Source organism: Pedobacter cryoconitis (assembly GCF_014200595.1).
Classification (GTDB): Bacteria; Bacteroidota; Bacteroidia; order Sphingobacteriales; family Sphingobacteriaceae; genus Pedobacter; species Pedobacter cryoconitis_C.
On sequence record NZ_JACHCG010000001.1, the window covers coordinates 519,041 to 1,441,786 of the forward strand.

At 39.3% G+C, this 922,746-nt stretch carries 710 protein-coding genes, 1 tRNA gene, 1 other RNA gene, 2 pseudogenes and 2 riboswitches (2 of these 716 only partly in view); of the genes and pseudogenes, 469 read left to right on the top strand and 245 right to left on the bottom strand.

Annotation, left to right across the window (positions count from 1 at the left end; translation table 11 throughout):
• From HDE70_RS02375 to HDE70_RS02390, 4 genes are all read left to right on the top strand, one after another.
• Positions 1-1,134, top strand: partial view of a glycoside hydrolase family 2 TIM barrel-domain containing protein gene (locus tag HDE70_RS02375; RefSeq protein ID WP_221301999.1) — the 3' end only. The gene continues 2,037 nt to the left of window position 1, outside the view; only the last 1,134 of its 3,171 coding nucleotides appear in the window; its start codon lies beyond the left edge, outside the window; the stop codon is at positions 1,132-1,134.
• A 144-nt stretch (positions 1,135-1,278) separates the two neighbouring features.
• On the top strand, positions 1,279-1,896 hold the full coding sequence (locus HDE70_RS02380; RefSeq protein WP_183887831.1) for a TetR/AcrR family transcriptional regulator: 618 nt from the start codon (positions 1,279-1,281) through the stop codon (positions 1,894-1,896).
• Positions 1,897-1,957: 61 nt separating this feature from the next.
• A complete protein-coding gene (locus tag HDE70_RS02385) occupies positions 1,958-3,184 on the top strand; it encodes an MFS transporter (RefSeq protein ID WP_183867637.1) in 1,227 nt (408 codons plus the stop codon).
• Between the two features lie 16 nt (positions 3,185-3,200).
• A complete protein-coding gene (locus tag HDE70_RS02390; RefSeq protein WP_183887833.1) occupies positions 3,201-3,776 on the top strand; it encodes a cysteine hydrolase family protein in 576 nt (191 codons plus the stop codon).
• A gap of 28 nt (positions 3,777-3,804) precedes the next feature.
• Here the strand turns inward: HDE70_RS02390 and HDE70_RS02395 are convergent, their stop codons facing one another.
• Positions 3,805-5,367, bottom strand: coding sequence for a GMC oxidoreductase (locus HDE70_RS02395; RefSeq protein ID WP_183887835.1), 1,563 nt, complete (start codon positions 5,365-5,367; stop codon positions 3,805-3,807).
• Between the two features lie 58 nt (positions 5,368-5,425).
• Between HDE70_RS02395 and HDE70_RS02400 the strand changes: the two genes are divergently transcribed.
• From HDE70_RS02400 to HDE70_RS02420, 5 genes are all read left to right on the top strand, one after another.
• Positions 5,426-5,563: a hypothetical protein gene (locus HDE70_RS02400; RefSeq protein ID WP_183887837.1), complete on the top strand. Its 138-nt coding sequence runs from the start codon at positions 5,426-5,428 to the stop codon at positions 5,561-5,563.
• Between the two features lie 227 nt (positions 5,564-5,790).
• Positions 5,791-9,252, top strand: coding sequence for a hypothetical protein (locus HDE70_RS02405; protein WP_183887839.1), 3,462 nt, complete (start codon positions 5,791-5,793; stop codon positions 9,250-9,252).
• Position 9,253: 1 nt separating this feature from the next.
• Positions 9,254-9,748, top strand: coding sequence for a DUF6443 domain-containing protein (locus HDE70_RS02410; protein WP_183887840.1), 495 nt, complete (start codon positions 9,254-9,256; stop codon positions 9,746-9,748).
• Positions 9,684-12,659, top strand: a complete 2,976-nt coding sequence (locus HDE70_RS02415; protein ID WP_183887842.1) for an RHS repeat domain-containing protein — start codon at positions 9,684-9,686, stop codon at positions 12,657-12,659. The genes HDE70_RS02410 and HDE70_RS02415 overlap by 65 nt, the downstream gene beginning before the upstream one ends.
• Position 12,660: 1 nt before the next feature.
• Entirely contained in the window at positions 12,661-12,987 is a 327-nt protein-coding gene (locus tag HDE70_RS02420) for a hypothetical protein (protein ID WP_183887844.1), read from the top strand.
• A gap of 113 nt (positions 12,988-13,100) precedes the next feature.
• On the opposite strand, the gene HDE70_RS02425 is transcribed toward HDE70_RS02420, so the two are convergent.
• The 5 genes from HDE70_RS02425 to HDE70_RS02445 all read right to left on the bottom strand — a co-directional run bounded on the left by HDE70_RS02425 (position 13,101) and on the right by HDE70_RS02445 (position 21,398).
• Positions 13,101-14,159, bottom strand: coding sequence for a phosphotransferase enzyme family protein (locus HDE70_RS02425; RefSeq protein WP_183887846.1), 1,059 nt, complete (start codon positions 14,157-14,159; stop codon positions 13,101-13,103).
• Positions 14,160-14,241: 82 nt separating this feature from the next.
• Positions 14,242-15,270 (bottom strand): LacI family DNA-binding transcriptional regulator, encoded by a 1,029-nt coding sequence (locus HDE70_RS02430; RefSeq protein ID WP_183867623.1) that lies wholly within the window; start codon positions 15,268-15,270, stop codon positions 14,242-14,244.
• 121 nt (positions 15,271-15,391) lie between these two features.
• A complete protein-coding gene (locus HDE70_RS02435) occupies positions 15,392-16,741 on the bottom strand; it encodes a DUF3472 domain-containing protein (RefSeq protein WP_183887848.1) in 1,350 nt (449 codons plus the stop codon).
• A 16-nt stretch (positions 16,742-16,757) separates the two neighbouring features.
• On the bottom strand, positions 16,758-18,245 hold the full coding sequence (locus HDE70_RS02440) for a RagB/SusD family nutrient uptake outer membrane protein (protein ID WP_183887850.1): 1,488 nt from the start codon (positions 18,243-18,245) through the stop codon (positions 16,758-16,760).
• A gap of 21 nt (positions 18,246-18,266) precedes the next feature.
• On the bottom strand, positions 18,267-21,398 hold the full coding sequence (locus HDE70_RS02445) for a SusC/RagA family TonB-linked outer membrane protein (protein WP_183887852.1): 3,132 nt from the start codon (positions 21,396-21,398) through the stop codon (positions 18,267-18,269).
• A gap of 457 nt (positions 21,399-21,855) precedes the next feature.
• Between HDE70_RS02445 and HDE70_RS02450 the strand changes: the two genes are divergently transcribed.
• The 6 genes from HDE70_RS02450 (at position 21,856) to HDE70_RS02475 (ending at position 28,043) form a co-directional block, all read left to right on the top strand.
• On the top strand, positions 21,856-22,437 hold the full coding sequence (locus HDE70_RS02450) for a hypothetical protein (RefSeq protein ID WP_183887854.1): 582 nt from the start codon (positions 21,856-21,858) through the stop codon (positions 22,435-22,437).
• Positions 22,438-22,494: 57 nt separating this feature from the next.
• Positions 22,495-23,847 (top strand): Gfo/Idh/MocA family protein, encoded by a 1,353-nt coding sequence (locus tag HDE70_RS02455; protein ID WP_183867618.1) that lies wholly within the window; start codon positions 22,495-22,497, stop codon positions 23,845-23,847.
• Between the two features lie 105 nt (positions 23,848-23,952).
• Positions 23,953-24,017, top strand: a riboswitch (Fluoride riboswitch).
• Between the two features lie 49 nt (positions 24,018-24,066).
• The gene (locus HDE70_RS02460) at positions 24,067-25,413 is read left to right on the top strand and encodes a voltage-gated chloride channel family protein (protein WP_183887856.1); all 1,347 of its coding nucleotides are present in this window, start codon (positions 24,067-24,069) and stop codon (positions 25,411-25,413) included.
• A 144-nt stretch (positions 25,414-25,557) separates the two neighbouring features.
• Positions 25,558-26,634, top strand: coding sequence for a c-type cytochrome (locus HDE70_RS02465; protein WP_183887858.1), 1,077 nt, complete (start codon positions 25,558-25,560; stop codon positions 26,632-26,634).
• A gap of 3 nt (positions 26,635-26,637) precedes the next feature.
• Positions 26,638-27,093 carry a DsrE family protein gene (locus HDE70_RS02470; protein WP_183867615.1) on the top strand — a complete coding sequence of 152 codons (456 nt, stop codon included), beginning with the start codon at positions 26,638-26,640 and terminating at the stop codon, positions 27,091-27,093.
• A gap of 8 nt (positions 27,094-27,101) precedes the next feature.
• Positions 27,102-28,043, top strand: a complete 942-nt coding sequence (locus HDE70_RS02475; RefSeq protein WP_260159880.1) for a molybdate ABC transporter substrate-binding protein — start codon at positions 27,102-27,104, stop codon at positions 28,041-28,043.
• Between the two features lie 83 nt (positions 28,044-28,126).
• Here HDE70_RS02475 and HDE70_RS02480 read toward each other — a convergent pair whose 3' ends face one another.
• From HDE70_RS02480 to HDE70_RS02495, 4 genes are all read right to left on the bottom strand, one after another.
• Entirely contained in the window at positions 28,127-28,402 is a 276-nt protein-coding gene (locus tag HDE70_RS02480) for a hypothetical protein (protein WP_183867614.1), read from the bottom strand.
• A 3-nt stretch (positions 28,403-28,405) separates the two neighbouring features.
• A complete protein-coding gene (locus HDE70_RS02485; protein WP_183887860.1) occupies positions 28,406-29,008 on the bottom strand; it encodes a sigma-70 family RNA polymerase sigma factor in 603 nt (200 codons plus the stop codon).
• A gap of 83 nt (positions 29,009-29,091) precedes the next feature.
• A complete protein-coding gene (locus HDE70_RS02490; RefSeq protein ID WP_260159881.1) occupies positions 29,092-29,436 on the bottom strand; it encodes a helix-turn-helix domain-containing protein in 345 nt (114 codons plus the stop codon).
• Between the two features lie 162 nt (positions 29,437-29,598).
• Complete coding sequence (locus HDE70_RS02495) at positions 29,599-30,846, bottom strand: PAS domain S-box protein (RefSeq protein ID WP_183887862.1); 1,248 nt, start codon at positions 30,844-30,846, stop codon at positions 29,599-29,601.
• A 240-nt stretch (positions 30,847-31,086) separates the two neighbouring features.
• Between HDE70_RS02495 and HDE70_RS02500 the strand changes: the two genes are divergently transcribed.
• The 6 genes from HDE70_RS02500 to HDE70_RS02525 all read left to right on the top strand — a co-directional run bounded on the left by HDE70_RS02500 (position 31,087) and on the right by HDE70_RS02525 (position 41,365).
• On the top strand, positions 31,087-31,683 hold the full coding sequence (locus HDE70_RS02500) for an RNA polymerase sigma factor (RefSeq protein ID WP_183867611.1): 597 nt from the start codon (positions 31,087-31,089) through the stop codon (positions 31,681-31,683).
• 89 nt (positions 31,684-31,772) lie between these two features.
• A complete protein-coding gene (locus HDE70_RS02505; protein ID WP_183867610.1) occupies positions 31,773-32,978 on the top strand; it encodes a FecR family protein in 1,206 nt (401 codons plus the stop codon).
• Between the two features lie 311 nt (positions 32,979-33,289).
• On the top strand, positions 33,290-36,604 hold the full coding sequence (locus HDE70_RS02510) for a SusC/RagA family TonB-linked outer membrane protein (RefSeq protein WP_260159882.1): 3,315 nt from the start codon (positions 33,290-33,292) through the stop codon (positions 36,602-36,604).
• 12 nt (positions 36,605-36,616) lie between these two features.
• Positions 36,617-38,419 carry a RagB/SusD family nutrient uptake outer membrane protein gene (locus tag HDE70_RS02515; RefSeq protein WP_183867608.1) on the top strand — a complete coding sequence of 601 codons (1,803 nt, stop codon included), beginning with the start codon at positions 36,617-36,619 and terminating at the stop codon, positions 38,417-38,419.
• A gap of 11 nt (positions 38,420-38,430) precedes the next feature.
• Positions 38,431-40,695 carry a GH92 family glycosyl hydrolase gene (locus HDE70_RS02520; RefSeq protein WP_183867607.1) on the top strand — a complete coding sequence of 755 codons (2,265 nt, stop codon included), beginning with the start codon at positions 38,431-38,433 and terminating at the stop codon, positions 40,693-40,695.
• A 73-nt stretch (positions 40,696-40,768) separates the two neighbouring features.
• A complete protein-coding gene (locus HDE70_RS02525; RefSeq protein ID WP_183867606.1) occupies positions 40,769-41,365 on the top strand; it encodes an HPP family protein in 597 nt (198 codons plus the stop codon).
• Here the strand turns inward: HDE70_RS02525 and HDE70_RS02530 are convergent, their stop codons facing one another.
• A complete protein-coding gene (locus HDE70_RS02530) occupies positions 41,366-41,746 on the bottom strand; it encodes a hypothetical protein (protein WP_183867605.1) in 381 nt (126 codons plus the stop codon). It abuts the gene before it with no gap.
• Positions 41,747-41,851: 105 nt separating this feature from the next.
• Here HDE70_RS02530 and HDE70_RS02535 point away from each other — a divergent pair, with 105 nt between their 5' ends.
• Both HDE70_RS02535 and HDE70_RS02540 read left to right on the top strand, forming a co-directional pair.
• Positions 41,852-42,427 carry a Crp/Fnr family transcriptional regulator gene (locus HDE70_RS02535; RefSeq protein WP_183867604.1) on the top strand — a complete coding sequence of 192 codons (576 nt, stop codon included), beginning with the start codon at positions 41,852-41,854 and terminating at the stop codon, positions 42,425-42,427.
• A 108-nt stretch (positions 42,428-42,535) separates the two neighbouring features.
• The gene (locus HDE70_RS02540) at positions 42,536-42,979 is read left to right on the top strand and encodes a carboxymuconolactone decarboxylase family protein (protein ID WP_183887864.1); all 444 of its coding nucleotides are present in this window, start codon (positions 42,536-42,538) and stop codon (positions 42,977-42,979) included.
• 70 nt (positions 42,980-43,049) lie between these two features.
• Here HDE70_RS02540 and HDE70_RS02545 read toward each other — a convergent pair whose 3' ends face one another.
• Positions 43,050-43,925 (bottom strand): NAD(P)H-binding protein, encoded by an 876-nt coding sequence (locus HDE70_RS02545; protein WP_183867602.1) that lies wholly within the window; start codon positions 43,923-43,925, stop codon positions 43,050-43,052.
• Between the two features lie 81 nt (positions 43,926-44,006).
• Between HDE70_RS02545 and HDE70_RS02550 the strand changes: the two genes are divergently transcribed.
• On the top strand, positions 44,007-44,369 hold the full coding sequence (locus HDE70_RS02550; protein ID WP_183867601.1) for a winged helix-turn-helix transcriptional regulator: 363 nt from the start codon (positions 44,007-44,009) through the stop codon (positions 44,367-44,369).
• Between the two features lie 13 nt (positions 44,370-44,382).
• Here the strand turns inward: HDE70_RS02550 and HDE70_RS02555 are convergent, their stop codons facing one another.
• From HDE70_RS02555 to HDE70_RS02565, 3 genes are all read right to left on the bottom strand, one after another.
• Entirely contained in the window at positions 44,383-45,189 is an 807-nt protein-coding gene (locus HDE70_RS02555) for a helix-turn-helix domain-containing protein (protein WP_183867600.1), read from the bottom strand.
• Between the two features lie 4 nt (positions 45,190-45,193).
• Positions 45,194-46,006 (bottom strand): oxidoreductase, encoded by an 813-nt coding sequence (locus HDE70_RS02560; protein ID WP_183867599.1) that lies wholly within the window; start codon positions 46,004-46,006, stop codon positions 45,194-45,196.
• A gap of 100 nt (positions 46,007-46,106) precedes the next feature.
• Positions 46,107-46,859: an adenylate/guanylate cyclase domain-containing protein gene (locus HDE70_RS02565; protein WP_183867598.1), complete on the bottom strand. Its 753-nt coding sequence runs from the start codon at positions 46,857-46,859 to the stop codon at positions 46,107-46,109.
• A 197-nt stretch (positions 46,860-47,056) separates the two neighbouring features.
• Here HDE70_RS02565 and HDE70_RS02570 point away from each other — a divergent pair, with 197 nt between their 5' ends.
• Together HDE70_RS02570 and HDE70_RS02575 are read left to right on the top strand one after the other, a co-directional pair.
• Positions 47,057-47,941: a helix-turn-helix domain-containing protein gene (locus tag HDE70_RS02570; protein WP_183887866.1), complete on the top strand. Its 885-nt coding sequence runs from the start codon at positions 47,057-47,059 to the stop codon at positions 47,939-47,941.
• A 70-nt stretch (positions 47,942-48,011) separates the two neighbouring features.
• Complete coding sequence (locus HDE70_RS02575; protein WP_183887868.1) at positions 48,012-49,025, top strand: class I fructose-bisphosphate aldolase; 1,014 nt, start codon at positions 48,012-48,014, stop codon at positions 49,023-49,025.
• A gap of 138 nt (positions 49,026-49,163) precedes the next feature.
• Here the strand turns inward: HDE70_RS02575 and HDE70_RS02580 are convergent, their stop codons facing one another.
• The 6 genes from HDE70_RS02580 to HDE70_RS02605 are packed head-to-tail and all read right to left on the bottom strand — an operon-like array spanning position 49,164 to position 55,074.
• Positions 49,164-49,565: a hypothetical protein gene (locus HDE70_RS02580; RefSeq protein ID WP_260159883.1), complete on the bottom strand. Its 402-nt coding sequence runs from the start codon at positions 49,563-49,565 to the stop codon at positions 49,164-49,166.
• Between the two features lie 9 nt (positions 49,566-49,574).
• Positions 49,575-50,000: a response regulator gene (locus HDE70_RS02585; protein WP_183867595.1), complete on the bottom strand. Its 426-nt coding sequence runs from the start codon at positions 49,998-50,000 to the stop codon at positions 49,575-49,577.
• Positions 49,990-51,069, bottom strand: a complete 1,080-nt coding sequence (locus HDE70_RS02590; RefSeq protein WP_183867594.1) for a hybrid sensor histidine kinase/response regulator — start codon at positions 51,067-51,069, stop codon at positions 49,990-49,992. The genes HDE70_RS02585 and HDE70_RS02590 overlap by 11 nt, the downstream gene beginning before the upstream one ends.
• 1 nt (position 51,070) lies before the next feature.
• Complete coding sequence (locus tag HDE70_RS02595; protein WP_183867593.1) at positions 51,071-53,227, bottom strand: 7TM diverse intracellular signaling domain-containing protein; 2,157 nt, start codon at positions 53,225-53,227, stop codon at positions 51,071-51,073.
• On the bottom strand, positions 53,214-53,921 hold the full coding sequence (locus tag HDE70_RS02600; RefSeq protein ID WP_183867592.1) for a hypothetical protein: 708 nt from the start codon (positions 53,919-53,921) through the stop codon (positions 53,214-53,216). Before HDE70_RS02600 ends, HDE70_RS02595 begins: the two co-directional genes overlap by 14 nt.
• Entirely contained in the window at positions 53,908-55,074 is a 1,167-nt protein-coding gene (locus tag HDE70_RS02605) for a ThiF family adenylyltransferase (RefSeq protein ID WP_183887870.1), read from the bottom strand. Before HDE70_RS02605 ends, HDE70_RS02600 begins: the two co-directional genes overlap by 14 nt.
• A 128-nt stretch (positions 55,075-55,202) precedes the next feature.
• On the opposite strand from HDE70_RS02605, the gene HDE70_RS02610 reads away from it, so the two are divergent.
• Positions 55,203-55,670 (top strand): response regulator, encoded by a 468-nt coding sequence (locus tag HDE70_RS02610; RefSeq protein WP_068401605.1) that lies wholly within the window; start codon positions 55,203-55,205, stop codon positions 55,668-55,670.
• Between the two features lie 82 nt (positions 55,671-55,752).
• On the opposite strand, the gene rpoN is transcribed toward HDE70_RS02610, so the two are convergent.
• Positions 55,753-57,225 (bottom strand): RNA polymerase factor sigma-54, encoded by a 1,473-nt coding sequence (gene rpoN, locus HDE70_RS02615; protein WP_183867590.1) that lies wholly within the window; start codon positions 57,223-57,225, stop codon positions 55,753-55,755.
• Between the two features lie 174 nt (positions 57,226-57,399).
• Here rpoN and mscL point away from each other — a divergent pair, with 174 nt between their 5' ends.
• Positions 57,400-57,849, top strand: a complete 450-nt coding sequence (gene mscL, locus HDE70_RS02620; RefSeq protein ID WP_183867589.1) for a large conductance mechanosensitive channel protein MscL — start codon at positions 57,400-57,402, stop codon at positions 57,847-57,849.
• 84 nt (positions 57,850-57,933) lie between these two features.
• Here mscL and HDE70_RS02625 read toward each other — a convergent pair whose 3' ends face one another.
• Positions 57,934-58,788, bottom strand: a complete 855-nt coding sequence (locus tag HDE70_RS02625; protein WP_183867588.1) for a ChaN family lipoprotein — start codon at positions 58,786-58,788, stop codon at positions 57,934-57,936.
• A gap of 147 nt (positions 58,789-58,935) precedes the next feature.
• On the opposite strand from HDE70_RS02625, the gene HDE70_RS02630 reads away from it, so the two are divergent.
• The 7 genes from HDE70_RS02630 to tsaB all read left to right on the top strand — a co-directional run bounded on the left by HDE70_RS02630 (position 58,936) and on the right by tsaB (position 63,332).
• Complete coding sequence (locus tag HDE70_RS02630) at positions 58,936-59,790, top strand: LiaF transmembrane domain-containing protein (RefSeq protein ID WP_183887872.1); 855 nt, start codon at positions 58,936-58,938, stop codon at positions 59,788-59,790.
• 11 nt (positions 59,791-59,801) lie between these two features.
• Positions 59,802-60,845, top strand: a complete 1,044-nt coding sequence (locus HDE70_RS02635; RefSeq protein WP_260159884.1) for a sensor histidine kinase — start codon at positions 59,802-59,804, stop codon at positions 60,843-60,845.
• Positions 60,842-61,576, top strand: a complete 735-nt coding sequence (locus tag HDE70_RS02640) for a LytR/AlgR family response regulator transcription factor (protein WP_183887874.1) — start codon at positions 60,842-60,844, stop codon at positions 61,574-61,576. The genes HDE70_RS02635 and HDE70_RS02640 overlap by 4 nt, the downstream gene beginning before the upstream one ends.
• Before the next feature lie 134 nt (positions 61,577-61,710).
• Positions 61,711-61,869, top strand: a complete 159-nt coding sequence (gene rpmH / locus HDE70_RS02645; RefSeq protein ID WP_083251894.1) for a 50S ribosomal protein L34 — start codon at positions 61,711-61,713, stop codon at positions 61,867-61,869.
• A gap of 62 nt (positions 61,870-61,931) precedes the next feature.
• Complete coding sequence (locus HDE70_RS02650; protein ID WP_183887876.1) at positions 61,932-62,384, top strand: ribonuclease P protein component; 453 nt, start codon at positions 61,932-61,934, stop codon at positions 62,382-62,384.
• Complete coding sequence (yidD, locus tag HDE70_RS02655) at positions 62,371-62,601, top strand: membrane protein insertion efficiency factor YidD (RefSeq protein ID WP_041884785.1); 231 nt, start codon at positions 62,371-62,373, stop codon at positions 62,599-62,601. Before HDE70_RS02650 ends, yidD (HDE70_RS02655) begins: the two co-directional genes overlap by 14 nt.
• Before the next feature lie 44 nt (positions 62,602-62,645).
• Positions 62,646-63,332, top strand: coding sequence for a tRNA (adenosine(37)-N6)-threonylcarbamoyltransferase complex dimerization subunit type 1 TsaB (tsaB, locus tag HDE70_RS02660; protein WP_183887878.1), 687 nt, complete (start codon positions 62,646-62,648; stop codon positions 63,330-63,332).
• On the opposite strand, the gene HDE70_RS02665 is transcribed toward tsaB, so the two are convergent.
• Both HDE70_RS02665 and HDE70_RS02670 read right to left on the bottom strand, forming a co-directional pair.
• Entirely contained in the window at positions 63,333-64,733 is a 1,401-nt protein-coding gene (locus tag HDE70_RS02665; RefSeq protein WP_183887880.1) for a DUF5723 family protein, read from the bottom strand.
• 48 nt (positions 64,734-64,781) lie between these two features.
• Positions 64,782-66,365, bottom strand: coding sequence for a hypothetical protein (locus HDE70_RS02670; protein ID WP_183887883.1), 1,584 nt, complete (start codon positions 66,363-66,365; stop codon positions 64,782-64,784).
• A 538-nt stretch (positions 66,366-66,903) separates the two neighbouring features.
• On the opposite strand from HDE70_RS02670, the gene HDE70_RS02675 reads away from it, so the two are divergent.
• Together HDE70_RS02675 and priA are read left to right on the top strand one after the other, a co-directional pair.
• Positions 66,904-67,290: a DUF423 domain-containing protein gene (locus tag HDE70_RS02675; protein ID WP_183887885.1), complete on the top strand. Its 387-nt coding sequence runs from the start codon at positions 66,904-66,906 to the stop codon at positions 67,288-67,290.
• A complete protein-coding gene (priA, locus tag HDE70_RS02680; protein WP_183887887.1) occupies positions 67,291-69,771 on the top strand; it encodes a primosomal protein N' in 2,481 nt (826 codons plus the stop codon).
• Positions 69,772-69,783: 12 nt separating this feature from the next.
• Here the strand turns inward: priA and HDE70_RS02685 are convergent, their stop codons facing one another.
• The gene (locus HDE70_RS02685) at positions 69,784-70,461 is read right to left on the bottom strand and encodes a hypothetical protein (protein WP_183887889.1); all 678 of its coding nucleotides are present in this window, start codon (positions 70,459-70,461) and stop codon (positions 69,784-69,786) included.
• Positions 70,462-70,739: 278 nt separating this feature from the next.
• Between HDE70_RS02685 and HDE70_RS02690 the strand changes: the two genes are divergently transcribed.
• Positions 70,740-71,396, top strand: coding sequence for a protein-L-isoaspartate(D-aspartate) O-methyltransferase (locus HDE70_RS02690; protein ID WP_183865098.1), 657 nt, complete (start codon positions 70,740-70,742; stop codon positions 71,394-71,396).
• A 1-nt stretch (position 71,397) separates the two neighbouring features.
• Here the strand turns inward: HDE70_RS02690 and smpB are convergent, their stop codons facing one another.
• The 3 genes from smpB to HDE70_RS02705 all read right to left on the bottom strand — a co-directional run bounded on the left by smpB (position 71,398) and on the right by HDE70_RS02705 (position 74,478).
• A complete protein-coding gene (gene smpB, locus HDE70_RS02695; protein WP_068401558.1) occupies positions 71,398-71,847 on the bottom strand; it encodes an SsrA-binding protein SmpB in 450 nt (149 codons plus the stop codon).
• Positions 71,848-71,928: 81 nt separating this feature from the next.
• Positions 71,929-73,791 (bottom strand): Nramp family divalent metal transporter, encoded by a 1,863-nt coding sequence (locus tag HDE70_RS02700; protein ID WP_183865100.1) that lies wholly within the window; start codon positions 73,789-73,791, stop codon positions 71,929-71,931.
• 15 nt (positions 73,792-73,806) lie between these two features.
• Positions 73,807-74,478, bottom strand: a complete 672-nt coding sequence (locus tag HDE70_RS02705; protein WP_183865102.1) for a metal-dependent transcriptional regulator — start codon at positions 74,476-74,478, stop codon at positions 73,807-73,809.
• Between the two features lie 137 nt (positions 74,479-74,615).
• On the opposite strand from HDE70_RS02705, the gene HDE70_RS02710 reads away from it, so the two are divergent.
• Positions 74,616-75,086 carry an Lrp/AsnC family transcriptional regulator gene (locus HDE70_RS02710; protein ID WP_041884810.1) on the top strand — a complete coding sequence of 157 codons (471 nt, stop codon included), beginning with the start codon at positions 74,616-74,618 and terminating at the stop codon, positions 75,084-75,086.
• A gap of 71 nt (positions 75,087-75,157) precedes the next feature.
• Here HDE70_RS02710 and ung read toward each other — a convergent pair whose 3' ends face one another.
• Complete coding sequence (ung, locus tag HDE70_RS02715; protein ID WP_183865104.1) at positions 75,158-75,835, bottom strand: uracil-DNA glycosylase; 678 nt, start codon at positions 75,833-75,835, stop codon at positions 75,158-75,160.
• 7 nt (positions 75,836-75,842) lie between these two features.
• A complete protein-coding gene (locus HDE70_RS02720; RefSeq protein ID WP_183887891.1) occupies positions 75,843-76,250 on the bottom strand; it encodes a thioredoxin family protein in 408 nt (135 codons plus the stop codon).
• Positions 76,251-76,387: 137 nt separating this feature from the next.
• Between HDE70_RS02720 and HDE70_RS02725 the strand changes: the two genes are divergently transcribed.
• Positions 76,388-76,927: a DUF2892 domain-containing protein gene (locus tag HDE70_RS02725; protein ID WP_183865108.1), complete on the top strand. Its 540-nt coding sequence runs from the start codon at positions 76,388-76,390 to the stop codon at positions 76,925-76,927.
• 56 nt (positions 76,928-76,983) lie between these two features.
• Here HDE70_RS02725 and HDE70_RS02730 read toward each other — a convergent pair whose 3' ends face one another.
• The 6 genes from HDE70_RS02730 to HDE70_RS02755 form a co-directional block, all read right to left on the bottom strand.
• A complete protein-coding gene (locus HDE70_RS02730; protein ID WP_183865110.1) occupies positions 76,984-77,196 on the bottom strand; it encodes a hypothetical protein in 213 nt (70 codons plus the stop codon).
• An 86-nt stretch (positions 77,197-77,282) separates the two neighbouring features.
• Positions 77,283-79,004, bottom strand: coding sequence for a lysine--tRNA ligase (gene lysS / locus HDE70_RS02735; protein ID WP_183865112.1), 1,722 nt, complete (start codon positions 79,002-79,004; stop codon positions 77,283-77,285).
• Positions 79,005-79,117: 113 nt separating this feature from the next.
• Positions 79,118-81,031, bottom strand: coding sequence for an AMP-dependent synthetase/ligase (locus HDE70_RS02740; RefSeq protein ID WP_183865114.1), 1,914 nt, complete (start codon positions 81,029-81,031; stop codon positions 79,118-79,120).
• Between the two features lie 134 nt (positions 81,032-81,165).
• A complete protein-coding gene (locus tag HDE70_RS02745) occupies positions 81,166-81,492 on the bottom strand; it encodes a HesB/IscA family protein (protein ID WP_068401527.1) in 327 nt (108 codons plus the stop codon).
• A gap of 33 nt (positions 81,493-81,525) precedes the next feature.
• The gene (gene iscU, locus HDE70_RS02750; protein ID WP_183887893.1) at positions 81,526-81,939 is read right to left on the bottom strand and encodes a Fe-S cluster assembly scaffold IscU; all 414 of its coding nucleotides are present in this window, start codon (positions 81,937-81,939) and stop codon (positions 81,526-81,528) included.
• A 73-nt stretch (positions 81,940-82,012) separates the two neighbouring features.
• A complete protein-coding gene (locus HDE70_RS02755; protein WP_183865116.1) occupies positions 82,013-83,224 on the bottom strand; it encodes an IscS subfamily cysteine desulfurase in 1,212 nt (403 codons plus the stop codon).
• 124 nt (positions 83,225-83,348) lie between these two features.
• Between HDE70_RS02755 and mce the strand changes: the two genes are divergently transcribed.
• The 8 genes from mce (at position 83,349) to HDE70_RS02795 (ending at position 89,171) form a co-directional block, all read left to right on the top strand.
• Positions 83,349-83,753 carry a methylmalonyl-CoA epimerase gene (gene mce, locus HDE70_RS02760; RefSeq protein WP_183865118.1) on the top strand — a complete coding sequence of 135 codons (405 nt, stop codon included), beginning with the start codon at positions 83,349-83,351 and terminating at the stop codon, positions 83,751-83,753.
• 4 nt (positions 83,754-83,757) lie between these two features.
• Positions 83,758-84,045 (top strand): hypothetical protein, encoded by a 288-nt coding sequence (locus HDE70_RS02765; protein ID WP_183887895.1) that lies wholly within the window; start codon positions 83,758-83,760, stop codon positions 84,043-84,045.
• A 94-nt stretch (positions 84,046-84,139) separates the two neighbouring features.
• On the top strand, positions 84,140-84,388 hold the full coding sequence (locus HDE70_RS02770) for a type B 50S ribosomal protein L31 (RefSeq protein ID WP_041884831.1): 249 nt from the start codon (positions 84,140-84,142) through the stop codon (positions 84,386-84,388).
• Positions 84,389-84,514: 126 nt separating this feature from the next.
• Complete coding sequence (locus HDE70_RS02775; RefSeq protein WP_183887897.1) at positions 84,515-85,690, top strand: putative sugar nucleotidyl transferase; 1,176 nt, start codon at positions 84,515-84,517, stop codon at positions 85,688-85,690.
• 124 nt (positions 85,691-85,814) lie between these two features.
• Entirely contained in the window at positions 85,815-86,576 is a 762-nt protein-coding gene (gene tpiA, locus HDE70_RS02780) for a triose-phosphate isomerase (RefSeq protein ID WP_183865125.1), read from the top strand.
• On the top strand, positions 86,576-87,415 hold the full coding sequence (gene prmA / locus HDE70_RS02785) for a 50S ribosomal protein L11 methyltransferase (RefSeq protein ID WP_183887899.1): 840 nt from the start codon (positions 86,576-86,578) through the stop codon (positions 87,413-87,415). The genes tpiA and prmA overlap by 1 nt, the downstream gene beginning before the upstream one ends.
• Positions 87,416-87,460: 45 nt before the next feature.
• Complete coding sequence (locus HDE70_RS02790) at positions 87,461-88,813, top strand: UDP-N-acetylmuramate--L-alanine ligase (RefSeq protein WP_183887901.1); 1,353 nt, start codon at positions 87,461-87,463, stop codon at positions 88,811-88,813.
• 28 nt (positions 88,814-88,841) lie between these two features.
• On the top strand, positions 88,842-89,171 hold the full coding sequence (locus HDE70_RS02795) for a helix-turn-helix domain-containing protein (protein ID WP_041884843.1): 330 nt from the start codon (positions 88,842-88,844) through the stop codon (positions 89,169-89,171).
• Positions 89,172-89,216: 45 nt separating this feature from the next.
• On the opposite strand, the gene HDE70_RS02800 is transcribed toward HDE70_RS02795, so the two are convergent.
• The 4 genes from HDE70_RS02800 to HDE70_RS27410 form a co-directional block, all read right to left on the bottom strand.
• The gene (locus HDE70_RS02800; protein ID WP_183865131.1) at positions 89,217-90,344 is read right to left on the bottom strand and encodes a GNAT family N-acetyltransferase; all 1,128 of its coding nucleotides are present in this window, start codon (positions 90,342-90,344) and stop codon (positions 89,217-89,219) included.
• Between the two features lie 78 nt (positions 90,345-90,422).
• Complete coding sequence (locus tag HDE70_RS02805; protein WP_111631849.1) at positions 90,423-90,623, bottom strand: hypothetical protein; 201 nt, start codon at positions 90,621-90,623, stop codon at positions 90,423-90,425.
• A 426-nt stretch (positions 90,624-91,049) separates the two neighbouring features.
• Entirely contained in the window at positions 91,050-93,998 is a 2,949-nt protein-coding gene (locus tag HDE70_RS02810) for a two-component regulator propeller domain-containing protein (RefSeq protein ID WP_183887903.1), read from the bottom strand.
• Positions 93,988-94,767, bottom strand: coding sequence for a LytR/AlgR family response regulator transcription factor (locus HDE70_RS27410; protein ID WP_183865135.1), 780 nt, complete (start codon positions 94,765-94,767; stop codon positions 93,988-93,990). The genes HDE70_RS02810 and HDE70_RS27410 overlap by 11 nt, the downstream gene beginning before the upstream one ends.
• Positions 94,768-94,922: 155 nt before the next feature.
• Here HDE70_RS27410 and HDE70_RS02820 point away from each other — a divergent pair, with 155 nt between their 5' ends.
• Both HDE70_RS02820 and HDE70_RS02825 read left to right on the top strand, forming a co-directional pair.
• The gene (locus HDE70_RS02820; protein ID WP_183887905.1) at positions 94,923-95,633 is read left to right on the top strand and encodes a ferritin-like domain-containing protein; all 711 of its coding nucleotides are present in this window, start codon (positions 94,923-94,925) and stop codon (positions 95,631-95,633) included.
• An 11-nt stretch (positions 95,634-95,644) separates the two neighbouring features.
• Positions 95,645-96,475: a ferritin-like domain-containing protein gene (locus HDE70_RS02825; protein WP_183887908.1), complete on the top strand. Its 831-nt coding sequence runs from the start codon at positions 95,645-95,647 to the stop codon at positions 96,473-96,475.
• A gap of 79 nt (positions 96,476-96,554) precedes the next feature.
• On the opposite strand, the gene mqnC is transcribed toward HDE70_RS02825, so the two are convergent.
• Complete coding sequence (gene mqnC, locus HDE70_RS02830; protein ID WP_183865141.1) at positions 96,555-97,679, bottom strand: cyclic dehypoxanthinyl futalosine synthase; 1,125 nt, start codon at positions 97,677-97,679, stop codon at positions 96,555-96,557.
• A 96-nt stretch (positions 97,680-97,775) separates the two neighbouring features.
• Between mqnC and HDE70_RS02835 the strand changes: the two genes are divergently transcribed.
• Both HDE70_RS02835 and HDE70_RS02840 read left to right on the top strand, forming a co-directional pair.
• Entirely contained in the window at positions 97,776-99,020 is a 1,245-nt protein-coding gene (locus HDE70_RS02835; protein ID WP_183887910.1) for a M16 family metallopeptidase, read from the top strand.
• Positions 99,013-100,287 (top strand): M16 family metallopeptidase, encoded by a 1,275-nt coding sequence (locus HDE70_RS02840; protein WP_183887912.1) that lies wholly within the window; start codon positions 99,013-99,015, stop codon positions 100,285-100,287. Before HDE70_RS02835 ends, HDE70_RS02840 begins: the two co-directional genes overlap by 8 nt.
• Before the next feature lie 13 nt (positions 100,288-100,300).
• Here HDE70_RS02840 and HDE70_RS02845 read toward each other — a convergent pair whose 3' ends face one another.
• Positions 100,301-102,199, bottom strand: coding sequence for a DUF3857 domain-containing protein (locus HDE70_RS02845; RefSeq protein WP_183887914.1), 1,899 nt, complete (start codon positions 102,197-102,199; stop codon positions 100,301-100,303).
• Complete coding sequence (locus tag HDE70_RS02850) at positions 102,196-104,217, bottom strand: transglutaminase domain-containing protein (protein WP_183887916.1); 2,022 nt, start codon at positions 104,215-104,217, stop codon at positions 102,196-102,198. The genes HDE70_RS02845 and HDE70_RS02850 overlap by 4 nt, the downstream gene beginning before the upstream one ends.
• 231 nt (positions 104,218-104,448) lie before the next feature.
• Between HDE70_RS02850 and HDE70_RS02855 the strand changes: the two genes are divergently transcribed.
• The 14 genes from HDE70_RS02855 (at position 104,449) to HDE70_RS02920 (ending at position 123,129) form a co-directional block, all read left to right on the top strand.
• Positions 104,449-104,919, top strand: coding sequence for a GNAT family N-acetyltransferase (locus HDE70_RS02855; protein WP_183865153.1), 471 nt, complete (start codon positions 104,449-104,451; stop codon positions 104,917-104,919).
• A 108-nt stretch (positions 104,920-105,027) separates the two neighbouring features.
• Positions 105,028-106,497 (top strand): IMP dehydrogenase, encoded by a 1,470-nt coding sequence (gene guaB, locus HDE70_RS02860; protein WP_183865155.1) that lies wholly within the window; start codon positions 105,028-105,030, stop codon positions 106,495-106,497.
• 210 nt (positions 106,498-106,707) lie between these two features.
• Positions 106,708-107,802: a hypothetical protein gene (locus HDE70_RS02865; RefSeq protein ID WP_183887918.1), complete on the top strand. Its 1,095-nt coding sequence runs from the start codon at positions 106,708-106,710 to the stop codon at positions 107,800-107,802.
• 137 nt (positions 107,803-107,939) lie between these two features.
• Positions 107,940-108,518 (top strand): hypothetical protein, encoded by a 579-nt coding sequence (locus tag HDE70_RS02870; protein WP_183887920.1) that lies wholly within the window; start codon positions 107,940-107,942, stop codon positions 108,516-108,518.
• A gap of 9 nt (positions 108,519-108,527) precedes the next feature.
• Positions 108,528-109,112 carry a TIGR00730 family Rossman fold protein gene (locus HDE70_RS02875; RefSeq protein ID WP_183865161.1) on the top strand — a complete coding sequence of 195 codons (585 nt, stop codon included), beginning with the start codon at positions 108,528-108,530 and terminating at the stop codon, positions 109,110-109,112.
• Positions 109,113-109,215: 103 nt separating this feature from the next.
• Positions 109,216-110,844, top strand: coding sequence for an acyl-CoA carboxylase subunit beta (locus tag HDE70_RS02880; protein WP_183887922.1), 1,629 nt, complete (start codon positions 109,216-109,218; stop codon positions 110,842-110,844).
• 19 nt (positions 110,845-110,863) lie between these two features.
• Positions 110,864-111,490 (top strand): toxin-antitoxin system YwqK family antitoxin, encoded by a 627-nt coding sequence (locus HDE70_RS02885; protein ID WP_183865165.1) that lies wholly within the window; start codon positions 110,864-110,866, stop codon positions 111,488-111,490.
• A gap of 112 nt (positions 111,491-111,602) precedes the next feature.
• On the top strand, positions 111,603-112,571 hold the full coding sequence (gene trxB, locus HDE70_RS02890; RefSeq protein ID WP_183865167.1) for a thioredoxin-disulfide reductase: 969 nt from the start codon (positions 111,603-111,605) through the stop codon (positions 112,569-112,571).
• A 499-nt stretch (positions 112,572-113,070) separates the two neighbouring features.
• Positions 113,071-115,761 carry a glycoside hydrolase family 2 protein gene (locus tag HDE70_RS02895; RefSeq protein ID WP_183887924.1) on the top strand — a complete coding sequence of 897 codons (2,691 nt, stop codon included), beginning with the start codon at positions 113,071-113,073 and terminating at the stop codon, positions 115,759-115,761.
• A 23-nt stretch (positions 115,762-115,784) separates the two neighbouring features.
• Positions 115,785-117,704, top strand: coding sequence for a glucosamine-6-phosphate deaminase (gene nagB, locus HDE70_RS02900; RefSeq protein ID WP_183865171.1), 1,920 nt, complete (start codon positions 115,785-115,787; stop codon positions 117,702-117,704).
• Positions 117,705-117,731: 27 nt separating this feature from the next.
• Positions 117,732-118,994, top strand: coding sequence for a sugar MFS transporter (locus HDE70_RS02905; RefSeq protein ID WP_183865173.1), 1,263 nt, complete (start codon positions 117,732-117,734; stop codon positions 118,992-118,994).
• Positions 118,995-119,043: 49 nt separating this feature from the next.
• Positions 119,044-120,462, top strand: coding sequence for a glycoside hydrolase family 125 protein (locus tag HDE70_RS02910; protein WP_183887926.1), 1,419 nt, complete (start codon positions 119,044-119,046; stop codon positions 120,460-120,462).
• Between the two features lie 36 nt (positions 120,463-120,498).
• Positions 120,499-122,385, top strand: a complete 1,887-nt coding sequence (locus HDE70_RS02915; protein ID WP_183865177.1) for a beta-N-acetylhexosaminidase — start codon at positions 120,499-120,501, stop codon at positions 122,383-122,385.
• Positions 122,386-122,505: 120 nt separating this feature from the next.
• Positions 122,506-123,129, top strand: coding sequence for a hypothetical protein (locus tag HDE70_RS02920; RefSeq protein WP_183865179.1), 624 nt, complete (start codon positions 122,506-122,508; stop codon positions 123,127-123,129).
• Positions 123,130-123,151: 22 nt separating this feature from the next.
• Here HDE70_RS02920 and HDE70_RS02925 read toward each other — a convergent pair whose 3' ends face one another.
• Complete coding sequence (locus tag HDE70_RS02925; RefSeq protein WP_183865182.1) at positions 123,152-123,751, bottom strand: hypothetical protein; 600 nt, start codon at positions 123,749-123,751, stop codon at positions 123,152-123,154.
• Positions 123,738-124,235, bottom strand: coding sequence for an RNA polymerase sigma factor (locus HDE70_RS02930; RefSeq protein WP_068401403.1), 498 nt, complete (start codon positions 124,233-124,235; stop codon positions 123,738-123,740). Before HDE70_RS02930 ends, HDE70_RS02925 begins: the two co-directional genes overlap by 14 nt.
• Before the next feature lie 172 nt (positions 124,236-124,407).
• Here HDE70_RS02930 and HDE70_RS02935 point away from each other — a divergent pair, with 172 nt between their 5' ends.
• The 4 genes from HDE70_RS02935 (at position 124,408) to rpmA (ending at position 127,192) form a co-directional block, all read left to right on the top strand.
• The gene (locus tag HDE70_RS02935; protein ID WP_183887928.1) at positions 124,408-125,793 is read left to right on the top strand and encodes a dicarboxylate/amino acid:cation symporter; all 1,386 of its coding nucleotides are present in this window, start codon (positions 124,408-124,410) and stop codon (positions 125,791-125,793) included.
• A 39-nt stretch (positions 125,794-125,832) separates the two neighbouring features.
• Positions 125,833-126,348 carry a hypothetical protein gene (locus tag HDE70_RS02940; RefSeq protein WP_260159900.1) on the top strand — a complete coding sequence of 172 codons (516 nt, stop codon included), beginning with the start codon at positions 125,833-125,835 and terminating at the stop codon, positions 126,346-126,348.
• A gap of 82 nt (positions 126,349-126,430) precedes the next feature.
• The gene (gene rplU / locus HDE70_RS02945) at positions 126,431-126,742 is read left to right on the top strand and encodes a 50S ribosomal protein L21 (protein WP_111631821.1); all 312 of its coding nucleotides are present in this window, start codon (positions 126,431-126,433) and stop codon (positions 126,740-126,742) included.
• Between the two features lie 60 nt (positions 126,743-126,802).
• Positions 126,803-127,192, top strand: a complete 390-nt coding sequence (gene rpmA / locus HDE70_RS02950; protein WP_111631820.1) for a 50S ribosomal protein L27 — start codon at positions 126,803-126,805, stop codon at positions 127,190-127,192.
• A 65-nt stretch (positions 127,193-127,257) separates the two neighbouring features.
• Here the strand turns inward: rpmA and HDE70_RS02955 are convergent, their stop codons facing one another.
• The gene (locus tag HDE70_RS02955) at positions 127,258-127,614 is read right to left on the bottom strand and encodes a helix-turn-helix domain-containing protein (protein ID WP_183865186.1); all 357 of its coding nucleotides are present in this window, start codon (positions 127,612-127,614) and stop codon (positions 127,258-127,260) included.
• 190 nt (positions 127,615-127,804) lie between these two features.
• Here HDE70_RS02955 and HDE70_RS02960 point away from each other — a divergent pair, with 190 nt between their 5' ends.
• Entirely contained in the window at positions 127,805-128,770 is a 966-nt protein-coding gene (locus HDE70_RS02960) for a response regulator (protein ID WP_183865188.1), read from the top strand.
• 16 nt (positions 128,771-128,786) lie between these two features.
• Here the strand turns inward: HDE70_RS02960 and HDE70_RS02965 are convergent, their stop codons facing one another.
• Genes HDE70_RS02965 through rnr form a run of 3 tightly spaced genes read right to left on the bottom strand, consistent with a single transcriptional unit; the run spans position 128,787 to position 133,061 of the window.
• Positions 128,787-129,755, bottom strand: a complete 969-nt coding sequence (locus tag HDE70_RS02965; RefSeq protein ID WP_183887930.1) for a polyprenyl synthetase family protein — start codon at positions 129,753-129,755, stop codon at positions 128,787-128,789.
• Entirely contained in the window at positions 129,755-130,921 is a 1,167-nt protein-coding gene (locus HDE70_RS02970) for a carboxypeptidase-like regulatory domain-containing protein (RefSeq protein ID WP_183887932.1), read from the bottom strand. Before HDE70_RS02970 ends, HDE70_RS02965 begins: the two co-directional genes overlap by 1 nt.
• Positions 130,922-130,928: 7 nt before the next feature.
• Positions 130,929-133,061: a ribonuclease R gene (gene rnr / locus HDE70_RS02975; protein WP_183865194.1), complete on the bottom strand. Its 2,133-nt coding sequence runs from the start codon at positions 133,059-133,061 to the stop codon at positions 130,929-130,931.
• A gap of 192 nt (positions 133,062-133,253) precedes the next feature.
• On the opposite strand from rnr, the gene HDE70_RS02980 reads away from it, so the two are divergent.
• Positions 133,254-134,138 (top strand): mechanosensitive ion channel family protein, encoded by an 885-nt coding sequence (locus HDE70_RS02980; protein ID WP_183887934.1) that lies wholly within the window; start codon positions 133,254-133,256, stop codon positions 134,136-134,138.
• Here the strand turns inward: HDE70_RS02980 and HDE70_RS02985 are convergent.
• Complete coding sequence (locus HDE70_RS02985) at positions 134,127-135,902, bottom strand: ABC transporter ATP-binding protein (protein ID WP_260159903.1); 1,776 nt, start codon at positions 135,900-135,902, stop codon at positions 134,127-134,129. The genes HDE70_RS02980 and HDE70_RS02985 overlap by 12 nt on opposite strands.
• 72 nt (positions 135,903-135,974) lie before the next feature.
• Here HDE70_RS02985 and HDE70_RS02990 point away from each other — a divergent pair, with 72 nt between their 5' ends.
• Complete coding sequence (locus HDE70_RS02990; RefSeq protein ID WP_183865198.1) at positions 135,975-137,288, top strand: nicotinamide mononucleotide adenylyltransferase; 1,314 nt, start codon at positions 135,975-135,977, stop codon at positions 137,286-137,288.
• 19 nt (positions 137,289-137,307) lie between these two features.
• Here HDE70_RS02990 and HDE70_RS02995 read toward each other — a convergent pair whose 3' ends face one another.
• From HDE70_RS02995 to HDE70_RS03010, 4 genes are all read right to left on the bottom strand, one after another.
• Positions 137,308-138,342 carry an LLM class flavin-dependent oxidoreductase gene (locus HDE70_RS02995; protein WP_183865200.1) on the bottom strand — a complete coding sequence of 345 codons (1,035 nt, stop codon included), beginning with the start codon at positions 138,340-138,342 and terminating at the stop codon, positions 137,308-137,310.
• 88 nt (positions 138,343-138,430) lie between these two features.
• Positions 138,431-138,934 (bottom strand): hypothetical protein, encoded by a 504-nt coding sequence (locus tag HDE70_RS03000; protein ID WP_183887936.1) that lies wholly within the window; start codon positions 138,932-138,934, stop codon positions 138,431-138,433.
• A 42-nt stretch (positions 138,935-138,976) separates the two neighbouring features.
• On the bottom strand, positions 138,977-139,423 hold the full coding sequence (locus HDE70_RS03005) for a GNAT family N-acetyltransferase (RefSeq protein WP_183865204.1): 447 nt from the start codon (positions 139,421-139,423) through the stop codon (positions 138,977-138,979).
• Entirely contained in the window at positions 139,423-139,914 is a 492-nt protein-coding gene (locus tag HDE70_RS03010; protein ID WP_068401353.1) for a YajQ family cyclic di-GMP-binding protein, read from the bottom strand. The genes HDE70_RS03005 and HDE70_RS03010 overlap by 1 nt, the downstream gene beginning before the upstream one ends.
• Before the next feature lie 74 nt (positions 139,915-139,988).
• Here HDE70_RS03010 and HDE70_RS03015 point away from each other — a divergent pair, with 74 nt between their 5' ends.
• The 3 genes from HDE70_RS03015 (at position 139,989) to HDE70_RS03025 (ending at position 143,851) form a co-directional block, all read left to right on the top strand.
• Positions 139,989-140,768, top strand: a complete 780-nt coding sequence (locus HDE70_RS03015) for a hypothetical protein (protein WP_183887939.1) — start codon at positions 139,989-139,991, stop codon at positions 140,766-140,768.
• A gap of 134 nt (positions 140,769-140,902) precedes the next feature.
• Positions 140,903-142,960, top strand: a complete 2,058-nt coding sequence (ppk1, locus tag HDE70_RS03020) for a polyphosphate kinase 1 (RefSeq protein WP_183865209.1) — start codon at positions 140,903-140,905, stop codon at positions 142,958-142,960.
• Between the two features lie 6 nt (positions 142,961-142,966).
• Entirely contained in the window at positions 142,967-143,851 is an 885-nt protein-coding gene (locus HDE70_RS03025) for an exopolyphosphatase (RefSeq protein WP_183887941.1), read from the top strand.
• On the opposite strand, the gene HDE70_RS03030 is transcribed toward HDE70_RS03025, so the two are convergent.
• The 7 genes from HDE70_RS03030 to HDE70_RS03060 are packed head-to-tail and all read right to left on the bottom strand — an operon-like array spanning position 143,817 to position 149,302.
• On the bottom strand, positions 143,817-144,383 hold the full coding sequence (locus tag HDE70_RS03030; protein ID WP_183887943.1) for a 4'-phosphopantetheinyl transferase superfamily protein: 567 nt from the start codon (positions 144,381-144,383) through the stop codon (positions 143,817-143,819). The two genes, HDE70_RS03025 and HDE70_RS03030, sit on opposite strands and share 35 nt — an antisense overlap.
• Positions 144,380-144,649, bottom strand: coding sequence for an acyl carrier protein (locus tag HDE70_RS03035; RefSeq protein WP_260159904.1), 270 nt, complete (start codon positions 144,647-144,649; stop codon positions 144,380-144,382). The genes HDE70_RS03030 and HDE70_RS03035 overlap by 4 nt, the downstream gene beginning before the upstream one ends.
• Positions 144,642-145,919: a beta-ketoacyl-[acyl-carrier-protein] synthase family protein gene (locus HDE70_RS03040; protein WP_183887944.1), complete on the bottom strand. Its 1,278-nt coding sequence runs from the start codon at positions 145,917-145,919 to the stop codon at positions 144,642-144,644. Before HDE70_RS03040 ends, HDE70_RS03035 begins: the two co-directional genes overlap by 8 nt.
• The gene (locus HDE70_RS03045; protein WP_183865219.1) at positions 145,912-146,358 is read right to left on the bottom strand and encodes a 3-hydroxyacyl-ACP dehydratase FabZ family protein; all 447 of its coding nucleotides are present in this window, start codon (positions 146,356-146,358) and stop codon (positions 145,912-145,914) included. Before HDE70_RS03045 ends, HDE70_RS03040 begins: the two co-directional genes overlap by 8 nt.
• Before the next feature lie 48 nt (positions 146,359-146,406).
• Positions 146,407-147,459 (bottom strand): type III polyketide synthase, encoded by a 1,053-nt coding sequence (locus HDE70_RS03050; protein WP_183887947.1) that lies wholly within the window; start codon positions 147,457-147,459, stop codon positions 146,407-146,409.
• Positions 147,456-148,169 (bottom strand): methyltransferase domain-containing protein, encoded by a 714-nt coding sequence (locus HDE70_RS03055; RefSeq protein ID WP_183887949.1) that lies wholly within the window; start codon positions 148,167-148,169, stop codon positions 147,456-147,458. The genes HDE70_RS03050 and HDE70_RS03055 overlap by 4 nt, the downstream gene beginning before the upstream one ends.
• Entirely contained in the window at positions 148,169-149,302 is a 1,134-nt protein-coding gene (locus tag HDE70_RS03060) for an NAD(P)/FAD-dependent oxidoreductase (protein WP_183887951.1), read from the bottom strand. The genes HDE70_RS03055 and HDE70_RS03060 overlap by 1 nt, the downstream gene beginning before the upstream one ends.
• 123 nt (positions 149,303-149,425) lie before the next feature.
• Between HDE70_RS03060 and HDE70_RS03065 the strand changes: the two genes are divergently transcribed.
• Positions 149,426-149,938 (top strand): ORF6N domain-containing protein, encoded by a 513-nt coding sequence (locus HDE70_RS03065; protein WP_260159905.1) that lies wholly within the window; start codon positions 149,426-149,428, stop codon positions 149,936-149,938.
• A gap of 201 nt (positions 149,939-150,139) precedes the next feature.
• On the opposite strand, the gene pgl is transcribed toward HDE70_RS03065, so the two are convergent.
• The 6 genes from pgl to HDE70_RS03095 form a co-directional block, all read right to left on the bottom strand.
• Complete coding sequence (pgl, locus tag HDE70_RS03070; protein WP_183865227.1) at positions 150,140-150,865, bottom strand: 6-phosphogluconolactonase; 726 nt, start codon at positions 150,863-150,865, stop codon at positions 150,140-150,142.
• Position 150,866: 1 nt separating this feature from the next.
• Complete coding sequence (gene zwf / locus HDE70_RS03075; protein WP_183865229.1) at positions 150,867-152,381, bottom strand: glucose-6-phosphate dehydrogenase; 1,515 nt, start codon at positions 152,379-152,381, stop codon at positions 150,867-150,869.
• Between the two features lie 86 nt (positions 152,382-152,467).
• Positions 152,468-153,883: an NADP-dependent phosphogluconate dehydrogenase gene (gndA, locus tag HDE70_RS03080; RefSeq protein ID WP_183865231.1), complete on the bottom strand. Its 1,416-nt coding sequence runs from the start codon at positions 153,881-153,883 to the stop codon at positions 152,468-152,470.
• Complete coding sequence (locus HDE70_RS03085; protein ID WP_183865233.1) at positions 153,873-154,649, bottom strand: ROK family protein; 777 nt, start codon at positions 154,647-154,649, stop codon at positions 153,873-153,875. Before HDE70_RS03085 ends, gndA begins: the two co-directional genes overlap by 11 nt.
• 208 nt (positions 154,650-154,857) lie before the next feature.
• Positions 154,858-155,490, bottom strand: a complete 633-nt coding sequence (locus HDE70_RS03090; protein WP_183865234.1) for a YiiX/YebB-like N1pC/P60 family cysteine hydrolase — start codon at positions 155,488-155,490, stop codon at positions 154,858-154,860.
• Between the two features lie 8 nt (positions 155,491-155,498).
• A complete protein-coding gene (locus HDE70_RS03095; RefSeq protein WP_183887953.1) occupies positions 155,499-156,233 on the bottom strand; it encodes a hypothetical protein in 735 nt (244 codons plus the stop codon).
• Between the two features lie 404 nt (positions 156,234-156,637).
• Here HDE70_RS03095 and HDE70_RS03100 point away from each other — a divergent pair, with 404 nt between their 5' ends.
• The 6 genes from HDE70_RS03100 to HDE70_RS03125 all read left to right on the top strand — a co-directional run bounded on the left by HDE70_RS03100 (position 156,638) and on the right by HDE70_RS03125 (position 165,845).
• Positions 156,638-157,222 carry an RNA polymerase sigma factor gene (locus tag HDE70_RS03100; RefSeq protein ID WP_183865236.1) on the top strand — a complete coding sequence of 195 codons (585 nt, stop codon included), beginning with the start codon at positions 156,638-156,640 and terminating at the stop codon, positions 157,220-157,222.
• A 62-nt stretch (positions 157,223-157,284) separates the two neighbouring features.
• Positions 157,285-158,481, top strand: coding sequence for a FecR family protein (locus HDE70_RS03105; protein WP_183865237.1), 1,197 nt, complete (start codon positions 157,285-157,287; stop codon positions 158,479-158,481).
• A gap of 251 nt (positions 158,482-158,732) precedes the next feature.
• A complete protein-coding gene (locus tag HDE70_RS03110; protein ID WP_183865238.1) occupies positions 158,733-162,338 on the top strand; it encodes a SusC/RagA family TonB-linked outer membrane protein in 3,606 nt (1,201 codons plus the stop codon).
• A 15-nt stretch (positions 162,339-162,353) separates the two neighbouring features.
• Positions 162,354-163,835 (top strand): RagB/SusD family nutrient uptake outer membrane protein, encoded by a 1,482-nt coding sequence (locus HDE70_RS03115; protein WP_221270507.1) that lies wholly within the window; start codon positions 162,354-162,356, stop codon positions 163,833-163,835.
• A gap of 49 nt (positions 163,836-163,884) precedes the next feature.
• Positions 163,885-164,913, top strand: coding sequence for a substrate import-associated zinc metallohydrolase lipoprotein (locus tag HDE70_RS03120; protein ID WP_183887954.1), 1,029 nt, complete (start codon positions 163,885-163,887; stop codon positions 164,911-164,913).
• A gap of 65 nt (positions 164,914-164,978) precedes the next feature.
• On the top strand, positions 164,979-165,845 hold the full coding sequence (locus tag HDE70_RS03125) for a DUF4302 domain-containing protein (RefSeq protein ID WP_183865240.1): 867 nt from the start codon (positions 164,979-164,981) through the stop codon (positions 165,843-165,845).
• A 124-nt stretch (positions 165,846-165,969) separates the two neighbouring features.
• Here HDE70_RS03125 and HDE70_RS03130 read toward each other — a convergent pair whose 3' ends face one another.
• A complete protein-coding gene (locus HDE70_RS03130) occupies positions 165,970-168,333 on the bottom strand; it encodes a M1 family metallopeptidase (protein ID WP_183865241.1) in 2,364 nt (787 codons plus the stop codon).
• A 68-nt stretch (positions 168,334-168,401) separates the two neighbouring features.
• Between HDE70_RS03130 and HDE70_RS03135 the strand changes: the two genes are divergently transcribed.
• From HDE70_RS03135 to HDE70_RS03170, 8 genes are all read left to right on the top strand, one after another.
• Entirely contained in the window at positions 168,402-168,935 is a 534-nt protein-coding gene (locus HDE70_RS03135; protein ID WP_183865242.1) for a DUF6702 family protein, read from the top strand.
• 262 nt (positions 168,936-169,197) lie between these two features.
• Positions 169,198-169,797: a TetR/AcrR family transcriptional regulator gene (locus HDE70_RS03140; protein WP_111631785.1), complete on the top strand. Its 600-nt coding sequence runs from the start codon at positions 169,198-169,200 to the stop codon at positions 169,795-169,797.
• 215 nt (positions 169,798-170,012) lie between these two features.
• Positions 170,013-171,146: an efflux RND transporter periplasmic adaptor subunit gene (locus tag HDE70_RS03145; protein ID WP_111631784.1), complete on the top strand. Its 1,134-nt coding sequence runs from the start codon at positions 170,013-170,015 to the stop codon at positions 171,144-171,146.
• A gap of 11 nt (positions 171,147-171,157) precedes the next feature.
• Positions 171,158-174,349, top strand: a complete 3,192-nt coding sequence (locus HDE70_RS03150; protein ID WP_183865243.1) for an efflux RND transporter permease subunit — start codon at positions 171,158-171,160, stop codon at positions 174,347-174,349.
• Complete coding sequence (locus HDE70_RS03155) at positions 174,336-175,748, top strand: TolC family protein (RefSeq protein ID WP_183865244.1); 1,413 nt, start codon at positions 174,336-174,338, stop codon at positions 175,746-175,748. Before HDE70_RS03150 ends, HDE70_RS03155 begins: the two co-directional genes overlap by 14 nt.
• Positions 175,749-176,272: 524 nt before the next feature.
• On the top strand, positions 176,273-176,701 hold the full coding sequence (locus tag HDE70_RS03160; protein WP_183865247.1) for a hypothetical protein: 429 nt from the start codon (positions 176,273-176,275) through the stop codon (positions 176,699-176,701).
• A gap of 59 nt (positions 176,702-176,760) precedes the next feature.
• On the top strand, positions 176,761-177,987 hold the full coding sequence (locus HDE70_RS03165) for an exonuclease SbcCD subunit D C-terminal domain-containing protein (RefSeq protein WP_183887956.1): 1,227 nt from the start codon (positions 176,761-176,763) through the stop codon (positions 177,985-177,987).
• A complete protein-coding gene (locus HDE70_RS03170; RefSeq protein ID WP_183887958.1) occupies positions 177,984-181,658 on the top strand; it encodes an AAA family ATPase in 3,675 nt (1,224 codons plus the stop codon). Before HDE70_RS03165 ends, HDE70_RS03170 begins: the two co-directional genes overlap by 4 nt.
• Here HDE70_RS03170 and HDE70_RS03175 read toward each other — a convergent pair.
• Both HDE70_RS03175 and HDE70_RS03180 read right to left on the bottom strand, forming a co-directional pair.
• The gene (locus HDE70_RS03175) at positions 181,627-182,286 is read right to left on the bottom strand and encodes a phosphatase PAP2 family protein (protein WP_183865250.1); all 660 of its coding nucleotides are present in this window, start codon (positions 182,284-182,286) and stop codon (positions 181,627-181,629) included. The genes HDE70_RS03170 and HDE70_RS03175 overlap by 32 nt on opposite strands.
• A 120-nt stretch (positions 182,287-182,406) precedes the next feature.
• Complete coding sequence (locus HDE70_RS03180; protein WP_183865251.1) at positions 182,407-183,189, bottom strand: murein L,D-transpeptidase catalytic domain family protein; 783 nt, start codon at positions 183,187-183,189, stop codon at positions 182,407-182,409.
• A gap of 246 nt (positions 183,190-183,435) precedes the next feature.
• Here HDE70_RS03180 and HDE70_RS03185 point away from each other — a divergent pair, with 246 nt between their 5' ends.
• The 4 genes from HDE70_RS03185 (at position 183,436) to HDE70_RS03200 (ending at position 187,008) form a co-directional block, all read left to right on the top strand.
• A complete protein-coding gene (locus HDE70_RS03185; protein ID WP_183865252.1) occupies positions 183,436-184,098 on the top strand; it encodes an START domain-containing protein in 663 nt (220 codons plus the stop codon).
• A 77-nt stretch (positions 184,099-184,175) separates the two neighbouring features.
• Positions 184,176-185,363 carry an ankyrin repeat domain-containing protein gene (locus HDE70_RS03190; protein ID WP_183865253.1) on the top strand — a complete coding sequence of 396 codons (1,188 nt, stop codon included), beginning with the start codon at positions 184,176-184,178 and terminating at the stop codon, positions 185,361-185,363.
• Between the two features lie 12 nt (positions 185,364-185,375).
• Positions 185,376-186,716 carry an ankyrin repeat domain-containing protein gene (locus HDE70_RS03195; RefSeq protein ID WP_183887960.1) on the top strand — a complete coding sequence of 447 codons (1,341 nt, stop codon included), beginning with the start codon at positions 185,376-185,378 and terminating at the stop codon, positions 186,714-186,716.
• A gap of 55 nt (positions 186,717-186,771) precedes the next feature.
• Entirely contained in the window at positions 186,772-187,008 is a 237-nt protein-coding gene (locus tag HDE70_RS03200) for a hypothetical protein (protein WP_183865255.1), read from the top strand.
• Between the two features lie 11 nt (positions 187,009-187,019).
• Here the strand turns inward: HDE70_RS03200 and HDE70_RS03205 are convergent, their stop codons facing one another.
• Positions 187,020-187,394, bottom strand: a complete 375-nt coding sequence (locus HDE70_RS03205) for a winged helix-turn-helix transcriptional regulator (protein ID WP_183887962.1) — start codon at positions 187,392-187,394, stop codon at positions 187,020-187,022.
• A 95-nt stretch (positions 187,395-187,489) separates the two neighbouring features.
• Here HDE70_RS03205 and HDE70_RS03210 point away from each other — a divergent pair, with 95 nt between their 5' ends.
• From HDE70_RS03210 to HDE70_RS03220, 3 genes are read left to right on the top strand one after another with little or no spacing between them, the layout of a single operon-like run.
• A complete protein-coding gene (locus tag HDE70_RS03210; protein ID WP_183887964.1) occupies positions 187,490-188,752 on the top strand; it encodes a serine hydrolase domain-containing protein in 1,263 nt (420 codons plus the stop codon).
• Positions 188,753-188,755: 3 nt separating this feature from the next.
• Positions 188,756-189,928 carry an MFS transporter gene (locus HDE70_RS03215; RefSeq protein WP_183887966.1) on the top strand — a complete coding sequence of 391 codons (1,173 nt, stop codon included), beginning with the start codon at positions 188,756-188,758 and terminating at the stop codon, positions 189,926-189,928.
• Positions 189,929-189,977: 49 nt separating this feature from the next.
• On the top strand, positions 189,978-190,514 hold the full coding sequence (locus HDE70_RS03220; RefSeq protein ID WP_183887967.1) for a DUF1349 domain-containing protein: 537 nt from the start codon (positions 189,978-189,980) through the stop codon (positions 190,512-190,514).
• Positions 190,515-190,550: 36 nt separating this feature from the next.
• Here the strand turns inward: HDE70_RS03220 and HDE70_RS03225 are convergent, their stop codons facing one another.
• A complete protein-coding gene (locus HDE70_RS03225; RefSeq protein ID WP_183865260.1) occupies positions 190,551-191,198 on the bottom strand; it encodes an NAD(P)-dependent oxidoreductase in 648 nt (215 codons plus the stop codon).
• A gap of 154 nt (positions 191,199-191,352) precedes the next feature.
• Here HDE70_RS03225 and HDE70_RS03230 point away from each other — a divergent pair, with 154 nt between their 5' ends.
• The 3 genes from HDE70_RS03230 to HDE70_RS03240 all read left to right on the top strand — a co-directional run bounded on the left by HDE70_RS03230 (position 191,353) and on the right by HDE70_RS03240 (position 193,588).
• On the top strand, positions 191,353-192,204 hold the full coding sequence (locus HDE70_RS03230) for a helix-turn-helix domain-containing protein (RefSeq protein WP_183887969.1): 852 nt from the start codon (positions 191,353-191,355) through the stop codon (positions 192,202-192,204).
• A gap of 116 nt (positions 192,205-192,320) precedes the next feature.
• Positions 192,321-192,854, top strand: coding sequence for a carboxymuconolactone decarboxylase family protein (locus tag HDE70_RS03235; RefSeq protein WP_183887971.1), 534 nt, complete (start codon positions 192,321-192,323; stop codon positions 192,852-192,854).
• A gap of 65 nt (positions 192,855-192,919) precedes the next feature.
• A complete protein-coding gene (locus HDE70_RS03240) occupies positions 192,920-193,588 on the top strand; it encodes a hypothetical protein (RefSeq protein WP_183887973.1) in 669 nt (222 codons plus the stop codon).
• On the opposite strand, the gene HDE70_RS03245 is transcribed toward HDE70_RS03240, so the two are convergent.
• Complete coding sequence (locus tag HDE70_RS03245) at positions 193,560-195,224, bottom strand: MutS-related protein (protein ID WP_183887975.1); 1,665 nt, start codon at positions 195,222-195,224, stop codon at positions 193,560-193,562. The genes HDE70_RS03240 and HDE70_RS03245 overlap by 29 nt on opposite strands.
• 115 nt (positions 195,225-195,339) lie before the next feature.
• On the opposite strand from HDE70_RS03245, the gene HDE70_RS03250 reads away from it, so the two are divergent.
• From HDE70_RS03250 to HDE70_RS03315, 14 genes are all read left to right on the top strand, one after another.
• Positions 195,340-196,074, top strand: coding sequence for a hypothetical protein (locus tag HDE70_RS03250; protein WP_183887977.1), 735 nt, complete (start codon positions 195,340-195,342; stop codon positions 196,072-196,074).
• Positions 196,074-196,637: a hypothetical protein gene (locus HDE70_RS03255; protein ID WP_183865266.1), complete on the top strand. Its 564-nt coding sequence runs from the start codon at positions 196,074-196,076 to the stop codon at positions 196,635-196,637. Before HDE70_RS03250 ends, HDE70_RS03255 begins: the two co-directional genes overlap by 1 nt.
• Positions 196,638-196,958: 321 nt before the next feature.
• On the top strand, positions 196,959-197,789 hold the full coding sequence (locus tag HDE70_RS03260) for an ATP-binding cassette domain-containing protein (RefSeq protein WP_183865267.1): 831 nt from the start codon (positions 196,959-196,961) through the stop codon (positions 197,787-197,789).
• A 5-nt stretch (positions 197,790-197,794) separates the two neighbouring features.
• Positions 197,795-198,574 carry a hypothetical protein gene (locus tag HDE70_RS03265; RefSeq protein ID WP_183887979.1) on the top strand — a complete coding sequence of 260 codons (780 nt, stop codon included), beginning with the start codon at positions 197,795-197,797 and terminating at the stop codon, positions 198,572-198,574.
• Positions 198,575-198,937 carry a GntR family transcriptional regulator gene (locus HDE70_RS03270; protein ID WP_183887981.1) on the top strand — a complete coding sequence of 121 codons (363 nt, stop codon included), beginning with the start codon at positions 198,575-198,577 and terminating at the stop codon, positions 198,935-198,937.
• Positions 198,938-198,948: 11 nt separating this feature from the next.
• Positions 198,949-199,683, top strand: a complete 735-nt coding sequence (locus tag HDE70_RS03275) for a hypothetical protein (RefSeq protein WP_183887983.1) — start codon at positions 198,949-198,951, stop codon at positions 199,681-199,683.
• A gap of 244 nt (positions 199,684-199,927) precedes the next feature.
• Positions 199,928-202,024 (top strand): nitrite reductase, encoded by a 2,097-nt coding sequence (locus HDE70_RS03280; RefSeq protein WP_183887985.1) that lies wholly within the window; start codon positions 199,928-199,930, stop codon positions 202,022-202,024.
• A complete protein-coding gene (gene cobA, locus HDE70_RS03285; RefSeq protein ID WP_183865272.1) occupies positions 202,014-202,811 on the top strand; it encodes a uroporphyrinogen-III C-methyltransferase in 798 nt (265 codons plus the stop codon). The genes HDE70_RS03280 and cobA overlap by 11 nt, the downstream gene beginning before the upstream one ends.
• A 3-nt stretch (positions 202,812-202,814) precedes the next feature.
• Positions 202,815-204,311 (top strand): TSUP family transporter, encoded by a 1,497-nt coding sequence (locus HDE70_RS27415; protein WP_183887987.1) that lies wholly within the window; start codon positions 202,815-202,817, stop codon positions 204,309-204,311.
• A gap of 1 nt (position 204,312) precedes the next feature.
• Positions 204,313-205,017 carry a phosphoadenylyl-sulfate reductase gene (locus HDE70_RS03295; protein WP_183887989.1) on the top strand — a complete coding sequence of 235 codons (705 nt, stop codon included), beginning with the start codon at positions 204,313-204,315 and terminating at the stop codon, positions 205,015-205,017.
• Between the two features lie 11 nt (positions 205,018-205,028).
• Positions 205,029-205,934 (top strand): sulfate adenylyltransferase subunit CysD, encoded by a 906-nt coding sequence (cysD, locus tag HDE70_RS03300; RefSeq protein ID WP_183865275.1) that lies wholly within the window; start codon positions 205,029-205,031, stop codon positions 205,932-205,934.
• Positions 205,934-207,184 carry a sulfate adenylyltransferase subunit 1 gene (locus HDE70_RS03305; RefSeq protein WP_183865276.1) on the top strand — a complete coding sequence of 417 codons (1,251 nt, stop codon included), beginning with the start codon at positions 205,934-205,936 and terminating at the stop codon, positions 207,182-207,184. Before cysD ends, HDE70_RS03305 begins: the two co-directional genes overlap by 1 nt.
• Before the next feature lie 149 nt (positions 207,185-207,333).
• Positions 207,334-209,457: a carboxy terminal-processing peptidase gene (locus HDE70_RS03310; protein ID WP_260159906.1), complete on the top strand. Its 2,124-nt coding sequence runs from the start codon at positions 207,334-207,336 to the stop codon at positions 209,455-209,457.
• 83 nt (positions 209,458-209,540) lie between these two features.
• A complete protein-coding gene (locus HDE70_RS03315) occupies positions 209,541-210,833 on the top strand; it encodes a gluconate:H+ symporter (RefSeq protein ID WP_183887993.1) in 1,293 nt (430 codons plus the stop codon).
• Between the two features lie 37 nt (positions 210,834-210,870).
• Here the strand turns inward: HDE70_RS03315 and HDE70_RS03320 are convergent, their stop codons facing one another.
• From HDE70_RS03320 to HDE70_RS03330, 3 genes are all read right to left on the bottom strand, one after another.
• A complete protein-coding gene (locus tag HDE70_RS03320) occupies positions 210,871-211,581 on the bottom strand; it encodes a DUF2490 domain-containing protein (RefSeq protein ID WP_183865279.1) in 711 nt (236 codons plus the stop codon).
• A gap of 105 nt (positions 211,582-211,686) precedes the next feature.
• Positions 211,687-213,828, bottom strand: coding sequence for a peptidyl-dipeptidase Dcp (gene dcp / locus HDE70_RS03325; protein WP_183887995.1), 2,142 nt, complete (start codon positions 213,826-213,828; stop codon positions 211,687-211,689).
• A 103-nt stretch (positions 213,829-213,931) separates the two neighbouring features.
• Positions 213,932-214,276 (bottom strand): response regulator, encoded by a 345-nt coding sequence (locus tag HDE70_RS03330; protein WP_183887998.1) that lies wholly within the window; start codon positions 214,274-214,276, stop codon positions 213,932-213,934.
• Positions 214,277-214,418: 142 nt separating this feature from the next.
• Between HDE70_RS03330 and HDE70_RS03335 the strand changes: the two genes are divergently transcribed.
• The 5 genes from HDE70_RS03335 (at position 214,419) to gpmA (ending at position 220,233) form a co-directional block, all read left to right on the top strand.
• Positions 214,419-215,198, top strand: coding sequence for a DNA-formamidopyrimidine glycosylase family protein (locus HDE70_RS03335; RefSeq protein ID WP_183888000.1), 780 nt, complete (start codon positions 214,419-214,421; stop codon positions 215,196-215,198).
• Between the two features lie 143 nt (positions 215,199-215,341).
• Positions 215,342-217,081, top strand: a complete 1,740-nt coding sequence (locus HDE70_RS03340) for an ABC transporter ATP-binding protein (protein WP_183865283.1) — start codon at positions 215,342-215,344, stop codon at positions 217,079-217,081.
• Positions 217,071-218,834, top strand: coding sequence for an ABC transporter ATP-binding protein (locus HDE70_RS03345; protein WP_183888002.1), 1,764 nt, complete (start codon positions 217,071-217,073; stop codon positions 218,832-218,834). Before HDE70_RS03340 ends, HDE70_RS03345 begins: the two co-directional genes overlap by 11 nt.
• A gap of 22 nt (positions 218,835-218,856) precedes the next feature.
• Positions 218,857-219,474: a hypothetical protein gene (locus HDE70_RS03350; RefSeq protein WP_183888004.1), complete on the top strand. Its 618-nt coding sequence runs from the start codon at positions 218,857-218,859 to the stop codon at positions 219,472-219,474.
• A gap of 48 nt (positions 219,475-219,522) precedes the next feature.
• On the top strand, positions 219,523-220,233 hold the full coding sequence (gpmA, locus tag HDE70_RS03355; protein ID WP_183865286.1) for a 2,3-diphosphoglycerate-dependent phosphoglycerate mutase: 711 nt from the start codon (positions 219,523-219,525) through the stop codon (positions 220,231-220,233).
• A gap of 15 nt (positions 220,234-220,248) precedes the next feature.
• Here the strand turns inward: gpmA and HDE70_RS03360 are convergent, their stop codons facing one another.
• The 8 genes from HDE70_RS03360 to HDE70_RS03395 form a co-directional block, all read right to left on the bottom strand.
• Positions 220,249-220,710, bottom strand: coding sequence for a hypothetical protein (locus HDE70_RS03360; RefSeq protein ID WP_183888006.1), 462 nt, complete (start codon positions 220,708-220,710; stop codon positions 220,249-220,251).
• Between the two features lie 62 nt (positions 220,711-220,772).
• Entirely contained in the window at positions 220,773-221,498 is a 726-nt protein-coding gene (locus tag HDE70_RS03365; RefSeq protein ID WP_183888008.1) for a transporter substrate-binding domain-containing protein, read from the bottom strand.
• Between the two features lie 88 nt (positions 221,499-221,586).
• Positions 221,587-223,167, bottom strand: a complete 1,581-nt coding sequence (locus HDE70_RS03370; protein WP_183888011.1) for a M20/M25/M40 family metallo-hydrolase — start codon at positions 223,165-223,167, stop codon at positions 221,587-221,589.
• Between the two features lie 102 nt (positions 223,168-223,269).
• Positions 223,270-223,713: a peptide-methionine (R)-S-oxide reductase MsrB gene (gene msrB / locus HDE70_RS03375; protein ID WP_183888013.1), complete on the bottom strand. Its 444-nt coding sequence runs from the start codon at positions 223,711-223,713 to the stop codon at positions 223,270-223,272.
• 81 nt (positions 223,714-223,794) lie between these two features.
• Positions 223,795-225,189 (bottom strand): efflux transporter outer membrane subunit, encoded by a 1,395-nt coding sequence (locus HDE70_RS03380; RefSeq protein ID WP_183888015.1) that lies wholly within the window; start codon positions 225,187-225,189, stop codon positions 223,795-223,797.
• 4 nt (positions 225,190-225,193) lie between these two features.
• Positions 225,194-228,352 carry an efflux RND transporter permease subunit gene (locus HDE70_RS03385; protein ID WP_183888017.1) on the bottom strand — a complete coding sequence of 1,053 codons (3,159 nt, stop codon included), beginning with the start codon at positions 228,350-228,352 and terminating at the stop codon, positions 225,194-225,196.
• An 8-nt stretch (positions 228,353-228,360) separates the two neighbouring features.
• Entirely contained in the window at positions 228,361-229,488 is a 1,128-nt protein-coding gene (locus HDE70_RS03390; RefSeq protein ID WP_183888019.1) for an efflux RND transporter periplasmic adaptor subunit, read from the bottom strand.
• 103 nt (positions 229,489-229,591) lie between these two features.
• Complete coding sequence (locus HDE70_RS03395) at positions 229,592-230,101, bottom strand: DUF2480 family protein (RefSeq protein WP_183865294.1); 510 nt, start codon at positions 230,099-230,101, stop codon at positions 229,592-229,594.
• A gap of 344 nt (positions 230,102-230,445) precedes the next feature.
• Here HDE70_RS03395 and HDE70_RS03400 point away from each other — a divergent pair, with 344 nt between their 5' ends.
• Positions 230,446-231,060, top strand: coding sequence for a helix-turn-helix transcriptional regulator (locus HDE70_RS03400; protein ID WP_183865295.1), 615 nt, complete (start codon positions 230,446-230,448; stop codon positions 231,058-231,060).
• An 11-nt stretch (positions 231,061-231,071) separates the two neighbouring features.
• Here the strand turns inward: HDE70_RS03400 and HDE70_RS03405 are convergent, their stop codons facing one another.
• Together HDE70_RS03405 and HDE70_RS03410 are read right to left on the bottom strand one after the other, a co-directional pair.
• Positions 231,072-231,497: a Dabb family protein gene (locus tag HDE70_RS03405; RefSeq protein ID WP_183888021.1), complete on the bottom strand. Its 426-nt coding sequence runs from the start codon at positions 231,495-231,497 to the stop codon at positions 231,072-231,074.
• Positions 231,498-231,503: 6 nt separating this feature from the next.
• A complete protein-coding gene (locus HDE70_RS03410; protein ID WP_183865297.1) occupies positions 231,504-232,346 on the bottom strand; it encodes an endonuclease/exonuclease/phosphatase family protein in 843 nt (280 codons plus the stop codon).
• A gap of 142 nt (positions 232,347-232,488) precedes the next feature.
• Between HDE70_RS03410 and HDE70_RS03415 the strand changes: the two genes are divergently transcribed.
• From HDE70_RS03415 to HDE70_RS03470, 12 genes are all read left to right on the top strand, one after another.
• A complete protein-coding gene (locus tag HDE70_RS03415; RefSeq protein WP_183888023.1) occupies positions 232,489-233,856 on the top strand; it encodes a S41 family peptidase in 1,368 nt (455 codons plus the stop codon).
• 79 nt (positions 233,857-233,935) lie between these two features.
• Entirely contained in the window at positions 233,936-234,532 is a 597-nt protein-coding gene (locus HDE70_RS03420) for an RNA polymerase sigma factor (RefSeq protein WP_183888025.1), read from the top strand.
• 42 nt (positions 234,533-234,574) lie between these two features.
• Positions 234,575-235,540, top strand: coding sequence for a FecR family protein (locus HDE70_RS03425; RefSeq protein ID WP_183888027.1), 966 nt, complete (start codon positions 234,575-234,577; stop codon positions 235,538-235,540).
• Between the two features lie 141 nt (positions 235,541-235,681).
• Positions 235,682-238,882, top strand: coding sequence for a TonB-dependent receptor (locus HDE70_RS03430; RefSeq protein ID WP_183888029.1), 3,201 nt, complete (start codon positions 235,682-235,684; stop codon positions 238,880-238,882).
• Between the two features lie 204 nt (positions 238,883-239,086).
• Positions 239,087-240,493 carry a hypothetical protein gene (locus tag HDE70_RS03435; protein ID WP_183888031.1) on the top strand — a complete coding sequence of 469 codons (1,407 nt, stop codon included), beginning with the start codon at positions 239,087-239,089 and terminating at the stop codon, positions 240,491-240,493.
• 71 nt (positions 240,494-240,564) lie between these two features.
• A complete protein-coding gene (locus tag HDE70_RS03440; protein ID WP_183888033.1) occupies positions 240,565-241,287 on the top strand; it encodes a hypothetical protein in 723 nt (240 codons plus the stop codon).
• 34 nt (positions 241,288-241,321) lie between these two features.
• Positions 241,322-246,085: an MBG domain-containing protein gene (locus tag HDE70_RS03445; protein WP_183888035.1), complete on the top strand. Its 4,764-nt coding sequence runs from the start codon at positions 241,322-241,324 to the stop codon at positions 246,083-246,085.
• Between the two features lie 52 nt (positions 246,086-246,137).
• Positions 246,138-247,052, top strand: coding sequence for a PorP/SprF family type IX secretion system membrane protein (locus HDE70_RS03450; protein ID WP_183888037.1), 915 nt, complete (start codon positions 246,138-246,140; stop codon positions 247,050-247,052).
• 288 nt (positions 247,053-247,340) lie between these two features.
• Positions 247,341-248,588, top strand: coding sequence for an ROK family protein (locus HDE70_RS03455; RefSeq protein ID WP_183888039.1), 1,248 nt, complete (start codon positions 247,341-247,343; stop codon positions 248,586-248,588).
• A gap of 82 nt (positions 248,589-248,670) precedes the next feature.
• On the top strand, positions 248,671-251,829 hold the full coding sequence (locus tag HDE70_RS03460; RefSeq protein WP_183888041.1) for a SusC/RagA family TonB-linked outer membrane protein: 3,159 nt from the start codon (positions 248,671-248,673) through the stop codon (positions 251,827-251,829).
• Between the two features lie 25 nt (positions 251,830-251,854).
• Positions 251,855-253,456 carry a SusD/RagB family nutrient-binding outer membrane lipoprotein gene (locus HDE70_RS03465; RefSeq protein WP_260159907.1) on the top strand — a complete coding sequence of 534 codons (1,602 nt, stop codon included), beginning with the start codon at positions 251,855-251,857 and terminating at the stop codon, positions 253,454-253,456.
• Between the two features lie 269 nt (positions 253,457-253,725).
• Complete coding sequence (locus HDE70_RS03470) at positions 253,726-253,869, top strand: hypothetical protein (RefSeq protein WP_183865309.1); 144 nt, start codon at positions 253,726-253,728, stop codon at positions 253,867-253,869.
• 76 nt (positions 253,870-253,945) lie between these two features.
• On the opposite strand, the gene HDE70_RS03475 is transcribed toward HDE70_RS03470, so the two are convergent.
• Positions 253,946-254,494: a multiprotein-bridging factor 1 family protein gene (locus tag HDE70_RS03475; RefSeq protein WP_183888045.1), complete on the bottom strand. Its 549-nt coding sequence runs from the start codon at positions 254,492-254,494 to the stop codon at positions 253,946-253,948.
• Positions 254,495-254,866: 372 nt separating this feature from the next.
• A complete protein-coding gene (locus HDE70_RS03480) occupies positions 254,867-255,331 on the bottom strand; it encodes an Lrp/AsnC family transcriptional regulator (protein WP_183865311.1) in 465 nt (154 codons plus the stop codon).
• 167 nt (positions 255,332-255,498) lie between these two features.
• Between HDE70_RS03480 and HDE70_RS03485 the strand changes: the two genes are divergently transcribed.
• Positions 255,499-256,638, top strand: coding sequence for a histidine decarboxylase (locus tag HDE70_RS03485; protein ID WP_183865312.1), 1,140 nt, complete (start codon positions 255,499-255,501; stop codon positions 256,636-256,638).
• Here HDE70_RS03485 and HDE70_RS03490 read toward each other — a convergent pair.
• Positions 256,613-256,978 (bottom strand): response regulator transcription factor, encoded by a 366-nt coding sequence (locus HDE70_RS03490; protein WP_183865313.1) that lies wholly within the window; start codon positions 256,976-256,978, stop codon positions 256,613-256,615. The two genes, HDE70_RS03485 and HDE70_RS03490, sit on opposite strands and share 26 nt — an antisense overlap.
• 336 nt (positions 256,979-257,314) lie before the next feature.
• Here HDE70_RS03490 and HDE70_RS03495 point away from each other — a divergent pair, with 336 nt between their 5' ends.
• The 3 genes from HDE70_RS03495 (at position 257,315) to HDE70_RS03505 (ending at position 259,839) form a co-directional block, all read left to right on the top strand.
• Positions 257,315-258,010: an AcvB/VirJ family lysyl-phosphatidylglycerol hydrolase gene (locus tag HDE70_RS03495; RefSeq protein ID WP_183888047.1), complete on the top strand. Its 696-nt coding sequence runs from the start codon at positions 257,315-257,317 to the stop codon at positions 258,008-258,010.
• A 172-nt stretch (positions 258,011-258,182) separates the two neighbouring features.
• Positions 258,183-258,572, top strand: coding sequence for a chorismate mutase (locus HDE70_RS03500; RefSeq protein ID WP_183865315.1), 390 nt, complete (start codon positions 258,183-258,185; stop codon positions 258,570-258,572).
• Positions 258,562-259,839: an ATP-binding protein gene (locus HDE70_RS03505; RefSeq protein WP_183865316.1), complete on the top strand. Its 1,278-nt coding sequence runs from the start codon at positions 258,562-258,564 to the stop codon at positions 259,837-259,839. Before HDE70_RS03500 ends, HDE70_RS03505 begins: the two co-directional genes overlap by 11 nt.
• Positions 259,840-259,843: 4 nt before the next feature.
• Here HDE70_RS03505 and HDE70_RS03510 read toward each other — a convergent pair whose 3' ends face one another.
• Together HDE70_RS03510 and lspA are read right to left on the bottom strand one after the other, a co-directional pair.
• Positions 259,844-260,509, bottom strand: a complete 666-nt coding sequence (locus HDE70_RS03510) for a peptidylprolyl isomerase (RefSeq protein WP_183865317.1) — start codon at positions 260,507-260,509, stop codon at positions 259,844-259,846.
• Positions 260,510-260,524: 15 nt separating this feature from the next.
• On the bottom strand, positions 260,525-261,019 hold the full coding sequence (gene lspA / locus HDE70_RS03515) for a signal peptidase II (RefSeq protein ID WP_260159909.1): 495 nt from the start codon (positions 261,017-261,019) through the stop codon (positions 260,525-260,527).
• Between the two features lie 154 nt (positions 261,020-261,173).
• On the opposite strand from lspA, the gene HDE70_RS03520 reads away from it, so the two are divergent.
• Positions 261,174-261,638, top strand: a complete 465-nt coding sequence (locus HDE70_RS03520) for a low affinity iron permease family protein (protein WP_183865319.1) — start codon at positions 261,174-261,176, stop codon at positions 261,636-261,638.
• 82 nt (positions 261,639-261,720) lie between these two features.
• On the opposite strand, the gene HDE70_RS03525 is transcribed toward HDE70_RS03520, so the two are convergent.
• From HDE70_RS03525 to HDE70_RS03535, 3 genes are read right to left on the bottom strand one after another with little or no spacing between them, the layout of a single operon-like run.
• Positions 261,721-262,293: a ferritin-like domain-containing protein gene (locus HDE70_RS03525; RefSeq protein WP_183888051.1), complete on the bottom strand. Its 573-nt coding sequence runs from the start codon at positions 262,291-262,293 to the stop codon at positions 261,721-261,723.
• Between the two features lie 58 nt (positions 262,294-262,351).
• Positions 262,352-263,986 carry a murein L,D-transpeptidase gene (locus HDE70_RS03530; RefSeq protein ID WP_183888053.1) on the bottom strand — a complete coding sequence of 545 codons (1,635 nt, stop codon included), beginning with the start codon at positions 263,984-263,986 and terminating at the stop codon, positions 262,352-262,354.
• A 34-nt stretch (positions 263,987-264,020) separates the two neighbouring features.
• The gene (locus HDE70_RS03535) at positions 264,021-264,842 is read right to left on the bottom strand and encodes an alpha/beta fold hydrolase (protein ID WP_183888057.1); all 822 of its coding nucleotides are present in this window, start codon (positions 264,840-264,842) and stop codon (positions 264,021-264,023) included.
• A 184-nt stretch (positions 264,843-265,026) separates the two neighbouring features.
• Here HDE70_RS03535 and HDE70_RS03540 point away from each other — a divergent pair, with 184 nt between their 5' ends.
• The 8 genes from HDE70_RS03540 (at position 265,027) to HDE70_RS03575 (ending at position 273,801) form a co-directional block, all read left to right on the top strand.
• A complete protein-coding gene (locus tag HDE70_RS03540) occupies positions 265,027-265,647 on the top strand; it encodes a phosphatase PAP2-related protein (protein ID WP_183865323.1) in 621 nt (206 codons plus the stop codon).
• Positions 265,648-265,767: 120 nt separating this feature from the next.
• On the top strand, positions 265,768-267,228 hold the full coding sequence (locus tag HDE70_RS03545) for an aminoacyl-histidine dipeptidase (protein ID WP_183888059.1): 1,461 nt from the start codon (positions 265,768-265,770) through the stop codon (positions 267,226-267,228).
• Positions 267,229-267,269: 41 nt separating this feature from the next.
• Entirely contained in the window at positions 267,270-268,460 is a 1,191-nt protein-coding gene (fabV, locus tag HDE70_RS03550; RefSeq protein ID WP_183865325.1) for an enoyl-ACP reductase FabV, read from the top strand.
• Between the two features lie 393 nt (positions 268,461-268,853).
• Positions 268,854-269,372 (top strand): thrombospondin type 3 repeat-containing protein, encoded by a 519-nt coding sequence (locus HDE70_RS27465; protein ID WP_183888062.1) that lies wholly within the window; start codon positions 268,854-268,856, stop codon positions 269,370-269,372.
• Between the two features lie 217 nt (positions 269,373-269,589).
• Positions 269,590-270,024 carry a MarR family winged helix-turn-helix transcriptional regulator gene (locus HDE70_RS03560; protein ID WP_183865326.1) on the top strand — a complete coding sequence of 145 codons (435 nt, stop codon included), beginning with the start codon at positions 269,590-269,592 and terminating at the stop codon, positions 270,022-270,024.
• Positions 270,017-270,442 carry an organic hydroperoxide resistance protein gene (locus HDE70_RS03565; RefSeq protein ID WP_221302000.1) on the top strand — a complete coding sequence of 142 codons (426 nt, stop codon included), beginning with the start codon at positions 270,017-270,019 and terminating at the stop codon, positions 270,440-270,442. The genes HDE70_RS03560 and HDE70_RS03565 overlap by 8 nt, the downstream gene beginning before the upstream one ends.
• 837 nt (positions 270,443-271,279) lie before the next feature.
• The gene (gene dnaA / locus HDE70_RS03570; RefSeq protein WP_068401097.1) at positions 271,280-272,710 is read left to right on the top strand and encodes a chromosomal replication initiator protein DnaA; all 1,431 of its coding nucleotides are present in this window, start codon (positions 271,280-271,282) and stop codon (positions 272,708-272,710) included.
• Positions 272,711-272,817: 107 nt separating this feature from the next.
• Positions 272,818-273,801, top strand: a complete 984-nt coding sequence (locus tag HDE70_RS03575; protein ID WP_183888064.1) for a 2-hydroxyacid dehydrogenase — start codon at positions 272,818-272,820, stop codon at positions 273,799-273,801.
• Positions 273,802-273,809: 8 nt separating this feature from the next.
• Here HDE70_RS03575 and HDE70_RS03580 read toward each other — a convergent pair whose 3' ends face one another.
• Positions 273,810-275,432 (bottom strand): protein adenylyltransferase SelO, encoded by a 1,623-nt coding sequence (locus HDE70_RS03580; RefSeq protein ID WP_260159910.1) that lies wholly within the window; start codon positions 275,430-275,432, stop codon positions 273,810-273,812.
• A gap of 226 nt (positions 275,433-275,658) precedes the next feature.
• On the opposite strand from HDE70_RS03580, the gene HDE70_RS03585 reads away from it, so the two are divergent.
• On the top strand, positions 275,659-276,252 hold the full coding sequence (locus HDE70_RS03585) for an RNA polymerase sigma factor (RefSeq protein WP_183888065.1): 594 nt from the start codon (positions 275,659-275,661) through the stop codon (positions 276,250-276,252).
• 4 nt (positions 276,253-276,256) lie between these two features.
• Here HDE70_RS03585 and HDE70_RS03590 read toward each other — a convergent pair whose 3' ends face one another.
• Complete coding sequence (locus HDE70_RS03590) at positions 276,257-278,170, bottom strand: alpha-L-fucosidase (RefSeq protein ID WP_183888068.1); 1,914 nt, start codon at positions 278,168-278,170, stop codon at positions 276,257-276,259.
• Positions 278,171-278,328: 158 nt separating this feature from the next.
• Between HDE70_RS03590 and HDE70_RS03595 the strand changes: the two genes are divergently transcribed.
• The gene (locus HDE70_RS03595) at positions 278,329-279,057 is read left to right on the top strand and encodes a DUF6515 family protein (protein ID WP_183888070.1); all 729 of its coding nucleotides are present in this window, start codon (positions 278,329-278,331) and stop codon (positions 279,055-279,057) included.
• Position 279,058: 1 nt separating this feature from the next.
• Here the strand turns inward: HDE70_RS03595 and HDE70_RS03600 are convergent, their stop codons facing one another.
• Entirely contained in the window at positions 279,059-279,922 is an 864-nt protein-coding gene (locus HDE70_RS03600; RefSeq protein ID WP_183888072.1) for an alpha/beta fold hydrolase, read from the bottom strand.
• Between the two features lie 95 nt (positions 279,923-280,017).
• On the opposite strand from HDE70_RS03600, the gene HDE70_RS03605 reads away from it, so the two are divergent.
• From HDE70_RS03605 to cysM, 6 genes are all read left to right on the top strand, one after another.
• Positions 280,018-281,928: an AAA domain-containing protein gene (locus tag HDE70_RS03605; protein WP_183888074.1), complete on the top strand. Its 1,911-nt coding sequence runs from the start codon at positions 280,018-280,020 to the stop codon at positions 281,926-281,928.
• Positions 281,929-282,171: 243 nt separating this feature from the next.
• Positions 282,172-282,636, top strand: a complete 465-nt coding sequence (locus HDE70_RS03610) for a hypothetical protein (protein ID WP_183865333.1) — start codon at positions 282,172-282,174, stop codon at positions 282,634-282,636.
• Positions 282,637-282,898: 262 nt separating this feature from the next.
• Complete coding sequence (locus HDE70_RS03615) at positions 282,899-283,609, top strand: enhanced serine sensitivity protein SseB C-terminal domain-containing protein (protein WP_183888077.1); 711 nt, start codon at positions 282,899-282,901, stop codon at positions 283,607-283,609.
• 175 nt (positions 283,610-283,784) lie between these two features.
• Positions 283,785-284,609: a mechanosensitive ion channel family protein gene (locus HDE70_RS03620; protein WP_183888079.1), complete on the top strand. Its 825-nt coding sequence runs from the start codon at positions 283,785-283,787 to the stop codon at positions 284,607-284,609.
• Between the two features lie 20 nt (positions 284,610-284,629).
• On the top strand, positions 284,630-285,442 hold the full coding sequence (epsC, locus tag HDE70_RS03625; RefSeq protein ID WP_183865336.1) for a serine O-acetyltransferase EpsC: 813 nt from the start codon (positions 284,630-284,632) through the stop codon (positions 285,440-285,442).
• A 2-nt stretch (positions 285,443-285,444) separates the two neighbouring features.
• A complete protein-coding gene (gene cysM, locus HDE70_RS03630) occupies positions 285,445-286,323 on the top strand; it encodes a cysteine synthase CysM (protein WP_183865337.1) in 879 nt (292 codons plus the stop codon).
• A gap of 68 nt (positions 286,324-286,391) precedes the next feature.
• Here the strand turns inward: cysM and HDE70_RS03635 are convergent, their stop codons facing one another.
• Positions 286,392-288,653, bottom strand: a complete 2,262-nt coding sequence (locus HDE70_RS03635) for an NADP-dependent malic enzyme (protein ID WP_183888081.1) — start codon at positions 288,651-288,653, stop codon at positions 286,392-286,394.
• Positions 288,654-288,865: 212 nt separating this feature from the next.
• Here HDE70_RS03635 and HDE70_RS03640 point away from each other — a divergent pair, with 212 nt between their 5' ends.
• The 4 genes from HDE70_RS03640 to HDE70_RS03655 all read left to right on the top strand — a co-directional run bounded on the left by HDE70_RS03640 (position 288,866) and on the right by HDE70_RS03655 (position 293,276).
• A complete protein-coding gene (locus HDE70_RS03640; RefSeq protein ID WP_183865339.1) occupies positions 288,866-289,954 on the top strand; it encodes a fatty acid desaturase in 1,089 nt (362 codons plus the stop codon).
• Between the two features lie 30 nt (positions 289,955-289,984).
• Positions 289,985-290,446 carry a DUF4268 domain-containing protein gene (locus tag HDE70_RS03645; protein ID WP_183865340.1) on the top strand — a complete coding sequence of 154 codons (462 nt, stop codon included), beginning with the start codon at positions 289,985-289,987 and terminating at the stop codon, positions 290,444-290,446.
• An 81-nt stretch (positions 290,447-290,527) separates the two neighbouring features.
• Positions 290,528-291,403, top strand: coding sequence for a PfkB family carbohydrate kinase (locus tag HDE70_RS03650; protein ID WP_221270512.1), 876 nt, complete (start codon positions 290,528-290,530; stop codon positions 291,401-291,403).
• 1,597 nt (positions 291,404-293,000) lie between these two features.
• Positions 293,001-293,276, top strand: a complete 276-nt coding sequence (locus HDE70_RS03655; protein WP_183865343.1) for a hypothetical protein — start codon at positions 293,001-293,003, stop codon at positions 293,274-293,276.
• A gap of 80 nt (positions 293,277-293,356) precedes the next feature.
• Here HDE70_RS03655 and HDE70_RS03660 read toward each other — a convergent pair whose 3' ends face one another.
• The 8 genes from HDE70_RS03660 to dapB all read right to left on the bottom strand — a co-directional run bounded on the left by HDE70_RS03660 (position 293,357) and on the right by dapB (position 298,235).
• Complete coding sequence (locus tag HDE70_RS03660; RefSeq protein WP_183888083.1) at positions 293,357-293,950, bottom strand: hypothetical protein; 594 nt, start codon at positions 293,948-293,950, stop codon at positions 293,357-293,359.
• A 167-nt stretch (positions 293,951-294,117) separates the two neighbouring features.
• Positions 294,118-294,519, bottom strand: a complete 402-nt coding sequence (locus HDE70_RS03665) for a hypothetical protein (protein ID WP_183865345.1) — start codon at positions 294,517-294,519, stop codon at positions 294,118-294,120.
• 79 nt (positions 294,520-294,598) lie between these two features.
• Positions 294,599-294,808 (bottom strand): hypothetical protein, encoded by a 210-nt coding sequence (locus tag HDE70_RS03670; RefSeq protein ID WP_183865346.1) that lies wholly within the window; start codon positions 294,806-294,808, stop codon positions 294,599-294,601.
• Between the two features lie 165 nt (positions 294,809-294,973).
• Positions 294,974-295,417, bottom strand: coding sequence for a DinB family protein (locus HDE70_RS03675; RefSeq protein ID WP_183888085.1), 444 nt, complete (start codon positions 295,415-295,417; stop codon positions 294,974-294,976).
• A 22-nt stretch (positions 295,418-295,439) separates the two neighbouring features.
• Positions 295,440-295,622 (bottom strand): Arc family DNA binding domain-containing protein, encoded by a 183-nt coding sequence (locus tag HDE70_RS03680; protein ID WP_183865348.1) that lies wholly within the window; start codon positions 295,620-295,622, stop codon positions 295,440-295,442.
• Between the two features lie 2 nt (positions 295,623-295,624).
• Positions 295,625-296,479 carry an SPFH domain-containing protein gene (locus HDE70_RS03685; protein ID WP_183865349.1) on the bottom strand — a complete coding sequence of 285 codons (855 nt, stop codon included), beginning with the start codon at positions 296,477-296,479 and terminating at the stop codon, positions 295,625-295,627.
• 110 nt (positions 296,480-296,589) lie between these two features.
• Positions 296,590-297,402, bottom strand: coding sequence for a class D beta-lactamase (gene blaOXA, locus HDE70_RS03690; RefSeq protein WP_183888087.1), 813 nt, complete (start codon positions 297,400-297,402; stop codon positions 296,590-296,592).
• A gap of 11 nt (positions 297,403-297,413) precedes the next feature.
• Entirely contained in the window at positions 297,414-298,235 is an 822-nt protein-coding gene (dapB, locus tag HDE70_RS03695; RefSeq protein ID WP_183865351.1) for a 4-hydroxy-tetrahydrodipicolinate reductase, read from the bottom strand.
• A 146-nt stretch (positions 298,236-298,381) separates the two neighbouring features.
• Between dapB and HDE70_RS03700 the strand changes: the two genes are divergently transcribed.
• Both HDE70_RS03700 and HDE70_RS03705 read left to right on the top strand, forming a co-directional pair.
• Complete coding sequence (locus tag HDE70_RS03700; RefSeq protein WP_183888089.1) at positions 298,382-299,707, top strand: DUF3887 domain-containing protein; 1,326 nt, start codon at positions 298,382-298,384, stop codon at positions 299,705-299,707.
• Entirely contained in the window at positions 299,707-300,372 is a 666-nt protein-coding gene (locus HDE70_RS03705; RefSeq protein ID WP_183865353.1) for an HAD family hydrolase, read from the top strand. The genes HDE70_RS03700 and HDE70_RS03705 overlap by 1 nt, the downstream gene beginning before the upstream one ends.
• Positions 300,373-300,381: 9 nt before the next feature.
• On the opposite strand, the gene HDE70_RS03710 is transcribed toward HDE70_RS03705, so the two are convergent.
• Positions 300,382-300,609, bottom strand: a complete 228-nt coding sequence (locus tag HDE70_RS03710) for a hypothetical protein (protein ID WP_183865354.1) — start codon at positions 300,607-300,609, stop codon at positions 300,382-300,384.
• 17 nt (positions 300,610-300,626) lie between these two features.
• Between HDE70_RS03710 and HDE70_RS03715 the strand changes: the two genes are divergently transcribed.
• Entirely contained in the window at positions 300,627-301,316 is a 690-nt protein-coding gene (locus HDE70_RS03715; RefSeq protein WP_183888091.1) for an SOS response-associated peptidase, read from the top strand.
• Between the two features lie 43 nt (positions 301,317-301,359).
• Here HDE70_RS03715 and HDE70_RS03720 read toward each other — a convergent pair whose 3' ends face one another.
• Complete coding sequence (locus HDE70_RS03720; protein ID WP_068401002.1) at positions 301,360-301,611, bottom strand: hypothetical protein; 252 nt, start codon at positions 301,609-301,611, stop codon at positions 301,360-301,362.
• Between the two features lie 128 nt (positions 301,612-301,739).
• Here HDE70_RS03720 and HDE70_RS03725 point away from each other — a divergent pair, with 128 nt between their 5' ends.
• Positions 301,740-302,255 carry a DUF892 family protein gene (locus HDE70_RS03725; protein WP_183888093.1) on the top strand — a complete coding sequence of 172 codons (516 nt, stop codon included), beginning with the start codon at positions 301,740-301,742 and terminating at the stop codon, positions 302,253-302,255.
• Positions 302,256-302,263: 8 nt separating this feature from the next.
• On the opposite strand, the gene HDE70_RS03730 is transcribed toward HDE70_RS03725, so the two are convergent.
• Complete coding sequence (locus tag HDE70_RS03730) at positions 302,264-302,620, bottom strand: hypothetical protein (protein WP_183888095.1); 357 nt, start codon at positions 302,618-302,620, stop codon at positions 302,264-302,266.
• Positions 302,621-303,190: 570 nt separating this feature from the next.
• Between HDE70_RS03730 and HDE70_RS03735 the strand changes: the two genes are divergently transcribed.
• Complete coding sequence (locus HDE70_RS03735; RefSeq protein ID WP_183888097.1) at positions 303,191-303,916, top strand: DUF6166 domain-containing protein; 726 nt, start codon at positions 303,191-303,193, stop codon at positions 303,914-303,916.
• Position 303,917: 1 nt separating this feature from the next.
• Here the strand turns inward: HDE70_RS03735 and HDE70_RS03740 are convergent, their stop codons facing one another.
• Together HDE70_RS03740 and HDE70_RS03745 are read right to left on the bottom strand one after the other, a co-directional pair.
• Positions 303,918-304,922 (bottom strand): SDR family oxidoreductase, encoded by a 1,005-nt coding sequence (locus HDE70_RS03740; RefSeq protein WP_183888099.1) that lies wholly within the window; start codon positions 304,920-304,922, stop codon positions 303,918-303,920.
• A complete protein-coding gene (locus HDE70_RS03745; protein ID WP_183888101.1) occupies positions 304,909-306,186 on the bottom strand; it encodes a nucleotide sugar dehydrogenase in 1,278 nt (425 codons plus the stop codon). Before HDE70_RS03745 ends, HDE70_RS03740 begins: the two co-directional genes overlap by 14 nt.
• Before the next feature lie 123 nt (positions 306,187-306,309).
• On the opposite strand from HDE70_RS03745, the gene HDE70_RS03750 reads away from it, so the two are divergent.
• Positions 306,310-308,352: a M13 family metallopeptidase gene (locus tag HDE70_RS03750; RefSeq protein WP_183865361.1), complete on the top strand. Its 2,043-nt coding sequence runs from the start codon at positions 306,310-306,312 to the stop codon at positions 308,350-308,352.
• Between the two features lie 105 nt (positions 308,353-308,457).
• Here HDE70_RS03750 and HDE70_RS03755 read toward each other — a convergent pair whose 3' ends face one another.
• Positions 308,458-309,039 (bottom strand): YceI family protein, encoded by a 582-nt coding sequence (locus HDE70_RS03755; protein WP_183865362.1) that lies wholly within the window; start codon positions 309,037-309,039, stop codon positions 308,458-308,460.
• 219 nt (positions 309,040-309,258) lie between these two features.
• On the opposite strand from HDE70_RS03755, the gene HDE70_RS03760 reads away from it, so the two are divergent.
• The 4 genes from HDE70_RS03760 (at position 309,259) to HDE70_RS03775 (ending at position 315,320) form a co-directional block, all read left to right on the top strand.
• Positions 309,259-309,945, top strand: a complete 687-nt coding sequence (locus HDE70_RS03760; RefSeq protein ID WP_183888103.1) for a hypothetical protein — start codon at positions 309,259-309,261, stop codon at positions 309,943-309,945.
• Between the two features lie 174 nt (positions 309,946-310,119).
• Positions 310,120-313,032 (top strand): CheR family methyltransferase, encoded by a 2,913-nt coding sequence (locus HDE70_RS03765; RefSeq protein ID WP_183888104.1) that lies wholly within the window; start codon positions 310,120-310,122, stop codon positions 313,030-313,032.
• A complete protein-coding gene (locus HDE70_RS03770) occupies positions 313,025-314,650 on the top strand; it encodes a PAS domain-containing protein (protein WP_183888107.1) in 1,626 nt (541 codons plus the stop codon). The genes HDE70_RS03765 and HDE70_RS03770 overlap by 8 nt, the downstream gene beginning before the upstream one ends.
• A gap of 25 nt (positions 314,651-314,675) precedes the next feature.
• A complete protein-coding gene (locus tag HDE70_RS03775; RefSeq protein WP_183865366.1) occupies positions 314,676-315,320 on the top strand; it encodes a response regulator transcription factor in 645 nt (214 codons plus the stop codon).
• A gap of 3 nt (positions 315,321-315,323) precedes the next feature.
• On the opposite strand, the gene HDE70_RS03780 is transcribed toward HDE70_RS03775, so the two are convergent.
• Positions 315,324-316,031: an HlyD family secretion protein gene (locus tag HDE70_RS03780; protein ID WP_183888109.1), complete on the bottom strand. Its 708-nt coding sequence runs from the start codon at positions 316,029-316,031 to the stop codon at positions 315,324-315,326.
• A 274-nt stretch (positions 316,032-316,305) separates the two neighbouring features.
• Between HDE70_RS03780 and HDE70_RS03785 the strand changes: the two genes are divergently transcribed.
• On the top strand, positions 316,306-317,043 hold the full coding sequence (locus HDE70_RS03785; RefSeq protein WP_183888111.1) for a LytR/AlgR family response regulator transcription factor: 738 nt from the start codon (positions 316,306-316,308) through the stop codon (positions 317,041-317,043).
• A 47-nt stretch (positions 317,044-317,090) separates the two neighbouring features.
• Here the strand turns inward: HDE70_RS03785 and HDE70_RS03790 are convergent, their stop codons facing one another.
• Positions 317,091-318,104 carry a zinc-dependent alcohol dehydrogenase family protein gene (locus HDE70_RS03790; protein ID WP_183888113.1) on the bottom strand — a complete coding sequence of 338 codons (1,014 nt, stop codon included), beginning with the start codon at positions 318,102-318,104 and terminating at the stop codon, positions 317,091-317,093.
• A 97-nt stretch (positions 318,105-318,201) separates the two neighbouring features.
• On the opposite strand from HDE70_RS03790, the gene HDE70_RS03795 reads away from it, so the two are divergent.
• From HDE70_RS03795 to rplT, 14 genes are all read left to right on the top strand, one after another.
• Complete coding sequence (locus HDE70_RS03795; protein WP_183888115.1) at positions 318,202-318,594, top strand: winged helix-turn-helix transcriptional regulator; 393 nt, start codon at positions 318,202-318,204, stop codon at positions 318,592-318,594.
• A gap of 156 nt (positions 318,595-318,750) precedes the next feature.
• Entirely contained in the window at positions 318,751-320,847 is a 2,097-nt protein-coding gene (locus HDE70_RS03800; RefSeq protein WP_183888117.1) for a TonB-dependent receptor plug domain-containing protein, read from the top strand.
• A gap of 23 nt (positions 320,848-320,870) precedes the next feature.
• A complete protein-coding gene (locus HDE70_RS03805; RefSeq protein WP_183888119.1) occupies positions 320,871-321,923 on the top strand; it encodes an HmuY family protein in 1,053 nt (350 codons plus the stop codon).
• Positions 321,924-322,117: 194 nt separating this feature from the next.
• Positions 322,118-322,966: a hemin ABC transporter substrate-binding protein gene (locus tag HDE70_RS03810; RefSeq protein ID WP_183865371.1), complete on the top strand. Its 849-nt coding sequence runs from the start codon at positions 322,118-322,120 to the stop codon at positions 322,964-322,966.
• A complete protein-coding gene (locus tag HDE70_RS03815; protein ID WP_183865372.1) occupies positions 322,963-324,009 on the top strand; it encodes a FecCD family ABC transporter permease in 1,047 nt (348 codons plus the stop codon). The genes HDE70_RS03810 and HDE70_RS03815 overlap by 4 nt, the downstream gene beginning before the upstream one ends.
• A gap of 3 nt (positions 324,010-324,012) precedes the next feature.
• Entirely contained in the window at positions 324,013-324,795 is a 783-nt protein-coding gene (locus tag HDE70_RS03820) for a heme ABC transporter ATP-binding protein (protein ID WP_183888121.1), read from the top strand.
• 11 nt (positions 324,796-324,806) lie between these two features.
• Positions 324,807-325,835, top strand: coding sequence for a hemin-degrading factor (locus tag HDE70_RS03825; RefSeq protein WP_183888123.1), 1,029 nt, complete (start codon positions 324,807-324,809; stop codon positions 325,833-325,835).
• A gap of 159 nt (positions 325,836-325,994) precedes the next feature.
• On the top strand, positions 325,995-326,690 hold the full coding sequence (gene rpiA / locus HDE70_RS03830) for a ribose-5-phosphate isomerase RpiA (RefSeq protein WP_221302001.1): 696 nt from the start codon (positions 325,995-325,997) through the stop codon (positions 326,688-326,690).
• Positions 326,677-327,225 carry a GNAT family N-acetyltransferase gene (locus HDE70_RS03835; RefSeq protein WP_183865375.1) on the top strand — a complete coding sequence of 183 codons (549 nt, stop codon included), beginning with the start codon at positions 326,677-326,679 and terminating at the stop codon, positions 327,223-327,225. The genes rpiA and HDE70_RS03835 overlap by 14 nt, the downstream gene beginning before the upstream one ends.
• Positions 327,226-327,328: 103 nt before the next feature.
• Positions 327,329-328,246, top strand: coding sequence for a LysR family transcriptional regulator (locus HDE70_RS03840; RefSeq protein ID WP_183865376.1), 918 nt, complete (start codon positions 327,329-327,331; stop codon positions 328,244-328,246).
• A gap of 136 nt (positions 328,247-328,382) precedes the next feature.
• Positions 328,383-330,308: a threonine--tRNA ligase gene (gene thrS, locus HDE70_RS03845; RefSeq protein WP_183888126.1), complete on the top strand. Its 1,926-nt coding sequence runs from the start codon at positions 328,383-328,385 to the stop codon at positions 330,306-330,308.
• A 13-nt stretch (positions 330,309-330,321) separates the two neighbouring features.
• Positions 330,322-330,891 carry a translation initiation factor IF-3 gene (gene infC, locus HDE70_RS03850; protein ID WP_051759761.1) on the top strand — a complete coding sequence of 190 codons (570 nt, stop codon included), beginning with the start codon at positions 330,322-330,324 and terminating at the stop codon, positions 330,889-330,891.
• 26 nt (positions 330,892-330,917) lie between these two features.
• Positions 330,918-331,118 carry a 50S ribosomal protein L35 gene (gene rpmI / locus HDE70_RS03855; protein WP_041887185.1) on the top strand — a complete coding sequence of 67 codons (201 nt, stop codon included), beginning with the start codon at positions 330,918-330,920 and terminating at the stop codon, positions 331,116-331,118.
• A 76-nt stretch (positions 331,119-331,194) separates the two neighbouring features.
• Positions 331,195-331,539 (top strand): 50S ribosomal protein L20, encoded by a 345-nt coding sequence (gene rplT, locus HDE70_RS03860; RefSeq protein WP_068400926.1) that lies wholly within the window; start codon positions 331,195-331,197, stop codon positions 331,537-331,539.
• Between the two features lie 71 nt (positions 331,540-331,610).
• Here rplT and HDE70_RS03865 read toward each other — a convergent pair whose 3' ends face one another.
• The 3 genes from HDE70_RS03865 to HDE70_RS03875 all read right to left on the bottom strand — a co-directional run bounded on the left by HDE70_RS03865 (position 331,611) and on the right by HDE70_RS03875 (position 334,221).
• Positions 331,611-332,747, bottom strand: a complete 1,137-nt coding sequence (locus tag HDE70_RS03865; protein WP_183865378.1) for a hypothetical protein — start codon at positions 332,745-332,747, stop codon at positions 331,611-331,613.
• A 231-nt stretch (positions 332,748-332,978) separates the two neighbouring features.
• Positions 332,979-333,389, bottom strand: coding sequence for a hypothetical protein (locus tag HDE70_RS03870; RefSeq protein WP_183865379.1), 411 nt, complete (start codon positions 333,387-333,389; stop codon positions 332,979-332,981).
• Positions 333,390-333,444: 55 nt separating this feature from the next.
• Entirely contained in the window at positions 333,445-334,221 is a 777-nt protein-coding gene (locus HDE70_RS03875; protein ID WP_183865380.1) for an XRE family transcriptional regulator, read from the bottom strand.
• A gap of 134 nt (positions 334,222-334,355) precedes the next feature.
• Between HDE70_RS03875 and HDE70_RS03880 the strand changes: the two genes are divergently transcribed.
• Together HDE70_RS03880 and HDE70_RS03885 are read left to right on the top strand one after the other, a co-directional pair.
• A complete protein-coding gene (locus HDE70_RS03880; protein WP_068400917.1) occupies positions 334,356-334,706 on the top strand; it encodes a GIY-YIG nuclease family protein in 351 nt (116 codons plus the stop codon).
• Positions 334,707-334,759: 53 nt separating this feature from the next.
• Positions 334,760-335,209, top strand: a complete 450-nt coding sequence (locus HDE70_RS03885) for an ORF6N domain-containing protein (RefSeq protein WP_183865381.1) — start codon at positions 334,760-334,762, stop codon at positions 335,207-335,209.
• 44 nt (positions 335,210-335,253) lie between these two features.
• On the opposite strand, the gene HDE70_RS03890 is transcribed toward HDE70_RS03885, so the two are convergent.
• Positions 335,254-337,734 carry a penicillin-binding protein 1A gene (locus tag HDE70_RS03890; protein WP_183888128.1) on the bottom strand — a complete coding sequence of 827 codons (2,481 nt, stop codon included), beginning with the start codon at positions 337,732-337,734 and terminating at the stop codon, positions 335,254-335,256.
• Positions 337,735-337,989: 255 nt separating this feature from the next.
• Here HDE70_RS03890 and HDE70_RS03895 point away from each other — a divergent pair, with 255 nt between their 5' ends.
• From HDE70_RS03895 to HDE70_RS03915, 5 genes are all read left to right on the top strand, one after another.
• Positions 337,990-338,871 (top strand): polyphosphate kinase 2 family protein, encoded by an 882-nt coding sequence (locus HDE70_RS03895; protein WP_183888130.1) that lies wholly within the window; start codon positions 337,990-337,992, stop codon positions 338,869-338,871.
• A gap of 51 nt (positions 338,872-338,922) precedes the next feature.
• Positions 338,923-339,112, top strand: a riboswitch (cobalamin riboswitch).
• 94 nt (positions 339,113-339,206) lie between these two features.
• Positions 339,207-341,246 carry a TonB-dependent receptor plug domain-containing protein gene (locus HDE70_RS03900; protein WP_183888131.1) on the top strand — a complete coding sequence of 680 codons (2,040 nt, stop codon included), beginning with the start codon at positions 339,207-339,209 and terminating at the stop codon, positions 341,244-341,246.
• 23 nt (positions 341,247-341,269) lie between these two features.
• A complete protein-coding gene (locus tag HDE70_RS03905) occupies positions 341,270-342,406 on the top strand; it encodes a YncE family protein (RefSeq protein WP_183888133.1) in 1,137 nt (378 codons plus the stop codon).
• Between the two features lie 20 nt (positions 342,407-342,426).
• Positions 342,427-343,332, top strand: a complete 906-nt coding sequence (locus HDE70_RS03910; protein ID WP_183888135.1) for a PKD domain-containing protein — start codon at positions 342,427-342,429, stop codon at positions 343,330-343,332.
• Positions 343,333-343,340: 8 nt separating this feature from the next.
• Positions 343,341-344,675: a DUF5074 domain-containing protein gene (locus HDE70_RS03915; protein WP_183888137.1), complete on the top strand. Its 1,335-nt coding sequence runs from the start codon at positions 343,341-343,343 to the stop codon at positions 344,673-344,675.
• A gap of 59 nt (positions 344,676-344,734) precedes the next feature.
• On the opposite strand, the gene HDE70_RS03920 is transcribed toward HDE70_RS03915, so the two are convergent.
• The 5 genes from HDE70_RS03920 to HDE70_RS03940 are packed head-to-tail and all read right to left on the bottom strand — an operon-like array spanning position 344,735 to position 349,692.
• Complete coding sequence (locus HDE70_RS03920; protein ID WP_183888139.1) at positions 344,735-346,474, bottom strand: STN and carboxypeptidase regulatory-like domain-containing protein; 1,740 nt, start codon at positions 346,472-346,474, stop codon at positions 344,735-344,737.
• Positions 346,474-347,442: a FecR family protein gene (locus HDE70_RS03925; protein ID WP_183888141.1), complete on the bottom strand. Its 969-nt coding sequence runs from the start codon at positions 347,440-347,442 to the stop codon at positions 346,474-346,476. Before HDE70_RS03925 ends, HDE70_RS03920 begins: the two co-directional genes overlap by 1 nt.
• Before the next feature lies 1 nt (position 347,443).
• The gene (locus tag HDE70_RS03930) at positions 347,444-348,028 is read right to left on the bottom strand and encodes an RNA polymerase sigma-70 factor (protein WP_183888143.1); all 585 of its coding nucleotides are present in this window, start codon (positions 348,026-348,028) and stop codon (positions 347,444-347,446) included.
• Positions 348,029-348,050: 22 nt separating this feature from the next.
• Positions 348,051-348,623 carry a DUF4833 domain-containing protein gene (locus tag HDE70_RS03935; RefSeq protein ID WP_183865391.1) on the bottom strand — a complete coding sequence of 191 codons (573 nt, stop codon included), beginning with the start codon at positions 348,621-348,623 and terminating at the stop codon, positions 348,051-348,053.
• A 28-nt stretch (positions 348,624-348,651) separates the two neighbouring features.
• Complete coding sequence (locus HDE70_RS03940) at positions 348,652-349,692, bottom strand: hypothetical protein (protein ID WP_183865392.1); 1,041 nt, start codon at positions 349,690-349,692, stop codon at positions 348,652-348,654.
• A gap of 125 nt (positions 349,693-349,817) precedes the next feature.
• Between HDE70_RS03940 and HDE70_RS03945 the strand changes: the two genes are divergently transcribed.
• The 4 genes from HDE70_RS03945 to HDE70_RS03960 all read left to right on the top strand — a co-directional run bounded on the left by HDE70_RS03945 (position 349,818) and on the right by HDE70_RS03960 (position 353,517).
• Positions 349,818-350,387, top strand: a complete 570-nt coding sequence (locus HDE70_RS03945) for an ORF6N domain-containing protein (protein WP_260159911.1) — start codon at positions 349,818-349,820, stop codon at positions 350,385-350,387.
• A 69-nt stretch (positions 350,388-350,456) separates the two neighbouring features.
• A complete protein-coding gene (locus HDE70_RS03950; RefSeq protein WP_183888145.1) occupies positions 350,457-352,691 on the top strand; it encodes a heavy metal translocating P-type ATPase in 2,235 nt (744 codons plus the stop codon).
• A 45-nt stretch (positions 352,692-352,736) separates the two neighbouring features.
• Positions 352,737-352,949: a heavy-metal-associated domain-containing protein gene (locus tag HDE70_RS03955; protein WP_183888147.1), complete on the top strand. Its 213-nt coding sequence runs from the start codon at positions 352,737-352,739 to the stop codon at positions 352,947-352,949.
• Between the two features lies 1 nt (position 352,950).
• Positions 352,951-353,517, top strand: coding sequence for a helix-turn-helix domain-containing protein (locus HDE70_RS03960; RefSeq protein ID WP_183865395.1), 567 nt, complete (start codon positions 352,951-352,953; stop codon positions 353,515-353,517).
• Positions 353,518-353,607: 90 nt separating this feature from the next.
• Here HDE70_RS03960 and HDE70_RS03965 read toward each other — a convergent pair whose 3' ends face one another.
• Positions 353,608-354,897, bottom strand: a complete 1,290-nt coding sequence (locus tag HDE70_RS03965) for an acetyl-CoA hydrolase/transferase family protein (protein WP_183888150.1) — start codon at positions 354,895-354,897, stop codon at positions 353,608-353,610.
• A gap of 155 nt (positions 354,898-355,052) precedes the next feature.
• Between HDE70_RS03965 and HDE70_RS03970 the strand changes: the two genes are divergently transcribed.
• The 9 genes from HDE70_RS03970 to HDE70_RS04010 all read left to right on the top strand — a co-directional run bounded on the left by HDE70_RS03970 (position 355,053) and on the right by HDE70_RS04010 (position 364,099).
• Positions 355,053-356,222, top strand: a complete 1,170-nt coding sequence (locus HDE70_RS03970; protein ID WP_183888152.1) for an aminotransferase class V-fold PLP-dependent enzyme — start codon at positions 355,053-355,055, stop codon at positions 356,220-356,222.
• 14 nt (positions 356,223-356,236) lie between these two features.
• Positions 356,237-357,619, top strand: coding sequence for a dihydrolipoyl dehydrogenase (gene lpdA, locus HDE70_RS03975; protein WP_183865399.1), 1,383 nt, complete (start codon positions 356,237-356,239; stop codon positions 357,617-357,619).
• Positions 357,620-358,507, top strand: coding sequence for an ABC transporter ATP-binding protein (locus HDE70_RS03980; RefSeq protein ID WP_183865400.1), 888 nt, complete (start codon positions 357,620-357,622; stop codon positions 358,505-358,507).
• A gap of 1 nt (position 358,508) precedes the next feature.
• On the top strand, positions 358,509-360,077 hold the full coding sequence (locus tag HDE70_RS03985) for an ABC transporter permease/substrate-binding protein (RefSeq protein ID WP_183865401.1): 1,569 nt from the start codon (positions 358,509-358,511) through the stop codon (positions 360,075-360,077).
• Between the two features lies 1 nt (position 360,078).
• Positions 360,079-361,227: an ergothioneine biosynthesis protein EgtB gene (gene egtB / locus HDE70_RS03990; protein ID WP_183865402.1), complete on the top strand. Its 1,149-nt coding sequence runs from the start codon at positions 360,079-360,081 to the stop codon at positions 361,225-361,227.
• 4 nt (positions 361,228-361,231) lie between these two features.
• Positions 361,232-362,170: an L-histidine N(alpha)-methyltransferase gene (locus HDE70_RS03995; protein WP_183865403.1), complete on the top strand. Its 939-nt coding sequence runs from the start codon at positions 361,232-361,234 to the stop codon at positions 362,168-362,170.
• Between the two features lie 160 nt (positions 362,171-362,330).
• Positions 362,331-362,630, top strand: coding sequence for an ArsR/SmtB family transcription factor (locus HDE70_RS04000; protein ID WP_183888154.1), 300 nt, complete (start codon positions 362,331-362,333; stop codon positions 362,628-362,630).
• 10 nt (positions 362,631-362,640) lie between these two features.
• Positions 362,641-363,741 carry an NADH:flavin oxidoreductase gene (locus tag HDE70_RS04005; protein WP_183888156.1) on the top strand — a complete coding sequence of 367 codons (1,101 nt, stop codon included), beginning with the start codon at positions 362,641-362,643 and terminating at the stop codon, positions 363,739-363,741.
• Between the two features lie 7 nt (positions 363,742-363,748).
• On the top strand, positions 363,749-364,099 hold the full coding sequence (locus HDE70_RS04010; protein WP_183865406.1) for a hypothetical protein: 351 nt from the start codon (positions 363,749-363,751) through the stop codon (positions 364,097-364,099).
• 82 nt (positions 364,100-364,181) lie between these two features.
• Here the strand turns inward: HDE70_RS04010 and HDE70_RS04015 are convergent, their stop codons facing one another.
• From HDE70_RS04015 to HDE70_RS04030, 4 genes are all read right to left on the bottom strand, one after another.
• Positions 364,182-365,516, bottom strand: a complete 1,335-nt coding sequence (locus HDE70_RS04015) for an OmpA family protein (RefSeq protein WP_183888158.1) — start codon at positions 365,514-365,516, stop codon at positions 364,182-364,184.
• Between the two features lie 221 nt (positions 365,517-365,737).
• The gene (locus HDE70_RS04020; RefSeq protein WP_183888160.1) at positions 365,738-367,123 is read right to left on the bottom strand and encodes an MBL fold metallo-hydrolase; all 1,386 of its coding nucleotides are present in this window, start codon (positions 367,121-367,123) and stop codon (positions 365,738-365,740) included.
• A gap of 137 nt (positions 367,124-367,260) precedes the next feature.
• On the bottom strand, positions 367,261-368,076 hold the full coding sequence (locus HDE70_RS04025) for an NAD(P)H-binding protein (protein WP_183888162.1): 816 nt from the start codon (positions 368,074-368,076) through the stop codon (positions 367,261-367,263).
• Between the two features lie 105 nt (positions 368,077-368,181).
• The gene (locus HDE70_RS04030) at positions 368,182-368,388 is read right to left on the bottom strand and encodes a cold-shock protein (RefSeq protein ID WP_037438206.1); all 207 of its coding nucleotides are present in this window, start codon (positions 368,386-368,388) and stop codon (positions 368,182-368,184) included.
• Positions 368,389-368,533: 145 nt separating this feature from the next.
• Between HDE70_RS04030 and HDE70_RS04035 the strand changes: the two genes are divergently transcribed.
• Together HDE70_RS04035 and HDE70_RS04040 are read left to right on the top strand one after the other, a co-directional pair.
• On the top strand, positions 368,534-368,791 hold the full coding sequence (locus tag HDE70_RS04035; RefSeq protein ID WP_183865410.1) for a hypothetical protein: 258 nt from the start codon (positions 368,534-368,536) through the stop codon (positions 368,789-368,791).
• 113 nt (positions 368,792-368,904) lie between these two features.
• Complete coding sequence (locus HDE70_RS04040) at positions 368,905-369,390, top strand: YMGG-like glycine zipper-containing protein (protein ID WP_183865411.1); 486 nt, start codon at positions 368,905-368,907, stop codon at positions 369,388-369,390.
• A gap of 72 nt (positions 369,391-369,462) precedes the next feature.
• On the opposite strand, the gene HDE70_RS04045 is transcribed toward HDE70_RS04040, so the two are convergent.
• Positions 369,463-369,660 carry a hypothetical protein gene (locus HDE70_RS04045; RefSeq protein WP_068400825.1) on the bottom strand — a complete coding sequence of 66 codons (198 nt, stop codon included), beginning with the start codon at positions 369,658-369,660 and terminating at the stop codon, positions 369,463-369,465.
• A gap of 956 nt (positions 369,661-370,616) precedes the next feature.
• Between HDE70_RS04045 and HDE70_RS04050 the strand changes: the two genes are divergently transcribed.
• Positions 370,617-383,090, top strand: a complete 12,474-nt coding sequence (locus HDE70_RS04050; protein WP_183888164.1) for a gliding motility-associated C-terminal domain-containing protein — start codon at positions 370,617-370,619, stop codon at positions 383,088-383,090.
• Positions 383,090-384,094 (top strand): type IX secretion system membrane protein PorP/SprF, encoded by a 1,005-nt coding sequence (locus HDE70_RS04055; protein WP_183865413.1) that lies wholly within the window; start codon positions 383,090-383,092, stop codon positions 384,092-384,094. The genes HDE70_RS04050 and HDE70_RS04055 overlap by 1 nt, the downstream gene beginning before the upstream one ends.
• Positions 384,095-384,099: 5 nt before the next feature.
• Here HDE70_RS04055 and HDE70_RS04060 read toward each other — a convergent pair whose 3' ends face one another.
• Together HDE70_RS04060 and HDE70_RS04065 are read right to left on the bottom strand one after the other, a co-directional pair.
• Complete coding sequence (locus HDE70_RS04060; RefSeq protein WP_183888166.1) at positions 384,100-385,470, bottom strand: serine hydrolase domain-containing protein; 1,371 nt, start codon at positions 385,468-385,470, stop codon at positions 384,100-384,102.
• A 12-nt stretch (positions 385,471-385,482) separates the two neighbouring features.
• Positions 385,483-386,190 (bottom strand): arylesterase, encoded by a 708-nt coding sequence (locus tag HDE70_RS04065; RefSeq protein WP_183888168.1) that lies wholly within the window; start codon positions 386,188-386,190, stop codon positions 385,483-385,485.
• 94 nt (positions 386,191-386,284) lie between these two features.
• Between HDE70_RS04065 and HDE70_RS04070 the strand changes: the two genes are divergently transcribed.
• The 4 genes from HDE70_RS04070 to HDE70_RS04085 all read left to right on the top strand — a co-directional run bounded on the left by HDE70_RS04070 (position 386,285) and on the right by HDE70_RS04085 (position 390,915).
• On the top strand, positions 386,285-386,974 hold the full coding sequence (locus HDE70_RS04070) for an ABC transporter ATP-binding protein (protein ID WP_183888170.1): 690 nt from the start codon (positions 386,285-386,287) through the stop codon (positions 386,972-386,974).
• Entirely contained in the window at positions 386,967-389,567 is a 2,601-nt protein-coding gene (locus HDE70_RS04075; protein WP_183888172.1) for an ABC transporter permease, read from the top strand. Before HDE70_RS04070 ends, HDE70_RS04075 begins: the two co-directional genes overlap by 8 nt.
• Positions 389,568-389,647: 80 nt before the next feature.
• Positions 389,648-390,010 (top strand): response regulator transcription factor, encoded by a 363-nt coding sequence (locus HDE70_RS04080; RefSeq protein WP_068400803.1) that lies wholly within the window; start codon positions 389,648-389,650, stop codon positions 390,008-390,010.
• Between the two features lie 35 nt (positions 390,011-390,045).
• Entirely contained in the window at positions 390,046-390,915 is an 870-nt protein-coding gene (locus HDE70_RS04085; RefSeq protein ID WP_260159912.1) for an aldose 1-epimerase family protein, read from the top strand.
• Here the strand turns inward: HDE70_RS04085 and HDE70_RS04090 are convergent.
• The 3 genes from HDE70_RS04090 to HDE70_RS04100 form a co-directional block, all read right to left on the bottom strand.
• Positions 390,912-392,810 (bottom strand): CocE/NonD family hydrolase, encoded by a 1,899-nt coding sequence (locus HDE70_RS04090; RefSeq protein ID WP_221302002.1) that lies wholly within the window; start codon positions 392,808-392,810, stop codon positions 390,912-390,914. The two genes, HDE70_RS04085 and HDE70_RS04090, sit on opposite strands and share 4 nt — an antisense overlap.
• A 65-nt stretch (positions 392,811-392,875) precedes the next feature.
• On the bottom strand, positions 392,876-393,268 hold the full coding sequence (locus HDE70_RS04095; RefSeq protein ID WP_183865418.1) for a MerC domain-containing protein: 393 nt from the start codon (positions 393,266-393,268) through the stop codon (positions 392,876-392,878).
• A 74-nt stretch (positions 393,269-393,342) separates the two neighbouring features.
• Positions 393,343-395,085: a diadenylate cyclase gene (locus tag HDE70_RS04100; RefSeq protein WP_183888174.1), complete on the bottom strand. Its 1,743-nt coding sequence runs from the start codon at positions 395,083-395,085 to the stop codon at positions 393,343-393,345.
• Positions 395,086-395,260: 175 nt separating this feature from the next.
• Between HDE70_RS04100 and HDE70_RS04105 the strand changes: the two genes are divergently transcribed.
• The 3 genes from HDE70_RS04105 to HDE70_RS04115 all read left to right on the top strand — a co-directional run bounded on the left by HDE70_RS04105 (position 395,261) and on the right by HDE70_RS04115 (position 399,134).
• Positions 395,261-396,493, top strand: coding sequence for an MFS transporter (locus HDE70_RS04105; protein ID WP_183865420.1), 1,233 nt, complete (start codon positions 395,261-395,263; stop codon positions 396,491-396,493).
• 39 nt (positions 396,494-396,532) lie between these two features.
• Entirely contained in the window at positions 396,533-397,525 is a 993-nt protein-coding gene (endOF3, locus tag HDE70_RS04110; RefSeq protein WP_221302003.1) for an endo-beta-N-acetylglucosaminidase F3, read from the top strand.
• 112 nt (positions 397,526-397,637) lie between these two features.
• Complete coding sequence (locus HDE70_RS04115) at positions 397,638-399,134, top strand: gluconokinase (RefSeq protein WP_183888176.1); 1,497 nt, start codon at positions 397,638-397,640, stop codon at positions 399,132-399,134.
• A gap of 66 nt (positions 399,135-399,200) precedes the next feature.
• Here the strand turns inward: HDE70_RS04115 and HDE70_RS04120 are convergent, their stop codons facing one another.
• Positions 399,201-399,881 carry a hypothetical protein gene (locus HDE70_RS04120; RefSeq protein ID WP_183865422.1) on the bottom strand — a complete coding sequence of 227 codons (681 nt, stop codon included), beginning with the start codon at positions 399,879-399,881 and terminating at the stop codon, positions 399,201-399,203.
• A gap of 133 nt (positions 399,882-400,014) precedes the next feature.
• The gene (locus HDE70_RS04125) at positions 400,015-400,233 is read right to left on the bottom strand and encodes a hypothetical protein (RefSeq protein WP_068400783.1); all 219 of its coding nucleotides are present in this window, start codon (positions 400,231-400,233) and stop codon (positions 400,015-400,017) included.
• A 124-nt stretch (positions 400,234-400,357) separates the two neighbouring features.
• On the opposite strand from HDE70_RS04125, the gene HDE70_RS04130 reads away from it, so the two are divergent.
• Positions 400,358-400,840 (top strand): copper resistance protein NlpE, encoded by a 483-nt coding sequence (locus HDE70_RS04130; protein ID WP_183888178.1) that lies wholly within the window; start codon positions 400,358-400,360, stop codon positions 400,838-400,840.
• Positions 400,841-400,926: 86 nt separating this feature from the next.
• On the opposite strand, the gene HDE70_RS04135 is transcribed toward HDE70_RS04130, so the two are convergent.
• The 4 genes from HDE70_RS04135 to HDE70_RS04150 all read right to left on the bottom strand — a co-directional run bounded on the left by HDE70_RS04135 (position 400,927) and on the right by HDE70_RS04150 (position 403,904).
• Positions 400,927-402,336, bottom strand: a complete 1,410-nt coding sequence (locus tag HDE70_RS04135; protein WP_183865424.1) for a sigma-54-dependent transcriptional regulator — start codon at positions 402,334-402,336, stop codon at positions 400,927-400,929.
• A gap of 67 nt (positions 402,337-402,403) precedes the next feature.
• An RNA gene (gene rnpB, locus HDE70_RS04140) (RNase P RNA component class A) lies at positions 402,404-402,794 on the bottom strand.
• Between the two features lie 34 nt (positions 402,795-402,828).
• Complete coding sequence (locus HDE70_RS04145) at positions 402,829-403,248, bottom strand: c-type cytochrome (RefSeq protein ID WP_183888180.1); 420 nt, start codon at positions 403,246-403,248, stop codon at positions 402,829-402,831.
• Positions 403,249-403,250: 2 nt separating this feature from the next.
• On the bottom strand, positions 403,251-403,904 hold the full coding sequence (locus HDE70_RS04150) for an SCO family protein (RefSeq protein ID WP_183865426.1): 654 nt from the start codon (positions 403,902-403,904) through the stop codon (positions 403,251-403,253).
• A gap of 100 nt (positions 403,905-404,004) precedes the next feature.
• Between HDE70_RS04150 and HDE70_RS04155 the strand changes: the two genes are divergently transcribed.
• The 8 genes from HDE70_RS04155 to HDE70_RS04190 all read left to right on the top strand — a co-directional run bounded on the left by HDE70_RS04155 (position 404,005) and on the right by HDE70_RS04190 (position 411,704).
• On the top strand, positions 404,005-405,006 hold the full coding sequence (locus HDE70_RS04155) for a beta-ketoacyl-ACP synthase III (protein WP_183865427.1): 1,002 nt from the start codon (positions 404,005-404,007) through the stop codon (positions 405,004-405,006).
• 39 nt (positions 405,007-405,045) lie between these two features.
• The gene (locus HDE70_RS04160; RefSeq protein WP_260159914.1) at positions 405,046-405,387 is read left to right on the top strand and encodes a hypothetical protein; all 342 of its coding nucleotides are present in this window, start codon (positions 405,046-405,048) and stop codon (positions 405,385-405,387) included.
• 151 nt (positions 405,388-405,538) lie between these two features.
• The gene (locus HDE70_RS04165; protein WP_183888182.1) at positions 405,539-405,973 is read left to right on the top strand and encodes a hypothetical protein; all 435 of its coding nucleotides are present in this window, start codon (positions 405,539-405,541) and stop codon (positions 405,971-405,973) included.
• On the top strand, positions 405,973-406,587 hold the full coding sequence (locus tag HDE70_RS04170) for an SCO family protein (RefSeq protein WP_183865430.1): 615 nt from the start codon (positions 405,973-405,975) through the stop codon (positions 406,585-406,587). Before HDE70_RS04165 ends, HDE70_RS04170 begins: the two co-directional genes overlap by 1 nt.
• A 1-nt stretch (position 406,588) precedes the next feature.
• Positions 406,589-408,166, top strand: a complete 1,578-nt coding sequence (locus tag HDE70_RS04175; RefSeq protein ID WP_183888184.1) for a PepSY-associated TM helix domain-containing protein — start codon at positions 406,589-406,591, stop codon at positions 408,164-408,166.
• Between the two features lie 105 nt (positions 408,167-408,271).
• Positions 408,272-408,943, top strand: a complete 672-nt coding sequence (locus HDE70_RS04180) for a superoxide dismutase (RefSeq protein ID WP_111635874.1) — start codon at positions 408,272-408,274, stop codon at positions 408,941-408,943.
• Positions 408,944-408,996: 53 nt separating this feature from the next.
• Positions 408,997-410,721 (top strand): ubiquinone-dependent pyruvate dehydrogenase, encoded by a 1,725-nt coding sequence (poxB, locus tag HDE70_RS04185; protein WP_183888186.1) that lies wholly within the window; start codon positions 408,997-408,999, stop codon positions 410,719-410,721.
• Positions 410,722-410,726: 5 nt separating this feature from the next.
• Entirely contained in the window at positions 410,727-411,704 is a 978-nt protein-coding gene (locus HDE70_RS04190) for a 2-hydroxyacid dehydrogenase (RefSeq protein ID WP_183888188.1), read from the top strand.
• Here HDE70_RS04190 and HDE70_RS04195 read toward each other — a convergent pair.
• Both HDE70_RS04195 and HDE70_RS04200 read right to left on the bottom strand, forming a co-directional pair.
• A complete protein-coding gene (locus HDE70_RS04195) occupies positions 411,701-411,994 on the bottom strand; it encodes a chaperone modulator CbpM (protein ID WP_183865434.1) in 294 nt (97 codons plus the stop codon). The genes HDE70_RS04190 and HDE70_RS04195 overlap by 4 nt on opposite strands.
• A gap of 19 nt (positions 411,995-412,013) precedes the next feature.
• On the bottom strand, positions 412,014-412,925 hold the full coding sequence (locus tag HDE70_RS04200; protein ID WP_183865435.1) for a DnaJ C-terminal domain-containing protein: 912 nt from the start codon (positions 412,923-412,925) through the stop codon (positions 412,014-412,016).
• A gap of 330 nt (positions 412,926-413,255) precedes the next feature.
• Between HDE70_RS04200 and HDE70_RS04205 the strand changes: the two genes are divergently transcribed.
• Positions 413,256-414,269 carry a LacI family DNA-binding transcriptional regulator gene (locus HDE70_RS04205; RefSeq protein WP_183865436.1) on the top strand — a complete coding sequence of 338 codons (1,014 nt, stop codon included), beginning with the start codon at positions 413,256-413,258 and terminating at the stop codon, positions 414,267-414,269.
• A 67-nt stretch (positions 414,270-414,336) separates the two neighbouring features.
• On the opposite strand, the gene HDE70_RS04210 is transcribed toward HDE70_RS04205, so the two are convergent.
• Complete coding sequence (locus HDE70_RS04210) at positions 414,337-416,070, bottom strand: phospho-sugar mutase (protein WP_183865438.1); 1,734 nt, start codon at positions 416,068-416,070, stop codon at positions 414,337-414,339.
• 248 nt (positions 416,071-416,318) lie between these two features.
• On the opposite strand from HDE70_RS04210, the gene HDE70_RS04215 reads away from it, so the two are divergent.
• The 4 genes from HDE70_RS04215 to HDE70_RS04230 all read left to right on the top strand — a co-directional run bounded on the left by HDE70_RS04215 (position 416,319) and on the right by HDE70_RS04230 (position 421,011).
• Positions 416,319-417,632, top strand: coding sequence for an aspartate kinase (locus HDE70_RS04215; protein ID WP_183888190.1), 1,314 nt, complete (start codon positions 416,319-416,321; stop codon positions 417,630-417,632).
• Between the two features lie 186 nt (positions 417,633-417,818).
• Positions 417,819-418,970 carry a diaminopimelate decarboxylase gene (gene lysA / locus HDE70_RS04220; protein ID WP_183865440.1) on the top strand — a complete coding sequence of 384 codons (1,152 nt, stop codon included), beginning with the start codon at positions 417,819-417,821 and terminating at the stop codon, positions 418,968-418,970.
• 652 nt (positions 418,971-419,622) lie between these two features.
• Positions 419,623-420,528, top strand: coding sequence for a TolB family protein (locus tag HDE70_RS04225; RefSeq protein ID WP_183865441.1), 906 nt, complete (start codon positions 419,623-419,625; stop codon positions 420,526-420,528).
• A 147-nt stretch (positions 420,529-420,675) separates the two neighbouring features.
• Positions 420,676-421,011: an NTF2 fold immunity protein gene (locus tag HDE70_RS04230; RefSeq protein ID WP_183865442.1), complete on the top strand. Its 336-nt coding sequence runs from the start codon at positions 420,676-420,678 to the stop codon at positions 421,009-421,011.
• Positions 421,012-421,146: 135 nt separating this feature from the next.
• Here the strand turns inward: HDE70_RS04230 and HDE70_RS04235 are convergent, their stop codons facing one another.
• Entirely contained in the window at positions 421,147-422,151 is a 1,005-nt protein-coding gene (locus HDE70_RS04235) for a hypothetical protein (protein ID WP_183865443.1), read from the bottom strand.
• 406 nt (positions 422,152-422,557) lie between these two features.
• Here HDE70_RS04235 and HDE70_RS04240 point away from each other — a divergent pair, with 406 nt between their 5' ends.
• The 6 genes from HDE70_RS04240 to HDE70_RS04265 all read left to right on the top strand — a co-directional run bounded on the left by HDE70_RS04240 (position 422,558) and on the right by HDE70_RS04265 (position 427,333).
• The gene (locus HDE70_RS04240) at positions 422,558-422,716 is read left to right on the top strand and encodes a hypothetical protein (RefSeq protein WP_183865444.1); all 159 of its coding nucleotides are present in this window, start codon (positions 422,558-422,560) and stop codon (positions 422,714-422,716) included.
• A 64-nt stretch (positions 422,717-422,780) separates the two neighbouring features.
• Positions 422,781-424,475: an ATP-binding protein gene (locus HDE70_RS04245; RefSeq protein WP_183888192.1), complete on the top strand. Its 1,695-nt coding sequence runs from the start codon at positions 422,781-422,783 to the stop codon at positions 424,473-424,475.
• A gap of 11 nt (positions 424,476-424,486) precedes the next feature.
• Positions 424,487-425,152 (top strand): response regulator, encoded by a 666-nt coding sequence (locus HDE70_RS04250; RefSeq protein WP_183888194.1) that lies wholly within the window; start codon positions 424,487-424,489, stop codon positions 425,150-425,152.
• Between the two features lie 269 nt (positions 425,153-425,421).
• Complete coding sequence (locus tag HDE70_RS04255; protein ID WP_183865447.1) at positions 425,422-425,652, top strand: hypothetical protein; 231 nt, start codon at positions 425,422-425,424, stop codon at positions 425,650-425,652.
• A gap of 2 nt (positions 425,653-425,654) precedes the next feature.
• The gene (yidD, locus tag HDE70_RS04260; protein WP_183865448.1) at positions 425,655-425,942 is read left to right on the top strand and encodes a membrane protein insertion efficiency factor YidD; all 288 of its coding nucleotides are present in this window, start codon (positions 425,655-425,657) and stop codon (positions 425,940-425,942) included.
• Positions 425,943-426,259: 317 nt separating this feature from the next.
• A complete protein-coding gene (locus HDE70_RS04265; RefSeq protein WP_183888196.1) occupies positions 426,260-427,333 on the top strand; it encodes a type I restriction endonuclease in 1,074 nt (357 codons plus the stop codon).
• A gap of 358 nt (positions 427,334-427,691) precedes the next feature.
• Here the strand turns inward: HDE70_RS04265 and HDE70_RS04270 are convergent, their stop codons facing one another.
• The 5 genes from HDE70_RS04270 to HDE70_RS04290 form a co-directional block, all read right to left on the bottom strand.
• Positions 427,692-428,519, bottom strand: a complete 828-nt coding sequence (locus HDE70_RS04270) for an ion transporter (protein WP_183888198.1) — start codon at positions 428,517-428,519, stop codon at positions 427,692-427,694.
• A gap of 52 nt (positions 428,520-428,571) precedes the next feature.
• A complete protein-coding gene (locus HDE70_RS04275; RefSeq protein ID WP_183888200.1) occupies positions 428,572-429,024 on the bottom strand; it encodes a GNAT family N-acetyltransferase in 453 nt (150 codons plus the stop codon).
• Between the two features lie 59 nt (positions 429,025-429,083).
• Complete coding sequence (locus HDE70_RS04280) at positions 429,084-431,810, bottom strand: outer membrane beta-barrel family protein (protein ID WP_183888202.1); 2,727 nt, start codon at positions 431,808-431,810, stop codon at positions 429,084-429,086.
• Positions 431,811-432,105: 295 nt separating this feature from the next.
• A complete protein-coding gene (locus tag HDE70_RS04285) occupies positions 432,106-432,489 on the bottom strand; it encodes an SRPBCC domain-containing protein (protein WP_183865453.1) in 384 nt (127 codons plus the stop codon).
• A gap of 54 nt (positions 432,490-432,543) precedes the next feature.
• Positions 432,544-433,734, bottom strand: a complete 1,191-nt coding sequence (locus tag HDE70_RS04290; protein WP_183865454.1) for an acyl-CoA dehydrogenase family protein — start codon at positions 433,732-433,734, stop codon at positions 432,544-432,546.
• Between the two features lie 169 nt (positions 433,735-433,903).
• Between HDE70_RS04290 and HDE70_RS04295 the strand changes: the two genes are divergently transcribed.
• Together HDE70_RS04295 and HDE70_RS04300 are read left to right on the top strand one after the other, a co-directional pair.
• On the top strand, positions 433,904-434,272 hold the full coding sequence (locus HDE70_RS04295) for a dihydroneopterin aldolase (RefSeq protein WP_183865455.1): 369 nt from the start codon (positions 433,904-433,906) through the stop codon (positions 434,270-434,272).
• 21 nt (positions 434,273-434,293) lie between these two features.
• Positions 434,294-435,703 (top strand): FAD-binding oxidoreductase, encoded by a 1,410-nt coding sequence (locus tag HDE70_RS04300; RefSeq protein ID WP_183888204.1) that lies wholly within the window; start codon positions 434,294-434,296, stop codon positions 435,701-435,703.
• Positions 435,704-435,784: 81 nt separating this feature from the next.
• Here the strand turns inward: HDE70_RS04300 and HDE70_RS04305 are convergent, their stop codons facing one another.
• Entirely contained in the window at positions 435,785-436,267 is a 483-nt protein-coding gene (locus HDE70_RS04305) for an acyl-CoA thioesterase (protein ID WP_183888206.1), read from the bottom strand.
• A 76-nt stretch (positions 436,268-436,343) separates the two neighbouring features.
• Here HDE70_RS04305 and HDE70_RS04310 point away from each other — a divergent pair, with 76 nt between their 5' ends.
• Positions 436,344-436,778, top strand: a complete 435-nt coding sequence (locus tag HDE70_RS04310; protein ID WP_183888208.1) for an Hsp20/alpha crystallin family protein — start codon at positions 436,344-436,346, stop codon at positions 436,776-436,778.
• Between the two features lie 234 nt (positions 436,779-437,012).
• On the opposite strand, the gene HDE70_RS04315 is transcribed toward HDE70_RS04310, so the two are convergent.
• Both HDE70_RS04315 and HDE70_RS04320 read right to left on the bottom strand, forming a co-directional pair.
• The gene (locus HDE70_RS04315; protein WP_183888210.1) at positions 437,013-438,176 is read right to left on the bottom strand and encodes an alpha/beta fold hydrolase; all 1,164 of its coding nucleotides are present in this window, start codon (positions 438,174-438,176) and stop codon (positions 437,013-437,015) included.
• A gap of 141 nt (positions 438,177-438,317) precedes the next feature.
• Entirely contained in the window at positions 438,318-439,709 is a 1,392-nt protein-coding gene (locus tag HDE70_RS04320) for an arginine decarboxylase (protein WP_183865460.1), read from the bottom strand.
• A gap of 102 nt (positions 439,710-439,811) precedes the next feature.
• On the opposite strand from HDE70_RS04320, the gene rocF reads away from it, so the two are divergent.
• The 3 genes from rocF to HDE70_RS04335 are packed head-to-tail and all read left to right on the top strand — an operon-like array spanning position 439,812 to position 443,927.
• Positions 439,812-440,762, top strand: coding sequence for an arginase (rocF, locus tag HDE70_RS04325; RefSeq protein WP_111635899.1), 951 nt, complete (start codon positions 439,812-439,814; stop codon positions 440,760-440,762).
• Positions 440,763-440,766: 4 nt separating this feature from the next.
• Entirely contained in the window at positions 440,767-442,548 is a 1,782-nt protein-coding gene (argS, locus tag HDE70_RS04330) for an arginine--tRNA ligase (RefSeq protein ID WP_183888212.1), read from the top strand.
• A gap of 35 nt (positions 442,549-442,583) precedes the next feature.
• A complete protein-coding gene (locus HDE70_RS04335) occupies positions 442,584-443,927 on the top strand; it encodes a deoxyguanosinetriphosphate triphosphohydrolase (protein WP_183888214.1) in 1,344 nt (447 codons plus the stop codon).
• A gap of 75 nt (positions 443,928-444,002) precedes the next feature.
• On the opposite strand, the gene HDE70_RS04340 is transcribed toward HDE70_RS04335, so the two are convergent.
• Positions 444,003-445,124 (bottom strand): AI-2E family transporter, encoded by a 1,122-nt coding sequence (locus HDE70_RS04340; protein WP_183888216.1) that lies wholly within the window; start codon positions 445,122-445,124, stop codon positions 444,003-444,005.
• Positions 445,125-445,219: 95 nt separating this feature from the next.
• Between HDE70_RS04340 and mnmE the strand changes: the two genes are divergently transcribed.
• Both mnmE and HDE70_RS04350 read left to right on the top strand, forming a co-directional pair.
• On the top strand, positions 445,220-446,590 hold the full coding sequence (gene mnmE / locus HDE70_RS04345) for a tRNA uridine-5-carboxymethylaminomethyl(34) synthesis GTPase MnmE (RefSeq protein ID WP_183865464.1): 1,371 nt from the start codon (positions 445,220-445,222) through the stop codon (positions 446,588-446,590).
• Between the two features lie 460 nt (positions 446,591-447,050).
• Positions 447,051-448,088 carry an AI-2E family transporter gene (locus HDE70_RS04350; protein WP_183865465.1) on the top strand — a complete coding sequence of 346 codons (1,038 nt, stop codon included), beginning with the start codon at positions 447,051-447,053 and terminating at the stop codon, positions 448,086-448,088.
• A gap of 33 nt (positions 448,089-448,121) precedes the next feature.
• On the opposite strand, the gene HDE70_RS04355 is transcribed toward HDE70_RS04350, so the two are convergent.
• Both HDE70_RS04355 and HDE70_RS27470 read right to left on the bottom strand, forming a co-directional pair.
• Complete coding sequence (locus HDE70_RS04355; RefSeq protein WP_183888218.1) at positions 448,122-450,890, bottom strand: AAA domain-containing protein; 2,769 nt, start codon at positions 450,888-450,890, stop codon at positions 448,122-448,124.
• Between the two features lie 127 nt (positions 450,891-451,017).
• Positions 451,018-451,170, bottom strand: a complete 153-nt coding sequence (locus HDE70_RS27470; RefSeq protein ID WP_411268045.1) for an ion channel — start codon at positions 451,168-451,170, stop codon at positions 451,018-451,020.
• 399 nt (positions 451,171-451,569) lie between these two features.
• Between HDE70_RS27470 and HDE70_RS04365 the strand changes: the two genes are divergently transcribed.
• From HDE70_RS04365 to HDE70_RS04420, 12 genes are all read left to right on the top strand, one after another.
• Entirely contained in the window at positions 451,570-452,571 is a 1,002-nt protein-coding gene (locus tag HDE70_RS04365) for a hypothetical protein (protein ID WP_183888220.1), read from the top strand.
• A gap of 267 nt (positions 452,572-452,838) precedes the next feature.
• Positions 452,839-453,471 (top strand): TetR/AcrR family transcriptional regulator, encoded by a 633-nt coding sequence (locus HDE70_RS04370; protein ID WP_183888222.1) that lies wholly within the window; start codon positions 452,839-452,841, stop codon positions 453,469-453,471.
• A 187-nt stretch (positions 453,472-453,658) separates the two neighbouring features.
• A complete protein-coding gene (locus HDE70_RS04375; protein WP_183888224.1) occupies positions 453,659-454,252 on the top strand; it encodes an RNA polymerase sigma-70 factor in 594 nt (197 codons plus the stop codon).
• Between the two features lie 112 nt (positions 454,253-454,364).
• Positions 454,365-455,537: a FecR family protein gene (locus HDE70_RS04380; protein ID WP_183888227.1), complete on the top strand. Its 1,173-nt coding sequence runs from the start codon at positions 454,365-454,367 to the stop codon at positions 455,535-455,537.
• Between the two features lie 190 nt (positions 455,538-455,727).
• Complete coding sequence (locus HDE70_RS04385) at positions 455,728-459,177, top strand: SusC/RagA family TonB-linked outer membrane protein (protein ID WP_183888228.1); 3,450 nt, start codon at positions 455,728-455,730, stop codon at positions 459,175-459,177.
• An 11-nt stretch (positions 459,178-459,188) separates the two neighbouring features.
• Positions 459,189-460,634 carry a RagB/SusD family nutrient uptake outer membrane protein gene (locus tag HDE70_RS04390; protein ID WP_183888229.1) on the top strand — a complete coding sequence of 482 codons (1,446 nt, stop codon included), beginning with the start codon at positions 459,189-459,191 and terminating at the stop codon, positions 460,632-460,634.
• An 18-nt stretch (positions 460,635-460,652) separates the two neighbouring features.
• A complete protein-coding gene (locus tag HDE70_RS04395) occupies positions 460,653-461,411 on the top strand; it encodes a DUF4397 domain-containing protein (RefSeq protein WP_221302004.1) in 759 nt (252 codons plus the stop codon).
• A 60-nt stretch (positions 461,412-461,471) separates the two neighbouring features.
• Positions 461,472-462,395: an ABC transporter ATP-binding protein gene (locus HDE70_RS04400; RefSeq protein WP_183888233.1), complete on the top strand. Its 924-nt coding sequence runs from the start codon at positions 461,472-461,474 to the stop codon at positions 462,393-462,395.
• A gap of 14 nt (positions 462,396-462,409) precedes the next feature.
• A complete protein-coding gene (locus HDE70_RS04405) occupies positions 462,410-464,719 on the top strand; it encodes a Gldg family protein (RefSeq protein ID WP_183888235.1) in 2,310 nt (769 codons plus the stop codon).
• A 2-nt stretch (positions 464,720-464,721) separates the two neighbouring features.
• A complete protein-coding gene (locus HDE70_RS27255) occupies positions 464,722-467,388 on the top strand; it encodes a MutS-related protein (protein ID WP_260159928.1) in 2,667 nt (888 codons plus the stop codon).
• Between the two features lie 7 nt (positions 467,389-467,395).
• Entirely contained in the window at positions 467,396-470,179 is a 2,784-nt protein-coding gene (locus tag HDE70_RS04415; protein WP_183888237.1) for a M16 family metallopeptidase, read from the top strand.
• A 10-nt stretch (positions 470,180-470,189) separates the two neighbouring features.
• Positions 470,190-472,478: a Gldg family protein gene (locus HDE70_RS04420; RefSeq protein WP_183888239.1), complete on the top strand. Its 2,289-nt coding sequence runs from the start codon at positions 470,190-470,192 to the stop codon at positions 472,476-472,478.
• Between the two features lie 179 nt (positions 472,479-472,657).
• Here the strand turns inward: HDE70_RS04420 and HDE70_RS27475 are convergent, their stop codons facing one another.
• Complete coding sequence (locus HDE70_RS27475) at positions 472,658-473,221, bottom strand: CPBP family intramembrane glutamic endopeptidase (RefSeq protein ID WP_183865477.1); 564 nt, start codon at positions 473,219-473,221, stop codon at positions 472,658-472,660.
• A gap of 588 nt (positions 473,222-473,809) precedes the next feature.
• On the opposite strand from HDE70_RS27475, the gene HDE70_RS04430 reads away from it, so the two are divergent.
• The 7 genes from HDE70_RS04430 to HDE70_RS04460 all read left to right on the top strand — a co-directional run bounded on the left by HDE70_RS04430 (position 473,810) and on the right by HDE70_RS04460 (position 530,618).
• Positions 473,810-474,436, top strand: coding sequence for an RNA polymerase sigma factor (locus tag HDE70_RS04430; protein ID WP_183888241.1), 627 nt, complete (start codon positions 473,810-473,812; stop codon positions 474,434-474,436).
• Between the two features lie 46 nt (positions 474,437-474,482).
• Entirely contained in the window at positions 474,483-474,983 is a 501-nt protein-coding gene (locus HDE70_RS04435) for a hypothetical protein (protein ID WP_183888243.1), read from the top strand.
• A gap of 50 nt (positions 474,984-475,033) precedes the next feature.
• A complete protein-coding gene (locus HDE70_RS04440; protein ID WP_183865480.1) occupies positions 475,034-476,011 on the top strand; it encodes a pyridoxal-phosphate dependent enzyme in 978 nt (325 codons plus the stop codon).
• A 17-nt stretch (positions 476,012-476,028) separates the two neighbouring features.
• Entirely contained in the window at positions 476,029-477,000 is a 972-nt protein-coding gene (locus tag HDE70_RS04445; RefSeq protein ID WP_183888245.1) for a 2,3-diaminopropionate biosynthesis protein SbnB, read from the top strand.
• A gap of 229 nt (positions 477,001-477,229) precedes the next feature.
• Positions 477,230-510,838 (top strand): non-ribosomal peptide synthase/polyketide synthase, encoded by a 33,609-nt coding sequence (locus tag HDE70_RS04450; protein WP_183888247.1) that lies wholly within the window; start codon positions 477,230-477,232, stop codon positions 510,836-510,838.
• Between the two features lie 33 nt (positions 510,839-510,871).
• Positions 510,872-528,793, top strand: coding sequence for a non-ribosomal peptide synthetase (locus HDE70_RS04455; protein ID WP_183888249.1), 17,922 nt, complete (start codon positions 510,872-510,874; stop codon positions 528,791-528,793).
• A gap of 61 nt (positions 528,794-528,854) precedes the next feature.
• Complete coding sequence (locus tag HDE70_RS04460; RefSeq protein WP_183888251.1) at positions 528,855-530,618, top strand: ABC transporter ATP-binding protein; 1,764 nt, start codon at positions 528,855-528,857, stop codon at positions 530,616-530,618.
• A gap of 4 nt (positions 530,619-530,622) precedes the next feature.
• Here the strand turns inward: HDE70_RS04460 and HDE70_RS04465 are convergent, their stop codons facing one another.
• A complete protein-coding gene (locus HDE70_RS04465; RefSeq protein ID WP_183888253.1) occupies positions 530,623-532,572 on the bottom strand; it encodes a tetratricopeptide repeat protein in 1,950 nt (649 codons plus the stop codon).
• A gap of 125 nt (positions 532,573-532,697) precedes the next feature.
• Between HDE70_RS04465 and HDE70_RS04470 the strand changes: the two genes are divergently transcribed.
• Positions 532,698-533,084, top strand: a complete 387-nt coding sequence (locus tag HDE70_RS04470; RefSeq protein ID WP_183888255.1) for a hypothetical protein — start codon at positions 532,698-532,700, stop codon at positions 533,082-533,084.
• 39 nt (positions 533,085-533,123) lie between these two features.
• Here HDE70_RS04470 and HDE70_RS04475 read toward each other — a convergent pair whose 3' ends face one another.
• The 3 genes from HDE70_RS04475 to HDE70_RS04485 all read right to left on the bottom strand — a co-directional run bounded on the left by HDE70_RS04475 (position 533,124) and on the right by HDE70_RS04485 (position 536,594).
• Positions 533,124-534,893 (bottom strand): cytochrome-c peroxidase, encoded by a 1,770-nt coding sequence (locus HDE70_RS04475; RefSeq protein ID WP_183888257.1) that lies wholly within the window; start codon positions 534,891-534,893, stop codon positions 533,124-533,126.
• The gene (locus HDE70_RS04480; protein ID WP_183888259.1) at positions 534,877-536,193 is read right to left on the bottom strand and encodes an alkaline phosphatase family protein; all 1,317 of its coding nucleotides are present in this window, start codon (positions 536,191-536,193) and stop codon (positions 534,877-534,879) included. Before HDE70_RS04480 ends, HDE70_RS04475 begins: the two co-directional genes overlap by 17 nt.
• A 68-nt stretch (positions 536,194-536,261) precedes the next feature.
• Positions 536,262-536,594, bottom strand: a complete 333-nt coding sequence (locus HDE70_RS04485) for a hypothetical protein (protein WP_183888261.1) — start codon at positions 536,592-536,594, stop codon at positions 536,262-536,264.
• 181 nt (positions 536,595-536,775) lie between these two features.
• Here HDE70_RS04485 and HDE70_RS04490 point away from each other — a divergent pair, with 181 nt between their 5' ends.
• Entirely contained in the window at positions 536,776-537,576 is an 801-nt protein-coding gene (locus HDE70_RS04490) for a hypothetical protein (RefSeq protein ID WP_183888263.1), read from the top strand.
• Positions 537,577-537,628: 52 nt separating this feature from the next.
• Here HDE70_RS04490 and HDE70_RS04495 read toward each other — a convergent pair whose 3' ends face one another.
• Genes HDE70_RS04495 through HDE70_RS04505 form a run of 3 tightly spaced genes read right to left on the bottom strand, consistent with a single transcriptional unit; the run spans position 537,629 to position 538,526 of the window.
• Positions 537,629-538,024 (bottom strand): hypothetical protein, encoded by a 396-nt coding sequence (locus HDE70_RS04495; protein WP_183888265.1) that lies wholly within the window; start codon positions 538,022-538,024, stop codon positions 537,629-537,631.
• On the bottom strand, positions 538,021-538,260 hold the full coding sequence (locus HDE70_RS04500; RefSeq protein WP_183888267.1) for a hypothetical protein: 240 nt from the start codon (positions 538,258-538,260) through the stop codon (positions 538,021-538,023). The genes HDE70_RS04495 and HDE70_RS04500 overlap by 4 nt, the downstream gene beginning before the upstream one ends.
• A gap of 50 nt (positions 538,261-538,310) precedes the next feature.
• Positions 538,311-538,526 (bottom strand): hypothetical protein, encoded by a 216-nt coding sequence (locus HDE70_RS04505; RefSeq protein ID WP_183888269.1) that lies wholly within the window; start codon positions 538,524-538,526, stop codon positions 538,311-538,313.
• Between the two features lie 390 nt (positions 538,527-538,916).
• Here HDE70_RS04505 and HDE70_RS04510 point away from each other — a divergent pair, with 390 nt between their 5' ends.
• Positions 538,917-539,576 carry a flavodoxin family protein gene (locus HDE70_RS04510; protein WP_183888271.1) on the top strand — a complete coding sequence of 220 codons (660 nt, stop codon included), beginning with the start codon at positions 538,917-538,919 and terminating at the stop codon, positions 539,574-539,576.
• 12 nt (positions 539,577-539,588) lie between these two features.
• Here HDE70_RS04510 and HDE70_RS04515 read toward each other — a convergent pair whose 3' ends face one another.
• Positions 539,589-539,774: a hypothetical protein gene (locus HDE70_RS04515; protein ID WP_183888273.1), complete on the bottom strand. Its 186-nt coding sequence runs from the start codon at positions 539,772-539,774 to the stop codon at positions 539,589-539,591.
• A 460-nt stretch (positions 539,775-540,234) separates the two neighbouring features.
• On the opposite strand from HDE70_RS04515, the gene HDE70_RS04520 reads away from it, so the two are divergent.
• Both HDE70_RS04520 and HDE70_RS04525 read left to right on the top strand, forming a co-directional pair.
• Positions 540,235-541,755, top strand: coding sequence for a DEAD/DEAH box helicase (locus HDE70_RS04520; RefSeq protein ID WP_183888275.1), 1,521 nt, complete (start codon positions 540,235-540,237; stop codon positions 541,753-541,755).
• 432 nt (positions 541,756-542,187) lie between these two features.
• Positions 542,188-544,215 carry a GxGYxYP domain-containing protein gene (locus tag HDE70_RS04525; RefSeq protein ID WP_183888277.1) on the top strand — a complete coding sequence of 676 codons (2,028 nt, stop codon included), beginning with the start codon at positions 542,188-542,190 and terminating at the stop codon, positions 544,213-544,215.
• Positions 544,216-544,294: 79 nt separating this feature from the next.
• Here HDE70_RS04525 and HDE70_RS04530 read toward each other — a convergent pair whose 3' ends face one another.
• Positions 544,295-545,122, bottom strand: coding sequence for a response regulator (locus tag HDE70_RS04530; protein ID WP_183888279.1), 828 nt, complete (start codon positions 545,120-545,122; stop codon positions 544,295-544,297).
• A complete protein-coding gene (locus tag HDE70_RS04535; RefSeq protein WP_183888281.1) occupies positions 545,107-548,277 on the bottom strand; it encodes a two-component regulator propeller domain-containing protein in 3,171 nt (1,056 codons plus the stop codon). Before HDE70_RS04535 ends, HDE70_RS04530 begins: the two co-directional genes overlap by 16 nt.
• A gap of 218 nt (positions 548,278-548,495) precedes the next feature.
• Between HDE70_RS04535 and HDE70_RS04540 the strand changes: the two genes are divergently transcribed.
• The 6 genes from HDE70_RS04540 to HDE70_RS04565 all read left to right on the top strand — a co-directional run bounded on the left by HDE70_RS04540 (position 548,496) and on the right by HDE70_RS04565 (position 559,898).
• Positions 548,496-551,675, top strand: coding sequence for a SusC/RagA family TonB-linked outer membrane protein (locus HDE70_RS04540; RefSeq protein WP_183888283.1), 3,180 nt, complete (start codon positions 548,496-548,498; stop codon positions 551,673-551,675).
• Positions 551,676-551,679: 4 nt separating this feature from the next.
• On the top strand, positions 551,680-553,581 hold the full coding sequence (locus HDE70_RS04545; protein ID WP_260159929.1) for a RagB/SusD family nutrient uptake outer membrane protein: 1,902 nt from the start codon (positions 551,680-551,682) through the stop codon (positions 553,579-553,581).
• A 24-nt stretch (positions 553,582-553,605) separates the two neighbouring features.
• Positions 553,606-554,301 carry a DUF3823 domain-containing protein gene (locus HDE70_RS04550; RefSeq protein ID WP_183865505.1) on the top strand — a complete coding sequence of 232 codons (696 nt, stop codon included), beginning with the start codon at positions 553,606-553,608 and terminating at the stop codon, positions 554,299-554,301.
• A gap of 55 nt (positions 554,302-554,356) precedes the next feature.
• Positions 554,357-556,198 (top strand): glycoside hydrolase family 2 protein, encoded by a 1,842-nt coding sequence (locus tag HDE70_RS04555; protein WP_260159930.1) that lies wholly within the window; start codon positions 554,357-554,359, stop codon positions 556,196-556,198.
• Positions 556,199-556,222: 24 nt separating this feature from the next.
• Positions 556,223-558,667: a glutaminase family protein gene (locus tag HDE70_RS04560; RefSeq protein WP_183888285.1), complete on the top strand. Its 2,445-nt coding sequence runs from the start codon at positions 556,223-556,225 to the stop codon at positions 558,665-558,667.
• 73 nt (positions 558,668-558,740) lie between these two features.
• Positions 558,741-559,898, top strand: a complete 1,158-nt coding sequence (locus HDE70_RS04565) for an aldose epimerase family protein (protein ID WP_183888287.1) — start codon at positions 558,741-558,743, stop codon at positions 559,896-559,898.
• A gap of 60 nt (positions 559,899-559,958) precedes the next feature.
• Here the strand turns inward: HDE70_RS04565 and HDE70_RS04570 are convergent, their stop codons facing one another.
• Together HDE70_RS04570 and HDE70_RS04575 are read right to left on the bottom strand one after the other, a co-directional pair.
• Positions 559,959-560,849 (bottom strand): PorP/SprF family type IX secretion system membrane protein, encoded by an 891-nt coding sequence (locus tag HDE70_RS04570; protein ID WP_183865508.1) that lies wholly within the window; start codon positions 560,847-560,849, stop codon positions 559,959-559,961.
• Positions 560,850-560,879: 30 nt separating this feature from the next.
• Positions 560,880-567,299, bottom strand: a complete 6,420-nt coding sequence (locus HDE70_RS04575) for an MBG domain-containing protein (protein WP_183888289.1) — start codon at positions 567,297-567,299, stop codon at positions 560,880-560,882.
• Positions 567,300-567,592: 293 nt separating this feature from the next.
• Here HDE70_RS04575 and HDE70_RS04580 point away from each other — a divergent pair, with 293 nt between their 5' ends.
• From HDE70_RS04580 to HDE70_RS04635, 12 genes are all read left to right on the top strand, one after another.
• Complete coding sequence (locus HDE70_RS04580) at positions 567,593-568,564, top strand: Crp/Fnr family transcriptional regulator (RefSeq protein ID WP_183888292.1); 972 nt, start codon at positions 567,593-567,595, stop codon at positions 568,562-568,564.
• Positions 568,565-569,084: 520 nt separating this feature from the next.
• Positions 569,085-569,978 carry a helix-turn-helix domain-containing protein gene (locus tag HDE70_RS04585; protein WP_183888294.1) on the top strand — a complete coding sequence of 298 codons (894 nt, stop codon included), beginning with the start codon at positions 569,085-569,087 and terminating at the stop codon, positions 569,976-569,978.
• Between the two features lie 83 nt (positions 569,979-570,061).
• Entirely contained in the window at positions 570,062-570,817 is a 756-nt protein-coding gene (locus tag HDE70_RS04590; protein ID WP_183888296.1) for an SDR family NAD(P)-dependent oxidoreductase, read from the top strand.
• A gap of 343 nt (positions 570,818-571,160) precedes the next feature.
• Positions 571,161-571,565, top strand: a complete 405-nt coding sequence (locus HDE70_RS04595; protein ID WP_183865514.1) for a winged helix-turn-helix transcriptional regulator — start codon at positions 571,161-571,163, stop codon at positions 571,563-571,565.
• A 137-nt stretch (positions 571,566-571,702) separates the two neighbouring features.
• Positions 571,703-572,605 carry an NmrA family NAD(P)-binding protein gene (locus tag HDE70_RS04600; protein ID WP_183888298.1) on the top strand — a complete coding sequence of 301 codons (903 nt, stop codon included), beginning with the start codon at positions 571,703-571,705 and terminating at the stop codon, positions 572,603-572,605.
• Between the two features lie 123 nt (positions 572,606-572,728).
• The gene (locus tag HDE70_RS04605) at positions 572,729-573,490 is read left to right on the top strand and encodes an alpha/beta hydrolase (RefSeq protein ID WP_183888300.1); all 762 of its coding nucleotides are present in this window, start codon (positions 572,729-572,731) and stop codon (positions 573,488-573,490) included.
• A gap of 334 nt (positions 573,491-573,824) precedes the next feature.
• Positions 573,825-574,466 carry a hypothetical protein gene (locus HDE70_RS04610; RefSeq protein WP_183865517.1) on the top strand — a complete coding sequence of 214 codons (642 nt, stop codon included), beginning with the start codon at positions 573,825-573,827 and terminating at the stop codon, positions 574,464-574,466.
• A gap of 26 nt (positions 574,467-574,492) precedes the next feature.
• Positions 574,493-575,026: a hypothetical protein gene (locus tag HDE70_RS04615; RefSeq protein ID WP_183865518.1), complete on the top strand. Its 534-nt coding sequence runs from the start codon at positions 574,493-574,495 to the stop codon at positions 575,024-575,026.
• The gene (locus HDE70_RS04620) at positions 575,026-575,682 is read left to right on the top strand and encodes a hypothetical protein (protein WP_183888302.1); all 657 of its coding nucleotides are present in this window, start codon (positions 575,026-575,028) and stop codon (positions 575,680-575,682) included. The genes HDE70_RS04615 and HDE70_RS04620 overlap by 1 nt, the downstream gene beginning before the upstream one ends.
• On the top strand, positions 575,667-576,467 hold the full coding sequence (locus HDE70_RS04625; RefSeq protein WP_183888305.1) for a sensor histidine kinase: 801 nt from the start codon (positions 575,667-575,669) through the stop codon (positions 576,465-576,467). Before HDE70_RS04620 ends, HDE70_RS04625 begins: the two co-directional genes overlap by 16 nt.
• 10 nt (positions 576,468-576,477) lie before the next feature.
• Positions 576,478-577,149, top strand: a complete 672-nt coding sequence (locus tag HDE70_RS04630) for a response regulator transcription factor (RefSeq protein ID WP_183865521.1) — start codon at positions 576,478-576,480, stop codon at positions 577,147-577,149.
• 232 nt (positions 577,150-577,381) lie between these two features.
• Entirely contained in the window at positions 577,382-579,016 is a 1,635-nt protein-coding gene (locus HDE70_RS04635) for a lamin tail domain-containing protein (protein ID WP_183888307.1), read from the top strand.
• A 45-nt stretch (positions 579,017-579,061) separates the two neighbouring features.
• On the opposite strand, the gene HDE70_RS04640 is transcribed toward HDE70_RS04635, so the two are convergent.
• Both HDE70_RS04640 and HDE70_RS04645 read right to left on the bottom strand, forming a co-directional pair.
• On the bottom strand, positions 579,062-579,820 hold the full coding sequence (locus HDE70_RS04640) for a rhamnogalacturonan acetylesterase (RefSeq protein WP_183888309.1): 759 nt from the start codon (positions 579,818-579,820) through the stop codon (positions 579,062-579,064).
• A 213-nt stretch (positions 579,821-580,033) separates the two neighbouring features.
• Positions 580,034-580,104: transfer RNA gene (locus HDE70_RS04645), tRNA-Met, on the bottom strand.
• A gap of 197 nt (positions 580,105-580,301) precedes the next feature.
• On the opposite strand from HDE70_RS04645, the gene HDE70_RS04650 reads away from it, so the two are divergent.
• The gene (locus HDE70_RS04650; RefSeq protein ID WP_183865524.1) at positions 580,302-580,481 is read left to right on the top strand and encodes a histone H1; all 180 of its coding nucleotides are present in this window, start codon (positions 580,302-580,304) and stop codon (positions 580,479-580,481) included.
• Between the two features lie 310 nt (positions 580,482-580,791).
• On the opposite strand, the gene HDE70_RS04655 is transcribed toward HDE70_RS04650, so the two are convergent.
• Positions 580,792-582,408 carry a DUF6377 domain-containing protein gene (locus tag HDE70_RS04655; RefSeq protein WP_260159931.1) on the bottom strand — a complete coding sequence of 539 codons (1,617 nt, stop codon included), beginning with the start codon at positions 582,406-582,408 and terminating at the stop codon, positions 580,792-580,794.
• A gap of 210 nt (positions 582,409-582,618) precedes the next feature.
• Between HDE70_RS04655 and HDE70_RS04660 the strand changes: the two genes are divergently transcribed.
• On the top strand, positions 582,619-584,223 hold the full coding sequence (locus HDE70_RS04660; RefSeq protein WP_183888311.1) for a glycoside hydrolase family 71/99-like protein: 1,605 nt from the start codon (positions 582,619-582,621) through the stop codon (positions 584,221-584,223).
• Between the two features lie 24 nt (positions 584,224-584,247).
• Here HDE70_RS04660 and HDE70_RS04665 read toward each other — a convergent pair whose 3' ends face one another.
• On the bottom strand, positions 584,248-584,610 hold the full coding sequence (locus tag HDE70_RS04665; protein WP_183888313.1) for a nuclear transport factor 2 family protein: 363 nt from the start codon (positions 584,608-584,610) through the stop codon (positions 584,248-584,250).
• Positions 584,611-585,428: 818 nt separating this feature from the next.
• Between HDE70_RS04665 and HDE70_RS04670 the strand changes: the two genes are divergently transcribed.
• The 6 genes from HDE70_RS04670 to HDE70_RS04690 all read left to right on the top strand — a co-directional run bounded on the left by HDE70_RS04670 (position 585,429) and on the right by HDE70_RS04690 (position 622,829).
• Positions 585,429-608,945, top strand: coding sequence for a non-ribosomal peptide synthase/polyketide synthase (locus tag HDE70_RS04670; protein ID WP_183888315.1), 23,517 nt, complete (start codon positions 585,429-585,431; stop codon positions 608,943-608,945).
• Between the two features lie 9 nt (positions 608,946-608,954).
• On the top strand, positions 608,955-616,316 hold the full coding sequence (locus HDE70_RS04675; protein WP_183888317.1) for a non-ribosomal peptide synthetase: 7,362 nt from the start codon (positions 608,955-608,957) through the stop codon (positions 616,314-616,316).
• Positions 616,317-616,381: 65 nt separating this feature from the next.
• Positions 616,382-617,665, top strand: coding sequence for a diaminobutyrate--2-oxoglutarate transaminase (gene ectB, locus HDE70_RS04680; protein WP_183888319.1), 1,284 nt, complete (start codon positions 616,382-616,384; stop codon positions 617,663-617,665).
• 126 nt (positions 617,666-617,791) lie between these two features.
• Positions 617,792-617,920, top strand: coding sequence for a hypothetical protein (locus tag HDE70_RS27260; RefSeq protein WP_260159932.1), 129 nt, complete (start codon positions 617,792-617,794; stop codon positions 617,918-617,920).
• Between the two features lie 424 nt (positions 617,921-618,344).
• Complete coding sequence (locus HDE70_RS04685; protein ID WP_183888321.1) at positions 618,345-621,398, top strand: SusC/RagA family TonB-linked outer membrane protein; 3,054 nt, start codon at positions 618,345-618,347, stop codon at positions 621,396-621,398.
• Positions 621,399-621,425: 27 nt separating this feature from the next.
• Positions 621,426-622,829, top strand: a complete 1,404-nt coding sequence (locus tag HDE70_RS04690) for a RagB/SusD family nutrient uptake outer membrane protein (protein WP_183888323.1) — start codon at positions 621,426-621,428, stop codon at positions 622,827-622,829.
• A 52-nt stretch (positions 622,830-622,881) separates the two neighbouring features.
• On the opposite strand, the gene HDE70_RS04695 is transcribed toward HDE70_RS04690, so the two are convergent.
• Positions 622,882-624,258 carry an aspartate kinase gene (locus HDE70_RS04695; RefSeq protein WP_183865532.1) on the bottom strand — a complete coding sequence of 459 codons (1,377 nt, stop codon included), beginning with the start codon at positions 624,256-624,258 and terminating at the stop codon, positions 622,882-622,884.
• A 67-nt stretch (positions 624,259-624,325) separates the two neighbouring features.
• Positions 624,326-624,685, bottom strand: a complete 360-nt coding sequence (locus HDE70_RS04700; RefSeq protein ID WP_183865533.1) for a DUF4180 domain-containing protein — start codon at positions 624,683-624,685, stop codon at positions 624,326-624,328.
• A gap of 131 nt (positions 624,686-624,816) precedes the next feature.
• On the opposite strand from HDE70_RS04700, the gene HDE70_RS04705 reads away from it, so the two are divergent.
• From HDE70_RS04705 to HDE70_RS04765, 13 genes are all read left to right on the top strand, one after another.
• Positions 624,817-626,832: a histidine kinase gene (locus HDE70_RS04705; RefSeq protein WP_183888325.1), complete on the top strand. Its 2,016-nt coding sequence runs from the start codon at positions 624,817-624,819 to the stop codon at positions 626,830-626,832.
• Between the two features lie 24 nt (positions 626,833-626,856).
• Positions 626,857-627,594: a LytR/AlgR family response regulator transcription factor gene (locus HDE70_RS27420; protein WP_183888327.1), complete on the top strand. Its 738-nt coding sequence runs from the start codon at positions 626,857-626,859 to the stop codon at positions 627,592-627,594.
• A gap of 116 nt (positions 627,595-627,710) precedes the next feature.
• Positions 627,711-628,652 carry an SPFH domain-containing protein gene (locus tag HDE70_RS04715; RefSeq protein ID WP_183888329.1) on the top strand — a complete coding sequence of 314 codons (942 nt, stop codon included), beginning with the start codon at positions 627,711-627,713 and terminating at the stop codon, positions 628,650-628,652.
• A gap of 12 nt (positions 628,653-628,664) precedes the next feature.
• Complete coding sequence (locus tag HDE70_RS04720; RefSeq protein WP_183865537.1) at positions 628,665-628,913, top strand: hypothetical protein; 249 nt, start codon at positions 628,665-628,667, stop codon at positions 628,911-628,913.
• A gap of 3 nt (positions 628,914-628,916) precedes the next feature.
• Positions 628,917-629,750: a hypothetical protein gene (locus HDE70_RS04725; protein WP_183865538.1), complete on the top strand. Its 834-nt coding sequence runs from the start codon at positions 628,917-628,919 to the stop codon at positions 629,748-629,750.
• Between the two features lie 11 nt (positions 629,751-629,761).
• Positions 629,762-630,331 (top strand): DUF6620 family protein, encoded by a 570-nt coding sequence (locus HDE70_RS04730; protein WP_183888331.1) that lies wholly within the window; start codon positions 629,762-629,764, stop codon positions 630,329-630,331.
• Positions 630,332-630,476: 145 nt separating this feature from the next.
• Positions 630,477-631,178 carry a toxin-antitoxin system YwqK family antitoxin gene (locus tag HDE70_RS04735; RefSeq protein ID WP_183888334.1) on the top strand — a complete coding sequence of 234 codons (702 nt, stop codon included), beginning with the start codon at positions 630,477-630,479 and terminating at the stop codon, positions 631,176-631,178.
• Positions 631,179-631,446: 268 nt separating this feature from the next.
• Positions 631,447-632,469: a LacI family DNA-binding transcriptional regulator gene (locus HDE70_RS04740; RefSeq protein ID WP_183865541.1), complete on the top strand. Its 1,023-nt coding sequence runs from the start codon at positions 631,447-631,449 to the stop codon at positions 632,467-632,469.
• A 109-nt stretch (positions 632,470-632,578) separates the two neighbouring features.
• Positions 632,579-633,601 (top strand): substrate-binding domain-containing protein, encoded by a 1,023-nt coding sequence (locus HDE70_RS04745; RefSeq protein WP_183865542.1) that lies wholly within the window; start codon positions 632,579-632,581, stop codon positions 633,599-633,601.
• Positions 633,601-635,103 carry a sugar ABC transporter ATP-binding protein gene (locus tag HDE70_RS04750; protein WP_183888336.1) on the top strand — a complete coding sequence of 501 codons (1,503 nt, stop codon included), beginning with the start codon at positions 633,601-633,603 and terminating at the stop codon, positions 635,101-635,103. The genes HDE70_RS04745 and HDE70_RS04750 overlap by 1 nt, the downstream gene beginning before the upstream one ends.
• 37 nt (positions 635,104-635,140) lie before the next feature.
• Complete coding sequence (locus HDE70_RS04755; RefSeq protein WP_183888338.1) at positions 635,141-636,085, top strand: ABC transporter permease; 945 nt, start codon at positions 635,141-635,143, stop codon at positions 636,083-636,085.
• 3 nt (positions 636,086-636,088) lie between these two features.
• The gene (locus tag HDE70_RS04760; protein WP_183888340.1) at positions 636,089-637,567 is read left to right on the top strand and encodes a mannitol dehydrogenase family protein; all 1,479 of its coding nucleotides are present in this window, start codon (positions 636,089-636,091) and stop codon (positions 637,565-637,567) included.
• A gap of 6 nt (positions 637,568-637,573) precedes the next feature.
• Positions 637,574-638,515, top strand: coding sequence for a carbohydrate kinase family protein (locus HDE70_RS04765; RefSeq protein WP_183888342.1), 942 nt, complete (start codon positions 637,574-637,576; stop codon positions 638,513-638,515).
• 81 nt (positions 638,516-638,596) lie between these two features.
• On the opposite strand, the gene efp is transcribed toward HDE70_RS04765, so the two are convergent.
• A complete protein-coding gene (gene efp / locus HDE70_RS04770; RefSeq protein WP_068400487.1) occupies positions 638,597-639,157 on the bottom strand; it encodes an elongation factor P in 561 nt (186 codons plus the stop codon).
• A 214-nt stretch (positions 639,158-639,371) separates the two neighbouring features.
• Between efp and katE the strand changes: the two genes are divergently transcribed.
• A complete protein-coding gene (katE, locus tag HDE70_RS04775) occupies positions 639,372-641,519 on the top strand; it encodes a catalase HPII (RefSeq protein ID WP_183888344.1) in 2,148 nt (715 codons plus the stop codon).
• 57 nt (positions 641,520-641,576) lie between these two features.
• Here katE and HDE70_RS04780 read toward each other — a convergent pair whose 3' ends face one another.
• Positions 641,577-642,056: an ankyrin repeat domain-containing protein gene (locus HDE70_RS04780; RefSeq protein ID WP_183888346.1), complete on the bottom strand. Its 480-nt coding sequence runs from the start codon at positions 642,054-642,056 to the stop codon at positions 641,577-641,579.
• A 153-nt stretch (positions 642,057-642,209) separates the two neighbouring features.
• On the opposite strand from HDE70_RS04780, the gene HDE70_RS04785 reads away from it, so the two are divergent.
• The 7 genes from HDE70_RS04785 to HDE70_RS04815 all read left to right on the top strand — a co-directional run bounded on the left by HDE70_RS04785 (position 642,210) and on the right by HDE70_RS04815 (position 648,599).
• Complete coding sequence (locus HDE70_RS04785; RefSeq protein ID WP_183888348.1) at positions 642,210-642,761, top strand: Crp/Fnr family transcriptional regulator; 552 nt, start codon at positions 642,210-642,212, stop codon at positions 642,759-642,761.
• Between the two features lie 65 nt (positions 642,762-642,826).
• Positions 642,827-643,270, top strand: a complete 444-nt coding sequence (locus HDE70_RS04790) for an acyl-CoA thioesterase (RefSeq protein WP_183888350.1) — start codon at positions 642,827-642,829, stop codon at positions 643,268-643,270.
• 73 nt (positions 643,271-643,343) lie between these two features.
• Complete coding sequence (locus HDE70_RS04795; RefSeq protein WP_183888352.1) at positions 643,344-644,759, top strand: TolC family protein; 1,416 nt, start codon at positions 643,344-643,346, stop codon at positions 644,757-644,759.
• Positions 644,760-644,772: 13 nt separating this feature from the next.
• Complete coding sequence (locus HDE70_RS04800; protein WP_183865552.1) at positions 644,773-645,753, top strand: HlyD family secretion protein; 981 nt, start codon at positions 644,773-644,775, stop codon at positions 645,751-645,753.
• Complete coding sequence (locus tag HDE70_RS04805; protein WP_183865553.1) at positions 645,743-646,939, top strand: ABC transporter permease; 1,197 nt, start codon at positions 645,743-645,745, stop codon at positions 646,937-646,939. The genes HDE70_RS04800 and HDE70_RS04805 overlap by 11 nt, the downstream gene beginning before the upstream one ends.
• Before the next feature lie 2 nt (positions 646,940-646,941).
• Positions 646,942-648,114, top strand: coding sequence for an ABC transporter permease (locus HDE70_RS04810; protein ID WP_183888354.1), 1,173 nt, complete (start codon positions 646,942-646,944; stop codon positions 648,112-648,114).
• A gap of 71 nt (positions 648,115-648,185) precedes the next feature.
• Complete coding sequence (locus tag HDE70_RS04815; RefSeq protein WP_183888356.1) at positions 648,186-648,599, top strand: hypothetical protein; 414 nt, start codon at positions 648,186-648,188, stop codon at positions 648,597-648,599.
• 29 nt (positions 648,600-648,628) lie between these two features.
• Here HDE70_RS04815 and HDE70_RS04820 read toward each other — a convergent pair whose 3' ends face one another.
• A complete protein-coding gene (locus HDE70_RS04820; protein ID WP_183888358.1) occupies positions 648,629-649,768 on the bottom strand; it encodes a DUF4932 domain-containing protein in 1,140 nt (379 codons plus the stop codon).
• A 591-nt stretch (positions 649,769-650,359) separates the two neighbouring features.
• On the opposite strand from HDE70_RS04820, the gene HDE70_RS04825 reads away from it, so the two are divergent.
• The 7 genes from HDE70_RS04825 (at position 650,360) to HDE70_RS04855 (ending at position 655,767) form a co-directional block, all read left to right on the top strand.
• Entirely contained in the window at positions 650,360-650,935 is a 576-nt protein-coding gene (locus tag HDE70_RS04825) for a hypothetical protein (protein ID WP_183865557.1), read from the top strand.
• Positions 650,936-651,006: 71 nt separating this feature from the next.
• Positions 651,007-652,050, top strand: coding sequence for a tRNA 2-selenouridine(34) synthase MnmH (mnmH, locus tag HDE70_RS04830; protein ID WP_183888360.1), 1,044 nt, complete (start codon positions 651,007-651,009; stop codon positions 652,048-652,050).
• Positions 652,051-652,058: 8 nt separating this feature from the next.
• Positions 652,059-653,108: a selenide, water dikinase SelD gene (gene selD, locus HDE70_RS04835; protein WP_183865559.1), complete on the top strand. Its 1,050-nt coding sequence runs from the start codon at positions 652,059-652,061 to the stop codon at positions 653,106-653,108.
• Positions 653,109-653,127: 19 nt separating this feature from the next.
• Positions 653,128-653,583, top strand: coding sequence for a rhodanese-like domain-containing protein (locus tag HDE70_RS04840; protein WP_221302005.1), 456 nt, complete (start codon positions 653,128-653,130; stop codon positions 653,581-653,583).
• A gap of 81 nt (positions 653,584-653,664) precedes the next feature.
• Positions 653,665-654,876, top strand: coding sequence for a glycoside hydrolase family 27 protein (locus HDE70_RS04845; protein WP_183888362.1), 1,212 nt, complete (start codon positions 653,665-653,667; stop codon positions 654,874-654,876).
• Between the two features lie 76 nt (positions 654,877-654,952).
• Positions 654,953-655,273 carry an ArsR/SmtB family transcription factor gene (locus HDE70_RS04850; RefSeq protein ID WP_183888364.1) on the top strand — a complete coding sequence of 107 codons (321 nt, stop codon included), beginning with the start codon at positions 654,953-654,955 and terminating at the stop codon, positions 655,271-655,273.
• A complete protein-coding gene (locus tag HDE70_RS04855) occupies positions 655,270-655,767 on the top strand; it encodes an SRPBCC domain-containing protein (protein ID WP_183888366.1) in 498 nt (165 codons plus the stop codon). The genes HDE70_RS04850 and HDE70_RS04855 overlap by 4 nt, the downstream gene beginning before the upstream one ends.
• 9 nt (positions 655,768-655,776) lie before the next feature.
• Here HDE70_RS04855 and HDE70_RS04860 read toward each other — a convergent pair whose 3' ends face one another.
• The 5 genes from HDE70_RS04860 to HDE70_RS04880 all read right to left on the bottom strand — a co-directional run bounded on the left by HDE70_RS04860 (position 655,777) and on the right by HDE70_RS04880 (position 659,149).
• A complete protein-coding gene (locus HDE70_RS04860; protein WP_183888368.1) occupies positions 655,777-656,454 on the bottom strand; it encodes a hypothetical protein in 678 nt (225 codons plus the stop codon).
• 70 nt (positions 656,455-656,524) lie between these two features.
• A complete protein-coding gene (locus tag HDE70_RS04865) occupies positions 656,525-657,109 on the bottom strand; it encodes a Crp/Fnr family transcriptional regulator (RefSeq protein WP_183888370.1) in 585 nt (194 codons plus the stop codon).
• 41 nt (positions 657,110-657,150) lie between these two features.
• Entirely contained in the window at positions 657,151-657,561 is a 411-nt protein-coding gene (locus HDE70_RS04870; RefSeq protein ID WP_183888372.1) for a DUF3592 domain-containing protein, read from the bottom strand.
• Positions 657,562-657,614: 53 nt separating this feature from the next.
• Positions 657,615-658,016: a DUF3592 domain-containing protein gene (locus HDE70_RS04875; RefSeq protein WP_183865565.1), complete on the bottom strand. Its 402-nt coding sequence runs from the start codon at positions 658,014-658,016 to the stop codon at positions 657,615-657,617.
• Between the two features lie 77 nt (positions 658,017-658,093).
• The gene (locus tag HDE70_RS04880; protein WP_183888374.1) at positions 658,094-659,149 is read right to left on the bottom strand and encodes an alpha/beta fold hydrolase; all 1,056 of its coding nucleotides are present in this window, start codon (positions 659,147-659,149) and stop codon (positions 658,094-658,096) included.
• A gap of 268 nt (positions 659,150-659,417) precedes the next feature.
• Between HDE70_RS04880 and HDE70_RS04885 the strand changes: the two genes are divergently transcribed.
• From HDE70_RS04885 to HDE70_RS04900, 4 genes and pseudogenes are all read left to right on the top strand, one after another.
• Entirely contained in the window at positions 659,418-660,200 is a 783-nt protein-coding gene (locus HDE70_RS04885) for a DUF1223 domain-containing protein (RefSeq protein WP_221302006.1), read from the top strand.
• Between the two features lie 313 nt (positions 660,201-660,513).
• Positions 660,514-660,771, top strand: a complete 258-nt coding sequence (locus HDE70_RS04890) for a hypothetical protein (RefSeq protein ID WP_183888376.1) — start codon at positions 660,514-660,516, stop codon at positions 660,769-660,771.
• Between the two features lie 67 nt (positions 660,772-660,838).
• Positions 660,839-661,483 (top strand): annotated as a pseudogene (locus HDE70_RS04895) (PLP-dependent aminotransferase family protein); the annotation flags it as partial.
• A gap of 17 nt (positions 661,484-661,500) precedes the next feature.
• Positions 661,501-661,641, top strand: a complete 141-nt coding sequence (locus tag HDE70_RS04900) for a hypothetical protein (protein WP_183888378.1) — start codon at positions 661,501-661,503, stop codon at positions 661,639-661,641.
• 13 nt (positions 661,642-661,654) lie between these two features.
• Here HDE70_RS04900 and HDE70_RS04905 read toward each other — a convergent pair whose 3' ends face one another.
• Positions 661,655-662,212, bottom strand: a complete 558-nt coding sequence (locus tag HDE70_RS04905; RefSeq protein WP_183865570.1) for a transcriptional regulator — start codon at positions 662,210-662,212, stop codon at positions 661,655-661,657.
• Between the two features lie 330 nt (positions 662,213-662,542).
• Between HDE70_RS04905 and HDE70_RS04910 the strand changes: the two genes are divergently transcribed.
• From HDE70_RS04910 to HDE70_RS04920, 3 genes are read left to right on the top strand one after another with little or no spacing between them, the layout of a single operon-like run.
• Positions 662,543-663,841, top strand: coding sequence for a TlpA family protein disulfide reductase (locus tag HDE70_RS04910; protein ID WP_183888381.1), 1,299 nt, complete (start codon positions 662,543-662,545; stop codon positions 663,839-663,841).
• Positions 663,842-663,851: 10 nt separating this feature from the next.
• Complete coding sequence (locus HDE70_RS04915; protein ID WP_183888395.1) at positions 663,852-667,046, top strand: SusC/RagA family TonB-linked outer membrane protein; 3,195 nt, start codon at positions 663,852-663,854, stop codon at positions 667,044-667,046.
• Between the two features lie 4 nt (positions 667,047-667,050).
• Positions 667,051-668,430, top strand: a complete 1,380-nt coding sequence (locus tag HDE70_RS04920; RefSeq protein ID WP_183888397.1) for a RagB/SusD family nutrient uptake outer membrane protein — start codon at positions 667,051-667,053, stop codon at positions 668,428-668,430.
• 54 nt (positions 668,431-668,484) lie between these two features.
• On the opposite strand, the gene HDE70_RS04925 is transcribed toward HDE70_RS04920, so the two are convergent.
• The 12 genes from HDE70_RS04925 to HDE70_RS04980 form a co-directional block, all read right to left on the bottom strand.
• Positions 668,485-668,814 (bottom strand): hypothetical protein, encoded by a 330-nt coding sequence (locus HDE70_RS04925; RefSeq protein WP_183888399.1) that lies wholly within the window; start codon positions 668,812-668,814, stop codon positions 668,485-668,487.
• 199 nt (positions 668,815-669,013) lie between these two features.
• Positions 669,014-669,433, bottom strand: coding sequence for a MauE/DoxX family redox-associated membrane protein (locus HDE70_RS04930; RefSeq protein WP_183888401.1), 420 nt, complete (start codon positions 669,431-669,433; stop codon positions 669,014-669,016).
• A 129-nt stretch (positions 669,434-669,562) separates the two neighbouring features.
• On the bottom strand, positions 669,563-670,147 hold the full coding sequence (locus HDE70_RS04935) for a Crp/Fnr family transcriptional regulator (RefSeq protein ID WP_183888402.1): 585 nt from the start codon (positions 670,145-670,147) through the stop codon (positions 669,563-669,565).
• A 177-nt stretch (positions 670,148-670,324) separates the two neighbouring features.
• Positions 670,325-670,774 (bottom strand): GNAT family N-acetyltransferase, encoded by a 450-nt coding sequence (locus HDE70_RS04940; RefSeq protein ID WP_183888405.1) that lies wholly within the window; start codon positions 670,772-670,774, stop codon positions 670,325-670,327.
• Entirely contained in the window at positions 670,771-672,978 is a 2,208-nt protein-coding gene (locus HDE70_RS04945) for an alpha-galactosidase (RefSeq protein WP_183888407.1), read from the bottom strand. Before HDE70_RS04945 ends, HDE70_RS04940 begins: the two co-directional genes overlap by 4 nt.
• Positions 672,979-673,079: 101 nt before the next feature.
• A complete protein-coding gene (locus HDE70_RS04950) occupies positions 673,080-675,452 on the bottom strand; it encodes a glycoside hydrolase family 95 protein (protein WP_260159933.1) in 2,373 nt (790 codons plus the stop codon).
• Between the two features lie 3 nt (positions 675,453-675,455).
• Positions 675,456-677,411, bottom strand: a complete 1,956-nt coding sequence (locus HDE70_RS04955; RefSeq protein WP_183888409.1) for an SGNH/GDSL hydrolase family protein — start codon at positions 677,409-677,411, stop codon at positions 675,456-675,458.
• 4 nt (positions 677,412-677,415) lie between these two features.
• Positions 677,416-678,933 (bottom strand): RagB/SusD family nutrient uptake outer membrane protein, encoded by a 1,518-nt coding sequence (locus tag HDE70_RS04960; RefSeq protein WP_183888411.1) that lies wholly within the window; start codon positions 678,931-678,933, stop codon positions 677,416-677,418.
• A 12-nt stretch (positions 678,934-678,945) separates the two neighbouring features.
• Positions 678,946-682,104 carry a SusC/RagA family TonB-linked outer membrane protein gene (locus tag HDE70_RS04965; RefSeq protein WP_183888413.1) on the bottom strand — a complete coding sequence of 1,053 codons (3,159 nt, stop codon included), beginning with the start codon at positions 682,102-682,104 and terminating at the stop codon, positions 678,946-678,948.
• Between the two features lie 106 nt (positions 682,105-682,210).
• Positions 682,211-683,863: a sodium:solute symporter gene (locus tag HDE70_RS04970; protein WP_183888415.1), complete on the bottom strand. Its 1,653-nt coding sequence runs from the start codon at positions 683,861-683,863 to the stop codon at positions 682,211-682,213.
• A gap of 41 nt (positions 683,864-683,904) precedes the next feature.
• Positions 683,905-685,134 carry an enolase C-terminal domain-like protein gene (locus HDE70_RS04975; protein WP_183888417.1) on the bottom strand — a complete coding sequence of 410 codons (1,230 nt, stop codon included), beginning with the start codon at positions 685,132-685,134 and terminating at the stop codon, positions 683,905-683,907.
• 10 nt (positions 685,135-685,144) lie between these two features.
• Positions 685,145-685,930: an SDR family NAD(P)-dependent oxidoreductase gene (locus HDE70_RS04980; RefSeq protein ID WP_183888419.1), complete on the bottom strand. Its 786-nt coding sequence runs from the start codon at positions 685,928-685,930 to the stop codon at positions 685,145-685,147.
• A 255-nt stretch (positions 685,931-686,185) separates the two neighbouring features.
• Here HDE70_RS04980 and HDE70_RS04985 point away from each other — a divergent pair, with 255 nt between their 5' ends.
• The 13 genes from HDE70_RS04985 (at position 686,186) to HDE70_RS05045 (ending at position 716,843) form a co-directional block, all read left to right on the top strand.
• Entirely contained in the window at positions 686,186-687,112 is a 927-nt protein-coding gene (locus HDE70_RS04985) for an AraC family transcriptional regulator (RefSeq protein ID WP_183888421.1), read from the top strand.
• Positions 687,113-687,255: 143 nt separating this feature from the next.
• Positions 687,256-687,750: a MarR family winged helix-turn-helix transcriptional regulator gene (locus tag HDE70_RS04990; protein WP_183865585.1), complete on the top strand. Its 495-nt coding sequence runs from the start codon at positions 687,256-687,258 to the stop codon at positions 687,748-687,750.
• A 20-nt stretch (positions 687,751-687,770) separates the two neighbouring features.
• Positions 687,771-688,472, top strand: coding sequence for a GNAT family N-acetyltransferase (locus tag HDE70_RS04995; RefSeq protein ID WP_183888423.1), 702 nt, complete (start codon positions 687,771-687,773; stop codon positions 688,470-688,472).
• A gap of 51 nt (positions 688,473-688,523) precedes the next feature.
• Positions 688,524-688,919 carry a DoxX family protein gene (locus tag HDE70_RS05000; protein ID WP_221270522.1) on the top strand — a complete coding sequence of 132 codons (396 nt, stop codon included), beginning with the start codon at positions 688,524-688,526 and terminating at the stop codon, positions 688,917-688,919.
• 336 nt (positions 688,920-689,255) lie between these two features.
• Entirely contained in the window at positions 689,256-692,450 is a 3,195-nt protein-coding gene (locus HDE70_RS05005; protein ID WP_260159934.1) for a SusC/RagA family TonB-linked outer membrane protein, read from the top strand.
• Between the two features lie 7 nt (positions 692,451-692,457).
• Positions 692,458-694,383 carry a RagB/SusD family nutrient uptake outer membrane protein gene (locus tag HDE70_RS05010; RefSeq protein WP_183865588.1) on the top strand — a complete coding sequence of 642 codons (1,926 nt, stop codon included), beginning with the start codon at positions 692,458-692,460 and terminating at the stop codon, positions 694,381-694,383.
• A gap of 22 nt (positions 694,384-694,405) precedes the next feature.
• The gene (locus HDE70_RS05015) at positions 694,406-695,638 is read left to right on the top strand and encodes a DUF5000 domain-containing lipoprotein (protein ID WP_183888426.1); all 1,233 of its coding nucleotides are present in this window, start codon (positions 694,406-694,408) and stop codon (positions 695,636-695,638) included.
• A gap of 27 nt (positions 695,639-695,665) precedes the next feature.
• Positions 695,666-696,883: a DUF4998 domain-containing protein gene (locus HDE70_RS05020; protein ID WP_183888429.1), complete on the top strand. Its 1,218-nt coding sequence runs from the start codon at positions 695,666-695,668 to the stop codon at positions 696,881-696,883.
• Positions 696,884-697,216: 333 nt separating this feature from the next.
• Positions 697,217-698,815, top strand: a complete 1,599-nt coding sequence (locus HDE70_RS05025) for an MBL fold metallo-hydrolase (RefSeq protein ID WP_183888431.1) — start codon at positions 697,217-697,219, stop codon at positions 698,813-698,815.
• An 83-nt stretch (positions 698,816-698,898) separates the two neighbouring features.
• Positions 698,899-708,519: a non-ribosomal peptide synthetase gene (locus HDE70_RS05030; RefSeq protein ID WP_183888433.1), complete on the top strand. Its 9,621-nt coding sequence runs from the start codon at positions 698,899-698,901 to the stop codon at positions 708,517-708,519.
• A 25-nt stretch (positions 708,520-708,544) separates the two neighbouring features.
• A complete protein-coding gene (locus HDE70_RS05035) occupies positions 708,545-715,996 on the top strand; it encodes a non-ribosomal peptide synthetase (RefSeq protein WP_183888435.1) in 7,452 nt (2,483 codons plus the stop codon).
• A 154-nt stretch (positions 715,997-716,150) separates the two neighbouring features.
• The gene (locus HDE70_RS05040) at positions 716,151-716,330 is read left to right on the top strand and encodes a hypothetical protein (protein WP_183888437.1); all 180 of its coding nucleotides are present in this window, start codon (positions 716,151-716,153) and stop codon (positions 716,328-716,330) included.
• Positions 716,331-716,480: 150 nt separating this feature from the next.
• A complete protein-coding gene (locus tag HDE70_RS05045) occupies positions 716,481-716,843 on the top strand; it encodes a hypothetical protein (protein ID WP_183888439.1) in 363 nt (120 codons plus the stop codon).
• Here HDE70_RS05045 and HDE70_RS05050 read toward each other — a convergent pair.
• Together HDE70_RS05050 and HDE70_RS05055 are read right to left on the bottom strand one after the other, a co-directional pair.
• Positions 716,840-717,349 carry a GNAT family N-acetyltransferase gene (locus HDE70_RS05050; RefSeq protein WP_183865596.1) on the bottom strand — a complete coding sequence of 170 codons (510 nt, stop codon included), beginning with the start codon at positions 717,347-717,349 and terminating at the stop codon, positions 716,840-716,842. The genes HDE70_RS05045 and HDE70_RS05050 overlap by 4 nt on opposite strands.
• 56 nt (positions 717,350-717,405) lie before the next feature.
• Positions 717,406-717,744, bottom strand: coding sequence for a cupin domain-containing protein (locus HDE70_RS05055; protein WP_221270523.1), 339 nt, complete (start codon positions 717,742-717,744; stop codon positions 717,406-717,408).
• Positions 717,745-717,929: 185 nt separating this feature from the next.
• On the opposite strand from HDE70_RS05055, the gene HDE70_RS05060 reads away from it, so the two are divergent.
• The 4 genes from HDE70_RS05060 to HDE70_RS05075 all read left to right on the top strand — a co-directional run bounded on the left by HDE70_RS05060 (position 717,930) and on the right by HDE70_RS05075 (position 723,017).
• Positions 717,930-718,625: a DUF2461 domain-containing protein gene (locus HDE70_RS05060; RefSeq protein WP_183888441.1), complete on the top strand. Its 696-nt coding sequence runs from the start codon at positions 717,930-717,932 to the stop codon at positions 718,623-718,625.
• Positions 718,626-718,704: 79 nt separating this feature from the next.
• The gene (locus HDE70_RS05065) at positions 718,705-720,318 is read left to right on the top strand and encodes a Na+/H+ antiporter (RefSeq protein ID WP_183888443.1); all 1,614 of its coding nucleotides are present in this window, start codon (positions 718,705-718,707) and stop codon (positions 720,316-720,318) included.
• A 48-nt stretch (positions 720,319-720,366) separates the two neighbouring features.
• Positions 720,367-722,211 carry a glycoside hydrolase family 9 protein gene (locus HDE70_RS05070; protein WP_183888445.1) on the top strand — a complete coding sequence of 615 codons (1,845 nt, stop codon included), beginning with the start codon at positions 720,367-720,369 and terminating at the stop codon, positions 722,209-722,211.
• A gap of 44 nt (positions 722,212-722,255) precedes the next feature.
• Complete coding sequence (locus tag HDE70_RS05075; protein ID WP_221302007.1) at positions 722,256-723,017, top strand: ThuA domain-containing protein; 762 nt, start codon at positions 722,256-722,258, stop codon at positions 723,015-723,017.
• A 39-nt stretch (positions 723,018-723,056) separates the two neighbouring features.
• Here the strand turns inward: HDE70_RS05075 and HDE70_RS05080 are convergent, their stop codons facing one another.
• From HDE70_RS05080 to HDE70_RS05100, 5 genes are all read right to left on the bottom strand, one after another.
• On the bottom strand, positions 723,057-723,944 hold the full coding sequence (locus tag HDE70_RS05080) for a polysaccharide lyase (RefSeq protein ID WP_221270525.1): 888 nt from the start codon (positions 723,942-723,944) through the stop codon (positions 723,057-723,059).
• A 52-nt stretch (positions 723,945-723,996) separates the two neighbouring features.
• Positions 723,997-725,523, bottom strand: coding sequence for a serine hydrolase domain-containing protein (locus HDE70_RS05085; protein WP_183888449.1), 1,527 nt, complete (start codon positions 725,521-725,523; stop codon positions 723,997-723,999).
• A gap of 295 nt (positions 725,524-725,818) precedes the next feature.
• A complete protein-coding gene (locus tag HDE70_RS05090) occupies positions 725,819-726,364 on the bottom strand; it encodes an HD domain-containing protein (protein ID WP_183865602.1) in 546 nt (181 codons plus the stop codon).
• Between the two features lie 22 nt (positions 726,365-726,386).
• The gene (locus HDE70_RS05095; protein WP_183865603.1) at positions 726,387-727,556 is read right to left on the bottom strand and encodes an RsiV family protein; all 1,170 of its coding nucleotides are present in this window, start codon (positions 727,554-727,556) and stop codon (positions 726,387-726,389) included.
• A 45-nt stretch (positions 727,557-727,601) separates the two neighbouring features.
• Positions 727,602-728,960: an outer membrane protein assembly factor gene (locus HDE70_RS05100; RefSeq protein WP_260159935.1), complete on the bottom strand. Its 1,359-nt coding sequence runs from the start codon at positions 728,958-728,960 to the stop codon at positions 727,602-727,604.
• A 765-nt stretch (positions 728,961-729,725) separates the two neighbouring features.
• Here HDE70_RS05100 and HDE70_RS05105 point away from each other — a divergent pair.
• From HDE70_RS05105 to HDE70_RS05160, 12 genes are all read left to right on the top strand, one after another.
• On the top strand, positions 729,726-730,454 hold the full coding sequence (locus HDE70_RS05105) for a tyrosine-protein phosphatase (RefSeq protein ID WP_183888451.1): 729 nt from the start codon (positions 729,726-729,728) through the stop codon (positions 730,452-730,454).
• Positions 730,455-730,568: 114 nt separating this feature from the next.
• Positions 730,569-731,378 carry a polysaccharide biosynthesis/export family protein gene (locus HDE70_RS05110; protein ID WP_183865605.1) on the top strand — a complete coding sequence of 270 codons (810 nt, stop codon included), beginning with the start codon at positions 730,569-730,571 and terminating at the stop codon, positions 731,376-731,378.
• 25 nt (positions 731,379-731,403) lie between these two features.
• Entirely contained in the window at positions 731,404-733,767 is a 2,364-nt protein-coding gene (locus HDE70_RS05115) for a GumC family protein (RefSeq protein WP_183888453.1), read from the top strand.
• Positions 733,768-733,777: 10 nt separating this feature from the next.
• On the top strand, positions 733,778-735,319 hold the full coding sequence (locus HDE70_RS05120; RefSeq protein WP_183865607.1) for an aldolase catalytic domain-containing protein: 1,542 nt from the start codon (positions 733,778-733,780) through the stop codon (positions 735,317-735,319).
• Positions 735,319-736,056: a 3-deoxy-manno-octulosonate cytidylyltransferase gene (locus tag HDE70_RS05125; RefSeq protein WP_183865714.1), complete on the top strand. Its 738-nt coding sequence runs from the start codon at positions 735,319-735,321 to the stop codon at positions 736,054-736,056. The genes HDE70_RS05120 and HDE70_RS05125 overlap by 1 nt, the downstream gene beginning before the upstream one ends.
• Complete coding sequence (locus HDE70_RS05130; protein ID WP_183888455.1) at positions 736,040-736,672, top strand: HAD family hydrolase; 633 nt, start codon at positions 736,040-736,042, stop codon at positions 736,670-736,672. Before HDE70_RS05125 ends, HDE70_RS05130 begins: the two co-directional genes overlap by 17 nt.
• Complete coding sequence (locus HDE70_RS05135; RefSeq protein WP_183888457.1) at positions 736,669-737,904, top strand: hypothetical protein; 1,236 nt, start codon at positions 736,669-736,671, stop codon at positions 737,902-737,904. The genes HDE70_RS05130 and HDE70_RS05135 overlap by 4 nt, the downstream gene beginning before the upstream one ends.
• Positions 737,888-739,135: a hypothetical protein gene (locus HDE70_RS05140; protein WP_183888459.1), complete on the top strand. Its 1,248-nt coding sequence runs from the start codon at positions 737,888-737,890 to the stop codon at positions 739,133-739,135. The genes HDE70_RS05135 and HDE70_RS05140 overlap by 17 nt, the downstream gene beginning before the upstream one ends.
• Positions 739,092-740,147, top strand: coding sequence for an alpha-2,8-polysialyltransferase family protein (locus tag HDE70_RS05145; protein ID WP_183865611.1), 1,056 nt, complete (start codon positions 739,092-739,094; stop codon positions 740,145-740,147). The genes HDE70_RS05140 and HDE70_RS05145 overlap by 44 nt, the downstream gene beginning before the upstream one ends.
• A 3-nt stretch (positions 740,148-740,150) precedes the next feature.
• On the top strand, positions 740,151-741,257 hold the full coding sequence (locus tag HDE70_RS05150; RefSeq protein WP_260159936.1) for a glycoside hydrolase family 99-like domain-containing protein: 1,107 nt from the start codon (positions 740,151-740,153) through the stop codon (positions 741,255-741,257).
• Positions 741,257-742,378, top strand: coding sequence for a glycosyltransferase family 4 protein (locus HDE70_RS05155; protein ID WP_183888461.1), 1,122 nt, complete (start codon positions 741,257-741,259; stop codon positions 742,376-742,378). The genes HDE70_RS05150 and HDE70_RS05155 overlap by 1 nt, the downstream gene beginning before the upstream one ends.
• On the top strand, positions 742,369-743,475 hold the full coding sequence (locus tag HDE70_RS05160; protein WP_183865613.1) for a DUF1972 domain-containing protein: 1,107 nt from the start codon (positions 742,369-742,371) through the stop codon (positions 743,473-743,475). Before HDE70_RS05155 ends, HDE70_RS05160 begins: the two co-directional genes overlap by 10 nt.
• Before the next feature lie 3 nt (positions 743,476-743,478).
• Here HDE70_RS05160 and HDE70_RS05165 read toward each other — a convergent pair whose 3' ends face one another.
• Positions 743,479-745,041, bottom strand: a complete 1,563-nt coding sequence (locus HDE70_RS05165) for a capsule assembly Wzi family protein (RefSeq protein ID WP_183888463.1) — start codon at positions 745,039-745,041, stop codon at positions 743,479-743,481.
• Between the two features lie 59 nt (positions 745,042-745,100).
• Positions 745,101-746,180 (bottom strand): mannose-1-phosphate guanylyltransferase, encoded by a 1,080-nt coding sequence (locus HDE70_RS05170; RefSeq protein ID WP_183888465.1) that lies wholly within the window; start codon positions 746,178-746,180, stop codon positions 745,101-745,103.
• 396 nt (positions 746,181-746,576) lie between these two features.
• On the opposite strand from HDE70_RS05170, the gene HDE70_RS05175 reads away from it, so the two are divergent.
• From HDE70_RS05175 to HDE70_RS05205, 7 genes are all read left to right on the top strand, one after another.
• Complete coding sequence (locus HDE70_RS05175; RefSeq protein ID WP_183888467.1) at positions 746,577-747,485, top strand: NDP-sugar synthase; 909 nt, start codon at positions 746,577-746,579, stop codon at positions 747,483-747,485.
• Between the two features lie 33 nt (positions 747,486-747,518).
• The gene (gene rfbB / locus HDE70_RS05180; RefSeq protein ID WP_183890869.1) at positions 747,519-748,574 is read left to right on the top strand and encodes a dTDP-glucose 4,6-dehydratase; all 1,056 of its coding nucleotides are present in this window, start codon (positions 747,519-747,521) and stop codon (positions 748,572-748,574) included.
• Complete coding sequence (rfbD, locus tag HDE70_RS05185) at positions 748,575-749,447, top strand: dTDP-4-dehydrorhamnose reductase (protein WP_183865617.1); 873 nt, start codon at positions 748,575-748,577, stop codon at positions 749,445-749,447. It begins immediately after the preceding gene.
• Between the two features lie 3 nt (positions 749,448-749,450).
• Positions 749,451-750,311 (top strand): glucose-1-phosphate thymidylyltransferase RfbA, encoded by an 861-nt coding sequence (gene rfbA, locus HDE70_RS05190; RefSeq protein ID WP_183865618.1) that lies wholly within the window; start codon positions 749,451-749,453, stop codon positions 750,309-750,311.
• Positions 750,312-750,667: 356 nt separating this feature from the next.
• A complete protein-coding gene (locus HDE70_RS05195) occupies positions 750,668-752,062 on the top strand; it encodes an undecaprenyl-phosphate glucose phosphotransferase (RefSeq protein WP_183865619.1) in 1,395 nt (464 codons plus the stop codon).
• A 79-nt stretch (positions 752,063-752,141) separates the two neighbouring features.
• A complete protein-coding gene (locus HDE70_RS05200) occupies positions 752,142-754,469 on the top strand; it encodes a TonB-dependent receptor (protein ID WP_183888469.1) in 2,328 nt (775 codons plus the stop codon).
• A 1-nt stretch (position 754,470) separates the two neighbouring features.
• Entirely contained in the window at positions 754,471-755,289 is an 819-nt protein-coding gene (locus tag HDE70_RS05205; RefSeq protein WP_260159941.1) for a DUF4249 domain-containing protein, read from the top strand.
• A 56-nt stretch (positions 755,290-755,345) separates the two neighbouring features.
• Here the strand turns inward: HDE70_RS05205 and HDE70_RS05210 are convergent, their stop codons facing one another.
• On the bottom strand, positions 755,346-756,740 hold the full coding sequence (locus HDE70_RS05210; RefSeq protein ID WP_221270527.1) for a glycosyl hydrolase family 18 protein: 1,395 nt from the start codon (positions 756,738-756,740) through the stop codon (positions 755,346-755,348).
• 280 nt (positions 756,741-757,020) lie between these two features.
• On the opposite strand from HDE70_RS05210, the gene HDE70_RS05215 reads away from it, so the two are divergent.
• Both HDE70_RS05215 and HDE70_RS05220 read left to right on the top strand, forming a co-directional pair.
• The gene (locus HDE70_RS05215) at positions 757,021-757,548 is read left to right on the top strand and encodes a protease (RefSeq protein ID WP_183888471.1); all 528 of its coding nucleotides are present in this window, start codon (positions 757,021-757,023) and stop codon (positions 757,546-757,548) included.
• A 178-nt stretch (positions 757,549-757,726) separates the two neighbouring features.
• Entirely contained in the window at positions 757,727-758,701 is a 975-nt protein-coding gene (locus HDE70_RS05220; RefSeq protein ID WP_183888473.1) for a DUF1080 domain-containing protein, read from the top strand.
• A gap of 44 nt (positions 758,702-758,745) precedes the next feature.
• On the opposite strand, the gene HDE70_RS05225 is transcribed toward HDE70_RS05220, so the two are convergent.
• Entirely contained in the window at positions 758,746-759,663 is a 918-nt protein-coding gene (locus HDE70_RS05225) for a helix-turn-helix domain-containing protein (protein ID WP_183888475.1), read from the bottom strand.
• Positions 759,664-759,890: 227 nt separating this feature from the next.
• Here HDE70_RS05225 and HDE70_RS05230 point away from each other — a divergent pair, with 227 nt between their 5' ends.
• The 6 genes and pseudogenes from HDE70_RS05230 to HDE70_RS05250 all read left to right on the top strand — a co-directional run bounded on the left by HDE70_RS05230 (position 759,891) and on the right by HDE70_RS05250 (position 767,168).
• The gene (locus HDE70_RS05230) at positions 759,891-760,760 is read left to right on the top strand and encodes an AraC family transcriptional regulator (protein WP_183865624.1); all 870 of its coding nucleotides are present in this window, start codon (positions 759,891-759,893) and stop codon (positions 760,758-760,760) included.
• A 97-nt stretch (positions 760,761-760,857) separates the two neighbouring features.
• Positions 760,858-762,732: an alpha-L-fucosidase gene (locus tag HDE70_RS05235; RefSeq protein ID WP_183865625.1), complete on the top strand. Its 1,875-nt coding sequence runs from the start codon at positions 760,858-760,860 to the stop codon at positions 762,730-762,732.
• Positions 762,733-762,768: 36 nt separating this feature from the next.
• Complete coding sequence (locus HDE70_RS05240) at positions 762,769-764,208, top strand: alpha-L-fucosidase (protein ID WP_183888477.1); 1,440 nt, start codon at positions 762,769-762,771, stop codon at positions 764,206-764,208.
• A gap of 258 nt (positions 764,209-764,466) precedes the next feature.
• Positions 764,467-766,275, top strand: a pseudogene (locus HDE70_RS05245) (glycoside hydrolase family 3 protein); the annotation flags it as partial.
• Positions 766,276-766,365: 90 nt separating this feature from the next.
• Entirely contained in the window at positions 766,366-766,665 is a 300-nt protein-coding gene (locus HDE70_RS27275) for a fibronectin type III-like domain-contianing protein (protein ID WP_317617411.1), read from the top strand.
• Between the two features lie 89 nt (positions 766,666-766,754).
• The gene (locus HDE70_RS05250) at positions 766,755-767,168 is read left to right on the top strand and encodes a VOC family protein (protein WP_183888479.1); all 414 of its coding nucleotides are present in this window, start codon (positions 766,755-766,757) and stop codon (positions 767,166-767,168) included.
• 54 nt (positions 767,169-767,222) lie between these two features.
• Here HDE70_RS05250 and HDE70_RS05255 read toward each other — a convergent pair whose 3' ends face one another.
• The gene (locus tag HDE70_RS05255) at positions 767,223-767,651 is read right to left on the bottom strand and encodes an SRPBCC family protein (RefSeq protein ID WP_183865629.1); all 429 of its coding nucleotides are present in this window, start codon (positions 767,649-767,651) and stop codon (positions 767,223-767,225) included.
• A gap of 23 nt (positions 767,652-767,674) precedes the next feature.
• Positions 767,675-768,427, bottom strand: coding sequence for a hypothetical protein (locus HDE70_RS05260; RefSeq protein ID WP_183865630.1), 753 nt, complete (start codon positions 768,425-768,427; stop codon positions 767,675-767,677).
• A 260-nt stretch (positions 768,428-768,687) separates the two neighbouring features.
• Between HDE70_RS05260 and HDE70_RS05265 the strand changes: the two genes are divergently transcribed.
• From HDE70_RS05265 to HDE70_RS05275, 3 genes are all read left to right on the top strand, one after another.
• Positions 768,688-769,173, top strand: a complete 486-nt coding sequence (locus tag HDE70_RS05265; RefSeq protein ID WP_183865631.1) for a hypothetical protein — start codon at positions 768,688-768,690, stop codon at positions 769,171-769,173.
• 478 nt (positions 769,174-769,651) lie between these two features.
• Positions 769,652-771,082: a chromosomal replication initiator protein DnaA gene (gene dnaA, locus HDE70_RS05270; protein ID WP_183865632.1), complete on the top strand. Its 1,431-nt coding sequence runs from the start codon at positions 769,652-769,654 to the stop codon at positions 771,080-771,082.
• Between the two features lie 20 nt (positions 771,083-771,102).
• Positions 771,103-771,534, top strand: coding sequence for a hypothetical protein (locus tag HDE70_RS05275; RefSeq protein WP_183865633.1), 432 nt, complete (start codon positions 771,103-771,105; stop codon positions 771,532-771,534).
• Between the two features lie 39 nt (positions 771,535-771,573).
• Here the strand turns inward: HDE70_RS05275 and HDE70_RS05280 are convergent, their stop codons facing one another.
• Positions 771,574-773,022: a tetratricopeptide repeat protein gene (locus HDE70_RS05280; RefSeq protein ID WP_183888481.1), complete on the bottom strand. Its 1,449-nt coding sequence runs from the start codon at positions 773,020-773,022 to the stop codon at positions 771,574-771,576.
• 713 nt (positions 773,023-773,735) lie between these two features.
• Between HDE70_RS05280 and HDE70_RS05285 the strand changes: the two genes are divergently transcribed.
• The 7 genes from HDE70_RS05285 to HDE70_RS05315 all read left to right on the top strand — a co-directional run bounded on the left by HDE70_RS05285 (position 773,736) and on the right by HDE70_RS05315 (position 782,358).
• A complete protein-coding gene (locus HDE70_RS05285) occupies positions 773,736-776,120 on the top strand; it encodes a glycosyl hydrolase family 95 catalytic domain-containing protein (protein WP_183888483.1) in 2,385 nt (794 codons plus the stop codon).
• 468 nt (positions 776,121-776,588) lie between these two features.
• Positions 776,589-777,215 carry an RNA polymerase sigma factor gene (locus tag HDE70_RS05290; protein WP_183865636.1) on the top strand — a complete coding sequence of 209 codons (627 nt, stop codon included), beginning with the start codon at positions 776,589-776,591 and terminating at the stop codon, positions 777,213-777,215.
• A gap of 123 nt (positions 777,216-777,338) precedes the next feature.
• Positions 777,339-778,313 (top strand): 2,3-diaminopropionate biosynthesis protein SbnA, encoded by a 975-nt coding sequence (gene sbnA, locus HDE70_RS05295; protein ID WP_183865637.1) that lies wholly within the window; start codon positions 777,339-777,341, stop codon positions 778,311-778,313.
• 18 nt (positions 778,314-778,331) lie between these two features.
• Positions 778,332-779,303, top strand: a complete 972-nt coding sequence (locus HDE70_RS05300; RefSeq protein WP_183865638.1) for a 2,3-diaminopropionate biosynthesis protein SbnB — start codon at positions 778,332-778,334, stop codon at positions 779,301-779,303.
• A gap of 83 nt (positions 779,304-779,386) precedes the next feature.
• Positions 779,387-781,156 carry an ABC transporter ATP-binding protein gene (locus HDE70_RS05305; RefSeq protein ID WP_183888486.1) on the top strand — a complete coding sequence of 590 codons (1,770 nt, stop codon included), beginning with the start codon at positions 779,387-779,389 and terminating at the stop codon, positions 781,154-781,156.
• 11 nt (positions 781,157-781,167) lie between these two features.
• Positions 781,168-781,821, top strand: coding sequence for an MBL fold metallo-hydrolase (locus tag HDE70_RS05310; RefSeq protein WP_183865640.1), 654 nt, complete (start codon positions 781,168-781,170; stop codon positions 781,819-781,821).
• Between the two features lie 174 nt (positions 781,822-781,995).
• The gene (locus tag HDE70_RS05315) at positions 781,996-782,358 is read left to right on the top strand and encodes a carboxypeptidase-like regulatory domain-containing protein (protein ID WP_183888488.1); all 363 of its coding nucleotides are present in this window, start codon (positions 781,996-781,998) and stop codon (positions 782,356-782,358) included.
• Between the two features lie 68 nt (positions 782,359-782,426).
• Here HDE70_RS05315 and HDE70_RS05320 read toward each other — a convergent pair whose 3' ends face one another.
• From HDE70_RS05320 to HDE70_RS05350, 7 genes are all read right to left on the bottom strand, one after another.
• Positions 782,427-784,910 carry a DUF5686 and carboxypeptidase regulatory-like domain-containing protein gene (locus tag HDE70_RS05320; protein WP_183888489.1) on the bottom strand — a complete coding sequence of 828 codons (2,484 nt, stop codon included), beginning with the start codon at positions 784,908-784,910 and terminating at the stop codon, positions 782,427-782,429.
• Positions 784,911-785,106: 196 nt separating this feature from the next.
• Positions 785,107-785,898, bottom strand: coding sequence for a Fic family protein (locus tag HDE70_RS05325; RefSeq protein ID WP_183888491.1), 792 nt, complete (start codon positions 785,896-785,898; stop codon positions 785,107-785,109).
• A gap of 396 nt (positions 785,899-786,294) precedes the next feature.
• Entirely contained in the window at positions 786,295-788,151 is a 1,857-nt protein-coding gene (locus tag HDE70_RS05330) for a peptidase M61 (RefSeq protein ID WP_183888493.1), read from the bottom strand.
• An 83-nt stretch (positions 788,152-788,234) separates the two neighbouring features.
• Entirely contained in the window at positions 788,235-788,621 is a 387-nt protein-coding gene (locus HDE70_RS05335; protein ID WP_317617412.1) for an STM3941 family protein, read from the bottom strand.
• The gene (locus HDE70_RS05340; RefSeq protein ID WP_183888497.1) at positions 788,618-788,755 is read right to left on the bottom strand and encodes a hypothetical protein; all 138 of its coding nucleotides are present in this window, start codon (positions 788,753-788,755) and stop codon (positions 788,618-788,620) included. The genes HDE70_RS05335 and HDE70_RS05340 overlap by 4 nt, the downstream gene beginning before the upstream one ends.
• A complete protein-coding gene (locus HDE70_RS05345) occupies positions 788,749-789,288 on the bottom strand; it encodes a hypothetical protein (RefSeq protein ID WP_183865646.1) in 540 nt (179 codons plus the stop codon). Before HDE70_RS05345 ends, HDE70_RS05340 begins: the two co-directional genes overlap by 7 nt.
• Before the next feature lie 123 nt (positions 789,289-789,411).
• A complete protein-coding gene (locus tag HDE70_RS05350) occupies positions 789,412-789,954 on the bottom strand; it encodes a biliverdin-producing heme oxygenase (RefSeq protein WP_183888499.1) in 543 nt (180 codons plus the stop codon).
• A 176-nt stretch (positions 789,955-790,130) separates the two neighbouring features.
• Between HDE70_RS05350 and HDE70_RS05355 the strand changes: the two genes are divergently transcribed.
• From HDE70_RS05355 to HDE70_RS05470, 24 genes are all read left to right on the top strand, one after another.
• Positions 790,131-791,657: a GAF domain-containing protein gene (locus tag HDE70_RS05355; protein WP_183888501.1), complete on the top strand. Its 1,527-nt coding sequence runs from the start codon at positions 790,131-790,133 to the stop codon at positions 791,655-791,657.
• Between the two features lie 29 nt (positions 791,658-791,686).
• Positions 791,687-796,519, top strand: coding sequence for a chemotaxis protein CheB (locus HDE70_RS05360; protein ID WP_183888510.1), 4,833 nt, complete (start codon positions 791,687-791,689; stop codon positions 796,517-796,519).
• A gap of 3 nt (positions 796,520-796,522) precedes the next feature.
• A complete protein-coding gene (locus tag HDE70_RS05365) occupies positions 796,523-797,086 on the top strand; it encodes a Crp/Fnr family transcriptional regulator (RefSeq protein WP_183888512.1) in 564 nt (187 codons plus the stop codon).
• Between the two features lie 796 nt (positions 797,087-797,882).
• Positions 797,883-800,303, top strand: a complete 2,421-nt coding sequence (locus HDE70_RS05370; protein WP_183888514.1) for a TonB-dependent receptor — start codon at positions 797,883-797,885, stop codon at positions 800,301-800,303.
• Positions 800,304-800,338: 35 nt separating this feature from the next.
• The gene (locus HDE70_RS05375; protein WP_183888516.1) at positions 800,339-801,565 is read left to right on the top strand and encodes a DUF4374 domain-containing protein; all 1,227 of its coding nucleotides are present in this window, start codon (positions 800,339-800,341) and stop codon (positions 801,563-801,565) included.
• Between the two features lie 153 nt (positions 801,566-801,718).
• Positions 801,719-802,285, top strand: coding sequence for an HD domain-containing protein (locus HDE70_RS05380; protein WP_183888518.1), 567 nt, complete (start codon positions 801,719-801,721; stop codon positions 802,283-802,285).
• A gap of 107 nt (positions 802,286-802,392) precedes the next feature.
• The gene (rhaT, locus tag HDE70_RS05385; protein WP_183865654.1) at positions 802,393-803,469 is read left to right on the top strand and encodes an L-rhamnose/proton symporter RhaT; all 1,077 of its coding nucleotides are present in this window, start codon (positions 802,393-802,395) and stop codon (positions 803,467-803,469) included.
• 22 nt (positions 803,470-803,491) lie between these two features.
• On the top strand, positions 803,492-805,612 hold the full coding sequence (locus tag HDE70_RS05390; RefSeq protein ID WP_183888520.1) for a bifunctional aldolase/short-chain dehydrogenase: 2,121 nt from the start codon (positions 803,492-803,494) through the stop codon (positions 805,610-805,612).
• Positions 805,613-805,622: 10 nt separating this feature from the next.
• Positions 805,623-806,897 carry a TIM barrel protein gene (locus tag HDE70_RS05395; protein ID WP_183865656.1) on the top strand — a complete coding sequence of 425 codons (1,275 nt, stop codon included), beginning with the start codon at positions 805,623-805,625 and terminating at the stop codon, positions 806,895-806,897.
• Positions 806,897-808,285 carry an FGGY-family carbohydrate kinase gene (locus HDE70_RS05400; RefSeq protein WP_183888522.1) on the top strand — a complete coding sequence of 463 codons (1,389 nt, stop codon included), beginning with the start codon at positions 806,897-806,899 and terminating at the stop codon, positions 808,283-808,285. Before HDE70_RS05395 ends, HDE70_RS05400 begins: the two co-directional genes overlap by 1 nt.
• Positions 808,282-810,978: an alpha-L-rhamnosidase gene (locus HDE70_RS05405; protein ID WP_183888524.1), complete on the top strand. Its 2,697-nt coding sequence runs from the start codon at positions 808,282-808,284 to the stop codon at positions 810,976-810,978. The genes HDE70_RS05400 and HDE70_RS05405 overlap by 4 nt, the downstream gene beginning before the upstream one ends.
• Before the next feature lie 205 nt (positions 810,979-811,183).
• Positions 811,184-814,306 (top strand): SusC/RagA family TonB-linked outer membrane protein, encoded by a 3,123-nt coding sequence (locus tag HDE70_RS05410; RefSeq protein WP_183888526.1) that lies wholly within the window; start codon positions 811,184-811,186, stop codon positions 814,304-814,306.
• Between the two features lie 13 nt (positions 814,307-814,319).
• A complete protein-coding gene (locus HDE70_RS05415) occupies positions 814,320-815,834 on the top strand; it encodes a RagB/SusD family nutrient uptake outer membrane protein (protein WP_183888528.1) in 1,515 nt (504 codons plus the stop codon).
• A gap of 6 nt (positions 815,835-815,840) precedes the next feature.
• Complete coding sequence (locus HDE70_RS05420; RefSeq protein WP_183888530.1) at positions 815,841-818,576, top strand: glycoside hydrolase family 78 protein; 2,736 nt, start codon at positions 815,841-815,843, stop codon at positions 818,574-818,576.
• A 15-nt stretch (positions 818,577-818,591) separates the two neighbouring features.
• Positions 818,592-820,304, top strand: coding sequence for an alpha-L-rhamnosidase C-terminal domain-containing protein (locus tag HDE70_RS05425; protein ID WP_183888532.1), 1,713 nt, complete (start codon positions 818,592-818,594; stop codon positions 820,302-820,304).
• 45 nt (positions 820,305-820,349) lie between these two features.
• Positions 820,350-821,381 (top strand): GntR family transcriptional regulator, encoded by a 1,032-nt coding sequence (locus HDE70_RS05430; RefSeq protein WP_183865663.1) that lies wholly within the window; start codon positions 820,350-820,352, stop codon positions 821,379-821,381.
• A 154-nt stretch (positions 821,382-821,535) separates the two neighbouring features.
• A complete protein-coding gene (locus tag HDE70_RS05435) occupies positions 821,536-823,317 on the top strand; it encodes a type VI secretion system Vgr family protein (protein ID WP_183888534.1) in 1,782 nt (593 codons plus the stop codon).
• 1 nt (position 823,318) lies between these two features.
• Positions 823,319-824,254 (top strand): hypothetical protein, encoded by a 936-nt coding sequence (locus HDE70_RS05440; RefSeq protein WP_183888536.1) that lies wholly within the window; start codon positions 823,319-823,321, stop codon positions 824,252-824,254.
• The gene (locus HDE70_RS05445) at positions 824,254-825,411 is read left to right on the top strand and encodes a DUF4280 domain-containing protein (protein ID WP_183888538.1); all 1,158 of its coding nucleotides are present in this window, start codon (positions 824,254-824,256) and stop codon (positions 825,409-825,411) included. The genes HDE70_RS05440 and HDE70_RS05445 overlap by 1 nt, the downstream gene beginning before the upstream one ends.
• A gap of 8 nt (positions 825,412-825,419) precedes the next feature.
• Complete coding sequence (locus HDE70_RS05450) at positions 825,420-826,082, top strand: hypothetical protein (protein ID WP_183888540.1); 663 nt, start codon at positions 825,420-825,422, stop codon at positions 826,080-826,082.
• An 81-nt stretch (positions 826,083-826,163) separates the two neighbouring features.
• Positions 826,164-826,715: a hypothetical protein gene (locus HDE70_RS05455; protein ID WP_183888542.1), complete on the top strand. Its 552-nt coding sequence runs from the start codon at positions 826,164-826,166 to the stop codon at positions 826,713-826,715.
• 28 nt (positions 826,716-826,743) lie between these two features.
• Positions 826,744-827,292, top strand: coding sequence for a hypothetical protein (locus HDE70_RS05460; protein ID WP_183888544.1), 549 nt, complete (start codon positions 826,744-826,746; stop codon positions 827,290-827,292).
• A gap of 98 nt (positions 827,293-827,390) precedes the next feature.
• Positions 827,391-827,966, top strand: coding sequence for a hypothetical protein (locus tag HDE70_RS05465; RefSeq protein WP_183888546.1), 576 nt, complete (start codon positions 827,391-827,393; stop codon positions 827,964-827,966).
• 331 nt (positions 827,967-828,297) lie between these two features.
• Positions 828,298-828,684: a hypothetical protein gene (locus HDE70_RS05470; protein ID WP_183888548.1), complete on the top strand. Its 387-nt coding sequence runs from the start codon at positions 828,298-828,300 to the stop codon at positions 828,682-828,684.
• Between the two features lie 179 nt (positions 828,685-828,863).
• Here HDE70_RS05470 and HDE70_RS05475 read toward each other — a convergent pair whose 3' ends face one another.
• A complete protein-coding gene (locus HDE70_RS05475; protein WP_183888550.1) occupies positions 828,864-829,448 on the bottom strand; it encodes an RNA polymerase sigma factor in 585 nt (194 codons plus the stop codon).
• Between the two features lie 346 nt (positions 829,449-829,794).
• Here HDE70_RS05475 and HDE70_RS05480 point away from each other — a divergent pair, with 346 nt between their 5' ends.
• The 9 genes from HDE70_RS05480 (at position 829,795) to HDE70_RS05520 (ending at position 840,109) form a co-directional block, all read left to right on the top strand.
• Positions 829,795-832,212, top strand: coding sequence for an outer membrane beta-barrel family protein (locus HDE70_RS05480; RefSeq protein WP_183888552.1), 2,418 nt, complete (start codon positions 829,795-829,797; stop codon positions 832,210-832,212).
• 90 nt (positions 832,213-832,302) lie between these two features.
• A complete protein-coding gene (locus HDE70_RS05485) occupies positions 832,303-832,458 on the top strand; it encodes a hypothetical protein (protein WP_183888554.1) in 156 nt (51 codons plus the stop codon).
• Positions 832,459-832,645: 187 nt separating this feature from the next.
• Positions 832,646-832,804 carry a hypothetical protein gene (locus HDE70_RS05490; RefSeq protein ID WP_183888555.1) on the top strand — a complete coding sequence of 53 codons (159 nt, stop codon included), beginning with the start codon at positions 832,646-832,648 and terminating at the stop codon, positions 832,802-832,804.
• Positions 832,805-832,902: 98 nt separating this feature from the next.
• Positions 832,903-833,064 carry a hypothetical protein gene (locus tag HDE70_RS05495; protein ID WP_183888557.1) on the top strand — a complete coding sequence of 54 codons (162 nt, stop codon included), beginning with the start codon at positions 832,903-832,905 and terminating at the stop codon, positions 833,062-833,064.
• 64 nt (positions 833,065-833,128) lie between these two features.
• A complete protein-coding gene (locus tag HDE70_RS05500) occupies positions 833,129-834,406 on the top strand; it encodes a hypothetical protein (protein WP_183888559.1) in 1,278 nt (425 codons plus the stop codon).
• A gap of 5 nt (positions 834,407-834,411) precedes the next feature.
• On the top strand, positions 834,412-835,686 hold the full coding sequence (locus HDE70_RS05505) for a hypothetical protein (protein ID WP_183888561.1): 1,275 nt from the start codon (positions 834,412-834,414) through the stop codon (positions 835,684-835,686).
• Positions 835,686-837,884, top strand: coding sequence for a peptidase domain-containing ABC transporter (locus HDE70_RS05510; RefSeq protein WP_183888563.1), 2,199 nt, complete (start codon positions 835,686-835,688; stop codon positions 837,882-837,884). The genes HDE70_RS05505 and HDE70_RS05510 overlap by 1 nt, the downstream gene beginning before the upstream one ends.
• Before the next feature lie 479 nt (positions 837,885-838,363).
• Positions 838,364-839,140: a J domain-containing protein gene (locus HDE70_RS05515; protein WP_183888565.1), complete on the top strand. Its 777-nt coding sequence runs from the start codon at positions 838,364-838,366 to the stop codon at positions 839,138-839,140.
• A 54-nt stretch (positions 839,141-839,194) separates the two neighbouring features.
• Positions 839,195-840,109, top strand: coding sequence for a hypothetical protein (locus HDE70_RS05520; protein ID WP_183888567.1), 915 nt, complete (start codon positions 839,195-839,197; stop codon positions 840,107-840,109).
• On the opposite strand, the gene HDE70_RS05525 is transcribed toward HDE70_RS05520, so the two are convergent.
• Positions 840,104-841,180: an HNH endonuclease domain-containing protein gene (locus HDE70_RS05525; RefSeq protein WP_183888569.1), complete on the bottom strand. Its 1,077-nt coding sequence runs from the start codon at positions 841,178-841,180 to the stop codon at positions 840,104-840,106. The two genes, HDE70_RS05520 and HDE70_RS05525, sit on opposite strands and share 6 nt — an antisense overlap.
• Before the next feature lie 184 nt (positions 841,181-841,364).
• On the opposite strand from HDE70_RS05525, the gene HDE70_RS05530 reads away from it, so the two are divergent.
• Together HDE70_RS05530 and HDE70_RS05535 are read left to right on the top strand one after the other, a co-directional pair.
• The gene (locus HDE70_RS05530; protein ID WP_183888571.1) at positions 841,365-841,799 is read left to right on the top strand and encodes a carboxymuconolactone decarboxylase family protein; all 435 of its coding nucleotides are present in this window, start codon (positions 841,365-841,367) and stop codon (positions 841,797-841,799) included.
• Between the two features lie 206 nt (positions 841,800-842,005).
• A complete protein-coding gene (locus HDE70_RS05535) occupies positions 842,006-844,447 on the top strand; it encodes a TonB-dependent siderophore receptor (protein ID WP_183888573.1) in 2,442 nt (813 codons plus the stop codon).
• Between the two features lie 61 nt (positions 844,448-844,508).
• Here HDE70_RS05535 and HDE70_RS05540 read toward each other — a convergent pair whose 3' ends face one another.
• A complete protein-coding gene (locus HDE70_RS05540) occupies positions 844,509-844,955 on the bottom strand; it encodes a DoxX family protein (RefSeq protein ID WP_183865676.1) in 447 nt (148 codons plus the stop codon).
• A 177-nt stretch (positions 844,956-845,132) separates the two neighbouring features.
• Between HDE70_RS05540 and HDE70_RS05545 the strand changes: the two genes are divergently transcribed.
• The 4 genes from HDE70_RS05545 (at position 845,133) to HDE70_RS05560 (ending at position 848,362) form a co-directional block, all read left to right on the top strand.
• Complete coding sequence (locus HDE70_RS05545) at positions 845,133-846,596, top strand: PLP-dependent aminotransferase family protein (protein WP_183888575.1); 1,464 nt, start codon at positions 845,133-845,135, stop codon at positions 846,594-846,596.
• Between the two features lie 206 nt (positions 846,597-846,802).
• Entirely contained in the window at positions 846,803-847,291 is a 489-nt protein-coding gene (locus HDE70_RS05550; RefSeq protein WP_183888577.1) for a hypothetical protein, read from the top strand.
• Positions 847,292-847,536: 245 nt separating this feature from the next.
• Positions 847,537-848,001, top strand: coding sequence for an NUDIX domain-containing protein (locus tag HDE70_RS05555; RefSeq protein ID WP_183888579.1), 465 nt, complete (start codon positions 847,537-847,539; stop codon positions 847,999-848,001).
• 73 nt (positions 848,002-848,074) lie between these two features.
• Positions 848,075-848,362: a hypothetical protein gene (locus HDE70_RS05560; RefSeq protein ID WP_183870318.1), complete on the top strand. Its 288-nt coding sequence runs from the start codon at positions 848,075-848,077 to the stop codon at positions 848,360-848,362.
• A gap of 43 nt (positions 848,363-848,405) precedes the next feature.
• Here HDE70_RS05560 and HDE70_RS05565 read toward each other — a convergent pair whose 3' ends face one another.
• Positions 848,406-848,585 (bottom strand): hypothetical protein, encoded by a 180-nt coding sequence (locus HDE70_RS05565; RefSeq protein ID WP_183870319.1) that lies wholly within the window; start codon positions 848,583-848,585, stop codon positions 848,406-848,408.
• Positions 848,586-848,666: 81 nt separating this feature from the next.
• Here HDE70_RS05565 and HDE70_RS05570 point away from each other — a divergent pair, with 81 nt between their 5' ends.
• The 6 genes from HDE70_RS05570 (at position 848,667) to HDE70_RS05595 (ending at position 853,500) form a co-directional block, all read left to right on the top strand.
• Entirely contained in the window at positions 848,667-849,428 is a 762-nt protein-coding gene (locus HDE70_RS05570; protein WP_183888581.1) for a DUF72 domain-containing protein, read from the top strand.
• Between the two features lie 138 nt (positions 849,429-849,566).
• Positions 849,567-849,857, top strand: coding sequence for a hypothetical protein (locus HDE70_RS05575; protein WP_183870321.1), 291 nt, complete (start codon positions 849,567-849,569; stop codon positions 849,855-849,857).
• 494 nt (positions 849,858-850,351) lie between these two features.
• The gene (locus HDE70_RS05580) at positions 850,352-851,152 is read left to right on the top strand and encodes a hypothetical protein (RefSeq protein WP_183888583.1); all 801 of its coding nucleotides are present in this window, start codon (positions 850,352-850,354) and stop codon (positions 851,150-851,152) included.
• 255 nt (positions 851,153-851,407) lie between these two features.
• A complete protein-coding gene (locus HDE70_RS05585; protein ID WP_183888585.1) occupies positions 851,408-852,070 on the top strand; it encodes a DUF6266 family protein in 663 nt (220 codons plus the stop codon).
• 402 nt (positions 852,071-852,472) lie between these two features.
• On the top strand, positions 852,473-853,027 hold the full coding sequence (locus HDE70_RS05590; RefSeq protein WP_183888587.1) for a peptidoglycan-binding protein: 555 nt from the start codon (positions 852,473-852,475) through the stop codon (positions 853,025-853,027).
• Between the two features lie 206 nt (positions 853,028-853,233).
• Positions 853,234-853,500, top strand: a complete 267-nt coding sequence (locus HDE70_RS05595) for a helix-turn-helix domain-containing protein (RefSeq protein ID WP_183870201.1) — start codon at positions 853,234-853,236, stop codon at positions 853,498-853,500.
• Between the two features lie 239 nt (positions 853,501-853,739).
• Here HDE70_RS05595 and HDE70_RS05600 read toward each other — a convergent pair whose 3' ends face one another.
• Positions 853,740-854,213 carry a RidA family protein gene (locus HDE70_RS05600; RefSeq protein WP_260159949.1) on the bottom strand — a complete coding sequence of 158 codons (474 nt, stop codon included), beginning with the start codon at positions 854,211-854,213 and terminating at the stop codon, positions 853,740-853,742.
• Positions 854,214-854,297: 84 nt separating this feature from the next.
• Entirely contained in the window at positions 854,298-854,759 is a 462-nt protein-coding gene (locus HDE70_RS05605; RefSeq protein WP_260159950.1) for a fatty acid desaturase, read from the bottom strand.
• A 385-nt stretch (positions 854,760-855,144) separates the two neighbouring features.
• On the opposite strand from HDE70_RS05605, the gene HDE70_RS05610 reads away from it, so the two are divergent.
• Both HDE70_RS05610 and HDE70_RS05615 read left to right on the top strand, forming a co-directional pair.
• Entirely contained in the window at positions 855,145-855,591 is a 447-nt protein-coding gene (locus HDE70_RS05610; protein WP_183888589.1) for an Hsp20/alpha crystallin family protein, read from the top strand.
• Between the two features lie 76 nt (positions 855,592-855,667).
• The gene (locus HDE70_RS05615; RefSeq protein WP_183888591.1) at positions 855,668-855,955 is read left to right on the top strand and encodes a hypothetical protein; all 288 of its coding nucleotides are present in this window, start codon (positions 855,668-855,670) and stop codon (positions 855,953-855,955) included.
• Positions 855,956-855,961: 6 nt separating this feature from the next.
• On the opposite strand, the gene HDE70_RS05620 is transcribed toward HDE70_RS05615, so the two are convergent.
• Complete coding sequence (locus HDE70_RS05620; RefSeq protein ID WP_183888594.1) at positions 855,962-856,954, bottom strand: helix-turn-helix transcriptional regulator; 993 nt, start codon at positions 856,952-856,954, stop codon at positions 855,962-855,964.
• A 192-nt stretch (positions 856,955-857,146) separates the two neighbouring features.
• Between HDE70_RS05620 and HDE70_RS05625 the strand changes: the two genes are divergently transcribed.
• A complete protein-coding gene (locus HDE70_RS05625) occupies positions 857,147-857,806 on the top strand; it encodes a class I SAM-dependent methyltransferase (protein ID WP_183888596.1) in 660 nt (219 codons plus the stop codon).
• 213 nt (positions 857,807-858,019) lie between these two features.
• On the opposite strand, the gene ligD is transcribed toward HDE70_RS05625, so the two are convergent.
• The 4 genes from ligD to HDE70_RS05645 all read right to left on the bottom strand — a co-directional run bounded on the left by ligD (position 858,020) and on the right by HDE70_RS05645 (position 862,384).
• Complete coding sequence (gene ligD, locus HDE70_RS05630; RefSeq protein ID WP_183888598.1) at positions 858,020-860,755, bottom strand: DNA ligase D; 2,736 nt, start codon at positions 860,753-860,755, stop codon at positions 858,020-858,022.
• Positions 860,756-860,849: 94 nt separating this feature from the next.
• Complete coding sequence (gene xth, locus HDE70_RS05635) at positions 860,850-861,626, bottom strand: exodeoxyribonuclease III (protein ID WP_183888600.1); 777 nt, start codon at positions 861,624-861,626, stop codon at positions 860,850-860,852.
• Positions 861,627-861,843: 217 nt separating this feature from the next.
• Positions 861,844-862,023: a DUF3606 domain-containing protein gene (locus tag HDE70_RS05640; protein WP_221302008.1), complete on the bottom strand. Its 180-nt coding sequence runs from the start codon at positions 862,021-862,023 to the stop codon at positions 861,844-861,846.
• Between the two features lie 127 nt (positions 862,024-862,150).
• Positions 862,151-862,384, bottom strand: coding sequence for a hypothetical protein (locus HDE70_RS05645; RefSeq protein WP_183888602.1), 234 nt, complete (start codon positions 862,382-862,384; stop codon positions 862,151-862,153).
• A 291-nt stretch (positions 862,385-862,675) separates the two neighbouring features.
• Here HDE70_RS05645 and HDE70_RS05650 point away from each other — a divergent pair, with 291 nt between their 5' ends.
• Both HDE70_RS05650 and HDE70_RS05655 read left to right on the top strand, forming a co-directional pair.
• Positions 862,676-863,212, top strand: coding sequence for a hypothetical protein (locus HDE70_RS05650; RefSeq protein ID WP_183888604.1), 537 nt, complete (start codon positions 862,676-862,678; stop codon positions 863,210-863,212).
• Position 863,213: 1 nt separating this feature from the next.
• Positions 863,214-864,131 carry a hypothetical protein gene (locus tag HDE70_RS05655; protein ID WP_183888606.1) on the top strand — a complete coding sequence of 306 codons (918 nt, stop codon included), beginning with the start codon at positions 863,214-863,216 and terminating at the stop codon, positions 864,129-864,131.
• 26 nt (positions 864,132-864,157) lie between these two features.
• Here the strand turns inward: HDE70_RS05655 and HDE70_RS05660 are convergent, their stop codons facing one another.
• The gene (locus HDE70_RS05660) at positions 864,158-864,766 is read right to left on the bottom strand and encodes a hypothetical protein (protein ID WP_183888608.1); all 609 of its coding nucleotides are present in this window, start codon (positions 864,764-864,766) and stop codon (positions 864,158-864,160) included.
• A gap of 304 nt (positions 864,767-865,070) precedes the next feature.
• Here HDE70_RS05660 and HDE70_RS05665 point away from each other — a divergent pair, with 304 nt between their 5' ends.
• The 3 genes from HDE70_RS05665 (at position 865,071) to HDE70_RS05675 (ending at position 866,511) form a co-directional block, all read left to right on the top strand.
• Positions 865,071-865,349, top strand: a complete 279-nt coding sequence (locus tag HDE70_RS05665; RefSeq protein WP_183888610.1) for a hypothetical protein — start codon at positions 865,071-865,073, stop codon at positions 865,347-865,349.
• A 228-nt stretch (positions 865,350-865,577) separates the two neighbouring features.
• Positions 865,578-866,000, top strand: a complete 423-nt coding sequence (locus tag HDE70_RS05670) for a hypothetical protein (RefSeq protein WP_183888612.1) — start codon at positions 865,578-865,580, stop codon at positions 865,998-866,000.
• A gap of 79 nt (positions 866,001-866,079) precedes the next feature.
• The gene (locus HDE70_RS05675; RefSeq protein WP_183888613.1) at positions 866,080-866,511 is read left to right on the top strand and encodes a hypothetical protein; all 432 of its coding nucleotides are present in this window, start codon (positions 866,080-866,082) and stop codon (positions 866,509-866,511) included.
• Positions 866,512-866,759: 248 nt separating this feature from the next.
• On the opposite strand, the gene HDE70_RS05680 is transcribed toward HDE70_RS05675, so the two are convergent.
• On the bottom strand, positions 866,760-867,257 hold the full coding sequence (locus HDE70_RS05680; protein WP_183888615.1) for a hypothetical protein: 498 nt from the start codon (positions 867,255-867,257) through the stop codon (positions 866,760-866,762).
• 350 nt (positions 867,258-867,607) lie between these two features.
• Between HDE70_RS05680 and HDE70_RS05685 the strand changes: the two genes are divergently transcribed.
• The 4 genes from HDE70_RS05685 (at position 867,608) to HDE70_RS05700 (ending at position 871,956) form a co-directional block, all read left to right on the top strand.
• The gene (locus tag HDE70_RS05685) at positions 867,608-868,399 is read left to right on the top strand and encodes a hypothetical protein (RefSeq protein WP_183888617.1); all 792 of its coding nucleotides are present in this window, start codon (positions 867,608-867,610) and stop codon (positions 868,397-868,399) included.
• A 580-nt stretch (positions 868,400-868,979) separates the two neighbouring features.
• On the top strand, positions 868,980-869,309 hold the full coding sequence (locus HDE70_RS05690) for a nucleotide pyrophosphohydrolase (protein WP_183888619.1): 330 nt from the start codon (positions 868,980-868,982) through the stop codon (positions 869,307-869,309).
• Positions 869,306-871,216, top strand: a complete 1,911-nt coding sequence (locus HDE70_RS05695) for a DUF2075 domain-containing protein (RefSeq protein ID WP_183888621.1) — start codon at positions 869,306-869,308, stop codon at positions 871,214-871,216. Before HDE70_RS05690 ends, HDE70_RS05695 begins: the two co-directional genes overlap by 4 nt.
• Before the next feature lie 5 nt (positions 871,217-871,221).
• Entirely contained in the window at positions 871,222-871,956 is a 735-nt protein-coding gene (locus HDE70_RS05700) for a hypothetical protein (protein WP_183888623.1), read from the top strand.
• A gap of 112 nt (positions 871,957-872,068) precedes the next feature.
• Here the strand turns inward: HDE70_RS05700 and HDE70_RS05705 are convergent, their stop codons facing one another.
• Together HDE70_RS05705 and HDE70_RS05710 are read right to left on the bottom strand one after the other, a co-directional pair.
• Complete coding sequence (locus HDE70_RS05705; protein WP_183888625.1) at positions 872,069-873,130, bottom strand: HNH endonuclease domain-containing protein; 1,062 nt, start codon at positions 873,128-873,130, stop codon at positions 872,069-872,071.
• A gap of 186 nt (positions 873,131-873,316) precedes the next feature.
• Positions 873,317-874,261: an MrcB family domain-containing protein gene (locus HDE70_RS05710; protein ID WP_183888627.1), complete on the bottom strand. Its 945-nt coding sequence runs from the start codon at positions 874,259-874,261 to the stop codon at positions 873,317-873,319.
• A 139-nt stretch (positions 874,262-874,400) separates the two neighbouring features.
• Between HDE70_RS05710 and HDE70_RS27125 the strand changes: the two genes are divergently transcribed.
• The gene (locus HDE70_RS27125) at positions 874,401-874,718 is read left to right on the top strand and encodes a phosphoadenosine phosphosulfate reductase family protein (protein ID WP_221302009.1); all 318 of its coding nucleotides are present in this window, start codon (positions 874,401-874,403) and stop codon (positions 874,716-874,718) included.
• Positions 874,719-874,969: 251 nt separating this feature from the next.
• A complete protein-coding gene (locus HDE70_RS27130; protein WP_221302010.1) occupies positions 874,970-875,509 on the top strand; it encodes a hypothetical protein in 540 nt (179 codons plus the stop codon).
• A 60-nt stretch (positions 875,510-875,569) separates the two neighbouring features.
• Here the strand turns inward: HDE70_RS27130 and HDE70_RS05720 are convergent, their stop codons facing one another.
• The 4 genes from HDE70_RS05720 to HDE70_RS05735 are packed head-to-tail and all read right to left on the bottom strand — an operon-like array spanning position 875,570 to position 878,561.
• Entirely contained in the window at positions 875,570-876,229 is a 660-nt protein-coding gene (locus tag HDE70_RS05720; protein WP_183888629.1) for a hypothetical protein, read from the bottom strand.
• An 8-nt stretch (positions 876,230-876,237) separates the two neighbouring features.
• Positions 876,238-876,867: a 7-cyano-7-deazaguanine synthase gene (locus HDE70_RS05725; RefSeq protein ID WP_183888631.1), complete on the bottom strand. Its 630-nt coding sequence runs from the start codon at positions 876,865-876,867 to the stop codon at positions 876,238-876,240.
• Positions 876,857-878,182 carry a nucleoside 2-deoxyribosyltransferase gene (locus HDE70_RS05730; protein ID WP_183888633.1) on the bottom strand — a complete coding sequence of 442 codons (1,326 nt, stop codon included), beginning with the start codon at positions 878,180-878,182 and terminating at the stop codon, positions 876,857-876,859. The genes HDE70_RS05725 and HDE70_RS05730 overlap by 11 nt, the downstream gene beginning before the upstream one ends.
• A gap of 4 nt (positions 878,183-878,186) precedes the next feature.
• Entirely contained in the window at positions 878,187-878,561 is a 375-nt protein-coding gene (locus tag HDE70_RS05735; protein WP_183888635.1) for a hypothetical protein, read from the bottom strand.
• Between the two features lie 716 nt (positions 878,562-879,277).
• Here HDE70_RS05735 and HDE70_RS05740 point away from each other — a divergent pair.
• The 4 genes from HDE70_RS05740 to HDE70_RS05755 all read left to right on the top strand — a co-directional run bounded on the left by HDE70_RS05740 (position 879,278) and on the right by HDE70_RS05755 (position 884,787).
• On the top strand, positions 879,278-881,212 hold the full coding sequence (locus HDE70_RS05740) for a DUF262 domain-containing protein (protein ID WP_183888637.1): 1,935 nt from the start codon (positions 879,278-879,280) through the stop codon (positions 881,210-881,212).
• A gap of 857 nt (positions 881,213-882,069) precedes the next feature.
• Positions 882,070-882,789 (top strand): hypothetical protein, encoded by a 720-nt coding sequence (locus tag HDE70_RS05745; RefSeq protein WP_183888639.1) that lies wholly within the window; start codon positions 882,070-882,072, stop codon positions 882,787-882,789.
• Between the two features lie 334 nt (positions 882,790-883,123).
• Complete coding sequence (locus HDE70_RS05750; RefSeq protein ID WP_183888641.1) at positions 883,124-883,918, top strand: hypothetical protein; 795 nt, start codon at positions 883,124-883,126, stop codon at positions 883,916-883,918.
• Positions 883,919-883,974: 56 nt separating this feature from the next.
• Positions 883,975-884,787 carry a hypothetical protein gene (locus HDE70_RS05755; protein ID WP_183888643.1) on the top strand — a complete coding sequence of 271 codons (813 nt, stop codon included), beginning with the start codon at positions 883,975-883,977 and terminating at the stop codon, positions 884,785-884,787.
• 86 nt (positions 884,788-884,873) lie between these two features.
• Here the strand turns inward: HDE70_RS05755 and HDE70_RS05760 are convergent, their stop codons facing one another.
• Entirely contained in the window at positions 884,874-885,530 is a 657-nt protein-coding gene (locus HDE70_RS05760) for a hypothetical protein (RefSeq protein ID WP_183888645.1), read from the bottom strand.
• 188 nt (positions 885,531-885,718) lie between these two features.
• A complete protein-coding gene (locus tag HDE70_RS05765) occupies positions 885,719-885,976 on the bottom strand; it encodes a hypothetical protein (protein WP_183888647.1) in 258 nt (85 codons plus the stop codon).
• Between the two features lie 395 nt (positions 885,977-886,371).
• On the opposite strand from HDE70_RS05765, the gene HDE70_RS05770 reads away from it, so the two are divergent.
• The 6 genes from HDE70_RS05770 to HDE70_RS05795 all read left to right on the top strand — a co-directional run bounded on the left by HDE70_RS05770 (position 886,372) and on the right by HDE70_RS05795 (position 893,856).
• Positions 886,372-886,848, top strand: coding sequence for a hypothetical protein (locus tag HDE70_RS05770; protein WP_183888649.1), 477 nt, complete (start codon positions 886,372-886,374; stop codon positions 886,846-886,848).
• 72 nt (positions 886,849-886,920) lie between these two features.
• Positions 886,921-887,517: a TlpA family protein disulfide reductase gene (locus HDE70_RS05775; RefSeq protein ID WP_183888651.1), complete on the top strand. Its 597-nt coding sequence runs from the start codon at positions 886,921-886,923 to the stop codon at positions 887,515-887,517.
• A 1-nt stretch (position 887,518) separates the two neighbouring features.
• Positions 887,519-887,818, top strand: coding sequence for a hypothetical protein (locus HDE70_RS05780; RefSeq protein ID WP_183888653.1), 300 nt, complete (start codon positions 887,519-887,521; stop codon positions 887,816-887,818).
• A gap of 264 nt (positions 887,819-888,082) precedes the next feature.
• Entirely contained in the window at positions 888,083-891,118 is a 3,036-nt protein-coding gene (locus tag HDE70_RS05785) for a SusC/RagA family TonB-linked outer membrane protein (protein WP_183888656.1), read from the top strand.
• Positions 891,119-891,128: 10 nt separating this feature from the next.
• Positions 891,129-892,493 (top strand): RagB/SusD family nutrient uptake outer membrane protein, encoded by a 1,365-nt coding sequence (locus HDE70_RS05790; protein ID WP_183888657.1) that lies wholly within the window; start codon positions 891,129-891,131, stop codon positions 892,491-892,493.
• Positions 892,494-892,518: 25 nt separating this feature from the next.
• Positions 892,519-893,856 carry a TlpA disulfide reductase family protein gene (locus HDE70_RS05795; RefSeq protein WP_183888659.1) on the top strand — a complete coding sequence of 446 codons (1,338 nt, stop codon included), beginning with the start codon at positions 892,519-892,521 and terminating at the stop codon, positions 893,854-893,856.
• 75 nt (positions 893,857-893,931) lie between these two features.
• On the opposite strand, the gene HDE70_RS05800 is transcribed toward HDE70_RS05795, so the two are convergent.
• The 3 genes from HDE70_RS05800 to HDE70_RS05810 form a co-directional block, all read right to left on the bottom strand.
• The gene (locus HDE70_RS05800) at positions 893,932-894,204 is read right to left on the bottom strand and encodes a hypothetical protein (protein WP_183870153.1); all 273 of its coding nucleotides are present in this window, start codon (positions 894,202-894,204) and stop codon (positions 893,932-893,934) included.
• A 40-nt stretch (positions 894,205-894,244) separates the two neighbouring features.
• Positions 894,245-894,691: a MauE/DoxX family redox-associated membrane protein gene (locus HDE70_RS05805; protein WP_183888661.1), complete on the bottom strand. Its 447-nt coding sequence runs from the start codon at positions 894,689-894,691 to the stop codon at positions 894,245-894,247.
• 125 nt (positions 894,692-894,816) lie between these two features.
• Positions 894,817-895,368, bottom strand: coding sequence for a Crp/Fnr family transcriptional regulator (locus tag HDE70_RS05810; protein WP_183870151.1), 552 nt, complete (start codon positions 895,366-895,368; stop codon positions 894,817-894,819).
• Positions 895,369-895,528: 160 nt separating this feature from the next.
• Between HDE70_RS05810 and HDE70_RS05815 the strand changes: the two genes are divergently transcribed.
• From HDE70_RS05815 to HDE70_RS05830, 4 genes are all read left to right on the top strand, one after another.
• Positions 895,529-896,386: a toxin gene (locus tag HDE70_RS05815; protein WP_183888663.1), complete on the top strand. Its 858-nt coding sequence runs from the start codon at positions 895,529-895,531 to the stop codon at positions 896,384-896,386.
• 76 nt (positions 896,387-896,462) lie between these two features.
• The gene (locus HDE70_RS05820) at positions 896,463-896,918 is read left to right on the top strand and encodes a ferritin-like domain-containing protein (protein ID WP_183888665.1); all 456 of its coding nucleotides are present in this window, start codon (positions 896,463-896,465) and stop codon (positions 896,916-896,918) included.
• A 24-nt stretch (positions 896,919-896,942) separates the two neighbouring features.
• Complete coding sequence (locus HDE70_RS05825; protein WP_183888667.1) at positions 896,943-897,677, top strand: DNA-formamidopyrimidine glycosylase family protein; 735 nt, start codon at positions 896,943-896,945, stop codon at positions 897,675-897,677.
• Positions 897,678-897,754: 77 nt separating this feature from the next.
• Positions 897,755-899,275, top strand: coding sequence for a L,D-transpeptidase family protein (locus tag HDE70_RS05830; protein WP_183888669.1), 1,521 nt, complete (start codon positions 897,755-897,757; stop codon positions 899,273-899,275).
• A gap of 13 nt (positions 899,276-899,288) precedes the next feature.
• On the opposite strand, the gene HDE70_RS05835 is transcribed toward HDE70_RS05830, so the two are convergent.
• On the bottom strand, positions 899,289-899,687 hold the full coding sequence (locus HDE70_RS05835) for a winged helix-turn-helix transcriptional regulator (protein WP_183870146.1): 399 nt from the start codon (positions 899,685-899,687) through the stop codon (positions 899,289-899,291).
• 123 nt (positions 899,688-899,810) lie between these two features.
• Here HDE70_RS05835 and HDE70_RS05840 point away from each other — a divergent pair, with 123 nt between their 5' ends.
• Positions 899,811-900,917: an alkene reductase gene (locus HDE70_RS05840; protein WP_183888671.1), complete on the top strand. Its 1,107-nt coding sequence runs from the start codon at positions 899,811-899,813 to the stop codon at positions 900,915-900,917.
• A 65-nt stretch (positions 900,918-900,982) separates the two neighbouring features.
• Here HDE70_RS05840 and HDE70_RS05845 read toward each other — a convergent pair whose 3' ends face one another.
• Both HDE70_RS05845 and HDE70_RS05850 read right to left on the bottom strand, forming a co-directional pair.
• Positions 900,983-901,492 carry a GNAT family N-acetyltransferase gene (locus HDE70_RS05845; RefSeq protein ID WP_183888673.1) on the bottom strand — a complete coding sequence of 170 codons (510 nt, stop codon included), beginning with the start codon at positions 901,490-901,492 and terminating at the stop codon, positions 900,983-900,985.
• A gap of 339 nt (positions 901,493-901,831) precedes the next feature.
• Positions 901,832-902,416 carry a GNAT family N-acetyltransferase gene (locus HDE70_RS05850; RefSeq protein WP_183888675.1) on the bottom strand — a complete coding sequence of 195 codons (585 nt, stop codon included), beginning with the start codon at positions 902,414-902,416 and terminating at the stop codon, positions 901,832-901,834.
• A gap of 79 nt (positions 902,417-902,495) precedes the next feature.
• Here HDE70_RS05850 and HDE70_RS05855 point away from each other — a divergent pair, with 79 nt between their 5' ends.
• Positions 902,496-903,293, top strand: coding sequence for an NIPSNAP family protein (locus HDE70_RS05855; protein ID WP_183888677.1), 798 nt, complete (start codon positions 902,496-902,498; stop codon positions 903,291-903,293).
• 4 nt (positions 903,294-903,297) lie between these two features.
• Here HDE70_RS05855 and HDE70_RS05860 read toward each other — a convergent pair whose 3' ends face one another.
• Positions 903,298-904,038, bottom strand: a complete 741-nt coding sequence (locus HDE70_RS05860) for a LytR/AlgR family response regulator transcription factor (RefSeq protein ID WP_183888679.1) — start codon at positions 904,036-904,038, stop codon at positions 903,298-903,300.
• 376 nt (positions 904,039-904,414) lie between these two features.
• Between HDE70_RS05860 and HDE70_RS05865 the strand changes: the two genes are divergently transcribed.
• The 13 genes from HDE70_RS05865 to HDE70_RS05925 all read left to right on the top strand — a co-directional run.
• Positions 904,415-907,561 (top strand): lantibiotic dehydratase, encoded by a 3,147-nt coding sequence (locus HDE70_RS05865; protein ID WP_183888681.1) that lies wholly within the window; start codon positions 904,415-904,417, stop codon positions 907,559-907,561.
• Positions 907,562-907,632: 71 nt separating this feature from the next.
• Positions 907,633-907,806 carry a class I lanthipeptide gene (locus HDE70_RS05870; RefSeq protein WP_183888683.1) on the top strand — a complete coding sequence of 58 codons (174 nt, stop codon included), beginning with the start codon at positions 907,633-907,635 and terminating at the stop codon, positions 907,804-907,806.
• Positions 907,807-907,870: 64 nt separating this feature from the next.
• A complete protein-coding gene (locus HDE70_RS05875) occupies positions 907,871-909,289 on the top strand; it encodes a S41 family peptidase (protein WP_183888685.1) in 1,419 nt (472 codons plus the stop codon).
• Entirely contained in the window at positions 909,286-910,335 is a 1,050-nt protein-coding gene (locus tag HDE70_RS05880) for a sensor histidine kinase (protein WP_183888687.1), read from the top strand. The genes HDE70_RS05875 and HDE70_RS05880 overlap by 4 nt, the downstream gene beginning before the upstream one ends.
• A 14-nt stretch (positions 910,336-910,349) precedes the next feature.
• Positions 910,350-911,483, top strand: coding sequence for a sensor histidine kinase (locus HDE70_RS05885; protein WP_183888689.1), 1,134 nt, complete (start codon positions 910,350-910,352; stop codon positions 911,481-911,483).
• A 96-nt stretch (positions 911,484-911,579) separates the two neighbouring features.
• On the top strand, positions 911,580-913,007 hold the full coding sequence (locus HDE70_RS05890) for a S41 family peptidase (RefSeq protein ID WP_183888691.1): 1,428 nt from the start codon (positions 911,580-911,582) through the stop codon (positions 913,005-913,007).
• Entirely contained in the window at positions 913,004-914,053 is a 1,050-nt protein-coding gene (locus HDE70_RS05895; protein ID WP_183888693.1) for a sensor histidine kinase, read from the top strand. Before HDE70_RS05890 ends, HDE70_RS05895 begins: the two co-directional genes overlap by 4 nt.
• 12 nt (positions 914,054-914,065) lie before the next feature.
• Positions 914,066-915,199, top strand: a complete 1,134-nt coding sequence (locus HDE70_RS05900) for a sensor histidine kinase (protein ID WP_183888695.1) — start codon at positions 914,066-914,068, stop codon at positions 915,197-915,199.
• Positions 915,200-915,984: 785 nt separating this feature from the next.
• Entirely contained in the window at positions 915,985-916,152 is a 168-nt protein-coding gene (locus HDE70_RS05905) for a hypothetical protein (RefSeq protein WP_183888697.1), read from the top strand.
• A 23-nt stretch (positions 916,153-916,175) separates the two neighbouring features.
• Positions 916,176-917,174, top strand: a complete 999-nt coding sequence (locus tag HDE70_RS05910; protein WP_183888699.1) for a sterol desaturase family protein — start codon at positions 916,176-916,178, stop codon at positions 917,172-917,174.
• Between the two features lie 133 nt (positions 917,175-917,307).
• Positions 917,308-920,439 carry a SusC/RagA family TonB-linked outer membrane protein gene (locus HDE70_RS05915; protein WP_260159951.1) on the top strand — a complete coding sequence of 1,044 codons (3,132 nt, stop codon included), beginning with the start codon at positions 917,308-917,310 and terminating at the stop codon, positions 920,437-920,439.
• 6 nt (positions 920,440-920,445) lie between these two features.
• Positions 920,446-922,002: a RagB/SusD family nutrient uptake outer membrane protein gene (locus tag HDE70_RS05920; protein ID WP_260159952.1), complete on the top strand. Its 1,557-nt coding sequence runs from the start codon at positions 920,446-920,448 to the stop codon at positions 922,000-922,002.
• Positions 922,003-922,013: 11 nt separating this feature from the next.
• Positions 922,014-922,746, top strand: the 5' end (the start) of a protein-coding gene (locus HDE70_RS05925) for an arylsulfatase (RefSeq protein ID WP_183888701.1). 839 nt of this gene lie beyond the right edge of the window; the window shows 733 of its 1,572 coding nt (coding positions 1-733); the start codon lies at positions 922,014-922,016; its stop codon lies beyond the right edge, outside the window.

Genomic DNA, 922,746 nt, shown 5'->3' on the forward strand with positions numbered 1-922,746 from the left:
CAGTTAAATTGGGAGGTGATAGCAAATGGAAAAGTTATTGATAAAGGGACAGTAATAAACCTTGCAGTGGAGCCGCGTGCAGAAATCACAGTGACTTTGCCTGTTAAATTTAAACAGCAAGCTGGTAAAGAATACTTTCTGAATGTACATTATGTATTGAAAGAAGCAGAACCATTTTTAGAAAAAGGTTATGAAGTAGCTTATGAGCAGTTTGCCTTAAACAAAATAGAACCTGCTTCTGTACAGCCGGTTAAAGGTACTTTGCAAATCAATAAAACTGAAACGCTGTATACCGTTGCAGGTAAAGATTTTAAAGTGGAATTTGATGTGAAAGCAGGAGTGTTGAAAAGTTATTTTCAGCACAATGAACAGGTATTGGAAAATGGGCCTGTACCAGCTTACTGGAGAGCACCTACAGATAATGATATCGGTGCCGGATTCAATAAAAACCTGCGTAAGTGGCGGAATGCTTATCAAACGGCAAAATTAATTGCTTCAGATCTGGTGCAAAACCCGGATGGCAGTTATACGATGAACTTTAAAAAAGAGCTGCTGGACGGAGAAGCTATACAAGAATCTGCAATTACTGTTTTCGCTGACGGTACTTTAAAAGTGGATAACCATTTGAAAGCGGTTAAAGGAAAGTATCCTTTACTGCTCAGAGCAGGGACTGATCTGGAAATGAAGAAAGCCTATGATAACATTGAGTTTTATGGAAGAGGCCCGTGGGAAAACTATTGGGATAGAAAAACTGCTTCTCTGGTTGGTCTGTATAAACAAAAAACGAAAGATCAGTATTTTGCTTATGCACGGCCGCAGGAAAGTGGTAATAAAACAGATGTGCGTTGGGTAAATTTCACCAATCAGCAAGGAAAAGGATTACAGTTTGTTTATGAGAATAACCTGTTAAGCTTCTCGGCTTTACCTTACAGCCTGGACGATCTGGATCCTGAACAGGATAAGAAACAATATCATTCTGGTGAATTAACAGCAAGAAGCAGCATTTATATCCATATGGATGCACAGCAATCCGGTGTACAGGGAATTGATAGCTGGGGTTCAAGCCCGTTAAAGAAATACCGTGTCCCTTTTGCGGATCAGGTTAATAGTTATTGGATTAAGCCAATCAAGTAAAGGTTTTTAACCAATTAATGAGGGGAGATCTTTGAGCGGTATGAGCGCTAAAAGATCTCCCCTCATTAATTGAATTGATTTTTCGACATATTTTGTTTAAATGTCAAAAGTTTTTATATTTGTCGTGTAATTAAACACATTTCCATGTCTGCTACCGTGCCTATAAAAGATGATGCTATCCAAAAACAGATCTTGCAAGCTGCTCAACAGTTATTTCAGGCGCATGGGCTCCAAAAAGTAACGATGGATGATGTGGCTAAGGCCATTGGTAAGGGAAGAAGCTCTCTGTACTACTATTATAAGAATAAGGAAGAAATACTGGATGCGGTAATGGACAATGAAATCAGGGAAAACCTGGAAGAAGTTTCCCGTGCAGTCGCTCAGCGATCTTCTGCGGAACAAAAAATAAATGCTTTTTACTTAACCAGATTACAACTTTTAGAAAAGAGAAGGGCGCTTTACAGTGCCCTGGATGTCGGTATGGATGCTAATGAAATGTCTAATTTCAATAAGGCCAAACATGCAATTCATAAACGCGTGGTAGAAAGAGAAAATAAAATGCTGGGTCAGATTCTTGACCATGGTATAGAAACAGGAGAATTACGCAGTATAGACGCTAAAGATCGGGATGATTTGATTTTTGTATTGCTGAGCGGTTTGCATGGATTAAAAAGAGAAATGGTACTTGACAATGATTTTAGCAGGATTGAAGCTGCGGTAAATGCGCTTTCCCGCCTGGTTATTCATGGATTAAAGAAGTAAAAAAATTTGCACCTGTTTCGACAAATAAACAAATAATGTCGAAACGCTTAATGTAAGCTATATGAAAACTGCGCAATTAACGAGTACCTTCCGTGCGTTTAACAACCGTAATTACAGGTTGTTTTTTACTGGTCAGTCTGTGTCTCAGATTGGTACCTGGATGCAGCGTACAGGAGTAAGCTGGGTAGTTTATACGATGACACATTCTGCTTTTATGCTGGGACTTACCGTGTTTGTCTCTCAGTTTCCTTCCTTTCTTTTCTCTCTGCTTGGCGGGATCGCATCAGACCGGTACAACCGGTATAAAGTATTACTGATTACACAGATTGCCTCGATGGTACAGGCCGTTTTACTGAGCATACTGATTTTTACAAACCATTATACGGCCTGGGAAATACTCACCTTAAGCGGAGTGCTTGGTGTAATCAATGCTTTTGACGTACCGGCCAGGCAACCGCTGATTCATGAAATGGTAACAGATAAAGCAGATTTGCCGAATGCGCTTGCGCTTAATTCCTCGATGGTAAACCTGGCCAGGTTAGTTGGCCCTGCTTTATCAGGTATTATCCTGGTAAAGTTTGGGGCAGGTATGTGTTTTCTTTTAAATGCAGTGAGCTTTATTGCGGTCATCGCTTCTTTGTTATTGATGAAACTACCGGCTTATGTGCCTGTGCTTGTCAAAAAGAAAATCAAGTCTGAGCTTAGTGAAGGTTTTGCCTACTTAAAAAATACGGCTTCTATCCGTATTATGTTGTTGATTCTTGGTTTAACAAGCCTTTTGGTATTGCCCTACAATACGCTGCTGCCAGTATTCGCTAAAGTAATCTTTAAAGGAGATGCTGCTACTTATGGCTATATCAATAGTTTTATAGGGATAGGTGCAGTAGCGAATTCTATATTCCTCGCTTCTTTAAAGCCTGGAACTAACCTGAGGGTTATTTTACTAGTTAACACGCTGATTCTTGGGGTGAGTCTGATGATTTTTTCCCAGCTCAGTTATTTTCCTCTGGCCATGCTGTTTGCAACTTTGTCCGGATTTGCAATGATGTCTCTGACCACAGTCTGTTTGACGGTGATACAAGTTGATTCAGATCCTCAAATGAGAGGCAGGGTAATGAGTTATATAGCAATGGCTTATTTTGGGATGCTGCCTTTGGGAAGTTTAATCATTGGTGCTGTATCCCAGAGAATAGGGTCGCCAGCTGCGCTGTTTTGTCAGGGAATAACCGCCCTGATTATTGCAGCTTTATTTTATAAATATTTGAGAAGTGACTATCAGAAAAATTAATTTAACTAATCATAAAATGGAACAGAACAAACAAAATACAGCATTGCTGGTCATGGATATGCAATCCGGGATCTCTGGTATGATGGAACCGCAGGTGGTTACCTCAATCACTGCGACTATAGCCAGTGCAATTGCACATGCCCGTAAACAGGGAATCCCTGTCATTTATGTGACTATCAGCTTTAGAGCTGGATTACCAGAAATAAGCAGTAACAATAAGAGTTTTAGTGCAGGTAAAGAAAGATTTAAGACATTAAATATGGAAGAGTTTGCGAAGATCCTTCCGGAACTTGCCCCGCAGGAAAATGAAGTAGTTGTGGTTAAACGTCGTTTCAGCGCCTTTACAGGCAGTGATCTGGAAGTGAACTTAAGAGCTGCCGGAATTCAGCATATGGTACTCACAGGTGTTTCCACCAGCGGTGTAGTGCTTTCTACCTTACGTGAAGCAGCAGATAAAGATTACCAGCTTACTGTATTGGCTGATTGCTGCGCGGATGGCGATGAGGAAGTACACCGGCTATTGGTGGACAAAGTTTTTCCGCGTCAGGCGGATATATTAACAGCCGCAGAATGGTGCGAAAAAACGCAATAGCTAATTTGTGAGCTATTTAAGCAGAGGGTTAACTAAAATCCTCTGCTATTATTTTCTCTATATTTCTTTCGGCTATTGCGGTAATCGTGACAAAAGGGTTTACTCCGGTACTGCCAGGCAATAATGATCCATCACAAGTATACAATTTACTGTAACCTTTGAATCTGCCATATAAATCGGTCGCCTTGCCGATTACGCAGCCCCCTAAAGGATGGTAACAGATTTCCCCGTTAATACCATTCTTGAATAATAAACGGGCAGGTGTGCCTCCATTTTCCTTATTCAATTTATCCATCAGGTTTTTGACGGTAGCCAGAGCATCCGTACTAAAGTCTTCAGGGATCTTCAGCAGTACTTTATTCGTCAGGCTATTATAAATGAACTTTCCACGGTTAGGATTTTTGGTAATGGCCAGATATAAGGAAGTCCAGGTTTCCATTTTCATCGGCATAGGCGAAATCTCCGCGAAAACGGGATGTTCTTTATTATCCCAATCATCAATAGCCATGGTCGGGATACAAGATTGTTTACTGCCTGTACCTTGCTTAATGAAATTTCTTCCGGCCATTACATTTCCATTATTTCCCCATCCTTCACCAATTTCCTGGTTAAGCTTAGGCAGGGTACCTGTTGCTTTTGCCTTTACCATCAGCTGAGAAGTTCCCATGCTGCCTGCGCAAACGAAAAGATAATCACAGTTAAAATCCTGTGCGGACTCGGTATTGCCTTCCGTATTAAGCTGATCTACCTCCAGTTTATAGCCTGTATCGGTTTGATGAATGGATCTTACACTATGCATTGGCCTGATTTCTACCTTATTTGTCTTTAAAGCAGCAGCTAGATAAGTTTTGTCCAGACTCTGTTTCCCCGCATTATTTCCATAGACAACCTCGCCGTTTAAAGCAGACTGATAAACTTCTTTCCGGCTCTCTTTTTCCATATATCCGAAATCATAAACATTGGGAACAAAAACAGTTTTATAACCGGCTTTGTGCGCCTGATCTCTTGCTGTACGTGCAAATTTATAATAGGGGGTAGACTCGAAGAATCCAGGTGAAATAGAATTCACTTTCAGCATTTTGTTAGCCAGAGGAAAGTACTTTTCATACATTTCACTGGCATTGACTTCGGGAAGGATACTTTCAAAATAAGCTCTTTTAGGAACCACAGCCATCCCGCCATTCACCAGTGAGCCACCACCAACCCCTCTGCCTACATAAACTTTGAGGTGATCAAAATCCATTCTGTCCAGTACACCTGTATACTTTTTGAAAGTAAAAACATTGGCAAAAGGAAGAATACTATGAGACTTTAACCAGGTAGACCGTTTATCCGGGAAAATCAATTTAGAGAAAGTAGTGTGATCTTTAGTAGCCGGCCAGTCCATACCCATTTCCAGCATGAGTACTTTTATACCTTTCTCAGCAAGGCGTAAAGCGGCAACAGCTGCACCGTAACCAGTACCAATAACAATTACACGATGGTGCTCAGCTTCTTTTTTTATGGGCAGTGGAAAGGCTGATCCTAATTTTGAGGCGGTCAGTCCAATACTCAAGACAATATTATTTTTAATAAACTGTTTACGATCCATCTTTTCTGTTAAATTGTTTGAGATAAACTATTAAACAAAATTGATGCCTTAAAATAGGATGAAAGCTATTATGAAATCAGGTGATAAATCAAGATTGAATATTTATAACCTGAAAGGAAAGTGCTCTGTTATTGGTGGTTATAGTTTCTTGTTTTTCTATTTTGTGAAATTTGACTTCGAAATAGGAACTGATTAGAGTAATTTTCTTTTATATTATAGTAAACGTTATTATGATTTCTTTATCGGTTATTATTTTGATTTTTAATGAAAAACATGTAACTATGCGCTTTTAACGAATCTCTTCGCAACAGTCATTTCATTACCTGAAATCTCAACCAGAATTTTATTCGAAACTCTGATTAATCTTCAAAATATAAGGGTATAAATAATTTATGATAAGGATTCTGAATTTATAATCAAAATATGAATAAAAAGTGTGCGCTTGCTTTATTACTTTCTATCTGTTCTTACACAGCTTCTGCCCAAAAAGATGTGATTATGGCCCCTAGCCCAAACCCCACATCGCTGGCAAAATATATTGACAGACCAGTCAGTTATTATACGGGTATCCCCGAAATAAAAATTCCTTTGTGGTCTGTTAACTTAAAGAACTATACGCTTCCAATCGAACTAGCTTATCACAGTGGAGGAGTGAAAGTTGAAGAAGAGGCTTCATCTGTAGGATTAGGGTGGTCATTAATCAGTGGAGGAGTGATTACGCGGTCGGTAAGAGATTTACCCGATGATTATAATAAAGGAGAAGTATTAAAAAGGCAAGATGACAGATTACTTGATTATTCTCCTAATGCAGAACACCCAAGAATAGGAAGATTCTGGTCTGGCAAATATGAAACCTTAAGAGACTTTGATTTCTCCAACGAAGATAAAAATTATGTAATTAAAAATTTGCAAGCTTCAAAAGCTAATTACGAAACTGCATTTGGTTCTTTACAAGGAAATAATGATATAGAGCCAGATGTCTTTTATTTTTCATTCGGAAATAAATCAGGGAAATTCATATTTGATGTAAATGGAAAAATTCAGGAAGCAGTGATGATACCTTATCAGGATATTGTTATTAGCCATACTTTGAGCTCTTCTGGTGAAATTTCATCTTTTACGATAAAAGATAATGATGGTACAGAGTATCTGTTTGATAAAATAGAAAGAATGGAACGCGTTGTTGGTTCAAATACTAATGAAATCTGGGCATATAATTATACGGGTGGTTCAGGAACTGACCATGATTTACAATCCTTGATCAGGACAAGATATAATTCAAGCTGGTACCTATCACAGATTAAAACAATTTATAAAGAGATTGTTTCATTTACTTATGCCGATGAAGAACTATTTCAATATGACCGCCCGATGGTTGGAGGAATTACTGGAAAGTATAATAATGGTTTGACTTATAATGGTGCTTATTTTAATTTTATTGGAAGTAATGAATCTGCTACTAAAAAAAGAATAACTAAAATTGAGACTGAAAAGGAAACCATTAATTTTCTATCGGACCATCTAAGACAGGATCAGTTAAAATCTTCTTATGCGCTCACTGATGTTGAGATTGTCAATAAATTCACCGGCAGTAAAATAAAAACTTATTCAATTGATTATTCTTATTTTCAAAGTCCTTTAAGTGAGGTTTTTACTGGATTAAGTACGGCGCTCTTTGATATTCCTGCGCAATACGTTCCCACTTATTATAAAAGATTGAAGCTGGATAAAATAACCGAAAAAGGCGAGAACAATGTCGCTAATCCTCCTTATATTTTTGAATACGATCAGTCTGTAGCACTTCCTCACCGGTTTTCCTTTCAACAGGATTTATGGGGATATTTTAATGGAGCTGCCGATAATAAAAATCTGTTTCCAAAGCTGTACATATATCCTTCATTTAGTGGTAATGATAGATTTAGAGTATATCCGCTATGTTATACTTATTCAGGTAGCGATAATTATATATTGCCTGGATCTGACAGGCTTCCGAACAATTCAGTAATGACTTCAGGAACCTTAAAAAAAGTTACCTATCCGACTGGTGGTCATACAGATTTTGTATTTGAACCCAATTCATTTTATGATGATCAATGTAATTATACTGGAGGTGGATTAAGAATTAAAAGTATTAAAAATTATAGCTCGGCATTAGCTGATGTGGCATCAACTTCACGTTCCTATACTTATCTGAATGCAAATCAGGATGGGCAACCAAGCGGTCGTATCGTGGCTTTACCAAGCTATGCAGATCAGAATCTTAGCCAGACAAAATACTTTAGTTTTTCTCAATCTGTATTAGGAGGGACTAGTGGAAGTATGGTGGGATATCAATCGGTTACAGAAAGGTCAGATAATGGTATTAATAATGGTAGTACAAGATATGAGTATAGTATGCCAGCCTTATACAATGAAAAAACTGATGCTGAATATAATTTGTATCGCATTAGTCAGCCCAAATGGACAGATAATGTAACAGCTAAAACACTTCCTGGGAACGGATATCAGGAATTCTTAAATTATAAAAATGCTTATCACCTGGTGCCAAATACAGCACCTTTTTCTTTAAATCCTGATTATGACTGGAATAGAGGGAAACTGATAAAAGAGAGTCATTTTAATAGTAGTGGGGGGCTTGTGAAAGAGATGACTAATCTCTATAAAATATATGATGGACCTTCTTGGAAAGGTTCGAAAAATGTCTATGGACTTGCTTATAATTTCATAGGGTATAGTGAGAATAATCATCAATATTCCATGGTTTATAGTAAGTACGAGTACCTGACTAACAGAGCTAATGTTATTGACTCTACTATCGTAAAAACTTATAATCCTTCTGCAGGAACAATAATACAAGCTGAAAAGTATAATTATTCAAAGAGGGGGCATATGAATCCAATAGAAAAGATTACATCTCTGAGTAATGGAAGTATTAAAATTCAAAAGACACTTTTTCCTTACGATTATTTAAGCGATAGTCCCCTCGATCCGGGAATATTGGCTATGAGGAAAAGAAATTATATAGCTATACCCATAGAGGAAATAGTATATATCCTTAAGGATAACCAGAGGGCAGCAATTTCCGGTAATTTTATGAGATATCGGATATCCAATGATGACTATATTCTTCCCGGAAATATAGCTAAAGTAGAGACAACTGAGCCGATTACTAATTTTAGAGAGTCACATACATATTTTGAAGATATAAGACCTGATGGCAGATATAAAGAATTTTTCTCTTATGATGAATTTGATGCGCGTGGAAATTTAGTACAATCTACGGCTGAGAAAAGTATGATAAAGACTTATATCTGGGGTGCGGGCAAGAAAAATCCTGTGGCTGAAATCGTAAATTCCAGGAAGACAGATGTTGCTTATGCAGGGTTTGAGGGAGAGATAAATGGAGGATGGAGTGGGATTGAAGTCTTGCCTGTTGATGATTCTGGTGGGTTTCTTGGTAATTGTTCCTATGACCTGGGATTAAGTCAGCAAGCCTTGTTAAAACAAGGCCTGAGCCCCTCTAAAACATACGAGTTATCTTTCTGGACAACAAATCCTGCAGGAACAATCGTGAAGAAAGACAGTCAGCAGATTTCCGGAAGTATAGGGGCGACCCGCCGGGGATATACCTATGTTAAATTTTCTTTTTCTGGTTCATCTTCATTAAGTATTAGTGGTACCGGTAGTATTGATGAACTGAAGCTATATCCTGCTGATGCCTCAATGACAACTTGTACACTAGACCCATTGATTGGAATTAAGAATAAAACCGATGACAAGGGGCAGACTACCTATTACGAATATGATAATTTTCAAAGATTAAAGAACGTCAAAGACCAGAATGGGAATATTATTAAGAATTACGATTATCACTATAAACCATAATATGAAAAACAGACTAATTTTATTTTCACTTAGGGTTTTAGTACTATTCGCTATATTATTTATCTCCTTCAATACTGATAGTATAGCTCAAAATTTGAGTTTTAATAAATACAATGGAGAGAAGGAGATTGCCGCGACTGAAAGTATTAAACTGACTAATGGTTTTCTTGTACCTAAAGGAAGCACCTTCAGGGCTTATATTACAAATGTTAATTGTGCACCACTTGCTTCAGTTCCTAGTGTGGACCAGAATTATATAGTAAGTAATTATATAAAGAAACAATTTATCACTGATGCCAGTCAGCTATCCGGGTTAAATATTTGTGAGCTAAATCAGACTATTCAATATTTTGATGGTTTGGGAAGACTTGCTCAGACAGTAGCTGTAAAAGAAAGTCCTGCCCAGAAAGATGTGGTGCTGCCGGTAGTTTATGATGATGCAGGACGGGAGGCAACAATACCTTTCTTATGCAGATCCGGGTATAGCAAATGGTAGTTATAAAGACAATGCGCTAACAGCGGATCAGGGAATTATGGGCTTCTACAACCCTGTTGGTAGCAGTGGAAATCAACAGGCTAATGGTATCATCAGAACAGCTTATCCTTTTAGTAAGACCATTTTTGAATCCAGCCCTTTAAACCGTATTGCTGAGAAAGGTGAAACTGGAGCGGCATGGCAGCCTGAAACATCCCGTGATGCTAAAGGCCGTACCAAAATAACTGAATATGGTACGAATTCAAAAACAGATGATGTGAAGCTTTGGACAATTAAAACGAACGGTACTAATAGCATTGTTAATTATGCGGAATCCAGTCTGTCTAAAACTACGTTGAAGGATGAGAATTGGGTAAGCGGTAAAAATGGAACAATAGAAGAATTTACTGATTTTGAGGGGCGCTTAATACTCAAAAGGGTTTGGGAAAATGATATTGTATCCCTTTCTACTTATTATATATATGATGATTTAGGTAACCTGAGGTATATTGTTCCTCCTGCAACTACAGCATCGTCATTTACCGAATCGGAAACAGATAATCTGTTTAATCAGTATATCTTTGCTTATCATTATGATAACAAGCAGCGGGTCGTTGAAAAGAAAATTCCTGGCAAAGGATGGGAATACATTGTTTATAATAAACTGGGGTTGATTGTAATGATGCAGGATGCTGTTCAAAGAGATAAAGAGAGTCAGGATTGGACAGTGGTTAAGTATGACGGGCAGGGAAGACAAATAATTACTGGTATTTATAAATATGGGGCTAAGGCTATTAACAATTATAGGGTGGATATCCAGACAGCTGTGGATGCACAGGCTAATCAATGGGAAGACAAAGTTGCAACTGGAATTGGTTATTCAGTAGATCGGACATATCCAACTGCTGCACTATCTGTTGTGTTGAGTATCAATTATTATGATGATTATACTGCTCCTGGAATGCCTTATTATAAAAGTGATGACTATAGTAAAATGACCAAAGGTCTTGCTACAGCTACTAGTGTTAATGTACTGGGCACAGCAACGAGGTTATGGACAGTAAACTATTATGATGATGAGGCCAGAATAACAAAGGTATATAAGCAGCATTATCAGAGCGGCGGAGTGAATATTGCCAATTATGATGAGATTACTAATAATTACAATTTTGCAGGAGAACTCACATCGGGCACCAGAATTCACCGGAACGGAAGTAGTGTTACAACAATTGGTAATAGTTATGCTTACGACCATGTGGGCAGAGCTAAAACTGTCAGACAAAAGATCAATACTGGAACAGAAGTCGTATTAAGTAAATTCAGCTACAATGAAATTGGTCAGCTATTAAAAAAAGAACTTCATAGTACAGATGACGGTAAAAGTTTTCTTCAAAAAATGTTGTTTGCTTACAATGAGCGCGGGTGGCTTAAGTCGGAGATCTCTGATGAATTTAGTATGGGGCTGAAATATGAAGATGGTAAGGTCCCTCAATATAATGGTAATATAAGCAACCAGGAATGGGGCGCTGCATCAAGTTTCTCAAATGTATTCAGTTACACTTATGATAAATTAGGCAGACTGAAGACAGGAAATAGTACAGGGATAATATTGAGTGAAGAGATCAGCTATGACCCAATCGGAAATATCAGTACAATGAACAGGGATGCTGGAGGGAAGAGTACTTATAATTATATAGGAAGTCAGTTAACCAGTATTACCGGAGGCTCATTAGCAACAAATACAAATTATACTTATGATAACAATGGTAGTGCTGTTAAAGATGGGAGAACCGGGGTCACATTAATTTATAATTTGCTGAATCTTCCGGCAACGGCTACGAAAACGGGTTTGAATCTGGCTTATACTTACGATGCAACCGGGAACAAACTTATGAAGGTGAGTAATGGAGATGCAAGATATTATGTAGATGGAATAGAATACGACAACAATAACAACATTGAAATTATTCGCACCACAGAAGGGCAGGCGCGGAACAATTCCGGGGTTTATAGTTATGAATATAACCTTACGGATCATTTGGGAAATATAAGGTATAGTTTTTATAAAAACCCGGTAACGAATACATTAACCAGGCTTCAGCAAACTAATTATTATCCGTTTGGAAAAGCATCGTTTGTAGTCAAAGGAAATAATAAATATCTTTATAACGGGAAGGAAATTCAGGAAGAATTAGGAGAACAATTTGATTACGGGGCAAGATTCTATGATCCGGTAATAGCGAGATGGAATGTGGTGGATAAACTTGCGGATGAACCCGAGCAAATTGATAAATCGCCTTATGCCTATGGTTGGAATAATCCGGTAAAAAATACCGATCCTGATGGAAACTGTCCGAATTGCCTGATTGGTGCATTAATTGGTGCTGCTATTGATTATGGTGAACAGGTTGCTGCTAATTATATTGAAGGGAAATCAAATCCCTGGACAAAAAATATTAATCTTGTTTCGATAGGCACATCAGCAGCAGCTGGTTTTATAACAAGTGGCGGAAGTGCGATTCAAAGCGTAGGTGCAAAATTAGCTGTTAAAGCCGGAGCATCTCTGGTTAACAATACGATTAAAGTTACCACGTCAAGTACTGGTTTAAAAACAGAGATCGAAACTAATGCGTTTAATGTATTTAAAAATACAGCAATAGATTTAGGGACCGATAAAGTAGCTGGTAAACTGAGTGGGAAAGCTGGGGGAGCATTGTCAAAAATTGGTGTTACAAACGCTGGCAGACTGTCAAGTACATCTAAAGCTGTTGTCAAAGCTTTAGGAGTAAATGTTACAAGAGCAACTACGGCAACCGTAAAGACTGGGTTAAAAGCAGTTACAAAAGTAGCTACACATACTGTTGAAAGTAGTATAAAAGCTGCTACGAGTTCAAAGGCCGGTGAATTAAAAACAAGAACTAATCAACAATAAGATGAAGAAAGTGAAAAATATTGTGTGGATTGTTATAGGAATACTGATTGTAGGATATGTGATTTATAAAATTGCAGTAAATTCTTTTACCGACAGCTTGCTGGGTAATAATCCTCAGCGAGCAAAAGCAGTAATTATTGACCATCGTAATTATATGCCAAATCAACCGGTAAAAGCTGAGTTCTCTTATTCTTATCAGTTTATGGTCAATGGCGAGAAATATATAGGTAATTCTCATGATATTACCGTTAAAGTTGGTGATAGTGTGGAAATTGAATACAATAAGGAACATCCTAATGTTAATAAACCTTTAAACCCCAAAGAATGAGATTATTCTGCTGGGATTGTGCTAAGCCCAATAGTGGGCTTAGCACAATCCTTTGAAGGAACGATTACCAGCTCTAATAGTTATATTATACGGAACAGCCAATGAACTATCCTTTACTGAGTCATTATCTTTCCTGTAATTTCTTCCAGCTCAGGTTCCAGTTCCAGGTATCTTTCCAGTAAAGTGACCTGGTTTTTTGTGCGGTCTAAATTATGGCCTTCATATTTTTCCCCATAATAAATATCATTTTGAAGATAATCTGCCAGGAAACGGATAGCCTGCATATAAATCAAAAACTTTCCGGCATAAGTGAAATAACTTTTCTCCGTTGCAGTTAATACATCGCCCATTTCTTCCATATATCCATCGTATATCGCCTTAAAGAAATCTTTCCTGACATTGATTTTAGTCAGATCTGTTTCTTCTTCATTTGCAGAAGACAAATATGTTCTCATCATATCACCCACATCGCTAATAAAATATCCTGGCATTACGGTATCCAGATCAATTACACAGATCCCTTTATTTTCCTGGTCAAAAAGAACATTATTAATTTTTGTATCATGATGGATGACCCGCTGCGGGATCTCTTTGCGTTCTACTATCTTTTTATAGGTAGCCACAATATCCGCATGTTTCATGATGAAAGAAATTAAGTCTTCAGACTTTTCTTTCCGCTGACCAGAAGCTTGTGCTACGGCGGCAGTAAACTGATCGAAACGTAAGGTCAGGTTATGGAAGTCGGGTAGGGTGATGTGTAATTTTTTAACGTCAAAATCATTCAGCAACCTGGAGAATCTTCCGAATTGCTTTGCACCTTCATAAGCCTCTTCTTTTTTATTCAGCACATTCAGCGAATGTGAATTCTCTACAAAAGGGAATAACCTGAAATATCCATCTGGTGTTTCCATTAACGACTCGCCTGATATTCCGGGAAGTGCAGAAACAAAAAGATATTCAGGATGTGTTTTACTTAAATAAGCCTTTAGTGCAGCTATATTCTGATCGATATCATGTGGCCTTTTAAATACAGATTGATTGACCTGCTGTAATATATATCCGTTGGTAGGTGTAGTTATTTTCCAGGTACGATTGATCAGACCATCTCCAAATAATTGTACGTCATTTCCAGCAGTTTCCATTCCGTACAACGGTAAAATTTGATCAAGCATAAATTAAGCGGGTTTATTTTTTTCGTAAACTCAAACTTAATCAATTTCGCTATCAGATCATTGTGCAAACGTTTGTGTAAACTTATTTCTCCTTGCCAATGATCAGCTCTGACTCCACAACTACGTTATAGTAAGCAGGTTCTGCATCAGAATCGCTCTTCGGTTTGTTAATCAGATCCAATAAAATATCGGCTGCTTTCTTTCCCTGTTTATAGGGAAACTGCTCTACAGAAGCAATCGGAGTAAAGTCCATATAATTGATCAGTGGCAGATTTGCGTAACTCACAAAGTCGATATCTTTATTGATCTGTATATTTAAAGAACGCGCATAGCGGATCGCAAATAAGGCTACATAATCATTGAAAGTCACAATTGCAGTGGGCTTGCGTTTATGGTTCAGGAAGTTATCCATAGACTCAATCGTTCCCGCCTCTGTCAAATCACAATTGACTATTAAAGAAGGATCAAATTTTAACCGGTGGGAAGTCATCGCCTTAATGTACCCATTTTTTCTTTCTGTGCTGGCTACCAGGTTGGTAGGGCCATTAATCATACCTATGGTACGGTGACCTTTTTTCAATAAGAAGTTTACTGCTTCAAAAGTACCGGATTCCAGGTTAGAGGCTACAAAATGTATATTCTTTACCGGAGGGATGCGGTCGAAAAATACTATAGGGATATTTGATTTCTTAAAGGCCTCAAAATGTTCGTAGGTATTGGTCGTTTTGGAAACTGAAATCAGCAGGCCGTCAACGCGCTGCATCTTCATCTTTTCGATCAGGAGTTTCTCTCTGTCTGCATCGTCATGGGATTGAGCGAGCAAAACAGTATAATTTCTTTTGTAAGCAATATCTTCAATTCCGCTGATTGCAGCCGAGAAAAAGGATTCAGCCAGTTCTGGCAAAATAACGCCTATGGTATGTGATTTACCCTGTAAAAATTGAATAGCTCTTTGATTAGGCTCATAATTAAGCTCTTTGGCCATCTTTTTTACCCGCATTTTAGTGATTAAACCTATGCTGGAATGGTCATTTAAAGCTCTTGAAACGGTCGAAACCGAGATGTCAAGAAGCTTTGCTATCTCTTTTATGGTAGTTGGTTTATCTGACATTTGTTCCAAATGTTGCAATTATCTTTTAATATAAGTAATTAAAATGATTAAATAAAAAGCCCCGGCTATTATTGCCAGGGCTAATTGCTGAATATCAAATGATAAATTATACAGGATTCGCTTAAGGCAGTTTACTGAAATCAATCACCGGATGTGCAGTACCGGTAGCAGGTCTGTTGAAGAGCTGTTTCAGTGTATTCGCATCACTGAAAAATCCACCGTTTCTTAAAAAGAACTGGTTGCCATTTACGCCTCCTCCAACATCTTTTCTATACCCTCTGTTGGCAATATCATCACCCGTAAATTTCATCGCCGTAATTTCTGTCCAGTTGCCATTCGTGTCCACTGCCCACTGGTTTCCATAGTTGGCTTTTCGTTCGATATTCCCCATTTCCGGATTGAAATTCTCCAGGAAAGAATACAGACTTTTCAATCTGGTATTCGTTGCAGGACGTTCAAAACTTGCAATTAAGGTCCAGTTGCCGTCTAAAGGTTTGAAATAAGAAGTATAAACCGTCTTATTTGTTGCCGCATCAGGCTGTGCTCTTGTTAGGAAAGCATAGGTTTTTCCTGCTACCCATGGATAAATCAGGTAACTCTGGCCACCAGAACCTTCATTACCAAATTCACCGCTATGTACGTCTGTACCTTTTTTAAGCAGTTTAATCTTTTTGTCATCCGGTATGGTTGCAGGATCATCCGTCGGAAATGGGCTCCATAGTGAAAACAACACTCTGCGCTCTGTAGCCGAATTAACCTGGATACCGAAATAACCTTCTCCAAATCCGTTAGACATGAAATAAGAACCAATCGGATCTGAACCTACAGGCACATTGATTTCATTATAAAACCATTCTACATTATTTTTAATCGCATCAGGAATGGTATAGTTCACGTGTACCGAAGGCCCTCTGCGCCCCCAGTAAAAACGGGAATCAATGTTGTCTTTGACATAGGATACCGTATCGGTTACCGGTTTTCCGCTGATAATCAGATCGGAAACATCACCAAAATAATCACCTGTTTTACTGATCCCCTGGATATCAAATTTGATATACCCTTTGGCAGTGATATTGAAATTTCCAACTGCGACTGTATCAAATGATGAACTTGATGCTGTTTTAGTAATCGACTGTGTACCCGTTGATACTTTAAACGTACTGTTCCCTGAAGGAACTTTCATTCTTAAAGCAACTGTAATGATACCCGGCTTTTCCGTTCTGAAGTAAACACTGGTTACTGCCCCGGAATTTGTCCAGTTAGCCAGACCATTGTTGTTGATCTCTTCGCTCGCAGTGGTTTTAACCCAGGCATTTCCGCCTAAAGCAATTGCAGTTTTTGGCCCGGTCGCTACAAAATCAGTAATCTCTTTGGGTGTTTTGGCATTGTCTTCCAGGTTGTTACTACTCTTTTTACAAGAGGTTCCTATCAAAAGAGTGAGGAATGATAAGGATAGAATAATTGTTTTCATAGGTTTTTGGTTTAGGTTAAGGATTTTGAACAAGATTTGGATTTAGTACAATATCATTCTCTGGAATAAAAAAGATCACACGTGGATCCGTATAAGGAATTTGCTGTGTGGTTTGTCCAGATGCAAGGTGAGTGCCTGGATAATCTCTGTTTAATGTTCTTTTATTTCTGAAAACATCAAACTTACGCTGAGACTCAAATGCGAATTCTAATCTTCTTTCGTCCAGTATCACATCCAATACATTAGTATAACCCATCATGTTACCTGAAGAGAATAAAGCATTTCCACTTAATCCCGCGCGGCTTCTGATTACATTCACATCAACCAGTGCATCGTTTGGCCTGCCCAACTGGAAAGCACATTCTGCCCTTGTTAAGTACATCTCTGCTAATCTCAAGACTACAGGGGAACTTAAAGTTTCATAACCCTCTTGAAATGAGTATTTATTAATGAAGTATTTTGGATAACCATTTCTTTTTTGAAGAACAGGATTTCCCTGTGCATCTTTCTTAACAGTTCCGTCAGCATTTTTTTCATATTGTGGAACGACAAACGAGTTACGTAAATCTTCAGGGAATTTATTGACTAACTCTCTGTAGGATTGTGAGGCATACATTTCACCATAACCAATAGCTCCGCCCCAGTACATCGAACCAATCGCATCATCAAGGCGATCATCTTTAAGTACATGTCTTATCGCAAAAATCGTTTCGGGATTTCCCTCAGGGACACTTGTGAAATATTTTGAATATCCAGCAGATGGCAATAGCGAATAACGTCCGCTTTTAATTACCTGGTCTGCATAATCAAAAGCATTTTTATAATCTCCCATATAAAGATAAACTCTGCTCAATAATGCTATTGCTACTTCTTTAGATGCAAAATTATTGTTTTTTGTACTGTTCATTAGCTTGATCGATTTTAGTAAATCGCTAATTACCAGTGCGTAAACGTCTTTTACTTTTGATCTGGCAGGTAATTCTTTTACATCTGTATTTGTTTTAAGCATCACGCCTAAAGATTCTCCGTTGTTATCCGTATAAGGCCGTCCAAAAAACTTAACCAGATCAAAGTGAATCATTGCTCTTAAAAAGTAGTTTTCTCCAAGCAGCTGATTTCTTACCGGATCTTCACTTTCTGCTACTTTCTCTATCACGACATTGGTACCAAAAATAGCCTGGTAACCTTTTCGCCAAAAGTTTTCTGCATTTCCCTGATTTTTTTGATGCTGATAATTATAAGCATAAAATAAAGGGTCAGTAGTGGTACCACTTAAGGAAACATTGTCACTTGCATATTCAGAAAATATGTGATAATTACGTACATAATAAGGGTCTTTGATGTAATTATAAGTTCCGATAGTAGCGGATTGAAGCCCTTCCAGGGTACTTACTACGGTTTCATTAACGATACCACTATAAGGAGGAAGCGTCAAGTCTTTTTTACAGGCTGTAGCAGACACGATAAGCGCCATAGCTACTATTGTTTTATAGCTGTTAGTCATTTTTGTAATCTTTAATTATACTTAAAAACCTATGTTAACACCGAATAATATTTTTTTACTAATCGGGTATTTGGTACCGCTCACCCCACTTGTATTTGGTGTAGAGAAAATAGTAGATGGGTCTAAATCGGCAACTTCCGGATCCATGCCCGAGAACCTGGTTAAAGTAATCAGGTTATCTGCACTTACATAAACTCTCAGATTTGAAATTTTAAGTCTTTTGGTGATGGCATCAGAGAAACTATACCCAAGGGTAATATTCCTTAATCTCAAATAAGAACCATCTTCTAAATATCTTGAAGAAGGTTTATTAGATAATTTATTCCCATTCACTACAGCTTTTGGATGCGTAGCCATATCTCCGGGATTTTCCCATCTGTTCCAGCCATCCTTTAAGATCATACTGTTGTATTGAGGATATGCACCATCCGCATCGAATACTTCCCGGTCGGCATTATAAATCTTACTACCATAAACAAAATTGAAGAATGTATTTAAGCTGAAATTCTTATAGGTAAACTCATTTCCCATACCGCCAGTAAATTTTGGTGAAGAAGTACCTACATATCTTCTTTCTGCGGCATTGTAATTGTTAGTGGTCGTTGTGGTACCATCAGCTTTGGTCATATACCATAATGGATCTCCATTAGCAGGGTCTACACCTGCCCATTCTCTGGTATACCAGGAATTCATATCACGGCCTACTGTAATATTCTGATTAGCAAATCTGGCTATAGGCTGATCCAGGTATAGGTTAGTAACCCTGTTTTTGTTGAAACCAATATTGAAGCTCGTATTCCATTTAAAAGCACCAGTAAAGTTTTTGGTACTTAATTCAATATCAATTCCTTTATTTTTTACGGAACCTATATTTTGCAAATAACTATAAAAACCAGAGGCAGCAGAAAGTGGTACAGCAATGATCAGATCCTTATTGGTTCGCTGATATACATCAATGTTTAGTTCAATTCTGTTCCAGAAACCTATATTAATCCCCGCATTGATTGTGGTAGGTGTCTCCCAGGTTAAATCAGGATTGGCGATTGCTGAAGGATAGCCACCCGGAATATTTGCATATTGAACATCAAAACTATATAAAGGCAATGAACTATAATCTCCCGTTGGGGTATTACCGGTAACTCCATAACTACCTCGTAATTTCAGGTTCGTAATTACACTGGATTTGAAAAACTTCTCGTTGGAAATCAACCATCCACCCGCAAGAGAATAGAATAAACCAAACTTGTGATTTGCGCCGAACTTAGAAGAACCATCATTCCGCATAGAAACAGTTCCGAAATATCGGTTATCATAATTGTAGTCACCCATGAAAAGCTCCGAAATAAAACGGCTTTTTGATTTTCCACCTTTTAATAGATAGGCTGTAGCAGTTGAATTTAATATTTCCAGACCGGGTTGGATACCATAACCAGTTCCGTCAATATTATCAACATAATTTTGCTGATACTCAAAACCAGCTATTCCAGATAAGTTGTGTTTTCCAAAACTATGCGCTGCATTAAATAAATTAGAAGTAAGCACGCTGTTCGAATAATTATATAAATTTCTAAGCTCTCCTGAATTAGCTTTTCCAGTAGGAGTCCGGGCATCATTCAGAATTTCCCTTCTGGTATTCGTTGTCGTATATCTATTTGACGTAGCGAAATTTAACCAATCGGTAATCTTATATTCTAGTTTTAAATCTCCCGCTAAAGTCTGACCTCTTTCATTGTCAACATTATAATCGTTCAGGTACACGAAATTGGTTTTATCCCTTCCATACCATTGACTTTCATTATCAATATATCTTGGACTTCCATCAGCATTGTAAGGGCTATCCCATGGCAGATTGGTATAGGCCTGATAAAGTGCTCCGGTACGGTCATCTGTCTTTTTACTAAAACCTGCGTTAACTCTGGTTGTAATTTTAAAGCGGTCATTAATCTTATGATCCAGATTAACCCTGAAATTGATATTGTTATAGCCTGTGTTTACGAGTGTACCTTTTTCATCGTAATAATCAGCACCTACATAAAAGTGAGTCTTTTCATCACCACCAGAAATATTGATATTCTGACTGTTTGTATAAGCCTGTTTAAAAGCCTCTTTTCTCCAGTCTGTATTTTCGGGAGTTGAAGGCAGGAAGCCAGACAGATATTCTGCATTAGTTAAAGGAAGCGATTTTAAAGTCAGATAAGCATCAATCTGTTGTGGCGTAGGGTTAGGCGTAGTCGCCTGAAGTTGTTTGATGAAGCTGCCTCTTTTTGAATTGTAATCATTCGTATACAAATAGGTACTGTAATCCAGCAATTGCTGGCCATTCATCAATTGAAAATTACCCTGAGAGGCATTATTAATACCATAAGATCCGCTGTAATTTACACTGGTCTTACCACTTTTACCTTGTTTGGTTGTGATTACAATTACACCATTAGCAGCGCGCGAACCGTAAAGACCAGTTGCACCAGCATCCTTTAATACCGTAATCGATTCGATATCCCTTGGATTGGCCGTACCACCAATTACACCATCAACAACAGTAAGCGGCTCCATATTTGCACTAAAAGTACCTGTACCTCTGATGCGTATACTCGGCGTTGTTCCTGGTTGTCCGGAAGAAGAGGAAACCGCTACGCCTGCTGCTTTTCCCTGTAATAAAGAAGAAGCACTATTACTGGTTACATCTAAAAGCTGTTTAGCGGATACTGTGGAAACAGAACTCACAATTTGTGACTTGCTTTTTGTGGTATAACCTACCACTACGACCTCGTCCATCTGCTTTGCATCCGGTTTAAGGCTTACATTGATGACACTTTTTCCAGCTACGGTAACTTCCTGTTGTATATAGCCGATATAAGTGAATTCTAAAGTTACACCGGCAGCAGCTTTTAACGCAAATTGACCGTTACCATCGGTAATCGTCCCATTTGTCGTCTTTTTGACTTTTACGGAAACACCAGGCATTGGAAGGCCTTGTTCATCCGTAACTTTTCCGGTAACCGGCGTTTGAGCGAAGGCAATAGCTGAGCATAAAGTAAGTGCTAAAATGGTAATCGCTTTAGTTAATTGATTTAGCGTAAACTGCTTAAGTTTCGCTGACGGTAGGAAAACCCGGTTTAAACCCGGATTAATCGGTTTGTAGAGTTTTGTCATGCAAGATGAAGGTTAAGACTTGGTTAGTAATCCTTTGAAAAGATAATTCCGATAGCTTTTTCAGAAGGAATGATTGAAGGTATAAAGCAATCAGGGTGTGTGTCGAATTTGAAAGAACCTAAATCCACGCAAACGTTTGATACGTTTCGTTGATACGTCTGGTAGGCAAAAACAAAAAAAACGGGAAAACCTGCTGTATTTTTACCTGATTTGTGCCATAGAGATGCAATTCTGAGAAAAAAATATTTTTTTGAGCCTGAAGTCTGATTTTTAGCCCGGGTTTTCTTATAAAACGATTTTTGCAAAATGTAAAGCAGGTACACAAACCTCCTGTTTGTATTAAGGCAAACGTTTGCGTGATAATTATGAGCTGCCGCTTCATACCTTGGTAGGAAAATTTATACCTTGTAATCCTAAACAAACGGGTTTAACGCCAGAATAAACCAGCTAACCAAAAATGGACAGGAGAGAAATCTTTAATATTCTTTTTAAAGGAGGGGCCGTAAATGAGCCCATTGTTTCAGCACCAGATCCGGTGCTGGAAACGCCTGCGCATTTAAAAACTGAACAAGCTATACCAGTTTGGAAGCAGTGGACAGAATTACCTGTGTCTGGCAATTTTAAACTGGAGTTTTCTACAGCTTATGCTTTTACGATTACCCTGGACTTAAATTATCCTGCGAAAGCAGTAAATCCTGAACAGATTTTAAGTTTGGGTATTCAGCAAGGTCAGGCAGCTAATATTCAAACAGGAATTAATAAGCATGGCTATCTTTTTATGAATAACCTGGCTGATTCCAGGCTGATTCCTATGGATAAACTATTGACCGGTGTGCAGCTGGTTTTGACCATGAACCCTCTTGGACATGGAATGAGCTTCGCCAAGTTGAAAATCATGGACAGCGCCGGGCTTACGCTTGCTACTTTAAAATCAATGCAATATACCACTACAGACTGGGCAGGAGAGATGACTTTATCTGCTGCTTCTTTTAATTTGCTGCGTATCGAAGGACTGAACGAAGCAGAGCCCGGACAATAAGATCAGACACAATCGAAATAATAATATAGCTAACCAATTATCTGAACTAAAAAAATTATGAACAGACGAGAATTTGTAACCTCAACAACGCTTACTGCTGCTGCACTAACGATCCTGCCGGAAAAATCACTTTTTGCCAATTATGCAGGAGAGAAAGTTAAAATTGCAATGATGGGCGTCGGTCTGCGCGGGCAAAATCACCTTGCTTTACTTTTAAAAAGGGAAGACGTTGAAGTAGTTGCTATCTGTGATGTGGATTCAAGAATGCTGGACATGGCCAAAGCGATGATTACCAAAAGCGGAAAGCCAATGCCTAAGATCTTCACCGGTGATAACAATGCCTGGAAAAAAATGCTTCAGCTAAAGGATTTGAAAAGCGTGTTAATTGCTACCCCATGGGAGTGGCATAAACCAATGATTATCGGATCTCTTGAAGCGGGTATAAAATATGTAGCGACCGAAGTGATCCTGGGGATTACCCTGCAAGATCACTGGGACGTTGTGCATGCTGCCGAAAAACATGAGGCACATGTAATGATGCTGGAAAATGTTTGTTACAGAAGAGACGTACTTGCGGTTTTAAACATGGTCAGACAAGGTGTTTTTGGAGAAATCCTTCACTTGCAAGGTGGTTATCAGCATGATTTGAGAGAGGTGAAATTTAATGACGGGATTAAACCTTATGGCGGTGGCGTAGAGTTTAATGAAAAGGGCTTCTCAGAAGCCAGGTGGAGAACAAATCACTCTGTACATCGCAATGGCGAGTTATATCCAACACATGGTATCGGCCCGGTTGCACAGTGTATCAATATCAACAGAGGAAATAAATTCCTTAAATTAAACTCCTTTGCTACGAAATCCAGAGGTCTGCATAAATATGTAGTGGACAAGGGCGGAGAGAGCCACCCGAATGCAAAAGTCAATTTCAGACTGGGTGATATTGTCACAACCACAATTGACTGTGCAAATGGAGAGACGATCATTCTTCAGCACGACACGAATTCTCCAAGACCATATTCTTTAGGTTTCCGCGTACAGGGAACCAATGGCTTATGGATGGACATTAACGAAAGTGTATATGTAGAAGGTGTAAGCAAGCCACATCAGTGGGACAGTGCAAAAGAGTGGTTAGAGAAATATGATCACCCACTTTGGAAAAAATACGGTGATGATGCAAAAGGAGCAGGTCATGGTGGAATGGATTTCTTTGTTTTACATGCCTTTATTGAATCTGTGAAACGTGGAATACCTACACCACTGGATGTTTATGATGCAGCAGCATGGAGTGCAATTACGCCTTTAAGTGAGCAGTCTATAGAACTAGGTAATGAAACTATCGATTTCCCTGATTTTACCGGAGGGCAATGGATGACAAGAAAACCAGTTTTCGCTTTAAATGACGATTACTAAATAAGATTACACACCCAATTGACCAATAATAGACCGGCCACCCTTTGTGTGGCCGGTCTTGTTTAGCACTGATTAATTTGTAATTGTTCAGGACATTCCTATATTTGTTTACACGGAAATGGTGTCTTCCGACTTAACCGCCCTAAAAAGCTGATGGCGCCTGCAAAATTAAGTTGATGAACAATCCCGTTCATTGGCATAAACGATTTGTAGGTATATATGAAAACTTTAAACCATCTGTTCCGCTGGACACTTTTAATTCTTCCTGTTGCAATTACTATTGGAACTGTCGTTGCTTTTTTTCTCTGGTTACTCTCTGCTGTTATACATTTACGATTTGAGTACAAATGGCTGCTGTTTTTATTGCCGGTAGCAGGGGTAGTGATCCATTTAATTTATCAGTCTGTGGGTAAATCTTCTGAAAGAGGAAATAACCTGATTATGGATGAAATCCATGAACCCGGTGGTGGCGTACCCTGGCCTATGGCCCCGGTCATTCTGATCACAACTATCATCACCCATCTTTTTGGAGGTTCGGCTGGCAGAGAAGGTACAGCTGTACAAATTGGAGGAAGTATTGCCGCAATTTTTGGGAAATGGTTTAAATTAAATGAGCAGGATACCAAAATGGTGTTAACTGCCGGGATTGCTGCCGGGTTTGGAGCAGTCTTTGGAACCCCGCTGACCGGGGCAATTTTTGCTTTGGAAGTGCTGACTTTAAGAAGAATTAAATATGATGCCCTGTTTCCGGCTTTGATAGCCAGTGTGATTGCTGATCTTACCGTTGCTGCCTGGCAAGTTCACCATACCGCTTACCATATTGCTGTTATACCTAAAACCGCTTACTTTTTATCGGATTATCTGCCAATTGATCTTTTCCTGGTGAGTAAAGTCATTGCAGCATCGATTGCATTTGGACTGGCCAGTTACTTGTTCTCTTTTGCTATTCACGGAGTTAAGAAGGTCTTTTCCAGGGTTTTTACCATAAGCTGGTTTATTCCGATAGCGGGTGGACTTATCATTATTGGCCTGACTTTCCTGCTTGGCAAACCTGATTACTTAAGTTTGGGTGTCGATGCCGAATATCCGGGAGCAATCACTATTCCGTCTGCATTTACTCAGGGTGGCGCTGATACCTGGAGCTGGCTCTGGAAAACAGTTTATACCACTTTGACTTTGGGTACTGGATTTAAAGGGGGAGAGGTTACACCTTTATTTTATATCGGTGCAACACTGGGGAATACAATGTCCGGATTGCTGCATGCTCCGGTAAGTTTATTTGCAGCCCTTGGCTTTATCGCAGTTTTTGCAGGAGCCACCAATACGCCACTAGCCTGTACAATGATGGGAATTGAATTATTTGGCAGCGAGTATACCTTGTTTTTTGCGGTCGCTTGTTTTACTGCTTATCTCTTTAGCGGTCATGCTGGTATTTACAGTGCACAAAGAACTGCTGTTCCAAAAATACTGGATGATTCCCATTCCATTCAATCCGCAAACAGGCTGAAAAATAATTATTTAGCTCAGAAAATGTCGAGGTATAAAATCCGTTTAAGACAAAAGTAACAAAGTCAATATAGAATGTATTTTGTTCGGTTTAGCAAGCTATTATAGCGATATTACTTCAAGTTATCTGTGATAACTTTTTGTGCTTATGAACGCTGCTTTGTTAACCTCACCTTTGATATAGAAAGAAATCTCTGTAAAGCTATGTCAAAAACTAACCTGGATGAAACCGAAAAAATATTGGTGCATAATGCGCGCTCCGCTGTAGTAATTGCCTTACTTTTTATAGTTTGCAGTTCAATTTTGCTCAGTGTATTTTTAGGGAATAATCAGGCGCCGGAGCATTCATCAGTAGCGCAGCAATTGGCAGGGGCGCAGAAGGATCCTGAAAAAACATCAGCTGCTGCGGTAGCGAATCCTGTTTCAGCTCAATTCTGGAAAGCTCCTGACGAAAACACAATCCCGGCAGGTAAGGCAGGAGAAATGATCAGGTACGGAAAAGACCTCATCGTGAATACAGCTAAATACTTTGGCCCGGGTGGTTCTGTTGCCGCAATTACCAATGGTATGAATTGTCAGAACTGTCATTTGCAGGGTGGAACAAAGATATTTGCGAATAACTATGCGGTCTTTTTTAGTAGTTATCCTAAAAAAAGTAACCGTTCAGGCCGGGTTGTTCCTGCTTCAAACCGGATTGCTGAATGTTTTGAACGAAGTTTGGCTGGAAAAGTCCCTGACCCTTCCGGCAAAGAAGTACAGGCTATACTTGCCTATTTAAAATGGGTTGGGGCGGCGAAGAAAACGCAGGTTTTCGGTGCTGGTTACCAACGGATCAAATATCTGGACAGAGCTGCTGATCCATTGAAAGGCAAGGTTTTATATACATCAAAATGTGCTTCCTGTCATGGACAGCATGGTGAAGGCGTACTGGCAGCCGGCAATCAATCCTATACCTATCCGCCATTGTGGGGAGAACACAGTTATAATGATGCGGCGGGAATGCACAGGCTAAGTAATTTCGCAGGTTTTGTAAAGAACAATATGCCTTTTGGAGTAACTTACCAAAACCCGCAATTAACTGATGAAGAATCCTGGGATCTGGCTGCTTTTGTAAACTCCCAACCCCGGAAGCATAAAGATCAACATCAGGATTACCCTGATTTAGCGACAAAACCAATCGATTCCCCATTTGGGCCATACGGGGATCAATTTGCAATGGAACAACATAAATACGGCCCTTTTAAACCTATAGCTGATTATTATAAATCCAATAAAAAATAAGATATGAACACAAAGATTATTATTTGCAGCCTGCTTTTGATGGTGGCTGGGGTGACTACAAGTTTTGCGCAAACAAAACCACAAGATTTTACCGGGGCTAAGGCTACTTTGAAAAATTATAAAGCGCTGTATATTTTGAATAGCGGAGACGAGAAGAAAATGACCGGTACACTTAGAAATATGAAGAACGCATTGGACGATCCGCGTCTTAAAGGGAAATTAGAGTTAGAACTGATTGTTTTTGGAGATGGAGTAGCAGTATACGATAAGAATGGGATATTTGAGAAAACCTTAAAAGAGCTGCAAGCCAGAGGGGTATTACTCGCGCAATGTGAAAATACGCTCAGAGAAAGACATATTGATAAAAGTACACTGTTTGATTTTATCAGTTTTGTACCCAGTGGTAATGGGGAAATCATTATCCGTGAACAACAGGGCTGGGCAGTTGTACACCCATAAATCAGCAGATGATGAAGATTTTAAACCTAAGATTTTTAATACTGGTGGCTATTATACAGGTTTCAGCCCTGATGCTATTTTCAGATAATGCTGCTGCACAAGCATACCGTTTTGACCCGCCATGGAATACGCCTCCCGAAAGCGAAGTCCAGTTCACTGTTCCCGGTGTCGATAATGTACCCGATTTGTTTGGTGATATCAATGATCCACAGCTTGTTGTTTTCTTTGCCGGGAACCAGTTTATGGTGATTGACGAGCTCATTGCTGCTTTTAAAACAGCACATCCTCAATATCAGCGTGTATTTGCAGAAACACTTCCTCCGGGAATCCTGGCTAAGCAGATCGCTACAGGAAGTATCGTAATCGGAAACCTGCGGATTACGCTAAAACCTGATGTCTATACTGCCGGGAAAAACAGGATTGATCAGACGCCGGAATGGTTTAGTAAAACTGCTTTATATGCAAGAAACAAACTGGCTATTATGGTGCAAAAAGGGAATCCTAAAAACGTGAAAGGGCTTAAGGATTTAGGCCAGAAAGAGTTACGGATCAGTATGCCTAATCCTGACTTTGAAGGTATAGGAAAACGAATAGAGGAAGCTTATGTTAAAGCAGGGGGGGCACAGCTGAAAACTACGGTGATGGAAACTAAATTGAAAGCTCAAACTACTTATCTGACTCAAATTCATCATCGCCAGTCTCCGATGCGTATTTTATATAATCAAAGTGATGCAGCACCGCTTTGGTATAGTGAGGCCCATTATCAGAAAATGATAGGTCACCCGGTGGAGATGATTGAAATTTCTGAGCAGGAAAATATTCATGCACAATACATTGCAGGACAATTAAAGAATGCCCCTCATCCGGCTGCGGCCAACGATTTTATGGACTTTCTGGTCAGTGCAGAAGCGAATGCTATCTATAAGAAATTTGGATTTGATTTACCTTAACCGGTAACGAAGCCTCAATAAAAAAGCTGCCTCAACTTGAATTGAAGGCAGCTTTTAGGATGACTTATAGTAAGCTCCGGATTTTAATTTTCATTCAATTTCTCTTCAATACGCTCCTGAAGCTTTTTCTTGTAGTCGTCATCCAGTCTGATTTCCCGGTCTGCTGCCGAATGAAAAAGCTCATAGACCATCTTATTTATTCCGATACTCTGTTTTTGAAATAGTCTGCAAAAAGAACAGCCAGTCAGGTGAATGCGTAATTCTACCCTTTCTTTAAAAGTCAACGCAGTAAGTTGCTTCTTCTCAATCAAAAAAGTGGCTTTTCTGCAATTGTATATGATATCTTTTAGCTCATTCATAGTTTAAATCCAATTTTTCTGGAGACAAGCTCTCAGGTTAAGTTTAGCGCGGTGAATAATCACCCAGAAATTTGAGGGTGTGACTTTCAGCGCCTCACAAATCAAATCAGCAGGCTCATCATCCATATGTTTCATGGTGAATACCGATAACCATAATGCAGGAAGTTTCTGCATGCACATTTGTAAAATAGATTTCAGCTCCTTATTCATTAAAGGATCATTGGTTTCTATGCCAAATGCTTCTGGGCGGTGTGCTTTATTCCAATGTCCATCATAGGGATCGAAAAAATCCTGATCCTGTTGTTCTGTGTCTAAACTACTAGTGTTTTTCCCTAACCCTGATGATTTTTTACGATAAACATCGATCACCTTATTCTTTAATATAGCAGTAAGCCAGGTTCGCTCAGAACTCCTTCCTTCAAACCTGTCAATACGCTCAAGCGCGGCTAAAAATGTTTCCTGAACAAGATCCCGGGCTTGCTCTTCTTCACTAATCCGGGTAATTGCATAGTTAAACAGATAATCTGCATGATTTTCTACCCAATGATGCGGGGTAAGAACATGCGGTTCTGCCTGTGGTATTTCTTTGCTTTCAGCTATAGACATTGGATGATATAAAATACAATAGTCGTGTTTTTCAGATATTCCTTACAAAGTATTTTAAAAAAAAAATAATAAAATGAAAGCGATTACAACAGGTCTTTCCTGCAAACCTCATAAAGATCAATCAGTTTTTTTTGCAGTTGCGTAATTTCATCTTCTCTCAGCATGAGTTTTGCCCTGATTGCCCCTGCTTCCTGGTATTCTGCTGAAGGCATATATTGTTCATCTGTGGAAAGAAGTTCCATCAGGGTGACCTCAAATATTTCAGCGATCTGCATCAGTCTGCTCATATTAATATCAGTCATACCAGTTTCAATTTTGGAAACTGCGGGAACAGAAAGCTTAAGTTTCTCTGCCAGAATACTTTGATTCCAGCGCTTTTGCTGCCGGAGGTATTGGATTTTTTTGCTTATAATCTGCATTTCTATCATGGTGTGTTTTTTAATATTCCCTCTGAATTAACAAAGTAGAGATAATAGATTATTTCTAATAAAACAAAGTTGAATAGTAAAAGGAAAGGTACAAATTATTTAAAGAAATATATAATAAGTTAAATATGATTTTAGGAAAACGAGAGTTAAATTAAATGTCTGCTAGCTTTCGGGATTAAGATCCTGCAACGAATCATTTATTTTAATAATAATCTCATCGAGTTCAACCGCAGATTTTTCCAGCAGCTGCAATAGTTCTGCCTGCGCTTGCGGGATGTCCGGATCAGTATTCAGCAGCTTAGTCAAACCCAGTATATTACTTAATGGGCGGCGAATTTCATGGGAGTTATTCCAGGCGATTTCTTTTAACATGCTATTTTTATGCAATAAGCGTTTCTCATAGTCTTTTCTGACTGTAATATCCCTTAAAGCGCCTACCATCTTTTCTGTCTTCCCCTGCCCGTCCAGCAGGATAAAAGCCTGGTTGGAAACCTCTTTGTAAATGCCATCCGCACATAAAAACCGGTACTCACAGCGCCAGGAATTGCTTAATTGCTTAAAGGCCAGTTCCATAGAACTAACTAAGCGGTTTTTATCTTCAGGATGTATTTTATCCAGTACCCACTCCCCGGAATCCTCCCGGGCATCAGCCGTATATCCAAAGATTTCTGAAAAACCATTCATCCACTGCATACGATCCGTATAAGGACAATACTCCCAGATCACATCATTGGTTACACTGGTTACTGTTTCGTAGGTGTTTAATAATTCCTTAATTTTTTCTTCTGCTTTGATATGCTGCTCCACATCTATAGCAATCACTGTATAAGCCGGTTTACCCTCATAAACAGTACTATGGTGTGAAATTAGCTGATGAAACAGCATTCCGTTTTTTTTCTGGTGCAGCCATATACCAGTTTCAGACCCTTCATCATGTTTCGTTGACAGGTAATCGTTGAGCCTGGAACTTTCTTCCAGAGGCCTGATGTCCATAACTGTCATTTCCATTAACTCCTTTTCGGTGTATCCATATTTACGGATCATCACATTATTTACTTTCAAAAACTGAAAATTGGTCTTGTCGAACACATAAATGACCGCTGGTGAACCTTCAAAAAGCTGCTTATAATTTTTTTCTACGGTAGTCAGACTGGCGCGGTACATTTCTATCAGCAGAAATAAGATGGCTGCGGAAACAAACAGGAAAAAGATATTTTTATAAGTATACAGCCAGCTGAAGTCCTCGCCGGGAGAAAGCTCGTTTATATTGTCTATCCATCTGGCTCCCATAATCAGCCAGACCCCTCCCAGAACCAGATAAATCAGAACTATAAGAACTGTACGTTTACGCATGAACTGATAAAGGTAAGCCATTCTGCTTAAAAGCGATTTGTTTAAACTAAGTTTCATTTATCTTTAAAAGTATTTATTTGAACTTCAATTTAATTAAAATCAAGTTAAAACCGCCTTTTACTCTATTTTACGGGTTTAATGATGCTAAAACAATTTTAAATTACTGCAAGATTAATTTGTATACCGGATGCCAGATTGCAGGCACTGGCTTTTTTATCAGGTCATCGCTAAAGAATGATAAAAATTATACATAATATTGATTTGACATTAAAATGAAAATTATTCTGATAAAAGCGGATGTACACAGAAAGACCATACAAAAATGTATTGGAAAGTGAACTGTTAGTTCAGGTTGCCGCCGGAGATCAGAAAGCTTTCGCAGAATTATTTGAACGTTACCAGGCGCTGGTCTATGATTTTTCCAGCAGGCTCACCCGTTCAAAAATTCAGGCAGAAGAGATTGTCCAGAATGTATTTATCAGGATCTGGCTCAAAAGGGCACACCTGGTTAATGTTGAAAACTTTGGTGCTTACCTGAACCGTGCAACCAGAAATCATAGTTATACCGCTCTTAAGAAAATAGCAGCACAGACCCTGCGCGAAGTAGAACTTACCGGGCAGGTGATTACCGGGGGCACTGATGCTGAACACTTACTCTTATATAACGATTCGGCTAAAATATTAAAAACTGCCGTTGATTCACTTCCACCACAGCGTAAATTAGTCTATGAATTATGCCATGAACAAGGACTTAAATACGAAGAGGCTGCCGCAAAACTAAATATATCTCCAGGCACTGTTCATACCCATATGAAATTGGCACTCAAAGCTATCAGGGAACATTTTAAGTATATGGACGCCCTGTTGATCGTCCTGATGCTGATGAAAAAATAAGCCCCGTTTCCCACAAAAATAATTTATTCTCCAACTGATTACCCCGGTTACAATTTTGGTGAGTCAATAGAACAAAGACAGCTCAATTTATGGCAGTTGCGCAAGCAAAATTAAAATTCTTATTCGATCAGTACATGAACGGCTCCGCTTCTGAAAAACAGGAGCAGGAGTTTATGGGTATAGTCAATAGTGAGCAGCAGAAAGAAGCCCTGCTTGATTTAATGGACCGTTACCTGGAAAGTGAAACTTTTTCACAGGGACTTTCCGCAACACAGAAAACCAGCATTCTCGAAGTCGTTTTTCACCCTGTTGTCACCAGGAAAGTATTTCCTTTATGGACAAAAATAGTGGCTGCTGCCATGCTCCTGATTCTGCTGTCAATTGGTACTTATTTCATTAAAAATCAGGGTAAAGCAGTTACCTATAGTCAATATACCGGGGAATTGGCTCCTGGAGGTAACAAAGCCACGCTAACCTTAGCTGATGGCACAAAATTATCACTGACGGATGCTGCAAACGGAAAGGTTGCTGAACAGGCCGGTGTGAATATCCGCAAAACCGCAGCCGGACAATTGTTATATGAACTCAAAGAAACCGCAATATCCAAACTGCAAACCAAAGCAGGCCCGCTTTACAACACTATTTCTACGCCCGCAGGTGGTCAGTACCAGGTCATTTTGCCCGATGGAACAAAGGTCTGGCTAAATGCCGAATCTTCTTTAAAATACCCGTCATCTTTTGCTGGTTTAAAGCAGCGCAGAGTAGAATTGAAAGGAGAGGCTTATTTTGAAGTCAGTAAATTAAACGTTCAGGCTAAACATATTCCATTTATTGTGGCCAGCAGAAATCAGGAAGTAGAAGTGCTGGGGACTCATTTTAATATCAATAGCTATGAAAATGAAGGTGTCAGCGCAACCACTTTATTAGAAGGCCTGGTCAAAGTAAGCCGCCCGGCTGTATTTGAACAAATCATTTCTCCTGGCGAGCAGGCTTTAGCCGGGCAGGATATCCAGGTAATCCAGGTTGATCCGCTAAATGCTATAGCCTGGAAAAACGGACTTTTTAAATTTGAGAAAGCAAATATCTATACCATCATGAAACAGTTTTCCAGGTGGTATAATGTAGATGTCGCTTACGAAGGTAAAATCCCTGATAATAAATTTACAGGCGAAGTTTACCGGAATATGGACGCCTCCAAAGCATTGCGGATTCTGAGCTATGCAAAAATAAATTTCAGAGTAGAAATCCCTGATCAGGCTTACGCCAGAAAAAAAATAATAATCACCTCTAATTAGCATAAACCCTACGCTGGCCTGAACCGCCAGTGTTAATAACAATAATCCATTTATCTAACCAAATTAAACTTATGAGCATGATGACACACCTACCTTGATGTAGCTACGCTACCGGGGTGGCTGAAGAATGAAGCCGGACAATGATTGGACCCATTGCCCGGCAGAAGATTTGAGCCTACCCATCCGATTTTATCGGAAAAATTAATCTGAACCAATTTCTGTATTACTCAAACCCATTCAAAAGTATGAAATTAAATGCTTTTAACCCTGGTATGTCCTTTCGCAGGCTATACCCTAAACTGCTATTGATAATGAAATTAACCACTTTCATCCTCATGATAGCCCTTGTACAGGCAAGCGCCAGCGTTTTGGCGCAGAAAATTAATATCCATCAAAAAAACAAACCACTTTCTACAGTCTTAAAGGCCATCAAAGAACAAACAGGCTATGTATTTCTGAGTAATAACTTTGACCCGGCCAAAGAAATGGTGACCGTTAACTTGAAGGATGCAACCATTGAAGAAGCCTTAAAGTCTTCTTTAAACAAACTTTCTATTTTTTATAATATAGTTGATAAAACGATTTTATTGTCTAGAAATGAGGTTTTGCATGCTAAAGCAGACCTGATTGTGATCCGGGGAATTGTAACCGATGAAAAAGGAATGGGAATTCCCGGGGCAGGTGTTAAAGTTAAAGGAAGCCTGGTTTCCACCTCTACAGATGTGAACGGAAGTTTCAGCATTAACGTGCCTTCTGCCGAAGCTGTGCTGATTGTGAGCTATGTCGGTTATCAACCACAGGAAGTTACGGTAAAAAATCAGAGAAACCTAAAAATAAGTCTTTTACCAAGCGATAATGCATTGGAAGAAGTTGCAGTTGTAGGCTTTGGTACACAGCGTAAAGTTTCTTTGATTGGCGCACAATCTACCATCAGTTCCAAAGAACTTAAACAGCCAGTGAACAGTGTTACACAATCACTTTCTGGCCGGATTGCAGGTGTAGTAGGCGTTCAGCGTAGTGGAGAACCTGGCAGGAGCACAGCTGATATCTGGATCAGAGGTATTTCTACTTTTGGCGGCAACTCCAGTGCCCCGCTGGTTTTAGTGGATGGCGTAGAGCGTTCCATAGATAACATTGATGCTGAAGATGTAGAATCTTTCACTGTACTTAAAGATGCCTCCGGAACTGCCGTATATGGTGTAAGAGGTGCAAATGGGGTAATTCTGGTGAAGACCAAAACTGGTAAAGCCGGTAAAACCTCGATTTTCCTGGACTACAATGAAGGCGTCAGCACTTTTACCAGGAGACCTGAAATGGCAGATGGAATTACTTTCATGAATATGGCCAACGAAGCGAGTATAGGAAGAGGCTTAGGAGAAAAATACAGTAAGGATTATATTGATAAAACGGCCTCTGGAGTTGATCCGCTGCTTTATCCAAATGTAAACTGGATGAACGAAATATTTAATAAGTACAGCCGTAACCGCAGGGCAAACCTGAATGCAAGCGGAGGAACAGATAACGCACAATATTATGTTTCTCTGGCCTATTACAATGAAACCGGCTTTTTAAAAACCGATCAGCTCTCTCAATATAATTCCTCCCTTGATTTTAAACGGTATAACTTCACTTCTAACCTGAACATGAAATTGACAGGGACTACAAAAATGGATTTGGGTATACAAGGATATGTGTCAACCGGCAATTATCCGGGTGAAAATACAGAAAACATTTTTGGATCAGCTATGGACATTTCTCCCGTTGAATATCCGGTGATGTATCCAGGGAACTTTATCCCCGGTAAAGCTTCTAATGGTGGTTTCAGAAATCCTTATGCAGATTTAACCAGGCGCGGATACCGGACTGAGTTTGAAAATCAATTGTATACGAATTTAAGATTGACACAAGATCTGAAAGGTTTAACCGAAGGCTTAACGGCTACCGTGATGATCGCTTTTGATACCAAAAACACCAGCAGTGCAAAGCGTTCTAAAAGAGAAAGCACTTATTTCCCGGATTCCAGCAAGCCTTATAACGAAGACGGAACGCTAAACCTGATTAAAACCTTCAACAGTTCCGGTAATTACCTGAGTTATGAACCCAACAGGGGCGGCAACAGGAAACTGTATAATGAAGCCGCTATCAATTACGACCGCGCATTTGGCAAACATAGGGTAGGTGGGCTGATCTTAGGGTATACCCAGGATTATACCAACCCTTTTGCCGGTGACTTTACCTCTTCCATTCCGGAAAGATTTGTCGGAATCGCAGCAAGGGCTACTTACTCTTATGACGACCGTTATTTCGGAGAGTTTAATTATGGATACAATGGCTCAGAATTATTTGCCCCGGCAAACAGGTACGGATCATTTCCGGCAATTGGCTTTGGCTGGATCCCTTCGAACGAGAAATTCTTTGAGCCTTTAAAAAAGGCAATTTCCTTTCTGAAATTCAGATACTCTGTAGGAACAACCGGAATCGGGAAGATCTCCAATGAAAACCTGGTCGGACGACGTTTTGCTTATTTAACACTCGTAACAGACGGAGCAGCTGGTTATCAGTTAGGGAAGAACTTTACCAATACAGGAGGAATTAACGTAACTGATTACGGAGTGGATATCAGGTGGGCTGAATCTAAGAAACAGGATTTGGGGATGGAAATAAGAACCCTGAATGATAAACTGAGTTTAATGGTAGACGTGTTCCGGGAAAAACGTACCGGGATCTTTTTACAAAGACAATCCGTACCCGGATTTATTGGTTTAGTCAATTCACCTTACGGAAACCTCGGTGTGGTGGACAACAAAGGTATCGATGCAACGCTTGAATATAACATGAAAATAGGGCAGGTGGATGTCGGTTTAAGAGGTAACCTGACTTATAACAAAGACGTACTGGTCAACGACGATCGTCCCACTCAAAAATATCCATGGATGAGTCATATTGGTGATAATATACTCTCAAGATATGGCTATATAGCCGAAAAATTATTTGATAACCAGGCAGAGATTGATGCAAGTGCGGCTCCCGGATCAAAGAAATTACTGAAGCCTGGTGATATTAAATACAAAGATCTGAATGGTGACGGGTTAATTAATGACTATGATAAAACCAGGATCGGCAGAGGTGATGTGCCTAACCTGGTAATGGGTTTTGGTTTTAGTGTAGCCTATAAAGGATTTGCACTCAGCACACTTTTTCAAGCCTTACAAAACTCAGATGTCATGCTTGGCGGGTCTGCTATTTATCCGTTTAATGGCGGTGGCGGGTTAAGTAATGCCTTTAGCAATGTCACAGACCGCTGGACACCAGAAAACCCAAGGCAGGATGCTTTTTATCCGCGGCTGGCCTATGGAGAAGATCAGAACTTTAACAATACACAGCCGAGTTCTTGGTGGGTTAAAGACAACAGTTTTATCCGTTTGAAAAGTGCACAGCTGAGTTACAACTTTTCTAAAGAAGCTGCTGCTAAACTACACCTTAAAAATATGTCAGTTTATCTGATTGGAACCAACCTTTTGACCTTCAGTAAATTCAAGCTCTGGGACCCTGAGTTGCTTACAGGGAACGGAACCAAATATCCGTTGACCGCTAATTTGTCAGTAGGATTAAATGTTAAATTTTAAAAGCCGGATATCATGAAAAAATATATATGTATACTAAGTCTTGCCGCCCTGTTTACCCTTTCCTGTAAAAAAGGATTTCTTGATCAGGTGCCTAATGACAGGTTAACCCTGGATGAAACGTTTTCGAACAGGCTTACAGCCGAGAAATTCTTAAATAACATTTACAGTAGTGTGCCCGATGAATTCGGACAAAGAAACCCCGGAAGTTCCAATGCCGGCTTATGGACAGGTGGATCTGATGAAGCAGAATTTACCTGGGGCGGGGTAGCCAGTAATGCTGTAAATATCGGAAACTGGGATGCCAATTCTGGCTTTGTTTATGCCTATTGGAATAATTATTACAGAGGGATACGTTCCGCTACTTTCTTTATGGCAAATATTGAAAAAGTGAAGAATGACCTTTCTCCTCAGCTCATGACGCAGTACCGGGCAGAAGCCAGGGCATTGAGAGCGATGTACTATTTTTACCTTGTCCGTTTATACGGGCCTGTGATCCTTTTGGGTGATAAAGTTGTGGCCCCGGATGTACCAAGCTCAGAAGTTCAGTTGCCAAGAAGCTCAATGGACGAATGTGTCGCTTATATTACCACAGAACTGGATGCCGCAGCTAAGGATTTGCCCATTACCCCTGCAAACGATGATAGTTACGGAAGGATAACCAAAGGAATTGCGCTCGCATTTAAAGCACAAACCTTGTTTTTGGCAGCAAGTCCATTGTATAATGGAAACAATGACCTATCCTCCCTGAAAAATAAAGACGGCAAAGCACTGGTGAGCCAGAGTTTCGACGTGAACAAATGGAAAGCTGCTGCGGATGCCTATAAATCTTTTATTACCCAGTTTGTACCGGGAACTTATGATTTATTTAAAAAGACTGATGCCAATGGTAATTTTGATCCTTATCTATCTTGCAGAGATGTGTTTTTAACTGATTGGAATAAAGAAGTTATCCTGGCCAGACCAGAATCTTCTCTATCAGCCAGACAATATGAAATGACTCCTTACCATCGGGGTGCAAATTCAGCATCCAGAGGCGGTGGAGCATTGGGCGCGACTCAAAACCAGGTAGACGCTTTCTTTATGCAGAATGGTAAAAGTATCAACGATGCTGGCTCAGGTTATGTCAGCACAGGTTTTGCTGCAACGGCTACTAAATATACTAAAGCAGGTATTTATAATCCCTGGGTAAATCGTGAACCGCGTTTTTATGTCAATATTACCTATAATGGAAGTACCTGGCTCAATACCAATGATGGATTGATTACTACAGAGTTATACAATACCGGTAATTCAGGTAAACAGACAGGAGGGAATGATTATAGTACCACAGGTTATGTCGTAAGGAAAGCAATGGGATTAGGGAACTGGAATATAGACAGAAGACCAGTGATCTTATACCGTCTGGCCAATGTTTTTATGGATTATGCAGAAGCTTTAAATGAAGCAAATCCCGGTGATCCGGACATCCTGAAATACCTGAATCTGATCAGAGAAAGGGCAGGAGTGCCACTTTATGGATCAGCAGACTTACCTGTTCCTGCCGGGCAAACTGAAATGTCGGCAGCACTGCGGAAAGAAAGAAGAGTAGAACTTGCTTTTGAGAACGTTAGATTTTTTGATACCCGCAGATGGAAAATTGCAGAGACTACTGACAATGGGCCGGTTTATGGTTTGGATATCAATAAGAACCTGCCGGATTTCTTACAGGTTGTTACTTTTGAAAGCAGGGTGTTTAACAAAAGACATTACCTGTTTCCTATTCCTTCGAATGATGTCAATGTAGACGAAAACCTGGTGCAAAATCCAGGATGGTAAAATCAGCAAAGATGAAATTTAAGCTATTCACAATCTCGTTTTGTTTCCTGTGCATTTCAACCTATGCACAGGAGACAAACCTGGTCAGGTATGTCAACACTTTACAAGGCACAAATTCAAGCCATGAACTGACCAGGGGAAATACTTATCCAACCACAGCATTGCCATTTGGCATGCATACCTGGACTCCGCAGACCGGGAAAAATGGCGATGGATGGAAATACCAATACCAGAAAGATAAAATCAGGGGATTTCAGCAGGCGCATCAATGCAGCTCCTGGTCAAGAGATTATGCAGTTTTCTCTTTGATGCCTGTAATCGATGAACTGGTGGTGGATGAAAATAAGCGCGAAGCTAAATTTAGCCATGCGGCTGAAATAGCGAAGCCCAATTATTATAAAGTCAGATTTGAAAATAAGATCACCACAGAAATCTCTCCAACCGAACGTGGTGCACATTTAAGGTTCAGCTATCCTGAAAACAAGAAAAGCTACTTGGTTTTAGATGGTTATACCCATATCAGCAGTATTCATATTTTTCCGGAACAACGGAAAATAACAGGTTACGTGAACAATGGAGAGGGCTTTAAAGAAGGGTTCAAAAGCTTTTTTGTCATCCGGTTTGATCAGCCTTTTAAAGCTTATGGAACCTGGGAGAATAAGCAGAATAGCGTACAAGCAGCTGCAAAAACAGCAGACGGAGCAGGTAAAGGTGCTTATCTTGAATTTAATGCAGGTGCAAAAGTGCAGGTAAAAGTAGCTTCGTCCTATATCAGCCAGGAGCAGGCAGAATTGAACCTGGCTACAGAGTTGGGAGCAGATCAGACACTGGAACAAACCAAAGCCAAAGCTGCTAAGATCTGGAATGAAACCCTGGGGAAAGTAGTGGTAGAAGGAGGCTCAGAAGAAGATAAAGCTACTTTTTACTCTTGTTTGTTCAGAGCCAGCCTGTTCTCCAGAAAGTTTTATGAACTGGACAAAGCAGGTAAACCCTATTACTTTAGTCCTTACGACGGAAAAGTACATCCAGGTTATCTATTTACAGATACCGGGTTTTGGGATACCTTCAGAGCACAATTCCCTTTAAATACTTTGCTCCATCCACAAATGCATGGACGGTATATGCAATCGCTGCTTTCTTCGTGGGAACAATGCGGCTGGTTACCTTCCTGGTCGTTTCCAAGTGAAGCAGGTTCTATGATCGGAAATCATGCGATTTCTCTTTTGACTGATGCCTGGGTAAAAGGAATCCGCACTTTTGATCCTGCAACGGCTTTGAAAGCTTATTTCCACGAAGCGACTCAAAAAGGGCCATGGGGGCCGGCAAATGGCAGAGACGGCTGGAAAGAATATTACCAACTGGGGTATGTTCCCTATCCGCAATACAGAGAAGCGACTGCTAAAACACTGGAATATGCATATGATGATTTCTGTGGTTATAAGCTTGCAAAAATGACGGGTAATGACTTTTATGCCGGGATATTTGAAAGACAGCTATTCAACTATAAAAATGTGTATGACCAAAAATCAGGGTTTATGCGGGGAAAAGATCAGGATGGAAAATGGAATCCGAACTTTGATCCCGCAGAATGGGGCGGCCCTTTTACCGAAGGAAATGCCTGGCATTGGGAATGGTCTGTTTTTCATGATATCAATGGTTTGATTAAGTTAACCGGAGGTCAGGAGAACTTTACCAAAAAGCTGGATTCTGTATTTTCCGTACCTAACCGCGTTAATACAGGGACTTATGGCGGGATGATCCATGAAATGACAGAAATGGTGATGGCAAATATGGGACAATATGCACATGGTAACCAGCCTATACAGCACATGCCTTACCTGTATAATTATGCTGGTCAGCCCTGGAAATCACAGTTTCATACCCGCAATATTATGTATAAACTGTACAATTCCACAGAAAACGGTTATCCGGGAGATGAAGATCAGGGGCAAACTTCTTCCTGGTTTGTGCTGAGTGCGATGGGGATTTATAGTGTAACCCCGGGCACAGATGAATATGTATTAGGCAGCCCGATGTTTAAAAAGATTACCTTGAATTTAGAGAACGGTAAAAAGTTTACCATAGATGCAGCGGCCAACAGCCCTGAAAACTTATATATTAAATCTGCTACTTTAAACGGTAAAAGCTATACTGCCAATTTTATCAGGCACAGTGATCTCGTTAATGGAGGGGTATTGAAATTAGAAATGACCAATCAGCCCGAATTAACGCGCGGGCTGACTGCTGCCGACAGGCCATTTTCTTTAACACCTTAAAAATAATAGCGGAGTTTTCTGACTCCGCTATTATTTTGTTTCCTCTCAAAAGGTTTATTTTTGCCGCAGATTTATGAGACATAAAATAAGAAGGCACGTCAGGAAAGCGAAATATATCTTTTATAAAGAAACACTGGTCGATTTCAGAGAGCACTTATGGACTTTTATCGGTGCATTTTTGGGCATAGGGATCATTGGTTTTATCAACAGTAAATACTTCACTGCCTACGAGAACCTTTTTATGATTGGTTCTTTTGGTGCTTCTTCCGTCCTTATTTACGGGATCATTAACAGTCCTTTAGCGCAACCCCGCAACTTAATTGGCGGACATGTACTCAGTGCAATTGTAGGTGTGACTATGCACAAGTTAATTCCAGGAGAAGTCTGGCTAAGTTCTGCCCTTGCAGTTTCACTCTCTATTGTCGTGATGCAAATGACTAAAACCCTTCATCCTCCGGGAGGGGCAACGGCACTGATTGCAACTACCGGAACAGCTAAAATTAATGCATTAGGTTATTTCTACGTACTCAGCCCGATATTTACAGGGGTACTGATCCTGTTCATTGTGGCTGTTATTTGTAACAATGCCACTCCCCACCGCAGGTATCCGGCCAATAAAAACTGGTATAAATTCTGGAGAGGGAAACACCGGAACCCAAAGGCCTTGTAATTAATTGAGGATAGGTTTCAACTCTTCATTGATCTTTTTGACGCGGTTCAGGGCGGTTTTGCTATTTTTAGATTTATCAAATGTTAAATTGAAATCTCCGGGTGTGGATTTGATCACAAAAGTGGTTTTATCGGCCATAGTCACGTTGATTTCCGAAGGATGGGCAGCTTTAAAAATAGTATCCTGTCCAATAAAACGGGTTAGATACTGCTCTACAGAGTCTGTTTTGCTTTTGTTATAATCAATTGCTAACTGATATTGATTATGGGTCTCTTTAACGACTATTGACAGGTTGTTGCCAGAATTTTTGCAACTGCTGAAAATGGAGCTAAGAATCAGCAATAGGGTTAAGATTTTTGTGGTTAAATGTTTGGTGTTCATGAGGTTTGGTTTTTATAGAGAAAATAAGTGCTTTTTTAATTTAGACTCCGGCAGGTCAGATATGTTGCACCAAAATCATTGTTTAATTATTATTATTGTAGTACGATGTATCAGGAGCTTTTAGACCATATCAAAAAGTACGTACAGTTAAGCCCATCTCAGCAGCAGCAATTCTGTGAAAAGCTGCAACTGATAACACTGAAAAGGAGAGCGTTTTTGCTGGAACCCGGCAAACACTGCCAGGGAAATTACTTTATCACTAAGGGATGTATGCGCCAGTTTCTGATCAATAAGAAACTTAATGAACAAATTATCCATTTTGGTATTGAACACTGGTGGATTGCAGATCAGGACAGCTTGCTGAACAATCAGCCTTCTGCTTGTTATATTCAGGCTATAGAAGAAACTGAATTACTCTTGCTGCATGAAAAAGACCGGATCAGCCTGTTTAAAGAGATCCCGCCTTTAGAAACTTATTTCAGGATCATGATGCAGAAATCATTTGTTGCTTCTCAGCGCAGAATAGGATTTATTTTTAATCAGACCGAAGAAGAGCGTTACCGGCATTTTTCTAAACTCTTTCCTGATTTCGTTCAGCGGGTTCCTCAATATATGCTGGCTTCTTATCTTGGCTTTACCCCGCAGTTTTTAAGCCGGTTACGTGCTAAAAAGGACTTGTAATTTCTTAACTACAGTTCATTTTTCTGAGCTCTTGTATTCCTGATCTTTGTTTTAACCTTTTTAACTATCAATTCGTTATCAAAAAGGATCATCTTAAAAGACAAAAACATGAGCAACAGAATTAAAATCAACGAAGTACAACCAGCAGGATATCGTGCTATACTAGCCCTTGAAAAATTCATTGAAAGCACCAGCCTGACTACTATACACAAAGATCTGATTAAAATCAGGGCGTCTCAGATTAACGAATGTGCTTTTTGCATTGACATGCACACGCTTGATGCACGTAAATCGGGAGAGACGGAACAAAGGATCTATGCGCTTTCAGCATGGCGTGATACTCCTTTTTTTGATGAACAGGAGCGTGCTTTATTAGCATTGACAGAAGAAGTTACCTTAATTAGTAACCATGTATCTGATGAAACGTATAAAAATGCAGCGTGCCTTTTTGATCCTGCATACCTGGCTGAAATCATCCTGGCTATTATTACGATTAATGCATGGAACAGAATCGGGATTACAACAGCATTAGAACCCGCATTGCGGTCTTAATATCAATAGCACAACGGCAAAGGTTCTGTAATACCTTTGCCGTTGTGCTATTGATACTTAAAACAGCTGCTTAGAAAGCAGCTGCAAATTCTTTGGCAAAGTCTTCCAGTTTGGTGGCTGAAAATTCAGGTTGATTGACCTTAAAATCTTCCCATAAAACACCACTTCTGATCGCTGTTCCCATTTCTACGAAATTCCTGGCCAATTCTACAGGTAAACCAGCCTGGATCATTCCATCATAAGCCTGCTCATCTGTAAACTCCACCCATTTCAAATCGGGTTTTCCTGTTGCTGTACCTAATACAGTTGCTACTTCTGCTGGAGTACGGACATCACTGGTTACATAACGAATACTTTTGCCTGTAAATGGCTGCTGTATTTCTTCTGCTATGGCCTGTGCAATATCATTCGGATGAACCAGTACTAATTCAGCAGCTTCTCCATAATTACCTCCAATTATACCTGCGTGTCTGATCATATCGGCACTGCCATATAAGTTGACATAAAAATAAGCAGGGCGCATATGTTTAACTGAAACACCTTCCAGTTCACTAAATATGTGTTCTACATCGTGTAAGCCTTTAATCGGGCCTGTACCCTCAGCTAAATGTGCACCAATACTGCTTAGATTTACCACTTGCGTCACTCCGGATGCACGAATTGCTGCGGCATAATTCTGACCAACTGTATTCATGAAACTTCTGAAATCAGGAGCTGCATAATTTGGCGGGCACATCGTATAAATCGCATCTGCGCCTGTAAAAGCCTTTGTTAAAAAGTCAACATCATCCACTGAGCCGATAGCCGCTGTAGCGCCTGAATCTTCAATTGCTTTTACTTTATCAGCACTGCTGCTGATTACGGTGACCTCATGACCTGCACTAACCAATGTTTGTGCTAATGGTTTACTTATATTTCCTAAAGAACCTGTTATTGTAATTTTCATAATCTTAATCTTTTATTATTGACAAGACAAAGGTATATTTGTACTTACTTTTTTACAAGTACTTACCCCAAAGTATGTATCATGACCAAGATTAAAGAAAATTCAAGTATTAGCCTGAATAAAGAATTAGCAGAATTAAAATGTCCGGTTACCTATGTCATGAATAAAATTGGCGGTCACTGGAAATCGATTATTATTTATCAGCTCAGAGAAGAGTCCAGACGCTACAGTGAACTCAGAAGGGCTATCCCTATCATTACTGAAAAGATGCTGATCCAGAGTTTAAAACAACTCGAAGCCGATAACCTGGTGATCCGGAAAGCCGAACCGGTAGTTCCTCCGTTTGTCACTTATTCTTTGAGTCCTTCGGGTAAAGAATTGGTCCCTTTAATGAATATGATGGCCGAATGGGCTATTCAGGATAGTGGCAGAGCAATGGTTTAATTTGCACCAGTAATTAAACTACTGCTGAAGGCGTAATGCCGAAAGTCTTTTTAAAGGCGAAATAGAAATGAGACAGGTTTTCGAAACCAATATCAAGATAAATCTCCGCAGGTTTTTTACCCTTTTTCTGAATCAGGTAATAAGCTTCCGAAAGGCGTTTCTGTTGCAACCAGTTTCCCGGTGAAGTATTGAAAATCCGGGAAAAGTCTCTTTTAAAACCGGCAAGGCTTCTGCCTGTCAGTTTCGCGAACTGATCAATAGGCACATTAAACTTATAATTGTTGTTCATATAAGCTTCGAGATCTATTTTATAAGGCTCACTAAAATCAAACAGGAATTCTTTGACGGCTGGATTCTGGTGCAGTAATAATTCTACCGCTTCCCTGGTTTTGAGCTCTGCCATTGCTTCTTTAAATGGCAGAATCCGGTTAAAATAAGGCATTAAAGAATCGAAATATCCCTTGATAAATGGATCCGGAGGTAATACACTGATCGGATCGCCCTGGTATTTAGCAGGTGTTTCTATTTTATTTTCAGCACTATACTTACGCAGAAAAGCCTGGTCAAGGAATATATTGATCGCTTTAAACTCACCATCTGGCGGAGGTACTTTCAGCGATTTAATCAACTGATTTCTGCGAACCAGTGCAACAGTTCCCGCCTTAAAGATCCGGATACCCTGATTGGTCAGCAAGTGGCTCTCACCGGCAATAATATAACCTAAAGCATGTTCCTGAACAAATTGTTCGTGGCCTCTTTGCGTACTGTCTACACAAGCATAAACCAGGTTGTTGAGCAGTGTGTGATCTTGAATTTCCATCTGGTTATTTAATCTGGCTCATCGTAAGCTGATCAAATATACGGTCTGGCAATAACTTTCTCAGCAGCACAGTTGGAGCGGCAAGATATCCTCCAACGTATCTGAATTTGGGTTTTTTAGCCTCGATTGCTTTCAGCATCAATTCGGCAATCACTACAGGTTCAGCAGATTTAGGTTCCAGCATTACACTCAGGTTAACGAATTTCTGAGCCATGGGCTGATAAATATCCTGACCTGATACTTTCATTAAATTAGCCATTGCTACGCCGGCCCATTCCGATTTTACACCGCCCGGTTCAATCACAATCACATCAATCCCAAACGGTTTCAATTCATTGCGCATGCTGTCACTTAAACCTTCTAAAGCAAATTTACTGGCATGATACCAGCCACCAAGGGGTAAAGCAAACTTTCCACCAATAGAAGAGATATTCAGGATTTTTCCATACTGATTTTCCCGCATCGAAGGGATAACAAGCTGGCTTAGCCTGGCTACACCAAATACATTGACCTCCATTTGGTATCTCGCATCTTCAATTGGAACGTCTTCTACAGCTCCATAAGAGCCAAAACCTGCATTATTAATCAGGATGTCGATCCTGCCTTCAGCCTTGATGATTTCATCCACTCCTTTCACCATAGACTCTTCATCGGTTACATCCATCTGGAGAACTCTGGCACCCAGGCTGGCTATATCTTTCATATTTTCTACTCTGCGTGCTGCCCCATAAACGGTGTATCCCCGCTGCAAGAGTAATTTTACGGTCTCTTTACCCATCCCGGCTGATGCGCCGGTAATTAATACTACTTTATTCATGATCTTTTTTTATACAACAAATTTGAACATAAACCGGGCGAGTAAATTTGCTGTATAGCTCAAACTTTAATTGTTGTAAAGCTCAGATCAAAGCATTTAATTAACCGGATATTCCAAGGTAATAATTCAGATCCATATCATCAATGTGGTTTTTAGGATGAAAAGTATTTCCCATTAACATCACGTTCATCGCAGCAGATACTCCTTTAAGCTGAACAGCTCTGATTTCCGCATCTTTAGGATCACTCAATAAATCGTAAGTGCTTTCAGAAATGATCAGGTTATTGTTAAGCCCTTTAGTTTCTCCCTGTAAACGCGAAGCGATGTTTACTGGTAAGCCCATGACAGTCATCTGCTCTTTATTTGCCAGATCATATTGTCCCACTACAACCTGACCATGATGTACGCCAATACCAACCTCGTAACTCAGGTTAAAATAGGGCTGTGCATAAGAAGCATTAAAAACATCCACATCACGCAGTAAAGCATAAGCCGTATCAACCGAAGATTGTACCGCTTTTCTGATAGTCGTATCCAGTCCGAAAACTGCATAGATACTATCTCCATTGGTTTCGATAATCCTGCCCCCGGCCGCAGTAATAGAGCGGTTAAATAAAACAAACAGTTTTCTGATCATATAAATGACTTCATACGAGGATCTGATCTCCATAGCGGCCGTGAAATTGCGGATATCAAGAAATAAAAGAGCCAGCTCACGCTCTTCACCAAGCGCGGTATAAATCTCCTTCATCTGATCGGGTGATTTGCACACAATAGTCTGGTCAGTAAGCCGTGTACAAGAAATTTGATGTGTTGGCAGGGTAGATGGAATGTAGTTGTTCTGAGTTTTCATAAGGTAATCTTTAAATGGTAGGTTTACATTTATTTCTGAATGTAAATTTAAGAGAGATCCTGCTTCCAATGCCTGCGAGAATCAAACCGATAATTGCAAAATTCAAACGTTTTATAAGCAGCACTGGCGGAGATAATAATTAAGCATGTTATTCCTGATTTCTTTAAATTTGTTAAGACAAACTTAGCCGCACTAACGTGCTTAAGATTGTAAGAAAACGAAAAACTATGGAAGACGCGGCAATGGATGGAGAATTTTATGAGGTTCAGGCACCTTTAAGTGACGTAGTCAGTCATTTTTATCATTTACATACCCCAACAGTTGCTGAAGTGGTTTTGAAACATCTTTCTCCCAATTTTGATATGTTAATGATTTTCAATTTTGGTACGCCTGTCCGGTATTCATTTAATGATGCCGCGTTAAATACGGTTCCAATTGAACGGGTAGCTGTGATCGGGCCGCTCAAAAAGATGCTGAATTATGAATTACGACCTTCAACAGATGTGATCATTGTAAATTTCACGTTGAATGGTTTTTACAGGTTGTTTAAAATCCCTGTAAATGAGCTGGCACCGGATGAAGTGATAGACCCGGATATATTAATTGATAAGACTTGTTTTGCAGACCTCTGGGCACGGTTAGCTGCATTGCCATCCACAACTGACAGAATTCAGTTGATAGAAGCTTACGCGGCTTCTTTTACGGCAGAAAATGATGCCTTTGCTATTCCTTTGTTAAACGGACTGGCTTATTTCCAGAATCCGGCTGTACAACCGGTAAAAGCTATTGCAGCAAATGCTGCTTTATCAGAGCGGACTATACAGCAGCGTTTCCAAAAATTTACAGGATATTCCCCGAAAGAAATCCTTCGTTTTATGCGTTTCAAAGAGGTTATTACGCAGCTCATCAATCAAAAAGAAAAAGAAATTGATCTTTTTGAGCTGATTGAAACACATGGTTATCATGATCAGAGCCATTTGATTAAAGACTTTAATCATTTTCTGGGGACTACACCCCGTAAATTCCTCAAAAATATAGCTGGTAAAGGTTTTTGTGTCACCAGGCCCGGCAAACACTATTAGTGCAAACAATTGTATTTATCGAATTGTTCTTTGGTTGAGCCTGATCAGATCAGGGCCCGCAGCAATAATTATGGAGAATATAACCACACAATTGATCAGCACTGCAAAAGCGATGGTAGCCGATTTCAAAGGCCTCGTTGCTATAGATGAAAGTGTTGCTACCCTCAATAAACGTTTTGAACTTGCAGGTATACCGCAAACCGAGGCTTACAGAAGAGCCTACCGCGAAGTATTAATTACTACGCCGGGAATAGGGGAGTATATCAACGGAGCAATATTATTTGATGAAACCGTTCATCAGCAAACCCTTTCAGGTGTTCCATTTCTGGAAGAACTTAAAAAAGCAGGGGTTATTCCCGGGATCAAACTTGATGAAGGAACAGAAGACCTGGCGGGTTTTCCTAAAGAAAAGGTAACCAGAGGACTGGATGATCTGCAAGAAAGACTGACCATTTATGCCGCATTGGGACTCAAATTCGCTAAATGGAGAGGAGTGATCCTGATCGATGGTGACCTGCCTTCAGAAGCTTGTATTGTCAGTAACACACATGCTCTTGCCCGCTATGCTGCTGCCTGTCAGCGCGCCGGAATTGTACCTATTGTAGAACCGGAAGTGATTATGGATGGTAACCATACCATCGAACGCTGCGCAGCAGTCACTGAAAAAGTATTACGTTCCCTATTCCAGGAACTGTATCTGCTCAAAGTAGAACTGGGCGGGCTGATTTTAAAACCTAATATGATTCTTGCAGGTAAAGATGCCCCTGAAAAGGCTGATCCAGCTTTGGTGGCGAAATTAACCGTGAACTGTTTACGTAACGCTGTTCCAGCTACAGTTGCGGGAATTGCGTTTCTTTCTGGTGGCCAGGATCCGCTGACCGCTTCACAAAACCTAAATGCAATCAACTCGGTTTATAAAGCCGTATTTCCCTGGCCGGTTACTTATTCTTTCTCCAGAGCCTTGCATCAGCCTGCTTTGGAAATATGGAAAGGTAAACAGGAGAATGTGAAAGCTGCACAGGATTCTTTTTTAGAATTGGCTAAAGCAAACCACGAAGCAAGAAAAGGAAAGTTTAAGTCGTAACTTGTTGTTTTTGAGGGATTCATAGATTGTGGATGATATTCCTCAATGTGAATTCTTTATTCCACAACTTTTTAATATAAAAAATTCCCGGAGTCTGTATAACTCCGGGAATTTTTTTGAAATATAAGTATAAAGTGATTACTGGATTTTAATTTTAAAACTATCAGTTTTAGGGGCCCCGGCATCTACAGCGGTCAGCTCATTGGAAACCGTTCTTCCGTATGAATCGATTACGATCAATCTGATCATTTGTTTTTTTGGAGATTGAATAGTTGTTTTTAGTTCAAAATCAGATACATAGCTGAATTTTACATCTTCGCTGTTCTTAATACCAACCGCATATTGATCATTAATAACGGTGTAATTCAGCATACAATCTGCACACTCTACTCTGATTACCCCATCCTTGGCAAACAGTACATTAGACAAAGGATCAAGACCCGAATCTTTTTTGCAGCTTGTAAAAGCAAGAGAAAGACATAAAAATGTAAAGATGATTTTAAACCTGTTCATACTTATAGCAGGCATTAATAATGCCATAAACGGGGTTTACCTGGTGGCAGAGAAGTTCGCCCTGAACAATTCTTCCAGGTGTGCGGGATAGAGTGGCTTTTTAAGAAGTTTAATCACATATGGGTTTGCTTCTGCCTTACGGATATCACCAAAATCAAGCGTAGAAGAAAGCATGGCAACCACACAGTTTTCTTTGAGCTCAGGAGGGAAGCGCTTATAGTTCTCCAGAAATTCAAAACCATCCATTTCGGGCATCTGGATATCTAAAAGGATTAGATTGGGTAATTTATCCAGTTGGTTAGAGTGGGTGTTAAAATAACTGAGCGCTTCTTCTCCAGATTGGCACTGAATGATTTCGTCGAATAATTTAGAGATAAAAATGATCTTTGAATTGATCTTCAGGTCAATGATATTATCATCGATCAGCATCACTTTTATTGCGCTCTCGAGTTTATTTGGCATTGGGAATAGTAATTTTAAACGTAGTACCATGGTTCAGAGAGGAACTGACAGATATTTTTCCATCAATCTTGTTTAAAGCTTCTTTCACTATAAACAGCCCCAAACCACTTCCTTTGTTATTTTTTGCTTTAAAGAACTGCGTAAATATCTTTTCAAGATGTTCATTGAGAATACCCAGTCCATTATCAGTGATTGATATTTCGGCAGACAGCAAATTAGCTTCTATGGAAATATCAACGACCTTATGATGTCCGCTTTCCTTCTGATATTTGATGGCATTAGAAATCAGGTTGCCCAAAATGACCTCAATCCGGAACGAATCGCCCATAAATGGATGTGTCTGATTAATATTCAGATTGAACTGGGTATCCCTGTCACTATAGGCATACAAGTCAATCATTTCATCTACCAGTGTCTTGAAATTGATCGGTGAATTTTCAGAAATGTTCTTATTGTTTTTATAGTACTGAAGCGTCTTTTGTATATAATAATCCAGCTTATTAGAGCAGGATTCTATCAATTCCCAGTATTCTCCGCTTGAATTATACAATCCTTCCATTTTTACCAGGTTTACAATACCAATAACTGAAACCAGCGGAGCTCTTAATTCGTGAGAAATACTGTAAATAAACCGGTTAAGTTCATCATTCGTCTTTTCCAGTTCCTTAATCTTGTTCCTCAGATCAATTTTAGACTTGTAAGCATCATGCGCATTTTTGATAGAATTGTGCAATTCCAGATCATTCCATGGCTTAGTGATGTATCTGTAAATATCACCGTGATTAATCGCATCTGCTAATGCAGCAATATCTGTATAACCAGTCAAAAGTATGCGGATAGGGTCCGGATAAGTATGTGCGATACTCTTAAAGAATTCTACACCTGTGGTTTCAGGCATCTTCTGGTCTGCGATAATAACTTCTACAGGCAGGTTCTCCAGTACCTTTAAACCCTCGGCTGCGGAAATCGCTGTGTAAATCTCATATTGTCTCCTAAAACTTGCTTTGAATGCGAGGAGGTTATTCTCTTCATCGTCAATATATAAAACTTTAACAGGCGAGCGAGTCATATTATTGTATGTTTAGAGGCAAGGTAATAATAAATTCTGTACCTAGATTCACTTTTGTAACAACATCTATATGGCCTTTATGTTTTTCTATGATGCTGAAAACAATAGAAAGGCCTAAACCTGTTCCTTCCCCAACTTGTTTTGTGGTGAAGAAAGGTTCAAATATTTTCTGTTTAATTTCATCGGTCATTCCAGATCCGGTATCCTTAATACTAATGATCACATGGTCAGCTACCGAAGAGGTGGTGATATAAATATACTCTTCTTCTGCCGGATTTTCTTTAACCTTTAACGCATGCAGGGCATTAGTAATCAGATTCATAAAAACCTGGTTTATCTTGCCAGGCAAGCATTCTACCAGTGGGATTGGTTGCAGATCCTTAACGATTTTGATATACGGAGGAACGGTGCTCCGCAGTAAAACCAGGGTAGATTCCAGTCCTTCATTTAAATCCACAGGCTTGGTGTCACTCTCATCAAGTCTGCTGAAATTTTTCAGACTTCTGATAATTTCTGCTGTTCTTTTAGCACCTTCTCCAATTCCGGAAAGTAAAGAATTAATCTCCGTTTTGATAAAATCAATATCAATTTGTTTTTTAAACCTGTCAATCGCTGAAATCTGTTCCCTGATATCGCGGTCAGGATCGATTTCTTCATACTTCTGGATGACATCGTACAGATCGTTAATATCCAGTCCGAGCGGTTTGATATTGGAAGTTACAAAATTAATAGGATTATTGATCTCATGAGCGATACCCGCAGTCAGCTGGCCCAGACCAGCCATCTTTTCGGCATCAACCAATTGAGATTGTGCTTCTTTTAATTCTTTCAGGGTCAGATTTAAGGTAAGATTCGAATTCTGTAATTCTTCTGTGCGTTTATTCACCTGGATTTCCAGTTCGATATTTTGTTCACGGATCAGTCTTTCATTCTCTTTAGAGATTTTCAGTGCCTGTTCCTGAGACTGCTCTTTATCTTTCCGGTAAACGTTTATTTTATCTGCCAGCGCGAACGAAAGCAAGGTGATTTGTATGACAGAACCAATTTCTAAAATATAAGAAGTAAAGAGATTATACTCAATTAAGTTGAAATTTCTTAAAACAAAGATCACCACGCACAATAAAAAGATGGTATAGGCGACCAAAAAGAACAGGGCAGGACGGGAACCTTTTCTCCGGATTACATTGGCCACATACAAGAAATAAAGTGAACCAAATAAAGCCAGGGTCTGCAAGCATTTAATGCTCGTGGTATGCGCGCCCGAAATCCATACACCAAGTGCTATAAAGTAGAAAAAGACGAACAGGTCTATTCCGATATGCAGTTTTGGGGTATGTATTTTTGTTTGTAAAAACCGCTTTAAGAACAGTGCTGTTGTGATACCTGAGAAAAATGGTACCAGAAAAGAACTGTTTATGGCCAGCCACGGACTATCCGGCCATAGAAATTTGAAAGCATAACCCTGAAAAGTGGCCTGCGTTAAACCCACAAAAAAGATGTAAATGATGTAATAAATATAACTCGGATCTTTTACTGTGAAGGAGATAAACAGGTTATACAAAATCATGATAATGATAATTCCGGCATAGATCCCGAAAAGTATATTTTTACTGTTATCATTAACCAGTACTACTCTGGGTGTGCCTAAAGAGATAGGCAACTGAATCTGGTCTGTAGAACTAATGCTGATGTAAAAGGTTTCCTTTTTATTTTTGGCAATGGTTACCGGAAATATATAGTTCGGATTATTGACTAATCTGGCATGAAAGGCTTTAAACTTTCCTAATTTTGAAGAAGCATAAAGCTTGTGATTATCCAGTCTGTACAAAGTAATACTATCAATTGCCGGTTGCGCGACAACGAGCATTAAATTCTCTGCAAGGCTTTGATTATCTACCGTAAATTTTACCCAGATTTTATCTGAAGTTATACCCAGGTTAGGGACTTTCTGATTGAGATATTCGAATTTACGGCCGATTACCTCGTGGATGGTTAATGATTTTGCAGGATCTCTGAAAATGGATATACCGTTTTCAATCTTTAAAATGTTGTTTTCATTTTTAAAGACAAGCGTACTGTCCTGTGTCGCTGAATAGGTGAGCGCGCTGTTGAATACAAGCGCTATTAGAAAAAAAAGTAGTTTTTTAAACAGGGTCATGCAGATTTGGGATGTCTAAATTATATTCTAACTGGTACATACCTTTTGGGCCTCTTTCTTCAAAAAGCTGATGTGGATTGTCACGCAGGGAAAGAATTTTTTCACGTTCTGAATCATCAGCATTACTTAAATCAAAGGGATTTCTTAACCGCATTGCAGTGGCCACCAGGTCATCTTTAGGATAGTAAAACAGACCATTGTTACCCAGTGAGGTTTCAATCACGCAGCCTACTCTTTTTCCCATCCTGACCGTAACAGGGGCACATAATACAAATAAGCTTACGATAGGCAGTTTTGCCGCAAGCACAGAACCAACCCTGGCCAGTACATGGCTTCCAATGCCCATACCCGCAACCTCTCTGGAGTTCCATAACCCGCATAATTCGCAGGTTCCGCCACGGTCTTCATCCGCATTGATCATGTCGTATATTTTCGGGTCGTATTTACCAATTGCAGAAGCAATAGGCAATTCATACTGATCAGTTTTAATTTGGATCCTTGCACCTCCATAGACGAATTTAGTTTCTTTATCTTCCACTAAAATAACCATGGTTTTGGGATCTTCTACCCAATCCTGTTTGTTTGAAGTAATCTGAGTGATGCCATAAAGTTCAAGTAAGCGTTTGTGGCCGACAATAAATTTTGAGCAGGCTTCCGGATCATCCGGAGCTCTGAATGTTCTAATGTGTATCATTGTCTCCGTTTATATTAGTGATTGTATTAAATTCATCAGTAAACAATTCGTCGAAATCAACGAAGTACCTTCCTGAGTTACTAAATTGTTTAAGCAGTATGCGGCGGCTGATATCTGTAATCATTGCCCCACCAAGGGTTACTGCCGAAGCAAGCTGTGGCCAGCCGACAATAGTTTTGTTCATCTCACCAACTGATTTCATCATGGCCGGAGATAAATTCTCAAAACCTATAATTTTCCCGAGGTACCCTATTTTTTCAGGGATCGTCAGTTTATTTAAAGTTTCTGTGAGCTGATCTGCGCTTAGTGCTTCCAGCTCTGCTACCTTTCCGTGGAAGATTGGCCTTTCAGGCTCCAGATCGAAACGCTCTACATCCAGCATCCCTTTGTCATTGGTATCCATCACTACAGGAATCCCCAATGCTTTAGCTTTGATGCGGGCAAGGATTTTGATGTCAATCCCATCACATTCTTCTACCAGGATATCCAGTTTCCCGTTTCCGGTAAAAAACTCATCAATAGTATCCAGTGTAATTCCTTCGGTAAAACAGATTACATTGATGAAAGGATCAAGTTCGGCAATCTGTCTGGCTGCTACAATGGATTTATTTAAACCAAGGTCTTGTACATTTACCTTGATCCTGTTCATATTGCTTAACTCAATTTCATCGAAATCAGCCAGGCGGAGCTCTCCGCAGGTCCGTTCCATAGCCAGGGTTAAAGCAATGCTCTGTCCTACAGAAAGACCAATAATCCCTATCTTTTTTTGCTTTAGGATATTGATTTCTTCAGGTGTGATTTTATACACGTTTCTGCTTGTTCTTACCTGTGCAAATTCCTGTTCATCAAGTGTGTGTACCAATTTATTTGACCAGGGATAATATACCCATACGCCATATTGGTCTGCATCATTTTTCAGGTGTGCTGCGATCAATGCCGCAGATTCTTCCGGAGTTAATTTTTGCTGTGGATTATTCAATTTAATGAGCTCTGCAAGCTGGCTTAAAATGGTATCATAAATGAGCAGGGCAGGGTTGCTGGCGATTAAATTTTTAAGCTTTTCTCCTTCCTCCGGATTGATTAATCTGAAATAAACGGGACGGTATATCATTGAATGGCCGGGAGCATTAACACTAGAATTAATCTTATCCATTTTTGCTTTATTGTGTGAGCTTTTGTGTAAAATTGATCAATTATTATTTAGAAATAATTTTTATCCGAAATTAGTTTTTTAGAATTTATAAAAGCAATATATTTAACAAAAAAATCCAATAAATAACAATGAATTCCGACACCCCAATTAATGTGCTTTATGTGGATGATGAAGTTCATAATCTTAACTCTTTTAAAGCCGGCTTTAGAAGGAAATTCAACATTTTTACGGCAGAATCTGCTGTAGAGGGACGGAAGGTATTAGAAACTGAACTTATTCATGTCATTATCACCGATCAACGCATGCCGGTTACCACTGGTATCGAATTTCTGGAATCAATTATTCCGGATTTTCCTGATCCGATCCGAATATTGCTGACCGGTTATGCGGATATCAACGCCGTTATTGATGCCATCAACAAAGGTCAGGTTTATAAATATATTCAAAAACCATGGATGGATGAAGATCTGAGGATCAACATCGAAAAAGCGTATGAGATCTATGCGCTGAGGAAAGAAAACAAAGAGCTTACTGAAGCTTTACTGGTTGCCAACAAACAACTTGAATTCCTGCTCAGACAAAACTTGCTTTCTTAAGTAAGTATAAAAAGCAAAAGGCAGGTGTATTTGCACCTGCCTTTTGCTTTTCTGGTCTCAGCCCCCTCGCTGAGTAACCGGCCTAAAGCTCTTTTCTTAACCTCGCTACAGGAATATTCATCTGCTCCCTGTATTTCGCAACTGTTCTGCGGGCAATATTATAACCTTGTTCTTTTAAGATCTCTGTGAGCTTCTCATCTGCCAGTGGCTTGCGTTTATCTTCATTGCCAATGCAGTCTTCCAGAATTTTCTTTACCTCTTTGTTCGATACTTCTTCACCACTTTCGGTCTGGATAGCTTCAGAGAAGAAAGACTTCAGTAAGAAAGTCCCGAATTCTGTTTGTACATATTTAGAGTTTGCTACCCTTGATACGGTAGAAATATCCATGTCAATTTTATCAGCAATGTCTTTCAGGATCATCGGGCGCATTTTACGTTCATCACCTGTCAGCAAATATTCATACTGATATTGCATAATGGCATTCATTGTTTTGAGCAGGGTTTGCTGACGTTGTTTAATCGCATCAATAAACCATTTTGCTGAATCCAGTTTCTGCTTCACAAATTGTACAGCCTCTTTTAGCTTTTTGTCTTTCTGTGCAGCTTTATCATAGTGCTGGAACATGTCTATATAAGAACGGCTCACTCTTAACTCCGGTGCGTTTTTTGAGTTTAAAGTCAAAATCAGAACAGAGTCGTTGTTTGAAATATGGAAATCGGGGATAACCTGTAATTGCTTGGTTGTTACCTGGTTTGAATCACCTGGTTTGGGATTTAACCGAAGGATTTCTGCAATAATTTCCTTTAAATCTTCACTGTTTAAGCCTAATGACTTTTCAAGTTTGTCGTAATGTTTTCTTGTAAATTCGTCCAGGTAATTTTCTACGATCATGATCGCTTTCTGGATAATCTGATTGTTCGGATCTTTTCTTCGCAATTGCAGCGTCAGGCATTCCTGTAAATCTCTGGCTGCAATTCCCGGAGGATCGAAGCTTTGAATCACTTTCAGCATTTCCAGTACGTCTTCTTCTTCGACCATTGCATTTTGTGAAAAAGCAAGATCATCAATCATAGAGGTAATTGGTCTGCGCAGGTAACCATCGTCGTCTAAACTACCGATGATCTGTTTACCGATAATAAAGTCCTGATCTGATAAAGGAACCAAATCAAGCTGTTCCTGAAGGCTTTCAAAGAAAGTACTCTCAATAGCTATCGGAGTTTCTTTCTTTTCCTCATCATCATCATTGTTATTGTAGGAAGTGCTGTAATCATTGCCACCATCATCCTGTAAGTAATCATCTACATTAAATTCATCAGTACTTTCTTCCTTTGACCCCCCGTCAAAATCATCAGGAGAATCATTCAGATCATCATATTCACTTTTAGGTTCTTCCGCGATCATTAAACTTGGGTCTTCGAGCGCCGGATTTTCTTCTAACTCTTCTTTTATTCTGGTGTCAAGGGAAACAGTAGGTACCTGCAACAGCTTAATAAACTGAATTTGTTGAGGCGATAACTTTTGAAGTAATTTTTGTTGTAAATGTTGTTTAAGCATGTTTTGTAGAAAAGGTATTATGACCCGTTTCAAAAATAAGCATTTGGTTTATATATCAACCATATTGTGGAACGAATATTGCGTTTGAATGTGTTTTTCCAATAAAAAAGCTTTGTTTTCGTAATAAAGTTTCTATTTTTATTAGCAGTTGAACACCATGAAAAATTAAATACTATGAGTTTTGTAAAAGAATTTAAGGAATTTGCCATCAAGGGCAATGTAGTCGACCTGGCAGTCGGTGTGATTATTGGAGGGGCATTCGGTAAGATTGTGACCTCAATGGTTAATGATTTGATTATGCCTCCTATCAGCTTATTAATTGGTGATAAGGGCTTTGTAAATTATTATATCCCTTTAAGTGATAAAGTGAGAGCATTTGTTGCTGCTAACCCTACTGCCTCTCTGGAAGATGCGAGAAAAGCGGGGCCTGTATTTGCATGGGGAAATTTCGCTACAGAAGTGATTAACTTCGTGATTCTGGCGTTCATTATTTTTCTAATGGTAAAAGCAATCAATCAACTGAAACGTAAACAAGAGGAAGTTGTTGTAGCTGAACCAGTTCCAACAAAAGAAGAAGTCTTGTTAGGTGAAATCAGGGATTTACTGAAAACAAGAAATATTTAAGCAATAGCTATAGCCTAAAAAGGCCATCCTGTAAAATTACGGGCTGGCCTTTTTTTGTTTTAAATACCAAACGTATTTATTTCGTTACTTACCTGTCAGAATGATATAATCTCCCAATTCTGCCTGTTTTGTCCAGTCTGGTTCTGTCGTATCCTTAGCTGCAAAACACGAAATATTAACCAGCGTCAGCTTCGGTGCATATTTTTTAAGCTGCGCAAAAGTGCCTAGTTTTTCATCACTGTGGAATCTTCCATTTACCTGGAAGATCTTTTTCTTCGGATTTAACTTGTTGTATTTAGCGATAGACCAGGCCATCGAGGCATCCCATAAATTTTGTGTCTGGAAGATTTTCATTCCACCCATATCATGTCCGCCAAGGGTTTCTGCAAACTTATCATAGTATCTTCCTGTCGCGGTATCAATAGGCAGTGGTGGTAAGAATTCTTTAGAAGCAGCAGGGAAATCATTCAGCTTGTTTAACCCTGAAAAGGTAACTGCATTGCTGTATCTGGTGGCTGCATTGGCTCCGATCACAGCTGCTTTATTTTCTTTGGCCAATTCAATCAATGGCTTATAATCTTTGTAATTATTCCACGCGCGCGCTTCTTTGATGAAGTTCTTTTCGGAAATTACACCGGCCAGATATTCATTAAGTATAGGCTGTACATCGGTCGGGAACATTTCTAAAGAGACCGCTGTACCCGGATAAGCCTGGCTCATTTTACTGAATATCTGCGCTTCCAGTACATGCCCGATTGAATCATTATGTTCCTCACCAAAAAAAAGTACATCAACTTTTTTCATGTTTTGAATCAGCTCTTCCACACTGATCGTTTTTCTCGTTTTTGTCTCAAATATTTTATAAGATTGATCATTATTCTGGGCAAATAAGGCTGTAGGGATCAGGACCCACGCAAACAGAAGGAGTTTCTTTTTCATATCTTTTCGTATTTCTCAAAGTAACGCATAATTATTCACCGGCGAAAAAATGATGTTCACCGGGGTTTTACGCCTATATGAATGATCCCTGTTTAACAATGCAGATTTACTCCTTAGTTTTGATCATAATAAATGAACATCAGGGTTATGGAAAACTATAAATATAAAAACCGTTCTAACAGGGTATGGAGCGGTTTAATTCTGCTCATCATCGGCGCTGTCTTTTTGCTCCGGAATTTTGGTATTAATATACCTGACTGGATATTCAGCTGGCCTACTTTATTAATTTTAATAGGTTTGGTGATTGGTTTTAAACGCAGATTTCATGGTGGAGGATGGCTGATCATGGTGCTGGTCGGGGGTTATTTTAACTTGCAGAACATCGTTGATTTTAACATGACACAATACTATATCGGAGCCGGATTTATAATTTTAGGCTTGTTTGTCATCTTTAAGCCCGTAAGTCCGCGCAAAAGAAGGTGGGAGAGAAGATTTGAAGATTACAAATGGACGGATTATACTAAAGGGCCCGCAGGTACATGGAATCATCCTTCAGCCGGGCAAACCGGCCCTGTGGATCCGCAAACTAATCCGGCAGGTCCGCAACCTGATCCGCTGCATGGGCCGGCTTCAGATCCTTATACCAGAACCCAGGCTACTGAAAATGATTATGTAGACTCTGTGAATGTATTTAGCGGCAGCAAACAACAAATCTATTCCAAGAATTTTAAAGGTGGTGATGTCGTTTCCGTTTTCGGAGGATGTGAACTGGATCTCACGCAGGCTGATTTTCCTGATAAGGTAGTTATTGAAGTTGTAGCCATATTTGGAGGGGTTAAATTAATTATTCCACCAACATGGGTAGTAGAATCACAAGTGAGCCCGATATTCGGAGGGCTGGATGATAGCCGGACAATTAATCCGGTAAACAGCGAACCACTAAAAATAATTACAATAAAAGGAGTAGTTTTATTTGGTGGAGTAAGTATCAGTAATTTCTAAACCAACAAATTTTGACCAATAACCCGCTGTTAACAAGAAAAGCACAAAAAACGGCAGCTATAATCTTTGTGGCCTGGGCAACTGCGTTTGTACTGCTGTTTTTTTATACGCTTAATTTCAGTTGGGTCGTGTCAGTTGCAGATAGTTTAATTACCAATACACTTTTAGTACTCTGCTGTGTAGTGATTAGTATGGTACTGCGGTTTTATCAGCCAAAAGATGAAATTGTATTGTTTGTCATTGTACTGGCTATTGCGCTCTCTGTGCTGATTACCTGGAGTTGCCGCTGCTTGTTAACCGGTATTTTTGCGCAGGACCGTACTTATATAAGTTTCCTGAATTTATCACTGGTATTCAGGTTCATTGTCATCTTTGTTTTTCTGGCCTGGTGCGCCTTTGTAAATGTATTGTGGTACCGCCTGGAAGGACAATCCGAAATGCAGGAACGCCTTTTTACGGCTCAGAATTTAGCGAAGGAAGCAGAACTGAACAAGCTCAGGCATCAGTTGCAGCCCCACTTTTTGTTTAATAGCTTAAATTCTGTTTACGCGCTCACGATTGTGAATCCAAAAGAAGCCGGGACAATGATTACAAAATTAGCTTCTTTTTTAAGAGGGACCCTGAAAAGAGACGATGAAGTCTGGGTGAGTGTGGCCGAAGAAATGGATTATATCCAGTTATATCTGGATATTGAAAAGGTAAGGTTCAGCCATCGTTTAAATCTTGATATTCAGATTGATGAAAATACTTTAAACCTGTCTTTGCCAGGTACATTATTGCAGCCTATAGTAGAAAATGCCATCAAATTCGGATTGTACAATACTTCTGCGGCAATCCTGATTTCTATTTTCGTCAGGGTAGAAGGGAACCTGCTGATGGTGAGTGTTGAAAATCCATATGATCCGGAAACGAAAGCTACGGACGGTACAGGCTTCGGGCTTACTGCAATCCGCAGAAGGCTCTATTTGCTTTTTGCAGACAATACCTTACTGCAAACTTCTTCCACAGAGGATAATAAATATATTACTACGCTTAAAATACCACAGAAACTATGATCACAACGATATTGATTGATGATGAGCCGCTGGCGCGGGATATTGTAAAGCATTATCTGACAAGCTTCCCTGATATAACGGTCGTTGCAGAATGCAATGATGGTTTTGAAGGGCTTAAAGCAATTGCGGCTTTCCGTCCCGACTTTATCTTTCTGGATATACAGATGCCTAAAATCAATGGTTTTGAGATGCTGGAGCTGGTAGAGCATCCACCAGCAGTCATCTTTACAACCGCATTTGATGAATTTGCCATTAAAGCTTTTGAAGTTAATGCTGTTGATTATTTATTGAAACCGATTGAACAGGAGCGGTTTGAGCAGGCCATGCAAAGGCTGCCTGCAAAGTTAAAGCAGCCGGAGCTTACCCGGGAATTGCTGGAAACAGCTGCACAGAGCCCTTCACAGCACAATCGGGTAGTGGTTAAAAATAACGGGGTGATCAAAATTATTGCAGTGACAGATATTCATTACCTGGAAGCTGATGATGACCATGTGAAATTAAGTACTACAGAGGGGATTTTTTATAAAAACAAAACCATGAGTTTTTTCGAAAAAACGCTGGATAGTGAACAATTTATACGGATTCACCGGTCTTATCTGATTAATCTTGCACAGGTCACTAAAATTGAATTGAAGGAAAAAGATAGTTATATCGTACTTTTGAAATCTGATATCTGGCTGCCTGTAAGTAAAACGGGCTATGTTAAGCTCAAGGCTGCCCTTGGTTTATAGAAATTTAAACAGCTTTAACACAGCGATCACAAATAAAAATGAAAACATAGGCTGCATGTATTTGCATTTAAGAAAAAATCGCATTATATTTGCACCTCTCAATTAAAAAATAATAGTTAAGATATCATACAGTTATGAAAAGAACATTCCAACCTTCGCAAAGAAAGAGAAGAAACAAACACGGCTTCCGCGAAAGAATGGCTACAGCAAACGGTAGAAGAGTATTAGCTTCTCGTCGTGCAAAAGGAAGAAGAAAATTATCAGTTTCTGACGAACGTCGTCACAAAGCATAATTTTGATTGCAGCACCTCTGGTGCTGGCAGATCATTTAGTCTGCAAATCTGCGATCAAAAACATGAAAAATTTTACCAAAGAAGAACGGTTATGCAGCAGGAAATTATTAGACCTGCTATTTAAGAACGGTTCTTCTTTTTTAGTATATCCCTTTCGGGTTTCCTATCTGTTCATACCGGAGAAAAATGCTTTCCCTGTACAGGTAGTGGTTAATGTATCGAAAAAGCGGTTCAAACGTGCACACGACAGAAATCTGATCAAGCGCAGAATGCGTGAAGCTTACCGGCTGCTCAAATCATCGGCTCTTTATCCCTTATTAAATCATCCTGATCAATTGTTACTGCTCTCTCTCCAATTTGTTGGAAAGGAACATTATGATTATTCTTTTTTTGAAAAGAAACTGGCTAATGCTTTAAAAAGACTGATCCTGACTGTTGACCCGCCTGTGAAAACTGTAGCTGCTGCTCCAACTGAAAAACCAGTACCTTCAACCCCAAAAGATGAAACTGATTAAACAAATTATCGGCTGGTTCTTTTTGGCACTGATCAGGTTTTATCAGTTGTTTTTGTCTCCTTTACTAGGGGCCAGCTGTCGTTTTACGCCTACCTGCTCACAATACGGTGTAGAGGCGATCAAAAAGCACGGACCTTTTAAAGGCGGCTGGTTAACGCTTAAACGCATCGGACGCTGCCATCCCTGGGGAAAACACGGGCATGATCCTGTTCCTTAGTTTATCAAGCTTACCTGAATTTTAAATCTACTATATTTGCCTTAATGGTTACGATACTTCAACTAGAAACAGCTACACAGGTATGCTCTGCTGCATTATCTGTCAACGGAGAGACGATCGCAGTAAAAGAACTTGCTGCACAGAATATTCATGCAGGAAGCCTGACTTTGTTTATCCGGGAGGTAATGGCAACTGCGGGGTTAACTTATACGGATCTGGATGCGGTTGCTGTGAGTAAAGGGCCGGGTTCTTATACGGGGTTAAGGATTGGTGTATCAACCGCGAAAGGACTTTGTTTTGCGCTGGATAAACCCCTGATCGGAATTGAAACGCTGAGAATGATGGCACAGGGGTTTTTGAAAACTGCGGATAACTATACAGGTTTAGTTTGTCCGATGATTGACGCCAGAAGAATGGAAGTCTTTACCGGATTATACGATCACGACCTGAATGAAGTATTACCAGTGGAAGCTAAAATTATTGAGGAGAATTCCTATCAGGAACAATTGAAAACGCAGCAGCTCACTTTTATTGGTGATGGGGCAATGAAATGCAATACTTTTATTATTTCTCCGAATGCGGCTTTCTCTGACCTTAATTTTAATTCTGCGTCAAATATGAGTCTATTGGCTTATAATGCTTTTACAACTGGTCATTTTGAGGATGTAGCTTATTTTGAACCTTATTATCTGAAAGATTTCGTAGTGACCCAGGCTAAAAAGAAAGTTTAACTATTTTTTCTTTTTAAACATCCCGAATAATTTAGCAAAAAATCCTTTCTTATCCAGATCGTCACCAACTCCCGGCATGTAACTGCTGTTTTGAGGATGTTCTACTGTATACCCGAATTTAATACCGACTCCCATATATACAGAAGCTCCGGCATAACTGTTATTCGTCAGGTCTGGCTGCTGTTTATAGGCCGCTGATTTTAAGACGTTGTCACTGCCTAAGAAAAACTCGAAGTTCGGGGTTTGATATTTGGCCTGTGTGCCTAACATCATAAAGCCGTTTAAGTTGTAAATAGGGGAAAGGCTGACTGAGAATTCATTGTAGGCGAAGTTGTTGACTAAAGCGATATCTCCGCCTTTGTTCCAGACGTTTTTGGAAACGATGAAATTTGGCGTGTAAAAGTCGAATCTTTTAGAAACGAGTAAATCAAGTTTAGCGTTCGTTGCAGTGTAGAACCCTTTTCGCTGGTCGTTGCTGGTAAAGAGGTCTTCTAATCTTCTTTGTAAGGTATTGCTGCTTTCGCCTTCCTGCACAGTAATATCCTGACCTTCAGGAACAGCAATAGAATGAGAATTTTTATTCCACCTGATAAAGCCCAGATCTTTCACACTTCCCATTAAAAAGTAACCCGTTTTAGAAGTATAAGTTGTACCGAAACCCATTGAAAGTCCGGGGTTTTTAAAATCAGGGATCAGTGTATTTGTATTCAGCTCTTTTGCACGGAGAAAGTTGGATTGATAAGTTCCGCCAACATTAACGGTGAGTTGCCCGGCCGCTTGATTGAATTGTAAATCAGAGCTGGTAATATCTATTTTATTGTAAGTTATTCCACTTAATAAACTCAGTTTTACACCAAAAGCCAGCTGTTTAGATACGTTTTCTCTGTAGTTCATACTGAACTGATGGTAAGACTGACCATAACCATTGCCATTGAAGGGATCACTAATGGTCTTATTAAATTTCTTAAAATCATCAAAAGCAACCAGTGTTGCATTCGTATAATCCGCAAAAGCATCTGATCTCATCTGCCACGAAAAACCTAACTCCTGGTGATCTTTGTAAGATTTAAAAATCCGGAAAGTGAACAAATAAATATTAGAAGTCTGATAAGCCTGATTTCTTCCATTGTCAATCGGAATACCTGTAGTGTTATACTTATCGCCATTAATCAATGTCCGGAGTGCGAAATTCGAAGCTCCTTTATTAGCGGCATTTAATCCGAAATAGGGAAGCAGGAAGTTTGAAGCATATTGACGGGAAGAATCGAGTACAAAAGCTTTCTGTGCTGGATTTTCGAAGGCATCAAATAGTGTTTTAGTATTAAACAATCCGTATTGTTGTGCCTTAATTTGTGTAGACAGGATTAGAAAAAGGCTCAGTATAAGGTATCTTTTTGCCATAAGTTGAAAACGATTTTTAAATATGGTAATTTAAAAAATAGATTCTGATTATTTAATTGTTAAATTTTGAAGGGTATCAGTGACTACCTCCGGAATTGTATTCAACAATAGGTTGGTTTGAAAAGCTCCTTTATCACCATTAAGCTGATAAATCATAGAACTGAACTTTTCCAGGCCCTCTTTTTTGATCATATGGTTATAATACGGCATATAGACAGCCCTTCTGACCAGATCAGCAGAATTCTTACGATTCACATAATAAGTCACATTTGATGTTTTTGAAAGCTGACTGTATATGTTGATATAATCGGGGGTATTAATCAGTAATTTGTTATTGTGGTAATCATTTAGAAAAGACTGTAAGGCACCAGGTTGATTGGAAAAGACCATATAATTATCAATTATTGTATAATACGGTCTGCTGAAAGCCCTGAAGGGTTCACCGAAATAACAATATAAAAGTCCTGATTTTTTGAACCTTTTGATATCTGTATTGTAATCATCACTCATGTCCAGCAACAGTTGTTTTACTTTATCGCCATTGGTCAGATTGATTGCTGCTATATTCTCTGCTGATTTAAGCTGAAAAGAGATCAGCTGATTTTGAAAATAAACGGGGAATATTTTTTCTGCATCTAAATGATACTCATTGTTAAAGCTATTGATGGTGTTTTTGATTTTCTGAGCTTCCTTATTGACTAAAAACCAGTTGCTTAGTCCTTTTCTCCAGCTTTTATAATCAGTCAGTGCATATAATTTGAAGTTCGCTGTGTTTTCTGGTAAGAGGTTGTCAATGTCGTTTTTTTGCGGAGCCAGTGCAGCAAAAAGTGTCAGGTAGTTTTTCTGATCATTGAGTGCTGAACTTCCGTTAAAAAATAACCGCTCTTTACTGAAGTTATAATTCAGTGCAGCAAATGAATTTTGCTGATTAAGCACAGACAAACCACCATTCAGATGACCAGGAAGCATTGATTTTAATAAAGCAGGTATTTTATTGAAATCAATATATAAGTTTCCTAAACTATTTCTTTTGAACTTATTGCTGGCTTTTATATAGGCTACAAACTGATTGTTTTCTTCATTTGAAACTGCTTTTGCTGCTGCTTTTACAGGGTTCATGCTGTTAGAAAGGAGAATCAGGTTTTTCTCGATATTCAGGTAAAATGTAGCACTATCATTTAAGACGAGTTTCATCATTCCGCTATCAGTAGTCAGCTTAACCCCGTTTGATTGCAGGGCACTGTATAATTTTGGTTTATCCAGTTCATCATTTAACTGGGTGCTGATCAGGTAGTCGATCTCTTTATTTTTTCCGGCAGAGAAACTGATAAAAATATTTTTGTTGCCTACCAGGTTATTAATTGCGGGATTAGCGATCAAAGTGCGCTTTAGCAAACTGAGCTGATTGAATTTATCCTGTCCCATTAATTTTTCAAAGAAATCCTGTCCTTTCAGAATGTCGAATATGCTTTTGTCATTTTGAATACAGAATACAAGACCAGAATTTGCTGTTGCCGCATACAGACTAGTTTCCTTATAGGAAGTTTCCTTGTTCAGTTTAGAAAAATATAAGTAGGCCATACCCACAATGGCTGCGAATAAAGTAAAGAGGGTGAGGTATATCTTTTTCATTTGCGTTTAACAAATTTAAGGTAATTGTTGCGCATTAGGTGATTTTTTATTGTTAAAACGGGCTTTCTTCTTATGTTTTACAGGATTGGAGAGAAGAACTTGCTGGTTCTGATGAATTCTTGTCAGAACCGGGGACGAATCTGGTTGAACACTGGTTGTGTTTTAGTTGAATAGTGTCTTGAAAGGACATTAAAGCGATATTAGAATGAGGTTGGAATGACTGTGGTCATTGCAAGGTCATTCCAACCTCATTCTAAGGTCATTTCAAGGCACTATTCAATATAGTTTCAACACTTGTTTTATACGCCAAGGCCACGTTTTATAGTCAATTGGAATGTCATTTTTTCTAAACTGCAAAAAGCCCCTGTTTTTTAAGGTAAATTGCTGTTACTCTTTGGGGATGGAGGTCGGTGGGTATTGTCAGCAATCCCTTTATTTAAGCACCTATAAGTGGCTTAAATAAATAATTTGCATATAGCATTAACAAAAATGCATTTAGGTTGCGTAATTTTACCGGGCTGGAATTAAGAAGAATTGAATGAATAGAAAAATAATTTTGACTGCCTCTTTCTTTGGAGCAGTAGCGGTAATACTAGGTGCATTTGGTGCACATGGGCTGAAAAATGTAGTTGCTGCTGATCAGCTGGCCATCTGGAGCAAGGGCGTTGAATATCAGTTTTATCATACGTTTGCCTTACTTTTTCTATCCACCTTTGCCAGGTTCAGAAATAAACTGGTTGATTTCGCCTATTACTGCTTTACTGTAGGGATTATCTTCTTTTCGGGATCACTTTATCTGCTGGCTACCCGTGAGGTATTACAGTTAAGCTGGGTAAATATTGTGGGCCCTATTACTCCTTTAGGAGGATTATTATTAATTACCGGCTGGATTTTTCTATTCTTTGCCGCCTTAAAAAACAGATAAATGCAGGAATTAAATGATATTGATTTTTCAGAAAGAGATACCTTATTTATAGAAGTAATTTTACCGCTTTCTCTTTCAAAAAACTATATCTACCGTGTTCCATTTGACTTAAATGAACATACTGCCGTTGGTAAAAGAGTAATCGTGCAGTTTGGAAAAAATAAAATCTATACTGCGCTGATTAAGAGTATCAGTCAGACTGCTCCAGCTTTGTACCAGGCAAAATATATTATCGATGTTATAGATGAACATCCGGTTGTAAACCTGATGCAATTGCAATTCTGGGACTGGATGACCGCATACTACCTCTGTAATGAAGGGGATGTGATGTCTGCTGCGCTGCCAGCGGGATTAAAACTGGCCAGTGAGACTATCATCATCCTGCGGGAAGATGTCTCTTTAGAAGAGCTGGAACTGACTGATAAAGAGAATATACTGATTACTGCACTGGAAAAGCAAAAACGCCTGACCGTGGATCAGATTTCTAAGTTATTAGGACAGAAAACCGTATTTCCACTGATCCGTTCTCTTTTAGATAAAGAGGTGGTTCACATTGCGGAAGAAGTTGTTGAAAAATATAAGCCTTTATTAAAATCATATATTACCCTGAATCCTTTTTATCTTGAAGAAGGGAATTTCAAACAATTGTTCGAAGTGCTTGAACGTGCACCCAAACAACTGGATGCTTTGCTGATGTATATCAAACTTTCCAAATCAGGAATTGAAATATCAAGGCAGCAATTACTGGAAGACAGCTGTTGCGGGCAGGCAACGTTGAAAGCACTGCTGGATAAGGAGATCTTCTTCCTTAAAAAGAAAGTAGTGAGCAGGCTGAATGATGAATCAGATGATATGATTCTTAATTTTAAGCTCAGCCCGGCACAAAATGCGGCTTTAGAACAAATAGAAACGGAGTTCCAGACCAAAGATGTTGTTTTATTACACGGGATAACCGCTTCCGGTAAAACCCAGGTCTATATCAAACTGATTGAGCAGGCGATTGAAAAAGGCGGACAGGTTTTGTTCCTTTTGCCTGAAATTGCGTTGACCACACAGATTGTAGAACGGATCAAGCGCTATTTTGGAGATGCGATTGGGGTATATCACTCGAAGTTCAATGACAACGAGCGGGTAGAGATCTGGAACAGTGTGATGAACGGTAAATATAAAATCGTCCTTGGTGCACGTTCTGCGGTGTTTTTGCCCTTTAAAAATTTGAAACTGATTGTAGTGGATGAGGAGCATGAATCATCGTACAAGCAAAATGAACCCGCGCCAAGATACCAGGCCAGGGATGCCGCAGTTTACCTGGCACATTTGCATCAGTCGAAAATTATACTGGGTTCGGCCACACCATCAATAGAAAGTTATTACAATGCACTGCATCAAAAATATGGCTTAGTTACCCTGAGTGAACGTTTTGGAGGTGTTGAACTTCCTGTTCAGGAAGTGGTGGGGATTGCTGAAGAAACCAAAAAGAAGAAAATGGTTTCTTATTTCTCCAGCGTATTAATTGATGATATCACCGCAACGCTCGAAAGAAAAGAGCAGGTTATTCTTTTCCAGAACCGCAGGGGTTATGCGACTATCCTGATTTGTAAAACATGTGGTTTTGCGCCTAAGTGTGTGAACTGTGATGTAAGCCTTACTTTCCACAAAAGCAGTGGTAAACTGCATTGCCATTATTGCGGATACCACGAAAGCAGTATGAATATTTGTCCTGCCTGTGGCTCTGTACATATTGAACAAAAGGGGTTTGGAACGGAAAGAATAGAGGAGGAGTTAAGCCTGATTTTTCCGGAAGTGAAAATTGCAAGGCTTGATGTAGACAGCACCAGGACAAAAAATAGTCTTCAGAAGATCATTGGTGATTTCCAGGAAAAGAAAACGGATATTCTGATTGGTACACAAATGGTGGCTAAAGGTCTTGATTTTGATAATGTAACCCTGATCGGGGTGATCAATGCAGATACTTTATTGAATTACCCTGATTTCAGAGCTTTTGAGCGTAGTTTTCAGTTGTTAGCACAGGTTGCAGGCCGTGCTGGCAGAAGAGACAAGCAGGGAAAGGTATGCATCCAGGCCTATGATGCAGATCACAGGATTATCAAACAGGTAGTGGACAACAATTACCTGGAAATGTTTAATGATGAAATTGCCGAACGCAGACAGTTCCATTATCCGCCTTTTACCAGGCTGATCTTTATCAATGTGAAACATAAAGATTCAAATTTGCTCAATGCAGCAGCTGCGCGTTTTGCTACGCTGTTAAGGGCGCAACTCGGAACACGGGTACTGGGGCCGGAACAGCCCCTGGTTTCCAGAATCAGAAATTATTATATCAAACAACTGATCATTAAATCTGATAAGTCAACGGCTATTCACAAGGTTAAAGCAGCACTTAAACAGACTATCGCAGACTTTAACGGAGAAAATACTTTTAAAGGAATAATTATACAGATAGATGTAGATCCTTATTAGGGAGCCCGGAAATTAATTCCTGCTTCCCAAATTGAACTGCAAGCCTACAGTGACCGGACTAAAAAGAAATTCTTTTTTGGATTCGGAGGTTTCTGTTCGCAAGGCCGTAGTGTTTTGTGCAACAGTCTGTGTTCGTAAGCGGGAAAGGTATAATTCCAGGCTGCCTTCTGCAAAAATAGAAAGCTGCTCAATGGGAGTTATCCGGATTCCCAGCGTAGGCCCTAAGGTCAGCCCGTTTTTTATAGCTTCCATCTGATCTGTTAACGCAATTGTTCTCTGTAGGTTTATGAAGTCTCTTAAACCCTTAAAGCGGTTATAGCGATAGCCAATGTCAAAAGCAAAATAAGGTTGTATATTGGAATAATTCAGGTTTTTCTCAAATCCCACTTTAATCGCATAGTCAGTTACTTTTCCATTAACCAGGTTACAGTTCGTACAATCACTTTTAAAGTCAAGTGATTGATTCATAAATCTTCCGCTTAAGCGATAATTGATCTGGCGGTCATCAATTTTAAATATACCACCGTTAAATTTGGTCGTTATATATTTAAGCGGGTCCTGATCACCTATCCTTGGGAGCTGGAGGTAACTGAATGCATTAAACCCGGCACTGTAAGTACTGCCAGACTGTGAGCGGGCATTCAGGACAAAAAGAGAAACGAGTAAAAGTGAGAGCAATCCTTGTTTCATAAAGCGTTAGTTTTCATTTAACTATATAAAAATATGTATTATTTTACTTGTCGGATTAAAATCGGCCTCAGATTTTTTTATTTGTTCTAATAAGTAATATTCCCGTTTTTACTGAAAAAAAATTATTCTTTTGTCTTGAATAAGTGAAAGATTTATTCTTTTCATTAACAGCCAGATTTGTTGTTTAATATTTGATCTGTTGGCTTTTACGGCTTTGAGGTTAAATTCATCCAATTAAAACCTTAAAAATCGATTTCAAAGAAGTATTTTTGAGATCAATGGCATACAAGTTTGTAGATAATTACCGGGAAAGAGGAGCAAGGAAGAAATTGGTGGAGCATCTTAAATCAAGAGGCATCACAGATGAGCGGGTACTGAGTGCAATTGGAAAAGTACCGCGACATTTTTTCTTTGATGAAACCTTCTGGAACCAGGCTTATAAAGATATTGCTTTCCCGATTGGTGACGGTCAAACCATTTCTCAGCCTTATACGGTAGCTTATCAGAGTGAATTGCTGCATATCAGCAAAGGTGATAAAGTACTGGAAATAGGGACTGGTTCTGGTTATCAGACTTGTATTTTAATGGAATTGGGGGCAGAAGTATTTACTATCGAAAGACAGGAAAGTATTTACAAACACACCCTTAAAGTATTACCGGGAATGGGGTATAGTGCGAATTTCTTTTTTGGAGATGGTTCAATGGGAATTGCAGCACATGCACCTTATCACAAGATTATTGTAACTGCTGGTGCGCCGTTTGTTCCTGAAATCTTATTGAAACAACTAAAAATTGGTGGTATGCTGGTAATACCGGTAGGTGATGAGCATTCCCAGACTATGGTTACCGTGATCCGTGTCAGTGAAACTGATTATGAAAAGTTTGAACTGGATACTTTTAGGTTTGTACCACTGGTAGGGGACCAGGCCTGGTAATTTAGCCTTTCATTGCCCGGTCCATTTCACGTTTAGATTCGCGGTCTTTGATGCTGTCTCTTTTATCAAAGTCTTTTTTACCCTGCGCCAATGCAATTTCTATTTTTGCAAAGCCTCTCTCGTTCGTGAAAATGCGAAGCGGAACAATTGTGTACCCTTTTTCTTCACTTCTGAATTTCAGCTTTTTCAATTCCTTTTTTTGCAGCAGTAAAATCCGGTCACGTTTAATATCATGGTGATGGAAAGAACTGTGGCTGTATTCTGAGATATGAAGATTTCTTACATAAAGTACATTGCCAATGAACATGCAGAAGGCATCGGTCATATTGGCTTTACCTTGTCTGATTGCCTTTATTTCTGTTCCAAGCAAAGCCAGTCCGGCATTGTATTTATCAACAACATGGTAATCGAAGTATGCTCTTTTATTTTTTATTTGAATGTCAGTCGCCATAGAATCAGCTAATATCAGAAAGAATTGCCGATTTATGGCAATTCTTTCTGAATTTTACAAAGGATATAGGATTCTGGCAGCTTATCTGACCACTAATACGGGGATTGTGATTTTATGTCTTACTGCATCTACGGTAGTTCCGAAAATCAGGTCCTTCAGTCCTTTATGTCCGTGTGCACCCATCACCAGCAGCTGTAAATCATTGGCTTTAGCTATTTCTGCAATGGCACGTGCGGTACCGCCAAAACCAATATGGGGAATACCGTGATAACCCAGATTGGCCAGGTTCTGTCCGTATTTCTTCAGGTTTTCCGCATCACTCACTGTTTCATGATCGAGTGCGGCTTTCCCATGATACTGGGCGCCGGCAGTTTCAACGATATGGATTAAATGATAATCTGCTTTTTTACCACCCTGGATCAGTGCATGGCGGATCGTGTTGAGGTCATTCTTTGAAAAATCGACAGTAATACCTATCCTGGTATAATGGATCTGATCGACTGGATCAATAGCCATTGCATTTCCGTGTGGAATGTTTTTTTGCTGTATTGTTCTGGAACTGAGCATCGGATAAACGAAAACATAGATTAAAAGCAGACCAATCAGGATAGCAACCGGGATAATTAATCCATAGATATACCATCCATGCGTAGTGGTTGCCCAGCCTGAGATTTCTTCTATAACGAGTTTAATATTCAGGGCAACAATAACGGCAGCACTGATCCAGGCCAGTATTTTGACCCATAGCTTGATGGCAAAGCCTTTCATCTCTTTTTTATCAGAGGTGAAATGAATCAGCGGGATCACGGCAAAGCCGAGTTGTAAACTCAACACGACCTGGCTTAGAATCAGTAAACCGCTTAAGGCATCGTTTCCGAAATAAAGGATCGTAAAAAAAGCAGGGATAATGGCCAGCAAACGGGTAATTAAACGGCGCAGCCAGGGCTGTATCCTCAGGTTCAGGTGACCTTCCATTACAATCTGGCCCGCCAGTGTACCGGTAATGGTAGAACTTTGGCCAGCTGCAATCAGTGCGATTGCGAAAAGAGTTGGGGCAACCCCGCCAAATATATGTTCAAGCAATTTATAGGCATCCTGTATTTCTGCAACTTCATGCATGCCATTTTTATAAAAGGCAGCAGCTGCCAGAATCAGGATTGCAGCATTGACAAAAAAAGCAAGGTTAAGGGCAACGGCAGTATCTATAAAGTTGAATTTAATGGCTTCCTTAATTCCTTGATCATCACGCTCAAATTTCCTGGTCTGAACCAGCGAAGAGTGCAGGTAAAGATTGTGGGGCATGACAGTGGCTCCGATAATACCGATGGCAATATAAAGGGCTTGTCCGGATAGTACCGAGGGTTCCAGCCCTTTGACGATTTCTTTGAGAGAGGGCTCTACAATAAACATCTCTACTAAAAAGGAAATCCCTACGATGAAAACCATGGAAACAATGAAAACTTCCATTTTACGCATTCCCTTGTTCATCAGGAACAAGAGTAACACGGTGTCAAAAATAGTAATACTGATCCCCCAGATTAGCGGAAGGCCGAAAAGCAGGTTCAAACCAATGGCCATACCAATGATTTCGGCAAGGTCACAGGCTACAATTGCAGTCTGTGCTAAACCAAATAAGGGGATGTTTACCCATTTAGGGTAGGCATTTCTGGAAGCCTGTGCTAAATCCAGCCCTCTTACAATACCTAATCTTGCACTTAAAGATTGTAAGAGCAGGGCGATTAAGTTAGACATCAGCAGTACCCAGATGAGCTGGTACCCGAATTTACTGCCCCCTGCAAGGTCAGTAGCCCAGTTTCCGGGGTCCATATAACCTACACTAACCAGGTATGCGGGGCCAATAAAAGACAATATCCTTCTCCATCCGGTTCGCTTGCCGGTGTCTACACTTTGATGTACTTCACTTAATGATTCTGTTTGCTTCATCAGCTAAAAATTCTTTTAATTATGAACAGCTTCTTCTAATTTAACAAGGATGTGCTGCGCTACTTTGCGGCTGACATTTATATTTTGATTATTGACTACAAGTTCTACTGAACCATCATAGGCAGTTATTCCAAGGACGGCTATTGCTGCGCCTATGGTTAAACCCAGCTTCTCCAGATGAATTAAAAACGGAGAAGAGTGTTCACTGACCCCGATAATGATGCCGCTTTTTCCTTTGGCAATTTCATGGAGGTGTGTATGTGCAGAGGGTTCAAAGTTTCCATGCTGATCGGGGATCGGATCACCGTGGGGATCTCTCTTTGGAAAACCAAGAAAATCATCTAAGCGCTCTACCAGTATGGAAGAATTAATGTGTTCAAGTTCTTCTGCAATATCATGGACTTCATCCCACCGGAATTTAAGTTTGTCTACTAAAAAGACTTCCCATAGCCGGTGTTTGCGGATGACTTTGATTGCGGCAGCTTTTCCTTTTTCAGTTAATGTGACTCCCTGGTACTTAATATAATCAATTAATTGCTTATCTGCCAGCTTTTTAAGCATATCGGTAACAGAAGCAGCCTTGGTGTTCAATCCATTGGCAATTGCATTGGTTTGGACAGTCCCGGGCTCTGTCTGGGAGATATGATAAATGACTTTGAGGTAATTCTCTTCGGTAAATGAATGCATTATATTAGCCTAATAATAGTTTTAGGTAAATCTAAAAATTATTGAATAAAATAAAGCATAATTTTTATGTTTATTTTTAGAATTAAATTTGGTAAATAAGGTGTTCTTATTCTACCTTTGGGTTCAAGATCGGAATAATGGCAGCAGAACTAGATAAGATAGATTTTAAAATACTTAAACTTTTACAAGAAAACGGAAGAATAACCAATTTGCTTTTATCGCAGGAAATTGGGTTGTCACCAGCACCTACTTTAGAAAGAGTAAGAAAACTGGAGATGTCCGGTTTCATTAAGAGTTACCATGCATTGGTGGATGAAGAGAAACTGGGTTTAGGTATTAAAACCTTTATCCAGGTACAACTGGATTTCCATAAGAACAACACGATCCAGATATTTTTGGATGAGGTGAATCAGATTAAAGAAATTACGGAGTGTCACCATGTGACCGGACAGGCAGATTTCCTGTTGAAAGTATATGTAAGTGATATTAAAGCTTACGAGCGTTTAATTATGGACAAGATCAGTAAAATCAGCGTAGTGAAGACTTTTCAGACGATGATGATCATGTCAACAACTAAGAAAGAACCTATTGTGCCTTTAGAATACTAAAAGCAATTAGCTTTACGCAATAAGTAATATGCAATCAGTGCCTGTATGAATCTGGCACTGATTGCATAAAATTAGCTGATTTGCCAGTTAATTGGCTTCTTACCTTCAGCAATCAGAATTTCATTTGTTTTCGAGAAATGTTTACTGCCGAAAAAACCGGTATAAGCAGAAAATGGCGAAGGGTGTGCTGATTTTAACACGGTATGCTTCTTTTCATCGATCAATGCAGCTTTTTGTTGCGCAAATTTTCCCCACAATAAAAACACCAGTCCTGTTTTTTTATCCGAGAGCTGGCTGATGGCCTGATCTGTAAATGCTTCCCAGCCTTTGCCCTGGTGAGAACCAGGTTCATGCGCCCTTACAGTCAGAGATGCATTCAGCAAGAGTACGCCTTCATCTGCCCATTGGGTCAGGTTACCATGATTTGGCGTTTTAAACCCTTCAATATCTGTTTCCAGTTCTTTATAAATGTTTTTTAAAGATGGGGGAGTAGCTACTCCTTTTTGTACGGAAAAAGATAGACCGTGTGCTTGTCCTTCTCCGTGATAGGGGTCCTGACCTAAGATCACCACTTCGACTTGATCGAATGGGGTATGGTTAAAGGCAGCGAAAATATCTGCGCCTTTAGGATACACTGTTTTTCCTGTTTCTTTTTCCTGCAAAAGAAAAGCTTTCAGGTTTTTCATGTATTCTTTTTCAAATTCAGGTTCCAGTACTTTTAACCAGCCTGGTTCTAATGCTGCTGACATTTTTATTTTATTTAGTGAGTATTTCAATCATATCGCTTTCCAGCGTAACCAAAGGTGATTCTGTGATCCTGCCGATCTCTTTATTGCTGGCAGTGAGGATGAATGTGGGCACCTTGTTTATATTCAGGTGATCGGTTAGTCCATGCGCTGCCTTTTTCGATTCATCAACAAAGATCAGCGTGATTTGTTCTGCCGGAAAATCAGCCTGATCCAGAACTTTATACAACCGGGGTACTTGTTGTCTGCAATCACTGCACCAGGTACCCATCACGATAATTACCCTGATATCCTGAAGCAATAAACGGAGTTGCTGTATAGCCTGCGGACCGGGCTGGTAAGCCGGGTATTCTATTGCATATTGCGCATTCATTTCCGGAGATTCCAATAGTTTCTCCCGGGTAGCTGTATGGAGCATATTTTATTTCGCCTTTATTTATCTTTTAACAAAGATAAGCATCAGAATGAGATAAATATTTTTAGAATCTGTTTTAAATTTAAATCTGATTTTTGGTATATAAACACGATATTTGCACGAAATAATTAAAAATAGATATGCCAAACATAGTAAGACTTATCGCAGCTTTTGTGATACTGGGGGGTGCGGTAGCACTTATGATTTTCGGTTTTTGGGGTTGGGGAGTTTTAGCTGTATTGATTAGTTTACTAGTCGTAGCTACTTTTTTCTACAACGAGAACATGCTGCTTGCACAATGGTTTTTACGTAAAGATGATATGCCTAAAGCGGAACGCTTTTTAAATAGAATAACAAATTATGAAACACAGTTGATCAGACCTCAACACGGTTATTATCAATTGCTGATTGGTTTGATTGAATCAAGAAAAGCACCAATGCAATCTGAAAAATATTTCAAGAAAGCTTTGGCATTAGGAATGCAGATGGATCATAACATTGCCCTTGCTAAATTAAGTTTAGCTGGTATTGCCATGGGTAAACGTAATAAAAGAGAGGCGCAGCTTTATCTGACAGAAGCTAAGAAAGCGGATAAAAACAAATTACTCGCAGATCAGATCAAACAAATGAAAGATCAGCTGGCGATGCTGGATAAGCAACAACAAGTAAGATATAGATAGTTAATCAGGAATTAACATAGCAAAATAAAAAAAGCCACATCATCATGTGGCTTTTTTTATTTATCATTCAGGTTGTCGAAAGTATCAATAGTTTCCCTTGCGCCACGGCTGATGATATCATCTTCCATACATTCTTTTTTTCTGCTAAAAAACAATTGTTCAGATTGAATTCTTTTGATAAGCTGACGGATCAGGGACAGATCAAAGGCATCTTTACTTAATTTTATGCAGTATTCGTTTTCAGTTATCTCCAGACTTGAATTATTCATAACATTCAATTTTATTGTTTGCTAAAAATAGAAAAGGCCTGCTATATATCAATATAGCAGGCCTTTAAGTTTTTGTTATGATTATGTTAAGAGAACCAGGCGGTTACCTCTTCTTTGGTAGGCATCGGCAATTCAATTTTTAACTTTTTACGCATACCGCCTAAATCATTAAATACTTTGTTTGCATTTGCTCCCGCTAAATCTTCTATCGTATTGAAACCCATTTTACGGATCACCTGAACCCAGTCTGCCGGGATACCTGCGTTTACAAAGTCCTCATCAGTGGTGATTTTTGCTTTTTTCTCCGGTCTCATCTGCGGGAAGAAAAGAACTTCCTGAATCGTAGACTGGTTAGTCATCAGCATCACCAAACGGTCAATACCAATACCTAAACCTGAAGTTGGGGGCATACCGTATTCTAAGGCACGGATAAAGTCATCATCCATCGCCATCGCTTCATCATCACCTCTTGCTGCCAGTTTTAACTGCTCTTCAAAACGTTCTTTCTGATCGATAGGATCATTCAGCTCTGTATAGGCATTTCCAATCTCTTTACCCATTACAAATAGCTCGAAACGCTCTACCAAACCTGCTGAACTGCGGTGCTTTTTAGCCAGCGGAGTCATTTCAATCGGGTAATCAGTAATGTAGGTAGGCTGGATTAAATTAGCTTCTACTTTTTCACTGAATAATTCATCAACCAGTTTTCCACGGCCCATAGAAGGATCAACCTCTATATTCAAGCTTTTACAAGTCTCTTTAAGCTGCTCTTCGGTCATTGCTGAAACATCAATCCCTGTATATTTCTGAATAGATTCATACATAGTCAGTTTCTCGTAAGGCCCTGCAAAGTTAATTTCATGTTCGCCAACTTTAACGATAGGTGAGCCATGCGTCGCTCTTGCTACCTTCTCCAGACAGGCTTCTACCATGCCCATCATCCAGATATAATCTTTGTAAGCTACATAGATTTCCATCGAAGTGAACTCCGGGTTATGCGTACGGTCCATTCCTTCATTTCTGAACATTTTTCCGAATTCATATACACCATCAAAACCAGCAACGATCAGTCTTTTTAAATACAGCTCATTCGCAATTCTCAGATATAAAGGCATATCTAAGGTATTGTGGTGTGTATTAAACGGACGTGCTGCTGCTCCGCCATGGATGGCTTGAAGGATAGGTGTTTCCACTTCCATCCAGCCCTGCTCATCGAAGTAAGCTCTCATGGTATTGATTACCTTGGAACGGGTGATAAAGATCTGTTTAAAGTCCGGATTTACGGTCAGATCTACATAACGTTGTCTGTATCTTAATTCAGGATCAGTAAAACCATCAAAAATGTTTCCGTCTTCGTCACGTTTAACGATTGGAAGCGGTTTTAATGATTTAGCCAGTAATTTGAATTCGGTTACGTGTACAGAAATTTCACCAGTTTGTGTGGTAAACACATAACCTTTGATCCCGATGAAATCACCAAGATCCAGTAACTTCTTGAAAACTGTATTGTAAAGTGTTTTATCCTCTTCAGGACAAAGTTCGTCTCTCTTTAAATAAACCTGGATACGGCCGGTAGCATCTTGTATTTCTACAAAAGCTGCACTTCCCATAATACGACGGGTCATGATCCTGCCTGCAAAACTTACCTTTTGATAAGCATCCTTATTGTTTTCGTAATTAGCCAGTATATCGGCTGCGTTTGTATTGATTTCATATCCTTCAGGCGGATATGGATCAATGCCCAGTTCACGTAACTGAGTAAGCGCATTTCTGCGCAGTATTTCTAATTCTGATAATCCTGTACTCATATATGTTTTATATTCGGCTTTCGCCGGATAAGCTCTAATTGATTACTGATTTGAACGTTGTGTTCAAGCAGCTGCAAAAATACTAAATTAGAGGCTGTTTTTTTTTAGAATTTTTAATCGGCATCAACAGTTTCTGTATACAGCTCATTGATTGCTTCAGCATAGATTTTTTCGACCACTTTACGCTTTATTTTCATAGTGGGCGTGATCTCACCTTCTTCAATGCTGAATGGGTTTCTTTTAACTCTGAAGTTCTTGATCCGTTCAAACTTGGATAACTCATTTGATAATTTCCTGATATCCTGTCCGATCCAGTCTATAATTTCTGGTTCGTTAATAAAGGTTTCTGGTTGTAAGAAGTAAGCGTCAGGTAAGTTGAACTTTTCCTGCAAGCTTTCTCTGTTCGGGATAATAATCGCAGTCAGGTATTCTCTTTTGTCGCCAATTAAAAATAAGGAATCTATTTTAAGGCTCTTCAGATAGATGTTTTCTACCGGGGTAGGATAAACGTTCTTTCCATAAGCATTGACAATCATATTCTTTAAACGGTCAGTAATCTGAAGATTACCTTTATAGAAACGGCCAATGTCACCTGTGTGGAACCAGTTGTTTTTATCAATTGCTTCAGCAGTTTCTGCCGGCTTATTAAAATAGCCTTGCATTACACAATGGCCACGCACGATAATTTCTCCTTCAGCACATTCAAAGTCTGGTGCAAAGGATTCATGCGTTTGTATGCTGATCATTTCTTTAGTCTCAATGTTCTGGATAGCGACCTCTATGCCCGGGATAATCCGGCCTACAGTGCCATAAACCTGTCTGTCATATTCTGTAACCGACATTACCGGGGAGGTTTCAGTCAAACCAAAGCCTTCGAGTATTTTAATACCCAGGTTACCGAAAAATTCGCCTACATTTTTAGGAAGTGCTGCACCTCCGGAAATCATGAACTTCAATCTTCCGCCGGTTTTCTCTTTAATTTTGCTGAATACCAGTTTTTCCGCAATTCTCTTTTCTACAGCAAGCACTAAACCCGGTGTTTTGCCGGCTTCAATTTTGTAACGGTAATTTTGTCCTGTTTCCAGTGCCCACAAGAAGATTTTAGCTTTCAGGCCGCCTTCAGCGGTACCACTTTTGATGGCTTTATCATGGATACGCTCTAATAAACGAGGTACACAACTCATCACTGTTGGTTTAATCTCGGCCATGTTTTTTGCCAGTAATTCCAGGCTTTGTGCATAGGCAATTTTGCAGCCTTGTGCGCAGCATACATGATAAGTTGCTGTCCGCTCAAAAACATGGGATAAAGGAAGGAACGATAAGAATACGTCTGTTTCGTCAATGATCGGGATCTGCTGCAAACAAACTTTTACATTTTCCACGAAATTGCTGTGAGAGAGCATTACGCCTTTTGGTGTACCGGTTGTACCTGAAGTATAAATTAAGGAAGAAGTGTCTGATGGACGCACAAGGGCCCTTGCTTCTTTAATTTTAACCTGGTAGGTAGAAACGAGTTCTTTACCTTGTCTGATCAGTTCTTCAAAACTGATGATAGTTTTATTCAGTCCCTGGGGAACAGTTGTTTTGGTATATTCTGCAAAAGCAGGAATGATATATTGAAGTTGTCTGCAATTGTCAGCGATCTTCAATATCTTTTTATAAAGAAATGGATTACCGATCAGGATGGATTTTATTCCGGAGTCGTTAATGATATATTCGACTTCCTGTTCGGAGAGGGTGGGATAAATAGATACATTGATGGCACCAATTTGCTGAATTCCCTGATCATAGTATACATAATCAGGACCGTTCTCAATCATCAGTCCCATTCTGTCGCCTTTAGTTACCTCTTTTGATAGAAAAAATGCAGCTACCGCATCGGCTGTGTCCAAAGTCTGCTTAAAGGAGATGTTCTCCCATTCATTATTCTTTTTATGGATTAAGAATGTTTCTTCAGGCTTGTGAATGTTTTCTACTACGTTTCTTAATAAGCTGGGAACCGTAGAAAACTCGTTAAATGATACCATATTTATTTTTTTGCGAGGGCAATAATAAAGTTTTTTACATTAAAAACACAATAGGTGTTTTTATAAATAACGGTAAAATTAGCTTAAATCAAAAAAGGGCACTATAAAGTGCCCTTTTAATATATCATATCAGGTTAAACTGAGAAACTTTCTCCGCAACCACAAGTACGGCTTGCATTTGGATTATTGAAATTAAATCCTTTTCCATTGATGCCGTCTGTGAAGTCAAGTTCTGTACCGGCCAGATATAAAAATGATTTCATATCCAGTGCAATGCGGATTCCTCTGTCTTCAAAAAACTGATCTCCTGTTTTTTCTTCGTTGTCAAAATCGAGATTGTAGGATAAGCCTGAACAACCGCCACCTTTTACTGAAACACGTAAAAAGTAAGTCGTATCCATTTGAGATTCCTGCATTAAGTTATCAATCTTGGTTTTAGCTTTATCTGTGATCGTGATCATATGCTTTATTTTTTAAATAAGCCCAGGTATAATTTAGTGGTGTGATTTAGGCAATGCAATTGGTTCCATGCCATTTTTAACACGGTAATCATTGATTGCTGATTTAATCGCATCCTCTGCTAATACTGAACAGTGAATTTTTACTGGTGGCAATGCTAATTCTTCTACGATATCCATATTGTCAATCGTCATCGCTTGATCCACAGTTTTGCCTTTCAGCCATTCTGTTGCTAAAGATGAAGAAGCAATTGCAGAGCCACATCCGAATGTTTTAAATTTAGCGTCAGTAATTACATTGTTTTCATCTACTTCAATTTGAAGACGCATCACATCACCGCACTCTGGTGCGCCAACTAAACCTGTACCTACTGATTTACTATTTTTATCTAATGTACCAACGTTACGGGGGTTGGTATAGTGTTCCATTACTTTTTCTGAGTATGCCATTTTATTTTCCTCTGAGCCTCTCGTTAAAGAGGATTGTTTTTTAATATTTTATTTATAGTGAAAGGGGCGCACCTTAGTGCTCAGCCCATTCAATTTTGCTTAAATCAATTCCTTCTTTAAACATTTCCCAAAGTGGTGAAAGATCTCTTAAGTGGTTCACTGCTTTTTTAGTGTTCTCAATAGCGTAATCAATTTCTTCTTCCGTAGTGAAACGGCCTAAACCGAAACGGATAGAAGAGTGTGCAAGGTCATCTGAAAGTCCTAAGCTTTTTAAAACGTATGAAGGCTCTAAGGATGCTGAAGTACAGGCAGAACCTGAAGAAACAGCCAGATCTTTCATGGCCATCATCAAGCCTTCACCTTCTACATATTTGAAAGAGATATTTGCTACATGCGGTAAACGGTGTTGTGTATTTCCGTTCACGTAACTTTCTTCCATTACAGTCAGTGCGCTTTCTAATTTATCTCTCAATGCAGAAAGGCGGGCTGCTTCTGAGTCCATTTCTAAACGGCATAGTTCACAAGCCTTGCCTAAACCAACAATTCCGGGTACGTTTAATGTTCCTGAACGCATGCCACGCTCATGACCACCACCGTCCATTTGTGCAGTTACTTTAACCCTTGGGTTTTTACGGCGTACATATAATACACCAACTCCTTTAGGGCCGTACATTTTATGTGCACTGAAGGCAAGCAGGTCAATTCCGTCTGCATTTACATCTACAGGTATTTTACCTACAGCCTGTGTAGCGTCAGTCATGAACAATGCGCCAAACTTATGTGCGATTGCAGAAATTTCTCTGATAGGCTGAACAACACCGATCTCATTGTTGCCATACATGATCGTAACCAGGATAGTTTGTTCAGTCATTGCTGCTTCTAATTCAGCAAGGTCAATTAAGCCGTCTTCTTTTACTGACAGGTAAGTAACTTTTGCACCTAATTTCTCCAGGTGTTTACAAGTATCCAATACTGCTTTGTGTTCAGTAGTTGCAGTAATGATATGATTACCTTTATCCTGATACATTTCGAACACACCTTTAATACCAAGGTTGTCTGCTTCTGTAGCACCTGAAGTGAAAATAATTTCCTTTTCAGTACAGCCAATCAGTTTGGCAGCCTGCTCACGTGCATAATCAACACCTTCTTCTGCAACCCAGCCAAAGGCGTGGTTACGGCTTGCAGCATTACCAAATTTTGTGGTAAAGTAAGGCAACATTGCTTCAAGCACTCTTGGGTCAAGGGGGGTTGTCGCGTTATTATCTAGATAAATAGGAAGTTCCATTGTATGTAATTTATTCTTTTAATATACAAATGTACAAAAAAAGATTGCCAAAGAATGTAAGATGAGGCTATGAACATCGGGGGGAAACATGCATTTTTACATTCGCTTAACGTTTACATGAACTATGAATAAAATTGAACATATCGGTATTGCAGTAAAAGACCTCGATGCGTCCTGTTCGCTGTATGAGAAGTTACTGGGTACGGCAGCTTATAAAAAGGAGTCTGTAGTTTCTGAAGGGGTGGATACTGCTTTTTTCCGGACAGGCGAGAATAAAATTGAATTGCTGGCTGCTACTGTAGCGGATAGCCCGGTTGCTTCTTTTATAGGAAAAAGAGGAGAGGGGATTCATCATATTGCATTTGATGTGGATGATATTTATGCAGAAATGAAAAGACTGAAAAATGAGGGCTTTGTACTGTTAAATGAAGAACCTAAATTTGGCGCCGACAATAAGCTGATCTGCTTTGTGCATCCTAAAGGGACAAATGGGGTACTGATCGAATTGTGTCAGGAAATAAAAAAATGACGGAATGGATGATTTGAAAGTGCTTTGCAGAATTATAGGGAATGATTTTGAACTGGAAGAGGAATTGTCTGCGGAGCAGTTAAGAGTGAAAATGGTACATGCTTTCTCCTGGTTGCTGGATAATGACATCTCTAAAATGATGCAAATATTATACCGTACAGATGTGAATGAAGAAAGATTAAAATCTTTACTGATCAGCAGGTCTCAACTGCCTTCGGCAGAAGTGATTGCAGATGAATATATTAGCAGGCAACTACAAAAAATTGAGACCAGAAAAAAGTATAGTACATAATTTTTTAATAATGCTTGTAAATAAAAAATATAATTAGGATATTTGCAACCTTCAAAATAAGCGACAAATAAGTACAAATAAGTATATATTCATTATGAAAAAAGATCTTCACCCTTCAAACTATAGATTCGTAGTATTTAAAGATATGTCTAACGAATACTCTTTCTTAACTAAATCTTGTGTTGAAACTAAAGAATCTGTGACTTGGGAAGATGGTAACGAGTACCCTCTTTATAAATTAGAGATCTCTCATACTTCTCACCCTTTCTATACTGGTAAAATGAAACTGGTAGATACAGCTGGTCGTATCGATAAATTTAAAACTCGTTACGCTAAGAAATAATTCTACAGTTATAAGAAATTATTATAAAGTCCCGATGCTCAGCTTCGGGACTTTTTTTATTTTTGCTTATATTATATAATAGGAGTTTGCGCTCTGCAAATTCTATGTAAAACAATAACAACACAAATGAACATTAATTTATTTGATGATCAGACTGCTTTATCTCTAAGGCCGCTCACTTTTACACGGCCTGTGGCCGATCTGCGGATTGGAATATTAACCATAGCTGAAAAATGGGCCAATTATGCATCAGCTGTTCCAGGATTCTGTACTGCGGTTTACCTGACTGCAAAATATCAGACCCGCAAGGATGCGGACACTTACATTAACGGTTCTGTTTGCCCGGACGAAAGTCTTTTTGCTGCGATTGCTGCTTTGCGCAGTGGTGAAGTACTTGTGCAGGGGGAACTGGTTCTGGCTTACAAAGTTAATCCGGGTGAAACCGTTAGTTTAGCACAGGGTGCTTTATTGCGTCCTGTTTCTTATAGCGGATCTTTTACACGTATTGTATTTCCTGAAGATATTTTTAGAAATAATGATGTACAGCTCAGCGCTGACTTTGATCTTTTAACTAAAGGCAGGGTTTCAGCGAAATTAAGCACGACCAATACAGTTCTGGGTGACCAGATTTTTATTGAAGAAGGAGTGGAAGCGGAATGCGCTACTTTTAATACGTTAACAGGGCCTGTTTACCTCGGTAAAAATACACAGGTTTGGGAAGGTACACATATCAGGGGGTCTTTTGCTTTAGGTGAAGGCTCCAGGGTGAAAATGGGAACCAAGATTTACGGACAAACTACCATAGGCCCGTTTAGTACAGTAGGCGGCGAGATTAACAATGCCGTGATCTGGGGTTATTCTGCGAAAGGGCATGAAGGTTACCTGGGTAATTCTGTGCTGGGACAATGGTGCAATATCGGGGCGGATACCAATAATTCCAATTTGAAAAATAACTATGCCGATGTTAAATTGTGGGATTATGAAAAAACTGCATTCAGACAGACCGGACTTCAGTTTTGCGGCTTAATTATGGCAGATCATGTGAAATGTGGCATCAATACCATGTTTAATACCGGTACTGTGGTCGGTGTCAGTGCAAATGTGTTTGGATCTGGCTATCCGAAGAACTTTATTCCGGATTTTGCCTGGGGTGGATGTGATAGCCTTGCTGTTTATAGCCTTGAAAAAATGTTCGAAACAGCAGAAAAAGTATATGAACGTAAAAATGTTGAGTTTAATCAGATAGAAAAAGATATATTGTCATCGATTTTTGATTTAACTTCAATTTATAGATCTTTTTAGGAGACTTTGTGTATTTTTATCAGCTATATGTGTAGTTGAGCAATAGTAACTTAATTTAAGCGTCAAAATTTGGGTTAAGTGCCAATGAAATAGGATTACAGTTAAAATAATATTAGATTTAATTATGAGAAAGAAAATAGTAGCAGGAAATTGGAAAATGAATACGGACTATGCAGAAGGTATTTCATTATTTTCAGAAATCGTTAACATCGTAAGAGATGAGAAAAAAGGCGATCAGCTAGCTATCATATGTGCTCCGTTCATTCACTTGAACAGCTTATCAAAATTAGGAGGTGATGTCGTTAAAATTGGTGCTCAGAATTGCCACCAAAAAGAAAGCGGTGCTTTCACTGGTGAAATTTCAGCCAGGATGATCAAATCAATTGGTTGTGAATATGTAATTGTCGGACACTCAGAACGCCGTCAGTATTTTGCAGAAAGCGATGCTTTACTTGCTGATAAAACTAATATTGCTTTAGCAAATCAATTAACACCTATTTTCTGTATTGGTGAAACATTAGACGAAAGAAACAACGGTAATTTCTTTGAAATCCTGAAAGGACAATTAGAAAATGGCCTGTTCCACCTGAGTCCTGAAGATTTTACAAAAGTTGTCATCGCTTACGAACCAGTTTGGGCAATTGGTACCGGACTTACTGCTACTGCTGAGCAGGCTCAGGAAGTACATGAGTTTATCCGTGCAGAAGTTGCTGGTAAATATGGGGAAGATGCTGCTGAAGAAACTTCAATTTTATATGGAGGTAGCTGTACACCTAAAAATGCACCGGAATTATTTGCACAAAAAGATATTGATGGTGGATTAATTGGGGGCGCTTCTCTTAAATCACGTGATTTCGCAGATATCGTTAAAACCTTTAATTCTTAATGCAGTATATACAAATCACCTTCAGCTTTACGCTTATCCAGGAATATCAACAGGATTTATTAATCAGTGAGCTGGCTGAAATTGGATTCAATACGTTTGAAGATACCGAAAATGGTTTCTCTGCTTTTATTGATTTCGATAGCTATAATAAAGAAAACTTAACCGGATCTCTTCTTCAGTTCGAAGGAGAGTTCGATTATAATTATACCGTAACAGAAATTGCCGCAGAAAATTGGAATGAGGAGTGGGAGAAGAATTTTGAACCGCTCATTATCGATGAAACCTGCTATGTAAGAGCGACTTTCCACCCTGTTCAGCCTCAATATAAATACGAGATCGTTATTGATCCTAAAATGGCGTTCGGTACTGGTCATCATCAAACTACAACGATGATGATGCAATATATTCTGGAAACTGAGGTGACTGGAAAGCATATCCTTGATATGGGATGCGGAACAGCGATATTAGCCATTCTTGCGGCTAAAAAGGGTGCTAAAGACTTAGTCGCTATTGATAACGACGAAGTTTGTTATCTGAGCGCTAAAGAAAATGCTGCATTGAACAACATTACTAATATTACTGCTTTATGTGGTGGGAAAGAAGTAATCCCTGCTGCTGAGTATGATATTATCCTTGCAAACATCAACCGTAATATTTTACTGGATCAGATACCTGTATATGCCAGCGTTTTAAAAAGCGGTGGTGAAATATTTTTTAGTGGATTTTATGAAGATCCGGACCTTCAAATGATTAAGGATGCTTGTGCACCATTTGGCATGAATTATCTGAACCATAAGAAGATCGGAGAGTGGGTAGCCGCACGTTTTAAAAAGGCTTAATAAATAAAAGTATTTTAATTGCTTTATTTTTTTTAATATTTGAGAATGCGAATACATTTTATAGCTATTGGGGGAAGTGCAATGCACAACCTGGCAATAGCTTTGCATCAGAAAGGTTTTATTGTAAGTGGTTCAGATGATTTAATTTTTGAACCATCGGCAAGCAGACTTTCCAGACATGGGATTTTACCTGAAAAACTGGGTTGGCATGAGGAGTCAATCACAGCGGATCTTGATGCGGTTATTTTAGGAATGCATGCCCTCATTGATAATCCTGAATTACTCAGGGCGCAAGCGCTTGGACTAAAGGTTTATTCTTATCCTGAATATATCTATGAGCAGACTAAAGATAAGCTGAGAGTCGTGATAGGTGGCAGTCATGGTAAAACGACTATTACTTCCATGATCCTGCACGTACTTAACTATTACAAAAAAGATTTCGATTACCTGGTTGGTGCACAACTGGAGGGGTTCGATACCATGGTGCGGCTTACTGAGGCTGCGCCTATAATTATTATCGAGGGAGATGAATATTTAGCTTCGCCGATTGACAGAAGACCAAAATTCCATATTTATAAAGCAAATGTCGCAGTAATCAGCGGAGTAGCCTGGGACCATGTGAATGTGTTCCCTACTTTTGAAAATTATTTGCACCAGTTTGAGCTTTTTATTGATACCATTATGCCTGGGGGTAAGTTATTTTACGCTTCGACTGATCAGGAATTGTGTACTCTTGTAAGGAATAATCCTAAAGAAATTGTTAAAACAGGATACGAAATCCCTGCACACCACGTTAACAATGGTATAACTTATTTACTGCCTGAAAATCTGCCACTGAAAGTTTTTGGTGATCATAACCTGATGAATTTAAGTGCTGCGAAATTGGTTTGTAAAGAAATTGGTATCAGTGAAAATGATTTTAATCTGGCAATTACCTCATTTAAAGGGGCATCTAAAAGGCTGGAGTTGTTAAATACAGAGAATAATACAAATGTTTATAAGGATTTTGCACACTCCCCTTCCAAATTGAAAGCTACAATTGAGGCAGTAAAGTCGCAATTTGAGGAAAGAAAATTAGTAGCTTGTATAGAATTACACACATTTAGTAGTTTAAATAAAAATTTTTTACTGCAATATGCAGATACGATGATCCGTGCAGAGAATCCTATCGTATATATAGATATAAAAACATTTCAACAAAAAAAAATTAAGCCTTTCACTGAAATAGATGTTCAAACAGCATTTAATAACGATAAGCTTACTTTTTTTGACAATGCCTCTACTCTTGAGCAATACTTAAGAGGGTTGGATTTTCGCCAGACAAACCTTTTGCTGATGAGCTCGGGTAACTTTGGCGGGATAGATTTAGCCAAACTGGCACGTGAGTTGAATACTTAAAGAACAAAACACACCTAAATTTATAACAATGAACATCATCGGTAAGAACATCAGACAGCTCCGTCAAAAAAATGGATGGAGTCAGGGCGAAGTAGCTAAAAGATTAAACATCTCTATTCCTGCATTTTCAAAAATTGAAACTGGGATTACGGATATTAACATCTCGAGGCTGGCTCAGATCGCTAATCTTTTTGAAGTCTCTACAATGGATATCATCTCTAAAGAAGGAGAAAATCCTCAATCTGTAAATTTTGAAGAGATCAATAATCTGAAGGCGAAACTATCACTGAGAGAAGAAGAGATCATTAAACTTCAAAAGAAGGTTATTGATCTTTACGAAGAAATCAGAGAAAAATAGTAAGATTTTAAAAGCCTGTTTAGAGATTCTAAACAGGCTTTTAAATTAATGGGCAGTGAAGACTTTTCGCATAGTCAGGTGACGCTTTCCGAAAACAGCACCGGTTGCTTCATGAATAGAAAGCATTTTATCGTTGAAGTCACCTACCCAGGATAATTCCAGCTCGTCATACTGGTCCAGAGGCAAAACATATTCTTTTAGTTTAATAAATAAGGCGGATTCCAGTCCGTGTTTCTGATAGGCAGTTTTTGTACCCATCACAATGGCTCTCATCCGGTTTACACCTTTCCATCTCCGGTAAACAAATTTCAGTTTTTCTATCAAACCCAATTTTCCGTTGAAACCTTTGATCATTTGATTCGCATCAGGGATAATAACTACGAAAGAAGCGGGTTCTCCGTTCAGGTAAGCAAACCAAATTAGTTTTTCATCCATAATGGCCTCCATCTGTTTAAAACTCTCCTGAAGGGTTTCTTTCTTGATCGGAACAAAGTTTTCAAAGTCTTTCCAGCCATCATTGTAGATTTCCATCAGATCCTGCACATATTTCTCTGCATTCTTTTTGGAGAAGTGTTCAAAGGTGTAGCCGGGTTTATTCGCTACCCAGGTCGCAATCTTTGTAAAGCGCTCAGGAAAAGGGTTTCTGACCGCAAGGTGATTGGTGATCTGCTGGTAGGAGGTGACGAATCCGTAATTTTCAAAAAAGGCCTGATAATAAGCAGGATTGTAATTCATGCCGTAAGACGGGGGAGTGAAGCCTTCTACGAGTAATCCCCAGAAGGTATCGTTTTCACCAAAATTGATTGGCCCGTCCATCGCTTCCATTCCTCTTTCTTTTAGCCAGGCCTGCGCAACATCAAATAGCTTAAAGGCAGCATCCTGGTTATCAATACATTCAAAGAAGCCAACACCGCCTGTTGGCTGTTCGTAGTTAAATGCTTTTTTGGTGTTAATGAAAGCCGCGATCCTTCCAATTGCCTTTCCTTGTTCATCTTTTAAGATCCAGCGGGTACATTCGCCATGTTTAAAGAAGATATTCTTTTCCGGGTCAAATGTTTTCTCTACATCCTGATCGAGCGGACAGATCCAGTTCTGATCATTTTGATAGATGGTATGTGGAACCTGTAAAAACTCTTTTTTTGTGGGTGAACTGGAAACGGAAATTAACTGCATTTATTCATTTGGGTTAAAGCACTGATAAAAAAAAAGCATCCTGTAAAAAAGATGCTCTATATAATTTGACAGAATTACTTAGTAAGTATCATCGTCATCGTCTGAATCAAAGTCGTCGAAGGTGTCCAGATCATCTAATGGAAGATCAAAATCATCGTCGTCATCGTCGTAAGTTTTCTTTTTCTCAATAGAGTCATAAGAATTCTCATCATTCATCTCTTTGTCCTGTGCCTGATCATCTAATGAACTTTTCTTAACAGATTTTTTTGGAGTTGTCATTTGTCTTAAATAAAATTACCAGAGTTGTTGATACGTTAAATTTACGAAAAATCTTTTTAAATAGCATCGAAGCTGCTTTTATTGATTTTTTGCTCAATCAAATTTAACATAAAAAGCTTTTCAAAAAAAGAACTTTTTTCAAATTTTGACTGAAGTTTTTCAAGAGCTTGCTGATCAGATCATAATCGGCAATAATCCGGGACAAAAAAAAAGTGGTAAAGCTTTAACTTTACCACTTTTAACACACAAATGAAACCTGAATTGAGATAAGTTTTAGGTTAGGTTAAAAATATCTTTGGCCAATTCTATAAGAACGCGTTTTACAAACTTTGTTTGTTTTAATATCTATAACAAGTTTAATGCTATTTTCATTTCAAACGAATAATACTTAGTAAGTGGTAGGTATCTTCGAGTAAACGGTAAAATCTACCTGTTTGGGACTAAAATAGAGATAGTTGTACCCGAGTTACCGTTCTGTTTAATACTGATTTGTATTGGATTTGCTTCGATCTGGTTAATCAGGTTGATCCTTTCCTGGGTAAGGCTCATGCCTTTACTCTCATGTTTTTCTCTTTTTACACGCAGTGAATTGTCTATTCCAACGCCATCATCTATGATTTGGATCAATAAATAAGCGGCATCCTGATGTTGAATTACAATGGAGATTTTCCCGCCTTCTTCTTTAGGCATCAGGCCGTGCCAGATTGCATTTTCTATATAGGGCTGCAATATCATGGAGGGAATCATCGTCTCATCCTGGTCGATGTCCGGGGCAATGTGAATGTTATAATTGAACTTCTCTCCGAATCTTTTCTTTTCCAGGGTCAGGTAAAGGGAAAGGTATTCAATTTCCTCTTCTATAGAAATAAAACTTTTGGTACAGATGTCCAGGTTTTTTCTGATCAGACGGGCAAAACCAGTCAGGATCTTATTGGCTGAGGAAGTATCTTTGGTATTGATGTAATGCTGGATCGAGTTCATCACATTGAAAACAAAATGTGGATTCATCATCGCTTGCAAAGCCTGTTGTTCGAGCATCAGGATTTTATTTTTCAGCAGCAGCCTTTGTTGTTCTTTATCTTTTTGCTGCTGGGTCACGATAACCGCAATCTTATAAAAACTAAAGCTGGCCAAAAGCAGCATGACGAAGATGAACCACCAGGATTGCCAGAAATGCGCTTTTAAGACGAAACTTACGGCTACCGGTTTGCTCCACTGGCTATTGTTTGTTTTTGCGCTGAGCTCAAATTTATAGGTGCCGGGTTCCAGAGAAGAGAATTCCAGTCTCCTGTTTTTTGTTTCTGTCCATGGGTTGCCTGATTTTAACCGGTAGCGATATAAGATATAGTTGTTTTGAAAGTCAAGGGCACTGTAGTAAAATGTAATATTATTTGCTGCTGGGGCAAGGTTGAAAGAATCTGTATTCAGGCTTAGTGGTTTTCTGTTATTGATAATGGTGGATATCAATACTTTAGGCATCTCTTTATTTCTGTCAAAAGGGGTATTGGCAAAGAAAACCAGGCCATGGTTGGTTGCGAAGTAGGCGGTATCACGATCTATATATAAGCCATTTACATCGTTGTCGAGCAGGTTATTGGTATATTCAAATGATTCTACCGGGTTTTTGCTGTTTAAAAAGATCCGGTTTACGCCATTGGTGGTCACTACCCAAACATGATCTTTCTGGATGTAAAGTTTTTTGCAGATGTTGTTTGCCAGTCCGTCTTCACGGGTGATTTGCCGGATCAGCAGGTTGTTTTTAAAGAAAAGCAGGCCATATCCATCGGTAGCGAGCACAATAGTACCATCTGGTAATTGCGCAATGTCGTTAATCCTTTTGGTTAACAGCGGATGGCGCTGATAGTGCCTGGTGAGCTTGCCTGCTGATAGCTCGGCCAGTCCGTTCACGTTGGAAAACCAGAGGTTGTCGTCTTTGTCATAATAGACGCGATAGGCTCTGTTGCTGAAGAAGTTTTCTCCTTCTTTATAATTTGATGAAGTAAATGATAGTTTATGAAATGGATCATTGACCATCACTACACCAGAGGACAGCGCTAAGGTGAGATGATTTTTACTGCTGATACTAAAGTTTTTAAGTACAAAACCAGAGCTATGGGTTTCTTTCAGGTATTTGATATCCTGATTTGAGGTGTGTTTAGCAGAAAGTATCCCTAAGCCATAGTCTGAACTGAAAAATACTTTTTCTCCCGATGAATCGGTACTGATTTGTTTAATGCTGCTGAACTTTTTCTTATCAGGGAGATCAATGGTACTGATCTGATGCGTGGATTTGTTCAGGATATTAATTTTTCCATTGTCCAGTCCCAGCCAGAGGTTACCTGAATGGTCTTTGATCAGGCTTCTGACGGTGTTGTTGCTCAGGCCATAGCGATTATCCCGTATATAAACTCTTTTAGACTTTTTAGGCAGCATATAAATACCATTGCCGGTAGCAAACCACATGTTTTCCCGATTGTCTTTGATCACCTGGTTGGTGGTCAGGTTATGCAGGTAATGTGTTTTGGTACCGTCTGCTTCCAGGTGATAGACTCCTGAATTGGTGGTTAACCACAGCTCTTTTTGGTTTTCCGCATAAAAATAGCCCGGGTTATCTGCCAGTAAAGTACTGTCAATTGTCATCGTTAGTTGCTGCTGTACTCCGTTTTTGAAATTCAATCCCTTTTTATCGAGGAAATACATGGTTTGGTCGGGCAGGTTTTTAACGGTTTTATAGGATAGGGGACTGATCTTAAACGTTGTTTTGTTAAAGCTTTCTCCATCAAAGATACGTAGGCAGTGTACACTTGATGCCCATATCCTGCCGGATTGGTCTTCGTAAATAAAGGTATTGATGAACTGATTGGCAGGATCAGTGGAGGTGTATTTTTTTAATGATTTTCCGTCCCATCTGGCCAGCAGGTTCTTATTAGTCCCAAACCAGAGATGGCCTTTGCTGTCTTCAAAGAAGGAAGTAACGACACCATTAAATTTTAAAAGCTGAAGTAATTTGTCATTACTTTCATTGTAGATCACGCCATTTTTAAAGTAGCTGAGCTGACCGTTTAAAGAGAAAAACCAGATTCTTCCGGAGCGGTCTTCGTTTAACCGGATAATCTGGTTGTCGGGTAGGCCGTCATCGATAGAGAAGTTTTCAAATACTTTTCCGTCAAAGCGGCTTACACCTGCGTCTGAAGCGACCCAGATATACCCCTTTTTGTCCTGAAGGATAAAATAACAGCTGTTGCTTGGCAAACCGTCTTTACTGCCGTAATGTTTAATAAAAGTAGTCTGTCCATAGCTGTAAATGCCTGAAACTATTAAAAGGAGTAACAGGGTGATTCCTTTGCTATAGAAAGCTCTTGTTTTATTTATCACTGGCGAAATTGGTATATTGTTTAACTTTCTCTGCGAAAATACTTGCTCTGCGCCTTGATACGGCTATTTTCTCTCCGTTTTTTAACAAAACTTCCAGGCCGTTTTTTGAGTTGTATTCTTTCAGATAATTTAAATTTACAATACTGGATTTATGAATCCGGATAAATTGATCTTCTGGTAAAATCTCTTCATAATCTTTCAATACTTTGGATACGGTAATTTTATCCCTGTTGTCGAGATGAAAGATGGAATAATTGCTATCTGCTTCTATATGAATGATTTCATTAAGGTCAATCAGGGTGTATCCTTGTCCGTTCGGCAAACTTATTTTCCTGATTTCTGACCGGTCTGCTAAATTATTTGCTAAATTTTTTAAGCGCTCATTCCGGTCGGATTCCTGGTCAATCATACGGATTAATTTTGCTGCTTTTTCTACCGTTTCTTTAAGCTCATCGATGTCGATTGGCTTCAGTAAATAGTCCAGTGCATTAGCCTTAATTGCTCTTAAAGCATACTGGTCATAAGCAGTAGTGAATACGACCTGGGTATTGTGCAGTTTCGCGTCTGGAATAAGCTCAAAGCCATTTTTTCCGGGCATAGCGATATCCAGAAAGATCAGGTCGACCTCATGTAAAGAGAGCAGTTCACGTGCCTCATCTACCGATTTTGCAATCCCGCTGATGTGCACATTTTCGCAATTTTCCTGTAAGAGAAAAAAAAGTGAAGACCGCGCAAATTCTTCATCGTCTACTATTATCACATTGAACACAAGCCGATATTTTTATAAGGTGAAATTATCAAAAAAATAGGGGAGTCAAGAATTTTTTTGACAAAGTCAAAAACCAAAGCGATTTAGATGCCGTATGTCACGGTATAATCATGGGGGCCCTCAACTTAGTTGAACCATAATTTAAATCATTTCTTATGAAAAGTTTACAAGGAGAGAAAGAGATACTGCTTCAGGAGAGCGGTATCCTGACTGCAAAACTGCAACGCAGATCTTTTCTGCAATATGCAGGAGCAGGGGTTGCAGGGGTAGCTTTAATTGCTGCGGGCTGTAAAAAAGACAAAAGTACTCCAGGTTTGGATACAGGTGTGGATTTAGGTAGCGGTGATCCGGGTATCTTAAATTACGCCTATGCACTGGAACAATTAGAAGGTGCATTTTATGATGCAGTGGTAAAAAGCCCTTATACTGGTATTCCTGCAAATGAGCTTGCTTTACTGACTGATATCAGAGATCATGAGTTAGCTCACCGTGAATTTTTCAAAAAAGCATTGGGTACAGGAGCGATTGTAAGTTTGACAGTAGATTTTTCATCGATTAATTTTGCTGACAGAGCAAGTGTACTGAATACAGCCAAAGCATTTGAAGATTTAGGGGTTTCAGCTTATAATGGAGCTGGTAAACTTTTAAAAACGGCAAAATATTTAGAGGTTGCTGGAAAGATCGTCTCTGTTGAAGCACGTCATGCGGCTTTAATCCGTGATTTGATTTCGAATGGAACCTTCGCTGATTCAACTGCTGTTGATGCGAACGGACTTGATGGTGCCAGAACACCTATCCAGGTTTTAACTATCGCTAAAACGTATATTAAAACTGCAATTAACGCGTCTAATTTACCTACTTCTTAATCCTGGAAATCATGAATATCATTAACATATTAGAAGAAATTGAAAAAGTGGATGGAGAAGTGTATGAACGCTTAAATCCACGCAGAGCGGCAATGAAATCATTTTATGGCTTTGGATCAAAAGTAGCTTTAGCTGCGCTTCCGATGGCTTTAGGCTCTATGTTCAAAAAAGCTTACGGACAAACCACTACAAGTGTGATTGACGTGTTAAACTTTGCTTTAACTTTGGAATATATTGAATATAATTTCTATCAGACTGGTATTAATACTGCTGGATTAATTCCTGCTGGTACACCTGCTGTAGCAGCGATTGCTAACATTCGTGATCATGAATTAGCACACGTTAATTTATTAAAAGGAGCAATTACTGCTTCTGGTGGTACTCCGGTATCTTATACTGCGGCTTCATTTGATTTTACTGCAAAAGGGAATTTCCCAACTGTATTCTCTGATTATCCAACTTTTCTTGCGGTAGCGCAAGTATTTGAAGATACAGGTGTAAGAGCTTATAAAGGACAGGCTGGTAACTTAATGAGCAGCCCAAGTGTATTACAAACTGCTTTACAAATTCACTCCGTTGAAGCGCGCCACGCTGCGCATATCCGCCAAATGCGTAAAGCGCCAGCTGGTGGAGGTTTAACTAATTTAAAACCATGGATTACTGGTGCAAATGATAGTGGGGTTGCAGCAGCAGCAGCGAGTTATGCTGGTGAAGATAATGTAACACAGTTAGATATCAACATTCCAGGCCTTGGTTTCTCAGTAAATGCATCAACAGAGGCTTTTGATGAGCCACTAACTATGCCTCAGGTACTTTCGATTGCAAGCCTGTTTATCAAATAATTTTTCGAGGGGGAGATACAGTGAGGAAAAGGAAGAGGATCGAAATTCTCTTCCTTTTTATTTTTTATAGCAGCAATGATTAGTAATTAATCACTTGTTCCTCTAAATGTTCAGGCAGGTCACGGTAGTTGTATTGCTGACCTCTTAATTGAGGTTCAAAACCTGCTTCTCTGATCGCATCCTGTATTCCTTTTGCAGTAAAACGGTGTGGTGCACCAGCAGCAGAAACTACATTTTCTTCAATCATAATAGATCCAAAATCATTAGCACCTGCATGTAAACACAATTGTGCTACATTTTTACCTACAGTCAGCCATGACGCTTGTATATTTTTAACGTTCGGCAGCATAATTCTGCTCAGGGCAAGCATCCTTACGTATTCATCTCCGGAAACATCATTCGTAATTCCTCTTAAACGTTTCAACAAAGTACCGTCATCCTGGAAAGGCCATGGAATAAAGGCTAAAAATCCTTTAGCGTCTGCTGGTTTTTCACTCTGAACTTCTCTGATCCAGACTAAATGCTCGAAACGTTCGTCTATAGTTTCAACATGACCAAACATCATGGTTGCAGAGGTCGTAATATCCAGCTGGTGTGCTGCACGCATTACATCCAGCCATTCCTGTCCACCACATTTTCCTTTGGAAATTAACCGGCGAACCCTGTCATTCAGAATTTCTGCACCTGCACCAGGCAAAGAATCCATGCCGGCAGCTTTCAATGCGCTTAAAACTTCTGTGTGGGTAAGTTTATCGATTTTTGCAACGTGTGCAATTTCAGGCGGGCCTAATGCGTGTAATTTAAGATCAGGATAAAGTTCTTTTAACTTTCTGAACAGGTCAGCATAAAATTCAAGCCCAAGGTCGGGATGATGTCCGCCCTGTAAAAGTAACTGATCACCGCCCAGACGGAAAGTCTCTTCAATTTTAACTTTATAAGTCTCTATGTCTGTGATATAGCTTTCATCATGACCCGGTCTTCTGAAGAAATTGCAAAATTTACAGTTCGCAATACACACATTCGTGGTATTAACGTTTCTATCAATTTGCCAGGTAACTTTTCCGCTCGGTACTTGTTTTTTTCTCAGCTCATTTGCAACAAAGGCCAAATCGGCAGTAGAAGCATTGTGGTACAAAAACACGCCCTCTTCTTTTGTTAAAAAGTCGAATTGCAGAGCCCTTTGTAATAATTCGGCAGTATTCATACAGCAAATATACCATTTGTTCTGCTGTTTTTATTTCATGAGATTATCACATTTACCCTAAATCATTATTCCTATATTTGACACAATTATATATTTATGGTAGATTTTAATCGTTTTACACTAGCTAATGGCTTACGTGTTCTGGTACACGAAGATGATACAACCCCTATGGCGGTATTAAACATCCTTTATGATGTCGGTGCGCGGGATGAGGAAGAGGGTAAAACCGGTTTTGCACATCTTTTTGAGCACCTCATGTTTGGAGGTTCTGTTAATATACCTGTCTATGATGAACCGCTGCAAAGAGTAGGAGGGGAAAACAATGCTTTCACAAGTAATGACATTACAAATTATTATATCACTTTGCCGGCTACGAATATTGAAACTGCTTTCTGGTTGGAGAGTGATCGTATGCTGAGCCTGGCGTTTTCTGAGAAAAGTCTGGAAACACAACGTAATGTGGTTTGTGAAGAATTTAAACAGAGATATTTAAATCAGCCTTATGGTGATGTATGGCTGAAGTTAAGGCCGCTTGCTTATAAAAAGCATGCATACCGCTGGGCAACTATAGGACAGGATCTTGCACAAATCGAAAATGCTTCGATGGAAGATGTGAAGGCCTTCTTTAAGAAACATTATAATCCGCAGAATGCCATAATGGTTGTGGGTGGAAACGTGAAAACTGAAGAGATTAAGTTATTGGCAGAGAAATGGTTCAGTCCTATTCCTGCGGGAGATAAATATGTGAGGGACCTGGTTCAGGAGCCTGCGCAAACTGAAGCGCGCAAGGAAACTGTAACTGCAAATGTTCCTTTGAATGCATTTTACCTGGCTTTCAAAATGGCTGCGCGCAGGGATGCAGATTACCAGGTTTATGATCTTTTATCTGATGTACTTTCTCAGGGACAGTCTTCCCGGTTATATAACAGTTTACTGAAAGATCAGCAACTGTTTAGTGATATTCATGCATATATTACCAGTAGTCTGGATGAAGGTTTATTTGTTGTAGAAGGTAAACTGAGTGAAGGGGTAACGATGGAAGCAGCAGAAAAGGCTGTGTGGGCTGAACTGGATAAAATTGCAACCGAAGAGGTTAGCCAGATAGAATTGACGAAAGTGAAAAACAAATCGGAATCTATTATGGTATTTGCTGAAATGAGCCTGCTTGATAAAGCAATGAATCTTGCTTATTATGAGTTACTGGGTGACGCAGAAGGATTAAATACTGAAATTCAGAAATATCTTGCTGTTGATGCAGCAAAACTTCTTGAAGTTGCCAAAAAGACTTTCGTGAGAGAGCAATGTTCTACTTTATACTACTTAACTTCCGAAAATGCTTAACCGAACCCTTATACCTGAGTCAAGACAGGTGAATGATATTAATTTTATTGCCCCTCAAAAACAGGAATTAGCAAACGGGATTAAGGTATTTACTGTGAATGCCGGAAAACAGGAGCTTGTTCGTATTGAATTCGTTTTTGAAAATGTAAATTGGGATGAATCTAAGCCTTTGCAGGCTATAGCAGTAAACCATTTGATTAACAATGGAACTGATAAGCTTACTGCCAGGGAAATTGCCGATAAGGTGGATTATTATGGTGCCTTTTTGCAAACTGATTATGGTGCTGATCAATCGAGTATCAAAATATATACGCTGAATAAACATCTTGGATCGGTACTGCCTATTTTATGGTCTGTATTAAATGAGAGTATTTTTCCTCAGCAGGAACTGGATATTTTTAAACAAAATCAACAGCAGTCGCTGAAGGTGAGTTTGCAGAAGAATGATTTTATTGCCAGAAAGAATTTTGCACATGCTATTTTCGGGACTTCAACTTATGGTTCTGATATTGATGTAGAAGATTACCAGGCTATAGAAAGAGCAGATTTAGTAGCTTATTTCAGTGCTGCTTACAAGCCTGAGAACTGTACTATATTTGTTGCCGGAAAATTTGAAGCTGCTGAATTCGACTTGTTGAATGCCAATTTTGGTAAAGACTGGAATAACGAGGCTGCTTCTACAATCAACCAATTCTCTTTTGAAGGTGCACCAAAAGGTGAGATCTTTATTGAAAGGGCAGATGCGATACAGTCTGCAATCAGAATGGGAACTTTGAGTATTAACCGCTCTCATCCGGATTTCGCAGGTTTCCAGGTGATGAACTGCTTGTTAGGCGGTTACTTTGGTTCCAGGTTAATGGCTAATATCCGTGAAGACAAAGGTTATACTTATGGTATTGGTTCTGCCGTTGTTTCTTTGAAGGATGCTGGTTATTTTTTCATCGCTACAGAAGTTGGCGCTGATGTTTGTACGAGTGCTTTAAATGAAATAGAGAAAGAAATCGACTTGTTAAAATCAGAAGAAGTTTCTGAGCAGGAGCTAAGTCTGGTTCGCAGTTATATGCTGGGTTCTATGCTGGGAAGTCTGGAAAATGCATTCTCTCATGCTGATAAGTTTAAAAACATCTATTATTCAGGATTGGATTATGATTATTATGATAACTACATTCATACCGTCAAATCAATCACTGCTGAACAGCTAAAGGCATTGGCTAATAAATATTTAAATACCGCAGACTTTACGAAGGTTGTGGTTGGTAAAAAGTAAACAATAGTACTGGCTAATTAATTTTAGCCAGTACTGCTTTTTGTTTGTCTGCTACATAGATTTTTTTGTAGAATTCTACGATGTCTTTGTATTTTTCAGGCGCATATTTTTTGCTGCTCATGGTCTGGTTGCGTGTATAGATGATTGAATTATCTTTCACCGTTACCTTAGCAGTATATTTTCCAAATTCTGATTCCAGTGAAATATCCTGAGGGACAAATTCTACTTTATAACCTTGTGGAAGGGTATAGGTAGTTACATCAGTATCCTGGAAGCCATAAGCCACTGAAAAAGAAGTTTGCCTGTTTTCAACCTTTGCCGGTACACTCTCTCTTCTGTTTAATAAATTCAGCGTTATAAATAACTTATCTCCTCCGCGGCTGATCATCTGGGAACTTTTTAAAACAATGTCTTCTTCTATTTTTGGAATACTTTTGTCTGGTTGTAAAAAGCTTAAAGATGAAATTTCCATATCGGGTATTCCGAGATTTCTCATGACTCTTTTCCGTTGTTCCACGGGTTCTGACAATAGCATACCCAATTGATCTTCGTATTGAGAATTGCTGTAGGTGGTTTTGATATGAACGTCAGCAGGCTTATCTGTGGCCAGCGTTATAGTAGTGATGCGGTTTTGGAAATTGTCTTCGGGCTTATAAACAGGAGTTCTGACCAGTTTTCCACCGGCTTCTGTAACCAGTAGTACAGTCCTTGCTGAGTTATTATTACCAATATACCCTGCTGGTGTATATTGACTTGTGCATTCCAGCCAGGTTGTATCTTTTGCCGCAGGGATGCACAGGATCATATGATTAGCCTGTCCAAAACTTGCATAGTCCTTATTGAGTGAAGGTAAACCATTACCTATCACCACAAGGTTCGATTGAATACCGGCTTCTGCTAAGATCGTTTTCATGTAATTTGACAGTGCTTTACAGTCCCCGTAGTTCACTGAAGCAACTTTATCTGCTGTTATTGGCCTGAAACCTCCAACTCCAAGCTGAACGCTCACATACCTGGTATTCGATTGTAAATAATGATAGAGAATAGCTATCTTTTCTTTATCAGTTTTAGCTGAAGCGATCAGGGTCTGAATGATACCTTTTGTTTTCTCTGGCAATGGCTGCACAGTATTACTGAGCTGATAAATCCAATCACCCATGTTTTTCCAGTTTTCGACACTACCTTTAGAGTTATCATACTCAAAATTATTTGGAGAAACCAATACCCAGGGTGTAATCGCATTTAACCCCGTTGACATCGGTTCATAGGTAAATGAATTCAGGTTTTGACAAGCCCATGTATAAGTCGTCTTATCAGCGGTGACAGTAGAATCTGTTGGAAGGCCCTTACTCTTTAAATATTTAAAGGTAACTGTTTTAGGGACTTGTAAAGTATATACAGATTTTTCTACTGCACAGTCATAGGTACTTACAGGACTCCATGAAGGAAAGGCAATATAGCCATTGTAACTCTTCTCATAACTATACTCGATGGTATATGGGAAAGTGGCATTTAAAAATACTATCTTTTTTATACGGTTATCATCATACATGGTTCCGTCAGAAGTGATGCTTTCATCTTTAAAATCGGAAGTCTTATAAGTTCTTATTTTAACTCCTTTAGCATCATACATCGTTGCTTTAAGATTATAGACCGAAGAAAATTTATCATAATACTCTGACATGGCTGCGTTATTTTCTCCATTTTTGCTGAGGATGGTGATGGCTGTTTTATAAGCCATAACAGCACTGCTATTACTTTTAATAGCGAGATGCTGCTCTTCATTACGGATCACAACAGTCGATTTTTTCAACAATTCCGCAGGTATATTAGCGACATCGTATATTTCTTGTGCACTGGCTACAGTGGTGGTGCCAATTAACAGTGTAGATAGTAAATGGCTTAGTTTCATATTTTCTTAAGTACGATTTGTTCTGCTTGTTTACGGACAATATTTTTAAATAATTCTTTCAGATTGTAATATTCTTCCGAACTATAGCTCGATTTTAGTAAGGAGATTTTACTAACCATATTTAATTTGTTCTCGTCTATCACATACATAATTGTAAATGAGCCGCCATTTTCCGGTAATTGAAATCTCTCGTTTTTTGGAAGCTGGTCTGGCTTGTAACCCGCAGGTAATTCGATAGTAATATGATAGTTCTCTTCTTTAGGATAGGCAAAGTCTACCGGATAATTCCGTTCTTCCAGTGTAAATGGATTTTCTTTTGTCCGCTCATATAACAATGGCATAAAGTAAGAGAGGTTACCAGCAGCTTCTATATTGTCTTCGATAGTCACGTCCATACTTTCAATAAGTGCTTCCTCCGGGTTATCCAGATTTTCAATTTTGTAATTATTTATTTCCAGACCGGGTTTGTTACTTTTATAATTTTTAAGAAATTCTTCCTGATTGGTTGCGGCCTGGTAAGCATTCCTTGCATCAAGACCTTCATAGTTATTTCTAGAAATTGATAATGTCCCCTTCAGTTTATTTTCTGTGTCTAGTGTGAGATTATAAAAAATACTGTTTCTGCTCGTCTTGTCATTTTCGGTAGAAATCCACTCTCCGGCATTATCAGTCCTGTTGATCTTTAATCCGCGATGGTTTAAATTCGGATAACTTAAAATTCCCGGGGTATTGTTTTTATTTACTGCGTCTAACAGGTTTTTTTTATCTCCGGTAATAGTCATTACAATAATGCTGTTAAACTTGCTGGCCAGCGGATAACCAGGGTGTGTGCCGTTACCTCTTGTACTGATGATAACAGGATAACTTTCCAGTCCGGCAGCATCCAATAGATTGAGCAGTAACAGATTGATCTCCGATGAACTGCCGGATTTCTTTTCCAGCACAGATTTCGGGCTGTTTGCTTCGGTATACAGCCGGTATTTATTGTCCCATTTAATGTTGTTTTTTACATAGTTGAAGATGAGGTTCATTTTTCCTTCCGGAGTAGTTTCATCTTTAATGATCTCTTTGACTAACTCCTTACCGGGATTTTTCTTCTGAATATATCCACCAAAATTGTCATGATCCATCATTTCTTTAATGATTTTTGGCCAGGTAGTCGTATATTCCTTGTAGCCGCCCTGAGGGAAATTAGTCGCGTTAAGTTCAAATCCTATTTTGCTGACATAATCATCGAGTGTCGTGATATAACTTTCTTCTTTGATAGCCGGAATATTTTTGACGTAATATTGGGTCTTTGTAGTTTTGACGCCTATTGTTTCTGATTTTCCGGAACCGTTGGGTATAGTCAGGTTCTGAGAATTATCAATAGGGCCAATTTTATTAATATCATAATATCCACCTGCTTCGATTTTGTAGAAGTAATATTCTGGAATCGTTATGGTGAATGATGAATACTTAGTTGGGTACTTTTCCTGGAAATACCAGTCATCGAGCTTAAAAGTAAAGTCAGATTTTGTTCTGTAACGGTACTCTATAATTGAGCCTTCTTTGATATTTGGAAGCGTGATTTTTTTGATAACATGCTTGTTATCCACCTGATTTGTGAATTTTGCATCACTGGCCATTTTACTTACTTCAATTTTTCCATTGTTCAGGTTATAAGTCGCAGCGTTGACGAGATCAAGCTTTTCTTCGTTGCCTTTACCGTCACGATATAGCCTTAACTCTAAATCTGCTAAATCATAACCTTTTTTCTGGATGATTCTATACCTGACGTGACGCTCAAAAACATAAACAAAGCTGCCACCTGGTCCGATTTCAAAATATCCATTGCCCACATCGAAGAGTTTAACGGCCGCAGCACTTGAATCAACTCCATCTGGTTTGGTTTCAAATTCGCTGAGTTCAACTTTACCATATTTAAAAACAGGAAGTTTTTCCTGTATTTTTTGAGCGGAAACCTCAATTTTTAGCAATAGAAGGACTATTACCAGGAGGTTTAATTTTTTAAGCATGAGCGTTATTTTAGTTGTGCAAATTAAGACTAAGTTTTCTGATGAAAAAAGTGTTTTGAAATATAAATATTTAAAATTTTCGGCCAGGGGGTTCTTCGTGATGGAAAGATGGTTAGTGGAATAAAAAAAGATTTCTTTTCTTTTCAGCCTTTTTTTTACCTGAAATATTTGCTCATATTTGCGCCCAATAAATATCATTTCTTTATTTTGGAATGATTGTAAAATAGATTTATGACACCAAAAAAAATCGATATTAACAGTTTCGTGTATAAGCTAAACCATGATTTGTCTACGGTTGACTGGACTTATGTTTGTGAGCTTTTCTCTAAGATTGACTGGAGAACAAGGGTAGAGCCGGAGATAGAATCTGCCTTTAGAAAAAGCACGTGGACGCTGTTTGTTTACCATGAAGATCAGATTATTGCTTTTGGAAGGGTAGTAGGGGATGGACGTTATTATGCTGTGATGGCAGATATTGTTGTTGATCCTGATTTCCAGGGAAATGGTTTAGGAAAAAAGATCATCAATATGCTGAATGGACAACTTGATAATTATCATTTTGTGAATTTAACAGCTGCTCCGGGTAAAGGTGATTTTTATCAGAAGTTAGGCTGGAAAAAACAAACAACTTCTTATATCTGGCCACAAGGGCCTAAGCAATTGAGACAGCACTGCGAGCCTGAAGAAGGTTCTGAGATCTAATTTGATTGTCAATTTCTCTCCAATCACCGTTTATTGGAGAGAAATGTTTCCGGTTCCAAATAATTTATGTAGATTTGCCCGGCAAGTAATAACTCCTAATTATTTGCCATGCAACTCGATCCCCAAAAATTTATTGCCGAAGGACTAACATACGATGACGTATTATTAGTTCCAGCCTACTCCGAAGTCCTTCCCCGTGATGTAAACACCGGAAGTTATTTAACAAAAAAAATACGTATTAATGTACCTGTAGTTTCTGCTGCAATGGATACCGTTACTGAATCAGGACTGGCAATTGCTATTGCTCAGGCTGGTGGTATTGGTATGCTGCACAAGAATATGAGTATTGAACGCCAGGCTGAAGAAGTCAGCAAGGTTAAACGTTCAGAAAGCGGAATGATACAAGATCCGGTAACTCTTCGTGCTGATGCCATTGTTGCAGATGCATTCCAGATCATGACTAAATATAAAATAGGTGGTATACCTATTATTGACAATAACAATAAACTGGTTGGTATCATTACCAATCGTGACCTTCGTTTCCAGAAAGATATGCAGCGCCCGATTTCTGAAGTAATGACTTCTGAAAATCTGATCACTGCTGCTGAAGGTACTACGCTGATCCAGGCGGAAGAAATCCTTCAGGATTATAAAATTGAAAAACTACCGGTTATCAATAAAGAAGGTCATCTTGCAGGTTTAATCACCTTTAAAGATATTCAGAAATATAAAAATTACCCTAAAGCTTGTAAAGATGAACGTGGCCGCCTTCGGGTTGGTGCTGCTGTTGGTGTTGCAGCTGATAATATTGACCGCGTTGCTGCACTGGTTAAAGCTGGTGTAGATGTCGTTACTGTGGATACTGCGCACGGACATTCGAAAGGCGTAATTGATATGGTTAAAGCAATCAAAGCCCGTTTCCCTGATTTACAGGTGATTGCCGGTAATATTGCTACTGCGGATGCTGCTTTGGCACTTGCTGAGGCTGGTGCTGATGCGGTTAAAGTTGGTATCGGGCCGGGTTCAATCTGTACAACAAGAATCATAGCAGGTGTGGGAGTACCTCAGTTATATGCAGTTTATGAATGTGCAAAGGCTTTAGAAGGTACTGGAATCCCTGTTATTGCTGATGGTGGTATCAAACAAACGGGAGATATCGTTAAAGCGCTTGCAGCTGGTGCAAGTTCAATCATGGCTGGTTCTTTATTCGCAGGAGTAGAGGAGTCACCGGGTGAGACAATCATATATGAAGGGCGTAAGTTCAAGTCTTACCGTGGTATGGGGTCTGTAGAAGCGATGCAACATGGTTCTAAAGACCGGTATTTCCAGGATGAGGAAGATGTAGTCACTAAACTTGTTCCTGAGGGTATTGTTGGCCGTGTTCCTTATAAAGGTACTTTAGCTGAAGTCATTTATCAGTATGTTGGTGGTTTGAGAGCCGGAATGCATTATTGTGGTGCTGCAACTATTGAAGAGCTTCAACAGGCTAAGTTTGTAAGAATAACAGCAGCTGGAATGAGAGAAAGTCATCCGCATGATATTTCGATCACTAAAGAAGCTCCAAACTATTCGCGTTAGGTCATTAAAAGACCCGGCTTTTTTTTTAAAGCATGCTATTGGTATATCCATAGCATGCTTTTTTTATGTCTGGTATATTGGTCATGTCATTCAGACTTTAATTGGAGAATATATCGGAATTGTTATTTCATATGTTGCAAGTTGTCCGTTCTTTTGTGTTAATTAATTTTTATATTAGTGAACTGATTATCTTGTTCAACATGAAATGATATGGAAATGAAAATTTTAAAATTAGTATTTACAATTGGCTTGTTAGCCTTGGTTACTTCTTGTTCTAAATCTAAGGATGAAGTGATCGCCCCAACGCTTCCTCCGGTAACTAAACCAGATCCCGTAAAAACTGCAGATGTTTATGTAGCTGGATGGAAGTATAATAGCAAACTGGCCCCAGTGGCGGCTTTCTGGAAAAACGGGGTGCAAACCGAACTGACTGATGGAACAACTAATTTAGCAAGGGCTAATTCTATTTATGTGAGTGGTACTGATGATGTTTACGTTGCAGGGAAAGATGGCCTGAAAAGCGTATTGTGGAAAAATGGTACCGCTACAGTATTGAGTAACGAGCTTTATTCCGGGGCTTATTCTGTTTTTGTAAGCGGTACAGATGTTTATGTAGCTGGTTTTGATCACGGGTTCGCTGTGGTCTGGAAAAACGGAGTAGCTATTAAATTGGCAAACGGACCAAATTTTTCAAGAGCTTACTCAGTTTATGTGAGTGGTAGTGATGTTTATGCAGCAGGCTATGAATTCCTGGAAGGCAATAAGACTGTTGCTACCTTATGGAAAAATGGAGTTGCTACCAGGTTAAGTGATGGAACAAAACATGCTGTTGCCAAAGCTGTTTTTGTAAGTGGTACCGACGTTTATGTAAGCAGTGAGGAGAATGTAAATCCACAAGATGGTAATCTTCCGGGATCTGAAGGTATAGGATCGACGTCTTTATCAAAATCTGTAATTAAAATATGGAAAAATGGAATACCTGATAACTTGACTGATGGTACCAAACAAGCCATTGGTAATTCCCTTTTTGTAAATGGCAACGATGTTTATGTCGCGGGTTACGAAAATGACGGTATTACCTGCATAGCAAGTGTATGGAAAAATAAGATAGTTACCAATGCGGGTTCTGGTTTGTATCAAAAAACAGGAATTATCAATGCAAATTCTGTATTTGTACATAAAGATGATCTTTATGTAGTCGTTAATGAAGGCTTTACAGCTAAAACATGGAAAAACATGTTTACTGCTAATGAAATTAATAAGGAGGGTGGGGGAGCGACAGCACTTTCTGTCTTTGTAAAATAATATATCAGTATATTTGCGGTCTGAGGGCTGGAATGAAAGAATTCTTCCGCTTTAAAATTGTTTAAATCACTTCAGTGCTTTTTCATAAAGAATTGAGGTGATTTTTTAGTATAGTGTAAAAGATATTATAGAATCTGATGAGAATAGAAATTGAAGTACCTGTTGCGGGTGTTTATATAACTGATTTTGATCAAATAGCAGCTCCTGCTTTTTTGGAAGAATCGGAAGACGGTGTGAAGTTATCATTCCTTGGCATTGAGGCCTTAAAAAGTTATCAATCTGAATTATTGGTGGAGGATGAGGCCGCAGGATTTGAAGGGCGTAATGAAATACGTGCTAAAATCAAGAAGGAATTGAAAAAGGGGATATCAGAGAACCTGGCGATCATGGATTCGATCAGAAATTACGCTGAGGCTTTATTTACTTTCGTTTATGACCGGGAAGGCCATAGAGAAGATAAAAAACAGATTTTGAACAACCTGATTGAAAATATCACTTTCACTGAGAATGGACTGGAACTGGAAGAGGCTGTGAAAGAATCAACTTATGAGTTGGGGCCACTGGTCCTAAGTTATAAACTTACGTTTAAGAATTACTCTTTTAATACTTTGGATTTTGATTTTCAGGCTATTAAAGAACAGTTGGTTGCTGATCTGGCGAATTTGAGAGATGCATTTATTGCAAATACTAAAAAGCCTAAAACTGATACTAAATAATTTTTTTAAATGAAATCGATTTGTGTTTATTGTGGTGCTAATTTTAACGGCGACCCTGTTTTAAGAGCGGCTGTAGAAAATTTGGCGCAGGCATTTGTAGATCATGATATCCGCCTGATTTATGGTGGAGGCAGTGTGGGTGTAATGGGGATTATTTCGGAAGAAGTCTTGAACCGTAAAGGATTGGTAACAGGCGTAATTCCTCAGTTTTTACTGGATAAAGAGGTTGGAAACTTAGAGGTTACTGAACTGATTGTTACTGAGAACATGCATCAGCGGAAGCAGAAAATGGCCGATCTTTCGGATGGTTTTATTATTCTGCCTGGTGGCTTTGGGACTTTGGAAGAGTTTTTTGAAGTGTTGACCTGGTTGCAGTTAGGATTACATAATAAGGCTATTGGTGTATTGAATGTTGGCGGTTTTTATGACCATTTATTTGCACAGCTGGATGTGATGGTTGCCCATAAATTGCTGAAGCCAAATAACCGGAAACTGGTTATTGATGCCACAGAGCCAGTGGAGTTAATAGAAAAAATGATGGCCTTTAAAGCAGCACCTGATTCGGTGTGGTTTGAGGACAGAAACCTGAGCTGATCACCCAATATATAATGTGTCTTATTGACATTAAGAGTGATTTTATCTTGTAAAATTTGTATTTCTCTTTCTATAATTTGGTAGAATGGCTTATCTTGCCCGAATGAACATCGAATTCAACAAAAACGAAGATATTAATAAGCAGCTGGTCTATGAACTTAAAACAAAGCTGAAGAAAATATTTGCTGGAGGGGGAGAAAAGAGTGCGGCGAAGCAAAAAGAAAAGGGTAAAATGCTGGCCAGGGAAAGAGTAGCTTACCTGATCGATAAAGAAACAGAATTTTTGGAGATAGGGGCCTTTGCTGCGGACGGTATGTATGCTGAACAAGGGGGCTGTCCATCTGCCGGAGTAATTTGTGGAATTGGTTACGTCTCTGGGCGTCAGTGTATGATTGTAGCGAATGATGCTACTGTGAAAGCAGGGGCATGGTTTCCAATGACTGCCAAGAAAAACCTTCGTGCGCAGGAAATTGCAATGGAAAACAGGCTTCCGGTAATCTACCTTGTAGATAGTGCCGGAGTTTATCTGCCGATGCAGGACGAAATATTTCCTGATAAGGAACACTTTGGAAGAATGTTCAGGAATAATGCAATGATGTCTGCGGACGGAATTGTTCAGATTTCTGCAATTATGGGTTCTTGTGTTGCTGGTGGGGCTTACTTACCGATCATGAGTGATGAAGCCATGATTGTGGAAGGAACTGGTTCTGTTTTTCTTGCAGGTTCTTATCTCGTTAAGTCTGCCATTGGTGAAGATGTTGACAATGAAACATTGGGTGGGGCAACCACGCATTGCGAAATATCTGGTGTTACAGATTACAAACAACCCAATGACCAGGCTGCACTGGATAGTATCCGTAATATTATGAGTATGCTTGGGGAACCTCAATCGGCTGGTTTTAGCCGGGTGAAGCCTCAGGAACCAAAATTAAATCCTGAAGATATTTTCGGAATTCTACCTGAAAACAGGGAGAAGCAATATGATATGCACGAAATCATTTACCGCCTGGTAGATAACTCGGAATTTGAGGAATATAAAAAAGAATACGGTCAGAGTATTATCTGTGGTTTAGCCAGGGTAGATGGCTGGGCTGTCGGTATTGTCGCAAATCAGCGTAAAGTAGTCAAGTCTAAAAAAGGTGAAATGCAGTTTGGTGGTGTAATCTATTCTGACAGTGCTGATAAATCCGCACGTTTCATTATGAATTGTAACCAGAAGAAAATCCCTTTGGTTTTTTTACAGGATGTGACTGGTTTTATGGTAGGCAGCAGATCGGAACAGGGCGGAATTATTAAGGATGGTGCAAAAATGGTAAATGCAGTAGCGAATTCAGTGGTGCCTAAATTCACGATTGTAATTGGTAATTCTTATGGCGCTGGTAATTATGCGATGTGTGGTAAGGCTTACGATCCACGATTGATTTATGCCTGGCCAAGTGCTAAGATTGCTGTAATGGGTGGTTCGCAGGCTGCAAAGACTTTGTTACAAATTCAGGCTGCTTCACTTAAAGCAAAGGGGGAAACGATTACTCCGGAAAAGGAAGCTGAACTGCTGAAAGAGATTACTGACCGCTATGATAGCCAGACGACTCCTTTTTATGCGGCTTCCAGGTTGTGGGTAGATGGAATTATTAATCCGCTGGAGACACGTAAGGTGATTTCTATGGGAATTGAAGCAGCCAATCAGTCCCCAATAAAAAGACAATTCAATGTTGGAATTATCCAGACCTAGTCCCTAACTTTGTGTTATAATGAAACGGATACTTGTTTGTTTTTTTCTGCTGTTCGCGGGATTTAGTACTTATGCTCAGATCAAAACGGTTTTACTTGATGGTAAAGATCAGCTAACGCTGGATTCGGCCCAGGCAGTAACTTATGGTGTACTGGGTAAAATTAGCGGAGACACGGTTTATACTTTTAAAAAGTATGATTTTAGCGGTGTATTATTGGCTTCTGGTTCTTTCAGGGATGATGATATGGAAGTACCTGTGGGTAAATTCGTTTATTACAGCTGGATCACGCCCGAAAATAACAATAGAAATGATGGCTTTGAGATCAACGGAAAGGAAAGATATATTGAACTGATCGGTTCTTATCAGAATGGAAGACGTGATGGCCGCTGGATTACTTTTTATCCTGACGGTTCAATGAAGCAGATCATTACTTTTTCGCAGGGGATTATTCACGGGTCTTATAAGGCTTTTGATAGCAGAGGTGAGGAGCAGGTATCTGGTTTATACACCAATGGAAAAAAAGAAGGCACCTGGACACTTAATGGTGGTAAACAGGAAAATGAGTATGTCAATGATCAGCTGGTTTCTACTTTAAAAGGTAAAAAACTCCGCGAAAAGCAGGCAGAACGTACAAAGACAAATTAGCCGCTTTTAAATCTTTTGCGCATCCCGCTTTAAAGCTTAATTTTGTACATTAAAAGAATATAAGATCACCTGTAAGTTTTACAGGTGTATAGCTATAATAGAAAATATATATATGAATACTTCTCAAGAAATAGAACACGTTCAGTGTCTGATCATAGGTTCGGGGCCGGCAGGTTATACTGCTGCAATTTATGCTGCCAGAGCAGATTTGAAACCAGTGTTGTATACCGGAATGGAAGCTGGGGGACAATTGACGCAGACTACTGATGTAGATAATTTCCCGGGTTATCCTAATGGAATCATGGGCCCTGAAATGATGGAAGATTTCCGCAAGCAAGCAGAACGTTTTGGTGCTGATATCCGCTTTGGTTATGTAAGTTCAGTAGATTTTTCAACTACACCGCATAAAGTTGTGGTAGATGAAATTAAAACTATTACGGCCGATACGGTGATCATCTCTACCGGTGCTACTGCAAAATGGTTAGGCTTACCTAGTGAGCAGCATTACAATGGTTTTGGAGTTTCGGCTTGTGCAGTATGTGATGGTTTCTTTTTCAAAAATCAGGATGTGGCTATTGTTGGTGCAGGAGATACTGCGGCAGAAGAAGCAACTTACCTGGCTAAATTGTGTAAGAAAGTATATATGTTAGTACGTCGTGATGAGTTCAGAGCTTCTAAAGCAATGGTTCACCGGGTATTAAATACGCCTAATATTGAAGTTATCTATAATTCTGAAGCTAAAGAGGTTTTAGGAAACGGTAAAAATGTAACTGGTCTGAAGATCTTAAATAACAAAACTGGTGAAGAAAAAGATCTGGAAGTAGAAGGATTCTTTGTGGCTATCGGTCATAAACCAAATACTGACATCTTTAAAGGCTGGTTGGATATGGATGATACTGGTTATCTGAAAACTATTCCTGGTACTACAAAAACAAATATTGAAGGTGTTTTTGCAGCTGGTGATGTACAGGACCATTATTACCGCCAGGCAGTAACGGCTGCGGGTTCAGGCTGTATGGCAGCATTGGATGCGGAGCGTTATCTTGCAGCTAAAGAGCATGAAGTGAAAGCTGTTTCTTAAATAACTTATTCTCAGCATACAGAGCCCCGTTAGTTTTTACTGGCGGGGCTTTTTGCGTTAAAAATTAAATTTGTGTTAAGAAATGGGGTTGATTAATTGTTATAATCATATTACATGACTTAATATCTGGTGTAAAAAACACGGTCTTAGTGTTTTATCTTTCGAACATCCAAATAAATGGATTGTTGTGTTTTGTATTCTCCGTATTTTATTATAATTTCATCAATTTAATAAGCTAAAGCGATTTAACATTGTATTTGCTATTAGATTTTCAAATAATTTTAGGGTATTACGGTACTTAAGTTACTGTTAATATAAATCATTATAAAATGTAATTCTTTTAAAGACCAGCTTATTCATTTTTTGAATGATCTTCTGCCTGGTTACGTTCTTTCTGCTGTTGTAACTCCTTGTTTGATAGCAATTATTCATCCTTATGAAATAAATTGAACATATTTATACCATTATATTAAAAACCAAATAAATACACAAATTCGTAATGTCTAAAACCACCAAATTCCGATTGCTCAAAATGCTGTTTTCTTTACTGATCGTGCTTGCAGCATTCAATCAGTCTTCAGCTCAAGATCAATATGAACTCAATTCGGGCTGGCTATGTATGCCCTCTACTAAAGTTAAAGCAAAAGGCACAGAAATCTCTAACGCTAGTTTCTCTTTGTCAGGTTGGAAAAAAGCGGTAGTTCCCGGAACTGTACTGACCACCATGCTGGAAAATAAAGAAGTACCAGATCCTTTTTTTGGAATGAATAATAAACTGATCCCGGATATTTATGATACTGGAAGGGATTATTATACTTACTGGTTCACTAAAGATTTTAAAGAAGCAATTCCCGGAGCTGATGGCCAGGTGTGGTTGAAATTCAGAGGGATTAATTACAGTTGTGATATCTTTCTGAATGGTAAAAAAGTAAATGATAAACCTTTCAAAGGAATGTACCTGAGGAAAACATTTAACATTACTTCATTGCTTTCAAAAAGCGGAACGAACAGGTTAGCTGTCATTGTTTATCCTCCTGATGAAGTAGGTAACCCGAACGGCGGACAAGGTGGTGATGGAACTATTGCAAAAGGAGTGGCCCACCAATATACTGCCGGCTGGGACTGGATCCGTCCGATCAGAGATAGAAATACAGGGATCTGGGATAAAGTATATATTGAAAGAACAGGTGGTGTAAGCCTGGATAATCCGCATGTGGTTACCCTGGTACCTGGAAAACGTGAAGCTTCAGGACAGCAGCAGCCTGCAATTATTAAAGTTTCTGCTGAACTGAAAAATACAACTGGTAAACCTGTCACAGGAAACCTGGTTTATACGATGGGCGGACAGAAGGTCAGCAAATCGGTTACGCTGAAACCTAACAGTACGAATGAAATCAATCTTCCTGATTTAAGTTTCACAAATCCTAAGTTATGGTGGCCTGCTGGTTACGGTAAGCAAGATTTGTATGCTTTAAAAATCAGCTTTTTAGAAAAAGGTGTCAAACTTTGTGATAGTCAGACGGTAAATGTAGGGATCAGAGAGATTCAGACGGAATGGAATGTGACTACTAAGAGTAAAGAAGTTCTGGTCAACGGACAAAAGATATTTATTAAAGGAGGTAACTGGATCATTTCTGATGCAATGCTTCGCTTTACCGATGCCAGATATGATACGGAAATCAGATATCACCGTGATATGAACCTGAACCTGATCAGGATCTGGGGTGGTGCTTTGATTGAACGTCCTGAGTTTTACCAGGCTTGTGATAAATACGGAATGCTGGTTTTACAGGATTTCTGGATGTCGGGTGATTGTAACGGCAGGTGGGAAGATCCAATGAAACTGGAAGATCAATGGACGCGCAGAAAGTATCCTGATGACCATCATTTGTTCCTTGAATCAGCTACTGATATGATTAAAATGGTACGTAACCATGCTTCTTTAGCGATTTGGTGCGGAGGAAATGAAATTACCCCACCGGATGACATTCTGATTCCATTGCGTGATTCAATTTTACCAAAACTGGATGGTACACGCTGGTTTATTGACTATTCGAATTCAGACAGCATGTCACTGAATACAATTGGCGGAAATGGTGACGGTCCTTATACGATCCAGGATGTAAGTACTTTCTGGAAAGACCGCACTTTCCCATTCAATTCTGAAGTAGGCTCTGTTGGGGTTGGTGATCTGGAGTCTTTGGAAAGATTTATTCCTAAGGCTAATTTGATCGCTCCTGTATATGTAACTCCGGAAAAACGGGAAGCAAAAGGCCCATCTGAAAAGGTGGATTCTGTATGGGATTACCACAATTATTTAGGTGTAGGTTATGAGCAGCATATTTTGCCATATGGTAAGCCTGCTGACATCGCTGATTTTGCAAAGAAAGCACAGTTAGTCAACTATGATCAGTACAGAGGATTAATGGAAGGCTTCAGCTCACATATGTGGGAGTGGTATACTGGTGTAATTATCTGGAAAACACAGAATCCATGGACTTCGATGCGTGGACAGATGTATGATTATTACCTGGACCCGAATGCTTGTTTATTTGGTTTACGTTCTGGGAGTGAACCTTTACACGCGATGTATAATCCTGTAGATGGGATGCTGATGGTGGTTAACAATGGCTTTAAAGGAAAACAAAACATTATGCTGGATGCCAGGGTATTTGATATGGATGGAAAAGAGACCTCTTTAACCAAGGTGTTCTGTTTCCTTGATCCGGCAAGTACTAAAAAAGTAATGTCAGTTAAAAAGATTGTAGATGAACTTTCAGCCAAAAAAGGTTCCTTCCTTTCTTTACAGTTGTTAGATGAAAATAAAAACTTATTAAGTAATAACTTATACTGGTTAGCTGATAGTAAAGGTGGGTATTCAGGACTAAACTCGCTGAAAGGTTCTGCACTTAAAATGACTGCAAAACAGTTGAAAAGCGGACAGATAGAAGTTTCATTAAGCAACCCGGCCAATGGCCCTGTCAGCTTCTTTAATAGGGTTTCCCTGGTGAATGCGCAAACTAAAAAGAGAGTTTTACCAGTGTTTTATGATGATAATTATTTCTCTATCCTTCCGGGGGCAGCTAAAAAGATCATTATCGATTATCAGCCTGAAAAAGGAGCTGCACTGCCAGTGATTACTTTAACCAACTATGTTGGGCAGGAGCAAACCGTCCAGATTAATCCTTAGAACCAAACCTCACAAATATAAACATGTCAAGATTAAATTTATTAGAAGAGACGAGATACGAAAAATTGCCGGTCAGTGTTTACGCCGATGAACAAACTGCAAGTATTGAAGTCGCAAAAAGAATTTCATCTCTTATCCTTTCAAAACAGGAAAAAGGAGAACAGGCTGTTTTAGGCCTTGCTACCGGAGCCACTCCTGTGAAAGTATATAAAGAGCTGATCCGTTTGCACAAAGAAGAAGGTCTTAGCTTCAGCAATGTAGTTACCTTTAATCTGGATGAATATTATCCAATGAAACCTGGATCGAATCAAAGTTATGTTCGTTTCATGAATGAGAACCTTTTTGATCATATTGATATTAAAAGGGAAAATATCAATATCCCGGATGGTGAATTGAAAAGAGAAGACATCGAAGATTTCTGTTTGAAGTATGAGCAGAAAATCAGTGGTTTCGGTGGGATTGATTTACAAGTACTTGGGATAGGAAGAACGGGGCACATTGGTTTCAATGAGCCAGGATCTGCACCTAATTCGGGAACAAGATTAGTTACACTGGATGAGCTGACCAGAAGAGATGCTTCCCGTGATTTTGGGGGAGTAGCGAATGTACCAACCAAAGCGATTACCATGGGTATCGGTACTATTTTCAAGGCTAAGGAAATTATCCTGATGGCCTGGAATGAAAAGAAAGCATCGATCGTGAAAAAAGCGGTAGAAGGTGAAATGTCTGCTGATGTACCGGCTACTTATTTACAATTATCTCCTCATGTAGAATTTATTCTGGATCAGGATGCAGCCTCTTCACTAACACGTTTTGATACACCATGGTTAGTTAAGGATTGTCCATGGACTGACGAGCAGGTTACTAAAGCGGTTATCTGGCTGGCAAAAACATTGAACAAGCCTATCCTGAAGTTAACTGAAGACAATTACAACAACAATGGGATGGCGCAGCTGGCTATTTTACGCGGCCCGGTTTACCAGATCAATATTCATATTTTTAATAAATTACAACATACAATTACTGGCTGGCCGGGTGGTAAACCGAATGCAGATGATAGTCAGCGTCCGGAACGTGCAGAGCCTGCATTGAAACGTGTGATTGTTTTCTCTCCGCATCCGGATGATGATGTGATTTCTATGGGGGGTACTTTTATCCGCCTGGCAGATCAGGGACATCAGGTACATGTTGCTTATCAGACCTCGGGTAATACGGCGGTCTGGGATGATGATGTATTGCGTTTCATGGAATTTAATATAGATTTTGCAGAGTCAAGGGGTGAAGACGCCAAAGCTTTAAAAGATACTTATGATAGCATGCGTAGTTTTATCAGCACAAAACTACCTAACCAGACTGATCCGGAAGAAATCCGTACAGTAAAAAAACTGATCCGTAAAGGTGAAGCTATCGCAGGGGCAAGATTTGCGGGTGTAACCGATGAACGTATCCATTTTATGGATCTTCCTTTTTATGACAGAAGTAAGTTCCAGAAAGATGTAAGTTTTGAAGATGATATCCTGCAAACGATGGAATTGTTACAGGAAGTAAAACCACACCAGGTTTTTGCGGCGGGTGATTTCGCCGATCCGCATGGTACACATAAAGTATGTTTCAATATTTTAGTGGAAGCAATGACCCGTTTGAGAAAGACGGAGAGCTGGACAAAAGATTGTTGGTTATGGTTATACAGAGGTGCATGGCATGAGTTTGAAACTCATGAAATTGAAATGGCTGTACCGCTTTCACCACAAGAAGTGGAAAGAAAGAAACTGGCGATTTTCAAACATCAGTCGCAAAAGGATCTCCCTGTTTTTCCGGGTGAGGATTCAAGAGAATTCTGGGTAAGGGCAGAAGCACGTACGCAGGAAACTGCAAGGGCTTATGATCAACTTGGACTAGCTGAATATGAAGCTATGGAAGCATTTGTGAAGTGGAAGTTTTAATTGCCTAAACCTAAACCCTAATATTCAATGACAACAACAGCTAAAAAAGGAATGCCGCCCATTATTATAATCGGTGCTTTATTCTTTATTTTCGGATTTGTAACCTGGTTAAATTCAGTGTTGATCCCTTATTTGAAACTCGCTTGTGAGCTCAATAATTTTGAGTCTTACCTGGTCGCGTTCGCATTTTATATCAGTTACCTCGTCATGGCTATCCCATCTGCCAGTGTGCTTAAAGTTACGGGCTATAAAAAGGGAATGGCTTTGGGACTTGTCGTAATGGGGATTGGCGCACTGGTTTTTATTCCGGCAGCACTGACACGTACTTATGGTTTGTTTTTACTGGGGTTATTTATCCAGGGGACGGGGCTTGCTTTATTACAAACGGCTTCTAATCCTTATATCACAATCCTGGGGCCTGCTGAAAGTGCAGCCAAAAGGATCAGTATCATGGGGATTTGTAATAAAGTGGCTGGTGCGATTGCACCGATCGTTTTGGGCGCAATTGCTTTAAAGGATGCGGATGGTTTTCATGATCGTCTGCTGACCATGAACCCGGCAGAGAAAATAGCTGAGCTGAATGCATTGGCATCCAGAGTAATCCTGCCTTATGTGATCATTATTATTGTCCTGATTATATTAGCTGTCCTGATCTATTTTTCAACTTTACCGGAAATAGATACAGATCAGGAAGACGAAGCTGTTTCACAGGCTACTGCCGGAAAAACAAGCATTCTTCAGTTTCCTCACTTGTTGTTAGGGGTACTTACTGTATTTCTTTATGTAGGGGTAGAAGTAATGGCTGGTGATACCATTATCAGTTATGCGCATTATCAGGGTATTCCGCTTTCTACGGCTAAGTTTTTTACCACTTTTACTTTAATGGGGATGATCCTCGGTTATCTGATCGGTATCATTTGTATCCCAAAGTTTATCAGTCAGGAAAATGCGATGAAATGGTTTGCAGTATTAGGTATTGTATTAACCGTAATTGCAATTTTTACGACAGGTTATACTTCAGTTTTATTTATCGCTTTGCTGGGTCTGGCGAATTCACTGGTCTGGCCGGCAATCTGGCCGCTGGCACTTTCAGGACTGGGCAGGTTTACTAAAATAGCCTCTTCTTTATTAATTATGGGTATTGCAGGGGGAGCAATCATTCCGCTTTGTTATGGTGCGCTTGTGGATGCGCTAAATGCACAGCAGGCCTACTGGATCATGGTTCCTTGTTATGCATTTATCTTTTATTATGCAGCGGCAGGATATAAAGTAAAGAGTAAAACATATTAAATTATAATAAGCGCCTGCCTGGGGGCAGGCGTAATAACACCAAATATAGATGAACAGAAAAGATTTCATTACCAGTACAGGCTTGCTGACTGCTGGTTTGTTTTTGAGTAAAGATTTAAGAGCGTTTGAATTAGCTTATCCAAATGTAAGAGTGCCGTTGAACAAGAGAAAATTCAGCAGTCCGGCAGTAGAAAAAGCAATCCTTAAATTCCAGCAGAAAGTTTCGGATAAAGAATTAGGCTGGTTATTTAATAACTGTTTGCCGAACACGCTGGATACGACAGTTTCATTTGCGATGAAAGATGGCAAACCTGATACTTATGTGATTACCGGAGATATTGATGCGATGTGGCTCAGAGACAGTTCTGCGCAGGTCTGGCCTTATCTTGCTTTTATGAAAGAGGATAAAAAACTACAGCAGTTAGTTGCAGGGATTATCCACCGCCAGGCACATTATGTAATTAAAGATCCTTATGCGAATGCATTTTACAGGGATGGAGAGCAGAAAAGTGAATGGGCAGGTGACCATACCGATATGCAGCCCGGTGTTCATGAGCGTAAATGGGAAATAGACTCGCTTTGTTACCCGATGCGCCTGGCTTACAACTACTGGAAAATGACTGGTGATGCAACCCCGTTTGATGAGGAGTGGAAAACATCTATCCATACGATCCTGAAAACCTTTAAAGAGCAGCAACGTAAAACAGGTTTAGGCCCTTATCATTTTCAGCGTGATACCGCTAAACCAACAGACAGTTTACCGATGGCCGGTTATGGCTTCCCGGTAAAACCAGTTGGATTGATCTGTTCTATGTTCAGACCGAGTGATGATGCTACGATCTTCCCTTTCCTGATTCCGTCTAACTTTTTCGCAGTCGTGAGTTTGAAACAAGTAGCAGAAATGTTCAGGGCAATTTTCAAAGAGGAAGCTTTTGCTGCTGAACTGAGTGCCTTGGCAACAGAGGTAGAGACTGCGATTCAGAAATATGCAGTGGTTGAACACCCTGTTTATGGAAAAATCTATGCTTTTGAAGTGGATGGATTCGGAAATGTAAACCTGATGGATGATTCCAATGTGCCAAGTTTGCTTTCTCTTCCTTACCTGAATGCAGTACCTGTAACTGATCCTGTTTATCAGAATACCAGGAAATTTGCGCTATCAGAACATAATCCATATTTTTATAAAGGGAAGGATATAGAGGGAATTGGCGGACCGCACGTGGAGCAGCAGGACATGATCTGGCCGCTGAGTATCATTTGCAGAGGACTGACCAGTACAGATGACGAAGAGATTAAACAATGTATTGCTGCCTTGAAGAAAACGCATGCTGGTACTGGTTTTATGCATGAGTCCTTTAAAAAGGATCATCCGGAAATCTTTACAAGACCATGGTTTGCCTGGACCAATACCATCTTCGGCGAGTTTTTATGGGAAGTGTTTTTAGCACGCCCGCATTTATTGAGCTAACCAACAATGAACCAAATATAAACTTTAATCAAAATCATGAAGAAAATCATTTCAGGGCTTATTCTGGCCTGTGTCACGCTGAGTGTAAGCGCACAGACGGATGAAAACTTAGGTATTATACCTGCACCGGTATCGGTAGAAAAAAAGGCTGGTGTTTTTAAACTGGACAAAACTGTAGTGCTGGTTTCCAATGAAACCTCCAATGCGGCAACAGCTGATATCCTGAATGCTTATATCGCCAGTCAGGGTGGCTTTGCATTGAGACCATCTAAAGCAGCGGCTACCAATGAGCGTGCCATTGTATTAAGTTCTGCCGGAGCTGAAAAATTGCCTGCTGAAGGTTATGAGCTTCAGGTTACTGCCCGGAATATTACTGTTACCGGAAAAGGTGCTGGTCTTTTTTATGGTGTGCAGTCACTGATGCAAATGATGCCTGAGAAAAAAGGTCAGGAAATTGATGTACCTGCCAGTATCATCAAAGATTATCCAAGATTTCAGTACAGGGGGATGCACCTGGATGTAGGAAGACATACTTTCCCGGTTTCTTTCATCAAGAAGTATATTGACTTGATGGCAGCTTATAAACTGAATAATTTCCACTGGCATTTAACAGAAGATCAGGGCTGGAGAATAGAGATTAAAAAATATCCTAAGCTGACTACTATCGGATCAGAAAGAAATGGTTCGGTTGTAGGCCATCATCCTGGGGTGACATCTGATAACACACCTTATAAAGGTTTCTACACACAGAATGAAGTGAAAGAAGTAGTTGCTTATGCAACCAGAAAGTTTGTGACTGTAATTCCTGAAATTGAATTGCCAGGACATAGTTCTGCTGCAATTGCCGCTTATCCTCAGTTAAGCTGTTTCCCGGACAGAGATACTTTTATTGATCCTAAAACACCGTGGGCTGGTTCAAGAAAAGGCAAACAGGTACAGCAGCAATGGGGCGTTTTTGACGATGTGTTTGCACCAACTGAATATACTTTTAAATTTTTAGAAGATGTTTTGGATGAAGTCATGGTCTTATTTCCTTCGAAATACATCCATATTGGTGGTGATGAAAGTCCAAAAGAATACTGGAAACAATCACCTTTCTGCCAGCAGCTAATTAAAGAAAAAGGATTGAAAGATGAGCATGAACTGCAAAGTTATTTCATTCAGCGCATAGAGAAATATATCAATTCTAAGGGAAGATCTATCATTGGATGGGATGAGATTTTAGAAGGTGGATTGGCGCCAAATGCGACAGTAATGTCATGGCGTGGAGTTGAAGGTGGTATTGCTGCTGCAAAACTTAACCACGATGTGATTATGACGCCAGGAAACCAAGGTTTATACTTTGATCATGCACAGTCTAAATCAAGTGGTGAGCCTGTTAATATCGGCGGAAATTCACCTTACTCCGTAGCTTATGCTTATGATCCTGTTCCTGAAGTTCTATCAGCAGATCAAAAGAAATATATCAAAGGTGTACAGGCTAATTTATGGACAGAATACATTGAAAGCCCGGAGAAAGCAGAGTACATGATTCTGCCAAGAATGTTCGCTTTAGCTGAAATTGCATGGACTCCGTTAGACAAAAAGAACTTTAAGAACTTTTCGGAAGAAAGGATCCCATTGCATTTAGCGCGCCTGGATAAAACCAATACGAATTACTGGGTTCCGGTTCCGGTTGGACAGTCTGATAAACAGATTGATGGAGAAGATATCACTGTGGATTTGAAAGTGCCTGTTCAGGGAGCTAAAATCTATTATACTTTAGACGGTACAACTCCTTCTGATGTTTCTAATCAATACCGTTCTGCTTTAAAAGTCAATGTGCCTAAGGGCACTAAAATTTTATTGAAGACTATTGTGATCACGCCAAAAGGAAAACGTAGTGTAATTTCTGAAACTCCTTTAAATAATGGAGCGAAGTAATTTCTTTTTTTATTCTTTGTAACAGGAGCCTGTTTGAAATTCATCATTTGAATTTTAAACAGGCTTTATATTTGGTTAAAACGCTTTTTTAGTATAAATTGCTAAAATAAAATGAACCAGATGAAACGAAAACTATATATTTTACAGCAGTCTGCACTCTGTGTGGGATTGTTGTTTTTGTTTGCTTGTAAGCAGAATCAGCCGGTTAAAATTTCCCCGGCAGCCGATGTGAAGGCTGTGGCGAAAAACACAGCAGGGACTTTTCCTTTTCATAAGGATATCGTGATCAAACCAGGACTTCACTTTGAAATATTAAGCTGGGGCAGAGGAGTAGACAGCCTTGGCGGGTACCTGATCCTGATGTCTGATTCAACAAAAAATAATTATAAATCTTTCTCTGTAGAACGCGATGGTATAATTACCGATGCCTGGAATATGGATATGGACAATGATGGTAACCCTGAGTTATATATAGAGTTGCTGAGTAAAAAGAACGTCAGAGATCTTAACGTTTATGAATATAATGGCAGCTTTAATAAAATCAGCTTCCCGCCTTTAAGTGCTAAAATGAAGAAGATTTATGGAGGGAATGATAAATTTATCCAGAAAAACGGAGAGTTGTTCAGATCGTTTCCTATCGTTAATTCTACGGATAGTACACAAAAGAACGGCGCAGTGAAAATGCTGCATTACAGCTTAAGAGGAAATAGTTTCTCTGTAGATGAAGTTAAAGAACAAGAGTAATCCTCTTGTTCTTTAAGCTAATTTAAACAGACTCTTTAAACTGCGCGCTGATTCTTTCAAATTTTTCAATTAAAAGATCAATGCGCTCTTTTTCTTTATTCATGTATGATTTACGCAGGATGGTTGCACAGAAGGCCATCCAGATTACTGTAAATAGTACGATTGCGATTTGTATCCAGGTATTCAGATGGTTCAGTGTTTCAAAGAAGAAAAGAATGAAACCAACCGATATAGCTGCGGCATAAAACCAGTAAAGCTTATTGTATAAATTGAAGCGGCTCAGCTGGTATTCGTGGAGCTTTTTCAGGAATGCACCCGGATGCTCTGTGAAATCGTTCCGTGAAATCAACCGGTGTTCCCTGTATAATAAAATCGTATAGATCGCTACAGCTAATACAATGATTCCTATCCCTAAGAACGTAGCCCAGGAGCTGAAATCAAAATAAACCAGTAAGGAGCTGATGGCCAGGAATGAAATAACCATTCCCCCGATGTTAAAGAGCGATTTGGTACGAATGGAATTCACCTCTTTTTTTGCCTGATCCAGCATCTCTTCTGAAGTGATTTTTACCTCCACAGAATGAGATTGCCAAAGAGACTGTATATGTTCAAATTCTTGCATGATGATTGTATAATTCGGTGAGTTTTTGTTTAATACGGTGAATCTTAACTCTAAGATTTCCTTCGCTGATTCCTGAAATGTCGGCTATCTCATGATAGGGAAGCTCGTCGAGAACCATAGTAATAATTAAACGGTCGTTTTCTTCTAATTTGGATATTGATTTATATAAAAGAGCCACCTGCTCATTTTTTTCAGAGAACTCTTCTACTCTGTTCTCAATAATATTTTCCGTTAGTTCGTCTTTGGCCTGTCTTTTCTCCGAACGAAGGTAGGTTAAACAGGTGTTTACAGCGATCCGGTAAATCCAGGTCGAAATTAGTGATTTCTGTCTGAATTTATCAAGATTCTGCCAAACCTTAAGAAAAGTCTCCTGTAACAGATCATTTGCAGACTCAGCATCACCTGTATAGCCATAGCACAAATGGAATATTTTCTTGGAGTTAGTGTCGAAGATTTGCTTAAATAAGATGTCTTTCTGATCCAATTGAGTCGTTATTTTTGTTGTTTGACACGGTTAATAGCAAATTGTTACAGTGCTAAAATGTTTTTAACCGGGCTATAACATTTCCACAATCCTACAAAAACGGATTACCCGATTCTGAAAATAAGTTTATTATTGTAGTTTTACGCTCGGAAAAAACACTCAACCAAATATAATGTCAAAAAACAACAGATTAACATTCTTTATATTTTTAGCACTGGTACTAGGAGTTATCTTAGGTTACGTATTAAATGTAAATTCATTTGATACATATAACAACAAGATTACCAATGCAGATGCTCAAATTAAAACTTTAGATATAAAGATGGGTGAGAGAACTGATACAGCATCTGTACAGTACTTGCAACTGAAGACACAAAGAGCCGAAAACGTTAAAATCAGAAGAGATAACGAAACTGAAAGAGAGAAAAAGCTGGAACCACTTACTTTATTAAGTGATATTTTTCTAAGATTAATTAAAATGATTGTTGCTCCTTTAGTTTTTACCACACTGGTAGTTGGGGTGGCTAAAGTAGGGGATATTAAAGCGGTAGGAAGAATCGGTGGTAAAACCATGCTTTGGTTTATGAGTGCTTCCTTATTGTCTTTATTTTTGGGAATGATCATGGTCAACATATTCAGACCGGGTGAGGCGATGAATTTGCCGCTTCCAAGCAGTCATGAGGATACGGGGATTCATAAAGTGGCTTTATCGATGAAAGACTTTATTGCGCATATCATCCCTAAAAGTATGACTGAAGCGATGGCAACCAATGAAATCCTTCAGATTGTAGCTTTCTCCCTGTTTTTTGGGGTCGCAACTGCGGCTATTGGTGAAAAAGGTAAAATTATCATTGAGTTTTTCGATTCAGTTGCGCATGTAATTTTAAAAGTGACCGGATATGTAATGAATTTTGCGCCTTTTGCAGTATTTGGTGCGATGGCGGCGATTATTGCCAAACAAGGTTTAAGTGTCCTTTCTACTTATGCCTTATTTATCGGGGAATTCTATTCTACGATGCTGCTGTTGTGGCTGGTACTGATTATGATCGGTTATCTTATTCTGAAAGGGAGAGTATTCAACCTGATGAACAGGATGAAAGAGCCGGTGATTGTTGCTTTTAGTACAGCGAGCAGTGAAGCGGCTTATCCGAAAACGATGTTGCAGCTGGAGCGCTTTGGCTGTAAAGATAAAATTGTGAGTTTCGTATTACCATTAGGGTACTCGTTTAATTTGGATGGTTCAATGTTATATATGACCTTTGCGTCCTTATTTATTGCACAGTCTTACGGGATTCATTTATCGTTTCAACAGCAGATTACTATGCTGCTGATCCTGATGCTGACCAGTAAGGGGATTGCAGGTGTTCCAAGAGCTTCGTTAGTAGTTATTGCAGGTACGATTGCAACTTTTAATATTCCTGAAGCAGGACTGGCCTTATTGATCGGTATTGATCCTTTGCTGGATATGGGCAGATCAGCAACGAATGTAATTGGTAACAGCCTGGCAACAGCTGTGGTCAGCAAGTGGGAGGGAGAGCTTACAGAGCCTCTGGATTAGATAAGTTAAGAATGCAAGACCAATTTATATAGATTAAAAATGATGAGTACCAACGCGAAAAAATTATTTCTACTGCTCACTATTGTAGTTCCTTTTCTGGCCTACTGTGTGTTTTATTATATGCCTATTATTAAAAATGCACCTTTCAGATCGGATGAGTTTGTCTCTTTCCAGTTCAAATGGGGAGCAGGCAATGACCTGGTGAATTCTTATGATTCTGCAACCGGGGACTATCAGTATCTGAATGCAAAAGATTCACTGATCAGAACGAATGTGAAATTAAGAGATAATGATATCATTTATATTCACAATAAAGCAAGTGAGCTTGGGTTCTGGAACTTTCCGGATGTAATTTCCAATGCGGGAACTGACCTTAATAAATCTAAAGTACTGCGTTATGTGATGCAGTTTAACTATAAACGTAAAACTAAAAAGGTGATTTTTGTTACAGATTATAACGATATCGCTAAACTAAGAGACGTAGCTAAGCAAATGAAGACCCTTTTGGAGCAGAGTATCAACGATGCTGAAGAAAGATATGGTAAGAAAAAGTAAATCATTATGAATTTATAAATATATATTCTATATTTGCACCTCGATAAAAAAATAAACAATTTAAAATACTAATTATTTAACAATGTACGCAATAGTAAATATAGCAGGACAGCAATTCAAAGTTGCAAAAGACCAGCACCTTTTTGTACACCGTTTACAAGGAGATGAAGGCGCTAGTATTGAATTTGACAATGTATTGTTGGTTGAAGACGGAGGTAAGATCTCTGTTGGTGCCCCTTTATTATCAGGAGCTATCGTTTCAGCTAAAATCGTGTCTCATTTAAAAGGCGATAAAGTAATCGTTTTCAAAAAGAAACGTAGAAAAGGTTACAAAAAGAAAAATGGCCACCGCCAGTATTTCACAAAAATCCAGATCTCTGGTATCAGTTTATAATTAGTTGTTAAACAAAAATTATCAGTTTTATAACTGTTAGTTGATAAAATATAAAACAAAATGGCACATAAAAAAGGAGCCGGTAGTTCGAGAAACGGACGTGAGTCTCATAGTAAACGCTTAGGTATCAAAATTTTTGGTGGTCAGGAAGCAATTGCAGGAAACATCTTAGTACGTCAACGCGGAACTAAACACCATCCTGATAAAGGCGTAGGTATTGGTAAAGACCATACTTTATTCGCTCTTGTTGCTGGTACTGTAGTTTTCAGAAAGAAACAAGATAACAAATCTTACGTTTCTATCTTACCTGCAAGTGTAATTAGCGAAGTTGTTGAAAAAGCTGTTCCTACTAAAAAAGTAGAAGAAGCTGCTGCTCCGGTAGCTGAAGCACCTGCTAAAAAAGCACCAGCTAAAAAAGCTGCTAAAGCTGACGCTGCTCCGGCAGAATAATCTTTAAAAAAATTCAATAAAAAAGCCGCAACGTATTCGTTGCGGCTTTTTTATTGACGTTTATTTTATGATACGTCAATTTTTATTTTAATACTTTGAAGTTCGTTTTCCAGTTTTTCCAAACACAAAGAGAAATTCTTAAGTGTAGTTTCCAGTTCATTCATTAAGCCTGCTACAGGAAATACAGCTTGTGGTTCATTGTTCTCTTCTCCGTGTAAAAGCCATTCATAACTCTTCTTATAGTGCCTTGAAAGAGCACACAGTGTATGAAATGTGGGGTATTGGTTGCCAAGCTCAATTTGAGAATAATTGCTCCTGGATAAATTCAATAAATTTGCTACATCAACCTGAGCGTAAGCTCTTTCTAGTCTTAATGACTTAATCCTCTTCCCTAATATTTTCTTTGATAGAATTTCTTGCATAAATAATATTTTTTTTGTTGGTTTGTGACTTTATTCTATTGGTGTAAAAAAGACAATTATCGAACCATTACATCCGCGAGTATAATTTGGTTATCTTTATAGGAAGATTTCGAGTTTAAAGTAGGATGTTAAATGTTAAAAAAAAATTAAATGAGTGCTTGTATTTGTGTCATACTAAAGGAAATCAACTATGAAGCTTAGTGCTTACTGTGATTGTTATACCGATAACTCTTATTTTCTTTTTAATAAAAAAAATCACATTACTTTTTTCAATATTCATTCCATAGAAAAAATAGGGTATTTTTTAGCCAAAAATCCCACTATTGGGGAATCTTTTGTGGAAATCATTTCACAAAAGTATGAACGGACGTTCTCTAAACTTGTGGCAGAGTGCTTTGAAGGGAAGGTTTTCAGTATAGAAAAGCGGTTAAAAGTGAAAGATATGGATGATGTGTTGCTACAGATCGTCCTGACGCCTGTTTTTACTGATCCTGAAAATCCTCAGGTGGCTTGTACCATTATTGACAGTAACAGAAAATCTAACCAGATGAAACTGCTGGATGAATACTCCCATCTTGCTTCACATGATCTGCGCGCCCCGATAACGAATATCTTAAGTCTGTCGAGCCTGATGAATTTTCCGGATATGGAATCGTTTGATACCAGCAAGATCAAAGAATTACTGAGAGATATTAATTTCCAGGCAGAAAAGCTGGATGATATTATTAAAATGCTCAACAGCCTGATCAATAAAGAACATGAGGCTGATGATTTTATCGCAGAATCTACCAAAATAGATTCCAAACATATTATGCTGATTGATGATGACTCGCTGACCAATAAGCTGCATCATATGATCATTACCAAACACAACAAAAATAAAAGGGTAGTACAGTTTGGGAGTTCAATACGCGCACTTGATTATCTGAAGGAAAATAAGCCTGATTTAATTCTACTTGACCTGAACATGCCGGAGATAGATGGCTGGACGTTTTTAAAGCTCCTGGAGGAACAAAAGCCAGAGGTTGACGTAGTTATCATCTCTTCTACAATTGATCCCGCAGAACGGACCAGAGCACAGTCCTACAGGTCAGTTAAGGATTTCCTGACGAAACCCTTAACCTATGAAAAAATTAAACACCTGGTAGACAACTAGTACCAGCATGCAAATATTAGTGTTCTCTATCAAGCAGTGATTCGGCAAGCTGGATCAGTTTATTCTTTTTAGCTGGCTCAGTACTTACTTTTTCCAATGCTGTAAAAGCAATGTCAAGGCTGCGTTTCATTTCAGTAACTGCAATTTTCCTGATGTTGTAACTGTTATATAAGTTTGTAATCGCTTCAATTTTTGCAGGGTAAGCTGTATTTGAAGATTGTGATTCCAGGAAAGCCAGGTCATTGCTGTTAGCCAATTCTTTCAATTTAAGCAAAAGGAAGGTTTGTTTGTTGGAAATAATATCGCCGCCTACTTGTTTGCCAAATTTAACAGGATCACCGTAAACATCAAGGATATCATCCTGCAACTGGAAGGCGATACCAAAATTTTCACCAAAATCATAAAGATGTTCAGCATCCTGCTCACTTGCACCACCTACAATTGCACCGAGTTTCATCGCCCCGCCTACCAGTACTGCCGTTTTTAAACGGATCATATTGATGTATTCCAGGATACTCACGTCAGTCCGCTGTTCGAATTCCATATCCAATTGCTGACCTTCACAAACTCCCTGTGCGGTAGCATTGAAACAATGCAAAGCTTTTTTAAGAATGCTGGCATCCAGATTTGTCAAATGTTTGTTGGCTTCAACCATCATCACATCGCCACTCAGGATCGCGTTATTTACACCCCATTTAATATGAACTGTATCCTGACCTCTGCGTAAAGGAGCGTTGTCCATAATATCATCATGGATCAGCGTAAAATTATGGAAGGTTTCAATTGCCAGCGCTGCCTCTATTGCTTCGGTGGCATCAGTGTTAAACAATTCACTGGAAAGTAAAAGCAATACCGGTCTGATCCGTTTGCCGCCAAGGCGCATAATATAGCTTATTGGCTCGTATAACCTGGAAGGAATCTCTGGATATTCGACCTTTTTGATCGCTGTTTCAATTAATTGTTGTAACTCAAAAATGGTATGCATTATTTTCTTAATGTGGTGTTTTTTTCTAAAATTTCTATTGCTGCCTGTTCCTTTGCGGTTCTTTTAATCCCCGGATTCTTTTTCCAGAAATCTTCATTATAGGTCATTGCTTTGACCAGGTTACTATCATTTATCTTCAAACTTACTTCTTCCAGCTTACTTTGATCTATAGTATCGTCATCAGTCATATACAAGGTGGAATAAAGATCGGTATCCTGCACGCCCAGACCCATCATTTTTAATCTGTTCGAAGTGTTAAAAACTGAATAGTCCAGTACATTGTCCCCCTGTTTATTCAATCTGTACTGTGCGATAAATGCGGTTTCTTTGTTTTTAATACTTACAGGCCCATTACTCTTAAAGAACATGCCTTTAATTACTCCTTCAATTTTGAGTACATTGCTGGTGACGGTATTCACATAATAAGCCCCCTCAAATCTTTTCTCTTTGAGTGCCCGTTTAGGCGTACAGATAATCTTTGCAATCTCTTCTCCATCCTGGAGATAAGTACCTGCAAGTTTAAAAGTATAAAGGGAATCTACTTTCCTTAAAAGTGGTTTTTTATGGAATGAATTGGCCAGATAACCGGAAAATATGAAGGAGAAGAAACTTGTATTGGTATAGGATATCCCTTTTTGACCCTGGAGATGACGTGCTTCTGTAGGATGCCAGCCAATCAGCCCATAGGGTTTCCATTCTGCATCCATCCAGATCTCATTCAGGTATACTGGTTCGTTAGCTTCATAAGCGATTTGTCTTAAGAAAGCTTTACCAAAATTGGAATTATTATAAGTTTTAAGTGCCTTGTCTGTTGCATCCTGCATAATAGCCGTTGCCGGATTTCCAACCGTCACTTCTTTTAAAGTCATCACCTGCGGATCAAGCGCTATTTTCAATTGCCCATCCGCAGTTTTAACTTCAAAGCTGCCACCGGCATAGTTCAGGTGAGTAATCAGCAGGGTAACAGGTAATGAGGCAACGGTAAGATCGAACTCACCGTTGCTGTTGGTTAAAGTACTTTTCTGATTTTTAACTTGTACAGTCGCAAAAACAACAGGGGTACCTGTGTTTTTTTCTACTACAATACCTGAAATCCTTTGCTGCGCTAAAACACAGACAGAAGAAAACAGGAGTAATAAAAAGAGAACAGCGCCTGATTTATACATGTTATCTTTAATCCTGTACCAGTGAAAAGTCAATTTGACGTTTAGACAGGTCTACTCTTTTTACTTTCACTTTGACTTCGTCACCTAATTGATATTTCTTTTTCTTGCGCTGACCTACTATACAGTAGTTTTTCTCGTCCAGTACATAAAAATCATCGGCTATATCTTTTAGCCTGATCATTCCTTCACATTTGTTCTCGATCAGTTCTACGTACATTCCCCATTCAGTAACGCCAGAAATGATTCCCATAAAGAGCTTACCTACATTTTCTTCCAGATATTCTACCTGTTTGTATTTAATAGAAGCACGCTCTGCATCAGCAGCACGTTTTTCCATGGCAGAAGAATGGGAAGCAGCAGTTTCGTATTCATCTTCATTGGCAGAGCGTTCTCCATTAAGATAGGCAGCCAGCAGGCGATGAACCATTACATCAGGGTAACGGCGGATCGGAGAGGTAAAGTGAGTATAATGGTCAAAAGCCAATCCATAATGGCTTGTTTTTTTAGTCGTATATACTGCTTTGGCCATCGAACGGATAGCTAGCTGTGTTAATACGTTTTGTTCTTTCTTGCCTTCCACATCTTCCATCAGGAAATTAAGTGATTTGGCAATATCCTTATCAGATTTCATGTTGATTTTATAACCAAAACGAGCAGCAAATAAAGCAAAGTTGCCCAGGTTTTCCAGGTTTGGAGAATCATGAGAGCGGTAGACGAAAGTATATTTAGCCTTTCCTTTACCTTTTTTAGCAATAAATTCAGCTACTTTTTTATTGGCCAGCAACATAAAGTCTTCAATCAGTTTATGGGCATCCTTACGTTCCTTCACGTAAACACCAACTGGTTTTCCATTTTCATCCAGTCTGAATTTCACTTCAGTACTTTCAAAACTTATCGCACCATTTTTAAACTTCCGGTCTCTTAAAATATAAGCAAGCTCGTTCAGCTTCAGGATTTCCTGCGCATAATCGCCTTCTTTATTTTCTATAACTTCCTGAGCTTCCTCATAACTGAAACGTCTGTCGGAGTGAATCACAGTTCTTCCGAACCATTCTTCTACTACATTAGCTGCTTCGTCCAGTTCAAAAACAGCCGCAAAGCAAAGTTTATCTTCGTTTGGACGAAGTGAGCAAACACCGTTACTTAATCTTTCAGGAAGCATAGGGATTACCCGGTCTACCAGGTAAACAGAAGTCGCTCTTGAATAAGCTTCTTTATCTAAATACGTTTTAGGCTGTACATAATGCGAAACATCCGCAATGTGTACCCCAACTTCATAATTGCCGTTTGGTAGTTTTTTGAAGGATATCGCATCATCAAAGTCTTTTGCGTCTGCCGGGTCAATGGTAAAGGTCACCGTATCGCGGAAGTCGCGGCGGTTTTTCAATTCCTCTTCGGTAATGGCCTCCGGAATTTCATTGGCTTCTTTCTCTACCTCAGGAGGGAAAGACAATGGAAAACCATATTGCGCAAGGATCGCATTCATTTCTGTGTTATTCTCTCCTTGAGTACCCAGAATATTGATGATTTTTCCAATAGGGTTTTTTGCACCTTCTGGCCAATCGGTAATCGCTACCTGTACTTTTTGTCCGTTTTTGGCCCCATCAAGGTCACTTAAAGGTACAAAAATATCATGCAGCATTTTCTTGTCGTCGATCGTGACGAATGCAAAACGATCAGATATTTTGATTACACCTATAAAATCAGTTTTTAAGCGTTGTATAATTTCAACGACTTCACCCTCATTTTTTCTGCCTCTTTTTTTAGCGTAGATATAAACTTTTACTTTATCGCCGTTAAGTGCGTTATGCAGTTTACGGGCCGATACGAACACGTCTTTTTCAAACTCATCATCAGGAACGATAAAAGCTGCGCCATCGGCAGTCATATCTACTTTTCCGGTGATAAAGGTCTTTAAATCTTTAAGCTTGAATTTTCCTTTTTCAGGTTCTGAAAAAACACCTTTTTGTGCTTGTTCTTTCAGGATCTCCAAAATGGTTTCCCTTGCTTCTTCATCTTTTATGTTGAGTTTGGCTGAAACCTGTTTATAATTCAAGGCTTCATTATTGCTATTCTCTAAAACATCACTGATTAACTGAGTTAAGACGAGTTTTATTTGAGAAGATTTCTTTTTTGCCATAGTATATTTGTCAATATTCCGAAGGTAACACTTTGAAATGATTTATGAAGCCTTAAGGCCTATAAATCCAATATTAAAGGCCTTAAAACGTATTGGGGATTTGTATAATTGTAATTTTTACCGGAGCTTAGGGACAGTTCAAATTCGGGTGACTAATATTAAAATTGGTCTGATCACAGGAGAAAATTTAAAATGATAGAAGAAAAACAGCGGAGTACAAGAAAGGAATTTCTGATGATTATCATTAAGACTATCATTCTTTTTGCGCTGGCGTATTTCGAAACTTATCAGCCGGTAATGTTTACTGATTTCCCTTTTATAGCATTAACTGCGCATGCATTTATGGTATTTCTCGGGCCCAGCGTTGCGGTTTCATTTCTCCGCCTGGTTGTTATTTACTGGTATATTAAAAAACATCGCTTTAAGTCTACAATCAAGGATAACTTTATTTTAGGCATTAACAGGATCGTTTCTATTCTCAATACCGTATTCGGGGTAATTGCGGTCATGATCTGGATGGGGATTAAACCTCTTGAATTCTTAACTAGTATTACGATTGTGGCGGCTGCGATTGCAGTTACTTTTAAGGATTATATTACCAATATGATCAATGGACTGATCATTATGTTTTCAGATCGTTTATCACTGGGTGATCATATCCGTGTCAATGATAACGAAGGCAAGATACTGGACATCACTTTGATTAATATGATCCTTCAGAATGAGGATAATGATATGGTAATTATTCCCAACTCTGTGGTATTCAGCTCTGTTATTATCAACCAGTCTAAACAGAATATCAAGAAATTAAGTATAGAGTTTGAAATGGCACTGCATTTTGGATATACACCTGATTTCCTGGAAAAACATTTATACCGGGCCTTGGATAGTTTTAAAGACAATATTGTGTCCAGTGGACTGACCATCAAAACGCTGGGTATTACTAAAGATATTGCCAGGTTTAAAGCGCAGGTATTATTGAATAACTATGATAAACTCAAAGAAAGAGAAATCAGGCGAGTTTTGAATACCACGATTATTAAATTGACTGTACCAAAACAGGAATTACCTGACTAAGCTTAATTTACCCGGGATTGCTGCGATTAGTTTTTGCGTATAAGCAGTTTGCGGATGTTCATAAATAACCTCCGGAAAATCTTCTTCCTCTATTTTTCCTTTATTCATGACAATCATTCTATCTGACAGATGTTTAACAACAGCAAGATCATGAGAAATGAAGATATAAGTCAAGCCCATTTCCTGCTGTAATCTTCTGAGTAAATTTAATACCTGAGCCTGTACAGAAACATCCAGTGCAGAAACAGATTCATCACATATAATCAGTTTAGGCTGAAGAGCGAGGGCACGCGCAATGACTATACGCTGCCGCTGACCTCCTGAAAACTCGTGAGGATAACGGTTAAAATGTTCGGGTTTCAGATCTACGAGTTCCAGCAAATGCTGTACATGTGCTTTGCGTTCAGCATTGCTGTTAAATACGTTATGAACCTGTAATGGTTCCATTAATGCGTTTCCGACTGTAAGCTGTGAATTTAAGGAAGAATAAGGATCCTGAAAAATGAGTTGGATATCTTTTCTCAATGTGCGGAGCTTTTCCTTTTTTAAATGCGTAATGTCTTGTCCAGCAAATGAAATTGATCCGGAAGAAGGTTCTATCAGGCGGAGAATTGTTCTGCCCAGCGTAGTTTTACCACAACCTGATTCACCAACCAGGCCCAGCGTTTCTCCGGGATATAGTTTGAAGCTGACATCATCAACTGCTTTAACCACGTCTTCCGAAGATCCGAATAATCCATTTCTGACCGGAAACCAGGTACAAAGATTTTTTACTTCAAGCAGGGGAGGTGTATCATATAAAACTGCTCTTCTGCTGTCAATTTCCTGTTGCGTGTAACTGTTTATGGCTAATAAATGTGCAATTGGCTGATCCGTACCTTGTTTTAAAAAATCGGCTACTACCGGCAGTTTTTTTAAGCGGTATAAAGGGGAAGGCCTGCAAGCCAGCAAACCTTTGGTATAAGGGTGTTTTGGCTGTTTAAATAGTTGTTCTACAGAGCCTTGTTCCACAATCGTTCCTTTGTACATCACGGCAACATCATCAGCAATTTCACTGATCACAGCCAGATCATGGGAGATAAAAATCATCCCCATATTCCGTTCTTCCTTTATCTTTAACAGTAATTGCAGGATCGTTTGCTGTACTGTCACATCCAGCGCTGTAGTGGGTTCATCGGCAATCAGAAATTCAGGGTTGCAACTTAAAGCCATTGCAATCATTACCCTTTGTTTTTGTCCTCCTGAAAGCTGATGGGGATAAGTATCGAAAATAGTCTCCGGGCGGGGAAGCTGTACTTCTTTGAAAAGTTCATTTGTTTTTTCTTTTGCAGCTTGTTTACTCAGCTTCTGATGCAGCATAATAGCTTCCTGAACCTGATCGCCACAAGTGAAAACAGGATTCAGTGAGGTCATGGGTTCCTGAAAGATCATGGCAATTTTATTGCCCCTGTACGTATTCATTTCCTTATCAGATAAGGAAAGCAGGCTGATATCGTTGAAAAGAATATCACCACTAATTTTGGTGTACGCCGGATCATGCAAACGCATAATCGCAAATGAGGTCACAGACTTACCGGAGCCGGATTCGCCAACTATCCCTAAAACCCGCCCTCTTTCAGCTGTGAAGCTGATCTGGTTAACCGCGGTTTGCCAGGAGCGGTCTTCCTGATTAAAAAACTGGATACTCAGATCAATTACTTTTAACATCGAAGGTACAATATAGAGAAAATTATCCCCCAAATTAACAAGCGGTTTAAAATTCATCTAAATAAGCTTTAAACAATTTTATCATCTAAATTTAATCTGCTTCTTCGCATTTTCTGCTATTTTTGCAGAATGGAAAGAGAAATTCTTGATACCAAGCGTAAAGCCCTGAATATTAATCTAAACTCTAATATTTACGGGACTTTCGCTGAGATCGGGGCGGGACAGGAAGTAGCGCGTAATTTTTTTACTGCCGGTGCGGCTTCAGGAACAGTAGCCAAAACGATGTCTGCCTATGATATGACTTTTAGTGATGCAATCTACGGGGTTGAAGAAACCGGAAGATATGTAAGTCAATCCAGGCTGACTAAAATGCTGAACCACGAATTTGGTTTGCTGACTGAAAGATTGTATGGTGAAAAATATGAGACCAGAAGCTTCTTCGCTTTTGCAGATACAGTAACTACCCTGAATTATAATAAATCAAATGATCCGCATGGCTGGATTGGTATTAAGTTTCAGACTGAGCCTGGAGGAGAACCGAATGAGATCTTTTTCCATGTACGTTTACTGGATACCGATGCTGCACTTCAGCAAAATGTATTGGGTATAATAGGAGTGAACCTGGTTTATGCAGCTTTCTATTACCATACAGATCCAAAAAGAATGATTGAATCACTTGCGGATAACCTGACTGTAGGTTCTGTAGAGATCGATTTGATTTCTGTAAATGGCCCTGCTTTTAAAAACATCAATAATATCCTGCTGAATCTTTACCTGATTGTAAAGGATTTCTCAGATGCAGCCATTTTTGACTCCCTTGGAAACCCATGCTTACCTAAAGATCTTTTGTACAAAAAGGATATCATGATTTTGCGGACAAAATATGCGCAGAAATCATTGCCTAACTTTAGTATGTTCAACAAAGCTGTAGATCAGTTTAAAAGAACAGAAGATGTAAAGAAAGACAACCTGAGCGTTTTAATTGAGGTCTTGTTATCAAATGTTTTGACTGCTGATGAAGAGATCCCTGAAAACATTGACCTGGAAGCAGTAGCACTAAGAGCTGAAGAATTATGTAAAACAGGTAACCTTGTGATTGTTTCCAACTTTGCAAGACATAATAAACTAGCCAAATACCTGGACAGATGTAAGCCTAAAAGTGTAGGTATTTCAACAAACATCAATAACCTGAAGTTTGTATTCAACTCTTATAATTTTGGTGAGAACTATTCCAGCATGCTGTTAAGTTATGTAAGCGATATGTTTACCAAAAATGTAAAATTGTTTGCTTACCCTTTCCTGGATAAAAAATCTAATAAAGTAATTACTACTGTAAATATGCCGGTGACACCGGAAGCAAAACCGCTTTTTGACTTTCTGATCCTGAACGGATATATTACAGATATCAAAGAATACAGTGAAACAGATGTGAAGACCGTTTAAGGTCTTCACAAATCCTTGCTTATTTTTTTAATGCTTCACGAACTTTGGGAGCGATCTTAGTTCCGAAAATCTCGATAGACTTCATCATATCTTTATGCGAAGGTGCGCCGATATCCATATGTGCTGCAAAACGCGTCAGGCCAAACATTTCCTGTACATATAAGATTTTGTCAATTGCGGCTTCAGCATCGCCCACAAATAATGCCCCTTCTTTTTGTCTGCCATAATCAAACTGGTATTTAGTATAAGGTGACCAGCCACGTGATTTTCCTATCCTGTCCATTTGTGCGGCATACAATGGATAATAGTTAGCAGCTACTTCATCTGCATTTTCGCCAAAAAATGCATGCGCATGTATACCTACCTGAAACCTGGCCATATCATGCCCTGCTTTTTGATATTCTTCTCTATATAAGTTAAATAAAGGCTTAAACTGACTTGGTGATCCGCCAATAATAGCGATCATTAAAGGCAACCCTAATTTACCGGCTCTGATCACAGATTCCGGAGTACCGCCTACAGCAATCCAGATTGGTAAATTGTTATCAACTGCTCTTGGCAAAACCTGCTGATTAACCAGCTCGGGTCTGAATTTTCCTTTCCAGGTAATGGTTTCTTCTTGATTTATTTTTAACAATAAGTCTAATTTCTCTGTAAACAATTCATTGTAATCAGTCAGATTGTTCCCGAATAAAGGGAACGATTCGATGAAACTTCCACGGCCTGCCATCAATTCTGCACGGCCATTGGACAATAAATCAACCATTGCAAAGTTCTGATACAACTTCACCGGATCAGCGGAACTTAATACACTTACCGCACTGCCTAGTTTAATGTTTTTGGTTACTACAGCTGCTGCTGCCAGTAATATTTCAGGACTTGAAACTGCAAAATCAGGACGGTGATGTTCTCCGATACCGAAATAATCCAGTCCCAGTTCGTCCATTAATTTTATCTCTTCGATAATCTCGCCCAATCTTTGCTGGGCAGGTTGAAATTTATTTGTTATTGGATCAACACGTAAATCCCCGAACATACTAATACCTAATTCCATAATTACCTTGTTTTAATCTGATACAAAGTTAAGTTGTAAACTAAAATTTCCCGTTAACCTATGATAAGTAATGTTTTTTGCGGGATTTTTACTTGCAGGCTTTGGCTAAATCCACTAAAAGCGTTTTATCGAACGCAGCAGGTATCAAAGAATCCTGTGCTACATTATATTCGAACAGTTGCTTCTTTACAGGGTCAAAGGTAAAACTTGCGATTAAGGGTGCATGATCAGGATAGTTCTCATGAATACTATAATCAAAGGTTTTGGAGTAATTCATGGCACTATCTATTTTTGGATAGGGGCTGCCTTCGTAAGAAACATAGAATGAAGTACCCCCATTTTTAATGATCCTTTCCTTCAATCCATTCGTTAAACTTTGGTACCGGGGAGAAGTGGTCAGTATCAGATAGGCAATCTGACTGCATGTTTTTGTGGAAACAGGTTTCGCTGTGTCCAGTTTGGAAGTTTTAGGTTGTGAAACTGCTACTTTGGCTAAAGTATCTTGCTGAAGCTTATTTTTTGTCTGCTGTGTACAGGAAGCCGTGAATAACAGACCTGCCAGTACTAAGCTGTGGAATTGAAATCTTTTCATGTTCAGAAGGTTAATTTGACTGAGCAATAAAAAGCAGGAAGATTAATCTTCCTGCTTTTTATAAATGTCTTTGACCGTAACAGCCATTATATTTTCTGGCGTTTCCAATGGCTCAAAACCATATTGACTATAAAGGCTATGTGCGTCTCTTGTAGCCAGCATGTATCTTCTTAAGCCCTGGAGATCGGGATGGAAAAGCATAAGCGACATTAGTTTTTTCGAGAGCCCCATACCACGGAACTCTTCCTCCACATATACATCTGCCAGATAAGCAAACGTAGCACGGTCAGTAATCCATCTGGCAAATCCTATTTGCCGGGTTTCCTGATAGATTCCAAAGCAAAGCGAATTCTCAATAGATCTTTTGACTGTTTGTAAAGGAATCCCTTCAGCCCAGTAAGATTTGGTACTCAGGAAAAGATGAACGGCAACCGCATCAATTTTGCCTTTGTCGTCCGAAAAAATAAAGCCATTATCAGCAATTTCCATTAGTTACGCATGTTGATGTATTGAAGTGGCTGTCCGAAATCTTCACCTTTACAAAGCGAGATTACCTTTTGAAGGTCATCAATGTTTTTGCTTTGTACACGCAATTGGTCGTCCATTACAGAAGCCTGAACTTTAAGTCCGCTGGCTTTGATTTTTGCAACTATCTTTTTAGCGACATCTTTATCAATTCCTTCTTTGATAGAAACTTCTTTTCTGATCATATTGCCAGAAGCATATTGTTCCTTTCCAAAATCAAGACTTTTAGGATCAAGATTTTGTTTCACCATACGGGAAATGATAGAATCCTCAATGGCTTTCAGACGCATGTCATCTTCAGTAACAATGGTGATCACATTTGTTTTCTTGTCATGGTCAATAGTACTCTGAGAGGTAGAGAAATCATAACGGTTAAGGATCTCTTTTTTTGCGTTGTTCATTGCATTATCCAATGTCTGCGCGTCAACTTTACTTACGATATCGAAAGTGGGCATGATTATAGCTTTAGTATAAAAAATATATTAGATTTAGATATTAATTATTTAACGTTCTTGCTAAAAAAATTATTATGAAAACCAATAAATCAAAAGTGCAAAAAAATAATGCTAAAAAAGCAGTTAAAAAAGAATTGGAGCAGACTCTTTCGCAAAAATTTTTTGAAGCAGTTTCTCATTTGGGTCATGATGCCGAAAAAATTGGTGAAGAGTTAGCACATGCGGCTAAAGCTGTGGCTAGTAAATTAGCTAAGAAATTTAATGAGGTAAAAGCAGAAGCGACTAAAAAAACAAAGCCAACTAAAAAAGAAATAGAAAAAACTGCTAAAAAACTTAAAAAAGTAGCTGCAAAAGGTGCTAAAAAAGTCAAAAAAGAAGTTAAAAAAGCAGTTTCAAGCGCTAAACCATCCGTAAACAGTATCAAAGTTCCGGTGATTGCAAGTGAAGAGAAAGCAGCTACGTTAATCGCTAAACCTGTTAAAAAAGCAACAGCAGTTGTGAAAAAATCTGCTTCAGCAGTTAAAAAAGCGGCTCCTGCGGTAAAAAATGAAGTGAAAAAAGATGTTGCAGTGGTAAAAAAAGCAGCTACAGCAGTAAAAGATAAAACAACTACAGCAGCTGGTGCTGCAAAAAAAGTTGTAACTACGGCGGCAGCGGCTAAAACTGCTCCGGTAAAAAAAGCGGTTGTTAAACGTGTTCCAGCTAAAGCTGCTGCAACTCCGGTTAAACCTGCTGCAAAACCTGTTACAGCATCGGCTAAACCTGCTGTTACTCCAGCTAAAGCTACGCCAACAGAGGTTAAACCTGTGGTGACTTCAGAAAAAACGGATGAAAAGACTACAGACGAAAGTTAATTCAATTACAGTTTGAGGTTAATTTAACGCTTTTTTTGTGAAGATTAATGCTCGAATAATTAACATTGAATTAACAATAGAATTCGCAGTTTTGAGCATCCGGTCCCACCAGGGATTTTTTGATACTAACCCCCATGACAAAGAAGAAGGTCCCATTTTTAAATAGAGAACTCAGCTGGTTATATTTCAATGAACGGGTTTTACAGGAGGCAACAGATGAAACTGTTCCGCTGATTGAAAGAATTAAATTTTTGTCTATTTTCTCTTCTAACCTGGAAGAATTTTACCGGGTACGTGTAGCTACAATGACCAGGTTGTCTAATTTAAACGACAAGGCCAAAGAACTTTTAGGGTTTAATCCTAAAAAAGTGCTGAATGAGATTAAAAATATCGTCGTTAAACAAGAACGTAAGTTTGAACAATTATTTCAGGCTACGCTGATTAACGAACTTGCACAAAACAGGATTTTTATTCTGAATGATACACAACTCAATGTAGCCAGGGGAGAGTTTGTAAAAGAACACTTCCGGGATAAAATTCTTTCCAACCTGGTACCGATCATGATTGATATGGAAAAACCATTTCCAGAACTCAAAGACCGGTACCTGTACTTTTTTGTAAGGCTTAAAAAGAAAACCGGCAAAAAAGATGAAAAGTATGCATTGATAGAATTGCCTCCCGATCTGCCAAGGTTCCTGGTACTGCCGGAGACTAACGGATTAAAATTTATTATCCTTGCTGAGGATATTATCAAATACTGCCTGGATGACATCTTTTACGTATTCAAATACGATGAAATGGATGCTTATTCTATGCAGCTGACCAGAGACGCTGAGCTGGATATCGATAAAAATGTAAGTGATAAGTTTATTGATGAATTAAAGACCAGCCTTGATAAACGTAAAAAAGGTAAACCTATGCGTTTACTTTATGATACAGAAATGCCATTTGATATGTTGGGTGTACTGGTCGCTAAAATGAAAATTGAAGCCGAAAGCCTGATTCCCGGTAATCGTTATCATAAGTTTGGTGATTTTATCCGTTTTCCGAATGTCGGAGATAAAAGCCTTGAATACCCTGCAAACGTACCCTTAAAGGTTTTCGGTTTACACCGTACCCAGAGTATATTTAACAAACTTGCAGAAAGAGATTACCTGGTTAATTTACCTTATCAATCTTACGATTATATCATTCTTTTTCTTCGTGAAGCTGCAATTGATCCTAAAGTTACGGCGATCAATATCACACTTTACCGTTTGGCGGAGAATTCAAGAGTGATTAATGCGCTGATTAACGCAGCCAAAAATGGTAAGAAAGTTAACTGCCTCGTCGAACTTAAAGCACGTTTCGATGAAAGAGCAAATATCTTCTGGACCAACAGGCTGGAGGAAGAAGGAGTACATGTAAACTATGGTTTAACTGATTATAAAGTCCATTCTAAAATCTGCCTGGTTACCCGGATAGAAAAAGGCCGTCCTGTTTATTATGCAAATCTGGCGACTGGTAATTTCAATGAGAAGACCGCTAAACTGTATTGTGACCACAGTATTTTTACGGCTAAAAAAGAGATCACCCATGATTTGATTAAGCTTTTTGCTGCCTTAAACAAGCGTACTGTAGCTACAGGATTTAAGTACCTGATTGTTTCTCCGCTGGAATCCAGAACTAAGTTTTATACTTTGATAGACCGGGAAATTAAAATCGCGAAATCCGGTAAACCTGCCTATCTTATTTTCAAAGTCAACAGTCTTGCTGATGAAGGGATTGTAGAGAAACTTTATGACGCAAGTAATGCCGGAGTAAAGATTAAGCTGATCGTGCGCGGTATTTGCTGCCTTGTTCCGGGCGTAAAAGACTTCAGTGAAAATATTACTGTGATCAGTATCATTGATAAGTTTCTGGAACATGCACGTGTTTTCATCTTTGGAAATAACGGTAAAGAGGAAATGTTTCTTTCTTCAGCAGATTTAATGAGCCGGAATTTTGAACACCGTGTAGAGGTTGGTTTTCCTGTACTGGATGAAGACGTTAAACAAGAAATCAGGGATATTATTGATTTTCAGTTACAGGATAACGTGAAAGCAAGAGATATTACCCGCTTAAATAACAATAAATATCATAAAAACCGGCTTAGCACTAAGGTGAGGGCACAGGTTCAAACTTATAATTACTTAAAAAACAAACACCAGTAGAAGATTATGCTCAGATATGCAGCAATTGACGTTGGCTCGAATGCCGTTAGACTGCTTATTGCAGATATAACACACAATGATAATGGGTTTGGTTTTAAAAAGAATACCCTGGTCAGGGTCCCTTTAAGATTAGGTGACGATGCCTTTTTAGATCATAAAATATCTGCACGCAAAATCGAAGACCTGATCAAAACCATGCAGGCCTTTAAAAATCTGATGGATGTTTATCAGGTGACTAAATACCTGGCTTGTGCAACTTCTTCGATGAGAGAAGCGCAAAATGGGCTTGAAATCATTAAATTGATTAAAGAAAAGGCCAATGTAGACCTGGAGATTATTGAAGGGCAGAGAGAAGCCAATATCATTTATGCCAATCATATTGAAGATGATCTTGATATTAAGAAAAACTATCTTTACATAGATGTAGGTGGTGGTAGTACAGAATTATCAGTATTCGTAAATAAAATACCTGTAGCTTCTAAATCATTTGATATCGGGACAATCAGAATTCTGGATAACCAGGATAAAGAAGAAACCTGGGAAGAAATGAGGCTGTGGGTTAAAGATCAAACGAAGTATCATAAAAACCTGGCTGGAATTGGAACCGGGGGAAATATCAATAAATTGTATAAAATGGCAAATGAAAAAGAGGGGATGCCTTTAACTTTTCTGAAGCTGAAATCTCTATACAATCAATTGAACAGTCACTCCTTAAAAGAACGTATCCAGATTTTTAACCTGAACCCTGATCGTGCCGATGTAATCATTCCGGCAAGTGAAATCTTTATTACCCTGATGAAATGGACAGGCATCAAGCAGATTCATGTACCAAGAGTAGGTATGGCAGACGGAATTATTAATCTGCTAATAGAAGAGAATCTGAATAAATAATAGCCAGATAGTCACCATGGTGGCTGATGGAAACAGCATGCTTCCGGCCGGTAACCTGATGGGTTAACTCCGGTATTCCTGATAGGGTACCGGTCAAATGATAAAGACTGTTTAAATTATTAAAAGCTGCTTTGTAAGCAGTATCCGGCTGAAGATATTGTAAATGGAGCTGTTCAAAATCCTTCATCTCTGACACGGCAACCGAATGGATAAAAGTATTTTTGAGTTCACTTTTCACGAGAAAACTATCCTTGAAATAGCTAACCGTTCCTGAGGCCTTCGTCTGCTCTATATTCAGCAATCCGCAACAAAAATTTAAAGGCTCATAACTTCTGGTTCCCGTTTTGCGCTGAACAATTTTACAGGCCGCTTCTTTCATTGTCCAGAGTAACCATAACATTTCATCAGGCTTAGGGGCCTCCAGAACAAACCGCTGCTCTTCAGGTGTACAGATTTTAGCCAGGTAACCTTTTCGCTTCCAGTTGCTCTCTATTGCAGCCTGGCGGAGATCTACCAGATCATTGCCTATCATTTTTCAGTAAGTTTACCCTCAATAACATCCAGTGTGGATTTGACATCCAGCATTTTTGACATGGAATCATTATCGATCTCAATGCCGAACTTTTCTTCCAGATCCAGCACAATATCAACCAGGTTGGCAGAGTTGATTTTCAGGTCTGTAATGAAACTTGTATGCTCACCAAGCTGATCTAATGCTTCTTTGTCCTGGGTATAAGGAGCTGCAACTTCTTTAATAGCGGAAATGATAATTTCTCTATCCATGATTTCTCTATCCATGATTATATTTTTTTAAGACTAAACAGGCGTTGACATCGCCAAAACCAAAACTTGCCTTGACGAGTATATTAAAATCTTTTTGGAGACATACACGGGGGATGCGCTCCGGATCTATCAGCGTTTCAATAGCCGGATGCAGATCCTCACAATTTATATTAGGGAAAATAAACCCTTCATAGAGCTGTAAAACAGCAGCAACACATTCAATGCTGCCAGCCGCAGAGATACAGTGGCCAATCATCCCTTTAACCGAATTGATATAAGGGAAGTCCTTGCCTGAACGCCCTAATGCGGTTACCCAGTTCTGTATTTCAAGCGTATCCTTTACCGTGGCAGTGAGATGGCCATTGATTACCTCAACTTCCGAAGCTTGAATGCCAGCATTCCTGAAGGCCATAGACAAGCATCTTTGTACCGCTAATGGATTAGGCGCAGTCATAGTACCTTCACCACGCTGTCCGCCCGAATTAAGATGTCCGCCGAGTATTTCTGCATATATCTTAGCTCCCCTTGCTAAAGCACTCTCCAGGCTCTCTAAAACCAAAGCTCCGGCACCGCTTCCCGGAACAAAACCACTTGCCGTCGCACTCATCGGGCGGCTGCCTTTTTCCGGGTCAGTATTGTGTTTATAAGTACAAACTTTCATCGCATCAAAACCAGCCCAGATATACGGGCCGCTGTCACTTGTACTACCAGCCAGCATAATTGTTGCCTGACCTGATTTAATGCGCTCATAAGCCATTAAAATACTCTCTGTTCCAGTTGCACAAGCAGATGAGTTTGTGGTTACCTGGTTACCTAATCCAAGCTTCCCGGCAAGTAATGCACTCACTCCGCTTGCCATAGTCTGGGCGACTATAGAACTGCCCAGTTTACGGATTTGCAGGTTATCTAATTTATAAATGGCACCTCTGAACTTATCAATACCAGAAGTGCCTGTACCGAAAACAGTTCCACTTTCCCAATCCGGTGTTTCATCGGGAGCAGGTTGAAGCCCTGCGTCCTTCCATGCGTCCAAACCTGCGATTACACCGTAAACGATGCCTGTGCTTTCCAGGTTCCGGATTTCAAGTTCAGTAAAATACTGACTGATCCGGGCAGTATCAATCACTGGCTTTCCTGCGATCTGGCAAGAGAAAAGAAGTTGTTCCAGCTGCGGATCATGCTGAATCCCGGACACACCATTTTTAAGCGCATACCTGAACTGCGTAATGTCCGCACCATTTGGTGAAACAACCCCTAAACCAGTGATGACAACACGTTTAGTCATTCATTTTTGTAGTTACCATTCCAGATATATTTCCTTTGCAAACTGTTTCTCCGGCTTCATTTTTCATCACTACATTACAATTCAGTTTTTTAAACCTGAAGTATACTTTTTCAGCAGTTACGGTAACTTTCTCACCCGGGAAAACAGGTTTCATAAAATCCATTGCAGTAGAAGTTAGCATCACATGTGCTTTCAGTTCTGTATTTGCATTTTCTGAAAGATAAATGCCCAGGCAAACCAGGCCAATCTGTGCCATTGTTTCTGTTAATATTACCCCTGGGGTAACCGGTGCATCTTTGAAATGGCCTTTGTAGAAATCAAGGTCTTTATCAAAAGTATAAGTTCCGGTTGATCCGTTTTCATCAATTTGTAATAACTCATCAACAAATAAAAAAGGTTTGCTGTAAGGTAATTTTGCTAGTATTTCTTGTGCGTTCATTGTTATAAGATTATCAATTCTAAGGTGTAAAGTAAATACAAAAAACGCTTACCATTGCAATAAAATTCGTTGGGCAGAAAATCCGGGGCCGAAACTAAGCATCAGACCTTTGTCTCCTGGTTTTGGTTTAGCGTCCATAATCCGCTCAAGCACATAGAGTACGGTAACGCTCGACATATTTCCATATGACCTTAAAATCGCTTTAGTATCGTTTATGTTTTTTCCAAGATCACCAAATAATGCTTCTACAATTTCAATGATTTTCTTCCCGCCCGGATGAAAAACCAAATGATCTATCTCCTGAATATTTAATCCGTTCTTTTCCAGAAAAGGATGAATAATAGCAGGGAAATGTGCTGCAATAGTTTCAGGCACAGTAACGTCCAGTACCATTTGTAAACCTGTATTGGTCATTTTAAAGCCCATCATTTCTTCTGCATCGTAAAAGTGATACATTTCTTCGGCCAGTATTTCCGGTCCACTGTCTTCAGGGTGTGAAGACAAAAGGACACAGGCCGCACCGTCTCCAAAAATGGCAGCACTTACAATATTGGCCATCGAAAAGTCCTCTCGCTGAAAAGTTGCTGTTGGAGATTCTACAGCAATTACTGCTGCCCTTTTGCCCGGATTGGATTTTAAGAAGTTTTTAGCGTAAATGATTCCTGATACGCCCGCCGCGCAGCCCATTTCTGTGACCGGAAGACGCACAATATCCTGACGCAGCTTTAATGCATTGATCAGATAAGCATCTAAAGAAGGGATCATAATTCCTGTGCAGCTTACGGTAATGATATAATCAAGATCTTCATTTTTCCAGCCTGCCTTATCAATCGCATCTTTCAGACATTTTATACCTAATTTAATGCCTTCTCTGCAATAAATATCATTCCGCTGCTCAAAAGTCAGCTCACTGAAAACCTCTTCAGGAGACATAAATGAATAGCGTTTATCTACCGCTGCATTCTCAAATATTTTTTTAACCTTGCGGACAAAGCGGTCTTCTTGGCCATATAGCCACCCATCCAGAAAAGGAATGATTTCGGCCGTGCTCCTTGAATATCCGGGCAATGCTTTGCTGATACATTTTATAATTACACTCATGCTGTTTTAACTATCCATTGGTAGCGGAATGCCCATTTCCATTTAATAAAGTAATACTGAAGACCTAATGTTTTTGAAAACGACATTAAATCCTTTCTTTTAAATCCGCGGAGAATAGAAACCAGTCCATCTTCGCGTGACATTTCATTCAGGCGGAATACAAAGCATAAACCCAGAAACAGGTAATAGGCAATTGCACTCCGTTGTAAATCGTTAATCACAAAACCAAGCCTTGCTGTCCGCTGAAAACTTTGCAGCAATGCAATAATCTCCTGATCTTTAAAATGATGTAATGTTAAAGTACAAAGTATAATATCTGCCGGTTTTTGCTGGTTCAGCTCATCAAATATATCAATGCACTCATAACTTATATTTTTATATCCGGTTGATAAACTCCGGGCATGCGCAATCGTGAAATTATTAGCATCTATACCGGTGAGTACAAAGTTTAAATCATTTTTCTCTGCATAAGCTGCAAGCGCTCTTAACATATCGCCATTTCCACATCCTATATCAGTAATACGTATTACTTTAGATTTTGGTTGCGCACGGAGTAAATAAATAATTCCTTCGAGCGTGACCTTGTTTCCGCCAAGCAGGTGGTTTATGCTGGCAATTTTATCGAGTGCATCCCTGAGTATTTCTCCTTCCATCTGGAAATTATCCATAATTTCAGGTGCATCGCTTCTATGTGTGGTATTTACAAACATTATTCAGTAACAGTTAAACTATGGCCATGTGTTTTTTTGATAATCAAAGGCAGCAGGAATGGCAGCCGGACCATCCCACCTAATAATTTCTCCGTTAAATATTCCTTTTCGAACAGGGCCGATAAAGTCCTTCCCATCCATAACCTTGATTTAAAGTGGTGATTCCAGGATATAAGATAACGTTTTTCCATTGCAGTTCTGTCGGGAATCTCTCCTTTGAAAAACAAAAGCAATAATTCAGCGCAAATCCTGGCGCTATGTATCGCCATAGCCATGCCGTTTCCGCATAAAGGATGTATCAATGCCGCAGTGTCGCCGATCATCAGGATATGATCAATGACTGCTTCTCTGGCGCCAAAGGAGAGCTGACTGATAGTTATTGGTGTATCAAATAATGGTTCTGATTTTTCAAAAAGGCTTTTTAGATGTTTATTTTGATAGAGTACGTTTTCCTGGTAAGCTGCGATATTTTTATGTGTTTTGAAGGTTTCATAATTTGCCAGATAACAGATATTTATCTTTTGATCTTCTATTTTAGAAGCACCGCAATAGCCCCCTCTAAAATTATGGAGTGCAACCAGTCCATCTTCAAATTCACCGGTATAATGTGCTTTTACTGCTAAAAATGGTGAATGCTTTTGTATAAATTTCCTCTTTAATTTGAGGTCAATAGCAGAACGTTTACCATAAGCGCCAATTACCTGTCTGGCTGTATACTGGTGCTCACTTTGTGTAAAAATCAAGAAGTTATCTTTTTCGAATGCCACGCTGCTCACTGTATCCTGTATCACGCGACCTCCTTTAGCCAGAAATTTTTGACAGAGAAAATGATCAAGCTGATATCTGCTGACCCCAAAGCCACCCATAGGTAACCGGGTAGAAATGACTTTCCCTGAAACTGTGGTGAATTGCATGTTGGAAATTATCGAAGGATGCAATACTGAAGGATCGGCATCCAGCCATTTTAAGTAGGGCAGAACCTCATTAGAAATATATTCACCACAAACCTTATGATGAGGATAAGTATCCTTTTCGATCAGGATCACCTCCATCCCAGATTGCTGTAGATGTAATGCCGCAGTTAATCCGGCTAATCCGCCACCTATAATTAGAATATCAGTTTGAACAGGCATAAGCAAAATAAGGGGTAAGATGCGTAACCTTACAACAGCTTACCGGACTATTTGTTTACATCCTGAGAAATATATTAATTAAATTAAAAGAATTAAATTATCTTAGTGAGATAATGTGGCGATATGATAGATGAAGTTGTGATGAATAAAATATACCTGATCAGGGAACAGAAAGTTATGCTGGATAAAGATCTGGCTGAACTTTATGGCGTTAAACCTATTCGCTTAAGGGAACAGGTGAAGCGTAACCTGGATCGGTTTCCATTAAATTTTATGTTTCAGTTAACCATTCAGGAGACTGAAAACATGCTATCGCAATTTGCGATACCTTCCAGACAGCAGCTGGGAGGAATATTACCTTATGCTTTTACTGAACATGGGGTGCTTATGTTGTCGAATGTTCTTAAGGGGGAGAAGCCGATACAGATGAGCATTCGTATTATAGAGGTCTTTGTGAAGCTGAGAGAAACCATTCTCTTGCATAAGGATATTTCCTTATTAGTACAGGAAGTGGAGAAGCGGCTTTATAAACAAGATGAGAAAATTGAAGTTCTTTTTACCTATCTGAGTAAGTTTATAGAGAAAGATGAACAGCCAAGAACATTGATCGGTTTTAAGACTAAAAAGCAGCAGTGATTATTCCGGTTGTTTTTCGTAAAAGTGGCTTGACATGCTTTAAAGATGGTATCGCAAATTGCGATACCATCTTTAAAGCATGTCAAGCCACTTTCTGTCTTTTTATCCATTTCAGCAATGCGTACAAAACCATTGACGAAATTCCATAAAAAATCCCTGTTCCAAATTAATAGAACAGGGATTTCTATATGAAATCTGTGTTTAGTTATCCAGCAATTTTGCTGCATCACTATCCAGAAACCAGGTCAGGCTGCCGTCAATCGGATCAATCAATTGTGACGGATACAATTCAGGAGTCTTAGGTTCGTCTTCAATGACATGTTTCAGCGCATCAGCTTTAGCTTCACCAAATACAAGGAAGGCTACATTTTTGGCCTTATTGATCAATGGCGCTGTGAAACTGATCCTATAAGTTGCTAATTTCTCCACATACACACTCTCCACTGTTACTTCTTTACTGCCTAAAATATCAGTGCCAGGGAACAATGAAGCCGTATGCCCATCATCACCCATCCCTAGTAAAATCAGGTCAAAAGCAAGGTCAGCACCACCAAAATGAGTAGTAATTGCTTTAGCATATTCAATTGCAGCCTTTTCAGGAGCTAATGTCGTATCTACAAAAAAGATATGATCAGCAGCAATATTTAAAGGAGATAATATTGATTTATTTGCCATTAAGCCATTGTAGCTTTCATGTCCGGGTGGAACATTACGTTCATCGCCGATGAAGAAAAATACCTTTGACCAATCTAACTTTTCACGGTAGGTTGTCGAAAGCATTTCATATAATTCTTTAGGAGAATTACCGCCGGTAAGCACAAAATTAAAACAATCCTTTTCTGCAATCGCCTTTTCTGCAATTGCGATCACGTAATCTGCTAAATCTTTCAGCAGTTCACTTTTTGTTTTATATATCAGTAAGTTCATGCTAGTCTTTATTTTTTAAAGGTAAGGTGAACCAGTGGAAACCGTCCCTGGCAATCAGCGCTTCAGCATCTTCAGGACCCCATGAATCAGCAGGGTAATTAGGGAAACTTAATGAAGTTTTACTTTCCCATGCATTGATTACAGGCATTAATAATTCCCACGCACTTTCTACCTGATCTGCGCGCATAAATTGCGTCTGATCTGCGATCATTACATCCAGTAATAAAGTCTCGTAAGCCTCTGGTGCTTCAGCACTATAAGTCCCTTTATAATCAAAAACCATGTCTACAGGATTCAATACCATGTCCAGTCCAGGTCTTTTTGCCTGTACTTGTAAACGGATACTCATTTCTGGCTGAATACTGATAATCAACCTGTTTTGCTGCCAGTGTTCAGTTACACCCGCAGGGAAAACCTGGTGAGGAACATCCTTAAACTGTATCGTAATCAGAGAAGAAGTCTGGAACAGGCGTTTACCTGTACGTACATAGAAAGGAATTCCCTGCCAGCGCCAGTTGTCCACAAAGAATTTGGCTGCCGCAAAAGTTTCCGTATTGGATTGAGGTGCCACATCTTTTTCAGAGCGGTAACCAGGAACTTCTTTACCCTCAACCCATCCTTTAGAATACTGTCCGCGAACAGTGCTCATACGGATATCATCAGGTCCAAAAGGACGCATAGCTTTTAAAACATCAACTTTTTTATTTCTGATTTCATCAGCATCAAAATTGATAGGCGTTTCCATACCGATTAAACAAAGAAGCTGTAAAATATGATTCTGGATCATATCTCTTAAAGCACCAGCGCCATCATAATAACCACCACGATCTCCAACACCTAACTGCTCTGTTACAGAAATCTGTACGTGATCAATATAAGTACGGTTCCAAAGTGGTTCAAGGAATGAATTGGCAAAACGGAAAGCCATAATATTCTGAACAGTTTCCTTACCCAGATAATGGTCAATTCTGTAGATCTGTTTCTCCGTAAAAATTCCGGTTAACAGTTTATTTAATTCTTTTGCAGTTTCTAAATCACGGCCAAAAGGTTTTTCGATTACGATACGGCAATTTTCTTCATTCCCGGCAAGATCATATTTAGCAATACATTCTGCGATTAAAGGGAATAAATTTGGTGCTACTGCCAGGTAATAAATCACCTGCGTTTTAGGCCCGAATTTTTTCTTAAGCTTTTCAATACTTGTTTTAAGGTCCTGAAAAGTTTCAGGAGCAGATACATCTACAGGATTGTAGTATACATTTTCTGCAAAACCATCCCATTTTTCCTTTTTAACCTTACCGGCACGGGAGAAACTATTTACCCCCTCCATAATAGTGTTACGGAACTGTACATCAGTGAGCTTGCTTCTCGCTGTTCCGATGATTGCATAATCTTTAGGCATATAGCCATCAGAATACAAGTTATAAAGTGCTGGCGCAAGTTTGCGCATATTTAAATCCCCAGTGCCACCAAAGATGACAAAAACGGTTGGGTTAAGGCATTGACTTGTTTTCATTAGTGCATATTTTATTTACCGGTGATGAAGCTTGAATGAGCTTAGCATAGCTTTTGTAAGCTCATTCAGGTTTCATTTCTTTTATATTACGATTTTACTGGATTCCAGATAGCATGAAACGTTCCTTCTGCATCAGTACGTTCAAACTGGTGTGCACCAAAAAAGTCTCTTTGTGCCTGAATTAAATTAGAAGGCATTCTTTCTGTTTTTAACGAATCAAAGTAGGTCAGGGCAGAAGCAAATGCAGGAACAGCTAATCCTGTTAATACCGTGTGGCTAACTACAGATCTCATTCCCGGAAGGATTTCTTCTAATTTTTTTGCGATACCCGCATCAGCATAAAGATGCTCCAGGTCTGGTTGTTTTTTATAAGCCTGGTAAATATCCTCTAAGAATTCAGCTCTGATGATACATCCACCACGCCAGATTTGTGCGATTTCATGTAAATTCAGTTCATATTCATAAGTGATAGACGCCTGCCATAATAAATGAAGGCCTTGCGCATAAGAAGAAATTACAGCGAAATATAAAGCCTGTTCCAGCTCAACAATAAATTTATCTTTATCTCCAACAGCATATTTGCCCTGAGTATAAGTTTTAGATAATGCAGTACGTAAGCTTTTGAATTTCGATAAATCTCTTGTACTTACCGCCTCATTGATAGAAGGAATTGGTAATTGCAAGTCCATCGACACTTGTGATGTCCATTTTCCAGTACCTTTAGACTTCGCTTCATCTTTGATATAGTCAACCAGGTAACCACCTGTTTTTTCATCCTTGAAAGCAAAAATATCTTTAGTCACTTCTAATAAGAAAGACTGCAAACGGCCATTGTTCCACTGCTCAAATACATCATGAATCTGCTCATTTGAATATTCAAGCGCATTTTTCATAATATCATAAGCCTCAGCCAATAACTGCATCATGGCATATTCGATACCATTGTGTACCATTTTCACAAAGTGCCCTGAAGCTCCGGGGCCAATATAAGCCACACATGGATCGCCATTTACTTTAGCAGAAACAGCTTCAAGAATCTCTTTCATTTCCCCATAAGCAGTTTTATCACCACCTGGCATAATGCTTGGGCCAAAACGTGCACCTTCTTCACCACCAGAAATTCCCATGCCGAAAAAGTGCATTCCCTGACCAGAAAGGTCAGCTGCTCTTTTGCTGGTATCTGTGAAATGAGAGTTTCCACTATCAATAATAATGTCACCTTTATCCAGTAAAGGCAAAAGTTCCTGAATGACACTGTCAACAATTGGTCCTGCCGGTACAAGAAGCATAATCCTTCTTGGTAACTCCAGACTTCCAATAAAATCTTCTAATGAGCTGTAGGCCGTAAGATTGTGTTTTGCACCATCTTCCTTAAGTTTCTGGATCATTTTCGGATCCTTATCATAACCTGTTACTGCAAAGCCTTTATCGGCCATGTTCAGCAATAAATTGCGGCCCATTGTACCAAGGCCTATCATTCCTAATGTGAATTTACTTTCCATTTGTTGTATTTGATTTTGGATAGGTAGTGAAAACGTGATATTTTTCCTGAGCAGCCCATAATTTTGCACCGCCTTTTATGCCATCCCTGTTAGAAACAAGGTGGATATTGTGCTCCAGTTCAAAATTGATGTGTTTAGAATTTCCGCCTCCAAGATAAAGAACATCATAGTTAAACACTGTTTTATAAATTTCTATAATTCGTTTTAGTCTTTCGTTCCATTTCTTGTCGCCCTCTTTCTGGAAAGCTTTCTCACCGATATAATCATCATAATCCTTGTTTTTTGTTACTGGAAGATGAGAAAGCTCAAGGTGCGGAAGTAATTCTCCGTCAAAAGTTAAGGCCGTACCAAAACCTGTACCTAAAGTAAGTACGATTTCGAAACCTTTACCTGATATAATGCCCAGTGCCTGTTGATCTGCATCATTAATTAACCGGACAGGTTTGCCTAAACTATCACTGATATGCTGTGCAAGCGGATAACCTGCCCATTGGTTTTTCGCTAAGTTGGGGGCCGTTTCCACGATACCACATTTTACATAGCCCGGAAAACCGATTGCTATTTTACTATAAGGGGTAAGCGGGGCAACCAATTCATGAATAACTTTAATTACATTTTCAGGAGTAGAATCCTTGGGTGTTGGCAGTTTTGTATATTCAGAGAATAGTTCGCCATTTTCTTTTAAGATACAGGCCTTGATACCGGTCCCGCCAATATCAATTGATAAAATATTGGTACTCTCTTTTTCTTGCTCGTTGTTGGCCATATTTCTTTTTTTATGAATATTGCTTTTAATGCCTTGCTGCCGATGTTTGACGACTCAAATTAACAAATTTCCAGCCATATAAAACCAGAAACCCAATAAGAATGTCCAATTATCGGGCATAATTCATGAAAAACTCAATAAAGCATATTTAAACGTGAATTTAGCGGTTAATTTGATATCTCTATGACTTTTTGGCTAATTTATACAGTTATTTATATTGCCCTAAAATATCAATTTTATCAGATAAAGATATGCCGCCTGGGTTACATCCGGGTTTACCTTCAGGAACTTCCATGTTTAAGTGTTCAAAGTACACTTTCCATACCGGAAAATAAGCACCTGATCCTGGTTCTTTATAGGTCATCGGGAATAATTTGAAAAAAGGCTTATTCTTGTTGGCTGCCTTGAATGCATCGTATATCAATTCAGAGCAATAGTATTTTCCATTATTATATAAGTACTGATCATCATACAATACACCCATCTGTGCCATTGAAAATGCCAGTGCTGTTGGAATGAGTTTTTGATAAGCAGGTTTCAATCTTCCCACGTAATGCGGATGTGCCGATTTGGACAAAAAGGTTTTGAGTGGTGTAAGATGCACGTTTTTGCCTGAGGCTTCAATGATCAGAACACTATCATTTCTCAGCAAAACCATTCCCATATGACTGAATTTATTTCCCTGATAACCTTGAGTTACTGCATTAATTGCGTCACATAAAGGGCCACAGTCTAAATTCTGGAAAATCAGGTCACCAGATTTTAATTGAATATTTTCCTGTGCTCTGGCCTGAAAAAATAAAAGCACGGCAGATAAAATACAAATCAATAATTTACGCATGGTCAGTTTTAATAAGACATTTCTTCATTAATTGTATAAGTTGGCGGCGGGATGAAAAAGCTCTCCGCTAAAGCCACCTGTTCGATCAGGTTTGCTTTAATGCCGATGTTCAGGCCTCTGGATAAGGTTCCGATGGCTAATGCACAGCCCGGTACACTTTTTAAATAACTATACTGCTGCCAATATAAACGGGGAAGTTCAGGTGCATACCAAACGGTAATTACATTTTCCGGAGAATGAGGATTAACAAAGACTGCTTTTTTACAAGCTTTTCCTGCAATCACCAGCGTACCTTCTTTCAACTGCATCACAAAGTCGGCAGAACTGATCACCATCATAGAATCTCCTGCCATGGCAGTTTGTATATTAGGCATGGCAGCCGGATATTTGATAGCCGTTTTGGCCACAGTATCCAATAAATAACTTACAGTATCTCTTTTGTCGGCTATCGTGATTCCTCCGCCTAAGCCTCTTTGCTCAACCCTGATATACTCGGGGCTCAGGTAACAAATGAGAGGGGGGCTGTTATCCGAAGATCCGGATAGAGACATGGCAAGTTCCATCATGGCCAGTTCTCCCTGATCTTTTTTTGAAGAAGCCTCTTTTTGCTGCGGCTGACCGAAGTCCAGTGCATAACTTATTTTCCAGGCAGCAACACTTTTTACTTTCTTTAACTGCTGTCCGTTAGCGAAAATCGCCGATACCAGGAGAACCAGCAGGAGGTAACTCTTTTTGTAGTTCAAAATAAGGTGTATTTATTATACAATGGTACAAAAAAAAGAGGTACTGTTTGATATTCACTGTGATCGGTTTGCTATTATCTTAATTTTTTACATTCCGTTGTTTCTTTTTTAGTTTAGGACGCAATTTTTAGTATAAAAAAGATTAATCTGGATAAAATATAGTTGCGTTTTTTTAGATTACTTTTCTAAATACGCTTGCGTTGGATAGTTATTCTGTTTGCTTATAATGTTTTTATAGTTGTGGATTATTTTTTCTCTGAATATTCTTAATTAATAGATTTTAATTAGGTTTACTTATAGTGTTTAAATAAGGTTGGCTATTTTTTAAGAGAAAAGGTCTTCAATTGAATCCTTCAGGTGAAATTTGTTGTGATTATTGTTTGATTGTTATAAATTCATAGTTTATGGGCATGTATGGTGAGTATTCAGATAGTGAACTGATTGAATTATTGAAATCTGGTGATCGCTTTGCATTTACTGAAATTTATAATCGGTACTGGAGTGTTTTATTTGCACAAGTTTATAAGATGCTCAGGGATGAAGATGATGCTAAAGATGTTATTCAGGAAATATTCAGTAAACTCTGGATAAATGCAGCAGCAATTAAATCCAATCATAATTTAGGCGGCCTGTTATATACTGCCGCAAGAAATAAGGTGCTTAATAGTATTGAAAAAAGTAAAGTCCGCCACGACTATGCAAAATCTATTGCTGCTTTTGTCTCAGAAACAGATCCTGATACCATAGATAAACTGGATGAAAAAAGACTCAGTAAAATTATTGAACGTGAAATTCAGAGTCTGCCACCAAAAATGCGGGAGATTTTTGAACTGAGCCGCAAAGAAAATCTTTCCCATAAAGAGATTGCTGAAAAGCTGAATTTATCAGACCAGACGGTGAAAAAACAAGTACAGAATGCGTTGAAAATTATCCGGCCAAGAATTGAACAAATAGGTTTTAGCTTAATTGTTTTAATTATTTTCAGATAATTACTGATTCCTCTACCCCCTGATTCATCCTGAGCGGTTATTGTTATAAATAAGCACTCCAGATGATGATCAATGAGAAAGAAGCACTAACACTTCTTAGTAAATATAATTCGGGCACGGCTACAGATACGGAAATCAAACTATTAGAAAGCTGGTATAGTGCAGAAATTCTGAAACAAAGTCTTTCTGAAACTGAAGAAGATTTCAGTCACTTGAAAGACGAAATCTGGGCAGGGACCTTGCAGCGTGCAAATCTGACTGAAGAAGAAGAGCATATTTCTGAAAAAAGACCTGTAAGGTCAATTAAACGCTGGTATCAGCTTACTGCGGCAGCAGTGATATTGATTATAGGCTCCGTTTACTTATTAAACAAACAGCAGACAGGAGAAAATAGTCTTTCAAAAACTCTTGAAATAGCTGATCATATTACAGCAGGGAAAAATAAGGCTACCCTGACACTGGCTAACGGGCATCAGATCATTTTATCTGATGATGTGAAAGGGAAACTGGCAGAAGAGGCTGGGGTAAGTATTACTAAAACAAGCAGCGGAGAACTCATCTATACAGTAATTTCAAAGCCGGATAATGCAACACCATCGGGTTCAGTATATAATACAATTTCCACTGCTGCCGGAGAAAACTATCAGGTAGTTTTACCGGATGGTTCAAAAATCAAACTCAATGCGGCATCTTCTTTAAAATACCCTGCATCATTTGCTTTCCAGAAAGACCGCAGGGTTGAACTTATTGGCGAAGCTTATTTTGAAGTGGCGAAAGACAAAAATCATCCTTTTAAAGTTAAAACAAATGCACAAGAAGTGGAAGTACTAGGTACCCACTTTAACATCAGCAGTTATGCGGATCATGCCATTACAAACACCACTTTAATAGAAGGTTCAGTAAAAGTATCTTCACTAAGTTATACCGAAGGAAAAGAGAGGGCAGCGCATACCATTTTATTAAAACCAGGGGAACAAGCGCTACAGAAAGCAAATAACATTACGATGGTACCTGCTGACATTGAACAGGCTACAGCCTGGACCGAAGGCTGGTTTTACTTTAAAAGTACTAATCTGCAAGATGTATTAAGTGAAGCTGCAAAATGGTACGATCTGGAAATTGTTTACAGGGGTGCTATACCAACTGACCGCTTTACAGGGAAAATTCCTAAAACTGCCAGCCTTGGCAAATTCATCAAGCTATTACAGCTGAGCGATATTAAATTCAGTATCGAAGGCAGAAAAATGATAATCAACTAATCAATCAACCATAACCAAACTTACATGAAAAAAATCTACAGAGACGACGGGCTATATTAAACAACTGGGTACCCTGTGAAAAACAGAAACCCCGATGGCGATCGGAGCTTCTGAAATGACTGGGCCAACCCTTTAACAATTTCTGCAAACAGTTTAATCATCAACCCAATCCAAACAAAAATATGAATAATATTATTCATTGCCCCCTGCTGTCCAAAAATTGGCAGGGCCGTAACCTAATTTGGCGAACCATGAAGGTAACCTTCGTTCTTCTATTCTCGGTATTAATGCACGTTAGTGCGGCCGGATTAGCCCAAAAGATCAATCTTAATAAGAAAAACAGCGCATTGCCCGAAATCTTCAATGATTTAGGTAAACAAAGCGGATACCAGTTTTTTTATAATGAACGTCTGCTTGAAAGAGCAAAAAAGGTGGACATAAAGATTCAAAATGGCACTTTAGATGAAGCATTGAAATTATGTTTCAAAGATCAGCCTTTCTCTTATGAGATTGTTGATAAGACTGTTGTCATTAAAGAAAAAGAAAGATCCTTTATCGAAGCACTCACCAACCGTGCTCCAGACCCGATCATAGTCAGGGGATCTGTAACTTTTACGCAGAACGATGGAAGGAGTGAGACCGTTTTTGGCGTGAACATTACCGAGAAAGGAACTAATAATACCAGGCAAACAGATCCTGATGGAAAATTTACTATCAATGTCCAGAAAGGGGCGATACTGGTTTTTACCAAAATCGGATTTAAGCCACACGAGGTCAGAATATCGGATAATAATCCGGTTTTAGCCATTAAACTGGAAGAGAGCTCAACGAACCTGAAAGAAACGGTAATCACTGGTTATCAGCAGTTAGACAAGAAAAAATTCACCGGTTCATCTGTAAAACTAAAAGGCGATGAACTCAGACAGACCGGATCTTTAGATATAGGCCGTGCACTGGAAGGTAAAGTAGCCGGGGTTTCTATTCAGAACGTATCAGGTACTTTTGGTTCTGCGCCAAAAATCAGGATTCGTGGTGTTACTTCATTAACCGGTTCAAACAAGCCTTTGTGGGTAGTGGATGGTATCGCACTGGAAGATGTAGTCGATGTAACGAATGATCAGCTTTCAAGTGGTGATGCGAGTACGCTTTTAGGTTCTTCAGTAGCAGGGATCAACATGAACGACGTCGAAGATATTTATGTTTTAAAAGACGTTGCCGCAACCTCACTTTATGGTGCAAGAGCAATGAACGGAGTGGTTGTCATCACCACTAAAAAAGGTAAAATCGGCAATTTAGTGATTAATTATACAGGTAATTTCAGTTCCCAGCTGCGTCCGAGCTATAATGGTTTCAATATCTCTAATTCAGCTGATCAAATGTCGATCTATTCAGAAATGTATGGAAAGGGAATGCTTAACCTTAAAGATATTGGAAACAAGTCTAATGTAGGTGTATTTGGGAAAATGTATAATAATATGCAAACGCTTGACCCTGCAACAGGACAATTTCTTTTAGAGAATACCCCTGATGCCCGTAATGCGTTCCTGAGCAGATATGCCAGTGCGAATACAGATTGGTTTAAATTATTGTTCCGCAATTCCTTAACACAAGAACATTCACTTAGTATTTCGAGCGGAACTGACAAAGCACAGCATTATACCTCTGTAAGTTTTTACAATGATAACGGATGGACTATTGCTGATAAGGTAAAACGTTATACGTTCAATTCACAGAATACCTATAATTTTTCAAGCAAACTTAGTGGAGGGATATTAAGTACGGCATCTTTCAGACAGCAACAGGCACCAGGTACAATTAATCGTACACAGGATCCTTATTTTGGTAAGCTGAGCAGAGAATTTGATATCAATCCATATAGCTATGCTATCAATACCAGCCGGGCGCTGACCCCTTACGATGCGCAAGGTAACCTGGAGTATTTCAGAATGAATTTTGCACCTTTTAATATCATTAATGAGCTGGAAAACAACCAGATTAAACTGACGAATCTGGATGTGAAATTACAACTGAACCTGACTTATAAAGTAAATCCTTATTTCAAGTATGAATTTCTTGGGTCGGCACGCTATGCTAAATCGACACAAGAAAACCTCGTGAATGAAAACTCCAACAGAGCAAATGCCTACAGAGCTAATTACAATTCACAAATCGCGAATGCGAACACTTATCTATACAAAGACTCTGATAATCCAAATGCAATACCAGAAGTGGTCATGGGTGCCGGTGGTTTATACAACCGTACAGATAACGCATTGGGAAGTTATAACATCAGAAATAATGTGAGTTATATCAGGAGTTTTGGCAAACACGATGTAAGCCTGCTTGTTGGTCAGGAAATCAGATCTGCTGATAGACAAGATGCTTTTAACAATGGTTTTGGTTACCAATATGATAATGGTGGAATACCATTGGTGAACTATAAAATCATTAAACAAAGTGTAGAGCAGAACAGACAATATTACGGAATGGGTAGTACTTATTACCGTTTCGCCTCCTTTTTTGGTACCGCTGGTTATACTTTTGACCAGAAATATAACCTGACCGCGGCAATCAGATATGACGGTTCAAATCAATTAGGCAAGTCGCCTCAGGCACGATGGTTACCTACCTGGAGTGTCGGCGGATCATGGAATCTTGATCAGGAAGCCTTTCTGAAAGATGTGACAACTATCAGTAACTTAAAACTAAGAGCAAGTTATGGACTATCTGCAAGTACAGGTAATGCGACCAATTCAGCACTTGTATTAAGGACTGTTAACACCTTAAGGCCATATTCTTCAGAAATAGAATCTGGTATCAATATCAAAGACCTGGAGAACTCAGATCTGACTTATGAAAAACAATATTCTGGTAATATTGGAGTAGATGCTGGATTTTTCAACAACAGGCTGAACATTACAGCCGATGTGTATAATAAAAAAGGGTTTGACCTGATCGGAAATTTAAGAAGCAGTGGAATTGGCGGGCAGATTGTTAAAACCGGAAACTATGCCAATTTGAAATCACATGGAGTTGAATTCTCTGTTTCTGGTGAAATTATCAGGGCAAAAGATTTTGGATGGAGATCTACCCTTATATTTTCTTATGCAACCAATAAGATTACCAACACTAAAGACCAGCCTATTATTTTTGATATGTTGCTTCCGGCAGGTGCCAATCAGCTTGGACGCCCTGTTGGTTCATTGTACTCTCTTGATTTCAAAGGCCTTGATCATAATACTGGCGTTCCTCTTTTCGTAAATGAATTGGGACAAATAAGCCAGAAGGTAAACTTACAGGATATTGAAACAAAATACCTGAAGTATGAAGGACCAGTAGACCCTCCTTATTCGGGTGGTTTTACCAATGCTTTTCGTTATAAAGCATTCACGTTAACCGCACAACTGGTTTATCAGGCTGGCAATAAAGTAAGGTTAAATGCTGCATTTAAACCAGAATACTCAGATCTGGATGCGATGCCGACAGAATTTAGAAACAGGTGGGTGCTGCCAGGTGATGAAACAAAAACCAATATACCTTCAATCCTGGATGCTATAAATAATTATAATATGGATTCTGGATATTATCCATACAACAATTATAACCTTTCTTCAGCAAGGGTTGCCAACGGAGGTTTTGTAAGATTAAAATATGTGTCATTAACCTATCAGTTACCGGTGAAATTTGCAAGTGCTATAGGGATGAACAATATGTCGCTGACTGCCGCTGGTACTAATTTAATGCTGTTTTTTGCTGATAAAAGACTCGAAGGACAAGATCCTGAATTCTTTAATGCAGGAGGTGTAGCCCAGCCTTTACAAAAGCAGGTGATTATTTCTTTAAAAATTGGATTATAAAAGATGAAACTTGACATGAAAATAAAACATATTCATAATAAAATAGCTGTAATGATGTTAGGTACACTTATTTGTGCCACATCCTTATCAGGTTGCAAAAAAATGCTCGATACTTCGCCAGATAACAGAGCCGAGCTTAATAATCCGGACAAAGTATCACAGCTGCTTACCTCTGCTTACCCGAGTGAAGATTATATTACTTTCTGCGAATCGATGACTGATAATGCGGGTGATCGTGGTTATAAAACAGTTTATAACAATGCTTTGCTAAATGATAATCCTTACCGGTTTACAGATTTTTCGTCATCGGATGATGGAGCTGTTGATACTTACTGGGGCGCTTGTTACAGTGCGATTGCAGCAGCTAATCAGGCCTTACAAGCCATTAACACCGCTAGTAATCCTTCAGATTACAGTGCTTACAAAGGAGAAGCGTTAATTGCAAGGGCATATTCTCATTTTATGCTGGTTTCTCTTTTTTCAAAAACCTATGATCCAGCTACAGCAGCAACAGATCTTGGAATTCCCTATGTAACAGAGCCTGAGAAAACATTGTATAAATCTTATGAACGTAAAACGGTGGCCTACGTATATGATATGATTGAGAAGGATTTAACTGAGGGAATGCCTTTATTAAATGATAATGCATATAAAGTTCCAGCTTACCGCTTTACAAAGGCTGCTGCCCATGCTTTTGCAAGCCGGTTTTACCTGTTTAAAAAACAATACGACAAAGTAATTGAACAGGCAAACCTTACCTTTCCAGCTAATATTGGTAATTATTTAAGGCCATGGAATTCAACTTATTTAACCCTGACAGATGCTGGAAAAGCAGCGATTTATACAAGTTCTACTGAAAAGGCTAACCTGTTACTGGCAACTACGGCTTCCATTTGGAATAACGGCTGGCAATTGTACAGATATGGATTAAATTCAACGCTCCAGAAGCAAATTTATACTCAGCCTAATATTACTGGCGGCAGATGGGCTGATCAGGCACAAGGGTACGGTGCAAGTGGTGAGATGATGGGGCTTAATAAATGGCGTGGCAATTTTATTAATACAACTCCATTAATTGGTAATAATTATATCTACGTCCCTTTATTAAGTGCAGAAGAAGTCTTGTTTAATAAAGCAGAAGCTCTGGTAATGCAAGGTAACAATGCAGCTGCCCTTGCAGACCTTAATACTTATTTAAGTACAAGAATCACCAATTATAACGCAGCAGCTAATAGTATAAGCGAAACTAAGGCAACCGCTTTTTATAAAACCGGAGACACTAAACAAGCATTAATTAATACCATCCTTGATTTTAAAAGAGTTGAGTTTATGCAGGAGGGATTGAGATGGTTTGATATTCTTCGTTATAACCTGCCTGTTGCTCACGTAGACGAAAATAATAAACAGTTTTTATTGCCTGCTAATGATTTGAGAAGAGTATTACAAATTCCTCAAACCGCACAAACGGCCGGGGGATTACAAGCAAATCCAAGGTAGTATACCCGGATTTATTTATAAAATATAACATTCTTAATTATAATATATTATGAAAACTATCATAAACATCAGACATGGGAAATTACTCCTGCTCGTACTGATTGCAATTTCTATATTTTCTTGTAAGAAGAGTGAGAAGCTGGTTCTTCAGGATAATTACCTTGGTGGAGAGGTATCAGGAACCACACCTTTGGATAAAGACCTTTATAATCTGCTGGTCAAACCTTACAATATAGAGGTCAAATATAAATGGGATCAGTCAGAATTTAATATGCAGTATACATTGGTTCCTCCACAAACAGAAAAAGTTCTGCCAGCGGCAACTGCTTTAAAGCAAATATGGGTAGATCCATATAATGCCGAAACCGGGAGTGATGTGTTCATGAAAACTTATTCTCCTAAGCAGTTGATTTTATCAGGTAGTCCGCAAATGAATAAGGATGGAACTATTACTGCCGGTGTAGCTGAAGGTGGCCTTGATATTTTACTGACTAACATCAATAAGATAGACCCTAAAAAGCCAGTTGATGTTCAAGCTTTAGCGCAATTAATCCATCATGAATTTACGCATATCCTTAACCAGAAAAAGGTATATACTACTGATTTTAATAAAATAACTCCCTCTGATTATATTGCGGAATGGTATAATTCTCCAGTGAATCCACTTTCATTAGGTTTTATCTCAGGATATGCAAGAAAAGCTCCGGAAGAAGATTTTGCAGAGATGGTTTCCTGGATGCTTGTCTGGGGCAGGAATTATTATGAAAACACCTTTCTTAAACAAGGTACTCCGGTTCCAAACCCGGCTGTATATCCTGCCGGATCTTATGGGACAATATTTGGTCAATTCTATAAAATATCAGACGTTCCGGCCATTAATAAAGTCTATGATGGCACTGCGGCTTCAATTGCTGCCTTTTTCATCAAGGATCTCGTTAAACCAGATTATTCAGCCGGAATAGCGAAAATCAGAAAAAAAGAAGCTATTGTGGTAGCCTACTTTAAATCAGCCTATAATATTGATTTTTATAGTTTGCAGACGAATGTACAAAAGTCTATGGCCAACGCGATTAAATAAAGGCAGAACGGATTTTGATATATCCGGAAATATATCCTGAACAATTAATGATAACCTGTACACAGATGAAAAAACATTTAATTCATATAGCAATATTGCTGCTTATTGCTGGTTTAGCTGGCTGTAGCAAAAAGGACGAGGCCTCACTTTTCGGTGATACACCGGGGCAGCGGGCAGCGGCAGAAGTCCAAAAAAACCAGGCTTTTCTAACAGCCGCCCCATATGGCTGGAAAGCAGTCATTTTCCCGGGACTTTTTAGAGGGAGAGGTTTCTTCTTTAAGTTCGATGAGAAAAACCAGGTGCAAACCTATGCAGATCCATCACTGAAATTAATTTCTCCGGCATTTGGTGATCCGGGATCCAGTGGATATCAAGTGAAAGCTTTGCAAAGACCATCATTGATTTTCGATACCTATTCTCCATTGCATATCCTGTCTGACCCTTCGAACGGCACTGTAGGAGTAGGGTATAAGTCAGACTTTGAGTTCTCTTTTGTGAGTGCTTCACCTGATACGATTAAACTTGATGGAAACTTTAATCATGCACCAATGATTTTGATTAAAGCAACCCAGGCAGAATATACCGCTTATCAAAATAAAGGCTTTGATGCGGTAAAGGCTGCTTTTATTAATTATGCAATTGCGACTAAGGGGAAAAAGATAACACTGGCAATTGATGCTACACATAATCCTGAATGTAAAATTGTGACCGATCAGGACAATGACAGAACGTTTACACTGACTTATACGGATGATAAGGGAGTGGTGCAAACTCAAACTACCAAATGGGGACCTACAGTTAACAGTATCTTTTTTCAGAATACTATTGTTTACAATGGCATTGTGATTAATGAAGTATTCTACGATAGTGCAAAATTATCATTGTATATACAGTGGCAAGGTAAACGCTACGATCTGGTTGTTGCTCCTTAATAATCTTTGGCCCTATACCTACCTGTAATAGTTGCCAATACTCCCGGGAAACCGGGTTTTAATAAAAAAGGCTGATCATTTAAAAAATGATTCAGCCTTTTTTTATGATTTGATGACTACTGTTTTACATTCCTTTTGCGTTTTGCATCGGATTACCGCCAACAGACTGTCCGCGTGTAGTAATAGATTTTTGTTTAAATAACTGGAATTTAGAGGTCTGCGCTTTTCCTCCCCAGGTATTATTACTTTCATCAATATCGGCTGTTTCACGCATAGGATCTAACTTTATAGCCGTTACTTCTTTATCCTGTACATAAAATTTAGAAGCCTGCAACTCATTATGTCTCCAAATCTGAGCAGGAATTCTATCTATCTTTTTACTGCCATCAGCAAAAGTAAACTCTACGATGATAGGCATAATCAGACCGCCCTTATTGCTGAATGATAACTCATAAAAGAATTTGCCGGCATATTTTGCCTGATCTTCTGAAGACAAAGCTTCCACCAGCTCAGGAATCTCCTGTCTATGCTCTTTACTATCATATTTCTCAATTCCCCGGTCATATCTCCAGTAGAAATCCTGTGTTGACTTATCCTGATCAGTATAAAACCTGATATTCTTATCTTCTCTGTTTCTTACTTTAGATATATCATCGAAATCATTCACCATTGGCGGGGCAAGTTTAACCATCGCTACTCTTGAAACCGGAACTTTAGAATTCACATCCGCTTTTGCGAATTTTACGGCATCCAGAGAAATGTCGCAAGGATCGGTCGTATAGAACCAGCCTCTCCAGAACCAGTCCAGATCCTCACCACTTGCATCTTCCATCGTTCTGAATAAATCTGCTGGTGTAGGATGTTTAAAAGCCCATCTTCTGGCATATTCTTTAAAAGCATAATCAAATAACTCTCTGCCCATAATGGTTTCTCTCAGGATATTCAAAGCCGTGGCAGGTTTAGAATAAGCATTGGGGCCAAAACGTTCAATATTTTCAGAGTTGGTCATAATCGGTTCCAGCTGATCTTTCGGTAGTTTCATGTAATCCACTATCGTATAAGCAGGCCCTTTTTTGACCGGGAATTTATTGTCCCAAAGCTCTTCAGTCAGGTATTCCAGGAATGAATTTAATCCTTCATCCATCCACGTCCACTGCCGTTCATCACTATTCACAATCATCGGGAAGAAATTATGTCCCACTTCATGGATAATTACACCGATCATTCCATTTTTGGAACTCTCGCTATAAGTCCCATCTTTTTCAGCGCGTCCGTAATTGAAACAGATCATTGGATATTCCATGCCATTGGCTGCTTCTACACTTTGTGCAACAGGATATGGGTAAGGGAATGTAAAATGAGAATACGTTTTAACCGTATGGGCAACCGCTTTGGTAGAATAAGGTCTGTATAAATTATAGGCCTCTTTACCATAAAAGCTCATACACATCACTGATTTACCCTCAACTTTTTGTGCCATGGCATCCCAGATAAATTTCCTGGAAGAGGTCCAGGCGAAGTCGCGGACATTGTTTGCCTGGAAAACCCAGGTTTTTGTCGCATTACTTTTGGTAACCTCTGCTTTTTTAGCTTCATCCAGCGTAACGATTTCTACAGGTTCGGTAGCTGTTTTCGATTTCGTATACCTGGCTAGTTCTGCCGGAGAAAGTACCGCACTATAATTGATGCATTCTCCCGTTCCGCCAATCACATGATCAGCAGGGACAGTCATTTGTACTTTAAAATTTCCGAACGTTAAAGCAAATTCTCCTCTGCCAGTAAACTGGTGGTTCTGCCAGCCCTGGAAATCACTGTATACGCATAATCTTGGATACCATTGTGCCATGGTGAACAGATAATTGCCGTCTTCAGGAAAGAATTCATAACCCCCACGGCCACCACCAGCAATCCGGTCTGTGATTTTATACTTCCAGGTCACGTTAAAAATAAACTGCTCACCCGATTTTAAAGGGGCAGGTATTTCTACGCGCATCATGGTTTTGTTGATGGTATATTTTAATTCTTTTCCTGTGACATCAGTTATTTTTTGAATAGCAACCCCGTTTCCATTGTCAGGCTGATCTAATGCACCTTTATCTATTTCGTTGGTTGTTGCTGTAGCAGGAATTTTTGTGCTGGTCTGATAACCTGCATTTCTGATGTTACTGTGCTCATTTTCATCCAGTTGTAGCCAGATATAAGTCAGTACGTCTGGTGAGTTGTTGAAATAAGTTACTTTTTCTGCTCCTGTAAGTTCGAGTTTCTTTTCATCCAGCGTACACTTAATGTCGTAATCTGCGCGTTGTTGCCAGTATTTTACGCCTGGCGCACCACTAGCTGTCCGCTGCTCATTTGGCGTAGAAAGGATGGTTCCGAGTTGTTCAAATTTATTTCCATGGTTACTTCCAGGATTGTATTGAATATTCTGGGCATAGGAAACTTGCAGGCCGGAGCACAGCAGCAGGGTAGCGGTTAATAATTTAGTCATTTGGCGTTTAGTAGTAGGAAGTCTAAATTTAAACCGTTTTTTTGTAAAGCAAAAATTATATTAGCACCATGTTATCTTTCCTTCATCATTCTCTATTAATTTGTTACGTATTTACCGGTCTGTTTAAACCATTAGCAGCCGCTGATGCCGGGAGTAGTCTTAAACATCCTTTACATCTGAGCTCTACAGAATTAAATTATAACCTGAAAGAGCGTACGATGGAGGTGAGCTGCCGGATATTTACAGATGATTTTGAAGATATCCTCAGCAAAAAATATAAAGTTAAAGCAGATCTGTCTTTGGAGGCCAAACATAAAGAAATGGATCAGCTGGTCAGTAAATATATGGTGGCTCATTTACAACTGGCAGCGGATGGCAAGGTATTACCACTAAACTATATAGGTTTTGAGAAAGATAGTGAAGCCATAATAGTTTATCTGGAATCCGCAAAAGTTAAGAATATTGTTAAGCTGGAAACCACCAGTACCGTGTTATATGATCTTTTCGATGATCAGACAAATATCTTTCATTTAACCTTTAAAGGCAACAGGCACAGTTTTAAACTGACTTTTCCCGATAAAAAGGTTGCCTCATCCTTATAGAATCCTTAAAGTTTTACCCCTTTACTAAGCGTCTTTAACAGCTGTTTAAGGAAGTTTGTGGCTGTGTTGTGCTGCGCATTGAAGCGGGTTTGATACATGTTTGAGTTTTTACTTAAGCATAAGTCATCATGATTTTAAATCTTCGTTTAACCGCCAATTTCAGCTCTTTTTGGAGTTGTGACAATACGCTGATATAGATTTTTAAAACTAGTTATACATTTGTCTAACACTGTTAGATTATTTACACAGTAGCAAGATTACCATGGGTAGTAAAGAAAGAATTCAAAGGGTTAAGGAAGAAACAAGAGCTAACATACTTGATGCTGCCTTAGAAATCGTCAAAGAAGACGGTTGGCAGGCCTTAAGTATGCGCAAAATCGCAGATAAAATTGAATACACTGCGCCGATTATTTATGAATATTTTGCCAATAAAGAAGGCATTCTGCTGGAACTAACGCGAAAAGGAAATTTATTCCTGCTAATCGATCTGAAGAATGCAAAAGCAAAACACAATGATCCGAAAGAACAATTAGCAGCCATGTGGATAGCTTACTGGGATTTCGCATTTGAACACACCCATTTATATCAGGTGATGTTTGGTGTAGACATGATGTGTTGTGAGCAGCAAAAAGCATTGCCAGAGGCAGAAGCTTCACGTAAACTCATTACAGATACCATTGTAGAAATAATGAATGCTGAAAGTATCTGTGAAGATAGGGTTTGTAGAAAGTATTATACTTTCTGGTCTGTCATCCACGGATTGATTTCTATTAACCTGGTTAGAAGAGGCACTAACGATGAAATGAATCAGCACATTCTGAAAGATGCAATTCACGGAATTATACAAACAATCAACGATTAAAAATTTTTTTATGGAGTACTTAACACTGTTAGATTATTTATTTGTAATTAGCTCACCGCTAAGGAGAAAATCTGTCCGGACTATTTCGTTTTTTTTGCCTCATAACTTAACAGTGTTAAATAACCTATTTACGTTAAAAAAGCATTACCCTAATATTAATAAATAATACATTTTACCTATATCTCACACAACAAGTTAAACAACAGATTAACGTTATGAAAATTTCAATTTTACTTCTCGCCGCATTATTTATTGGCTGTTCCAGCGATAAAGTTCAGGTAGCTGCTCCTGTAATACAATCCCTTCCGGTTATTGCCTTACACAATAGTTCAGAAACCACTTTTACCGAATATCCAGCTTCCATTCAGGGAGCCGTTGATTTGGAAATACGCCCACAGGTATCGGGTTCATTAGATAAGATCTATGTGAACGAAGGCGCTCTTGTCCAAAAAGGACAACCACTTTTTAAAATTAATGAACTTCCATTTAAGGAAGCAGTAAACAACGCTAAAGCTTTATTACATGCAGCGCAGGCAGCAGTAACCAATGCACAGCTTGAAGTAGATAAACTTACCCCTTTGGTTGCAAACAAAGTTGTATCTGATTTCCAGCTTAAAAGCGCTAAAGCTACACTTCAATCTGCACAAGCCAGCGTAGAGCAGGCAAGAGCAGGCGTAGCTACCGCAAATATCAACCTGGGTTATACTTTGATTAAAGCACCAGTAACAGGTTATGTAGGCAGATTACCAAGAAAACAAGGAAGTTTAGTAGGTACGACTGATGCAGTTCCGCTTACTCAGCTTTCAGATGCACACGAAGTTCATGTTTACTTCTCTTTAGGAGAGGATGACTTTATCAATTTCAATGCAACTTATCCTGGTAAAACAATCGCAGACAGACTTAAAAAATTACCTGGTGTTGCTTTAGTTTTAGCAGACCGTACTGTTTACGCACAAGAAGGTAAAATAGATATGGTTGATGGTCAGTTTGATAAACAAACAGGTTCGATTGCCTTAAGAGCTACTTTCCCAAATACTCAGGGACTGTTAAGATCTGGTAATACTGGTAAATTAAGACTGAGCATCAGTCACCCGGATGCGATCCTTGTCCCACAATCATCTACGATAGAAGTTCAGGACAAAATGTTCGTGTACACAGTTGATGCCGGAAATAAAGTGAGCAAAACTCCAATTACAATTCTTGGAACTACAGGTATCAATTACCTGGTTAAAGAAGGCGTAAAAGCAGGAGACAAAATTGTTTTTGATGGTATTGATAAATTAAAAGAAGGTGAAGTTATCAAACCTGAAAAACTAAAAGAAGAACCTATTAAAACTGCATTAAGATAATTTAACATATCATGTTTAAGAAATTTATAGACAGACCTGTCTTAGCCACTGTTATTTCCATATTATTGGTGATTCTGGGGGTATTGGGACTAACTAAATTGCCCTTACAGCAATTTCCAGATATCGCGCCTCCTGCTGTACAGGTAACTGCGCTTTATCCCGGTGCAAATGCCGAAACTGTATTACGTTCTGTAGCACCTTCCCTGGAAGAATCAATCAACGGGGTTGAAAACATGAGCTACATGAGCTCTACAGCGAGTAACGATGGTTCACTGGTTATTTCAGTTTACTTTAAACTGGGTACTGACCCGGATCAGGCGGCGGTAAACGTACAAAATCGTGTAGCACAAGCTACAAGTCAGTTGCCTGCTGAGGTTGTACAGGCAGGGGTAACTACTGCAAAACAACAAAACAGCTTAATCATGGTGGTAGATTTACACACCGATAATGAGAAAAGCTATGATCAGACTTTCTTAGCCAACTATGCGCAGATCAACTTAATTCCTGAGTTAAAAAGGATTCAAGGGGTAGGTCAGGCAAATATATTTGGTGGTAGCAGGGATTATTCGATGCGTGTATGGTTAAATCCTGCACAAATGGCAACTTATAATTTAACGCCAAATGAAGTAATGGCGGTTATTAAAGATAAAAACTTAGAAGCTGCTCCGGGTAAATTCGGGGAGAGCAGTAAGAACGCTTTTGAATATGTACTGAAATATAAAGGTAAATTAACCAAACCAGAAGAGTATCAGAACATGATTATCCGTTCTAATGCTGATGGTTCATTTTTACGTCTTAAAGATGTAGCAAGGGTAGAATTAGGTTCTTATACTTATTCGAATTTAACCCGTGTAAATGGTAAAGCAGGTCTGAACATTGCGGTTCAGCAGTTAAGTGGATCAAATGCAAATGAGATTCAGATAGCGATCACAAAATTCATGAAAAAAGCTGAAAAGGAATTTCCTAAAGGCGTTTCTTATGATGTGGTTTACAGTACTAAAACTTCTCTGGATCAGTCTATTGACCAGGTAATCCATACGCTGATTGAGGCATTTATCCTCGTATTTATCGTTGTATTTATCTTCTTACAGGATTTCCGTTCTACCTTAATTCCAGCGATTGCTGTTCCGGTAGCGATTTTAGGTACCTTCTTTTTCATGAAGCTTTTTGGCTTCTCGATTAACTTGTTAACCTTATTTGCACTGGTACTGGCCATTGGTATTGTGGTCGATGATGCGATTGTGGTCGTGGAGGCAGTCCATGCGAAAATGGAGCATAAAAAAATGGGCCCAAAACCGGCAACGGCTGCGGCAATGCATGAGATTACAGGAGCGATTATTTCGATTACCCTGGTGATGAGTGCGGTGTTTTTACCAGTTGGTTTTATGGAAGGCTCAACAGGGGTTTTCTACAGACAGTTTGCTTTTACACTGGCTATTGCGATTGTAATTTCGGCTGTAAACGCGTTAACATTGAGTCCTGCTTTATGTGCGCTGTTTCTGAAACAAACACATACTGATGGTCACGATAACGCAGCCCCAACTAGTTTTAAACAACGTTTTTTTAAAGGTTTCAACACTAGTTTCGAATCTTTAACTAACAGATATGTGGGTAGCTTGAAATTCCTGATCCGTACTAAATGGGTAGGTTTAGCTGGTTTGTTAATCGTTATCCTTGCTACGGTATGGATGGTGAAAAGAACACCTACAGGATTTATTCCTTCGGAAGATCAGGGCTTCATCGCGATTTCGATGTCATTGCCAGCTGGTGCTTCGCTGGAAAGAAGTACACAGGTATTGAAAGAAACAGAGGTTTTATTAAGACCGTTGGCTTTCACCAAACTGTTTAACGTACTGGGTGGTTTTAACTTGCTTACGCAGTCAAACAGTCCATCTGCTGGTGCGATGTTCGTGTTATTGAAACCGACCGCAGAACGTGGAGAGGTAAAAGATATCAATGCGATCATGAATGTGATCAGGGGTAAACTTGCTGCTGTTAAAGGCGCGAATTTCTTCGTGTTTACTTTCCCTACGGTTCCTGGTTTCAGTAACGTCGATGGTTTGGATATGGTGTTACAGGATAAAACAGGGGGTAACATTGGTAAATTTAGTGGTGTAGCTTATAACTTTATCGGTGAGCTGATGAAACGTCCGGAAATTGCTGTAGCGTTTACGACATTCAGAGCAGATTATCCACAGTTGGAACTTCAGCTGGATGAGGCTAAAGCCGAACAGTTAGGCGTTTCTGTAAGGGATGTATTAACGACAATGCAGGCTTATTTTGGTAGTGCGCAGGCTTCAGATTTTAACAGGTTTGGAAAGTACTACAGGGTAATGGTGCAGGCAGATGTTGCTGACCGTGCTGATCCTTCTTCGATGGATAATGTATTTGTGAAAAACAGAGCTGGTGAAAATGTGCCGATCAATACCTTGGTGAAGTTACAAAGGGTTTATGGCCCGGAAACAGTGTCCCGTTATAACTTGTTTAACTCCATTGGTGTGAATGCGATGGCTAAGCCAGGTTATAGTTCTGGTGATGCGATCAGGGCGGTAGAAGAAGTGGCTGCACAGCAATTGCCTTCAGGTTTCTCTTATGAGTTTACTGGTTTGACTAAGGAAGAGATTACTTCTGGTGGTCAGTCTGTGATCATCTTTGGGTTGTGTTTAGTGTTCGTATACTTCCTTTTATCTGCTCAATATGAAAGTTACATCCTGCCATTAGCTGTTATTTTATCTATTCCTACTGGTGTGTTCGGTGTGTTTGTTGCGATCGGCTTAACTGGAATTGAGAATAACATCTATGTGCAGGTGGCACTGGTCATGCTGATTGGACTGCTCGCGAAAAATGCGATTTTGATTGTAGAGTTCGCGGTTCAGCGAAGAAGGGCGGGGAACACTTTAGTGTCTTCAGCTTTGGAGGCTGCTAAGTTAAGGCTTCGTCCGATTATCATGACTTCTCTTGCTTTTGTGGTTGGGTTGATCCCGATGATGCGTGCAAGTGGTCCTTCTGCTTTAGGTAACCACTCGATTAGTATTGGTGCTGCTGGTGGGATGATTACAGGGGTTATCCTTGGATTGTTCATCATTCCTGTATTGTTCGTGATCTTCCAGTTTTTACAGGAAAAAGTTACGGGCAAACCTCAGGATACAGTTGTAGAAGAACATGAAGAATCTATTAATATTAATGAATATGAAACCGTATAAAAGTATATATACTGCTCTTTTACTTGTACTCGTGCTGGGTGCTTGTAAAGTATCTAAAGATATTCCCTTACCAGTAAATGCTGCTCCTGAAAAATTCAGGGGTAGTGTTTCAACTGATACGGCGAGTATTGCAGCACTGCCTTATAAAGATTTTTTTAAGGAACAGACGATCAGAAATCTGATTGATACCGCAATTATCAATAATTACGATATGCAGATTGCACTGAAAAATATGGAAGCTGCGGCTTTGTTATTTAGTCAGTCGAAATTGGGTAATATACCAGAGTTGAACCTGAAAGTAGGGGCAAATTCAAGCCGTCCTTCGGATAATAGTCTGAATGGTTTGCAGATTGGCCAGTTTTCTCAGTCTAAACATATTGAGGATTATAGTGTAACTGGAGGGTTAAGCTGGGAGGCTGATATCTGGCGCAAAATTGCGAATCAGAGAAATGCAGCGGGTGCAGCTTTTATGCAGTCTGCTGAGGTTAAAAAGGCTGTTCAAACTAGGTTAGTTTCAAATATTGCACAGAGTTTTTATAGATTGATCATGTTGGATACTCAACTGGAAATCGCTAAGAAAAACTTGTCTTTAAATGATAGTACGTTAAATATTATCAGGTTACAGTTTGATGCTGGTCAGGTGACTTCTCTGGCAATTCAACAGGCGGAGGCGCAACAGTTGGTTGCTGCTGGCCTGGTTCCTCAGCTGGAGCAAAGAATCGCTTTGGAGGAGAATGCTTTGAGTATTTTGACGGGTGCTTTCCCTAAAACTATTGCAAGGATCGGAACTTTAAATTCGATCAATGTTCAGGATCAGGTGAGTACTGGTATTCCTTCCCGCATGTTAAGTTTAAGACCTGATGTGAAAAGTGCTGAGCTGGAGTTAGTGAAAGCAAATGCAAAGGTTGGGATTGCGAAGGCAAGTTTATATCCTTCGTTAGTGATTACTGCAAATGGTGGTTTGAATTCGTTTAAGGCGAGTAACTGGTTTAATATTCCAGGTTCATTGTTTGGTGTGGTTGCTGGTGGGATTACGCAGCCGATTTTTCAGCGTAAGCAGTTGAGAACTCAGTATGAGGTTGCTTTGGTTGATCGTGAAAAGTCAGTGATCCAGTTCAGGTCTTCGGTTTTGACTGCGGTTGGTGAGGTTTCTGATGAACTGGTTAAAATTGAAAAGTTGAAAGAGCAGTATGTGATTGCTGATAAAAGGGTCAGAACTGTGCAGAGTGGTTTGAGCAATGCGAATATGTTGTTTAAAAGCGGCATGGCGAATTATTTGGAAGTGATTAATGCACAGAGTAATGCGTTGCAGAGTGAGTTGGATTTAGCGACTGTAAAGACTGCGCAGTTAAATGCGGTGGTTGAATTGTACAGGGCTTTAGGTGGGGGTTGGAAGTAAACTCTAAAAAAACAAGGATAATAATGTTCGGCGACATTGCCTTCGCCGAAGAGGCTCGGAATGAATGCCTTCACATTTATTATCCTTGTTTTTTTTCGAAGTCATACTTAGGTTGGATTGCTAGTTGGATTGTTTAGCAGGATTGCTAGTTGGATTGTTTAGCAGGATTGCTAGTTGGATTGCTTAGCAGGATTGCTAGTTGGATTGTTTAGCAGGATTGCTAGTTGGATTGTTTAGCAGGATTGCTAGTTGGATTGTTTAGCAGGATTGCTAGTTGGATTGCTTAACAGGATAACTAGTTGGATTGCTTAGCTGGATTGCTAGTTGGGTTGTTTAGCAGGATAGCTTTAGGTTACAAAAATTTTAAAAGGGATACGTTTTTTAGCGTGTCCCTTTTTGTTTTAATAGCTTTTTCAGGACATGTTTTGATTGTATTATGTATGTTTAATTGATTATGAGCAGGTTAAAACCGCGAAAATTGATTATGGAACAGTTGTTGATCAGCGACATAGAAAACATCTTCTATGGAAAATACAAATACTCCTCCGCAAAAAAAGTCAAGAGGTAAATTCTGGACTATATTAATACTGATTGTGGTTTTATTTTTAGCCGGCTTTGGCTATTATAGATATTTCTTTGTTTTTGGTGAAGGTGTGAAGGCTGGTCAGCTGAATTACTTTGTGAAAAAGGGATATATGTTTAAGACGAATGAAGGACGGATCATCCAGACTGGAATACGTTCTCAGGCTCCGGGAAATATAGCTTCTAATGAGTTTATGTTTTCGGTTACAGATCCGAAGGTTGCTGAACAGCTGAATAAAAATGCAGGTTCTAATATTGAAGTGCATTATAAAGAATATATCAGTCCGTTGCCCTGGAGAGGGGTAAGTGTGTTTGTAGTAGACAGTTTGATTTCTGCTGCACCAGGTAATGGAGTAAATACACAAAACTAATAGAACAGGCTTTGCCTAAATTAAACAATTGTCTGGGCAATTGTTTAATTTAGCAGGCAATGAGAATTCTTCATACGGCCGACTGGCACCTGGGAAAAAGACTGGAACAAAGTGAACGTACGGATGAGCATCAGGCTTTTCTGGACTGGCTGATACTGACTTTACAAACCGAAAATATAGATGTTTTAATCGTTGCGGGTGATGTTTTTGACACCGGTAGTCCCTCTAATACAGCTTTTGAGCAGTATTATGGTTTTTTGAGACGGGTAAAGGATACGAATTGCAGAGAGGTTATCATTATTGGGGGCAATCACGATTCTATCAGTACGCTAAATGCCCCATCTACATTGCTTAAGTACTTTAATGTACATATTATTGGCGGTGTCCCTGAAGAATTTACAGATCAGATTATCGAAATACACAGCCCTTCTGGTGAGCTGGAACTGGTAGTTTGTGCCGTTCCTTTTCTGCGTGACCGCGATATCAGACTTTCTGTTTCGGGCGAAACCGCTGAAGAAAGAGAAACCAGGATCAAACAAGGGATTTGTGATCATTATCATCGTTTCAAAGAATATATTGGAGAATATAAGGCTAACCATATTCCGGTAATTGCTACAGGACATCTTTTTGCTGCTGGATCGAGTACTTCGGACAGCGAAAAAGAAATCCATGTAGGGAATCTGGGTCAGGTTGGCGGAGATCAGTTCCCGGTAGAGTTTGATTATGTGGCATTGGGGCATATCCATCGCCCGCAAGTCATCAACCAAATGAACCATATCCGGTATTCGGGCTCACCAATTCCATTGAGTTTCTCTGAAACTGACGATAGAAAACAGGTCATTGTTCTTGAATTTGAGAAAGGGGAGCTGGTTAGCCTGGTGGAAGTTGAAGTACCTGGCTACCGAAAACTGATCAGGATTAAAGGGGATTTTGAGAAGGTGAAGACTAAATTGGTTTTGCTGGAAGATCCTGGAACATTGTATCCGGCATGGGTAGAGGTACAGGTAGAAACAGAGACTTTCATTTTTGATCTGGAAGAACAGTTGAATACGCTGATCGTCAATAAGCCTTTTATTGAGCGGTTATTTCCCCGTCAGCTCAGAACAAGAGCGGTTCAGAATCTGGACGGACAAACGCATGAGGCTATGGCATTAACGGATCTTGATCCGCAGACGGTGTTTTTAAAGCGCTGTGAGGCGGAATATCCGGAAGAGGATCATGCAGAGCTGCTGCTTACTTTTAAAGAGGTTTTGGAATATATGGCACAAAAGGAGAATAAGGGATGAAGATTATAAGTATCAAATTTTTAAATCTTAATTCCCTGAAAGGGCAGCATGAGATTCGTTTTGACCGGCCTCCTTTTACGGAAAGCGGAATTTTTGCGATTACAGGGCCTACCGGTGCTGGAAAAACAACCATACTTGATGCGATTACAGTTGCTTTGTATGGAAGGGTACACCGCCATACAAAGGATGTATTTGAGATTATGACCCGGCATACGGGAGAATCCTTTGCGGAAGTTGAATTTGAGGTCAAGGATAAATTATACAGGGCCAAATGGTCAATCCGGCGCAGCCGCGGGAAAGCAGAAGGTCAATTGCAAACGCAAAAGATGGAACTGGCAGAAGCGGTTAGCGGTACGATCATTATTGAGCATCCTTTACAGGAAGTGAGAGATAAGATTGTAGAGTTATGCGGGTTGGATTATAACCAGTTTTTACGTTCTGTGATATTATCTCAGGGTGATTTTACACGCTTTTTGAAAGCGGATGAGAATGAAAGAAGTGAGCTGCTGGAAAGGATCACTGATACAGGTATTTATTCGCAGATTTCTATGGATACTTACGAAAAAGCTAAAGAGGAACGTGCGAAACTGGATCAGTTGAGAGGACAACTGGATCATGTGGTTTTACTGGCTGCTGAGGAAAGGACTATTTATCAGGATAGTTTATTAGCACTTTCTACTCAGGAGAGTGAACTGAAGACACAGGAAGCGTTATTAAGGGCTAAAATCGACTGGCTGAATACGCTTGGGAAATTAGAAGCCCGTAAAGTGGAGTTGCTGGACAGTTTAGCTGCGGATGAGCTTTTCTATGCGGCACATGAGGACAGGTTCTTTCGGCTTCAAAGACATTTGTCGGCGTTGGTTCATCGCCCTGCATTAGCAGAATTGGCGACTATAGAGAATCAGCAGCTTAAAATTAAGAATGATTTACAGCAGGCAGAAGCAGAGCATCCGGATTTGGTTAAAGAAGAAGGTGTCATGAAGACTGCTTTGCAGCAGGCGAAACAGAAAATTGAATTAACGGAGCAAACGATAACCGAGTCGGAACCGGTTTTTGAAGCAGTGGCCAAGAAAGATTTGTTAATTGAACAGGCTAAAAGTGAGCTGGATAAGACAAAGAAAACTTTTGAGGCTGCGCAGACAAACCTCCAGACTATTACTACAGCCCGGCTGAACATGGATCAGCAGTTAAAGGCCCTGAAACAGCGGATTGATATACTCTCTCAATGGCTGCAAAGTAATGTTAAAGAGCGTGAACTGGATAAAGAAGTGATTGTATTCAGCCAATTGGTACAGCAGCTGAAGAGTTTAGAAGCGATTACTGCCGGTAAGCAGAAACATTTGCTGGATTATACAACGCAGGCAGAAAAAGGGAAGCTGATTGTGGTAGAGGCTGAGAGAAACAGTGGTTTGCTGGAATTGAAATTGGTTGGGTTTCAAACGGCAATTGCGGAACTTACTCAGGACTTACAGACCGCTTTGGCTGGGAAGTCGTTGGAAGAACTGGAAGCTGATTTTAGCGTATTACCTTTGCTGATTCAAACTTCCGAACAGCAATTGCGTCTGGCTGGTCAATACCATAAGGTTTTGGCAGAACAAACTGCATTGACTGCGGCTTTAGATACTTACCGGAAGCAAAAGATTTCAGTGGTGCAGGACGTAGCTGCATTGGAACTGGAGAATGCGGAAGGGACAACTCAACTGGACTATTTACAGCAGATTTATGAGCTGGAAGTGAAAGTTCAGAAATATGATACAGATCGTTTACAATTGGAACCAGAACAACCTTGCCCGCTTTGTGGCTCGGTGCATCATCCATTTGTGGAAGGGAAATATACCAGTAAATTAACGGAGTCGGCAGCAAGAAGAAATCAGCAGCTGGAGAAAGTTAATTTACTGAAAAAGAATTTAAATCAACAGCTGATCGGGCTCAATACATTGGATCATCAGGTGCAGACCAGCGAGAAATCTCTGGTGGTTTTACAGGAAACTATCGCACAAAGTCTTTTGGAGTTTAATGCAAATAATGAAAAGTTACCTAAGCCTTTAGAGCTGAGTAAACCTGGAATTATTGAGGCGGTAATTAAAAGAAAGAGATTGCAGCAGCAAGCTTTGGAGATTCAATTGAAAGCGGTAAAGCATGCACAATTGCAAATCAATGCAGCAGAGTTACAGGTTACTGCGCAAAAAGAAGTTTTAGGACAGGAGCGGAATAAGATCGAGCAAGCAGGTTTAACGATCAGTTTTGCTGAAAAACAACTGGATTTAATTGGTCAGGAGCTTGCAGCAACTGAGCAGGAAATTAAAACGGTTGTTGCTAAAGCTACTCAATTGATAAAGCCATTCGGGATTCTTTTTGAGGCAGAACGTGCCGAGGAAATTATATCGGAAATGAAGGAAAGGTTTGAACGTTATCAGACCTCCGAAAAGGAATTAAACCAGTTACAGCCTGATCTTCGTCAGCAGGAAACGGAACTTAAGAACAGCCTTTTGGTCTGGAATGAGAAAAAGGATCAGATTGAACTGCTGACAGGGCAATTGAAGGAAGAGGAAAAGGTTTGGCAGCAAATGCAGGAAGATCGTATTGAACTTTTTGGTTCAAAAGATCCTGTGCAGGAAAAAATGCAATTGGTCAACGCTTTAAAGAAATATAGGGAAGAAGCTGAGAATTTTCAGCGTGTATTACAAGAGAAGCAGGCAAAGGTGCGCATTGTTGAAGATCGTAAAGCAACGCTTCATGTTTCTTATTTGTCAACTAAGCAGTTGTTTAATACCCATTTGGAAAAACTGATGGGTAAGCTCACTTTAGATGGATTACAGAGCTTAACGGAGTTGAAGCAATTGTATTTACCTGAGGAGGAAGTAAAGGCTGCTGATGAATTGCAGAAAGAAGCTTTACAGAAAATTGCATCAGGCAAAAGCCTTTTGCTGGCTGCTGAAAAGGATCTGGAAATTGAAAAACAAAAAGCGTTAACGGAAGAAACCAGCGAGATTATCAGTCCTCAGCTGGAAGAATATAGTCAGCAATTGAGAACTTTAGTAGAGCAGATGGTCAGGTTAAGACACCAGCTTGCCGAAGATGATCTGCTGAAATTAAAACATAGTGAAGTTGCAGATCAGATTGCTGAGCAGCAAAAACAGTCTGATCGTTTCCAGAAGCTTGCTGCTTTGATTGGATCTGCTGATGGTAAAAAGTTCAGCAGATTTGCGCAGGGACTTACTTTAGCACGGTTAACAGAATTGGCAAACCGTCATTTGCTGCGGTTAAGTGATCGGTACAGTATTTTGAAGAGTCCGGAGAAGGATCTGGATTTGCAGATCATTGATGGCTACCAGGCAGATGTAATCAGACCGATGTCTACGCTTTCTGGTGGAGAGAGTTTCCTGGTCAGTCTTTCGCTGGCTTTGGGTTTATCGGATCTGGCAAGTCGCAAAGTACAAATCAATTCATTGTTTATTGATGAAGGATTTGGTACACTGGATGCAGAAACGCTGGATGTTGCGATTACAGCATTGGAAAACTTGCAGGCGAATGGCAAGAGCATAGGTATTATCTCGCATGTGGAGACTTTGAAGGAACGGATCGGTACTCAGATACAATTGAGCAGACAACCGGGAGGATCGAGCAAAATTACGTTGTTTAGCTACGGAGAACTGATAACGGTTTCCTGAAAGCCTTTGCAAATTTAAAAGGTTTGGCCTGCTGTATCAGGAAATAGCTGAGCAGCGCAAAAATACACCCTGTAATTCCGCCGGCAATCACATCCTGTAAGAAATGCTGACCGAGGTAGATCCTGGAATAGCCAACCAGCGCTGCGGTCAGTAAACAAAGCAGACTGATCTTTTTCTTTTTCAGACATAGCACCAGGACGGTTGCCATGGCGAAGGCTGAAGCTGTGTGCCCTGAAGGAAAAGATCCGGAGCGCAGGGGCTCTGTTCCGTCCACGAAATGATCATAATGAAAGGAAATCTGGTCAAAGTAAAGAGAAGGCCTGGGTTGGGCAATGATTCTTTTTAAAAGCTGAACAATCAGGCCTGAAGTTAAATAAGCTGTAAAAAGGATGAGTGCAGCTTTTTTCTTTTTAAAAAAGAACAGCAGCAAAACGGCAATCATACAGATCACTCCGTCACCCATCAGTGTATAATAAGAAAAGAAACGATCAAGCCAGGCCGGGTGGTAGAAATTCAGGCTGGTAAAACTGTCTAATTTAGAAGTGCCTGCGCAAAAGCTGATACCGATGATAAATAGTAATAGCAGGAAGATGAAAAACAGGGGACAGTGTTTGATTGATTTGAGCATATGGCGTTAATTCCTGAATGCTCAAAAATACAATGACAATGTAATGACAATATTAAGGCATGATGATCAATAAAAATAATTGAACATCATGCCTCTGGTTAGCGCTCTTGTTAAAAGAAGTTATATACGTGCTATTAAACTGCTATCCTGCATGGGTACAACGATGTTTGCTGCAAGATGTGCATTCAGATACTTTGAAAAGTACGACTGATGTGTCCCATTGATAAAAATAACAGTCTTCCCTTCAATCGTATTGATTACTTTATCTGATAGTTCTGCTGGTACTGCCGGGCAACCCTGACTGCGTCCTAATCTCCCTAACTCATTAATTGTTCCCTGACTCACATAAGGGGCGCCATGAACCACAATAGAGCGGCTTCTTGCATTTGAATTGTAACCTTCATCCATGCCGTCCAAACGTAATGAACGCCCGTGTTTACCCTTGTAAACTTCGGCAGTCACATAAAATCCAAGACTGCTTTCGTTAGAATCCCTGGCATCAGAAAAACGGGTGGCCAAATCATCGCCGCTGCGCTGACCGTGTGCTACCCAGGTGTTCAAAAGAAGAGAGTCTATAGAAAGATCTATAATCCAGAGCCGCTTTTTAGTGCTGTTCTGATCGAAATCTGCAATGGTTAAAATAGATTTTTCACTGGAAACCTTACCTACATTTTTAAGATTGTAAAATCCTGTCAGTGCTTTTTCAAAAACCTGGTGACTAAGGCCTGTTTGCTCCAGATGTGCTGCATTGTAGATTTTGGTTACATGCAGATTGTAAAGAGAGTCTTGGGTAACAACTTTGTCCGGTAAATTCCGGTTTGAACAAGGTATCCAGCTAATTATAATGGTCAGGGCAAGTATGCTAAATGTTATTCCTGCTCCGCCTAAAAGGTATTTTCTCATAGAATGGGGTTTAAGTGCTATGTTTGATACGATTAATTAGGTAGTCTTTTTCTTCAGATGCTGATAGTTTTGAGGAGGTTTTTTAGAGTTTAATTGAACAAATGTACTGAAATCTAAATGGTTAGAACAAAATTGTAGTATAATTACTTCATGATGACTGATATAAATATATAAAAATAGTCCTGTAAATACGATTTATGTACTTTTACTGCCCGGTTAAATTATCTTTTTATGCGGCAGTTTTTTATGTCAAAGTTCACCAGTTCACACTTCCTGTTCCTTTCTTTTATCTTATTTTTTACAAGTTTGAATCTGGCCTCAGCTCAGGAAAAATGGACTTTATCTGTAAATAAAGAGGGCATCCAGGTTTATACCCGCCCGATTGAAAATTCTAAAATCAAAGCAATCAAAGTAGTCACCAGTATCCCTGCTACTTCTTCACAACTGCTGGCTGCCATTTTAGATATACAGACTTGTGGCGAATGGGTTTACCATAGTAAAGAAAATGTACTGATTAAGCAGGTTTCTCCACTGGATCTGATCTATTACTCGCTTGTTGATGTCCCATGGCCAGCAGAAGATCGTGATTATGTAGTGCATATACAGGCCGAGCAGGATCCTCAGACTAAAGTAATCACAGTAAATTCTCCATGTATCCCAGGGTATGTAGAGGAAAAGAAAGATATAGTCAGAATCAGCCATTCGGTCGGAAAATGGACGATTACCCCGGTTAGTAAAAATCAGGTCAAAGCGGAATATGTACTGGAAGTTGATCCTATGGGAAATATACCGGCCTGGTTAATCAATCTTTTTGCTACTAAAGGCCCGCTGGAAACCTTTAGAAACCTGAAAGTGCACGTACAAAAAGAAGCATATAAAAAGGCGCGCTTTAAGCTAATTAGTGATTAAAGAAAATATATTATCGCTGTTGTAAAACATTTAGTCGTATTTGGAGTTATACTTGTAAACGAAAAACTACAGGTATAATGAGAATCGAAAGTGAAATTGTAAGTGCAATCCAATCCAGAGACTTTGAAAAAGCGAAATCCTTATTACAAAGCGGAGAGAAGATCTCTAAAGAAGTAATCAATCAACCCAATTTCACCCTCCCCTTCAGTCAGGTCATCAAAGCTAAAGAATTTGAAATTATTGACCTTTGGGTAGCCGATAGAACTATTGAAACAGATGTTTACGAATATGATTCTTTCCGGAATACAATTTTTGAAACTATAATCAGAGAATTTCCGGCAGATGAAGAATCAATTAACTGGTTATCCGGTTTTTTGGGGAAGCTGGATAATATCAATGATGAGATAGGGGATGTAACCTTATTGAGTTATGCGTTTGAAAATGGCGCAGATGTTAAGGTTATCCAATGTCTGATTGATGCAGGCTGCGATGTAAATTATACAAATAATGCAGAGCAGAGTTTGCTTTATGAGGTCGTTAATAAAAGAATGATGGCGCCTGAGAAAGCGATCGCTTATATAGAGGTCTTAATTGAGGCTGGTTTAGATGTTAATAAGGGTAATATAGTCAGAGAAACGCCGCTAATGGTGGCTGTCAATAATAATAAGATTGATTACCTGGATTTGCTTTTAGAAAATGGAGCAGATGCAAATGTGCAGGATCAGAAAGGTAAAACTGCTTTTACCCGTGCGGTAACAGACCAGTTCAGTGAAAAGCTGTATGATAAACTGGCAGCTTATACTATGCCCGATTTTGATCAGGCGGATGAGACTGGAAACACACTTTTATCTTCTTATTTAAGCCGTCTGAATAATAATGCTTATATCAGTATTCTGCCAAAACTTTTAGAGGCAGGTGCAGATATCAACCAGAAAGCGCCGCATTACGATCAGCAAAAATCTGGTCTGGACTGGTTAGCGGAGAAATCCTTCGAAACTTTAGAAATAGCGTTGGAAACAGGCAAAATAGAAATTAATGAGCAGGATGATCTGGGCGAGACGATCTTGCATAAAGTATGCGGGTATAACATCGTGCTGGATGAACAGAAAGCAAAGGATATTTATAAAAAAGTAAAGTTACTGATAGAATCGGGGGCAGATGTGAATGTGGTCAACAGTAAAGAAGAAACACCTTTGATGCTGGCATCCAACAACAATATCAAAATAAAAACAGTACAATTATTAATGTCCAATTCAGCAAAATAATTAACGTATCAAATGTCAATGTCATTCCTGATTGCCTGCGAAAACGGCAATAGAAAAATAGCAGAATTACTACTTTCTTCCGATGAAACGGATGTTAAATATACAGATGAAAGAGGCCGGACGGCTTTACATTATGCAGCTCACAGAGGTTATCTGGATATCGTAAAAATACTGGCTGATCAAGGAGCCAATATTGATTATGAAGATCATAATGGAGAAACACCACTTTATTTTGCGCTGGTTCAGAAGCAGAAGCAAACTGCGCTTTTTCTGATTGAAAAAGATGCGAAGATTGATATCAATGATAATCAAGGCAATAGTTTTTCTCATATTACAGCCAGAACTGCACAGATTGAAGTACTTAAAAAGCTGATAGATCTTGGACTGGAAACCGATTTGGAGAATAACGATGCGGAAACTCCTTTACTGATTGCTGCGGGTTGCAGTAACAGGGAGATTGTAAAAACACTTCTGGAGCATGGCGCGGATATTCATAAAACGAATAACCTGGGGGATAATGCATTACTGATTGCCACAAAGGCTAAAAATAGCCAGATGGCAGAACTATTAATTGATAGTGGTGCTGAAGTCAATCATATCAATGATGCAGGGGAGAGTGCTTTATTAGTGGCTTGTTATGATAATAATCAGCTGATTGTTAAGTTGCTGGTTAAAAGAGGTGCAGACATTTTTATTGCTTCAAAAGCCGGAATGTCACCAATCTGGTATGCCGTTGCACACAATCAAAAAGAAACCGTTAAATTATTTATTGAAAATGGACTGGATTCTAATTATGCCAGACCATTTAATAAAGCAGATGGGGCTATGGATTCTTACCTGGACTGGGTAGAGAGTGCAGTGGAGACTGCGCTTGACAGTAACTTTAATCTGAATAATGAGGTTTGCAGCGGTGAGAGTTTACTACAATTAGCTGTGAAATGCGGTGCATTGAGCATGGTGAAATTGCTGGTAGAGAAAAATGCCACTGTAAATTATCAGGACGAATCGGGTAATACTGCTTTGCATTACGCGGCTTCGAATGGCAAGAAGGATATAGCTAAATTCCTTTTGGAGAATGGCGCTGATGTGAGCGTTGTCAATGTCAAAGAACAGAAAGCTATCGACTATTCGAATATCAAGGGATACAATGAAATTACAGAGCTGATTATGAAATTCAGTGCCCCTGGAACAGTTGTAAATCCTGTAATTAAGGCCGATACACCTGTGGCCGCTCCGGTAAATGACCTGGCTTCTAAAAAACAGGCTTTAATGGATTTGAAAGAATTACTCGATGCGGGTATACTTACGCAAGAGGAATTTGATGCGGAAAAGAGTAAGATTTTAAAAGGATAATATAAAAAAATGGGCTGATTTCTATTCCGGGAATCAGCCTTTTCATTGGATTCAGATGGACGAATTTAGTATCAGGTTTTTGCACCATACAGTGACGGTTACTTCGGCAAATAACGGGCAATATATTGTTTCTTATGATGAAACGGTAAATGGTGTCGTGGTTCCATTAGTACTTGGTGTCATCTACCCAAAAGAGGACATCGAACTGGGTACTAAATGGATTACAGATGATGATTTATCCGATGAATTAGTCCAGCTATTGGGCGAGATGATTCAGGACAGAGGGATGTAAAAGGTAAACTTTTAAACAGCCGGTACTTCTTTCATTAATTCCCTGTGCCTTGCTCCCCATTGACTGAGCTGTTTCCAAATTGGGATCAGCTCCATGCCTATAGCAGTTAATTCATACTCTACTCTGGGGGGAACTTCTGCGTAAACGGTGCGCTTAATGATCCCGTCAGTTTCCAATTCTCTTAAATGTAAAGTCAGCATACGTTCGGTAATGTTGCAGATTTCTCTTTTCAGCTCACTGAACCTGAGTTTCCCCGGTTCCAGTTTACAAAGAATCAATAACTTCCATCTTCCGCCAACCATGCAAACTGAATAGGTTAAGTCACAGTCATTTGTGATGTATTTTCTATTTAAGTTATTCGTTGAATTCTCCTTGATATTTGCCATTACTTACTTTTTTGTATGTACCATACAATAGGTGCATTGCCTGTAAAAGTAAGGGTTACCATTTAATTTAGCCAGCTCAATTTAAATAAATCGAGATGATTAAATATCCATTAATGTTAACTATGATGCTATCCGGAACGAATTTACAGGCACAAAGACCTGTGATTACCAATGAAAAACTATATCGTATTGATAATTTAGCGCAAGAATTGATTCAGACCGGCCAAATTGCCGGTGCAAGCGTCTTGCTCTTTAAAGATGGGCAGACCATTTACAATAAAGCATTTGGTTATGCAGATCCTGAAACTAAAAAGGCAATGCAAACTAATAGCATTTTTAGAATTGCTTCACAAACGAAGGCGATTACCAGTATTGCAGCAATGATGCTTTGGGAGCAGGGGAAGTTCTTGCTGGATGAACCTGTTTCTAAATACATCCCTGAATTTAAGAAAACAGCTGTGCTTGAAAAATTCAATTCAGCAGATAGCAGTTATACGACTCTGCCGGTCGTCCGGGAAATTACGATCCGTGATTTGCTGCGCCATACTTCCGGGCTGAGTTATCCTGTGTTTTCTATCGACGAAAGACTCAACGCGATTTATGCTAAAGCACGTGTTTCTACTGGTCTGGGCAGTAAAGGGGTATTAAAGGAAAGGATAGAACTCCTGGCTAAACAACCCTTATTACATCAGCCTGGAGAAGCTTTTACTTATGGATTGAACACAGATGTACTGGGAAGATTAGTAGAGGTCTGGAGTGGATTAAATTTAAACGATTTTCTAAAGACCAGGATTTTTGATCCGCTGGAAATGGAAGACACTTATTTTCATTTACCAAAAGGGAAAGTTGACAGACTGGTTGCACTGGATCAGAAGGTGGACGGTAAACTAAAGAAACGAAAAGAGCTGATTTATGAGGGGAATGAGGTAAACTATCCGGCTGCCGATGGGATTTATGTATCTGGTGGTGCTGGTTTAAGTTCAACAACGTCTGATTATTTAAAGTTCCTTCAAATGGTATTGAATAAAGGGGTTTGTAAGGGGGAAAGATTGATCGGGGAGAAAACTATTGAGTTGATGCTGAAGAATCAACTGACTGAAAGCATGAAAATAAACGGACAAGAGGAAGGTTTTCAGTTTGGTTTAGGCTGGGGATTAGTGAATGAGCGGAACAGCTACCTTCATCCGTTAAGTACAGGCTCTTTCTTTTGGGGCGGTGCTTACAATACGCATTATTGGGTAGATCCAAAAGAACAGCTGATCGGGCTTGTTTTTACACAGGAATATATGCCTGATTCTTATTGGGATCTGGGTTATTTATTCAAAAACGTGTTTTATTCTCTGATAGAAAGCAAATAAGTCATGATTGTAAACAAAAAAACAGCCTATATCGGATGCCTGGGAATGATTGGTATCATCAGTACAGAATTCGGTGTAATCGGCGTATTGCCTCAAATTGCTGAGCATTATCAGATTACTATTGATAAAGCAGGAGTTCTGCTCAGTGCATTTGCATTGGTTATTGCATTGACCGGCCCTTTTATGACCTTAATGGCTTCTGGTTTTGACCGAAAAAAGGTGATGGTAGCGGCTATTGCTATATTTTTAGTTACTGGTATCGTCTCCTCTTTTGCACCTCCTTTCTGGTTGCTGCTTACGGTACGTATATTACCTGCATTTTTACAGCCCGTTTATATTTCTACAGCTATTGCTGCCGCTGTAGCTTCTGGTCAGCGAAAGGATGAGCATCAGTTGATGGGTATTGTATTAGGCGGGATTGCTATTGCGATGGTCACTACTATTCCACTGGCAACTTACCTGGCCGGGGTATTTACCTGGAAAGCTTCCTTTATGGTCCAAACTGTGGTAAGTGGGCTTGCACTCCTTGGTATAATGAAAATGCTGCCTCCTATGCCAGTTTTAACCCGGAAATCATATGGCAGTCAATTACAAATTCTGAAACGTCCTTCTTTTCTGATCAGTATAGCCATGAATTTCTTTATGATCGCAGCGTGGTTTTCTACGTATAGCTATTTCGCTGATTATCTGGGTAAGGTCAAGCAGATGGATGAAAAAATGATCAGTTATATGTTATTTTTATTTGGGGTTACCGGAATTGTTTCCAATTGGATTTCTGGAAAGATGCTGAGTAAAAGTATTCCATTAACCACAGCAGCATTTTTATCCGGTACGCTATTGATCCCTTTCGCTTTGCAATATTCAGGTGGAAATACGGGAATGACTATTTTGGTTGTTGCGGTTTGGGGCTTCCTGTATGCCCCTTGTTTTCTCAATGCTTCGGCTTATATGATTTCTGCTGCACCGCATGCCTTAGAGTTTGCGAATAGCCTGGCTACTTCTTTTGGAAATCTTGGCGTCTCTGTAGGGACCATTGTAAGTGGATGGGTTATTGCGACCAGCGGAATAGCGATGTCTCCATGGGTTGGGATGAGTTTTGGTCTGTTATCTTTGACGATGATCGGACTGAGAAGCCTGATCGAAAGCCGGCAGCAACAAGCAGAATGTTATTCCTGATATTCATATTTATCGCTTAAATTAAATAGCTTCTTCCTATATTACAGCTATGAAATGGTTCAATCAACCCGGCACATGGAATGGAGATGCTGCCCTTGTAAATTTTACTGTAGATCCGGACACGGATTACTGGCAAGTGACGCATTATGGCTTTAAACGTGATAATGGCCCTTTTTACTATCAGGAGATTACTGGTGATTTTCAGGCAAGCGTGAAAATTACCGGTCAGTACCAGGAACTTTTCCATCAGGCGGGATTAATGATCAGGATCGATGAAAAGAACTGGATCAAAACGGGCATAGAGTATGTGGACGGTGTTCAGAATATCAGTGCAGTGGTGACCAGAGAGGTTTCAGACTGGTCTGTAGTACCACGACATGATAGTCCTGAATCTGTTTGGTTGAAATTACTGCGTAAAGGTGATTATGTAGAGATCAGCTATTCATTTGATCAAAAGAAATATGATATGCTGCGTCTGGCTTATTTTCCTCCGGGAGTAAAAGTGCAGATTGGTATGGTTGCTGCGGCGCCGGGAAAAGAAAGTTTTCCGGTGACTTTTGAAGATTTCAAAGTAGAGGCTGTATAAATTAAGGGAGCCTTTTCCAGAGGCTCCCTTTTTTGTCTATAATTTGAGTTTACTCGCCACAAAGGGGGCTTTTTTTATATAAGTTGTATCGGTAAGCTGAGCGATCAGGAAATCAGCAAGATCTGTGGTACTGATCAATTCTTCCAGACAATCTTTCAAATCGACTACCAGGCCCCGTCTTTCTGTGGTTTCCTCAATCCAGGGCAATCTGACAATTGTCCAGTCTATTGAACTGGCGGTCAGTATTTCATAGGCTTTTTGTTTATCCTCCACAATCACTGGAAAAGTTGTTTTCATCCAGACTGTGCCTGCTAAATTTTTGGCACTTTTCTGATCTCCGGGAACTTCAAGGTTAGAACCTGTCAATAAAATATATCTGCTGAGTTTAAACTCTTCCATAGCATTGATAATATTTTCAGTAGCCAGGCTTGAAATGAGTACCTCGTCTTTATTTTGTCCGATTGCGCTGATGATTGCGTCACAGCCTTCTATTAATTGTTTTGCGGTTTCGGGGTCTTTAATATCGCCTGCTACTATTTCTAAGGCAGGATGTGACAGGGTATAGTCTTTTGGTTTTCTGATCAGGGATTTTACCTGATATCCATTATTTAATAATTCCTGAAGCAGGTACTGGCCTGCTTTTCCTGTTGCCCCTAATAAGGCGACTTTTATAGCTTGTTTCATTGATTTCTTTATAAAATTATTGAAAATATTATACCTTCACCATAAGTCAGCTGACCTGATGAATACACGGATTTTGGGAATCCGCTTGAATAAGCGATATTTTATAAAGACAGTAGAATAGGTTAAATTTACATAATTTATCAATCACTTGTACATGAAGTTTCATCACTTAGAGCCGGTTACTAAAGGCGAATTCCACTTGATCATTAATGAAGCTGATTTTGACCGTTCTTTTTTTCAGCGTGACCGGACAGATAAATTTCTAACAATTGCCTGGAACAAAGGAGTACAGCAGGTAATTACGATCGATGGGGTCAAATATGATTTTCCGGAGCAGAGTATTTTACCCTTAATGGTGAACCAGTCTTTCCAGTTTGAAAAGCCTGAACAAGTGGTTGCCTGGCAGTATAACAGGAATTTCTATTGTATCGTTGATCATGATAAAGAGGTTAGTTGTGTTGGCTTCTTATTTTACGGATCTACGGGTAATCTGTTCGTCAAACTGAATGCACAGGAGCAGAAAAAGATCACCTTACTTTTTGAAATCTTCATAGAAGAATTTAATACCATAGATAATATCCAGCGGGAAATGTTGCAGATGTTATTGAAAAGATTGATTATTATCATTACCAGGCTGGCTAAAAGCCAATATGTAACAGATAAGAACCTGACAGATGATAAGCTTGATATAATCAGGCGTTATAATCTGCTGGTAGAACAGCATTTTCGTTTACAGCATCAGGTGCAATTTTATGCAGAACTGTTAAGCCGCTCGCCAAAGACATTAGCTAACCTGTTTGCTATTTATAATCATAAATCGCCATTGGCCGTTATTCAGGAAAGAGTGGTTTTAGAGGCAAAAAGGCTTTTGATTTATACAGATAAATCTGCGAAAGAAATCGCTTATGAGCTGGGTTTTGATGATGCTGCTTATTTCAGTAATTTCTTTAAGAAGCATGCTTCCTTTTCTCCTTCGGATTTCAGAGCTGCTAAATTAGTTTCTTAAGACTGATTGTTTCAGGCATTAATTACAAATCATCGGGAAGTTTCTCTATGGCCCAGCTTTAATGGAAGGCAGATATTTGTGGTGTTCACTATTCAAGAACATTAACTGATAAACGCATGAAAACATTCACAGTTCCAACCAGAGAAGAAGTTACTCCAGCTAACCAGGCTATTTTTGATAATTTAAACAAAATGGTAGGTTTTGTCCCAAATCTATATGCTGCATTTGCACATTCTGAAAATGCTTTAGGAAATTATCTGACGCTGCAAAATGCAAAAACATCCATGAGAGCTAAAGAGCGTGAAGTAATCAATTTAGTAGTCAGTCAGGTCAATAATTGTCTGTATTGCCTGAGCGCACATACTGCTTTCGCAAAAATGAATGGCTTTACTGATGCCCAGATTTTAGAAATCCGTAAGGCTGAGATTACTTTCGATCCAAAACTTTCAGCTTTAGCAAATGTGGTTAAAAGTATCACTGAGAATAAAGGTCATGCAGATGCACAGCTTTTACTGGAATTCTATGCCGCAGGTTACAATGAAGGAAACCTGGTTGATATTGTAATGGTGATTGGCGACAAAGTAATTACCAATTATCTGCATGCTTTAACTGATATTCCTGTAGACTGGCCTTTAGCGCCTGCCTTATAATAAATGATTTAGCATTGATAATATTGAAATATTAATCTATTTTTATATAGAATAAAAGATTAACAATGAAGATATTATCAATGCTTTTCTACTTCTTTGCGCATCATGGAGCCTGGTCATTCTTGGTATTACTGATCACTGGCATTGTTCTTTCTTTTTGGCGAAGCAGTATTTTTTACGTGATTCTGAGTTTTATTTTAGCGCTGGCCAATGTTTTTACCGGTCAGTTCGTTAATGCAGCTTTTCTTGCACATTATGGAGTGAGAGGATCTGCGGTTGTAACGCTGGAACAGGAAACCAGTTCTACTTTAAATGATTCTCCGATCTGGGATTATGATGCTGTTGTTCATACTGCCGATGGAAAAGACGTAGTGACGGATTTTTCTACCACTACTGCTTCGATCTATCCGATTCGCAATGAAATTATTATTCCACCCCACGGAGAGCGTTTTGTAGTTAAATATATCCCTGGTTTTGAAAGGAATATTGTGATTATGAGAGACGAATCACCTTATGGGATTAAAAGGAAAATTGCTGAAAATCGAGCGCCTTTACAGAAAGCTCAAGGCGAGTACAATTCCAATACGAAGAATGAGTCTTTCCGTAAAGCATATGTACAAGCCCTCAAAGATTATATAGAAAACCCGGAAAATGCGAGTGACAGTCTTAATATTAAGGCTTACAAATCAATTATTCAGGATTTAACTAGTCCTTCATCAGTAAATCAACAGTAGCATTGGCATCAGCAATCACCGCTGCCGGATAATTATTAATTTCCAGGATTCTGATTGCATTCCTTGTTTTTAAAGGGCCTTTTTTAATGGTATGATCAAAGATCAGTTCTTCTTCAGCAATAGTTTCGGAGAAATGATAGTGTTCATATTGTGTTTTCAGCAAGTCGTTAAGTTCGGTATCATGGGTGGAAACGAAAACCTGATTATTGCCTTTAGCCAGGTAGGAGAGGATCGCTTTTCCGGCCGAAACCCGTTCAATCGTATTGGTTCCTTTGAAAATCTCATCCAGGATAAAGAAACAAGGTTCCTCGCTCACTGATTCTTCGATAAAGTTTTTGATGATCCTCATTTCTTCAAAATAATAACTCTTCTCTTCCAGTAAGCTATCCGAAATGGTAATAGAGGAGAATATTTTTGAATATGGCATACTGAATTCTTTAGCCATACAAGTAAACAAGGTTTGACCAAGAATCAGGTTTACGCCAACGGACCTGATAAAAGTTGTTTTACCAGACATGTTAGAACCTGTCAGCAATAAGTTTTTATGTTGTAAATCAAGATCATTCGGAACACAGTTTACAACCAGTGGATGTTTGACGCCTGAGATATGGATACAATTTTCCTGGTTGAATACTGGTTTACAATATTCACCTTCCCACGAGTGTCTTAGCGAAGCAATAGAGATAGCGGTATCGACTGTTCCTATGAATTTGAAAAGCCTTTTTAGCAAATCTTTTTGTGATCTCAGAGAGTCAATGATAGAGTAGAAGAGGATGATTTCCACATTGAAGGCAATCTTTAACAGTTCGAACAGCATATAACCAATCATTACTGTATCTGCCTCAGCCATGTTGTCCAGCTTTACGCCAAGCATTTTTCTTTTCAGTGGGGTCAGCTCTTTAATGAGGTTGGTTACTTCTGGAAATTGTGCATTGATCTTTGCATCAGCGTCTAGTTTTTTAGCGGTATCAAATGCTTTTAGAAACTCACCAAGAGAAGAGGTATGAACACTGACCTTGTTTTTATTCCAGTAATGAATTCCGGAATTGATGATAAATATTCCGAAAAAGACAAGCAGAAAACCCGGATGAAAGATAGCAGCAATCAGGGAAAGTACATTGAGTATAGAAAGAATGTAAACGATGGGCATAAATGCAGGCGCCTCAATTTTCTTTGCGTAAATCAGATCCTGGAAGTAATAAGAATCGTTTTTCTCCAGTATTTGTAGGGTGGCTTGTGTATCCAGTCTCAGTTTTTCATCTTCGGTAATCAGATCTGCAAGTTTATCCAGAAAAATCAGGTCTGTTTGTTCTTTATCAATTGTTCTGAGCCTGGCATATAAAAACTGCTGACCTACTCTGGATATTGTTCTGTCAATCAGTTTAAAGACATCATTGATGTATAAATCATCTGCTATTTTATCAGAGATCAGTTGTAATTTTTCTGAAGATTCAGTAATCGTATTTAAAAAGTAGTTTTCTATTAGATCGATATCTATATATCTGCTGTTTTTTGCGCTTCCCCAATCCCGTTTAAGTTCCTCCCGTTGTGTTTGAACCGCAAAGTTCTTTTTATAAAGATAAACAAGAAGGTAAAGTGCTACCAGGGCAAGAATAATGTAAGCTAAAATCAGCATGAGGTGTAGGATAGTATGAAAAGATGCGAAATTTAAATAAAAATAAGAGGATTATGAATAGGTTACCCAATTTTAACACTGACTTTATATAAGGCTGGTCATTAAAGAAAAATTATTGAAAGTAGCTATTTATGGCAGAACTGGTGATGTAGAAGGTAGGTGTGGAAGAGAAGAAGAAACACAAAGCCATAGAGGAATGCTACCGAAAGGGAGATTGGCAAAATCGTTCTTATCGTCCTGGAGCTTTGCTCAAATGACAGATAATAGCTTATTAGATATCGCTTTTCAACCTTTAAGTCATTCAGATTATGGCAATCAAATAAGATCATATTTTGTCAACAGAAAGGGAAGGACAAACGATATGGTAATGCAGAGATGGGTATCTGAATTTACCAACAAAAATGATATGTTTGATGCAATTGCCAGGGATATAAAACGTAACCACAATATGTTTCATGATACCAAAGGGGGAATGATAAATATATCTCAGGCAATTGAAATTAATAAACCAAATTTTAGAGTATCTCCAATAAATTTATCAGAAATGATAGCTATAGGCGGTGTGCAAGAAGTAGTAGTTAAAAATAATTTAATTAGGGAAAGTATAGAACAAAGCACTATTGATCGCTTTGGAAAAGGACATAATAAGCCGCATACTGCTACAGTTAAGCTAGATATTCTGATTAAAGATTGGTATGGTGTAGATGAAGATGACTTTATGAATCTAAGGCCAGCAGCATTGCTTGGACGAAAGGCAATTGCTGCTTTGTGGGTGCTGCAACACCAAAGAGGTTATAAACCATTTATAAATGTTTATCATTACAGGCACGACCTTAAAATTGTATTCTAATGCGAAAAATAATCGTCTTATTTGTCTTTTTAGCAGGATGTATTTTTGGATGTAAAAATAATGAACCTGTTAAATTTATCAATGTTTATAAGGATTCTGGTTTTGATAATGATGCAGATTCATTGAAAAAAACTGGTTCAAAATTTGATATTTACTACGCTTATAATTACAGCGATACCAATCTTAAACAGCTTATTAGAATTCTTGATACACTTAGCTTCGACACGGCATATAGTAATCATAACTATAGATTTTTAAGATATAATTCCAGTTTGCCTGATACAGCTAAATTAAAAAAAGCGATGAACAGGAAAAATAATAATGTTCAATTAGATATTGAGAATCCTGGAAGTGCAAAATTCTACAAATATCAAATTTTGGATTTTATGTTTGTAAAACATTATGTAAGTGAAGGGAGATCTTTCCCAAACAGCTATACGCTCACATTTAATGATAAAGGAAGTATACACGCTGACCGAAAATATTTCTTGCGCGACAGCATTACTAAAAAACTAGTTGAAGTAGATCAGGATGCTGTGATGCCTGCACAAGTTATTCGCTAGATATTTTTGGAAATCCAGGGTGAAATGTGTCAAATGGAAAAGATAATGTTTTCCCCCTTGTTTGCCTTATTATCTCGGTTTTAATAATATATTGTTTATTTACCCTTAACATTGAAAAACTACTTTTGCCCTCAGTAAAATATTTGGTTAGTATTTTCTAGTTAAGGTTTAGTTGATAAAAAAAATACCCGGGTGGATGTCCGGGTATTTTTTTTGCCATTTTTTCTGGTTATAAATATTTATAAATAAAAGTTGCAATAGTTAAATACTTTAATACATTTGTAGTGTATTAGATAACTAATACACCTAGACGCTACAACTATGATAGAGATTACTAACTTAACCTTCGGCTACAGTAAAAACTCATTATTGTTCAAGAACCTCAACCTGAAACTGGAAGCTGGCCATATTTATGGACTGCTCGGGAAAAATGGAGCGGGGAAATCAACATTACTGAAAAACCTGGCCGGACTCGTTTATCCTTTAGCAGGTCATTGTACATTGAACCACTACAATGCCGCAGATCGTTTGCCAGCTTTTTTGCAAGAGCTGTTTTTTATACCCGAAGAGCTTTTCATGCCGGCACTCACCGCCATACAGTTCATGGAAAGTACTTCACATTTTTACCCGGGCTTTGATGCCATGCAATTTAAAAAGATGCTATTGCAGTTTGATGTGCCTGATGACAGGCAATTAAGTAAACTATCTTTTGGTCAGCAGAAAAAGGTCATGATCAGTTTCGGTCTGGCAACCAATACACCACTGCTGATTATGGATGAACCCACCAATGGACTGGATATCCCTTCAAAAATACAATTCAGGAAAATCATCGCTTCTGCGCTGACTGAAGAAAGGTGTGTGATTATTTCTACACATCAGGTCAGAGATCTGGATAGTCTGATTGATACTTTGGTTGTACTGCATGAGAAAGAAATTGTATTAAATAATTCGCTGGATAACATAGCAGAAAGGTTGCTTTTTACTACAGCTGCTCAGGCAAATACTGAAACCATATTATATACGGAAGAAAATACAATTGGTGTAAATACTATTAGTACTAATACTTCGCAAAAATATAGCAGGGTAGATATGGAAATGCTTTTTAATGCAATCATCTCTGGTCATCAATCAATTATTGACAGCTTAAAATAAATCAAATGAACAACATATTTAGTTTTCAGCGTTTTTTCAAGCTGCTGAGTAAACATACAAGAGAGCAGTATAAAACTTATTTAATTTCCACAGGTGTTTTGATCGGAATTCTATCCCTGATTATGGGGACTGCTGCTTATTTTAATGGAGGAGAGTTTGGTGTTAACGGACAACTGGTTTTCTTTTATCTTTTCCTGTTCTTATCCGGTACGATTTTCACGAGTATGGTCTTTTCAGATTTAGGTGATAAAAAGAAATCCATTCCGGCACTGACACTGCCAGTGTCGCATTTTGAACGTTTTTTAGTAGGCTGGGCCTATTCCTTCCTGTTCTTTCAGGCGATATTTATCATTTGCTTTTTTATAATTGATTTCATTATAATAAGTATAGGAAATATCAATCCACTGATTAAAAATGAACTGGTCAGTATGATTGATAAAAAAGATCAGTTTCTGATCGCATTTTTAATCTTTGGTCTGCTGCATGCAACCGCTTTTTTAGGAGCTATATTTTTTGAGAAACTTCATTTCATTAAAACAGCCTTTGCAGCTTTTGTTATACTGATCATCTTGCAATTGGTGAATGTGCCTATAATAAATCAATTATTCAGAACAAATGGACGCATGCAGCCCATGTTTGTCGGGATATCTTTGGAAGAGAGTGGGCGTAGCTTTTTTATAGCACCATCCGATCTCGCTTATAATATTGTAATTACGATGTTTATTGGAGTCACAGTATTATTATGGACTGCTGCATTTTTCAAACTGAAAGAAAAACAAGTATAAATGGAATTTAGAGAAAACGAAGCCATATATCTGCAAATAGCAGCATTTGTGGGAGATAATATACTCGTAGAGAAATGGATAGAAAAACTTCCTTCTGTCAGGGAACTGGCGGTTGATCTTCAGGTGAATCCAAATACAGTGATGCGCGCCTATGAGTTTCTTCAGGTTAAAGAAGTGCTTGTGAATAAGCGTGGAATTGGTCTTTTTGTTGCGCCTGATGCTAAAGAAAAGCTGAAAGACTATCGGAAAGAGCGGTTTCTTGGGCAGGAGCTTCCAGAGTTTTTCAAAAATATCTCTTTACTGGATATCAGTATAGAAGAGATTCAGCAACGTTATGAAACCTTTACCAAAACAACCAAATAACCTAAACGATCATGAAAACAAGTACAATGTTCATCATTACAGCCATATTGGTTACACTGGTATCTTTATTCGCCTTTGATTACTCCATAAAAAAGGTTTATCTGACGGGAGAATATAAGAGCCGTTTTAACGGAATGGATTTTACACCTTTAAGTGAGGTCGAAAAATTAAATATACAAACTGCAAAGTTACGTGGTATTCAAATTGAATACGGAGCTAAAGAAGGGATCTGGATTGACAGGTCAATAAAAGAGAAGATTAAATTTAATGTTAATCAGCATACATTGAATTTGGGTGCATCCGAAGCTAGTAAAAATGATAAAGATCTTTGGATCAATGGTCATATTGTCATTGTAACCAAAAAATTGAGTGGTGTGACCACAATATCAGATTTCATATCTTCAGATGAAGCGATAAAAAAACACGAGAGATTTAGAGAAGGTTCCAGTCAGATCATCATGGAAGGGTATAACCTGGGCCAATTAGATTTACAGATTGCTTCTTTTGTCAGTATTTATTTACATCGGATGGAAGTACAAACATTAAATGCGACTGTTGGTACTAAAATTGGCTATGGCGCAGAACTTACACTTTCTTCAGACACCAAAATCAATAATGCGACATTGAACGTGCCTGGAAACAGTAAACTAACTATGCTGGATCCGAAAATTGTAAAAACAAACTATCTTTTGTCAGATAGTGCAACTGTCTCGCTAAACGGAAGAGTCGTGCAAATGATTAAATAAATCTGGTCTGAGCATTTTAAAATTAAGCCGCTGTCTTCTTGAACAAAGACAGCGGCTTTTTCTTTTTTTTAAACAGATTTTATCCTTTGAAAATCAAAATAACCATTTAATGTGCTTTGAATGAGTATAGTTATTCTTTTTTTATATTAAATACTACTAATTCTATGTATAATATATATCTTTGGAATAAGAGACCCTGAAAACGTCTTTTAAACAAAACAATCCTTAACCAAGATTTATTGACATGCAAAGTTTTAGAACGGAGCTGGAGAACCCGGTAGTAGAAAAAGATATCATAGATCTTGAACAAAAGATCCGTGCCTTCCGTGAAGGAAAAATACACGACGAAAAGTTTCGCAGTCTTCGGCTTGCGCGTGGTGTTTATGGTCAGCGGCAGCCGGGCGTACAAATGGTGCGTATTAAATTGCCATTCGGAAAAGTCACCTTTAAACAGTTATTGCGCATTGCCGATGTTTCTGATGAATACGGTAGCGGAAATCTGCATTTAACCACCAGGCAGGATATTCAGATTCATTATGTGAGTCTGGATCGTACCCCTGAACTATGGGCAGAGCTGGAACGTGATGATATTACTTTACGTGAAGCCTGTGGCAATACTGTTAGAAATGTAACTTCTTCGCCTGATGCAGGGATCAACCCTGAGGAACTTTTTGATGTTTCTCCTTATGCACAGGCTGTGTTTAAATATTTTTTAAGGAACCCTATCTGTCAGGAAATGGGCAGGAAAATCAAGATATCTTTTTCAGCAACAGAGAAAGATACTGCTTTCAGTTATATTCATGATTTAGGTTTTATACCTAAGCTCAATGAAAAAGGAGAGCGTGGATTTAAAGTCATGTTTGCTGGTGGTCTGGGTGCACAACCTTTCCTGGCTAGTGTAGTGCATGATTTCTTACCTGAAGATCAATTGATTCCTTACTCAGAATCTGTTTTAAGGGTTTTTGATCGTCATGGAGAAAGAACGAACAGAAATAAAGCAAGGCTAAAATACCTGGTTCAAAAACTTGGATTAGAAGAAGTAACCCGTTTAATTGCTGAAGAAGTTATTGCCAATAAATCAAAATCTTTTGAGGTTGATTTGGGTACGGTGCCACTTCCGGCATTGCCAGAGGCTATTGCTGCATCAGATCAGCGTCCGGCAGATGAAACGCATTATAAGAGATGGTTGGATACCAATGTATTCCCGCAAAAACAAAGTGGTTTTTATGGGGTATATATCAAAGTACCAGTCGGTGATATCAAAACTGATAAAGCGCGGTTATTTGTGGCGGCTATACGTCCTTATGTGGCGGATGAAATCAGAATTACCCAGAACCAGGGCTTATTATTAAAGTTTGTCAGAGCAGAAGCATTGATCCCATTATATACCGTATTAAATGAGCTGGACTTTGCGGTTCCCGGATTTGATAGTGTGGGTGATATTACGACCTGCCCGGGAACAGATACTTGTAATTTAGGAATTGCAAACAGTATGTCTCTTGCAGCGGTATTGGAAGGGGTAATTCATGAAGAATATCCTGATCTGATTTACGATAAAGACATTAAGATAAAAATAAGCGGCTGTATGAATTCATGCGGTCAGCACGGCCTGGCACACATTGGATTTCATGGAAGTTCAGTCAAAGCAAACGGAAAAGTTGTGCCTGCGATACAGGTGATGATTGGTGGCGGAACAGTAGGGAATGGCGAAGGCCGGGTTGCCGAACGTGTGATTAAAGCGCCAACTAAACGTGCGCCAGCTATTCTGCGTACAGTTTTAGATGACTACAGTACGAATTCAGGTGAAAATGAAAGTTTCCACCAGTATTACGATGCTAAAGGTAAAGATCACTTTTACCAGCTATTGAAACCTCTGGCAGACCTTACCGATTTAAAAGATGAGGAGTATGTAGACTGGGGACATGAAGAAACTTTTGTGACTGCAATTGGTGTAGGAGAATGTGCTGGCGTAGTGATTGACTTGGTGGCTACACTTTTACTCGAAGGAGAAGAAAAATTACTATGGGCAGGTGCAGCTTTTGAAGGCAAGGCATGGTCTGATGCGATTTATCATTCTTACAGTGTATTTGTAAATACTGCAAAAGCATTGTTACTGGATAAAAGTATCAGCAGCAGTACGCAAACAGGTGTAATCAGAGAGTTTGATACCAATTTTGTAGAAACAGGTGAGGTAGTTTTACCTTCAGCTTTTAACGAACTGGTACTGCAAATTAATAAAAATGAGCCTACAGAAGAGTTTGCAACAGCTTATCTGGAACAGGCTACACAATTTTATTCAGCAATGAGAGCGAAGAGGGAGGCGCAGGTAAATGTTAATTAATTCAGGAACAAAAAGAGAAATCAGAGAACCAAGAATTACGCTGGTTGGTGCAGGGCCGGGAGATCCGGAACTGATCACAATGAAAGGTGCAAATGCATTGAAAGATGCGGATGTGGTTTTATACGATGCGTTGGTGAATGAAAAAGTATTGGAATACGCTGCTGCTGATGCTATCAAAGTATATGTGGGAAAACGTTCTGGTGAACATTCTTATTCACAGGAAGCGATCAATAAACTGATGGTGGATTATGCGATCAATTACGGACATGTAGTGCGTTTGAAAGGCGGTGATCCATTTGTATTTGGCCGTGGTTATGAAGAGTTGAATTTTGCAGCAGGGTATAATATCCCGGCGCAAATGATTCCCGGATTGTCAAGTTCGATTTCGGTGCCCGGTTTACAGCAGATCCCGGTTACGCACCGCGGATTAAGTGAAAGCTTTTGGGTAGTGACAGGATCTACAGCTTCTGGAGCGATATCCAATGATCTTTATGAGGCTGTCCGTACTAAAGCTACGGTAGTGGTATTGATGGGCCTGAACAAACTGAAAGAGATCGTCAAGCTTTACAAACAGGAGGGAAAAGCGAATTTACCTGTTGCTGTAATCCAAAGTGGTTCTACCGAAGAAGAAAAGCTGGCCATTGGTATTGTGGACACGATTGAAGAAGTTGTGCTGGAAAAAGGAATCGGGGCACCAGCCATTTTAGTATTTGGTGAAGTAGTTTCTTTACATCCTCAATTTCAGCCCATCAAAGATTTTTTTGCAGCCATTAAAGAAGAGTTATAAACTGTGGAAGAACTAAAAGGCAATCAACTATTTCCTGTTTTTTTAAAGCTCAACCAATTGCATACGGTCATCATCGGAGCAGGGCCTGTAGGTCTTGAAAAGTTGAATGCCGTGCTTGGCCAGAGTGAACGGGCAGAAATTACAGTGATTGCCCAGGAGATAACTGAAGAGGTTTATGAGTTGGCTAAGCGTTTGCCGCAGGTTCAGCTTTTGAAGAAAAGTTATGCAGCAACCGATCTTAATCAGGCAGATATCGTGATTGCAGCCACCAATAATAATATATTAAATGAAGAAATAATACGTGATGCCCATGCATTGAAATTGCTGGTTAATGTGGCTGATAAGCCTGATTTATGTGATTTCTACCTGGGTTCTATCGTGAAAAAAGGAGACTTGAAAATTGCAATCTCTACCAATGGTAAATCACCCACCATTGCTAAAAGATTAAAAGAATTGTTTAATGATAACCTGCCAGCAGAACTGGATATTACTTTACAGCAAATGAGTTCATTTCGTAATACTTTACAAGGAGATTTCAGTTCGAAAGTGAAGAAACTGAATGAAGTTAGTGCGGTACTTGCAGAACCTGCTGCTAAGAAACCTGTGGAACCTGGTATTCAGAAAACTTCTTATCCTAAATTCAAATGGTTGATCTGGTTAACAATTGTTTTATCAATTGCTGTGCTGATTGCTGTTTTCTGGCAAAGAGAGCCTGAGTTTCAGGCTTACGTAGCAGAGATCAATCCTATGTTTTACTGGTTCTTAGCAGGAGGGTTCGTTTTTGCCATGGTAGACGGGGCAATAGGAATGTCTTATGGCGTTACTTCTACTGCTTTTTCATTGTCTATGGGGATTCCGCCGGCTTCGGCCAGTATGGGAGTCCATTTGTCTGAAGTACTCAGTAATGGTATAGCAGGATGGATGCATTACCGGATGGGCAATATCAACTGGAAGCTATTTAAATTACTGATTATTCCGGGAATTCTGGGTGCGGTAGCGGGTGCTTACCTGTTGTCTTCATTGGAGCATTACGGGACTTATATCAAACCATTTATCTCTTTATATACATTGATACTTGGTGGGGTGATCCTTTCCAAAGCCTTTAATGTATCCAGAAAGAGAGTTGGCGGAAAGATTAAGAAAATTACCTTATTAGGTCTTTTCGGTGGTTTTATCGATGCTGTAGGTGGTGGTGGATGGGGCTCTATTGTTTTATCCAGCCTGATTGCCGGCGGCAGAAATGCAAGGTTCTCTCTGGGCACAGTAAAACTGACCCGTTTTTTTATTGCGCTGATGAGTTCACTGACTTTTATCACCATGCTGAAGTCTGCCCATTGGGAAGCAGTAGCGGGATTGGTTATCGGGAGTGCCTTAGCTGCGCCGATAGCGGCAAAAGTTTCTAACCGTATTTCGGTTAAGAGTATTATGGTTGCCGTAGGGATTATTGTTATTGCGGTGAGTTTAAGAAGTATTGTTATGTTTATTATAAAAGTTATATAAAATGAAAGCGTACCTGGAAGAAATAGCTGTGCAGATTAAAGACATGGGCCCTGTAGAAGCCCTGACTTTCCTTTCGCAGAAATTTGCGGGACAGATTACCTTTTCTACGAGTTTTGGCTGGGAAGACCAGGTCATTACAGATTTGATATTTGCCAATGACCTGCCCATAAAAGTATTTACACTGGAAACTGGCCGTCTATTCCCTGAAACTTATTACGTATGGAACAGAACGCTGGAAAACTATCATAAACCTATCCATGCTTATCATCCTGATGAAGCGGCACTGGAAGCTATGGTTTCTAAAAAGGGGCCGAATAGTTTTTATGAATCCGTTGAAAATAGAAAAGAATGTTGTGCCATCCGGAAGATTGTGCCCTTAAAAAGAGCACTCAAAGGAAATCAATGCTGGGTAACCGGGATCAGGGCAGAACAATCTTTAAACCGTACAGATATGTCAAATCTGGAATGGGATGAAGAAAACCAGCTGATTAAGTTTCATCCCATCTTTTATTGGAGCCTGGATGAGGTCAAAGCCTATATTAAAAAGAATAACATTGTATACAATACCCTTCATGACAAAGGATTTCCGAGCATTGGCTGCGCTCCCTGTACCAGGGCAGTTCGGGAAGGTGAAGATTTCAGGGCAGGAAGATGGTGGTGGGAAGATCAGTCAAAGAAGGAATGTGGTTTGCACACCACAAAATAACGAGAAACAACATGAGTAAATATAATTTAGATTATTTAGACGAATTAGAAGCAGAAGCGATTCATATTCTGCGTGAGGTAGCGGGGCAGTTTGAAAAACCGGCATTGCTTTTTTCTGGTGGGAAAGATTCAATTACATTAGTCAGGCTTGCTGAAAAGGCTTTCCGTCCAGGTAAGTTTCCTTTTCCGCTGGTACATATTGATACCGGGCATAACTTTCAGGAGACAATCGATTACCGGGATGAAATGGTAGCGCGTTTAGGCGAAAAACTGATTGTGGGTTATGTGCAGGAATCAATTGATAACGGAAAAGTAATCGAACAGAAAGGTAAAAATGCCAGCAGAAATGCTTTGCAGACTGTGACCTTACTGGATACCATTGCGCAACATGGCTTTGATGCTTGTATCGGCGGGGCCAGAAGAGATGAAGAAAAAGCGAGAGCTAAAGAACGTATCTTCTCGGTAAGGGACGAATTCGGTCAATGGGATCCTAAGCGCCAGCGTCCTGAGCTTTGGAATATTTATAACGGCAGAATCCATAAGGGAGAGAATGTACGCGTATTCCCCATCAGTAACTGGACGGAGCTCGACGTATGGAACTATATCCGCAGAGAGAAAATGAGCCTGCCGTCTATTTATTTTGCGCATCACAGAGATTGTATTACCAGGAACGGACAATTAATGGCTGCATCACCTTTTCTGAATATGGATGACGCAGATATCGTGACTCACCGCAAAGTGAGGTTCCGTACCGTTGGAGATATGAGCTGTACTGCGGCAGTAGAGTCTGAAGCTGATCAGATTGATGATATTATAGATGAAATCAGCGCATCAAAAATAAGTGAACGTGGTGCCCGCCTGGACGATAAAGTGTCTGAAGCAGCGATGGAAGACCGCAAAAAAGGAGGATACTTTTAATGAATATACTTAAGTTTTTTACAGCAGGAAGTGTTGATGACGGGAAAAGTACCCTGATCGGCAGGTTATTATATGATACAGGTTCTATTCTGGCAGATCAGCTGGAAGCTTTACAGCAATCGAACCGTAAAAACGATGATGGTACAATTGATCTGGCTATTTTAACAGACGGGCTGCGGGCAGAAAGAGAACAGGGGATCACTATTGATGTGGCTTACAAGTACTTTCAGACCGGGAAAAGGAAGTTTATTATTGCAGATACACCCGGCCACATTCAGTATACCCGTAATATGGTTACTGGTGCATCGACCGCAAATCTCGCTATTATTTTAGTAGATGCGAGAAATGGTGTAGTAGAGCAGACCATCAGGCATTCTTACCTGGTTTCCCTGCTTGGGGTAAGCCATGTGGTGATCTGTATCAATAAAATGGATATGGAAGGTTACAGTGAAGAGGTATTTAATACAATCACTGAAAACTATAAAAAAATGGCTGCGAAGCTGAACTTGCAGGATATTACTTTTATCCCGGTGAGTGCTTTAAAAGGGGATAATATTGTCCATACTTCGGAGCATATGCCCTGGTATCAAGGGACTAGTTTGCTGGATTTTCTGGAAACAGTAGAAGTTACTGTGAACCAGGATCTGCATTATGCAAGGATGCCCGTGCAATGGGTGATCCGTCCTCAAACTGAAGCTTTACATGATTACAGAGGTTATGCCGGCCGTATTTTGAGCGGTGCTTTTAAAGTGAATGATAAAGTAACTGTTTTACCTTCGGGCAATAGCTCTGTCATTGACCGGATTGAAATCTTTGAGCAGACCCCACAGGAAGCTACCGCCGGGCAGTCTGTTACTTTACACCTGAAAGATAATATTGATATCAGCAGGGGAGACGTACTGGTAAATTCGAGTTATCTGCCGCAGCGTTCTCAATTGATAGAGGCCGATTTGTGCTGGATGGATAATAAGCCAATGGATGATTCTATTACTTATTTCTTACAGCATAACAGCAAGCTGACCAAGTGTAAAATCAGGGAAATCCTGCATAAAGTAAATATCAATACTTTGGAAAAAGAGGAAACTCACGAGTTCAAATTAAATGATATAGGACGCGTGGTAATTAAAACAGCCGATGAACTGGCTTTCGATTTATATACTGAAAACAAAGCCAATGGTTCAGCAATATTAATTGATGGACGTACAAATTTAACGGTAGGAGCCTTGATGTTCAGGGCTATAGTTGAATAATAATGAATGACATTTAATGATAAACAGGAAGGGACAAACAACAACGTTTGTCCCTTTTTTGATAGAAAAGGATTTTATAGTTATTTAGTGAGAAACTGGCATTATATTTAGCTATTGTTACAAGGATGGATTTTAAATTATTTAAAGAGATGTTAAAAAGAATATTGGTGGCAACTTTTACCGTAGCCGTTCTGGCCTGCCAGGCTACTCCAAAACCACAGCAGGTGGTGGAGGGTATTCCAAATATTATGCCTGATGAAAAGCAAAGCCTGGTTGCCAGACAAGTTGTTGCGCTGATAGAGAACTACAATTATAAAAAGATAGTAGTAAATGATTCTATCTCTTCGATCGTACTGGATAAGTATATCAAAGCACTGGATCCTTACCGTAATTATTTCCTAGCTTCAGATATTAAAGATTTTGAGCAGTTCAGGACAACACTGGACGATTCTTTCAGAGACGGTGATCTGAGTGCCCCATTTTATATCTTTAATATTTATTCCAAAAGATATAATGAAACGCTGGATTATGCGATGGCGCATATCAAAGATAAATATGATTTCAATCAGCAGGATACCTATGTTTTTAACCGGGAGAAAATGCCCTGGGTAACGTCAATTGCTACGCTGAATGATATTTGGAAAAAGAAAGTTAAATATGAACTGGTTAATTTAAAGCTGGCGGGAACCTCGGATGCTAAAAATGCGGAAACATTGACCAAAAGATACAAAAACCTGAAGTTACAATCTTCTAAGTTGAATAATCAGGATGTATTTCAGGTATTGATGGATGCCTTTACAGGAGCTATAGACCCGCATACCAACTATTTTAATCCATCTAATGCCAGTCAGTTTAATGAGCAGATGTCCCGTTCGATAGAAGGGATTGGTGCTTATCTGCAATCTGAAAATGATGTGCTGAAAATTGCAGAAGTGACACCAGGCGGGCCGGCTTATAAAAGTAAACAACTGCATGCAGGAGACCGGATTATTGGAGTTGCACAAGCGGATGGTGAATTTGAAGATATTATTGGCTGGAGACTGGACAATGCTGTTGCAAAAATCAAAGGCCCTAAAGGGACTGTAGTCCGGTTGAAAATTATCCCTGTAGGCCATGATATGTCTTCAAAACCTGTGATTATTGAGATTACCAGGGAGAAGATCGTAATGGAAGATCAATCAGCTAAAAAAGAAGTGAAAACCATCCATTCTAATGGCAAACCTTATAAAGTAGGAATTATTAGTGTGCCTGCGTTTTATATAGATTCTAAAGCTGCAATAGCTAAAGAGGCTAACTATAAAAGCACAACACGTGATGTTAAACTATTAATTGATACCCTGAAAAATAAAGATAAAGTGGATGCGATTGTGATGGATCTTCGCGGTAATGGCGGAGGGTCTTTGCTGGAAGCCATTGACCTTACTGGTTTGTTTATTGATCAGGGGCCTGTTGTTCAGGTGAAAGATCAAAAAGGAGAGGTTGAAGTAGATAGCGATGAAAATCCTGGTGTAGCGTGGAGCGGGCCTTTTGGAGTGCTCGTAGACCGTACAACTGCTTCTGCTTCTGAGATCTTTGCAGGTGCAATACAAGATTATGGAAGAGGAGTGATTATCGGAACACAGACTTATGGTAAAGGGACTGTACAGCAGCCGATTGATTTAAATAAACTGGTTAATCCTTCGATTTTGGAGCGTTTAGCTAGTTTAGTCAAATTGGATAGTACAGGCAAACCTGTTCAAACAGCTGAAGTTCCTCAATTAGGGCAGATCAATTTAACTATCGCTAAGTTTTATCGTGTAAATGGTAGCAGTACACAGCATAAAGGGGTGATGCCGGATATTACTTTACCTTCTTTTTATCCAATGGATAAAGTAGGTGAGGATACAGAAGCTTCTGCTTTACCATGGGATGAGATCCAGAAATCGGATTTTGTACCGGTGGCTAACCTGGCTGCATTGAGAACAGAACTGGCTAAGCTGCATGAAACAAGGATGGGGAAATCGTTGGATTACAAGATTCTGGTTCAGGATATTGCAGATATGAAAAAACGTAATCTGGAAACTTCAGTTACTTTGAATGAGAATAAACTGAAGTCAGAAAGGGAGGTGCTGGAGGTTAAAGCTTTAGAAAAAACCAATAAATTGAGAGCTACAAGAGGATTGGCACCAGTTAAAAAGGGGGACAAGATCAAAAAGAGTGAAAATTTTGATTTCTTAGAAGATGAAACTTTAAGAGTAATGGCAGATTATATTCAATTGAAGCCTACAGTTTAATCCTAAAATACTATCTTAAGAAGCCGTTTAAAATCAAATTAAACGGCTTCTTTCATTTTAACTATTAGACTAACCGAATTACTATGGACTTATTACTCGTACTGTTTGGGATAATTATCCTGCTGATCCTGATCCTTAAAAAAGTAAGCCCTATGCTTGCACTGCTGATCGTAGCGGTAGCTACTGGGCTGATGCTGGGCTTACCCGTGGAAAAGGTAATGAATTCTGTGAGCAAAGGTATTGGCAATACGATGGGAGATATGGTCATGGTACTGGCACTGGGGGCAATGGTTGGCAAGCTGGCCGAAGACAGTGGAGCGGCAAAGAAAATTGTCTTTGTACTGGTCAGGATTTTCGGTATTCAGAATATACAATGGGCTGTACTGCTGACGGGTATTCTGGTCGGTATCCCTTTATTTTACAATGCAGGTTTTGTGGTTTTGATTCCATTAGTGTTTACGATTGCTTCGGCCGCTAAACTTCCTAAATTATATGTGGGTATCCCAATGGCTGCTGCACTGTCTGTAACCCATGGTTTTCTTCCTCCTCATCCCGGCCCGGTTGCCTTAGCGAGCATTTTTCATGCAGATATTGGCCGTACCTTAATTTATGGATTGATTATCAGTATTCCTGTGGCTATTATCGCAGGTATCTTTTTTCCAAGAGCGATTATCAAATTGCCTAAGGCAGACCGCGCGCATCAGAAACTGGACTTGCAGGGAGAGGAAAATTTACCGTCTGGACTGAAAAGTTTCATCATTGCACTTTCCCCGATATTTTTTATTGTAGTGGGAACCGTTGGGGTGTTAATCACTCAAAATCCTTCCGCTCAGCATATCCTTATCTTTATTGCAAATCCAACGGTAGCATTAACTATGGCAATTCTCATTACAATTGCCATTCAGCGTATGCCGATGCAAAAAGCAATGGATTCTTGTGTAGAAGGGGTGAAGAGTATTGCGATGATTATCCTGATTATAGCTGCGGGTGGTGCTTTTAAGCAAATACTGGTAGACAGCGGGATTGGGGAACAGGTGAAAACATTGACCGGTGATCTGCATGTTTCACCCTTAATTCTGGGCTGGCTGATTGCCGCGCTATTGCGGGTTACTTTAGGTTCTGCTACAGTAGCGGCATTAACAGCATCGGGTATGGTTATTCCTTTTATTACCGCAGGGGCTTCACCAGAACTCATGGTACTGTCTGTAGGGGCAGGGAGCTTAATGCTTTCCCATGTGAATGATACAGGCTTCTGGATGTTCAAAGAGTATTTTAACCTCAGCTTAAAAGAGACTTTTAAAACCTGGACAGTAATGGAAAGCCTGGTTTCTGTACTGGGATTGGGAGGGGTGATGCTGCTGAGTCAGTTTATATAAAAAGAGCCTGTTTAGCTTAGCTAAACAGGCTCTTAAATTAAAACCGGGTATATACTGCCAGTTGAATGACGTTATTTACCGAATTTGTACTTGCACCTTTTACGGCCTGGTTTAAATAGCCTGCTTCCAGATCGAACTTCTTACTGAAACGATAGCCCAGTGCTGCATAAGCTCTGTTCTGATCAAAGAAATGACCGCTTAATTTATCCTTATGCTGAACATTGAAGAAAAGTTCATTTTGCAAGGCTGCAAATAGTCCTTCTTCAAACTTTTGCGCTTCTTTCTTTAAAGGGATAAGGAAACGGACAAAATATCTAAAACGCTGTGCAAATACATCCTGATCACGTATTTTCTCTACAAACCGTTGTTCTAACCTGAACCTGTGGCTCACATTCACGGTACTGATCTTATGCTTGTGGATGTATTGTTGCCAGATCCGGTGCTCCACGAGTTTATGTTCGCCAAGGTCATCAATCTGATTATGAGTTTCACTTAGCAAATAACCCAGCGTCACATCATTTTGAGGGTTGATAAAATAAGTTATACCCGGTCTGAACAAGAAGTTTTTCACGTTACTCCAATTGTCTGAAGACCTGACCTGAACATCCAGGTGAGTTCCCCATTTTTCATTGATTTTAGTATTATTAAGCAAGAATAACCAGCCACTATTCTGAGAATTGGTCTGGGCAATGACAGTGGTGCCCAAAAAGCACAGGGCTGTCAGCAAGAAAATGTAAATACGGATCATCTGATTTTATTTGTGTGTCTCGCTAAAATAACAACAATATTGATAACACCCCATAAAAAAACGGGATTAAGCGTAAGCTTAATCCCGTTCAGTTGAAATTTCTTTTTATTTTGCAGTCAGACCACGGTTTTTCTCCATAGGGCCGATTTTTGGATCATGTCCTCTGAATTCGCGGAACAGCTTTCCATAATCTTCTGTATTTCCTTTGGATAAGATCATATCGCGGAAACGCTGACCATTTACTCTGTTTAAGCCTCCGTTTTCTTCAAACCATGAATAAGCATCGTCATCGAGCATTTCAGTCCACAGGTAGGCATAATAACCTGCACCATAACCTCCTCCCCAGATATGAGAAAAATAGCTGGTCCGGTAACGCGGTGGAACTTCATTAAGATCCAGTTTCAATTGCTTTAAAGAAGCTTTTTCAAATTCATCCGTGTTTTGAAGTGGTGCACTGGCCGGGATTTTATGCCATGCCAGATCTAAAGAAGCCGCAGCAAGTATCTCAGTCAGGTTATATCCCTGGTTAAAAGTGGCTGCTTTTTTAATCTTATCTACTAAAACCTGTGGCATTAACTCACCTGTTTTATAGTGAACTGCGTAGTTTTTAAATACCTGTGGATTTAATGCCCAATGCTCATTGAATTGAGAAGGGAACTCTACAAAATCACGCGCTACATTAGTGCCTGATATAGCTGGATATTGCTGATTGGCGAATAAACCATGCAAGCCGTGTCCAAATTCGTGGAACATCGTTGTTACATCACTGAAGCTGATTAAAGCAGGTTGTCCTTCAGCAGGTTTGGTGAAATTACAAACATTGAAAATTACTGGTTTAGTACCTAGCAATTTAGACTGTCCAACAAAATTAGACATCCATGCACCTCCTGATTTATTGTCACGTTTGAAATAATCACAGTAGAACAGACCGATCGTAGATTTATCTTTATCGAATACCTCAAATACTCTGACATCTTTCTGGTAAACCGGAAGGTCATGACGTTCTGTGAAAGTGATTCCATATAATAAATTTGCAGCATAGAAAACGCCCTTTTCTAATACCTTGTTCAATTCAAAATAGGGTTTAACCTGATTTTCGTCCAGATCATATTTTTGCTTTCTGACTTTCTCTGCGTAATAATCCCAATCCCATGGCTGGATTTTAAAACCTCCCTTTTCCAGATCTGCCTGCGCTTGAATATCTGCGGCCTCAGCTTTGGCTTTAGCAGTTGCAGCAGGAACTAACTGGGCAAAAAAGGCGTCCACAGCTGCTGGTGTTTTAGCCATCTGGTCTTGTAATTTCCAGCTTGCATAATCAGGGAAACCCAGCAGTTTAGCTTTATCAGCTCTTATTTTTGCAATACGTACAATCGTGCTGCGTGTATCATTGGCATCTTGTTTTTCTGTGCGGTTCCAGGAAGCCTTAAATATTTTTTCGCGTGTTGCACGGTTGGTTAAAGAGCGTAAAATAGGCTGTTGCGTAGTGTTTTGCAGGGAAATTAACCATTTGCCTGTTTGTTTATTTGCTTTAGCATCCTGGGCTGCGGCATCAAGTTCCCCTTGTGAAAGTCCGGCCAGTTCTGCTTTGTCTGAAAATAAAATCCCTCCTGCTTTGTTGGCTGCCAGTAACAGGTTAGAGAATTTTGTACTTAAGGATGCTTCTTCTTCGTTCAGCTTTTTAAGTTTGGTTTTATCAGCATCAGACAGCTTAGCGCCTGCCAGTTCAAATTGCTGTTCGTAGAACTCAACCAGGCGTTTAGACTCCGGATCGAGTTTCAATTGTTCACGTTTATCATAAATTGCCTGTACCCGTTTAAATAATTTGGAGTTCAGATAAATAGCATCCTGATGAGCTGCTTGTTTCGGCGCAATTTCTTCTTGTACTTTTTGTAGTTTAGGATTCGTATTTCCACTTGTTAAAGCACTAAATACATTGTTTGTCCTGGTTAACATCTGCCCGCTTTTTTCCATCGCCACCAAGGTGTTTTCAAAAGTCGGAGCATCCGGATTATCTGCAATTTTCTGCATTTCTTCTAACTGGATTTTCATTCCCTGTTCTAAGGCGGGTTGAAAATCGTCATCCTTAATCTGATCAAATGCTGGTGTCTGATAAGCAAGTTTACTCGCCTCATTAAAAGGATTAGCGGAGTAACCCGTTTGCTCATTGCCGGATTTCTCCTTGTTATTTCCGCAGGATGCGGTTACTGCAATGATGGCCAAAAGTGGCATGATGAATATTTTATTCATTTTTTATGATAAATGGTTTAGCCGAATTTACATAAAATACTGTAAGATGCTGATTCAGGAACTGGTAATAATCTGGTTACTGCGGGCTGATTGCTATTTGATATTAATATCTGCGCATCACGGACAACAAGTGTTCAATGTCAAAAGGTTTACAGACATAGCCATCAAAACCATAAATAGCATACTGTTTTTGAATGTTATTGTTACAGCTCAATGCAAGAACCGGGAGAAAGGGGAAATCCTTTTTGATAGCTGCACATAAACAGGTGCATTCTTCACCTGAAAGCCTGAAGTCGAGTAAAATCAGCTCGGGATTAAAGCTGTTGATTTTTGAAGCCACATCTTTATAATGAGGTATGGCAAGTACTTCAAAACTGGCATCTTCCAGCAGGAAGGTCAGTATATTGAGCAGGTCAGGGTCGGTATCCTGTACAATCACTTTTTTCATTATGACTCATTTTTATAAGAATCAAAAAATGAGTTTGAGAGCACTTGTTGATCTAAATTAAAGATAATGTTTTTTATGAATAAAAGGATAATAGAATTTTTCGCGTATATTTTAGCCTCATTTAACGAAAAACCTATACAATATGCCTGAATTACCAGATTTAGAAATTTTCAGCCGCAATCTTGAACAGCAACTAAGCGGCAAACTGCTGAAAGAAGTTATTGTGAAAAATGGTAAGAAACTGAATGTTTCTGTGAAAGAACTAAAGTCTGCTATTGAAGACCAGAAACTTAACCAGGTATTCCGTGCCGGAAAAGAATTGTACTTCGGATTCGAAAATAAGGCGGTACTAAGTATACATATGATGCTGAAAGGTGAACTTCATTTGTCTAAACAGGAAACGGTTCCTAAACATGCTATTATTGAACTGCTTTTTAAAGATGGCACTCAATTTTGTCTGACTGATTTTCAGGGAATGGCCAAAGCTACTTTAAATCCTGCTGCTGATGAAACCCCGGATGCTTTAGCTCCGGAAGTAGATGCCGGTTTCTTTAAAAAAGTTTTTGCTGCAAAAAAAGCAGCAGTTAAAAATGTGTTACTGGATCAGCACGTTATCCGTGGAATCGGCAATGCTTATGCAGATGAGATTTTATGGGAAGCTGGAATTTCCCCTTTTTCTGCGGCGAATAAGATTCCGGATGATAAGCTGAAAGATCTTTCCAAAGCGGTCAGACATGTATTGGAAAATGCAGTGAAACAGATTTCCAAAACTCACCCGGATATTATCAGTGGCGAAGTCAGGGATTTCCTGAAAATCCATAGTGCAAAGAAAACTAACAGTCCGTCGGGCGTGCCTATTCTGATTGTGAAAACAGGAGCAAGGAAAACCTATTATACAGAAGAACAAGAGGTGTTTAATTAAACTGACCGGTCTGAACAGTTCATTCACCGTTAAAATATGATTAAAACGAGATGGCCGATAAATTATTCCTGTAAAAATTTATAACTTCATCGGCTCAATAAACCAATGTTTATGAATTGGGGTTGAAGGAATAATCTTTAAAAATGAAAGAACAAATCAGTACTGATCAAAAGAGTCCTCCGGGAATATTCAGCCTGTTAAAACCCTATAGAGCAATGGTCATCATGCTCATTCTATTTGCACTGTTCAGCAATGGATTGAATTTATGGCTGCCCCGGATGATTGGTCATGGGATTGATGCTTATAATAGTGGAAACTTCTCCTATAAAGCTATCATCGTAGAATTTACGGTCGTCGCACTGATCATTTTTGTATTCAGTTACTTGCAGGGGATTGTACAGACTTTTGCATCAGAACGTGTTGCGCGCGATTTACGGACCAGGATTACCAGGAAAATTTCAGAACAGAGTTTTGTCTTTATTGAGAAAACCAATCCTTCGAAATTACTGACTAATCTGACTTCGGATGTAGATTCTGTAAAGTTGTTTATCTCTCAGGCTATCGTTTCTATAGTCTCTTCTATTTTTATTATCATTGGTGCTACAATTTTGCTGCTGAGCATTAACTGGAGACTGGGTTTAACTACAATTTGTATCATTCCCATTATTGGCGGCGCGTATTATATTGTATTGGGTAAAGTAAAAGTGCTGTTCAAAAAGAGCAGGGAAGTTATTGACTGGTTAAACAAAGTGATCAATGAAAGTATTCTTGGTGCTGCGCTGATCCGTGTAATTAATTCTCAGCAACTGGAATATGAGAAGTTTTTTAATGCCAGCACACAGGCGAAAAATATTGGTATCTCAATTTTGAGATTATTCGCATGGCTGATTCCCATCATCGTTTTTACAGCAAATATGGCTGGGTTAACGATTCTTGCTTTAGGCGGGCATTATGTGATTAAAGGGAGCATGACCATCGGGGATTTTGCTGCTTTCAATAGTTATCTTGCCTTATTGATTTTCCCGATCCTGGTGATTGGTTTTATGAGCAACGTGATTGCGCAGGCTACAGCATCTTTCGGAAGGATCAGCCAGGTGCTGAACGCAGAAGACCCTGCGGAAACGGGTACATTAACAACCAGTTTGACCGGGGCAATTGATGTACAAGCTGTAAGCATTATGTATGGAGAGAAATGTTCACTGAAGGACATTTCTTTTAAAGTAGAACCGGGTTCAAAGATTGCAATTATCGGGCCTACTGCTGCGGGGAAATCTCAGCTGCTTTATTTGCTGACCGGGCTTATTCATGCGAATTCAGGGAAAGTATTATATGATGGTAAACCTATTGAAGACTATCAGTCTGAGGCTTTTCATGCCCAGGTAGGGTTTGTATTTCAGGATAGTATTATGTTTAACATGAGTATCCGTGAAAATATTGCTTTTAGTGATCTGGTTACTGATGAGTCATTGGCAAAATCTATTGCTACCGCGGAGTTGAAGGACTTTATAGATGCGATGCCCGAAGGATTGAATACCAAGGTGTCTGAACGTGGATTGAGTCTTTCTGGTGGGCAGAAGCAACGGATTATGCTGGCCCGCGCATTAGCTTTAAATCCGAAAATATTATTACTTGACGATTTTACGGCAAGGGTTGACCCGCAAACAGAACAGAAAATACTGGCAAATATTACTGCGAATTATCCTGGTCTTACCTTGATTTCTGTTACACAGAAGATCGCAGCGGTACAGCATTATGAAAAAATTATCCTGCTGATGCAGGGTGAGCTGCTGGCAGAAGGCACACATGAGGAGCTGATGCAGAAAAGCCCTGAATATATACAGATTCTTAACTCTCAAGAAAGTACAAGCAATTATGAATTATAACCTGAACAGCCTGCCTGATGGGGAGGCGAAAAGTTCTACCTGGTCGGGTGTAAAGAGCTTGCTAAAGCTGGTAGAGCAGGAAAGAAAGACATTGATTATTGCACTCTGTGCAGTGCTGCTAAATGCTTCTTTAAACTTACTGGGCCCTTTTTTAATCGGCCATACCATTGATAAATATATCCTGACTAAACAGTATCATGGTGTACTGGTGTTTTCGGGGATTTTGTTGGCGATGTACATTACTGCATTTGTGAGCAGTTATTTTCAGACAAAGTTAATGGGAGGATTGGGGCAGCGTATTATTTTCGAATTGCGGAATGCCATCTTTAATAAAATTCAGCAGCTTCCACTTGCTTTTTTTAATGAAAATAAAGCAGGTGATTTGATTTCAAGGGTAAATAATGATACAGATAAACTGAGCCAGTTCTTTTCACAGGCACTGATGCAGTTTATTAGTAATATCGTGATTATGATCGGAGCAGGGATTTTCTTGCTGATCATCAACATCGAATTGGGAATGGCGGCTTTAGTACCTGCTGCTTTTATCCTGATTTTTACTAAATTAATCTCTCCCTGGATCAAGAAAAAGAATGCGTTAAACCTGAAGAGTACTGGTGCAATGAGTGCCGAAATTCAGGAAAGCCTGAATAATTTTAAGGTGATTATCGCTTTTAACAGGCGTGATTATTTCAGAAAGCGGTTTGATCAGGCGAATCAGAAGAATTATAAAACTGCGATTGGTGCGGGGCTGGCCAACAATATTTTCCTTCCTGTATTTGGATTATTTTCTTCCATTGCACAATTGACTGTTTTGTCGTTCGGTATTTACCTGATCACACAAGGGAATTTTACCATTGGTTTATTAGTGAGTTACCTTTCTTATGCAACCAACTTTTATAACCCGTTGCGTCAGTTAGCAGCTTTATGGACGAGTTTTCAGCTGGCTTTAGCGGGATGGGACAGGATCAGTCAGATTTTATCGCTGAACAATAACCTGGTGACTATTTCTTACGATGATACTGCAAATCCGACTAATGCAGTTCTGGAATTCAGGAACGTACACTTTGGTTATCCGGGTGGGTATGAGATTCTGCATAACATCAGCTTTGCGATGGAACGTGGTAAAACTTATGCGCTGGTAGGGCCAACGGGAGGTGGTAAAACAACTACGGCTTCATTAATGGCCCGTTTATATGATCCGTTGGAAGGGACAATCTTGTTAAGTGGTAAAGATATCCGTACTTACAGTGCAGAAGAACGTGCGGAGAAAATAGGTTTTATCTTGCAGGAGCCTTTCTTATTTACAGGAACAGTACGCGAAAATATTCTCTATAGTAATCCGCGTTATCATAAATTCAGTAATGAACAGTTTCTGGATGTACTGAAAGAGGCGAAATTAGAAGGGCTGCTGGCTACCTTTGATGAAGGGCTGGATACAGCGATCCTATCGGGTGGGAATAGTCTGAGTATCGGACAAAAGCAACTGATTGCCTTTATGCGGGCAGTTTTACGTAAACCGGAATTGTTGATTCTGGATGAGGCTACTGCTAATATTGATACGATAACTGAACAGTTGCTTGGACAGATTTTAGCTAATTTGCCGAAAGAAACTACTTTAGTAGTGATTGCACACCGGTTAAATACAATTGAAAATGCAGATGAGATCTTCTTCATTAATTCGGGGGAAGTAACCAGGGCAGGTTCTTTTAAAGAAGCTGTGGACAGATTGATGCACGGGAAAAGATTGAGTTAATTTCCCTTTTAAATGATTAAATATGGCAGTTACTAAATATGATCAGGAAGATATCTTACCTATCGTGATTCACGTATTGAGTTTTTCTACGATGAAATTTGCTGAATATGGGTATCGTTCCATTGTAGAAAATGAGGTTACGCCCTTAAAAGGGCTGGATGAAGGTGATGTGACACCAGTTATGTATTTTGAACTGCTGGAGGCTTCTGATGATGCTATCTCAATAGCTATCCGCGATTGTATAGCGCATATTAATGCCGCGGTTGATACCTTTTGTTTGTTACATGGCATAGATCTGGATGAATTGTATTCAGATGAACGCATTCATGAGCTGGCTTGTACGCTTTATTATGAACTGTGTGATTACGCAGAAGGGGTAATTGACAATGATGTGGAAGAAGCGATTACAGAATTACCTTTTGCAACTGCCAATGCTTTTTTCTTTTTATGCAAGCTGGTTATGGAGCAGGAGGTTGACCACGACTTTTTAATGGAAGACGGATTATACGGAAAAGGTGCTCATGAGCTTGAATTCATGGATACTTCCAATCCCAATGTGGCTATTTTGCACGACCTGGTTCTGGAGATTAAAAAAATGAACCTGGAAATTTCAGAGATTTATTCGAACAGGGCTAATTAAACAAAAGGGCTGTTTTTTATGTTCTACAAAGAGCATAAATAAATTTTCATGAATAAACTAGTTTTAATACGCCATGGACAAAGTGAATGGAACCTTGAAAACAGGTTCACGGGCTGGCAGGATGTCGATTTAAGTGAACAGGGCAGGACTGAAGCTTTACAGGCTGGTCAATTACTTGCCAAAGCGGGTTTTACCTTTGATATCGCTTATACTTCTGTTCTGAAAAGGGCAATCAAAACTTTACATATCGTATTGGAAGCTATGGATTCACTCTGGATCCCTGAAGTCAAAGCATGGCAGCTAAATGAGCGGTATTATGGTGCGCTTCAGGGGCTTAATAAAGCTGATACCATCAACAAATATAGCGCGGAACAAGTATTGACCTGGAGAAGGAGTTTTACGGTTCCACCACCAGCATTAACTGCCGAAGATAGCCGTTCACCTTTTAAAGATCTGCGCTATGCAGGTATCGATCCTTCACTTTTACCTTTAACTGAAAGTCTGGAAATGATGATGAAAAGGGTTATCCCTTATTATCAGAACGAAATCTCGCCAGCACTTAAAAGCGGGAAACATATTTTGATTGCAGCACATGGGAATACGCTTCGGGGACTGGTCAAATATCTTGATCAGCTTTCGGATGAAGATATTATCAATTATGAAGTGCCTACGGGGATTCCGCTGGTCTACGAAATGGATGATAGTTTTGTTCCTTTACGGAAGTATTTTCTTCATCCTGAGGTGTCAGAAAGCAGATAAAAATTAATGAAGGAGCTATTTAAGCTCCTTTTTGCAGTTTAGGGGTGCATAGATAAATCTACCCTGTGCAAAGTCTATCGGAATATCTTTTCTGAAATAGATTCTGCCCAGTACGCCTTCCATCTTTCCAATACCCATGACTAATTTGTCGTCTTTTTTCAGGAAGGCAAGCGGGTTTTTATAACCTATAGAGTTTTTGCCGATTTTGAAGGAATAAATAACGAATAAGGTATCGCCTTTAAATGCCCCCTCAAATTCTCCGTGATTGTTATCTTTTTTATAATAATTCACCACGAGATTTCCGCTGACTCTTCCCTTACTAAAAGATTGAAGTTCCATTTTGGCGGTATCTCTGCCATCTACAGCCATATAACAATTTGTGGCTATTGGTTTCTCCGGGTTTTTACCGTTATCCTGACGGCAACTGTATAAAACCGTTGATGCCAGGGCTAAATAAATTAGAATGGGATTTTTCATAAACGCTATTATTTAATATACAGACAGGATGCGCTGATGAGGTTAATTCCATAAGGATATGGCTATTTGTTTTGCTTTTTTAACCATTCATCTGCTTTCCGCTGCAATACTGTATCTGCTTTGTTGTACATCATTGCTTTAGCATAAGCAGGACTGAGCTGTTCTGTTAATTTGATCCAGTAAAGTTCAGGATGTTTTTTCTGCTGATATTTCGCTTCTGTCTCATCCGTAAACATTACATCTGCCTCTTTGTTTAACAGGGCTTTAAAAACCTGCTGGTTGTCTGGAATAACTTTTATCGTTGCGTTTTTTATATTCTTTCTGGCAAATGTTTCATTCGTTCCTCCTATATTCTCAATGATCCTGACTGCCGGTTGATCTATGGCATTAAAGTCTATGAATTTTGAACGGTCTGCTAAGCGGAAAACGGCCACCTTACGATCCATAAGTAACGGGACAGAGAAGTTGAATAGTTTTGCCCTTGTTGCATTCACTGAAATCCCACCTGCTGCAATATCAAATTTCCTGTCCAGCAGGTCGGAGCTCAGGTCTTTCCATGTGGTTTTAACAAAAATTACCTTCTTGCCTAAGTGTTTTCCTAAACGTAAAGCCAGTTCAATATCCTCCCCATGAAATTGATGTGTAACCGTATCAAAACTGGTCAATGGAGGATAGTCACCTGTAGATCCAACCCGGAGCACTGAATCGGCTGAGATTTTAGGACTACAGGCAAAGGCCAGCATTAAGGTTAAACAGAATAAAAGATAGCGGCGGAATTCAGATTTCATCTTATTAATATCAGCAATTTATCCTGAAAAAAAATAAGCCGGCTCTTGATTTTTCAAGAGCCGGCTTATTTTTAAAATATCTTATAAATTAGTTTACTCCACCTTTGCGGGTAGGTTTCACAACCGGAGGCCAGGTACCTGGTTCACCGGTTTTAGGATTAACAGGTAATACAACTCTGTCTCTCGATGTCTTTTCCGGATCTTCACTAGCCATATAAGCCAGGATTGCAGTCAACGTAGCATTGTTGCGTACATCATCAAATACAATCTTATCATAAGTATCTCTGTTGGTATGCCAGGTATAAGTTCCGTAAGACCAGCTGTTAGAACTTAACGAGAATGCAGGCGCACCCGCAGCAACAAAGGATGCAAAATCAGAACCGCCACCACCCGGAGCACCAGGGAAATTGGTCGTAATATGTTTTTTGATACTTTCAGGTACGTTTGTTAACCAGCGGCCCAGGTAATCATAAGAGTTCAGGAAACCTTGTCCTGCAAGATTTACAACTCTTCCGGTACCGTTGTCCTGGTTAAATACCACTTGTATATTTTTTACAATTTCAGGATGATCTTCCACAAAGGCTCTGGAGCCGTTTAGCCCCTGTTCTTCACTTCCCCAATGTCCAATTAAAATGGTTCTTTTAGGATTAGGGTACATCTTTTTCAGGATTCTTGCAGCCTCCATCATGGTAATCGTTCCTGTGCCATTATCAGTTGCACCGGTCCCACCATCCCATGAATCGAAATGTGCGGATAAAATCACATATTCATCAGGTTTCTCCGTGCCTTTAATTTCAGCTATCGTATTGAACGTTGGCACCAGGCCTTGTTCTTTAGATTCTACATGGACACTGATTTTAGGTTTGTTGCCAGACTCAGTTAGTCTGTACAATAGTCCGAAATCTTCTAAAGATATATCTACTGTGGGAATTGTTTTTGTATTTGCTCCGAATATTTTATTGGAGCCGAAGGCATTTGACCAGTTACAGGTCACTACACCCAGTGCACCTGCTTTTTCAAATGCAGCAGGCAGCGTTTTTAAAGTTAAACCTGTTTTTTTGATATTAGCAAACCAGGCCGTAGTCTGTGCAGTTCTGCTGGTTTTCATTTTGTCAAAAGATTCAGGAGTGGCAAACTCTGCCCAGTTATAATCAGGTCTTCCTGTAGGCTGGTTCATCGAGAACAAGACGAATTTTCCTTTAACTGTTGGCAGCCAGTTCTTAAAAGCAACTGAATCAGCAAATGCTGGAAGGACTACTGTTTCTGCAACTACAGATTTTCCTTTGGTACCTGGGCTCCAGGCCAATTGCATTCCTTCTAAAGATTTTACGCGGGGATAAACCATGTCAATATGAGAAATCCCTCTTTCCCAACCGCGCCATTCACCCCATTTCTCATTTTTTGCTGTAATTCCCCAGCCTGCATACTTCGTTACTGCCCAGTCATTAGCTTGTTTCATTTGTGGCGAACCTACTAAACGCGGGCCGACTACATCCATCAATTCATGTGCAAGGTTCTCTAACTGAGAATTTTCAGCAGCTTCTTTTACAATGTTGTCAATAACCTGGTTTTTTGTTTGCGCATAGCCGATATTTCCCGTGAGCAGCAGGGAAATAACAAGTGCTTTTGTGCTATGCTTTAAATAAGAGTGTGTTTGGATAGCTTTCATTAATTTAGTTGATTATAAATTAAAGGTAGCTATAAAAGGTTTTATCCTCCGAATGGTAACAAGATTGTGTCCTGTAGAAAGCTGATTGCTGATCAGGTTTGTTTACTGCTGATCAGGTTCAAATTCAAGGGAAACAGAATTCATACAGAACCGCTGATGCGTTGGGGCGGGGCCGTCATTGAAAATATGTCCAAGGTGAGAATCACAACGGCCACAGGTTACTTCAACTCTGCGCATGCCATAGCTGATATCTTCTTTATAAATTACACTGCTGGGTTTGATCGTTTCAAAGAAACTTGGCCATCCGCAGCTGCTTGCAAACTTAGCATCAGATTTGAACAATATATTTCCGCAAACTGCACAGTAATAAGTACCGGTTTCCTCACTATCCCAGTATTTTCCTGCAAATGCACGTTCAGTACCTTGTTCTCTCGCAACATGGTATAGATCAGCAGGCAAAATCTTTTTCCATTCCGTATTGGAAACCTCTAATTTAGTATCTTTCGTTCTGGAATAGTATGGGTTGTTTGCAGGATTCGTGTTCATACGATAAAGATAAGCAATACAATTAAAAAAAACAGGCTGCAAAAACTACCCTAAAGTAATCTTTGCAGCTGTCTGAACAACTTATTTCCACCCACCACCTAATGCGCGGTATAAATTAACCACTGCATGTAATTTCTGACTCTGATCATTGATGCCTTTTAGTTCTGCGGTCAGCAGATTTTGTTCGGCAGTCAGTACATCCGTATAATTTGTGTTCTTACTATAATTCAGCAGTTCCTTATTGAAGGATACTGCTTTCGTTAAAGCGCTTAATTGTTTTTGCCGCTTATCAGCTTTTTGCGTTGCAGACTGGTAAACAGCTAATGCATCGGATACCTCCTGGCTGGCTTTTAAAAGAGACAGTTCAAAATTGTACAGTGCTTGATTTTGCTGCGACTGTGCAGTCGTTAACTTTGCTTTATTGATACCTCTGTTGAAAATTGGCTGCGTAAGGCCGCCTGCAATATTTGCAAATAAACCAGCACTGTTTATCCATTCTTTAAGGGTAAGACTTGAAAAACCTCCTGCTGCGGTAATGGTTAATGCAGGATAGAAATTGGTTTTTGCCACGTTTGTGCGTTCAAATGCGGCTCTGAAAACGTATTCAGCTTGTTGCACATCTGGTCTGTTGGCCAGTAACTGGGCAGGAATACCAGGTTTTAAATCATAATCCAGCTTTTGCTGATGCAATGATGTCCTTTCAATTTTTCCGGGTGCCCTGGCAAGCAAGACGCTTAAAGCATGTTCCGTTTCCTTAATCTTCTGTTCGATATCAGGAATAGCCAGATCGGCCTCATAATAATTAGCCTCACTTTGTACCACCGCGACCCCGTTTAGTACAGAGCTTTCAAAAAGAAGTTGAATAGCCTCTGCATCAGCCTTTCTGTTTAAAGCCGTTTTTTGTGTCACTGCCAGTTGTTCATCCAGTGTTAGCAGATCATAATAGTAATTGGCAATGTTAGCTATCAATTGCGTTTGTATAGCTCTTTTAGCTGCATCAGAGGCTAGCAATTCCGCTAATGATGCGCGTTTAACACTGCTCAGTTTACCCCAGACATCAATTTCCCAGGCAGTTGTAATCCCGAAATCGTACTGCGTGGAATTGTCAAAAATGCCAAAGCTTTGAGGATACGCTAATTTTGACTGTTTAACTGAAACATTGGTATTAACCTCAGGCAAAAAAGCAGCTTTGCTCATTCTTAAATTTGCTTTTGCTTCATTGATGCGTTCAATAGCGATCTTCAAGTCAAAATTTGCTTGTAAACCTTGCAGGATCAAATGATTTAATATGGTATCAGTGAACACTGCTGACCATTTTAAACCTGTCATATTTGTGGTATCTGAAAGATTTCCATCGCGGTAAGCCGGCGCGCTGGAAATTGCGGGTTTGCTATAAGGACTGGTTACCTTACAAGAACTCCATAGACCTGAAACGATTACCAAAGGAATCAGGAAAGAGTGAAATACTTTTTTCATATAATTAAATGATTTCTGGAAAAGGTGAAGGAGCATGCTTAGGCGGGTGTACACCTGATATTTTCTCATGCAGAGCCTGAAAAAGAATAAATAATACAGGAATTACAAATACACCGAACAGGGTACCGATCAGCATTCCACCAACAGCGGCCGTTCCGATTGATTTATTACTCAATGCACCTGCGCCAGTAGCCAGCATTAATGGGATCAGTCCGAAAATGAAAGCAAAAGAGGTCATTAAGATAGGTCTTAACCTGGCCTTTGCACCATAAATTGCTGACTGGGTTATGCTTCTGCCACTTAATCTGTGCATTAAAGCAAATTCAACAATCAGAATCGCATTTTTGGCCAGTAGTCCGATCAGCATAATCAGACTGATCTGCAAGAAGATATTGTTGTCTATACCGAATATTTTGGCAAAGATAAATGCCCCTGCTAGTCCGATCGGTAAAGACAATAATACGGCCATTGGCAGGATATAGCTCTTATACTGTGCACTTAACAGAAAATAGATAAAGATCAGGCACAGTGCAAAGATTAAGGTCGTCTGGCTGCCGCTGGAAAGTTCTTCCTTAGTTAGTCCGGAGAATTCATGAGAATAACCACGGCCTAAAGTCTGTGCAGCAACTTCATTGATTGCCTTGATCGCATCTCCAGAGCTATAACCTATTTTAGGTGTTCCGGTTACCGTAGTAGAAGTAAATAAGTTAAAGCGGTTGATAAATTCAGGGCCATAAGTTTTCTTAAGCGTCACGAATTCTGTGATAGGTGCCATTATTCCTTTATCTGTTCTTACAAATACCTTATTGATATCTGCCTCTTTACCTCTGGAATCGGGGTGAGACTGCATCATTACCCGGTATTGCTTACCAAATTTGTTAAAATCTGAAGCATATAACCCACCATAATACCCTTGAAGTGTATTCAATACGGTCTTTACATTCACACCTGCATCTTTACATTTAGCTACATTTACATTCACTTCCAATTCAGGGAAGCCAATGTTAAATGGTGTTGCTGCATACATGATTTCCGGACGCTGGTTCAGCGCAGCCATGAACTTCCCTATGTTTTCTGAGAAATTTGCATAACTACCACCAGTTTTGTCCTGAAGCTGAACTTCAAAACCATTGTTGTTTCCAAATCCCTGTAAGGTTGGTGCAGCAAAGAAGATGACTTTAGCACCTTTAATATGGCCTGTTTTTGCAAATAGCTGATTGACAATACTAGTCACATCCTGGTTTTTATCTTTCCTTTCTTTCCATGGTTTCAGGCGGATAAACAGTGCACCATACGAACCACCAAATCCATTGATCAAGTCCATTCCGGCCAACCTGGAAGAAAGTTCTACTTCAGGAATGGAACGGGCTATACTATCTACCAGATTAGTGATTTCTTCTGTGCGTTGCAAGGTTGAGGCAGGAGGGAGGATCACATCTCCATAAATTGCTCCACTGTCTTCATTCGGTACAAACCCGGTAGGAGTAGTCTTGATCAGGAAATAAAAGATTCCCGCAAATACTGCAATTCCAGCTATAGATACCCATTTTCTACGGATCAAAAACCGGACTCCTCCAATATATTTATTGGTCACCGCTTCAAATGCAGTATTAAAGCCAGCATAGAATTTAGGTAAGAATCCAGTTGGCTGCGTATGTTTTTCAGGCCCATGTGGTTTCAGAAATATAGCACATAAAGCAGGGCTCAGTGTTAAAGCATTTACCGCTGAAATCACAATAGCCACTGCAAGTGTTAATCCGAATTGCTTGTAAAAAACTCCCGCAGAGCCTGTAATAAAAGTTACAGGAAGGAATACAGCCGACATAATCAGGGTGATCGAAATGATGGCACCACTGATTTCACTCATCGCATGCATCGTAGCCTTTTTGGCTGATTTTGCACCCTGATCCAGTTTCGCATGTACCGCCTCGACAACTACAATCGCATCATCGACCACAATTCCAATGGCCAGTACTAAAGCGAATAAAGTAAGCAGGTTGATCGTGAAACCAAAAAGTTTCAGGAAAAAGAATGTTCCGATAATCGCTACCGGTACTGCTATCGCAGGAATTAAAGTTGATCTTAAATCCTGAAGGAAAATAAAGACAACAATAAAAACCAGGATAAATGCTTCTATTAAAGTGGAGACTACTTTTTCAATTGACGCATTCAGAAAATCATTGGCATTGGAGAAGGGATGATAAGTTACACCCGGAGGGAAGTCTTTCGAAGCCTCCTTTAAGATATTTTCACAGGCAATAATCAGCTCCCTGGCATTTGCACCAGAAGTCTGGCTGATGGCACCTCCCGAAGAAACCTTTCCTTGCGTGATCAGCGAAGTGGTATAATCCTGTGCACCGAATTCTATGTCAGCCACATCTTTAAGGCGTAATAAACCGCCTTGTTTAGCACTGCGAAGGATAATATCTTCAAACTGTTTGACTTCTTCTAAACGGCCAGTATATTTCAAGGTATACTGAACAGACTGATTACTGTTTTCTCCCAATTTACCGGGTGCAGCTTCAATGTTTTGTTCTTTCAGCGCTGCTACAATATCATCCGGGATTAAGCCCTGATTCGCCATGGCACCGGGTTTTAACCAGATTCTCATAGAATATTCCTGCATGCCGTAAATTTGTGTGCTTCCCACGCCATTTACCCGTTTCATTTGAGGCATGATGTTTATCCTCAGGTAATTGTCCAGGAATTTCTGGTCATAGACAGGGTTGCTGCTGTAAAGTAAAAAACTATAGGCCTGACTGCTCAGTTCCTTACTGGTTGTGATCCCGGCTTTGATTACCTCTTCAGGTAGTAAACTGGTTGCTTTAGTCACTCTGTTTTGCACATTAATAGCTGCCTGATCAGGATCTGTTCCCTGTTTAAAGAAGATCGTAATCGTAGCACTTCCGTTATTACTTGCAGTAGAGGTCATATAAGTCATATGCTCTACCCCGTTAATCTGTTCTTCTAGTGGAATAATGACGCTTTTCATCACCACATTGGCATTGGCACCCTGATAGGCAGCCGTTACAGAAACTGTGGGCGGGGCAATATCGGGATATTGGGAGATCGGTAAGGAGGTCAATCCTAATATTCCCAGGATGACTATAATGATCGATATGACCGTAGACAATACCGGGTTTTCAATAAATTTCTTTAACATGTTTATGCTTATTTCGAGGTTGAAGGATTGGGTTTAATTTTCATACCGTCTTTTAAATTACCCAGGCCCCCGGTAACGATCTGGTCGCCTGCGGCCAGTCCTTTGGTAACCACGTAGTCTTTATCCGTAACAGCTTCCAAAATATCAATTGCCGTATGGTGAACGATATTTTTCTGGTCAACTTTAAAGACAAAGTATTTGCCCTGCAATTCGAAGGTTGCAGACTTAGGTACCATAATTGCATGGTTTAACTGAGTTGGGATTCTGATAGTCGCACTTGCACCACTCCATAATCTGGCTTCCGGGTTTGGGAATACTGCTTTAAAATTTGCAGCCCCGGTTGAGGCATTCAGTACACCGCTCAGTGTTTCAATTTTACCTTTTATGCTGTACATTTCTCCGCCTTGCATTAATAGAGATACCTGTGGCATATGCTTGAATTTCTCATTGACTTTCTGGCCATCATATTGATTTAAGAATGTGCCTAACTGCTGCTGACTCATAGAAAAGTAAGCATAGATCTGTTTGGTGTTGGCAATAGTGGTTAAAGCAGTTTCGGAGGTACTGCTCACCAGGCTGCCTATTTTATAAGGCAAACTTCCTACAACCCCGTTAATAGGACTTACAATATTGGTATAAGCAAGTTTGGATTTCGCTGCCGAGAGATCTGCTTTTGCCTGATTAAGCTCTGCTTTTTTTACCTGCTCTGCATTTTTGGCAGAAGTAAGTTCAAAGGAGTTTACAATTTTCTTTTCTACCAGTACTTTTGTCCTTTCTGTTTGAGTGCTGGCAGTTTCCAGGTTAGCTACAGCGGCAAGTACTGCTGCATTTTTATTATTCATTTCCTGCTGGAAACTATTGGCATCTATTTTAAATAAAGGTTGTCCTTTAGTAACTATTGTTCCTTCTGATACATAAACCTGTTCGATGTAACCATCTACTTTGGAACGGATCTCTACGGTTTGTTCTCCTTGCAGGGTAGCCGGATATTCTGCAAAAAGACCGGCCTTTTGCGGTACAATAGATAAAACGGGGAATTCTTGTATATTCTCCTGCTGCTGCGGGTTTTTAGAATTTCCACAGGAAGATAAAATCAGGCAAGCTGAAAGGCAGGAGTAAATTAGCGTTGTTTTCATCAGTATATAATTGTTGTTTAATGGCGATGAAGCTATCATGTGCTACGCGATTTTGTTCATTTCGGTTGGTGTTCTGCCGCACATGATGGTTTCATTATGGTTTTTATGAGTTTTTTTTCTTTTTATAAATCATGATCGGAGAACCGGCTTCTCCCCACATCAGGCTTTGTACGTGTTCCATCAGGTAGCCTGTGGCGCAGACGTAAACTTCAGGAGGAACTATCGTACTTGCTTTAAGCACTACTTTTTGATCATTGAATGTACTATAGTCTATCTTTTTTACTCTTTCCATCCAGATCAGCTCCGTATGATCCTGCTGATTGGCAAAGTAGACGCAACCGGTAAAAGGCTTAAGCAATGAGGTGATATATACATAAGCCCAATAAGGGACGATCGCATCATTTGAGCAGTGAATAATTATCTCTTTTCCGGTAAACTGACTCCAGTTAATCTGGATCATATCTACCCGGAATACTTTCTCTTTTAACAGGTATCCCTGGAATAAATAAGGCACAAGATCAAAAGCTATGTATTCTTGTTTAAGGGGTTTGTAATTAATCAGATCCAGCGTGATAATACCGCTCAGTTCCACTTTATTGATAATTTCTTCCATTTTGTTTGTTGTTGTATTGGCAGTTTCATTTTATTTTGGGCACAGGGATCCCCTGCCCACATAAAATCATTTTTTTAAGGGGTAAAGAATAAAGGTGGATGATGGCCCTTTATTGCTTAATTGCGGTTTTAAGAAAAATCAGTTGCAGGGCAGCAAATGATCAGGATGTCTTTCGCATCAGCACATTCCAATAGGGAACAAGAAATACTGGTTGTTTTTCCGAAGTAGACATAACTATGATTGTGCGTAATTTTAAAGGCATAACTATGATTTAAAATATGAATAAGTTCAGCAAAGTTAGTACTTTTGTTAATAAAACAACCAAACACTTGTTTTATTAATTTATGATGACAAACAGATTCCTGATGCTGCTTAAAACCCGTGGTGCCTTAACTGCTTCCGCAATTGCGCAAGAACTTGGCATGACAAAGGAAGGCGCGAGGTTACAATTATTAAAATATACAGAGGAAGGGTTAATTGAAGCTGCGAACGAATCCAGCGGGGTAGGCAGGCCTAAACAATTCTTTAGTTTAACAGCTTCCGGGCATGCTAAATTTCCTGATACTCATGCTGAACTTACTGTAAAACTGATTAATATGATCAGAAGTACTTTAGGGGACAATGCGCTGCAAAGTGTAATGGATGCCAGTGAGCAGACAGGCAGAGATAAATACATGCTGGAATTGGAGCCTATTGATGAGCTGGAAGAAAGGATTGCAAAACTAACAGAGATCAGAAGCAGAGAGGGCTATATGGCAGAGTACAGTAAGGATGAGGATGGCTATTTATTCATTGAAAATCATTGTCCTATCTGTGCAGCTGCAACTTCCTGCCGGGGATTTTGCTCTGGAGAACTGAATGTATTCAGATTTGTATTGGGAGAAAAAGTGGATATTAACCGGTTAGACCATATCGTTTCCGGAGACAGGAGATGTTCTTACCGGATTGCGCTTAAATAGCCTGAGATTTCTCAGGCATCTATAGCATCGTAAACAATAACTTTTTCCCATAAGTGACTGCAATTTTTTATGAATTCCAGGTGTATCGGATGGGTCTGGTAAACCGCTTGTCCGGCCAGGTCTTTAAAGAAAATCAGTTCGGACACTGCCCAGCTGTTATCTACTACATCGCGCTTTTCTGTACTGGCTACGATACCTACTTTAAGGTGATTTACTGTTTCTATAGCTGAAAGCGTTTTTACACCGGCAACCAGCTGGTCACGGTCTGCTATTGAAGCCGGGTTTTTCAACCAGAAGAAAACATGATGCACTACCGGAAATTCTTCTTTGTTTTTCATTTCGTTATTTGCTGGCATCATTGGCATTGCTGTTGCTGCGGCGGTTCCTGCGACAAGAACAGCAGCTGTCCCGATAAATTTTCTTCTGTTTTTGTTCATTACTGATTATTTAAGTGTTACCTCCACTAAGATAGGAAAATGGTCTGAAGGATACTTACCTTGATAAGAATCAGTTAAAATACCCCATCTGTCTGCTTTAAAGTCTTTGGTTACAAATACATGGTCTATGATTTCAAATCCATCCAGGTGTTTACCGAATTCATTGAAAGAGGGATTGTTTACATAAGGATATTTAACCTGGCCATAAGTGTCGTTCAGATAACCAGATCTGGCTAAGGTCAAATACCATTCACTGTCTTGTCCGCCATTTAAGTCGCCTGTAAATACAGCTGGTTCATTCCCTGCGATTTCTTTCATTTTACGGACGATCAGTTTACTGCTTTCTACTCTTGCAATTTTTCCCTGGTGGTCAAAATGTGCGTTGAAATAGTAGAATTTGCTGCCAGTTTTTATGTCCTGTAATTCAATCCAGGTACAAATCCGGTTGCAGCAAGTGGCATCCCAGCCTAAACCTGGTTGATCAGGAGTTTCTGACAACCAGAAGTCTCCCTTTTTTAAGAGCTTGAATTTATCTTTTTTATAAAAAATAGAAGAGTGTTCACCACCGTCTTTTCCATCATCACGGCCACGGCCATAATGTGCATATTCTGGTAAAGCGTTGTTAATGTCGTCCAGTTGGTTTTTAAAACCTTCCTGAATCCCGAAAACGTCGTATTGATGAAAGCGTAACAGGTTAGCAACAACCGGGGCTCTTTGTACCCATAGATTGCCTATGTCACCTTTGTTATCATTACGCAGATTATAAGTTCCGATAATGAGCCGTTGTGCAAAAAGCTGAGTGCTTAAAAATAAAAGGAAAAGGGCTGTGATACTTGTTTTTCTAATCATAATCTTAATAAATGTGACTAATATAATGATAGTTTTACTAACCGGGGAGTGCAATTGCTTTTCGCAGTATTATATGTTTTTATCTTAATATAAACTTTATACAGAGCGGCTACATTTACTGTACATCGATATTAACGTTTTTATGAAGACATGCTCTCTGTTGATCAAAACGCTGCTATTATACCTGTTTTTTTTCTCCATCACTGGTTGCCGTAAACCGGAAGACAAACCAGATTATCCTGCCGGCAGCCAGGAAAGTATCAATTCCTGGGTGCTGGACAGTATGAAAGTATATTATTACTGGAATACAAGTTTACCCGGAAAACCTGAGCTGAATACCGATCCTCAGGCTTTTTTTAAAGGGCTGCGAAATGGTGCTGACCGTTTCTCTGCACTGGTAAATCCGGATCTTCCGGAAAGCTACCCGCCATCTTTAGCGCATACTTTAGGATTTGACTGGATTACCTTGCAGACCGGGGACGGGCAGGTGCAAACAGTAATCAGCCTGGTCGTTCCAGGTTCCAGAGGTGCAGAGAAAGGATTGACGCGAGGAGATCTGATTAAAACCATCAATGGAACAGTGCCATCCGCAGCTAATATCGCAGCACTAACCACCACAAGTATTCTACAGCAAAGCGCAGAACTTGAATTGGCTGGGAAAACCGGAACAATTAAAATTTCCAGGTTAACCAATTCCGAAGATCCGGTATACACTTATAAAGCGTTTGAATCTGGTGGTCAAACTTATGGTTACCTGTTTTTAAATTCTTTTGAAGAAAGTGCCTTAGTACAATTAAAAAAGGCTTTTACTTATTTTAAACAGGAGCAAGTTCAGGAATTAATTGTTGACCTCCGTTATAATCCCGGAGGCAGTGTACCTGTCGCGGCTACCTTAGCTGCGCTGATCTCTTCCAATGCTACTGAGGGCGCTACTTTCGTAGAATATCGGGGGAATTCAAATGCAGGTTCAAGAAAAAGTAGTTTTGGCGCAGAACTGGGTAAGGTTCAAACCGTCCAGAAAGTCAGTTTTTCCGGGCTTTCCGATTATCGGCTCAACCTTAGCAGAGTTTATGTATTGACAGGTAGTCATACGGCATCTGCGGCCGAACTGCTGATCAATTCGCTAAGACCTTATCTGACTGTTATTCAATCCGGGCAGCAAACACTAGGTAAGGATATGGCCAGTTTCGTTATTAAGGACTACAGAAATCCGCAGCTTGTTCCGAAATGGGAAATCTATCCCATGATTTTTAAATTATACAACGCTGCCGGAAAAGGGGATTACAGCAATGGGTTAATACCAGATCAAACCGCTGATGAATTGTCAGCACTTCCTTTAAAACCTTTCGGTGATATTTCAGATCCGCTGATCCAGAGTTGTCTTCAGAAAAGTTTTGCTGGTGCCGGTCAGGTCAAAACTGAAGCGGTCAGTGAAAAATCCAAAGTTCTTTTTGATTCCAGGATTCCGGTCGATTTGAAATCAAACCTGACGATCGTCAGACCGAACTAGCAATTGTTTCATTTAAGTTAACATTTAATTAATCTGTAGTTTATATACTACATCATTCTGAAACTTAAATTTGTAAGGTATGACGGTATTAACAAAAGGTATCATTCAGGATTTCATTAATGGTGATGAATATGCTTTTACCCAGGTTTATCAGCTATATTATAAAGATATCAGGGCTTACTGTTTTCAACATACACGTGCTGCTGAAATCGCAGATGAGCTAACCAGCGATGTTTTTTTGCGTCTTTGGGAAGCAAGGGCAAATCTTGATCCGGAACGGGAGATTAAACCTTACCTTTTTACTATCACAAAAAATGTAACTTTTGGCTGGTTAAAGCGCATGCTTTCTGATCAGAAAATGAAGAATGTATTCCGTGGGAGATATTTGTCTGCTCAGGAAGAAGCAAGTCAGCATGTTGCAATTACTGCGGCTATGGATCTTGCTTTGCTCCGTAAAATTATGGGGCGTATTCCCGCTAAGCGCAGGCAGACCTTTGAATTGTGTAAAATTGATGGGTTCACTTATGCTGAGGCGGCTAATATGCTGTCTGTGAGTAAGGAAACTATTAAAGAGCACATGAGTTTAGCGAAGAGAGATCTGAATAAACTTGCGGACGCAGCTGATTACCTTTACTTCTTTTTGCCCCTTCTTTTTTCTCTGGATAATTTATTTTAATTCCATCCCCCCTAAAGGGATCGCCCGATAGTATATAGTAGTATGAAGTCGAGCGAGAAAAAGAATCTATACCGTAGGTTTCTTGAAAAGGAATTGAATGCAGCAGAGCTGGATGAGTTTTTCCTGTTAGTAGAAAATGGAGAGTTTGATCTGGACTACCTAACGATGATGCCAATGGTTGAAGGCCAGGGTATGGAAATTCCGGTAGCTGCTGAAGAAGACCGGGTAATTGCTTCACCGGTTAAAATAAGACCTGTATTCAAGCTTTTTATAAGGATTGGCGTTGCAGCATCCTTAATACTTATTTCTGCCTTAACCTATCTGGCCCATCGTAAGGCTGAAAATCTGAAGCAGCAAACTTCGTTTACAACCGTCATTGTTCCTGTAGGATCGGTTAAAATTATTACGCTGACAGATCATTCTGTAGTTACCCTTAATTCCGGTTCTGTGTTTAAATATCCGGCGGCATTTGCTTCAGATAACCGTAAAGTATTCCTGATTAAAGGGAAAGGTTTTTTTGAGATCGCTAAAGATAAGCACAGGCCTTTTACCGTTTATTCGGCAAAACTGTCGACTACGGCTTTAGGGACTTCTTTTACTGTAGAGAATTATAAAAACTATCAGCTGGAAAAAATACGCTTATATACAGGTAAGGTTGAAATAGGTAGTCAGCAAAAAGGCTTTACAGCTTTGAGGCTAACCCCCGGGCAGCAGTATAGCCAGGTTGGTGATGCAGGCGAAAAATCAGTGTTTGATCAGGCAGGTCAGCTTAAACCTTTTACGGAAGATGGTACACTGGAATTTGACAATACAAGTTTGACAACGGCTTTAGCACAAGTAGCTTCTTACTATAATATTACCCTGCAATTCGAAAAGCAAGATTTGAAAGGCTTTGCCATTAGCGGAAAGTTTAGAAATGAGCCTGTTAAAGATGTGCTTAAAACACTTTTATTTACTCACCATTTAAAGTTTAAAAAAATCCCTGAGGGGTATGTTATTATGAATTGAGCGCTCGATAAACCAGGTACGTTGTACCAACACAAAAAAGAGCAGTACCGCTGGCGGCAGTACTGCTCTTAATTACCGGTCAGACCGGAAAAAAACAATGATAAATTACGATTCACAGGCGCAATAAACCATTCCAAAAGTATGATTATATATTTACTGTCCAAAAAAAAATATACAGTATATCCTCTTCAACCCTTACTACTCCTTAGTTTTTTGATTACTTTCTTATCATTTTATAGTATTTCTAAAGCTCAGGGGCAGAGCGGGACCATTACCCTGATGTATAAAAATTGTACCGCTCAGACCTTGTTAAAGGATTTAGATAAGCAATCTTCCTTCACTTTCGTATTCGATCCGGCTCAGATGAGCGAGGTTAAGCTTCAAAATATCAGTTACAATCATTTACCCTTAAAACTTGTATTGGAAGACCTGGAAAAGAAGACCAATCTTAATTTTTCCATGTTAAACTCGAACATTTCAGTCCGCTTAAGGGTAAAGCCTCCCGTAAAAAAGCCAGAGCCGGGAAAAATAACCGGCACAATCAGCGATGAAAAAGGAGAAACTTTTCCAAGCGCAAGTATCAGAGTTATCGAATTGGGATCTGGTATGCAGAGTGCAGTTGATGGTACTTATGTGATGTCCCTTGCTCCGGGAACTTATACACTGGAAATCAGTTATATTTCTTATCAGACACAAAAAATTACTGGCGTACAAATCAAGGCAGGGGCAATAACAAAGCTGGATATTTCTATGAAACCTGCTGCAAACGCTTTAAAGGAAGTGGTCGTAACTTCAGGTTATCAAAAAGCTTCCACAGCAGGGTTATATGCAAGGCAGAAAACCGCTGCGGGGATCACTGATGGGATTTCTGCTGCACAGATAACGCGTACACCAGACAATAACGTAGGGGCAATTTTAAAGCGCGTGAGCGGTTTAAACGTTGTTGATAACCGTTATGTAGTCGTGCGCGGATTGAGTGACAGGTATAACCAGGCACAGATCGATGGGGTCACTCAGCCTAGTACAGACATGAGTCAGAAAAACTTTGCTTTTGATGCAATACCAGCCGAAATGGTGAGCAGTATTGTGGTCAATAAAACTGCCACACCAGATCTTTCCTCGGAGTTTGCCGGTGGTCAGGTTACTGTGAATACACTGGATATTCCGGTTCAGAATTTCACGCAGTTCCAGGTAGGTACCGGGTATAACAGCAATACGATTGGTAAAGATTTTATACAGGCAGGAAAGAGAGGGAATGCAGAGTTTCTGGGTTTCATGGGGGATGGACATAAATTACCGAATGGATTACGTAGCTGGGTAAATAGTAATCAGGGAGGTGTTCCTGATTATGTAGCAGCGCAAAGCAAGGCTTTTGATCCTGAAGGTTTCAGGTTTTACCGGTATGGATTTACACCTAATCAAAATTACCGGTTTTCTTTAGGCCGGACTTATCCTTTGAAAAATGGGGTGACTTTTGGTTTTGTAGGTGGGGTGACTTTACGTAATAGTCAGGAAATTACTGATTATATCAGTACCAGAGCTGGTTTCACAGTGCAGGCAATTGATAGTGCAAAAATCCGTCAGAACGGAAATATTTATCAATACAATTCTACTATAAGCGGACTTTTAAACTTTGGTATTCAGGGAAAAGGTTTTAAGATCAGCCTGAGAAACATGTATTCTCATGTGTATAAGAATGATTATTATACTTATACCAGCAGACAACCAAATGATGAAAGGGATACTTTAGAAAGCCGCAGAATAAAGTTTAATCTTCAGGCTCCGGAAAGTACAACAGTGCTGCAACATAAACTGGAAGGTGAGCATACTTTGGATGATTCTGGTGTTAAATTAACCTGGAATGGTTCCTATACCAGTGTAGGACAGCAGCTTAATGATCAGCGTAAATTCACCGCTTTTAATTCCGGAACTATAAACGGGCAGTCTTATTATCAGCGTTACCTGGTGGCGAACCCTTATCAGAATGATGGTAATCCTGATTATCGTTTGTATACAGATACCAAAGAAAAAGATTATAACTGGGGACTGAACCTTTCCAGATCTTTTGACTTTCTGAAAGACAAAACACTGGTTAAAATCGGGTATAGTGGTTTTTATAAAAAAAGAGATTTATCGAGTGTGATCGCTGAAATTTATAATGATTCGCATGATATTCTGGAGGTTGCTCCTTATGAATACAGTCTGCGTCCGGAAATTCTGGGCACCGGGCCGGGACAGGTATTTTATAATATCCCTGCGGAATTCGGTTCACAATTTAGTGGTACTTCAAATTCTCATAGTGCCTATGCGATGTTGGATCAGCGGTTATTCCAGAAGTTGAGGATAGTTTATGGCGTAAGGTATGAAACCTATAAACTGACCAATTTGCAGCTTAAAAGAAAGAGTGGAGATGAACAGGCCAATAAAGATGATAATACGAATTTTCTTCCTTCGGCAAATATTACCTATAGTTTAACTGAAAATCTGAATTTCAGAGCTTCTTATGCAACAACGATCATCAGACCTGATTTTAGAGAAACCTCTGATTTTAACTCTTATGATCCCCGCAGGGATATCAGAATACGGGGTGGTGATTTAAAAAGTACAAAGGTGAATAATGCGGATATCAGATTTGAATGGTATCCTGCTGCTGGTGAAATTATCTCTTTATCAGGATTCTATAAAAAATTTGATAAGCCAATTGAATTGGTTTTTATCCAGGAAATGGCTGTGGATCAATATGCTTTTCAGAATCAGAAGTCCGCAATTAACTATGGACTGGAACTGGAAATCAGAAAATCATTGAGTTTTATTGCTGACCGTTCCTGGTTACGTAATCTTTCAGTTTTTGGAAATGGAACCATCATCAGATCAAAAGTAAAAGCTATTCAGTATGGAGGCACTGATGGTAAAGAACCTAAAGAGGTTCAGTCGGCAAGACCACTTTTTGGCCAGTCTCCGTGGATAGCCAACGTTGGACTTTCTTATACAAAAGATCAGTATGGTGTTAATGTGGTTTACAACAAATCCGGATATCGTACCAATACTATTAATGACAATCCTCAATCTGTTGAATTTGAAATGGGACGTGATTTAGTGGATTTACAGTTGTTTACCCGTCTTTTTAAACAAAAAGGAGAGCTCAAACTGAATATAGCCAACCTGCTGAATTCAAAAACTACTTTTTATAAAAACTGGGAAGGCTATACGGGTGGTGGTGAGGGAGGTTTCACAGCAATACCCGGAAAATCCGAACGATACAATAAAGATGAGGGGGATTTTATCACCTACCAGGCTAAAAACGGGACGAATGTGAGCATGGCATTTACTTATAGATTTTAAACCTCAGAATAACGCTTATAAATCATGGGAAATCTAATAGGTAAACATATTTATAATATGAACTATTTATTTATATAATTTTTATAAATACCTTTTAATCAGTTTATTATTAATGTAAAATTAACATAGAATAACTTTTATGAAAACACTGGACTATTAACTTTATGATTATAAATAAAAACCCAAAAACCAATTAAAAAAACGATGAAAAAATTCACAAAACAGGCGCTTGCAATTGTTACAATTGCAGCATTCGCAGTCGCTGGCTGTAAAAAAGGATCTGATGGAAGCTTTGACCGTTCAACTGGGGCTGGCGGCCCTTTTACAGGAGCTGATTCTGTAATCGTTGGAAACATTTCTGCAAGCAGAACCTTGAGTCCGGGTAAAGTGTACAAATTAAAAGGTGTAGTTTATGTGACTGGCGGAGCTAAACTAACCATTAAACCAGGTACTGTATTAACTACAGGTGACGCTGTAAATTACAAAGTTGATCCTTCATCTGCGGTAGTAAATGCTATTGCTGGTGTATTGGTGATCACAAAAGGAGCTTCAATTAATGCAGTTGGAACACCTTCACAACCAATCGTATTCACTTCACCAAAAGCAAGCGGATCACGCGTAGCTGGTGATTTCGGAGGTGTAATTGTATTAGGACAATCAACTACAAACAGAGCTACTGCTCCTCAGATTGAAGGTTTACCAAAGTATGATGAGAATGGAGTTGCATTAGGTATTGATATCACTTATGGTGGTTCAATTCCAGCTGATAACTCTGGTAAAATTCAATATGTGCGTATAGAGTACGGTGGGTATAAATTAGCACCAGATAATGAAATCAATGGTTTAACACTTGGTGGTGTTGGGTCAGGTACAACTCTTGATCATATCCAGGTTTCTTATGGAGCTGACGATGCTTTCGAATTTTTTGGAGGTACTGTAAATGCAAAATATTTATTAGCTATTGGTAATGATGATGACGATTTCGATACTGATTTCGGATTCAGCGGAAATATCCAGTATGCAATTGGTCTGAAAGATCCTAGCTCAACACATAGTACTAGTGGTGGCGTTTCAGATTCAAACGGAATTGAGTCAGATAATGACGGTACAGGTACAACTGCTTCTCCAAGAACTAAACCTACTTATTCAAACTTCACTTTATTAGGTTATTCAACTACAAGCACAGCATTACGTGCAGGAAACCGCTGGAGAAGAAACAGTGATCTTTCTATCACTAACTCAATCATTGCTGGTTATAACACAGCAGCTGAATTCCAAAGCGGTACTGAAACCAGTGCAACTCCAGGTGGATTTAACAATAATAATGTTCATGCATTTACAACAGTATTCAGCCCGGCAACTGCTGTTTCTCTGACTGGAAGTACAAATGCAACTTCAACTGATGCTAATCCGGATGCATTTGTTGCATTAGGTATCAGAGGTACAAGAAATTTAAGCCCTTTCTATACGACTGCTGTAGCAGGAACTTACAATTTCAGTAACCTGACCCCAAGAGTTGCAGGCAGCACAAAAGGTGCGGTACTTACTGCTAACCTTAGTGAATGGACTTCTGGATGGGTACAATTTGCGCCTCAGACTTCTGTAGACTAATTCATAATTTTCTCTTTTTTGAAAAAGCAGTGTCCCTTATAAGGGGGCTGCTTTTTCCTTATTCCAACTCTATGAGAATAATTTTCTACTTTATTTTATCTGTACTAACCCTCTTTTGTTTTTTATCCTGTTCCAAAGGGGAGCCAGTGAAAGACCTGTTGTTTGGTAAACTTGCTATTCTGGATTTTACCCCGGGAGGAATCACAATTGTAGAAGGTGGTGCCAATAAATTACCTCCTCCTGTAAATAATGTAAGCCTGGTTTCAGGTGGGAACCGGTTCAGATTTTATGCGCAGAACAATTTATTATTAGATACCTCATTGATGGTAGAGGCCTATAAAAAACATACTTATTTTATGTTTAAGCCTAATGTAAATACACCATTTCGCGTTTTTGATGAATCATTAAATGGTTTTGATAAAGAAACTTTACCAGATGCCTCGTCAGTGAAAATTAGTTTTGCTAATTTTTCCGGTACGTTGCCTGATCTGGTCAATATCTATGTCAGGACAAATACTTATAAAATTCCAGTTTCCCAGCAAATACAAATTGGTGAATTTCTGAATGTTTCGACATCATTTTCTGGATTTAAAAAACTGACCCTCGGGCTGAACTCTTCCTCGCTGCCTGAAAATGCAATTATCCTGGTTGTCAAAGACCCGGTTAGTCAGCAGGTACTTAAAACGATCAATTTTACTTTACCAAAAGTTATCAATTCAGATCAATTGGTTGACTACGTCTATTTACTCTACGTAAACGACCAGAATGGCGTTACGACACTGATGAGCAAATAAGCTCCCAAAAAGAATGATTTTAATATTCATATAAATGAAAAAGCTCTTACTATTCCTACTAACCCTATTTTCTGTTGCAGTGTTTGGACAAGGCCAGCCAGCTTTGGAAATGCTTATTTTCCCAAAACACATTGAAGGAGGTGCTTTTGGACGTAATGGTATTCCTTATGTTTACCGTGCAAAAATCACTGGTTTAAAAGCAGGTCAGACTTATAGATATTCAAATTCAATTGTTGCTGCAACTACTGCCTCCGAAAATGCAGTAAGTTATATATATCTGCTTCCACCAGATAATGTAATTGCGGGAACCCCAGGTTATAAAAGTGGTGATTTTTACAGACCTCCTATTGGTAGTGGTGAAGCAGAAACTAAAAATGGGGCTTCTTTAAAGGCTGATCTCTCTGCTGAATATGGCGTTTTAAAAGCCGATCAAAATGGCAGTTACACAGGATGGTTTATTTTAGAAACCGTTAAATCTCTTTTCGCAGGTAATAAATTGCATTTAAGAATATCTTTAAACGACCCTGAATCTGCAAATCCAAGTGCAATTGCTTATAGATTACATCCCCCCGAATCTGATGTACTAACTATCCTTAGTATGGATGTAAACGATCAGGGCTTTCCCGGAGAGTCGGGAACTGCTATCCGAAGTACAAGTGCAGCAGGTGGAATCGCCAGGAATTTTGTATTCCTTTATGACAACGTGCAGGGAACAGGCCGGCCAATTGCCGGAACTTATATTGAGGATGATGGCGTGTTGGCTTCCAGAGCAGATATTGAAGGGCGATCTGGTTTTGCCCCATTTTATTTTGACAATGTAAATGGAACATCGGGCGCCTGGGGTGCGATGATTGTAAGTGACGATGCAAATGGTATTCGTCGTATTGAGCAGCGCAGCTTAGCAGACGGATCACTGGTTGGATACAATACTTCTGCAAACGGCTCCTGGGCCGATGGAGAGAAAGCCGGCGGAACAGTTTCAACTGCTATGTCTAGTTTAGGATCAGGGGATGACGGTACTAAATCCATTGTTCTTGATGGAACCAAAGTCACTCTTGCATTGCCAAAAACACCACAAACACTAGCTTTTACCAATACCTTTCCATCCACCTTTAAAGTAGGTGATGCAGATTTTACCTTATCAGCAAGCAGTACCGCTGGCTTAACCGCCTTCCAGTATACAGTTGCTCCGGCAGGAATTCTTCAGCTTACCGGGAGTACTGTCAAAATAATAGGAGGGGGAACAGCCGTAATTACGGTTACAGAACCTGGAAATACAACATTTGATCCGGGGACAGCGACCAAAACCATTATAGTAACTGCAACCCCGCAAACTATTACCGGCTTACCCGCTACATTGGCCGCAGTTTATGGCGATGGAAACATTACCTTGTCAGCTACAGGTGGTGCAAGCGGAAACGCGGTCACCTATACTTCAGATAATCCTGCGATCGCGGAGATCACCGGCAGTAACCAGGTACTGATCAAAAAACCGGGAACTGTCCTGATTAAAGCTAACCAGGCAGGAAGTGCAGATTATTCTCCGGCTACCGAGGTTATCAGTACATTAACCATTGCAAAAGCAAGCTTAAATGTAACCGCAGAAGATAAAATTAAAACACACGGAAGTGCAAACCCGGTAGCGACCTTCACCTATGGCCCTTTTGCAGGCGCAGATGATGCAACCTCGCTAACAGGAACCCCAATCTTAACCATTCAGGCAGATGCTGCATCTGCGGCAGGCGTATATGATATTCTGGTGGATGTTTCGGGCTTAACGTCAGAGAAGTATACTTTCAACCCCATCAAAGGAAAGCTAACGATCGAAACTAAAAAAGATCAGTTGATTACCCTGAGTAATCTTCCTGCTACTGCTGCCTACGGAGATCAGCCATTGATTTTCCAGGCCGCCAGTAATACAGCAAACCCAATTTCTTTTACCAGTTCCAATCCGGCTATTGCGGTAGTTGAAAAAGATATAGCAGGAGAGTGGACAGTCAGGATCCTTGGTGCTGGCCAGGTCAATATTACGGCTTTACAGGCAGAAGATACGGTTTATGGCCCTGGAATTGCTAGTCAGCAGCTCAATATCGCTACCGTACCTTTAAAGATTATTGCTGATGATAAATCTAAACTAACCGGAGAAAACGACCCTGTATTTACAGCACGTTACGAAGGATTTGTAAATGGAGATGATGCTATTAAACTTACGGGTGCGCTTACATTTACCAAACAAGCGGATGGAATTGGTTTTCTGATTATTCCCGGAGGTTTAAGTTCAGCTAATTATGCCATCACTTTTGTAAACGGAAAACTAACAGAAGGAAACGTAGCCTTTTCACCGCTCAATAAAACTTATGGTGATGCCACATTTGATCCCGGTGCAATCAGTAACAGCGGTACACCAACCTACACCATTGCGAATCCGGCAATTGCGATCGTAAACGCGGCTGGTTTATTGGAAATTAAAGGTACAGGTTCAACTACTGTGACTGCAACATTTACCACAGGCGCTTCCGGAACAACTACACTTAAAGTAGAGCCGAAAACTGTAGTTATTACAGCCAATCCGCAAAGCAGGATATATGCACAGGAAAACCCGGTATTATCTGTTAATTATACTGGTCTTGCTTATGGGGAAAATGAAAGTGTTTTAACTACAAAACCACAAATCTCTACTCTGGCCACTATAAACTCTGCTGCGGGTACTTACGCAATCAATGCAAGCGCAGCAGTGGCCCCGAATTATAAATTCAGCTATCAGCAAGGTGTACTTACTGTTACCAGAGCTGCGCTTTCAGTAAAGGCTGAAGATAAGTCAAAATTATATGGACAGGAAAATCCGGTGTTTACCTTAGCTTATACAGGTTTAGCCGCTCAGGATAATATAGGTGACTTAAACCTGAAAGCAGTCGTGACAACAGCGGCAGCAGTTTCTTCGGCGGTAGCAACTTACCCATTGATACCTTCAGGCTTAACGGTAACTACAAATTATACGGTTAGCTATCAATCGGGCTTATTAACTATCAATCCGGCGTCATTAAATATTAAAGCTGATGATGCGGAACGTGGAGCCGGACAGGCAAATCCTGTCTTTACCTTTACCTATACTGGTTTCGTTAATGGTGATAAAGCCGATAACTTAACTTCAGCTCCTTTAGCGGTAACTACGGCTACAGCGAGCTCAGGAAAAGGGATTTACCCAATTACAGTCAGTAATGCTGCAGCTGCAAACTATACCATTACTTATACACCAGGTCAGTTGTTCATCAGAGGCTTACCAACCATTACTTATGCTGATCTGCCAGCCGTAAGTTATGGAGATGCAAACTTTGACCCTGCTGCAATATCAAATTCGGGTGTACAGCCGGTTTATTCTTCAGATAACCTGAATGTTGCTGTGATTGAAAATGGAAAAGTAAAGATTACAGGTATAGGAACAGCAAATATTACAGTATTTTTTGCTGCATCCGCTGATTTTGTAGCGACTACAGCCAGTAAACCATTAACGGTTGCAAAAAGAACCCTGATTATTAGAGTTGACAATAAAACAAGGCTATATGGACAGGCGAATCCTGTGTTAACAGCTACCTATGATGGTTTTGTAAATGGAGAAACTGTGGCTACTGCGATTTCTGCACCCGTTTTACTCACTACAGTTGCTAAACCATTATCCCCTTCAGGTACTTATATTATTTCTGGAAGCGCAGCATCTGCTTTAAATTATAATATCAGTTATGAACCCGGGGTTTTATCAATTGATAAAGCGATACTGAAAGTAACTGCTGATAATAAAACCAGGATATTTGGAATTGATAATCCGTTTTTCACCCTTAAATACAGTGGTTTTGTAAATGCTGAAAACGAATCAGTGATCCAGAATCCACCATTAGCCTCTACTGAAGCTGTAAAAAATTCTGCTGCCGGTACTTATCCGATTGTCCTTTCGGGAGGTTCCGCAGACAACTATACCTTCAGTTACATAAACGGAACGTTAACGATTATCTCTACCACCAGAACCATCACTATGGATGTAATGAATTCAAAAGCTGTAGGTGATCCGGATTTTACACCTGATGCAGTCCTGAGTAGTGGGGAAACGCCAATTTTCAGTAGTGGTGATCCGGCAATTGCAACTATCATAGACAATAAAGTTCACTTAGTTGGTGCTGGAAACGTGATGATTACCGCAACAGCCCCGGTTAATTCAAACTACGCGGCTGCACCATCCGCAAGTCGTTTATTAGTGGTTAATAAATTACCACAGACTATTACCTTCGAAAAAATCCCTGCATTGCAGATTAACGGAACCTATACCTTAAAAGCAGTATCAAGTGCAGGCCTGCCTGTAACTTTTAAAGTCACCAGTCCGGATTATGCAGCATTGACCGGCACCGAACTCAAAGGGTTAAGGATTGGTAAAACGCAAATCACTGCTATTCAGGCAGGAGATAACCGCTATGCAGCTGCGCAAATGATTGTTCAGGAGCTGCAAATTACAGATGCAGCAGGCGAAGCGATCAGAGTTCATCCTGCACTATCAATTAATGGAGATGGAGTTAATGAATTCCTTTCTATTGATGGAATAAGGGATTTCCCACTGAATAAAGTGACGATTATTAACCGGAATGGCCTTAAAGTATTTGACATAGAAGGTTATGACAATGAACAGCATGTTTTCCTTGGGAAATCAAAATCCGGAGAAAGCTTACCTCAGGGTACTTATTTCTGTCTGATTGAATACCAGACTGATAGTCATGTGAAGCGTAAAACGGGCTATTTTATCCTTAAATACTAATTCTTAACAGGCCGGGATTAATCCCGGCCTTATCAAAATATAAAACAGAAATATGAAACTCTTTAAACAGGCATTGTTAACCAGTGCGCTCGTCATGCTGCTGAGCGTAAGCCAGGCGCAGCAATCGGCTACTTTTAACCAATATCAAGATAACCAGGTTCCATTTAATTCTGCCTATTCATTATTAGATAAGGCGGGCTCAGTGAATCTGAACAGCAGAAAGCAATGGGCAGGAATAGAAGGAGCACCCTATACTTTTCAGCTTAATGGAAGCTTACCTATTGAAAAGATCAATGGAGCGGCAGGTCTGTCCCTGACTTATGATAAGTTTAATATTGAAAAACTGACCGAAGTATCCGCCTTTTTTGCCAAGGCAGTACAGCTTTCGGATCAGAACTTCTTTGCAGCCTCTTTTAATGCTGGCTTCAGAAATTATATTGCAAGTTATACAGAAGTTGATCCGAACGATGTGAGTTTTCGTAACGATATCAGAGAAACAGTTGGTACAGCAGGCTTAGGGATCATGTTATATAGCCCGGAAAAGTATTATATAGGCGCTTCTCTGCCAAGATTGAGTTTCCGGAGCCTGGGCAATGCATCAGCTGATGAAAAAAGAAACTATAGCAATACCTATTATTTTAGCGGTGCATACCTGTTTAATTTGAATGAAGATGTGAAATTTAAACCTGCTACAATGGTGTCTTATAGCAGGACTTATAATACAGAAGCTGATTTCTCAGCAACTGTTTATTTAAAAGATAAACTCGGGCTTGGGGTTAACTATAAGACTACAAGTGAGGTTGCAGGAATTATATCAGTTATCTTTAATAATAACGTGAAATTGGGATATAGTTATCAAACGGGGTTTGGTAATTCAAATATCGGGAAGATCAGTAAAGGGTCTCATGAAATTTCTGTAGGCATCCGCTTTGGGGGTAAAGGGCCATTGCAACCAAAATTGTTATAAATGTGTGTTTTGTGAAATCAATTGTGCAGCCTGCCAAAAGCAGGTTGTACAAGATTTCTATTCCAATCCGGCCAAATATTTTATCCAGCCCATCTGGAACATAATTAATTTCTTGTTAATTATGCTAAAACGGTTTTTCAATATTAAAAACATAATATTTGATTATTGCTTTAAACGGAATCTTATATATTTTAAATAATAAAGATGAAGTTATTTTAAATTTATTTTAATTACTTGCAAAACTTATTAAAACATTTTAGTAAGTTTATTAAAGTAATCAAATATATAATGGAAGTAACGGAAAAGCTAGTTAAAAGCACTGAGCTCAAAAGTGAGATTTTAAAGCAATTGTACTTGGAGAAGTCGCTTTCTTGTGCCGAAATGAGCGTTTTATTTAATAAAAGCATCCCAATTATAACTAAAACAATAAATGAGTTAATTAATGAAGGCTTTATTATCGAGGTTGGTTATGCACCGTCAAGCGGAGGCCGCCGGCCATTAATGTATGCTATAAAGCCAGATGCGATGCATATTATGGCGATTGCAATGGATCAGCTTTCTACCCGGATCGCTATTGTTGACCTGAACAATAAGCCGGTAACTGAAATTGAGACTGTCGAGTTGATTTTAAATAACAATGCTGTAGCGCTCTCTCAGTTAATCACTTATATAGAAAATCATATCCTGAAATCCGGGATCAATAAAGAAAGTATCCTGGGGATAGGTATTGGAATGCCTGGTTTTGTGAGTGTAAAAGACGGAAAAAATTACTCTTATCTGGATGCAGAAGGAGAAAAACTGACCGCATATATCACCAATGCTACCGGATTAACTACCTATATAGATAACGATTCCAGCGTGATCGCACTGGCCGAACAGAGATTCGGAGTTGCCAAATCTCTTAAAGAGGTCATGGTGATTAACCTGGGCTGGGGAATTGGCCTTGGAATGATCGTAAATGGAGATATTTTTAGAGGTTACAGTGGTTTTGCAGGTGAATTCAGCCATATCCCCTTATTCGAAGACGGAGAATTATGTATCTGTGGTAAACAAGGTTGTCTTGAAGCAGAAGCATCAATGCTTGTTGTAGTCAAAAAAGCTATTGAAGGGATCAAACACGGACGCTTATCTACTTTAAATTCCTTTGTAGACGGTTCCTTAAAAGTGATGAGTGATGCGATTTTTGAAGCTGCCAATAATGGAGACCAGTTTGTGATTGAATTGCTTTCAGATGCTGGTTATAAGATTGGTAAAGCACTTTCTATCCTCATTCATATTATGAATCCGCAAACCATTGTATTAAGCGGAAGGGGAGCAAAGGCCAGTAAAATAATGATGGCTCCTATGCAGCAGGCTTTAAATAAGTACTGCATTCCAAGACTGGCTGCCAATACAGAACTATTGATCTCCAAACTAGGCTTTGACGGCGAAATTATCGGTGCTGCGGCATTGGTTATGGAGAATTTTGACAATGAACAATTAGCGATAAACACTAAACGATTGACTATGGAGAAACTCACTAAAATTAAGTACTGAGAGTCTGTTGGAATTAGCTACCTGGGTTTTAACAGTCTCCAAACCAAAACGATTAAATCTAAACTTTTAAAAAAACCAAAACATGAAAAAATTACTACTCTTCACTTTATTGATGCCAGGCCTGGCAATGGGAGCAAATCTCAGCAAAGCAGGCAACTCGGTGTTGATTAACTGGCCTATGCATAAGGCCGGTTCTTTAAATGCGTTAAAAGTAGCAGCGACCATTAAAGGAACAGTAAAAGATGCAGGCGGATTACCTTTAGTTGGGGTAAGCGTACAAGTTAAAGGTACGAAACTTAGTACACAGACAGATGCGAATGGTAATTTTGCCATACAGGCCAATGCTGGTGATGTGTTGATTTTCTCGTATATCGGCTTTGCACGTCAGGAAGCTACGGTAGGTTCGGGAACGGTGCAAATCACCTTATTAGAAGATTCAAAACAACTGGGTGAGGTTGTAGTGACTGCCCTGGGTATTAAAAAATCAGAAAAAACAATTACTTATTCCACTCAGCAGGTATCCGGATCAGAATTGACCAGGGTAAAAAGTGATAACTTAATGAATTCTCTGAATGGTAAAGTTTCGGGTGTAACGATTTCACCAAGTGCTTCCGGAGTAGGTGGTTCAGCGAAAGTTATCTTAAGAGGTAACAAATCGGCTGGTGGAAATAACCAACCCTTATATGTAATTGACGGGGTTCCGATTTCAAACGGTTCAAACGCTAACGGACAACCTAACAATACTTTTGGAAGTAACGTAGGACAAGGCGGTGGCGGAACTACAGCAGTAAGTGCAAGTCAGGACGGTGGAGATGGTATATCCAACCTTAACCCGGAAGACATCGAAACACTGACTATTTTGAAAGGTGCATCAGCTTCTGCTTTATATGGTAGCCAGGCGCAAAATGGTGTAATCTTAATTACCACTAAAAAAGGAAAAGCCGGTAAAACTCAAATCAGTTTCTCTTCTTCCATTACCCTTGACCGTGTAGCTTACAAACCTAAATTTCAGGATAGCTATGGCCAGACAACTGGTGGAGCAGACAGCTGGGGCGATAAAATACCATCAGCACAAGATAATGTAAGTTCATTCTTTCAGACCGGTACAAATTTAACCAACTCAATTAGTCTTTCTGGTGGAAATGATGTTGCACAATCTTATTTCTCTTATGCCAATACCGCAGCGAGAGGGGTAGAGCCAACGAACAAACTAGCTCGTCATAACCTTAACTTCCGTGAGACAGCTCGTTTTCTGGATAATAAATTAACCGTAGATGCGAATGTAAATTACATCTCTCAAAAAGTTAACAATAGTCCTGGTCTGGGTTTTTACCTAAATCCTTTAACTGGACTTTATTTATTCCCAAGAGGAAGGGATATCTCTCCTTACAAAAATCAGTATGAATTACCAGGATCGGTAGAAGGTGTTTCAGTGCCACAACAAAACTGGCCATTCAACGAAGATGTACAGCAAAATCCATGGTGGGTACTTAACCGTAATCTGAATGAGGCTAAACGTAACCGTATCCTGTTAAATGCAAGTGCTAAATATGATTTTACCAGCTGGTTAAGTATCCAGGCTCGTGGAAATATTGACCGTTACACAGATATTTACGAGCAGGACCTATACGCCACTACCAATGCTGTACTTGCTAAAAAGAACGGACAATTATTGTTAAGTAACCAGACTACTGAGCAGAAATATGCAGATTTATTACTGACTTTCTCTGTACCTTCTAAATCTGATTTTAAAGTAGACGGTGTATTGGGTACCAGTATCACTGATGCCAATGCTTTTGGTACATTAATTGGCCCGGACGCAAGTAATGGCTACACGCAACCAGGTTTAACTATTCCTAATATCTTTTTGCCGGAAAATATTACAACAGTTGCCGGCGGGCCTCCTATTACCACCTTACCAAATAACCATAACCAGATACAATCGATATTTGCCAATGCAAACATTGGTTATAAAAACTGGGCATTCTTAACTGTTACAGCAAGAAATGACTGGTCTTCAAACCTGGCCTTTACCCCAAATAACTCTTATTTTTATCCATCAGCAGGTTTGTCATTCATCCTGAACCAGATGTTTAAATTGCCTGAAGTAATTTCTTATGCGAAATTAAGAGGTACTTTTGCGCAGGTAGGTAACACGGTTCCTAATTATGTAACCAATCCATTAACACACTTTAGTACTGGCGGTGGTGTACTACTGAACTCTGTAGCCCCTTTCCCGGAATTGAAGCCAGAGAAAACAACATCTTTTGAGTTAGGAACAGACTTACGTTTCTTAGGGGACAGACTTAACCTGAGCTTCACTTACTATAAATCTAATACCAAAAATCAGTTTATCCGCGTTCTTCCTTCGTTCGTAACTACTTTCTCCCAAGGTTATGTGAATGCCGGAAATATTCAGAACTCAGGTATTGAGTTTAATTTAGGTTACGATGTGATCAAAAATACAAGCCTGACCTGGAATTCATCTTTCAACGGATCAGCCAATAAAAATAAAGTAATTGATGTCGATTCAAAAGATGGTATTAATCAATTTATATTAACACCAAACCGTAACAACACTTATCAGTCAGAATTAAGGACAGGTGGTTCATTTGGTGATATTTATGGGGTGACCTTTAAACGTGATGATCAGAACCGTATTATGATTGGTGCTGATGGTAAGCCATTGGTTAACGACGGGTATAATTTCATTGGAAACGCAAATCCTAAATTCCAATTGGGATGGAGCAACACTTTTGATTACAAAAGATTCAGAGTAAGCTTCCTTGTGGATGGTAAATTTGGAGGTCAGGTCTTGTCACTTACCGAAGCGGTACTTGATAAATATGGTGTTTCAAAAGTATCTGGTGATGCAAGAAATCAAGGCGGTGTAAATATCAATGGCGTAGACGCAGTTACAGGGAAACCAATTAGCAGTGTTGATCCTAAAACCTGGTATACTTCTGTAGGTGGCCGTGATGGTATCACAGAAAACTATATCTACAGTGCAACAGTAGTTCGTTTACGTGAGGCTTCTATAGGTTACACAGTTCCATTTACTAAAGGTGCTGTTAAAAGCTTAAGACTCTCTTTAATCGGAAGAAATCTTTTATACTTCTATAAAAAAGCACCTTTCGATCCTGAGGTTACCATGTCAACAGGTAATGGATTATCTGGTGTAGATGTATTCAGCCAGCCAGCTACACGTAATTTCGGTTTCAACCTGAATGTTACTTTCTAAAATGTTCACTATAAAAATTAAAAAGATGAAAACTCAATATATGATACGCAATGGTTATAAGTATGCACTGTCTGCTTTTCTTGCACTAACAGTACTTACATTTGCCGGTTGTAAAAAGGATTTTGAAAAATATAATACCGATAATACAGGTATTGGTAACGGGAAGTTCCAGATCGGATTGGTATATCCTGGAATCCAGGCTTCTGTTTTTGGTGGAGAAGGTGATTATCAACTGAACCAAAACTTAAATGCGGACTGTTACTCAGGTTATATGATGTCTCCAAACCCTTTCAGAGGAAATATCAATAACTTAAATTACAGCCTGGTAGACGGATGGAATCAGAATATCTTTGTGACTTCTTATACCAATTCATTATTTGCCATCAATTCAATCGGAAAAGCAGGAACAAGAACTACACTACCTGATTTCTGGGCTATTGCTTTAATTCTTAAGGTGGAAATCATGAACAGAGTGACTGATAAATTTGGCCCTATTGCTTACAGCGCAGCAGGAAAAACTTTAATGGGAACACCTTATGATGCTCAGCAGGCCGTTTACAAGCAGTTTTTCCTTGAACTGGATACCGCAGTAACTAACCTGAATACTTATATCAAAGCTAATCCTGCACAAACTCCATTTAAACAATATGATTTAGTTTATGGCGGTGATTATACTAAATGGTTGAAATTTGCTAATTCACTGCGTTTACGCTTAGCAATGCACATTGTGAAAGTTGATGCTGCAACAGCACAAGCACAAGCTCAAAAGGCTTTAGATCCAGCCAGTGGTGGTGTATTAACTGTCAATGCAGACAACGCTGGTATTTCTGGTGGAGGAACTCATAATCCACTGGAAGTGATTACAACCAGCTGGACAGATATTGCTTTAGGGGCCCCGATAGAAACTTATTTAGTTGGTTACAAAGATCCTCGTTTACCAGTATATGCTACCCCAGCGGCAGATACACGCTTTGCAGGCCAGTATAAAGGTATCCGTATTGGATCAATTGTCACTGCTAAGCCTGGCTATAATGGCTACTCTTTATTAAATAGCAAAACTATTGTAACGAGTAACTCGCCAATGATGATGATGACTGCTGCCGAAGTATGGTTCCTTAAAGCAGAAGCAGCCTTACGCGGATGGACTGGTGCAGGTGATGCGCAAACAAATTATAACACTGGTATTCAGACCTCTCTGGCGCAGTGGAATGTAGCTAACGGTGATTATGTGAATGATGCCACAAGTTTGCCGATTGCTTATGTTGATCCTGGAAATGCAGCGAATAACTCACCAGCTGTTTCAACGATCACTATCAAATGGGATGGTGGAGCTGCTAATGAGCAGAAACTGGAACGTATTATCACTCAGAAGTGGATTGCCATGTTCCCTGAAGGTCAGGAAGCCTGGACAGAGTACCGTCGTACGGGATATCCTAAACTGTTCCCTGTAGTAACTAACAACAGTAATGGAACAATTGATAGCAAAATCCAGATCCGCAGATTAGCTTTCCCTCAAAATGAATACTCTACCAATGGGCCGGAAATTGCCAAAGCTGTTCAATTATTGAATGGTCCTGATAATGGCGGAACAAGATTATGGTGGGATGTAAATAAAGCGAATTTCTAAACCTCTGAATTAACAATGACTCTCTGATCAACGTCTTAAGCATCTGCTTAAGGCGTTTTTTTTAATTAATTTGAGGGCCTGAAATTCTGCAATCTCATTGGTTTTTGTGTGTTTTTACACCGGAACCAAATAATATTGTTTTATCCAATGTGTATTTAAAATCTGTCTGTAAGTGGTTGAGGATAAAAGAAGTACAACCAAACATAATTTTGTTATATTTGTTCATCAATTAATAATTTCGAGTTATAATAAGATATTATTCAATAATCATGGAGAACAAATCGGCAGAAAAAACGGTGAGTAAATTGGTAAAGGAGCCTCAGGTGGTTAAAACCATAGTAGATATTCTTTCTAAAGACCTTGAAGCTATTAAAGAGCTGCTAAACCGTAAAGATTTAACCCGGAAAGGTTAGTCTGAAATTTTATTGTTTTAAAAGACTTTTCTTCTTTGAACCTGTTTAAATCCATTATTCTTCTGCACATTCAGGTTCAAAGATGATTTTTCTGATTCGTTAGTTTATACCTGTTTCTTTTACCACAGGAAGATTTGATAACATCAATTTTATCTTTCCTGTTTCCGCGGCTTAATATATCAGCAATACGGGAGGGGGTAATCTCCAGTTCGTATTCATTTTTATATTTTTCAGCAATCTCTTTACTGGTCTTCGGCTCATTGAGAAATCCTGATTGCAGCAACTCATCCATGTACTTTACATAATTAGGCAATTTGTCTTTCAGACAGGCCGGATCTATGTTTTTTGCTGCAATATAGCGTCTGATGTTTTCTCTTAAAACATTTTTTGGCGGAATTGGAAAGTCAGGATCTGATAGCTGATAATGTTTCACCCCAAAAGTATTACTTAGCGTCTGCTGTGCCAGGATCCCGATATTTACATCCCCTTTTTCAATGGAAGCAATATAAGATTGATACAATTGAGCAAAAGTAGCTAATGCTTCCTGCGAAATATTAGCCTCTTTTCTGAATGTCCTTACCCGGTTCCCGTATTCTTTTAATGCGCTTTTATCGTTTTCTGCCACGAATGCAAGGTGATCATTATTAATTGTCTTAAATTATCTATAATGTTATTTTTATGTAAAATAAATGTTTATTTGAATTATAAATTATTGCAATTAAATATTAAAAATATCTAAATGTAAAAATTAGTTCTATAGTGAATAGTCTAACAACCAGAACTTTAAGGAGTGGTGATTACATCTATAGACGTAAATTTTAAGAGGGCATGGGAGGTTAATCGGTTTTTTACTACTGTAAGTAATATGCGGAAGATAATTATTCATTCTAATCAGTCTATTAAAGAGCCTCCGGATTAATGCCGGCGAAAAGGAACCAGCAGGCCCAGATCAAACAGGTTAATACTCATGAGGTCTGCTGTTTCCCTGATAGCAGTGCTAATCCAATACAAAAGCAGTTTGATGTTTGATCTCTGTCATCACAAACGAGCTTTGGACATGTGCAATATTTTCGATGGTTGCGAGTTTATTGGACAGGAAATTCTGATAACTATTCATGTCTTTGACCACAACTTTCAGCAGGTAGTCAAAATTACCAGCCACATGGAAACATTCCATCACTTCGGGAACCTTAACAATAGCCCGCTCAAACACGTTAATCAATGGCTTGGAATGCAGTTGCAAGGAAACATTAATGAAAGCCACTATAGTCTTGCCGATTTTTTCTCTGTCCAGTAAGGCTACATACTCCTTAACCACACCACTTTGCTCAATTTTTTTGAGTCTTTCATAAGTAGGCGTGACCGTTAAACCTATTTTACCAGCAATCTGTTTCGTATTCAGACGGGCATCTGCCTGTAAAACCTTTAAAATCTTCTTGTCAATCGGGTCAAATGCTTCCATGGTAGTTTTTTTATACTGAATTAATTAATTTCTAACCTCTCAAAAGGTTTAAAAATCCTGTAAATATCCATATAATAGTGTTTGTTTTCTAATTTATGCCAAATAATAGTTTTAAAGAATCAGGATTACTTAATTTACATATCATTTAAACCAATTGTATTTGTAAAATGGAACAGCATAACTTATCAGCGGAAAACGCAGGGAGATTGAAGGATTTAATGGAAAGATTAACTGCTGATTCGGAGTTAATGCTTGGATATCCGGTATCGAAAGATTTTGATTATTCTGAACTGGCAGAATTTCTGAACTTTCCAATTAATAACCTTGGAGATCCGTTTGTGGCTTCTACCTATAATGTAGGGACACGCGAAATGGAGAGGGAAGTACTGGAATTCTTTGCATTATTATTCAGGGCTCCGGTCAATAACTGGTGGGGATATGTGACCAATGGAGGTTCAGAAGGAAATCTTTATGGTTTATACCTGGCCAGGGAAATTCATCCTAAAGGCATGGTTTATTTTTCACAGGCTACACACTATAGCGTACAGAAAAATCTCCATTTGTTAAATATGCCTAATATTGTAATCCGCACCCAGGCAAGCGGCGAGATTGATTATGATGATCTTAGAGATACGATCAAAATGAACAGGCATATGCCTGTGATTATCTTTGCCAATATCGGGACTACGATGACCGAAGCCCGTGATGATGTCAGAAAAATCAGGAGTATTTTACAGGACTTAGCTATACAGCATTATTATATTCATGCAGATGGTGCGCTTTCAGGTAGCTATAGCGCATTTATAGAACCACGTCCGGCATTTGATTTCGCGGATGGCGCAGACAGTATCGCGATTAGCGGGCATAAATTTATTGGCTCTCCGATTCCTTGCGGGGTAGTGGTGGTGAAAAAGAATAACCGGGACCGTATTGCCCGTTCGGTATCTTATACAGGGAGTATGGATACGACAATCACAGGATCAAGAAACGGACATACTCCTTTATTTTTATGGTATATGATTAAGAGCCTTGGATTAGAAGGATTCAAAAAAAGGGCCTTACATAGTCTGGAAGTTGCTGCTTATGCAGAAATGAAGTTAAAAGAGATCGGGATCAATGCCTGGAGAAATCCGGATTCAATTACTGTTAATTTACCTGAACCGGCAGCACAGGTACGGATCAGGTGGCAGCTGGCACTGGAAAATGGCTGGTGCCATATCATTTGTATGCCTAATGTAACTAAATATCAGATTGATCAGCTGGTTGGAGAAATAGCAGAAACTAATGTAATGTTATCTGTTTCTTAATTCTGAACAGGATATCATTCAGATCAAAAGGCTTACTGATAAAATCATTGGCGCTGCATTGCTGAAAAACGGTATCTGCCGAAGCGTGTGCAGACATGACGATAATCGGTATGTCTTTTGTTTGCTGAGAAGTTCTGATTTCTTTGCATAATTCCAGACCATTTCCATCGGGAAGCATAACATCCAGTAAATATAGATCAGGGATGCCATCTTTCATTGCGGCATGGAAGGAAGAAATATCCGGGAAAAGTCTTACTTTATAACCTTCATCTTCTAATATGAACTCTATGATCTGTCTGATATCCTGATCATCTTCTACAACATGTATTTGCTTCATCATTTCTCAATAGGTTTCTAATAGAAATAAGCCCGTTTTTGTCCTATAGACTGAAACAGGCTGGCAGAGTATACTATTGATAGAATATATGGCAAACGGTGTACCAAATAAGTGTTTTTCTTAAATTAAAAATTAAGGGGGTTGAACTTCCCGGTAAAACCCCCTCAATGAGAGCCGGCATCCACCGGTATGAATAAATTATCTGTCCAAATATAAAACTGTCTCTCAGACTAAAAAATGACAAGGATCACTATTCAATTAATCGCATCTATGTGGCTTTTTCTTAACTTTGCGCTAAGGCAATAGGGGAGACTCTAGTCTTCAGACAAAATCAAGACCATGAAGATAATAACCATTTTAAGCTCCTGTTTGCTGCTTACGGCATTCAGCCTGATGAACGTGAATGCTCAACCTGCGCGCGAATTGTCGGAATTTCCACTGCATACACATTTTGTGCGCTCCAATAAACCGATACTTGTTTTTTTGACCGGTGATGGTGGATGGAATAATTTTTCGGAATCAACGGTAAAAGAACTGGTTAAAAATGGGTACCCAACGCTCGTACTCGATACCCGGAAATATTTCTGGACACAGAAAACACCTGATCAGTTTGCAAAGGATATGCAGTTGATCCTGTCTTCTTATCTGAAAACGTGGAATAAAGAGTCTTTCTCCCTGATCGGGTATTCTTTTGGGGCAGATGTTGCCGCTTTTGTCCCTTCCCGTTTACCAGATCATTTAGCAGAAAAGCAGAATTCGTTAGTTTTGCTTTCACCAGGTTTTTCTACCGGGTATGTGGTTAAACTGAAAAACCTGCTGAATTTTGGTTCTACTGACAAAGAGAAATATAAAGTAAACCCGGAGTTGCTGAAATCAGTAATCCCTGTATGGTGTATTTTTGGTAAAGAGGAAGATAGTGAGTTTTACAAGGCTTTAAAGCCAACTGATAAAATACATAAAGTTGCCATTCCCGGCTCCCATCGTTTTGACGATGATATTCCCCAGGTGACCCGGGCGATTATAAAAGGGCTGTAAAAAAGAAACGGGGATAAGTCTCCGACTCATCCCCGCTATCTAAATTAACGCTCTCATATATACAGACGCTCATAATAGCGCTTTATTGTATAAACCTTAAAATAAATCTGTTTTTATTTTATGAGCCAAATCACAGATGAAACATTAAATTTAACTTTCAAATTCAATCCTTATGAAGTTATATAGCCGTATCCTGTTTTTGTTTAGCGCTTGTTTGCTGAGCCATTCCATGTTATTTGCACAACAAATTAATGCAAAAGCGCCGGACAGTGGCCTGAATACGCTGCAAATCAACAGAAAGAAGATTGATTCACTGGACAAAAAACTCATGGAACTGATTGGAGAAAGGGAAAGAGCAGTCAGGGAAATAGGAGTTTACAAAGCCAAAAATAATATTCCACCACTGCAAGCAGATCGTTTTAAACAGGTGCTGGAAAAAAGTATCATTACAGGTGAAAAGGAAGGGTTATCTGCTACCTTTGTTACCGAAATGATGAATGCCATCCATAAAGAAAGTCTGAGAATTGAAGATGAAATTAAATTAAACTTCCATGGCAAATAATGTAAATATCACTTCCAGCGGCATACAAAAGGTTTTACGCAATTACAATGAAAAACAAGCGCTCGCTGAGTATATCTGGAATGGTTTTGATGCCAATGCCGATACGGTGGAAATCAACTACACGGCCAATGAACTGGGGTTCATGGATCATCTGGAGATTTATGACAATGGTTATGGGATAAATTTTAAAAATCTGAAAGTTAAGTTTGACCCTTTCTACGAATCAGAAAAGGCCTTACAGCTTGCCATAAACAGGAACCGGTCTGTCATGCACGGTAAAAATGGGGTGGGCAGGTTAACCTTTTTTAAATTCGCCAACGACGCCGAGTGGCAGACTACTTTTTTGCATAATGATACGCTTAAAAGCGGCAGGATTATGATCGGGGTTTCTGCGCTGAATAATTATCAGGCTAATTTGCTGGATATACCTTTAAGTGAAAAAACAGGTACCAGGGTATTGTTCTCCAATATCAAGATTTTACAAGAGAATATGGAACAGGAGATCATTCCTTTTCTAAAAGCAGAGTTTTGCTGGTTTCTGGAATTGAATAAGAAAAGGAACTATTCCATTGTAATTAATGGTGTTCCGCTTGATTATTCTGATAATATCCAATACTATGAAGAGGATATCCTGCTGAAAGATGAAAATACGCAGACGCTTTTTAAACTTAAATTCGTCCAGTGGAAAGAATCCTTGCATAAAGAACTATCCAAAGTTTATTATATCAATGAAAGGGGCGAGGAGAAGTTTAAAGAATATACGACCCTGAATAAAAAGGCCGATGAATATTTTCACAGCGTATATATAGAAAGTGAATTCTTTACCGATTTCGATTTCAGCGGAACGGAGTTTGACACGCAGGTGAGATTGTATAACCGGTCAAAATCGTCACCGGAATACAAATTATTGAGTAAACGTGTGAATGAACTTCTTCGTACTAAAAGGAAGTTTTTCCTGAAAGAATATTCCGGTAAACTGCTTCAGCGTTTTGAAAATGAAGGTGTACTTTCATTAAATGATAAAGAACCACTCGACCCGAAAAGGAAAGAAGATTTACTGAATACGCTGAAAGCCATGTACGAAATTCAGCCTAAAATATTCAGTAACCTGAGTATAGACCAGAAAAAGACATTTATTGCACTCATCGATGCTTTACTGGTTTCTGATCAAAGGGGTAGTTTGCTGCATTTGCTGGAAAACATCGTTGACCTGGAAGAAGAAGAAAGAACTGAGCTTACTGCCTTATTAATGCTTAAGCAATGCTGATTTTTTAAGGCTTTGTAATTTTGCTGATTTCCTTTTTGCTCAGGATATGGATGGTAAAAGCTTCTTTTTTGAGTGGACGGTCATTTTTATCCGTAGGCACGTTATTAATTGCTTTGGCTACCTCTATTCCCGATACTATTTCTCCGAATACTGTGTAATCCTGATCAAGACGTGGAATACCTCCGGTAGTTTTATAAGTTTCCCGTTGTAAAGCAGAAAATTTTATGCCTTTTTTTAGTTCCAGTTCATCCAGTTGTGCATCAGTCTGTATTTTTCCTTCAACCAGGTAAATCTGATCTAAATAGGAACTCTTTTCAGGATTATCATTTCTGCCAGCACCTAAAGCTCCTTTTTTATGGAACAGTTCTGGTCTTATCTCAGCCGCCAGTCGCTGAACAGGAGTTTGTGGATTGAGTTTCTCTCTATCCAGTATCGTATCATCCAGTTCACCGCCCTGACTTACAAAATTTTTAATAACCCTGTTGAATTCCTGATCTTTAAAAAGCCCTTTTTTTACCTGGTTGATAAAATTATCCCGGTGATTAGGGGTTGCATCATAAAGCATAATCAGGATATTACCTTTGGAGGTACTCAGGCGTACATAATTGGTTTGTGCCTGAACAGTGCAAATCAGGAAAGATAAAATGATAGTCAGGATTGATATTTTCATAAGTTTAAGATAGTGCTAGGTAAATTGAAGTGTACGCTTAACATATAAATGTATAACCAGCATAATCATTCCGATCATAATGGAAACATCAGCAAGATTAAAGATGCCAGTCTTCAGTATATAAAAGTCTATATGCAGAAAATCAGTTACCGAGCCATACAAGAGTCTGTCATACAGATTTCCTAAACCTCCGCCAATTACAAAACAGATACCCAGGACCAGTAAGTTATTGAGCTGGCTATTTCTGAGCAGGTAATAGATCCCATAACAAAGCGCAAGTAGCGGGATCAAGGACAAGAAGATAAACTTTGCAGAGTCTGCCATTGAATCTCCTGTACTCAAAAATGCCCCTGAATTTTCAACTTTGGTTAATATTAAATGATTACCAATCACATTGATCGTTTCATGATAAGCTATGTTTTGACGGGCTGCATTTTTAGAAAGCTGATCGCACCCTGCATTAGCCAGTACAATTAGCAGAATAGATATATTTCTTAAGATAAGTTTCATCCGGACATTGATTTTCGGCATAAACTTAATCCGTTTAGTTTGTAATCTCAAATTTAAACGATTTCTTATGCATGATCGCTGATTTAAATAATAACAGTCAAAACAGAAGTCCGCTCTTGTTGTTATATCCCGGATAAATCAAATTATAACGTTCATGGAAAAGAAAAAAGAATCCTTTTTTGAAAAAATAGCTACAAAGATTACCTGCTGGACAGGAAGCTCAGCTGCATTTGGTATTGCTTTGACTATTGTCATTATATGGGGGATCAGCGGACCGATCTTTAAATATTCTGATACCTGGCAGTTGGTTATCAATACCGGAACCACTATCATTACCTTTATGATGGTCTTTTTAATCCAGAAATCCCAGAATAAGGATTCTAAAGCTATCCAGCTAAAATTAAATGAATTGATTGCTGCCAGCAGACACGCAAGCAACAGAATGGTTGACATTGAGGATCTGACTGAGCAAGAGCTGGATGTACTGCATAAATACTACCAAAAGCTCTCTGATATTTCTGAAGAAGATGATGATATCCATAACTCCCATTCCATAGATGCTGCAACTAACCTGGAAAAAGAGAAAATTGAGCACCGTAAAAAATACCACAATGATTAAATGCAATAAAAATAAATAGTATAAAAAATCCTGAACAGCAAATTTGCTGTTCAGGATTTTTTATACTTAATGCTCAACACTTTTACTCTGCCGCAGCTTCTTCGTTCACATAAGCAGTTGCGATCTCAGTTAAGGCCACATCAGTTGCTTTTTCATTGTCAAGCGTCTGTTGTAATAAAGTAGCTACATCAGTATGTCCCATGTTCTGCGCGAATACAGCTAGTGTACCATAGGTAGCAATCTCATAATGCTCTACCTTCTGGGCAGCAAGGATTAAGCCTGCATCTCTGGTTAATGTACCTTTATCAGTGTCAGCAATGATAGAATCAGCCTCTTCTAATAAACCAGCCATTGCATCACATTTCTTTGCAACAGGTTTGGTATCCAATAAGGCAAATACCTCTTCCAGTGTATCGATGTGAATTTGAGTTTCCTGCGCATGTTTCTCAAATGCAGCTGCAAGTTCAGGACTTGTTGCTGCTTTTTTCATTTTAGGAAGTGCTTTAACCAGGTGTTTCTCTGCCCAGTAAATATCTTTCAATTCGTCTACAAAGAACTCATGGAATTCAGAATCCTTCATTTTACCTGTTTGACCAGCGGTCTTTTTTGAACTCGCTTTTGTAGCTGTGTTAGTTTTTTTCGTTGTAGTTGCCATGTTCTATTGATTTTGAGTAACCATAACCACTCATCTATAGAAAGGTTTATATTTTTTTTTATTTTGCTGGAAACAGCTGCTCAGCCATCTTCTGATCATGGCCATAAATGTCCTCCCTGAAATTAATCAGGCCGTTTTTATCTACCCAGCTGGTAAAATAAGCAATGATTACAGGAACCGGGGTTTTCATCGTTACCCACACCTCTTTTTTAGCGTTCATGGCCTTGTCAATTTTTTCGGATGTCCATTCTGGTCTGTCCGTTAGTAAATATTCAGCTAATGCTTTCGGTTTTGCCAAACGGATACAACCATGGCTAAATGCACGCTTATCTTCCGAAAACAAAGATTTTGCTGGTGTATCGTGCAGATAGATATTATAACTGTTTGGAAATAAGAATTTGACACGGCCCAGAGAATTAGTGTTCCCTGGTTTTTGACGGATAAGCGGGAGCCCGTCACTAAAACCATACTGCTCCATATTTTTCTGAGCCAGGTAATTTCTGTTTTTACGCATGGCAGGCTGAACTTCTGCGCGCACAATGCTTGGCGGAATGTTCCAATACGGGCTGAACACAATATTTTTTAAGGTATTGCTGAAAATGACAGTCTTGTTAGCTGCTTTTCCAACTACAATACCCATGTTCAGCACTTCTTTTTTTGCTTCAAATACATGTAACTTATATTCAGGGATGTTCACAAGAATCAACTTGCCATCCGGCATCAGCGGTGACCAGCGGATTCTTTCCAGGTTGATCAGCATCTGCTGGATGCGGGATTCAACAGGTGCATTTAAAGCTGCCAGTAATAAACGATCTGGTTTCCCGGTTTGTCTGTAGCCAAATTGCAACTGCGCTTTTTTTACTGCTGCGGTTACCTCAGCTGTATAAACAGCGGTAGAATCTTTAATATCCAGATCTCCAAAATCAATCAGCCGCTGCTTGAATTGTAATACTACTGCTCCGGAATCACCTTCTTTGATTGGTTTAAGCGCAGCGGCATCGAGTTGCGGCCAACTTCCTCTTTTTTGAATACTATACCAGCGGATCAGCTCTTTATTCAGCGTTTTATAATAATTATTTACAGGTTCCCACTCCGCTACGCCGGCGCCTTTTTTAGCGACTAACGAATCCAGCAAAGCAACCGCATTGATCTTTTTCCTTGGAATATACCATTGCAGTGCCGCAGGGTCTACTTTTCCGGCATAGGCATTCGTTACAAAATTAAAGAAGTGCTGGGTCAGTTCCAGTTCCAGCTTAACCAAAGCCGGGCTCACCGAAAGAATAGTTGTGTCTTTAGTCATCAATCCACTGAGCTGATTCCGTAATAACAGCTCATTTTCAGAGCTGTCTCTGGAAGTCGAATCATAACTTTTATCCAGTGCATAAAATACCCTGGTTTGTTCTGCCGGTCCTTTTTCTGTTAACCAGGCAAATTGAAAGTTCCGGCTATTGTAAAAGTTCCTCAGCCTTAATGCTGAACTATCTTCTAATTTCGCCCCGATGATATATTTCTCCAGTTCCATACTATCAATTAATAGTTTGGTTACTGCATTTTTAGGCGTAATGGTAATATCTCTGGCTATTTTCTTAACCTCTTTTCGCTGACACTGTATAAAAAATAAAGAAGTCAGGATGATCAATAGTAAAGAAGAGAATCTTGCTGCTGAAAAATTGGAGCGTAACTTTAGTTTCATAAGTATGAATATAAGTAAAACGTTGGAAATTAAATTATTGCGGATCAGGGGTTAGAAAGAATTCATCAACTTTGTGGTTAAATTCATCTTTATGCTCAATTAGTGTTGCATGCCCCGATTCAGGGACAATCCATAATTGTCCTTCGGGAATGTTTTTCGCAATCTGAACCGTATGCTCCGTATTAATTAAGTCATGGTCACCACCAATAATCAAAGCGGGGCATTTGACTTGTTTTAAAGCTGTTAAAGGAATATTAGGTTGATTCCAATCGAGTAAAAATACTTTCCAGTCATTCTTTTCTTTCGCATTGGCAAAAACTTTGTCTTTACCTGACAGGAAAGTTTCCTGTTCAGATTTCCAGAATTCTGGTTTCAAAGCTGTGGAATCAGGCCATAAATTAGCTCCTGTAGCGGCGAGTTTGATCACTTTATCCGGATGACGCATCGCCAGCAGCAAAGCATTGATCCCGCCATCACTCCAGCCCACCACATAAGCCGACTTTACATTTATAGAATCCAGCAGTGCAGCATAATCATCAGCCATCATCTCGAAGCTAAGCGAATCCCGAAGGTCTTCAGATTTACCATGTGCGCGGCTATCTGCCACAATAACCTGGTATTTTTTTGAGAAGTAGGGGATATTACCTGCAAAAGAGCTGATGTCCCCGCCATTCCCGTGGATCATCAATAATGGTTTGCCCGAACCGTAAACTTCATAGTACATTTTAAAACCTCTGATATTGAAGTATTTTCCTGCCTTTTGATTACTGCCGTAATTGATAACCTGACTTTGGCAAGCATTGATCAGTAAGGTTAATACACAGGCAGCACAGATAATCAAGTCTTTTATACGCATGATATTTTAGTATTTATGGCGTTTCTGCTCTGAAACACAATAATCAAATATTGCGATTTTTAAGTTAAAAAGAGGATTTTTACCTGCCTATGTTGGTATTTTGATCAATATTTGCTTCAAAAATATAAAGGCGGGAAAAGTAATATTATATTTGTTGCGACAAAATCTAACCTGATTCATATTAATGCAGAGTAAACAGCTAACCTGGCAGTTCGCCTGGGAATATCCGGCCTTTAGGGTAAAATTTATATTGGGCATCTTAATGATGGTCCTGATACTTTTTTACTTGCAGGATTTTTTCTTGTTTATACAGGCCAGAAACGGCGTTTTGATGCATGACTGGGTACTGCACCGGTTACCTGCTCATGATGTTTCCGATTATATATTCCTGATCCTTTACCCGGCAACTGGATTTTTCATCTGGCGGTTAATTAAGAATTCTTCCATCTGTATGATTGCCTTATGGGGATATATCTTTCTTTGTGTGGCGAGAATGATCACAATTTCACTGATCCCGCTCGATGCACCGGCAAATCTGGTACACCTGAGTGACCCTTTTTCTATCATTTTTTACGGGTCAAATCTGATTACTAAAGATCTGTTTTTTTCCGGCCATACAGCAACCTTATGCCTGGTTGGCCTTTGTTTAGAAAATAAAACTGAAAAGATTATTATTTTCATTGCTACAGGTATATTGGGCATTTTATTATTAGTTCAGCACGTTCATTATACCGCAGATGTACTGGCCGCACCGGTTTTTAGTTATATATTCTGGTACCTTGGCCGGGCAATAGCAAGGATATAATTTTGATAATCCTTAAATTGGCCGCTTTTTAAAGCCGTTTGGTTTTAAACGGTTTATATCTTTACATATAATTTTAACCAGGGAATTTGCCATAGCGGCTTATTTCATATACCCTTTTGAATGGAAGTTGAAAAATTAGAACCTCAGGAACTCTGGAGTAGCTTTGTGAAGCTGAACGCTGTGCCGCGTGCTTCAAAAAAAGAAGAACGTGTCATTGCATTTATGGTCAGCTTTGGAAATGACCTTGGTCTTGAAACCGTGACAGACCGTACCGGGAATGTAATCATCAAAAAACCTGCAACTCCAGGCATGGAAGATCGTAAAACAGTGATTTTACAATCTCACCTTGATATGGTACACCAAAAAAACAGCGATACTGAGTTTAATTTTGACGAACAAGGCATTGAAATGTTCGTGGACGAAGACTGGGTAAAGGCGAAAGGTACCACATTAGGTGCTGACAATGGAATAGGAGTGGCGGCAATTATGGCATTATTAGCCTCAACAACGATCCAGCACCCTGCATTGGAAGCTATGTTCACAATTGATGAAGAAACTGGTATGACGGGCGCTAAAGAGCTTGATCCTGCTAATTTCTCCGGAACTATCCTGTTGAACCTTGATACCGAAGAAGATGATGAACTGACCATCGGCTGTGCCGGAGGAATAGATACCAATACAAACTACATTTATCAGCAAGAATCAGTAAAAGCTTTAAGCACTGCTTTTGAAATTACGATTAAGGGATTAAAAGGCGGGCATTCAGGAATGGATATCCATAAAGGCAGGGCAAATGCAAATAAACTGATGAACCGTTTGTTTTTTACAGCGGCTCAGACTATCGGTCTGCAACTAAGTGCTGTTAATGGCGGTAGTTTAAGAAATGCAATACCAAGGGAATCTGCTGCTGTAGTGGTGGTTTCCAATACGGAAAAATCAGCATTTGAAGCGTTTGTAAAAGAATACACTGCTTTACTTCAGGAAGAATACCAGGCTGTAGAGCCAGCATTAACTGTGGTGATCAGTGAAACTGCTTTGCCAGCACAGGTGATGGTGAATGCAGATTTTAAAAAGATCGTCAATACAATTTACGCGATGCCAAATGGCGTTTTCAGAATGAGCCCTGATATTGAGGGCCTGGTAGAAGCATCCAGTAACTTAGCCAGGGTAATTGTTAAAGATGGTGAATTTATCACCCAGTCTTTACAACGCAGCAGTGTAGAAAGTACTAAAACAGACGTATCCAATGCGATCAGTGCTGCTTTTGAAAATATGGGCAGTGAAGTTTCACAAGACGGAGATTATCCTGGATGGAAACCTGATCCTGACTCTGATATTTTAAGATTAATGGTTAGCCTGTATGAGACTTCTTTTGGTAAAGCACCTAAAGTTGACGCTTGTCATGCAGGTCTGGAATGTGGTATTCTGGGTGGTCACTTACCTGGAATGGACATGATCTCCTTTGGTCCGACGATCAGAGGGGCACATTCTCCGGATGAACGGGCACAGATTTCTTCAGTTCAGAAATTCTGGGGCTTCCTGTTAAGCGTATTGAAAGAGATTCCCAAAAACACTAAATAGAAAAGAATTAATTATTTTAGACCTTCTTTAAAGAACAATTTATGATTATTGCACCAAGAATACGTGGTTTTATCTGCCTGACTGCTCACCCTCAGGGATGTGAGCAAAACGTTGTCAATCAAATTAACTACGTGAAATCAAAAGGAGCTATTGCTGGCCCTAAACGCGTGTTGGTTATTGGCGCGTCTACAGGATTTGGACTGGCATCAAGAATTACCAGTGCCTTTGGATCGGATGCATCTACCATAGGTGTGTATTTCGAAAAACCACCTGCACCAGGAAAACCTGCTTCACCAGGCTGGTATAATACCGCTGCTTTTGAAACTAAAGCTCAGGAAGCTGGTTTATACGCTAAAAGTATCAATGGCGATGCTTTTTCTGATGAAATCAAACAAAAAACATTAGACTTGATTAAAGCTGATTTGGGTCAGATTGATTTAGTAATCTATAGCCTGGCCTCACCACGCAGAACGCACCCTAAAACCGGAGTTGTGTATAATTCTGTGTTGAAACCAATTGGTCAGAGTTTCACTAACAAAACAGTAGATTTTCATACTGGAGTAGTCACTGATATCTCTATTCAGCCTGCAAACGAAGAAGAAATAGAAAATACTGTTGCGGTAATGGGAGGGGAGGACTGGGGTTTCTGGATCGAAGATCTTAAAGCTGCTGGTTTACTTGCTGAAGGTGCAACTACAGTTGCTTATTCTTATATCGGCCCATCTGTAACTGAAGCGGTATACCGTAAAGGAACAATCGGACGTGCTAAAGATGATTTGGAGGCTACTGCTTTCCAGATTACTGAAAAATTAAAAGACCTGAACGGAAAAGCATATGTTTCTGTAAACAAAGCTTTGGTAACTCAGGCAAGTTCTGCTATTCCAGTGATTCCATTGTACATTTCATTACTTTATAAAGTGATGAAAGCAAAAGGAACTCATGAAGGATGTATTGAGCAGATCCAGCGTTTATTCCAGGACAGACTTTATACTGGCGCTGCCATTCCAACTGATGAAAAAGGAAGAATCCGTGTTGACGATTTAGAGATGGATGCTACAACACAAGCAGAAGTTGCTGAATTATGGGCCGGCATTTCTACAGAAAGTTTACCAGAGCTTGGTGACCTTGCTGGTTACAAACATGACTTCCTGAATCTGTTTGGCTTTGATGTAGCCGGAATTGATTATGAAGCTGAAACTAATGAGATGGTAGAAGTACCGGGATTGGTTTAATTTCGGTTTTTAACCTGTTTAAAATAGGGCTTCCATTAAATTGGAAGTCGTAACATCCTGAGCTAAAATGGCTGAATAATTTACTCTGCAAAGTAAATTATTCAGCCATTTTTTTATAATTACTTTTTGGTGAACATTTAATTGAAAATTGTATTGATCCCACCTTATCTGTCGGTCCTTACCCGATATTAAAAGATATATCTAATAAGCAAAAATCATCTATTTGTGTAGTTTTATTTATAAATATATATTTATTGGTAAATAATATATAGTATTTGAATAATATATATTATTTTTATAGTATTGCGCAATTGCATTTTCTATACCATATCAAATCTTATTAAATACTAGATTAATATATATTGTTAACTTTTTTTACTTAAACTCTTAGATATGAAAACTAAAATCGTAGTAGCATCTGCAATGACAGCATTAGTCATTTCATTAAGCTTAAACAATTCCAAAAGCTCAGCTAATTCACATCTGATACTTCAGATGAATGATAGCAACATTATAAAAAAAGCGGTTGATTCTGATAATGATGGGGTTCCTGATCTTTATGATAAGTGCCCTAATACACCAAGAGGCACCACTGTAGATGCTCAGGGTTGTCCTGTTGCACTAAATGAAAGCAGTGATTTGATTTATGCCAGGGTAATTGATTCTGATGACGATGGTGTTCCTGATCTTTATGATAAATGTCCTAATACACCAAGAGGTACAACCGTAAATGCTTATGGTTGTCCCGTTGCGCTAAATGAAAGTAGTGATCTAGCTTATGTCAAAGTAACTGATTCTGATATTGTGGAAATTGATTCTGACAATGACGGCATCCCAGATAAATATGATTGTTGTCCTAATACTCCTGTAGGTACACACGTAGATCCAACGGGCTGTCCGATTAATTTTTAATGTTGTAGAATTTTATTTTTGTTCTTTTACTATAGAGATCAGAATCCAAAAATATTTCTTTAAAATGATCATTGTTTAAAATAGGGCTTTCATTAAGTTGGAAGCCCTATTTTTATAGGAATATTTTTTTAATTTATTGATATTCATTTTGTTGTGTTTTATATTTTGTAAAATTATATTTTGCACAATATAACTACTTGACACCCGTTTAATAGGTATGGAAATGCTTAAACTGGAGCAGCAGCTCTGCTTCCCGATCTACGCTTTGTCAAGACAGATTACCGCTTTGTATCGTCCTTTGCTGGAGAAACTGGATCTCACTTATCCGCAATATTTAGTAATGCTGTTGCTTTGGGAAACCAATAAAATCAGCATTAAGGAAATCGGCGAAAAGCTTTTGCTGGATACCGGAACTTTAACCCCGCTATTGAAAAGGCTGGAACAAAAAAAATATCTGACTAGGAAAAGGAGTGAAGAAGATGAACGGATTGTGCTGATCGAGCTGACCAGTGGCGGGCTGAAATTGAAATATGCCGCTGCCGGAATTCCGGGTGCTTTGTTTTGCGCCCTGGATATTACAGAAGGCGAAATGGTCGGCCTTCAGCAAAAACTAACAGGAATTTTAAATACAATAAATAAACATCATGGATAAAATTGAAAAATTATATACTGCTGAAGCGAGTGCTACTGGTGGTAGAAATGGAAATGTAAAATCATCGGACGGCGTTTTGGACCTGGAAGTAAGAATGCCAAAAGAACTTGGGGGTGGGGCAGGAGCTTATACCAACCCTGAGCAGCTTTTTGCAGCAGGTTATGCCGCTTGTTTTGATAGTGCTTTGAATTTAGTGATCAAGATGGATAAGGTTCAGGCTGGTGAAACTAAAGTTACCGCTAAGGTAAGTATCGGAAAGAATACTACAGGAGGTTTTCAGCTGGCTGTAAAGCTTTCAGTAGCCATTCCGGGGGTAGATGCTGAAGTGGCGAAAACATTGACTGAGAAAGCACATCAGGTATGTCCTTACTCAAATGCTACACGTGGCAACATTGAGGTTGAACTTGAAAATGTTTAAATAAATTTAACTGCGGCCCTTGAATTAAAGAACAGGGTCGTAGTTATCTATTCAAATGACGCTGAAGATTGATTGGAATGACTGTATCTTGTATAGCAATTGTAGGGGTTGTGGCTAGGTTGTGTTGCAATTCCTGTTTTTACTTTATCTTGATTACCCTTACTTTTTACAATTAATGTGGGCAGGTATAATCTCGTTTCTACGGAACGATCTGTTCAAGGATGGTGCTCATGTTATATAGCTTAAAATATCGTTTACAGGGGTCTTATTTTGCTTAAAATGAGCTGGGGCATATTTGCTTTTTACAGGAATGTGTAAAACCCTGCTGCCTTTTTTCTTTTCTATTTTTATTCTTATGATCAGAATTGCCCTGTGAGCTGATTTAACTGTTCACTTTGTTCAATTATCAGGAGATATTTTGGTTATATACTTCAGTTGTTTAATTATTTGATTATTATATTTTGTTTTAAATGAGAGGTATATGTCTGTTATATAAATAATTAGTGAATGACAAATTGTCGCTTCTCTTTTTTTTATTTTTAAAGGTGGCTTGTAAACAGGTCTGAATTAGTCGGCTTTTTTTGGTAACATTGTCCTGTATTAAGGAATGAAAACCGTTAGTTTGAGCAATAGTTATAAACACTGAATTTTCAATGTGGATAAGTTATCCACAAAAAAGACGCTTTTTTCTAGGCTATCGTTTTGCCTGTTAGCGACTTATGAATTAGGTGAGATTTTATGATTTTTTGTTGGTAATTTTTAGGATCTTCGCCCTCCCAAAACGGCAGAGTGTTTGGTCGTTGTTTAAGTCGAATACCATTAATTTATAGAATAACTATGCAAAAAACTTGTACCGAAGTATGGAATAACTGTCTCCAGATTATTAAGGATAATATCCCGGTCCAAAGTTTTAAAACTTGGTTCGAACCGATTTCGGCATTAAAATTGGAAGGCAACATATTAACTGTACAGGTGCCAAGTTTATTCTTTTATGAATGGCTGGAAGAGCATTATGTTGGTTTATTGCGCAAGACAGTTAAACAGCAAATGGGAGAAGAAGGACGTTTAGAGTATAATATTGTGGTAGATAAGTCGTCAAACAGCGGTTCACCCTATACGACCAGTATGCCGTCAAACGGGAATGGGGCTGCTTCAAAAACACAATCAATGCCAGTTCCGGTATCTATTAATAAGGACATTAAAAACCCTTTTATTATACCAGGATTGAAGAAACTGAATGTTGACCCTCAATTGAATTCCCAATATACTTTTGAAAGTTATGTAGAAGGTGACTGTAACCGTTTAGCGCGTTCTGCGGGCTTTGCAGTAGCAGCAAAACCAGGTGCAACTTCATTTAACCCCTTAATGATTTATGGTGCTGTAGGATTGGGTAAGACCCACTTAGTACAGGCTATAGGTAATGAAATCAGGCGTACTTTACCAGATAAACTGGTTATATATGTATCTTGTGAGAAGTTCTGTCAGCAGTTTGTAGAGTCTCTAAAGAATAATACCATCAATGATTTTGTGAATTTTTACCAGGCAATGGATGTAATTATCATGGATGATGTCCATAATTTCGCCGGAAAAGAGAAAACGCAGGATATTTTCTTCCATATTTTCAATCACTTACATCAGTCGGGTAAACAAATTATTATTACTTCAGATAAAGCACCAAAAGACCTTTCAGGTGTTGAAGAACGTTTATTAAGTCGTTTCAAATGGGGGCTTTCAGCTGATTTACAGATTCCTGATCTGGAAACCAGAATCGCGATATTAAGAAAAAAGATGTACGCTGACGGGATTGAACTTCCTTCGGATGTAGTTGAATATGTAGCAAATAACATTGACAACAATGTACGTGAGCTGGAAGGAGCAATGGTTTCCTTATTAGCACAGTCTACATTGAATAAAAAAGATATTGATCTTGGTTTGGCTAAGTCAATGCTGAAAAACTTTATCAAAAATACTACGAAAGAGATTTCAATGGATTATATCCAGAAACTGGTTTGTGAGTATTTTGAAGTACCTGTGGAGATGGTGAAATCACCTACCCGTAAGCGTGAAATTGTACAGGCCCGTCAGATTTCGATGTATTTATCGAAAAGCCTGACTAAATCTTCTTTGAAAAGTATTGGTGCGTTTTACGGTGGCAGAGATCACTCTACAGTAATTTATGCTTGTCAGACGGTTGAGGATCTGATTGATACGGATAAGAAATTCAAAGGGTATGTAAATGATATCCAGAAAAAATTAAAGATGAGCTAGGTTAATCCCTTGTTGAAATAGAAAAAGGCACCCATAGGGTGCCTTTTTTGTTGAATTGAATTTTCTCCGGGTTTTAAAAACCTTATATTCAGCATAAATTAATAAGTATGAAAGTAGCCATTTTTAGTACGCAATCCTATGATAAACAGTATTTTAACCTCGTAAATGAGAGTTTTGACCACGAATTCATTTTCCTCGAACCAGCTTTAAATGCAGACACGGCGATTTTAGCCGATGGATGCCGTGGTGTTTGTGTTTTCGTGAATGACAAGGTAGATGCGAAGACATTGCAAACACTGCATCAGCATGGTACAGATACCATTGTACTGCGCTGCGCGGGCTTTAATCAGGTAGATCTTGATTTTGCTAAAGGATTAGGAATGAATGTATATAGAGTGCCTTCTTATTCGCCTGAAGCTGTAGCAGAACACGCAGTTGCGATGATTATGACTTTGAACCGTAAAACACATAAGGCTTATAACCGGGTAAGAGAGGGTAATTTCTCTTTAGAGCGGTTGATTGGTTTTAATCTGAACGGGAAAAAAGCAGGTATCATCGGGTTGGGACAAATCGGTCTTGCCTTTGCTAAAATAATGCAGGGATTTGGTTGTGAGGTGATTGCATATGATCCTGTAGTGAAAACTGCGCCTTCTTATATCAGCCTGACAAATCTGGATACTTTAATGACAACGGCAGATCTGATTTCAATTCATTGCCCTTTAAATGAGCATACACATCATTTGATTAATAAACAACGCTTTGAGCAGATGAAAAAGGGAGTGATGCTGATCAATACCAGCAGAGGGGCGATTTTAGATACGCATGATGCAATTGAAGCGCTTAAGCAAGGTAAATTAGGCTACCTGGGTATTGATGTTTATGAGCAGGAAGACAAACTTTTCTTCCGGGATCTTTCGGAAAGCCTGATCGAGGATGAACAGATTCTCCGGTTGATGAGCTTCTCGAATGTACTGATTACCGCGCACCAGGGATTCTTCACTACAGAGGCTTTAACAGAGATTGCACAGACTACTTTACAGAACCTGAATGATGCAGAATCAGGCCGGTCTACGGCAAATAAACTGGCCTGATTTCAGGCTTAAGAACTACAGGACAGAGTGGAACTTCCGGGCTGGTCGTTCGCCCATTCTGGTCTTAATTTAAAGAATTCATCATGCGCTGCTGCGTAAGGATTTTTGAGTGCTTCCTGCAATTTTAAAAAGAGGGTTTGCTCTCCTTTTTCCAGTTCTTGTATAGCCTGAAGCAGCAAATAATTTCTTAAAATAAAGCGGGGATTACTTTTTCTCATAAGCTCTTGTGATGCTTCAGGTGAAATTTGGTTCTCGCTGATTCTCTTTTGATAAGACTTTATAGTTTGATAGAGCTCTTGCTGATTTGCTTTGTTAGGAAGCTCATAAAATGAAGGTGAAAAATGAGCTGAAATTAATTCTTCAGTATCAGTTCCGGCAGGGAGAGAAATGAGCAGCTGATAGAAAATTGTCATGTCAGCTTTAAGCAAATTCAGGGTCTTTTCAACCGTTTCAATGAGTTCCTGATCGGTTGCTTTGAACTCATCCAGACCAAGCTTGTCTGCCATCATAGCGTGGTATTTGGAGAAGTAAATGGTCTTGTAATTTTCGAGTGCTGCTGAGAGCTGTTCGGTTTCTTCAAACAGTGGTGCAATGGCGCTCGCCAGGCAGCCTAAATTCCAATAGCCGATGGAGGGCTGGCGGCCATAAGCGTATCTTCTGCCGGGAAGATCTGTGGTGTTTGGTGTAAATTCAGGATCATACTGATCCAGAAAGGAGAAAGGGCCATAATCAATAGTCAGTCCGAGGATAGACATGTTATCGGTATTCATTACTCCGTGAACAAAACCTACCCTGATCCATTCTACCATCAGGCTGGCTGTTTTCTCTACGACCTCTTCAAACCAGGCCAGCGTTTTGTTTGCTCCTGTCAAATGTGGAAAGAACTTATCGATAGTCCATGCAGTCAATTTTTCTAACTGGGGGATCTCCTGTCTTGCAGCAAGCATTTCAAAATTTCCGAAGCGCAGGAAGCTTGGAGCTGTACGCATCACGATTGCCCCTTTTTCATAGGCAGCGTTTCCGTCGTAAAACAAATCCCGTATCACCTGATCTCCTGTAGTGACCAAAGCTAATGCTCTGGTAGTAGGAATGCCAAGATAGTACATAGCCTCACTCATTAAATATTCACGTACAGAGGATCTCAGGACCGCTCTGCCGTCCCCTCTTCGGGAATATGGTGTTGGACCTGCTCCTTTAAGTTGAAGCTCGCAGGTGGCCTTATTTGAGTTTTCCCATTCTCCCAGGGTAATTGCGCGTCCGTCACCGAGCTGTCCTGCCCAATTTCCAAATTGATGACCTGCGTAACAGGCTGCATAGGGATACATGGAAGATGTTGTCAGATTGCCGCCAAGGATGCTGATGTCTTTTTCATCGGGCTTAGCGATTTGAAGTTCTTCAGCCAGTTCATCAGACCAGGCTATTAATTCAGGATTTTTGACTGGGGTAGGTATAGCTTTGCTGTATAAAACGCCGGGAGTTTGTCTGGGTGGAAAATTTCCGCTTTCATCACCATCAAATGTGGTGATAAATTCATTTTTAAACGTTTTTGTACTTAAGTTTTCCATAAAATCCTGCTTCTTTTGAACAGACAAAGGTAGAGCCATTTGGTGGGCTTTAATAAATCTTTCCATTTATTTTATGTTCATTATAAAGAGAGCGTTTGTTACTGTCGTGAATTTTTATTAACTTATAAGGATGTTACCAGGGGGTTGATATGGTGAACAGGATGGAAATTATTTCTGTAAAACCAAAATTATCTCTTTAGAAAATGAACGGAATGAATGGTGATAATCTATTGCGATCGTTATTGTAAGACGGTAAATTTAAATAATTAATCAGGTTAAATTAATTAATTCTATGAACAGAGCCTATAGTCAAAAAATAATGGTGGTTGCCACTGAAGACAAAGTTTCTGTTCGGAGAGATTTCTTTGAAAGAGAAATAATCATGGAATTAAAAGCGCAGAACCAGTTGTCTTTTAATCGGTTATATGTGAAATATGCATCTATGTTATTAGGCGTGATCTCCAAGCTGGTTTCCTCCAGAGAGGTGGCTGAGGATATTTTACAGGAGACTTTTATCAAAATCTGGAAGTCAATTGATCAATATGATGAAGAGAAAGGCAGGTTATTTACATGGATGGCCTGTTTAGCGCGCAATACTGCAAAAGACTATCTCAAAGGGAAGAATTTTGCAAAGAGTATCAGAAATGATGATATCGATAGTGTGTATTCCAAGATTAATAATTTTCATTATTTCAGGTATAATACCGATGTCATCGGCTTGCGTGAGCTGATGGGTGTGCTATCAGACTCACAGAAGCAAATTCTTAACCTGGTCTATTTTCAGGGTTATACGCAGCTGGAAGTCTCTGATAAACTTCATATTCCTTTAGGCACCGTAAAATCAAAAATCAGGCTCGCTGTAAAAGAATTACGGTGCTATTTTTAATGGACTATTTGTAAACCTCCAGTTCTGCAATACGCATGATCCCATTTTCAGTATTTTGTAACCTCAGGTATCTTGCTGTTGTTTTTACAGCCAATGTGATGCGTTGTAAAATCGGGTTAGCCTTAATATTTGAAAATTCTCCTGCTGCAATTTTCTGCCAGTTTTTACCATCTTCACTGCTGAATAATTCGTATTTTTCAATGGCTCCGGTTGCTGTTCCATCCTGTCCGGGTAAGTAACCTACGGCTGAAAATGACAATGGTTTCCCAAAATCAAGGTCAATATAATTACTGCTTTTCGTTTCGAAAAAGGTGGATTTGTTATTGTCTATGCTGTTTTTAAGTGTAAGCTGTGCTGTGGCAGCTGATGTAGATGCTTTCCAGTTTGTTTTGGTGTAGGCATCATTTTGTTTTTGATTCGTCACTGGTTTGAGTGCCGGTTCCAGGTAAAGACCAATCTCACTTAATGTAATAGCTACAGGTGCATAAACATGGATACGGATTTTTGCCGCATTTTCCGGTTGCGGTAAACGGATGATCCGGTTAGCACCAATACTGGTTGCTTTGGCCAGTATTTCCCACCGGTTATTTTTGAAGACATCCACAGTTACACTATCAATCCTTTGTCCGAGCTTAATATTTTCGCGGAGCTGCACGATACTGAATTGTACGGGCTTCTTAAAATCGAGTTGTGCCCAGGCGCTGTGAACAGCATCATCTGTGGCCCAATAACTGTATCTGTCTGCATCGGTCAGGTTAGCGGCGCCAAATGTGCCCGATTGTTTGTTACGTGTATTAGAGAGGCTTATTTTAGCTTCCCTGGCCAGGTTATGTGCGAATACCTGTTGTAGTAATTTTCCGAATGCGGCTAATGTGCTCACATCTTTTGGATGAAGGATTCCTTCGGTCGTTGGAGAAAGTCCAAGGTCGAGCGCTCCGCCATGGCCAACTGATCTGCAATAGATATTAAATAATTCTGCTACAGTTTTTACCTGACCATCTTGTTCAGCATGATAAAACCATCCCGGACGCAGGGATACATCACCTTCAAATGGGATCCATTGTTCTCCGCCCCTTGTACCGCTGCCCAGGTTGGAGTCTTGCAGGAAACCGGGCATTGGTGGTTTATTTCCATTTCCTTTCAGGGTAATTGTAGACCAGCTTGTTTCTGGTGCAATCCCTTTTTCATTGCCTACCCAGCGTACATCAAGGCCTATATCACTAAAGATACTGGCATTGGGTTGTAATTTTCTGGTAATTTCCCAGGTATTCAGCCAATCATAATAAGTGGATTGGTCTACTTGCCTTTTTTCGTTTTTTCCTCCATAAGACCCATCCCCGCCATTCGCGCCATCGTGCCAGCTCATAAAAAGATCGCCGTAATTTGTATAAAGTTCTTTAAGCTGGTTACGATAGGTGGTGAGGTAGGCTGGTGTTCCATAGTCGGGGTTGTTGCGGTCCCATGGGGAGCAATAAACTCCGAATTTCATTCCTGTTTGTTTTGCTGCCTGCTGAAATTCTCTGACCATATCTCCTTTACCGTTCTTCCATGGGCTTTCGCTAATGTTATAGGCGGCAGTTTTTGTTGGCCAGAGTGCAAAGCCGTCATGGTGTTTAGCGACGTAGACGATTCCTTTGAAACCTCCGGATTTAGCTGCACTGACAATTTGAAGTGCATTGAATTTGGAGGGGTTAAATATAGTGGGGTCAGCGTCTCCATATCCCCATTCTTTGTTTTGAAAGGTGGTTGGGGTGAAATGAATAATACAATACATTTCTGTTTCCTGCCATTTAAGCTGCCTTTCTGTAGGAAGAGCGCCATAGGGCTGAGGTGCATTGGTTAAGTGCTGGGCATAAGATCCTGTAGATAACAGAAGGGCCGACAGGGTTAAAAGATGCTGCTTTGTAAATAATTTCATGTTTAATCAATTGGTAAGCCTAAGATAGTATTCTTCCGTTTCTTTCCCTTGATTTGTCACAGTTTTCTCACCTTTTAGTTAAAAAATGAATTGTCCGGAATTTAAAATAATCCTTTTTATTACTGCATAGTCATAAAGCCAAATTGATTCATTTCATTATGAAAACTCTAAGTTTTAAATCGGTAATAGTTGTAGTTGCCTTGCTGGTATTCAGCGGACTGACAACAAGTGTTTTTGCGCAAAGAGGTGGTCGCGGCGGCGGCGGTGGCAGGTCTTTTCATGGTCCCTCAAGAGGCTCATTTGGCGGAGGCGGCTCAGTGCATATCGGCGTTCGTGCCGGTTATCATTACCGTCCGGTTGGTTGGGGGTTTAGAAGACCATATTATTCTTACCGCAGTTTTTACAGGCCTTATTTAGGTTTCGGAATCAGTGTTCTCCCTTTTGGGTATTATCCGTTTTTTTATGGGGATAGCCAGTTTTATTATTCTGGTGGATTATTCTACAGACAGTATGATGATACTTATAAGGTAGTTGTTCCGCCAATAGGGGCTTCAGTTCCTTCGCTTCCTTCAGACGCGCAGCAGGTTGTGATCAACGGACAAACTTATTACGAGTATAAAGGAGTGTATTACAGCGAATCTCAGGATCAGGATGGGAAAACGGTTTATATCGTTGCGGGTAAAGATGGCGTGCTGAATACAGATAATAATGGAAATGACACAACAGACAATGGCCCGCAGATCGGCGATGTAGTTAGCCAGTTGCCTGAAGGTTATAAGGAAGTAATGGTTAAAGGTAATAAATACTATGTTTCTGATTATGGGGTCTATTATGAACAGATTTTTGGTGATGATGGAAAGGTTTCTTATAAAGTGATTGGGAAATAATTTATAAGCCAGCAGAGAAGTAATCTCTGATCAGATCATTAAGGAGTGGGGTGTGCTTGATTAATTTTTCATGCCCTGCTCCTTTGTAGTTTTCAGACTTTATCCATGGCCGCTCTTTTAAAAAGTTACTAAGGTAAGCTGAGTTGACTACAGTGTCGTCTTCATCAAATGCAATCCAGTGGTTCAGGGTGTGATCAAAGTTATAATAGGTATCCAGATCGTAATCGGAAGCTGGCCTGTTAAAGGTGGCTTGAAAAGAGGTGAAAAAGTTGTCTTGCAGGTTTTCAGGTACATTCACGCTATTGAGCATATTGCAAAAGAGTGCTTTTAGTCTGATAACTGGTGCGATACTGATTAATACATCGGGCTTGATGCCTGCTTGCTGGAGTGCAATAACATTTGCCATCGCGCCTAATGAATGTCCGATTACAGTAGATGGCGTTCCGTATTGATTGATAATCTTTTTAATAGCTTCTATATAAAGAATCAGGTTGGATAGTTCTGCTGGTGAACTTCCGTTGCCTGGTGCGTCAAATGCAATAATTTCTACGTCTTCCAGTTTAAGTAATTCTTCCAGCAGGGCGGAGAAATCTGCTGCTTTGGAACTCCATCCGTGGGTAAGCAGTATTTTACGGCTGCCTGTTCCCCATTTAAATCCGTTAAAAACAAGTTCTTGTTTGGTGAAATAGGTATCTGTTACGGATAGCTGAAAGTGTTCGGCTGTATCTAACAATTGCTGCTGTGCTAATCTTAGAGGGATTTTTGGGGCATAACAGATCAATTTCCAGAGTAAATCATCGATTGCTGAGCTTTCCATTTGACTCAGATCTTTTGCTTGCTGATAGATTTGTCTGTAGTTTTTCATCAGGATATAGATAGATTGCCGGCAATATAGGGCTTCTGGTTCAGGAGCTTTTCAAGTGAATGTCAAAATTGAGGTAAACTGCTACCTTTGCAGCAATGGAATATTTCAAAAAACTGCTCGGTTTACTCAAAACTGAACGTGAAGAAGATCAAAATGCTTATCTGAAATTAACGGAATCTTCTTCTGTAGCAGACCGCCGGGCAAATGGTTTAACGTGGTACCCGATTGCAATCAGGGGTTCTGAGATGAGTCGTGGTGATTATCTGACGGTGGAGATGGAGCGTACTTCTCATCAGGATATCAGTCATCAGCTTCGGTTTGGGGCATCGGTAGTGTTGTTTTCTAATCATGATCCAAAGGTTGACCGGGTAGAGGGCGTAGTTTCTCACCAGTCTGGCAATAAAATCAAAGTTACTTTACGGACGGATGAATTGCCTGATTGGTCGCGTGATGGTAAGCTGGGGCTGGATGTACTTTTTGATAACAATAGTTATGATGAAATGCAGAATGCGCTTAAGCTGGCTGGTTCTCCTTTTGAGAAGGAGGAGGATGGAAGACTGGTCAGGATTTTAACGGGTGAGTTGTCTCCTTCGTTCAATAATCAGATTCCTTTGTATCGTATTCCTTCTTTAAATGAGGTTCAGCAGGCTGCGGTGGATAAGATTTTGTGTGCAACTGACCTGGCAATTGTTCACGGGCCTCCTGGAACGGGTAAAACAACAACGCTTGTTCAGGCGATAAAGGCGTTGATTAAGCAGGATCATCAGCAGATTTTAGTGGTCGCGCCAAGTAACACGGCAGTCGATTTACTGAGTGAAAAGTTGGCTGATGAGGGGCTGAATGTTTTGCGTGTGGGAAATCCGGCAAGGGTTTCGGAACGGCTGACGGCTTTGACGCTGGATAGTAAGATGTCTGAGCATAGCAGCATGAAGGAAATGAAAAACCTGAAAAAGCAGGCGAATGAGTATAAGAATCTTGCGCATAAGTATAAGCGGAATTTTGGCAGGGCGGAGCAGGAACAGCGTAAGGCGCTGTTTAGTGAGGCGCATAAGATTATGAAAGAGGTGGGCAATACGGAGCAGTATATTATTGATGACCTGGTGACAAAGGCTCAGGTAATTACGGCAACTTTAGTGGGGTCTAATCATTATACGGTCAGAAATCGTTATTTCCATACGGTAGTTATTGATGAGGCCGGACAAGCACTTGAACCTGCTTGCTGGATACCTGTTTTGAAGGCTGAAAAGGTGGTTTTTGCGGGTGATCATTGCCAGTTGTCGCCTACGGTAAAGTCTAATGTGGCTGCGAGAAATGGGCTGAGCACTACTTTATTGGAGAAGTGTGTGGGTTTGCATCCTGAGGCGGTAGTTCTTTTAGAGGAGCAGTACAGGATGAATGAACAGATTATGGGGTATTCTTCCAGGGTTTTTTATGAGGATAAGATGAAGGCTCATGTTTCTGTAGCTACCCGCGTTTTAATGGAGGGGGAAGGGCCTGTGGAGTTTGTGGATACGGCGGGTTGTGGTTTTGAGGAGAAGTTGGAGGGAACGAGTACGACGAATCCTGAGGAAGGGGTGTTTTTGATAAAGCATTTAACGCAGCTGGTGAACAGGGTGAGGGATAGTGGGGTGGCTTTGGCCGATTTCCCTACGATTGCAGTGATTTCGCCTTATAAGCAGCAGGTGTATTTGTTAAAGGAGCTTTTGCTGAATGCGCCGGAGTTAATGGTTTATGGGGACAAGATAGCGGTGAATACTATTGATAGTTTTCAGGGACAGGAAAGGGATATCGTATATATAGGGTTAACAAGGAGTAATAGTGAAGGGGTAATCGGGTTTTTAGCCGATGTGAGAAGGATGAATGTAGCGGTTACCAGGGCAAAGAAGAAGTTAGTGGTGGTGGGGGACAGTGCGACGCTTTCCAGGTCGGAGTTTTATAGTGGGTTTATTGGGTATGTGGAAGGGTTTGGGGGGTATAGGAGTGCGTGGGAGTTTGTGGAGGGGTAATCATTTTAAAAAAATACAAGCTATGTGAGGCCGACATTGCCTTCGCCGAAGAGGCTCGGAATGAATGTCCTCACATTAGCTTGTATTTTTTTAAACTGATTATCTGGTTGGTTGGTGTGGTGGAGGATTAAAGAGGATTGTTATAGTTAGTGGAAAATAGCAATTTATTGTTATTTTTTTAGGTTTATTCTGAGGTTAATTTTATTTATATAATAAAGTATTAACTGATTTTAAATTTAAAGTATGAGAAAACCACTACTTATTTTGATTATGGCATTTTTAATGCTATCTGCTTTTATGGCTTGCAGAAAAAAAACTACTGGTTGCCATGATTCTGCTGCTACGAATTATGAGCCAAATACTGATGAGAGTTGCAGCTCCTGCTGTATTATTCCTAAACCAAAGGGAGCTCTGCTCATCTGGACAAATATGGATGATATGTTCGGATGGGGCTTTGGATCATTTTATCTTAATATTGATAATGGTGGACTAAAATTACTCAATAGATATTATGTGACACCACCGGTAAATTGTGTAAATCAAATTGGTGGCTATTACTATCTTGATGAAGGTGATCACTTTTGCCAGATTTATGGGTATGATGGTACAACTCTTTTACAACAAGGAACTCTAACTGTTAAGGGGAATCAATGTAATATGATGCAATTGCATCCTATGGGCGCAAGAGGAGTAGCCTGGCTAAGATGAAAAGGCTATAAAACTTCTTAAAGTCAATTCTGAAATTGCGGTGCTGGAAAATTAATGAAATGAACAGAGAAAGAACAGAAGTCACGGATAGGGCTTTAGGGGCTTGTTTTAAGGGCATTATATTGATTTATTATCAGGAAAGGATAATTTTTTTTTAGGTATTTCTTTTTATTGCCTTTTATAATTCCATATATTAGATCTTAAGGTTTGGTAATCAGTGTTTTGTTTGGGAGATAGACCAAAGCCCTGAAAATATATATGTATGGGATTATTTGATTTTTTAAATACCAATGAGAATGATGCTGATGAACGTGGAGACGATCATTCTTCTTATTCCAGAGGTACTGACATGGGGTTTATCGAAAATCTGGTTAACTTATTTGCAACTAAACCTGCTGTGTCAAAGGCCTATTTTGGTTTGTTGTATGATGAGGAAAAGGATGATAATGATCTGTTTTTGGCGGTAGCGCATCTGGGGGATGGGGAAGGACTGAAAAAGTTGACGCATTATATCAAAAAGACATTTTTGCCGGATGTTCCCTTATTTTATACTTCAACGGTTGATCAACCGGAATTACTGGACTTTATTGAGGGAAGTAATTTCCCGTTTTATGTAAAGGACAAGCCTCAGCCGCTAAGTGTACTGGTAATGAAACAGTGGTTCGATCCTTCTTATAAGAAAAGTTTTGTGGAAAGGATCAAGCTTTCAAAGGTCACTTCTCTTTTTAAGGATTTTGATCCGCTGAGTAATGGGATCGATTTTCAGACTTTTGTAAGGGACGGGAGAGAGTTTATCCCCTTGTTCTCTACTAAAGAAATGGTATTCAAGAGCGGGATGACCGAAGTGCCAGGCGATTTGACGGTAGCAGAATTCGACTGGCGAAGTATTGATGAAGCAATTGACGGGAGTTTGAAGTCGCATTTTTTTGTTCTTAATCCTGGTACTTCTTTCGAGGTAGAGTTTGTTACTTAGGAAGATCATGGGCTGTAATGCTGATCTGACGTTGTTATGATACCTTTTCTTTTTATACAAAAAAATAGATATGTATCTTTAAAAAATATTGGAGTCTGTTCGAAGTTTAGCTGATAAATTTTAAACAGGCTTCTTTTTTTAGGTCTCCTCTAATCAACATTACGTTTATTGACAAATGAATAGAATTGAAAATTATGCAGCAGTGTTTTCTGAAAGGATCATCAGTGGTCTGCCAAACTTTATTCTTGCTATAGTTACTCTTTTAGCCGGTATCTGGCTGATCAAATGGTTTCTTGGTTTTATACACCGCCGCTTTCAACGAAATACGGTTGATATTTCTTTGAGTGAGTTTTTAGTCAGTATTATCAGGGTCATCCTCTATATTTTACTGGTTATTTCGTGCGCTTCAATGATAGGGATACAAACGAGCTCTTTTGTTGCGGTTCTGGCTTCGGGTGGTCTGGCTGTTGGCCTGGCTTTACAGGGCAGTCTTTCCAATTTTGCAGGTGGGGTCCTGATCTTGCTTTTTAAGCCTTTTAGGGTCGGTCATAATATTAGTGCTGCAAATAATGTCTCGGGAACGGTACTGAAGATCGATATTTTATATACAACGTTAAAGGCGGGCAATGGTACAACGATTTATGCACCTAATGGCCCGCTGGCAAATGCGGTAATCAATAATACCTCGGATAATGAGATCCGCCAGGCAGAGTATAAGATTAGTATTTCTTTTGATACAAATATTGATAGTGCACGTAAGGTGATACTGGGGGTGCTGGAGAGTGATGGGTTAATCCTTAAGGACCCTAAGCCGGTCGTACTGGTTTCTTCACTGGAAGATAGTGCGGTAGTATTGTTAGCGAGGGCATGGGCACCAAATGGGAACTTCTGGGCTGTTTATTATGATAACTATCAAAAGATCAAAGAGGCATTAGAAAAGAATCAAATTATTTTATCAAAAAAAGCTGAGGTATATGTGATGACAAATCGCGTATCTTAAACATTTAAAATCCACCTATAATGAACGAAGAATTTTATCTTCATATCTACAACAAACAAAGCCAGATTGAAGCCATACCATCTAACCTTGAAATCGCGGAATGGGCCGTAAGCCTGTTAAATTTAGTTTATCCGGAAAGATTAACTAATCCTGCACATACGTTAGAGGAAATTAAGGGTTATTTTAGTCATTCTGAACAGGAGTTACTTCATATTTTACAGAAAACAAAGGCTTGTACGGCTTGTAATCATCACATTATTGCGGAGACTTTTTACAATGAGCTTCCGGAGTTATTCCGTCAAATGAATACGGATGTTACGGCTACACTGAGTGGTGACCCGGCGGCAAGAAGTGAATTCGAAATTATCAGGACTTACCCGGGTTTTCTTGCTATATCAATTTATAGAATCGCTCATAAGTTACTGAAAATGGGTATTCCTTTGATTCCAAGGGTACTCACTGAGTATGCGCATTCGGCAACGGGCATTGATATCCATCCGGGAGCTGAAATCGGAGAGTATTTATTTATAGATCATGGTACTGGTTTGGTGATTGGGGAAACAACGAAAATTGGTAACCATGTGAAACTATATCAGAATGTTACGCTTGGAGCACTGAGTGTGGAGAAATTCATGGCGAATACTAAAAGACATCCCACAATCGGGGATCATGTGATCATTTATTCGGGTGCAACTATCTTAGGCGGGGATACGGTGATCGGAGAGCGCAGTGTGATCGGTGGAAATGTATGGCTGACCAAGAGTGTTCCGCCAAATTCAACGGTATATCATCAGTCGGCAATGAAAGTGATAGAAACAAAAAGCAAAATTTAAGCATGGGAACTTTAATAGATTGCATAGGAAATACGCCTTTAGTAGAAATTACAAAGCTAAATCCGAACCCGGCAGTCCGGATTTTCGCTAAACTGGAAGGTAATAATCCAGGCGGAAGTGTAAAGGACAGGGCTGCTTTAAATATGATCCGCAGTGCAATGGAACGTGGTGAAGTTACGAAAGAAACGAAGTTAGTAGAGGCCACCAGTGGAAATACTGGTATTGCACTGGCAATGATTGCGTCTATTTATGGGCTGGATATTGAGTTGGTCATGCCTTCGAATTCCACAAGGGAACGTACGCTGACCATGGAAGCTTTTGGTGCAAAGGTTACTTTGCTGGAATCTATTGAGAAGTGCAGGGATTATGCGGAGGAAAAGGGCATTACGCCGGGTTATTTTCTGTTAAATCAATTTGCAAATCCTGATAATTACCTGGCGCATTATAAAACAACAGGCCCTGAGATATGGAAGGATACTGAACACCAGATTACGCATTTTGTGAGTTCAATGGGGACTACGGGTAGTATAATGGGAAATTCTATGTATTTAAAGGAGAAGAATCCGGAAATTCAGATTGTAGGCTGTCAGCCAACGGAAGAGTCTTCAATCCCTGGGATCAGAAGATGGCCAAAGGAATATCTTCCTAAAATATTTGATGCGTCAAGGGTAGACAGGGTAATGGATGTTTCGCAGGAAGAGGCTTCGGAATATACCAGGCAAATGGTAAAAGCGGAAGGGATCTTTGCCGGGATGAGCAGCGGTGGTGCTTTGGCTTGCGCACTTAGACTGGCTTCGGAGTTAACTTCAGGAGTGATCGTTTTTATAGCTTGCGACAGGGGGGACCGGTACCTGAGCAGCGATTTGTTTTTAAGTAAATAACCCCTGTATAAAGGAAAAGCCTCAGCCGATTTGAATCAGCTGAGGCTTTTTTATGGAGTTATAGCAGTTTATTGTGCGTCTACTACAGCAATTGTAATCATATTCACGATCTCTCTAACAGAACTGTCCATTTGTAAAACGTGTACTGGTTTGTTCAGACCTAAAAGAATTGGGCCTACTGCTTCTACATTTCCAAGTTCCTGCAATAATTTGTAGGCAACGTTTCCTGATTCCAGGTTAGGAAAGATTAAAGTGTTTGCTGGACTCCCTTTTAAGCTGGAGAACGGGTAGTTACTTTGCAGCAATTCTGCGTTCATTGCAAAGTTAGCCTGCATTTCTCCGTCAACAATCATATCAGGATATTTTTCTTTTAGCAATGCAGTCGCAATCCTCATCTTATCTGGAACCGAGCCAGTGTTAGAGCCAAAGTTTGAGTAAGATAATAAGGCGATACGTGGTGTGATATTGAATTCTTTAATAGTTTCGTTTATCATTCCGGTAATATCTACCATATCTTGTGCTGAAGGATCAGGATTTACAGTCGTATCTCCTAAAAATACAGGCCCTTTTTTAGTCAGCATCATGTACATACCAGCGATTTTTTTAACGCCAGGTTTAGTACCGATAACCTGTAATGCAGGTTTCAGGGTTGATTTGTAGTTTTTAGTCAATCCGGAGATCAATGCATCAGCTTGTCCGAATTCTACCATACTTGCACCGTAATAGTTACGGTCACGCACAAGTTTCTTCGCTTCATATAAAGTAATGCCACGTCTCTGACGTCTTTGGAAAAGGTGATCTGCAAATTTATCAGATTCCTCTGTTCCCTGCCATGGGTCAATGATTTCAACATCGCCGAACTCAATTCCATGTTCCAGGATGATTTTCTGGATTTTAGCTACATTTCCTAATAAAATAGGCGTTGCAATACCTTCGTCCTTAACAATCTGTGCCGCTTTTAATATTTTATAATTATCAGCTTCAGCAAATACTACACGTTTAGGGGCAGATTTTGCTTTGCTGGCAAGGTTTCTCAGGATTTTATCGTCAGCACCTAATCTGATTTGTAATTCTTCCTGGTAAGCGTTCCAGTCTGTAATGTGTTTACGGGCAACACCAGATTCCATCGCCGCCTTGGCAACAGCAGTAGAAACAATACCGATTAATCTTGAATCAATAGGTTTTGGAATAATATAGTCTTTTCCGAACTTCAGGTTTTTTGCTTTGTAGGCAAGATGTACAATTTCTGGAACAGGAAGTTTAGTCAGCTCAGCAATTGCTCTTACAGCAGCCAGCTTCATTTCTTCATTAATCGATGTAGCACGTACATCCAGCGCACCGCGGAAGATATATGGGAATCCTAATACGTTATTTACCTGGTTAGGGAAATCGGAACGTCCGGTTGCCATGATAATATCTTTACGGCTATTGATCGCAAGGTCATAAGCAATTTCAGGATCAGGATTAGCTAAAGCAAATACAATCGGGTTTTTGGCCATTGACTGTACCATCGCTACCGAAACTACATTGGCTGCTGAAAGACCTAAAAATACGTCTGCACCTTTCATTGCTTCAGCTAAAGTGCTGATATCTTTTCTTGGTGTAGCGAATTCCATACGCATTGGATCAAGGTCGGTACGGTCAACATTCACAATGCCATCCTTATCGAATACCAGCATGTTTTCCTTTTTGACACCTAATTTAAGGTATAGTTTGATACAGGATACTGCCGCTGCACCAGCTCCGCTTACCACAAGCTTTATTTTCTCAATTTTTTTATGCTGCAATTCACAGGCATTCAATAAAGCTGCACTGGTAATAATTGCTGTTCCATGCTGATCGTCGTGCATGACCGGGATATTCATTTCTTCTTTTAAGCGGCGCTCGATTTCAAAACACATCGGCGCTGCAATATCTTCAAGGTTTACACCTCCAAAAGTTGGTTCTAAGGCTTTTACTACGTTTACAAATTCATCAGCAGTAGTGGCATTGATCTCTAAATCGAAAACATCGATGTCAGCAAAGATTTTAAATAACAATCCTTTACCTTCCATCACTGGTTTACTCGCTGCCGGGCCGATATTTCCTAAGCCTAATACTGCGGTTCCATTACTGATTACTGCGACCAGATTACCTTTAGCTGTATATTTATATACGTCTTCAGGGTTTCTGTATATTTCCATACAGGGTTCCGCTACTCCAGGTGAATAGGCAAGTGCTAAATCTCGTTGTGAATTTGTTGGCTTGGAAGGTACGACTTCAATCTTACCTGGCCGGCCATCAGAGTGATAATCTAATGCGTCCTGTTTACGGTTTGTTGCTTTGTTCATCTTGTGTGTGTATCCTTGATCTTTGTTGTGCTCAGGGGAGTAGATTACTCCGAAAGCTAATAAGTGGTCGAAAGTAGGTATATGTTTAAAATAATACTAGAAAATAATGGTGAAATTACCTGAAAGTGACCGTTAGATGTAAGAAATTTTTATATAATAGCTGATTTGTGAAAAATCTGACGTACTTTCACAGGAAAAACTAATTGTAGCCTATGGCATTTTTGAGTATAGTATTGGATCCGCCAACTTATGGATGGGCTGATACTAATGGTAATTTATCTAAGCCGACGACTCGTCAGTTGTTGCAGGAATTCTTTAAACGTCTGAATATTTTTAAAAGCAAGAAAAACTGGCTCCCTTTTATGAGCTGGTCAAAGGTTGTCATTTCTATACCTTTTCTTTACTTTTTTATCTTTGAATATTTTAGCTGGAGCTTATTAATCGTTGCATTCTTATATAGTATGATTATCATGGGTACCCATGGTACGATATGGCATCATCGTTTTTGTACGCACAATGCTTATGCTTTTAAAAATAGATTCTGGCGCTTTTTTACGCAGAACCTGACTATATCTATGATCCCGGAAGAAATCTACGTGGTTTCGCATCATGTACATCATGCAAAGTCTGATATGCCTGGTGATCCTTATAATGCTTCTGGTGGGTTTTTATATTGCTTTTTAGCGGATGTGAATCATCAGCCGATAGCGAAAGATTTATCTGAAAGAAATTATCACCGTGCCGCAAGATTAATGAAGCATACCGGTGTTCAGCCAAATACTTATGCTCAATATTTAAAATGGGGTTCTATAGCTAATCCGGCAAGAACAGTTCTGGCCTGGGCTTTAAACTGGGGTTTCTGGTATGGGATGTTGTTCTTAATTGGTGGCCATGGATTAGCTTGTACTGTTTTTGGTGCCGCAGGGATCTGGGCAGTAGGGGTCAGAACTTTCAATTATGAAGGACATGGTAAGGGAAAGGATATGCGCAGAGATAATTATGATTTCTCACGTGAGGATATGTCTATCAACCAGCTTTGGCCGGGAATAGTTGCCGGTGAATGGCATAATAATCACCATTTATATCCAAAGAGTGCAAGAACGGGATTTTTACCTCACCAGGTAGATATTGCATGGTATTACATCCGTTTTATGTATGCGATCGGAACTGTTAAATCTTTCAAAGATTCTAAGACAGACTTTTTAGAGACGCATTACAATAAGGTAGCGCTGATGGAAGATGAACAGGCTCTTCTTTTACAGGAAGAGAAAATGTTAATTTTACAAAAAAATAAAGGATAATTTACTGCTAAAAGGATTATATAGTTTTTAATGTATTCTAAGGATCAGGTTTCAAAATTGAAACAGGCTTTCTGGACGGCCTTTGGCCAGTATATTTCTCCTCAGCTATCTGCTGAGGGAATGCGGATTAACTGGATAAATTACAAGACAGGAATTAAGCACCTGAATTTTAAATTGCACGCAGACAACAAGTCTGCGTTTATTGCAATTGAGCTTTCTCACCCCGATACAGGTGTTCAGGAACTCTTATTCGAACAGTTTAAGGAATTCAGGAATATCCTGAAAGGTTATTTAAATGAGGAATGGGAGTGGGAACAGCAGTTGCTGGATGAAAATTATAAGCCTGTAAGCAGAATTTATAAGACTTTGCCTGATGTCAGTATTTTTAAGGAGCAGGACTGGCCTGAAATCATCTCTTTTCTCAAGCCAAGGCTCATCGCTCTTGACGAATTCTGGTGTGATGCTTCACACAGTTTTGAGCTGTTTAAATAAAATTTACCCGTTCAAATTAAATCATTTGATACATTTGTGGCTTGTTAGCGGTTCAGCTGATCAGGATTATTATTAATGTATATGTACGATATTTGTTGTGTAGGTCATATTACGCTAGACAGAGTGGTTACGCCAGCTACTGAAAAGCATATGGCGGGAGGAACATCATTTTATTTTTCTAATGCGATCCGCAGGATGGGGATTAACTATGGCCTGGTTACGGCTATAGCTCAAAGTGAGATGGGGTTTGTATTGGATTTGCGTACAAAAGGTATTGATGTTATTGTTTTTCCAAGTGCAAAAACCGTTTATTTCGAGAATATCTACTCTGGAAATCTGGATCACAGGACGCAAAGGGTGTTACAGGAGTCTGATCCTTTTACTGTGGAGCAGTTTAAGGCTGTTGACGCTAAAATTTTCCATTTGGGGCCATTGTTATCAAATGATATTTCTGTGGCGCTGATCAGAGAGTTAGCGGGCAGGAGCAGGGTATCATTAGATGTTCAGGGATATTTGCGTGAAGTTAAGGGGCAAAGTGTTTGTGCAGTGGATTGGAAGGATAAGAAGGAGGCGCTTCAGTATGTGCATACGGTGAAGGCTGATGAAGCTGAGCTGGAAGTGTTGACGGGAGTTGTGGGGATTAAAGAGGGAGTGAAGATTTTAATTGACTGGGGTGTTCAGGAAGTTGTGATTACCAGGGCTAGTTTAGGTTCTGTGATTTATGGAGATGGTGTGTTCTATGATATTCCTGCTTTCAGGCCAGTTGCCGAAGTAGACGCGACAGGATGTGGCGATACATATATGGCAGGTTATTTATCACAAAGAGTAAAAGGTGTGGATATACAGCAGGCGGGCGAGTTCGGTGCTGCTATGGCCAGCTTAAAAATGGAATCTTACGGGCCTTTTGATGGTACTGAAGATGATATAATTCAATTGTTAGCCGCAGATAGGGGCTAAGTCAGAAAAAATAATGTTTGTTTCTTGATTACAGAGGCTGATTTGTCGTTAATTCGTCATAGAAATGTTTTATTTAAAATAATCGTTAGTGTAATTTGTACACTATATAAAAGTTGTATATATTTGTATCAGAAAATAAGCAGTAAATATTTTCCGGATCAAGGATGAGTCATTAGAAATGACAGCAACACTGCCGGAATTTTAAAGAGAAAACCCGTTCATACAGGTTTATATTTGGTTAGAATAGGGATGTGTCTGGATGGAACAACCCTTTCTTTTTTTTAAGACCTTTTGTAATGAACTAATATACTCTTTTTCAAAGCTTAAACTTTAGCATCTTCCCCTGTATATCTTAATTTCCATCTTGTAAATTATTAGCATATAACAACTCTGCAATATCCAAAATTTGTTTCTATTCTTATATTTAAGTGATAGATACAAATTCTGAATATTGATTTGAGTTTGTTTTTGGCTATAGCCTTGTAAATGTTAGGGATCAAGTCATCAACTTGTGGAGCAGGCTCTTTTTTAAGCATAAATTTTGACACGCTAAACAGAAAGTCTTTGCTATCACGGACGCTCTTGTGCCTATGGAAGTTGCGCTGAAAGCTTTCAATTGGCATGGGAATGACTCAGCCGAAACAAGCCGGGCTGTTAATAAATAAATTCAAAATAGCTAAATAATGAATCTATATCGGCCGGGTACTGCCTGAGTACTGCCCAAGTACTCGTTAGGGTGAGAGCAATGCTAAAGTAACGTGAGTCCATGGTAAGTCCAAGTCAAAACAACTAGTTGAAATGACTTAGAGTACGTATGCTTAAAGGCTGTTCTCAACCTGGTGTCATCCCGACCACCACTCAGGCACAACCAAACCATAACTAGTTGAAGATTAATGAAATTATAATTTTCCCTTTGACTACCCCACGGACAACTGCGGACAATTGCAGACAGCTGCGGACAATTGCGGACATTTTTTACTTATCAGGATAATCTTTAACGCTAATAGCTTACATTGTTGGAAAAGCACTTATTTATTATGGGAGGTTTAACGGGTAAATTTTCAAAGGGAATCCTGGGCGGTTTCATTTTTAAAGCAGCAGTTTGGAGTACTGGTTGTTTCAAAAGTTCTGTACCGGGCATAATGAAACAATCAATGGAAACCGAAAAAGCATCAGAGAACTTTCGTAAAAGTAGCAGGTCTGGAAAAATCAGGATCTTTCCTCCCCCTAAGAATTCCGCTGAAGCGTTGGCCGATCTCTTATCAAAGTAATCAGGGCATTTAATAATGATAAATTGAACTATAAAATCAGAAAGTAATTAGCTTATTAAAGAATCGTAACCATCTGCTTTGAACTCAAAAAATATCAAACCCAAAACTTGAAATGTAATCCCTAATCCATAAGTTTATGACTTGATCCTCTATGCTTATATTTAAGTGATAGATACTAATTCTGAATATTGATTTGAGTTTGTTTTGGCTATAGCCTGCTCAATAATTAAGTCTTGTCGCAGAATGTATGTGCAGCTTTTATCGAAGGGTAAGTGAGTATAGCCTGTTGAATTTTTATAACTTGTGGTATAAATAAATATATAAATATGAAATCAAATATCTATCTCAAAGTTGTTCTGACTGTTATAGCAATCAACCTAACGCTATTAACAGCAAAGGAATTGAATTTATTTTCTACCGCTAATGCTGCGGATATTCCAGCCAAACCAGGTAAAAATGGAACCAACTATGGTTTTATTCCTGTGAATGAAGACGGGACGATCAATGTCAGAATTAAAAATAGAGAAACTATGGATGTTCGTGTCATGGATGTATATAATCCATCATTATGGAGTTCAATACCAGTAAAGGTAGACAGGTAGGTAATTTTTAACGCGGCCTGCCACATAAAAAAAAGACACCAGCTAGCTGGTGTCTTTTTAAGAATTCTGTTTGGATCAGCTTATTTATCTTCTTTGAACATTTTAGTCAAACCTTGTTCAATCTTAACAACGTCTGCTTCAATAATCTTTTTAACTTTTGGAGTTACAGCGTCATTAACCTGAGCTTCAATGCGGATTATATCCGACTCATTCTTAAGTTTAATATCAAATCTGTTATCACCAAATTTAAACTGAGCAGCAAGCTCCTCTATGTTTTTGTCTGTTGTTTTTATAAATTCATAGCTATCGCTTAGTTCATTAAATGATTCTTTAACTGCTTGAAATATAAAATCTGTTTCAATAGTCAGGTCATTTACAATGATCGTAGTAGCCTTTAGTAATTTTTTTAATGCTGCATCACCTTTAGCACTATCTTCAATGTCTTGCAGAGTTTCTAGTAAATCTTCACTGAATAATATTTCTTTTTTATCAGTGATGAAAATTGTAGCGATATCTTCAGTGCTATCAAATAATTGTTTAATATGAATTGAATCATTCCCATCTTTTATAATTGAAACGCTTTGTGATTGCTCTTCAACTTTAGAATCTGCAATCGCATTCTTAATTACATTTACAATATGTTTCAGGACTGGGTACTGTTTAGTTTCGCTCATTGTTTCGTGTGTTTTTTTGCAAAGATAACTAAAGGAGAAAATATTCTTAATGTTTGAGATACTTTTTCCTCCGTATTTCTTTGACAATTCTATAATAAAAAGGGTTGTAGCTAAATATACGTTAAATCTACAAAGCCTCGTCTGGTCAAATTTGAAAGCGATCGGGCTTATTCCAGCCAGGGGTCTAAAAATTCGACTGCTTTATCAGTGATCTTGTAAGGCAGGAAGCAAGATCCTTCAGTGTCTGTGCCGCTGAACTTAGCGATCAGTACATTTGTTGGCTCCGGATATTGTTGATTGGTCACAGTGGCTTCATAAACGATTGAATAAGCTGTAATCGTACCAGCTGATAACTTGTTTGTGAAATCATTTTGTATCTGATCTACTAATATACTTGCAAGCGGAAGGTCTTCAGTATCGTCTTTGCTCAATCTTTGCATGGTTTTTCCTTCCTGATCGACGCAAACGCCAATAGGGTAGAGTTCGCCTTGTTCTTCCAGAAGTGCTTTCGCCATGGAATAGCTGTAGTTTAACAACTTAATAATAGTATCGGGCAGTGGCTGATCCATTGTGATGAGTAAATTTAAGAAAGCGCCAAATATAGTCGTTTACTTACGCATTAACTCAAATCATTTAACATTGGAAAACTCAATTGTCTATACGGAAGTCTGATTTCATTGATTTGACTATTAATATGCCTATCAGACTTATCAAAACAACCATGATGGTTTCGCCGGTAACGAGTGCTATATTATAAAAGGGAAAGGCTCCATCTGTGAATTTGATAAAGAATACTAATAAAAGTAAAGCAACTTCTAAAGTGGCTGTTACCAATATAGCTTTTGATAGATTTCCCATAATTAGCCTTGTTTATTCTTAATAATAAGGATATAATGTAATTTCTGCTATTTTATTACGTGAACAGCTATTTTATCAATGTGAATTCGGATTTATAAGGGTATCTAAACGAAAGAAAAGGAGATAATTATGGCTTTAGTGCAAATTAAGGAGGTTGTACCAAATTTAATAGGTAACGACTTGTTTTAAATGATGTTCTAAATGCTGCACGTAATCATCGAATACAAATGCCAGGGTTACACTTTGCTCTCCTCCGGCAAAACATCTTCTCTCTAAAGCGGTTTGTGGCATTAATTTGATGAGTTCTAAGATCTGCTTGTTATAAGCTGTCCAGAAGGAGATAATTTGCTTCCCGTTTATTTGTTGATAATAATTAAACACATTGCAGTTGTTCTGATCATAGCCGATTTTTGGAACGTCTTCAAACTGTCCTCTTACAAAACGCTGATGATTTGTTACAGCACTATCAATAAGATGACCGATGATTTCTTTTTTACTCCATTTACTGACACCGGGTTTTAAGGAAAATATATGATCGTCAATTTCATTCAAAAGCTGAGGTATCGTATCACATAAGTATTGTAGTCTTTGAATTGATTGTGCAGTCATATATTTTCCAGTTCTTGATTTCTTATTTTTCAGGAGTATCTTTTTCTATTCCTTTTACTTTAATTCTTTTTGCGTTTTTAAGGCTGTTATTCAGCATCCATTCGATCTGACCATTAACACTACGAAATTCATCAGCAGCCCATTTCTCTATAGCCTTCATCGTTTCTGAATCTATCCTTAACGCAAATGATTTCTTATCTGACATGTTTATTGATTTAATGTCCCTGTATTGATAACGGGTTTGGTCTCGCTATCACCACAAAGGACTACCATTAAATTACTAACCATAGTTGCTTTTCTGTCATCATCGAATTCAATGATTTTCTTTTCAGAAAGGAGATTAAGCGCACTTTCTACCATTCCAACGGCTCCTTCTACAATTTTGTGACGGGCTGCCACTACGGCCGAAGCCTGTTGTCTTCTCAGCATAGAGTGTGCAATCTCAGGGGCATAAGCCAAATAACCGATTCTTGACTCAATAACCTCTATACCTGCAATGTCAAGTCTTTCCGCTAACTCTTTTTCCAATGAGATATTTACATCATCAAAGTTGGTGCTTAAAGTAATTGTGGCTGTTTCGTCTTCAAAATGATCATAAGGAAAAGAACCCGCAAGTTTTCTTACCGCTGAATCCGTTTGTATTTTGATAAACGTGGTATAATTGTCTACCTCAAATGCGACTTTAAAAGTATCTTTCACTCTCCAGACCAGGATTACACTGATCAGGATCGGATTTCCCATTTTATCGTTTACTTTGATTTTTTCACTTTCAAAGTTTCTTGCACGCAGTGAATAACTAAATCTGGTATATAACGGATTGATCCAGAACATCCCATTATGTTTGATACTTCCTTTATACTTTCCAAATAGCAGCAGCACTTTCGAGCTATTTGGGCTGACAATAATCAATCCTTTAGCTAAAATAATAAATATAGGGATGCAGGCGATAATCAGAACAATTTGCTGGTCGCTTATGGCATAAGCCAGTAAACCAGCTGTAACGAATAAAAGGAAGATAACGAGGTAACCATTAAAAGGAGTAACAATCTTTTCTACTTTCATAAATATAGTATTTAAATGATATTAAATTGATATCATAAATCTAGGTATTAATTGAGTATAATTCCAAATTTTTTAATCATTATTTATATCGAAAACAGCTAATTGTATATTTAATTATCCCAATCCTGTTTATTAATTACTTTTAAATTATCCAGAACATTGATTGCGATACTAACACCGGCCTTCTTGAAATCTTCTTTTTTATCTTTCGTTTGAATACAGTTAGAAAAATAATAAACATTATTAGCTGTAGTAATGTAGCCCACATACCACGAAACATGAAGATTTCCCTGTTTGCCATTTCCAGTTTTAGCCCTGATCACATAGTCTTTTGTAGACTTGGCTATCATAATATCTTTAACGATATCCATGGAGCGCGCAGAAAACGGAAGTTTATTCTGATGCAGGTTCCGGAGAAAGTCTATCTGCTGAGCAGGAGTAATGCGTAATCCTCCCCATAACCAAAACCCATCTATCCCACCACTAATATCACCATTACCATAATTTGCCTTTTTGAGCCAGAACTTCATTTTCTCTTCACCCACACGTTTAGCCAGTTCCTGATAGAACCAAACCGTTGAATTCTTAAACGCGTTTCTCATATCTGTATCTGCATTCCAGGCAGGTACCGGCCGCTCTTTCTGATCCCATTTCGAAACAGTATGCTCATCTTTAACTGCGCCCGTTTCCAGGGCAATCAGCGAATTGCAAATCTTAAATGTTGAGGCAGGGGTAAAGGGTATATTCGTCTGTTCCTGATTGTAGTAAGTGTAACGGTCATTTTTCTGATCATAAAGGATAAAAGAACCCTGTACCTGGTGTTCTTCGTAGAATTTCATAAGCTCTTCCCCAGCAGGATCGGATTGGAACGAAACCAATCCAACTGCTGCCAATAACAACAGGAGTGTTTTGTATTTGAACATTTGAGCAGAAATTATAAGTTAAAGTCCATTACATTATCCAAACCTCTTTTTAGACCGGTAAAAGTATCAACTTTCCTGATGGCCAGTAAAGCTCCCTGAACGTATGGTTTTGCACTGCCTCCAGCTTCATGTTTAATGATCAGCTTTTCATCTTCCATTCCAAAAATAGTTTCTACTGCAATTACATATCCAGGTAACCTGACTGCATGCACCTGCATCCCGTTAATATCTGCACCTCTGGTTTCTTTAATCCCTTTGGTATCTGCAATTGGAATAGTTTTATTAGACTCTCTAACCCTGGATAACCTGTTTGCAAGCTCTAGCGTACTTCCGCTTGGAGAATCAATTTTGCGGTCACTTGCATAATCAATAATTTCCCAGTTCGGCATATACTTCGCGGCCATTTCTGCAAACTTGTTTAATAGTACAACACTAATTGCGAAATTTCCAACCGCCAACACAGCCTGTTTATGTTTATCAGCTACCACACTGATTTCCTCATAATCTGCATCCGAAAGACCTGATGTGCCAACTACCACATTGACACCCTGATTAATCGCTGTAATTACCTGGTGTTTCGCAATATCTGGTTTTGTATAATCTACCAAAACATCGCAAGGAATAGCTAAAGCTTCTTCTAATGTTCCGAAAACAGGAATATCTTGCGTACCTGATAAATTCAGCAGGTCATTCAGATTCTTACCTGCACCTTTACGGGAAACTGCTGAAACCAATTCCAGGTCATCTGTTAAGATAATCCCCTTGCAAAGCTCTGAGCCGGCCCAGCCAGTTGCTCCTGCAACACATACACGTATTTTTTTCTTTGTTGTCATATTTCTTCTTTCAAATGATAAATGTGTACAATTCAGTTAATTTATAAAGCAAATCTACTTGCTCTAAGCTACCTGATTTTTTCATGCAGCGCGTGATATTTAAGTCAAAAATATGTTAGCTTTGATTTTAAAGCCATATAAATTACATGAAAAAAATTACGCTGTTAATCTTTGCAATGCTGTTCTCTACCTTGTCATTTTCACAAGATATTATTAAACTGTTTAACCGTTCAACCGATTTCTTTGAATTGATGAATCAGAAGAAATTTACTGAAGCACAGGCGTATTTTGATCCGGGTGTTTCCGCAAAGATTTCTGCTGAAGATTTACAGAAACTCTGGGGTGTTTTTAACGAGAAACTAGGCAAATTTGAATCAGCGAATGGCGTTGAAAGTAAAGTTAACGGTGATTTTTTTATTGTTATTGTGGATGGGAAATTTGCAAACACCACACAAAGTTTCAGGCTTATTTATAATAAAGCCGGAAATATGGTCGGTTTTACTCCTGCTCCCCTTAAAACTGAAGCAAAATACCTGAACCCTGCCTATGCAGATACTACCTTGTACAAAGAGAAAGAAATATATGTTAAGACTCCCGGACATAGTCTGGTTGGCATATTAACTACACCAAAAAATACGAAGAATTTTCCGATTGTAGTCCTTGTACATGGTTCAGGGCCTGGTGATATGGATGAAACAGTTGGCCCAAACAAGCCTTTCAAAGATCTTGCCGCTGGCTTTGCTGCTAAAGGAGTAGCCAGCATACGTTATGTAAAAAGAACAAGGATCTACAGTGGTGAATTTGGAGGTGCGTTTACTGTAAAGGAAGAGGTGATCGATGATGCAGTTGCCGCAGTAACTTTGGCTGCTATAGTACCCGATATTGATAAAAAACAAATTTATCTGATGGGACATAGCCTTGGAGGAATGTTAGCCCCTAAAATAGCTGCATTGACACCTGAATTAAGTGGATTAATACTAGCTGCTGCTCCAGCCAGAAGTTTTACAGATTTAATTGCTGAGCAGGAGAAAGCTGTATTTGATGCATCAAAAGATACTACACAGGCTACGAAAGTTAAGTTTGCTGAGCTAAATAAGGAACTAGACAGAACCAGGTTAGTTGCTTTAGGTAATATGAAACCAGATTCCACCATTTTAGGTCTGCCGGTATCTTATTGGATTGACCTGAATAAATACAATCAGGTTGAAACTGCAAAAAAAATAAACAAACAACGTATTCTGATTGTACAAGGAGGAAACGATTTCCAGGTTTCAACCCGTGATTATGAGTTATGGGATGCCGCATTAAATAAAAAGAAGAACGTAACCTTAAAATTATATCCTGATTTGAACCACTTATTAAGTTCTCAGGTAGAAAAAGGGGATACGCGTCAATATGCAATGGCATCAAGCGTATCTGAGACCTTAATTAACGACTTAGTGGCCTGGATAAAACTGAACGATAAAAAATAATGACAAAATTTAAAGCACTACTTTTTGATTTAGACGGTACACTCGTAGATTCAGAACATTTTCATTACCGGGTATGGAACGAAATATTGGCAGAATCTGATGTACAGCTCGAATACTCTGATTTCCTGAAGAACTTTGCTGGTATCCCTTTGCCAGGAAACGCTAAAAGGTTAAAGGAGTTATATGAAATAGCATCGCCCCTGGACGTGTTGATTACAAAGAAAGAAGAGTTAACCAATGCCCGCTTAATCACCAGTACTATCGAGCTGATGCCTTATGTAGAGGAAACAATGGATTTCTTTTTAACAAAAGGTATTCCTATGGCCCTGGTCACTGCGAGTAAAAGGGCTGATGTAGATGAATTGTTCAAGAAAAACGGACTTGGGAAATACTTTAAACAACTGGTGACCAGAAGTGATGTGACCAAAAGTAAACCTGATCCGGAATCTTATAACCTTGCTGTTCAGAAGATCGGGGTTCCTAAAAGCGAATGCCTGGTGTTTGAAGATACTGTAAATGGTTTGCTGGCTGCTAAAAATGCTGATTTAACTTGTTTTGCCATTCAGGCCGATGAGCAAAGTCATGAGAAGCTGGCTAATGCTGATCGGATATTTAAAGATTTCAGAGCGGCTACAGCTTATATCACAGCAAATGAGCTGATCTGATAGTAAAAATTAAGGAGCCTGATAATGCGCTGTAATTAAATCAAGGAGATCTTCATTGATTCCAGTGTCATTATCAGCCTTCCATTTATTTTCTTTAGTCATTTTGATTTCGAAATTTTCATGGTCATCAATAGAAACAATATGATTTGTTTCTTCTCCATCCGTTACTGAATGTACCGATACAGGAACGGATTTACCCTCAAAACTAACTTCAAATTTGGTTACTTTATAACTCATTAAGCAAAGATATAAAAATGTGTGCACGCTATACCCTCACTAAAGCCCACAAGGAATTATTAATCCGTTACCAGGTCAGATTTCCTGCTGATTACCAGCCCAATTATAACCTTGCGCCTACTCAGAAAGGATTGGTGATTACTGCTGATGAACCTGATACTGCACAACTGATGCACTTTGGACTGGTTCCATACTGGGCTCAAAGTACGAAACTTGATTTTTCTACGCTTAATGCCCGTTCTGAAGAAATTATGGGTAAGAAAACGTTTGCACCGCTGATTACACATCGTAAAACATGTTTAGTACTGGCAGATGGCTTTTATGAATGGGATAAAAAAACCGGAGATACTTTGCCTTACCGTTTTGTATTAAAAGACAGAGATTTATTTGCTTTTGCAGGGCTTTGGAGCCAATGGAAAGATCAGTTTTCAGGAGAGGTTTACCGGTCTTTTACCATTATGACTACGCAGGCCAACGAAACCGTTGGTAAAGTCCATGCACCTAAATTCAGAATGCCGGTGATATTAAGCAGGGAAGAAGAAGCTATTTGGCTGAGCAAAGATCTGGGGACTCCTGATCTGCTGAGTTTATGCAAAGCCTATCCGGACGAGCTGATGGATTGCTACAGAGTAGATAAAGCTGTAAATGCAACGGTGATCAAAGGAGTAATTAATAACAGGCCCGAACTCATGCAGGCAATCCATTGATAGAAGTATAAATGAATACACTTATACTTCTATACTATATTTTCTAACCTTTCTTGTCTCTGTTTTCCAGATAAACTGTTAAAACACTTTTTAAGTACAATTCTGGCTTAGGCATAGTAATAATCGTTCCAGGTTCTTTATCCTGTGACTGTTTGATGTAATTAGCTTTGATCTTTCCCCAGTCTTTTGAATAAAGCTGGATAAAAGTTTCTACAAACTGCTCATCCGTATAATCTTTTGGAAGCTTACTTAGCACAACTTCTATTTTCTCTTCTTTTCTATGTAATACTGCCATAATGAATTTTAAATCTTTCCAAAGCTATGGAACTAAAAGTGATTTACGTAAACTTTTCTGAGTTCTGATTGTTTTAATGCTGTTAATCCTTATAGGATCGTTCCTAAAAGAAATTAAATCATCGCCTTATGGTGGATAAACTCAAAGCACAAGGCTTGCAGGATTTCTTTATCCAATGTTTGCAAGACCTGTATATTGCGGAAAAGAAATTGGTTAATTGTGCCGCTGCATTATCTATGGCTGCATTTACAGAAGAATTGCAACGCGCATTAATCGCACAATCAGAAGAGGCCGGCCTGCACGCGCAACGGCTGGATATGGTATTTGATCTCATGAACCAGCAACCTGGTGAAGGGAAATGCCATATTATTGAAATTCTCAGTGATAAGGCAGCCTCCATTGTCAAAACGGTAGAAACTGGAACTGCATTGAGAGATGCGGCAATAATTTATGCTGTTCAGCTGATTGCACATTACAAAATAGCAAGTTATGGAAGTTTAATCTCTCTGCTTGCAGAATTGGATTATCCAAAAGCTAAAATGATATTGAAAGAATGTCTGGCTGAAGAGAAGGCTGCGGATGCTTATCTGACAAAAATCGCTGTGGATTTTATTAATCCAGCAGCGCAAAGTGAATCTGAATAATCGATTTACTATACCTCACCAGAAGATTCTTCCTTAAAGCTATCAGCTACTTTTTCCGTTAATCTGAAGAATCTTTCACGCCAGTAATCCCTGTCTTTTTCCATTTCTTCAAAAGTGGTAATTTCTTTAGTATGTGTTGGCCTGGTTACTTTCTCTTCAGGATATTCATTAGAAAAATCATGTCTAAGTGCCTCACCATATCTTGATATTATTTTATACGGTAATTGAGGTTCCAGAATGTGGTTATAATAACTGGTTCTGTCATAACCCGCAGCCTTAGCTACGGCCTTTATGGTCATCCCGGAATTCCGGACGATGGAGTCCAAAAGCTCACCTTTATGTTTCTTAATATCCTCTTTTTTCACTAAAAACAAGGTAAATCAATAATCTTTAAGAATATTCTACATTTTATTAGTATAATTCTACAATTATGTTGATATTAGTGTATATAATGTAGAATTGTAATTTTATTTGTAGAATTACTCTACATATTTGTTCACTTATTTAAATTAATGCTATGCAATAGAATATAGATTGACACAAATTTATAATTTTGCAGTTCTTCAAATTGAAATGAAGGACTGCTTGACGAGCCTCGTAACAGAAATCTGGTAAATTTCAACAATACCCTACGAGATAAGTCAAGCAGCCTGAACCTATAAATATGGGGTCGGTTGCTTGCTTAAGTTTATTGTAGGGTATATTTTGCAAAAAATATATAGGTTTACCAGAACCTCTGTTACATTAAACGGGCAAGTAGCCGACCCTGTTCTTTTTCCAGATTTCGCCTATTTGCATCCGCAGCTCCGTATAAACACCAATTACCTTGATTAAGAAAATGGTATGTGCGGCCAGCGAAATTCTCCTGGTTCAACGCGTAAAAGCTGGTTGCCATACCTTTTCTATTCTCTTTTATTCTTCATTAAAACATGCTTATGAATAATTATTCAGGATCTAAAACAGTGAAATGGGACATCCATCTGCCAGAGAAAGTTTTTCATATTAAAGGAACAGTCAGTGTTTCCAATGAACTTTCCATACCAGTTAAAACTACCAGGAGGTTATGGGTCAATCACCAGGAAGTATTTCCTCAAACCGCGACAGTACTCCGCCCATTTTATGATTGTAGCTTTGAATGGGGCGAACTCGGACAGAACGCTTCTTATACCACAGCATTAGCAATTTGTCTGGCTATATTTAATAGCGAAAGGCTGGCCGAAAACCTGTTTATCTGTTTCAAAGAAGAGTTTGTTCAGAATTTTCCTGATGGCAGCTTTGAACTGGTTCTGGAAGTGACCAGGTTTTTAAATAAACATAACCAGAGGTTACATCCCAATCTGTACAGCCGGTTTTGTTTTTCCGCGATTACCAGTTCAAGAGAAATTCTTTTGTATAATGATCCCGAAACCGGGATAATCACAGCCGATCTTGCTGAAAATTATGCTATGCATAGAGAATATATGCCTGATGTGAAGCTGAGAAAACTCAATGAACGTAAACAAAGACTGTTATTCAGGTTATTTGCGAAGGATGACTATATCGTGAGCGGGTATGAGTTTCCTGAGGTGATGCGCAGGGTAGAAGAAATGATGGCCAGATTTTACTGGAGATCCGTAGAGAAAATTATTACCAATAAGCTGGCAGAGCGTTATGAAAATTAAACTATACTTTATTCCTCATCCAGTTCATTGTATATTCCAACCCCCTTTGTACATCATATAAAGGATCGTAACCCAGATCTTTTTTGATCCGGTTAATATTTGCCAGTGAATCATGAATGTCTCCAGCCCTGGATGGACCATAAGTCTGTCCAGGATCTGTACCATGGAGTTTTTTTATAATGTTCCACAGCTGGTTTAGGGAAATACGTTCACTGTAAGCTACATTATAAACCGTATTTGGAATATCACCAGCAAATAACAACGCTTTGATATTTGCCTGTACTACATTTTCAATGAAAGTGAAATCCCTGGTCTGACTTCCATCGCCATTGATCACGGGTGCAGCACCTGTGATAACCGCTTTCATTAATAATGGAATAACTGCTGCATAAGCACCTTCAGGATCCTGGTTTGGGCCGAAAACATTAAAATATCTTAAACCTACGCTATCTGTTCCGTAAGTTTTTCTGAAAACATCTGCATAAAGTTCGTTAACTAATTTAGTCACTGCATAAGGAGAGAGGGGAGCCCCGATGCGTTCTTCTGTTTTGGGTAATTCCTTACTATCTCCGTAAGTAGAAGAAGAGGCTGCATAGATCATCCTCTTCACCTTTTGCTCTTTAACTGCCATCAGCATGTTTAAAAAGCCTTCTATATTAACCTGGCTGGTTGTTAAAGGATCTTTTATAGAACGTGGTACAGAACCCAGCGCCGCCTGATGCGTTACATAATCAATTCCTTTGCAGGCAGATATACAGGTTTCAGGATCACGGATATCACCATTTATAAATTCAAAGGCCGGATCAGGTTCAAATTCTTCCAGATTCTTCCAGAATCCAGTAGCTAAATTATCCAGTACGCGTACCTTTCCCGCACCATATTTCAACAGATATCTGACCAGGTTTGAACCGATAAAGCCAGCGCCGCCGGTAATCAGAAAAGCTGATTTGCTCAGATCCTGATCATGGTAAGGATGAGTATAAAGCTGATAATTAGAGTCTTCCATGTATAAGTTCTTCAGGTAACATCCCTTTTATATCATATATTACTGTATTTTCTTTGCAAAGCTCCTGTACATCGAGTTCTTTAAACTCAGCATGGGCAACAGCACCAATTACAGCATCAAACTGTCGGTCGGTAATCGCTTCATTCTGACAAGTAATACCATATTCCTGGTAAACATGTGCAGGATCGGCCCATGGATCAAGAATACATACATTCACATGGTACTCTTTTAAACGCGTTACAATATCTATCACCCTTGTATTGCGTACATCCGGACAATTCTCCTTAAAAGTGAAACCTAAAATCAGGACTTCGCTGCCAGTAACCTGTATTTGCTTGCGTACCATCAATTTAATGACTTCATCGGCAATATATTGTCCCATTCCATCATTCAAACGTCTGCCGGCAAGAATGATTTCTGGATGATAACCAGCTTCCTGTGCCTTTTGAGCAAGGTAATAAGGATCTACACCAATACAATGCCCGCCCACAAGTCCGGGTTTAAAGTTCAGAAAATTCCATTTAGTACCCGCGGCTTCCAATATGTCGAGTGTATTCAAACCAATCAGGTTAAATATCTTGGCCAGTTCATTGACAAAGGCAATATTAATATCCCGTTGTGCATTTTCTATGACTTTGGCTGCTTCCGCGACTTTAATACTCGGGGCCCTGTAAGTACCGGCAGTAATAATGGTACGGTACAATTCATCTACGCGGTCTGCTGCTGCTGGCGTAGAACCAGACGTAATCTTTAAAATCTGGGTCAGTGTATGTTCTTTATCCCCTGGATTGATCCGTTCGGGAGAATATCCACAATGAAAATCAACATTGAATTTAAGCCCCGAAACACGTTCCAGTACCGGTGCGCATTCGTCTTCGGTAACGCCGGGGTAAACGGTTGACTCATAAATTACGATATCTCCCTTTTTTAAAAACTGACCCACTGTTTCACTTGCCTTATATAAAGCAGACAAATCGGGATGATTGAATTTATCAATAGGGGTAGGCACGGTAATAATATAAATACGTGCTTGCTGTAGCGCACTAATATCGCTGCTGAATGATAAATCAGACTTGACGTCCAGCAATTGGGCCTCAGTGATTTCCAGCGTGCTGTCATATCCCTTATGTAGTTCTTCTATGCGTTTTTGTTTAGTATCAAAGCCTGTCACTTTGAAATACCGGGCAAAAGCTACTGCCAGTGGTAACCCAACGTAACCCAGGCCAATAACAGCTATAGGTGTGTCTTTATCAATCCTTGTCATCTATAATCTTCTATTCTGCTTGTTTTTCAACAAACAGGGCGCAATTTATTGAAATAAAACTGAATCTTAAGCATTAATAAAGCGAGGTTTCTTAGTAGATTTGATTAAACTAACTGATAACAGATGAATAATTTAAAACTCTCTTTGGGAGTACCCATCATCGCAGGCTCTCTGCTGGTTTTGGCTGCATTCCAATCCTTTCATTCCACAGGTGACCCTAAATCGGGGATTATCCTTGAAAATATGGATAAACAAGTAGTTCCGGGAAATAATTTCATGGAATACGTAAACGGAACCTGGATTAAAAAAACAGAAATTCCTGCGGATAAACCCTCTGCAAGTGTAAGCTCACTGATCAATGACAAAGCTCAGGAAGATGTCAAAGAAATTATAGAAAAGGCAGCATCAGGGAAATTTGCCGATGGTTCTGAAGAACAAAAAATAGGTGACCTTTATGGCTCTTACATGAATATGACTGCCAGAGATGCGGTTGGTATAAAGCCATTGGCAGCTGATTTTAAGAAGATTGATGGTATTAAAAATCAAAAAGAGCTGGCAGCCTATTTTGCTTATGCGAATAAAATAGGGAATATGGCACCGTTTAGTGTGGCAGTTACTGAAGACTTTAAAAATCCTAAAAACTATATGCTGCTAACCTGGCAAGGTGGATTGGGCCTGCCGGACAGAGAATATTATTTTACTGATAACGCGAAGTCTAAAGAGATCAGAACGAAATATGTAGCCCATATTGAAAAAATGCTGACCCTTGCAGGAATTACTGAAGCAAAACCAAAAGCATCAGAGATTATGGCTTTAGAAACCTTGATGGCTTCTAAACAAATGAAGAAAGAAGAAACCAGGAATATGGCTGGTTTATACAACAAATATGCTGTGAGTAACCTGAATACCTTAATGCCTGATTATGACTGGAAAGGTATGCTGAATGAAGCAGGTGTGAAAAATCCGGACAGTATTGTCGTTGCACAAGTAGCTTATACTAAAGACCTGAACGCGATTATTAAAAATACCCCGCTGAGTATCTGGAAAACTTATCTGAAATGGAGTTTGGTCAAAGGTGGAGCAAGTGCTTTGAATTCTGCTCTTGATGAAGAGAATTTTAGTTTCAATGGCACTATATTAAATGGTATACCTAAACAACGTCCGCAATGGCGCAGAGCTGTTGGTGTGGTGAATGGTTCTTTAGGGGAAATGGTTGGTAAGTTATATGTAGAGAAACATTTCTCTCCTGAAGCTAAGGCACGTATGCTGGTTTTGGTTGGCAATCTGCTTAAAGCTTATGAAACCAGTATCAAAGAACTGGACTGGATGAGTCCTGAAACTAAAACTGAGGCACTTAAAAAGATCAGTAAGTTTACTCCTAAAATCGGTTATCCTGATAAATGGAGAGATTATTCGACCTTGAAAATTGTTAAAAATGATCTTTATGGTAACCTGACCCGTTCTACAGCTTTCGAATATAACCGAATGATGAAAAAGTTGGGAACTCCGGTTGACCGTACAGAGTGGGGGATGACTCCTCAGACGGTAAACGCCTATTATAACCCGCCATTGAATGAAATCGTATTTCCGGCAGCTATCCTGCAACCACCATTTTTTGATATGAATGCAGAAGATGCCGTAAATTATGGCGGTATCGGTGCTGTTATCGGTCATGAAATTGGTCATGGATTTGACGATCAGGGCAGTACTTTTGACGGAGATGGTGTGATGCGTGATTGGTGGACAAAGAATGATTTAAGTGAATTTAAAAAAAGGACAAATGCTTTGGTTGCACAGTACAGCGGCTTTAAAGTATTGAGTGACCTGAATGTAAATGGCGAATTTACTTTGGGAGAGAATATTGGGGATCTTGGTGGATTAACTATTGCGCTTAAAGCTTACCATGCTAGTTTGAATGGTAAAACCGCGCCAGTACTGGATGGCTTTAATGGCGATCAGCGAGTTTTTATTGGTTGGGGACAGGTTTGGTTAAACAAATCAAGAGAACAAGCCTTAAGAAAACAAGTAGGTACAGACCCGCACTCTCCTGCAAGGTTCCGTGTGAATGGAATTGTAAGGAACATTCCTGAATTTTACACTGCATTTAATGTAAAACCTGGTGACTCGTTATATCTTGCACCTAACAAGAGAGTTAAAATCTGGTAAACAGACTTCATTGAAAAACTAAAAAGCCGCTGCTTCCTAATGGAACAGCGGCTTTTTAGTTTTTCAACGTTAAATTTAGCCTAAAGGCTAAATCAGGTCATCTGACTAGTTTTTAACGAATTCAGTATTTGCGTTAAGTGTAATATCATCACTTAACATTGCATTTGGATATTTTGAACCTAAAGCGAAATCAGCTCTTTTGATTGTTCCGGTTACTTTGAAACCAGCAGTCGCTTTTTTAGACATTGGGTTAGTAGTTACACCTCTTAAAGTTGCATCTAAAGTAACTGGTTTAGTTACACCATGTAATGATAATAAACCGCTTACTTTGAATTTGTTACCAGCTAATTTTTTAACTGAAGTACTTTTGAAAGTTAATTTAGGGAATTTTTCAGCGTCAAAGAAATCAGCAGTTTTCAAATGTCCGTCTCTTTTTTCATCTTCTGTATTTACTGAATTGATATCAGCACTTAAAGTTACCACTGCATCAGAGAAATCATCTTTTGAAGTTGTGATTGTTGATTCAAAGTTTTTAAATGAACCTTCAACATCAGTGATCATTAAGTGGGTAACCACGAATCCTAATTTTGAGTGTGCTTTATCCGCAGTCCAGGTACTAGGTCCAACTGGTTTAAAAGCAAATAGTGCAGCTGATGCTGCTAATAATAATACAAGTAGTTTTTTCATGTCTGTAATTTTTTTATACGACAAATATGGTATAATAAAATTGTTGTTGTATTGATGTATGATAAGAAAAATAGCAGGAGCGTAAAAAAATATTAAAAGATTAAAAGGTCTTACATTCTTAAAATAGGTAGTTGACCCCAGGTTTTCAAGTATTTATACTGGTGGTTAATTAAATAAACCTCTTAAATTTGGTGTTAAATTAATCTCTCTCTAAATAGCATGAAATCATTTGTAGATATGGCTCCGAAAAATTTACTTTGCTTTTCACATCTCCGCTGGGACTTTTTGTTGCAGCGGCCTCAGCAATTGTTATTGAGATTTGCGGAGGATACCAATATCTATTACGTCGAAAACCCTGTTTTTGATGCAAAAGAGAAACCTTATTTCTCTTTTGGAACCAGATCGGAAACCTTATGGAAAATGGTTCCGCACTTAAGACCAGGACTAACTTCCAGTCAGACCACTAAATGCATGGTCCAATTAATGGATGGATTTCTGGAAAATGCAAACCTTGAAGATTGGACATTCTGGTACTATACTTCTTCTGCGTTATCGTTTACCCAAAAATATAAACCCGGATTAACCATATACGATTGTATGGACGAAGTTTCTATGTTCAGAAGTTGTCCTGAAGACATGTGTATCCTGGAGAAGAAATTGATAGAAAAGGCTGATCTTATCTTTACACAAGGGTATACCAACACGATCAGTAAAAAGATATTCCATCCCCATGTTCATCCATTTCCTTCTACAGATTCGTTACACAATACCGCTCAGACCTTATCATGGAATGACACCTATAACGCAATGTCCCGTTTAATCAAAAACAGCTCAGCAGGAAAGGGCAATCCGCATAAATCCTTCAAAAATAATGCCCACAGAGATCAGCTGTTCAATATCTTTTAGAGAACCATTCTCCAGCATTCAGTATGAATTTATTCTGACTGTCAATAGGCAGAATATTAACGATTTAGCATCCGGTTTAATGAAAATAATTTAATTATTTTTTCTATTAAAAGATTCTTGTAACCAGAAACTACCAACTTTATTTTAACTTTATAATATTTATGAATTGAAATAATGACTTTACAAGCATCAAGATCCAAAAAAAACGAGCAAAATAAGACATCTTTTCCTATTGTTGGAATGGGGGGCTCCGCAGGGTCTTTTCATGCCTTTGAAAAGTTCTTTTTACATATGCCGGTCAAAAGCGGGATAGCGTTTGTGATCATTATGCATCTTGACAATTCGCACCATATCAATGTGGCATCCATGTTGCAGCCTGTATCTTCTATGGCGATTGTTGAGGCCACAGACGGTATGCTGGTAGAACCTGACCGTATCTATGTGATCCCTCCGGGAAAAGATATGGGGATACATAACGGACGCCTGTTACTTATGGAAGCGTCCCGTTATAAAGGGGCTCATATGTCCATAGATTATTTTCTGCAAAGCCTGGCCCAGGATCAATGGGGAAATGCAGTCTCTATTATCTTTTCGGGTATGGGCGCAGATGGGGAGACAGGGGTCAGAATGATCAAGGAAAAGCTCGGTATGGCTATAGTGCAGGACCCTGCGACAGCAGAATATCCAAGCATGCCGAATGCTGCTATCAAATCAAATATGGTAGATTATATACTTGCTCCTGAAGATATGCCAGTAAAATTGATTCAATACCTAAATCACCCTGTATTACTGGAATCAGGAGCTATTGAAGAGGCTTACCTATCCAATACCAACCAAACGCACCTGCAAAAAATATTAATGCTTTTAAGGTCGCATACCGGTCATGACTTTACCCTATATAAAAAGAATACCATTGTCAGGAGGATCGAAAGAAGGATCGCTATTAATCAATTGCATGATTATGCTGAGTACATTACTTACCTCAGGGAAACTCCGAATGAAATAGTATTGCTGTTCAATGAGTTATTGATTGGCGTGACTAAGTTCTTCAGAGATCAGCAAGCATTTGATATCCTGAAAGAAAAACTATACGCTCAGCTGATCAATAAAGAAGAAAGTGATCCTATCCGTATCTGGGTAGCAGGCTGCTCTACAGGCGAAGAAGCTTATTCGATTGCGATATTGCTTATTGAATTCCTGGAAGAAGTGAAATTAGAGAGAAGACCAAGATTACAAATCTTTGCAACTGATCTTGATCCAATTGCTATTGACCACGCCCGTTCAGGAAATTACTTCTCCAACATCACTTCAGAAGTGTCTCCGGAAAGACTGGAGCGCTTTTTTATTAAAGTGAATGATGGTTATATCGTCAAAAAAGAAGTGCGTGAAATGATTGTATTTGCACAACATAACCTGATCAAAGACGCACCATTTACCCGCCTTGATTTGTTATGCTGTCGTAACGTCATGATTTATCTGACCACAGAATTGCAGAAAAAGATTATTCCTGTTTTTCATTATTCTCTGAACCCTAATGGATTGTTATTCTTAGGCCCCGCAGAATCTGTAGGGACTTTCCAGGATAGCTTTACCAATCTCGATACCAAATGGAAAGTCTTTCAGCGTAAAGAAGGAGCATCATTAGGCAATATGCTTGATTTTCCTTTTCATGTGGCCAGTCAGCACAGTAAAAATATAAAAATGCATCTTCCTACTAAAAACTTAAAGAATCCGCTGGTAGAGACTTTTCATAAAATACTGCTGGAAAGTTTTACGCCCACTTCTTTATTGTTAAACGAGCGTGGTGATATTCTGTATATCAATGGTAAAACAGCGAAGTTTATGCAGATTAACTCTGGGGAAGCTGTATTTAATATCCATAGGCTGGCCAGAGAAGAACTAAAATATGCCTTAGGTAATGCACTTCACCAGGTATGGGAGCAAAAGAGTAAAATAGAGGTTTCTGATATTAAAATCAAAGATGGTAACCAGGTTTATCTAGTTGGCTTTAAAATTGATTATATGGTAGAAATACCATTACAAGACTTGTTGCTGGTTACTTTCTACGATCTGGGACTGATCAAAAAAAGAAAGACTTCAAAGGGAATAAGTATTGGTTCTACCAGAGATGGGGAGGTTGAAGAGCTGGAAAAAGAATTGATTTATACTAAACAGCAATTACACAGTACCATTGAGCAAATGGAGACTTCTATGGAAGAACTTAAGTCTGCCAATGAAGAATTGCAAAGTACCAATGAAGAACTTCAAAGTACAAATGAGGAAGCATTGACCACAAAAGAAGAAATGCAGTCCTTAAACGAAGAATTGATGACAATTAATCTTCAATATCAGAATAAAGCTGAAGAATTGACGCAGCTGAATAATGATATGAAGAACCTGCTGGATAATACTGAAATCGGGACTATATTTTTAGACAATCAGCTTAATATTGTTCGTTTTACCCCGCAGGTCACTAAATTGTTTAATATTATACCGAGTGACGTGGGCAGGTCTATTACCCATATTGTTTCTAATTTTGACTATCCTTCATTAGAAGATTCTATTAAAGAAGTTATTGAAAAGCTTGCTGGAAAAGAACTGGAAGTGACGACCAAAAAAGATGAGTGGTATAATCTTAGAATTATGCCTTACCGTACCATGGATAATTTTATTAGTGGTGCAGTCGTTACTTTTACTAAAATTACACCTGTAAAAGCTATGGAAAGCAGGTTGTTGTCCTTACTGGAATATGCAAAAGGGATAATTAATCTTGTGCCTGATGCAGCAGTGATTTTAGACAAAGAGAGAAAAGTATTAGTCGCCAACGATTTGTTTTTACAACAATTTAATTTAAAAGGAGAAGAGATTATAGAACAATCCTTCATGGAGATTGTTCACAACAAGTGGAAGACAAATAAGCTGGATGGTTTGTTATTGCAAACTGGTCCTGCTGATTTATTTATACAGCATAACTTTCAGGGAGCAGGACTTAAAGATGTTTTTGTGAAAACCCAGCCTGTAAATAAGGTGGAAGAAGGAATAGGTTTAGTATCATTGGTAACTTTTAGAAATCAAAATAGTGGATAGCAGTCAAAGTTCATCGGGAGAAATTAATACATCACTAATTGGGCGGTTATCAGAAAAGCTGAAGTATAAGAATGACAACTTTTCTTCAAAGATAAACCTGACACTTGATGATGTTAATATTTTGCTCAATGAACTTCAGGTATACCAGCTGGAGCTGGAAATGCAAAATGATGAATTGAAAACGTCTTATTTGACACTGGATAGGGAGAGAGCTAAATTCGTAGGCTTATTTGACCTGGCACCTGTAGGCTATTTTATCCTTAATTATCTGGGCGTAGTAGAAGAAGCGAACCAGAATGGAATAGACCTGCTTAATGTAGCCAGACAAACCGTTCGCCATCAAAGGTTTCAAAGCTTTATTTCTCCTCAGTCGTGGGAAGATTTTTATAATTTTTTGCACAGGATGCAATATAATGATATCAAACAAACGGCAGAAATCAAGTTAAAATTAGCTGGTGACCAGATAGTTTATACCCGAATGGAGGGAAGGGCAATTTCCAGTATCATTGTCACAGATGTCAAATATTATATTACTGTTATTGATGTTACAGAAAGCCGTAATGCACAGCAAGTCTTAAAAGAGACCAAAGAACGGCTGGAGATGACACTGAAAGCTTCTGCAACAGGAACCTGGACAATATGTGCAGAAACCAGTTCTGTTTTTCTGGATCCCCACAGTTTCAATATTATGGGGATCAAAAGCTGGGCCTTTAACGGAACGATTGCAGGATTAATTGCATTAATTCATCCTGATGATCAGCAGCAAGTGAACAATCAGCTTCTGGGAGCTATACATGGAGTGAAAGATATAGATCTGGAATTCAGGATAATCACAGCAGATAATGACTTCAAATATATTGCTGCGAAGGGACATGAAATTAATATGCAGGAAGAATCCAGCTATTTTGCCGGGATATTAACAGATATTACAGAAAGAAAAAGATTAGAACGTGAAGCTGAGTCATTGAAAAATGATCAGCAAAAACTAATTCTTTCCGCAACACTAACCGCACAGGAAAAAGAGCGTAACATTATCAGCAGCGCTTTGCATGATAGTGTTTGTCAACTTCTTTATGGCATTAAATTAAATCTGGAAAGTGTAGAAAGGACTAATTACCTGAAAGGGGAGTTTAAAAATGTAAACGCATTACTGGATCAGGTTATTAAGGAAACCAGGCAGATTTCTTATGAACTCACACCCACTGTACTTAAAGATTTTGGCTTTGTTGCAGGGATTAAAGAAATGGCTCAGCGTACCAGTACAACTCATTTCCATATTGATACTTATATTGATAGTACAGCAGATTTCCTGGGTACAGACGTGCAGCTGTATATTTTCAGAATGATACAGGAGCTGATCAATAACTGTATCAAACATGCCAAAGCCACTAAAGCGGAGATTAAGGTTCGTTTACACCGTAATCAGGTTTTTATCAGGGTTGCAGACAACGGAATAGGCTTTAATAGCTGCATTGAACAGGCTGGTCATATCGGATCAGGCTTAAGCGGAATTAAAAACAGAGTATATTTGTTAAACGGACAGGTTAAATTTTATAAGTCCAAACAAGGCATGGTGGTAACGATTACGTTCGAAAATACAGCTGAACTATCTGTGTAAAATTATAAGAAATTAAAGAACATTTATGTTAAGCCTAATACTAGCAGAAGATCATAATATTGTACGCAACGGGATCCGTATGCTGCTGGAAGCTGATAAAGAAATCAGTATTGCCGGCGAAGCTACAAATGGTCTGGAAGTATTGGAGATTATCAGTAGCGGGGTTAAAGTGGACATTGTACTGGCAGATATTAATATGCCTGAAATGGATGGGATAACTTTAATAAAAGAGCTGAAACTAAAGAGTCCGGCTACGCAGATCGTCATGCTTTCTATGCTGGACAATGATAAATATGTTTCTCAGGCCTTTTCTGAAGGTGCATCTGGTTATCTGCTTAAAAGTGTTAGTGCTGATGAACTTATATTTTCCCTGAAACATGTCAATGCAGGCGGACAGTATTTATGTGCTGAACTGGCCATGCGCTTATTGAATAAATCGATTTCTACAGTGCCACTGAACCGGATCAATGATAACGTGGAGTATTCTATGCGGGAAATTGAAATCCTGGATCTGATTGCCGAAGGATTAACAAATAATGAAATGTCTGCTAAACTTTTTATCAGCAAACGTACTATAGAAGGACACAGGCAAAGCCTGATCGAAAAAACCGGAGCTAAAAATACTGCTGCTCTGATCAGATATGCTGTATTGAGCGGAATTATTCAATAGCTTTTATAAAAAACTTAACAGTTTGTAAGCAAGTTTCTGTGTTTCAAAATTCACCTGGGCTTTTCCCTGCTTGTCCAGATAAAACACTCCTTTTTCTGAAAGATGCTGAACATCTTTATTTTCAAGACTGATCTGAAAAGGATATTTTCCTGAGCCATCCGGAATTTCTGAAATGAAGGAAATTGTTCCGGGAATACTGAAAATTTCCTCATCTCTTGCTACACTGATGATTACTTTGCTTCCGGTTTTTAGCCTGGAAATATTAAATTTATCGGCTACCGCAGTACAATAAACCTCACCTTGACTCTTAATATCAGGAATGATATAAAATAGGGTATCATTTTTACTCACATAAGTTTTGCTTCTGAATTCGATCTTATTAGGCAGGTAATAACCCGCCTCTTGTGCATAAACTGAGGTTTCTTTTTGCGCAGATAAATCATAAATGGTAAATAGGAAAGCATTTGGCGTAATCGCATCGTTCATATCAAATACATCTTTTTTGATAATACCATTAAATGGGCTGATTACGGGAATAATTTTATGTTGTGTATGAAATTGAGCATTGAAAGATATACTGTCCTGATAAGGGATCATGAGTGCGGAAACCGCAATCAGGAGCAGTGAAACGCATGTTACCACTACATCCCAGTTGAAAAACCATTTCCATGGTTTAATAGCAATATTATTATCTGTATCTTTCAGTTTCATCAATTTGCTGTTTCGGTTAAGCCAGCCAGAAGATAAAACAAGCCAGGGAGCTAGACCTCACCTGACTTGTTCTTTTCATAGGTAGAAAAGTTATATTTCACTCAAATTATTAATATAGTCTGGTATCCTGAAATAATTTGGGTTAAACCATGTATTGGAGAGGTGAAAGTAATTTTTAAGAGGGTTAAAAAAATATTAAATCAATTACTGAATTAGAAGTTTATATGGTACATTCATTTTCTGAATACTACCTGTGATTAATTTAAATTAACCGATGAATATTACCTGCTATATTGTTGATGATGAGTATCATGTGATCAGTACTTTAAGAGAGTACATTAGTGAAGTTCCTTATCTTGAATTAGTTGGATTTAACAGTAATCCTGAAAAAGGACTGATCGAAGTGAACAGACTGGCACCAGATCTGGTTTTTCTGGATATCAATATGCCGATGCTGGATGGAATGGATTTTTGCCAGTTGATTACTACCTCGACCAAAGTTGTTTTTGTAAGTGGTTACAGAGATTATGCTTTTGATGCATTCAGCCATAATGCGGTAGACTATTTATTGAAGCCGGTATCCCATAAAAGGTTTATGCAGGCCATACATAAAGTGATCAGTTTTGTACCGATGCTAAGCGGGAAGCCTTCTGCTCAGCATGCCTCATCCGAAGTCTCTTACATCTATATTAAGCATGGAGTGAAAGGGAGATTGATCAAAATAGAATTTGATGATATTTATTATATAGAATCAAATGATAATCAGGTGGTTTTTAACCTAGAAAATGAGAATTACATCGCTTATGTCCCTTTAAAAAATGTCCTTCCTCAATTACCGGGAACGAGCTTTCTGCGTATCCATAAATCCTTTGTAGTGAACCATAAAAAGATCAGCCACATTGAAGGGAATATGGTCATTTTAAAGAATAAAACTATACTGCAACTCGGTAATACCTACAAAGATTCTTTCTTTAAATACGTTGGCTTAAGCGTGTTAAAAACTAATAAATAAAACCCAATCAAGGCTTCCCGAATTGATCCGGGAAGTCTTCACGAAACTTAAAATTGAATACAAATCTTTCCAAAATGATTTCCTGCCTGTAAAGAATGGAAAGCTTCCCTCGCTTCACTGAACGGAAATGTTTTGTAAATGACCGGTTGCATCTGTCTGGCTTCTATGGCTTTATTCATTCTTTCAAACATTTCCTTAGAACCCACCTCAATTCCCTGTAGTTTGATTTCTTTGGACATAATTTTCGCAGTATTGATATTTCCATACAAGCCATTGATCACTCCGATCAACGATACCGTACCATCGAAGGATACGGCATCAATTGATCGGTTAATATGGTCGCTTCCGACAACTTCAACCACGTGATCAACTCCTGAACCATTCGTTAATTCAAACACCTTATCTTCCCAGTTCGGGGTTGTTTTGTAATTGATCAGGTGATTGACGCCCATTTTATTTGCCAGATTTAACTTTTCTTCACTGCTTGAAATAAGAATAACCTCAGCACCCGTCATTAAGGCAAATTGCATGGAAAATATGGAGACTCCGCCTGTTCCCTGAATCAGTACAGTATTTCCTTTATTTATCTTTCCTTTTTCAATTAATCCGTGCCAGGCTGTAAGTGCAGCACATGGTAATGTGGCCGCTGCATCATCAGTTAGAAAAGCTGGCACTTTGATCACTTCAGTTTCACCAAACACAACATATTCCTGTAGCAATCCATCGTGTGCATTTCCTCCCAGGGAATTTGTAAGTTTTTCAGGTCTTAGTTTACCTTCAATCCAGTTCGGAAGAAAAAGACCTGTCACACGATCACCAACCACCAGTGAGCTTACCTGACTCCCGATTTCAACTATTCTGCCAACACCATCAGAAATAGGTACACGTCCAACTGGTGGTTTCCAATTATCGATACCATTAATGACAAGCAGATCCCTATAATTTAGGGATACCGAACTCATTTTGACCAATACCTGATGAGGTAATACTTTAGGATAGTCCTTCTGTACCAAAGCCAATGTTTCTATGTTATAATTTTCTGTTATTTGATAAGCTTTCATATTAAATAATATTTAGTTTTACTATCTCAAAATTAGTGCTAATTGCTTGTTTAATATATTCTTTTGCCGATTATGAGTTACTAATAATTAAGTGAGTATGAGCACGAAAAAATTCAATTCCACCAATACGCTAAATGAACTTTATCTTGATGAGCGTTGTACCTTGAACAAGGTTTTACGGATCATTGGCAAACGATGGGTTTCAGAAGTGTTGGTGCTGATCAAAGAGGATGTATCCAGGTTTTCTTACCTGAAAGAATGTCTGACCGGGATCTCGGATAATGTATTGTCAAATGTTTTAAATGAGCTGATTAAATCCGAACTGGTTAAAAAGGAAATTTTTAATGATGTCCCTTTAAGAGTAGAGTATAAAATTACAGAAAGTGGGTTAGCGTTAGTGAATGTAATGCACGACTTATGTAGCTGGGGTAAAAAGCATATTCCATACGAAGTCCGGATTAAACCCACATTTAAAAAGAAAACCATTTAAGATATTGCGTAAAGTAGAATTGTCTCCTATTTATTGTTATTAATACTAAATTCATTATCAGTTGATTACATACTATTTTCATTTTAATTTGTAATTAGTCTAAATAACTTCTTATACTTGCAGGGTTATTTAAAATAATTCTAAATAGGTTTTTGAATGAGAATTGGTTACCTCCTGATTACAATATTTATATCCACTGCAACTTCTTATGCGCAGAACAAAACTGTTGCTAGTCAGCAGAAAAAAGATACTGTTGGCAATAAACTGAAGGAAGTGGTGGTTACCGGTGAGTATCAGCCACAATCGTTAAAAAATTCTGTTTACAGGACCCGTATCATTAACGCAGAACGTATACGCCTGAAAGCGGCCACAAGTATTCAGCAGGTTTTAAATACAGAACTCGGATTCAGGTTTACCAGTGACCCGGCTTTAGGCGTCAGTGATGTGCAAATGATGGGGATGAGCGGCCGTAATATCAAAATCCTGCTGGATGGTGTACCTATGATCGATAGAAATGACGAACGTGAAAGTTTGAATCAGATTGATATCAATACAGTAGAACGTATTGAAATTGTTGAAGGGCCGCTTTCTGTTTCTTATGGTTCTGATGCCCTGGTTGGGGTGATCAATGTGATTACTAAAAAACCGGGCAAAGAAACATTGAATATCAATGCAAGAATACAAGAGGAGACAGCTGGAAAAGAATATTCACCATTTGGTAAATCCGGATCTCACATGCAGCATGTTGGGGGAGACTGGCAAAATAAAGGATGGAGTATCCTTGCAGGGCTTACCCGGGACGATTTTAATGGATTTAATGTGCCCGGAGCGCTGACTACTTCTACAGAAGTTGCTTTAGACCGTAACCGCTGGAAGCCAAAACTTAGGTGGATGGCGAATGGAAGACTAGGCTATAGCAATACTAATTTCAATATCTGGTACAGACTGAACTATCTGGATGAAAGTATTGATAGCAGAGGCGGTTATATTGTGAATGCGAACAAAGCAATCAACCAGGTATTTACTGTTAAACGTTATATCCATCAATTACAAAGTGATTACCGTTTCAATGAAAAGTTATCATTGAGTGGTTCTGTAGCCTATAATATTTTGAATCGTGCCACAAAAACCACTGAACATGATTATGCTACAGGTACGGATCAGCTGACCACGGGTCAGGGACAACAGGATTTAGCGAAACTAAGTTCTGGTGCTTTCAGGACTACATTAGTTTATAAAATGTCAGATCAGGTTTCCTTTCAACCGGGTATAGAGATCAACACCGATCATGCAGAAGGAGCAAGAATTAAAGGAGAGCCGACTATTAAGGATTATGCATTTTTCGTCTCTTCAGAACTTCGTGTAATCAATGGTGTAACCATTCGCCCGGGACTCAGGTTTATCAAAAATTCTGTTTATGACGCGCCGCCGGTTATTCCATCGCTGAATACTAAAATAGTTTTAACCGATAAACTTGATTTACGCTTAGGTTATGCTACTGGTTTCCGTGCCCCGGCACTTCGTGAGCTCTATTTTGACTTCATAGATGCGAATCATACTATTCTAGGGAATTTAAACTTGAAAGCTGAGCAATCAAACAGCTTAAATGCTTCTCTTTCTTTAGCTACAGTTGAACAAGAGGGGGTTACCCTGAAAACGGTGCTGAGTGGATATTATAACTACATTAAAAACAGAATTGACTACCTGACCTCAGAGACTGACCCTACGCTTTCTGAGCTGGTGAATCTTGCAAAATATAAGACTACAGGTGGTACTTTGGAAAACACTTTGGCGTGGAAACATTTCCAGGCTTCACTAGGCTTGGGCATGATTGGTACGTATAACCAGTACAGTGAAGATTCAAAAACCTACGGAGAGTCACCGGAATTTGTCTGGTCACCGGAAATCAATACTAATCTGACTTACAACCTGCCTCAATATGGTGCAACAGTGAACCTGTCAGCCAAATTTAATGGGACAAGAAGACAATATGAATCTTTTACCGGGGATAATGGGCAGGGTGTCAGATTAACAAAAATCGGCTCTTCCACTATTGCAGATCTGATGATTACTAAAAAGCTGCTTAAATCATTCGCGCTGAATGCAGGTGTAAATAACCTGTTCAATATCACCACACTCAGTAATTCTTCTTTAGGTACTGGAGGTGCGCACGGTACAGGAGGGCAGTCTATCCCTACGAGCTATGGCCGCTCTTATGTAGTTGGGCTAAGCTTTAACTGGACAAAAAATTAAATAATTTATTAATAAACCACAACATGAAAAAATTTACTCCACTAATCACTTTACTTTGCCTGGCCACTGCCTTTACAGCCTGCAAAAAAGATAGTGACCCAATTATTGTAACCCCTGCTTCAACCGGGAGTACACTTACTTTAAATGGACTGATTGGTTCTGAAGCAGGTTCAGCAGCAGGAAACAGTGTTTTCGTAGACTTTAGTACAGATAAACAAACGTCTGTAGCGCGTACTTCATGGGATCTTGGCTTTTATTCAGGTGATGATTTTAAAGTAATCCTGAACCATACTGTAGGTGCAACTGCCATTGCATTAAATAAAACAGATTTAAACCTGGTTACTGAAGCAGATACGACAGCATTAGCTGCCTCAGGTGATTTAAACTTAGGTCAGGGTGCAGGTGGTTTTAGTTACATCGATCCTGTTGAAGGAGATGCCGCAACTTATTTAGCCGGTACTGTGATTAAAACGATTGCTGCTGCTGATGCAGACAATAAAGTTTATATCGTGAACCGCGGCGGTACTTCAGGATGGCAAAAAATCCGTGTAATCCGCGCAGGTGCAGGTTATACTTTACAATATGCTAAAATCACTGATAAAACTTTCAAAACGCTGAATGTCACTAAAGACGCAGCTTTCAATTTTAAATATGTATCCTTCAAAACAGGAGCAGTAGAGGTAGAGCCGGCAAAAGCAAATTGGGATATCGAATGGACATTGGCGACTTATAAAGCAAATGCAACTACACCTTATACTTTCTCAGATTTCGTGCTGATCAACTTTGTAGGCGGGGTAACTGCGGCAGAAGTGATCGTAGCAGACAGCAAAGTAACTTTTGCAGATTTCGCAGAAGCTAACCTGACAGGAAAAGTATTTGTGGGTAAAAGAGAAGTTATTGCTGGTAACTGGAGAGTTACTTCGGGTACACCAGTAGGTGTAAAAACAGATCGTTTCTACCTCGTTAAAGATGGTGCAGGTAATATTTATAAATTAAAATTTGTGAGCTTCCATCCAAATGATGCAGGAGTTCGCGGTAAACCAGTAATCGAATACAAGCTGGTTAAAAAGGCATAAACTTGGTTAGTTTAGGTTGCGAAGGCTGGCTTTCATGGATATGAAAGCCGCCTTTAGTTAGTTAAAAACCAAATCATTTATCAAATTAAAAATTATGAACCCGACATGATTAAAATAATTATTAAACCCACAGGGTAATAATTATTTTAATCATCAAAGGCTACATCTAACAAAAACTTAAAATAAATAAACAGATGAAACTTACTTTATTAGCAGCAGCGATGGCAGCCATTAGTTTGGGAGCCTGTAATGCAAACAAACAGGAAGCCACAGCAGGTCTTGCTGACAGTATTAAAATTGTATCTCTAAGCGGATCCATCAGTGAAGTATTAGCTGGTGCAGGTTTAGAAAAGAATATTGTGGGTACTGATATCACCAGTAATTATCCTGAAGGTCTGAAAGCAAAACCAAAAGTAGGGCATAATAAAAATATCAATGCCGAAGGGATTTTAGCCTTACAACCGGGCCTGGTTATCGGGATTAAAAAAGACTTTAGCCCGGCATTGGAAGCTCAATTTAAAACCGCTGGTGTAAAGCTTTTATTAGTGGATCAGGAGTTTTCTGTCAAAGGAACAAAAGAGCTGATCCATACCCTTACAGATAGCCTGCATGTGAAAACCAAAGGTGATTCGCTGATCAAGATCTTAGATCAGGATCTGGCAAAAGTTAAACCTGCTGCCCGCAAACCTAAAGTATTATTCATTTATGCACGCGGTACCGGAACAATGATGGTTGGCGGTACAGGTACGCAGGTGGAGAAAGCAATTGTTCTGGCAGGTGGACAGAATGCAGTAACTGAATTTGCCGATTACAAGCCTTTAACAGCTGAGGCTTTAGTCAAAGCTAATCCAGACGTGATCCTGCTTTTTGACTCAGGTTTGAAAAGTTTAGGCGGAGCAGAAGGGGTGTCAAAAATTCAGGGCATCAAAGAAACAAATGCGGGTAAAAACAAGAAAATTATCAGTATGGACGGTGAACTGTTAGGCAGCTTTGGGCCACGTTTAGGCGTTGCAATTCAAGAACTAGCGACTAAAATCAATTGAGTAAAAAGATAAAATTAATTCTGTTACTGCTGCTGATCTTATTATTGGCAGTTGTAGTGATCTCCTCCTGTATAGGGGCGGTAGTAATTACGATGCCTGAGTTTTTATCCATCATAGCCTATAAAACAGGGTTTTCGGATGCGATGAATTTTAAACCACAACAAGCAGCAGTACTGATGAATATAAGATTGCCAAGGGTGGTTTTAGGGATGTTAATAGGCGCGGGACTTGGTATATCAGGCGCAGCAATACAAGGTTTGTTTAGAAATCCACTAGCAGAACCCGGGTTGATAGGGATATCAGCGGGTGCTACTTTATGCGCCGTATTAGTGATTGTATTAGAAGTTGGGTTTTTTACCAAACTGAGTGGTATAATTGGTTTTTATGCCATTTCTCTGGCTGCTTTTATTGGTGCTTGTGTAACCACATTTATCGTTTACCGGATGTCTACCAGGCATGGTAAAACGGAGATCACAACCCTGTTATTATCCGGTATTGCCATCAATGCGCTGGCACTCGGATTTGTAGGCTTGTTAACCTATATGGCGACAAATGAGCAGTTACCAGTCATTACCTTCTGGAGTTTAGGGAGTTTAGGAGGAGCAAGCTGGGAAACAGTAAGCGGACTTTTACCATTTATTGTGATACCAGTAATCATTCTTCCATTTTTAGCAAAGTCACTCAACGCGTTAACCCTTGGAGATGCGCAAGCATTACATATGGGGATTAATGTGGTCAATATGAAAAGGATCATCATTGTATTGGCGACCATGGCGGTTGGTGCAGCTGTTGCAGTTGCTGGAATAATCGGATTTATCGGATTAATCATTCCGCATATTCTGAGGATGACTTTTACCGCTGATAACCGGCTGGTTGTTCCGGGATCAGCGATTCTGGGCGCAGCTTTATTGACCGCTGCCGATATGGTTGCCAGAACTATTGTTGCGCCGGCAGAACTGCCTATTGGTATTTTGACCGCATTGATCGGAACCCCTGTATTTATGTATATCATCGTTACCGAACGCAATAAAAATAAATTATAAGCTATGATCCAGGTAAAAAATATCACTTATCAGATTGGGAAGAAGGAATTAGTAAAAGAATTGAGTTTTGACGTGAAATCCGGGGAATTATTAGCCATTCTTGGTGCTAACGGAGCAGGTAAGAGTACACTGATGAAACTGTTATGCAGAGAGATATCACCAAATTACGGAGATATTATGCTGGGCGGGCAATACTTGAAGAAATATAGCTTACCTGAACTGGCCAGGCGACGTGCAGTACTTTCTCAGCAAAATACAATCTCCATTTCTTTTATTGTGAATGAACTGGTCATGATGGGCAGATATCCTCATTTTGAACATCAGCCTGGCCCGGAAGATTACGAAATTGTAAAACAGGTGATGGAAGAAACAGGTATCACGCATCTTTCAGCGAGAGACTATAATACCCTTTCGGGAGGAGAACAGCAAAGAGTTCAGCTTTCTCGTGTACTGGCACAAATCTATGATTGTCCGGATGCCTGTTTGTTTTTAGATGAACCAACAAATGGATTAGATCTTCTTTATCAACAGCAGGTTATGGAGCTTGCCCGCAGACTGGCAGACCGTGGTTATTGCGTGATCTGTATCTTACATGATATCAATTTTGCCTCTCGTTTTGCGGATCAGATACTAATGCTGAAGGACGGCAGGAAAGTGGCTATGGGAACCCCGCTGGAAGTAATTAATTGCGAAAATATACATGAAACCTTCAATATTAACGTTAAGTTAATGTCATGTGAAGGATATAATTGTCCGCTGGTTATTCCGGCAACTATACAAACATAAAATTTATAACAATGGAAAAAGTAATAGAATTAAAAAGTCAATGGGAAGCTTTTAAAGCAGAAAATCCTAAAGTACGTATAAGAGATGCCGCTAAAAAATTAACAACTACTGAAGCTGAATTATTAGCGACTTCAATCGGAGGAGCAGTTACCCGTTTAACCAATGCTTTTCAGGAAATTCTGAAAGCAGTAGAGTCATTAGGTAAAGTAATGGCTTTGACACGCAACGATTATTGCGTTCATGAACGTAAAGGGATTTATAAAAATGTAACATTTTCCGGCCCTATGGGACTTGTTGTAAACCCGGATATTGATTTAAGGTTATTTATGATGCAATGGTCTTCTGCTTTTGCAGTGGATGAGAATGGCAGAAAGAGTTTGCAGTTTTTTGGTAAAGACGGAGAGGCGATCCATAAGATTTACCTGGTAGAAACAAGTGATGTGCGAGCATATGATGCTTTAGTCTCCGCCTTCACCGCTGTTGATCAGCACGAAGCTCTTTTGATCAATACAGATAAAAAGGTAGTGGTAGAAAAACCAGACTCAGAAATTGATGTGCCAGCTTTTAAAGAAACATGGCTTGGCTTGCAGGATACACATGATTTTCATGGTATGTTAAGAAAATTTGGCGTAACCAGAACACAAGGATTACGTTTGGCTCCAGAAGGTCATGCAGTAGTAATCACTAAAGGATCTTTGAAAGCAGTGATAGAGAAAGCTTCAGAGACTGATCTGGAAATTATGGTATTTACAGGAAGTGCAGGCTGTATCCAGATTCATACAGGTCTGGTTAAAAATCTATTGCAGACCGGCCCGTGGTTTAATGTTTTAGATCCTGATTTTAATATGCACCTGCGTGAAGACGCAATTGATAAAGTATGGTTAGTTAAAAAGCCTACTTCAGATGGTATTGTCACTAGTATTGAGGTATTTGATCAAGCTGGTGAGATCATCGTTCAGTTTTTCGGTAAACGTAAACCAGGTATTCCTGAGAACGAACACTGGAGACTGATGGTAAATGAAGTAGCTGTCATTTCTTAGTTTTTGTTGCTATTAATTAAGTTTATACCAGGAAGCCTGGCCGTTATGGCCGGGCTTTTCTGATTTGCGGCCTTCTGTTTTTTTTCCTAGTTTTAACGCCAGCTAACGCCACTCAATTAGCAGATGAAACCTTAAAATTTCTCATTTAATCTTTATATTTTGGACAAGCAATCAATTGATAAAAAAGACCTCGAAAAACAGAGCGCAGCCAGGGCAGCAGTTAAATTTATTCAGCAAAATGATATTGTTGGATTAGGGACTGGTTCTACCGCTTTTTTTGCGATTCAGGAAATAGCACTGTTAGTGAAGAATGGGCTGAAAATCAAAGGTGTACCTACTTCTGAACATACCGCTTCGCTCGCCTTATCGTTAGGGATTGAATTACTGCCAATGGAAGAGGTTAAATCAATTGATATTACTATAGATGGAGCTGATGAATTTGATACACAGTTAAATTTAGTCAAAGGGGGCGGGGGTGCATTATTCAGAGAGAAAATTGTGGCTTCCCTCACTAAAAATGAAATTATTATCGCGGATTCGGGTAAATTGGTCGCTCAGCTGGGAAAATTCAAAGTTCCCATTGAAGTGGTGCCGCTTGCGCTTAATTATGTGGTACAGCAGCTCAGTAAATTAAACGGAAAAGGAGAAGTGCGGATGAAAGATAACTCACCGTTTATCACAGATAATCATAATATCATTGTGGATGCGGACTTTGGGCTGATCAGCGATCCTGCTGCTTTAGCAGAAAGCCTGAACAGGATAGAAGGGATTCTGGCACATGGCTTATTTGTGCAGCTTACTTCAAAGATTATCATGGGAAAAGGAACCGAAACTATTATATATGCTGGAAATTAACTTTGATCCCTTTCCAGTACTGGAATCGGAACGTTTAGTCCTCAGAAAAATTACACCTGCGGATGTTGATGAAGTATTTGCCATCAGATCTGATGCGCAGACTATGAAATATATTCCACGTCCACTGGCAAAGACCAAAGAAGATGCATTGGAACATATCAACGTAGTAAATAAAGCTATTGAAGATAATGTTGCCATCAACTGGGGAATTTCATTTAAAGATGATCCTAAACTGTTAGGGATGATTTGTCTGATCAGAATGCAGCCGGAAAATTACCGGACAGAAACCGGGTATATCCTTCATCCTGATTATCACCGGAAAGGGATTATCAGCGAAGCGTTTGCCACGGTAATTGACTATGCCTTTAATGTGCTTAAATTTCACTCGCTCGAAGCCGTGATTGATCCGGATAACATTGCTTCTGAGCAGTTATTGATCAAACATAATTTTGTGAAAGAAGGGCATTTCAAAGAAAATGGCTTTTTTGAAGGTAAATTTATTGATGCGGTTATTTACTCACGGATTAATCGATAAATGAATTCTCATTTAGCTGATTTTAAAACCCAGGCGCTAACTCGATGCTGTTCCTTTTATTATTATGATATAAATCGTATCTTTGTATCATATTCATGATACTATGGTAAATCTCGAATGGTACCGCACATTTAAAGCTATTTATGAAACCGGCACTTTGACCGGAGCAGCAGAAGCACTTTTCGTATCTCAGCCGGGCGTAAGTTTACACCTGAGCTCTTTAGAGTCTTATGTGGGCTATAAACTTTTTGATAGAACATCCAGAAAGATGGTTCCTACGGAAAGGGGTAAAGTGATGTATAACTTCGTACTGGAAGCTTTATTGAAATTAGAAGAAGCTGAAAAACACTTCCACCGTAGTACTGAAAAGGAAAAACCGACCCTGAGTTTAGGGATGTGTTTTGAAACCTTTCAGCTGATGCTTGAACCTTATTTATCAAGTTTAGCTTTTAATGTGATTGTTAAATTCGGGGATTATCCGCAAATGCTGAACGATCTTGATAATGGGATCCTCGACATGGTCATTACCCCGCATATGGATAATACCATGAAAAATATTGCCTATAAACCATTCTCGAAAGAACGGATTGTGCTGGTAGGAGGATCGAAAAATGACCTGACAGATTTTGAGCTGATGCATCAGGATGGAAACCTGAAAGGCATGCAGGAATGGCTGAAACATCAAACCTGGTATGGCACTTCTGGTGATATGGAACATCTGATGAGGTTCTGGCATTTCAATTTTAATAAAAGACTGGACTTTAAGCCTAATTATATCGTTCCTAATATGAGTTCTATTGTGCGCTGTATTAAAGGAATGGAAGGATTTGCAGTGGTACCGGACTTTTTGTGCCGTCATGAAATACTGGATGGAAGCGTTAAATTAGTATGGGAAGGCAATAAAGTCATGGAAAATACGCTTCATTTCGCTATGCGGAAAAAAACAATCTATGCTGCGGAAATTAAAACGATCCAGGATATTTTTGAAAAAGAGATGGTTCCGCTGGAATATGAAATATGAACAGGGACATTTGCCCCATTTTTGAATTTATTTCCTGAATTGCAGCATAAAAACTTACCTTTGTCTCCAAGAAATCACCTTGTAAGTGATTCGACACCATTAATTCATTAAATTCACATATAAATCATAGTTGTAGATGATTAACATTACACTTCCGGATGGCTCAGTACGTCCATATGAAAAGGGAACAAGTGCCCACCAGATTGCATTATCAATATCTGAAGGTCTTGCCCGTAACGTTTTAGCGGCCGAAGTTAACGGCGAAGTCTGGGATTCTTCCAGACCTATTGAAAATGATTCAGCAGTTAAATTATTAACCTGGAATGATACCGCTGGTAAAGCTACCTTCTGGCACTCTTCTGCCCACATTATGGCCGAAGCATTAGAAGCGTTATATCCGGGTACTAAATTCGGTATCGGCCCTGCTATTGAAACAGGCTTCTATTATGATGTTGATTTTGGAGATCAGGAATTTTCTTCAGATCATTTTAAAGCGATAGAAACCAAATTCATGGAACTGGCCAAACAAAAAGAAGTTTTTGTAAGGGAAAATGTTTCCAAAGTAGATGCAGTTGCTTATTTCACTGAAAAAGGCGATGAGTATAAATTAGACCTTATACAGGGACTGGAAGATGGTAAAATCACTTTTTATAAACAAGGTGAATTTACTGACTTATGCCGTGGCCCGCATCTTCCGAATACAGGATTTATCAAAGCAGTAAAGTTAACAAACGTTGCTGGTGCGTACTGGAGAGGTGATGAGACTAAAAAACAGCTAACCCGTATTTATGGTGTTACTTTCCCTAAAGCGAGTGAATTAACAGAATACCTGTTGATGATCGAGGAAGCTAAAAAACGCGACCACAGGAAATTAGGAAAAGAGCTTGAATTATTTGCTTTCTCTGAGAAAGTAGGGATGGGCTTACCATTATGGTTACCTAAAGGAGCTGCCTTGCGCGAACGTTTAGTGAATTTCTTAACTAAAGCACAGGGAAAAGCAGGATACGAACAAGTAATTACTCCGCATATCGGACACAAAAACCTATATGTAACTTCAGGTCACTGGGATAAATATGGAGCTGATTCTTTTCAGGGGATAAAAACACCTCAGGAAGGGGAGGAGTTCATGTTAAAACCAATGAACTGCCCGCATCACTGTGAAATATATAAAGTTAAACCACGGTCTTATAAGGATCTTCCATTACGTTTAGCAGAATTCGGTACAGTTTACCGTTACGAGCAAAGCGGTGAGTTACACGGCTTAACAAGGGTTCGTGGGTTTACTCAGGATGATGCACACTTATTCTGTCGTCCAGACCAGGTGAAAGACGAATTCATGAAGGTGATTGACCTGGTATTGTATGTATTTAAATCTTTAGGATTTGAAAATTACACTGCACAGATTTCCTTAAGGGATCCTGAAAATAAGTCGAAGTATATCGGTACTGATGAAAACTGGAAACTTGCTGAAGATGCAATTATCGAAGCTTCGGCAGAGAAAGGTCTGAATACAGTAATTGAATATGGTGAAGCTGCATTTTACGGACCGAAACTGGATTTCATGGTGAAAGATGCGCTAGGTAGAAAATGGCAGCTCGGAACTATCCAGGTAGATTATAATTTACCGGAAAGATTTGAACTGGAATATACTGGCAGCGACAACCAGAAACACAGACCGGTAATGATCCATCGTGCTCCATTCGGTTCCCTGGAACGTTTTATAGCAGTTTTGATTGAACATTGTGCAGGAAATTTCCCGTTATGGCTTTCTCCTGAGCAATTTATAATCCTTCCTATTTCAGAAAAGTATGAAGAATATGCCAAAAAAGTTTCAGATGAACTAAATAATTCCGATATTCGCGGTTTGATTGACTTTCGCGATGAGAAAATCGGAAGGAAAATCAGGGACGCTGAGGTGAAAAAAACTCCTTATATGCTGATTATCGGGGAAAAGGAAATGGCAGAAGGAAAATTATCAGTAAGGAAGCACGGAGAAGGGGATTTAGGAGAGATGACTATCCAGGCGTTCAGCGAATTATTAATTAAAGAAATAACAGTTTAAACAGTATATAAATTTGGCATTAGGCAGACCAGGATTTAATAGGGGACCACGTCCTCCTTTTAAGAAAAAAGAAGCAGAACATAATATTAATCAGTTTATCAGAGCCCAGGAGGTTAGATTAGCTGGCGATAATGTTGAACCGGGGATTTATCCTTTGGCAAAAGCTTTAGCCCTTGCCGATGAACTGGAGTTGGACCTGGTAGAAATATCACCAAACGCAGTTCCACCGGTTTGTAGAATAATCGATTACAGCAAGTTTGTTTACGAACAAAAGAAAAAGCAGAAAGAGATTAAGGCGAATGCTAAACAAACCATCATTAAGGAGATCCGTTTCGGACCTAACACTAATGATCATGATTTTCAGTTCAAACTGAAACATGCAGTTAGTTTCCTTGAGAATGGAGAGAAAGTTAGAGCATATGTGCATTTCAAAGGTAGAGCGATCGTTTACAAAGAGCAGGGAGAGATCTTATTGCTTAAGTTCGCACAAGCTTTGGAAGATATAGGAAAGGTTGAACTTTTACCTAAGTTAGAAGGTAAACGTATGTTCCTTACCCTTGCTCCAAAAGTTGCAAAAAAATAAATAAATTACATAAATAAGAACAGGTTATGCCAAAAATGAAAACCAATTCCAGTGCTAAAAAGCGTTTTTCGCTTACTGGAACCGGTAAAATCGCAAGAAAAAACGCATACAAAAGTCACATTTTAACAAAAATGTCTACTAAACGTAAGCGTAATTTGGGTCACACCTCAATGGTGTCAGCTGCTGATATGGGCAACGTTAAGCGTATGCTTGCTATCGGTAAATAATTAGAATTTTAAACCAGGTACCCGGTAGTAAGTTTGCTGAAATACGCAACACCGTTTATCAAAAAACAACAACACTATGCCACGTTCGGTAAACGCAGTAGCTTCGAGAAGAAGACGGAAAAAAGTCCTTAATATGGCCAAAGGCTATTGGGGATCAAGAAGTAAAGTATTCACTGTAGCAAAAAATACGGTTGAGAAAGGTTTGCAATATGCATACCGTGACCGTAAAGTTAAGAAAAGAGAATTCCGCGGTTTGTGGATTCAACGTATTAACGCTGGTGCGCGTCAATATGGAATTTCTTACTCTCAATTCATTGGTAAATTAGCGGCTAAAAACATTGGTTTAAACCGTAAGGTTTTAGCTGATTTAGCTATGAATCATCCAGAAGCTTTCAAAGCAGTAATTGATACAGTTAAATAGAAATATATAACATCAACGAAAAAGGGGTAGCAATTTGCTACCCCTTTTTTTTATCTTAAATTTTTTAGGTTTTATACTCCGCTACCTATTGTACAAGGATCTGCGGTTTGGTTAACTGGTTGTGAACTTTCCTTTGTGACTGTCTGCCACGCAATCAGCTGTAATTGGGTCGCTACTGAACTTGGTATACCTAAGCTTTTAGCAGCTTTTTCCTGTGCACCAAGGGTACGTACATCAACCCCTGTGATTTGCTGAAACAGCACAAGCCCACTCAGGTAAGCGCCATAAGTATTAGGGTGATGATAGTCAGGTTTACTGATCTGAGGATCATTAACTTTGTTCAGACCATACCATAAAATTGGCAGGTTTGAATTACCCAGGTAAGGATCTGCATTGGCTATTTTTGCTGCCCATGCATTTACCCATGCTTCACCAACAGGGGCAACACCTGCAATGTTTCCATCATGACTGGCAGCGCTATAATAAGCGTTGTGGTTCGCATTGGCCAGTGTGGTAAGGTTGGCGGCGTAGTTTGCGCTGAAGCCTGAAGCATTAGGATTTCCCCCGCTCATGGTTTCAGCAAGATCTGCCGATGGCCATGGCTCATAAAGATATACCTTTGCTGCCGATGATGCACCGTGAACAGCTTTTTCGATGGTTTGTACACTTGAACAGAAATTAGCAGGATTACTGATATTACTATTGGTCAATGAATAGGGAATAGGTTTTACACTGATCTCCTGTAAAACTACAGCATTCCATTTTGCTTGTGCAATCACATCAGGAGCAGCAGCATAATTTTTTGCCAGGCTGGTTGCTGAAATGGCTTCGATATGTACATCGTAGTTTAAGCCCGTTTCGTAAGCAAACTCAGCGAAAACTCCGGGAATACCTCCCCATGGGCCATTTTCTAATTCTTGTCTTGCTCCGGTCTGGCCAAAGTTTTCATCAAAAACAAGCGTCGAACCACTGGTTGCATTTGCAATACCTCCTGAATTGTATTGACGTACCGGGGCATATCTCCCGTGAGTAAAGCTGTCTCCTACAAACAGGATTCTTTGTAGATTGGTGTTCTTAGGTATTGAATTGGATACTGTGTTGGGTTGCATAACATTATTACTGTCCTTAGTACAGCTGTAAGTTAATGCGGAGATACTAACCAGCATTCCTGCCATTAAGATCTGGCGCTTTTTGTTTTGAATTTTCATAGTGATGTTTCTGAATTGATAAGCTATATATATTCAGTAAATGAACGATACATTATAGTCAGTATTGCAAGAACTTCATACAATTGAAATAACAATGACAAGTGGATTAAAATGCCATTAACAAGCTACTATATCGTATTATTTTTTGTCTGTCCCATAAAAAAAGCCCCCGGATAGCAGATTGCTTTCCGGAGGCTTTACAGGTGTGATCCTATATCTTAATCTTGTAATCTATTCTTGTACTTTATCCGCAGGTTTAGGTCCTTTGTGATGGTCTTTTTTGTTTTGTGCCCTGGCTTTTTTTGCGGTACGTAAATCGTCCAGCTTTTTCTTTTGGTCAGGAGTTAAAACCTGGTCAATCTTAGCATCTGTTTCTTTCTTAGAAGCCATATGCTGATCTCTCTTCGCTTTTCTGTCTGCACTGGTTTGTTTATGCCATGCTTCAGTTTGCTTGTACTTGTCAAGCTCTACTGCATAAATCTTTTGTTTCTGATCGGCAGTCAGTGTAAGTTCTTTCTCCAGTTTAGCGGTACTTTTTTCTGCTCTTTGTTCCGGGGTCATTTTCTGCTTACCTGTACTTTGCGCAAACGTGGCAGTTAATCCAATGAATGCTATGGCTAATGTTAAAACGATTCTTTTCATTTGTATATGGTTTTAAAGCATAGAGTGAAAAACAGGGAAAGGGTTTAAAAGCGATTTAGTTTTTATTCATTTGCGAGATTGATTTCTGCATCTGGGACATCATATTGGTCAGGGTCTCCATCGTTGGTTCAGGGGTCGCATCAGGCAGTGTAGAGCTGATGTAAGCCTTTGCTTTCCAGATCTCCAGGATATCTTCAGCAGGAACATTATAAGGGTCGTACAGCTTGTTATCAGAAACCAGTTTCAATTCCTTGTTTTCTTTGAAACGATTTCCTGCACGTTTATAAACTACGCCTTCATTTTTGCTGACAATTACATAAGTTTCCCCGGTTTTTACATCATTCCAGTTATCCATGTATTCGCCAATGATAATACTGCCCGGCTGAATTGGCAGCATAGAATCTCCAACAATTTCAAATGCTCTGAAAGTACCTTGTTTTAAAGACGGCAGGGGCAACTGGAATTTAGGAAGGTCTTTGATATATTCAGGGTCTGAGAAGCCGTTCAGGTAACCTGCACTGGCTTTTACAGGAACCATTTCGATGTTTTCATTATCGCTCTGATCTACAGAAATACTCAGTATCCTTAAGTTTGAACCCTGACTTTTTAATTTAGGCTTCCAGTTATCGTTGATAATTTCGTTGATAAACTCATCCATTGTTAATTCATAATGTTCTGCTATTTTTTTTAGCAAATCATATTTTGGTTCTGCACGGTCTTCTTCGTAAGCTCCAACCAACGACCTTTTAATTCCCATCAAATCAGCAAATTGCTGTTGTGTGTGGCCTTTTTTCTTTCTTAAGTATTTGAGATTTACGGAAATATTCGACATAAAATAAAAGATTAAAAATAATTTGTTTTTACTAAAATTGTTAGTATTATTGTACCAATAAAGTTAGTAATATTTATTCGCACTGCAAATATATATGCTAATTTAATTAGTGGTAATAAATTAAACTACAAGCAATGAGAAAATTTGTCTACATCGTGACCGATAGAAACCGTACCAGTTTACATGTTGGAATGAGCGCTGATTTAATTAAGACGCTTGATTTTTATAAAAAAATGCCAAGTCTGTTCTTTGACAGCGGCCAGCAGCTTACGCGCCTGGTTTACTTTGAAGAACTTAAAACTGAATCACAGGCACTGAACCGTTTCAAGGTGATCAGCAGGTTTACCAGGATGCAGAAGGAACGTCTGGTACGTGCCTGCAACCCGGACTGGATTGATCTGACCATAGGTCTTGACTTTGAACATATCACCATGAGCAGACCATTATCCACGCAGGTGAAAATACCATTGACTATTATGTCTTAAGTAAAGGTCTGTATGGACTGAAAGATATTTGTGAAATAAATCCGGTAACCAATATGCAGCATAAAGATAGAAAAGAGGATGTGGTCACTGATGAAATGATCATGAACCATATCTACGTACTCAGAGGGCAGAAGGTGATGATTGATCTTCATTTAGCGAAACTTTATCAATTAGGAAACAGCAGGGTCAGAACAGTAGTTAGCCGGAATACCACTCGTTTTCCAGCAGATTTTATGTTTAAGGTGAGTGAGGAAGATGAACTTTCCTTAATCAGACAGGATAGTGAGATTAAACGAAACCCAAGATTAAGAGCTTCTCCGATTGCTTTTACGGAGCAGGGGCTGGCGATGCTGGCTGGCTTGCTGAACGGTGAGCGGGCAATAGCAGTAAACATCAGGATCATTCGGATTTTTACGCTGATCAGGCAAATTGTCCCTGACTTTCCTGAATTATACAGAGAGATGGAGCAGTTCAAAAATAGTCTGCTGAGGTCTGATACTTAAAAAGGCCAGTGAGGAGAGATAATGTCCTACTGGCCTTTTAGAGGTTATTTACTTTTACCCTCGTTTTTTTTCTTCTCTTCGTCCTTTTTCTTTTCCTCTTCTTTTTTCTTATCCTTTTCTTCCTGACGTTTCTTTCTTTTGAGTTCGCGTTCTTCTTTTCGGGTCAGCGGTACAGTTGCTGGTGTCAGCTGTTTTACAGGAGTTTCCGGAGTTTCGCTTTTTACTTCATCCTGCTTCTCCGCAGGTTTATCTCCCTCTACCGGTACAGCTACATGCAATGAATCTGTGGCTACACTATCAGTCTTAGTAGTATCTACTGCATAAACCGGGGTAGGGCAGTTATAGTTTCTGGTAATTGGTACCGTTGCTTTCGGGAATGGCCCATAAGTGTAACCTGTACTCTTATCATGGTAAACCTTTTCCATAAACTTGGCGAAAATAGGTAAAGCCGTGCGTGATCCTTCACCAGTTTCACCATTCTTAAAGTGAGCTGAACGTTCATCACAACCAACCCATACACCCGTTACCAGGTCTTTGGTAATTCCCATATACCAGGCATCTACGTAATCTGAAGAGGTTCCTGTTTTACCACCAATCTGGTTATTTTCTTTCCAAAGGTCCCATTCCCATAACGCTCTTGAAGTTCCTCCTGGTTCTTCCATCCCGCCCCTGAACATATAAAGCATTAACCAGGCAATCTCCTCAGAAATTACTCTTTTGGTTTTAGCCACAAAATTTTCCAGTGAATTACCATCCTGATCTGTGATTCTTTCTACTAAAATCGGATCTGTTCTTACCCCTTTATTCAGAAATGTCCCATAAGCTCTCACCATTTCAAATACAGAAACATCATTAGGGCCTAAACTTACAGAAGGCACAGACTCCAGATGACTGTCAATACCGCACTCATGTGCCCATTTAACTACGTTTTCCCAGCCTACTTTTTCTGTTACCTGCGCAGTAATCGTATTGATTGAACGGCCCATTGCAGCGCGCAGAGAGGTTTCACGGTAACTATTCTGCCAGTTCGCATTTCTAGGTTCCCAATATTCTGTTTTACCTTTTTCTTCGTATTTGATTTTAACCGGCTTGTCAATGAAAGTATCGCAAGGGCTCATACCGCTTTCAAAAGCAGCCAGGTAAGCAAATGGTTTAAAAGTTGAACCCGCCTGACGCTTAGACTGGTTCACGTGGTCATACTTAAAGAACTTATGATCTAAACCACCTACCCATACTTTAATCTTACCATTGAAAGGATCTAAAGTCATCATCCCGGTATTCATGATTTTACCATAGTAACGGATAGAATCCATTGTCGAGAAAAGCGTATCACGGTCACCTTTATAGGTGAAAATTTTCATCTTTTTCTTCTTATTGAAATAAGCAGTTACCGAATCGGGATTGTTTGGATATTTTTTCTCCAGCATCGCATAAATCGGAAGGTTCTTCATTGCACGGCCAGGGTAATCCACTTTTTTCTTTTCTGAATCCTGCCATGGATCTTCTTTTCCCCAAACACTGTAAAACCTGCGCTGAACAACTTTCATTTGTTCTGCTACAGCTTCCTCTGCGTATTTTTGAAGTTTAGAGTCGATGGTAGTATATATCTTAAGACCATCTTCATAAAGATCATAACCATTTTTATCACACCAGGCTTCCAGATATTTCGCTACTGCGGCTCTCAGGTATGAATCACCGTCACTGCCTTCGTCTTCTCTGCCTTCTTTAAGTTTAACCGGTGTGTTTTTATATTGTGTAAGTTCAGCAGCAGTGATATAGCCGTACTTATTCATTTGTGATAAAGAAACGTTTCTTCTTTCCAACGCTCTTTCAGGGTTTCTGATAGGGTTATAAGTAGTCGTTCCTTTCAGCATACCCACTAACATAGCAGATTCAGGTACGCTCAGCGAATCAGTTTGTTTATCAAAATAAACTCTCGCTGCTGTTTTAATCCCGTAAGCATTGTTCCCGAATGAAACTGTATTCAGGTACATGGTAATAATTTCATTCTTAGAATAGTTGCCTTCCAGCTTTACAGCTGTCATCCATTCTTTTAATTTAGAAACTATAGTTCTGATGACCGGGATATGCTTGATAAAGCCTTGTGACTTATTATATCTGGTGCGGTACATGTTTTTTGCCAGCTGCTGGGTGATCGTACTTGCACCTCTTTTATCGCCCGTGGCTGTAGAAAGTCCGCTTGATAATAAAGACCTGAAATCAATCCCCATATGTTTGTAGAAACGGACATCCTCTGTTGCTACCAGTGCATTGATTACGCTTGGTGAGATCTGTTTGAAAATAACAGGCGTACGGTTCTCTTTGTAATATCGCCCTATTAACTTCCCGTCTGAAGTGTAAAGCTCCGAACCTACACTTTGCGTAGGTAATTTGATATCCTTGTAAGAAGGAGAGTAGCCAAACAGCCACAGGAAATTCAATTGAAGTGCACAGAAGAAAATGATGATACAGAAAATAAATACGGAGAAATAACGCAGGTATTTATTATGGATCTCTTTAAACATATAGTATGGTCAAAAAATTAGTAAAACAGTGTAAGCTTGCTGAGCCTATATCCAAATCAAACCATTAAACGAAAGGGTTGGATTCTTAAGTATATATACTGGAAATATAGCTCAATTTAGAAGGCAAAGAAAGACAATTTAAACCAAATTCAGAATTTTATAAACAAGAAATAGGCGCAGGTAGTATTTGATATGGCTTGATTTTTGGTAAATTCAAATCCCGTCTGTTCAGACGTAGTTTAAATCATACAATCCATGAGTAAAGAAACCAACCGCTTTTTAGCACCCGCAGGTCAAAAGATAAAGTTAAAAGACTATAGTACACATTATAATGGAGATCTGGGTAAAAAAGTCGGGAAGGCAACACTCGCATCTATAAAGGAAAAATTAAGTAATCATCAGGAAACATTATATGCTGAAAACTCCCATTCGGTACTGATTATTTTTCAGGCAATGGATGCCGCAGGCAAGGATAGTGCAATTTCGCATGTGATGTCTGGTTTAAATCCACAGGGTTGCCAGGTATTTAGTTTTAAAACCCCCAATTCCAATGAGTATGCGCATGATTTTTTATGGCGACACTATCTTGCGCTGCCCCAAAGAGGAAGAATTGGTATCCATAACCGGTCACATTACGAAAATGTACTCGTTTGTAAGGTTCATCCTGAGTATATATTAAATGAAAGGATTCCGGGATATGATGATGTTAAAAAAGTGGATAAGAATTTTTGGAAAGCCCGTTATGAAAGCATCCGTAATTTTGAGAAACAACTCACTGAAAATGGTACGGTAATTCTTAAATTTTTCCTTTACGTTTCGCAGGATGAACAAAAAGTTCGTTTTCTGGATAGAATCAATGATCCTTCAAAAAACTGGAAATTCTCGTCCGCAGATATTGCTGAAAGAGCACTCTGGAAAGATTATATGCTGGCTTACGAAGAAGCGATTACAGAAACATCGACTAAAAATGCACCCTGGTATATTATTCCTGCTGATAAAAAATGGTTTGCCCGTTTGACCATCAGCCAGATACTGGAAGAAACTTTTAAAGGAATGAAACTTAAATATCCTGTATTACCAGTTGAAGAAATGGAGAAATTAGAAGGATACAAGAAAAATTTAATGGGAGAAGATTAAGAAAGTATTCACAATTAAACAGTTTCTTTAATTCTATGTCGCTTATTTTAATAACTTTGCGTCGCTTTTGGTTCCTGATCTTACCGATCAGGATTAAAAGGGAATATGGTGTAAATCCATAACTGTCCCGCAGCTGTAAGCTCCTTAACGGAATTCGTATCCAGCCACTCATGTTTAATATGGGGAAGGCATGAATCTCCGGGAGTAAGTCAGAAGACCTGCCTCTAGCGTTATAATTTCATAGCTTTCGGGGATTGAAGCTAGGGGTGAGTGCTTTTTATTGACGTAATCATTTCCTTAATCTGCTGTTTGCTGTGGGTAACCCTCACAACAAAATGACTAAAAGAAAATTTGCCTTAGATGGCATCTGTAATTCTTTTTTCGGCTTTTCTGCTATAGTATGGCTTGGGGTTTTTGTGCCTTATAATTCTTCAGCGCAAACCGACTCTGTTAAAAAGGCAAATGAGCTGAAAGAAGTTTCTATCCGTGCTATAAAGCTCAGCAAACGCCAGCTTTCTGCTTCCCCGTTACAAATTTTATCCGGCAAAGATCTCGAAAGATTAAACAGCTTATCGGTTGCAGATGCAATCCGGTTTTTCTCAGGTGTACAATTGAAAGATTACGGAGGGATAGGAGGCTTAAAGACGATTAACGTCAGAAGTATGGGCACTAACCACACTGCCGTATTTTATGATGGGGTACAATTAGGAAACGCACAAAACGGACAAGTCGATCTGGGCAAGTTCTCCTTAGATAATATCGAAGAAATAGAACTTTATAATGGGCAAAAGAGCACCATTTTTCAGTCTGCAAGAGGTTTTGCCTCCGGAAGTTCTCTATACCTGAATGCCAAACAACCTGAATTCGAAAATGGACAGACCGATCATCTCAAAGCTGCTGTTAAAGGAGGCTCATTTGGGCTGATTAATCCAAGTGTGTTGTGGCAGCATAAAATCAGTGATGCAGTTTCAGCCTCTTTTAACACAGAATATAAAAATGCTAACGGCCGTTATAAGTTCAGGTATACTAATGGGGTTTATGACAGCACATTTGTGAGAAAGAATGCTGATATCGAAACGATGCGGGTTGAGGCCGGCTTAAATGGTAAATTAAAAGACAGTAGTGTCTGGGCAGCCAAAGTGTATTACTATAAAGATCATCAGGGGTTGCCTGGCGCAATCGTTAGCAATAAGTATGACTTCACTCAGCGCTTATGGAATGAGAACTTTTTTGTTCAATCCAGCTACAAAAAAGAAGCAGGACGATACAATCTGATGGCCTCAGCAAAATACGCCAGGGATTATGTGCGCTATCTGGATCCTGATTTTGTGAAAGATGATGGGTTTCTGGATAACAGATTCAAACAGCGTGAACTTTATTTATCACTCACCAACCGCTATAAAATCAATTCATTCTGGGATGTAGTTTTATCTGGTGATTATCAGTATAACACGCTGGATGCAAATCTTGACTACTTTGCTTATCCTACCAGAAATACCTTTTTGACGGCACTAGCTACTCAAATCCATTTTGAAAGAATAGATGTGCAGGCAAATTTGTTGAGGACTTACGTCAATGATAAAGTAAAGCAGTTTTTTTCTGCGGGAAATAAAAACGAGCTTACACCTACAGTCATGGTCTCGTGGCAGCCATTCGACAATCTGAAGGAATTCCGGGTGCGCAGTTTTTACAAAAGCATTTTCCGTATGCCTACTTTTAACGATTTGTATTATACCTCTATTGGCAATACATTGCTCAAACCAGAGTATACGAAACAATATGATCTGGGATTAACCTATATCAGGGCGTTTAAAGGACAGAAACTACAGCAAATATCAATTCAGACTGATGCCTATTACAATAAGGTGAAAGACAAAATTGTTGCTGTACCAAGCGCAAACCTGTTCCGCTGGAGCATGCAAAACTTAGGAAAAGTAGAAATTAAAGGGTTGGATGTGAATATACAGACAGCCTGGAGCATCATAACAGATCTCTCCTTGACCACAGGATTAACTTATACTTATCAACAGGCGCTAAACGTAACTGATAAGAACCTGAATTATAGAAATCAGATCGTATATACTCCTGTAAACAGCGGTTCCTTTATTTTGGGTGCAGACTGGAAAAATCTGGCTATGAATTATAGCTATATCTATGTTGGCCAGCGGTTTAATCAGGGAGCGAATAATGTATATAATTATGTGCCAGCCTGGTATACGCATGATATTGCCTTTCATTATACTAAAGTATTAAAACATGATCGTTTTCGTATTTCTGCGGAAGTGAACAACTTCCTGAATCAATATTACGATGTGATTGCCAATTTCCCGATGCCCGGCCGCTCATACCGTTTCACCTTAGCCTATTCTTATTAAAATATAACCTTAAATAATCAAACATGAAAAAACAGCTCCTTTATCGTTTATCGCTGGCCGTTATGGTGTCAGCATCCCTGTTTTCGTGCAGGAAGGATCCTCAGCCAGCTCCTGAACAAGTCGAAATACTGGAACCAACACCATCGGGCCCTGTAAAAGGCCTTTACCTGCTCAATGAAGGTAATATGAATATGAATAAAGCCTCATTGGATTATCTGGATTTAGCAACTGGTGTATATCGCCGGAATATCTATAATCAAGCCAACCCTGAAATCGTTAAAGGATTGGGTGATGTGGGTAATGATATTGGCGTATATGGTTCTAAAGTATATGTAGTTGTAAATCTGTCTAATAAAATAGAGGTTTTAAATGCTAAAACAGGCAAAAAACTCGGTCAGATTCCTTTTGCCAATTGCAGATATATCACTTTCTATAAGGGTAAGGCTTATGCAAGTGCTTATTTAGGTACTTTGGGTGACCCTACAGCTGGTAATGGTGTTGTTATAGAGATAGATACGGCAACGCTTACCGAAAAAAGACGCGTTGAAGTTGGCCGTCAGCCAGAAGAACTGGCTGTAGTGAGAGGTAAATTATTTGTTGCTAATTCTGGTGGTTACAGTGCTAAGAATTATGAGAGAACTGTCTCTGTGATTGATTTGAATAGTTTTCAGGTAACGAATAAAATTGATGTGGCTATTAATCTTCATCGCCTGAAAGCTGATAAGTATGGTGATTTATATGTGAGTTCAAGAGGAGATTACATGAATATACCTTCTAAACTTTTCGTGATTGATACCCAGACTGAAAAGGTGAAAAAATCATTTGATATAGGAGTCAGTGAAATTGTAATAGATGATGATCTTGCTTATTACTATAGTACTGAATATAGTTATGAAACGGGTGAAAATAAAATTACCTATGGAATGATTGATGTGAAAACAGAGACTCCATTAAGCAAGAGCTTCATTACCGATGGTACAAATGAAAAAATAACAATTCCTTATGGAATTGCGGTTAACCCGATTACTAAAGATGTATTTGTAACTGACGCGAAGGATTATGTTTCTCCTGGTACTTTATATTGCTTTACACCTGCGGGCATCAAGAAACTTGAAGTCACCACAGGTGATATTCCTGCACATTTTGCTTTTGTTTATTAACCAATCAACCAGATATAACTATGAAAACAAATTTAAAACCCCTTTTAATCGCACTGATGGGTGCTGCTGTATTTGCAGGATGTAAAAAAGACGGTAACAATGCTAACGGGATAACTCCTGGAAAAGAAGTCAATGCTGTAAATAGTAAGTTCATTTCTAAGGTATACGAATACCTCCCTGCACCAGGACAATTTATTAACGAAAGTCTGGGCAGTTTAGCAGGCGCACAGCGCATTATTGGTGATGTTAGCCAGACCGGTATGGTCTCACTTGGTGGCTATGGTGGTTATATCGTTTTTGGTTTTGATCATTCTGTGATCAACAGAGCAGGACATGATTTTACTATTTATGGTAATCCTTTAGGCCCTGTATTGCAATGGTCGGAACCAGGAATCGTAATGGTCAGTCAGGATGTAAATGGCAATGGTTTGCCTGATGATGTATGGTATGAGGTTGCTGGTAGTGAATATACTTCACCAAGTACCATTAAAAACTATCAGATTACTTATACTAATCCAAAAGCTACTGCCGATGTAAATTGGACAGATAATCAAGGTAATTCAGGAAAAGTAGAAGTTAACCAGTTCCATAGACATAATTATTATCCGCTGTTTGCACCAAATCAAGAGACTCTTACGTTTAACGGGACATTATTGAGATCTACATGGGGTATGGAAGGCAGCATTTATGTTAACCGTGCATTTACTTATGGATATGCTGATAGCTGGTCAACGGGTGATTATTATGAGCAGAATATGTTTAACTCATTTGATATCGCATGGGCTGTAAATAGTGCTGGACAGCCGGCCAACCTTTCAAAAATAGATTTCATCAAGGTCTATACAGGTCAGAATGAAAAAGGCAATACGATGTTAGGTGAAATTTCAACCGAAGTTAGAGGTGCCGTAGATTTAAATATTAACTAATACAATCAATGAATTTTAAAAAATCAATACCCTATTTGTTTGCCGGATTATCCATGCTGGCTATTGCTTCTTGTAAAAAAGATAATGAAAAAGAACTTTTACTTCAGCCGCAGACTACAGAATCTTTAAAAAATAATGGAAAGGATTCTATTACAGTTAGTGATACTTTGTTATTGCATCCAAAGCTTGCCAATACTAAAAATGCCATTTACAGCTGGACAGTGAATGGTGCACGTACCGGATCTGATTCTATATTTACTTTTAAAGCAGTAAATAAAGGAGATTTTAAGGTAAGTTTTAAGGCGGCGACTCCTGGTGGCGAAGTGACCGTTGATTATCAGATCCATGTTTGGGATAAATATGAGAATGGTTTTTATATTGTGAATGAAGGCTGGTTCGGGCATGGAACAGGAACGGTAAGTTTTTACCGTTACAATACCAATCAAATGGAGGATAGCATCTTTGTAAAAGAAAATCCAACAAAAGATTTGAACCCGGTATCTTCTACACTACAGTCTGGCGTTGTTTTTAAGAACAAATTCTACCTGGTTTCAAAGGTAGGGGGGCCGATGGTGGTTACGGATGAATACAGTATGAAAGAACTGGCACGTGTACCAAGTCAGGGTGGCAATGATTGGCGTTCATTTGTGGGTATTACTGATACTAAAGGACTTCTGAGCTCAGGTAAAGGCGTATTTCCGGTTGACTTAAATACATTGGCTATTGGCAGAACTATTGACGGTGTAGGTGGTCAGATTGGTGATATGATCAAACAAGGGGATTATATTTTTGTGCTTTCTTCAACGGATGGTGTAGTGATTCTGAATGCTGCTGACAATAAGGTAGTGAAAAAGATTGCTGGTGCTTCTGTTGGCTTTACCCGTACTATTGATGGCAATATCTGGGCTGCGGGAGGTACTAAACTATTTAAAATTAATGCTGCACTGGATGTAGAAGCGATTACAGTCCCTTTCACAGTTTTTGGTTCATGGGGTGCATGGCATCCTGGATCTATTACTGCTTCTACTAAAGAGAATGCAGTTTTTATTGCTAAAAATGGATCTTTTAGTGGTGGTTCAACGATCTATAAATATATTCCTGGAAGTGATACTTCTCTGCAAGCTCCATTTTTAACGTTACCTACAGGTAAGATACTTTACGGTGCTGGTTTAAGCTATAATGCAAAATTGGATCAGTTATTGGTAAGTACTGTACAGTCAGGCTTCGGAGAAAACTTTAAAGTGAACAACCTATATTTCTATGATCCGATAACTGCTGCTATTAAAAAGACAGTTTCTTATAGTGGTTATTATTTCCCTTCGGTAATTGTAGCCCACCAATAAGCTATAAAATCTTGTGTGTGTGTTGTTACCCCTTTTACCATAATGGTAAAGGGGGTTTTTTAAAATAAGGTGATTCCAACATTCCAGCCTAACCAACCGCTGGTTGTGTTATTGAATTTATGCGCATAGCTGGGTGGTACTTGTTGTTTAAAGCCTTTTACGCCCGATCCTTGTGGATAATCTGTAGCATAAATTGAATAGGAAGGTCCACCGAAAATAGTCAGCCCATTCGTTATTTTGAACTGTAAGTTTAGCTGGAGTTTATTGAGGTTGGAAGACTCAGACCAATTGCCTGTTGAAATAAATTGAGAAAGATATTCAACTCCCAGAGCTAATTTTTGATTCAGCTGTATTTCATGTCCCAGCCCAATACCCAGAGAAGAAATTTTTGCAGTATCTGAGATATTTCTTCCGGCCATCAGGATCGTGTAGAGTTTTTTAGTGCCTGTTTTAAGACTGATATTTGCATTAATGAGCTCATTACTGGACAAACTGATTTTTTGGTAGCCATTCTTTTTAACGATATTGATTAAACCGATGCTATAACCCGAAGAGCTGTCAGCAACATTAACCAAACCAAATTGTACGCCTTTAACTGTTTTGGCATAATTAAATAACCCGGCAATCTGTACGCCTTTCAAAGTTCCGTTAGTTATATTCGCGGCACCAGCCATTTGTAATCCCTGGAAATCTTTTCGGGTATGGTTATATAAGCCGGCAGCCTGAAATCCATGCAGATCTCCCCTGACAACATTCATTACCCCGGCCATTTGAAGACCAGTAGTATTGCCACGGACATAATTGATTAAACCACCAGCCTGCATCGCATTCACATTTCCAATAACTGAGTTTACAGCGCCAGCCATTTGTATTCCTTTTACAGATCCGCCGACAATATTAAACAAACCTGCTATTTGTATCATGCCTACATCTGTTTTGTCCATATTGAATAAACCGGCCATTTCAAGGCCATCAAGTCCGGCTGAGTATCCCCCTAAAATATTGAAGGATGCCTTATTGATCACTTGGGAGCTCATCATCCCATGTGAGCTTAAACCGGGGGTGAGAGAGGCTTGAAACGGGCTGTTTGCCAGAAAACCCGAGAGGTTTAAACTTTGGAACCTTTGCCTGGATGAAACGAAGAACCTTCCGATTCCCATGTTTTCCACCAGGTTGCTTACTTTGCTTTTACGTGTTGAAGACGTGTCTTCATAACCCTGTGGCTTGATGGTGATATTAGAGAGAAAGATCAGGGTAGTATCCCGGTAAGCTTCTTTACTGGCGGTGAGGATCACTTCATTGTAATCACCTTTGAAACGGAGTTTGAAATAACCGTCGTTATTAGTTAAAGTAGATTGAAGTAACCTTTTTTCATAAACACTGGCTTGTTTAATTTTTGCCCCTGTTTTAGTATCAATCACATACCCGCTGATCAGATATAAGCGTTCGGCAGTGGTGATGTTATCGGGTTCTATGGTGAGATGCAGGTTCGCTGAACGCAGGATAATGTGCTGCCCGTTTTCTTTGTAATCTATTTTCCCTCTGAATAATTGATCAAGGATGGTTCTTACCGGGGTATTTTGAACGGAAAGATTAACGAGGCTATCGGTATTGAATAAGTTACCCTGGTAGGAAAAGTAAAAATCGCCTGAAGTACTGATCTGATTAAGTACTTCGGCAATTTTTTGATTTTTCACCTTGATGGTGACGCGTCTGGATAAGTTTTCAGCGTTCTGTTGTGCACAGATTTTACAGGCGATGAGCGATAAAAAGCACAGTAGAAGTAATTTCCTGTTCATTATGATTTGTTTACCAACAGGATTTTTCCTTCGCTGTGTACTTGTTTAATATTAAAAGTTTCACAGATTGTTTGTAAAATGTGGTCCAGTGAATCTTCTGGGAAAGTAGTGGTCAGGAGCAGGTTTTTAATTCGCGGATCTTCAATAACAATATTTACCTGGTAGGCTTCATTGAGTGTCTCGATAACTTTTGATAGTGGAGTGTTGTTCAGGATAAGGGTTTTGTTCCGGTAGAAAGTGTAAAGCTGATCAGTATTGATCTCTTTTTTCAATTCAGTTGTACCGTTTTTGACAATCACTTTCTCTCCTTTGTGAAGCTCGACATCAGCGCCACTGACACTCACCTTAACGATTCCTGTTTCTACGATAACTTCTGTTTGTTCATTCAGGTATTTCACATTGAAAGAAGTACCAACTACTTTTATTTTTACTTTTTCTACATCGATAATAAATGGTTTCTCTTTGTTTGGGGTTACTTTAAAGAAGATTTCTCCTTTTTGCATACGAATTGCACGGTGATCCTTGAAATTACTGGCAAAACTTAATAAGGAGTTTTTATTCATCGTAATTGTTGATCCATCAGGAAGTGTTTTTACCAATACTTCTTTTCCGGCACCAACCGATATATAATCAACGCCGTTAAAAATGCGGTAGGTACTCCACAGGCCTGCGGCAATCAGAAATATAGCAGCAATCTTAAGCCATCCATATTTATAACGCAGCGGGACAATTTTAGCTTCCTGCTGAGTTGATGGGCTTACTTTGGCTTTAAATTTATTCCAGGCTTGTTCTTCATCTATGTTGCTTTTTGGTTCAAGCGCTTTACTTGCTTCCCAAATCTGTTTAAATTGATTATAATATACCTGATTAGCTGGATCTTCAGCTATCCATTGCAGTATTTCGGTGTTTTCTTCCGTACTTGTTTCGTTTAATAAGTGTTTTATTAAAAGTTCATCTCTATCGCTCATCTTAATTCAAAAAATCCTTGTAAAACCATGCCCCCAATAATAGGAGAACTAAAAAATCGACCAGTTTTAAGCGTAATATTCTTAATGCTTTACCCATCTGGGTTTCTACGGTTTTAACAGAGAGGCCCAGCTGGTCTGCAATTTCTCTGTATTTTAACTCTTCAAACCTGCTCATGTGAAATATAAGCCGGCATTGTTCGGGTAAATCCTCCATAGCTGTATGTACTTTGGAAGCTAATTCATTTAATTCTACTCTGTGTGAAGCTGGTTCACTTTCTTGTGTAGCGTGTATAGTAAAATTCTGGTGTCGTATTTTTACTTTTTCATGCTTCAGAAAGTTCAAAGTATCATTGTGAACGCATTTGTATAAATAGGCTTTAACGGAAGTTTGTATGTTTAACAGATCCCGTTTTTCCCAGAATTTCATAAATCTGTTCTGTACTATTTCTTCTGCCATTTCCTCATCACGGATCATGGTGTTCACATAGACATGTAATGCCTTGTAGTGCGTCTTAAACAAGTGTTCAAAAGCTGCGTCATCGTAAATTATAGGTGCGGTATAGCTCACAGGGTATGTTAAATCCACGTTTTATGTCTCTTCAAATATATTAGAATTCTGCTTGTGATCCGATATTAATTCTTTGTAAAATCTCTCTCCCATTTGCTGTATCTACCGCAACCAGATCAATGTATTGTACTTTTGGAAACCAGAAGGAGCATCGGTCGAGCTTGATAAATGCCCTTTTTAGTAAATAGTGTGTGTCTTCATCTTTGATATAAATTTTGTATTTGTTGTCGGTTTGAGAGCGTTTCAGGTATAGCGGTAATTTGGTATAGGCCATTAAATGAATTTCATATTCATCATTTCCAAGATCCTGGCTTTGTACGCCATAAACGTATTTCTTTTCTATGTTGCTGAGTTCTTCCCGTTTTCCATCTTCGGCGTACTTGATCCAGGAAACTTTAACTGGGGCCTGTGTACAAATTGTACCGTCTTTATTAAGGTTCAGTTCGTAGATTACTGTATTGGCATCCGGATTTTTCTGAACAAAGAACAAAAGATTTTCTATACGGGGATGATTTTTCTCTTCAGCGGTTTGTGCATTTAAGGGGTTGACCATCGCCAGCAGAACCAGTAACAGGAGTTGAGTATTTTTAAGGGCTTTGCTGAGTGAGGTCATATTTGTCTTAATTTTGGATATTCTTTATTTAGAATATGTATTGTACACCGGCGGTATAACCTGCATAGATTCCCTGAAGTCTGTTACCGTTTTTACTTTCCCATTTGGAGATGAATTTCTCTGTCAGGTTTCTGCCTTCTTCTGTATTGGTATTGACGTAGTTGAAAGTTGGGCCTCCAAAGATTTCCAGGTGAGGGTTGATTTTGAATGCGGGCAGAATCCTGATGGAAGATTTAAAGTATTCTCCGGCTTTAAAGTCTTTCAGGGTGAGGCCGGCGAGTTCAATATTTAAGCGAAAGGCTTGTGAGGTGTAAACATGAGCACCTAAGCCTGCTTCAGCTGCATATATTTCTTTTTTGTTTTTCAGGTTATAGCCTATTCCCAGGATTCCGTAAAGTATTCTTCCTCCCGATCTGAAGGATAACAGGGTGGTAAGGTTGTCGTCAACGGTTATAGCTAAACTTTTCTCTCCGTTTTTAATCAGGTTAATGAAGCCGATAGGGTAGTCGGAGCTGTCTGCCACGTTCAGGAAGGCGGCTACTTGTACGCCTTTAACTTTTTTAGCAATGTTCATGAATCCTGCAATCTGTGAGGAGGTGTTTTTGGCTTTGTTCATGAATCCGGCAAGCTGAAATCCGTCTGTATTTTTTGCAAGATTCATAAAGCCGGCAACTTGTGCGCCTTTCATATCGGCTGCTTTGTTAAGGAAGCCTGCAACTGATGCGCCTTTGCTTTCTCCGGAGAGGTTCATAAATCCGGCTACTCTTACGCCTTCTGCTTTTTGACCGATGTGGTTAGAGAAGCCTGCAATCTGAACGCCTTTTGAGGTGTCGTGGATAACATTGGTTACTCCTGCAAGTGTAAAGCCGTCTTCTGCTGCGGAAACACCGCCAATCAGGTTCAGCGAAAAGGTATTGCTATCTAGCGGGGCATGTTTGCCGTTGCTGCTTAAGGGGTAAATTAAACCGATGTGGGTTCTGGATGGTTTGGTCTGAGCGTATAGTGTAGTTGTTAAAAGGGTTAGGGTAATGGTTTTTAGCAGACTGAGTGTGTAAGGTTTTATATTCATATTGTTGTTGTTTAATCTAGGGACAACGTGATGAAGGTTTACCCTTACGTGAGTCTGAAAGTTTTTTGTAAAGGAGGGTGATAAATAAATAACCAGGTTGGGCATATACCGGATTACATTTGTTGATGGGGATATTAAGCACGATAGTTATACCTGATGAGGTGGTGATGAACAAGATTTATGTAGTTCGTGATCAGAAGGTTATGCTGGACAGGGATCTGGCAGAGTTGTATGGCGTGGAGACTAAAGTACTGAAGCAGGCTGTAAGACGTAATATTACTCGTTTTCCAGAAGATTTTATGTTTGAAATGAATAAAGAAGAACTGGGTGTTTGGAGGTCACAGTTTGTGACCTCCAATGGTGATCGTCAGGGATTGCGTTATATGCCTTTTTGTTTTACTGAGCAGGGGGTAACAATGTTGTCTTGTGTATTGAGCAGCGAAAGGGCTATCCATGTGAATATACAGATCATCAGGATATATACACGGATACGTGAGATGCTATTGTTGCATAAGGATGTTTCGCTACTGGTTGAGCAGGTGGAAAAGAAATTGCTGAAGCAGGATCAGAAAATAGAGGTGTTGTTTACTTATCTGAATAAGTTTATTGAAAAAGAGGATAAGCCGCGTGAGGAAATTGGATTTAAAAGAAAGGGTAAATCAGGGCCCGTAAAGTCTGAGGATGCCGAATTATGAAATTTTATAACAAAATGATGTAAGTCTTTGGGTAGGGTAGGGCCTATCTTTGTATCATATTTAAGAAAGATGTCAGATTTAAAGAACATACAAACCATTTCCCTTCCTGTATTAGGTATGACCTGTGCGGGTTGTGCTTCTAGTGTGCAGTCTATGATTGAAGCTCAGGATGGTGTTCGAAGTGCCGAAGTAAATTATGCAACACAACAGGTAAAGGTCAGTTATGAGCCGGGTAAAATTACGCCGGAACAGTTTCAGGCAGCAGTACAATCCGTGGGATATGATCTGATTCTGGATACGCTTAACGGAAAGGAAAAGCAGGAGGAGGTGCAGCAACAGAATTATAGTGCTTTGAAAAGAAAGACTATTCTTGCTGGGTTACTTACGTTGCCGGTAGTGATTATCGGGATGTTTTTAATGGATATTCCTTATGCGAATTATTATATGCTCGCTTTAACGACCCCGGTTCTGTTTGTATTTGGAAAGAATTTCTTTATCAACGCTTATAAACAGGCACAGCATGGCAGAGCAAATATGGATAGTTTAGTAGCACTGAGTACAGGTATTTCTTACCTGTTTAGTGTATTTAATACTTTCTTTGCTGATTTCTGGCACGCTAAAGGGATTCATCCTCATGTGTATTATGAAGCGGCAGCTGTAGTTATTGTTTTTATTATGCTGGGTAAGCTTTTGGAAGAGAATGCGAAATCAAATACTTCTTCTGCAATTAAGAAGCTGATTGGGCTACAGCCAAAAACAGTGATGCTGGTTACTGAGGATGGGGAACAGGAGATAGCGGTGTCGGCTGTTAAGGCCGGTGACCGGCTGCTGGTAAAACCAGGCGATAAAATTCCGGTGGATGGCGTGCTGGATGAAGGTCATTCTTATGTGGATGAGAGTATGATCAGCGGGGAGCCTGTGGCGGTATTGAAAGAGGTGGGTGCGCAGGTTTTTGCAGGTACGATCAATCAGAAAGGGAGTTTTAAATTCCGGGCAGAGAAAGTTGGTGCGGAAACTTTATTAGCGCAGATCATTAAGCTGGTTCAGGATGCACAGGGATCGAAAGCACCAGTTCAGAAATTGGTAGATAAGATCGCTGGTATATTTGTTCCGATAGTTCTTTTTATTGCGGTTTGTACTTTAGGGGTATGGCTGCTGTTTGGAGGAGAATATAAATTGAGCCAGGGATTGATGGCCATGGTTACTGTACTGGTGATTGCTTGTCCTTGCGCTTTAGGTCTGGCTACGCCAACGGCAATTATGGTCGGAATTGGTAAGGGCGCTGAGCATGGAATTCTGATTAAAGATGCAGAAGCATTGGAGTCAGGTTATAAAGTGGACACGGTTATTTTGGATAAAACGGGTACGATTACTGAAGGTAAGCCTTTAGTTACAGGTATTGAATGGGTTGATAATGAGGTTTCAGATCAGGAGAAAATGCTGGGCGTTTTCCTCGCAATGGAGCAGCAGTCAGAACATCCGCTGGCCGAAGCTGTGGTGAGTTATGTAAAGGCGACGGGTGTCAGGCCAGCTTCAATTACTGGTTTTAAAAGTCTGACGGGAAAAGGAGTGGAAGCTATTTTTGATGGGGAAACCTATTTTGCCGGAAGTCATAAAATTTTAACTGAAGCACATGGGGAACTGCCGGGGAAAATAAAAGAGGCCGTTCACCAGTTTCAGCAGGAAGCTAAGACTGTGATCTTTTTTACCAGTATTAAAAAAGTGCTTGCAGTGGTTGCAATTGCCGATCAGATTAAAGCGGGCTCAAAACAGGCCGTAGAAGAGTTGCAGGCGCAAGGGATAACAGTTTATATGTTGACGGGAGATAATGCCTTTACAGCGGCTGCAATTGCGAAACAGGCAGGGATTTTAAACTACAAGGCAGACGTACTTCCTTCAGAAAAGGCAGATTTCGTGAAAAGCCTGCAACAGGAGGGTAAAATCGTTGCGATGATAGGCGATGGAATTAACGATAGTCAGGCACTGGCTCAGGCCGATCTTTCGATTGCAATGGGCAGGGGATCTGATATTGCCATTGATGTAGCCAAGCTGACTTTAATCTCGTCCGATTTAAGGCAGGTTTCTAAAGCGCTGAAGCTATCGAAGGCTACAGTAAGAACAATACGTCAGAATTTATTCTGGGCTTTCATATACAATCTGATTGGGATTCCTTTGGCTGCGGGGATATTATATCCGTTGAATGGTTTCCTGCTGAATCCAATGATCGCAGGAGCAGCTATGGCATTGAGTTCCGTCTCTGTAGTGGGAAACAGTCTCAGGTTGAAATTAACTAAATTAAATTAATTATAAAACAGGCTGCCCTGATGGGCGCAATTAAAAACACATATTATGGAAACTCTGAAATTTAAAACGAATATTAAATGCGGCGGATGTGTCGCTACTGTAACTCCTCATTTGAATGCAATGACTGGTTTGGAAAAATGGAGTGTGGATACTGAAGTAGCTGATAAAGTTCTGACCGTAACCGGTGATGCTGAGAACTTGCAACAGGAAATAAAAGAGACGTTAAAAAACGCAGGCTTCCAGGGGGAGTTAATCTGATATGCAGCTGCACGTTAAAAATATGGTCTGCGACCGGTGCATTCTAATCGTCAGACAGCAGCTGGAAAATCTTGGCTTCTCTGTGGATGAGATTTCATTGGGAAGAGTTACTGTTTCGCCGGAACCTGGTCCGGCGAAATTACAGGAGATCTCAGCAGCCTTCCAGGTGCTGGGTTTCGGGTTGATCGACAAAGAGAAAGATCAGCTTGTGGAGCAGGTGAAGACGCAGGTGATCGAGCTGGTTCATTATTCAAATCTGTTCGAATTGAAGCAGAGTCTGATGAGTGTAATTGCAGAGAAATTAAACAAGGAATATGTTTATCTCAGCAGGCTGTTTTCTGATGTGGAAGGGATCACAATTGAAAAATATATCATCCAGCAGAAGGTAACAAGAGTAAAGGAATTATTGGAGTATGGCGAGCTCAATCTGAATGAGATTGCCTACCAGATGGGCTATAGCAGCAGTGCACATTTGTCTACACAATTCAAGGCCATAACCGGAGTTACACCGAGTAAATATAAGGCTCAGCCGGGCGGTGACCGAAAACCTCTGGATCAAATCAACTAATCTCAGTGTTTTAAGTTTGTACTTAATCCTTGGATTAGTTGATTTTTGTTAATATTTGGTTATTAATTTGTTATGTATTTCCTGTTTTTGCTATTCGAAAGAAGTTTCGAACCTTTCAAAGCATTTTCTCTCCAGATTTTCCCGGTGATCCGGATGCGCCAGCTCAATTAATGCCTTCGCGCGCTGCTTCAGGCTTTTACCGAAAAGGTTTACTTTTCCATACTCAGTAACCACCCAATGTACATGTCCGCGGGTGGTTACTACACCCGCTCCTTCTTTTAAAAATGGTACAATTCTGGAGATCCCTTTTGAGGTAATTGACGGCAGGGCGATGATTGGTTTTCCTCCCGGAGACAGAGAGGCACCATGAATAAAATCCATCTGTCCGCCGATGCCGGAGTACTGAAAAGTTCCCATCGAATCGGCACAGATCTGACCTGTTAAATCCAGTTCAATTGCAGAATTTATAGCCGTGACTTTTGGGTTTTGGCGGATCACACTGGTGTCGTTTGCATAGGAAATATCCATCACTCTGATGCTCGGGTTATCGTTCACAAAGTCATAAAGTTTACGCGTTCCAATCATAAATGAGGTGATCGATTTACCGCGGTTAATCTTGTTCATACTGTTATTGATGATCCCATTTTGTATAAGTGGAATCACTCCGTCCGACAACATTTCTGTATGCAAACCGAGGTTTTTGTGGTTGCCTAAATTCTTTAAAACCTGGTCGGGGATACCTCCTATTCCGAGTTGAAGAGTGGCACCATCTTCCACTAAAGAGGCGATATGCTGACCAATAGTAACCATGGCGCTACTCACTTTTGCCGAATAATCTACTTCTGGTAATACCGATTCATGCCATACAAATGTGTTTATTTTACTGCTATGCAAATAGCCGTCACCGTGTGTGCGCGGCATATTGGGGTTAACCTGAGCAATGACATGTTTTGCGGTATCTACGGCTGCCCTTGCGATATCTACGGAAGTTCCCAAGGAACAATAACCATGTACATCAGGCGGAGAGACCTGCACTATAGCTACATCAAGGGGCAGAAATCCTTCTCTGAAGAGTTTCGGGATCTGACTTAAAAAGATAGGAACATAATCACCATTGGCGCTATTGACAACAGAACGGGTGTTTGCTGAGGTAAATAAGGAATTGAAGAAAAAGCTTCCACGCCATTCGGGATTGTTGAAATCGACATCACCCAAGGTTGAAATACTAACTAATTCTACGTTTTTAAGCTCTGCATGCCGCTGCTGAAGGGCTTTAATCAATAAGACCGGGGTTGCTGCACTACCATGAAGGAATACGCGCTGTCCGGATTGGATATATTTTACGGCATCTGCTGCGCTACTATATTTTGGTTGACTCATAAGCTGTTCTATTTAACTGCAATTAGAACAAATAAGCTGGAATAATGTGTGATACTAATCAAAATCCAGCATGATATAGATTAGGTTTAAAGGTTTTTCATTACCTTTTACCGATATAAAATATTGTTAACAGAGATCAATCAATTTCTTAAAAAATGGACTTAAACACAATCAGAAAAGAAACCAGAGGTTGTACAGATAAAATTTTCCTGAACAGTGCAGGCTCTTCATTAGTGACCGATACCGTATTTAATCAAATGATAGATAGTCTGACTGAAGAAGCCCGGATTGGAGGATATGCGCTCGCTTATCTGAACCAACCGGGAGTAGATGAATTCTATACAGAAACCGCTCAACTGCTCAACTGCAATGCTGAGAATATATCTTTTCAGAACAGTGCTACAGATGCTTATGCAAAGGCGATTTCTGCTATTGAATTTAAATCCGGAGATGTTATTCTGACCACAGACGATGATTATATCTCCAATCAAATCTCTTTTCTTTCTTTAAAGAAACGCTTTGGAATTGACATCATCAGAGGCGGTAACCTGGCTAATGGAGATATTGATTTAACAGCATTTGAAGAACTGGTTAAACAACATCAGCCAAAATTAGTTGCCCTGACGCATATTCCAACCAGTTCAGGACTTATACAGGCAGCAGCAGAAGTAGGGGCGATTTGCCGTAAATATAACTGCTGGTACCTGGTTGATGCTTGTCAGTCAATAGGGCAATTGGTAGTAGATGTACAAGCAATCGGATGTGATTTCCTGGCGGCTACCGGCAGAAAATTCCTGCGCGGACCACGTGGTACCGGATTTCTTTATGTATCTGATCGGGCGCTTGAAGCAGGTTTAGCCCCGCTTATTATTGATATGATTGGTGCAGAATGGACTTCAGTAAACGGTTATACTCTACAGCCGACAGCTAAGCGTTTTGAGTTCTGGGAGTCTTCAATTGCAAGCCGTTTAGCGCTTAAAGAAGCAGTGAAATATGCCAATCAGATTGGAATGGTGAATATTGAAAAGTACAATACAGGTTTAATGGCCCAGTTCAGAAGTCAATTGAAACAAGTAAAGGGGCTGAATTTACAAGATTGGGGATCAAGGGTCAGTAATATCCTGACTTTTACCATGGATCACCATACTACACAAGAAATTGCAGAACAGCTTCGTGCACATGATGTTTATTTCTCTATTGCCTCTGTAGGCTCTGCAATGATCGATTTTCCGAAGAAAAACATAGAAAGTGCAATCCGTCTTTCGCCTCATTATTTCAATACTGCTGAAGAATTAGAAAAAGTTGTCGCCATTTTGGATTTTTAATTGTTATTCGTTTAATGAAGGAATTTGACGCAATAGTAATCGGTGCAGGTCAGGCTGGCGTGCCCCTGGCTAAGAAATTAGCAAATGCAGGCTGGAAAACTGCATTGATAGAAAAAAGAATGGTTGGTGGTACTTGTATCAATGATGGATGTACGCCAACTAAAGCTATGGTCGCTTCTGCCAGGCTAGCTTACCAGGCTGGCAGAAGTAAAGACCTCGGGATTGATATACCTGCTTATGAGATAGACTTCAAAGCAATTATGGCCCGTAAAGCAGCTATTGTGACTCAATTCCGTGAAGGCTCAATTGCCGGAATCGAAAAAACGAAGAACCTGACCTTAATTTATGGGGAGGCTAAATTTCAGGATGACCATACTGTATATGTGAATGAAAGAGACGGTAATTTTGAGAATTATACAGCTAAACATATTTTCATTAATACAGGGGCAAGTCCCCGGATACCCGATATAGAAGGGGTTAAAGCCATTAAATATCTCACTTCAACCACTATTCTTGAACTTAAAGAGGTTCCTGAGCATCTGCTGATTGTTGGGGGAGGTTATATCGGGCTGGAATTCGGGCAGATGTTTAAGCGTTTTGGTTCCAAAATTACCATTATGGAACAAGGCGGACAGCTAATGCCAAAAGAAGATAATGATGTTTGTGAAGTTATGAGCGAGATCTTCAAAGAAGAAGGAATGGAGGTTTTAACAGAAGCCAAAGTCGTGAAATTTGAAACACTGGCTCATGATAAAATTAGGGCTACTCTAGTTTTAAAAGGTGAAAAAAAGACTATTACCTGTACACATGTACTGCTTGCATCAGGCAGGGCACCTCAAACAACAGCTTTAGGACTAGAAAATACGACTGTGGAATGTGATCCGCACGGATTTGTTAAAGTGAATGAATTTCTGGAAACTAAGGCACCAAATATATACGCTTTAGGAGATGTAAAAGGCGGCCCGGCCTTTACACATATTTCATATAATGACTATATTGTAGTCACCAAAAATCTTTTGGAAGGAAGTAAAATGAGTATTAAAGACCGTATGGTGCCCTATTGTATGTTTACTGACCCTCAATTAGGCCGGATTGGCATAACTGAAACACAGGCGGCTGCACAGGGACTCGATTACCTGGTTGCTAAAATTCCAATGCGAAATGTAGCCAGGGCAATTGAAAATGCTGAAACCAGGGGCTTTATGAAAGCTGTGGTTGATAAAACAACCAAACAGATACTCGGTGCAACAATCATTGGTGAACAAGGGGGCGAGATTATGTCAATTTTGCAAATGGCGATGATGGGAAAGATCACTTATGAGGAGATAAGATTTACCATTTTTGCACATCCTTTGTACGCTGAATCTCTCAATAATTTATTTATGTCACTCGCTTAAATGATTAAAGCAGAAAACCTGGTCAGGAAATTTGGCACTTCAATGGCTGTTAATGATATCAGCTTTGAGGTAAAAGAAGGCGAAAACCTGATTTTATTAGGTACAAGCGGTTGCGGTAAAACAACTACATTGCGCATGATCAACAGGCTGATTGCACCAGATTCAGGAACTGTTTTTCTGGATGGGGTTGATATCAGTACCAGACAGCCAGAAGAATTAAGACGTGGAATAGGTTATGTATTGCAAAATCATGGTCTTTTTCCACACTATACAGTCGCTGAAAACATTGCTATTGTCCCGCGATTACTGAAATGGAAAAATGAGGATATCCGTAAAAGAGCAGATGAATTATTTCATAAACTGAACCTTGATCCTGCTTTAGCTAGTAAATACCCGGCTGCTTTAAGCGGCGGACAGCAGCAGCGGGTTGGTCTGGCCAGATCACTAATGGTGAACCCTCCGGTTTTGTTAATGGATGAGCCTTTTGGCGCATTGGATAATTTAACAAGAATTAGTATCCGTAAAGAGTTTAAGGCTTTGGATGAATTGGTTAAAAAGACAGTGGTGATGGTTACACATGATGTACAGGAGGCTTTTGAAATGGGAGACCGGATTTGCCTGATGGACAAAGGCGTGATTAAACAAATCGGAACACCAGAAGATTTACTTTTTCATCCCGCAAATAACTTTGTAGCTGATTTCTTTAAAGAGCAACGTTTGCAACTGGAATTGAAATCTGTGTTGATTGCTGAATTATTGCCGGGTTATTCAGATCAGAAGGTTACTGTTTGGGAAAGAATGGAGCAATTACTTCAGACCGGCAGTAAAGACAATTCAATGGATATGGAAGATCTGATGCGTGCTTTTTCAGCTTATAAAAAACAATAATATGGAGCAGGCACAAAGTTTCTGGGATTTTGTCGGTCAGCAATCTGATAAATTATGGAGCCAGACCTGGGCACACATAGGACTAACTTTGATTTCTTTAATCATTGCGATCCTGATTGCTGTTCCGGTAGGTATACTGATTACCAGGAAGCAAAAGCTATCTGGTATTGTATTAGGTTTAGCCGGTATCTTACAGACTATTCCAAGTATTGCGCTGCTTGGGGTATTGATTCCTTTTCTGGGCATTGGCCCGAAGCCAGCTATTCTTGCACTATTTCTTTATGCACTATTGCCGATTATCAGAAATACCTATACTGGGATTATGGAGGTAAACCCTGCGGTAGTTGAAGCAGCCAAAGGAATGGGAATGAGTAAATGGCAGATCCTGATGAAAGTTGAATTGCCATTGGCCTTTCCTGTGCTGATGGCCGGTATCCGGACAGCTACCGTAATTAATGTTGGTGTAGCGACCTTGGCAGCCTATATTGCTGCGGGTGGTTTAGGAGAATTTATCTTCGGCGGTATCGCTTTAAATAACTCTAATATGATTCTGGCAGGGGCTATTCCTGCCGCTTTACTGGCAATTGTGCTGGATTTTTTATTGTCTCTCGTTCAAAAACTAAACTTGAAAAGTATTCGTATCTCTTACCTGGTACTTCCTTTTGCTTTGATTACACTGAGTTCTTTTTATTTATTGCCAACGCAAATTGGCGGAAAGATGTTAGGTGGCTTCACTCCTGAGTTTATGGGTAGAGAAGATGGGTATTTAGGACTGAAAAGAATCTATAAATTGGGAATTGAAACTGTAGTAATCAGTGATGCTGTAATGTATAAAGCTGCTTTTGAGAAAAAATTAGACGTAATTAGTGGTTATAGTACCGATGGAAGGCTGAAAGCCTATGACCTGGTTATTCTGGAAGATGACAAGCATATCTTTCCTCCTTATTATGCTGCTCCGGTAGTGCGGCAGGAAGTGCTGGACCAGCATCCTGAGCTTGAAGGTGTCTTGAATCAGTTGTCGGGGTTTATTAATGATTCAACGATGATTGCGATGAATTATAGAGTTGATCAGCTCAAAGAGACTCCTGAAAAGGTGGCCCTGGATTTTACCAAAGCACATCATTTATATAAGCCAGCCAGAACTGCCGGAAAAGGTACCATAAGAATAGGATCAAAGATATTTGGAGAGCAATATATCCTGGCTCAGATCTACAAAATACTGATTAAAGGGAATACAGATTTGGAAGTCGTGACTAAAACAGGATTAGGGGGTACAAAAATATGTTTTGATGCACTGACTAATAATCAGATCGATTTTTATCCGGAGTATACAGGGACAGGTTTTTTAGTGCTGCTTAAACCAGACGAAAAAACTATAAATAAACTGACAGGAGATGTGGATGGCGTATATCGCTATGTCAGTGATGAATTTAAAAGTCAGTTCAATATTAAGTGGCTTAAGCCAATAGGCTTTAATAATGCCTATGCACTGATGATGAGAAGAGAACAGGCACAAAGTTTGCATATTAAAAGTATAACAAACTTAACCAACCATCTAAACCAAAATTAATATGTCACTTTGGGAGCAATACTCCGCAGTGAGGTCGCATAGCGTATTGGTATGTGACAAACTGCAAAAAGAAGACTACGTGGTACAGCCGGCGGAAGAGGTTAGCCCGCCTAAATGGCATCTCGGGCACACCACCTGGTTTTTTGAGACCTTTATTTTGATACCTCACGCTATTGCCTATCAACCTTTTAATCCGGATTACAACTATGTTTTCAATAGTTATTATGAAAGTATAGGAGCAAGGGTGATTCGTACAGACAGAGGTAATTTAAGCCGTCCGACGGTAGATGAAATTTTCCATTATCGTGCTTATGTGGACGAGGCGATGGAGAAATTCCTGCTTTGCGGTGTCAGTAAGGGAATAGAAGAGCTTCTGATATTAGGCTTAAATCATGAACAGCAACATCAGGAGCTGTTATGGTATGATATCAAATATATACTGGGTCACAATCCTTTATTTCCGGCTTATGCTGCCGATAATATAGAAAAGGGATTAACGCTGGCTGAACAAGGATGGGTAGAGTTCAAAGAAGGTGTTCATGAAGTTGGATACCAGGGAGACTCTTTTCATTTCGATAATGAGCTGGGCAGGCATAAAGTATATATTCAGAACTTCAGTATTTCAACCCGCCTGGTCAGTAATGCAGAATATGTGGAATTTATAAAGGCAGGAGGGTATCAGGATTTTAGTTTATGGCATGCGCAAGGCTGGGACTGGGTAAATGAAAAACAGATCAATGCACCTTTATATTGGTATGAAATAGAAGGGCAATGGCATCGTTATAGTTTATCCGGACTGGAAAGCTTAAAAATGAATTCGCCGGTTTCCAATATCAGTTACTATGAAGCTTCGGCTTATGCACAATGGAAAGGCATGCGTTTACCAACGGAATTTGAATGGGAAGTAGCTTCTTCTTCATTTGAATGGGGTAAATTGTGGGAATGGACGGAGAGTGCATACCTGCCGTATCCGGGTTTCTCCAAAGCTGCCGGAGCACTGGGCGAGTATAATGGTAAATTTATGGTGAATCAGAAAGTATTGCGCGGAGCATCAATTGCTACTCCTGCAAATCACAGCAGAAACACTTATAGAAACTTCTTTCACCCTGATATGCGCTGGATGTTCAGTGGTATCAGGCTTTCAAAATAATGATATGAATCAATTTTTAAAAGAGGTTCTACATGACCTTAGTCAACCACAAAAAACTTTAAACGCTAAGTATTTTTACGATGGAAAGGGAGATAAACTTTTTCAGGAGATTATGAATTGTCCTGAATATTACCCGACCAATTGTGAAAAGGAAATCTTCACAGAGCGGTTTAAAGACCTGGCAGTCACCTTGAAAAACGGGTTTAATACTTTCGATCTGGTCGAAATGGGGGCAGGGGATGCTACCAAGTCAAGTTATCTGCTTAAAGAACTGGTGGATACCAAAGTAGATTTTACTTATATGCCCATTGATATTTCTTCTACAATGATTGCGCATTTAGAACAGTCATTACCAGAGAAAATCAAAGGCCTCAAAGTAAAAGGCTTAAACGGAGAGTATTTTGATATGCTGGAAAAAGCGAATCATATCTCTTCCAGAAAGAAGGTGGTTATGCTCCTTGGAGGGAATATTGGAAATGAGACACCGGAAAATGCGATTGAATTTTGTCGTAAAATCCGTGCTGCACTACAAGAAGGAGATTTAGTGTTAATTGGTTTTGATTTGAAAAAGAACCCGCATACTATTCTTGCCGCTTATAATGATGCCGCGGGTTTTACGCGTGATTTTAACCTGAACCTGCTGCATCGGATAAATGATGAATTAGGTGGTGATTTTAAGGTATCTCAATTTCAGCATTATCCAAACTATGATCCGATAACTGGTGCTTGTAAAAGTTATCTGGTGAGTAAGAAAAATCAGAAAGTGAATATTGCTGATCAAACTTTTCAATTTCATGAAAATGAAGTCATTTATATGGAGATTTCCCAAAAGTATAGTATACAGGAGATAGAGAATATGGCTAAAATATCGGGATTTAAAACTGTAACACATTTCTATGATCATAAGAAATGGTTTGTAGATACAGTTTGGCAATGCGTATAACCAGGTTGTAATCAGTATCCATTTATTCTTTAAAGGCTTAATTACTCTTAACAGGGTGGTTAAGCCTTTTTTATTGTCAGTTTTTTGTCTGGGTATCAGCTTAATGTCACTTTGTATTCTTTGATAGGGATATCGGGAAATTCCGATATACATTTGTAGTATGGATCAGGTAGAGGTATTTAAAGCGTTGTCGAATAAGACAAGATTAATGATTTTACAATGGCTGAAAGAGCCTGAATTACATTTTCCTCCACAAGACCGGGATATAAAAGAGGTGGGTGTTTGCGTGGGTCAGATACAATGCAAAGCGCAGTTGACGCAATCTACAATTTCTGAATATCTGTCTATTCTGCAAAGAAGCGGATTGATCGAATCAACCCGGATCGGACAATGGACATATTATAAAAGGAATGAGACGGCCTGCCTCGAACTTAAACAATTAATAGAAACTTCAATATAATTAAATAGCTATGAATACAGACAGTCTGTTCCAGCCCTTTAAGCTGAAAACATTGAACATGAAAAATAGATTGGTGATGGCACCAATGACACGGGCATTCTCGCCAAATGGCATACCAACAGCAGATGTAGCTGATTATTACCGTAAAAGAGCAGCTGGTGATGTTGGTTTGATTTTATCAGAAGGTACGGTGATTGACCGTCTTTCTTCGGCAAGCGATCCGAGTATTCCTCATTTTTATGGAGAAAAAGCATTGGCAGGATGGGATAAAGTAATTAAAGATGTGCATACAGCTGGAGGTCAGATGGGACCTCAGATCTGGCATATGGGCATACAGGCTGACCATAAATCTGGCTGGGTTCCTTCTGTAGAATTTGAAGGACCATCAGGATTTGTAAATCCTGGACAGCAAAAAGGTAAAGCAATGACCGAAAGCGATATTGCTGATGCGATTTTATCTTACGGACGTGCGGCAGCTGATGCTAAAAGACTAGGTTACGATACTGTAGAAATACACGGTGCACATGGTTATTTAATTGACCAGTTTTTCTGGGACCAGCTGAACCACCGTACCGATAATTATGGCGGTAAGACAATTGCTGAAAGAAGCCGTTTTGCGGTAGAGGTAGTTAAAGAAGTACGCAGACAGGTTGGTAATGATTTTGCGGTCATCCTTCGTTTATCGCAATGGAAACCACAAGATTATAATTATAAACTTGCGGCTAACCCGACAGAAATGGATAGCTGGTTAAATCCTATCGTAGATGCTGGTGTCGATATTTTGCATTGCTCACAACGTCGTTTCTGGGAGCCTGAGTTTGAAGGTTCAGACTTAAACTTTGCGGGATGGGCTAAGAAGATTACTGGTGCTGCTACGATTACTGTAGGATCGGTAGGTTTGAATGGAGATTTTACTGCTGCTTTTGCTGGTGAGTCTTCGCAACCTAGTTCTCTGGATGAATTGGTTGGAAGATTGGATCGTGGTGATTTTGACTTAGTTGCTGTTGGAAGACCACTTTTAGCTGATCCAAATTGGGTGCAAAAGATTCGTGATCACCGTGAAGATGAGTTAAAAGGGTTTACTGCTGCGGCACTTGCTGAGCTGGTTTAAATAGTATATGCTATCTACTATAAAATTAAAGATTTCACCTGTTCAGGAGGTTCCTGTTCAGGTGGATTCTGCCTTGATTCTTCAAACTATTCAATTGCATGCAGCTCAGGTTGCTTATATGCTTCAAGCTTATCATGCACGTGAAAAGGTAAGCAGGGTAACAGTTGTTCCTGATAGTATATCCAATAATGCAGAGCTTACCACATTGAAGCTTCAGTATGTATTAGAAGAGTTTAGTGCATGTAGTGCGATTGATACCTTACAACAAGAAAAGATGACCGTAACTGTTCATCTGGATGAAAAGGCAGGGGAACTGGAATTAACCGGGGAGTACTGGCCGGAACGGGATCCGGATTAGCTTTTATAAAATTATTGTATATAAAAAAAGCAGGTGTCCATTGGAGACACCTGCTTTTTTTTATTGATTTAAACTGTTCTGATTAAAATAAAGAGAATTCAACTCTTCTGTTTTTCTGACGACCAGCAGCAGTTTTGTTAGATGCAATTGGTTGGTTTGGACCGTAACCTGTTGCTTCAATACGAGATGCATTAGCACCTTGTGAAACTAAGTAAGTTTTGATCGCTTCAGCTCTGTCTTTAGAAAGACGTAAGTTGATAGCCATTGAACCAGTGTTATCTGTGTGACCAGCTAATTTCAAGCTAAAGTTTTTCTCTACTAATAAAGCAGCAACTCTGTTTAAAGTATTGTATGAAGTAGAACGGATAGTAGATTTACCTAAGTCAAACTCTAAGTTTCTGATTGCTTCATCAACTACTTTACGATCTTCAGCAGTAACGATTACTTTTTCTTTGATAATTTGTTTTGGTGTTTTTAAAGGACAACCAGCACCATCAACAGTAGTGTTTGCTGGAGTTCCAGGGCACTTGTCAAATTTGTTAGCTACACCGTCTCCATCTTCATCACCCATATCTTTAGCATATTGTTCCTGATCTCTCAATCTGTTTTGCTCAGAAGTAGATAATGCTCTTCTTAACTCAGCGCTTTCTGCTGCACTTTCTTCACGAACTGCTGCGATTGCACTGTAATTTTGTAATTGAGAAGTTCCTCTTTTACCAAGGGCAATTTCAACACCAGCATGTGCGTAGGTGAATTTGTCATTAGTTGCACTTTGTACACCGTCAAAGTTGTTAGTTTTCATGAAATTAACTGTGTAACCTAAATCAAGGTTAACACCTTTTGATAAACCAACTTTAAAACCTGCTCCAACTGGGATAAACCAGTGTTCGCCATAACCTGTGTTTCCAGCAGGTACAGCAGCTGTTCCAATTGCATTTGTATTAGCACTTGAAGACATGTAACCAGCACCAGCTGTTAAGTAAGGCGATAGTACAGTACGTTTGTGGTTTAAGCTCATGTTTGCAATGGTAAAGTTACCACTTACAGCTGCCGACCAGTCAATACGAGTTTCGAAACTAGTACCTGCCTGAGTAGTACCGTCTGGGTTGTTAGCTCTCAGACCTTTTACTTTACCTGCAAGGAAGTCTGCCTGGATACCGAATCCCGGAAGAATTTGTTTCTTAATGTAACCACCGTAACCCCAGCTTTCTTGTGGAGTACTAAAGTCGCCATTAGCTCTATTATTGAAAGGAGTATAGTGCGTTAACATACCACCGTTTAGCCCGATTGACCAGGTACGGAAATCTTTTTTTTCAAAGCGTTTTGTTGTATCAGGCGTAACATCCTGAGCGAACAACGAGGTTGATAGTCCTACTAAGGATAGTATCAACGCTGATTTTGTAATTCTTGAGTTCATCTTTATTTATAGTTAGATATTAAATCATCAGTACTCTACTGAATGATTAGCCAACACGTAATAATCCTGCCAATTGAGATTTAATTGAGATTAGAAATATAGAATAAACTGATTATGAGTTATTTATGAGGTAATTTGTTTTTTAAGTTAATACTGACTATTCTCTGTTGAAGTTCAATAAAGTGTATAGTATTTGATACAAAATGAATTATTTCATTAAATTACAGTTCAAATACTTCACCTTTTTCTGGTATCGTTACCGCATATCCGGCGTCTGTTATTGCAGCGGCTAAACTCTCCAGACTTTTACTTTCACCATGAACAAGGAATACTTTTTTGAGCTTTTCGGGACGTTGTTGTTTCACCGTGTTTAACAAATCGTCATGATCACCGTGCCCGCTTAGTAAATCTGTTTGCTTGATTGTTGCAAAAACCATTAAATCACGATGACGTAAACGGACAATAGGGTCTCCTCTGAGTAGCCTGTTGCCTAAAGTTCCTTTGGCACAATAGCCGATAAACAGAATAGTACAGTAGTAATTTTGGATATTATGATACAGATGATCCTGAATTCTTCCACCTTCCAGCATACCTGCAGAAGAGATAATAATACATGGCTCGTGATAATTAGAAATTGAAATACTCTCTCTCTTGTCTTGTACGTACGAAAGTTCCTCGAATTCAAACTCATCACCTTTACGGTTATAAAAATCCTGAGAATCTTCATTGAGTAAATGATGGTGTTTGCGGTAAACATCCGTCGCAAAACCAGCCAGTGGGCTATCTACAAATATTTTTACAGGAGGAAGCAAGCCTTCACTGAATATTTTATTGAGGGAATATACCAGTGCCTGGGTCCGGCCTATACTAAAAGCAGGAATAATCAGGCGCCCTGGGAATTTAATACAGGTTTCATTAATCGTTTCCACCAGTTTCTGTTCAATCGTGGTATCTTTGCTATGGAACCTGCCGCCATAAGTAGATTCAGATACCAGGTAGTCAACCTCAGGAATAGGTTGTGGATCTACTAAAACCGGGTAGTTTTTACGGCCGATATCTCCGGTAAAAGCGATGCGTTTTTCCTGCCCGTTTTCCATAATATTTAATACCACAGCTGCTGCACCTAATAAATGGCCTACAGGAATAAAGCGAAGGGTAATACCTTCTTTGATCGTAAAATCTTTATCGAAGGCAATGGTTACAAAGCGGTCTACCGTATCCATCACATGCTTGTGCAGGTAAAGTGGTTTGGGGCCGGATGACGCCCGTTTGCCTCTTGCTCTTTTATTCTGTTTACTCAAGAAGATATTTACAGAATCCATTAACAGGAGTTCTGTTAAATCTGCCGTTGGTGGTGTACAAAGAATCTGACCATTAAAGCCCAGTCTTAAAAGCGTAGGTAAATTTCCGGAATGGTCAATATGGGCATGGGTTAAAATAACAACATCTATAGTAGCCGGATCAAAGGGGAAATACTGGTTTTCTTCCTGATAAGTTTCCTTTTCATAATCAAGTCCGCAATCTATAAGTATATTGTAATTGTCTGATTGAAGCAGGTGCATACTTCCTGTTACCTGTTTCGCTGCTCCCCAAATCGTTAGTTTCATGTCTGTATATATTTTTCCGCAATCTTTAGGGCCTGTTTAAAACATCTATAATAGAAGATAAACAATTTTAATTGCAAAAGCCCGGATTCTTTAAGCTTAAAAAGAATAAAAAGATCAGCAAGATATCATTTTAAAACTTAAACAAGGCTATTTAGTGTGATCTTAAATTCATAGTTGAGTTTTTCGGCTACATATATACTATGCACCGATTTCCAGTTGAGCAGCTCATCTTTGAACTGAGGTATTTCTAATCCTGATCTTGAGGCTGCGGCAGTATAGAATATGGAGCGGGTTGGATGATCTGTAGCACATGCATTAAAAATATAACCAAAAGCTTGCTTTTCAATGATGCGTAATGTTAAACCGATACAATCTGACAGGTGAATAAGATTTACCGGAGCTTTTCCATTGGGTATAGCTGATTTGCCTGCAAAGAATCTCCCTGGATCTCTGCCGGGGCCTATTAATCCCCCAAATCTGAGTATTGTAGTGGTAAAATCAGGAATGGCTGTTAAATTTTGTTCAGCAGCCAGAATTGCTTTACCAGATTCAGTTTCAGGATCTGGAGCAGTATGTTCATTAACTTCCTGATTATAATCTCCATATACTGAAGTAGCACTGATAAAGATAATATTTGGAATATTGCCATTTACTGCTGCTTTTGATACTTTCTGAATCTTTGATAAAAAGGTGTGTTGTTCTGCTGTACTTCTTTTTGGAGGAATGCTTATAATGATTAGATCGCAATCGAAAAAATCATTATTAATAATGTCTTCCTCTGACGTGAAATTTATAAGATAGGGCAGGATTCCGGCTTGTTTTAAAATTGCTAATTTATCAGGGGTAGTTGTGGAACCTTTTACGATATATCCGTTTTTTAGCAGTTCTTTAGCAAGCGCTGATCCGTACCAGCCACAACCCAGTATACTGATTTTATTATTTAATGAATACATTAATGCTGATTTTTGTAGTCTGGAACTTTTAAATTGCTATGCGTGGATTTTATAAAAAAAGGGGTGATGCATTGCATCACCCCTTTTTAAATTTTAACGAATTTCTTAAAGAACAGTTACATTAGAAGCCTCAGGGCCTTTTTTACCGTCATTCAATTCGAATTCTACATTGTCACCTTCATTCAATTCTCTGAATGAATCTCCTGCAATCGCAGAAAAATGTACGAAAATATCTTTTCCTCCATCTTCTGGAGTTATAAAACCAAACCCTTTTGCAGAATTAAACCATTTAACTTTTCCTGTTGTACGCATATTAATGTTATAAATTTCGCTGTGAAAATAATCAATTGAATACTAATATCCAAAATCTTAATTGCTTATTGTATTCATTTTACATGAATTGAGTAAAACCAGCGCATATTGTTTTTGTTGTTATTAAAATATAAAAGATCAATTTATGATAAATTCAGGATCAAAAGCAAATAAGGTTAAAACAGACCAGCTAAATGGGATTAAAACAAATCCTCCATCAGAAGATCTGGAGACGTATCGGGAAGCAGACAATTTAGGACTGGATGCGGATGGTTCTTCTGTAAATCCGGAAAAGACTAATTATAACAATGATAATGACCGGGTTTCGCATAATCCCGATGGAGAAGATGATGAGCATGATACGGGAGAAGCACCTGGCCATTCCCCTTTAATGGATAAATAAGCCGGGTTGAAATAAGTTTTAAGAGTTATTGTAACAGGAATATTAATCTTGGCATCATTTTAGCAAATAGTTATGTGACTTTAATATCTATATAACAACTAAAAAAACACAAAATGAAAAATACGTTCGCAATATTAGGTATAGCACTTGCTTTTACAGCATGTACTAATGCCAGGAAGGAAGAAGCAATTAAAGTAGCTACGATCAAGGCTGTAAAAGACAGTATGAGATTAGATAGCTTCAAAAAAGCAGATATTGCTGAAAAACAGCAGGCTGCTAAAATACAGGAAGAAAAAAGAGTATTGATGCTGGCTTCTGCCAAAGCTGCTGAAAATGCTCCTGCTGCTACCATGGCTTCGCCACGCAGTCATTCTGTAGATCATCACACAACTACTACTACAACAACTAAAAAGAAAGGTTGGAGCAGTGCAGCGTTAGGAACTGTTATTGGTGCAGGTGCAGGTGGATTAGGCGGTGCACTTATTGATAAGAAGAAAGGCAGAGGTGCTATTATCGGTGGAGTAGCAGGTGCAGGTGCCGGATATTTAATCGGTCGTGGACAAGATAGAAAATCCGGTAGGGTCCAGCCTAAAAACTAGGTTTTTAATCAGTAACCGTTTCGGTAAAATAAAAAGGCCTGATTTATCATATGATAAATCAGGCCTTTTTATTTATTTCTTTTCAGGTGCTTTTTCTGGAGGTGTAGATACAATTTCACCGTATTCATTTACGTATGCCATCATACTTTCCAGATCGCCGCCTGTTGAATTCTGCTTGCGTTCTTCTTTGCGTTGCTCTTTATCTTCTTTTTTCTTCTGCCTGTTTTTTTCTAGTTGCTTCTTCATGAAGGTCGCCTGAGACTTAGCCATAAATTTCCGTATTTAGTTAAAAAATAACTCTTCTCTGCTGTTACTTGTTAAGGCGTTCCATAAACAATATAGTACTGGATCGATCTAGCCCGAATAAAACTTAAATTCCCGGGCAACAACGGTAGGGGAGCCAGGAGAAATTGAATCTAATCAAATGGATTGATTAGCAAGTAAGTATTAAGAGAGTTTGAGTTTATACTCCGTTCTACGCAAATATACACAAAATAATTTATTTACAAAAGCCCAGGCTGAATATGTGTTGTTCTGTTTGAGGAAAATTTGCGGGATTAACGGATAAAATATGGGGAATTATTCTTTTAAGGAGTAGTGATGCCAGGTGAGTTTCTTTTAATGTAACCAGTTTAAAAGCTGAGGTAGTTATCGTAAGGATAATAGTATTCTTTTAATTCTTGTGAGTATTGTTATTTGGTAATTAATAATTATTTGGTTTATTTATTTCCTTTTACGGTTAATATTTGCATATTTTGGATATTGATTTTGGTGTGTAATATATTTCCCGTTTTGGGGTGTAGTTACTCATTTAATGTTCTATTGTTGATTGCTTAATAATCCGGTTTCTTGTTTATTGATATTAATAGTATATCGTTCTATATTTATCAATGTGGTTTTTTTCGCCATATAATACGATTTAGTATTGTTATTTTTTATTAGGACTCCCTGTGGGAATGCTTATTTTGTGATTTATGCCTTTAAAAGTATTTTTTGGCACAAAAATTATTTAAACATGATTTTATAGGGTGAAAATTTGGATAATAGCATTATTTGTGCCTATTTTGTGGGTGTAAATTGCGTAATTAACTAATGTGAAATATTGATTCTTAGATAATTAGGATTTTTAACTTTCAGAGTTTGTGTTTTGTGAGCCACAAATTTTGAAATATATTTTTGCACTAGTGATTAGCAATTTGTGACAACTATCTACGCTATCGCCTCCTATGAATAAATCTCTCCGTTTTAAACTCCTGACAAAGTTTACTTCGCTGATTCACTCGTTAACAGCGTATATGAATCGCAGGGGGATTCCGGCAAGAAAAGGGTTCCTGGCGATAGTGAGTGTAGGTTTGTTTTTTCTATTTACACTAAATCCTTTTTCCTCGCGCGCGCAATTTCCTTACGATGAAAGTTTTAGAAACTCAACTACAAACAAGCCGGATGTGAAATTTGGTGGGGAGCCTACTGCATTTCTTACAGCGCTTTATCCAATTGCTGGTTCAGTGACAGATGCACAAGGCGAAGGATATTTGAGACTGACAAATAATAAAACTAAACAAAAAGGTTATGTTTATTCTAATAATGTTTTTCTGGGAACTTATGGTTTAAATATCGAGTTTGAGTACTTTACTTATGGAGGTGGCACTAATGGTGCTGATGGTCTTAGTTTCTTCTTATTTGATGCCGCGGTTGCCGATGCTGATTTTAATATTGGCGGATTTGGCGGATCTTTGGGATATGCTCAACTCAATAAGGATGGCAAAGATTTTAAAGGAGTTAGCAAAGGGTATTTGGGTATTGGTTTAGATGAATTTGGGAATTTTTCAAATCGCGGTGAGGGCAGGCAAGGCGATAAAGATCAGATTCCTAATAGTATAGTTCTTCGTGGTGCGGGAGATGGGTTTGCTTATGTACCTACAAACTACCCTTTACTTACGACTGTTAAAACCTCAGCACTTGCAACTGATCCATTTAATATCGCCGGAGGTTCGCGAACTGCAAAGGATGGAGATCCGGAATACCGTAAAGTGTTTATTAATTTGGTACCCAGGCCTGGGGGGGGATTATTAATTAGTGTGAGCGTTAAACATGGTAGTGTCATTACTCCGGTAATTGTTAAGTATCCTTATACTACACCTATTCCTGCGAAAGGTTTGAAGTATGGAATTGCTTCTTCAACCGGAGATAATGTGAATTATCATGAGATCAGAGGTTTAACTTTGACGGTTGATAAAAGTGTATTGAGCCAGCCTGTGGCTCCAAATCCTTCAATGATTATTTGCCAGGGTGCTTCTGGCAGTTTGGATATACTGACCGGGGCAACAAAACCTAATGCAGGTGGTGATCCCAATCCGGATAACGTAGACCTTGATCCTCTTACTCCAGAGATTGATCGGCAAGTCGTAACAGATGCAGGTACTTTTGTATTTGATAATGTGAATACTAAACTGCTTACGTTTACTCCTAAACCGGGCTTTAGTGGTAGTTCTGCATCCATAAAGTTTAATTTTATGGATGTTTATGGAGCTAAATCAACAGTAGGAACAGCCACATTTAATATTAATTCTCCAATAATTACCACACAGCCGGTAGGTGCAACTATTTGTGAAAACTCTGCTTTTACATCTACAGTAGCAGCTACAGGGCCGAATCTTTCTTATCAATGGCTGGTTAATACTGGCAGTAGCTGGGATGTTGTTGCAGATCCTGATGGGTCATTGGGATCAAAGACAAATACGCTTAATATCAGCAGGGTGCCATTTACTTATAATGGCTATAAATATAGGGTTCAGGTTAGTTCTCCAGGCGGATGTAATGTTCTTTCTGATATCATAAACCTAACTGTTAATCAATTGCCTACAGCAGCAATTTCACCTTTAAAGCAGGATGTATGTCAGGATAGTCCTGATATTCCCGTTACCTTTAGTGGAAAGTATGGAACAGGGCCTTATACTTTCTATTATACGATTAGTGACGGAACAGTTAAGAGCGCGATTAAGACTATCACTACAACTGGTTCTAATAGTAGTATTACAATAAATCATCCTACTGATGTCCCTGGGGTCTTCACCTACGAGGTTGTAAAGGTTTCCAATTCAACTTGTAGTAATGACCTGATATCAAGGAGTAAACTTACTATTATACCAAATGCTTCAGTTGGATTGGCTCCATTATCTGGCACTGCTATACAAAATGTATGTGTAGGTATGCCTATGCAATCCATAGTTTATCAGGTTAAAGACGCTGATGAAGCGACTGTAAGTTTTAATAAAATTAATCCGGATATAACATTTGTTTATGATGCTGTAAAACAAACAATAACAATCAGCGGAACCTCATCTTTAGTAGGCAAATTTCCTTTTACTGTGAGCACAATTGGTGGTTGTTCTACAGCCACCACAACAGGAGAGATTAATGTTTTACCAAATACGACGATTGCATTGACTTCGGCGGTGAAAACTGACCAGCAGGAATTGTGCGTGAATACAGCGATTACCCAAATCGAATATCAGGTCACCAATGGCAAAGCGGCAATGATTACTGGTTTACCTGCAGAATTAACTTCAGCTTACGATGCCTTGACTGGTAAGTTTACGATCGGCGGTACGCCCGTTAGAGCAGGTTTGATCACTTATACGATTACTGCGACAGGAGATTGTAATCCTGCAAGTATAACCGGAACTATTAATGTTAAACCAGATGTGACTATTGCACTGACTTCGGCTGTGAAAACAGATCAGCAGGAATTGTGCGTGAATACAGCGATTACCCAAATCGAATATCAGGTCACCAATGGCAAAGCGGCAACGATTACCGGTTTACCTGCAGAATTAACTTCAGCTTACGATGCCTTGACTGGTAAGTTTACGATCAGCGGTACGCCCGTTAGAGCAGGTCTGATTACCTATACGATTACTGCCACCGGGGACTGTAAACTGGCAAGCATTACCGGGACAATCAACGTGAAACCGGATGTGATCATTGCATTGACTTCGGCTGTGAAAACAGATCAGCAGGAATTGTGCGTGAACACAGCGATTACCCAAATCGAATACCAGGTCACCAATGGCAAAGCGGCAACGATTACCGGTTTACCAGCAGAGTTAACTTCAGCTTACGATGCCTTGACTGGTAAGTTTACGATCAGCGGTACGCCCGTTAGAGCAGGTCTGATTACCTATATGATTACTGCCACCGGGGACTGTAAACTGGCAAGCATTACCGGGACAATCAACGTGAAACCGGATGTGATCATTGCATTGACTTCGGCTGTGAAAACAGATCAGCAGGAATTGTGCGTGAACACAGCGATTACCCAAATCGAATACCAGGTCACCAATGGCAAAGCGGCAACGATTACCGGTTTACCAGCAGAGTTAACTTCAGCTTACGATGCCTTGACTGGTAAGTTTACGATCAGCGGTACGCCCGTTAGAGCAGGTTTGATCACTTATACGATTACTGCGACAGGAGATTGTAATCCTGCAAGTATAACCGGAACTATTAATGTTAAACCAGATGTGACTATTGCATTGACTTCGGCTGTGAAAACAGATCAGCAGGAATTGTGCGTGAATACAGCGATTACCCAAATCGAATACCAGGTGACCAATGGCAAGGCTGCTACGATTACCGGTTTACCAGCAGAGTTAACTTCAGCTTACGATGCCTTGACTGGTAAGTTTACGATTAGCGGTACGCCCGTTAGAGCAGGTCTGATTACCTATACGATTACTGCCACCGGGGACTGTAAACTGGCAAGCATTACCGGGACAATCAACGTGAAACCGGATGTGACTATTGCATTGACTTCGGCTGTGAAAACAGATCAGCAGGAGCTTTGCGTGAACACAGCAATTACCCAAATTGAATACCAGGTGACCAATGGCAAAGCGGCTACGATTACCGGTTTACCAGCAGAGTTAACTTCAGCTTATAATGCTGTAACTGGTAAGTTTACCATTAATGGTACACCCGCTAGAGCTGGTCTGATAACTTATACGATTACTGCCACCGGGGACTGTAAACTGGCAAGTATCACCGGAACGATCAACGTGAAACCGGATGTGACTATTGCATTGACTTCGGCTGTAAAAACAGATCAGCAGGAACTTTGCGTGAATACAGCGATTACTCAAACCGAATACCAGGTCACCAATAGCAAAGCGGCAACGATTACCGGTTTACCAGCAGAGCTGACAGGAGTTTACAATGCTGCAACTGGCAAATTCACCATCAGCGGTACCCCCGCTATAGCAGGCCTGATTACTTATACGATCACGGCAACCGGGGACTGTAAACTGGCAAGCATTACCGGAACGATCAACGTCAAACCAGACGTAACCATTGCACTGACTTCATCTGTAAAAACAGACCAGCAGGAATTGTGCGTGAATACAGCAATTACTCAAATCGAATACCAGGTGACCAATGGCAAGGCTGCTACGATTACCGGTTTACCGGCAGAGTTAACTTCAGCTTACGATGCCTTGACTGGTAAGTTTACGATTAGCGGTACGCCCGTTAGAGCAGGTCTGATTACTTATACGATCACGGCAACCGGCGACTGTAAACTGGCCAGCATTACCGGGACAATCAATGTTAAACCAGATGTGACCATTGCATTGACTTCGGCTGTAAAAACAGACCAGCAGGAACTTTGCGTGAATACAGCAATTACCCAAATTGAATACCTAGTGACCAATGGCAAAGCGGCTACGATTACCGGTTTACCAGCAGAGCTGACAGGAGTTTACAATGCTGCAACTAGCAAATTCACCATCAGCGGTACCCCCGCTACAGCAGGCCTGATTACTTATACGATCACGGCAACCGGAGATTGTAAACTGGCCAGCATTACCGGGACAATCAACGTCAAACCAGACGTAACCATTGCACTGACTTCCGCTGTAAAGACTGATCAGCAGGAGCTTTGCGTGAATACAGCAATTACCCAAATTGAATATCAGGTCACCAGTGGTAAAGCGGCTACGATTACCGGTTTACCAGCAGAATTAACTTCAGCTTACGATGCCTTGACTGGTAAGTTTACGATCAGCGGTACGCCCGCTAGAGCAGGTCTGATAACTTATACGATCACGGCAACCGGCGACTGTAAACTGGCAAGTATCACTGGAACGATCAACGTGAAACCGGATGTGACTATTGCATTGACTTCGGCTGTGAAAACAGATCAGCAGGAATTGTGCGTGAATACAGCGATTACTCAAATCGAATATCAGGTCACCAATGGCAAAGCGGCTACGATTACCGGTTTACCGGCAGAGCTGACAGGAGTTTACAATGCTGCAACTGGCAAATTCATCATTAGCGGTACACCAGCTACAGCTGGTCTGATCTCTTATACGATCACGGCAACCGGGGACTGTAAACTGGCCAGCATTACCGGGACAATCAACGTGAAACCGGATGTGACCATTGCACTGACTTCCGCTGTAAAAACTGACCAGCAGGAATTGTGCGTGAATACAGCAATTACCCAAATTGAATATCAGGTGACCAATGGCAAGGCTGCTACGATTACCGGTTTACCAGCAGAGCTGACAGGAGTTTACAATGCTGCAACTGGCAAATTCATCATTAGCGGTACACCAGCTACAGCTGGTCTGATCTCTTATACGATCACGGCAACCGGGGACTGTAAACTGGCCAGCATTACCGGGACAATCAACGTGAAACCGGATGTGACCATTGCGCTGACTTCCGCTGTAAAAACTGACCAGCAGGAATTGTGCGTGAATACAGCAATTACCCAAATTGAATACCATGTGACTAATGGCAAGGCTGCTACGATTACGGGTTTGCCAGCAGAGCTGACAGGAGTTTACAATGCTGCAACTGGTAAATTTACGATCAGCGGCACACCAGCTAGAGCCGGTCTGATTACTTATACGATTACTGCCACCGGAGACTGTAAACTGGCAAGTATCACCGGAACGATCAACGTGAAACCGGATGTGACTATTGCATTGACTTCGGCTGTGAAAACAGATCAGCAGGAGCTTTGCGTGAACACAGCGATTACCCAAATTGAATACCAGGTGACCAATGGCAAGGCTGCTACGATTACCGGTTTACCAGCAGAGTTAACTTCAGTTTATGATGCTGCAACTGGTAAGTTTACGATCAGCGGTACGCCCGTTAGAGCAGGTCTGATTACCTATACGATTACTGCCACCGGCGACTGTAAACTGGCCAGCATTACCGGGACAATCAATGTGAAACCGGATGTGACTATTGCATTGACTTCGGCTGTGAAAACAGATCAGCAGGAGCTTTGCGTGAACACAGCGATTACCCAAATCGAATACCAGGTGACCAATGGCAAAGCGGCAACGATTAGCGGTTTACCAGCAGAGCTGACAGGAGTTTACAATGCTGCAACTGGCAAATTCATCATCAGTGGTACACCAGCTACAGCAGGCCTGATTACTTATACGATCACCGCAACTGGAGATTGTAAGCTGGCCGATATTACTGGAACGATCAACGTGAAACCAGATGTAATCATTGCATTGACTTCAGCTGCAAAAACTGATCAGCAGGAGCTTTGCGTGAATAAAGCGCTTACCCAGATTGAATACCAGGTCACCAATGGCAAGGCAGCTACGGTTACTGGTTTGCCAGCAACACTGACACCAAATTATGATGCATTGACCGGCAAGTTTACGATCAGCGGTACACCAACAACGGCTGGTCTGATCTCTTATACGATTACAGCAAGCGGCGACTGTGAACCTGCAATTATCCACGGTACCATCAATGTGAAACCGGATGTTACGATTGCCTTAACATCAGCGGTAAACACTGACCATCAGGAACCATGTATCAATCATGCGCTTACCCAGATTGAATACCAGGTCACCAATGGCAAGGCAGCTACGGTTACTGGTTTGCCATCAACGCTGACACCAAATTATGATGCGTTGACCGGTAAGTTTACAATCAGCGGTACACCAACAACGGCTGGTCTGATCTCTTATACGATTACAGCAAGCGGCGACTGTGAGCCTGCAATTATCCACGGTACAATCAACGTGAAACCAGATGTTACGATTGCCTTAACATCAGCAGTAAACACTGACCATCAGGAACCATGTATCAACCACGCGCTTACCCAGATTGAATACCAGGTCACCAATGGCAAGGCAGCTACGGTTACTGGTTTGCCAGCAACGCTGACACCAAACTATGATGCGTTGACTGGTAAGTTTACGATCGGCGGTACACCAACAACGGCTGGTCTGATCTCTTATACAATCACAGCAAGCGGCGACTGTGAGCCTGCAATTATCCACGGTACCATCAACGTGAAACCGGATGTTACGATTGCCTTAACATCAGCAGTGAACACTGACCATCAGGAACCATGTATCAATCATGCGCTTACCCAGATTGAATACCAGGTCACCAATGGAAAGGCAGCTACGGTTACTGGTTTGCCAGCAACGCTGACACCAAACTATGATGCATTGACCGGTAAGTTTACGATCAGTGGTTCGCCTGCTACAGCTGGTCTGATCTCTTATACAATCACAGCAAGCGGCGACTGTGAGCCTGCAATTATCCACGGTACCATCAACGTGAAACCAGATGTTACGATTGCCTTAACATCAGCAGTGAACACTGACCATCAGGAAACATGTATCAATCATGCGCTTACCCAGATTGAATACCAGGTCACCAATGGCAAGGCAGCTACGGTTACTGGTTTGCCAGCAACGCTGACACCAAACTATGATGCATTGAACGGTAAGTTTACGATCAGCGGTACACCAACAACGGCTGGTCTGATCTCTTATACAATTACAGCAAGCGGCGACTGTGATCCTGCAATTATCCACGGTACAATCAACGTGAAACCAGATGTTACGATTGCTTTAACATCAGCGGTGAACACTGACCATCAGGAACCATGTATCAATCATGCACTTACCCAGATTGAATACCAGGTCACCAATGGAAAGGCAGCTACGATTACTGGTTTGCCAGCAACGCTGACACCAAACTATGATGCATTGACCGGTAAGTTTACAATCGGCGGTACACCAACAACGGCTGGTCTGATCTCTTATACAATCACAGCAAGCGGCGACTGTGAGCCTGCAATTATCCACGGTACAATCAACGTGAAACCAGATGTTACGATTGCTTTAACATCAGCTGCAAAAACTGATCAGCAGGAATTGTGCGTGAATAAAGCGATTGATCAGATTGAATACCGGGTCACCAATGGAAAGGCAGCTACGGTTACTGGTTTGCCAGCAACGCTGACACCAAACTATGATGCATTGACCGGTAAGTTTACGATCAGCGGTACACCAACAACGGCTGGTCTGATCTCTTATACGATCACGGCCACTGGAGATTGTAAATTTGCCGATATTACTGGTACAATCAATGTGAAACCAGATGTTACGATTGCCTTAACATCAGCGGTGAACACTGACCATCAGGAACCATGTATCAATCACGCGTTTACCCAGATTGAATACCAGGTCACCAATGGAAAGGCAGCTACGGTTACTGGTTTGCCAGCAACGCTGACACCAAATTATGATGCATTGACCGGCAAGTTTACGATCAGCGGTACACCAACAACGGCTGGTCTGATCTCTTATACGATTACAGCAAGCGGCGACTGTGAACCTGCAATTATCCACGGTACCATCAATGTGAAACCGGATGTTACGATTGCCTTAACATCAGCGGTAAACACTGACCATCAGGAACCATGTATCAATCATGCGCTTACCCAGATTGAATACCAGGTCACCAATGGAAAGGCAGCTACGATTACTGGTTTGCCATCAACGCTGACACCAAATTATGATGCGTTGACCGGTAAGTTTACAATCAGCGGTACACCAACAACGGCTGGTCTGATCTCTTATACGATTACAGCAAGCGGCGACTGTGAGCCTGCAATTATCCACGGTACAATCAACGTGAAACCAGATGTTACGATTGCCTTAACATCAGCAGTAAACACTGACCATCAGGAACCATGTATCAACCACGCGCTTACCCAGATTGAATACCAGGTCACCAATGGAAAGGCAGCTACGGTTACTGGTTTGCCATCAACGCTGACACCAAATTATGATGCGTTGACCGGTAAGTTTACAATCAGCGGTACACCAACAACGGTTGGTCTGATCTCTTATACGATCACGGCCACTGGAGATTGTAAACTGGCCGATATTACTGGAACCATCAATGTGAAACCGGATGTTACGATTGCCTTAACATCAGCAGTAAACACTGACCAGCAGGAACCATGTATCAACCACGCGCTTACCCAGATTGAATACCAGGTCACCAATGGCAAGGATGCTACGGTTACTGGTTTGCCAGCAACGCTGACACCAAACTATGATGCATTGACCGGTAAGTTTACGATCAGCGGTACACCAACAACGGCTGGTCTGATCTCTTATACGATTACAGCAAGCGGCGACTGTGAGCCTGCAATTATCCACGGTACCATCAACGTGAAACCAGATGTTACGATTGCGTTAACATCAGCAGTAAACACTGACCATCAGGAACCATGTATCAACCACGCGCTTACCCAGATTGAATACCAGGTCACCAATGGAAAGGCAGCTACGGTTACTGGTTTGCCAGCAACGCTGATACCAAATTATGATGCATTGACCGGCAAGTTTACGATCAGCGGTACACCAACAACGGCCGGTCTGATCTTTTATACAATTACAGCAAGCGGCGACTGTGAGCCTGCAATTATCAACGGTACCATCAATGTGAAACCGGATGTTACGATTGCTTTAACATCAGCAGTAAACACTGACCATCAGGAACCATGTATCAACCACGCGCTTACCCAGATTGAATACCAGGTCACCAATGGAAAGGCAGCTACGGTTACTGGTTTGCCAGCAACGCTGACACCAAACTATAATGCGTTGACCGGTAAGTTTACGATCAGCGGTACACCAACAACGGCCGGTCTGATCTCTTATACAATTACAGCAAGCGGCGACTGTGAGCCTGCAATTATCCACGGTACCATCAATGTGAAACCGGATGTTACGATTGCTTTAACATCAGCAGTAAACTCTGACCGTCAGGAATTGTGTGTAAATAAAACGATTGTCCAAATCGAATATCAAACAGCTAATGCAAAGAGTGCAACTATTACAGGTTTACCAGCAGAGCTGACAGGAAGTTATAATAATACAACCGGCAAATTCACCATCACAGGTACACCTTTCACAGCCGGTTTGATCACCTATACCATCACAGCAACGGGTGACTGTAAAGAAGCAAATATAACCGGAGCAATCTTTGTCAAACCAAACGTTGAACTCGTTTTAACTACTGGCAGCAACAACCAATCAACCTGTATCAACACACCGATTTCGCAAACCACTTACACCGTAAGCAATGGAACTATAGCTGTAACTAACCTTCCACCAGGTTTAACACAAAACTATGCAAGCGGCATATTAACCATCAGTGGAACTCCTTCACAAGCTGGTACATTCCTTTATACTGTGACCGTTACAGGAGACTGTGGTACTAAAGAACTTCACGCACAAATCGATGTATATCCAAATGCAATTATGGAGCTTACCTCTCCTGCAAAAAGCGATCAGCCTGTTTTATGTATCAATACACCACTTAATCCAATAACTTACAAAATAACAAATGCTACAGGTGCAACAATATCAGCTTTACCAGCAGGTTTGATATCAAACTACGATCCTGCTACAAAACAATTTACCATTACCGGAACCCCTTCAATATCCGGAATTTTCCCTTACACCATAACTACTACCGGAGGATGCGCATCAGTAACACTCACCGGTACAATTAAAGTAAACCCAAATACAACTTTACAATTAACCTCTGCATCCTCAACAGCGAATCAAACATTATGTATAAATAGTAATAACCTGCAAACCATTACCTATCAAACTACAAATGCAATAGACGCTACAGTAACTGGCTTACCAGCAGGATTAATTTGGTCATACAACAATAATCAGCTTAAAATAAATGGAGTTCCAACGCAATCAGGAACATTCAACTATACCATTAATACCACTGGTTTATGTCAAACGCAGCAACTTAGCGGAACAATAATTATTACTCCTAATCCAATTGGCTTTAATGATGTAATCAGTAACCTGACCTGTACGAATAACAGCATTCACTACAACCTGCAAGACAATGTAAACAATACAGCAAATGGCGGAAATTCAGTTCCTGCTACATTTACATGGACAGTCGCTCCAAATACTAACGTAAAAGGGCTGAACAATGGTTCTGGAAATAACATTAACGCCACACTGATTAATTCAAGTCATACCGCTCAGCAAGTCATTTATACCATAACCCCAACTTCAATTACAGGAGGCTGTCCGGGAAATACCTTTACTGTTACCATCAATGTACCTGTATGCAGCAGCCTGACCATTACAAAAACTGCGAATGTAACCCTGGTTTCAACAGCAGGAGATCAAATACAATACACCATCACAGTAAAAAATACAGGTACAGCCAACCATACCAGCGTTCAGGTAACAGATCCGTTTTTAGGTGGTATATTAAGAGGCCCTGCTTATGGAGATAATGGAAACGGTATCCTTGAAGCTAATGAATCATGGGTATATACAGGAACTTACCGCGTTACTCAAACAGACATCGACGAAAATGGGAAACCAAATGCGAAATCGGGTAAAATCATTAACACAGTAAGTTTAACCACAGCAGAAATGTCCACTCCTTTAACAGCAGTTGCTACAGTTGATATTGTGACTAATGGATCAATTGTACTGGTGAAAACAGGGGTAATCAGCAGCGACTTCTCTAGTATCGTTTATACTTTTAAAATAACAAATAATGGAAGAGTGAAACTTTACAATCTGAATCTGATGGATACCAAAATTGGTGGTCAGCTCAACCTCGGAACCAATGAACTTGCCGCAGGAGCGTCGATCACAGTGACCTCAACCTATAAAATAACAGATGAAGAAAAAAGAGATGGAAGAGTGGTCAATACTGCGACCATTAAAGGTTATACGCCATCTGGGGACCCTGTTTCCGATATTTCAGGTACCCAAGCCAATAACGATGAGCCAACTGTTCACATTATTGCAGATGCACCACAGGCGATAGATGATAAAGCAGAAGTTCAGATTAACCAGACCGTTGTGATCAATATTGCAGGAAATGATATAGCCTCACTAAATGGCCTGAATAAAGCAAGTATAGAAAATACCCAACCATCAAACGGAAAAGTAGAAGTACATATGGATGGAACGGTTACTTATACCCCGAATAAAGGCTACTCAGGACAAGATGAATTCACTTATTATATCTACGATTCTAAAGTTGGGGCACCAAACAGAAGTAACAGGGCTACGGTCACCATTAATGTGATCCCAATTGGCTTATTCATTCCAAATACGATCACTCCAAACGGAGACGGTAAAAATGATACTTTCAAAATCATAGGAAGAGAAAGCTTTGACGGCATTGAACTCATGGTGTTCAACCGTTGGGGTAACGAAGTGTACAGGAATAACAATTACCTGGACGAGTGGGATGGCTCGGGATTAACCGAAGGAACTTATTATTATATCATCACTTTGAAAAAAGCCGGAAGCAAAGTGAATAAAAATGGCTGGATACTTATAAAAAGATAATGAAGAAACTGTATAAAATATTACTGCTTATTTGCTCAACCGGTTTATTTACCGGTCATGCTTCTGCGCAGCAAAATATTCAGTTCTCTCAGTATATATTTAACACCCTGAGTGTAAATCCGGCATATGCAGGTTACAAAGAAGAATGGTTTGCTCAAATGGCATTACGTAACCAATGGGTAGGAATTCAAGGTGCACCTAAAACCGGGCAAATCTCTATTGATGGGATTCTGGATCCGCAGACCACCAAACATGGAGTCGGATTACAGATCACTTCCGATAAATTAGGCCCTCAAACTTCTAACTCCATCACATTGAACTATGCCTTCCGGATACAACTTGATGGAGCAGATACACGTCGTTTAAGTTTTGGTTTAGGGGTAGGAGCAGCACAATACGGATTAGATGGAAGTGCACTGACTACAGTTGACGGAGGAGATGGCTTTGTGCCAACCGGAGGTTCCAGTAAAATTGCACCAGACTTCCGCGCAGGTATTTACTATACTACCCCTTATTGGTATGCTGGTATCTCAGCTCTTAATCTGTTATCAAATAGTAAGTCAGTTGATGATTACCGCAGAAGTACTAATATTGCGGATAACATTATCCGTACCAGGCATATGTACTTTGTGGCAGGCGCACTGATCAATGCCGCTACAGATCTGCGGTTCAGGCCAAGCATAATGATCAGAGAAGATTTCAAAGGCCCTACCAATGCAGACTTTAATATCATGGCCATATTTAATGATAAAGTATGGCTTGGCGGAGGATACCGGACAAGTATCAAAGCCTTTAAAAAAGAATATGAAAATACTGATGTAACCAGTCAGGCCGCACTGATCGGAATTGCCCAGTTTTATGTAAATGAACGCTTCAGGATAGGTTATTCTTACGATTATGCGATTTCTAAACTTAATGGATACCAGTCCGGAACACATGAAATTACTGTTGGTATAGCTTTTGGCAAAGCTCCTAAATCTTCTATCTGTCCAAGAGTGTTTTAAAATACTTATTGCTGATCCTGGATACTATATAATAATATTTCCAGCGCCATATCATCCACATCTTTACTGGAATTACTCAATACAACCAAACCAATTTGCTTTTCCTTTACAAATGCGCAATAACTTCTGAACCCCCCGGTTCCTCCATTATGCCAGATTATCGTATCCTCATTAAAAAATTGGGTAACCCAGGCAAGTCCCCGTCCATAACCAGCCTGAACATCAGTTTGATGATGGGTTAATGAAAAATCTCTATTATAATCATTGATATTTGCACGAAGATAGCTTAACAGGTCATCTAAGTCAGACTTTAATCCACCAGCAGCCTTAAAAGCCCCTAAATCCCAATAACCTGCATCTTCACCATTTTCGTGATCGTAACCAGCAACAAGAGAATTCTGATGACTCGCAGGAACTTCATAAGTTGTATTTTTCATTCCCAATGGGACAGTAATCGCTTCCTGAAGCAATTTTTTTAGCGAAAGCTGATAAAGATCCTCGAGTATCATCCCCAGAATGGCAAAACCAAGATTTGAATATTCGGCCCTTGTGCCCGGAGGCTCATCCAGAACAAAATTTTCCAGGTATTCAACAATCATTTTCTTCGAATAATTCAGATAGGGATTATTCTCCTCATAACCTTTATGATCTTCGAAATTTTCAGGGAGTCCGGGTAAACCCGAAGTATGGTTACAAAGATCTATAATCCTGATAGGTGTTCCTTCAAATTGCAGATTTGGATAATCCGCTGATAAGTATTTTCTAATATCATCATTTAATTTGATCCTGCCCTGATTGATCGCATGGGCAAGTATAACAGCTGTAAAAGTCTTGGAAATTGAGCCGATTTCATAAAGAGAATGGCTGCCTGGCAAAGTGCTGTTTCCTTGTTGGGTCTCTCCATAAAAGAACTTTTCAGTATGTGTTCCATGAATCAAACCAATACTCAGGCTCCGGTTATTAGGGTCCTGAAGATACTTGATGGCCAGCTGATCAATAAAACGCTGTAAAGGAGTTGCTAATAAATTAGCAGATAGAATTGTGAGTGGATCTCTGCTATTCAAAATTTCTTCTTCTTGATGAACCGGTTCCCAATTCACTAAGGCAAGTAAATAATCTGCTGTTAAAGTTATCTTTAAAGAGAGTTCCCCATATTTGAAATTTACCAGGTACTCCGATACTTCTTCTTCAGTTTTTATAAATTCCCACGAAGTAATCTCTCCAAGGCTTCGCTTTATATCATACTTATAGAAATCCATGACCGTCTTTTCAGGAACATGTTCTTGAAATTCAGCTGCATGCAGGAGATAGATTTCAGCAAACTGATCATGGTTATAAAATCCGGCCAGCTGGCTGATCATTTGTTCAGGATTCATAAGGCAAGGAAATTACAACTCAGGCTTTAGCTTTGCCCATACATTCTCTGCAACTATTTTATGTCCTTCAGGAGTTGGATGAATCCCGTCTTTCTGATTTAAACGCGGGATACCACCCACATTTTTTAACAAGAAGGGCAAGAACTCCATCTTATTTTTTTGAGCAAGCGCAGGGAAGATGGCAGCAAAGGCTTTAGTGTACTTTTCGCCCATACTTGGCGGCATCTGCATTCCGGTAAGTAATAACTTCGCTTTTGGATATTTCTTTTTTACCTGATCCACTATTGCCTGTAAATTCGCTGCTGTTTCTGCAACAGGAACTCCTCTTAAGCCATCATTGGCACCTAATTCCAGTACAAAAATATCAATCGGTTGTTTCAGCAACCAATTAATACGGCTTTTTCCTGCGGCAGAAGTCTCTCCGCTTAAACCCCCGTTAATTACCTTGTAAGGTAAATGTAAAGAATCAATTTTCTGCTGAATCAGCGCAGGAAAAGCCTGTTCTGGATTTATACCTAAACCAGCCGTTAAGCTGGTTCCAAAAAACAGGATATGTTTAACTGAATCTTGTTTTGGTGTATGCTGAGTCTGAACAGAATCTTTGACCGGAGGAGTTGTTGCTGTCTGATCAGTCTTTTTATCCATATCACCACAACTTGACAACAGCACAGCTGCTATTATTAAAACGATGTAATTATAACGTAACTTAATGCTCTTCATCTTATAAAAGGATTGGTTTTTGATATATTAACGGTAACAAAATACCGTCTGTTACGTCAAATATCAATAAATATCATCATTTAACCTTATTTCTTTGGAAACCATCTTAAATATAAAAGAAGTCAGTAAACAATATAAAAGTGCGGCTTCCTCACTGACTATACTCGATCATATCAATTTCTCTATCCAGAAAGGCTCCACTGTATCAATTACAGGACCTTCAGGTAGCGGGAAAACTACGCTTTTAGGTTTATGTGCCGGATTAGACCGGGCTACTTCTGGCAGTGTAGAACTAAACCATGTCTTATTAGACCAACTCTCCGAAGATGAAAGAGCCGCAGTCCGTAACCGTTACGTAGGCTTTATTTTTCAAAACTTTCAGCTGCTGCCTACACTAACTGCGCTGGAAAATATTATGGTTCCGCTTGAATTGAGAGGCGAAAAAAATATCCGTCCGCGGGCAATGGAATTATTAGATAAAGTAGGTTTAACAGACCGCGCAAATCATTATCCCGTGCAACTTTCCGGAGGGGAACAACAACGGATCTCTTTAGCAAGAGCTTTTTCTAATACCCCCGCAATCTTATTTGCTGATGAACCTACAGGAAATCTGGATGGAGAAACCAGTGAAAAAGTAATCCGCCTTCTTTTCGATTTAAACAAAGAAGCAGGAACAACTCTTGTAATCGTTACCCACGATCTGGAACTCGCCTCACGGACTGACCGGATTATCAAGTTGAAAAGTGGAGTAATTACAGCTGACGAACAAAAAACTTATGCCTGATCAAAAAACTGTCTTCCGAAAAACTGTTCCTGTTTCCTGGTTGTTTAAAATGGCATGGCGGGATAGTCGTAAAAACCGATCCAGGCTATTCCTTTTTACTTCCTCTATTATTTTAGGGATTGCGGCTTTGGTGGCTGTCTATTCTTTTAGCGATAACTTGCAGCGGGATATTGATGAACAAGCTAAAACACTAACCGGTGCAGATTTGATTATTGATAGCCGTAAAGAGATCAGTAAACCTGTATTGGCTATGCTGGATACTTTGGGTGATCAGCGTGCAAAAGAACAGAGTTTTCCTTCGATGCTTTATTTTATCAAAGGACAGGGGAGCCGTTTAGTTCAAATTAAGGCACTGGAAGGCCAGTATCCTTTTTACGGAACCATAGAAACGACTCCAAAAGCAGCCGCTAAACAATTTGATCAGGGAAGAAATGCACTCATAGATAAAACTGTGATGCTGCAATTTAATGCTAAACCGGGCGATTCTGTTCAAATTGGTAAACTTAACTTTGCGATTGCAGGTTATTTAGAACAGGCGCCAGGACAATCAGGGATTATGGCCTCCATTTCACCGGTGGTTTATATTCCTTTCAAATATTTAAAACAGACGGGATTGGCTCAGTTTGGCAGCCGGATTCACTATTCTTTCTATTATAAATTCAAGCAGTCAGCAGCTATTCCTTTTTTATTGAAAAAAATCAAGCCTGTTCTGGATAAAGAGGGGCTTGACCATGAAACCATTGCTTCTAAAAAACAAAGTACAGGCCGCGCTTTTCAGGACTTGACCCAATTTCTTTCTCTTGCAGGGTTTATCGCCTTATTATTAGGTTGTATTGGAGTTGGAAGTGCGATTCACGTTTATATCAGTGAAAAACTCGCTGCAATTGCGACCTTACGCTGTCTGGGAGTAAGTGCCTGGGAGGCCTTCTTTATTTATCTTATTCAATTGACCTTTATTGGGTTTGCAGGAGCGGTTGCAGGGGCAATAATCGGTTCCGGACTTCAGTTTTTATTACCCTATGTACTGAAAGACTTTCTGCCGGTAGATTTTACTATGCAAATTTCCTGGGTAGCTATATTGCAGGGGATCATAACAGGGGTGGTGATTGCCATACTTTTTGCTTTGCCCTCTCTGTTATCAGTTCGCCGGATATCCCCGCTCAATGCAATAAGACTATCTTTTGAGCAAATTAAACTAAAAACAGATCCGCTTAAAATTATAGTTTATCTGATCATTTTCTTATTCGTACTGGTCTTTACCTATCTTCAGATGAATAGCTGGCTACAGGCACTTATCTTTTCAGGCGCACTGGTACTCACTATTTTGATATTTTACGGACTATCAATTCTACTATTAACGCTGGTTAAAAAAACAATTCCCAAGGGTATTGCCTATACGTGGAGACAAGGGTTTTCTAATCTCTACCGGCCAAATAACCTGACGCTCATGCTCATTGTTGCTATCGGTTTATCGACCACACTGATTGCCACCTTGTATTTCGTTCAGGGAATACTCATTAATAAAGTGACTATCTCTTCTGGAAAAGATCAGCCTAATATGGCCCTTTTCGATATCCAGGACGATCAGGTAAAAGCCTTAAATGCACTGGCCACACAATATCATCTGCCTTTAATGAACCAGGTTGCAGTAGTAACGATGCGCCTGGAAGAAATTAACGGTAAAACGGCTACACAATTGGCTGAGGCTGATAGTTTAAAAAAGAAGGAACCTGAAAATAAAGAGAATCAAAAGCGGGAAAGCTCTTCTTCTGCCTTTAAAAATGAGATCAGGGCTACTTTTCAGAAACAATTAACCAGTGCAGAAAAAATCACAGCTGGAAAGTGGGTCGGAAAAGTGAACTATCCGGAGGATATAGTTTATATCTCGCTTGATGAACGTTATGCAGAAAGGATTGGGGTGAAAGTAGGAGATAAAATGCTTTTTAACGTGCAGGGCATGATGATTCCAACAGTAATCGGAAGTCTCCGGAAAGTAGAATGGGGAAAAGTACAAACCAATTTCCGTGTCTTATTTCCTGCTGGTGTCTTAGAAGAAGCCCCTAAATTCCATGTGCTGATGACTAAAATACCTGACGCGGAAACTTCTGCGAAATTTCAGGCAGCAGTAGTCCGGGGTTTTCCAAACATTTCAGTCATCGACCTTGGGCTGGTGCTGCAAGTTTTAGATACATTACTCGGTAAAATCAGTTTTGTTATTCGCTTTATGGCATCCTTCAGTATTATCACAGGATGGATTGTGCTGATTTCTGCTGTGAGAAGCAGTAAAAACCAAAGACTTCGGGAAATTGTACTCCTGAGAACTATCGGTGCAAAAGGGGCACAAATTCTTTCTATTACAGCTATCGAATATCTGTTTCTTGGAGTACTTGCTGCTGCCGCAGGAATGGTGATTGCCCTGGCAGGAAGCTGGGCGCTGGCAACCTATATTTTCGACGCAGTCTTCATACCTGAACTTTTACCTGTAGTGTTATTATTTAGTGCAGTGACCTTGATTGTAGTGATTACAGGAATGAGCAGTAGCAGGGGAATATTGAAATATCCACCTTTAGAAGTCTTAAGAAAAGATAGTTAAGAGAAAATGTCCTTAAACCAGAAAATTCGGAACAATGTTTGCATATTGTGTGAAAATTTAGATTCACACCAAAAGAAATTATGAAGAAAAGAATACATGTTTTAGAAGATGACCAGGATATCAGATATATTATTGAGTTTTTATTAAAAGATGAGGGATATGAATTACAATTATCTTCAACTTTTGCAGAGTTAAAAAGTAAATTAAATGATGCATTGCCAGATTTGTTTATCATTGATGTGATGTTGCCTGATGGAAACGGAATTGAAATCTGTGATGATTTAAAAACTGATATGTTTACTAAACATATTCCTGTGATTGTAATGTCAGCAAATCCTGAAAGTAAAGAGAAAAGTGTTACTGCACAAGCCGATGCTTATATTAGTAAACCGTTTGATCTGGATTATGTAGTTAAAAGAATAGAAAGATTATTGGTTAAATAAGGTGTTAAATTTCCCTGTTTGCCTAAATTTATAAAATGATGATTTTACTGGAAAACGAAAATATCAAAGTAACTATTTCGGCAAAAGGAGCGGAGTTACAAAGTATCAAAAGCAAAAAAGATGACCTGGAATATTTATGGAAAGGTGATCCGGCTTTTTGGGGCAAATTCAGCCCTGTACTTTTCCCGATTGTAGGGGCACTTAAAAATAACACCTATTGTATTGGTGACCAGTCTTATCAGCTTCCCCGTCATGGCTTTGCAAGAGACCTTAACTTTGAGGTTCAGCAAATTAGTGAGGAGGAAGCTTTATTTACACTTGCCCACAATGCACAAACTCTGGAGGTTTATCCTTTTGAGTTTAAATTCAGCTTGAGATACAGCCTTTCCGGCGCAGCAGTTTCCTGTACTTACGAAGTGAATAATCCGGGAACAAAAGACCTTTTGTTTTCTGTAGGTGGCCATCCGGCTTTTGCCGTTCCATTAACTTCAGATACGCTTTATGAAGATTATTACCTTGAATTTTCTCAGGATGAGTCTTTGAATATTCACCAGATTGAAGATAACCTGATCAGTGATCAGGTCGCTATCTTACAGCTCAGTGACCGTAAACTAAACTTGCAGCATGAATTGTTTTACAATGATGCACTGGTAATCAAAGACCTGAACAGTAAATCTATTCAGTTAAAGAATACTAAAAATCAGCACGGCCTTAATTTCCGTTTCATAGATTTTCCTTTTTTTGGGATCTGGTCAGCGAAGGATGCAGATTTTGTATGTCTGGAACCCTGGTGTGGTATTGCTGATGGCATTCATCATAACCAGCAACTTAGCGATAAAGAAGGAATACAATCTTTATCGCCAGGGCTTGACTGGAAAAGGAGCTGGGAAGTTGAAGTCTTTTAATCAGCCTTCAACACACTAACTTTCAGGCTTGATGCCTGCCCGTTTTTAAAATATACACGGTGGGTTGCTTTTTGAAAATCAGCCTCCGTAGCTTTATATATATTCACAAATGTTTGCGGATTACGGTCTACTAAAGGGAACCAGGAACTTTGTACCTGTACCATGATTTTGTGCCCTTTCTTAAAGCAATGTGCCGCATCCTGCATATCAAATTTAACTTCAGTAACTGCGCCGGGAACCATTGCCTCTGGCTCAGAAAAGCTGTTTCTGAATTTAGAACGCATTACTTCACCACGAACCAGCTGCTGAAAACCGCCCATTTTTGTTCCAGCAACAGGACTATCATCAGGCGCATCACCAGGATATACATCAATCAGCTTCACTACAAAATCAGCATCTGTGCCCGTTGTAGAAACAAACAGGTCAGCTAATAAATGCCCGGATATTACTACATCATTTTCTAAAATTGGCGTCTGATAAACCAATACATCCGGTCTTGAAGCTGCAAAACGCTGATCTTCGTACATATAATCACTACCCCTGTCAATTCTTATAGCATTGGTATAAGGAACAGGATTCTGCGGATCGCTGATAAATTCATCATATTCCTTTGTATCCTTTGCAGGAGCTTCAAAAGATAGTTTTCCGCCAGCATGAAAATAAAGACGTTCTTCTTTGGCTTCAGGAGGAGGCCATGCTGCGTATTTTTTCCATTGATTAGAGCCTGTTTCAAATATAGTAGCTTTTGGCAGCTCAGGATTTGCCGTTCCTTTAAGATAGTGGTTAAAGAAGGCCAGTTCAATCTGCTCTCTATAATAAGGGCCTGTTTCTGAATGAAAACGTACATTACCGAGAGATTCATTGTTGCCGGTTGTCCAGCTTCCATGCGTCCATGGGCCCATAACCAAATAGTTTGGGGCAGCAGGTTTATTCTTTTCTATACCCGCAAATGTCTTTAAAGGACCGTATAAATCTTCCTGATCAAACCATCCGCCAACAGTCATCACTGCTGGTTTGATATTTTTAAGATGTGGAACCGGAGTACGTGATTTCCAGAATTCAGAATAGTTCTCATTGTCCATCATTTCATTCCAGATCAGATTTTTTCCTTTGAAATAACGTTCATCGGCATTTTTTAAAGGGCCGAGGTTTTTATAAAACTCATAAGCATCTGGTGTACCATAGGCCGTAAATCTGTCTGCATGATTTGGCGTCGGTTCAGGTCTTGGTGCTCCGTAATAAGCTAAAAATGAGAAAGTCCCCATTAAAAAGAATGCGCCATTATGGTGGCGGTCATCTCCCATAAACCAATCTGTTACCGGGGCTTGTGGAGAAGCAGCTTTCAATGCAGGATGTGCATCAATGGTAGTCATTGTCGTATAAAAACCAGGAGCAGAGATCCCCCAGGTTCCAACTTTACCATTGTTTCCTTCCACATTTTTAACCAGCCAGTCTATGGTATCATAACTATCAGAACTTTCATCTACAGCTGTTTTACCTTTTTTATTAGGAATATAAGGGCGGGTAGCGACGAATTCCCCTTCAGACATATATCTGCCTCTTACGTCCTGATAAACGAATATATAGCCATCTTTTGCGAAAACGATAGAAGGGCCTAAGCTTGTTTTGTAAAACTCTGCTCCATATGGCCCCGCAGAGTAAGGAGTACGGTTATAGAGTATCGGATATTTTTTTGTTTTATCTTTTGGCACATAGATGATGGTAAACAATTTTACACCATCCCGCATTGGAACCAGTTTTTCAATTTTCGTATAATGCGCAGTAATATAAATAGCATCATCCGGATTTTGTGCTGGTTTTTGAGCCAGCGTACCAAATGATAACATAGAGACCGCGGCTGATAAGATATATGTTTTCGTAGCTAAAGATTTCATACCGGCAAAATAGACATATTGTTTATACAATTATAAAAAGCATTTCAAATTTTATCATTTGGTGGCTATTTTTCATGATGTGTACATGCCCTGTTTAATCTCCAGTTGACCAGGTGAGCAGCCGCTACTGTGAACCCGCCTAAAGGGATTAGAACAGGCTCAAGGCTTTCTATGCCAGAAAAATGACCTAGGGCAATCAATGCAAAACCACTGAATAAAACAATAAACGGAAATAATTTATGATGTTGTTTCCGGTAAGACATACTTAAAGATAGCGTTCCGAGTATTACAGACACGATAATCATAGAGATCTCTACCCATTCATTACTTAAAAATTCAAGGCCCAAAAGTGGGAGTGTAGTCAGGAATATAGGAACTAAAGCACAATGGATTGCACATAAAGTCGAAGCAGTCATTCCGAGCCGGTCAAGGCGTTGTGAGGTTTTTGAAAGGGACATAGCAAATAATATTGAGTTGCAAATATAGAAGCAACTTTATTGCATTTGATCTGTGTCAGGTCATATTTTCATTTTTATTCCCTTACATAATACCCAATATTCATGGCACTATTGGGTACTAAATTGTTCCAGATCATTCTCACCCCGTCTTCACTATCTTTATATTTAACTTCAATTGCCCGGCGTAACTTGTTCACCGTTGCACATTCTTTAGGAGACAAATAAAAATCATGGTCCTGGAAGAATTCCATTAAACGGTTAAAGTTCCTTCTCCTGTATTTATCCGTTTGACTGAGTTTAGTAAGCTCTCTGATCTGCGCTACAATAACTGAATGTTTGATCTGTGCTTTAAGATCCGGAATCAGATCAATCAGGCCATCTTCGGAGATCACCACCAACACTGTCTGCGCTTTATTAATCATATGCTCATAATACCTCACCGCTGAGTTATAGCGCGCACCTCTGGATGAATCGCCATTAGCTGTGGCAATGCCATCTAATATCACGCCTATTGCATGACAAGTACAGTCAATATCAATTAATACAGCGCCGTCAATGGAAGTGATCTGATGGATAATATCTTTATTGATCCGCATCGGTTTAATCTTAAAACACTGGCTGCTCAGCCGGACAGCTTCCTGATCTGCCTCAGAAGAAATGGCTAAAATAGTGCCGTGTTTCTGTTTGGTGGCCTCCATAGTCACCTCCCAAAGGGCATTTAACCTTGATTTATCAATTCCATGAAATACTCTTTTCAAGCTGGAATAGAACTTTTCTTTATTAATCTTTTCATTATGCAATGCAGGCATCCGGAAAGAAACGGACATCATAATATGATCATGGTGTAAAACTTCCCAGTGAAAATGTTTAGTGAAATGCACAATAAATAAAGATTCATCGTGGTAATTATATTTTCCCGTCAACTGTCCTAAGCCATAAATCCAGACTGAATCTGAGAGCATCATCTGTTTATTGTCTGCCAGCTCGAGAAACTTTCTCATTTTCCTGAAATCTTTAATGTGAATAGGATTTTCCAATAGCATCGTCACTTTAACATTAGGATGGTGTTGTTGCGCAATAACCATTTTTCCAAAACCTTCTTCACCCTCGTATTTCAAAGAGGAAATAGTGTTACAAGCATCAAACAATACATGCAGGCCACTGGAATTTTGGCCGGCAAGAGAAATTGTGGTCAGAAAATCGTGACCAGCTTTACTCACCAGCTCATCACGGCTTTTAGCCAGTACGTTAAAATCGGATTGCGGTTTTGATTTCAGCGCATCAGCTGCGGAATCTAAATATACTTTGATAATACTTTCCAGAAAAGAACGGCTGATCTGCTGTCCGTTTGATAGCGTATTTTTAGTCAGATAATAAAAAGTACTTAGCAATTGTCTGCTTAATTCCAGCACCACATAAACCAGGTACCCATTGATGTAAACAGGTTCAGAGAAGAAATAAGCATTGTTTTTCCCATTGACATGCGTTCTTAAAATATGCTGCATCTCTGTGACATAAGCAGTATTCAGCAAGCCGGTATGGTTCTCTTTTTCCTCCTTGTTCTCTTGTTTTACCAGTAAGCTATGTTGTATGCTCAGTGCTTTTAAAGACATGAAATCTTTCATTTCATATTCGGCATCCGGACATTCCAGGCTCACAAAAGGTAGGTGCATATCAGGTTTAAGCAATACCCCAATCAGAAAAATGCGTGGAGAAAGCCTGTCATCTAATGAATTAAAAAGTTCTTCTGCTGCAAGTTGCAATGATATCTGGCAATGCTGCTGATGTTCCCAAATTATATTATTAGCGCCTGTCATACTTAGTGTTGGATTGTTAAAGTAGAGTTTTCGCTATAATATACTAAGGTTTAGGATGATTAATGAATGATTACCCGCAAATATATTCGATTTTTTACAACTCAATTGTTAAAGAAAGTTAATTAGGTCAATCATTAATTACTACATTAGTTCTACAAAAAACACATTCTACCTGATGCAACCACACAAAGCCTCTAATGCTGCCTTAAGTGCAGCTATTCTAGTAGCATCTCTGGGCTACTTCGTTGATATTTATGACCTTTTATTATTCAGTATTGTCCGTATTCCGAGTTTAAAGTCTCTTGGGCTTAGCGGTTCAGCATTAACCGATACTGGTATTATGTTATTAAACACCCAAATGATCGGCATGCTGATCGGAGGTATCTTATGGGGGATGCTTGGCGATAAAAAAGGCCGCTTATCAGTACTATTCGGTTCTATATTTCTGTATTCTCTGGCTAATATTGCCAATGGATTGGTACACTCTGTTAATGCTTATGCGTTCTGGCGTTTTATTGCAGGATTAGGACTTGCAGGAGAATTGGGTGCCGGGATTACACTTGTCGCAGAACTGATGCCTAAAGAAAAGAGAGGATATGCAACTACTATTGTAGCTTCTGTAGGGGTGAGTGGTGCTGTAGTAGCCTATTTTATTGCACAGATGTTTGACTGGCGTACTTCCTTCTTTATTGGAGGGGGATTAGGCTTATTCCTGCTTTTACTCCGGATCGGTGTAGCAGAATCCGGGATGTTCAGTCAATCCAGAGAAGCAAATAACCGGGGTGATTTCTTTGCCCTGTTCAAAAATAAAGTTCAGTTTGTTAAATATATCCGGTGTATCCTGATTGGTATTCCTTTATGGTTTGTTGTAGGGATCTTAATTACGTTATCTCCTGAATTCGGTAAAGTATTACGTGTGCAGGGAGAAGTGAGCGCAGGTGCAGCCGTAGCCTGGTGTTATGGAGGGATCGTGATCGGTGATATTGCCGGCGGGTTAATCAGCCAGTGGCTAAAGAGCCGGATTAAAGTCGTTTATATTTTCCTGGGGATGGCCACTATAGGTATTACTGCCTATTTTACACTTTATGACCTTAGTTTACAACATTTTTACTGGTTATGTGGTGGTATAGGACTGACTGTAGGTTACTGGGTAATCTTTATGACGATTGCAACCGAACAGTTTGGTACGAATATCAGGGCTACAGTAACCACTACTGTCCCTAACTTTGTACGTGGCGCTGTTGTTCCGCTCACCCTGCTTTTTCAATTGTTAAAAGGGGCTTTTGGCGGAAATATTATCCATTCTGGAATTACAGTTGCGATTATCAGCTTTGCGGTTGCATTTTATGCCTTAAGCAGGATGAAAGAGACTTTTTCTAAGGATCTGGATTATGTGGAAGAATTTTAGCGCTTTCAATTGCTAATTTCTAACCTAAATATATCTTTTATGAAAAACAGTAAAAAAAAACTGGTTCTATTGATGTGCCTGTTGTTACCGGCGCTGGTTTATACCAGCTGTAAAAAACTGGAATCAGCAGCAGGTGGTGGCTCTTCAGGGACAGTAACACCAAGTGCCATTACTAAACAAAAATTTATTGCCTACTACATCACTGATGGCCGTAATCCTGCTTTTAAACTTCGTGATCTGCCTGATGGGGTAGACATGGTAGTCTTATTTGGCGTTAAATACTGGCAATACCTGGATACTTTAAAATATCCGGCAGGAACAGGTATGATGGGTAATTACAAATCTTATGGTGCGTATTTTAGTGATGTAAAAGCTTTACAGCAAAGAGGGATTAAAGTTTTGCAGAATGTGGATGATGCAGCCAGCTGGCAGGACGCAAAACCTGATGGATATGCAACGCCTGAACTCTGGGCAACTGCTTTAAAACAGACATTAATTGATAAATATCATCTGGATGGAATTAGCCTGGATATTGAACATCCGGGTAAAAAACCAAATCCAATTCCTCCATTTCCAAAGTTTTCAGAGATTGGATATAATGGATGGTATAGTGGATCTATGGATGCCAATCCTAACTTCCTTTCTTGTATTGGTGCATTAACCAAATATTTTGGTCCGAAAGCGAATAACAATACACAATTGCATACTGCTACCGGACTGGATGTTTATTCCTGGAATAAAATCGCTGAGAAATATGTAGATGCTATTGACTATTTCCAGGTGCAATCTTATGATAGAAAGGTTACTGATTGTCAGCTGATGATGAATTATGCAGTAGGTACGAATAAGATACCAGCTTCAAAAATGGTTTTTGGGTCTTATGCAGAAGGAGGGAAGTCTCAGGCTGAAGATGCTAAATTAGCGAAATGGAAACCAACTCAGGGTCAAAAAGGGGGGATGATGGTTTATACTTATAATGCAAATACGGCTTATGCTAAGGTGATTTTAGATAGTTTACGCTCTACTGACTAAAACGTTTATATATAGATATCTTAATATCTTTACTAAAGGCTTGCTGTCAACTTTGTTGTCATAGCAAGCCTTTTTTGATTATAAAGTTTAAATTGCAGCTTAATCGATAATCATGCAATACATCCTTGGAATAGACATTGGGACCGGAAGTACTAAAGCGGTAGCTGTAGGGGCAGACCATAAAGCTTTCGATAGCAGTCAATATTTTTATCCAACCGAGGTCACCCAGCCTGGTTATAGTGAGCAGGACCCCGAGCTGATCTGGAAAGCCTTTCAGCAAAGTATAGCGACTATGGTTTCCAGGTTAAAGTCCGGCCCTGCGGCAATCAGTTTAAGCTGCGCGATGCACAGTTTGATTGCTGTAGATGAAAATGGTAAGGCATTAGCACCAATGATGACCTGGGCAGACAGCAGAAGTACGCCGGTTGCAGCTTCATTATTAGCTACTCCACTGGGGGCAATCTTATATAAAGCAACGGGTACACCAGTTCATTCAATGTCTCCTTTATGCAAAATCATCTGGATCCGAGAGAATCAGCCTGATTTTTTTAAAAGCGTTTATAAGTTTATCTCTATCAAAGAATATATCTGGTATCGTTTGTTCCATACTTTTGAGGTAGATCATTCTGTAGCATCCTGTACCGGACTCATGGATGTTCAGCAACTAGTCTGGCATCCGGAAGCTTTAGCCACTGCTGGAATTAAGGCAGAACAACTTTCTGCTTTAGTCAGTACACATTATTTAAGAAAAGATCTTGATCCTTCCGCAGGCCTGTCCTGTTTGGAAAAGGATACACCATTTATTATCGGAGCAACGGATGGTTGTCTTGCAAACTTAGGTACAGGGGCAGTAAAACCAGGGATTGCAGCTTTAACCATTGGAACAAGCGGAGCTTTAAGAGTTGCAGGAGATACTGCTGTATTGAATAAAAAGGCAATGACTTTCAGTTACCGTCTTGATGAAGAGACTTTTATCAATGGAGGTCCTGTCAATAACGGAGGGATCGCCTTGAAATGGCATATGAAGAATGTTCTCCAAAAAACAGAACTCAATGAAAATGACTACAATGAGGTACTGAATAAAATTGAAGCTATTAAACCGGGTGCTGAAGGACTTGTTTTTCTACCTTATTTACAAGGAGAGCGTGCTCCGATCTGGGATTCCAAAAGCTGTGGTACATTTTTCGGAATGCACCTGAATCATCAGACTGCTCATTTTACACGTGCGGTGATTGAAGGGATTTGTTTCGCACTGAATGATGTTTTACTGGCATTAACTGCCTCCGGACAAGAAATAAAACAGTTAAATGTAAGCGGCGGTTTTGTGACTTCAGCCATCTGGTTACAAATTATGGCTGATATTACAGGTAAAAAACTTTTGCTGTATAGTGTGGAAGACGCTTCAGCAGTGGGGGCAGCTTATCTTGCTTTTAAAGCACTTGGGCTCTCGGCAGCTTACCCACTCCCGGATCAGCAGGACATTACTTATATTGAACCTGATGAAAAGAATCATCTGATTTATCAAACCAGTTTTGGTCTTTATAAAAAGATATATGAACAGCTAAAAGGAGTGATGCACGAAATGTATGATTTGCAGAACAACAGTTAGTCTTAAACAGAAAAGCCTGTTAACCCGATCATCAGGTTAACAGGCTTTTATGTTTATAATTTAGTTTTATTGATGAACGGAATTATAACTTTTCACCAAAGAAGTCAGAGACTTTGCATCAAAATATTCTATTCCTTTAATGCGTTCAGTCAGATCCTGATCATCAGACATATTCTCCATTAAGATATTTTTTATATACTGTGTATTAGTATCTGAGTTATCCGGAGTAATTTCCTTCATATCACCAGAACCTGGCTTTTCTATATAATATAATGCGCGGCGTTCTCTCCTGGGACGGTCATCGTCGTCTCCGCGACCTCCAAAACTTACGCCTCCGCCAATTCCAACACCACTATAACCTCCGGTTCCAATACCCAGGCCGATGGAAGGTGAGAAACGAACCCGTCTTCTTGGTTTTTCAACAACTCCTGTACTGCCACCCATTGAATATAAATTCAATTTACCCGCTTCTACAAGTTTAAAGAAACGGTATCCGGCTTTTTTGTTCGCTACAAAAGGCTTGCTGACATAGGTTTCCCCATTCCATAAAAACTCCTTAATATCTTTAGCATTATATTGTGCCATTGATCCATCGTCTTTTTTGAGGCCGACCGTCAGAAAATCAGTTCCCTGTATCGTTCCACGGACAAAATTACCCGTATCAATCACTACAGCATCTTGTGCTGAAGCGGCCAGTGCAAGTAAAGAGAAGAGTACCAGTGTACTCACATATTTTATTAGCTTCATATCAATTCAAATAACTTCATATCAATCTAAATAACGTTAATTATTTGCTAATTGTTGTCACAGGCAGTTCAGATATGTAAAATGCCCTGAAAATTATCCAGGGCATTCTTTTTATATTATTCTGTCAGGAAGATTACGCTGCTTTTTTTACAGGTGTTGTCGTCTTAACTGTTGTTTTTTTTACTTCCTTATTTGTTTTAAAACGTTTATCAGGTGTTCCATCTTTTTTCAAAGGCTGCTTGTTCTTTTTATAACGCATATCTTTTGAACCATCCTTTTTTGTTTGAGCGAATGTTTGCGTTGTTGTAAAAGCCATTACAGCCAACAGCATCATAACGATTAACTTTTTCATATTGCGGTTTTTTTAAATTTACATGAAGCTATAAAACATTTTCCAGATTCGCTACTATATTCAGCCGAATTATAATTTGGCGTATTTCTTGCTTCTTTGAGGCAGAACATACAAATAACGTACCATGACTAAACAAATTCTGGTAATTGCTATTACTGCCTGCACCTTATGGGGATGTGGGCATTCAAAAACTTCTGAAAAACTAAATGCGGATAGTCTGACTAAAGACAGCTTAACTATGGATGGTGTAAAATCTGATAGTTTAAAAATGGATCTCGACCATAGTTCTAAAAATGCTTTAGATTGGGACGGAACTTACAAAGGGATTGTTCCTTGTGCAGATTGTGAAGGGATTGAAACTACTTTAGTTTTGGGTAAAGAATTGACCTATACGCTAAAAACAAAATATCTGGGCAAAAGTGATGCGAAGGTTTTCGAGGAAAAAGGGAAATTCAGCTGGGAAAAAAGTGGTCAGATAATCACATTGGATGGCATCAAAGACGCACCAAATAAATATTTTGTGGGAGAAAATAAAATCATTCAACTGGATATGAACGGTAAAAAGATTACTGGAGAACAAGCAGATCTTTATATTTTGAAAAAATAACACGGTCATTAGTGAGCGGATATACCGCAATAAAAAAAGGGATTAGCATTGCTAATCCCTTTTTGCTGTTTAAGCTGATTAAAATATTATTCAGTGACTCTTTTTAAGCCGAATTTCTCAATTTTGCTGTACAAGTGACTACGTTGGATATCAATATCGTCCGCAGTTTTAGAGACATTCCAGTTGTTCTTTTCCAGTTTAAACTTGATGAATTCTCTTTCCGCATGATCTTTATAATCCTGGAAATTTGTGAATTTATCATAATTGGTTGTTCCGGCAGCTGAACCATTGCTGTTACCGTTAAAACCATGATTTGCGGCGCCAATGTTGGTTCCGCCACCCGGATTAGCAAATGCGATAACCTCATGCTCAGAGATAATCTTATCGCTTAAAATGATCAGACGTTCAATCATATTGTGCAACTCACGTACGTTTCCTGTCCATGGTAAGTTTTGCAACGCAAGCATTCCGGCTTCACTGATCTTTTTTACCGGCATGCCATAATCTTTACAGATATCTTCTAAAAAGCTCATGGCAATTTCAGGAATATCTTCGCGGCGTTCTGTTAAATGAGGAACATGGATATTGATGACATTTAAACGGTGGTATAAATCCATTCTGAAATTACCATCTTCGATTTCTTTCATCAGGTCTTTGTTCGTTGCAGCAAGTACACGTACATTAACTTCTAACTCTTTTTCACCACCAACACGCGTAATTTTATGTTCTTGTAAAGCACGAAGTACTTTTGCCTGGGCAGAAAGACTCATATCCCCGATTTCATCCAGGAATAAAGTACCACCATTGGCCAGTTCGAACTTACCGATACGCTGTTTTACAGCAGAGGTAAATGATCCCTTTTCGTGACCGAAAAGTTCACTTTCAATCAGCTCAGATGGGATTGCAGCACAGTTTACTTCAATTAAAGGGCTCTCTGAACGGTGGGATTTTTCATGTAACCAACGGGCCACTAATTCTTTACCACTACCATTTGCACCGGTAATCAATACACGGGCTTCAGTAGGGGCAACACGCTCAATAGTTTCTTTGATTTTATTGATATTCTCTGAACTACCAAGAATATCTCTTGTTTTACTTACTCTGCGTTTTAAAACTTTAGTTTCAGTAACCAGGTTACCTCTGTCCAGTGCATTTCTGACAGTGATCAGTAAACGGTTTAAATCAGGTGGTTTAGAGATGAAGTCAAAAGCACCTTTTTTACTGGCTTCAATGGCTGTTTCTACCGTACCGTGGCCGGAGATCATAATAAATGGTAAATCAGGACTGTAAGCCAATGCTTGTTCAAGCACTTCCATACCATCCATCTTATTCATTTTTATATCACATAATACCAGGTCGTATTTCTTTTTTTTGATCAGATCTAATCCATCAACTCCATTATCAATATCCTCTACCTCGTAATTTTCGTACTCTAAGATCTCACGTAATGTGCTTCTTATCGCACGTTCATCATCAATAATTAATAATTTAGCCATAGGGGGTTGTTAGTCTTTTATCGGATACGAATATATTTACTAATTATCAAATAATACAGATAAAATAAAAAAATGCAAGCCTGTAAGCCGGGTTCTGTACCTTGATAAATCAAGGCTTCTACCATTAATCTACTATAAATGTCGCCATTTATCTCTAACGACCTACCCACTGACATCGGACGAGCAGCCCTACATGCGTCAGCCTATTTGGTCTTTCAACTCCCGGGGTTTACCAGCCCTTCCGGTCACCCGGAAAATTCGTGAGCTCTTACCTCACGATTTCAACCTTACCTGTGCCCTTAACAGGCCATCGGCGGTGTATTTTCTGCGGCACTTTCCATAATTCAGGTCTTCAATCCCAAACCTCTTCCCGTTAGGAAGCGAGATGCTCTGTGTTGCCCGGACTTTCCTCTTTAAGATGCCGGAGCATTACTTACAGCGATAGAACAGCTTGCATTTTGCGCAAAGGTACAGAAACCGATTTAAAAAATACTACTTGCAGCTCTTAAGATCGTTTTCTACCTGCTGAGTGGTGTACATTCCTTGTTTATGGCCAAAGCCATTGGTGATATAAACCACTAATTGAGCGATATCTATATTAGCCAGGTTAAATTCAGGCATTTTGCCTTCATAAACCTGTCCATGTACAGTAACCGGTGTTGAAATCCCATTTTTAATAATACAAGCGAGCTTTTCTTTGTTCGCTTTCATGAACACGCTGTCAGTAAGGGGCGGGGTTAAGGCACCCAGGCCTTCACCTTTTCCGCCATGACAATTCTGGCAATGCTTGATATAAAGATCCCGTCCATTTACATAATAAGCGTCCTGCTGTACTGTTTCTGCTGTCTGGCAAGAATAAAACATGCTGATCAGCGCAAGCGAAACCAGACTAATTACTATAAATTTCCTCATCTCTATTTTTTATCCTCTGCTAGTAAAACCGGAATATCTTTTTCTAATTGTGCTACCTGTTCAGGGTTTGTGCCATCATAAGCACCTCGGATTCTTCTGTCTTTATCAATTAAGACCAGAAAGCCCTGGTGTACATAGCCATCTCTATTTGCACTATCAACATTAACAGCAACCAGGTAACTTTTTTCTGCTAAAGTATATACGCTATCTTTCGGGCCGTATACAAATTGCCATTTCGGGCCATCTACTCCAAGTTTTTGCGCATACTTTTTAAGCACTGAAGGTGTGTCATACTTAAAATCTATCGTATGTGATAAAAACATGACATCAGGATTATTTTTGAACTTTTCTGAGATCATTTTCAAGTTTCTATGCATAATAGGGCAGATACTCGTGCAAGAAGTGAAAAAGAAATCTGCAATATAGATTTTACCTTTAAAATGATCGTTTGTAATATATACACTATCCTGATTCAGGAATTTAAAAGCAGGTATAGTCTGATATATCGTATCAACACCAGCTGTTCCATCGCTGTTTTTAACCGTTTTAGTGTCTCTTAAGCCATATATCGGAAGTTTTCTTTCATTCTTGCAGGAAGAAGCAAACAGCGTGGCAGTCAGTAAAATAGCGCAGATAAGTGTGTATTGATGTCTCATAATAAAATTTATTGATCCGGCAAAGGTACACTACTGTAAAAATAAAGTGTAACACAGCTGTAAATATTTATTAGTTTTGCGCCAAGAATTGTAATGCTTAATGAGAAAGAGATATAATGCTGCCATAACAGCTTTGGGAGGATATGTACCGGAAACCATTTTAACCAATCATGATCTGGAGAAAATGGTGGATACGAATAGTGACTGGATTATTTCAAGAACTGGTATCCATGAGAGAAGAATCCTTAACGATGATTCACTTGCAACCTCCGACTTAGCTACCATGGCAGTCAAAAGACTGTTGGAAGATAGTCACATCAACCCGGATGAAATCGAATGCGTAATTGTGGCTACGGCTACTCCTGACTATATTATGGTTTCGACCGCAAGTATTGTCTGTGAAAAAGCAGGATTGAAAAACGCGTGGGGTGTGGATTCCAATGCAGCTTGCAGCGGCTTTCTCTATGCCCTGACTCTGGGTGCAAGCTTAATTGAGAGTAACCGTTACAAAAATGTAATTGTTATTGGTGCAGATGCAAACAGTTCTATAGTAAATTACGAAGACAGAAATACCTGTATTCTTTTTGGTGACGGTGCCGGAGCAGTTTTGCTGGAGCAGACCGAAGCAGAAACAGGATTAGTAGATAATGTGTTCAGAACTGACGGTGTAGGTAAAGAACATTTGATCGTTACTGCTGGTGGTTCATTAAATCCATCTTCACTGGATACGCTTGACAGGAAACAGAATTACATTTCTCAAAATGGAAGGATCGTTTTTAAAGCGGCAATTGAAGGCATGACGCAGACCTGTAATGAAATCATGGAAAGAAATCACCTGGAGATTAAAGATATCAACTGGTTGATTCCACATCAGGCAAACCTGCGTATTATTCAGGCCGTAGGGGATAAGTTAGGCTTGAAAGAAGATCAGGTAAAGGTTAACATTCAGCTTTACGGTAATACCACTGCTGCAACGATCCCATTGTGTATGTGGGAATTTAAAAACGATTTCAAAGAAAATGATAACTTGTTGCTCACCGCTTTTGGTGCAGGGTTCTCCTGGGGAGCAACCTATTTAAAATGGGGTAAATTAAGGGGGTAACAATCCATGTTCACACGCTTTATAGCTATATTACTTTTAATGTGTTCGGCTTCAGTAAGCCTGTCGGGACTTTTTGTCGTTGCAGGTTTTGAAATGAACCAGGGGTATATTGCGAAAGAGCTTTGTGTGAATAAAGATAAACCACAATTGCATTGCAATGGGCAGTGTTACCTGATGAGAAAGCTCAAACAGGCACAGGAAAAGGAACAGAAACAAGACCATCAGTTCCAGAAAATCCAGTTGCAGGAAGCTATAGTTTCTACCCCTTTTATATTTAAACAATATTCTTTTATTGCGATAAACCTGCGTATTCCCTTAACAACGGGAGTACCAGTAGCGCGTTTGAACGCTATTTTCCACCCTCCGCAGTTCTCCTGCTAATACCCCCTTTCTAATTCAATTTTTTTTATAAGTCTGTTTAATATTAAACAGGCAATCAAATGATGTAATGCATTTTTGCGGCATATCGGAGCTTTCTGACAGCTCCGGAGTTGCGGGAAACGCGTATACATCGCTATTAAAACAATACAATATGAAATTATTTTTAGCCGTACTCGTATTAGCTACAGGAGCAGTTGCCTGTACCCAAACTCCAAATTATAAAACAGAAAGAGATGAAGTCATGAAATTTCATGATGTGGTGATGGAAGATCATGGTATACTGGTTAACAACCAGATGAGGCTGGATTCTATGCTGAAAGAAATGCCTGCATTGAAAGCCAGATTTCCCTCTACCGATACTTTAAAAGAAAAAGTAGTGATGAAAGCAACGCTGGACAGGTTAAACGTTGCTGAAGAACTGATGAATGACTGGATGCACAAGTTTGAACCTGATGTAACCGGTAAATCCAATGAAGATGCCATTAAATATTTTAAAGCTGAACGGATTAAAATCGGGAAGATCGATAGTTTGTATAAAGCTGAAATTCAATCCTCCGATGCTTACCTGAAACAATTCAAGAAATAATGGGAAGAAGATTAATATACCTGTTTCTGCTGCTGGCAGTAGTAACAGGCTGCAAAGATAAAACGAAAAGACTGCCTTTCCTGCAACAGGATATCACAGGTACTGATACGACCTACCGGACTATTCCAGCTTTCAGGTTTCTGAATCAGGATAGCGCTGTGGTGACCAATAAAGATTTTGACGGCACTATTTATGTCGCTGATTTCTTTTTTACTTCCTGCCCTACAATCTGCCCCACCATGCACCGCAACCTGTTAAAAGTATATCAGAAGTACTTAAACAATCCAGAAGTGAAATTGGCTTCACATACCATTGATGTGAAATATGATACACCTTCAAGAATGAAAGCTTATGCTACTAAATTGGGTATTAAAGGTACGCAGTGGGAATTTTTATGGGGAACCAAAGAGCAAACTTATGCTTTGGCTGAACGTAATTACCTGGTCTCTGTAGGACAGGACAAGGCCGCACCTGGTGGTTTCATTCATCAGGGCTATCTTGTGCTGGTAGATAAGGACAAAAGGATCAGAGGCGCTTACGATGGAACAGTAGATGCCCAGGTAGAACAGCTCATGAAGGATATGGATATCCTGCTGGCAGAATATAAACACTAACATGGGCACCGCAAATCTTAGCCGGACGGTGAAAAGGAACATGTATTCCTGGCACCGTATCCTTGGGATTATAACCATCATTCCAGTGATTTTCTGGACATGCTCTGGTTTAAGTCATCCCATCATAGCACACTGGTTCAAATTGCAGATCGCTCATGAATATATTAAACCCAAACCGATCAATAGAGAGCAAGTCAAACTGTCTGTTAATGAGGTGTTACAGAAAAACGGGATTAATTTACTCCGGAATTTCAGGTTAATAGACTTTCAGGGAAAGACCTTTTACCAGGTTAAAGACCGTAAGAATCAAATTCAATATTTTTCTGCTGCCGACGGGGTAAAACTGGTGGATGGAGAGCGTTTATACGCGGAATATCTGAGCCGGTATTTTCTGGGGGACAGTACTTCTAAAATTGTATCTGTTACACAGCTCACCAATTTTACAGATGAATATAAGTATATCAACCGCCTGCTTCCGGTATGGAAGGTCAGCTTTGATCGGAAAGATCATATGGATGTTTATGTGGAAACCTCTCAAAGCAGGCTGGCTAATTACAATGATACCAACAGGAAAGTTTTTCTATGGGTATTCAGTAATTTCCATAGTTATGAATTCATCGCTAAAATTACGAATAACACCGCCAGATATGCGCTGATTCTTTTGCTGGCCTCGATCGTTATCTTTTCTACTTTAAGCGGATTATTGATCTATGGTTTTTTATGGAAGAAGTTTAAAAAGCCTGTTACCGGACAAAAGGTAGGTTTTCTGAGGAAGTATCACCGGGCTATCGGGATCTGGACTTCTTTGGTTACCCTGACCTTTATGGGCTCGGGATTTTACCATGCGACACATAAATTTACACCAGATGACCGGATCAATTATGTTTTTGAGCCCGAAGTAAAGGCACGTGACCTGATGGTTGCTTCCACTGCTTTACCGTTGAACTGGGAGCAGGTGAGTAATATTTCACTAGCCAGATTTAATGATAAAACTTATTATCTGGTTTACCTCATCAAAAAGGAAAATGATAGCTGGAAAAAACAACAGGTGGCAAAAGCTGAAACTATGTTTGGCGAGAAAGCTAAAAAGACAAAACCTGATATTGCCTGTTATGATGCCGCTAACGGACAACTCTTACCAGACGGGATTATGGAGTATAGTTATAGCCTGGTTAAACATTTTGTAGCTCAGGGAGCTGCTGATGGAGAAGCTGCTTGTTGTGAAATGATGGCCAATGCAGCAGCTGATGAATCTGCTCCGCTGATTATCTCTTCTTCAGACTATCTGACCAAATTTGATAACGATTATGGTTTTGTCAATAAGCGTTTACCAGTTTTGAAAATAGCTTTAAGTACGCCACAACATCTTACTTATTATCTGGAAACCGCTACTGGAAGATTAGCGGCGAAAGTTCAGGATTCGGACAGAAGAGAGGGCTTAAGCTTTGCCGTATTCCATAAATTTTTGCTGGTAGACTTTGCAGGTAAAAACTTCAGGGATTTTCTGACTGCTTTTTCAGCATTTGGTGTCCTGGTGGTAAGTGTTTTAGGATTAATCCTCTTCATTAAAACTAAATAGGGAAAACAAATTAATTTAATAATCGTTTTAAATAGACAGCTGTTTAAACATGCGTAATCATTTGCCAGGTTTAAACAGCTTTTTCAAATAACCCTATTTACTACGATGAAATTATTCAAAAGCTTTTTACCTATCGTTCTGTTATTTGCAGGCACACAGACCCTGAGCGCACAATTCAAACTTGCGCCATTACCCTATGCTTACAACGCACTGGAACCTGCTATAGATAAGCAGACTATGGAAATACATTACACTAAACATCATCAGGGGTATGTAACCAATTTAAATGCTGCTGTAAAAGGTACTGCTGCAGAAGGTAAAACACTGGCACAAATATTAGCTGTGGCTTCTACTTACCCTGCTGCTATCCGTAACAATGCCGGCGGACACTATAACCACTCCTTATTCTGGCAGATTATGGCTCCTAAACCAAAACCTGCATCACCTGAGTTTTTAAAGGAAATAGATGCAAATTTCGGTACTATGGAAAAATTTAAAGCTGCCTTTGCTGATAGCGCTGCGAAACGTTTCGGTTCAGGCTGGGCATGGTTGATTGTACAGAATGGAAAATTGAAGATTACAACCACTCCAAACCAGGATAATCCATTGATGGATGCAGTAGCTGAAAAAGGCCGTCCAATTTTAGCATTGGATGTTTGGGAACATGCTTATTACCTGAAATATCAAAATAAACGTGCAGACTATATAACTGCCTGGTGGACAGTAGTGAACTGGCCGGAAGTGGAACGCAGATATAACGAAGTTGTAAAAAAATAATCATCCTATGAAAGCTGTCCCAATGGGGCGGCTTTTATTTTATCAAAAATATTATGGCAAAAACAGTAGCAGCGAAATTGGTAGAGATACTAATTCAGGCAGGGGTTAAGCGTGTACATGGTTTAGTTGGCGATTCCCTGAATGGAATTGTAGACGAGATCCGTAATTCTAAAGACATTGAATGGATTCATTACCGGCATGAAGAAGCGGCGGCATTTGCTGCTGGCGCTGAAGCGCAGTTAACAGGTAAATTAGCAGTTTGTGCAGGGAGCTGTGGCCCCGGAAATATGCACCTGATTAATGGTTTATATGATGCACATAAAAGTAATGCACCGGTACTTGCCATTGCAGCGCATATCCCAAGCGAGCAGGTCGGCACTTCTTATTTTCAGGAGACGCGTCCGGAATCTTTGTTCCGCGAATGCAGTTATTACTGCGAAACAATAGCTTCGGCAAGACAGATGCCCAGAGTTTTACAAATCGCGATGCAGCATGCCATAGGGCAGAATGGGGTAGCGGTTATCAGTTTATCTGGTGATGTGGCCATGGAGAAAATGGAGAATGAGGAATTAGATCATCCTTTGTTTGTTAGTCGTCCGGCGATCCGTCCTGCTGATGAAGAATTGCAAAAGCTGGCGCAGTTTATTAATGAGGCTAAAAAAGTCACTTTATTATGCGGTGCGGGCTGTAGAGATGCACATGATGAATTGCTGGCATTTGCAGGTAAAATCAAATCGCCAATTGTACATGCATTAAGAGGAAAAGAACACGTTCAGTATGACAATCCTTACGATGTCGGGATGACGGGGTTAATTGGTATTTCTTCAGGTTATCATGCAGTAGAAGAAAGCGATTTGCTGTTAATGCTGGGTACTGATTTTCCTTACAAAGAATGGTTTCCTTCAAAAGCCAAAATCATACAAATAGATATCAGGCCGGAAAGATTAGGGCGCAGATGTAAACTGGATCTTGGCTTAACCGGAGATGTCAGGGAAACAATTAAGTCTTTACTGCCTTTCGTAGAAGAAGTAACTGATGTTGCTTTTTTAGAGAAATGTCAGCAGCGTTATAAAGAGAACAGGAAAAACCTGATGGGGCATGCACAAATGGTCTCAGGTAAAGCTATTCATCCTGAATATTTAACCCGTATATTAAGTGAGCAAGCGGCTGATAATGCAATCTTCACGGCAGATGTTGGTACGCCAACGGTATGGGCGGCACGTTATGTGGATATGAAAAAAGGCAGAAAGCTGATTGGTTCTTTTAACCATGGGTCAATGGCGAGTGCTATGCCACAGGCAATTGGCGCACAGGTTGCCTTTCCCGAAAGACAAGTAATTTCTCTATCCGGAGATGGTGGCTTTGCGATGCTGATGGGTGATATTTTAACAATCTATCAATATGATCTGCCAGTAAAAATCATTGTCTATAACAATAGTTCTCTTGGTTTTGTGGCGATGGAGATGAAAGTGATCGGAATGCCTCCTTTTGGTACAGACCTTAAAAACCCTGACTTCGCAAAGATGGCGCAGGCTATTGGGATCAGAGGAATCAGGGTAGAAGAGGCAGAAGGGGTAGAGGCCGCTATTGCAGCGGCATTAGCCCATCCCGGGCCAGTATTAGTTGATGTTGTTGTTAATCAGGCAGAACTGTCAATGCCACCTAAAATAGATTTTGAACAGGCTAAAGGATTTGGAATTTACATGCTGAAACAAACACTGAATGGTGATGGAAAAGAAGTGTGGGATACGATCAGTTCAAATTTTTTAGGTAAATAGCACCCATGAATGTATTTATAACCAGAGTAATTCCCGAATCAGGTCTGCGCTTGCTGGAAGAGGCAGGGTTGAAAATTAAACAATGGACACAGCAGCGGAATATGACCCGTGATGAGTTAATTGCAGAATGCTCCTGGGCAGATGCATTGCTAAGTGCAGGACAGCGGCTGGATCAGGAGTTTCTGGAGGCAAGTGCACATCTGAAAGTAATTGCATTACATTCTGTAGGCTATGACAATGTAGACATTGAAACAGCAACAAGGCTTAAAATACCAGTAGGTAACACCCCTGGTGTTTTAAGCGGGGCAACTGCCGATACTGCTTTTCTGCTTATGATGGCTGCGGCAAGGAATGCTTTTTATATGAACCGTAAGATTACTAATGGGGAATGGGGCTTTTTTGAACCGACAGCTAATTTAGGGAAGGAACTGAATGGTTGTACTTTAGGCGTTTTTGGCTTAGGGAAAATAGGAACAGAAATGGCTAAACGCTGTGCAGGAGCTTTTGGCATGAAAATCATTTACCATAACCGGAGCAGAAATGAAGAGGCTGAAAATCTGCTGGATGCAGAACTGGTTTCTTTTGAAGAGTTGTTAGCGCAAAGTGATGTACTGACTGTGCATACCGCATTAACTCCGGAAACGGAGGGTAAGTTTGATCTTGCAGCCTTTAAACAAATGAAACCGGGTTCAATTTTTATCAATACTGCCAGAGGGTCAATTCATAACGAGGCAGATTTAATTGGGGCATTGGAAAGTAAAACGATTTGGGGAGCTGGTTTGGATGTAACCAATCCTGAGCCGATGCATCCGGATAACCGTTTACTGTTTATGCCTAATGTAGCTGTATTGCCTCATATTGGTTCAGCAACAGAAGGTACAAGGAATGCGATGGCGAGGCTTGCTGCGGAGAATATTATTGCAGTATCCAAAGGGGAGAAGCCTCCCTTTCTGGTTAATCCTGAGGTTTATAAGGAAAATTAATGTCCTTCATGCAGATGGATATGAGTTTTTAAATGCTCAACCTCATGTTGCAGGTGTTTCACCTTTTGTAACAGGTTCATGATCGCATCGATCCCTTCAATGTTGATCTCTAAATCATAATGGAAATGGACATAACGGTCCATTTCCATTAATTGTTCAAAATGTAAGAATTTATTTCCGTCAATTATGGTCAGTACGATTAATCCGGACTCTTCCAGTTTTTGAATAAACGAAGGGTCAATGGCATAATTAACACAGTAATCTCTTATAGTTATTAATTCGTTTTCCATAGGATATTGAATTATTCCATTATTTCGACAGTTCCTGAAGTTCTTTAAATAGTTCTTTTTGTTTTTCTGTCAGGCTTGTTGGTATATTAACTGTATAAGTTATAAAAAGGTTTCCAAATTCTCCTTCTTTCTTGTAAACAGGAAATCCTTTGCCTTTCAGTCTTATTTTTGTTCCGTTCTGAGTACCTTCTGGTACTTTTAGCTTTACTTTTCCACTTAAGGTGTCAATCGTAGCTTCTCCCCCCAGTAAAGCAGTATACAGGTCTATTTCCTTCGTTAAGTAAAGATCGTCGCCCAATCTCTTAAAAATAGGGTCATCAGTGATCGTTATCGTAATAAAAAGATCTCCGGCAGGCCCGTTGTTTGCGCCCGCGCCACCCTGACCTTTCAGTTTAATGACCTGTCCATTGGCAATACCGGCAGGAATAGAAATCCTTAAGTTTTTGCCATTTACCGTAATGGTAGGTTTATGTGTTTCTGCCGCTTCTCTGAAAGAGATTTGCAGAGAAGCCTGTAAATCCTGTCCTCTGAATTTTGCCGCATTTCTTTGCTGTCTGCCGCCGCCACCAAACATGGATTCAAAGAAATCTGAGAAATCGCCGCCGCCAAAGTCTGAGCCGCCACCAAATCCGCCGCCAAAACCACCTGAACCACCGCGTCTGCCACCGCCACCAAAAGGGTTACCTTGCTGCTGGGCCTGATCTGCATGTTTCCAGTTTTCACCGTATTCATCATATTTCTTGCGCTTATCAGGATCACTCAATGCTTCATTCGCTTCATTGATCTGCTGAAATAACTTATTTGCTTCTTTGTCTTCGGGATTTAAATCTGGATGATATTTACGTGCAAGTTTCCTGTACGCTTTCTTTATCTCATCCTGCGTTGCTTTTTTATCCACGCCCAGGATTTTGTAATAATCAATGTATGCCATAGTAAAAATATCAGTATTGCAAATTTACGCTTTATATAGATAACAACGTTAAATTGATTTTGAATAAGATTTTAGTCCGATGCACAAAATGATAACGTTATTATTACAATTGAAGGGGAAATTGAAGGATTGAACAAAGTGAACCGATTCAGGCTAGTTGAGGTGAGTAAAGGCCATTTTAGCATATTTAATCGCGATAAAAGCAGTGTATACAGCATAAGCATCAGGTTTCAATTAGCTGTGATGAAATAAAATATCGGGGAGACAGTTGAGACTGTTTCATTAATAGTTTTTATTTTTCTAGCTTGGCTATCTAAACAAAAAAACAAAATGAAACCCCTCTCTATAAAGGATATCGCAAAGAAGGCTAATGTATCTATTACTACTGTCTCTTTCATATTGAATGGTAAGGCAGAGAAAATGCGTATTAGCCAGGACATGATTACAAAAGTCGAGGCAATTATTAAGGAAGTGGGCTTCCGGCCAAACCAGGTCGCGAGAAGTCTGCGCACAGGGAATACCAATACAATAGGATTAATTGTAGAAGATATTTCTAATCCGTTTTTCGCTGCCATCGCAAGGTTGATTGAGGATAAAGCTTACAAACATGGTTATAAGATTATCTACTCGAGTACTGAAAATAACCTGGACAAGGCGAAAGGCCTGATCCGGATGTTTAAGTCCAGGCAGGTAGATGGTTATATCATCGCACCGATGGTGGGTATGGAAGAAGATATTCGCGAACTGCTTTCTGACCGTACTCCGGTAGTGGTATTTGACCGTCATTTACCAGGACTGGAAGTGAGCAGTGTTTTGGTAGACAATATAAAAGGAACTTATATGGCTACTGATTCCTTAATTGTTAAAGGAATGAAAAACATCGCTTTCGTGACTGTTGATGTTGATGTAGAGCAGATCAAAGACCGTTATAAAGGTTATGAACAGGCGCTGAAGGCAAATAAGATTAAAATCAATCCAAAACTTTGCAAGCTGATTTCATTCAGCAATACTGCGGATGAAACCACTGCTGAGCTGACTCAGTTTTTTACGGATAACCCGGAAATTGATGCCGTACTTTTTGCGACAAATTATCTGGCTGTAAGAGGCTTGTTTAGTTTCAGAGAAATGAATAAAAAGTTGAATGGCTCATTTAAAGTCATTGCTTATGATGACCATGATATTTTTAAACTGCATTCTCCGACAATCAGTGCAGTCGATCAGCCGATAGAGGAAATTGCTGAGAACGTAATTAACTTTGTTTTAAAAGAGCTGGCTTCGGTAGATTCTTTTGAGAAAAAGGAATTGAATAACGTGGTGTTATCGTCCAGACTGATTGAAAGATAAATAAAAATGAAACCTAAATAAAAAAACGGAAGATATCTTCCGCTTTTTTATTTAAAGTTGGCTTGGTTTACGCTTGTAAATCGTCCATTAATGATTTTATTTTAACACCTAGTGCTGCATCAACTGTTTTAAACTGTGCTTTATCTGCTAATGGAGCATTTACACTGCAATAGAACTTGATTTTAGGCTCTGTACCTGAAGGACGGGCAGAAACAATGCTTCCGTCTTCAGTAATAAATTGCAGTACATCAGAGACAGGGAAATCAAGTTTCGTTTTCTCTTTCGTATCTAAATTAGTTTCCACACCCAGTTCGTAATCTTTTAAAGTTTTTACTTTAGAGCCTCCAAGTTCCAATGGCGGGTTATTTCTGAATTTCTCCATCATGGCTTTAATCTCTTCAGCACCGCTTTTCCCTTTTTTAGTCAGAGAAACCAATTCTTCTTTATACAAGCCGTATTCTACATACATATCCAGCATGGCATCATATAAACTGCTGCCTTTATCTTTATAGAAAGCAGTCATCTCAGCGATGAAAGCACAGGAAATAATCGCGTCTTTATCTCTTACCAGCTCACCGATCAGGTAACCGTAACTTTCTTCTCCACCACCAATAAAGGTTTTCTTGCCTTGCAGGCTGGTGATCAGATGTCCGATATGTTTGAACCCGGTCAGGGTATTAAAATATTCAACGTTTTTAGCTTTGGCAATTTCTTCAACAAGGTTAGTGGTTACGATAGTTTTAACAATATACTGGTTACCATCTAATTTACCTTTTTCCTGCCATGCAGTAAGCAGATAGTTGATTAATAAACTACCAGTCTGATTTCCGTTAAGCAATACAAATTCTCCGTCATTATTTTTAACAGCGATACCAACACGGTCTGCATCAGGGTCTGTTGCCAGAACCAGGTCCGCATCAATTTCTTTCGCTTTGTTTAAAGCTAAAGTCATTGCTTCTTTTTCTTCCGGATTAGGATAAACTACTGTAGGGAAGTTTCCGTCTGGTGTACTTTGTTCTTTAACCAAAGTCAAATTGGTGAAGCCAAATTGAGCTAATGCTTTAGGAACTAAAGTGATTCCTGTACCGTGAATCGGAGAGTAAACTATTTTAAGGTCTTTTTGTCTGGCGATTGCTTCCGGAGAAACAGAAAGTGCAGTAATCTGATCAAGATATAAAGTGTCGATTTCCTCGCCGATCAGTTCGACAAGTTTCTCATTACGCTCAAATTTAACCTCATCAATGCTTTTGATATTGGCAACTTCGTCCATCACCATATTATCATCAGGAGAAGTAAATTGTCCTCCGTCCGCACCGTAAGCTTTGTATCCGTTATATTCTTTAGGGTTATGTGAAGCAGTAAGCATTACACCGCTGCGGCATCCTAAGTGTCTGATAGCGAATGAAAGTTCAGGAGTAGGGCGTAATTCTTTGAAGAAGTATACATGGATTCCATTAGCGGAAAATACATCAGCAGTAATCTTAGCGAAAAAGTCTGATTGATTTCTGCTGTCATGGGCAATAGCTACTTTAATTTGCTCTCCGGGATATTTTTTCAGCAGATAGTTACTCAGGCCTTGCGTGGCTGTACCAATCGTGTATTTATTTATCCTGTTAGAACCAGCTCCCATTATACCGCGGAGTCCGCCTGTACCAAATTCCAGACTTCTGTAAAAGGCATCTACTAATTCTGTAGACGCTTCACTGTCTATTAGTTTCTGGATTTCTTCTTTTGTTTGTTGGTCATAATTGCCATTAAGCCACTCGTTAATGGTGTTTTGTATTGCTGCTTCTAATTGCATGTTCTCCGTTAATATTTGATTATTCTGGTCTATAAACAAAAGAAAGGGTATGGATGTTTTTAAGATCTGTTTTTTAATTCCGGATCCTCCAAATTTAATTTTGTTTATAGCATGATTATTAAGCGCGTTTTATTAATTTCACGCCCTAATGCAATTATATACCAAATTAATTGAATTAAAAATATCTGCTACAAATAAATTAACTGTAGATGGAGTTTTTAGTTTAATTATTAACCCAATTTAGAAACATGAAGATATTAAAGTTTGGCGGAACTTCTGTCGGAAGCCCCGAGCGGATGACGAAATTGCTGGATATTATCAATCCGGCTGAAGAGCAAATTGTAGTTTTATCAGCAGTGTCTGGTACAACCAATGGTTTAGTAGAAATTTCAGGCAAACTTTTAAAGGAAGATAAACAGGGGGCGTTAATTTTAATTAACGCCCTAAATCAAAAATATAATGAATTTGTCATTGAGCTTCTTCCTGAGGGTGATTTCAGGGAACAGGGACAGGAAGTGGTGGATTACCATTTTCAGTTTTTAGCTGGCCTGGTCAACGACATTTTCACACCTGTAGAAGAGAAAGTAGTTTTAGCGCAGGGCGAATTATTATCCACTACACTTTATCATATTTATTTGAAATCTATTGGCGTGCCTTCGGTATTATTACCAGCGCTTGATTTCATGAAGATTGATGAAGATAATGAGCCTGATATTCCTTTTGCGACGGCGAACCTTAAACCTTTACTGGAGAAACATAAGGGCAATAAATTATTTATTACGCAGGGTTTTATTTGCAGAAATAGCTTCGGTGAGGTAGATAATCTTCGCCGTGGTGGAAGTGATTATACGGCTTCTCTGATTGGTGCTGCTATTTTAGCGGAGGAAGTACAGATCTGGACGGATATCGACGGAATGCATAACAATGATCCAAGGATTGTAAAGGGGACGAAACCAATTTCTCATCTTTCTTTTGATGAGGCTGCGGAGCTTGCTTATTTCGGGGCTAAAATCCTTCATCCTCAGTCGGTATTTCCGGCACAGAAATATAAAATTCCGGTAAGGTTATTAAATACAATGGAGCCTTCTGCTGCGGGAACATTGATTTCTGCGGAGAGTGAGAAGGGAAAAATCAAATCTATTGCTGCTAAGGATGGTTTGATTGCTATCAGGGTCCAGTCGAGCCGTATGCTTTTAGCCTATGGTTTCTTAAGAAGGGTATTCGAGATTTTTGAGCGTTATAAGACTCCGATTGATATGATTACAACTTCGGAGGTTGCTGTTTCTTTAACAATAGATTTCACGGATAACCTGGATAAAATTGTAGAGGAGCTGCATGCTTTTGGCTCTGTAGATATAGACAGGGAGCAAACGATTGTTTGTGTAGTGGGTGATTTTGGTGCGAGCAAGCATGGTTTTGCGTCAAGAGTGCTTGATTCTATCAAACATATCCCTATCAGAATGATTTCTTATGGAGGAAGTAATTATAATATCTCTTTATTAGTGAATACGGGAGATAAAACAGAGGTACTGAGAAGTTTACATAACCGGATTTTTGAATAAAAACCGGATTATCTCTTTTTGAGGTAAGTAAGGACGGCTATAATAATAAAAATGAGTACGATAAAGAGCCTGACTCTTCTGTCGTATTCTTTTTTGTTGATTTTCTGACGTTGAAGATCGAAATAGTTGCCGAGGTAAATCAACAGCATTCCAATTAGACAAAATACAATAAGATATTTAAACATTATGTTTTCTAACAAAGATATAGCACAATTTGCAGATTTAGAAACGCCTTTTTATTATTATGACCTGAGTTTATTACAGCGCAGCTTAAGTGCTTGTGTTGAAGCTGCTAAGGTTTATGATTTTCATGTGCATTATGCGATGAAGGCGAATTTTAATGATACGCTGCTGAAAAAAATTAAAGAGGCTGGTTTGGGCGCTGATTGTGTAAGTGGCAATGAGGTGAAGAAGGCCGTTGAAATCGGTTTTGACAAGAAGCAGGTCGTATTTGCTGGTGTCGGTAAATCGGACAGAGAGATCAATGAGGCACTGGATCTGGATATTTTCTGCTTTAATGTAGAGTCTGTTCAGGAGTTAGAGGTGATCAATGCGCTTGCTGGAAAAAGAGGCAAGGTGGCCAAGGTTGCGATTCGTATCAATCCTAATGTGGACGCGCATACGCACCATAATATTACAACCGGACTGGATGAGAACAAGTTCGGGGTAAATTCATGGGATCTTCCTGCTTGTGCGGAGGTTTTAAAGGCTTCTGCAAATTTAGAGTTCATAGGTATACATTTCCATATTGGTTCACAGATCACGAATTTAGATGTTTTTAAGAATCTTTGTGTAAGGATCAACGAATTTGCGAAATGGTTTGAGGAGCGTGGGTTCCTGGTCAAGGTGTTGAATGTTGGTGGTGGATTGGGTATTGATTATCAGAATCCTGAGCAGCAGATTCCTGATTTTGTGGCTTATTTTAAGATTTTTAATGACTTTTTAGAGAAGAGACCAAATCAGGAAGTTCATTTTGAATTGGGCAGAGCGATTGTTGGTCAGTGTTCTTCGCTGGTTAGCAGAGTGCTTTATGTGAAGAATGGTAAGAGCAAGAATTTTATCATTCTGGATGCGGGAATGACGGAGTTAATGAGGCCGGCACTTTACCAGGCTTATCACCAGATCGAGAATTTGAGCAAACAGGATGGGGAAGCGAGTGTGAAGTATGATGTAGTAGGCCCGATTTGTGAAAGTACGGATTGCTTTGGGAAAGAGGTTTTGTTACAGGAGACGGAAAGAGGCGATTTAGTGGCGATCAGGAGTACGGGGGCTTATGGTGAAGTGATGAGTTCACATTATAATCTGAGGGAAAATGTAAGGGTGGCTTTTAGTGAGTAGGTTTTCCATATAGTATAAAAAAAGCAACAAGCCATATTTCTGCCGGCGTTCCTGAAGTAGGAACAAGGTCAGAAATATGGCTTGTTGTTTTTTTTATTCGTTAAGTTTTCAGGATTACCCTTTACATAACTAAAGAGACACCCTTTCATTTAAGTCAGTATAATAATTGTGAAGGAGGGATTTGTTGGTTAGGAGGGGAAAAAGTTTGGCTGGCTTGGAAAGGTTTTTGTTAGCGCTGAGGAGAAAAGGTTTGGTTGGCTTTGAGAAGAAAGATTTTTGTTAGCATTGAGCATAAAGGTTTTGATTTGCTTTGAAATGAAACGTTTGATGTCGTGAACTGTTCTGGGTCTATAAGTGGTCTAGGTTGAGAAGGGGTTGGTAAGGCTATTGGCCTTACCAACCCCTTCTCAACCTAGACCACAATAGGATGATGGACTTATCTCTATATTCAGGAGGCAGGTTTTAGTTTGTGCCGGATAAAAATGCTTTTCTATTACATCTATAATTGGATTATTCAGTAATCTTGGAGCGGGGATCTCAATAGCTGAGCGTCAATATAAAGTTGGTTGGTTTTCTGATTGGTTGAGTCCAATAAATACTTGAGTATTTGTTAAATTAAGTTTAGCACTATAAATAATATTAGATACAATATATGAGATCGTTTAAATTTTTAATTCCAGCGCTATCGTTTTTAGTAGTGGCTTGTAATTCTAACAGTAATTCCAATAAGGTTGAAACGCCTAAGGTTGTCGATAATAAATATTCGCTGGCTTATCAGCTGGAAGGGAAAATTGTGGCGGCGAATGCGGATACTTCAAAACAGATTTCTTTTGGTGGGGCTACTGATCCGGCAATCTCCCCGGACGGAAATAAGTTAGCTTATACGGTGAGTGATAGTTTGGGTAACAGGTCTGTCTGGGTTGCAGATATGGTCAGCAAAAGCCAGGCTCAGTTAAATGTGAGGAGTAAAAATTATTATCGGGCTGTGTGGTCTCCTTCGGGAGATATGGTCGCTTTTAGCATTTTTAATAAAAAATCACTTTGGAAGGTAGGTGTTATTAAGACGGATAATTCTGGCTATGTGATGTTAGATAGTGTGTCTAAGCTTAATGTTTATGCGCCAACGTGGAAGAATGAGAATCAGCTTATAGCTCAGGATCTTCAAAAGCTTTATACGTTTGATTTGACTGGAAAAGTCGTAGAAGCTGTAAACATTTCTGACCTGATTGGAAAGGATCTTTCTATTGCCAGCAATAATAGTTTCTTTTATAGTAAGGATGGAAAGAAACTGGTTTTTAATGCGGGTAATAAGGATATTTTACCGGGTTTAACCGGGCCGGGGGAAGCTGTTTATGTACTGGATCTTGCTTCAAAACAGGTGAAACGAATTTCTCCGGAAGGGGTGAGTGTGCCTTCTCTTTTTGTCACGGGAAATGATAAGGTTATTTATAGTGGTATGGAGAAGCCGTTTAAAGTTTCTAAAATATATGCTACTGATTTATCAGGAAGTGATATCAAAGTTGTAGTAGATAAGGGGAATAATCCAACTGCTAATTAGAGCTTAGTTATTATTTGACCTGATTTTATGGATTTAGAGAAGTATACTTTTGATAGCATTCCTGATGCTGAACGAACGGCAGAGGAAACGGTAACTGAATTTGTAATTGTTTACAATTGATGGGCTAAGGAATGTCATAATCTGGTCGTGGCTGATCGGGAGAAGCTGAATGAGCTAACTCAAAAGAATAGTATTGCAAGACAAACTTTACAGGAAATTTATAAAAAGTATTGTACTTCAAAGAATAGACAGTATCATCGGACTGGTACAGGATACTTTTTTTATGGTGGTACCTATAAGGCGGAGACGGCAATTGGAAGTTGTACGGAGTTGTCTAAAAATGAAGTGATGATTCAGACGGAAAAGATTAAATTCTTTTCACCTGTTAAAAGGTATTTAGTGGTGAAGCAGGGACAGGTTTGGAAGATAGATAGGGTGGAGAGTTTAAGTGGGAATAGGGTATGGGAGTTTGATATACTTTAGATAATTTCTTCATTTATAATAAAAAAAGCAACAGGCGATATTTCTGCCGACGTTCCAGAATCAGGAACAAGATCAGAAATATCGCCTGTTGCTTTTTTTGTTTATGGGGTTTTCTGGATGGTTTTAATACGTTAGTTAATAAGATTTGTTTTTTAAGATGTACTTATCTATTATATGTGTTGTAATCGGTTTCAGCCTTCTCTCACTATAGATTGGATGAAAACCATCTGAGGTATAAAATTCTAATCCTTCATAGGTTCTTACATACCACACTTTACCTAAAGAGTTCAATGTAAGCGTATCTGGATGCATGATTTTTTTTAAATGATTTAGTTTTACGGTATCCTTAGCAATTATTGCTACGTCATCGACCGTTTGTTCACAAGAAATTGCTTCGTAATGTTCACCCGTCCAGTACATACAGTTCTTATTATCTCTTATTAATATATAGGTAATACTGGCTATAGTAAATATGATTATCAATGAAATCGCAGCTTTTTCATTTCTTGATTTAGGTACTGCATGCTTTAGCCACTTATATCTTTCTATAAAAGCCAGGATTTTCTGGATTATAATCTGTTTAATCCTCTTAATACCTTTAATCTCCGGAGGAATTGGTGGATCCTTTTTGGTTGGTGGAATTGGATCAATTGGCTCGTCTATTGGAGGTGGAACCGGTGATTCTGGATCTTTTGGTGGAACTGGTACTGGAACCGGAACTGCGATCGGGTCTGGTGTTGGAACTGGAACCAGACTATTTCCTCCTCCAGATACAGGCATATTAATATAATCAAAATCATCTTTATAAGGCCGTGGTTCAAAATCTATCAGCCAAGCCAGAAGTTCAACATTTTTTGTCTCAGTAAAGTTCGTTTTTCTTTTTACAAAATTTATTAAAGGTCTGAATTTATCAATATCAATCGCTTTGATGTTACCGCTATAATTAATTGCATCTCCTTTTGACTCAAAAAATGATCTGAATAAATTTTCGTCCTTTTTCAAAGGTCTTTCCTCATAGACTCTAAGACATTCCTCTTTCAGTTTCGCTGGAGCTGGATGTATCAAATTAAAAGAAATAGCATTCGCTTTTTTCTTCTCCTCATAGGTAAGGATTACTTTTTCTTTGTAGTCGTCAAACATTCTCCAAAAATGTTAAATAAAATCAACCGGAATTTACGGAATCCCATAATCATTTCTGAAATCCAAATCGCATTTCCGGAATTCAAATAGCCATTTTCCGGAATTAAGCGGAATGATCGGAAATGCCGGAATTGTTTGATAGTTAGCTGATTACATCCCTATACATTTGTCTCAGCAATTAATCGAAACGTCGGTTAGCTACCGGAGTTAGTGCAAAAGATTGATTGCTAAATGAGATGAAAGAGCGGGGATTAGTAGCCGGTTTGGGAAGCAGTTATTAGCTCCCGCAATTGATTCTCACACACTTCCCAAAAATTTAAGAAGCGCTTCTTATTTCGAGTGTAGCTCTCCCTGTGATCAGTTTCCCGGGGAACTACAGAGTATTTAACCTTTAAATTTTTGAAAGATGTTTGAATTAATGATTGCCTTTTTATTGGGATTGGCATGCCCAGGATATAACACTACACATAGTACTCAGGACCCTACTCATACGAGTACAACAATGGGCAATGATCAGGACGATACAGGCGGAGAAGGTGGACACATTCCACCTAAATATCCATAGCCGATAAAAGTAAGGCAGTTTTTACTGCCTTACTTTCTTTATATTTGAGCAAATACTATTATTCTTGAAAAAAACGCTCCTCCTCTCAGTTTTTATTCTCGGCATTTTTGCCTGTAATAAAAAGGAAAATACTATCATTCCTATTAAGGATATCAATTATGATAAGGCTGAATCATTGTTTAATAAAAATAACAAAGATTCAGCCTTTTATTACTTTAATAAGGTTGTCGCAAATTCTAAGGATAGCTTAACCGTAGCTACGTCCTATAACTACATGTCGGTCATACAATCTAATGCGGGTGACTATTTTGGTGCTCAAGAGAGTTTAATGCTATCCCTGAAATTTTTAGACGGGGAAAAGGAAAAAGACATTGGCTGTTTATCTTCAAATTATAACGAATTAGGACTGAACAGCATCAATTTAAAAAGGTATGAGCTTACAATAGCTTATTGTGATAAAGCATTATTTTATTATAATAAAGCCATAAAATACTCAAAGGGTACAGGGTTTAATCTGATTATTCTGAATAATAAGGCGCTGGCTTATCAAAAAGTAAGGAAATATGCGCAGGCCCTTAAGATCTATAATGAGATTATCCCCAAAAAGAGTAAGAATCAAAAGGAGTATGCAAGAATTTTATCAAATATTGCGAAAACAAAGTGGCTTCAGAATCCAGCGTATAATGCGGCTCCTGATTTTTTTAAGGCACTGGGTATCCGCGAAAAGGAGAATGATTTATGGGGACTAAATGCCAGTTATGCTCATCTTACGGAATACTATAAGCAAACACGACCAGATTCCGCGCTGGTCTATGCGGGTAAGATGTACGAGGTGGCAAAGAAAATAAATAGCCCTGATGATAAAATCGAAGCTTTGCAAAAACTCATAGAACTTGGGCCACCCGAACAAACAAAACAATATTTTGAAACCTATCGGAAACTGGATGATAGTTTACAAACTGCCCGTAATGCTGCCAAGAATCAATTTGCACTTATCCGATATGAAGCTGAAAAAACTAAAGCGGATAATTTAATCCTTCAAAAAGATAATACGGAGAAAAATTACCAGATTATTAAACAAAGGATATTACTGGCCTTTACGGTTTTATTAATTCTCGCCGGATCTGTGATCAGTTCCATTTGGTATAAAAAAAGAAAACAAAGGCTGGAACTGGAAGCAAAAAATACAATTCGTGAAAATCAATTGAAAACATCAAAAAAAGTACATGATGTGGTCGCGAATGGATTGTACCGGGTAATGGCGGAGATCGAAAATCAGGATAGTTTAGAAAGGGAGCATATATTGGATAAATTAGAAGTTATGTACGAAAAATCCCGTGACATATCTTATGAAGAACCACAACTTTCGGATCAGAATTTTCAGGAGAAAATATCTGAGCTATTGAAATCCTTTGCTACTGAAACTACCAAGGTGGTGGTGTATATGGGAAATACCAAAGAGTTGTGGAAAAAAGTGAGCACAGAAGCAAAGTATGAGCTTGAACATGTTCTCCAGGAGCTTATGGTAAATATGAGTAAACATAGCAAGGCGAATAATGTTGCTGTTAGGTTTGAGCATAAGGATAATTATCTAAACGTTTATTATGCCGATAACGGAATTGGGATTTCGGAAAAGACACAATTTAATAATGGCCTGACGAATACGGGAAACCGTATGAATAATATCAATGGGGAAATTATCTTTGACACAAAAGCCGAAAAAGGATTGAAAATAAAAATTTCTTTTCCTGTTTCTTAAATTGATAAACGATGTTTAAAAAAGTATTAATAGCCGAAGACCACGAAAGCGCCAATATTTCTCTAAGAAAAACACTAATAGACTTGGGAATACCACCTGCTGATTATGTATTTTATTGCGACCATGCATTAACCCGCATACAAAAAGCGGTTAAAACAGATGATCCTTATGATCTGCTTATTACTGATCTTTCATTTGAAGAAGATGATCAGCACCAAAAAATATCTGAGGGCACTGCGCTTATAAAGGCGGCCAGAAATGAGCAGCCTGGACTGAGGGTTATTGTTTTCTCAGCAGAGAATAAGCAGGCAGTTATAGCTGGCCTTTTTAAAGATTTGAATATCAATGGATATGTACGTAAAGCTCGTAATGATTCCAAAGAGCTTAAAATGGCTATAGATAGTGTCTATAAAAATAAGCCTTATACTTCTGTAGATTTAAGGCAGGCTATCAAAGAGAAGAATTCTTATGAATTAACAGAATATGATATCACAATTATCTCCCTGCTTTCTAAAGGGGTGATTCAAAAAGATATTCCAATTTATTTGCAGGAACATAATATCAAACCTTCTGGTTTGAGCAGTGTTGAAAAACGTTTTAACCTCATGAGAGAAGTGTTGGAATTCTCCAATAATGAACAGTTGATTGCTTATTGTAAAGATATGGGCATCATTTAAACTACTGTTTAAACAATTACAAGTTTTTTTATATCAAATAGCTAGCTGATGGCAGTCTGGCCAGCTATGCTTTTTTCTGAAATATTTCCTTTTAATATTTCTGGTCTTTAAAATCCACGGCCGGTTCCTGCTATTGAATCTAAATTCAGCATATCAAAACTTTCTCAAATAATTTATTGGCTTACGGGTTCCCGTAAGGAAAGCACCTCATACCTCTATACTTTTGATGTGTTGAATAATTAAAAGATAATCACCTAAATAAGCTTATCATGGAATATAAAGTAGTGCCATTCACAGCGACGCTTAACCAACAGAAAGAAACGACAAGTGCCGTTGCTGAACAATTGGAAAGCTTAATCGGACAGTTTAATCATCAGGGATGGGAATATGTCAGATTAGAAAGTGTATCCACTTATGTCCAGCCGGTTTCAGGATGTTTTGGAAGCGGGACTCCCGGACATTTGGCAGCATATCAAATGATTGTTTTCAGCCGTCATTAATCATGGAAATTCTACTCATTCTGGTCATTAGATTTTACTGGTATATCTTTCCTGAAAGCAAAAGACGCAGATGTATATTCAGAACAAGCTGCTCTCAGCACGTTTATCAAACAGCAAAAAAGGAGGGTTTTCATGAAGGATTAAAGGCGCTCAGGTTTAGATTTCTAAACTGTAGAAATGGCTTTCATATTTTTGAAAATCCTGTGGATGGCCGCAAATCTATGATCCTGCAAAACGGCCAGGTACTTACAGAAGATGAAATCTCAGAAAGGTTTATCAAAAGGAGTTAGAAAACAAATTGACGGCGGCAAAAAATAAATAATCATCTGAATATGAAAATACTTTTACTATTAGGATTTCTTTTCTTTAACACGGCTGTCCCTAAAAAGCCGACGACGGTTTATATCTGTGGTGGCAGTCAAACCAAAAAGTATCACTACAAACCAAATTGCCGGGGTCTTGGTAATTGCAATTACAGAATTATAAAAACAACGCTGGCAAAAATGAAAAGTAAAGGAAAAACGCTATGTAAATGGGAAAAGCAGTAGTACCATGAAATCCCGGATTATTCTCTGTAAAACTCACTAATTATAAAATAAAATGCTCAATGGACTTTAAAGATCAGATTGCACAATTAGCATCTCGCGTAGAAAAGATGCTGCCTCAAATACAAACAGAAGAAGCTACAAAAAATGCTTTGGTTATGCCGTTTATTCAAATCATGGGCTATGATGTATTTAATCCTTTTGAGGTAAACCCTGAGTTTATTGCTGATTTGGGCATTAAAAAAGGGGAAAAGGTCGATTATGCAATTATAAAAGATGGCGATCCTGCAATTTTAATTGAATGTAAGCACCACCTGGAGAATCTGGATCCGCATAATTCACAATTATTCAGATACTTTCATACTACGAAAGCTAAGTTTGGATTGCTGACCAATGGTATTGTATATCGTTTTTATACCGATCTGGTAGAGAAGAACAAGATGGATAGTACTCCGTTTTTTGAATTCAGAATAACTGAAATTAAGGAGGCTGAGTTAGCTGAACTTAAAAAATTCCATAAATCTTATTTTGATGTAGATAATATCACAAATACGGCAAGTGAACTTAAGTATTTAAATGAACTTAAGACTTTGCTTCATAAAGAAATTGCTGATCCGTCAGAAAGCTTCGTTACATTTTTTACGAAGCAGGTCTATCCGAATATGATCACCGCAAAAGTGAAAGAACAATTTGCACCAATTATCAAACGGTCATTTAATCAATTGATAAGTGATGCAATTAATGAGCGTCTTAAATCTGCACTTAATCAGGAAAAACAGATTGATGTTGCTGAATCTATCAAAATAGAAGAAGGGGGGGGGACAGAGACAGCTTCAGGAATAGTAACTACTGAAGAAGAGATAGAGGCGTTTTTTATCGTAAAGTCTATACTAAGAGAAGTATTAGAGCCTAAAAGAATAATCTATAGAGACGCTCTTTCCTACTTTGCTATCCTTTTGGATGATAATAACAGGAAGACTATTTGCAGGCTTTACCTCAACACAAAAAAATACCTGGTCATACTTGACGACAACAAAAAAGAAATTAAGCATGAAATTCAGTCAATTGATGACTTATATGGCTTTGCCGATATATTAAAAGAGGTGATCGTGAAATTGGAATTACCGAAAAAATAGTGTTAATGAATATGAAAGTTAATATGCTTTGGATTTTATCATGAAAAGAACTCTGCTATTAATTTTTGTTTTTATTGCTGGTACAACTGCTTTTAATGCACGGAGCAAAGAAGCGCCCAAACTGGTATACATCTGTATTAGTTCGGGCGCTGCAAAGTATCACAGTCATATCTGTCACGGATTTAATCGTTGTACACATGAAAGAAAACAGGTGACGCTAAGCGAAGCTATTAAAAGAGGGTATAAACCTTGTAAGATTTGCTATTAACATTTTTTCCCCTTTGCACCAAGGCTAAATCTGGTGCTTTAACCCTGAAATTTAAGATAGAGAATTAAAATAGCGCGGCCACTAAAATAATTAAGGCTTCTCTGGTTCTTTTAATTCTTTCCCGCATCTGGAGCAAAATCTTGCATTTGCCGGATAAACCGGCGCATAACATACCGGGCATTTTTCCTTGGCTTCATCTGTAGCCCTTGCCATTTCTACAGATACGATACCGGTAGGTACTGCAATAATGCCATAACCGATAATCATCAGGATACTTGCCAGAAGCTGGCCTAAAGGGCTTTGCGGTGAGATGTCTCCATAGCCAACGGTGGTAATCGTAACTATTGCCCAGTAAATAGAAACGGGGATGCTGGTGAAACCACTTGCGTCCCCTTCAATAATATACATAAGTGTACCAATAATGGTTACCAGTGTAACGACGCTTGCCAGGAATACGGTGATTTTATATAAACTATTTTTAAGCGCGTTTCTCAATATATTTCCTTCACTGGTGAAACGGCTCAGCTTTAAAATCCGAAAAACTCTAAGTAATCTGAACGCACGAATAACAACAAGATAATGTGCTCCTGCCAGAAACAAGCTCAGATAAGTCGGCAGAAAAGCGATAATGTCTATGAGTCCATAAAAGCTGAAGATATACCTGGATGGCTTATCACTGCTATAAATCCGGAGCGCATATTCCAGTGTAAAAAATATCGTGAAAATCCACTCTACAATGCGGATATAAAGCAGATAATGTGCTCTGAAACTAGCTACGCTTTCCAGAAAAACAGACAGAATGCTTAACAGAATTACCCATAGTAAAATCAAATCAAATAATTTACCTGCTTTGGTGTCTGATTCGAAAATTATGGTATGAAGCTTCTTTCTGAGTATGTCGTTATTTCTGGTAGCCATATCTGTCTGCAAGGTTAATCTAATTCTGCGCTTTACAGAAATTAATTTTGTGCTATTTGAGTTTCAGTTCGTAAATCCTGGACTCTTCCTCCCAGGGATGATACCCCATTCCTATGTATTGATAACCGTATTTTTCATATAATCCGATATGATCAGTACATAAGTATAAATTATCAAATCCTGCCTCAATAGTATCCTGTTTTGCTTTGTCTAGCAACAATTTGCTATAGGCTTTTCCTCTGTGTTTTTCGTCAACGTATAAAGCACATATCCAGGGGTATAAATCCATTCTGCTGATAAAGTCATTGGGTACCAATCCTGCACAGCCAATTATTTGATTGTCTTTTTCCAGCAGATACCATTGAGGGAATGACCCTTTTGCATTTATGCAATTTGTTAAACAATCTTCATAAATAATTGGCTCTACTTCAGACCAGCAGGTTTGAAGGTATTGAATTGCTTGCTTTAGATATTCAGGGTGTTCTCTTACGGATATAAGTTTCATAATCAGACAGTTTTCGGTCTCGTATATTTTTAAATAAGAATCCTTTAAATTACGTATTTCTAAAGTCTTTTAAGCGCCTCTTCGTTACCCGCTTTTTTCTCTGGTGAATTCATCTTGTTTTTACCGAATTTATAGGTGAAACCTACGCTGATCCTCCGGCTATCATTATTGACAATCTGCTGAGCACGATATTGACCAAAGTCGGTATCCTGATGGAAGTCATTTCTTTTGAAAATAATCTCATTTCCGCTCAGTCTGACCTGGCCTTTCCCAGAAAAGATATCTAACAAGAAAGAAGCATCTATGTTTTTATAACCGCTGTATTTAGTTAATCCCTGGCTATAACGCGTCCAGTAATAGGCATCTACTTGTAATTTAAGGGTTTTTGATAACTGGAATATATGAGAAGATTTAAAATCTGAATGGAAGGCACTAAGTTCATAAGGATTACCTAATACCTGGCCGCGGGCTTTGGTATAGCCTATAGGTGTCCCGCTATTTTGAGTTTCCCACCAGCTGTTAAAGCGCAGCGGGTATAAAAGAAAAAATGATAAGTCTGAAGAGTTGTTCAGGTTCTGGCGGGAGAAAAAGGTGACTTTTGTGGTATAATCCTGACTAGAAGGAAGCAATACAATCAAACCACTTGCAGCAGTATAACTTAATGATAAATTTAGTTTATGAATATTACTGGTTATGGTATAGATGTTATCATATTCAGGTTTAAGCGTAGAATTACCATGCTCAACAGTATATTTATTGATGAAGACTGTGTAAGGAACAAGATCATAATAAGCTGCTCTGGAAATAGTTCTTTTAAAAGAGAAAGCAAGATTATTGTGTTCGTTGAAATTATGCTGATATAAAAAGGAAGGAAAAGCGTTGAAATAATTTTGATCGAAAACCCCTTTAAATGCGACTTTGGTATTTTCAGTCCGGACACCCATTTGTAATTTATCATTTTTCCAATCCTTGCTCAGAATAAGATAAGCTCCGGCTATAGCCTCAGTTAATTTACTCTGATTGGAATAAGCCGGATCAGATACAAACTGATTATCCTTCTCGATTTCATAAGCAACACTACTTTTTGAATCTGTCCTTTGATACTTGATACCAGTCTCCAATGTCCACTGTTGTTTAAGCGTATGTCTGTAATCAAGTTGTGCATTATAAATATTAATCTCAGAAATGTTAACTGTTTGATAAACAGGAGGGTTTTTGATAGTCTCACCCAGGGCATTTAACAATACCGAAGGAAAAGATTGAAACATGTTGCGCCTGAAAGGAGTCAGTGTAGCCAGTACAGTCAATTCATTTTTTCCTGAATCAGCCAGTAAATGGTAATTCAGGTTATAAGTATAAAATGATGCTTTCTGATCAAAAGTAGCATTAGTATATAATGTAGAATCGATTGCTGCACCCTGTTTTCCGAATTGATTAACCGTTCCCCATGGGCCACCGAACTTCATTGGGTTACCATTGATCAGTACTCCGATTGTCTGATCCTTAGTTAACTCCAGGTCAGCCCCTAGCTGGAAATTAAAAACTTTATTGTTCGAAAGCCTTCTCCAGTTATCCGTCAGTAAATCAGGATCTTTCGGATCGCCCAGAACCCGGTTCGAATTAACTGAAAATAGATAATCACTTCTGTTTATCCCGGCAGTTCCATAAAGTGTCAGCGCTTTGTGTTTGTAGCTTATTGTACCATTCAGTTCAGATCTGCCATAACTACCCATAGAACCATCAGCTCTCACGCTGGCCGTTATTCCATCAGTCGTACTCTTTTTCGTGGTAATATTAATTACAGCACCATAACTAGCATCATATTTTGAGGATGGCTGAGTGATCAATTCCACTTTTGAAATATTCCCCGAAGGCAACGTCTCCAGAATATTTTGCAAAATAGCATCCGGTACCGGCTTGTTATCAATTAATATCATTGTCTTCTTTCCCTGAAGCGTTACACTATTATCAGCAGAAACCTTAACGAAAGGAGCAGATTTTAATAGCTGCAATGAATTCCCGATTGCCATTGGACTGTTCTCTACATTCAGGATAAAACGATCGCTCCTGGTTTCTACAGAAGGGCGGCTGGCCATGATCTTCACTTCATGTAAAGTCTCAGATAAAGCCTTTAACTTAATTGGCTCCACAATAAGCCCTTCCTGAGTATTCAAACTCAATAAAGATGTTGTAAAATACGCATAACCAATAGCAATTACTTTAATCTTGTAATCCCCCGGTTTAATCCCTGGGAATACAAACCTCCCTGTGGAATCACTTAGTGCATTGAGCACAAATGACGAATCAGCTGCCCTTCTCAAAGTCAGGGTTACATATTCCAGCGGCTTTTGTAGCTCGTCTATTACCCGGCCAGTTATCTGACTGGTAACCAGGCTATCTGTTAATGATTGATTTGAAACCGTAGTGTGATTACTGTTCTTTAAACCAGAAGATTTTTGGGGTTTGTCCAGCGGATAAACAGAATAATTTTTATCATCAATCTTATACCAGCCTAAATTCAAAGGCGTTAATAACCCGCTTAAAACCTCACCGATTTTCTTCCCTTTAAATTCGGCAGTATTAAAAGCCACTTTCTTCTGGCTAATGGTTTCCTGCTCATATAAGAAATTCACCTTATATAAAACACTTAAATTCTTCAATGCCTCCGTTAAAAGTATTGTATTCCGGACAGGAGGGGACTGCGTTAATGATTCTTTTCTAAAACCATAACTCAAAGAGCAGTGGCAAAATAATAACAGGCTCAGGCAAAAGTAAATTCTTTTCATAATGTTGTTTTCGAGCCTATTAGCCGCAAACTATTTCTTTTACCCCATTACAAAAATATATTTTAATCAATAGTTGTTAATTAGCTGTAATTCAGTTGAATAAAATCGTTCTGATTTCATCTGATAAGTTATCCAATAACTCCAGCTAACCACCAACCAACACCTTATGGAATGCAGATCTGCTAATTGTACAATAGAAAAAGGCGCTGCATATTCCAGACATTGTTCATTCTTCATGAACGTCGACTGGAATATGCAGCGCCTTTTTTTATTGCCGTTACAGTTCTAAATGGAACTACTCTTCTTCAAAGAAATCCTGCAATCCCCCAATATAGTATTCATTCAAACCAGTTGTAAAATCTTCGTAATCCTCATCAGGAATATTCGTCTGTACAAACTCCAGAGAAGTCCCTTTTTTATCCGCATGGAACTTAATCGTCACAATTGAAGGCTCATTCTCTTCACCAAAGTACCACTGCTGTACAATTTTTTTACCATAGTCGAACTCCAGGTTCTTTCCAATGATATCCCCTTCCCATAAAGAGAACTCTGTATCCGGCTGATCCGTGAACTCAACTTCAGCACCAGTCCATAACTGTATACTTTGTGCTTTGGTCATTGCCAGATAAACCTCTTCAGGCGGAGCAGGAAGATAGTAGTATTTTTTAAAAGTCTTCATTCGTAATCTATTGTTTATTATATAACGGCCATGAAACAATCATGACCTCTTTTTTTATTTAAAAGCATTGATGCCAGTTACATCCATTCCTGTAATCAGCAAATGAATATCGTGTGTGCCCTCATAAGTAACCACCGATTCCAGGTTCATCATATGGCGCATAATTGAATACTCACCAGTAATTCCCATTCCACCCAGCATTTGTCTCGCATTTCTGGCTACGTCAAGCGCGATCTCAACACTGTTTCTTTTCGCCATTGAAATCTGTTCAGCCGTCGCCCTGTTTTCACTTTTTAATACACCCAGTCTCCAAACCAATAACTGACCTTTAGTGATCTCCGTAATCATTTCAGCAAGCTTTTTTTGCTGTAACTGAAATCCCCCAATAGGCTTTCCGAACTGAACGCGCTCCTTAGCATAACGCAAAGCAGTATCATAACAATCCATTGCCGCACCCAAAGCTCCCCATGCAATACCATATCTCGCCTGATTTAAACAACCCAGCGGGCCTTTCAGACCAGAGATCTCCGGGAATATATTTTCCTTAGGAACTTTTACATTGTCAAATACCAGTTCACCAGTAGCCGAAGCACGAAGGCTCCATTTATTGTGTGTCTCAGGAGTTGAAAAGCCTTCCATTCCACGTTCAACAACCATTCCTCTGATTTTTCCAGCTTCATCCTTCGCCCAAACTACCGCAATATCAGCAAATGGAGCATTAGAGATCCACATTTTAGCACCATTTAACAAGTAATGATCACCTTTATCTTTGATATTAGTAACCATACCACCTGGATTTGATCCATGATCCGGCTCAGTTAAACCAAAACAACCCATCATTTGGCCCGTAGCTAACTTAGGCAGGTATTTATGGCGCTGTTCCTCAGTGCCATATGCATAAATAGGATACATTACCAAAGAACCCTGTACAGAAGCGGTAGAACGAATACCCGAATCTCCACGCTCTAATTCCTGCATGATGATCCCATAAGCGGTATAATCGAGTCCTGCACCACCATATTCAACCGGAATAGTCGGGCCAAAAGCACCAATTTCACCCAGACCTTTAATCAAATGCTTAGGGAATTCAGCTTTTTGTGCGTAATCTTCTATAACCGGACTGATTTCTTTCTTCACCCAGTCACGCACCGCTGACCTTATCAGTTTATGCTCTTCAGACAATAGTTCGTCTAACAGATAATAATCGGGTGCTTCATAAAGGTCTTTCTTTCCTGATTTGTTCATGGTTTACAAATATTTGGTTGAGCTGGCTTTGTACTTCGTATCATTATATAAATCTTTTCGTATTATTATATAACTATTATCCGAGCCTTGTTTTCAAAGGTAATAATTTCGTGTAATGGCTGGCTAAAACCAATCAAAAATTTAATTTTGTTGCACAAATCAGATCATTATGTATTTACAAACTGTTGCTTTAAATGATGTCAAATGTTTTGCGCTGCACGGATACTATCCTGAAGAGCAACTTACAGGAACTGAGTTTCTGGTGAGCGTTGAAGTTACTTTTATCCCTTCGGGCGATACAGAAGACTTGCAGCGGACCGTTAATTATGAAGTGTTGAATACAATTATTCTGGAAGAGATGAGGAATACTAAAAAGATGCTTGAATCTGTGGTTAAACTTATTTTGGACAGAACGATTTCTTCTTTTCCTTTTATTTTGACTGCTGTTGCCGGAATAAAAAAAATGCATCCGCCTATGCCGGGAGAAATTGATCATTCTTTTGTTCAATTATCTTATACCTCGGAAAAGAAACACTAAAATAGAATTATTAAAATATATATGTCTGCAATTCCAGGTTATACAAAGATAGATTCGGGGTTTTTGGCCCGGTTAGTCACCATTTTGGGTGCGGAAAATGTGTTTACTGATGATGTTTCTTTGATGGATTATAGCCACGATGAGACGGAAGATCTTCATTATGCACCAGAAGTAGTCGTAAAACCCGTTGATACTGCTGCCGTTTCTGCTTTATTAAAGTTATGCAATGAAAACCATGTTCCAGTTACGCCAAGAGGTGGTGGAACTGGTCTAAGTGGTGGAGCTCTGCCTGTTTATGGTGGTGTATTGTTATCTATGGAACGCTTCAAAGCTATTATTTCCATTGATACTGAAAATTTGCAGGCGACGGTTGAACCTGGAGTAATTACCGAAGAGTTTATGAATGCAGTGGCGGAACGGGGGTTATTATATCCGGTTGATCCGTCCAGCAAGGGATCTTGTTTTATTGGCGGGAATGTAGCCCATGGCTCTGGTGGGCCAAGAGTTGTGAAATACGGGACAATAAGAGAATATATATTAAATCTGGAAATTGTTTTGCCAACCGGCGAAGTGATCTGGACTGGTGCGAATACGCTGAAATATGCTTCTGGTTATAACCTGACGCAGTTGATGATTGGTTCTGAAGGGACTTTAGGGGTGGTGACTAAAATTGTAACTAAACTAATTCCCAAAGTACAGAACAGTGTATTAATGTTAGGTTCTTTTGCTGAGAATGAACAAGCTTGTGCTGCGGTTTCTGCGATTTTCAGGGCTGGTATCACTCCATCTGCTTTAGAGTTTATGGAGCGCAGAGGGGTAGAGTGGGTTGTTCAGTATGATGATATTAAATTTGATATTAAGGATGGGGTAAATGCTTATCTGATGATAGAATTTGATGGGGATGATCTGGATACCATATTTAAAGATTGTGAAAAGGTTAATTCAGTGCTGGAAGAGTTCGGTTGTACGGAAGTTCTTTTTGCGGATACGGCTGGACAAAAGGAAGAGTTGTGGCGTATGCGCAGAACTATGGCCGAATCAGTGAAGTCTAATTCTGTTTATAAAGAAGAAGATACGGTTGTGCCAAGAGCAGCACTTCCGAAATTAATTAACGGGATTAAAGAGATTGGTTCCAGGTATGGTTTTGAAAGTGTGTGTTATGGTCACGCTGGTGATGGTAATTTACATATCAATATTATCAAAGCAGGTATGAGTGATGAGGACTGGAAAAACAAGCTGAAGGATGGTATTGTGGAGCTGTTTCAGTTAACTGCCAGCTTAGGAGGGACGATTTCTGGTGAGCATGGTATCGGACTTGTCCAAAAAGAGTTTATGTCTATTAAATATAGTGAGATCAATCTTAATTTAATGAGAGGTATTAAACAGGTTTTTGATCCGAACGGGATATTGAATCCTGGAAAGATATTTTAGTTGGAATTCTCGCGTTAAACAAGGATGATTTTGCTTTATAAGCTGTCCTTGTTTAACGATTCTACTTTTTCATGGTTCGTCTTATAGTTGTTCGAAGGCGACCATTTTTGCTTTTTCACTTTCAGGAATAGGAATTGCTTTTTTACTGGTGTGTGAAAAGGAGACGCAAATGGTTTTTCCTTTGGTACAAATTTCTTCTTTACCATTTATGTGTTTAACGATCGTATAATCAAGATCGAAACTGCTGTTTCCAATTCTGGAAGTACGCACGTATATACTTACTTTGTCTTCTATTAATATTGGGCTGATGTAGTCCATAGAAGCCTGTGCGATCACTATGCCTGTTTCTCTCCAGTTCCAGGATATAGCACTGTTCCAGTATTTTGTGCGCGCAATTTCAAGATAGGTAAAGTAGACTGCGTTATTCACATGGCCTAACATGTCGAAGTCTGCAAAACGGGTTTCGATTTGGGTTTTATACTTAAAACTGTCTAAAGTTCCCAGTGTTGCTGACTTTTTGTCTGTCTGTTTTGTTTTTGTGCGCCAAAATGTCTTAAATATCATAGATTATTGGGTTGGTATGAGAGTTGAATAGGTCGTTGTATAATTTAAAAATAAAAAATTAAAGGAGATTATAGCTATGACATTAGTAAATTTTAACAATCGTACAAGAAGCCACGCACCTTACTTTAACAATGTTTTTGACTCTTTGTTCAGTGAAGCGCTAAATAAAAATTATACAATTAATAAAGTTCCCGGCGTAAATATTTTAGAATCGGAAACTGAATATACGATCGAATTGGCAGCACCTGGTTTAGAGAAAAGTGATTTTCAAATCAACTTGAAAAAAGATACGCTTTCTGTCTGGGCAGAGAAAAAAGTTGCTGATAGTGAAGTGAAAAAAAATTACAGCAGAAAAGAGTTTGATTATTTGTCTTTTGCAAGGTCGTTTACGTTACCTGAAAGTGTGGATGCGGAAAAGATTTCTGCTGAGTATGTGAATGGGATATTGACTATTGCAATTGGTAAAAAGGTTGAGGTGAAGGAAGAAAATAAAGAGATTAAAGTTTTATAATTTTTGGTTTTTAAAGGTTGGTTTAAAAGGGGGATATCGAAAGATATCCCTCTTTTTTTGAGAAAATAAACGACGGGTGACAGTTTCCGGTCGGCGTTCATGAAGAATGAACAATGTCCGGAAACTGTCACCCGTCGTTTATTTTTCCTCGGGCAATCCTGACCTTGGAGATGTAAAAAACTGGTATACTTTCTCAAAGTTGTTGGTTGGGTTGCTAATTGGTTTACTGAAGAATTATTTTTTATTTTCAGCAGTTTTATAAGATTTGATGATTTCGTTGATCACTAATTGCGGATTATCTGCGCCTACATAATGTGTGGTCCCTTCTGCAAGAATTAATTTACTATTTGGGCGCGCTGCTATAAATTTCTTATGCCCGTCTTTCCATCCTTCAATATCTATTTTTTCATCCCATGGTGGGGTCTCTGCATAGATATCAGTGATTGGTATTTGAGCGGGGAACGGGGTAGCTCTCAGGGTAGCGGCATTTTTATGAAGATCTACGGCGATATAATATATACTCGTGTTTTTCTTTTTAATCTCTTCTATTGTACCGTTTGGATTTGTAAGTACTCTTTTAATTGCTTCATCTGTGTAAAAACTTCCTAAGCTTGCGTCTATGAAAACTGCGGCTTTTATCTTAGCGGGATTTCTTGCGGCAAACAGCGTTACATAGAAACCTCCCAAAGAGTGGCAGACCAGAATTTTATTTGCATCAGTATAACCTAATTTTGAAAGTCCAAGTTCTAATCCTTTGATCTCATTTGTAATATCAGAGTTTATTGAATCGCGGGTGCTGTGGCCATAACCGGCTCTATCATAAGTAACCAGCGTTGCGCCGGTCGCATCGTATATTGGAATCAGAATGTCTGACCATACGGTTGAATTATCCATACCACCAGTTTCAAACAGGATAACAGTAGATGATCCCTTAATGATGTTGAAAAAGAGTTTGTGTGTATCAACATCGACCAGGGTATCCAGTGGTTTGTATTTTAATACTGCTTGCTGAATTTTGGCCTTACTCTGATTGATCAATGGCTGCCACCTGGGATCTGTATGGAGGCTTTTTAATTCTTCATCCTGGTCCAGGAATTCAAGGTGGAAGGTCTGGATTTCTTTTAGATATTGAGTTAAGTAGTTGAATGCTTTGTCTGGGTTACCGGCTAATGCCCAGGAACTTGCAGCAATGTACTTATCTCTGGTTACACCGTTGCCTTTATTTTCTTTGAATAGGGAGTCAAAAGATAGTGCGGATTTTAGGTATTGTTTCTGGTCTTTGTATTTTATGGCTCTTTGGTTATGATCCAGATAGGTTTTAGCAGGTAAGAATGTGTTCTGTGCAGATAATTTTAGCGTAGTAAAAATGACTATTGTCAGGATTAGCGTGTACTTCATTTGGTTAGGGGTTTTCTAAAAGACCCAGTGATTTATGTTTCGTTGCTAAATTTTTTATTATAGTTAATTAATAAATGTGTTGTGTACAAAAAAATCCCGCTCTTGTGAACGGGATTTGGTATTTCTTATCGTAATCCGGGGCTAGGTGTAACCCAGGATTTTCAATACTTGTTTACTGTTTTGCTCTTCTCCAAATACCTCAAAGTTGAATGTCTCGTCACGGTTGCGACGGATAATCACGTGTTTAGGACTTGGTAACAGACAGTGATGAATTCCACCATATCCGCTCAGTACTTCCTGGTAAGCTCCGGTATTGAAGAAGCCAAGGTATTGTACTTTACGCGTTTTCGGCATAAATACGGAGTTCATATGCGCTTCCTGATTGTAGTAATCCTGACCATCGCAGGTAATACCACCAAGATTCACTCTTTCGTATTCAGCATCCCAGTTATTGATTGGTAAAAGGATGTATTTTTGGTTTAAAGCCCATACATCAGGAAGGTTCGTAATGAAAGATCCGTCCAGCATTAACCATTTCTCACGGTCGTTTTGTTGTTTACGTCCTAATACTTTGTATAAGATACCTGAAGCTTCTGCTACTGTGTATTTACCGAATTCAGTAATGATATCTGGCTCTACGACATCGTGTTCTGCACAAATTTCTTTGATACGTTTAACGATTTCGTTCACCATGTATTCATAATCAAAATCAAATACCAAAGAATCTTTGAATGGCATACCACCACCGATGTCTAAAGTATCCAGTTCAGGATTGATTTTCTTGAATTTACAGTATAAGGTTACGTATTTCTCCAGCTCATTCCAGTAGTACGGAGAATCCGTGATTCCTGAATTAATAAAGAAATGCAGTAGTTTAACCCTGAAGTTAGGATTAGTAGAAATTTTGTTGTTATAGAAGTCGATTACATCTTCCATACGTACGCCTAAACGTGAAGTATAGAATTGTGAGTCCGGCTGCTCTTCCGCCGCAATACGGATACCTAAATTACAAGGTGTTTCCAACTCTACTTCGTCATCAAAAAGGTTAAATTCCTCTTTGTTGTCTAATACAGGGATGATGTTTTTGTACCCATCATGCAACATATCAATGATATATTGTTTGTACTGATAAGTCTTAAAACCGTTACAGATAACGGTAATGTCTTTGGTAAGGGCGCCTTTTTTCTCAAGGGCCTCAATCATCGGCATATCGAACGCGGACGATGTCTCTAAGTGAATGCCATTTTTTAAAGCTTCTTCGACGATATGTCTGAAGTGGGAACTTTTTGTGCAATAGCAATACTTATAATCTCCACGGTAATTGTTCTTGATGATCGCGGTCTGAAACAACAGTTTCGCCTGTTGGATTTTTTTAGTGATCATCGGAAGATAAGTGAAACGTAATGGCGTACCATAAGTCTCAATCATTTCCATTAAATTCAGATCCTGAAAGTATAGTTCGTCATCGATGACACTGTATCCTTCTTGAGGAAAACCTACACTTAGATCAAGAAATTCGGAGTAACTCTGCATTTTTTATATTTTTGAACAATTATTTAAAGGGTTGACAAATTAAAATGAGTTAATTTTGGTGCTAAAGATAAACACTTTAAAATACACTGGTAATTTTATTTTATGACGAAGAGCTTAAAGATTATAGAAGTTAAGTCGGAGTTGGGCGCAGGTACACGCGGTGCCAGCCTGGGCGTTGACGCGATAAAGATTGCCGCCCTGGATTTTGGGAGTAGATTTTTTAAAAAACATAAGTCAGTTGAGGTTCCGAATGAGAACCATTTATTGCTTGAAAACACGGGTAGTCCATTCGCCAAGCGGATTTCTGGCATTTTAACGATGGTAGAAAGAGTTGCGGACGAAGTGACTGAAACGTTAGGCCGAAATGAATTTCCAATTGTGCTGGCGGGTGACCACAGTACGGCTGCGGGAACAATCACAGGAATAAAAAAAGCTTTTCCTAAATCAAAATTAGGGGTAATTTGGATCGATGCACATTCAGATATGCATTCTCCTTACACTACTCCGTCTGGAAATATGCACGGAATGCCGCTTGCAATGGTGCTGGATGAGGACAATCTTGATGCTAAAGTTAATGAACTTGACCAGGAAACTCTTAATTACTGGTATCAGTTAAAAAACGTCGGTAAAATTGCACCGAAGATTAGTTATAGCGATCTTGTGCTGATTTCTGCGCGGGATATGGAGAAACCGGAGGAAAATTTACTGAAGAAAAATAAGGTAAAGCTATACAGCACTGCTGAAGTCCGGAAAAGAGGGGTAGAGAGGATTGTTATTGAGACCATGCAATACCTGGATCAGTGCGATTTGATTTATGTATCCTTTGATGTGGATTCTATGGATCCTACAGCTTCAAGGGGCACAGGAACTCCCGTAGCTCAGGGGCTTACTGAGCGTGAGGCTGGTGGACTGATGTCCAGATTCCTTGCTTATCAAAAAGTATGTTGTTTTGAGATAGTAGAAGTTAACCCGACCCTTGACAGGGAGAATCAAATGGCTGAGCACGCATTTGAAATTTTAATTAAGGCAACGAATGCCTTTAGAAACGAATAGAATTATGAATATCCAACAACATATTATTACTGCGACCATCAATGCGGTCAAAGAACTATACAATCAGGATTTACCCGAAGCGCAAGTTAACCTTCAGGATACGCGCAGCGAATTTGAAGGAGAAATTACCATTGTAGTGTTCCCTGTAGTCCGCTTTTCTAAAAAATCACCTGAAGCAACTGCGAATGACCTTGGGGAATATCTTAAGGAACATATTGAAGAAATAACTGCATTTAATGTAGTTAAAGGGTTCTTAAACCTGAGTATCGTCAGCTCTTACTGGATTGATCTTTTCCAGACTGACTTACTGAAAGAGAGTTTTGGTACTATTCCATCGAATGGTAAAAAAGTAATGGTCGAATATTCTTCGCCAAATACCAATAAACCACTTCACCTTGGACACGTTCGTAACAACTTATTAGGCTATTCTGTTTCTGAGCTGTTAAAAGCGAATGGATCAGAAGTATATAAGGTTAATTTGGTGAATGACAGGGGAATCCATATCTGTAAGTCTATGCTGGCCTGGCAGAAATGGGGCAATGGCGAAACACCTGAAAGCTCTGGTTTAAAGGGTGATCACCTGGTTGGTAAGTATTATGTGATTTTCGATAAAGAATATAAAAAGGAAATCGAAGCACTGAAAGAAGCTGGTCAGACTGAGGATGAAGGTAAAAAGAATGCGCCTTTAATCAAGGAAGCTCAGGCAATGTTATTAGCCTGGGAAGCTGGTGATGAAGAGGTCATCTCTTTGTGGAAGAAAATGAACGGATGGGTTTACGATGGCTTCGCTGTAAGTTATAAAAACCTGGGTGTTGATTTTGATCAGTATTATTATGAAAGTAATACCTATTTATTAGGAAAAGATACGGTTGAAGAAGGTCTGGCTAAAGGAGTTTTCTTTAAAAAACCGGATGGTTCTGTCTGGATCGATCTGACAGCAGATGGGCTGGATCAGAAACTAGTACTTCGTGCAGATGGAACTTCAGTTTATATCACTCAGGATCTTGGTACTGCACAAATGAAATATGATGATTTCAAAATGGATGAGTCTATTTATGTAGTAGGGAATGAACAGGATTATCACTTTAAGGTACTGTTCCTGATTTTAGATAAGTTAGGCAAGAGCTGGGCGAAAGGATTGTATCATTTATCTTATGGAATGGTAGATCTGCCAAGCGGTAAAATGAAATCACGTGAAGGTACAGTAGTTGATGCGGATGATTTGATAGCGGAAATGATCGCTACAGCTAAGCAGAAAACAGAAGCATTGGGCAAAGTAGATCATTTCAGCGAAGAAGAGAAAGAAAGTCTTTACTATAAAATTGGAATGGGTGCTTTGAAGTACTTCCTTTTAAAAGTTGAACCTAAAAAGCGTTTGTTATTTGATCCTGCTGAATCTATCGATTTCCAGGGAAATACAGGGCCGTTTATCCAATATACACATGCAAGGATTAAATCGCTGTTAAGCAAAGCTGAATATAAAAATGGACAGCATGTGTCTAAGGATATCGCTTTATCGGCAACTGAACTGGAAATGATTATATTATTATCAAGATATCCTGCTGAAATTGCTTCTTCCGCTAAAGCGTTTAGTCCGGCTACTTTAGCGAACTATATTTATGAAGTAGCTAAGATGTTTAATAAGTTTTATCATGAGATCCCACCAATTGTGAAGGAAGAAGATGAAGCGCTTAAACAACACAGGTTAAATCTGAGCTGGGTAACTGCAAATGTTCTTAAATCTGGTATGCGTATTTTAGGAATTGAAGTTCCTGAAAGAATGTAATCAGCTATTATTTTGGCTAATCATTTGATCAATTTATGAATTGGAAAAAATTATTGTCTGCCAAACGGTGGGGAAATGAAGATCGTTTTGCTGGAAATGAAAAAGAGGCGAGATCTGAGTTTCAACGTGATTATGACAGGATTATCTTTTCTTCTCCTTTCAGAAGGCTGCAAAATAAAACACAGGTATTTCCTTTACCGGGAAGTGTATTTGTGCATAACAGGCTGACTCATAGTTTGGAAGTTGCGAGTGTAGGCCGGTCATTGGGAACTATCTTTTACAACAGGATTAAAGAAATCGATCCGAATGTAGATGAGACTATTCCACTGCTTGCTGAAATTGGTAATATTATCGCTTCGGCTTGTCTGGCGCATGATCTTGGAAATCCTGCCTTCGGACATTCCGGAGAGTCGGCTATTTCCCATTATTTTACGACTGGAGATGGAAAGATTTATCAGGATAGGGTAACTGAGGCTGAATGGCAGGATCTGATCAACTTTGAAGGGAATGCGAATGCTTTGAGAATATTGACCCATGCTTTTGCAGGAAAAGGAACCGGTGGTTTTGCATTGACTTATGCGACACTGGCTTCTATCGCAAAATATCCTTGCGCTTCTATCGCAGGACATGATAAAACCAATATCTATACGAAGAAATATGGTTTCTTTCAGGCAGAGCAAAACGGGTTTAAAAAGATAGCAGATGAAATGGGGCTGATCAAAGTTTCGGATGAGCCGTTAGTTTATAAGCGTCACCCTTTGGTTTATCTCGTAGAGGCCGCAGATGATATTTGTTATAATATCATTGATCTGGAAGATGCGCATCGTTTGAAGATCCTGACTTATCAGGAGGTAGAGAATTTATTATTACCACTATGTAATGATGTTAAATTACCTGAACGTTTGTCGGAGATGGAGGATGATGATGCAAAGATTACGCTGATGCGCGCAAAATCGATCAGTACGTTAATAGGACAATGTTCCCAGGTATTTTATAATAATCAGGAAGCGATTTTAAGCGGTGATTTTAATAAAAGTTTACTGGATGCTATTCAAGAGCCTTTCTTGTCTATCATGAAGTATATCGAGCGGATCTCTATTAAAAAGATTTACAATTATTCTTCTGTTGTACAGATAGAGGTTGCTGGTTATAAAGTAATGGGGGGCTTGCTGGAAGAATTTATTCCTGCTTATTTGAATAATGAGTCGAAATATCATCGGAAGTTAGTAGAATTGATTCCAAATCAGTTCAAGACTAAGGCTACTGACGACTATACAAAGATATTATGTGTACTGGATTTCGTGTCTGGCATGACGGATATATACGCCGTTGAAATGTTTAGAAAAATAAAGGGAATCTCTTTTCCTTCAATGAGTTAAAAAAGAAAACCCCGGGGCATTCACTCCCGGGGTCTCTTGTTTTTAAAATTTAGCAACAAATTTTAATATCGTTATTTAATCTTTCTGTGTTCCAGAAGTTAGTTTCACATTTCCTTTGCGTCTGAAGATAGGAAAAGTCATTGGACTTTTCGCCGGTCGTTCATCACCAAATAATACACCCCATTGTCTGAAAGACTCAGTTCTATCGAAAATAACTTTAAGTACTGCAATGAGCGGCATGGCCAGGAACATTCCTGAAACTCCGGCAATACTTCCTCCGACAACTACACCTAAAATCGCGACTAAAGCATTGATCTTTACTTTTGAACCGACAATTCTTGGCATCAGGATATTATTATCTAAGAATTGAACGGCTGCAATTACAGCTAAAACTGTAATTACTGGTGTAAGGGATGTAGAAGCGGTTATAGTTAACAGTACACCGATAATGTTTCCGATTAATGCACCTACGTAAGGGATCAGGTTCAGAATGGCAAAGATAATTCCAATTAATAAGGCGTGCTGGATACCGAAAAGCATCAGCAGACCACCTAAAAGGACAGTCATATAAGTGATTTGTATCAGTAAGCCTATCAGGTAGTTTTTGATAATAGATTCAGTTTCATAGATAGCCTCTTTAACTTTCGGATGATCCGGAGTTTTAAACCACATAAACACGAAGCGTAGCAGGATATCTTTATAGAAGAGCATCAGGTAGATATAAATTGGCAGCAGACCAACAAAAACAAATACAGAACTTAATGTTAAAGCCGCGCCACTTGCCATTCCTCCGGCCATATTTAACAAGTCATTACTCTTTTTATTGATGAAATTAAGTTGTTCGGTAGGTGAATAATGACTGATATTGCTTACCCACTCACTTAATGATTTTAGATGCTGAGCTACGTTTTTCTTGATTTCAGGAAAATCTGAGACCAGATTACCTACTTGTGCAGTGAAAAACCAGGCAATGATGCCTATGAAAATTACAACCAGTAAAATAGGAAAGACGATTGCGATGATTTCCGGAACTTTATATTTTCTTAGCCAGCGATAAACAGGCAACAGCATGATACTAATAAAGAATGCCATGATTACCGGCATTATAATATCACTGGCAACAACAAATAAGGCACCGATAAGTACCAGACCAAGTAACTCAATTGATCTCTTAACGGTGAGCGGTAATTCTTTCATATTGTAATGTAAATGTTAATTTTCAAGGGTTAAACATGAAAAGATAGGAAATGTTTGGGTATTTTTGCGCAATCTTAAACTAAGTTCTGTCCGTTATGATTACAAATGAAACAATAGTAGCTTTATCAACCCCACCTGGAGCAGGTGCCATTGGCGTGATCCGTTTATCTGGGAAAGATGCTATTGCAATCGCAAATTCCGTATTTAGCGGAAAGGATCTGTTAAGCCAACCTACACATACACTGCATTTTGGATTGATTAAAGATGGTGACATCGTGATTGATGAAGTCGTAGTGAGTTTGTTCGTCGGTCCTAAGTCTTATACTAAAGAAAATGTGGTAGAGATCTCTTGCCACGGGTCAAATTATATCATTCAGCAGATTATTAATTTATTGATAAAAAAAGGTGCTTCGGCAGCTAAACCAGGAGAATTCACATTAAGAGCGTTTTTGAATGGTGCGATGGATTTATCTCAGGCGGAAGCGGTAGCTGATTTAATTTCTTCAGATTCACAGGCTGCACATAGTGTCGCGATGAATCAGTTAAGGGGTGGTTTTAGTACGGAATTGAATGTGCTGCGTGAACAGCTGATCCATTTTGCTTCGATGATTGAATTGGAGCTTGATTTTTCTGAGGAGGATGTGGAGTTTGCGAACAGGGACCAGTTACAGGAATTAATTAATAAGATTACGATTGTATTGAATAAGCTGATCCGTTCTTTTGAATTGGGGAACGTGATTAAGGAAGGTATCAATACGGTGATTGCAGGCAGGCCGAATGCTGGTAAATCTACCTTGTTGAATGCGTTATTGAATGAGGACAGGGCAATTGTTAGTGAGATCGCAGGAACGACAAGGGACACGATAGAGGAAGTTTTAAATATCAATGGTATCAACTTTAGATTAATTGATACGGCGGGCATACGCGAAGCGACAGACACGATAGAAGCGATAGGGGTAGAGAAGACGATGTTAAAGATTAGCCAGTCTGCTGTTTTAGTTTATTTGTTCGATGTACTGAATTTGACTGCAAATGAGATTAGAGACGATATTGCAAGTTTATATAAACCAGGGTTAGCGTTTATTGCTGTAGCGAATAAGATTGATTTGTCTTTTAGTGACAGGTTGAAGGAGTTGAATTTACCTGCTGAGATTAAGTTTATTGGGATATCCGCGAAGGAAAATCAAAATGTGGAGGAACTGAAGGAGTTACTGTATGAGACTGTGATAGGGGATAAGTTATCGGAGAATCATACGATGGTTACGAATATCAGACATGTTGAAGCGTTGAGGAAGACACAGGAGTCGTTAGATAGCGTTTCGCAAGGTTTGATTAACCCGGTGACTTCGGATTTCCTTGCTATTGATATAAAACAGGCCCTTTATTACCTTGGTGAAATCACAGGAAAAGTGACAAATGACGACTTACTGGATAATATATTTAGTAAATTTTGCATCGGGAAATAAACGATATAAGCGGCCATAAATATCTATTAAAAAAAATCCTTTATTTGTTTGTAAATAAGGGATTTGTTTTTTTTTAAGATTCTTGTAAACTTTACGATAACAAGGATCTGCCAGATTTGCGGTAATGTTTTTTTGTTAAGATATCTGTTACGATGTACTGTAGTCAACATTGCAGGAAACAGAATCAGAAGGCTCAGGAGCGGAAAGCATAACTTGTCAGAAGTGAAGCTGAAGTGAAAGCAGCTCACATTCTTTGATCTGTAAGCCCCTTCATTGTCAGTTTCTTATTAGTGATATTCGCTATTTCATGATAAAATACAAAAATAAACTTATTGTTAACTATCTTTGCATTTTTGAAACTATTCTTAAACGCTCTCCCTAAAAGCTCCGGTTTATAACCTGAACAATATTTCAGTATCTGGTATATCCTGTTTTCCGGAACATTATAAAATTGAAAATTATGAATTCATCATCCGGTAATACTAAAAAAGAACTATCCTATATCCAGAAGGTCTGGCAGACTGTAGCCATTGTTGCGCTGCTGGTTGTCGTAATACTTATTGCCAGAGTTGCTTTCAATGTATTATTAATGATTTTAGCGGGAGCACTGATTGCCGTTTACTTTCACGGTTTTGGTGATTTGATTGAGCGTAAGACTAAGCTAAACAGAAGATTGAGTATGATCATATCTGTTGGCGGGTCTTTTGTGTTCCTGGGCACGCTGCTATGGTTCATGGGGTCAAAAATGCAGGATCAGATTTCAGTACTTTCAGATTCACTGCCTAATACCATTACCGCAGCAAAGGTTAAAATGGATGAAACCCATACCGGCCGTAAAATACTTACTTATCTTTCCGGTGATAACTCTGAAAAACTATTCTCCACTGCCCAGCAGTTTTTTAGCACCAGTTTTGGCGTAATGGGTAATCTGTATGTGATTATATTACTGGCTATCTTTTTTACCGCAAACCCTTCCATTTATAAAAATGGGATTATTATGCTGATACCGCCTAAAAATAAACCACTGGCAAGAGTTGCAATTGACCGGATCAGTACTGCACTTAAAGGTTGGTTAAAAGGTACCATGTTATCTATGGTGCTGATTACATTTATGATTGCAACAGGTTTGACCATAATGGGAATTCCCGGCGCAATGGTATTGGCAATGTTTACCGGGATGTTAAAACTGATTCCGAATTTTGGTTCTATGGCAGCAATGATTCCAGGTGTTTTGCTGGCACTTACTGTAAGTACCAATACGGCAATTATAGTAGCGTTGATTTATGTCATCTCTCAAACTATAGTAAGTAATATCGTTACTCCGTTAATTCAAAAGCGGATGATCAATTTGCCTCCCGCACTTACGATTATCAGTCAGGTTATTATGGGTACCTTATCCGGAGCACTGGGAATTATTCTTGCTGTGCCGCTGCTGGCGATTATAATTATCCTTGTTGATGAATTGTATGTGAAAAAAATGGAAACGGAACATAGGTAATACTGCCCGTTAAAAAAGGACATACTGAGATAATTAACGCAGCCCCATTGCAACGCTTAAACTTTCAATAATTCTTTTTTCCTCACTGTGTCCATCGGTTGATAATCTAAGCAATGGTAGTCCGATAGTTTTCAAAATATGATTCTTTTTGCTGTCCCTTTGCTGTTGCAATTCCTTGTCATGGAATGAGACACCATCCACCTCGATAGCTAATACAGGACTTTTATCAATTTTGTTATACAGTAGAAAATCAATTCTTGAATTGTTCCTTATGAACCCGATTTCATCTTCAGAGAATAGCTGAAAATCCTGAATAAGATCTCTAAGCCTATATTCTCTGACCATATCAATAGATGAGAATTGCGTATTGTTTAACAATACATTCTCGCTCAACAGCTTATCAATAATAAGCTCCGCAGCAGATCCTTTTACATTCTTTTTTGATAAAATAAACTTTATAAAAGCCTTATTGTACTCTTTATACAGCAGGTCAAAAACAGAACAGATGCTGCCCTTGATAATCGTTTCAGCAGGGTCGGTGATATAACAGATATAACGTATCAAATCACCGATATTAGTTCCGTGAGGAAGATCCATCGATGCCGGTTTTACTACAATAAACTCTTTAACGGCTCTTGATACGGCAACATTTATCAGGTTGGGGTTATCAATAAATGTTCCTATTTTGTTTTTAACTGTATTAAATATAATCACATCTTTTTCTCGTCCCTGGAACTTATGTATAGTGTCGGCTTCTGCTCCGGATGGCAGCAGTTTTTGCAGTAAAACTGCATGGTCTCTATATGGCGTAACCACTCCAACTTTTGTATAGTCGGCAGCATAGTTCTTACGGATATAGAAATCTGTTTCATCTATCTGTCTCTGATTATAATTACCCTTTCCACCCGATATATTTGTCTCAATAATTCTAAATGGATGATTATCCGTATAAGTCATAATAACCAGCTGGTTATTATAGTACTTCTTATTGCAGAATCCAATAATTGCAGGATGACATCTGTAATGTTCTTTTAGCAGCACCGATTTAACCTTATCCCGATATAAGCTTTTCAGCGAGTTCAAAATATTCTGCTTAACATAGTCGTATGCAGGAGATATGTTATAATCAACCCGAAAGCGCTCTGCCGCCTCTTTACTCTGTTTATCTACAATGTGGGTAAGCTGCATGCTATCTCCGACAACAACTACATTTCGGCAACATGAAAAACATACGGCAGATTTTATAATATCAACCTGTGAAGATTCATCTATAATCAGATAATCAAAAAGATACCCTTTGGGAATGCTCGTGTGCAGCGAAAGGGTAGAGCTTAGAATCACAGGATAACGCTTTGTGAAATCATCAAACTGATTACGGTAATTTTTAACATTAAATGCAACTTTGTCTAAACGGTTATATTTTTCAAATAAGACACCATTGAAAACCTCTTTAGAGGTTTCAATAAAATTTTTAAGATTAGCTTCTTCATTGTTGGCTGCCAACCAGTTTTCAATATCCAGGATTTCGTTTTTTATTTTTGCTATGTATAATTCATAGAATTTGTGGTTAACATAAACAGGTAACTCCTCACTGCGCTGACTAATACTATTGAGGTCAAATAAGCCATATTGCAGAACAAACCTCAGCTTGTTTATTATGGATAACTTGTTTTCAAGGTTAATAGCTGATAGCAATTTTTTAAAATTCAAAGCCTTTCTGAAATTCCATTTGCGGTGAAATTTCTTGTCGAGCGTAAATTTTATGTGCTGATTAAGTGGTTGTTCTGCTTTTATATGGTTAAATTCTAATTCAGCATCTGATAATTTCGTTTTTAAGGTGGCTAATTTATTCCGGTACTCAAAACACTTCATGAGTATGGAATCCAAATCACGAACCTCATTCATTGCTTTTGTCAATCGCTCTTCCGAAATCTTAAAATCCTGATTTACCGTTTGCTCATCAATATTGTCGAAGAATAAAGCTTTATTGTCTTTATTTCCAAGTGACGCTACAATCATTTCATAACCATATTTCTCTAGCTTTTCGCGCACATTGAATACCGCAGTATTATTATTTGAAACAATTGCAACAGTTTTGTTCTGTACGATAAGATTGGCTATAATATTCAGGATTGTTTGGGTCTTTCCTGTTCCCGGAGGACCTTCTACTATGCTTATGCTATTTCTAAGCGTAGTCTCAACTGCTAGTTTCTGACTTGTGTTACATCCGAAAGGATAGATTAGTGTCTCTTTTGGAATGCTGAGAGCAGGGTTGATTCCATTAATGTAGTTGGATAGTGCCGATCCTGATTCTAACACATCTATACCATCAAGAGCCTTAAGTAATATGTCAGAGCTTATTTGATTCGGACTTTGACTATCTGTTTCTTCTGATGGAATGTCAAATGATACTTCGCCACTTTCTTTCAGTATCTCTTTAAAATAATTGATTACTGATTTCGTCTGACCAATATTCTTTTCTATATCACAGATTTCAATATTGGAATTGTTTTCGATTGGAGAAGAACAACTTTCCCCATTTCGAAAAATCAAATAACGACCATAATTATAAACAGTATTATATTTCTTGTTTAATTCACCATTCTCATATATATGCACACTTTCTCGTCGAGATACAAGGGAATAGTATTGTACCTTTTCAGCTCCATAATTATAGCTTCCACCATTATTAAATGTGATACGATACCCGTTTTCAGTACGAACAACCGTTGAAATATCTCTTTTGTATTCAAATTCCAGAGATGTTTTGTCTTTTAAATATACTATGAATGGATGATCCATTAATCTTATTTGTTATAGAAATATAACCTCAAAAATACTAATTTAATCTTTAGGAAATGATAAGGGCTTAAAAATGATTTTAAACTAAACTAAGCGATTGATTTGCTGAAGATACAGGCCTGGTAATTTATTCATCCTTCACTATTGCAAACCAGCTTGACACATATGCTGTAAAAGTACCGAATAGTCCAACTCCGGCAGTCATCAATACCGCTGCAATTATCCGTCCTTCGGTAGTTACAGGGAATTTATCACCATAACCTACAGTTGTGATAGTTATGTTTCATTATACCCGATTTCAATTCTATATTGAAAGTAATGATTTATGGGCAGGGAATCAGCATTGTAGCAGATTATCTTGTAAGGATCTTATTAAAAAATAAGCTTAAAGAGCTTTGGAAAGCTGCCAGGCTTCACCTTATAACATTTATCTGGCTTACAATAAAAACAGTTTCACAACCCGGCAAATTGAGATGTTTAGGAGCTCCTAAAATCATAAAAGTTTAGCTGGACTATAAACTCTTTTTATGTATGATAAACAGTTAGAAAGTCAAGTGTAATCAGCAAAACACAATCTCCTGATATACACTGCAAAATCTCAAAATCTTTTTAAGCTTTAATAAATCACAATACTGTGATTTATTGTTGTTATTTTTGGACAAAATTTAATTCTAACATTATGAAAAAATTATTATTATCGTTAATTACTTTAAGTTTAATTAGTTGCTCAAAAAAAGATGATTTTAAGGACTTTGGCATCCAAAACAAAGAAATCCAAACTAAAACGAACGGCTTCGTAAACACTCCTACTGATTCACAATCTAAAGTGTGGACAATTATTGATAATCGCTGGGCTATTTATGGCTTTTACAGTAGCCACATGCATAAGCATATGTATTCTGATATACCTCTGCCCTCTGAGATTCCTCATACTCAACCTGGTCAGTATTATTACTTTCTGGAAAGGACTTTAGGAGCAGCTGATGGTGTTGGAAATGGCAATATGATTACATCTTGGTTTAATACTAATAATGAGGATCAAATATTAACTACTAATCCAGGTGAATTAAATGGACAAAATGGTTGGAAAAAAGATAGGGATCTTGGTAAAAGTTATACTGGCAATGAGGAAGGAAGTTTCCCTATCTATAGATATTACAGAAGTGCAACAAGTTCACACTTTTACACGAGAGATAAAAATGAATTAGGTGATGGAAAAGATGGCTTTGTTTATGAAGGAGTCGCTTTTTACCTTAAGGAACCTGTACCTACAGAATACAGGATAAGTGATGGAAGTTTTTATCAGGATAAAAGTACTGGTTCTATATATGTAGTAATGGAAAGCCAGTTAAGAAAGGTTGAATCTGTTGAAGTTCTTAAAAGAATATTTGATTTTAGAGCAACAGGATTTCTCGATTATTTAGCTACTACAATCATGGATGTCAATAATATTGAGACAATTAAAGGAACAAGAGGCTCATCTATATCTGTAAATAGTGTTCTTTATCAGGATATTAATACTGGAATAAGGTATTTGAGTAATCCTAATGATAATCGGGGTAATTTAAAAATTATACCTAATGATAAGGTATTTAAAAGGTACCATTTTAATGATAGTTCTATTCAAAAAACGCAAGGTGTGAATAATCTTAGACTGGAAGAGCTTAAAATAACGTATTAGAAATCTGAAAGGTATAAAGCTTTAATAGTAAAGGGGGATTAATATCCCCCTTTACTATTAAAGCTTTATAGGTATCTGAATATCTGGTAATTTACCTGATCAGGTAATATACTGGTGAAGTATCATGTGAAATACTAACCAAAATTTGAAATATAAACGTTTGCGGGCTTTATAAGCATTATAAAATAGTTTTTGAAGAAAGTCTTCAAAATAAGGAATAAATAATAGATGAAAAAACCGGAAATTGCGCTATAAATACCTTAAAACATGACTAGAAAGATAACAAGTGGTCCAATCAGGAATAAGGAAAGAACCAAGGATAAACTGATGACTGCTGTTGGAGCCATTTTGAAAAAAGAAGGCTTTACGGGCTTAAATGTAAGTAAGGTAGCAACAAAAGCCAATCTGGACAGGAAACTTATTTATGATTATTATGGCAGTATGGAAGGACTGGTAAAGGAATATTTGAACAGCCATGACTTTTTTACAGTAAACATTGATCAGACAAAGGAGATCGTGGAAAAAAGCAGAAGTGATCATGGTAAAGAAATGATCAGTAATGTATTGGAGAATCAGCTTGATTCACTTGTTACTAATGGAGAGCTGCGCAAGATTATAAGTTGGGGGATAAGTGAAAGTTCAAAATCCTTAGAAGAATTAAACCAAAAGCGTGAGTTTTTGGGTGAACAGTTTTTCTCTGAAATTACAGACGAATATTTTAAAAGTAAAGATAAAAATATCAGGCCTGTTGTCGCGCTATTGATTGGGGGTATTTATTATTTAACTTTAATTGCCCACACCAATAATGGCCTTGTATGTGGGATAGATATTCGGAAAAAGGAAGCACAGGAAGAAATAAAGAAGACTCTTAAACAGATTATTGAATCGACCTATTCTTAAATTATTGAATAACCTCTGGTTTCATCTGCGCACTCCTCAAATTGAGCTGTGATGATAAAAAATATTTATGTAAGTTTGTTAAGAGGCGATTATCATATTGTTACCTAACAGCTAACAACCGTCTCCTAATTCTCAACTCTTGTTTTATTTCTTTTAAATTGCTCGGTGGCATTGAATATCGGTTATAATGAAAATGTATTCTGAATTTACGGATGCGGAATTGGTTCGTCTTATAAAAGACAGGAACCATGAAGCGTTTGCAGAGATCTATAACAGATATGCAGTGCTGATGTTTTACAAAGTAAATCAAATGCTAAGGGACGAAGAGCCATCTAAGGATCTTGTGCAAGATTTATTTGTCAGCCTCTGGGATAAGCCAGAACTGATTCAGGAAAACAATAATATTGCCGGGTACCTTTACATCGGGGTTAGAAACCGCGTATTGAAATTCATACAACGCAACAAACTTAAAAATGATCACATTTCTTCCTTAGCACAATATGCTTCAGAAGTTAGTATGGAAACCATACAGGACATCGATGAACGTGAGTTGAAAATCATTGTACAGCGGGAGATTGATAATCTGCCTGCTAAAATGAAGATCATATTTGAAATGAGCCGCAGGGATAACCTTTCTCATGCTGAAATTGCCGGAAAACTAGGCCTTTCAGATCAAACTGTTAAAAAGCAGGTCAATAATGCCCTGAAAATTCTTCGTTCAAAACTAGCCGTTTATGCCCCCCTCGGACTAATTATTATTGAACTTTCCAAAAGATGTTAATTTTTTAACACTGTAAATCAGTTGATTACAATTATTATCTGATTTTTATCAATTCCATCTACGCCCTAACCACTTTTCATCGCTATTACTTATAAATCAGGATAAAACTCAGATGAATAAGGAACAGGCGACAGAATTGATCAGAAAGTATACTGAAGGCAGCGCTTCAAAAGAAGAAATGCGCCTGGTCGAAAACTGGTTTGTTCAGCAATCTGAAATCCAGCAACAAGATCCCGAAGACATCGACTATCTGAATGTAAAACATCAGATGTGGCTAAATATTGATCAGCAAACTGAACGCACGTTAACTGAACACTCTTTAGACAGCCGCCCTAAAAGAAATTCATTTATCAGCTATAGTATAGCTGCTGCTGCTGTATTGGCGATTGCTGTAACAGCAATATTGTTCTATGGAAATTATAAAAATGCTGCCAGGCCTCAGTTCGTTAAAAATGATATCAATCCTGGTCAGAATAAAGCCGTGCTTACCTTATCTGACGGACGAAAAATAAGCTTGACAGATGCTGTTAACGGGCAGCTGGCACAACAGGAAGGTGTGACGATCAGTAAAACTGCAAAGGGCCAGTTAATCTATCAGACTGCGGCGAATGCTTCCGGCAATAGAACCTCTGAATACAATACGATTGAAGCACCCCGGGGCGGCCAGTGGCAAGTGATTTTGCCGGATGGTTCGAAAGTATTTTTAAATGCCTCCTCGAGTTTAAAGTACCCTGTAAGTTTTGCAGCTAAGGAAAGAAAGGTAGAATTAAAAGGAGAAGCTTATTTTGAAGTCTTCCATAATAAAAAATCTCCATTCAGGGTAATTGCAAAAGGGCAAACGGTAGAAGTATTGGGAACCCATTTTAACATCATGTCTTACGCTGATGAAAAAACTGTGAAAACCACCTTACTATCCGGAAGTGTGAAAGTTTCTAATGAAACCAGTTCCTCAAAACCTGGTACGGAGTCCTTAATTCTGAAACCTGGTGAACAAGCCCAGGTGTCTCCACAAAAAATGAAAGTGATTACTGATGTAGACCTCGAAGATGTACTGGCCTGGAAAAATGGTTACTTCAAATTCAATGAAAACCTGCAATCTATTATGGCTAAAGTTTCCAGGTGGTATGATGTAGAGGTAATTTATGAAACCCCGCCAGATCCTGATTTTAAATTCAGAGGTGAGATTTCCAGAGATAAAAATATCTCTGAATTACTGAATATGCTTGATTATACAGGGAATGTACACTTCAAAATTGAAGGAAGGAGGATTATCGTAAAGAAATAGCTACTATTTACTGCGTAATCCTGAAAAGAGGCCAGAAGTGCTCGAAACACTCCTGACCGAATCTGGAATACGTTAATAAAAATTTGAGATCCTATCAACCAAACCAGACAAACAAACTTAGCAAATATTGTGAGTTAATGCAATGTTAAGGTTTCATCGGCCGCTAAGACTTTGTCCTAAACCAGATGAAATGTATAAAACCTATACGAACCAACCCGTACTTAAAAAGTATGCGAATAAGATTTTATTAATGATACGATTCACCACCGTTATTTTAATAGCCACAATGATGCAGGTAAGTGCAAGTAGTTTCGCTCAGCGCATTTCCCTGAATACTAAAAATGCCCGGTTGGAGAAAGTATTAAAGGATATCCGGTCTCAAAGTGGTTACGACTTCCTTTTTAGTGAGGCGCTGATGAAGTCCAGTAAGCCGATCTCTGTATCTGTAAAAAACGCAGCTATAGAAGAGGTTCTGGAGAAGTGCTTTGACGACCAGCCGATCAGTTACAAGATTGAAAATAAAACAGTTTTATTGAAGGCAAAAGCTCCGGCAATCCTGGACCGTGTGGCGGCAATTTTTGCTGGTGATATAGAAGTGCGTGGAAATATCATCAATAAGAAGACCAATGAACCTTTGAGTGGTGTTACACTTAAGGTAAAGAATAAGAAAATAAGAGCTGGTTCTAACGGTAAGGGCGAATTTTTCCTGCCTAAAATGGAAGACAATAGTGTAATCACCTTCAGTTTCGTCGGCTTTGATTCTTTACAGGTTAGTCTGAGTGAATTTGAAAAAATGGCTGCCAATACCAGCTCATTTTCCAAAAACCTGAGCGTGGTCAAAACAGCTTCAGGCTTTTACCTGACCATAATGATGGAGCCATCAGTCTCATTTCTGGATGAAGTTATTGTACAGGCCTATGGAACTACAGACCGCCGCTTAAGTACAGGTAACATCTCGAAAATCAGCTCAAAAGAGCTGGAACAACAACCGGTGATGAACCCTTTACTGGCATTACAGGGTAGGATTCCGGGGGTAATCGTGACCCCAACCAACGGTTATGCGAGCAGCCCGGTAAAAGTGGAAATCAGAGGAAGGAAATCAATTAATTCTGCCTTTGTTTCTGATCCTTTATATGTAATAGACGGGGTGCCTCAAAATAATTTAGAGGTAGGGGGAATGTCCAGTTACGAGACCGGCTCTACAGGTATTACACAGAACCTGTTTTCTCCAACCGGAGGTCAAAGTCCAATGTTTAACATCAATAGCAAAGATATTGAAAGTATCGAAGTCTTGAAAGACGGTGATGCAACCGCTATTTATGGTTCAAGGGCTGCCAATGGCGTAATTCTGATTACGACGAAAAAGGGTAAACCTGGAGCGACTAAATTTTCTGTAGGAGTAGAGCAGGCCTATAGTGAAGTGACCAAACATTGGGACGTGCTCAGTACTCAGGAATATCTTCAGATCAGAAGAGAAGCATTTAAAAATGACAATATCACTCCCGACGCCGTCAACGCACCTGATCTGGTATCTTGGGATCAAAACAAACAAACTGACTGGCAAAAAATACTTTGGGGAAATATTGGTAAACAGTCTAATGTGACGATGAGTTTAACAGGGGGAGATGTACAAACCCAATTTCGTATTGGTGCTAATTATGGAAAGCAGACCGAGATCCTGACCAGTACAGGGAGTAATCAAAGGGCAGGATTAGCGTTTAACCTGGGGCATCAAACCACAGACAGGAAGTTTAAGGTAGATTTTGGGGGCATGTATACCTATACAACGGTCAATACCACTGCTTTTCCCAGTGTGACTACTTTACCACCCAATGCGCCGGATATTTATGGAGCTGATGGCCTCTTTAATTTTGAGCAATGGAGAACGCCTCCAGAATCAAGGGTGACGTTTCCTTTTGGCGTGTTGGATAATCCATATTATTCTGATACCCACATGATCACCAGTAACCTGCGACTGAGCTATGCGGTTCTCGATAACCTGAATTTTTCTACCAATTTTGGATACAATTATAGCAGTAATACCAATAAGGGTTTCGGCTATATCCGCTCGCAGGATCCAATTACTAAACCAACAGGATCATCCTTTTTTGGTGACAATACCAATATGAATATACTGGTAGAACCTCAGCTGGACTATAAGTTGAAAATAAGCAAGGGAGAACTTTCATTATTGTTAGGCGGATCTTTGCAGAAAAATATAACGAGGGCCAATTCTATAACGGGTATTGGTTATGAAACTGATGATTTTCTAGAATCTATTAATCTGGCACCTGCGATTTTTAATCCTGTTGGAAATGTTGGTTATTATAAATATGCCGCCATATTTGGCAGGATCAATTACAAATGGGAAGAGAAATATATTCTTAACATGAATTTCCGCAGAGACGGGTCCTCCCGCTTTGGCCCAGGTAACCAATTTGGTAATTTCGGCTCTGTTGGAGCAGCATGGATTTTAACTGAAGAATCGGCCATAAGAAAAACACTTCCAGGCTTTATGAGTTTCCTGAAGCTAAGGGGAAGTTATGCCTTAACTGGCAGTGATGCCATTGGAGACTACAAGTATCTGGCTCAATGGGCTAAAAATAAATCTTATGCTGATCCATTAGCTGATTATGATGGTTCTGGTTCGCTGGTCAATGTTCTTGCCTTAAATCCAAATTATCAATGGCAAGTGAATAAAAAAATGGAAGGCGCCATACAAATTGGTTTTTTAGAAAATCGTATTAACGTCCAGTTCGACCTGTACCGCGAACGCTGCGACAACCAGTTAATCCAATTCCCTATCCCGAATTATACTGGTTTTCCAAGTGTAATTGCCAACTGGCCTGCGGTAGTAGACAACAGAGGCTGGGATTTGACAGTAGATGCGAATTTGATCAGAAATGAGAAGTTTAATTGGTCGGTTGCGCTATTTGCTTCCAGAAACAAGAACATATTAGTTTCTTATCCGGATATCTCACATTCGCCTTTTGTGAATACAATGAAAGTGGGCGAATCTATCAATACCAAATACCTTTTTCACTATTTAGGTGTAGATCCGCTGACTGGAGTTTATAAGATGGAAGATTACGATCAGAATGGGAATGTTGCATCAAATACGGGAGTAGCTGGTCAGGGTGATCAATATATTGCCTTAGATCTTTCTCCAAAACTTACTGCTGGGCTGACTAGTAGTTTTAGCTATAAAAACCTCAGCCTGAGTACTACCTTCAGTTACAACAATTTTATAGGGGCTGATCCCAATTATAGCCCAGACATTTATGCTGGAAACTTAGGTAACCTGCCAACACAAATCCTGGGGAATTATTGGAAGGCGCCAGGTGATCATGCCTTATATCCAAAAGCAACCACGATGTTCGATGAAGGAACAAGTCTGTTTGCAAATTCAGATGGCAGATATAGAACGGTTTCTTATGTCCGCCTGTCTAATCTTGCCCTTTCTTATACACTAAATCCAAATTGGGCAAAGAAATTAGGTGCAGAATCCTTGAGGATTTATATGAATGCCCAGAACGTATTTGTGATCAGCAATGTCAAAGGTTTTGATCCTGATGTACAGCAATTTGGGGCGCTTCCACCCGCCAAAATCTATTTGTGTGGCCTTTCGTTAACTTTTTAATTCCTATAGAGATGACAATTAAAAGAAATTTAAATAGCTATACCCTGATTTTTGCCCTAATGCTGATGTGTGTTTCTTGTAAGGATATGATCGCCATTCCCGATCCCATCAATACGATTACTACCGATAAGGTTTTCGACAATGACAATCAGGCTAATTCTGCGATGACTGGCACCTATTCTCAATTAATTAATGCTGAAGGAGGGATTAGTTTTGGAAGTGGCTCAATAACTTTATTAGGCAGTATGGGGGCTGATGAATTGAGGATATCTGCCATTGTCCCCAGTCCATATTATATCAATAAAATACCAACAGATGATGGCGATACGCGCCAATTATGGATTGGTGCTTATAGGAATATTTATAATGCCAATGCTGTTATTGAGGGAATTAGTGCTTCCACTTCTCCAAAGCTCCACACTGAGTTCAGAATAAAGCTGACCGCTGAGGCTAAGTTTTTAAGGGCCTATAGCTATTTCTACCTGGTCAATCTTTTTGGAGATGTCCCAATGGCGCTTTCAGCTGATTTTAATCAGACGTCTAAAATGAGCCGTACGCCTAAAGCTGAAGTATATGCACAGATCATTAAAGATTTGCAGGATGCAAAAGCAAATCTGGCTGGTGATTTTTCGGGATCAAAACTCGGGGAGCGCATTCGTGCCAATAAATGGGCAGCAACAGCAATGCTGGCAAGGGTTTATCTTTTTACAGGAGATTATGCGAATGCCGCGGCAGCCGCAACGGAAGTCATTAATCAAACCGCTTTATTTGAATTGAAATCTGATTTAACTGAGGTTTTTTTAATGAATAATAAAGAGGCCATCTGGCAATTACAGCAGAGCAATCTGATTGCTCCTCATGGAAATGCCACCCCCGAAGGTTATGCCTTCAAAGCTCATCCTTCGATTATACCAGGTGAATATATCGGTTACCGTCTTACGGATGAGCTGGTCGGGGAATTTGAAGACCAGGACAAGAGAAAGACTTCATGGCTGGTGCCAGTTACCAATGCAGGTACTACCACTTATTACGTGGATAAGTACAAAATAGGTTTCGGGAACTCTGCTGTTAATGGTCCGATTACAGAGTATTATACCATGCTAAGGTTGGCAGAACAGTACTTGATCAGAGCAGAAGCCTTAACGCTTGGTAATTCCCAACTGGATCTGGCCATTGCTGACCTGAACGTCATTCGTGCCCGTGCCGGGGTTACTGCGCTCCCTTTGGGACTTTCTAAGCCGGAGATAGTACGCGCTATTGAAAAAGAAAGAAGAACAGAGTTTTTCGCAGAATGGGGGCACCGCTGGTTAGACCTGAAAAGAACCGGAAGAGCACACGATGTACTCTCCACTATCCCTGTTAAACAACCTTGGGCAGGGGATTATCAGTTACTATATCCAATACCTGTTATTGAGATCCAGACAAATAATAATTTGACTCAAAACCCTGGTTACTAATCCTCTGAATTGAACAATATGAAAATGTATAAACCTAGCTATATCTTATTAATCAGCTTGTTGTCCTTTGCTTTTGTGTCCTGCAAAAAAACAGAACAAACACCTGTGATTACACATCTTACGCTATTCAATGCGATGCCTGGAGAGGAAAAGTTGTTGCCGAGCTTTAGAGGAACAGCACCTTTAAATAACTATTATCTTTCCAGCCTGTTTTATTACGGTATTTTTGATATAGGTGGCAGATATGCGATTACCAAAGAAGATCAGCCTTTAGCGATTTACAGCTATCCGGATACACTGCTACCCAATAAGCCATTATTGGATCTCAACCTTAAATTAACCAAAGGGAGTATCAATAGCCTGTACTTTTTAGGAAGCGTTGCACATCCTGATTATTTGCTGGATACCTATCTGCCGCCTGCTCATCAGGCAGCAGACAGTACATTCGGCATCAGATTTATAAACCTTTCTCCCGGAAGCAAACCCGTAAACGTTTACCTGGTGTCAGCCGGAGAACGTAAAGAAGCAGAAGGTCTGGCATATAAAGGGGTTACTGGCTTTAAGAACTATAGCGCAACTTTAAAAACCAGCGACTATACTTTTGAAATCCGGGATCAGGAATCGCAGCAACTTCTGACAAGCTATACCACCATAGGCATAGGAAAACCTACTGAGAATGCATGGCGGTTCAGAAATTTCACCATTGCCTTGATCGGGTTACCTGGTGAAAGCACTGAAAAGCTGAAACAAAAATCCTTTTTGTTCAATAACTATTAACACAAAGCAGGCTTTTTCAGGCCTGCTCTTCAATACATTTTCTTAATCCAATATTTAACTATGGAACCAATCGTTCGTATTAGCGGTTTGTCGCATCGTTATAGTACCAGCTGGGCTATACGTGACATCAATATAGAGATCCCAAGAAGTGGGATTGTAGGCTTATTAGGCTCTAACGGAGCAGGTAAATCTACAACCATGAATATTCTTTGCGGTGTGCTGTCACAAACCGCAGGAGAAGTAATCATTAATGGGATTGACCTGAGCAAAGAGCCTGAACGGGCTAAACAGGAGATCGGATTTTTACCTCAGACTCCACCATTATACATGGACTTAACAGTAGATGAGTACCTCAGACATTGTGGGATTCTGCGTTCTGTAGAAGGTAAACAGCTGAAAGCCGCGATGGAAGAAGTGAAGGAACGCTGCGGCTTAACACACATCAGCAAAAGGCTGATTAAGAACTTATCTGGGGGGTATAAACAAAGAGTGGGCATTGCACAGGCCATTATTCACCATCCAAAACTGGTGGTCTTTGATGAGCCGACTAATGGATTGGATCCCAATCAGATTATCGAGGTCCGCGGACTGATCAAGGACATTGCCACAGAACGGGCCGTGATCCTTTCTACTCATGTACTTACCGAAGTGCAATACCTGTGTAAACAGATCGTAATGATCGAAAGCGGAAGGATTGTGTTTTCGGATACGATGGAAGCCTTCGACAATTATGTGGCGCCGCACAGCATGATGGTGCTGATGGAAAATGCGCCTGCTGCTGATGCCTTGCTGGCTATTGAAGGTATCACCAGAGTTGAATATCTGACTGAAAAACAGCTCAGGCTCTATTTTAATGGTGATCGCAGCATCTCTGAAACGCTGGTGCTGGAGAGTGCAAAGCAAGGATGGCGGTTGCGTGAGCTCCATATGGAGAAAAGTTCATTAGATGAAACCTTTGCCCAATTGTCCAGATTCTCTAATTAAGTACGACCACACAGATGAAAAAAATAGTACAAATAGCCAGACTGGAACTTAGCCTGCTATTTTATTCCCCTATAGCCTGGTTGCTGATCATGATCTTGTTCTTGCAAATGAGTTTTGATCTGATTCCGGCTATAGACGAAATACAACATATACAAGAATTTATTCCCGCTTTTTCTTTTTTAACGGATAAGTTTTTTACGACCAGCATTAAGTTAGGGAATCTTCCCTATGGAATCTTTTTTGGCATTCTTTCCAGTCTCTATCTTTATACTCCGCTGGTGACGATGGGAATAATCAGCCGGGAAACTAGTAGCGGAACGATAAAATTGCTATACTCTTCACCTGTAAAACTAAGCCAGATCGTGTATGGGAAATTTCTTGCCATGCTGGTTTATAATTTGGTGATCATCGCTTTAATGGGACTTTTCCTGATTATCGGGATCTTATTTATTGATAATTTTGACTACCCACACCCATTGGTTGCCTTGCTGGTTACTTTTTTACTGTTAAGTGCCTATGCCGCAATCGGGATCTTTATGTCCAGTCTTACCAGTTATCAGGTGGTGGCAGCGATCTGTACTTTTGCCGTACTGGCTTTGATGAATTACATAGGTAATTTCGGGCAAAGTCTTGCTTTTGTGCGGGACCTTACTTACAGCCTCTCCATGCCAAGCAGGGCTGAACGTATGGTTGCCGGCCTGTTGAATAGTCGTGATGTAATCTATTACCTTGTTGTTTCAGGGATTTTTGTTGGTTTTACAATTGTTAAACTGCAACTCGGCCGGGTAAGCAAACCCTTCCTTTATCATGCAGCCAGGTATATGCTGGTGCTGATGGTTGGATTGTCAATTGCTTATTTAAGCTCCCGCCAGCCCGTAATTGTCTATTATGATGCGACCTATACCAAAGTCAATACGATTGTTAAAGCGACTCAGCAGATCTTAAAAGACATGGGGGAGGAGCCTCTGGAGGTCACTGCTTATGTGAATGCCTTACATGGGTCTTATAGCTTTGGTGCACCTGTAAATCGTATTCCAGCTACTGCCCGCTGGGAACCTTACCTGCGCTTTAAATCCAATATCAATCTCAAATGGGTCTATTATTATGATTACCGGGATCCTCAGTTTTATGTTATTAATCAAGGGAAAAGCTTAAAAACGTTCTTTTTAGAACGTGCGAAGGCTTTTGAGATCGATACTGCTGGATTTTTAAATCCTGAAAGGATTCGTAAAGAGGCAGACCTGCGAGGTGAAAATGACAGGCTGGTATTTCAGTTGAAATATAAAGGGAAAACTACATTTCTAAGAACTTTTGACGATGCCAGTTTCTGGCCTGATGAGCCTGAAGTTGCCGCAGCGATGAAACGTTTGATTGTGACTCCACCTCAAATAGTTTTTGTAACAGACGGGTATCAGCGGAGCATGGATAAGATCGGAGACAGGGATTATAAAATGCTGGCTAATAATAAATCAGGCAGGGCTTCGATGATCAATGTTGGCTTTGATATAGACAGTGTTTCTTTAGAGAATGGCCATATTCCAGCAGGTATTGCTGCATTGGTAATTGGAGATCCCAGGGTTCAGTTTAGTGCGGTTGCAAAAGCTAAACTTCAGAAATATTTGGCAGATGGTGGCAATTTACTGATCGCAGGAGAGCCAGGTAAGCAAGCTGTAATTAACCCTTTACTCGAATCTTTGGGGGTGAAAATGCGCAGTGGCACACTTGTTCAAAGCAGCACAGATTTTTCTTATGGGCTGGTCACACCAAAATTGGCTGCCGGGGCCGTAGCAATGGCGCCTGACATGGAAAAGGCTTATAAAGAGAAAGCGAAAGTTTCTATGCCTGGTGCCGCAGCTTTAAGCGAAGAGCATCAAGGATCTTTTACTATTCAGCCGTTATTGATGACGAATGAAAAAACGGCCTGGATAAAAATGGGACAATTTGTATTGGATTCCGCTGCATTAGTGTTTGATGCTAAAATTGGTGATCAAAAGGGGGCTTTTCCTGCCGCATTGATGCTGACCAGGCAGTTGAAGAACAAGGAACAGCGGATTGTAGTAGCCGGTGATGCCGATTTCTTCAGTAATAAGGAACTGTCAAGGAATAATATAGAGATCATGAACGGGTCTGTTGGTATCAGTATTTTTAGCTGGTTTGCCAATCGGGAATTCCCGGTAAGTATGTCTCGTCCAGAATCCAGAGATAATAAATTACTGCTGACCAAAGGTGGTGTAAGCACTTTAGAGATATTGTATTATGGGCTGATTCCAAGCACAATTTTCCTGTTCGGAATGGTGCTGTTGATTCGCAGAAAACGTAAATAATTATGAGCTTTATAACTGATAAACAAACGATCGATGATTTGAATATCTTCTCCAGGTCCGGGAGTGATTCAATCTACTATATTTTTAATAAAACCTATACTCAGGGTGGGGCGGTACTGCTGGAACACCTGTTTCGGAATCCGCTTTCGGATGAAAAAATGATCAATGAAAGAGTAGCTGTTCTGCGATATTTTCAAGAAAATAAAACTGTTTTTCCTTTACAGGGAAACCGTTTTGAAGAAGCCGAAAGGTACCTTGCTAATACCGATCCGCGCAGTCGCCTTTCTAATCAGGGATTCAGTATGGCAGACTTTAAGGCCGCCGGAGAAAGTGTAACTGCATTAACGGAGATTCTACAGGGCTTAAAAAGCTTTATGCTGGAAATTCAACCAAGAGTACCGCAAAATCCATATGGCAAAGAAGTAGCAAAAATCCTTGAATTGTTGAATTCCAGAGCATTGGAAATCATCTTTACAGACCATGGTAAAGGAAAAATCTCATCCGGTAAAATTGTAGAATACGACAATATTTTACGCTTTCAGCAACGTCCGCTGCTGGAGAAAATCCTCCAGCACATCTATCACCTGGATGTTTATATTTCCATCGCCAGAGTGGCCCAGGAAAGGGGGTATATATTTGCTACTGCGCTCAAGCGTGATGCCAACCGGTTAAAGTTGAAAGGTTTAGGCCATCCTCTGTTGAATAAACCAGTGACTAATGCTTTGGAGATGACACCAGATAGCAATATTGTTTTCCTGACCGGGGCGAATATGGCGGGCAAGTCTACCTTTATGAAATCACTCAGCATTGCGATGTACCTCGCGCACCTGGGTTTTCCGGTTGCAGCGGAGCAAATGGAGTTCTCGGTATGTGATGGTATGTACACCACTATTAATTTGCCGGATAACCTGGCCATGGGAGCCAGTCATTTCTATGCAGAGGTATTGAGGGTGAAAAAAGTAGCGGTTGAACTTGGGGCAGGAAAGAACTTGTTTGTCGTTTTTGATGAGTTATTTCGTGGAACCAATGTAAAGGATGCCTATGAAGGTACCATTGCCATTATGGAAGCTTTTGCCAGTAAGCCACATTCATTATTTGTAATTTCTACACACATTATGGAAGCCGGGGTTGTGTTGCAGCAGAAATGCAGCAACATGATCTTTCGCTATTTGCCTACCCGGATGGAGAATGGCAAACCTGTTTATACCTATACGCTAACCGAAGGGATTACCGACGACAGGCATGGAATGATCATCATCAATAATGAAGGTGTATTGGAACTGATCAGCGATAGAAAACAAGCAAAAAACACACAGACTAATCTAAGTGCAGATAAGCAAACTATTGAGGATCTGAATTTGCAGGGAAAGTTTAAACAGCAATCTATTTACAGTCTGTTCAATCGTCTGCAAACCAGAGGTGGGGAAAAGATACTGGAAGCTATGTTCGCGCAACCTTTGAATCAGCCAGAACTGATCAATAAACGCAGTGCTTTATTCGCGTTTTTTCAGCAGCATCAGGTAATTTTTCCAGTGATCCGATCTCAGATAGAGTCGATGGAAGATTACCTGGCAGGCGGAGCAGGTGCTGCATTGCCAAGAGTAGCATGGGGGATTTTTATTAAAAAATTCCAGCAAACGCTTTTCCACAGTGCTGAATTGTTGCAATTACAAGCCGGACAATCGGTCACTATTGAAGTTTTACAGGCATTTCAGGTGTTCTTTTCAGAACTGAAAGCCCAACCAGGAATAGAGGTTTACCAGAATGACCTGAGTAAAGCAATAAACATCCTCCAGGATTCCAGACTTCAGGGTATTTTAAGTCAAGCAGAAGAGCAACCTTCTTTAATACAGCTGATTAAAAATGACTATGTGATCCGTCATGCGATGATGAATCAGATGGAAACTTTGTTAAAACTTATTTATGAGCTTGACGTATTTGCAGGTGTGGCAGCGGTTGCTGTTGAGCATGATTTTGTGTATGCAAAAGCATTGCCTGCCGATCAGATGGTCTTGAATATGCAAGGTTTCCGCCATCCGGGATTGAGAAATGGTATAGCCAATAACCTGCATTTAACTAAAGACCGTAATGTGCTGTTTTTAACTGGTGCAAACATGGCCGGGAAATCTACCTTCATGAAATCAATGGGGATTGCAGTTTACCTTGCTCATATGGGCTTCCCGGTAGCAGCCAAAAATATGGAGTTTTCAGTGAAAGATGGTTTATTCTCTTCCATCAACGTTTCTGATAATCTGGATATGGGTTACAGTCATTTTTATGCAGAAGTATTGCGTACCAAAACCGTGGCCAAAGCAGTTAACGAATCCCTGGATCTTTACGTCTTGTTTGATGAGTTATTTAAAGGTACGAATGTAAAAGATGCTTATGATGCCACGTTGGCGGTCACTAAAGCTTTTGCCGAAAACAGGAACAGTTTTTTTGTCGTTTCTACACACATTATTGAAGTAGGCGAAGCTTTAGGGAAATTGTGTGATAACCTGCAATTCTCCTTCCTGCCTACTGTGATGAAAGATGGCATACCGACCTATCCATATACATTGGCTTCCGGTATTACGACCGACCGGCAGGGAATGATCATCATTGAAAATGAAAAGATCGTGGATATCATTCAAGCAAACGATCCGGTAACAACTAAAACTCCTTTATAAATATATCATGTTCATCAAATATAAATATTTAAGCTTTTTATTTCTTATGGCGCTTTGCATCCCTTTTGCTTGTAAAACGAGTCAGGATGCACAGCCGTTGCTATTGGATCCCGAAGTAAGAATGGGTAAGCTGCCTAATGGTTTTACCTATTACATCCGTAAAAATAAAACACCGGAAAAACGGGTGACCATGTATCTGGCTAATAAAGTTGGTTCTATTCTGGAAACAGATCAGCAAAGGGGGATAGCTCATTTTGTAGAGCACATGAACTTTAATGGAACCAAACATTTCCCTAAAAAAGAACTCTCCAATTACCTGGAAAAATCAGGAGTGCGTTTTGGTGCTGATATCAATGCGAATACTGGTTTTGATGAAACCGTGTATCAGCTACCTTTACCTTCGGATAACCCGGAATTATTGGCCAATGGCTTGCAAATCATGCGTGACTGGGCGCAGGATGCCAATATGGAAGCGGAAGACGTAGAACGTGAACGTCGCGTGATCCTGGAAGAAAAACGCTTCCGGCAGGGAATTACACAACGCCTTCAGGAAAAGAGCGTTCCCTTTTATACTAATAATTCCCGTTATGGCTTGCGTTTGCCTATCGGAACAGAAGAAGTGTTGTTAAAGGCTACACCAGAACAAATCCGTAGTTTCTATAAGACTTGGTATCGCCCGGATCTTCAGGCTATTTTGGTAGTAGGAGATATTGATGTGAATCAAATGGAGAAGAAGATCAAAGCGAAATTCTCAGACCTTCATAATCCGGAGAAAGAGAAAGAACGCCCTGTTTATCGGGTCAGTCTGACCGGTAAAAACCAATATATGCAGTTTCTGGATTCAGAATTTACTGGAATCTCCATAGAAATTATAAAGAAACAGCTGGCAGACACCATTCTTACGACAGCAGATTACCGTGCGAACCTCAAAAATAAATTGTTGGCAGAGCTAGTGAGTATCCGGTTTAGAAGGCTTCCTATTGTCGGTTTTGCACCTTTGTCGGGTGGGTTAACTTCTTTTTCTGTGAACTTGACAACTAAACCAGCAGAGACGGAGCAAGCATTGAAAAGTGTATGGCTGGAACTTCGCCGGATGGAGGAACAGGGTTTTACAAAAGGAGAACTGGAGAGGGTTAAGAAAGCTTATCAGTTTCAAATGGATGAAACTTTGAAAGAAAAAGATAAGACTGCTTCAGAAGTGCTGATCAAACCTTATCTGCAACATTTTTTAACCGGTAATGCGGCGCCTGGTATCAATAAAGAGGCAGAACTGACTAAAGAATTACTTTCTGAGGTAACGCTGAATGAAATTAATGAGCTGATGAAGGAATATATGAAAGCTAAAGATCGCGACATCATCGCGAAATCATCAGCGTATAATAAATCATTTCTTCCAGATGAAGCGACCTTACTTAAATGGCTGGAAAATGTGTATGCGCAAAGTCTGCCACCAATGGAAGAAGACGAAATGGAACTTCCTTTGCTTAAAAAAGAACCTGTCCCAGGAAAGATCAGTGCTGTAGAAGAGATCAAACAAGCCGGTATTCAAAAGATCAGTCTGAGCAATGGCATGACGGTGTTATTGAAAAGAACAGACTTTCAGAATGATCAGATTCTATTTAAAGGTTTGGCTGAAGGAGGAACTTCTTTATCCGGCGATGCAGATTATGAAAGTGCACTCAATGCCGCAAATATCATTGCTGCTGCGGGTGCTGGTAATTATGATGCTTTACAGTTGGACAAATTTATGACCGGAAGAAAGGTTCAGCTGAGTCCTTTTATATTGGATCAGTACCAGGGGTTCAATGGCAGTACGACTAAAGAAGACCTGCCAGCTGCATTGGAATTGCTGCATGCTTATTTTACAGAACCTCGTAAAGATGAAGAATCCTATCAGACACTTTTAGGAAGGGCTAAAGAACAGCTAATCAATAAAGAGGATAATCGCAGCCAGATATTTATGGACACAGTGAACCTGGTGTTGGGAAATTATCATTTGCGTAAAAAGCCACAAAGCATCAGTCGTTTATCAGCGATCAAGCTTGATCGGGCCTTTGAGATTTATAAAGAACGATTTGCGAATGCAGCTGCTTTTACCTTCCTTTTTGTAGGAAATATAGAGGTTGAAAAAGTTAAACCACTATTGGAAAAATATCTGGGCTCGCTGCCTTCGAAAGGATCTGTTGAGCCGGCTAAGGATCTTGGAATTAACATTCCTGCGGGCCGGATTTCTAAAACTGTGTATAAAGGCACAGAACAGAAGTCAAGTATAGTTCTTGCATATTCAGGTGATTTCGACTACAATTTTGAGAATACAATTAAGATGAATGCGATTGCTGATGCCTTGAAAATCAGCCTTACTCAGCGTCTTCGTGATCAGGAGGGAGGGACCTATACCCCGAATGTACAATTGAGTTTATCTAAATATCCGAAAAGACGGTTTGCAATGATCGTTTCATTTGACTGTGCCCCAAAGAATGCAGAGAAGCTGACTGCTTCCGTACAGGATGAACTGAACAAAATGAGAACATCAGGTCCTTCCATGGAAAACCTACAGAAGTTTAAGGCAGCGCGTAAAGCCGGACTGGAAACAGGTGCTAAGAACAATGAGTTCTGGATGGATTACCTGGCTTCGCAGTTGATGAATAAAGAACCTTTAACACAGCTCTATGATTATGATGCGGCTTTAAATGGTATCAGCACAAAGTCAGTTCAGGAAGCTGCTGTAAAATACATTCAGGATAAAAATTATGTGAAACTGGTTTTAATGCCTGAAAAAACTAACCCTTGATTATAGACATATGAAGAAAATAATACAAATAGCCAGGCTGGAACTCAGCCTGCTATTTTATTCACCGATTGCCTGGCTGATGTTACTCATCCTATTTATACAAATGACTATGGACTTTACACCCAAATTACCTGAATTGGCACGCGGACAAACACTCAACGCGCTCACAGATAAGTTATTTGTAAACATAGAGTATGCGGGTGTCCTGAGTGCTGTTCTGGATAAATTGTACCTCTATATTCCTTTGATTACGATGGGCATCATCAGCAGGGAAACCAGCAGCGGGAGTATAAAATTACTGTATTCTTCTCCGGTGAAATTAAGCCATGTGGTTTACGGGAAGTTTTTATCCATGATGTTGTATAACCTGATGATTATGGCAGTGATTTGTCTTTTTGTGGTGATTGGAGCTATTTATATCCCTCATTTTGACTATCCGCATATTTTAGTTGCACTACTGGCCATTTATTTAATGCTCAATACTTTTGCAGCCATAGGGATTTTTGTATCCAGCTTAACTACTTATCAGGCAGTGGCTGCGATCAGTACTTTTGTCGTGCTCGCTTTCATGAATTATATCGGTAGAGTTGGACAAGGGATTGATTTTATCCGTGACCTGACTCATAGCCTTTCTATGCCGGATCGTACCGCACGTATGATGTCGGGATTGCTGAATAGCCGTGATGTCATTTATTACCTGGTGATTTCAGGGATTTTTCTTGCTTTAACAATTACTAAACTGGAATTGGAGCGGGTATCGAAAACAGTATTGCAACAAGTGATGAAATATGGGCTGATTGTGTTGGTTGGTTTAACCATTACCTATATAAGTTCCCGTCAGCAGATGATTGGTTACTACGATGCGACGGCAACTCAACAAAATACAATCAGTAAAAATACGCAGGAAATTCTCAAGAATATGGGTGATGAATCCGTGGAGATGACTGAATACGTGAATGGTCTGGAAGATTCTTATAACCAGGCAACGCCCAACAAGCGGATTGCAGACATTGCCCGTTGGGAACCTTATCTGCGCTTTAAACCTAATATTCAAATGAAATGGGTTTACTATTACGATAGCATACCTGGGATCACCGAACAATTGAAACAGCAGAATTTCACTTTTAACCATTATGTGATGTTCATGTCCAACTTGATGAAACTTGACCTTCGTAAGTTTTTAACGCCCGCCGAAATCAAGCAGAAGATTAACCTGAAAGGAGAAAATGCACGCGTAGTGATGCAGCTAAAATATAAAGATAGAACAACTTTTTTAAGAACATTTTCTCCTGATAGTTATTTCTGGCCTAAAGAAGCAGAAACTGGTGCGGCACTAAAACGACTGATTGTAAAGGCTCCTAAAGTTGTTTTTGCAACGGATGGGTATCAGCGCAGTATGGATAAAATTGGGGATAGAGATTATAAAACTTTGGCAAATACAAAGTTGAGCAGAGGTTCCATGGTCAATCAGGGATTTGATGTAGATAGTGTATCTTTAGAAAATGGGGAAATACCTGAAGGTATCGCTGCATTAGTAATTGCTGATCCTAAAGTCGCCTTTAGTCTGAGGGCGGTTGCTAAACTTCAGAAATATATCGATCAAGGTGGGAATCTGATGGTTGCAGGAGAGATTGGTAAACAAGGTATCATCAATCCATTGCTGGAGTCCCTTGGGGTTAAAATGTTGGATGGAACGCTTGTCCAACAGAGCAAAGACTATTCAAATGACCTGCTGATGCCAAATTTAGCTGCTGGTTCAGTGGCAATGATTCCGGAATTACAACCTTACTATTTGAAGAAATGGATAGTGTCCATGCCAGGTGCCTCAGCCTTAAGCTATGATTCCAATGGCCCCTTTACTACTCATCCGCTATTGATGACGAATCCGGAAAGCAGCTGGCTGAAAAAGGGTAAACTCGTTCTGGACTCGGCAACAGCTGTATTTGATGTTAAAGCTGGAGATCAGAAAGGTAGCTTTCCTGTCGCATTGATGCTCAGTAGAAACCGGAACAATAAAGAACAACGGATCATGGTGTCTGGGGATGCCGATTTTTTAAGCAATGCAGAATTGGCCAGGGTGAACATGACCACTGTTAATGGAGGTTTTGCTCAGGGTATTTTCAAATGGTTTGCTTATGGCGAATTTCCAATAGATACAAGCAGGCCAGAGCCTAAAGACAATGCAACAACGCTGACCAGGACCAGTGTAAAAGCGTTACAGATAATTTATTATGGCGTAATCCCAAGCATAATTTTTCTAATGGGAATGGTAATCCTCATTCGTAGAAAAGGTAAATAATACAGTTATTGAAATGTAGTGAAGCTGGCTAACAGTAAATAGGAGAACAGAATTTAAGATCATAAAACTGTAAACTGATTATCATATAACGTTACATTGTAGCCAGGTTCTGTAGGGGTTGTGGTATATATTGAAGTACTACTTCAATATATACCACAACCCCTACAGAACTTATTAGATTAAAAGATAAATCGCTCCAGAGTTGCAATTAAATTTCCGGTTATATGCATAGTAGCCGATGTATAAATAGATTTGGTATATATCCTGGCGTATCCGTATAAAATAGCGTCTCCAAAGGTTTGTACAATGTCTATGTACGAAGACTTGGTATTGAAATAAGTAAAATGGTGTAACAGAACAAAAATACAAGCTTGTACAAAGTTTGCCAAATGCAGGCTTTTAAACCATTTGATCATTAAATCGAAAATTCTCGCCCTAAAAAGTAATTCTTCAACTATAGGTCCTAATATCACAGCGCCCATTACCAGGATTATAGACGGTGATAAGTGATGTCGCCATTTTTCAATTTCCAGGTTACCTGTCTTATGTAAAATAAGGTCTGTAATAACTGAGTAAATTAAAAACCCTCCGGCCCATATGAAATAGCTCTTGTAGGATACAGGCTTGTTCAGGTAAAAAGCTTGTGAACTTATTTTTTTGTTTCGGATTAGTGTTGTAATAACAATAAGTACAATTATAAAGGGTAAAATTCTTAGAATAGCAGATCTGATTTCTTCACTCATGAGTATTTATTATAAGTTGTTTAATAAAGATTTATTGCTTGGAAATCAACATGATAATTCCTTGTTCCGGTAAAAGTATGATTTTTGATATTTAAATATTTCAGTTTCAAATGAAACGTTCACCTCAGGCAATCGTCATTTGGTGTAATAATAAACGTAATTATTTTTTTATTATTTAACTTTAATGCATCTATTGGTTATTGAGGTTAATTATTGTTTTCTTGAAAGTTATAAAAAAAAATATCATTCTTGTAAGTGGTTGATCCTGTATGTTTCTGATAAATATAAAGCTTAAAGATAATTTACGAGCAATGATAGTTTTAAAGCTTTTTTAATTGTTGAAATCTTCTGGATTGTATTAAATTAATATGAATTATTACTAATATTTTATGTTTTTTAATAGCATCTGGAAGTTGCTGAATATTAAAAATTTTAAGCACTCAACTATAATTAGGAGCCATTATAAACTGTTTTCTGACTTGTTTTTATTCCTGTTGATATAATCAATTAATGATATTAGGTTGATTTTATATTAATATGTGTTGCTTTATTTTATATAAAATTTTAATAAAATAAATTGTTTCATGTATGGTGAGATTAAAAGGGAGCGATCTAAAACATATCTGGAAATCTTTTACAATAGCAGAGAGAGAAGGCGATTTTTATACAATATATTCGCATTATCATCATTATCTTAGTTTAATAGGGTATAAGCGTAGTTTTCGTGAAGACTCAGTTAATGATGCGATTAATGATGTTTTCTTGTATCTATGGGAAAATAAATCTGCTCTTCAGAATGTTAACAATCATCATAATTATATTGTAACCTGTTTTTTGAGAAAATTATATCGCAAAAGTATAATTGATCCGGAAGAAGTGACCGGCTTGCTTGATGTACCTATTGCACTCCTATCTCCCTCTGTAGAAGATCAATATATCCAAAAAGGTGTGAGTGCTACAGTGATTCAGATCGTTAAAAATCACATCAACCAGCTTGCTGACAAACAGCGGAACATGGTTTATCAGAAATTTTATCTTGGTTTATCTTATCAGGAAATAGCAATTGCGAACAAGGTTTCTATCAATACCGTTTACAATACTATTTATAAGGCGATTGATAAACTGAAATCGACAATTACTAAAGAGCAGGAGGCCTATCTTTTGATCGCAATCGGCACAATGATTTTATTTTTATTATTTTTTCAAATACACTAGTGAAAAAATAAAGTTTTCTGCTCTATTAAGAAAAATAATTAATCAGATGTCAGAAAAATATTTGAATGAATTGTTGACAAATGAGACATTCATTAATTACTGTTTAAACAGGAATGAGCAAGATGTCAGAGACTGGGAAAACAGGATAAAAGAGAACCCCGGAACAAAGGCAAGTCTTGAAGAGTTGAAAGCGATTGTTCTTTCAATGGGGTATCATGCAGGAGAAAAAGCAGTAGAGCAGAATTATCTGAAATTGCGTGCATTGATCAACAAGGGATATGCTATGAAAAAAAGGTATATACTTTTCCTCTTTTCATGGATCAGCTCAGCAGCAGCAATAATCATTCTGCCTGTTATATTCGTTTTTTATGGACTGACAAATGAATCTATTGAGCGTAAGATCAATGCAGTCCGGTTCCTGGATATCTATTCCGTTAAGCATTATAAACTCCATAAACCGGCAGGCCACCCGGAAAATTCTTTAATATACTCAGCTAAATATCGCCCTGACGACTACGTAATTATGAATCAGGTTGGAAGCGATTAAGTAAAAACGAAAATATAAATTATCACATCTCATCTTTAAACTACCTACCTATGTTAAAAGAACTAGAAAAGCTGGCTGCCTTTATAGGTAATACGCCTCTTATTGAATTGAAAAACAACGATGCCAATCTATTTGCGAAGTTAGAATACAATAACTTCTCTGGCAGCTCGAAGGACAGAGCTGCATTCAGTATTATTTATAACGGTATTAAATCAGGGAAAATTTCAGAAAATACTACAATTATTGCATCCAGCTCAGGCAATCTTGCTATTGCTGTAGCATCCATCTGCAAAAGATTGAAATTACGGTTCGTTCCTGTAATCGATCCGAATATTAATTCATCTTACGAAACATTGCTCAACCTGATGTCTCACCGTGTGGTCAAAGTGACTGAGCGGGATCATACAGGCGGTTATCTTTTGACCAGGATTAACGTGGTTAACGAACTACATGCAGTCACACCCGATTCTTTTATAGCAGATCAGTACGGTGACCCCAATAATTATAAAGGCTATTACGGGCTTGGAGAAGAAATTATTTCCTCTTTTGAAGAGCTGGACTATATTTTTGTTGCTGTAAGTTCCAGCGGTGCCATCACTGGTATTTCAGATTTCATCAAAAAGAACAAACCGGAAGTGAAAATTGTAGGCGTTGATGTAGAAGGTTCCGTCATCTTCAGTGACAAACCTGTTAAACGCTATATCTCAGGCATAGGCGCAAGTCAGATCCCTCCGATCATGGAAAATGCAATCATTGATGATGTGGTAATTATGTCTCAAATGAGTATTATCAGAGGATGTACTGAACTGCTGAATGAGCAGGCAATTTTTGCCGGGGCATCATCCGGAGCGGTTTATCTGGCTGCTAAAAACTATTTCAGATTTAATGATATCGAAGAATCAAAGGCTACCTCTCTGTTAATTTTTCCAGATAAAGGCCATACCTATTTAGATACCATTTATAACGAAGAATGGGGTAACCAATTGGCTGCCAAATTAAATGAAGAAGTTCTTTCCACTAATTTTTAAGCTGTAAAATAGAAATCATGTTATATCTGAATGCAAATAATATCAATGAGATTGGTTTTAATTGGGAACAATTAACAGCAGTAATTAAGGATGCCGTCATACAACTTCACGCAAATGATTATTCACAGCCAATTAAACCATATTTGAGATTTGGAGATCCTAAAAACAGGATTATTGCGATGCCAGCATATATCGGCGGGAAAACTCCCTGGGCTGGAATTAAGTGGATTGCCAGTTTTCCTGATAATATTTATAAGAATAAGCTCAGAGCAAATTCTGTGACTATTTTGAATGAGCATGATTCGGGAATACCACGTTGTATTATTAACACAGCTACAGTAAGTGCAATCAGAACTGCGGCTGTATCTGGTCTGGTAGTCAAAGAATTTCTAAAAGGATGGACCAGTGACCGTAAATTAATCATTGGGATTAACGGTTTTGGCCCTATAGGTCAGATGCACCTGAGAATGATTACTTCAATTTTAGGAAATCAGATTGATAAAGTTCTGATCCACGATCTCAATCCAATTGATAGAAATACTATTTTAAGTGAGGTTCAGGATAAAGTATCAGTTGCCGCAAATTGGGAAGAAAGTTATCAGGAAGCAGATATATTTATAACCTGCACAGTTTCTGATGCGCCATATATTAATATCTCCCCTAAAAAAGGCTCTCTCCAGCTCAACGTATCTCTGAGAGATTATACTGTTGACATGAAAGATTTTATGGATATTATCATCGTTGATAACTGGGAAGAAGTTTGCAGGCAGAATACTGATATTGAAAACATGCATAAAGAAAAAGGGCTGCTGGAAAGTGATACACTGACGATAGCCGAAATAATCAATAAAGGCATTTTGGAAAAAAGATCAGCTGCGGCTGTGGTGATGTTCAACCCAATGGGGATGGCTATTTTTGATATTGCAGTAGGAGGGTATTATTACCACGAAGCAATACATCAGAATATGGGTTTTCCTCTGCCGGATTAATCATATAAGCTATATATCCACCAGAACCAGGTATCGTGGATATATAGCTTAAACCTATTCAAAAATGTCTCTCATTCATTTACTTCCTAAACTAAATAATGTCATCCGGACCCTACGGCCGCTTGCTGTAACCAAATGCTGCGCTGCCGGACCTCTGCTATGTTCATTATTTAATGCTAACTGTCTTTATAAACCCTGAACAGTTGCACTCTAAAATTACCCGTAAATTATGTCAATTAATAAATCTCCGCTTCACCCAGCACAAAAAGATGTTTATCTGGACCAATTGATAAACGTAAGTAATCCTTATTATAATATCGGAGGGTATACCAGGATTATAGGGCCATTGATCAAAGCCACATTCATTGCCGCAGTCAACTCAGTACCTGAAGTATTTGATGCTTACCGGATGAGGTTTGATATTGATGAACATACACCTCAAATCTATTTTGACCATTCATACCAGCAGCTGGAAATCAAAGAACTTGATTACAGCATGTATAAAGATGGAGAAGAGCTATTGCAGGTTTGGATGAAAGAGCAGTTCAGCAAACCATTTGAAATTAAAAAAGATAATGTCCTTTTTGAACATTACCTGGTTAAATTAAAAGACGAAGAACATTTATATTTCTATAGATATCATCATTTGATATCTGATGGATTCGGTTTGTCCTCACAAAACCGTTATATAGCTAAAAAATATAGTGCATTAATCAATAATGAAGACGTAGATTTCACTTATCTCTCTTATCAGGACGAAGCTGTAAAAGCGGACAACTATTATCATTCTGATGAATATGCGGAAGAAGGAAAGTACTGGAAAGATAAGATTGAGAAAAAACCGCAGCAACTATTACAAAGAAGGTTTTTAGACAGCAGTCAGGAGCAAAGGAGAAGTGAAACTGTAGTAGTAAACCTGTCACCAGAAGATATTACGCTGCTTGAAGACTTGCAGAAAAAAACAAAATCGAGTATTCAACAGCTGACCATTGCTGCCCTGATGATCTATTTTGGCAAGACCTCTGATAAGCAGGACTTCATTTTTGGTACTCCCTTACATAAAAGAAAAAATAAAAAAGTTCGTGATATCGTCGGAATGTTTACTGGTATTCTTCCTTTTAAAGGAGTCTATCAGCCAGACCTTTCTGTCGATGAACTGATTAAACATATTACGACTTCTCAACGGGAAGATTACCGGTATAGTAATTATCAGATAGGGGATTTAAGTCGTTATTTCAAAATAAATGCAGCAGAAGAATACCTGCTGGAAGTAGTAATCAACTACGCGATTATTGATTTTGCACTCGATTTTGGAGAAGGCATGCAAGCCGGATTTTATGAACTTCCGAGTGGTTATGGCCGTTATCCGATTGAGATCTGGTGGAAAGATTACGGGAAGCAGCAGCCTTTACAGTTAAGTATTGATTATCAGCTCCAGTTTTTCTCCGCTGAGGAAATGGAGCTGGTTGCACATCGGCTTTTGTTTATTCTGAAACAATTTAGTACACAGCTGGATCATAAATCAAGTGCAATAGAAATCATCCCTCCATCGGAATTACAGTTAATGGAGCATTTCAATGACGTAAATGTTCCTTATCCGGATACAAAGAATCTGGTAGAGATCTTCACCGGGCACGTCTTCGCAACACCTGAGAAAATTGCGCTACAATTAGAAAATCAGCAATACAGCTATAAAGAACTCAATGAAAAGGCTAATCAGCTGGCACATGAGCTTCAGGCAAAGGGCGTAACTACCGACACCCTGGTTCCGGTATGTTTTGACCGCTCGCTGGATATGGTTGTTGCTATTTTGGGGATCATGAAGGCTGGTGCTGCTTATGTACCAATTGATCCGGGGTATCCTGAAGACAGGATCAGCTATATGCTGGAAGATACAGGGGCAAAAATAGTGGTCACAACCTCTGCATTGGCAGAAAAATTTAATACTGTTGAACTGATTCAGCTTGATGCTGACAAGGAAGCTATTGAAACACAATCGCTTCTTAATCCGGAAAATAAGATCCACGCAAGTGATATGTCTTATGTGATTTATACTTCAGGATCTACAGGTAAACCCAAAGGGGTAATGGTAGAGCATGGAGGAATGTTGAATCACCTGTATGCAAAAGTCAATGATCTGGAACTCAATAGTAGTTCTATTGTTGCTTTTACAGCTTCCTATACTTTTGATATCTCTGTATGGCAATTGTTTTCTGCCATGTTATGTGGTGGAACGACCATTATTTATACTTCCGCGCTTATTCTGCAACCCACTGAACTGATCCGTGCAATTGACAAAGATAAAGTTACGATCTGGGAAGTGGTGCCTTCTTATCTTGCTGCGGTATTGCAGGAACAGTTTGTTGCGTCATTAACTGCCCTAAAATATCTGCTGGTTACAGGTGAAGCGGTAAGCCAGCCGGTATTGGCGCAGTGGTTTGAACACGCTTTTTATGGCAGGATTCCGGTAGTTAATGCTTACGGGCCAACAGAAGCATCAGATGATATTTGTCATTACATGATGCACGATACCCCGGTAAGCACGAATGTGCCACTGGGATCGCCCATACAAAACACGCAATTATATATCGTTGACAATGACATGCAGTTATGCCCGATTGGAGTACCGGGTGAAATTGGTGTTTCTGGTATTTGTGTGTCAAGGGGTTATTTGAACCGTCCTGAGCTGACCGCAGAAAAATTTATTAAACACCCTTTTGATCCCAATTCAGAGTACCGCATGTACCGTACCGGTGATCTTGGCCGGTGGCTGCCTGATGGTAATATTGAATATCTTGGCCGTATTGATGACCAGGTTAAAATCAGGGGTTTCCGTATTGAACTGGGTGAAATCGAAGCTGCATTACAACAATGCGATGAAGTTATCCAGGCAGTGGTTTTGGTGAAAACAGACGATAATGGTCATAAGCGTTTAGTTGGTTATGTGGTCGTAAACAGTGATTTCGATAAAGAACGTGTGGTATTACGTCTGAAAGAAAAACTGCCTGAATACATGATCCCAACTTTCTTTATAGAGATGGACAGTTTGCCATTGACAGCTAATGGTAAAGTAGACAAAAAAGCATTACCAGATCCTGACGCAGCAGCTTTGCTAACTACAGCTTATGTAGCACCAAGAAATGAAACAGAGCAGGAACTGGCGAATATCTGGCAGGATTTGCTGGGTGTACAGCGTGTAGGTATCTATGATAATTTCTTTGAACTGGGGGGGGATTCAATTACAACAATACAGGTGTCAAGCCGTGCAAGAAGAGCTGGAATCAGCCTGCAACCACGGGACTTGTTTATGAATTACACCATTTCCTCCCTTTCTACTTTATTAGCTTTACAAGTCGTTTCAACTGCACAGGCTGCACAGGAATTTTTGACTGTCAGCAGTGGTTTACTACCGGTACAACAGCATTTCTTTGAAGCGCAGACTGAAGATTTTTCGCATTACAATCAACATCTGCTATTAAAGGTAGCTAAACAAATCAGTCAGGAAAAATTAGCGGCAGCTATCAACGAACTGGTAAAATATCATGATGCGCTGCGTTTCTATTATCACAGGAAACAGGAGCAGACTGCACAGGTTTATGGTAATTATGAAGTATTGCTTGAAACAGCGGACTTTTCAGGATCGGCCGGAGATTTAGCGTTGATTACTGCTGATTACCAGCAGGGCTTAAATCTGGAAAAAGGTATTCTAATGCGTGCTGTGTTTTTGCAGACGCCTGCAAATGAATCACATCACCGCTTATTGTTAGTGGTTCATCACCTTGCCATTGATGGGGTGTCATGGCGTATTTTGCTTGATGACCTTACCCTGCTTTTAGAACAGCAGGAAACCAGATCTCTTCAGGAAATTGCAGGTGATAAAACGAGTGCATATTATCAGTGGTATAATGCATTAAAAGCATATGGTCAGGAACAACGGTTGTTAAATCAGTTGCCTTATTGGGAAAATTCAGTACAGCAGTATATACCGCTGCGTACCAATAAAGATACCCAACTAATAGCAAGCACAGTTGATACTGGTACTTTTAAAGTAAGCCTGAATAAAAAACATACGAAACAATTACTGCAAGAAGTTTCCCAGGCTTATTATACGGAGATCAACGATATATTACTCACTGCGCTTGCCATTACGCTTTCGGACTGGAACGATAACCAGAAAGTTTCCATCGGTTTAGAAGGTCATGGACGTGAAGATATTTCAGAACAAATAGACACCAGTCATACTACAGGCTGGTTTACCAGTTTATACCCGGTTTTACTGGACGTCAAAAAAGGTACAAATACAGGTTTTATCCTGAAAAATATAAAAGAACAATTAAGACAGGTTCCGGAAAAAGGAATTGGTTTTGGGGTATTGAAATATCTCAATAAAGCTGATTCTTTGCAAACCCGTGATCCATGGGATATTGTATTTAACTATTTGGGTAAACTGGATAATAGTGTGAACGATGATGCGGTAATTAGTCCGTTATGGGAAACATTTGCGCTTTCGGCTTCCGCTGATTATCCTTTAAGAGAGAAAATAGCTGTAAATGCGATTATCAGACAAGGTGTATTGGAAATTCAATGGGATTATAGTACGCTTCATTTTAATAAAAAGAGTGTAAAAGAGCTTGCAACGGCTTTTGTTGCTGCGCTGGAAGAAATTATTATTCACTGTGTGGCTCAGAAAGCACCATCGCATACCCCGGCAGATTATGAAATGGGAGAGGTGATCAGTGTGGCCGAACTGGATGAATTCCTGGCAGAAACTATAAATGGTTCACCAAGAAAAGACCAGATTGAAGGTTTGGCCAGGTTAAGCGGGTTACAAGAAGGGATGTTGTTTCATGGTCTTTATGATGGTGAGGCGGGAACTTATATCCAGCAGTTTTATTGTACACTGGAGAATCTTGAGGTGAACAAATTCGTAAAGAGCTGGCAGAATCTGATCAGTCAGCATAGTATTTTGCGCAGCGGGTTTTACCATGATGTGTTCAGTGTGCCTGTTCAGTGTATTTACAAAGCAGCAGAAATCCCGGTTACCTTATTAGATTACCGTCATTTAAGCAGTACTGAACAAGAAAATGCGATCCGTGAATTTGAGGCATCAGATCGTTTACAGGGTTTTGATTTTACGGTTTTACCATTGATGCGTCTGTGTTTGATCCAGCTGGGTGATCACAACTATCATATGATCTGGAGTTATCATCATATTCTTTTGGATGGCTGGTCTCTTCCTATCATTCTGGAAGAATTATTACGCGCTTATGAATCAGAGGTAACAGCAACAGCTCTAACAGTTTTACCTAATGCGCGTTACGACGATTATATCAGATACATTTACCGCAAGGATAAAGATAAAGCCAGTAATTACTGGCGTAAATATATGGAAGGCGTAAGTGAGGGCACCTTACTGAATTTCATCAGCGCTACAGCAGACCGCAATAAAGGAAAAGGTGTTTATGAAAAGGTAAAACTACACATTGATAGTACGTTTACGGCTTCCCTGATGCAATTTACCCATCGCAATCATATTACCCTGAATACTTTAATGCAGGGGGTGTGGGCATATTTGCTGCATCGCTATACTGGCAAAACTGAGGTTACTTACGGGGTTATCGTATCTGGCAGACCAGAAGATTTGCCGGGTGTAGAAAGAGGGGTAGGGATGTATATCAATACGCTTCCATTACACATTGCAGTTGATGAAGACCAGTCTTTAACCGGTTGGTTACACGCATTACAGATCAATCAGCTGGAAAGCAGAGAACACCAGTATACAACCCTCAATGAAATACAGCGTTTATCAGCTATTTCAGGTGATATCTTTGATAGTTTACTGGTTTTTGAAAATTATCCGGTTAGTAAAGTACTGAACGAAAAGCCATGGCAATTGAGTTTGGAAAACATTGGATTGCATGAACATACCAATTATCCTTTCAATATAGTCATATTGGCCACAGATACGATTCAGATTGATTTTGGCTATAATTCAAGCTTATTATCTCCTGAATATGCTGCTTCTATTTCTGCACACTTTGAGCAGGTGTTACAGCAGTTCGTTACAATTGGACAAGGCTTGTTATCGTCGGTAGAAATACTATCAAATCAAGAGCGTAGCCTGTTGCTGGATGTATTTAATGATAGTTCAAGCCAATATCTGCAACCAGCATTGACTATTATAGATGCTTTTAACGAGCAGGTAGTCCTGACACCAGAAAATACAGCGATTGTTTATGGATCAGCTTCATTGACTTACCGTGAATTGGATAAACGTTCTGAAGCGCTTGCACATACTTTGATCAGTAAAGGTTTACAACCTGGGGCATTGGTTCCGGTAGCGACGAAACGGAGTCTGGATATGATGGTCGGTATCCTGGCTATTTTGAAAGCAGGAGCAGCCTACGTACCTATAGACCCGGATTATCCACAAGAAAGGATTTCATTTATGCTGGAAGATACAGCAGGCAAAATAGCCATCACTACTAGTGAATGGCTTCCGCTGTTGACCAGTTTAGCTCCTGATCTTGAATTTATTTGTCTGGATAAAATAGAATTAACCGCTGTAGAAACCACTGTTCAGGTGAATACAACTGTCCCTGATAGTCCTGCTTACGTGATTTATACCTCAGGTTCAACAGGTCAGCCAAAAGGGGTAGTGGTGACGCAGCATAATGTAGTAAGTTTGGTAAAAGATATCAGTTATGTTGAATTAAACGAACATGATGTCTTGCTGTCAACCGGCTCACCTTCCTTTGATGCGACTACTTTTGAATACTGGGGTATGCTGCTGAATGGCGGAAAACTGATTCTTTGTCCTGATGACAGCTTGCTCGACAGCAGCTTGTTAAAAGAACAGATACGTTTACACCAGGTGACAAAAATGTGGTTCACTTCGAGCTGGTTTAATCAATTGATCGATACCGATATCAGTGTCTTTGAGGGGCTTTCAACTGTATTGGCTGGTGGAGAGAAATTATCAGATGAACACGTATTTAAAATCAGGAAAACCTATCCTGAGCTCATCGTGATCAATGGTTATGGCCCTACAGAAAATACGACTTTCTCGCTTACATTTACGATTGATGACAGGGGCAGTATTCCGATTGGAAAACCATTGGATAGCCGTTCTGCCTATATATTAGATGCACAATTGAGATTATTGCCAGCAGGCGTACCCGGTGAAATATACCTGGGAGGTGCTGGTTTATCTCTTGGGTATCTGAACCGTCCTGAGCTGACGGCAGAAAGATTTATTGATCATCCTTTTAATAAAGGGGAGAAAATATATAAAACCGGAGATGTTGGCCGCTGGCTTCCGGATGGCAATATTGAATACCAGGGGCGTATAGATGATCAGGTGAAAATCCGTGGTTATCGTATCGAGCTTGGGGAGATAGAAAATGTCTTACAACAAAGTGAGCTGGTGAATCAGGCCGTAGTGCTGGTCAAAGAAGAAAATGGGACTAAACGTCTGGTTGGTTATGTTGTGCCAGAAGGTGAATTTGACAGAGATAACATTGTTGATTTTCTGAAAAGCCGTTTACCAGAATATATGATCCCTGCGCTATGGGTAGCGCTGGATAAATTACCGCTGACCAATAATGGTAAAGTCGATAAAAAAGCCTTGCCAGATGCAGATACGGGTTCGCTGTTTACAGGAAACTATGAAGCTCCGCGTAATGCGATGGAGCAGGATCTGGTTACGATCTGGCAGGATTTACTGCGTATTCCAAGCGTAGGTATTCATGATAATTTCTTTGAACTTGGAGGTGATTCTATTATTACAATACAGGTTGTCAGCCGTGCTAAACGAATGGGCTATAACCTGCACCCGAGGGATCTGTTTATCTGTCAGACGATTGCAGTACTAGCTGCTGTTCTTGTGAAAAGTGAAGCTGAGGCTGGCTCTTTAGCAGAACAGGGGATTTTAAATGGTCACAGTGGTTTACTTCCCGTTCAGCAATGGTTTTTTGAAATTGCTGATCAGACAGAATCTCATTTCAATCAGCATGTTTTACTGACTATTGCAAAAAATATTGCTCAGGATACAATAGAGGGGGCTATCCGTACATTGGTTCAATACCATGATGCCCTTCGTTTTACCTACCATTCCAATGAAACCGGACTGGTACAAGAATATGGTACCTATAAAGGTCAGCTTGATATAGCAGATTTAAAATCGGTTAAACCTGAGCGATTACAGGCAGCCATTTTGCAAACTGCCGAAGAATACCAGCGCAGTCTGGATATTGAAAAAGGAATATTATTCCGTGCAGTACTGATTCTGACAGCAGAAGAAGTACAACAACACCGTTTGCTGATTATCGTGCATCACCTTGCAGTAGATGGCGTTTCATGGCGCATATTGGTTGAAGATTTACAATTACTGCTCGAAAATGGTGCTGATCAATCCGTAGAAGAAGTATTAGGCCAGAAGACCAGCTCTGTTCGTCAATGGTATGATGCATTGACAACTTATGCTGAAAACAATGATTTAAACACACAATTAAGCTATTGGGAAAAAACAGTACAGCAGGCAGGTCAGTTAAAAACAGATTTTGATTACCCGGGTATAGTTACTTACGGTGATACCACCAGCCAGGTATTGAAATTAAACAGCAAACAAACACGTCGTCTTTTACAAGAAGTACCTAAAGCTTACCATACAGAAATTAACGATATTTTACTGTCTGCATTAGCCATGACTTTGACTGAATGGAACGGGAATGAAACCGTTACAATCAAAATGGAAGGTCATGGACGTGAAGACATCGCAACAAACATTGACACCAGTCGTACCATAGGCTGGTTCACAAGTTTATATCCGGTATCTTTTGAAATAGCACCAGACCTGCTTGCGGATGGTGTAGTGAAAAGTGTGAAAGAACAATTACGCCAGGTTCCAGGAAAAGGCCTCGGTTATGGTATTCTTAAATATATCAGCAAAGAACCATCGTTACAGCATTTTAATGGCGATATCGTATTCAACTACTTAGGTCAGATGAATAATATGCTGGACAGTCATGGAATTCTGGGTACAGCAGAAGAGGAGGCGGGAACACCAGTTGGTCTTGCTTTCAGGATGCCTGATAAACTTTATATCAATAGTATCATTAAAAACGAGGAACTGGAAATAGACTGGAGATACAGTCATTATCATTTCTCCTCAGCAAGTATTCAGCATTTATCGGCGGCTTTTATTGCTAACCTGGAAACACTGATTGACCATTGCGTTTCTTGTACAGAAACTACTTTCACGCCTTCAGATTATGGCCTTGGCCATGTAATCAGCTTCCGTGAACTGGATGCATTTTTAGCTGATGGAAATCGTAAGAAACAAATAGAAAGTATTTATCCGCTGAGTGGATTGCAGGCAGGTATGCTTTTCCACGGACTGGCAGATACTCAGACTGGTTCTTATGTAGAACAGCTTACGGCCGATATTACTGCCCTGAACGAACAATTGTTTGCACAGAGCTGGGAATATCTGCTAAAACAGCATACGATATTAAGAAGTGCTTTTTATTACGATGTTTTCAATATCCCGGTACAATGTGTATTGAAGGAGGTTAAATTGCCAATTGAGGTGCAGGATTACCGTGGACTCAGCAAAAAGGCACAGCAGAAAGCCATTCAGAAATACACAGCTAATGATCGTGTCCGTGGTTTTGATTTTGCAGAAGTGCCGTTAATGCGGATCTGCCTGTTCCGTTTGGCAGACAATGCGTACAGGTTATTGTGGAGTTTTCATCACATCCTGTTGGATGGCTGGTCATTACCAGTATTGATAGAAGAGCTTTTACAAACTTATGAGTCGTTAAGCAATGCTCAGCCAGTTTTAAGCGCAGCAGAAGATCGTTATGAAAACTATATCCGTTATATTAACCGCCGTCATCAACAGGAAGAAAAAGAATACTGGTTTAACTACCTGAAACCGCTTACCGAAAGCAGTAAACTACCATTTATCAGGACAGCTGCGGAACAAACTAAAGGTGACGGACAATTTAAAATAGAGACTATACAACTGGATAAAGCAGTTACGGCAAGTCTTACTGCTTATACACAACGTAACAGGATTACCCTGAATACGCTGGTACAAGGTGTTTGGGCCTATTTATTACATCAGTATACCGGTCGTGCCGATGTAGTTTATGGAGTTACTGTATCTGGCCGTCCCGAAGATCTGGCAGGGGTTGAACGTGCAGTAGGGATGTATATTAATACACTTCCGCTATTTACGCAGATCGAACCTGCTCAGGAAGTCTCCGTATGGTTGCAGCAATTGCAGGCCGGTCAATTACGCAGCCGTGAATTCCAATACTCCGCTTTGAATGAAATTCAGCGTCAGAGTTCAGTTTCAGGCGAATTATTTGATAGTATCCTTGTGTTTGAAAATTATCCGGTAGATGAGGTTTTATTAGCTCAATCCTGGAAATTACAATTAACCGGAGCAGATGTAAAAGAGCAGACCAACTATCCGCTCAGCATTACGGTGATGGCAGCAGAGGAGATCAATATCCGTTTTGAATATAATACAGCATTATTGAGCGGTGCTGATGTAAAAAGAATGACCGGGCATTTTGAAACTGCACTGTTCCATATCATTACACAGAAAGCACCAAAACTTGAAAATATAGGTATACTGACCGCCGAAGAAAAACGAGGGTTAATAGAAGACGTGAATTCTAATAAATTCAGTTATGATGCAGAGCAGACTATCGTTAGTCTTTTTGCAGAACAGGTGTTACAATCTCCGTCAGCAACTGCGGTAATCTTTGAAGGGGAGCAGCTGACTTATGCTGAGCTGGATGAGCTTTCCAATAAACTGGCTCATAAACTAATTGATTTCGGCATTAAAAGAGGTACACTCCTCCCATTATTTATAGAACGTTCCCCTGAAATGATTGTGGGTATTCTTGGAGTACTGAAAGCTGGAGCTGCTTATGTACCTATTCATCCGGATTACCCGGCTGAAAGGATTGCTTTTGTTCTTTCGGATATTGCGGCACCATTAATTTTGAGCAGTCGCGTGAGTTCTGGGTTTTTGCCTGAAAGTGAATTACCAGTTATATTACTGGATAACAAATTATTGTCAGAAGGTACTTCAACAGCACCTATTCAGGAATACTATCCGTCAGATCTGGCCTATGTAATCTATACTTCGGGCTCCACCGGGCAACCTAAAGGTGTACTGATCGAACATCGCGGTGTGGTTAACCTGATCAGTTACCAGGGATCTAAATTTGGTATTGATCAGACAGACCGGATTCTTCAGTTCTCTAACTATAATTTTGATGCTGCTGTAGAACAGATTTTCCTTGCGCTATTTAATGGTGCAACACTGGTCGTGCTGGACGAAACTACCCGTTTAGACCCGTCTGCATTGGAAAACCTGTTGCTGAATGAGCAAATTACACACCTTCATGCTACGCCAGGTTTCCTGGAAACTATTAATGCAGGCAATTACGGAGGATTAAGACGTGTAATCTCAGGTGGTGAATACTGCCGCGTTTCACTCGCTGAAAAATGGAAACCGTTCGCCACATTTTATAACGAATACGGGCCTACTGAAACTACAGTAACGGCGCTTGAATATCAATATCCATCATCTTCAGCAGCAACCGGACAAGATAGTGTACCAATTGGCCGCGGTTTAGGGAATATCCGCACTTACCTGCTGGATGCACAATTGCGTCCGGTTGCAGCCGGAGTTGCCGGAGAGCTATATATCGCAGGTGTACAGGTGGCAAGAGGTTACTTAAACCGTCCTGAACAAACTGCTCAGAGTTTCCTTGCAGATCCGTTTGTAAGCGGAGAGCGCATGTATAAAACAGGTGATATCTGTAAGTTACTGCCAGATGGAAATATAACTTTTGTGGGCCGTAATGACGAGCAGGTCAAAGTCCGTGGTTACCGTATCGAACTTGGTGAAATAGAAAATATTTTAGAACAAAATAGCCAGGTTTCACAAGGGGTGGTATTGGCCAAAGCAGACGATCAGGGCAATAAACGCCTGGTAGGTTATGTTGTTCCGGCTGATGGTGACCTGTTTGATAAAGAAGAGCTGGTTGCCTTCCTGAAAACCCGTTTACCAGAATATATGGTTCCGGGCTGGTGGGTAGTTTTAGCTCAGCTACCACTTACAGGCAATGGTAAAATTGATAAAAAGGCTTTGCCTGATCCAGATGCAAATGATCTGGTGGCACAAGAATATGTTGCTCCTGCAAATCAACTGGAACAAACGCTGGCTGTAATCTGGCAGGAGTTATTGGGATTAACGCAAGTAGGTGTTCATGATAATTTCTTTGAACTGGGAGGTGATTCTATTATTACCATCCAGGTAGTGAGCCGTGCCAGACGCGCGGGTTACGGATTAAATCCCCGTGACTTATTTACCTGTCAGACCATTTCGCGTCTTGCCGCATTCATGGATTTAGCACAGGAAGTCAAAGTTGTTGCTGAGCAAGGCACTTTAAAAGGAAACAGTGGACTATTGCCTATACAGCAATGGTTCCTGGAAACAGAAACTGATTTGCTTTCCCATTATAACCAGCATATAGTTTTAACAGTTGCTAAAAATATCACTGCTGAACAATTACAGAGCGCACTTGATAAACTGGTGAATCATCATGATGCGCTTCGTTTTGCTTATCATTTATCAGCAGGGGGCTGGGAACAAACTTATAGTGATCAGCAGTCAGAAATCAAAATCTTTGACTATACACAAAATGAAAAAGAATGGTCAGAAGCGATTCAAACCAATCTGGATCTTTTGCAGGTTCAGGTCGCTATAACAAAAGGTAACTTGTTACAGGCAGCCTTATTAATTGCTCCTGCTCATGCGCCAGCTAATCAATTACTGCTGGTTGTGCATCACTTAGCCGTAGATGGTGTATCATGGCGTATCCTCACAGATGATCTTGAATTGTTGCTGCAACAGGAAGATCAGCCTGTTTTAACTGTATTAGGCAATAAAACAAGTTCTGTCCGTCAATGGTACCATACGATGGCAGCCTATGGCAAACGTACAAATCTGCTGAACCAGGAAGCATATTGGAAAAAAACTAAGCAGGAATTAGTTCCGCTGCTTACTGATTACACCTTTAATGAGGCTATAACTATAGCTGATATACAGAGTTATACAGTAAAATTAGGCAGTAGCGCAACTTCAAATCTATTGAAGGAAGTACCTAAAGCCTACCACACCGAAATTAATGATATTCTGTTAAATGCACTGGCACTTACAATTGCATCACACAATAATAATAACAAGGTATTGGTGGGAATGGAAGGTCACGGCCGTGAAGATTTAGCAGCAGATGCCGATACCAGCCGTACCGTTGGCTGGCTGACCAGTATGTTCCCTGTTTTACTTGAAATAGAAACCGGAGCAGGTAAAGGACAGCAGCTTAAAAATATCAAAGAACAATTAAGACAGATACCGGGCAAAGGAATTGGTTACGGTTTACTTAAATACATCAATAAAACTGAATCCTTGCAGGGAAAAGATTCGTGGGAAGTGTTATTTAACTACCTCGGACAATCAGGTCAAACCGCAGCTGAAGGTTTATATACAGTGCCGCGATGGGAATTATTTGGTTCATCAGCAGGCAGTGATTTCCCGGTTGAAGGAAAGCTGGCTGTCAATAGTATGATTATTGAGGATGAACTGGTCTTATACTGGAGTTACAGCAGCCGTCATTTCAATGCAAAAACTATCCATCGGCTGGCGGCAGATTACCTGTCCCACCTCGAAGATATTATCAAACATTGCACTGCAAAAGGTACAGCTTCATTTACGCCCTCTGATTATGGATTGGGTGAGGTGATCAGTTATAATGAACTGGATCAATTTCTGGATGATGATTATAATGGTAAACAAAGGAAATTGCAACTGGAAAGTATTTCCCGTTTGAGTGGATTACAAGAAGGTATGCTGTTCCATAGTCTTTATGATCAAAATGCAGGAGCATATATTCAGCAGTTTACCGGCGAACTGAAAGATGCAGACATACCTGCTTTCATACAGAGCTGGCAACACCTCTTAAAACAACATAGTATTTTAAGAAGTGCATTTTATTACGACGTATTCCAGGTACCGGTTCAATGTGTTTACAAAGAAGCACAGATCCCTGTGGATCAACTGGATCTGCGCGCTTTAAATGCTGAGCAGCAAGAGCTGGCTGTTCAGGAATATAAGAAGGAGGATCTTATAAAAGGCTTTGACTTTATCTCCGCTCCACTGATGCGTATTTGTCTGATTCAGCTGGAGGAGACCCGTTATCAATTCTGCTTAACTCATCATCATATTTTATTAGATGGCTGGTCAATGCCAGTATTGATGGAAGAACTGCTGACTAACTATGAATACCTGGTCCATAAAAAAGCTATACCAGTTGTCGCAGAAGACCGTTACGAAAATTATATCCGTTACATAGAGCGCCAGGATAAAGAGGACGCAATTGCTTACTGGCGTAATTATCTTGATGGCTTGGAAGAAGCAACCTTACTTCCTTTCATCAATAACTTATCAGATCGTACCAAAGGTAACCGCGGATACAGGGAAGAAATCTTCCAGCTTGATGCTGAATTTACAGCACGTTTAATACGTTATGCACAGCAAAACAGGGTGACAATTAATACCCTGATGCAGGGGGTCTGGTCTTACCTGCTTTACAATTATACAGGTAGAAAAGATGTTTCCTTTGGTATTGTGGTGTCTGGTCGTCCGGAAGATTTACCGGGAGTAGAAAGTGCAATCGGAATGTATATCAATACTTTACCGCTTCACGGTCAGATTGATTTATCACAGGATATTGCGGAAGGATTACAGAAAATACAAGAACAGCAACTGGAAAGCAGGGCTTACCAATATACCAGTCTGAGTGAAATTCAACGCCTGTCTGGTATGACCGGAAACCTGTTTGATACGCTGATGGTCTTTGAAAATTATCCGGTTAGCAAGGCTTTAGAGGCACAACCCTGGAGTTTACAGCTCAATAAGCTGGATGTTGGAGAACAGCATACCAATTATCCTTTAAGTATCATTGTGATGGCTGGCAAAGAAATAGCTATCCATTTCAGTTATAATGACCTGTTAGATGAAAATTATATCAAGTTAATAGCCGGTCACTTTAAGCAGGTACTCCATCAGGTAGTTTCTTCAGGAAAGCTGAATTTCGGCGATCTCAACCTGCTGACTAAGTGCGAACAAGAACAATTATTAAATGATTTCAATGCCACGGGCATTTCGCCACTACCAGTTCAGACTGTGGTTACCCGTTTTGCAGAACAGGCAGTGTTGCAGGCTGACCGCCCGGCTATTATCGCTGGGGCAGTTTCGCTGAGTTATAGGGAACTGGATGAGCAATCTTCTCGTTTTGCGCATTATCTGGTTGAAAAAGGGGTGACCACAGGAACTCTGGTGCCGGTTTGCGAGGAAAGATCTGCTGGTATTATTATCTCTATCCTTGCGATTGCTAAAGCAGGTGGGGTTTATGTTCCCATTGATCCGGGTTATCCGGCAGAACGTATCCAGTATATGTTAGCAGATACCGGCGCAACTTTACTGATTGCCAATGAGAAAGTATCAGCTGGTTTGCCAGTGATCAAAAATCTGGAATTGATTAACCCTGAAAAGCTGAAGCTGGAAGATTATCCGGTTACAGCACCGGTTATCCCTGTTGATTTGGCAGATCTGGTTTATGTAATTTATACTTCAGGATCTACAGGTCAGCCAAAAGGTGTACAGATTACCCATGCCGGGCTTTCTAATTTAGTCAGCTGGCATCTGGAACGTTATGAATTAAACAGTGAAAGTAAAACTACCGCGGCAGCGGGGATCGGTTTCGATGCTTTCGGCTGGGAAATATGGCCTGCATTGAGTGCAGGTGCTGCATTATATATTATTGATGATGAACAAAGATTGTCGCCATCGGGTTTAGCAGCTTATTATCTTCAGGAAGGTATTACGCATAGCTTCCTGTCTACGATTTTAATCCCTGAATTTATAGCAGCAAGCAGGAACCGTTCATTAGCCTTAAAATACCTGCTTGCAGGTGGAGATAAATTAGCCGCCGTCAATCTTGATGGTCTGGGTTACCAGATAGTGAATAACTACGGACCAACAGAAAACAGTGTTGTGACTACCAGTTACGTGCTTTCAGCTGCGGATGGTGAAACTGCGCCTCCAATTGGTATCCCGGTGAGCAATACACAATTATATATTGTCAATGCAGAGAACAAACTAAGCCCGGTTGGTGTAGCCGGGGAATTGTGCATAAGCGGTGCCGGTTTAGCTAAAGGCTATCTGAACCGTGAAGAACTGACCAGAGAGAAATTTACAGTTAACCCATTCGACCAGAACCAGGAGGTGAAAATGTACCGCAGTGGTGATTTGGCACGCTGGTTACCAGATGGAAATATCGAATATCTGGGGCGTATAGATGATCAGGTTAAAATCCGTGGTTACCGTATAGAATTAGGGGAGATCGAAAATGTACTTCAGCAAAATCCAGCAGTCAAACAGGCTGTAGTATTGGCTAAAGCAGACGGCAGAGGTAATAAGCAATTGGTAGGTTATATTGTGCCAGCACACGTTTTTGATAAAGAAAGCCTGATCAGTTATCTGAAAGACAGGTTACCAGATTATATGGTCCCTGCATTATGGGTTTCCTTAGAAAAACTGCCAATGACCAGTAATGGTAAGGTAGACAAGAAAATGCTGCCTGAAGCAGATGTAAACAGTTTGCTTAGTTTGAACTACGTTGCACCACGAAATACAGCAGAACAAACACTGGCAGAAATCTGGCAGGAGTTGTTGCGCGTAGAACAGGTGGGTATCCATGATAACTTCTTTGAATTAGGTGGGGATTCCATTATTACCATACAAGCCGTTAGCCGTGCAAAAAGAGCTGGTTTAGAATTCCAGCCAAAAGATTTATTCGTTCACCAGACTATTGCCCGTTTAGCGGCGCTTTTACAAGTCGCTAAAGCGCAGCTGGTTAAAGGAGAGGAAGGCACCCTATGCGGAAACAGCGGATTGCTGCCTATACAGGCATGGTTCTTTGAGGATGGCGGTACCGTAACGTCTCATTTCAATCAGCAGATTCTATTAAACCTGGATAAGCAGACCGATACTTCAGTACTTGAAGTGGCGGTCAAACAATTGATAGCTTACCATGATGCCCTGCGTTTTGTTTATGAGCGAACAGCAAATGGCTGGGAACAGCGTTATGGAGATTATAGAGGTAAACTGAAGATTACAGATCTGACACAGACATCTGCTCATCTGGTGGCTGATGCGATTACGGCTGAATGTAATCTTGCACAAAGAAGTCTGGATATTGAGCAGGGGATCTTGATCCATACTGTTTTGATGCAGACACCAGAAAGCGAAACTTATAACCGTTTGCTGGTTGTGGTACACCACCTTGCAGTAGATGGCGTTTCATGGCGGATCTTTTTAGAAGATCTGACTTCATTACTGCAAACACCACAACAAGGATTAACTGCTGCTAAAAGCCATTCTTACAGACAGTGGCAGGAATCGCTCATGGCTTACAGCAATAGCCGCAGCTTGTTGGCTCAGGAACCTTACTGGAAAACAGCCGTAGAACAATACATCCCTTTAAAAACAGAAAAAGAAGATGGAGGTGAAATCAGCGCTGCGGACACTGCAAATTATGTAGTTACTTTAGACACTAAACAAACACAGCGTTTGTTGCAGGAAGTTCCAAAAGCATACCATACTGAAATCAATGATATCCTGCTGAGTGCACTGGCGCTTACTTTGTCGGAATGGAATCAGGAAAGTAAAGTATCTATTGGTTTAGAAGGTCACGGACGTGAAGACATTGATGCGGAAAGTGATATCAGTCATACGATTGGCTGGTTTACTACGCTTTATCCAGTATTACTGGAAGTTGGAACAGCAAGAGGACCAGCTAATGTCATTAAAAATATTAAAGAGCAATTACGCCGGATCCCGGTCAAAGGGATCGGTTATGGCGTATTGAAATATATCAACAAGACTGCATCCCTGCAAAGCAAAGATCCATGGGATGTGGTCTTCAATTACCTTGGACAATGGGACAATGCCGCGGGTGGAAACGGGCATTTATCAGCTGCTAAAGAAGACACTGGGGCTACAGTAGGCAACGATTTCATTTTCCGTGATAAACTGGCCATCAACAGTTCAGTTCGCAATGGCGAATTGGTTATTGACCTGGGTTACAGTACCAAACATTTTACTACAGCAGGAATTCAGCAAATAGGGGAGTCTTATCTTTCTTATTTACAAACCCTGATTGATCATTGTGCAGCGCAAACTACCACTATTTTTACCCCTTCAGATTATGGATTGGGTGAGGCAGTGACTTATCAGGAACTGGATAACTTCCTGGATGGAACTTATCTTCAACAAACACGCAGAAACCAGGTAGAACGGATTTATCCATTGAGTGGTTTGCAGTCTGGTATGTTATTCCACGGTCTTTATGATGGTGAAGCGGGTAATTATGTAGAACAATTTACCTCAGTTCTTCATCATGTTGATGAAGCAATTTTCATGAAGAGCTGGGATTGGGTGATGCAAAGACATACAATTTTGCGCAGTGCATTCTATGCTGATGCGTTTAATATCCCTGTGCAATGTGTTTATAAAGAGGTAGCCATGCCGTTAACGGTTTTTGATTATCGCGCTATGGATGCGTTGACACAAGAAACGACGATTCAGCAATATGCTGCTGCCGATCGTTTAGGAGGTTTTGATTTTACAACGGCTCCGCTGATGCGTGTTTGTCTGTCAAAACTGGACAATAACCGTACACATTTGCTTTGGACGTTCCACCACATTTTACTGGATGGATGGTCTGTGCCGATTTTATTACAGGAATTACTGGAAGTTTATGAAGCGCTGGCAACAGGTAAGGTGGCACCTGTCTTCACCGAAGATCGTTATGAAGACTATATCCAATATATTCAGCAGGATGATAACGGAAAAGCAGCAGCACACTGGAAAAATTATTTACAGCATATCACAGAAGGCAGTTTACTTCCTTTTGTAAATACCACAGCAGACCGTACCAAAGGGATCGGAGTTTACAGTCTGGAAAAATTAGTTGTTAATGCGGAAAAAACGGCGCTTTTAGCTGCTTATGCACAACGAAATCACATTACCCTGAATACCTTAATGCAAGGTGTATGGGCTTATTTATTAGCACAATATACGGGTCGGAATGAAGTTACTTATGGGGTAACCGTATCAGGGCGTCCGGAAGCATTACCGGGCATAGAAAATGCTGTAGGTATGTATATCAATACGTTGTTGTTGGCGGCCACAGTGAATGATTCTCCGCTATCAGATTGGCTGCAAGCTATACAGGCGGCTCAACTTGATAACCGTGAATACCAGTATACCCCATTAAATGAGGTGAAACGCTGGGCTACTATAGAGGGAGAATTGTTTGACACTTTGTTGGTCTTCGAAAATTATCCTGTCAGCGAAGTTTTGGCTGCACGTACCTGGAAACTGCAATTGGATGATGCTGAGATTACTTCGCAAACCAATTACCCTTTATGGCTGGTAATTATGGCCGGAGCGGAAATCAATATCCGTTTTGAATATAATACTGGTTTATTGGATGAAAAACAGGTGAACAGGATTGCTGGTCATTTCGATCAGGTCTTATTGCAACTCGCAAATGCTGATGTGGTTACAGCTGATGATCTTGTTTTATTAACGGAGAAGGAACTCGATGAACTTGTTTTATTTAACAGTAAAGCCGTTCCTTATGCTGAAGAAGAAACCTTTGTCAGCCTGTTTGCCGCACAAGTTGTCCGCACGCCTGGGGCAACTGCACTGGTTTATGAAAATGATGCGGTGACTTACCAGGAATTGGATGAACGCACTAATCAGCTTGCGCAAATGCTGCAAAGTAAGGGGATAGGAGCAGGATCATTTGTGCCATTATGCATCGAACGTTCACTGGATATGATTGTCGGGCTGATTGGTGTCTTAAAAGCAGGCGCCGCCTATGTGCCGGTTGATCCTGATTTCCCACAAGACAGAATTAACCATATGCTGGCTGACACTGCTGCAACGGTCATTGTGACCAGCAGTGCTTGTCTGAATTTATTAATCGAAAGCAATGCTGAGGCGATCATACTGGATACTGCTATATTAACAAATTATCCGGTTACTGCGGTAAACAAGCCTATTGATGCCTCCAGTCCGGTATATATAATTTATACTTCCGGAAGTACAGGTAAATCAAAAGGAGTAATCCTGACGCACCGTAATCTCACAGATTATTTAGCAGGATTACAGGATGCGCTTCCGATAGCAACATGTCTTTCATTTGGTTTGATGTCCAGTATCGCAACCGATCTTGGAAATACAGTATTGTTTACCGCATTCCTGAATGGTGGGGCTTTACACGTCTTTTCTAAAGCTGCCATTACAGATCCATATCAGCTGAAAGCTTATCTGGCTGAGCATCCGATAGACTGTATCAAAATTGTTCCGTCACATTGGAAGGCGCTTTCGATGCCTGATTTCTTACTGTTGCCAGAAAAGCTGCTCATTTTTGGAGGAGAAGCACTTTCGGCAGAGTTGATCAATAAAATCAGGGCTTACGGCAGTAACTGTACGCTGGTTAATCATTACGGGCCTACAGAAACTACGATTGGTAAACTATTACATATCGTGAAAGATGGGTATGCTTACCAGGAAAACATTCCGGTTGGTAAACCATTTTCTAATACCAAAGTATATGTAGTGAATGCCAGCGGACAATTATGCCCTGTAGGCGTACCGGGTGAACTACTTATTGGAGGACATGGGGTTGCTTCAGGATACCTGAACAATGCAGCGTTATCCGCTGAGAAATTTATCAATGATCCATTCTCCGATACCAGCGGTATTCGTTTCTATCGTACAGGAGATACCGTTAAATATTTAGCTGATGGCAATATCCTGTTCATCGGACGTGGTGATGATCAGGTTAAAATCAGAGGTTACCGTATAGAACTTGGAGAAATAGAAAGTGCACTCGCCGGATGTACCCAATACGTTCATCAGGCGGTTGTACTGGCAAGACCTGACAATGCAGGTAATAAACGCCTGGTCGGTTATATTGTCCCTAAAGGTGATTATAACAAGGATGCGATTGTTGCCTATCTGAAAAACAGGCTGCCGGATTACATGATTCCGTTGCTTTTTGTGGAACTGGAAAAACTTCCGCTCACTGCTAACGGGAAGGTTGATAAACGTGCTTTACCAGAGCCTGATGTCAATAGCCTGTTAACGAATGCTTATGTAGCACCGCGTAACGAAACAGAAAATGTACTGATTGCCATTTGGCAGGAAGTTTTACGCCTGGATAAAATAGGGGTACACGATAACTTCTTTGAGCTGGGGGGAGATTCAATTATTACGATTCAGGTAGTGAGCAGAAGCAGAAGAAGCGGTTATGTATTGTCACCTAAAGATATATTTACCTGTCAGACTGTTGCCCGTTTATCGGCACAACTTGCTGTACAGGAAAACAATAAAGTAAATGCAGAACAGGGAACACTCTCAGGAAACAGTGGATTATTACCAATCCAGCAAAAATTCCTGAATAGCATTAATCCTGTTAAATCATTCTATAACCACCATATCACCTATGCAATAAATAAAGACGTTGCTATAGCAGACTTATCAGCAGCAATCTCTGAGCTTGCCGTTTACCATGATGCGGTTCGTTTTGCTTATCAGCAGACAGCAGCAGGGTGGGAGCAGACTTATACTGCTCAGCATGTGGTGCTTGAAGTTATTGATCTACAAAATAAAGAAGCAGGAGAATTCGATCTGGCATTGGCTAAGCATACTGCACATTACCAGGAAAGCCTTGACCTTGAAAAAGGTATTTTATTCCGTGCGGTGTTGTTTTTATCGCCATCAGCAGACCATCAGCTACTTTTTATTATCCATCACCTTGCAGTTGACGGGGTTTCATGGCGTATCCTTTCGGATGACCTTGAATTGCTGTTACAGCATCCAGGACAACCAGCTGCTGTGGTATTAGGCGCTAAAACAAGTTCTTACCGTCAATGGTATGCTGCTTTAGCAGCTTATGGCAATAGCCGTGGTTTACAAGGACAGCAGGGTTATTGGGAGCAGAATTCGCGCGGTTATGTGCCTTTACGGACTGATCATAAACCAGAAACAGCGATTACTATCTCGGATATGGATACGGTAATGGTTCAACTGGATAGTTCAGCAACCAGCAAACTGCTTCATGAAGTTTCATCAGTTTACCATACAGAAATCAATGATCTCTTGTTAAGTGCACTGGCGCTTACTTTAGCTGACTGGAACAAGACTTCAAAGGTTTCGATCGGACTGGAAGGTCATGGTCGAGAAGAAATTACCCGGGATATTGATACCAGTCGTACTGTGGGATGGTTTACTACTATTTACCCTGTGCTGCTGGAAACTGGAAATGATTATGGTCAGGTCATTAAACAGGTCAAAGAAACATTAAGACAAATACCTGATAAAGGATTGGGTTATGGCGTACTGAAATATATCAATCAGTCTTTACGGGCTGATGATCCATGGGATGTACAATTCAATTACCTGGGACAAGCTGGTGGAAAACAGGTTACCGGTAAAATGGCACATCCGGGATGGGAAACCTTTGGTTCGGCAATGGGCAATCAAACCCCTGTTTCTCAACCACTATCTGTCGCCGGGATTATTCAGGATGATCAACTCGTACTTTACTGGAGTTACAGCAACAAACATTTCCATAGCGAAAGCATAGCAGAAATGGCTGCGGCATATCTTGAAAACCTGGAATCGTTAATCAAACATTGTATTGAACAGCAGGAGGTAAATAACTATACGCCTGCCGATTTTGGATTAGCAGGTGAAGTAAGCATTGAGGAATTGGACCAGTTTCTGGACGAAAACTTTGAAGGCAAGCCGCGCAGAGCACAAATAGAAAGTGTTTACAGGTTGAGTGGTTTACAAGAAGGAATGCTGTTCCATGGAATATTTGATGCACAGACCAGCTCTTCTTATGTAGAACAGTTTTCAGGAGAGTTAACCGATCTGGATACGGATGCTTTCATCCAAAGCTGGAACTACTTGCTGAAACAACACAGTGTGCTTAGAAGCGGGTTTTATGCCAATGCTTTTGCTATCCCGGTTCAGTGTGTTTACAAGGAAATTGAAATGCCGGTTACACTGGTTGATTATAGTGACAAAACTGCTAAACAACAACAGAAGGCTATCCGTGATTATGAAAAAGCAGACCTGAAAAAAGGGTTTGACTTTACCACGGCCCCGCTGATGCGGATCTTCCTGATGAAGCTGAGTGCGACTAAATACCAGCTTTGCTGGACGTATCACCACATTTTAGTGGATGGATGGTCTATGCCGGTATTGATGGGAGAATTGCTGAAAGCCTATGAATTATTATCGGCGGGTAAACAATTACCTGTACCAGCAGCAGACCGTTATGAAGATTATATCCGTTACATCGAAAACCGCGATGCGGCCAAAGGAGAAGATTACTGGCGCAATTATTTAGCAAATGTGAGTGAAGGTACCTTGTTGCCGTTTATTAGTGCAACAACAGACCGGAATAAAGGAATAGGCGTATACAGTACCCATCATCTGGTGCTGGATACGGAAACGACTTCCCGTTTGTCAAAATATGCACAGCGTCACCGTATTACGATGAATACGCTGGTACAAGGTGTCTGGGCTTATCTTTTATATCGTTATACCGGTCGTACTGAAGTAACCTATGGGGTTACCGTATCGGGAAGACCTGATAATTTACCTGGTGTAGAACGTGCAGTAGGGATGTATATCAATACATTACCGTTCCGTGCACAGCTGGATGAATTACAAACTGTAACCGCATGGTTGCAAAATATCCAGGGAGAACAGCTGGAAAGCCGTGAATATCAGCATATCGCATTGAACGAGATTCAGCGCTGGGCGGGTATTCCGGGAGATCTTTTTGACAGTTTACTGGTCTATGAAAATTATCCAGGTAACCCGATTACTACGCCGTCGCTTAGTTTACAGGTTGATCAGGTAAGAAAAGAAGAACATACCAATTACCCTCTTGGTGTAGCCGTAATGGTTGCACAAGAAATCACTGTATATTTCAGTTATAATACTTCATTACTCACTAAAGGGTATATGGAGGCTATTTCAGGACATTTTGAACAGGCCATTACGGGCATGACCAGTGCAGATAACCTTTTGTTGAAAGACATTGAAATACTTTCTGCCCCTGAAAAACAGCAATTGATTCATACTTTTAATGCGACTGCTTCAGCTTTCCCTGGATCCTGTACAATTATCGATCAGTTCAATGCACAGGTGGCGCGTACACCAGATGCTCCTGCATTTATTACAGATCAGGTGACCATGACTTATCAGGAGCTGGATCAGCAGGCAGGCCGCCTGGCAAATTACCTGCGTGATCAGGGAGTCGGTGCAGAAACACTCGTCCCATTATGTCTGGAAAGATCTCCTGAAATGGTGATCAGTATTATGGCAATCCTGAAAGCAGGGGCAGCCTATATACCGATAGATCCTGATTATCCGCAAGATAGAATCCGTTTCATGCTCGAAGATACTGCTGCTACCATAATGATCAGCAGTAGTCAATGTGCCGCTTCATTACCCGCCGATGGTCTTAAAGTTATTCAGCCGGATATTGAATGGGAGCAGATTAACAAATATGACTCCGTTACTGAAGTTACGCTAAGTCCGGATAACCTGGCTTATGTGATTTATACTTCTGGTTCTACAGGTAAACCAAAAGGTGTACTGATAGAACACAGAGGCGTAGTGAGCCTGGCTTTAAGTCAGCAGCACGCACTGTATCTGACCGAAGGAACCAGATGTTTGCAGTTCGCTTCTTTTGGTTTTGATGCATCCTGCTACGAAGTATTTAATACCCTGCTAAGCGGGGGGATCCTGATCCTGCCACAAAAAGAAGACTTACTTTCTGAGGAAAGTTTTGGGGCTTTTGTGCAAAGACATGGGGTAGAGGTCGTTCTTTTACCGCCATCTTATCAGCATATTGTTAAAGACGTTCTGGGGCCAATTACTACAATTATCTCAGGAGGTGAGGCGCTGAACAGGGAGGATGTGCGCTATATCAGTGCTAAAGGGGTACGGGTGCTGAATGCCTATGGCCCTACAGAAAATACGGTAGTGACTACGCTGACCGACCAGCCTATACAAGAAGATAATGTGGTAGTGATCGGGAAACCGATAGCCAATGTACAGACCTATATCAGGGCCGAAAACGGACAATTATGTCCGGTAGGTGTTGCCGGTGAGCTCTGTGTGGGCGGGGTTGGTGTTGCCCGTGGTTATCTGAACCGTGCGGAATTAACAGCTGAAAAATTCATTGCAGACCCTTATTCAACTCTGAAAGGTGCCCGTTTATACCGTACAGGTGACCTTGCACGCTTCTTGCCGGATGGTAATATCGAATACCTGGGCCGTATTGATGACCAGGTAAAAGTGAGAGGGTTCCGTATTGAATTAGGTGAAATTGAAGCAGAGCTGCAATTGTGCAGGCTGGTCAATGCAGCTGTTGTAGCGGTTAAACCGGATCTGAATGGAAACAGCAGATTGGTCGGTTATATTATTCCTGAGGGAGAATTTGATAAGGAGGCTATTATCGCTTACCTGAAAGAAAAACTACCGGAGTATATGGTGCCGGCTATATTGCTGCCTATAGCAAAAATACCTTTGACGCCTAATGGTAAGGTGGATAGAAAAGCCCTTCCACAGCCAGACAACGATGCTTTAACAACAGGTAACTATGTGGCACCGCGAAATACACTGGAAGAAAAAATTGCAGTCATCTGGCAGGATTTACTGTCTATATCAAGAGTAGGTATACATGATGACTTTTTTGAACTTGGTGGTCATTCGCTGCTTGCGATGCGTATTATTTCAGCGCTTCGTAAAACATTACAAGCCGAGATAACAGTCAAAATCCTGTTTACACATAAAACAATAGCTGCATTAGCGGTTTACATCAGCGGACAAGCTCCGCATACCGCGAGAACGGCTATTGAGAAAAAAACAAGACCTGAGCATATTCCGCTCTCTTTCAATCAGGAAAGATTATGGTTTATCGATCAGCTGGAAGGAAGTATTCATTACCATATCCCTGCTGCATTGAGATTAAAAGGGCAGCTCAACAGGGTTGCGCTGGAACGGGCCATATGTCAGCTGGTTAACCGTCATGAAGTATTGCGTACTGTCATGCTTGAAGAGGATGGAAAAGCCCGTCAGCATGTAATGGGAGAGTATTTATGGCAATTACAGGTGACCGATCTTATTCATCAGCAGCAAGACTCCTTGCAGGATGATATCCGTAAACTAATCATGAAGCCATTTAACCTGGCTACAGACCATATGCTGCGTGCAAACCTGATCTTACTCGATACTGAGATTTCGGTATTAGTGCTTACGATGCATCATATTGCTTCTGATGGATGGTCGGTAAGTATCCTGGTGAATGAGCTTGCAGCTTATTATGAGGCATTTACTTCTGGTAAAGCACTTGAATTACCGGAGCTGGCCATTCAATATGCAGATTTCGCAATCTGGCAAAGGGAACAACTGACACCGGTATTACTGGAAAAACAGTTGAATTACTGGAAAAAACAATTGAGCGGAACAGAGGCTCTTCAGTTACCCTCAGATTTCCAGCGTCCGGCAATGCAAAGTAAAAATGCTGCCAGTTATGCTTTTGTCCTGAAACCTGAAATGCTGGAACAACTTCACGCACTTTCACGTCAGCAGGATACCACGTTGTTTATGACTCTGCTGGCTGTTTTCAAAATATTGCTGTCACGTTATAGCGGTCAGGAAGATATTTGTGTAGGTACTTCGATTGCAGGCAGGGTACAGCAGGAAACTGAAGACCTGATTGGATTCTTTGTGAATACATTAGCCCTTCGCAGTCATCCTGATCAGGATGTTTCTTTCCGGACATTTGTTCAGCAGGTCAAAGAAACTACACTGGATGCTTATGAAAATCAGGAACTTCCATTTGAAAAAGTAGTGGAGGCAGTAGTGAAAGAAAGAGATCTGAGCCGTACACCTTTATTCCAGGTGATGTTTGAGTTACATAATACGCCTGAAATGCCGGAATTGAGCCTTGGAGAGGTCGTTGTTTCCTCAGAGGATATTGATGCGGCTACTGCTCAGTTTGATATGACGTTTAACCTGCTGGAAAGTAATGGAGAGTTAAATGGATATATCACCTATTGTACCGATTTGTATAGTGAAGCGACAATTGAGCGTCTGAGTATACATTTTGAAACTTTGCTGAATGCTGTTATTACCTCTCCTGATAGTCTTTTAGGCCAGCTTTCTATGCTTAGCAGTACAGAACAGGAACAACTGCTGAAAACTTTCAATCATACAGAAACTGCTTATCCGCAAGATCAGACTGCAATAGGGATTTTTGAAGCACAGGCTTTACTGTATCCTTCTTCAACTGCTTTGGTTTTTGAAGATACAGTTTACACTTATCAGGAATTAGACGAGCGTTCTAATCAGCTTGCGGGTTATCTGCGCAGCAAAGGAGTTTCCATTGATATACTAGTCCCAATTTGTTTAGCGCGTTCAGCGGAGATGGTTGTAGCGATTTTAGGAGTCCTGAAAGCAGGCGGAGCTTATGTTCCGATTGATCCGGGTTATCCTGAAGACAGGATTGCTTTTATGCTGGAAGATACCAGCGCTTCAGTTGTAATCACGACCAGTGATTTGAAAACAAGTATCGCGGCTTTTGCTTCAGTGGATACGGTTTTACTGGATACCGAAAGGGAGAAAATCAGCACATGGGCAATTAGCCGTCCATTGAATCCTGCCGGGCCTGGCGATCTGGCTTATGTGATTTATACTTCTGGTTCTACCGGCAAACCAAAAGGGGTAATGGTGGAGCATGCAGGGATGCTGAATCACCTTTATGCTAAAATCAATGATTTACAATTAACAGCAGAAACGGTCGTTGCCTTTACTGCTTCTTATACTTTTGATATTTCCGTTTGGCAGCTGTTCTCCGCTTTGCTTTGCGGAGGTAAAACAGTGCTCTATTCTTCAGAAAGAATTCTGGAGCCAGCGATTCTGATTGATGCAGTGGAAGCGGACGGAATTACAATCCTGGAGCTTGTTCCTTCTTATTTAAATGCTGTTTTACAAGAGCATACATTAGCTCACTTAAACAAATTGTCTTACTTGCTGGTGACAGGAGAGGCGGTAAGCCAGCCTTTATTAGCGCAATGGTTTGCCCATCCGCACTATGGCCGTATCCCGGTAGTCAATGCTTATGGGCCTACTGAAGCATCGGATGATATTTGTCACCACATCATGTACGAGACCCCTTCAAGGATCAATGTTCCGGTAGGTAAACCAGTACAGAATATGCGTATTTATGTACTGTCTGCCAGTGATCAGCTTTGCCCTGTGGGGGTACCGGGTGAAATTTGTGTTGCCGGGATCGGGGTATCCAGAGGTTACCTGAACAGATCAGAGCTGACTGCTTCACGTTTCGTGGATACACCATTTGAGGCCAAAGGCAGGATGTACCGTACCGGAGATCTGGGGCGCTGGTTACCGGATGGGACAGTTGAATATCTGGGCCGTATTGATGACCAGGTCAAAATCCGTGGTTTCCGTATCGAGCTTGGAGAGATTGAGAATGTATTACAGCAGCATGAGGCGATTGTGCAGGCTGCGGTGATCGTCAAAACTGATGAAAGTGGAAACAAACGTTTAGTAGCCTATGTGGTTGCAGAAGGTGTTTTTGATCGGGAAGTTACGGTAAGCTGGTTGAAAAATCATTTACCGGAGTACATGGTTCCAGGTCTTTTTGTTGCCATGGATGAGTTGCCTTTAACGGGTAACGGGAAAATAGACCGTAAAGGTTTACCTGATCCTGATATGGGCACTTTACAGACAGGTGTTTATACCGCTCCGCGCAACGAACAGGAAACTATTCTTGCTGAGATCTGGCAGGAACTCCTGCATATTCCCAAAGTAGGGATTTATGATAACTTCTTTGAACTGGGCGGAGATTCAATTATTACGATCCAGGTAGTGAGCCGTGTACGCCGTGCCGGTTTCAGCCTGCATCCGCGTGATCTGTTTATCCATCAGACCATTGCAGGTTTGTCTGCTTGTATGGCGGCAGCAGCAGAAAGTGCGTCATCAGGAGAACAAGGTTTACTGGAAGGGGAGAGTGGTTTACTGCCAATTCAACAACACTATTTTGAATCAGGTAGTCAGGAATTGTCTCATTATAACCAGAGTGTTTTCTTAAGTATCGATAAAAGCATCACCTCATCAAGGTTAAATGAAATCATCAGCCAGCTGGTTGCTGCACATGATGCCCTAAGGTTTACGTATGAGCACACAGGAGAGGGTTGGAGACAGGTGTATGGGGATTATGCAGGGTCACTGGAGATAAACGATCTGAGGAGCTTAAAATCGTCAGAACTGGCACAAACTATTGCTGCACACAATGACAGGTATCAGGCTAGTCTGGATATTCTGAAAGGAACACTTTTACGTGCTGTACTAATCCTGACTCCGGATACCACACCACAAAACCGCTTATTGCTCGTGGTTCACCACCTTGCAGTAGATGGTGTTTCGTGGCGTATCCTGCTGGAAGACTTTGAACAGTTGTTAGCACAAAAACCATTACCAAAATATAAGACAGCTTCTTACCGTCAATGGCATCAGGCATTACTGAATTATAGTACTAAAAACAGCGTGCAGCATCAACGTGGGTACTGGGAAAATGTGGTCGCTGCGGCTAAGCCAATGCGCACGGTTCATACTGTTAAAAGAGCAGTAACCGGCGCGGAAATACAGCAGCATAATACGAAGCTGGACGCCTTGCGCACCCGCCAGTTATTGCAGGATGTACCTCGTGCATACCATACTGTAATCAATGATTTATTACTAACTGCGCTAGCACAGACTTTAGTCACTTGGAATAAACATTCCACTGTAGTGGTTGGTTTGGAAGGGCATGGCAGAGAAGACTTTATTCCGGGTATTGACATCAGCCGTACCGTGGGCTGGTTCACTAGTTTATACCCGGTTATGCTGTCTGTTTTGCCGGATGCAGCGGCTGGTTTACAGTTGAAACATGGTAAAGAACAACTTCGCTTAGTTCCTGATAAAGGTCTGGGTTATGGAATTTTAAAATATATAGACAAGGTTCAGGCCCTGCAAGGGACAGATCCATGGGAAGTGGAGTTCAATTATCTCGGACAACTGGATAACCTGGTGAAAGAAGAAGACAATTCACTGCTGTCAGGTGCTTCGGAATCTTCGGGTAAAGCGATCTCTGGCAGTCATCCTGTCAGGGAACTATTGTCAATAAACAGCCTGATACAGGGTGGTGAATTGCAGGTGAACTGGAGTTTTAGCAGCTTGCATTTTACACCGGAAGCCATCGCAGAAATGTCATCGGCTTACCTGGAAAATCTTGAAAATCTGATTGCACATTGTATCACTACAGAGACTCCGGTATTCACTCCTTCAGACTATAATCTGGGAGAAGAAATCACCAATGAAGAACTTGATAAATTCCTGGATGCAGACCACCATGGTTCGCCCCGGAAATTGCAACTGGAAAGTATGTCGCGTCTGAGCGGTTTGCAGGAAGGAATGCTTTTCCATAGTTTATATGATGATCATGCGGGTGCCTATATCGAACAATTTACGACGGTGCTGACCGGCGTTGAACCAGAAATATTTGCAAGAAGCTGGGATCAGTTACTGCGAAACCATAGTATCCTGCGCAGCGCATTTTATTACAATGAATTCAAAATACCGGTGCAATGTGTTTACCGTGAGGTGAAAATACCAATGCATGTGGTGGATTGCAGTAAAATGAGTAAAGAAGAACAGGAGCAGTACATTCATAACTATGAGCAGGCCGATCGTTTACAAGCCTTTGAGCTGACCGCAGCACCGCTGATGCGTATTCACCTGATCCGTATACAGGAGAACCGTTACAGGTTATTCTGGACTTACCATCACGTATTGCTTGATGGTTGGTCACTTGCAGTCTTGCTGGGAGAGTTACTTCAGGTTTATGAGCAGCTGGTTACTGGTCAAACCGGGCTGGCAGCTTCTGAAGACCGTTATGAAGACTATATCCGCTACATTGAGCGTCAGGATAAGGAAGAAGCAACCACTTACTGGAAAGAATATCTGGATGGTCTGGATGAACCAAGTTTACTGCCTTTCATCAGTGCGACCGCAGACCGTACCAAAGGAATTGGGCTGTATAAAGATGAAAGCCTGCACCTTGACCGGGAAACTACGTCCAGGATCACCCGTTATGCACAGCGTAATCACATTACCCTGAATACACTGATGCAAGGGGTATGGGCGTACTTATTATCCCGTTATACCGGAAATAAAGACGTGGTATATGGTGTGATTGTTTCCGGACGTCCGGATGACCTGGCAGGCGTAGAACAAAGGGTAGGTATGTATATCAATACCTTGCCTTTACGTGCTTCTACAGCTACCTTACAACCTGTTTCAACGTGGTTACAAGAGATTCAGGCAGATCAGATCAGCAGCCGTAACTACCAGTATACGACTTTAAATGATATTCGCAGATGGTCTGCGGTGTCGGGAGAATTATTTGATAGTTTGCTGGTCTTTGAAAACTATCCTGTAGATAAAGTCCTGTCTGCAAAATCATGGAAACTCGAAACAGAAAGTGTCAGTATGAACGAACAGGGCAATTATCCGCTGAGTTTGATCATAGGCACAGGTGAAGAGACAAATATCACCTTTAATTACAATAGTTCTTTGCTGGAAACTACTTATGCAGAAGCTATTGCCGGACATTTTGAAGCGGCGATACACTATATCATCTCAACAGAAAATGCAACTTTAAATGACATTGAAATTCTATCTGCGGCCGAAAAATCTGAGTTGCTGAGCGGTGCAGACGACAATTCGTTTGCTTATCCTTTGGATAAAACAATGACTGACCTTTTTGAAGAGCAGGTTTTAAGGACACCATCAGCAGTTGCGGTAGTATTTGAAGATAGAAAGCTGACTTATAGTGAATTGGATGAGCTGGCCAATAAATTGGCGAATCACCTGATTCATATGGGGGCTGAGCGTGATATGATGATCCCGCTGTTTATAGAACGCTCTCCGGAAATGCTGGTGGGTATGCTTGCCATTATGAAGGCAGGGGCAGCTTATGTACCAATTCTTCCGGATTCTCCGGCAGAACGTACCGCTTATATCCTTTCGGATATAGCAGCAACCATGGTGCTGAGCAGTATAGAAAGTACAGCCTTCTTACCAGCAACCGGTTTACCTGTTATCTTACTGGATAACATTGAATCAGTATTCGCTGAATACCCGCTGGTAACCCCTTCAATTGAACGTCTGTCTACTGATCTGGCTTATGTGATCTATACTTCCGGTTCAACAGGCTTACCAAAAGGGGTACTGGTAGAACATGGTGGGGTAGTTAATCTGTTAAGCTACCTGGGCGAAAAATATACTATAGACCACAGAGACAGGATCCTGCAATTTTCTAACTATAATTTTGACGCTTCGGTAGAGCAAATCTTCCTGGCTTTATTCAATGGAGGTACAGTGGTACAGCTGGACGAAGCAACCCGTCTGGACCCGTCAGCACTTGAAAATCTGCTGATCCGTGAAAAAATCACGCACATAGATGCAACTCCCGGGTTCCTGGAAACTATGAATGCAGGGAGTTATGGCGGGCTTAAACGTATCGTTTCAGGTGGAGAATACTGCCGCGTGTCACTGGCAGAAAAATGGAAACCTTATGTCGCGTTTTATAACGAATACGGGCCAACAGAAACTTCAATTGTAGCGATCAGGTATACCTATCCTGCAAATGATGTACCGCATCAGGATGGGGTTCCGATTGGCCGTCCTGTAGGCAATACCAGGGCTTATCTGCTGGATGAACAATTGCGCCTGGTTCCTTCGGGGGTAACAGGAGAGCTGTATATCGCTGGTGTACAGGTGACCAGAGGTTATCTGAACCTTCCTGAACAAACCGCGGCGAATTTCATGGCTGATCCTTTTATAAGCGGAGAACGCATGTATAAAACAGGGGATGTCTGTAAGTTACTACCAGACGGTAACCTGACTTATGTTGGCCGTAATGACGATCAGGTAAAAATCCGCGGTTTCAGAATTGAATTGGGTGAGATCGTGAATGCGCTGGAACAGAGTAGTCTGGTTGCACAGGGGATTGTGCTTGCAAGACAAGATGATCACGGGAATAAACGCCTGGTAGGTTATGTAGTTCCTGAAAACGGAACTTTTGATCAGGATGGTGTAGTGACGTTCCTGAAGAGCAGATTGCCTGATTATATGGTGCCTGCCCTTTGGGTTGTGCTTGAACAATTGCCGCTGACCAGCAATGGTAAGATCGATAAAAGAGCCTTGCCTGATCCTGATATGAACGCCTTGACAGCCAATGAATATGTTGCCCCAGGAAATGAAATTGAACAGAGCCTGGCTGTGATCTGGCAGGAATTGCTTGGACTGGCACAGGTTGGCGTCAATGATAATTTCTTTGAACTGGGCGGGCATTCCTTACAGGTGATGCGTATGATCTCAGCTATCCGTAAAGAAATGCAGGTAGAAGTATCCGTAAGGACACTATTTGAGCTCACAACGATCGATGCACTGGCTAAATATATCAGTATCAATAATGATGACCTGGAAGACGAAGATTCCACCACAATAGAATTATAAACCTAAGAACCTTACCTAATAAAAAACATAATTATGTCCAGTTTTAATTTGATTGATGTAGTAGAGCTGTTAAACAAAGCAAATAATGTCGGTATTAAGATTACACTAGATGATGACCGGCTAAAGATTAAGATGCGCAAAGATCAAGTGATAGATAGCAGTCTTTTGGAAGAGTTGAAACTAAGGAAAGAACATTTAATTACCTATTTCAAAAAGCATAGCGCCGCCACAGTTATCGCTGATGAAAATAAGATTGTACCCTTTGAAAGGGGTACAATCAAACATATTCCACTTTCATCTGGTCAGGAACGCCTTTGGTTCCTGGATCAGCTGGAAGGGAGTACAGCTTATCATATCCCGACGGTATTGAGGCTTAAAGGGAAGCTTGACCAGGGAGCATTGGAGTTTGCACTGAATGGAATTGTAAACCGCCACGAGGTATTGAGAACTGTCATACTGGGAGAGGACGGAAAACCCTATCAGCATATTTTGCCGGAAAATAAGTGGAAACTGGTCGTTCTTGATGATCTGATCTACAAAAGTAGTCCAGAGGCCTTGCGTGCAGGGATTAAAGAACTAACAGATGCACCATTTAACCTGGCTGCTGACCATATGTTACGTGCTTACCTGATTGTGCTTGGCGCGGATGAATATGTGTTATTGGTGACTATGCACCATATAGCCTCAGATGGCTGGTCTACAGGAATTATTGTCAATGAACTGATCGAATTTTATAACGCCAGTACAGAAAAAAGACAGGTTCAATTACCTGTGCTCGAAATACAATACGCTGATTATGCGGTATGGCAGCGGGAGCAGGTTTCTCCGCAGGTTGAAAAATTCCATCTGGATTACTGGAAAAAGAAGCTGAACGGGGTGGCGACCTTGTTTTTACCTGCTGATTATCCACGTCCGGCGGTACAGAGTTCAAGAGGTGCTGTCAGTGAGTTCAGTTTTGATCTGGCACTGGCAGAAAAGCTGCAAACGCTGTCCCGAAGCCATGATGCTACTTTGTTTATGACCTTGCTGACCGCATTTAAGGTCTTGTTATACCGTTATACTGGTCAGGATGATATCTGTGTAGGTACGCCTACTGCGGGCAGGACACAGCAGGAATTAGAAGGTTTGGTTGGTTTTTTTGTCAATACACTGGCTTTACGCAGTGATCTGGGTGATAACCCTACATTTGAGGCTTTATTGCAACAGGTAAAAGATACGACGCTGAATGCTTATCAGCATCAGGATCTTCCTTTAGAGAAAATAGTGGAAGCTGTTGTCAAAGAGCGTGATCTTAGCCGTAACCCATTGTTTCAGGTTTGTTTCACTTTGCTGAATATCCCCGGGGACGGTGATTTGAAACTCCAGGATGTGGAACTTTCTGCCGAGCCAATGGAGCAGACTAAAATACAATTTGATTTCACACTTACACTCCGGGAAACTGAGAACGGTCTGTCCGGGGCAGTTGAATACAGTACAGATCTTTATCGGGAAGAGACGATTTCACGTATGGTTGGCCATTTTGAGCTGTTATTACGAGCTATTGTAGCTAATCCGGTGACCAGGATCTGCGATCTGGAAATGCTGAGTACTACAGAAGAGCAATTGCTGCTTTCATTCAATGAAACAGCGGTTGACCATGAACTTGAACCAGGAACTACTTTGCTGGATGCCTTTGCAATTCAGGTTGAATACGCACCTGATGCCATTGCGGTTGTATTTGAAGAGCATTCTTTGAGTTATAAAGAATTAGATGAGCGGGCTAATCAGCTTGCACATTATCTGATTGTTAAAGGAGTAACCACAGAGACCCTTGTTCCTATCTGTTTAGGCAGGTCTCTGGAAATGATCATCGGGATTTTTGGTATTCTGAAAGCAGGAGCTGCCTATGTGCCTATCGATCCGGATTACCCGGCATCCAGGATCAGTTATATCTTAGAAGATACTGCGGCCAGCGTAATTATTACCGATGGGAACAGTAAACCTAAATTACCACCGCTGGCAGATCATATTGAAGTGATTGCGCTGGATGAAGAATGGCATGAAATAGGTGCACATGTAAAAGGGCCGGTCAGCACCTCTTTAGCCGCCGAAAACCTGGCTTATGTGATCTATACCTCTGGTTCGACCGGAAAACCAAAAGGTGTGCTGATTGAACATAACGGAGTAGTTAACCTGGCCATGAGTCAGCGTAATGCACTGCGTTTAACTTATGGAACAAGATTCCTGCAATTTGCTTCTTTTGGTTTTGATGCCTCCTGCTACGAAGTATTTAATACTTTATTGAGCGGAGGCGTACTGGTTTTACCGAAAAAAGAGGATCTGCTTTCGGCTGAAAGTTTTGGGGCAATGGTTAAAAGGCATCAGGTTGAGGTCGTGACTTTGCCGCCTTCTTATCAGCATCTGGTGAAAGATGTGCTGGGGCCGGTGACGACTGTAGTATCTGCCGGAGAACCATTAAACCGGGAGGACGCCCGTTATATTAAAGCTAAAGGCATCCGTGTGATCAATGCCTACGGCCCTACAGAAAATACCGTTTGTACAAGTTTAACAGACGAGCCGATCTTAGAAAATAATACGGTTGTTATTGGTAAGCCAATAGAAAATGTACAAGTTTATATTCAAGGTGAACAGGGTAGATTATGCCCTGTAGGTGTTGCAGGAGAATTATGTGTGGGTGGTCCGGGCGTGGCCCGTGGTTATCTGAAACGCCCAGAGCTGACAGCGGAGAAATTTATCCCTGATACTTATCTCCCTAAACCAGGCGCACGTTTATACCGCACAGGCGACCTTGCCCGATGGTTGCCCAATGGTCATATAGAATATCTCGGTCGTATTGATGATCAGGTGAAAATCAGAGGTTTCCGTATCGAACCAGGTGAAATTGAAGCAGAATTACAATTATGTGAGCTGGTGAATGCAGCTGTGATTGCTGTCAAGCCAGATCAGAATGGAAATAACAGGCTGGTTGGTTATATTATTCCTGAAGGTTCTTTTGACAGAGAAGGTATCGTAGCCTATCTGAAAGATAAATTACCGGATTATATGATCCCGTCGATCTTGCTTCCACTGGAAACAATACCGCTTACGCCTAATGGTAAAATAGACCGGAAAGCCTTACCTGAACCCACAGATGTGATCGTTTCTGTGAATGATTACGTTGCGCCACGTAACCCGATGGAGCAGACCCTGACTGCGATCTGGCAGGATTTATTAGGGGTGTCAAAAGTAGGTATTCATGATAACTTCTTTGAACTTGGTGGTGATTCTATTATTACTATTCAGGTAGTAAGCAGGTCGAAACGTGCTGGTTATGATCTTAACCCGAAGGACTTGTTTATATACCAAACGGTAGAGAAGCTAGCTGCATTATTGCTGGCCAGAAAAAGTAATGAGGTCACTGCTGAGCAGGGACAGCTTGTTGGAACAGCAGGTTTGTTACCGATCCAGCAGTGGTTTTTTGAAGCTACCGGACCAAACCCTTCACACTTCAACCAGCAGGTATTATTGAGTATTGATAAAGCTATTGAACCTGCAATTCTGATTGCAGCAGTTGAACAGCTGGTTACTTATCATGATGCTTTGCGTTTTGCTTACAAAGCCGGAAGCCATGGCTGGGAGCAAACTTATGGTCAGCATGCAGGTGCTTTGAAGATAGTTGACCTGCAAGAATTACCTGCTTCTCAATTGCTGGAAGAGATCACAGCAGTTTGTGAGCTGACGCAACGTAGTCTGGATATTGAGCAGGGCATACTTTTTAGTGCAGTATTAATCCAGACTCCCGAAACAGATGCACATCACCGCCTTTTATTTGTTGGTCATCACCTGGTTGTGGATGGGGTATCATGGCGTATTTTACTGGAAGATATTGGTTTGCTGATGGAACATCCTGATCAGCAGGCCAGCATTGTTTTAGGACATAAAAGCAGTTCTTATCGCCAGTGGCATAGTGCATTGGTTGATTATGGCCAGCGCCGCCGTTTAACGTGTCAGCAGGATTATTGGGAAAAGGTTACGGCCGCCTATCATCCGCTGAAAACTGAAAAAGAAGAAAAAGGAATAGTGACGATCGCAGATACGGTTAACCATACCGCAACGCTGAATAGTGAGGCTACCCGCAGCTTATTACAAGATACAAATCGTGCTTATCATACCGAAATCAATGATCTTTTGTTGAGTGCACTGGCGCTTACCTTAGCGGAGTGGAATGGCCATGGTCAGGTTTCTATAGGGTTGGAAGGACATGGGCGTGAAGACATTTTAAAAGATATAGATACCAGCAGAACGGTTGGATGGTTTACCAGTCTTTTTCCGGTTTTGCTGGAAGTGGAAGAGAATCAGGATCATGGTTCGTTGTTAAAAGCAGTAAAAGAGCAATTGCGCCAGGTTCCTGATAAGGGAATTGGCTATGGCGTATTGAAATATATTAATAAAACAGCTGCGCTGCAAGGAGCTGAGCCGTGGGACATCATCTTTAATTATTTAGGGCAGATGGATAACGCGGTCCATGCAGAAGAGGCATTGGACGCTGCTGTTGAAAATACTGGGACAGCTATAGATGAGGCTTATCCTGTGAGAGAGAACCTGTCTGTGAATAGTGTGATTCAGGGAGGGGCGCTGCTGGTGACCTGGACATATAGCAATAAGCATTTTACAGCAGAAGGGATATCCCGGTTAGCTGAGCAGTATATGTCTCACCTGGAAGAATTAATTGGTCATTGTGCCAGCCAGATGCACGTTTCTTATACACCAGCCGATTACAACCTTAGCGGTCTGGTTACGAACGGGGAACTGGATAATTTTCTGGAAGAAGATTTCAATGGAACTCCGCGAAGGATGCAGCTGGAAAGTATGTACCGCCTAAGTGGTTTGCAAGAAGGGATGTTATTCCATAGTATCTATGACGGGCAGGCAAGTGCTTATGTAGAGCAATTTACGGGGGAACTGACTGAGCTGAACGTGCCTGCATTTTTACAAAGCTGGCAATACCTGTTAGCGCATCACAGTATTCTGAGAAGCGGTTTTTACTATGACGTGTTTTCAGTTCCGGTACAATGTGTATACCACGAGGTAGAACTGCCTGTGACTATGCTTGATTATCGTCATTTGGATGAAAAGACACAAAAACAAGCAATCCAGGAATTTGAAGCAAATGCTAAACTGAATGGATTTGATTTTACAGCAGCTCCGTTAATGCGGATTACACTGACACGGCTGGAAGATAACCGTTACCGTTTGCTATGGAATTTCCACCATATGTTGTTGGATGGCTGGTCGTCGCCGGTATTACTTGAAAAGCTATTGCTTGCTTATGAGGCACTTGCGGCGGGTAATCCATTGCCGGTCATTGCTAAAGATAATTACGAAGATTACATCCGCTATACAGAGCGCCGTGATCAGGAAGAGGAGGAATTATACTGGCGCGGTTACCTGAAAGGGATCAGCGAAGGATGTTTACTTCCTTTTGTAAGCACGACCATTAACAGAAATAAAGGGATTGGTGAGTACCGTGAACAGCCTTTAGTCTTAAATGCTGCTTTCTCAGCACAGCTTGCGCGTTTTGCGCAAAGACATCGGGTAACTGTGAATACACTGATGCAAGGGGTTTGGGCTTATTTACTGTATCGGTATACAGGCCGTCCGGATGTGGTTTACGGAGTTACAGTATCAGGCCGTCCGGAAGATTTGCCCGGTGTGGAACGTGCAGTAGGGATGTATATTAATACTTTGCCATTATATACGGTAATAGATGGCTCTGCTGGTATTATACAATGGTTGCAGGAGTTACAAATCAGCCAGTTACAAAGCAGAGAGTATCAGCATACCCCTTTGAATGTTACGCAGAAATGGGCTATGGTAGAAGGTGATCTTTTTGATAGTTTACTCGTATTTGAGAATTATCCGGTTAGTAAAGTCGTTTCGGATTCTTCGGATAATGTCGAACTGCAAAATGCAGAGATGCGTGAGCAAACCAATTATCCGCTCAGTCTGATTGTTTCCTCTGGCGCAGTGATTAATGTCGTATTGAGTTATAACAGTACTTTGCTCGAAGATAACTATGTAACTGCTATTGCTGCGCATTTAGAGCAGGTGTTGAAACAAATACTGGTGCATGAGACTGGTACCCTGGCCGATATTGAACTGCTGACTGTTGCAGAACAGGAACAACTGTTAAAGACTTTTAACCATACAGAGACTGCTTATCCGCAGGATCAGACTGCTATCGGGATTTTTGAAGCACAGGTCTTGCTTTATCCTTCTTCACCTGCTTTGGTTTTTGAAGATATAGTTTACACTTATCAGGAATTAAATGAACGTTCTAATCAGCTTGCGGGTTATCTGCGCAGCAAAGGAGTGGTGACTGATGTCTTAGTGCCGGTTTGTTTAGCACGTTCTGCGGAGATGGCTATAGCGATTTTAGGAGTCCTGAAAGCAGGCGGAGCTTATGTTCCGATTGATCCGGGTTATCCTGAAGACAGGATTGCTTTTATGCTGGAAGATACCAGCGCTTCAGTTGTAATCACGACCAGTGATTTGAAAACAAGTATCGCGGCTTTTGCTTCAGCAGATACGGTTTTACTGGATACCGAAAGGGAGAAAATCAGCACATGGGCAATTAGCCGTCCATTGAATCCTGCCGGGCCTGGCGATCTGGCTTATGTGATTTATACTTCTGGTTCTACCGGCAAACCAAAAGGGGTAATGGTGGAGCATGCAGGGATGCTGAATCACCTTTATGCTAAAATCAATGATTTACAATTAACAGCAGAAACGGTCGTTGCCTTTACTGCTTCTTATACTTTTGATATTTCCGTTTGGCAGCTGTTCTCCGCTTTGCTTTGCGGAGGTAAAACAGTAATCTATTCTTCAGAAAGGATTCTGGAACCAGCGATTCTGATTGATGCAGTGGAAGCGGACGGAATTACAATCCTGGAGCTTGTCCCTTCTTATTTAAATGCTGTTTTACAAGAGCATACGTTAGCTCACTTAAACAAATTGTCTTACTTGCTGGTGACAGGAGAGGCGGTAAGCCAGCCTTTATTGGCGCAATGGTTTGCGCATCCGCACTATGGCCGTATCCCGGTAGTCAATGCTTATGGGCCTACTGAAGCATCGGATGATATCTGTCACCATATCATGTACGAGACCCCTTCAAGGATCAATGTTCCGGTAGGTAAACCAGTACAGAATATGCGTATTTATATACTGTCTGCCAGTGATCAGCTTTGCCCTGTGGGGGTACCGGGTGAAATTTGTGTTGCCGGGATCGGGGTATCCAGAGGTTACCTGAACAGATCAGAGCTGACTGCTTCACGTTTCGTGGATACACCATTTGAGACCAAAGGCAAGATGTACCGTACCGGAGATCTGGGGCGCTGGTTACCGGATGGGACAGTTGAATATCTGGGCCGTATTGATGACCAGGTTAAAATCCGTGGTTTCCGTATCGAGCTTGGAGAGATTGAGAATGTATTACAGCAGCATGAGGCGATTGTGCAGGCTGCGGTGATCGTCAAAACTGATGAAAGTGGAAACAAACGTTTAGTAGCCTATGTGGTTGCAGAAGGTGTTTTTGATCGGGAAGCGACGGTAAGCTGGTTGAAAAATCATTTACCGGAGTACATGGTTCCAGGTCTTTTTGTTGCCATGGATGAGTTGCCATTAACAGGTAACGGGAAAATAGACCGTAAAGGTTTACCTGATCCTGATATGGGCACTTTACAAACAGGCGTTTATACCGCTCCGCGCAACGAACAGGAAACTATTCTGGCTGAGATCTGGCAGGAACTGCTGCATATTCCCAAAGTAGGGATTTATGATAACTTCTTTGAACTGGGCGGAGATTCGATTATTACAATCCAGGTAGTGAGCCGTGCACGCCGTGCCGGTTTCAGCCTGCATCCGCGTGATCTGTTTGTTCATCAGACGATCGCAGGGTTATCGGTCTGTCTGTTAACCGCAGCAGAAACTGCATCATCAGGTGAACAAGGTTTACTGGACGGAGAGAGTGGTTTACTGCCAATTCAGCAACATTATTTTGAATCGGGGGCAGCAGAAATTTCTCATTACAATCAGGATGTACTGCTCTCTATTGATAAAAGTGTAACCACAGAGACTGTGTCTTCAGCGATCAGTCAGTTAGTTGCTGCACATGATGTATTGCGTTTTACCTATACGCAAACAGCTGATGGATGGAAACAAGCTTATGGCAATTATGCCGGAGCCCTTGAAATCAACGATCTGCGCCAAGTATCTTCCGAAGATTTGCCAGCTGTGATTGCTGCTAATAATAATCAATATCAAAGCAGTCTGGATCTGAAAGCGGGTATTGTATTACGTACTGTATTATTGTTAACTCCTGATACAGAAGAGAAAAATAGGTTGTTAATTATTGTTCACCATCTTGCAGTAGACGTAGTTTCATGGCGTATCCTGCTCGAAGACCTGGAGTTGCTGTTAGCCAAAGAAGCACTTCCAGCTTATAAAACCGCTTCCTACCGTCAATGGTATCGGTCATTGGAAACTTATGGCGCACGTCATGCTGTACAGCAGCAACGCCGTTATTGGGAAACAGCAGTCGCTGCTGCCAGGCCAATGCGTACAGTTAATGCATGGTCAGGAACTTTAACAGGCGGAGATATTGAACAGCACACGGTTACCCTGGATGCGGTACTTACCCGTCAATTATTGCAGGAAGTGCCCCGTGCTTACCATACCGTTGTTAATGATGTCTTGTTAACTGCATTAGCGTTGACTTTAGCTAAATGGAACGATCATAATCAAGTGGTTATCGGACTGGAAGGTCATGGCAGGGAAGACTTTATTCCGGGTGTTGATATCAGCCGTACCGTTGGCTGGTTCACTAGTTTATACCCGGTTATGCTCTCCGTAGCTTCTGATGCAGATTATGGCCTGCAATTGAAGAATGTCAAAGAACAACTTCGCCAAATACCAGATAAGGGTCTGGGATATGGTATTTTAAAATATATCAATAAGGCCGATGTCTTACAGGGAACTGATCCCTGGGAAGTGGAATTCAATTACCTTGGGCAACTGGATAACCTGGTTCAGGAAGAAGGAAATACGCTTTTGTCTGGCGCAACTGAATCTACAGGCAGTTCTGCCGCTGAAAGTCATCCGGTCAGAGAATTGTTGTCGATCAACAGTTTGGTACAGGGTGGGGAGCTCCGGATGAACTGGAGTTTCAGCAACCGTCATTTCACGCCGGATTCGATTGCGGAAATCGCAGCAGCTTATCTGGAAAATCTGGAAAACCTGATTAACTATGCTATTGCTGTAGAAATCCCTGTATCTACGCCATCGGATTATAATCTCGGTGAAGAAATCACCAATGAAGAACTTGATAAATTCCTCGATGAAGATTATAACGGTGCTTCGCGTCGTTTGCAACTGGAAAGTATTTCAAGATTAAGCGGTTTACAAGAAGGGATGCTGTTTCATAGTTTATACGATGATCAGGCCGGAGCTTATAGCAAACAGTTCTCTTGTGAGCTGGTCACTCCCGATATTGATGCATTTGTGCAAAGCTGGTATGGCATATTAAAGCGTCACAGTATCCTGCGCAGCGGATTCTATTACAATGAGTTCAAAATACCTGTACAATGTGTTTACCATGAGGTGAAAATACCAGTGGAAATATTGGATTGCAGTCAGCTGAACAAAACAGAACAGGAACAATATATTCGTGATTACGAATCGGCAGATCTTAAAAAAGGCTTTGATTTTACAGCAGCACCATTAATGCGCATCTGTTTTATTAAACTCGATAGCGAACGTTATTATATGTTGTGGAGTCATCACCATATCCTGCTCGATGGCTGGTCTATGCCAATTGTGATGGAAGAACTGCTCACGAATTATGAAAATCTGGTTAGCGGAAAACCAATGCCTGTGCTTACGCCAGACCGTTATGAAGATTATATCCGTTATATCGAACGTCAGGATAAAGAAGAAGCAACTTCTTACTGGCGTAAATATCTGGATGGGCTGGATGAGGCTAGCTTATTACCTTTCATCTCCAACGCATCAGACCGTACAAAAAGCCATGGGGGGTACGGTGAAGAGGTCTTCCAGCTTGATGCTGAATTTACAGCGCGCTTAACACGTTATGCACAGCAGAACCGGGTAACGATCAATACACTGATGCAAGGTGTATGGTCTTATCTATTATATAGCTATACGGGCAGAAAAGACGTCGCATTTGGAATTGTAGTTTCAGGACGTCCTGAGAACCTGGCTGGTGTGGAGAGTGCTGTGGGAATGTATATTAATACTTTGCCATTACATGGAAGAGTAGATTTAGCACAGGATTTTGCCGCAGGATTACAGCAGATTCAAACAGAACAATTAGAAAGCAGGGCTTATCAGTACAATAGCCTGAGCGAAATACAACGTCTTTCGGGTATAACAGGTGATTTGTTTGATACTTTGATGGTTTTTGAAAATTATCCGGTGAGTGAAACACTTAACGCGCAGCCCTGGAAATTGAGGGTGGAAAATGTATCCTCAGAAGAGCATACCAATTATCCGTTAAGTGTGATTATCATGGCTGGAAAACAAATAGACATCCATTTTAGTCATAATAACCTGATTGGGCATACCTATATCAAAGCAATAGCACATCATTTTAAAACAGTATTAGAGCAGATCGCTTCTTCAGTTAAATCACTTAAATTCGGAGAGTTGAATTTACTGACTACAGCAGAAGAGCAGCAGATTTTATATGATTTTAATGCGAAAAACATCTCTCTTTTACCAACTGAGACCGTTGTCGAACTTTTTGCGGCAGCCGCCGCAGCACAGGTAAACCGTGCTGCGGTAATTACAGGTACTGATTCATTAAGTTATCGTGAACTGAATGAGCAATCTTCACGTTTTGCGCATTATCTGCGTAAAAAAGGCGTAACCAAAGGTACTTTAGTCCCGGTTTGTCAGGAAAGATCAGCGGGTATTATAGTGACCATGCTGGCTATTATGAAGGCAGGCGGTGCTTATGTCCCTATCGATCCGGGGTATCCGGCAGAACGTATTCAATATATGCTGGCAGATACAGCAGCAAATTTATTGATCTGTAATGCTAAAATAGCAGCCAGTCTGGGTGTCGTTGAAGGTCTTGAAATCATTAATCCTGAGAGTTTTACGGATGAACTTAAACAGTATCCTGTAACAGCTCCTCTGATCCATATTGAGCTGCATGATTTAGTCTATGTAATTTATACTTCTGGTTCTACAGGACAGCCTAAAGGGGTTCAGATTACACATGCAGGGCTTTCCAATCTGATTAACTGGCATCATGAACGTTACCATCTGACCAGGGATAGTAGAACTACTACAGCGGCGGGGGTTGGTTTTGATGCTTTTGGATGGGAAGTGTGGCCAACATTAAGTACCGGAGCAGCGCTTTATGTGGTGGATGACGAACAAAGATTATCGCCATCAGCTCTTGCTGATTATTATATCGGACAGGGTATCACACACAGTTTCCTTTCTACAGTCCTGATTCCTGAGTTTATTGAGGCCAGCAGAAACCGTGAATCTGCCTTAAAATACCTGCTTGCAGGGGGAGATAAACTGGCTGCTGTGAATATGGAGGGTTTAACTTACAAAATTATCAATAACTACGGCCCTACAGAAAATAGTGTCGTTACTACCAGTTATGAACTTTCACCGGCCTATGCTGAGACCGCGCCTCCAATTGGAATCCCGGTTAGTCATACACAGATTTATATTTTAAATGCTGCAAACGGGATCAGCCCTGTTGGTGTGCCTGGTGAACTTTGTATCAGTGGGGCAGGTCTTGCAACCGGTTATCTGAACCGGGAATCACTAACTGCGGAGAAATTCGTGTCAAACCCGTTTAATACAAATTACGGAGGCCGGATGTACCGGAGCGGAGACCTTGCGCGCTGGTTACCAGATGGTAATATTGAATACCTTGGCCGCATTGATGATCAGGTTAAAATTCGTGGTTACCGCATAGAATTAGGGGAAATCGAAAATGTATTACAGCAAAATGCAGCGGTGAAGCATGCGGTGGTCTTAGTCAAATCTGATGATCGCGGGCATAAACAACTGGTAGGTTATATCGTGGCTGAAGGTTCTTTTGATAAAGGAGAGCTGATTGCTTATCTGAAAGACCGTTTACCGGATTATATGGTTCCTGCATTGTGGGTGTCACTGGATCAGCTACCGTTAACCAGCAATGGTAAGGTAGACAAGAAAATGTTGCCTGAGCCGGATATCAGCACATTGCTGACCAATAGTTATGAATCACCGCGTAATGCGACAGAAAAAGCACTGGTAGAAATCTGGCAGGACTTGCTTCGTTTGGAGCAGGTTGGTATTCATGATAATTTCTTTGAACTGGGTGGGGACTCGATCATTACGATACAGGCAGTGAGCAGGGCCAAAAGAGCTGGTTATGAATTCCAGCCGAAGGATTTATTTGTACACCAGACTATTGCCGGGTTATCTAAATTATTACAAGAAAGAGAACACCTTGTTTCTTACGCGGAAGAGGGCTTTTTAAGTGGGACAAGTGGATTGTTACCTATTCAGCAATGGTACTTTGAGTTGGAAACACCTTCGGTATCACACTTTAATCAGCACGTGCTTTTAACAGTCTCCAAGCAGATCGCGGTAACTATAATCTCTGATTCGATCTTGCAGCTGGCTGATTACCATGATGCTTTAAGGTTTACTTATCTTAAAAAAGAAGACCATTGGGAACAGGAGTACGGAACCTATACCGGAGCATTGGAAACAATAGACCTGAGCGCGCTGGCCACAGCTGATGTACCTGCTGCGATTAAACAAGCTGGTGAAATTGCACAACGCAGTCTGGATATTGAACAGGGAATTATTTTCCGTTCCATCTTGTTTTTAACCCCTGGAGAAGATCAGGATAACCGTTTATTATTGGTTGTTCATCACCTTGCAGTAGATGGTGTTTCATGGCGGATTTTACTCGAAGATCTTGGACTGCTGATTAAAGAGCCGGGTAAAAAGGCGGTGGCAGTTCTGGGCAGTAAAAGTGCTTCGTACCGTCAATGGTATACCGCGCTGGAAGGATATGGACAGACGATTTCCAAACAGCACGCTTACTGGATGGATATTGTTAAACATTATGTTGCATTACCTGAAGACCATAATTATACAGGACATTTGACACTGGCAGATATGGGCACCAAAGTAACCCGGCTGAATAGTGCAGCTACTCAGCGCTTACTGCAAGAAGTACCACAAGCTTATCATACAGAAATCAATGATATTCTTTTATGTGCACTGGCGCTGGCTTTATCCCAGTGGAGTGGTATTTCCCGGATATCCGTTGGACTGGAAGGACACGGCCGGGAAGATATTATGGCTGGTATTGATACCAGTCGTACGGTAGGCTGGTTTACGAACCTGTATCCTGTATCGCTTGAAACAGAAACAGGCAGGGATATTGGTTATGCACTGAGATCCATTAAAGAACAATTAAGGAAAATACCAGCAAAAGGAATAGGCTTTGGGGTATTGAAATACATAGAGAAATTAGTTGCACTGCAACAGAAAAGTGCATGGAATGTGGTGTTCAACTATCTTGGACAGCTGGATAATATGGTGAGTGAACAGGGAGAAATTGGTATGGCCAATGAGCAGGCTGGCGACAGTGTTGCAGACGATTATCCATTAACTGATCAATTATCCGTAAATACGATGATCCAGGGTGGTGAATTATTGCTGGACTGGAGTTATAGTACCAGGCATTACGATGTGGCCAGTATCGATAAGCTAGCTGACTTGTATATGGAGAACTTGCAAAATCTGATCGGCCATTGTGCGGAACAGGTTTTACCGGCCTTTACTCCGTTTGATTATGGTTTAAATGGCTTGGTTACGGTAAATGAGCTGGATAAATTCCTGGACGAAGCTTACCTGGGTAAGCCACGAAGGGCACAACTGGAAAGTATTTACCGTTTAGGCGGTTTACAGGAAGGGATGTTATTCCATGAGTTGTACAATGAACAAGGTGCATTTACAGAACAGCTTTCCTGCGATCTGATGACCCTGCAAACGGATAAGTTTATCCGCAGCTGGGAAATTCTGATCAAGCAACATAGTATTTTAAGAACAGGTTTCTACCATGATGCGTTCTCTATACCTGTACAATGCGTTTATAGAGAGGTTTCCCTTTCGGTAAATCTGCTTGACTACCGTGGTCTGAGTCCAGCAGCTCAGGAACAGGCTATACAGGAATATGAGCATAGAGATCGTATCCAGGGGTTTGATCTGAAAGCAGCCCCATTGATGCGGATCTGTCTGATACAACTTTCGGATGTGCATTACAGAATGCTTTGGAGTTTCCACCATATTCTGCTGGATGGCTGGTCGGTTCCGGTCTTGTTAGCTGAACTGTTTGCTAATTACGAACAACTGGAAGCGGGGAAACCGATAGAAGAACAACCAGCAGATCGCTATGAAGACTATATCCGTTATATAGCACAGCAGGATAAAGATCAAACCGCAGCTTACTGGCGTAATTATCTGGCGCCTGCCGAAGAAGGATGTTTACTTCCTTTTGTTAGTGCAACGGCAGATCGTACCCGTGGTGTGGGTATGAAAGAAGGAATAATTAAGTTCGATGCTGCATTGACCGGGCTGATTTCAAACTATGCGAAACAACAGCATTTAACAGTTAATTCATTGATGCAGGGTGTATGGGCATATCTTTTATACAGATATACCGGTCGGGCTGATGTCATTTATGGGGTTACTGTATCCGGACGTCCTGAAGATTTGCCGGGTATTGAAAGAAAAGTGGGGATGTATATCAATACATTACCTCTTTATATCAACTTAGATCAATCGGCAGATATCAATAGCTGGCTGCAAAAAATACAACAAGGGCAACTGGAAAGCAGGGAGTATCAATATACTACGCTGAATGATATTCAGCGGCTGACAAGTATCAAAGGCGATCTTTTTGATACCTCTATTGTTTTCCAGAATTATCCTGTCAGCGAATCTGATCTGCAAAAAGGCGGAGGACTTGAAGTGAGTGATATTGTTGTACATCCGCAAACCAATTATCCACTCACAATTAACGTGATTACAGGAAGAGAAACTAATCTGCTGTTTGTTCACAATGAGGAATTACTGGATACAACGGCTGTGGATATGATGATGGGGCATTTCAAACAAGTGCTGCTGCAACTGGTAGAAAAAGGAGTGAAAACCTGGAAAGAAGTCGAACTGATGACTGCTCAGGAGCAGGAGCAGTTGCTGGTTACTTTTAACAATAAAATAGTTGCTTATCCTGATACGCAGACACTGGTTGATTTGTTATTGCAACAAGCAGCGCTTACGCCTGATGCGCCGGCAATTGTGTTTGAAAACACGATCTGGTCTTACCGAAAGCTGGATGAGGCTTCGGGGAAACTGGCTAATTACCTGCGTAGTAAAGGCGTGAAAACTGATATGCTGGTTCCAATTTATCTGGAAAGGTCGGCCGAAATGGTGGTTGCTATTCTGGGTGTAATGAAGGCAGGAGGTGCTTATGTGCCGCTTGATACGACCTATCCGGCAGAAAGGATCAGTTATATATTAAAAGATACTTCGGCTGCAATCGTGATCACTACCGGAGATATAAGTGAGCGGATTTATACGGTATCAGATGTGCCGCTGGTTTTACTTGATCAGGATATTGCAGTGATTAAAAGGTATCCGTCTGCTATCGCAGCTGGAGAGATAAAACCTGGGGATCTGGCTTATGTTATTTATACCTCAGGTTCTACCGGACAGCCAAAAGGGGTAATGGTAGAACATGCTGGTATGCTGAATCACCTGTATGCCAAAGTTAATGATTTGCACCTTAATGCAGAGAGTGTGGTTGCTTTTACAGCTTCTTATACTTTTGATATTTCGGTATGGCAGATCTTCTCCGGGCTGTTAAGCGGAGGACATACGATTATTTATCCTTCACAATTGCTGCTGCAACCGGCGGCATTGCTTGAAAAAGTGGAAGAAAACGGGGTAACCATTTTAGAACTGGTTCCTTCTTATCTGACTGCTGTGCTGCGGGAAGAGCTGACAACTAAGCTGGAGAAACTGCAATATCTGCTGGTTACCGGTGAAGCAGTCAGCCAGCCATTGCTTGCACAATGGTTTGGACATCCTGATTTTGGACGTATCCCGGTAGTGAATGCTTATGGGCCTACAGAGGCTTCGGATGACATTTGTCACTATATAATGTACGAAACTCCTGTTCAGATCAATATACCACTGGGTAGTCCGATACAGAATTTACAGGTATATGTGCTGAATGATGAGCTGAATCTTTGTCCGGTAGGGGTGACTGGCGAAATTTGTGTTGCTGGTATAGGTGTTTCCAGAGGTTATTTAAACCGGGCTGATCTGACTGCCGCGAAGTTTATTAAAAATCCATTTAATGCAGACAGTAAAATGTACCGGACAGGTGATCTTGGCCGCTGGCTGGCTGATGGAAATATCGAATACCTTGGCCGTATTGATGATCAGGTAAAAGTCCGCGGGTTTAGAATTGAGCTTGGAGAGATTGAAAATGTCCTGCAACAATATGAAGAGATCAATCAGGCAGTTGTTGTGGTTAAAGACGACGCAAACGGAAATAAACGTCTGGTAGCTTATCTGGCTGTAAACCCGGCATACCATAAGGATTCAATGCTGAACTGGTTAAAAGGAGTTTTACCGGAATATATGGTGCCTTCGTTCTTTATCACGCTCGAAGAACTTCCATTAACACCTAACGGAAAGATAGACAAAAAAGCGCTGCCTGATCCGGATACCAATGAGCTGCTGGCTACAGCTTATGTAGCTCCCCGTAATCATTTACAAGGAGAACTGGCAGAGATCTGGCAAAATATGCTGGGCATCCCAAGAATCGGTATTTATGATAATTTCTTTGAGCTTGGCGGGCTTTCATTGCTGGTGATTGGTTTGGTTTCTGTGATCAAAAAGGAAATTGGTGTCAAAGTTCATGTCAAAGATATTTTCAATTATCCAACCATACATGAGCTTGCTGAAGTCATTAATCTGCGTACAGAAGATCCCGATATAGCAATACAGCCTGATGCACAGCTATATAGTGATCATGTCGTCTTATTAAATGATGGCCCGCTTTCATTTCCTGTATTTATGCTGCCGGGAGCGGCTGGGGTTTGTGAGGTGTACAGTGCTTTAGGGCAGTCGCTTAATGAAACCTGTGCCCTTTATGGATTGCAGATGCCGGGGGTATTTGAAGGAGAGGCTCCTGAACATGAGCTGTCAGTGATTGCTGCCCGTAATATTGGATGGATGAAAGAAGTACAGCCTGTTGGCCCGTACCGTTTTATCGGGCACTCACTGGGAGGAATCATGATTCACGAAATGACCAAACAGCTGGAAGCTGCCGGAGAACAGGTACAGACAGGGATTATTCTGGATAAAGACACCACTACGGAAAGTTCATTTCATGGAGGCGATGACAATGGGGAAACCCTTTTCAGGCTGGCCATGCTGGTATTTGAACTGGGAAATATCGTAACTAAACCTTATCCTGAATGGATCTGGAAGCTGAAAGAGGGATTTTCTTTAGCAGACAGAGAAGAAATAATGCCGGTAATTACTTCAATTGTGATGGAGAATCTTGGAAATAACAAGCATTATACCAGCTTTATTTTAAGGATACTGAACCTGGTGATCAGCAATGCTTTTCTGGAATATACAGTTAAGGAGCAGATTAATGCAAGCCTTTTAATTGTAAAAGCTGAACAGACGCCATGGGAGGAAAATAGCGGAAGCCTGGGCTGGGAAGCCTTTGCAACTGCAACGCAGGTTATTACTGTGCCGGGGGATCACGATTCACTGGTAGGAAATGATAACGTACAGGTATTGGGAGCTGAATTAACAGCGTACTTGCAACAATTTAAGGGATAGGAAGAATATAGCCCGCTGTGAGGCGGGCTATATCAATAAACAATTTATAAAAGCTTATTAAATGCAGAATTCTACATCCGTTAAAGATATTAAGGGTAATTCTCTTAAACCATTATTTCGTTTATTCCATTATGTAAAACCATATTGGCTGGAATTTAGCATTGGGCTGTTCCTGCTGATGATCGCCAGTGTATCCGGCCTGGCGCTGCCTAAGTTGCTTGGACAATTAATTGATGGTGGCAAACAGGGAATAGATTCAGGGGCAACGACCTACATTGGGTGGTTGTTATTGGGCATTCTGATTATCCAGGCTATATTCTCTTTTTTCAGAGTGGTACTGTTTGTAAATGTTACCGAAAAAACATTGGCTGCTTTACGCCAGACTGTATACAGCCACCTGGTGAAAATGCCGATGCGTGTTTTTCTTCACAAACGTGTAGGGGAGCTGAGCAGCAGGATTTCGGCAGACATTACGCTATTGCAGGAAATTTTTAACAATACGCTGGCAGAAATGGTCAGACAGCTGGTTATTATCGTTGGTGGTTTGATCTTATTGATGATTACTTCGTTTCAACTGACAGTTTTTATGTTGCTGTTATTACCTGCTATGGTCGTGCTGGCTGAGGTATTTGGCCGGTTCATCAACAAATACGCGATGGAGGTACAGGACAAAGTCGCAGCTTCTAATACCATTGTGGAAGAAACATTGCAGGGTATTTTTAGTGTAAAAGCCTTTGTAAGCGAGTTCTTCGAGATAAGCCGTTATCGCGGGCAAACGAATGAAATGGCCAGACTGGGGATGAAAGGCGGGAAGTACAGAGGTCTGTTTGATTCTTTTGTGATCGTCGGTATTTTTGGTACACTGGTCGCTGTGATCTGGCGGGGGGTGACTACGGGGGTGGCTTCAGGAGAACTTATTTCCTTTTTACTTTACTCTGTATATATTGCCAGCTCAATTACTGGTTTAGCAGAAGTTTATACTGCTTTACAGAAAAGTATTGGAGCTACTACCCATCTTTTTGATTTGCTGGAGGAACCGGTAGAACTACTTACAGACTTTAAAACCATAGCACCGGAAAATCAATTGCATGGGAAGATTAATTTCAGCAATATCCATTTTCATTACCCCACAAGAGAAGATATCAATGTATTACAGGGCGTATCTTTCGAAGCTTCTTCCAATCAGAAAGTGGCTATTGTAGGTTCAAGTGGTGCTGGTAAAAGTACAATTGTGTCTTTATTGCTGAGATTGTATGATCCGGTAAAAGGAGGGGTGTTTTTCGATGATAGAGACAGTGCAGCTATTCCTTTATCAGAGCTCAGGGCACAAATTGCTGTGGTTCCGCAAGATGTTTTTCTTTTTGGCGGTACGATTGCAGAAAATATCGGCTATGGTAGAAAAGGGGCTTCTAAAGATGAGATTATTGCAGCAGCAGAAATGGCCAATGCCTGGGAATTTATTCAGCGTTTCCCGCTTGGACTAGAAACAATAGTAGGAGAACGTGGGATACAGCTTTCTGGTGGGCAGCGTCAGCGGATTGCGATTGCACGTGCGGTATTGAAAGCTCCGCGTATTTTGATATTAGATGAAGCAACGTCTGCATTGGACTCAGAATCAGAGCGGTTGGTACAGGATGCTTTAGATAAACTGATGGAAGGACGTACTTCTATCGTGATTGCGCATCGCCTGGCTACGGTAAGACAAGCTGATAAAATTATAGTGCTTCATAAAGGGCAGATTGTAGAAGAGGGGACTCACCTTGAACTGGTTGGCGTTAGCGGAGGGTTATACAAGAACCTGAGTGAAATGCAGTTTACAAACTAAGCGGCTATTTCCTTTTTAAAGTGAAAAAGAATTCAGAACCTTCGCCAATTACACTTTCTACCCAGATGTTTCCTTCATTGGCATTAATAAATTCCTTACAGATAACTAGGCCGAGACTCGTTCCTTTTTCATTATTTGTACCCATTGTACTTACATTATTTACGCTAAATATGGATTCTAAACGTGAAGGCTCTATCCCGATTCCGCTATCTTTGAACTGGCAAATGACCTGGTTGTTCTGATAAGCCCGTACCGCTATATGGATAGTTCCCCCAACCGGGGTAAACTTTATTGCATTGGACAAAATGTTGCGGACCAGAAAATCCAGATGATCTGCGTCACAAAAAACACGCAGATCTGGTTCTATATCCTGTTCGATAGAGATTGATTTCTGGGCAGCCATTTCCTTCAGCAGCAAAACATTGCGCTTAATTTTCTTTTCCGGACTCACATCGCCCTGGTTGATCATGATACCTTTTAATTGCATTTGTCCCCAGCGCAAAATAAGATTCAGTGTTTCTAGTGTAGCATTACACTGTAATTCCAGTTTACTGAGCATGAGCGACTTTTCTTCGTCAGATAACCAGCCTCTGTTGATTAGTACGAGAAGGTTGAGAATTGAAGCCAGCGGAGCTTTCAGGTCGTGTCCAAGAATTGAAAATAGCTTGTCTTTTACATTGTTCGATTGTATAAGATCTGTATTGGCTTTATTCATGAGCCGGTTCAAGTTCCTGATCTTAAAAAAGTAAATACCCAGGATCAGCATTAAGGCTGTACCGCCTGATATAATCCCGAACATAATTTTTTGTTCGAGCAGCTGTTGATTATTTACAAACTTCAGCTGGGCAACTTTAGCCTGAGATTTGGTGAGTTCGTATTGTGCCTGTAAATTAGATATTTTAAGGGATATATCCTTGAAGTAAAAACTATCAGCGATGCTATATTGCCTGGTTTTTGCCTGATAGGCAGCTTTGTAATCTCCTGATTTTTCATAGAGGGCAGCAATATGTGATAAGGCTTCAAGAATTTGTTTATTGGCTTTTTTAGTTTGTCCTACGGCCAGTGCTTGCTGAAGGTAATTTAGCGCCATTGCCCGGTTGGAAGTTCCATAACTTTCTGCCAACGCGATCAGGCTCTGGAATTCCCGGATGCTATTACTGATCTTTCTGGATTTCAGTAAGGCTCCCTTTTGAAGCGCAATGGCTTTTGCTGTTGCTCCTGATTTTGCATATACCTGGGCCAGCCCGATGGTCAGGGAAATATTTAATCCCATCATCTCAGGATAATCACTTTGGCCGATGCCCTTTTCAAAGTAATAGATGGCCCTGGAAAGGTCACCGGTTTCTCTGTAGGCTGTTCCAAAGTTCAGGCAGGTGTTTAACTTCAGGCTTGAAAAGGGAAGTGTATTGCCGATTGCTTCAGCTCGCTTGTAATAAGAGATTGCACGTAAATAATCATGACGGAGAGCATATACTTCACCAAGAGTAATGTAGGATTCCATAATTCCACTCTTATCTTTGTTTTGCTCACTTATCTTTAATGCCTGAAGAAAATAAGGGATTGCGGTTACCGAACTGCCTTTCCTGTTTTCTACAACACCCAGCCGGATATTCTCCTTAATGATTCCTTTATAATTATTCAGGCGTTTGTAGATTTCAAGTGCTTCCAGATAACGTTGTCTGGAGGATACTGCATCCCCGGAATTATCATCGATCATGCCCATCTGGTTGAGCATCCTTGCCATACCTTCTTCGTCCTTAGTGCTTTTTGCAAGCTTCATTCCAAGGTTCACAAAAAACAATGCAGAATCAGGTTTATCATAGCGGTAATGAATGACTAGTTTTTCGTAGGCGCTGATATCTGGTACAGAGGGGAGCAGCTTTACAGGTTTTTGGACACCATAAAGTATCTGAGCATAACATAATAGAAAAACACAGAGGAGGAACTTACGCAAAATTGACATAGCAGGATTACCAGGAAAGGACAGGCGCCAAAGATAATAGTTTACGATAATAATGATACCAACTGCCTTTTGAAATTTTTGCCTTAAAGACTACTTTTGCGTAAACCTAAAAACATATGAAAAAAATCTTGTTAGCCTCACTTTTATCAATTGCCGGAATTTCAGGATATGCACAAACCTACCAACCTGTTACCAGTAAGAACAAAACCTATCTTGCGACAGTTAAAGGACTCAGCTATACCTATAAAGACGGAATTGTTACGTTAAAAAATAACGGCAATTATAATTTAGGTACGGTTAGTATTATTGCCTCTTCTAAAGCAGACAGTACTTTGTTCGGGATTGCTTTATTCGAAGATGGACTGGATAAAGGAAAAACAGTTAAAAGTGCTGTTTATTTTACTGCTGGTCTTGGAAAAGATTCACGTGAAATTCCTTTAAAAGAGATCGATCAGAAGAATTTGATACTATCTTTCGATAAAGCAACCAGGGCACAACACTAATTATAAAAAGGGCCTGTCAACTGACAGGCTCTGTGAAAATTAAATACTGTTCAGACTCTTTATAAAAGCGATAAGGTTAGTTTTCTCTTTTTGGTTCAGATGCAGCGGTGCTGAGTCCAGCGTCTGGTTTGGCACTTTGATGCCTGCACCTATGCCGCCACCTTTGTTATAAAAATCGATGACTTCTTCCATTGTACGGAATACGCCATTGTGCATGTAAGGTGCAGTCCGTGCACTATTGCGGACAGTTGTTGTTTTGAAAGCATGTTTGTTAAAATCCCCGGATTGAATAGTGTATAAACCCAGGTCCGGGTCTATGCGTTTGCCTCCTCTTTTTTGCGGTACCCCGAGTACTTCAGCTTCCATCTGCATATAGCGAGGTGGTTGCACACCGTTAAAAAGCGGTAAGTAATGACAGGTTCCACAACGTGCTTTGCCCATAAATAAGTTGAAACCAACTATTTCTGCATTTTTCAAAGCGTGTTTATTCCCTTGCATATAAGCGTCAAAGCGGCTGTTCAATGCAGTTAGATTACGTATATAACCTGCCAGTGCATTCATGACTTCAGACGTGTCAATTCTTATACGCCCCTGTTGCGGGTAAGTAAGGCTAAACAGCTTGCGATAGCTGCTGTCTGACCAGAGTTTATTGATGGCAATCTTCATATCACCGTGCATTTCCTCACGATTTTGTACTACAGCCATAACCTGGTCTTCAAGAGAAGGTGCCCGCATGTCATAAAACTGTGCAGGTTGTAAGGCCGCATTGATCAATGTTGGCGTATTACGCTGGATCATCTTTTTACCAGTTACATCCAGATTTTTCACGAGCCCATCGGTAAAAGCCAGTTTAGGGTTATGGCAGGAAGCACAGCTGCGTTTGCTATTACCTGAAAGTATAGGATCAAAGAACAGTTTTTTCCCTAAAACGATCTTCTCTGTGGTTACAGAATCCCCTGATTCAGCCGTGTAGGCATTGCGGTTAAAAGCGTTAGCATCAAAAAGAGTTGCTGCATCCTGATTGAGCAGGCGGTTATAGCGCACATCCGGCATTTTTATCCCGGCCTTTAAGCTTTTGAGCGATCGGGTCAGCGGGTTCGCATAACGGATAATAAAATCGGCACGATCAAAAAGATCAAAAGCCACCGGGTGTTGCAGATCAGTAATAGCCGGATTAAATCCGGTCACCTCACCATAGCGACCAGTAACTTCCTGTAAACTTTGTAATGCTGTGGCCGACTCGGTAAAACATCTTTTTGACAATGGGTCATCGAAATCATTGAGCCCAAGTGTTTCTATGCGAAAAACTTCCAGCTTTGCTGCGTCAAAAATCTGCCAGTTCTGCAAGTCTGCGTGTCGAAAATACTCCCGGAATTCTGTTGCATTGACTGCCAGCTGACTTAATAAATCTTCCAGTTCCTGTTTTTTATCCGGGGAAAAATGCGGAAAAATAATCTGCTCAATGACTTGTAACCCTTTGGGCTGGATAACCAGCCCGCTGAGTTCAGTTTCTGGTACAGGCGGGCCATTTACTTGCCTTGCGATAAGTGGCGCAAAATATTCTGTGGCCCACTCCAGCCGCTTATAGGCTAGCCGCACCTTACGGAAACGTTGTTGTAAAATCTGACTTTGGCTAATATCCAGTTTGGTCGTTTGCAGCAATTGAATTGCACCTGATAAACTATCTGTCTGGCAAATTAATTGTTGTTTAATCTGCTCTGTACGTGCATCCTCTTGCCGGAGCGAAAGAAGAGGCACGACTAACAGTACAGAAAGGCCCAGAGTAACAAGTTTAGAAATCGAACGCATGGCTCAAAGGATCAGCTTGTTTATCACGGTTATTCAATGGCTTCAGGTCCCATCTCTTTTCAATAAAAGAGAGGATACTTACAGTTTCATAACTCGTATGGTCTACATAACCTTTCTTTGCAAAAGGTGAAATGATCAAGGCTGGTATACGTGTTCCAGGTCCCCATTTATCAATTTGCGGAGGAGCTATATGATCCCAGAAACCACCATTTTCATCATAGGTCAAAATGATGACGGCATCTTTACCATTAGGGCCGTTCAACACTGCATTGATCAGTTCCACCGCATGGCTTTCTCCTCCGGTAATAGTCGATTCACCGGGATGCTCGTTCTCCAGTCCAATAGGTTTAATAAATGAAACCGCAGGTAATGTTCCTTTTTTCGCAGCATCCAAAAATTCAGTCTCATCTTTCAAATGTTCCTTCCGGCCTGGTGTCCCTTTGGCATAACGCGTAAAATAAGCAAAAGGCTGGTGATGAAAAGTGAAAGAAGGATCAGGTTTACCGGCAATAGCATTGTCCCAGCCGCCTGAGTACCATGCCCATGAAATGCCTTTGTCCGAGAGCCTGTCTCCAATATTAGGTCCGGTCTGTGTTGGTACAAGGAAAGCTGGATTTCCACCGGCCGGGTATAGGTTGATCGAATTAATTGTGTTCACAGCATAGCCGTCTGGTGTTACTGTACCATCTTTAATCAGTTTGCCGTTAGCATCTACTTGTGCTGTGATACTGGCAGGCGAATTAGGAAACAGGGGTGAGGCGGCAGCGATCAGCCATTGGTGGTTCAGAAAGGAGCCTCCGAAAACGCTATGAAAGAAATGATCACATAGCGTATATTTTTTTGCAAGATCATATAAAGGCAGGTCTTTTGTGCGATAATAACCCATGGCGAAGCCTTTGGTGAAATTATAATGTGCATACTTATTCATTTTACCTCCGTTGATCTGCAATTGTTCCTGGTAAAAGCGGTGTGTCACATCCGGGCTCACCTGATCAGCAGCTATATACTGGTCAATGTTAAAATAAGTATTGGGCAGGTTTGTCGGGAAAGCGCTGCCGCGTGGAATCGGAGGTAAGGTGTGATAAGGTTGATCTGCCTGGTTTAGCTGAATAATATTTTCCTGTCTGGCCTGCGCCAGACCATCTGCACCGGGAAATTGCCCGTACAAATTATCAAAGCTGTGGTTTTCCATGTAAATGACCACAACGTGTTTCACCTTATTTATTTGCGCAAAAGCCGGTGCAGTTGCCAGACTGAAAACAGTCAGTAAAAGAAATGGGGTTTTGAGAATTTTTCTCATAAAATATCGGACGAATATAAATGTAATTCATGATTGACTTGGTTATTGAAGGCTTTCTTTCCGATACTTTATGGTGCGCCTGGCTGGAAACAGTGATGTGATATCAGCTGGTACCATGGCGTATGATATATGGCCGGAACTTGTGTAATAGGATGAAGTATGCCGTCAAATGAGCTGGTAACTATCTTTTCAGTAAGCATCCTGATCACAGCTACGTCTGCCAGCTGGTCGTGGTTGTCGTCTTTTTTCTTAATCTGACGTAGTAACAGGCTCGAAGTGTGTGCTGGGTTTGCTTTGTAATTGTCGATGGAAGTGGCCTGATAGATCAGAAAGGGCCGTAGCAGAAACAGAAACACCCCGAGGGTGAAAATGAAAATGCCGATTCTGTTTTTGCGATCCATTCGTGAATGGAGGTGAAAGTACAATTTATTGTAGTCTTTTCCTAGCGGGACAGAATTCAGACTGCTAAATTGTTACAGGTACAATTCCTAATATAACTAATTCATTTACGGTTTTCCGGATTTATAATTCATGTGCTATGTATAATTTTGCGTTAACTAAATAATTAAACCGATCTATATTATGGCTTTATTGGACTACAACAGTGAAAGTGAATTCCCATTTTCGAAAAACGAAGTTTTTGATGCACTTTGTTTTGCTATTCCATCTATTTCTGGACTTAAAGTTGCAAGTGCAGACAGAATGATTGGACGTATCCTTGTCAGAGGCGGGGTTAGCCTGGCTTCCTGGGGCGAGAACATTCCTATTCAGTTAATTGAAATAAGTGAGAAAAAAACGCGGATTCAAATAACTTCTACTCCTAAAACCGGTATCATGATGGGAGGGGCATTTGATATGGGGAAAAACAGGAAGAACATTGAAAATATATTGAATGCTACTTCATTTGTGCTATCAAATAGACATCATAGTAGTTCCAATCTGATCCATAAAGATCATCAGTTTATTGCACCAAAAAAAAAGCTGACATTTGGTAAAGTTCTATTATATGGTTTTTTGGGTTTTATTGGAATAGGTGTATTATCCGCAATGTTTGGTAAAGATGAAGTTATATCTGCTGAAAAAACAGCAACCGAACAAGCGCGGACATCCATAGATACTACTCCTGTAGAAGACAACGTTAAAGCAGACCCCGCAGAAGAAGTGATTCTTGCAAAGTTAAAAGCAAAAGCAAGACAAAATTGGCCTGATGATTACAGTACACAGGAATATTGGGTAAACGAGGAATTAGAAGATTATAAGTACATGAAAGAAATACCTGCCGGATCAATAAAATCTAAAGCTCAGCAGGATTGGCCTTTAGATTTCTCCACTCAAAAATATTGGTATAATCAACAGATAGAAGCACAGGAGAGAATGAAATAATAGAATAGAAAATAAGCAGTAAAGGGTGGGTGAAAAGTAATTTAATGTGACATCAGGGTACTTTCGTATATAAGTCATTGAGCTGTTTTTCAAGCTCCGCCCTCTTTTCGTTTAGCCCATCAAGTGTACGAGAGTTTTCTTTAGCGTTGTGCAGCGCTTTATCAGCGGCAGAATCCGCTTTGAGATTGATTCCAGATCGGGCTAACCTCAGGTTATCGTTTACTTCGGCTATTTGAGCGTTGATGTCATCCAGTTCGCTGTTTAGCTTTTTTAAATAATCCTCTTTTTGCTTTTGCAACCCGTCAGCGCGTTCTTTTTGTTCGTCGCCCCTGATGTTAGCGTTCTCGGTTTGCTTGTATTGAATCATATTCCAGATCAGAGATGCCAGCAGTCCGCAGATTGCGATAATCACAGCAGGACTTTTCCATTCAGACTTACTTTTAGTCATAGGATTCCTTTGTGATTTAATACTTCGATTTCTTTTTTAAGCTGCTCGATTCTATTGTCTAATAAGCTGGTTTCCTGTTTTTTATATTTAACTTGTCTATTGTTTTTATTGATTTGCTCATCGAGTCTACTGATAACTGATCTGCATGCCCTGGTTCCAATATCAAAGCGGTTCATCTGCCCTCTTACCCTGCGCATGGTTTCCTGACTGCTATCAAATTGAGCATAAGTAATCATGAGGATACGCGATCCGAGCCACGCGTTTTTCGCAGAATCCGTTTTTTGTGCTACATAATCCTGAAGTATTTTGATGGCTTTTCGCGCAAGCTGGAAAGTGAATCCACCGTTTTGGTATTTTTCAAGATCTGATCATTATCCAGGTCTACCAGGCGCATAATACTGTCTCTTTCATTGCTTTTCACTTTAATCTGCGCATCCGGCTTGCATGCATTGAAATAGCTGAGCACCAGTAATAGTCCGATTGTGATTTTGAGAGTTCGCATGGTATTATATTTAGATGCTATTAAAAATTACTGAATTTTTATGCTCTAATTTCAATAAAGAATAATTTAATTACAATAAAGGAATTGTAATGCCTTTATTGTAATTAAATTCTTGAATTTGTGATATATTGTTTTGTTTAAGATTCAGATTGAGCCAGAAAACAGAAGAATATTCTGATGTGTTATTTGCATTTCCACTGGTGAAAATAATACCTGCTTTTTTACCGGCAAAGCGATCAGCCTGACTGTTAAGGAAGTTACTGGTTAGTACTGGTGTATGGTGAATAAATGGTCATATGTAAAATAATTAACGATCTGTACTATGCTGTTTTTTTATAAACAATGTTTTAGTAAAGCTGTTAATCCGGAATACATCTCTAGCTACAAAATATGAAAGCATTAATTATTAACTGTACACTAAAACCATCGCCTGAATTCTCCAACACAGAAGGACTTATCAAAAAAGCAGCAGTTCAGCTCAAAGAAAAAGGTGCAGAAACAGAAATTATACGGATTGTTGATTATAACATTAAACCAGGAAATGTGACCGACGCAGGGGAAGGAGACGAATGGCAATTGATACTTGAAAAGATCAGAGCTTGTGATATTTTTATTATTGCATCACCCGTATGGATGGGGCATCTGGCTTCCACAGCACAACGTATCATTGAGCGTCTGGATGCTATATTTCACGAAGATGGGTTTACTGACGAGAAGACCGGACAATATTTTACTTATAATAAGGTTGGCGGATGTCTGATCACTGGTAACGAAGATGGGGCACATTCCTGTGCTGCTCAGTTACTTTGGTCGATGCAGGAGCTTGGGTTTACCATTCCGCCTAATGTAAATGCTTATTGGGTTGGTTTAGCCGGAGGTGACAAAAATTATGTAGAAGCGGGGGGAGAAAGATATTTTTACACCAATTATACTCTGCGTTATATGATTGGTAATCTTACTTTTTTTGCGAAACTTTTAAAAGCAAATCCTATAGATACTAATCTTAAAGAACTGGAAGAAATAGCTAAAGAAGAAAGCGACCCTGAATAAACGGGGTTGCCTTCAATTTATTCCCTTTATCTTCTTCATTAAAATGAATGGCAAAAGTTCAAGGCCGATACCTATTCCGAAAATCATACCTGTTAAAGAGTCAGGTAATGCAATTGTTTTCATAGCAATCATTGAAGCTGAAATTAAAAAGAGCCCGATTGGTATTAAAATAAATAGTTTTCCGAATTTCTGTTTCATTTTTTTGAATTTAAAATACTAATGAATCACGCGGCAGCCTGGTGTTAGAACTATCAATCCAAGCTTAAACTAAATTAAGAATTAGTACAGAGACATTCAAGAAATATCTTAACAAAATTTTTATCAATAAATCTAAATGATTTGCTGTCTGTTTGCCACCATAACAAGCTCCGCCACATTTTTCACCTCAAATTTCTGAATAAGATTCTTACGGTGAGTATTTGTTCCTGTTGATTTCAATACTTTAATTAGCCATTTAAATTTGTAAAAATATTAAGTGTTTTTTTAACTATATCATAATCAGTGAATTGATTTGTCTTGTAAGATTCCTTTTTAAAATTATTGAACAATGTTCAAACTGCGTTGTTAATGCCAGCACTATACATTTTCCAGTTTCTCTATGGAGCGGCAGGAGATCGTATTCAATAAAAAGAATAAGGCGGAAATAGAAATTGTCAACATGGAAAAATATGTAATTAAGCACAGTAGGAAACTGTATCATTATCAGGAAAATGATATTGCTGTTTTGTTTGAAAAACTGGAACAAAACAGACAACATGGCCGGCTATTGTATCAATTACCTACCGGAGGTGGCAAGACTGTAATTTTTTCAGAAATAGCCCGCCGGTTTATTTTAAAATATCAAAAAAAAGTAATCGTTCTGACGCATCGCAGAGAATTGTGCAGGCAAACTTCAGCGGCTTTAAAAATAGCTGGTATCCCTAATAAAGTGTTAAACAGTGCAGTTAAAAAGATAAGCAGGAAAGATGGTTATCAATGTTATGTCGCTATGGTTGAAACATTAAAAAATCGGGTCAATGATGGCTTGATTGATATAGACAATGTTGGGTTAGTTATCGTTGATGAAGCTCATCATAATTCCTTTCATAAATTGCTGGGCAAGTTTAAGAATGCTTCTATAATTGGGGTAACTGCAACTCCCTTCAGCTCGGATATTAATTTACCTATGAATAAAAGTTATGATGAATTGATATTGGGTGCACCTATTGAATCTCTTATTGAGCAGGGATTTTTGGCTGCACCAAAGACTTTTAGATATGATGTAGAATTGAATACCTTAAAAACGGGGTTGAATGGAGATTTTACAATTAAGACTTCTGACGAGTTATATACTTCGCCAGCGATGATTGAGCTATTACTACACGCTTATCAGGCACATGCCAAAGGGAAAAAAACATTAATCTTTAACAATGGAATCTTTACTTCCAGAAAGGTTTTGGAGGTGTTTTCGGATCACGGTTATCCGATCAGGCACCTGGATAATATGACCAGCAATGAAGAGCGGGAAGAAATCCTGTTGTGGCTAAAAAAAACAAAGGGGGCCATTTTGACATCTGTTTCTATTTTAACTACTGGATTCGATGAGCCTTCCATACAGGCTGTAATCCTGAACAGGGCAACCACTTCTCTTACACTATACCACCAAATGATAGGGAGAGGTTCCAGAAGCCTCCCAAAGAAAAAGACTTTTACAATTATTGATTTAGGAAACAATGCCGATCGCTTTGGCCAATGGAATGCCCCGGTAGATTGGAAACATGTTTTTGAAAATCCTGAAATTTATCATGAAAGTTTGACGGCAAAAACCAGTTACCAGGCGCATCAGATGCCCTCAGATATGCGCTCTAAATTTCCCAATAGCTTTGAGATTTCTTTCGATGTTCAGTCAGCACATCAAAAGGCGCTGGCCAATGGACTAAAACCAAAAATAGTGATCCGCGATTCTATTCGGCAACATGCATTAATGTGCGTTGATAATAGTGATTGTATTCCGGATGCGCTGCAACTCTGTATGGAACTAGATAAAGAAATTGATTGGAGGATCAGGCAATATGCGAAATGCCTGGGCAAAGTAACTAAAAACTATACGGAATGGCTGCATGAAGATTACCAATATAAATTAAAAACACTTATAGAAAAATTGATGCGCCGAAGAGAACTAATGAAACTGGCGGTTTAAATTCATTTTTTGTATTTTCTACACTACAAATTGCATGCAGCAGATTAACAGACTTAGCGGCATTGTTTGCAGTGATATTCCGTTTTTCAGCTATGTGTTTGAATCCTGTTCTAAGGAATGGCTTAACGCCCTTAAAAAGGAGTCAATACTTTCATTTTGCCATTCTGCGCCTGCTGTGGAACAGTTCTGGCTTTTTTTATGGGGCCTTATTGTAATGTACGGGCACATACTTTATTCTTCCATTGATAAATTACCATGTTCCCGATTCTTCCTTTAATAACTGCTAATGGAGTGTCTTCCTATGTCCTGATTTTCGTTAATGAAAACACCATTTTCAAATCCTTCTTTCTTTTATCTTTTGGATTAATTAAATAAAAACTATAACTTCCTGTATAAAACCAAATATTAAACCTTTATAAATTGCTCTTACCTATGACTAAATCGTTTAATTTAATTAAAACTGTGATAGCATTACTGCTCTTGCCCCAGTTTTATACCATGCCATTAATGGCTCAAATCACCTGGCCTGCTAGTCAGCTTCTTCCATCTTTTGCTGCGCCAGCACAAACTCAGGATTTAATTACGCTTCGGGAAACTTCTTCTCGCTGGGACGCCGAAAGCTCAGCAATCAGTCACAAAACCGGAAGGCCGGAAACGGATGGCTGGCTTTGTCAAACCGGAATTGACCTGCCAAATCTTCATATGGTTTACGGGCCCTATGATAAAACTATACCAGCAGGCCCGAACGTAGCTGAATTTCGGATGAAGATCGATAACAATACCGTCAATAACGATCCGGTAGTAGATCTTGAAGTTGTCAATGCCACAACCGGGCAGATCCTGACCACGAAGACCGTTACCCGTCAGCAGTTTGCTATAGCCGCAGACTATACCAGCTTTCGGTTGCCCTTTACGATGCCAGCAGATAACCAATCCATTGAATTACGCATATTCTGGCGGGGAGCCAGTTATATCAAGGTGGACTGGGTTAGTGTAGATCAAAACAGTTCCACCGCAGAAATGTACCTGTTTGCCTCTTTAAAAGGCATCATTAACAAAACAAAGCCACGTATTTTCTCTTACGAAGGTGATGCGTTTGCTGAAGGGCCATATACCTGGCTACAATCTTTAGGCCTGGGCTGGTCTGAACCCGCAGACAAATGGGATCTGATTACTAAATACCGCAGTGAGATATCCGGTTTAATCGTTTATGACCCTGCACAAATACATACCGTTAACCTGGCAACAATGCTGGCAAAAAGCAAAAAAGCCCTGATTGTTTCTCCATTACTGTTATCCCGCTTAACTTCCGCGCCATATAATTTGCCCATTTTGGTTGATATGCGCGGGCAGTTCAGCAGTAAGTTGCAGGTCTACCAAACTTTATATAATACCTATTGGCCAACCATCGATCACCGGTTATTAATCGGATTAAATCCTGAAGCACATAAAGCTGCCTTAAGAGAATATGCGACAGCACTGGGTGCAGCAGTAGTCTGGCTCGATCCGGATATTGCTGGTGAAAGTGAGTTGTTAAACAGCTTTTTATCTTCCATGCCCGCAGGTTCAAATTTCATGGGATGGTGGCCTGAAGAAGCCGCAGGTGTAGAAAGAGCCTCAAAATATGGGTTAACAACCATTGCAAGTGATTGGTGTACTAACCTCACTGTACATAGTGGTACATCCAGAACAGTGAATATTAAGCCAATACCTCCCAAACCCGCATTACAAAACAAGATTTATGTGGCTTTCATTTTAAGTGATGGCGATAATTTACAATATGTCGAACATTTGATGCGTAAGCTTTGGTCTAACCCTGATCGCGGTTCAGTTCCTATAGGATGGACGTTATCACCTGCCATGCTGGATGCTATGCCCGGTGCACTCAATTATTTCTGGCAAACCGCTACCGATAATGATAACCTGATTTCCGGCCCTTCGGGTTATGGCTATACCTATCCAAACAGCTGGACTAATCAAAGTTTACTGGAACAATTTGTTGCTAAAACCGAAGATTATAATAAACGTGCTGGTTTGCGGGTAATTACGATCTGGAATACGATTACTGGTGGAATCAGCCAGAATGTTGGACAAACCTTTGCCAGCCATGCGCCAACTTTGCTTGGCTTAACCGGCCAGAATACAGGAGGTGGATTAACCATTTACAATAACAGCCTTCCAGGAATGGCACTTTCCTGTAACTACTGTAGCGATGAACAGAATATGAAAGATCATATTGCTTCTGCTTCCGCAGGATGGGATCATAATTCACCACGCTTTGTGATTATACAAGCGCAGCCCTGGAATAATGCAAGGCCAACAAGTTTTAAGAATGTGGCCAGTTCCCTGAATGCAGACTATGTGGTAGTGCGTCCGGATCATATCTTTCAGCTGATCCGTGAATCCAAAGGTCTTCCAACCAGTCTGCCGGCGAAATCCCATTTATCTAATAAACTATAAAATGAGTTAGTACAGAAATCTGATCAGGCAGCAGTATCCATGCGAAAAGAATGACCCTTTTTGCATGGATTTTAACTGTTTAAACCTTCTTTTTTTGATTCGCATGCATACTGGTTGCATAATCGGTAGGAGACATTCCAAACTGTTTGGCGAAAATCCGACCAAAATGAGTTTGAGAACTATATCCCACCATCTCTGCAATCTCGTAGATTTTAAGGACACCTTCATTCAATAATTCCGCTGCTTTTTTCAACCGTGCCAGGTTAATCAGTTCATTTGGAGAAAGATTGGAAATCGATTTTATTTTCCGGTATAATGTCGGCCTGCTCATATTCATGTGATCAGTCAGCAGGTCTACATCTAATTGCGGGTTACTGATGGCCTGATCTATAATCACCTGTATTTTTTTTAAAAACTGTTCATCTGCCTTAGAATAAGCAAGGCTCTTGATATGGAGCAACGGTGAACTTGAAAAATAAGCTTTGATTTTATTGCGGTTAGCAATCAAACTAGACGCCTGTACCTGTAAAAATTCCGGAGAAAATGGCTTCTCAATATAAACATCTGCACCAAGTTCCAAACCCTCAATCTTAGACTGTAAACTGTTTTTAGCTGTTAACAGGATAACCGGAATATGGCTGAATGCTATCCCTGATTTAATCCTTCTGCAAAATTCAAAACCGTCCATTTTAGGCATCATTACATCACTGATTACCAAGTGTACAATTTCTTTCTCCAGGATTTCAAGTCCTTCAATACCGTTCGACGCGATCAGGACTTTGAACTTTTCGCCCAGGTCATCTGCTATGAATTCAAGAATTTCTTCATGATCATCCACCACAAGAATCACCGGTTTCTCCTGGTTGTCATCTGCTGTATTGGTTACAAAGTTTAAATCTTTTTCCATTTTCCTTTTAAGTTGAACTCTATCATTTGATGAATGGGGAATGTGGCCACCAGTATATTATAATCAGTACTCGTTTCTTCCAATTTAAGGGATCCCTTATGCAATTCGGCCAGTGATTTTGCAATAGACAGGCCGATGCCGGTTCCCTGTTTAATTTCGGCCTCTTTTGTCCTGAAAAATGGTTCAAAAATCTGATTCGCGAGTTCCGGTTTGATTTTATTTCCATCATTCAGCACCCGTACAATAAACTGATCCTGCTGTTCATTTGCGGTGAGCGTCACCCTTACTATATGCTTCCCATATTTAATAGCGTTATCTACCAAATTACTCATTATTTTATAGAAGGCTTCCAGATCTATATAAGCATATACCGGCTCTGCGGGTAAAAAGGTCTCGTAAACAATCTCTTTCTGTTCGGCAGCAAGCATAAACTGTAAATTCACATCATGAAGGATCTCAGAGATGTTTGCTTTAACAAAATTTAAAGAAAACCCATTAATCTCTGTTTTTCTGAAGTCCAGCAGCTGATTAGTCAAATTCAGTAAACGATCCGTATTGCGCTCCATAATTTTCAGGTTCTTCTCCAATGCAGGAACTTCTCCCGCAGACTTGATCATTTTCTCCATTGGCCCTTTAATCAAGGTAAGCGGTGTTCGTATTTCGTGCGCCACATTAGTGAAAAACTCAATCTTTGCCTGATAGATCTCCTTTTCCTTTTTATGTTCAAATATTTCCATACGCCGGTTGTTTTTACGCTGGATGGTTTGATGGTATTGCCTGATCAGCAAAGCGGTTAAACCAATAAACAGCAGTGTATAAATTAGCCAGGCAAGTGGACTTTTCCAATAGGGCGGAAGTACAACAATAAACAGCTTAATGTTGTTTTTACTCCATACGTTACTGCCCTGGATCATCGCTTTAGCTTCAAAAATATATTCTCCCGGAGCAAGTTTTGTAAAGTATATTTTGCGGTTCGTCTTAAGATATTGCCAGTTGTTATACAACCCGCTTATTTTATAAGCATACTCAGTTTTTTCAGGAGAAAAATAGCTTAATGCAGCAAAATCAATGTTAAAAGAAGACTGATTGTTATTCAGTGTAATGTGATGAGTATATAAAACAGATTGTTGCAGTACGGAGTCTTCTTTTTTTGGCTGAGCTTCAGTATTGTCAATCTTAAAGCCTGTTAAAAATAAAGGTGCAGTTTTAGCATTGGTATTCAGCTGATCCGGAAAAAAACTAATCAATCCTTTTACACTTCCAAAATACATCCTGCCATCAGTATCCTTATAAGCAGAACTATAGTTGAACTGATCGGTCAGCAGACCATCTGTTTTTGTATAAACTTTAACAGTCTTTTTAAGCGGATCAAAACTAACCAGCCCACGGGTACTGCTGATCCATAATTTATGCTGATCATCCTCCAGGATATTAAAAAGGAAGTTGGCCGGCATCCCGTTCTTTACCGTATAAGATTTAAAACGGCCTGTTTTTTTATGGAGGACAGATAAACCACCACCATCAGTAGTAATCCACAGGTTCTTTTTACTATCCTGAAAAATACAATTTACAGTATTATCAGGCAGACTGCCAGTGTCTTTAGGGTCATTTCTGTAATTCTTATAAAGACTGTTACCTAATTTGAAGTTGAAAAGTCCGTCATTGAAAGTTCCTGCCCAGATTGTTCCTTCTGCATCTTCTTTAAGTGTATTAAAAAACAGAAAAGGTAAACCCGGTACAGGATCAAAATCATCCTTTTTGCTATTGTAAGTATAAATGCCTGCTGTAGTGGCAATCAGAAGATCGCCAGCTCTGGTTTTACATAAACTTAAGATGAAATCTGATCGAAGTAGACTTCCCTTACGCATATGATAATGTTTGGTAATTAAACCGGTATTGATATTCATTACATCCAGCCCGTGTTCAAAAGTACCGATCCAAAGCTTATCGCCATCTGCAAGCAGCCCATGGATATTATAATGAGCGATAGTCTGTTTACTGCCATCAGGGAAATAAGAGCTGAATTTGCCGCTTCCGGGAGTTAACTTATTCAATCCTGCATCCTCGGTTCCGATCCATAAATTGCCGTTCTTGTCTTTACAGATTTCCCTGATATCATTTCCGCTAATCGAGTTTTCCTGCTGTGTAGGAAAGTATTTGGTGAAAATGGAAGATTGGGCCGCATAATAATTCATTCCGCCAAAATAAGTTCCGGCCCACATGCCACCCTCTGTATCCCGGCAAAGGGAATAAATTGCATTGTCAGATAGGGAGTAGGGGTTGCTGTTTCGCTTTTGCAAGTGAACCAGTTTTTTGCTTTGGTGGTTGTAAATATAAAGTCCGGATTCTGTGCCAATCCAATACTCCTGGTCGTTCAGTTTTTTTATGGCCCGGACAAAAATATGGGTCTTGTCCTTGTTCATCACAATCAGATCTTTCAAAACATTGGTTTTAAGATCGAATAACTTGATTCCCTGGTTTGTCGTTCCAATAATTAGCTGCTGATCATTTGTTTCTTCGATTGAAGAGATCCATCCGATAGCTTTATTTTTCTTTTTACCCGTTAAAGAAAGGATTTCAAAAGTCCGCGATGTTTTGTCGTATCTGGCGAGAGAACCCCTGGGGCTGCTCACCAGAATTTCCCCATTTGGACGGCAATAGATATAAGTTGGGTTAAATGACTGACCTAGTTGTACCGTAGAAAACTTTTTCTGAAGGATATTGTAAATATATACTTTGTCCGAAGAAAGCATCCATAAATTACCTTCATGATCGAGCGTGAGCACACTGACACTCCTGTTTTTCGTCTCTTTGACCAGCGTAAAAAATTCGTTAACCGCGTTGTAGTGGTATAAGCCCTGAGCTGTTCCTACCCATAAACTGGCTGGTTTGTCACTAAGTAAAGAATAGACCTTATCACTGCCCAGACTTTTTTCATTTGCAGGATCATGGCGATAAGTTTTGAAAGAATAACCATCAAACCTGTTCAGGCCATCTTTTGTCCCCATCCACATAAAACCACTACGATCCTGAGTACTACAAAACACACTATTATTAGATAGGGCATTCTCTACCTGGTAATGTTTAAAGTAATAAGGCTGTGCCTGCAATAGCCTGGCAGACAACAATAAAAAAAATAAGGTTAGAATTCTCAATTTGGTCTGATCGTTATTCCAAATATATTAATAATTATAAAGCTGAACCGATTTATAGCTAAACCTTTTCTAGCCGTATCAATAAAAAAATAGAGACAAAATGAAGAATTATTGATACAAACGTGTGCAACAACCAAAAGCTAAAAAACTAATATTTGATTGTGCCCGGATAAAATCACCTGACAATCCTGGTACACCTAACCAAATATAAATTCTTTATGGAAAAAACTCTACATGCTTATTGCAGAAGTGTGCGCTTAAAGCAATGTTTGCTTAAAGCTTTTAGCTTTTGTGTTTTCCTTCTTTTCTCCCTGACCAGTACCGCACAAACGAGCAACGTGAGCGGGACAGTCACGGACGAGAAAGGACAGACATTGATCGGTGTCACAGTGAAAATTAAAAACACGAAAATCGGCGGAATGTCTGATTCGAACGGGAAATTTAAACTGACTGTTCCGGATAAAAATGCTGTTTTGGTATTTGCTTACATCGGATACACGACGCAGGAAGTCCGTTTGAACGGACAAACTGAGCTCACCGTTAAACTGAAAGACTACGACAATGATCTTCAGGAAATTGTAGTGACAGGATACGGTTCGCAAAAAAGAGAATCGATTACCGGTGCAATTTCTTCTGTAACCAGCAAGGATATCGAGCGGGTACACGGAGGATCTACAGTGAGTACAGCATTGGCAGGAAAGATCCCCGGCGTTACCTTCCGGATGACAGACGGCCGGCCGGGAGCAAGTGCCAGTATACAAATCCGTAATATGGGACGTCCATTATATGTTATTGACGGGATCCAGCAGGACGAGGGGCAGTTTAACAACATTGCACCGAACGACATTGAAAGTATTTCAGTACTGAAAGATGCCTCTGCTGCTATTTATGGGGTGCGCGCAGCGAATGGAGTAGTTGTCGTGACCACTAAAAAAGGAACAACTGGTGAAAGCCGGATCAACGTCGATGCTTACCTGGGTGTGCAGAACTGGTCAAGGTTCCCTGATGTGGTACGTAACTCTTATGACTATATGCGTTATAAAGCAGATGCAGAAATAAATAAGAATGGGAGTACTAGCATTACACCGGCAGAACTGGAGAAATACAAACTCGGAACTGATCCTGCCTATAGAAGTTTTGACTGGCGGGATTACATCCTTAAAAGTAATAACAATGCCCCTCAGAATTCGATTAATGTGAACTTTACCGGGGGAACGGATAAAATGAGTTATTATGTTTCCGCAACAAATCTGTATCAGAATTCTGTATTGGGAAAAGAGTACGAATTTAAACGGACTAACATTCAATCTAACATTACGGCAACTGTAGCTAATGGCCTTAAAGTAGGGGTAAATATTAATGGGAGGATTGAAACCCGTGAAAATCCTGGTGTTCCTGGTACAGATGACTACTTGCTGGCACGTTTGGCAGTACTGCGAAATACTCCTTTGGAACGTCCTTACGCCAATGATAATCCAGATTATCTGAATGATATCGGGCATACAGAAACCAACTATGCCTTTTTAAATAAAAAACTTTCAGGGATATATCGTAATGACTGGCGTGTTTTACAAACCAACTTCAATGCTGAATACCAGATTCCGGGTGTAAAAGGGTTGGTTGCTAAAGCTGTATATTCTTATTATCTGGCAGATTATGTGCTCAACAATCATGAATATACTTATAACACCTACACCTACCGTCCTGCTACTGGTACTTACGACGTTACTGGTGGTAGTAATAATCCATACCGTGAACGTGAACAGAAAAAGGAATTTGCGACCACTTTTCAGAGTCAGTTAAATTATAACAATACTTTTGGTAAACATACCGTGGGTGCTACATTGGTTGCGGAAAGAATTAACCTGAGGCATCAGCGGAATTATATACACTCTTCACCAATTTCCAATAACCTGCCTTTAATCTACTTTCCAACTGCCGACAGGTATGATGATGTTGATGATAGCGAAGCACGTATCGGTTATATTGCCAGGTTAAATTATAGTTACAACAGTAAGTATTACCTGGAAGCTTCTGCAAGAAGGGATGCCTCTTATTTATTTGCACCAGATAAACGCGTAGGTTATTTTCCCGGTGTTTCTGCGGGATGGAGAATTACAGAGGAAGGATTCATGAAAAATATCCTGGGAGATAAAAATATCCTGGGTGATCTGAAATTCCGGGCTTCTTACGGTATACTCGGAGATGACAGGAATCCAAATGATCCTAATCAGCCTATTGTATCTCCATATGCTTATCTCCCAGGTTATAACTACAACCAGGGAACAGTGATTCTGGACGGAAACCCGGTGATTGTTTCCAGAGATAAAGGCATTCCTTTAAACCGGATATCATGGCTGAAAAGCAGGACTTTTGATGTAGGAGCAGACTTTAGTATGTTCAACAATAAGCTGACTGGTACGATAGATTATTTCTACAGAAAACGTACTGGATTACTGGGAGGAAGAAATGATATCATTGTTCCTGTTGAACTGGGCTATAGACTGCCGGATGAAAATGTAAACAGTGACGCACAATATGGTCAGGAGATCTCTTTAAATTATAGCAGTAAAATTGGACAGGTTAACTTTAACATCGGGGGTAATTTCTCTTATACACGATCTAAAAACCTGCAATCTTATAACCCGTTATTCTTTAATTCCTGGGATCAGTACCGCAACTCGTCCGAAAACAGGTATACCAATATAGATTGGGGTTATGTTGCTATTGGTCAATTTACTTCTCAGGAACAAATCAATAATTACCCGGTAAATATTGATGGTAAAGGAAACAGAACTCTTTTACCTGGTGATTTGATTTATCAGGATCAGAATGGCGACGGTAAAATTGACGGTTACGACAATCGGCCAATTGGCTTCGGTTATGGCAAGCAACCTAACATTAATTTCGGTCTAAGCTTTGGCGCAAGTTATAAATCTTTTGATTTTCATGCTGATTTTTCCGGAGGAGCAGGTTATACCTGGTTCCAGAATTATGAAACCAGGTGGGCTTTTCAGAACAATGGTAACCTGAATACGATTTTTGAAGACAGGTGGCACAGAGCTGATCCATTTGATTTAAACAGTGAATGGATTCCGGGTAAATATCCTGCAAACCGGTATAATGATGGCGGACATAGCAACAACTATAACTCTACCTTCTGGCTGCACAGTGTCAAATATTTACGGGCAAGAACGATAGAGTTTGGTTATTCTTTACCAGCTGCAATGCTGGCCAAAATAAAGATTAAACGGGCAAGATTTTATATAAATGGTTACAACCTGTTTTCTATTGATAATATGAGCCAATATAACGTTGACCCTGAAGTTGCAGACGATAATGGTCTTCAGTTTCCTCAGAGTAAAGTGGTTAACGTAGGTCTTAATTTAACTTTTTAATAACATGATGAAGAAGATATATACAGTATTCACCTTTACTGCCCTTTTATTTATGGGGGCTTGTAAAAAAGACAGTGCATTTTTAGATGTACCTCCTAAACAGATTATTCCCGAAGAAGTTGCGTTCTCGGATCCGGCTTTAGCGCTTTCTGTTTTAGGAGATTTGTATAACCGGCAGCTGGATTTTTCAAGTTTGGACGGGGATGGCTGGCGGTCATTCGTTGATTTTAGTGAAGCTTTTCCTTCCGAAAATGGAAGTTATAATATTGTTCAGCGCACAGGCTGGGGGTATGGAGAATGGGGGATCTGGGATTATGGATATATCCGTGACATGAATCTTTTTATAAAGCGGGCCACTGCGGCAACCAAGCTTACCGAAGCAGATAAAGCCAGGTTCATTGCAGAAGCACGTTTTCTCAGAGCTAATTTTTATTTTGAAATGGCAAAACGTATGGGGGGAATACCTTTGATTACAGAGCCAATGCAATATGATTATTCTGGTAATGTAACTAATTTACAGGTTCCAAGGTCAAAAGAATCAGAGGTTTATGATTTCGTTATCAGTGAAGCTGAAGCGATAAAAAATATATTACCAAAAGATGTGAACCAGAAATCAAGAGCATCTAAAGGGGCAGCACTGGCGATGGAAGCGCGTGCTGCCTTATATGCCGGATCTATTGCTAAATATGGTTTTAAAACTCCACAGGTTACTTTGCCGGGTGCAGAAGTGGGAATACCTGCTGGTTTGGCTGGCGGTTATTATCAAAAAGCCCTTGCAGCTGCACAAGAGATCATCAATGGGCAGGCTGGTGGTTATCAGCTGTACAAAGTTTTACCTGATCTTTCGGAGAATTTTGCGGCAGTTTTTCTGGATAAAAGCAGTGTTAATCAGGAATCAATTTTTATTGAAGATTTTAAGGTGAACTCTGCGAAGGTTCATGGTTTTACAACTAATAATCAGCCCTTTTCTATTTCTGATGAAGGCTTGGATGCCGGGCGTCTGAATCCTTCTTTAAACCTGGTACAAGCTTTTGAAAAACTGGACAATACTTATGCACCTATCGCTACAAAGGATGGACAAGGTAATCCTGTATATTACACCAATCAGCTCGATGCTTTTGCAGGTAGAGATGCCCGGTTAGCAGGAACAATTTTATTGCCTAATGGAGCTTTCAAAGGCAAGAATGTTGATGTCTGGGCTGGTTACCAGTTAGCTGATGGTAGTATTTTAACAAGTGACGATGCCAGTCATCTGGCTAAATTACCAGGAACTGACGTTGCTGTTCAGGTAGTGGGGAAAGACGGTCCGGTTAACGGACAGGAATTCAGGTCACAAACAGGATTTTATATCCGTAAATATTTAGATCCGCAGGTAGGTTCCGGAAGAAGGGGAAGACAGAGTGATGTCGCTTTTATCCGTTACCGTTATGCAGAAGTTTTATTGAATGCTGCCGAAGCTGCTTTTGAGCTGGGGATGGGTGGTATTGCCGATGGGTACATCAACCAGGTTCGCGCCAGAGCCGGCTTAACCAGAGCTATACAAGGGGTTACATTTGATCAGATTGTTCATGAGCGCCGGGTAGAACTGGTCTTTGAAGGACATACTTTATATGATATGAAAAGATGGCGTTTAGCGCATATCGTTTGGGATGGAAGTAAAATGTCGGTGAGTCAGTTGGTGAGTGATATTGGATTGTCTACTAAGAAAAATACTCAGCCTTATGGACTTTGGCCGTATAAGTACTACAATCCTGGAAATCCAAATCATGGCAAATGGCTCTTTAAAGAGGTACTGCCTACAGCAGTTACTGGAGCAAACATGTTCCAGATGGGGAATTATTATTCGACTATTGGAGATGATGTTTTATCTGCGAATCCAAAAATTGTTAAACAACCAAACCAGTAAGCCTGGCTTTTAAACAGTACAATTATGAAGTTAAAACCTATATATATCCTATTATTTTTCCTGCCGGTTTTCTCCTGTAAAAAGGATAATTACAAAGAGCTTTCCACCACTTTAAAAGGAAGGATCCTGTATAACAATGAAGAAATCGGATTGGAGTATGACCGTGTCCCTATGGAATTCTACCAAATGGGTTTTGGAAAAAAAGGTGCGATTACGGCAAGCTTTGCTCAGGATGGAAGTTATTCGGTGCTTTTTTCTGATGGTAATTATAAGGTGATTATCCCTAACGGACAAGGGCCTTTTAAATGGCATCAAAATGCAGCCGGAGTCAATGATACTTTAACATTGACGGTGAATGGAAGTCAGACGCTGGACTTGCAGGCAATCCCTTATTACCTGATCAGGAATGCCGTTTATAAAGTTTCGGGAGCTGACCTGACTGCCACATTCCGTGTGGATCAGATTATAACAGGGAATACTGCTAAAAAAATTGAGCGTGTTAATTTATACGTGAATAAAACTCAGTTTGTTTCCGGCGCAGACAATATTGCCAATTCAGAGTTATCAGGAGGAGCTATAACCGATCCCACTGCTTTAACGCTTAAAGTTAATGTTCCGGCTATTGTCCCGGTTCAGAATTATGTTTTCGCCCGTATAGGGGTAAAAATAGAAGGATTAGAAGACATGGTCTTTTCACCTCTTCAAAAAATCCAGTTGTAAAAAAGAGCTACCAGTTTTAAATACGAAATACCAATTGTAACCATAAATTAATAAGATGATGAAGAAAATTCTAACGGGAACAATGCTCTTACTATTAGGCTATTCTGCCAATGCACAGCAGGCAAAATGGACTTTAATTAAAGACAAGATTGTTTCTCCATGGGCCGAAAAGGTAAACCCAACAGCCCCTTTGCCGGAATATCCGAGGCCGCAGCTTGTGCGCAACAATAACTGGAAAAACCTGAATGGACTTTGGGAATATGCGATTATACCAAAAGACCAGCAAGAACCTGCTCAATATCAGGGCAATATTCTTGTACCATTTGCCGTAGAGTCTGCTTTATCCGGAGTCGGTAAAACGGTGGGTAAAGACAGTGTATTGTGGTATAAAAATACCATCACACTGCCTGCATCAGCGAGCAATAAAGATGTGCTGCTGCATTTTGGAGCAGTAGACTGGCAGGCAGAGATTTTTGTAAACGGCAAAAGCGCTGGTAAACATGAAGGCGGTTTTGACCCTTTTTCATTGAACATTACTTCCTTGCTTAAAAAAGGGAATAAGCAGGAAATTAAAGTACGGGTATGGGATCCGACCGATGAAGGGCCACAGCCAAGAGGAAAACAGGTGAGAAAGCCTGAAAGTATCTGGTATACACCAGTAACGGGTATCTGGCAAACGGTTTGGCTGGAAGCTGTCCCAAAATCTTATATTTTATCTACTAAACAGACACCGGATATCGATGCGCACCATATTTCGGTAAGTGCTGCGGTTCAAAATAATCAGCCAGGTGACCAATTGAAAATCAGTATATTAGATGGTAGTGTCGTCATTGCTGAAAAACAGGTAGCTGTAGATGCAACGGCAGAGATTTCAGTTGAAAATGAAAAATTATGGTCTCCGGAACATCCATTCTTATATGATCTGAAAATCACACTTCTGCGTAATGGGAAAGCCATAGATGAAATAAAAAGTTATTTCGCCATGCGTAAAATCTCTATGGAGCCGGATGCCAAAGGTATTCAACGGATGCTGCTGAACAACAAATTTGTATTTCAATATGGCCCGCTCGATCAGGGTTGGTGGCCAGATGGTTTATATACAGCACCTACAGAAGAGGCGATGGTATACGATATTGACGAACTTAAAAAAATGGGGTTCAATATGATTCGTAAGCATATTAAAGTGGAGCCCGCAAGATATTACAACTATTGTGACAAAGTTGGAATGTTGTTGTGGCAGGATATGCCAAGTGGTGATCTGGGCAATGGATGGGAAAACAATCCCGGCATACTTGACCGTGCTACAGACAAAAACAGGACTGCTGAATCTGAAGGATATTACCGTAAAGAATGGGACGCGATCATGAACAGCTTGCATAATTTCCCTTCTATTGTAGTTTGGGTACCTTTTAATGAGGCTTGGGGACAGTTTAAAACTGTTGAAATTACAGAATGGACGATGAAAAAAGATCCTTCCCGTTTGGTTAATAGTGCAAGCGGAGGTAATTTTTATATCACCGGACATATGGTTGACCTGCATAATTATCCGCATCCGGCAATGCCAAGACCAGATTTGTTTGGCCGGAGTCACATCCTTGTTTTAGGTGAGTTCGGCGGATTGGGATTACCGGTGGATGGACATACCTGGCAACAAAAAAATAACTGGGGCTATCAGTCTTTCAAAACTCCTGGTGACCTGTTTGCCAAATATGCAGCCTTCACTAAAAGGATAGAAGAATTAATACCCCTGGGCCTTTCGGCTGCGGTTTATACACAGACTACAGATGTAGAAGGTGAGGTCAATGGCTTTATGACCTACGATAGAAAGGTGATTAAAATGCCTGTAGAAGATCTAAAACGCGTTAACGATAAACTTTATTTAATACCAGCTCCTTAATAATACCAATAAAACATACATAGCATGAAACGATTATTTATCTCTTTAGCTTTAGCGGGTTTACTGTTGAAGTCTTCAGCTCAGCAGCGTATTGCTCCGGCATATCCGCTGCTTACACACGATCCTTATTTTAGTGTCTGGTCATTTACAGACGGATTAAATACCTCGGCTACCAAACATTGGACAGGTGCAAATCAATCGCTGACAGGTTTATTAAAAGTAGACGGCAAAGTTTACCGCTTTCTGGGTGGACAGGAGGAAAGCTTTCTAACGGTACTGCCTGCTTCGGATGAAAAAGCATATACGGCAAAATATGTGGAATCGGAGCCTGAGAAAGGTTGGAATCAAGCAGGTTTTGCGGAAACCAGCTGGAAAACCGGAACAGCTCCTTTCGGAGATGGCGCCGCAACCACTCAGTGGAGAACTAAAGACCTCTGGATGCGCCGGACGTTTAATTTGACGCAGACAGATTTCAAGGGTTTAAAACTTAAATTGATGAACGATGATGATGTTGAAGTTTATTTAAACGGAACCCGGATTTTTGCCTGTGAATGTTTCAATGGCAAGTTTATCTACGTGCCTGTAGACACTAAACTTTTGAAAAAGGGACAAAATCTATTGGCTGTGCATGTTAAAAATAATGTGGGTGGTCAATGGTTGGATGCAGGTCTCGTTTATGATAAACCTGTTGCGGGTAACCCAAATGTTTTACTGGCCAAACAGACTAAGGTTGGAATCACTGCCACTCAAACTTCTTATAGTTTTGACTGTGGAAATGTAAACCTGGATGTTGACTTCACCTCACCATTACTGATGAGTGATTTAAATCTATTGTCACGTCCGGTTTCTTACGTTTCTTTTAAAGTAAAAGCTAAAGACGGTAAAAAACACAATGCTGAAGTCTATTTTGGCGCAAGTACAGGCTTGGCTGTGAATACAGAGTTTCAGGAAGTGACTGCTAAACAGTATAAAGCGGGACAATTGTCTGTTTTGAAAGCAGGCACCAAAGAACAGCCAGTATTAAAAAAACAGGGTGATGATGTGCGTATCGATTGGGGTTATTTATATGTAGCTGCACCGGGTACGAGTGTGAGGCAATATGCCGGCCCTGCTGATGAAGCTTTAGCTGCATTTGCAACAGGTAAGGCTACAGGAAAGACCAGTGCAGAAGGAAAAAAATTAATACTATCTACAGAGTTGCCTTTTAATCAGGTTGGAACAGCACCAGTTGAAAAACATATTTTAATAGGATATGATGATTTGTATGCTGTACAGTATTTTGGCCAGAATTTAAGAGCCTGGTGGAATCGGAAAAATGACCAGACGATAGAAAAACAATTGGAACTTGCCAATGCTGAATATGCAGCTGTACTGAAAAAATGTACTGATTTTGATCAAAGGTTTCGTGCTGACAATGTCAAAGCAGGAGGAAAGAAATATGCTGATCTTTTAGATCTTTCTTATCGTCAGTCAATTGCTGCCCATAAACTGGTAGAGAGCCCGCAAGGGGAACTCCTTTTTCTTTCTAAAGAAAACTTCAGTAATGGATCTATCAATACAGTGGATATCACTTATCCTTCGGCACCGCTATATCTTGTTTATAATCCTGATTTACTAAAAGGGATGTTAAACGGTATCTTTTATTATAGTGAAAGCGGCAAATGGAAAAAGCCATTCCCTGCACACGATCTGGGAACTTACCCTTTAGCGAACGGACAAACTTACGGAGAAGATATGCCGGTTGAAGAAGCTGGGAATATGATTATCCTGACCGCGGCAATCGCTAAGGTAGAAGGCAATGCAGATTACGCTAAAAAACACTGGAAGACACTTTCTGTTTGGGCTGATTACTTAAGTAAAGAAGGATTTGATCCGGCTAATCAGCTTTGTACAGATGATTTTGCGGGACATATGGCGCGTAATGCAAACTTATCTGTTAAAGCAATTGTTGCTTTGGGTGGGTACGGAATGCTTGCGGATAAACTGGGAATGAAAGCTGAGGCGGTGAAATATATGACGATGGCTAAACAAATGGCGGTGAAATGGATGGAAATGGCCAATGATGGAGATCATTATGCGTTAACTTTTGATCAGAAAAATACATGGAGCCAGAAATATAACATGGTATGGGATAAAGTACTGGATATGGATATCTTCCCTAAAGACGTATTCAAAAAGGAATTTAAGTATTATCTGACCAAACAAAATGCTTTTGGTTTGCCGCTGGACAGCCGCCGCAGTTATACCAAATCGGATTGGATTATGTGGACAGCAACGCTGACGGATAACCGTGCAGACTTTGAAAAACTTATAGATCCGATATTTAAGTTTGCTACAGAAACACCAAGCAGAGTTCCATTAAGCGACTGGCATGAAACCACAGATGGTAAGCAGGTTGGCTTCCAGGCGCGAAGTGTGGTAGGAGGGTATGCGATTAAATTGCTGGATTATAAGTTACATGGTAAATAAAAGATAAATTTGGTTTGGTGGGTCTTGTCCTGATGGATTGTCAGGCGGGACCACCATTTAATTATAAAAGCATATGAAGGTTACTTACATCACTATTTTAGCAATCGCCGGAACAACTTTTGCTTCCTGTAATTCAGAAACCAAATCCACGCAGGTACCGGATACCATGCAAACGGTTAAGCTTTCGGCAGATTCTTTCAAAAGAACTACAGACGGTCAGGAAACAGGGCTTTATGTCTTAAAAAATGCGAACCATGCAGAAGCTATATTTACTAATTATGGGGGTAGACTGGTTAGTTTGCTGATTCCTGACAAGACTGGTAAATTAACGGATGTAGTAGTCGGTTTTAATAGTGTGAATGCATATGAGAAGTCTACAGAGCCTTATTTCGGCGCAACCATAGGACGTTATGGTAACCGGATTGCCAAAGGTAAATTCAGTTTGGATGGTAAACAGTATACTTTATTCACCAACAATGGTCAGAATACTTTGCACGGTGGTAAAAAGGGATATCAATATGTTGTCTGGGATGCAAAGCAACCTAATGAACATACGGTGGAATTTCATTATATATCAAAAGATATGGAGGAAGGTTTTCCTGGTAATTTGGCCGTTAAAGTCACTTATACTTTAACAGACGACAATGAGTTGAAAATGGACTATGAAGCTACAACGGACAAGCCTACTGTAGTAAATTTAACTAATCACGCATTTTTTAACCTGAATGGGGAAGGAAGTGGTAAAATTCTGGGGCATAAACTACAGATTTATGCAGATGGATATACCCCGGTTGATTCTACTTTAATCCCAACAGGTAAGATTGAAAAAGTAGCTGGAACTCCATTCGATTTCTCTAAACCATTTACTATAGGGGCCAGGATTGATGATAAAAATGAACAATTAACCTATGGGAAAGGTTATGACCACAACTTTGTATTGAATAAAACAAAAGGAATGGGCATGTTTCATGCGGCTACAGTTAAGGGTGATAAATCGGGTATTGTGATGGATGTTTATACCACTGAGCCAGGACTACAGTTTTACAGCGGTAATTTCATGCAGGGTAAAAATACTTTTAAAGGAGGTGCCAGAGATGACTTCAGAACGGCAATAGCACTGGAAACTCAGCATTTTCCGGATTCTCCGAATCAAACTGCTTTTCCTTCGACGGTACTTAAGCCAGGTCAGATTTATAAAACAAGTTCTGTTTATAAGTTCTCCAACCCTTAATTTAAAACATAAAATGCCCTCAACATGTTGAGGGCATTTTATGTTTTAAATTAAGGGTTGTTATTTATCTAAGCTCAACCGTAAATTAAGTTCAAAACTTCCATTGGTATAAGAACTCAGTGCAGAAGTTTGTGTAGTATAGGTTCCGCTGATCAGGTATTTGTTTTTCAAATCCATACCTAAGCCAAACGTTGCATTTTTTGTACTGTGGTACATTCCCAATAGAAAGACTTGTTTGCTGGCCATACTGATTTGTGCGCCCGCGTCCAGAATATTGTCATAACTTTTAACGCCGCGGTAAGCGATTTTAGGTTCTGCTTCGATTCCTTCTAAACCTCCGCTAACTTGTATTTTATAACTGATCGCAGTATAAAATGTAGCCACATCAGCGAGTTTGATCACATCCTTTTTTAAGATACTTTTTAAGTTTGGGAGCGATGCTTGCACGCTTAGTTTGCTGGAAGTATAGGCTATCCCGAAATCACCATCCAGATAAGTCCCGCGTTCATTATACTGACGAATGTCCGGATCGGCCGGGTTCCCGTAAATATCTGAATTCTCCAGATTTTGATTCATGAATCCGAAGGATACACCAAAGTGTAACTGACGGTTATCTGCATCTAAAGGCAGGTGATAGGCATAGCTACCAACTACTCTGGTTTGACGTTGTAAACCTGAGCTTTCCTTGTTGAAGGATAAACCCAAAGCTGCACGGCCAAAACCATAATCGGCTGTAATATTCTGGGTTAATGGAGATCCGGGTACATTGTTCCAAAGTTTGCGGTAAGCTAAATTTACTTTTAAGCCCCGATTTATTCCAGCATAGGCAGGATTAATCAGATACTGGTTTGTATAGTACTGGGCAGTTAATGGATTCAATTGTGCTTGTGCTGCGGTAACCGTCAGCGTAAAAACAACAACAAGTCTTAGTATTTTATATAATGTATTCATGGAATGAGGCTATTTAAGAGTGAACTGCAATTATTGTTGATTTCTGACAATGGTTATATATCCTTTAAAGACGCGTTTTTCAGGACCGAAATCAATGATATAGAAGTAGGTGCCTTCATTTAGTGGTACACCATTCAGTGTAGCATCCCAGCTGTTGTCGTATCCTTTTTTATTGTAAAGCAGACGTCCGGCTTTATCATAAATTTTTACTTCGTTGTTTGGATGAAAATCGATGTTGTCAATTATCCATTTATCATTAATACCATCACCATTAGGCGTCATGATATTGGTTGCTTTGATAGTAACCAGATCGTCCATTACGTTTACAGTATAACTTTGTGAATCCTGACAACCACTGATATTAGTAGCGGTAACGGTATACGTAGTCGTCTGAGCTGGTCTGACTGTTAGTACTGCACTGTTCTGGCCGCTTATAATTCCGGCACTGTTCGCCCAGCTATAACTTAGCCCGCCTGTTGCAGTTAATAAAGTAGTTTGACCTTTACTGAGCTGACCGGCTAAACTACTGGTGATGGTAATGACAGGCATTGGATTTACTGTGATGTTAAAAGTTCTGCTGTAAGTGTCTGTTCCACCATTTGCAGTCCCGCCATTGTCTCTCACCATGATTGTAACCATTGCAGTTCCGGAAGCGCCATTCTTCACTTTGTAGCTGATGGTTCCTGTAGATCTGCTACCATTTACGCTCAGGTTGCTGAACAGGCTGGCATTGTTACTGCTAATCGTTAAGCTCGTGTTTTGGTTAGTTTCAGGGCCAGAAGTAATGCCGGTAATACCAAATGATTGTGTAGCGCTGGTATAACAAATGGTTTGATCGGCAATGGCTGCGAGTGTTGGAGCTTCGTTAACGTCTGTTAAATTAACAACCAACTCTTTTTCAAGTGAAAGGTTATTTTGTGTGGTTGTTTTTACACGGATTTTATAAACAGATTTATTTTCATAATCCAAAGGCTGAGTTGTATTTAACTGGTTGCCGTTAATGGTGAAAAGGGAATTATCAGTACTGCCTGAACCTGTAACCAGCGTATATGTGAAAGTGGCTAATAGGTCATCAGAGGTACTGTTTAATGTACCTGCGTTTATACCGGCAGGACTGTTTTCATAAAGGGTTGCCTCAGTCAGTGTGATATTGGTAGGTATACCCGCTTTTACTTTAAGTACACCATCGATATAGCGTATCGAGTAGTTGAGTGCGAATGCATTGGCCGCAGTGATTGGATAGTTGCCTGCACTGCTGTTTAAGGTAGCGGTAGTACTGATTACTGGTTGTCTGTTTAATACCGCAGGTGTTTCATTGTTTACAAATCCTGCATAACTTACTGTTAAAGCCGGATTGGTGAAATTTTGGAAACGTTCCTTATCGTCTGCGGTAATGGTTAATGTTGCCGGTGTAACTGTTAAAATACCCGGGGCATAATTGACTGCATAGTTAGTAGATACAGCTCCATTTGCAGTGATTGCATATGGGCTACCTGCAACTGAAGAAGCCGCGGTAGCGGTAGTGCTTAAAACAGGCTGAGTGGTTAAGCTGGCGAAAGTATCACCATTGACAAAACCTGCTGCTGATGCAGTAAGTGTTGGCAATGCTGCCCCATATCCTTTAGTCTGGTTATCCGCAGTAATCGTTAACGCTGCCGGGTCAACTGTTAAATTACCCGGAGCATAATTGATTGCATAGTTCGCAGATACAGCTCCACTTGGAGTGATTACATATGGACTGCCAGCAACTAAAGAAGCCGCGGTAGCGGTAGTGCTTAAAACAGGCTGAGTGGTTAAGCTGGCGAAAGTATCACCATTGACAAAACCTGCTGCTGATGCAGTAAGTATTGGCAATGCTGCTCCATATCCTTTAGTCTGGTTATCTGCGGTGATGGTTAATGTTGCCGGTGTAACTGTTAAAACACCCGGGGCATAATTGACTGCATAGTTAGTAGATACAGCTCCATTTGCAGTGATTGCATATGGGCTACCTGCAACTGAAGAAGCCGCGGTAGCGGTAGTGCTTAAAACAGGCTGAGTGGTTAAGCTGGCGAAAGTATCACCATTGACAAAACCTGATGCTGATGCAGTAAGTATTGGCAATGCTGCCCCATATCCTTTAGTCTGGTTATCCGCAGTAATCGTTAAAGCTGCCGGGTCAACTGTTAAATTACCCGGGGCATAATTGACTGCATAGTTAGTAGATACAGCTCCACTTGCAGTGATTGCATATGGGCTACCTGCAACTGAAGAAGCCGCGGTAGCGGTAGTGCTTAAAACAGGCTGAGTGGTTAAGCTGGCGAAAGTATCACCATTGACAAAACCTGATGCTGATGCAGTAAGTATTGGCAATGCTGCCCCATATCCTTTAGTCTGGTTATCCGCAGTAATCGTTAACGCTGCCGGGTCAACTGTTAAATTACCCGGAACATAATTGATCGAATAATTAGCAGATACAGCTCCACTTGGAGTGATTACATATGGACTGCCAGCAACTGAAGAAGCCGCGGTAGCGGTAGTGCTTAAAACAGGTTGAGTGGTTAGGCTGGCGAAAGTATCACCATTGACAAAACCTGATGCTGATGCAGTAAGTATTGGCAATGCTGCCCCATATCCTTTAGTCTGGTTATCTGCGGTGATGGTTAACGCTGCCGGGTCAACTGTTAAATTACCCGGAACATAATTGATCGAATAATTAGCAGATACAGCTCCACTTGGAGTAATTACATATGGACTGCCAGCAACTGAAGAAGCCGCGGTAGCGGTAGTGCTTAAAACAGGCTGAGTGGTTAAGCTGGCGAAAGTATCACCATTGACAAAACCTGATGCTGATGCAGTAAGTATTGGCAATGCTGCCCCATATCCTTTAGTCTGGTTATCTGCGGTGATGGTTAATGCTGCCGGGTCAACTGTTAAATTACCCGGAACATAATTGATCAAATAATTAGTAGATACAGCTCCACTTGGAGTGATTACATATGGACTGCCAGCAACTGAAGAAGCCGCGGTAGCGGTAGTGCTTAAAACAGGCTGAGTGGTTAGGCTGGCGAAAGTATCACCATTGACAAAACCTGATGCCGATGTAGTAAGTGTTGGCAATGCTGCCCCATATCCTTTAGTCTGGTTATCCGCAGTAATGGTTAATGCTGCCGGGTCAACTGTTAAATTACCCGGAACATAATTGATTGCATAGTTCGCAGATACAGCTCCACTTGCAGTGATTGCATATGGGCTACCTGTAACTGAAGAAGCCGCGGTAGCGGTAGTGCTTAAAACAGGCTGAGTGGTTAGCCTGGCGAAAGTATCCCCGTTTACAAAACCTGTTGCCGAATAAGTAAGCGCAGGCAGTGCCGCGCCATATATTTTATTCTTGCTGCCTGCGGTAATCGTTAACGCTGCCGGGATAACTGTTAAATTGCCTGATACATAACTGATCGTATAGTTCGTAGCTATTGCCCCTCTTGGAGTGATTACATATGGACTGCCAGCAACAGAAGAAGCTGCGGTAGCGGTGGTGCTCAGCGTAAGCTGGGCAGTTAGACTCTCGAAAGTATCGTTGTTCACTACACCCCTCAGTGTAACGTTAAGTGCAGGCAGTGCCGCGCCATATAATTTACTCTTGTTGGTTGCGGTGATGATTAGTGCTGCCGGGGTAACTGTTAAATTACCAGGGATATAACTGATTGTGTAATTCGCAGCGACTGCTCCACCTGGTGTGATGGCATAAGGGCCTCCAGCAACTGAAGAACCTCTGACAGCAATAGTGGTCAGCGTAGGCTGGGTAGTTAGACTGGCGAAAGTATCTCCATTCACAAAACCCGTCATCGAATAAGTAAGCGCAGGCAGTGCCGCGCCATATATTTTGCTATAGCTGTCTGCTGTGATGGTCAATGGTGCTGGTAAAACGGTGAGTACCTGCTGAACCTGAGCAGCTGCGCTGAACGTTCCATTTCCCGGCTGGTTGGCATTGATAGTTACTATGCCAGCTTTTAAAATATGTATTTTGTTATTGATAATCGTTGCTATATTTAAATCACCTGAAGTATAAGTGACTGGTAAAAGACTAGTTGCAGTTGCTCCCGGATCAATATCGGCATTCCCGTATGTTGCAGTGGCCACTGTATTCATGGTAATAGTTTGTACGCCCGGATTGATGACAAATGAATAGGCTTTTGATCCGGTAAATGATGTTGCACTGGTTGCTGTTATCGTTATACTAAATGCTCCTGTTTCGGTTGGAGTACCGCTTAATAAACCGGATGCATGGAGTGTTAAGCCTGCTGGTAAGGTCCCGTTTGTGATGGCAAAAGAATAAGGAGCAGTATTACCTGTAGCAGAAAGGGTTTGATTATAAGTTGCTCCTGCACTGGCAGCAGGGAGTGTTGCAGGGCTGATTGAAATAGGAACGATAATGGTCAGCGTTTTAGTAGTGGAATTACTGTTAGCAGCACCATCGTTAACAAAAAAGGTAACTACCCGGTTTGATGTATTGATTGAGGTAGTGGAAAAAGTTATCGCCCTCAATACAGCCTGCCATTGTGCTATAGTTGCTGTATTCCCAGAGGATGCCAGGTTCATGCTCCTTGTAGGACCAATATAGTTACCAGTTATATTACCATAAAGTGTAGCATCGTTATTGATAAATGACAATACATCCTGTGGCTGACCTGTTAAAATTCTTATATTAGCTGATGCCAGCGTAGTATTATCTGCATCGCTTATCGTAATTCCATTATCTACAATCACGTTTGTTTGTACAAATACAGTAGTGCCGCTTGAAGCTGTTACTATTGGAGCATCGTTTACGGATACCACATTTAATACTTTATTTACGCCAGTAATAGTGTTTATTCCATCTGAAATTAGAAACGAGATTGTTCTGTTCCCAATACCTGGAGTTTCAGAAGAGTTAGTATAAGTTATACTGCGTATCGCAGCCAGCCATTCTGCTGATGTTGCAGTAGTCGATCTCAAGATGATTGTTCCTGTCGCAGTATTATAAGGGTCACTTACGATATTTCCCATAGTAACTCCATTGTTCACGAATGTTAAGATATCTTGTGTTGCATCCAGATTTGCTGCAATCTTTATTGTTGTTGAAATTAGCTGAACATTATCCGGATTATTCAGTGTCATTGCTGCATCAATAGCAACAGGTATGGAGATGGTGTTATTTCCTTCGGTAAATATAGTATTACCTGATGAGGCAGTTAATCTTGGAATGGCTTGTACTTTCCATGTATAAGTTGCAGGCGTAGGATCGATATTACCTGCTGCATCCACTGCTGCCACACTAAAGGTATGGTTGCCAGCAGGTAAGTTCCGCATCGGGTAGAAATTATTGCCCGATGCATAAACTGGAGAAATATCCTCTTTAGCCTGATAGGTTGCGGGAGATTCACTACTCGAATACATAAATGTAAAAGAGTTTGAAGTTGTGGCCGCTGGCGGGAAACTGGTAATCGTAGTCTCTGGTGGAGTTCTGTCAATGGTAAAAAGCTGACCGGTTGTATATCCGGTTGTAATCAGGTTGTTTGCTAAATCTTTAATGCCCGTTCCAGAAGAGTTTAAATCCAGTTTTAGCGTTCCGTCGCCTGTATTATTTACCGTAACTGTATAAGTTGTACCTGAACCCGTAATGCTGGCAATTGTACCTGAGGCAGAACCAGACGTTGTAAGTGCAAAATCATCAGCGGTTACTCCGGTTACACTTTCAGAAAATATTACCGTATAAATAACGCTACTAGCATTGGTTAGGGTTGTACCCACACGGTTAATTGAAGTTACAGTAGGCGGGGTGATATCCGGGGCAACAGGGGGAGCGACCTGTATGTTGTTTACGCTCATCCAGATACCTAAGTTGTTTTTGCCGTAGATTCTTACTTCATCTATACTTTGAAGTGCGGTGGAGCTTAATAAATCTGACTGCGTAAGTGTTTTGGCAACACCGTTTACGAAAGCGATTTCTACAGTTCCTTTCGATACACCACCATCGTATGCTTCTAATATAACAGGGGTATTGCCACCCCAATCATAAAGCTGTAAAGACTTTAATGAGAAATTGTTGGCCTGCGAACTGCTTTTTATGATTAATGCTTGATAACCCTCTGCTTCAATATCCGCTGAATTAGGCGTGATGCCAAAAAAAGAATTTGAACTGGCAAACCAGGCATTATTATGATACTCTACATTTTGATTCGGCAATAACGTACCATTCGCCTTCGTTCCTGCAAAAATCTGCAAATCTAAATCAGAGATATTTACTGACCCTCCTGAACCATCGGTAGCTATAGTCCCAATGACTGTAGCTTCTGTGGTGTTAAAAATTAAAGTGGGTGAGGTGGATAATGTTGTCTGCGCTTTTAAAGTCAAAAAAGCAAATAATAGCACAAGAACAGAGAGTAGTCTTTTTTTTTCAAAAAGACTTGACGAGCGTAGTCGTTTTTTCATACAGGTTAAGATAGATGAGCGTGATATCTTGATTTTGAGTTAGAATATTTAATGTAAAAAATGTGTCTTTGAAGCTATATTAAAGAGTGATTTAAAAGATTAACCTTTAAATAGGATCGTAATATTTCTATTTACATTTATAGCTTGTATTTTTTATTAAATTTAGAATAGTCAAAAATAGTTTTGTATACGTACGAATCATCAAATTATTGTTATTAAGTAATGCAAAATTATAATCCTGTACAATTCGTTTATGATTGACTAATAATATTTCTATTTTAGCGCCTCTCATTATGCCCACAAATAGCGCTCGTTCCATTAAGTCTTCTTATACAAGTTTACATGCTGTTATACAGCAGCTTGATCAGTTACATCTTTTAACTGACGCCTGCAAAAATGCGCTCACTGAGCACACTTTTGAACTGACAGTTTCTCAGGGGCAGTATTTAATGAAAAGAGGTGATTATTGTACGCATATCTATTTTATTATAGAGGGATTCTTTTCTGGCTGGGCTACTGGAAATGGACGATCAATAACTTCCTTTATCGCGATCCAGGGAGATTTTTTATCGGCTATAGAAGGGATGTATGGGATTACTGAATGCACAGAAGATGTTAAAGCAGAAGAAGATTCAGTACTGCTCGCCTTACCTGTTGAACATCTGATCCGATATTTTGACATTTATCCGGAAATGAATATTGTGATGCGTAAGGTGCTGGAAAATTATTACAAAATGGCACATCAGCGTTCTGTATTCTTCAGAATTGGTACAGCCTCCGATAAGTATCTTTATTTATTGAGCACCTATGGTGATTATGCCAGCCGGATTCCTTTACATGTGATTGCTTCATTCATTAATGTAAAGCTGAATACCCTGCAAAAAATCATTAAACAGTATGAGGGCAAATCTGCTCATGTTCAACTGTCTAAGGGTGATATTGTTACTTACATGGAGCAGGAAAGGCCTTTTCTTCAGAAAAAATTAAGCATCAACCAACTTTCTTTGAAACTGAAGATTACTCCTCATCTGCTTTCTTATTTATTGAATGTTTATTTCAAACAGAATTTTAATCATTTTGTAAATACTTATAGGATTCAATACGTACTGAACCAGTTTTTGATTAAAAACTCTATTAAACAATACAGTCTGGATGGATTAGGAAGCGAGTCCGGATTTTCTTCCAGAAGTTCATTTTTCAGTGAATTCAAAAAATACACAGGGGTAACCCCGCTTTTGTATCTTAAAATGAACTGTGCCAGCTAAACCAATATTTAGCATAAAGCCATGATCACTGACGTGATTTTAGTTCGGTGTTGAGCTGACTCCATCTGATTGCGGCTGGTAAGATGCCTAATAAAAAACAAGGAAGAATTGTCAGGAATTTAATGTTTTGACTTTTATCACTTGGGTATAAAATTATACCACATAGCACGACTATTAACACAGCAGCAGCAATTAAAATGTTCTTTATCGTGTTTTTTTGTTTATTCAATTCAATAATTGTTAATTCTGAGAGCTTATTGTTTTTCATAATCTACTGATGAATGTTTTTATATTATTTAATACGCATGTTAAATTATAATTTTTTTAGCTTATTATGAAATATTTTTCGATTTAAACTAGAATTTATATGTTTCTGTGAGCTTTGAAAATGTTTCCATAGCTGAAATAACTGTGCCTTCCATATGACCTGGGTAAGATGAATCAGTTTTAGTGCCAATAAAAGATTGTCTGTAATACCCTAAGATTGTAGATTTGATGAATATTAAGACAAGGTTGTTTTATGAAGGAAAGTAAAATCAGCGAATATCATCTGCATAAAGATTTGCCGGAAAAAAGACAGTTTGAAATTTTTTCATTGAAGGAGTATTTAGAAAAGAACACTCCTGATACGATCAGACCACACATTCATAGTTTCTACCAGGTACTTTGGTTTTATAAAGGGAATGGGGCACATTTTGTCGATTTTAAAAAGTATGAAGTTCATCCAGGTACTTTATTCTTTATCGGAAAAAATCAGGTGCATTATTTTGATGAGTATTCAGGTTATGAAGGGGTTATGATCCATTTCAATGAACGTTTCCTGATGCAAAATGAAAATGATGTCAACTTCTTTTTAAAGTATAGCCTTTTTAATGACCCTTATCAACAGCCATTTTGTAAGATTAGTGCGCATGCGGAAAAGGATTTAAAGGTTTTGATGTCACAAATAAATAGTGAGCTGGATAAAGAAGCCGGTGACTTTGGACAGTTGGAATTGCTCAGGTCTTATCTGAATGCTTTTTTAATATTTGCACAGCGGGAAAAGGGCAATATTAATATCAATAAGGAAAATAAGTTGTATGCCGCGGATGAGAAACATTTGCAGCTGCTCCGGTTTATTGATTTGGTGGAATCAAATTATCAAAACGGCCTTGCCATTTCAGCCTATGCTGCTTTGTTAAATATTTCCAGTAAAACATTAACCGATCTGACGAACAAGATTATTTTTAAAACCCCCTCCATGGTCATCCAGGAAAGGATTATGATTGAGGCGCAACGTCTTTTAGCACATTCGGGTTTAAATGTGAACCAGATTGGGTATAAGCTGGGATTTGAAGACCCATCTTACTTTGTGAAATATTTTAAGAAACATGCTAAATTTTCTCCAGGTGAGTTCAGAAAATCTATTTCCTGAATTTACCATTCATTCTCTTTTTTGTCCATTTTATAGATGTCTTTTCCTTCGGACATTTGTATTGTACAATAAACAAATGAATAATGAATCAACAAGCATTAATAATTGGTGGCACAACAGGGATGGGAAGAGCTACCGCAGAACAGCTGTTAAAACAAGGAATTGAAGTGATTATTGTTGGCAGACCAGATAAAAATCTTCAGCTCGCTGGAACTGAATTGTTAGCTTTAGGCCGTATCAGAACTATTGGCGTTGACCTTTCCGAAATGCGTCAGGTTACTCAATTTGCTTCTACTATAAAAAGCGAAATACCATATTTGAAATATCTGGTCAATGCTGCGGGATATTTCAGTCCAAAAGCATTTCTTGACCATTCGGAACAGGACTACGATATTTATCACAATTTCAATAAAGCTTTTTTCTTTATTACCCAGGCAGCAGCAAAAGTGATGAAAGAAAATGGCGGTGGTTCAATCGTAAATGTTGGTTCGATGTGGGCTAAGCAGGCGATCAAAGCTATACCTTCTTCTGCTTATTCGATGGCTAAAGCGGGGCTTCATAGTTTGACACAACATTTAGCAATGGAACTTGCTTTGGATCAGATCAGAGTTAATGCAGTTTCGCCTGCTGTAGTGGTTACGCCAATATATGGTTCTTTTATCGAAGCGGATAAAATTGAAGAAACACTACAAGGGTTTAATGATTTTCATCCAATAGGCAGAGTAGGCAGACCGCAAGATATCGCCAAAACAATTGCGTTCTTATTATCGGATGAAACGTCGTGGGTGACAGGCGCAATCTGGGATATAGATGGTGGAGTAATGGCAGGACGTAATTAATCAGGTGATGATAAACGGAATTAATTTAGAAGGATTGCAGGCCTATAAAAGTCTGATCACTGAAAAACCCAACAAAGACAATTTCTGCTTGATGAGCCTTCCGATCAGGACGTTCCTGTTGGTTTTGACCAGGTAGTGTTTAAGTATGAGGTTAAGGAAACTGGAATCCAGGATGATTATGATCAGATCATCAAAAACGTACGGGAGTTTTCTCCAAATTACAGAACTATTATTAATCCGGTTCAATTGGTAGTTCAAAAGGTTTAATGAAAGAACGGGAATATAGGTATGCCGGAGAAATGATTATTAATTGATTAATTTGTAAAATCAGACGAATAATAACATGACCGATACCGAAATTATTAAAGCATCACAGGCCATCTGTGATGCACTTTCAGCAGAAGAAGATGGGCTTAAAAGAGATGTCTTAGGTCATTTAGGCAATACCTGGTCACTTTTGATTATCCAGATGCTTGGCGTGAATGGTAAATTGCGTTTTTCCCGTTTGCAGGAACAGGTGACTGGAATAAGTCAGAAAATGCTGACTAAAAGTCTCCGTGAGCTCGAAAGAGATGGATTAATCACCAGAACTATGTTTATGGAGGTTCCACCAAGAGTAGAATATGAACTGACTGAATTGGGGCGTGGATTATTAATTCAGATCCTTCCTTTATGGACGTGGGTACTGGATCAGTCTGACAATTTTAAAACGGCACGTCATGCTTTTGATAGTAAAGCTCAAAAGTAATTGTAATCTAAATCTAATAATGAAAATTTAACTGATTCAATATCAATATTGTATCATCGTGGTTAGTAGGGAACCAGCATGTGCCTTATCTTTTTTCAATACTATACTTTATAGGTTTGAGAAAGATTTAAAAGCATATGTATATAGTTACAGGTTCAACCAGCAACACAGGAAGTGTTGTTGCACATCAATTATTAGACGCAGGAAAACAGGTTAGGGTAATTGGCCGGAGTTTGGAAAAACTGTCACCTTTCATCGACAGGGGAGCAGAGGCTTTCGTTGCCGAACCTACCGATGCGCAAGCCTTAACCGAAGCTTTTCAGGGAGCTAAAGCTGCCTGGATAATGCTTCAGCCAAATTACATTCCTGACAGTCCTGATTTTCCCGGATATCAGGCTCAGGTTACGGATGCTATTGCTCAGGCCATTGTAGCAAACCCTCTCGAATATGCCGTTACGCTAAGTAGCTGGGGTGCTGATCAGGAAAGCGGTTCAGGCCCTGTTCTCGGTTTACATCATATGGAACAAGTTATGAATACGCTGCCTATTGAAAATTTACTTCATTTAAGAGCTGGATATTTTATGGAAAATACCCTTTCTTATCTGCCGTCTATTCAGAAAAATGGAAAAGTTTTTGGACCTTTTGATCAGGATATGCTTTTGCCATTTATCGCGACCAAAGATATTGGTCATGCGGCTGCTCAGGCCTTGATTAACCTTAATTTTACAGGGAAGCTTGTGCAGGAATTGCATGGCCAGCGTGACCTGAGTATCCGGGAAGCAACGGCGATGATTGGAAATGCAATTGGAAAACCCGGATTGGTTTATCAGCAAAATACAATTCCGGAATTTAAATCAGATTTGATGGCTGCCGGGTTTTCGGCAAATGTTATTGCATTAATGGAAGAGGTCGTTATTGGCATGAATAGCAAGCACATCACTACTTCACAAATGCGCACAACGGCATCTACAACCTCAACTTCTTTTGAGAACTTCCTGGTGGAATCTTTTGTACCGGCGTACGATAGGATGCAGGAGTAATACTTGTTTGAAAAAACAGGCTGACGGAAAGTAAATTGGCAAGTATTCGGGAAAGTTATCCATTTTTTCAGGTGTTTATAACAGCGACTTTTGACATGTGAAAACAATAAACACACGCAAAATATGAGAACATTGAAATTTATGATACTTACGGTATCGATAGTTTTGGGAACTATAAGCGGTTATGCTCAGGGAGCAAAAACTACAAAACCTACTATAATTTTTGTTCATGGTATATGGGCAGATGGTTCTTCATGGACAAGCCAGATTAATGATTTACAAGCCAAAGGATACCCTGTTATCTCGGTTCAGAATCCGATTACTTCATTAAGTGATGATGTGGCAGCTACCAAAAGAGCGATTGACAGGGCAGAAGGTAATGTTATCCTGGTGGGCCATTCATGGGGTGGTTTTGTGATCACACAAGCAGGTAATGATCCTAAAGTTATTGGTCTGGTTTATGTTGCTGCTCTTGTTCCAGATTTAGGTGAAACCTTACCATCTTTATCTGCTAAAGGGCCGGCAGTTAATTTAAAGGACTATTTTGAACCTGTGGGTGGATTTGTGTATTTATCTAAAGAGGGGGTGAAAACTGTATTTGCACAAGATCTTACTGGCAAGCAGCAAAATTTGATCTATGCGACTCAAACCCCTGCATCTCAAACTGTATTCGGTGATCAGAGTGGCGAACCTGCCTGGAAGCAAAAACCAAGCTGGTATATTGTGGCCAAAAGCGACAAAGCTATACATCCGGACCTGGAGCGGTTTATGGCAAAAAGGAGCCATGCAAAAACTATAGAAATTGAGGCTAGTCATGTAGTGATGATCTCACATGCTAAGGAAGTGTTAGCTGTGATTGAAGAAGCAGCAAATTCGAAAAAATAAGAATATTATTAACTTTTTGATATGGACAAGTCTGAATAAGGCTTGTCTTTTTTTTGTTCGAATTGTTCATCTTTTGCTGATATAGCTGTCAGCTCTTTTTTATGCAGAATAAAACCTGATATTAGTTTCACGTTTAATCTCATACGCATGAAACCTTGTCTTTTATACAGAAAAATAGTTTAAGGTAAAAAGGCGAAAACACCTTAAATAATCAGGTATTTCTATCTCGTTATAACTCAATATTTTGAAATAATTTAGCCGTTCTCAATAGCAATAGGGCGTAAACTGAAAAGCCATAAAAGAGTAAGTATTTTAATCTAAATCAAATATTACAATGGGACAATTTGCCTCCATTATTTCCCTGACCAGGAAAGAAATTCTGACATTAACGGAAACACATATCACGGATATTCCAACCGCTATTAAGGATCTGAATTTAATTACTACTTCTCTCACTCCACGCAGGAAGGTTTCAGCTCCTCCACCTTTTCCTGATTCTGATTTGTCTGACTCCCTGCTTTCTAAGGCTATTGGTAAAGCAATTAATTCAGCATATCTGGAATCAAGATACCTATTTAAGGCTATTTTTCCATCAGTTGATCTGCCACTGGAAAATAATGATTTTGGTGTTGTACTTAATTATGGACCCGTGATGGGTGATTTTAAGAGCCTGACCAATCAACTTTCTCTTTTTTTGACGAACAGTAATTTACAACCCTTACTTGCTGGGGAATTAGCCAGACAACTACAACCACAGGTGATGGCAAGCGGAAATACACCATCTGCAACTTTTGGCAGGGTGGCAACACCTAATCTGGCGATCGTTGATCCGCTGATTACGGTAGAATATTTGTTTTGGGTTGCATCTTTTGGAATATTCCGTACTGAAGAAATAAATCCGTCCGGTGAATCCAATTATGCCGTGGTCTACAGTTGTAGTGCTGCCAATGGAACATTGCAAAGTATTATGAAATAACATCTTATTAAATAAATAAAGAAATCATGGAAAATTCGAATACCATTCAACCGCTAAAAGAAACACAAACAGCTATTACTGCTGATGTTCCTCCAACAATTCCGCTAAGTGTCGCCATAGCAAGGGCTACATCCTGGCGAAAAATGATCACCTCAATTCCTGATGAATCCAAATTGCCATATACAAATGCGGCATGTGATTCGGTTGCTCCATTAATACCTTCTCAATTAATTTTCAGAGCAATCAATATTAATATGAGAGATATAGATTTACTGAAGCAAGAACATCCGAACGCCAGTTCAGTTAGATTATACATGAGTATACCTGATCCGGATTTCCCATTTCAAATCTGTGGTATGCTTGTTCCGGTTGATGCGCAGAACAATGAAATGCTTACCAGGGCAGGTGATGCGAATACATCAAGGGAAGATTTGTTAAATAAGGAAGAATATTCTACCGTTTATGATTTTACTCAACCTTGTCCAACTTTATGCAGCACTATGAGTCCACTATTTGACAGTTTTAATAGCGTTGAACCTTATTTGCAGTATACCAAATAATGGCTCTTCCCGCCAGTTTGATCTATACAGGAATCATTGTTCCTGTAAGTGTTTTAATTCCTATTGGTATGGCTGCTTCCAAAAGAAAGTATGCTGATAGGTCACTGGAAATAATCTGGTATTATTTACTACTGGATTGTGTCGTAAATGTATTGGCTGTGGTACTTGCAAATCACAAGATTAACAATCTCCCGGTTTTACATGTTTTCACTATACTCGAATTTGTATTGATGAGCTACTTTTATCTGTCCGTTTTGAAAGAGGAAGCAGCTGGCAGGATTATTAAATATCTGTTGATTCTTTTCCCGGTGTTCTGCATTGTAAACTTCTTGTTTTTTCAAAGTATCTATCAATTTAATACCTATGCCAGGCCGGTTGAAGCATTAATTATAATGGGCTGTAGTCTTGCTTATTTTGCGCAAAGCAACGATGCAGAGACCAGGTGGTCATTAAATCCAATAAACTGGATTAATACCGGAATACTGTTATACTTTTCGGGCGCCCTGTTTATTTTCTCTTTCTCAAATTTAACGGTAAACGAGCTGAGTGAAAAGTATCATGCGATCAATATTTTAATGTGGAATATCCATGCCACACTTTTACTCATTATGTATCTTTTAATTGCCTTTGGGTTTAGTAAATGCAGGAAACAGTAGGGGATAATATTTTTCTGTTGATCATATTGTGTACTGGTGGTATTTTTCTGCTGGTCATCTCATTTGTGATTTTATTTATAAACAATCAGAAAAAATTATTAAGGAACAGACAGCAGATTCATGAAGCAGAAATGAGTTATCAAAAGGAATTGATGCGGGTAGTATTACAATCACAAGAGGAAGAAAGAAAGCGGATTGGTCAGGATTTACACGATGATGTTGGAGGTTCTTTGTCAAATTTGCGCATGTTAATTAACCGGGATGAACTTCCTGAAGAACAGGAGAACAAAGCTGTAATAGCTAATCATAAGTTGTTAATTGATAAGATTATACAAGATGTACGTAACATCTCACATAATTTATCACCACCTGCTTTAGCATTATTTGGTTTTACGGTGGCGCTGGAAGAATTAATTGATAGTATTAATGATGAAGATAATTCATTGATAACACTTATTAACGATGCAGAGGCTATTACAGATCAATTACCATATGACATGGCTTTGGCCTTAATCAGGGTATTACAAGAGCTCATTTCCAATACCATTAAGCATGGGGATGCAAAACGGATAGAGGTATCCATTTTCATGGAAAATGGGTTATTAGTCATTCAATATAGGGATGAGGGAGTGGGGTATGATCCTGGTAATCAGAAAAACAGAAAAGGAATGGGTATGCAAAATATAGAAAGCAGGTTGAATATGATCAATGCGACTTATACTATGAAAACTGCTCCGGGATCCGGATTCTCTATGTTTATAGTGTTGAACAGTTCTTTAGTTTAGATTTTAATTTATGTCAGACAAAATACGTATTGCTGTTGTTGATGACCAAAACTTGTTTCGGGAAGGACTGGTTAATCTTTTAAGTAGTAAAGCTGATTATCAGCTGGTGGCCCAGGCTGAGAATGGGAAGGTTTTTTTAGAACAGCTTGACAGGCTGGAAAGTCTTCCTGATGTGGCATTGATTGATATGAATATGCCAGAAATGAACGGGGTTGAACTGAATGCTGTTTTGCATAAAGATTATCCTTCGATAAAAGTGATCATACTTTCTGTGCATGGTGAAGAGCGTTATTTAAGTAAAATGATAGAGGCCGGGGCTTGCTGTTATCTGATCAAGAATTGTGAAACCAGCGAATTGTTTTCGGCTATTCATAATACCTATCATGTAGGTTTTCATTTTAATATCGAAACTTTAAATGCAATGCGGAATGCGGCCAAATACCGCAAACAAGGTTTGAAAAGTATGAGCAGTATTCCTATCAATCTTTCGGAGCGGGAAACTACCATCTTAAAGATGATCTGTGATGAATTGACTAATATTGAAATCTCGGAAAAGTTATTCATCAGCAGCCGTACTGTGGATGGGCACCGCACAAACCTGCTCACCAAAACCGGTTGTAAAAACACAGCGGGTTTAGTCATCTTTGCCATCAAATATGGCATCTTCGAAGTTAAATTCTAATCGAAAACCTCTTTATTCTTTCCTGAAACGTGGTGACCAGGTGTTTTTACCTGGTCACCACGTTAAAACACCTGTTTACCAAGCCGGGATATTCAACGCGGAAAAAAACCTTTATTCTGCCTTTACTTTGACATGTCAAACGATTAAAGCGCTTTAATTTAAATCTGACAAAGGCAGAAACCGAAAAGCCTTAACAGAGTAGGTAAAATTGAACCCTCAAAACTCTACGACCATGAATACCGAATTAACCGTTGAATCAGAAGCATCAGAAATTATCGATGCGCTGAAAGAGCAAGCATCAACACTTTTATCATCCGTATTAAAGGAGCCGCTAACAGATTTTGGCGTAACCAAGCTAGGAAATTTCCCTTATTACTACGTGAATCCTAATAACTTGCTGTTTAATGCGACAACTTATGAATGGATCAGTACTGCTTTAACTGCAGATGCGACTCCTGTGACACTTGACGAGCCATTTGTTAATATTTATACTCAAGCAATAGCCAGCGTAGGTTATAAGCTGTCGAATGCAGATCAAGCAGCGCTTAACGCAGCACAAAAATTGGCGACCAATCAGCAAATGGCACTCTTGACGCTTTGGACATCCATTTATGGTCCAGTAGTGGCAACTAGTAAACAACAGCCGATAGATATCATTATGAGTACGATTGCAACGACCTGGGCAAGTCCTGCTACCGATCTTTATACGATCCAGAGAGCTAAAAATTTAGCTAAACTATTAAACAAAACACCGGCAAGTGGTCAGCCCGTATTACCGGTTTTTGCCAATTATCTGAATGCGCTGGGCAACAGTATCTCCTTGCAAAATGCAACCACAATGAACACCGGTTATTTGAGCACAGTATTAGATAATGTACAGAATGCTGCTGCTGCTAACGGTGGAATGCTATTAGATAATAGTACTACCGTTTATAACCCTGCTTATGCAGTAAGTACGCCATTGTCTGATATCATTAATGGCTTAAGTGCAACTGATAATAAGATAGAGTTAAACATGACTGTTACCCGTTCCAGTGAAAGTGAGGTGAAAGTAAGTATTGAGGGTGGAGCAAGTTTCGAAATTCCTATTGCATCTTTTCTCACTTTATCGGTAGATGGAAGTGCGAGTTATTTTTCGGACACTATTGCGACCTCTTCGAATACAATTAGCGTGAGTATGACTTTTACTGGTGTTACCCTGGTTAATTATGGTCCTGTTTCATTTAATGTGGCTACTGGTTTAAACTGGTCATGGATGAAGCCAATCACTGATGCGATTAAAAATGGTTCTAAAGATGTTTCAGGTTTTGTATTTTCTCCGAAACCGAATATTGATTTTTCTGAGGGTGGCCCTTTCAGCTTTTTAACAGGAGTTGCGATTAGTAATTATCCATCTGTTGAAATCACTGTACACAGTGAATCTTATGAGAGCATTGAAAAAACTATTGAACAAACAGTTTCTTTAGGGATTTCATTCCTGGGCATACCTTTAGGTGGTGGATCGGAATCTACTTATTCACATACTGCCAGTTCAAGCAGTTCATCTTCAACAGTGACCATCACATTGAATCCTCCTGCTGATATGGTTGCTGGTACGAATGAAAGTTCAAGAGGATGGGTTCTTGGTGCAGAAACCAGTTACCCTGGTGCTGTTCAAAGTAATTTTCAAATTGCCAGTGGATTGGGATACCCGGCTTATCAGCTTTATCAGGATAACACGGGTACTACTTATTGCAGTTCTAAAAAACTAAAAAGTCATGCAGATGGTGCTGCGTTCGTGAAAGCTTGTCTTAAAGCACATTCAGGAACAAGTTGCAGTGGTAAACCATGGCTGAGCAACAGTCAAACTGGTACAATCTGGCCTTAAAATTTTATATAACGTCTCTCTTATAGCTGCCTCTGTCCGGGGCGGCTATTTTTTATAAATCCGGTCTGCCAGACTTAAATGCTGTTTTTTGATTTCACGTAACACGATTTCTGCAATTTTACGGGCACCCATTTCATTGAAATGTGTATTATCTGTTTTCCCTTCCGGATAATTTGGGTTTTCACCAGCTTTTAACTGATTAAAAAGCATTTTTGAGTTTTCCGGACCTAGTTCCTGAAATAATGTCCGGCTTTCTTTGTCCAGGTCAATTAATTGTACTTGTTGTTCTTGCGCAACTTCGCGTACCAGTGCTGAATAAATCAGGTGTGTTTCTTCAATTTGACCAGCAGTATTAAACTTACGGCGTGATACAGGAGTAATTAATATCGGAATTGCATTTTTCGCTTTGGTCTCTTTGATAAATAAACGCAGGTTGTTCTTGTAATCGGCTTCGGGAGTATAGCTGGATTTTGCCGGTGATTCATCATTGTGCCCAAATTGGATAAACACATAATCATCTGCTTTTAACTGATTTGAAATCTGTTTCCATAAACCCTCAGCGATAAAGGTTTTAGTGCTCCTGCCATTTTTAGCTATATTTTTTACGGTAACTGTAGAATCGAAAAATAAGGCAAAAGGCATGCCCCAACCAGTCTCAGGATAAGCTCTGATATTCTTATCAGACATGGTCGAATCTCCTGCAAGATAAATAGTGATGTGTTTAACTGGCAGGCAGAAAGACATAATCAGGATTAACGGCACAATGGCAGGCAGATAAATTAAATGATTTACTAATCTTTTCATATCGTTTAAGCTTTCAGTGATTTGGTTTCAAAGCTTTGAAATTACGATTAGAAGATGGGTTAATGAGAAAGATGCGCGGATTAAAATTGTGCAATCGTTGCCAGAAGGAGTTATTTAAAGGTTATCTGAGCGATAACCTTTAAGAATCAAATATAATAAAATAATAGATGGAAAAAAGCTGAAGCCAGCTCAGATGAGCTCGCTGCTGCTTAGACGTCATGAGTGGAATCGAACCACCATATAAGGTTTATGAAACCTCTGCCTTGCCACTCGGCCACATGACTATTTATGTTGTTTTAAGCTTAATGTTTAACAAACATAATTAAAGTATACTTAAATAGTAGTATTTATTTTGATTTTTATTTTAAATCAGTATGTTTACAGTGTTAAGCGTTGATTAGAAGGTTGTAATATATTTTTACGCCTTTAGATCAGGCACTTAGAATAGTTAACTTGAAAAACATACTAATACAAAAGAACCATGAGCAAATTCGCAAAATTGAAAGAAGTAATCGCTGCTACAGAAACAGACGTAGAAAAATTTTATAATTCAGGTAATGGCGCTGCCGGTACCAGATTACGTAAAGCTTTACAGGAAATTAAAGGTATTGCTCAGGAAATCCGTACGGAGATTACGGAGAAAAAAAATGCTGGAAAATAAGCAGGAGGTTGGGAATAGTTTAAAGCTATTCCCAATTTTAATCGTAGCTGATTCTAAAAGATTTTTATTTATAAATGATCTCCAGTTAATTTTTTGGGATCATTTTCATGAAGGATATATTTCTTAGCATATTTTCCTGTTGACACACTATCCTTCCATCCATACTCTTTTACTAGTGCTTTATAAAATATGAACAGCCGGATAAGACTGTCCTTACTATTTTCACTAATTATAGATTTAAGAGCCAGAATTATGGTAATACCGGTTATAAGTGCTCTCCTGGGTGAGAACTGCAAAAAGTATTGGAATCCTATATTGCTTTTATATTCAAAATTGCTGCTTCAAACTTATCAGGATGACTCGATTTATTCTTAATCCTTGTCCGGTAATTATAAATCGTATTTAAAGAGTATTCCAGTATACGGGCTAACTTATCCGGATCATTTACACCTAAACGAATAAGTGCAAATATTCTTAAATCTGTGTTTAATAATTGATGGGGGAGCAGTTTGACCTGATATTCAACCGGGAAAAGAGCATTAAATTCGGTAACGAAATTAGGAAAGAGTTGCAGGAATGCTTTATCAAAATTGCTGAAGAGTTCTTCGCGTTCTTTTTTCAGATTGATATTTCCTACCAATACCTTGATTTCATCAAACTTTTTAGTCGTGAGCCTTTGTGTAATGGAGCTTTTGATCTTTTCCAGTTTGTTCAGGTAATCAGAAATGATGTGAAGATAATATCCTATATACTCCTCTTTGATCTTTTCTGCTTCGTTTAGCTTTTCTATCGTATTTCTCAACCTGGCATTTGCCTCTAAAACCAGTTTATCAGCTGCCTTGATTCTTTTGAGTTGCTTACAAACGATGATGGCAAAAACAATAATTATGATCGACAGGATAGTCAGCAGTGTACAGTAAAAAAACAACATTTGTTTTTGCTCCTGCTCGTGTAAGATTCTGGCACTGGCAATAACTGGTAAAATAGCGCTTACCTGTACTTTGCGCTGCCTGGCACCATAGTAAACCGCATCGTCCATGGCTGCTCTGATCAAAAGATAAGCATCTTCTGTATAAGGTTTTTTATTCAGGAGCTGAGCCAGATTTAACATGGCTGCGGCTTCTTTTGTAGCTGATTTTATATCAGCGATTGAAGCATTGATCAGCAACCTGATAGCTACGTCTGGTTGATGGTACTGGATGTATATATCACTCAATGTAGAGGCGGTAATTGCATACTCATGTTCAGATAACTGCTTGCTACGGATCAGTGATTTGAGCTTGATAACAGCATGTTCAAGATCACCGGCTTTAATCAATTTCAAACCGCTATAATAAGCGTAATCAAAAGAGTGGATGTCGCAGAGTTTAAGTGCAGAGTCCACATACAGGCTGGCTTTAGTCTTGTAGATTTTGGTGTAATAATCATCCTGATCAAAATCTGCCAGGTCATAATAAGTTCTTGCGTTCAGCAAATAGTATTCTCTTTTAACTGAGTCTGGCAGGTGTTTGGTCTTTAAAGTACTCAGTGAATCAAAAGTCTCTTTAAACATACCTGAAGAAAGTAAGATAAAGCCTAGTTTTAGTTTAGCGTAGGCGATTTTGGCCGGGTCTTTCAGTTGATTGCTGATTCGTTGTAACTGATGTGCATAATAGAATGCTTTACCATATTGGAAAGATTTGTATTCATTATATAACTTCAGGCAGATGAGATATTCACCTTTTAAATCCAATTCCTTGTGCGTCAGTGAAGCTTTCAGAAAGTCGATACGCGCTTGTTTTTGCGCGTCTAATTGTGGTTTCTCCTTTAAAACAAGTTTAAGCTTTTCCAGATCTCTTGCCGGAGATTGGGCGGCACAGTAAAGGCAACCGATAAATAATAAGGTTAGATTAAGTACCAGGTGTTTCATGATATTTAAGCTACTCATTAAATTCTGGTTTATATTCTTTGCATAAGGATTTGTTCTTTTATTAGTTCAATCGGTTGTTTATTAGTCATTTGTGGATTTGTAATCCGGATTTGGGTTTATATTATTTCTCAGCGGGCCGGGATTGCTTTAATTACCTGAATATACTGCTGTCATTTGTAGAAATACCTGAAGCGTAATGCGTAAGGTAGATAACCAAATATTCTACTTATGAAAAACTTAACTATTTGCTTACTTATAGCCATGGCTTGCCTGGGTTGTAAGAAGTCAGTCACCCCACAGCAAGATGAGCCGGGTGCAGCTGCTAAATCGCTTCCTGTAGCGAATGCAATCTCAAAGTCAACCTCCAAGAAAATTTTCATGCACTGGATGCCCTGGTTCGAAACGCCGGATTCAAGAGGGGCATGGGGATACCATTGGAAAATGAACACGCAAAACCCGGATATAATCACAAACGGTAAACGCCAGATTGCAGCTTATGCTTATCCAAAAACAGGCCCATATGCCTCAGGAGATTCTGATATCATCGAATATCAGTTATTACTGATGAAATATTCGGGCGTTGACGGAGTAATGATTGACTGGCCGGGTACCAGAGCACGGTATGATTATCCCGATAACCTGGCAAATTCCAATGCGTTGATTTCCAAACTAAATGCACTTGGTTTACAGTTCAGTATTGTACAGGAAGACCGGAACTGGGATGCCGGACAAACCAGCGGCGCAAATGGTGATTTCGTTTACATGCAGAATAATTACTTTAATCAAAGTAATTACCTGAAAGTGAATAATGTGCCTGTAGTTTTAAACTTTGGCCCTATAACTTTTCATCAGCCCTCAGAATGGGATCAGATCCTGGCAGGTCTTAATCCAAAACCAAAAGTTATTCCATTGTACGGAAATACAAACCAGGTGGGATCAAATAATGCAGGAGGGGAGTTTCCGTGGATTTATCAGGATCATCCTACGGTGGTGAATAACTATTACGCACAAGCTTCTAATTTCCCGATCTCAATCGGTGTAGTTTATCCTGGCTTCAAGTCTTTCTACCAGGCTGGCGGAGCGGATGGGCCTACCTGGCAAATTGCCTATAATGGAACCAGCACTTTTTCAACTTTGCTGGACAAAGCATTAGCTTCCAGTGTAGGTATTATTCAGTTTGCAACCTGGAATGATTACGGAGAAGGTACAATGATTGAGCCTACTGCCGAGTTTGGCTATGGATTTCTGACTACCATGCAGCAAAAATTGGGAGTGTCTTATGGACAGCATGAACTGGAATTGATTTATCGTTTGTATCAATATCGCAAACAGTATAAAGGTAATTCTGGTGTTCAGCAGCAGCTAAATCAGGTGTTTGGTTACTTTGCCGCACAGCAGGTCAGCAATGCTGAAGGCTTGTTGAATAGTATTGGAGGCGGGACTACGGCACCACCGACAGGAACAGGCATCACTATCAAAAATAAATGGTTAAATACTTTTCTGTTTGAAGAAAACGGGCAGGTTAAATATGGCTCTTCCAATACTGACGCCCGTGCAAAATGGGTATTAGAACAAGTCAACGGGCATACCAGGATTAAAAACGTAAGCACAAGTCACTACCTGAATATTGAGCATTTGTATAGCTATGCAGAAAGTTCGGTAATCCCTGATACTTTTTATAGCAGTTATTGGGTCGTTGAAGATTACAATGGCTTTAAAAGGATTAAAAGTGAATGGAAAAACACTTATCTGAATTTAGAAAACCAAAGCGGACTTGCGCAGGCTACTACTATTAATGCTACCGCCGAGAGCAGTCAGTGGACATTAAATTAATATTTAAATAAATGCGTCAGATGCCTATCCATGATAGACTCTTGACGCATTTATTTTTCCATCTCTAATTTCAAGAACCTCAGCGATCAGCATATCTGGTTCTCCTGTCACTGATCTTATATATTCCATAAATACACGCTGTTCGTTTGCCGTAAATGAAGTTGGCTGATAACGTAAAGCAGGTAAGCGGTCAAAACAATCTTTCCACCATTCACGAAGTGCTGATTTGCCTTTGATCAGACCTTCAGTTTCAGGTTTCCTGACTTTTAGTTTTGGACTAAAATGTATGGCCTGTTCATCATATAATGCTAAGAGCTCTTCCAGGTTATGCGTATTAAAAGCAGCAAACCATTGTTGCGCAATATGCTCGAAAGCTGTGTTTTTCATAAGGGTTAAATTCAGGTTCGCAAATTAAATAAAATTCCTGTCACTGCTTTAAAGATCCTGTTCCTCGTTTAATGATAAATTTTCGTTTAGATATTCACAATTGTTGATTATTTCGTCAAAAATTTGATTTAAATCCATAAGCTAATGTATTACTATTAACCACGATAATATGTGGATTCGTGTAATAAAAAAATGATTATAGTTTTAAAAATTTATACTTGAAGATTATTAAAGTGTTTTTATGAGAAAACAATTGATTTTTAAAAATTTGATGATGCTATTCGTTGTTTCATGTGTTATTGCGTGTTTCATTTCGCGTAAAAAAGGTCAGCAAGCTGCTGAGAATAAAACGGTATATGTTAGTGTTCAGGAAACCAAAACCTGGATGGAGAATAACATCATTGTACCCTGTCCGGGTAAAAGTTGTTGAATCATCAAATATGATCATATACAACTGATAGCATATCAGTTCGTTGTATCGATGTAAGGCGTAATTGAAATTAAGCCTTAAAGAATTAAAATAACGCTCACTCTATTTTGCCAGATCCCGGCTGGCAGATAAAAATAAATATAATGACCTCTCTTCCTCAAAGCCCAAACTGTAAAAATGCGAATGTTTTTAACTATAAATTGATCTTTTTTAAGGTTAATCATAATCAATAGTTATCAATAAATTAATATTCACTATTTACTTTGGAGCAATCTATTAAAGCATTTGTGATAATTTAAAACTACTATGAAAACTGAAATTACAATTTAAGAATTGGATTTCCGCTGCTCATCTAAAACTACGTCCACAACCTTAAAAAACAATAATTATGTCACTGCATACTTTTCCGCTACACCCTGCACAACAAGATGTGTATATAGATCAATTGATCAATACAGAAGCTCCATATTACAATGTGGGAGGTTATATCAGATTAACCGGCTCCCTGGATAAAGAAAAATTTATCATAGCCGTTAATTCTGCCTTAGAAGTTTTTGATGCGCTGAAAATGAGATTTGATCTCAATGATCCGGTACCTGTTATTTACATAGATGACACCTACCAGAAATTTGAGTTACCTGAACTCATCTTTGAAGAAGGGGAAAATAAGCGGGTAGAAATTGAGCAGTGGATAAAAGAACGCATGGCTATACCTTTTGAAGTGAAAAAGGAAAATATCCTGACCGAACAATACCTGATCAGTATTACAGATCAGGAACATCTTTATTATTTTAAACTGCATCATCTGATTACTGATGGCTACGGCCTTTCAGGATTAAATCAGTATGTCGCTAAAAAATACAAGTCATTGATGACCGGTGAAGAAGTTGTTTTTAAACATCCTTCCTATATAGAAGAGGCAGCAAGGGCTTCTGCTTATTATAGTGCTGATGCCTATGCGGCTGAGGGTGACTACTGGAAAAACAAACTGGCGAAAAGACCTTCACATGTACTGAGCAGCAGGTATGCTACTGATGAGAAATGGAATACGAAATGTGATACCTTCATTATGGAGTTCACAGCAGCAGAAAGAAGCAAGCTGGAAGCATTACAGTTGAAAACCAAGGCTTCTATACAGCAGCTGACTCTTGCAGCATTGATGATCTATTTTAGCAGTATACAAGATCAGTCCGAATTTGTTTTTGGTATACCCTTACACCGCAGAAGAACGAAACAACTGCGCGTTATTCCTGGAATGTTTACTGGTGTAATCCCATTCTTGGGAAGCTGTGTTCCGGGAACGAAAGTTATAGATTTATTAAAATCAATTGCGGCTTCACAAAGAGAAGACTATCGCAATCAGAATTACCTGATAGGTGATCTGAGCAGACACTTTAAAATCAATTCGGTAGAAGATGCATTGATTGAAATTGTAGTGAATTATGCGCCAATGGATTTTCAGCTGGACTTTGGCGATGGCCTGACTGGTACAGCGAACAATGTGCCCAGCGGTCATTTACCTTTTCCAATGGAGATGTTCTGGTATGACTATGGTCAGCAGCAGCCACTGCAATTAAGAATGGACTTTCAGGTTCAGTATTTTGACAAAAAAGAGGTCGGATTATTGGCGGAGCGTATTCTTTTCATGTTAGATCAGTTTGATTATATGCTGGATAGCGATATTTCAGAGATCAATACGCTGCCGGGGAAAGAATTCGAATTACTGAAATCACTGAGTCATTCACCAGCATCTTCTTTTGCAGCTGATCCAAAAATGTTAACTGAATTGCTGGATGAACAGGCAACGCTCAGACCGGATGCGGTTGCAATTGTACTGGAAGGAACTGAATTAACTTATAAACAACTGCAAGAGCGTTCAAATCAGTTGTCTCATTATCTACATGGTCTTGGTATAAAAAGGGATACGATAATTCCAATTTGTATAGAACGTTCCATTGAGATGCTGATTGCGATCATAGGTATTATGAAAGCGGGCGCTGCTTATGTACCTGTTGATACCTCTTATCCGGCAGAAAGAATAAATTATATTCTGGAAGATACCTCTGCTGAACTGATGATTTGCAGCAAAGAAACAAAAGCGCAGATTACTGGTCAGATTCAGGTAATTACGATTGAAGAAGGTTCTTCAGTTTTTGCAGGGCAACCTGCGGATCATCCTGCGGTTATCCCTGAAGGCAAAGATTTATGTTATGTGATTTATACCTCCGGATCTACGGGTAAACCGAAAGGGGTAATGGTAGAGCATGCCGGAATGATCAATCACTTATTTGCTAAGATTGAGGATCTGCAAATGGACGCAGAAACGGTATTGGCTTTTACCGCATCTTATACATTTGATATTTCGGTATGGCAGATGTTTGCTGCGCTTTTATGTGGCGGGCGCACTGTAATTTATACGGATGAACTGATTTATAAACCATCGGCACTGATCGGTGCTGTAGCACACGACCAGATTACTATTCTGGAACTGGTGCCTTCTTATCTGGCTGCTGTATTGCAGGAAGACATGGATATCCCGCTGGAAAAACTGCGTTATCTGATGGTTACAGGAGAGGCTGTAAATCAGCATGTATTAAGCTTGTGGTTCAGCCATAAGTATTATGCAAATATCCCGGTAGTCAATGCTTATGGCCCTACAGAAGCATCGGATGATATCACGCACCATATCATGTATGATACTCCACTGAATATCAACGTCCCCCTGGGGAAACCAGTAAGGAACCTGCGGATTTACATTTTTGATGAAGCAATGCAGTTAACGCCAATGGGTATTCCCGGTGAAATCTGTGTAGCAGGTATTGGTGTTTCAAGAGGATATCTCGGCAGACCGGAATTGACAAATGAAAAATTTATTAAAGACCCATTTAGTACAGATCCTGCGCAGCGGATGTACCGTACTGGTGATTTAGGCCGCTGGTTGCCAGATGGTACGATTGAATACCTGGGACGTATAGATGATCAGGTTAAAATCAGGGGATACCGTATTGAACTTGGAGAAATTGAACATGCTTTACAGCAGTCAGGTTTGATCAGCCAGTCTGTAGTGATCGCAAAAGAAGAGGTGACCGGAAACAAACGTTTACTGGGATATATCGTGCCTGCGACTGGTTATGATAAAGATGCAGTACTCGATTACCTGAAGGAAAAGCTTCCTGCTTATATGATTCCTGCACTCGTAGAGCTGGAACAATTACCATTAAGTGCGAATGGAAAAATAGATAAAAAAGCATTACCTGATGCAACTGCCGAAGCGGTAATTACGACTGAATATGTTGCACCACGTGATCAAACGGAAGAATTTCTGGCGGCACAATGGCAGCAATTGTTACAAGTATCACCAATTGGTGTTTTTGATAGTTTCTTTGAGTTGGGTGGGCATTCGTTACTTGGGATGCGATTAATTGCAGCGATTACGAAGGAATTACAAGTGGTCATCACCATGAAAAAGTTATTCCTTTATCCAACTATTGCAGCGCTGGCCGCTCATATAGCACAGCAGGAAAAAGGAACACAGCTCACCATTACTCCGCAACCCCGGACTGCTGGCATGCCATTGTCCTTTAGCCAGGAAGGTTTATGGTTTATCGACCAATTGGAAGGAAGCAGTCATTACCATATCCCATTAGTCTTAAAATTAAAAGGTAAGCTGAATACCGAAGCTTTACAGCTTGCTTTAAAAGATATCGTAAGCCGTCATGAAATACTCAGAACCGTAATCGGTGAGCAGGACGGAACCGGCTATCAGCAGGTGCAATCTGCGGATTACTGGAAAACCGAAGACATTAAAGCAGAGGAAGATCTGCAAGCTGCAATCACAGCATTCATGTATCGTCCTTTTGATCTTTCTGCCGACTACATGCTGCGTGCAGGTATCATTCCGGTCGGAACAGACGAACATATATTAGCTATTACCATTCATCATATTGCTGCGGATGGCTGGTCTGCCCCAATTATAATCAGTGAATTGTCTGCCCTGTACAATCATCATGCAGGTCATCAAAACAGCCTTCTTCCTCAGCCTTCTTTGCAATATGCAGATTATGCGATCTGGCAAAGGAATTATATGACCGGAAGAGTTTTGCAGGCAGAGCAGGATTACTGGAGAAAGCAGCTTTCCGGAATAGAGCCACTAAACCTGGCTACAGATTTGATCAGGCCGCCTGTTCAAAGTAAAAAAGGAGCGATACTTGAAGTTGAAATCGGGAATGGTTTATTGCAAAAACTGAATCATTTCAATAAAGAACAGAACGTCACGTTGTTTATGACACTGATGTCTGTATGCCAGGCATTATTGTACCGGTATACCAATCAGGAAGATATCTGCGTAGGTACGCCGCTTGCCGGAAGAAAGCAACAGGAAGTGGAAAACATGATTGGCTTTTTTGTCAATACACTTGCGATACGTAATCAGGTTAACGGATCACTTTCTTTCACCGGATTATTGCAAATGGTGAAGGAGACATTGCTGGAAAGTTACGAGCATCAGGATCTGCCTTTTGATGAGGTGGTGAAAGTAGCAGGAGAAAACTGGGATATCAGCAGAAGCCCTGTTTTCCAGGTGATGTTCCTGTTACAGGATGCGATGGATCTGTCCAGTATCAAACTGGAAGGGATTACCGCAACGACAGAAAGTGTAGAGCATAGCATTGCTAAATTCGATCTTTCTTTCATCGTTACAGAAAAGAAAGACGGCTTGACATTAGGCATAGAATATTGTACAGATCTGTTTGAGCTTGATACGATTGCAAGAATGGCTGAACATTATATTCAGTTACTGGAAGCAGCTACCGGATCACCTGCCTTACCAATTGGTCAGCTTAAACTGCTGACTACGGAAGAGGAACATCAATTACTGCATCAATTTAATCAGCCGGTAAACAAGATAGCCAGAAACAGGACTATTCTGGATATTTTTACAGCAAATGTGAACGCAACACCAGATGCTGCTGCGATTTGGTATCAGCAAACACAGGTAAGTTACCTGGAGCTGGATAAATTATCCAATCAGCTCGGACATTATCTGAGGGATAAAGGCGTCAAAGAAGATTCACTGGTACCAATTTATCTGGACAGAGGTCTTGAAATGATTATCGGGATCATGGGTATATTGAAAGCAGGTGCTGCTTATGTACCAGTCGATACGCAATATCCGGCAGAAAGAGTGAAATTTATGCTGGAAGATATCAGCAGCAACTGGTGTTTGACTAATGCTGCATTTGCGGAAGCTTTGCAGGAAATTTCAGCAGAGAAACAACTTGATATTACTATACTTGACTATGCGGCTATTTCCGGTTTGCATAAAAAAAGCACAAAAATAAAAACTTCATTATGGCCGCATAACCTGGCCTATATGATTTATACTTCTGGTTCGACCGGAACTCCAAAGGGAGTACTTGTGGAACATGGCGGGGTCGTGAACCTGGCTTCAAGTCAGGCGAAGGCATTACGTTTAGCACCGGGTATGAGAACATTACAGTTTGCATCCTTCGGGTTTGATGCCTCTTGTTATGAACTTTTCAATACCCTGTTAACTGGTGGATGTTTAGTAATTCCGGAAAAGGAAGATATCTTGTCGGCGGATCGTTTCAGCAAATTTATGAACGATTACGGGGTTGAAGTAGTTACGCTGCCTCCATCTTATCTGAATGTCATTAAGGATAATATACCTGTTTCGGTTAAAACTATTGTATCGGCAGGAGAAGCACTGAATAGTGAAGCAGCACGTAAAATTCAGTCTTATGGTATCCGTTTAGTGAATGCTTACGGGCCAACAGAAAATACAGTTTGTGCAACTTTATCTGATGACCCGGTTAAGGAAAAAGGCAGAGTGGTTATTGGAAAACCGATAGCCAATGTCTCTATCCATATTTTAGATGAATCAGGACAACTGGTGCCAGTAGGTGTACCGGGAGAGTTACATATAGGTGGAGTTCAGGTAGCCAGAGGTTATTTTAACCGGACTGAGTTAACTGCTGAGAAATTCATTACTGATCCTTTTATGCAGCATGGCAGGCTTTACCGTAGTGGTGATCTGGCACGCTGGTTACCAGATGGGAATATTGAATACCTGGGAAGAACAGATGATCAGGTAAAAATCAGAGGTTACCGGATTGAATTAGGGGAAATTGCAGCCGTGATACAGCAAAGCAAACTGGTTAGAGAATCAGTAGTGCTGGCTAAAGTAAATGGTGACGGAAATAAGCAATTGGTAGGATATATTATTCCTGCCGAAAATTATGACAGAGAAGAGCTGACTGCTTATCTGAAGCAGATCCTTCCTGAATATATGATCCCATTAGTGGTAGAATTGGAAGTTTTTCCAATGTCAACCAGTGGAAAAGTAGATAGAAAAGCATTGCCAGATCCTGTAGGAGCGCTGCTTAGAAAGAAAGCGTACGTTGCACCGGGAAATCCAACTGAGCAAGTACTGGCGGTGATCTGGGAAGATTTACTGGCGATAGAAAGGGCAGGTGTAAATGATGATTTCTTTGAATTGGGAGGACATTCGCTGCTTGCTATCCGGTTAATTGCAGCTATTCGTAAACAATTGCAGGTAGAACTTGCGGTGAAGGATATTTTTATCCACCGGACTATTGCTGCATTAGCCGTACACATCCGGCAAAAGGAAAATAGCGTGTTATTACCAGCGCTTACTCCTCAGCTCAGACCTGCACATATTCCATTATCATTTAGTCAGGAACGTTTATGGTTTATTGACCGCCTGGAAGGAAGTACACATTATCACATTTCTACGGTACTTAATATCAAAGGAAAAGTAAACCGTGAAGCTTTACAATATGCATTACAAACGATTGTCAACAGACATGAGGTATTAAGAACTGTCATCAGAGAAGAAGAAGGAGTTGCTTATCAGCATATTTTAGCTGCTGATCAGTGGACGCTTAAGAGGGTGGATACCACTGACGGAATTCATGACTTAGCTCATCAGCCTTTCAACCTGGCTGAGGACCATTCGTTACGTGCAGGTTTAATTAACAATGCAAATGATGAATATACGCTGCTGATCACAATGCACCATATTGCTTCTGATGGTTGGTCGGTAGCTATTCTGGCCAGGGAACTATCCGGATTATATGGGGCTTATATAGAAAACAGGGCACATCAGTTACAGCCTTTACCTATACAATATGCTGATTATGCATTATGGCAAAAAGCATACGTAACTGGTGAGGTACTGAAACAGCAAAAACAATATTGGATCAATAAATTATCTGGATTATCACCACTTAATTTAGCAACGGATTATCCAAGGCCAGCTGTTCAAAGTACCAATGGTGCGTTATTAGGGTTCACTTTAGACAAAGAACTGACTGCTCAGCTGAATGCCTTAACTCAAGCGCAGGGTGCTACGCTGTTTATCACTATGATGGCTGCATTTAAGGTCTTGTTATACCGCTATAGTGGTCAGACAGATATCTGTGTAGGTACGCCACTGGCAGGAAGGAAACAGCAGGAAGAAGAAAACCTGATTGGATTCTTCGTCAATACATTAGCTGTAAGAAGCGATCTAAGTGACAATCCTGTGTTTACAGACTTATTACAGCAGGTCAAAGGGACATTGCTGGAAGGCTATGATTACCAGGATATGCCATTCGAAAAGATTGTGGAGGCAGTGGCCACAACCAGAGATCTGAGCAGACACCCCTTGTTCCAGGCCATGTTTGTATTACAAAATATGCCGGATGAGGTTGTATTCGAATTGGGAGATTTGTCTCTGACTACTACGGATCTGGAAGAAACCACAGCTAAATTTGATTTAGTCTTTACCGTCGTTCCAAAAGGAGAGGAGTTGTTATTAGGTATTGAATATGGTACAGATCTGTTTAGTGCAGCAACCATCCAAAAAATGGCTGGTCATTATAACCAGTTGTTAAAAGCCATCGTAGCTAATCCTGAACAAAGAACAGGAGGGCTGAATATCCTGACTGAACAGGAAGAAAAAGAGCTGGCGAGGATTTCCAGCGGCCAGCTTATTACGTATTCGGATGAGCTGACTTTTGTCCATGCTTTCCAGACGCAGGTGAAAAATACGCCCGATGCACCAGCATTAAGATTTGAAGAAGAAGTGCTGAGCTTTGCAGAATTAAATGCGCGCGCCAATCAGCTTGCACATTATTTAAGGACTAAAGGGGTGAAACGAGATAGTATGGTCCCTATTTGTATGCATAGAGGACTGGATATGATCGTTGCAGTTGTAGGCATTTGGAAAGCAGGAGGAGCCTATGTTCCGGTTGATCCAAAATATCCACAAGACAGGATCAGCTATATGCTGGCAGATTGTGAGGCAACTGTCGTGATTGCTGATCCTGTGAGCCAGGCCGTTTTACCTTCAGATTTGAAAGTTACCGTAATTGCATTGGCGCATGACCTTGAAATATTGCAAAGTCAGCCGGTGGATTCACCAGAAATCATTACCACTCCCGGAGATCTGGCTTATGTGTTATATACTTCAGGATCTACAGGAAAGCCAAAAGGTGTACTGGTTGAACATGCTGGTTTATTTAACCACTTGCTGGCCATGGTGGATGAGTTCACGATGAATGAAAAAACTATTCTGGCCTTTACCGCACCTTATACTTTTGATATTTCTGTATGGCAAATGGTGAATACACTGATTTGTGGCGGTTGCACGATTATTTATCCGGAAAGTCTGATTCTTCGTCCGGATGCGCTGATCAGAACAGTTGATCAGCAAGAGGTAACACTGCTTCAGTTAGTGCCTTCTTATTTGAATGCAGTATTGCAGGAAGAGACAGAGGTGACTTTAAGTGCATTACAATACCTGTTAGTTACCGGAGAGGCAGTGACACGTCAGTTATTGGCGTTATGGTTTGCACATCCACGTTTCAAATCTATACAGGTAGTCAATGCTTATGGCCCTACAGAGGCTTCTGATGATGTAAGTTTTTACTTCATGAGTGATACGCCGGATGCAGTAAATATTCCAGTGGGTGTACCGATACAAAATCTAAGGTTATATGTATTGGATAGTGCGGGGCAGCAATGTCCGATAGGCATACCGGGTGAAATCTGTGTAGCCGGTATCGGGGTAGCCCGTGGTTATCTGAAACGCCCTGACCTGACCGCAGAGAAATTTGTAGAAGACCCACTATATGCCGGTGAAAGAATGTACAAAACAGGTGACCTTGGAAGATGGTTACCTGATGGAAATATGGAATATCTGGGCCGTATGGATGACCAGGTGAAGATCCGTGGTTTCCGTATTGAGCTTGGAGAAATAGAAAGTGTATTGCAGGATCATCCTTTGGTAACGCAGGCGGTAGTAGTCGCTAAAGCAGACGAAAGCGGTATTAAGCGATTAATCGGATATGTTGTTCCGGAAGAAGGAGCTGACAGAGAAGAACTGGCTGAATACCTGAAAGAAAGATTACCGGAATACATGGTGCCGGTGATTTTTATGATGGAAGTATTTCCATTGACGGCCAATGGTAAAATTGATAAAAAAGCATTGCCTGATGTGGCTTCGTCTACCTTAAGAGAGTATGCAGCACCGCGTGATCAGAGCGAGCAGCAACTGGCTGAAATCTGGGAACGTTTGCTGGAGATACCACAGGCAGGTATTTACGATAACTTCTTTGAACGCGGCGGACACTCCTTATTAGTGATCAGGCTGATTGCAGCAATCAGGAAAGAAATGCAGACAGAACTGCTGGTTAAAGATGTGTTTATACGTCCAACGATCCATGAACTGGCTGCTTATATCAGGCAAAGAGAAGTGACTGAGTTGAATGCTGGCATCACCGTTCAGACCAGACCAGAACTTATCCCTTTATCTTATAGCCAGGAGCGTTTATGGTTTATCGATCAGCTGGAAGGAAGTGTGCATTATCATATTCCGGCTGTATTCAGGTTGAATGGGATCGTCAGCAAGCAGGCATTAAGTTATGCTTTGCAACAGATCATTAACCGCCATGAAGCGCTTAGAACTGTAATCAGACAAAAAGAAGGGGTTCCTTTCCAATATATTTTAGCACCCGATCAATGGCAACTGGAAGAGCTGACCATTAAAGGTGAGCTGCATAATCAGATCAGCGCATTTATTGACCGTCCATTTGTCTTGTCGGCAGATCATATGCTGCGGGCAGGATTGATTCAGCTTGGGAAAGAAGAACATATGTTGGTTGTAGCCATACATCATATTGCTTCAGATGGCTGGTCATCAGCTATCATAGTCCGTGAACTTTCTGCGCTGTACACTGCTTACCTTGAAAATACGACGGCAGCATTGACATTGCCCGAAGTACAATACGCTGATTATGCAATCTGGCAGCGTCAATATCTGAAAGGAGCGGTCCTGGAATCTTTACAACATTACTGGAAACAGCAGTTGTCTGGTCTTGAACCACTTGCTTTGCCTACAGATTTTATCAGACCAGTAGTACAAAGTACAAAAGGCGCGATGCTGACATTTAGCATAGACCCGGAATTAAGTAAAGCATTGAATGAATTAAGTCAGCAACAAGGTACTACTTTGTTTATGACGCTGATGTCTGTTTTACAAGTGTTATTATACCGTTATACCGGACAAGAAGATATTTGCGTAGGTACTCCTGTAGCAGGCAGAAGCCGCCAGGAAGTGGAGGAACTGGTTGGTTTCTTCATCAATACGATCGCGATACGTGCGGGTTTGAATGAAAACCTTTCTTTCACGGAATTATTGCAGCAGGTAAAAACTACGTTGCTGGAAGCTTACGAGCATCAGGAATTACCATTTGAAAAAGTAGTGGATACGGTAGTGAAAAGCAGGGATATGAGCATCAGCCCATTGTTCCAGGTAATGTTTGTTTTACAAAACGTACCGGATCATGCGGGTTGGGCTATGCCGGGCCTTACTTTATCAGAAGATGAAGTAGAGCTGACTACCGCAAAATTTGACCTGATCTTCAATATGGAAGAGGGCGAAGACGGGTTAATCCTCAACATTGAGTACTGTACAGATTTGTTCAGACCTGCAACCATCAGCAGAATGGCCGGGCATTTTGAACAATTGTTAAAGGCAGTGACCAGTACTCCTGCACAGCAGATCAGTGTATTACCTTTATTAACTGCACCAGAGAAATATACATTGCTGGAAACCTTTACAGGTGTACAGGCAGATTATCCTAAAGAAGAAACTATAATCTCACTTTTTGAAGCACAGGCGCTCCAAACGCCGGACGCCATTGCTGTAAGTTATGAAGCTGATCATTTGACTTACCGTCAGCTGCACGAACGTTCTAACCAGCTTGGACATTATCTGTCCAGTATAGGTGTGGTGAAAGAAACGCTGGTACCGCTTTGTATGAGCAACGGGTTGGATATGATCGTAGCCATCCTGGGTGTATTAAAAGCTGGTGGTGTTTATGTACCAATGGACCCTGCTTATCCAGAAGACCGTATTCAATATATGGTAGAAGATACCGCAGCAGCTATTGTGATCAGTAACAGCGTTGATAGTAATGTTTTAAAAACTATTGATGCAATTCGTGTACTGGTTGAAATGGATACTGATTTTGAAATGATCAGTAAATATTCAACTGAAAAGGTACCTGTAACAGTAAATGCAGAAAACCTGGCTTATGTAATTTATACTTCTGGTTCTACAGGCCGTCCTAAAGGGGTATTGATCGAGCACAGAAATGTGGTCAGATTATTTGAAACGGAAACGCCGCTATATGATTTCAATGCACAGGACGTATGGACAATGTTCCACTCGTTCTGCTTTGACTTCTCGGTTTGGGAAATGTATGGTGCGCTGTTTTATGGTGGCCGTTTAGTCATGGTACCTAAACATATTTCCCGTGATATTACCTTGTTTGCGGAATTACTGGTTAAAGAAAAAGTGACTGTGCTGAACCAGACTCCATCTTCATTTTATGTGTTGCAGGATTACCTGGTTACTTATACAGATACTATAGCAGTACGTTATGTGATTTTTGGCGGAGAAGCATTGAATCCGGGAAAACTCAGACCGTGGAAGGAAGCTTATCAGGACTGTTCACTGATTAATATGTATGGTATTACTGAAACAACAGTGCATGTTACTTATCAGTTGCTTGATGACCAGCACCTGAACAGCAGCGCGAGTATCATTGGTAAAACAATACCAACGTTAAGTGCCTATATTCTGGATGCAAAACAACATCCTGTACCAATTGGTGTTCCGGGAGAACTCTATATCAGTGGTGCTGGTGTGGCCAGAGGATATCTGAACAGGGAAGAATTATCTGCGGAAAGGTTTATTGCCAATCCATTTGAAGCAGGAGAAAGATTATACCGTACAGGAGATTTGGCAAGATGGTATCCGGATGGAAATATTGAATACCTGGGCCGTATTGATGACCAGGTGAAAATCCGTGGTTTCCGTATCGAGCTTGGAGAAATTGAAAGCTGTTTACAGGAAAGTGGTCTGGTGAGCAATAGCGTAGTCTTAGCAAGAACAGGTCATTCGGGCGATAAACAATTGGTAGGTTACGTGGTACCAGAAGCGGCATTTAGTAAAGAAGCGGTCCAGAACTGGCTGGGTACCCGTTTACCGGAATATATGGTGCCTGCTATCTGGGTAACGATGGAAGATATTCCGTTGACATCCAATGGAAAAGTGAACCGTAAAGCGTTACCAGAGCCGGAGGTGGATAAATCATTGAGCACTGTTTATGAGGCAGCACGCAATGAAACAGAAGAAAAACTAAGCTCAATCTGGCAGGAACTGCTGGGGGTAGAACGCATTGGTATTCATGATAATTTCTTTGAACTGGGTGGAGATTCAATCAGTATCATCAGGGTGGTTAGTAAGATCAAGCAACTATTTAATAAAGAAGTTAAGGTATTTGAAGTTTATAAAGCTGCTACGGTTGCACAACTGGGAACGGTTGTAGATAGCAAGTCTGCTTTATTAAACAGCGGGGTATTGTATGATCAGATTACAGCAGAAATAGCGGAATTGAAAAATACGATACTGCCGAAACTGAAAAATGCAGCAGAGATCGAAGATGTTTATCCGATGAGTGATATTGAACGCGGGATGATTTATGTTTCGCTGTTAAATCCGAAGGAAGCATTGTATCATGATCAGTTTGTATGTCCTGTTCCGGTAAATTTCGATGCAGGCATATTGAAAAGCGCGTATGAACTGTTAGCCGCGAAACATAGTATTTTAAGAACTGCTTTCAAACTGGATGCAGATGGAAATGATCTTCAGCTGGTCCATAAAACTATTGATGTAGTCATTCCATCATTTGACATCAAAGATTTAAAAGGCGACGCTGTAAAAAGTGCTGTGGAATTATATCTGGAAGAAGAAAGAGCTACTCCTTTTATTCCTGAAAAAGCACCTTTATGGAGAGCAGCTGTGTTTACTCAGCAAGATCAGAACATTCTTGCTTTCCAGTTTCACCATGCTATTCTGGATGGATGGAGCCTGGCTTCGCTGAATACAGAACTCTTCAATTTATGTAATCAACTGATCCGTGAGCCGGAGCAGGTTGTATTGCCCTTATTGAAATGTTCTTATAAGGATTTTATCATTGAAAGTCTGATCGCAAAAAATAGCGATGACCAGCTACAGTTCTGGAAAAATGAACTGGAAGACTACAAACGTCTTGATATTTTTACAGCAGAAAATGACTTCCAGGTCTTAAACCATCAGTTTGATGCAGATCTGGTTGCCTTATTGAAAGAAAGAACTAAACGGGACAATATCTCGCTGAAAGGTTTGGCAATGGGTGCTTATGCATATGCGCTGAACCTGCTTACTCAGGAAGATGAGCTTACTGTAGGTTTAGTGACCAATAACAGGCCGTTGGTTGAAGATGCGGATCAGCTATTGGGCTGTTTCCTGAATACGAACCCTTTCAGGTTAAAAATCTCTGCTGAAGAGTTGACGTGGAGCAGCTATTTTGAGGCTATAGAAGCGAAGTTGTTGTCGCTGAAAGAACGTGACAGAACCAGCCTTTTTGAGATTACAAAGGCTACCGGAGAACAGTCGTCTCATGATAATCCATTCTTTGATGCCTTATTCAATTATATCAACTTCCATGTTTACAATAAACTGGATGCGGGGATTGCAGAAACTATTGCGGAAGAGTCTACAGAAGAGGAGTTAGCTATTGCAGGTTATGAGCTCACCAATACTTACCTGGATTGTACAGTCAATACCACTGGAGATACGTTTAGTATTCAATATATTTTACGTAAAAAGCTGAAATCAGGTAAGAAACTGAGCGAACTACTTGAATATTTCAATAATATCATTCGGGCTTACCTGGATAATTATACAGGATTAGTGCGTGAAAGTGAAATCCTTCCAGTACAGGAATCTACTCAATTATTACAAGTTTTTACAGGTGTACCAGCAGGTTATCCTCAGGAAGAAACTATCATATCGCTTTTTGAAGCGCAGGCGATCAAAACGCCTGATGCGATTGCAGTAAGTTATGAAACCAGTCATTTGACTTACCGTCAATTGCAGGAACGCTCTAATCAGTTGGGACACTACTTATGTGAGATCGGTCTGACTAAAGAAATGCTGGTGCCGGTTTGCATGAGCAATGGACTGGACATGATCGTCGCTTTATTAGGGGTGTTAAAAGCAGGTGGTGCTTATGTACCAATGGACCCTGCTTATCCACAAGACCGTATTCAATATATGGTGGAAGATACGGCAGCAGCCATTGTGATCAGCAATAGTACGGATAGTGAAGCGCTAAAATCTATCAGCAGCATTCGTCAGCTGGTTCAAATGGACACCAATCAGGAGCTGATCAGCCAATATCCAGTTTCGCCGGTAATGGTTAAGGTGAATCCTGATAATCTGGCCTATGTAATTTATACATCTGGTTCTACAGGCCGTCCTAAAGGCGTGCTGATTGAACATGTGAATGTGGTCAGGTTATTTGAAACGGAATCACCGTTATATGATTTTAATGAATCGGATGTCTGGACCATGTTCCACTCGTTCTGCTTTGACTTCTCAGTTTGGGAGATGTATGGCGCACTGTTTTATGGTGGCCGTCTGGTCATTGTACCTAAGCATATATCCCGTGATACCACTTTGTTTGCGAAATTATTAGTCGAAGAAAAAGTGACTGTGCTGAACCAGACTCCATCTTCATTTTATGTGTTGCAGGATTACCTGACTAGTTATACCGATACAATCTCTGTACGTTATGTGATTTTTGGTGGAGAAGCATTGAATCCTGGAAAACTGAAACCATGGAGAGAGGCTTATACAGATTGCCTGCTGATTAATATGTACGGTATTACCGAAACAACGGTGCATGTTACCTATCAGTTACTTGATGAGGAGCATTTGAATAGCAGTGCGAGTATTATCGGTAAAACTATACCAACATTAAGCGCTTATATTCTGGACGGACAACAAAACCTTGTACCGATAGGTGTGCCGGGAGAACTCTATATCAGTGGTGCTGGTGTTGCCAGAGGATATCTGAACAGAGAAGAATTGACAGCGGAAAGATTTATCGCCAATCCATTTGCCGCGGGCGAAAGATTATACCGCACAGGTGACTTGGCAAGATGGTATCCGGATGGAAATATTGAATACCTGGGCCGTATTGATGACCAGGTGAAAATCCGTGGTTTCCGTATTGAGCTTGGAGAAATTGAAAGCGCTTTACAGCAGAGCGGATTGGTGAGCAATAGTGTGGTGCTGGCAAGAACTGGTCATTCGGGTGATAAACAACTGGTTGCTTATGTAGTACCAGAAAAAGGATTCGATAAAGAAGCTGTACAAAATTGGCTTGGTGATAGATTACCGGAATATATGGTACCTGCAATCTGGGTATTGATGGAAGAAATTCCGCTGACATCCAACGGAAAAGTAAACCGTAAAGAATTGCCGGACCCGCAGGCCGGTGCATTATCTGAACATGAATATATCGCACCGCGAACTGCTACCGAAGTGAAAATTGCAGCGATCTGGCAGCAATTGTTAGCAGTGCCGCGTATTGGTATCTATGATAACTTCTTTGAACTGGGAGGACATTCTCTGCTGGCTATCAGGTTATTGGGTGCGTTGCGCAGAGATCTGAAAGTAGAAATGCAGGTGAAAGAGCTGTTTGCTCATGCAACTATTGCAGCATTGGCGGCTTATGCAGACAAATCATCAGACCGGATTTTATTACCGGCAATCACCGTTCAGCCTAAGCCGGAACGTATACCGCTGTCCTTTGGACAGGAGCGTTTATGGTTCATTGATCAGCTGGAAGGTAGTACACATTACCATATTCCTGCGGTACTGAAAATGCAGGGCAAAGTGAATAAAGAAGCTTTACAAGATGCGATACAACAAGTAATTAACCGTCATGAGATCTTAAGAACAATAGTGCTGCAAGCTCCATATGGCGGAATGGTTGAGCAGCAGGTACTGCCTTCAGATTTATGGAGACTGGAAGAAATAGCAGAATCAGCGATTGTTGACTTTATTGACCGTCCTTTTAACCTGGCAGCCGATCATATGCTAAGAGCTGGATTAGCCACTTTAGCGGAGGATGAATATATGCTGGCGATAGTGATGCACCATATCTCTGCTGACGGCTGGTCTGTATCTCTGCTGGTGAATGAAATTACGGTATTTTACAATGCTTATATCACCAAACAAGTAGTTTCTTTATCTCCTTTACCCATACAATACGCGGATTATGCGCTATGGGAAAGAGCTTATCTGACCGGAGAAGTTTTAGCACAGCAACAAGCTTATTGGGAAAAACAGCTTGCAGGTTTGGAACCGCTGGAAATTCCGGCAGATTATCCAAGGCCAGCTGTTCAAAGTACAAATGGTGCTGTATTGCGTTTTGAAATAGGAGAAGAGCTAACAACCAGTTTGCATGCATTAGGTAATCAGCAGTCGGCTACTTTATTTATGACTTTGTTTGCTTCTTTCCAGGTTTTACTGCACCGCTATAGTGGTCAGGATAATATTTGTGTAGGTACTCCGGTAGCAGGCAGAAGACAACAGGAAGTCGAAGAACTGATCGGTTTCTTTGTCAATACCCTGGCGATCAATACTGATCTGAGTGGAAATCCTTCTTTTGCGAATTTGTTACAGCGCGTTAAAACAACATTGCTGGATGGATACGAACATCAGGATATGCCTTTCGAAAAAATAGTAGAGGCAGTAGTGAAAACCAGGGACTTAAGCAGAAGCCCACTGTTCCAGGTGCTCTTTGTAATGCAGGATACGGTTGCGGCCAGTGCTGATGGTTTCCATGAAATTGCTATTTCAGCGGTTGAAAATGAGCATGTAGTGGCGCAGTTCGATTTAACTTTTACCCTTGCAGAAGAAGCAGGCGTACTACAGTTAAGCATAGATTATTGCACAGACATTTTTGCAGAAGAGACGATTGCCCGCATGGGCAGACATTATCAGCAGTTGTTAAAGTCTGTGGTGGAAACACCATCACAGGATATTGCAGCACTGGTGATGCTGACGCAGGAAGAAGAAAATACATTACAACAAATAGGGCAGGGGCCATTGGTTGCTTATCCTCAGGATGAAACATTTGTAAGCCTGTTTGAGAAACAAGCAGCAAATACACCTGATGCGGTTGCACTGGTGTATGAAAATGATACTATAACTTATCAGCAGCTGAATGAGCAGGCGAATCAGCTGGCTTATCATTTGATAACTTTAGGAGCTAAACCAGATATCCTGGTGCCGGTATGCATTACCCGTTCACCAGAAATGATTATTTCTATTCTGGGGGTCATGAAAGCAGGTGCAGCTTATATTCCTGTGGACACTAATTATCCGCCGCACAGGATCAGTTATTTGCTGGAAGATGCGAAGGCAACGATTGTGATCAGTAACAGTACGGTGAGTAATGTGATACCGGCTACTACTGCTACATTAATTTTAATGGATGTGGACAGGGGAATGCTGAAACAATACCCGGTTACTAATCTGGCAACAATCGCAGCACCGCAAGATTTATCTTATGTGATTTATACTTCCGGATCTACAGGTACACCTAAAGGGGTACTGGTAGAACATGATGGTATGCTGAATCACTTATTTGCCAAAGTAAATGACTTGCAGTTAAATGCAGCATCTGTGCTGGCTTATACTGCATCTTATACTTTTGATATTTCTGTATGGCAGATGTTCGCCGCGCTATTGTGTGGCGGACGCACTGTTATCTATGATGATGTACTGATTTTACAACCGGTTTCTTTCATTGAGCAGGTTGCTGAAGATGAAATTACCATTCTTGAATTGGTGCCTTCTTACCTGAGGGCATTATTGCAGGAAGAGCTGGAAGTGAAACTGGAAAAACTACAGTATTTACTGGTCACTGGTGAAGCAGTGAACCAACCTTTGCTGGAGCAATGGTTCAGCCATCCTCTTTATGGAAATATTCCGGTCGTGAATGCTTACGGGCCAACGGAAGCGTCAGATGATATTACGCATTTTGTAATGCATGAAACACCAGTGGGTAACAGCGTGCCTTTAGGTAAGCCGGTACAGAACCTGCATATTTCCATATTGGATAAATCCGGACGCTTATGTGCACTGGGAATTCCCGGAGAAATTTGTGTAACCGGGGTAGGAGTATCCCGTGGTTATCTGAACCGTGCAGAGCTGACCGCAGAGAAGTTTGTGACTAATCTACAGGGTGAGAGAATGTACAAAACAGGAGATCTTGGACGCTGGCTGGCAGACGGAACTATTGAATACTTAGGACGTATTGATGACCAGGTGAAAATCCGCGGTTATCGTATCGAGCTGGGAGAAATAGAAAAAGTATTGCTACAGCATGAGCAGGTGACAGCGGCAGTTGTGGTTGTGAAATCAGGAAATCTGATTGGCTATATCACAGGCGCGGCTGCGGATAAGGATTTAATACGTCAATATCTGCTGCAAAAACTACCTGAATACATGGTACCTGTACTGGTAGAATTGGAGCAGCTGCCATTAACAGCGAATGGAAAAGTGGACCGGAAATTATTGCCTGATCCATCTGCCGCGTTATTAGTGAATAATTTATATGCAGCTCCGCGCAATGAAACAGAACAAACACTGGTTACGATCTGGGAAGAGCTTTTGGAAACCACAGAGGTTGGTATCCATGATAATTTCTTTGAGCGTGGCGGGCATTCACTGCTGGCAATCAGGTTACTTGCGCTGATCCGCAGCAGGCTGAAAGCAGAACTGGTTGTGAAAGATATATTTGTTTATCCGACTATTGCTGGTCAGGCAGATTTTCTATTGGCACAGCACCCTGCTGATTTATTACCACCAGTAACTGCACAGATACGTCCGCAGCATATTCCGCTTTCCTTTAGTCAGGAACGTTTATGGTTCATTGACAGGTTGGAAGGTACCGTTCATTACCACATACCGGGTGTATTTAAATTACAGGGCGAATTGAACAGAGAAAGTCTGCAATATGCTATTCAGCAAATTGTGAACAGACATGAAGTATTAAGAAGTGTAATCCACTGGTCTGAAGAAGATAATAGTGCTTATCAATTGATACTGGAACAGGATCAGTGGCAGTTGTCTGCGATTGAGCCGGAATCCGGAGATTTCACTACGGCTATTCAATCGTTTATACAGGCTCCTTTTGATTTGTCTGCGGACCATATGTTGAGAGCAGGATTGGTTACGCGCAGTGAAACCGATCATTTGTTAGTCCTTGTGACGCACCATATTGCATCTGATGGCTGGTCTGAAGGCATTCTTGTCAAAGAACTGACTGAATTATATAATGCGCATGTAGCAAAACGTGAAACGCCATTGTTGCCAATGCCACTGCAATACGCGGATTATGCGATGTGGCAGCGCAATTATTTACAGGGCACTGTCTTGACCAAACAACTGGATTACTGGACTACACAATTGGCTGATACCACTGTATTGGATCTGCCAGTTGATTTCACCAGGCCAGCTGTACAAAGTACAAATGGTGCAATGGCCGACTTTAAACTGGATACTGAATTAAGCAAGCAATTGTTACAGTTCAGCCAGCAGCAGGGCACGACTTTGTTTATGACTTTACTGGCTGCATTTAAAGTATTGCTGTACAGATATAGTGGTCAGGACGATATCGCTGTGGGTATACCTGTAGCAGGCAGAAAGCAGGAAGAGGTGGAAGGACTGATTGGGTTCTTTATCAATACCCTTGCTATACGTACCAATTTAAGTGGAGAACCTGCATTTAATGATTTGTTGAAACAGGTTAAAGAAACCCTTTTAGAAGGATATACTTACCAGGATACACCTTTTGAAAAGGTGGTAGATGCGGTAGTTGAAAACAGGGATATCAGCAGGACACCAGTATTCCAGGTGATGTTTGTATTGCAGAATACACCGGAAGAAGCTGAAGTGAAATTGGGGGATATGGTCTTATCCGTAGAAGAAACTGAACATACTTCTTCAAAATTTGAGCTCACTTTTGTACTGAAAGAAAACGAAGATGGGCTTGACCTGAGTATAGAATATTGTACGGACTTGTTCCATGCAACTACTATCGCCCGGATGGCAGGACATTATGAGCAGTTATTGCAAGCAATTCTAACTGAACCTAAACAGCAGATTAATGGCATTAACTTCCTGACTGCAATAGAAACGCAGCAAGTATTAGCAGACTTTGCAACTGCACCGGTCAATTATCCGGTTGAAACAACTGAATCATTAGTATCTCTTTTCAAAAAACAAGCATTAAATAATCCTGATGCAATCGCATTGGTAGCTGAAAATATCGGCCTGACTTATGGAGAACTGGACAGAAAATCTGACCAGCTGGCACAGAACCTGAAAGATAAAGGAGTTCATGCAGAACAGCTGATCCCGGTTTGTCTGGACAGAAGTCCGGAGCTGATTATCAGTATTCTGAGTATTCTGAAAGCAGGAGGTGCTTATGTACCTGTTGATGCCGGTTATCCGCAGGATCGTATTGCTTATATGTTAGCAGATTGTAACAGCAGCCTGGTCATCACGAATCATAAATACGCAGCGTTATGCTATAAAGAAGATGCAAAACTGCTGCTGATTGAGGAACTGGATGCGATCTGGAATACGAATGAGGTAGTGTCCAATCTGGAAATTCTTCCAAATCAGCTTGCCTATGTAATTTATACTTCGGGATCAACCGGTCGTCCCAAAGGAGTAATGGTAGAACATCAGGGTGTGGTGAATCTGGTGAACTGGCATATCGGCGCTTATGAAGTCACTGCTGAAAGTAAAGCGACTGCCATGGCAAGTATCGGATTTGATGCTTTTGGCTGGGAAATATGGCCTTATTTGTGTGCCGGAAGTACTATACACCTTTTAGATGATGACTTGCGCCTGTCTCCGGAAGAAGTTGCCAAACATTATAGTTCAGCTGGTATCACGCATAGTTTTGTGGCCACAGGTCTGGTCAAAGAAATAGTTGATGCCTTGCAGCAGCAAAATAATGCACTGCAATATCTGCTCACAGGAGGAGACCGTTTACCACCTGTAGATGTAACCCATTTATCGTATGCACTGGTCAATAACTACGGGCCAACAGAAAATACAGTAGTCGCTACTAATTATACTTTATCGGCAGCTATAAATGATACGCTGCCATTTATCGGTAAACCTATATCAAATACCAAAGCTTATATCCTTGATGCTAATCTGGCACCTGTTGCTATAGGGACACCGGGTGAACTTTGTATCAGCGGTACACAGCTGGCAAGAGGTTATCTGAATTTACCAGAATTGACGAAAGAAAAGTTTGTTGCGCATCCGTTTATAGCCGGAGAAAGATTATACCGTACCGGAGATTTGACACGCTGGTTGCCAGATGGAAATATTGAATACCTGGGAAGAACGGATGAACAGGTGAAAATCAGAGGTTACCGTATCGAACTGGGAGAAATAGAAACGGTGTTACTGCAAAACGAACTGGTTAATCAGGTGGTAGTGATCGTGAATCCGGATGATCATGGTCATAAACGTTTAGTGGCCTATATTGTACCATCAGGTGTGTTTGACAGGCAGCTTTTAGAAGAATACCTGAAATCGCGTTTACCAGTTTATATGGTACCTGCATTATGGGTGGAATTAGCAGCTATTCCACTGACAGCGAACGGAAAAGTAAACCGTAAAGCTTTGCCTCAGCCTGTTGCTGATGGCGAAATTGATACAACATCTTATGTTGCCCCACGTAATGAAACCGAAGCCGGATTAGCAGGTATCTGGCAGGAATTGCTGGGCATTGGCAAAGTAGGTATACATGATAATTTCTTTAGACTGGGTGGTGACTCTATTATCACCATACAGGTGGTGAGCCGTGCTAAATGGATAGGGTGCAACCTGAAACCTAAAGACGTATTTATGCATCAGACTATCGCGGAGCTGGCAACTGTTGCTATTGCGCGTAAAAATACAGCAGGGCTGGTTAAAGGGGAACAAGGGCAACTTGAAGGAACAGCAGGCCTTGCACCGATCCAGCAATGGTTCTTTGAAGAAGATCTGGTCGATAAGAATGCGATCAATCATTTCAATCAGAGTGTATTACTGAACCTGGACAAACGTATTGATCAGGAAATGCTAGCCGATATTCTGAAGCAATTACAGGAACATCATGATGCGCTCAGGTTCTCTTACCATAAGAATGAAAATGAATGGGTTCAAACTTACAGCGATGAATATGTACAGCTGAGTTATGAGGATCTGACTGTAGTAGCTCAATCAGCATTGGAAGAAACCATTACTGAAAACTGTGAAAATTATCAGGCTTCCTTAAATATTACTAACGGCCCGCTGATCCAGTTTGTCTGGATGGAAACCCCTGATTTCGAATCTTATAACCGATTACTTTTTGTCGTGCACCACCTTGCGGTAGATGGCGTGTCGTGGCGTGTTTTACTGGAAGATATGGAACGCTTACTTGAAGCCGGGTTGAAAAAAGAAAGTATCAGCCTGGGTGAAAAAAGCAGCTCTTACAGACAATGGCATAACCAGTTGGTACAGTATGGAAAATCTTCAGTGCTGCGCTCCCAATTGCCATACTGGAAAGAGGTGGCCCGCTCAGCTACTTATTTGCCAACGGATAAAACTCCTGAAACCATGGTTACGTTAAAAGACGCAGGTTCGTTCGCTATACAGTTGGATACGGTGTTCACCCAGCAGTTATTACAAGAAGTTTCAACGGTTTACAATACGGGAATAAATGACTTGTTATTAACAGCGCTGGCGCTGACGATCAACGGTTGGAGTGGTGAAAAACAGGTAGTCATCGGACTGGAAGGCCACGGAAGGGAAGAGTTGGGAATTGATATGGATACGAGCCGTACAGTAGGATGGTTCACTAATCTTTACCCGGTATTATTGGCTACTGATGAAAGTGAAAGTAATGATACTGGTAATCTGATTAAAAGTATCAAAGAACAACTTCGCCAGGTTCCTGATAAAGGTATTGGTTATGGCGTGCTGAAATATATCAACAGAGAACCTGCGCTTCAGCATGCTGCGCCATGGAATATCATCTTTAATTACCTCGGTCAGTTTGATAATATCACCAGTGCAGAGGGCGTGTTTAGTTATGCAGAAGAATCTGCTGGTCAGGAAATCAGTGCCAGTTATCCGATGCGTGAATTGCTGTCTGTAACCGGACTGGTACAAAACGGACAGCTTTCTCTGAACTGGAGTTACAGCAACTGGCATTTTGAAAGTTCTACCATTGAATCAATTGCTGTGCTTTATATGGTCCGTCTAAAAGAGCTGATTACACATTGTATCACGCAAGCCGGAAATCCTCAGTCATTAACACCTTCTGACTATGGATTAACAGGAGAAGTAAGTTATCAGCAAATGGACAAGTTTTTAAATAGCGACGAGGGAGATCTCGAAGACATCATTAGTTTTTAAAATTATTACATGGAAATCAAAGAATTCATAGCGGAACTATATAGCAGACATTTCTCTTTAAACGTACAAGATGGTAAACTCACTTTAAGAGGAGATAAGAACAAATTGACAAATGAACAGATCGCTGCAATCAGAAGTGATACTGAAGTTATCAATTATATTAAAAATAATAAACAAGAACTGATAGCCTATCTGGAGCATGCAGATGCTCCTGAAACCAGGAAACGTCATGAAGGCATATCGGCCATTTACCGGTTGAGCGGTTTGCAGGAAGGGATGCTGTTTCATGGTTTATACGATGGCGAAGTCGCTGCTTATATGGAACAATTTACCTGTGATTTATCACAGGTAAATACTGGATTGCTTCAGGAAAGCTGGAAGTTGTTGTTACAACGCCATACTATTCTGCGCAGCAGCTTTGATTATGAATCTCTGGGCATGCCGGTACAATGTGTACATGAAGAAGTGGTCCTGCCTTTTCAGGTAGTGGATTTACGGCAGCATAGCCCGGAAATCCAGCAGGAGGAAATTGCTTTATTCATAGCAGAAGATCTGAAAAAAGGAATCGACTTTAAAAAGCCACCGTTAATGCGTATCAGTTTATTGCAAACGGGTGAAGATACTTTTTTCATGGTATGGACTTATCACCATATCCTGCTGGACGGCTGGTCTATGTCAGTTTTAATGGAAGAATTATTAGCGTATTATGAGTTGCTGGCCAATGGTCAGGAAGTGAAAATAACAGAACAGGATAAATATGAAGACTATATCCGCTATATAGAAAGCAGAGGTTTAGGGGCGCAGGAAGAATACTGGCGTACTTATATGGATGGTGTAGAATCGGGAAGCTTATTGCCATTTATTCAAACACCGGAAGGCAGTACAAGAGGAGCAGGGATCTTTAAGGAAGAACTGCTTGTGCTGGATCAGCAAATAAAAGAAAAGGCTGATGCTTACATAAAAGTTGCTGGTTTGACCTTGAATACGCTGATTCAGGGGGTATGGGCTTTTATTCTGCACAATTATACGGGTAAAACGGATGTGACTTATGGGGTTACTGTATCCGGACGGCCTGAGGAGCTATCCAATATGGAAACCAGGGTAGGGATGTATATCAATACCCTCCCTTTACATACCGCAGTAAAACATGATACAGCGATTGCTGAATGGTTAGCTGCGATTCAGGATGGACAGATTATGTCCAGAGAATATGGGTATACTGCGTTAAGCACAATCCAGAAATGGACTGGGGTAACCGGAGATTTATTTGATAGTATCCTGGTCTTTGAAAACTATCCGGTTGGCAAAAGCGGTTCATCCGGCCCGGGGAAACTGGTGGTAGACAATGTGGTTATCAAAGAACACAATAACTATCCGCTGTCTATCATTGTTGCGGTAACGGACGAGATTAATATTTTATTCATGTACAATGAAGAAATATTAGGCGGCGTATATGTGCAGCAGCTAAAAAGACATTTTGAACAAGTATTGTCTCAAATTATATCACTTGAAAAAGATAAAACAGGTGATTTGTTATTGGTTGAAGGAGACGATAAAGAGCAGTTATTACATCATTTTAATGACACTCATGCTGTATATGAACAGGAAGATTCTATCGTTTCATTATTCAGCAAGCAGGTTGAACAGACGCCTTCGGCAATAGGTCTGGTATTTCTGGAAGGGAAACTTACCTATGCTAAACTTGATGAACGTAGTAACCAACTAGCTAATTATCTGGTTGAACAGGGGGTAACTACAGGAATGCTGGTCCCGCTTTGTATGGACAGAAGCCTGGAAGTCATGATCGCTATTCTGGCGATATTGAAGGCAGGGGCTGCCTATATGCCAATCGATCCTGGATATCCTGAACAGCGGATCCGTTTGATGTTGTCAGAAAGCAGCAGCCCGGTAGTGGTGACTACCTCAGATTACGCAGATCTGCTGGAAACGTTGGGTGAGGGGATTGAACCTGTGATTTTAGATAAGCTGGCTTATAAACTACATCAAAAACCTGTCACACCAACAGGTATTGTCCTGTCTGAACAAGATCTGGCTTATGTGATTTATACTTCAGGTTCTACAGGCCAGCCTAAAGGCGTGAAAGTAACGCATGGAAATGTGGTGAGTTTAGTCCGGGGAGTTAACTATGTTTCTTTGGGTACGGATGATGTTTTGTTATCAACCGGAGCACCTTCTTTTGATGCAACAACTTTTGAATATTGGGGCATGTTGCTCAATGGAGGCCGCCTGGTTTTATGCGAAGAGCAGACTTTGCTTGATCCTGTTTTGTTGAAAAATGAAATACAGGAGCAGCAGGTTACTCAAATGTGGTTTACCGCAGGCTGGTTTAATCAGTTGGTGGAAACAGCTATTGATGTGTTTGAAACCCTGTCCGTTATTTTAGTGGGCGGGGAAAAATTATCAGCGAAACATGTACGTAAATTACTTGAAGCCTATCCTGCTATTAATATCATTAATGGTTATGGCCCTACAGAAAACACTACTTTTTCATTAACCTATCCGATTAAGCCCGGGTTTGACAATAATATCCCTATAGGTTTTCCATTAAGTAACCGTACCGTTTATGTTTTAAATGAGCAGCAGCAATTGTTGCCAATTGGTGTAGTTGGTGAAATTTATCTGGGTGGTGCTGGTTTATCTGCGGGTTATCTGAACCGGCCGGAACTGACTGAGGAGAAATTTATTCCACATCCTTTCCCTGTAAAAGCGGGGGAACGTTTGTATAGAACAGGCGATTTGGGCAAATGGCTTCCCGATGGCAGTATTGCTTATGAAGGCCGGATAGATGAGCAGGTGAAAATCCGCGGTTTCCGTATTGAGCTTGGGGAAATAGAAAGTGTACTGCAAAAATGCGAAGGCGTAAGCCAGGCGGTAGTAACCGTTTTAACTGACGAAGAAGGTGGTAAACGTTTGATTGGTTATATAGTTCCCAATGGTACTTATGATCAGGAAAATATCATGGAGTTTTTGCAGCAGAAACTGCCTGATTATATGATGCCATCTCTATTAGTTGAGTTGGAATCCCTGCCGCTGACAACGAATGGTAAAGTCAATAAAAAAGAGTTACCTGCCCCTGAAGGCGGATCTCTGGCAGAACAGACTTATGTTGCCCCAAGAAATGAAACGGAACAAGCGCTGGTATCAATCTGGCAGAAGATCTTGAAAATTGAACAAATAGGGGTATATGAAGATTTCTTTAAGCTTGGCGGACATTCTCTGCTGGCGATCAGACTGATCGGAACGATAAGAGATCAGATGAAATTGGAAGTTACCGTTAAAGCGATGTTCGAAAATACGACAATCGCAGCGTTAGCTGAATATTTGCTGGTTAGCGGGAACAAAACATTACTTCCGCCTATCACCGTATTATCAAGACCGGAGTTTATTCCTTTATCTTTTAGTCAGGAGCGGTTATGGTTTATAGACCAGCTGGAAGGAAGTGTACATTACCATATGCCTTCAGTCCTGAAATTAAAAGGGAAGCTGAATCAGGATGCGCTTGAGCACGCATTGCAAAGTATTGTCCGCAGACACGAAGTACTCCGGTCAGCCATCAAATCTACAGAAGGTGTTCCTTATCAGGAAATCAGATCTGCTGACCAATGGAAACTTGCTGAAATTGAAATCAAGGATGATTTGACTGCTACTATCAATGCGCTTATCCTTCACCCTTTTGAATTGTCTGCTGATTACATGCTAAGAGCAGGATTAATCAAATTGCAGGAAGAAGAACATTTACTGGTCATAACAATGCACCATATTGCATGTGATGGCTGGTCAATCAATATCCTGGTTGATGAGCTAACTGCGAATTACCAGGCTGCGCTACAAAATACAAAGGCCCAATTACCTGATCTGGCTATTCAATATGCTGATTACGCAATCTGGCAGCGCACTTATTTAGCCGGAGAAGTATTGAAGTCACAGCAGGATTACTGGTTAGCAAAATTAGGTGATGCGGCTTCATTGGAGCTTCCACTGGATTATGAAAGGCCTGCTATACAAAGTACACGTGGTGCTTTGATGAGCTTCCACATTGACCGTTCACTAACTGATCAGCTGAATACGTTCAGTCAGCAGCAGGACGTTACCTTATTTATTACTTTGCTGTCTTCATTTTATGTGCTCTTGTCGCGTTACAGCAGACAGAACGATATTACGGTAGGGACTCCGATTGCCGGAAGAAGACAAAAAGAATCAGAAGCGCTGATCGGATTTTTCATCAATACGCTGGCATTGCGTTGTGATCTTAGCGCTGCACCAACTTTTCTGGAATTAGTGAAGCAGGTCAAAACAACCTCCCTGGAGGGTTATGACAATCAGGATATCCCTTTTGAGAAAATTGTAGAAGCGGTAGTCAAAGACAGAGACCGGAGCAAAAGCCCTTTATTCCAGGTGATGCTGGTGTTGCAGAATACCCCAGAAGAACCAGAACTGGTATTAGGTGATTTGACGTTGAGTGGCGAAGAAGTAGACCATACTTCTGCGAAGTTTGATCTTAACTTTATGATCGGGGAAACAGCCGGAGGCCTGGACCTGACTATTGTGTATTGTACAGATTTGTTCAAAGAGGCAACTGTCGCCAGAATGGCCAAACATTATAAGCAGTTGTTAAAAGCTGCGGTAACCGATCCTTCACAAGCTGTTAAAACCATGAAACTGCTTTCTCCACAAGAAGAAAATGAGATTGTTCACGGCTTTAATGAAAGAAAGACTGAATATGCGCAGGATAAAACTATTGTAGATCTGTTCCTGGAACAAGTAAATAATAATCCTGATGCAATAGCAGTAGAATATGAAGGAAAACAACTAACTTACCGGGAGCTGGACCGACGCACAGACGAGCTGGGAAGATATCTTCAAACACAAGGTGTAAAAGAAGAGAGCCTGGTTTCGGTCTGTATCAACAGAAGTCTGGAAATGATCGTATCCATTATTGGGATATTGAAGGCCGGAGGCGCGTATGTCCCTATCGATCTGGCATTTCCTGAAGAGCGTATCCGTTTCATCCTGAAAGACACCGGTTCCCGGATTTGTATTACTGATGGAAGTTTACAAGACAAGATAACCATTCATCCTGATGACCCTGTAACTTACCTGAATATTCAGGAAGACTGGTCTGCTATTGTCAGTGAAATCCCTCAGAAAGGCCCTGTAAATGCTGGTAAACCGGCTAACCTGGTTTATGTAATTTATACTTCCGGTTCTACGGGCAACCCTAAAGGGGTAATGATCACGCATGCTAACCTGGTAGATTATGTTTATGGTTTACAGCAAAAATGTGCGGTCAATACCTGCGGTTCATTTGCATTAGTACCTGCTATAGCGACTGATCTTGGAAATACGATTCTGTTCGGTGCTTTAGCTGCGGGTGGTACGCTTCATATTATTGCTGAGGCTTTAACCACAGATGCGCTGTCACTTTACAATTATTTTGAAACTCATTCTATTGATTGTCTGAAGATCGTCCCTTCACACTGGAAAGCATTGTGTATCGACGGGAAGTTATTACTACCTGCTAAACTGCTGATTTTTGGCGGGGAAGCTTTGCAGGATGATATTGTGAAGCAACTCAGGTTGTCTGAAACCAGTTGTGAGGTTTTTAATCACTACGGGCCTACGGAAACTACGATTGGAAAGTGTATGTATCAACTGGATCTCCAGCAAGATTATACAGGTGTACCAATCGGAAACGCTTTCTCTGATACGACTTTATATATTCTGGATACTGAAGGTGGAATTGTACCGGTAGGAGCAGGTGGGGAGTTATGCATAGGTGGACGTGGAGTGGCCAGAGGTTATCTCAACCTGCCTGAACTGACGACAGAGAAATTTGTACGTAATCCATATAGTGAAGATGCTGATTCCCGGATTTATAAAACGGGTGATCTGGCCTGCTGGTTACCTGACGGCAATATCAGGTACATGGGGCGGATAGATGATCAGGTGAAAATCAGAGGTTACCGGATAGAACCGGGAGAAATAGAACGCGTATTGCAACAGAGTGGTTTGGTTAGTCATGCAGTAGTGCTGGCTAAAACTGACAGTGCGGGAAATAAATACCTGGCAGGATATGTAGTTCCAAAAGATGAGTTTAACAAGGAGCAGTTTATCTCATTTTTGCAAGGCTGTTTACCAGCTTATATGGTACCTGCCATATGGGTCCCTTTAACAGAAATGCCACTTACTGTGAACGGAAAGATCAATAGAAAGGCACTTCCTGAACCGGATACCCATAAATTAACAACCGCAGATTATGTTGGGCCGCGTTATACGCTGGAAAGGAAACTGGCAGGTATCTGGCAGGAACTGCTGGGACTTGAAAAGATAGGTGTTTATGATAACTTCTTCGAATTGGGGGGCCATTCTCTGATTACCGTACGGTTATTGGCGCAGATCAGAAAAATGGGGTATGCGATTCAATTGAATGCATTGATGGTCAATAAAACTATTGAAACACAGGCTGCATTGCTGAACGGGCTCTCTGCATTAAAAGATGGGGATTTTAATGAACATCTGATCTTATTAAGCAAGAGCGAAGGGACTCAGAACTTATTTATTCTGCCCGGCGGTGATGGTAATCCAGACTGGTACGATCAGCTTGCAGGAGAAATTCATCAGGAAGGCCCGGTATATGGGCTTAAAATGATCGGTTTACTGGAAGGTGAAATTCCACTGGATACTGTGGAAGAAATTGCCGCGCAAAATATCAGGTGGATCAAAGAGGTGCAACCAGAAGGGCCTTACCGTTTAGCAGGTCATTCTTTTGGCGGATATGTCTTATATGAAATGATCCGTCAATTCGAAAATATGGACGAACAGGTAGAACAGGCAATTTTGCTGGATATACCAGTCAGAGCAAATATTTATCCGGTCCCTGTCGATTCACTGGTCAATGATGCGCTTATTTATCTCGAAGAAAACAAGTTTATCACACAACCTTATCCCGCCTGGATAGCGGAAATGAAAGCAGCTATTGAACAGTTGCCTGTCCATGAGCGCCGCGCATTTATGCTGGACTATGTGAAAGCTCAATGTCTTGGAAAAGGTGTACTCACAGACCTTTTGGCAAGGATGGTTTACCTGATGATCTGTAATTCAACTATGGAATATTACATTTCGGGTAAGGTGAATGCTACGCTGACTGTAGTTCGCGCGCTTGAACAACAATGGGAACAGCTGGGCTTTGATGAGAACCTGGGGTGGGCACCGCATGCGGATGAAATCCAGCCAGTAGGGGCATCGGGCGATCACGTGACCATGCTGAAAAATGAAAATGCTAAAACATTGGCGGCTCACCTGAAACAATATCCGGTTCAGGCACAAATAACTAACCAAACGGAAGTCTGACCGGCTTCCGTATAAAAAACTAATTATCTAACTATTAATTTATTAATTCTCTAATTTTTATTATTATGTCTACACAAGTTTTTGAAACTCTTGAATCCAATGTACGCAGCTATTCCAGAAGTTTTCCCCAGGTATTTCAGAAAGCAAAAGGTTCTTTCTTATACGGATCAAACGGGGAAGAATATATTGATTTTCTGATGGGTGCTGGTGCGCTTAATTATGGTCATAACAATGATTATATTAAAGCACAGCTCCTGGAATATATGGCAGGAGATAATATTATGCAGGGGCTTGACATGTTTACTGTGGCCAAGAGTGACTTTATCACCACTTTTAACGAGCTGTTGTTAAAACCAAAAGGACTGGAATACAAGTTTCAATTTTGCGGGCCAACGGGTACCAATGCCATTGAAGCTGCACTTAAATTAGCCAGAAATTATACCAAACGTTCTAATGTAATTGCATTTATGGGCGCATATCATGGTTTGTCGCAGGGTAGTCTTGCATTGACCAGTAATCAATATCATCGTGATGTAGCTGGAGTCGGACTGCACAATGTTACTTTTCTTCCTTTCGAGAACTGTGGCCCTGAAGGTTTTGACAGTCTTGCTTATTTTGAAATGATCCTGGAAGATACCCACTCAGGAATTGAAAAACCAGCAGCTGTTATATTGGAAACAGTACAGGCAGAAGGCGGGATTCATGTAGCCTCTCCGGAATGGTTGTTTAAATTGAAAAAATTATGCGAAAAACATAGCATCCTTTTTATCTGTGATGATATCCAGATTGGCTGTGGAAGATCTGGTGACTTTTTCTCTTTTGAAAGAGCACATATTGCACCAGACATCGTAGTCCTATCAAAATCGTTGAGTGGTTATGGTTTGCCAATGGCTATTTTATTAATTAAGCCTGAACTTGATATCTGGCAGCCGGGTGAACACAATGGAACTTTCCGTGGTTATCAGCTGGCATTTATTGGCGGAAGAGCTGCCCTTGAATTCCGGGAAAAAACTGGTCTGGAAGAAGCTGTAAAAGAAAAAGCCGCTTTTATCGAGAGCATTCTTCACGAAGAAATAGCAGCTGAGGATGAGCGTATCGCAATCAGAGGTCTTGGTATGATGTGGGGTATAGATTTATCTAAATTCAGTGATCCATTGCTGGCGAAGAAAATTGCAAAAGACTGTTTTGAAAAGCACAATTTAATCGTAGAATGTGTGGGCCGTCATGATAAGGTGATTAAAATGCTTCCGCCATTAACTATAGAAAAAGAAGTGCTGGAAAGAGCACTGGGAATCTTGCACGATACCATAAATTTACATGTTAACCAAAAAGTGGAAGTACTTTCTTAACCATTTTTGGAGTTAATACCTTTTACCAATGAAGAATAATGCCGCATTGCGGCAGAATATGTTTAAATTGCCGAAAATAGAAACGGGATGTCTAATTCAAGACTGAACAAATAGTAAATTGAAATCATGAGTAAAGCAGTAAAAACACAGGATAAAGTTGTAAAAGGTGGTGATGTAGTACGTATCCCACGTAAATTGAAAAAACTAAACAAAAAGAATTTTGGTATTGTTTCTTTTGATGAAAAAGAAGCTTAAGAACTTTAAAGCCTCTCACTAAAATGAGGGGCTTTTTTTTTAACACTATAATTTAAGGGTACCCACATCTATCCTTCTTCTCCTTTCTCACGTTTCCGGACGCTGAACTGCTGCCTTATAAGCGCTATAAATCCCCAAACCCTCCTTGATAACCTGCTGTTTCAAACGTTTGAATTGAACAGAAAACGCAGTTTCCTTTTGTTTTATTTTTTCTTCTAAATCATTCTTTGTCAAATATTTATATTGCGTTAAAGTTCATATGCTTTGATAATTTATCAGCGTCTGGATAAGCCAAATATTTATTTACACTATAAACTTCCCTCTTGTATGAAGATCCCTTCACACAAATACAATTATGATTAAACGTTTTTTACCTGAAAAACCGATCGTCGTCCTGCAACCAACCAAACCAAATATTAATCACATGAAGAAAAAAATCAGCTTATTAACTGTGTTTCTATTCGCAGGTTTACTTGCCGCTACCGCTCAGGATATGCAGGTAAATGGAACTGTTAAAGATGCACAAGGAGAACCATTGCCAGGGGTTTCTGTCAAATTACAAGGCACAACAAAAGCCACCAGTACCACTGCCAAGGGTACTTTTACAATCTCAACTCCAGCTAACGGTACTTTGATTTTCAGGAGTATCGGCTTTATAACCAAAGAACAGGCCGTAAACAACCGTCAGCAAATTAATGTTACGCTCGAAGCTGACAATAACAATCTCGATGAGCTTGTAGTGGTAGGTTATGGTGCTGTTAAAAAAAGTGACCTTACCGGATCAGTTGCCTCGATCAGTTCTAAAGAGATCAAAGCTACCCCGGTCGCTTCTTTAACACAAGCCATTCAGGGTAGAGCTGCCGGAGTGCGGGTTTCACAATCCTCAAATGCTCCCGGTGGTGGAATGAACATCCGTATTCGTGGTGGTAACTCGATTCAAGGTGGTAATGAACCACTCTATGTAATTGATGGCTATCCACTTTACAACGAAAACGGGCCGGGAATTAATCCAAATGATGTGGAATCTATGGAGATTTTGAAAGATGCTTCAGCAGCAGCAATCTATGGCTCCAGGGGTGCAAATGGGGTAATTATTATCACGACAAAAAGAGGTAAAGAAGGGGCTAACCGTATCCAGTTCGAAAGCTATTATGGGGTTCAGACTATAAGGAAAAAACTGGATCTTCTGGACGCATCTCAGCTGGCAACACTGGTTAATGATGGAATCGCCAACGTGAACGGGGATAATATCGGTAAACCTGGTTATCCTAAACCTTTAACTTATACCGATGCTCAAATCGCTGCGCTTGGTAAAGGAACCGACTGGCAGGATGAAATATTCAGGTCAGCACCTATTCAAAATTATCAATTGACATTTTCTGGTGGAAACGACAAAACGCAGTATGCCGTAGCGGGGAATTATTTTAGCCAGGGAGGGATTGTTGCTAACTCTGACTTTAACCGCGGATCTGTGCGTGTAAATCTGGATCAGCAGTTGTCCAGTAAATTTAAGTTCAGTAACAGCCTGACAGTAACCAATAGCAAGAGCAATTCTGTAGCCACAGATGGAGATGGTGGTGGTAATGGCGGTGTGGTATATGGCGCGTTATTTTTCTCTCCAACTGTTCCTGTTTATGATGCACAGGGAGATTATAGTATGAACAACAGACCGGGCGGGCTTTTAATCAGTAACCCGCTGGCATTAGCCAAAGAACGTACCAATATAGAGCTGAAAACCAGATTATTGGGTAATACTTCGCTGGAATACAAAATTGCTGAAGGCTTGACTTTAAAGACCATGTTTGGTGCAAATATGGCTTTCAATAAAACCAACTTTTACCTGCCAAGAACAGTTTACTCTGGTCTGGCTACTAATGGGAGAGCAGAAATTACAACTTCAAGATACTTTGAGTGGCTGAATGAGAATACTTTAACTTATAAAAAGGTAATCTCTAAAATTCATAGTTTTAATTTCCTGGTCGGTTATACTTTCCAGAACGCTAATTATGAGGATGTAAAAGCAAGTGCACAGAATTTTGCCAGCGATATTCAGAAGTACAACAATATGGGGGCGGCCCAGCAAACCAATCCGAATACTTCTAATGCTTATGACTGGAGTTTACGCTCTTATTTAGGCCGTATAAACTATGACCTGGACAGCAAATATCTTTTCACTTTATCAGGAAGGTATGATGGTTCTTCAAGGTTTGGAGATGGCAAAAAATACTCTTTTTTTCCATCAGGATCTGCGGCATGGAGATTATCGAGCGAACCTTTTATGCGCAGGCTAACTGCGGTCAGTGATTTAAAATTCAGAGCGAGTTACGGTCTCACCGGTAATCAGGAAATAGGTCAATACCAATCATTGGGAGCCTTGCAGACTGATGGTTATAATTTTGGAAATGTAATTGTTATCGGTTATGCACCAAATCGTATTGCCAATCCTAATCTGAAATGGGAGACTACCGCCCAGTTAAATTTCGGACTGGACCTGGGTTTGTTCAAAAACAGGATTACCATCACTACAGACTGGTATCAAAAGAAAACCAAAGATCTGTTATACAACGTTTCGCTGCCAATTACTTCGGGATTTTCTACTTCCTTGCAGAATATAGGAAAGGTTAAAAATGAAGGATTTGAATTTGCTGTAAATACGGTGAACCTGAACGGTGCTTTTCAGTGGAACACGAACTTTAATATTTCCTTCAACAAGAACAAAATCCTTGACCTTGGGGCCGTTACAGATGATATCCCATCGGGAGGGGCAAGTGGTCACTTACAATTAGGAAGTTCAGGAATATTACGTGTGGGGCAACCTATCGGTGTTTTTTACGGATTAGTTACGGACGGGATCTTTCAGAATGCGGCAGAAGTTGCAGCATCCGGACAAAAAAATGCGAAACCGGGAGAACGCAGATATAAAGACGTGAATGGTGATGGGGTAGTCAACTCTTCAGACCGTGTGATATTGGGACATGCACAGCCGGATTACACTTTCGGTTTTACCAATAATTTCTCTTATAAAGGATTTGACCTTTCCATATTTATTCAGGGGGTACAAGGGAATAGCATTTTCAACTTAAACAGGTATGAGATGGAATCCATGACAGGAGTGAGTAACCAGTCTGTTTCTGTGCTTGACCGATGGACTCCCTCAAATCCCAGCAATGATATGCCGCGTGCAAGCTCGGCAGGTTCTCCTTACCAGGTAACGAGCCACCAAATAGAAGACGGCTCTTACATTCGTTTGAAGAATGTGCAGCTGGGCTATAATTTTAGTCCTGCGCTTTTGAAGAAGGTCAGGTTATCCAATGTTAAAATATATATCAGCGGACAGAATCTTTTAACTAAAACCAAATATTCAGGTTATGATCCGGAAGTGAGCCGGTTTGGACAGGACAATTTAAGCCAGGGGACAGATTATGGAAGTTATCCGTCGTCAAAAATATTCCTGGCAGGTATTAATATCGGACTGTAAAAATCAATAACCATTAAAAATAAGCATATGAAAATCTTAAAATATATATTACTGCTGAGTGTGGTATGGATGTCATCCTGTAAAAAATTAGATGAAAACCCGCAATCCTTCATTTCACCCGTTAATTTCTATAAAACTAAAAATGATGCGCTTTCAGCCATCACAGCGGTATATGCACCGGTTCGTTTAAATGGATTTGTAACCCGAAACTACGTGATACTTGGTGAAATTACTACGGACAACATGTTTCCCTTAAATAATAGTGCACCAAGGATTGAACTCAATACCTATGTGCATACTTCTCAGAATGGTATTTTACGCGAAACCTGGGATAACTTTTATATTGGCATAACCAGGGCGAATGCTTCCATTAATAAAATACCAGGGATCAATATGGAAGAAGCATTACGTACCAGGTTAGTTGCTGAGGCTAAATTTTTAAGAGCATTTTACTACTATCATCTGGTTAGGTTATTCGGAGATTTGCCTGTTGTTACTTCGGAGGTCAGTTCATTAGATCAGCTGACTTATCCTAAACGTGACCCCAGAGCTGATGTTTACAAGCAGATTATTGCAGACCTTACTGCTGTAGAAAATGTATTACCTGCCTCTTATAGTGGTGCAGATCGCGGCAGGGCAACCAGTGGCGCAGCAAAATCTTTTCTGGCCAGTGTATACTTAACCTTAAAACAATATCAGCAGGCTGCTGACAAAGCAAACGAAGTAATGACTTTGGCTGGTGCAGGTTATGGGTTATGGGATACTTATACGGATGTCTTTGACATTAAGAACGAATTTGGAAAAGAGGCCATTTTTGATGCACAATTTGTAAGTGGCCCGGGTGGACAAGGAGGGAATCTTATTGCCTTTTTCGCCCAGGAAAATAATAGTGTAGGTGGGAGAGGTTTCGGATCATTCCAGCCAACCACAGATATTTATGATAGTTATACAGCCGCCGATAAACGTAAAGCTGTTTTTTTTATCAAAGGTACTGACGGTAAATATTACGTGAATAAATGGATAGATGCTGATGCAACAACGGAAAACCAAAGTGATAATAACTTTCCATTAATGCGTTATGCAGAAGTTGTGCTCACTTATGCAGAAGCCTATAATGAATTGAATAGTCCTGCTAACGGTAACCCGGCTTATAAAGCCGTCAATAGCATCAGAAAAAGAGCTGGTCTGCCTGATCTCGAAAACTTGACGCAAGACGGTCTTCGGACTGCAATTCTGCAAGAGCGCAGATTAGAACTTGCTTTTGAAGGTAGCAGGTGGTTTGATCTGGTTCGTACTGGTAAACTTGTATCCACGCTAACTGCCAAAGGAACGACCAATGTGAGGGAGTATCATAACTTATTTCCTGTACCACAGTTTCCTTTGGGTGTAAATCCAAATCTGGCGCCTCAGAATCCAGGTTATACGCAATAAAAATAAAATCTCCCCTTGAATACGATTTAAGGGGAGATTTTACAGAATAGCTTTACTTCATCGCTTTATTCAATGCGATAATAGCCATTTTAAAATGTTCAGGTGCAATCAGGAACTGAATGTTTACTTTTCTTAATGCAAAACCTGCACTTTTGATATTTATATTGTTTTCGGTCAATGCATTTGCACTTTTGGCCAATAAACCAGGCTGATCCATATTGGTACCCAGCAAACAAACCATCGCAACTTTCTCTATCGTCACTTTCTCAAAATCATCCTCCAGTTTGCTGATCAGTTTTTTATTAAAATCGCGCGCCCATATCACAATAGAGATACTGTTTGCACTGGTCGCTTTAAAAGTATAACTCACTTTATGATCATAGAACGCCTGCATGATCTGTAAATCACTACCTACATTGCCAACCATCGAAGGGTCATATACATCTATCATCAATAGCTTATCAGTTCCGGTAATAACCTCTACGCGTTTATGTTCGCAAACAAATTCGCGTGTAATCAAAGTGCCCGGATGTGACGGTTCAAATGTATTTTTAATCCTCAGATTGATACCGCTTACCTCCAATGGTTTTGAAGCCTTGGGATGGATTGCTTCCATACCTACATCTGCCAGCTGATCGGCAATATCGTAATTGGTATAACCGATCGGGGTACAATTTTCCAGTCCTACCAAAGCAGGATCAGCAGTAGACAAATGATATTCTTTATGGATAATAGCTTCAGCCGGTCTTAGAAATTCTGCAATTTTACTGAAGGTAACCTCAGAATAACCTCTGTCAAACTCACGCATAATTCCTTCAGTACCTTTCGCATAACCTGTCACAATACACAGTGTCTTTTTGAGCTCTATATTTTTAAAAGCATTTTTTATGCGCTGATCTATTGTAAAAGCACGGTGATCATCAAACCCACTCAAATCAACGAGTGCAGTATTGATGTTCATGTTCTGCAAAATATTGGTGAAATTAAAAGCCGAATGACTTTCACCAATTGAAGCTAATATTTCACGTGCCGCTTGCAATATCCCTTCTTTGCTCACGTAACCGGAAGCTAAAATATTAGCTAAATTTTCCAGATATTTCTGAGCCTGATTTACGTGGTTCTCAATAAACTGATCCGCAACAGCAAGATCCAATCCCAGGTCAACGTATTTTTTATTGATAGCTTTTAATTTGACAATCAAATCTTTAAGCGGGCGATGAAAATTCTGGTGTTTAGCGATACGGTGATAGACACCCGGAGCACCCGTTTTCTTGTTTTCAAGTAACAGATCGGTCACACCCGAGAATGCTGATACTACGAATATCCTGTTATATAACTGATCGCCTGTACGTTCAAATAGAACAATATTTTTAATGACATCCTGCAAGGCACTCATAGAAGTGCCGCCAATTTTTTCTACTGTTAACATCTAATATAATTTATTATACCAGGATTTTGCTGGTTCTTTTGTTTAGTTTTCCGCCTAAAATACAGGATTATTTTGATAGTTTTTCTACTCCCAGTTCAACTGAATCAAGGAAATTGATCTGTCTGCCTTTATTGCTTTCAAAAATGAAATCTTTGATGCTTTGACCCGGAAATCTGATGAATTCCCCAACGATGACCAACCTTACTCTATAGTTGGAAAACTTTTGAAGAATTTCTCCTGCAATACCTGTTTTCAGGTCAAAGAAATCAGGTGTGATATTTTTCTCGTGGATGATAATTTTATCGAAATCCTGGTAATAAAGATCAACTAATAATTGAAGGCCTTCTCCGGGGTTGTGAACCAAAATTTCTTCTGCTCTTATTTCTGCTATTTTATGGTCACCAATCTGGTGTATTTCTATATTCATGGTTTTTTAAGTCAAAATATTATTCCGCTATCAACCGATAAACAGAAAGAGGTAAGATAAAAAAAATCTGATGAATAAGGTCTTGCGAAAAAATTGATAAATTAGTTTATCTAAGAATTAACAGACCAAATATGTCCGGTTCAAAAACATTGTTGTATTTATTGTTTCCTTGTTTTGCATTTTTGTTCAGTTGTAAAAGTAAAAATCAGCTACCGGATCACAGGGATATAACCCTGCTCAGAAATAAGGGCTATAATTTGCGATTTACAGATACCACAAAATCCTTAGCTTATCAGCAAACTGCGCTGATCATCGCAAAAAAAGAAAATAAAGCAGAAGAAATTTCGATTAGTTATGCGCTGCTATCCCTTTTTTACAAAAAGAAGTTTCAAACCAATAAAGCACAACTTTATGCTGATAGTTCTTATTACTTAGCGGCGCAGCTAAAATCTTCCCGCGCTATGGGTTATGCTTATATGGCTACAGGATTGTTGAATTCTTTTTTTAGCGAAACAGATCAGGCTATAAATCAATTGATATTAGCTTATCAAAATTTCAGACAGCCCGGCGACTATGCAAATATGGCCAGGGTAGCAAGTGAGATTTCGAATCTTTATGCTGATAAAGATGCAGTAAAACAAAAGAAGTATGTGACATTAGCTTTGAATGCAGCTGCGAAGACTAATTCAGAAGATGAAAAACTTTATGTCCGTCTTTCTTATGGGAATTTTCTCATTGCTGAAAAGAGAAAAAATCCATTTTTATCGGCAGATACTGCTGTCAATTATTTCAAAGAGACGATCCGTCAAATAGAAAAGCATCCTGATCAGATTTACACGAAATCAAATATGGCAGTTCCCTACCTTAACCTGGCTGTGCTCTATTTTGAGAATCCATTTCCAGGAAGTGAACCCTTATTCCTGCAACAACTGGATCAGGCACTAGTTATTGCCAGGCAATATAATATCCGTAATGTATATCGTAATTCTTTGGGGCTTAAGGGAGAATATTATATCCAAAAAAAGGACTATACAACTGCTGGCAGATTATTTAAGGAAGGGATTGCTTATCAGGAAGCTATGCCTTACCATGACTATTATACGTTATCTCAGTTTTATGCTGCAATGAAGAAACTGGCCATACTTCAGCAAGATTATAAAAGTTATGAGCTATATGACAGAGGATTTATGAAATACAATGCTTTTGAATATAACGAAGCAACCGCAAAGGCGTTACAAAATGCGGATGTTCGTTTTGAGTCTTCCCAAAAAGCAAAAATGATTAAGACTTTAGAGAAAGAAAATAAGCTGCAACGCAGTAATAAATGGTTTGGCTATGGTACAGCTTTTCTGCTGGCTATTGGTTTATTATTTATGTTTCGTTCCTATTACTTCAGGCAAAAATATTATATACAAAACGAAACGATTTTCAGAGATCAACAGAAGAATGCTGAACTGCGATTACAATTAGAAAAGCTGCAAACAGCTGCTGCCACATCCGAAAAACTTTCCATAGAACGCAGATTGTTGCAATCACAAATAAACCCGCATTTTGTATTTAATGCGCTGGGCAATATTCAAAGCTTCATTTTACAGAACGACACCCGGAATGCTGTTCTTTATTTAGCAAAATTCTCTAAATTGATGCGTCAGATCTTAGAATTCACTACCAGGGAATTTATTCCGTTGAAAGATGAAATAGATAGTTTGAGAAACTATATTGAATTGCAGCAACTCCGTTTAAATAATAGTTTTGATTATACAATTATTGATCAGGGAATAGAAGCCGGTATTTCCATTCCTCCGATGCTGATACAACCATTTGTAGAAAATGCAATTGAACATGGTTTAAAGCCATTGCCAGCAACGAAAAGAGGAGATCTTCAGCTTGCATTTTCTCTGACTGAGAATAACACGTATATTTCATGTACGCTAACTGATAATGGGGTGGGGATTAACTTTTCGATGTCAAATAAGGTGAAAAATAAGCTTGAATATCAGCACAGATCAATGGGGACTTTAATTACAAAAGAAAGATTGACTAGTGAAGGTAGTATTTATGGCTTTAGCATTGATGAAATGAAGAATGATCAGGGACAAATATCAGGAACAACTGCGGTAATTAAGATTCCTTTTATCAAGGTATAATATTTATATAAACCATTATCATAAGTGTATAAAGCAATACTAATAGAAGATGAACATAAGCTGCGGGAAGCCTTATTTTTAATGCTGCAAATGGTTGCTCCCGAAAAAGTAAATGTAATTGCAGTCGCAGAAAGTGTTTCTACAGCGGTTGAGTTAATTGATGAATTGCAGCCTGATCTGGTTTTTATGGATATCCAGTTAAAAGATGGCAGTGGCTTTGACGTTTTAGAGCAATGCGTATTTAAAAAGTTCCATATCATATTTACTACTGCCTATCATAATTATGCTATCCGTGCTTTTAAATGCAGTGCTATTGATTATTTACTTAAGCCAGTAGATCCATCAGAACTAAGGGCAGCTATAGAAAAAATCGGTCTTCTGGAACAGAAGTTTTTAAGCAACATACAGTTAACTGCTTTACAGAATAGCCTTGGTAAATCATCAACTGGCAGGATTTCACTGGCTACACAAGAAGGCCTGCACCTGGTTTCACTAAATGATATTATTTACTGTCAGACTTCGGGTTCTTATACCACATTTAATTTGTGTGATGGAAGAGCAATAATTGTATCCAAACCATTAAAGAATTACGAAGAACAGCTAACGCTTCCGGATTTCTTTAGAATACATCAATCTTACCTGGTTAACCTGTCTTTCGTAGACACCTATTTAAAAGACGGCATAGTTATTCTGAAAGACAAAACAGAGCTCCCTGTAGCACAGCGTAAAAAAGATGAATTTCTCAGGCTGATCAGATTGTAGTCATAAATCATCGGATACAAGGCCAATCCCTGCGTATACAAATCCGCGGATAAAAGTATTGATTATCGTTTTACATTCATCTTAAATCTGTTTTATTAGTTATAAACTCCTGAAAGATGAAACTTCCTTTTATAGAGATCATAGCATCTGTTACCCCGGATCCAAACTTGCTGATGTGGAAATTTCCAGATGCAGATCAGGAGATTAAGAACGGCGCAGCGCTCATTGTAAGAGAAAGCCAATCTGCAATTTTACTTCATGAAGGGCAGGTTGCAGACACTTTTACTGCTGGAAAATATAACCTGAAGACAGAAAACATTCCCATACTCACAAGGCTTAAAGGTTGGAAATATGGTTTTGAAAGTCCCTTTAAAGCTGATGTCTATTTCTTTAATACCCATCAATTCGTTAATCTTAAGTGGGGCACACCTGCACCCGTACTGATGAGAGATCCGGGGTTTGGGCAGGTGAGGATCCGTTCCTTTGGTACCTATAACATCCGGATTGCGGATGTCGCAAAATTCTTTAAGGAATATGCCGGCACTTACCCCCGGCTGACCATTGCCGAACTGGAATTGCAGCTACGTGATTTTATTGCACCCAAATTTGCGGAGGTACTTGCAAAGGCTGATATAGCTGTATTGGATGCCGCAGGAAATATTTCTGAATTAAACCAGAAAATACAGCCAGTTATTCAGTTATACTTTACCGATCTGGGATTGGAGGCCACTCAATTTACAATTACCAGTGTTACTTTACCCGAAGAGGTGCTGAAACATTATGACCAGATTACTGGTATGAATATGGTGACGGATATGAATAAATATGCTCAGTTTAGTGTGGCAAGTGCAATGGATAAAGAAAATTCCGCCATGGGAGAAGCTGCCCGGAATGCGGTAGCCATGGGGATGATTATCAATCAGACAAACCCCGCAGTTCCACAGCCGGCAGAAGACATACCGTCCAGGCTCAAAAAACTAAAAGATCTTTTTGAAGCACAGTTAATTACAGAGGCAGAGTATTCGGCTAAAAAAGAAGAATTACTCAATTTATTATAAGGAATTGCAGAGATGGGAGAAGACGAAAAAAAAAGGACATTATCCTACCTCGGGAAGTTGAAACAGCGGGCAGTCAATCAAGAGAATTATGGCGGGGAGTTCAAAATGGAAGAGGCTAAGATGGAGACGCGTGATTGTCCGGAATGTGGTGCGGGCCGTGCTTTTCAAAAGGGGCTTACGATCTGCGCTTATTGCGGTTTTAAGTTTATGGATATCAAGCTCACTAATGGTATGTATATCAAAAAAGAAAATAACTCATAGCTCATGTTTGGTCTGTTCGATAAAAAATATAATAACCCGGAGCTGCTTGAAACTATCAGTCAAACACAGGAAAAATGGTTCGCTTTTCTGGATAAGCTGGAACAGCGGATGGATGAATTATGCAGTTCAGCATTGCCAGAGATCCGCGAGGTTTTTAACCAGGATAAAGATCCCTATAAGCGTGCACATGGTCATATGCTGCTAGGCATTCGCGGACAAATCAGTCAGATGCGCAACAAGGCCAACGCGGTAAGAGAAGAGAAAATAACTCATTTTATCGACGTGGTTAAAGCCGGACTTCCGGATTTCATTTCTTTCTCTGGACGGGAATATCATGATAAGCTGATGGTTTTCAGAATAAACTGCATTAACAGGCATCAGATTTTTGAAGATAAAATAGCGCGTTATAATACTTTACTAGAGCAAGCCACGGGCGGACAGGATCTGGAAACTGCCTATCAGCAAGAACTTGAAGCATTTGAAAATATCCGGAATAAGTTTAGCTGTAAACAATGCGGTGGCCAGCTCACTATTTCAAAGATATTTTTCATTGCGGCTTATATCACTTGTCCATATTGCCAGACGCAGAATACTTTCACGCCTTCTACTGGCGCACAAATGGTATTACATCGGGCACGGAGCCTTGCAGAGCAGCGTACCGCGCATCTGCTTAAGTTTTACGAAGAAAGCAAACCTGAAAATAAGTCTTTGTACCGGCAATATCTGCGTGCGATGTTCAATGAATGGAACAAAATTGTGCCAGATATGACCGAAGAAAATGAGAAGTTTTATCAACGAATGTTACAAGATCATTTGAATTCAATTCATCATTATTAAATAAAAATCATATGTCAGAAAATCCATTATTAGCACCTGTTCACGGTATTACTTTAGAAGATTACAGTGCAGCGTGCGCGAAAATAGGAAGCGGTTTAAGTGAAACTGCTATCGCAAAAGCTTTAGGAGTAGAATTACCTGTATGGGAGGAAGCCAATTTGCTTTGGCCGGAAAGGATGAAGCAAGATGCTACCTATCATATTATAACGCTGTTTGGCCAGTACTTTGGTGATGCTGATCAGCACCCAAAGCTTGGAAACTTAAAACCAGAACTTTCTGCCGGAGGATCCGGGAATATAGAAAAGATTAAAGCTGATAAAGACTTTTATCAGGAACTGGAAGTTGCCAGGCAAGTAGCTTATGATTATGGGCACGATGGGGCACAGTGGATCGCTGATCAGTATGGTATTTCGATTGGAGATTTTCAGATTGCTGCCGCGAAATGGAGTGAGCAGGTTCATCAGGATATTCAGACCGATTATGAAGAATATAATCAAACACAGGCAGCCTACAGGAAAAAATATGAACAACAATTTGCTGATGCCCAGGGAGGGAATGTAGCCGACGATATTGATTTCTAAATGAGTTGGATAACTCTGTTTTATTTAAGATGTTCAGCTGGTTTTATAGCTTTATAATGTATTTAAAGAATGATTTGAATGCTCATTCTTTAAATACATTATAATTATTTTCATAAATTTACAAACTCAATTAAACCGCTGTCAGATGAAAAAGAATACAATTTTACTTGTTTTACTATTTGCATTCACTACTACGTTTGCACAGGTAAAAACACAATATTTTGATGCAGACTGGAAGCCAGTTGCTAAAGAAGATATGGTCTATTACAGACCTGAGCCTGCTGCTGTAAATGGTAAATATCTCTTTAAAGATTATTATAAATCAGGTAAGCCTCAATTTGTAGGTTACTCTTTATCTAAAACTGAAGAGAAATTTGATGGGGAAGTTAAATATTATGGAGAGAATGGTAAAATCAGCGGAACATCTGTATTCAGAAACGGAGTTTTAAATGGTTCTGTGAAAACATTCTTTGAAGATGGAAGATTGAGACAAGATGCCACTTATAAAGATGGTGAGGAAGAAACTGCTACACTTTATACCTACAAAGGGACTGAAATAGAAGGTGTTCCATCTGTCTATGATCTGATTACCATATTTGAGAAAGATGAGCGTGTGAAGCAGATTATTTATGATGGTAATCCAAAAGGTATGCGCCAGGAGTCGTTTTTAAACGAAGGTAAAGCAAAGTATTACGGCGCTGATGGAAAGCTTCTGGGAGAGCTGATTTTCGATTTATATGGGAACCCTAATAATGGGACCATGATCGAATTTGATTTTAATCCAATGAAAGTTTCTGCTACACGTTTTTTCGTGGATGGTCAGGAACAGGAAAATAAGCAAATCTGATTTATTAAATAAATTAAGTTTAAACGGTTAAACAAATAATTCAAAAAATTAGCCAATTGCACCCTATTGTATTGAAAATACGGTAGGGTGTTTTAGTATAGGTAGATTTATATAATCAGGTTAAAATACTTGTCTATTGTGTAATAAAGGTCGATAAATGACCTGTAGCTATTCATATGATACGTTGATTTAATAAAAATATATGTTAAATAATTTGTGATTTAAACGTTTAAATAGAATATTAGCATTCCGAAACTTTGTATGCGCTATGAAAAAGAACATTTCAATGAAAGATATTGCCCGGCAACTGGGCGTTTCCACAGCATTGGTATCCTATGTTCTGAATGGCCAGCTGGAAGACAGAATCAATAAAGATACTGCACAGAAGATTAAAAAATTAGCTGATGAACTCGGCTACCGGCCTAATCATGTAGCTAAAAGTTTAAAGATTAATAAGACATTGACGATCGGTTTGATCCTGGCTGATATTTCAAACCCTTTCTCTGCAAGTCTGGCCAGAATTGTGGAAGACGAAGCAAAGAAACATAAGTACACCGTGATTTTTGGCAGTGCCGATGAAAGCGCTGCTAAATCAGAAGACCTGATCCGTACTTTTATGAGCAGACGTGTTGACGGCTTTATTATCGCGGCACCCGAAGGATCAGAAGAGCTGTTAATTTCCCTCAAAAAACAAGCTATTCCATTTGTTCTGGTCGATCGCTATTTTCCGGATCTAAACGTGAATACAGTAACCATTAATAATTTTCAGGCTTCCATGGAAGCGACTAATCATTTACTGGAACAAGGTTTCAGTGAAATTGGAATGATCAATTTAAAAGCAGATCTTTTCCATTTGACAGAACGCTCCAGAGGATATAAAACAGCACTCTCTAAAGCTGGCCAGCAAAATGAAGGTAAAAACCTGAAAGTAGTAGAAGAGAAGAATATGATTGAAGAAGTTCATCAGGCTATCAATGAACTTTTAAATCAGGCAGAGCCTATTCAGGCGATTTTTTTCGGTAACAATAACTTAGCGATTGAAGGATTGATTCACATCCGGAATTTAAATATCCGTATTCCCGAAGATTTGGCGATCGTATGTTTTGATGAATCTAACGCTTATAACTTATTTTATTGCCCGGTTTCTTATATCAGGCAGCCATTGGACAAATTAGGGCAGGCTGCGGTTAAACTACTGCTGGAAAACATAGGAAACGAGGAGCGGGGTACAAATAATATGACACTCGAAGCAGAACTGATTATCCAGAAATCATCACAAAAGTATAATTAATAATAGGTTGATAACCTGTTGTTTAAAAATAGTTTAATTTTATTTAATCGATTAAACTAATTATAGATAAAAGAGTAAGTAAAACTGATGCTAACCAAATAAACCCCATATGAAAATCAAAGAGTTTAAACATGTACTGCCCCTCATTTTTGCCCTGAGCATGTTGTTCCTGACCAGCTGTAATCCTGAGCAAAAAGCGAATACAAAATTACAACCCGCATTGGTAAGCAAGAAAGATCTGTCTGAGGTTAAAGCAGGCTATTGTTCCCCTTCACTGAATGCTTCATTTTATGTTGCTTTATCAAAAGCCGTTCAAAGTAATGTGGAAGCGTATGGAATGAAATTTATTGCGGTAGATGGACAAGGAGATATTACCAAACAGATAACCGGAATAGAAGATATGGTTGCCAAAGGCGTTAAAGTTTTAATTATCAATCCGATTGATCCTAAAGCATTGGTGTCTACGATCAATGCTGCAACGCAAGCTGGAGTCGCCGTATTTATCCTGGACAGCTACATAGATCCCTCAGCGCATTATGTGTCTTCAGTCTTCGCTAATAATACTTTAAACGGCGAATTGGTTGGAGAATGGGTGGTAGCTCAAATGGGCAGTCAAAAGATCAATGCGGCCATTATCAGTGGTAATCAGGGGAACCAGGCTGGTAAAGAAAAACGTATGGGCTTTATGAGTGGTCTTGCTGAAGGGCAGCTGAGAACCAAAGGAAAAACAGATTTCACGATTACAGCTCAGGGATGGGGTGGATGGGAGAATAATGAAGGTCTGAAAGCAATGGAGGATATACTTTCTGCGCATCCTGAAATTAATGTGCTCATGGCAGAAAACGATGCAATGGCTATTGGTGCTTTAAGAGCAGTTGAAGAACTGGGTAAGAAAACCAATATTATGGTAGCCAGTTTTGATGGACAAAAGGAAGCACTCAAACTGATTAAACAGGGTAAATATGGCGTCTCTGCTTTGAATAGCCCGAACAGACTGGGAAAACTGGTCGTTGAATCTGCTGTACGTTATTTAAACGGAGACCGGTACCTGGATAAGGTCATGTATACACAATCCTTATTAATTGATAAAAATAATGTGGCTCAGTTTTACGATCCAAAAGCAAACTTTTAATGGAAAATATAAGTTTAGTAAACCGCGTTGAGTTAAGAAACATAGCGAAATCTTTTGGTGGTATTTCTGCATTAAAAGATGTAACTCTTAAAGCGATGCCCGGAGAAATTCATGCATTAATGGGTGAAAACGGAGCTGGTAAATCAACATTGATGAAGATTCTTTCTGGTGTTCATCAAAAGGATAAAGGACAGATTTTTATAGATGGGGAAGAAGCCCATATCAAGAATACTTATGATAGTAAACAACTGGGAATTGGTATCATTTACCAGGAATTCTCTTTGGTACCCGAACTCTCGGTAGCTGAAAATATATTCCTGAACAGACTAGGTGAAAATGGTTCCTGGCTGAAGTTTGATAAACTGAAAAAAGATGCAGGTCAGCTGATTGAAAGTATTGGTTTTAACATTGATCCGGCTGTAAAAGTAAGCAGTTTAAGTATCGCACAGCAACAAGTGGTCGAAATAGCAAAAGCCCTTTCTGAAAATGTGAAAGTTCTGATTCTGGATGAACCCTCTGCTGTATTGGGCCCCACAGAAGTACAGAAATTATTTGATACTTTATTTAAATTAAAAAGTGAAGGTGTAGCCATTATCTTCATTTCCCACCATTTAAGTGAAATCTTTCAGATTGCTGACCGGGTGACTGTGATTAAAGACGGTGCTTCCAGTGAAACATTGGATGTAGCCAGTACCAATAAGGATGCGATTATCAAAATGATGCTTGGCAGAACTTTAAATGCCATGTTTCCACCAAGGGCAACCGTAATTGGTCAGGAAGTATTAAGGGTAGAAGAGATTAGCATTGCCAATAAAGTAAAAGGAGTTTCTTTTGCTGTGAAAGAAGGGGAAGTTCTTGGAATTGCAGGTTTGGTTGGCAGCGGGAGAACAGAAACAATCAGAGCAGTTTTTGCCGCAGATCAGCGTTCTGGTGGTGATATTTTTATGTATGGAAAGAAAATGAACTTTCATTCTCCAAGCGATGCCGTTAAACACGGAATCGGAATGGTACCTGAAGACCGGAAATTGCAGGGCGTGATTCTTTCTCTGCCAATTAAACAAAACATCAGCCTGACTAATTTTAAAGATATCTCGAATGTTTCGGGTTTTATCAATGCTGATAAAGAAACAGATCAAACCGATGATCTGATAAAAAAGCTGGTGATCAAAGCACTTAGCGGAAATCTGGCAGCGGGAAAATTAAGCGGAGGAAACCAGCAGAAAGTTGTTTTGGCAAAATGGTTGAATACCAACTGTAAGGTAATGATCATTGATGAGCCGACAAGAGGTGTGGATGTGGGCGCTAAAGTAGAAATCTATACGCTCATTAACGAACTGTCCAGACAAGGGGTAGCTACCATTGTCATTTCTTCTGAAACCGCAGAACTGATGGGGATCTGTGACCGCATCCTGGTGATGCGGGAAGGGAAAGTACATGGAGAGCTGGACAAAACAGAATTTACAGAAGAAAATATTCTGAGGCTTTCTATCGGCGCACAATAACCCTTAAAGAAATCACCTGATTAATCTCAAAAAAACTATGGAAACAACTTTAAAAAATCCTGTTCAATTTATAATTAAACACAATACAATTGTTATTTTTCTACTGATGTTATTGGTGTCGGCCATGGTATCAGATGCCTTTTTTACAGCCAATAACCTTTCCAATTTAATCAGGCAATTAGCCCCGGTTGGGATTGTAAGTATGGGGATGTTGCTCGTTATTTTAACGGGAGGGATAGACCTTTCTGTAGGCTCAGTAGTGGCCATGACAGGCGTATTAATCGCTTTGTTTTCACAATCGATGCCCCTTCCAATTGCCATTGCAGCCGCTCTTGCTGCGGGTATTCTGGCTGGAGGAATTTCAGGTTACCTGGTTTCTTATCAAAAAATGGCTCCTTTTATTGCTACACTAGCCTTAATGACTATGGTTAGAGGCTGCGGGTTTATCTTCTCCAAAGGTGCCCCGGTTATGGTAGACGATCATGCGGCCGCTTTAACCGATTTTGGAAGCGGACATTTATCAGGCATTCCAAACCCGGCGATTGTATTGTTTATTGTATTTGCCATTACCTCTATTTTACTCAAATACAATGTGTTTGGAAGGATATTGATTGCGATAGGAAGTAATGAAGAAGCGGTACACTTATCAGGGATCAGAGTCCCACTCTACAAATTCAGTGTTTATGCCATAACAGGTGGCCTGGCTGCATTGGCTGGTATTATCAGTACGGCAAGAACCTCTGTGGGCTCACCAAATTTAGGAGTAGGCATGGAGCTGGATGTTATTGCGGCCGTTGTGATTGGCGGTACCAGTTTAAAAGGGGGTAAGGGGTCTGCTGTCAATACATTTCTGGGGGTATTGATTTTAGGAATGATGGGGAACGTTATGAACTTACTGGACATCACCTCTTACTCTCAGCAAATCATTAAAGGACTAATTATTATTTTGGCAGTATTGCTGCAAAGATTTCAGGACAAATAAATTATGGAACAAAAAGCTATAAAATTAAACGCTAAAAACTTATCCTCACTGCCTAAAGAAGTGAGCGTTCCCGCTTATGACAGAAGTAAGGTGAAAACAGGAATTGTGCACGTCGGCATTGGTGGTTTTCACAGAGCGCATCAGGCCTTTTATACCGATCAGTTATTGGCGGAGCATGGGGTAACAGACTGGGGGATTTGTGGTATCGCTTTGCTGGATCACGATAAACGAATTTATGATACATTGGTTGATCAGGATGGGTTATATAACCTGATGATTACAGCAGCTGACGGAACAACACATACAAAGGTAATCGGTTCTATCGTCGAATATCTGTTTGCGCCAGAAAACCCGGATGCAGTAATAGAGAAAATGGCACATCCTGATGTAAAGATTATTACCTTGACTATTACAGAAGGTGGCTATAATTTTAACCCTGCTACGGGTAAGTTTATGCCAGAGAACCCTGCCATCCAGGCTGATATTGTAAATCCGGAAAAACCGGATACTATATTCGGATACCTTACACAGGCGATCAAACGAAGAAAAGAACGTGGTCTGAAGGGTATAACGATACAATCCTGCGATAATATTCAGCAAAATGGAGTGGTGGCTAAAGAGATGCTTCAGGCTTACATTACCTTGGCGGCGCCCGGATTATTAAACTGGGTTAAAGAAAATATTTCTTTCCCCAATGCCATGGTAGACAGGATTACACCGGTAACTTCGCAAGAAGCAATCGATTTATTAGACACACAATTTGGCATAGCTGATGCATGGCCAGTAGTTTGTGAACCCTTTTGCCAATGGATTATTGAGGATGATTTTATCAATGGCCGGCCAGACTGGAACCTGGTGGGCGCGCAATTTGTGAAAGATGTGCATCCTTACGAGAAAATGAAGATCCGGTTAGTGAATGGAGGGCATGTAGCTTTAGGGTTTACAGGATATCTGAACGGTTATACTTTTGTCTATGAAACCATGGCTGACCCTGTGTTTTTTAACTTCGTCAAGGATTTTCTGGATGAGGAAGCGACGCCAATTCTGGATGAAGTGCCGGGCATAGACGTTGAAGAATACAAGAAAACCCTGATGCAGCGCTTCTCAAATCCTTATATCAAAGATCAGCTGACCCGGATTTTCTCTGAGAGTTCAGCAAAAATCCCTAAGTTTTTAATGCCAACTATCAATGATCAGTTAGTTAAAGGTGTATCTTTAAAGAGAGCAGCCTTGATTCTGGCCGCATGGTGCCATTATTTAGAAAAGACTGCAATTAAAGAAGTTCAGGATGAAATGAAACAACTGCTGATCAAAGAAGCAACTGAATCTATTAAGGGTGATCCGCTGGCTTTTTTGAAAATAGCCTCCATTTTTGGTGACATAGCGGAAAAAGAAGAATTCGCCTTTCAATATCTGCTCTTTTTAAATGGCGTCCGCAAAGAAGGTGTGGCAAAAGTAATCAATACAATTGACCAATATTAACGAGATATGAACAGGAAAAATAGTCTTCAGGTAGTATGTTTTGGCGAGGTATTGTGGGACAACTTTCCATCTGGTAAAAAGCCCGGTGGTGCGGTCATGAATGTGGCCTATCACTTAAAAAACCTTGGCGTAAACAGTCATTTAATCAGCAGGGTGGGTTCTGACCAGAATGGGACAGAACTTATGCAGGTGATGAAAGATTCGGGTGTAGACACCACATTTGTCCAGTTGGATCAGGTACATAAAACCTCTACAGTGGAGGTCACAACGGATCAGGATAATGAAGTTCGTTATGAGATTGTCAAGCCTGTGGCCTGGGATTATATCACCTTTGAAAATCCGCATATCCGTTTAGTGGCACAAGCCGATGCAATTGTTTACGGAAGTTTATCCGGTCGCTGCGAAACGAGCAGGGAGACGCTGGCACAATTGTTAGCGCTGGCCTCCTATAAAGTGATGGACGTTAATCTGCGTGCTCCTGATTATGAACCCGAATATATTGCTGCCCTGCTGCACCAAACGGATTTGCTTAAATTAAATCTGGAAGAACTCACGATTATCAGTGACTGGTTCAGTAAGGATTGTCAAACAGAAACAGCGCGTATAGAACTCCTTAGAAACAAATTTGATATTCCTGAGATTGTGGTCACAAAAGGCAGTAAAGGAGCCTCTTACTATGGAGATCAGACCGAACATCACTGGTCGGCTTATGCGATTCAGGTAGCGGATACTGTAGGTAGCGGCGACTCCTTTTTAGCAGGGTTACTGGCTATGAAACTATCAAATGAATATATTAATGATACTTTAGATTTTGCAGTCGGGCTCAGCGCTTTTATCACTACCAAAGCAGGAGCATGCCCGCCTTACAAAATAGCAGACGTAAACAAATTTATCAGGACTTATAAAAAAGAATGGAGTGTGGATCGCTGGCCGAATCCTGCGCTATAAAAATTTCTTTCAGTTTTGACATAAAAAAAGCAGCCCGATAAGCTGCTTTTTTTTAAAGAATATAATAAACCATCAGGATGGTTATTTTACACGTTCAACGTATTCACCCGTACGTGTGTCTATTTTTACTTTATCACCTTCGTTCACAAATAAAGGAACTTTGATTTCAAAACCAATTTCTGTAGTTGCATATTTTAATGCACCAGAAGAAGTATCTCCTTTAACAGCTGGTTCAGCATAAGTAATCGCTAATTCCACAAAGTTTGGTGCCTGAGCCATAATAGGTTCTTCACTTTCAAAAGAAACGATAACATCCATTCCTTCTTTGATAAACTTCGCAGCCGGGCCGAATAAGGCTTTAGCAACGCTGAACTGCTCAAAAGTAACGTTATCCATAACTACAAAGTAGTCACCTTCTTCATATAAATATTGGAAATCACTGGTCTCTACACGGCAAATTTCAACCTGCTCGTCAGTTGCTAAACGGGCCTCTACAATTTTCCCGGTTTTAATATTACGAAACTTTCCTAAGTAGAAAGCTCCACCTTTACCTGGTGTACGATGCAGGATTTCTGTAACTGTTACCAATTCGCCGTTGAAACGTAAAATATTTCCTACTTTGATTTCGGATGCCTTTGCCATAAAATATAGTTGTAAAATTTGAGTTCAAATATATGTGCTTTTTTTGTGTATTTATAGTTCAATTCATAACATCTTATCGTTTCTTACTCACAAAACCATCATTCAATAGTATATTTTAATTTAAAACATTTCATAAAACGGTTTGTTCTGGTTGCAAATTAGCTAAAAAGAGCCTGCCTCTTATAGCTAACCACCAACGTTAAAACGTCGAATTATGAAAAAACCAGTAGTATCTCCTTCGGAGGCAATTTCAAAGAATGAAGACCTTCAAACCAATAAGGAAGATGGGTCAGGTCAATTGCTGACCACTAATCAGGGATTAAAAATTAATGATGATCAGAATTCACTAAAAGCAGGGGAGCGTGGGGCGACGCTGCTGGAAGATTTTATCCTCAGAGAAAAGATCACTCACTTTGACCATGAAAGGATTCCTGAACGTATTGTACACGCCAGAGGGTCGGGCGCACATGGTGTATTTGAATTGTATAAATCTCAGGCTGAATATACAAAAGCCGGGTTCTTAAATGATACCACGATTAAGACTCCTGTTTTTGTCAGATTTTCGACGGTTGCCGGTTCCAGAGGCTCTACAGATCTGGCCAGGGACGTCAGAGGTTTCTCTGTTAAATTCTATACCCAGGAAGGTATTTATGATTTTGTAGGTAATAATATGCCTGTTTTCTTTATTCAGGATGCGATCAAATTTCCAGACCTTATCCATGCTGTAAAACCAGAGCCGCATCATGAAATGCCTCAGGCCGCATCTGCTCATGATACCTTTTGGGATTTTATTTCACTGATGCCAGAATCTTCACATATGATTATGTGGCTCATGTCAGATCGTGCAATTCCCCGCAGTTATAGAATGATGGAAGGATTTGGTGTACATACTTTCCGGTTGATTAATGAAGAAGGAAAATCACACTTTGTTAAATTCCACTGGAAGCCACTACTCGGCGTACATTCAGTAGTCTGGAATGAAGCTTTAAAAATTTCAGGGAATGATCCTGATTTCCATAGACGTGATCTTTGGGAAGCGATTGAAGCAGGTGCGTTTCCAGAATGGGAACTAGGGATTCAGGTGATTCCGGAAGAAGATGAGCATAAATTCGAGTTTGATTTACTTGATCCAACCAAGTTAGTTCCAGAAGAGCTGGTACCTGTTCAAAGAATTGGAAAAATGACACTAAACAGGAATCCGGATAACTTTTTTGCGGAAACTGAGCAAGTGGCTTTCCACCCTGGTCACCTGGTTCCGGGTATTGATTTTACCAATGACCCACTTTTACAAGGACGTCTGTTTTCTTATACTGATACACAGCTTTCAAGATTAGGAGGGCCAAACTTTCATGAGATTCCAATTAACAGGCCTATCTCACCGGTCCATAATAATCAAAGAGACGGGCATATGCGTCAAACTATTAATAAAGGCCGCACCAGTTATCAGCCAAATAGTATCAATGATAACTCACCATTGCAGGCTAAAGTTTCAGAAGGTGGTTTTAGTTCTTACCAGGAACGGATTGATGCTAAAAAAATCAGAGCACGCAGTGATAGTTTCTTTGATCATTTTTCTCAGGCTACACTTTTTTATAACAGTCAGTCAGAGCCAGAGAAAAATCACCTGGTAGATGCATTAAAGTTTGAACTGGGAAAGGTAGAAATCGAAGACATCAGAAAACGTGTGCTTGGTATTTTAACACAAGTAGACCTTACATTAGCCAAACGTGTGGCAGAAGGCTTAGGTCTGGATGTACCGTCCGGGCCTGAAAAACCAGTTAACCATGGTGTGCCGGCAGATGGCGATCAGGACAAATATGAACCGAAAATCGTGAAAAGTACGTTGAAATCGAGCGCGGCACTCAGTATGAAAGATACGCCTAAAGACACGATTAAAACGAGGAAAATAGCCATTCTGGCTACTGACGGCGTGAATGGAAGTCAACTGGATGCGTATAAAAAAGTACTGGAAGCAGCCGGGGCAGTTACAAAAATTGTGGCTACTCACGACGGACATATTAAAGATGATTCAGGGAAATTAATCAAAGTAGATTTTACTTTTCTGACTACGGCATCTGTTTTATTTGATGCGGTATATGTACCAGGTGGTAAAAAATCAGTTGAAGCCTTAACCGCAGAAGCTGATGCTATTCATTTTGTTGAAGAAGCTTTCAGACATTGTAAAGCTATTGCAGCAAACGCAGAAGGAGTGGATTTTATTCTGCTTTCTAATATTCCAGTTAAAGATGAAAAAGAATCGGTTGATGGGTTATTGCTAAACAAAACTGCTAAAGATTTTGAGAAGGCCATACAACAACACCGTTTTTGGGAACGGGAGAAAAAAGGAAAAATACCAGCTTAATCTGTGCTGCGAAATAACAATAAAGGCTATATCATTTGATATAGCCTTTATTGTTATTTAATTTGCTTGTTCCAGCAATGCAATTCCTGCTTCATTTCCCTGCTGCGCTGCCAAATCAAAAACTGATAATCCACGGGAATCTAATATTGTTTTGTCGGCACCGTAACTTAGCAATAAGCGAACCAGTTCATTCCTTCCGAACATAGCTGCAAACATCAAAGCAGTTCCGCCATTTCCATGCTGAAGGTTCAGGTCGGCACCATTACTGATCAGCAGCTCAGCAATGTCAGGATAACCTTTAAAAGAGACCCCCATCAACGCCGTATTCCCACCAAAATCCTGTGCATTGACATCGGCACCCGCATCTACTAATAATTTTACAGCTTCATACCGATTATTATAAGCTGCAATAATAAGTGGAGAATATCCCTTTTCATCCTGACCGTTTAAATCGGGATTGCCTGCCAGTAATGTCTTTAATTGATCAACGTCTCCCGTTCTTGAAGCATTGATGAGCGCATAAGTTTGATTATCCATTTGTTGATCTGATTAATTTCCGTATTGATGAGTAATATGAACACCAGAATCCTGAAATGGTTTATTAAAAGCTCAAAAACCGTTTAAGATTCGGTTATTGTACCTCTTCGCCGGAAAAATTATTATTTTTGAAGGTCACCAGAAAAACAAGATATGACATTGAATGAATACATTGCTGAAATGCTGAGTACAAATGAGACTTTGCCATTTCCTACTGTTACCGCAGCGTATTCCAAAAAATCTGTCATTACCAGTATAGGACAGGTCGAAAGAAATATCTATTTCCTTAAAGAAGGCATCATAGAAATCGGGATGGAAACTGAAATCGGGAACAAAATCATTGACTTCTGCTTTTCCAACGATATGGTTTCTTCTTATACTTCCTTTCTGGCACAAGAAACATCAGATGTATATCTTTACTGCTTAACAGATTGTATTGTAGAAATTGTTCCCTACGCCCAACTGAATGAAGCCTATAAAACCTCTTTGCTCGCAAATCAATTTGGCAGACTGGCTACAGAAGGACTTTATATGAAAAGAGTGCGCAAAGAAAAAGATACACTTACCAAAAATGCAGAACAAAGATATCTGGAACTCATTAAATACAGGCCCGAAATGATCAAAGAAATTCCTGTTCACCGCATTGCAAGATACCTTGGCATCCACCCGGAAAGCCTGAGCAGACTTCGTAAATCAATTTCCTAACATAGGTCAGTATATAAAAAAACGTGATCTGTTACCTTTGTCCCTATAAATAATCCGTAGAGATCATGGTACATTTTCAGAAAAAATTAGCATTACGCTGGGCCGATTTAGATCCCAACTTTCACCTCAGACATAGCAGCTATTACGATCTGGCTGCCCAATCCCGGTTAGAAATTTTAGGTGAACTCGGCCTGACGATGAACGTAATGCAAGAACAGCACTTTGGCCCTGTCATCTTCAAAGAATCCTGTACATTTATCAGGGAAATCAAATCAGAAGACCAGATCAGCATCAATATTAGAGTGGAGAAGATGAGTGCCGACGGAGCAAAATGGTCTATTGTGCAAGAATTTACTGATCACGAAAATAAAGTAAGAGCTATTCTTACAGTCGAAGGTTCATGGATAGATACCAAATTACGTAAACTGGCCAGGCCAGTACCTCAGGTTGCACAGGATGCTTTTAACCTGTTACCGAAAATAGAAAAAACATTAAACGATAGTTTTTAGTTTAAACTAGTATAAACGCAGTATTCGCTGAATAAAATGTAAATTAGAATAATTGCGGGAAATTCATTGCCCTATGAGAAACTATTACCCAAACAGACTGGTATTTATTGGTGTGCTGTCTATTTCGCTTTTGCGGATAAGCCAGGTTCAAGCTCAGCAAGTACCAGATTTACCAACGTTAATGCAACGTGCCGTCAATAAAGACGCAGAGCTGGCCAATAAACAACTCGACGTAGAACAAAGCAAAGATTCAAGGCAGGCTTTATCAGATGCCTATTTGCCACGTGTAAGCAGTATGGCAAGTTATGCTTATTTAAACAGCAGTGTCAATGCGAGTTTGCCATCCTCTACTTTTCCGATTTTGAATATTCCAATTCCAGCTTTGGATGGAAGCTTTAACATGCACAATAATACGTGGCTGGCCAATGTAAGTGTAAAAGCATTGCTGTTTGACGGATTTAAAATTGGCAATTATAAAAAAGCAATTACCGAAAAGATGAAAGCCCAAACCGTTATTTTAGAGAATGACAGGCAGATAATTATCGGTAAAGTCAGTGAAACCTATGATATGCTCGCGCTGCTTAAACAAAGTAAGGTAGTACTGGACAATAGCGGTAAACAATTGGAGGCGCAGTCAAAAATTGCTGATAAAGCACTTGCTTACGGTTTGATCACTAAATATGAACACAAAAAGATTGAAGTGGCCCGTGCACAACTGGAAGCAAAACTGGTAGAGTATGACGGAAAAAGAAATTTAGTCCTTAAACGTTTAGAACAGCTGACTGGAATTGGCACAGACACACTCAAATTAATTGATAACAGCCTGGTACCTTACCTGAATGTAATTCCGAACCAGGATGTCAATAACCGCCCGGAATTTGCAGCATTGGAAGCTCAGGATAAAGCTTATAACTATCAGCTGAAAGCTAAAAGAAATCATTTGATACCTACGGCTGCCGCTTTTGGCTCTGTTTCTTATATGAGCTTAAACAATCTTGTTTTTCAAAATAAAGCAGGAACACTTGGCCCTAATACCGGTGATGTCAAACTTCAGATGAACAAGCTGGAACTATTCCCTACGTTTATTGCCGGTGTAGGTGTAAAATGGGACATATTCGATGGATTTGAAAGTAAACACGAAATCAGGAAAATAAAGATTGAATTACAACAGGTCAGGAATAAAAAAGAAGAAGCAAAAGAACTGCTGTCACTCGGCTTAATTAAAGCGAATACCGATTACAGTATTGCTACAGCGCAGATTGGTGCAAAGGAGAAAGAAAAAGAAGTATCACTTGACGCGCTTCAAATCGCTACTAAAGAATTCAGAACCGGGCTGATCAAACCAGCCGATCTGATCACTGCCATAACAGATAGCGAAAAAGCTGAATTAAGTTATTTAGAAACCGTATTCAATCAAAGAAGAGCCGCCGACGAAGCACATAAAGCTGCCGGAAACCTGACTATAGACAAATTCAAATCAAAGAATTAAATATTCTACCAAGATGAAGCATACAAAAATATTATTGCCTTTAATTATGATTTTCTTTGGTGTTACTTCTTGTAGCCAGAAAAAATTAGAGAACGCATTTGAAGGAAAAATAAAAAGAGAGACCATTGCCTTTACCACTAAAGTAGCAGGGCGTATCCTGAAAATATATGTAAAAGAAGGAGACCTGGTGCATCGTGGCGATACGCTCGCTATGTTGAACTTACCAGAAGTTACAGCCAAAGTGGCCCAGGCACATGGTGTGGTTAAAGCAGCCTCTGCGCAACATACCATGGCCGACAATGGGGCTACTTCAAATCAGCTGAAGCAAATCCAGGCCAAATATAAAGCCAGTTCAGAACAATTCTCTTTTGCGCAAAAATCTTTTAAACGTGCCAGCGCAATGTATGCCGATAGTATGATGGCTCCCCAGGCTTATGATGAAGCATTTGCTAAATATCAAGGTGCAAAAGCACAGCTTGAAGCTACAACAGCAGAGCTGAACGAAGCGAAAAAAGGCCCGCGTGCAGAAACAAAAGAAGCAGCAATGGGGCAGCAGCAGCAAGCAGAAGGCGTACTGCAAGAAGCAGAAGTTGCTTACTCTGAAAGGTATATTATTGCTACCAATGATATGGCCGTAGAAACTATTACTTTACACGAAGGAGAGCTGGCCACACCCGGTTATGCGATATTCAGCGGTTATATTCCAAGCAGTACCTGGTTTCGTTTCACTATTCCCGAAAGTCAGATTTCTGAGCTTAAACAAGGAGGTGAGGTCACCGTAAAAGTTCCTTATAACCAGGAAACCTTTACCGGAAAAATAGCGACGATAAAGCAGATGCCTAAATATGCAGATATCACGACAGCTTATCCGGATTACAAAATGGATGAAGCCGTTTATGAAATCAAAGTAACCCCAACCGATATTAAAAAAACTGAGGTATTACTTTTTAACGCTGCTGTTTTACTACCAAGACCCGTTGTCAATGCCAAATAAACCTGTTTTCTTCTATTTGGTGAAACGAGAGTTTGGCCTGTTTTGGAGCAACAAAATTTTTGTGGTTGCCTTTCTGATCATGCCCGTTATTCTTGCCTTTTTATTAGGCAATGTTTATATGGACGGTGCAGTGAAACACCTGAAAATTGTGGTGGTGGACAAAGACAATACATCGATGAGCACTAAGCTTATTGATATGTTTTCCGATCATCCAACCCTGCATGTTCTGGAAGTAAAACATGAAACGATAGATTTAGATCAAACGATGCTGGATACGCGTGCGATTGCAATTGTCGTGATACCTGAAAGGTTTGAAGCCGATGTGTTGAATAAACGCAATCCTGAAGTCAATACTTATCTGAATATGAGCAATACCGTTGCTGCTGGGGCAGTCGGAACTGCAATTGCACAATGTAATGGAACCCTGAACGCAGGAATAGGGATAGAAGCTATGAAGAAATCTGGTTTGCCTGCAAGCGTTGCTGCACAAAGAATCCAGCCTTTCCAGCTCAACCTGTTCCAGCTGTACAATCCCGGTCAAAGTTACCTGGTGTTCCTATGGCCTGCACTTATTTTCTCTATCCTGCACCAATTACTTTTATTAGCCATGGCTGTTAGTTTTTCGCAGGAAATAGAAAATAATACCTTTAACAAAGCAGGTCTTTTAGGTCTGACCACTTCGGCCTTTCAATTGATTATTATCAAGATGGTCCCATATTTGATCTTATCAATGATTACCCTGCTGGTCTTTTATTTATTCAGCCTGCACTTTAAACTGCCAAATCCTGTGCATCCGGAGGTCTTATTTTTATCACAAATTCTAATGGTGATCAGCACTTGTCTGCTGGGTGGTTTGTACAGCCTTATTTTTCCATCTCAATTGAAAGCGACAGAACTGCTTCTGTGTATTGCTTCACCAGCATTTACTGTATCAGGATTTACATGGCCAGCAGATCAGACCCCGGTCATCTTAGAAGCCTTTGGTAAAATTATCCCATTGACGCCGTATTTAAGGAGCTTAAGAGCTTTGCTGCTTGAAGGGGCGAATATCCATGATGTGATGCCTTTTATCCAGCATCAGCTTATTTTAATAGCTGTGTTTTTTTTATTAAGTTTTATACTGCTGAAGTTAAGAATCAGAAAAAGCCTTCGGGTTTCAAAGGAAGTTAACGCGGAAGAGGAATAACCATGAACAGACTTAAAACATTTTTATCATTAACCGGCAGGGAATTCAGGTTGTTTAAAAACAACCCGATTATGGTGATGCTGTTTATAGGCGGGCCAATCCTGTACGGGGTCATATTTGGCGCAGTCTATCAAAAAGGTAAATTTACCGATTTGCCTGTAATGGTTGTCGACAAAGATAACTCCGCAATGAGCGCCAGATTTATTGATATGCTCGATGATATGGATGTGTTGAAAGTTGTGAACGTGAAACACGAAAGTATAAACATGAAAACTGTTTTGATGAATGACAAAGCTTTGGCAGCTGTAGTTATACCTGATGGATTTGAAGCTGATCTGTTACAGAACAGACATCCTGAAATTAATGCTTACGTGAATAACGCGAATCTAATGACTTCCAGTTATGTATCCCGTGCTTTACTGACCGCTGGCGGAACACTAAATGCGGGTATAAAAATAGGGGCGATGCAAAAGCAGGGGTTGCCGGCAGCGGTAGCCGCGAACCAATATGAAGCCTTTCATTCCAACACTTTTCGTTTATATAACCCGGCTTCCAATTATATGATTTATTCCTGGCCATCTTACCTGGCTATCATTTTGCAAACCGTAACTATTGTAGTCATGGCTTTGAGTTTTACCTCAGAATATGAAGCCAATACTTTTAAAGAGTTGTGTCAGAAAAGTAAAACTGTATCCATGATGATGGCGATAAAAGTCGTTCCTTACTGGATTATATCTATTGGTTTAGCAGGTATTCTGGCCTGTTTTTATGTGATTTTCAGAGAACCTTTTCCTAAACATATACTGGATGCAGCCCTCATCTTTTTGCTGTTTATAGCTGCTGCTACTTTTATGGGAATGGTTGCAAGTATCCTATTTAAAACGCAATTACGAGCTGTGCAATTTTTAATGGTGCTCTCCATGACCGTATATATTGTATCCGGGTACAGCTGGCCTTTTGACCAGACCGGATGGGCAGCACGTGTATTTGCTTATATTTTTCCGATGATGCCTTTTGTGAACGGATACCGGATTTTATTATTTCAAAGTGGTACATTGAATGATATCAGCGACTATACGACTATTTTAGTTATTCAACTCTGTTTCTACATTTTACTGTCTTACATTCTTTTGAAAATAAAGACCCGCAAGGAAATGAAAAGGAATAAGAATTAACCTGATCGCTGAGGAAGGGAAACTTTTTGACAGACTTGCTGTTCTCCTGTTGTTATTAAACAAATAAAGAAATGGCATTACATCAAACCAGCAAGGCACAGACCATAGGTCGTATTATATTAGGTCTGATCCTGTTAACCGCAGGGATTGGCCACCTGAGTTGGGCAAGAGTAGAATTCCTTGCGCAAGTGCCGGACTGGGTTCCATTAAACGGAGATCTTGTTGTTATTCTTTCCGGAATTGTGGAGATTTCTATGGGACTTTCTTTAATCTTCTGGAGCAACCAGCGTGTCAGAGTTGGTTGGATTGTGGCCCTGTTTTTTGTGCTGGTTTTCCCTGGTAATGTTTCTCAATTGATTACGCACACCAACGCTTTTGGCCTGAACTCAGATTTACTTCGTGGCATCAGGTTATTGTTCCAGCCAGTGCTTGTAATCTGGGCATTGTGGAGTACTGGAGCATGGGCTGCCTGGCGGAAAAAATAAACCGGAAAGATCATATATTAGTCTTAAGGCTATTGTTTAGCATGATAAGCCGCTTTGATCTCTTTGATATTTCCCGCCGTTTGATTAAAAAAAGTAATAATTCTTGGATAAAAGCTTTTGAATGTTGGATACCGATCTCTGGAAGACTCGTATTCCCCTAATAGCATAACTAGTTCTTTTGTCCAGAGAAAACCCTTTTTTTGCTGTTCCAGAATCTCAGCCTGTACAACCTTATCCTCATTTTTGTGATCAATCAGATATCTGACTACACAAGCTCTGACTAAAGACTCATTGATTAAACTTTGCCAATCCTCATAAGCTTCGCGCTTCATTTCTATCCGCTGTGAATCCAGCAGAATTCCGCCACTGGCTTCCAGTAATTTCCCGTTGCCATCTTCTTCCAGAATATGGTTCACAAACGAATGGTTAAACTCATGAATTAAGGTAGGCAGATAGTCATTAGCGGAGAATAAGGGCTGACTCGTTTCATCGAAAGTCCAGGAACCCATAATCGCATAGACAATCTTTTTCTGTCCGGCAGGAAATACACTTGGACCATAATTAGCTCCACCATTTGCAAGGCCAACAACAGTTTTGTAGTCTACACTATGGTCACCATAATAAGCTGGATACCAATTGGGATCGAAGCTCGCTGATGCCTGATTAAACCGGGTTGTAGCGACGTTGTAAATAGACTGGTGATTTTTATAAAACACTTCAAATGAAGAGGTTTTATAGAAGTCATTTAACAGTTTAACGAATTTCAGGGCATCTTCCATTTCCCATTTTCCTGCCAGGCTGCTCTTTGAAACCTTAATCAGGGAAAACTGATCACCTTTAAATTCAAGATTTGCAGCAAGGAACATTACTCTTGAAAAACCTATTCCTTTTTCTTCACTCAGCTTCTTTGCAAAACTGATTATTGGCTGATCCTTATATTTTCCAAAATAAGCATTGATGTCTTTCACGTACTGCTTTGCAAAATTCATATTGTACTCAGGATTTCCTGCAAGCCTGAATACAATACTTAACAACTCTACCCGCCGGTCTACTGTTGATGCGACAGCCTGTGTTTTATTAAATACAGGAACCGGTCTGCTAAAAACAGGGGGCTTCGCAAAAGAGAAAGTATTGATCAATACCAGCAGAAAAGTAATAGTTAATTTCATTTGATGGGCGTTAAAATCTGAATAACCGAAATAAATAAATGCTTTTCCACCAATGTAAGCTATTCGCGTTAAAGATTATCCTGATGCGTAAAAAATGTCCGCAATTGTCCGCAGCTGTCTGCAATTGTCCGCAGTTGTCCGTGGGTTAGTCAAAGGGGAAATTATAATTTCAATAATCTTCAACTAGTTATGGTTTGGTTGTGCCTGAGTGGTGGTCGGGGTGACACCAGGTTGAGAACAGCCTTTAAGCATACTTACTCTAAGTCATTTCAACTAGTTGTTTTGACTTGGACTTGCCATGGACTCACGTTACTTTAGCATTGCTCTTACCCTAACGAGTACCCGGACAGTACCCGGGCAGTACCCGGCCGATATTGAGTTATTATTTAGCTATTTTGAATTTATTTACTAACAGCCCGGCCTTGTTTCGGCTGGGCCATCCTTGACAGCAAAGACTTTCTGTTGAGCGTGTCAAAAATTTATGCTTAAAAAAGAGCCTGCTCCACAAGTTTATGAATTGATCCAAAAAATAAAACAGAACATAATTACCGTTTTAAGCGTTATAATGATTTAAAATCTATAAAAACAATAATGAAGCATACATCTTATCAGGAAGCGATCGAAGAATACGAATTAAAAGAAAATGAACAGGCCTTATTGCTTTACGCACATTATGGCAGGGCGATTTATATGGGGCAGGTTTTAGAACAGCAGACTATCAATATGTTAGCTATAGATGATATCGTTAAAACCAAACCTGATTCACAAGATGCCTATGAAGCTATCTGGGCTAAATATGACCACAGTAAAATGATGGTAGGTGTGATGACCACTTTATTACAAGAAGCTTATCAGATCAGTGATATTGATATGGAAGAATTCAGAGAAGTATTGCTGTTAAGAAATAACTTAGCACACAGATACTTTAGATTTAATGACGTATTATTCTCGTCGCATGGCGGACGTAAACGGATGATCAAAGACTTTGTAGATTTCACCAATAGTATCAAAGCAATTGAAGAAAAGTTAGCTGTTTATATTGCTGATTATAATAGTGCAGCTGGTTTAAGCGCAGAAAGAATTGCTGAATTACTGGCAGAAAGAAAAGAAGAGTGGAAAGACAAAGTAATTGATGATACTTATGATAGTTCACTAAAGTATAACTAACCTTTTACACAGATTAACCCATTATTTCTATAATTTGATCATATTTACGGATCTGGTACTAAATCCTTAAAATGATCAAATCGATTTCTATTCATGACTTTATCAATTTACCTGAATCCGTTCCTCTGATTGATGTCAGAACTCCTTTAGAATTTCAGCAAGGTAGAATTCCTGGCGCATTTAATGTGCCGGTTTTCACCAATGAAGAACGTGTTCAGGTAGGTACGACTTACAAACAAGTTGGAAGAGAACAGGCAATTTTACTGGGCTTTGATCTGACAGGTAATAAATGGTCGTCTTTTATCAGGGAAGCTTTAGTAATATCACCCGGAAAAAAGATTGCTGTTCATTGCTGGCGCGGAGGAATGAGAAGTGGTGCAATGGCCTGGGCGCTTGATCTGTACGGCTTTGAGGTCTACCTTATTGAAGGCGGTTATAAGAATTACCGCAGGTGGTCTGCTGCGCAATTTGAAAAAGCTTATCAGTTAACTATAGTAGGAGGAATGACAGGTTCTGGTAAGACCAAACTGCTTCATCAGCTCCGGACTATGGGTGAACAAATCATAGATCTGGAAGAATTGGCACAACATCAGGGTTCCTCTTACGGCACAATGAATAAAATGGTGCAGCCTACACAAGAGCAATTTGAAAACAACTTTGCTTTTCAACTGAACAAACTCGACAGGCAAAGCCGGATATGGATAGAAGATGAAAGTCTGACCATTGGCAAAAGATGTATACCGAATCCTTTTTGGTATCAAATGAGAACCTCTTTAGTATTAAATATAGCAGTTCCTGATGAACATCGCGTAGAACTGCTGGCCGCAGAATACGGAGCTTTAGATCCTGAATTTTTAATAGAATGTACACAGCGTATCTGGAAAAGACTTGGCCCGGAGCAAACTAAAAATGCTATTCTGGCTATTCAGGAAGACCGTATGTCAGACTTTATCAGGATTGTACTGGTTTATTATGATAAAACATATAAAACAGGACTTCATAAACGCGATCCGGAGAAAATCAAAACAATAGCTATTGATAGCAAAGATATCAAAGTGAATGCAGCTAAAATGCTGTTGACCATACAGGAATTACATTCCACTCAACAATTATAACTCAGAAAATGGAATCAACCCCTATAAAACTTACCCAATACTCACATGGTGCCGGATGTGGCTGTAAAATCAGCCCTGCCGTACTTGACAAAATTTTACATACTACAGTTCCTGCCACAGCTGATCCTCGTCTCTTAGTTGGAAATGATAAAAGGGACGATGCCGCAGTATTTGATTTAGGCAATGGAACTGCCTTAATTTCAACTACAGATTTTTTTATGCCTATTGTAGATGATCCCTATGACTTTGGCAGGATTGCTTCTGCAAATGCGATCAGCGACGTCTATGCCATGGGAGGAAAACCGGTAATGGCGATTGCGATTTTGGGCTGGCCAATTGAAAAGCTTGCACCAGAAGTCGCGCAGAAGGTTTTAGAAGGAGCAAGGGCTATTTGTGCCGAAGCTGGGATCACGCTGGCTGGCGGACACAGTATTGATTGCCCTGAGCCTGTTTTCGGCTTATCAGTAAATGGGTTGGTTAATATTCCTCAGCTCAAACAAAACTCTACCGCTACTGCTGGTTGCCGGTTATATTTAACAAAAGCATTAGGTGTAGGGATTTTGTCTACTGCGCAAAAGAAAGGTGTTTTGCTTCCCGAGGATGCAGCAATTGCACTTAAAAGCATGACTACACTCAATAAAATGGGAGAGCTATTTGGTCAGTTACCCAGCATAAAAGCGATGACAGATGTAACAGGTTTTGGTTTGCTGGGACATTTGGCTGAAATGTGTGACGGAAGTGGTTTGTCTGCAACCATTGAATTTGATAAAGTTCCGGTAATTTCATCTTTGCCTTACTATCTTGACCTGAACTGCTATCCGGGCGGTACACAAAGAAACTGGAATAGTTATGGACACAAGATCAGTACATTAACAGATCATCAGAAGTTTATTCTGGCAGATCCTCAAACCAGCGGAGGTTTATTGGTCGCTGTGGAAGCTGAAGGAGTGGAAGAATTCGAAGCGCTTTTAAAAAACCAGGGATTAACTGATGCGCATCTCATTTCTTTTGGCTGGCTGGAAAATACAGTAAATGAACCCTTGATTAAAGTAATTTAAAACCTGATATAGACAAACTATGCTTAAGAACATTTTATTAAAAGTATCATTTACTGCATTGTTATTTACAGCGATGACAGCTGTTAGTTATGCGCAAGTTTCAAAACCTCGTTTCCAAAGCAATCCCTGGGAAGAAGATCAGTTGATTTCACCTGCTGTACTGGCAAATATGATCAGTAAAAAAGAAGATGTTAAAATTTACAATATCGGTGTTGTTCAAAATATAAAAGGAGCAACGAACCTGGGCACTGCAAGTGAAGCCGGGAATCTGAATAAATTGAAGGAAATCCTGAAGACCACCCCTAAAAATAAAGCGATTGTAATTTATTGCGGATGTTGCCCGATGGATAGATGTCCGAATATCAGACCCGCATTTAAGGCTTTTACGGATCAGAAATTTACAAATGTGCGGTTATTAGAACTTCCCACAAATATCAAAACAGACTGGATTGATCATGGATATCCCGTAGACTAAAAATTACTATCATCGGATAGTTCATGATAATCAACGGATTCCCCATTCTATTTATAACAGTTCACTAATAGCTTTGTTCAGATGAGAAAAATATCATTATACCTGACTATTATCTGTTGTCTTTTCCATTCCAAAACTTCTGCTCAATCCAATCAGGAAAGTAGTCTGGCCTTAACACCGCCAATGGGATGGATGACATGGAATTATTTCGCAGATCAGATCACCGAAAAAGATATCATGGAAATGGCCGATGCAATGGTTAGCAGTGGTATGCTAAAAGCAGGCTATAATTACGTACTCATTGACGACGGATGGCAGGGGGGAAGAGATCATAAAAATAACATCATTGCTGACCCGAAGAAATTCCCTTCAGGAATTAAAGCACTTGCTGATTATGTTCATGGTAAAGGCTTGAAACTGGGGATATATTCCGACGCTTCATTACTAACCTGTGCAGGCTATACTGCGAGCCTTCATTTTGAAGAACAGGACGCAAAAACATTTGCTTCCTGGGGAATAGATTATCTGAAATATGACTATTGTGGTGCTCCTGAAGACGTCGAAACTGCAAAAAGCAGGTATAAAACAATGGCAGATGCGCTACGCAATAGTGGAAGAACTATTGTATTTGGTATTTGTGAATGGGGAGGCCGTAAACCCTGGTTATGGGCACCTGAATCCGGCGGGCAATTATGGCGGACTACCAATGATATCAGAGACAAATGGAAACGCAGATCGGCAAAAGAAGGGGGAGAGGGTATATTAGATATTATTGACCTGAATGCTCCGCTGGCTGAATTTGCCGGCCCCGGACACTGGAATGATATGGATATGCTGGTGGTTGGGCTGAATGGTAAAAAAGGCCCTTCTGGTGATTTAGGTGGAACCGGATGTACACAAGCGGAATACCAGAGCCAGATGAGTTTATGGTGTATGCTGGCATCGCCGCTGGCAGCTACGAATGATATCCGGAATATGAGTGAAGAAGTTAAGCGGATTCTATTAAATCCTGAAGTGATTCTGCTCAATCAGGATACCTTAGGAAAACAGGCTGTCCGGAAATTAAACAATGAAACCTGGACTGTTTTTCTAAAACCACTGGCCAATGGTGACTATGCATTGGCTATCTTAAACCGGAGTAATCAAACTCAGCAAATCACCTATGATTTTGGATTAACCGGAAGTTATCAAATCAAGGATTTATGGCAGCATAAAGTTATCAGAACAGGGAAAAACTGGAAGGGTAGTGTTAATTCCCATGAAACCAGGTTATTCCGTCTGATCAAAAAATAAAAATCTCCAAATAATTTGCGCAATTGATCGGTTGCATGTATATTTGCAACTGATCAATTGCGTAAATTATCAGGAAATGAGAAGAGATGTATTTCAGGCTATTGCCGATCCTACCCGCAGAGCTATCCTGGCTTTATTAGCCCTTCATGCGATGACCCCGAATGCTATTGCTGAACATTTTGAAAGCAGCAGGCAAGCGATATCCAAACATATTAAAATACTTACTGAATGCCAGCTCGTTAATCAGGAGCAATCCGGTCGTGAAATACACTATCATTTTAACCCTCAAAAGATGAAAGAAGTGGATACCTGGGTAGCACAATTCCGTGCACAATGGGAAAGCCGCTTTGACCAATTGGATGAACTATTGAAAAACCAAAACCATAAACAATCATGACAAAAAGAGAAGCAGTCTTTTCAAAGGACATGGAAAACAAAAAAGTTAGCGTAGTCAGGTTATTTGACGCCCCATTGGAGCAGGTATGGAAAGCCTGGACAACGGCAGAAATTCTTGATTTGTGGTGGGCTCCCAAACCCTACAAAGCGGAAACCGGGCTTATGGATTTTCGCGAAGGCGGACAATGGCTTTACTGTATGGTAAGCCCTGAAGGTGCAAAAACATGGTGCAGGGTAGATTATCATACCATTGATTCCCAAAAGAGCATCACCAGTGTAGTTGTATTTTGCGATGAACAGGGCAATGAAAATCCGGACTTTCCAAAAGTATACTGGAAAAAACAATTCAGTCAGCCAGACAGCAGCACTACGCAGGTAGACGTCGAAATCAGTTTTGATCAAACAGCTGATATGGAAATGCTCCTGAAAATGGGCTTCGAAGGTGGATTTACAGCAGGCTTGAATAATCTTGATGAATACCTTGAAAATTTATAATTGAGTACATTAAATGGATGAATTTATCAGCCGTTTTATCGTAACCAGGTGAGCAAGTAGTACGCCCGGAACTATACAGCAGGGAAGCCAGACAAAAGGGAAGTAAAGCAAGGCCACATTAGGTTGGTCGAATGCGAACTGCTGAATAGGAAAAGGTGCAGATAAAACGGCTGTACTCACAATATTAGCAAGAGACAGTAAACAAAGGATATTCCATGCAATTAATACTTTGCTGTTCAGCACTTTTTTGATATAGCCAAAATAATAGACTATTGGTGCCGTCAGCCCGCATAGTATATCAAAATTACGGCCTTCAAAAGTCATAATTTCAGGAACGACGCGGTGCAGATATAACCCATATAAGCCTAACTCTACCGGGATTCTAACCAGATGAAGTAACGTCAATGTTTTAAGGCTAAAACCATCCAGTATATTCCTTCCTTTTCTGGTAAAAAAACTGACCGCAATCAGTATTACCGGTGGAAAAACCAATAATGCGAATCGGGGTGGGAAGGTGGAGGTTACCGTATAAAATCCAGATAAACTAACGACAGCCTGTAAGGCCAGCCAGGAAAGTATAATCAGAATTATTGATTTTGAATAATTGCCCGCTTTATAGAGCATCAATACACTGAAAATTGTACTGAGTATAAAGATGAGTTTGATATAAAAAGGTAAGTGTTCCATAGCTTTATTTGTTTATACAAAGGAAGCATTGTGAACACAGGCAATTCTTGCCATATGACAAGAAATAAGGTTATCTTTTCTTTGCCAGCTCTTTTCGTATCCTGCTTAAAGAAGTATCCGTAACGCCAAGATAAGAAGCGATGTTTTTCAAAGGCGCATGCTGGAATATTTCTGGATTTGTTGCCAACAGCTGCTCATATCTTTCTTCTGCGGTTTCAGTAATCATAGCTAATGTTCTGATTTTTAATGCTGCAAACCCTTTAACCAAAACTGATCTGCCGAATTCCCTGAATTCCGGGAGCGTATGAAAAAGATCATTCAGCTGCTCATAGTTGATAGCCCAGCCTTCACAATCTGTTAATGCCTGGATATTTTCCTGAGATCTGGTGCGGTTAAAAAAGGAAGAAACTTCAAATATCAGTTGTCCTTGTGTATAAAAATTTGTTGTTACTTCATTGCCTTCCGTATCATGCGCAAATGCGCGCATATATCCTTTTTCGAGGAATAAATATTCATCACATATTTTACCGGCTGTAAGCTGTAATTGATTTTTAGAGATGGTTTTTCTGGTAAAGTGAGCTGCAATTTCAACAGCGGCAGCAGCAGAAACCAGGTTCGTGTTTTTGAAGAAGCTGATCAGATTTTCCTGAAGCATAAGTTTACCGGTGATTTAAAAAACAAGATAGGGTTTTGAGTTTACAACTTACGCAAAAAACGCTTGGAAAGCTGATATCCAGCACCAATTACCATTAAATAAATGGAAGTGCATAACAATACAATTGTCCAGCTGAAGAGACCAAAATAGGTAAATAGCCTGGCAGATCCCGGTTCGTTGGGGTCATATGCAAATGTAGCCTTTTCTCCAACTTTCCAGTTTGCTGGTGAACTGGATGAGGTATGTTTATAAATAAAGACCCCGTTGTTTTTGGTTTTGATAGCAAATATTGGTCTGTAGGAATCTCCATCAGAATCGCGTAACAATTCTAATGTTGTTACTGTTCCGGTTGCCCGCTCACTATTTTTCAGGAACGTTATAGAGTCACTTAAAATAAATAAGGATGCAAAGCATAAAATAATGCCAAAGATTAAAGCTATACGGTAGTACATTTAGCTATCAATTTATTATAAAATAAATATAATAAATTGGTAGCTAAATAATGTCACAAGCAAAGTAAAAACAGGAAATACCCTGCACCTAATACAATTAATGGCAATGCAATTGATAGTAATCTGACCGGCCAATTGAAAATACTGGAATAGGAAAGGAATCTTGCAGTTTCCGGATGACCAGCATCATATGCGAATTTAATCTGATCACCAACAGCCCAGCCTGGGCGGGAACTTGATACAGGATGGGTATAGGTATATTCCTTATTGTCTTTTATCCTGAATGTAAATATTGGCCTGTAGGTATCCCCGTCACTATCGCTCAACTGTTCAAGTTCTGTGACTGTACCAATTGTCTGCACACTGTTTTTTACAAACGTTATGGATTCTTTCAGCGCATTTAATGCATAAACTAACAAAATAATTCCGATGATTAAAGCAATACCATATATCATATCGATCTATTTAAAGCGAGTGCTGCTTATAAATATAACTAATTATCATATGATTTTCTTTTCTGTCTCCTCAAAACTCAATTATAGCTGTCAACTTCAATAACAGCATCAGCAAATGCCTGAGGGGCTTCCTGTGGTAGATTATGTCCTGCGCCTTTGATAATTTTGTGCGTACGTTTACCAGAGAATTTTTTAGCATAAGCTGTGCCATCTGTGGCCGGGGCAACTCCATCAGCATCACCATCAAGCGTAATTGCGGGTACGGAAATTACCGGTCCTTCAGCAAGTCTTTTTTCCAGTATATCGAACTGCGGATCACCATCAGCAAGACTTAATCTCCAGCGATAATTATGGATGACAATTGCAATGTAATCCGGATTATTAAATGCTGCTGCAGTACGTTCGAATGTAGCCTCGTCAAAATTCCATTTCGGAGAAACATTTTTCCAGATCAGTTTGGCGAAATCATTCCGGTTTGCCTCATAACCAGCCCGGCCACGTTCGGTTGCAAAATAATATTGATACCACCAGCCCCATTCGGCCTTTGGCGGCAATGGTAATTTGTTGCGTTCTAAATTGTTAATCAGGTAGCCATTCACTGACACGATTGCCTTACAACGTTCTGGCCAGAGTGCAGCAATAATACAAGCTGTTCTTGCTCCCCAATCATAACCAGCCAGGATTGCCTGATTAATTTTAAGTGCATCCATAAAGGAAATAATATCCTGGGCAACTACAGACTGCTGACCATTCCTGAACGTTTTTTTATCCAGAAAACTTGTTGTGCCATGACCACGTAAATACGGGACGATCACCCGGTAACCTTTTGCCGCGAGTAAAGGAGCAACAGCTTCGAAACTGTGAATATCATATGGCCAGCCATGCAGCAGGATGACAGGCTGACCTTCTTTAGGGCCTGCTTCTGCATATCCAACATTCAGCACACCGGCGTTGATCTGCTTTATTTCGCCAAATGAATTATTTGTTCCGCTGGTCGTGATCTGGAAATCTGCTGCTGATTGAACAGCTTGTGCTGTTGCTGCGCCACTAAGCATAACGAGCGGACCGGCTGCGATAGTGATCGCGGCCGCACTTAAGAAACGGCGACGATCATATTTAAGTTGTTCTGACATATTATCTTTTTTAAGGTTGGTTCAAAAATAGTACTGCACCAACTGCTGTTCTATCTATAAATGGTTTAAATAGGCTAATTTGATACTGGATAAGGCATTTTTGAACTTGAAATTTTTTGGCTGAATCCTGCGTTATTATGTGCAGTTGAATCGGGGATTTCCAGGGCGGGAAAAGACTGACTCGCCAGGAGTTATGCCGGATTCAACTGGTTTCCTGTAAAAGACGCGTTGATTTTGAAATAATTTTGAGGAACAAATCAAAGAAAATATGAAAACTTCAGCAATGACAATCTGCTTCATGATCACCATTCTATCTCTTACTGCATGTGGTCAGCATAAAGGAGCTGCTAAAAATGACATCGTAAAAACTGATGGAAAAGGTTTTGCCGTATTAGAGTTATTCACATCCGAAGGCTGTTCAAGTTGTCCGCCTGCCGATGAGCTTCTGGCGAAAATACAAAAAGAAGTAAAGGATAAACCTGTTTACTTACTAGCTTATCACGTTGATTATTGGGACAGACAAGGATGGAAAGATATTTTTAGTAATGCTGATTATTCTAAAAGACAGGTACAATATGGAAATTGGTTGAATAACCCGCAAATTTATACTCCGCAAGCAATTATAAACGGGAAGTCTGAATTTGTAGGGTCTGAAGAATCCCAGATCCGCCTTGCAATTTTAAAACAACTGGCTATCAATTCAGAGACTACATTGACCCTTCAGGCAAAGCAGTCAGAAAAGGAAGTTCAGGTAAATTATCAGACTACAGGCGCACCAAAAGGAAGTGTTTTGGCTCTTGCTATCCTGCAAAAGAATGCACAAAGTAAAGTAGTACGGGGCGAGAATGCGGGACGTGAACTTTCACACGTACAAATCGTTCGCAAATTGCAAAGCAATTCTTTAAGTGCTACAGGAAATGGAATAGTCACTATAGCATTGCCAAAAGATTTTAATGCGCAGGATTTTGAAATATTAGGGTTGATTCAGGATAAAGATAAGGGTGGGATTTTGGGCGCAGCTAAAGCCTCTTTAGTTCGTAATCATGATTAATTATTTTTCCATAAAAAGAGATCTAAAATTGTTTAGATCTCTTTTTATGATGTTTTATCTCTCTAAATAAGTTCAAGACTTTGACGTACTGCGCTCATTGCACTCCAGAATCCGGCGAATCCTCCGCCTATTATTACTAACTTTTTTCTCATGATCTGCTGGTTATTTTGTCAATTGTAGTGTGTACATTTTTAATGGATTGTTCAAATAGATCGCCGCCAAAAGCCTCTCCATTAAGGAAGTCTCCTGAATATCATCAACCCCCATAATGTTAAAGACTGTTTTCAGATAAGGTTTGCGCCGTAAAACGATCATGGCTGCTTATAATGACCTGATCGCAGAGGACTGGGTTGAAAGTGAGGAAAGAAAAGGATATCGGGTTCCTTCGCGGTTACCATTTGATCAGCTCGACCATATACCGGCATTACCAAAAATATCACCAGGATATCAATTAATTGTAGATGATGGTTTTCCTGAGACTGATATTTTTCCTATTGAAAAGATATTAAAAGAATACCGGAAACTTTTGGGATTTAACATACTTAAAAAATCTGCGTCCGTTGGGATATAGGGGGAAGCAATAGGTTTAAAGAAGCATTGCATTCCTTTTTAAATGAGACCAGGGGGCTGAATATAACGACAGAGAATTTAATTATTACCCGTGGTGCGCAGATGGCTATCTATATAGCGGCATCACTGATAGTGAGGGAATGGATATCGATGCGGTAGAAAATGCATTAAAGAATCAAAAAATAAAGTTACTATATATCATTCCGCATCATCATCATCCTACTACCGTTACTTTAAGTTCTGCACGCAGAACAAAATTGCTGGAATTGATCAGGACTTATCAGTTACCTGTTATTGAAGATGATTACGATTATGATTTTCAATATCAATATAGTCGGTATTTACCTTTGGCGAGTGGTGAACATGATGGAAACGTTATTTATATTGGTTCATTAACTAAGGTACTGGGGGCTCCGTTCAGGTTAGGTTATATGATTTCAACAGGTGATTTTTTACGGAGTGCGATGAAATTTAAATCATTGATTGATTTAAGAAGCGATGTTCTGATGGAAGGGGCAATCGCATCATTAATGAGCAGTGGCGAATTTTCCAGGCATATCAAAAAAGCGAATAAGTTGTATGGATTTCGCTGTGATTATAGTGCTGATTTAATCAAGAGTGAATTAAGTGAAATGATTGAATTTACAAAGCCGCAAGGAGGAATGGCGCTTTGGTTAAGGTTCAAAAAAAGGAATTTCCGGTTTCACAGGTAATTAATAAGGCTTCGTCAATGGGGTTGCAGCTTTTAGGAAGTAGTTATTCCAGAGGGAAAGAGTTAAAGCATAAGGGGATCAGGTTTGGTTTTGCTTCTGTGAATGAGTCAGATATTGACTTTGCAGTGGAAGTTTTGAAGAAAATAAGTTTGAAATGATTGCATATGCCTGTTAAGAGCCTTTTTTTGACTTAAGCTTGTATAAGTATATACTTTTATTTCCCGTTTTGTCTTCTTTAGATAAAACTCCTGAATCCGTTAACCTGTTTAGTTGTCTTGAGATTTCTTTGCTGCTGAAATCTCGTTTATATTCTTTTTTTATATATTTTCTGACATAATTAACTTCTCTCTGTTCAGCAAAGAACATCGTTGGAATTAATTCCTTTTTTATAAAATAAGCTATACTTTCTTCTCCTTGTCTGGCGACGAAGAATTGAGGATTGTTGACATTTTCTTCGTAGAAATTTTTGATGGTCTCTATAGTTTCCCATTTTTTGAGTTTAAAAAGTTTGGCTGAGAAGATCACATCAATTTCTACTCCGAAGAAGTCTGCTATCTTTCCGGCGGTTTTACTTGAAATAGAGGCTTTTCCATTTTTTATTGTGCGAAGATGGTTAACAGATATATCAGTTGCAATTGCCAATCCTGTAACGTTGATGCCCGTTTGGTCTAGTAAAGAAGTAAGCTGATTTCCAACTAGTTCAGCCCTCTGATATTCATTTTCTTCCATAATAAATCAAAAAGAGATATAAATCTGTCCTCATTATTAATGAAATAGTTGTTATTATGGATTCAGAATTATATCTTTACACTATGATTTAATAGATATCTCGAACAGAGAAATATTGTATGATGATTTTCTTTATCATACGCTTATTAAACAGAGGCTTATTCCTATATTTTAAGATTATTTATCCTTCCTTCCGACAAAAGTCGTGATGCATCCTGCATGCACAAAAAACCTAAAACTATAACCTAAATCCTTTTTGAATGCCGGTCAATCCATTCTGACAAGAATTGGTATTGATCATTAATTTTTAATGATAACTAACCGATAAACATGAAAAAAACGATCTCAATAATCGCTATGGCCACGCTTTGCCTTTTTTTAAGTGTAACAGCTCAGGCTCAGGTAACGAAACAAACTTATAAACCTGTTAAAATAGGGGACAGAATCCCTGATGTAACATTGACTAATATTTATAACTATAAGACTACAAAAACTAATCTTTCTGATTTTAAGGCTAAACTGATTATTCTTGATTTCTGGGCAACTTATTGTACTTCTTGTGCATCTGATTTTCCGAAAACAGAAGAGCTGCAAAAAAAATATGGAGTAGAAGTTCAATTTATTAAAGTGACTAATCAGACAAGGGCAGAGGCATTACCTTTCCTAGAGAAATTTTATAAAGATAAACCATCAATTATTCCATCAATTACTGACGACAAGGTATTTCATAAACTATTTCCTCATCACTCTATCCCACACTATGTGTGGCTGGATCAAAGTGGAAAAGTAGTCGCTGCTACTACTGGTAATCAAATCAAAGAGAAGTATATTGATCGGTTTCTAAATACTGATACAATTGGAAATATGCGTGTCAAAATCGACATAGATACAAAAAAACCACTGTTCATTGCCAGTGACCTATTAAAAAACAACCAATTAAAATATTATTCTATTTTTTTTCGGGGCAGATATTATGGGATGAATCCTGGGTTTAGACGTATAAATAACGACTCGGGTGTTCAAACAGGGGTGGCTATGACTAATTTGTCACTATCAATCATGTATAGCCTGATTATGTCTAACCTCTTTGAGCAAAAGGGACAACAATATCAGGAAAGCAGAAGTATTATTCTGGTAAAGAATCCCGCTTTGTTAATAGATAATGATGAGGTTGAAGATGATGATCTGGATGAACGCTATACTTACGGATGTAATGCACCTGATCTGAAAAATGTTCCTTTGTATCAATATATATTGGAGGATCTGAACCGATATACTAATTACCTGGGAAGTATAGAGAAAACTAAAGTTAAATGTTTGTTATTGAGACGTAAAGGTAGTGCTGATAAGATAAAAACTAAAGGTGGTGTTTCTCAGAATACTCTTTTTTCTGATACAGAGTCTAAAATAACTAATTATTCTCTTAAATATTTCATGATCAGTCTTACTGGTTTGCCTTTTATTAAAGCTCCTTTATTCGATGAAACAGGGTACAATTTCAATGTTGATATTTCTTTATCTAAGCAGACAAGTCTGTCGGGTTTAAGAAAAGAGCTTAAAGCTTATAACCTGGAGTTGGTTGAAGGAGTCAGATACCTTGATATGTTCGTATTAAGGGATAAGAAATAACGAAAAGAAGATGAGGAACTTAATCATAATCATAGTGTTGATCATTTTCACACTTAGTGTTAACGGCCAGCAAAAAAATAATGGAAAGGTGATATCTGCTGAGACTGGTGAACCATTAAACCGGGTGACTATCAAAAGCGGCAGCACAAAAAATATGATTTATACAGATGAAAATGGCTTGTTCGTGCTCTTGCTAAATTCTGAAAAGGATACACTTGAATGCACGCGTGTAGGCTATAGAAAAAAAAGAATGCTTGTCCATCAGGGTGAATCTTTACTTATTAAAATGGAACCTCTTGAACAAATTCTGGAAGAAGTTAGTATTGTTTCATCTGGTTACCAGAAGTTAGCTAAAGAGAGAGTTACTGGTTCTTTTAGTTTTATTGGGCAAAAAATTTTCAATCAGCAGGTAGGGACAACAGTTTTAAGCAGGTTAGAAGCGATAACTAACGGTGTATTTGTGGATAGAAGTACAGTGGGTGGCAGAGGTAATCTGGTTGTAAGGGGACTGAGTACAATTCGCGGAGCTAAAGGTGCTTTGATTATACTTGATAATTTTCCTTATGAAGGCAATCTGGATAACCTGAATCCAAATGATATTGCAAATATCACTGTGCTAAAAGATGCGGCAGCAACTTCCATCTGGGGGGCAAGAGCCGGAAATGGAGTCATTGTGATTACGACTAAAAGAGGGAAATTTAATCAGCCTTTAACTATAGATTTCAATGTAAATAGTACAATTATTACTAAACCTGATTTTGGCTACCTGAACCAAATGTCTTCCGCTGATTTTATAGCAGTAGAAGAATTATTATATACAAAAGGAAGATATAAAGATGATATCACTTCTATCAATAGAATAGGGCTTACCCCGATTGTAGAGTTGTTAATCAGGAAAGATAAGGGGGAAATATCCAACGATTTTTATAACGCTGCAAAAGCTGATTTGGGTAGGGTTGACATAAGAGACCAGTATGCCAGATATATTTATCAGCAAGGTTTAAACCAGCAGTATGCGCTAAGTTTAAATGGAGGTTCAGCCCGCCAAAATTGGAGCTTAGCGACCGGGTATGATCACAATTCTTCTGAATTGGATGAAAAGTATAACCGATTTAATATGCGTTTCCAAAACACATTACGCCTTGTTAAAAATTTAGAGTTAACAGCGTCAATGTTTTATACACAAAGTAAAAGTAGTTCTGGTAGACCAGCGTATGGGATGATCAGGTCTGGTACAGACCTGTATCCCTATGCGCGTTTTGCTGATGATCAGGGTAACTCGCTGCCTATCATGAAGGACAATCGTATGGGATATATTGATACAGTTGGTAAGGGAAGATTGTTGGATTGGAAATATTATCCATTGGAAGATTATAAGCATTTAGTAAATACAGTGTCGGTCAGTGACCTGCTGATTAGTACTGGTTTGAATTACAGGCTGATCAATGGGTTATTTCTGGATGTAAAATATCAATTTGAAAGACAGCAAACAAACGGGAGAAATCTGAGCGATAAGGATAGCTATTTTGCGAGGAATCTGGTGAATACTTACACGCAGCTTCCTACTGCAAAAGAGATAATTTATAAGGTTCCAAAGGGCGGTGTGTTGGATTTAGCTAATAATGTACTACAGTCTCATAATTTGAGGGGGCAGTTAAATTATAGTAATAACTGGAATAAACACGAGGTCAATATTATTGCTGGCGGTGAACGCAGAGATTCAAAAACTTTGTTTGATCAGAGCCGTGTTTATGGGTATGATGACCTCTTGATGAATTATGGGAATGTAGATTATCTCACTTCTTTTCCAGAGTTTAAAACAGGTACACGAAGCTATATTTCCGATAACAGAAGTCTGGATGAAAACGTAAACCGTTTTGTTTCTGCTTATGCAAATGGTTCGTATACTTATGATGGTAAGTATACAGTATCTATGAGTGCAAGAAGTGATGCTTCGAATTTGTTTGGGTTAAAGGCCAACGATAGGTGGAATCCTTTATGGTCTGCGGGTGCTTCGTGGGAGGTTAGTAAAGAAAATTTTTATCATTTGACATTGCTGCCTTATTTAAGATTGAGGTCGACTTATGGTGTGAGTGGAAATGTAGATCCCTACATGACTGCTGTAACTACCATTGCTTATATGAGAAATTCCAAATACACACCTTCGCCAGCGGCACAGTTTCGCAATTTCTTTAATCCGGATTTGACCTGGGAACGATCGGCAATGTTTAATCTGGCACTGGATTTTAGATTTAAAGGGAACAGATTTTCTGGTAGTATTGAATATTTTAATAAAAGGGGAACAAATCTTTTTGGCAACGAACTAATTGATTATACCGGTGGAATTGGTTCTATAGTACTGAAAAATGCAGCAAGTACAAAAGGAAACGGTATGGATATAGAAGTAAATACTTTAAATATAGTTGCAGGTGATTTTAGCTGGGCCAGTAATCTGAATACCAGTTTTTATAAAGATCAGGTGATCGATTATTATTTACCTGATATGCAGGCTAACAATTTTATCAGATCAATGCCTTCAATATCTGGTATTACTGGTAAACCTGTTTTTGCAATCTATTCTTATAAATCCGCTGGCCTTGATCCTTTAAATGGTAATCCTAGAGGATATGTAAACGGAACTGTTAGTGATGATTATCTATTGCTAACAGGGAATACCGTCAAATTGAAAGACTTGAATTATCATGGTTCTGCTCTACCTGTATTTTATGGATCTCTTGGCAATACTTTTACTTATAAAGGGATTAGTCTCGCTGTGAGGTTTACTTATAAACTGGGATACTATTTCAGGAAATCTTCAATCAATTATGGAAGCCTTATTAGTGAAGGAATAGGGCATGCTGACTATGGGGCACGCTGGCAGAAGCCTGGAGATGAATCGTCCACTAAAATTCCTTCATTAGTTTATCCAAATAATGCTTCAAGGGATGTCTTTTATATGGGTTCTGAAGTGCTTGTAGACAGAGCAGATCATATTCGCTTACAGTTTGTAAATCTTTCTTATGATTTGCATCAGGATAAGATGAAATTTTTGCCTTTTAAAAGTATGTCTATCTATATAAATGCAGCCAACCTGGGCTTGATATGGACAGCCAATAAAGACAATCTTGACCCTGATTACCAGATGCCAAATGTACTTAAACCTTCAAAGACTTTTTCTCTTGGAATCCGTGCTAACTTAAACTAAACAGATGATGAATAGATTATATAAAATTATAACAGCTGTTCTGGTAATTTGCTGTTTGATAAACCTGATAGGGTGTGAAAAATTTCTGGATGAAAAAACCAGTAGAAAGCTGGCTGTTCCTACTACGTTAGGAGACTTCCAGGCTTTGCTTGATAATGTACCTAAGATAAACCAAAACTCACCCAGTGCGGGGGAAATAAGCTCAGATAATTACTATCTAACTGATGAAAAATGGGAGTCTCTCGCAGACGAAAATGAACGCAGGAAGTATACCTGGGAAAAAGATCATCTATTCGCTAATAGTTTTAATGAATGGGACGATATTTATCAGGCAATTTATTTTTGTAACACCGTTTTATCAGGCGTAGATAAAGTAAAAAGAACCGGATCAAATGCTACTGAATGGGATAATGTAAAAGGTCAGGCACTTTATTGCAGAGGAAATAATTATCTGGACGCCACAGTGATCTGGAGTGAGGCTTATGATAAGGAAAGTGCACCATCTGATTTGGGTTTGCCATTGCGTTTGAATACAGATTTTAATGAAGTTTCTATAAGATCAAGTGTTCAGCAGACCTATGCACAGATTATTCAGGACGTGAAAGGCTCAATAGCTTTATTGCCTCTGGTGCCACTATCAAAATTCCGGCCTTCAAAATCAGCTGCTTACGGACTGTTAGCCAGAGCATATTTATCAATGCGGGATTATGAAAATGCTTATAAATATGCAGATTCTTGCTTGTCTTTAAATTCTAATCTATTGGATTACAATACGATTGATTATGGAGGGATTTATCCTTTTACAGTAGCGAATAATACGGAGGTGATCTATTTTAGATTTATGAGTTCGACAGATATCATTTATGATACGACGCCTATTATAATTCCTGAAATATATGATTCTTATGCACTAAATGACTTGAGAAAACAGGCGTTTTTTGAGAAGAATGATGAAGATGAGACTTATTATTTTAAGGGTGGTTATGGAGGAGGAATAAGCTTGTTTTGTGGAATTGCTACGAATGAGATTTTTTTGATAAAAGCAGAGTGTCTTGCCAGGATGGGGAAGGCCAGTGAGAGTATTGATTTGCTGAATTCTTTAGTAGTTAAACGTCGGGATAAGACTAAAGTTTATGTCCCTTATACTGCTGCTAATGCTAATGAAGCACTTCATCTTGTTTTAAAAGAACGAAGAAAGGAATTACTGATGACTGGACTAAGATGGATGGATATTAAACGGTTAAATAAAGAGGGAGCGAATATAATGCTGACCAGAACTTTGCATGGACAAACGTATAATCTTCAGCCTAATGATTTAAGATTTGCTTTACCTATTCCAGAAGATGTGATTGCTACATCTGGAATAAGTCAGAATAAAAGATAATAGTAAGAACTCCATGGATAAGGCCTTAACAAAGAATTACCCATGGAGTTTTAATTATGGTTTAACTGCTCTTTTTGAAACAGAATTATTAATAATCTGTTGAGGGGTATGGTTAAGCAGGTAGCTATCTAATGTTTGACCTGCTGGGACTATAAGCTCACAAGGTGTTTTTGTAATTCTTTCACATTCATATTTATTATTTAATTGCACATTCCATGCCGCTGGTGAAGTTAGCATGTTGTTATCGACACCATTGAAAAAATAGGAGGTGTCAAACCGGTTCGGATTTGCACTTTTAAAAGCACTCTGCGTAAATATTAACCCACCTGCTATCACTACTACCGTTAATCCGAATGTATTTACATTCTTAAAGAATTTATTCATAATATAAGTATTGCGACAGATCATTTATAATGCCCTGTCTTCATTACCGTCCAGAAACCTGGAAGCTCCATTCCTTCGGGCTAAATATTAATTCATCATATTACAGCTGAGCTTGTTCGCTGTTCCTGATATTCCTTCAAATTTTGGCGGCTCTCCTTTCTTTTTTACTGTTAAACACTCTGTTAATTAAGAAACATGACTATTTGTTGATCAGTATTCTTTCCAGAAAGATGCCCGTTAGAGCGAGTAAAAGGAAAAAGATATTAAAAATCAGATGTAAACTGTAACTCATGTGTTTGAGTATACCGCCACAACTGCAAGGGATTCTGCCGAATACACCTGTCATCGTAATCGCAATATAAATAGTAAATAAGGCGAGCAAAATAAGAGAAGCGTAAAATCCTGTTAACCTTAATGGCTTATAGAGTAAGAGTGCTACGACAAACAATTCCAAAACAGGTATAGCCCATACCAAAATCATTGCAATAGATCCAGGGAATACCTGGTTGAGCATTTCTGATTTACTCCGGGTAAAGTCGGTCAGCTTGCTTAAAGCCGCATAACAGAATAACAGGGCAATTGCAGTCGCAATTCCTTGCAATATGATTTCTTTTCTCATCCTGACTGATCTCCTTTTGGAAACTCAGATTAAATGTCGGGAGGATTGAATGTTATTGCGGTTGCTTTTTGGTGGATTCGTATACACCAAATGTTACATTCGTAATATTCATTTGGTGAGTTGAACTGATCAATTGTCTTTTCTAAATCTTGATAAGGAATTGGGACTTATTCCCAGGAAGTAGGCAATATCCTTCATTTTGGCATTATTAAACAAAGAGGGATGTGCTTTGAACAATTGGAGATACTTTTGCTTACCACTTAAATGAAGTCTGTTGCGCTGGTATTCTTGTCTCACAGCATCATAGTGATCTCTGATTTTTTTAAACAGGAAGTCCATTTCTTTTTCCAATCTTAAATAATCTTCTACATTCATATAGATTAAATGGCTGTCTTCTAAAAGCTCAATAGAACTTGGCGCTGCGGTCTCGCTAAAAAAGCCTGGAATGGTATAAAGTAAATCTCCATTAAATGAAAACCATAGGGTTTGTTCCTGAACCTCAGCATTTTTATCTTCTTTAAATTCTCTTGCCGAACCATCAAAGATGAACCATAATCTCTTCTGTATCTCTCTCTGATTAAGAATCCGGGTTCCTTTTTTACTAACCTCTTCAAATACCATATCTATCAGCATCACTTTAACCACAGAAGAAAGTGGCATTAGTTTTTCTAACATTAGAATCAACTGCTGAAATGCGTGAGGACTTATGGCCATTATCTTTGTTTAGTACACATAATAGGACTAATCATGAAGTTTAAGATCCGGCTACAGTAACAGGAGAGGGAGGTGAGCGCTTCAGGTAGTTATTTGCTAATATAACTAATTTGTTATTAAGTTTAATATTTGTGTTAATAAGTTTATTTTTTTAATTTATTATGCAATGATACTTTTTTATTTCAATTTTAACTTCATTCCCTCATGGCTACTTACAAAACCTATTTTCTCATAAAACCGGATTGCATCAGGTCTTCTTTTGTCAGAAGTCAGTTGTACCATATGGCAACCCTTTTCTTTTGCCCGATGAATTGCATAGTCAAACACCTTAGTTCCAATTCCCTGACCACGATATTCCGAACTCGTCCTTACCGCTTCAATCTGCGCTCTTAATCCACCTTCATAAGTCAGATACTGAAGAAATGTGAGTTGAAAAGTAGCAACTTTATCCCCATTGATTTCAGCTATGGTAAGTTCCTGATTCGGATCATTACAAATCTTTTCAAATGCTTCTATATACTTATCCGAAAGCACATTGTTTTCTCTTTCAGCTCCGAGCGTATCATCAGCTAACATTTCTAAAATGTCCGGAAGATCCTGTTTCGTGGCTAATCTGAATGCGCTCATATCTCTTTTATCTTTACAATTACACTTGTTCTGCCCGTATTTACTTCCGGATTAAACCCAATATTCATTAGGAAATCGCCCGAAAAAACAACATCTTTTTTTAACGTAGATTGTGTACCAGGATAGAGGTTAATCTCTTCCAGTTTATACTTCTTTTTCGGATCAAGCCCTTTTAATCTGATCGGTGCTTTACTACTTTCCCCATACCTGTAATTAACCAGGTAATTAAACATCACTGCTGTTGATTTCGCAGCATCCACATACATCAGAGCAGCCATATTCTGCTCATGCGGATTTACCAGGCGATACTGATCACCCTGCCAGATAACCTGCTTTAATCCATCATAACCCTTCACCGCATCCTGACAAAACTTTAAATCATTTTCCTTCAACTCACTCACTACAATATCAAATCCAAGTTTCCCCATCATCGCCACATCAGTCCTGAATTTAATAGGTTGTTTGCCCCAATCTGTAACATGGTTCGAGCTTGCAATAGCAGGATAGAAGTAAGAATAATCCCACTGTATAAATATGCGTTCTAATGGATCAGTATTATCACTAGGCCAGAATTCTGTGAAATACTTCAACGCACCGTAATCTACCCGGCCACCGCCACCTGAACATAACATCATTGGTACAACCGGATACTTAGCCCTGATCCTTTCCAGTACTTTATACAATCCACGCACATACTCCACATAAAATTGTGACTGGTTATTTTTCAGATGAGCAGAATAAGCGTTGTAAATAACCGCATTACAATCCCATTTAATATAAGCCAGCTCGGGCGCTTTAATAAACAAAGAATCTACAATATTGTAAACGAAATCCTGCACTTTAGGATTACTCAGGTCCAGCACCAGCTGATTTCTGAAATAATGTTCATCTCTGCCTGGTTGTTTGACTACCCAGTCCGGATGTTTACTATATAAATCACTTTTAGGATTTACCATTTCCGGCTCAATCCAGATACCAAATTTTACGCCATTGGCACTTGCATCCTTAACCAGAGAACTGATACCATTCGGTAATTTTTTACGATTTTCCTGCCAGTCACCTAACCCGGCATGGTCATCATTTCTAGGGTGATTATTTCCAAACCAACCATCATCCAATAAGAATAAATCTACACCCAGATTTTTAGTCTGCTTTAATAATCCACTCAACTTCTGCTCATTGAAATCAAAATAGGTAGCTTCCCAATTGTTTAACAAAGTAAGCCTGTTTCCTTTACCATCAAGCAGCTTATAGTTCCTTGCCCAGCTTTGTAATTTTCTGCTTGCTTGGCCTTTTCCCTGGTCAGAAAACGTATATAAAAATGCAGGAGTCGCAAACTCCTCATTCGGTTTTAATTGATAAGCAGATGCATAATTATTTATACCAGCGATAATTCTCAGGTTATCCTGAAAGTCTACTTCGAAGTCAATTTTAAAATTCCCGCTCCATTCCAATGCACCGTACAATACATTTCCTTCATCTTCGCCCGCTGGCTTATCTAATGATATCATAAATACCGAAGGCATAAACAAGTTTGCACGTGTTCCTAATTTAGTATCCAGTGTTTTTATACCATGCGTTAACTGCGATTCTTCCGGCTGCATTTCTTTAGCCCAGTCCCCATGAAACTGCTTCAGCCAGTAGCTTTTAGCTTTAAGATACAAATTTGCCGACGCAAACTTCTGCAACGTAATATTACCTTTTTCATGGTGTTTAATTACGCTCCACTGCTCAATTACATCCTCCTTATAATAAGATTTATAATATAAAGTAACTTCAAAATTATAAACAGGATCTTTCAGCAACACCGTCAACAACGAAACATTATCATTTAACCGGGTTTGCTGATGACTCACATATCTTAAATCTAAAGACAGATTACCATCTGTATGAATTACTGAAATAGCAGGTTCTACCAGGTTTTTTGATCCTGATGGGGTATAGGCAGAATTCAATAAACCACTATAATCTTCTGTCTGCTTATAAACGCTTTTAATAAAATCATATTCTTGAGCATCGGCCAGTTTTTTACCTAAAAAGATGCTCTTTAAATTTTTGCTTTCATCGGCCTGTAAAACCATTGCATTATGCGCTGTTTCTATAGGGATGGTAATGTTTTGTGCCTGGCTTTGATTGGCAGATGCGATCGTAAACAAGGAAATAAAAAAGGATTGCGATAAAACGGATTTGAATAGTTTGTTCATTGAATTAAAATCTTGTTTAGAATACGATTAGCTAATCAGCCTATAAGTTATTATTTATTCACTATAAATTTATACGATCAGGTTTCAGCGTGAGCTAAATGTTACACACCAGCGGCTATAACTTCTTTAAGCTGTCCGTTAATTTTCACTTTAACCTTACGCGGTTTTGCAGATGTAATGCGATAACTAGTCACTTTTCCATTTTTCCAGTCAAAATCTACTGTAAAGTTGCCGCGGGCTTTCATGCCTTTCATACTGCCCGATGATTTCCAGCTATCCGGAATAGCCGGTAGAAGTTCTATAAAACCTGCATGACTTTGCAACAGCATTTCGGCAATCCCGGCTGCGGTGCCAAAATTTCCATCGATCTGAAAAGGAGGGCCGGCAGATAACAGGTTAGGATAAATCCCACCTCCTGCGCCATAATTTATATCAGTTTTATAAGTAGGTTTCATAATCTCTTTAAAGAGTTTATAAGCCCGGTTACCATCATGAAGCCTTGCCCAGAAAAGTTGTTTATAAGCAATTGACCAGCTCGGCCCGTCATCTCCGCGCACATCCAGTGTTTTCTTACAAGCTTCGGCTAAATCAGGTGTAGCTTCCGGAGTAATCAATGAAGCCGGATACAAGCCATACAGATGAGAAATATGGCGGTGATGTATATCGTCTTCTTTGTAATCCTGCAACCACTCCATCAATCTGCCATCTTTACTAATCTGACCTGCCGGAGGTAAGTCTTTCAGTTTTGCAGTCAGAGAATCACGAAATGACTGATCCATTCCTAATAATTTAGAAGCAGTAATCACATTATTGAAAAGCTCTCTGATAATTTGGTTATCAATAGTTGGCCCTTCAGTAATACTCGCCTTTTTGCCATTGGGCAAATAAAAATCATTTTCCGGTGATGAAGACGGGGAGGTAACTAACCAGCCTGTTTTGCTATCTTTTAATAACATACTGCTATAGAACTTTGCAGAACCTTTTAATACCGGGTAAATGGAACGTAAATAGTCTGTGTCTTCTGTAAAAGCATAATGCTCCCATAAATTGTTACATAACCATCCGGAACCGGATTTGGTTATCCCCCACGAGGCGCTTTCTCCCGGCTCTGTGAATCCCCAGATATTGGTGATCACATGTGCTACCCAGCCTTCAGCATTGTAATAAGCTTTTGCAGTTCTTTCTCCCGGTTTTACCATTCCTTTAACCAGTTCTGCCAGCGGTAAATTGAGTTCTGAAAGATTAGAAACTTCTACTGGCCAGTGGTTCATCTGAACATTCACGTCCAGGTGATAATCCCCGTTCCATGGGGTTTGGATCTGGTTAGCCCATAGCCCTTGTAAATTGGGAGGTAATAAACCCACCCGGGTGCTGCTTATCGTTAAATATCTTCCAAATTGATAAAAGAGTACAGGCAGTTCAGTATCTGCATCCGGATTTTGATGAAAGCTTGATAATCTTAAATCTGTAGGTTCTGTGTTGGCTTTGGTATTTCCTATGTTTAAGCTTACTCTGTTAAATAGCTTTTGATAATTAGCAATGTGTTGCGCCTTTTGTAGCGCATAAGTCTTTTTCATGGCCAGTTTCAGCTCATTAGCAACCTTCTGCTCATAATCAGGGTTTTTAAAATCAGTTGCTGCGGAAACATAAATGATAAGTTCTGATGCATTTTTTATAGTAATTGTGTTTCCTGTAGTACTGATTTTTCCATCTGCTGTCTGCGCTTTAACTTTCGCCAGATATTTCATTCCGGGAGCATCATTGCCGCTATTTAAGGTACCAAACAACTGAAGCTCATTTTCCTGTGCTGTAGTTACAGCTCTCTCCGGTCTGCTGATCGAAATTGTACAATTGATCTGATGTGCTTTATCGGCGGTAATCCGAATGATATTAATATCATCTCCAAAGCTGGTGAAATACTCTCTTTTATAATTTACACCGCCTACTGAATAAGTGCAATCAGCGATTGCATTATTTAAAGATAGTTCTCTTTGATAATTATCGAAGGATGGATTTTTCGAAGTATTTCCAGCGTAAGTAAAGTCCACACTTAAATCTCCTAATACCTGGTATTTACCAAATGGTTCACCTCCTGATCCGACACCTTTACAAATGAAATCTTTGTCGATCAAGGCTTGGGCCTCGTCATTTTTTCCTTCGGAAAGAAGCTTTCTGATCTGTGGTAAACTTTTATAAGCCTCATAATTATTGGCATCCTGAGGGGCACCTGACCATAAGGTAATATCGTTGAGTACAATGTGTTCCTTTCCGATACCTCCATCTGGCATCATGCCTAAACGGCCATTACCAAGAGGTAATGTTTCTTCCCACTGCCGGGCTGGTTTAGTGTACCATAATTTTAAAGGAGCTTGCTGAGTCTTTAGCATAGCTTGCTTTGATTTTAAAGTGACTTGCTGCGCTCCGGCCTGATAAGATAATAAAGCGATAATAATACTGATATAAAGTCTATTCATAATTTAATTCTTTAAGAAATATACTATCCGGCATGCATTGCCTTTACTGTTGACATTCCTGGTTTGATCAATTGATATATTTAAAACGTGATTACCTTTTTTCAGGCCGCTGCCTAATAACAAATACCACGGTAAATGCAGTGAATTGCTCCAGGGAGTAAATAAGTCCATCTGTTTTTGCTTTTCCCCATCTATGGAATAGCTGATTACTCCTGCATCCGGGCCGGAAATAACGGCGATACCAATTGCATCTCCAGTGAAACGAAGGGAAAGAGCAGCTCCGGGATGATTAGTACTTAATACAGGAACGTTGACAAAACCTGCTCTTGTACCGGCACTATCCGAAGGTGTCCAGTTTTGATCGATCTTCCAGTTTGCATCGTGCTTTGCATTTGTTATCGCATCATAACGGCCACTGGAAAAATTGTATTTGTCTATTTCCTTTGGTAAGGATGCTGAACTGTTTGTTTTGTAAGGGGCACCTGCCCATTGATTAAAACAAGAATTCAAAAAGCTTTTAATGGTTGCGAAATATAATTCCTGTCCATAATAGGAGGGATGTAAATCTTTAAAATCATCTTCCCAGCTAAACTCTTTATTGTTGATCTTATCATAGACCTCTCTGGCCAGATTTATTGATGATAAATTGTAGTGCGCTGCAATGCGTTCATGATTGGCAATTTCAACAGGTACCAGTCGTTGGGCATAATCCCGGTTTTTATCCGGATCTGCAAATTCCATCAGCAAAATATCTATCGAAGGATTACTCTTTTTAGCCTGTCTTACTATACCCTCTAAAGCTCTTACCTGGGTTAAACTATCCGTACTATTTGCGCGGTCATTCACAGCGGCTTCAACAAATAACAAATCTACTTTCCCCGAATCAAGCACATTCTGCTGAAAGCGGAAAGTATGTGGTAAACTACCCAGTGAAGGGATACCTGCTGCAATAAAATGGAACTCGGTTCCGGGAAAACGTTCCTTCAAATAAGCAGTTACTTTCTGTCTCCATCCAGGATTATAAGTAATCGATCCACCCAAAAAAGCTACAGTCGCCTTCTTGGTTTGAGTGATTGTACGGTAGAAATTATTCAACCCATTTCTGATTTTAAAGTAATCACTATAGGGTAAAACTTTTTTTACCGGATAGCTATTGGAAACTATAAAATCTGCATACTTAGCTGCATCGTTAATCGGAATATGATGTCCATTCATCTCCTGAGGGCCGTCTGTGATTGGATAAACCAATGCAGGGCCACCCAGATAAGTATATCTATGTACAAAGATATCTAGATTCTCTTCCCTTGGTGCTAACTGATCATTGATACCGATTACGTTTAAAACCGGTATTTTAAAAGCTGCTAATCCTTCCAGATGATCAATTGGGTTATCATTAAAAGCAATAGCTTGTTCTTGCGTAAAATGATAAGCTTCTTTCAGCTGTTTCCAGGAATCCGCATCTCCCTTACTCTTCCCTTTGGCACCGGGCCAGCTTTTAAAATCATAAACCGGTGTTTCTGCATAAATACAGCTAACCTTATCAGGATTACGTTTAGCCCAGCCTATCGCATATAAAGCGCCTCTGCTCACAGCCTCTAAAGCTGGCTTTGAAGATAGCTTCAGGGAGTCTGTAGCATAACTGTAAAACTGATCCCAGATCTGTAAATCGTCAGGACTTCCATAGGCATCAGCTGCATCCACAAAAGCAATGTAAAACCCCCTGACTAATAACAAACTATCCATTTCCGTATGCCAGTCCGGAAAGGAAGACCTCCAAACCCATGGATTGCCCGGCAATGCTTTTGCTGGTTTCACCGTATAAGCTGAATGTTTGTTGATAGTTGTAAAAGTGCGTTCAAATCCTTTCCACTTATCTTTTTTGGAAGGAGGTAAAGTCTGGCTTATCACTTGAACACTGCACAAGATCAGCAGGAAAAATAACTTATAACTTAATTTCAATTGCTTAATAATTTGGGTTCTGAACTAATATACCACCACTTTTATCAATTTCGGTTTGAGGCAATGGCCATTTGTAAAATTTATCCTCAAAGCGATAAGCGAACAGCCCGTCTTTCACATTATTTAAGACTTGTCCGGCGATATGCCATCTGATCAGATCATAATGACGCAGCCCTTCAAATGCTAATTCTACTCTTCGCTCATGGCGGATTCTCTCTCTCATTTGCTCTTTTGATAAGCCAGCAGGGAATGGAGGCATGTTTACCCGCGCGCGAAGATCTGTCATGGCCTGATAAACTGTTCCATCGGGGCCTGATAATTCATTTTGTGCTTCAGCATACATCAATAAGACTTCGCCAAAGCGTAAGATTACCGCATCCTGCTGACTCAATGTAGAGAAGCCGTAAGGAATATTATTAGGCTCTAAAAACTTAATCACCCCGTAACCAGTAGGTCTTGGATTAGATGGATGATGTACCTTACCATTCCCAAAATCTACGAAATCTTTGTAAACCGTTTTTGTTAATCTTGGATCACGATCCGTAAATGGAGCTGCGGTATTGGTGAGCGGAGAAGTACCATAAGGTAAACCATCCGTACATTCATAGGTATTCACCAGGTTAGACAATGGAGCAGCTGCATCCCAATCCCCATAATACAAATCCCAGGCTGCTGTATTGTTAGGAGCGAGGAAGTTCACCGTAAATATAATTTCCGGATTACCTTTTTGTGTCGCATCTCTGAATATATCTTCAAAATTCTTACTTAACTTATATTGCGACATCAATTGCTTGCAAAGGTCTGTAACCTGCTGCATGATAGCCAGATCTGGCGTTCCATTATTTCCATAAGCGGCAAACATTAACACACGTGCTTTTAAGGCCTTAGCTGAAGAAGAAACAGCATGTCCATAATTCTGGAAGTACGGATCTGTTTTCAGATTAGCGATACTAAAATCAAGATCAGTAGTAATTTGCGTCAGGATTTTATCTGCGCCAACTTTTGGCTGGTTCTGTGTTTGCAAAGTTAACGGCTCTAATACCAGCGGTACATCACCATAAATGGTATACAATTGATAGTAATAAAATCCCCGGATGAACCTGACTTCTGCTTCAAATTGTTTGCGGTCATCAGCGGTAATATCTGCTCCTGTATAAGCAGTAAGTTGTTGCAGAAAAATATTGATCCTTGCTATTCCGGAATAACTATTATTGTATATACTGGTTTCAAAACCACCGGTAGATGGGTTTAGATTTCCGGAAGCAATATCATTGGAACTACCGGAGTTAAACTGGCAATACCCATTGTCTGTCAGACAATCTCTGAAGCCCATACCTACAGTGAAATCTTCTTTTTGCATAGAAGCATAAACTGCTGCAAGCCCTTTATTAAAATCCTCTTTTGATTTCCAGAAGGTTGCTGTAGAGATTTGATCCAATGGATTTAAATCCAATGCTTTTTTACAGGCACTCAGACAAATGACTGCGGTAAATATCGTGGTGAGTAAGATTTTCGTTTTCATATATCAGACAGCTTAAAAAGTAACATTCAGACCAAAAGAATAAATCTTGTTTTGCGGATATTGCACCAGATCTCCGCTTCCTCCGCGCTCAGGGTCAAGTCCCTTGAACTTGGTGCTGGTAAATAAATTGTCGCCAGAAAAATAAACTCTTAATCTTTCCAGGCCAATAGTCTTCACGATCTTTGTTGGAATAGTATAACCGAAAACCAGGTTCTTAAGTCTTAAATAAGAACCATCCTGTAAAAAGAAAGTAGAGGCACGGGTAATTTTTTGTGGTGCATTTCCTCCCCAGTACATCCTTGGCATTGTGGTAGAAGGATTTTCCGGAGTCCAGCGATCCAGCCAGTCTGTAGTAGGAGGGGCGCCTTGTACAAACGGTATAGTACCCCATCCGGTCACAAAATATTTAACGCCATAAACACCTTGCAACATCGCTGAAATGTCGAACCCTTTCCAGCTGGCCGATAAGTTAAAAGCATAGTTTAATTTTGGAAATACGCCGGGTATAATTGTACGGTCATTATCGTCGATTTTCCCATCCCCGTTCACATCTTTATATTTCAGATCACCTGCCAAAGTATTATCATTATACTGTTTTGGTGAATTTTGAACTTCGGCAGCAGATTGAAAAATCCCTTCTACCTGCAAAAGATAAAAAGAGTTCCACGGTTGTCCGTTCTGATTAATGGACGAGCCGCCAATTTCGCGCTGCCCAAACTTAACCAGCTTATTGCTATTGTGGTCAAGATTAACCCCTGCGCTATAGGTTAAGCCAGTAAACAGGCCACTCTTGATCGTATTGTTATAAGTCAGACCAAACTCAACTCCTGTATTTTCAACTATGCCATCATTGATAATCGGCGCTCCCAATCCTACCAATGCGGTTACCTGTGATTGTCTTAAAATATCAGTTGTTCTTTTTTTATACCAGTCTGCGGTCAGGTTAAAGTTTTTGAAAATAGTCAGGTCTAATCCTACGTCCGTCATGGTTGTAGTTTCCCACTGGATTAAAGGGTTATTTAAATCAGCCTGCGCAACTCCGGTTGTTAATGAACTGTTATCAAATGAGTAATTTCCGGTCAGTTGCAGCAACGCCTGGTAAGGATAATTGATGCCATAACCATTCACAACTATGTTTTGATTACCCAGCTTACCCCATGAACCTCTTACTTTCAGGTTATCCACCCAGCCCAGTTCCAATGCTTTGAAAAAAGGTTCTTCTGTTACTCTCCATCCGGCCGAGAAAGAAGGGAAGACTCCCCACCGGTTACCCGTATTGAATTTTGAACTACCATCATAACGTACATTTCCTTCTACTAAATAACGCTCCTTGTAATTATAATTCAGACGTCCGAAATAAGACATTAAACCCCATTGATTACCTGTTCCGTTGGTAGATTGTATCGAAGGGCTTCCGGCATTTAATTCTCTTAAATCCTGGTTTGGAAATTCCTTGCGATAACCCGAAAGGTACTGGTAATGGTTTTGTTCTATACTGTAACCAGCTTGTGCTTTAAGACTATGACCATTAAAGTTATGGCTATAATTAAGGTAACTGTATAAGTTGGTATAAATAGTCTGCTGATCCTGAACAGTTAACCCGCTGCCCAGATCGAGCGTGGTAGCCAGTAAATTGGTGCGGAAATTATATTCAGGCACTGGTGTACGGAAGTCTTTATACTTATCAAAAGTAGCATTGATAGCCCCTTTTGTATACCACGAAAAATCTTTGTTGAACTGAACTTCAACCCATGCCTGAGCATTGAGTGTATAGTCGTTGGTATTATGGGTGATGTTGTTATTTAATACCCCGAACGGGTTTTTGTTATTGTATTCAAAATCATAGGCTTTATAAGTTAAGCGTCCGCTGCCATCGGTTAAATACGGGCCATAAGTAGGCGCCTGTGACATGGCCGACAGAAACATATCTCCCGATCCGAATGGTGTAGACTCCAATGTTCCGGATTTTAACAACACATTAGTTCCGAATTTGATATGCTCGTTGATTTTTGAAGTCAGGTTGATACGTGCGTTATACTTTTTATAATTAAACCCCCTCATAATCCCATTCTGATTGACATAACCTAAAGAAACATTATAGGTAGTTTTATCATTTCCTCCATTAAAAGTCAGGTTATGGGTTTGAGTAGGCGCTGTTTTAAAGATAAGGCTCAGCCAGTCTGTATTCGGATATTTTACACGGTCAGTACTGTTTCTGTATAAATCGATCTGATCTTGCGGATAAAGAAGGGAAGGGTCTGTTAAACCGGAGTTGATCCGTGCCTCATTATACAAATCCATATATTGTGCTGAATTTGTGACCAGATCAAATAATTTAGTGGGTTTATAAATGCCCACATTCGCATCATACTGGATGGACATTTTGCCAGACTGACCTTGTTTGGTGGTAACCAATACAACACCGTTGGCTGCTCTTGATCCATACATAGCTGCGGAGGCTGCATCCTTTAGTACAGATACATTGTCTATATTGTTGGGGTTCACATCACTGAGATTTCCGGGGACTCCGTCAATAAGTACTAAAGGATCAGATCCTGCACCACTAAATGTACCGTTTCCTCTAATACGGATAGAGACCCCTTCATTACCTGGTTCTCCTTTGCTTTGGATCACCTGAACCCCTGGCATCGTGCCCTGAAGCATTGCAGCAGGGTTAACAACCGGTCTTTTGATCAGGTCATTACCGCTGACAGTTGCGACTGATCCGGTCAGATTTACCTTTTTCTGCGTTCCGTAACCGACCACTACAACTTCGTCCAGAGCTCTTGATTCGGATACTAAAGTAATGTCAATTGTAGTCCTGTTGTTGATCTGGACAGTCTGGGATTTATAACCGACCGAAGTGAAGGTTAACGAAGTATTTCCAGCTGCTTTGATCGTATATCTGCCCTGGGCATTGGTACTGGTGACCTGGGTGGTTCCTTCTGCCCTTACCGCTATGCCTGGTAAAGGGCCGGTTGCATCAGTTATTTTTCCTTGCACGGTAATCTCTTGTGCAAAGGATTTTAACGTGAATAAATGAAGGAGAAGCAAGACTAAAATTGCGGCTTTTTTATTCTTTGTTGTTTTAAATTTTTCAGGGTTATTAATTTTTAAAGCAGCGCGAAAAAAAGCACAAGTCCGGATGGACTGATCAATAAACTCTTTCATACATTATATTTTTGGTGTGGTAAAAGTAGAGGACTGGATTTTACATGAAAATGGATTAAGCCATAAAGTAGATGGACTATCCTATGATCATTCCGTTAATTTCTGGCTATCTGAAAATCCAGAACAAAGCGCACATCACGACGAATAAAATGAAAGAAAGCAGTTTATAATTTCCCAAACCGTTCCATCCTTTGCTGGACAAAGATTCTAAAGGTGATTTCCAGTATAAACGTGCACTTTCAGCAGTATGCTGTACAGGGAAGAGCAAAGAAAAGGTGACTTGTAAAAAGACACAGCAACAAAACAGGTAGAAAGCCATCATCATAAAAGGGATCTGACCCATAAAACTTTCAGGGTATACTTTGCCAATAATGAAGACAATGACACCGGTTGCTGAGCCAATATAAAGTGTAAGTTTAGCAGATACTGCGGAAGCCTTACCCCAAAAAATCCCTAATAAAAATACACAGGTAATAGGAGGGGCTATGTGTGCAATAATATCATTAAGCCCGTTAAAGATACTTTCATAACTATTCAATAAGGGTAATAGCAATAAAGAAAATATCAAAGATAAACCAGCGGCAATTTTTCCTGCTTTGACCAGTTTTTGATCACTTGCTCCGGGACGGTATCGCTGATAAATATCATAGCTGGCCATCGTGGAAATGGAGTTAAGAGCGCCAGAAATCTGGCTCATTAGCCCCGAGAGAAGTGCGGCAACTAAAATACCTGCCAATCCTTTGGGAATAAGTTGTAAAATCATCAATGTATAAATTCCCTTGCTATTGATTACTTCTTTACCACCACTTATCGTTTTTAATGCAGTGACATCCAACTGTCCGGTTTGTACCAGGGCATAAGCGAACAGGCCAGGTACTACAAAAATAAACACTGGAAGGATTTTGATAAAGCCACAGAACAACGGGCCAATGCGGGCATGGTTTTCATCTTTAGCCCCTAATACCCTTTGCACAATAGTCTGGTCCGCACACCAATACCAGATGCCCAGAATTGGATAACCTAAAAAGACAGCATACCAGGGTAATCCGCTGCTATCGCCATGCGGTCTCATCATAGATAACTTTTCTAATTGATGCTGCTGCTCTAGAACATTCACCATCGGCTGCCAGCCCCCCATTTTGTGATAAGCCGCAAAGGTCATAATGATTGCACCACTCAATAAAACTACGGTCTGAATGGATTCTGTAACCACAACAGCTCTCAAACCACCTACAATTGTATAAATAGAAGTGATCACTGCGATCACAATCACACTGGTATACAGATCTACTCCAAAAAGTGTTTGTAATACAATGCCACCTGCAAGCAGAGAGAAGGAGATATGGATTACAATAGCTGAAACTACAGAAACAATGGCCAGCCAGTCTCTGCTGGCACGGTCGTACCGCTTTTCCAAAAAATCGGGTAAGGTAGTTACACCCGATCTGATATAAAACGGGACGAAAAATAAAGATAACAGGATCAGTGTAAATGCGGCCATCCACTCGAAATTTCCATTCAGCAAACCACTGTCAAATCCACTTTGTGCCAAACTGACTAAATGAACGCAGGAGATATTGGTTGCGAATAATGCCAGGCCTATCATTGGCCACCGTAATGTTTTACCCGCTAAAAAGTATTCACTGGCCTCATTCTGCTGGCCAGTTTTATACTTGTGTTTTATACCCGCCCATAATCCGATAGCAAAAATGAATACGATATATAAAATACTGATAGTGGTATCTAGTGGATGGATCATTTCGGCTTAAGTATTATATTTTGATATACTGTATTATTTAATCAGGTTAAACTTTTTAATTCGCAACTGCTACCAGCCTCTTGCGGGGTCACATAAGAACCATTTACAATTTGGGCCGGATGTAAAAAGTGCGGTTTCAAATGCGGGATATGTTCCAGAAACAAAGCTTCATGACCAACGGTAATATGGTTGAATAAAACTAAATGCTGGTGTAGTTGTCCCATGTCGCCAACATGAGGGACTACTGGTATTCCAAATTTTTTGCACAATAAACTTACAGTAATAAATTCACTTACACCACCAACACGTACGGCATCTACCTGAATAAATGAAGCAGCACCAGTTTGCAGATAGTTTTTGAAAACCACTTTATTTGGAACATGTTCGCCGATTGCAAGTTTGATTGGGCTGATCGCTTTCGCAAGTATTTGATGCGCAAGTACATCATCAGGGTGGGTCGGTTCTTCTATCCAGTAAGGATTCATTTCTTTGAGCCGGTCGCAAATTTGAATAGCCTGCGGTAAATTCCACTGCTGGTTTGCATCCAGCATTACTTTGACTGCGTCTCCGGCTACTTCTCTTACTATATTTGCTCTGCGGATATCTCTTTCAAAATCTGGTGAGCCTACTTTTAGCTTCATTGCTTTAAAGCCTTCAGCAATTGCTTTATGGCAGTTTGCCCTGACCATTTCATCCGAATAATTAAACCAGCCGATAGAAGTATCATATCCCGGGTATCCGGCAGTGAGGATAGGAGTTCTGGTTGATTTTGTTTTTTGCTGCTCCAATAGCATTTGTAATGCCTGTTCTTTGGTCAGTTCATCTTCCAGATAAGAAAAATCAAGCGTATTGATGATTTCCTGAGGGGACAAATCAATTAATAACTTCCACAATGGAAGACCTCTTTTTTTTGCCCACAGATCGTAGCAAGCATTGGTCACAGAGGCTAAAGCTAAATGTACAATACCTTTATGCGGGCCAAGCCAGCGGAATTGCTGATCATCTGATAGTTTTTTGAAGAATGCCCCGAAATCAGACATGAGTTCTTCGATATCTTTTCCTTGCAATTGTTTTGCATAATACTGCGCTGCTTTGCATACAAGTTCATTGCCTTGACCTAAAGTGAAAGCAAGGCCGTATCCAATATTCCCGCTGTCATCAAATAATTGGGTGACAGCATAAGAATAAACAGGGTTTTGATGAATCGCATCACTGCCGGCATTCCCGCCTAATTGATAACGGGCATCGGAAACTTCAATTCTTTTTATCATTTAATATAGTTTAGGAATGATGATCCATGATCTTTCTGTAACCAAGTTCTGCTCCGCCGGAAACAGGGAGTATACAACCTGTGATGAACCGGGCTTGTTCGGAGATCAGGAATAAACAAGCATCTGCAATGACATCTCCTTCCGGGCAATAGCCTAAAGGATGGATCGCGTCCAGGTAATTTTTAATAGAGACAGTGTCTGATTGTTGTGCACTCCAGGTTCTGAGCATCGGAGTCCATACACCAGCCGGGGCTACTGAATTTACACGGATACCAAATGGGGCATAATCCAGAGCCATAGACTTGGTCAGTGCATTTACAGCTCCTTTTGTGGCTGAATATCCGGCATGAACAGGCTGCCCGATTTCACCGACGATACTGCTTGTATTCAATATATTCCCCCTGGTTTTTTTAAGTTCAGTTATGCCAAACTTTGTAGTATGATAAATACCTTTCACATTCGTGTCAAAAAGCTGCTGCCATTCTTCATCAGAAGTTTCACAAATCGTTTTTGAGGGATTGGAGATCCCTGCATTATTGTGTATGCTATCTATTTTTCCAAATTTGCTGATCGTAGTTGCGATGGCAGATTGAACTTCCTTTGCAGAGGAAATATCTGCCAGGATATAATGGATATTGTCGTTATTAAATTCATTTTGGGCTTTTTCCAGGCTTTCCTGGTCATTGGTGAGAATGCTGATCCTGGCTCCGGCCCGGTGGTAAACTTTAGCACATTCAAAGCCTATACCCGCTGTGCCCCCGGTCAAAAAAATAACTTTATCTTTCAGTAACTGCATATCATACGATTATAAATGGTTCTTTAACTAATTTAAAAACTATAAATAGTTAATCTTAATGTAATCAAATGTATAGGGTGGTAATTAATCCTATAATGGGCTATCCATTTATTTTAATGGATAATTCTATTTAAAAATAAGTTTTAAGCTTAAGCTTGCTTTAATTGAAAATGGAGTATATCTTGTGTAAGATTTCATGGTAACAAAACCGTTTTATGTTTTGATACAATGGAGTCTGACCAAAATATAGACCTTATGAATAATGTGTACAAAAGACGGGACGGCTTTGACGGGGAAAAGATCATTCACATCCCGTCAAAAATCCTGAAGAATTATTTAAAGAAGCATCCTGCTTTATTTAATATTTACATTGCCCATATTGGTTATTTCCCTAAAGCCTGGTCTCATTACAGGGAGTGGAGAAAGGGATGCGAGGATAATATTTTTATTTACTGTTTGACGGGTAAAGGTTATTATGTCATAGATAATAAAAGATTTGAGGTTACGCCTAATCAATTTTTCGTTATACCTGCTACAGATAAATGTATAAAATATTGGTCTGATACAGATGATCCATGGACTATCTACTGGGTTCATTATACCGGAAGCATTATTGATAATTTCAATACCTCATTAAACATAGATTTCTTTAAAGGGCCTGTGCCAATTCCTTTTAATAGCAAAGCAATTGAAATATGGAAGAATATCTTTCAATGTCTGGAAATGGGATACAGTATGGAGAATTTATGTAATGCTAATTTTCGTTTGTATCATTTTATTGCTTCCTTTCTTTTTCCTGATAAAAATGTATCAGTTGATGCCAGTGGTCATGGAGATATTATTAACAGTACAATTCTGGAAATGAAGAATAATATTGATAAAAAACTGGTAGTGGAAGAAATGGCCAGCCTCCATAAATTATCTGGTTCTCACTTCTCCAGTTTATTTAGAAAAGCGACAGGAATGCCTCCGATTGATTATTTTATCCACTTAAAAATGCAAAAGGCTTGCCAGCTTTTATGTATAAATAAAGCTAAAATCAAAGAGGTGGCCATGGATCTTGGTTATGAAGATCCATACTACTTTTCCCGGTTATTCAAAAAGTATATGGGGTTATCACCAGAGCAGTATAAACTGACAACGATCAGTCCGCTGACTTTAAAAACAGCAGTAGCTGTATAGCCGATTTACAGCGGCAGATCAGCGGCCTGTTTATTCAGGCCATATGCCATTTTTGAACAACTGGAACCACTTTTCGATAGTTGGTTCACTGTATATTCTATTTATTGTCTATATTTACGTAAACTTTTACGTAAATATAGACAATGATAGCAAACATTATTAATGAATCGGGTTCTTTTGCCATTGGGGCCAGGCTGCGCAGATTATATGATTCACTCACCAATGACATGACCCTGATTTATCAGGAGCAGGGTTTACCACTGGAAACAAAAGATTTTATTCTTTATTATTTAGTGAGTAAACGCAGTAGTATAAGTATCTCAGAGATTGCCAAAGAACTGAACCTCACACATCCCGCAGTGATTCATATTGCAAAGAGTTTAGAGAAAACAGGATACATCGAATCTGAAAAATCAGCTAGTGACAGCAGGAAACGTCTCTTGAAACTAACAAAAAAAGGACAGAAAGATTTAGCAAAGTACCGTGTACTCTGGGATGATATTATGGCACTGAACCAGCAGCTATTTGAACAGGAAGTACAGCTTTTACAGAGTATTCAAAAGCTGGAAGAACTGCTCAAAGAACGGACCTATTATCAAAGATATCATGGTTTACAAGCTTCAAAAAAAACAGATTAAATATAAAATTATAATAAACTATGAAAAAGGACTTGACAGTATTGGATAATCCGATATGGAATGCGCTGGATACAGTTCATCAGGGTTTTTCAACCGGTAATCGGGTAATTAAAAGATATAGCGCGGGCACCATCCCTTTTATGGGAATGGCCAGTCCGGATGGTGAACTGTTAAGACAAATAGCACCATATTTTACAGCGAATGAAGAAGTCTTTTTGAAAGATGAGCTGGACTTCATCCCTGAAGAGTGGGAGGTACTGAATAAATTAAACTGTTTGCAGATGGTTTATGTACCTACGCTGAGTACAGAGGTCAATATGGACGCAATAATTAAGCTTTCCGCAAATGATGCCGGTGAGTTATCACGACTGGTCAATTTAGTACAGCCTGGTTTTTTTAAAGAAAGAACTTCTTCGCTCGGAGATTATTATGGAATTAAAAAAGACGGTAAACTGGTTGCCGCGGCAGGAGAAAGATTCAATTTAAACGGCTTTACAGAATTAAGTGCAGTTTGTACGCATCCTGATCATACTGGTAACGGCTATGCACAACGTTTATTAAATGTATTGTGCAACAAAAACCTGGAACAGGGAAATACCCCCTTTCTGCATGTGGTGGACACGAATACAAGGGCTATTCAAATTTATGAGCATTTACACTTTGAAACCAGGATAAATTTCCCGCTGCTCAAATTGAAATACATGGGCAGTAAATTAGTGTAAAAAGAGTATTACCCGGTGTTGTTCGCTGAATGAAATATAATATATTTAAGGATGAATAAAATTAACGCAATCAACCCTCTCTTTCTAATACGTTTAGCTGTAGCTGTTATTTTCCTGACCCATAGTTTACACGGCGTATTTAACCAAACAGTAAATGCATTTGGAGAATCCTATCTGAATGCCGTAGGATTTGCACCTTTTGGTGTTATCATTGCCTGGGCGATGATATCATTTGAGATCGTCGGATCAGTATTGTTAATCTTTGGGAAATTTCTTCGTTTTATCATACCTGCTTTCTGTTTAATTTTAATCACAGGCATTGTATTGGTTCATTATCCGGACGGATGGTTTGTGGTTGGCCCGGGAAGAAACGGAGTAGAGTTCAGTTTTGTTCTGCTCGTTTCTTTGATTGCTATTGCGCTGCCTGTCTGGAAAGTAAAAGACTAATCAGCATTAAATTTTACAATTATAACAGCAGGGCATAATAGCGATATTATGCCCTTTTTATATTCTATTTAGTGGAAATTGAGTAAAGCTACCCCCGCTCTGTATCCGCAATCAGCGAATAGTTCATGTAAATCGATGAATTCCCCATTCTTTTTGTATTGCCCAGCCTATAGATTTGTTTAAATCGATTCAACAAAAACTGGTGTAGTATTTCTTTAAAGAGGCTGCCCTACAGTTGTTTAATTGATTAACCAAATTAAACCAAACGAGCGTATGAACAAACCTTTACAAAAACTTTGTAGAAGTTCCTGTTGCCTTTTTTTTCTGTTGATTTGTTTGAATTGCGAAAACGCATTTTCTCAAACAAAGAAAACAATCACAGGTAAAGTTACAGATACATTGGGCCTGCCACTTCCAGCTGTGGTAGTGGCCGCAGTAAACAAGCCTAATCAAGGTACACAAACCGATAACAACGGAAAATATGTGCTGGATGTACCACCCGGTACGCTGCTAAGATTTTCTTACGTCGGGTATAAAGAACAACGTGTCACCGTTAGCGAATCTGCCAATATCATTAACATCCGGCTGCTGGAGAATAACATTCAGGCAGATGAAGTTGTGATTACCGCCTTAGGACAAAAACAGCGAAAAGAAGCGATCGTAGGCTCTGTCACTACAGTTAAAGTAGCTAACTTAAAAATACCGTCAAGTAACCTGACCAATGCCTTATCAGGACAGATAGCAGGGGTAATCGGATATCAGCGCAGCGGGCAGCCCGGACAGGATAATTCACAGTTTTTTATCAGAGGAGTAACCACTTTTGGTTATAAACAAGACCCGCTGATCTTAATCGATAACGTGGAATTAACAAGTTCAGACCTGGCACGTTTACAAGTCGATGATATTGAAAGTTTTTCCATTTTGAAAGACGCAAGTGCTACTGCGCTTTATGGTGCAAGAGGTGCTAATGGCGTAATCCTGGTGAGTACTAAAGAAGGAAAAGAAGGGAAATCTAAAATCAGCTTTCGCCTGGAGAATTCTATTTCACAATCTACCCAGACCTTGCAGCTCGCAGATCCGGTTACTTATATGAACTTATATAATGAAGCGGCCATAGGCAGAGATCCGCAAGCAGGGCCTAAGTTCAGTCAAAACCAGATTATCAATACGCAGGCTACTGTAAATAAATCACCAGGCTATAATGAATATGTATACCCGGCGGTAGATTGGCTGGGTTTATTGTTCAAGAAAAGAACGACCACACAAAGAGCAAACCTGAGCGTGAGTGGCGGTGGTGGAGTAGCCCGTTATTACGTTGCAGGATCTTATAACCGTGACAACGGGGTTTTAAATCAGGACATTAAGAACAACAGCGATAACAATGTAAAATACAGCAACTATCAGCTGCGTTCCAATGTCAACATCGACGTAAGCAAAACTACACAACTGATTGTCCGTCTTTCGGGTAATTTTAGTGAATATGCAGGCCCGCTGGCTACCGATGGCGGCTTCTCCACTGACCTTTATAACGTTGCAGTCCATACCAGTCCGGTACTTTTTCCAGCCTTTTTTCCAGCAGATGCTGCTAATCAGAATGTTCAGCATATTTTATTCGGTAATGAAGGAGGGACAACTCAGAACAGCATTTTATATAACAACCCATACGCTGCTTTACTCAGAGGACATAAAAATTCATCCGAATCCAGGATGTCTGCCCAGTTTGAAGTCAATCAAAATCTGGATTTCCTGACCGAAGGGCTTTCTTTTAAAACTATATTCAGTACAAACAGGTATTCTTACTTTGATTCGCAGCTGGCCTATTCCCCATTTTATTATAGTGCAGAGAATTATGACCGCCTGACCAATCAGTATTCCTTAAAATGGATCAATTCCGGAGTAGAAAATAACCCGCCTAATGTAGCGCAGGAATATCTTTCTTATTACCCCGGTGAACCCAATATCAGTACGTTTTTATACGGGCAGGCTTCTTTAAATTATAACCGGACATTCAGTGCTGACCATACCGTAAGCGGCACACTGATCGGGACTGGTCAGCAAACTACCTATAGCAATGCGAAAGACCCTAAAACTGACAAGAGAACTCTGCAATATTCGCTGCCATACAGAAACTTAGGTCTGGCCGGGCGTTTAACCTATGCCTTTAAGAACAAATATTTTATCGAATCAAATTTTGGCTATAATGGATCAGAACGTTTTTCAGCAGATCACCGGTTTGGCTTTTTTCCAACTATTGGAGCAGGCTGGCTGGTTTCCAATGAGAAGTTTTGGGACAAATTTTCCAGTGTAGTGACCCGCTTAAAATTGAGAGGAAGTTATGGACTGGTTGGGAATGATGCGATCGGAGATCAGCGCTTTTTCTATCAGTCTGATGTAAATTTAAGTGGCGGAGGGAATTATGCACAGTTTGGCTATAACGGCGCATCTTCACGCTCTGGTGTTTATATCAATAGCTATGAAAATCCTTCCATTACCTGGGAAACTTCCAGGCAAACGAATCTTGCGCTGGAAATGACGCTTTTTAAAAACATGAATATCATAGCCGAGGTGTACAACAACTACCGGTATAATATTTATATGCAACGTAAAAACCTGCCTTCTACCTTAGGCTTGGAGGCTGTTGACAACAATAACAATCCTAATGTAGGTGCCAATATTGGGATCGCAAGGTCAAGGGGGATTGATTTATCTATGGATTATAAGCTCAATATCAATGAGTTTTCTTTTGCGATCAGGTCTAATCTGACATTTGCGAAAAACAAGTATATCAACTTCGAAGAGCCGCAATGGGCTGAGCCCTGGAGATATACTACCGGGCAGGCGATCAACAGAAACTATGGTTTTATCGCAGAAAGGTTATTTGTGGATGATAAGGAAGTCCTCAATTCACCAGTGCAGAAATTCGGGAATAAACTGCCAAGAGGTGGTGATATTAAATACAGGGATTTAAATGGCGATGGGAAAATTGATGATGCAGATAAAGCTTTCATCGGTTACCCGCAGTCGCCTGAAATTGTATATGGCTTTGGTTTCAGCTCTTCTTATAAAGGGTTTGACCTGTCAGCATTTTTTACCGGACAAGGAAGAGTGAGTTTCTTTATTGACCCTAAAAAAGTCAGCCCTTTTGTGCCTAGTGAAGAGAAATATATTTATGGAAATACGCAGTTATTGAAAGATTTTGCAGACAACCACTGGTCACCAGAAAATCAAAATCTATATGCTTTATATCCAAGGCTTTCAATTACCGGAGATGACCTGGCTAATAACGCACAAACGAGTACCTGGTGGATGCGCAACGGGAGTATGCTCAGGCTAAAATCTGTGGAATTTGGCTATACCTTACCTTCCAGGATTTCTAAGAGCATAAGGCTTTCTTCTTGCCGGATTTACTTTAATGGATTGAACCTGATCACCTGGAGCCCCTTTAAAATGTGGGACCCCGAGCAAGGGGGAAATGGCTTTGCTTATCCGATTCAAAAGGTATTTAATGTCGGGGTTAACGTGAACTTATAAAGAACCTATGAAAAAATATTATAAATATATATGCCTTGGATTTTTGGCAATCTCCAGCCTGTCCTGTAAGAAATATCTGGATATTACGCCCGATAATTTAGGTACACTGGATTATGCATTCAGGAACAGAAATGAAGCAGAGAACTATCTGTATTCCTGTTATGCCTATATGCAGCGCATGACAGATGTGGCAAGTAATCCCGGATTTACAACTTCCGGAGAACTCATTTATTCTAATGATCTGGATAATTACCTCGGCTTTAACCGGAGTGGTTTTAATATGCTTCGGGGTACTCAAACCTCCAATGATCCCAGTCTGAATGCCTGGGATGGCTCAAACGGAAGTTACAGTATGTTCAGGTCTATCAGGATTTGTAATATCATGCTTGAAAATATTGATAAGCCTATTGACTTGTCAGCTTCGGAAAAGAAAAGATGGATTGCAGAAACCAAGTTTTTAAAAGCATACTATCATTATACTTTATTCAGGATGTACGGCCCTATACCACTGATTAAAGATAACCTGGCTATTACCAGTACAACCGATGAAGTGCGGGTCAAAAGGTCGACTGTGGACGAGTCTGTAAATTATATTGTTTCCTTATTGGATGAGGCTATTCCAGATTTGCCAGCTGTAATCAGTAACCAGGCACTTGAATTAGGAAGAGTAACCAATCTGATTGCACTAGCAGTTAAAGCCGAGGTTCTGACTACCGCAGCCAGCCCGTTGTTCAATGGCAATCCAGATTATGCGGGGTTAATTGATAAGGATGGAAAGGCACTTTTTCCGGCTGCTTTTGATCCTTCAAAATGGCAAAAGGCAGCGGAGGCAGCTAAAGCAGCAATTGTTGCCAGTGAAGCCCAGGGTGTCCGGTTATACACTTATTCTGCACCTGCTACAATTGGCAAACTTTCTGATTCTTTGAAAAAAGAACTCGATATACAAAATTCTGTAACTGAAAAATGGGAATTAAATCCGGAAATCATCTGGGCTTCTAACCCCGCATTCGGTTATCAGGGATATTCAACGCCAAGGCTGACCCCAAAATCGGCTATTAGCAGTTTCTCGAATCCTTCTACTTTTTCTGCGCCAATTTCAACACAAGAACTTTTTTATACCGTCAACGGGGTTCCCATCAATGAAGATAAAGACTGGGATTATGCAGGTAGAAATACGCTCAAAACCGGAGATGGAGCAAGTCGTTATTACATCAAAGAAGGCTATGAAACAATTAAAGGTCATTTTGCCAGAGAATCACGGTTTTATGCAGATCTGGCCTTTGATGGAGGAATCTGGTTTGGCAATGGGAGGATTAATCAGGATGACGCTAAAAATCCGCTTTATAGTGTACAGGCCAGAGGAAGTGAAGGTCTTGCCGGGCCAAAAGACAGGATCAGGCTGAATATAACCGGATACTGGCCTAAAAAACTGGTCAACTATCTTTCTATTTATGATGATGGTTTTCAGCCGGCCGACTTTCGCTTACCACTCATCAGACTTGCAGGTTTATATCTGCTATATGCTGAGACGCTGAATGAGGCAAATGGGCCTACAGCAGAGGCTTTTAATTATATTGACAAAGTCAGAACAAGAGCAGGTTTACAAGGTGTTCAGGCAGCATGGGCTGCACATTCCAGAAATCCCGGAAAATATAGCAGTAAAGAAGGATTGAGACAGATTATTCACCAGGAAAGAAGGATTGAATTGTGTTTTGAGGCGCAAAGCGGATGGGATCTCCGCCGCTGGAAAGAGCTGCAAAGCGTGCTGAGTACACCGATGCAGGGCTGGAACATTTATGATACAGAGGCCATCAACTATTACCGTCCAACCACACAGTTTATCCCTGTATTTGGCTTAAAAGATTATTTATGGCCAATCAGAAGCTATGATCTTGTCGTTAATCCAAACCTTGTTCAGAATCCATACTGGTAATCATTTAATAAATTATAATCCAATGAAAACTATAAATAATTACTTGCTATATATCTGCTTAATTATCCCCGTTTTATTCTTGCTCGGTGCCTGTCAGAAAACGGAAGGTTATAATACCCCGGCATCTTCAGACCTGACCAAACCGGATATGGTCACTAATATTAAAGTTGATAATTTTAATGGCGGGGCAAACATTACCTATACGCTGCCAAATTCCAGTAATTTGTTGTACGTCATGGCACAGTATAAAATAAATGATAAAGTAGCCAGGGAAACCAAATCCAGCTATTATTCCGATACCATTACAGTAGAAGGCTTCGCTAAAAAGGCAGCATATGAGGTCACTTTATATGCGGTAAGCAGGGCTAATGTAAAATCAGATCCGGTCATCGTTAAAGTGAACCCGGATACACCTCCCTATCTATTACTTAAACCAACGGTCAACGTACAAGCTTCTTTTGGCGGACTGAAGGTTCTCGGGAATAATCCATTGAAAAAATCGCTTGGAATCGTGATGCTGAAGGTAGATCAGACTAATTTTTCTGACATCGTGGATCAGTACTATTCCAATAAAGATAGTATTAGTTATTCTTTAAGAGGTTTCCCGCCCGTAGCCCAGAAATTTGGCTATTACGTAACCGATTCTTATGGAAATATTTCAGATACCACTTATCTGTCTGCTACTCCATTTTTTGAAACGGTACTGGATAAAAATAAATTCTTCGTTTACAACCTGCCAACAGACAGTCGTATTGGCTATGGATGGGATCTCCCTAATCTCTGGAACGGAAAAACAGATGGAAACGGCTGGCATAGCAGTCCCGATGGAAGTTTGCCCGTAATTGCCACATTTGGTTTGGGTATAACAGCTAAGCTGAGCCGCTTTGTGATGTGGGAAAGGCCTGATGGCGATGACCGCTTCGCTTTTGGGCATGGTAATCCTAAACTCTTTTCTTTATGGGGATCAGATAAAGCACAACCGGCGGATGTTCAGTTGCCAAGGACTGCACCGGCAGGTACTGTTTTAGGAGACTGGACGAACCTTGGTAATTTTAATTTTCCAGATCCGCCTTCTGGTCTGAAGCCCGCTGCACATAATGCTTCTGATAATGATTTTGTAAAAGCAGGAGTGAATTTCGATGTGCCATTAGCCAGTCCCAAAGTCCGGTACCTGCGCTTATCTGTAGGAACAACGTGGTCAAACGGAAGTTTTGCACACGTGATGGAAATGACCTTTTACGGGGATACGAGATAATTTTTATTAATAATAAAGACAAACGATATGAAATATATTTACGGCATCTATTGCTTTTTGTTGTGCTGTCTGGTTTTACAGGGTTGTACAAAGGACGATACTGAATTCAAAAGCTATCTTAAAGATGGTGAAATTGTTTATCCAGGCCGGACTTCGGCAGTACTCAATAAACCAGGGAATCTCCGGACTGCACTTTGGTGGAATCCCAGTACGGACCCAACAATTACGAAATATGTAGTTTACTGGAATAATAAAACGGACTCTGTTGTGGTGAAAGCGACCAGTCACAGCCCGCTGGATACTGTGAAAGTGATCATCCCGGATCTAAAGGAGTATACCTATTCTTTTGTGATTTATTCCTATGATGCACTGGGGCGTAAATCCGTACCAGTAGAAGCTAATAATGTCAGGGTTTTTGGAACACTTTATCAGTCTGGCTTATTAAACAGGCCATATAATGGGACTACCCCTTATACTTTGAATGATAACGGGTCGTTGTTGTTAAATTTTAATACACCGGATACGATTAACATTAATACCGTAATTAAATACACGAATGCTGCGGGAGTTGTTGTTGAAAAGATCCTGAAGCCCGACAGTGCGACTGTGTTGTTGCCAAATTATAAACCAGGAAGTAATATTCAGTACAGGTCTTCTTATATTCCCGGAAAAGGGGCATTAGATACTTTCACAGTAGCAGCGTATTCAACTTTTCCAAGAATTTATAGTTACGTGCTTTGTGACAGGTTGTTATTTAAAGAAGTTCATCTGGCTCATGATGCCAATACCTATGAATCCGGAACCAGCATCAGTAAACTTTGGGATGGGAGCGTGGGGCCACAGGGCCATCCTAATATATTTCATAGCAGTGGAAATAGCGGGATGCCACATACCATTACTTTTGATTTGGGAAAGGTTTATGATAATTTATCCAGAATTGAAGAAACCGGCAGGGATTGCTGTAATAATCCGGATGATTTTGAAGTATGGGGAATTGCTGACCTGAGCGGAGCAGATACGAACCTTAATGCAGACAATTCAGGGTGGAAAGATGAATCAATTGCTAAAGGATGGGTTTTACTGAAAGAAGTAATCCGGACAGATGATGGTAAGAATGCAGTAAGTTCGGAACTGAATAACAATGGAAAGCCAATTCGTTATATCCGGATCAGAATTAAACACGTAACTACCGGCGACGGTAATTACAGTAATATGAGTGAAATCCGGTTTTGGAATAAACAATAAGGTGGTAACATGGTTGTTTTTGTAGTTTCTTTTAAATTAAAATTAACAAGTGTTTGTTATTTAATTGAAAATAAACTGATGTTCATTTTTCCTATAAATATGGGTTTAAACGCTGATTTTTGAATAAACTTTAATTATGTGTAATTATAATTTGTTTTTGTGATTTTTCGTTCTGAAATTGTATTTATCGATTATCTATTATAAATATAAATAATGTAAATATATCCGCTTTTGAGGATGTATGAATGGTTTTGTTATTCATTTAGTGCATAAATATAAATAAATGTCATATAGTTTGTCTTAAAGTAAAATTAACTAACAATTAACCTACCAATGAAAAACACTGAAGTATATCTTAAACCCAATTTAGTCATGGAGCCATTAGTCGATAAATGGTATGCATGGAGCCATCTCATATCTCCGGCAACGGCCGCGATGAATATTGTCGGGCGGCACATGACCATCATGGAATCCTATTTAATGGCACCGGAGCTTCACGCAGAGGCTGTCCTGAATCCAAAATTGAGGGGAGGGCCCTTTATGGATATACCCGTAGAAAGAGCTGATGAAGTCAAAGCTATTTATGAAGATACCCTGTTAAAGCAACAACCTGTACTGGAATTTTCAAAAGCCGTCAATAAATTAGATAAGTTGCTGAAAACTGATGCAAAAGGTTTTGCAATGGAAGAAATGTATGCGCGCGTACCTGAAGAACTTAAAGGTTATGTAGAACTCTATTATGACCGGAACAATAATGGAGGGTTCAGGTTCTTTGAGCCACTTTTATATGAGAGTTCCTATTACAATAAAAACTCTCAAAGCCTGGCCCTGTGGATTACTGACAACGACCACAGGCCTTTCTGTCTGAGCACACCAAAGCTGAATGATAAAAATACGCTGCATTTAGACATTCCTTTTGATCATCCTGGAATTGACGAGCTGGCCAGAATGAAAAGAGTTCCTCAGACCATTGATTATATCAAAGGGAAACTAGGTATTACTGACGATCAATCGGGACTTTTTGAAACATTTTTCACGACAGATGTTCCTCCTGTTTATGAAAAATATGCAGGGGATAAAATCCGTATGCGCTATTTCGGCCATGCCTGTATCCTGATTGAAACAAAAGATATCAGCATATTGGTTGATCCGCTGATCAGTTATTATGGTTACGCCTCAGAGGTAGACCATTTTTCAGATGTAGATCTTCCTGATACTATTGATTATGTTTTGATCACTCATAATCATCAGGATCATATTTTATTTGAAACCTTACTGCCATTACGCCATAAAATCAAAAATATTATCGTTCCCAATACTTGCAGCGGTAAACTTCAGGACCCTGATTTAAAGCTCATGTTCAACCATATTGGCTTTGATAATGTGATCTCTATTAATGAAATGGAATCGGTAAAATTTGCGGATGCAATTATTACCGGGGTGCCATTTACCGGAGAGCACAGTGATCTGAATATATTAACAAAGTCTTGCTATTTTGTACAGATAGGAGATTTTAAACTGGCATTTTTTGCAGATTCAAGAATAATGGAGCCAGAATTATATGCACATATCCAAAGAAAAATAGGGAATGTCGATGTTGTTTTTCTGGGAATGGAATGTGATGGCGCACCATTATCCTGGCTATATGGACAATTACTTCCTCAAAAACTACCAAGAGAGCAGGATAATAGCCGAAGACTATCGGGGTCTGACTGTAGAAAAGGGATGTCCTTAGTAGATATCTTCCACCCTAAAGAAGTTTACGTTTATGCTATGGGACAAGAACCATGGGTTGAATTTATCAGCAGTATCAAATACACTGATGAATCAAATCCTATTGTTCAATCCAACAGGTTAATAGAAGAGTGCAGAGCAAAGGGAATTGTCGCAGAACGATTATTCGGTGAAAGAGAAATACTCTATAACAAATAACTGATTCAAATTAACAATCATCTTATAGATTTCTTACCGCTACTACTATAGTCACCCTATAGTAGTAGCTAATTTAACCCTGCATGAAACTCTCATTCAACACCTTTGCTATGCATCCTGCTCAGCAGGATATCTTTATTGATCAGCTGATTAATATCAACAGCCCCCACTATAATATCAATAACTATTTTAAGATTACAGGGCCACTGGACATTGATAAATTCGTCAGTGCTATCGTTTCTTCTGCTGCTGTTTTTGATGTTTTTAAAATGGCGATTGCGGCAGATGATTTTAACCCCGGTTACCAGCTGGCTGAGCAGGAACGCCAGCTTTCTGTTCAGCTCATAGACTTCAGAAGTTACGACCATCCTGTAGAAATGATTCTCCAGTGGATAGAAGATCAGAATGACAGGCCGCTCGCATTAGAAAAATCAAGGTTACCAGTGGAGCAGTATATCCTTAAAGCAGCTGACAATGAACATTATTATTATTTTAAGTTTCATCACCTGATTTTTGATGGGTATAGCGTCAGGGTCTGGACAAATTATATTTCCGGTAAATATAAAAGCCTGTTAAATAATGAGCAGGAAGTTCTTGTTTCACCATCTTATTTACAGGAGGTGGAAAAAGCAGCAGCAAATTATGGATCTGATGCCTATCAGGCTAGTGCTGCCTATTGGAAAGCAAAAATAAAAGCTAAGCCAGCATCTGTTTTTCAGCCAGTTTATAAAGCATTGAATGAGGCGGGGAAAGAAAGTAAATGTTATACACGCATTTTGGAAAAGCAGGAGCAAGTACAGTTAGCTCAATTGGCCATGAACAGTCAGGCGCGTTTGCAACATTTAACTATTGCTGCAATGGTAATTTACCTGGGTAAAATGTACGGACTGGAGCACTCTCTTTTTGGAACAGCTGCCCATAAGCGAAATCAAAAAGAACAGCGGGAGATATTAGGAATGTTTTCCGGAGTTGCCCCATTTGAAGGGAATTATCAGCCAGAGGCCAGGCTAATTGATTTCATTCAGGATATTGCCCGTTCTCAAAAAGAAGACTACAAACATCTTGATTACATCGCCGGAGATCTGAGCCGGCATTTTAAACATGATCCTTTAGCAGGGCCTTTCTTTGATTTCGTGATTAACCATATCGTTTTTGATTTATCACTCAATTTAGGCACTAACATTCAAACGGCTCATGAAGTGAAGTTTAGCAGGCATCAGCAAACTCCGCTGGAAATTATGTGGCTGGACCACGGAGAAGATCAACCCTTACAGCTGGTCATTGGATTCCGTCATGAATACTTCCGGGAAACAGAAATCGCACAGTTTGCGGAAGCGCTATTAACTATTCTGAAACAATTCACGCAAACTCTTCAGCTTAAAGTTGAAGAAATTCAGGTTGATGCTAAAGCTGGAATACCTGCATTTATAAAAGAGAACAGGAATGTAGTGGTCACCACAGCGGAATTGGCAAAGCTAAAAACATTCAATGCTACAGCAGCAGCTTATCCTTTAGATAAGAACCTCATGGAGCTATTTGTTATGCGGGCAAATCAGCATCCTGATGCCATTGCAGTGATTGAGCAGGATCAGACTTTAACTTATAGCGAGCTGGATCAAAAGAGTAATCAGCTTGCACATTACTTACGTCATGCAGGGGTGAGAGAAGAGACATTGGTGCCAATTTGTATAGACCGTTCCATAGAGATGGTGATTGGCATACTGGGTATTTTGAAAGCGGGCGGGGCTTATGTTCCAATTGATCCGGAGTATCCTCAGGAAAGAGTCAGTTTTCTGCTGACAGATACCGGGGCTACTATTGTGGTGAGCAGTAAAGCACACTACAAACTATTTGAAAATCAGGCTGGTATTCGTGTAATTTCAGTAGATGCAGACTGGGGTGAAATTGCTCAGGAATCAATTTTAACAGTTGTAAATGAGCTGCGTCCAGCCCACTTATGTTATGTGATTTATACTTCCGGGTCTACCGGACAACCTAAGGGTGTAATGGTAGAACACAGAAATGTTGTGAATTTAGTTTATGATCGCCAGGAGCTTTTAAAGCTTAATCAGCAGGATCGGGTAGCAGCATTTACAAGTTACACTTTTGACCCTTTTGTGGAGCAGTTGTTTATGGCCTTGCTGAATGGCGCAGGACTGGTCTTGATTTCAAAAGAAGTACAGCTGGATACGCAGGCGCTTGTTGCTGTATTGCATAAGGAACAGGTTACTTATATCCTGAATACACCTGGCTTTTTAAGAAATGTACCTTTTGAAAATGCCCCCCGGAGTTTAAAAACTGTGATGGTTGGAGGCGAGCGTTGCACAACTTTACTAGCACAACAATGGACACGGCAACACCCTGAACTGCGGTTTTATGTAGCTTACGGGCCTACTGAGTGTACCGTAACTTCTACTATTTATGCATATGATCAAACTCAGCAGGAAGGAGAATACCTTCCTATAGGTAAGCCGGCACGAAATCAACAAATACATATAGTGGATACCAATGGTAATTTACTGCCTCTGGGTGAGCCGGGAGAAATCTGTATAGGTGGCGCTGGTGTAGCCCGCGGATATCTGAACCGTGAAGAATTGACGGCGAAGCAGTTTGTACCGGATACTTTCGGGAACAAGGCCGGTGGCCGTTTATATAAAACGGGTGATATCGGAAAGTGGCTCCCGGATGGAAATATTGAATTTATTGGCCGTAAAGATGATCAGGTTAAGGTACGTGGTTACCGGATTGAACTGGGAGAAATTGAAAATGCCATTCAGCAAAGCGGCCTGGTCAGTCAGGCTGTTGTACTGGCTGTGGAAGAATCAGGCAACAATCAGCTGGTTTGTTATGTAGTTCCTGAAGAGACTTTTGACCAGCAAGGTTTAATCTCTTACCTGGAAACTCAGTTACCAGAATATATGGTACCCCGTATTTTTGTAGAGCTGACTGCTTTTCCATTAACTGCTCATGGTAAACTGGATAAAAAAGCATTGCCCTTAGCAGATCTTAAAAAGCAGCGGAGTAAGGGTTATGTTGCTGCGGGGAATGAATTAGAGTCTGCATTGATCAGTATCTGGGAAGACCTGCTTCAGGTAAGCCCGATTGGTATTCATGATAGCTTTTTTGAGCTTGGCGGGCATTCTCTGTTAGCGATGCGGGTTAGTGGTTACATCTATAAGGAACTTGGGGTAAATGTTCCGGTAAAAAGCATATTTCAACATAAAAACATAGAGAAACTTGCGGCCTATATCACCGGACATACAACCAGTGACTCAGCTCATTCAGCTATTCCGGTGAACCAACAGCTTACAGCTGTTCCATTATCTTACGGTCAGGAAGGACTTTGGCGGATAGATCAGCTTAGTGGAAGTGTGCAGTATCATATGCCCATGTATTTCCGTTTGTCGGGAACAATACGTACCGATGCACTTGAACAGGCAATCAATGAGGTAGTTAACCGTCACGAAATTTTAAGGACAGTCATTCATCAGGATGCTGACGGACAGCCTTTCCAGTTTGTTTTAGAAAAAGATACCTGGTCACTGGATAGAATAAGACATGTTCGTGGTGGAGAAAGCGGGCTGGATGATTTGCTAACGGAGCTTTCATCAGCAGTTATAGATCTTCGTACAGACCATATGCTGCGGGCACATCTGATCCGGATTTCTGAGCAGGAACAAATATTGGTCATTATCCTTCACCATATCGCGGCAGATGGCTGGTCAATTTCGGTACTGATCCGTGAACTTATTTCCTGTTATCAGCTGAATACAAATGGTTTAACAGCAGCGCTTCCTGCCCTTCCACTACAATATGGAGATTATTCAATCTGGCAGCGTGCACAGGAAAAATTCTGGTCTAAAAGTGGTATCACCTATTGGAAAACGCGGCTGGAAGGTACCAGTCAGCTGGAACTGCCCACAGATTATCCCCGTCCTTTAATACAAAGTACAAAAGGTGCAGTTGCTGTATTTACATTGAATGCAGAGTTATCGGCCGGATTGCAATTGTTAGCGCGGGAGCAGGATGCTACTTTACATATGACCCTGTTATCAGCCTTCAAGATTTTGCTTCACCGGTATAGTGGTCAGGATGACATTTGTGTGGGAAGTGTGATTGCAGGACGGACGCGTCAGGAACTCGAAGGATTGATTGGCTTTTTTGCTAATACATTGGCTTTGAGGAGTAACCTTGGCGGAAATCCTTCTTTTGTAGATTTTCTACAGCAGGTAAAGGAAACTGCGATGGGTGCATATGAGCACCAGGATGTCCCTTTTGAACGTGTCGTTGAGGCCGTTGGCCAGGAAAGAGATAAGAGCCGTAATCCTTTATACCAGGTGATTTTTACGGTACAGAATATTCCGGAAGTACCTGAGTTCCGTTTAGGAGAAGCAGTTCTTACGCAGCAAAAAACAGGCCGTACCACCAGTCAGTTTGATCTGAATGTAGCCGTAGTAGAACAAGTGACAGGACTTGAAATCAGTGTCGAATATTGTACTGATTTGTTTAATGCCGGAACGATAGAACGGATGTTTGGTAATTATCAGGAATTACTTCAAGCTATTTTACACACGCCTTTACAGCAAATAGATCAGTTGCCAATTTTGCGTAAAGCCGAACAGCAAGAATTGCTTTATGACTTCAATAATACAGCTGTTGCTTATCCTCATGAACAGACTGTGGTAGACTTGTTTAGCAGGCAGGCCATGCTGACCCCGGATGCAATTGCACTCGTTTACCAGGATCAGTCTTTAACCTATAAAGAACTTGATGAGCAAAGTAATCAGCTCGGGCATTATCTGCGCAGTGCAGGAGTAAAAGAAGACACGCTGGTTCCGATCTGTATTACGCGTTCTGTAGAGATGATGATTGGAATATTGGGTATTTTGAAATCTGGTGGTGCGTATGTGCCCATTGATGCAGCATATCCGAAGGAGCGTATTCATTATATTTTGTCAGATACCCAGGCAGGTATAGTGGTCAGTAGTGAAGCGAACAAGCCGTTGCTGCTGAGCCATTCTACTGATATCCGCGTGATTTCATTAGACGGAGAACATGAAGTTATTGCAGAGGAGCCGGTATCTGCCGTGCCTGCAATACTTCGTCCTGATCATTTATGTTATGTCATGTATACTTCAGGTTCAACCGGGCAGCCGAAAGGTGTACTTGTTACCCATAGCAACGTAACAAGCCTGATCTCTGGTGCAAATTATATTCAGCTGAGTTCCAGCGACGCCTTATTATCTGCGGGTTCTGCATCTTTTGATGCGACAACATTTGAGTATTGGAGCATGTTGCTCAATGGCGGACGCCTGGTATTCTGTCCGGCCGGCAGTTTGCTGGATAATAGTTTGTTCAAAGCAGTATTGCAAGTGAATAAAATCACGGTGATGTGGTTTACAGCAGGCTGGTTTAATCTGCTGGTAGATGTGGATATAGATTTATTTGAAGGTCTGTCTGTAGTTATGGTTGGAGGAGAAAAGTTATCGGCCGCGCATATCAACCGTTTCCGTGAATGTTATCCTGATAAAACTATTATCAATGGTTATGGGCCTACTGAAAATACAACTTTCTCTGTTTGTTACCCTATTCAGGAACTGGAATCCTCAGGGAATATTCCTCTTGGGCGACCGCTGAATAACCGGCAGGCTTATGTGCTGGATAATTTTGGACAGCCAGTACCTATTGGTGTAGCCGGGGAGATTTATGTAGGTGGAGCTGGTGTAGCACGCGGGTACCTAAATCAGGAAGAGCTGACCGCAGCCAGATTTATCAACGATCCTTTTGAGACAGGTAATCGTTTATATAAAACCGGTGACATTGGCAGATGGCTTGCGAATGGGAATTTAGAGTTTATTGGCCGGATGGATGATCAGGTTAAAATCCGGGGTTACCGTATTGAATTGGGAGAGATTGAGACTGCTATTCAGCAAAGTGGTTTCGCTGAACAATGCGTGGTGCTTGCACCTGCCGATGAATCCGGACAGAAACGCCTGGTGGGTTATGTGATTGCTGGTGAACAAGGATTTGACAGAGATGCGCTTGTGAGTTATCTGAACACACGTTTACCGGATTACATGGTGCCGAATGTGTTCATCGCACTGGAAGCTTTTCCGCTGACTGCTAATGGTAAGCTGGATAAAAAAGGACTGCCTGATGCGAATAATACTCAACTGATCAGCACAGATACAGCCGGTTTGCTGACAGAGACCGAGCAAAAAGTAAAAGAGATCTGGGCATTATCACTTGATATAGAAGAGCTGGGCATTCATGATGATTTCTTTAAACTTGGAGGTGATTCTATTATTGCCATTGGAGTCATCAGCCGTTTGCGTAAAGCATTTAATGATCGTATCCGTTTATATGATTTGTATGAATCTTCAACGATCAGCCGTTTATCAGCGTTAATTGATTCCGGGCATGCAGTAGTTGCTGAAGATAAAGGGCATACAGTTCGCGATGCAGTAATTGCTGAACTGGAATCTCTGCGCTCGCGTTTGCTTCCTGATTTTGAAGATGAGTCAGAGATCGAAGATGTTTACCCGATGAGCGATATCCAGAGCGGGATGGTTTATGCTTCTCAATTGAACCCTGAGGAAGCAATTTATCATGATCAGCTGACATTTAAAATGCCATTATCATTGAACAGAGCTGTTTTTGAACAGGCTTTAAAATTGCTGGTGGCCAAACACTCCATTTTGCGGACCAGATTTGATCTGGATATACATGTTGGAGATGTACAGGTTGTTTATAAACAGGGAGATCCTGAATTGATATTCCGCGATATCCGTTCGGCTACTAAAAATGGTTCAGGTGCTTATTTAAATAATTACCTGGCAGAAGAACGCGCCATTCCTTTTGTCGTTCACCAGGGTAAATTGTGGAGGATCAGTTTATTGCAGACTATGTTAGATTATATCCTGGTCTTTCAGTTTCATCATGCGATGTTTGATGGCTGGAGCGTCGCTTCTTTTACTACAGAATTGAATAATCTGTATTTAGCTATCCTGGCCAATGGGGAACAGGTGCAAATAACTCCATTAAAAGCGAGTTATCGTGATTTTGTGATCGAGAGTATTGCTGAAAAACGCAATCAGGAAAACCGGACATTCTGGGCGGAGTCGTTAACCGACTATAAGCGATTAGACATGTTTACAGAAACGGTCGCAGATGATAATTGGGCAAAGGCTTATGATTTGAGCTACCTGCAAAGGTTAAAAGACAAGACAAAAGCAGATGGATTGAGTTTGAAAGGAGTATTTCTTGGTGCTTATCAATATATGCTGAGCAGGCTGACTGCCGAACAGGAAGTAACCCTGGGTGTGGTAACTAATGGTCGTCCGCTTACAGAAGATGGCGATAAAGTACTGGGTTGTTTTTTAAATACAATTCCTTTCCGGTTTATTGGTGGCGATATTGATGCACTAAGCTGGAAGGCTTATTTTGAACGTATTGAGCAGCAACTGACCTCATTAAAAGAACGGGACAGAATGCCTTTAATGGAAATTGCACAGCTCACAGGAGAGCAGTCATCCAACGGCAATCCATTTTTCGACACTATTTTCAATTATATTAATTTCCATGTGTATAATCATATGGATGCCGAAGAAGGATTATTTGCAAAGCAAGGACATGTTCAGCTCGAAGAGGAAGAAGAAAAGAATGCATCCGGAGGTTATGAAGCTACAAATACCTATCTCGATTGTTCAGTTAGCGTGACCGGAGATATTCTGGTCGTGAGTTATCACCTGACAAGAACACTTAAAAGTGATAAAACACTGGCTGATATTCATGCTTATTTTGATCTTGTACTAGCAGCTTATTTGGAACATGATGAACAGCGTATTGCTGATATGCCTGTATTGCCTGCACAGGAGCTGGAATTATTACAGGCTTTCAATTCGACAACGGCTGCTTATCCGCAAGACCAGACGCTGGTTGATTTGTTTATAACCCAGGCAGCCGGGTCTCCGGATGCAGTTGCACTGCTTACGCAGGACGGGCATTTAACTTACAAAGAACTTGATTTGCAGAGTAATCAGCTGGCACATTATCTACGTTCGGCCGGGGTTCAGGAAGATACACTGGTACCTATCTGTATAGGGCGTTCAGCAGATATGATTATTGGTATACTGGGGATTTTGAAAGCAGGAGGGGCTTATGTACCCATAGATCCGGAATATCCTCAGGAACGGATTAATTATATGCTTTCGGATACCGGAGCACGTATCGTGGTCAGTAATGCACACTATCGGGAGTTACTGGACGAGGAAGGAATTCTGGTGATTTCGCTGGATGAGGAACTGGAATTAATTCAAAAGGAATCTTCTGTGGCGGTAAAGACTGAGCTGCGGCCGGCTAATTTATGTTATGTAATTTATACTTCAGGGTCTACCGGGCAGCCCAAAGGCGTATTGATAGAACACCAAGGTGTAGTTAACTTAATCTGTGACCGATTGCGGGTATTCAAATTCAGTACTGGTGACCGGTTACTTTTATTCTCAAATTATACATTTGATCCTTTTGTGGAGCAGCTTTTTACGGCCCTGTTAAGTGGTGCCGGATTAGTTATCATCTCAAAAGAAGTACAATTGGATGCGAACCAGCTGATGGAAGTTGTGGCAGCCGAAAAGATTACCTATCTGGATGTAACCCCTAGTTTTTTAAATGGATTAGTTCAAAATGAGGAATTAAAAGATTTGAAGCAGGTTATTGCAGGCGGGGAACGTTGCGCTGCATCGTTAGCACAGCGCTGGACATCAAACAGTGCAGTAAACTTTTACAATGCTTACGGGCCAACTGAGTGTACAATCACTGCTACAGTTTATCCTTATGATAAGAACAGGCAGCATGGAGAATACCTGTCTATTGGTAAGCCAGTTGGAAATGTGCAAATCCACATCGTAGATAACAGGGGCAATCAGTTACCAGCAGGTGTAGCAGGAGAAATTTGTATTGCTGGTGCAGGGGTAGCCCGCGGTTATCTGAACCGGGAAGAGTTAACTGCCGCACGTTTTATCAAAAATCCTTTTGGTACTGGCCGTTTGTATAAAACCGGTGATACCGGCAGGTGGCTTCCCGACGGAAACATTGAATTTATTGGCCGTATTGATGATCAGGTTAAGGTGCGTGGGTACCGTATTGAATTAGGGGAGATTGAAAGTGTCATTCAGCAGAGTGGATTAATTTCTCAGTGTATTGTGATAGCACAAGCAGATGATGCCGGGAATAACCAGCTGATTTGTTATGTGGTTCCTTCCGGAGTTTTTGCCCGGGAAAATCTGGTTACTTACCTGGAAACCAGGTTGCCGGAGTATATGGTACCTCGTGTATTTGTAGAAATGGAATTTATTCCGCTCACTTCTCATGGAAAACTTGATAAAAAGGCATTGCCATCTGCGGATACAAAAGGACAGCTGAGTAAAAATTATGTGCCTGCGGCAAGTGACCTGGAATCTACGCTGGTTGGGATCTGGGAAGAGTTACTTCAGGTATCGCCCATAGGAATCCATGACAGTTTCTTTGAATTAGGAGGACATTCCCTGCTGGCTATGCGGGTGAGCAGCAGTATACAAAAAGAACTGGAAGTGAATGTTCCGGTGAAAAGTATATTTCAGTGCAAAAGCATAGATAAACTTGCAGCCTATATAGAAGAGCTCCAAATTAAAACTGTTCGGCTAGGGGTAAACGTCATTAGTCTTTAAATCAATATAACCTAAATAAATAGCTATGAATACGGACTTTAACCAGGTTGTCAATGTGTTGAAAAAGGCAAGAAATAATGGTGTATCTATTTTTCTTGAACAGGATAACCTTAAACTTGATTTAGGTGAGCAGACTCAGATTGATCCTGAGCTGCTGGCAGAAATCAAGAAATATAAACAAGAGCTCACTAATTTTTTACGTAATGAACTGTCTTCTGGTGATGATTTTGATCATTTGCCAATTCCGCTCAGGGGGTGGAAAGATGAGATCCCATTGTCTTATGGCCAAAAAGGGCTGTGGATGATTGATCAGCTTAACGGGAGTACACATTATCACATGCCAATGTACTTCCGTTTATCGGGGAAATTTAATGCTGATGCGCTGGAACTGGCCATCAAAGAAGTAGTGAACCGTCACGAAATTTTACGAACAGTAATCCGCCAGAATGCCGCCGGTCAGCCACTTCAGGTTGTTTTAGAAAAGAACCGCTGGTATTTAAATAAGATAACTGATTACCAGGGAGGAGAAGCAGGGCTGGCTAAATTGCTCGCTTCCATTACATCGGCCAGTATAGATCTTCGTACAGATCATATGCTGCGGGGACACCTGATCCGGATTTCGGAGCAGGAGCATGTACTGGTGATTTTGCTGCATCATATTGCAGCCGATGGCTGGTCACTTTCTATACTGATCCGGGAGCTCGTTTCTTTATATGAAATGAATATGGGAGATTTAAAAGTGAAGCTTCCTGCACCTGAGTTACAGTATGGAGACTATTCTATTTGGCAGCGTACACAGGAAGAGTCACATTGGGGACGCCGCATAGCTTATTGGAAGGACCGCCTGGTGGGTACCAGTCCACTGGAATTACCTATAGATTATCCGCGGCCGGCGATACAAAGTACAAGAGGTGCAATGGCTGTTTTCCCACTTGGTGCAAAACTTTCTGCGGGGTTGCAAGCATTGTCACGTCAGCATGGAGCTACGCTGCATATGGTCATGCTATCCGCTATCAAAGTCTTATTTTACCGTTATAGTGGTCAGGATGATATTTGTGTGGGAAGTGTGATTGCAGGTCGGACGCGTCAGGAGCTGGAAGGATTAATCGGATTTTTCGCCAATACATTAGCCCTCAGAAGTAACCTGAGTGGTAATCCTTCTTTTGAAGATTTTCTTCAGCAGGTAAAAGAGACCACTTTAGGTGCATATGAGCATCAGGATGTACCATTTGAACGTGTGGTTGAGGCAGTTGGACAAGAAAGAGATAAAAGTCGTAACCCTTTATACCAGGTGATTTTTACAGTACAGAATATTCCGGAAGTGCCCGTGTTCCGCTTAGGAGAAGCTGTTTTAACGGAACAGAAAACCGGGCATACAACAAGCCAGTTTGATTTGAATATTTCTGCAATAGAAGGGCCTGGCGGAATTGAAGTTGGGGTAGAATATTGTACAGATTTGTTTAAAGCAGAAACGATAGAACGCATGTTCCGGAATTACCTGGTATTGCTTCAAGGTATCGTGTCGGCTCCATCGCAAAATATAGATCAGTTACCGCTACTGCGTAAATCTGAGGAGGAAGAGGTCTTAAATACATTTAATGCGCGTGTTTCAGCTTATCCACAGGAGCAGACTCTGGCAGGCTTGTTTAGTTTGCAGGCCGCTAAAACTCCCGATGCCATTGCGCTGGTTTATCTGGATCAGGCTTTAACTTACAAAGAGCTTGATGAAAAGAGTAATCAGCTTGGACATTATCTGCGCTCGGCAGGTGTCCAGGAAGATACACTGGTCCCAATCTGTATTACCCGTTCTGTGGATATGATGATCGGAATATTAGGGATTCTAAAAGCTGGCGGTGCTTATGTACCTATTGATTCGGAGTATCCGCACGAACGGATCAGTTATATCCTGTCAGATACCAGTGCAGATGTAGTGGTGAGCAGTGAAGCAAACAGGATGCTCCTGAACGCTTTCGATGATATTTGTGTGATTTCTCTGGATGGCGAACGGGAGATTATTGAGCAGGAACCAGTTTCTGCTGTACCTACAGATCTTCGCTCAGCTCATTTATGTTATGTCATGTATACTTCTGGTTCTACAGGTCAGCCTAAAGGTGTTTTGGTAGAACATGGTAATGTGATCAGTCTGATTTTGGGTGCAAATTATATCAAACTGAATTCCCGTGATGCCTTGTTATCCGCAGGTTCCCCGTCATTTGATGCGACAACATTTGAATATTGGGGAATGTGGCTTAACGGCGGACGGCTGGTCTTATGCCCGGCCAGCAGCTTACTGGATAATAATTTACTGAAAACGGTACTGCAAGTGAATAAAATCACAGTCATGTGGTTTACTTCTGGCTGGTTTAACCAGCTGATTGATGTGGATATAGAGCTGTTTGAAGGACTGTCATCAATTATGGTTGGCGGTGAGAAATTGTCGGTTGCACATGTGAACCGTTTCCGTCAGCTTTATCCGGATAAGATTTTAATCAATGGTTATGGGCCAACTGAAAACACAACTTTTTCACTGACTTATCAATTAACAGGCGGTTTATATGAAGGGAACATTCCTATTGGCCGGCCACTAAGAAACCGGCAGGCTTATGTGCTGGATAGTTATAGACAGCCGGTACCAATTGGCGTAGCCGGAGAAATTTACGTGGGCGGGGCTGGAGTAGCCCGGGGTTACCTGAATCAGGGAGCATTGACTGCTGAACGGTTTATACCTGATGTTTTTGGAAAGGCAGCAGGCTGCCGTTTATATCAGACAGGGGATATCGGAAGATGGCTTGCTGACGGAAATATTGAATTTATTGGCCGCAGAGATGATCAGGTGAAAATCCGTGGTTACCGTATCGAGCTGGGGGAGATCGAAAATAGTATTCAGCAAAGTGGTTTTGTGAGCCAGTGTGTGGTGCTGGCACCTGCTGATGAATCGGGACAGAAACGTCTGGTGGGTTACGTTATTGCCGGAGGACAGCAGTTTGACCGGGATGGCCTGATCTCTTATCTGGAATCACGGCTGCCTGATTATATGGTGCCGCATGTATTTATAGAAATGGAAGCTTTTCCGCTGACTGCCAATGGTAAACTGGATAAAAAAGGATTGCCGGATGCGGGCAGTGTCCAGCTGATCAGAACTGAGATAGAGGAGGAAGGGTTTTTGACAGAAACTGAACAAAAAGTAAAAGAAATCTGGGCGTTATCACTGGGTATGGAAGAACTGGGGATTCATGAAGATTTCTTCAAGCTTGGCGGTGATTCAATTGTTGCTATCGGGGTGATCAGCAGATTGCGTAAAGCATTCAATGATACAATCCGCTTGTATGATTTATATGAATGTTCAACCGTCAGCAGTTTAGCCGCTTTGATTGATTCGGGGAATGTAGCAGACACCAGTATTCCAGCGGTGACGCCGGTTCGTGAAGTGATCATTGCCGAACTGGAAACGTTGCGGGCACAATTACTTCCACAACTGGAAAAGCCGATTACCGGGAAACATGCTGAATTGGAAATAGAAGACGTTTATCCCATGAGTGATATTCAAAGTGGAATGGTCTATACTTCTCAGTTAAATCCAGAAATGGCTATATATCATGATCAGATCACCTTTAAACTACCACAAATATTGGATAGAGAGGTGTTTGAACAAGCCTTGAAAAGATTGGTTTCCAAACATTCTATTTTGCGGACCAGGTTTGACCTTCATCTGCATACACAAGGGGTACAGGTTGTTTATAAACAGGGGGATATTCATGTGGAGTATCATGATCTGCGCATGTTGAAAGAGACAGAAATTGGTTCTTATCTGGGCACTTATCTGGCAGCGCAACGGACTCTTCCTTTTGAGGTACATCAGGGAAGCTTATGGCGGATGGATGTATTTCAAACCTTAAATGAACATATTCTGCTGTTTCAATTTCACCATGCTATGCTAGATGGCTGGAGTGTGGCCTCCTTTACCACAGAATTGAATAATCTTTATGTGGCACAAACCGAGAGTAAAGCAGAGGTGGAATTACCGCTGTTGAAGGCAGACTACCGTGACTTTGTTATCGAAAGTATTTCAGAGAAACGCAATGAAGAGAACCGTGAATTCTGGGTGCAGTCATTAGCTGATTATAAGCGTCTGGATATTTTTACAGATACAGTGACCGATGGCAATTTGTTAAAGGTCTATGAGACAGCTTATCTGGATCGCCTGAAAGCTAAAACACAAGCAGACGGACTGAGCTTGAAAGGCCTATTTCTTGGTGCCTATCAGTATATGCTGAGTATGCTGACTGTAGAACAGGAAGTTACTGTGGGCGTGGTGACTAATGGCCGTCCACTCACCGAAGATGGAGATAAAGTTTTGGGCTGTTTCTTAAATACAATCCCTTTCCGTTTTATTAGCAACGGGCCGCAGCTTACCTGGAAGGCTTATTTTGAGTTGATAGAACAACAATTGATTTCACTGAAAGAAAGAGATCGTGTGCCTTTATCAGAAATTGCCCGCTTGATTGGAGAGCAGGCATCGAGTGGTAATCCCTTTTTCGATACGATTTTTAATTATATTAATTTCCATGTATTTGATAAAATGGATGGTATAGCGGGGCTGTTTGTACAGCAGGATTACCTGAATGGAGAAGCAGACGATTTACAACTGGAGAGTTCAGAAGTGACCAATACACATCTGGATTGTACAGTGAGTACTACGGGTAATGTGCTGGCAGTAAATTACAGATTAGGTAAGGAACTTAAAAGCGGCAAAACACTCGACGATATCCATGTCTATTTTGATGCAGTGCTGGATGCCTATCTGGATCATGATACGCGGAGGATTGCCGATGTTCCAATATTACCAGCGCACGAGCTGGCGCAGTTATCTGCCTTCAATGCCACTACAGCGCCTTATCCGGTTGAACTGACGCTGGTAGATTTGTTTGCAGTACAAGTTGCTGAGAGTCCGGACGCTATCGCACTGATTTACCTGGATCAGGCTTTAACTTACAAAGAGCTTGATCAGCAGAGCAATCAACTGGGACATTATCTGCGTTCCATGGGGGTGAAGGAAGATGTACTGGTGCCTATTTGTATAGACCGTTCGCTGGATATGATTATTGGCATACTGGGTATTTTGAAAGCGGGGGGTGCTTATGTTCCTGTAGATCCGGATTATCCTCAGGAGAGAATTAGCTATCTGCTTGCAGATACAGCGGCAGGTATTGTAGTCAGTAATGCCTATAACCGGGCTTTGCTGGGTAAAGACGTGCGTATTGTTTCTCTGGATGAGGATTGGGCAGCAATAAACCAGGAATCCTCAGCACCGGTCTCCACTGCGCTCCGGTCTGCTCATTTATGTTACGTGATTTATACTTCGGGTTCTACCGGACAGCCCAAAGGGGTATTGGTAGAACACAGAAGTGTACACAATATGGTGTTTGGATGGCAAAAGAAACTCACGCTGGGCAATGATGACCGGGTATTGTTGTTTTCAAACTATACTTTTGATGCTGCTGTAGAACAAATGTTCATGGCCTTATTGAATGGGGCGGGACTGGTTTTAATACCAAAAGAGGTGCAGATGGATGCAGATGCAGTGATATCGGTCATGAATGCAGAAAAAGTTACTTATATGCTGGCAACTCCTGGTTTTTTAAGGAACATACCAGCAGACCAGGTCCCATCAAGTTTAAGACATATTACTGCCGGTGGAGAGCGTTGTGGAATACCTTTGGCACAAAGCTGGACGGAGTATGCTTCACTTGATTTTTACAATGCTTATGGACCAACTGAGTGTACCGTATTTGCAACTACTTATCAGTTTGAAAAAGGTTGGAATGAGGCAGACTATCTGCCAATCGGTAAACCGGTAGAGAATGTACAGATTTATCTGCTGGATTCGGGAGGTAATTTATTGCCTGCTGGGGTACCGGGAGAGATTTGTATTGGTGGTTCGTGTGTAGCAAGAGGTTACCTGAACCAGCAGCCTTTAACTGCTGCGCGTTTTGTCGCTGATCCTTTTGGAAATACGGCTGGCGGCCGCTTATATAGAACAGGTGATATTGGCAGGTGGCTTCCTGATGGAAATATTGAGTTTATCGGACGGATGGACGATCAGGTTAAGGTACGGGGTTACCGGATTGAGTTAGGGGAAATTGAGAATGCTGTGCAGCAGAGTGATTTTGTCAGCCAGTCTGTTGTACTGACCCGTGCAGATGAATCAGGGAGTAATCATTTGGTTTGTTATGTAGTTCCGGAAGGCTCTTTTGCGAAGGACAACCTGGTATCCTATCTGGAAACCCAATTACCGGAATACATGGTGCCGCGTGTATTTGTGGAAATGGAAACAATGCCATTGACTTCACACGGTAAGCTGGATAAAAAAGCATTACCGTCAGCTGGTGCTTCAGTTCATCAGCGTCAGGGTTATGTGCCGGCCAGGAATGAACTGGAAGCAAAACTGGTTACAATCTGGGAAGAGTTGCTTCATCTGTCCCCTATAGGAATACATGATAGCTTCTTTGACCTTGGCGGACATTCTTTATTGGCTATGCGGGTAATGAACCCGATCAGAAAGTTGGGATACAAGGTGCAAATGCAGGATTTACTGGTTAATACGACAATTAATACCCTGTCTGGTATGTTGCAAAGACAAATTGATCACATCCATAATGAACATCTTGTTTTATTGAATTCCGGGCGGCTGGATGAACCTGTTTTTATCATACCAGGTTCGGATGGAATTTGCGATGGTTACGATGAACTGGCGAAAGGATTAGAGGATAGTGGTGCAGTATACGGTCTGCAAATGATGGGCTTATTTAAAGGTGAAAAACCTCTGGATACGATCACAGCAATTGCAACGGTGAATATAGAATGGATCAGGTCAGTGCAGCCACAGGGGCCTTATCGTTTAATAGGTCATTCTTTTGGCGGACAGGTAGTTTATGAGATGGCTTTGCAGTTGGAACGTGAAGGGGAACAGGTCGATTTAGTGGCTATTCTGGACGCAGCGGCTATTTTAAAACGAAATTGTCGGCCTGCTGAAAATCCGGCAGACATACTGCTTAATCTCCTTAACTATTATCATTTGATAAAGGCACCTTATCCAGCCTGGACAGACGAGTTTTTAACTGCTGTAGCAGATGTTCCTGAACAAGGGCTGAAAGGTTTTATAGCTGATTTTCTGACCCATCAAACGGATGTTAAAGAAGACGATGCCGCTTTTATTTTGAGATTGCTTGATTTGCAATTTACAAATGTACAGCTGGATTATGCTGTGGATGATGAAATTAAAGCCTTAACTATCATTGTCAAAGCAAAGGAGGAGGATTGGACAGGTTATACACAGGGATTAGGCTGGGAAAAGCATGCTGCTAATTCTGTAATCTACACTGTTCAGGGAAATCATTTTAGTATGGTGAAAAACAAAGAAGCGCTCACATTGGCTGCTTGTTTAAAAACGCATCTTATTTGTTATACTGATTTGTAACCGCTTTTTTGGCTAAACAACTATATTGCATTAATCCGGTTGCAGGTTTTTCTGTAACCGGGTTTTTTATAAACTAATGGAATGGAAGATAAGTCCCTTATTGAAAAATTAAAGCTGATCAGATCAGGGGAAATATGAAGAAGCATTTGTTTTTTTGAAAAAAGCTGAATCTATTGGATCAGCAGATCGCAATTTATATCTGAATATAGCGATTGCAATGCTGAACATTTCAGCTCAGACCAGGGCAAATGCTAAAGTCTGGTTTAAGAAGGCAGAAGGTCTTGAAGCGGATGAATTAAGTCTGGTCGCTTATTTCGATCCGCAGGGATATTAGTTTGATGAAGCTATTTTTATGTTCGTTTGCGTACAAGAGGTGTTCAATGTTGAACACCTATTTATTTCTAGTGTATTGTTATTGAGTAGATTAGCGGGCTTTGTTTGATTGGCATGGTTATGCAGTACGTATTGGCAAAAACCAATTCTTATGATAAATCTTAAAGTCCTTCTTATTTTCCTGACTACCTTATTTCAATTTCCAAATTACACGAAAAACTGGCAGGGCAGTGATATACCCGGTCATTGTTATGCAACCTTTGATGATTTTAATGGGAAGCAGGATTTTAAAATTAAGCTTTTGAAAAAAGAGGGTTTTAATTTTAAATATTCTACTACTTTAACAAAAGGTACACTTCAGCTGACCATAAAATCTGGTTCAAAAACCATATATGAAAAGGAGTTGAAGGGCTCAGTATCCGATGAGGTTAAAATTGAGAATTCAAAAGGTGGAAAGTTTAAATTTATCTTTATGGCTAAACATGCAAAGGGTAGTTTTGATGTCCGGTATTAAACCATCTTCTCCATGATAATGAACTCTATCGGTTGCTTGATCTCGCCAAAAAGCCCATCGCCCTCAAATGGTTGTATTTCTCCTGTAAAAGTGTAACCCCGGCGTTCATACCATTCAATAAGTTCCGTCCGGTTACGGATCACAGACATAGTGATTTTATCACAATTCAATTTTTTGGCGTGTATTTCTGCTGCTGCAAGTAATGCTTTACCAATTCCTTTACCTTGCAGGACGGGGGATACACTGAACATGCCTAAATATAATTCAGGGCCTTTAACTTCCAGGTAAACAGAACCCAGAATCTGCTCATTTTCATCGGTGTATTTGAGAATGTCAATTGCTTCATTGCTGAAGTATTTGGTTAACGTTTCTTCATTTATCCGGATACCGCCTAAAAGATCTGCTTCTGTTGTCCAGCCTTTTTTTGACTCTTCACCACGATAAGCGCTGTTTACTAATACATTTAATTGAGGTACATCTGCAACTGTGGCACTGGTTATTGGCATATGATTTATTTAGCAGATCAAATTTAATAATTTCAGCTATTGCAACCAAAACGGAGTTATAATAATTTAAAATCCTCCCGTACCGGATCAAATATATCTATCAGTTTACAATCCGTAATCGCTTTACCTCCATGAATAATATTCGGTGGAACTATAGCAAATGAACCTGTATCCAGTACTTTTGATACCCCATCAACAGTCAGTTCAAATTGACCTTCAATTACAAATACACATTGATGATTGATATGCTGGTGCATTGCAGATACACTCCCTGCTTTTACCTCCAGAAAGTTGATCGTATTATTTTCAGTATGAATTATTTTTGATAGATAACCTGGTGATAACTCTTTTGTCTCTATATCCGAAAAATGATTAAAAATAGGATTGCTCATCATTTGTTTTTGCTATTGTGATTTTTTAATGAAATAAACATAAACTTCTTTTTTGATTAAAAATCCTAAATCTTCATAAACTTTAATCGCGCGTTCATTAGCTCTTAAAATTTACTTAATTATGGAGTTTTAGTTTCTGACACCGCTTATATTTGCTTCCGGCTGATTTTTACCGGCCCCGATGCATTATGGAAAAACTTACGCTGAAACAACCACAACTTCATCCTTCCAATTTTGATTTTTTAAATAAGCTGGGGCAAAATAATGATAGAGAATGGTTTCATGCACATAAAGATGAATTTCAAAAAGAGCAGGGACAGATAGAAAGTTTTGCCGATGCGTTATTACAAGAACTCAATACCCATGATGTAATTGAAACCCCTTCTGGAAAAAAGAGCTTGTATCGTATTTACAGAGATACCCGTTTTTCAAAAGATAAAACTCCTTATAAGACACATTGGAGCGGTAGTTTCAGCCGTGCAGGAAAATTCCGCAGAGGAGGTTATCATTTTCACCTACAGGAAGGAAACACTTATATTGCAGGTGGTTTTTTCGGGCCATCTACCGAAGACCTGAAAAGGATCAGACAAGAAATTTCTTTTGATGCTGCGCCACTCAGGAAAATATTAAGCAGTACCTCCTTTATTTCGACGTTTGAAACCTTAAAAGGCGAGCAACTCAAAACCACACCAAAAGGTTTTGATGCAAACGATGAAGCCATAGATCTTTTACGTTACAAACAATTTCTGCTGATCAGGAAGTTTTCGGATCAGGAACTGCTCAGTGAAGACTTTTTACAGCAAGCCGGACAGACTTTCAAAAACATGCGTCCGTTTTTTGATTATATGAGTGAAATACTGACAACTGATATCAACGGATTATAAACTTAAAGCCCTGATACCGCGTATTTTTTGATAAGGATTATCTCAGAATAATATATATTTAGATATAATCTGAGATACGATGCTGCACGAAAACCTTATTTTAATCCTTGTCCTGTTATTAGGCGTCACCATTTTAGTTATGGTGGGGCATAAATTGAAAATTTCTTATCCCATATTTCTAGTCTTAGCTGGTTTAATTATAGGATTTATCCCCGGGATCCCGCACCTGACCGTTGATCCTGATATTATCTTTTTACTTTTCCTGCCCCCCTTATTATATGAGGCTGCCTGGACTACTTCGTGGAAAGATTTCAAGGAATATAGAGGAGCAATCTTTTTACTGGCTGTAGGCCTGGTGCTGATCACTTCGGTAGCCGTAGCCTATGCTTCAGTTGCTTTTATCCCGGGTTTCACTTTGGCACTTGGGTTTTTACTTGGGGGGATAATTTCACCGCCCGATGCAATTGCAGCTTCCTCTGTTTTGAAAGGGATCAAAATCCCTAAAACTATAAATTCCCTGTTAGAAGGGGAGAGCCTGGTCAATGATGCTTCCAGTTTAATCGTCTTTAAATTTGCGCTTGCTGCTGTGGTTACAGGAAATTTTGTGTTACAGGATGCTGCTGTGAACTTTGTTTTTGTTGCTGGTTTTGGAATTCTGACCGGCCTGGCAATTGGCTGTATATTCTACGCACTTCACCGCTGGCTGCCAACTAACGAAAACATTGATACTGCTTTAACCTTGCTGACCCCTTATTTCATGTATATCGTAGCGGAACATTTTAAGGTTTCCGGTGTCATGGCAGTGGTATCCGGCGGACTGTTTTTGTGTAGTCAATCTCATGTGATCCTCACCCCAAATTCCAGAGTTAAGGTCAATTCCGTCTGGTCTGCGATCACTTTTATGATGAATGGAGTGGTTTTTATTTTAATTGGCCTGGCCTTACCAGATATTGTTGCGGGTTTGGGGTCAGAATATCCATTAAAAACGGCGATATTTTATGGAGTGGGAATTAGCCTGCTCGCTTTATTTGTCAGGTTCTTCTGGCTGTTTTCAACGAGCAGGCTGACCAGTCTGGTGAATAAGAGAACAAAGGTTCGTTATCAGGGCATGACCTGGCATTCTTCTGTGGTTATTGTCTGGGCCGGGATGCGTGGAGTAGTATCCCTGGCAGCTGCACTTTCTATACCATTAATGTTAAATGCTCAAACGCCCTTTCCGCTGCGGAACTTAATTCTGTTTATCACTTTTGTGGTTATCCTCGTCACGCTTGTTATTCAGGGGCTATCCTTACCTTATGTGATCAAACTATTAAAAATACCAGTCAATACTTATAAAATACCAGAGCAGGAGCAAAGCGCGCAGATCAAACTGCGGTTAATTGATAAGTCACTGGTCAGGATACAGCAAAACTATCAGTTCCAGTGTATTCACAACGAGTTGATGGCTAACTTTAAGACTGAACTTGAAAACTCATTAACTGGTAAAAGAAATAACCTGGAGGCATTCAGAGCCGGAAAAATTGATAAACAAGAATTGAAAGTTTATCGTGAAATTATGCTGGATCTGATTCATGTGCAGCGCCATGAACTGCATCTTCTTAAAAATGATAGAAATTATGATGATGATATTATCAGGGAAGAAGAAAAACGGTTGGATCTGGAAGAATTAAGCGCTACAGGTAATCTTTTTTAAAATCATAACAACAAGTGTAAATTCACAATAAGCTATCCCAATTATAAAATGCTCAAACGTTTCTCCACTAAGCTAAATCTTCAAAAACTGGTATTATTAACTTTATTTGGCTTGCTGATCAGTAGTGCTTACAGTTCTGCTGCTACGCTAACAATTGTAAGCAAGGCTAATGATACTGCAAACCGGGGAATCACTATTCTTTCCAATCAGGTTGCTTATAACCTCAACGGGCCTAAGTCAGCAATGATTAAACACCATCAAGCTTTACCGGGAGGCTTGAAATTTGAAATCCTGGATGCGGTGACCATGAAAACAGTTTTCTCTGCTAAGCTTGGAAAAGCAGCACAGGTAACAGACTGGGATTTGGAAAATTGGTACAGCCCTGCTGATTTTACAGCTTTTCATCAACCCGGAGTTTACAAAATACAGCTGACTGTTCGCGGCAAAAAGTATCAATCTTATGATTTTAATATTGAAGACCGGGCCATCGGTAAAATAGTGATTCCGGCCATGGTGAACTTCTTTAACCATCAGCGTGCTAATTCTAAAGAAGAACTGGCGGCCGATAAACAGGTCAGGCTTTTTGGAAGTGATCAAACTGTGGATCTCCAGGGAGGATGGTGTGATGCATCGGGTGATATCAGTAAATACTTTTCGCACCTTGCTTACACAAATTACATGCTGCCACAACAGATCCCTATGGTAGACTGGTCGATGATTAACACTGTCGAACAAGTTCCGGCTTTACTGGAAGAAGTGAACATTAAAGACAAGCTTCAGGAGGAAGCCCTTTATGGCGCTGATTATATCATGCGTTCTTTATCACCCGAAGGATATTTTTATATGACCGTCTTTAGTTATTTTGATAAAGACCCAAATGCCAGGCGCGTGGTTGGCTTATTGGCAGACAGTAAAACAACCAGTGACTATCAATGTGCCTACCGGGAGGGCGGTGGTATGGCTATAGCGGCTTTAGCGCGGATTTCAAAATGGAACAGAAATGGCACATTTTCTTCTGCACAATACCTCGCAGCCGCAGAACGGGCTTTTTCACACCTGCAAAAATTCAGTACAAAATATGCTGATGATGGAAAAGACAATATTATAGATGACTATTGTGCTTTAATGGCGGCCACAGAATTGTGGATAGCGACCGGGAAACCTGAATACCGCGACCAGGCCCGTCAAAGAGCTTTGAATTTAAAAAACAGGTTATCACCTGAAGGTTATTTTATAGCAAATGATACCAACAGACCTTTCTGGCACGCAGCCGATGCAGGCCTGCCGGTTATTGCACTGGTTAGGTATCTGGATATTGAAAAAGAAGAGCCGCAGCGTAAAATGGCATTACAGGCAATTAAAACTTCACTGGATTATAACCTGAAAGTAACAAAACAGGTAACTAATCCTTTTGGTTATGCCAGGCAACATTTCCTTTACCGCGGAAAGGTTAAAGGCGGCTTCTTTATTCCGCATGAAAATGAGAGCGGCTGGTGGTGGCAGGGAGAAGATGCTCGCTTAGGCTCATTAGCAGCGGCAGCAATAGTTGGAGGACGGTTGGTTTATCCGGACAAAGGGCCTTTAGGCGTAAAACAGGAACTTGCCGTTTATGCCACTGACCTGGTATCCTGGATTTTAGGAAATAATCCATATAACATGTGCATGCTCTATGGCTACGGAAAAAATAACGTGCCTTATATGAGCTCTATGTATGGTCATGGCTCCGGTAAAGGTGGTATTTCTAATGGGATTACCGGAAAGGATGGAAACGGAGATGGCTCTGGTATTGATTTTAAAGTAGAAGATCATGGCAACGAATGGCGTTGGAGTGAACAGTGGATTCCGCATACCAGCTGGTTTTTACAAGCAGTTACGGCTATGTCAGCGAATTAAAAATCAGTAAAACAGAAATGATTAATCCATATAATATAAAGAAGATGAGGTATTTTAAACTGATCAGCATAATCATGGTATTCATGACGCTGTCCATTGGAGGTTTTGCTAAAGAACCTGCCTTCAAGGCGCTTGTACTAACCGAAAGGGGAGGCCTGCATGAAGGATTTGTCGTTGCTGCACTAGACTGGCTCCAAGGCTTTGCAGCAAAGAATAACTTTGAAATTACTGTAATCAATGATACTAAAGCTATAAACGAAACTTACCTCTCCAACTATAAATTGTTTATTCAATTGAATTATCCGCCCTATACCTGGACAGATCAGGCGAAGTCTGCTTTTGAAAAATATATTGAACAAGGCCGCGGCGGCTGGGTAGGTTTTCATCATGCTACTTTACTCGGAGAATTTGATGGTTACCCCATGTGGGATTGGTTTTCAGGTTTTATGGGAGGAATACGTTTCAAAAGTTATATCGCCGGGCTTGCGTCGGGCAAAGTTGTGGTAGAAGCTAAAAAACACCCGGTCATGAAAGGCCTGCCTGCCTCATTTATTATTACTGATGATGAATGGTATACTTTTGATAAAAATCCAAGAACGCAGGTAAAAGTAATCGCTAACGTAGATGAATCGAGTTATCAACCTGCCTCCTCCATAAAAATGGGAGACCACCCGGTTATCTGGAGCAATGAAAAAATGAAAGCCAGGAATGTCTATTTTCTGATCGGGCATCACGCAAACCTGCTGAAATCCAATGAATTTAAAACGATGTTTGGGAATGCAATTCTCTGGGCATCTGGTAAATAAGGTTGTAAAGGGCTGTACTCAACTTTACAGCCCTTTAACTTAACTAGCTATTCTGTTCCAGGTTAAATCATCATAATAGATCAAACCATCTGATGTTGAAGCCCAGTAATCCTGGCTTCCACCTCTGAAAGTATGAAATGTGATTACTTTGATTAAACGCTTAGAAGTATCAGTTGTCCAGCGGATATCATTCTTGGTCAATAAATCAACTCCATCAACGGAATAAGAAATTTGTCCATCGAAATTTGAACCAGTATTGCTCTTTACCCTGATTTTGATAGTATACCAGGTGTTTTTAGCCAATTGCTTGCTCTGCTTTCCGAAGTTATTTCCACAATCCTCCGGCATATCTTTATAATAGACATAAGGTCTGAAATAAGGTTTATCTGTACCACTGTTATCTTTTTGATTGGTTGGATTGTACCACATAATTCTTGCACTTCCACCTGTTCCGCTATCTGCCTTATTACAGCCAGTAAAACCATCACCAATCAGAAATCCGAATCCGGTTTTCCCGCCTCTGCTCCATTGAAAATTAGAATCGAAACGTATTTTAAAACTTAATTCATATTCAGAACCATCCGGAACATCGATCTGAACCGTATTTCCGCTGCCGGCGCTTGCCGGAACCGAAGAAATAGAATTGGCCGGAATCCTGACACTCACCTGGTTACTGGAAATATTAACATTGCCAGCCTGCCAGTTGCCGATAATATCTCCCATGTCGGCAGCTGCTGTGGCTTTGCTGTAAGCACCATCGCTATGTGTGAAGTTTACGGTACGACTTGCATAAACAGCTCTGGCCGTCGTTGTTGCATCCTCGTCGATAATCTCATTGGGCTGCACATCTTTCTTGCACCCTGCAATTGCAAGCGTAATTCCCAATGCGGCAAGGAGGAAATTTGATTGTTTAAAAATGGTTTTCATAGTTTTAGGTTTATATTTTGATTGATTGTTGAGCTGGTTGAGAAGCGTGTGATTACCCGGGATCCTGATCCGTAGTTCTTTCTTTTATATATTGTTCCATTCCAAAAGCATAGCCCATTTGATTTTGATTCAGCAATGGTCTTGATTTTTCGATTGCAATCATCGCGTTGGCGTAGGCTTTACTCTTGATATATAAAGCTGCCATATTCAGATAAGGTTCCGCTGATTTTGGAAATATTGACGCAGAAAACCCATATAATTTCAGTGCAGCAGGCTGATTGTCCAAATGCTTAAATAAGATATCTCCAAATGAATTTAAGGCAGTAATATTCAACTCATATTTTGTGTTTTTTGTCTTGCTCAACAACTGGTAAAGACGGAGTGCAGAATCTATACTTCCGGTTTCCTGAAATTTTTTGCCCATAACCAGGCTCACAGGGATTTTCACTACAGGCAGATGTCCTCCTTTAAGCCAGTTCGTGATATTCCTGATAATCTCTGCGCTGATTGGCCGGGCGGAGATATTACTCAAAAAGGCAATTCCAATTTCTTGTTCCGGCATCAAAAGAATCTGATTCTGGAAATTGGTAATATTGCTCGTTTTCGTCAATGATTCCTGACCATCTTCCTTATGGAGTTCCCAGCCCAGGGTGATACCCGATTGTTTGCCCGTCATATACCTGACAGAGAAAAAATCATCAAAGGTAGCCCTGCGCACAAAGACACCCTGCCGTGTTTTTCCCTTATTTAAAAGCATTTCCATCCAGACAGAAAGATCTGCTGAAGTTGTATGTAAACCATTGCTGCCACTATTTTCACGGTTGTAAGGATAGATACTGTCTGGTTTTGAAATAAAAGTAAGCCAGTTAGTAATGCTGAATGGCTGTATTGTTAATGCTGGTTTTAAAAAGCTGGAAGATTTCATTCCCAGTTTTTTGAAAACCTGCTCGTCTATATAGTTCTCAAATGGTTTGCTGGTCACTTTTCCAATCAGGTCGGCAAGGATATCGTAATTATAGGGTGATCTGACCACGCGGGTGCCGGGAAAAGGGAATTTTAACTGTTGAGAGGCAATACTGCGGGTTGTTGTTTCTAACGCCTTAACCGAGGTATCTGGTGTATCCCATAACAAGGGATAATGTTGTATACCAGAAGTATGCGATAACAAATGTCTGATCGTTATCTTTTTATTTATTTTGTCCGCTGTTTTAAAATAAGGCAAATACTGCTGTACCGGATCATCCAGTTTGATCAGGCCTGAATCCAGCAGTTTCAGGATTGCTGTGGCAACTAATGGCTCAGAAATACTGCCCGCAGAAAAAGGCATTAAAGAATCTATCTGCTGCTTTTTATCTGCTGCAATCCCAATCGTCCTGTTAAAAACGGAATCCTGATGTATAATACCAACAGCTAAGTCAGGGATGGAGTAAGCCTGGCTAACCTGATTCAGGTACTTATTCAGCTCTTTAATTCTGTTACTCGAAAAAGGTTGCTTTGAAGGTGCTTGTTGTGCCCTGTTGCAACTGAATAAAGTCAATATTAATAAATGGAGGAATAGGAATGAAATTCTGTTTTTCATAGGGAGATGTTTGGCGACATTGTATTTGGTTAGTAGTCAGTGGGGTAGGTAAGATGCAGGGCTGGTGGACAGGAATGGTTAAGACGTACCAATCCCTCCTCCTTTAAGGAGCTTTTTCATCATGTTTATACTGGTTTATGTGGAATGAATTTAAGAAAATAGGGAAGAAGAAAATCGTTTGAATTTCCCCTGACGTATGGAAAACGTCATTAAAGGAAGATTCAAACGATTGAAATAATTCTTAAATGCTTAAGATTGACCTGAATTTTTTATTCGTAGCGAAAGGGAGCAGCGTTTATTTTAATAATTTTCTCAGATATGTTAAAAGTTCAAGGCCTAATGCTGATTTGAGTACTGGAATTAAAACTTCTTCCAATTTCAGCTGTTCAACTTTATACATTTCAAACTTTCGGTCATTACCATGGATGATACTAAACTCAACATTTGAAATTCTGTCCGCGAGTTTTACGATAATAGCCTCTTCATTTTTAGCTATCTTTTTATAGAAGTTGATTTTTCTTTCTTCCCTGCTGGCTCCCTGATCATCACTTAAAGTATAAACGATTTCCGTAACTACGGTTCCGAATTTCTCTTCCAGTTCGGCCTTGGTCACTGCCGTATCTTCCAGTACATCATGCAGCCAGGCCGCAATTAATAGGTTCAGATTATAGGGGTTACTCAGGTCAACATTAAACTTCATCAGCACACTGATTACATTTCCAAGGTGTATCTCATAAGGAGAGACACCGTATTTCTGGTCACCATGTGACTTTACTGCAAATGCACGGGCTTCGTTAAATAATCTTTTATAATCCGTTGTTTTTATTTCTTTCCCAACCATTGTATTTAATTATAAGATGCTGTTATAAACTAAGCTCCATTCTTTTAACAAAAGCAGGATTAAGCTGTTTCTTCAAGTCCTTGTAAGGAACAGATACTACAATTTGTCCTTGCGCAAAACTGGCGACTTCATAAGGATTATATAAAAATGCAATTCCGTTGGTATCAAAAAAGAAATTCTTATTTGCCGCCAGGTGGTCATCGAACAATTGAGTCGTTAATGCCTCACCAGGTTTTACCTTGTATTGTATTCTGAAATTCTTTTCTACTAGTTTTTGTAAAGAAACGGAATCGATGTTGACGAGGTCAGTCAGTGCTAACTGTTTTTGATTTTTCACATCAAAACAATAGAGTGTTGTGGCGTAGTTATTATGTGCACCACCAGAATAACTATCCAATAAATGTTTGACAATAGCAAAGCCACTACCATTATACTGTATATAAAGATTCTGGGTTTTGGAATAGTTTGCAGTAGCGCCCAGTCCACCTTCTTCATCTTTCATCCCTGTTATTTCGGTTCTGTAAGCACTCAGGTAACTCTTTGCATCAGCTTTTATACCCGCAATCCAGGAAGGTGCATTTGGTATTTCCATGATTTTCTTCAACTGCTTGTCAAGCCATAATACCTCTGGCGCTTTTCCTGCCGGCATTAAATATTCGTAACTGATCACTGCTTGTGGTGAACCTTTTCTTTTCGGAAGCGCTTGAATTGAATCCTGATAACTGGCAATGTTAAAAGTATAACTTCCTTCAGGATAAGTTTCCTCCAGACGAATACTTGATTTCTCTTTACCTTCCACTCTTAGCCCGCTTAAGACAGTTCCTGTCCACTTTAAATGTAATTTTGGCCCGGCAGTAATGTCGTCTGAATACCGGTCACCGAGACCACTTTCAGTAAGAATTATACTATCCTGATTAATAACTGTATCAGTTATCAAATTCACCTGCGTACCATTATAATCATACGTCCCTGTAAAATTGTTCCCGGTCCTGCTTAAGTTGACCACTACATTCCGCTCTCCGATAATTCCCTGGAATCTTTTGTAAAAGCTTTTCGGAAGATGCTCCTGAACTGCTACCCGGCGGGATACTGCTTCATTTGCAGTCGTATCCTGAGTTGATGTTTTTTTTTCTGTTGAATGGCAGCCGGCAATGAATGCCGACAGGCAAAAAGTATAAAATAATGCTTTCATAGATGTTTATAGCTGTAACTTGTGAAAATAAACAAATTTCAGCATTTAAAACGCTTCATTTAATCCCAAAAAGAATCCTCTTGAACCGTAATTTCCGAAGGCGTAATCAAGACATAGGTTTGTTCTGGTCGCTTTATTGAACAATACGCGTAAACCTGCACCGCCTCCAGGCTGCCACTTGTCAAATATTTTTGTGCCCAGCTCATCATTGGTTGTTTGTACATTAAAGAAGGTAACGCCGCTCAAAAACTTATTCCTGGTAATCGGGAACCTGTACTCTAATTCTGAATAGTTATAATTAGTCCCTTTAAAATAACCTATCGTGTAACCCCTTCCACTACGGAAAGCCGGATCTTTACCCGTTCCTGGTAATTCCAGGTAAGGGATTGCTCCGCTTGCCAGGTATGATCCCCAGTTCCAGAACGCAATTACGTGTTCAGGATTGCGTGCAGAAAGGCTCCAGTATTTTCTGAAATCAGTTGTGAATTGTACTGCATTTTTTGTACTGCCTATCCAGGTCTGATTTACCCGGATCCCTGCATCTGCATAAATCCCTTTATAAGCTCTGTTCTGGTTATCACGGGTAGTATACTGAACGTTGAAGAGCAAGCCATTTGAACTATAGTGATCACGATCAAATCCATGACGGTCACTGTATATATTATAAGGTGTTAACTCGTTATCCGTTGTTCTGTCCTCAATCTTTCTTCTCATATCAAATGATACACCAGCACCCACGAACAAATTTTCTTCCACTTGTTTGTATACTTTCTCTTTGAAGCTGTAATACTCAGCATGCAGTACATAGCCTTTGCGATCCGGATTTAACAGCGCCTCATCTTCTACACTTCCAGGTTGACTATTTCCTATACCTAATCCGAAATCCGGTGTCACAGTTTTTGCGGCAACCAGGCTTCCCTGAAAATTCCATTTATTACCCGGCGTATATATATTATGATTAATATAAAAATAAATAATGCCTTTAGTAGTGATAGAGGCCGAAGTGGCCGCTACAGACATCAATGTATTGGGGTCGCTTCCTAATACTCTGCCGGCGACAGCCTTGATACCAATTTGTGCGCCAATACTTGGATTGTAAGCTACATTGGGTATTACCGTAATCCCTGACTTTTTACGCAGCGGGTTTACCTTTCTATTGGGGTGCAACACCTTTCTGAATAAGTCAGAAATATCATATTGCTTATAGGTGGAGTCGGTTGGCTTGACCGCAGCAGTAGCTACTGAATCTTTTTTCAAGGAGCCGGCAGACTTGACTTGCTGGCTATAAGCCATACTGCTTACGGTCGTAAATCCGGCTAATAAAAATAACCTCGATACTAAATAGAATCTTGTCCGGATAGGATTACGCTTTTCTGTCTGATTTGCTGAGTGTCTGAATTCCAATTTATAAACGCGTTAGGAGTGTTGATTATAAGTGTTAAACCCCGAAACCAGTATAATGTTTTATGCTTTAGCTATTTATTATTTGCAGTACGGTTTAAATACGGCTTTTCAGGGGACTAAAGATCATTTCTGCCAGGTATCTCAATTCATCTCATTTTTACATTTGTTTGAGGGGAATGATTTTAATTAATTATAATATTATTGTACTATATATTTATTTTATTAAAATAAAACAGAAAAATATCAAGTTTAAAAAGATTGTAATTGAAAAATTAATTAACTAAAGGTGTTTGTTTGGTTTTGATATTTAGGTGGGCATTGGATTTTTATCGCCGATTCCAGCCTCTGAAGCGTATTCCTGCAAGTTGTGTGTGAATTGGCCTCCTGGTGTGTAAAGAGGTGCAAGTGTATGCTGCTGCGTCCTGTTTGAACAGGGGGCTGATAGTTGGTGTCTGCTTTATATAGCTTTTAAATGTGTTTAAAGCGTGTTTATGAGTTGATTATTCCTGTTTTGTGTAGTTAATGTGTGTTTTTGTGAGGCTTATTTTAAGCCCTGTATTTTTTGCCTGATTATGTTTTTATGTCCCATTAAATGAGTTGTTTTTGACAGTTGTACCTTTACTTGATAAAAAAAACACAATAATTTAATGTCTAAATCATTTTATGTATGAATAAATTTGTACTTTCGTTAAAAAACATACGTTATTAATCCACTGTTGGAGAAACCAGATTCTTATTGCTTTACGAAATACCATATTATAAAGAATGTTTACCTTTTTTAAGAAAAAAAATCAAGTTGAAGATGTAGAATGGCTGGGTGTTGACATACATTCCCATTTATTGCCGGGGATTGATGACGGATCTCCTGATGTTGTGCAATCTTTGAGTTTGATTAAGCAGTTAAGTGATCTGGGGTTTAGTAAGTTCTTGTGTACGCCTCATATTTTTGAGGAATTGTATCCAAATGATGCTAATACCATTTCGTCTGCTTTGAAAGAAGTTAAAGATGGCTTAGAAAGCTCTGGTTTAGAGGTAGATATTGCTGCTGCTGCGGAATATATGATAGATGAAAATTTTCAGGTTAAAGATGGGTTGCTTTGTTTGCCGGGTAAGTATATTTTGATAGAAATGTCTTATCTCTCTGAAACTCCCGGAATTGATCAGGTGATCTTTGATCTGAAGATTCTTGGGTATCATGTTATTCTTGCGCATCCGGAACGCTACGCATTCAATCATCAGTATCTGGCCAGATTTAACAGATATAAGGAAATGGGAGTGATGTTTCAGTTAAATTTATTAGCTGTTTGTGGATATTATGGGAATGAAGTAAAACGGGTATCCGACTATCTGCTGGAGAACAAGCTTTATGATTTTGCTGCTACAGATTTGCATCATAGCAGACATTTGCATGTGCTCTCCGCTGCCATTACCAGTGGTGCTTTATACAAAAAGCTAGGTAGCTATGATTTTAAAAACAAAGAGATTTTCTCTTAATATTCAGATAAAACGATTTATATATTCAGACAGGGCACCAAGAATATGTAGTTGCCAAAGATAGCCCAAATAAACTCTTAAAATTATAACCCGTTAAAAACGCCTTATCCACCTATGAGAAGAAGTTTTAGAAATGGTAAAATTAGAAACGGTGCAATACTGTTTCTGACTTTACTTTTTGCATCATGTGCAAGTACTAAAAATGTACCTTATTTTCAGGACCTTACGTCCACAGAAAAATCTGTATTAGCCAATACAGCAGTCTTCACAGAGCCAGCAATTCAGCCTGATGATATCCTTTCTATTTCCATATTTACGATTGATCCGGCTACTTCTATGGTTGTAAATCAGGTAGGTACGCAGGCGCTGAGTACTGTTCCCGGGCCGTCTGGCGGGATTGTCGCTACGCCTCCGTCTTCCGGGTTCCTGGTTGATAAAAATGGGGAAATTGATTTATCTATCGTCGGCAAAGTAAAGATCGGAGGGTTGACTACTTTCCAGGCCAGGGACTTGATTAAAGAAAAAGCCGCGGTCGTTTACAAAGATCCAAACGTACAGGTGCGTTATGCTAATTTTAAAGTCACTGTGCTGGGTGAGGTTGGAAGACCATCTTCGTATGTATTACCAAATGAGCGGGTTAGTGTGCTGGATGCCTTGGGTCTGGCAGGAGATATGACGATATTCGGCAGGCGTGAAAACGTTTTGCTGATCCGGGAGAATAACGGTAAAAAGGAATTCGCAAGGCTGAACTTAAACTCTTCCGAGCTCTTTAACAGCCCTTTTTATTATCTCAAACAAAACGATGTCATTTACGTCGAGCCTAACAAAGGAAAAGCTGCTTCTTTAAATCAGGCAAGAACCCAGACTTATGCCATTATTGGAACTGCGCTCTCAGTTTTAATTGTCTTGTTTTCAAGACTTTAGTCGCTCACCCTTTTAGTATAAATCAATGAATAAGATAGTTGAAAATAGGATATCACAAAAAGATGATGCTTTAGATATTAAGCAAATTGTATCACGCTTATTATACAATTGGTATTGGATTTTATTGTCATTATTAATTTGTGTTACTTTTGCTGTGCTGTATGCCAGGTATAAAACACCCAGTTATAAAATATCCGCAAGAGTGCTGGTTAATGACGAGAAAAAAGGTAGTGGCCTGATGGCCGGCAGCGATATTCTGGGCGACCTTGGTGGGCTGCTGGGTGCAAAAAGTACCGTAGACAATGAAGCTGAAATTTTAAAGACCCGGTACTTAATGGAGCGTGTTGTCCAGGATATGGAGCTCAATATTACCTATTATAGAAAAGGAAGAGTAAAGAACACAGAGCTCTACAAATCACCAATTAAGGTGAGGATAATCTCGGCAGAAGATACGATTAAAGAAACGAATGTTGGCGTTGAGCTACTGAAAAACAATCAGCTGGCGATCAGTTCCAAAAAGCTGGATACGCTGGTGAGCTTTGGTAAACCCTTTAAGGTTCCACGCGTAGGTACGATTCTGATTACCAAAAACCCGGAAGTTCCGGATTTATACACCAAATACAATGTGAACATCAATTCTGTTGATACCAAAGTGGCAGACATGATGGAAGACCTTACTGTGGAGGTGAAAAATAAACTCATTACCATTGTCGATGTCTCTTTGAACCACCCTATACCGAAAAAAGGAGAGGATATTCTGAATAAGCTGATTGAAAGCTACGTTCAGGAAAATGTGAAAGACAAGAATGAAATTGCTGATAGTACAGTTAAATTTATTCAGAACCGTTTGAGCTTTATTGGTAAAGAACTAGGTGACCTGGAAGGCAATATTCAGGGCTTTAAACAAAAGAACAACCTGGCAGACATGACCGAGCAGTCTAAGCTCTTAGTGCAGACTACAGGTCAGTATGTAAGTGATCTGAGTAAAATGGAGACCCAGATCAGTATTCTTAAAAGCTTGCAGGAATACTTGAAAGACGGAACAAAGAACAAACGTGTTTTACCAAGTTCTTTAGTGCCGGCAGATTTAGTATTTAGTGGTGCGGTAGAAAAATTCAATGCCCTGACACTCGAAAGAGCAAAAAGATTAATCGGTATCACTGAAGCCAATCCGGCAATTATATTATTAGATAAGGAGATTGCAAACGCAAGAGCAGATATCGAAGCTAACCTGGTGACCACACTGGATGCTTTTACCATTACCAGGGATAAATTAAGCAGTCAAATGAAAAAGGCTGAAACCCAGGTTCGCGGTGTACCCGAAATCGAACGTAATTACCTGAACCTGGCCCGTCAGCAGCAAATCAAGCAAGAACTTTACCTCTTTTTAATGCAGAAAAGTGAAGAGACTGCGATTTCTAAAACATCAAATATCTCGAATTCCAGGACTATTGATCCGCCTAAATCGGAAGTGAAGCCATTCAGTCCTAAAAAAGCGATGATTTATATCGTTGGGCTGTTCCTTGGCTTGTTTATTCCGATTGCAATCATTTATCTGAAAGATATCTTAAATGATAAGATCCAGACTAAAGAAGATATCAGCAGAGTAACCGCTGTTCCTGTGATCGGAGAAATCAGTCACAACGAAGAAGGAACTAACCTGGTTGTGGCCAATAGTTCCAGGTCTGCGGTCTCTGAACAATTCAGGGCGCTGAGGACCAACCTTTATTTCTATATGAAAGCCGCAGACGCGAAGGTCATTCTGATTACTTCGAGTATGGCAGGAGAAGGGAAATCTTTTGTCGCGATTAACCTTGGGAATGTACTGGCGCTTTCCAATAAGAAAGTCCTTTTAATGGAGCTTGATTTACGTAAACCCGGACTATCTGCCAAACTGGATATTCCAAATGATTCAGGATTTACTAATTATATTATTGATCCCGATTTAACAGCGAAGGATATCGTAAAACCATTAAGTATCCATAAAAATTTATCGATCATCAGTTCGGGGCCTGTGCCGCCAAACCCGGCAGAGATGTTATTGGATGACCGTACCAGAGAATTGATTGAAGAACTCAAATTACAGTTTGATTATATCATTATAGATGCCCCTCCAATCGGGATCGTTGCCGATGCGCAGCTGATGTCTGCCCATGCAGACGCTTGTGTATACCTGGTCAGACAAAACTTTACTGCTAAACAGCAATTGAACATTGTGGAAGATCTGAGCAGGAACGAAATGATGAAAAATATTGGAATCGTTGTCAATGATATTGATGGTCATGGTTACGGTTATGGCTACGGATATGGCTATGGTTACGGCTATGGCTCTTACGATGCCCCAGACGATAAAAATAAAAAGTGGTTTAAAAAGTTGTTCAAATCTTAATTAATTAGTTATGTTTAAAATACTTGATTGTACCTTGAGGGATGGTGGTTATTACACCAACTGGGACTTCGATAAAAGTTTAGTCCATACTTATCTGTCATCTCTAAACAACCTGCCAGTTGATTACATAGAGGTTGGTTACAGAAGCATTCCTATCAAAGAATATTATGGTAAATATTTTTATTCTCCCGTATATGAATTGCAGGAGCTGAAAAGTCTGACCACTAAAAAACTCGTGATCATTTTTAATGAAAAAGATATCAGAGTTGAACACGTAGCCGACCTGTTACAGCCTATTATCGGTATCGTTGATATGGTGCGTATTGCACTTGATCCACAGCAACTGGGACGTGCATTGAAACTGGCAGCCGAAATCAAAAGATATGGTTTCGAAGTGGGTTTCAACGTAATGTACATGTCTAAATGGAAACAATACGGAAACTTCGTGGAAGAACTGAGCGGACTTGATGGTCTGGCGGATTACTTCTATATGGTAGACAGTTACGGAGGTGTATTTCCTGATGATGTGAAACAAACCATGGATCTGATCCGGTCAAAAACTGATTGTAAAATTGGTTTCCACGGTCACAATAACCTGGAGATGGCTTTAATCAATTCATTGACAGCCGTTGATTACGGTGCTGATATTGTGGATTCGACTATTTTAGGAATGGGACGTGGCGCAGGGAATTTAAAAACTGAATTGCTATTGTCAGTTTTGAATACCAAATATAACATGGATATCGATTTTAATGCGATTGGAAATGTTGTTGACGGCTTTGATAAACTATTGAAAAAATACGAATGGGGAACTAACGTACCTTATATGATTTCAGGATCAAATTCATTGCCTCAAAAAGATGTAATGGATTGGTATACAACCCGTGTATATTCTCTGAACAGTATGGTTCGTGCACTTCAGAACCAGAAAAACAATATCAAAGACAATGAGCAGCTGCCAGTTTTCAAGCCTGCAAAATCTTATGATAAAGTGCTTATTCTGGGGGGCGGGCCAAATTCTGTAGAACATTCCAAAGCAATTATTGAGTTTATCAATCAGACTGAAAATATAGCTGTGGTACATTCAAGTTCAAAAAATGCCCTGTACTATAAAGATGTCCAGGCAGATCAGTTTTACTGCCTGGTTGGTAATGAAGGCCATCGTTTGGAAAAAGTGTTCAGTGATCTTGGAGATTTTAAAGGCGTTTGCGTTTTCCCTCCGTTCCCGCGTAAAATGGGTACTTATATTCCTGCACAGATCCATGATCAATGCTTCGAATTTGAACAGATTTCCTTTACAGATAAGTTCAAAGAATCGCATAGTATCCTTGCTTTGCAAACCGCTTTGGAGTTAAAAGCAGAAGAGATTTATATCGCTGGTTTTGATGGTTATCAGGAAGCTTCGATTTCTCAGCTGGAAAGAAGCCTGGTGGACGAAAATGAATTTTTATTCCAAATCTTCCAGGAAACTTATAGCAAGGATATTATCTCTTTAACACCTACAAGGTATAAAACCTTACAGTCCGGTTCAGTTTATAGTTTGGTATGCTAATGAATTTTATTGTAGTTATTCCCGCACGATATCAATCGACCAGGTTTCCAGGAAAACCACTGCTCGATATAAACGGTAAAAGCATGTTATTGCGGACCTATGAACAATGTATTCAGGCCGTAGATAAAAGTTTAGTATACGTGGCTACTGAAGATCAGCGCATTGTGGAACATTGCGAGTCCTTCGGTATTCAGGTCTTATTAACCTCAGATAACTGCTTAACCGGTACAGACCGGATAGCTGAAGTTGCAGCTCTGGTGAAAGCAGACTATTACATCAATGTTCAGGGCGATGAGCCCTTGTTTAACCCTGATGATATTACTAAAATGATCTCCCGCCTGGATACTTATCCGGGGGAGATCCTCAATGGATATTGTCCGATTACAGATGAAAGACAGTACAGAAGCAAGTCTGTGCCTAAAGTTGTTTTCAGACCGGATGGCAGGCTTTTATATATGTCCAGAAGTCCTGTTCCAGGTAATAAAAGCCTGGATTTTGTGAAAGCATGGAGACAGGTTTGTGTTTACGCATTTCCTTTCATGGCATTAAAAGCTTTTGCTGAAACTAAAAATAAGACTGTTCTGGAAGCAGAAGAGGATATCGAGATTTTGAGGTTTCTGGAATTGAATTACGAGGTGAGAATGATTGAGTTGTCCAGTGAATCTATTGCGATAGACAATCCGGAAGACCTGAAAGAAGTATTGGCTAAACTAAAAGAAGATGCTATCAAAGTATAAAGTAATATTGTGGGATTTCGATGGGGTCATTATGGACTCCATGCCCATAAGATCAAAAGGGTTTGAGCTGGTGTTAGCGCAATACCCTAAAGCACAGGTAGATGAGCTGATGACTTATCATGAACTGAACGGTGGCCTTTCCAGGTATGTGAAATTCAGGTATTTCTTTGAGCAGATCAGGCAAGAAACAATTACTGAGACGCAGGTGCTGGAACTGGCAGCTCAGTTTTCTGAGATCATGCTTTCCCTTTTGCTGGATGAAAAGCTATTGATTCCCGACAGCGTTGAATTTATCAAAGCGAACTGGCAGAATTTCCAGATGCATATTGTTTCCGGATCTGACGGTAAAGAGCTTAAAATGATCAATGATGAACTTGGGCTTTCCAAATACTTTAAAACCATCAATGGTTCCCCGACACCTAAAAAACAATTGGTAGAAAACGTATTAACAGCCAATCAGTACGATAAAGATGAGGTCGTGCTGATCGGTGATTCTATCAATGACTATGACGCAGCTATGGTCAACAACATTTCTTTTGCGGGTTATAATAACCCTGAACTGAAACTTCTTTCTGAAAATTATATCACGCAATTCAAGCTAATCGTTTCCCAATGAAATTCAGTATCCTTAAGACGGTTTTCTTTGAATCCCTGAACAGACTTTGCACTTTAATTATTGTGCTGCTGGTGTCCAGGAATTTTTCTGTCAGTACTTATGGGTACTTTTCTTTGTTTATAACCATCACTTCTATCGGGCAGACTGTCATTGACTTCGGCTCACAGAATTTTGGCGTAAAGGAGCTGATCAAGCTGAAGGAAATTACGGACATCAAAAAAATGGTCACTACCGTGAGTACTTTCCGTTTTATAGGATTCATAGTCTGGGTATTATTCTCTATTGTCTATTCCTTTTTCATTGAAGACTCCGTTACTTTCGCCACCCTTTTAATTATATGGGGTTTAATCTATCTCTACTACTGCGACTGGATTTTAAAAGGAGTTGGTAAAATATCCAGCCAGGCGCTGATCAACCTCACTACAAACGGAATTGCTTTACTGGCGCTTTATCTGCTGATCTGGAAGAAGCTTGATCTGACTAATAGTTATATCATCAGTGTCGCCAAGATCGGCCCGTTACTCGCCGCGGCTATAATCTCCGGATTCTTTTTGAAATGGTTCACTAAATCTAACCTCGTGCTGGTAGGGATCAAAAAAACATGGCCTAAAAGCCAGTTTAATGAAACTATGCTCTTTACCACTGGTAGTTTTTGTGCCAGGGCTTATAATTCTATAGGTCTGATCCTGGTTGGTTTCCTGCTTGATAAAACTACGCTGGGGATGATCTCTTACGCTTTCACCTTTTATAATATTTTCAGTATGGGCAGGGCGATACTGATTACCTCCGTTTACCCATACTTCTGTAAACTCGAAAGGAAAAAGGCACTTAAACTATCCATGTTTCTGAATCTGGGTGCCACACTGTGCTTCGTTTTATTTCTGATCGTTTACCTGAATTATTCAGATGAAATTATCCATATCATCGTGCCGAAAACGACCGCTATTTCAGAGGTCATCCGGTTCAATTTTAATGTAGGAGTAGCTCTGATCGGTGTAGTGTGTATGTCCTTTTTTACCATTACTTTTTTACAAGCCTTTGAAGGGGGCGGGATCTTTAACAGGCTGACCATTTACGGATTGGTGATTGTGCTGGTGCTAAATCTGCTGGGGTATTTTCTCGGCTATCTGAAATACAGTTCGATTGCTTCCTTGCTGGCAGCAGAATTTTTAATTGCGCTTTATTCTTACTTCTACATTTTTAAAAAGACAAATAATGAAGGCATTAGTTAATAGATTATTTTTAAGCCTTGTCCTGTTACTTCCATGGCATTCACTTCTGGTGAACGGGTACCTGAGAAAATATTTCTCATTGATTGTGCTGTGGAAGGAATTGGCTGTGGTAGCTCTGTTTATTCTGGCTATTACGCACAAAGGGCCTAAAATAAGTGGTATAAAGCTCATTATATTGCTCAGTACTATTTTCCTGTTAACTGCTCACCTTTTCTTTAACAGTGTCGGTTTGCTGGCCGCCTACAGTTACCGGATCTATCTCCTGCCTATTTTAATGACCATTTCCCTCTATAAGTTGTCAGATCTGATCGATTGGGAGAAAATCTGTAAATGGTTTATCATCGGTGCCTTTGTGATGGCCATATTTACCACGATCCAGCAATTATTTCTGGGGGAAAGTATTTACCTGAACGCTGGTTATCCAGTCAACACCTTTAGCGATGAAAAGCTAAATTTTACCTTTTACATCGGTTATGGATTACTGCAAAGAGGGGCAGGAGGGTTTATTGCGCCAATTCCTTATAGTGTATACCTGATTCTGGCACTGGTTTTACTGTTCAAATACAAAGAACTGTTTAGTGCTAAATTTGCCAAGACCCTGAATATGGTTTTAACCATTAGTTTGGTGCTGACCTTTACCCGGTCTACCATTGCCACTTATCTGTTCTTCTTTGCCATTCCTTACCTGAATATTTTTACCCGCAAAACTGTGAAATATCTGGTTGTGCTTGTGTTTGTGGTGATCATCCAGTTTTTTATTGTTCCCACTGCTATTCAGGAAATGGAACTGAGTACTATTGATACTTTCTGGAGCAACAGTACCTCGCTGGAAGATACCAGTTCTGCCGGTCACTTTGAAAGTCTGGACAGAGGTTATAAAATTGCATGGGAGAACATTGGAAACGGTATTGGCTTAGGGAAAGTTGGGGCACATACTGCCGCATTTTTTGATAACGCACTGGTTATCGAATCCGGGTACTTATCAGTAATTATTGAACTTGGCTTAATGACTGCCGTATTTGTATACCTGTCATTTCCACTGGTGCATTATAAAAAAGGCTCACTGTCTACCGTCATTATCCTGGTTTACCTTGCGGTGTCCTTCCTTTTGCCTCTAATCTATTACGTAGAATTATCCCTGTTAATTCTCATCACTATTGAAGCGCTAAATAACGAAAAGAAAATATATGTTGATCATAGTAGGAAGTCCATGGCAAGCTCTTTTGGCTAAGAGCTATATTCTCAAGGAGAATATAACTGACCCGCAATACATCATTGAGAAATCATCTCCGAAATCATTCGCAGAGATTATAAAAATACTCGATGCCGAACAGGATTCGATCCGTATGATTATTGAATGGTCGCAACTCTCTGTGCTTTCCAGGGCGAAAGCTAACATCGCATCCTCCTATATTGATGCGGTTAAGCAGGCCCTGCAACACGATTACTTTAAAACTGTAGAAACGATCCTGGTCTTTTCTGAGCAAACCGTTCTCTTTAAAATCATTTATGATCTTTTTGGGGATGATAAAACTTATATCAAATCAGAAGACGGGATCCTGGACTATCTTCCGGAACTTAAACACCACAGTTTGTTAAAACAGATTGCCGGATATCTGTTCATCCAGTCGAAAGTTAAATATTACGTCTATAAAAACTATTATCCTGTGTTCAGCCAGGTGATCATGTTCAGTAAGGTTGAAGAAGTGAGCCCGGAGCGTTATGTTCCACTGGCGAGCCTTAAAAAAGAATTCCTGACCGTTTTAAAAACGGCGTATCAGATTACCGAAGGAAGTGATACTTTCAAAGGTAAAGATGTGCTGCTGCTTTGCCAGTCTCTCTCCGAAGATAAAGTTGTTCCTCTGGAAGAAGAGCTGAAATTGTATGAGAAATTTATTCAACGTTGTAACGACTTAAAAATGACGGTGATTATCAAACCTCATCCACGGTCGTGCCCGGAAAAAATTGAAGCTCTAAGTAAGCTCACCTCCAACCGGGTGGAGTTTTTTGAAGATTATGGCATTCCGGCCGAATCCATGTTGCTGAACGGGAAATTTAAAGAAGTTGTCGGCGTTTATTCTAATACCATTATCTATGCCCATGAATTTTTTGGCGTTAAAGGGATTTCTTTACTCACCCCGCAAATGATTGAGCGGTTGGCCCGTAAAGAAAAAAAGAAATTTACTTATATCTACGCGCAGTTAAGAAAGTATTTTAGTAATGAATATACTGTTTTCCAATAGCTTATGAATTTGACATCGTTTCTTCCTCTTAAGATGAACATTGCGATCCTGGCGATTGCGATCATCCCGTTTACCGGCGGCTTTCAAAGCAGCCCAAAAGAAAAACCAGCTGCTGATATTAAATTAGGAGCTTATTATTTTGACGGATGGACTGGAAAATATGCACAGCATATCAGCCCTAAACTAATGAACTCCTTTGCGAACAGGAAACCAAAATGGGGCTGGATCACAAGCTCTCAGAGCGTTGTTGACCAGCAGATTACAGCGGCCTCCAATGCGGGGCTTTCTTTCTTTAGTTTCTGCTGGTATTATAGCGGGAAAGACAAATTTAAAACAGAGCCCCTGAATAATGCATTGAAGTATTTTCAAAAGTCTGCCAATACCAGTAAAATGGAATACTGCCTGATGGTGGCTAACCATAAAGGATTTGAAATAGGTACAGCTGACTGGAGTACGGTCCAGGCAGAATGGGTAAAGCAATTTAAAACGCCAAACTATTTAAAAGTAAATGGTAAACCGCTGCTTATCATTTTCTCAGTCGAGAATCTCATTAAAGATCTGGGGTCAGCAGATGCTGTTAAAAGTGCTTTTCAGGACTTAAAAACTGCTGCAACAGCTGGCGGGTTAAGCGGTGTAACCATGGCCGCCTGTATTTCTGGTGATGCACGGAGCATCAAACAAGCAGAAGATTGTGGCTTTGATATCCTGACTGGCTATAACCAGCATAGCGCAGGTTTTACGGCGAAAACTACACAGATTCCTATTGACAGCATGCGGACTGCCGAGAAAAGGTTATGGAACAGGGTTGCTAAAATCAGTGACCTGCCCTATATCCCTGTATCCACCCTGAACTGGGACCCAAGACCTTGGGCAGCAGCAAATAATGCCTATGATTCCGCTCCTTATTTTGTCGGTTATTCTGAAAAATCAGTTTATAACTCCGTTTCCGGAATGATGACCTGGATGAATAAAAATACAGCACATACAACCAAAGAAAACATTGCACTGCTTTACGCATGGAATGAAAACGGAGAAGGTGCCTATCTGACTCCCTCTGCAAAAGGGCCAAACTTCCTCAGGGGACTACAAAAAGCTTTAAATAAACAATAATGAGTTTGATACAAAAAAAGATAAGAATTCTGCTCGACGCACATATTTTTGATCATTCTTTTCAGGGTACCGCTACTTACATGTATGGATTATATTCTGCGCTGGTAGAATTCGAAGGACTCGAAATCTCTTTATGCGCAAATGACCTTCAGCATTTAAAAGCACTGTTTCCTGATCCAAGATTTCAATTTGTACAATTGAATGCAGGCTCAAGCATCAAAAGACTGCTGACCGAATATCCTAAACTAATCAAAGAAGGGAAATATGACTATGCGCACTTCCAATATATAGTCCCCTTTGTTAAAAACTGTAAATTCATCAATACCGTTCACGACCTGCTGTTTTTAGAATTTAAACAATATTTTCCCTGGTCTTACCGCATGAGCAGAAAGGTGCTTTTTTGGGCTTCTGCTAAAAGATCAGATATTGTATTGACGGTTTCAGAATATTCACGAATTGATGTTTCTAAAAAGTTCCTGATTGCTAAAGAACAGATTCATGTAACCCCGAATGCCGTTACGGTAAGCCCGGGGAAGGTCGGATCCGAAATTAATATCAAAGCGAAATATGGCATCGAGAAATATATCCTGTTCGTCAGCCGCTTTGAGCCCAGAAAAAATCACAGTGGACTGTTAAACGCTTTCCTGAATTTAAAGCTCTACGAACAAGGTTATAACCTTGTTTTTATCGGGAGTAAAAAAGAGAAAATTGAGCAAGATGCTTTTGATGAATTGCAAATGCTGATCAATGACGATAACCGGAAATATATCCACTTTCTGGAAGGCATCAGCTGGCCGGATCTGAATGCATTCTATCAGCAGGCAGAAGTCTTTGCTTTTCCATCCCTAGCAGAAGGTTTTGGGATTCCGCCTATAGAAGCGGCCATAAATGGATGTAAGGTGATTTGTTCCAATCAGACGGCAATGTCAGAATTTGGCTTTTTCAAATACTTATTTGACCCCGGAGATCAGCCTGGGTTTGAATCTATGTTACGTGCAGTGCTGGATGATCAGGAATACCCTTTTGAACAAATCAAACAAGAGATCACCAGTAAATATAACTGGCAGGTGATCGCAGATAAATTTTATAATATAATTAGCAAAGATCATATATGCGCATAGCGATAATCGGGACAAGAGGTATACCAAACTATTATGGTGGTTTTGAACAATGTGCAGAGTACCTTGCGCTTGGGTTAGTGAAAAGAGGATTTGAAGTTATCGTTTACAACTCTCATAACCATCCCTGCCAGGAAAAGGAGTGGAATGGTGTTAAATTGGTGCATTGTTACGATCCTGAAGATAAAATTGGTACTGCCGGCCAGTTTATTTATGACCTGAACTGTATTCTTGATGTGAGAAAACAGCATTGTGATATCATTCTGCAACTCGGGTATACCAGTAGTTCGGTCTGGGGCTGGATGCTGCCAAAAAAAGTAGTCGTGACCACCAATATGGATGGACTGGAATGGAAGCGGACAAAGTATTCAGAAAAAGTAAAGAAATTCTTAAGGTACGCAGAAAGCCTTGGTGTTAAATATAGTGATCATTTGATCTCAGATTCTATCGGGATTCAGGACTATCTGAAAGATAAATATAAAAAAGACTCCACCTTCATCGCTTACGGGGCTACTTTATTTGAAAATCCTGATCCGAATGTGCTTCAGGAATACAAACTCGCTCCGTATGCCTACAATATGCTGATTGCCAGATTAGAGCCTGAAAATAGTATTGAAGTTATCCTGGATGGTGTAGCGATGGCGAATCTTGATATCCCGTTTCTGGTTGTCGGCAAACACGAAACCGCTTACGGAAATTATCTGAAAGCAAAATTTGCTGCCTATCCTCAAATCAGGTTTATTGGTGGTATTTATAACATTGGAATCCTGAATAGTCTGAGACATTTCTCAAAGATCTATTTTCATGGGCATACCGTTGGCGGTACTAATCCATCTCTGCTCGAGGCTATGGCATCAAGCAGTTTGATCTGTGCAAATGATAATCCTTTCAATAAGTACATTTTAGAAAGTGATGCGATCTATTTCCAGAATGCAGCCGATGTTCAAAAGCACTTATTGAAAGTAGTTTATGATCAGGATCTCTATCAATCGATGATTGCAAATAACAGGGATAAGATTACCAGGATCTATGATTGGGAATTGATTGTTGATCAATATGCAAATCACTTTGCTACCGTTAAAGGACAGATCAGCCGGTAAATCTTACCAGCTTTTTCTCAGCTTTAAAAGCAAACCATAAGAATTATAAAGTAATTTACCCTGATCAAGGGCTGTAGCAAAACCAAGACTATAGCCCTTGTTGATTGGTCTCATCCCTTCCAGATAAAAAGAAAACTGATCAACCGGGACAAAGATATTGCTGGTCTGCGGATTTCTGATCGAGCCCGTTGAACCTCCGTAAATACTCGTTCCGAAAGTACCGTAGTTCTTCGAGTAAGTAAGTTTCGTCGTGAAATCCCAATCTTGTACGCTTCCCGATAAACCGAAATGCACTGCAACTACCCGGTTATTGATAAAATTATCTGCGTACCGGTAAGCTTGCCCTTTTCGTGCATCGTCTCTTGTGGTAATTAAAGGGTTTCCAAGTCCCATACGCTTATAAGACCAGCCTTCCATATAATAGAAGTTATTGTAATAATCTTCATCACCAGATTTGGTAGGGGTAGACCACGGATAGCCTGCCTGATCTTTGGAATAAAAGAACTCAAATAATGCTTTCTTCCACTCAAAGCCACGATTTTTACGGTTGTAATTCTTATTCTCTAAACTAATCCCATTTAAACCGTCCCTGATATTTGCCAGTTTAGACAAGGCGCCGACATCGTAAAAAGTCTGGCGGTATACCATGACCTTAATACTGTTGAAATCATATTCAGCGCCCAGGTCCACAGAACCCAGCTGATTGCCAATTTTAGAAGTTGGCACGCCGGTGGCTCCGTAAGATTTACCTGTTGCTACATAAAAGAATGATTTGAGCGGAGAAAGTTTGAAATTAGGGCCATATGCTTCCTTTTCATTCCCCCAATAAACCTGGTGGTTGAACCCGCCATAGAGCTTTAGTTTCCAATCTTTTCTGCCCAAACGAACATACAAAGATTTTTGATGAAAATAAGTAGCAGGGTGGGTGTTCTGGATAGTATAAACCTGGTTACTGGACTGCGAACCGGTAATCACATCCAGAATTCTTGTTTTTCCAACCCAGCCATGCACAAAGTTTCCTTTGATGGCGAAAAGCCCGTTAAATACCGGTAAAGTATAATAATTGGGAATGGAAAGCTCTATTTTTGGTATGCCCAATGCATTTCCTGAGACGGAGAAATTTCCTGAACTTAATGAGGTGTCTCCATTCAGTCCCATTACATCCTTTGTCCTTCCACCCTTTAATTGAAAAATTCCAGCCCTTACTTTGGCATAAGCTTCGATCAACTGGATTTCTGATTCCTTTCCGGCATTTGCTCTCCCGTCAAAGCCAAAACCCCAGTCTAACAGTTTTTTCTTTCCTGATACACTATCAACTGAAGATGGTATACTATAATCACGGTGAAATCTGGCGATAAAACTTGCCGATGCACCAACAGAAGGGGTTGATCCGAACTGGTTTGACCGCATCCAGAAAGGAACAACGCCGCTGGTTGTTCCGATGGCCTGAATCTCCACTTCGGCTTTTATACCTTTAAAGGTTTGTGCTTTGGTCTGGCTGGTCAGTGCCAGAAGTGCTATGGGAATTAATATTAACTTATTGTTAAGGTTTTCAATAAAACTCATCAGGATCAAGATAAAAAAAGTACGGTAGCGCGTTTGTATTAATAGAGAGCTGTTTTTGTTTAAATGAAGGTTTCTCCGAAAGTGATGCTCATTTCTTTCACCACTTCCTTGATTTCCTGTTCCTGGTCTTTAGGGTAAATCAATAAAGCATTGCCTTCATCTACGACAATAAAATTATCGAGGCCGCGGATAATAGCCAGTTTATCACTATTGATATGAATGATACTATTCTGCGTGTCTTTTATATTGATTTGTCTGGCAGATAATACATTGTTGTCATCATTTCTTGGGGCAGACTCGTACAAAGAAGCCCATGTTCCAAGATCTGACCAGCCGAAATCTGAAGGAATAGTATAAACGTTATCGGCCTGTTCCATGATCGCATAATCAATAGATATGTTTGGTGATTTTGGATAGTTTTCGCTGATGAATGTCTGTTCCTCAGAAGTATTGTATACCTCTTTTCCGCTATCAAACATTGTGTATATGGTTTCTGCGTGTTCTTTTAGTCCTTTAAGGATAGAGCCGACCTTCCAGATGAAAATACCAGCGTTCCATAGGTAATCTCCTGTTTTCAGGAATTCTTTTGCTTTTTCGAGCGAAGGTTTTTCTGTGAACTGAATTACTTTATGGAGTCCCTGATCCTGGTCTGCCGCATATTTGATATAGCCGTATCCTGTATCTGGTCTGGTTGGTGCGATCCCTAAGGTAACCAGTACGTCGTGCTGTTCTGTATAAGCTAATGCCTGCTTAACTTTATCAATGAAGATATTTTCATGTAATATGAAATGATCTGATGGGGCGACTACAATGTTTGCATCCGGGTTGATTTTGTTTAGCTTAAAAGAGGCATAAGCGATACATGGGGCGGTATTATTACGGCTGGGTTCACAAATTAACTGCTCTAAGCTAATTCCTTTTAGTTGATTTATAATAATATTGCTGTACTGACTATTAGTTACAATGTATATATTTTCAGGCGGACATAGTTTCAAAAAACGATCATATGTTAATTGAAGGAGCGATTTGCCGATTCCAAGGATGTCAAGGAATTGTTTAGGGTAGGCATTGCGGCTTTTAGGCCAGAATCTGCTGCCGACTCCGCCGGCCATTATCAATACAAAGTTGTTGTTTTTCATTTTTTCTGGTTGAATGGGTTTGCTCTTAAATGGTTGAAAATCTTATGTTTATTTATGTATCTGGTTCTTTTTTGTTTCGTTTTAGCAGTTTATTAAACAATAATAAGGTATAGCCTGAGGTTTTAATGGCAGTTATTCCCCTTGATTCTAAAATTATTGAATTATTCCTTATAAACTGCTGGTGAATTCAGGAGTTAATGATTTTTTAACCTTAATCTCATCCTCTTCTTGCAAATGTATTTATTTTTATGTTATTATAATTATGTTTCTATTGCTATTTGCGTTTAATAAAAGGCTTGTTATGTTAATATATTGAATTTAAGTGAAAATTTAATGCTGTGTTAATGAGGTAAAATCCTTAAGAGTGTTATATTTGTACCTATAACATTTCTACTTATGACTAAATTAAAACCCTCACTCGTTATTTTGGCTGCCGGAATGGCGAGCCGTTATGGTGGCAATAAACAAATTGAGTCTTTTGGGCCTTCCGGAGAAACCATTATGGAGTATTCAATTTTTGATGCCATTAAAGCAGGGTTTGGTAAGGTGATCTTTATCATCCGTGAAGAATTTGCTGCTTCTTTTAAAGCTGCTATTGAACCTAAGCTTGCGGGTAAAATTGGGCTGGACTATGTTTACCAGTCTCTGGATAAATTTAGTGGCGGCCAGGAGATTTCTGCTGAACGTACAAAACCATTTGGGACACAACATGCGCTGTTATGTACAAAGGAGGTTTTAGATGGGCCTTTCGCAGTGATCAATGCGGATGACTTTTATGGTGATGATGCATTTAAGCAAGCTTACGATTTTCTGACTACAGAAGCCGCAGCAGGAAAATATGCCTGTATCGGATATGAACTTAAAAATAGCTTAAGTGATCATGGCTCAGTGACCCGTGGTCAGATTAATGTGAATGCAGCCGGTCATATTACGGGGATCACAGAGCGTAAAGAAGTGGTTAAAAAGGATGGTAAAGCAATCGCAAAGGATGGGGATACGCTGATTGAATTACCGCTGGATACCAAAGTAAGTATGAACTTCTTTTGCTTTACGCCGGAGTTTGTGAATTGGAGTGAAATTGGTTATCTTAAGTTTCTTCAGGAAAATGTAAATGACCTGAAAGCTGAGTTTTTAATCCCGGAAGTTGCAGATCAGCTGATCAATGCAGGTGAGGGGGTAGTGAAAATGATCCCAACTCAATCTAAATGGTTTGGTGTGACTTTTAAAGAAGATGCACAGATCGTTAAAGAAAGACTATTGGAGCTGACAGCAGAGGGATTGTATCCTGCTGATCTGTGGAAATAAAAATCAGGATAATCAACCATTAAATTTATAATGATGACTAAGAAAATTTTAATTACCGGTGGTGCCGGCTTTATCGGTTCCCATGTAGTGCGCAGGTTCGTGAAGAGCTATCCCGATTATCAGATCGTAAACCTTGATAAATTAACTTATGCAGGGAATCTTTTAAATCTGACTGATATAGAAGCAGCGCCAAATTATGAATTTATAAAAGGCGATATTGTGGATGCCGCTTTTATAGCTGAGCTGTTCCGTACGGCGCAATTTGATGCCGTTGTCCATTTGGCTGCCGAATCACACGTGGACCGTTCTATTTCCAATCCGATGGAATTTGTGATGACCAATGTGATTGGGACAGTTAATCTGCTGAATGCTGCAAAAGAACATTGGAAAGGCGACTACGCGAATAAGCGTTTTTATCATGTTTCCACAGATGAAGTTTATGGAGCACTAGGTGAAACCGGTATGTTTACCGAGACTACCGCTTATGATCCGCATAGCCCTTACTCTGCTTCTAAAGCAAGTTCGGATCACTTTGTTCGTGCTTACCACGATACCTATGGCCTGGATGTGGTGATTTCCAACTGCTCGAATAACTATGGCTCTCATCATTTTCCGGAAAAACTAATTCCGCTGGCGATCAATAATATTAAAAATAATAAAGCAGTACCTGTATACGGTAAAGGTGAAAATGTGCGCGACTGGCTTTGGGTAGAAGATCATGCCCGTGCGATTGATGTAATTTTCCACCAGGCAAATGCAGGAGAAACCTATAATATAGGTGGTCACAATGAATGGAAAAACATTGACCTGATTAAATTGCTTTGCAGGATTATGGATGAAAAACTTGGGCGTTTATCCGGTACCTCTGAACAATTGATTACTTATGTGACCGATCGTGCAGGCCACGATTTGAGATATGCAATTGATTCTTCTAAACTTCAGGAAAAATTAAACTGGGTACCCAGTCTTCAATTTGAAGAAGGCCTGGCTAAAACTGTAGATTGGTATCTTGAAAATGAACAATGGCTGGATGATGTGACTTCGTCAAATTATCAGTCTTATTATGAAACGCAATACGCAGAAAGATAAATGGATATATTAGTATTAGGTGCATCTGGTCAGCTGGGTAGCTGTATCAAAAAAGTAGCTTCGCAAAAACAGTTCGGTTCTATCTCTTTTCCTGATGAAAGTGCAGGGAATATACTGGATTATGCAGGGCTTGAAAAATTATTTATCGCAGAGCAGCCGAAATTCGTGATTAACTGTGCGGCTTATACCGCAGTAGATAAAGCAGAAGATGATGTGGAGCTTTGTGAGCAGATCAACAGGGATGGTGCAAAGAATATTGCACTGCTTTGCCAGGCTTACGGTGCGGCAATGATTCATGTTTCTACTGATTTTGTCTTTGCTGGTAACAGTGTTAATCTATTGAAAGAAGAAGATACTGCTGAACCTGTTAATGTTTATGGCGTGACTAAGCTGGCGGGTGAAAAAGATATTGCAGCTGTTTTGTCTGCGCATTTCATTGTACGTACCAGCTGGTTGTATTCAGAATATGGAAACAACTTTGTGAAAACTATGCTGAAATTAGGTGCAGAAAGAGATGAGCTGAATATTATTGCTGATCAGATTGGTACGCCGACTTATGCGATCGATCTGGCAAAAGCAATTTTGGCTATTATTGAATCCGGAAAGGCGGCTTACGGTGTTTACCACTACAGCAATGAAGGGGTCACTTCCTGGTACGATTTTGCACAGGGTATTTTTGAAATCAGTGATACACAGGTGAAATTATTCCCTATTCCTACTTCTAAATATCCAACCAGGGCAGTAAGGCCGAAGTTTTCTGTCATGGATAAAACTAAAATTAAAGAGACTTTTGATTTAGAGATCCCATACTGGAGAGACAGCTTATTAGTTTGTATTGATCAATTGGCTTTAATTAACGCACCTCAAATTTAAAATATGAAAGGAATAATTCTGGCAGGAGGAAGTGGAACACGTTTGCACCCCCTGACTCTTGTGATGAGTAAACAAATGATGCCGGTTTATGATAAGCCGATGATCTATTACCCGCTGTCAACTTTGATGCTGGCCGGCATCAGGGAAGTGCTGATTATCTCTACACCTCACGATTTGCCTAACTTTGAAAAACTGCTGGGTGACGGAAGCCGTTTGGGATGTAAATTCTCCTATGCTGTACAAGCTGAGCCGAATGGATTAGCGCAGGCTTTTGTGATTGGTGCTGACTTTATTGGAAAAGATAAAGTTGCGCTGGTGCTGGGTGATAATATTTTTTACGGAGAAGGGATGTCTAAATTATTGCAGGCAAGTGCAGATCCTGAAGGGGGTGTTGTTTTTGCCTACCAGGTTTCTGATCCGGAACGTTACGGTGTTGTGGAATTTGATGAAGATAAAAAAGCGGTCTCTATTGAAGAGAAACCAGTTCAGCCTAAATCTGATTATGCAGTTCCTGGCTTGTATTTTTACGATAATAGTGTCGTAGAGATTGCGAAAAATATCAAACCTTCTCCGCGCGGTGAATATGAAATTACAGATGTGAACAAAGTTTATCTGGAGCAGGGGAAATTAAAAGTTGGTGTGCTGAGCAGGGGTACGGCCTGGCTGGATACTGGTACATTTAACTCTCTGATGCAGGCCGGGCAATTTGTTCAGGTTATTGAAGAACGTCAGGGGCAAAAAATTGGGGCGATCGAAGAAGTCGCTTACCGGATGGGTTTTATAGATGAAGCGCAACTGACTGCTATAGCTAACCCTTTGGTTAAAAGTGGTTATGGACAATACTTATTGAAGTTACTGAAGTAAATTTATTTTTACAGCTTTTTGCTGTGCTGAAAAGATCCCCCGGATACCCATCCGGGGGATCTTTTTTTTTTGAAATATCACTATAGGTTGTACGGAATGTTTTCAGGTTGTTTCTCTTTTTTTCGTATTGAAGTGTTATTCAGGTTATTTTATTCTTAAATGAAATCTAAAAAAAGCTTTTAAAACCATAAGGAGTATAGCGCTTTTATTTTGTTCAATTATTGTTAAATTTTGATTAAATAATAAATATTCGGCTATAAAAAACTTTTTAAGTTAAATATTGCAATAAAATTGATAATTCTCTTTGCGATTGACGCTTATTTGCTATATTCGTGTGTCTATAAATAAATCTCCCTATGCAAACACGTTATTTATACCTTTTGAGGTATGTTTTACCCGTCACTGACCTGTTAATGCTTAATCTGGTTTACTTTGCCGCCTATGATTTAAGTATTTACATGGGAAAAAATGTTTCTTATGAATTATTACATCATTATGTGATTGTATGTAATCTGATTTGGGTGTTTAATGCCTTGTTTTTTGGTATGTATACCGAATATGGAGCAAGGCGCCTGGAGCGTATTTACAGGAGTACCTGGAGAAGTGTACTGATGCATGCTGTGTTATTTTCGGCTTACCTGTTATTGGAAAAGAATATAGACTTTTCAAAAACCTTCATTGCGGTCTTTTATTTCCTGCTTTCCAGTGCATTTATACTAAATCGTTTTGTAGGAACATCTTTGCAATTTCTGTTAATCAATAAATTCCACGTGACAAAAAAGGTGGCTGTAATGGGAGGTAATCCTACAGGCAACCGGCTGGCCAGCTATCTGACCAAACAAAATAACGTAGACTTTTATGGGATTATAGCGGAGCAGGATGAAGACTTTTACAGTGATAAAACAGGCCTGATCTCTGACTTTGCTATTGCTGAAATGAAGGCAGCAGCAGCAGGTGGTGTCAAAGACTTATATGTTTCAGTTCCGCCCGAAAGAATGTCAAAAATGCATTCTCTGGTTAGAGAGGCAGATAAACAATGTCTGCGCCTGAAATTCATTCCTGATATAGCAGGAACTTTGGATGCGCCCTATACCATGAGTTATATGGGTGATGAATTTCCGATCATAACTTTGCGTAACGAACCCCTGGAATTGATGGGGAACAGGTTCAAAAAACGAACTTTTGATATTATATTCAGTGGACTTGTTATCTTATTTATTCTAAGCTGGTTATATCCGATTATTGCACTGCTGATCAAGCTGCAAAGTAAAGGGCCTGTCTTGTTTAAGCAACTGCGCAGTGGTAGAAATGACGAACCATTCTGGTGTCTGAAATTCAGAAGTATGCGTATGAACAGCACCAGTGATAAAAAACAGGCGACTAAAAACGATGATCGTATTACGCCGATTGGTAAATTCCTGCGCAAAACAAGTCTGGATGAGCTGCCGCAATTCTTCAATGTATTTGCCGGAAGTATGACCGTTGTCGGGCCAAGACCACATATGCTGAGCCATACAGAAGAGTACCGGGCAATTATCAGTGAATTCATGGTGCGCCATTTTATGAAACCAGGAATTACCGGATGGGCACAGGTCAATGGCTTCCGTGGAGAAACCAAAGCACCGGGTTCAATGGAAAAGCGTGTAAAACACGATATCTGGTATCTTGAAAACTGGACTGCTATGCTCGACGTAAAGATTCTTTTTATGACTATTATCAACGTAATTCATGGCGAGGATAACGCCTACTAAATACTATTCTAACCAAACCTTTGCCCCGGAAAGGATTTTCCGGGTTTTATTTTTATTGAGTGAAACCTAAAGCACATTTATGCGATCTACCTATCGGAATTTACTATTGCTTTTACTCCTCACTCAATTCCAGTTATCATTTGCCCAGGTCAAAAAGGCCATTACCGGAAATATAACTGATGGGAAAACAGGAGAAACCTTAATTGGTGCCAGCGTTAAAATAACCGGAGGCACAACCGCCGTAGCCATGACCAATGGCTACGGCTTTTATGCTGTTAGCACTACACCCGGCGAACATGATATTTCTGTGAGCTTTATTGGCTACAAAACTATTACACAACATCTTAACTTATCAAAAGATATACGGCTTGATTTCGTACTGGAGCCCGGTAATCAATTAGATGAAGTGGTTATTTCCAGCGCAAAAAGCACTGACAATATCAGCAGTCCTCAAATGGGGCCTCAGAGAATGAGTGTCAATGAAATCCGGAGTCTCCCCATGTTGCTTGGCGAAAGAGATGTCATGAAAGCCCTGCAACTCCTGCCCGGTATTAAATTGGCAGGAGAAGGAAACAGCGGCTTTTATGTGAGAGGAGGTGCAACCGATCAAAACCTGATCCTGCTGGATGAAGCCCCCGTTTACAACGCCTCTCATCTGCTCGGCTTTTTCTCCACTTTTAACTCCGACGCGATCAAAGACGTCACCGTTTATAAAGAGGGGATGCCCGCTCAGTACGGCGGAAGGTTGTCCTCGGTCATAGACATCAAAATGAACGAAGGCAATAGCAAAGAAACCACTGTAGAAGGAGGGATCGGCCTGATTTCTTCCCGGCTTAAAGTAGAAGGGCCAATTGTCAAAGACAAAGGATCATTTATGGTGAGCGGCCGCAGAACCTATCTGGATGCCTTCTTTAAACTATCCCCCAATAAATCTATCAGTAAAAATGCCTTATATTTCTACGATCTCAATGCAAAGGCCAATTACAAAATTGATGACAAAAACACGCTTTTCCTCTCAGGTTACTTTGGTAGGGATAAGCTGAACCTTGTCAATATATTTGGCTTTGACTGGGGCAATGCAACCGTGACCATGCGGTGGAACCATTTATACGGGCCGAGGTTATTTTCCAATACTTCCCTTATTTACAGCAATTACAGCTATGTGATCAATAACCTGATGGAAGATGCAAACTTTGAAGTCAATTCCTTTATCAGGGACTTCAACTTAAAACAGGACTTCCAGTATAATATTAGCAACAAACATCAACTGAAATTCGGCCTTAACGCCATCCATCATACCATTGCCCCCGGTAAGATGACCGCTACCAGCGCATCCAGTGTGAACCCCATCACTTATGAAAACCGAAAAGGGCTGGAACTCGCAGCGTATCTAACCGATGAATGGAGTGTAAGCGACCGTTTTAAAATGGTCTACGGGTTACGATTGAGCGGTTTCTCTGTGCTCGGGCCGGGTAATTTTAAAACCTATGATGCCGAAGGGAACATTCTGAAAACTACCAGTTATACCTCCAGCCAGTCTGTGAAAAACTATCTTAACCTGGAGCCCCGGTTCTCGGCCAGTTATAAACTAAATACCAACAGTGCTATTAAAGCTTCTTATACCAGGAACACCCAGAATATCCACCTGATGTCTAACTCTACTTCGACTTCCCCAACCGATTTGTACATTATGAACAGCAATAATGTGAGGCCGGAAATTGCAGATCAGGTCTCTACAGGTTACTTCAGAAACTTCAAGGATAACCAATATGAATTTTCAGCAGAAATCTATTACAAAACAATGCAGCACCAAATCGAATACCGGAGTGGTGCAGACCTGCGCGAAAAAGATAATGTAGAATCGGATCTGCTTTATGGCGATGGAAGAGCTTATGGTATAGAGCTGTTTTTTAAGAAGAGATTTGGTAAATTCAACGGTTGGATAGGCTATACTTATTCTAAAACCGAGCGGCAATTTGATACCCTGAATGAAGGCCGGTGGTTTAATGCCAAACAAGACCGGACACACGATGTTTCTTTGGTTGGCATCTATAAAGGGGGGCCACGCTGGACATTTTCTACTGTATTCGTGTACAATACAGGGAATGCAGTGACTTATCCGAGTGGTAAATACCAGGTTAACGGAAGAACCGCTTTCTATTATACAGATAAAAACGGTTACCGTACCCCAGCTTATCACCGTCTTGATGTTTCGGCAACACTGGATGGAAAACCGGGTAAAAAATATCAATCCAGCTGGACATTTGGTATTTATAACCTGTACAATCGCCAGAACGCTTTTGCAATTAATTTTAAGGATGATCCGGATAATGCATCCAAAACACAGGTCGTGAGAACAACCCTGTTTGGAATTATCCCTTCAGTAACCTGGAACTTTAAATTCTAGTATGATGATGTATTCAAATCGAAACAGAAAAATTAAGCCCGCAGCAGGATGGCTGACTGGAATAGCAATACTGAGTTTATTTATCGCTTGTGAGAAAGCAATTGACCTGAATCTGGATAATGTGAAGCCAGTTATTGTGATCGACGGCGGTGTAAATGACCTCAATGAAGTTCAGGTTGTCAGAATTTCTACCACCTATTCTTTTACCGAAGCAAATAAATTTAATGGGCTCGCAGGTGCGAAAGTCGTGTTAACCGGAAGTGATGGCACAACGGTTAATTATACGGAGAAAACTACTGGTATTTATAACAGTCCGAAATTCAAAGGAAAACCCGGGACTACTTATAAACTCACCGTAAATGCACAGGGGAAAACCTATACTGCTACTTCTACCATGCCGCAAAAAGTAATCTTAAACCTGCTGACTTTTAAAGAGCTTACCGTGGCTAACAAAACCAGGAAATACGTGGCTGTGATTTATGATGATCCGCCCGGAGTAGAGAATTGGTATCACTCCATTGTCCGCTTCAAAGGGAAAGTGGAGTTCGATGTCGCGACAGATGACCGTTTTAATGATGGCAATAAAGTTAACGACGTGATCTTTTATGATCTCAGCAAGGATATGGTCCCAGGTGATACCGTTGCCGTGGAATTTCAATGCGTTGATAAAGCTGTTCACAGGTACTTTTTTAGCCTGGGGCAGAACTTATCCGAAACCCAGCCTGTTTCACCCGCTAACCCACCCTCAAACTTTGATAACAATGCTTTAGGTGTATTTAGTGCTTATACCACGAGTTCGCGTAAGGCACTTTTCAGATAAGAAAGCTGTTAAAAGCAGGCTGCCGGGTTGAAGCAGCCTGCTTTTATGAGAATTACTTATTTATTGATACCAAAAGCTTCCCAGCCCGAAATCGTTGCACGGTTACAAGTCATCGCCTGTGTGCCGTTTTCGCTTGAAATGTATTTTCCATTATTTCCTCTGAAAGATACTGTTCCATCCGCATTGGTTATCCAGTCAAATTTTTCCCAGTCACCAGCAGTAGTGCGGCTGCAAGTAATTGCCTGCGTTCCATTTTCAGACGACACATATTTGCCTTTGCTCCTTAAAGAGATTTTACCACCTCCTGCATCTACTACTGTAAAAGTTTCCACAGGTGATGCCGCAGTGCGGTTACAAGTCATTGCAGTAGTGCCGTCTTCACCACTTACATAACGGCCATTGATTCCTTTTAACGTAACTGTGCTTCCGATTGGAATAGATCCACCTGGATTACCTGCTTTGGAAACCACCACCTGATTGATTGCTGATAACAATGAATTTGCGCCAGTAGCATCCTGCGATAATTCCCAGATCATAACACCACCAGCCTGATCAAAAGCAAGATTGGTTTTGCTTTTGATTGTAGGGATGCCATTGTATCCGATTCCTGCATAAGAATCTGAATTTGGACTTCCACCTCTTGATAAGATCGTTTTATAATCTACATATTCATTGGAAGAACGGCCATAAAATGGAAGCCCTAAATTAGCTTTGCTTGCAGGAAGCCCTCTGCCTACCCAGTAGTTTAAAGACTGAACAGCAAGCGCGTAAGTAGAGTGGTTAGCTCCGCCTTCATCATAAGCCATGATATTCAGGAAATCTACCGCAGCAAATACTGCATTTTGAACACCAGGTCCATTATAAGAAACCACAGCAGCGGTCAATAATTTTCCCTTGTTGTGCATTGCTGTACTTAGCTGCTGCATTAAAGCTGTGTAGTTATTGCCTGAATTTCCTGCATCAGGATATTCCCAGTCAATATCAATACCGTCCAGATTATATTGATTTACCAGATTGACTACATTGTTAGTGAACGTTGTACGGCCAGCTGAGCTGGAAGCGAAGGCTTCAAATGCGCTGTCATCTCCGTTGTTCCATCCGCCAACTGACACCAATACTTTGACATTGTTAGCATGGGCAGTAGCGACCAGGCTTTGAAGTTTAGCAGGGTTTTCCAGCGGCTGGAAACCACCAGAAGCAGTAGGAAGAATGAAAGCATAATTGATATGCGTTAATTTACTGTACTGAATTTGATTAACTTCGCCGGCCCAGGAAGGCACATAGCCAATTACTTTAAAGTTAGCCGCAGAAACGGCATTAACTACATTGTTGTTTGCACTCACCTGATTGTCAGGAATTGCAGAATCTGCTTCCTGCTTTTTACAGGATACCATACATAATAGCAATAGTGCAGGCATTAACATTAATCTTAAATGTTTTTTTGTTTTCATGATAGTTGGTTTAGGTTATAGATTTGACATAAAACTAACATCATAAATTGTATAAAACAAAATATTATTTAATTAAAATTAAACAATTAATATATTAAGATAATTAGTGATACGCTTGAAACACAGTTAGTTCTTGCTCTTATGGCTGTTTTTGTGGCTAAAAATCATCTTTCTATTTAATCAGGTGGAAAATGATGATTCGGAATAAAACCAATGAAATATTAAGCTAATAAACAGGCAGAATTGCAGCTATACATGATAAAAGATATACTTTTATAGTATGAAAACAATTATCCCATTATTATCTGCCGCAGTGATGATACTTTCATCCTGTAGCCATCAAACCTCTACCTCTTCGGCCAGGAAGGTTAAAGAAGATGCTGTGACCAATAAGGCATGGAAAAGACCAGAAGGCAAAAAGATTTATGCTGCACTGCAAATGGAGAACAGTATTAAAATTGGTGATTCTGTAAAACTGAAGTTTACTGTTTACAACCCTACAGACAGTGTACAGCAGTTTTGTAAATGGCATACTCCATTTGAACCATTAATGAGCAAGTATCTTGACGTGAAAGAAGTCAATGGTGAAGAAGCAAATTACCAGGGTGCAATGGCTAAAAGAATGATGCCACCACCAGCAAGCAGTTATCAGAAAGTAAATCCTGGAGACAGTCTTTCTATCACAATTGACCTGCTGAAAGGCTATGCGGTTAAAAAACCAGGAAAATATATGATCATCTATACCGGAGAAGGAATGAGCGGCCTTTCGGTTAAAGACAGTGTGACTTTTAATTACGTTAAACCCTAACACATTTTTGCATTTTTGGACTACTACCATAGTCCATCAATTCAATAGTGTCATCCTTCTGCTTCCAGCAGTACAATCTTCGTAAAAAATGTATGATAATAGGAAATAAGGTTTATTTGAAATTAAATAAATCCTATCTTATCCTACTAAATCAATAAACCATTAGAATACGATGAATATGTATCAGAAATTTCTTGTTTTAAGCTTAGGCAGTCTGCTAACATTCGCAGCAGCGGATCCAATATATGCAGCAGACCATTCCACGGCAATTCACCTAAAAAACGCAGTGACAGCAAAGGACCTGATCGGGCGCTGGGACATCACTATGGATGAAAATGGCAAAGCTGTTCCGTCCTGGTTAGAAGTTAAACTTTCAGGTAACAGTACACTGACCGGCTATTTTGTTGGTGTGTCAGGAAGTGCCCGTCCAATCGCTAAAGTGAATTTTAAAGATGGAAAATTCAGCTTTACCATTCCACCACAATGGGAAAAAGGAGACCAGGATTTTGTGATAGAAGGTGAGTTGACAGGAGATGAAATTCAGGGGACTTTAGTGACCAGTGAGGGTAAAAAACATAACTGGAAAGGTGTAAAAGCCCCTTACCTGTACAGAACTACTCCGGTAGTCTGGGCTAAGCCAATCGCTTTATTTAATGGAAAAGATCTAACTGGCTGGAAAGCTTTGGGTGAAAACCAGTGGATCGTTAAAAATGGTGTTTTAACCAGTCCGCATTCCGGTGCTAATTTAATATCAGACCAGAAATTTACAGACTTCAAATTACACGTAGAATTTAAATATCAGAAAGGAAGTAACAGCGGAGTTTATTTAAGAGGCCGCTACGAAGTGCAAATTGAAGACAGTCCTAAAGATGCACATCCTTCAAGTGTATTGTTTAGTGGGGTTTACGGCTTCCTGCCACCCAATCAGATTGCTGCGCTGGGGCCAGACCAATGGCAAACTTATGATATCACCCTGATTGGACGTATGGTTACTGTGGTGGCAAACGGAAAAACAGTGATCAGCAACCAGGAGATCCCGGGAATTACAGGTGGTGCACTGGATAGTAAAGAAGGCGAAGCCGGGCCCATTTATTTTCAGGGAGATCACGGGCCTATTGAATTCAGAAAAATTATAATTACCCCGGTCAAATAAGAATTATCCAATCCAATAGGAATTAAGCAGTGTGGTTAACAGGATTATTCACTGATCCCGTTAACCATTTTTAACTGCTTCTTATAATCAGAAGGGTTCACCTTCATGGTTTTTTTGAAGATCTTGGAAAAATGGTGCCGGTCAGAAAAGCCGCATTCATAAGAGATCTCATCCAGTGACTTATTGCTATGGTGCATCAAATGGCAACTCGCTTCTACTCTTAATTTAAGGATATACTGTTGCGTAGTTATCCTGGTGCTCATTTTAAACAATCTTGCAAAGGAATTAACGGCCATATTTGCCATATCGGCCAATTGTTCATTCGTTATTTTACGTCTGAAATTCCCCTCCACGAACTGAATGGACTTTAAAATCCGGTGGTCAATATTTCCGGAATCCCATATCTCGTCTGGTAAATTAAACAAACAAGCCTCGATTAATTGTTTAGCCCGCAATGATTCTTTCATGCTGGTAATCTGGTCGGTCATGCATGCTTTTTTGATTTCTTTTAACAAATGGCCAATTGTATCGTCTGGTGTAATTACATAAATGGTATTAGCTACAAAATCCAAAGGATAACCCAAAGAAAAGTGGGTGAAAAAATGGTCTACTCGTCCATTTGACTTTAGCGAGGCGAGGTTATCCGTTTGTATGAATTTTCTGCCGATGATGGACTCATCCGAAAAATTGAAATTTCTTTTTAATTGTGATGAAAATGAAGTGTTGGGAGGGATGATCAGTATATTTTCGTCATTCAATGGAACCGTGCTGTTCTTAAACCTGATCGTTGAGCCACCGATGGAATTGTGATAAATTCGCCAGAAAGGAACTTTAAGATCATCACATTCCCACTCTTCCAGGATCCAGTACCGGCAGCAAAACAATTTAATACTTAGCTCTTTAAAATTCTGATGTACTGTAGAGGGATCTATTTTAATTTCCTCACTTAACTTCCCTGCCATTCAATGTTTGTTTTATACATAATTTTGAGCAAATCATACAACACGATTGGAAATAGTTTTCCCAACTTTAGAAACCGAATATAAACAAAATTAAAATTTGACTCGCTTGATTGTCAGAAGGTCTTGTAATCCTGAAAAGTTTTTTCAAAATTCTTTTCTCTTATGGACTCCTTTTGCTACAGTCTGATGGCCTGTCCTTTGAATCATCAAGATTAATTTTAGAGCGTATGAAACCACAACTGCTGAAAATTTCGAAAAGTCCTGCACAGTCATTTACAGTGCGTCATGACCTGAAGCCCGGAATGAACAATAAATTTCACTATCATCCCGAGGCCGAACTTATCTATTTTATCAAGGGAAAGGGGACACAGTTTATAGGAGACAGCATCAGTGAATTTAAACCTGGTGATTTGGTACTTGTTGGTGCAAACCTGCCACATTACTGGCGTTTTGATGAAGATTTTACCACTATAGACCCGGAAAATTACGCTGACTTTAAAGTGGTTCATTTCTCTGAGAAATTTTTGGGGGAGTACTTTTTAAATATGCCGGAAAATAAACTGATCAAAGATATTCTGGATAAAGCTAAACGCGGAATCCGGGTAGAAGGACGTAACAAAAAGAACGTGACCCAACTGCTGGATTATATGCTGGAAACAGAAGGGACGGACAGGATCATTTATATGATTCAGGCTTTGCAGGAAATTGCTAAATGTGAGCAATCAGAATTCCTGTCTTCTATTGGCTATTTACCGTTGAAAGAAGAAATGAATAATGACCGTATTCAGGATATCTATGATTATACATTTGCTAATTTCAGGAATAGAATTGAACTGAAAGAAATCGCAGATGTGGCAAGGATCAGCCCTAATTCTTTTTGCAGATATTTTAAATCCTTTACCCAAAAAACATACTCACAATTCCTGACAGAAATTAAAGTAGGGCAGGCCTGTAAACTGTTAATTGATAATAGATTAAATATCAAACAGATCTGTTATGAGAGTGGATTTAATAACTTCACCAGCTTTCATAAATGTTTTAAAGGCATTACCGGAAAAAGTCCATTAAGCTATCAAAGAGAATTTATGGCCTCCTAAAATCATAATGCTAAAAAAGTTGAATCATATGCTAAGCGGCGGGTATGCATTAAACGTTTTTATAACTTACTTGCTATGAAAAACCAATAGCAAAAGAATGAAGCGTTTTTTATTAAAACTGACTGTTTTATGTGCGATTCTCTTGCCCACTGTCAGTGCAATTGCACAAACGGGCGGGGATGAAGATAAAGACATGTTCAATAAAGCGCAAGCAAGAGATCAAAAAGCAATTGATGAGGCTGTCAATGGATGGTGGAAAAACTCGATGGTTACGCATGATCAGCGGATTCAATGGTGGCGTGAAGCAAAATTCGGCATGTTTGTCCATTGGGGCGTGTATTCGCTGGCCGCAGGAGAATGGAAAGGAAAACAAGTTGAAGGTTATTCTGAGCACTTAATGCGGAAAGAGAAAATTTCCAGAGCCGATTACCTGAAACTGGCTAAAGATTTTAATCCGGTCTCCTTTAATGCTGCCCAGTGGATCACAACTGCTAAAAATGCGGGTATGAACTACTTTATTATCACGGCCAAACACCATGATGGTTTTGCGATGTATCCGTCAGCGGTGTCTGATTTTAACCTGACCGATCAAACCCCTTTCAAAAAAGATCCACTGGCTGAACTTGCGGCTGCGGCAAAAAAGCAAGGTATGAAGTTTGGTTTCTATTATTCCCATGCCTTTGACTGGGAAGATCCAGATGCGCCTGGTAATGACTGGGAATATAAAAATCCGGGTGGTGATCAATTGATAGGAGGAGCAAACTGGTACGATCGGCATCCCGACTGGCTGCCCAAAGCTGTGAAATATGTAGATGAAAAAGCTATCCCTCAAATTCTGGAACTGATCAAAAAATATCATCCTGATATCTTATGGTTTGATACCCCGCATAAACTACCCTTTTCAGAAAACCTGCGTATCCTGGAAGCGATCAGAAAAGCAGATCCAGATGTCGTTGTCAATGGCAGGCTGGCCAGAAACGGCAATACAAATTTCGGAGACTATCAGAACACAGGAGACAGGCCCGCTGAATTTGCGCCTGTTTCGGGTGATTGGGAAGCTATTCCTACCACTAACGAATCTTACGGTTATGCTAAACACGATAATAGCCATAAATCTGTTGAATTTTTTGTGCAGCTGCTTGCCAAAGCAGTTTCCCGCGGAGGTAATCTGTTATTGAATATCGGCCCGAAAGGCGATGGTACTTTTGATTCAAAAGATCAGGCGATTCTGGATGGCATTTCCACGTGGACAAAGCAAAACGGAGAAAGTATTTACCAGGCTTCTAAAACCAGATTGCCACTGCAAAGCTGGGGCGTAACTACGATGGGTAAAGACAAAATCTATCTGCATGTTTTCAACTGGCCAGCCAATCGCCGTTTATCTTTAGGAGGTTTAAGCGGGACGACAGGAACTCCTTACTTCCTTCAGGATGCTGCGAAATCCGCAATCCCCATTAAACAAAGTGGTGCTGAAATTGTCTTTACCCTGCCAGCGCAAATGCCCGATACGCTAAACACAGTTATCGTTTTACCTGTTAAAAGAATGCCCCGGATTGATTCAGTAAGACTGGTTGCCTCAGCGGGTGTCATGACAAGGCTGCTTGCATTTGACGCCGATTACAAAGATCCGGACTTTAAATATGGAGATGGTAAAGCTAATAAATATGATATCAATAACTGGAAGTCAGCTCATCAAAAGATAGGCTGGAAATTCCGTACCACAGCTACTGCTACCTATAAACTCATGATCAAATATATAGCCGGTGGGGATATCGGGGGGCGTTATACTTTAACGCTCGCAGACAAAGTGTTCACCAAAACCACTTCTTTGGTATCCAGGGATCCTATTACAGAACAAATAGGGGTAATCCAGCTTAATTCAGGAATACATAATCTTCTGCTCACCCCTTTAAAAATTCCCAAAACCGAACTGATGAAACTGCTGGAAATTCAGCTGATACCAATTGATTAAAGTTGACTATAACCAAATATTTAACCGAATAAACCTATGAAAAAGAGCTGTTCTATATTATTTATTCTGCTTGCCTGTAGTCAGCTTATCGCTGCTCAGCCTTCGCAGCATCCCAATCAGACTTCACAGGATTCCAAAGATGAACGAATGAAATGGTGGCGTGAAGCCCGTTTCGGTATGTTTATCCACTGGGGCGTTTATGCGCAATGGGCAGGAGTTTATCACGGCCACGAACAAGGCAGGGGTGGTGCAGAATGGATTATGAACCGGTCTAAAATTCCTGTAGCTGAATATCAGGCGAAAGCAAGAGAATTTAATCCCCAAAGTTATGATCCCGATTCCTGGGTGAAAATGGCTAAAGATGCAGGGATGAAGTATATCGTCATTACTGCCAAACACCATGACGGATTTGCGCTTTTCAAATCTGAAGCCAGTTCATGGAACATTGCAGATGCCACCCCTTATGGCAAGGATTTATTAAAACCACTGGCAGCTGCCTGTAAGAAATACGGCATAAAACTCGGCTTTTACTATTCCCAGGCACAAGACTGGAATAATCCGGGCGGTTCAGCCGCAAGAAAGCTGATGAGAGAAGGTTGGGCAAATCCGGATTCTACAAAAATTGACGCCTATACCTTAGCCCATAACGGACATTGGGATCCCGCACAGGAGACAGCTACCTTTGATCAGTACATTGATAAAGTTGCTGTACCACAGGTGAAAGAACTCTTGACCAATTACGGTGATATTGCGGTTTTATGGTGGGATACGCCGACTAATATGACAGATCAGGCTGCTTCAAAACTACAGGGACTTTTAAAACTGCAACCAAATATTATTACCAATGACCGCTTGAAAAGACCCAACTTTCCGGGGGATACTAAAACACCAGAACAAAAAATACCAGGCAGCAAAGAACTGGACGGTAAAGACTGGGAAACCTGTATGACGATGAATGGGACCTGGGGATACCGGACAAAAGATACCAACTGGAAAAGTACAGCGGTATTGATTAAAAATCTGGTAGATATAGCCTCTAAAGGTGGAAATTACTTATTGAATGTAGGGCCAAAACCAGATGGGACTTTTCCTCAGGAAAGTATTCAGCGCCTGGATGAAATCGGAAAATGGATGAAAGTTAACGGAGAAGCTATTTATGCCACCCATGCAAATCCATTGGAAGAGGTAAACTGGGGAAGAATCACAGCAAAAGAACACGGAGCCGAAACTATTTTATATCTTACTGTATTGAACTGGCCGGCGACTGGTAAAATAGAGGTTACAGGGTTGAATAACAAAATAAAATCAGCAGTTTTAATAGCAGATGGCCGTCCGCTGAAATTTAAGGGCAATGTAATTATGCTTCCTGCGCTGCCACCGGATTCCATTGCATCAGTCATTAAAGTTAAAATTGAAGGAAAAATCGGGCATAAAAACCTCAAAGGAGGAAATATGAAATCCGGTGCACTAGACTAAACATACAACATGAAGAAAGAATATCTGATCAGTACCCTTGTTATTTTAATCACTGCGCAGGCTTCCTTCTGCCAATCCGGAAATATATACCATAAAGGATGGGTAGACTTTAATAAAAACGGGAAGATGGATCTGTTTGAAGATCCATCTCAGCCCATCGAAACCAGGGTAAATGACTTGTTAAGCCAGATGAACCTGAATGAGAAAACGAATCAGACTGCTACTTTATACGGCTACGGACGTGTTCTAAAAGATGAAATGCCCACAGCAGCATGGAAATCTGAGATCTGGAAAGACGGCATTGCCAATATTGACGAGGAATTGAACAGCCTGGCTTACAATAAAAAAGCACAAACTCAGTATTCTTTTCCCTTTAGCAAACACGCTTCCGCAATTAATACTGTTCAAAAATGGTTTGTGGAAGAAACCCGTTTAGGGATACCCGCAGACTTTACGAATGAAGCTATTCACGGTCTTTGTCACGACCGGGCGACCCCGCTTCCTGCACCCATTAATATAGGCAGCACCTGGAACAAAAAACTGGTTTATCAGGCCGGAAGTATGGTCGGCAGAGAAGCCAGGGCGTTGGGGTATACCAATGTTTATGCTCCTATTTTAGATGTGGCGCGCGATCAAAGATGGGGCAGGGTAGTGGAATGTTATGGAGAAGATCCGTTTCTGATTGCAGAATTGGGTAAGCAAATGACTCTGGGTATACAAGATCATGGCGCTGCGGCTACGCTGAAACACTATGCGGTTTATAGCGTTCCTAAAGGTGGCCGCGACGGAAATGCAAGAACAGATCCTCATGTTGCCCCGCGCGAAATGCAGCAGTTATATTTATATCCTTTCAAACGTGTGATACAGGAAGCTCATCCTATGGGAATTATGAGCAGTTATAACGATTGGGATGGTGTGCCGGTTACAGCAAGTCATTACTTCCTCACAGATTTGCTTCGTAAACAATTTGGGTTTACCGGGTATGTGGTTTCTGATAGTGAAGCCGTTGAGTTTATTTTTAGTAAACATCATGTAGCTGAAAATATGAAAGGTGCGGTAAAACAAGCTATAGAAGCAGGTTTAAATGTATATACCAATTTCAATATGCCGGATAAGTATATTTTGCCGCTGCGTGAACTGGTAAACGAAGGAACGGTGTCTATGGAAACTTTAAATCAGCGGGTATCCGATGTGCTGCGGGTAAAGTTCAAATTAGGCTTATTTGATCAGCCTTATGTGAAGGATCCTGCTGCTGCTGACCGGGTTGTCCATACCAAAGCTGATGAAGAACTGGCCAGGCAAGTCAACAGAGAATCCCTGGTTTTGCTGAAAAACTCAAACCATACATTGCCATTGGATAAAAGTAAGTTAAAGCATATCCTGGTTACCGGCCCGCTGGCTACGGAGGTAAACTATACCACAAGCAGATACGGCCCGTCTAACAACCCCGTGACAACCATACTGGATGGGATCAAAGAGTATGTATCAAATGATAATAAACATACCCTACAGCCTGAGGTTAACTACGTCAAAGGTTGTGAAGTAATCGATGAAACCTGGCCGGAGAGTGAAATTATCCCAACACCCTTAACCCCGGCAGAGCAGGCTTCCATAGCTTAGGCAGTTGCTGCTGCTCAGGATGCCGATGTGGTGATTGCAGTGGTCGGTGAAACAGACGCACAAGTTGGAGAAAGCAAGTCCAGGACCGGACTGGGGTTACCCGGCCGGCAGCTTCAACTGCTTCAGGCACTTCAGGCTACCGGAAAACCCGTAATTATGGTTATGGTTAATGGAAGGCCGTTAACCATCAATTGGGAAAACAGGTATCTGTCTGCGATCCTTCAGGCAGGCTTTCTGGGGCCGTCTGCGGGTAAGACCGTTGCAGAAACGTTATTCGGTGACTATAATCCGGGAGGAAAGCTCACGATGACCTACCCTAAATCAATTGGCCAGATTGAATTTAACTTTCCATTTAAACCGGCCTCACAGGCAGGACAAAGTAGCAAAGAAGATCCTAATGGTTATGGTAAAACCACAGTTCTGGGCGCACTGTATCCATTCGGTTATGGACTAAGTTATACCACTTTTGAATTCACCGATTTAGTCGTTGCCCCGGCTCAGTTATCCGCTCAGGAAGAAGTGAAAATTAGTGTCAAAGTGAAAAATACAGGAGATCGCATAGGGGATCAGGTTGTTCAATTGTATTTGAAGGATGTTGAAAGCAGTGTAACCACCTATGAATCTGTTTTAAGAGGATTTGAACGCGTGTCAATCAGGCCCGGAGAAACTAAAACTGTTCAGTTTGTATTGCATCCTGATGATTTGGCACTGCTGGATAAGGAAATGAAATGGACAGTAGAGCCCGGTAAGTTTCAGGTCATGATTGGGAACTCATCAGAAGATATCAAGCTGAAAAAAGAATTTACAGTAACCGGACCTGGCCAGCATTCGCATTAATCACCTTTCTGATAACAGATTTGGTAATGTCCGTAAATAGATGGAAATTGGTAAGAAGGGTGTGAATTAAAAACATTTAATTGGTGTTTATGAAAAAAGTAACAGGTTTGGGTGGTATATTTTTTAAATGCGATAATCCGCAAAGTATGAACGAGTGGTATGCCAGAAACCTTGGGTTAGCTACCAGTGAATACGGAACAACTTTTGAATGGCGACAGGCTGACCACCCGTCGAAAAAAGGATCCACAACCTGGAGCACATTCCCGAAGGATACTCCATATTTTAACCCTTCAGCCAAGCCCTTTATGATTAATTACCGGGTCGAAAATATTGTTGCACTGGTTGATGAATTAAAAAAAGAGAACGTGACCATTGTCGATGAGATTACGGAATATGAGTATGGCAAATTTGTCCATATACTCGATCCGGAGAGAAATATTATTGAACTTTGGGAGCCAAAAGAAGAGGATGATCAGGGTCATTCTGCTACCGAAGTACCATAAGTAGTTTCCCAATTCCAATAATCCCTGCCAATCTAGTTATTGCAGAAGCAGCCGTTAAAAATTCTTTTCTGTATAAGCTTTAAAGTTATCCAGAATGGCTTGCCAACCGCCACGCTGCATCTCAACCGGATGCGTATTTTCAGGGTCAAAGGTTTCGGTAACTTTAGTCTGATCACCTTCGCTGCTGAAGATTATCTTTACTTTTCTTCCGTCTCCCATGGTATATTCAATAAGCTCATGCGCTTTTACATCAGTATATACACCCTCAAAATCAAAACTTACGCTGCCATCCTTAGCGGCCATAGTAGTTTTGAACTTACCACCTTTACGCAGGTCATTGTCTGCATAAGGGGAATGCCAGTCGGGCGAGGCGTTGTTCCATTTAGTAATGTGTTCAGGATTACTCCATGATTCCCATACTTTAGCTACGGGTAAATTAACTGTGGTTTCTACGGTGACAGGGGTGTTATTTGCAGTTTCCATACTCAGGTCTTGATTTATAAATTTTAGTTGGTTATCGTTTTATTCTTTGCAGTTTGAAAGTAATAATAAATTGAAGTTGCGATAATTGCTGAAATTGTGCAGCCAACAATCAGAAAGCCCATTTGATTGAACAAAAACTTCTGATTAAACAGCATAGAGATCGTCGCCCCATTGTTCATATTAACGTATTCTATGTAAAAGAGTAACATACCCATTGTTACGACCAGGAAAAATACAGGCCAGTTAAATAATACGGCAGTCTTAAAAATTTCACTTTTCACTAAAGGTGGTTTTATTCTATATAAAGCCCAGATACAGCAAGTAGTTACAATACACCAGAAGATTACACTTTGAATCGTATAGAGTGTTTTGATTGATCCTTCCTGATAACTAACCAATTGAGAATTGATCAGATAATTGATAGCACCTTTGCATATTGTGGAGAAAGCCATCAGGATGACTACTGTTCTAAAGATTAAAACCAGCTTCAATTTATTTCCCTCTGCTAGCTTTGACCGGTAATGCAGGAGTAAAAAGAAAGTCAACAGTATGGTTAAAAGATAGGCATCAAACCAGCTGAATTCTCTGGAAACGCCAAAATGGATAAAAGCGAGGTAAAGCACAATTGATAATCCACCACAAATCCAGGCAATAATTTCTGGCACAGTTTTCCTGGAATAGAAGACAACGATAGCAAGCAGCAGGCCTAAAAGCAATACTGCGGCCGCACCCGCACCTAATAACATAATTATAAAATAGTCTCCTGACAGATACATAGCTTGATCAATTAATTAATGAGCTCCAATTTATTGATTAAATCTGGAATAACCATTGTATTGAAGTGCAACAATGCGCTTAACGGAAAAATATATATTAATATCCTCCGAAAACAGTATTAATCACTATAATACCGGGATTAACAGTCCGGAAAACAAGCATTAATTAACTTTCATTTCACAAAATTTAACAAAGTGTAACTTTGCTTAACACTACTATACCAGATCTTTAAGCTATAAAATTTAATAGATCAAGCATCATGAAAAAACACATTTTAAGTCTGGCTTTAATAGCCATGGTTTCGATTGCAGTATATGGACAGGAAATACACCGAACCGAACCAATGCCCGCAAATGCGGAGAGTTTTGCAATGACTGAGCAGGTTGAAATCAGTGTTACCCCAGACAAATACCATATTCTGGATCTCAGGAAAGTGGATCTGGATAAAGGTACAAACCTGGGGAGGCTGAAAATTCAGTCTGTTCCGAATGATCCCGTTTTTAAAAACAAACTCGCTTCGGATCAGAATCTGCAAGAGTTCGTTTTTATCAGTAATGGGGCAGATCATAAGAAGTTAGTCCTGTTGCTGCCAAAAAGCATGATTTTGGCTGGCGCTTATACAGAAAGGCTTCCGGCTATTGTTCCCCGGATTCCTGCGGGTAATCCAGGAGCTGCTGCCACGACCAGGATTTATGAAACAACTACTCCCGTAAAAACCGTTCCGGCGACAAGATCCGGAGAATAAAACTTACACAGGTGGAGGGTAGCTCACCGCTTATTCTCCACCTTGTTTTTAACGGATATGCTTAATGTGCATAACCCCAACTCTTCACACCGGAAATTATGTCCTTTTTCAGCCCGTTATTGAAAAAGCAGGGTGGCAAAATCAAAAAACCGGATTTTTAAAAGTTATTAACAAGCCTTGTCTTCCCGCTGAAATTTACCCTAACTGGTTGATAGTTATTAGTTTTTTGCCAGCTACATCCAGTGGTTCATAACCTGGTAAAGTTGTTAACAGGTCTTTAGTTAACAACACCTGTTGGTAACCCATACTTATCAACATTATGGCCAAAAAAAAAGAGCTAAATAATTGCTTTTTAGCATCTTACTGCTGGGTATAAGTTTATGTTTTTTTGTTGGTAATTTTCTGGATCTTCGCAATCCCAAAAAGGAAGGAAGCTTTTTTCAGGGCCAATAACATTACCAATAACAATAAAAAAACTATGCAGAATACTTGTACAACAGTGTGGAATAACTCGCTTCAAACCATTAAAGCTAACATCCCGAATCAAAGTTATAAGACTTGGTTTGAGCCGATCTCAGCCTTAAAATTAGAAGGTAACGTTTTAACTGTACAAGTACCAAGTTTGTTCTTCTATGAGTGGTTAGAAGAGCATTACGTTGGACTTTTACGCAAAACAGTCAAGCAGGAACTAGGAGATGAAGGCCGTTTGGAATACAACATCGTTGTAGACAATAAACCATCAAAAAGCAATACACCCTACATTGCTGCAAGCTCACCGGCAAACACCAATACCATTGCTTCAAAAGCACTGCCAACACCAGCGCCGATCAGCAAAGACCTGAGAAATCCTTTTGTGATCCCGGGTTTGAAGAAATTAAACGTTGATCCTCAGCTGAATTCTAATTACACTTTAGAGAATTACATTGAGGGAGACTGCAACCGTCTGGCACGCTCTGCGGGCTTCGCTGTTGCCGCTAAACCTGGTGCAACATCATTCAATCCATTAATGATTTATGGTGCAGTAGGATTAGGAAAAACGCATTTGGCCCAGGCCATCGGTAACGAGATCAAGCGTACTTACCCGGACAAATTAGTGATCTTTGTATCCTGCGAAAAATTCTGTCAGCAGTTCGTTGAATCTTTGAAAAATAACACGATCAATGACTTTGTGAATTTCTACCAGGCTATGGATGTGATCATCATGGATGATATTCACAACTTCGCCGGAAAAGAGAAAACACAAGATATCTTCTTCCACATTTTTAATCATTTACACCAATCCGGTAAACAAATTATTATTACTTCAGATAAAGCACCAAAAGACTTGTCTGGTTTAGAAGAACGTTTGCTGAGTCGTTTCAAATGGGGTTTATCAGCAGATTTGCAAATTCCTGATTTAGAAACAAGAATTGCTATTCTGAGAAAGAAAATGGCTAGTGATGGTATTGACCTGCCAGCAGAGGTCGTAGAATACGTTGCACATAACATTGATAACAATGTCCGTGAGCTGGAAGGCGCGATGGTTTCCTTACTTGCACAGGCAACCTTAAATAAAAAAGAGATCGACCTGGCCCTTGCTAAATCGATGTTGAAAAATTTCATTAAGAATACGTCCAAAGAAATTTCAATGGAATATATCCAGAAATTAGTTTGTGAATATTTTGAAGTTGCTGTAGATCTTGTCAAATCACCAACCCGTAAACGTGAGGTGGTACAAGCCAGACAAATCTCTATGTACCTGTCTAAAAGTCTGACTAAATCTTCTTTGAAGAGTATCGGTGCTTTTTACGGAGGCAGAGATCACTCTACCGTAATTTATGCCTGCCAGACTGTAGAAGATCTGATTGACAGCGATAAGAAATTCAAAGGATATGTAACCGATATCCAGAAGAAATTAAAGATGAGTTAATTCGAACCCACAAGAAAACTATGAACTTAAATGCGACTACGATAGCAATTCTACTGGTTGTTATACTTGCGATCCCTTACCTGGTCCATGTGATCAGGAAAGTACAAAACTATAGTATCCCTCTGATCAAAGCATTGAATCCCTTTTATACAAAGGAAATGCACGAAGCAGATCAGCTGAAGTTAAGTTTATCTCCAATCCTTAAAGAAATGGAGACGCAGGAGCTTGCAAAATTCATTAAACACTGGACTGCTAAATTTGAGAACGGTAGTTTAACTGAACAAGATGTGACAGACCTGAATGCGAGAATCGCAGATGGCAGAACAGATCAGGTGAATGGTATCCTGGCTTTACATCCAGCCGCCAGAGCTCAGTTTCAGGAGATCAATGCACAATTGAAACTCAAAGAAGCCGGAGTTGAACAAGAAGCTTCAACGGAAGTCCTGGCCTAAAAAAATATTAAATGATAAAGCTTAATCTTAATAACAGGATTAAGCTTTATCATTTAATTTCGCTGCAATATTCTGAATAGAGTGATCCAGATTTTCAGCGGAATCAAAAAGGGCCTGTTCAAATTCAAGGTAAGTTTCCTTCCGGTCTTCACTCATTCTGATCACCATGATGATGCCTAGTATATTACTCAGGTAGCCCCTTATTTCATGAGAATTGATAAATGAAATCTCACTGTTTAATTTATTGAACATCAATTCATCATATTTTTTCTTCATTTTCAGCGAGCGGTACAGGAAAATAAAAGTCAGTATAATCATACCCGCAACTACCATACACAACATAAAGTAGTTTTGCCTCACTGCTAAGTCCTCCTGAGCAACCACATACTTTTTCTTAATTTCATCGTATTTCAGGTAATTCAGGATACTTCCGGTTTTCATGGTTCTGACTGTATTCACTGCGGCCTGATCCGTCGCTTTTTTATAGTATAACGCTGCTAAAGCAAATTTTTTCTCTTTCGCATAGGCGTCGCCCATAATGTTGAATAGTTTACATCTCATATGTCCCAGGTTCTTCAGATCTCCGGATGATAAGAGTTTAAGGGCTATTTCCCTGGCCTTTCCTGTTTGATCAAACAGGAGGTAAGCCTGTGCAAAATGAAGATAAGTAAATAGTTTTTCAGGATCATTGGCATTATCAATCAGTATCTTGATTTCATCAATTGATCTTTTATCCTTTTTTAATAATAACATCATGTATTTCAGACGATGTGTATTGATCGTATTGGTGGATTTGATATGGCTTACTTTGTCCGCATAATAGTTTAAAGAATCCAGGTTGTTTAAATGGAAGTAGGCTGTAGCTTTATTCTCATAAACCAGCATTTGAATCTGCTCTTTTCCTTGTTGGGCAGCCAGATGAGTCGCAGTGTCTAAAGCTGTTATGGCTTCTTTGTAGAGACTGCTTTTGATGTAAAGATCTGCAATGTTTGCATAATTCAAAATAAGTTTACTGGTGTCCTGAAGGTTTTGCAATTGCTTTTCTATAATCAGGTAACTTTCCATGGCCCGCATGTAATTTTCCAGGTCAGTATCAATAAACGCCAGTATTCTCAGCAGCCTGATAAACCGTGAATTTTCCTGTGGTGTTTCATCCAGCGCTCTGAGGATATAACGCTTTGCCTGTTCAAACTTTAAAAGTCTTTTTGCATATAAGGCCTCTATTTCATAGCTAAATACTTTTTTATCAGAAAGATTACTTTTTAGAATTGCCGACAATAATATTTCTTTGTTACTGCTCAGGTTTTCTTCTTTTGCCAGCCATATATAAGAGGTGATCAGTTTTTCCAGCTGCTTTTCTGCGACAGGCGCAGAAGAATTTACAGCCGTTTGTATTTTGTCCTGAAGGCCATTGCCAGCAAGCAGGGAAAAAGAAGAAAGGAAAGAGATTAACGTTGAAATGACAGCCGTTTTGAGGATTGTCTTCATTTATACTTATTTAAATTGCTTGATGAGAGGCTGATTTAAAAATAGTGAAGGAGAAGCAATCTTCCTTAAGAATTTTTACTTTAATAGTCGAAAATTAACGAATTTGCAGTACTTATTACATATATATGTTGTTTTGTTAACATAAATAGTGTTTTCCTGATAAAATCAATGCTGGATACAACCATGGCGCTTTCAAATTAACTGCGGCTGAATTCTATGAAATCTCCAGGTAATCTGTAGCAGGCAGAGGTAAGTTTAGCAAGGGTTAAGAAATGTTTATATGCGCTTTGAACAAGGCTGTAGATTGATAAAAGACTAATATCAAATGATATTCTTTTTTATTAATTTCTGAGCTGGACACGCAATTGTATTCAAATGATTTCTTTTGAGCATAATGATAAAGTTAATTTTATTGATTTTATTCGCCGTATTAAAATTCAGTATACAATCTGTAATTTTTATGATCCGGATCATGAGTGATGTAATATGCTGGGAACTAAATCGATAAGATTTATAGCTTATTTGAAAATATGAATTGTGTTTTTAATTTAAACAGTTAAAAATTTAATAACTAGTTTAAATTCATGAACTTGTTTTGGGTTTTGATATGCTGGTTTTATGGCCTATATCTTTTAATCATTAGCTAATAAAGTAAAACCAGCATTTCGATTATTTTCTTTATTTTATCCTGACCAAATTTAAGCCATATATCAATGAAGAAACGTCTCCTTTTTTTTGCCAGCCTCCTGTTGACTGTAATCCAAGCCTCTGCACAACAAAATAACCATAAACTCATTTATAATAAACCTGCCACGCAGTTTGAAGAAGCATTGCCATTAGGGAATGGCAGGCTTGGCGTAATGGTTTACGGAGGTATACAGACGGAGCGGTTTTCGTTAAATGAAGCCACACTGTGGGCTGGAGGGCCTGTAAATCCCGATATGAATCCACAGGCGAAAACCTATTTAAAGCCAGTAAGAGAAGCTTTGTTCGCAGAGAATTATAAAAAAGCAGATTCCCTGGTGCGTTTTATGCAAGGTAAATTCTCAGAATCTTATGCACCGCTTGGTAACTTGTTTTTTGATTTTAAACATCAGGGAAAGCCTGCTGCTTATCAAAGAGAGCTTGATATACAAAATGCAAGGAGTAAAGTCAGTTATATAATTAATGGAACAACTTATACCCGGGAAACTTTTGTCTCTCATCCAGATCAGCTGGTGGTAGTCCGTTTTACTGCTACTGGAAAAGATAAGCTGGATTTTACCTGTCATTTGAACAGTCTGTTACAACATAAGGTATCTTCAAATGGTAAAGTCCTGTCCATGAACGGACATTCGCCTGTGCATGTTTCTCCGCTTAACCATGGAAATGAAGTGATATGGGATGATGTGAATGCGATGCGCTTCACTGCGCAGGTTAAGGTGCTTAAAACTGATGGAAAGTCTAATGCAAAAGATAGTATCCTGCATATATCTGATGCACGTGAAGCGATTATTGTGCTCTCTATGGCAACCAGTTATAACGGATTTGATGTCAATCCGGGTACTCATGGAAAAAATGAATTAAAAATAGCGGAGGCTTACCTGAAAACAGCGGCCCCTTATGCTGTACTTTTGAAAAATCATACCCAGGATTTCAGGAAATATTATGATCGGGTACAGCTTACTTTAGGAGATGAAGATCGCGCAGCGCTAAATACTGTTGACCGGTTAAATGCTTTTGCTGCGGGTAAAAATGATAATGCACTTGTTGCCTTATATTATCAATACAGCAGATATCTATTGATAAGTTCATCAAGGCCAGGCGGACAGTCTACTAATTTACAGGGAATCTGGAATGAGAAAGTACAGCCACCATGGAGCAGTAATTATACGACCAATATCAATGCAGAAATGAATTACTGGGGGGTGGAGACTGCGAATTTACCGGAAATGCATCAGCCGTTACTTGATTTTATAGGGCGTCTGTCAAAAAACGGAGCAGTGACAGCCAGAAATTATTATGGGGCAGGTGGCTGGGTTTTACACCATAACAGTGATATCTGGGCAATTACCAATCCGGTTGGTGATTTTGGAAAGGGCTCTCCGGCATGGGCAAACTGGCCAATGGGCGGTAATTGGATGGCAACTCATCTTTGGGAGCATTACGCTTTTACACAAGATAAAGTGTATTTAAAAGAGCAGGCTTATCCGTTAATGAAAGGTGCAGTGCAATTTTGCCTTGACTTTTTAGTCGCAGATAAAAAAGGCAACCTTTTGACTGCTCCCTCTACATCACCAGAAAATAATTATGTCACGCCATCGGGCTATGTGGGCTCTTTGTTGTATGGTGGTACGGCTGATTTAGCTATTATCAGGGAATTATTTAATGATTATGTGAAGGCAAGTGAACTGTTAAATGCAGATCCCGATGTACGTAATCAGGTTAAAACTGCTTTAAAGAAGATGCTGCCTTATCACATCGGTAAGGCTGGGAATTTACAGGAATGGTATCATGACTGGAAGGATGAAGATCCTAAACACAGGCATCTTTCTCATCTTTTTGGCGCTTATCCGGGGTATTCTATTACCTCGGCAGCAAATCCTGAGCTGGCCAATGCGGTCAGGAAGTCTTTAACTGTGCGCACCAATGAAGGGACAGGATGGGCAATCACCTGGAGAATCAATTTGTGGGCAAGAATGCAGAATGGGGAAAGAGCTTATGATGCATTAAAAAAACTGCTGCGTTTTGTTGGTAACGGGGCAGAAGTGAAAATGAATGGTGGCGGTACTTATGCAAATCTGTTTTGCGCGCATCCGCCATTCCAGATTGATGGCAACTTTGGTGGAGGTGCAGGTATTGCAGAAATGCTTTTGCAAAGCCATCAGGGGTACATAGAACTGTTGCCAGCTATTCCTGTGGAGTGGAAACAGGGGCAGGTTAAGGGTTTAATTGCCAGGGGAGGATATACGCTGGATATGCAATGGGAAAATGGAAAATTGATCTCGGCACAGTTGAAAGCTAAAAAAGCGGGAGACTGTAAGCTTAAATACGGAAATAAAATAATCAGCTTGTCTGCGGCCGCAGGAAGCACTTATAACCTCTCTGAATTGCTGTAATCGGCAATTCAGATTTAATTTTTTGTTCAAAATTCCGTGATGTTCACCTAGGGCAATCGTCAATTGGTGTAATAATAAATAGATTTAATTTTTTATAATTTAACTTTAAGGCATCTATTAGTAATTAGAGTTAATGTGTGTTTAAGGATAGTTGTAAAAAAAAATGAATATCCCGTAAGTCATTGATTATGTTATGCTAATGAGTGTGAAGTTGAATAATTATTGATAAATAAAGAGGTTATTGCCTGTTAAAGGGGGAATAGCTGTTTTACTGTGGAAGACGCAGCAAAGATTAAGGGTTTTAGAAATGAAATTATAATCAGGCCGCCCTCCATGTAGTTTTAATTTGTCTTTTTTTGTTCCTGCTGATATATTTTGTTAATGATAATAAGTTGTTCAATTAATAATGTATTAATGTATGTTGCTTTACTTTATAAAATATATTAATAGGTTTAATTGGTTACTCATATGGCAGGATTAAAGGGACGCGACTTAAAATATAGCTGGATATCTTTTATAAAAACAAAAGGGAAAGATGATTTTTATACTATATATTCTCATTATCACCATTATCTGAGTTTTATAGGCTATAAAAGATACTTTTCAGAAGATGTGGTTAAAGATGCAATTAATGATGTTTTTCTGTACTTGTGGGAGAACAGATCATCACTTCAGAATGTAAACAACTTCAATAGTTATATTATTACTTGCTTTTTAAGAAAGCTTTACCGCAAAAGTCTGATTAGTCCCGGTGAATTATTTCCTTTTCAGGGTATTTCTGATACACAGTTATCTCCTTCAGTAGAAGAAGAATATATTCACCAGAAGGTGAATGGAACCGTGAAACAGATTGTTAAAGATCATATCGGGCAGCTGGCAGTGAAGCAGCGTCATATGATTTACCAGAAATATTACCTTGGTTTATCCTATAAAGAAATAGCTGTAAATAATAAAGTTTCTATCCATACGGTCTACAATACGATTTACAAAGCGATTGATAAAATCAAATTGTCGATCACCAAAGAACAGGAAGGGTATCTGTTACTCTCTATGGGAACCTTGTTTTTATTTGTTTTATTTTTTCAAATCCACTAGTGAAAATGCAAATATTTATACTCTATTAAGAAATAATTAATCGGATTAAAACGATAACCTTAACTATGAACCATTTTAACAAATTATAAATTAGTCAATCTCTCATCTTTAGCTCATCTACCCATGTTAAACGAACTAGGAAAACTCGCTGCCTTTATTGGTAATACCCCTTTAATTGAACTGAAAAATAATGAAGCCAACCTTTTTGCAAAGTTAGAATACAATAACTTTTCAGGAAGTTCAAAAGACAGGGCCGCATTCAGCATCATTTATAATGGTATCAAATCTGGAAAAATTACTGACCATACGACAATCATTGCGTCAAGTTCCGGTAATCTTGCCATAGCAGTTGCTTCTATCTGTAAAAGACTTAGATTAAGATTTATCCCGGTAATTGATCCGAATATTAATTCCTCTTACGAGACTTTATTAAACCTGATGTCATACCAGGTGGTGAAAGTTACCGAAAGAGATCATACTGGAGGATACTTGTTAACCCGGATTAATGTAGTGAATGAATTACATGAAAGAACGCCGGATTCTTTTATTGCTGATCAATACGGGGATCCTAATAATTATAAAGGCTACTATGGCCTTGGAGAAGAGATTATTGCCTCTTTTGATCGTCTGGACTATATTTTTGTTGCAGTAAGCTCCAGCGGAGCGATTACCGGCATATCTGATTTTATCAAAAGAAAAAGACCAGAAGTGAAAATTGTAGGCGTAGACGTAGAAGGTTCTGTTATTTTCAGTGACAAACCTGTCAAACGTTATATCTCCGGAATAGGCGCGAGCCAGGTGCCTCCGATTATGGAAAATGCAATCATTGATGATGTGGTTATTGTTTCTCAAATGAGCATTATCAGAGGTTGTAATGAACTGCTGAATGAGCAGGCGATTTTCGCCGGGGCTTCTTCAGGTGCTGTTTATCTGGCAGCCAAAAATTATTTCAGATTTAATGATAGCGATACCAAGGCTACTTCTCTGTTGATTTTCCCGGATAAAGGCCATACTTATTTAGATACTATTTATAACCAGGAGTGGGGTACACAACTGGCAGCCAAGTTAAACGAAGAAGTACTTTCCATCAATTTTTAAAGCCGTAAAATAGAAATCATGTTATATCTGAATGCCAATAATATTAAAGAGATAGGTTTTAATTGGGAACAATTAACATCAGTAATTAAGGATGCAGTGGTACAGCTTCACGCCAACGACTATTCACAGCCAATTAAGCCTTATTTAAGATTCGGAGATCCTAAAAACAGGATTATTGCAATGCCCGCTTATATCGGCGGAGAAAATCCGTGGGCAGGTATCAAATGGATTGCAAGTTTTCCTGATAATATTTATAAAGATAAACTAAGAGCAAATTCCGTTACCATTTTGAATGAACATGATTCGGGAATTCCGCGTTGTATCATTAACACAGCGACGATCAGCGCAATCAGAACAGCTGCTGTATCTGGTTTAGTGGCCAGAGAATTTATCAACAGCCGTAATAGTGACCGCAAACTAATTGTTGGAATCAATGGTTTCGGCCCGATCGGTCAGATGCACCTGAGAATGATTACTTCTATTTTGGGTGATACTATTGATAAAGTTCTGATACATGACCTGAACCCTATTGATGTCAGTAACATCGACGATGAAATTGCAGAACAAACGTTTATCGTGTCAGGCTGGGAAGAATGTTATCAGGATGCTGATATATTTATTACCTGTACAGTATCTGACGCACCTTACATTAATCTTCCGCCTAAAGAAGGCTCACTGCAACTGAATGTCTCTCTGAGGGATTATACAGTAGATATGAAAGACTTTATGGACATCATTATTGTAGACAACTGGGAAGAAGTTTGCAGACAGAATACTGATATTGAAAACATGCACAAACAAAAAGGACTTTTGGAAAACGATACCTATTCCATCGCGGAAATCGTGAACAAAGGTATTCTGGATAAAAGAGAGGCAACTGATGTAGTGATGTTCAATCCAATGGGAATGGCCATTTTTGATATTGCAGTAGGCGGATATTATTACCGTGAAGCACTGCATAAAAATATGGGTTTCGCATTGCCAGACTAATCACTAACATTTATGAATTTTTATCATTATAGCCCGCCGGAATGCGGGCTATAATTGCGTAATTTAAATACAAAGCTCTCTAAATGCAAAATCCGGAAATTGTTAAAGTTAAACGTGTCAAGAGTAATTCTCTTAAGCCGCTATTGCGGTTATTACATTATGTAAAGCCTTACTGGCTGGAATTCAGTTTAGGACTTTTTCTGCTGATGGTTGCCAGTGTATCTGGTTTGGCGCTGCCAAAATTACTTGGACAATTGATTGATGGGGGGAAGCAGGGAATTGAGTCGGGTAAAACAACTTATATTGGCTGGTTGCTGATCATTATTCTTGTGCTTCAGGCCATATTCTCCTTTTTCAGGGTAGTCTTGTTTGTGAATGTTACGGAGAAAACACTAGCTGCTTTACGCCAGACTGTTTATAGTCATCTGATCAAAATGCCGATGAGTGTTTTTCTGCACAAGCGGGTAGGAGAGCTAAGCAGCAGGATTTCGGCTGATATTACCTTATTGCAGGAAATATTCAATACTACATTAGCAGAGCTGGTGCGGCAGTCGGTCATTATTATTGGTGGCCTGGTTTTACTGATGCTCACTTCATTCGAACTGACTATTTTCATGCTGCTTTTATTGCCGGTCATGATGGTAGTAGGTGAATTATTCGGGCAGTTCCTGAATAAATATGCGATGCAGGTACAAGATAAAGTAGCCCTTTCGAATACTGTTGTAGAAGAAACTTTACAGGGGATTTTCAGTGTAAAAGCTTTTGTCAGTGAGTTCTTTGAAATTGGCCGCTACCGTGCGCATACAAACGAAATGGCCCGGTTAGGAATGAAAGGCGGTAAGTACAAAGGGTTATTTAGCTCTTTTGTGATTATCGGGATGTTTGGAACACTCGTAGCAGTGATCTGGCGTGGGGTAACAACAGGTGTTGCTTCAGGTGAACTTATTTCTTTCTTATTATACTCTATATTTATTGCCACTTCTATTTCTGGCCTGGCAGAAGTATATACTTCTTTACAGAAAAGTATCGGAGCGACTACCCATCTTTTTGAGCTATTGGAAGAACCGGTAGAGGAGCTGACAGATTTCAGGAACATTGCACCGGAAAACCTGCTTCATGGAACAATTGCTTTCCGTGATATCCACTTTCATTACCCTACAAGGGAAGATATTAATGTGTTGCAGGGCGTATCTTTCGAGGCCTCTTCCAATCAGAAAGTTGCTATTGTAGGTTCAAGCGGAGCCGGTAAAAGCACGATTGTATCCCTATTATTGAGATTATATAATCCTTCCAAAGGTGGTGTATTCTTTGACGGCAGAGACAGCGCAGGTATTCCTTTATCGGAATTGAGAGCGCAGATTGCAGTTGTTCCACAGGATGTTTTCCTTTTTGGCGGAACCATTGGAGATAACATTGGCTACGGTAGAAAAGGTGCTTCCAAAGAGGAGATTATTGCTGCTGCGGAAAAGGCAAATGCATGGGAGTTTATCCAGAGATTTCCTTTAGGATTGGACACTATTGTAGGGGAGCGGGGAATACAGCTTTCTGGCGGACAGCGTCAGCGGATTGCAATTGCACGTGCGGTATTGAAAGCTCCACGCATTTTAATACTGGATGAAGCCACATCGGCGCTGGATTCTGAGTCTGAAAGATTGGTACAGGATGCGCTGGATAAATTGATGGAAGGACGTACTTCTATCGTGATTGCGCATCGCCTGGCTACAGTAAGGCAGGCTGATAAAATTATAGTACTTCACCAGGGGCAGATTGTTGAAGAAGGTACACACCATGAACTGATTGATGTGAGTGGTGGGTTGTACCGGAACCTGAGTGAAATGCAGTTTACAAACTAAAAAAGGATGTTATGGAAGTGAAACTTTTTCGTGTTTCTGAGGGGAGGATGAAAAATCAATGTTATTTGATTCATGAGGGCGAAACTGGTGTACTGGTTGACCCGGCATGGGATTATGAGCTGATCAATGGTTTTTTATCGGCACATCAAATTGTATTAAAAGGAGTGCTTTTAACGCATTCGCATAAGGATCATATCAATCTGGCTTCAACTTTTGCGGAACTGCACGGAGTTCCGGTTTATATGTCTGCAACTGAAATCAGGGACTATAATTTCAGTTGTCCAAATCTGCAACCGGTTTACCATTTGGAAGAGCTGGTTATAGGCCATTTAAAGATTACCCCGGTAGTGACACCAGGCCACACTTCAGGAAGTACCTGTTATCACATCGGCCCGCATTGTTTTACCGGAGATACTGTTTTTATTGAAGGCGTGGGAGAGTGTGGTATTAACGATATTGATGCCCTTTATGATTCTGTCCAGTTTTTTAAAGGTTATTTTCCTAAAAATACACTGATCTGGCCGGGGCATTCTTTTGAGATGACGGCTGGTAAAGAGCTGGATTTTCTGATGTCTAATAATCTCTATTTTATGATTGATGAAAAGAACATGTTTGCCGATTTCAGGATGCGTAAAAACAGGCCTGATCCTTTAGCATTTAAATAAAGAAGAGGTCGTATTGAGCATATATAATCTCCCGGCAGTTAGACACTAATTGGGAGAGGTATCTCAATACGGCCTCTTTTTTATGAAATAAAATATTTCGGGCTTCGCTGATTATGGGGCATTTGTCCTGCTTAAGCGGTTTTATAATGGATAAATTTAAGTAATCTCAAAAAGATGAAAAAATTAGTCCTTTATATCAGCTTGTTATCCTTGTTTGCTGTTTTAATACTCAGTTTTACCGCCAGTTCACCAGCAGAAACTGTTTATTATCAAATAGCTAGCAGGGAATCTATGCTCCATGTTGTTGTAATTGATGAAGAGGCTAAGCCTTTTCCAGGCGCAACTGTGAGATTAATAGAGCTCAATAAAGATACTATTACGAATGCTGAGGGGGTTGCAGTAGTAAAAATCTGTCAGTACAGTTGTATAATGGCTGTCTCATTTGTTGGTTATCAGCCTAAAGTAATGAAGGTGATCCGTGGAAATACGGCACCTTATAAAGTAGCACTTTATCCTGAGCGTTTAACAAAAAACTAAAATTAGTTGTTTGCAAATTAAGAGGCCATATCTTTACGATTGGCCTCCTATAATTGGTTTACAGGATCTTAAAACGCTGCTGAGATCCTGAATCCTGTCGTACTTTGGTTCTCTTTTGAAGCACTTACGTTATGATAATTAAAAGCTTTAACAAAGTTTAACCTTAACCCGAAGCGCTGCACACCCACATAAACTTCCGTGTAATTTTTGATCACATCAGAAGTCAGGTAATTTACACCCGCAACTTCCTGTAGTTTTAATATTTTAAACAACGGGATTTTACTCAGAAAAAGACCTCCGAAATTGTGTTCGAAATGCCCTTCCAGGAATTCCTTTCCTGTACTGAATTCATAAGGGCTGAGCAGCATAAAACCATCGGTAAATTGGGTGTAAACTACAATATTACTACCTGCAAAGTGCTTGAAATCCATATAATACATTTTGTCCCTGTTGAGGAATTTACCTGCTGCTAAACTATACCTGAAAGTACCGATCATCCCCAGCCTCTTGTTTGAATCAAAAACACGTGCTCCTAAATAATCATAGTCTATATCCGAGTTTAACAAGCCCTTTATTCCTTTACGGTAATCCAGCTGAAGCTTTGGATAAACAGAACCCTGTCTGATCTTGAAATCCGGACGCTCAATATAACTTTGAGCAAAGGTGATATTCAGTGATAAACCAAGAGTAAGTGCCTTGTTTGCTACAAAGGCGTAATCATTGCCTGTAGTAGGATATGGATTGTTTGCTGTAAATTCTTTATCCGGAAAGTCTTTAATTGTTCTGAAAGAAGTATTCAACAAGGGAGTTCTGCTGGCATATTCCAGGCTACCCGAAAGATATAATCCATTACTAAGTTCTCTGCCCGAATTGATATTTACAAAATCTTTTTTGTAAAGTTTTAAGATATTGTTCTTATCAAATAACGTACTGATCGTATTGAACAAGGCAGGTATCGCATCGTAGTTTGTGTTAAAATCGGCGTAGCTTGTTCCTCCGCGGATTCCGGCATAAGCATTGTGTTTCGGATCGTATCTGTAACTCAGGTTCGCGTTGGCACTTAACTTCTTATTTTCAAAACCGTAACGTGGATTCAGCTGCATCACTAATGAAGTACTGTCTTTCAGCGTTTTTCTATACGTTATTTTAGGATTATAAATCCAGCCTTCTACGGTATTATAGTTGATGTTTAAAAGCGGGCCGCTGATGCCCCAATGTTCTTTCTCCTTCGTGTTTTGATAGCTATAACCTAAAAATAATGCCTTTAATGGCTTAAATTTATTCTCTTTTCTATCAATTGAATCGCGGTATTTATCAGAACCCCGTACCAGTTTGATACTGTCTTTTTTCACATAGTCTCTGCGTTCATCAGGGGTCAGCAGCATCGGACGGACTCCTGCCCAATAGGTTGAATCTTTTTTATTGGCATCGGCATTGACTTTCATTACCCTGTTGGTAAAGAACTTTGGCGGAAAATTGGGCTCAATATTATAGTTGTTGAATACCCCTGTATAGGTACCCATAAATTTGAAGCCCAGCAGACCACCTGAATAGTCATAACGCTGACTGGCCAGCATCCATTTATCTTGATTGACCGGAATAAACTGTTGTTTGATATGCAGGGTATCAATACCTTCAATAATCGAATTGTTGGTGATTGCCAGATCTGCACTGTGGATGCGCCAGCTGTCATCAATGATATAGATATAACCATTAAATACCTGGTCGTATTTACGGCGGGAAATTACTTGTATCTTGTTGATCCAGTCATTACCTTCTCTAAAAGTCCCAATAAATTTATAGCGGTAAAATAACATGGCGTTATCAGCTATAGGTGAGACAAAACCTACATTACTCAACTCTTTGATATCAATGGTGTTTTTATAAAAACTAATCAAAAAGTCTGTAGCCTGGTTAAAACTAAAACCATTACTGTTGCCGCTCACTTTTGAAGAAATCATTTCTTCATTGATTTTACCGGGCTGCTGAAAGTTAAATTTAGAAACCGATTCAGAAAGATAGAGTATCCCTCTTTTACCGGAATCGAGCCCTATGTTTTTAAGGTCATCCTGTACATTTCTGCCCATAAATTTCTTAGGTGCATTTCTAAGTTTGGTTACTCCTTTGATATAAGTGTCACAAGAAAACGCTTGTACTTCAGTTAGGTGTTGTTTACGTTTTTTGATTGCATTTCTGATGATTTCGTAAGCGGGGTCTTCTGAATTCGCTTTAATCACCACATCCTTAAGCTGGTATACTTCGGCTTCCATAACAACAGACAGGTTCATGTCTGCACTGATATCTATTTGTTTGATCAGCTGATTATAACCTACGGCTTTGAAAATTAAGGTATAATGCCCTTTTTCCAGTTTAAACTGATACTCCCCATTGGTATTGGCAGAAGTACCTTTAGTAGTGCCCTGAATATAAATACTGGTGAATGGAAGGGTGTTGTTTTGTTTGTCGGAGGTGACACCTTTAAGGATAAATTGCTGTCCAGAAACGAGGTTTGCAGCAAAAAGGAATAGTAAGGAAAATAATAGTTTCTTCATATATAATAACTTATGACTAAGTTGGTTATATTATTTGTATAATATAATATGCTAATAAGTTAAAATAAGTTAAATAATAAAGCTGCTGAGTGTTAGTTAGTAGTTATTTTCTTGTGTTGATAATTAATGGTGTATGTGGAAGGTCAGATAGTAAAATGAATTATTTTGAGTTCAAAATTATTGACCCGGTGAATGATTAAATAATTTTATTTTCTAAATAAGCTGACATTCCATTTGCTAAAAACGTGACAAGAGGGTCGTTTGAACTCTGATCTTCACAAGTCATGATAACATTTATATAACTCATCATATCAACGTTAGACAGGATACGCGCAAAAACAGGAGGGCAGTTATTTTTCATCATAATAGTTCCCATAATAATCCTGCAAACTCTTCCATTCCCATCTGCAAAAGGATGAATATCATTTAAAAATTTGTTATGAAAATATGCAAGTGCTGTAATTAAGTGTGTGTCGTCTTTTGAATTATCAATTGCATTGAATTTACGAGTGAAAAATTCAATATATGAAGACATTATGATCTCCAGATTATAATGTGGATTATACTCCTTGTTTTCGTAAAATGGCTCTCTATAACCAATAACTTGAAAATTACGATAATTTCCCACTAATTCTTTTTTGAAATTACCGTTCCAGGAGAGTTCATTTCCCATTAAATCTCTGTGGATCTCTTTTATGGATTCTTCGGTTAATTCAAAATCTTCGTATCTCTCAATGATATTTTGCAGAACCTCCTTGTGATTATTTATCTCAAAAAGGCTAATCAGATTCTCTTTTTCAACAAATTCATCATTTAAAAATTTGATGGTATCACCATACTCTAATCCTGGATCTTCGATTTTAGAAGAATAAAACGCAAAGTCGTTAATTAAACTGTTTTTGAAAGATTCAGACCATTTTTCTTTAGGGAATTTATTTTGAAAACCTGATAAGGCTTCGTTAAATCTTTGCAAATAAGGTTTCAGCATAGAAATTAATCTTTATCTCTAGCAAACAGTGTGCGAATCCATATTTTGATATCAGAGGGGTAAGCAAATAATTTGTTCTTCTCCCTGACAAGAGTCTTACCAAAAAAGAATGAGTTGAATTCTGTTTTAAATGAAGCAGGAATCTCTTCGACAGGCACTAACTCTTCCAATGTGGAAAGACGTTTGAGTGTAGAAATATCTGATCTGCTAATTAACATTATGATCGAATTAATTTAGATATAAATGTACATAAAAAAATGTACATGCAGTGCTTTCAACTTAGAAGGAATTGACTTTCAAACTAAAACAGGCAGGCATTTTTTATACCTGCCTGTTTTAATTATTGTGCTTAATTGTCGTTATTGAATTGATTTTACCAGAGTTGAGCGGTGTAAACTAGTTTGAACTAGTATCCAGCCATGCTCTTCTTAATTCTTTCTGCGCAGCTGTCAGTTCAGGAAATTCTTTCAATACATTGTATTTCTTTTCTTCCCGGACTTCAACAGGCTGGCTTAAAGTAACCTGATTGGCTTTTCCAGTTGCATCTTTTCTGGAAACTACGATGGTCAGCTGATCACCCACTTTTAGGTTTTCACGTAAATTATTCAGGAACTCGTTGACTTCAGAAGCATCAGGTAAGTTTTTTCCATTAATGCTCACCAACTCATCACCTTTCTGATAGCCCATTCTTTTACCGAAATCATTCATTCCGTTGATATCGGCAACAAAAAAGTTTTTACCATTATAACCTACGCCCATTTTACCCAGGTCAGCTTTTTTAATGGTTATAACCGGTTCAAAACCTACACCTATACTAGCGAAAATCTCTTTGTAAGGTAGTTTCTCAGATCCGGAAACATATTTATTCAGGAACTCACCGATTTCAGGATAAGTCAGTTTAGTAATGGTTGCAAACAGCTCATCATCATTAAAAGATTTTGTTTTACCATAGGTTTTTGATAAGTCGGCCATCAGATTCTGCGTACCGTATTTTCCATTTGATAACTGTCTGAGTTTAATGTCAAGACACAGCCCAATCAGGGCTCCCTTTTCGTAAACGTTTCCATACTGACTTTCGTAAGTGTCTAATACACCTTTAGACATTTTAGTGAATGCTAATGTATCATTATAACGCATCGCATTATCTAATTTGTCATTCTGAACTTTCAGGTATTGTTTGAAGTCTATCAATCCATACTTTACCTGCATATGATGAGCGGCATATTCTGTAAGTCCTTCGTACATCCATAAATGTGCAGACATTTTAGGATGATCGTAATCAAACTCTCCAACTTCATGGCTATGAATACTAAGTGGGGTTACAATATGAAAGAATTCATGAGATCCTGCATTTTTAATATTCTCGGCAAGTTTTGCCGGAGTAAAGTTTTCCGGAAGAAAATACAATGATGAATAAGAGTGTTCCAATGCGCCATAACTTCTTATTTTTGTATTGTCTGTTAAAGCGATTATAAAAGCATATTTATCAACAGGTAATTTTCCACCAAGATATGCCTTTTGAGCTTCTAATGTAGGTTTAAGCCCCTTTGCAAGATCTGCTGAGGTCGCTTTATGATTAGGTGAATAAAGAGAAACCAGGATTTCGGCGCCTCCGATATTTAAAGAAGTTGTATCCGGTTTATTATACATCATAGGCGCATCTGCCAGACTGTAATAATCAGGGACATTATATTTATCTGTAGTCGCATTCACATGATCCGCTGTCAGAGAAGTTGAACCATAAAAGTCTGCTGGTTTAGTGATGGTGATCTCGAAAGGAATACTTTTCTGATCATCAAAATAACCAAAGAACCCAAAATTATTAATCACGAATAATTTGTCCTTATCAATATTCGTTCCTGCGGGCTGAAATATTTCTGCTCCTTTAATTTCCGGGCTGTCCCAGCTGTCATCTACCAGGTAAGTAACTTTTGTAAGTTTATCTGCATCAGAGATTTTCCAGGAGTTTGAGTCTGTCCGGTCAGTTTTTAATGGGTTCCCTTTTTGATCAAAGGCTTTCAGGTTTGAAATATAACGTCCGTAATCGGCAATTGCATAAGTGCCGGGAACCATTTTGGGAAGATGAAAAACAGTTTCACTGCCTTTTAACTTTGGCGTAAGCAGCGTTACCTGAAGCTTATCATCGGTCACGTTGTTTAAATTGAGGCTATATTGGTAGTTAGAGCCACTTTTCTGTGCAAAAGCTGACCCAGCCGTTACCAGAAGAAGAAATTGAATAAAATACCTTTTCATTGATTGTCTTTGTGCTATTTAAGGGATGCGGATTAATTGGTGTTCCTTCCATAAGAGTAACTAAACCGGAATTAGTTACAGCGTCAGAGTGATGACGCTGTTTTTTTATAAGCATTGACCTGATCGAAAAGTTCTTCGGCGTTTATATCCAGAACTGAAGCAGTCATGTAAATGTGCAAATCCTGATCTTTATCCAGGGCCATTGAACTCAATTTTTTGCGGATCTTTGCCGAATACGGCTCAGAATTATTAATAATCAAAGCAACCAGTGTGTCCCCTCCAACTTTGTGAAGCTGTATATCATTAATATCCTCCCATAAAATTAAACCAGCGGCTTTACTAACCGCAGTAACCTTCGCCGTGATTCCTTCTGGGGCCAGTACAATTAAAGGAGACTTGTCTGTCAAGGAGATCAGCGTTTTAATAATAATGATGGCTAATATTACACTGGCTATGGAAGAAAAAGCTATTCTTTGGCAATGACCCTGTCAGAAATCAGCCCACTGCTATAAAGCAGGATCAGCAGCATGAGCACTAATACGCCTGATAGTATCAATAATAAGTTAACCGATTTCTTTCTGTTTCTGTAAAATTCCACTACCATTTGACGTTCAGGTTATTTTCTTCTGCGAATGCTTTACCGTTTTCTAATAAAACAGCGTATTTCTTCTCAAATTCGGTATTGTATTTTTCTTCAATCGCCTTAATTAACTTATCTTTTTGTTCCTGTGAACCTTTTGCATCACATACTTTAGCATAGGCAGTATATTCATTTTTATAAACAGGCAGTACGTATTCGTACAATGCGATAGCCTGGTCCTGGATTACTTTTCTTTCACCGCTTGCGCTTAATGCTTTGATGTCCTTCAGGGATTTTTCTATGTAGAGTATTTGATTTTTAACATAGGTAACGGCTTCATCACCTTTTTTCTTTGAAGAAGGGATATCCGGATATTCGATGGTCTGCCCATTGATTTCTTTCGCCATTGAAAGGGTCGCAAACCTGGAGATGAAATTCGTGTTTAAGACCGCAATACCAAAAAATTTGTCTGCGGTTTCAGTACAGGATTGTAGAAATAAAACAAGGGTGGCGGCAACAGCTAATTTGGCAGCGGAATGTTTAAGAATGTTTGTCATTAAATTATTGATTGGTTAAATTTATTTTCCCCCTTCAATAATCAGGCCGGTCATCACTGTAAGTCCTGTAAGAATCCTGCTTTCTCAGGATAAAAATCTATCGCCTGAGAAAGCAGGACTATATTAAAATACTTTTGCGAAACAATTGAATGTTTCATTCGCGACTTCAACCGCTCTGTTTTCATCGTCTTCATTTTTGCCAGTCTGATCTAAAGCCTGTACAAATTTCCCCCACATGCTGCCGGTTTCTTCACCGTAGCCTGAAAAGAAAGAAACTCCTTTAGTAACCCCGCCTTTAGCAAGCATTTGTACAATGATCTTTCCACCCATAATAGAGCCTTCCATTACATATAAGGCCGCCATTGCGTCCAATGCATTTTTGATTTCAGGTACTTCAATCCCTGTTGCTGCGGTAGCATCCCCACCCAGCTCTATAATGTCCTGTTTAATATAGGCAGAGTTCCTTCTCTGAGAAAAATCTGAAAGAATTTCTGTTGTAATATAAGGTGTTATCACATTTTCAAGTGCACTGAAATAGTCATTGAAATTTTTAAGAAGTGCTATATAATCTTCGTCACTGCGAATCGCTTTAAGTTTTAAAATAACTTCTTTTTCCAGTTTTTGATGTGCAGGCATGGTAGCCTCTTTGATTATTGAACTGATCATAATGGTCTGTGTATGGCGGCTAAAATAGTAATTATTATACGGACAGTTTACAATTGAAACTTTAAAAATTCTAAATCAAAATCCGGAATTGGTATATTATTTGGTGAAGAAAAAAAACACACATAAAATACTTTACCTTGCTGAAGGTGTAATTAACCTCTGATTTTTAATTCAAGATGACCGATAAAAAAAACTTTGATTCTGACTTCTGCGGAAGTTTACCCTTACACCATATCAACTCTATACAAGACTACGGTTATTTATTAATTGTTGACAAAAAGCTGAATATTATACAGTTAAGTGAGAATGTGGCTCAGTTGACGGGTAAACGGAATGAAGAGCTGATCAATAGTCCGCTGGCAGATTTTATCCGGCAGCAAGATCTTCTTAAAATAGAAGAACTATTAAAAAAAGGCCTGGCCAAAAGAATACCTCTTTATCTTCAGTTTCGTGAACAACAAGGGACAAATTTGTTTCTTGCCTTGTTACATGTTGAAGCAGATTATATCATTATTGAACTTGAAAAACAGGAAGAAAGCCGAAACAGAAGTTTCGCTGATGTCTATCAGGAAATAAAATATATCAGTACAGCTATTGATCAGGCTGATAATGTACAAGAAGTTTGTAATATTGCTATTCATGAACTGCGTAAATTAGCCGGATTCGATGGGATTTTAATGTACCAGTTTGATAGTGACTGGAATGGAACTGTGATTGCGGAAGAAAAAGATGAACGTTTGGATCGTTATCTCGGACAAACTTTCCCTGCTTCTGATGTACCTAAACAGGCCAGGCAAATGTATTTGAAAAATCCTTACCGGTTAATATCTAACCGGGATTATGAAGCGATCAGGTTATACCCTGTAATCAACCCGGTCACCAATGCTTTTATTGATCTTTCTGATTGTAACCTGAGAGGGGTTGCGAAAGTTCATCTGGAATATATGAAAAACATGCATGTGAAAGCTTCTATGTCAATCAGGGTAATTTACAATGAGACTTTATGGGGTTTGATCTCTTGCCATCACCTGGAACCAAAATATCTGGGTTATGAATTATGCTCTATATTTGAATGGCTTTCTGAAGTGATCTCTACTAAAATTTCATTGATCATTAACAAACAGGATTACAGAAATATTAAACAAATTCAGGAAAAGCGTGTTGCATTAGCTGATCAGATTTATGCCCATGAAGATATTGCTGCTGGTCTTTTAAAGGATGATTCCAGTGATATACTTCAATTGTTTAATGCTTCGGGAGTTTTCATCAGCATAAATGGCAGATCAGAAACAAAAGGGAATATTCCTGATAAAACTGATTTATATAATTTAATGCAGTGGCTGGAAAGTAGAAATTTAAATACAGTATATTCAACGAATTCATTGTCTGATGTATACGAGGACGCTGCGGAATATTCAGCTGTAGTAAGTGGCCTACTCTTTATACCAATAGATCAGACTACAGGCGATTTTCTGGTCTGTTTCAGACCAGAGGCTATCAGAAATATTGATTGGGGAGGTGATCCTAACCAGGCGATCAATTTCACTGAGGATGGTAAAAAATATCATCCCAGAACTTCATTTGAGTTATGGAAACAAACGGTTGAGCGGCAGGCTTTACCATGGACTAAAAATGAACTGGAGGTTGCGGAATCTTTAAGGAGCTTCCTGTTCGAATTTACAATTAAACAAGCACAACAATAGAAAAGCAAAAAATACAAAAGAAGACCGATATGCGGGATCAGCAAGAGCACAGTTATTCAAAAGAAGATGCACAATATATTGTCGCCATAGGCGCCTCTGCGGGTGGATTGGAGGCAATACATGAGTTTTTTGATAACATGCCTCAAAGTTCAGATTTTGCATTTGTTGTAATTCAGCACCTCTCTTCAGACCATAAGAGTTTATTAGTAGAATTAGTCTCCAAGCATACGCAAATGCAGGTGATTGAGGCGGCCCATAATATGCTGATACAGCAGGGCTTTGTCTATATTATTCCCAATAATAAATTGATGACGGTGAGTAAAGGCCGTTTAAAACTTGCTGATAAATCAAAAATCAAAGCGCCTAATATGGCGGTTGATGTGTTCCTGCACACGCTGGCAAAAGACAAAAAAGAAAGGGCTATCGCTATTATTCTTTCGGGTACGGGCACTGACGGCACTAAAGGAGTTCAAAGTATCAAAGAAAATGGCGGAATGGTGCTGATTCAGGACCCGGTAACAGCCAAGTTTGATGGCATGCCTAATAGTGCGATCTCACTGGGAGAGGCAGATTATATTCTCTCTCCCGCAAAAATGTTCCAGGAATTGCTCAATCACGTCAATGAAGATCCATTAGAGGTACTTGATCATAACAATGTCGATGAAGGTATGCTGGACACCATTTTTAAAATGGTGCATGAGCAGAGTGGGAATAATTTTAATTTGTATAAAACACCCACAATCATCAGACGTATTGGGCGCCGGATGAATGAGAATGGTCTCCATACAGTGGAAAGTTATATCCGGTTTTTAAAAGATAATATCAATGAGGTTAAAATACTTGGTCAGGATTTCTTAATCGGGGTCACTAAGTTTTTCAGAGATAAAGATCATTTTGAGTTTTTGGAGAAAACTATATTACCGGATATTATCAGCAATAAGAAAGATAAGGAGATTTTAAAGGTTTGGGTTTGTGCTTGCAGTACTGGTCAGGAGGCTTATACGATTGCCATTCTGATTAACGAATGTCTGGAACGGGCTGGGAAAACTTTGGAAGTGAAGGTTTTTGCTACAGATATTGATCAGAAAAGTATTGAAATAGCTTCAAAAAATAAGTATCCTGAAAATATAAGAAAAGAGGTTCCGGCTGCACTGTTTAAAAAGTATTTCATTCAGGAAGGTGATTTTTATAGTGTGAGCCCCGTGATCAGAAAACAGCTTGTTTTTGTGAAACATGATGTAATCAAATCACCACCTTTTATTAAAAATGACCTGGTGAGCTGCCGGAATATGCTGATTTATATGAATAAGACGCTTCAGGAAAAAGTGCTTTCTACTTTGCATTTTTCACTCAATAAGGGCGGATATTTATTTCTGGGTTCCAGTGAAACTGCACATGTTTTAAAGGGGGGGATTTCTGAAAGTGCAGAGAAATGGAAAATTTATCAGAAATCAGGAGCGATCAATTATTCTTCGTTTAATACTTATAATACTTCCGGAAGGTTACTGACCTCGGAAGATAAAACAGGGAAAAATATACCTGAACCGGCTCAGACTCCAATAGAAAAACGCTTCAATAAATTTATTATCGATGAGCTGGGTTATGCAGGTGTGTTTATTGATAAGGGATATATTATCAAAGAAGTTATCGGGAATTATAAGAACTTTTTATCCTTACCAGATCAGAAGATAGAATTGAACATTCTGAAAATGGTCCCTAAAGAAATAGCCGTTGTTCTGAATACTGCTTTAAGAAAAGTATGGAAAGAAAATACTGCTGTCCATTTAAATAAGCTGCGGATTAACAGGAATGAAAATCCATCACTGCTCAACATAGCTATTCAACCACCTGATGAGGCTGGCTACACGATGCTTACTTTTACAGCGCATGCAGCTGACGCGGTTCCTGATAAAGATGATTCCAATAGTTCTCCACTGTCTTCAGTGCAGTACGACGAGTATGTGTTTGAACTCGAAGCAGAGCTGAATGAGAGCAGAAGTAATCTTCAGCTGGCTATGGAAGAAATGGAGACGACCAATGAAGAACTCCAGTCTACCAATGAAGAATTGCTTTCGGCGAATGAGGAATTACAATCGGGGAATGAAGAATTACAATCCTTAAACGAAGAGCTTTATACGCTGAATACAGAACACCAGGTAAAGATTAAAGAGCTTGTTGAGTTGAATGACGACCTCGATAATTATTTCAGGAGTACGGATATTGGCCAGGTGTTTCTGGACTCAAACCTTTACATCCGTAAATTTAATGCAGCTGCTATTCATATTATCAATATGATTGAAGCAGATATAGGCCGTTCTTTTGTGCAGATTTCTACTAATCTGATTGCGGAGAACCTGATTACAGATGTAAGTTCAGTTTTGTCGGGCGGGCCGGTCATTGAAAAAGAAGTGACACTTAAAAATGGCAAAAGAAGTTTGATGCGGATCATGCCCTATATCCGTAAGGATAAAAAGAGGGATGGGGCTGTAATCACTTTTGTAGATATTACACATATTACGGAGCTGAATAATATTATTTCCGGTGTTTTTAATGCGAGTTTAAATGGTATCCTCGCCTTTACAGCTGTTCGGAATAAAGAGGGGATTATTGTTGATTTTAAATGTACATCATTCAATGATTCAGCTTTAAAACTGCTTCAAAAAGATAAGATTGAACTGGAGAGTGCACTGCTGGTCAAACAGCTTCCTGAATTAATACAGGGAAGTTTGTTTACTAAATATATAAACCTCGTAGAAAAGGGGAAAAATATAGAAACCGAATTTCAGGATGCAGCTGGCAGCTGGTATAAAATTGTCGCTGTAAAAATGTCAGATGGTTTTGTGGCTACGCTGTCTGATATTACGGATCAGAAGGCTGCCGAAGACAGGCTGAAGAAGAATTATAATGAACTGATCATTGCCAGGGAGAGTTTAAAAAGCCTGAATACTGAACTGGAAATCAAAGTTGCAGAACGTACAAGGGAATTGTCTGAGAGTGAAGAACGGTTTAACCAGGTCTCCAGGGCAACCAATGATACGATCTGGGATTGGAGCCTTGTTCAGAATACGATGTGGAGGAGCGATAATTTTAACTCCATGTTCGGGTATGAATCTACGGGGGAGAGCAGCAATATCGGGTTCTGGTTTGAAAAAATACATCCGGAAGACAGAAAGGTTGTGCAGGATAGCGTTTATGAGGCTATTAACACGAATAAAAAACAATGGTCTGCACAATATAGGGTAAGAAAGATTGATGGAAGTTATGCTGTCATTCTGGATCGCGGATCAATTATGCACGATGATTTTGATACGCCTTACCGGATGGTCGGGTCAATGGTTGATGTGACCAAATTAATTGAAACTGAAGCAAAACTGACTTCCAGCGAAGAGAAATTTGAAAAAGTATTTCATTCGAACATGATTGGAATGATGTTTTCAAATATTGATACCGGGTTGATCGCGGATGCGAATGATGTATTTCTGCGGATGATTGGTTATGGTAAGGAAGATCTGACTGACGGACTGGACTGGACTAAAATTACGCCTCCTGAATATAACCAGGTTACTGAAGAGGCGATGTCAAGGTTGAGGACCGAAGGAGTTTGCCCGCCTTATGAAAAAGAATACATCTGTAAAGATGGAAGCCGGATTTTTGTGATGATTGGTTCGGCCCTGTTAGGCAAGGATGCCGAGACAGTTACTTATATTATTGATATTACAGAGCAGAAGATAGCGGAACAAAAAAGAGCAGAGCTTCAGCTTCAGGTTAAGAATCAGCAGGAAGAATTTTACAGGATCTTCAAAAATGCGCCGGCATTAATTACGATCCGCAGGGGTAAAGACCTGGTTTATGAATTTACAAACAATAAGTTTAACGAGTTTGTAGGCGCAGAAGACTTTATTGGGCAGGCTTCGGCTGTTGCGCATCCTAAATATGTTGGCTCACCAATAGCTGAAATTGAACAGCAGGTACTAAGGACCGGGGAGACCTATATTGCCAAATCTTTTAATATCAAATATAAACATCCAGGTTATGGGGTGGCTGAACATTGGTTTGATTTTACTTTTATACCTGTTTACACAGCTAATGGCCTGGTAGATGGAATTGCATTCTTTGGTTTTGATGTAACAGATTTGCTTAAAGCGCAGCAGACCACCAAAGAACTGATGCATAAAAAAGATGAATTCATGAGTATTGCAAGTCATGAATTGAAAACTCCGATTACCAGTATCAAAGGGTTCTTACAGCTGGCGCTAAGGTTTGCAGAGAAAACTCAGCAGAATAATCAGATGCTGACGTTGATTGGCAAGGCAGAGAAACAGATTGGCAATTTAACCTCACTGGTTAATGATCTGCTGGATGTAACCAAGATACAAGCGGGAAAAATGCAGTTTAATTATAAGCATTTTAATATCAAGAGTACTTTAGAAGAGTGTATTGATGATATCAGGCATACCGAAGATTATGAAATTATTATTGACCATATTGATGATATCCAGGTTTATGGAGATCAGCATAGAATAGAGCAGGTCGTTAACAATTTCTTGTCCAATGCGATTAAATATTCTCCAAAACGCAGAACTGCAAGAGTATACACAGAATTGATTGGAGATGATTTAAAGTTAACAGTTAAAGATTTCGGAATTGGCATACCTCAGGATAAAATTGAGAATGTATTTGATCGTTTTTTCAGGGTTGATGCGGTTTCTGCTATGTTTTCGGGCTTAGGATTGGGACTATATATCTGTGCAGAGATTATCAGAAGACATGGTGGGCAGATCGGTGTTGACAGTGTTGAAAATGAAGGTTCTGAATTTTGGTTCCAGATACCGGTAAAAGGGGCGGAGAAGAAGAATGAGTAACAAATGACAGCGCTTGAAAAACATATTATAGCCTATTTTGGTAAGGTTGAGGGAGATGATTTGAAAAAAATCAGTTCATTGTTCAAGCCTTCAACTCTGAAAAAAGGGGATTACTTTCTATCGGCAGGTAAGTCTGCCGATAAATTGAGTTTCGTACAATCCGGTCTGTTAAGGATTTTTGCTGTTACGCCTGAGAAAGAGGTAACGCAGTGGATTTCTACAAAGGGGTACTTTATAACCGATCTGGCAGGGTTTATTTTTGATGTTCCTGCGCGCTGGAATATACAGGCATTAACCGAAGTGGTATTGTATACAATCAGCAGAGCTGATTATAACCGGATAGGGAAAATAGTCCCCAAATGGCGGGAGCTGGAAAAGTTATTTATTACCCGTTGTTTTACTACTTTGGAAGACCGGGTTTTTGCGCATCTCTCGATGACGGCAGAAGAGCGGTACAATTTATTTTTTGAGCAGAATAAGGAACTTTTTAACCAGGTTCCTTTACAATATATTGCTTCTATGTTAGGGATGACGCCCGAAACATTTAGCCGGATACGTAAAAAGTAACTTTTGTAAGTGCCAGACTTTTATTAAAACTATATATTCGTTGTTAAATTTCAGATCAGCCTTACAGTAATAAGACTGATCATTGAAATTCTTTGAGCTGAAAAAATCAGCTTAGATGCAGAGGAAGGAATCGAACCTTCTGGTGCTGCCATCATTCAGCCCCCTGCTTTTGAGAGTAGCACTTGTACTTCGGGTGCAAAGATAAGCGTCATATTAAGGATTTATAGAGGTGGAGTATGATTTAACAAAAGCTTAATACTTACATTTTGCACTTCACCAGGCAATGAAAAATAATAAAACGATTAAACTGCTGATTAATAGCTGTTTTTTCTCTTTTTTTATACTAGCGAAAAGTATATTTCTTATCCATATATGGAATTGTATTATCAAATGATTTTGACCTCCGCTTTATAATTATCTCAATTTTTCTTAGCTAAAAGTTATTAATAGTGAGTGATGCACGTAGAAAATTATGTGCTTTTAAGGTTTTAGCCTGAGATTCGCATTCAGGCTTTATATTGTAAAGCGAGTTTTTGGTTGCTTTTTGCAGGCTTTTCAATGAGCTATTGCTTGTTTTTGGCTATAAACTGAAAATTATAAACAGTAACTTTACTGATACTTTAGCGTGATGACTTCTTTGTTAACAGGTCTTTGTCTGGGCGCATGTGTTTGACTGTTAGTGAATTATTATCCTTAATTAATCTAAATAATTATTCTTTTTGATTGAAATGTTCTAATATTGCAGATAATTAAGACTGAATCTTAACAAGAGAAGTCAATGCCTAAAATATTAATAATGATTTCAACACCGGTACTGTTCAAGGGTAGGTTTCTCCCTTGTGTTTTACGTTTTTTATTAGTTACCCTGCTAATAGCAAATAGTTTAAATTCAACCGCACAAAATACCAATGGAACAATTTCAGGTCAGGTGCTTAACAATGAAAGTCAGCCTGTACCGGGCGCTTCAGTTTCCTTAAAAGGTGTACCGGGCAAAAAGCAATCTGACGAATCTGGTCATTTCCAGTTAACTGCACCAGCAGGAAATTATGAACTGAATATATCTTTTGTAGGCTATGGTAAGAAAAAGCTTAAAGTAACGATCAATGCCGGGGCGAACACCTTAATTGATAACCTGGTCCTGTCAGATCTCAACGAGATGAAAGAAGTTAGTGTTGTTGGGAAAACAGAGGTGAAAAAGGCAAAAGAAAAGGCCTTTAGCTTAAATGTGATTGACACTAAACAATTGTATAACACCTCTGCTGATTTAAACCAGGTGATGAACAGAACTTCTGGTGTACGCATCCGGGAAGATGGCGGAGTAGGTTCCAACTTCAATTTTTCTTTAAACGGCTTTTCCGGTAAACAGGTAAAATTCTTTCTGGATGGTATTCCGATTGATAATTTAGGATCTTCTTTAACGCTGAACAATTTTCCTGTAAATATGGCCGAGAGGATTGAGGTTTATAAAGGCGTAACCCCGATTAGTCTTGGTGGTGATGCACTGGGAGGAGCAGTTAATATTGTGACCAGGAGTAATCCTAATTATATCGATGCTTCTTATGGCTTTGGTTCATTTAATACGCATAGACCATCCTTTAACGCAGCTTATACAAATGCTAAAACCGGATTTACTGTGCGCACGAATATGTTTTATAACTATTCGGATAATGATTATAAAGTAGATGTGCAGCCAATTGATCTGATCACCGGACAAAGAGGGGCATATCAGCGGGTTAAACGTTTCCATGATAAATATGAGTCCGGAACAGCGCAGGTTGAAGTGGGCGTTACAGGTAAAAAATATGCAGATAAATTGTTGTTTGGTGTAATTGCTTCGGGTAATGAAAAAGATATACAAACAGGTGTGACCATGGAGCAGGTATTTGGTGCGCGTACAACCAGATCATCCTCGGTAATCCCTACTTTAAAGTATAAAAAAACTGATCTTCTTATCAAAGGATTAGATCTGAGTATTTATGGTGCTTATAATATGTCTCAAAATAGATTTATAGATACCACCAGGCTAAAATATAATTGGTTACAGCAAACCATCCCTACTACATCTGCCGAGCTAATCAGGACGCAGCTTAAAAATAAAGACAATGAAGGTTTGGCCACAGCCAACCTGGCTTATAAAATCAATGCACATCAGGCAGTTTCTTATAACTATGTATTAACTGATTTTAAAAGGAAATCAAGTGATGCGGAAAACCCGGACAACCCGGTGTTTTTATACCCTCAAAAATTAGCTAAACAGGTTATGGGACTGGCATGGCAAACTGATTACGAAGGCTTTACGGCAACATTATTTACCAAATTATATCTACTGAACGCTAAATCATTTGAACAGCAAACCACAAAGGAAGGGGTAACGAGCTATCAGCAATCATCGCTGAGTACCAGTAATTTGGGATATGGTGCTGCTGCTGCTTATTTCATCCTGACTGGTTTACAAGCGAAAGCCTCTTTTGAGCATACTTTCAGATTGCCTGAGGCGACAGAATTACTAGGAGACGGCTTATATGTGAGAAGAAATTCTGCACTTAAGCCAGAAAGCAGTAACAACCTTAACTTAGGCGCTTTATATAAACTGCCGCTGCAAGGTGATCATAAAGTTGGAATAGAAGGTAACTTTATCTATAGAAAATCGCAGAATTTTATCCGCCTTGATCAGGCACAAGCAGCACCTATTGACAGGCAATATATCAATGTTGGTGATGTACTGACCACTGGTGTAGAGGGAGAAGTAAAGTACACCTGGAAAGATAAGATTTTTGTGAGTGCGAATATGACTTATCAGAATATCGTTGATAAGCAAAAGACGATTACGACCACTAATTTTACAGGCACCAATACTTCTGCAAACTTTTATTATAACAGCCGCCTGCCTAATATGCCTTTCCTTTTTGGGAACGCAGATATCGGAACGGTATTCAAACAGGTTGGTGCTGCTGAGAATTCTTTAAGTATCAGCTATAGCCTGAATTATGTACAAAAATACTTTTTGACTTCTACGGCTTTGGGTGCTGACAACCAGGATATTATTCCTCAGCAGTTCTCTCATAACCTGATGGCTGGCTATTCGATAAAGAATGGAAAGTATAACATCGCTTTGGAAGGAAGAAATCTGGCAGACAACAGGTTATTTGATAACTATTTGCTGCAAAAGCCGGGACGTTCTTTCTTTATCAAACTCAGATATTTTATCAGTAAATAATCCGCAAACAAAACACACAATTATATTCGATTCTTATGTATTCAATTAAACAACTATTTAAAACAACCCTTTTTGCAGGGTTAGCGCTTGCCGCTGTTTCTTGTAGTAAAGATAAAGGTACTGACACACCAGCTGTAGGTAGTGGTGATCATGTTTATACTTTAGGACTAGGTATTGATGGTACCGGGGGAACAACAAATTATGTAGCACAGGCGAGTGACCTGATGAGCGGCACAATTAATGCAAAAGCGGCTTTATTACAAACGGGATATCGTGATTATGCTTTTGGTGGTTCTACGTTTTTTAGTATTGGAGGCCTTGGTGTAACTGATGCTAATGCAATTACATTAGGTTCAGATAATAAACTGGTTTCAAAAACGGGGCTTACTTTTGAAACTGATAACAGTGAGCTGGTCAATGTGGATGCAAACACAATGGTTGGCGCGTCATTCCCTTCATCAAGTACAGTAGGGCTGAATGCGAAATTTTATACCTTGAATATTGCTTCCAATACTTTGTCTAACAAGGCTGAGGTTCCTATGAACAAGCTTTTCTCTAAAGACTGGTTGTTTTACACTGGGATGCAGGTAAGAGGGAATCAATTATTCCAGACATTTTATCCGGTTAACCAGACTACGTATGCAACACTTTATACAGATACAAATTATGTAGCTGTATATTCTTACCCTGGTTTTGTATTACAAAAAGTTATCAAAGATACCCGTACAGGACCTTCAGGTGCATTCAATACCAGATCTGGTATTGTTCAGACAGAAAGTGGAGATCTTTATACCATTTCTAACAGCAGTTTTGCCAATGGTTACAGTCAGTCTACTAAGCCGGCAGGTATTTTAAGAATTAAAGCAGGTGCAACTGATTTTGACCCAACTTATTTCTTCAACACGGATACAGCACCTAATGGTGGTAAAATTGCACATGCTAAATATATCGGTAATGGCTTGATATTCGCAGCAATCACTACTCAGGTCCCTGTTTTAGCTGACCGCTGGAGTGACAATTATTTAAGACTGGCTATTATCAATCTGACCAATAACACAATTACTTTAGTTGCGAATGCACCTGTTTTCAAAGGAAATGGTGGCAGAAGTTTCGCAGCATTATTGGATGGTGGAAAGGTTTATACGGCACTAAGTTCTGGTGGGGTGGTTAACATTTACCAGGTTGATGTAGCTAGTGCTACTGCTGTTAAAGGAGCAGTTGTAGAAGCTACTTTTGTAGGTGGTATTGCAAAAATGAAATAAGAATATAAATTGCTTTTATGCAATTGCAGAAGCCTGGTGAATTCATTTTCATCAGGCTTTTTTTATGCAGCTTATTGATAACATAATGTTTAATTTCTCTTCATATGAGTTGTTGAACTTTAGCCTGCTTATCAATTAGACAGGCAGGTTAATATGGAACAACAGCAAGTACAAGATATAGTAGATCAAATATTCGGTTTATATGAGACCCTTGGTGGGGAGGAATATGGTGAAAGTGTGAGTATGACGATGCATATGATGCAATGTGCACAACTCGCACAACAAGCTGGTGAAGCCGATGAAGTAGTACTTGCAGCTTTCCTTCATGATATCGGCCATTTTCTGGAAGGTGATGAAAAGATGGATATTTATGGTACGCAGAATCATGATGATCTGGGTGGCCGGTTTTTAGTAGATCTTGGTTTTCCGCAAAGGATGGCCGATCTGGTGTCAAGCCATGTTGCTGCGAAGAAATACCTGGTTTATGCGGAGCCCGCTTATTATGATGCACTTTCTGAAGTGAGTAAGATCACACTCGAATTCCAGGGTGGAAAAATGACTGCTGAAGAGGCTGCTGAATTTGAAAAAGATCCGCTGTTGCCCTTATATGTTAAAATACGGAAATGGGACGATCTGGGAAAGGACGCAGATAAACCAGTATTAGCTGAGGAAATTCAGCTGATGAAAGAAAAAACGCATAATTATTTGATGAACTTATAATCTTTATTATTTCTGCATAAATTTAGGGTAGAGCAGGACAGTTAATAACAGTTAGCTGATTATAAAGCGGTATTATCGCTTATTATTCTAACCAGATATATAAATTTATGCAGATTATCTTTGGAGTTATATTCCATTTTATCGGGGGCTTTGCCTCTGGCAGCTTTTACATCCCTTATAAAAAAGTTAAGGGCTGGGCCTGGGAGAGCTACTGGATCGTTGGTGGGATCTTTTCCTGGCTGATTGTACCGCCTTTGGCAGCTTATTTAACCATTCCTGATTTTGCTGAAATTATCAAACATACCAGTGCTGCAATTATAGGATTAACTTATTTTTTTGGCGTATTGTGGGGAATAGGAGGGCTTACTTTCGGGCTTGGCGTACGCTATCTCGGGGTATCGTTAGGCAGCTCGATTATATTAGGGATGAGCTCTGTATTCGGCGCATTAATGCCCTCAATTTATTATGACTTTTATCCTAAAGCGGGCAAAGATACTTTTACTGAAATTATTACGAGTCCGTGGGGGCAACTGGTCATTATAGGTTTAATCGTTTGTATAGCAGGAATTATCATTTGCGGAAAAGCCGGAATGATGAAAGAAAAAGATCTTTCTGCACAGAAGCAGACCAAAGAAAGCGCTGAATTCAAAATAGGACTGGGTTTAACAGTGGCCGTAATTTCAGGCATACTCAGTTCTTGTTTCGCCTTTGGTATTGATGCAGGAAAGGATATGGCGCATGAAGCAAATCATTTGTGGAAAGCACTTCATCCGGGGCAGGGAGAATTCCTTTTCCAAAATAATGTAACTTATATCGTGATTTTATGGGGAGGCTTAACCACTAATTTTATCTGGTGTATGCTGCTGAATGCTAAAAATAAAACCTTCAAAGATTATACGAATAAAGAAGCCCCATTGCTTAAGAATTATATCTTTTCGGCATTAGCAGGGATCACCTGGTTTCTACAGTTCTTTTTTTACGGAATGGGCGAAAGCAAACTAGGCAATGGCGCGAGTTCATGGATTTTGCATATGGCCTTTATTATCCTGGTTGCCAATGTTTGGGGATTGGTACTGAATGAATGGAAAGCTGTATCAAAGAAAACATTCAGGACTGTGCTGGTTGGTATTGTATTTATTATCGCTTCTATCCTGATTGTAGGGTATGGAAATTCAATTAAATAGTCACAAAAAAATATTCAATAATATGTTCGACGAAAGAGATCGTTTTAAACACGTAAGTTATTTATGGGATGAAACAGAAGCTGCTAAGTTAGCAGGAGATGAGGTTGCTTTATTACTTTACCGTTCAAATTTATTAGGTGCAGATTTACGGCTTACCAATTATGGCGGTGGAAATACTTCGTGCAAAGCGGATGCAATTGATCCGCTAACCGGCGAGACTACCGAAATTATGTGGATCAAAGGTTCAGGAGGAGATATTGGTACATTAAAACGTAATGGTTTGGCTGCGTTATATGCAGACCGCCTCAGAGCTTTAAAAAATATCTACAAAGGTTTAGATCAGGAAGATGAAATGGTAGAGCTTTTTAACCATTGTATTTATGATTTAAACTCCAAAGCACCCTCAATTGATACACCTTTACATGGATTTCTCCCTTTTAAACATATTGACCACCTGCATCCTGATGCGGCAATTGCAATTGCAGCAGCGAAAGATGGAAAGCAGATTACGCACGATTTGTTTAAAGGTAAAATTGGCTGGGTAGACTGGCAGAAGCCTGGGTTTGACCTGGGATTACAATTGAAGCAGTGTCTGGACGAAAATCCGGGGATCCGCGGGATTATGCTGGGATCTCATGGGTTATTTACCTGGGGAGATACCGCTTATGAAAGTTACCTGAACACGCTGGAAGTCATAGAGATTTGTGCAGATTATCTGGAAACTAACTATGGAAAAAAAGGGCCTGTATTCGGTGGTCAGAAAATCGCTTCGCCTCAACAACCGGTAAGGGAAAGCCAGGCAGCGCTATTGTCACCAATCTTACGCGGATTTTGTTCTTCAGAGCGTCATATGATCGGGCACTTTACAGATGATGCCAGGGTATTGGAGTTTATCAACTCGAATGATCTGGCAAGACTTGCCCCACTGGGAACAAGTTGCCCGGACCACTTTTTACGCACCAAAATAAGTCCGCTGGTTTTAACGCTGGATGCAGAAGAAGATCTGAGCGATACAGAACGCCTTAAAGCTTTGCTTGCCCCGGTTTTTGTCGCTTACCGGGAAATGTATGCAGATTACTATCAAACATGTAAACATGATAACAGTCCGGCAATGCGGGATGCGAACCCGGTTATTATCCTTTATCCGGGAATTGGCCTGTTCTCTTTCTCCAAAGATAAACAGACTGCACGTGTGGCAGCAGAGTTTTATATCAATGCAATTAATGTGATGAAAGGCGCAGAAGCAATTTCCTCTTATACTTCATTGCCACGTCAGGAGGCATTTAATATCGAATACTGGCTGCTTGAAGAAGCAAAGCTGCAACGAATGCCAAAACCGAAAGCGTTAACAGGTAAAATTGCACTGGTTACTGGCAGCGCAGGAGGAATTGGTAAGGCGATCGCCAGAAAGTTTGTAGAGGAGGGGGCTGTAGTTATTGTCAATGACAATGATAACGGACGTTTAGAGCAAGCAGCTCAGGAGTTTAGCCAGTTATATGGAAAAGATGCTTATACAACCGCATTGCTGGATGTCACTCAGAACGAAGCGATACAGGATGCTTTTAATACAGCTGCGCTGGCTTTTGGCGGAGTAGATATTGTGGTCAATTGTGCTGGATTATCTATTTCAAAACCGATCGAAGAACATACCGATAAAGATTGGGATTTGTTATATGATGTGCTGGTCAAAGGGCAGTTTAAAATCACACAAACAGCTGTAATAATGATGCGCAAACAGGCAATTGGTGGAGATATCCTAAATATTGTCAGTAAAAATGCGTTAGTTTCAGGTCCTAATAATGCGGGATATGGATCAGCTAAAGCCGCACAACTTCACCTGAGCAGATTAAATGCTGCGGAATTAGGAAAAGATCAGATCAGGGTCAACGTAGTTAACCCGGATGCGGTAATTTCGGATAGTAAAATATGGGAAGGAGACTGGGCTGCCGGCCGTGCAAAAGCATACGGTGTCAAAGTAGAAGAATTGCCTGCTTTTTATGCAAAGAGAACTTTGCTGGATAAGATTATCCTTCCGGAAGATATTGCAAATGCTTGTTTAGTTTTTGTAGGTGGACTTTTAAATAAATCTACCGGGAATGTATTAAATGTAGACGGTGGCGTGGCTATGGCTTTCGTCAGATAAACTGAAGAAAATGGAAATAGAAAAATATCAGATAGATGCGCACAACCAGGAGCTGGAAACTGAACATCAGCGCAGATTCGATTTTGCGGCGGCAGAAAATCCGCAGGTTGAAAGTATAATTTCTAAGTTGATCCAATTCCAGATTGGGATTCCAAGCTGGGCACTAGGGACTGGTGGAACACGTTTCGGCCGCTTTTCTGGCGGGGGGGAACCACGTAGCCTGGAAGAGAAAATAGAGGATATCGGGCTGATCCATCGGTTAAATCAATCAAGCGGGGCAGTTTCCCTGCATATCCCATGGGATAAAACTGAGGATTACGAAGGCGTTAAGAGACTAGCTCATCATCATGGGCTTCGTTTTGATGCGATGAACTCTAATACTTTTCAAGACCAGCCGGGTCAGGCACATAGTTATAAGTTCGGTTCTTTACAGCATGTCAATAAAGCGGTACGCAAACAGGCAATTGCACACAATATTGAAGTGATCCGTCAGGGTGTAGCCTTTGGGTCGGACGCGTTAACGGTCTGGCTGGCTGATGGCTCCTGTTTTCCGGGACAGTTAAATTTCAGAAAAGCCTTTCAGAATACCCTGGAAAGCCTGGAAGAAATTTATGCAGCTTTGCCAGAAAAATGGAAATTATTTGTGGAGTATAAGGCTTTTGAACCGAACTTTTATTCGACTACAGTTGGAGATTGGGGACAGTCTTTGTTATTCGCCAGTAAACTGGGGCCTAAAGCTTATACACTGGTTGATCTGGGTCATCATTTACCGAACGCAAATATTGAGCAGATTGTCTCTCTTTTACTGATGGAAGGCAAATTGGGTGGTTTTCACTTTAATGACTCGAAGTATGGAGACGATGATTTAACTGCGGGAAGTATGAAGCCATATCAATTGTTTCTTATTTTTAATGAATTGATAGAGGGGATGGATGCAAAAGGTATAGATCATGCTACAGGTTTAGGCTGGATGATTGACGCTTCGCACAACGTGAAAGATCCTTTAGAAGATTTGCTGCAATCTGTAGAAGCAATTATGCTGGCTTATACGCAGGCATTGCTGGTAGATAAAGAAGCTTTGTCTATAGCACAGCAGGAAAATGATACCGTTAGGTGTCAGGAGATTTTGCAAAATGCTTTCCGTACAGATGCACGCGCAATTGTACAGGAAGCAAGGTTAAGAAGTGGAGGAGCTGCGAAGCCTTTAGCGTTATACCGCCAGCTGAAAGTCAGAGAAAAGCTGATTGCAGCAAGGGGAGCGAAAACCATAGCAACAGGTTTATAATGAGTGCAATTCCAGTTATTGTCGTTTTTGATGTAGGAAAAACTAATAAAAAGATTTTCCTCTTTGATGAAGACTATAAAATAGTTTTTGAACGCTCAGCCCGTTTTATAGAAATGTATGACGAGGATGGAGATCTGTGTGAAAACCTGGAAAGTTTAAGGCTTTCTGTTTTCGATTCTTTGCGAGAAATATTGAAGCGCAAAGAGTTTGAGATTAAGGCCATTAACTTCTCTACTTATGGGGCCAGTTTTGTATACATTGATGAATATGGAAAACCGCTGGCCCCGTTATATAATTATCTAAAGGCTTATCCTGAAGAACTGGAAGCTAGTTTTTATGCTGCTTATGGTGGCCGGGAAACTATTTCTGCGGAAACGGCTTCACCTGTTTTGGGGAGCCTTAATTCAGGGATGCAGTTGTACCGGATTAAAAAAGAAAAGCCGGATTTATATAAACAGATCAGGTATGCGCTGCATCTTCCTCAATACCTGAGTTATCTGGTTTCTGGTGTAGAATATTCAGATCTGACCAGTATTGGCTGCCATACGCAGCTTTGGGATTTTAAGCAAAATGATTACCATGAATGGGTTAAAAAGGAGGGACTAGATCAGAAATTAGCACCTATTGCCTCGGCCGACCAGGTATTTCCTTCGGAGTTTCCGGGCAATCAGTATCAGGTGGGCATTGGTTTGCATGATAGTTCTGCGGCATTGATCCCGTATCTGATTAACTTTCATGAACCATTTGTGCTGATTTCTACCGGAACGTGGTGTATCACAATGAACCCTTTTAATACCGCTGCACTTACCCCGGCAGAGCTGGCACAAGACTGTCTTTGTTATTTGCAATATAAAGGGAAACCTGTCAAAGCATCCCGGATTTTCGCAGGTTACGAGCATGAACAGCAGGTGAAACGTATTGCTGCTCATTTCAAGCAGAATATTGGCCGTTACCGGCATATGAAATATGAGGCAAATATCACTGAAGAGTTGCTGAAAGTGATGAAAGAAAGACAGGAACTGGATCTGCCTCTGGGTAAAGAGTCTGCTTTTTCTAAGCGTGATCTAGCCTCTTTTCCATCAGATACTTTTGCCTATCACCAGTTTATTCTGGACCTCACTTTACAACAAAAAGCATCTTCCAGCTTAGTGATGGCTAACGAAAAGGTAAAAAGGATTTTTGTAGATGGAGGTTTTAGCAAGAATACAATTTATATGAATATGTTAGCGCTATTGTTTCCTGAGCTGGAAGTTTTTGCTGCTTCTATGGCACAGGCTACAGCAATTGGGACTGCGCTGGCAATACATCAGTGCTGGAATAGCAAGCCAATTCCGAATGACCTGATTGAATTAAAATATTATACAACACATACGAACCAAGAATTATGAAGCTTTATCAGAAAATAAGTAGTAGCCCTTCCCTGTTTTTAATTTTTGGTTTGAGTTTAAGTCAGCTTGTTTTTAGTCAGGTTGCTTTTAGTAATGAAATTGTATCGCCGGCAGGCTTACAGTGTGAACATTTAGTCAATCCTATTGGCATTGATGCGCCAAAACCAAGGTTGTCGTGGTTGCTTTCTGATGCGCGGCAAGGCGCAAAGCAAACGGCTTACCGGGTAACAGTCGGTACAGATTCTGCTGCATTGCTTCAGCAAAAAAAGGTTTTGTGGAATACGGGAAAGGTTAGCTCTGCCGCCGCATTACTTCTTTATAATGGAGATTTATTAAAACCATTTACCAGGTATTTCTGGCAGGTAGAGGTCTGGGATAAAGATGGAAAAAAAGGGGTGGCTAAGATCGCCAGTTTTGAAACCGGAATGGTGAAAATGTCCAATTGGAAAGGGACGTGGATCAGTGACCGGAACGATGTGAATATATTACCTGCGCCGTATTTCAGAAAAGTGTTTGAGAGCCCGAAAAAGATAAAATCTGCCAGAGCATATATTGCAGCAGCAGGATTGTATGAATTATATCTGAATGGTAAAAAAGTTGGTAATCATCGTCTTGATCCGATGTATACCCGGTTTGACAGGAGGAATTTATATGTAAGTTATGACGTGACAGCCAATTTACAGGCTGGTAAAAATGCCATTGGTGTTTTACTTGGAAATGGTTGGTATAATCACCAGTCTTTAGCAGTATGGAATTTTGATAAAGCACCGTGGCGGGCAAGACCAGCGTTTTGCCTGGATCTGCGGATTACTTATCAGGATGGCTCTGAAGAAACCGTAACTTCTGATGGCAGCTGGAAAACACATAGCGGGCCATTGGTTTTTAACAGCATTTATACTGCTGAACATTATGATGCACGTTTGGAACAACCGGGATGGAATAAGGTAGATTTTGATGCCAGTAAATGGGGAGATGTGACCTTGCGTGCAGCACCTTCGGAAAATATTGTCAGCCAGGCGATGCACCCAATCCGTAGTATTGAAACTATTCCGGCAGTATCGGTGAAGAAGTTTAACGATACAACTTATGTTTTTGATCTGGGCAGAAATATCGCCGGGGTCAGCAAGATTAAAGTAAAAGGTGAAAGTGGAACAATAATACAGATTAAACACGGAGAAAGACTATATCCGGACGGCCGTCTTGATCTTTCCAATATTGATGTTTACCATCGTCCGAAAGATAAAAAAGATCCTTTTCAAACGGATATTTTAATCTTAAATGGTAAGGGGGACGAAGAATTTATGGCCAGGTTCAACTACAAAGGATTTCAATACGTAGAGGTGGTCAGCAGTAAGCCTGTGGAGTTGAAAAAGGAAAGTATTACCGGATATTTTATGCATAGTGATGTTCCGGTAGCTGGTCAGATCAGTTCTTCTAATCCTTTGATTGATAAGTTATGGTGGGCGACAAATAATTCTTACTTATCAAATTTATATGGTTATCCTACAGATTGCCCGCAACGGGAAAAGAATGGCTGGACCGGGGACGGACATTTTGCTGTAGAAACGGGTTTGTATAATTTTGACGGCATTACTATTTATGAGAAATGGCTTGCTGATCATCGGGACGAGCAGCAGCCGAATGGAGTATTGCCTGATATCATTCCTACAGGTGGATGGGGATATGGAACAGCCAACGGAACAGACTGGACGAGTACAATCGCTATTATTCCCTGGGATATTTACCAATTTTATGGGGATTCCAAATTATTAGAGGCTTGTTATGACAATATCAAGAGCTATGTGAATTATGTGACGCAAATTAGTCCTTCGGGGTTAACGAGTTATGGCAGAGGAGACTGGGTTCCTGTTAAGTCCTCTTCTCCTTTAGAATACACTTCTTCAGTTTATTATTATGTAGATGCTCATATTCTCGCCAAAACGGCAAAGCTGTTTGGTAAAACGGAGGATGCTCAACATTATAGTGCACTGGCTGATAAAATTAAAAAAGCTATCAATGATAAATATCTGAATCAATCTACCGGGATTTATGGTAGTGGTTTGCAAACGGAATTAAGTGTTGCGTTGCAGTGGGGGATAGTTCCACCAGAGCTTCAGGATAAAGTAGCTTCCAACCTGGCAAAAAGAGTGGCCGCAGACGGGATGCATCTTGATGTTGGTGTCTTGGGAGCTAAAGCAATTCTGAATGCATTGAGTGATCATGGTCAGGCAGAAACTGCTTACAAACTGGCTGCGCAGGATACTTATCCTTCATGGGGCTGGTGGATTGTTAATGGGGCAACCACGCTTTATGAGAATTGGAACATTCAAGCGGAACGCGATATTTCTTTAAATCACATGATGTTTGGAGAAATAGGTGGTTGGTTTTTCAAAGGTCTTGGCGGGATTAAAGTCGATGAATTACAACCGGGCTTTAAAAATGTGATCCTGGCGCCAAATTTCGTTACCGGGTTAACACATTTTGAAGCGAGCCATGACGGGCCGTATGGGAAAATCGTTTCTTCGTGGAAAAGAAAAGGGGACGCAGTTATTTATGACGTGACCATTCCCGCGAATAGTAGTTCGACAATTTCTTTTCCAATATCGGATACTCAGGCTGTTTATTATAAGGGTAAAAAGATCAGCCGGATTTATAAAACCGAATCTGGTAAATATCAGTTCGAAATCCGGTAACACGGGTATAAAACCGAATAAAATCAATTCTAAATTCATCTCTTCATTTCAAAAATCAGTAAAAGGGGAAGTCATTAATTTGGCTTCCCCTTTTTAATTAAAACCTTTTAAATGTAAATAAAAGCCGATTTACAGGATAGAGCAGGTTGCCGATCAGCAGGGGTTGGTTTACTTTAGAACAACCAAATATAAAACACATATGACAATGGAGAGAAATTTACAAAAGTTCTTTTCTGCGCTGATTTGTGTACTGTTGTTCACACTTTACAATAGTACAAATGTCTTTTCTCAGCAGAAAACTGTGACTGGTAAAGTCACAGATCAAAGTGATGGCAGCCCATTACCGGGAGTGACGATCAAGGTGTCAGGATCTGCTGCCGGAACCACCACCAATTCAAATGGAGAATATTCTTTAAAAGCTGCGGAAAATGCGGTACTTGTTTTTAGCTATATCGGTTATACAGAAACCAGGCTGACTTTTACAGGTAATCCTACGCTGAATGCACAGCTTGTTTCTAATAATCAGAAGTTGGACGAAGTAGTGGTTATTGGCTATGGAACAACGACAAAAAAAGATGCTACAGGTGCTGTGGCTACGGTTTCGGCAGCACAAATTAAAGACTTGCCTGTAAGTTCTGTGGATCAGAAGTTGAAAGGCCAGATTCCCGGGGTTCAGATTAGTACAACTACGGGAACCCCGGGTGGTGGTACATCTATTAAAATCAGGGGATCAGGTTCTATTGGCGCAGGAGATAATCCATTATTTGTAGTGGATGGTTATCCGATTTCAAATACATCAGGACAGGTTTCTAATCCTTTGAATGTGATTAACCCGAATGATATTGAATCAATTACTGTATTGAAAGATGCATCCTCGACTGCTATTTATGGGTCAAGGGGCTCTAACGGGGTAATTGTGATTACAACTAAACAAGGCGTAAAAGGCACTCCGGTAGTCAATATCAGTGCTTATACGGGGATTCAGCAGGTTCCTCAGAAAGGGAGGCCGCAAATGCTGAACGGAACTGAGTTTGCTCAATTCAGAAAAGATATAATTGTGGATGATTTTGCTTCCAGAGGTTTGGTCGCTACTGATGCAGATATTCCAGAAGCTTTTCGTAACCCTTCACAATACGGTGCTGGTACAAACTGGTACAATGAAATTATCCATGATGCGCCAATGAGCAATCTGGATGCAAGTATTAGTGGAGGTTCTGAAAATACGAAATATAACTTTTCCCTTGGTTATTTGAATCAGGAAGGAACGATCCGTTATACCGGCTTTCAGCGCTATGCAGTCCGGATAAACACAGAAACTAAATTGGGTAAGAAATTAAAAATAGGATTTAACCTTGCACCCACCAATAGTGTCAGGGACCTGAATAATTTTGAAAACGAGTTTGTAGATGTGTTAAGCAGAAGTTTGTGGTTAAGCCCGTTGGTCCCTTTAACAGATGCGAATGGAAACCGCACGCCTTATGTAAGTTCTCCGGGGATGTATGCTGGCCCCAATCCATTGAATAGTCTGGAATATGGAGGTACAAGATCAAAGGATTTCAGAGGTCTGGGAACTGCTTTCGCTGAATATCAAATTCTGGATGGTCTGAAGTTGAGATATAGTTTTAATGTAGATTATACAAATAGCTCTTCGTTTGTTTTTAACCCTTCCTTTGTTGGTGGCGTAAATTCACCTCCGCCAACGGTCCCAAATTCTACGACCAATAAATCAACAAGTTTCAACTGGTTATCTGAGGCAGTACTGACCTATGATAAATCGTTCGGTAAAGATCACCGCCTGAATGTAGTGGTCGGTTATAGTGCGCAAAAAGAACGTGCAGAAAGTTTGTATCTATTTGCAGATAATTATCCGGATGATAAAATACAGACGATCAATGCAGCTTCTATTATCAGCGGATATAATGCTGATGTACAAAAGTGGTCTATCATTTCTTATCTGGCACGTGCTAATTATTCTTATAAAGATAAGTACCTGTTTACGGCTACGGTACGTACAGATGGTTCGTCACGTTTTGGAAGCAACAAAAGATATGGAACATTCCCTTCAGCTGCTTTTGCATGGAGAGCTTCGGAAGAGGAATTCCTGAAAAAAGCAACCTGGATCAGTGATTTGAAATTGAGAGCAACTTATGGTTTATCTGGTAATTACAACATTGGAAATTATACATATATCACGAATATTGGTTCATCGAATTATGTGTTTGGCGGTCAGATTTCCAGCGGCCGTGTCCCAACTTCTTTAAATAATCCAAACTTAACATGGGAAGAATCTTCACAACTGGATGCAGGTATTGATTTAGGGATCTTAAAGAACCGTTTATCATTTAATCTGGATTACTATAAAAGGATAACTAAAGGGATGTTATATAACAGTGAGATTCCTTTATCGTCTGGTTATTCAAATGCAATCATTAACTCTGGTAAGATTCAGAACCAGGGATTTGAATTCGGGTTGACTTCTAAAAATCTGGAAGGCGCATTTACGTGGAGTACCAGTGGTAACATCGCTTTTAACAGAAACAAGGTATTAGCCTTAAATGAAAATAACGACCCGATTTACAGCGGCAGAAGCGGGGAAGGTTCTTACCAGCATATTACGCAGGTAGGGCATCCTGTGGGTGAATTTTACGGATATATCCTGGAAGGTATTTACAAAGATCAGGCAGATTTGAACAACTCACCTAAACATGTGACTTCCGTAGTTGGCTCTGTAAAATATAAGGATGTGGATGGCAACGGGATTATTGAGCCCGTGAAAGATTTCGCGGTGATCGGATCACCTCAGCCCAATTTTACCTGGGGTTTGACCAATACTTTTGGTTATAAGGGGTTTGACCTGAATATTTTATTGGTAGGTTCTCAGGGCGGACAGATTTTAAAAACAGCGAATCAGTATTTGCTGAATATTGACGGTATTTTCAATGTAGACAGAAAGGTGCTGAACAGATATCGTTCACCGGAAAATCCAGGCGATGGAGTTACCCCAACTACCAATGGATCAAGGGTGATTTATCGGGACGTGAATTCTTCGTGGGTAGAAAGTGCGAGTTATATGCGTATTCAGAATATAACTTTCGGTTACCGGTTTGGGGAAAGATTGCTGCGGGCTTCCAAAGTGATTAAAGGTGCGAGAATTTATTCCAGCATTCAGAACCTGGCAACTTTTACCAAATATAGTGGTGCGAACCCAGAAGTGAGCCGGAACACAATTTCAGGAAATGCAGTAAGCAGTGCATTGGTTCCGGGAGAGGATTTTACGAATTATCCGCTGCCAAGAACGTTTACGCTGGGTCTGAACTTAACATTTTAATCTTTTGTCAATCATGAGGAATTATACAAAATATATAATAACCGGGGTACTGCTGATCAGTTTGTCGGTGTCGGGTTGTAAAAAGGCTTTTCTGGATCAAACTCCGGAAGCTTCTTTACCAGGCGTTAATTTTTACAAAACAGAAGCAGATTTTAAACAAGCAGTGAGTGGCGCTTATTCTTCTATAAGTGATATGGGAAGAGTGAATTACTGGCTATTTGGTGAAATGAGATCTGATAATACAACTTATCAATATAATCCGGCAGACCGGGGTTCTGAACAGCGCGAATTCATGGATCAGTTTCTGATCGGGGCAACGGCCGAACCTTTGCAGGGCTATTGGCAGCAAAATTATACCGGCATTTTACGTTGCAATGAAATTCTGGCCAGAATAGATGGGGTAACAATGTCTGCCGATATTAAAAATCAGTTTACAGGAGAGGCCTTGTTTTTAAGAGCTTTCCATTATTTCAATTTAGTGAGACAGTTTGGAGGAGTGCCTTTAAGGCTCGTTCCAAGTCAGTCTCCGGCAGATGCACGTTCCAAAGGAAGAGCTTCTGTAGAAGATGTGTATACACAAATCGTTACTGATCTGACAGCTGCCGTTACTAAGTTACCTGTTAAATATACAAGCATAGAGGCCGGAAGAGCTACTCAGGGTGCAGCCTTAGCTTTACTGGCTAAATTATACATGACGCAAAAGAAATTTGCCGAGGCACTGGTTCCTTTGAGAAAGGTACAGCAACTGGGTTATAGTCTTGTCCCTGTGTACAAGGATATTTTTCTGCCTGCAAATAAAAACAACAGTGAATCTGTTTTTGAGATTCAGTATCTTGGATCACAGCCTGGTTTGTCGAGTGATTTTATGTATCAGTTTGCTCCGTGGAATTCCGGGAGTGTGATTACGGGAGATCCGGCGACTTCATTGAATGGGAGTAGTGGCTGGAATATTCCTACGCAGGATATGATTGATGCTTATGAAACTGGTGATTTACGAAAAGATGCTTCTTTAGCCGTAGGCTTTACGGATGCAGGAGGGAAGTTTGTAAACATTCCTTACGTTAAAAAATATAACCATGGGATTATTGACAGGGGACGCACGAATGATAACTTTCCTGTGATCAGGTATGCAGATGTATTGCTGATGATTGCGGAATGTTTAAATGAACAGGGTTTTGCAGCAGGCGGGGAACAGTTTACTTTGTTAAATCAAATCCGTACCAGGGCTGGATTGCCTGCAAAGACTCCTGGAAATGCTGTTGCAGCTTTAAGTGTGGATAGTCAGCAGGCTTTCAGGGATGCTATTTTACAAGAAAGAAGGGTGGAACTGGCTTTTGAAAATCATAGGTGGTATGATCTGGTACGTTCCGGTAAAGCAGTGGAAGTGATGGCGGCGCACGGGAAATATGAAATTGCGCATAAACCGAATATCCCTTCTGGTTCTTATATTTTAAACGCAAATAAACTCTTGTTACCGATCCCTCAAAGAGAGGTAAATCTGGATAATCTAACTCAAAACCCTCAATAATCAACCATGAAAAATTACTATATAGGAATTGCAATAGGTTGCTGTCTGCTTGATTTATCGGCAGCTGCCCAAAAACTAGGCGTTACGGATTTGAGAACGGAATACCTGAAAAATCCAATGGGCATTGAGGCGGCTGCACCGCGTTTAAGCTGGAAGATGAATTCTGCACAGCGTAATGTAATGCAAAGTGCTTATCAGATCAGGGTAGGTACGGATTCTGCTGGTTTGTTAAAAGGTCAGTCATCGGTATGGGATAGTGGAACCCAGAAAAGTGACGCCTCTGTTTTTTTACGGTATGCGGGTAAACAGTTAAAGTCTGATACACGCTATTACTGGCAGGTTAAAATCAAAGATAACCAGGGAAATGAGTCTGGATGGAGTGCAATTAGTTCCTGGCATACGGGTTTGCTGAATCCGGATCAATGGTCTGCCCAGTGGATCACAAGTTCTCTGGCAGATACAGTTGAGGGGCCAAGTCCTATCTTCAGAAAGGTATTTGCTACAGATGGAAAAGTAAAATCAGCTGTGCTTTATATTTCTGCGCATGGTTTATATGAGGCGCAGATTAACGGGAAAAGGGTGAGTCATGATCATTTGGCTCCGGGCTGGACGAGTTATCATAAGCGTTTGTTATATCAAAGTTATGAGGTGACAAATTTGCTGAAGGATGGTCAGAATGCAATAGGTTTTACGCTTGGTGATGGCTGGTACCGCGGTTATCTTGCTTTTGACGGTAAACGCGGGCTTTATGGCAAACATTTAAGCGGTTTGGTCCAGTTGGTTTTAGAGTATACTGATGGAACGAAAAAAGTGATCAATAGTGATGGCAGCTGGAAATACAGTACCGGGCCTATTCGTTTTTCCGATCTGTATAATGGAGAAATTTATGACGCCAAGTTTGAAAAACCGGGTTGGGCAACTGTGAATTATAAGGACACAGGCTGGAAAAATGCGCAGATTATTGCGCCTGGTAAAGAGGTTTTAGAGAGCAGTATTAGTCCGCTTGCAACTGAACATGAGAAGTTTAGCGTGGTTAAAGTGATTAAAACCCCGAAAGGTGAAACTGTGCTTGACTTTGGCCAGAATGTAGTCGGTTGGGTTTCCTTTAAATTGAGTGGCAAAGCAGGATCTTTTATCCAGCTGGAACATGGAGAAGTACTGGATAAGGCGGGCAATTTTTATGATGCTAATTTAAGAAGGGCTAAACAGCATGTGAAATATATTTTTAAAGGGGCTGGTGTGGAAAGTTATGAACCTCATTTTACATATCAGGGTTTCCGCTATGTGAAATTGACTGGTAATACTGCGAACATTGATCCTTCGGCTTTTAAAGCGATCGCTGTTTATTCGGATATGGACCCGACAGGAACGTTTACGAGTTCAAATCCACTGTTAAATCAATTGCAGCATAATATACAGTGGGGACAGAAAGGTAATTTTATGGATGTACCTACGGATTGTCCGCAACGTGATGAGCGTTTGGGCTGGACGGGAGATGCGCAGGTGTTTTTCCGTACTGCTGCTTTTAATATGGATGTAGCTGGTTTTTTTACGAAGTGGATGAAAGATGTGGCCTCAGATCAGCTGGCTAATGGAAGTATTCCTTTTGTGGTACCTAATGTGTTAACTCAAAATGATGCCGGTTCAACGGGTTGGGGAGATGTAGCTACGATTATACCGTGGAATATGTATGTCGCTTATGGCGATAAACAGGTTTTGGCTACGCAGTATCCAAGTATGAAAGGCTGGGTAGATTTTATGACGAGCAAGAGTAAAAATGACCTTTGGAACACAGGTTTCCATTTTGGCGACTGGCTGTTTTATCGTCCGGAAGATGACAATGATGGCCGTTCAGCAATTACTGATAAATATTTGATTGCACAGGCTTTTTATGCCCATTCTACGCAACTGCTGGTGAATACGGCGAAAGTGTTGGGTAAGAAAGATGATGAAGAAAAGTATACGGAGTTATTAGACCGTATCAAAAAGGCATTCCTTAAGGAATATATTACACCAAATGGCCGGTTGGTTTCGGGTTCTCAAACGGCTTATGTGCTCGCTTTGAATTTTGATATGCTACCGGAGAATTTAAGACAGCAAGCAGTAGACTTTCTGGTGAAAAATATAGAGAGTTATGGTAATCATTTAACAACCGGATTTTTAGGTACGCCATACCTTTGCCATGTACTCACACGCTTTGGCCGTACAGATGTGGCTTATAACCTGCTGTTGCAAGAAACATATCCTTCCTGGTTATATCCCGTAAAAATGGGCGCTACAACCATCTGGGAACGCTGGGATGGAATTAAACCTGATGGCAGTTTCCAAACTACAGGGATGAATTCATTTAACCATTATGCTTATGGCGCGATTGGGGACTGGATGTACAGGGTAATGGCTGGTTTAGATACGGACGAGTCTGAGCCTGGTTATAAAAAGATAATTATCGCTCCGCAACCTGGCGGGAAGATTACGCAGGCAGCTGCAAAGCTTGAAACTTTATATGGTTTGACAGTAAGTGACTGGAAAATAGAAGGCGGACAGTTTAAGTTAAAAGTGGTTATTCCTCCAAATGCAACTGCACTGATCAGGTTGCCTGGTGCTGCTGAGGCTGCGGTTACGGAAAGTGGAACTGCGTTGAAGGAGGTTAAGGGGCTGAGCAAGGTTTCTAAGCAAGGGGATAATATAGAGTTCAATGCGGGCTCAGGAACTTATCAGTTTGAATACGCGGTAAAGTTATAACTAGTTTATTTTAAGATGAAGCAGACCTTTATAGTTGCCATTTTGCTATTGATGACTACGGTTGTTCATGCGCAGAAAGATCCCCGGGTTCGGGAGTATCTTTCACCAAAGCGTGTTTTATGGCAATCTGATCAGACCGGGAAATATGTAAATAATGCAAAATGTTTGCTGAAACAGGGCAATGGGCAGGCAGAACTGATCAACAAGGACATGCTTGTTTTGAAAAGTTCTGCCGGCCAGTTACCCGGTATCTTATTGGATTATGGGAAGGAGCTGCATGGAGGTATACAGCTGGTTACAGGCATCATGGAGAAACATGGCCCGGTGAAGGTGCGTATCCGTTTTGGCGAATCGGCGAGTGAAGCAATGGCTGATATTGATACGCTAAAAGGGGCAACGAATGATCATGCGATTCGCGATCTTATCGTTGAATTGCCCTGGCTTGGTGGTTTGGAGTTCGGTAATACAGGATTTCGCTTTGTGCGGATAGATCTTGTAGAACCTGGTTCTGAATTGATTTTGAAAGAAGCCAGGGCAGTTTCTATTTATCGGGATATTCCTTATGTGGGTTCTTTTCACAGTAGTGATGAACGGTTAAACAAGATTTGGGCTACGGGTGCTTATACCGTTCATTTAAATATGCAGCAGTTTTTGTGGGATGGTATTAAAAGAGACAGGTTAGTTTGGGTTGGTGATATGCACCCTGAAGTGATGACTATCAATACTGTATTTGGCTATAATGAGGTTGTACCTCAAAGTCTGGATCTGATTAAAAAAGTAACGCCATTGCCGGAATGGATGAATGGAATAAGTTCGTATTCAATGTGGTGGGTACGTATTCAAAGAGACTGGTATCAGTATCAGGGGAATCTGGAATATTTAAAGCAGCAGCGTAGTTATCTTGTTGGTTTGTTAAATCATTTGATAACCAAGGTGAAAGGCAATGAAGAAAATCTGGACGGAATGCGTTTTATGGATTGGCCTTCTTATGCGAATAAACCGGCGGTACATGCGGGGTTACAAGCTATGATGGTGATGACTTTGAACGATGGTGCAGAGCTTTGCCATATTCTTGGAGAAGAAGTTACAGCGAGCAAGTGTGAGTCCGTTGTGAAAAGGCTGAGAAAGAGTGTGCCCGATGCCGGGAATAACAAGCAGGCAGCCGCCCTTTTAGCTTTAGCTGGTTTAATGCCTGCGGAAAAAGCGAATACTGATATCATTGCAGTGGGTGGTACTGCTGATTTTTCTACTTTTTATGGATATTATATGTTACAGGCGAAGGCTAAAGCGGGAGATTATCAGGGGGCGATTAATAATATCAGGGATTATTGGGGTGGAATGATTGAGTTGGGTGCAACCAGTTTCTGGGAAGATTTTGATTTGGGCTGGATGAAAAATGCAGGTCGTATTGATGAGCTTGTACCATCAGATAAGGTGGATGTCCATGCAAGTTATGGGGCTTATAGCTATAAAAAATTACGCCATAGCCTGGCCCATGGATGGGCTTCAGGACCAACTTCATGGCTTACTGAGCATGTTTTGGGTGTACAAGTGATTGCTCCGGGCTGTAAGGTAATTAAGATAGAACCACATCTGGGAGATTTGAAATTTGTGGAAGGCACTTTTCCAACTCCTTATGGGGTAGTAAAGATTAAGCATATAAAGATGAACAGTGGAGAAGTGAAGACGGAGGTTGACGCGCCTAAAGAGGTCAGGGTAATCAGATAAGTGTTCTATTATCACTAAAAGGTTTTATATTTATTTTTTGTACTAATGAAAACAGCCGATTTTTTCAAGTTTATACACGTAGATGAATATTCTGCAACGCCTAAGTATTTACAACTTAGTGATTCTATTATTGAAGCGATAGAGGATGGTATATTGAATAAGAATGATATCCTTCCTTCTATCAATGAATTGAGCAGTGTGCTGGAGATTTCCCGTGATACGGCAGAGAAAGGGTATAAGTATCTGAAAAAACAGGGGGTAATCTTATCTGTTCCTGGAAAGGGGTTTTATATTGATAATACAGAGTTCAAGAAAAAGATAAAAATATTCTTATTATTTAATAAGCTGTCTGTGCATAAAAAGATCATTTATGATTCTTTTGTGGCTGCACTGGGGGATGATGCGCTGATTGATTTTTACATTTATAACAATGATTTTTCAATCTTTAAAAAGCTGATACTGAATAAAAGGACTGAATATTCTCATTATGTGATCATTCCGCATTTTGTAGAGGGAGGGGAAGATGCGCATCAGATTATAAATACGATCCCTACAGAGAAGTTGATTTTATTGGATAAAAAAGTACCGGGTGTGGTTGGTAATTATTCTGCGGTTTATGAGAATTTTGAGAAGGATATTTACAGAGCTTTGATCCAGGCGAAGGAACAACTGGAAAAGTATCATACTTTAAAGTTGATATTTCCTCAAAAGAGTTATTTTCCAAATGAGATTATAGATGGATTCAGAAGATTCTGTCAGCAATACGCTTTTAATCATTTGGTAGTTAGCGATGTGGAAAATGAAGTTATTCAATCTGGTGAGGCTTATATCAATTTGATGGAGGATGACCTGGTCGTTTTGATTGAAAGGATTTTATCAATGGATTTGCAGATGGGAAAAGATGTGGGGGTAATTTCTTACAATGAAACGCCACTGAAGAAGTTTTTGCTGAACGGCATTACAACGATTTCTACTGATTTTAAAATGATGGGGACTATTGCAGCAGAGATCATTAAGAGTCAGAACAGGCAGGATCAGGAAGCTCCGTTTTATTTGACGTTAAGGCCTTCGTTGTAATTGGTGTTTGTTTTTTCTTTTTTTTTATGCCAATTGTTTTAAGGTTGTATTAATATATGATTAATTAATATTGTAATTTATTTCTGTTTTGGAACGATAATTGGTTCGTGTGGATTACCAAATATTTAATCTGCTGAGAGGCAGCGCTCGAAACATGGAAAATAATTTAATCAAGGAGATCAGTATAGGGGATAAGACTATTTCTCATTTTAGCTCTTTCACTCTTCAACAACATTTTAATGCGCATCATTATTTTGAACTCAGGTTTAATCATGATGAAATGGGTGCGCCAGGGTTAATTAATCTGGACAATAGCAGGGACTTTGTGGGTAAGACATTAAGCGCATCTTTTGGCTATGTGCTTGGCAAACAACAGGTTTTTGCTGGTTTAGTCACCAAGGTTGAATTGACACAAAGTAATGGATATCATGGTGTATTGGTTGTAAGTGGATATAGCCCGACTATACTAATTGACCGCGGGCCTGATTTAGGCTCTTATCTGGATAAGGATTTAAGCACGATTGTGCAGTTAGCTACACATGATACTCCTGCCAATGATTTGCGGATAGTTACCAATGCAACCAGGAAAAACCCGATAGATTATGTGATTCAGTATCGTGAGAGTGATTTTGAGTTTTTGAACCGGCTGAGTGGCGAATACCATGAGTGGTTTTTCTACGATGGTATGAGCCTTAATTTCGGTAAACCGGATACGCAGAAGGAAGTGAGTTTGTTTTATGGAAGGGATGTGAATAGTTTGCAGTATGCGATGGAAGTTGCGCCGATAAAGAATAAAAGGTTTGCTTATAATCCAAAGCAGGACGAGATGCTGCAAAGCGAAAGTTCTGGTAAAGCTGATGGCAGGCCGGATCTGGTTCATGCGATTAATGCTTCAAATACGACCTATAGTAAGACTTTTAATCAACCTTCTTTGGTTAGGGTTGATAATGGAAGTGATATTAAGAATTTGGTGGATAATGAGGAAAAAGCGAATATCAGCCAACTGTTGAAAATAAGTGCGAGTGGTGATAATCCGGAAGTTTCGCTGGGAGCGATCGTAGATATCACCATGAGCCTCAGGCAAGAAGTGTCCTTTATAACAGAAAGTCTGGGTAAATTTCTAATCACCTCGGTGAATCATACGATTGATGACAGGGGACATTATGTAAATACTTTTGAGGGGTTAGTTTCTACCACAGAGCGTCTGGTTGTTAAGAATTATAAAAGACCTGATCCGGATATGCAGCTTGCTGATGTGCTGGATAATGATGATCCGCAAGGGCAGGGCAGAGTGAAGGTAAAGTTTAAGTGGGCTTGCCAGACCAATGATCCGAGTGAGTGGTTAAGGGTGATGAGCCCGAATGCAGGGAGTGGGGATACAGGTTCGAATCGTGGTTTTCATGTGATCCCTGAAAAGGGCGACCAGGTTATGATTGCTTTTGAGGAAGGGAATATTGCAAGGCCGGTTGTGTTAGGAAGTGTTTATCATGGCAAAAATGGCGATAGTAAAGGGTTTAAGAATAGTAATGTGAAGGGATTGAGTTCGAGGATGGGGAGTTGTTTGACTTTTGACGATTTGAATCATGCGCTTCATTTGGGAACTGATGGTTCTAATTTTATTGATATTAAGAATGGAAATAAGCTGGTTGAGATAGTAGCGGGTGAGAAAGTTATTATCAGATCAGGGGAAAGTAGTATTACGCTCAATTCTAATGGTACAATTGATTTGATTGGAAAGATTATCAATATTCAAGGTACCGATGCTATTAATGCGAACGCTGATCCGTTGAAAGGGGCAAAAGTTAGTATTGGGTCTTTTGATAACACTGAAATAGAAATTAAATCTAGTAAGCAAACCACTAAGTCGAGCGGCGAAATAATCAGTGGAGCTTTGGGTGAACAAAAAATTGAAGGACAACCTGTAAATATAAATTAACATGAGCAGATTTACTTTTTTCGGTACAGAAAATACGAATATCCCAGAAAAGGTTGAAGTTGTCGATGTTCAACCACTCAATAATAATATACTTTTTAAAGAGGGTGAAGCAAAGTACAGAAGTGTACAGCTTGCAGTAATTAAAATGAATGGTATTATTGAAAACCATGTAGAAACAAAACTAGAATACCACGTTAAAAAATATATTAACATTGGTAAATTGATGGTTAGAGTTACTCTTGCAGATCAAATAGTTGCGATTCAACCTTCATATTTGCAGGAAAATTTGGATCTGATGAGCAAAATTGATGTGATTAAAAGTAATGCATTGGTGGTTGTGAGTCCAGAAACAGGAAAGATATTACGGATTGATAATATGGATGAAATTAAAGCGAACTGGCTGGCTTTTAAAAATGAAGTAAAGTCCAGTACATCGTTTGTGAAGTCACCAGAAATGAGAGCCAATATTGATACTTTTCTAGTTAACGTGGAACAACAAATGACTGAAGAGAATATTCTCCTTGATTTTCAGGTTCGTCCATTTTTCGATCTGTTTTTTGATAACTATCTGGTAAATGATCAATTTATAATGAAGCCGTTTACTAAACTTTATTATTCTCAGTTATTTGATCGGCTGCCTGTTGACTTTAAGGTCACAGAGGAGATTGTTGATGAAACACCTACTTCAATCAGCATTTTAAAAGATGGACGATTAGTAGAAGGTAATCCTCATCTCGTTGATTTTGAAAAGATTTATGATTCAAGGTATAAGCCCAGTATTGGTTATAAGTTTTCTGGCTATGATTATAATCACGAGACAAGGGTTATATATGATTTGAACGAAAATATGCTGAGTGATGCTAATATGGTAATTACTGAGGAAGTGAAAAATAATATTGAATTATTTGTGGATTATAAGTTACAAAGAATAAAATAATGGGAAGCTCATATTTACCATCTGGTGTAATGATCAATTGCACCTTAATGACTGTAACTAAGCCTCAGAATCTTGGAGTTGTCAGGTCTAATAAAACTGTAATTAATACTAAACGTGCAGCATGGCTGAATATTGATGATAAAAAAGTCAGTGTAAGTTTTGTCTGTAAGTCTCCGGCTAAATTCTGGGGAGGTTTGGGAGCAATGTTAGTTGGAATTGCCGTAGGGATTATTTGTATTGCTGTTGCTGTAGTAGTGGTTGCAGCAATTGTAGGTACAGGTGGAGTTGCTGGGGTTATTTTGGCTGGAATGGCTGCATCTGTAACTGGTGCTACTACGGTAATTGCTGGAGTAGTTGCAATTGCTGGTGCTGTATCCATAGCAATAGGGGAATATAAAGTGGCGCATGAATGTGACTGTTCGTTGGAAGCAGGATCTGAGTGGACGTTACCTCATAATAAGGTTACATTCAATCAAAAAAAAGCTCTCCTTCAAAGTTCCATTTTAAAATGTGTAAAAGGAGGAATGATACAACCTTTTATTAGCCCTGTTATAGCTCATAAGGCCGCGGTTAAATTTTCATCGAATAATAAAGAAGAAGTTGATCAACATCTCAAACAGCAGGCTTGGATGGGCTTTGTGAGTGGTTTAAGTGGTTTGGGTGATCCAATAGGAACAGGAATTGGTGTTGGTTTTGCGGGGTGGGAATATGTTGAAGGTAATGATGATAAAACATTAGCAAACGAAGGCAGTACTGCTGATGAAGACTATAAAACAGACGTAGGTAATACGGTTAGAGATAATAGTGTTGGGACAGCTGTGGGGGCTGGAAAAGGAACTGCCGATGTTGTGAAAACTATGACTACCCAAAATCAAACTATTATCAGAGAGTTGATGGAGCAGGGGGCAACCTATGATCAGGCAGCTGCATTTTCCAGATTTGGTGAAAAGACTTTTAAAGGAGAATTCTCAAAAATGGGTGCAGGTTTAGGTGTTGGACTAGGCGTTGGACTAGCTGGTTCTGTTGCCAATCACTATATTGCTAAAAGTTATAAGGAAAATAAGGTAAAGCTAATAGAAGATACTTTGAAGAATGCACGTAATATGCGTAGTGAAGATAGTGAAAATAATGAAAATGTTATCGCAAGTAAATCTTAATATTAAATATGAAAAAAATACTGCAAATCTCCAGTGTTAGCCTTCTCGCAGTAGGACTGATTTTTGGTAGATATATTGGCCGTTGGTTAGTTAATATCTTTGATAATCCAGATACAAGTATAAATGATGGACGTTTGCATCTTGATGAATATCTGTCAAAGTGCGACACAGTTAGTTTAAATATAAAAAAATACACTGACTCAACAAGTTATTTTGAAGTAAAGGCTAAATTTAATCCTTCGTCGGCTGACAACACTGCTTTCGCTTATAAAAATGAAATTACTTTTTATAGTGATTCTCTACATAAATATTTTTCTATTTTTTATTTTTTCAGCAATCCTGAATTACATCATCTATTTGGTTTCTATTATACAAGCGCTATTAAGAATCCAGGTGGTGATATTATTGCCACTGTGAATAAACTGGATTTTAATGATGCCTCTTATGGGACTAAAGAGAAACCAATACCAATAATTTACTTCCAATTGAAGGAAGGAGAATCAAATACATTTTATAGTATGGCTAAAGGAAATAATAAGAGTGATTTTCATGGTTCTGAAGCTGATTTTAAGAAGTATATATTAAATTCCAATGCAGGTTATTACCTGTCTTATGTGAAAAGTAAAGAAGATTTTGAAAAGATGTTCGGTAAAGAAAAGAAGGTTAAATAGTTTTGAGATAGCTAATAATTTTTATGTTACGTTATTAAAGGTGTAATTATCTGATGTTGTTATTGACAGTGAAAGAAAACAATGACTAAAAATAATCGTAACTCTTATTCAGGTGTCTGGGGTTTGTTTCTGGCTCCTTTTCTGATATATGGAATATCTTTGTTATTCTCCCCTTTGAACCCTACTGAACAAGAATTAAATAAATATATTAAAGGATCGGACAGTTTGACCTTAAAAATCGATAGGTTAGTCATCTTCCATTTTGGTGACGGAAAGAAGAAAATAAATAATTCTATTCCTTATTTTACAAACTTCCGTAAGAACCGATATAAAGATTATACAGAAATCTATTCTTCTACCTACAATAAATATTTTGTGGCTGAAAACTATAATAATAATGGACAATCTTTATTTAGCATAAGAGAATTTAAAACTATTTCTGGAATGATAAATCTAGATGAGCTTAAAGATTCTTCATTTGGTACTCGTGAAAAACCTATTCCAATATTATGGATAACTGGCGATTCCAGTTTTTCTGAATCTGGTTATAAATATAATGTAAGCGAGTATTTAAAGTTTTTTAAAGACAGACAAAAGTTTGATAAAGAGCCTTGTATGGTTTGTGCTTTTTAGTTTAACATCTTAATCTCTAACAAAGCTAATGATTAAAAAGAATCGAGGTGTAAATTCATATTCTTTGGGGATTTTTTTAGCTCCTTTCACAATATATGGAATAGCTACGCTTTTTTCTCCAGCTAGCCCATCAGAAGAGCGAATCAACGATTATATTAAAAGATCAGATAGTTTGTATTTAAAAATTGATAGGCTTGTGGTATTTGATTTTGGAGGCGGAAAAAAGAGAATTGATAATTTTATGCCATATTTTACCAATTTTAGGAAGAATAGGTATAAGAATTATGTTGAGTTCTACTCGTCTACTTATAATAAATATTTTGTGGCCGAGAATTATACTAAAACACAATCTTTAGGGATTGTAAGTGATGCTAGCCATATTTCTGGAATGATTAATTTAGATGAGCTAAAAGATTCTTCATTTGGTTCCCGAGAAAAGCCTGTTCCAATATTATGGTTAAGAGGTGGAACTAATTTTTATGAGTCTGATTACAGATTTAATGTAAATGAATACTTAAGGTTTTTCAAAGAGCGAAAACCGTTTAATAATGAGCGGTGCATGGTTTGCATCTTTTAGTTTTCCTTGACAATTTATAAGTTTAAAATTGACAGTATATGTGTTTTGTATAGAAATGATTAATTGAAATTTTGTGTCATAAAATACCAAGTCCGCCTATGAAAAAAATACTGCAAATCTCCAGTGTTAGCCTTCTCGCAATAGGACTGATTTTTGGTAGATATATTGGCCGTTGGTTAGTGAATATCTTTGATAATCCGGATACTGGTATAAATGATGGACATTTGTATATTAACCAATACTTGTCAAAATGTGATACAATCACGCTAAATGTGAAAAATTTTGCTGACTCAGCGAGTTATTTTGAAGTGAAAGCTAAATTTAACCCGTCTTCAGCAGATAACATGGCTATTGTTTACAAGCATGAGATTAAGTTTTACAGTGACTCTCTTCATAAATATTTTTCTATTTTCTATTTTTTTAAATATTCTTCCATGGATGAAGTGTTTGGAATGTACTTAGTTAGAGCAATTAAAGATTCTGGAGGAAAAATTATTGCAACTGTTAATAAACAGGAACTTGCAGATAGTACTTATGGGACTAAAGAAAAACCTATACCAATAGTTTATTTTCGTCTGTTAAAAGACGAGTCTTATACGTTTTATAGCCTGATTAAAGGTGAGGGTAAAGGTGATTTTCCTGGAAGTGAGGATGATTTAAGAAATATATGCTAAACTATAACATAAGTCATTATTTGTCATATGCAAAAAGTAAACAAGATTTTGAAAAGATGTTTGGAAAGCAAAAGAAGCTTGAATAGAAATGGATAAATGAAAAGAGTTCTGCAAATTGTAAGTATATGCATTCTCGCACTCTCGGTCTTGTTTTCAGAAGATACGTAAGCCGTTGGTTATTAAATGTATTTGATAGTCCCAATACGAGTATTAATGATGGTTATTCGAATCTTACTAGTTATTTATCAAAATTTGATACTATTGATGACGGTTCACTTTTAGCACTCATCCCGTTTTATGTTATGGTTCTTACATTATTAACTTTATTTATATGAAAAAAATATTAATAGGAATATTATGTGCTGTCTTTTTAGTAGCTGTTGTTAAAATCTGTTATAATATGTTTGATAGCAAGAATGACAGTACAAATCCATTAGCACTTCAGGATGAATTGGAGTCTGGAAAATCCGACTATAATCTAGGGACTGAAGCAATGAATAAAAATCAGTTTCAAGAAGGTGAAAAAAGATTTCTTGAAGTTCTAAAAAGAAAGGATAAACTTGAAAAAGACGTTTATTTAAATACACTCGTAAATTTGGGGATTTGTTATGTCAGACAAGCTAAATATGACCAAGCCAAAATTTATTGGACACAGGCAGCTAATTTAGGGGATCGGGATGCAATTGATAATTTGAAGAAATTAGAAATTAGAAAATAGAAGCGATAAATAGATCCTGTTGCTGCTAAAAATCAGACTAAAATATCATTAGGTATTATTAGTGAAGCAAACTGCATTTTTGTCTAATTGTAATTAGATTTTTAATTTATGGGAATACAGTATGCATATACTGGTGGCTTTTTCATTTTTGTAAAAGGGAAATTTGATACAATTATGTATTACAGCAGGATAATTAAGAGAAAAGATGCTATAAAAGCAAGTACTGTTTTTAATATAGTTAAAGCGCGATGCATATGACTTTTAACGGTGTGCTCTGAAAGGCCGAGTTCTATTGCTATTTGTTTTCTGTTAAGATTGCTTTTTCTGCTAAGTTCAAAAACCTGGCGCATTTTAACAGGAAGGGTAGCTATTTCAGATTCGATTAAACCTGACATATTATTATGACGTAACAAATAGTCTGAATCAGTCTGATAAGATACCAGACTTGAAAAACGTTCTATATATAGGTTAGAAACCTTTTTATGTCTGAACAAGTCAAAGATCTTATTCTTTAATACAAAATATAGATATGCCGAAGGCTCTGAGGAGATTTTGAGTTCTGCTCGTTTTTCCCAAAGCATACTAAATACCTCATGTATGAGATCTTGTGCTTCTTCTTCACTACCCGTTTTTCTGCAGGCAAAAATGAATAAACTGTTCTGATATCGATGGTAAATCTCAGTATAAGCCTTTCTATCCCCTGTTTTCAGGTGGTGAAATAATTCATTATCGCTAGTCTTAGAGAATTTTAGAGCTTTATCCAATTTATTTAAATTTTATTTTTAAAGTTTTGGCACTTCTATGCCAGAATTGTAATCGATCAGTTTGATCAGATCAATCGATAACTTATAATTTCAAGTATAATGTATTTGTTATAGAATTGTGTTTTTATTACGCGAACCTTCGTTTTTTTTAGGTAAACACATACATTATACATATTATGTTAATTTTCTAGTTTTTATTGGTTAAATTTTTTATCATTTATATAATTTTAATTGTTGTAATGTTTGTTTTTATTGCACCCTTACATCTTAATTAAACGTTATGTATTAAAAAGGGACTAATTGCTGGCGCTAAATAAATAGTGAAGTATATTTTATCTCCCTGTAATTGGAGAAGGAATACATGATAAAAGGATATATTTTCATTTGTTTGCTGTTTTTTTTAACTGCTGGTAATGTATACGCACAATCACATGTCAAAGGGCAAGTTAAAGATTTGAATGATCGGCCAATTGAGCTTATAGAGGTTTTGCTTCAAAGTAAAGACTCCATAATTGTAAAAAATGAACTCACAAATATAGATGGCAAGTTTAGCTTAACAGTTGAAAAAGGAGTTTATCTGCTGTCTATTAGACAATTGGGGTCGATTCTATATCGTAAAGAGATTGATTTAAATCAAAATATTGATTTATCTGTCATAAAAATAAGTGAAACTCAGCGCCAGCTTAAAGAGATTGCTGTTATCTCTAAAAAGAAAATAATAGAGAGAAGAGTCGACAGAATAATCTTTAATGTCGAAAACAGTATTTCCGCCAGTGGGGGAGATGCGATTGATGCTCTAAAAATCACTCCCTCCATTAAAGTACAGAACGAGTCAATTACAATGATTGGTAAAAATAAAATGTCTGTAATGATAGATGATCGTTTGATAGATCTTTCAGGGGATGATCTGATTAACTTTCTGAAAACAATTAGAACAGATGATATTAAAGCTATTGAGGTAATTACGAATCCACCAGCCAAATATGATGCAGAAGGAAATAGTGGATTAGTAAATATCAAATTGAAAAAAGCAAAGTCAGACAGCTGGAATGCTTCCCTCAATAGTAGTTATAAACAATCAACTTATGCAACTTCAAGTAATGGAGGTAGTTTTAATTATCAAAAGAAAAGACTTTCATTCTTTACAAATCTGAATTATGTTAACGGATCAAAAAGAGGTATAGAACAAGAAGAAATAATCTATTCTTCGCAAACCTGGAACAATGAATTTAAGAGACATGTTTATACAAATATCTTCAGTGGCAGAGCCGGATTAGATTATAAGTTATCTGATAACTGGACTATTGGAGCTCAGTACCTGGGTAGCCTTAACAAGCCGCGAACAAATCAAGATGATCATACTATAATTACCAATAATGCCAGTCGAAAAGTGGATTCTTTGATTAATTCAATATCAAATGACTCTAAGAGAAACAATTCTAATTCTATCAATATACATTCTTTGGTCAAGTTGGATAGTTCGGGTAAGAATATTTCATTTGATCTGGATTATTTTAATTTAAATAATCATATTGACAGAGATTTTCAAACGCAAAATAGTTATTCTGATTTCACTCCAACGCCGGGTGGTTATAAATCTGCTACAAATTCAGGGTTTCAGGATATAAATATTTATTCGGCGAAAATTGATATAACTGATCCTCTAAAATGGATTAAATTAAGTTACGGGGCTAAAATATATTTCTCCAAAACAAACTATGATAATAACTATTTTGATACTTCTACGGGTGTCCCGGTATTTCAAAGCAACCAGAGTAATGCTTTTCAGTATTCAGAAAACACTCAGGCATTATATATTTCCGGGAATAAAAAACTTGCAGATAAGTGGGAATTAAAGCTGGGGTTAAGGGTTGAAAATACGCAAACAAAAGGGAATTCATTAACGCTCAGCCAGGTAAATACAAATAATTATATTCAATTTTTTCCGACAACCTATATCCAATATACATCAAGTGAGAACCACTCTTTTTCGCTGAATTTTGGAAGACGATTAGCAAGGCCAAGGTATAATGAACTTAATCCATTTAAAGTTTATTATAATCCTTATAGCTATACGCAAGGTAATCCATTTCTATCCCCTTCATATACCAATAATATTGAGTTTCAACATTCATATAAAGATGTATTATTTACTTCCCTGTCATTTTCTAATACCACAAACGGTATAGGGAATCCTCCTTTTTTTAATGAGGATACTAAAATTCAATATTTATTGGATTTGAATTATTATACAGCTAATAGTTATAACATAAGTGAAACTTATGTATTTAATAAACTTAAATGGTGGGAAAGTGAGAATCAGGGAAATCTATTCTATAAGACTACTCATATCACAAGAGAGCTCAATCTGAAAGGGAATAAGGGGTTTGGCGCATATTTTTCAACAAATAATAGTTTCACAATTAATAAAAATAAAACTATAAAAGGTGAAATAAATTTTTGGTATCAAACGCCCAGATATGAAGATATATATAAAACAGAATCTACTTCCAGTCTGGATTTAGGAATGAAATTTTTACTGCTGAATAATAGTTTGCAATTAGCAGTGATCGCCCAGGATATCTTCAAAAATGATATAACTAAATCTAAAACAGTATCCAGTAGTATTAACTATGGTTTTTCTGATTATAACGACAGCCGATATTTTAGGATTTCAGCATCTTATAAGTTTGGCAGCCGTAAGTTGAATCTTAAGCAAAGGAATTTTGGTAATGAAGAAGAAAAAAGAAGAGCGGACCAATAAAATGTAAATAGTACATATTAACTCAAAAAGGAAGAAACTGATGCCTACGTACAAAGAAAGTTAATCAATCAATTTCTAAAACATTAAAAAATGCTAGAAGAACAAATTAAAAAAGCGGCAGACTTCTTAGGAGTCAAAGTATTAAACACGCTTGAAGAAAAGTCTGTAGTTGGTGGAACCTTACCTCCGGCAGATCACCATGATCACACCGATGAGGGAAGACATCACTCTCACCATGACAGCTAGAGCTTTTATAATATCTGAACGATATTATAAATTAATGGAAGTGAAATAATTTCCACTCCCATATCCGGTTTTTCAGATTAAAATTAAGATCTAATTAGAAGTCGTTGCATGAAAGCTAATAGATTCTTAATATTTCATCTGTAATTACAAGTCTAAAAAAATCAATTTACATTAAAACCTAAAAGCAATGCAAGAAGAAAAAATTAAAAAAGCAATCGATTTCCTGGGCGTAAAAGTATTAAATACCCTTGAAGAAAAAGCAGTAGTTGGCGGAAATATTCTTCCTCCTGAAAGCCATGATCATACTGATGAAGGAAGACATCATTCTCATCACGATCATCCATAGATTTTAGCTGTCTTTATCACTGTTTCTAAAAGATAATTTTGACGAATATGTTATGACAGTTAATTACAGTCATTTTATTAATAAAAAATTTTAAGAAAATGGAAGAAGATCAAGTTAAAAAGGCTGCTGACTTTTTGGGTGTGAAATTTTTGACACCACTCGAGCAAGCTGCAATAGCCGGCGGAATTGAACATCCAAAAGATTACCATTATCATCATGGAAATCATCATGCGGATCATACCTACGGCGATAAAGATTAAGTTTCGCTACTCCGTAATTTAATTACGGAGTAGCTTATTTTAAATTAACTCAGCTTAAATCAACATGATAACAACTACTGAAATTGAAAATTATAGTACGGAATGGTGGGATGGGTTCCTGGTTAAAACTAAAAACCTTACTGAAACCTCTGTATTCAAAGATTGCATGGTTAAGCAAGAAACAAAGTTATTAAGGACATATATCCTTCAGATTATTCAGACACTGGCCAAATTGCGTACAAATAAATATGGATATAGAGTCTATATAGATGGTAAACTGCTGGACAGAGTGGAGATGAACAGAATATATGATGCTCCACCACATGATAATGAAGAAGTAGAGGATTGGGTAGAAAGAGTTTTTGGTGATAAGAAATTTGGTATGATACTAAATTTAGGTGAAAAATTTAATCTGGATCTTTCAAAGAATATAGCTTTAAAAACTCAACCGTATTTAGAAAAAGTCGGTTTCCCCAGAGAGGGTATAAACTTCTCTATTTTTATTGGAAACTATGATAAAACGCCTTTGGGTATCCATAAAGATCCTCCAGGACAGGATGTTATGCATTTTCATTTAGGGCCTGGTGATAAAACAATGTATACCTGGGGTAAAGACGAATATGAAAATCTGACCACAAATTTGAAATTTGAAAAACAAGATATTGACGGACTATTGCCATACTCAACTGAGTTCTCTTTCAAAGAAGGTGATATGTATTTTATGCCTGAGGGAGAATATCATATTGGTAAACAAGATGGTTTATCTATGGCACTTACCTTATGGAGATATAACCATACTAAAGATAAGCTGGCTAAAAAGCTTCAAAATGTGATTTTTAGTCAATTCCTCAAACAAAATGATGACTTACTTTTATCTGATAAAAATGACTTAAACAATGTGGATGGTCTGGAAGAAACGCTTGAAGTTTTTGATATTCCAGGTGAAATGGAAAATTTGAATTTTAAAGATTTAATGAGAGAGGCCTATAAGGATCTGAGATATTCTATTCACAGTAATGCAGGATATCGAACAAGTCCATTTCCTTTAGATCATGATATTTTGTTTAAAATGGATGATGAAATTATACTGGAGAAACCTTATAAGATTTTGTATAAACTTTCACTGAACCAGGAAAAGATCCATATGTATGTAAGGGGTATTAAGCTCGAACTAAATAATTTTGATGGCATTATTTCTTTACTTAACCGGATAAATATTGGTAAAAAGGAAAGGGTCAGCGATTTGTTGAGCATTTTAGATCAAACGTGGGATCAGGAAACCGGACTTTATATATTGAATCTGATCTATAAAAATCATGGGATTACAATCATAAAAAATTAGGGCCAATGCTTATTAACGAAGAAAATAAATTTAATTCTGATTGGTGGGATAATTTTTTATCGACCACACAACAGATGACACAAACGTCTGTGCTTAAGAATTGTATGCCTAAAGATGAAACGTCTTTAATGCAAACTTATATATTGGAAATATTAGCTGATTTAGCAAGGCTCAGGACTAATAAATTTGGCTATAGAGTATATGTAGATGGTGTTCAGCTTGAGAGTAATGAGATGATCCAGATCTATGATTCTCCGCCAGAAAAAGGTGAAACACTTGAGGCATGGACTAAAAGGACATTTGGAGATAGAAAGTTCGGTATGATTATTAATCAGGGAGAGAAATTCAATCTGAACCTTTCTAAAATGATTGCACTTAAACTTGAACCATTATTGGCGAAAATAGGCATGCCAACAGAAGGTATCATCTTTACATTATTTATTGGAAATTATGATAGTACACCTTTAGGGATCCATTTGGACTTACCTGGTAAGAGTGTTTTACATTTTCATTTAGGTCCGGGCAGCAAAACTATGTATACCTGGGAAACTGCTAAATATCTTGAATTGGTAGGGGAAGAAAAGTATAATAATCAAAATATACAAAAGTATTTACCCTATGCAAATAAGTATCAGTTTGATGAGGGAGATATTTATTTTATGCCTGAAGATACTTACCATGTCGGGACTCAGGATGGACTTTCAATGGCAATTGCCTGTTGGTTTTATAATCGTTCAAATCAGGATTTTGCACACAGACTTCAGTCTTTATTGCTGGAACAATATATAAAGACAACTGATGAGAATCTGAAACCTGATAATAATGCTATTCAGGATGTAAGTGCTGTCGATAAAACTCTGGATTTATTTGATATGCCAGAGGAACTTGAAAAACTGAATTTCAAAGATCTGATGAAAGAAACTTATAGAGATCTTAGGTATTCTTTGTATAGTAATGCCGGTTACAGGACAAGCCCATTTCTGAAAACAGAGCAAATTTCTTTTGATCCCGATGACATCATTGAAGTAGAAAGGCCATACAAAATCCTTTATAAAGAATCTTTGGATACGGAAAAGCTGCAACTCTTTATCCGGGGAATTAAGTTTGAGCTTAATAATTTTGAAAGTATAAAAACTCTTGTCGATGAAATAAATAATGATAAACCTATTGTTGTAAAAGATGCACTGTCATTGTTGGATGAGAAATGGGATAAAGATATCGGGCTATATATATTGTCAGTTTTATACCAGCACAATGGTATTAACATAATTAAAAATTAATGCGGTTTATATACCAGCTTGACCGGATGGACTGTGGGCCAGCGTGTTTGTGTATGGTCGCAAGTAAGTATGGAAAAAAATATTCTTTACAATATCTTAGAGAAAACTCCTTTCTAAGCAGGGAAGGAGTTTCTCTTTCTGGAATGCGTGAGGCGAGCCAGAAAATAGGATTTGAAGTAATTACCACACAACAGGATCTTGATGTTTTACAAAAACAGCATGATTTTTTTCCATGTATTTTGCATTGGAATAGTAACCATTTTGTTGTGCTTTTAAATGTGAAAAAAAATATCTTCACCAAAAAGATATCCTATGAAATTGCAGATCCTGCGCATGGTATAATTACACTGAATGAAGATACTTTTAAAAAGGGATGGTTATCGGATGAAAATAATGGGATAGTTTTATTTTTAACTCCAACTGAAGAGTTTTACAGCAAAAATCCAGTTGAAGATAACCTGGTTACCCTAAAACATGTTATCAGCTATCTTAAGCCTTATAGAAAGCAATTTGCAACTATGTTTTTATTACTTCTGATTGGGAGTTGTATAACATTGGTTTTTCCTTTTCTGACTCAACAACTAATTGATAAAGGGGTCAATGCAAAAAACCTTCATTTTATAACAATTATACTTTTGGCCCAATTGGGTTTATTTGTTGGGTCCTCAATAATTGAAATTATCCGCAATTGGATTATGTTATTTATAGGTACTAAAATAAGTATAACCATTATTTCAGATTTTCTAAAAAAACTGTTGCAGTTACCTATCAAGTTTTTTGAGACTAAAATGATAGGTGATTTTAATCAGAGAATAAAAGACAATGAAAAAATAGATTCATTTTTAACAAGCCAAAGTATCACGACTTTATTTTCGATCATTACTTTTTCTGTGTTTTTTGGTGTGCTCTGGTATTATGATTTTAAAATATTATTCGTGTATTTTACGCTAACGGGCCTGGCTGTTGGATGGTCTTACTACTGGCTCAGAAAACGTAAAAGCCTGGATTATTTCCGGTTTCAAAATCGTAGTGAAAATCAAGAGTCGATATATGAGATCCTGAATGGCGTTACTGAAATGAAATTGAATCAATTTGAGGATTTCAAGCGCAAAGAATGGGAAGTAATACAACAAAAGCTCTTTAAAATAAACATACGGATATTAAAACTCGATCAGGTTCAGCTCACAGGATTTGAATTTATCAATCAATTGAAAAATATCCTGGTTACTTTTTTCGCAGCTACATATGTTGTTAAAGGAAGTATGACACTTGGAGAACTTTTAAGTGTTTCTTATATAATAGGACAAATGAATTCTCCGGTAAATCAGTTGATTAGTTTTTTCAGATCATTACAAGATGCTAAATTAAGCCTGGAACGTTTAAATGAGGTGCAAAATCATGCCATTGAAGAACGAGAAAGTCAAATTTCAATTCCAACATTCCCGCATTCCCGGGATAATTCAGGAATAAGTTTAAAGAATGTTTACTTCCAGTACGAAAGTTTAAATTCTCCATATATCCTGAAAAACATCAATCTCTTTATTCCTAAAGGTAAAATAACAGCCATTGTGGGAGCAAGCGGAAGTGGAAAGACAACATTGATGAAAATGTTATTGAAGTTTTATGAACCAACAGGGGGAGAGATATCTTTCAATTCAATATCGATGGATCATATTTCACCTAATAGTCTGAGGGAAAATTGTGGTGTTGTTATGCAGGATGGTTTTATTTTTTCTGACTCAATTAAAAGAAATATTGTCACAGGGGATGAGAATATTTGTGAGAAAAAACTTAAAAATGCTATTGAAATATCTAATATCAATGGTTTTATTGAATCCTTACCCTTAAAATACAATACAAAAATAGGTACATCGGGCAATGGTATTTCCGGGGGACAAAAACAGAGGATACTAATTGCCAGGGCAGTTTATAAAGATCCTCACTATCTATTCTTTGACGAAGCAACAAGTGCGCTGGATGCAGAAAATGAAAAGGTAATCCATGAGAATCTTCAACAGTTTTTTAAAGGAAAAACAGTCCTTATAATTGCACATCGTCTTTCAACAGTCAAAAATGCTGACCAGATTGTTGTACTCAAAAATGGAGAAATAGTAGAGACTGGAAGTCATAATGATTTGGTAAGAAGTAAGGGAGATTACTATAATCTTATAAAAAATCAGTTAGAATTAGGGAACTAACATTATTCTTTTTCCGCCGCCGCAAATTTTATTTAACTGAAATGTTCTAAATACAGTATACTAAAACGATTAAAATGCTTTTTTATCATTATTGATTATAAATATGTAAAAATGTGTATTTTTAATGATTAATAGTGACTGTTTTTAATCTAAAATAAATATTATGCTTTGGTATTTGTAATCTTATCTATAGTTTTTACTACTTTAATCTTATCATTGAATCACTAATTCTCTTTAATGGCTTCATGTTTTTATTGTGGACAACCAGATGCAAGATACCCCAGAAATGTTGTTACAGGCACTTCTAAGGATAACTGGCGTGGCAGACATTCTTCAGGAACAAATACCAGGACCTATTATGCAACGAAGTTGTTGTGCGAACAATGCGATGCAAATATTAGAATCAGAAAAACGAAATCCAGTTGCTGGGTTCTCTTCCTTATAGCCCTTTTTTTAAGTCTTATTTTAATAGGTATACTATGAGTAATCACTATAATACATTAGGTGTCCCTCGAAACGCAACACCCGAAGAGATTAGAAAAGCCTATAAAAAGCTTTGTCTTGAATTTCATCCTGACAAAAATGGAGGTAGTGACTTTTATACTGAAAAGTTTAAGGAGATTAATAATGCTTATGAAATATTAGGGGACGCAGTTAAGCGTGAGGAATATGATTTATCACTTCCCAGTACTACTCCTGTAAAGAAAAAGGAACCTGAATACCAGGGAAAAAAGAAAGGTCAACGCTGGGAGAAAAATGAATATCCGGAAGAAGATGAGGCTGATTACACAGAGGTGAAATTTGATAACTACTTTGACAGGAAGGGAGCTAAATATCAGGAGGAGAAAAGGGCCCGGGAAAATGCACAAAATTGGGAAAGGCAAAGAAGGTCTTTTGAAATAAATAACCGCGTTCGCTTCTGGAATAAGGTAAGAAGTATATTGATTTTCGTGGTTATTGTATTATTCGGTTTAATATTTCTGGTGATTTCCAGGACTCCAAAGAAACCAGAAAAGATAGTCGCTGAGCATAGTCTAGTTAAAGAGAAAAAGCACAAAAAGAATAGAAAGAAACGTAAAAAACACGCTGTTGATCAGAATATTCCTGCTGACCAGAATGTTCCTGAAGTGAACCAGGTTAAAGAAGAAGATCACGATAGTCTTATTCTTTTGAAGCGTTCAAACTCAATTGAAGGGTTAAGGATTGTAGATACCTTACATGTTAATGGCAAAAAACAAGATTCAAGTAGTCAATAATTATCATGATCTCTTGATCAGAATCTGATTGTAAAAAAGAAGTATACCTGGCTTATGAAAACTCAAAATATATCCTCGCAAGCGCTTATTGCTTTAAAAGATGCATTAGCTAAAGTCTATTGGAAAAAAACAGAATTAAAGCAGTTTATAGAGCTGACTATAGATAATTCAAGCATTGTTTCAACGATAAATTGGAAGGATAACCAAAAGGCTGAGAGCGTCTCAGAATTAATAGACCGGATGGTAGCCAGAAAGGATATCTATCTGACTGATCTATTGAAATTATTAAAAGAAACATCGGATTTTAATGATTTCAGCCATCTTAAGTATTGGGATGAAAGTGGTGATATCACAAAAAGGGCAGTAGAAGCTGTTGCCAAACTTCGCAATCAAACGAAAGGTTATTTTGAGGCACTGGAGGATTTAGCAAAGGGTGAGGAAAACAGGCTCAATAACCAGGAGAAATTGAAGAAAGCAATAGATTTTTCCGAAAAACTGGAAGCGTTGAAAAAGAAATTTTTTGAAATTGCTATAGAGCAAAACCCTCAGAAAAGAGGATATGATTTTGAAAGGATTTTGAATGAGTTATTTAATTTATTCGAATTGAAAGCAAAGGGGCCATTTAAGACGCTGGGCGAGCAGATTGATGGTTCGTTTACTTTTGAAAGTCAGGATTTTATTCTGGAGGCTAAATGGCAGAAGCAATTAGTGAACGCTGCAGATTTGTATGTGTTTGGTGGTAAGATTTCCGGGAGGCTGAAAAATACGCTGGGGTTATTTATTTCTCTGGATGGTTTTGCAAAGGATTGTACAGAAACTGGAAGTTCTATTCTTAAATCAATGATATTAATGGATGGCCAGGATCTGATGTTTGTGCTGGAAGGCAGAATTAGTTTAGGTGAATTGATTTTTCAGAAGAGAAGACATGCTTCTGATACGGGAGAGATTTATCATAGGATCAGGTTATAAGTTGTCTGAAGAGTGCATATACTCAAAACCATTATTTGCAGCGATAGTAATTAAAGGATGAATATTATCCTTAAATCTATTTTTAAGATCTTCTTTACTCAAACTATTCAATACTGATAAATCGGGTAGAATTGTCAGGTAGTCCAGGAGCAATTTGTTTTTAGGAGAATAGCTAAATACAGCTTTTATCGCTAGTTCCTGCAGCTCAAAATAATCATCAAAATATCTGTCGAAAATGGGGAGCTTGTCTGATTTGCTACAGTTGAAGCTCTTATCTGAGGGGATAAGGTTCCAGATCAAATCATGTGACACAAATGCAAAGGGTACAAAGTGATCAACTGCGTATTCATTAACATGCAGCAAGTTCTTTGTATATATACATTTTATCGGACCAGTTTTTTCAATAACAATATCCCAAAACTCCTTTCTGGGTTTTAACAGGCTATTTCTGTGAGGTGGTTTAAATAACTTGTTTGCAATATCTGGTACGTTTGGATTACGTTTTTGTACGTAAAGACATAAATGCCAGTAGCAGAATGCTTTTAAGATTCCGCTATTTTCTGTTAAGTATGAAATCCATTTTGGATTGATAATGACCGAGTGCTTATCTACAGCGTAGAGACAGTCATTAGTAAAGGACTGAGAAGATTTATAGATTTCTTGTTTATACCCCTTGATATTACTAAACCAGGGACTCAGAAAACGATAAGGAACCTCGCCGTCGAAATGTCTCAATGTTTTAATTGTTTCTCTTCTCTCGGAGGATATTAATTTATAGACTATTTTATCTTTTTTTTCATCTACAGCCAGACCTTCTGCTTCAATAATTTGTTTGATAGCATTTTGGAACTGATCCTGCACACCAAAAGAGAGATTGAAATAGTTAACTGTATACCATGCATTCGCTACCATGCGGGCAAAGAGCGATTGTTTGTCAATTATATGATTACCTTTTTCAATAGATTCGATAATTGAAATGAACCAATAAAATTTATAGGTGGCTACAGTATTCTTAAAACAAGAAGCCAGAATGTGAATTGGCAAAGCCTTATCAGCAGGTAAGTTATTCATTAAAATATGGCGGGTTAACGCTATTTGTGAATATAATCAAAATTCTGATAGGGATTCTATCCCGGCATGTAGCAATAAGTCAAGATTCACTGGACCATCCTTTATTCTCTTGCTGGTCCATTTAGAATCCCTGTCATTACTTTAATTTTGCAGCAACAAATAAATTATTGTAAATCACTTAGATATGAAAACACGGATTAACATAGAGAAACTGGAGCCAGCTGGATACAAAGCTATTCTTGGACTGGAAAAATTCATTGAAAGCACTTCATTGACAAGAACCCATAAAGACCTGATTAAAATCAGAGCTTCACAAATAAATGGATGTGCTTTTTGTATTAATATGCATACTAAAGATGCGCGTAAAGCTGGCGAAACGGAACAGCGTATTTATGCGTTGAATGCTTGGCGTGATACTCCATTTTTTTCGGAAGAAGAACGCGCAATATTAGCCCTGACTGAGGAGGTTACTTTAATCAGTAATCATGTAAAAGATGAAACCTATGAACAAGCTGCTAAAATATTGGATGAAACTTACCTGGCACAAGTGATATTAGCCATTATTACTATTAATGCATGGAATAGAATTGGTATTTCTACTAACCTAATTCCAGCTTAAGTTTGAGATAGGAAATTAAATAATATAATACAGAATTCTATTGGGATTTTAAATTTTTTAGTTCTACAAAAGCCTTCATATTGAAGGCTTTTGCCATTTATAAATATTCAGGGAGTACAGAATAAACTATTAAAAAGATCGCTTTGTTTAGCAAAATAAATTGTGTTATTTCGCCGCTAATTAGATTTAGTATAAATAAACAATATATGAAAAAACCTTTACGCCCAAATAATTTAATCCATAACCTGCAAAAAGAAAAACTACCAGTCAGGTTAAGAGCTTTCTGGACCTTAACTTGTTTAACCCTGGTTTTCCTATTCTCTTTTTCACAAAATGTACAGGCTCAAAAAATAAAGTCGTTAACAGGGGAAATAACTGGTCTCATTACCACTAATGAAGGAATAGAAGCTCAGGGAGTGACTGTAAAGTTAAAGGAGCTTAAAAAAACTACAAAAACGAACTCCGCAGGTAGTTTTGAATTTACGAAGGTGCCTTTAGGAAATTATACGATAGAGGTTGTTATGATTGGGTACAAAACTTACAGTACCAAGGTCGACCTTACAGACAGTAAACAATCTGATACTGTTGAGATCAAGCTAAACTCTTCAACTCAGAATCTCGAAGAAGTAATTATTCAAACAGGCGGTAACCGTTTTGCTAAAAAGGAAAGCGATGACGTTTCTAAAATGCCCTTAAAGAATATAGAAAATCCACAAGTTTATACTATTGTAAGTAAAGAGCTTATGAAAGAGCAGATTGTAACAGATTACAATAGTGCCTTTAAGAATGTTCCTGGAGCTGGTATTGCCGAAGTAAGGAACCAGGGAAGAACAACCTCTATTTCCAGAGGTTTTCCTACACCACAGGTTGTGCGGAATGGGGTAGGGAGCTTTACCTATGCAACTGTAGACCCGGCGAATCTGGAGCGTATTGAAGTGATTAAAGGCCCTTCTGCTACCTTATTCGGAAGTACTCTGTCTTCATTTGGTGGGTTGTTTAATAGGGTGACCAAAAAGCCATTCGATACTTTCAAAGGCGAAATCTCTTATTCGGCAGCCAGTTGGGATCTGAACCGTTTAACGGCCGATATCAATACACCTTTAAATGCCGATAAAACTGCTCTATTAAGGATTAATACTTCTTTACACAGTGAAAGGAGCTTTCAGGATGCGGGGTTCAATAAGAACTTCTTATTTGCGCCAAGCTTTTCTTATGCTGTTAATGACAGGCTGACTATTTTAGTTGATGTGGAATGGGGAGGATTTAAGGGGACTTCACCTACGCGTTTAACACCTTATATAAATCCAAAAGCTAAAGCAAGAAGTATTACAGAAATGGGTATTCCTTATAACTTGTCTTTCGCTAACAATACGGTCAATTATACCAGCCAGCAATATAATATCTTCACACAGTTAAAGTATAAGATTTCTGATCAATGGAATTCGCAGACAGTAATTTCGCGGACAAGATCTTCATCTGATGGCTATGTGGTATCGCTTGCTGCGGTAAGTGATTCGACATTAAGGCAATCAGTTACCAACCAGGAATATCCTTATTATGGAACTAATATTCAGCAGAATTTTACAGGTAATTTTAAAATAGGGAGACTTAGAAACAGAGTTGTTGCTGGTTTGGATTTTTACAGCTTGCGGGCGACAAGAAACGATGCTATTGTTAACATGCCGGATTTGAATTATAAGAAACCGGGCCTTGCATACAATAACTTCAACTACTCGAAAATATCACCATTATTCTCAGCAATTGACGTGAAGAAAATCACGAATTTTGTCACTAACAATGAGAATACATATAGTGCGTATGTGTCTGATATGTTGAATGTTACTGACAGGTTATTAGCAATGGCCAGTTTGCGTGTTGACAGGTATTTCAACAAAGGAAGTTATTATGCAAACGTAGACTCTACAGCTGGTAAGTTTAACCAGACAGCTTTATCTCCAAAATTCGGACTTGTTTACCAGGTTGTGAAAGATAAAGTATCCCTGTTTGGTAATTACATGAACGGTTTTAACAATGTGAGTGGTTCAGATTTTAATGGGAATACATTTAAGCCGAACCAGGCTAATCAAATGGAAGGTGGTGTAAAGCTTGATTTGAGTAAAATCACAGCTACATTCAGTTACTATAATATCAAAGTAACCAATATGCTTATTGATGATCTTAATCACCCTAATTTTTCAATTCAGGACGGTACGCAGTTAAGTAAAGGTTTTGAAGCTGAGATTATTACTAATCCTTTCCCTGGATTGAATATTGTAGCTGGATATACTTATAATGATAGCAAATTCGCAAACGCTAATGCATCCATTCAGGGATTGCGTCCAACAACTGCGGGTTCTCCAAGAACGGCAAACTTCTGGGCGAGTTACCGGGTGATCAGAGGACCAGTTCAAGGTCTGGGTTTAGGGATTGGCGGGATTTATGGTAGTGAATACTATCAAACGAATACGTCAACTTTTAAGTTCAGCATTCCTTCTTATACTGTACTGGATGCTTCTGTTTTTTATGACAGGCCAACGTTTAGAATTGGTGTAAAAGTAGATAATCTGACCAATGAGAAATACTGGTCTTATAGACTGGCGGCTCAGAATCCTACAAGAGTTACTGGAAATATAACGTTGAAATTTTAATCTTTACCAGATACCTTCATTGATCATTTCTATTCTGATCAATGAAGGTATTTTATTCATTTTAATTTATAGTTGGTTGTACTAAGTTATCAATGCTCCAATTGTAAATTGGAATTGTAGCAAGCAGCAAGCTACCTGTACAAGTTGAAAATACTGCAAAGTTGATTGGTGCTTTTATTCCAAGGAATAATGTCATTGCTATTGCAAAAGTAAGTGTCAGTAAACAACTACCAATTGCAGCTAACCTTGTTTTATATCCGATAAGCAGGAGAATCCCTATTATAGCTTCAGCTAAAGTGGCAATGCTACCCATAATGTTCACAGCTGGTCTATCCAGAAAAGGCATAAGTGTCGCTGTATATTTTATAAAGTTATCCCAGTTACCCCATTCGATATTGTTAGTTCCCATCGGGCCTAAAAGACCTGATCTGTCTGCTACAGTGGTTAGGAAACCTATGCCTAATGCAATACGTAAAAGAAGCTGAGGGACTGTAAATGAGTTTTTCATGTGTTATATCATTAATAATTTATAGTACAAATTTAGTTCAATCCTGGGCTGTTTTTGTAGGCCAGTTTTGAGAAATATACCAGCCCAGATTTAACTGTTCAAGCGCCGTTATGGTAATATTATATGAAAATATTGGGGTAGATTTGTATTTCTATTTTCATGTAAACCACAGCCCAGATGTTACCTTATAAATCATTAATTCAGGTTGATCGGAAATCTTCTGTAACACTATATATCCAGGTGTGCAATACTTTTATATCATTGATCACGAATGGTACGCTTAAGCCGTCTGATATATTACCAAGCTCCCGCGTACTTGCAGAATTGATAGGTATTAATAGAAATACGGTGAAGTTGGCATATGAGGAATTAATTAGCCAGGGATGGGCTGAATCTATTGAGCGCCAGGGAGTATTTGTTCTTTCTAAATTACCTGTGCTTTCTAAAACCAGAATACCCGAAGTCAATAAAAATAATAGTTCTCAGGAGTCTTTTATCTGGACTAATCATTTTGAAAAAGCAATACCCAGTGATAATTTTCAGAAAAATATTCTAACTATTGATGATGGATTTCCTGATGTGCGCTTAGCTCCGGTAGATAATTTGATGCGCGAGTATCGTAGCCTTTCCAGAAAATTCTTCGGTAAAAACTTTCTGAAATATGGCAGCTCCAAAGGATCAGAGCATCTTCGCGAATCTATTGCTAATTATCTCTCGAATACCAGGGGATTAGTTGTTCCTTCTGAAAATATAATGATTACAAAGGGCAGCCAGATGGGGATTTATTTAGCAGCTCAATTGCTGCTCGGGCCTTCTTACAATATCGCAGTTGGAGTTTCAAATTACCGTTCTGCTGATGATACTTTCATTTATGCTGGTGCTAATCTTATACGGATCCCTGTAGATGAGAATGGGATGGATATTGATTATTTGGAAGAGATTTTAAAGAAGAAGAGTTTAAAGGCAGTATATATTATACCGCATCATCACTTTCCAACAACTGTAACAATGAGCATGGAAAGAAGGTTAAAACTGTTAAATCTGGCTAAAGAATACCGTTTTGCAATTATTGAAGACGACTATGATTTTGATTTCCATTATGATAATAAGCCTTATGTACCGTTGGCAAGTATTGATCACAATCATAACGTAATTTATATTGGTTCGATTACGAAAACTTTTGCCCCTGGGTTGAGAACTGGGTTTATGATTGGGCCTTTGGCTTTTGTTGATGCTGCATCTTCATTGAGACAGCTGATAGATAAGCAAGGGGATACATTGTTGGAAGAAGCTTTTGCCGTGTTGTTTGACAATGGGGAAATGGAAAGGCATTTCAGGAAGTCGCTGAAGATTTATAAGCAGCGGAGAAATCTTTTCTGTGAGCTACTTAAGTCTGATTTTAGTGAGGAAATAAAGTTTAAAGTTCCGGAAGGAGGGCTGGCAGTGTGGACGAACTTTGATAAAAAGATTGATCTGGTTAAAATGTCTGAAGAAGCATTGAAAAAGGGGGTATATATTGGCAATGGGAGTTTTTATAAGAATGAGTTATTTGTTACCAATGGGTTGAGGATGGGGTTCGCTTCGCTGGAGGAAAATGAGATGGTAAAAGCAATGGGGATTCTGAAACAGGTGTTGCTTTAGTTTTCAAGATTAGCTATGTTTTGCAATTGTTTTATTCAGTATTAACTATATATAATTAACTATAATAATTATATATTGGGAAGTATACAGCGGTGATTTCGTGTTTTTGAAATTGTAATGTTTTTAATAGATTTCTTATTAATAATACTTTAAATGACATTATTGTTTAATTTGCAATACAATGTATAAACTTAGTAATTATTAATATGAAAAAAATGTTAGTTGCGATTTGCCTTTTATCCTTAGTTTGTCTGGGAAATAATGTTTCTGCCCAGCTAAAAGTGGGAAGAACTAAAGAACAAATTAATGAAGACAAAAAAAACATAACGCCCCAATTAATTGGATCGAACAATCCTATAACGCCAACATTTCAGTTATATCGCTTAGGAAAGACAGTTGAAATTTTGTCATTTACTGACGATATAAATGCAACCCGCAAAGTAGCATTTGCTTCTGTTAAAGATGAAATTGATTTTTATAATTATGTGTTAGGGCTTTTTGATGATTTCAAAAACAATGAATTTTCGATAGGAAAAACACGTATCGTTCCATTAAAAATGGGCAAAATATTGGGTACAAAAAATTTAGCATTTGATTTTTATATAGACGGTGATACTCACGCTTACAAATCATTGGTTATTGGGAAATCAGGTTGGGAAAGACTGTTTAAAAAATCAATAATTAACGAGAAATAAAAGACCAGCGTATATAAATTTTAAAGGTGTAAGGAATTAGGTTTTTTAACCTTTTACCTTACACCTTTTTTATTAATTTTTAAGGTTTTTTCAGAACGGGACATTACCCGGAGGCACCGCTTTTGTCTGATTTTTGGACTTAAGTGTTTGATTGATCCGGATGCTTATTTAAGGGGGATTGTTATCTGTTTAAACAATTATTTAGTCTGTATGTTGGATTGGTATTTGACCTTATAATTAGCTTTATGAAATCTATCAGTGCGGGAATATTATTATATCGTATTAATGCTGAGCTGACTGAGGTATTTTTGGTTCATCCTGGTGGTCCGTTTTTTCGACATAAGGATAAGGGCTACTGGACAATTCCTAAGGGGGAACCTGTTGCGCAGGAGGAATTGCTATCCACTGCTTTGCGTGAGTTTTATGAGGAAACTGGTTATTCACCGGCAGGTGATTTTAAGGAATTAAAGTCTATTGTACAGAAAGCTGGAAAAGTAGTGCATTGCTGGGCGGTAGCTGGAGATTTAAATCCTTCAAATATGGTTTGTAATACTTTCGCTTTGGAGTGGCCATCCCGGTCTGGGAAAATTGTGGATTTTCCAGAGGTTGATAAAGGAAATTGGTTTTCTTTGGATCAGGCGAGACTGCTTATCAATTCGATGCAAATCAGCTTTTTGGATGAACTGGAAGAAATGCTGGCAACTGGCTGATGGGATAAGTCAGGATGTTTTAAACATTCTTCCCTCGAGTGTGTTTAGTAGAAATTAACTAATTTTATATAGGATGGATAGGAAAGATTTTAATTTAAATGCAGAGCATTCTGATGCTGTTGGGAAAAATGATCTTACCCAGGGAATTAAAGACATTGATGTTGACCAAATTCCCGGACCGGCTGGTACTGACGTTAATTTAGATGGTGTTCAGCAAAGTTCTAATTTGTATCCGCTTGAGCAGGAGTTGGACAGGGAGGGGGCAACTGGTCATGAGGATGAAGATTTAGGCATCAATTCTGATGGAACAAATCCTGGTACTGAATATTTTCCACCTTTGAATGAGCCTTCAGCGGATTGATGCTGGTGTGTTAAATTAATGCTGGTAGGATCAATGGTCTGAGTTATGAGCCTTGGCTTTGGTCGTTTTTGACATGAAGCAGGTTTTCTGTCTGCTTTTTAAGCTCCTGGAGTTTTTCATTGACTTTTGCAGTTTTCACTTTAAGCTCGGCTGATTTTTCTAAAAGCGCTTCAGTCAACTTTTTATTTTGGATTGAAGCTGAATTGTCTTGTTGATTTTCCATGTTATTAGCTTTTAGTGTGGTATAATTAATAACGTCTTTATCTGTTAATTATTGGGATAGTCTATTTTAGTATTTGCTGTTATGGGAAAAAATAATGTTCCTGCTTACTATTCAGGTACCAGCGGCTTGCTATTGCCTGTGCGTAATAAGCTTTTTTATCCGGACGAATTTAAAGAAAAAAGCAGGTTGTGTTTTTATTCTTCGATGATGAACAGTATTGAGATCAATAGTTCTTTTTATAAAATACCAATGGCATCAACTGTTGCGAAATGGGCTAAGGATGTTCCGGAAAATTTTAGATTTACCTTTAAGCTTCCTAAGATGATCACACACAACAAGGGGCTTGCTTTTGATCCTGAATCTGTGAAAAAATTTATGCAGGTTATTTCTTTGGCAGGTGATAAGAAGGGTTGTTTGCTGGTGCAGTTTCCCCCTGCTGTACGTATTGGAAACTTAAATCAGCTGGCTTTATTAATGGCTTGTCTGCGTGAATGTGATAAAGCCGGTGACTGGAATATTGCGCTGGAGTTTCGCCATGTGTCTTTGTATTGCGAGCAGGTTTATCGCTTGCTTGATGAATATGGTTTGGGAATGGTGATACAGGATAAACCACCTGCCAATACACCAATGCTGGATATAGATCTCAACTTTGTTTACTTGCGTTTTCACGGGCCTGGAGGAAGTTACAGGGGAAGTTATCAGGATGATTTAATGTCTGAATACGCAGCTTATATCCGGGAATGGATGGCCGAAGGAAAAACAGTGTATGCTTATTTCAATAATACTATGGGTGAGGCAATTGCTAATTTATTTACGTTGAAAGATTTGGTTCTTGGACTATAAAAGATGATATCTCCATACAAAGATGAGGGGCGGCAGAAGCAGCTGATAATTACTAAACAGGGAACCAGTTAATTTAATTGAAAACATTCAAATGTGAAGGTTGTTCTTTAGGCATTGAATAATAAATCATTTATACTTATGGATCCTTTTAATATCGTAATTAAGGTTGAAGGCAGGCAGATTGACTTGAATATTCATCCCCAATTGGGTGATAATTTTAAAGTGATTTATCATGGCGGCCTAATCGGTGAAATGTTCCTGCATAATGGCTTTTGGCAGGCGGTTTCTGCTGATGATTTGAATTCAGATGGCTATGCTATTTATGAGTATAATGAGGACTCCGGACATGTGGATATTTTATTCGATCAAACTGTAATTGCGCAAATCGGGAGGGAAATTGATGTGGTGCTGAGTAGAGCGTCTGGTTGATTTGTTTCCTTTCAATTACTCAAACGAAACGTGCTTAATTTTGAATAATCTTCTGTTTTCATATATCAATTATTTACACAATCTTGTTTTTATAACTGTCTATAGAAAAGCCAGTTTTCAACCCTTCTCACTTGATATAAATCATCCTGATCAAACTAATGGTTTTGACCTGCAACATCCGGGTACTGCCTTAGTACTGCCCGGGTACTCGTTAGGGTGAGAGCAATGCTAAAGTAACGTGAGTCCATGGTAAGTCCAAGTAAAAACAACTAGTTGAAAAGACTTGGAGTACCTATGGTTAAAGGCTGTTTAAAGCTTGGTCTTACATCGAGCACTACTTAGGCACAAATAAAGCATGACTAGTTGAAGACTGAAGAACTTTTTAATTTTTCCTTTGACCATAACATGGACAACTACGGACAATTGCAGACAGCCGAGGACAATTATGGACATTGCCTGCTTAGGATGATACTCTTTAGCACAAATCCTTTACATTGATAAAAAAGCAAATATTTATGGCAATTTTCGACGGTAAATTTTTAAAGGGAATCCTGGGCGATTTCATTTTTAAAGTAGTAAATGGGGTACAGATTGTTTCAAAAAGACCTGCGCCAGGCACAATGAAACAATCAGTGGAAACCAAAAATGCATCAGAGAATTTTCGTAAAAGTAGCAAGCTTGGAAAACATATTAGAGGTATATTTCATAATACGCTCGGTGGAATGAATGAAACAAGTTATGCTTTTCGATTCACCAGTGCGTTGACTACAGTCCTTACAGCATGTGATAATCCTACAAAAACGGGATACCTTTTTAAGCGAAACAGTTTTGGTAATTTAGCCGGTTTTGAATTTAATATTAAATCTCCTGTAAAAAAGATTTTGAATTTAAAACCGAAAATTGAACTCAATCAGGGAATTATGAAGATTGTTTATTATGAGTCAGGTAACGCGCCAAAATTGCGTTTTCCAAAGCATGCAACTCAATGCAAACTAACATTCGTAGTCGGATTAATCCGGCTGAAAGACGGTAAAAGAATTCTTAATCCGGAAAAATATAGCATTACCCTTAAAAAAAACGAAGAATTAATAAATCTGATTGATTTTTCTTTTAAAATTCCAGACGGTTGTCTAAGTATCGCTGTAATGTTTTTGAGTTTCTATAATGGTGTTACCTTGTTAAATAGTAAATCATTTAATCCCGCAGTCATTTGTGACGCAATCTTAAGTCCCGGTACTTTTATCAATCCGGATAATCATTCATGGATGGAAATGCCAGGTTTGAATTTCGATTAATTTTGCAACAGCTATTATCAAAGGCTCTCCTTAATTGGAGGGCCTTTCTTGTTTTAACCCTGTTTTTAATAAATAAAGCTTTTTCAGTGCTGGACAAATCCGGTCAAATCCGGTCAATTGCGGACAATAACGGACTATTGCGGTCAATTTATTTTTGAGCTAATTTATTGATATACTTTCGTTTAACGAGTTTAAGCGGCCGGCATGCGATTGACTTGAATTAATAGAATAATTCATTGTTTAAAATTAAAGAAAATGGGAAAGATCAGAACAGGAATCCTTGGTGGATTCTCAGGAAAAGTAGGAACAGTAATCGGTACCAGGTGGCGCACGTTGGATGTAATGAAAAGTTTACCAAAAAAAACCAGTAAACCACCTGTGAGATCACAAATTGATCAACGCAATAAATTTGGCTTAATAACCAGATTTTTAGGTGCTGTTAGTGAGGTTGTGAGTAAAGGATACCAATCCGGCAACAAACTGTCTGGCCCGATGAACGAGGCGGTTAAATTTAATCTGAAAGAAGCTATCTCAGGTGTGTCTCCATTATTTACGATCAATTATGCTAAGTTAAAACTGACTCTTGGAAAGTTGGACAGTCCACAGGATCTTTTAGCAGTGCCAGTTTTAGGCCGTAAAGTAGCAATCAGCTGGGCCTATGATCCTTTGGATTTTAACACAGAAAATGAACGTTTAGAGCGTTCTACGGATAGAGCCAGTATAATAATTTACGATGAAACGAATGATTATTTTCTAATTCCATCAACTGCGGTCAGATCCGCTGGTAAATTAGAAGCACGTATGCTGTCTAAAACTATCGTTGGTAACACTTTACATTGCTGGTTTTACATTTCTTCTTTAGATGGTAAAAAGGTAAGTACTAGTGTTTATCTGGGGTCTGTCAAAGCTATTGCATAGGATTTGAATAAACCGGCAAGCTGACGAGTTTGCCGGTTTATATAATAAGACTGCTAATAACTGATAAATTCTTAAAATTTAAAATGTGATGAATATAAAAACTATAGAATTGCCGGGGATAATTAAATTATTACCGGTTGTCAATACCTCCTTAAAAAGATCGGAACCTGGAATGATATTCGCAGTTTTGCTGTTAATATGGTGCTTTGCGCCCAGGTTTCTCAACTTGTTTGATGAAAGGGTAGGTAGCATAGATCAAAGTATCTGGCTACTGATTTTATTGAGCATGATTAGCTTTCTTTTAATAACCGCTTTATCGTGGTGGTTATTACAATGGTTTTGGCTACTTATGAAATTACCCGCTCTAACATTTATGGTTTCACAATTTAATTTTTTACCGTCATGGCAACAATTAGGCTTTTACTGGGTATCGTTTGCTTTGTTATTGTTAGCGGCTTCGGCTTGCTTGATCGCCATCTGTTAAATAACAAATTTAGCTTCAATGCTCTGGAGTGTCAAAAAAGAGAGCTCCTTGTTTGTATTGCGGAAAAAGAAATAGGGGTGAGGGAAATAACTGGAAATAATGACGGATTTCGTGTAGAGACTTATTTGACCAGTGTAAGTTTAAAAAAAGGGCAGCCCTGGTGCGCAGGTTTTATAAGCTGGGTTTTTGCGCAGGCTGGATATGATAAACCACGATCAGGGTGGACACCAGATCTTTTCCCTTTATCCCATTTAGCACGTTCTGCTTTACCAGGTAATTTGCTGGGTATATACTTTGTTAAATTAAAAAGAATAGCTCATGTTGGGTTGATAGTTAATCAAAAAGGAAATTGGGTAAATAGTGTAGAAGGTAATACGAATATTCAGGGCAGCAGGGAAGGTGATGGGGTTTATAGAAAAAAGAGACATGTCAAGACTATTTACAGGATTTCTGATTGGGTAAAAGTTGATTAGTGTTAATTTTTGTTAAATAAGATATTGTGTTTTCTTTTTAATAAATAATATTTATTATATTACTGTATTATTAAACCTGTTTATTTTGAAAAACGTAAAATTATTCTGCAAAAGAGTTATACAGACTTTTTTGATTATTCCTCCCTAATGTGACTATTTAACAATCGTTGAATAATTCAGATAGTTTAAAATTTAATCATGTGAATATGGAAATGAACGATAAAGTGAATTTGTTGATAAATGTCCTGGCTGAAATGATGAATGTGAAAAAGCAGGAGAAATTTGTTGCTCATGAAAGAAATTTGTTAGATACCAATGATGTGAAATCTATGTTCCGTATTAGCGACCGTACGTTAAGAAGATGGCGAAATAAAGGGTTATTGAAGTCTGTGATTATTGTCGGCTGTCTTTATTACAGAAGAGAAGATGTGATGAGCTTGATGGTAAGTAAATTCAGAGATGAGATAAAATGAAGATTAGATTTCCACCAACAAAGAGTCTTAGTAAATTGAAATGGAAAATATCACCAATTTTATTCGAAGATTAATCAAACTCGGGTTTAAATTAGATAAAATCATTATCATTCTGATCAAAACCAGCCATTTACAAGTGAAAATTTATTATATATTTTTATAATTCCCTGTGCAACGGTACTGCGAGCAAGTATTACAAAGGGCCATGCATAAACATGGCCTTTTGCTAAATTAAATGATTATTTAACTACAGTGGCTTCCAACTCCACCTTTAACGTTTCGTTCAAGGCAACTACCTGCATAAGAGTGAGTGTTTGTTTCATTCCGTGTTTTGCTGCGAAAGCCTGAAATAAGTCGAAACAGTTCTTGATAAACTCATCAGAGGATGTAGAGTAAACTGTAAGCCGAACTATATTTTTGGGGTCATAATCTGCCTCACTGATTACCTTTTCGAGGTTCTGTATTGCCAATCCAAGCTGAGTACGCATATCGGCATTGCTCGACTTACCATTGGCATGCACTGCAGCCTGACCTGATACATACAATGTCCCCTGTACATTTTTCACTTCAACAGCCTGTACATAACTGAGCTTGTCTTGCCATTGCCAAGGACTGGATTTTTTTTTTTCCATTTGTTTTTCCTTTTTATTTTGCGCCATAGCTGAAGCAAAAGTTAATAATGTTAATAATAAAATTTTACCAAACTTTTTCATGATCTGATGTTTTAAATCTATACATCAAAGTTCATCAAAAGGCATACTTACTTTTCGTGACAAATCTCACAATTATTTTAGGCGCTATGGTGTCCCGGCCTGTGCGTTGTATGGATCGCCAGGCTGATCTGATTTAGCGTGATGGACATGATGTGAAATCACATATATTTCTTCTGGGATTACATTTATTGTTAGATTTTGTGTAAAAAATCGCCAGAATGCATTTTTGAATTTATAGGCGCCATGGGTGCAATACCGATGGTGCCAAATGGTTCCGTGGGTTCCCATAATGATCATGCTGTAGACAAATGCAGCCAATATTGTCCACCAGCTGAGAAAATTGAACATGAATATCAAAAAAAATGGAATCAGACAGGCTACTTTTAGCCAGCTAAAAAAGGGAAGCCAGTTTTTTCGGTCTTTAAATACATTGAGCCGCGAAAAAAATTCGCGGAAGATTTCGATTGTAGTTGGCTTTATTAAGTTTCCCTGCGCATCCTGCCACCCATATGACGGGCGCTGCAATACATCATCTAAAAATGGCATAGCTTATAAAAATTGTGAGTTTAAAATAATCTTATGTATGTCAAATCGAGGCGCAATTATAGTAAACTTGTCAATGAAATAAAACTTTTTTTGACAAATATTAAGCTAATTATCCCTGATATTGTACCGTAGCCACATAAACTATCGTCTTTTTCAATGACCACTCGCGGAAGGTTGTGATTCTTCGCCGTTCTCTTTTTCGGGCTGGAATGAATTTTTGGCATTTAGACCTGAAATTTTTTCATTTTTTCTGCAAAATTTTCAGCTGATCCGGGGCGGAACGGCTTTGGCATTTAATTCGATATATCCAGTATGAACACGAAGTTCGGTATTTAATTAATTGTAAGTTTTAATCATTAAAAATTAAATTAAGGAGGACAGACCTATGACACTGGTTAAATTTAATCCAAATGGCAATGTGAAGAAAAATGGCCTGATGACTGGCTTTGATGGCGTTTTCGATTCTATTTTCAATGACACTTTCTTTTCTGATCGCATGACGGCGCGTGTGCCTGCTGTCAATATCAGTGAGAGTAAAGATCACTATCATGTGGAGCTTGCAGCTCCGGGTTTGAAAAAGGAGGATTTTAAGCTTTCTTTGGAAAGAAATGTGCTGAGCATTTCTGTGGAGCGGAGTTCGGAGAATGGTGCTCAGGAGCGCAATTATAACAAACGGGAGTTTAGTTATAGTTCATTTGTGCGTTCTTTCACGCTGCCCGATGCTGCCAATGAAAATGGAATTGAAGCGAAGTATATGGATGGGGTGTTGTGCATTGATATTGCTAAAAGGGAGGAGGCTAAAATCCAGAGCCGCCAGATTGAAATCAAGTAATGTTTTTTTGATTTATACCAATACCATGAGCTGCCTTCGGGCGGCTCTTTTATTTCATTTTGTTTATTGTAGTATTATGGAAACCAGCTATGAAATATCTCTGAACATGAAAACACTTAAAGGCATCGAAACTTATGGTTGTTTTCACCTTGGTCATGATGAGGCTTTTGCACGGAGGCTTTACGCTTCCCTGGTTGCGAGCGAGGAAGTCTCTGTAGATTCGGTGATTACTATAGATATGGTCAAGCGGGAGGGCGGTGTACCCTTCCCTCAGGGTCTGAGGCATTGTAGTTATGAACAGCTGGCTGTCAATATTCGTTTGATTACAAAGGAGCTCTTTAAACACTTGAACCTGGAGAATTAGGTTGAATTACACCCTTACTTTCCCCGGCGGGACAGCAAATTTCTTCCTGAATGCATTGCTGAAATGCTGAACGGAAGAATAACCCAATTGAAAAGCTACAGCCTTTATAGGTATGCCCTCTAGCAGAAGCTGCCTGGCGTAGTTGAGTTTGTGGTCACTTAAATAACCAAATATGCTTTTATCAAACAAGCACTTAAATCCTTTTTTTAACTTAAATTCATTAATACCGCATACCTTTGCCAGTTGTGCAATAGAGGGTGGTTGCTGGATGTTCTGAATCAGGTAATCTCTGGCATGATAAATACAATCTTTGTCATATGCAGATTGTATGGGCGAATTTTCATTTTTAAAAACATCACTTTCAAAAGCCTCGGCCTGAAGCACAAGCAATTCTGTACATTTTGACTCGATAAATAAGAGTCGTAGTCCTTCTGTATAAGTACAATTGAGGATTTCCTGCATACAATTTTGCATAGCCCAGGAGATCGGCAGGTTCTGTTCGGCCATTTGTGAATAACGTCCAGCATCTAAATGGTCAGCTAAAACCTGCAGCGCCGTAGTTGAGTTTTCGGCGAGTTGTAGAAATTTGTCCTTAGCAAAATGTACCTCAAAGAAGCGGTAATTACTGTCCGTATCATATTCACCTGTACCATCCAGTTCTGGCATATAAATGATGTTTTGCTGATTAGAACTAAAGATATATTGCTGCTTGTTTACTGCATTATATATAGTTCCATTGCCAGATAAAGTAAAGCGCAATTTAATCATATCCGGCAGATCGTTAGTTGGTCTGAAATAGATTTGACGCCGTTTGAATGAAATGTCGCCGTATACGATATAAAGATCCGGAGTATTGATTTGCCAGAGTTCAGCATCACTAAAAGAAAAATGGTATTTATCCCTGCTTTCTTTAACGAATTGGCCCTGATTAGCAAAAGGCTCAAAATTCCCACCTACCTTTTTCAAGGCCTCATAATCCTTACCAACATTAATTGCCATAAAGGCAATAATGATAAAAAAAATGGATGTTTTCTGTAAAGATTTTCAAAAATTACATTTTCTTGCAAAAGAAAATCCGTTTTGTGTAAATCTCCGGAATAGCTATTTCTCACTTTTGCGGATTAAAGAAGGTCAAGGGAAATTGAGACCATTGATAGAATTTATCTGGAAAGAGATTTTAGAAAGCAAAACATGGAAGAGCAGATATATTTTAAAGAAACAAGTACGCAGGCACGTCGTCCTGATGACATACTATACAAAAAAATAGAGCGTGAAGTTTCACCTCTTTACCGTACCATGATTTCCCAAACTGTGGATCAGCTGAGATTGGCCGACCATTCTTTGGTGTTAGAGATTGGCTTTAAAAGTAGAGAATACCTTCCATTTCTTTTTCAAAAAGTGATGGGGATTGGTTATTATGGAAACAATATTTCTGAGACAGTGGTACTCGGCGCCCTGTCCGCCCCCGCATTAAAAATAAATGGAGGTACTACCCAATTTAGTCTGGCAAAAGAAAACGGTACATTAGCTATTGGAAACGATTTCTTTGATGGTTGCTTTACGGTAAATACCATTTATTTCTGGAAAGACCCCGTAGCCCATTTAAAGGAAATATACCGTGTGTTACGACCTGGAAGAAAATTTAGCCTGGCCTTTATGGAAAAAAATATCGGAATAGATCTGCCCTGGACACACTCTGATTTTACTTTTTACAATACTAATGAAGTGAAAACATTTTTCAGCAAAGTAGGTTTCGTAGATGTTGAAGTAAAACAAATGACTGAAGAGATCACTGGTCAGAATGGCAAAGGGACCGTTAGGCCTTTTGTAAATGTAGTTGGAAGGAAGTAACCACAGGAGAGGGGAGAACTATTAGTATCCAGGTACATCAATGTCGTTTTATAGATAATGTTACCGCAGATGGGTACCACTCCGTCCAAAACCGTCATAAAGGGCACGTTTTCCTTCAAGCAAGTTTACCTCAATTGTAAAACTGCCTTTCTTCAATAAGATACACTCACCAAACATCTTTGTTTAATCTTAGTTGGTGCTTTCACTTTTATATCAACCGAATACGGATTTCGCCTTTGTCACTGCTTTGGCCAGATCTATTCCTTTACCTAATACACCTTTAAAAAGATCACCAGTTTCTTTAAGCCTGGAAACTGCATTGAAGATATTGAAATCTTTCATTTGCATTCCAGTTTTAACTTCGTCCCAATCCAGCGGCATAGAAACTGTTGCTCCAGGCTTTGGCCTCAATGAATATGGGCAGGCTATTGTAGCACCGGGTCTATTCTGCAAAAAATCGAGGTACATTTTTCCATGACGATTGGCTATCATCCGTTCAAGACTGGTGAATTCAGGAGCTTGTTGATGGATGAGTCCAACGATTAACTTTGCAAATAGTTGCGATTGATCATAAGTGTACTTTGCACCAAGAGGAATATAAATATGTATACCAGTAGAACCAGAAGTTTTTGGGTAACATGGTACATCTATCTGATCCAGGACTGTTTTAACCATTTTTGCGACTTGGATCACCTGATCGAAGGTATTTTTATCGGGATCCAGGTCGATCACGCAATAATCAGGATTGTCAGGGGATATGCTCCTTGAGAACCACGGATTCATTTCGATACAACCCAATGAAGCCATCCACAGTAATGCAGCCTCATCATTACCCAGTAGATACTCCTTGTGCTCACCGTCACTCGTGGTGTAAGGAAAAGTATCCGCCCAATCGGGCGCTTTGTCTTTCACATCTTTTTGATAAAAACTCTTGCTATGAATCCCCCCGGGATACCTGTTTAAGGACATTGGCCTATCTTTTAAATAAGGCATGATAAATTCAGCTACCTGGTAATAATAATTGAACATATCCCTTTTACTTACCTTATCCTCTGGCCAGTATAATTTACTTAAATGCGTAAACTTCAGTTCACGACCGCCGACTTTACGAACCTGAGTTTCATCTTTTGGATTGAGTAAAGTTTTGCGGCCACCATGCTTTGGAGGGGCAATCGCCCCGGCATGCCTGTCTGTACTCACTGGTCTTGTATCTGATTCTTCAGCAGATTTATGTTCGACTATTGCTATAGTTTCAATCTCAGTTTCCCGAATTACCTCTTTTGATTTTTTGTCAATCCTCATTCCCTGAAAAGACGGGTGGCGGAATACCCCATCGGTGGTCACTTCGGAGAAAGTTACTTCACAAACCAGCTCTGGCTTTAACCATGTAGCTTTAGCTTTAGGTGGATTTGGTCTGAACCTTGATGGCTTATTCACATCAGGGACTTCTGAGAATGGACTTTTATCGATGATCAATGGCCTGAACTGTGCTATCATATCTTTCTGGTCCTGATGATTAAAACCTGTTCCCACTTTACCAACATATTGAAGGTGTCCATTCTCGTATACCCCCAATAGTAGGGAGCTGAACTCTTTAGATGTGCCTTCATTTTTTGTGTAGCCAGCAATTACAACTTCCTGGCGCTTGTGAACTTTGATCTTTAGCCAGTCACTCGAACGGTTATTTTCTGTATAGGTGCTATTGGACTTTTTTGCGATGATGCCTTCTAAACCCATTTTCTCAGCTGCATGAAAAAACTCGGTTCCCTTAGCATTGAATACTTTGCTTAATCTCACCCGGTCATCATCCTGTGGCAATACCGCTGCCAGGATTTCCTGCCTTGATGATAGTGGAAGATCAGTGAGATCCTTACCATTATACCAAATTAAATCGAACACATAATAAACTAACTCGCCGTCTGCCTCGCTACGCCAGTTTTGTAATTTACCAAAGTTTGATACGCCTTTATCGTCCAACACTAAAATCTCGCCATCAACGACTATGTCTAATTTCCAGTTTTGCAGGATCTGGTAAATAGGATAAAATTTCTCATTGAATGGTTTATTATTTCGGGATAATATCTGAACATCCCCGTTTTTTAGTGAAAAACCTAACGCCCGGTAGCCATCCCATTTAACCTCGTAAATCCAATCCGGATCATCAAAAGGATCATCGACAAGTGTCGCCAACATTGGTTTCATTCCAATAGGAATTTTCGATTTTTTGCCGTTTTTGATTAATGCTGTAATTTCGCCTGAAAGCTTTTCAGGTTGATCAGCTACAGTATCATCTTCCAAAACTTTAGTTGTCTTTCTATTATTTTTATGAGTTTCCAGCTTTTCGGTCTGCCCATGCTGCCAGACCTGGTCACTGGTCTTTTCCATCTGCGCTATAGTCTTTTCAGAAAGTACAGATTTATCTTTTTTAGTGATGTCACTTGAGGCTGCATATTCATCCTTATGTTTAATAAGTAACCAGCCATTTTCACCCATTCCATGAGTTTTTACTAATGCGAATTCCCCCTTTAGCTTTTTACCATGCAGAATAATCTTCAGTGAGCCAGATTTTAATTGCGCTAACAAATGTTTTTCCTGTGCTTTTTTACCTCTAATCTTTTCGATTGGTTCGTATGTTCCTTCATCCCAGACAATTACCGTACCTCCACCATATTCACCCTTTGGAATAATCCCCTCGAAGTCTTTATAATCAAAAGGATGATCTTCCACCATCATGGCCAGCCGCTTGGTCTTAGGGTCCGTAGATGGTCCTTTAGGAACAGCCCAGCTTTTCAGTACTCCTTCCATTTCAAGACGAAAGTCATAATGGAGTCTTGAGGCATCATGCTTTTGAATTACAAATTGGAGTTTACCACTGGGCTTTGGTTTGCCAGATTTAGGTTCAGCGGTCTTGTTAAAATCACGTTTTTCGTTGTATTTTTTTAGACTCATACTCTTAAAGATTAGCAACTATTCTAACAGCTTTACAACTATAAAGTTTGGAAAATTCAGGTAAATCTTGAGCTATGAGGCTGATTTACATGGATTACGGTTCATCTAGCAATATCCAGACAGGTGCGTGATCGCTAGAATGTGGCCATCCACGGACTTCCTTATCGACACCTGCCGCCTTTAAACGTGAGGCAAGCGAATCGTTTAATAAGAAATGGTCTAAACGTAACCCAGCGTTCCTATCAAAGGCATGACGAAGGTAGTCCCAAAAGGTATAGACTCTTTGGCCGGGATATAATTTGCGGAGCGCGTCTACCCAGCCTGTTTTTTGTAGTGATGCGAACTGTTTGCGTACTTCTGGACGAAAAAGTGCATTTTCAACATATTTTTCGGGCTTGTAAGTATCCAGGTCAGTGGGAATAATATTATAATCGCCGATAAGGGCAACTGGTAAATCAAAACTTTGGAGCTTCTTTGCATGTTTTGAAAACCGTTTGATCCATTTGAGTTTATAGTCAAACTTCGGTCCAGGACAGGGATTCCCGTTAGGCAAATATAAACAGCCAATCACAACCCCATTAATGAAAGCTTCAATATAACGGCTATGTGAATCCTCGGGATCACCATCTAGTCCTCTGCGGGTTTCTTTAATTTCTCCATACCGGGAAAGGATCGCAACACCGTTCCAGCTTTTTTCGCCATGCCAAATCGAATGATAGCCAGCTTCAAGAAGTATTTGTTGTGGAAATTTTTCGTCTGGCGATTTCAGTTCTTGAAGGCAAACTACATCGGGTGAAGCAATTTTCAACCACTGCAATAAAACAGGCAAGCGTCCATTGATGCCATTAATATTATAGGTTGCAATTTTCATAGATCTAACTTAATCTGGATAAGTGTATAAATCACTCGTTTGAATCTGATTGTCCGAGTCAATCCATATATCAAAGCAATGATCAAAAGTTGACTGCACCGAACGAAAATTTGCGTGCATGGTTAGGAAAAACCAATTAGACGCTAATTCATTTTTCGTATCATCGTCCAATAAATTAGCGTCTATATTCACAATATTAATTATTGACTGAGGTCGTTTACTTTACGTTTTTCAGGTGTTTCTCCACTGCATCTGCTGATGTCCCAGCTGCTTTAACGGCTTTCTTCAATTCGTCTGGCGTGACATTAAATTTCTTAGACCAATATTCTAGTTCATAACTTTCGTTCACATTGATTCTATCCCTGTCAGGACTTCCTGTTTTCTGTTTGTTATCCATAATTAGAAGTTTTTCATCCTATAACATCTTTGTATTAAAGTTGTTTTCTCAAAAGAACCAAGGCTATCAGATCAAGCCTTAAACAATCTAACCGTCTTCTAATCACTATTTTTTTGCAGAACATGCTCTATTTGAAGTTCAGTTCTCCATAAAAGGTCTCTTTAACATCTTCTCGCAATTGAGTCTTTTTATTTTGCGAAGAGTAAGGCGGATTTTTTTCATCTGCAAGCGATAAGGTTAGTACTGGCAAGTCATCATCTGCTCTTTGAACCAATTTACCTAATATCTTTGTTAGATCTGCACATTTACTCACGATCACATGTACAACTTGTCCCTCGCGCTGTAATCGGCCTTCAATCATCAGTATTTATCCTAAATCCTGTCCAGGAGAAAAAAGAAGTAAAATTGTCAAGTCATGGGATATTTCAACCTCTTGTCAAACATTTAATCCTGATGATGGTGGCGGTGGTAGCTTTGGAGGAGGAGGAGGTGCTGAAGTCCTGGTACTACTCCGGCTCCTTATCAAGAGAAAAAGGATATAATTGATTCTCTAACAAATTACCCTTGTGCTCAGGACTTGCTTCGACAATTACCGCTATTAAAAAATGATATTGCTACACTTATCAATAGTACTTTTAATGGTAATTGTGATATGAATATAACATTTGTTCCAGCTGTATTTCCGGTTTCTCCTAATGGAGGTTATACTGATGGAGATCAAACTGTAACTGATCTTACTCTCAAAAATGGATATAATTATGATGCTGGATTCTCTATGTCATCTAAAATCCGGATTAATCAAGATGTATTATCTCATGCGACAAAAGAATATATTTTGATCACAATGTATCATGAAGCATTACATGCTTACTTAAGTGTTGAAAAATCCAGATTAGGCAGTAATTTTGCAACAAAATATCCAGATGTAAATCTTGAATTTGTAAATATTAATGGGACCAAATTTGATTTCACTAAAAATATCTTTGTAAGTTCACATTCACAGATGGGTTTAAATTTTTACAATCAATTAGCAAATACCATAAAACTATACAATCCTAATTTACCAGAGTCAACTGTTCAGGCTATGGCCGCAGCGGGAATCTTTACAACAAGTAATGACCAGAAATTACTTAATGAAAATGAAAGAGATATAAGAAATAATAAACAATTGGGATCTAAATGTCCATAATATGAAATTTAAAATAATAGCAATACTAATATTTTTTTCGACTAGCTTAGTAAAAGCCAATCAAAGAGATTCCAGTGACCTCTTTAAACGTGAACAACAAAAAATAAAATATTTTATTATCGATTCGAAAAGCCCGGATTACAAAATAAATTTAGTTGAGCTCAATGCAAAAAAACTATATGGCATTGATAAGAACATTGAGCTCTATAATGTTTTAATTGATAAAAATCTACTCGTCCTATTTTCGGTTTTACCTGTAAAAGAAAAAGATTTATGGTCAGAAATTAGTTTAGATCAATTAAATAATGTGGTTGGAGCTGAGGATTTAAAAAAAATACTTGATCAGGGTTTTCAGGCTTATCAAAAATCCGAATTACAAAACTCTGACGGTTTGAAGAGAAATGACATTAAGGTAGTTATAAATAGAAATGGAAAATATTTTATTTCTAATTATTGTTTAACTGAATTCTTTAAAATAGTAACACAAGAACTCATATTCCCAAATGAAATGGGAAATGTATTTATTAATATAAAGTCTCCAATGTTCTCTGTATCGGAATATGAGACAAAGTTTAAACATATTAATAACGAATATTCTCCAAATGCGCTTATTTCTGCAAACGCTACTGGCAGCTCCGGTTTAAGACAGCCACTTGAAAGACCATTAAACTTCTTATCAGCAAAAATTGCTGTTGGGAACTATACTGCTTATAAGTTTTGGCAATTTTCAGACTGGAGAGTTGCAGATGGTACAAACTCAAGAAGGGGTATAGATAGATTCTTATATATTCCTGAAATTGGAATAGTTGGTGGCTCATTTGATTTCTGGTTCAATGCATTAGGTATTTCCAGTAAGGAAATCATGAAAAATTATCTGTCCGAAGATGTAATTCTTCCTGTTTCAATTAACAATCATTAGGCACAAGCTGTAATTAAATTAATCTTTTATTGAATGTTTACAATTTTAATAAAATATGGAGTTAAAAATACCTTATTAGGGTCAAAATCTTGTTCTGCTCTATAGTTCTCAGATTTATATATTCTTTCATAAAGTGAGATATTGGCCTCTTTTCGGTTATCATATTTTATTGTTGAATATATTGCAAAAGCTGCGTTAACAGCTGCATTCATCTCAATCAAATCACTTCCGTCATTTTTTACATATCTTTTTTTAGCGGTAGCTGAGATATTAGAAATTAATATTGGAATAATTAGTGATGCTTTTTTTCTGGTGCCAATCACCGATTTATAGTCAATAGTGTATAGTTTTTTATAAGATGGAAACAGTTTATATGCTAAGCTATCGTTCACACTAACTCCAGCTATCTCAATTTTTCCGTCATTTTTTTTAATGAGATCAACTCTGAAATTAATTGCATATAACGCAATACTATCTTGTAGTTCATCATGCTTAAATCCACTGTTAACAAATGAATCAATTGATTTTATGAACGGCGCTTTTGTACTTTTTCTTGAGGCTTGGGCATTAGCCACTGTAGAAATAGCAATTAAAATACAACAGCTGGTAATAATTTTTTTGGTAAACTTTTTCATAGAGATTGGTTTATATAAATAAAGAAATATTTTTTTTCGCAATTTTTTGTTATCATAAAATTGCTTTTTGCCAAATACGCGCATTTTGAGCTATTACTGCGTCTGCTAGCCCACGAATATATTTATCATATCCCATTAGCAAGTAGGCTTGATCTTGAACAGCCACGAGTCTTCCTCCGTTAACATTAAGCAGGCAAAGACTAAAACCGATTCTGTTTCCTTATAGTTTTTAAATCATGTAAAATCATCATTAAATTATATTATTGCAATAATTTATTACATTAACTAATATAAACGAAAAATAATGTTACAGTCTGAAAATAAACAGGTAAAATATAAGCCTAATAAGATATTAGATCCTATTTTTATTATATGGTTTATTGCTATAGTGATTAGCGCAGCTTATAATAAACATTTAGGTGTGTGGTTAGCGGCAATTTTTATACCTGTAGTCTTTGGTGTTGCAATTTATCGTGCCAATAAGTTGAAAAAAAATAAAGATGTCCTTCTATATACAGTTTTCATGATAGGAACTTTGATTTTACTATTTACACTTATTCTGACTAAAAGTATTAAACTATGAGAACCTGGCATATTAAATCACATAATATTATGCTTTCGGCAAATGGGGCCAATACAAATTCTCTACAGTTCAACGGTATATAGATTAAGTTTATAGAAGAGGGGCGAACTATTAGTATCCAGGTACATCAGTGTCGTTTCATAGATACTGTTACCGCAGATGGACAACCAGGTAGAACGAGGGCAGGTGAGATAATTAGGACAGTTATATCACACAAATATTAAAAACATGAAAAAATTACTTATTGCTCTGACAATACTATCTACATCTTACGTTGTAAATGCACAGACATCAAATAGAAAGGCATCAGTTATACTAATTGTTAAATTGCATTCTGGGAAAGACAAAATTACTAAAAATTTATTCGTAAATTCTAATGACATAGAATCAATGGTATTTGTTCCGGCACCTGAAATCAAAAAATATTCGCCAGATGCGAATGTAGCCTTAATTATGACTCCCAAAAGTTACGTTACCTTATTGACATTATCTGAATTTTATAATGTTCGCAACATTGAAAAAAAGTATAGGAATAGAATTAACGTCGATGGAACGGCAATAGCTGATACAACAAATTTTTTGATATATGATCAGGGTGTTAAGTCAGTTGTTAAAAAAGATGATGGAGTTGAAATACTTTTAAAACATTAAATTCAAGGGCATGTAAAATAAACTGTCAAGGCGGTGATTCATTAGAGTTACCGCCTCGCTCGTTTCAATTCAAAAAAACATGAAAACATTAATTATTGCTCTATTCTTACTATCAACATTTTTCGTCGGAAGAGCACAAACGACAAACAGAGTACCGGAAAAAGCAAACGCTGTGATGATTATTAAGTTGCCGTCTGGAAAAGATATTGTTACAAAAAATATCTTTATGAGTACCACTGATATACAATCGCTAAAAGCAATACCATCGCCTAAAGTCAAACAGTATGCAAAAGACGCAAATGTTGCTTTTTTTTTAATTCCTAAAAGCAATATAACGCTACTAACATTACCAGAATTCTACAACATTCGCAACATTGAAAAAAAATACCAAAATAAGATAAGCATTAACGGAGAACCACTAACAGATACAACGAACTTTCTAATAAATGATCCAGTTGTCAAATCTATTGTAAAAAAAGATGATGGTATTGATTTAACGATAAAATATTAAATTCAAAAATCATCTTCTAAATAAGTTAAAGGGATTTGAGATGAAACTTAGATCCCTTTTTCTGTTAAAGATTCGTAATAAAGTAACATACCTCATTAAAAAACCTAATTGTTCATTTATGATCCATCGTTTAAAAACAATAATTTAATGCCTAAATTGTAACCCTCCTGTAACCCTCCCAAAATATCGGACTGTATAAAATTCGAAAATTCGTAACTTTGACCTCCTATGTGATTAGAATCTATGTTTTACCAGAAATAGCCTCCAGAACCATTTGAATCTGTTAAATTTAATCCCACTGAAGTTTTTAGATAATTGAGTAATTTGTTGAATTGTCCAAGTCTTAAGTTGACTTTTAGTATTAAAATATTAGTGCTAAAGTCAGGTCCTTCGCTTAAAACAATCGTGTCATAAGGGTATCTTAGTAAATTCATAAACCCTTTCTTTCTTTCAGAGATAAGATTATAAAATCCTCTTCCGTAATCAAAATATTTAAAGCTTTTTAAATCAATATGTACATTCTTATTCCAGGGCATTAGATATCTAATATGAAGTGTGCTGCCATAAATATCAAGCTTGCAGCTATATCTTGATAGGAAGAAATAAAAGGCAATCACTATAAGAACGAGATAAAATATGAATCCTAGTGTATGCTCCTGAATAGATCCAAGATTTGAGAAAACATATGCTATTATAAATACTACAATTAAATAAATTGTGATGGAATACGAAAGTTTTAACTTCATTATCGATAAGATTACTCCATTAACGGATTTTTATATGTTTTGTAATTGAATGATGTATTTATTGTGTTTAAGTTCAATCAAGGCGTATTCACAGATGGTAGTTTTTGGATTTTCTCTGACCGTCAGCGGAACAGAACTTCTTAGTTTTTCTGATTGTGCTTAGTACGTATTTGGCATGCCTTCATTTAATGTTGTTTTTCCAGGTTTTGTGAAATAGAGCACTTTAATATAGTCTTCTTGAATAAAATTAATTATCTGGTCTTTGATTCATACAAATAGTCTGAATTATTTTAATAAAAACAACATTTTGTTAAATTATTTAGTAATTTGTAGATGATTAATACTTAATTATGCTTTTAGAGCAATTTAGACTTAGTTTCTCATCTTATCAAAATAAAACTCTATCTGGAGGGATTATTGGTAAGCATTTAAGAATAATTGATAATGGTTCCGGTCAGCTCACGCTTACAGGTGATATATCTATTACACTAAAAGTTTTGGACCTTACCTCGGTTGGAGCACCGCGGATACAAAGCTTAATGCGGTTATCTGAGCAAGCAATTATGAGCAAACTAAGAGGGGGGGCGTATGGTGATCAGGCAATTTTTTATGAATTTAATTCTACGAAAAATGCCTTTACAAATAAGCAACATACGTATAGCCTAAGATATAATTTTAATTATACTGCCAGCCTTGTTCAGGTAAATAGTCTAAGCCAAATTGCTGGCAATGATTTTGTTTTGGCTTTAGTTGACGAGATTGGATATCGCTTTACTGATATTTATGGGCGAAAGCATGCTTCTGGTGGGTTGACTCATAAGACTGGCGGCCCTGCAACTGTAATTTATAGTGAATGGGATAAGAACTATCTAATAGGCGTACATGAATTTTTTCATACTTTAGGTCTTCCTGATTTAGAAGATAACGGCCTTGAAAATAGGCTCATGTATCATCTTGGTAAAGTGGGGAGTAATGTCACAAATAATGAAAGGGCAATAATGAACAAGTTTATTATGTATGATCTAAGAGATATGACAAAAGGATCTTATTCAAATCCGGGAAATAATATGGTTAATCAATTGAGAACCTTTTTAAACGATAAATCCAATGGTTTCAAATATAATAAGGCTAAGTTTAGGTAGTTTCATAATTTGTTTGTTTTTGTCTTCTTGTAACAGTCAGGGATCAAAGCATATTAAGGATGTCACGTATACTAAAAATGATACCTGTAGATTAGATTTGTCAAGAGGTGAAGCTGTTATATTAAAGCTTGGTGAGTGTCGTTACTGCCATTTGATTAATGATGTCCCAAGATTTAAAAAGAATATCCCGATTTTTAAAGAACTGGCCGCTTTCGATAGCTTAAAGTTAAGTAATTTCATATTTGTAGGTAAACATAATGGGATGTACAAAAAGGTGTTTCCGCAGGTTCTTAAAAGGATTGATAGTTTAGATGATTGCCAGAAGCGAAACTTAATTCATTTTATTAAGGATGCCGGTCGAAATCAACTAGTGCACTGATGTTATATTAAAGCAATAAGAGGCAGTATCCATAAAACTTTGTAAATGAAACTAGGGGTTCGTGTATTAGGTCTCCACTCTTAATCAAAAATAGCAAAGAACTGGTGTTCATAATTAAATTTGAAGAAAATATCATGGATTCCTCCAAAGCTTCTAATTACTCACAAACTTTCCTTATTTTTCAAAATATTTTAATAAGGAATGAAAAACTGGGAAGATTTAAAGAATATTTTGGTGGAATTCAGGAATGAGAGGGATTGGGAGCAGTTTCATAATCCTAAAGATTTAGCTTTAGCACTATCTATAGAAGTGTCTGAGTTAAATGAACTTTTTCTATGGAAGAAATCGGAAGAAGCGGATGTAGAGAAAATCAAAGATGAATTAGCTGATGTATTTGCGTATGCGATATTGCTTGCTGAAAAGTACAATCTGGATATTAACGAAATCGTTTCCAACAAAGTTCTAAAAAACGCAGAGAAATATCCTGTAGCTAAAGCTAAAGGAACATCTAAAAAATATAACGAACTATGAGGTTATACGCTGGTTCGTCAACAAACTTCATAGCACTTAATGTAAATAATCAAATTGCAGGTTTATTGGAGACTGAATTCTTAAAGCAATTTGGCTACAAAGCACAAATTAATGAGGTCATGTCGTGGAGGAATTCTCTTTTTCGCCTGTCTGATATATTAGAGCGTGCAAATCTTACTGATCAGGGTATAATGGTCGAATACAAGCTCCCTTTAAGTGGAAAGCGTATTGATGTGATCATTTGTGGTAAAGACAAAGATCAAAAACGGAATGCTGTAATTATCGAACTCAAACAATGGGAGAAATGCGCATTAACAGATTACGATAGTGATTACGTCGTAACTTGGGTAGGAGGAGGTAATAGATCTGTATTACATCCAAGCGTACAGGTAGGTAATTATATGTATTACCTACAGGATAATAGTACGGTGTTCTATGACGGTGACCATCCAGTAGGACTTTCAGCCTGTAGTTATCTCCATAATTATACGATTGGCAATGAAGATGTACTTACTGATATACGTTTTCAAAAAAGTATTACTCGTTTTCCAATTTATTCATCAGAAGATAGATTGGCATTGACTTCGTTCATTACTGATAAGGTAGATCAAGGCGATGGAATGGATATCCTGGCCGAGATAGAGCAGAGTCGTATGCGCCCCTCTAAAAAATTGTTGAAGCAAGTATCTACTGTCATTAAGAAAAAGCTTAAAGGTGAATTAAAAATATTTGGGGCAGTTAAAACTAAAGGTGACTACATACTTCTTGATGAGCAGTTGATTGTTTACGATACTGTAATGAGTATTGTACGCAAAGGTTTAGAGCATAAACAAAAACATGCAATTATTGTAAAGGGAGGTGGAGGTACTGGAAAGTCTGTTATTGGCTTACAGTTGTTAGCTGATCTTGCAGCATTAAACTTCAATACTCAATATGCAACAGGTTCTAAGGCTTTTACAGAGACTTTGCGTAAAATACTTGGTGATAACTCAAAGAGCTTACTAAAGTACTTTATGTCTTATGGTGAGGCCAAACCTAATGAAATTGATGTATTGTTGATGGATGAGGCACATCGGATCAGAGAGAAAACAGGTTATCCATTTAAGTCTACGGGCAGACCACAGGTTCAAGATCTATTGAATGCGGCCAAAGTATCAGTGTTCTTTATAGATGATTATCAGGCGGTACGTAAAGGTGAGATAGGATCTTCTGCTTTTATAAAAGAACAAGCGGAGCTGGCTGGTTGTAAAGTTTATGAATACGATCTGGAAGCACAGTTTCGTAATGGGGGTTCTGAACGGTATAGTGATTGGATTGATCATACTTTGCATATCCGAAAAACTGCCACTACAGAATGGATTAATGAATCGGACTTTGAATTTACTATTATGGATTCTCCTGAAGCTTTAGAGGCAGCTATAAGAGCTAGAGCTGAAGAAGGTTATACGGCAAGAGTAATGGCTGGTTTTTGTTGGCCATGGTCAAAACGACTTGATGAGAATAATGATTTAATTAATGATGTCGAGATAGGGGAATATAAACGGCCATGGAATGCTCAGGAAGGTTTGACAGGGATGCGTAAGGGAATTCCTAAATCACAGTTCTGGGCTTATGACGCTGGAGGCATTGATCAGGTTGGATGTGTTTATACTGCTCAGGGCTTTGAATTCGATTATGCGGGGATAATCTTTGGGAAAGATCTAAAGTATAATCCAGATACCGCTGAATGGGAGGGAGTTCCGGGGAATAGCTATGATGGCCAGGTTAAGAGTAGTCAGGATTTCCTTCAGCTAGTTAAGAATACTTACCGGGTTCTTTTAGGGCGTGGAATGAAGGCTTGTTATGTTTGTTTTATGGATAAGGATACTGAGAGGTATTTTAGGAGTAGAGTAAGGAAGAATAATTAAATATTATGGAATTAATAGAAGAACTCTTAAATAATACCTTTTACCACAGAGTAACAAAAAAATATTCTTCAAGTGCTAGAAGAATGTCCAATATACTTCTTCCTCTGACGTTATTTTGTTTTGCTATGTTTATTGCTCTAATCGCTTTGAATAATCAATTTTTAGCAGGTGGTATCTTTTTTCTTGCATTTTTAGTTTTTCTACTACTTTTAACGTTTCTCCATGATAAGGAAAAGATTAGAATTATTGAAGGTAGCCCTGATATAGCTTCAATAATAATAAAAAAGGCGAAGTGGTATTCCTTTGAAACCTATGATATAGCGAAATTTAACAAGATAATGAAGGGACTAACTTCAAATTGCCTTCGAGATGGGAATGGGACAATTGTTATGAGTTTGGTAGAAATGTTAATTGTTGAACTAAAAGAGACTAATGAGAGGTTTGTGAAAAAATACGTAGCGTTTGGAGTTATTTTGGCTTTTTTAGTGAATCCTATGTATGGTATTTACTCTCAAAAATATGTGAATTTGGCTTTTTCTTTTCCACCAGTTCTTGGCATGGTTATGCACGTATTTGGAATATTCTTTGTCCTTTATATTACCTATTTCCTAGTCAATACTAAAGAAGTTTATTTGGGATTTACTAAAGACTACTATTCAAGGTTAAGATTAATAGAACAACTTTATAATATAAAAGCAGATAACCTTCTTAATTCAAAAAGAACACCTGCAAATACTTAGATAAGCAGATTTTAATAGCAAGATAATTTAGTGTTATAATTAATGGAATTGAGGGTGACGCCCTAATTTAAAGTGTTATTCGTTTTTTTTGCAAAAACTTTTTTGATATTATTTATAACATATAATGGAATCCATTATTCGCAGCAATAGTTATCAAAGGATGAATATTATCCTTAAACTTATCTTTAAGATCTTCTTTATTTAGAGTGTTCAATAATGATAAATCAGGTAGGATTGTTAAATAGTCTTGAAGTAATTTATTCTTAGGAGAATGGCTAAACACAGTTTTCAAAGCCAATTCTTGAAGATCAAAGTAATCGTCAAAATATTTGTCGAAAACAGGAAGTTTATCCGATTTGCTACAATTGAATCCTTTGTCCGCAGGAATTAAGTTCCAGATCAAATCGTGTGACACAAATGCAAATGGTACAAAGTGGTCAATAGCGTATTCATTAATATTGAGAAGGTTCTTCGTATATATACACTTTACCGGGCCAGTTCGTTCAATTACAATATCCCAAAACTCCTTTCTAGGTTTTAACAGGCTATTTCTATGAGGTGGTTTAAATAACTTGTTTGCAATATCCGGTACGTTAGGATTACGCTTTTGTACATAAAGACATAAGTGCCAATAGCAGAATGCTTTTAAGATTCCGCTATTTTCAGTCAAATATGTTATCCATTTAGGATTGATAATTACCGAATGTTCATCTACAGCATATATACAATCGTTAGCAAACAACTGAGATGATTTATAAATATCCTGTTTATTCCCTTTTATACTACTAAACCAAGGGCTCAGAAAGCGGTAAGGTACCTCTCCATCAAAATGTCTTAAAGTTTTAATTGTCTCTTTTATATCAGAGGATACTAGCTTTTGAACGATCTTATCTTTTTTCTCATCTATACCAAGTCCTTCTAATTTGATTATTAGCTTAATCGCATTTTGGAACTGATCTTGTACGCCAAAAGATAGATTGAAATAGTTAACAGTATACCAGGCATTTGCAACCATCCTGGCAAAAAGCGACTGTTTATCAATTATATGATTACCTTTTTCAATTGATTCAATAATTGAAAAAAACCAGTAAAACTTATAGGTGGCTACGGTATTCTTAAAACAAGAAGATAGAATGTGAATGGGTAGAGTCTTATCAGCAGGGAGATTATTCATTAAAATGTAAAGGGTTAGTGCTAATTTGTGAATGTAATCAAAATTTTAGTCTTGATTAAAATTTAAACTCTTCATTATCTTGATATTTATCTTTTGGTATAATTTAATAATTTCCAGAATTGAATCAAATATTACGATGGCCTTAATGGGAGCTAAATGGGGAAGTCTAGATGGTAATTAGTAGATTCAATTTTGGTTTCTAATAAGTAATTTAAATGCATTTAAATTACTGGGGTCTTCTGTACGGTGAATCATTCTGTGACAATTAGAGCACAAAACGACAAAGTCCTTTTTTGCGTCGAGTTTTACTATTTCTTCAGTAAGTTGGGATATAGGTTTTAGGTGATGTGCTTCAATAAAGTCCTTCCCCAACACTCCATATTTGTCGGCAAAATCTAGGTTACAAGCTTTGCAGATAAAACCTTGTGCTTTTTTTACTTTTTTTATTAGTGTTTGATTTCTTTCTATCCTTTTATGTTGTCTGTATTTTTTTCTTTCATCTCCTTGGTAGTTATTGTTTTCATGGTCTTCTTCTTGGGTCTCTATTTCATCATGTACAAATATCAATGATTTATATATTTCCAAAATTTCTGATATATCTTGTTTGAAAATATCCTCTGAAGGAAGGTTAGTGCTGGAATAAAATTTTGCAATTATATTACCTGCTTCATAATCCCTTGATAAACCAATTTTGGTGGTTTCTAGATTCCTTAATTTAATATCTATGTCAGAAAAATTATTAGAAATATTACCTAATTGTGCTCTGAATTTTTTTGCATTAATTTTAAGAATATTAAGTGTTTCTTTTTTGTTTTCTTGTCTTATCGTTGTAACGCCCTGATTAAGGGTTAAATAAAAGCCAGACATGTCATCTCTAAATATGAAAACAGGATAAAATCCTTCTTGCGCAGTTATTGTAATGAAGATATCAAAGATAGCTATCCATGGCGTAGCGGTCCACCGGCCCTTTCCTGAAGAGGAAGCTACAAGGTACCTCTCATCATTATTAACAATCTTTTTTAATTCATTTTTTAGTTCATCATTTATAAAGCGAGCTAATTGATTATTCTTGAGTGGTTTTTTACTTTCTTCACTATATTGTGAAATTATTCTTTGAAATAAATCTTTCATTATAATTTTTAGATAATTGATTAATTTATGTAAAAATTATCAAAATTATGCTGGGCTATGTGTTTTTTTGAGATTTAAAAATTAAGTGATTGATGGTTAGTATTATTTATAAAATAAATTAGATTTAAATTTTAAATATATGATTGCAAATGATGTCGCTAAGGTTAGACATCTTCTTGGGATTTCAGGAGGAAAGGATAGTACTGCCTTAGCTATTTATATGAAAAGCTTGTATCCTTCTATTGATCTTGAATTTTATACTTGCGATACAGGGAAGGAGTTGGATGAGACTTACTTGTTGATTATGAGGTTGGAGTCCAAAATTGGAGTTAAGATTAACAAACTTTATCCTAATATTATTAGTGATAATAATCCTTTTGACTTCTATAATTCTTTGTATGGAGGATATCTGCCATCAGCTAATGCAAGGTGGTGTACGAAAAAATTAAAAATTTAGCCATTCGAAAATTATATAGGTACAGCACCAGTAATTTCTTACGTAGGAATTCGGGAAGATGAGGATAGGGAGGGTTATATTTCTACTAGACCAAATGTACAATCTATATTTCCTTTTCGGCAGAATATATGGAGTGATTTCTTACTAACCGTTGTGTTTAAGAATTCTAATATACCATCGTTAGTAAGGTTATATCGTGAGATCCTACTAAGTCGTCGTTCGATGAAATCCAATTTATTATTAATAAGCCTTTGTCGGTTTCCTTTAATCAAAGTTTAAAGATTAAAGAATTGATGAAATATGGGGTTAAGGAATTTAATACGGTTGTATTTGAAAGCTTAAAAAAAACAGATCTTCCCTTTGCGTTATTGACTGAGTTTCCTCTAATAAATAATGAAGACAACCTTATTAAGGAGGATATTATTAGGATACTTAAGGAAAGTGGTATAGGAATACCAGCTTACTATAATGAAATTGAGTATACTGTAAATGGTAAAGTGGGAAAATATAATCGTAGTAGATCTGGTTGTTTTTTTTGCTTCTTCCAAAAGAAAATAGAATGGGTATGGTTATACGAGCAGAATCCAGCGAAATTTTTTCAAGCTATGGCTTACGAAAAAGATGGGTATACATGGATGAAAGATGAAAAACTTGAAGAACTAATAGCTCCTAATCGTTTAAATGAAATCAAGGAAAAGTTCTTAATTCAACAAAAGGATAGTAAAGAGAATAGAACGACACTTAAATTAGATTTTGATGATCAAGAAGGATGTGCTGCCTGTTTTATTTAATGAAGTAGGATTAGATTATTTAACTAGTATAAATGATTAATAATATACTGGATATTTCTTTTATTTGAAATCTAATTCCATTTGTAGAATGTCTTTATAATGCCCATTCTCTTTACTTGACATAAACTTCCATATGCTGTAATCCATAGTAGATCTTGGTATTTTTAAGAAATCTGCTGCATATTCAACAATTTTTTTTGTGGAATGATAACCAGTCGTTGTGATTTCTGCCATCTCTACAAAAGAATAGATATGTCTGTCAACTGCAACAGTGTCAAAATTTAATAATTTTAATGTATAGTCAATTGTTTTTGGTCCAATACCATTGAGTTTAAGAAGTTTTTCTTGGTTTTTAACATTCAAAAGAAAAATTTTGAAGTCTAAACAAGTATTAATATTATTTTCAAATGCAAAGTCAACTAATCTTTTTAACCTATCAATTTTGATATGATTTTTCCATTTAATTATATTTTCCAAACTATGATTATCTATTAGATTTTGGAACTTATATGTCGTATCGGCTTCGGAATATTTTAATAGAATATGTTGGACTCTTGGCTTAACAACGGTGTTATAATTAAGTCCTGCCTGTAATGTGATATCAACGAAAAGAGCACCAATATGATTATAGCAAAACCCAGTCTCAACATAGAATGTTTCAAAAGATTTCAAGTTATTTATATAGTTAGCTAATTTCCTAGCCTCGAGTACTATTTTCATAATAAAAATTATTCTTGTTCGATTTTTCTAAATGCATCTAACCTATCAACACAATTAGGACAAGCGCCACATGGAATAATAGGAGATGCCTGACATGAAAAGGTTGAACCTATTGATGCACCCAAATCTATACCTAATTTTGCTACTTCATACTTCGAAAAATGTCTGAAAGGCATATTGATTTTAACTGATCCATAGTCAATTAGCATATCTTCCATTTTGTCGAAAAATTCATTTGAACAATCTATTTCTTTAGCATGATTACTATTAATAAATGCGGAATAAACATTTGATAGGCCCATAGTTTGCGCAAATGTAGCACCAATTGTTAATAATAGTACATTTCTATAAGGAATATATAAATCATCAGCAACAATTTCTTCATTCCATAAATCTACTGGCTTAATGAATTTTGACTTTGATTTTGCATATACGGATCTGATATCAATATATTCTATTCTATTAAGATGAGATTTGGGTATTACATTTTTTAGTGTTTGGAATTCGGTATTTGCACAATGTTGACCATAATTTATGAAAAGTGGTACAAAGTCTATGTCGTTATCTATTAGCCAATAAGCCATTGTAGTAGAGTCAAGTCCGCCTGAAGCTAATAATACTCCATTCTTATTTTTCATTTGAGTTGAATTTGGAACTTAGATTGAAAATTTCTGAAATAATCAAGTCCATGTCATGTGTTATTAAATGAGGCAGCTCTGTAAGCATACAATTTTTAGAAATGCTATATGGGTCATATACAATTGTAGGTATACCTTTAGCTGAGGCTAGGCCAATTTCTATTAAAGTTCCTGGGTCATTAAAAAGTAGTACAGCTATTAGAATAGAACAATTATCTAGCAATATCATATCCTTTTGAAATAGTTCTTGTTTGCGGGCCTTTGTTGCTTCTATTTCCATTTGGCCATTCTCCAAAACTGGTCTACGAGGAGAAAAATTATGATATTTTAGGCTTTTAGATAAAGTATCAATATGAGTTGTATCTATATAACTGAAATCAGGGGCTGCTATATAAATGTTAATTTCTTTTCTCCTTTCCCAAGGAATAGATGCTCCTAAGATATTTACTAAGTCTTTCACATTCGATTTTAAGACACGATTAACATCTCTTTTAAAATCATCTGGATATGTTGTTTGGGCATATTCAGAAGCGACCCATGAAGATAAAACTAGAGATTCTTGATTGCTTAAGTGTTTATTGTTTACTACGAAACATGCATCGAAAACATCGCCTACGCCGACTGAATGTTTTATAGGGCTTAATTGTGCTGATGCTGAAAATGCTTCCTGAATTGCGAAATCAAAGCCTCTACTACCACCTCTATTCTCCTTTAGTATTACTTTTTCTGTGTGTTTTTTAAATGTCTCAGTAAATTCTTTAAAACTATCATTAAAATACTTATGAAAGATAGTTGACGATGTAGAAACAAATATTGTATTTAACTTTTTATTCAGGGCACTAAAAAATGTAAGATCTTCTATATTATTAGCTACATCAATATGGATATTACCAGTTAATCCATTTATTATTTTAATTTGATCATAATTTCCTGATATTAATAAGATATCGTCATATTGATTTTCGAAGATTTTATCTAACATTTCTAGATCATAATTGATCTTTACTTCATCTCGTAATAAAAATTCATATCCTTGATTTCCAATTTCCTTTACATCTTCAATTAAAAATACATATGGAGCACCAATTACATCACCAAGTTTAAATACTTCCGAACAACCGTGGCCGACTAAAAAATGACTTATTTGATCATTTAGGAAACTAGGTGAAAAATATCCTACGGAATAAGGAATGTTAAGTGCCCATAAACTTCTAGCGGCATGAACTATACCTCCTAGTCTTAGTTTAAGATTACTAGTCTGAGATTTCAGTGTGACGTCTATGACAATGTCACCAATTAATAACACTTTCGACATATATTTATACTGGAATAATATCCACCGAAATACTCGGAGTTGGTGTCATCCTAGAGTCTGATATAACACCACTGAAGCTAAAACCATCTTCTAAGCATAATTTGAGATAGTTAAATTTAGTAGGCAAATACCCGACTTCTTCTCCTTTTGTCGTTTTAATAGATAACCTATAACCATTAAAGAAAACTAAAACTTCAGAGCCGGTAGACGGTACTTTTTTGTACTTTAAATAGTATGTACATCTACTTATTTCTTCTAGGTTAGCCGAAAAAGCTGTTCCACATTTATCGATTCCACTAGTCCCTCCATTATTTTTTTCCTCATTAGTTGGTTTTTTATTAGGATAATCTGTAAACGAGCCTGAGCCTGTACTTCCCATATTGTATATGTTTAAATTATTAAATGATAATACTGAAACAAAACCTTTAAAATTATAAAAACACAAAATAAGCTTGAGCGTCAATTTAGTGTTTGTAGAAGTAATCTGGATTCTAATATCAATATTAAATTAAATTATTCCTAATATTATGTTTATATATTTCATGAATTAATTATGATCTTTCATTTTAATTTATGTTTTATTTATATGGTAAAATTCACTCATTTTACTCTGATTAGGCCCTATTATTTACAATTTTATTTATGAATAGAAATTTGACCTTACCCAATTTTTTCGACTTTTCAGCGGTCTGGTTTTCCGGGGGGAGGTCAAACCATGAATATAAGCTGAAATCATTCTAAGTTATCACGAGGGTATAGGAGCAAAAATTCCTTAGTTACCATTGATAGCTTTAGTAAATGGTTTTCAATTAAGGAAAAAGCTAATTTAATTGGATTGAAAGGAAGGTTTTCTTACTTTTATTAATGAGATATATTTTATGTTTTCATAGGATCCAATATTTTTAACTCGTCCCTCTCTTATAGTGATAAGTGAAATTCTTTAAGCAAATTTGCAAAAATCAATATTTATAAAGGTTAATTGTATAAGTAATATGGGTTAAAATATTAGTTTTACAAAAAAATAATTAAATTTTAAGGATATTAGTTTTAGATCTTAATATCCTTAAAAGGAAAGCTTGCAAATATCAATTTTATATGCCCTCAATTAAACAAGAACTGACTGTCTTAGGTTCTAAGACTTTTAACCTGAAGGAACTCTTTACAAACAATTATTTTATTATTCCTGACTACCAGCGAGGTTATTCTTGGGAAACTGAACATCTTGAAGATCTAACTAAGGATATACTTAATATTACAAAGATAGATGGCAAGCACTATACAGGGACTATCGTTGCAGCAATTAATGAATCTAGGTCAAATACATACGAGCTTGTTGATGGACAACAACGCCTTACCACTTTAATAATTTTCTTAAATGAAATATATCATTATGACCGTAATGAATTCAAAGATATTTATCCCATTTTTATTTCACGAGGAACGAAAGGCAATGAGCGGAACGTATTGACACCTAATATAGAAACAAGGAAATGTTTCCAATATGCGATTATCCAACACCAGGATTTTAATGCTGAAACTAAATCCCATGAATCGATAATTAATGCATCAAAATATTTCAAGGAATTTTTGAGAAAAGATGATGTTGATCCAAGTGTAATTTACAATACGATTTTGACAAAGCTTAATTTCCTATTCTTTACTCCTGAACAAAATCGGGAAATCGGGATTATGTTTGAAGTAATAAATAACCGGGGTAAACAGCTCTCGGAACTAGAAAAAATAAAAAACTTTTTTATTTACTATGCCACGGTTCATAGTAGAGAGAGGTTAAGAAAAGAAATAAACTTAAGATGGTCCGATATACAAATCAGTCTTAGTAAGGCACATCGAACAAGTAATGATGATGAAAATGCATTTTTAAGATATTGTTTTGTTGTTTTCTTTAAAACCAGTAAAGATAAGAGTTGGTATGTTTATGATGAATGTAAGGAGCTTTTCAACGTAAAAGATTGTAATGAAGATTATATTGATAATGCTGTTGACAGAATGCGTGATTTTGTGGAATTTGTTGCGCTTTCAGCTAAGCATTATTCTTGGTTTTTTAATGGAGACCAATTTGATATTGTATATAATGGAGAATTTAAAACTGAATTAACCCGTTGTTTAACTTACCTCCGTTCTCAGCCAACTTATGCTTCGATTATGCCTTTGTATCTGTCAATCATGTCCAGGTTGGATATTCCACATCAGGTCGTTAGATTATTAAAGCTTTTAGAAGTTGTTAATATGAGACTTTATGTTTTACCAGATATTTTCAGGAGAGCTGATAGTAAACAAGCTGATATGTTTGAGTTTGCATGGGAATTCTTCAATGATCGAAATTGGAATTCTGAGAATGATCCTGCAATAACTTACTATAATCAAGTTGCAATAAAAGGTGATATCTTTGAATGGCTTTTTGAAAATCTTGTGCAGATTACCGATGCTTTCTGTCCAGAAAACCGGTTTATAGATAATTTAGAATTAGACTATGGAGAAAGCTTCAACTATTATCGTTGGATTGGAATTAGGTATTTTCTTTCATGTTACGAGGAACATACTCGCTCACAAAAAGCTAAACGTTCTTTTGAATGGAAAAGATTGCTAACAGGAAAGAAGAATATAGGACACAATAAAAATGACCAATTATCTATTGAACATATTTGGGCTTCAAAAAACATGGAAGCGGAGTTTCCATCTGATTTTCATACTAAAAGGAGGTTAGGTAACTTTGTTCTTTGTGGACTTAGTAGCAATATCAGCTTAAGCAACAAGAATATTCCAGATAAAATTGCTGAGTTGGAAAAACAGAATGGTGCGGGGGAGGGTGCTTTGGATATGATCCAGGTTGCGGAACTGAGTAAAATCTTTAGGTTGGTTTATAATGAAATGGCACAAAGACGTAAGACGAAAAATTATTGGAGAGAAATGGCTGATAAGATTTGTGAACAGCGGGAAGAGGTATTTAAAAAGTTTGCTTTAGACCGTTGGAGACTTCCAAATGAAAAAACAACTGAAATTAATGATTAATGATAACTGAGGCAGCTATGGTAATATTCAAAGATAATAGCAAAAAAGAGTAACATTTAATGCTAATATTGGTGATGAATCGGTATTCCATAGGCCTGAATCCGAAAAAAATTAGTTAGGTCAAGTTTTAGACCTCAAAAATAAATAATCTCGAGAAACAAACAATAAAACTAAGTAAAATATGGCAAATAACGACGAAAAGTCTAGTAATTCTGGTTGCGTCCTTGCAGTGGTATCTATAATAGTATTTATTGGTGTAGGAATATTGTCAGTGACGAATCCAATGTCTTTGTCGGTGCGTGGGCTGGTTTTTTTGCTGCTATTCTCGTTTATTTTATTGGGGCAAAGCTATAGACTAAATCTAAAAAATGAAGGTTGTTTTGGAATTGTTTAACATGCACAGTTGATTCACAACCGGGGGAATTACAAAATTCAATATAAAAATCACAAAGTTTAAATATATGAAATTGACTTTATTACACTAGACAGAACAACCTAAGATGGGGTAACTATTGAAATCAGTACTAAAGTATTTACAGAGATTAGGGAAAATAATTCTAATTTTGTTATGATTCTCAATGAAACCGTAATGTCATTAACAGTGACTTATTGAGAGAGATTCTTTAGGTACATAATGGAGATACTAAGTCTAAATAGACAATTAGCAATTAAACATATCCAACTCCAGCTCGATATCTTCTGATATGCGGGCACATGGCAGTAAGAAATATTTTGATTCATAAAATGAATGATTTGTTCATTCTTTAAAAAAGACCATTGTCATTTAATTACCCTTGACAACTGGCCATTCTATCGCAACAGTTTATTATATTAGATACCAAATTAAGCTCTATAAAATGAAATTGAAAATAATTCTAATTTGCATGATATTGTTATTGGGAGATTTTGTTTATGCACAATCAGTAATAACCTTAAAGTCCGGTGAGGTAATTGAGGGGAATGTAACTTCATTAATTAATGGGGTTTTGAAGCTATCTTTCAAAGGTAATCCGTTGATTATTAAACAATCTGATCTGAAATCAATTGATTTTGTAAAGGCGGATATTAAATTATTGCCTGTAATTGGTAATGCGAATGGTGAGCTGAGAGGTGTAGTTACTTATTATTTTAACAAAAATTACGGGGATAAACCAGATGTTGGTGCTAAGATTTATATAAGAAAAGCGGATACAACTGGGCGAAAACTGACCCCAATCGCAAAATATGAACGAGCGGCAGTATTGAAATATCTCGTTGACCATAAAGTTGATGTGGAGAAATACAGTATTCAATTGAAAGAAATGAATTCTGATACTAAGGCTGGTTTCGATGATCTAAATTCTGCTGTCATCAAAGATTTGTACTCAATTGAGAAAGATGAAACTGCCAAAATTGTAACAGCAGATGGAACTGGCAGTTACGCCATCAAAGTAGCGCCAGGTCTTTATGAGGTTATTATTATATCAAAAGGTCGAACGAATATGACTCTAGCGGAAATAAATGGCAAGATCACTACTAAAATTGTAACAATTAAATCAGATGATATTAAAACCTTAGATCATCGCTTTGACATGTAGTTTAATTCTTAATATCATGAAATTCGCTAATTGTGATGAATGTGAATAATGTTTAAGGTAAAAAATAAATTGATCTTATATCCAATTTGCCGAAAAATTAGGCAGTGGCACAACTTATCATATAGAGAGTACAAGCTTTGATTAGGAACTTAATGGTCGATGACCGTCGACTGCTATAAATAAAATCGGGATACACAAAAATTTAAAAGTAACTAGCTGATAAAGAAAGTTATGGCTGGCAAACCTCAATAAATTAGGATAGTCATTCAGAAGGTAATTTACACATTACGAAAATCCATCAGAACAGCAAATATTATAATATAAGTAAATAACTATGGGCATTAATAAACCGTATCATCGAAATTATAGAAAACTTAAAGAAGCACCGAGTTCTGGATCTAGTTCTTGGGCTTACATAGTTGATCATAATTATGCCCAACATCCTGAGCATTATATCAGGGCTTTTTCAGTAATCCAACAGGATATTTTAAATCTGTTTGAATCAATTGAGCCGTCTGATATCAATGGCATTACTTACTCTTTTAGGATACATAGCTTATTAATGAGGACATGTATAGAATTAGAAGCAAATTTTAAAGCAATATTAAAAGAGAATACTTATAATCCTGTAATTAAAAAAGGCTCCAATATGGGCTCTCCCCGAGCTGATAATACCTGGACAATTAACGATTTCAAGCTGGTAAATAAAACCCATCACCTTGATGATTATAAAGTAGAGTTGCCTTTTTGGGATGGCATAGGAAAAGACAGAAGACCATTTGAAGCGTGGAAAAGAAATGAATCGTTGTCTTGGTATAAAGCCTATAATGATTGCAAACATGACAGGCTAAAAAATTTTCCTAAGGCAAATTTAGAAAATTTAATAAATGCGTATTGTGGGCTTTTTGTATTGCTATCTTCTCAATTCCGAACTGAAAGCTTTTCTCCTGGAAGTATAGGTTTAGGTGTAGGACCAATAGGGTATTACAAAGGCAATTTTGGTATAGGAGAATTCCTAATGATTACTTTTCCTGGAAATTGGGATGAAAACGAAATGTATGATTTTAACTGGTCAAAACTTGGCGAAGAGCAAGATCGATTTCAAAAGATAAATTATGATCTTTTATAATTACATCTAATAACTTGTCAATGGGTAGAAATAATAAATTAACAATTAATATTTGAATGAAATTAACCAGAGAAACAAAAATAAAACTTCAGAACGAAACTATTGCTAATATTAGTGTGTATGTAAATTTAATTGAGTCAGTTAGAAAATCTATAAAGATGATAGATAACATTGATCAAATCTACAATGAAAAAAAAATAGATATACCTAATGAAAATTTACATTTAAGAAGAATTAGTGAATATACAATGTTACTCGGATTAATCTGGCTGGATATTACAACCGCTTTTAGAATATATTTGAATGCTAGAGAAAATTATGAAGTTCTTTACGCTGGTAAGCAGTTAGTAATCACTATAAATGAAGGATTTAAAAAAATATATAATTATACCTCAGTTGATGCGAATGGCAACTTAAAAACTAGTGAAAGGAATAAATCTTTTTGGATAAAGGATATTAGTTTTTTGGTAAATAAGGAATTATCTCATTTGAGACAGAAATATAACGAGATTACAAATGAACTTAATGATTATGATGATCAAGAACTAATGGATCTGAAAGACCCCAGAGATTTATTTGTCCATTATCATAAAGAAAATCCATCTGTAGTATATGATGAACTCATTAAACTTGACATCGAGAAGATCTCATTAAAAATTATACCCTTTATGGAAATTCTCACAAAAATGATCTCATTTGGTAATTCTATTTTGTCGGAATACAAAACTATAATTTTGAAAAAAAATGATAGTTTTTTTGTTGAACATCACCAAAAAATGGAGTTTATGAAAGTAGCATACGCGAATAATCCAAAAGCTGTTGAGCTGTTTAATTTTATACAGAATGATCTTTTGAATTTTAATAAGTAAAAAACATATTTAATATGATAGAAAATTAAAATCTTTTCTTGAAATATTGTAATTATACAATATTCGGCTAACTTTTTAATATGCTCTTACCAATTTATTAGTCTCTTCGGAATACGTGGGTCAACAATCTCATATTTCACTTCGTTAGTGGCCTCATTGATTACCCTAGTAGCCGTAATCCATTGATTTTTTAGTTTATACATATATTGATATTGTCTAAACGAACCATTTTTCAATATAATTTGTATGTTGAAAGATCTAAATTCATTATCTAATTTTAGGCCTAATGAGCCTAGGGCTGTAGTTGTATTTGGGTTTAAAGATGGTAAATCAGCTGTCAATTGACATTTGTCAAAAGCGTGCAATTGTTCATCTGGTTTGTTAACTCCAGATTTAAATAGATCAGGATTATTTTTGATTACTAATTCATTACACTCATTATCACGAATTCTTATACTTAAACCATAAACAGTAATTTCGCTATTATTAGCGACCATTAATAATAAACCATTTGTATTACCAACTTGATTAAAAGTAATTCTACAATATCCTTCACCACCATTGGTGTATATTAATTGTCGATTTGTATTTTCAAGTGTGTTCTTAGTGTTATTTTTGATTTCGGCAGTATCTTTTTCAGATTCTACACCAGCTTTATATGTTCCATATATGGTTATTATTCCACCAAGTATAGTGATTGCACTTCCTATTAGGATTATTATCATCGGTCTTATGGGATTCATTAGAATTAATAATTCATTTTTCTAACAAAATAGAAATAAAAAAGAATTTTTAAGAGCCATCCCGCAGATTAATCCAACTTTCAAGGGGCTTATTTTATTGGGGGTAAATATTATCAACAATATATTGCTCAATAGGGGTTGAAATTGAGTTTTGCAATTCGTCCTTATCAGGATTTTTAGGCCTTCTTTTAGAAATTTACTTCATTTCTAAAACATTCTAACAGTTTAGTTGGCTCAATCTCCAGTCCTTTAGCAAGCGCTATAATAGTTGTTAGAGAAATATCTACATATCCCTTTGATATTCTTTGGACATGACTATATTCTAATTCTGACCTAGTAGCAAGCTTTCTTAATGAAGGGGTTACTTTATGTTTTTCCCCATAGTCCTTCAATAATCTGAGCATTTGTTCAGCAAATTTCAGCTTTATTTCCTCTTTCCAGTCCATAGGACGAAATCTCCATTAAAATGATAAATTAATTGGCGTATTATTACATGCCATTATTATATTTTTTGTTACATTTGCTTTAAGTATTTAATTATTGAATAATGATGTTAATGCAAAGTGCATTAATGTAAAAAAGAAGTCTCGCACAAAAACCGCCAGTTAGACCGCGAGAGGACAAGTGAACGTGCCCAATCCTAAGGTATATTTGTATCTTCGCGATGCATTATAAATAAGGTTGGGCTTCACTTAAGTCTTTTGTGGTCAATTTGGATTCTCGTGTAGAATCTAAAGGTTCCTGGCGGTACCATGTGCAAAAGCAGTGAAGTCCAACCTTACTTTTTCATGTAAGGTGCTTCATTCTGAAGAGACTCATTTAAATTTTTAACCAATTAAAAATGAGTATGAAAAAGCCAAACAAACCCATCCTTCCCAAAGAGCAAGAATCAATTGATTCTGTCAATGCTAAACACACTTACAACAGAGTATGTGTATTTCATGAAACCATTCTGCATATACTTGGCAATAGTGATCTCTCAGGCCTAAAAGCAACTGAATTAAAGAGTATTGAATACTTTGCTCTTACCATAGTTCGCTTACTTGATTCGCTGAAAATGTCAGACAATGTAAAAAAACAGTACCAGGCACAGATGACTAATAACATTGCCAAAATCCAGAAGATAACTCCAAAAAAAGGAAATGATTTTCAAACAACAAAGAGCCTTTATGCTCTGCTTAACTGGATAAATTTTACAAATTACCGAACGAGACTGACTATTGAAATGATTCTTGATGACTATTACTATCACTTTCCAATTTCCCAGCCTAGTATAACCATGCAAGGCCATTTCATCCAGCAAACGGCATCTCAATAATTCTCTTTTTACCAATTCAATCCTGATACCCGCATAAACAATTCACAGGTATCATAATTTCAACTCAACAACATGAAAAAAACGATCTCAATAATCGCCATGGCCACGCTTTGCCTATTTTTCAGCGCGCCGTCCCAAGCTCAATCTGTAACCACTACATTTAAACCCGTTAAAATAGGAGGTAGAATCCCTGATGTAGCATTAACAAATGTCTATAATTATGAAATTACAAAAACCAATCTTTCTGATTTTAAAGCTAAACTGATTATTCTTGATTTCTGGGCAACCTCGTGTACATCTTGTCTGGCTAATTTTCCAAAAACAGAAGAGCTGCAAAGGAGATATGAAGGAGAGGTTCAGTTTATTAAAGTGACCTATCAGCCAAAAGCAGAAATATTACCTTTTCTGGATGAACTCCATAAAACAGACCCATCAGCTATTCCAGTGGTTACTGATGATTCAGCGTTGCACCAATTATTCCCTCATATCAATCTTCCGCATTATGTATGGTTGGATCAAACTGGTAAAGTCGTAGCAACAACAACCATTGAAGAACTCACCGCAGAAAATATCGATCACTTTTTAAGCAATGATAATATTGGAGATATGCACATGAAAGTGGATATGGATAATTCTAAATCTCTGACCAGCGTACTAAAAAAGCAATAAAATGAAAGATTACATCAGAACATTAAATTATCAGCCTCATAGGTTACCCAAGGAATATATTACTAATCCGAATAGAGGTCTTAACACCTTTTTTAGTCTTCATCCATTAACAGAAGTTAGACAGAAGCTTCACTTGTTACTTCGGGCATGGTTACGCCAGGTTAATGTATATGCGGAACCTTCTGATATTTCGTCCATGTTGCTTTTCCAGGAGCAGCTTATTGAATTCATGGAAGTCTCTTATGTAAAAGGAGTGAAGGATGGTTATTTACCAAAACCAGTAAACCATCCAAAAAATTAAAATCTACAAAGCTGGCGGCCTGATGAACGGAGGTTTTGGTAGTGCCGCCTTGCTTTGTTTCACCAGTAAAAATCATTCCCAATACCAGCCTCTGATCAGAGCTAACACCAATACCATCACCTCGTCTTGATACCAAGATATCAGTACATCAATAAAACTAACCAATAAACCAATATCTCAAAAGCCCTATGAAACACGCGTAAAACTATCACTGACAACTTGATACCTGCTTAAAATCAATGCAGGATTCACAAACCAATTCACATGAAAAAAACGATCTCAATAATCGCCATGGCCGCGCTTTGGCTAAAATTAAGGAATCCTTACCAGATCAAAACCTTTCTTTTGCTGGTAATAACCTTGCTCAGCTTATCCGAATACAGCCTGTTCGCTCAAACAAGTGGACAGCTCATTACTGGAACCATAACTGACAGCTACGGTAAACCATTACCGGGAGCAACTGTAAGAATACCCAATACGAATATCTTAACCTTAACAGACAAGGAAGGGCGTTTCACCATTAAAACAACCACACAATCCGGCACTTTAACTATAACTTTTATTTCCTTCAAAACTCTCGAAATCCCGTTTAACCCTTCCATCAAATACCCCTTAAAAATCATCCTGGAAACCAATGAATCTACCTTAAACGAAGTTCAGGTAATAGGTTACGGGCAAACCACTAAAAGGCTCAATACAGGAAGCATATCGGCCATTACTGCTGTACAAATTGAAAAACAGCCTGTGGCAAATATCCTGTCTGCTTTATCTGGTAGAATGCCAGGGGTATTTGTGCAAACTACAAATGGCCTGCCGGGTGGTAATATCAATGTCCAGATTAGGGGTAAAGGATCTATTGCTGCGGGCACAAATCCTTTATACATTATTGATGGCGTGCCTATGGATGCAAACGCTGCCGGATTAAGTGCTGCTATAGGCGCTTCAAATATTGCTGGTGCCACCAGTCCTTTAAACAGTGTAAACCCTGCTGATATTGAAAGTATCACGGTTTTAAAAGATGCGGATGCAACGGCAATATATGGGAGCAGGGCAACAAATGGTGTCGTTTTAATTACCACTAAGAAAGGAAAATCTGGTAAAACCCAAATTGAACTCAATGTTTCGCAGGGGATTAATCAGGTTGCCAATTATCCGCGGCTGCTTAATCTGGATCAATATTTACAAATTAGAAGAGAGGCTTTTGCTAACGATGGCAAGATTCCTTCCAGTGACCCCAATTCTGCAAACTATGCGCCCGATTTAACGGTATGGAGCCAAACGGAATCTACGGACTGGGCTAAACACTTTTTAGGCAATACGGGCCATATGAGTAATATGCAGTTAAGTATATCGGGAGGTGATGAAAGCACTAATTTCAACTTTGGGGGTAATTACCGTACTGAGGGTACTATTTTGCCGGGGAACAGCAATTATAAACGTGGTGGTTTACGCGCAACATTCCAGCATACTTCAAAGAATAAAAAGTTCTATCTCCAGTTTGCGAATTCTTTAAATCTGGATGCTCATAGTTTGTATAACCCGAGCCTGAGTTTTTCTGCGGGTTTATTATTGCCTCCAAATTATCCTGTTTATGAATCTCCGGGTGTATTTAACTGGTATGCGGGTACAAATCCGACCGCTGAGATTAATGCACGTTCAAAGACAAGGACGGATAATACAATTAGCAATGTATTGATGAGGTATACGGTTTTACCTGATTTAGCATTCAGGGTAAGTGCTGGTTATAATAAGAATAATCTAAACCAGGTGCAGCTTTATCCAACGGGATCTCTTTATCCGGGAACTGATAGCTACTCGATTTTTGGGATGAATAGTAATCGTTCTGTGATTTTTGAACCTCAGGTTGATTATGTAAGGTCTTTTAAGGATAGCAGGGTTTCGCTGTTGCTTGGCGGAACGTATCAGAATAAGGTTACTGAGGGACAGCTGATTAGAGGGACTGGTTTTAGCAATGAGGGGTTGATGGAAAATATGGCTTCTGCGGGGACGATTACTGCACGGACAAATTCTTATACGCAGTACAAGTATGTTTCTGTTTTTGGCCGGATTAATTATGCGTGGAAGGACAGATATATTGTGAATGCAACGATGAGAACGGACGGTTCATCCAGGTTTGCGGATGGAAACCAGTTTGGCAATTTCGGTTCTGTAGGTGCTGCGTGGTTATTTGCTGATGAGCCCTGGGTTAAAAACAAGCTGAGTTTTTTAAGCTACGGGAAGTTAAGGAGCAGTTATGGGTTGACGGGGAATGATCAGATTACGGATTATCAGTATTTGTCTACTTATGGGAATGGGGGAAGTCCGTATCAGGGGGTGATTGGTTTAGTGCCTTCGCGGATTTCGAATGCTAATTTTCATTGGGAAACGACAAGGAAGCTGGAATTTGCTGTTGAGCTGGGGTTCCTGAAGAACAGGATTTTGCTGAATGTGAATCATTATAGGAATAGTAGTGATGACCAGCTGGTGAATTATGCGATTCCGCGAATGACTGGTTTTGCAAGTTATCAGGCAAATTTGCCTGCTGTGATTAGGAATACGGGCTGGGAGTTTGAGTTGAATACAAGGAATGTGGAGGGGAAACTTTTCAACTGGACGAGTTCTTTTAATATCACGATGCCAAAGACGTTGTTGAAGAGTTTTGAGGGGTTTGAGACTTCAAGTTATGCGCAGACGTTGCAGTTGGGTTATGATATTTCAAGGGTTTACGGAACGCAGCTGACGGTTGATCCGGCTACGGGGAAAGCTGTTTATGGTACTGCTCCGGGGTCTGCTAATGTTTATGAGTATTTCACGATAGGGAAGCAGACGCCTGATTTTTATGGTGGGTTAGGGAATACTTTCCAGTATGGGAATTGGAGCATGGATGTTTTCTTCCAGTTTGCAAAGCAGATGGGGAGGGGTGGGTTACGTAATTTACCAGGGAGATTAACAAATAACTATATAACAGTTTTGGACAGGTGGCAATATTCAGGACAGGTCACCGATATTCCCAAAGCATCAACTGCCAATGATTCCAAATTCCAATATAGCCAGGCCAATTATTTCGATACTTCGTATTTGAGGCTTAAAAACGTTGGGCTTTCTTACAGCTTTCCTAAAAGGCTTCTGGAGCGCATCAATATGCAACAGTTAAGAGTATATGTTCAAGGACAAAATTTGTTGACTTATTGGGATAAGAATGCCGCTATTCTCGACCCGGAATCTGGTGCTTTTAATAATGTTCAGAATAATATTCCACCCGTAAAATCTTTTGTGATCGGTTTACAATTAACTCTTTAATCAAAGAAATATGAGAAATATAAATATGGCTATGCTGCTGTTTTTACCTGTAATGTTGGTTTACGGCTGCAAGAAAATGATCATGGTCGAATCTCCAAAAAATCAATTAACAACCGATAAAGTTTTTGCTGATTCTACATCGGCATCGGCTGCATTAGTAAGTGTGTATGCAAATTTTGAAAGCCAATTTGATCCTAATTATAGTACGTATTTAAGTTTGTATACAGATGAAACCGGATACGTAGGGAATGATGTAGCAAACAATGAGTACTACAGTAGTAGCCTCACTTCTGCCAATAGAGTTAATCAGAATACCTGGTCGGTTTTATATAGTATAGTTTACCAGTGTAATGATATTATCGCGCAGCTAAAAAGCAATGCTGTTTTATCAAGATCGCTGAATACCCAACTGACCGGGGAAGCAAAATTCTTGAGAGCATTTGCATATTTCTATCTGGTGAATTTGTATGGCGATGTACCACTGTTATTAGAAACTAATGTCTTGGTTACCAGTAAGGCTTCAAGACAAACTGAAGGCTTAATATATGATCAAATGGTCAAAGACCTGTTAGCTGCCAAAGAGGGGCTTAGATCTTCTTATACGGGGGCTGGCAAAGTGCGCGCTAACAAACTGGTAGCATCTGCATTGTTGTCCCGGATATACCTTTATCAGAAGAATTGGGCTTTAGCGGAAAAGGAGGCTGATGCTATTATTAAATCAAATCTTTTTACTCCGTTAGAGGTACCTGCTAATGTATTTAAAGCTAATAGTAAGGAGACTATTTTACAGTTGTGGAATCAGAATGGTTTCATTAATAACATCAGCAGTATTCCTTCTGCTGGAAACATACCTCAATATATAATTACTACTGATTTATATAACGCTTTTGAGGTGGGAGATCTTCGTAAAAGTAATTGGATAGGTACTGCAAATGTGGTAACTGGTGGAATTAGCAAAAGCTACAATTACGGAGCTAAGTATAAAAACAAAACTGCCAGTACAAGCAGCCCGGAATATCTGGTCGTTTTGCGTATTGCTGAACAATTTTTGATCAGGGCAGAGGCTCATGCTATGCTTGGCAATATTAAAGGTGCTGTTGATGATATTAATGTGATCAGAAAAAGAGCTGGATTAAGCCCGTTATCTGATTTTTTCAATATCCAGGAATGTTTAAGTTCGATAGCTAAAGAAAGAAGGGTAGAGCTATTTACCGAAAATGGCCACCGTTTTTTTGATCTGAAACGAAGCGGTCAGCTGAATACCATAATGGGTAATTATAAACCCGGGTGGCAAAATGGAATGAGCTCATTGTTGCCTGTCCCTCAGGATGAGATCACTTACAACCGGAATTTAATTCAAAATCCAGGGTACTAATTGTAAATTTTAAATAGAAAATAAGATGAATAATAGATTTTATAAAATAGTAATTGTCAGCTTAGTTATGTTAACTGGTTTTATGACTGGGGTTTATGGACAGGAAGTAGGTAGCAAATTGCCGGATTTAAGTATCGGCGGTGCGGTGATTAATGGCAGTAAGAAGTCTACAATAAAGGAAATGTATGAGAAGGGGGGATTAATCATTAATTTTTGGGCAACGTGGTGCTCACCTTGTTTAAAAGAGCAGAAAATGCTTGATTCATTAATGCAGGTTTTTCCTGATTTGTCTGTTTTATCAACTACGTATGAAGACTCGATATTAGTCAGAAAGCATTTTGATAAAATTGGATTGCCAAAATCTAAATTGATGGTGATCACTGCGAATGATAAATTGTTTCACGATTTTTTTAAACACAGAATGATTCCTCACAATATATGGATAGACAAGCAGGGTGTAATAAGAGCAGTTACTGGCGGTGAGGAAATCAATGAGAAGAATATAAAAGAATTCTTTAATGGAAATGTAGCAAATCTTTATGCGAAAGTTGATGATATGAAGTTTGAGTTCACAAAAACTTATCATGTTCCTGATAGCATGATTCTGTTTCGAAGTTATATTTCTGGTATGAATGACGCGATAACCAGCGGGTTGCTATACGGTAATGAAAAAGAGTTTAATCGCGTATTTGCCTGGAACAGGCCAATTACACAGTTTTTCTGGTTAGCCTTTACCAATCTGAAAAGTTCAAGAATGAACTGGAATTTAATAGAACTGCATTCTTCTGATTCCACAAGGTTCATTCAGCCACAGTTGGATAAACCTTTATTTGAAAGGTCCCGATATAATAATGGCAACGATCTTTTGACAAGACAGCGGAAGTGGGACAAAGACAATATTTATTGTTATGAACTGATCTTACCAAAAAATGTTGATGTAAAGCTAGCTTCCGGATATATGCTCCCTGATCTTGAAAAATTCTTCAATATAAAGGCTTCAACTAAGAAGAAGAGAGTTGTTTGTAATGTAGTTTCTTTAAATCGATCAAAGTTATTAAAGCTGCCTGTTGCAAAGGGAGAAACTCCTTCTTTTCGTCATAAATACTATACTTTAAATGTACAGAGTAAGTCAATTGATGATATACTAAGTGGCTTATCAGATGATTTTAATGACAATATTCCCTATATAAATAACACAGGTTATAATGGGTTGCTTAGTTTTGAGATAAAAAGTGAAAAAGGAAAATTAACATTGGAAGATGTATGGTCTAAATTAAATGAGTTTGGTATTGGAAAGGTGAAAAAGAAGCGGTTATATAAAATTCTGGTGCTTAGAGATTTAAGCCACCCAGGTAAAGGATGATAATTTTATTATATCCAATGCAGCAATTGCCGCATTGGATATTTACCAGCTTTGACTGATAATTTTATTGATTAATTAGTCATTTAGAAAGATAGTTGCTTTAGGTGCTCCCACACCTGATGAAATTTCACCAGCTGCACATTTTATGGTCTGGCCTTTACAACCATAGGCATCTTGCGCCTCCATAATTGTCTTATCATCCAGTGTGCCTGAATAAAGAGGCCCTGAACCATTCCAATCATACCGTGGTTCATCAACTTTTGGACTGTTTGCAACTTTTGTAGCGAATGCTCCGCTTATGCCGGCCACTAGTGCAATGGCCAGCATGGTGTTTTTTAAGACTAACATAATTTTAAGATTTTAAATGAGAAATTCTGTTAATTGTAATCTATTCGTGGGACCCTGAGAATATTCGAGATTTTGGTTTATAAATAGTTGGCAGTATGGAGGTAATCATAAATACTGCGTTAAAAACAAGATGTGTTTTCCAGCCCATCTGTGAGATAATTCCTCCGCAGGTGCAGGGAAGTTTTTCTCCTGTTAGCAGCATTGTTGTGATGTATATTTCAAATACCAGCAGTAACAGGAATGAAGCGTATAACCCTTTAATCCTTAAGTTATCTTTGCATAACATCCAGACAATAACAAGCTCTATAGCGGGTATTAAAATACCTAATAATGGAGCTAACAAAGCAACAGCTGGCATTTGAACCAATTTTAGCTGAAATACAAATTTGTCGTATTCCAGGATCTTGGAAACTGCTGTATACCCGAACAGTAATATCAGGAGTACAGCTGCGACTATTTGTAGGCTATTTGCACTTAGATTTTTCATGTCCGTTTGTATTTGGTTATACTAAGTTCGGACGATTTTTAAGAATAGAAGGGAAGAAATCTTACCATCGGAGGTAAGATTTCTTCCCTTTTTATCAAATAATTATGTGCTCTGGTTTTATAAAATTAGTTCCTTTTCTTAATCTCCGAAAGATGTTTAGGATGTATATTCAAAAATGAAGCAATAATTTTATTGCTAACGCTATTTATCAAATGCTTGTGGTTTTTAAGGAAATAGATATACCTGTCATTTGCATTTTTTATTTTGGTAAGTTTTTCACGTTCATAACCGGCATTTAGGTTTTCTTCATAAATTTCAAGAAGGATTAAAGCCAAATGTGGATCATGGATAGGGGCCTGGGCTAAATTTATAGCCCAGCCCTCTGTATCAGTTAAAAACCTGATATACTCAATAGGAGACACCTTTCTGGAGAAAAGAAAGCTAGGGGTGACAAATCCATTAGTGGTAAGATAGGCTGTCATTTCTTCGAGTTCATTAATGAAGATTCCCTGAACAATTCCCGTCTCTACGTAATAGAATTTATCATTGTGATGGGAGAAGGTGTTTATGATTTCATTTTTCTTGAAGGAAAATGGATGACATAGTTCTTCAAATAACCGAATTGATATAGGCGTTGAATTTTTAAAGTCAATTAGCTTTTGGTTTAGCGTCTTCATATCAGGTCACATAAATAGTAACCCAGATGCAATTGGCTTTGGTAATTAAAGAACTTTCAGTCATAACCTTAGTTGTGATTAATCCGTAATATACTTAATTTTAATTAAAATATTTTATCTTTAAAATCATAAATTGCACGATTTTAAGTTGTGAAAATATATGAAAGCACATAGCTGTAATGAAAATATCGGATCGCTTGATATTGATCCTCAGTACCTTGCTAAGGGAATTGCTTATGCTGAGAAGAATAATCACCATTCTATCCGGATATGTGCATTGAATGGTAATGAGGGTAAAACCTATGATTTGGACCTTTCTCCTTTTTTAGACCAGGGTTTTATCACCTCTTTAATTATAGATGATAATTTCAAAATAAAAGGACTTAACTTTTCAGCTTTGTATACTATGAAGAGTTTGAAGGAATTGTCTTTCACTGACAAGAAGTTTAGGCTGGATTTTTCGCTATTGCCGCAGTTGGAAGTCTTATATTTCACTTATAATGATGGGTTGTTAAATCTCGGATCGCTGAAATATTTGTGCGACCTGTTAATAGTCTCTCCATCACTTAGTGACTGCAGTATATTAACTGGGCTGATTAATCTGAAAACCTTACGGATTGTAGGTGGATTTACTAGCCTGGCTGGTATCTCAGCTGCAACTGCACTTGAAAATTTGAACATAAGTTATTCTCCGAAACTGACAGATATTTCTGAAATCAACAAATTAAAATCATTGCATACACTCCATATTGAAAAATGTAAAGTGCTGAATGATTTATCTGTTCTTAAGGACAGTGAAACTATTAGTGACCTTTTTATCTCTGAACTTGACTCATTATCTTTTGTTCCTGCAATGAAGAAGCTGAAGGAATTAAAATTCTGGAACCTTAAAGATGGTGATATTTCTCCTGTTTTAGCCTCACCATCTCTGGATGAGGTATTTTTCCATCCTTCTAAAAAGCATTATACACATCAGGTAGATGAAATCAATCGCTTGTTGAGCGAGCGTTCGATCTGAAGAGTTTAATTTCTTAAAAAACATCCAAAACTATTTCCGGTCTTCTGGGTTCTTACATGAAAAAAATCTAGAACATATGGAAAGCAATAAAGAAATCATTAGTGACCTTAAAGGATTGGTCAACATTGTTAACGATGGAAAAGAAGGGTATGAGTCTGCGAGTGAAACGACTGATAGTATTGAACTGAAAGGTTTATTCTTAAAGTACTCTGCTCAGCGTGCAGGTTATGCATTGGAGCTTAAAGAACATATCGTTCAGCATGGGGGAGATTCTGAAAATGAAGATGGCGGGATATTAGGTAGTTTGCACCGTACATGGATTGATATCAAACAAGCTTTAAGCAGTAAAGAAGATGCTGCTATTCTTGGCGCAATTGAAACTGGTGAAAAGGCTGCGATAGAGAAATTTGATAAGTGCCTGGAAGATTACGCATCTCATGCTGATCATATCGGATTATTACAGAAACAAAGAACTGGTATCCTGGAAGCCCTTAGAGAAATCGAGACTTACCACCAACGTCTGGCAAGATAATTCAATATACAATCAAAAAATGTTATGCCCGAAGGCCCGTCAATCGTCATATTAAGAGAACTTGTAGAAGAACTTCATTTAGAAGGTTCTTTCATTACCCATGTGGTAGGTGATACGACTATTGATAAGGCCCGAATGCTGGATCAGGAAGTTATTTCCTTTAAAAGCTGGGGCAAACATTTTTTGATCTGTTTTAAGGGTTTTAGTTTACGTATTCATTTCCTCATGTTCGGTAGTTACATGATTAATGAGCGGAAAGACAGACCTGCCAGATTAGGTTTGATTTTTGAAAACGATGAGCTCAATTTTTATACCTGTGCTTTGAAATTCATTGAAGGAGATATCAATCAGACTTATGACTGGTCTGGTGATGTCATGTCAGACCAGTGGGATCCTAAATTGGCTATAAAAAAGCTTAAAGAAAATGGAGATAGCCTGGTTTGTGATGTACTATTAGATCAAAATATATTTTCTGGTGTTGGAAATATCATCAAAAATGAGGTCTTGTATAGAATAGGGGTACACCCTTTAAGTACTGTGGCTGGTCTGCCTCCTGGTAAATTGAAAGAATTGGTCAAAGAGGCACGTTTATATAGTTTTGATTTTTTAGAATGGAAAAGGGCATTTGTCCTTAAAAAGCACTGGCTGGTGTATTCACGTAAGGTTTGCCCTTTGGGTCATCCTGTGGAAAAAGAATATCTTGGTAAAACCAAGAGAAGTACTTTTTTCTGTGAACGGTGTCAGAAATTATTTTCTTAACATTCGTTCAAAAGACTGCTCAAACAAAAATTGATATTGATTTGTTTCTTAAATGACTGATTTTCAGTAGGAATAAGATGAGGGTTTTTGAGCGTGATTTCTTAGGTAACTATCTTATCAGAATAACAGTTTGTCTGTTGTTGTTCAGTTCTTGTGGGGTTAGACGAGCTAATACATCGCAAGCTGCTGCAAATTACCCTACCCAAATTTCTATAAAAACAAGGTCTGATATTGAGCAGGATTCTTCGGGAAATCATCCTGAACTAACCAGAAAAGAGAAAGCACTTCGCGCAGCGTTTATTGACGTTCTGGAAACAAAGTCGGCCGATTTGCCTTTTCCAGATCTGATCAATAGTATTTATGAAAAAAAAGGATATCAGCCGATGCTGGTTCAAAGATTCTTTTCTGATCAGCAATTGCAAATGCTGTCTGATTATCTGGATAATTCTATAGCACATGGATTAAATCCTGAACAGTTTTTTGTTACTGGTTTAAAATATCAGCTGGATGAAGTGATTCACCAAAAATCATCCGATACTGTGAGAATTCAACGCAGTTTAGTTAAGCTGGAATTAGCTGTTGTTAATTCTTTAATCCGGTATAGTATGGCAATGCAGTATGGGGTGACAAATCCGGCTAAAATTTACAGTCATTATGCGACTCCGACTTTAATCCCTGATAGCAATTCAGTGATCAGTATTTTTGAAATAGTAAACCTTAAAACTTATCTGGATAGTATACAACCAAAGGAAAAAACCTACCTGGCTTTACAAAAAGTATTGAAGCGGCTGGATGCGGATACTACGGAAAATGAAGATAGTGTTAGGATTATAATGCGGCAGAAGGTGGTTGTGAATATGGAGAGGCTGAGGTGGAAAAATAAACCTGCTGAACAAAAATTTGTAGCGGTAAATATTGCAGATTTTAGTTTGGATGTAATGGATAATAACAAATCAGTATTACATATGAGGGTTTGTGTAGGAGAGCCTGGAGATAAACAAACGCCTCAGATTGGAAGTATGATTCACAGTGTCCAGATTAATCCGGTATGGAATATCCCGCAAAGTATAGCACGAAATGAGATTTCACGGTATGCTTCTGAAGATAGATACTATCTTTCTAATAATAATATCAAAGTTTTTAAAAAAGGTAAACTGATCAGAGATCCGGAGTCTATTGACTGGTCAGCTATTGATGTTCGGGATTACTCTTTTCAACAACAACCGGGAGCGAAAAATTCGTTGGGCAAAATTAAGTTTCTTTTTAAAAATGGAAGTAGTATTTATCTGCATGATACCCCAGTGAAAAGTGTATTTAAGCAAGGGATGCGCGCAATCAGCCATGGCTGTGTGCGGGTAGAAAAACCGCTTGATCTGGCTCTTGCGTTATTTGGAAAGGGGGAGAAGTATGATCAGCTCAAAAAGGGAATGGAGAGCGGTTACCCGCGTGCAAAGTTTATGGGTTTACCTCAGCAGATCCCAGTCCGGTTATTTTATTATACAGCCTGGCTCAATGAAAAAGGGGGAGTCCGGTTTGGTAAGGATATTTATGGCCTTGATCAATTGGTGTACGACGAAATGCAGAAGAAACAGTTTTGAAAAGAATGATGAATTATAGTTCCTTCTTGTATTCTTTCCTGATTTTATCTTTATGCGTAGTACCCCATTTAATCATTTCGTTCAGCAAAGTTTCAAGTGTATCGCTATAAGGGGTAATTTCATAGATAACTACAACCGGAGTGTCAGTATATACTTTTCGTTTTACAAAACCATTTAATTCTAATTCCTTAAGCTCTTTTGATAAGATTCTTGCTGAAATTCCAGTTACGGTTTGCTGTAGTTGATTAAAACGGCTGCTTCCTCCCGTGCGTAAGGCATTTATAATCTTCAATTTCCATTTTCCACCAATCACATAAAGTGTATCCTCTAATGCCATTATACCTCTGGTACATTCATCAGGGGTATGCTTTGCATTACAGCTTATAGTTTCTTCTTTTTTAAGTTCGGTCATGTGTTTGTGGTTGATAATCAGCGAACTATCCTAAAGGTTACCGCTAACCTTTAGGATAGTACTAACAAATAGTAAGCAAATGTAGATACTTTTGACTTATTAATCAATTTAAAAAAGATAGAAATGAAAAGTCAGGAAATATTACATCAGCCTTATACCTTAGGATCTTTAGTGCTGAAAAACAGATTTGTAATGGCGCCGATGACCAGAAGCCGTGCGCTGAATTACATGCCAAATGATTTAATGCTTGAATATTATAAACAGCGTTCCACCGCGGGCTTAATTATTACCGAAGGAGTTGCGCCTTCAGCTAATGCAACTGGATATGTCAGGATTCCAGGAATTTATACTGAAGCCCAAATTGAGGGCTGGAAAAAGATAACAGCTGCTGTTCATGAGAACGACGCGAAGATATTTGCGCAGGTTATTCATACGGGCAGGGCGTCACACGTAGATAATTTACCTGAGGGAGGTGAAATATTAGCTCCTTCTGGAATTTCTACAGATTCAGATGTTTGGACGGATACCCAGGGAATGCAAAAAGCGTCCTTGCCAAGAGAAATGACTACTGCTGATATAGAAGCAACAAAGAATGAATTTGTGCAGGCTGCATTGAATGCTATTGAGGCTGGTTTTGACGGGATAGAATTACATGGGGCAAATGGTTATTTGTTAGATCAGTTTTTAAACCCGGCTTCTAATCAGAGAACTGATGGATATGGTGGAAGTGTAGAAAACAGGGCCCGTTTTTATATTGAGGTTACGGCTGCGGTAGTTAATGCTATCGGTAAAGATAAAGTAGGGGCCCGTATATCTCCATATGGATTATTTAATGGAATGATTATTTATCCTGAAATGGAAGATACATTCTTTTACCTGGCGGCAGAATTAAGCAAAATTGGTATTGTATATCTTCATCTGGTTGATCACAGTAGTATGGGGGCGCCAGCTTTAACTGATTCAGTGGTAAAGGGAATCAGAACCAATTTTAAAGGTACTATTGTGGGAGTGAAAAATTATACGGCAGAAACTGCTGTAGCAGATATTGAAAATGGAACAATTGATTTACCTGCTTTCGGTAGAGCTTTTATCGCTAATCCTGATTTGCCTTATAAGTTTTTGAATAACCTGGAATTAGCACAACCTGATATGGCAACTTTATATGTTGCTAGTGCTACTGGTGAAGCCGGGTATACTGATTATCCTTTTGCAGAGGTAGTATCATCATAGTTTCATTCTTGAAATACATTGGCCATCCTGGTAGTGCTTAACAGGATAGCCAATGTGTTTTATGCTTATTTATCCAGCATAAATTGCCATTTATATAGAAATTCTAATTCGTCTATTTTGACGAAATTATTCTTTTGCAGCAGTATAAAGGATGCCTGGTTAAATTTTGTAGTATGTGCAATTATTGATTTTACCTGGTGCTGTTCCGATGCCCATTGGATCATCCCGTTTATTGCTTCTTTCATGTAACCTTTTTCTCGGAAGGATTCATAGATACCATATCCGATTTCAATTTCTCCTTCTTCGTTCGGTTCTCCGATAAAACAAAGGTCACCGATCAGATGATTTGAATCTGCTGCTATGATAACCCATAATGTGGAATAGAGATAATCGCTTTTACTATCATTTATTTTAGGAATGATAGTCTGTTCGATTGCTTCCTGAAGTTCAAATGTAATTGTTCTTGGAATGTAATGCGTTTGAAATTCTTCTTCTAAAGATCCGTCAGCTAAGATGTATTTCTGAAGCTGTTCAAGAGTTAAGGGCTTAATAATTAATCTTTTTGTGGTTACCATTTTCTGGTTTGGCTAATTTCGGCAGAGAATCGATGTCAGAGTACTGCCGAACTTGTGATGTTTTGTTTCTTGTCTGTTTTGATTAAATAATGTTGCCTCATTATTGTAAACATATCGTTTAGCTATGCTGCGGGCATGGTTTAATGAATTCAGGAAAGCTTAAGTGACTTTTTTGGTTATGATCTCGCTATTGTATTTCAACAGTAGATAAATTTCATTTTTTAAGCTGTACAGGAAATCATCTCCCTCTGAATTCAGGGATAGATATATTTGCCGTCGGATAGAGGCTAAGCGATGTACTTGTTACAAAATCATAATTTCAAATATATAAAAACAAAATTAACTTTCTGATTTTTTGAAAGATTTCATCATATATAAGCTGTAACCTAAATTAATTTCATGATAGACTTTGAAGTTGAATTTTTCGTACCAGGGAAGGTTTTTCAGGGTAGAGGTTTCGAGATATATCTGCCTGTTTTGCTGTTGGCTGTCCTGAATAATTTCTGCTAATAACTGACTTCCAATTCCCTTATGCTGCGCTGAGGTTAATACACCTAAAAACCATAAGTAATAAAAGGGTGTGTTTGGGTAATGGCTTTTAATTTGGCTTTCGCGGCTCATAGCTTTATTTGCTCTGCTGATTCCTATTGCTTTGAAAACTAAAGTCAGATCGGCCCAAATGGCTTTTATACTGGATTTTTTACGGTCAGGATAAAGGATTAACGCGCAGGCGGTTTTATCATTTGATAAATAGACTTCACCAAACATAAAACAAGTATCAAATGAATATTCCATTAATGCTTTAACTCTTTTTTCGCGCTTGTTATCTTGTTTGATAATGTAATTCACACTTTTATTATCATCAAAAGAATCCGAAAGGATTTTTATCACTAATGGTTTGTCTTTGATGGTTGCTTTAATCATGGTGTAAATATGTTGTAAATTCTTATTAAACTAAAAGTAGAAATATAATATGTTATATTGAACTTGAAAAGACTACTATATGAAAAGACGTTCGTTTGTAAAAGCCTCCCTGATGACTGGTACGGCTGCAATTATTTCTCCGGTGATGAGTAAGGCTGTGGTTAAAGATCATCAACATGAATCTGCTGAATTCTATGAATTAAGGGTTTATACGCTGAAAGATGATATTCAACAAAAATTGGTGGAGGACTTTTATAGTCAGGCAGCAATACCAGCGTTTAACAAGGCAGGGGTAGAACATGTAGGTGTTTTTACCGAATTGAAGCCTGAAGGTCAGACCAGGTTATTCGTCTTGATTCCTTATCATAGTCTGGTTCATTTCAATGAAGTGATTGTCAAACTGGAACAAGACAAAGTATTTCAGCAAAAGGGTATTTCTTATTTGACTGCTCCGGCAACAGCTCCTGCTTATATACGGATTGAAAGTTCGATCATGAAAGCATTTGCTCATTCTCCTAAACTGGTAGTCCCTCCAAATAAGTCCCGTATTTTTGAACTGCGTCAGTATCAGAGTGCAAGTGAAGCAGCAGGGAAGAAGAAGATCGAAATGTTCAATGATCAGGGTGAGATAGATATTTTTAAGCGTTTGGGTTTTAAGCCTGTATTTTGGGGAGAAACGATAATCGGGCCGTCAAGACCAAATCTGACTTATATGGTAACTTTTGACGATCTGGATAGTAAAGCGGCACATTGGAAGTCATTTGTGAATGATGCACAGTGGAAAAAAATAAGTACGGTTGATGGTTATTCGGACGCGCTATTAGTAAATAAGATTACTTCAACTTTGTTATTGCCTGCGGTTTATTCACAGGTGTAAAGTTTTATTTTTTCTTGCTCACTGTCAAGGTCCTGTTTTTTACAAAAGAGATGAATTTTTCACCATAAGATTCACCGATTTTAATAAATAAATCACCTTCCATCTTTAAATTAGGCCCATTGATTGTTTTAATATGTCTCATGGAGATAATAAAGCTGCGGTGTACCTGGATGAAATTATTATTATCTTCTAATAAAGTTTTCATATCGCTGAGCTTTAAATAAGCTACAATTTCTGCCTTCTCAGTGTAAATTTTAATGTAGTTATGCAGGCTTTCAATAGCAATAACTTCATTAAAGTTTATTTTTGTTGTATTCAGGTCTTCGCTTTTGTTTTTTACAAAGAAAAAGTCGTGATCATTTTTTGATTTTTCCTCATTGCCAGGTCCTTCATCAGGAAAGAGCCTTTTGATTAATGACGTGAACTTTAGTATTGTAAAAGGTTTTAATAGAAAGCCATCAGCATGAACCTGAAAGGCTTCATATGCGTATTGCATATGCCCGGTTATGAAAATCAGCTTTTTAGTTTTTCCAATTAGCTCCTTTGATAATTCTAATCCGGAAATAACAGGCATTTCGATATCCATTATAATCAAATCGATAGGTACCTTAGTCGTAATGTTGTTTAAAGCAACAACTGGATTGGAATAAGACTCAACCAGGTTTAAATTAGGAATGGAATCAATATATGTTTTTAATAATTCAATGGTATGAAGTTCATCCTCAATTATTATACAATTATACATGGTAGTTTGTCTTTTGGGTAGTTAATACGAAAGTAACACTTTATTGAAGAATAAAATCGGGTTGAGCAGTAAAATATAAGGTTTCGGCAAGCTTCCCTCGGGTTACAGATAATACATTTCAGGTTAATAAACCTTAATGTTATTTTTGGCGTAATTAATATGTTTGAAAATTAAGTTACCGGGCTTAAAATTTATTTTATTGATTATTAGTTAAAGTATAATAGAAAAGCAATTTATTAGTGAACGTTGATTTGGTTAGATTTTAGCGAATATACCTTAAGATATACTCTCCGTTTTTTACTCAGAGGTGTGTTTAATTCTTTAGGAGAGTATGTTTTAAGGTTAATATGATTTGAATAGAGGATAATTTGAATTGATGAAGATAATAGATACGCATACTTTTGATCAACGTTTGATTCTTCGCACACCAATTTATCCTTTACCAAGCTTTAATCGAAGTTTTGAAATAGAAACTTTGATTCATGATCCAAACTTTCTGGAAGCGATATATATCGCTTCTCCAAGTCTGTATAATGCTTGTATTAAATATAGGAACGGACTGATCTTAATTGAAAAAGAAATTGTAAAATTTAAATATTCCCTTTACAAGTACTATTCCAGAATGCATAACCGATGTACTCCATTTGGCTTGTTTTCATCTTGCAGGCTTACAAACTGGAAGAAAGGTGGATCTGAGGTTATTATAGACCATAGTGATTTGAACCGGCATACCCGTCTGGATATGCATTATCTCTGCGCATTAGCAGCCCATCTATCTTCAATTCCTGCTATTCGCAATAAACTGCTTTATTACCCAAATAGCAGTTGGTATAGAATCGGTGAAGAAATCCGTTATGTAGAATATCAATATGTAGATGGTAAGAGACAACACCAGATCAGTGCAATAAAAAGTTCGGGTTATTTGTTGCAAGTTATTGAAGCAGCAAAGTTTGGGCTGACCAGAGCGGGTCTTATTGATGTATTGGAAAAAGCAGGCATTGGAAATGAAGATGCATGTAGATTTATAGATAATTGTCTGACTTCGCAGTTGCTGATTCATGAACTTGATCCCGCTGTTACGGGTGATGGACTGCTCACACAAATTCTTAGAACTCTTGAAAAGTATAATATAAAAGATCTGCAAATCAATAATATCATCCTGAAACTAAAAAATATCTGTCAGCTTTTAAATGAATTAGATTTGCATAGGGGCAATGAAATCACTTCTTATCAGGAAATTATTGATATAATTGATACCCTGGATGTCCGATATGAAGCTGGGAAGATTTTTCAAACAGATTTAACAGGAATAACTTCTCCGGAAAGTGGTTTATCAATTGATTTACAAGGAGAAATTTTAACAGCTCTTGATATCCTTTATAAAACTACCAGCAGAAGAAAAATAAATCTGGAAATTTTCAAAAAACGCTTTTATGAGCGTTATGGGGACAAAGAAATGCCACTTCTGGAAGTTTTAGATACAGAAACTGGTATTGGTTATGGAGCTGATAATCATTCAATACCATCACCTATTCTAGAAGGACTAATCTTATCGGAAAAAATTGATAGTCAATCAATCACATGGGGTAAATGGGAGCAGATTTTACATAAAAAGTGGTTACGGGCTTATAAACTTGATGCACTTCAAATTGAAATTTTCGATGAGGATTTCGATGACATTAGCTCTGTAAATTTACCACTCCCTTCTTCCTTGCAAGTCATGTTCGAAGTGATATCTTCGGGCCAGATTTGTATTAAGAGTGCAGGAGGAACAAGTGCTGTAAATATGATCGCCCGGTTTGCACAATCTGATCCTGAAATCAGTAAGTTGGCTTTTGATTTAATAAAAGCCGAACAAGACAACAAAACAGGAGTAATTCTGGCTGAAATTACACATCTTCCGGAGGGAAGAATGGGGAATATTCTTCAGCGACCGGTATTCAGAGATTATGAAATACCTTACCTGGCGAAGTCTTTATTACCTGAAAATAAGCAGGTGCACATGCAGGATCTGTTAATTTCTTATAGAAATAAAAAAATTATTTTGTATTCGAAAAGGCTTAACAAAATAATTATACCACGATTAAGTAATGCGCATAATTTCAAAGTAGGCGCCTTGCCAGTATATCATTTTCTTTGTGATCTTCAGGATGAGGATCAAATAAGCAGTTTAAATTTTAGTTGGGGAAGTCTTCAGCAACAATATTGTTTTTTACCAAGGGTAATCTATAAGAACATTATACTAAAACCAGCGAGCTGGGTCTTTACAGATAATGATATTAAAAATCTACTGCAAAAAGATATATTATTTGATGAATTACTACTTTCTTTTAGAAAAGAGTATAATCTACCTCAAAAAGTTGTTCTTGCTGATAACGATAATGAATTGTTAATCAATTTTGATGAACCTGAAAAAACCCGTGATGTTTTTGACTATACGCTAAAGGGCCGGAGACAATTCATTTTTAAAGAATATCTGGAACCAGTTCATGTGGTAAGCAATATAAATAATGAACATTATATGCATCAATTTCAAGCTTTTATTACAGTTAAGCCTGAGTCTGATATGGAGTTATCGGTACTCCATAATAATCTTTCTATGACTGAAGAAATAGGTATGATGGTAGATGACAATGACTCAGAATGGTTATATTATAAGCTTTATTGTGGTGTAGGTAATGCTGATATATTACTTTCCAATCCAGTAAATGCTGCAACTGCCCATTGTGAGAAAAAGGGCTGGATCCAGGAGTGGTTTTTTATCCGCTATACGGATACCGATTTTCATATCAGGCTTCGTTTAAAATTAACTAATATTAAATGGTTGCCATATATTACGCGCATTTTTCACAAAGCATTTGAGCCTTACAGGAAGACAGGGTTTCTATGGAATTTGACCACTGATACCTATAGACCGGAATATGTAAGATATGGCAAGAACACAATGGTTCTGGCTGAACAGTTTTTTTATCAGGATAGTCTCGCCTTTTTAGGGTTTCTTGATCAGACCTCGGGAGATAAAAGGGAAACTCTGCGCTGGCAATATGCAATCCTATCTATTGATACGCTACTTGAAGCTTTTGAATTTAAACTTGAGGATAAATTTGAGTTCATGAAAAATCTAAAAGATGCTTTTGCAATTGAATTTAAGTTTGGGTCGGAGCAAAGGAAGCAGCTGGCTAAGTCATTCCGGATATATAAAGATGAGATTTATACTTCATTAAATGTTCAACAGCCTGGGGATAAATTTTATCAATTATATCTGATTTTAAGACGGCGAACGGAACAAATGGGGCCAATAATTCAAAAGTTTAAAAAGATGGAACATGAGGGCAAGCTAAAGGTTTCATTATTAAATTTATTAAACAGTTATGTTCACATGGCGGTCAATCGTATTATTCCTGAAATGGCACGTTTGCATGAAGCAGTGATTTATGATTTTTTATATCAGTATTATAAGAGTGTTCAGGCAAAAGTGAATAAGTTTGATGAACGGAAGAGTTTTGTTCACGGAAAAAAATAATTTTAAGAGTCAAAAATTATTTTTTTGTGTAATGGAAAAAGTAAATTATATATTTAAAAGATTAAAATCTTATGAAAATTAAAAATAAAAAAGAGACAAAAGAGAAATTGTCATTTGAAAAAACAACAATAGTAACATTAAATAAAAATGATATGGCCAGAATTAAAGGGGGAGCATTTCCTGTAGAAGATGCTATTGGATCGAATAATCCGTTATGTGGTGATAAAGAAAAAACAACTGGTTAATTTATATTACAATTATTCTAGTTACAGTATTTTATTCAAATAAAACCCAATCAAATTATTCTAAATGAAGTTATCCATTATAATCGCTTTAATACTATTACCCTTTTTTTCCGATGCTCAGAGTTGTAATTGTTCAGAAAATTTCAAATTTTTAGTGGGGAAAATAAAAAACAATTATGTAGGATACAAAGATAAAATAAAGCCGTCCAACCAGGAGCGGTTTAACGTCTTTACTGATAGTCTGCAAAAAGTTGCAGATTCATCTAATATTAATGAGTGTAAAGACGTCTATTTAAAATGGTTGTCCTTTTTTAAAGACCGGCATCTTGGAATTTCATCTTTTAAAGCGGTGAATGCATCAAATGATTATATAAGAACTTATTTTTCAAAAGGTGAAGTTGTTTCCTGGAATGAGCTTAGTTTTGATAAATATTTACAGGATAATAAAGGGAAATTAGATAAAATTGAAGGATATTGGAGTAATTTTCCTACTTATCAAATAGGAATAGTAAAAGATTCTATAAAGAATAATGAATTTGTTGGTTTCATTTTGAAGGCAGATAGTATTTATTGGATGCCAAAACAGGTGAAATTTAGAATAAAAAAAGTGAATGGTAATTATCAGGTGATTTATTATAAACCATTAGATCATTCCAAAAATAGTTCTTCGATAAGAGTAAAAGATAGCATTCTTGACTTTGATGGTTTTGGTAAATATTATAAAGGTAAAGGCTTTAAAGATAATCCTGAAGCCACTGCTGAAAATCAAGATCTATCTCCATCATTCAAAGTGCTGGACAAAGAAACCAATTTATTAGTAATACCATACGCCATCATTAAATATAAAAAATCAGTAGACAGCATATTGGTGAGTAATAAAAAATTGCTGGAAAAAACTGAACATCTTATTATTGATCTTCGAAATAATTCTGGAGGTCAGAACGGTACATTTGAAAATATTTTGCCTTATTTATATACTAATCCAATTTATACGGAAGGAGATGCCGTATTAGCTACGGCAGATAATATAAGAGATGGATATGATGTTGATATGACTGGTTACCCAGAGAAAACAAAAAAACTCATGACTGAAGAGGTTAAGAAATTTAAAGCGCATGTTGGTGAATTATACTCATATCCGGCGGATACACTTAAATTTGATCATATTCTTAAAAATCCACAACGTATTTCTATTTTAATAGATAAAAGTAGTGCAAGCGCTACTGAGATTTTCTTGTTAAAAGCAGAACAAAGTAAAAAAGTTGTTTTGTTTGGAGAAAACAGTGCGGGCGCAATTGATTACCTTGATGTAATAATTGGTAAAATGCCATGTGAGAACTATTCTGTCAGATATCCGGCTGTAAGGTCAAATAGAGTGAATACAAGGCCCCTGGATAATGTTGGGATACCACCTAATGTATTTATTCCTGATAGTGTAACAGACTGGGTTAAATTTGTTCGCAATTATAAAAGGGTTCATTGAAACATTCGATAAATTTTAAATTAGTATGCTATCATATAATATTCTGGATAATTTATGTGATTTATAATAGATTTAACTCCATTTTTAGTTTTGGTGATAATTATGGTAATATTTTGCTTGATGTTTTTATTGCACAAGGAACAAATATATCATTGGTTTATCTTATTGTCTTTTTGTGTTTGAGATATACGGTTCCAACAAGAATTTTACCATTGATTATCGGAGTTGTCGTGCTTTACTTCTACTATTATTTTATATGGTATGAGATAACATATTCGCTAAGACCATTACTTAAGACGGGGGTTGAAGAGACATTTAAATACTATCATTTAGCTGGTATTATACTTTGGGTATTTGTCAGACTTGCCTTTTTCGGTTTTGGATATGCTATTTGCATCAAAGTGATCAGACGTGAAAAGAATATCACTCAGATAGAAAAAGAAAAAATTGATACAGAATACGCTTTTCTCCGGGCCCAGATTAATCCGCATTTTTTATTTAATACATTGAGTTTGTTTTATGCTAAATCTTTGCCTTTATCGGCTGATTTATCGGATGGTATTGTTACTTTATCACATATAATGCGCTATTCTCTGGAAAAGAATGAGGATAGTAAAATGGTGCTGCTTTCTGATGAACTGGAACATGTAAACAATGTAATTAAAATCAATCAATTAAGATTTAGCAATCGTCTGCAAATTGATATTAAAATTGAAGATATTTTTCCTTCAGTACAAATTGTCCCACTGATTATCATAACTATTGTAGAAAATGTATTGAAACATGGTGACTGTACAATAGTCAAAGATCCGGCCATCATTCATTTATTTAATTCTGATGATGGTTATTTCATTCATTTATATACCTATAACAAAAGGAAAAAATCATTGACTGAAGAATCTACTGGAATAGGAATGGAAAATATTAAACACCGCCTTAATTACCATTATAAGGATAATTATGAGTTGAAAATTGATCAAAATGAAGATTTTTATATGCTAAAATTAAAGATACCGGTTATCCATCAAACAAATTTTTATTCTTAATAGCCTGTTAGCTTATGAAGATACCTAAAAAGTATAGTTTAGTAATTTATCATCTTATCTTTTGGATATTTTTTTCCGCACTTTATGCTTTTAATGAATATATCAGTATTCGTGAAACCTATTTCTTTAGTTTTCTTGATGTGTTTACTACACAGTTACCTAGTATAGTAGTTGTTTATATAAGTATTTATCTCTTTTCAAAGTATACTATTCCTAATAAACCTGTACAGTTGATAATTGGAATTTTATTAACTTTTGTGTTAAATTTAGTTCAGTGGTGTGTAATAGCTTATTATATAAGTACACTGGTTAAACATAATCCTCCTCCAGTTGGTTCTGATGAATTTCGTGTGCTTTGTATGGGCACAGTAAGTCATACAATAAAATATATGGTTTTTGGTTTTGCTTATGCTTTTGCGATGAAAATGATCAAGCATGAAAAGATGCAAAATCGTTTAGAAAAGGAAAGGTTGGAGGCTGAATATGCCTTTTTAAGAGCACAGGTTAATCCTCATTTCTTGAATAACACGTTGAATTTTTTTTACGCAAAAGCTTTGCCTTTATCTGCGGAGTTATCTGATGGAATCATGACTTTATCTCAAATCATGCGTTATTCATTAGATAGGAATGATATTAATCGTATGGTGATGCTTGCTGATGAGCTGGAACATGTGCATAATGTGATTAAGCTAAATCAAATGAGATTTAGTAATCGCTTACAAATCGATCTTAATTTTGAGCTGATATCCTCATCTGTTCAGATAGTTCCACTGATTATAATCACTGTTGTAGAAAATATTTTAAAACATGGTGATTGTTCATTACCTGCTGATCCGGCAAAGGTTGATTTATTTATATCTGAAGATGGGTGCTTCATTCAGTTAAATACTTACAATAAAAAAAATGACTGGGCAGCTGAGCATTCGAATGGTTTAGGTGTCGAAAATATCAGAAAGCGTGTAGCTCATCATTACGGTAAAGATTTCGAACTGATTATTGATGATAATAACAGGTCTTATTCTTTATCGCTTAAATTACCTGTTTTTCATAAAGTCGAGTTCTATACTGCACCTGTCAATAGGATAAGTAGTGAAAACCAGATTGCCTGGTCTAAACTGTTCGCTAAGAAGAAATTTAATCTTTCTTAATCGATTTGATATTTCGCTTAGAAATTTTGGCACGAACGGATATTAGTTACTGTGAGTAATTTACGGCGATACCTATTTTGAAATATAAAAAAAACAATGAAGAAAATCTTTATACTGACTTTAATATTATTCCCTTTTTTGTCTAAAGCCCAGAATTGTAATTGTTCTGAGAACTTCAGATTTTTAGTAGAGAAAATCAAAAATAACTACGTTGGATATAAGGACAAAATAACAACCTCTAATCAAACAAGATTTGATGTTTTTACTGATAGTTTACAGAAAGTTGCAAATTCAGCTGAAAAGTCAGCATGCCTGGATCTTTGTGTGGATTGGCTTGCATTTTTTGAAGATAAGCATTTGAGTATTTCTTTTACACCTGATGGAGCAACAAAAGATGAAATCAGTGACTTTTTTAAAACTGCTGAAAAAACTTACTGGAATGAAGTTGATTTAAATTCCTATCTGAGTCGAAATAAAAAGAAGTTAGATAAAATAGAAGGTTATTGGACTTACGGTCTAAATAATTATAGGATTGGTATTGTAAAAGATACTACAAATAATAAGAGCGAATTTATTGGTTTCATTGTAAATACTACCAATTCTAATTGGGGGAAGCAGCAAGTGAAAATGAAAATTAAGAAAATAGGCGATAATTACCAATGCGTTTATTTTAGAAATATAGATCACAGTAAAAGGTTCCCCCGGATATTGATAAATGAGAATACAATGGATCTTGGTCTTTTTGGGAAATGGTATAAAAACCAGTTTATGGAAAAAAGAGAGGAGGCGATAAGATCGACAGCATCCGATATATTTCCATCTTTTAAGATATTGGATAAAGAGACTGATTTATTAGTATTACCTAGTTTTAATATTAGATATAAGGAGAAAGTAGATAGCGTTATTAAACAAAATAAAGATTTATTAGGGAATAGTAAGCATTTGATTATTGATATAAGAAGCAATCAAGGAGGAACCACCACAACATATGAAGGATTATTACCATATATCTATACCAATCCAATTTATACTACTGCCGCATCAATATTAGCCACTACAGATAATATTAATGGCTTGTATCACCCTGATATACCAGGCCTTTCTGATGTTACCCGAAAGAAATTCGAAGAAAATGTGAGAAAAATGAATGAGCATAAAAATGAATTTTATCTCTTGTATCCTCCTGATACAATTCAATTGGCTCATGTTTTAAAGAATCCACAACGTATTTCTATTCTAATTAATGGAGAAAGTGCCAGTGCTGCTGAAATTATGATTTTAAATTACAGACAAAGTAAGAAAGTGACCTTATTTGGCCAAAATAGTTCAGGTGCAATCGACTATGTAGACGTTCTGCGATTAAAGATTCCGTGCAGCTATTTTTCCATATTGTATCCTGCTGTTCGCTATAATAGTGTAGATACACACCCTTTGAATAATTCTGGAATAACACCTGATGTAATTATTCCGGATAGTATTCCGGATTGGGTTGAATTTGTAAGAACTTATAAACCTGGACATTGAAAAATTCAACAGATTATAAGCTAATATCTTATCATGTTATATTCTGGGTATTTCATTTGATTTTTAATAGATATCAATCTATTTTTCATCCTGGTGATCATTACTGGATGGTTTGGCTTGACGTTTTTTGTGCACAAGGAACTAATATTTTATTGGTTTATCTTGTTATCTCTTTGTGTCTTAGATATACAGTGCCGATAAAAATCATCCCATTACTTATTGGAGTTATTGTGCTTTATTGGTGGTATTTCTTGATGTGGTACGAGATAAGTTATACGCTCAGACCAATAATTAAAACCTGGCCAGTATCCAAATTTAATTTTCTGTATTCTGTTATTATTATACTTTGGGCATTTGTTAAGTTTGCATTTTTTGGGTTTGGATATGCTATTTGTATACGATTAATAAGGCGCGAAAAATACATAGCAATACTAGAGAAGGAAAAACATGAAGCTGAGTATGAATTTTTCCGTGCACAGATTAATCCTCATTTTTTATTCAATACACTGAGTTTGTTTTATGTAAAATCCTTAGCTCTATCCGCAGAATTGGCAGATGGAATTATCACTTTATCTCAAATTATGCGCTATTCTCTGGAAAAAAATGAGAATAGTAAAATGGTTCTGCTTTCTGATGAATTGGAGCATGTGAACAATGTCATTAAAATTAATCAAATGAGATTTAGCGGTGGGCTTCATATTGATCTCAAAATTGAAGATACTTTCCCCTCAATTCAAGTTGTTCCGCTAATTATTATTACGATTATAGAAAATGTATTAAGGCATGGTAACTGTACATTAATTAAAGATCCAGCCATAGTTCACTTGTCTAACTCTGAAGATGGTTACTTCATTCATTTATACACGTATAATAAAAAGAAAATAACATTAGCAGGAGATATGAATGGAATTGGAATGGAAAACATCAAAAAGAGACTCAATTACCATTATGGTAACAATTACGAATTGACCATTGAGGATAATGAAGATTTTTATAGTTCCAAACTAAAGTTGCCCGTTTCTCACCAAATTGATTTTTATTCTTAATCCCCATCGATTATGCAAATTTTTAAAAGATATAGTTTAGTTTTCTATCATTTAATTTTTTGGGTAATTTATTTTTCTTTGTCTTCGCTTAATGAATTTGCTATTACTCATCAGACATATTTCTTTAGTCTGTCAGATATGTTTTTTATGCAATTTCCTAATGTGATAATCGTGTATTTGAGCGTCTATCTATTTTCAAAATATACTATTCCAAACAAACCAATTTCATTAATTATTGGCATTTTTTTAATTCATATAGCTAATTGCCTGGTTTGGTATATAGTTGAAAATTACATAGATCCATACATTATTGCTAATCCAGGGCCACCACTTCCTAAAGAATTTTATGATTTACAGATATTAACAGGATACCTTACTATGAAGCATCTGATTTTTGGTTTTGCTTATGCTTTTGCTGCAAAAATGGTTCGGCATGAAAAAAAACGCAATCTTTTAGAAAATGAAAGGCTTGAAGTTGAATATGCATTTCTCAGATCAAAGATTAACCCGCATTTTTTAAACAGTACAGTGAATTTATTTTATGCAAAAGCTTTGCCTTTATCTGCGGACCTATCGGATGGTATCATGACCTTATCACAAATTATGCGTTATTCTATGGATAAGAATGGAAATAACCGTATGGTATTACTTTCTGATGAGTTAGCACATGTACACAACGTAATCAAGTTAAACCAAATGAGATTTAGTAATCGCTTACAAATAGATCTTAATATTGAAACTATACTTCCATCAATCCAGATTGTTCCACTGATTATCATCACCATTGTAGAGAATATCCTAAAACATGGGAACTGTACATTACTGGATGATCCTGCGAAAATTCAATTAGCTATTTCTGAGGACGGGCATTTTATTCATCTCGATACCTACAATAAAAAGAGTGACTGGACTGCCGAACATTCCAGCGGAATTGGTGTTGAAAATATTAAAAAGCGTATCGCTTATCATTACGGAGAAAACTATCAGCTTACCATTGATGATAATGATGTTTTCTATTCCCTGTCACTTAAACTGCCTGTATTTCATCAGGTAGAATTCTATAACACTGCTGTTAACCCTGATACCAATGAAAATCAAATCGGTTGGGCTAAATTATTAGCAAAAAAGAAATTCAACCTTTCTTAACCAATCAAAAACAGGGGGCTGTTCGGAAAATTCAGAAACAGCTAAAGTTTCATGATCTTCCGGACAGCCCCCAGGGTATTAATAACTGAACCAGGTGAAATTTGGCGTTGGACCCGATTCAATCTTGTCATTTAAACTTTTTGTAAAGATAAATAAATACCGTCAGGAATGCTAATTCCCACTATTTCAAAATATAATCTACTAATATTATAGATTTAATTGTATTTGTGATTTTCATATTATATATTTGTATTAACAGTCTACAAAACAGCACATAACCAATGTTAAACTTAAAATTACATATCGGTTTTAAACGGAATTTTGCTAATGAGAACCTCGTGTTTTTTCATCATGCAGGATCGTATTGTTGTTGTTGCTAAAGAAGTCTAATCCTATGGACAGCAGGCTGATCTCCTAAACCGGGATTAGTTATTTAATAAAAGAACAGGAGTTCAATTGGCGTTGGTACTGTTCAATCTTGTCATTTAAAGAAAAATCATCATGCAATCTCTTTCGGGATCCTTCCGGGAATTCTATGTCCTTTTTATACCCTTTTCAGCCAGCTTTTCTGAGCCATGGACAGCAAGAGATATGAGTTATTTCACACCTAAAAACACATCATATGACCATTTCAGACTTACAATTAATCGGAAAGAAGGTCGCAGTAGGCATTGTAGTAGCTACAGTGCCGCTCGTCATTCTATTAGGAGGGCTGTGGCTTATCCAGACCGTTTTATCTGACGATCCTTCGTCTCCATCTACCACATCTATCTTAAATAAATAGTATGAAAATTGAAGAACCCGTAAAGCAAAGGATCATTAAGAATGTATTCGTTAGCTTGTTTATCTACGCGCTGCCCATTTTATTAATGTTTTTTACATTCTATTTTACAGGTCAGCGGCCCTGGTTAAAGAAGGCCGTTAAAACCAGTCAAAACCTGAAAAAACAGTAATCAACCAACCTAAACCCATAACAATGATTAAAATTATTCAACAAGTCCTTGACAACCTGAATGGTTACGGACTAAGTGTACTTGTCCTGTTTTTAGGGATATTGGAATTCTCTTTTGGATTATATAAAAAACGCTGGAATAAGAACGAAAAACTGGTTGATATTGCTTGTTTTGTCTTACCAAAAATAGTAATCAGACCGGCCATCGCTTATTTTGGCCTTAAATTTCTGCCTGCTGTAATTCCAGCCTTCAGCAATCAGTTTGACTGGGTGTCTTTTGGATGGGGAGTATTGATTATCGCCATTGCAGATGACCTGACTCAATATTGGTATCATCGTTTACATCATGAAATTCCATGGTTATGGCGTTTTCACCGCACCCATCATTCCGCTCCTTATATGGGAATGGCTATGGCGAGCAGACAGAATGCAATCTATACTTTGTTCTTTTCTCAAACCTATGTAACTACAATACTTGTTTATCTGGGTTTAGGCGCACCAAGAATTGTAGTTAGTGCTATTAAAAGTACAATCACCACACTCGCACATTCCAGTATTCCATGGGACAAACCTTTCTATAAATATAAAGTACTGCATCCGGTTGCCTGGGTTTTAGAACGCTTAATTTCTACGCCGGCAACACACCATGCGCACCATGCCGCAACTACGGATGATGGGGTAGGGTACTATAAAGGGAATTTTGGAAACATGTTCTTTTTATGGGATATCATTTTTGGAACGGCTCATATTTCCAGACAATATCCGGAAGTTTATGGTATCTCACATTATGAAGAAGATCCATGGTATGCTCAATTGTTATGGCCAATCTTTAAATCAAATGTTGCGGGAAGTGAACTGGCAGCTGACGGGCCGATGGTAAAACAGGATATCCCTATTCAAAAACATGTAGAGCAGCACAATGAACTCACCCATTTACCGGAACCAAATGCGGTAGCTGCATATAGAGAAGAGGAACAACAGATTTTAAAAGAAGTAACCTTACAGGCAGGGGCAAATTTTTAATTCATCCATAAAATCATAAATATGAATTGTTTATACTAAGAAATCAGCCTTACCCCACGGATTAATTTAATAAGTACAGGAAATCAATTGGCGTTGGACCTGCTTATGTCATGTCATTTTAAATCATACTAATATGCAAAATCTTGCTAAAGCCGGGGAGAGTTATGTCCCGGCTTTAATCTATACGGCAATGAATAATATTGCCGGTTTTATACTATTTGTCATTTTTTCATTACTGGCCACTCCTTTAATAACTTTGGCGCAGGATAATCAGCCATTGATTAATTCAACACTTGTTGGCCGGGTGCTGGATGATAAAACTAAAGAAGCTTTGCCCGGTGTTCTGGTACAAATCAAAGGAACTACCCATAAAGTAGCGACTGATGACAAAGGGAAATTCAATTTTAAAACAGGTCAGAAATTTCCATACACACTCGTCATCAGTTTTATCGGCTACGAAAAGTTAGAACTGAATGTGGATGGCAGCCCTGTTGAGATTTTGCTTAAAGAAGCGACTAACAATTTGAACGATGTAGTGGTAGTCGGTTACGGAACTCAGCGGCGAAAAGATATTACCGGATCTGTAGCTTCTATTAAGCTGGAAGAAGTAAAAGGACAGCCCGTAAGTTCACCAGAACGTTTGCTTCAGGGTTCAATTCCAGGGGTTCAGGTTACACAATCAACAGGACAGCCTGGGGGAGGGGTGAGTGTTCAGGTGAGAGGAACGGCTTCACTAACAGCAGGTTCACAACCTTTATATGTGATAGATGGTTTTCCATTTTATAACGACGAAAAACTAGCTGATGCAGGTGTAACCAGCGGCCCTAAAATCAACCTGCTTTCTTCCATAAATCCTGGAGACATAGAGTCTATTGATGTTTTAAAAGATGCCTCTTCGACGGCAATTTATGGGTCAAGAGGGGCAAACGGGGTAATTATCATCAATACTAAAAAAGGAACTGCCGGAAAATCGTCCATCAACTTTGATAGTTATTACGGTACACAGGAAGTGGTAAAAACAATTCCGCTACTCAACGCGACAGAGTGGGGGCAACTCAGGAATGATGCATTAATCAATGCCGGGAAAGCGCCCTATTACACACAGGCACAAATCGATGCCCTGGGAGTTGGAACAGACTGGCAGGCCGCTGCTTTTCGTAAGGCAGCTATTCAAAGTCACAACCTGTCTATTTTAACTGGTACGGAGAAAACAAAATTTGCGATCTCAGGTAATTATTTCAAACAAGACGGTGTATTGCAAAATACTGATTTTACGCGTTATTCTGGTCGTTTGAATGTTGAACATCAATACAATGAACGGTTAAAAATCGTTTCTTACATCGCAGGGAGCAGTTCAAAGGCTCAGGTTGCACCCCAATCGGTTGTACCCAACCTGTTATTGATGACACCCGCAGTTCCTATTTATAATCCGGATGGCTCATTCTATTTGAAAAGCCCGTTTGAGGGAACTTATGGAAATCCGATCAATACACTATATAATCAGCTGAATGAAACGCGGACTAATTTAGTATTAGGAAATGCCTCAGCAGATTACCGGATTATTGACGGATTACAGGCAAAGGTTGCAGCAGGGGTATTAATCGTAGATAACAAACAGAATCGTTACCTCCCGTCTACAGTATATGAAGGTACCGGGACTTCTGGTCTTGCGCAGGTAGGTACCTTATTTACCACACGCTGGCTCAATGAAAATACGCTGAACTATACCAGGCTGATCAACAATGATCATAATATCAACGTATTAGTTGGTTATACACAAGAATCTGCTGTGACCAAAGGATCTATTGCCGGGGCTGCTGGTTTTGCGACCGATGAAACCAGTTACAATGATCTTTCTTCCGGGATTATCTCTCAGACACCATTTTCTTCTTCTTATGCTACTGCTTTAAGATCTTTTCTGGCCAGGGCAAATTATGGGTACAAGAATAAGTATTTGTTGACTTTAACATTAAGGGCAGATGGTTCTTCACGTTTTGCAGATGGTCATCAATGGGGAACTTTCCCTTCTGCTGCATTCGCGTGGAATGCTACTGAGGAAGATTTTCTAAAAGGTAACCAGGTAATCACGAATTTAAAGCTTCGTTTTAGTGCTGGGGTGACTGGTAACCAGGAGATCCCTCCATACCAATCTTATTCGAGAGAAACTTTTTACCGTTATAATTTTAATGGAAGTAATGTTTCTGGTTATGCGCCGGGTACAAATGCGAACCCTAACCTGACCTGGGAGAAAACTGCGCAGTATAACTTCGGAATTGATCTGGCTTTGCTGAATAGCCGGATTACCCTGGTCGCAGATGTTTATTATAAGAAAACGACTGACTTGTTATATAACATTACTGTACCTGCTACGAGTGGATTATTTGATTTTTCAACGCTTCAAAGCCAGATTTATCAGAATATTGGCGCTGTGCAGAATAAAGGTTTTGAACTGGGTTTAAATACGAAAAACCTGGTTGGGGACTTTAAATGGTCTACGAATGTGATATTTGCAGTCAACAGAAATAAAGTACTTAGCCTTGATAACGTAAACCAGCTGATCCCTGATAGTTCATTGCCGTCTGTTGCAGCGGTTGGTTATCCGATCGGATCTTTTATTGTTTACAAAACCAATGGGCTTATTCCGGCAGGTACCCCTCCCGCGCAGGCTTTGACTCCTTCAGGTAATAAAACAGCCGGTGGACAGCAGTATGTTGACAAAAATGGGGATGGCAAAATTACGCAGGCTGGAGACCGGTATATTATTGCTAATCAGCCTTTATTTACAGGTGGAATCACGAATAATATAAGTTATAAGGGTTTTGATCTGTCTGTGTTTTTTCAAACTTCCTACGGAAATAAGCTATACAATCAGAACAACGGGACTTTAGAACTGGGCACAGGATATACGAATGCACCGCGCACTTTACTGAACCGTTATACCGCTTCTAATACGAATACTGATATACATAATGCTTATACAGATCCGGCAGTTACAATTTCTGACCGCTTTATTGAAGATGCTTCCTATCTGCGGTTGAAAAATGTCACGTTCGGCTATACTTTACCCCATAGATTATTGAATAAAGCAGGGATAAAATCGGTTAGATTTTATGTTTCTGCACAGAATTTATGGACATGGACCAAGTATACAGGATATGATCCTGAAGCAAATTACAATGGACAGTCTGCGATCAATTCTGGCGTGGACAATGGTGTTTATCCGAATAGTAAAACCATCATGGGTGGGGCTACACTTTCCTTTTAATCTGATATGATGAAGAAAACTATAACCTATTTTATACTGACTTTAACCCTTGGGGTAATTAGTTCTTGCGCTAAACTGAAAGAGAATCCGGATTCTTTTATTCCTGCAAATGACTACTATAAAACTAAAGCAGATGCAATTAATGCAGTGAATGCTGCTTACTTCCTTTTAAACTCTGGCGGGTCTGCTGTTCAAACGCCATATAATACTTTATTTGCCACAGGCATGGATTTTATGTCTGATGATATTGATCCGGGCCCCGGTGCAACAAATGCTGATGTGCGCTCACAGGCTGTACTCAATCATTCCTCTACGGGATTGAGAGTATTGCAGTTATGGCAGCAGCATTATGCTGGAATAAAGAAAGCAAATATTGCGATTGATAAAGTTCCGGCAATAACGGATGCTGCTTTAACAGATGACCTTAAGAACAGGCTGGTTGGGGAAGCGAAGTTACTCCGTGCTTTATATTACTTCAATCTGGTCCGTTTGTTTGGGCCTGTTCCTTTGATTTTACATGATCAGGATGGCGTTACGATCACAGATTTTGCGATAGAACAAACACCTGCTCCGGGAGTTTATGTGCAGATTGAAAAGGATTTAACAGAGGCTGCACTGGCATTACCGGTTGCTTATACTGGCGCAGATCTGGGAAGGGCAACTGCTGGTGCTGCAAAATCGATCCTGGCAAAAGTATATCTGACGCAAGGAAAATGGACGGATGCAGTTTCAAAAGCTGAAGAAGTAGCCGGCCCTTATCCATATAGCCCAGGTTCGAGCCCTTATAAATATGATTTGTTTGCTGATTATTCGCAAGTATTTCTCCCTGCTTTTAAAAATGGAAAAGAACATATTTTGTCTGCCCAGTTCAAATCTAATTCATTAGGGCAGGGAAATAATCAGGCTCCAAGAGGGGCACGTTCCGGAGTTCCGGGTATAGTTGGCTCTTACGCAGACCAGGTTAGGTTTTATACGCAGGGAACTGATAAGAATTTTAGCATCTACAAATTGTATAGTGCAAATGATAAGAGAAAGAGAAACGGGACTTTTGTTACCCGGTTTTTAGGCTCTGATGGAAAGTGGTACGGAGATTTGGTCGATAAATCTATTCCTGGTGACTCTATTCCTTACCTGAATAAATACTGGGATCCAACACAAGCTGCAAATCTTAGTGAATCTGCTGCGAATGTGCCTGTGATCCGATTTTCTGAAGTACTGTTGATTTTGGCAGAAGCTGAGAATGAAGTAAACGGGCCTTCAGCGAAGGCTTATGCAGCTTATAACCGTGTTCGTGAACGTGCTGGATTAACTCCTTTGAGCGCTTTATCTAAAGAACAATTCAGAGACGCACTCTATCTGGATCGCAGGCTTGAATTGGTTTGGGAGAACCAGCGCTGGTTTGATCTGATCAGAGAAAAAGATGCTACAGGGAAAATTATTCTGGAAGATGCACTTAAAAAGGTAGGTAAAACTAATGTTTCCGTACCTAAACATTTGCTGTTCCCAATTCCTCAGCAGGAGATTGATCTGAATGCGAAGCTGAAACAAAATGCTGGCTGGTAAATAGGGAAAATATGAAAAAGCGTATAGTCATCTTGATTTTGTTTTGTGTGATAATTGCTGTACAAACCTTTGCGCAGCAAGCTAAACCTAATATTGTCGTGATTCTGGCTGATGATTTAGGCTTCTCGGATATTGGTGCATTTGGTTCTGAAATTCATACCCCGGTTTTGGATAAACTGGCCAAACAAGGGTTGGTGATGAGCCAGTTTTATAATGCAGCAAGATGTTGTCCGTCGCGTGCGGCCTTGCTGACCGGTCTTTATCCGCATCAGGCAGGCGTAGGTGATATGGTTCAGAATAAAGGATCTGAGGCTTATCAGGGATTTCTGAATTCCAATTGTGCAACTATGGGAGAATTATTGAAAACAGGCGGGTATAACACTATTGTTTCGGGAAAATGGCATGTTGGCCTGGTACCCTCTGCCTGGGCAGTAAACCGAGGATTTGATAAATCGTTCACGTTGCAGAACAATGGGAGCAGTTATTTTAACTCGCAGCCTTTGTATAATGATGGCCGGGTGGTTACATTTTTACTGAATGGTCAGGAAGTTCAGCGCCAGGATACCTCCTTATATCTGACACAGGCAATTACAAATTTTGCATTGAAATCTCTGGATGAAATTAAAGATCAGCCCAATCCTTTTTTATTATATGTAGCCTATAATGCACCCCACTGGCCTATTCAGGCATTACCAGAAGATATTGCAAAGTATAAAGGTAAATATCTGAATGGCTGGGATGAGC

Excerpts from the sequence above, each read along its gene's own strand:
- HDE70_RS02380 (WP_183887831.1), top strand. The coding sequence starts at position 1,279 with ATGTCTGCTACCGTGCCTATAAAAGATGATGCTATCCAAAAACAGATC.
- HDE70_RS02385 (WP_183867637.1), top strand. The coding sequence starts at position 1,958 with ATGAAAACTGCGCAATTAACGAGTACCTTCCGTGCGTTTAACAACCGT.
- HDE70_RS02390 (WP_183887833.1), top strand. The coding sequence starts at position 3,201 with ATGGAACAGAACAAACAAAATACAGCATTGCTGGTCATGGATATGCAA.
- HDE70_RS02395 (WP_183887835.1), bottom strand. The coding sequence starts at position 5,367 with ATGGATCGTAAACAGTTTATTAAAAATAATATTGTCTTGAGTATTGGA.
- HDE70_RS02400 (WP_183887837.1), top strand. The coding sequence starts at position 5,426 with ATGAAAGCTATTATGAAATCAGGTGATAAATCAAGATTGAATATTTAT.
- HDE70_RS02405 (WP_183887839.1), top strand. The coding sequence starts at position 5,791 with ATGAATAAAAAGTGTGCGCTTGCTTTATTACTTTCTATCTGTTCTTAC.
- HDE70_RS02410 (WP_183887840.1), top strand. The coding sequence starts at position 9,254 with ATGAAAAACAGACTAATTTTATTTTCACTTAGGGTTTTAGTACTATTC.
- HDE70_RS02415 (WP_183887842.1), top strand. The coding sequence starts at position 9,684 with ATGATGATGCAGGACGGGAGGCAACAATACCTTTCTTATGCAGATCCG.
- HDE70_RS02420 (WP_183887844.1), top strand. The coding sequence starts at position 12,661 with ATGAAGAAAGTGAAAAATATTGTGTGGATTGTTATAGGAATACTGATT.
- HDE70_RS02425 (WP_183887846.1), bottom strand. The coding sequence starts at position 14,159 with ATGCTTGATCAAATTTTACCGTTGTACGGAATGGAAACTGCTGGAAAT.
- HDE70_RS02430 (WP_183867623.1), bottom strand. The coding sequence starts at position 15,270 with ATGTCAGATAAACCAACTACCATAAAAGAGATAGCAAAGCTTCTTGAC.
- HDE70_RS02435 (WP_183887848.1), bottom strand. The coding sequence starts at position 16,741 with ATGAAAACAATTATTCTATCCTTATCATTCCTCACTCTTTTGATAGGA.
- HDE70_RS02440 (WP_183887850.1), bottom strand. The coding sequence starts at position 18,245 with ATGACTAACAGCTATAAAACAATAGTAGCTATGGCGCTTATCGTGTCT.
- HDE70_RS02445 (WP_183887852.1), bottom strand. The coding sequence starts at position 21,398 with ATGACAAAACTCTACAAACCGATTAATCCGGGTTTAAACCGGGTTTTC.
- HDE70_RS02450 (WP_183887854.1), top strand. The coding sequence starts at position 21,856 with ATGGACAGGAGAGAAATCTTTAATATTCTTTTTAAAGGAGGGGCCGTA.
- HDE70_RS02455 (WP_183867618.1), top strand. The coding sequence starts at position 22,495 with ATGAACAGACGAGAATTTGTAACCTCAACAACGCTTACTGCTGCTGCA.
- HDE70_RS02460 (WP_183887856.1), top strand. The coding sequence starts at position 24,067 with ATGAAAACTTTAAACCATCTGTTCCGCTGGACACTTTTAATTCTTCCT.
- HDE70_RS02465 (WP_183887858.1), top strand. The coding sequence starts at position 25,558 with ATGTCAAAAACTAACCTGGATGAAACCGAAAAAATATTGGTGCATAAT.
- HDE70_RS02470 (WP_183867615.1), top strand. The coding sequence starts at position 26,638 with ATGAACACAAAGATTATTATTTGCAGCCTGCTTTTGATGGTGGCTGGG.
- HDE70_RS02475 (WP_260159880.1), top strand. The coding sequence starts at position 27,102 with ATGATGAAGATTTTAAACCTAAGATTTTTAATACTGGTGGCTATTATA.
- HDE70_RS02480 (WP_183867614.1), bottom strand. The coding sequence starts at position 28,402 with ATGAATGAGCTAAAAGATATCATATACAATTGCAGAAAAGCCACTTTT.
- HDE70_RS02485 (WP_183887860.1), bottom strand. The coding sequence starts at position 29,008 with ATGTCTATAGCTGAAAGCAAAGAAATACCACAGGCAGAACCGCATGTT.
- HDE70_RS02490 (WP_260159881.1), bottom strand. The coding sequence starts at position 29,436 with ATGATAGAAATGCAGATTATAAGCAAAAAAATCCAATACCTCCGGCAG.
- HDE70_RS02495 (WP_183887862.1), bottom strand. The coding sequence starts at position 30,846 with ATGAAACTTAGTTTAAACAAATCGCTTTTAAGCAGAATGGCTTACCTT.
- HDE70_RS02500 (WP_183867611.1), top strand. The coding sequence starts at position 31,087 with ATGTACACAGAAAGACCATACAAAAATGTATTGGAAAGTGAACTGTTA.
- HDE70_RS02505 (WP_183867610.1), top strand. The coding sequence starts at position 31,773 with ATGGCAGTTGCGCAAGCAAAATTAAAATTCTTATTCGATCAGTACATG.
- HDE70_RS02510 (WP_260159882.1), top strand. The coding sequence starts at position 33,290 with ATGAAATTAACCACTTTCATCCTCATGATAGCCCTTGTACAGGCAAGC.
- HDE70_RS02515 (WP_183867608.1), top strand. The coding sequence starts at position 36,617 with ATGAAAAAATATATATGTATACTAAGTCTTGCCGCCCTGTTTACCCTT.
- HDE70_RS02520 (WP_183867607.1), top strand. The coding sequence starts at position 38,431 with ATGAAATTTAAGCTATTCACAATCTCGTTTTGTTTCCTGTGCATTTCA.
- HDE70_RS02525 (WP_183867606.1), top strand. The coding sequence starts at position 40,769 with ATGAGACATAAAATAAGAAGGCACGTCAGGAAAGCGAAATATATCTTT.
- HDE70_RS02530 (WP_183867605.1), bottom strand. The coding sequence starts at position 41,746 with ATGAACACCAAACATTTAACCACAAAAATCTTAACCCTATTGCTGATT.
- HDE70_RS02535 (WP_183867604.1), top strand. The coding sequence starts at position 41,852 with ATGTATCAGGAGCTTTTAGACCATATCAAAAAGTACGTACAGTTAAGC.
- HDE70_RS02540 (WP_183887864.1), top strand. The coding sequence starts at position 42,536 with ATGAGCAACAGAATTAAAATCAACGAAGTACAACCAGCAGGATATCGT.
- HDE70_RS02545 (WP_183867602.1), bottom strand. The coding sequence starts at position 43,925 with ATGAAAATTACAATAACAGGTTCTTTAGGAAATATAAGTAAACCATTA.
- HDE70_RS02550 (WP_183867601.1), top strand. The coding sequence starts at position 44,007 with ATGACCAAGATTAAAGAAAATTCAAGTATTAGCCTGAATAAAGAATTA.
- HDE70_RS02555 (WP_183867600.1), bottom strand. The coding sequence starts at position 45,189 with ATGGAAATTCAAGATCACACACTGCTCAACAACCTGGTTTATGCTTGT.
- HDE70_RS02560 (WP_183867599.1), bottom strand. The coding sequence starts at position 46,006 with ATGAATAAAGTAGTATTAATTACCGGCGCATCAGCCGGGATGGGTAAA.
- HDE70_RS02565 (WP_183867598.1), bottom strand. The coding sequence starts at position 46,859 with ATGAAAACTCAGAACAACTACATTCCATCTACCCTGCCAACACATCAA.
- HDE70_RS02575 (WP_183887868.1), top strand. The coding sequence starts at position 48,012 with ATGGAGAATATAACCACACAATTGATCAGCACTGCAAAAGCGATGGTA.
- HDE70_RS02580 (WP_260159883.1), bottom strand. The coding sequence starts at position 49,565 with ATGGCATTATTAATGCCTGCTATAAGTATGAACAGGTTTAAAATCATC.
- HDE70_RS02585 (WP_183867595.1), bottom strand. The coding sequence starts at position 50,000 with ATGCCAAATAAACTCGAGAGCGCAATAAAAGTGATGCTGATCGATGAT.
- HDE70_RS02590 (WP_183867594.1), bottom strand. The coding sequence starts at position 51,069 with ATGACTCGCTCGCCTGTTAAAGTTTTATATATTGACGATGAAGAGAAT.
- HDE70_RS02595 (WP_183867593.1), bottom strand. The coding sequence starts at position 53,227 with ATGACCCTGTTTAAAAAACTACTTTTTTTTCTAATAGCGCTTGTATTC.
- HDE70_RS02600 (WP_183867592.1), bottom strand. The coding sequence starts at position 53,921 with ATGATACACATTAGAACATTCAGAGCTCCGGATGATCCGGAAGCCTGC.
- HDE70_RS02605 (WP_183887870.1), bottom strand. The coding sequence starts at position 55,074 with ATGGATAAGATTAATTCTAGTGTTAATGCTCCCGGCCATTCAATGATA.
- HDE70_RS02610 (WP_068401605.1), top strand. The coding sequence starts at position 55,203 with ATGAATTCCGACACCCCAATTAATGTGCTTTATGTGGATGATGAAGTT.
- rpoN (WP_183867590.1), bottom strand. The coding sequence starts at position 57,225 with ATGCTTAAACAACATTTACAACAAAAATTACTTCAAAAGTTATCGCCT.
- mscL (WP_183867589.1), top strand. The coding sequence starts at position 57,400 with ATGAGTTTTGTAAAAGAATTTAAGGAATTTGCCATCAAGGGCAATGTA.
- HDE70_RS02625 (WP_183867588.1), bottom strand. The coding sequence starts at position 58,788 with ATGAAAAAGAAACTCCTTCTGTTTGCGTGGGTCCTGATCCCTACAGCC.
- HDE70_RS02630 (WP_183887872.1), top strand. The coding sequence starts at position 58,936 with ATGGAAAACTATAAATATAAAAACCGTTCTAACAGGGTATGGAGCGGT.
- HDE70_RS02640 (WP_183887874.1), top strand. The coding sequence starts at position 60,842 with ATGATCACAACGATATTGATTGATGATGAGCCGCTGGCGCGGGATATT.
- rpmH (WP_083251894.1), top strand. The coding sequence starts at position 61,711 with ATGAAAAGAACATTCCAACCTTCGCAAAGAAAGAGAAGAAACAAACAC.
- HDE70_RS02650 (WP_183887876.1), top strand. The coding sequence starts at position 61,932 with ATGAAAAATTTTACCAAAGAAGAACGGTTATGCAGCAGGAAATTATTA.
- yidD (WP_041884785.1), top strand. The coding sequence starts at position 62,371 with ATGAAACTGATTAAACAAATTATCGGCTGGTTCTTTTTGGCACTGATC.
- tsaB (WP_183887878.1), top strand. The coding sequence starts at position 62,646 with ATGGTTACGATACTTCAACTAGAAACAGCTACACAGGTATGCTCTGCT.
- HDE70_RS02665 (WP_183887880.1), bottom strand. The coding sequence starts at position 64,733 with ATGGCAAAAAGATACCTTATACTGAGCCTTTTTCTAATCCTGTCTACA.
- HDE70_RS02670 (WP_183887883.1), bottom strand. The coding sequence starts at position 66,365 with ATGAAAAAGATATACCTCACCCTCTTTACTTTATTCGCAGCCATTGTG.
- HDE70_RS02675 (WP_183887885.1), top strand. The coding sequence starts at position 66,904 with ATGAATAGAAAAATAATTTTGACTGCCTCTTTCTTTGGAGCAGTAGCG.
- priA (WP_183887887.1), top strand. The coding sequence starts at position 67,291 with ATGCAGGAATTAAATGATATTGATTTTTCAGAAAGAGATACCTTATTT.
- HDE70_RS02685 (WP_183887889.1), bottom strand. The coding sequence starts at position 70,461 with ATGAAACAAGGATTGCTCTCACTTTTACTCGTTTCTCTTTTTGTCCTG.
- HDE70_RS02690 (WP_183865098.1), top strand. The coding sequence starts at position 70,740 with ATGGCATACAAGTTTGTAGATAATTACCGGGAAAGAGGAGCAAGGAAG.
- smpB (WP_068401558.1), bottom strand. The coding sequence starts at position 71,847 with ATGGCGACTGACATTCAAATAAAAAATAAAAGAGCATACTTCGATTAC.
- HDE70_RS02700 (WP_183865100.1), bottom strand. The coding sequence starts at position 73,791 with ATGAAGCAAACAGAATCATTAAGTGAAGTACATCAAAGTGTAGACACC.
- HDE70_RS02705 (WP_183865102.1), bottom strand. The coding sequence starts at position 74,478 with ATGCATTCATTTACCGAAGAGAATTACCTCAAAGTCATTTATCATATC.
- HDE70_RS02710 (WP_041884810.1), top strand. The coding sequence starts at position 74,616 with ATGGCAGCAGAACTAGATAAGATAGATTTTAAAATACTTAAACTTTTA.
- ung (WP_183865104.1), bottom strand. The coding sequence starts at position 75,835 with ATGTCAGCAGCATTAGAACCAGGCTGGTTAAAAGTACTGGAACCTGAA.
- HDE70_RS02720 (WP_183887891.1), bottom strand. The coding sequence starts at position 76,250 with ATGCTCCATACAGCTACCCGGGAGAAACTATTGGAATCTCCGGAAATG.
- HDE70_RS02725 (WP_183865108.1), top strand. The coding sequence starts at position 76,388 with ATGCCAAACATAGTAAGACTTATCGCAGCTTTTGTGATACTGGGGGGT.
- HDE70_RS02730 (WP_183865110.1), bottom strand. The coding sequence starts at position 77,196 with ATGAATAATTCAAGTCTGGAGATAACTGAAAACGAATACTGCATAAAA.
- lysS (WP_183865112.1), bottom strand. The coding sequence starts at position 79,004 with ATGAGTACAGGATTATCAGAATTAGAAATACTGCGCAGAAATGCGCTT.
- HDE70_RS02740 (WP_183865114.1), bottom strand. The coding sequence starts at position 81,031 with ATGGTATCATTTAACGAGTTTTCTACGGTTCCCAGCTTATTAAGAAAC.
- HDE70_RS02745 (WP_068401527.1), bottom strand. The coding sequence starts at position 81,492 with ATGATCACGATCACAGATAAAGCTAAAACCAAGATTGATAACTTAATG.
- iscU (WP_183887893.1), bottom strand. The coding sequence starts at position 81,939 with ATGGCATACTCAGAAAAAGTAATGGAACACTATACCAACCCCCGTAAC.
- HDE70_RS02755 (WP_183865116.1), bottom strand. The coding sequence starts at position 83,224 with ATGGAACTTCCTATTTATCTAGATAATAACGCGACAACCCCCCTTGAC.
- mce (WP_183865118.1), top strand. The coding sequence starts at position 83,349 with ATGAATAAAATTGAACATATCGGTATTGCAGTAAAAGACCTCGATGCG.
- HDE70_RS02765 (WP_183887895.1), top strand. The coding sequence starts at position 83,758 with ATGGATGATTTGAAAGTGCTTTGCAGAATTATAGGGAATGATTTTGAA.
- HDE70_RS02770 (WP_041884831.1), top strand. The coding sequence starts at position 84,140 with ATGAAAAAAGATCTTCACCCTTCAAACTATAGATTCGTAGTATTTAAA.
- HDE70_RS02775 (WP_183887897.1), top strand. The coding sequence starts at position 84,515 with ATGAACATTAATTTATTTGATGATCAGACTGCTTTATCTCTAAGGCCG.
- tpiA (WP_183865125.1), top strand. The coding sequence starts at position 85,815 with ATGAGAAAGAAAATAGTAGCAGGAAATTGGAAAATGAATACGGACTAT.
- prmA (WP_183887899.1), top strand. The coding sequence starts at position 86,576 with ATGCAGTATATACAAATCACCTTCAGCTTTACGCTTATCCAGGAATAT.
- HDE70_RS02790 (WP_183887901.1), top strand. The coding sequence starts at position 87,461 with ATGCGAATACATTTTATAGCTATTGGGGGAAGTGCAATGCACAACCTG.
- HDE70_RS02795 (WP_041884843.1), top strand. The coding sequence starts at position 88,842 with ATGAACATCATCGGTAAGAACATCAGACAGCTCCGTCAAAAAAATGGA.
- HDE70_RS02800 (WP_183865131.1), bottom strand. The coding sequence starts at position 90,344 with ATGCAGTTAATTTCCGTTTCCAGTTCACCCACAAAAAAAGAGTTTTTA.
- HDE70_RS02805 (WP_111631849.1), bottom strand. The coding sequence starts at position 90,623 with ATGACAACTCCAAAAAAATCTGTTAAGAAAAGTTCATTAGATGATCAG.
- HDE70_RS02820 (WP_183887905.1), top strand. The coding sequence starts at position 94,923 with ATGAAAAGTTTACAAGGAGAGAAAGAGATACTGCTTCAGGAGAGCGGT.
- HDE70_RS02825 (WP_183887908.1), top strand. The coding sequence starts at position 95,645 with ATGAATATCATTAACATATTAGAAGAAATTGAAAAAGTGGATGGAGAA.
- mqnC (WP_183865141.1), bottom strand. The coding sequence starts at position 97,679 with ATGAATACTGCCGAATTATTACAAAGGGCTCTGCAATTCGACTTTTTA.
- HDE70_RS02835 (WP_183887910.1), top strand. The coding sequence starts at position 97,776 with ATGGTAGATTTTAATCGTTTTACACTAGCTAATGGCTTACGTGTTCTG.
- HDE70_RS02840 (WP_183887912.1), top strand. The coding sequence starts at position 99,013 with ATGCTTAACCGAACCCTTATACCTGAGTCAAGACAGGTGAATGATATT.
- HDE70_RS02845 (WP_183887914.1), bottom strand. The coding sequence starts at position 102,199 with ATGAAACTAAGCCATTTACTATCTACACTGTTAATTGGCACCACCACT.
- HDE70_RS02850 (WP_183887916.1), bottom strand. The coding sequence starts at position 104,217 with ATGCTTAAAAAATTAAACCTCCTGGTAATAGTCCTTCTATTGCTAAAA.
- HDE70_RS02855 (WP_183865153.1), top strand. The coding sequence starts at position 104,449 with ATGACACCAAAAAAAATCGATATTAACAGTTTCGTGTATAAGCTAAAC.
- guaB (WP_183865155.1), top strand. The coding sequence starts at position 105,028 with ATGCAACTCGATCCCCAAAAATTTATTGCCGAAGGACTAACATACGAT.
- HDE70_RS02865 (WP_183887918.1), top strand. The coding sequence starts at position 106,708 with ATGGAAATGAAAATTTTAAAATTAGTATTTACAATTGGCTTGTTAGCC.
- HDE70_RS02870 (WP_183887920.1), top strand. The coding sequence starts at position 107,940 with ATGAGAATAGAAATTGAAGTACCTGTTGCGGGTGTTTATATAACTGAT.
- HDE70_RS02875 (WP_183865161.1), top strand. The coding sequence starts at position 108,528 with ATGAAATCGATTTGTGTTTATTGTGGTGCTAATTTTAACGGCGACCCT.
- HDE70_RS02880 (WP_183887922.1), top strand. The coding sequence starts at position 109,216 with ATGAACATCGAATTCAACAAAAACGAAGATATTAATAAGCAGCTGGTC.
- HDE70_RS02885 (WP_183865165.1), top strand. The coding sequence starts at position 110,864 with ATGAAACGGATACTTGTTTGTTTTTTTCTGCTGTTCGCGGGATTTAGT.
- trxB (WP_183865167.1), top strand. The coding sequence starts at position 111,603 with ATGAATACTTCTCAAGAAATAGAACACGTTCAGTGTCTGATCATAGGT.
- HDE70_RS02895 (WP_183887924.1), top strand. The coding sequence starts at position 113,071 with ATGTCTAAAACCACCAAATTCCGATTGCTCAAAATGCTGTTTTCTTTA.
- nagB (WP_183865171.1), top strand. The coding sequence starts at position 115,785 with ATGTCAAGATTAAATTTATTAGAAGAGACGAGATACGAAAAATTGCCG.
- HDE70_RS02905 (WP_183865173.1), top strand. The coding sequence starts at position 117,732 with ATGACAACAACAGCTAAAAAAGGAATGCCGCCCATTATTATAATCGGT.
- HDE70_RS02910 (WP_183887926.1), top strand. The coding sequence starts at position 119,044 with ATGAACAGAAAAGATTTCATTACCAGTACAGGCTTGCTGACTGCTGGT.
- HDE70_RS02915 (WP_183865177.1), top strand. The coding sequence starts at position 120,499 with ATGAAGAAAATCATTTCAGGGCTTATTCTGGCCTGTGTCACGCTGAGT.
- HDE70_RS02920 (WP_183865179.1), top strand. The coding sequence starts at position 122,506 with ATGAAACGAAAACTATATATTTTACAGCAGTCTGCACTCTGTGTGGGA.
- HDE70_RS02925 (WP_183865182.1), bottom strand. The coding sequence starts at position 123,751 with ATGCAAGAATTTGAACATATACAGTCTCTTTGGCAATCTCATTCTGTG.
- HDE70_RS02935 (WP_183887928.1), top strand. The coding sequence starts at position 124,408 with ATGTCAAAAAACAACAGATTAACATTCTTTATATTTTTAGCACTGGTA.
- HDE70_RS02940 (WP_260159900.1), top strand. The coding sequence starts at position 125,833 with ATGATGAGTACCAACGCGAAAAAATTATTTCTACTGCTCACTATTGTA.
- rplU (WP_111631821.1), top strand. The coding sequence starts at position 126,431 with ATGTACGCAATAGTAAATATAGCAGGACAGCAATTCAAAGTTGCAAAA.
- rpmA (WP_111631820.1), top strand. The coding sequence starts at position 126,803 with ATGGCACATAAAAAAGGAGCCGGTAGTTCGAGAAACGGACGTGAGTCT.
- HDE70_RS02955 (WP_183865186.1), bottom strand. The coding sequence starts at position 127,614 with ATGCAAGAAATTCTATCAAAGAAAATATTAGGGAAGAGGATTAAGTCA.
- HDE70_RS02960 (WP_183865188.1), top strand. The coding sequence starts at position 127,805 with ATGAAGCTTAGTGCTTACTGTGATTGTTATACCGATAACTCTTATTTT.
- HDE70_RS02965 (WP_183887930.1), bottom strand. The coding sequence starts at position 129,755 with ATGCATACCATTTTTGAGTTACAACAATTAATTGAAACAGCGATCAAA.
- HDE70_RS02970 (WP_183887932.1), bottom strand. The coding sequence starts at position 130,921 with ATGTATAAATCAGGCGCTGTTCTCTTTTTATTACTCCTGTTTTCTTCT.
- rnr (WP_183865194.1), bottom strand. The coding sequence starts at position 133,061 with ATGGCAAAAAAGAAATCTTCTCAAATAAAACTCGTCTTAACTCAGTTA.
- HDE70_RS02980 (WP_183887934.1), top strand. The coding sequence starts at position 133,254 with ATGATAGAAGAAAAACAGCGGAGTACAAGAAAGGAATTTCTGATGATT.
- HDE70_RS02985 (WP_260159903.1), bottom strand. The coding sequence starts at position 135,902 with ATGAATTTTAAACCGCTTGTTAATTTGGGGGATAATTTTCTCTATATT.
- HDE70_RS02990 (WP_183865198.1), top strand. The coding sequence starts at position 135,975 with ATGGAAAGAGAAATTCTTGATACCAAGCGTAAAGCCCTGAATATTAAT.
- HDE70_RS02995 (WP_183865200.1), bottom strand. The coding sequence starts at position 138,342 with ATGGAATTAGGTATTAGTATGTTCGGGGATTTACGTGTTGATCCAATA.
- HDE70_RS03000 (WP_183887936.1), bottom strand. The coding sequence starts at position 138,934 with ATGAAAAGATTTCAATTCCACAGCTTAGTACTGGCAGGTCTGTTATTC.
- HDE70_RS03005 (WP_183865204.1), bottom strand. The coding sequence starts at position 139,423 with ATGGAAATTGCTGATAATGGCTTTATTTTTTCGGACGACAAAGGCAAA.
- HDE70_RS03010 (WP_068401353.1), bottom strand. The coding sequence starts at position 139,914 with ATGCCCACTTTCGATATCGTAAGTAAAGTTGACGCGCAGACATTGGAT.
- HDE70_RS03015 (WP_183887939.1), top strand. The coding sequence starts at position 139,989 with ATGAAAACCAATAAATCAAAAGTGCAAAAAAATAATGCTAAAAAAGCA.
- ppk1 (WP_183865209.1), top strand. The coding sequence starts at position 140,903 with ATGACAAAGAAGAAGGTCCCATTTTTAAATAGAGAACTCAGCTGGTTA.
- HDE70_RS03025 (WP_183887941.1), top strand. The coding sequence starts at position 142,967 with ATGCTCAGATATGCAGCAATTGACGTTGGCTCGAATGCCGTTAGACTG.
- HDE70_RS03030 (WP_183887943.1), bottom strand. The coding sequence starts at position 144,383 with ATGATAGGCAATGATCTGGTAGATCTCCGCCAGGCTGCAATAGAGAGC.
- HDE70_RS03035 (WP_260159904.1), bottom strand. The coding sequence starts at position 144,649 with ATGGATAGAGAAATCATGGATAGAGAAATTATCATTTCCGCTATTAAA.
- HDE70_RS03040 (WP_183887944.1), bottom strand. The coding sequence starts at position 145,919 with ATGACTAAACGTGTTGTCATCACTGGTTTAGGGGTTGTTTCACCAAAT.
- HDE70_RS03045 (WP_183865219.1), bottom strand. The coding sequence starts at position 146,358 with ATGAACGCACAAGAAATACTAGCAAAATTACCTTACAGCAAACCTTTT.
- HDE70_RS03050 (WP_183887947.1), bottom strand. The coding sequence starts at position 147,459 with ATGAGTGTAATTATAAAATGTATCAGCAAAGCATTGCCCGGATATTCA.
- HDE70_RS03055 (WP_183887949.1), bottom strand. The coding sequence starts at position 148,169 with ATGTTTGTAAATACCACACATAGAAGCGATGCACCTGAAATTATGGAT.
- HDE70_RS03060 (WP_183887951.1), bottom strand. The coding sequence starts at position 149,302 with ATGCCTGTTCAAACTGATATTCTAATTATAGGTGGCGGATTAGCCGGA.
- HDE70_RS03065 (WP_260159905.1), top strand. The coding sequence starts at position 149,426 with ATGATAGATGAAGTTGTGATGAATAAAATATACCTGATCAGGGAACAG.
- pgl (WP_183865227.1), bottom strand. The coding sequence starts at position 150,865 with ATGAACTTACTGATATATAAAACAAAAAGTGAACTGCTGAAAGATTTA.
- zwf (WP_183865229.1), bottom strand. The coding sequence starts at position 152,381 with ATGAAAACAAGTCAATGCCTTAACCCAACCGTTTTTGTCATCTTTGGT.
- gndA (WP_183865231.1), bottom strand. The coding sequence starts at position 153,883 with ATGGAAAGTAAATTCACATTAGGAATGATAGGCCTTGGTACAATGGGC.
- HDE70_RS03085 (WP_183865233.1), bottom strand. The coding sequence starts at position 154,649 with ATGGCCAACAACGAGCAAGAAAAAGAGAGTACCAATATTTTATCAATT.
- HDE70_RS03090 (WP_183865234.1), bottom strand. The coding sequence starts at position 155,490 with ATGCGTAAATTATTGATTTGTATTTTATCTGCCGTGCTTTTATTTTTT.
- HDE70_RS03100 (WP_183865236.1), top strand. The coding sequence starts at position 156,638 with ATGGGCATGTATGGTGAGTATTCAGATAGTGAACTGATTGAATTATTG.
- HDE70_RS03105 (WP_183865237.1), top strand. The coding sequence starts at position 157,285 with ATGATGATCAATGAGAAAGAAGCACTAACACTTCTTAGTAAATATAAT.
- HDE70_RS03110 (WP_183865238.1), top strand. The coding sequence starts at position 158,733 with ATGAAGGTAACCTTCGTTCTTCTATTCTCGGTATTAATGCACGTTAGT.
- HDE70_RS03115 (WP_221270507.1), top strand. The coding sequence starts at position 162,354 with ATGAAAATAAAACATATTCATAATAAAATAGCTGTAATGATGTTAGGT.
- HDE70_RS03120 (WP_183887954.1), top strand. The coding sequence starts at position 163,885 with ATGAAAACTATCATAAACATCAGACATGGGAAATTACTCCTGCTCGTA.
- HDE70_RS03125 (WP_183865240.1), top strand. The coding sequence starts at position 164,979 with ATGAAAAAACATTTAATTCATATAGCAATATTGCTGCTTATTGCTGGT.
- HDE70_RS03130 (WP_183865241.1), bottom strand. The coding sequence starts at position 168,333 with ATGACTAAATTATTAACCGCTACCCTGCTGCTGTGCTCCGGCCTGCAA.
- HDE70_RS03135 (WP_183865242.1), top strand. The coding sequence starts at position 168,402 with ATGTTATCTTTCCTTCATCATTCTCTATTAATTTGTTACGTATTTACC.
- HDE70_RS03140 (WP_111631785.1), top strand. The coding sequence starts at position 169,198 with ATGGGTAGTAAAGAAAGAATTCAAAGGGTTAAGGAAGAAACAAGAGCT.
- HDE70_RS03145 (WP_111631784.1), top strand. The coding sequence starts at position 170,013 with ATGAAAATTTCAATTTTACTTCTCGCCGCATTATTTATTGGCTGTTCC.
- HDE70_RS03150 (WP_183865243.1), top strand. The coding sequence starts at position 171,158 with ATGTTTAAGAAATTTATAGACAGACCTGTCTTAGCCACTGTTATTTCC.
- HDE70_RS03155 (WP_183865244.1), top strand. The coding sequence starts at position 174,336 with ATGAAACCGTATAAAAGTATATATACTGCTCTTTTACTTGTACTCGTG.
- HDE70_RS03160 (WP_183865247.1), top strand. The coding sequence starts at position 176,273 with ATGGAAAATACAAATACTCCTCCGCAAAAAAAGTCAAGAGGTAAATTC.
- HDE70_RS03165 (WP_183887956.1), top strand. The coding sequence starts at position 176,761 with ATGAGAATTCTTCATACGGCCGACTGGCACCTGGGAAAAAGACTGGAA.
- HDE70_RS03170 (WP_183887958.1), top strand. The coding sequence starts at position 177,984 with ATGAAGATTATAAGTATCAAATTTTTAAATCTTAATTCCCTGAAAGGG.
- HDE70_RS03175 (WP_183865250.1), bottom strand. The coding sequence starts at position 182,286 with ATGCTCAAATCAATCAAACACTGTCCCCTGTTTTTCATCTTCCTGCTA.
- HDE70_RS03180 (WP_183865251.1), bottom strand. The coding sequence starts at position 183,189 with ATGAGAAAATACCTTTTAGGCGGAGCAGGAATAACATTTAGCATACTT.
- HDE70_RS03185 (WP_183865252.1), top strand. The coding sequence starts at position 183,436 with ATGTCAAAGTTCACCAGTTCACACTTCCTGTTCCTTTCTTTTATCTTA.
- HDE70_RS03190 (WP_183865253.1), top strand. The coding sequence starts at position 184,176 with ATGAGAATCGAAAGTGAAATTGTAAGTGCAATCCAATCCAGAGACTTT.
- HDE70_RS03195 (WP_183887960.1), top strand. The coding sequence starts at position 185,376 with ATGTCAATGTCATTCCTGATTGCCTGCGAAAACGGCAATAGAAAAATA.
- HDE70_RS03200 (WP_183865255.1), top strand. The coding sequence starts at position 186,772 with ATGGACGAATTTAGTATCAGGTTTTTGCACCATACAGTGACGGTTACT.
- HDE70_RS03205 (WP_183887962.1), bottom strand. The coding sequence starts at position 187,394 with ATGGCAAATATCAAGGAGAATTCAACGAATAACTTAAATAGAAAATAC.
- HDE70_RS03210 (WP_183887964.1), top strand. The coding sequence starts at position 187,490 with ATGATTAAATATCCATTAATGTTAACTATGATGCTATCCGGAACGAAT.
- HDE70_RS03215 (WP_183887966.1), top strand. The coding sequence starts at position 188,756 with ATGATTGTAAACAAAAAAACAGCCTATATCGGATGCCTGGGAATGATT.
- HDE70_RS03220 (WP_183887967.1), top strand. The coding sequence starts at position 189,978 with ATGAAATGGTTCAATCAACCCGGCACATGGAATGGAGATGCTGCCCTT.
- HDE70_RS03225 (WP_183865260.1), bottom strand. The coding sequence starts at position 191,198 with ATGAAACAAGCTATAAAAGTCGCCTTATTAGGGGCAACAGGAAAAGCA.
- HDE70_RS03230 (WP_183887969.1), top strand. The coding sequence starts at position 191,353 with ATGAAGTTTCATCACTTAGAGCCGGTTACTAAAGGCGAATTCCACTTG.
- HDE70_RS03235 (WP_183887971.1), top strand. The coding sequence starts at position 192,321 with ATGAAAACATTCACAGTTCCAACCAGAGAAGAAGTTACTCCAGCTAAC.
- HDE70_RS03240 (WP_183887973.1), top strand. The coding sequence starts at position 192,920 with ATGAAGATATTATCAATGCTTTTCTACTTCTTTGCGCATCATGGAGCC.
- HDE70_RS03245 (WP_183887975.1), bottom strand. The coding sequence starts at position 195,224 with ATGCTGATTTTAGCTTACATTATTCTTGCCCTGGTAGCACTTTACCTT.
- HDE70_RS03255 (WP_183865266.1), top strand. The coding sequence starts at position 196,074 with ATGCGAAAAATAATCGTCTTATTTGTCTTTTTAGCAGGATGTATTTTT.
- HDE70_RS03260 (WP_183865267.1), top strand. The coding sequence starts at position 196,959 with ATGATAGAGATTACTAACTTAACCTTCGGCTACAGTAAAAACTCATTA.
- HDE70_RS03265 (WP_183887979.1), top strand. The coding sequence starts at position 197,795 with ATGAACAACATATTTAGTTTTCAGCGTTTTTTCAAGCTGCTGAGTAAA.
- HDE70_RS03270 (WP_183887981.1), top strand. The coding sequence starts at position 198,575 with ATGGAATTTAGAGAAAACGAAGCCATATATCTGCAAATAGCAGCATTT.
- HDE70_RS03275 (WP_183887983.1), top strand. The coding sequence starts at position 198,949 with ATGAAAACAAGTACAATGTTCATCATTACAGCCATATTGGTTACACTG.
- HDE70_RS03280 (WP_183887985.1), top strand. The coding sequence starts at position 199,928 with ATGCAAAGTTTTAGAACGGAGCTGGAGAACCCGGTAGTAGAAAAAGAT.
- cobA (WP_183865272.1), top strand. The coding sequence starts at position 202,014 with ATGTTAATTAATTCAGGAACAAAAAGAGAAATCAGAGAACCAAGAATT.
- HDE70_RS03295 (WP_183887989.1), top strand. The coding sequence starts at position 204,313 with ATGAAAGCGTACCTGGAAGAAATAGCTGTGCAGATTAAAGACATGGGC.
- cysD (WP_183865275.1), top strand. The coding sequence starts at position 205,029 with ATGAGTAAATATAATTTAGATTATTTAGACGAATTAGAAGCAGAAGCG.
- HDE70_RS03305 (WP_183865276.1), top strand. The coding sequence starts at position 205,934 with ATGAATATACTTAAGTTTTTTACAGCAGGAAGTGTTGATGACGGGAAA.
- HDE70_RS03310 (WP_260159906.1), top strand. The coding sequence starts at position 207,334 with ATGTTAAAAAGAATATTGGTGGCAACTTTTACCGTAGCCGTTCTGGCC.
- HDE70_RS03315 (WP_183887993.1), top strand. The coding sequence starts at position 209,541 with ATGGACTTATTACTCGTACTGTTTGGGATAATTATCCTGCTGATCCTG.
- HDE70_RS03320 (WP_183865279.1), bottom strand. The coding sequence starts at position 211,581 with ATGATCCGTATTTACATTTTCTTGCTGACAGCCCTGTGCTTTTTGGGC.
- dcp (WP_183887995.1), bottom strand. The coding sequence starts at position 213,828 with ATGAATAAAATATTCATCATGCCACTTTTGGCCATCATTGCAGTAACC.
- HDE70_RS03330 (WP_183887998.1), bottom strand. The coding sequence starts at position 214,276 with ATGAAAAAAGTGATTGTACAGGATACCGACCCTGACCTGCTCAATATA.
- HDE70_RS03335 (WP_183888000.1), top strand. The coding sequence starts at position 214,419 with ATGCCTGAATTACCAGATTTAGAAATTTTCAGCCGCAATCTTGAACAG.
- HDE70_RS03340 (WP_183865283.1), top strand. The coding sequence starts at position 215,342 with ATGAAAGAACAAATCAGTACTGATCAAAAGAGTCCTCCGGGAATATTC.
- HDE70_RS03345 (WP_183888002.1), top strand. The coding sequence starts at position 217,071 with ATGAATTATAACCTGAACAGCCTGCCTGATGGGGAGGCGAAAAGTTCT.
- HDE70_RS03350 (WP_183888004.1), top strand. The coding sequence starts at position 218,857 with ATGGCAGTTACTAAATATGATCAGGAAGATATCTTACCTATCGTGATT.
- gpmA (WP_183865286.1), top strand. The coding sequence starts at position 219,523 with ATGAATAAACTAGTTTTAATACGCCATGGACAAAGTGAATGGAACCTT.
- HDE70_RS03360 (WP_183888006.1), bottom strand. The coding sequence starts at position 220,710 with ATGAAAAATCCCATTCTAATTTATTTAGCCCTGGCATCAACGGTTTTA.
- HDE70_RS03365 (WP_183888008.1), bottom strand. The coding sequence starts at position 221,498 with ATGAAATCTGAATTCCGCCGCTATCTTTTATTCTGTTTAACCTTAATG.
- HDE70_RS03370 (WP_183888011.1), bottom strand. The coding sequence starts at position 223,167 with ATGAAAGCTATCCAAACACACTCTTATTTAAAGCATAGCACAAAAGCA.
- msrB (WP_183888013.1), bottom strand. The coding sequence starts at position 223,713 with ATGAACACGAATCCTGCAAACAACCCATACTATTCCAGAACGAAAGAT.
- HDE70_RS03380 (WP_183888015.1), bottom strand. The coding sequence starts at position 225,189 with ATGAAAAAAGTATTTCACTCTTTCCTGATTCCTTTGGTAATCGTTTCA.
- HDE70_RS03385 (WP_183888017.1), bottom strand. The coding sequence starts at position 228,352 with ATGTTAAAGAAATTTATTGAAAACCCGGTATTGTCTACGGTCATATCG.
- HDE70_RS03390 (WP_183888019.1), bottom strand. The coding sequence starts at position 229,488 with ATGAAAACAACGCTAATTTACTCCTGCCTTTCAGCTTGCCTGATTTTA.
- HDE70_RS03395 (WP_183865294.1), bottom strand. The coding sequence starts at position 230,101 with ATGGAAGAAATTATCAATAAAGTGGAACTGAGCGGTATTATCACGCTG.
- HDE70_RS03400 (WP_183865295.1), top strand. The coding sequence starts at position 230,446 with ATGATGACAAACAGATTCCTGATGCTGCTTAAAACCCGTGGTGCCTTA.
- HDE70_RS03405 (WP_183888021.1), bottom strand. The coding sequence starts at position 231,497 with ATGAACAAAAACAGAAGAAAATTTATCGGGACAGCTGCTGTTCTTGTC.
- HDE70_RS03410 (WP_183865297.1), bottom strand. The coding sequence starts at position 232,346 with ATGATTAGAAAAACAAGTATCACAGCCCTTTTCCTTTTATTTTTAAGC.
- HDE70_RS03415 (WP_183888023.1), top strand. The coding sequence starts at position 232,489 with ATGAAGACATGCTCTCTGTTGATCAAAACGCTGCTATTATACCTGTTT.
- HDE70_RS03420 (WP_183888025.1), top strand. The coding sequence starts at position 233,936 with ATGACGGTATTAACAAAAGGTATCATTCAGGATTTCATTAATGGTGAT.
- HDE70_RS03425 (WP_183888027.1), top strand. The coding sequence starts at position 234,575 with ATGAAGTCGAGCGAGAAAAAGAATCTATACCGTAGGTTTCTTGAAAAG.
- HDE70_RS03430 (WP_183888029.1), top strand. The coding sequence starts at position 235,682 with ATGATTATATATTTACTGTCCAAAAAAAAATATACAGTATATCCTCTT.
- HDE70_RS03435 (WP_183888031.1), top strand. The coding sequence starts at position 239,087 with ATGAAAAAATTCACAAAACAGGCGCTTGCAATTGTTACAATTGCAGCA.
- HDE70_RS03440 (WP_183888033.1), top strand. The coding sequence starts at position 240,565 with ATGAGAATAATTTTCTACTTTATTTTATCTGTACTAACCCTCTTTTGT.
- HDE70_RS03445 (WP_183888035.1), top strand. The coding sequence starts at position 241,322 with ATGAAAAAGCTCTTACTATTCCTACTAACCCTATTTTCTGTTGCAGTG.
- HDE70_RS03450 (WP_183888037.1), top strand. The coding sequence starts at position 246,138 with ATGAAACTCTTTAAACAGGCATTGTTAACCAGTGCGCTCGTCATGCTG.
- HDE70_RS03455 (WP_183888039.1), top strand. The coding sequence starts at position 247,341 with ATGGAAGTAACGGAAAAGCTAGTTAAAAGCACTGAGCTCAAAAGTGAG.
- HDE70_RS03460 (WP_183888041.1), top strand. The coding sequence starts at position 248,671 with ATGAAAAAATTACTACTCTTCACTTTATTGATGCCAGGCCTGGCAATG.
- HDE70_RS03465 (WP_260159907.1), top strand. The coding sequence starts at position 251,855 with ATGAAAACTCAATATATGATACGCAATGGTTATAAGTATGCACTGTCT.
- HDE70_RS03470 (WP_183865309.1), top strand. The coding sequence starts at position 253,726 with ATGGAGAACAAATCGGCAGAAAAAACGGTGAGTAAATTGGTAAAGGAG.
- HDE70_RS03480 (WP_183865311.1), bottom strand. The coding sequence starts at position 255,331 with ATGGAAGCATTTGACCCGATTGACAAGAAGATTTTAAAGGTTTTACAG.
- HDE70_RS03485 (WP_183865312.1), top strand. The coding sequence starts at position 255,499 with ATGGAACAGCATAACTTATCAGCGGAAAACGCAGGGAGATTGAAGGAT.
- HDE70_RS03490 (WP_183865313.1), bottom strand. The coding sequence starts at position 256,978 with ATGATGAAGCAAATACATGTTGTAGAAGATGATCAGGATATCAGACAG.
- HDE70_RS03495 (WP_183888047.1), top strand. The coding sequence starts at position 257,315 with ATGAAGATAATAACCATTTTAAGCTCCTGTTTGCTGCTTACGGCATTC.
- HDE70_RS03500 (WP_183865315.1), top strand. The coding sequence starts at position 258,183 with ATGAAGTTATATAGCCGTATCCTGTTTTTGTTTAGCGCTTGTTTGCTG.
- HDE70_RS03505 (WP_183865316.1), top strand. The coding sequence starts at position 258,562 with ATGGCAAATAATGTAAATATCACTTCCAGCGGCATACAAAAGGTTTTA.
- HDE70_RS03510 (WP_183865317.1), bottom strand. The coding sequence starts at position 260,509 with ATGAAAATATCAATCCTGACTATCATTTTATCTTTCCTGATTTGCACT.
- lspA (WP_260159909.1), bottom strand. The coding sequence starts at position 261,019 with ATGAAACTTATCTTAAGAAATATATCTATTCTGCTAATTGTACTGGCT.
- HDE70_RS03520 (WP_183865319.1), top strand. The coding sequence starts at position 261,174 with ATGGAAAAGAAAAAAGAATCCTTTTTTGAAAAAATAGCTACAAAGATT.
- HDE70_RS03525 (WP_183888051.1), bottom strand. The coding sequence starts at position 262,293 with ATGGCAACTACAACGAAAAAAACTAACACAGCTACAAAAGCGAGTTCA.
- HDE70_RS03530 (WP_183888053.1), bottom strand. The coding sequence starts at position 263,986 with ATGAAACTAAAGTTACGCTCCAATTTTTCAGCAGCAAGATTCTCTTCT.
- HDE70_RS03535 (WP_183888057.1), bottom strand. The coding sequence starts at position 264,842 with ATGCGTATAAAAGACTTGATTATCTGTGCTGCCTGTGTATTAACCTTA.
- HDE70_RS03540 (WP_183865323.1), top strand. The coding sequence starts at position 265,027 with ATGCAGAGTAAACAGCTAACCTGGCAGTTCGCCTGGGAATATCCGGCC.
- HDE70_RS03545 (WP_183888059.1), top strand. The coding sequence starts at position 265,768 with ATGGAAGTTGAAAAATTAGAACCTCAGGAACTCTGGAGTAGCTTTGTG.
- fabV (WP_183865325.1), top strand. The coding sequence starts at position 267,270 with ATGATTATTGCACCAAGAATACGTGGTTTTATCTGCCTGACTGCTCAC.
- HDE70_RS27465 (WP_183888062.1), top strand. The coding sequence starts at position 268,854 with ATGAAAACTAAAATCGTAGTAGCATCTGCAATGACAGCATTAGTCATT.
- HDE70_RS03560 (WP_183865326.1), top strand. The coding sequence starts at position 269,590 with ATGGAAATGCTTAAACTGGAGCAGCAGCTCTGCTTCCCGATCTACGCT.
- HDE70_RS03565 (WP_221302000.1), top strand. The coding sequence starts at position 270,017 with ATGGATAAAATTGAAAAATTATATACTGCTGAAGCGAGTGCTACTGGT.
- dnaA (WP_068401097.1), top strand. The coding sequence starts at position 271,280 with ATGCAAAAAACTTGTACCGAAGTATGGAATAACTGTCTCCAGATTATT.
- HDE70_RS03575 (WP_183888064.1), top strand. The coding sequence starts at position 272,818 with ATGAAAGTAGCCATTTTTAGTACGCAATCCTATGATAAACAGTATTTT.
- HDE70_RS03580 (WP_260159910.1), bottom strand. The coding sequence starts at position 275,432 with ATGGAAAGATTTATTAAAGCCCACCAAATGGCTCTACCTTTGTCTGTT.
- HDE70_RS03585 (WP_183888065.1), top strand. The coding sequence starts at position 275,659 with ATGAACAGAGCCTATAGTCAAAAAATAATGGTGGTTGCCACTGAAGAC.
- HDE70_RS03590 (WP_183888068.1), bottom strand. The coding sequence starts at position 278,170 with ATGAAATTATTTACAAAGCAGCATCTTTTAACCCTGTCGGCCCTTCTG.
- HDE70_RS03595 (WP_183888070.1), top strand. The coding sequence starts at position 278,329 with ATGAAAACTCTAAGTTTTAAATCGGTAATAGTTGTAGTTGCCTTGCTG.
- HDE70_RS03600 (WP_183888072.1), bottom strand. The coding sequence starts at position 279,922 with ATGAAAAACTACAGACAAATCTATCAGCAAGCAAAAGATCTGAGTCAA.
- HDE70_RS03605 (WP_183888074.1), top strand. The coding sequence starts at position 280,018 with ATGGAATATTTCAAAAAACTGCTCGGTTTACTCAAAACTGAACGTGAA.
- HDE70_RS03610 (WP_183865333.1), top strand. The coding sequence starts at position 282,172 with ATGAGAAAACCACTACTTATTTTGATTATGGCATTTTTAATGCTATCT.
- HDE70_RS03615 (WP_183888077.1), top strand. The coding sequence starts at position 282,899 with ATGGGATTATTTGATTTTTTAAATACCAATGAGAATGATGCTGATGAA.
- HDE70_RS03620 (WP_183888079.1), top strand. The coding sequence starts at position 283,785 with ATGAATAGAATTGAAAATTATGCAGCAGTGTTTTCTGAAAGGATCATC.
- epsC (WP_183865336.1), top strand. The coding sequence starts at position 284,630 with ATGAACGAAGAATTTTATCTTCATATCTACAACAAACAAAGCCAGATT.
- cysM (WP_183865337.1), top strand. The coding sequence starts at position 285,445 with ATGGGAACTTTAATAGATTGCATAGGAAATACGCCTTTAGTAGAAATT.
- HDE70_RS03635 (WP_183888081.1), bottom strand. The coding sequence starts at position 288,653 with ATGAACAAAGCAACAAACCGTAAACAGGACGCATTAGATTATCACTCT.
- HDE70_RS03640 (WP_183865339.1), top strand. The coding sequence starts at position 288,866 with ATGGCATTTTTGAGTATAGTATTGGATCCGCCAACTTATGGATGGGCT.
- HDE70_RS03645 (WP_183865340.1), top strand. The coding sequence starts at position 289,985 with ATGTATTCTAAGGATCAGGTTTCAAAATTGAAACAGGCTTTCTGGACG.
- HDE70_RS03650 (WP_221270512.1), top strand. The coding sequence starts at position 290,528 with ATGTACGATATTTGTTGTGTAGGTCATATTACGCTAGACAGAGTGGTT.
- HDE70_RS03655 (WP_183865343.1), top strand. The coding sequence starts at position 293,001 with ATGAAATCAAATATCTATCTCAAAGTTGTTCTGACTGTTATAGCAATC.
- HDE70_RS03660 (WP_183888083.1), bottom strand. The coding sequence starts at position 293,950 with ATGAGCGAAACTAAACAGTACCCAGTCCTGAAACATATTGTAAATGTA.
- HDE70_RS03665 (WP_183865345.1), bottom strand. The coding sequence starts at position 294,519 with ATGGATCAGCCACTGCCCGATACTATTATTAAGTTGTTAAACTACAGC.
- HDE70_RS03670 (WP_183865346.1), bottom strand. The coding sequence starts at position 294,808 with ATGGGAAATCTATCAAAAGCTATATTGGTAACAGCCACTTTAGAAGTT.
- HDE70_RS03675 (WP_183888085.1), bottom strand. The coding sequence starts at position 295,417 with ATGACTGCACAATCAATTCAAAGACTACAATACTTATGTGATACGATA.
- HDE70_RS03680 (WP_183865348.1), bottom strand. The coding sequence starts at position 295,622 with ATGTCAGATAAGAAATCATTTGCGTTAAGGATAGATTCAGAAACGATG.
- HDE70_RS03685 (WP_183865349.1), bottom strand. The coding sequence starts at position 296,479 with ATGAAAGTAGAAAAGATTGTTACTCCTTTTAATGGTTACCTCGTTATC.
- blaOXA (WP_183888087.1), bottom strand. The coding sequence starts at position 297,402 with ATGTTCAAATACAAAACACTCCTGTTGTTATTGGCAGCAGTTGGATTG.
- dapB (WP_183865351.1), bottom strand. The coding sequence starts at position 298,235 with ATGACAACAAAGAAAAAAATACGTGTATGTGTTGCAGGAGCAACTGGC.
- HDE70_RS03700 (WP_183888089.1), top strand. The coding sequence starts at position 298,382 with ATGAAAAAAATTACGCTGTTAATCTTTGCAATGCTGTTCTCTACCTTG.
- HDE70_RS03705 (WP_183865353.1), top strand. The coding sequence starts at position 299,707 with ATGACAAAATTTAAAGCACTACTTTTTGATTTAGACGGTACACTCGTA.
- HDE70_RS03710 (WP_183865354.1), bottom strand. The coding sequence starts at position 300,609 with ATGAGTTATAAAGTAACCAAATTTGAAGTTAGTTTTGAGGGTAAATCC.
- HDE70_RS03715 (WP_183888091.1), top strand. The coding sequence starts at position 300,627 with ATGTGTGCACGCTATACCCTCACTAAAGCCCACAAGGAATTATTAATC.
- HDE70_RS03720 (WP_068401002.1), bottom strand. The coding sequence starts at position 301,611 with ATGGCAGTATTACATAGAAAAGAAGAGAAAATAGAAGTTGTGCTAAGT.
- HDE70_RS03725 (WP_183888093.1), top strand. The coding sequence starts at position 301,740 with ATGGTGGATAAACTCAAAGCACAAGGCTTGCAGGATTTCTTTATCCAA.
- HDE70_RS03735 (WP_183888097.1), top strand. The coding sequence starts at position 303,191 with ATGAATAATTATTCAGGATCTAAAACAGTGAAATGGGACATCCATCTG.
- HDE70_RS03740 (WP_183888099.1), bottom strand. The coding sequence starts at position 304,922 with ATGGAAGACTCTAATTATCAGCTTTATACTCATCCTTACCATGATCAG.
- HDE70_RS03745 (WP_183888101.1), bottom strand. The coding sequence starts at position 306,186 with ATGACAAGGATTGATAAAGACACACCTATAGCTGTTATTGGCCTGGGT.
- HDE70_RS03750 (WP_183865361.1), top strand. The coding sequence starts at position 306,310 with ATGAATAATTTAAAACTCTCTTTGGGAGTACCCATCATCGCAGGCTCT.
- HDE70_RS03755 (WP_183865362.1), bottom strand. The coding sequence starts at position 309,039 with ATGAAAAAACTACTTGTATTATTATTAGCAGCATCAGCTGCACTATTT.
- HDE70_RS03760 (WP_183888103.1), top strand. The coding sequence starts at position 309,259 with ATGAAATCATTTGTAGATATGGCTCCGAAAAATTTACTTTGCTTTTCA.
- HDE70_RS03765 (WP_183888104.1), top strand. The coding sequence starts at position 310,120 with ATGACTTTACAAGCATCAAGATCCAAAAAAAACGAGCAAAATAAGACA.
- HDE70_RS03775 (WP_183865366.1), top strand. The coding sequence starts at position 314,676 with ATGTTAAGCCTAATACTAGCAGAAGATCATAATATTGTACGCAACGGG.
- HDE70_RS03780 (WP_183888109.1), bottom strand. The coding sequence starts at position 316,031 with ATGAAACTGAAAGATACAGATAATAATATTGCTATTAAACCATGGAAA.
- HDE70_RS03785 (WP_183888111.1), top strand. The coding sequence starts at position 316,306 with ATGAATATTACCTGCTATATTGTTGATGATGAGTATCATGTGATCAGT.
- HDE70_RS03790 (WP_183888113.1), bottom strand. The coding sequence starts at position 318,104 with ATGAAAGCTTATCAAATAACAGAAAATTATAACATAGAAACATTGGCT.
- HDE70_RS03795 (WP_183888115.1), top strand. The coding sequence starts at position 318,202 with ATGAGCACGAAAAAATTCAATTCCACCAATACGCTAAATGAACTTTAT.
- HDE70_RS03800 (WP_183888117.1), top strand. The coding sequence starts at position 318,751 with ATGAGAATTGGTTACCTCCTGATTACAATATTTATATCCACTGCAACT.
- HDE70_RS03805 (WP_183888119.1), top strand. The coding sequence starts at position 320,871 with ATGAAAAAATTTACTCCACTAATCACTTTACTTTGCCTGGCCACTGCC.
- HDE70_RS03810 (WP_183865371.1), top strand. The coding sequence starts at position 322,118 with ATGAAACTTACTTTATTAGCAGCAGCGATGGCAGCCATTAGTTTGGGA.
- HDE70_RS03820 (WP_183888121.1), top strand. The coding sequence starts at position 324,013 with ATGATCCAGGTAAAAAATATCACTTATCAGATTGGGAAGAAGGAATTA.
- HDE70_RS03825 (WP_183888123.1), top strand. The coding sequence starts at position 324,807 with ATGGAAAAAGTAATAGAATTAAAAAGTCAATGGGAAGCTTTTAAAGCA.
- HDE70_RS03835 (WP_183865375.1), top strand. The coding sequence starts at position 326,677 with ATGCTGGAAATTAACTTTGATCCCTTTCCAGTACTGGAATCGGAACGT.
- HDE70_RS03840 (WP_183865376.1), top strand. The coding sequence starts at position 327,329 with ATGGTAAATCTCGAATGGTACCGCACATTTAAAGCTATTTATGAAACC.
- thrS (WP_183888126.1), top strand. The coding sequence starts at position 328,383 with ATGATTAACATTACACTTCCGGATGGCTCAGTACGTCCATATGAAAAG.
- rpmI (WP_041887185.1), top strand. The coding sequence starts at position 330,918 with ATGCCAAAAATGAAAACCAATTCCAGTGCTAAAAAGCGTTTTTCGCTT.
- rplT (WP_068400926.1), top strand. The coding sequence starts at position 331,195 with ATGCCACGTTCGGTAAACGCAGTAGCTTCGAGAAGAAGACGGAAAAAA.
- HDE70_RS03865 (WP_183865378.1), bottom strand. The coding sequence starts at position 332,747 with ATGAAAATTCAAAACAAAAAGCGCCAGATCTTAATGGCAGGAATGCTG.
- HDE70_RS03870 (WP_183865379.1), bottom strand. The coding sequence starts at position 333,389 with ATGAAAAGAATCGTTTTAACATTAGCCATAGCATTCATTGGATTAACT.
- HDE70_RS03875 (WP_183865380.1), bottom strand. The coding sequence starts at position 334,221 with ATGTCGAATATTTCCGTAAATCTCAAATACTTAAGAAAGAAAAAAGGC.
- HDE70_RS03880 (WP_068400917.1), top strand. The coding sequence starts at position 334,356 with ATGAGAAAATTTGTCTACATCGTGACCGATAGAAACCGTACCAGTTTA.
- HDE70_RS03885 (WP_183865381.1), top strand. The coding sequence starts at position 334,760 with ATGCAGCATAAAGATAGAAAAGAGGATGTGGTCACTGATGAAATGATC.
- HDE70_RS03890 (WP_183888128.1), bottom strand. The coding sequence starts at position 337,734 with ATGTTTAAAGAGATCCATAATAAATACCTGCGTTATTTCTCCGTATTT.
- HDE70_RS03895 (WP_183888130.1), top strand. The coding sequence starts at position 337,990 with ATGAGTAAAGAAACCAACCGCTTTTTAGCACCCGCAGGTCAAAAGATA.
- HDE70_RS03900 (WP_183888131.1), top strand. The coding sequence starts at position 339,207 with ATGACTAAAAGAAAATTTGCCTTAGATGGCATCTGTAATTCTTTTTTC.
- HDE70_RS03905 (WP_183888133.1), top strand. The coding sequence starts at position 341,270 with ATGAAAAAACAGCTCCTTTATCGTTTATCGCTGGCCGTTATGGTGTCA.
- HDE70_RS03910 (WP_183888135.1), top strand. The coding sequence starts at position 342,427 with ATGAAAACAAATTTAAAACCCCTTTTAATCGCACTGATGGGTGCTGCT.
- HDE70_RS03915 (WP_183888137.1), top strand. The coding sequence starts at position 343,341 with ATGAATTTTAAAAAATCAATACCCTATTTGTTTGCCGGATTATCCATG.
- HDE70_RS03920 (WP_183888139.1), bottom strand. The coding sequence starts at position 346,474 with ATGAACAGGAAATTACTTCTACTGTGCTTTTTATCGCTCATCGCCTGT.
- HDE70_RS03925 (WP_183888141.1), bottom strand. The coding sequence starts at position 347,442 with ATGAGCGATAGAGATGAACTTTTAATAAAACACTTATTAAACGAAACA.
- HDE70_RS03935 (WP_183865391.1), bottom strand. The coding sequence starts at position 348,623 with ATGACCTCACTCAGCAAAGCCCTTAAAAATACTCAACTCCTGTTACTG.
- HDE70_RS03940 (WP_183865392.1), bottom strand. The coding sequence starts at position 349,692 with ATGAATATAAAACCTTACACACTCAGTCTGCTAAAAACCATTACCCTA.
- HDE70_RS03945 (WP_260159911.1), top strand. The coding sequence starts at position 349,818 with ATGGGGATATTAAGCACGATAGTTATACCTGATGAGGTGGTGATGAAC.
- HDE70_RS03950 (WP_183888145.1), top strand. The coding sequence starts at position 350,457 with ATGTCAGATTTAAAGAACATACAAACCATTTCCCTTCCTGTATTAGGT.
- HDE70_RS03955 (WP_183888147.1), top strand. The coding sequence starts at position 352,737 with ATGGAAACTCTGAAATTTAAAACGAATATTAAATGCGGCGGATGTGTC.
- HDE70_RS03960 (WP_183865395.1), top strand. The coding sequence starts at position 352,951 with ATGCAGCTGCACGTTAAAAATATGGTCTGCGACCGGTGCATTCTAATC.
- HDE70_RS03965 (WP_183888150.1), bottom strand. The coding sequence starts at position 354,897 with ATGAGTCAACCAAAATATAGTAGCGCAGCAGATGCCGTAAAATATATC.
- HDE70_RS03970 (WP_183888152.1), top strand. The coding sequence starts at position 355,053 with ATGGACTTAAACACAATCAGAAAAGAAACCAGAGGTTGTACAGATAAA.
- lpdA (WP_183865399.1), top strand. The coding sequence starts at position 356,237 with ATGAAGGAATTTGACGCAATAGTAATCGGTGCAGGTCAGGCTGGCGTG.
- HDE70_RS03980 (WP_183865400.1), top strand. The coding sequence starts at position 357,620 with ATGATTAAAGCAGAAAACCTGGTCAGGAAATTTGGCACTTCAATGGCT.
- HDE70_RS03985 (WP_183865401.1), top strand. The coding sequence starts at position 358,509 with ATGGAGCAGGCACAAAGTTTCTGGGATTTTGTCGGTCAGCAATCTGAT.
- egtB (WP_183865402.1), top strand. The coding sequence starts at position 360,079 with ATGTCACTTTGGGAGCAATACTCCGCAGTGAGGTCGCATAGCGTATTG.
- HDE70_RS03995 (WP_183865403.1), top strand. The coding sequence starts at position 361,232 with ATGAATCAATTTTTAAAAGAGGTTCTACATGACCTTAGTCAACCACAA.
- HDE70_RS04000 (WP_183888154.1), top strand. The coding sequence starts at position 362,331 with ATGGATCAGGTAGAGGTATTTAAAGCGTTGTCGAATAAGACAAGATTA.
- HDE70_RS04005 (WP_183888156.1), top strand. The coding sequence starts at position 362,641 with ATGAATACAGACAGTCTGTTCCAGCCCTTTAAGCTGAAAACATTGAAC.
- HDE70_RS04010 (WP_183865406.1), top strand. The coding sequence starts at position 363,749 with ATGCTATCTACTATAAAATTAAAGATTTCACCTGTTCAGGAGGTTCCT.
- HDE70_RS04015 (WP_183888158.1), bottom strand. The coding sequence starts at position 365,516 with ATGAACTCAAGAATTACAAAATCAGCGTTGATACTATCCTTAGTAGGA.
- HDE70_RS04020 (WP_183888160.1), bottom strand. The coding sequence starts at position 367,123 with ATGAAACTAACGATTTGGGGAGCAGCGAAACAGGTAACAGGAAGTATG.
- HDE70_RS04025 (WP_183888162.1), bottom strand. The coding sequence starts at position 368,076 with ATGTATTCATTAAATAATAAAATCAGTATACTGGGTTGTGGCTGGTAC.
- HDE70_RS04030 (WP_037438206.1), bottom strand. The coding sequence starts at position 368,388 with ATGCGTACAACAGGAAAAGTTAAATGGTTTAATTCTGCAAAAGGGTTT.
- HDE70_RS04035 (WP_183865410.1), top strand. The coding sequence starts at position 368,534 with ATGATAAATTCAGGATCAAAAGCAAATAAGGTTAAAACAGACCAGCTA.
- HDE70_RS04040 (WP_183865411.1), top strand. The coding sequence starts at position 368,905 with ATGAAAAATACGTTCGCAATATTAGGTATAGCACTTGCTTTTACAGCA.
- HDE70_RS04045 (WP_068400825.1), bottom strand. The coding sequence starts at position 369,660 with ATGGCTAAGTCTCAGGCGACCTTCATGAAGAAGCAACTAGAAAAAAAC.
- HDE70_RS04050 (WP_183888164.1), top strand. The coding sequence starts at position 370,617 with ATGAATAAATCTCTCCGTTTTAAACTCCTGACAAAGTTTACTTCGCTG.
- HDE70_RS04055 (WP_183865413.1), top strand. The coding sequence starts at position 383,090 with ATGAAGAAACTGTATAAAATATTACTGCTTATTTGCTCAACCGGTTTA.
- HDE70_RS04060 (WP_183888166.1), bottom strand. The coding sequence starts at position 385,470 with ATGAATCCTGAACAAATGATCAGCCAGCTGGCCGGATTTTATAACCAT.
- HDE70_RS04065 (WP_183888168.1), bottom strand. The coding sequence starts at position 386,190 with ATGAAGAGCATTAAGTTACGTTATAATTACATCGTTTTAATAATAGCA.
- HDE70_RS04075 (WP_183888172.1), top strand. The coding sequence starts at position 386,967 with ATGCCTGATCAAAAAACTGTCTTCCGAAAAACTGTTCCTGTTTCCTGG.
- HDE70_RS04080 (WP_068400803.1), top strand. The coding sequence starts at position 389,648 with ATGAAGAAAAGAATACATGTTTTAGAAGATGACCAGGATATCAGATAT.
- HDE70_RS04085 (WP_260159912.1), top strand. The coding sequence starts at position 390,046 with ATGATGATTTTACTGGAAAACGAAAATATCAAAGTAACTATTTCGGCA.
- HDE70_RS04090 (WP_221302002.1), bottom strand. The coding sequence starts at position 392,810 with ATGAAATCTTTAGCTACGAAAACATATATCTTATCAGCCGCGGTCTCT.
- HDE70_RS04095 (WP_183865418.1), bottom strand. The coding sequence starts at position 393,268 with ATGTCCCTTTCAAAAACCTCACAACGCCTTGACCGGCTCGGAATGACT.
- HDE70_RS04100 (WP_183888174.1), bottom strand. The coding sequence starts at position 395,085 with ATGACAGGCGCTAATAATATAATTTGGGAACATCAGCAGCATTGCCAG.
- HDE70_RS04105 (WP_183865420.1), top strand. The coding sequence starts at position 395,261 with ATGCAACCACACAAAGCCTCTAATGCTGCCTTAAGTGCAGCTATTCTA.
- endOF3 (WP_221302003.1), top strand. The coding sequence starts at position 396,533 with ATGAAAAACAGTAAAAAAAAACTGGTTCTATTGATGTGCCTGTTGTTA.
- HDE70_RS04115 (WP_183888176.1), top strand. The coding sequence starts at position 397,638 with ATGCAATACATCCTTGGAATAGACATTGGGACCGGAAGTACTAAAGCG.
- HDE70_RS04120 (WP_183865422.1), bottom strand. The coding sequence starts at position 399,881 with ATGAAGCTAATAAAATATGTGAGTACACTGGTACTCTTCTCTTTACTT.
- HDE70_RS04125 (WP_068400783.1), bottom strand. The coding sequence starts at position 400,233 with ATGAAAAAGTTAATCGTTATGATGCTGTTGGCTGTAATGGCTTTTACA.
- HDE70_RS04130 (WP_183888178.1), top strand. The coding sequence starts at position 400,358 with ATGACTAAACAAATTCTGGTAATTGCTATTACTGCCTGCACCTTATGG.
- HDE70_RS04135 (WP_183865424.1), bottom strand. The coding sequence starts at position 402,336 with ATGGCTAAATTATTAATTATTGATGATGAACGTGCGATAAGAAGCACA.
- HDE70_RS04145 (WP_183888180.1), bottom strand. The coding sequence starts at position 403,248 with ATGAGGAAATTTATAGTAATTAGTCTGGTTTCGCTTGCGCTGATCAGC.
- HDE70_RS04150 (WP_183865426.1), bottom strand. The coding sequence starts at position 403,904 with ATGAGACATCAATACACACTTATCTGCGCTATTTTACTGACTGCCACG.
- HDE70_RS04155 (WP_183865427.1), top strand. The coding sequence starts at position 404,005 with ATGAGAAAGAGATATAATGCTGCCATAACAGCTTTGGGAGGATATGTA.
- HDE70_RS04160 (WP_260159914.1), top strand. The coding sequence starts at position 405,046 with ATGTGTTCGGCTTCAGTAAGCCTGTCGGGACTTTTTGTCGTTGCAGGT.
- HDE70_RS04165 (WP_183888182.1), top strand. The coding sequence starts at position 405,539 with ATGAAATTATTTTTAGCCGTACTCGTATTAGCTACAGGAGCAGTTGCC.
- HDE70_RS04170 (WP_183865430.1), top strand. The coding sequence starts at position 405,973 with ATGGGAAGAAGATTAATATACCTGTTTCTGCTGCTGGCAGTAGTAACA.
- HDE70_RS04175 (WP_183888184.1), top strand. The coding sequence starts at position 406,589 with ATGGGCACCGCAAATCTTAGCCGGACGGTGAAAAGGAACATGTATTCC.
- HDE70_RS04180 (WP_111635874.1), top strand. The coding sequence starts at position 408,272 with ATGAAATTATTCAAAAGCTTTTTACCTATCGTTCTGTTATTTGCAGGC.
- poxB (WP_183888186.1), top strand. The coding sequence starts at position 408,997 with ATGGCAAAAACAGTAGCAGCGAAATTGGTAGAGATACTAATTCAGGCA.
- HDE70_RS04190 (WP_183888188.1), top strand. The coding sequence starts at position 410,727 with ATGAATGTATTTATAACCAGAGTAATTCCCGAATCAGGTCTGCGCTTG.
- HDE70_RS04195 (WP_183865434.1), bottom strand. The coding sequence starts at position 411,994 with ATGGAAAACGAATTAATAACTATAAGAGATTACTGTGTTAATTATGCC.
- HDE70_RS04200 (WP_183865435.1), bottom strand. The coding sequence starts at position 412,925 with ATGGCATACATTGATTATTACAAAATCCTGGGCGTGGATAAAAAAGCA.
- HDE70_RS04205 (WP_183865436.1), top strand. The coding sequence starts at position 413,256 with ATGAAACCCCTCTCTATAAAGGATATCGCAAAGAAGGCTAATGTATCT.
- HDE70_RS04210 (WP_183865438.1), bottom strand. The coding sequence starts at position 416,070 with ATGCAATTAGAAGCAGCAATACAAAACACCATTAACGAGTGGCTTAAT.
- HDE70_RS04215 (WP_183888190.1), top strand. The coding sequence starts at position 416,319 with ATGAAGATATTAAAGTTTGGCGGAACTTCTGTCGGAAGCCCCGAGCGG.
- lysA (WP_183865440.1), top strand. The coding sequence starts at position 417,819 with ATGTTTTCTAACAAAGATATAGCACAATTTGCAGATTTAGAAACGCCT.
- HDE70_RS04225 (WP_183865441.1), top strand. The coding sequence starts at position 419,623 with ATGAGATCGTTTAAATTTTTAATTCCAGCGCTATCGTTTTTAGTAGTG.
- HDE70_RS04235 (WP_183865443.1), bottom strand. The coding sequence starts at position 422,151 with ATGTTTGACGACTACAAAGAAAAAGTAATCCTTACCTATGAGGAGAAG.
- HDE70_RS04240 (WP_183865444.1), top strand. The coding sequence starts at position 422,558 with ATGTTTGAATTAATGATTGCCTTTTTATTGGGATTGGCATGCCCAGGA.
- HDE70_RS04250 (WP_183888194.1), top strand. The coding sequence starts at position 424,487 with ATGTTTAAAAAAGTATTAATAGCCGAAGACCACGAAAGCGCCAATATT.
- HDE70_RS04255 (WP_183865447.1), top strand. The coding sequence starts at position 425,422 with ATGGAATATAAAGTAGTGCCATTCACAGCGACGCTTAACCAACAGAAA.
- yidD (WP_183865448.1), top strand. The coding sequence starts at position 425,655 with ATGGAAATTCTACTCATTCTGGTCATTAGATTTTACTGGTATATCTTT.
- HDE70_RS04265 (WP_183888196.1), top strand. The coding sequence starts at position 426,260 with ATGGACTTTAAAGATCAGATTGCACAATTAGCATCTCGCGTAGAAAAG.
- HDE70_RS04270 (WP_183888198.1), bottom strand. The coding sequence starts at position 428,519 with ATGGCTACCAGAAATAACGACATACTCAGAAAGAAGCTTCATACCATA.
- HDE70_RS04275 (WP_183888200.1), bottom strand. The coding sequence starts at position 429,024 with ATGAAACTTATATCCGTAAGAGAACACCCTGAATATCTAAAGCAAGCA.
- HDE70_RS04280 (WP_183888202.1), bottom strand. The coding sequence starts at position 431,810 with ATGAAAAGAATTTACTTTTGCCTGAGCCTGTTATTATTTTGCCACTGC.
- HDE70_RS04285 (WP_183865453.1), bottom strand. The coding sequence starts at position 432,489 with ATGAAGACTTTTAAAAAATACTACTATCTTCCTGCTCCGCCTGAAGAG.
- HDE70_RS04290 (WP_183865454.1), bottom strand. The coding sequence starts at position 433,734 with ATGAACAAATCAGGAAAGAAAGACCTTTATGAAGCACCCGATTATTAT.
- HDE70_RS04295 (WP_183865455.1), top strand. The coding sequence starts at position 433,904 with ATGTATTTACAAACTGTTGCTTTAAATGATGTCAAATGTTTTGCGCTG.
- HDE70_RS04300 (WP_183888204.1), top strand. The coding sequence starts at position 434,294 with ATGTCTGCAATTCCAGGTTATACAAAGATAGATTCGGGGTTTTTGGCC.
- HDE70_RS04305 (WP_183888206.1), bottom strand. The coding sequence starts at position 436,267 with ATGATATTTAAGACATTTTGGCGCACAAAAACAAAACAGACAGACAAA.
- HDE70_RS04310 (WP_183888208.1), top strand. The coding sequence starts at position 436,344 with ATGACATTAGTAAATTTTAACAATCGTACAAGAAGCCACGCACCTTAC.
- HDE70_RS04315 (WP_183888210.1), bottom strand. The coding sequence starts at position 438,176 with ATGAAGTACACGCTAATCCTGACAATAGTCATTTTTACTACGCTAAAA.
- HDE70_RS04320 (WP_183865460.1), bottom strand. The coding sequence starts at position 439,709 with ATGCAGAGTTACTCCGAATTTCTTGATCTAAGTGTAGGTTTTCCTCAA.
- rocF (WP_111635899.1), top strand. The coding sequence starts at position 439,812 with ATGACGAAGAGCTTAAAGATTATAGAAGTTAAGTCGGAGTTGGGCGCA.
- argS (WP_183888212.1), top strand. The coding sequence starts at position 440,767 with ATGAATATCCAACAACATATTATTACTGCGACCATCAATGCGGTCAAA.
- HDE70_RS04335 (WP_183888214.1), top strand. The coding sequence starts at position 442,584 with ATGAATTGGAAAAAATTATTGTCTGCCAAACGGTGGGGAAATGAAGAT.
- HDE70_RS04340 (WP_183888216.1), bottom strand. The coding sequence starts at position 445,124 with ATGAAAGAATTACCGCTCACCGTTAAGAGATCAATTGAGTTACTTGGT.
- mnmE (WP_183865464.1), top strand. The coding sequence starts at position 445,220 with ATGATTACAAATGAAACAATAGTAGCTTTATCAACCCCACCTGGAGCA.
- HDE70_RS04350 (WP_183865465.1), top strand. The coding sequence starts at position 447,051 with ATGAATTCATCATCCGGTAATACTAAAAAAGAACTATCCTATATCCAG.
- HDE70_RS04355 (WP_183888218.1), bottom strand. The coding sequence starts at position 450,890 with ATGGATCATCCATTCATAGTATATTTAAAAGACAAAACATCTCTGGAA.
- HDE70_RS04365 (WP_183888220.1), top strand. The coding sequence starts at position 451,570 with ATGAAAAAATTATTATTATCGTTAATTACTTTAAGTTTAATTAGTTGC.
- HDE70_RS04370 (WP_183888222.1), top strand. The coding sequence starts at position 452,839 with ATGACTAGAAAGATAACAAGTGGTCCAATCAGGAATAAGGAAAGAACC.
- HDE70_RS04375 (WP_183888224.1), top strand. The coding sequence starts at position 453,659 with ATGAAAATGTATTCTGAATTTACGGATGCGGAATTGGTTCGTCTTATA.
- HDE70_RS04380 (WP_183888227.1), top strand. The coding sequence starts at position 454,365 with ATGAATAAGGAACAGGCGACAGAATTGATCAGAAAGTATACTGAAGGC.
- HDE70_RS04385 (WP_183888228.1), top strand. The coding sequence starts at position 455,728 with ATGTATAAAACCTATACGAACCAACCCGTACTTAAAAAGTATGCGAAT.
- HDE70_RS04390 (WP_183888229.1), top strand. The coding sequence starts at position 459,189 with ATGACAATTAAAAGAAATTTAAATAGCTATACCCTGATTTTTGCCCTA.
- HDE70_RS04395 (WP_221302004.1), top strand. The coding sequence starts at position 460,653 with ATGAAAATGTATAAACCTAGCTATATCTTATTAATCAGCTTGTTGTCC.
- HDE70_RS04400 (WP_183888233.1), top strand. The coding sequence starts at position 461,472 with ATGGAACCAATCGTTCGTATTAGCGGTTTGTCGCATCGTTATAGTACC.
- HDE70_RS04405 (WP_183888235.1), top strand. The coding sequence starts at position 462,410 with ATGAAAAAAATAGTACAAATAGCCAGACTGGAACTTAGCCTGCTATTT.
- HDE70_RS27255 (WP_260159928.1), top strand. The coding sequence starts at position 464,722 with ATGAGCTTTATAACTGATAAACAAACGATCGATGATTTGAATATCTTC.
- HDE70_RS04415 (WP_183888237.1), top strand. The coding sequence starts at position 467,396 with ATGTTCATCAAATATAAATATTTAAGCTTTTTATTTCTTATGGCGCTT.
- HDE70_RS04420 (WP_183888239.1), top strand. The coding sequence starts at position 470,190 with ATGAAGAAAATAATACAAATAGCCAGGCTGGAACTCAGCCTGCTATTT.
- HDE70_RS27475 (WP_183865477.1), bottom strand. The coding sequence starts at position 473,221 with ATGAGTGAAGAAATCAGATCTGCTATTCTAAGAATTTTACCCTTTATA.
- HDE70_RS04430 (WP_183888241.1), top strand. The coding sequence starts at position 473,810 with ATGGTGAGATTAAAAGGGAGCGATCTAAAACATATCTGGAAATCTTTT.
- HDE70_RS04435 (WP_183888243.1), top strand. The coding sequence starts at position 474,483 with ATGTCAGAAAAATATTTGAATGAATTGTTGACAAATGAGACATTCATT.
- HDE70_RS04440 (WP_183865480.1), top strand. The coding sequence starts at position 475,034 with ATGTTAAAAGAACTAGAAAAGCTGGCTGCCTTTATAGGTAATACGCCT.
- HDE70_RS04445 (WP_183888245.1), top strand. The coding sequence starts at position 476,029 with ATGTTATATCTGAATGCAAATAATATCAATGAGATTGGTTTTAATTGG.
- HDE70_RS04450 (WP_183888247.1), top strand. The coding sequence starts at position 477,230 with ATGTCAATTAATAAATCTCCGCTTCACCCAGCACAAAAAGATGTTTAT.
- HDE70_RS04455 (WP_183888249.1), top strand. The coding sequence starts at position 510,872 with ATGTCCAGTTTTAATTTGATTGATGTAGTAGAGCTGTTAAACAAAGCA.
- HDE70_RS04460 (WP_183888251.1), top strand. The coding sequence starts at position 528,855 with ATGCAGAATTCTACATCCGTTAAAGATATTAAGGGTAATTCTCTTAAA.
- HDE70_RS04470 (WP_183888255.1), top strand. The coding sequence starts at position 532,698 with ATGAAAAAAATCTTGTTAGCCTCACTTTTATCAATTGCCGGAATTTCA.
- HDE70_RS04475 (WP_183888257.1), bottom strand. The coding sequence starts at position 534,893 with ATGCGTTCGATTTCTAAACTTGTTACTCTGGGCCTTTCTGTACTGTTA.
- HDE70_RS04480 (WP_183888259.1), bottom strand. The coding sequence starts at position 536,193 with ATGAGAAAAATTCTCAAAACCCCATTTCTTTTACTGACTGTTTTCAGT.
- HDE70_RS04485 (WP_183888261.1), bottom strand. The coding sequence starts at position 536,594 with ATGGATCGCAAAAACAGAATCGGCATTTTCATTTTCACCCTCGGGGTG.
- HDE70_RS04490 (WP_183888263.1), top strand. The coding sequence starts at position 536,776 with ATGGCTTTATTGGACTACAACAGTGAAAGTGAATTCCCATTTTCGAAA.
- HDE70_RS04495 (WP_183888265.1), bottom strand. The coding sequence starts at position 538,024 with ATGACTAAAAGTAAGTCTGAATGGAAAAGTCCTGCTGTGATTATCGCA.
- HDE70_RS04500 (WP_183888267.1), bottom strand. The coding sequence starts at position 538,260 with ATGATTACTTATGCTCAATTTGATAGCAGTCAGGAAACCATGCGCAGG.
- HDE70_RS04505 (WP_183888269.1), bottom strand. The coding sequence starts at position 538,526 with ATGCGAACTCTCAAAATCACAATCGGACTATTACTGGTGCTCAGCTAT.
- HDE70_RS04510 (WP_183888271.1), top strand. The coding sequence starts at position 538,917 with ATGAAAGCATTAATTATTAACTGTACACTAAAACCATCGCCTGAATTC.
- HDE70_RS04515 (WP_183888273.1), bottom strand. The coding sequence starts at position 539,774 with ATGAAACAGAAATTCGGAAAACTATTTATTTTAATACCAATCGGGCTC.
- HDE70_RS04520 (WP_183888275.1), top strand. The coding sequence starts at position 540,235 with ATGGAAAAATATGTAATTAAGCACAGTAGGAAACTGTATCATTATCAG.
- HDE70_RS04525 (WP_183888277.1), top strand. The coding sequence starts at position 542,188 with ATGACTAAATCGTTTAATTTAATTAAAACTGTGATAGCATTACTGCTC.
- HDE70_RS04530 (WP_183888279.1), bottom strand. The coding sequence starts at position 545,122 with ATGGAAAAAGATTTAAACTTTGTAACCAATACAGCAGATGACAACCAG.
- HDE70_RS04540 (WP_183888283.1), top strand. The coding sequence starts at position 548,496 with ATGGAAAAAACTCTACATGCTTATTGCAGAAGTGTGCGCTTAAAGCAA.
- HDE70_RS04545 (WP_260159929.1), top strand. The coding sequence starts at position 551,680 with ATGATGAAGAAGATATATACAGTATTCACCTTTACTGCCCTTTTATTT.
- HDE70_RS04550 (WP_183865505.1), top strand. The coding sequence starts at position 553,606 with ATGAAGTTAAAACCTATATATATCCTATTATTTTTCCTGCCGGTTTTC.
- HDE70_RS04555 (WP_260159930.1), top strand. The coding sequence starts at position 554,357 with ATGATGAAGAAAATTCTAACGGGAACAATGCTCTTACTATTAGGCTAT.
- HDE70_RS04560 (WP_183888285.1), top strand. The coding sequence starts at position 556,223 with ATGAAACGATTATTTATCTCTTTAGCTTTAGCGGGTTTACTGTTGAAG.
- HDE70_RS04565 (WP_183888287.1), top strand. The coding sequence starts at position 558,741 with ATGAAGGTTACTTACATCACTATTTTAGCAATCGCCGGAACAACTTTT.
- HDE70_RS04570 (WP_183865508.1), bottom strand. The coding sequence starts at position 560,849 with ATGAATACATTATATAAAATACTAAGACTTGTTGTTGTTTTTACGCTG.
- HDE70_RS04575 (WP_183888289.1), bottom strand. The coding sequence starts at position 567,299 with ATGAAAAAACGACTACGCTCGTCAAGTCTTTTTGAAAAAAAAAGACTA.
- HDE70_RS04580 (WP_183888292.1), top strand. The coding sequence starts at position 567,593 with ATGCCCACAAATAGCGCTCGTTCCATTAAGTCTTCTTATACAAGTTTA.
- HDE70_RS04585 (WP_183888294.1), top strand. The coding sequence starts at position 569,085 with ATGAAGGAAAGTAAAATCAGCGAATATCATCTGCATAAAGATTTGCCG.
- HDE70_RS04590 (WP_183888296.1), top strand. The coding sequence starts at position 570,062 with ATGAATCAACAAGCATTAATAATTGGTGGCACAACAGGGATGGGAAGA.
- HDE70_RS04595 (WP_183865514.1), top strand. The coding sequence starts at position 571,161 with ATGACCGATACCGAAATTATTAAAGCATCACAGGCCATCTGTGATGCA.
- HDE70_RS04600 (WP_183888298.1), top strand. The coding sequence starts at position 571,703 with ATGTATATAGTTACAGGTTCAACCAGCAACACAGGAAGTGTTGTTGCA.
- HDE70_RS04605 (WP_183888300.1), top strand. The coding sequence starts at position 572,729 with ATGAGAACATTGAAATTTATGATACTTACGGTATCGATAGTTTTGGGA.
- HDE70_RS04610 (WP_183865517.1), top strand. The coding sequence starts at position 573,825 with ATGGGACAATTTGCCTCCATTATTTCCCTGACCAGGAAAGAAATTCTG.
- HDE70_RS04615 (WP_183865518.1), top strand. The coding sequence starts at position 574,493 with ATGGAAAATTCGAATACCATTCAACCGCTAAAAGAAACACAAACAGCT.
- HDE70_RS04620 (WP_183888302.1), top strand. The coding sequence starts at position 575,026 with ATGGCTCTTCCCGCCAGTTTGATCTATACAGGAATCATTGTTCCTGTA.
- HDE70_RS04625 (WP_183888305.1), top strand. The coding sequence starts at position 575,667 with ATGCAGGAAACAGTAGGGGATAATATTTTTCTGTTGATCATATTGTGT.
- HDE70_RS04630 (WP_183865521.1), top strand. The coding sequence starts at position 576,478 with ATGTCAGACAAAATACGTATTGCTGTTGTTGATGACCAAAACTTGTTT.
- HDE70_RS04635 (WP_183888307.1), top strand. The coding sequence starts at position 577,382 with ATGAATACCGAATTAACCGTTGAATCAGAAGCATCAGAAATTATCGAT.
- HDE70_RS04640 (WP_183888309.1), bottom strand. The coding sequence starts at position 579,820 with ATGAAAAGATTAGTAAATCATTTAATTTATCTGCCTGCCATTGTGCCG.
- HDE70_RS04650 (WP_183865524.1), top strand. The coding sequence starts at position 580,302 with ATGAGCAAATTCGCAAAATTGAAAGAAGTAATCGCTGCTACAGAAACA.
- HDE70_RS04655 (WP_260159931.1), bottom strand. The coding sequence starts at position 582,408 with ATGAGTAGCTTAAATATCATGAAACACCTGGTACTTAATCTAACCTTA.
- HDE70_RS04660 (WP_183888311.1), top strand. The coding sequence starts at position 582,619 with ATGAAAAACTTAACTATTTGCTTACTTATAGCCATGGCTTGCCTGGGT.
- HDE70_RS04665 (WP_183888313.1), bottom strand. The coding sequence starts at position 584,610 with ATGAAAAACACAGCTTTCGAGCATATTGCGCAACAATGGTTTGCTGCT.
- HDE70_RS04670 (WP_183888315.1), top strand. The coding sequence starts at position 585,429 with ATGTCACTGCATACTTTTCCGCTACACCCTGCACAACAAGATGTGTAT.
- HDE70_RS04675 (WP_183888317.1), top strand. The coding sequence starts at position 608,955 with ATGGAAATCAAAGAATTCATAGCGGAACTATATAGCAGACATTTCTCT.
- ectB (WP_183888319.1), top strand. The coding sequence starts at position 616,382 with ATGTCTACACAAGTTTTTGAAACTCTTGAATCCAATGTACGCAGCTAT.
- HDE70_RS27260 (WP_260159932.1), top strand. The coding sequence starts at position 617,792 with ATGAGTAAAGCAGTAAAAACACAGGATAAAGTTGTAAAAGGTGGTGAT.
- HDE70_RS04685 (WP_183888321.1), top strand. The coding sequence starts at position 618,345 with ATGAAGAAAAAAATCAGCTTATTAACTGTGTTTCTATTCGCAGGTTTA.
- HDE70_RS04690 (WP_183888323.1), top strand. The coding sequence starts at position 621,426 with ATGAAAATCTTAAAATATATATTACTGCTGAGTGTGGTATGGATGTCA.
- HDE70_RS04695 (WP_183865532.1), bottom strand. The coding sequence starts at position 624,258 with ATGTTAACAGTAGAAAAAATTGGCGGCACTTCTATGAGTGCCTTGCAG.
- HDE70_RS04700 (WP_183865533.1), bottom strand. The coding sequence starts at position 624,685 with ATGAATATAGAAATACACCAGATTGGTGACCATAAAATAGCAGAAATA.
- HDE70_RS04705 (WP_183888325.1), top strand. The coding sequence starts at position 624,817 with ATGTCCGGTTCAAAAACATTGTTGTATTTATTGTTTCCTTGTTTTGCA.
- HDE70_RS04715 (WP_183888329.1), top strand. The coding sequence starts at position 627,711 with ATGAAACTTCCTTTTATAGAGATCATAGCATCTGTTACCCCGGATCCA.
- HDE70_RS04720 (WP_183865537.1), top strand. The coding sequence starts at position 628,665 with ATGGGAGAAGACGAAAAAAAAAGGACATTATCCTACCTCGGGAAGTTG.
- HDE70_RS04725 (WP_183865538.1), top strand. The coding sequence starts at position 628,917 with ATGTTTGGTCTGTTCGATAAAAAATATAATAACCCGGAGCTGCTTGAA.
- HDE70_RS04730 (WP_183888331.1), top strand. The coding sequence starts at position 629,762 with ATGTCAGAAAATCCATTATTAGCACCTGTTCACGGTATTACTTTAGAA.
- HDE70_RS04735 (WP_183888334.1), top strand. The coding sequence starts at position 630,477 with ATGAAAAAGAATACAATTTTACTTGTTTTACTATTTGCATTCACTACT.
- HDE70_RS04740 (WP_183865541.1), top strand. The coding sequence starts at position 631,447 with ATGAAAAAGAACATTTCAATGAAAGATATTGCCCGGCAACTGGGCGTT.
- HDE70_RS04745 (WP_183865542.1), top strand. The coding sequence starts at position 632,579 with ATGAAAATCAAAGAGTTTAAACATGTACTGCCCCTCATTTTTGCCCTG.
- HDE70_RS04750 (WP_183888336.1), top strand. The coding sequence starts at position 633,601 with ATGGAAAATATAAGTTTAGTAAACCGCGTTGAGTTAAGAAACATAGCG.
- HDE70_RS04755 (WP_183888338.1), top strand. The coding sequence starts at position 635,141 with ATGGAAACAACTTTAAAAAATCCTGTTCAATTTATAATTAAACACAAT.
- HDE70_RS04760 (WP_183888340.1), top strand. The coding sequence starts at position 636,089 with ATGGAACAAAAAGCTATAAAATTAAACGCTAAAAACTTATCCTCACTG.
- HDE70_RS04765 (WP_183888342.1), top strand. The coding sequence starts at position 637,574 with ATGAACAGGAAAAATAGTCTTCAGGTAGTATGTTTTGGCGAGGTATTG.
- efp (WP_068400487.1), bottom strand. The coding sequence starts at position 639,157 with ATGGCAAAGGCATCCGAAATCAAAGTAGGAAATATTTTACGTTTCAAC.
- katE (WP_183888344.1), top strand. The coding sequence starts at position 639,372 with ATGAAAAAACCAGTAGTATCTCCTTCGGAGGCAATTTCAAAGAATGAA.
- HDE70_RS04780 (WP_183888346.1), bottom strand. The coding sequence starts at position 642,056 with ATGGATAATCAAACTTATGCGCTCATCAATGCTTCAAGAACGGGAGAC.
- HDE70_RS04785 (WP_183888348.1), top strand. The coding sequence starts at position 642,210 with ATGACATTGAATGAATACATTGCTGAAATGCTGAGTACAAATGAGACT.
- HDE70_RS04790 (WP_183888350.1), top strand. The coding sequence starts at position 642,827 with ATGGTACATTTTCAGAAAAAATTAGCATTACGCTGGGCCGATTTAGAT.
- HDE70_RS04795 (WP_183888352.1), top strand. The coding sequence starts at position 643,344 with ATGAGAAACTATTACCCAAACAGACTGGTATTTATTGGTGTGCTGTCT.
- HDE70_RS04800 (WP_183865552.1), top strand. The coding sequence starts at position 644,773 with ATGAAGCATACAAAAATATTATTGCCTTTAATTATGATTTTCTTTGGT.
- HDE70_RS04805 (WP_183865553.1), top strand. The coding sequence starts at position 645,743 with ATGCCAAATAAACCTGTTTTCTTCTATTTGGTGAAACGAGAGTTTGGC.
- HDE70_RS04810 (WP_183888354.1), top strand. The coding sequence starts at position 646,942 with ATGAACAGACTTAAAACATTTTTATCATTAACCGGCAGGGAATTCAGG.
- HDE70_RS04815 (WP_183888356.1), top strand. The coding sequence starts at position 648,186 with ATGGCATTACATCAAACCAGCAAGGCACAGACCATAGGTCGTATTATA.
- HDE70_RS04820 (WP_183888358.1), bottom strand. The coding sequence starts at position 649,768 with ATGAAATTAACTATTACTTTTCTGCTGGTATTGATCAATACTTTCTCT.
- HDE70_RS04825 (WP_183865557.1), top strand. The coding sequence starts at position 650,360 with ATGAAGCATACATCTTATCAGGAAGCGATCGAAGAATACGAATTAAAA.
- mnmH (WP_183888360.1), top strand. The coding sequence starts at position 651,007 with ATGATCAAATCGATTTCTATTCATGACTTTATCAATTTACCTGAATCC.
- selD (WP_183865559.1), top strand. The coding sequence starts at position 652,059 with ATGGAATCAACCCCTATAAAACTTACCCAATACTCACATGGTGCCGGA.
- HDE70_RS04840 (WP_221302005.1), top strand. The coding sequence starts at position 653,128 with ATGCTTAAGAACATTTTATTAAAAGTATCATTTACTGCATTGTTATTT.
- HDE70_RS04845 (WP_183888362.1), top strand. The coding sequence starts at position 653,665 with ATGAGAAAAATATCATTATACCTGACTATTATCTGTTGTCTTTTCCAT.
- HDE70_RS04850 (WP_183888364.1), top strand. The coding sequence starts at position 654,953 with ATGAGAAGAGATGTATTTCAGGCTATTGCCGATCCTACCCGCAGAGCT.
- HDE70_RS04855 (WP_183888366.1), top strand. The coding sequence starts at position 655,270 with ATGACAAAAAGAGAAGCAGTCTTTTCAAAGGACATGGAAAACAAAAAA.
- HDE70_RS04860 (WP_183888368.1), bottom strand. The coding sequence starts at position 656,454 with ATGGAACACTTACCTTTTTATATCAAACTCATCTTTATACTCAGTACA.
- HDE70_RS04865 (WP_183888370.1), bottom strand. The coding sequence starts at position 657,109 with ATGCTTCAGGAAAATCTGATCAGCTTCTTCAAAAACACGAACCTGGTT.
- HDE70_RS04870 (WP_183888372.1), bottom strand. The coding sequence starts at position 657,561 with ATGTACTACCGTATAGCTTTAATCTTTGGCATTATTTTATGCTTTGCA.
- HDE70_RS04875 (WP_183865565.1), bottom strand. The coding sequence starts at position 658,016 with ATGATATATGGTATTGCTTTAATCATCGGAATTATTTTGTTAGTTTAT.
- HDE70_RS04880 (WP_183888374.1), bottom strand. The coding sequence starts at position 659,149 with ATGTCAGAACAACTTAAATATGATCGTCGCCGTTTCTTAAGTGCGGCC.
- HDE70_RS04885 (WP_221302006.1), top strand. The coding sequence starts at position 659,418 with ATGAAAACTTCAGCAATGACAATCTGCTTCATGATCACCATTCTATCT.
- HDE70_RS04890 (WP_183888376.1), top strand. The coding sequence starts at position 660,514 with ATGGCTGCTTATAATGACCTGATCGCAGAGGACTGGGTTGAAAGTGAG.
- HDE70_RS04900 (WP_183888378.1), top strand. The coding sequence starts at position 661,501 with ATGGGGTTGCAGCTTTTAGGAAGTAGTTATTCCAGAGGGAAAGAGTTA.
- HDE70_RS04905 (WP_183865570.1), bottom strand. The coding sequence starts at position 662,212 with ATGGAAGAAAATGAATATCAGAGGGCTGAACTAGTTGGAAATCAGCTT.
- HDE70_RS04910 (WP_183888381.1), top strand. The coding sequence starts at position 662,543 with ATGAAAAAAACGATCTCAATAATCGCTATGGCCACGCTTTGCCTTTTT.
- HDE70_RS04915 (WP_183888395.1), top strand. The coding sequence starts at position 663,852 with ATGAGGAACTTAATCATAATCATAGTGTTGATCATTTTCACACTTAGT.
- HDE70_RS04920 (WP_183888397.1), top strand. The coding sequence starts at position 667,051 with ATGATGAATAGATTATATAAAATTATAACAGCTGTTCTGGTAATTTGC.
- HDE70_RS04925 (WP_183888399.1), bottom strand. The coding sequence starts at position 668,814 with ATGAATAAATTCTTTAAGAATGTAAATACATTCGGATTAACGGTAGTA.
- HDE70_RS04930 (WP_183888401.1), bottom strand. The coding sequence starts at position 669,433 with ATGAGAAAAGAAATCATATTGCAAGGAATTGCGACTGCAATTGCCCTG.
- HDE70_RS04935 (WP_183888402.1), bottom strand. The coding sequence starts at position 670,147 with ATGGCCATAAGTCCTCACGCATTTCAGCAGTTGATTCTAATGTTAGAA.
- HDE70_RS04940 (WP_183888405.1), bottom strand. The coding sequence starts at position 670,774 with ATGAGCGCATTCAGATTAGCCACGAAACAGGATCTTCCGGACATTTTA.
- HDE70_RS04945 (WP_183888407.1), bottom strand. The coding sequence starts at position 672,978 with ATGAACAAACTATTCAAATCCGTTTTATCGCAATCCTTTTTTATTTCC.
- HDE70_RS04950 (WP_260159933.1), bottom strand. The coding sequence starts at position 675,452 with ATGAATAGACTTTATATCAGTATTATTATCGCTTTATTATCTTATCAG.
- HDE70_RS04960 (WP_183888411.1), bottom strand. The coding sequence starts at position 678,933 with ATGAAAACGAAAATCTTACTCACCACGATATTTACCGCAGTCATTTGT.
- HDE70_RS04965 (WP_183888413.1), bottom strand. The coding sequence starts at position 682,104 with ATGAAAGAGTTTATTGATCAGTCCATCCGGACTTGTGCTTTTTTTCGC.
- HDE70_RS04970 (WP_183888415.1), bottom strand. The coding sequence starts at position 683,863 with ATGATCCATCCACTAGATACCACTATCAGTATTTTATATATCGTATTC.
- HDE70_RS04975 (WP_183888417.1), bottom strand. The coding sequence starts at position 685,134 with ATGATAAAAAGAATTGAAGTTTCCGATGCCCGTTATCAATTAGGCGGG.
- HDE70_RS04980 (WP_183888419.1), bottom strand. The coding sequence starts at position 685,930 with ATGCAGTTACTGAAAGATAAAGTTATTTTTTTGACCGGGGGCACAGCG.
- HDE70_RS04985 (WP_183888421.1), top strand. The coding sequence starts at position 686,186 with ATGAATAATGTGTACAAAAGACGGGACGGCTTTGACGGGGAAAAGATC.
- HDE70_RS04990 (WP_183865585.1), top strand. The coding sequence starts at position 687,256 with ATGATAGCAAACATTATTAATGAATCGGGTTCTTTTGCCATTGGGGCC.
- HDE70_RS04995 (WP_183888423.1), top strand. The coding sequence starts at position 687,771 with ATGAAAAAGGACTTGACAGTATTGGATAATCCGATATGGAATGCGCTG.
- HDE70_RS05000 (WP_221270522.1), top strand. The coding sequence starts at position 688,524 with ATGAATAAAATTAACGCAATCAACCCTCTCTTTCTAATACGTTTAGCT.
- HDE70_RS05010 (WP_183865588.1), top strand. The coding sequence starts at position 692,458 with ATGAAAAAATATTATAAATATATATGCCTTGGATTTTTGGCAATCTCC.
- HDE70_RS05015 (WP_183888426.1), top strand. The coding sequence starts at position 694,406 with ATGAAAACTATAAATAATTACTTGCTATATATCTGCTTAATTATCCCC.
- HDE70_RS05020 (WP_183888429.1), top strand. The coding sequence starts at position 695,666 with ATGAAATATATTTACGGCATCTATTGCTTTTTGTTGTGCTGTCTGGTT.
- HDE70_RS05025 (WP_183888431.1), top strand. The coding sequence starts at position 697,217 with ATGAAAAACACTGAAGTATATCTTAAACCCAATTTAGTCATGGAGCCA.
- HDE70_RS05030 (WP_183888433.1), top strand. The coding sequence starts at position 698,899 with ATGAAACTCTCATTCAACACCTTTGCTATGCATCCTGCTCAGCAGGAT.
- HDE70_RS05035 (WP_183888435.1), top strand. The coding sequence starts at position 708,545 with ATGAATACGGACTTTAACCAGGTTGTCAATGTGTTGAAAAAGGCAAGA.
- HDE70_RS05045 (WP_183888439.1), top strand. The coding sequence starts at position 716,481 with ATGATAAATCTTAAAGTCCTTCTTATTTTCCTGACTACCTTATTTCAA.
- HDE70_RS05050 (WP_183865596.1), bottom strand. The coding sequence starts at position 717,349 with ATGCCAATAACCAGTGCCACAGTTGCAGATGTACCTCAATTAAATGTA.
- HDE70_RS05055 (WP_221270523.1), bottom strand. The coding sequence starts at position 717,744 with ATGATGAGCAATCCTATTTTTAATCATTTTTCGGATATAGAGACAAAA.
- HDE70_RS05060 (WP_183888441.1), top strand. The coding sequence starts at position 717,930 with ATGGAAAAACTTACGCTGAAACAACCACAACTTCATCCTTCCAATTTT.
- HDE70_RS05065 (WP_183888443.1), top strand. The coding sequence starts at position 718,705 with ATGCTGCACGAAAACCTTATTTTAATCCTTGTCCTGTTATTAGGCGTC.
- HDE70_RS05070 (WP_183888445.1), top strand. The coding sequence starts at position 720,367 with ATGCTCAAACGTTTCTCCACTAAGCTAAATCTTCAAAAACTGGTATTA.
- HDE70_RS05075 (WP_221302007.1), top strand. The coding sequence starts at position 722,256 with ATGAGGTATTTTAAACTGATCAGCATAATCATGGTATTCATGACGCTG.
- HDE70_RS05080 (WP_221270525.1), bottom strand. The coding sequence starts at position 723,944 with ATGAAAACCATTTTTAAACAATCAAATTTCCTCCTTGCCGCATTGGGA.
- HDE70_RS05085 (WP_183888449.1), bottom strand. The coding sequence starts at position 725,523 with ATGAAAAACAGAATTTCATTCCTATTCCTCCATTTATTAATATTGACT.
- HDE70_RS05090 (WP_183865602.1), bottom strand. The coding sequence starts at position 726,364 with ATGGTTGGGAAAGAAATAAAAACAACGGATTATAAAAGATTATTTAAC.
- HDE70_RS05095 (WP_183865603.1), bottom strand. The coding sequence starts at position 727,556 with ATGAAAGCATTATTTTATACTTTTTGCCTGTCGGCATTCATTGCCGGC.
- HDE70_RS05105 (WP_183888451.1), top strand. The coding sequence starts at position 729,726 with ATGTTTACCTTTTTTAAGAAAAAAAATCAAGTTGAAGATGTAGAATGG.
- HDE70_RS05110 (WP_183865605.1), top strand. The coding sequence starts at position 730,569 with ATGAGAAGAAGTTTTAGAAATGGTAAAATTAGAAACGGTGCAATACTG.
- HDE70_RS05115 (WP_183888453.1), top strand. The coding sequence starts at position 731,404 with ATGAATAAGATAGTTGAAAATAGGATATCACAAAAAGATGATGCTTTA.
- HDE70_RS05120 (WP_183865607.1), top strand. The coding sequence starts at position 733,778 with ATGTTTAAAATACTTGATTGTACCTTGAGGGATGGTGGTTATTACACC.
- HDE70_RS05125 (WP_183865714.1), top strand. The coding sequence starts at position 735,319 with ATGAATTTTATTGTAGTTATTCCCGCACGATATCAATCGACCAGGTTT.
- HDE70_RS05130 (WP_183888455.1), top strand. The coding sequence starts at position 736,040 with ATGCTATCAAAGTATAAAGTAATATTGTGGGATTTCGATGGGGTCATT.
- HDE70_RS05135 (WP_183888457.1), top strand. The coding sequence starts at position 736,669 with ATGAAATTCAGTATCCTTAAGACGGTTTTCTTTGAATCCCTGAACAGA.
- HDE70_RS05140 (WP_183888459.1), top strand. The coding sequence starts at position 737,888 with ATGAAGGCATTAGTTAATAGATTATTTTTAAGCCTTGTCCTGTTACTT.
- HDE70_RS05145 (WP_183865611.1), top strand. The coding sequence starts at position 739,092 with ATGTTGATCATAGTAGGAAGTCCATGGCAAGCTCTTTTGGCTAAGAGC.
- HDE70_RS05150 (WP_260159936.1), top strand. The coding sequence starts at position 740,151 with ATGAATTTGACATCGTTTCTTCCTCTTAAGATGAACATTGCGATCCTG.
- HDE70_RS05155 (WP_183888461.1), top strand. The coding sequence starts at position 741,257 with ATGAGTTTGATACAAAAAAAGATAAGAATTCTGCTCGACGCACATATT.
- HDE70_RS05160 (WP_183865613.1), top strand. The coding sequence starts at position 742,369 with ATGCGCATAGCGATAATCGGGACAAGAGGTATACCAAACTATTATGGT.
- HDE70_RS05165 (WP_183888463.1), bottom strand. The coding sequence starts at position 745,041 with ATGAGTTTTATTGAAAACCTTAACAATAAGTTAATATTAATTCCCATA.
- HDE70_RS05170 (WP_183888465.1), bottom strand. The coding sequence starts at position 746,180 with ATGAAAAACAACAACTTTGTATTGATAATGGCCGGCGGAGTCGGCAGC.
- HDE70_RS05175 (WP_183888467.1), top strand. The coding sequence starts at position 746,577 with ATGACTAAATTAAAACCCTCACTCGTTATTTTGGCTGCCGGAATGGCG.
- rfbB (WP_183890869.1), top strand. The coding sequence starts at position 747,519 with ATGACTAAGAAAATTTTAATTACCGGTGGTGCCGGCTTTATCGGTTCC.
- rfbD (WP_183865617.1), top strand. The coding sequence starts at position 748,575 with ATGGATATATTAGTATTAGGTGCATCTGGTCAGCTGGGTAGCTGTATC.
- rfbA (WP_183865618.1), top strand. The coding sequence starts at position 749,451 with ATGAAAGGAATAATTCTGGCAGGAGGAAGTGGAACACGTTTGCACCCC.
- HDE70_RS05195 (WP_183865619.1), top strand. The coding sequence starts at position 750,668 with ATGCAAACACGTTATTTATACCTTTTGAGGTATGTTTTACCCGTCACT.
- HDE70_RS05200 (WP_183888469.1), top strand. The coding sequence starts at position 752,142 with ATGCGATCTACCTATCGGAATTTACTATTGCTTTTACTCCTCACTCAA.
- HDE70_RS05205 (WP_260159941.1), top strand. The coding sequence starts at position 754,471 with ATGATGATGTATTCAAATCGAAACAGAAAAATTAAGCCCGCAGCAGGA.
- HDE70_RS05210 (WP_221270527.1), bottom strand. The coding sequence starts at position 756,740 with ATGAAAACAAAAAAACATTTAAGATTAATGTTAATGCCTGCACTATTG.
- HDE70_RS05215 (WP_183888471.1), top strand. The coding sequence starts at position 757,021 with ATGAAAACAATTATCCCATTATTATCTGCCGCAGTGATGATACTTTCA.
- HDE70_RS05220 (WP_183888473.1), top strand. The coding sequence starts at position 757,727 with ATGTATCAGAAATTTCTTGTTTTAAGCTTAGGCAGTCTGCTAACATTC.
- HDE70_RS05225 (WP_183888475.1), bottom strand. The coding sequence starts at position 759,663 with ATGGCAGGGAAGTTAAGTGAGGAAATTAAAATAGATCCCTCTACAGTA.
- HDE70_RS05230 (WP_183865624.1), top strand. The coding sequence starts at position 759,891 with ATGAAACCACAACTGCTGAAAATTTCGAAAAGTCCTGCACAGTCATTT.
- HDE70_RS05235 (WP_183865625.1), top strand. The coding sequence starts at position 760,858 with ATGAAGCGTTTTTTATTAAAACTGACTGTTTTATGTGCGATTCTCTTG.
- HDE70_RS05240 (WP_183888477.1), top strand. The coding sequence starts at position 762,769 with ATGAAAAAGAGCTGTTCTATATTATTTATTCTGCTTGCCTGTAGTCAG.
- HDE70_RS05250 (WP_183888479.1), top strand. The coding sequence starts at position 766,755 with ATGAAAAAAGTAACAGGTTTGGGTGGTATATTTTTTAAATGCGATAAT.
- HDE70_RS05255 (WP_183865629.1), bottom strand. The coding sequence starts at position 767,651 with ATGGAAACTGCAAATAACACCCCTGTCACCGTAGAAACCACAGTTAAT.
- HDE70_RS05260 (WP_183865630.1), bottom strand. The coding sequence starts at position 768,427 with ATGTATCTGTCAGGAGACTATTTTATAATTATGTTATTAGGTGCGGGT.
- HDE70_RS05265 (WP_183865631.1), top strand. The coding sequence starts at position 768,688 with ATGAAAAAACACATTTTAAGTCTGGCTTTAATAGCCATGGTTTCGATT.
- dnaA (WP_183865632.1), top strand. The coding sequence starts at position 769,652 with ATGCAGAATACTTGTACAACAGTGTGGAATAACTCGCTTCAAACCATT.
- HDE70_RS05275 (WP_183865633.1), top strand. The coding sequence starts at position 771,103 with ATGAACTTAAATGCGACTACGATAGCAATTCTACTGGTTGTTATACTT.
- HDE70_RS05280 (WP_183888481.1), bottom strand. The coding sequence starts at position 773,022 with ATGAAGACAATCCTCAAAACGGCTGTCATTTCAACGTTAATCTCTTTC.
- HDE70_RS05285 (WP_183888483.1), top strand. The coding sequence starts at position 773,736 with ATGAAGAAACGTCTCCTTTTTTTTGCCAGCCTCCTGTTGACTGTAATC.
- HDE70_RS05290 (WP_183865636.1), top strand. The coding sequence starts at position 776,589 with ATGGCAGGATTAAAGGGACGCGACTTAAAATATAGCTGGATATCTTTT.
- sbnA (WP_183865637.1), top strand. The coding sequence starts at position 777,339 with ATGTTAAACGAACTAGGAAAACTCGCTGCCTTTATTGGTAATACCCCT.
- HDE70_RS05300 (WP_183865638.1), top strand. The coding sequence starts at position 778,332 with ATGTTATATCTGAATGCCAATAATATTAAAGAGATAGGTTTTAATTGG.
- HDE70_RS05305 (WP_183888486.1), top strand. The coding sequence starts at position 779,387 with ATGCAAAATCCGGAAATTGTTAAAGTTAAACGTGTCAAGAGTAATTCT.
- HDE70_RS05310 (WP_183865640.1), top strand. The coding sequence starts at position 781,168 with ATGGAAGTGAAACTTTTTCGTGTTTCTGAGGGGAGGATGAAAAATCAA.
- HDE70_RS05315 (WP_183888488.1), top strand. The coding sequence starts at position 781,996 with ATGAAAAAATTAGTCCTTTATATCAGCTTGTTATCCTTGTTTGCTGTT.
- HDE70_RS05320 (WP_183888489.1), bottom strand. The coding sequence starts at position 784,910 with ATGAAGAAACTATTATTTTCCTTACTATTCCTTTTTGCTGCAAACCTC.
- HDE70_RS05325 (WP_183888491.1), bottom strand. The coding sequence starts at position 785,898 with ATGCTGAAACCTTATTTGCAAAGATTTAACGAAGCCTTATCAGGTTTT.
- HDE70_RS05330 (WP_183888493.1), bottom strand. The coding sequence starts at position 788,151 with ATGAAAAGGTATTTTATTCAATTTCTTCTTCTGGTAACGGCTGGGTCA.
- HDE70_RS05340 (WP_183888497.1), bottom strand. The coding sequence starts at position 788,755 with ATGGTAGTGGAATTTTACAGAAACAGAAAGAAATCGGTTAACTTATTA.
- HDE70_RS05345 (WP_183865646.1), bottom strand. The coding sequence starts at position 789,288 with ATGACAAACATTCTTAAACATTCCGCTGCCAAATTAGCTGTTGCCGCC.
- HDE70_RS05350 (WP_183888499.1), bottom strand. The coding sequence starts at position 789,954 with ATGATCAGTTCAATAATCAAAGAGGCTACCATGCCTGCACATCAAAAA.
- HDE70_RS05355 (WP_183888501.1), top strand. The coding sequence starts at position 790,131 with ATGACCGATAAAAAAAACTTTGATTCTGACTTCTGCGGAAGTTTACCC.
- HDE70_RS05360 (WP_183888510.1), top strand. The coding sequence starts at position 791,687 with ATGCGGGATCAGCAAGAGCACAGTTATTCAAAAGAAGATGCACAATAT.
- HDE70_RS05365 (WP_183888512.1), top strand. The coding sequence starts at position 796,523 with ATGACAGCGCTTGAAAAACATATTATAGCCTATTTTGGTAAGGTTGAG.
- HDE70_RS05370 (WP_183888514.1), top strand. The coding sequence starts at position 797,883 with ATGATTTCAACACCGGTACTGTTCAAGGGTAGGTTTCTCCCTTGTGTT.
- HDE70_RS05375 (WP_183888516.1), top strand. The coding sequence starts at position 800,339 with ATGTATTCAATTAAACAACTATTTAAAACAACCCTTTTTGCAGGGTTA.
- HDE70_RS05380 (WP_183888518.1), top strand. The coding sequence starts at position 801,719 with ATGGAACAACAGCAAGTACAAGATATAGTAGATCAAATATTCGGTTTA.
- rhaT (WP_183865654.1), top strand. The coding sequence starts at position 802,393 with ATGCAGATTATCTTTGGAGTTATATTCCATTTTATCGGGGGCTTTGCC.
- HDE70_RS05390 (WP_183888520.1), top strand. The coding sequence starts at position 803,492 with ATGTTCGACGAAAGAGATCGTTTTAAACACGTAAGTTATTTATGGGAT.
- HDE70_RS05395 (WP_183865656.1), top strand. The coding sequence starts at position 805,623 with ATGGAAATAGAAAAATATCAGATAGATGCGCACAACCAGGAGCTGGAA.
- HDE70_RS05400 (WP_183888522.1), top strand. The coding sequence starts at position 806,897 with ATGAGTGCAATTCCAGTTATTGTCGTTTTTGATGTAGGAAAAACTAAT.
- HDE70_RS05405 (WP_183888524.1), top strand. The coding sequence starts at position 808,282 with ATGAAGCTTTATCAGAAAATAAGTAGTAGCCCTTCCCTGTTTTTAATT.
- HDE70_RS05410 (WP_183888526.1), top strand. The coding sequence starts at position 811,184 with ATGGAGAGAAATTTACAAAAGTTCTTTTCTGCGCTGATTTGTGTACTG.
- HDE70_RS05415 (WP_183888528.1), top strand. The coding sequence starts at position 814,320 with ATGAGGAATTATACAAAATATATAATAACCGGGGTACTGCTGATCAGT.
- HDE70_RS05420 (WP_183888530.1), top strand. The coding sequence starts at position 815,841 with ATGAAAAATTACTATATAGGAATTGCAATAGGTTGCTGTCTGCTTGAT.
- HDE70_RS05425 (WP_183888532.1), top strand. The coding sequence starts at position 818,592 with ATGAAGCAGACCTTTATAGTTGCCATTTTGCTATTGATGACTACGGTT.
- HDE70_RS05430 (WP_183865663.1), top strand. The coding sequence starts at position 820,350 with ATGAAAACAGCCGATTTTTTCAAGTTTATACACGTAGATGAATATTCT.
- HDE70_RS05435 (WP_183888534.1), top strand. The coding sequence starts at position 821,536 with ATGGAAAATAATTTAATCAAGGAGATCAGTATAGGGGATAAGACTATT.
- HDE70_RS05440 (WP_183888536.1), top strand. The coding sequence starts at position 823,319 with ATGAGCAGATTTACTTTTTTCGGTACAGAAAATACGAATATCCCAGAA.
- HDE70_RS05445 (WP_183888538.1), top strand. The coding sequence starts at position 824,254 with ATGGGAAGCTCATATTTACCATCTGGTGTAATGATCAATTGCACCTTA.
- HDE70_RS05450 (WP_183888540.1), top strand. The coding sequence starts at position 825,420 with ATGAAAAAAATACTGCAAATCTCCAGTGTTAGCCTTCTCGCAGTAGGA.
- HDE70_RS05455 (WP_183888542.1), top strand. The coding sequence starts at position 826,164 with ATGACTAAAAATAATCGTAACTCTTATTCAGGTGTCTGGGGTTTGTTT.
- HDE70_RS05460 (WP_183888544.1), top strand. The coding sequence starts at position 826,744 with ATGATTAAAAAGAATCGAGGTGTAAATTCATATTCTTTGGGGATTTTT.
- HDE70_RS05465 (WP_183888546.1), top strand. The coding sequence starts at position 827,391 with ATGAAAAAAATACTGCAAATCTCCAGTGTTAGCCTTCTCGCAATAGGA.
- HDE70_RS05470 (WP_183888548.1), top strand. The coding sequence starts at position 828,298 with ATGAAAAAAATATTAATAGGAATATTATGTGCTGTCTTTTTAGTAGCT.
- HDE70_RS05485 (WP_183888554.1), top strand. The coding sequence starts at position 832,303 with ATGCTAGAAGAACAAATTAAAAAAGCGGCAGACTTCTTAGGAGTCAAA.
- HDE70_RS05490 (WP_183888555.1), top strand. The coding sequence starts at position 832,646 with ATGCAAGAAGAAAAAATTAAAAAAGCAATCGATTTCCTGGGCGTAAAA.
- HDE70_RS05495 (WP_183888557.1), top strand. The coding sequence starts at position 832,903 with ATGGAAGAAGATCAAGTTAAAAAGGCTGCTGACTTTTTGGGTGTGAAA.
- HDE70_RS05500 (WP_183888559.1), top strand. The coding sequence starts at position 833,129 with ATGATAACAACTACTGAAATTGAAAATTATAGTACGGAATGGTGGGAT.
- HDE70_RS05505 (WP_183888561.1), top strand. The coding sequence starts at position 834,412 with ATGCTTATTAACGAAGAAAATAAATTTAATTCTGATTGGTGGGATAAT.
- HDE70_RS05510 (WP_183888563.1), top strand. The coding sequence starts at position 835,686 with ATGCGGTTTATATACCAGCTTGACCGGATGGACTGTGGGCCAGCGTGT.
- HDE70_RS05515 (WP_183888565.1), top strand. The coding sequence starts at position 838,364 with ATGAGTAATCACTATAATACATTAGGTGTCCCTCGAAACGCAACACCC.
- HDE70_RS05520 (WP_183888567.1), top strand. The coding sequence starts at position 839,195 with ATGAAAACTCAAAATATATCCTCGCAAGCGCTTATTGCTTTAAAAGAT.
- HDE70_RS05525 (WP_183888569.1), bottom strand. The coding sequence starts at position 841,180 with ATGAATAACTTACCTGCTGATAAGGCTTTGCCAATTCACATTCTGGCT.
- HDE70_RS05530 (WP_183888571.1), top strand. The coding sequence starts at position 841,365 with ATGAAAACACGGATTAACATAGAGAAACTGGAGCCAGCTGGATACAAA.
- HDE70_RS05535 (WP_183888573.1), top strand. The coding sequence starts at position 842,006 with ATGAAAAAACCTTTACGCCCAAATAATTTAATCCATAACCTGCAAAAA.
- HDE70_RS05540 (WP_183865676.1), bottom strand. The coding sequence starts at position 844,955 with ATGAAAAACTCATTTACAGTCCCTCAGCTTCTTTTACGTATTGCATTA.
- HDE70_RS05545 (WP_183888575.1), top strand. The coding sequence starts at position 845,133 with ATGTTACCTTATAAATCATTAATTCAGGTTGATCGGAAATCTTCTGTA.
- HDE70_RS05550 (WP_183888577.1), top strand. The coding sequence starts at position 846,803 with ATGAAAAAAATGTTAGTTGCGATTTGCCTTTTATCCTTAGTTTGTCTG.
- HDE70_RS05555 (WP_183888579.1), top strand. The coding sequence starts at position 847,537 with ATGAAATCTATCAGTGCGGGAATATTATTATATCGTATTAATGCTGAG.
- HDE70_RS05560 (WP_183870318.1), top strand. The coding sequence starts at position 848,075 with ATGGATAGGAAAGATTTTAATTTAAATGCAGAGCATTCTGATGCTGTT.
- HDE70_RS05565 (WP_183870319.1), bottom strand. The coding sequence starts at position 848,585 with ATGGAAAATCAACAAGACAATTCAGCTTCAATCCAAAATAAAAAGTTG.
- HDE70_RS05570 (WP_183888581.1), top strand. The coding sequence starts at position 848,667 with ATGGGAAAAAATAATGTTCCTGCTTACTATTCAGGTACCAGCGGCTTG.
- HDE70_RS05575 (WP_183870321.1), top strand. The coding sequence starts at position 849,567 with ATGGATCCTTTTAATATCGTAATTAAGGTTGAAGGCAGGCAGATTGAC.
- HDE70_RS05585 (WP_183888585.1), top strand. The coding sequence starts at position 851,408 with ATGGGAAAGATCAGAACAGGAATCCTTGGTGGATTCTCAGGAAAAGTA.
- HDE70_RS05590 (WP_183888587.1), top strand. The coding sequence starts at position 852,473 with ATGGCAACAATTAGGCTTTTACTGGGTATCGTTTGCTTTGTTATTGTT.
- HDE70_RS05595 (WP_183870201.1), top strand. The coding sequence starts at position 853,234 with ATGGAAATGAACGATAAAGTGAATTTGTTGATAAATGTCCTGGCTGAA.
- HDE70_RS05600 (WP_260159949.1), bottom strand. The coding sequence starts at position 854,213 with ATGAAAAAGTTTGGTAAAATTTTATTATTAACATTATTAACTTTTGCT.
- HDE70_RS05605 (WP_260159950.1), bottom strand. The coding sequence starts at position 854,759 with ATGCCATTTTTAGATGATGTATTGCAGCGCCCGTCATATGGGTGGCAG.
- HDE70_RS05610 (WP_183888589.1), top strand. The coding sequence starts at position 855,145 with ATGACACTGGTTAAATTTAATCCAAATGGCAATGTGAAGAAAAATGGC.
- HDE70_RS05615 (WP_183888591.1), top strand. The coding sequence starts at position 855,668 with ATGGAAACCAGCTATGAAATATCTCTGAACATGAAAACACTTAAAGGC.
- HDE70_RS05620 (WP_183888594.1), bottom strand. The coding sequence starts at position 856,954 with ATGGCAATTAATGTTGGTAAGGATTATGAGGCCTTGAAAAAGGTAGGT.
- HDE70_RS05625 (WP_183888596.1), top strand. The coding sequence starts at position 857,147 with ATGGAAGAGCAGATATATTTTAAAGAAACAAGTACGCAGGCACGTCGT.
- ligD (WP_183888598.1), bottom strand. The coding sequence starts at position 860,755 with ATGAGTCTAAAAAAATACAACGAAAAACGTGATTTTAACAAGACCGCT.
- xth (WP_183888600.1), bottom strand. The coding sequence starts at position 861,626 with ATGAAAATTGCAACCTATAATATTAATGGCATCAATGGACGCTTGCCT.
- HDE70_RS05640 (WP_221302008.1), bottom strand. The coding sequence starts at position 862,023 with ATGGATAACAAACAGAAAACAGGAAGTCCTGACAGGGATAGAATCAAT.
- HDE70_RS05645 (WP_183888602.1), bottom strand. The coding sequence starts at position 862,384 with ATGATTGAAGGCCGATTACAGCGCGAGGGACAAGTTGTACATGTGATC.
- HDE70_RS05650 (WP_183888604.1), top strand. The coding sequence starts at position 862,676 with ATGAATATAACATTTGTTCCAGCTGTATTTCCGGTTTCTCCTAATGGA.
- HDE70_RS05655 (WP_183888606.1), top strand. The coding sequence starts at position 863,214 with ATGAAATTTAAAATAATAGCAATACTAATATTTTTTTCGACTAGCTTA.
- HDE70_RS05660 (WP_183888608.1), bottom strand. The coding sequence starts at position 864,766 with ATGAAAAAGTTTACCAAAAAAATTATTACCAGCTGTTGTATTTTAATT.
- HDE70_RS05665 (WP_183888610.1), top strand. The coding sequence starts at position 865,071 with ATGTTACAGTCTGAAAATAAACAGGTAAAATATAAGCCTAATAAGATA.
- HDE70_RS05670 (WP_183888612.1), top strand. The coding sequence starts at position 865,578 with ATGAAAAAATTACTTATTGCTCTGACAATACTATCTACATCTTACGTT.
- HDE70_RS05675 (WP_183888613.1), top strand. The coding sequence starts at position 866,080 with ATGAAAACATTAATTATTGCTCTATTCTTACTATCAACATTTTTCGTC.
- HDE70_RS05680 (WP_183888615.1), bottom strand. The coding sequence starts at position 867,257 with ATGAAGTTAAAACTTTCGTATTCCATCACAATTTATTTAATTGTAGTA.
- HDE70_RS05685 (WP_183888617.1), top strand. The coding sequence starts at position 867,608 with ATGCTTTTAGAGCAATTTAGACTTAGTTTCTCATCTTATCAAAATAAA.
- HDE70_RS05690 (WP_183888619.1), top strand. The coding sequence starts at position 868,980 with ATGAAAAACTGGGAAGATTTAAAGAATATTTTGGTGGAATTCAGGAAT.
- HDE70_RS05695 (WP_183888621.1), top strand. The coding sequence starts at position 869,306 with ATGAGGTTATACGCTGGTTCGTCAACAAACTTCATAGCACTTAATGTA.
- HDE70_RS05700 (WP_183888623.1), top strand. The coding sequence starts at position 871,222 with ATGGAATTAATAGAAGAACTCTTAAATAATACCTTTTACCACAGAGTA.
- HDE70_RS05705 (WP_183888625.1), bottom strand. The coding sequence starts at position 873,130 with ATGAATAATCTCCCTGCTGATAAGACTCTACCCATTCACATTCTATCT.
- HDE70_RS05710 (WP_183888627.1), bottom strand. The coding sequence starts at position 874,261 with ATGAAAGATTTATTTCAAAGAATAATTTCACAATATAGTGAAGAAAGT.
- HDE70_RS27125 (WP_221302009.1), top strand. The coding sequence starts at position 874,401 with ATGATTGCAAATGATGTCGCTAAGGTTAGACATCTTCTTGGGATTTCA.
- HDE70_RS05720 (WP_183888629.1), bottom strand. The coding sequence starts at position 876,229 with ATGAAAATAGTACTCGAGGCTAGGAAATTAGCTAACTATATAAATAAC.
- HDE70_RS05725 (WP_183888631.1), bottom strand. The coding sequence starts at position 876,867 with ATGAAAAATAAGAATGGAGTATTATTAGCTTCAGGCGGACTTGACTCT.
- HDE70_RS05730 (WP_183888633.1), bottom strand. The coding sequence starts at position 878,182 with ATGTCGAAAGTGTTATTAATTGGTGACATTGTCATAGACGTCACACTG.
- HDE70_RS05735 (WP_183888635.1), bottom strand. The coding sequence starts at position 878,561 with ATGGGAAGTACAGGCTCAGGCTCGTTTACAGATTATCCTAATAAAAAA.
- HDE70_RS05740 (WP_183888637.1), top strand. The coding sequence starts at position 879,278 with ATGCCCTCAATTAAACAAGAACTGACTGTCTTAGGTTCTAAGACTTTT.
- HDE70_RS05745 (WP_183888639.1), top strand. The coding sequence starts at position 882,070 with ATGAAATTGAAAATAATTCTAATTTGCATGATATTGTTATTGGGAGAT.
- HDE70_RS05750 (WP_183888641.1), top strand. The coding sequence starts at position 883,124 with ATGGGCATTAATAAACCGTATCATCGAAATTATAGAAAACTTAAAGAA.
- HDE70_RS05755 (WP_183888643.1), top strand. The coding sequence starts at position 883,975 with ATGAAATTAACCAGAGAAACAAAAATAAAACTTCAGAACGAAACTATT.
- HDE70_RS05760 (WP_183888645.1), bottom strand. The coding sequence starts at position 885,530 with ATGAATCCCATAAGACCGATGATAATAATCCTAATAGGAAGTGCAATC.
- HDE70_RS05765 (WP_183888647.1), bottom strand. The coding sequence starts at position 885,976 with ATGGACTGGAAAGAGGAAATAAAGCTGAAATTTGCTGAACAAATGCTC.
- HDE70_RS05770 (WP_183888649.1), top strand. The coding sequence starts at position 886,372 with ATGAGTATGAAAAAGCCAAACAAACCCATCCTTCCCAAAGAGCAAGAA.
- HDE70_RS05775 (WP_183888651.1), top strand. The coding sequence starts at position 886,921 with ATGAAAAAAACGATCTCAATAATCGCCATGGCCACGCTTTGCCTATTT.
- HDE70_RS05780 (WP_183888653.1), top strand. The coding sequence starts at position 887,519 with ATGAAAGATTACATCAGAACATTAAATTATCAGCCTCATAGGTTACCC.
- HDE70_RS05785 (WP_183888656.1), top strand. The coding sequence starts at position 888,083 with ATGAAAAAAACGATCTCAATAATCGCCATGGCCGCGCTTTGGCTAAAA.
- HDE70_RS05790 (WP_183888657.1), top strand. The coding sequence starts at position 891,129 with ATGAGAAATATAAATATGGCTATGCTGCTGTTTTTACCTGTAATGTTG.
- HDE70_RS05795 (WP_183888659.1), top strand. The coding sequence starts at position 892,519 with ATGAATAATAGATTTTATAAAATAGTAATTGTCAGCTTAGTTATGTTA.
- HDE70_RS05800 (WP_183870153.1), bottom strand. The coding sequence starts at position 894,204 with ATGTTAGTCTTAAAAAACACCATGCTGGCCATTGCACTAGTGGCCGGC.
- HDE70_RS05805 (WP_183888661.1), bottom strand. The coding sequence starts at position 894,691 with ATGAAAAATCTAAGTGCAAATAGCCTACAAATAGTCGCAGCTGTACTC.
- HDE70_RS05810 (WP_183870151.1), bottom strand. The coding sequence starts at position 895,368 with ATGAAGACGCTAAACCAAAAGCTAATTGACTTTAAAAATTCAACGCCT.
- HDE70_RS05815 (WP_183888663.1), top strand. The coding sequence starts at position 895,529 with ATGAAAGCACATAGCTGTAATGAAAATATCGGATCGCTTGATATTGAT.
- HDE70_RS05820 (WP_183888665.1), top strand. The coding sequence starts at position 896,463 with ATGGAAAGCAATAAAGAAATCATTAGTGACCTTAAAGGATTGGTCAAC.
- HDE70_RS05825 (WP_183888667.1), top strand. The coding sequence starts at position 896,943 with ATGCCCGAAGGCCCGTCAATCGTCATATTAAGAGAACTTGTAGAAGAA.
- HDE70_RS05830 (WP_183888669.1), top strand. The coding sequence starts at position 897,755 with ATGAGGGTTTTTGAGCGTGATTTCTTAGGTAACTATCTTATCAGAATA.
- HDE70_RS05835 (WP_183870146.1), bottom strand. The coding sequence starts at position 899,687 with ATGACCGAACTTAAAAAAGAAGAAACTATAAGCTGTAATGCAAAGCAT.
- HDE70_RS05840 (WP_183888671.1), top strand. The coding sequence starts at position 899,811 with ATGAAAAGTCAGGAAATATTACATCAGCCTTATACCTTAGGATCTTTA.
- HDE70_RS05845 (WP_183888673.1), bottom strand. The coding sequence starts at position 901,492 with ATGGTAACCACAAAAAGATTAATTATTAAGCCCTTAACTCTTGAACAG.
- HDE70_RS05850 (WP_183888675.1), bottom strand. The coding sequence starts at position 902,416 with ATGATTAAAGCAACCATCAAAGACAAACCATTAGTGATAAAAATCCTT.
- HDE70_RS05855 (WP_183888677.1), top strand. The coding sequence starts at position 902,496 with ATGAAAAGACGTTCGTTTGTAAAAGCCTCCCTGATGACTGGTACGGCT.
- HDE70_RS05860 (WP_183888679.1), bottom strand. The coding sequence starts at position 904,038 with ATGTATAATTGTATAATAATTGAGGATGAACTTCATACCATTGAATTA.
- HDE70_RS05865 (WP_183888681.1), top strand. The coding sequence starts at position 904,415 with ATGAAGATAATAGATACGCATACTTTTGATCAACGTTTGATTCTTCGC.
- HDE70_RS05870 (WP_183888683.1), top strand. The coding sequence starts at position 907,633 with ATGAAAATTAAAAATAAAAAAGAGACAAAAGAGAAATTGTCATTTGAA.
- HDE70_RS05875 (WP_183888685.1), top strand. The coding sequence starts at position 907,871 with ATGAAGTTATCCATTATAATCGCTTTAATACTATTACCCTTTTTTTCC.
- HDE70_RS05885 (WP_183888689.1), top strand. The coding sequence starts at position 910,350 with ATGAAGATACCTAAAAAGTATAGTTTAGTAATTTATCATCTTATCTTT.
- HDE70_RS05890 (WP_183888691.1), top strand. The coding sequence starts at position 911,580 with ATGAAGAAAATCTTTATACTGACTTTAATATTATTCCCTTTTTTGTCT.
- HDE70_RS05900 (WP_183888695.1), top strand. The coding sequence starts at position 914,066 with ATGCAAATTTTTAAAAGATATAGTTTAGTTTTCTATCATTTAATTTTT.
- HDE70_RS05905 (WP_183888697.1), top strand. The coding sequence starts at position 915,985 with ATGAAAATTGAAGAACCCGTAAAGCAAAGGATCATTAAGAATGTATTC.
- HDE70_RS05910 (WP_183888699.1), top strand. The coding sequence starts at position 916,176 with ATGATTAAAATTATTCAACAAGTCCTTGACAACCTGAATGGTTACGGA.
- HDE70_RS05915 (WP_260159951.1), top strand. The coding sequence starts at position 917,308 with ATGCAAAATCTTGCTAAAGCCGGGGAGAGTTATGTCCCGGCTTTAATC.
- HDE70_RS05920 (WP_260159952.1), top strand. The coding sequence starts at position 920,446 with ATGATGAAGAAAACTATAACCTATTTTATACTGACTTTAACCCTTGGG.